The sequence below is a fragment of the Haloplanus sp. CK5-1 genome, assembly GCF_037201915.1.
Lineage (GTDB): Archaea > Halobacteriota > Halobacteria > Halobacteriales > Haloferacaceae > Haloplanus > Haloplanus salilacus.
The window spans coordinates 1062600-1965668 of sequence record NZ_CP147505.1; the positions used below are offsets into that span (position 1 = coordinate 1062600).

Here is a 903069-nt window from a genome sequence, read left to right on the forward strand (position 1 = left end):
CGCATCGGGTCGGAGACGGACCTGATTGCGGGTGTCACCACCGCCGAGGAGGCCCAAACTGCCTTCGAGACGCTGGAGATCGGTGCCGACGGCGTGTTGCTGGACGCCGACTCCCCCGACGAGATCCGGGCGACCTGCGAGGTTCGCGACGCCGCCGACCGCGAACACCTCGAGTTACAGTACGCCGAGGTGACCGCGGTCGAGCGCACGGGTATGGCCGATCGGGTCTGTGTCGACACCGGATCGCTGATGGAGGGCGACGAGGGGATGCTCGTCGGGTCGATGTCGCGGGGGCTCTTTTTCGTCCACGCGGAGACCGCCGAGTCGCCGTACGTCGCCTCGCGACCCTTCCGGGTGAACGCCGGCGCGGTCCACGCGTACGCTCGGTCGCCCGGCGGCGGCACGCAGTATCTCTCCGAACTCGCGAGCGGGGACGAGGTGCAGGTGGTCGATACCGACGGTGACACCCGGGAGGTCGTCGTCGGCCGGGTCAAGATCGAGAAGCGGCCGATGTTTCGGGTGCAGGCCGAAGTCGAGGCCGAGGAGGGCGTCGACCGCATCGAGACGCTCCTCCAGAACGCCGAGACGATCAAGATCCACACCCGGGAGGGTCGGACCGCGGTCACGGATCTGGAGGCCGGCGACGAGGTACTGGTCTACTACGAGGACGTGGCCCGCCACTTCGGCGAGGCGGTCGAGGAGAGCATCATCGAGAAGTGATCGAGCGGTTCCGGGTTCCGACCGACACGACCGCCCCCGACGGCCACACCAACGCGTACCTCGTCGATGGGGCCGAACCGGTCCTCGTCGACCCGGCCGGCCGGACCGACGCCCTCGACGCCGCCGTCGCGGACCGCGGGGTGTCCCACGTCGCGGTGACACACGCCCACCCGGACCACGTCGACGGCGTCGCGGCCTACGCCGACGAGACGGGGGCGACGCTGTGGGCGCGCCGCGGCCGCGAGGAACGGTTCGCGGCCGCGACCGGTCGTCACCCGGAGAGAACGTTCGCCGAGGGCGACGTCGTCGTCGGACTGACCGTCCTCGACACCCCGGGCCACGCGCCCGACCACGTCGCCTTCGAGGCCGACGCCGGGATCCTCTCGGGCGACCTCGCGGTCGCGACTGGGAGCGTCGCCGTCGCCGCACCCGAGGGCGACCTCCGGGCGTATCTCGTCGCGCTCCGACGGCTGTACGCCCGCGATCCGCCGCGCCTCTACCCCGGCCACGGCCAGGTGATCGACGACCCGCGGGCGACCGTGTGTCGACTGCTGGCCCACCGCCGCGAGCGTGAGCGCCGGATCGTCCGCGCGGTCGATCGGGGGGCTGTCGACGTCGACGCCGTCGTCGAGGCGGCCTACGACCGCGACCTCTCCGGCGTTCGTGACCTCGCTCGCGGGACGGTGAGCGCCCACCTCGACAAACTCGCCGTCGAGGGGCGGATCCGCGTCGATCGGGAGACCGGACGGGTCGAACCGCGGTAGTCCGTCGGCGACGGGGTTTTGCGTCTCGGTCGCCCAGCGGGGGTATGGAGTCGCTGGAGGGCGAACTCGAACGTGCGCGCGACCTCGACGTGAGCGACCTCGCCGACGCCATCGAGTCGATCGGCTTCGAGTGTACGCGGTGTGGTGCCTGCTGTAAGTCGGAGGTCGACGATCCCCACACGGCGACGGTGTTCCCCGACGAGGTGCGAGCGTTACAGGACGCGACCGACCGCGACTGGCGGGACGTGGCGCGACCGATGCCCTACGGGCTTCGCGAGGGCCCGGACGGACCGGAGGGGGAGACGTTCGAGTGGGCCCTGGCGACCGGCGCCTGTGGTGACTGCACGTTCTACGAGGAAACGGACGGCGAGGGGGCCTGTACCGTCCACGACCACCGGCCGCTGCTCTGTGAGACCTATCCGTTCAGCGTCGCTCTCGGCGGGACGAGTCAGCCGATGGGCGAGGCCGTTGACGAGGCGGGGCTGGTCCGCGCTCACGAGTGCGAGGGACTCGGCCGGGACATCTCGCGGGCCGACGCCGAGGCGATGGCTCGGGCGCTCAAAGAGCGGGCGATCCGCGAACTGACGGAGGCGGTTGGCGTCCGCGACAACTACGACCCCGCCGACGCCGACGCGGGCGAGGTGGTCGTCTACGACTCGGAGGGACCGAAACGCCCCGACGGAACGCCGCGCTGACGGCGATACAACTTTACTCCTTCCGCCACAGGTCGAGATGGAGGTTTACACTGTGGAAATTTCGGATAAACTGCTGTGTCTGTTCAGCGAGCGTGTGCGGGAAGAAGACGGAACGTACGTGATCGACGTGCCACAGCGCGAGATAGACACCGGTGGCGTCGACCCCGGCGAGACCTATCGGGTCGCGCTCATCTCCGCGGACCGCGAGCCGACCGAGGACGAGGACTCCGCCGCCGAGACGCCGACCTCGGATCCCCAGCCCCCGGTCGAAGTCGGCGAGGTCCGGTACGTCGAAATCGAGGACATCGGAAAACAGGGTGACGGCATCGCCCGCGTCGAGCGCGGCTACGTCATCATCGTCCCCGGTGCGGAGATCGGCGAACGCGTCAAGATCGAAGTGACGGAAGTCAAGTCCAACTTCGCCGTCGGCGAGATCATCGACGAGGACCTCTGAGACCCACAAGATTCTTTCGAGCGGCCGCGTGATTCCGGCCGTATGCACCGCCGTGCCCTCCTCTCGGTCTGCGTGACCGGTCTGACCGTGACCGCGGGCTGTCTCGACACCGGCTTCGGAAGCGACTGCCAGCGCGGTGCGAACTTGCGCCTGGAGTCGGTGACGGCGGCCGAGGTGGCCGACCGCGAGAGCGACCCGGTCGCCGCCCTCTCGCCGCCGGAACACGACGCCGTCTCTGCCGCCCGGCGTGGCGAGGTTGCGACGCTGTGGGCGACCTCGGCCCCGCTCTCCGGCGTCGACCACCTCGTCGACGCCGGGACGTACTACGCCGTCACGACCGACCTCGTTTCGACCGTCGAACGGACCGGCTACGCCCTCTCGCTCGACACCGAGAGGGCCGAGGACGTGCCGACCGATCGCCGCGTCGTGTTCGACGACCTGCCTGCAGTCGACCGGACCGCGCTGTACGTGGCGCTTGGCTTCCCCGGTCCCCGGGAGATCGAGCGGTTCGACCGCGCCCGTTCGGTCAGTATCGGCGGGACGCTCGTCTACCCGGACGGCGACGCCGAATCCCGCTCGGAACTCGTCGCCGACCCGCCGTACGAGGCCCTCCGGATCGGCGGGCGTGACTTCCGGTTCGACCTCGGCGACCCCCGACCGAAGACGGTCGAGACCCACCGGATCGAACTGACCGAAGTCTCCGGGTCGGCCGCCGATTTCGCCGATATCGTCCTCGATCGGTCCGGGATCCACCTCGATCCCAGCGACCTCTCGGCCGAACAACGCGACATCGTCGAGGCGGCCATCGACGACGGCTACGACGAGTGTGCGCCCTACTCCGACGCATACGCCGACCTGCAGGTCACGCTCGGTCGCGAACTGGAGCGGACGAGGACGGCGGACGGCTCCGCGACCGACGCTCCCGACCGGGTCGACTACGCCGACTACGAGGCCGAGTGGTACGCCGTTTCCCTCTCCGAGTACGTCGTCTAGTCGGCCGCACCGACCGAGCCGAGCGTCGCGAACTTCGAGAGGTCGGCGTCGAGGTCGACCTCCGACAGGGAGCCGTAGGGGCGACCCACCACGATGTCGCCCGCGGTCGACCGGCCGACGCCCGGTAGCATCCGCAGTTCGTCCATCGACGCGGCGTTCAGATCCAGCGGGTATGGAACGCCCGTCACCGACCGGTAGCCGTGATCGACCACCGCGACGTCGACGGTCGTGCCGAGTTCGCGCTCCCCCGGAAGTCCGACGAGCAGGGGGTACGTTCCCAGTTGCCGGCCGAACGTCTTGCCGTCCTGGTGGTACTCGAGGTGGACGTCCGGAAGGACGGTCCCCGCCGGAACGACCCGGCGGAGCATCGGGCGGTCGACCTCCTCGCGGACCTCCCGCTTGTACTCCGCGAACAGGTCCTTGTGGTCGCGGGCGATGTCGGCCCCGGTGTCGCTCATCTCCGTGCCCGCGAAGGCCATCACCTGCCGGATGTTGATCCGGCGGAGCATCAGTCCCTCGTCGTACACCCGCTTCAGGAACCGCTTGTTGTGGTCGAACGTCTCGCGGCGCTCACCCTGCAGGCCGTGGACGAGGTTGATCCCGGGGAGGAGTTTCGGGAGGCGATCCGCGGCGGCGTCGCCGTGGGTCGGCGCGTCGGCGGGGTCGTCGCCCGGTCGCCACCCGGCCACCTCGTTGACGACGCGCACGGCCTCCAGACACTCGTCGGCCGTCACGAGCAGGTTGTTCTCCTCCTGCACGACGGGGTCGGCGGATTCGAGGCCAAAGGCCGCGGTGTCGCCCGCGGTGTTGTGCTCGGCGATGATCCGGATGGCCTCGCGGGAGCGCTCCGGGTAGTCGACGATGGTGACCGGGTTCATGTTGTCGAGGTGGAGCGTCTCCAACTCGGGGGCGACCTCCCGGATGCCGGCGTAGAGTCGTCGGAGTGCGTCGGGATCCGGAGCCTCGCCGTCGCCGCCGAACGCGAGGATGTCGGCCTGCCGGCCGAGGCGGAAGTGGCGGACTCCCCGGTCGTAGAGGGCCTCGACCTCGCGGACGACCGACGCCGCCGACCGGAAGCCCGGATCGCCGTACAGCGGCTCGGTACAGAACGAGCACCGGTAGGCACAGCCACGCGACGTCTCCAGTTCCGCGATCAGGTAGTCGGGATGGTTGGGGTGGTCCTCGACGACGAACGCCCCCTTCGCGGCCCAGCGGTCCAGGTCGTCGTTGTCGCGCATACGGTCGCCAAAGCCCTCCAGTCCGCTGGCCACGAGGTCGTGGGCCGCCGCCTCGACGTCGCCCTTGGCGACGAAGTCGTAGTCGAGGTCCTTGCGCTCCATCTCCTGGCCGCCGGCGTTCTCGTCGCCGACGCCGAAGCGGACGGGCCCGCCCATCAGCGTGGTCCCGTCGGCGGTCCAGGCGAGTTCCCGCACTTCGTCGGGTTCGGCCGGCGTCCCGCCGACGTACTTCCCGGGGACGGTCATGCCACCGAGGTAGATCAGGAGGTCGGCGTCGGCCACGTCGGCCCACTTCGACCGGTCGTCGCGGAGTTCGTCGATCGTGTGGTAGGTGATTCCGTCGGCGGGCACGCCAGCGTCGACGAGTGCGCCGGCGGTGAAGCGCGGATACGTCGAGACGTACGGCGGGACCCCGAAGTGTGCGGGTTCGTCGACGTAGCCGTCGACGATCGTGACCGCGAGGTCGGCGGGGTCGGTCATGTGACGTCGTTGGCGGCCGAGGCGTAAAACCGTATCCGTGCGTGCCCGACGCCGGCATCGGCGACGCCGGTCGCACGTCCCCACGCCACTTATGACCGTCGCGGCACTACCCGGAGGTATGCCCGCCACGAAGGAACTCGAGTGTACTAGCGCCGACTGCGAACTAGACATGTTCGAGAACCACTACACCTACGACATCGCGGACGACCACTCGGTCGACGACCTCTCCTGCCCGCTCTGTGGCGGGACCGACTGCCTCGAAGAGATCGAACTATGACCGGGTTCCGCGACTTCGGCGAGTCCGTCGCCGACGCCGTCCTCGAACGGGTGGGGCGTGGCGTCGGCAAGGTCCAGGAGCGAAAGCCGCTCCCCTACGACGTTCTGGAGTCCGACGACGCCTATCTCGTCGTCTTCGACGCGCCGGGTGTCACCCGGAGCGACGTACAGGTACGGTACGTCGAGGGCGAGGTGCAGGTTCGCCTCGACCGCTTCCGCGACTTCCACGACGGGTTCGAGATGCGCTTCCCCGGGCGTGGTCTCTCCCTCGACGGCGGCGCGCGCCTCCCGCCGGACGCGGACGTCGCCGCCGGCGGGGCTTCCGCCACCTTGACCGACAACGGCACGCTCCGCGTCCGCGTCCCCAAGCGCTCGACGGGGACCGACGTGACGGTTCGCGAAGAGGACGGAGACGACGAGGCGACCGACGCCTGACGGTCACGCCGACCCGAGAAGGTCACCGACGCCGCGGGCGGGGTAGCCGACGACGGTCGTCGCCCCCGCCTCCTTCAGCGCCGCTACCCGTTCCCCGACGGCCTCGGGCGTCCCCGTCAGCGCGAAGTCCTCGGCCGCGGCGCACAACACCTCGCGGGTGTGGCCGCTCGCGGCCGCCGAGGTGATCGGATCGTCGGGGAGCGCCCGCGCGACCGGTCGCCGCCGCCCCAGATACGGACCGAGGGCGTCGAGGATCGCGTCCGTGTCGTCGGTGAGGACCGTCGGTGCGTAGACGGCCAGGTCTCCCTCCCAGCCCGCGGCCCGGAGCGCGCGACAGTCCCGCCGCGTCGACCGCCCGAGCAGTTCGAACTGTGTCCCGCCGACAGCGAGTGCGACGCGTTCGACGCCCTCGGTGCCGACCCACGCGTCCGGGGTCGTCTCCCGGGCGGCCCGGAGGCGCGGCGCGACCGCCCGGTTACGCTCCGCGTCGGTGAGATACGCCGGGTTGCCGGCGACGAGGACACGTCCGACACTCTCCGGGATCCGGTCGAGGAGGCCGTCGTCGCCCAGCGGATCGAAGCCGTCCGCGCGGACGGGGGTCGTCACGCGAACCGTCTTCTCGGTGGCGACCGACCGAAGCGTCGCGGCGTCGGGGAGGTACTCTCGACCCTCGTAGTCGACGACTACGGCCGGAAGGGGGACGTCGCGGCCGCGCCCCACGTCGCACTCGGTCGGCTTCAGCGCCACGGCGTCGAGTCCAGTCCCTGCGACCGGCGTGCTCGTCCTCGCCCGCTCGGTGTGTTCGACCATTGCGGGGTGCTACGCGTCGGGCGACAAAGGCCTGTCGCTCACACCGGGAAGTCGGCGTCCGGGTCGACGACGCGGTCGACCTCCGCTGGCATCTCCCAGTCGGTCGCCAGTTCGAGCAACTGGACCAGCATCCGCCCGGTCGCTCCCCAGACGGTGTAGCCGCCGACGTAGAAGAAGTGGAGGCGGACCTCGCCGTAGTAGGGGTGGTCCCGACGCTCCGACTCGTAGTTCGCGAGGTCGGTCAGTTCCTCGACCGGGAGCACCGCGATTTCGGCCACTTCGCGCTCGTCGGGGACGTACTCGCGGTCGGGGATCCGCGAGACGAACGGTCGGACGGCGTACTCGCTGACCGTCGGGATGTCGTCCAACCGCCCGACCACATCGATCTCGTCGTCCCGGAGGCCGATCTCCTCGTCGGCCTCCCGGCGCGCCGTCGCTTCGAGGTCCGTGTCGCTGGGTTCGCGTCCACCGCCCGGGAAACTCATCTGTCCCGCGTGTTCGCCGAGGTGATCCGCACGCTTGGTAAAGAGGAGCGCGTCGCTCCCGTCCCTGTCGACGACGGGGGCGACGACCGCAGCCTCTCGATCCGCGTCGTCGACGGTTCGGGGCGTGTGGCTGCTGATTGCGTCCAGATTCATGCGCATCGTGTATCGTGTCGCGTCGGAGCCATCGACAGCGTCGGCATCGGCGGCCCGACAATCACCTCTCCTAGGGTTCGGGGTCTCCTTTCAGTTGCGGTTTTCGATCGCGTCGTCGAGGCGGCTCCGTACGTCGCTCACGTCCGTCGACCCCCACGTTTCGAGGTCGTAACTCACGTCGAGGAGTCGTTCGATCCGGTCGGCGTCGCCGGCGTCGGCCGCCTGCGCGGCGTCGGCACGGAGGCGACGCTCGGCCGGATCGACGAGCGCCCCCGGATCGACCTCGCGGTTCGGGACGTCGAGGATGTGTGGCAGATCTTCGGCGCCCTCGGGGAGGCTCGGGAACGCCACGGGTCCCGGGGCGAGCAGCGTCGTTCCCTCGCGGTCGACCGCGACGAGGTAGTAGCCGTCTATCGCGGCGTCGACGGCGTCGCCGACTGCCCCGTCGTCGGCCGCTTCACCCCGCTTGAACGCGAGTTCGTCGAGCGCACGTTCGAGTTCGTCCCGGGTCAGCGCGCCGAACAGGTCCACGACACCCGCGAGTTCGTCGCCCGTCTCCGTGGCGATCATCGGATCGCCTCCAGATCCGCGGTGGCCGTCTCGGCGATCAGCGCCGGCGACAGGGGTGCGTTCCGCCACGCCGGGAGGCGGCGATCCGGTCCAGGCGGTTCGATGGCGTCGGCGTACGCCGCCGCCTGTTCGAGTTCGTCGGCGCGGTCGTACGACAGGCCGTTGAACGCCGTGTCGAGTTCGTACCCCTCGACGAGCGTCTCGGCGGCTTCGCGGTAGCGGTCGGGGAGCGTCCCGTAGTCGGGGTCGACGCCCGCCTCCTCGACGACCCGGAGCAGCGCCGACGAGACGTGGCGGCACATCTCCGAGAGGCCGGTCGGGCCGCTCACCGAGCGGTGGTCGTGTTCGTACGTCCCCAGATCGACCTGCGCGCTCCCCTCGAAGCCGGCGTGCTCGAAGGCGTCGCCGAGGGTGCCGACCTCGAGCCCCCACGACCGCTGGGGGCGGAGCCGCGCCACGAGGTCGGTTGTCGCCGCGAACTCGCCGGCGAGCGCGTAGCGAAACGACTCCAGATACCGGAGGATCGGTGCCTCGCATGCCGTCGAGAGCGCACGTACCAGCGGGACGAAAAACAACCGAAACAGCCGCCCGTAGAGCCGTTCGTTCTCGACGCGGGCGTAGTACCCCTTCGAGAACGTGTGGCCGTGGGCGAGCGGGAAGAGGAGTCGGGGCACGTCGGCCGGGGTGTAACTCTTGGTGTCGGCGTCGTGGACGGCGACGAACTCCCGGTCGAGGGTCTGTCCCAGCCCCAGCCACACGTCGCGCCCCTTGCCGAACTCGCCGCCGAGGCCGTGGTCGTCGAGCAGTTCCTCGAGGCGAGGGCCGTTGCACCACAGCACCGACAGCGACAGGTCGAATCCGGTGAGCCAATCGTGGAAGGGAGCGACGCGGTCGGCCGGGGCGCGGAGCGGGACGACCACCTCCGCGGGATCGACCCGTTCGAGCGCCGAGAGCACGCGGTCGGGAGCCAGTCCGCCGTACTCGCGCTCCGTCATCGGGACGACGACCGCCGACCGGTCCGTCGGGGCCGGCGGCGTCGGATCGGTCAGGTCGTGGAGCGTCGCCACGCGTTCCTGGACGTACTCCATCACACCTCCCTGAGGACGGCGCGGACAAAAGCCCGTGGATGCGACGCCCGTTCAGTCGCCGAGTCCGTACGTCACCTCGACGGTCTCCGAGACGACGATCGGGTTCGGTTCGAAGTCGGCGTCGGGTCCCATCTCCAGTCCCTCGTCCACGAAACTCGACGTCTCCGTCTCCCCGACGACGGTGGCCACCGACACCACCTCGTCGACGGTCAGTCCCTCGGCGGCGGCGATGTGTTCGCCCTTCGTCCGGGCACGCTCCGTCGCCGCGCTCAGCGCTTCGTTTTCGAGGTGTCGGGTCGTCTCTTCGTGGAGGTCGAAGTCGACGCTCTCGATCCGTCCACCCGCGTCCGTCGCGTCCACGACGACCGCCCCTGCCGCCTCGGCGACACAGTCCACGTGGAGCGTCTCGATCGCCCAGTACGCTGCGTCGGTCTCCTCCCCGAACAGGTCGCTTGTCTCTTTCACGCGCCGATCGACCGTCCGGATCCGGTCGTCGTCGACCGGGAGCGACGCCCTGACCGTCGCTGCGCAGTCTCGGGCCTGCTCTCGAGCGACCGTTCCCGACGCACCCTCGCCCGTCGCCTTCACTTCGACCGTCGTCAACTCCGGGACGCTTTCGGCTCGACCGGTCGCCGTCACCGTGATGGTTCGTCCTGTCATCGTCCTCGGAGGGACGGCCGCCGACACTAAGTGGTTGGTGTCGGAGACCCGACGGCCGGACCGTTTTTTAAACTGGGAGACCCAACGTGAGTGCATGAAATCGACGCGGAAGGGCCTTCGTGACGGAGAGTTACAGAAGGACACCTACGAGCGGCTCACCTGCTCCGACTGTGAGAAGGTGCTGAAAAAGCAGGACGATCCGGACGAGGTGTTCTCCGTTCGGATTTGCCCCGGGTGTGAACGCGAGTGGAAGGACCTGCGGTAACTACTCGAAGACGGCGTCGAACGCCCGCGCACCCAGTGGATCGAACGTCCCCGCGGCGACGGCCTCCGCGACGTGGTCGGGGTCGCTCGTCCCCACGAGCGCACAGGTGATACCTGGGGCACTCCGCGCGAAGTTGATCGCCCGCTGAGCCGGCGTCTCCCCCTGCAGTTCGGCGTCGACGGCCGCCGGAATCCCGTCGACCAACTCTCCCCCCGCGAGGCTCGCACTCGCGAACACGTCGAGGTCGAGGGCGTGGGCAACGTCCAGCGCCGACCGGCGCTCGCCCTCGAACGCGTGGGCCGGCGTCGTGAACGCGTCGGCCATGAGGACGTTGAACGGGAGTTGTATCGCCTCGAACCCTGTCGTCCCGTGGCCGACGGTTTCGGCGGCCGATCGGGCGCGTGCCACCACCTCCGGGAGCGACAGGTGGGCGTCGGCGTCCGGCGGGACACGGAACGCGTCCCACGTCGCCACGCCGTACCCGCCGATGTCGTCCGCATCGATCCGACGCTCCAGTCGCTCGAAGGTCGCCTCCAACTGGTCGTACACCGCCTCGCGGGAGCGCGCCCGGAGTTGCGTCTCGGGGTTGTGGACGTAGTAACAGTCCACCGTCTCGACGCCGAGGGCGTCGAGCGATCGGTCCAGCGACGCCTCGATAGCCTCGGGTGCGATGCAGTGGCGGCCCGCCGCGATGTCACCGGGGTCGACGGATCCGGACTCGACGAATCGCTCGCGAACGTACGTCGCCGGATCCTCCGGTCGTTCCCCGTCGAACGGCAGGAATCCACCTTTCGTGGCCACGACGACGGCCTCGCGGTCGACGTCGGCCCCATCAAGGGCCCGTCCGACGACCCGCTCGCTCCGCCCACAGCGGTAGTTGGCGGCGGTGTCGACGACGTTACAGCCGCCGTCGAGCCCGGCGATCAGCGCCCGCTCGTAGTGTTCGTCGACGGCGTCGGTCGGCTCTCCGAGGTAGGTACCGAGGCCGACACTCGAGACGACGCCCGGATCGAACCGACGGAAGTAGGTTCGACCGAACCCGTCGCCGAAGCGGTCGCGATACCCCCACGTGGCGCTGCTGGTCGCCATACGTCCACTACGCGCGCCGAGGGGGAAAGGCGTTGCACGTCATACGTCGCCTTCGAGCGCCCGCCGCAGACGGTCGGTGAGTGTCTTCCGTCGCGCAGGCCAGACGAACTCGTCGGCGTCGAGGGGGATCTGTCCGCCACCCATCCGGGAGTGCCCGCCGCCGTTCGCCTCCGGGATCCCGTCGAGTGCGGCCTCGATGGCGCGCCCCATGTGGACCCGGTCGTCCCGGGACCGCCCCGAGAGGTGGAGGACGCCGTCGCGGACGCCCCAGACGACGGCGGCGGTGACACCTTCGAGCAGCATGAGTTCGTCCGCAGCCTGCGGAATCGCGTCCACGTTCGACACCTCACCCACGTCGCTGATCGCGAACGGTCCCTGAATGTCGCGCTCGCGGATCGCCCTCGCCTTGATCTCGAGGACCTCCGCGCTCACCTGCGGGTTGGCGATCCGATCGAGGAGGCTCTCGTCGACGCCGTCGGAGAGGTAGCCGCTGGTTTCGAAGTCGGCGGTGTCGGTACCCGCGGTGAGCCGATCGGTGTCGGTGAGGATGCCGTAAAACAGCCCCGTCGACAGCGTCGACGGGATCGTGTAGTTCGTGTCTACCTCGCTCTCGTGGCTATCCGGTGGTACCGGCGTGGCGTCGACGTCGCGGAAGTACTCCCCGATGACGCTGGAACAGGCCCCGTACTCCGTGCGAACGTCGGTGAAGGCTTCACCACTCCCGTCGCCAGGGTGGTGGTCGATGACCGCTACTGGATCGATGTCTTCGGAGCCGCTGAACCCCCGTGCCAGGTTGTGGTCGACGAGGACGATCGCCTCCGAACCGATATCGTCCGACCGCTCGATGGCGGTGAGTTCGGGGTTGAGGACGTTCCGGAACACGCGGTTCTCCTGGTGGCGGATCTGTCCGGAGAAGTTGATGGTCGACTCGGTCCCCACCTGTTCGGCCAGCGAGGCGACGCCCATCGCGGCTGCCATCGCGTCCGGGTCCGGGTTCGGGTGGGTCAGCACCGCAACGTCGTCGTACTCCGCCAGCAACGACACGAACCGGACGCCGGCCGGCCGCGTGAACTGGTGGAGGAGGTACCCGCCACCGAGCAGGACGACGAGGCTGACGACGGCCGCCGCAAGCAACTCGGGGTAGGACTGCGCGACCGCTATCGCCCGCTGGACGAGATCCTCGGCCACGACCGACATACCCCTCCCGACTCGGTCGAGGGTCAAGAGTATTCTCCCATTCCGACCTCGGGAAGCCGACGGAACGGCTCAGGACGAGGTGAACGCGTCGATGGCCGGCCGGAAGCCGTCGTAGACTGCCGGGAAGCGGAGGGCGTAGCCGAGTTCGTGGAGCCGGTCGTTGGCACAGCGCTTGTTCGCGCGAACTCGTCGACTCACCGTGTCGTCCGTGGCCGCCGCTCGTTCCTCGACCGTCCACTTCGCCGGCGGGTCGACGCCACACTCCTCGGCCAGCCAGTCCGCGAACGCGTGCTTCGAGACGGGTTCGTCGTCGACGCCGAGAACGACCTCGCCGCGCGCCCGATCGGTCGTCAGGACGTGTGACACTATCCCCGCCGCGTCGTCGCGGTGGATGGAGTTGAGATACCCCTCCGTGACCGGGCCGTCGAGGTAGCGGTCCATCCGATACCGGTCCGGACCGTACAGGCCCCCAAATCTGACGACCGTGCCGTCCATCGGCGACGCGTCGAGGGCGATCCGTTCGGCCTCGAGCAACACGTCCTGTCGCTCGGTCGCGGGCTCCGGTGTCGTCGACTCGTCGACCCAGTCACCGTCGTGGTCGCCGTAGACGCCGGTACTCGACGTGTAGACGAGTCGGTCGGGTGGTGACGCCCGTCCGCAGAACGTCTCGACTGCGGTCCGAAGCCCCGTTACGTACGCCGTCCGCGCCGCGTCGACACCGCGGCCGCTGGCGCTCGCCGCGTACACGACCCAGTCGACGTCGGGGACGGCCGACAGCGACTCGCCGTCGGTCACGTCGGCACGGACGGCCTCGAAGCCGGCGTCCTCGATGGCGTCGAGCCCCGTCGCCGACCGGCGGACGCCCACCACCTCGTGGCCCGCGTCGGTCAGTCGCCTCCCGAGTTCGATACCGACGTAGCCACAGCCGAGGATTGCGACGCGCACGGCGATCAGCGGGCGTTCCGTCCCGCGACGTAACTGTGAATCGCGGCGAGTTCGTCCAGCGCCAACCGGGTGCGACCCTCGATGGCCTGCTGAATCTCCTGTCCCGAGAGGTCGAGGTCGACGTTCGAGGCGATGGTGTCGACGTCGAGGACGCCCGTCGTCATCCCCATCAGCAGGTAGTCGCGCACCTCCTGTACGATACCGTCGGCGTCCCGGCCGTCGGTTTCGCTGGCGAGGATCGACGCCGCCTCCGACAGCGTCATCGTCGGCGACTCCCCGCTCGCAAGCGCGGCGACCGTCTCGGTCGGGAGGTCGGCTGCGGTGGCGACGGCCTCGATACCCCTCGCGTCGACCACTGCACGGAGTTCGTCGTCGTAGGCGTCGCGGAGTTGGCGTGGTGATTTCGTCTCCGGATCGTCGACAGCGTCGTGGAGCATACGTTCGATGGGTCCCCCGCCAACAAAAGGGTTCACTCGCCGTCGCGGCAGGCCGTCGCCGCCCACGACGTACACCCCGGTCGTGGCCAGGTGCCCGCGCGCTCCTCGCGTTCCCCGTCGACGTCCCCGACACCGTCGCGTCCCGCCGGTACCGCCACCGCGACTGCCGTTCGCGTCTCGAAGTCGACGCGCTCGTCGCGGCCGAGGCGTTCTCCGTCACCGTCGCCGTCCACGTCCAGTCGTACCGTCGATCCGTCGCGAACGTACCGGAGCGTACCGCCCGGCGTCGGGCCGCCGCGTCGCGTCCGCAGGCTGAACCGGGCGTACGCCCCGCGGACGGACACCGACCAGACGTTGATCGTCGCGTACCAGTACCCCGGGACGGGGGCGACCGGCAACCCCGCCGGCACCGCGCCGAGCGTTCCGTTCAACCGATCGGTGAGCAGACGGTCGGTCGCAGCGTCCGCCGCGTCGGTCATCGCTCGTTCGCGGACTCGCGTCACCGTCGCGTTGACCCGTTCCTGTGCGACGGTGCCGGCCCGCGTAGCGAGCGTGCGACCGAACGTCGTCTCCAGTCGCGCCTCGATCCGGTCGACCCGCGCGGGGTCCGCTCCCGACGCGCGTTCGTCCGCCTCGACGGCTATCGCCCGGGCGAGCGACCCGTTACTGGCCGCCAGCGCCCGATCCGCCGGGCTCTCCCACCGATCGAATCCAGCCGTGACCGCTTCGCGAACCGACGGCCGTGAGAGTTGCGTCTCGCTACGAACGGTGTGGCGGCTCCCGGCACGGAGCGTGGCGACCGAGCCAGAGACGGCCGACCGCAGATCGCTTCGGGGCTCTCGGATCGACGCGTTCTCGACACCGTCTGCCGCGTTCAGCGCCTGTGCCGCCGTCCGCAGCCTCGTCCGCGAGGAGCCGTTGCTCCCCGATCCGGCCACCGAGTCGGCCGCGTCACCGTACGGCGCGACAAACAGGTTGACGTTCTCGGACGATAGCGGGTGGTACGACCGCGACGGCGGGACGCCGACGGCGCGGTCGTGACTCACCGACGCGACGGTGAGGTACGCCGGCGAGCCGTCGGGGACGACGCTCACTGGCCCGGTCGGTGGCGTTCCCTCTCGGGCGAGCGACGCGTTCGCCGGTCCCGCCGAGCGTCGTCCGGCGTCGAGGGTCCGGCGGAGCGACCGCGGTGATTCGATCCCCGCGTGTCCGAGTACTCGGTCGAACGCTCGCCGTCTCTCCTCGTGGCCGTCCGCTCGCCGCTCCAGACGGCGGATCGTCGCGTCGACCAGCGCCGCTCGTGCCGCGACCCGCGCTCGATCCGCCGCGCCGCGGTATCGATCCGGCGGTTCGATCAACGCCATCCGCCGTTTCCGGAGGTCGTCCGCGAGTCGCTCCGGTGGGTTCGCCGTGTACGTCGCGATGCGTCCCGCGTCGACGCCGACGGAGGCGTTCGAGAGCCGTCCACGGAGTTCCGCCAGGTCCGCGTTCACCCACGAGCGGAGTGCCGAGGGGCGGTCACCGTATACGGTCCGCTCGTGCACGCCGAGGCTGTCGTTGGCGACGGCGACGGCCACGTCGTCCCGGCCGCCCTGTTCGTCGACCAGTCGTCGCTCCGCCTTCCCGGGTACGTCGGCCAGGTTCGGACCACCGACCGGCCCGCCGCGTTCGAACGTCTGCCGGGTCGGTCGGTCGGGTGCCGTTCCGTTCGGGGCGTACTCGCCGACCACCGCGACGCCGACACGGTACCGCTCGGTCCACTCTCCGTCCGTGGTGATCGTGCGATTCCCCCGTCGCCACGTCCACGCCACGGTCCGGTCGAGGGTCACGTGCCGGGTGAACGTCTCGAAGCGATGCCGTTCCGATCCGGAGTCGGGAGCCGGAGCACTGCTCGCGTCGACCTCGGCGCTCATCGTCACGTCGGTGGTTTCGAGACTCCACTCCTCGCCCGGAGTGTTGGGTTCGGGACGGGGTTCGTCGTACGTCTGTCGACTCGACGTCAGGAGCTCGGCCTCGACGCGATACGCGGATCGAAAGAGACCGTCGAGCGAGCGATTCGATCGAACCGCCTCGGTCCGAAGCCCAGTCGCCGCCCGGTCGGGGGCCACCCCGGTATCGACGTCGATCCGGTGGCTCGGCGACGGACCGTCACGTCCTCTGATCGGGAGTTCCACGCTCGTGTTCCCGCTCGCGTTCCGCCGCTCGTTCGGGCGTGGGACGACGCGGTCGGCCCACGACGAGTCGGCTTCCGTCGCCGCCGTGAGGTCACGGACGCCGAGTTCGAGGGTCGCCCGCCGCGTCGCTCGCCGTCCGGCCGGATCGCTTCGTCCGAAGGCCGACCGCTGTGCTGTGAGCAGGGCAGCGTTCGTCGACGTTTCGACGTGACGAGTGGCGACGACGTTGGCGATCGGAACTCCGCCGTACTGGGCGTAGCCCCGCGCCCACGCGATGGGGTAGAGCCGTGCGGTCAGCCGCCGCCCCAGTCCCGGACCGTCCAGCGGGGTTCGGTTCAGCCGCGTCTCGAACGTCGCCGTTCGATCGTGTAGAGCCAACACCGGCGTCGCGACGGTCACCGTTCGTGTTCGGTGTTCCCTCGCGACTAGCCGGCCGTCGTCACGGGCCGAGACGGTCACGTTCCGGACCGTCACGCGGACCGCCGTCCCGTTTCCGACGCCCTTGACCTCGATACGGTCCATCGCACGCCCGAGCTCCGCCGGTGTAGTCGCCTCGGGGAGCGACGCGACGGCGGTCACGTCGCCCCGCCGATAGCGGGTCGTCTCGAGGCGGTCGTCGAGGCTCAGATAGATTCGGAGCCGCAACGCGTCCCGGAACGGCCGGGCGTCGCTCAGCAGTCGGCCGTACGGCGTCGCCGCGGGCTCGGTCACCGGCTCCGTCGCCGCCGCTCGCGACGCCTCTCCGACGGCCGATCGGATCGTCTCCGTCGTCGCGGCTTCGACCCGCTCCATGGCGACGTCGGCATCGCGGTCGATCCGGTCCGGCCCACGGGTGTCGACCACCGCGGCGAACGTCGACGCGCCGACCAGCAGGAGGACACCCACGAGCGCGAACGGGACGCGTGCCCGTCGATCCTCGGCGAAGCGGGTCACGGCCACGTCCTCACGGTGATTCGTACGCGACCGAGGCCGACGCGCTCGCTCACCGCTCGCGCCGACGCGTTCGTCGCTCCGAGGTCACGTGCCACCCGATCGGAGACGGCCGCGGCGAGACGCTCGTTGGTGTCGTCGACCCCGCCGCTCGCGAGCCGGGTCGATCGGCCGACACCGAAGCGTTCCGTCGCCTGTCGGTATCGGTGCCGTATCACGGCCGAGACGGGGCGGGCCCCGCCGGCGGCGACGCGGGTCCGCGTCGGCGGAAACAGGCCCTCCACGAACCCCTCGGCTACCACGTCGGCGACCCCCTCGATGCCTCGCGCTCGGGCGGCGTCCCGTGTCTCGTCCCGTCGGGTGGGAAATCCGCTCGAAACGGTCATCGTCGCCGCGTGAACCGGCACGTCTGGCGGTGGTCGCGCGCCCACGGCAACGTGGCCCTTGATCGACGGTCCCGGATACGGCCGCCAGACGGCCGTAACCCGCGTGTGGTTCTCTTGGATCGCCCCCCTGACGGCACTCGCTACCGCCGCCCCGAGTCCATCACGGGCGTGAGACAGACGCCGGCCGTCCACCGTGATCCGGCCGACCGCCGCGCGTGCGAGGAGCTCCGCGAGCGTCCCGTGGGCAGTCCGGTCGACCGACACGCGGGCCCCGTCGCCTGTGGTCGGTTCGAGCGTGTAGTTTACCGACGTCGTCGTCGTCGCGAGCGTCGACGACACGTCCGGTGCGCGGCCCTCACCGGTCGCCTCCCGAGGCGTCGCAGTCGTCACCGTCACCACTGCGCCGCTGATCAGAAGGAGACAGAGCACCCCGTCGAGGACGGTGCTCGTCACGCCCACACCTCCACGCGGACGCGACCCGGGCGGACCCGAGCCGGGCCGATTTGGATGCCGATCCGACGTGTCGCCGTCTCGGTGTCGACAGCCTCGGGTGGGGTCGGACCGGTGTGCCACCGCTGACCGGCCGCGGCGGCGGTGACGTTCAGGCGGTAGCCCGCCGGCCCCGCCCGCCGTGCTCGGTCCGTTCGATCCGGCTTCGCGACGCCGCCCGAAGCGAGGATGTCGACGACCCGGTCGAGCGTCGGCGGCGCGACCGATCGCTCCTCCTCGCCGATGGCTCCGTCCACGGCGGCAGCGTACGTCGAGACGGCCACACACACGGCCACGAGCACCACGAGCGCGGCGACTGGTTCGACCTGCCCCCTAGCCGACGAGCGTGACATCACACCCCTCCCAGACGACGTGTCTGACGATCAGCGGACCCTCGGCCGACCGCCAGCGTGAGTTCCTTTCCCGCGCCGTCCCGGCGGCCGTACAGAGCGCATCGCCGGAGTCGAACCGACTCCCCGGGGGCGCACCGCGGAGGACCGCTGTCAGCGAATCGATCCCGGCGGCGGGGGTCACGGGACCGAACGCGAACGTCGCGTGGGTCGTCCCGGCGTCGTTTCGGAGTCCGATCCCCCCGGGTTCGACCCGGATCGCCCGTGCGTCGAGCGGGTGTTCGGCGGTCGCGGGGTGTGCCGTCGCCGCCGTTCGGTCGACCGTTCCGGCCACGTCGGCGGCGGCCGGCGGCGGGGCCGTCGGGAGCGCCGCAGCGACGCCCACCAACGCGACACTCGCGATGGACAGTCCGAGCCACGTGTACCACGCATCGACTGGAACGCCGAACATGGGGTGGGATGGCCCCGTTACCGCACTTGAACCTCGGCCCGGCTACAGGAACAGGCCCGCGCCGACGTACGCCGAGAAGTAACAGCAGGTCGCGAGACACAGCGCGACCCCGATGCGGTGCCCGAGATGCGTCCGGTCGAGCCCGCGGGTCAGCCCCGTCGAGAGCACGGTGAGCGCCACCGCGAGCCAGAGGACGTACGCTCCGACGGCGACGCCGAGTTCTCCCGTCGGAAGCGCTCCCGCCCCGAACCCGGCGGTTTCGGTTCGCCCGACCCGCGCGGACAGGGCGACCGTCGCGCCACCGACGAGCGGTCCGAAGACGGCCGCAGTGTTCGACAGTGTTCCCGTGACCTGTGCCAGTTCGCGCCGTGCGTCGCGTTCGATCCGCCGCAGTTCCTCGGCGTGTTCCGCCGTCGCGACCAGCGCGTCGCCGGCGGGCCGGCCCTCGGTCGCCGCGAGGCCGAACAGTTCGGCCATCTCGTTGGCCCGTCGGCTCGGGAGCGTACCGAGTACCCCGTGCTCGCCGCGGAACGCCTCGGCCACGGTGACACCGAGTCGGTGCTGTCGCTCCGTCGCCTCTTCGAGGAGGTCGCCCGTCGCGCCCGACATCCGATCGGCCACTCCGTCGACCGCCGTCTCGACGGCTTCCCCGGCAGACACGCGCCGTCCGACGAGATAGAGCGCGTCGTGGAGTTCCGACTCGACCGCGATGACACGCTCGCGGACGCGTCTGGCTTCGTGGACGTGGACCACGAGCGCGACACCCGGTCCGAGACCGACGGCGGCGACCGGCCCGGCCCACCCCCCGACCACGTGCGTCACGACGACGACGCCGACCGCTGCCGCGACGACGCCGGCGGCCACCGAACGGGACCATCCGTCGGGCGTGTCGGGGTGATCCCGGCCGATCCGGGGCGGCGGGAACGCGACTGGCCGGCGAGCGAGGAGCCACGCCCCGGCCACGACCACCACGAGCGGGAGCGCGAGGTCGTAGAGTGCGACGACGACCGGTAGTGAGAGCCGAACGCCGGTCGCCCGGGCCGCCGGGAGGACGCCGACGAGCGCTAGCGGTAGGAGAACGCCGAAGGCGTACAACCCCGTCACCGGCCCCCTGATCTCGGTCGCGAACGTCGCCAACTCCTCTCGCGCGCCGTCGAGCGCCGCCGCTACTGCCCGGTCGAGGTGTCGGTCGCGCTCCGTGGCCGGTGCTGACGCCGCGGCGTCGAGCCGGTCGACGGCGCGTTCGAGCGCCGGGAACTGATCTCCCCACTCGTCGACGAACGCCTCGAAGCCACTCCGTGGCGTCCCGCGGGCGCGGTCGACGTGGCGGTGGAGGCTTCGAGCTAGCACCCCGCTCCCCGTCCGGGCGGCGAAGACGGCCGCGCGCTCGGTCGCAGGGTCGATCCGCAGACGGAGCGCGGCCCGTCCGACGAGCGCGGCGGCCGACCCCAGCGCGCGTGTCCGACGCAGCGTCGCCAGGAACCGAACGCCTCGTTCCACGACGGTCGGGACGCAGACGCCGACGCCCGTCCCGGCGGCCAGGATGGCGAGTCCGATTCGCCCCGACCCGAGTGTAGCCACGCCCACCCCGACACCGACTGCGACGACGGCCACGACGACGGCCACACTCCGGGCCGCACGCTCGGTCGTCTCGGCGTCGGCGCTCCAGCCGAGATGTGCGAGCGCCCGCTCGAACGCCGGGTCGGGGTCCACGCCTGTCGGCCACGCGGCAGCCAGTCGCCCGACTGCAGTCCCGGTCATTTCGCCATCCGCCTGCGGTGTACCGTATCCACCTCGGTCGGTGACGTCCGCTCCGTCGCCGCGAGGTCGGCCAAGAGTGATTCGCGCTCGTCGAGTTCGTCGAGCACGTCCGCGTACGACTCCCCCGGTCGGGTCAGTGACGCCACGAGATGACTGTTTCCGCGCTCGACGACCCCTGTCGGCTCGGTTCCCCCGTCCCCGGCTACGAACAGCGACTCGAACGCGACGCCCTCCCCGGTGTGGCGCACTTCTTCGATGGTGTCCACACGTCGGCTCTCGCCCGCCGCGAGTGTGACGAGCAGGTCGGTCGCGGCGAACGACGACGCCGGCACGCCGAGGTCGGTCACGACGCGCTCGAACACGGCATCGGACCCGTCGCCGTGGATCGTCCCGAGGACGGCGCTCCCCGCCGCGCCCACCCGCATCGCCTCGTACAGCGTCATCGCCTCTTCACCCCTGACCTCGCCGACGACCAGCGCACCCTCGCCGAGTCGGAGCGCGGTCCGTAGCGCTTCCTCGGCGGATAGCGACGGCCCGTCGCCGCTCTCTATCCGAACCGGTTGGACGTCCCGGCCGGCCTCCTGCAGTTCGGTCGCCGGGAGTTCGGGCGTGTCCTCGACGACGACGGTCCGCGTCGTCGGCGGGAGTTCCCAGAGGAGCGCGGAGAGCAGCGTGGTCTTGCCGGCACCCCGTGGCCCGGCGATCAACCCCGCAGCGGCGCGCTCGACGGCGAGCGAACAGAGCGCGGCGGCGTCGGCCGGGAGCGTCCCGTTCTCCACGAGGGCGGCGAGCGTCCACGCCGTCGTCCCGTGCGTTCGGAAGACGAAACCGTGGCCCTCGCTCGCCGGATCGGTGGTCCCCGCGACGCGGACTCGGTCGCCGGCGAGCGTCTCCGTCGTCGCGTCGAGCGTAGGGTTCGCCCGTGAGAAGGACCGGCCACTCTCCCTGCGGAAGCGGGAGGCGAGCGCTGTGGCCCCCTCGCGTGTCAGGTGGACGTTCGTCGGTACTCTGTCGCCCCCAACGACGACTCGGACGGGGTTGTCGCTCACGGGTGCGGTCACGAGCACCTCCGACACCAACGGGTCGGTGAACAGATCCTCGAGGACGCCGTGCCCGTGCGTCTGTTTTCGGAGGACTCGCTCGACGGCCTCGACCGACACTTCGGCAGGGTCCACGTCACCAACCGCTCGGACGGCCCGTGCGATCGGCCGGTCGTCGTCCGTCGTCGGGCCCTCGGCCAACTGCTCGTACGCCTCCGCCAGAGCGCGGAGTCCCCCGTCGCCGAGCCGCGTTTCGAGCGGATCGAGCAAGTAGTATCCCCCCGCTTCGGTCCGGTACCGACGTACCGTCGCGCCGGTGTCGAGCTCCCGACGGTCGAGCAGTGTCGCCTCGCTCGGCGGCCGGTCCGACAGTCTCGCGTTCGACATCGTCGGTCCGACGGTCGCGGGAAGCGCCCGTTCGTAGCCGCCGTCGACCCGGTCGGCACCCGCGGCCAGCCCCGTCGTCGCCGCCACGTCTGCCACCGGTCCGGCGCGCCCGGTCGCGGCGCGGGCGGCTCCGAGCGGATCGCTGCGCGCCCGCTCCGCGAGGACCCCGTCGTGGACGGCGACACGAGCGACGAAGCGACCGGCCGCGACGAGTAACCCCACCGCTCCGTCGTCGTAGACGCGTTCTCGCCCCGCGTGTCGGACGCGGACCGCGTCGACCTCGCGGTTCGAGAGCGCATCGATCACCGTCGCACGACAGTCGGGAGCGGCCGCGAGGTCACCGCCCCCGGAGCAGCCGTCGGCGTCGACGACGAGCGCGATGCCCCGGTCCGGATCGGCTCCCGGTGGCGACCGAAACGACGGCTCGCACCGACACATGTTGCCCGACTCGTCGTCCCGGAATCGGTCCAGTAGCCTCATACTGTCCCGTTGCCCCGGCATCGCTTTTGAATCTCAGTCACGCCGGACGACCACCCTGACCCCGTCGTCGCGAACGAGCGAGAGGACGAGCCGGTGTCGACCCGGTGTCCGCAGGCTGATCGGGCCGTCCGGCGTCCGCAGGTCGACGCCCCGAAGGGTCGTCCGCCGGGGTCGACCGTCTCCAACCCGATAGGCGAGTAGATCCGCCGTCCCGTCGATCCGTAGTGTCGCCTCGCTGGCCGTCCACGAGCGGGCCGGAAGCCGCAGGGTGACGATCCGTCGTGCGCCAGCCACCGACGGTCGGGTCGGGTCCTCGTGGGCGAGCAACGACCGCGCTGCCCGGTCGAGTCGATCGGTTGTCCCGTCGAGGTGGATTGCCGTCCGCGCCGCCTTTCCCTCCTCGATCGCCGGCGTCGCGGCCGCCAGCAACACGACGGTCAGAACGACGGCGAGGACGACGCGGATCACAACAGTCGTCGGATGCGGTCGGCCAGCGATAAGGCCCCGCTCTCGTCCTCGTCCACGTACTCGTGCCTGGTCTCGCTGTCCTCGATGTCGGGACGGTCGACGGCCGCTGCGGCGGTTGCGGCCGTCTCCGCGAGCGTCGCGTCCGTTCGTCTCGACGTCCCCGACCGCTCCGTCGACCCCGTACCGTCCGCGTCGCTTCCGCCCCGCCAACCGTCCGTTCCCGCCCCGACACCACCGGACGCTCCCTCGGTCGCGCGGTCCGGTTCGCCGTCGTCGTGCCACTCCACTCCGTCTTCCCGCCCCGTGTCGTCGTCGACTGTCGTCTCGGCGGTGTGTCTCGGACCGTCCACGTCGCGTTGCGCCCGGTCGTCGCCGTGGTCGGGTGCCTCGTGTAGGTCCGCTTCGAGGCGCTCGACCCGTGCCACGGCGGCGTTCGCCCGACGTTCGACTTCCTCGTCGACCGCTCGCACGCCGCCGGCGAACCCCCGGAGGGCCTGCACCGCCGCCTCCAGATCGGCCAGTCGGTCGTCGAGTTCCTCGACGTTCGTTTCGATGTCGTCCAGTCGTTGCTCCATTCGGGCGGTGTCGGGCAGTCCGTCCACGGCGTGTCCGTCGCTGATCGCCCGCTCTACCGCGTCGATCCGGTCGTCCAGTCGGTCGTCCATGCGGCGCGCTGGCCGCGCCATCGCACCTAAACCCTCGGTGGGTCGGTACCCGAGACGCTCACGGTGTCTCGGTCCCGGAAACGCGGCGGTGTTTTGAAGGGAGCGCGAGACGCACGTCCGACGCATGAAGTCCGTCCTGATTGGTGTCGGACAGGCAGGCGGCAAAGTCGTCGGCGCCCTGTCCGATTTCGACGCGCGGAACGGTTTCGGTGCGGTCGTCGGATCGCTCGCGGTCAACAGTGCCCGGTCGGACCTCCAGTCCCTCCCGCTGGAGACGGTCCTCATCGGCGGGGCAGAAGTGAACGGTCACGGCGTCGGCGGCGACAACGAACTCGGCACGAAGGTGATGCGCGACGACGTCCAAGAGGTGTTGAGCGCTATCGACGGCCGGATGACGGCCCGCGCCGAGGCGATGTTCGTCGTCGCCGGCTTGGGCGGTGGCACCGGAAGCGGCGGCGCGCCGTACCTCGTGAAGAAACTGCAACGCGTCTACGACGTCCCAGTCTACGGCCTGGGCGTCCTCCCCGGGCGCGACGAGGGCGCGCTGTACCAGGTGAACGCCGGGCGATCACTGAAGACGCTCACCCGGGAGGCGGACGCGACGATACTGGTCGACAACGACACCTGGCGGTCGGCGGGCGAGAGCCTCGAATCCGGCTACGAGGCGATCAACGAGCGTATCGCTCGGCGCGTCGGACTCCTCCTCGCCGCGGGCGAAGCCGTCGGCGGCGTCGGCGAATCGGTCGTCGACAGTTCGGAGGTCATCAACACGCTCCGTGGCGGCGTTGCGACCCTCGGCTACGCGTCGGCCGACGCCGCGCCCGACGCGGGTGGGAACGTCAACGTCGTCACGAGCACGACCCGCCGGGCCGTTCGGTCGGGACTCGGTCTGCCGGACACGACGAGCGCGGAGCGGGGACTACTCGTCGTCGCTGGCCGTCCCCGAGCGGTCTCACGGAAGGGCGTCGAGAAGGCCCGGTCGTGGCTGGAGACGGAACTCGACACGATGGAGGTCCGCGGCGGCGACTTCCCCCTCGACGACGACCGGTTGGCGTCGCTCGTCCTCCTCGGTGGTGTCGTGGACTCCGACCGTCTCGACGGCTTCCTCGAACGGGCGCGGCGGGCAGCCGAAGACGGTGTGGCGGAGGACGAAAACGAGACGCTCGCCGACGACCGGATCGACGGCCTGCTGTAGCTACTTGGACGTGACGAGGCTGCCGCCGTCGAACTCGGCTCGACCGTACTCCACGTCCATCAGGTCGAGGATAGTCGGGCCGATGTCGAACAGGTCCGCGTCGGTGACGCTCACCGATGGATCGTCGACGAACAGCGTCGCGTTGTCGAAACTGTGCATCCCGTTTCGGGGGCCGACGTCGAACACCTCGTCGTGACCCTTGAACCCCGACTTGAGGTCGAACCCGTGGTTGGGGATGGCGACCAGATCCGGCGCGATGTCGTCGTGTGCGCCCCGGAACGCGTCCTCCTTCTCGACGACGCGCTCGCAGACCGCCCGACCGTCCGGCCCTTCGAGCGCTTCGAGCGCCGCCTTCAGTTCGTCGCGGGTCGCCTCGTACTCGTCTTGGGGCACCGACCCGCGCGGCTCGCGACCCTCGAGGTTGATGTAGAACCGTCCCGGGATGAGCGAGTAGGCCCGCGACTCCTCGGCGATGTCCGTGAGGTCGTCGTGGTCGTCGTCCTCGAAAGAGAGCCACCCCTCCTCTTGCAGCCACGCGTTGAAGTGGACCTCGTGATCCAGCGACGTGAAGCCGTGGTCGCTGGCGACGACCAGGGTCACGTCGTCGTCGAGGCGGTCGCGGATCTTCCCGATGTAGTCGTCGACCTTGCGGTAGAACTCCATGAAGGCCTCCTTGTTCGGCCCATCGCGCTCGTAGTCCTTGAACAGGAAGTGGTTCACGCGGTCAGTCGTCATGAAGACGCCGAAAAAGAGGTCCCAGTCGTCGCGGTCGAGATACTCGCTGAACGCCTCGAACCGCGTGTCGATCGTCTCGTGGGCGTCCTCGACGAACGCGCTTTTGTCCGCCTTGTGACCGAGTTTGGCGTTCACGTCGATGGCGTAGTCGATCGATTGGAGGTAGTCTCGGAGTTCGTCCGGACGAGCCGCCTTGTCGACCCCCGGCGAGAGGAAGCCGGAGACCATCCGCTGGACGCTCCGCTGGGGCGGGAAAGTGACGGGAACGTTCATCACTGTCGCGGTGCGGTCGGTCCCTTCCAACCGATCCCACAGCCGTTGTGCTTGCACGTCTTGTCCCATCGGTACGTACGTGTCGTACGTGCCGGATTCGCGGTCCTGGAAGCCGTACACGCCCGTCTCACCGGGGTTGACCCCCGTCGTCAGTGCCGGCCAACAGGCGCTCGATTCCGGGGGAACGATGCTGTCGATGGCGCCCGCCGACCCCTCGTCGGCGAGTGCCGCGAAGTTCGGAAACTCCTCGGGATGATCCGCGAGGAGACTGTGTGGCACCCCGTCGATGCCAACGAATGCGACGCGCGGATGATCCCCGCCGCGCAACCGATCGAACAGACCCATACCACCTGCCTATCGGGGAAGCGCATAAGAATCTTCGTTTCCGGACGGCTCCGGACCGGTTCTCCGACACGCCCTCGTCTGTTAGGTGACCGTACCTCGTGGCCGCCGATCGTCCCCCGTTTTCCAGCCGATACCGGGATGAATCGCACGACAGCGGCGTGTTAACCAGCCGTACCAAACTCCCTAAGGTCGCTTCGACCAACCCGCTAGATATGAGCACGACCGCCGCCACCGACGACCTGAACGAGAAACAGCGTCGGATCCTGCGATACCTCCGTGAACACGCCGGCACGAAGACCTACTTCAAATCGCGGCTCATCGCCGCCGAACTCGGCATGACCGCCAAGGAGGTCGGGGCGAACATGACCGCCATCCGAACCGGCGAGTTCGACGTGGCCGTCGAGAAGTGGGGCTACTCCTCCGGCACGACCTGGAAGGTCGAGAATTAAGGGTCGTACCTGACGAACGCCGCCGCGTCGTCGGCGAAGGCCCGCGTCTCCGCGTCGAAGGAGTCGGCGTACCGCACCAACAGCGTGATGATCGTCTCGGGCCGCGCGACGGCGTAGCCGTCCGAGCGGTCCAAGAGCCCCGCCTCGTCGAGTTGGCTGGCGTACGTGCTCACGGTCGCCCGCGAGACGTCGAGGGCGTCCGCCACCGCGGTTCCGGTCGCGTCGGGGTGGCGAAGCAGCGTCAGGATCATGCCACGAGGCGTCTCGCGACGCAGGTAGCCGAGCGCCGTCTGCTCGAACGCCGAAAACCGACCGGCGACGAAAAACCGGCGGTAGTCGCCGTCGCGACGGGATGCCAACGCGCTTCCGTCGGATCGACGATCCGACGACGTCTCGCCTGCGGGCTCCTCGTCAAGGAGGCGACGCAGGTGGTGTTGGGTCTCCCCCGTGCCGAGTTTCAGGTCGTCGCGCAGTTTCGAGAAGTGTGCGCCCGGCGTCGCGTTCACGTAGCCGAGGATGGCGTCGCGGGCGTCGCTGTCGGACTCGGCCGCCCGTGCGGACGTACTCCCGAGTCCGGCCAGCGGCGTCGCCGCTCCGAGTGCGGCGAACCGACGAAGCGTCGCTCGTTTCTCCCCGTCGACTCCCCGATCCCCGTCCGGCATCGTCACCCGGACAGTCGGCTCGCCCCGGCAAAAGCGTGTCGCACGTCCGTGCTACTCGGGCTCCGTCTCCGCCTCGGGGTCGCTGCCGGCCCCCTCGTCGGCGTCTTGCATCACTTCGTTGGCGCTCTTGATGTCCGTCCCCGCCCCCGACTTGATCGCCTCGGCCTCCTGTTCGAGTTCCTCGACGTCCATCTCGGCGGCCTCGTCGATCTGGCCGAGGATCTCCTCGATGTCGTCGAGGCCGATGAGTTCGCGGGTTTCGTCGTCGAACTCCAGCGAATCGAGGGCCGCGGAATCCTGCACGTCGCTGCCCGTGAGTTGCTTGCCGTAGCGACCGACGAGCGACGTGAGTTCCTGCGGGAGGACGAACGTCGTCGACTCGCCCTGCCCGATGCGTTCGAGCGTCTCCATCCCCTTGTCGATGACTGCGCGTTCGCCCATCGACTCGGCGGATTTCGCTCGCAACACCGTCGAGATGGCGTCGCCCTGTGCCTCGAGGATCTGGCTCTGCTTCTCCCCTTGGGCGCGGATGATGTTCGACTGCTTCTCGCCCTGTGCGCTCTCGACGGCGCTCCGGCGTTCACCCTGCGCTTCGAGGATCATCGCCCGGCGGCGACGCTCCGCGGAGGTCTGTTGCTCCATCGCCTGCTGGACGTCCTTCGAGGGGTTGACCTCGCGGACCTCGACTGACTCCACGCGGACGCCCCACTCGTCGGTTGGTTCGTCGAGTTCCTCGCGGATGCGCGCGTTGATCTCGTTGCGCTTGTTCAGCGTGTCGTCGAGTTCCATGTCGCCCAGCACCGCCCGAAGCGTCGTCTGGGCGAGGTTCGACACCGCCATCTTGTAGTTGTCCACCTCGAGGAACGCCTTCTTGGCGTCCATCACCTTGATGTAGACGACGGCGTCGGCGGTCACGGGCGAGTTGTCCCGCGTGATCGCCTCCTGTCGCGGCACGTCGAGGGTCTGGGTCCGCATGTCGAAGGAGTACGTCCGCGAGACGAACGGCGGGATGAACGTGATACCCGGTTCGAGTAGTCGTCGGTACTCGCCGAACACCGTCAGCGCCTTCTTCTCGTAGGCGTCGACGATTTCGACCATCTGGTAGACGGTGACGATGGCGAGGATCAGGACGAGTAGCCCGACGAACAGCGATCCGAACGGGAGACCGAGTTGGAGTACGGCGGGGTCCATGCCGGAGCATTAGGCTGTCGGTGGCATAAGGGTTCTCACGCCACCCGTTCACGACCAGTCGTCGACTTCCTCGACCCGCTTGCCGGTCGCCTTCGGGATCACCCGCCGATCCGCGTTCGCCCACTCACGGTCGAGTTCCCGCCCCTCGAACAGACGGTCCAGAAAGACCGCCAGCGCCGCAACCTCGGAGTGGGGCTGGTTCGTCACGCCCACGTTCCAGTCGGCGCGGTCGTACACCTCGAAGTCGACCTTCCCCGCCCCGACGACGAGTAGGAGGGGGTCGCCCCCGTCGCCACCATCGAATCGCTCCCTGATCGCCCCCGTGACCGACTCGACCGGTTCGCCGTACATCGTGAGGTGGACGACCGCCCCATCCCAGTCGCGCAGCACCGGCCGCCACGCGTCGGTCACCGTCACGTCGAACGGGCCGCCGAAGCGGTCGGTGATGTCCGCGACCGTCTCGCGGGCCTGCGTCGCCTCGCCGACGAGGATCGCTCGATCGGCACCGAGCGCCCGCGCCGTCAGGGCGACGTGTGTCGTCATGCGGTCGTCGCGGCCGGGGCGGTGGCCCAGTCGTAACACGACGACTTCGGCGGAGTTCTGCATGTCCCGAGCGAGGGCGTCGAGTGGGTAACGGCTTTCGGATCGCGGGACGGGGGACACGGCGCGGGACGGCCGGATCGCAACACACTTGCGCCGCGTGGGACAGGTGAACGGCATGGATCTCTCGGATCGGCGCGTGGTCGTCACCGGCGGGGCGGGTCTCATCGGCTCGCACCTCGCCGCCCGACTCGCGGACGACAACGACGTGATCGTCGCCGACGACTGCTCGAAGGGCGAACCGGACCGGGTCCCCGACGACGCCACCCTCGTCGAGACGGACGTGACCGACCCCGACGACGTGGCCGAGGTGGTCACCGAGGACGTCGACGTCGTCTTCCACCTCGCGGCCTACACCGACACGAACTACGCCGACCCCCGTCGGCTGTTCGAGGAGAACACCGAGATGACGTACAACCTGCTCGAACGCGCCGCCGAGGTGGACGTCGATGGCTTCGTCTTCACCTCTTCCTCGACCGTCTACGGCGAGGCGCCCCGCCCGACCCCCGAGGACTACGCCCCCCTCGAACCGATCAGCGAGTACGGTGCGAGCAAACTCGCCGACGAGGGACTGGTGTCGACGTACGCCCACGCCCACGGCGTGCAGTCGTGGACCTTCCGTTTCGCCAACATCGTCGGCCCGCGCCAGCGGGGGAACGTGATCCCCGACTTCGTCGAGAAACTCCTCGACGACCCGGAGACGCTCACCATCCTCGGCGACGGCCGACAGGAGAAGTCCTACCTCCACGTCGAGGACTGCGTCGACGCCATCTGTCACGTCGTCGAACGCGCGGACGCGGATCTGAACACCTACAACCTCGGGTCGCGGACCACGACGTCGGTCAATCGCATCGCGGACATCGTGAGCGAGGAGATGGGCCTCGATCCGGACTACGAGTACACGGGCGGTGACCGTGGGTGGACCGGCGACGTGCCGAAGATGCGCCTCTCGATCGAGAAACTCGCGGCGCTGGGCTGGGAGCCACCGGAGTCGAGCGACGACGCCGTCCGCCGGGCGGCCCGGCAGTTGATCGACGAACTCGCATAGACACGCCTTTACTCGCCGCCCCCGACGATTCGGGTGTGCAGATCGTCGGCTACGACACGGTCGACGCCGGCCTCCTCCTGAGCGACGCCACCGACGGTTCGGGGGACGCCGTCGGCGTCGAGTACGTCCCTCTCGACCCCGGGACGACCCTCGACTACCGCCTCGGCGACCGCCGCTGTGCGGGCGTCGTGACCGACGACGGTCACCGACCCTGCGACGCCGCCGCCGCTCCCCACTGTCCGGTCCACGACTCGACGTGGGTCTGTGCCCGGTGCACCGGAACCTGTCTCAAAGACGAGATGGACTGCTTCGACGACCACGCCGTCTACCTCGCGGCGTTCGCGCCGGACACGTTCAAGGTCGGCGTCACGAAACGCCATCGCTTGGAGACGCGGCTCCGCGAACAGGGTGCCGACCGCGGCGCGCACGTCCGGACCGTCGAGAACGGCCGGATCGCCCGCGAAATCGAGGCTGGATTGGCCGGATGGATACCGGACCGGGTTCGGATACCGACCAAGCGGGCGGGCCTCGGTCGATCGGTCGACGAAGCGGCGTGGGAGGCGTTGCTCGACGACTTCGACCCCATCGAGACGTTCGACTTCGACTACGGCCTCGACCTGTCGGAGCGCCCCGTTGCGGAGACGCTGGCGAGCGGCCGGATCCGGGGGGCGAAGGGTCGGTTGCTCGTCCTCGACCTCGCTGGCAGCACCTACGCCGTCGACCTGCGTGCTCTGGTCGGCTACGAGGTCCGGACCGGTGGCACCGACCGTCGCCTCCAGTCGAGCCTCGGCGCGTTCGGGTAGACGACAACCCTTTTCGGCGTGGCTTTCGAACCCGTTCCCATGGCAGACGACGACACCGGCGACGAGTCAGAGACCGCAGGGAGCGACCCCGACGTGAGCGAGGGCGAGACCGAGGCCGAGGAGAAGTCCTTCCGCGAGCGCGTCGAGGAGATCCGCGAGCGTCGCGCCGAGGAGCGTGAGGAGGGTGAACGCCCCGACCCCGAGGAGATGATGGGTGGCGGCGAGGGCGGCAACCCCTTCGCACAGATGATGAGCGGCATGATGGGCGGCGGCGGCGGCCCGCCGGGTATGGGCGGCGGCGGTGGCCCGCCGGGGATGGGTGGCGGTGGCGGCCCGCCGGGGATGGGCGGCGGTCGTGAAGAGGAGTCGGTCGGCAACGAGGAACTCGTTCGCGAGGTCCGACAGCTCCGGGACGAGGTTCGCGACGCGACCCGACAGCTACAGCGGATCGCCCAGGCCATCGAAGACGACTGATCGAGCGGTCTCTTACTCCGCGACGCGGTCGTACACCTCGGCGACTCGGTCGACCGCTCGGCCGACGCCGTGGTCTTCCCGGCGCGCGAGGCAGGCCTCCGACAGCGACGCTCGGTCGTCGAGCGCCCGTTCTATCGATTCCCGGAGCGATTCGGCGTCGCCCGTCTCGAAGTGGTAGCCGGTGACTCCATCGAGGACGGTGTCGGCGAGTGCGCCCTCGTCGGCTCCGACGACCGGCGTTCCGCAGGCGTTGGCCTCCAGCGCGACGAGCCCCTGTGTCTCGACCGGACTCGGGAAGACGAAGAGGTCGAGCGCGCTGTAGAACGCGGGGAGCTCGTCGCGGTCGAGGAACCCCAGAAAGTGGGTGTCGACCCCGCGAGCCTCGGCGCGTGCCTCCAACTCCTCTCGGGCCGGCCCGTCGCCGCCGAAGACGACCGTCGCGTCGAGGCCCGCGGCGGCGTCGACGATGTCGGCGAGTCGCTTCTCGTAGCCGTGGCGGCCGGTGTATCCGATCAGCGGCCGGTCGTCGAGTCCGTGCCGCGCCCGGAACGCGTCGGTGTCGACCGGCCGGAACCGGTCGGTGTCGATGCCGTTCGGGACGACGGTGACGGGTGTCGAGACGCCGACCTCCTCTCGGAGGTGGGTCCCGGTCGCTTCGCTCGGCGCGAGGACGGCGTCCGCGTGGTCGAGAAACCAGCGCTCGTACCGCTCGCTCACGCCCTCGACGATCCGTTCGACCGTCTCGCCGGGCGCGACGTAGTCGGCGTACTCCGCGGAGGGCGTGTGGTACGACGCGACCAGCGGCCGGTCGTGTTTTCGAGCCAGCCACAGTCCAGCGAGACCGACCGCGAAGGGCGTGTGGGCGTGGACGACGTCGACGTCCCGGACCCGTCGCGGGACCCACGGGACGCCGAGCCGAAATCCCGGATAGAAGGGAAAGGGGAGGCTCCGAACGGGGTACTCGCCGGCACGGGGGGCGTAGCCGTCGGTCCGCGGGTAGACCACGTCCATCCGACCGCCGCGCTCCGCCCAGCAGTCGCGCCACGATTTGACGGTGTAGGTGACGCCGTTGACGGTCGGGAGGTAGGTGTCGGTGAAGGCGGCGACCGAACGCATTGCCTCCGGTTCGACGAGGAGGGGTTAATCGTTTGTGACTTCGCACTCGCTCCGCTCCCCGACCCGCCGGTACGCCGCGACGAGCCTCTCGCCGACCCGATCCAGCGAGTGCTCGGCCGCCGTCTCGCGTGCATTCTCGCCTAACCGCTCGCGCAGGTCGGGGTCGGTCGCCAACAGATCCAGCGCGTCGCGGAACTCGGCGCGGGTCGAACACTTGAGACAGTCGTGGCCGTCGGTGTAGAACTCCTCGAAGACGGGGATATCCCGCAGGACGACCGGCTTGCCACAGGCCATCGCCTCCAGTACCGCGATGCCCTGATTCTCCGCCTTGGTCGGGAAGCAGTAGACGTCGCCGGCGGCGAAGGCTCCCCGCTTGTCGTCGACCCAGCCGGTGAAGGTGACGTTCTCGGGGGGATCGGTCGTCCACCGCCGCACCGCCTCGGAGGCCTGCGGTCCCGTGTCGTAGGGACCGAACCACGCGAACTCGTAGTCGGTCTCCTCGGCGAGCCGACAGAACGTCGAGAGGCCCTTGCGCTCGAAGACGTTGCCGACGCTGAACACCACCAGCCCGTCGAGGTCGAACCGCTCGCGGTACTCCCCGCGGAGGGACTCGAACCCCGCCAGCGACGCGGTGTCGACGCCGTTGGTGATCGGTCGGATCGGCGCGTCCACGGGGTAGGATTCGAGGACCCGTTTCGTGTACGCGCTCGGACAGAGGACGAGGTCGGCCTGTGAGTAGAACCACCGCAGATAGCGCCCGAGCGGTCCGGCGAGGTGGGTCGAGCCCCGGAAACTCTCGGCGAAGTCCTCGCGGGTGACGTGGGCGTGGAGGACAAGCGGCGTGTCGGTCCGCTTGGCGTGGCGGGCCACGGCGACGGTCCCCGGCCCGATCATGTTGCAGTGGGCAACGTCGTACTCGCGGAACGCGCCCCGTCCCCGGAGGCCGGCGGCGAGTGCCCGCGGCGGCGACTCGCCCCGCCAGGGCGACGTGATCACGGACACGTCGGTCGTCGACAGGGCGGCGCGTTGCTGGTCGGCTGCGGTCCCGATCCCGCTCCGGTCGAGGCGCCCCTCGAGTTCGAGGTAGTTCAACACCCGCACGCCGGCCGGTTGCGCGGTGACCGTCTTGATGCTACCGATACGCCACACCGGTCGCGGCACTCGTTGTCGGAAGGCCTTTGCCACCCCGCGGCGGCGTTCGTCCATGGGCATCGCTGCCGAGCGGATCGATCGGCTGGCCGCGCTCGCCCGCGCCGCGGCCGCCGAGGGCGACGACGACCGCTCCCGGGAGTACGTCCGCCTCGCCCGTCGGATCGCCGAGCGAAACCGCCTCTCGCTCCCGAAGGGGTTCCGCCGGTTCACCTGCGACGACTGTGACGTCTACCGTCGGCCCGGCCGGAACGCTCGCGTCAGACTCGCCGACGGCCACGTGGTCGTCCGGTGTGACTGCGGTGCGACGGCCCGCTATCCCTACGATTGAGCGGCTGCCGAACCCCACGGTTGATATAAACTTTCAAACCGATTCGGGTTCTGTGACGGGTATGGATACGCAAGCGCTCAGAAAGCGGGCCCACGACCTCGACGTGACGGTCTGGGTCGGGAAGGCCGGCGTCGACGCCGTCGTCGACGAGCTCGACGGACAGTTGCGGGACCGTGATCTGGTGAAGGTGAAGTTCCTGCGGGCGGCCCGCGGCGGGACCGACGTGGAGACGCTGGCGGCAGATCTGGCCGAGCGAACCGACGCGACCGTCGTCGAGACCCGCGGTAACACCGCAGTGCTGTATCGATGAGTACGCTCCCGCTCCAGGCCGATGGGGGCGGTGCGATCGCCCGGTTTCTCGGGGCGAACGGTATCCCCTACGCCGAGTCGCTCGGTGCCGCCGTCTCCTTTCTGATCGCGCTACTGGTCGTCTACTTCGTCGGTCGTCTCGTCCTCATCCCCGTCCTCGACCGGGTGATGGACGCCCGGGGGCTGGAGATTCACGCCCGCCAGCCGCTCCGGAAACTCGCCTTGGCGATCGTCGTCTTCGCCGGCGTCGCCATCGCCTTCGGCTTCGCTGGCTACGGCAACTTCCTCCAGTCGCTCGCGACGGTGGCGGCGGCTGCGACGCTCGCCATCGGCCTCGCGATGCAGGACGTCCTCGCAAACTTCGTGGCCGGCATCTTCATCTTCACCGACAAACCGTTCAAGATCGGCGACTGGATCGAGTGGGACGGCAACTCCGGTATCGTCGAGGACATCAGTTTCCGGGTCACCCGAGTTCGAACCTTCGACAACGAACTGCTGACCGTCCCCAACTCCCAACTCACCGACGGCGTCATCAAGAACCCGGTCGCCAAGGGCCAACTCCGACTGCAAGTCCCCTTCGGTATCGGCTACGACGACGACATCGAGCGGGCGAACGAGATCATCCTCGAGGAGGCTCACGCTCACCCCGAAATCCTCGAGAACCCCGCACCGTCGGTCCGCCTGACCGAACTCGGGGACTCGTCGGTCGTGCTCAAATCACGGGTCTGGATCGACGACCCGAGCCGAGCCGACTTCGTCAAGACCCGCGGGGAGTACGTCACCGCGGTCAAGGAGCGCTTCGACGAGGAGGACATCAACATCCCCTACCCGAACCGGACGCTCGGTGGATCGCTCGAACTCGACGGCGTCACCGCCGAGACGCTGTCCGACTAGAGTTCGATCCGCTCGACCAACCCGCTCTCCTCTTTCGTGTTGATGGCGACGATGCGGACGTAGTCTTCGAGCATGGAGTCTTCGAGTTTCGCTTTCAGCAGGCCGTCGACTTGGTAGACGCCGGCGGCGTTCACCATCTCGATTTCGACGAGTACTCCCCGCTCCTCGCCTTCCTGTAGCGTGACGTTGCGGATCGCCTGACTCGAGAGTGTGTTGATGCCCCGTCCCCCCTCCTCGTAGGGGATGCGCGACCGCCCGCGCTCCATGTCGAGGGCGTCGGCGACGCGGATGACACCTGCCTCGCGGGTCAGGGGGTCCTCCTCGGTGTGGTGACAGAGGATGGCGTGGAGGATCTCGGCTTTCATCCGGACGACGCCCCCCGTGTCGTAGAACTCGGCGAGCAGGCGGTCGAGGACGTCGGCCGCGAGCGGGATCGAGTAGTAGGGGTGACGGTCGCGGTGGACGACGTGGCCCACGTCGTGGAGGGTCGCCGCCAGGGCGACGACGACCGCCTCGTCGGCCTCGTCGAGGCCCTGGTCCGCTGCGCCGTTGAACGGAACGCCGGCCCGCTTCAGCAGTTCGTACAGGCGAAGCGCTCGGTTCCGGACGATTTCGATGTGCTTCGGACCGTGGTCGTTGTACCTCTTTCGTTTCACTGCGTTGACGTTCTGGGCGTCGAGATACGCCCGCACCTCGGCGTCGTCGACGACGGTCGGGAGGATGCGGTTCAGTTTCTCGTCGGGGAAGGCGTGGGCGGCGTCGGGGTCGTACTCGCGGCCACCGCTGTCGTCGGAAGTCACACCGTCACGTTGGTGCCCGACGCGAAAAAGGCCGCCGGGTCAGGCCCCCGCCCCGGACGTCTCGGCTGCCACCTCCCGCACCGCGTCGTAGTCGGGTTCCTGCTTCGGATTCTCGGCCTCCCACCGGTAAGTCACCGTCCCGTCGCCGTCGACGACGAACACCGCCCGCCGGGCGACGCGGATGTCTCCCGGTTGGAAGGACGACGCGACGCCGTAGGCGTCGATCAGATCACGGCGCTCGTCGCTGAGCAGGCCGAAGGTCAGGTCGTTTTGCCGCCGGAACTCGTTGAGGGTGTAGGGCAGGTCGACGCTGACGCCGTACACCGTCGCGCCGACGTTCTCGAAGTTCGCGAGTCGGTCGCGGAAGGTACACATCTCGGTCGTGCAGGTGTTGGTGAAGGCCGCGGGGAAGAACGCGAGAACGATCGGCGCGTCGTCTAATCGTTCGGACAGGGTGAACGTCTCGACGTCGCCGTTCGCGAGCGGGACGGTGAAGTCGGGAGCCGCGTCGCCGGTGTCGAGCATACGCCGCGTTCGGACGACCACGATATGACGTTTGCGGGTCGTCGACCGGCACCGTTCGCCGCCCCGCCGCCACACATCGCCGCCAGCCCTACCCACCCTTCGGTCCAAAAAGCCTATAATCGCGAACAGGCTAGCCGGGTGTAGTGATGCACGATCCAATCGTTCCACTGTTCCCCGGGTTGCCCGGCGGGCCGGAGTTGCTCATCGTCCTCTTCGTCCTCGTCTTGCTGTTCGGGGCGAACAAGATCCCCAAACTGGCCCGTTCGACCGGGCAGGCCATGGGTGAGTTCAGACGGGGTCGCGAGGAGATCGAGGAGGAACTGCAGGAGGGGGCCGAATCGGGGGGCGACTCCGCGTCCGCGACGGACGAGGCGGACACCACGGCTACGACGACCGACGACGAGGCCGAGACGGAATCCACTACGAGCAACTGACGGGACCGCTCCGGTCCCCGCGGACCCGGCAGGGGTTCGCCACCCCGCTTTTTCGGCGGCAGTGGTCGTGTTGAAGTAAGCGAGTGAAACTGGAACCACCTCGTTGTGCTCCTCGTGCTTCGGTCTGTGGTGCTTGTGACACCGGGAGAACGTTGCTCTCCCGAGCTCACGGCGACTCCGTCGCCGTGAACGGCCGTCGTCCTCCAGCAGCGAGGGAGCGAAGCTCCCTCGGACAATCGGGTGGCACTGCCGCCCGAGACGACGGGGTTTCGAGGTGTCTTCGATTCGGTCACTCTAATCGCGGCAGTCGGGACAACACATTAGACGCTCCCCTACGACCGCCCGACCATGGACGATACCGATGCCCTCACGCGACAGGCGACACGACTCCACGACGAGACGCCCCACGCGGTTCGGGTGTCGGTGACGCTGTCGAACGACACCCGCGAACTGCTGAGCGAGATCCGGGACGACCTGAACGACCGTGCCGGGGAGCCGATCCTGAACACGAACGATGTCGTCCGTCTGGCGCTTCGGGCGGGGGCGCGGTACCACGAAACCGAGGCCGATCCGTCGGATGCGGACGCGCCGGACATCCGGGCGCTCACTGCGGTCATCCACGAGACGATAGAAAACGCAGAGAAAGAAGCGTAGGCGAGCGCTCCGATCAGCCGAGCGGGTCGTCGGTGACGAGGAGGTCGCCGCGGTCTTCGGCGTTACCGAGGCTGCCCGGCGAGAGGTCGAACTCGAAGGCTCCGGTGGGCAGCGCGAGCGTCGAACAGGAGTTCGGGACGTCGACCATGCCGCTGTGGCGTCCCTCGATGGGGACGGTCCCGAGGATGTGGAGGGCCTGCTGACCCGTGTAGCCGAACTTCTTCAGGTAGTCGATGGCTTGGAGGCAGGCGCGCCGGTAGGACGTGTGGGAGTTCATGTACTGCTGTTCGCCGTCTTCGGTGACGGAGTAGCCACAGAACGTGACGTAGTCCTCGAAGTTGGGCCCGCGGTGGCCCGGTTCGAAGATGGGGTGGGTGACCCCGTGATCCTCCATCCCGTTCTTGACGACTTCGAACTTGCAGTCGACGTAGCCGGCCATCTCGATGGCACCACAGAAGGTGATCTCGCCGTCACCCTGCGAGGCGTGGAAGTCGCCGACGCCGAACTTGCCGCCCTCGACGTAGACGGGGAAGTAGACCGTCGTCCCGATAGAGAGGTCCTTGATGTCGTGGTTGCCGCCGTGTTCCCGCGGCGGGACGGTCCGGGCGGCCTCCCCCGCGGCCTCGTCGGCCGCGTCGGGATCCATCTCGCCCATCTGTGCGCCGTCCTTGTTCGGCGGGTTCGCGACGCCCGGCTCCTCCTTTCCAGTCGGATGGTTCGGGATCGACTCGGGATCCTCGGCGTGCTTGTCGATGAGCTCCTGTTCGCGTTCGTTCCACTCCTCGAGGAGCTCCTGACTGGGGGCACAGCCGGCGAGTCCGGGGTGGATCTTCCCCTCGTAGCGAACGTCGGGGACGTGCCGCGACGAGACGGTGTAGCCGTCGATGTCCCAGACCGACTTCGCCGCATCGGGGAAGTGGTCCGTGAGGAACCCGCCCCCGTTCTGCTGGGAGAACGTGCCGGTGAATCCGAACTCGGAGCGGTCGTTGAGCGGCCCCATGTCGAGGAACTCGACCTTGAGGAGGTCGCCCGGTTCGGCCCCGTTGACGTGGACCGGTCCGGCGAGGTAGTGTACCTGGTTGAGGTCCACGTCCCGAACCTCGTTGGGGTCGTCCGCGTCGGTGATCTGTCCGCCGGTCCAGTCGAGCGCTTCGAGGCGTGCGGTCTCGCCGTCGTCGACCTCTACTGCGGCCGGGATATCGGGGTGCCACCGGTTGAACGGGTTCGCCCCGGGTTGTTCGTCGGGGGGGCTGTCGGTGTCGACTTCGAATTTCACTTCGGGCATTGGTATCAGAGCTCGTGCTCCGTCCCCAAATGTAATCTACCGTGACTTAATACTAATGTAACAATTCTGATTGACAGTTTTATGTGATCTTTTTTGATACGTACGATCCGGGCGACGGCTCACGCCCAGGGCCAGAAGCCGGCGGCCATCAGGTAGCCACCGACGGCCGTGGCGACGCCCGTCACCGCGGTGAACCAGCCGACCGGGGCGGTGAACTCGTCGCGCTCCAACCCGAGGAGGACGAAGAAGGCGGCCCAGAGCACCGCCCAGAGCCACCAGAGCCCGGTGAGTCCCAAGTCACCCGTGAGCAAGACGAGGTAACCGGTCGGGAGGGCGGTGAGCGCGACGAAAAAGCAGTACCACCCGAACGATCGCTGGTCCTCGATGCCCCGGATGGCGTTCGCACCGATCCAGAGGTACGTCATCGAGAACAGCAACGTCCCAGCGGCGTTGAACGGCGTCCCCTCCGAGGCGTCGCCGCCGAACCCCCACCAGAGGACGATCAGGAACGTGATTGCCCCGGTGAGGAAGTTGAAGATGGCCACGTCGCTGTCCGATCCGTGACCGAGGAGCCACAACCCGTTGACGAAGAGGACCCCGCCGACGAACAGAAGCCCCATCCCGAGAACACTATACAGCGACATGTTCCCCGATCACTCCAGCGCCGCGTGTGGTAGTTGAACACATGACATGTCGACCAACGACCATCAATACCTTATACTTTACTTGTAAGTATTCGGGTAATAATTCCGTCGCTCCGACACGTCCCGGTCGGGGTGTCGTCGGCACCGGACTTAATGTCGGTTCGGTGCGAAGCGTCGGCCGACTCACCACATGACGACGGTCGAACGCCTCCGGACGGCAGAACTCGTCTTCCTCGTCGCAGTCGGCGGGTTCGCGGGTGCGAGCCTTCGCCACGTCGTCTCGCTCGCCGTCCCCGGCCTCGGCGGCACGTTCGCCGCGAACGTCACCGGCTGTCTCGCCCTCGGGGTCCTGGCGTACGAGGCCGAACTCGTCGGCGTCGTCGCCGAAGAGACGTACTACGCCGCCGCGACGGGCTTTCTCTCCTCGTTTACCACCTACAGCACGTTCGCCCTCGAAGTCGTCCAGTCGCCGACGCTCGTGGGCGTCGGCTACGTCGTCTCGACGTACGCCGTCGGCTTCGCCGCCGTCCTCGTCGGGAGAGGGGTCGCTCGGACGCTCGCGGGGGTCGTCGGGTCGTGAATCCCGCCTATCTGATCGGTGCCGGCGCGGCCGTCGGCGCTGTGGCGCGGTACGCCACGAACGGGTACGTCGGCCGTGTCACCGCGGACCGGCGGTTCCCGTACGGGACGTTCACCGTCAACGTCCTCGGCTCGTTCGTCCTCGCCCTCGTCACCTTCCTCGGCGCGGGATCTGACGTGCTCGCCCTCGTCGGCACCGGTGCCTGCGGGTCGTACACGACGTTCTCCTCCTTCTCGGTCGATACGGTTCGGCTCTGGGAGGACGGGGACCGCGTCCTCGCCGTGTGGAACGCCGCCGTCAACCTGTTCGGTGCGCTCGCGGGCATCGGGCTCGCGGCCGTCGTGGCGGGGATCTAATCGGCGTCGGGGAACAGCCCGAAGAGGAGTTCGGCCTCCTCGTGCGTGCCCTCGACTACGGCCGATCCGACCTTCGACCACCTCCGCTCCGCGACGAGCCGGTCGGCGAGTCGCTGGGCGCCGTCGGCGTCGGTCCCCGGCGAGAAGTTCCGCGTCGAATGTCTCGACTGGACAGGCGGACAGATCGTCAACGACGACGGCGCCAACGACATCCGGGACGTGGGGTTGACGCCCAACCACCACCTGAGTGGCCCATCGAGGTCGAGGGCGCGGAACCCGGCGACATCCTCGTCGTCGACATCCTCGACATCGGTTCTTTCTCGGATCACGAGTGGGAGTTCACCGGGTTCTTGGACTTGGAGAACGGGGGTGGATTCCTCACGGATCACTTACCCGAGGCGCGCAAGGCTATCCGGGAGATCGACGGCGTCTACACCCGGTCGCGTCGCGTTCCGGGCGTGGACTTCCCCGGCCTAGGGCGACGGCGAGATCACGTTCTGCGGAGCCCTCGAGATGTCGGGGTGGATCGACTTCCGGGTCGACCTGATCAAGGGCGGGATGGAGCAGTTCGGCATCGACCACCCCACGTTCAAGCCGGGCAACGTCGAATCGCAGCTCACCGAGTACATCACTTTCGAGGGATACTCCGTCGACGAGGACGGCACCCAGCACTACAAGAACGCCAACGTCGGCATGCGCCGGGCCTGTCTCGACGCCACCGACTACCTGAAGAACTTCGGGTACACCGGTGAACGGGCGTACTTCGCGCTCGGCACCATCCCCGTCGAGAGCCGCATCGCGGGCATCGTCGACCTGCCGAACACGTGCGTCACCGTTTCGATCCCGCAAGAGGCGTTCGATTTCACCGTCGACCCCAACGACCTCGGGGACGTGGGGAGTCAGTCCCGCGGCACCGCCCCGAGACCGTCCTGACGCCGACGCGACCGGCTCGGACGCCGGTTTTAGTGGCCGATCGCCCAGGGGTAGCCGCCGGTGTCGGCCCGGACGCCACCACCCGCGGGTGCTCCGTCGTCGTGGTCGTGTTCACCGACTCCTCCGTCCGACGACTCGGTCTCGATGATCCCGTCGATCCGGAGGAGGAGCGTGGCGGCGTCCGTCGCGTTGGCGACGACGCGCCGCTTGAGCAGTGCCGGCTCGACGACGCCCCGGTCGGCCACGTCCGCGATCACGCCGCCGTCACCGTCGATACCGGCACGGCTCTCCCCCTCGGCGTGTCGCGCCCGAAGGTCGAGCAGCGTGTCGATCGGATCCAGCCCCGCGTTCCGTGCCAGCGCCACGGGAATCGTCTCCAAGGCGTCCGCGAACGCGTCCACCGCGAGGGCTTCGCGGTCGTCGATCCCGCGGCCGTGTGCCCGGAGGTCGCCGGCGAGTGCCACCTCCGCCGCACCGCCGCCGGCGACGAGCGTCGGCCGGTCGCCGACGGCGTCGAGGAGGGTGAGCGCGTCGACCACGATACGCTCGGTTTCGTCGACGACGTGGTCGGTCCCGCCCCGAAGCACGACCGACACCTGCGACGACGACGCCTCGCGGACGATCACGAACGACCCGTCGCCCAGGTCGATCCGCTCGACCTCGTCGGCGCGTCCGACTGCCGCCGCGTCGAGGGCATCCAGCCGCATGACCGGCGTCGCGCCGGTCGTCCGCTCGAGTTTGTGGATCTCGTCCTGCCGGGTCCGCTCGAACACCAGGACGCCCTCGTGGGCGAGGCGTGCCCGCAGTCGGTCATCGACCGCCTTCTGACAGAACAGCACGTCCACGTCGAGGGCTGTGAGCATCTCGACGAACCGACGGTACTCCTCGTCCTCGAAGGTCCGAGCGCGTTCGAGGTCCTCGACCTCTTCGACGGTGTATCGCGACACCGAGTCGGGCGACTGGATCGTGAGTTCGTCGTCGACGACGGCGACGCGTGCGTCCTCGACGTGCCGCGGGACCGATGCGGCGACCTCCGAGAGACTGGTCGAGGACGCGTCCGTGTCGATGACGAGGCCGTCGAGCAACTCCGAGTCGGTCGTGGCCCCGCCCGCGAACCCGTGGATCGTCACGTCGTCCAGCCGTCCGCGACCGCGGTCGCGCGACGCTCGGAACGCCCGGACCGTGAGGTCGGCGAGGGAGGCCGTCCGGGCGTCGTCCCACCGGCCCGTGATCGTCGTCGCGGCCACGCTCCTGAGCGTCTCGTCGTCGCCCGCCGTCCACGCCACGTCGTCGAGGGCCGCCCCGGCGCGTCTCGCGGCTTCGCGGTAGCCGCCGACGACCGTCGTCGGGTGAATCCCGTCGTCCAGCAGGTCGCCGGCCTCGTCCAGCAACCCCCCGGCAAGGGCGATGGCGGCGGTGGAGCCGTCACCGAGTTCGCCGTTCTGAGCGCGCGCGACGTCCGAAATGAGGTTCGCCGCCGGCGACTCGATATCCATCCGGTCGACGATGCTGCCACCGTCGTTCGTCAGGACGACCGTCCCGTCCCCGACGAGCATCTTGTCGCGCCCGTTCGGTCCGAGCGTCGTCCGAAGCATCTCGGACAGCGCCACCCCGGCATCGACCGTCAGTTCGTCCGCGTCGCTTCGACCGACCTCCCGGGTTACGTTCGCGATCCGGTCGAGTCCGTCCATTCTATTGACACCTACGTGGGGGGACGACCGGTCCCGTGATAAATGTGCGCACGGCTTCGGGGTCTCTTCGTCGACGTCGAAACGGGTAGTCAGTGCCTCGATCCGGCCGCTACTGCGGCTCGCAGGGCAGCATCTCTTGGTCGTACTCTTGGTCGCCGACGACGACGGCCGCACAACCGCCGATGTGACCGAAGTCGTAGTGACACTTGTACTCGTAGACACCCTCTTCGCGGAAGTAGTAACTGATCGGTTCGCTGGAGATGTCCTCTTTCATCTCCCAGTCCGAGGCGACGTCGGGGTTCCAGGCCTGCCGACCGCCCTCCCCCGACGGCGACATCGACGTGACGCTGTGCGAGCCGATCCCCTCGTACACCCACTCGACGACAGTGCCCGGTTCGACCTCGAGCACCATCGGGATGAACGTCTTGTTCTCGACGGTGACCGTCTCGGTCGGGGCGTCTTCCGGCGGCCCGGAGGGTGTCGCCGTCGCGGTCGCGGTCGGTTCGGGCGTGTCCGTCGCCGTCTCCGTCGCCGTCGAGTCCCCACCGTCGCCGCCGTCGCCACCACCGCCGCCGGATCCACCAGCACAGCCCGCGAGCGATCCAGCGAGTCCAGCGGCGGCTGCGACGACTTTCCTGCGACTGAATGTCATGGGATATCGTGCTCCCCGCTAAGTGAGGCCCCTTCAAAAATCATTCGAGGTCGGCTGACGACCGCACTCCACCGCTACCCCCGATTATCACCGGTTAGATCGGCCGACAGAATTTATATTCGTGAAACACCTGATGCGTGCAATGGCTATCGACGACGCCGAGAGCTCCGATCCCGAGGAGTTCGACGGTTCGACCGCTCCGCGACGGAACACGGATGCGGTCGACCCCTCGGAGGTATCGGCGTTGCTCGCCGCGGGCGAGGCAGCCGCGACGGCCCTCGACGAGGCCGTCGCGGAGGCACGGACAGGTGACACGCCGGTCGTCAAGGACCTCTGGACCTGGGAGGACTACAAGCAGGAGTACTACTACGACGCCGACGGCAACCCGCCGACGGACGGCAACGGGGAGGTCGTGCCCTTCGATCCGAGCGACAGCCTCGGTTTCGACCCCGACCGCACGGAGGCAGTGTTCTCGGGCGCCGCCGACCTCGCCGACCGACTCGACGACGTCGTCGACGAGCGGACGGTCGAAGTCGACGCCGACCTCGACGAGGACGCCTTCTTCCGGACGCCTCTCGGTACCACCACCATCGCCAACCGGTACGATCTGGAGAAGACGGTCCCGCTGGAGAAGAAGACCCACTTCCACGAGATCGACCGATACTGGGTGAACAAACCGTACGCGTTCGTCGTCATCTTCCAGTCGCGCAAGGAAAACGAGAAGAAGTACTACGTCGTCCAGCCCCACACCACGTCGATCGAGGACGACCTCCGCGAGTTCCTGACGGCGAAGCTCCAAAATGCCATCAAGTACACCGAGGTCGGTGTCGCCGGCGGTCTCGACGAACGCGAACGCGTGATCAGGGACGAGACGTACGGCCTGCTGGACCGGTACGACCTCTACTCCCGGACCCCCGGGACCGGACTGCTCGACTCCATCGCCTCCCAACTCGGCATCGAGGACGCCGAAGGGACCGTCGGTCGCCTCCTCTCGCGGCTGGGTTGGCGTCCGAAGCGGGACGTGGGCGAAGAGATCGACGGTATTGAGACCCGGCCCGAACCGGTGGTGTTGGCGGAAGACGCGACCTCCCTCTCGGAGTACCAGGTCGAGAAACTGCTCTACTACCTCAAGCGGGACTTCATCGGCTACGAGCGCATCGACCCGATCAAACACGATATCAACGTCGAGGACATCTCCTGTGACGGCTACCACTCGCCCGTCTTCGTCTACCACAGCGATTACGAGCAGATCATCACCAACGTCTACCACGGCGACGACGAACTCGACGACTTCGTGGTCAAGCTCGCCCAGCGGTCGGGCAAGGGTATCAGCAAGCGCCGCCCGCAGGTCGACGCCACCCTGCCGGACGGCTCGCGCGCCCAACTCACGCTGGGCAAGGAAGTCTCGGACCACGGCACCAACTACACCATCCGACAGTTCAAGGACGTCCCCTTCACCCCCGTGGACCTCATCAACTGGAAGACGTTCTCGCTGGAGGAGATGGCGTACCTCTGGCTCGCCATCGAGAACAACAAGTCGCTCATCTTCGCCGGCGGGACGGCGTCGGGGAAGACCACGAGTCTCAACGCCGTCTCCCTGTTCATCCCCTCGAACTCCAAGATCGTCTCCATCGAGGACACCCGAGAGGTCGAACTCCCCCAGCGCAACTGGGTGGCGTCGGTCACCCGTCCTTCGTTCTCCGACGACGAACAGGGCGAGGTCGACGAGTTCGACCTGCTGGAGGCCGCACTCCGACAGCGGCCGGAGTACATCGTCATGGGCGAGATCCGGGGCGAGGAGGGGCGGACCCTCTTCCAGGTCATGTCGACCGGGCACACCACGCTGACGACGTTTCACGCCGACTCGGTCGGCGAGGTGCTCAAGCGGTTCACGACCGAACCGATCAACGTCTCGAAGACCATGTTTACCGCGCTGGACCTGGTGTCGATTCAGACCCAGACCAGGGTCGAGGGGACGAAGGTCAGGCGGAACAAGAACCTCACCGAGATCAACTTCTACGACGCCGAAAACGACGAAATCAACGTTCAGGACGTCTACCAGTGGCAGGCCGAGACCGACGAGTTCCTCCGGATGAGCGACTCCAACACCCTCGAAGAGATCCGCTTCGACCGTGGGTGGACCCGGTCGACGCTCGACGAGGAGATATTCAAGCGACAGGCCGTCCTCGCTTACCTCATCGAGAACGGACTCAACACCTACACGCAGGTCGCCGCCACGGTCCAGGCGTTCATCAACGACGAGGAGACCATCCTTGCGCTGATGGCCAACGACCAACTCGAACGCAGCCTGGAGGACCTCCGGGAGATGGAGTCGGTCCTGATCGACATCGATCCCGAGAAGGAGGCAATGGTCCCACGGCCGGACCCGAGCGAGGAGGAGCTGGACCTGTGTGCGGACATCCTCGACCGGGCCGACACGGAACTGTTCGAGGCGTACCGCGGCGAGGACCGCGGGGGCGTCGACTCGGCGCTGCTGGACGTCGACTCCGCACCCGACGTGACGCCCGACGGGGCGACCGACGGCGACGACCCCGACTCCGACTCCGACTCCGACCTCGACCCCTCGCCAGTCGACTCGGGGAGCGACGACGCCACCGCGGACGACGCCGGCACCCCGCCCGGCGACGACTTCGGTATCTCCTTCGAAGACGACGCGGGCGACGCTCCCCCGACGTTCGACGAAAGCGGGAAGGGAGCGGACGAGAGTGAAGATGAGAGCGAGGATGGGGCGGCCGTCGACGAGTGGGGGTTCGGCGACGTGACCGAGGACGAAGAGGAGGAGAACTGACGTGAGTCTCGACACCGGACGCGGGCTGGACCGCAGCGTCGACAGCCTCGGAGACCTGTTCTACCCGCTCTTCCAGTTGCTGTTCGACGAGGACGGCGACTTCGTCGACGACATGGAGACGAAGTTGGTGCAGGCGCGGATGGCGACGACGGTCGAACTCTACCTCTCGCGCGCCCTCGCCGTCGGTGTCCTCCTCGGGCTCGTGCTGTGGGCGGTGGGAACACTCGTCGGTTACAGCCTCTTCGCGTTCGGGATCATCTCCCCGGACCTGTTCTCGACCGGGGCGCGCATCCCGAACGAGACGGTCGTCACCCTCATCGAGCGGTTGAAAGTCCCTGCTGCCATCGGTATCACCGGTCTGGTCACCGGATCGGTCGGCTTCGTGACCGGCTTCGGCACCCTCGTTGCAATCCCCTACTCGACGGCCTCGACCCGGGAACGAGAGATCAATATGCTCCTCTCGGACTCGATCTCGTTCATGTACGCCCTCTCGGTGGGTGGACTGAACCAACTCGAGATCCTCGAGGCGATGGCCCGGGCAGACGACACGTACGGCGAGGTGGCAAAGGAGTTCCAGAGCATCGTTCAGGAGACGGAGTACTTCGGCACCGACTACCGCAACGCCATCCGGAAACAGGCGGCGGCAACGCCGAGCGACGACCTCTCGCAGTTCCTGACGGACATGCTCTCCATCGTCAACTCCGGTGGGAACATGCAGGCGTTCCTCTCCGACAAGAAGGACAAGCACATGCGCACCGCCAAACAGCAACAGGAGGTCACCCTCGACACCCTCGAACTGTTCGGCGAGATGTACATGACGCTCTCGCTGTTTCCCCTCCTCCTCATCATCATCCTCGTTATCATGAGCATGCTCGGCGAGGCACAGACGCTCATGCTGTACGGCACGGTGTACGCGCTCATTCCGCTGACCGGCGTGATGTTCCTCGTGCTGGTGTCGACGGTGAAACAGGACGAACCCGGCAACGGCTACCTCGACCCGAGCGAAGCGGGCGACCGGGTGCAGAAGGTCCAGAAGGAGGGGCTTCGACACCTCGGTCTGATCGAGAGTTACGTCGGCGAGTTCGGTATCTTCGACCGGATCAAATCCCGCGAAGGGACGTTCAAGACCAAACAACTCCTCCGGAACCCACACCACTTCTTCCGGGACAACCCGCTGTTTACGCTCGCGCTGACCGCGCCCGCCGCTCTCGTGTTGGTCGTCGTCGCCGTCGCCACGGGGTCGGTTCCGACGACGTGGGACGGGATGATCCAGGCACCCGTCTGGGGCACCTTCATCTGGGTGTACGTCCCCCTCTACGTCCTCCTGATCCCGCTCACCGTCTTCCACGAGTGGAACGTCCGATCACGGGCGGCGATCACCGGAAAACTCTCCGACAACCTCCGGAAACTGTCGAGCGCGAACGACACCGGACAGACGCTTCTGGAGTCGATCCAGACGACTGCGGAGACGTCGTCGGGGAAACTCGCGGACGAACTCGACGTCATCTACGCCAAGGTGAACTACGGGATGAGCCTGCGGGACGCGCTGGTCGAGTTCAACAACAAGTACCACGTTCCGCGACTGGCGCGGACGGTCAAACTCATCAGCAAGGCACAGGAGGCCTCCAGTCAGATCACGCAGGTGCTGACGACGGCCGCCCAAGCCAGCGAGAACCAGGACGACATCGAACGGGAGCGTCGCTCCCGGACTCGGATGCAGGTGGCGATCATCCTGATGACCTACCTCACGTTGCTCGGCGTGATGGCGATTCTGAAGACGCAGTTCCTCGACGTGATGGCCGGTCTCACGGAGCAAGCCGCGGGGAGCGGTGGCGGTGGCGGCGGTGGCGGACAGGCACAGTTCGGCGGCGGCATCGACACGCAACTGCTCTCTTTGCTCTTCTTCCACGCAGTGACGCTGCAGGCAATCCTCTCGGGGATCATCAGCGGCTACATCCGGACGGCGAACCTGCTCGCCGGCATCAAGTTCGTGGTGATCCTCCAGACCATCGCTCTGGTCGTGTGGCTGGTGGTCGGATGACTCGCAGCCGCGGACAGACGACGCTCGATTTCGCCGTCGGCGTGAGCCTCTTCCTCGGCGTAGTCGCGTTCGCCTTCGCGTTCGCGCCGACGATGTTCGCTCCGTTCGGCTCCGACACCGGCGTGAACTCGGTGATCGCGGACCGGAGCGCGGACCGACTGGCCGCCGACGCCCTCGTGGATTCGCCGGACGACCCCGCCGTCCTCGACGGGAGTTGCACGCGGAGTTTCTTCGACGGGAGCGTCCCGGCCGACTGTCGGTACACCACGACCGACCTCGGCGATACGCTCGGCCTCGATTCGACGACTCAGGTGAACGTGACGATCAGGAACGCGTCGGGGATCAGGTCCCTCGGTGGCACGCGACTGGCCGCCGGCGATCCGACCACGACCACGGCCGACGTGGTCGTGGCGCGGCGTGTCGTATTGCTGCCGGGCAGTGACGACACCGCGTTCGACAGGGAGCGAAACCAGTTGCTCGTTCGGGTGTGGTGACCGTGCGGGGACAGGCACACACGCTCGAAGCGTTCGTCGCGGCGCTCCTGGTGTTGAGCGGCATCAGCTTCGCGCTCGGGACGACGGCCGTGACCCCGCTGTCCGCGAGTACCTCGAACCAACACGTCGGCAATCAGGAGCGAGCCGCGGCGGTCGGCGTCCTCGAGGCAACCGAGGCCGACGGGAGCCTCGCCGAGGCCGTCGTCTACTGGAACACGACCCCCGACGACGACAGCGGCGAGTTCTACGGCGCGAACAACAGCGACGGGACGGGCTACGCCACCGGCCCGCCGAACGAGTTCGGTCGCGTCCTCAACGAGACGTTCGGTGACCGGCGCGCCGCGTTCAACGTGGCCGTCGTCTCGTTCGACCGGAACGGCTCCCGGACCACGACGACGATGGTTCGGATGGGTGTCCCCAGCGACGACGCGGTGACCGCCACCCGGCAGGTCGTCCTGTACGACGACACGACCCTCTCGTCACCCGAACTGGGGAACGTCTCGGCGGCCGCCACGGACTCGGATCGGCGGTTCTACGCGTCCGATATCGACCCCGGCAATCGGCTGTTCAACGTCGTGGAGGTGCGCATCACCGTATGGCGGATCTGATGCCCGAGGACGGTGACCGCGGACAACTCCTCCTCGTCGCGGGGTTCGCCATCGCCGTCACAATCGTGGCGCTGGTGTTGCTGTTGAACACCGCCATCTACACCGAGAACCTCGCGACCCGGGACGTGGACACCCGCTCCAGCGACGCGCTCGCCTTCCGCGATATCGTCGAGGACGGCCTCTGGGCCGTCGTCGAGGGTGCGGCACTGAACGACGACGACGAGACCGATCGAGGGGATGTCGAGGCGAACGTCACGCGGCGCGTCGAGCGCTTCGAGAACTACTCCTCGCGACACACGCTCGGTGGCGGTGCGGGATCGGCCGTGGACGTCGTCACCCTCCACGAGGGGGCGCGGGTGCGTCAGACCGACCCCGACCGGAACCTGACCGACGGGTCGAGAACTGCGAACTGGACGGTGGCGACCGACGTCGACGGGGCCCAGCAGTTCGACCTGAACACCACCGGCGGGCTGGTGTCGACGGACGATCCCGCCAACGACTCGTTCCGGGTCGAGGTCGTCGGCAGCGGCGGCGACCGGTGGAGCCTCTACGTCTACAACGACACGACGGGCGATCCGACCATCGCCGTCGAGAACGGGAGCGGTCCGATCACGACCGACGTCTGTGGGGGTCTCGTCACCGGTCCGCCGCGCGTCGGTCTTCGGGCCGGCACCGTCAACGGTGTCGGCTGTGACGCCATCGACTTCGCGGCGGGAACGACGCCGCCCTACGACGTCTCCGTCACCTACGGCAACCGCTCGCGGGGGACGTACGACGCGGTGGTGAACACGACGGCGGTCGACGCCACCGTGGACGACACCGCCCCACTCGACTCCCCGTACTGGGTACCGGTCGTCTACGGACTCGACGCCGACGTCACCTACCAGTCCGAGACGCTCACCTACCGGTCACGCGTCGGCATCGAACCGGTCCCGGTGTCGGCCGGCGGCGGCGTGTTGCAGTTCGTCAAGGCCCCCGGCGAGACGGTCGGGAACGACGACAACCCCCGGACGCTCGAGTTCGACATCGAGAATACTGGGGGTGAGGACGTGACCGTCGAGAAGTTTGCCGTCGACGCCACCGACATCGACGCCGACGTCACGATCGACAACAGTAACGCCGCCGAACTGGAGATCCGAACGGTCGACACGGCCGACGAGGGCCAAGCCGACAGGGACGGCTCCGGCGTCTTCGATGCCGACCGGACGATCTACGACCTCGTCGACGACAGCGACGGGGACGGCCAGTACGCGACCATCCGGGCCGACAACACCGTGGAGATCGACATTCGCGAGTTCAGTCGGGAGCTCGGCCCGTTCGAGGTCACCTACGACGAGTCGGAGGCCGACCTGTCGGTCACTTTCGTCCTCAGCGACGGGAGCGCGGAGGTGTTCTACTTCCGTGAGCAGTAGCGCCACGTCCCGCTCCGACCGCGCCGTCTCGACGGCGCTCGGCTACGTGCTCACCCTCGGTATCGCGACGATCCTCATCAGTGGCCTGCTCATCGCGGCCGGCACCGCAGTCGAGGACCGGCGCGACGTGACGACGCGAAGTTCTCTCGACGTCGCCGGCGAACGCCTCGCGTCGAACCTGATGTCGGCCGACCGACTCGCGGAGACGTCCGGAGCGCGGGCGGTGTCCGTCGCCGTCGACCTCCCGTCCCGGATCGCCGGCAACGGCTACCTGGTGACGGTGGATCCGGCGAACTCGACGCTCGTCTTGGTGTCGGACGGCCCGGACGTGACGGTTCACGTTCGATTCACGACCACCACGCCCGTCGCTGCGGCGACCGTTCGGGGCGGCGACCTCCGGGTCGTCCTCTCGGCCGGCCGTCTGGAGGTGCGGTCGGTGTGACCCGCGGACAGAGCGAGACCATCGGCTTCGTTCTGGTGTTCGCGCTGATCGTCACCTCGACCGGCATCGTCTACGTCGCCGGCTTCCAGACGCTCGGCGACGCCCGGACCACGGAGGAACTCCGGAACATGGAGCGTGCCTTCGACGTCCTCGACGACAGCATTAGCGACGTGGCTCGCCGGGGCGCACCCAGTCGTTCGACCGAGGTCAGCCTCGGAAACGGCGACCTCGCCTTCGGCGACACGGCGCGGATCAACGTCACGACGAACGTCTCGGCGCAGTCCGTCGAGATATCACCTCGGCCGATCGTCTACCGACTCGACGGTACCGAAATCGTCTACGTCTCGGACGCGGTGATCCGGACCGACCGCGGGAGTTCGGTGATGCGGTCCGACCCTGCGGTGGTAGCGAACGGCCGCCGGGTCGTCCTCCCGTTGATCGACGTCGACGCGGCCGGTGACCGGGTCGGCGTCGGTGGCGATACGACGGCCCTGATCCGAACGCAGTCGAAGAGCCCGCCGAACACGCTGTCGGTCGACCCCGACACAGGGCGGGTGACCGTGACGGTCACGGTCGAGTCGCCACGAACCGAGGCGTGGCGGCGGACGTTCCAGCGCCACGGGTTCACGTGTGGCCCGGCCGGCACGACCGTGTCCTGTTCGACCGACACCGACGAACTCCACGTCGTCTGGACCACGACGAGCGTCGACTTCCTCCGCTAACTACCCGTCCTCTATCTCCACCGTGGTCACCGACACGTGGAGGTACAGGACTCGCGGTTCCCCGCTCCCGACGTCGAGTTCGACGTCCTGGACGCGCGAATCGTGGTCGAAGTCGTTTGCCGGCTGTCCGTTGATGTCGACGTTTCCACCGACTAGGCCGCCGGTTATCGTCCCCTTTCCGTTGAGGTCGACCTCCGATTCGGGGGCGTAGAGCAATCCGACGAAGACGGCGTTACCGTCCATGTCGACCTCTCCCGAGGAGTGGACGAGAACCCGGAGATCCCCGGGGTTTCCGCCCGCGTTGGCCTCGCCGAAGGCGGCGTCGTCTCTGACGTAGACGGTGACGTTGTTCGATCCGGTGATGTCGAGGCTGTCGGGGTCGAACGATCCGTTCACCACCAGACCGACGTTACCGCCGCTCGTATCGACCGTGATGTCGTTGTCGACGTCGCTCTCGGTGTAGTAGGTACCCGCGTCGTCGACGTCGGTCGTCCAGCCCTCACAGCCGCCGCCCAGACAGTCGTCGATTCGGCTTTCGATCCGTCCGTCGGCTGACGGGTAGTCGGTCCCCGTCTCGGAGGGCGTCGGCGGATCACCGCCGTTGGCCGTGATGCTACCACCGGTCGACGCGAGGATGTTGTCGAACTCGCCTTTGAACGGCGTGATCAACTCGATGGTCGCGCTCTCGTTCGCGTGGTCGTAGGTGACGTTCCCGCTGGTTCGTTCCTCGAAGTAGGTACCCCACGCTCGGTAGTAGTCACTCTGTACGGTCACGTGAACTCTGCCCTTGGTCAGTGGATTCGACCGCGTCGCGTTCGGGAACTCGCCGGCGGTCTCGTTTCGCTGGACGATCCGGACCGACCGACCCGAGATTCCGTCGCTCTCGACCCGGACCAGCGGCAGCGTGAGCGTCCCCCGCTGGTAGTGGAATTCGGGGGGAGAGACCATCGTGCTTCCGTTGCCGTCCCGCCGCCAGACGCCACCGCCTTGGTAGGCGAGCGTCGTCTGCCCGCGCTCGTAGGTCACCGTCCCCAGCTGTTCGTCTAGGATGGTCTCGTTGCCGTTCGTCCCGTTGACGATACGGACGATCATCCGTCCCGAGTCCTCGTCGACGGCCGTGGTTCCCCGCCCGGTCCGGCCGAAGTCGACACGCTGGGTGTCCGAGGAACCGTGGGCGACCAGACTCGTCTTCGAGTCCAACTGCGTCATCGCGTGTTCCGCCTTCCCGACGTCGACGGACGCCGTCGCGTCGTCGATAGCGCTCGCGCCGAACATCAAAACTGTCCCGCCGCCGACGACCGTGAGCGCCACGAGGAGCAACACGGCGAGTGTCTCCGACTGACCGGTCCGGTCGCGTCCGAACCGGTCCAGCGGCGGGCGTGGCATCGACATTCGGCGGAAGTAGGCGGCGAGCGTATTAAAAACGGACGGCCGTTTCTCAACGGCGATACCGTCCGACGTCCGACGCAGTCCCGTTCCGGCCTCACCGGGTGCCGAGTCGTACGCGTCGCTCCGTGCTGCCGAGCGTCAGGTCTATACTCGCTCCGGCGCTGGGTGGGTGCATGCGACACGATACCACGTTCGTGGACGACCTCGGTCTCTCGGCCGAGCAAGTCTCGGTCACCGGCGCCGACCGGGAGCAGCGATCTCACGACTGGGGCACCGACCGCGCGGACGGCGTCCGTCCGGATGTGGTGATCTGGCCCGAGTCGACCGACGACGTGGCGACGGTCTTGCGCGCGGCGACCGAACGGGGCGTGCCCGTCACGCCCTACGCGGCCGGCACCAGTCTGGAGGGCAACGCCGTCCCCATCGACGGCGGTATCAGCCTCGACATGACCCGGATGGACGCCGTCCTGGACGTTCGTCCCGACGACCTGCAGGTGGACGTCCAGCCCGGAATCCTCGGCGACGACGTGAACGAGGCGGTGGCCACCCACGGACTCTTCCTCCCCTCGATGCCGGCCTCGGGGAAGATTTCGACCATCGGCGGGATGCTCGCCAACGACGCCAGCGGCATGAAGACGGTCAAATACGGCGAAGTGAGCGACTGGGTGCTCGAACTGGAGGTCGTCCTCCCGACGGGTGAGGTCATCACGACCGGGAGCAAGGCCGTCAAGACGTCGAGTGGCTACGACCTCGGCGACCTGATCGTCGGTAGCGAGGGCACCCTCGGGGTAATCACTCGTGCGACGCTCCAGTTGGCCGGCAGACCGCGGCAGATCCGCGGCGGGCGTGCCCACTTCGAGACGCTCGACGACGCGTCGGAGGCGGTGTTCGACGCCGTCCGCTCCGGCGTCGACGTGGCGAAGATCGAACTCATCGACCGGTTGAGCGCCGCCGTGTCGAACGCCCACCTCGACACCGACCTCCCGGACGTGCCGATGGTGTTCGTCGAGTTCCACGCCGATCACGGGATCGACGAGGAGATCGAGTTCTGTCGCTCCGTGTTCGAGGCCCACGGAGTCACGCGGTTCGACGTTGCCGAGAACGACCGCGGCATGGCCGACCTCTGGGCGGCACGGCGCGAACTGGCCGACGCGCTGGAACCGTACGACGACGACCTGTCGCCGCTCACGCCCGGCGACGTGACCGTCCCGATCAGCGAGTATCCGGGGCTCATCCGCTACGTGAAAGAGCTGGCCGACGAGGAGGGGTTTCTCGTCCCCTGTTTCGGTCACGCCGGCGACGGCAACCTCCACTACTCGGTGCTGGTCGACCCCGACGACCCCGACGACGTGGCTCACGGCGAGGCGGTGTCGCGCCGGATCGTCGAGTACGCCATCGACCTCGGCGGGACGTCGACCGGGGAGCACGGCATCGGCCTCGGCAAGCAGGACTACCTCGCGGCGGAACACGGCGACGCGGCCGTCGACGCCATGCGATCGATCAAGCGCGCGCTCGACCCGGCGGGGATCATGAACCCCGGGAAGGTGTTCGACGGGCCGGAACCCTGACCGTCGGACTCACCCCGTGTTCGTATAGAGGTAACCGGTGACGATGGCCAGCATCGCTTCGGCGACTTTGGAGATGACCGCCATCGGATTCAAGCTACCTCCCTGGTAGAACGCGTCGACGCCGAACCCCTGGAAGGCGAACAGGGCGACGACCGTCGCGAGGGCATAGAGTGCGGCGACGAGGTACAGTTCCCGACGCCAGTAGCGGGTCAGGTAGATCGCGATCCCACCCAGAAAACCCAAACCGTTGAGGGCAAAGAGGATGGCCAGCGTCTGACTGAACCCGATCACCTGGGGGGACAGAAACAGGTGGATCACGCCCGTCACTGCCGCCAACACGACCGCCAGATAACCGATCGGGTTCTGGGGGGGGCTCACTAACGATCCGCCACTGGCAGTCGCACTGGATTCCGCTCGTCCCATACCCCAGTATGTCAGATGCATAGATAAAATACTGACTGGTACGATCGTCGAATTGGGGACGGGGCGGCGACGGCCTTCAACTCCCGAGATCCGGGAGGTCGTAAAACACCGCGTCGAAGTCCCGTTCGGTCATCTCCGACTCCAGTTCCTCGATGCGCTTTCTCGAGCGCTCGAACTGAGCCTTGAGCCGGAGGTACTCCTCGTTCCCCTCGAGCTCGCCTGAGCTCTTGTGTGATTCGAGTGCGGCGAGTTTCGACGCCGACGCGAAGAGGTCGGAGAGGCGCTGGTCGTACTCGTCGCGTTCGAGGAGCCCCTCGACGAGTCGACGGATATCCTCCCGGAAGACGGGCTTGACGACGTAGTCGTCGAACCCCATCTCGAGGACGTCGAAGTCGGGTTCGACCGCCGTCACCATCGCCACCCTGACCGACAGGCCACGGTCCCGGAGGGTTTGGAGTACCTCGTCGCCGGAGACGCCCGGCATGAGGCGGTCGAGCAACACCACGTCCACGTCCTCGTCGACCCGATCCAGTGCGTCCTCGCCGGTCGTCGCGACGCGGACGTCGTACTCGTCGGAGAGCCACTCCGCGAACAGTTCGGCCAGTTCGGTTTCGTCCTCTACGACGAGGATGCTGGGTGACGAGGTCATGAGAGGCGCGCCGGCCATCCGTCCTTACGACGGCACCCTAAAAGGTATTTCTGCCGAGCGAGGGTCTCGCTCGGTCAGGCGTCGTTCGACGGCGTCCGCCGTTCGATCGTGAGCGTCCCACAGGCCGGACAGAGACAGTGGTCGGTCTCGTATCGCGACTCACACTCCGAGCAGACGTATTCGCACCCCTGCTCCGGTCCCAGATCGAGCATTCCGTCGTAGCTGTACGGTGCAGTCACCGTTTCCACGCCCCACTGCTGTGATGGCCGCGTACTCCCCGGTGCATGTTGCGATCCGTACCCATACGTACGGCTCCATACTATCAAAAACTACCGATCGTCGTAGCGCGCGGCCGCGAGACTGCTCCCGCCGCTACGTAGGGCTTACTTGTCTCCACTCCCACGCTCGATGCATGACGAACCGCGTCGTCCAAGGCCGAATGGTGACCGCCGAACGACTGGCCGAACTGATCGAGGGTGAACCGCCCATGGAGGCCGACGACATCGAGGACGCCGACCGTCAATGTCCCGACTGCGACGGCGACGTCCTCGCCGTGGCCTACATGCCTACGGTCACCGAACTGGTCACGGGGTACAAGTGCCAGGACTGCGACTGGGCCGACGACGACCGATAACCGAAATCCCTTTATCGCCCTTCGGGTAAGTGGGTGTCGAGGGGTCGTGGCCAAGCCCGGCATGGCGACTGACTCCAGAGGCTCCGCCCGGTGACGACACTCCAGCTGATATACCGAGCGCGCGACTGATCATCGCTGCGCGACGACGACCCTCTGGAGTACCGAGGCGCGACCGGAGATATCAGTCGATCGGGGGTTCAAATCCCTCCGACCCCATTCCCATCTTAAAGTAACTACAGGCTCTGAGCCGCCGATCTGTGATTACTGCGGCGGCTACATCCCTCGGTTACCTTACAAGTGCTCTGCACTCGACGACGGGTGGTGTCAGCGTCGACCGGCGCTTGGCTTCCTCGACGGCCCGCTCGTGGCGCTGCTCGACCTGCTCCATCTCTTCGGGGTTGTTGTGGAAGTAGGCCAGCGCCTCGTACACGTCTGCGACGTCGAGGCCGTGACGGTCCGCAACCGTCTCCGGGCGAAGCCCCCGCTCCTCGATGCGCTCGTGGACGTACCGGACGGTTATCCGACTCCCTTCGATGTGGGGTTCTCCGTGGACCGCCGACTCGTCGCTCGACACGATCCGGTATGTCTGCGTCGCCATTCTACCTCCACCTGCGACGCCGATACTGAAATAGATTCGCCGGCTATCCGAGCCCCGCCCACCAACCGGGCCGCACCCACTCCCCTCGGGAGGATCAGTCGTCCCCTCCCTTGTGGATCGACTTCGTGTCGATGATGTCGGGGGAGAGGGGAGACGTCGGCACTCACTGATTGTTCATTCTCGTGCGTGACTCGGTGTTACACTGCCGGCAACGAGCAACACGATACGGTTCGCGCGAAAACTGCGCGTTCTCGACCTGATCCGACTCGGTCACTAAGTCGATCGACACAGAGTGAAGTGTCTCCGTTCCGCACGACTCACACGGTTCTCGTCGGTCGGATCCGGCGGGATCGGGTTTTGTTTGTGGGGAGCTCATGACACGTTTCACAGGGGGGTCGTATTACCGTCGAACTGCCTCACTGTCGGGGTGTCCTGCCGTCACGACGTCGTCGGGGGTCGTTTCGGTCCTCGTCGCCCGTACGCGCCAGTTCACGGTCACCGGCGAACTTTCCCGTTCCAACGTGGTTGGACATCCATTCCGACGGTTGGATGCCCGTCCACTTCCGTCCCGTTGATTTTCACGCACATGCTCTGTTCCGATATCGTGAGTGAACGGGCACCCCGGTAGCACGCTCCCTTCGTCATTCGACCGCTGAGCGGGGGGAGCGGGCAGCGATACTCCCTGACGAATCTGGCGAACTATCTGACTAGCGGGACCCACCAGTACGGACGGTAAATCGAGCACGGTCATATTCAGACACTCGATTGGTGTCCGAACAGTGGGTCTAACACGCCCGCCACAATCGTCTAGGGCGGCTACGAGAACGCCGTTCCGATGCTCGTAGAGTTCGATCGGAGTGCAAACACCACGGAGGAAATCTCGACCCGGATGAACAAGCGCTTCCCGGGACTGGCGTGGTCGGAGTCGTGTAGCGAAATCGTGTACGAGCGGGGAGCCACCCCGCAATCCACGTCACAGGCCAGTACGGTCTTGTACGTGTTGGACGTCGCCACGGGCACGGTGACCCAGCGCGTCTCGAACGCGCGCAGTGCCACGTGGAGAGCTACCGGGGTTGCCTTCGTCCAGAACGACGACATCTGGTTGTACTACGCCGGTGGATCGACACGACAACTCACCACGGCCTCCGGTCCGGGTTACCACCCGGTGCTATTCGACCAACAGAGCGGCGAGTCGCTCGCGTACAACCACAACACGGGCACGGCGAGCAATCCGAACGCGAGCTACGGCCGATCGGGCGAGTCGACAAGCCGGGCCCGTACGATCGCAAACCACTTTCGACTGACAAGAACGCCTCCATCTTCGATATCGCGTGAGTGGTCCGCGTCGTCCCGAACTCACCTCCGGCACATCGGAGGTGTTTTCCGCGGGTACCGGATAGGAGAGAGTGGCGGCACGGTCGACCGGCCCCTTTCAGCCCGCGTGGTCTCCACGCGTGGTCCCGCTGGTCGTCCTACCCCGTCTCTCTACTACCGCGAGCGACTGCGCCGACGGTTTCCGTCCTCTCGGACTACGGGGTGTGCCGGGAGTTCCCTACGACTCCGTGGTGTCCCTCACGAGCTATAGTAGCCTTTGTAAGTCATCACATACCTGATCGCATGACAGCGTTCGATCAGGTGTGCGGACAGTTACAAACGCTACTATACTGTGGTATCAAATACCAAACATTGATACCCGACAGCCGAGTATCACACGATCGACCATGTCCGGGACGACCGCCGCCGAGAACCGAGACGCCGTGTTCGAAGTGGAGTTCGTCGTCCGGGATCCGTCGTACCCGTTCGTCGGTGCGTCCGCAGAGGAGGGGTGTGCGTTCGAACTCGCTCGGATGCTCCCCCGTCGTGACGACCGGTACGCGGAGTTCTTCGACGTCACGGGCGTCGATGCGGACCGGATCGTGACTCGCGGCCGGGACCACGACTCAGTCGACGTCACCTTGCTCACGGCGTACGAATCGGGTGGGCTCTTCGAGTTTCTCGTTACGGACGACTGTCCGGCCGTCGAACTCGCTCGACTCGGGGCGCTCCCGCGCGAGGTCCAAGGTGTCGAGGGTGAGGGCCGCATCGTGGCCGAGATTCCCGCCCGCTACGACCCGCCGACGGTCGTCGAGGCGTTCCTCGAAGACACTCCCGCCGCCGAACTCACCACCAAACGGGAGAAAGAGCGCGTCGAACCGCTCTTTCCGCCGGCGGCATTTCGGCATGTCCTCCGGAACCACCTCACCGACCGACAGCGCGAGGTCGCTCGGGCCGCCTTCGAAGCGGGCTACTACGACTGGCCGCGTTCCTGTACGGGGGAGGACGTCGCCGCCGAGCTCGGCATCTCGTCGGCGACGTTCTCCGAGCACATCCACGCCGCCGAGCGGACGCTCCTCACCGTCCTGTTCTGCGATTCCCGGACGGACCGACCCGGCGATCGGTGACGACTCTCGTCCGGCCGGCGTTACGTCCCGTCGTCCTCGGGTGACGAGACGACCGTTCGACCGTCGCCGTAGACGAACACGTCACACCCGTTGAACTCGAACCCGACGCGGACGTTCGACAAGTGGGTCGTCCGATGGGCTGCCGGTTCGATCAGTCGATCCAGCGCATCCGGATCGATCGTATCGCACAACGGACCAAGCTCGTCCGGGTTCGTTCCGGTCACCGCGGCGACCGCCACGACCACGCTGTAGGAGGGACGGTCGTCGTCGCCGCGCACGTGGGTGATCGTGTCCGCGTCGGTCTCCGGGGTACCGCCCGGGTGGAAATCACGGTGGTATGACATGTCAATACGTACCGTGACTTTGGAGGGTCATAGTTCGGGTCCCTACAGTTCGAGGGTCGCCCCACCGCTTTTGTCCCCACCCGCCGACGGCGACGTATGGACACACCCGACGTGGCCGGCACGGACCCGCCGTCCGACCGGGCCGACGTCTCGGGACCGTTCTTCGACTGGTACCATCACGCCGTCGCCCTCGCCTACAGCGTCAGCGCCGCCGTCTCCGCGGGGTCGATGCCGCTCGACCGGCTTGCCCTCTACTTCTTGGCCTCTCTCGTCGGTGCCTACCTCGTGGTGGCCGTCCTCACCGTCCTCTGGCGTCGACTGCTCCCGCGTCTCCTCTAGTCGACTCGGTGACGTGTGCCACGGTCACATGCCACGATCGTCGAAACCGACTTCGACAATATATTGCCACGAACACCTACGTTTTTAATCCGCTCGCCCCTCCGTACACTCATGAGAAGCCCACCCGAAACGAGCGAACTCGATACCCCCTCACGCATCCTGATGGGTCCCGGCCCGAGCATGATCCACCCGCGCGTCCTCCGGGCGATGTCCACGCAGGCGCTCGGGTACATGGATCCCTCCTTCTTGGAGATCATGGACGACATCCAGGAACTGCTCCGCTACACGTTCCAGACCGACAACGAGTGGACGCTCGCGACGAGCGGCACCGGTACCGCGGCGATGGAGACGGCCATCGGGAACATCGTCGAACCCGGCGACACGATGCTGGTGCCGACGAACGGCTACTTCGGTGATCGGATGGGGAAACTCGCCAGGCGCGCCGGTGGCGACGTGGTGACCGTCGACGCCCCGTGGGGCGAACCCCTCCAGCCCGCGGACGTGGCCGACGCCTTCGACGAACACCAACCCGACGTGTTCGGCTTCATCCACGCCGAGACGAGCACGGGCGTCCGCCAGCCGGACGTGCCCGAACTCACCGACATCGCCCACGACCACGACGCACTCGTCCTCGCGGACTGTGTCACCTCGCTGTCGGGCGTCGAACTCCACATCGACGACTGGGGCATCGACGCCGCCTACGGCAGCCCCCAGAAGTGCCTCTCCTGTTCGCCCGGCGCGACGCCGCTCACCATCGGCGAGCGGGCACGCGAGAAAATCGAGAACCGCGAGGAAGACACCGGCTCCTGGTATCTCGACCTCGACCTCGTCATGGAGTACTGGGGCGACGAGCGCAACTACCATCACACCGCCCCCACCAGCCTGTTTTATGGCCTGCGCGAGGGACTCCGCCTCGTCGCGGAGGAAGGACTCGAGAACCGCTGGGAGCGCCACCTCGACGTCGCCGGCGAACTCCGGGAGGGGCTCCAGGCCCTCGGCCTCGAACCCGCCGCCGACGAGGAGTACTGGCTCCCCAGCCTGAACTCCATCGAGGTGCCCGACGGCGTCGACGACACCGCGGTCATCGAGTTCCTGATGAACGAGTACGACATCGAAATCGCGAGCGGCCTCGGCGCGCTGGAGGGTGACATCTGGCGGATCGGCTGCATGGGCTACTCCGCCCGGCGGCAGAACGTCGCCTGCCTCCTGTCGGCCATGGAGGACGCTCTCGAAGCGCAGAACTTCGACGTCGACGAACAGACGATCGAGGCCTGACGACTCACTCCGACTCGACTTCCGTCGTATCGCTCAACTCCACGGCCGTCCCGCGGTGACGACACTCTTCGAGCGCGTGTTTCGCCGCCATGCCCGCGTCGTGGGCGTCCGTCCCCCGTCCGACCCCGACCTTGAGGTCGACGCCGACGGCCTCCTCGACGTGGTCGATGGCGTCCCGGTAGGCCGCGGCGTCCATCTCGGGCGTGGCGGCGATGATGTTGTCGCCGCCGACGAAAAAGGAGAGGCCGCCGTGTTCCTCGCGGAGGTAGCGCATCAGCGTCGCGTACCCCTGTTCGATCTGGATGAACGAGTCGAACTCGTTGAGACGGTCGGTGTACTTCTCCGTCGCGTCGTTCACGTCGAAGTGGGCGATGGAGAGGCGTTCCTCGTCGGGGTGTTCGAGCGGCGTTCCGGCCAGCACCTCGCGCCGGTCGCCGTCCTGTGCGCTCCCGGCACCTTGGAGGCGTTCGGTCGCCCGTTCCAACGCGACCGCGGGGTTCGGATCGACGCCGAGGCCGAGACTGACGGTGACGGGGTAGCGGTTACCCGTCGACTCCTGGAGGAGTCGGTGGTCGTCGACGTCTAACCCGTTCGTCACCGCGACCATGTTGTCGAAGCGGGTGAAGAAGGCGTACCCGCCGCGGTGCCCGACGAACTGGGCGATGTCGGCGAACAGGCGGGACTGGAGCGTCTGGAGGTCCATCTCGCGCCGCGGTTCCGGCGTCACCGTCCACGGTCCGTAGTTGTCGATCTGCACGAGCGTCAGCTGCGTGTTCGTCACGGTGCCGTATTTGGGGACGGGACCCACATTGCTCTTTGGTTCCCGGCCGAGCGAGCGCGGGGTTCATGCCCCGCCCCACCGTATTCCTGTCCAATGACCTACCGCGGAGTCGTACTCGACGTGGACGGCACAGTCGTGCGCGGTGACGATCCGATCCCCGGCGCGGCCGACGGACTCGATCGACTGACGACGGCCGGCCTCCGTCGGCTGTTCGTCTCGAACAACCCGACCAAGCGACCGCCGGCCTACGCCGACCGCCTCGGCCGGGCCGGGTTCGACGTCTCGCCCGAAGAGATCGTCACCGCCGGCACGATCACCACGACCTACCTCGCCGACAACCACGACGACGACGACCTCTTCGTCGTCGGCGAACCGGCCCTCGTCGACCAGTTGACCGACGCCGGCCTGACCGTCGTCGACGCCGAGGACCGCGCGGATGCCGTCGTCGTCTCCATCGATCGCTCGTTCGACTACGACCGGCTCTCCTCGGCACTCCGGGCGTGCCGGGACGGCGTCACTATCGTCGGCACCGACCCCGACATGGTGATCCCCGCCGCCGAGGGCGACGTCCCGGGATCGGGTGCGATCATCAACGCCGTCGCGGGCGTCGTCGGCCGCGACCCGGACGTGGTCCTCGGCAAGCCCTCCGACCCCGCGCTCCGGACGATCCGCGATCGCCTCGGCGTCCCGCCCGCCGACTGCTTGGTCGTGGGCGACCGTCTCGACACCGACATCGCCCTCGGCGAGCGGTCCGGCATGACGACCGTCCTCGTCCGCACGGGCGTCACCGACGACCGTGACCTCGCCCGGGGTGACGTGACGCCCGACTACGTGCTGGACTCGCTGGCCGACGTCGGGACGGTCCTCTAGCCCCGCAACAGGTTCGTCACTTCGTCGGCCACGTCCGGTTCGATCGCGACGACGTAGCGTTTCCCCGGCGTGAGCGTCGTCTCGGGACGGGCGATGCGCTCCCCGTCGTCGTCGGAGATGACCAGCGTCCCGGCGGGGAACCGCACCGACCGCAACGCCTTCCCCGCCGCGGACGCCTCCTCCTCGACCCGGACCTCCATGATGTCGAGCGTTCCCGTCACGTCCGCGAGCGTTCGCACGTCGCTCCCCTCGATTTCGTTCGCCGCCACGCGCGCGCTGGCACCCTCGGGGAAGACCGCCTCGTCGACGAACCGTTCGTACCGCTCCTGATCGCGGGCGGCGATGCGAGCGACCGTCCGAACCGCCGGGTTCATCTCCTCGGCCTCCATGCAGATCGCGAGGTTCAGCCCCGGCAACCCGGTCAATCCGGCGACCACGTCACTCCCCTCCACGTCGGCCTGCCGGAGGATGTCCGGGTCGGAGGCGTCGCCGTGGATGATCGTCACCACGTACTCGTCGGCCATCGCGTCACACCGGTCGCCGTCCGGTTCGACGACTGTGATGTCGTGTCCTCGGGTGTCGAGGAGGGCCGCTGTCTCGAAGCCGACACGTCCACCGCCAGCGATGATGATGTCGAGCGTCGTGGGTTGTCAGTCGTTCGCCTGTGGTGTTCGTCCGTCGGTCGTTCCCTGCGAGTCGTCCCGGGAGCCGAGGCGGGTGTAGACGGCGTACGCTGTCACTCCGAGCAGGATCCAGCCCCCGCTGAGGACGAGTGCCAGCACGTCCGTTCGGAGCAGGTACTCCACCAGTATACCCGTCAGAACCAGATTGAGGACGATGCCGAGGACCGGCGGGAGCGGGTAGAACGGCATCTCGTACGGTCGGTTCATGTCGGGGCGCTCCCGCCGAAGTTTGATCACCGAGCCGTTGACGACGATGAACGAGAGGAGGAAGAACAGACTGGACATGTTGCCGGCGCTCTGTGTCGGGAGGGCGACGGAGCCAAGCATCACCACCCCGCTCGCGAGGATGGCGATCAAGGGCGTCCCGTAGCGGTGGTGCAGTTGTCCGAACGAGGGAAGGAGTTGCTCCTCCCGGCCCATCGAAAACGCCACCCGCGAGGAGGCGATGACGACGGCGTTCAGCGCCGTCAGCGTCGAGAAGACGGCGCCGAAGACGATTATCGCGCCGCCGTTCTGGATGATCGGCAACCCCGTCGGCATGAACGCTGTCGCCGCCTGCGCGATGCCGGCTTCCCCGGCGGCCGCGAGGCCGTCGGCACCGAGCGTCCCCACCGCCACGCCTACCACCGCGAGGTAGACGAGCACCGTCACCGCGAGGCTCGCGAAGATGGCCTTCGGGATGTTCTCGCGGGGGTTCTTCACTTCCTCCGTCACCGTCGTGATGAGGTCGTACCCCTCGAAAGCGATGAAGGTCAACCCCATCGCGGGGAGGATACTGAGGGGACCGGCACCGTCCGCGAACAGCGGCTGAAACTCGGCGGTAGCGAACATCGGCGACGTCGCGCCGAAGGCCACGAAGACGACGAGAATGCCCACCTTGACCAGCGTGAAGATGGTCTCGACGCTCCCGCTGGCGGCCGTCGAGACGGCGTTCAGTGCGACCAGGGAGAGGACGGCGACGAACGCCAGTCCGATGGCTGCAGGGACGGCCGCGTCCACGACCGGGAGTGCGACCGCACCCACCTGCCCCGGGGCCGGCGTCAGGTCGTAGACGTGGAGGAGTTCGAGGAAGTTCGGCGCGAAGCCGAGGGCGTACAGCCCGCCCGCGATCATGTACGCGAACCACAGCATCCACCCCATCACGAACGAGGGCAGGTCGGCGAACACCTCCCTGACGAAGGCGTACCCGCCGCCGCTTTTCGGAATCGACGCCGCGAGTTCGGCGTAGGAGAGGCCGGTGAAGGCGGTCACGACGCCGTTGAGCACGAACACGAGGATGGCCGCTGGTCCGGCGATTTCGGCCGCCAGCCCCGTCAGCACGAAGATGCCCGCGCCGATCATCGCCCCCATGCCGATCATCGTCGCGTCGAGGAGGCCGAGGTCGGCCTCGGGTGCGCGGTCGCCGTGTCCGCTCACACGGTCCCCCGCGCCCACGACAACTCATCCACTCCGGCGTCCATCCACCCGCGGCCGTCGCCGCTCGTGAGTCTCCGGACCATTCCCGCTACCGGCACCGACGCCTGTAGATCACAAGAAAGCCCGGTGTTCTTTCCACCGAGCGACAACCGGTGTAACGGATCGCCGTCCCCACGTCGCGTGCCAGTGTCTGACACAACTTTATCTATATGTGTACCGTTACCACGATACATGTCCTCGAGTGACAGCCCGTACGTCTTTCGCGACGAGGTAGCGCGCACCGACGCCGACCGGGACCCGCCGACTACGGACGGACGGGAGGTCGTCATCGTCGACGGCCGTGCGATGAGTTACCGCTGGTACCGCCGCTGACGACGCGACGTTCGTGGGCTGCTCAGAACGCGTCGCCGTGGACGTCGACCTCGGCCTGCAGGTCCTCCCGGAGCGCCGTGTGGACGTGACAGATGTCCTCGGCCCGGGCGACGATTTCGTCGAACGTCTCTTCGTCCAGGTCGGCCGCCACGTGGACCGCAAAGCGGATCGATTCGAGGTCGTCGTCCTCGTCCAGGTCGGCGTCGGCGTCGATCCGAACTTTCCCGAGGTCGTCGTGGCCGCGCTGTTGGCCGCCGACGCGGAACGCCGGCAGGAAGCAGGACGCGTACGTCGCAACGAGCGCCGCGTTCGGGTTCGGTCCCGTCTCGTCGGTGGCGTCGACGGTGAACTCGAACTCGCCGACTTGGTTGACGCAGGCGAACCCCTCGTCGCTGACCGTGGTGGTTTCGATATCGCTCATCCCACGGCCCACGTCGCCCCGCGGCGTCTAAACACTATCCCTGCAGCGGACGGCGCGGTCGCGCCGACGCCGCGCTACTCGTCGGCGTACGACCGGTCGAAGCCGACGGTCTCGTCGCCGTCGAGGACGTGCACCTCGGCGTCGGAGCCAGTCGCCGCGACCTCGCGTTCCAACTGCTCGATGTCGATCTCGATCGGCGGGAAGGTGTCGTAGTGCATCGGGAGGACGTGATCGACGTCGAGCCAATCGACCGCGATGGCGGCCTGCGCCGGCCCCATGGTGAAGTGGTCGCCGACGGGGAGGGCTGCGACGTCCGGTTCGAGGAACGGGGCGATCACGTCCCGCATCTCGCTCATCAGCCCCGTGTCGCCGGCGTGGTAGAAGGCGAAGGCGTCCTCGTCCGTCTCCTGGGTCGGGACCGTGTCGCCGATCACGTAGCCCGTCGGCGGGCCGCCGCTGTACTCGTAGTCCGTGTTGATGCCGTTCGTGTGGTCCGCGCGATGCATCGTCACGTACGCGTCGCCACACTCGACGGTGCCGCCCATGTTCATGCCGATGGTGTCGTCCGCCCCGTGTTCGTCCGCGGCCCACGCCGTCAGTTCGGGCGTGCCGACGACGGTGGCGTCGGTGAAGGCCCCGAGGTCGCCGACGTGGTCGGCGTGGCCGTGAGTCAACAGGACGTAGTCGGGCGTCTCGACGTCGGCGGGATCGAGCGACGTGTGTGGGTTGCCGAAGAAGGGGTCGATCAGGAGCGACGTGTCTCCGACCGCGACGTGCCACGTGGAGTGGCCGTGCCAGGTGAGTTCCATGGTTCGACCGTATCTTTCCCGGAAGCGCACGTCAATCTTGTCCCGAGGCCGTACCCGGAACCGGCGACGTCGGGCGGCGTGGGCGAGCCGACCGGTTCGGCGGTCGGACACACCCCGACCGAACTCCTATTCTGCTGGCGACCGAGTGCCGACTATGGACCACGACAGTTGGTCGGCACAACAGGCGGAGACGACCGTCGGCGTCGACGGCCACGACCTCTCGCTAGCGTACCGCGACGCCGGGGAGGGTGATCCCGTCCTCTTCCTCCACGGGATCCCGACGTGGTCGTACCTCTGGCGCCGGATCACGCCGCCGCTCGAGTCCGACTACCGGACGATCGTCCCGGATCTCGTCGGCTACGGAAACAGCGACCGGCGCGACACCTTCGACCGATCGATCCGGGCACAGGAGGCGGCCGTCGCCGACCTCGTCGACCAGTTGGGGGTCGAGACGTGCCACGTCGTCGGCCACGACATCGGCGGGGGCGTCGCCCTCCGGTACGCCGCCCACACGGACCGAGTCGACAAACTCGCACTCTCGAACGCGACGGCGTACGACTCGTGGCCGGTCGAGTCCATCACTTCGCTCGGCCTCCCGCGCACGCTGGAGATGGCCCCCGATGCGTTCCGCGACCGACTCGACCGCTCGTTCGTCGACGGCCTCGAACGCGACGACCCGGTCCCCGAGTGGCTCGCCGGGATGCCGGAGCCCTGGCTCCGCGACGACGGCAGACGGGCGTTCGCCCGCGCCGCCGTGGCGACGAACACCAACCACACGACCGAGATCGACTACGGTGCGATCGACGCCGACCTCCTGTGTCTGTGGGGTGTGGCGGACGACCAACAGCCGGTCGAAGACGGCCGCCGGCTCGTCGGGGATATCGGCGGCGACCTCGTCGGACTCGACGACGCCGGCCACTGGGTAACCGAGGACCGCCCGAGCGCGTACCGCGAGCACCTCCGGGCGTTCCTCGACGGGTGACTCGGCTGGCGTCGCCGATCGAACGAGGAAGGCTTATCTCACGCGCAGCCAACTCGCGCCCATGCGACGTGTCAGATTCCGCGACCCCGCAGGGATGGTTCGTACCGGCGAGTGGCACGGCGACGCCGTGAGTTTCGCCGACACCACCTACGACCTCGACGAGGTCGACCTCCTCCCGCCCTCGGAGCCGTCGAAGATCGTCTGCATCGGCCTGAACTACGCCGACCACGCCGAGGAGACGGGGATGGACATCCCCGAGCGGCCGATGCTGTTCCTGAAGACGCCCAACACCGTCGCCGCCCACGGCGACACGATCACCCTCCCCGAGGGCAAAGAGCAGGTCGACTGGGAGGCCGAACTCGGCGTCGTGATCGGCGAGCAGTGCCGGAACGTCGACGCCGCGGACGCCGAGTCGGTGATCGACGGCTACACCGTCGTCTGTGACCTCTCCAACCGCGACGACCAGCGGGAGGAGCAAAACTGGGTGCGGGGCAAGGCCTTCGACGGCGCCGCGCCCATGGGACCGGTCGTGGCCGACCCCGACCACCTCCCCGACGACGCCGACGTGGAACTCCGCGTCGACGGCGAGACGAAACAGTCCTCGGACATCACGCAACTCATCTTCTCCGTGCCCGAACTGATCGAGGAGATATCGAGTTACATGACGCTCGAACCCGGCGACGTGATCTCGACGGGGACACCCTCTGGCGTCGGCGGCCTCGAAGACGGCGACGAGGTCGAAGTCGACGTCGAGGGCGTCGAGACGCTCCGCTTCTCCGTCCGGCGCGACTGATCGCCCCCTCGTCCCGAGAGGACAACGCATAAATTTAGGCCCGCCTAATTCGGCCTCGATGGACCTGAGTCGGCGGGACGCACTGGCGGCGCTGGCGGCGACCGGTGCCGTGGCCGGGGGGAGTGTGCTCCTCGCGAACGACGACGCCGAGGACGACCCCACCGACGACGTCCCTGAAGACGTGGTCGGCGACGACACCGTCGCGACCCTCGCGGCCGTCGGAGCAGCCGTCTACCCCGAGGCGACGACGGGGATCGAGTCGTTCGTCGAGACGTACGTCTCCGGGCGGTTGTCCGACGACCCCGCCCACCGCCGGGGCGTCGTCGAGGCGACGGCCGAACTCGACGCGACGGCCCGCGACTGGTTCGACGCCCCCGTGACCGACCTGGATCGCTCGACCCGGGACCGACTGCTCCGGGAACTGGGTGTCGACGTCGCCGATCCGAACCCCGACGGTAACCTCTCCGACCGCGTTCGATTCTACGTCGTCAACGAACTGCTCTATGCCTTCTACGCCTCGCCGACGGGTGGTCGTCTCGTCGGCGTCGAGAACCCCGTCGGCTACCCCGGCGGCACCGAGAGTTACCGGCGCGCCCGCATGGAGGGTGAGGATGGCTGAGCGCGACCGCGCGCCGTCGTCTCGGGTGGACGTCTGTGTCGTCGGCGCGGGCCCTGCGGGGGCCATCGTCGCCGCCCGACTCGCCGAGGCGGGCCACGACGTGGTCGTCCTCGACGCCGGCCCGCGGTTCGACCTCGAGGACCGCGAGCGACAACTCGACGCTCACCTCCGTCCCGGCGTGGAGAGCGCGGGTAACCGATCAGCGGCCGGTGATGGCCTCTGGGGGATGGGTGGCGACCGCGACGCCTACACCTCCAGCGGCGACCGACACTACCCGCTGAACGCCGCCCGCGTGAAGGGTCTCGGCGGGTCGACGCTCCACTGGCAGGCGATGGTGATGCGCCTCCACGAACGCGACTTCGAGATGGACTCGCGCCACGGCGTCGGCGTCGACTGGCCAATCGACTACGCCGACCTCCGCCCGTACTACACCGAGGCCGAACGCGAACTCGGCGTCGCCGGCGCCGACGACAACCCTTTCGCCCCGCCCCGCGAGGAACCGTTCCCCCTCCCCGCCTTCCCACCCTCCCACAGCGACTCCATCTTCGCCGAGGCCTGCGAGCGTCTGGGCCTCCCGACCCACTCGGTGCCGAACGCGCGCAACTCCGAACCGAACGACGGTGCGTCGGCCTGCGTCGGCTACGGCACCTGCAAGCCCGTCTGTCCCTCCGGTGCGAAGTACACCGCCGAACGCCACGTCGCTCGCGCCGAGGCGGCCGGTGCGCGCGTGATCGACCGCGCGCCCGTCCAGCGACTCGCCCACGACGCGGACGCCGTCGACGCCGCCGTCTACGCCACCCCCGACGGCGCGGAACACCGCCAGGAGGCCCGCGCCGTCGTCCTCGCGTGTGGTGGCGTCGAGAACGTCCGCCTCCTCCTTCTGTCGGCCTCCGACGCCTACCCCGACGGCCTCGCCAACTCCTCGGGGCTCGTCGGCCGCTACTTCATGGACCACTGCTTCGCCGGCGTCGGCGGCCGGATCGACCGCCCGACCCGCCAGAACCACGTCGGCTTCAACACGACCGAGTGCCACGCGCTCTACGACGCGGAGGACCCCCTCCCGGGGGTGAAACTCGAGTTCCTCAACTACGCCGGTCCCTCGCCGGTCATCGACGCACTCCACGCCGACGAGTGGGGCGACGACCTCCTCGACTCCCTGCGGGACTCGTACGGCACCCACCTCGCGGTCGGCGGCCTCGTCGAACAGTTCCCCCACGCGGACAACCGGATCACGCTCGACCGGTCGACGACCGACGACCACGGCAACCCCGTGCCGGACGTGGAGTGGTCGGTCGGCACGGAGACCCGCCGGGCGATCGAACGGGCAAACGAGGTCCAGCGGGCGATCCTCGAGGAACTCGACGCCGACATCGACTGGGTCGTCGGCCCCGACGAGACCGGTCCGGCTTTCCACCACATGGGGACGACGCGCATGGGGACCGACCCCGAGTCGAGCGTCGTCGCCTCCGACTGCCGGGCCCACGACCTCGACAACCTCTGGATCGCGGGTAGTAGCGTCTTCCCCACCGCCGGCGGGATGAACCCGACGCTCACCATCGCGGCGCTCTCCTGTCGGCTGGCCGACCGCCTCGATCGGTGGCTCTGACTTCGGAAAGTTTCAATAGAGTTGCACGTGTTGCCAGTAGCCGTATGCCGACAGCTACCACGGCGCACGCGACTGCGGGGGAGACCGATGCCTGACCGACACGGCCCCTTCCGGACGGCACGGTTCGTCTTGGAGATCGACGGCGTCGCGAAGGCGGGATTCAGCCGCTGTCGCCTCCCCACCGCCTCGACGAAGGTGGTCGAGTACCGCGAGGGCAACGACACGGAGCCGACAGCCCGAAAACTGGCTGGTCTGAACGAGTACGGCCCACTTCGCCTGCAGTACGGTGCCACGGTCGATACCCAGACCATCTACGACTGGCGACGACTGGTCGAGGACGGCAAGGTCGACGAGGCCCGGCGGTCGGTCGCCGTCGTCCTCCTCGACGAGGAGGGCTCGCCGGCGACACGGTGGGGGTTCGAGCGAGCGTGGCCCGCCCGCTACGAGGCCCCCACCCTCGACGCGACCCGCTCAGAGGTGGCGATCGAGACGCTCGACGTCGTCTGCGAGGGGTTCGAACGTCTGGCCGGCGGATCGACCGACGACGCGGAATGAGCGCCCCCGGTCGGGACCCCTACGGCCGCCACCGGTTCGCCGTCGACATCGGCGACGACGGCCCGCCGATGGGGTTCACGGCAGTCCGGGGCCTGTCGGTGCGCGTCCAAGCGCGGGCCGGCGACGAGTCGTCCGAGGGGGACCGGAACGGAATCGACGGCGGGGACTGGTGGGACTGGGGCGACCGCATCCGAGACGCCCTCGACGCCGTCCCGCCGGCACCCCGTCGCCGGACCGCCTCGCCCCACCTCACGCTCCGGCGCGGGGTGACCGACGACCGACGGCTGTGGGACTGGCTCCGCGACTGGGTGTCGGGGACGGTCGACCCGCGGACCGTCCAAGTCTTCCTGCTCGACGAGGCGGGCGACCGGCGGCGTGGCTGGCGCTGTCGCGACGCCACGCCGGTCCGATGGCGCGGACCGGAACTCGTCGCCGACAGGCCGGGCGTCGCCACCGAGACGTTGGAACTTGCTCACGACGGTGTCGAAGCCATCGACGATCCCATTGACCACGCTTAAGCGTCGCCGTCCGTATCTTCCCACCATGCAACCACGGGACCTCTCCGCGCTCTCACCGTACGTCCCCGGACGCGGGGCCGAGGAGGTGGCCCGCGAACTCGGGATGGATCCGGCGGATCTCACGAAACTCTCCTCGAACGAGAACCCACACGGACCGGGGCCGGCGGCGGTCGAGGCCATCCGGGAGACCGCCCCCCGGGTCGGCGTCTACCCCAAGGCCTCGCATACCGATCTGGCGGAGAAACTCGCCGACCACTGGGACTGCACTCCCGGACAGGTGTGGGTGACCCCCGGTGCCGACGGCGCACTCGACTACCTCTCGCGGGCCTTCCTTGACCCCGGCGACCGCGTACTCGTCCCCGATCCCGGCTTCTCGTACTACCGGATGAGCGCCCGCTACCACCACGGCGAGGTGGCCACCTACGACCTGCGGAAGGCCGACGACTTCGCCCAGACGCCCGACACCGTTCTCGACGCCTACGACGGCGAACGGATCGTCTACCTCACCACCCCCCACAACCCGACCGGTTCCGAGTTCGACCCCGACGATATCGAGGCCCTCTCGGAACGGGTCGAGGACCACACCCTCGTCGTCGTCGACGAGGCGTACGCCGAGTACACCGACACCCCCTCGGCTATCGGCCTCCTCGACGACCACGACGACGTCGCGGTCACGCGGACGTTCTCGAAGGCCTACGGGCTGGCCGGCCTCCGTGTCGGCTACGCCGTCGTCCCCGAGGCGTGGGCCGGCGCCTACGCCCGCGTCAACACACCCTTCGCCGCCAGCGAGGTCGGCTGCCGGGCCGCACTGGCCGCCCTCGACGACGACGACCACCTCGAAACGACCGTCGAGACGGCGCGGTGGGCGCGGGCCCACCTCCGCGACGAACTCGACGCGCCCACCTGGGAGAGCGGCGGCAACTTCGTCCTCGCGGAGGTGGGCGACGCCGCGGCCGTCGCCGAGGCCACACAGCGCCGGGGGGTCATCGTCCGGGACTGCAGTAGTTTCGGCCTGCCGGCCTGCATCCGGGTGTCCTGTGGCACCCGCGAGGGGACCAGACGGGCCGTCGAAGTCGTCAACGACGCCCTCGCGGAGGTGCAGGCGTGACCGACGCCGAGGACGTCGCCGAGCGCGTCGCCGTCACCGGGACGCCGGGTACCGGGAAGACGACCGCCACGACCCTGATCGACGGTCCCGTCGTCCACCTCAACGACCTGATCCACGAGGAGGGGCTGTGGGCCGACCGCGACGACGACCGCGACTCGCTGGTGGCCGACCTCGACGCGGTCCGGGAGGCGCTTGGCGACTGGTCGGGCGTCGTCGAGTCCCACCTCGCACACCACCTCGACGCCGACCGCGTGGCCGTCCTCCGGTGTCGGCCGGACGTCCTGGAGGAGCGCCTGCGCGACCGGGGCGAGAGCGAGGCGTCGGCGGCCGAGAACGCCGAGAGCGAGGCGCTGGACGTGGTCCTCTCGGAGACCGTCGACCGCCACGGGATCGAGAACGTCTACGAGGTCGACGCGACCGACCGGACGCCCGCGGAGGTGGCCGACGAAATCGAGGCCGTGATCGCCGGCGACCGCGCCCCGAGCGCCGGCGACGTCGACTTCATTGACTACCTATGACCCTCGACCGCCTCCGGCCCGTCGCCGAACTCCTCCTCGATCCGATGGTCGCCGCCGCCGACCGGGTCGGCCTCACCCCCAACGGCGTCAGCGTCGTCGCCTTCGGATTCGCCGTCGCGGCCGCCGCCGGATTCTACGTCGCCACGCCCCTCGGCTACGCGCTGGGGGCGGTCTGTGTCTTCGCCAACGGGTGGCTCGACCTGCTGGACGGCGCGCTCGCCCGCACCCAGGACGTCGAGTCGCGGGCCGGCGACCTGCTGGACCACGTGCTGGACCGGTACGCGGACGTCGTCCTCGTGATCGGGTTGGCGGCCGGCGTCGCACGGTACGACCTCGGTCTCCTCGCGGTCACCGGCGTCCTGATGACGTCCTACCTCGGCACGCAGATCCAGGCCGTCGGCCTCGGGCGCGAGTACGGCGGCCTCGTCGGGCGCGCGGACCGGCTGGCGCTGGTCGGACTCACGGGCCTCGTCGCCGCCGTCGTCGCCGAGCCACTCGGCCCGCTGTCGGTCGTCGGCTGGCTGCTCGTCTTCTTCACCGTCGTTGGTCACCTGACCGCGCTCCAACGGTTCTGGGGCGCGTGGGGTGACCTCGCCTGAGCGCACGGCGCACCTTTTATCCCCGGCGGCGCGCTACGGAGGGGTATGCCCCAGTGTGAAATGTGCGGTGCCGAGAGTTCGTCGCTCACGACGACGAAGGTCGAAGGGGCCGAACTACAGCTCTGTGACGACTGTACGGAGTTCGGTACCGAGGTGCGCACCGAATCGTCCTCGTCGTCGTCGACGAAGTACTCCACCTCGTCCTCGTCTTCGTCCTCATCGGGTGGATCGAGTTCGACCAGTGGTGGTGGCGGTGGCGGCGGGAAGACCCGCCGCCGCGACATGTTCGACGACATGGACGAACTCGCCGCCGACTACGACGACCGCATCCGGTCGGCCCGCGAGGAGCGCGGTCTGAGCCAGGAGGAACTCGCCGCCGAACTCAACGAGAAGGCGAGTCTTATCCGCAAACTCGAACGCGGCGACATGCTGCCGAGCGACGACGTCCAGTCGGAACTCGAGGCCGAACTCGACATCGCCCTTTCGGAGGGTGGCGGCGACGCCGACGCCGACTGGTCCGGCGACTCCTCGACGACGACGACGCTCGGCGACGTCGTCAAGCGCAAGGACTAGGACTTTACTCGTTCGCCCCCGAACGCCCCGCCCATGTCCCGTGACGTGGCGGAGTCGTTCACCCTCGGAGCGGCACAGATAGAGCCGGTCTACCACGACGCCGAGGCGACCCTCGACAAGACCTGTCGGTGGATCGAACGTGCCGGCGACCGCGGCGTCGACGTGTTGGTCTTCCCGGAGACGTACTTCCCCGGCTACCCCTACTGGCGGCGGAGCACCTCCATCGCCCGGTGGAGCGACCTGATGGTCGACCTGTCGAAAAACAGCCTCCACGTCGACGACGACGCCGTCGAGACCGTCGGCGAGGCCGTCGCCGACGCCGACCTCCACCTCGTGCTCGGCACGAACGAGGTGGACGACCGACGGGGGAGCGAGACGCTCTATAACTCGCTGTTCTTTTTCGACCGCTCGGGGTCGCTGGTGCGTCGCCACCGGAAACTCATGCCCACCCACGACGAGCGGGCCATCTGGGGACGGGGCGACCCCGCCAGCCTCGACGTCCACGACACCGACGTGGGCCGACTCGGCGGGCTGATCTGCTACGAGAACCACATGACGCTGTCGAAGGCGGCGCTCTGTGCGCGGGGCGAGGAGATTCACGCCGCCGTCTGGCCCGGTTTCTGGGAGCAGAACGGACATCCCGGCGACAAGTCCCGCGCCGAGGACGCCGAGGCCCGGGACACCTGCGACATCTACCCCGCCGTCCGCGAGTACGCCTTCGAGACACAGTCGTTCGTCGTCTCGTGTTCCGCCTACATGAGCGAAGGCGTCCCCGAGGGGTTCGCCGAGGACGAACTCGGGTTCGGCGTCGGGAACGGCGGGAGTATGCTCGTCAATCCCGCGGGTGTCGTGAAGGCCGGCCCCGCCGTCGGCGAGGAGGCCCTGCTGACCGCGGAGTTCGACCGCGACGAGCGCCGTGCCACGAAGGCCTACTTCGACGCGATGGGCCACTACACCCGCTGGGATGCCGTGAATCTGGAGGTGAGCGACGACCGCCTCGACCCAGTCCACCGCCACGACCACCCCGGTCGTGGCCGCGACGACGCGCCGACCCTCTCGCCCGCCGACGCCGCGGCCCTCGCCGAGGAGTTCGACGTGCCCGTCGAGGCGGTCGAAGCCGTCGCCGACGCCCTCGTGGGTACACGAGGATAACCACGTTTTTTGCCCGTTCGCGTCCCCGTCCCCGTATGTTCGTACTCGTCAACCTGAAGGCGTACCCCTGTGACCCGGTCGCGGTCGCGGAGGCCGCCAGCGACGTCGCCGCGGAGAGCGGCGTCCGGATCGCCGTCGCCCCCCAGACCGCCCACCTCGACCGCGTCGCCGCCACGGGCGTCGAGACGTGGGCCCAACACGTCGCCCCCGTCGCCCACGGCAGTCACACCGGCCACACGCTCGCCGAGGCCGTGACCGACGCGGGCGCGACCGGAACGCTACTCAACCACTCGGAGCGTCGTCTGAAACTCGCCGACGTTGACGACGCCCTCGACGCCGCCGAGCGCGCCGGTCTGGAGACGGTCGTCTGTGCGAACGATCCCGAACAGGTCGCGGCCGCGGCCGCCCTCGACCCGGACGCCGTCGCGGTCGAACCGCCCGAACTCATCGGCGGCGACGTCTCCGTGGCCACAGCCGACCCGGGGATCGTCGAGGGGGCCGTCGCCGCCGCCGACGCGGTCGATCCGGACGTGGCGGTCTACTGCGGGGCCGGCGTCTCCACCGGCGACGACGTGGCCGCCGCGGCCGACCTCGGCGCCGAGGGCGTCCTCCTCGCGAGTGGCGTCGCCAAGGCAGACGATCCGCGGGCGGCGCTCGAATCCCTAGTCTCGGGCGTCTAGAGGAATTCGGCGTCGGTCAGGTCGTCGGATCGGGGATCGCTCCCGTCGTCGGCCGCCATCTGCCGGCGCGTCGCGTCGTCGGCCGACGCCGGCGGATCGTCGCTCCCCTCGATCACGACCGCGTCCTCGTCGACGAAGCCGTCGTCGCCGATCCTGCCGCCGTCGCCGCTGTCGCCGCCGTCGACGACTTCCACTTCGTCTTGCTCGTCCGCAACCTGCGGGTCCGTCTCCTCGGCGGCGAGGGTTTCCTCGTCGACGAACGAACGTTCCACGTCCCGGACGGTTTCGTCGAGGGCGTCGCCGTCGAGGTGGCCGTCGAACGCCGCCGCGACACGGTCCCGGAGCGCGTACCGGTAGCGGCCCTCGTCGACGTGTTCGACGAATCCGTCGGTCCGGAGCGGGCGGTTGCGGCCGTACGCCATTGGCTGATCCGGCGTCCCGCCGGCGGCGACGTGGGCGTCGACCGGGTCCGCCGTCCGCTCCCGGCGGTAGTGGGCGAGCATCCGCCGCGAGATGTCGGGCAGGGCCTCGATGGTCGACCGCAGATCCGCGACGACCGCCTCGCGGGTCCCGTGGGTCGTGGCAGCCGTCGTCCGGTCGGGGCCGTCGGCTCCCGCACGCTCCGACGCTCCCGATTCGGCGTCGAACGTCACGTCGGCCTGTCCGCCGACGGGGGCGTTCGAGTCGCCCGCGTCGGCGTCGTCCCCGCTTCCCGGAGTCGTGGGATCGGTGGTCCCCCCGTCGGCGGGGTCGACCTCCGAAACGGAGGCCGAGGGCGGCCAGTCGCCCGGTTCGATCGCCGGTCGATCCGGTTCGTCGGCGCCGGAGTCGCCGTCGTCGCTCCCCTCGTCCCGGGTCGTGTCGGCCGGTTCGTCCGGCGCAGCGTCGCCCGGCTCGTACGCGTCGAGTTCGATCTGATCGGCCGCCATCGCCGACGCGCGCGCACGGTTCCGCCCGTCGCCGCCGCGGTAGGGCGCCTCCGCCTTCTGTAGCATCGCCTGCGCGAACTGGTCGGCCATCCGCGAGAGGTCGCGGGCCTCCGCCAACTCCGCTTCGAGTTCCTCGATCCGGGCCTCCTTCCGGTCGAGTTCCTGGCGCAGATCCGCGAGTTCGCTCTCGCGGCGCTCCTGTTCGTCGCTGATCTCCCGGAGGTCGGAGACCAGGTCGTCGCTCACGGACTTGAGTTCCGGCCGCTCGAAGTCGTCGAGGCCGGGCGTCGCGCCGGCGTCGAAGGTTCGCTTGCGGTGGAACTGCACCCGACGCACCGACTCGCTCCAGTCGGTCATCAGGAACGCCTCCCCGTCACCCAGATCCTCGACGGCGTTGGCGTGTTCGGCGTCGATGATCCGGCTCACGACGTTCGTGTCGTTGTTCCACGTGAGCCGGTGCCACACGAGCCAGTCACACTGCGTGATGAAGTCCTTCTTCACGTCGGCCGGCCGCTGGGAGATGCCGACGATGCCCAGCCCGTGTTTCCGCCCCCGCTTGCCGATCTTGATGAGCATCTTCCCCGTCTCGTCGAGGCCGCCACCCTCGGGGATGTACTCGTGGACCTCCTCGACGAGCATCAGGAACGGCTTCTTCAGTTTCTTCTCCTTGGCGAACAGGTGTTTGGCGACCGACAGCAGGAGTTCCTTCGCCACCTCGTCGTCGAGGTAGCCCGAGACGTCGAGGATGATCGGGACGTTGCTCTCCAGGGCCAGCGACGCGATCTTCTCCGCGTGTTCCGGGCTGACCTGGATGTCACACTCGTCGTCCGCGCCGGCGTGGAGGAGTTCGAACTCCTCTTTCAGCCCGTAGTACTCGCCGTCCGTGTCGACCACGAGGACGGGAAAGTTGTTCGCCAGCAGGTTCTCGACCAGAACCGACGCGGTGTTGGACTTCCCCGACCCCGACTTCCCCGTGACGAACCCGCGGCCCGTGAGCAGTTCCACGACCGGGAGCGAGACCGGCGTCCCCGGATCGGCGTCGGTGTCGCCCCCCGGACCCTCGCTCACGTCCGCGACGGTGATCGTTTCGGTGTCCGTATCCGTGTCCGTCATCGCCCTGTGAGAGGCTCCCCTCGCCCATAGTTCCGCGTCAGACGCGCGTCGGCTCTATCGGCCGAAGTCGGTCAGCGACGACTGGCCGTCGCCGGTCTCGCCCTCGGTTGCCCGCTCCCGTGTCTCGGTCCCGTCACCCCCCGCCGCCTCGCCGTCCCACCCGTCGAGACGCGCCTGGTCGGCCGCGCCGAACTGGAGGTTCGACACCCGGACGCCGAGTTTGCGGACGGCGTCGCCCGCGAACTCCTCGAGGAGGTCGAGTGCCACCTCCTCGACGAGGTCCGGGTCCGCAACCGGCCCCGACAGCGACCGCTCGCGCGTGTTCACGTCGTACGGCGGCGTCACGACCTTGATGCCGATGGTGCGGTACAGCGCTCCCTTTCCCGCCGCGCGGTCGGCCACGTCCGCCGCCAGCCCCGAGACGGTCTCGCGCTGTCTCCCCGCCTCCGCCGTCGCTTCGGGGAACGCCGACTCCCGGGAGAGGCTCTTGGGTCGTCCCGTCGGCGTCACCTCCCGGTCGTCGTCGCCCCGCGCCCGGTCGTAGAACGTCCGACCTCGTTGCCCGAACCGATCGCGGAGGCGTCGCGGGTCCGCGTCGGCCAACTCGCCCGCCGTCTCGATCCCCATCTCCCCCAACTCGCGGGCCGTCACCGGGCCGACCCCGTGGACCTCCTCGACGGGGAGTGGACCGAAGAAGTCGCGCACCTCGCCGGGTTCCACGACGACCAGTCCGTCGGGCTTGTCGTGGTCGCTCGCCACCTTCGCGGCACTCATCGTGGGGGCGACGCCGACGCTCGCCGGAACTCCCACTTCGCGGGTGATCCGCTCTTTGATGTGACGGGCGTACCCCTCGGCCAGCGTGCGCCCGTCGACGACGGTCCACGCCGTCCGGTCGGTCACGTCGAGGTACGCCTCGTCGATGCTCACCTCGCGGAGCCTGTCGGCACACTCCCGGAGGATCGACTTGATCCGCTCGGCCACCTCGCGGTAGTAGTCCAGGTCGACCGGGCGGTAGTGGCCCGCCTCGTCGACATCGAGGGCCGGGCCGTCGCGGGCCACCTCCTTCCGGGGCAACGCCTCCAGGGCCTGCGAGATCGGCTGGGCGCTCTCGACGCCGTACGCGCGGGCCTCGTAACTCGCGGTGGCGACCGCCCCGTGTGGCTCCCCGGACTCGTACCCCATCCCGACGACGACGGGGTCGCCCCGCAGGTCGGAATCGCGCAACCGCTCACAGGAGGCGTAGAAGCAGTCCATGTCGACGTGACAGACGATTCGGTCGGACGGGGGGCCACGCACACTCCGGGTTCCAAGCGTCCCGTCGTTCATCGCTGTTCGTTCACCTACTGACGTCGGATGGCCTCGAATCTGTCGGCGTAGCGGTGATCCTCGACTGTCGTTCACCGAACTCGGTGGAGTCGTCGAACCATCTTCTACCTCTCACACCCGTAATTATAACTCAGTGTCTTTTGAATCTCACCCATGGGGAAGTGCTACGTAAACAGCGGACGGTGTGAGGGTGCACAGTATTCGGGCAACTGCAACAAGTGCGACATCATCGTTTGCAGGGCTTGTATGGCGACGAAATCGACCTGTCCCAACTGCGGAAATTCGTACCAGTGGGGATGAACGTCCCGTCCGGCCGGCCGACGGCAGCAATCCACTCGATCCACGAGACTGACCTGTAACCGACACGATATCGGTCACATCGGGTGTTCCACTTACTTCAGTCGTTCCTGCAGGAAAGAGGGGTGTGCGGCGGTCACGCCGTCGATGTCGAGGACGTCGTCGTTGATTACGTCGCCCAGCGCGTCGCCGTCCGGGGCGCGGACCTCCGCCATCAGCATGTGATCGCCCGAGGAGGTGTACAGCGCCTCGACGGCGTCCATCCCTTTGAGAGCCCGAGTCACCTCGACGTAGCGTTCGCTCTCGACTTCGATCCCGACCATCGCGATCGACTGCCCCGAGAGCTTCTTCGGATCCACTTCGGCCGAGTAGCCGACGATAACCCCGTCGCTTTCCATCTGTTGGATGTACTTTCGCACCGTCGGCTTGGAGACCCCGGCCCGGTCTGCGATCTCCCCGTAGGACGCTTGTGCGTCCTCTTCGAGGACGGAGAGGATCCGACGTTCCGTAGCGGTCGTTCCCATACTACTTCGTTTCGGTCCACGGAAAAAATATGTTGCGAAGGAGAAAACAGAGCTTCGCGGGCCCTCAGCGGGACGCGTCGGCCTATTTGTGTCGGTCGAGGAACATATCGTGGGTGCGCTCCCACTCGTAGTCGTCGTCGAAGTACCGCTCTGCCAGCGGCTCCTCGGGCATCTCGCCGATGGCCTGTTTCTCCTCTTGGTAGGACGGACGCTCGGAGTCGACGTAGAACCGACCGGTCAGCACCTCACCCTCGTACAGCGACCGTTCGGCCTCGGTGGCCATCCGTTCCGCGTCGCCCTTGTCCGTCGGGTCGAAGTCGTAGTCGTCGTTGTCGTTGACGTCGATGTAGGGGACGTACTGCCGGGCGTCCTTGTTCCACGTCGGACACTGGGTGAGGAAGTCGACGTGGGCGAAGCCGTCGTGTTGCATCGCCTCGGTGAGGATCTCCTTGGCCTGGTTGGGGTTGACCGCCGCCGTCCGCGCGACGTAGGAGGCCCCAGAGGTGAGCGCCAGCGACAGCGGCCGGATGGGGTCCTTGGCGCTCCCGTGGGGCTGGGTCTTCGACTTGTGACCCTTCGGCGACGTGGGCGAGGTCTGTCCCTTCGTCAGGCCGAAGATCTCGTTGTTGAAGACGATGTAGGTCATGTCGTGGTTCTCGCGGGCGGTGTGCATGAAGTGGTTCCCGCCGATGCCGTAGCCGTCGCCGTCGCCGCCGGCCGCGATGACCTCGAGGTCGGGGTTGGCGAGTTTGGCCGCCCGCGCGATGGGGAGCGACCGCCCGTGGATCGAGTGGTAGCCGTAGCTCTCGAAGTAGCTGTTCAGTTTGCCCGAACAGCCGATGCCGGTCACGAGCAACACCTCGTCGGGGTTGCGACCGATCTCGGGCATGGACTGTTTCAGCGCCTTCAGGACGCCGAAGTCGCCACACCCCGGACACCACGTCGCCTGTGGTTCGAGGGTGGGTGTGAACTCTTCCCGATCGATCTCGCGGTCTTCGCCGATCGCTGTGAATGCACTCATGGGTTAGTCACCTGCCGCTGGGACGTACGTCGTCTGCTGGTCGGGGACGTCCTCCCCGTCGATGCTCGCTTCGAACCCCGCGACTATCTCCGCGGGTTCGAACGGTTCGCCGTTGTACTTCAGGAGGCTCGACAGTTTGCCGCCGAACCGACCCAGTTCCTTCTGTGTGAGGCCGCGGAACTGCCCCGAGGCGTTCATCTCGACGACCACCGCCTCGTCGACGCTCTCGAGGAACTCGGTCATCTCCGCCTCGGGGTAGGGCATCATGTCGCTCACGCCGATACCCTTGACCGAGTGCCCCGCGTCGTTGAGTCGTTCGACCGCTTCCCTGACGGTTCCCTGCTGGCTCCCGAAGGTGACAAGGCCGTACTCGGCCTCGTCGGGACCCATGTACGTCTGGGTGGACTGTCCGTCGAGGAACTCCCGGATCCCGTCCAGTTTCGACATCCGGCGTTCCATCTGTGTGACGCGGTTCGTGGGGTCCTCGTCGATGTGGCCGGCCTGATTGTGTTCGTTACCGGTCACGAGGAAGTGCCCGCCCTTCTGGCCGGGGATCGACCGCGGGCTGACGCCGTCCTCGGCGTCGTAGCGGTAGCGGTGGAACTTCCCACCGGGGCCGTGTGGGGCCTCCTCCAGTTCCTCTTCGGTGGTCACCGCGCCCAGGTCGGCGTTGGGCTCGCGGTCGAAGTGACTCGCGGGCACGTTCATCAGCTCGCCCCCGAGTTTCTGGTCGTAGAGCAGGACGACGGGGATGTTGTAGCCGTAGGCGAGTTGGAAGGCGAGGCGTGACTGCTCGTAGGCCTCGGCGACCGTCCCCGGCGCCAAGACGACACGGTTCGAGTCCCCTTGACTCGTGTAGAGGACGTGTTCGAGGTCGGCCTGTTCGGGCTTGGTCGGCAGGCCCGTCGACGGGCCGGCGCGCATCGCCTCGACTAGCACCACGGGCGTCTCGGACATCTCCGCCAGTCCGAGGGGCTCGGACATGAGCGCGAACCCGCCTCCAGAGGATCCGGACATCGCCTTCACGCCCGCGTGGGAGGCTCCGAGTGCGAGCGCCGCCGCCGCGATCTCGTCCTCGACCTGCTCGGAGATGCCGCCGAGTTCCGGCAGCGCCTGTGACATGATGGTGAACACTTCGGTCCACGGCGTCATCGGGTAGCCCGCGATGAACCGACAGCCCTCGTCGATGGCGCCGTAGGCGATCGTATCGCTCCCCGAGAGCAACACCTGCTCCTCGTCGTGACTTCCCTCCGGGACCCGGAGGTCGTGGGTGAACTCGAACTCCTCTTTCACCATGTCGTGGGTGTAGTGGAGGATCTCGACGTTGGGTTCGAGGATCTCCTCGGGCATCGCCTCGGCCATCAACTCCTCGAAGTACTGGAGGTCGATTCCGAGGAGGGCCGCCGTCGCGCCGACCCCTGCGGTGTTTCGCATGACTTCCCGGCCGTGATCCCGAGCGATCTCCCGGAGGTTGAGCGGGTAGACGTGCCAGTCGTTCTCCTCGACGCGCTCCTCGAAGTTCGGGATCTCGTCCACGTCCAGTAGTCCCGTGTCGTACACGATGACCCCGCCCTCGTTGAGTTCGTCGAGGTTCTCCGCCAGCGGCTTCACCTCTTCGTTGCCGTAGTAGGCGTCCTCCTGTGGGTTCCGCGCGAAGGAGTCGCCGAGCGCGAGCAGGCAGTTGAACCCGTCCCCTCGCGAGCGTACGGGCTCCGAGTCGGCGCGCACCTCTGTGTACGTGTGCCCGCCGCGGATCCGGGACGGATAGTGTCGATGCGTAAAGACGTGCAGCCCCGCTCGCATCAGGGCCTTGGCGAAGTTCTGACTGGTCGAAGCGATCCCGTCGCCCGACCCTCCAGCGATCCGCCACATGAGTTCGTGGTCAGTCATATGTATTTCACGGCCCTCCGAGGGCCACTGTCGGAAGGGTAGTCTACGATGCGACTAAAGCCTTTGCTATACATTACCACGCAAAAATAATGTACAATCCCCCGACTCGGTCGGTCGATCCGTGCCGTTGGACCGCCGGCTCACTTCGGTCCCTTGGACCCGGTCACGTCGAGACGACGTCCGCCCGCAGCGACGCCACCGTGCCGAGCAGTTCCTCGCGACCGTCGGCCGTCACGCCGAACGCGCGGCGGCTCGCGTCGAGGTGCTCGGCGACACGTCGACGTTCTCGCCCGTGGCGTCGTACTCGACCGGGCCGTCGGCGACGTGGCTCCCGAATCTCGCTTGGTGGTCGTGGAGGGCATCGGTGGCGACCCCCGCGAAGTACGGTTCGAGTCGCTCGTCCGCCAGCGCGGTCGTAGAACCCGTCGACGACTGCCTCGATCCCCGCTTGGCCGCCGACTCCGTCGTACGGCGTCTCTCCGGGTTCCGCGTGGGGGCACCGTTTCGATGCGGGTGACCCCACCGATCGGTCCTCCGACACCCGGCTACGAGTCGACGTTGTCCGGGCTCCGGGGGTGGTAGTCGGTGTCGTACTCGCCCGACCGGCCGTCGACCCGGTCGGGATTGATCCGGCCGCCCAGGAGCATGAAGTCGAGGACGGTACAGTAGAGCATCGCCTCGACGACGGGCACCGCCCGCGGCGGCAACACGGGATCGTGCCGACCGACGACTTGGATCTCCTCTTCTTGGCCCGTCTCCCAGTCCACGGTCCGCTGGGACTTCGGTATCGACACCGGGGGATGCCACGTCACCTCGCCGTAGATCGGCTGGCCGGTGGTGATCCCGCCTTGGATCCCGCCGTGGTCGTTTCCGACCGGCGTCGGGTCGCCCGACTCGTCGAACTCCCAGTCCTCGTTGTACTCGCTCCCGGTCGTCGTCCGGGCGTCGCGGCCGATGCCGTACTCGAAGTCGTTGACCGCCGGGATCGAGTACATCGCCTTCGCGAGTCGAGCGGGGACGCCGTCGAACCGCGGCGCGCCGAGTCCCCGCGGGACGCCCCGACACTCGAAGTAGATGGCCCCGCCGATGGAGTCGCCGGCCGTCTGGTAGTCGTCCGCCACCTCGCGCATCTCCTCGGCCGTCTCCGGGTGGGCACACCGTACCTCGTTTTCCTCGCTGTGTTCCAGCATCTCCTCGAACGTCACCGGCGGGGCCTCGACGTCACCGATCTGACTGACGTGGGCCTTGATCCGCACCTCGTGGTCCGAGGCCTCCAGTACCCGCTTGGCGACGGCGCCGGCGGCGACCCAGTTCACCGTCTCGCGGGCCGACGACCGCCCGCCCCCGCCCCAGTTGCGCGTGCCGAACTTCGCGGAGTAGGTGAAGTCGCCGTGGCTCGGCCGCGGTGCGGTGACGAACGGTTCGTACTTGCCCGACTGGGCGTCCTTGTTCTCGATGACCATCCCCAGCGGCGTCCCGGTGGTGTAGCCGTCCTGGAGGCCGCTCTGGATGCGCACCTCGTCGGGTTCGCCGCGACTGGTCGTGATCATCGACTGGCCGGGCTTGCGCCGGTCCAGGTCGCGCTGGATGTCCGCCTCCGAGAGTTCCACCCCGGCGGGACAGCCCGAGACGACGACCCCCATCGCGTCGCCGTGGCTCTCGCCGTAGGTCGTCAGTTGGAACAGACGACCGAATCGGTTACCGTTCATACTCCTCCACTTCGGCTCCGAGGTCATAAAGCACGTCGAAGAACCCCGGGAAGGAGACGTCGACGTGGTCGGCGCCCTCGACGGTCGTCGTCCCCTCGGCGACCAGACCAGCGATCGACAGTGCCATCACGATCCGATGGTCGTCGTGTCCGGCGACGGTCGCCCCTCGAAGAGACGAGTCGCCACCGTGGATCGTCAGCGTGTCCCGCTCTTCGGTCACTTCGGCCCCCAGTGTCTCCAGTTCCGTCGCCATCGCGCTCACGCGGTCGGTCTCCTTGTAGCGGACGTGTTCGCAGTTGTCGAGTCGCGTCTCGCCGTCGGCGACCGCTCCCAGGACCGCGAGGGTCGGCAACAGGTCGGGCGTATCCCCGACGTCGACCGCGACCCCCGACAGGGCGCTCCGCCGGACCGTTATCTCGCCCGCCTCCCGGTCCCACGACACGTCCGCGCCCATCCGATCCAGCACGTCGACGATGGCGCTGTCGCCCTGTGCGCTCGGCCGGGCTCCCTCGACGACAACCTCGCCGCCGTCCCCGGCGGCCACCGCCCCCGCCGCCAGTAGGTACGACATCGACGAGAAGTCGCCGGGCACCGGGTACGGCTCCGCCCGGTCGTAGCGTTGCCCGCCCGGAACGCGATAGCCCGAATCCGTCTCGGTCGCCTCGATCCCGAAGTCGTCGAGGACCTCGATCGTGATGTCGACGTAGGGTGCCGACTTCAGCGCCGTCTCCAGGGTCACGTCGATCCCCTCGTCGGTCACGGCACCCGCCATCAGTAGCGCGGTGACGTACTGCGAGGAGACGTCACCCGGGATCGACACCGTCCCGCCGTCGACGCCGCCACCGACCACGAGGGGTGCCTGCCCGTTGTCGCGTGTGCTCTCCGCGCGCCCGTCGAGTCCCCCGACCGCGTCGAGTAGCGGTCCCTGTGGGCGCGACCGGAGTGACGCGTCGCCGGTCAACACCGTCAGCCCGTCTCCGAGCGCCGCGCACGCGGTTACGATGCGCATCGTCGTGCCGCTGTTTGCACAGTCGATCACGTCGTCCGGAACGTCGGGACGGCCGTCGAACCCCTCGACCCGAAGCCGGCGGCCGTCCCGTTCGACGGTTCCCCCGAACGCCTCGACCGCTCGCATCGTCGCGCGCGTATCCGCGCTCACCAGTGGGTCGGCGACGACCGCGCCGTCGCTGTAGCCCGCTGCGAGGATCGCCCGGTGTGTGTAGCTCTTCGACGGGGGTGCCCGTGCCCGACCGCCGACCTGCGATCGGTCGATGTCCACGTCCATAGGGGACGGTCGGACGGCCGCCGTATCAGCGTACCGACCGGCCTCCGGCGGTGGCGCCGTCACCACCGTCGCCCCCACCGGTACAGCCGGCAAGCGCGCCGACGCCGACCGTTTGCAGTACTTTCCGTCCCGAAAGCCCATTCTCCGCCATCGTCAGCCGGCATTTCAGACCACACGTCTGAATTCATCCATTCCTTCCGCTTTTTGCGGTTAAAGGTACACGATCTGCCCTCCATCCGTCTAATAAAATTATACACGTTCGCGGAATACCGATTTCGTTCAATGGTGTGTGATTGCTGTCGAGCGACGACGTGGAAACGGCCGGGGGAGTCGGGGATCACCGGTCGTCCCGCCGGACACCCGCCCGACCACACCCACGGATCGACGGCAGGGACGGCTCGGTGCCGGGACGGAGTCGGGGTCGACGGAAGCGTCGACGCCGGGGTCGGACTCGGCACGGTCCCTCGCCAATGACGCTTCGAACCCTCCTCGACCGCGGACAAAACGTCGCACTCGTCGTCGTCGCGGCGGCGATGGGACTCTGGCTTCCGCGGGTCGCCATCGTCGAGGCGCTCACGCTCCCCATCGTCGCCTTCCTCGTGTACATCTCCCTCGAGGACGTCGACCCTCGCTCGCCTCTGGGGTCCCGATTCGCGCCGTCGCGGTCGGACTCGCCGTCTCGTACGTGGTGCTCCCGGTGGCTGCGTTCGCCCTCGCCCCCACCCTGCCGGCGACGGAGCACCGGGTCGGGCTGTTCGTCGTCAGCGCCGTTCCGATCACGGCGGGTAGTTCGATCGTGTGGACGAGACTCTCGGACGGCGACGCCGAACTCGCCGCCCTCGTCGCGGTCGTGTCGATCGTCCTCTCGCCGATCATCGCGCCGCCGGTGCTGTCGGCGCTGGTCGGGTCCACCGTGGCGTTGTCCCCCGTCTCGGTGGTTTCGAGCCTCCTGCTCATCGTCGGAGGGGGTGTGGCCCTGCGGGTGGTGTCCCGGACGGCGCTCTCTCGGCGTCCCAACTCGATCTCGGTGCGCGTGCCTCTATCGCCGTCCTCGTGTACGCGAGCGTCGCCGGCGTCGACACCGGACGGGCGACGACGGGGCTGCCACGCCTGGCGCTGACGACGGCGGGGCTCCTCTTGGTCGGCCTCGTCGCGAGCGCCGGGTTCTGCCGACTCTGTGGGTTCACCGACGGCGTTCGATCCGCGGTGTTCTTCTCCGGAGTCTGAAGAATCTCGGCGTCAGCCTCCTCGTCGTGGATGTCCTCGGCATGCCCGCTGCGACGGTCGTCGTCGTGGTCTACTACGTCCTCCAGCAGGTCGTCGGGGCGCTGGCCGCGGACCTGCTGTTTCCGTGGCCAGGGGACGAGCCGTCCGAGGCCCCGCGTGATACTGCCGACCGTCGCTGTGATCGACTTACTGCCGCCGGTCCGACGACCGCAGTCGGGCGCTGGACGCGGGTTGTGGACGGACCTCATCTTCTAAATGGCTCCGTGGAGTAGGACCCCTATGTTCGACAAGTCGACGTGGATCAAGCTCCCGCGAAACGTCGTCGTGGGTCACGGCGTCCTCGACGACCTCGGCGACGTGATCGGTGACCTCGCCGTCCTCGGTCGGCCGTTGGTCGTCACCAGTCCGACGCCGAACCGACTCGTCGGCGACCGCGTCCGCGCTCAACTCGGCGACGACCCCGCGACGGTCGCCGTCGAGACGGCCGGATTCGGCGCGGTCGAGCGTGTCGTCGAGACGGCCGAGGCCGAGGAGGTCACCTACCTCGTCGGTCTCGGTGGTGGCAAACCCATCGACATCGCGAAGATGGCCGCCGACCGACTCGGTCTCGGGTTCGTCTCCGTCCCCACCGCCGCCAGCCACGACGGCATCGTCAGCGGCCGGTCGTCGATCCCCGAGGGCGATACCCGCCACAGCGTCGCCGCCGACCCGCCCCTCGCCGTCGTCGCCGACACCGAGGTACTCGCGGCCGCCCCTTGGGAACTGACGACAGCCGGCTGTGCCGACATCGTCTCCAACTACACCGCCGTCGCCGACTGGAAACTCGCACACCGCCTCCAGAACGTCCACTACTCCGAGTACGCGGGTGCACTCTCCCGGATGACCGCCGAACTCCTCGTCGAGAGTGCCGACTCGATCAAACAGGGGTTGGAGGAGTCGGCCTGGGTGGTAGTGAAAGCCCTGGTCTCCTCGGGCGTCGCCATGTCCATCGCGGGGTCGTCACGCCCCGCGAGCGGGGCCGAACACCTCTTCTCTCATCGCCTCGACCGCATCGCCCCCGACCGCGCGTTCCACGGCCACCAGGTCGGTGTCGGGTCGATCCTCGTCGCCTACCTTCACGAGGGTGAGGAGGGGACGTGGCGGAACATCCGCGACGCTCTGGCTACCATCGGCGCGCCGACGACCGCCGACGACCTCGGCTTCGACGACGAGACGGTGATCGAGGCCCTGACGACCGCTCACCGCATCCGCGACCGGTACACCATCCTCGGGAGCGGGATCAGCGACGCCGCCGCCCGCGAAGCCGCCGTCACGACCGGCGTCATATAACGGAAGAGGCAAGCCGATCCGGTCCCGACCGCTCGGTATGGCAACGGCCAGCGCCAGCGGCCCGATCAAGGATCACCCTGCCGTCGTCACCGCCCTCCTCTCGGTCGTGGGCTACACGCTCGTCGTGGGAACCTTTCTCGGCGTCGTCCCCGCGTCGGTCTTCCCCGACCTCTCGCTGTGGCAGGTGAACCGCCTCTCTGACGCCATCGCGGTCGTCAACACCGTCGCGACCCTCACCCTGGTCGCGGGGTGGCGGTGGATCCGACGCGACGAGGTGAAACGACACGCCGCAGCCATGTCCTCAGCTTTCGGCCTCATCCTCCTCTTTCTCGTCCTCTACCTGACGAAGATCGGTGGCGGCGGCACAAAGGAGTTCGTCGGGCCACAACTCGCCTACTACGCCTACCTCGCGATGCTCGCGATCCACATCGTCCTCTCGGTCGTCTCGGTCCCGGTCGTCCTCTACGCCCTCGTTCTGGGACTGACCCACACGCCGGCCGAGCTCCGGGAGACCGCCCACGCCCGCGTCGGCAAGGTTGCCGCGGCCTCGTGGATACTCTCGCTGTCGCTCGGCGTCGTCACCTACCTCCTCCTCAACCACGTCTACGCGTGGGAGTTCGTCGAGGCGGCGGTCGTCTCGGTCCCGGTCGGCGCGTGAGGAACGTGCGGTCGGTGTGTCGCCCTACGTCACTTCCTCGCGCACGACGACGACGGGGACGTGAGTTCGGCGAATCACCCGCTCGGTGACGCTGCCGACCAAGTAGCGATCCAGCCCGTCCCGGCCGTGGGTCCCCATCGCGATCAGGTCGATCCCGCCCTCGTCGACGTAGTCGAGGATGGCGGTCTCGGGAACCCCCTCGATCACGTCGCCGGTCGACGCGACGCCGCGCTCGGCCGATCGCTCCTCGACGGCCGCGACCGCTCGCTCGCCCTCGTCTTGGAGTGCCTCGCGGACCGAGTCCCGGTCGAGCGCCGGTGCGCTGTGCCCGATCGGGTCGGTCTCGACGACGTAGAGGGCGTGGACCGTCGCGTCGAAGCGGTCGGCGATCGACAGCGCGTGGTCGAGAGCCGCCAGTGCGGCGTCGCTCCCGTCGGTCGGAACCAGGATGTCGTCGTACATGGGCGTCGGTACGGCCGCCGGTCCCCTCAATCCGTGGACCGTTCCCGTCGACCGGGAACCGACTCCGATCCCGACCGCGCTCCGTCGGTCCGACCGACGGGATGATTTTTGTGCCCGCTCGTTCTGGTCGGACGTGTGCGCGTCGCCTTCGTGACGATGACGACGGCCCACCACGTCGACGACTGGTACGGCCGTCGCGTGCGCTCGGTCGCCGAACGACTGGCCGACCGCGGTCACGACGTCGTCTGTTGCTGTGCGCAGTGGTGGGACGGCGACCACCCGTCCTTCGAGTCCGAGGGAGTCACCTACCGTCGGGTGACCGACGAGCGGACGCCGCGGGCGTTCGTCGCGAAACTCCCCTTCGTCCTCAACGGCGTCCGTCCGGAGGTGATCCACGTCGCCACCAACCCACCGCTCGCGGTGCCGGCGGCGCGGGCCGCCGCCCGCTTCCGCCGGACACCTGTCGTCGCGGAGTGGTGGGACTCCCCCGACCGGGCCGACGACGAGGAGGTGTGGGAGCGGAGTTGGGCCGTCCGCTCCCCGAACGCCGTGGTGGTACCCTCCCGGACCGTCGAGACGACGGTCCGCGAGTACGGGGCCACCCCCGACGACGTCTCGGTGATCCCGGACGGCATCGACATGGCGGCCATCCGGGACGCGCCGGTCGACACTAGGGCGGATCTGGTGTACGCCCGCCCGCTCGACGCCCACGCAAACGTCGAGGAGTTCCTCCTCGCGCTCGCGGAACTCCGCGACCGGGACTGGCGCGCCGCGATCATCGGTGACGGCCCCGCGCGCTCGGACGCCGAACGGACCGCGAGTGACCTCCGCATCGACGACCGGGTCGAGTTCCTCGGAGCTCTCCCGCCCGCCGAACAGGTGCCGATCCTCAAGGGCGCACACGTGTTCGCCCAGACGGCCACGTGGGAGCCGTTCGCGACCGGACTCCTCCGGGGACTCGCCTGTGGCTGTGTGGGTCTCGTCGAGTACCAGTCCGCGTCGGCCGCCCACGAACTCGTCGAGGGCGACCCCCGCGGGTCGTTGGTGACCGGGCCGGTCGAACTCGCCGACGAAATCGTCGCCGCCGCCGACCTGGCGCGGTGGTCGATCGACGAGGAGTACGACGACTACGACCACGAGGCCGTCCTCTCACAGTACGTCGACCGTTACGAACGCGCCATCGAGGACTACGGCTTCTTCTGACTGTCCCCCGTTCCGGAACGCTTTTGACTCCGATACGTCCACGGACGCACATGAGCGACGACGTGGCGGCCGAACTCCGCGAACAGTTCCGGACGGCCTTCGAAGGCGCCGACTTCCCCGTGACCGACCAGATGGACCTCGTCCCCGCGCTCCCCGACGGTCCAGGGACTCGGTTCGAGGCCGGTGACATCTCCTTCTCGGCGATGGAACTCGCAGCGAACCTCGACGGCCACCAGGAGTTCCCGTACGAGTCGGTCGACGAACTCGTCGACGACGTGATGGCGGCGCTGAAAGCGGAGGGGTTACTGGAGTAAGGTCACGCCCGACCGGACCTTCCGACGAAGCACGGGACGGCCGAACCACCCGCCGCCGTTCGCGGCTCCCGAACGACGACTCAGGACGAACCCACAGATGGTCGACGACCGACCCGAGGCGGATACGGCGTTTCTCTACGAACTCGCTCGCGAGTCGGATACGACGGAACTCGTCGCGTATCTCCGGCGGGGATCGAGTCCGGTTGTCAGGCGCCGCGCCGCGGAGATGCTGGGCGATTTCGCCGCGGAGACGACGCGAACCGACGGCGAGACCGAGGAAGTCATCCGCGCCCTCATCCAAGCGGTTCGGGAGGACGAGGACCGAAGCGTCCGTGCGCGGGCCATCGACGCTTTGTACCGACACGGCCCGGACACGCTCGAACGGCTCGTCCGCGAGATGGGCGAGTTCGACGCCGAGGCCGATTCTGGGACGGCGGAACGGGCGATGTCGCGACTCCTCAAGGAGTGGCTCGACGCCGACTACCCGGAGTTTCGGATGGTCGCGGCGACCGCCCTCGGACGAATGGGTGGGAAGCGGTCGCTGTCCGCGCTCGTATCGGCGACCACCGATCGCTCGCCGCGGGTGCGTGCCCGCGCCGTCCAGTCCTGCGGCCGGATCGGTGACGAACGGTGTATCGGACCGCTCCGACACCGCCTCGACGACGACAGGCGTCGCGTCCGCGAGGAGGCGGTGAAGGCTTTGGGTGCCATCGGCGGCGAGGCTGCGTTGCGGTCGCTCGCGCCCGTCGTCACGGCGGACGAGGAGTCGCTCCGCCGGGCCGCCATCGAGGAACTCGGCCAGTTCGGGAGCCTCGAGCCAGTCGATTTGTTGGTTCGGGCGCTGGTCGACGACACCGCGCCGGTACAGCGGGCGGCGCTCCTGTCGCTCGTCCAGTTGTTCGTCGACGCCCCGGCCGACCGGAGACAGGAGGTCCGTGAGGCCGTCGCCGACCGACTCTCGGACGCCGACACGCTGACCGTGATCCCCCACGTGATCGACATGCTCGACGAGAGCCGGCGGACGGCGGTGCGACGCAACGCCGCGTGGCTTCTGGGGCGGGTGGCAGACGCCGACGACCCGGACGAGGATCGACGCGAGACGGTGTACGACTGCCTGATCGACGCGCTCGGCGATCCGGACGACCGGACGGCCCGGCTCTCGGCCGACAGCCTGGCCGAACTCGAAAGCGAGAAGCTCGAACGACGGCTCCAGCTCCTCGTCCACGACGAGGGCGTCCCGTCGGACGTGGCCGAGCGTGCGGAGGCGGTGCTCGATGTGGTCGGGGGGAGCCTCTCGGGAGAGGTCGTGACCAACGCCGTCGATTACACGTACGTCCGCGACCCGTCGGATTACACGGCCAGTCACGACCGCGACGACGACCGAGAGCCGTGAGTCCCTCGCCACGCACCACGGGGAGGGCTCAGCCGAGTTCGGACCGTGGCCCGGCGACGAACTGCCGGTCGTCGACCGCGATCGAGAGGTCGAACGCCTGCCCGAGGACGTTGATCGTCGACTGCGACTGTGCTCGTGGGTCGACGTGATAGTGCGCAAGGGCGTCGGCCCGTGTCAATCGCGTATCGAGTACGTGGAGAAACTTGAACACCGTTTGCAGGTCGAACTTCTCGACGAGTTCAGGGAGAATGTCGAACTCGGTAGCGATCTTCCCGCCGACGTCTTCGTACTCGCCGACGACCCGCGAAATCGTCTCGCCGACCTCGGAGAGACCGAGTCGGCTGTCGAGGCGGACGACCTCCAGTGACGCCGCCGAGAGATCGAGATCCGAGACGTCGCCGAGCGGGTCCGGTTTGGTCGTGAGGATGATCGTCCGTGTCGGCCACTCTTGGAGCGTGTCGTCGATCAACCGGATCCGTTCGGCGGGGGCCATCGTCACGAACAGTACGATCTCCCCGGGGGAGAGAAAGTGGACCCGGGCGTTTTCGAGACCGGTGCTCCCACGCGCGGCGCGGACCAGTACGCCACCGGTTCGGTCGATATCGTCCGCGACGTGGACGCCCGACTCCACGGACGACTCGACGTGTTCGAACAGGTGTCGCTCGAAGCGCTCGATCCCGGCGTCGCCGTCGTGGTGTTGACCGCTCCGTTCACAGTGCGGGCAACTCCACCGGATCCGGAAATCCTGTTTGGTCACTCGCTCACGGTAGTGGCTGAGGATGTGGGTGCCGGCGGCGTCGGCGATTGCGTCTCGTCTCGTCGACCAGACGGTGAAGGGACACTGCCGGCACTGGAACCGGTAGACCATCTACGTACCCACCGGTTCATGCCAGTATCATATCAGTTCTTGTTCGTCGGCGCCAACGGTACCGGGTGGGGGAAGGGGTTTGGGTGCGCCCGAACAACGTCCGGTATGTTCGACATCGAACGCTACCTCAACGTTCGCAGCGCCCACGGTGCGTCCGTCGGTCCGGACGGCGACCGCATCGCCTTCCTGATGGACACGACGGGCGTCCCGCAGGTGTGGACACTCGACGACCCCGGCGGCTGGCCCGAACAGCGCACCTTCTTCGACGACCGTGTCACCTTCGCCTCGTGGTCGCCCGAGCGCCCCGAACTGATCGTCGGCCGTGACCGCGGCGGCGACGAACGCGAGACGCTCTACCGCCTCGACGCGGCCGACGGCACGATCACGGATCTGACCCGACACCCCGAAGCGAAACACTGGTTCGGCGGGTGGGACCCCGACGGCGACCGCTTCGCCTTCGTCTCGAACCGCCGCGACGAGGCCGTCTTCGACGTGTACGTCCAGGACCGCGACGCCGTCGGCGACGACGCAGTCCGCGTCCACGAGGGCGAGGGATGGCTCTCTGTCGGCGGGTGGAGCCCCGACGGTGACCGACTGCTCGTCACCGAGTCCCACTCCAGTTTCGACCAGGACGTGTTCGCCCTCGACGTCGAAACCGGCCACCGCCGCCACCTCACGCCCCACGAGGGCGACGTGCGCCACCTGAGCGCCGAGTGGGGGCCCGACGGCGAGAACGTCTACCTCGTCACCGACCGCGACGGCGACACCCTCTCGCTCTCGCGGATCGACCTCGCCACCGGCGACCTGTCGGCGGTCGAGGCGGACGACCCCGGTTCCGAGGACCCCCTCGCCGCCGCCGACTGGAACGTCGACGGCGTCGCACTCGATCAAGATTCCCGGCGCCTGGCCTACTCCCGCAACGTCGACGGCTACACCGACTTCCGGGTCGCCGAACTCGTCGCACCCGGGCGAATCGACCACTTCCCGTCGCCCGACCTCCCCCCGTCGGTCGCCGGCGGCGTGAGTTTCGCCCCCGACGGCGACCGCCTCGCCTTGACGGTCACCCGAAGCGACGACACCGCCAACGTCTACGTCGTCGAGACGACGACCGGCGAGGTGACCCGCTGGACCCGCGCCTCGACGGCTGGCATCCCCCGTGACTCCTTCGTCGCGCCCGAACTCGTCCGCTACCCCTCCTTCGACGGTCTCGACGTGCCCGCCTTCTTCTCGCTTCCCGCGACCGACACCGGACACGGCGAGACGCCCGTGGTCGTCGACGTCCACGGTGGCCCCGAGTCACAGCGCCGGCCCTCCTTCCGTCGGGTGAAGCAGTACCTCCTCTCGCGGGGCTACGCGGTGTTCGAACCCAACGTCCGGGGGTCGACCGGCTACGGGAAGGCCTACACCCACCTCGACGACGTCGCAAAGCGGATGGACGCTGTCGCCGACCTGAAGGCCGGTGCCGACTGGCTTCGCGACCACCCCGCCGTCGACCCCGACCGCATCGCGGTGATGGGCGCCTCCTACGGTGGGTTCATGACGCTCGCCGCCCTGACCGAGTACCCCGACGTCTGGGCGGCCGGCGTCGACATCGTCGGTATCGCGAACTTCGTCACCTTCCTCGAGAACACGGGCGACTGGCGGCGAGAGCTCCGTGAGGCCGAGTACGGGTCGCTCGACGAGGATCGCGAACTGCTCGAATCCATCAGCCCGATCCACGACGTCCCCGACGTCGAGGCACCGCTGTTCGTCCTCCACGGCGAGAACGACCCGCGCGTGCCCGTGAGCGAGGCCCGACGGATCGTCGCGGAGGCCCGCGAGGCCGGCGTCCCCGTCCGCGAACTCGTCTTCGAGGACGAGGGTCACGGCTTCACGAAACTCGAAAACAGGATCGACGCCTACTCCGCAATCGCCGACTTCCTCGACGACCACCTCGGGGACTGATCCGGGTCAGGCCGCGTGGTCGTCGGGGTTGGCGGCGCGGTCGGCGACGGTGTCGTCTTCGCTGGGGTCGCGGCGTGGGTCGGCGGCGGCGGCGAGTTCGCCGGAGTGCATGGAGTCGTCGTCCGCTTCCTCGTCTTCGCTCTCCGCGTCCTCGGCATCCGCGTCGGCTTCCGATTCGGGCGCCTCCGTCGCTTCCGGTTCCGGTTCGGGCTCCGTCTCGGCGGTGTCCGCACTCGACCCCCCGCCGAACAGCGACAGCAGTTTGCCGAGCAGGCTCATGCGGACGCACCCCCCAGTCCGGTCGTGGTCACCGCGGGTGGCCGCGACGGCGACGCCGACGGCGTGGCGGTCCCCGGCCCCGCCCGTACCATCCTGTCGCGGGCCCGACGGACCGAACCCGTCACGACGGCGAGAATTGTCAACACGATGCTCGTCACGGCAGCGACCGTCCGGCTTCCGAGGTCTGCCGTCGGTTTGCGTCGGTACATGTCTGTCGTTAACATCCCGCTCTATCATAAAAGTAGCCGCCGGATCGACGACTCCGTTAGAGTCAAACGGCCGTATGATGAACGATCACACATGAGTGCAGGGCAGGAACAGCGGACGATCCGGTGTCTCGTCGCCAAGGTCGGTCTCGACGGACACGACCGCGGGGCACACGTCATCGCGCGCGCCTTCCGTGACGCCGGGTTCGAGGTGATCTACTCGGGGTTACACCGCGCGCCGGAGGAGATCGTCCAGGCGGCCGTCCAGGAGGACGTGGACGTCCTCGGCATCTCGATCCTCTCGGGGGCGCACAACACGCTGATCCCGAAGGTGATCGAGGGGTTGAAAGAGTACGGCGCGTTCGAGGACACGCTGGTCATCGTCGGCGGGATCGTCCCCGACGACGACCGCCGCGAACTGAAGGCGGCCGGTGTCGCCGAGGTGTTCGGTCCCGGAACGCCGATGAGCGAGACCATCGAGTTCGTCCGCGAACACGTCCCCGACCGATGAGCGAGACCGACGCTGCAGATCTAGTCACGGGCGTCCTCGACGGCGACCACCGGGCGCTCGCCCGCACGATCACGAAAATCGAGAACCGCGAGCCGGGTCACCGCGACCTCGTTTCGGCGCTGCACGCCCACACCGGCGACGCGGAGGTGATCGGCGTCACCGGCAGTCCGGGCGCGGGCAAGTCCACGCTGGTCGACAAACTCGCCAGCCGCTACCGTGATCGCGGGCTCACCGTCGGCGTGATCGCGGTCGATCCCTCGTCGCCCTACTCCGGTGGGGCGGTGCTCGGCGACCGCATCCGCATGGCCTCGAACGTCGGCGACATGGACGTGTTCTTTCGATCGATGAGTGCCCGCGGCCAACTGGGTGGCCTGTCGACGGCTACCGGCGACGCGATCACGGCGCTCGACGCCTTCGGCAAGGACCGCATCGTCGTCGAGACGGTCGGTGCCGGACAGAACGAGGTGGACGTGGTTCGCACCGCCGACACGGTCGTCGTCCTCGTCCAACCCGGCAGCGGCGACGACGTCCAGATGCTCAAGGCCGGCATCCTGGAGATCGGCGACCTGTTCGTCGTCAACAAGGCCGACATGGACGGGGCACGGACGACCGTCTCGGACCTCCAGGAGATGCTTCACATGCGCGACGGGACGACGGCGGTCGACGCCGGCCACCACGGTGCGGGCACGGCTGTCGGCGATGACCCGGCGGCCGACGACGAGGCCGACGCCTGGGATCCCCGGATCGTCGAGACGGTCGCCACCGAGGGGACCGGCGTCGACGACCTGATCGACGCTATCGACGACCACTACGACCACCTCCGGATGAGCGGCGAACTCGACCGACGGGAGCGAACCCGGTACGCCGAGGAGATCCGCCGGCTGCTCCGATCGGACGCCGTCGACCTCCTGGAGGACGAGCTCGATCGGTACGGCGGGATCGACGCCCTCGTCGACGAGGTACAGGCCCGAGAGACCGACCCCTACACCGTCGCCGACCGGGTGCTCGACCCACTGGCCGACTGCGTGGAGCGCCGTCGGGACTGAGCGTGACCGTCGCGCCGGCGGCCGACAGTATAAGACGCCCGCGACCAATCGCTAGCCATGCGACTTCGACGCCTCGCCGCCATCGCGGGTCTCGGCACCGCCGCGGCCGTCGCCGGCGGCCGACTCCTGCGCGACGCCGCGGGCGAACTCGAACCCGCACTCGACACCCCCGAACGGACGTACCGCTGGCGCGACCTCGACGTCGCCTACGCCGAGGCTGGCTATCCGGACGACCCCGACCTCGTCTGTCTCCACGGCATCAACGCCGCCGGCTCCGCCGGCGAGTTCCGCGAAGTCGTCGCTGCCCTCGCGGAGACCCACCACGTGATCGTCCCCGACCTCCCGGGATTCGGTCGGTCGGATCGCCCCGACCTCCGCTACTCGGCGACGCTCTACGAGGACTTCGTCGCCGACTTCCTCGGTGCGTTCGACGACCCCGCCGTCGTCGCCTCGTCGCTCTCGGCCGCGTACGTCGCCCGCGCAGTCGACGAGTTCGGGGTCGACGTCTCGGCGCTCCTCCTCGTCTGCCCGACGACCGTCGCGGGCCCCGACCCGCCGAAGGTGTGGCTTCGCGAACTCCTGCGCTCGCCCGCCGTCGGGACCGCGCTCTTCGACCTCCTCGTCTCGAGGCCGTCGATCCGCTACTTCAACGCCGACCACGCCTACGCCGACCCCGCGGCCGTCTCCGAGGAGTGGACCGACTACCAGTGGCGCACCACCCACCAACCCAACGCGCGCTACGCCGTCACCTCCTTCGTCGCCGGGTACTGTAATTCGACGCTGGACCTCGGACCGACGCTCCGCGGAATCGACGCGCCCACCACGGTCGTCTGGGGGCGCGACGCCACCCTCCCACCGCTCGCCCGTGGTCGGGAGTTGGCCGACGAGGCCGACGCTCGACTCGTCGTCTTCGACCACGCGAAACTCCTGCCCCACGTCGAGTATCCCGACGCCTTCGTCGAGGCGGTTCGGGACGCTATCTGAGCCGCAGGACGACCATGTCCTCGCCGGTCGTCTCGTTGGTCCCCTTGCCCACCTCGACGGGCGCGCCGACGGTCACGTCCTCCGGATCGGTCCCCCTGACGACGCCGGTCAGTCGCACTGGGCCGAACTCGGCGATGGCCGTCACGTACGGCTGTTCGTCCGCGAAACTCGGGCCGGCGACGTGACAGACGGTGAACGTCTCGATCGTCCCCGACTCCGGGAGTGGGGTCCGGTCGAGTTCCGGCGTCGCACACTCGGGGCACACTCGCCGCGGCGGGAGCGAGCCGTGTCCGTCGGGGCACTCCAGGTAGTACCCCTCGCCCTCGCCGATGGCGTCGAGCCACTCGTCGTAGCCGGCGTCGGTCATCGGTCCACCTCCAGCACGTGGACGGCCGCGGACGCGACGGTCCCGCCCGCGTTGTGCGTGACGCCCACCGTGGCGTCCTCGACGTACTCGCTGTTGGGGTGGTCACCACGGAGCAGTCGCGTCATCTCGGCGATCTGACTTCCGCCGGTCGCCCCGACCGGATGGCCCTTCGCCTTCAGGCCACCCGAGAGGTTCACCGGACGCTCGCCGGTCGCCGTCGTCTCGCCGCGCCGCGCGGCACCGATCCCCTCACCCGGTTCGTAGAAGCCCAGTCCTTCGATCGCCAGCACTTCGGCGATGGTGAAACAGTCGTGGACCTCGACCAGGTCGACCGCGTCGGCCGAGATTCCGGCGTCCTCGTACGCCTCGGCGGCCGCCCGCTCCGTCGCGGGCGTGACCGCGAGGTGGTGCCGGTTCTGGAGCGCGAGACTGTCACCGCCCTGTCCACTTCCCGTCACCGACACCGGCGCGTCGAGGTCGTTGGCGTCGGCGTAGTCCTCGCTCACGAGCACCACGGCGCTCGCCCCGTCGGTCACCGGGCAGGCGTCGAAGAGGCCAAGCGGTTCGGAGACCATCGGCGCGTCGAGCGCCTCCTCGACGGTGATCTCCCGGTGGAACTGGGCGTACTCGTTGGGCATGGCGTTGTCGTGGTTCTTCACCGCGATGTGTGCGAGGTCCTCACGCCCGCCGCCGAACCGGTCGAAGTACGCCCGCGCCATCAGCGCGTACGCCCCGGGGAACGTGACGCCCGCCCTGATCTCGTACAGGTCGTCGGCGGCCGTCGAGAGCCCCTCGGTAACCTCCGCCGTCGAGAGGTTGGTCATCCGTTCACAGCCACCCGCGAGCACCACGTCGTTCTCGCCGGAGCGGATCGACCGAACGGCCTCCCTGACCGCGACGCCCGCCGAGGCACACGCCTCCTCGTAGCGGGTCGCCGAACACCGACTCCCGATCATCTCGGCCATGAGCGGGGCTTGGTGGCCCTGTCGTTCGGCCAGCGATCCCATGAAGTTCCCGTAGTTGATCTCCTCGACGTCTTCGACCGGCACCGAGGAGTCGGTCCGGGCGGCGAGTGCGGCCTCGGCGAACATGTCGCGGCCGGTTCGCTCCGGATGTCGCCCGAACTCGGTCAGTCCCACGCCGGCGACTCGTACCCCTGTCATGAAATCCCATACGTGTGCGAACTACTAAAGACCTGCCGGATTCGACGCCTCTCGTGCCGTTTCGCGGGCGTTTCGGCTTCGACAACTGTCAGTCGACCACTCGACGTTCGACGTGCGGTCTCCCTGCCGTCGGCTGCCCCGACCGAAACCGTTAGCCACGCCGGGACGCAGGTGGCCACATGACCGACTGGATCGGTGGGACGTTCACGAGCGACGTGGGATGGGAACACTTGGAGCGACTCGTCGATATCGGCGACCGAATGGCGGGAGGAGCGGGCGAGCGCGAGGGGTTGACCGCGACGCGGGACGCCCTCGACAAACTCGGCGCCCGGAACGCCCACGTCGACGAGTTCGACGTTCAGGGATGGGTCCGCTCGTCGAGCGGCGTCGACACCCCCGACGAGTCCGTCGACACCACCGCTCTCCCGCGGAGTCCCGCCGGGACCGCGACCGGCCGCCTCGTCGACTGCGGCGACGGCCTCCCCGACGACTTCGATGCCGACCTCGACGGCGCGGTCGTCGTCGTCTCCTCGACCGTTCCCGATCACTACGACCGGTTCATCCACCGGCGCGAGAAGTACTACCGCGCCGTCGAGGCGGGCGCGTCGGCCTTCGTCTTCCGGAACCACACTCCCGGCTGTCTCGCGCCCACTGGCAGCGTTGGCACCGACGACTCGCCGCTCGGCCCCGTCCCCGCCGTCGGCGTCAGCAAGGAGGCCGGCACCCGCCTGTGTCGACGGCACGCGGGCGACGAGGTGACCGTCCGCGTCGACTGCGCGACCCCCGAGGCGACCAGCGGCGTCGTCCGTGCCGACATCGGCCCCGACACCGATCGGGCGGTGTACCTGACGAGCCACGTCGACGCTCACGACGTCGCGGAGGGTGCCGTCGACAACGCCGCCGGAACAGCGACGGTCCTCGAAGTCGTCCGTGCGCTCCGTGCCCGCGACGCCCCGCTCGACCGCCGGGTCCGGGTCGTCTGCTTCGGTGCCGAGGAGGTCGGCCTCCGCGGCTCGAAACGCGAGGCCGACCTGGTCGACCCCGACGCGGTACAGGCCGTCGTCAACTGCGACGGCGTCTGTCGCGGTCGGACGCTCCAGTGTTACACCAACGGATTCGACGCCCTCGAAGTGGCCGTCAACGACGTCGCCGACCGGTTCGACCACCCCATCTCCGTCCGCCCGACGCCACACCCCCACAGCGACCACTGGCCGTTCGTCGCGCGGGGGATCCCCGGACTGCTGGTGTCGAGCGAAGGCGACGAGCGAGGACGCGGCTGGGGACACACCCGAGCCGACACGCTCGACAAACTGGAGCGCCGGACGCTCCGCGAGGGAGCCATCCTCCTGGCACCGCTCGTCGCCGCCCTCGCCGACGCCGATCGGATCGACCGCCGGTCCCCCGACGCCGTCGCCGCCGACCTCGAACGCGCGGATCTGGCCGAGGGGATGCGGGCCACCGGCGCCTGGCCGTTCGGGAGCGGTGGGTCTTTTTAGATCCGTGGGGCAACGTCCGCGCATGCAGCGGACGCGACGCCACGCCGACGGGGGGACGGGGAGCCGACGACGCCCGCCGGTCGGAGCCTCCGGGGAGGCGCGCCCGTGAACGTCGGCGTCCGGGGTGACGACACCGACGTGCGGGGTGTGCTCGACGCCGTCGACGCCGCCGTCGCCCCCGAGGACGACGACGCACTCGACGCCGTCCTCGCCGTCGGCGAGGCGGGCCTCCGATCCATCGCCACCGATCCGCCCGAAGTGCCCGTCCTCCCCGTGATCGACGGCGGGGGGCGGCACGTCGTCGATCGGTCGGCGCTCTGTGACTCCCTCGCCGCCGTCGATGCCGGCGAGGGCCACATCGACACCCATCCCGTCCTCCGTGTCCGACGGGACGGAACTATCGTCGGCAGACTCCTCCGCGACGTGGTACTCGTGACCGCGACCCCCGCGAGCATCTCCGAGTACGCCGTTGCCGGCGACGGGACGGCGACGTCGGTCCGGGCCGACGGCATCGTCGTCGCCACGCCGATCGGGAGCGACGGCTACGCCGCGGCGGCCGGTGGCCCGGTGCTCGACGCGACGACCGGCGTCGTCGTCGTCCCCGTCGCGCCGTTCTCGACGGGTGCCGACACCACCGTCGTCGACCCCGACACCGGCCTTGCGCTCTCGGTGGTGCGCGACGGGGAGATCGCCCTCTTCCTCGACGGGGTTCGGCACGGCTCCGTCGGCGTCGGGGCCGACCTCCGGATCGAACGCGTCGACTCCGTCGCGCTCGTGTCGACTCGAACGGAAAACTTCTAATGAGTCACCTACCCAGTTCAACGCATGCAACCGCTACAGTTCGCCGTCCCGATCGGCGCCCTCGATGCGCTCGAGCCGTACATCGCGCACGCGGTGCTGGCGCTGGTGGTGGTGAACATGCTCACCCGCATCCGTGCCCATTCCGTCCACGAGCGACAGGTCGAGGACGGTGCCGAGGAACTGAGCCGGTACACGCCGCACTCGCTCTCGACCCTCGCGCTGGTCTTCGTCTCGTTCGTGTTCCTGATCGTCGAACCCCACGGTGGGATGGTCATGTCGGTCATCGCCGTCGGCCTCCTGCTGACGGACTTCTTCGAGTTCGAATCCCGGCAGGTCGAGGCCCGTAACGACATGACGTTCGAGCGGCCCAAAGGCGCCGTCGCGGCGTCGCTGCTCGCCCTGCTGTACGCCGGCTACCAGAGCTTGTTCGTCTTCGTCGAACCGCTCTGGAACGCCATCATCTGATCGGCGGCGCCCTCTCCGTCGTTTCCGGCCGACGCGTCACGCGGCACGGTGACGGCGTCCTGTTTCGGGGTCCGACGGACGACACTCGCTTTCTCACTCGGTACCGCGTTCCCGAACGACCTCCGGCTGGTCGCTACGCGTTGCGTCGGTTCTCGATCGCGTCGCCAGCCTCGCGGATCGCCGGGAGGACGACCCAGAACGCCAGCGGACCGAGGATCGCGAACCAGAACAGCACGTCCATCAGCCCGATTGCGAGGAGGTTGAACAGGTCGGCGTTCGCCGGACTCGGGGAAGCCGGACTGATGAGCTGTTTCGTGCTCTCGAACCCCGGCGTCCGGTACCACCCCGCGAGCACGATCCAGCCGAGCCCAGCACCGGTGAAGATGCCGAGCCCCTTGATGAATTCGTCAGCCATTGTCGGATGATTCGTCGGCGTCCTCTTGAGGGTTTCCCATTCCGCGGGCTCGAAACCGGGTTCCCAACACGTAGACGCCCGCACCGAAGGAGATGGCGACGAGACCGGCGACCGCGAGCGCGGCGCTCAGCACCGTCTCCGGCGGCGTGACGCCGAGCGTCCCGAGCACACCGAGCACGGCACGGCGCAGGAGACTGAGTCGGATCGTCGCGGCGTCGAGCAACACGAAGCCGACGACGACCCCGAGGATAGCGATCAGCGTCGAAAAGACGGTGACGGTCTTGTACACGCGCATCGGGACGACGACGTCCCGCCCGCGTCCTCGGTCTCGCCCGCCGTCACGGTCGTCCGCGTCGTCGTCGGAAGGGGACGCCATCCGGCGTTACTTCGGCGGTCGAAGCCGGTAGTACCGACGGTTGAGGTCGTACATGTACCCTTCGCGCATCGTCTTCAGCACCGCGTAGGTGACCGTCGTCGCCACGATGGGCAGGAGGAACGTCAGATCGAAGAGCAGGTGGATGTTCATCGGCATCAGGTTCTTGACCGCGAGCAGGCTGATGGTGAACGCGAACACGACGCCGCCGACGCCCACGGCCGACCAGAACGGCTGTTCGACCGGACGCCGGGCCGACCCCTTGTTCAGGAAGGGCACCATGGCGATGACGCCCACGACGACGACGTTCGCGAGCACGCCGTAGGTCCGGTCGGCAGTGATCTTCTGCCCACCGATGATGGCGAGTTCCGGGTTCAGCGGGCCGAGTTTCAGCAGGCCGAACGACCAGTAGAGATACCAGTCGGGCAGGATGATCGCCGGCGTGGAACTCGGGTTGGCGGGCGAACCGATGTGTGGCGGCATCGTCGCCGACAGGAGGAAGATCATCCCCGTGAAGAAGGCGGCGATGGAGAGGTTGCGGACCGTCTCGTGGGGCCAGGTTGGGAAGGCGAGTACGTCGCGTTCGACGTAGTCGGACTCCGTTCGGAGGTCCTGGTCCTCGCGGCGGGCGCGCTCGAAGTACTCGTAGGTGAGTCGCGAGAGCCCCGTGGTTCGTTCCTTGCGCTCTCGCCAACTCGGCGTCTCGTCGTCCGGCGCGACGATGCCGGGTCCGCCGCTTCCGTCGGTGCGAGCCTCGGTGCCGTCGGTGTCGGTATCGGTATCGCTCATTGTTAGTGGGGTTCCGCGATGCCCTGCACCCAGACGATGCCGATGTGAATCGCGATCAGCGCCGTCACGACGAACGGGAGCAGGAACACGTGTATGATGTACATCCGCTGGAGCGTCGCCTGATTGAGAGTGAAGCCGCCGAACAGGAGTTGGGCGACCCACTCACCCGCCAGCGGTATCGACAGCGACATCTCGACGCCGATCTGTCCGGCCCAGAACGCCAACTGGTCCCACGGGAGCAGGTAGCCCGTGTACCCGAAGACCATCGTCAGGCTGATCAGGACGATGCCCAGCAGCCAGTTCAGTTCGCGCGGTTCCTTGTACGCGCCGGTGAAGTAGACGCGGAGCATGTGGAGGAACACGGCCGCGACCATCACCTGTGCGGACCACCGGTGAATCGACCGCAGCATGAATCCGAACTGGAGGTCCGTCATGATGAACGTGATCGAGTTGTACGCCGTGCTCGGGTCGCCGGTCTGTGCCGGCGCGTAGTAAAAGCCCAGTAGTGCCCCGCTGACCGCCGCGACGACGTACGCCAGCGTCGAGAACGACCCCAGCGCGTACAGCGGGTACCAGTACCAGAACTTGTTGTCGAGGTCGTACTGTTCCGTGTGGCTCTTGGGCATCTGGAGGTTGACCTTGTAGTACAGGTTCTCGAGCAACTCCAGGTAGTCGACGATCCGGAGCCGCTTGTCCATCCAGATGAGCGCCACCAAGAAGGTGGACTCGACGGGAGTCAGATCCTTCCGCTTCATCCACCCTTCGTGGTCCATGTCGTCTTTCTCTTTGAGGCTCATTGGTTATCGCTTGTAGTAGGGGTACACTGCGCGTTTCACCGTGTCCCACGCGCCGTCCCCGATGGTTTCCCCGTCGACGTCGTCCTCGCGGATGTAGAGGTCCTCCCACTTCCGGCGTCGCTTCTTGACGATGACGACGTCGGGGAGGAACTCCTTGCGGTACAGCGCGAGGATGAACGCGAGGTCGACGAAGATCACGGCCAAGATAGCGCCCAAGAACATGTTGCCCGTCTCGCTGAGGCCCCATCCGCTCACGAGGCCGTAGGCGAACATGAACACGAACACCACCTCGATGACGGTTAGGAGGACGATCGCGATGGCCGCTGCGGTGCTCTCGCGGGCCGGTTCGTAGCGGTGAATATCGCCGTAGGTGCTCCCACTCGATGACATGATCACTCACCTCGTCCGGTTCCGGTGTGCGGTGACTCGCCGTATTTCAGGACGTAGAAACTGAACACGAGCGAGACGATGATACCGAGGATGGTCGCCGCGCCGACCCAGTGGGCCTGGATCGGCACACCGAGGCTGTGGAGGTCAACTTCGCCGCCGCCCTCGCCGCCGCCCCCCCCGCCTCCGCCGCCGGAGTCGGGCATGTCGCCGACGACGACGACGCCTTTCATCCCCAAGCCGCGGTGGGGCTGACAGAAGTACTTGGCGACGGTCGCCTCCTCGAAGGTGTGCTCGAACGTGAACCCGGCTTCGGCGGTGGTCTCGCTCTCGAAGTCGCCACCCTCCTCGGCGACGACGTTGTGCTGGCCACCCTCGCCGTTCCACTCCCAGACGACGGTCGTCCCCGGATCGACCTGGACGGCCGCGGGGTCGAACCCGAAGTTCCCGCCGTTGGCTTGGGACCCGACGGTGACTGTCACCTCGTCCTGTCCGGTCGCGTCGGCGACCTCACTGTAGTTGCCCACGTCGCTCATCCAGCCGTCGAACGACGCCTGCGCTGCGGCTGGCGTCGCCGTCGCGGCGGCCGTTCCGGCGGCGGCGGATCCACCGGCCACTCTCAGGAAGTCCCGCCTCTTCATACGGTCGAACGTCAGGATGGAACGCGCTTAAACCCACCGACTCAACCGTGGAAATCAGTCGTGATCGGACGACGTGCGGTCCGTGGGGGCCGTCTCCGCCGACCCCTCCTCCAGTGGAGGTAGAAAGTCCGGACGGTCGTCCTCGTCGACGCCGACCGCCCGCAGTCGGTCGCGGAACTCCTCGGCGCGGAACCGATCCGAGAGGCGTGCGTTCGCGACGACGGCGAACAGGAAGACGCCGATGCCGACGAACACCAGGCTCACCACCGGCGGCACGAGGTTGACGACGCCACGCGGCGTCGGGACGGCGTCGGTGAACAGCCACGCCGCGAGCAGTCCGAGCCCGGTCAGGATCTGTGCGAACGCGACGAACTGGAGCAGGTTGTTGCCCAACTGTCCGGTCCCCTCGGGAACGTCGTCCGGGTCGGGGAGCGACACGTCGTCGGGGGCCTCGGGCACGTCGTAGGAGTCCATCGAACACAGCGCGACCGTCGGCTTCACGTCCCGCAACACCGTCCCCCGTCCCTCGACGCTTCCGTCCGGGGCGACGATGGCGTACCCCTCGTCGGAGTAGGCGACCAGTCGCTCCTCGCCCTCGGTCTCGAAGCGTTCGACGACGGCGAACACCTCCCGGGTCGCGATGCGACCCTTGAGGTCCTGATCGACGCGGTCCAGCAGTTCCGGGCCGACGACCCACGTCTCGGGGTCGAACGCCGCCTCCCACTCGTCGACGCTCATCTCGGCCATGTCGTCCGGACCGAAGTCGTCGAAGTCGTACTTCTCCTCGACCTCTCGGCGGAGGGTCTCCACGTCGTCCGAGGCCACCTTCCCGCCTTCGCCGGCGCTGTCGCTCTCCCCCTCGGCACTCGACCGCGGGGCGTCGTCGGTCTCGTCGGTCGACGACGGTGACGAATCGGCCATCGGCCGGGGTTGGGCCCACAGTGGCATACGCTTTCCGACCTCACCCCAGAGTCGGGTCCGTTTTAACCTCGCCGTCCCAACGTCAGGCGATGGTAAGTGAGGCGACGACGGCGACCCTCGCCGGACTCTCCGTGACCGCGAGTTTCCCCTTCTACCTCTACGGCGCGTGGATCGTCATCGACACCGAGACGGTGACGTGGGAGGTCCTGCTCCGACACCTGAAGTACATCGTCGTCGGCCTCGCCCTGACGACGGTTCCCGTCGCCGGGTGGATGGTCCCCCGACTCCCCGATCAGTTCGGCGGCCTCGCCGTCCTGCACGCGGTGCTCGGACTGCAGGCGTACGCGATGCTCGCGTTCGCGCTCACCGGCATCGTCCGCATCTTCCAAGCCAAGTACGAGGCCAACCTCTACCGCGACCCGGACCGCGACGTCGACCTGAACGACCTCCACGAGAACATGGGCGCGTGGCGGGGACGGCTCCGGATCGGCGTCTTCGGCTACGTCGTCTTCTGGCTCGGTGCCTACCTCATCGGTGTCGCTCGGTACGTCCAGTTACACCTCTGACCGGACCGATCGCTCCCGACGCTACCCCCACGCCTCGCCGCTCGCGAGGTCAACCTCGGCGTCGAGTTTCGACGACGGACAGACGTCTCCGAGGACGCAGTCCCCACAGTCCGGGTTGCGGGCGTCGCAGGTCGCTCGGCCGTGGCTGATGAGCAGGTGTGTGAGTTGTTGCCAGTCAGACTCCGGAACGACCTCCATCAGGTCCGTCTCGATGGCTTCGGGGCGCTCCTCGGTCGTGATCCCGAGTCGGCGGGCGAGTCGCTGGACGTGCGTGTCGACGACGATGCCCTCGACCACGTCGTGGCCGTGTTGGAGGACGACGTTCGCCGTCTTGCGGCCGACCCCCTTGAGGTCGGTGAGGTCCGCCATCGTGTCGGGCACCTCGCCGTCGTGGTCCTCGATCAGCGCCTCGCCGATCGACTTCAGATACCCCGCCTTGTTGTTGTGGAACGTGATCCCGTAGATGTCCTCGGCCAACTCGGACTCGTCGGCCGCAGCGTAGTCGGCCGCCGAGGTGTATCTCTCGAACAGATCGGCGGTGACCTCGTTGACCCGTTCGTCGGTGCACTGCGCCGAGAGGACGACTGCGACGAGCAGTTCCAGCCGCGTCGCGTAGTTCAGCGAGATGGTCGCGTCGGGGTACTCCTCGTAGAGTCGTTCCAGCACTTCCTCGACCTGCCGCTCCCGTGGTTCCAGTGGCGTGCCCATACGCCGGGGTCGGGTCGCCCCCCGTTGAGTCTGTCGGACACGGGGCCGTACATTATTTACCCGCCGGTTCCGTTGACTCGGACATGGAGCTGTCACGCCGGGCACTGCTCGGCACCGGCGCGGGCGTCGCCCTCGGTGGCTGTCTCTCGACCGGGCGGTCGAACGTCGACTACCCCGGGACGGAAACGTCACCGACCGGGACCGCCCGAGCGCCGGACGGGGAACCCCTCGCCGACGATGTGGAGCCGTCGGCCACCGACGACGAGGTCGAACAGGCCGAGCCGTCGGTCCCCAACCGCCGACTCGCGGCCGAAGTGGAGCGCGTCTACGGGGAGATCGAGTGGTTCGGGACGGAGTACGACGCCGCCATCGACACCTACCAGCGCGTCCTCGGCAACGCGATGGCGACCGTCCAGCGGGTCCGCGACGGCTCGGAGTTCGACGCCAACAGCCTCGGACTGGTCCGCACGTCCACCGACCGCGCGGTCGAGACGGCCGACGCGGAACTCGGCGGTCACTTCGGTATTCCCGGCCAGATGCGCGACCAGATCGACGGCCACGTCTCGACGATCGAGCGGTTCGGCCGTCGGGGTGACCTCGACCGCGTCGACGAGGAACTCGACCGCCTCTACGAGTACCTCCGGGGGATCCGAAGCGGCCTGTTCGTTCGGCGGGTGCTCTCCGACCGCCAGATCGACTCCACGCTCTACCGCTCTCTCCACGACGACACCGCCGACGCGGACGACGACGAGGACGACGAAGACGACGACGAGGCCCCACCCGGACTGTTCGAGGTCCGTCACTCCTCGGGGTACGCCGGCTACGCGTACGCCGGGCCGCGGTACATCGACCGCGAACCGTTCGGCGCGGACCCCGACGCCGACACGAACGAGGGGCGAGAACTGCTCGCCACCCAGCGGACGGCGTTCGAGGCGGTCGACGAGGCGACCCGGCGCACCGGGTTCGCCTACGCCGTGAGCTACGCCGTTCCCGACGCTTCGTCCCAGCCGACCGACCTCGAACCTCTGGACTACGAGCACACCTCGGTGTTCGTCCAGCGGTACGCCGACGTGTCGGCCGCCGGCGAGGCGGTCGACACGCTCCTCGACACGTCCGTCAGCCGGGAGGGGGCGTACTCTTTCGGCCGCGACCGCTGGCACCGAATCTACTACGCCGCCGACGGCGACGTGACCTACGCGTTCCTGATTCAGGCCGGCCGGTTCGTCCTCGTCGCCGCCCCCTCTGAGGTCGCCTGGGAAGAGCGCGTCGACTGGACCGAGCCGCTTGACCGCCTGTGGCTCTGGCAACCCTGACGTGTCGACGAGTACGCTCCCGTCGGCACGCCGGCAGATCGGCCTGATCGTCGCGACGTTCGCGATGGTCGGCGTCGCCCTCGGAGCCGTCGGATTCGTCACCGTCGACTGGGCACGGACGCAGTTCGTCACCGCCGCCACGGGGTCGAATCCCGCGACTTTCGGCCCCGTCTTCGTCGCGCTCTCGACGTTCCAGACCACGGTGACGCTGTTTTTCGCCGCTCCCGTCCTCGCCGCGGCGCTCGGTCTGCTCTCCGGGTCGCGCTTCGCCGTCCCGACGGTGGCTGCGGGCGTCGCCGCCGCCGGGGCGCTGATCGGCTTCTTCGTCATGACGGGGGTCGGACTCGTCGGCCTCTCCCTTCCCTCGGGGGCCGGCACGGGGCAGACGTACGCCCTCGGCGGGGCGGTCGGGCCACTCCTGCTCTCGGGGGTCGCCACCGCCGTGACCGGCGGGGTCGCCGGCGCGTTGGGGTCGCTGTTCGTCCGCTAACCGGCACACATAACTGTCCGCTCCGCGGGGGGTTCGATATGCACGGCGAGGCCGCCGCACTCGGTGCGGGCACGGTCCTGAACGCCCTGGCGACGGGGGTCGGGTCGGCGTTCGCCATCGACGCGGAGACGACGGCGTCGGTCGACCTCGACGACTCCGGTACCGTCGACGGCGACGTCGACGGCGCGCCGGACGCCGACACCCGCCTGATCCGCCGGTGCGTGGAGCGGGTCGTCGAGCGGTTCGGCGACGGGCAGGGTGGATACGTCCGCACCGAGAGCGAGGTGCCGATGGCTGCGGGGTTGAAGAGTTCGAGCGCCGCCGCGAACGCGACGGTGCTCGCGACGCTCTCGGCGCTCTCGGTGCCTGTCGGCGACGACGACGACGCGGTGGACCACGAGACGGCCTGTCGGATCGGCGTGGCGGCCGCCCGCGACGCGGGCGTCACCGTCACCGGCGCGTTCGACGACGCGAGCGCCAGCATGCTCGGCGGCGTCACCGTCACGGACAACGCCGAGGACGGGTTGTTGTCCCGCGAGGCGGTCGACTGGGACGCCCTCGTGTGGACGCCGCCGGCCCGCGCGTTCAGCGCCGACGCCGACGTGGAGCGGTGCGAACGGGTCGCGCCGATGGCACGCCTCGTCGCCGACCTCGCCCTCGACGGCCGGTACGCCGAGGCGATGACGGTCAACGGACTGGCCTTCTCCGCAGCGCTCGGCTTCCCGACCGACCCGGCGGTCGAGGCGATGCCCCACGCCGCGGGCGTGTCGTTGTCGGGCACCGGCCCGAGCGTCGTCGCGGTCGGGGAGCGGGTGGACTTGGAGCGGGTGCGAAACAACTGGGAACGACGGGAGGGTGACACATGGATGACCACGACACGAACGGACGGCGCACGGGTGATAGCATGAGCGATGCGACCGAGGAGATGTCCCTGGACGAACTCCGCGAGGAGATCGAGGAGATCGACCGCGAACTCGTCGAACTCATCGCCCGACGGACGTACGTCGCGGGGACGGTCGCGCGCGTCAAGGAAGAGCGGGACCTCCCGACGACCGACGAGTCACAGGAGGCCCGCGTGATGGAGCGGGCGGGCGAGAACGCGGAGACCTTCGACGTCGACGCCAACCTCGTAAAGGCCATCTTCCGGTTGCTCATCGAGTTGAACAAGGTGGAGCAGCGGGAGAGCCGCTAACCGTCCGTCAGTACTCCCAGAGCCGGTCGATCCGCGCACGTATCTCCGGGTACGCCGCACGTAGCTCCGAGGCCCGCCGCTCGCCGTCGACGTTGACGACGTGGATCTCCCCCCGGTCGCCGTCGTCGTACGCGTCCTGGAAGTCGTACACGCCGCCGACGACCCGGACCTCGGCCGGCACGTCGTCGCTCCCGACGAGCGCCGCGACCTGCCGGTCGACGTTGCGCTCGACGAGTCGGTTGATCGACGCTGACCGGCCCAGATCGGCCGGGAGCGATTCGTACGCTGGATCGAGTCCCACGGCCAGCAGATCGAGACAGTGGGCCACGCCCGGCGCTGCCTCGACGCCGTCGGTCAGAGAGTCGTACGCCGCGGTCACCGCGCCACACCCGGTGTGGCCGACGACGAGGGCGACGTTCGTGTCCAGATAGGCGATCGGATAGTGGACGTCGCCGGAGACGACGTCTCCCGAGTCGGTCCGCTGGACGACGCGGTTGCCGATGTTGCTGCACGTGAAGATGCGGCCGGGTTCGTCGTTGCCCCACATCTCGTCTTGCAACACCCGCGAGTCCGAACAGGAGACGGAGACGGCGACCGGTCGTTGGCCGCCCTGAACCCCGTCGAACCGCCCGCCGAACGCCGCCGCGTGGCCCGCGTTGCTCCGCAACAACCCGACGATCGCTGGATCCATCCGGTCCCGACTACCGCTGCCTCGGGCATAGGTATTGTCGTGCCGGTCGGTCCGGCAGGGTCGTCCCCTCGCTCAGCCGAGGTACGTTTCCGCCAGTGCGTCCAGTGCCTCGTGGTGGCGGGTGGTGTGGGGTGCGGTGAGCGGCGAGATGCTGACGCGTCCCTCGACGACCGCTCGGCGGTCGGTGCCCTGCGGGTCGGGTAGGTCGTCGTCGCGCATCCGTGCCCAGACGTTGTCCGTGAGGCTGATCCGCTCGCCGTCACGCGCGGCGCGCATGTCGTACAGCGTCGACGGTTCGGTCACCTCTAGGTCCGCGAGGTCGTCGCCCTCCTCGTGGATCGGCGCGTTGACGTTCAGATAGTCGGCCTGGTCGAACACGCCGGCACCGTGTGCGTGCTTCACGAGGTAGGCCGTCGCGACCGTCGCGTTGCGGTAGTGGTGCGGGCTGTCCGCGGCGTGTTGCCACTCGCCGTCACCGCCGGGGACGTACAGCGAGGTTGCGATGGCCGGCACGTCGAAGAAGGCGGCCTCGACGGCGGCGCTGACCGTTCCCGATCGACCGAGGACGTACGCACCGAGGTTGGCGCCGGTGTTACAGCCCGCGACCACGAGGTCCACGTCGGGACAGAGCACCTCGAGTCCGACGACGACGCAGTCGGCGGGCGTCCCGTGGATGGCGTAGCCGAGGCCGTGTTCCTCGACGTCGACCTCGTGGGACATCGCGCGGCCGACGGCGCTCCGGTCGTCCCTCGGTGCGACGGCCGTCACCTCGGCGAACTCCGAGAGCGCGTCGTACAGCGCCCGGAAGCCGACGGCGTCGATCCCGTCGTCGTTCGTCAACAGCACGTGTGGCTCGTCCTCGTCCATAGGTGCCGTGAGGACGCCGGCGAGAAAGGGGCACCGCTTGTGCCTTTCAGCCCAGCAGGTCGACGACCGCCTCGTCGTCGACGACGAGGTTGTACGCTCCCTCGTCGTCGTTCCAGAGTGCGAGCGCGTTCTCGAACCGGAGGACGGCTCCGTAGTCGGCCGTCAGGAGGTCGCGATTCAGCCCGGACTCCCGAGTCGAGACGGCGTAACACTCCTCGCCCTCGCTCCCGTCACCGACCTTGAACAGGGGGTTACCGCCGTCCGCGAGGTTCCGGCTGAGTTTCACCGCCAACAGGTCGATCCGTTCGGTGACGTGGCGCTCCATGTCGGCCATGCGGGCGTGACGCGACGGGGTGGCCCGCACGCCGAGTCGTCGCTCGCCGTCCGTCCGCAGGTGGACGTAGGAGAACTTCACCGTCTCGTTGCGGAAGGTCCCGTCGCCCCCACCGGCCTCGTCGAGACGGCGCTGGACGGTCGGTGCCTCGACCGACGGACGCTCGTCGAACGACCAGCCCCGATCCGACGGCTCGAAGTCGGGCCACAGTCGGAGCGTCGGCGCGTAGACGGTCGCGTCGCGGCTCTCGACGACCGATCGCTCGACGTGTCTGAGCCCGGTGCTAGTTTCGAGGTCGGCGGGCGCGAGCGCCAGCAGCGTCCCGTCGTCGGCGAGGGCGTCGAGCGATCGCTCGACGGCGCTGACGGGGTCGTCGAGTTCGTTCAGGACGTTCGCACAGAGAACGAGGTCGAACGGCCCGGTGGCGTCGAGGTCGAACGTCTCGATGGGTTCGCGGTGGATCGTCGTCCGGACGTTCCGGCGGCCTCCGGAGAGGAGCGCCCCCAAGACGTCGGCGGCGGCGCTCGGCTCGACGGCGTGGTAGTCGACGACGGTGTCGTCGGGGAGGTAGTCGAGGAGACCCAGTGCCGGGCCGCCGACGCCCGCGCCGACGTCGAGAACGCGGAGGCGGCGGGGGAGCAGCGACCGTTCGACCAGGTCGTCGAGGGCGTACCCCACCGCGGCGTAGTAGTTCGGGAGGTGGTAGATCGCGTAGCCCAGCGCCACCTCGTCGTCGTACTCGACGGGGTTTTGCGCGTAGTAGTCGGCCTTCAGCCGCCGGATCGTCTCGCGGAGTCGGTCGCCGCTCTCGCCGCGGTGCCAGTTCGCGCCGTGGCGCTCGACCAGCAGATCCTCGAGCGCCTCGACGTAGCGGTCGGGGAGGCGCTCGGGACTCCACTCGGGGTCGGGGACTGGGTCGGTCGAGGCGGGGACGAAGGTCCCGTCGTCGCGTTCGAACAGCGCGAGGTCGTACGCCTCCTCCCGGAGGACGCGCCGGACGACGGCCGGGTGGGGTCTCCCCTCGACGTAGTCGGCTATCTCGTCGGGGTCGATCGGGCGCACCTGGCGGAGGTACTTGGCGTTCGACCGGACGGCCTCGCGGTCGATCATTCGCCGGCCTCGCGGTAGCAGTCGTCGAACGCCTCGCCCTCGGCGTCGGCGATCCGGCGAGCGGCCTCGGCGACGGCGTCGGCCCCCTCGAACGTCTCCTGTATCTCGCGGTACACCCGCGGCGTCCCGCCCGTCACCGTCGTCACGAGGTCCTCCAGCGCGGCCGAAACGGGCGTCGCAAACTCCTCGCGGACGTTCCCGGCGGCGAGCGCGTACGCCAGGATGGCCGTGTGTGCGCCGGCTTGGACGGTCTTCATCGCCTCGTCGTGTTCCGCGGCGGTCGTCTCGAACGTGTGGTTGCCCGCGGCCATCACGTCCATGAGGAGGGCGTCGGTCACCGGCCCCGGCGCGTCGCCGACGACGGCGACGTTGCCCGGCGCGTTCGACGCGGCGAACAGCGGGTGCATCGACACCCGTTCGCGGTCGGGGAGCGCCCCCCGCATCGCCTCCACCGGCGTGGTCATTACGCCCGTCACGTCGCACATCGCGCGCTCGGCGCGGGGGGCGTAGCGCTCGACGGCTTCGCCGACGACCGAGATGGGGACGGCCAGACAGACGGCGTCGAAGGTCTCCTCCGTGTCGGCGGGGACGGCCCGGACGCGGCCGTCGAGGCCGGCGGCCGCCCGCTCCGCCGTCGACGGATCGACGTCGGCGAGTGCGACGGGCCGGTCGACGGTCCGGGCGACCCACCGCCCCATCTCGCCCGCGCCGACCACCAGCAGATCCATGCGCGTGGGTTCCCCCTCACCGCTCAAAAGGAGTTCGGTGCGGTGGTTCGGGGCGACTCACAGGTCGAGGCCGAGCGCACGGTTGCTCACCAACAGCGTCAGTCCGACGCCCATCACGCCCACGAGGAGGCCGTAGGCGGGTCCCCAGCCGGCCACGTCCGAGACGACGCCCACGACGACGCTCCCGGTCGCGCCGAGCACCATGTAGGCGGTGCGGACGAGGCCGAAGGCGGCCCCCCGCTCGTTCGCCTCGAACTTGTCGAAAAAGCGCGACTGGAGCGGTGCGCCCCACGTCATCGCGACGCCGACGACGACGACTGCGGGGAGGAGCGACATCCGTGGCCCCGCCACCAGAAGGCCGTAGCCGGCGACGCCGAGCGCCATCGACGCCGTCGCAGCCCCGTCGCGGCCGATCCGATCGGACACCAGTCCGATCGCGGGTTGAGCGAGGCCGTTCACCACGAAGTACGCCGAGAACAGGAGCCCGGCACTCGTCTCGGATAGCTCCCGGAAGTCCACGAGGAAGGCCGGAAGGAAGGAGGCCGTCGCCTGCCAGGTGAACGCTCCGAGGACGGCCACGGCGGTCGTGAAAGCGATCGGTGGGCGGGAGAGCACCCCGATCAGCGGTCGGATCGCCATCCGATCGCGCATCGACTCGCCGGGGCGTTCGGCCGGCGTCGGGTCGACCCGCCACGCGAACGCGACGAAGGCGGGGAGCGCGACGCCGGCACCGACGGCGATGGCTGCCCGCCAGTCGTAGCGGACCGCCACCGCGGTGGCGACGATGGGGGCGACCAGGCCCGCGAGTGGCCCCCCCGCGACGTGGACGCCGATGGCGCGCCCGATGTCGTCGAACTCCTTCGTCAGGAGGGTCGTGGCGACGCTGTAGTGGAGGCCGGCCCCCGCCCCGAGTGCGACCGTCAGGACGGCGAAGGCGGCGAAGGTCGGGGCGAGCGACAGCGCGAGGCTGGCGACGGCCGTCACGCCCACCGCGGCGAGGATCACCCGATGCTCGCCGAAGCGGTCGCCGAGGATCCCCGAGGGGAACTGCGTCAGCGCGTAGGCGGCCCACATCCCCGAGAGCGCGAGGCCGACCGCCCCGGTCGACACGTCGAAGTGGGCGGTCACGTCCGGCACGACCGGACTGATGACCAGTCGCGCCAGCATCGTCGACGCGAACGCGAGCGTACAGAGTGTGAGGACCGTGTGCCGGTACCGCCAGTTCACACCGACAGTCGGTCGACTTCGAGCAAGTGCCTTGCGATCCTATACGGTCAGTTCGACCGGGTACTCCGTCAGGTTCTCCGCCCCGTCCTCGGTGACGAGGACGAGGTCCTCGATGCGAATCCCGCCCACCTCGGGGTCGTACAGCCCCGGTTCGATCGTGATCACGTTGCCCGGTCGAAGTTCCTCGCCGTCGGGGGCGATGCGGGGCAACTCGTGGACGTCGAGGCCGACGCCGTGGCCCGTACTGTGGATGAACCCCGTTGCAGTCTCCGGATCGCTCCGGAGGGTCGGCAGGCCGGCGTCCTCGTAGACGTCGCAGGCGGCGTCGTGGACGGCCGCGCCGGTGACGCCGGGTTCGACGGCGTCGAGGGCGGCCCGTCGGGCCTCGTCGGTCAGGTCGAACCACTCCCGAACCCGCTCGCTCGGCTCCCCCTTCAGGAACGTCCGCGTCGTGTCCGCGTGGTACCGCGTCTCCTTGTCGCGCGGGAAGACGTCGACGACGACCGGTTCGTCGGCTTCGAGCGGTCCGGAGCCGCGGTCGTGGGGATCGGCCGCGTCGGCCCCACAGGCGACGATGGTCTCGTCCAGCGCACACCCCTCCTCCAGTAGCGTCCGCTCGATGGCCCGCCTGACCCGTTCGCTAGTCAACGGTTCGCCGTCGTGGTGGAGAACGCCGTCGACGACGCTCGCCGACGCGAGGAGGTCCTCGGCGGTCCCGATCGCCCGCTCGTTCGCGCGCTGTGCCCGGCGGACGTTGTCGACCTCTTCGGACGTCTTGACGGCGCGCGTCCGCGTGACTGCGTCGGAGTCGTCGACGCGGACGGCCACCCCCGCCTCGCGCAGGCCGTCGGCGGTGCCGAGTGGGAACCGTTCGGGGACGGACACACTCGAAACGCCGCGGTCGGCGAGCCACTCCGCGACGACTGCGGCCCGCGCCTCGGCGCGACCCACCTCGCCGACTCGGTCGCGGTAGTCGTACGCCGACAGCCGGGCGACGCTCTCGGCCTCGGCCTCCGTGTTCGCCCGGCCGTACTCCAGCCCGGAGACGAGGAGAGAGACGCCGTCGGGCGTATAACAGGTGACGAAGGGATCGGGCGCGTCGAACCCCGAGAGGTACCGTTGGGTGGAGTCGGTGCCGTCGGCGTCGATCAAGTAGCCGTCGCAGTCACCGAGCGCCGAGTCGATCGGCGAGTGGTCCGGGTGCATGCCCGACCGTCGGGACCGGGCGGGCAAATACTCTCGCCCGGTGGGATCGGTAGCGTTGCGATAAGGAACGAGGCGGTCGATGATTTGAGTGGATCATACCCTCGTTTAACCTCCTCAGCGGCAATAAGGGTGGCATAGAGTGTATCTCCCGAGAGCGACACAGCGCGTCGGACGACCCCATATCCGGGGCCAGCAGCGCTACAGTGGTATCCCGAATATCAGCGCGAGTCCGAAAAGCAAAATACCACCCCCAATGACCGTAGTCGTCACAGCCTGTCGATTCCGTGATTTGTTTTCCAAAAACGAGAGGGTGGGGTCGCTGGGGTCGTAGTATACGTCGACCGTCTTTCCCTCCGGATATTGTTGTAGAATTTCCCGTGGTTTCTCTTTTGAACTCGACCCCGACCTAGCCGGCCCCGGATAGAGGCTGTCGTTGGTGTAAGTCTCGTCCTCTACCGTGTACTCGTACCTGACTTTGGGGACGTAAATCGTCCTTTTGCCTTTTCTGTTGGGGTCCGTTTCCAACCCCCAGTCGATGAGCCGTCGCCAGTATTGGCCCTGCCCCCTCACGTTCGTCTCGAGTCTTGAGTCGAGGACCTGTGCTGTGGCGGGTTCATACGCGTCTCGCCTGGTAGTCGCGTGGAATGTCTTCACCCCCTTGAACAACATAACTCCCCCGAGACCTCCGATAAATAGGCCGATCAACTCGCTCATAGGGTCGTTACTACCAATATTTCAACAATTTATAAACGTTTGGCCACAACCGCTGGATCGTGTCGAATCAGGAACGAGGCGGTCGAATTCCGCGTGTCCTATGTCCGAGATCGACCGCTTCAGCGACCCTGCCGAGTGGGTCGACTTGGCGTTTGTGGAGCAAGAGCGGACACTCGACTTTGCGATTCGCGTGGGTACTCGGCCCTACCGTGTTCCTTTCTCGCTTTCGAACACCACACAGTATCCCGAGAGGGTGGGTCTCGAACGACGTCGAACGGCGATTCACCATAGAGATCCGACTGCTGTCGAACGTGTTGTGAACCAACTGGTCGCGACGTACCGACTCAGCTGACGGAGATACTGTAGCGGACCGTAACTTTGCTCTTGCCAGTACTGAACACTATACTGTGGTCGCCCGCTGGGGCCCCCTCTCCGACCGGATGTGATTGAGATTCAAATCCTAGCGAGTCGGGCTCATCTTCCGGTTCTAGACCGTCCCGGTCGTAAAGCTTTCCTGCGAATGTGAGATACTTTTGTTCGGAATAATCGAGGTCGTAGATAATAATAGTCAATGGCTTGACCGACATATTGAGCATCTGAGATTCCCCTTCTCTGAGTGTCAAAGCCGAATCTTTCCGCCTAAACCAGGCACGTCCAGTCCAGGCCGACTTCACCTCCGCACTGGTGCCCAAAATCAATGATCCGACCAATTCTAAATCGTTCGCACCGCCCGAAGCCAAGTCGTCTACTCGATTTGCCTCGACCTGTAACTCGGTTAGGTCGTACCTGATCGTGGGTTTCGGCGTCTGCCCTGGGTCGTACGGCTCTACCGGTGTGACGTACACGGATACGTTTCCCAGCGAAGTCCCGTTCGCTGCCGGCGTGTTCGTCGGTGTGCTTGTCGGCGTACTCCTCGGAGTTTGTGTCGTCTGTCGTCTCTGCTGGTCGGATTTCTTGCTCACGTCGACTTCCCAGCCCCCCACCGATGTCGTGCAGCCTGCTGTCAGTGCTGTCGAGACTGCTCCGACGGTCTTGAGAAAACTCCGTCGGTCCCCCGGCGACTTGTCTGGATCGGTCATTCTCTACGGGAAAATAGTTGGTAATACTATATAAATTGGCATCCCCCGAACGGGGTAGCGTTGGGATAAGGAATGAGGCGGTCACTGATTTGAGTGGATTATGCTCTCGTTTGACCGCCTCAGCGGCGATAGTAGGATCAGGCCAGTGCTCGGACGGCATCGACGAGGAAGACGACTCCGAAGCCACCGAGGACGACGGCGCTCACCCCGGCGACGACCGGGGCGAAGGCGTCGACGCGGCGCTGGGCCGCCCGGAGCGCCGCCGGGAAGCCGGTGATCCACAGGCCGATGCCGCCGAAGAAGCCGACGAGCAACGCGGGACTCCCCGTCCTGACCACGAACCACCCGGCGAGGTCGTTCCCCACGTAGGGGGTATAGGAGAGGACGTCGAGTGCCCCGGGTTCGAGGAGACCGACGCCGATGGTCAGCCAGAACAGGATCTGGTAGGGGTTGGTGAGCGCGAGGACGAACGCCTTCCGGAAGCCGGTGGTCGCCCGCGCGGTCCGCCCGTCCGTCACGATCCCACTCGTCACGCCCGCCGCCGCGTCGTACGCGAAGTACAGCATGAGGAGGCCGCCGACCCCGATCATCACCGCCCGCACGGTCGGGAACCGCTCGACGAAGGCAACGACACCGAGCAACGAGCCGACGAGAAAGATCGCGTCGGCGCTCATCGCGCCCAGACCGGTCCGGAACCCCGCGAACCAGCCGTTCTCCACCGACTCCGAGGCGATGACGGCGTTCATGGGGCCCGGCGGGGCCGCGAGCGCGAGGCCGAAGACGACGCCGGCGACGAGCGAGGGGAGGGGACTCGACACGTCGGGGTTCTCGCGACGGCCGGTGAAAAACGCTTCCGAACGCTCAGAACAGTCCCGTCACGGCCGTCGCCACGACGTCGACGACCGTCTCCCAGACGGAGAACCCGGTGACGATGCTCAGCGCGGTGTCGGTCGCGAAGAACCCGAACAGCGCCGCGGAGAAGAGGTGGGCCTTCCGGAGGTCGAGGCGGTGGGCGAACTTGTGGAAGAAGAAGGCGTTCGCGAGGCTCACGGGGATGATCGCCAGCATCTCGCCCGCCCAGATTGCGGGGTGTGCGCCGTACTGGGCCGCTAGCCCGATGGTCACGAGCTGGGTCTTGTCGCCGAACTCGCCGGCGGCCATCATGACGAAGATGGGGAGAAATCCCCCGAGTGCGTCCGGGACCTCCCGGCCGAACACCGTCGGTTCGAACTCCCCGGGGAGGGCTGCCATCCCCCCGTCGGTCGCCGTCGGGTCGACTCGTTCGGGATCGCCACCCGAGGGGGCCGAGCGGTAGAGCAGGACCGCGAAGACGAGAAACAGGGCCGCGGTGAACGCGTCCAGCACGATCGGCGGGAGCGCCCGCTGGAGTGCTTCCCCGAAGAGGATCTCTAGGGCCGTCCAGCCGGCGAAGGCTGCGCCCGCGGCGCTGACGACGACGAGCGGGTTGTACCGAGTCGACAGTCCGGCGATGATGAACTGCACCTTCTCGCCCGGCAACACGACGAGTTGGGCGACGAAGGCGACGGTGAGGATCTCGACCCAGCCCGTCACGCGTCGGTCACCCCTTCGGTCGGCGTGCGGTCGGCCCCGGCCGGACGAACCCGGATCGTTCGCGCGACCCCCTCCGGGAGGCTCTGCTCGTCGTCGTCGATCCGGACCGTCACCATCCCGAACGGAGCCACGTCGACCACCTCCAGGGGCGTCCCCGGCCGGATGCCCGCGTCGTCGAGGTAGGCGAGCTCCGCCTCGTCTCGGTCACGGACCCGGCTGACGACCACGTGATCACCCGCCTCGTGGTCGCTCAGTGGCGTCGTCTCGTCGCGGTCGAGCGGCCGCAGATCCGCCCCCGGGATCGGGTCGCCGTGAGGGTCGACCGCGGGGTCGTCGAGGACGTCCGCGACCCGCCGTTCGAACTCCTCGGAGATGTGGTGTTCGAGGATGTCCGCCTCCTCGTGGACGTCGACCCACGAGTAGTCGAGGTGTTCGGCTAGGTACGCCTCCAGCAGTCGGTGGTGGCGAACCACCTCCAGGGCCACCGTCTCCCCCTCGGGCGTGAGTTCGACCCCCTTGTACTTCTCGCGCTCCACCAACCCCCGATCGGCGAGGTTCTGCACCATGCTCGTCACCGTCGGGGCTGTCTTCCCCACCTCCTCGGCGATGGCGGAGGTCGACACCGGCGCGCCGCCCTCCGACTGGAGTCGGTAGATCGCCTTGAGGTAGTCCTCCATCGCGTCGCTGAGCATCTGTCGTCTGGATTAGACGGGTCTAATTCATAAGTCTGACGTACCGAATAGAGTATCGACCACGATCGAATTCGTCAGACTCCCTGTCCCATCAGGTGGCTCCGGAGCACGTCGGCGGTCTTCACTCCGGCGTCGGCGTTGACTAGTACCACCGTCTCGTCGGCGTCGAACGCGTCCCGGTCGGTGAGCGCCCACGCTCCCGCGGCGGCGGCGCCGCCGGTCGCACCCACTTCGATTCCCAGCCGTTGGGTGAGCGCCACCGCACTCTCCAGCAGGTCGTCGTCGGGGACGGCGACCGCGCCGCCACCGGTCGATACGACGGCGTCGCGGGCCATCTCGCCGCCCGCCGGATCGGGGAGTTCGAGTTCGCCACAGATGGTGTCGGGATGCTCGACCGCCTCGACCGGCCGGTCTTCGTCGACGGCCTCGACGACGGGTGCACACCCCTCCGGCTGGACGGCGTAGAGGCGGGGGACCCGATCGGTCAGGCCGAGGTCGACGAGATCACGGAATCCCCGTTCGACACCCGCGATCACCTCGCCGGTCGCGACGGCGAGGACGACGGCGTCCGGGGCCGTCCAACCACCCTCCGCGGCCACCTCGTACGCCAGCGTCTTCGCCCCGTCGTGGCGGTAGGGCGTCGTGAACTCTTGGAGGGAGTACCACGACCGCTCCAGTTCGTCGAGCGCAGCGAGGGCGTCCGGATACCGGCCACCGATCACGCGCATGTCCGCGCCGTGGACGTTCACCATCGCCTTGTTCGGGAACGGCGCGCGCGAGGGGAGGTAGGCGTAACAGTCGGTTCCGATCCGGCCGGCGTACGCCGCCGCAGATTGGCCGGCGTTACCCGGGGCCGCGAGCGCCAGGAGGTCGGCGCCGTGTGCCCGCGCCATCGTCGTCGCGACCGACAGCCCACGGTCGAGGACCGTCCCAGTCGGGTTGCGCCCCTCGTCCTTGAGGCGGACCGTGTCGACGCCCAGATCGGCCGCGAGGCCGTCCGCGGGCAGCGACGGCGTCGCCCCCTCCCCCGCCGAGACGGCGCACTCGGCCGGCACGGGGAGGAGGGCGTCGTACCCCCACATCGAGTCGGGCGCGGTCGGGAGCGAGTCGGGATCGACGGCTCCGAGGTCGTACACCGGATCGAGCGGTGCGCCGGCGTCGCCGCGGCCGACGTGGGTCGTCGGGTATCGGTCGCCGGTCGCCGTGCAGTCCAGTCCGACGAACGCGTCGGCGGTGTCCATGACGGCGGTTGCGACCGGAGCGGCAAATCCCTGTCCATGGGTTCTTTGGTCCCGCCGACCGACCGCCCGACATGGACGATCGATCGTCGGTCGCCGTCGTGGGTGCGGGACTCGCCGGCCTCGTCGCCGCGCGACACCTCGCCGACGCCGGCGCGGACGTGACCGTCTTCGAACGACGCGAGACGGTCGGTGGCCGGGTGCGAACCCGCCACTTGGACGGCTTCACGCTCGACCGTGGCTTCCAGGTGCTCTTTACCGCCTACCCCGCCGTCCGGCGCGAACTCGACCTCGGCGCCCTCGACCTGCAGTCGTTCTCGCCGGGTGCGGTCATCGCCCGCCCGGGCGAGCGGTCGACGCTCTCCGACCCGCTCCGTGACCCCTTCTCGCTCACCGACAGCCTGTTCAACCGCGAGGTGTCGACGACCGACAAACTCCGGACGCTCGCGCTCCGGCAACACGTCGGTGACCGCGACGAGACGGAGATATTCGAGAGCCCGGACGCCCGCATCGACGACTACCTCCGCGACTGGGGGTTCACGGAGCGCTACCTCGACAACTTCGTCGCCCCCTTCTACGGCGGCATCACCCTCGACCGCACGCTGTCGACCTCGAAACGGGTCTTCGAGTACACGTTCAAGGCGATGAGCGAGGGCCGTATCGCCCTCCCCGCGTCCGGCATGGGGGCCATCCCCGAGCAGTTGGCCGACCGCGCCCGCGACGCAGGGGCGACCCTCCGCCTCGACGACCCCGTCGCCGTCGTCGACCCACACGGCGGTGCCGACGGGACGGTCACCGTCGAAACCGAGGGCGACGTCCGGACCGTCGACGCCGCCGTCGTCGCCACCGACCCCCGGACCGCGCGCCGTCTCACCGGCGTCGGCGCCATCCCCACCGCCGCTCGACCCGCCGTGACGGGCTACTACGCCCTCCCCGACGGGAGTGGGATCGACGGACGGAAGATCCACCTGAACGCGGCCGACGGTCACCCGAACGTCGTCGTCCCGCTCTCCACCGTCGCGCCGACGTACGCCCCCGACGACCGGACGCTCCTCGGTGCGACCTTCCTCGGCGACGACGCGTTGGACGCCGACCCGGACACGCTCCGGGAGGCGACCCGCGACACTCTCGCGTCGTGGTACCCCGAACGTCTGTTCGACGGGCTCGAACGCGTCCACACCGACCGGATCGAGTTCGCGCAGTTCGACCAGCCACCCGGCGTCCACGACGACCTCCCTGACCCCCGCGACCCCGAAGGCGCGGTGTACCTCGCCGGCGACTACACCGCGTGGTCGTCGATCCAAGGCGCGATGCGGAGCGGGCGCGAGGCGGCCGCGGCGGTTCGGGGCGACCTGTAATCCCGTCCCGCCGCACGCTGGGCAACGTATTTCCCCACCACCCACCGATCCCGGGCAGTGCACGACGCGCTAGTGGAGGCCGGTGTCGACCGTTGTCGGCGAGCGGAGATGTCTATCGTCCGCCCGGAGAGCGGCGGACAGCCACCCGCGATTGCGACACCGGACGCCGGGGCCGCCGTCGACCCTAGCCTCCCGCTTCCGACCGCCGACCGTCCGGTCGCGGTCGAACCGATCGGGGAGCCCTCGCCGACGCTCGTCCTCTCGCGACTCTGGAACGACCATCGACACGACCGGACGGCGTCGTTCGTCGTCACCGACGGCGACGCCGCCGAGCGGATCGAGGCGTTGCTCACCGATCCTGTCGGCATTCGGGCCGCCGCCGACCGCGGCCGGACGTTCCACGCTGGCTCGGGTCGGGTTCCGCTCGCGGAGGGTGGGTACGCGGCCGTCCCCGCCGGGACCTCCCTCCGGTGGCGCGAGTCGACCACCGCGGGGGCGGCGGACTCCGAACGGTCGGTCGACGACCCGTGGCTCGAACTGCACGCAGACGGCGCCGTCGTCACCCGCCTCGACGGCGTCGACGCGCTCGACTGCCCGTCGCGGGTCCGTTCCGTACGCCTACGCGCGGGACCGCGACAAGCAGATCCGGGTCGTCGACTCCGCCGGGCGGCCGGTCCAGCGCTACCCCGGGATCGGCGCGATGCGGGACGGTGGCTTCCGGCCCGTTCCCGCGCCACTGGTCCCCGAGCACATGTTCGACGGCCCGATAGATGGCTGGTGGGCCGTCACCGTCGCCGACCGACGGTAGCGTCCCCGATCCGTCCGCTCAGTCCACGTCCGCGAAGTACGTGGGACCACGGAACCGGCCCGTCAGGTCGGTGAGAGCCATCGACCCACAGCGTCCGCAGGCGGCCGTCGCGGTGTTCGATGCCGCCATGGGGACGGCGGCGACGGTGTCGCAGTCCTCGCAGGCGACGTAGCGCAAACCGAGCACGGTCTTTGGTCGGTCGTCGCCGGACAAAAGCGTGTCTTCGACCCCGCGGACCGAACGGTCATACGTGCTCGGTCCCAGGTACCGGTGATGGTGTCGCTCCGCACTCGCCTCCGGTTGCTGTCGGTCCTCGGACTGGTTGCAGGCGTCGCTCACCTCGTGTTCGCCGACCGGATCCTCGCGGCCGCCCGGTGGGGATACGACAGGACTCTCGCCGTCGACTTCGACCCTCGGCCGAACGCGGTCCGCCGGGTTCGACTCGTCGGCGTCCTGTTCGTCGGTCTCTCGGCCCTCGTCGAGTACGTCAGTCGGGTCGTCGGCGGTAGCGTTTAGTCGACCGTATCCCACACTCCCACCGTGTGTCCACAGCCTGGCTTTCACTCGCTCCACGACGAAGCCGCCGCTACCCTCGAAGTCGAGGGATCGCTCCCCGATTGGCTGACCGGGAGCCTCCTCCGTGCCGGACCGGGTGCCTTCGAGATGCCCGACGGCAGCGCCGTCGACCACTGGTTCGACGGTCTCGCGGTGTGCTACCGCTTTACGTTTGACCCCGGCGACCGAGGCCGGAGCGACGCCGACGGTGGGACCACCGACACCGTCCACTACCGCAACCGGTTCCTCCGGACCGACGCCTATCGGGCCGCCCGCGACGGCGAGTTCACCGGCGGGTTCGCCACGGGGGAGACGACGCTTCGGGACCGACTCCGGTCGCTACTCTCCGACCCGTACGACAACACGAACATCGTCGTCGAACGGGTCGGTGATCGGTATCTCGCTCTGACCGAGTCACCGCGCCGTGTCGTCGTTGACCCGAACACGCTGGGGACGCGTGGCCACGACGAGTACGACGGCTCCGCCCCGACGGGGCAACTCGCCTGTGCACACCCGAAACGCGACCCGGCGACGGGGACGCTCCTGAACGTCGAGACCGGATTCGGCCGAACCCATCAGTATCACGTCCACACCCGGACGCCCGCGGGCGACCGTCGCCACGTCGGCAGCGTCGCGACGGACGCCCCGGCGTACATGCACAGTTTCGCGCTCACCCCTCGGTACGTCGTGTTGACCGAGTTCCCCCTGCGGGTCGATCCCACCCAATTCTTCCGCCCGGGGCGACAGCCACCTTTCATCGAACAGTTCGAGTGGCAGCCCGACCGCGGCACACGGATCGTCGTCCTCGACCGAACGACTGGCGAGGTGGTGGCGACGCCGACGACGGACCCCCTCTTCGGCTTCCACCACGTCAACGCGTTCGAACGCGACGGCGGCCGGCAGATCGTCTTCGACCTCGAAACCGTGCCCGACGCGAGCGGTATCGGCGACCTCTACCTCGACGAACTCCGCGAGGGCGACCTGGGCGCCATCGCCGGCCGACTGGAACGTTTCACCGTCGACCTCGGGGGGAACCGCTACGGCGTCGACGACGCGACCGTCTCCCGCGAGACGCTGTACGCCGACGGGACCGCACTGCCAACGGTATCGCCCGCCCGGTGGTGTCGCCCCCACCAGTACGTCTACGCGATGAGCATGGACCAACCGGCCACCGACTGGGCCCGCGGCGTCCTGAAAGTCGACACCGAGACGGGAGACGTGATCGAACACACCGACGGCGGCGCGTACTTCGGCGAACCGATATTCGTCCCCGGCCCGGGTGACGCGGTCGACGACGGCGTCGTCCTCACCGTGGTGCTCGATCCCGATACGGACCGGTCGCGACTGCTCGTCCTCGACGGCGGGACGCTCGCCGAACGGGCGCGGGCGACGCTCCCCCACGCCGCACCCTTCGACTTCCACGGCCGCTACTTCCCGGAAATAACGGTGGCTGCGCGCGTGAACGGCGTGTCCGTCGGATGACCGACCCGAACAGTTGTACCGCTGGGCGAGCAATCTCCGTGTCGACCACCGACGGCCGGGACGGCCACTGCGTCGTCGCGGTCCGGTCGCCGGACGGCGACTCGGTAGAACTCGTCGTCACCCTCGCCGTCCGCGACCTGTTTCTCGACAGACTTGGACGACGGGTCGCCCGTCGAGGAACGGGTCTGGTACCGCCAGCGCGGCGAGTGATGGCCGACCACCGCGGACGACCCGTCCGATCACACCTCAACATTTTTTATTTTTCAGTTTACAGTTTCTGGCGATGAGCGGGGAGCCACCGGACGTCGATCGACCGATCCCGGCGGAGGAACTGACGGCGACGATCAGCGACGCGAACGACCCCGAGTTCGTCCGTCGCCTCGTGTTCGTCCGGAGTCTCTACGCCGGCGACGCGGTGGCGGACGCCGCCGACCGGGTCGGCTGTTCCGTCGGCACGGGGTGGCACTGGCTGACGACGTGGAACGAGGGGGGAATCGACGCCCTGCGTCCGACGCGACCCCTGATTCGGCGGGGTCTCGTCGCGTGCTACGTCGTCGTCTCCGTCGTCGTCGTCGCTGTCTCGGCAGGGGTGTTCTTCGGCACCGTCAACGGCGTCGCGGGATCGGTGTTCCCGGCGGACTACGGCATCCTCGACGCCGCGCGGGTCCCGCCGTACGTCTACCTCTTCGCCCTCGTCGGCGGGTTCGGCTACGTCTTCACCGCCCTCATCGACGACGAGGGCCGGAGCGTCGGGGACTTGCTCCAGGACGGCGTGCGCCTCGTTGCCGCCCTCCCCCTCGCGGCCGGATCGTATCTGTTGCTCGGGTTCTTCCGAATCGACGGCGGTGCGTCGGCCCCGACGCCGGTCGTGGGCGGGATAGCGTTTCTCACCGGCCTCTCGGTGAACGTCGCCCACAAGCGTTTCGCCAGCCTCGCCAAACGGCTCCTCCCAGCCGACGGCGACGCGTGATTTAATATCCGGGCCGTCCGAGACGACCGTATGGCACCACGCCCGGATTGGCTCCCCACCCGTACGGACGAGGCGGTCGTCTGGCGGGGCGCGCCCCGACTCCGGCGCGTCCTCCCGACCGTCGCCGCGTCGTCGTGTTGGATCGCCCTCCTCGTCGCCGTCGCCGTCGTCTCTCCCGGACCGACCCGTTCGGTTCCGCGGGTCGTCCTCGTCGGCGGCGCCGTCCTCCTCTCGTTGCCGGCCATCGCCGTCGCCGCCGGTGCGTACCTCCGGACGGCGAACGTCGAGTACGTCCTGACCGAGCGGAGCGTCTACCGCAAGACCGGCGTCTGGTCGACCACCGTCACCCGCCTCGGTCTCGACACCGTCCAACGAACCGCGCTGAACAAGGATCTGTGGGGGAACCTCTTCGACTACGGCACCATCTCGATCAGCACCGCCGGCTCCGGGGGTGTCGACCTCCGTCTGTCCGACCTCGACGACCCCGAACCCGTCAGACGACGGCTCCGTCGACTAGTGGGATCGGGACGGTCCCACGACGCCCCGAGCGGACTGGACGCGGCGACCGCCGACACGCTGTCGATGGAGTTCCACGCGCTCCACGAGGCGGCCGACCGACTCGAAGTGGCGGTGAGCGACCGATGAGCGAGTCCGACCACCCCGAGTGGCTGTCGCTCGACCCCGACGAGGAAGTCGTCTGGATCGGCCGACCCGCCGTCGAGACGCTCTACGGCACCATCGCGACCGGGTTCGTGTTGACGCTGGTGCTCATCGGCTTCCTGGTCCTCCTCGGGGTCCCGTTCTCCTACTACCGAATCCAGAACACGGACTACGTCGTGACGACCCAGTCGCTGTACGTCAAGACCGGTGTCTTCTCGACCAACATCGAGACGGTCGACATCGACCGCATCCAGAACACCGAGTACAGCCGAAGTTTCTGGGGCAAGCAGTTCGACTACGGCACCATCTCGATCAGCACTGCCGGCAGCAGCGGCGCCGAGATATCATTCTCCGGTATCCCCGACGCTCCGGCCGTTCGTGACCACATCACCGACCTCCAGCGGACACGGTCCGGTCGCGGGCGGGGCGACGACGGCACCCGCGGGGCCGACGCCGGCGGCGACGCGGACACGCCTCCGGCGAGCGCCGACCAGGTGGCCGAACTGATCGCCGAGGTCCGGGCCACCCGCGAGGCGTTCGAGCGGATCGAGCGCCACTTCACGGAGGCGGCGGAGTCGGGAGACTGGAGCGGGGTGGAGACGGGGTCGTCGCCCGACGAGTCGGACGGTTCGGACGGCGAAAGCGACGCTTAGTCCCGGAGGAACGCCTCGTCGCCGTACCGGTCGAGAATATCGAGGAATCCCGCGCGCTGACGCCGGAGTGCCGGCGGTAGGTCGTTGTAGGTGTGATCGAACATCGACGTCGGGTCAGTCTCGACGTCCGAGGCGGCCTCGATGACGGCCGCGACGTGGTCCTCGATCCCTGCCCGGATCTCGGCGTCCAGGTCGTCGTCGAGGCGGCCGGTCCGTCTGAGAAAGGCCTCGAACCGGTCGATCGGGTCCCGATCCTTCCAGCGCTCGACTTCCTCGTCGTCGCGGTAGGCCGACGGGTCGTCGGCCGTCGTGTGGGCGCCGTAGCGGTAGGTGACCGCCTCGATCAGCGTCGGCCTGGTCTCCCCTTCGGCCGGGTCGCGCGCCCGGTCGACCGCCTCTTTGGTCACCTTGTAACACGCCAGCGGGTCCATCCCGTCGACTCGGACACCCTCCATCCCGTAGGCGTCCGCCTTCACCGCGATGGTGTCGCTCGCCGTCTGGCGCTCGACCGGGTGGGAGATGGCCCAGCCGTTGTTGTTACAGAAGAAGACCGTCGGCGTATCGAACACGCCCGCGAAGTTCATCGCCTCGTGGAAGTCGCCCTCGCTGGTCGCGCCGTCGCCGAAGTGAGCGACCGTCACGCCGTCGTCACCGCTCAGCTTCGACGCCCACGACATCCCGACGGCGTGGGGAAGGTGGTCGGCGATAGCGATGTTGAGCGGGAAGACGTGCTTGTCGGCGAGGCCGGCGTTCCCCGACTCGTGGCCCATCCAGTACGACACGTAGTCGGCGTCCAAGTCGCGGACGACCACCGCACCGTGTTCGCGGTACTGGTAGAGAATCCAGTCGTCGTCGTCGAGCGCGTACGTCGAGCCGACCTGTGCGCCCTCCTGTCCCGCGGCGGCGGCGAAGGTGCCGATCCGTCCCTGGCGCTGGAGGTTGATCGCCCGCTCGTCGAAGTGGCGGGTCAAGCGCATGTCGCGGTAGATGTCCAACAGCGTCTCGTCGGTCAGGTCCGGCACCGCGTCCTCGTCGACCGGGACACCGTCCTCGTCGAGGACCCGGACGAACTCCCCGTCGTCGTTCACGTCGGCCACCCCACGCTCGCGGCTGTCGGTCCGTTCGACCGGTGCCTCGGTCGGCGTGACCGTCGCATACCCCGACCGAGGCGCTCCGCCGAATTAAATCCTACCACCCCAGATGCCGCCGCGACTCGCCCAGTGGCGGGAACCACAGCGTCTCCCCCGCGTCGTCGTCGACGACGCCCGGACGGAGCGTGTCGAGGTCGGTCACCAGCGGCGAGTCGATCCGCTCCCGGCGCTCGATCCGCAGCCCCCGGGCGAACGTCGAGAAGGCCGGCAGAACCAACACCGGTCGGCCGCGGACCTGTCCATCCCCGGCGAGAAAGCAGTCCCGCTTGCGCCCCGCGGCCGTGAGCGCGGGGTGGAGGTGACCACAGACGTACCGACCGCCCGCCATCTCGGGGGAGTCGTGTCCGTGACAGACGACCGTCCCGTCGCCGAGCCGATAGGCGTCGTGGACCGGACCCGGCCACGCCGCGGCTAGGCCGCCGTCGTGGTTGCCGGCGACGGCGATGGGCCGGGCCCCCGCCGCGCGGACGAGCCCCGCGAGCGACCGTATCGTTCCCACTGCCCGTGGCGTCGGGTCGCCGAACCGGTGGAGCAGGTCCCCCGCGAAGACGACCGTCTCCGGATCGGTCGCCTCGACGACTCGACCGAGGCGGTCCCGGAGGCCCGCCCGCTCGTCGAGTAGGAGTCCGACGTTCGATGCCGCTGCCCGCCCGGCGTGGAGGTCCGCGACCACGACGGCCTCGGCTGCGGGAAGGTACGCCGCTCGGCCGGCCGTGTGAACGCCTTCGGGACCGTCGGTCGTGGTCGGCATGGTAATCGAAGGGACCGGACGGACAAAAAGTCAGTCCGCGTGCTCCTTGGCCGTCGTGTACGCCTCCTGCAGGCGGCGGAAGTCCTCGCCGTCGCCGCCGTGGTCGGGGTGTACCTCCTTCACTCGCTCGCGGTAGGCCGCCCTCACCTCGTCGGCGTCGGCGGTGGGCTGGAGCCCCAACCGCGAGAACGCCGCCGTCACCGACCCGGTCGCCGTCCCCCCCCGCTCGGCCCCTCCATGGCCGTGTCCGTCGACCGGAGTTTCGAACGGTAAGCGGCGGCCGAGTTGGGAGCCGGGCATCTCGTGTTCACAGAGGACGGCGTACGTGCCCGCCTCCTCGATCCGGAAGTACGCCTGTGGATCGAAGGTGATGGCCACCTCCCGTTCGGGCAGGTGGAAGGCGACGGCTTCCCCGTGGACCGTGGCGTCCTCCACGTAGCGCTCGCCGATGCGTCCCAGATACGTCCGGAGTTCGGTCCGCCGGCGATCGGTGCCGTCGATCCGCCGGGACCGCTCGGTCCGTGGTGTGGGATACAGGCGGTCGCCGGCGACGAAGATACCGGCTACGACCGCGATCGCTGTGATACCCATGGCGACGCCGACGAGCAACCACGGCGGCACGAGGCTGAACCACTCCGGCGACACGCTTTCTCCTTACGCGTCCGAGATAAAGAAACTCTCGTCCTCAGCCGATGTACCGGAGGTCGTCGTCGGTGGGCATCTGTGCTCCCTGGTTTTGCATCTCCTGGATCTTGCCGACGACCTCCTCCATCTCGTCGGCGCGGTCCTCCAAGGACTCGTAGTCGAGGTCGAACTCGAGCAGCGACTCCAGAACTTCGAGCACCGCCCGGGCGCTCTTGGGGTCGACCAGGTAGCCGCTGGTCTCGCCCATCAGACAGGCGGCGTCGACGTCGCGACGCGCGCCCAGTCCCAGCAACAGGCCGCTCACGCCGACGATGCCGCCGGCGGGTTCGTCCTCCCGGAACTCGACGCCTTCGGCCTCGAGGTCGTCGATCCGGTCGGCGTCGGTCACCGCTCCCAGGACGTGGTACTCCTCGATGAGTTCGCCCGTCGGGACGCCGCCGAGCGCGAACAGTTCCTCGACGCCGAGGTCCTCGCTCACGTCGAGAAACGCCTCGGTGAGGTGGTAGTGTCCGGCGTTGCTCCCCGCCTGGTGGTCGCCGGTGAGGACGAGGAGGTCACGTCCGTCCGTCTCGACGGCGTGAAATTCGGCGTGGACCAGGTCCGCCACCCCCTCCTCGTCGATGCTCACCTGTGGCGGGAACTCGTCCGCGTACACCCGCCGGACGAGTTCGCTCTCGAACTCCTCGAGGAGGTACTCCGCGGCGAGTTTGCCGACGTGGCCGACTCCGGGCAACCCCTCGATGAGCACCGGATCCGACAGCGTCGGCTCCGCGACCGTCTCGATATCGATGGCGTCCATACGCCCTACTCCCGGTCCCGGCGTTTAAGAGCGCGTCGGTACTCCCCGTAGGGATCGGCGGGGTCGAACGGCGCCGGGGCGGTGTTCACCGCCGCCGCGCCACAGGTCGGACAGTCCGATCCGAGGGTGTACACCGGTCGGTCGTGTGCGGACCGCCACTCGCTACACACTCGGATGTCCGACTTCATTCCTCGTCGGTGCGACGCTCGCGGTGGTACTCGCCGGTGCCGCCGGCCTCGGCGATGGCGGCCCGGGCACGTTCCGCGCTGGCTTCGAGTTCCGACTCCGCGGTCTTGTAGTCGGGTGCGCGCACTTGGATGCGGTACTCCGGCGATCCGACGTAGGAGACCGACAGTTCGATCTCGTCGCTCACGCCGCCGTCGCCCTCGGCGGCCCGGAGCGCCGCCTTGATGTCGTCGACGCCGTCGGCGTTCGGACACTCGAGGTCGACGTAGCCCGTGACGTTGACGTAGGGCACCGAGACGTTCTCGCGGGCGGTCGAGACGACCGTCTCGATCGTCTCCTCGTCGAGGTCGATCCCGTCGAGGGCGTCCTCGCCGCGGATCGCCGCCGTCTCGAAGGCGTCGTAGAGGCTCTCGAACTCCGCCAGCAGGGCATCCGCGACCTCCTGGTAGCGCTCGTCGGAGACGTCCTCGCCGAAGGCGATGCCCATCCAGTTGTCCGCCTTCTGCTCGTTTTTCCACTCCTGGATCTTCTCTTTGCGCTGGTGTTCGTTGACGTCCTTGATCGAGAGGTCGATCTGCTGGGACCCCTCGTCCACGTCGAGCACCTTCGCGACGACCGTCTGTCCCTCGCGGACGTGGTCGCGGACGTTCTTGATCCAGCCGCTGGCGACCTCGCTGATGTGGGCGAGACCGCGCTTGTCCTCGTACTCCTCGAGGTCGACGAACACGCCGAAGTCGGTGATCTCGTCGACCTTGCCGACGACGAGTTCGCCCGTCTCGGGCCAGCCACTGTACTTCATGGTGGAGATATCAGCGTGCCTCGACGGTGCCGGTGACCTCGCCCTCGAACTCCGAGTGGCCGCCGGTCGGTCGGGCGAGTGTGCTCCCACAGACCGCGCAGTTCACCGTCGTCGCGACCTTGCCGAAGACGGTCTGCTCGTTGCCACAGTCGGCACACTCGACGCTCTTGAAGTCCCCAGTCATTCCTGGAACTCCAGTCGGCCGGCGCGCCATCCCTCGCGCATGTGGGCCTTCCCACACTCGGAGCAGCGGTACTTCAGGTTGGTCTTCTTCGTGGGCTTGTCGCCACCGGGCACCTTCGAGAACTTCCCGGCGTTGCCGATGGTGGACGTGTTGCGCTCGCGCTGTCGGTCGATCCACTTCATGCCCGTCTCGCGGCCCCGACGCACTTTCTCGACCTCGTGCTCGAAGTGCCCGTTGCAGTGCGGGCAGTACGTGTTGAATCGGCGTGGCATCTGCATAGATAATCTACCTTACCGGGGATTTCGCGCCGGGCGTTAAAACCCGTTTGGTTCGCCGGCGGCCGGCGACGACTCGCCGTGGTGCGTGGCCGTCGACGCTCGGCGGCCACCCTCGTCTCCCGACCGCCATCGAAGCGATTAAGCCCGAACTGTCCGAACGCCCGCCCATGCAGCACCTCATCGTCAGGGGGGACCCCGGCATCCGGAAGGACGCCGTCATCGACTACGACGGCGAGGAGCAGGTCTGTTTCTCGATCCAGCGCCAGGGCGACTACCACGGCCCCGACGAGGTCCAACTCTGGTGTACCATCGGCACGCCCGACGAGCGCGAGAGCTTCGAGAAGCGACGATACGTCCCACACTGGCTCGACGTGGATTCGATCGACGCCGACGCGCTCGACGTGGTGTCGTCACTCGGTCGGCAGTCGTAGCGTAGCGTCGTGGGCCACGTCCACGGCACGGCCTATCCGTCGACCTGCGGATCGTCCACCCGATAGATCGTCACCGCCTCGTTCTCGAAGACGGGCGTCAGCCCGTCGACGCCGTCGAACGCGACCGGCCCGTAGCGGGCGCGCTCCGCCGGCCCCACCCACACGTAGTCGACGCCGTACGCCTCCAACACGTCGACGGTCCGCTCGGGCGATCCGGTGTAGGCGTCGTCGACGCCGCGGACCCGCGAGAGGTACGGCTCCCGGCCGCGGTAGCCGACCTCGTGGTGCCAGCCCGCGACCGTCGGGACGCCCGTCAGACTCGCGGCAGGACTCGAGTCCCAACTGTACATTCCGGGCGGTGCGGGCGCGTCGCCGCCGGGACCGGGGTAGCGACTCGTCGCCGGCGCGGACAGCAGGGTCGGCCGACCGGACAGGTCGTCGACGTAGGCGATGGCCGCCGCCTCCTCGGGGTGCTCCCGTTCGACGAACGCCGTGGCGTCGAGGGTCGGCTCCCCGCCCGGCGCGAAGTGCGCCGAGAGCGCGAGTCCCGCGTACGGTACCGTGGCGGCGACGACGGCGACGGCCAAGCCGGCCCGGAGCCACCGCGAGCGGGTCCCCGGGACCGACACCCCGCCGACCCACCGCGCGAACGCTGGCAGGGCGACGCCCGCGGCCACGCCCCACAGCACCCACACCTGCATGTACGTCTTGAACACGGTGTTCATGCGGAGCGGTCCGGCCTGCTCGACGACGTACACCAGTTCGACCAGCCCGACCAGCCCCGCGCCGGCGACGATCAGGACCGTCTCGAACCCGACCGGCCGGTCGGTCCGGCAGGCGGCCCACCCCAGAACGAGCAACGGGCCGGCGAGGAGGGCGACGGCGAGGTTCGCCGTCGCCGCGAGCAGGCCGAGTGCACCGAGGCCAACGAGCGGCGCGACGACGCGGTCGACCGACAGCCGATCCAGCAGGTACGCGAGGAAGGTGACGACGAAGGCCCCGTGGACGAGCAGGAGTGCTGGGAGGCTGGATCGCTCCGCGGCGTCGAGGAGTGCGACTTCGCGGCCGCTCCCGGCCCCGAGCAGAAACGGAAGCGACAGGACACCACCGAGGACACCGGCGACGCCGGCGACGGCGAGCGCGCCCCCGAGGTGGGCGAGTTCGTCGGCGAGTGGCCCCGTCGACCGGTCACGGCGCCACGCCGCGAGCCGACGGGAGAGGATCGGCCACGGGTCGGACGGGCCGAGCGCGGCGGCTAGGAAGAGCAGGCCGAACACCGAGGGGACACTCCACGTGTCGACGACGGTCTGGAACCCCGCGAGCAGGGGGAGGGCGAGGAACGCGAGTCGGCGCCGTCGCCAGAGGTCGCCCGGCGGCGTCCGGTAGAGGGCGAAGGCGAGCGCGGCCGCCAGCAGGAGGAACGGCGTCCCCATCATGTGGGCGTGGAGGTCGCCGTTCAGCCACGCGAACAGGGGGAACTCGTTGATCGTCCCGGGGACGACGCGGCTGGCGGTCCAGTAGGAGAACGTGTCGACGCTCCCCCCGACGGTGTCGGCCGAGTAACGCGTCCGGGCGGCGACGGCCCGAACCACGTCGGCCCGGAGCGACCCCGGGAGCCAGCCGACCAGGAGGCGACCGGCCGTGACGAGGTTGCTCGCGACGCCGACGAAGAAGGCCGCTGCCAGTCCCGCCGCCCGCCACGACCCGGCACGTTCGTGCGCCACCGCGCCCGCGAGGCCGTAGGCGGCGGTCACCAGCGTCGCGTAGAAGCCCGCCAGCGAGAGGTTGTAGGCGTAGCGGGTCGGCGTAGCGGTGAGGTCGGCGAGTAACGCCGTCACCAAGTGGCCGCCGTAGTAGTAGCGAACGGGTTCGCCCGCGAACCACATGTCTTCGGGCGGGAGGCTTCCCGCGCGGTCGAGCGCTTTCAACAGGCCGAAATCGAGGAACTTCTCGCCGCCGACGGGGTAGACCGCGGGGTCGACGGCGCGGACGACCACCAGCGCGCCGAAGGCGACGACGAACACCGCCGCCGCCTCCACGCTCCGACGGCCGGGGCGAACGCCGGCGGCGAGGCGGAGCCGCCGGTCCCGGAGCGCGTCCCGGTCGAGCCCCGCGACCAGAGCGAGCGCGACGAGGACGGCGACGCTCGCGGCGAGGGCGGCGGGGCCGAAAGTGAGGTGGCCGACCCAGTAGGCCGTCGTGCCCACGATCACGAGCGCCGTCGGGAGGCCGAATCCAACGCCCCGGCCGGGGAGCGTCGAGAGCAGGCGGGCGGCGACGACCCGCCCGAGACCGGCGAGGACGGCGTACGCGACGAGCCACCGGAGGACGAGACCGTACTCCATCTATCGGATCAGGTGTCAGCGGCGATAAACAGTTTGTGGTGTGTGTCGGCCGCGCGGTCACCCGAACCTCGGTGTCGACGCCGCAACCGAAGTCGGTCGGTTTTTTACTGCCGTCGCGAAAGGCGTTCCCATGACCCGTTCCGTCGGGGTGGTTCTCCCCGCGTACCACCCGGACGTCGACCGACTGGCGGCCTACGTCGACGCCCTCCACGAGACGGTCTCCCCCGAGGTGATCCGCGTCGAACTCGACGCGGCGGAGCCGTCGGTCCGCGACCGCCTCGCGTCGCTGCCAGTCACGGTCAACGAGGCGTCGACCCGCCGGGGAAAGGGAGCGGCGATCACCGCCGGCTTCGAGGCGCTGTCGACGGACGTGGTTGCCTTCGCCGACGCCGACGGCAGCACGCCCGCGGCCTCCGTCGCCGACGTGCTCCGGCCGGTCGTGGCCGGCGACGCCGACCTCGCAGTCGGCTCCCGGCGACACCCCGACGCGACCGTCCAGTCCCACCAGACCGTCGCCCGCCGACACCTGGGCGATGGCTTCGCGTGGCTCGCCCGTCGACTGCTCGACGTCCACCTCTACGACTACCAGTGTGGCGCGAAGGCGCTCACCCGGGACGCTTGGGAGCGGGTTCGCACCCACCTCACCGAACCCGGCTTCGCGTGGGACATCGAACTCGTCGCCATCGCCGACGCCGCCGACTGTCGGATCGTCGAGGTGCCCGTCGTCTGGGAGGACCGTCCCGAGTCGACCGTCTCGCCCGTGCGCACGACGCTCCGTCTCGGCCGGGGACTGATCGCCGCCCGCCATCGCGCCCGACTCCTCCGCGACGACCGCCTGCACACGCTCCTCGACCGACAGCGCGAATCGCCGCCCTCGCTCGTCGACCGGGACCACCGATGAGCGGGGGGCTCGGCAAACTGGAGGAACTGTACTCGGGGATCAGGTTCGGCCAGTTCGTCTCCGTCGGTGCGGTGGGGGCAACGGCGGAGACGATCGTCGTCGCGATCCTGACTGCCGGCTACGGCCTCCTCCCACAACTGGCGAAGGCGGCCGGGGCCGAAGTGTCGATCACGCTCATGTTCCTGATCAACGACCGGTGGACGTTCTCGGAGGCGGGCTCCGAGGGGTGGCTGGCGGGCGGGCGGCGCTACCTCAAGTCGCATCTGGTCCGTGCCGGTGGCCTGTTCGTCGGCTTCGCCGTCCTGACCGTGCTGACGAGTTGGACCGACGTGACGCTCGTGGTGTTCGGGGCCGACCTCTGGCCGACCGTGGCCAACGCCATCGGTATCGGTTGTGGCATGCTGTTGAACTACCTCACCGAGGGGCTGTTCACGTGGCGTGTCGGCCGCGAGTGACGCGTCGGAATCCACGGACGGTACGCGAATCACAACCCTTAATGCCGCGACCGGATTCGGATTCGGTAGCGGGATGGGATAGCCAGGAGATTCCGCCGGGCTCATAACCCGGAGATCGGTGGTTCAAATCCACTTCCCGCTATCTTTCGGACGACACCACGACCGAGGAGCGACGGCGACGTGGTCGCGCCACTCCGTCGGTTTTATGATTCGACGGGTGACACTCCCGGATGTGGTCCCCCTCCAGTTCGGCGTTCCCGGCGGTCCCGAGTTGATGATCCTCGCGTTCGTCGCCCTCGTCATCCCCTTCGTGATGGCGTACTAGGTGTACACCGACGCGACGAAGCGTGGCGACGACCGTGCGGCGCTCTGGTCGCTCGCAGTCGGTGTCCTGACCATCGTCACCGGCGTCGGTGGACTGCTCGCTCTCGCGGTGTACGTCTGGCAGCGGGAGTGAGCCTCGGACGCCCGTTCAGAAGCCGACTTCCGACGGCGTCGACCCGTCGGAGTCGTCGAGTCCCCCGAGGCCGACGAAGGTGTAGTCCTCGTCGACCAGATAGACACCGCCGTCCTCGGTACGCACCTCGACGGCTTCGAGGACCGCGCCCTCGCAGGGACCGAAGGTGCACAGCCCCGTGTCCGTCTCGAAGTACGCCCCGTGGTTCGCACACACCACTTCGCCGTCGCGCATCGGTGCGCCCGACCCCTTGTCCAGTCGCACGTCGAGCAGGTGCCGGCAGTAGTTCAGCCAGCCCCGCACCTCGTCGTCGGGCGTGCGGACGAGCACCGCCTCCCGTCGCTCGTCGGCGGCGACGTCGCTGACGGTACAGAGGAGCGTCGTGTCGGTCGGCATGTCGGAAACCGCGGCGATCCGCCGATCCGAGTCCATCGCACCGGGGTAGCGACGGCTGTGACTTATACTCCCCGACGGCGGATCAGGGAACCTCGTCGACGATCCGGTCCTCGAACAGACGGGCGAGGAGCTCGGTCACGGGACCGCCGCCGACGGCGACGCCGTCGATCCGTTCGACGGGGCGGACACCAGCGGTCGGTTCGGCGACGAAGGCCTCGGCGCCCTCCCGTAGGTCAGAGGGGGTGTACGTACCTTCGACCACCGGGAGGTCCTCGGCATGTGCGAGGCCGCACACGACGGACCGCGTCGCGGTCCGGGCCGTCCGGTCGCCCAGTGCCGGCAGCCGGATCGCGTCGTCGGTGACGAAGGCGGGGTCGCTGGCCGTCCCGCCGACGACGTGGCCGTCGTCGTCGAGGAGGAGTGCCTCGTCCGCCGGATCGCCGTCCGGTGGTGCGGCGTCGCGGAGCTCGGCTTGCGCCCGGACCGCGTCTAGGCGGTGGTGGGTCGCCGCGGCCGACGGCACCGACGCGGGTGGGATGGCCCGCGTCCGGACGGTTTGGAGGCGGACGGCTCCCCGATCGTTCGGCAGGGGGGCGGCCGTCACGACGACCGTCGGGTCCGGGTCCGCGGGCGGCCGCAAGCGGCCGGCGTCGATCCGCGGCGGGTGGGTGGCGCTCCCGCGACCGCGGGTGATCGACAGTCGGACCAGCGCGTCGCTGTGGCCGTTCGCGTCGACGGTGGCCTCGACTCGACTCCTCAGGTCGGCGGCGTCGACGCCGGGGTCGAAACCCAGTGTGTCGCACGCGTCGAACAGGCGGTCGACGTGTCGGCGCCACGCGACGGGCGTCCCACCGACGACACGGACGGGTTCGCTCGCGGCGTCGCCGAGAGTGACACCCCGGTCGTCGACCGGGAGGGTCGCCGACTCGGCATCGACGAGGCGGCCGTCGACGTGGTACCGCATCGCAGGTCAGCGGTCCTGTGCGCGCTCGATCCAGCGACCGACCCGCTTGGGCGAGAGGTCGATGGCCTCGGCGAGGTCGTCCGCGTCCGCGGCCGCGAGGTCGGCCACCGAATCGATGCCCGCCTTCGACAGCCGGTCGGCGTACGCGGGGCCGATACCCTTGATCACGTCGGTCGGCTCGGCGGTTCCGTCGTCGCCCGCCGCATCGTCGTCCGTCGCCCCGTGTTCCCCGGTCGTCTCCCCCTCCGATTCGGCCTCGGCCGTACCGAGTTCGGTCTCCACGCCACCGTCGGGTCCGGCTGCTTCGGCCGGTTCTGCCGCCCCGTCACGGTCGACGAGCGTCTCCGTCGATGCCGACGCGTCGGTGGTGGCGGCCGCGCCGTCGTCGTCCTCCGCGGCCTCCATGTCGGTCCCCTTCACGGCCGCTTCGGTGTCGGTTCGCGCCTCGCGCTCGACGCTGACGGTCGCGTCTCGCTCCTCGTCGTCGGTCGAGGTGTCGGCCAACCCGAGTAGCGACAGGAGCGTGTCCAAGATTCCCATTGCGCCTCCTTAGGGCCGCCCGATATTTAAAAACCTTCGAGACTGTCAGAGATGTGATCGGAGTGCGTCGTTCATCGCCTCGACGGGGGCGTCTCGGCCGGTCCAGCGCTCGAACGCGGCGACCCCTTGAAAGAGGAGCATCCAGGCGCCGTCGACGGTCGTGGCACCCGCGGCCGCGGCGTCCCGGAGCAGGCGCGTCTCCACCGGCGAGTACACCGCGTCGAGGACGGCCAGATCGGTGTGGAGCAGCTCGGCGGGCACCGGCGTCTCGTCTTCCTCCATCCCGACGCTCGTCGCGTTGACGAGCAGGGTCGCTTCGGGAACCCGGTCGGCGAGAGTGTCGAGGCCCCCGCCCGTCACGGTGGCCCCGCCCGGGAGTCCGTCACGCACGTCGGCCGCGAGCGATTCCGCGCGCTCGACGGTCCGGTTCGCGACGTGGACGGCGTCACACGACTCCGCGAGCGTGAAGGCGACGGCGCGTCCGGCCCCCCCAGCCCCGACGACGACGGCGTCACCCGATGGATCGACACCGTGGTGCTCGAGCGCCCGCCGAACGCCGGCTGCGTCGGTGTTGTACCCACGCGGCGGCGACGTGGAGAAGTCGACCGTGTTGACCGCGCCGATGCGTGCCGCGCGGTCGTCGGGATCGACGGCCGCCAGGACGTCCCGCTTGAACGGGATGGTGACGTTGAGTCCGTCGACCCCCAGCGCCGCCGCGCCCTTGACTGCGGCCGCGGCATCGTCGGGATCGGGTTCGAAGGTGACGTATCTGGCCTCCATCCCCAGTTCCTCGTAGGCCGCCTCGTGCATCGGCGGCGAGAGCGAGTGACCGACGGGGTTACCGATCAGGCCGAAGACGTGCATCGTCATCGCGGCAGTGTAGCGAGCGCAGGGGGAAAAGCCCCCGCGACCGAGCGCCGGATCCGTCTCTTTCCCCCAAATCCCCCGATTTCACGGTCCAGAGAGGTTCTATCCACCGGTGGCTCGATTTGGCGGTCGCCTCCGTATTCGGCGCTGTTGAGGCTCGAACCCATCGATATCGGGCGTATGGGCGACAACTTGTGTTTTATATTCGGTGGAGACGGACGGAGGGTACGAACGTTTCAATGACACGGACACAGACACGGCAGGCGGCGACCAGGGGTGGACGATGAGACGCCAGACGCTCGGCGCGGTCGCCGGAGCGGTCGCGCTGACGCTCCCGTGGACCGTCGTGTGGGCGACCGGGGCCGCCGGAGGGCTCTCGACGGGTGTGACCGTCGCGGTGAGTGGACTCTCGGTGCTCGGCGCGTCGTTCCTGCTCGCCTGGGGTGCGGAGACCGCCGAGAAGGACGTGCCCCGGGCCTTCGCCATCGCCGTCCTCGCGGTGCTCGCCGTCGCCCCGGAGTACGCGGTCGACGCGCTGTACGCGTGGAACGCGGGCGTGTTCGCGGGAACCGAACGGGGCATCGAAGCGGGGAACCTCGCCGTCGCCAACATGACCGGCGCGAACCGCATCCTCATCGGAATCGGGTGGGCCGGCGTCGCCCTCTTCACCGTCTTCCGGAAGGGTTCGTCGTCCGACCTGGCGGTCGAGAAGCGCGACGGCTTCCTCGCCGACGCGGTCACCCTCGACCCCGACATCGGCCTCGAAATCGTCTTCCTGTTTCTCGCCACCCTCTGGGCGTTTCTCGTCCCCTTCGGCGGCGGTATCGACATCCTCGACATGCTGGTTCTCGTCGGTATCTACGTCGCCTACATCGCCGTCATCATCCGCGGCGACGTCGAACACGAGGAGGAACAGGTCGGGGTCCCGGCGTACCTCCAGACCTTCCCCAAACCGTACCGTGCGGCGACGGTTCTCCTCCTCTTTCTCTACTCCGGACTCATGATATTCACCGCCGTCGAACCGTTCGCCCACGGCCTCGAGAACCTCGGCCAGAGCGTCGGCATCCCCTCCTTTTTCATGATCCAGTGGATCGCGCCGCTGGCCTCCGAGTCGCCGGAGTTGATCGTCGTCGTCTACCTGGTGAACAAGGCCCGCTCGACCGCTGGGTTCAACGCCCTCATCTCCTCGAAGCTCAACCAGTGGACGCTGCTCATCGGCACGCTCGTGGTCGTCCACTCCATCGCGCTCGGCCAGTACGGTGCGCTTCCCTTCGACCAGAAACAGTCGGCCGAGATCTGGCTGACCGCCGCCCAGTCTTTCTTCGCTATCGGCCTCCTCGTCAACTTCGAGATCTCCGTCCGGGAGGCGCTGGTGTTGCTCGTGTTGTTCCTCTCGCAGGTCTTCTCGGAGTTCCTGCTCATCCGCGAGGTCCTCGTCCTGCCCATCTCGGACTACGAACTCCTGTTGGCGTTCACCGGGATCTACCTGGTGCTCGGCGTCTCGCTGTTCGTGTCGCGGCGGGCGGCCTTGGGGAGCATCCTCCAGCAGTCGATCGGCACGGTGACCGACGCGTTTTCGGCCGCCGACCACCCACGGGGGGCGGACTGAGATGTTCGACGACGTCCTGATCGCGGTCGACGGAAGCGAGTGTGCGCGTCGGGCGGCCAAACACGGGTTCGAACTCGCGGCTCGGTACGACGCCGAGGCCACCGTCGTCACCGTGTACGGCGGGGCCGACGAGCGTGGACGGGCGGTCCTCGACGAGACTGCGGCGCTGGCGACCGACGTGGGTGTTCCAGTCGAGAGCGAACTCCTCTCGGGAAAGCCGGCGAGCACCATCGCTGGTCGCGCGGCCGACGGCGGTGCCGACCTCGTCGTCGTCGGACGGCAGGGGCGGTCAGGTGTGGCAAAGCGGATCCTCGGTAGCGTCACCGAGCGCCTCCTGCGCCGGAGCGACGTGCCGGTGTTGACCGTGCCCGCTGGCGACATCGAGGACGACACCGGCGCGGACTACGGGACCGTCCTCGCGACCACCGACGGGAGCGAGGTGGCCGAGCGAGTGGCTCCCTACGGGGCCGACATCGCCCGCCGATTCGGGGCGACGCTCCACGCCCTCTCCGTCGTCGACATCCAGGCCGAAGCCGGGGTGTTCAACGCCGGCGGCGTCGGCAAGGAGTTCGTCGAGCGCCTCGAAACCCGTGGACGACAGGCGGTCGACGACCTGGTCGACGGCATCGACACGGCGGACTTCGAGGTTCGGACGTCCGTCGTCCGCGGCACCGCTCACGACGCCATCGCCGACTACGTCGACGACGAGGGCGTCGATCTGCTCGTCATGTCGTCCGAAGGGCAGACCAACCTCGCCGGCCAGCAGTTGGGCACCGTCACGGGTCGGGTCCTCCGGAGCGTCGACCGCCCGGTACTGGTCGTCACCGGGGACTGACCGCGCCGGACCGCGGTCGTTTTGTGGGTCGACCGCCAGAGTCCGGCGTGATCGCTATCGTCGTCAGTCGTGCCGACAACGCCTCCGAACACATCGGCGAGCAGTTACTCGACCTGGCCGACTGGACCGAGGGCCGGGACGACACGCGGCCGGACGCCGACGGCGGCGGCGTCTACTACCGGACCGACGGGTTCGAACTCCGGACGTTCGACGACATCCACATCCACCTCGAACGCCCCGACGTCGCCTTCGACGACCCCGATCTGCTGATCGTCGTCTCGCGTCACTCCGGCGAGACCGGCCCGCTCCTGACCGCCCACCACACGGGTAACTTCGGCGAGGCGGAGTACGGCGGCGACCCCGGTCGGTTCGCCCGAGCGCCACCCAACGCCGCCAGCGACGTCGTCGCCGCCCTCGACCGGCACGCGCCTCCCGACTACGAGGTCGGAACCGAGTGTACCCACCACGGCCCGACCGACGTCGGCGTGCCGTCGATGTTCGTCGAACTCGGGAGCAGCGAGGCCGAGTGGACGGATCCCGAGGGGGCGATGGCGGTGGCTCGGGCCGTCCTCGACCTCCGGGGTGTCGACGCCGACCGCGAGAAACAGATCGCCGGCTTCGGCGGTGGCCACTACGCACCCCGTTTCGGCCGGATCGTCCGCGACACCGAGTGGGCGGTGGGCCACGTCGCCGCCGACTGGGGGCTAGAGGCCATGGGGAACCCGGCGACGAACCGGGACGTGATCCGGCGGGCGGTCGAGGCCAGCGCGACCGACGTCGTCCTCGTCGAGGGCGACCGACCGGGATTGGAGTCGGTCCTCGACGACCTGGGCTACCGCGTCGTCACCGAGACGTGGCTCCGGGAGACGGGCGATCACCCCCTTCACTTTGTCGACGCCGCCGAGGATCGACTCGCCCCTGTCGAGGACGGCCTCCGCTTCGGCGACGCCGTGCCCTCGGTCGAGGGCCGCGACCCCGACGCGGCCATCGCCGTCGCGTCCTTGCCGACCGACCTGATCGACGCGGCCCACGCCGTCGACGCCGAGGCGACCCGCGCGGCCGTCGAGGGAGTCGCCGTCGCCTTCGAGACGGTGGAGGCCGGGACCCGACCCCGTGGGCGGGTGGCGCTCCCGGCGACCGACCCCACGACCGCGGCCGACGACCTGACCGACGCCCTGGCCGCCGTCCTGCGGACGGGCGACGGCGACGTGGAACGCCGCGACGACGAGGTGGTCGTCCGGACGGAGTCGTTCGACCCCGCCGCCGCCCGTCGGCTCGGCATCCCGGAGGGACCAGCCTTCGGCCGCCTCGCGGACGGGCAGGCCGTCGACGTCGACGGCGAACGGATCGATCCCGCGGTGGTGCAACGCGAACGAGTCGAACGTCTCCCGGCCGTCGAGCCGCCGGAAACATAACGAAAGTTACCATTGTCTGACGCACGCAAGACGCGACGACGAGTCGGTTCCGCGGAGCGTCAGACGCACGCGTGACAACGGGCGGAAAGATAATGTGGCTGCCTTCGAAACGCGTGGACATACCATGGACTCGATCGTGGAGGATGCCATCGAGGACGCCGAGGAGCCGGGGGATGGGACCACGGCCGACGCGGATCCGGCCGCGGGTCGGGAGCCAGCCGCCGAGAGCGACGCCTCGAACCGTTCGGGGAAGATGACCGACGACGAACTCGAAGACGTTCTGGAGGATCTCCAGACGGACATCACCGTCGTCGGCTGTGGGGGCGCCGGCGGCAACACTGTCAACCGGATGGCCGAAGAAGGGATCGACGGTGCGAACCTCGTCGCGGCCAACACCGACGTCCAGCACTTGGTCGACGTCGAGGCCGACACCAAGATTCTCATGGGCGAGGAGAAGACCGGCGGCCGGGGTGCGGGTTCGGTTCCACAGGTCGGCGAGGAGGCCGCGATCGAGAGTCAAGAGGACATCTACGGGGCCATCGAGGGGTCCGACATGGTGTTCGTCACCGCGGGACTTGGCGGTGGCACCGGCACCGGGTCGGCCCCCGTCGTCGCGGAGGCGGCCCGCGAGTCGGGTGCGCTCACCATCGCCATCGTGACGACACCGTTTACCGCCGAGGGCGAGGTCCGCCGGACCAACGCCGAGGCCGGCCTCGAACGACTGCGCGACGTGGCCGACACCGTCATCGTCGTGCCCAACGACCGACTGCTCGACTCCGTCGGGAAACTCCCGGTCAAGCAGGCGTTCAAGGTGTCCGACGAAGTGTTGATGCGCTCGGTGAAGGGAATCACCGAACTCATCACCAAACAGGGCCTCGTCAACTTGGACTTCGCCGACGTGAAGACGGTCATGAAGAAAGGCGGCGTCGCCATGATCGGTCTGGGCGAGAGCGACTCGGAGCAGAAGGCCCAGGACTCGGTGCGCTCCGCCCTGCGGTCGCCCCTGCTCGACGTGGACATCTCCGGGGCTAACTCGGCGCTCGTCAACGTCACCGGCGGCACCGACATGGCCATCGAGGAGGCCGAGGGCGTCGTCGAGGAGATTTACGACCGCATCGACCCCGACGCCCGCATCATCTGGGGCACCTCCATCGACGAGGAACTCGACGGCACGATGCGGACGATGATCGTCGTCACGGGCGTCGAGTCGCCCCAGATCTACGGGCGCGGGGACGAGGCGGCGACCGAGGAGGCACCGGCCGGCGGTGCGACGCCCGAACCGACGCCCGAACCGACGACCGACGACATCGACTACGTGGAGTAGCGCTCGCCGGCCGGTCCGGATCTTATCAATAGATAAAAAAAGCCGGCTCGCGTAGCTCGGCTATGGACGTCAAATACGACCTCGCAAGCTACGTCCGCGTGCTCAAGATGGCGAGCACGCCGTCGTGGAACGAGTTCTCGCAGATCGCCAAGATCGCGGGGGCGGGGATCTTTCTCGTCGGCCTCCTCGGATTTGTCATGTTCGCCATCATGACCTTCATCCCCGGAGGCGGCTGATATGGGCATCTTCGCAGTCAAGACCACGGCCAGTCAGGAGCGAACCGTCGCGGACATGATCGCCAGCCGCGAGGAGGACGAGGTGCACGCCGTCCTCGCGCCCGACTCGCTGACGAGTTACGTGATGGTCGAGGCCGAAAACAGCGCCGTCCTCGAACGCGTGATGGAGGAGATTCCCCACGCCCGGAGCATCGTCCCCGGCACCTCCTCGCTCACCGAGGTGGAACACTTCCTCTCGCCGACGCCGGACGTCGAGGGCATCGCCGAGAGCGACATCGTGGAACTCATCGCCGGCCCGTTCAAAGGCGAGAAAGCCCGTGTCCAGCGGATCGACGAAGGGAAAGATCAGGTGACAGTCGAACTGTACGAGGCGACCGTCCCGATCCCCGTGACGGTCCGTGGCGACCAGATCCGGGTGCTCGATAGCGAGGAGCGGTAGCTCCTCGAATATCCGGACGTGGTCCGGCGACAGCGAAGAACGCTAGCGCGCCTTTCCGGTCTCGATTCCCGTCGGTCGGCTCACACGACATCGCCGGAATGACAACCACTAACTGCGGCGTCCGACCAGAGTGAAACGTGACGACGGCAGGGCAGACCCGCATCGACATGCACGTGAAAGTGCTGGACGATCGTGTCGTCGAGCGAGCGAAAGCCCGCGGCCTCGACATGTTGGTGTACGCCCCGCATTTCACACGGTTACCGACCATCCGCGACCGTGCTGCACGCTTCTCCGACGACGACCTCCTCGTCGTCCCCGCGCGCGAAGTGTTCACCGGACCGTGGCACGCCCGCCGGCACCTCCTCGTGGTCGGACTGTCCGATCCCGTCCCCGATTTCATCACGTTCCGCGGCGCCCTCGCCGAGTTCGACCGACAGGACGCGGCGGTCCTCGCACCCCACCCCGAGATGCTGAACGTCAGTTGCTCGCGGGCGGACGTGGCCGCCGACCCCGACGCCTTCGCTGCCGTCGAGACGCACAACGCGAAATGTCTCCCCCACCAGAACCGTCGGGCACGGATCGTCGCGCGCAAGACGGGGTTGCCGGGGTTCGGATCGTCGTACGCCCACTTCCGGGCCACCGTCGGCGAGGTGTGGACCGACTTCGACGTGAGCATCGACTCTGAGGCCGACCTCGTGGCGGCGCTTCGATCCGGAACGCCACGGCGGGTCGTCCGTCGGAGCGGTGCAGACCACCACCTCCGCGGACTCGCGGAGTTCGCCCACCTCGGCTACGAGAACTCGTGGGGCAAGATCGACCGCCTCTTCCTCTCCGGGACCGAGCCGACCAATCCCAGCCACATCGCCTACGGTGACCGGTTCGACGACCTGACGGTCTACTGATCGGGTTACACCGGAAGCGCGTTCACGACGCTCGTCGGGATGGCGTTCAACGCGTTCGCCGTCCGGTCGAGTGGCAGCACGTAGAAGTGGATGCCGCCGAGGACGCCGAGTTCGATACCGGTGACGATCACCGTCACGAGGTCGGCGTACTTGCTACTGGTCGTCACGCCCGACGGGAGTCCCCACTCCTGACTGGTCAGCGGGTAGAAGAAGGCGATGCCCCGACGACTCCCGACCACATCGAGGAGGAAGTGCGTCGCGACGCCGATCCAGACGTACTGGAGGTTGCCGAAGAGGACGGGAAACGCGGCGACGACGCCCAACACGAACACGTTGTGGAGCGTCTTGCGGTGTTTGCCGAAAGCCGTGTCCACGTCCGGAAAGAGCGCGCCGAGGACGACCGGAACGGAGAGTTCGATCACCATCACCGCGGAGTCGAGCGCGGCCGACGCCGAGAGGGTCGTCGGCGTCGCCAGCACGACGCCGAGGCCGACGCTCAACAGCGCCGCGTTGAGTACGTGTCCTTTCTTGTTCATTCGGCCGGTGGTTCGACCCCCCTCGACTCGAAACTACCGGCATCGGTGTGGAGCGAAAGAGCCATTCGGCGGCCGTCCAGACAGCGACCATGGAGTACGACACGCCCCTCTTCTTTCACGTCATGCAGTACGCGGCCGAGGCCGACCGCGACGTCATCGACCTCGTGAGCGGCGGGCCCGACTGGGAGCCACCGGCCGCGCTCCGCGACGGCCTCCGGGAGTACGCCGACGCCGACCCCGACGAGTTCCAGTACCCGCCCAGCGACGGATTGGGCGCTCTCCGCGAGGAGATCGCCGCCCGGCGTGGCGTCGACGCCGACCGGATCATCGTCACGAACGGCGCTGGCGAGGCGAACTACCTCGCCATGGCCGGCGCACTCGACCGCGACGCCGGCTCCGAGATCCTCCTGACCGACCCCGTCTACCCCTACTACCCCGGCAAGGCGCGGCTGCTCGGCGCCGACGTGCGACTCGTCCCCGTCGCCGACGACGGCGGTCTGGACCTGGCGGCGATGCGCGAGGTGGCCAGTTCCGAGACTGCTGCGATCCTCGTCAACTCGCCGAACAACCCGACTGGCGCGGTGTACGGCGAGGAGACGATGGCCGCCGTGGCCGACCTCGCGGCCGAGGTCGACGCCGTCCTCATCTCCGACGAGGTGTACGACCACTACGATTACTCCGGCCGGTTCGCGAGCGCACTCTCGGTCACCGACGACGCCGTCGTGACCAACTCCTTCTCGAAGTCGATGGCGGTGACCGGCCTCCGGGTCGGCTACGGCGTCTTCCCGCCGGAACTGGCCGAGGCTGCCCGCACGCGACACATGCTCGTCAACGTCACCGGCGCACGCCCCTCGCAGGCCGCCGTCCTCCGGGCGCTCCGGGAGACGGGGCCGGAGTACTACGAGGCCTCGCGGGACCTCCTCCGGGAGCGCATCGACGCCTTCACCGACGCCCTCGACGCCGCGGGCGCGGAGTACGTCGTCCCCGACGGAGCGTTCTACGTGTTCGCGCGCTTCGAGGGCTTCCCCGGCACCCTCGACAACGTCGAGCGACTGGTCGACGAGGCGGGTGTCGCCTGCATGCCCGGCGATACGTTCGGCACGCACGACGAGTGGCTCCGGTTCGCCCTCGTCACCCCGCGGGCCGAGGAAGCGGCAGAGCGGCTGGCCGACTACGACGGCTTCTAACAGACGACGACGCTCGCGCGGTAGTACGCCCCGTCGTACGCCACGACGCCGACCCCCCGCCAGTCGTGCGCGAGTTCCTCGACGCTGCCGTCGCGCGCGGTCGAACCGTCGCCCGTTTCCGGCGGAGAGGCTCCCGTAGTCGACGGCGGCCTCGGTGTCGACAGTTTCAGGGTCGGCTTCGGAGACGACCAGCGCGGGCGGGCAGTCCGTGTTCGGGGTTGGTGTCGCGGTCGGTGAGGCCGTCGGGGCCGTCGACGGCTCGCTCCCGAGACAGCCGGTGATGGATCCGGCCACCGACACGACGGCCGCGAGGACCGAGCGTCGGGAGAGCCCCTTGTTCACGGCCAGTCGTCGGTTCGTCCACCGGGTAACCTCTTTCCCGTATCGACGGGTACAGGTGTCCGGACCGTCTCGGACCGGACATGAGCGAACTCGACGTGGAGCCGGTCGACGAGGTCGACGAGGCGGACGATGCCGACGCCGGTCCAGAGCCCGTCGCCGTCGAGACGACGACCGACCTGCCCGCCGGCGTCGACGCGCCGGAGTACGTCCTCTACGGCGGCAAGGGTGGCGTTGGAAAGACGACGATGGCGGCGGCGACAGCACTCTCCTCGGCCGCCGGCGGCGACGCGACGCTCGTCGTCTCGACCGACCCCGCCCACTCGCTGTCGGACACCCTCGACGTCGACATCCCGGCCACGCCGACGCGTATCCGTGAGAACGATCCGCTGTGGGCGGTCGAAATCGACCCCGAGGCCGCGATGGAAGACGGCCTGTTGGGTGAGGGGGGGATCGGCGTCGACGACGCGCCCCTGGGTGGCCTCGGCGAGATGGGCGAGATGCTCGGCGAGGACGCCGTCGACCCGCTGATGGGTGGGTCGATGCCCGGAGCCGACGAGGCGGCGGCGATGCGGCAACTGCTGGAGTACCTCGACGACCCGCGGTTCGACCGCGTGGTGATCGACACGGCGCCCACGGGACACACGCTCCGACTCCTCGAACTCCCCGAAGTGCTCGACTCGATGGTCGGTCGCCTGCTCTCGATGCGCGAGAAGTTCTCGGGAATGATGGAGGGGTTCAAGGGGATGTTCGGGGTCGGCGACGACGACGAGAAGGGCCCCGACTTGGACGAACTCCGCGAACGCATCGAGCGACTCCGCGCAGTGTTGCAAGACCCCGCCCGGACGGATTTCCGGGTCGTGATGGTCCCCGAGGAGATGAGCGTCGTCGAGTCGGAGCGGCTGCTCGCCCGACTCGAGGAGTTCTCGATTCCGGTCGGAACCGTCGTCGTCAACCGCGTGATGGAAGACCCCGCGGACGTGGCCGACGTCGACCCCGAGTGGGTGGTCGCACCGAACCTCGAGGAGTGCGAGTTCTGCCAGCGACGGTGGGACGTCCAGCAGGACGCGCTCCGCCGTGCCGCCGACATGTTCCGCGGGCACGACGTGAAGCGGGTGCCCTTACTCGCCGACGAGGTGCGCGGCGAACGCGCGCTCCGCGTGGTCGCGGCCTGTCTGGACTAGCGGAGCCGGTCCAGCAGCGAAAAGAGACGGTCCCGGGCGGCGTCGGGCACGAATCGTCCGAGCACGCTCACTCGGGCGAGCGTCCCGACCGGCACGCGACTCGCCGGCTTGGTCGAACTCGCGGCGTCTACGATGTCCTCGGCGACCCGTTCGGGCGGCACCGCGCCCGGACCGCCCCCGCCGATGGCTTGCGTGTCCTCGAACACCTCGTAGAACGACTCGTAGGCGCCCGATCGCTCGACACCCTCGAGTTCGTCCGCCGCGCGGTCGGTGAACGCCGTCTCGACCGGGCCGGGTTCGATCAGGACGGCGTCGACGCCGTACTCGTCGACTTCGGCCCGGAGGGCGTCGGTCATGGCTTCGAGGGCGAACTTCGACCCGCAGTAGACGCCGCCGCCGGGGAAGGCGAGTCGGCCGGCGACGCTGGAGACGTTGACGATCGTCCCCTCGCGCCGCCGGCGCATGTGCGGGAGGACCGCCCGCGTCAGCCGGTGGGGGCCGTAGACGTTCACGTCGAACTGTCGGTGGACTGCGTCGGCGGGCACGTCCTCGATGGGGCCGAACTGTGCGTACCCCGCGTTGTTGACCAGACAGTCGATCCGTCCCTGTTCGTCGAGGATTCGATCGACGACTCGCTCCACGTCGTCGTCCTCCGTGACGTCGAGCGTGGCGATCGAACAGCCGCGTTCCCCGAGCGTCTCGACGTCCGCCGGGTTGCGCGCCGTGGCGTACACCTCCCACCCTTCGTCGAGGAAGGCGTCGGCGGTCGCACGACCGATACCGGACGAACTGCCCGTGATGAGGACCGTCTTCGGTTGCACACCTCCACGTCGTCCCGGCGGCAGTTAACTCATTCCCGACCGACCGCGAAGGGGCTCTCCCCTTCGGTCCACTCCCACCCGGGCAGGCGGGTCTGGAACCCCGCCACCAGCGCCGCGTCGAGGTCGTCGGCCCCCGCACCCCCCTCGGTGTGTACCGTCACGTCCGCGAAGTGGAAGGTCGCGCCGGCCAGCGTCGCGAAGGGGTCGCCGCCGGCGATGGTCTCCGCGAGCGCGCGACCGAGCGTCTCGTCGACGACGAACCCCGGGTAATCACCCTCGACGTCGAGGTCGCGAAGCAGGGAGACGTAGCCGGCGACGTTGACAGCGCGGTCGCCGTCCGCGAAGACGGTGTCGACCTCCTCGCGGTACGCCCCCCGCGTCACGTCATCGACCTCGACGCCGAAGTGGTCGCCGAGGCGCGCCCGTGTCTCGTTCACGACTGGAACCACGGTCGGCGCACGGTCACGGACCCACTCGTGTTCGGCCGCGACGGTCTCCGGTGTGAGTCGCATGTCCGCTTCGACTTTGCGAAGGCTTTTATAATACTGGACTAATAGGGTGATTCAAGCGGGTTTTCGCTGCCTCTTCCCGCAGTCGAGCACCTACCGTACAGCACCCGTTCACCGATGCTCTCACGACACGACAACGGCCGGCCAGTCGCGACGTGTCCGGGACACTCGGCGACGGCGGCTGTCCGGAGGGCTCTCAACCGGCACACATGAGCTCCGTAGACAAGCAACTCGAGGACCTGAAAGCAGAGATCGAGGACGAACTACCCCCCGGTATCTCCGTATCGGACGTAAAATACGAGGGCCCGGAACTGGTCGTGTACACGCGCGACCCCAAGGAGTTCGCCAGCAACGGCGACCTCATTCGAAACCTCGCGAGCAAACTCCGCAAGCGCATCACGGTCCGTCCGGACCCCGACGTGTTGATGGGCGTTTCGGAGGCCCGCGAGCGGATCCGAGAGGTGATCCCGGAGGACGCGGGCGTCACGGACCTCGACTTCCACGCCGACACCGGCGAGGTCGTCATCGAGGCCGAGAAACCGGGGATGGTTATCGGCCGACACGGCGCGACGCTCCGCGAGATCACGCAAGCCATCGGCTGGACGCCGGAAGTGGTCCGCACCCCGCCCATCGAGTCCTCGACCGTCTCGAACGTCCGAAACTTCCTGAAACAGGAGCGCGACGAACGCCGCGATATCCTCGAACGCGTCGGTCGGCAGATCCACCGCGAGGAGATGTCCGACGAACAGTGGGTTCGGATCACCACGCTGGGGTGCTGTCGCGAGGTCGGTCGCGCGAGTTTCATCCTCTCGACCGCCGAGACGCGAATCCTCGTCGACTGTGGCGACAAACCCGGTGCCGAGGGCGAGGTGCCGTACCTCCAGGTTCCGGAGGCCGCCCCCCTGAACTCCATCGACGCGGTCGTACTCACCCACGCCCACCTCGACCACTCCGCGCTCATCCCCCTGCTGTTCAAGTACGGCTACGACGGGCCGATCTACTGCACCGAACCCACCCGCGACCTGATGGGCCTGCTTACCCTCGACTACCTCGACGTGGCCGTCAAGGAGGGCCGTACCCCACCCTACGAGAGCGAGATGGTTCGCGAGGCGATCAAACACACCGTCCCCCTCGAGTACGGCGACGTGACGGACATCGCGCCCGACGTGAAACTCACGTTCCACAACGCCGGCCACATCCTCGGCTCCGCGGTCTCTCATTTCCACATCGGCGACGGCCTCTACAACGTCGCCTTCTCGGGCGACATCCACTACGAAGACACCCGCCTGTTCAACGGCGCGGTCAACGACTTCCCCCGCGTCGAGACGCTCGTCCTCGAATCCACGTACGGCGGCCGCAACGACTACCAGACCGATCAGGAGGACTCCGAGCGAAACCTCCTGGAGATCATCAACGACACCTACGACCAGGGCGGCAAGGTGGTCGTCCCCGCCTTCGCGGTCGGGCGGTCACAGGAGATCATGCTCGTCCTCGAACGGGCGATGCGCAGCGGGAAAATTCCGGAGATGCCCGTCCACCTCGACGGGATGATCTGGGAGGCGACGGCCATCCACACCACCTACCCCGAGTACCTGCGCGACGACCTCCGGGACCGGATCTTCCACGACGACGAGAACCCGTTCCTCGCCGAAGAGTTCAACCACATCGACGCCGGCGAGGACGAACGCCAGGAGGTCGCCGACGGCGACCCGGCGATCATCCTCTCCACCTCCGGGATGGTGACCGGCGGCCCGATCATGTCGTGGCTCCGCCACCTCGGCCCCGATCCGGACTCGAACCTCGTGTTCGTCGGCTACCAGGCCCAGGGAACCCTCGGTCGGCGCATCCAGAACGGCTGGGACGAGATTCCGATGAACGACCGCGGCGACGGTCGCGGCCGCAACGACACGCTCTCGCTCAACATGGGTGTCGAAACCGTCGACGGCTTCTCCGGCCACGCCGACCGGCAGGGACTGGAGAACTTCGTCAAGACGATGAATCCCCGTCCGGAGAAAGTACTCTGTGTCCACGGCGACGAACGCTCCGTTCAGGACCTCTCCTCGGCGCTGTACCACGACTACAACATGCGGACGTTCGCGCCGAAGAATTTGGAGACGTTCCGGTTCAAGTAGTCCCCTCATGCGACACCGTCTCACCGATACCCTCCACGTCGGCGACCGGGCCGCGGCTCGGGACGTCGAGGCCCTGTCCGACGCCGGGATCACCGCCGTCCTCAGACTGACACACGGTACGCCCCCCGCGTACCCCGACTCGCTGACCGTCGTCTCGCGCCCGCTCGTCGACGGGCCACGGAACGACCTCTCGAACTTTCGGGCTGCGGTCGATCGGCTGACCGCGTTGCTCGACGCCGACGAGACGGTCCTCGTCCACTGTTCGGCGGGGAGTTCCCGGAGCGTCGCCGTCGCCGTCGCTGCCCTCGCGCGGCGGAACGGCACCGACGTCGAGACGGCGCTCGACCGCCTGCAGTCGGCACATCCCGACGCCGACCCACACCCCGCGCTGGTGGATCACGCCCGCCGCGTCGTCGAGTGAGGCTCAGCCGTCGGCTTCCGCCGGATCGACCACCACACCACCCGCCGGGTCGACGCCGATCCGGTCACACCGGTCGTAGAGCGGGCACGCCTCCGGCCCGTCAAGACACGCCGGTTTCCGCGCCGAACAGTACTCACGACCGAACTGGATCGTCGCGGTGTGCCCGAAGCCACACTTCTCGGCCGGCACCGTCGCCTCCAGAGCCTCCCGAACCGCCTCGTGATCCGCGTTTGCCGGCGCGAGCCCCATCCGGCGGGCGACCCGGTGGACGTGCGTATCGACCGGGAAGACGCCGTCCCGACCGCCCGAGAACAGGAGGACGCAGTCGGCGGTCTTGGGGCCGACGCCCCGGATCGAGAGCAGTCGCTCGCGCACCTCGTGGGGGTCGCCCTCGCGGACGAACCGGTCGAACGCCTCGGCGTCCCCGAAGTCGGCGACGACCTCCTCGGCACACTCGACGATCACCCGCGACTTCTGGTTGTACAGTCCCGCCGACTCGATGGTCTCGGCCAGTCGCTCGCGGTCGGCGTCGGCGAGGGTCGCCGCGAGGTCTCCCGTACCTCCGTAGTGCTCCAGCAACGCGTCGAACGCGGGTTGGCTGGCCACGTCGCTCGTGTTCTGACTCAGGATCGTCCGGACGAGACAGAGGAGGGCGTCCCGACCGCCGTACGCCTTCTGCCAGTACAGCTCACCGAGGGCGTCGACGATGGCCTCGGCCCGGGTCTCGGCGTCGTCGGCTCCGAACCCCGTCTCGGTGCCGCCGCCGTCGGGACCGGTGCCTATGTTCTCGGCGGGTTCGTCGGACATGTGCGGACTTGGAAACGGCGACGCAAAAACGCGGCGTCACTCGACGGCCAGCGTGACGGTGAGATCCGCGCCGGTGGCGAGGGCGTCGACGAGGTCTCGGTCGAGGTCGGCGGCGGCGGCGTCGGCACCGACGGCGACCGTTCGGTCATCGACGTACGTGCTGGTTCGGATGACGGCGCTTCGATCGCTCTCGAAGCCGAGGTCGGGGTGGCCGCGCGCGCGAACGGAGACGGATTCGTCGGCCGCCGAGAGTGTCAGCGTGATGGTCGCCTCGGGGTCGCGGCAGGCAGCGACGAAGTCGTCGTCGAAGTCGGCCGGGGCGCGGTCGGCCTCGACGCCGACGATACAGTCGCCGGCCGGCGTCAACCAGTCGTCCGTCGTCACCTCGAACGTGCTGTCGTGGGTCGCGGCGACGTGTTCGTGGCCGCGCGCGCGGACCTCCTCTCGCATAGCGGGCGTCGGCCCCTGTCCGGCATACCGGTTTCGGTTCTCGCCGGTCACCCGCGGGTGACGGTCACCGTCACGGCGCCACACGCACACTCGTAAGCCCGCCGTTCGCCACCCTCGGTCCGCATCGACAGCATGAGCGCGTCCTCGCCGAGAGGACGGTCACAGCCCTCGCACGTACTGGTGAGGTTCTCGAGCATGGCTCGACCTACGGCCTCCTCCGACATGAACCTCGGCCATCCCCGAAGTGAAACTGAAACTGAAACTCCTTCCGACGCATCCATTTATATGCCGGCGAGAATGGTGTCACACCTTCACACGGCAGGTACACGGTGTCTTGGTACGCGTTTTCAGGGGGTCCGCCCACCGAAGTATTTATGTGTGAATCCGCCGTAGGTGGTAGTACCAACGCGCCTCCGGCGTATTGGCGGCATCGCACGCAGAATGATCGGGAATTCTTATCCACGGCAGACTGCGCGACGGCGAGCCACACCTACGTCCGGAGCGATGGTATCGAGGTTTCAACAATGGTAACAACAGAAGAAGTACTCGACGAATTCGACGTCGACGCGCTCGACGAGGCGGACAACGTCGAACTCACGGACGACCAGCTCGAAAACGACTCGAAGGGACAGCTCATCAAACTCGCCGGACAGCTCCGGGACCGACGCAACGAACTCAACCAGATGGCGTCGGAGCGCGCCTCCAAGCGCGACGACCTGAACGCGAAGACACGGGAGAAGGTCGACGAAGCACAGGAGCACCGCGAGCAGCGCGACGAGCTCAACGAGCAGGTCCAGGAACACAAGGAGAGCCGCAACGAGCTCAACGCGGAGGCAAACGAGCTGTTCGACCAGGTCGAGGAGCTGAAACAGGACCTCGAACTCGGTGACGGCAAGGATCTCGAGGAGCTCGAAGAGGAGATCGAGGAACTCGAGTTCCGCCAGCAGACCGAAGTCCTGAGCACCGAGGACGAGCGCGAACTCATCGAGAAGATTGAGGACAAGCGCGAGGAGTACCAGCAGCGCAAGGAGAAACTCGACGACGCCAGTGAACTCGACGAACTCGTCGAGGAGGCCGAGGAAGTCCGCTCCGAGGCGTCCCAGCACCACCAGAAGGTGACGGAACTCGCGGACGAGGCCCAGGAGCACCACAACCAGATGATCGAGGCCTACCGCGAGGCCGACGAGATCCGCGACAAGGCCGACGAGATGCACGACCTCTTCGTCGAGGCACAGGAGGCGGCCGACCGCCACCACGAGGACTTCGTCCGCGTGCAGAAGCGCCTGCGCGAACTCGACAAGGAGGAAGAACAGGAACAGCAGGACGAGCGCGAGGCCGAACGCGAGGCCGCCAAGGAGGAGGCCGAGGAAATCTACCAGAAGTTCAAGGAAGGCGAGACCCTCGACACCGAGGACCTGATGAAGCTCCAGAAGACGGGGCTCCTGTAGACCGGTCACGCCGACGCGACGTGCGTGTTTTTTATACTGATCCGCCCCCAGCCCTGGGTATGGTGACTCAGTGTGAGTGACGGCGACGACGTCGGCCGACTCCTGATCGTCCTCGGGGGCGTCTTGGTCTCGGCCGTCCTCGGCGCCGTGTTCTTCCTCGTCGTTCCCGGATCGCTCGCGGATCTCCTCGGAGTAGTGTTGACGCTCTCCGTCGTCGTCCTCGGCGCACGCGGTGCGAGTCGTCTCGCGGACTCGATGTTCCCCGACTACAACGCCGCCGAAGTGGCGGTCGAGGGGCCGATCACCCGTGACGGCTCGACGCCCGGCCCGCTTCCCGGATCGATGGGCGCCACCGCCGACGACGTCGTCGAACGGATCGAACGCGCCGACGAGGACGAGGCCGCCGACGCGTTGCTGGTGAAACTCGACACGCCCGGCGGGGCGGTCGTCCCGAGCGACGACATCCGCCGCGCGGCCGCCGACTTCGACGGTCCGACCGTCGCCTACGCTACCGACGTCTGTGCGAGCGGGGGTTACTGGATCGCGAGTGGCTGTGACGAACTCTGGGCCCGACGCGGGAGCATCGTCGGCAGCATCGGCGTCATCGGCTCGCGGGTGAACGTCTCCGAACTGGCCGACGAACTCGGGGTTTCGTACGAGCGCTTCGCGGCCGGGAAGTACAAGGACGCCGGCACTCCGCTGAAGGAACTCTCCGCGGACGAACGGGAGTACCTCCAGGGCCTGATTGACGGCTTCTACGACGACTTCGTCGAACGGGTCGCCGAGGGCCGCGGGATGGACCCCGAGGCGATCCGGGACACCGAGGCGCGCGTCTACCTCGGCGAGGACGCCCACGAACTCGGTTTGGTCGACGACATCGGCGACCGGGACGGCGTCGAGGACCGCGTCGGTGACCTCCTCGACGCGGAGGTGTCGGTCCGCGAGTTCGAACCCGAACGGGGGCTCGCCGACCGTCTCCGCGGCGGTGTGGCCGCCGTCGCCTACGCCTTCGGGGCCGGCGTCGCTGGCGTCGTCGGCGACGACGAACGCGGCTTCCGTCTCCGGTTTTGAAGCTCGGCGGGGGATATTTATTCCCGTGGATAGTTTTCTCGACCGTGACGACGCTCGTCCTGTGTGTCGACCGCGCCAACGACATCGGGCGGACGACCGGGGTGTCGATGCCCGTCGACGGCTGGGACGCGGTCCAGTCGCTGGCGACGGAAGTCGGATTGGCCGACCCCGAGGACTCGACGGTCAACTGCCTCCTCGAAGCGCTTCGCGTCACGCGTGACCTCCGGAACGACGGCGAGGAGGCGACCGTCGCCGCCGTCTCCGGCTCCGGCGACACCGCCGTCGATGCCGACCGGTCGGTCGCCGCACAGATCGACCAACTGCTGGACCGCCACGACCCCGCGTCGGCGATCATCGTCACCGACAGCGCCGACGACGAGCGACTGATTCCGGTCGTCGAGAGCCGCCTCCCCGTCGACTCCGTCGACCGGATCGTCGTCAGACAGGCACGAGATATCGAGTCGACGTACTACCTCCTCAAGCAGTTCCTCGCCGACGAACAACTCCGGTCGACGGTACTGGTCCCGCTCGGCGTCGGCCTCCTGCTCCTGCCCGTGTTGCTCGTCCGCTTCTCGGTCGGTGTGGCGCTCGCCGGCCTCGCCTCCCTGCTCGGGGCGGCGGTGTTGTACAAGGGACTGGCGATCGACGCCTACATCGCTCGCCTCCCCGACCAGACCCGGGACGCCCTCTACTCCGGGCAGGTGTCGGTCGTCACCTACGCAGTCGCGGCCGGGCTCGCGCTCGTCGGTGCCTTTCTCGGTGCGCTCGCCGTCTCCCCCGTCTCGGACGGAGTCGTTCTGGTACCGGTCATGCTGTTTCTCTACAGTAGCATCCCGTGGCTGGCGCTGGCGGCGCTGACCGCGAGCGCCGGGCGACTCCTCGACGAACTCATCGACACCGACCGCATCCCACGGCCCTACCTGAACCTGCCCTTCGGCGTCGTCGCCCTCGGCCTGGTCGTCCGTGGGTTCGCGGGCTACTTCCTCGAACGGGAGTCGGTGCTCGCTCACCTGCGCGTGGCCGGCGTCACCGTCCTCCCCACGCATCGCCTCGCCCTCTTCGTCGTCTCGGCCATTGTCGTCTCCCTCGTCGGCGTTCGCGTCGGCGCGCACCTCGCCGACGAGGGGAAAGGGACGGGCGATCCGGACCCCGACCCCGAGACGGTCGAGCGGTCGTAGTTACCAGGGTGCGAAGTCGGGGTCGATCCGCCGCTCGCGACGCTCGATGCCGTCGATGCGTTCAACGTCCTCGTCGTCGAGGTCGAGCGACAGCGAGGCCCAGTTGTCGCGGATGTGGCCCTCGGTCGTCGCCTTCGGGATGGCGGTGACGCCCTTCTCGCGGAGCCACGCGAGCGACACCTGTGCCTCGCTGACGCCGTGTCTCTCCGCGACCGCCTGGATCTCCGGCACGTCGAACACCTCGCCACGGGCCAGCGGCGAGTACGCAACCACTTCGACGTCGTGAGCGGCACAGTGTGCTCGGAGTTCTTCCTGTGGGAGCAGGGGGTGACACTCGATCTGGTTGGCGAAGATCGGTGCGTCCGTCAGTTCGACCGCCTCGGTCACTCCCTCGGGCTGGAAGTTGCTGATCCCGATCCGGTCGATCCGCCCCGACTCGTGGAGTTCCTCGAACGCCCCGAGCGTTTCCTCGGGGTCGTACGCCCCGGCGGGCCAGTGGACGTACAGCAGGTCGACGTAGTCGACGCCGAGTTTGTCGAGGCTCTCTTCGGTCGAGGACAACACGTCGTCGGCCGCGAGTTGGTCGATCCACACCTTCGTCGCGAGAAACACGTCGTCGCGTGGCACGTCGGCCCGCGCGATGCCGTCGCCGACGTGTTCCTCGTTGTCGTACGCCTGTGCCGTGTCGACGTGTCGATACCCCATCTCCAAGGCGGTTGCGACCGCCGCTGCGCAGTCCTCGGGATCCGTGTTCTGCCAGGTTCCGAGTCCCAGTACCGGCATTTCGGTCGTCGTCGATCCGTCGCTGTTCGGGGGAGTGGACATACACGTTCGAGGGCCGAGACGCCGAAAGGGGTTGTGGAAGGACCGGTTCGTGCCGCTATCTCGCAGTCACTCGCCCAGCCGTTCCTTGGCGAACCGCCCGAGGAGCGGCATGTCCCGCAGGTGGACCAGTCGCAACATCGCCCGGACGTTGCCCGCGTTGGCTTTCGCGAGGGTGTCACTGTCCGTGGCGTTGAGGTCCGACATCAGGGTGTCGTACCGGTCGTTGGGGGCGAGATAGAGAAGTTCCGTCATCAGCAGTCGTTCGCGCATCCGTGGGGCGACCTCGCTGTGCCAGAGTTTGCTGTACACCGACATCGCCTCCGCGGAGGTGTCGGGGTCGTCGTGAGCGAAACAGCGGTCGGCGGTGATGGCGGCCATTCGACCGGATTTCATCCCCTTGTGGATCCCCTCGCCCCACAGCGGATCGATCGTCGGGACGGTGTCGCCGATGGCCATGAACCCGTCCGTACAGAGCTGTCTGGGCATCTGGATGTGGGCCGAGCCGCGGTGTTGCTGTTTCTCGGCGATGCGCTCGGCGTCGGCGAAGCGCGGATCGGTTTCGAGCCAGTGGTGGAGGTAGTCGTCGATGCCCGCGTCGTCGCGGCCGTAGCGTTCGTGGCTCTCGTTTTGGATGTAACAGAGACCGACCTTCGCGGTGTCGCCGCCGGTGTGGAAGATCCAGGAGTAGCCGCCGGGGGCGTACTCGTGATCCAGCCGGAGCATCATCGTGTCGGTCAGGTCGGCGTACTCCGGGTGATCGACGTCGACCCCCTCCATCTCCCACTCGACACCGATGGCCTGTTTCTCCCGGGAGAGGTCGCTCACCCCGAGTTCCTTCGCGAGGGGGGCGGCCGGCCCGGTGGCGTCGACGACGATGTCCGCGTACACTTCTTCGTCGCCCGCGTACCGGACGCCCGAAATCGTGCCGTCGTCCATGATCGGCCCGTTCACCCGGGCGTCGAATCGGTAGGTCGCACCCTCGTCGCGTCCCTCACTCACGAGCCACTGTTTGAACTCCGCGAACTCCAGAACCGCGCCGGGTTGGTGTTGGACGTAGTGTTCGTTGGGGGATTCGAGCACCACGTCGTCGGTGTAGTTCATCACCACGTCGTCCGGCACGCCGAAAGAGGCCATCATGGAGTGAAACGTGCCGGCAGTCGACTTGTTGCTCTGACGGGGGAACCCGTCCTCGGCTTCGGCCTCGAGGACGACGACGTCGTGCCCCCGCTGAGCGAGGTCGCGCGCACACTGGGCCCCGGCAGGCCCAGCGCCGGCGACGATCACGTCGAAACGGTCGGACATGGTTTCCGATACCGCGAGAGGCTAATCAGTCTTGCTGAACGGGGTCGGTGCCGTACCACCGGCCGGTCGCTACGCCCCCTCGCCGATCCGCTGGAAGACGAGTCCCCAGAGGCTCGTCGCGAGGGCGACGCCGCCGAGGAGGAGGAACGCCCCGTCGAACAGCCCGTAGTCCGCGAGGTGCCCGACCGTCGGCGGACCGATCGCGCCGAACGCGATGTATCCGGTCCGGAGGAGGCCGAATCCGCTCCCCCGAATCTCGTCGGGGAGCGATCCGACGCCCGCGGCGTTCACCGGCGGCATCCCGCCGAGCATACAACTCAACAGGAGGACGACACCCACCAACGCTGGCAGCGTCTCGACGACCGTGAGCAGGCCGAACGCCGGGACGCTGAGCCCGAGAAACAGCCCGATAGCGACCCGGTTGCCGAAGCGGTCGGCCGTCACACCAGACAGGAACTGCAGTCCGATCGCGGCGGCGAAAAAGAGGCTGAACAGCGTCGCGGCCGTCCCCGGATCCTGCCCTTTCACCTCGATGAGGTACGTCGGCAGGAACCCCGTTACGCTCTGGTAGAGGAACATGTTGAGCGAGAGGAGGACGGTGACCGAGAGGACCCGCGGGCGCTTGACTTCCGTGGCGACGGTCGACATCGTCCTCCGGAACGACTCACCCTCGTCGTGGGCTGACGACCGCCGGGGGACTGCGATCCAGATGCCCACCGCGGCGACGACCAAGACCGGCAACAGGATCCCGAATCCCCACCGCCAGCCGAGGTAGACGCTGACGGCCCCCGCACTCGCCGGCAACACGACGTTGCCGACGTTGCCAGCCGCCTGCGACACGCTGATCGCTGTCGTCTCCATCCGCTCGTACACCGCCGAGATCACCGTGATCCGGGTGGTTCCGTAGAGTCCAGTCCCGAGGCCGAGCAGGATCGTCGCGGCGACGAACAGCGGCAGCGTCGTCGAGGCGAAGATGGCTCCGACGCCGACGACCGTGAGCAGGACGCTCCCGGTGAGCACGGATCGCTCCCCGACGACGTCGGCCAGGGCACCGCCGGGGAACTGAAAGAGCGCGTAGGTCGTCCACAGGACGCCGATGAACAGCCCCGCGGTCGCGTTGTCGACGCCGAACTCCGCGGTCACCTGCGGGAGAAGTGCCGGATAGACGATGCGCACGCCGAGTGTCAGAAACCAGCCAAGCGAGACGAACAGGAGGACCCACCCGGAGCCGTCACGCCTGAGGTCGGTCACCACGTCGGCGACCGACGCGTAGAACCGGGACACCGTTACCATCGGTGGGGGATACTCCGAACCACGACTTGAGTCATTGCATCCGGAGGCGGATCGCCCCCGGACCTGGGACCCTCAGTAGAACTCGCGGACGAGGTCCGTCGCGTCCTCGGGCGCGCCGTCGGGGACGTCTGTCATGTCCGCGTCGACGCCGTGTCGTCGACTGTACGGCACCGAGTCCTCGTCCCGGTAGAGGACGCCCTGGTACTCCTTGCCGGGGTCGAGGATGCGCGACCGGGCGTCCTCGTAGTCGGTGGGATCGTGGTCGACGTCCGCGAGGTCGACGATGTGGTCACGGAAGTAGTCGTACGTGTCGACGTCGTTGAACGTCACACAGGGCGAGAACACGTTGACGAAGCCGAAGCCGTCGTGTTCGACAGCCTGTTTGACGATGTCGGCGTGACGCTGGGCGTCGGTCGAGAACGACTGTGCGATGAAGGTGCCGCTCGCGGCGAGTGCGAGCGCCAGTGGGTTCACCGGGGGTTGCTGTGGCCCCTCGGGTGTGGTCGACGTCTCGAAGTCCTCGCGGCTGGTCGGCGAGGCCTGGCCCTTCGTCAGCCCGTAGATGCGATTGTCCATCACGACGTAGGTCATGTCGACGTTGCGGCGGACGGCGTGGATGAAATGCCCCGCGCCGATGGAGTAGCCGTCGCCGTCGCCGCCCGCGACCATCACCTCGACGTCGGGGTTGGCGAGTTTGACGCCGGCACCGACCGGAAGCGCGCGGCCGTGGACGCCGTGGATGGCGTAGGAGCGCATGTACGTTCCGATCTTGCCCGAGCAGCCGATGCCCGCGACGACGAACGTCTCGTCGGGGCTGTTGCCGGTTTCGGCCAGCGCCTTCATCATCCCGTTCATGGTGCCGAAGTCGCCACATCCCGGACACCACGTCGGCTGTGCGTCGGATTTGAAATCGGTGAATCGAACGTTGGAACTCATGGGGTTGCCTCCTCTCCGGCCGCCTGGGTGCCGAGTGCCGCTGCGATCCGCTCCGCGAGTTCGTCCGCCTTGAAGCGGACGCCGTCGTACTTGTTCAGCCGTGTCACGCGCGTCAGCGTGTCGTGCTCGATCAGGTCCGCGAACTGCCCGGTCGCGTTACACTCGACGACGATGGTCTCCGCCGCGGCCTCGACGGCCTCGGTCAGGTCGGGACGCGGGAAGACGTAGGGCACCGAGAGGAACCGCACGTCGATGCCCCGATCGTCGAGAAAGCGCATCGCCTCGACCATCGCGCCCTCGTTCGACCCCCACGAGACGACGAGCGTGTCCGCGTCCGCGTCGCCGAACTCCCGTGGTTCGAACGCTTCCCGGTCGCGGGCCGTCTCGACCTTTCGGCTCCGCTTGTCGACTTGCTGGACGCGCATCTCCGTGTCCTCCGTCCGCCGGCCGAGTTCGTCGTGTTCGAGGCCGGTGGACATGTGGACGCCGCCTTCGGTCCCGGGGAACGCCCGCGGGCTGACGCCGTCGTCGGTGAGAGCGTGGGGTTTGAACCGACCCTCCTCGTCCTGCCACTCGCCGACGGTCTCCTCGTCGACGACCTTCCCGCGATCGATCTCGACGGCGTCCATGTCGAACTCCTCGGGCGCGTAGGTCTGCTCGGTGACCGCGAGCGAGAGGTCGGCCGTGAGGTAGACGGGGATCTGGTACTTCTCCGCGAGGTTGAACGCCTCGACGGTCTTGTGGAAACACTCCGCGATGGTCGTCGGCGCGAGAACGAACCGCGGCACTTCGCCGTGACCGCCGTAGAGCATGGCGTTCAAGTCGCCCTGCTCCTGTTTGGTCGGCATCCCGGTCGAGGGCCCCGACCGCATCACGTTACAGATGACCAGCGGCGTCTCGCTGGTCGCCACCAGCCCGAACGTCTCGGTCATGAGGTCGATCCCCGGCCCGGACGTGGCCGTCATGGACCGGGCGCCCGAGCGAGCCGCCCCGAGCGCCATGTTGATCGCCGAGAGTTCGTCCTCGGCCTGGACGACGTGGCCTCCGTAGCGTTCGATCCGGCCGGTGAGATACTCCATCACGTTGGTCGCGGGCGTGATCGGGTAGCCGGCGTAAAACCGACAGCCGCCGGCGATGGCTCCCATGCCGATCGCCTCGTCGCCGTTCAGGAGGACGTAGTCCTCGTCGGTACACTCCAGATCGTAGCCGAAGGCTTCGTCGTACTCGTCTTCGACGTAGTCCCGCCCCTTCCGGGCGGCGGTCATGTTGTTCTCGACGATCGATCGTCCCTTGTCGCCGAACCGTTTCTCGAGCGCGCTGTCGAGGTTCTCGATCGGGAACCCGCTCACCGCACACGCCGCGCCGAGGGCGACGACGTTGCGCATGATCGCCCCCCCGGCATCCTCGGCGAGTCCCTTCAGGGGGACGTCGAGACCGATCATCCCGTCGGGAATCTCGACGTCCTGCATGGTCGTCCGGTCCCCGTCGTAGATGATGACGCTCCCGTCGTGGAGTTCGTTCAGGTTCTCGTCGATGGTGCGCTGGGTCAACGCGATGAGAACGTCGAGACGGTCGACGACGCTCTGGACCTGCGATACCGACGTCCGGATCTTGTACGAGGTGTACCCGCCGCGGATCCGCGACGCGAAGTCCTTGGAGGTGAACACGTGCCGACCGGCCCTCGAAAGCGCCTGGGCGAAGATTTTTCCGGTGGAGTCGATGCCGTCGCCGGCCTCGCCACCGATCGCCCAGTTGAAGTCCGCAGGCATGCTGTGGACGACCTACCGCCGGATCGGTCAAAAGCCTTCTGAATAGTTCGGATTCCCGCAAAAACGGACGGTTCTCGGCCTTCGTGGCCCGGTTTTCGGTCCTCAAAGTCCCCGGGAGCCGCCGACGCCACTCGATTCGGCCCCGAAACGCCGCGGTCCCGTGGCGTAGGTTTATCACGAATGATTTGAAAATCTATCGTGAGATATGTCCGATGACGACGACATCGAACTGGAGGCGCGCCTCGAAGAACAGGCAGCGTTCAAACCCTCCGACGCGTTCGCCGACCAGGCGAACGTCTCGGATCCGGGCATCTACGAGGAGTTCGAGGAGAACTGGCCGGAGTGTTGGGAGGCAGCCGCCGATCTCCTCGACTGGGACGCGGGGTACGATCAGGTGCTCGACGACTCGAACCCGCCGTTCTACGAGTGGTTCACCGGGGGAGAACTGAACGCGTCGGCCAACTGTCTCGACCGGCACCTCGACGAGCGTGGCGACGAGGCGGCCATCGAGTGGGTCGGTGAACCCGTCGACGAGGACGACCGGACGTACACGTACGAGGAACTCCACCGCGAGGTCAACGAGTTCGCCGCGGGGTTGCGGGACCTGGGCGTCGGCGAGGACGACGTGGTGACGATGTACATGCCGATGATCCCCGAACTTCCCATCGCCATGCTCGCGTGTGCGCGCATCGGTGCGCCACACAGCGTCGTGTTCGCGGGGTTCTCGGCGGACGCGCTGGCGACCCGGATGGACGCCGCCGACTCCGAGTATCTCGTCACCTGCGACGGCTACTACCGCCGTGGTGATCCGCTCGACCACCTCGCGAAGGCCAACGAGGGACTCGACGGCGTCGAGGGCCACGTCGAGGACGTGGTCGTCACCGAACGCCTCCTGGACGGCGACGGCTTCGGCCACGACCTGGCGGACAACCAGCGCACCTACGCCGACCTCGTCGCCGCCCACGAGGGCGAGACGGTCGAGCCGGTCCAGCGCGACGCCGAGGACATGCTCTTCTTGATGTACACGTCCGGGACGACCGGGCAACCGAAGGGCGTGAAACACACCACCGGCGGCTACCTCGCGTGGGCGGCGTGGACCGGGCAGGCGGTACTCGACATCAAGCCCGAGGACACGTACTTCTGCTCGGCGGACATCGGCTGGATCACCGGCCACTCCTACATCGTCTACGGACCGCTCGCGCTCGGCACGACGACGATGATGTACGAGGGGACACCCGACCACCCCGACCGGGACCGCCTCTGGCAGATCGTCGACGACTACGACGCGACCCAACTCTACACCGCGCCGACCGCGATCAGGGCGTTCATGAAGTGGGGAGCGGAGTACCCCGACCGCCACGACCTCTCCAGCCTCCGGCTGCTTGGGACGGTCGGCGAACCCATCAACCCGCGGGCGTGGAAGTGGTACTACAAACACATCGGGAACGAGGAGTGTCCCATCGTCGACACGTGGTGGCAGACCGAGACGGGCGGGATGATGGTCACGACCCTCCCGGGGGTCAAGACGATGAAGCCCGGGAGCGCGGGCCCGCCCCTGCCGGGCGTCGACGCACGGATCGTCGACACCAACGGCGACGAAGTGGAGGCCGGCCGCGCTGGCTACCTCACGGTCGAGAAGCCCTGGCCCGGCATGCTGCGGACGCTCTACCGCAACGACGAGCGGTACATCGAGGAGTACTGGGCGGAGTACTCCGACACCGACAGTTCCGACCCCGAGGACTGGGTGTACTTCCCCGAGGACGGCGCGAAGATCGACGACGATGGCTACATCACCGTCCTCGGCCGGGTCGACGACGTGATCAACGTCTCCGGCCACCGCTTGGGGACGATGGAGATCGAGTCGGCCATCGTCGGCGTGGAGGGCGTCGCAGAGGCGGCGGTCGTCGGCGGCGACCACGAGATGAAAGGCGAGGCGGTGTACGCCTACGTCATCACCGAGGAGGGGTACGATGAGAACGACGAACTCCGGGACCGGATCGTCGCGGGCGTCGAGGACGCTATCGGCCCGATCGCACGCCCAGAACGGGTGGTCTTCTCGCCCGATCTGCCCAAGACCCGGTCGGGCAAGATCATGCGCCGTCTGCTGGAGGACATCGCCAACGAGGCCGAACTGGGCGACACGTCGACGCTACGAAATCCCGACATCGTCGAGGACATTCAGGGCAAGATCAGCGGCGACTGAGCGGGATCAGGCTCCCTTTTTCCGGTCACGCCACACGGTCAGTAGTTCGTACAGGAAGACGACGCCGACCAGTGCCACCGACCCCCAGATCAGGGCGGCAAAGGCGAACGCCGAGAGCGTCATCGCTCCGTCCCCCCGTCGGTCGAGGCCTCCGGATCCTCGAGTCGGCGGATGTCACGGTCGAGTCGGGTGAGGTCGTACGGCCGGTCGACGAGACGCGCCGTCAGGACCGCCAGCCCCGTTGAGACGGCGGCGGCCCCGAGGAAGGAGACGAAGTAGGAGGCCGCGGGGAGCGCAGCGAGGGGGAGGACGCCCCGAGCGGGCGGGAAGAAGGCCAGGCCGACGACGAGGCCGGCCGCACTTGCCAGGAGCGCCCCGCCGGACCACGCCCGCGAGGAGTAGAGGCCATGAAGGAGGGGGACGAACGTCGCGGCGGCGAGGAGGTCGGCGAGCAGAAAGAGCGTGAGCACGGAGTAGCCCTGTGCGCCGACGCCGGTGGCGGCGGCGGCGACGACGACGGTCACCCCGCGGGCGGCCGCGGTCAGGCCGGCGTCGGAGACGTCGAACGCGCGGGGGAGGTCGACCGTGACGATGCTCGCGATGGCGTTGAACAGCGTGTCCGCACTGGAGACGACGAGCAGGGTCGCGAGGAGGGCGACGACTGCGACGGCGGCGTCGGGTAACACCTCGTTCACGACGAGGAAGAAGGAGACGCTGGCGTCGCCGGGTGCCTCGACGAGGCCGAGACCGACCGCGACGGGGCCGAACACGCCGGCAAGGAGAACCATGGGAACGACGGCGACGGCGGCGACGAGGAAGGAGCGTCGGAGCGTCCGCTCGTCGCGGGCGGCGTACACTCGCTGCCACCACGCCTGGTTCAGCATCTCTGCGCCGACGACGGCGACGACGACGTAGACGCCGAACTCCACGCCGGTCGGCGACCCGACCGCCAGCAGGTCGGGCGAGGCGTCGACGATCGCGGCGTGGGCGGCTCCGGTACCGCCGAGCGAGAGGAGCGTAACGACGACGCTGACGATCAACAGGGGCAGGATGAGGATCGTCTGGACGGTGTCGGTGACCATGCTCGCTCGGAGGCCGCCATAACCGGTGTACGCGAGGACGGTGACGCCGACGACCGTCGCCGTCTGCCAACCGGGGACACCAGCGAGCAGGGAGAGCGCACTCGCGATGCCGGTGAACTCGGCGGCGAGGAAGACGAACATGTAGGCGACGCTCACCAGCAGGACGTAGCCGTACATCGCCGTCCCGTAGCGGGCGTAGGCGTACTCCGTGAGACTGTGGCCGTCGGGAATCAGCTCCCGAATCCGCGGACCGAGGACCGCGAAGGCGACGAGTGCCAGCGCCGATCCGGCGGCGTAGCCGGCGACGGCGGTCACGCCGCCGAACGCCGCCCCCGCCTCGGCGGGACTGAAGAGGATCCACGCTCCCATGCTGGAGGCGACGAGGGTCGCGGTCAGCGCTCCGCCGCCGGTGGAGTTCCGGGCGGTGATGTAATCCTCGACCGTCTCGATGCGACCGCGGGCGAACCACGCGCCGAACGCGGCGAAGGCGATTAACACGACGACCACGAGTCCGAGAACCGGCGTCGTCGTCACCACGTCCCGTCACCTCCGGGTCGATCTGCCGTTCCGGTAGCGTGCATGTCCGCCGGTGCGTGGCCGACGGTGTAATAGTTTGTGTTATAACCGGGTAATCACCGCTACAGGTAGCTGGCGTCCCACCGGGTCGGCTTGCGGCGGTTCTCGCAGTCGTTGCAGACGACGCGACCCATCGTGTCCATCGAGACGGCGAAGCTGTCGCAGTTTCCACAGAGGTAGCCGTAGCGCTCGTCGCGGCCCCGGTCGAGATACACGGTGTAGAACGGGCCGTCGGAACCACGGAGGCTCTCGTCGAGGGCAGCGTACACCTGCCGACCGTCGGGGAGGGTCGCGGCCTCGGTGAGAACCTGTCGACCGCCGGCGTCGGGGAACTTGGAGTAGAGGCGTTCGACGAACGGTTCGCCACCGATCTCGACCGTCCGCTCGCCGACGGCCTCGAAGTCCTCGTTCTCGTAGAAGTCGGTGCCGGCCTCGTTGTCCGCCAGGACGCGGCCCTCGATCCGGCCGACGCCGTGTTCGAGGAGTCGCCGTTCGAGCGCCGACAGCAGTCGGTTCCCGAGGCCGCTCCCCCGGCTGTCGGGTTCGACGTGGAGCCAGTCGATCTCGCCGACCACGTCGCGACGGTCGACGACGTAACACTGGGCGAAGCCGACGACGTCGTCGCCGTCGGTCGCGACGAGGAACTCGGAGTCCGTATCGTCGAGGTCGTCGGCGAGGGTCGCCTCGTCGTACCACCGTTCGACGGCCTGTCCGATGATGTCGTCCTCCAGAACGTGTCCGTACGATGCGGCGAGGGAGTGGTGGGCGACCGTCCTGATCCCCTCGATGTCCGCCGTCGTAGCCTCGCGGATATCCATACGAGGCACGTGGGCGACGCCGAGTCTTAAATGGTTGCCGTCCGACGCGACGTGTCGACACGTTTTCTACGCTCGCAGTCCTACCCCCGATATGGACGAGCAACCGGGGTTGAGCGATCAGTATCGGCGGGCAAGTCCGTGGCCGCTGTTCGTCGCGCTGGGGATTCCCATCGCCGAACTCGGAATCCTGTTCGACGTGTTCGCCGTCGCCGTCGCCGGACTGCTCCTGTTCTGTGGGAGCGTGACCGGGATGCTCCGCGAGTCGGGGTACGCAAAGACGCCGTGGCGGCCCCTCGGCGCGTTCGCGCTCCTGTTGTTCGCCGTCGGCGGGGTCCTCGCGTTCACCGACCTGAACCTCGTGACCCGAGGGTACGCCATCATCACGGCCGGGGGGTTCCTGGCCGCCGCCGGCATCGGGGGCGAACTGTTCGTCCCCAAAGGAGAGCCGATCTGACGGCACTCGCACCGACTGCGTGGCGATGAAAACCTATTTGTTCGGGGTGTACCATGGGTCGACTATGGCGACGAAAGTGTTCGACCGGGAGATGTTCCTCGATCTGATAGTGAATTTCATCCCGCTGTTCCTCCTCTTTTTCTTCATCGTCGGGTACACCGTGTACAACCCGTTCGGCGTCGATACGACCTTCAGGACCCTCCAGTACGCCCTGATCGTGATGCCGTTCGTCCTACTGGCTCTGCTCACCTACCTGTCGGCGAAAGCTATCGGGTCGAGCGAAAGCGAGTCGCCGGCGTATCTCCCCGGTGGATCGACCGTCGACGGTGCCGAACCGATCGAAGACCACGAGGAGTAATCCCGGCGACCCGACCGCCGCCCGACGGCGGGATGCCCCGGCCGGAGCGGCCCACGTCGGACCCGAATATTTCTTAACCCTGGGTTCCTGAGCAACGCCCATGCAGATCACCGGACAGTTAGCGTTGACGGTGGTCATGGGGCTCTTCCTCGTGATCATCGCCGCGTGGCTCGCGCAGATCGAAGACTGGCGGTCGTACACGCCGCTCGGGAGTGGTGGCGCGACCGGCGAGTCGGGGTACGTCTCGAAGGAGAAACCCGCCGGAATCAGCCGCTGGCTGACGACGGTCGACCACAAGGATATCGGACTGTTGTACGGGGCCTACGGCGTCATCGCCTTCGTCGTCGGTGGATTGATGATCATGCTGATGCGGATCGAACTGCTCGATCCGGGGATGACGCTCCTGTCGAACTCGTTCTACAACTCCCTGTTGACGAGTCACGGCATCACCATGCTGTTCCTGTTCGGGACGCCCATCATCGCGGCGTTCGCGAACTACCTCGTTCCGCTCCTCATCGGCGCGGACGACATGGCCTTCCCCCGCATCAACGCCATCGCCTTCTGGCTGCTTCCACCCGGCGCGTTGCTCATCTGGGCCGGCTTCTTCCCCCTCGGCGACATCGTCCCCGCCCAGACGGCGTGGACGCTCTACACGCCGCTGTCGGCGGGCGTCGGCGCCGGGAGTCAGGCCAACGCCGGCGTCGACCTGATGATCCTCGGCCTCCACCTCACCGGCGTCTCGGCGACGATGGGGTCGATCAACTTCATCGCGACCATCCTCACCGAACGCGGCGATAAGGTGACGTGGGCCAACCTCGACATCTTCTCGTGGACCATCCTCACCCAGTCGGGGCTGATCCTCTTTGCCTTCCCGCTGCTGGGAAGCGCGCTGATCATGCTCCTCCTCGACCGGAACCTCGGGACGACCTTTTTCGCCATAGAGGCCGGCGGGACGATGCTGTGGCAACACCTGTTCTGGTTCTTCGGTCACCCGGAGGTGTACATCCTCGTCATCCCGCCGATGGGCATCGTTAGCTACGTCCTCCCGCGGTTCTCCGGACGGCGGTTGTTCGGATTCAAGTTCGTCGTCTACTCCACGCTCGCCATCGGCGTGCTCTCGTTCGGCGTCTGGGCCCACCACATGTTCGCCACCGGCATGGACCCCCGACTGCGCGCGTCGTTCATGGCGGTGTCGATGGCCATCGCCATCCCCTCGGCGGTGAAGACGTTCAACTGGATCACGACCCTCTGGAACGGGAAGATCCGCCTGACGACGCCGATGCTGTTCTGTGTCGGCTTCGTCTCCAACTTCATCCTCGGTGGCGTCACCGGCGTCTTCCTGGCATCGATCCCGGTCGATCTGGTGCTCCACGACACGTACTACGTCGTCGGGCACTTCCACTACGTCGTCATGGGAGCCATCGCCTTCGCCGGCTTCGCCGGCCTCTACTACTGGTTCCCGATGTTCACCGGGCGGATGTACCAGCGCCGCCTCGGGAAGATCCACTTCTGGACGTGGATGATCGGGTCGAACATCACGTTCCTCGCGATGATCGTTCTGGGCTACGGCGGGATGCCCCGACGGTACGCCACGTACCTGCCCCAGTTCGCCACCTTCCACCAGGTGGCGACCCTCGGCGCGGTGCTGATGTTCATCGGCGGCCTCGTCTGGACGTACAACTTCGTCGTCTCGTGGCTGGAAGGTCCCAAGGTTCAGGACGGCGACCCGTGGAACCTCCGCGACGACGGCATGTACACCAACGAGTGGCAGTGGTTCGAGAACCAACAGGAGACGGCCCTCGCCGACGGCGGCGACGAAGAGGAAGCGGTTACGGACGGCGGCACGACCGAAGCGAAAGCGGAAGCCGAAGACTGAGGCCGCGCTGTTTTTTTACGTCGCGAGCAGGATTCCGGTGACGAACATCAGGAGTGCGATCCCGCCGAGGATGAGTCCGAGGAGGTCCGTATTGCTCATGGCTCGGAGGACGGCGCGTACGGGCAAAGGCCCATCGGTCGGAAGGGAAAGCGCTAATTCGCCGGGACACCTACCCGACGTCGTGCCCGAGACGCAGACGCCCTTGAACGGTCGTCGGTTCGTGTTGTTCCTCTACGCCGCCATCGTGCTCATCGCCGGAGCACTCGGGTTCATCCTCGGCGAGGTCGTCGACATGGGGGCCGCACCCCGGCTCTTCTTCCTCGTTCCCCTCCCACCGACCGGCGTCGGGTTCGCCGTCTACGGCGTGGGGACCGTCGCGGTCGCACTCGGGCTTCCGCTGTCGCTCGTCGCCGTCGTCTCGCGACGCGACGATGGATAAAGACCTTTGAGCGTGGCAACCACACGACCGGACATGTACCACGTCGTGATCGGTGTCGACGACAACGAGCAGCGAGCGGTTGCGTGTGCGCGCGCGGCTGCTGACCTCCCCGGAGATGTCTCGGACAAGCGTGTGACGATCATCCACAGTTTCACCGACAACCCCACCGGTGCTTCCGCGACCCAGATCGGTTCCGTCCGCGAGGCGATGGAGCTGCTCGAAGAGCGCGGTGTCGACGTGAAGGTGACCGAGTCGAGCGGCGATCCGGCCGATCAGATCCTCGACGTCGCGGAGAGCGAGGGCGCGGACCTCGTCGTCGTCGCGGGACGCAAGCGCTCGCCGACGGGCAAGGCACTGTTCGGGAGTGTCACCCAGTCCGTGATCCTGAACGCCGACCGACCGGTGATGGTCGCCGGCGACACCGACGACTAGTACACGTCGTCGAAGCGGTCGGCGTAGTCCGCCGGCGACTTGCGACCGGTGATGGTCTCGACGAGGTAGCTGTCACGGAAACAACAGACCGCGGGCGCGGAGTCGACGTCGAACGTCCGACGGAAGTCGGGGACTGCCTCGCCGTCGACGCCGGCCACGGCGACGTGATCCGGGAGCGCCGCGAAGATCTCGTCGAGGTCCCCTTTCAACGCCTCACAGGGTGCGCAGTCGTGTCGCCACACCGTGATGACGGCGTCGGAGGCGTCGTCGAAGAAGGGCTCCCACTCGCCCTCGTCGAGCTCCTCGATCTCCTCGGGGACGGGCGATCCCGTCGATATCTGGGCGGCCAGCGCCGCCATGACCGCCAGTCGCCCGTCGCCGACGTCGTCGAGGAGGGACCGAAGCGAGAGGAACGCGATCAGTTCCTCGCGAGTGACTTCACCGCTCTCGAGGCGCGCCTCCGCGGTCGCCTCGTCGACGTCGAAGAGGTCGGTCACCGTCTCGACGACCACCGTTTCGTCGGCGTCGGCGTAGGTGTCGCGGTAGATCCGACGGGTCGACTCGAACTCCTCGGTCGCGACGAGCGTTCCGTCCGAGCGCTCGTCGACGAGTCCAGCGTCGATCAGGTCGTCGAGTGCCGCCTCGGGGTCGGGTTGGGGGTCGGCGTCAGCGTTGGAATCGCTCATACACCGAGGTACCGTTCTCGAGTCTCTTCGTCCTCACGGAGTTCGTCGGCGCTCCCCTGGAAGACGGTCGCCCCCTGATCGACGACGTACGCCCGGTCGGCGATGTTGATCGCGGCCGCGGCGTTCTGCTCGACCAACAGGATCGTCACCCCCTGGTCGTTGATGCGCTCGATGGCCGACTCCACGTCCTCGACGATCTGTGGGGCGAGTCCCTCGTACGGTTCGTCCAACAGGAGGAGGTCGGTGCTCTGTTTGAGCGCGCGGGCGATGGCGAGCATCTGCTGTTCGCCACCCGAGAGCGTGCCGGCGATCTGTCCCTTTCGCTCTCGGAGTCTGGGGAAGTCGTCGTACACCTGGTCGGTGGACATCGACTGCCCGGTCGAGGTGAGTCGTCGCCGCCACGTGTTCGAGGCGTTGCGCGACACGTCGGCGATTTCGAGGTTCTCCGCGACGGTGAGGTTGGCGAACACCCGCCGCTCCTCGGGCACCAGCGAGATCCCCTGCATGGCGACGTCGTCCGCGGGCATGCCCGTGATGTCTTCGCCCTTGAACTGGACGGTGCCCTCCTCGATGGTCGGCGGTTTCGCCCCGGCGATCGACCGGAGTGTCGTCGTCTTACCCGCGCCGTTGCGGCCCAGTAGGGCACAGATTTCGCCCTCCTCGACCGTCAACGAGAGGTCGCGCAGGATGTGGCTCTCGCCGTAGTAGGCGTCGACCGAGTCGACGTCGAGCAGGCTCACAGGTCCACACCTCCGAGATAGGCCTCCTGAACCTCCGGATCGCCCCTGATCTCGTCGGGCGTCCCCTCGGCGATGACCCGGCCGCGGTTGAGGACGACGATCCGGTCGGAGACCCGGAAGACTATCTCCATGTCGTGTTCGATGAGGACGAACGTCAGCCCCAGTTCCCGCTTGACTTCCTCGATGAGGTCGACGGTCGACTCCGTCTCCTCGGGTGACATCCCCGCGGTGGGTTCGTCCATCAGGAGGAGGTCCGGTTCGGCCGCGAGCGCGATGCCGATCTCGAGCCGTCGCTTGTCGCCGTAGGGGAGGTCGGCGGCCGTCCGATCGGCCTGACCGAGCAGTCCAACGGCGTCGAGGGTGTCGGCGGCGAGTGCGTGGACGTCGGTGAGGCTGCCACGGTGTTCGAGAAACTTGAACCCGAACGACCCGTGTTCGGCGGCGAGCGCGGCGATCTCGGCGTTTTCTCGAACCGTGAGATCCGAGAAGATCGACGCCGTCTGGAACGACTTGCTGATGCCCATCTGGACCACCTCGTGGGGGTCGCGGTCGACGATCGACTCCCCCTTGAACCGAATGTCGCCCTCCGTCGGATCGAGTCGGCGTGTGATCAGGTTGACGAGCGTCGACTTCCCGGCCCCGTTCGGGCCGATGATCGAGACGCGTTCGTCCTCCTCGACGGTGAGATTCACGTCGTCGGTGGCGACGAGGCCGCCGAACTCCTTGACGAGCCCGTCGGTTTCGAGCAGCGTCACTGGTCGTCACCTCCCGTGACGTAGTCCCGGACGTCCCTGAAGAAGCCCCAGAGCCCCCGCGGGAACGTCCAGATGGTGACGACGAACACCAGTCCGAGTATCAGGTGCCAGAACGGGGCGATGGCGTCGATGGGGTGGCCGCCGCTGACGATGTTCTCGACGTAGAGGTAGACGCCGGCACCGACGATCGGGCCGAACAGCGATCCCGTGCCACCGAGGACGGTCATGATGACCACCTCGCCGCTCTCGGTCCAGTACAGCGACGAGAGCGGGACGTACGTCCCGTGGATGGTGAACAGGCTGCCGGCGATGCCGGCGAACAGGCCGGAGAGGATGAACGACATCAGTTTGTACCGCCAGACGTTGAGACCCACGAACTCGGCGCGCTGTTCGTTCTCGCGGATGGCACGGAACACCATGCCGTATGGCGAGTGGAGGATGCGGTAGGCCAGCGCGATACAGAGGAGCGTCAGGACCGCGACGAAGGCGTACAGGGAGGTTCCGAGCAGGAGGCCGAGCACGGAGGGAAGCTCTTCCTCCAGTGGAATCGCCCGGCTGTGTTGAATCGCTGTAAGGCGTAAAGATTCACTGTTTGACGAAGCGCTTGATGTTATAGACGACACACATCAGCGCGATTTCTCGGAACTCACGAAACCATGACCGCGCTCGCACGGCGAAGCCGAGCGAGCGCTTCACAGCAGAGTTCACGGTTTCGGTCATAGAGCGCTGATTGTAGCGGTTATCGTCGATTCTGGCGTTGTGTGCGTGGTCGTACGGAGCGAAGATGCGGTGCTTGATCAGTGGTCTGATGCCGAGATCGCGTAATCCTTCACGAAGCGATTGCTTGTCATAGCCTTTATCGGCGGCAAGAGACCGCAGATCGCCCGCGTTCCGGCGGGCGATCTGCTCAGCAAGGTCTGCGTCGCTTCCTTTTCGATTCGTTGAGCAGTGAACGTCAAGAACGGCTTGAGACGCTGTATCGACGAGTTTCGTGACTTTGAGCTTTTGAACGCGGTAGCTGATTCGCTGGCAGTAGTGGCGGCTGGCTGGTGAGCGGTCGTAAAACGTGGCGTCGATCGCGGCGTGTTCAGAGAGTTCGTGCAGCTGCGCCGACTGGCGCAGCAGCACTCGACAGATGCTCATGCTGATCCGGTCGAACGCCTTACACAACGTGGACGGCGCGGGGAGATCGGCCGCGTTGAGGCCGATCTCTCCGGTTATTTGTGGCATTTCTTTGAGCAGGTCGATCGTCATGCGGTACGACGAATCGAGGTAAATCCGCAGACAGTGAAGGGAAACGAGTGCATAGTCGGCGAATCCGCCGCCACCTTCCGGGGCGGCGGATTCGCCTCCATCGCCAGTAACTCTTTGAGCAACCGGTACAACCTCCCCGATGAAGCGGGAGATTTGCGTCATAGACAACCGCACTCTCTCGCTTCAACTCCTTTGATTTAGCGGCCTACCTCGCTGCTGTATGGCGATTCAACACAGCCAATCGCCCCGAACAGGTGGGCGGTTTCGACGCCCGTGAACCCGTTCTCGCCGCCGGTGATGAACGCGAGCGGCGAGGAGGACATGTAGAACAGCATCTGGGCAAAGGCGAGGGTGAGAATGGCGAAGTAGATCCCGCCGCGGCGAAGCGAGAGGAAGCCGAGGACCCACGCGAGCAGGACCGCGACGGTCGTGCCCGCGGCGACCATGAGCACCGGCGAGCCGGTGACGTGTTGGCTGAAGACGCCGGCTCCGTAGGCGGCGCTCCCCCAGAAGGCCGCGTGGCCGAACGAGAGGAGCCCGGTGTAGCCAAGCAGGAGGTCGAAGCCGAGCGCGAAGATGCCCCAGATGAGGATGAGCGTCGCGAGGCTCTGATACCCCTGAAGCAGATCGCTCACGACGGGCATCCGTGCGAAGACGAACGGGAAGAGCGCGAGGACGACGGCGGTCGCGGCGACGGTTCGGAGTTCGTCGCCGCGGGGCGCGAAGATACCGACCGCGTCGGCCAGCGACTCCTCGCCCGTCTCGGCCGCGGGTGCGGGTTCGTCGCTCACGGTGCCACCCCCTCCTCACCCAGGAGGCCCTGTGGCCGCACCAAGAGCACGATCGCCGCGATGGCGTAGAGGCCGACCTGTGCCCACGCGGAGTACGTCGCCACGAGAACGGCCTGCGTGATGCCGAACAGCGTCCCGCCGAGGACGGCACCGGCGATGGATCCGACGCCGCCGATGACGACCGTCAGGAACGCGGGGACGAGGATCTCGTTGCCGATGGTCGGGTTGACGGGGTTGAGCGGCCCGCCGACCACGCCGGCGACGCCCGCAAGCGCCGCCCCGATGCCGAACACGACGAGGTACGGCCGACTCAGGCGGATACCGAGCAGTTCGACCATCTCGGGGTCGCGGGTGCCGGCACGCACCACGAGGCCGAAGTCGGTGTACTCGACGAGGAGGTAGACGATCAACACCAGCACCGCGGTGATGCCGATGACGTAGTATCGCCACTGCGAGATGGGGATGGCGGAGAGGAAGGGGACCGAGGGCGCGCCCTGTGCCCAGGTCGGCTGGCTGAACGGGAGACTGCTCGATCCGAAGAAGGCCCGGAACAGTTCCTGAACGATGATGGCGAGCCCGAACGTGACGAGGATCTGGTCGGTGTCGGGGCGGTTCTTGAACGGTTCGACGACCCACCGCTCCATCGCCAGGCCGACGACGAAGACGACCAAGGGGACGATGAGCAACGCGGGGATGTATCCCCAGCCTAGTCCGAGTTGGGCGTACCCCCACTCCGCGAGCAGTCCGCCGGTGTTGATCTCCAAGGCGATAAGCAAGCCGGCGTAGGTGCCGATCAGATACAGTGCCCCGTGGGCGAAGTTGACGAACTTCAGGGTCCCGAGAATGATTGACAGACCGACCGCCAACAGGACGTATATCGCACCCTGTTGGAGGCCATTGAGCAGGACTGTTATTATCTCGATGTGGAAACTCATGGGTTCTCCCCGTCGGGTGGGCCGACGCGTGTCACAATCGGTGTCATGGTACGTGTAGATTGATTATGTCCAATAATAGTCTTGTGCTACCGAACGGCACGACGGCGACTATTCGTCGCCGTACTCGCCGAGTTCGCACTCCGCGGCCGGGCCTTCGTCGCAGCCGTAGCCGAGTTCGTCACGGCCCGTCAGGTTGATGAGTTCGTAGTACTGCCCCGTCTGCTGTTCGGACTCCGGTAGGCCACGGACGACTGGAACGGCGCGCTGGGCCTGGTGGTCACAGGCACGCATCGTCTCCGAGCCCATGCCGATGTTGTCGTACTCGTAGTCCTCGAGTTGGCGGATGACCTCGGGGGGGTAGAAGGTGCCGGCGCGCTCGACGGCCGCCGCGTACTGGAGCGTCTGAGCGTAGGCGAGCTGTGCCACCCCGGAGGGGACGCGGTCGTACTCGTCTTGGAACGCCTGGAGGAACTCCTGGGACGGCGTGTTGTCGATCTGGGAGTCCCACGCGACGGTCCCGAAGACGCCCTCGATGGACGCACCGGCCGCTTCGGCCATCGGGCGGTTGTACAGCGGGAGGAGGATCTCCATGTCCTCGTCGAGGCCGGCGTCGACCGCCTGGCTGACCGACGTCGCGCCGTCCAGCCCGTAGTGGTTGAGGACGAGGACGTCGGCCCCGGAGTTCGACGCCTCCGAGAGGTACGAGGAGTAGTCGCTGGTGCCGAGCGGCGTCGCCACGGAGTCGACCTGCTCCCACCCGGCCGTGTCGGTGAGGAACTGGTTCATCGACTCCTGTTGGGTCTGTCCCCAACTGTAGTCGGCGTAGAGCTGGTAGAACTGGAGGTCCTCACCGTACTCCTCGCGGACGACCGGTGCGAGCGCCTGTCCGGTCATGTAGGCGTTGAACACTTCGCGGAACCCGTACCGGACGCAGTTCTGTCCAGTCGTGTCGTTGGAGTGAGTCAGGCAGGCCATGAACATGACCTTCTCGCGCTGACACAGTTCTTGGACGGCGATGGCGACCGCCGAGGAGGACCCGCCGGTCACCATGATCACGTCGTCACGCTGGATCATCCGCGACGCCGACTGGCGCGCGCTGTCGGCGTCGGTCGCCGTATCCCCGCTCACCGAGTCGATCTGGTAGTCGAGGACGCCGTCGCCCGAGAGGTCGTCGAACTGGGAGTCGACCCAGCCGCCGCCGTTGTTGAGGTGGTCGACCGCGAGTTCGTACGCCCGGAGTTCGTCCTCCCCCTCGGAGGCGTACGGCCCGGACTGGGGGACGTTGAACCCCAACGTCGCCGTGTCGCCCTCGATGGGGTAGTTGCCGAGTTCGGGATACTCGGAGTCGCCACCGCCACCGCCACCGCCGGAACAGCCTGCCAGTCCTACCAGCCCGGCCGCGCCAGCCGCACCGGCCGCCTTGAGCACGTCGCGTCTATCCGCACCATCGCCATTGTTAGGCATACACAGAGGGTGTCATAGAACAGTTCGCATACCAAAGAGCAGGGTGAACGCTGAGGTGGAATGCGTTCAGCGACCCTGCAAGATGATCCTTCGGTAGAATCGTTCTTCAATGCCGTGGAAACGGAGACGTTGGCGTTGTTCGAGCACCTCTCCTTCGAGTTTCTTGAAGGGTTCGACGTGTTCGCCCCGGCGGAGACGGGGCGAACACGAGATCTTGAGCCGCCCGAGATGATGCGTGGCTTTCTCCATTGCTATTACAAGAACATCTACGGTATCCGTCCGGTTGCACGAGAACTGAACAACACCGTTGTCTGGCTCAGCTGTAGCTTCGATCGACCGCCGTCGAGAGACGCGGTCGATCGATTCCTCACTGATCTTGAGCACGTTGTTGACCGGGTCTTCGACCATCTCGTCGAGCAGGCCGCCTTGCGGGGCCTGCTCGACTTGACGTATTCTATCGATTCAACCGACGTGAGAGCGATGCCCGCCGATCCAGACGCATCGAAGTGCTATGATCCAACCGATGACGAGTACTACTACGGCTACGGCTGCACGATCGTCTCAACCGGGCAAAAGATCCCGATTGCAGCCGAGTTCACCGAGAGCAAACAAGCACCAGAAGAGACGGCGATGCGCGTCACGCGTGACGCGCTCGCCGTCGGGAAACCGATGTGGATGCTTGGAGACAGTGCCTACGACACGCTCGACTGGCACGACCACCTGCTGGCCGCAGGGGTCGTGCCAGTCGCTCCGTACAATCCACGAAACACCGACGACCCGAAAGATATCGAGTACAGGGTAGAAGACCGCATTGAAAAACACAGCAACGACGTTCAGCTGAAGCAATCAACGCTAGACGAGACGTACAACCGCCGGAGTGGCGTCGAACGAACCAACGAATCAGTCAAGGGCTGCGGCCTCGGGCGAACGCACGCCCGAGGCCGCGTCCATGCACGAGCGCAGGTGTTCCTCGCGTTGTGTCTGCGCCTCGTCGTCGCAATCACCAACTACGAACGCGGAGACAATCCGGGAAGCACAATCATCACGGTGTGAGAAGAGTTCTATGACACCCTCATACACAGTGTGGTGGCCACAACGTTAATAATAGTTACTGTTGAAACAACCTGAATCGGGGGACCTCATCGCAGGCCGTCGGCGACGGCGGGGAGCGTCGACACCTGGGTGTCGGGGGTCGCACCGATGGTCTCCGACGGGTCGCGGTGGCGGTTGATCCACGTCGTCGCCATCCCCGCGGTCCCGGCCCCGGCCACGTCCCAGGCGTTGGCGGAGACGAGTCGACACTCCCCGATCGGTCGGTCGAGCGTCTCCGCGGCGTGGCCGTACACCGCCGGATCAGGTTTGAACGTCCGCACGCCGTCCGCGCTGACGATTCCGTCGAGGTGCTCCGAGAGGCCGGCGTTCGACGCGAGACGGTCGAGCATCTCGGGGTTCCCGTTCGAGAGGACGACGACCTCGTGACCGGCGTCGGAGAGCCGGTCGAGCGTCGCGGCTGCCTCCGGGAACGGATCGAGGTGGTCGTACGCCGAGCGGAGTCGGTCGCGGGTCGACGCGTCCGGGTCGAGGTCGTACGCCGCGAGCGCGTAGTCCAGCGCGCGGGCGGTGAGCTCCCAGAACGGTTCGTACTCGTCCATCTGCGCGCTCTGGTAGGAGTACTGGAGCTGTTTGCGTCGCCACGTCTCGTCGACCGCCGCGACCAGTCGCTCGGCGACGCCGAGTTCCGCCCCGAGGCGGTCCCGAACGCTACTCGTGTCACACAGCGTCCCGTACATGTCGAAACAGAGGCCGACCATACGGGTCCAACGCCCACCGGCCCCTTGATTCGTTCCCCGACCGATACAGCGTGGACCACACGGCGGCCGGTGATGTAGCCGACGCCACCTCGAAACCGCCCCGGTGTGGCGTCGGAAGCGTCGCGAACGGCTGTGTGTCACGCGACGTTGACGCCGTGGCGCGCGAGGAACCGTCCGACGTCTTTGATTTCGGTCGGACTACCGATGATGCGACACGCCCCGTTGGTCGCGAACACCGTGACCGCGAACTCGGTTTCGAGGTCCCCTCTGAGCCCGGTGAGCGACTCGCAGGGGACCACGATCTGGGTGCTGTCTCGCAACCGTTCGGGCGTCGGCATCGGTTGGGGTAGTCGACTCGGTGCCGCGATATAACCGTGTCGAAGTTCTATCACTTGCCGTGCGAGGGCGGCCCGAAAGAACAGGTTTTTCGACGGCGACGGCGGAACGTCGGGTAATGGGTCTGGAGGAGGAGATCGACGACCTCCGCGAGGAGATCGCCGAGACGCCGTACAACAAGTCCACCGAGCAGCACATCGGGCGGCTGAAGGCGAAACTCGCGGAGAAAAAGGAGAAACTCGAACGCCAGGCCTCTTCTGGCGGCGGTCAGGGGTACGCCGTCGAGAAGACCGGCGACGCGACCGTCGGTTTGGTCGGCTTTCCGAGCGTCGGCAAGTCCACCCTGCTCAACGCCCTCACGAACGCCGAGAGCGAGGTCGGCGAGTACGAGTTCACGACACTCGACGTCAACCCAGGGATGCTCAAGCACAACGGGGGCAACATTCAGATCCTCGACGTGCCGGGGCTCATCGAGGGGGCCGCCGGTGGCCGTGGCGACGGCCAAGAGGTGCTGTCGGTCGTTCGGACGACCGACCTCGTCGTCTTCCTCCTCTCGGTGTTCGAGATTCAACACTACGACCGCCTCCGCGAGGAACTGTACGCCAACAAGGTCCGCCTCGACACGTCGCCGCCGAACCTCTCGATCAACAAGACCGGCAAGGGTGGCCTGCGTGTCACCACCACGGACGACGTCTCCCTCGAGGAGGGGACGATCAAGAGCGTCCTGCGGGAACACGGCTACGTCAACGCCGACGTGACGATCCGGGGCGACTGCTCCATCGACGAACTCATCGACGGCATCCAGGACAACCGCGTCTACCTCCCCTCGATCGTCGCGGTCAACAAGGCCGACCTGATCGACACGGACTACCTCCCGACGGTGGAGGAGGAGTTGCGAGACCACGGCCTCGATCCCGACGACGTGATCTTCATCAGCGCCGAGGAGGAGCGCGGCCTCGACGCGCTCAAAGAGGAGATCTGGGACGCGCTCGGACTCATCCGCGTGTACATGGACAAGCCGGGCCGCGGCGTCGACTACGAGGAACCACTCGTGCTCCGTCGGGGCGAACACACCGTCGACGACGCCCTCTCCAGACTCGGCGGTACGCTCGACGAGCGCTTCCGCTTCGCCCGCGTCACCGGGCCGAGCGCACAACACGACGAACAGCAGGTCGGCCGCGACCACGAGTTACAGGACGAGGACGTGATGCGCGTCGTCGCGCGGCGGTAATGATCGACCGTCGGACGCTGGCGGCGATGCTCGCTCTCCTCGCGGTCCCGTGGTCGATCCAGACGTTCGCCGGCGGCCGCCCACCCACGTACGTCTTCGCGTGGGGACTGGTCAACGTCGACCCCGTCGGGGTCACCCTCCTCACCGACTTCCTGTTTCGGTACACGATGGGACTGCCGCCGTACATCCTCGCGTGGCCGCTCTCGGTGGGCTGCTATCTCCTCGCCCTCGCGAGCGCCGTCGCCGGTCGGGTCACCGGCCGGGAGGATCGCCGCGTGACCGCCGGTCTCCTCGCCGCCGCGGCCGTCGCGCAGGTGACCCTCGCACGCGGGTTCTCGGTCCAGCCCGACCGGGCCGCGTGGCCGCTGGGAGCGGTCGCCTGCCTCGCCGTCGCGTGGCTGGTGTACGCGGCTCCGTTCGCCCACGGGGACTGAACGGTACGCTTTTCGGCGCGCCTGCCCTCGGTTCGCCCATGTCCGGCACGCTCGACCACGTCATGATGCGAGTCGCCGACCTCGACGACTCGCTCGACTGGTACCGCTCACACCTCGACTACGAGGAGAAGGACCGCTGGGAGGCAGAGGACTTCACCATCGTCTACCTCGGCCCCGAGGAGATGCACGAGGAGGGCGCGATGTTGGAACTCACCCACAACCACGACGGCAGTCCCGAGGAGATGGGGGACGCGTGGGGGCACATCGCCGTCCGCGTCGAGGACGTCTACGACGCCTACGCGGAGTTGATGGACGCGGGCGTCGAGGACTACCGCGACCCCGACTCCTGTGGCGGCGGCTACGCGTTCGTGAAAGACCCGGACGGCCACGAGGTCGAAATCGTCGAACGCGACCACGGCGAGCGCTGGAGCCTCGATCACACCATGATCCGAGTCGAGGACGCCGACGCCGCGCTGGGCTTCTGGATCCGGAAGTTCGGCTACGTCCCCGGCCGGCGCTGGGAGTCCGACACCTTCGCCAACTACTACGCCGAACCCGCGGGCGCACCGCCCGAGGCGATGTCGGTCGAACTCACGTACAACTACGACGGCCGGAGCTACGAGATGGGGGACGCGTGGGGGCACCTCTGTGTCCGGGTCGACGACCTCCACGACGACTGGGCGCAGTTGATGGAACGCGAGGCTCCCGACTACCGCGACCCAGCCTCGTGTGACGACATGTACGCCTTCACCACGGACCAGGACGGCCACGAGATCGAACTCATCGAACGCGAGAGCCTGTCGCCGCCGCTGTTCCCGGAGTGACCGCGTGATCGGGACCGGGAGTTAAAATAGGACGGCCGGGTACACCGTAGTATGACGAAATATTCGACCGGCTCCGACCGGGGCGGCGGTGACGGCGACGCCTGCGAACTCTGTGGCTACGAGACGACGAACCTCGAACGGGCGAACGTCGCCGGCGCGAACCTACTCGTCTGCTCCGACTGTGCACCACACGACGACTCCGCGGGCGGGAGCGGGGTCGGTGGCCGGGGCTCGGGATCCGGCTCGGGCTCGGAATCGTCCGGTTCGCGAACCGACGCGGACGAACCCAACCGCCGGAAGCGCGCGGCCCAGAACACGGCACGCATGCACGACGCCGCCAAGAGCGACACGAAACACTGGGAGAAGGAGGGAACGGACTACGAGGACGACCGCCTCCCGTACCTCGTCTCGGGCTACGGCGACCGGGTGGAGACCGCCAGACAGGACGCGGGCCTCACCGTCGCGGAACTCGCAGCCGAGGTCGATGTCGACGAGGACGACGTCCTCGCCCTCGAACAGGGCCGTGCATCCCGCGCCGGCGTCGGCGGCTCCGTCGTCCGTGCCGTCGCGGAGCGACTGGGGATCGACCTCGTCGACGAGTAGGGAACCGTTTTATCGCTCGGGCGTCGGATGTCCCGGCATGCAGACGCGCGCCCCCGAAGAGCCCGACGTTCGGGAGTTCGACGCGACCGTCACGGCGGTCGACGGCCGAGCGGTCGTTCTCGACCGGACGTACTTCTACGCCGAGAGCGGTGGCCAACCCGCGGACCGTGGCACCCTCGCCGGCGTTCCCGTGACCGACGTACAGACCGACGACGACGCCGTCGTCCACCACCTCGCCGACGATTCCGGACTCGACGTGGGCGAGACGATTCTGGGCGTCGTCGACGACGACTTCCGCACCTACTGCACTCGCGCCCACACCGCGAGTCACCTCCTCTACGGTGCGGGGCGCCGACTCCTCGACGACCTCGGCTACGGTGGGTTCGGCATCGACGCCGAGAAGGTTCGGGTCGACTTCGCCACTTCGGTCGACATCGACGACGACGTGTTGGTCGAACTCGAACGCCTCACCAACCGAGCGGTGTGGGACTCTCGCCCCGTCTCCTGGGAGACGGTGCCGGTCGACGAGGCCCGCGCCCGCGACGACGTCGCGTTCAACACCAAGACCGAAGAGGGGGTGATGGACGACGCCGACACCGTCCGCCTCGTCGACGTCGAGGGGTGGGACGTGGCGGCCTGTGGGGGCACACACGTCTCGAACACCCGCGCGGTCGGCCCCGTGGAACTCCTGGACCGGTCGAACCCCGGCGAAGGACTCACGCGCGTCGAGTTCGCCGTCGGCCCGGCGGCCATCGACCGCCGTGCGACGCTCCACCGGGCCGCCCTCGACGCCGCACAGGACCTCGGAACCAACGCCGCCGACCTGTCCGAGGCCGTCGCCGACCTGCGGGCGGACCGCGACGCCCTCGAAGCCGAGTCTGCGACGTACAAGGCCGAAGTGCTCGACGCCCGCCTGTCCACGCTTCGGAGGGTCGAGGATGACGAGGCGGTTTGGCGCGTCGGCACCGTCGCGGATTTCGGCCCCAACGAGGTCGGCGACGCCGTCCAAGACCGGGTCGGCGACGACGCCGACGTGATCGTAGCCGTCGGCGAGGAGGACACGCCGTACGTGGTCGTCGCGACGACCGACGACGCCGGCGTCGATGCGGGCGAGGTGGTCGACGACCTGACCGACGCGTTCGGGGGCGGCGGCGGTGGCGGGCCGACGTTCGCGCAGGGCGGCGGCCTCGACGCCGACCCGGAAGCGGTCGTCGCCGCGGTACGCGACTAGCGCCGCCGGAGGAGGAACGCGACGCCGAGGAGCGCGAGCACCCCGATCACGGGCGTGAATCCGGGACTGGTGGCTTCCGTTTCCGTCGTGGTCGCCGTCCCCGTCGCGGTTGCGCTCGGCGTCGGCGAGGCGGCGGTCGACGTCGCGTCGCTCGGTGGCGCGATGGCCTCGACGCCGACCTCGTTCGAGCGGACGCCGTCCATGTTGGCCCGGAGCGTGTGCTCGCCGGGCTCGTCGATCCGGACCGCGAGTTCGCCCTCGTCGTCGGTCGTGCCGACCGCGTCGCCGTCGAGGGTGATCGTCACGCCCGACGCGGGTTCACCGTACGCGTTCGTCACCGCGACCGGTGCCCGCTCGCCGGCGACGATGCGTTCGTTGGTCGCCTCGATGGTGAGCGAGGGCTCCCGGGACATCTCGACGGTGAAACTGGCGTTGGCCTCCTCGATACGGACGTCCCGGGATGCGCCCCGATAGCCCTCCCTGTCGACTCGTAGCGTCGTCCGGACGTTGACCGGCGTGTCGAGGACGGTTCGTCCGTCCGGGCCGGTCCGGGACGTCGCGACCCCGGTGAGGTTCACCCGGGCGTCGTCGACGGTCCGTGGCGAGTCGAAGTGTGGGTCGACGACGGTGACGGCGACGCTGACGGAGCCGGCTCTCATGGAGACTCGGTTCGTGATGTCGCCCTCGATTTCGAGCGATTTCTGCCTGACGTAGTAGCCGGGTTTGCGGACGGTGAGTTGGTAGTTGCCCGCCTGGATAACGTCGGACTCGTACACGCCGCTCGCGTCCGTCGTCCCGGTCGTTATCTCCAGTCCACCCCGTTCGATCGACACCTGTGCGTCCTCGACGGGTCCGTCGCCGTCGCTCACCTCGAGGCGCACCGAACTCTTGGGGTACACCTCGACGTCGACCTCTCGCTCCGACGCCTCGGAGATGACGTACGGACTGGTCCGGACGTACCGTGGGTGCTCCACACCGACCGTCACCTCGGCGCCCTCGGGAACGTCGACGAACGCCTTCCCGTTCCCGGCGGTCGTCGCCGTCGCCGACCCGCCGTCCCACTCCACATCGAGCTCGGCGTCGCCGATCGGGTTCCCCGACGAATCGCGGACTGCGACGGTGATGGTGACCGTCTCACCCGACTGTGCGACCGCGGTCCCCGCAGTCCCGGCGACCGACGCGAGCGTCAGGGCGACGGCCAGACCCACGACCGTGTAACTTCGTCCCATGGACGCATTCACATCAGCTGTCTGTAAAATACCTCTGACCAGTACGGACGGTCCCCACTCCCCGCCAGAGGTCGGGTCGTCCGGACCGAAGCCCACATTGTCCGGGCGGTCCTCCCTTCGGTCGTGACCACCTGCACCGACTACGGGGCCGTGGTGTACGACCTCGACGGAACGTTGGTTCGGCTGGCGGTCGACTGGGACGCCGCCGCCCGCGACGCCACGTCGGTGTTCGCCAACGCGGGCGTCGACGCCGCCGACGCCGACCTCTGGTCGCTGTTCGAGACGGCACCGGAACACGGCCTCGCGGACGAACTGGAGTCGGTCCTCGCCGCCCACGAGCGTCGCGGAGCCGAGCGCTCGGCCCGCCTCCACCTCGCCGACCGGGTCGCCGAGTGGGACGTTCCAGTGGGCGTCTGCTCGCTCAACGCCGAGGCCGCCTGTCGACTCGCGCTGGACCGCCACGACCTACTCGACCACGTCGGTGCGGTCGTCGGTCGGGATTCGGTGTCGGAGCACAAACCCGATCCGGAACCCCTCCTTGCGACCCTCGACCGCCTCGGAGTCGACCCCGCTTCGGCGCTGTTCGTCGGCGACTCCGACCGCGACGCAGTCACCGCCGACCGCGCGGGTGTTGCCTTCGAGTTCGTCGACGCCGTGCAGTAGCCGTCGGCGCGGCGGGCGCGACGGACCCACGTAGTTTTTATCACCCCGGGGCGTACGGTGGCGTACCAGCGACCCGCGGGCAAGTGCGACACGCGGCGTCGCACGCGGGGACCAGCGACCGACGTGCTGTAAGACGCCGGGGCCGGTGGCCCCCAGACGGGATTTGCATGAGCAACGTGCCACGTCAGTGGTGTTTCGATGCTCGGAAACCGAAACCATGGAAATAGAAATCGCAACAATCGGCGGTTACGAGGCGGTCGGCCGGCAGATGACTGCCGTCCGCGCCGGTGACGACGTCGTCGTCTTCGACATGGGTCTGAACCTCTCGCAGGTACTGATCCACGACAACGTCGAAACCGAACAGATGCACAGTCTCGACCTGATCGACATGGGTGCCATTCCCGACGACCGGGTGATGAGCGACCTCGAAGGCGACGTGCAGGCCATCGTCCCGACCCACGGTCACCTCGACCACATCGGCGCGATAAGCAAGTTGGCCCACCGCTACGACGCCCCCGTCGTCGCGACACCGTTCACCATCGAACTGGTGAAACAGCAGATCGATAGCGAGAACAAGTTCAACGTCGACAACGATCTGGTCAAGATGGACGCCGGCGAGACGATGTCCATCGGCGACTCGGGCAAGGTCGACCTCGAGTTCGTCAACGTCACCCACTCGATCATCGACGCGATCAACCCGGTGCTCCACACGCCCGAGGGCGCGGTCGTCTACGGCCTCGACAAGCGGATGGACCACACGCCGGTGATCGGCGACCCGATCGACATGAAGCGGTTCCGCGAGATCGGTCGCGAGGGCGAGGGCGTCCTCTGTTATATCGAGGACTGTACCAACGCGGGCCGGAAAGGGCGTACTCCTAGCGAGTCCGTCGCGCGCAAACACCTCCGCGATGCGATGTACTCCGTCGAGGACTACGACGGCGGTATCGTCGCCACGACGTTCAGTTCCCACATCGCCCGCGTCTCCAGTCTGGTGGAGTTCGCGAAGGATATCGGGCGACAGCCGGTCCTGCTCGGTCGGTCGATGGAGAAGTACTCGGGCACCGCCGAACGCCTGGACTTCGTCGACTTCCCGGACGACCTCGGGATGTACGGCCACCGCAAGTCCGTCGACCGCACGTTCAAGCGGATCATGAAGGAGGGCAAGGAGAACTTCCTGCCCATCGTGACGGGCCACCAGGGCGAACCGCGCGCGATGCTGACGCGGATGGGCCGCGGCGAGACGCCGTACGAACTGGAAGACGGCGACAAGGTGATGTTCTCGGCCCGCGTCATCCCCGAGCCCACCAACGAGGGCCAGCGCTACCAGTCCGAGCGCCTGCTCCGGATGCAGGGCGCACGCATCTACGACGACATCCACGTCTCGGGCCACCTGCGAAACGAGGGCCACTACGAGATGCTGCAGGCCCTCCAGCCCCAGCACGTCATCCCCGCCCACCAGGACCTCGAAGGGTTCGCCCCCTACGTCGACCTGGCGGAAGGACAGGGCTACGCCGTGGGCCGTGACCTGCACATCACGCGCAACGGCAACATGATCCAGCTGGTGGAATGACGACCGATTCGACGGAAGAGCGGGTGCTCGCTGCGGTCCGCGAGCGCCGCGAGCGGGTCAACGCGGCCATCGACGAGGACCTCCCGCTCGCCGAGCCCGAACGGCTCTGGGAGGCCTCCCGCTACCTGCTGAAGGCGGGCGGTAAGCGCCTCCGACCCACTGTCTCTCTGCTGGCAGCGGAGGCCGTCGCCGACGTGCAGCCGTTCTCCGTCGACTACCGAACCTTCCCCGCCCTCGACGGCGGCGAGGTGGACGTGATGGCCGGGGCCGTCAGCCTCGAGGTCATCCAGTCGTTCACCCTCATCCACGACGACATCATGGACGACGACCCGCTCCGCCGCGGGGTGCCCGCCGTCCACGAGGCGTACGACGTGGACACCGCAATCCTGGCGGGGGACACGCTCTACTCCACCGCGTTCGAGATCATGGCCGAGACGGGGGCCGCCCCCGAAAACGGCCTGGAGGCGATGCGGATGCTCGCGAACACCTGCACCCGCATCTGCGAGGGGCAAGCCCTCGACGTGGAGTTCGAACACCGGACCGAGGTGCTCCCCGAGGAGTACTTGGAGATGGTCGAGTCAAAGACCGCGGTGCTGTACGGCGACGCCGCCGCGACGCCCGCGATCCTGCTCGACGCCGACGACGACGTGGTGGACGCGCTCTACGACTACGGCATCCACTCCGGGTCGGCCTTCCAGATCCAGGACGACGTCCTCGATCTGACGGTCCCCTCGGAGCACCTCGGCAAACAACGTGGCTCCGACCTGGTCGAGAACAAGGAGACGCTCATCACGCTCCACGCTCGTCAACAGGGGGTCGACGTGGACGGCCTCGTCGACGCCGACGACGCGGAGTCGCTGACCGACGACGCCGTCGAGGCCGCGGTCGATCGGCTGAACGAGGCGGGCAGCATCGAGTACGCCCGCGAGAAGGCCCGGTCGCTCGTCGGTCGGAGCAAGTCGGATCTCGACGCACTCCCCGACAACGAAGCCCGAGCGATGCTCGAAGACATCGCAGAGTATCTCATCTCTCGGGGGTACTGAACGCAGTCGGGCGGTCGCCGCCCCTTTTACAACAGAACGTAGACGACGGTGTACGCCAGCCACGCGACGGTGATGGCCGAGAGTCCGGTGACGAGTGCCGGGAGCCAGTCCGGTGGGCCGATCGACGGTCGGCGGGCGTTCTCGAACCGGATCCGCGGCCGGAGGCCGAGTGCCCCGACGCCGAGTACGGAGAACACGAACGGGTAGGAGAGGTCGAGCGTCGGAGCCGGGATGAGTGCGATGCTCGCGGCGTAGCCCGCGCCGAGCGTCGCTCGCGGGCGGACGGCGGTCGTCGGTCGGAGGCCGGCGGCGACACAGCCGACGATCACGGCCGCCCAGACGGTCGCGAGTTCGACGCCGAACGCGCCGAGGAGGTGGAGGGTCGGGTCGGTCGAGAGGGCGAGCCGCTCGCCAACGAGCGTCGCCTCGAAGGGGTAGAACACGGCCGGTGGCTCACCGGTGAGGAGGTCACCGAACGGGTGGGTGACGAGGCCGACCAGTCCGGCGGCGAAGACCTGTCGGGCAGTGAGCGTCGTCTGACGGGCGACGACCTCGCCGAGAGCGACGGCACCGAGGACGAAAAGCAGCGTGACGACGGTTCCGAGCGCCCCGCTGACGGCGCCGACGGCGCCGACCACCAAGAGCGCGAGCGGGACGGAGAGCCACCGGACGCGGGCGTCGGCGGCGGTTCGGAGCGCGGCGAGCAGGGCGACCGGCCCCGCGAGGACGAGCGAGTGGGTCACGGCGCGGTGGACGACGTTCCCCGTCGACCAGAACGCGCTCGCGAGGGTCAGAGCGTCGCCGCCGGCGACGCCCGCGACGCCGACGACGGCGTACGCAATGTCGACGTCGGGGAGTGCGGCGAACCCGCCAGCCAGGAGGCCGACGGCGAACACCCGGTCGGCGTCCCAGCCGCGGGCGAGGGCGACGCTGGCCACGAGGGCGAACGCGAGGGCGGCGTGGCCGACGAACATGCTTCGAATCCGTGGCCACGAGTGATAAGTTGTCCGGGCGGCGTGGAAACAGGGCTCACACCCCTTCGGAGGCGACTTTCGTCCACTCGGACTCGATCTCGGCGTTGCCGCGGACGACGGTGTCGCCGTCGACGGCGAACCGGGTCTTCCGGAGTTCGATCGACTCGACGACCCCCTCCATGTCGTCGACGCGGACACGGTCGCCGACCTCGAAGTCGGGGTCCCGAAGGAGGTACACCCCGGCGACCGCGTCCGCTATCATCTCGCTCGTCGCGTAGGAGACGCCGAGGGCGAGGAAGCCGGCGGCCGTCCCCAGCGACGTCGCGATGCCGTCCAGTCCCACCACCGAGAGCGTCGAGAGTCCGACCCCGAACCAGAGGAAGATCGCGACGATGGTCGTCAGGAACTGGCGGTAGACGGGCGACTCCCCGCCCATCGTCCGGGCGAGCATCGCCTTCAGTGCGGTCAGGACGACCTTGACGAGTATCGCCGCCGAAACCAGGAAGACGACCCCCGTGACGATCGTCGGCACGGCGTCGACCAACCGATCGAGGAAGTCGACGAACGCCTGCCGGACGAGCGAGGACTGCAACACGCCGAGCATACGCTACGTCGGGATCGCACTGTACGTAAAAGTGGGGAGCGCGTCGCGGTCTCAGGCGACCACGCTGTCGACGACCTCGTAGTCGTCGTCTTCGACGCCGATGATCGCCCACTCGTACTCCGGATCGAGACGGCTGAGGCGATCCCGGAGGTCCCCTGCGGCGGTCATCCACGTGACGAAACAGCGGAGTCGATACTCTGTCCGCCCGCCGTCTGCCCGGAGGTTCCGGGGCGACGACGCCTCGTCGGCGTCGAGCGCAGTCACGTGGACGGTTCGCCATTTCCGCTCGGCACGGAGGTCGCCCCCGTCGGCCTCGACGGAGTAGCCGAGGCCTCGGAAGATCTCTCGTGCCTCCTCGACGGGTGGCATGGTAACAGGGGCCATGTACCTCACGATACGGCGGGTTGGATGATAAGTGTTACCACAGACTCACTATTCGTGTGCCGCGTCCCACCGGTCGGGTTTTCGGTAGTTGCCACAGACGTTGCACTCGATTCGCCCCATCGCGTCCATCGCGTTGTCGAACGTCTCACACTCGCCACAGAGATACCCCCACCGGCCGTCCCGGTCGGGCGAGCGGTAGGCGACGAAGAAGGGGGCCTCGGAGCCACGGCCCGTGGCCGTCCGGTCGACGTAGACGGTCACGTCACCCGGGGCGGTTCGTTCCTCGAGCGACCGGTTAGGTTCGGAAGGACTCACCACAGCCACACTCGGAGACGACGTTCGGGTTCTCCACGTGAAACCCCTCGGCCTGTAGCCCGGATTCGAAATCGAGCACCGACCCGCCGATGTAGTCGGCGCTGGCCGGGTCGACGAACACCCGGAGGTCGTGTGCCTCGACGATCATGTCGTCGTCTTCCGGTTCGTCGTCGAACCGCATCCCGTACGAGAGCCCGGCACAGCCACCCTGCTGGACGAACAGGCGGAGGCCGCCGACGTCCAGATCCATCCCTTCCCGGTCCATCAGCGACAGCGCCTGATCCGCAGCTTCGGGGGTGATTTCGACGGCCCGGTCGGTCGTCCCGTCCACGGTTTCGGTACTCATAGGACGTGATACAGCGCCGAGCCTGTTAACCCTGACGGGGCGATGTAACGATTCGTCGTTACGTCGGCTACTCGAACCGTCGGCGGACGCTCTCGGCGTGTCCGTCGAGCCCCTCCGCCTCCGCGAGGGTCGTGATCGTCCCCGAGAGGTCGGCCAGCGCGTCGCGGTCGAGACGCTGGACGGTCGTCGACCGGAGGAACGTCTCGACGGAGAGGCCGCCAAAGCGCCGCGCGCCGCCGCCAGTCGGCAGGACGTGGTTGGTCCCCGAGGCGTAGTCGCCGGCCGCGACCGGGGTGTACGGCCCGAGGAAGACGCTTCCGGCGCTGTCGATCCGGTCGAGAAGTGCCTCGTCGTCCTCGGCCTGGATCGAGAGGTGTTCGGCCGCGTACTCCTCGGTGAACAGCACCGCCTCGGACATGGATCGCGCGAGGAACACGCCGCTGGCGTCGTTGTCGAGGGCCGCCTCGACCGTCTCGCGGCGCTCACAGTCGGGGAGTCGGTCCTCGACAGCCTCGGCCACCGCGTCGGCGAGGTCCGGATCGGCGGTCACCGCGACGACCGACGCGTGGGGGTCGTGTTCCGCCTGCGCGAGCAGATCCGCCGCAACGAACTCGGGGTCGGCGCTCTCGTCCGCGAGGACGAGCACCTCGCTCGGTCCGGCGAGGAAGTCGATGTCGGCGTCACCTCGCACCTCGGCCTTGGCCGCGGTCACCCAGCGGTTGCCCGGGCCGACGACCTTCTGGACGGCGTCGACGGTCTCCGTGCCGTAGGCCAGTGCGCCGACGGCCTGTGCGCCCCCGATGCTGTAGACGACGTCCGCGCCCGCCTCGTGGATCGCCGCGAGCGTCGCGGCGTTCATCTCCTCCGCGGGCGGGGTCGCCACGGCGACGTGGTCGACGCCCGCGACCGTCGCGGGGACGACGCCCATCAGCGCGCTCGACGGGTAGGCGGCCGCGCCGCCGGGGACGTAGACGCCGACCCGTTCGAGTGGTCGGAACCGACGGCCGAGTTCCCGCCCGCCGAAGTCCTCGCGCCAGTCCGCGGGCAGTTGTCGCTCGTGGAACTCGCGCACGTTGTCGGCGGCCGTCCGGATCGCGTCCAACAGGTCGTCGTCGACGCGTTCGTGGGCGCGTTCGGCCGCGTCGGTCACGTCCAGGTTCCCGACCTCGACGTCGTCGAACTCGCGACAGAACTCCCGTACCGCCACGTCGCCCTCGTCGCGAACCCGGCCGACGATCCCTCGGACGTCCTCTCTGACCTCCTCGACGCCGGCGTCGCGGTCGAACAGCGCGGGGCGCTCGCCGGGGCCGAGCGCCTCGATTTCGCGTGCTTCCATGCCCTCCGGTTACGCGGGCGGCCGAAAAGGGATTCCGGTCCGGGCGTCGCGGGGACTCGAGTCAGTCGTCCGACCCGTCGTGACCCGGTGTGTCGCCGCTCACTCCGGGGCGTTGTACGAGTGACCGACCACGAACGCAACGGCGTTGAGACCGACCAGTCCGGCGAAGCCGAGTCGGTGCGTGGCGACCACCCCCGTCGCCAGTAGTGGAAGGTAGACGAAAGGTAGGAGCGTCGCCAGCCAGAAGGCGACGAACCGGACGGGACGGGCCGCGAGCGCCACGATCCGCTGGAGGACCGTTCGGATCGGGGGCGACTCGACGGCAGTGCGTGCGAAGCGGGGTGATTCGGGGGTGGACATGGTGACTGACTCCACTCGATCCTTGTCACCCATGGTGCATATAACGGCCAAATCGTTGCAGTGTCTTCAGGTGTGTTCGGACGGCCGGTGCGACGTTTCGCGCCGTTCGGATCGTTTTACGACGGGTTCAAAACCCGTCAAAGGGTTTATACTATCGGCAGATGGCGTCCCTCCGGATCGTCCGGGCCGATCACTACCTGCGACGCGATGTAACCGAAACACGTAACATGTCGTCCCGGTGGTAGTTCATATCAGTTTCTCGATAATTGTTTGGGCGTCGAGAGGGTAGCCGGGGGTGATGGACACGTTGGAGCGACGGCGGACGTCACGGTTCGGGTTCGAGTGGGGCGAGGTGACCGGTGCAGTCGGCGACACGGTGACCGTCCTCCCCATCGTCGTCGCCGTCGCGGCGCTGACGGACCTCTCTCTCGCCCGCTTGTTGCTCGGATTCGGCGTCTTCCAAGTCGTCTGGGGACTCCACTACGGCTATCCGATGTCCGTCGAGCCGATGAAGGCGCTCGCGGCGCTGGTGATTGCCGGTGGTCTGTCGACCGGCGAGTACGTCGCGGCCGGCCTCCTCGCCGGCGGCGTGTTACTGGTCGTCGGCCGCGCGGGTGCGCTGGATCGGCTGGCGCCCTACGTCGGCGAACCGGTCGTCCGTGGCATCCAACTCGGGGTCGGGCTGATCCTCCTCCGGACCGGCGTGACGACGGGGCTCGCCGACCCCACGCTCGCGGCCGTCTCGGCCGTCGTCGCCCTCGGCGCTCTCCTCGCCGGCTATCGGGGCCTCGCACCGCTCGCGGTCCTCCTCCTCGGTGGCGCACTCGCCGTCTCGGCGACCGGATCGATCACCCCGCGACTCCCGTCGCTCGCCCTCCTCGACCCGACGACGCTCTCGCCCTCCCGGGACGCCCTCGGCGCGACGCTCGGCCAACTGGCGATGACCGTCGGCAATGCCGCCGTCGCCACCTCGCTTCTGGTCGGGGAGTACTTCGACGCCGAGACGTCGCCGGACGATCTCTCGACGAGCATGGGCGTGATGAACCTGCTGGCACTCCCCGTCGGCGCGATGCCCATGTGCCACGGGAGCGGAGGCGTCGCCGGCAAGCACGCCTTCGGTGCGCGGACCGCCACCTCGAACCTGCTTCTGGGCGGGTTCTACGCGCTCCTCGCCGTCGTCGCCGTCGACGCCGTCGCCGCGTTCCCGATGGCCGTCCTGGGCGTCGTCCTCGCCCTCGTCGCCGTCGAACTCGGTCGGGCTGGCCTCGACACCGACGACCCCCTGCTGACCGGCGTCGTCGGCGTCGTCGCCCTCCTCACGAACGTCGGCGCCGCCTTCGTCGTCGGCGTCGTCGGCTACCACGCCCTCGCCCGCCTCCGGCGGGAGCTCTGATCCCGTCCCGACTCAGAACCCCGTCGCAGTGCCGTCTTTCCGGGGTTCGGTCGCCCCCGCCAGGACGCCCTCGGTCAGTCGCGTGATCTGTCCGCCGCCGAACTCCGTCGGCGGGCAGACCGTCACGTCGTGACCGCGTCTGGCGAGTTTCGGGAGGACGCCCTCCGGGAATCGGTCCTCGACGGCGAGCGACCCGTCCTCGAGGTAGCGCCACCGCGGCGCGTCCATCGCCGCCTGGAGCGGCATGTCGTAGTCGAGGATGTTGGCCAGCACCTGCAGGTGTCCCTGTGGCTGCATGGACCCGCCCATCACGCCGAAGGCCGCCCAGTCCTCCCGTTCTCGGTCCCTGTCGAAGCGCACGAGCCCCGGGATCAGAGTGTGGAACGGTCGCTTGCCGGGTTCGAGTCGGTTGGGGTGGTCCGGGTCGAGCGAGAACGAACTTCCGCGGTTCTGGAGGGTGATCCCTGTTCCCGGGACGACCACGCCGCTCCCGAAGTGCCCGAAGATGGAGTTGATGAGCGAGACGACGTTGCCCGCCTCGTCCGCGACGGTCAGGAGGACCGTGTCGCCGTCCTCCGGCGGCGGCCCCGGGCCGCCAACCGAGACGTCGCCCGCACGTTCGCCGATGGTCCCGGCACGATCGGCCGCGTACGACTTCGAGCCCAGCGCCGGCACCGACTCGAACTCGGGGTCGGTGATGTAGTGGTGGCCGTCGTGGAAGGCGCGCTTGAGCGACTCCGCGAAGTAGTGGACGCGTTCGGCCGAGTCGTAGGCGTACGACCCGGCGTCGATCGCCTCGGCGACGTTCAGTGCCTCCAACGCGACCAACCCCTGATTGTTCGGCGGGAGTTCGTACACTTCCGCGCCGCGGTAGGTCGTCGAGACCGGATCGACGTACTCCGGTTCGAAGCCGTCGAGGTCGTCGGCCGAGAGCAGTCCCCCCCGCTCGCGGACCGCGCTCCCGATGCGCTCGGCGAGATCCCCCTGGTAAAAGGCACCGGATCCCTCCTCGGCCAGTGTTTGGAACGTCGACCCCAGGTCCGGGAGCCGCATCACCTCACCCGCCTCCGGCGACCGCCCGTCGATCAGGTACTCCTCGCGGGCGTCGTCCTCGTCGAACAGCGTCTCGGCGACCGTCCACATGTCGGCGATCACCTCGCTCACCGGGAACCCCTCGGTGGCGTACTCGATGGCCGGATCGAGCGCCGCGGCCAGCGACCGCCGACCGTGGTCGTCGAGCAGCCGCTCCCACCCGCGGACGGTCCCCGGGACCGTGACCGACAGGGGCCCGTCCGACGGCATCGACGCCGAGGCGTCACCGTCCATTTGCTCTCGGACGGCGTCCCGTGTCGCGTCGGCGGGCGCGCCGCCACAACTACGGAACGCGCCGACGTCGCCGTCGGCGGTGCGGTAGAGCGCGAACACGTCGCCGCCGATGCCCGTGCTCATCGGCTCGACGACGTTGAGCGCCGCGGCCGTGGTCACCGCGGCATCGAAGGCGTTCCCCCCCTTGCGCAGCGCCGCTACTCCGGCTTCGGCGGCCAGTGGTTGACTGGTCGCGACCATCCCGTTTCGTGCGTACGCAGTCGACCGACGCGAGTCGAATCGGTCGAGGTCCGGTTTCGAATCCATACGTCGGGCGATACTCCATGCGCACAAAACCGTTTTGTGTCGATGGGGGTCACGGCGGCCCGTTCGGGACGTAGAAGTTCTCGCCGCAGTTGTCGCAGGTCAGTTCGGCCAGGTTCTCGGCGTACCGTTCCGCCCTGTCCGTATCCGGCGTGACACCGTGGTTACTCTGGTTGTTCATGTACGACTACCTCCCCTGATCGCGCGTTTGGAAGGTCACGAGGTTGGTGTCGAACGCCTCCGACGTCGTCGGCCGACCACACCACGGGCATTCGTGCGTCCCCATAGTCGGCGGTCCGAGCCGGTCGGGAAAAAATATTCGGCCGCTCGCGCCCCTCGTCGGTCTTCAGTCGATGTGGCCTTCGCGCCGGAGCTGGTCGGCGTCCTGCCCGGAGTAGCGCCACTCGATGTTCGCCTTCTCGTCCTGCCAGGACCACGGTTCGACGAGGACGACGTCGCCCTCGTTGATCCAGGTTCGGTACTTCATGCGGCCGGGGATGCGACCCATCCGGTTCTCGCCGTCCTCACACCGGACGCGGACGTGGTTCCCGCCGTTGTGTTCGGTTACGACCGCGAACAGCTCGTCGTCGTCGGGCATCCGGAGGTCCCGTCGCCCACTCTCTTCGCTCATACAGGTCGTACGCCACGGGGACGGTTAAGTCATCGGAGACGCTCGTTATCGTGTCCCACACACCCCGAAGCCTTTGACGGTTCCGGGAAAACGAACGCGTGATGCGTACCGCAGCTTTCACCGACCTGACCGGACCGGACGGGGTGGACGTCATCGAACGACCGACGCCGGAGCCCGGACCCGGTGAGGCCCTGATCGACGTCGAGGCCTGTTCCATCAACCACCACGATCTCTGGATTCTGGAGGGGGCGTCGGCGATGATCGACCCGACGGACCTCCCCTTCGTCTCCGGCCTCGACGCGGCCGGCGTCGTCGACGCAGTCGGCGACGGCGTGACCGGCGTCTCGCCCGGTGATCGAGTGGTGCTCTGTCCGAACCTGACCTGTGGCTCCTGTCGGTTCTGTCGGGACGGTCCGGAGAACCTCTGTGAGTCGTACGCGCTGTACCACGGCGGCCTCGCGGAGGTAGCCTGCGTCGAGGCCGACCGCTTGATTCACCTCCCGGACGGCGTGGACGCCACGACCGCAGCGGCGCTCCCGACGGCGTATCTGACCGCCTACCACATGCTCCGCCGGGCGGCCCTCGAACCCGGCGACCTCGTCTTCGTCCCGGGAGCGACGGGCGGTGTCGGGGTCGCCGCCGTCCAACTCGCCGACGTGATGGGTGTCCGCTCCATCGGAACCTCCTCGTCGGCGTCGAAACTCGACACGCTCACCGACCTCGGCGTGGATCACACGGTCGAGGGGACCGATCCCGACCACCTGCGCGAGGCGGTCGGCGACATCGGGACGCCCGACGCCGTCGTAAACCACCTCGGTGGGGCGTACACCGGTCTCGGCCTCGACGTCATGCGTCGTGGCGGCCGGATGGTCGTCTGCGGGCGCACCGCCGGCCCAACCTCGGAGATCGATATCGGGCACCTGTTCCGGACGCACAAGCGCGTCATCGGCAGTACGATGGGGACACAGGCCGACCTCGAGCGACTCGTCGGCCTCGTCGCCGACGGCGACCTCGATCCGCGGATCGACCACACCTATCCCCTCGACCGGACCGCCGACGCCTTCGCTGCGATGCAGGACCGCGAGACGCTCGGGAAACTCGTCGTCACGCCCTAAGTCATCGTCTCGGTGAATCGGTTCGTCCCTCCGTCGGTTCCGGCGATGACGAGTTCGTCGCCCTCCTCGATCCGGAAGTCGGGGCCGAGGTCGGTGACCACCTCACCGTCGCGTTCGACCGCGACGACCGTACAGCCGGTTCGGGCGCGCACGTCGGCTTCCCCGAGGGTCCGGCCGACGAGTCCCGGCGCGTGGGTCCGCACCACCTCGACTTGCTTGTCGAGCGAGATCACTTCCTCGGATTCGAGGATGGTCGACGCCAGCATCCGGCCGCTGATCGACGCGAGCGAAAGGACGTAGTCGGCGCCGGCGCGGTACATCTTCTGGACGTTCTCCATCTCCTCGGCGCGGGCGATCAGTTCGACCTCCGGGTTTAGATCCCGGACCACGAGGATAGCGAACTCCGAGAGCGTGTCGTCCGGGAGCGCGAGGATGACCGTCCGGGCGTCCCCGACGCCGGCACGTGAGAGTGCGTCGGGGTCGGTCGCGTCGCCGACGACGTCGACACCCGGGCCGTCCTCCAAATCGAGGACGGTGTGCGGGACGCCCGCCGTCGAGAGCGCACTGGCGACGGTGGCGCCCACTTCTCCCTGTCCCAAGACGACGGTCTGTCCCCGGCGGAATCGGCGCATCTCGGCCGTCGCCAGGTCCCGCAGTCGGTCGAGTTGCGTCTCCCGCCCGGTGACCAACAGCACCGTTCCCGTGTCGAGCGTGGCGTCGGGCGACGGCGGGCTCTCGAACTCGCCGCGGAACCACGCGCCGATGATGTTCACGCCAGTCCGCTCCCGGATGTCGCTCCCCGCGATGCTGTTGCCGACGAGGGAGCTCCCCCGCTGGATCGGGAGTTCCGCCACCTCGAAGTCCTCGCCGACCTCGATGGTCTCACCGAGGTCCGTCGAGACGTCCGTCGTAACCTTCGAGGCCAGTCCCTCGCCCAACAGTGCTCGCGGCGAGAGCACCTCGTCGGCCCCCGCGAGTCGGTGGTAGCGTTCGTTGTCGGGGTCGTCGACGACGCTCGCCGTCCGTATGTCCTCGGCCACCTCCTTCGCCGTGAGGACGACGCTGGTGTTGATCGGATCGGTGTCGTCGGCGACCAGACACCGCGCCGTCGAGAGGCGGGCGGCCGCCAGTCCGTCGCCCGACTGGGGGTCGGCGTGGATCACGTCGTACCCCTCCTTGAACTGATCTTTCGCCCGGTCGCGGTCGGGTTCGACGACTAGGTGGTCCACGTTCCAGGAGTCGAGTTCGGAGACGAGCGTCTCGCCCCGGGGCGTGAGCCGACAGATGACGACGTGATCCCGCAGGTCCTCCGGCGCGCTCGTCGGCACCGTCGTCGAGATGGCCTCCTCGAACAGCGGGAAGACGAGCACCGGTAGGGCGAGGAAGATGAGCACCACGCCGGTCAGGTCCATCGCGATGACCAGCACGTTCATCTCGGGGCTCTTCCACGGGGCGTCGGAGCCAAAGCCCGTCGTCGTGAACGTCTCGACGACGACTTGGATCGCGTGCAGGAAGCTGATCGGCGACCCCTCGAAGACGCTCATCCCGGTGTCGTACACGGCGGCGTAGGCGAGCATCACGCCGCCGAGGACGACGACGTAGATCAGCGTCCGGCGCTGCCAGGTGTCCACGGTTCACCCACCCCCGCCCGTCGTCTCCGCTACCCGGTTCGGTTCGTCGGAGGGGTGCGCGATCCGCCACCGGAGCACGAGGACGACCGCCGTGCCGACGAGGACGAACCCGCCGGCGGTGACGAAGGCGGCGCGGTAGCCCGTCGCCGCGATCCAGCCGCCGAGGATCCCGCCGATCCCACTCGCCACCGACGAGAGCGCGCTGTACACCCCCAGCGCCTCGCCACGGACGATGGCCGGCGAGAGGCGAGTGACGAGCATCCCCGACGTGACGGCAACCACTGCCCACGCGAGGCCGATCACGCCGAACACGATGACCGTCGGGGCGAGTACTCCGCCGACTGCGACGACGGCCGGGAACGCGATACCCCTGACTGCAAGGCCGATGGCGTGGAGCGTCGTCGCCCCGTAGCGCGCGCTCAGGGTCGCCGTCGCGCCGAAGAAGACGGCCGCCGCGACGTTGAGTGCGAGGTAGAGTCCGAACACGCCGTCCGAGCCCATCCCCACGCCCGCGAGGTAGGCAGGGAGCGGGGCGAAGAAGGCTCCGAACCCGGTGAACGCGAGGACGACGGCGAGAAAGAAGACGGCGAGTTCGGGTGTGAATCGGCGGGTGAGGCGGCGCGGGTGCAGCCCTCGGACGTCGACCCGGCGGGGGGTAAAGGGGAAACTCGAGCCACGGATTCCGAACCGGGTCGCGCCGCGGATCGCTCGCCTGAGCCGCTGCGGTGCCGGGGCGGATCCGGTGGGGGGATCGGCCGGCAGCGATCGCGCGGCGACGCCGCCGCCGATCCCTGCGCCCGTCGCACAGACCAGAGAGACGACCCGCTGGGTGGTCCGCGGATCGAGGCCGATCAGTCGCTCCCCGGCGACGATCACCAAGAAGCCAACGAGGAGGCCGAGCGCCCAGCCGATACCCTGGTACCGGTTGAGGGCGGCGATTCGGTCGCTCCACTCGGGTTCGGGCACGTCGACCACCGCGAGGAGAGTCAGGACGGGCAGCGCCGCCGCGAAAGCGAGCCAGACCGCCGCGTTCGCGGCGATCACGATCGGGATCGACTCGACCGCCGAGACGACGACCATCGAGACGGCCACGACCCCGATGGCTAGAAGGACGTACCGCCGCCGCCGGCCGGTTCGGTCGGACAGCCAGCCGACGCCGAGTGCACCCGATGCGCCGGCGACGGCGGCGACGGCTGCGAGGATGCCGAGCGTCACGGGACCACCACCGAGTTCGACGACGTACAGGGGGACGATCAGCGAGGCTCCGCCGAGCCCCATCGATGCGAGCCCCCACGCGTAGAGCCACCGGTCGGACACGCCCGCCTCTACCGACCGCCGGTACTTGTGCGATTCGACCGGCGACTGTGGGGACACGCCTTTGTCGTCGGCCCGCGACGACCCCGTCGTGCTCGGACCTGCCGTGTGGCTCGGACTCGCAGTCGTCTCGACGGCGGTCATCTGGGCCGGGAGCACCCGCCTCGAACGCTCAGCCGGCCGACTCAGCAGACGGTACGGCCTTCCGGCGGCCGTCCACGGGGCCGTCGTCGTCGCCGTCGGGTCGAGTTTTCCGGAGCTCAGTTCGGTAGTCGTCAGCACGCTCCTCCACGGCGAGTTCTCGCTCGGTGTCGGCGCAATCGTCGGGAGCGCCATCTTCAACCTCCTCGTGATCCCCGCCGTCGCTGCCCTCGCGAGCGAGGAACTCGAGGCGACCCGCGACGTGGTCCACAAGGACGCTCAGTTCTACATCATCAGTGTCCTCGTCCTCTTCATCACCTTCGCGCTCGGCGCGACGTACGTCCCCGGTGGCACCACCGAAGCGGCGATTCTCACCCCGGCGCTCGTTCTCCTCCCCCTCCTCACCTACGGAGTCTACGTCTTCCTGCAGTATCAGGACACTCGTGACTACGCCTCCCCGTCGCCGACCGGCATCGACGCCCGCCGGGAGTGGGCGACCCTCGCCCTCGCACTCGGACTCATCTCCGTCGGCGTCGAGGGAATCGTCAGGGCCGCGCTGGGCTTTGGCGCGTACTTCGACACCCCCGCCTTCCTCTGGGGTGTGACCATCATCGCCGCCGCCACCAGCCTCCCGGACGCGTTCGTCAGCGTCCGCGCCGCCCGCGACGACGAGGACGTGACCAGCCTCACGAACGTCCTCGGGAGCAACACGTTCAACCTCCTCGTCGCCATCCCGGTCGGCGTCCTCCTCGCGGGGTCGGCTACCGTCGACTTCCTCGTCGCCGTCCCGATGATGGGCTTTCTCGCCGTCGCGACGCTCGTGTTCATCGTCTTCACCCGCACCCGACTCGAACTCTCGATCGTCGAGGCGTACGCCCTCCTCGGGCTGTACGCCCTCTTTCTGGGGTGGATGGTCCTCGAAACCGTCGGTGTCGTCGACCTCGTTCGCGGCCTCTGACCGTCACGACGACCCGGTGACGGACGGTGCTCTCTCAGTCCGACTCGCCGAGGTGTGTCTGTCGCCGCCCGAACAGCCGTTCGCGGATACTCCGGTGTCCCGGGCGTTCGGTGAGCAACACCGAGCAGTCGAGGTCGTCGATCACGTCGAGGCGCAGCGAATCGGCCACCACGCGGGTGAACAGTCCCCGCTCGACCGCGCCGATGACCACCAGCGAGTGGTCGGTCGCCTCCCTGGCGATGGCCGACTCGACGTCCCCCGAGTCGTCGACGACCAGTTCGGCGTCGTCGAGGCCGTAGTCGGTCGCCCACCGCTGGAGGAACTCCTCGCCGGCCGTTCGCTCGTTCGGGTCGTCGACGACGTGGAGGAGCGTACTCTCCGCCCCGGCGGTCACGCCGAGTGCGCGTGCGATTTCGGCCCCGAGCGCGCAGTCCGGTGAGTCGACCGTGGGGAGGAGCAGTCGGGACGGGTCGAGGTCCCGGTCCTGGAGCGCCAGGAAGTCACACGGCGGCGCGCCGCCCAGATCGGTCAGCGACCGGCCGCCACGACCGGCGGTCCACGACCGGTCGTCGTCCCAACCGATCATCAGGAGGTCGGCGTTCTCGCGTTCGGCCACGTCGAATATCTCCTCGAACGAGCGGTGCGAGACGATGGTCGACGTTTCGACCTCGATGTCGTAGTCGCGGACGATCGACCGGATGTTGTCGAGTTTGCTGTCGGACTCGTCGATGATCCGCCTGTGCTGTCCGGAGCCGTACCCTCCCGTCCGCTGGTCCGGAACCTGCACGACGTGGACGGGGTGGACGACCGCCTCTTCGCGTTCGCCCGCGACGAGACAGGCGAGTTCGACCAGCCGCGTCTCGGTTCGGGGGTTCGAGATGGGGACGACGATCCGGTACGTACCGTTCTCGTCGGCCGTCCGGTCGCCCGTGTTGACCAGCGGGACGTACGATCGCCCGGCGAGACTCCCGAACAGCCACTCTCGGGAGGAGAGCTGCCGTTTCGCACCCTCGAACCGGGCGGATTCGAGGCGGTGCTCGGTCGTCTGGAAGTAGTTGACGACCGTCACCAACACGACGCCCCCGACGGTGTTGCCGAGCAACACGGGGATGGCGAACTCGGTCAGGCCGACGACCACCGAGAGGTCGTCGACGAACACGAGATACACCATCTCGGTGTACGAGACGACGATGTGAAACAGGTTGCCGAGCGGCACCGAGAGGAAGGCGAGATACACCACGACGATCCGGGAGATGGTGTCTCGGGCGGCGTACTCGACCCAGACGACGCCGGCGACGATCAGGCCGGCGAACGCGGCCTTGGCGAACAGCGTCCCGGGCGCAGTTTCGACCCCTTTTCGGCCGAGGTCGACCGCCGTCGCCGCCGTCTCGGGCGAGAAGATACCACCCCACGCCAGCGCGGCGGCCCCGACCGTCCCGCCCGCGAAGTTCCCGAGGAGGACGACGATCCAGTTGCGCAACAGCGCCGGAACGCTCACGAGGCGTTCGAGCGTCAGCGCCACCGGTGGGAGCGTGTTCTCCGTGTACAACTGGTAGCCGCCGATGATGATGTAGATGAACCCGAGTGGGTAGAGCAGCGCTCCCAGGATCGGGTGGCCGTCGGTCGACGCCGTCAGCGACGCGTACAACAGGAACGTGATGGTGATCGCGAAACCGGCCGCCAGCCCCGAAAAGAACAGTTCCCGGGGTCCTGCGGTGATCTCCTCGTCGGCCGCGGCGACGATCCGCTGGAACACCTCGTCCGTCGAGAACCGGTCGCGGACGACCTCGCCGACCGCCGGTGCGCCGCTTCGCGAGCGTTCGACCGCCTCGCGCACCGTCTCCTCCGGGTCCGGTGGGTCGTCCTCACTCATTGGCCGGAGCGACCGACCGGAGCCACTAAGAGGTTGAGGTTTCAGCCGTTCCGGCGGGCCCCCACGCCCGGAGTTATAACCGTCCGAATCGGCATGTAGTACGTATGTCGGACGAGACGACAGCCGGGGGGGCGACGACGACGGACGCCGCTGCGCCGCTTCCGCCGTACCCCGACACCGTCGGGCATCCGCTCCTCCACACCGTCGGGTCGATGCGGGATGTGTTCGGCTTCCGCGACCGGGCGATGGCCGACCGCGACCTCGTCCGGATCAAACTCCTCGGCCCCGGCGACGTCTACCATCTGGGCCACCCGGACCACTTCGAGCGCGTCCTGTTGAACGACCGCGAGAACTTCCGCAAGTCCGACGACTTCCGCATCGCGTTCGAGGGCGGCCTCGTCGCAGTCGAGGGGGAGACGTGGCGGCGACAGCGCGAGACCCTCCAGCCGCTGTTCGCACGGGACAGCCTCGTCGACTACGCCGACGGCATGGTCGAGGTGATCTGCCGTCGGAGCCGCCGCTGGGAGTCGGGCACCCGGATCGATCTCACCCACGAGACCAGCCAGTTGAGTCTCGACGTGCTGTTCGCGACGCTGTTCGGCCGCGAACTCACCGTCGGCGGCGACGAGGAAATCCGGACGGCGGCCGACCACCTCCAACACTGGTTCGCCCCCACGTCGTACCCGCTCCCCACCTGGGTTCCGACGCCCGCACGCTGGCGGTTCAAGCGTGGCAAGCGACGGCTCCAGCGGGTCGCGACGGAACTGCTCGACGAGAAGGCCGACGACCCGCCGACGGATCCGACCGCCGCGGACGACCTCCTCTCCTTGCTCGTCGGCCTCCGTGAGGCCGGCGTCGAGAGCGAGGCCTTGAGCGACGAGCGCATCCGAGATCAGGTGGTGACGATGATCTTCGCGGGCCACGACACCACCTCGACCGCCATCGCCTTCGCATTCTACGCGCTGGCGACCCACCCCGACGTGCGCGACCGCTTCCACGCCGAAGTCGACGCCCTCGATTCGGTCGGGATCGACGCCCTCGATGCCCTCGAGGTGACCGAACGGATCGTCACCGAGGCGCTGCGGCTCTACCCGCCGGTGTACACCATCCCTCGCGAGACGACGACCGACGTGACGGTCGACGGCTACCGGATTCCCGAGGGGTCGCCGACGTGGCTCACGGTCGATCAGGTCCACCGCGATCCGCGGTTCTACGACGACCCCGGGACGTTCCGCCCGGCGCGGTGGGACGGCGCCCTCCGCCAGCGTATCCCCGACTTCGCGTACGCGCCCTTCGGCGGCGGTCCTCGCCGCTGTATCGGCCGCCAGTTCGCGTTGATGGAGGCGAAACTGGCGCTGGCGGCCATCGGCCGCGAGTACCACCTCGCCTGGCCCGACGACGCCTCCGACGACGCGCCGATGATTCCCGGGATGACCGCGCGCATGGCTCCCGAGACGGCCTTCCGCGTCGTAGAGCGGTGAAGCCGGCACCCACATTTAACCCCGACGCCCCGCACGGACACGTATGGCCAGAAGCCTGCGAGTGTCCGTCGCCGACGCCGTCCGGAACGCCGTCCCGTTCCTCGTCATCACCGTCTTCTGGATCGCCGTCATGGTCGCCGTCTACGGGCTCTTTCTCGCGACGAAACCCACCGGAATCACCTACGACCCGTGGGTCCACGCGTTCGTCTTCGCCGTTCCCGGCGTCGGGTATCTGGGACAGATCCTCCAGCAAGCGCTCGTCGGGCGTGCGTGACGCCCGCGACGGGGACGAGAGGCTCCGAAACGAGGGACTACCAGTCGGCTCACTGGACGTGATGTCAGGCGCTCTATAGACTGGAGCCGGATAATTCGGCGTATCAGTACCCAACATGCGGGACGAGTTCTTCTTCTATACTTCCGTGACATCCCGCATCGCACCGACCAATTTGTCGACCCGTCCCTCGCTAATTACGGGTGTGACTTTCGTTTCCCACTGCCGTTGCTCGCCATCGACTGGAATCACTTCGGGGTACTGAATCGTTCCCTGCCGTTCCACGCACTCGCGGTACTGCGACTCGATTTCACTACCGATTTCGTCACCAACGGCTTCGGTGGGCGTTTTGCCGGCGATTTCGTCGTTCGAGCGCCCCGTCAACTCTTCATAGACCGCATTGACACGCTCGATGTAGAACTCGCGGTCCTCGGTCACATCAATGACGAACAGTGCATCTTGGGTGTTCTCGAACACGGTCTCGGCCAACTCCAGTCGTTGCTCGCGTTCGATACGCTCGGTGGTATCTTCTTGGAATCCAACCCAATTGCTGACCTCACCGTCTTCGTCTCTGATCGGCGCAATCGTCACGTGATTCCAGAACACCGTTCCATCTTTCCGGTAGTCTCGAAGCACGGTCGACACTAGCTCTTCGTTGTCGATGGCGTCGCGTATCTCGGCAACTGGTTCGGGATCGGTCTCCGGGCCCTGCATGAATCGACAGTTTCGTCCGAGTATTTCGGACTCTTCGTATCCGGTTAGTTCACAGAAGCGTTCGTTCGCGTATACCAGCGGGTTGTCCGGCTGATTCGGATCCGTGAGTACTATGCCGACCGGTGCTTTCTCCATCGCCTCCGTTTTTCGAGTCAGCTCCGCTTCACGGCCTTTGCGCTCGGTGATGTCCGTGACGATGCCGACCATCCGCTCGGTATCGTCGCCATCGTCGTACACTTCGCCCCGAGATTCGATCCAGATGTCCGTGTCGTTCTCGCACCGGATACGATACTCCGTCCGAAATCGACTCTCGGTTTCGGCGGCCCGTTCGACAGCAGCAGTGGCTCTCTCTCTGTCGTCAGGATGAATATACGCCGCGAACGCATCGAAGGTACCCTCGAACGTCCCTGGTTCGATCCCGACCAGTCGTTCCAGCGACTCGCTCCAGCGTACCTCGTCCGTCCCGATAGTCCAGCCCCAGACACCCGTGTCCGTTCCCTCTAGGGCGAGTTGGAGTCGTTGTGTGATCTCTTCGAGTTCCTGCTCGCGTTCGATCCGTTCGGAGACATCCCGGAAGATGCCGTAGATCACCGGGCCATCGGGGAGCGAGACCGTCGCAACACTGATATCGACGGGGACACGTTCCCCCTCGGTTGTTACAATAGTTGGCTGTGATCCATCGGGAAGCCGCCGCTTCGACTCACCAGATTCGACGTGTTCTTCGAAGAATTGCTGATAGAGTTCGGTCTGCTCCGAGGGATGGATCTCGGACTGATGGCTCCCGATGATTTCGTCACTCGACATTCCGAGCAACGTTTCGGCAGCTTCATTCACCTCGATGAATTCTCCCGTCTCAGCATCTGCAACGAACACGGGGTCGGGGGCCGCCTCAAGGAGGGTCTCGTACCGCTCTCTCACCATCGAGAGTTCCCGTTCACGCTCTTTTCGTTCCGTGATATTCCGCATCACTAGGACCAGTTGCGTGACTTCGCCATTCTGAGTGATGGGCGTTACTCGCACCTGCCAGATTCTCGACTCCTCATCTCCTGGCACCACTTGCTCGAATTCAACCGTTTCCTGCCCCGATACACACTCGTCGAACCGCGACTGTACGTCACGCCCGACCTCGTCACCCAGCATTTCTCGGGGACTCAGTCCAGTAATATCGGCTCTGTCATATGGAGTGAGCGCTTCGAACGCTTCGTTGACGCGATTGAGCCGATACTCCTGCTCGTCGACAACGTCTACGAGAACGAGTGCATCTTGGGCGTTCTGGAACACGGTCTCCGCTACTTCCAACTCCCGTTCGCGCTCTTTGCGCTCGGTAATATCCCGGCTAATGAAGAGGTGTTGACCGGGGATAATATCCGACGTCCCCGAATACTCGACACTTCTCTGGACGCCATCGGCACCGATTATCGTCGTTGTATCTCTCTGATCGCCGGTCTCTTGGAAGTCCTGCCACTCGGCATCGAACGCAAATTCGTCGGGGAAAAACTCCGTCAACGATCGGCCGAGTAGCTCGTTGTCTTCTACGCCGAATATCGAACTCGCTGCTTCGTTCGCGTCTACAATTCTGCCGTCGTCGTTGGCAATAACAATCGCATCGGACGCTTCTTCGAAACTCGTTTTGTACTTGTCACGCGACCGTGTGAGCTCTGTCACCTGTCGTTGCGCGGTAACGTCGGGCTTCCGGGGGATCGCAACCGTCATCGTCGTCCCGTGGTCCGTGGTCTCCGGATCGATGGATCCGTCGTGGCTAGACACGATCCAGTAGGCCAACCAGAGTCCTAGGCCGGAGCCGTGGGTGAGTGGCGTCTCTACCCCTGATTTGAGGACCTCGGCTTCGTGGTCGGGAAGCCCGGGTCCATTATCTTCAATCCGAATCTCGATACCGTTCGGAACCGTCTCGATCGCAACCGTGACACTGGGATCGTCGCCACTGTGCTTGACAGCGTTCTCGATGAGTTCTTCGATGGCCCGATCGAAGTTCTGTAGCACGTTCCCCTGAATTTCGTCGTCGTATTCGACGGTGATCGATGCTGCCGGGTATTCCCGGGTGATCTCCTCGGCAATATCCTCGATAAGGGTTCCAATCTCCGTGGACTGTCGTTCGGAGTTGGTGGTGATGACTTCTTCCAGTTCGCGGGCTTTCTGACTCAACTCGATCAAGCCGTCGATGTGGCTGAGAGCAGTTTCACCGACGGAATCGTTCTCCAGTTGCTTGGCCATGAGATCCGTATAGCCTCGAATGACGGAGATATCGTTGCGAAGATTGTGCCGTAGGACTCGGTGAAGAACCGTGGCGAGGTTGGTTTGATTCCTGAGTTCGCCCTCGATGAGCTCTTTTTCGAGTTCGCGTTCCAGCAACCGTGTCAGATGGTCAGCAAACTGCGTCTCAGCCTCGGTAAACGAGTCAGAACGGGGTTCATCCGCAGCAAAACAGACGGTTCCGTAGGGTTCTTCCTCGGTGATGAGTGGGATCCCGAGATACGTATGATGCCCGCTGCGTTCGAAGGCGGGATCGTCGCCCCAGCCTTGGTTAGGTGCATCGTGGAGTGCGAAGGGGACGTCGTCTTCGATGGTCTCACGACAGTACGTTCGCTAGTTGTCCACTCTCTTGATGGCGGCGGCAACAAGAGTCCGGTCTAACACGGTAAGGACGCTGATACGAGACGAAGTACACATCTGACGCCACGGAGAGTTGAGGAAGAGTCACAAATCTGGATTGTTTTGGCTGTAGTTGTCGTTCAGACTGATCTCCGAAGACAGCTGTCGCTGTTCGCCAGCCTCGCTTCGCCGAAGCGAGGCGGCTCAACCGAGTCCGTGTTCGTATCCTGCTGGCAGTCCTTCTCCGTTAGTCCGGTACTTCTCTTTCCAGCCGAGTTCGTCGTCTAACACCCGTTCGATCCCGTGCAAAAACGCGTCACCAAACGCGAATGTTTTCGGAAGTGCTCGCCCGCCCCGCCGTGGTCGGGCGAGCACGGCCCACTGTAACACGAGCCACAACTGCTCTAACAGAAACCCCACGCCCACGTAGAACAGCCGGATTGTCGTCGATGGCGTTGTTGTCAGGGCACGCGCTTCTCGGAACTTCTCGTAGCTCTTCTCTATCCGTGAACGCTTGTTGTAGGTCGTAGCGACTTGCGCGGGCGTGCGGTCTTCCAGACCGTACGCCGCGTATCCTGTCGCTTTCACACCAGACTTTCCGCGGTCACCGTTCTGATAGGTAACGTTCACCGCCAGTGGATACGTCTGTTCGTGCTCTTTCCCTTCGCAAATCGTCTCTTCGGTCATGTGTGACGCGGCCTTGGAGAGTTTCTTCCGGAGCGAGTCTTTCCGGGTTATGACCGGAAAGACTGGCGGTGCTGTCTCCCGAAGAATACCGATTAACTCCCCGACAAAGGCGTCCCTGTCCATGAGGATCTGGTCGGTCTCGAATGGGTATGTTTCGACGCGGGCGAGCACGCGCTCGACCGCGTCGGCCTTGCTGTCCTCGCCGTCAACTGGTTCAACCGCCAGTGTGAGTGGCTTTCCCTGCGCGATGACGAACGCAGTACAGTACCGGTGACACTTCGTGGTTCCATCTCGTGCTTCCATTCTCCTGAACTCGTCCTCGTCGTCTGGATGACCGTGGAACGGATTGTCCATGAAGTCCAGACAGATGGTTCTCGACCCGCCGCGGTCGAGAACCGTCATCGCCACCAGTGCGAGGATATCGTTGACAGCATCAAGCATCGGCTCTTTCTCCAAGGTGTGCAACCAGTCCATCACTGGCTCGCGGTTTGGCGTGTCCTCAGTGTTCGTCGTGACACCGTTGACGGAGGTTGTGTCAACAGCAGCTCGTAAGACGACTTCCATGATTTCCTCGGAATCGAGGCCGGAGCCCTCGATTCCTTCCATCGGTATCAGCTCAAGCAACTCCATGCTAAGAGACTTCAACTGGCTGCTCGAAATGTACTCGTCCGGATCTGTGAGGATGCGTTTGAGTCTTGGGAACTCCATCACACACAGGAATCCGGGCAGCGGCTGAATCAGGCGACTGATTCAGTCGCGTCATTCTAATCACTACGTGTCAGAAACTGGTCTCTTGAGCCAGAGTGGACAACTAGCGACGTTTCTTGAAGCTCTAGTTCGAGCCCGAGCGGGGCTTGTCCGTCTGCCGTGTCGGTCGCGACGACTATCTCCCAGTGGCCCGTCTCTCGATCGATCCGAGCGAGATAGCCGTTGTTCACGCCGAGATACCGTTTGCCAAGCTCTAACGCCTCGCGCGCTTTTTCGTTGAACGGGATATCCTCTCGAACGATTTCATGGAGTCGTTGACGGGCCTCGTGAACGCTCGGTGTGGGCTCCACCATCTCTAGCGTACGCTACGCTCTGGTATCCAAATGGTATAAAGTCACGTTTATTGAATAAGATCACGATCACTTGAGGATTCAGCCCATCAAAACTTTCCACGTGGGACTGATTCACACACAGAATGGCTACTGATCCAGACACGAAATCCTTCGTCTTGCGTTCGACGTACCGGATGAACGTCGTCCAGTCGCTATCTCGAGTAGGCCAGCTAACGCCGACCTCGATCGCGCAGAAAACGGGGATCCGACAGCCACACGTGTCCCGAACTTTGTCCGAACTGCGTCAGGAGGGTCTCGTCTCCCTCGCAGTTCCCGAGGACCAACACAAAGGCCGACTGTACGAATTGACGGAGTTCGGTGAAGAGATCTGGTCGGAAACCAACCAGATACATTGGCAGAACGACGTCGCTAACATCCCTTCCACCCACCGAGAGATAGTTGCCCATCTTCACCAAGAACTCGGAGAGAAAGTAACCGGAGTGGGATATTACGATGGGAGTACTGTCAGCATGTACTATTTCCACGATCAGATGCGGCACAAGTACTCCGAGGAACAGTTCGTGAAATCGTCGGAGACCCTGATCGAGGAGTTCAGCCACACCGACACGGAGGCTGCCGAAATCGTCGGCGAACTCCGTTACGAAGTCCAATCGTTTACCGAACTGAATCGGATCGTGATCTACTCGGATGGCGGGTTTTTGACGATCGGATTGCAGTCCGAGTGTCAGTTCGAATACCCGTCGTTGATAGAGGACTGTCAATCCATATTGAACGACGCGTCCGAATAGCGTATCGTGTGACGTATCCGGGAGAATCGACATCAACGTCGGTCGCTGCTCGCCGTTGTGTTGATAATTTCTACCTACGAGGCGGAGGAGCGTCAATACGGCGGAATCTCCCTCGACGATAGACGGTCGTCGAGTGTTTCACATTATTCATAGATAGTTCCGGTAGTACACCCGAAATGTACGTTCGGAACACTACCGGGCGAGAAACTACTAGTAGGCTCGCCAGCAGTAAAATCACCTTTCTGCGAATCGAAAACAGACGGACGTGAGAACGCTATTCGTTTTCGAGAGCGTCGTAGATCTCGCGGTGTTCGTCCCGATCTGCCCTGGCGACTCGCAACACGAGTTCTCGACGAATGTCCTCCATCACGTCGTCGAGTGGTGTTCGTTCGCCTGTCTTCTCTTCCGTTGCCATATCTACCTCTTGACCACGAATCCCGTTAATCGTTCGGGTCCGCTGATTCATCGGACAGTTGCTCGAGTCCATACTCTACGAGGTCGCCTCGCAATCGTTCGATCACCTCGTCCAAATCGACTTCAGTCGTGCGTGCTCGGAGATATTCCAGCACGTCGTCCTCATCGACGGCCTTCTCGTCGGTGCCGAACTTCACCAGTATCCCTCTGATTCCCTCGTCGTATTCGAATCGATGACCGTTGAGTAGATAGAACACCGTTGTCGTGTTGAGTGCAGTGCGTTTGTTCCCGTCCACGAACGGGTGGTTGGCAACAAGGAGCCGAAGGAGATGAAACGCCTTCTCGTGAATCGTCTCTGGAACCGACCCGAAGCTCCCCTCGCTGACGTACTCCAGTGCGAATTCGATATCTCCGCGATTGTGGACGCCTGAGCTGGTATCTGCATACTCCGAGACAATGTCCTCGTGGATGTCGAGGACTTCTTCGACCGACGGATACCAAAACGAGTCGGTCATTATCGAGGGTTCTCATTCGATTAACCTATCGTTTTCTCTCTACGAATGAACGTCACCCAGCGGAACACGACACGGCAGTTCGGTCGATAACCGATACTGTCGAAAGGATGTACGCCCGGAACACTACCGGGCGAAAATCTACTAGTAGGCCCGGTGGAGCTAAAGACGGCATATTTAGTGGGGTCTGTTAGAAATCACCAGCAGATGATACGAATGGTGTGCAAGAGATAGAGCGTCAAGTCAGCACATGCCTTCTCCATCGCCTCTGTTTTCCGGGTCAGGTCCGCTCACGGTCGTTGCGCTCGCTGATGTTAGTAACGGTACCAACCATCCGCTTGGTATCGTCGCTATCGTCGTAGATTTCACCCCGTGACTCGACCCAGATGTGTGTGTCATTGTCGCTCTGGATGCGATACTCGATCTGAAATCCACTCTCGGTTTCGGCGGCCTGTTCGACAGCAGCAGTGGCTTTCTCTCTGTCGTCAGGATGAATATACGCCGCGAACGCTTCGAAGGTTCCCCCGAACGTCCCTGGTTCGATCCCGACCAGTCGTTCCAGAGACTCATTCCAAACCACTTCATCGGATCCAATCTTCCATTCCCAGATGCCTGTGTTCGTTCCTTGCAAGGCAAGTTCGAGGCGTTGTTTCGTCTCTTGAAGTTCCGCCTCGCGCTCCTTACGCTCGGTGATGTCGCGTCCCTCTGGGACCAACAGCGTCACATTACCCTGTTCGTCGGTTATCGGTCGAATCGAGAAATCGATAATGGCATTTTCCTCACCGCCTTGTATCTCAACCTCATAGCGGACGAACTCGCCCGCTGCGGCGCGATCGATCGCATCCTGGGTCTCCTGTTGGGTGGCGTCGTCGCGCTGCCACCAAGCCGCCTCGTAAAACGGTTTTCCGACGACATCTTCCGGGTCAAGACCGCCAAATTCGAGAGCCGGCTCGTTCACCTCAATAACTGTACCGTCAGGCTCTAACAAGCCCGTAAATTGATTTGTCTGGTTGAAAATTGCCTCGTAGCGACGTTCGCGCTCCCTGCGTTCAGTGACATCCCGGCTGATGAGCAAATGTTGTCCAGGAATAATACCCGCCGTTCCTGAATACTCAATAATTTTCTCCACGCCATCGGCACCGATTACCGTCGTTGTTTCACTCTCACCACCTGCTTTTTCGATGTCTTGCCACTCGGATTCGAACGCAAATTCGTCAGGAAGAAATTCCGTTAGCGACCGGCCGAGTAGTTTCCTCGTTTCTATCCCGAATAACGTACTCGCTGCTGCGTTTGCGTCGATAATCCTGCTCTCATCATTAATAATAGTGATCGCATCAGTCGCTTCTTCGATGGCTGTTTTGTACTTATCACGCGACCGCGTGATTTCTGTCACCTGTTGTTGAACAGTAACATTCGGCTTTCGAGGGATCGTAACCGTCATGGTCGTCCCCTGTTCCGTGATCTCTGAATCGATTGAGCCGTCATGGCTGGTCACAATCCAGTAGGCCAACCAGAGACCCAAGCCCGAGCCGTGGATGAGTGGTGTTTCCACCCCTGAGTTGAGGACTTCAGCTTCGTGATCAGGAAGCCCGGGTCCAGTATCGCTAATCTGAATCTCGATACCGTTCGGGACGATCTCGATAGCTACCGTAACACTGGGATTGTCGCCGGTGTGTTTGACTGCGTTCTCGATGAGTTCCTCGATAGCCCGGTCGAAGTTCTGCAGCACTCGCCCCTGAATTTTCGTGTCGTAGTCAACAGTGATCGGCGCTGCCGGGTATTCCTGTGTAATCTCTGCAGCAATCTCCTCTATAAGGCTTCCAATCTCTGTCGCCTGTCGTTCGGAACTGGTGGTGATAATTTCTTCCAGTATACGAGCTTTCTGACTCAAATCGATCAAGTCGTCGATGTGGGTGAGAACGGTTTCACCGACAGAATCATCATCTATCCGATCGGCCATGAGTTCCGCGTGGCCTCGAATGACTGAGATGTCGTTGCGAAGATTGTGCCGCAGGACGCGGTTAAGAACCGTGGCAAGGTTAGTTTGCTTCGTGAGCTCGCCCTCGATGAGTTCTTTTTCGAGTTCGCGTTCGAGCAATCGGGTAAGGTGGTCAGTAAACTGCATTTCAGCCTCGGTGAACGATTCAGTTCGAGGCTCTTGTGCGGCAAAACAGACGGTTCCGTAGGGTTCGTCCTCAGTAATGAGTGGAATACCGAGATGCGTATGATGCCCGCTGATTTCGAAGGCCGGATCGTCGCCCCAGCCTTGGTTTGCTGCATCGTGGAGCGCGAGTGGGGTGCCTTCTTCGATGGTCTTACAACAGTACGTTTCCTGAAGCTCTCGTTCAGAATCAGGCTGGGCCTGTCCGTCTTCCGTGTCAGTCGTGACGACGATTTCCCAGTGATCGGTTTCTTGATCGATCTGAGTGAGATAGCCGTTGTCCACGCCGAGATACTGTTTGCCAAGCTCTAACGCCTCGCTTGCTTTTTCATTAAATGGCACATCCTTCCGAACGATTTCATGGAGCCGTTGACGGGTTTTATGATCGGTTACTGTGGAATCCACCATCGTTAGAAAATTGCCACTACTCCTGTGTCGATGATCTCCTCAAGTCCTTGTATTCCAATCCATTGACGTGTAGGTATAGGGTTCATTTCCTCTCACACTATGGTATTCAAGTGGTTAAGAGATAGTTTATTGACTAGAATCACAATCACCATGACCTTCAGCTTCATCAGGACTTTTCTCTCTGGGATCCATTCCCATACAGAATGGCTGACGATCCGGATGTGAAATCCTTCGTTTCACGTTCAAAATACCGGATGGGCGTTATCCGAGTACTCTCTCAGTCAGGCCAGCTCACCCCCACCTCGATTGTGGAGAAAACCGATATACGACAACCACACGTGTCCCGGGTGTTGTCGGAATTGCGTGAGAAGGATCTTGTCAGCCTCGCAGTTTCCGAGAGTCAACGCAAAGGCCGACTGTACGAATTGACGGAGTTCGGGGATGAAATATGGTCAGATACGAACCGAATACATTGGCAGAACGACATCGCTAATATTCCTTCCACCCATCAAGAGATAGTCGCCTATCTTCATCAAGAAGTTCGGGAGAAAGTAGCTGCAGTGGGATGTTACGACGGAAATACTGTCAGTATGTACTATTTCCAAGACCAGGTGCGGGACAAGTATTCCGAGGAACAATTTGTGGAGTCCTCAGAGACCTTGATCAAGGAACTCAGTCACACCGATGCGAAGGCTGCTGAAATCACAGGTGAGCTCCGCTACGAGGTTCAATCGTTCACCAAACTGAATCGGATCGTAATTTACACTGATGACGGATTTTTGGCAATTGGATTGCAGTCAGAGTGCCAATTCGAATACCCGTCATTGATTGAGGAATGCAAGTCTATATTGGACGGAGAAACGTCCGAATAGTGTGGTTTGTGACAGCTACTGGATAAATTGATCTCTATCCCGACTACTGCTTGCCGTCGTACCAACCGATTCGAATAGACTGAGTCTGGAACCGCTCTTGTGCGGGATAAGCGCTCTGTATCCACCACGGTCATCCACAGCCGACAGATGTCAGTACTCCCGGCAGACCTCATTCCGGGCCCGTCATCATTGAATCTTTCCAAAACACGTAGGAAGAGCGGTTAATACGGAAGGGTCGATCTCAACGGCAGAGCGTAATTGAAGCAATACATATTATTTATAAATAGTTATAACAGCATACTTAAAATGTACGCCCGGAACACTAACGTCCGGCCTCATCCCTGGCGGCGTGCCGAGTCGGCCGGCTAACCCTCGTGCCGGGCGGCCGTCGGATGCGTGTAACGGCGTCACGGGCCGTCCGATGGACGACCCCACTGGTGATTCGTGGAATCACCCATGTAGCGTGCCCGGGTTCGCCGCGCGTCATCGCGCCCTGGTGGGTGTGCTCGGGCGGGGACTGAAGGCACGCACCCGACGGTACACACCCCAGCGGTTTAACCTCTGTCAGTAGACGTAGTCGCCCTCGGCGACGGAGACGTACCCGCCTTTCCGGAGGCGCCGCTTGTTCCACTTGTAGCGGACGAACAGTTTCGTCGCGTCCCACCCGGCGGCGAACCGGCGGTCGAACAGCCCGGCGCCGGACTCGTCGGCGACCATCTTGCGGGCGGTCCGGAAGACCCGATCCCAGTCGTCGGGGTCGTACTCCCGGACCATGTCGGCCATGGTCACGTTTCGGATGATCTCGTCCTCGATGGCGTCCTTCCACGCGTCGTTGTACCCCGAGAGGTCGCCCGAACCGGCCAACTCGCCGGCGATGGCCCCGGTGCGGACGGCGACGTGGTCTCCCCCCTCGTGGAACGCGGAGGTGGTTCCCATGGCGCCGCCGACGAGGGCGATGCCGGCCTCGACCGGCGAGTCGGCCGGCCGCGTCGAGGAGATGGGGTAGGTCTCGGTTCCCTTGGACTTGCCCCGGTCCTCGACCAGTGGGAAGTCACCGGGCACGTCGTACTCGTCGCCGTACTCGTGTTCGAGGAGGCGCTGGAGGTACTCGCTCCCGCTGGGCACCGACTCGTCGTCCGGGCGGAGGAGCGCGTACGATTCCGGGTTCGCGACCGACGACAGGTCGAGATCGATGGGCATCGTCAGCCCGACCCGTGCCACGTCCTCGTCGTTGGGGAAGATCCAGGGGTAGGCCGTGTGGCCGGGCATGTAGCCCCACCAGAACGTGATCGCGCCGCGGAGGTCCTCGGCGACGGCCGGTGGAAGGCGTCGGTGTTCCTGGTAGGCGATGTGGTTGGCGGTCGTCGTTCCGAGACGGTCGGTCACCGGATAGGGGAGGAAGCGATCCACCACGCGATTGGTGACGGTGCGCTGTGGACCGTCGGCGAGGACGACGAAGTCGGCCCCGACTTGGTCGCCCCCGGCAGTGTGGACGACGTGGCGCGGGTCATCGTCGAGAGTCGTCTCCACGTCACGGACGGAGACGCCGACGCGGTAGTCGGCCCCGACCCGTTCGGCCCGGTCGCGGAGCCAGTCGTCGAAGCGCGCGCGGTGGAAGGTGTAGCCGAAGTTGTCGTAGGTGGCGTCGATACCGGTCGACCGCAGGACACAGGACTCGGACGGGCCGACGAACGCGGCCCGGTCGAGTTCCGACAGCAGGACCCCGTCGGGGAACTCGTCGGGGTGGATGTCCATGATGTCGACCCAGTAGTCGAGGATGCCGGCGGCGTCGGTCGAGTCGGGGCCGAGTCCCGTCCGATCCTCGCGTGGGACCCCCTTCTCGAGGACGAGCGTGGACGCGCCGGCCGCCGCTGCCCCGTGTGCCGCCGCTGCTCCGGCGGGACCGCCGCCGACGACGGCGACGTCGACCTGTTCCATACCACACTCCCCGGCCGGCGACGGTATTAATCGCCCGGAACGGATCCGGAGGCCGGTGTCGATGTGTGCCAACCTCGTAGACTTATCACCCAGGCGGTCACATCCCCCCGCATGACCGATCCCGACGTCGTCGTCCTGCGACAGAAGGTCCACGGGATGTCCCCCGAGTCGTACGGTTCGAAGCTTCGTGACCGCCTCCCCGACCACGAGGTAGCGGTCGCGACCACGCCGGCCGAGGAGCACGACCTGCTGGAGCGCTCGCGCGTCGCGACGGGGATCAGTTTCGACCCCGAGTGGTTGGAGTTCGCCGAGAATCTCGACCTCTTTGCCTGCGCGTACGCCGGGACGGGCCACCTCGACACCGGCGCACTGGAGGCGGCCGACGTCGCCGTCACCAACGCCGCCGGCGTGCACGGCCCGAACATCTCGGAGTACGTCGTCGGCGCGCTCGTCGCCCACGAACGCCGATTCCGGCAGGCGTGGCAACGACAGGAGCGCGCCCACTGGGAGGCGTATCCCGTCGGCGAACTCCGGGGAAGCACCGCCGCAGTCGTCGGCCTCGGTGCCATCGGCACGTCGCTGGTCGACCGCCTCGATCCCTTCGGCGTCGAGACGATCGGCGTCCGGTACACGCCCGAAAAGGGCGGGCCGACCGACGAGGTGGTCGGCTTCGACGAGGTTCATTCGGCGCTCGCCCGCGCCGACTACGTGATCCTCGCGTGCCCCCTCACCGACACTACGCGGGGACTGATCGACGCCGACGCGCTGGCGTCGATGAAGGCCGACGCCTTGCTCGTCAACGTCGCTCGCGGCCCGATCGTCGACACCGATGCCCTCGTGACCGCGCTCTGGAAGACCGACATCCGCGGCGCGACACTCGACGTGACCGATCCCGAACCCCTCCCGGCGGACCACCCGCTCTGGTCGTTCGAGAACGTCCAGATCACGCCACACAACGCCGGCAACACGCCGAAGTACTACGACCGCCTCGCGGACATCCTCGCCGAGAACCTCCGGCGGATGGACGAGACGGGAGGGACCGAGGGGTTGGAGAACCAGGTCGTCTAACGCTCCGGGGGCGTGATCTCGTTTCGAAGGGTCCCGACACCCTCGTAGGTGATCTCGACGGTGTCGCCCGGCTCGACGGTGCCGGGGTTCGCCGGACTGCCGAAGGCGATCACGTCCCCCGGGCGGAACGTGAACCGCTCGGAGAGGAAGGCGATGATCTCGTGGGGGTCGAACAGCATGAGTTCCGTGTTGGCCTCCTGTCGCCGCTCCCCGCTCACGTCGGTGTGCATGTCGATCCCGTGGGGATCGAGGTCGGTCTCGATCCACGGGCCGAGCGGACCGGACGCGTCGAAGGCCTTTCGGGCCGTGCGCCCGGGCTGATCGAGGGCGTCCAGATCGTTCATGATCGTGTAACCCCGAACCACGTCGGGCACCTCGCCGGCGTCGAGCCGGTGACACTGCTCGTCGATCACGGCACAGAGTTCGCCCGCGTAGGTCACCTCCTCGGAGAACGTGGGGTACGGAACCGGTCGGTCGTGTGCGACGACCGACGCCGGCGGTTTGATGAAGAAGGACGGCTGCTCCGGGACGTCGTACTCCATCTGGTCGAGCGTCTCGGCGAAGTTCCGGCCGACACAGTAGAGCGCCGAGGGCTCACAGGGTGGTGCGAGGTGGCCGTCCTCGCCGACGACGAACGCCCCCGCGTCCGTCTCCACGACTCCGTCCCGGTACTCGCCGGCGTGAATCTCACCGTCGACCGCGATGCGTGTGCGTTTCATACACCGTCGGTCCCGCCCACCCGACAAACCGCTTGTGGATTCCCCATCGGCTCGATGCGCCCGTCGTCGACCCCCGCAAGCGTTTTATGTGTGACTCGGTAACACATACCGCACCCCTACCAGCGGCCCCCGATCCACGCCAGTTTTTACCCGTGGGCCGGTAGGGTGGTGTAATGAACTCCGAACTGCGCGACCGTGTCGAGCGAGCGGCGCGGACACACGCGCTCTTGAACGCCGTGAAGCACGGCAGCGACGCCGAGGTCGGTGCGGTTATGGGCCCGCTGATGGGCGAGAACCCCGACTTCCGGGAACACGCCGACGAGATTCCGGGCGTCGTCGGCGGCGTCGTCGCCGAGGTCAACGACCTCTCGGCGGCGAAGCGTCGCGCGGAACTCGAGGAACTGGCCCCCGAGCAGTTGGCCGAACTCGAGGCCGACGACGAGGGCGACGACCACCCCCTGCCGGACCTACCCAACGTGGACGACCACGACGAGGTGGTGATGCGCGCGGCACCGAACCCCAACGGCCCGTGGCACCTCGGCCACGCTCGGATGCCCGCGGTCATCGGAACGTACAAGCAGCGGTACGGCGGCCGCTTTCTCTGTCGGTTCGACGACACCGACCCCGAGACGAAGCGCCCGGATCTCGACGCCTACGACGCCATCCTCGGAGCCATCGACTACCTCGGATTCGACCCCGACGAGGTGATCCGGGCGAGCGACCGTCTGGAGACGTACTACGATCACGCCCGTGAGTTGATCGACCTGGGCGGCGCCTACACCTGCTCCTGTCCGCAAGCCGAGTTCTCCGACCTGAAGAACGCTGGCGAGGCCTGTCCCCACCGGGAGAAAGACGCCGGGCGGACCCGCGAGGAGTTCGAGGCGATGGTCGACGGCGAGTTCTCGGCCGGCGAGATGACCCTCCGCGTTCGGACCGACATCACCCACAAGAACCCCGCGTTGCGGGACTGGGTCGCCTTCCGGATGATCGACCGCCCCCATCCCCGACCCGAGGCGGCGGATTACCGCTGTTGGCCCATGCTCGACTTCCAGTCGGGCGTCGACGACCACCTCACGGGCGTCACGCACATCATCCGCGGCATCGACCTCCAGGACTCCGCGAAGCGCCAGCGCTTCGTCTACGACTACTTCGACTGGACGTACCCCGAGGTGGTCCACTGGGGGCACGTCCAGGTCGACGCCTACGACGTGCAACTCTCCACCTCGACGATCAAGGACCTGATCGACGACGGCACCCTCGACGGCTGGGACGACCCGCGCGCGCCCACCCTCGCGAGCCTCCAACGACGGGGTATCCGTGGCGAGGCCATCGTCGACGCGATGGTGGAACTCGGCACCTCGACGACCAACGTCGACCTGTCGATGAGCGCCGTCTACGCGAACAACCGCGACCTGATCGACGACGGCGCGGACCGGCACTTCCTCGTCCGTGACGGCGTCGAGAAGACGGTTTCGGGCGGCCCGGACGCCGGCCACCCGCCCGTCCACCCCGACCACGAGGAGCGGGGTCGCCGCGAGATACCGGTGTTGGGTGGCGTCCTCGTCGAACCGGACGACGTGCCGTCGGCCGGCGACCGCGTCTGGCTGAAGGGCTTTGGCTGCGTGCGGCACGCCGACGGAGACTTCGAGTACGTCGGCGACGACATCGGCGCCGTCCGCGAGGAGGGTGTTCCGGTGGTCCACTGGGTTCCCGCGACGGGCGGGGTCCCCGTCCGCCTGCGCACGATGGACGGCGACGTGACCGGCGTCGCGGAACCCGCGTTCGCCGACACCGCCGTCGACGACGTCGTCCAGTTCGAGCGCGTCGGGTTCGCGCGCGTCGACCGGCACGACGAGGACGAATCGGTCGCGTACTTCGCTCACGAGTAGCCACCGACCGTCCGTCGTCGACACGGGCCGTCACCGACCTCGAGGTAGCGACCGTCTCGAACCACTCACCGCCGTCGGTGTCACGGACGGCCCGTCGTAGAACCGGCCACGACACTACTCGTAGTACACGTTAACTTTCCCGCCACACTCGTCGTGGTTGTTGCACCAGAACGATTCGCGCTGCGAGCGATTGAAGATGCTGGTGATCCCGTCTCTTTTCACTTCGACCGGCTCCGTCCCCTTCGGGAGTGCGACTTGGTTTTTATGCCCACACCACGGACATTCGACGTCGAAGGGGGCCATACCCGTACTACTCGAACGGCTGGCTCAGTTATTTTGTCACTTGAGCGTTCGCAACTCCGGGTGCCGTCTCTCGTAGCGGGTGTAAGTCGGTGCAACCGGATCGCGAGGCCGGGTGCGATCGGTTCCAAGCGCTACTGTGGTAGACGGGCAGCGAGTAGCCGAGACCACCCGACAGAACGTTTATTGTCGGCGTCGCCAACGGCCGGGCATGGCGGACACCTCTCCGACGACCGAATCGAACGCCATCCCACACTGGTACACGGACGACGACGTACTCACGCTCGTCGACGGCGACGGCGTCACCGTCTACGACGACGGCGGGGAGGCGTATCTCGACTTCGCCTCACAGCTCTACTGTGTCAACGCCGGCCACGGCGAGGAACGGATCGTCGACGCCATCACCGACCAGGCCTCGCGGATCGCCTACGTCTCCTCGGCGAAGGACAACGACGAACGGACGGCGCTCGCCCGACGGCTCGCCGAGGTCGCCCCCGGAGACCTCTCGAACGTCTTCTTCTCGGTGTCGGGGAGCGAGGCCAACGAGTCGGCCGTCCAGTTCGCCCGCGAGTACACCGGTGGCCGGAAGGTACTCACACGCTACCAGTCCTACCACGGCGCGACCTACGGCGCGGCGTCGCTGACGGGCGATCCCGAGACGCGAAACGCGATGGGTAGACAGGTCGAGACGGGCGGCGCGGCGAAGTTCCTCCCGCCGCTGACCCACCGGTCCCCGTTCGACGGCGACACGCCGGCCGAGGTCGCCGAACAGGCCGCCGACCATCTGGAGTACGTCATCCACAACGAGGGGCCCGACTCCATCGCGGCGATCCTGATGGAACCCGTGGGCGGGACGAGCGGTGCGTACCCGCCGCCGGCGGACTACCTCCAGCGCGTGCGCGACCTCTGTGACGAGTACGGAATCCTCCTGATCACCGACGAGGTCATCACCGGCTTCGGCCGGTGTGGGGAGTGGTTCGGCGTCGACACCGAGGACGTGGTGCCCGACCTGCTCACCTTCGCGAAAGGGGCCACGAGCGCGTACGTTCCCCTCGCGGGCGTGATCGCGGGGCCGGAGATAACCGAGCACCTCCACGACGCCGGCATCGACGTCGGCCAGACGTTCGCCGGCCATCCACTCGCGTGTGCCGCGGGTCGGGCGGCCATGGACGCCTACGCCGACGGCATGATCGAGAACGCCCGGAAACGGAGCGAGCACCTCGAGGACCGACTCCGCGAACTCGCCGCCCACGACACCGTCGGCACCGTTCGCGGCCGGGGACTGCTGTGGGCCGTCGAATTCACCGACCCCGCCACCGGGGACCCGTTTCTCAACCCCTGGATCGAGTCGGGCGACAACCCCGTCGACGACGTGATCGACGAGACCCAGGATCGGGGCGTCCTGATCGGTGGTGGGCGGCCACGGACCCAGATCATCGTCTCGCCGCCGCTCCCGGTCACCGACGCCGAAATCGACGAGGCGGTCGACGCCCTCGACGCGTCGGTCGAGGCCGTCTTCGGCTGACGTGGGGAGTGGTCGGGTACACGACCGTGGACGTGAGGGCCACCGTTTAATATCGCGGCCCACCCGTCTCCGACCATGCTCCACATCGAGGGACCGCTTCGCACGGTCGACGTGGGTTCCCGACGCGCCGCGACCGAGTCGATCGACGACGTCCTCGCCGACTACATCGGCGGTCGGGGCGTCGCCACCCGCCTCGCCCACGGCCGCATCCCGTTCGACGTCGACCCGCTCGGCCCGGAGAACCGCCTCTACATCACCACAGGGCCGATGCAGGCCTCGGAGATGAGTTTCACCGGACGCGCCTCGGCCACCGCCGTCTCGCCGCTGACCGACGGGCTGTGTTCGTCGAACGCCGGGGGGTTCGTCTCCCGGAACCTGCTCGGTACCGGCAACGCGGTCGTGGAACTGGTCGGGGCGAGTCGGGACCTCCTCGCGGTCCACGTCCGCGAGGACGGCGTCGAGTTCGAGGAAGTGCCGGAACTGGCCGGTGCGGAGGTCCCCGAGGTCACGTCGTACGTCGAGGACGAACACGACCTCGGCCCGGACCACGTCGTCTGTATCGGCCCCGCGGGCGAGAACGAGGTTCGCTTCGCCTCGCTGATGACGAGTGAGACACGGGCGTTCGGTCGCGGCGGCCTCGGGGCGGTCCTCGGGGCCAAGGGCGTGAAACTGCTCACCTTCGACGGCGACGCCGCACCGACGGTCGACATCGACGCCGAGGCGGGGGCGATCCACCGCGAGGCGGCGACCAGCGACCACATCATGAAACGTCAGGGCACCGCGAGCGTCACCGACCTCGCCAACGAGATGGGGACGTTCCCGACCCGGTACTTCGAGGACGTCCGCTACGAGGGGTTCGAGACGATCAACGGCGACGCGGTGGAGGCGAAGAAGTACAAGAAAGGCACCTGTTCGCAGTGTGCCTTCGCCTGCAAGTTGCCGACGAAAGACGAGGCGGCGGGCGTCGAGACGGAGGGCCCGGAGTTCGAGACGATCATGGCCTTCGGCGGCAACTGCGAGGTGGACGACATCGTCTCGATCATGCAGTCCAACGACCTCTGTGACCGCCTCGGGATGGACACCATCTCCTGTGGCAACGCGGTGGCGGCCTACCTGCAGGCGAACGACGCCTTCGGCGACTCCGAGTTGATCCACGAGACGGTCGAGAAGATCGCTCGTCGGGAGGGGGACGGCGACCTCCTCGCTGAGGGTATCCACCGGTTCCACGACGACCTGGGCGTCGAGGACTGGACGGTCAAGGGGATGACCTTCTCCGCCCACGACGGTCGCACACTCCACGGCCAGGGACTCGGGTTCGCGACCGCGAACCGCGGCGCGGACCACATGTACGCGACCTTCTACGCCTACGAGTACCCACTCGTCGACGACGACGAGGCGTTCGCACCCGAGGGGCTCTCGCCGGCCAAGGCCCGCCGCCTCGTCGAACTGGAGAACAAGCGCGCACTGGAGGACTGCGGTGTCGTCTGTCGGTTCTCTCGGGGCACGATGACCGAGGAGCGGTTCGAGGCGCTGTTCGACGCCGACTTCGACGACCTGCTCGCGGTCGGCGGCCGCGTCGTCGAACTCGAACGTCACTTCAACAACCATCGAGGATTCGACCGGGCGGACGACGCCCTTCCCTACGACCTCCCCGACTTCGAGACGGCCCTCGACGCGTACTACGACGCCCGCGGGTGGACCGACGAGGGGGTCGTCCCGGACGGATCGCTTCCGGCGAGTGCGGACTGACCGAACCGTTCGGTCACAGGTTTATGCGTCCGGGCCGCGGAGTGGTGGCATGGCCATCGATCCGAACTTCGAACGGACCCGCGAGCAGGTCGACGAGGAGGACGGCGTCGCCGTCTGGGGCCCGGTCGATCCGCCCACGAAACTGGGCATCCACGGCACGCACGTCGCTGTCGACTTCGACATCTGTCTGGCCGACGGGGCCTGCCTCGAGGACTGCCCGGTCGACGTCTTCGAGTGGGTCGACTCGCCCGACCACCCCGAGAGCGAGGTCAAGGCCCACCCCACCCACGAGGACCAGTGTATCGACTGCATGCTCTGTGTCGACGTCTGCCCGGTCGACGCCATCGACGTCGATCCGGCCCGCGAGAACCGCATCTGAGGCGACTGCTGTCCAGCACGAATAATTAAGTCGGTGACTGTGGTATACGTCAACATGGAACTGACCGAACGGCTACACTTCGACCACGAGGACCGCAGGGACGTCTACGAGTACGTCGAGGCCCACGGGACCGTCCGTGCGGGCGAGGCCCGCCGGGCGCTGAACCTCGATCCGGAGGCGTTCGGTCACCACGTCACCGTGTTGCGGCGTGACGGCTACATCCGCCGGGAGGGAAACCACCTCCGCGTCGCGTACCAAGAAGAGACGGCCGAGCACCACGATACCACGGGCCTCGCCTACACCATCCGGGCGGCCGAGCAGTCGGACCTCTCGGGGTTGATCGGCGTCATCCGGGAGGTGGCGGAGGAGGGGACGTACATCGAGGCCGAGACGGTCGCCGACCTGCTCGACCACGAGGAAGTGATCCTCCGGCACAACGACGTCCGGTCGCGGATGGTGTTCGTCGCCACCGTCGACGACGAGGTGGTCGGCTGGGTCCACCTCGACCTGCCCGAGATGGAGAAACTCTCTCACACCGCCGTGTTGACGGTCGGGCTCCTCCCCGACCACCGTGGCAACGGCATCGGCGGTGCGTTGCTCGACCGCGGTGTTCGGTGGGCGAGAGAGCACGACTTCGAGAAACTGTACAACAGCGTCCCGTCGACCAACGAATCCGCGGTCACCTTCCTCGAATCCTGCGGCTGGGAGATCCAGGCCATCCGCGAGGATCACTACCGCATCGACGGCGACTACGTCGACGAAGTGATGCTGGCGACGTGGCTCTCCGATCGCGATTGAACCCGTTTCCCACACCCGATCGCACGCGGTCCCGCGACCGGGTGTGCGACGACGGTCACTCGGTCGTCTCGTACCGACGGCGTTCCTCGTCCGCGATCTCGCCCCCGTACCGGTCCAGCAGCGGCCGGTAGGCGTCGCCGAGCGACCGCATGCACTCCCGCGTCGAGACGTAGTCGAGGTCGGCCGCGACCCGTTCCCAGGTGTGGCCCTGTAGCGACTTGCGGACGAGCAACCGCTCTTCGCGAGCCGAGAGGTCGGCGTCGGGGGCCGTGAGGTGGGCGAGCGCGAGCTCTCGGAACGCCCCGGGAGCGGCGTCGTAGAGGCCGGGGCCGTCGGCCGCGGCGGCGACGACGCGCCACTCGTGGTCGGTGAGCCGTGGGGAGTGGCCCGTCGCCGTCGCCCCGAGAACCGCCCGCGCCACGTCCGGGTCGAGGTCACGGAGCGCGTCGGAGCACGCGTCGCGCATCCGTCGCCGGAAGCGGCGGCCGTGTCGCTCCCGTAGGTCCCGGCCCGCCCGACTCGTCGGCCGGAGCATCACCGCCGAATACTCCCCGCTCGCGGCGTTTCGCGTCGTCGAGCAGTGGACCGTTCGGTAGCCGTTCCGCCGCCAGAACCGCACCAGCCGTGGGGTCGCGCCGTAGCCGACGCCGAACCAGTCGACCTCGTCGTCGAACTCGTCGTGACAGCCCTCGAGGAGTCGGGAGCCGAATCCCCGGGATCGAACCGCGTGGTGGGTCGCGATCCGCAACACCCGGTAGCCGACGGGGACGCCCGCGCGGAGGTCTCGCAACTGGCTCGTCAGCACGTCGGGGAGCATGTTTCCTCGGACGCGCGCGCCCTCGTACATCTCGGTCCGGAGCGACTCCCGGAGGCCACCCTCGCGGGCGAGGAGGGCGACGGCGGCGACGTGGCCGTCGACGGTGAGTGCCCGGGCGAGGAGGTTCGGCGCGTCGAGCAGCCGGGCCAGGTCGTCCGGTTCCGTCCGGTAGTGGGCGAGGACGAGGAGGCCGAACGCCTCCCGGAGCAGGTGTTCGTCGTCGAGCAACGCGTCCGGCGAGAGCGTCCGGTAGGTCGCGTCGGCGGGCGTCGTCCCGGCCAGCAGGGGATCGACGGCGGGGCGGGCGTCCAGCAGGAGCGCACGGAATGCCCACACCTCGACGGGGTCGCCCGCGGCGTAGCGGACCGGGTCGTCCAGACGGACGTCGACGGCCTCGCAACCGTCCGCCGCGAGTCGGTCGCGAAAGCGCACCTCGAAGCCGCGGCCGGTCCCCTCGTAGCCGTGGACGGTCGTCACGAACGCCGTCGCGGGCGGATCGGACCCCTCGACGAACGTCGCCAGCCGATCGACGGGGAGGGCGGCCGCCTCGTCGACGATCACGGCGTCGGGTTCTTCCGGACTGTCGACCGCCGCCGCGGGGTCGAGATATCGGACGCGACCCTCACCCAGCGACAGGACGTGTGCCTCCTCGTCGTGGCTCGACTCGCCGAGCGTCGAGAGCAGGTCGGCCGCGTGGTCGAAGACGGCTTCGGCGTTCCGGTACGCGGGGGCCGTGACTAGGACGTCCCGACCCTCGGCGGCGAGGCTCCCCGCGGCGAGGCCGGCGGCGGCGGACTTCCCCCGCCCGCGGTCGGCCTCGACGACGACGGCGACGCCACGCTCCCGGAGGCGTTCGAGCGCGGCGACGGCGTCGACCTGATCAGCGGTGAGACAGGCCTCGTAGGCCGCCGGCGGGAAGGCGGCGGCGTCCGGGACCGCGGTCGGCGTCCGGGACCGGGCGGGCGGCGGGTCGGTCAGACCGTCGCGTTCCAGCGTCCAGTGGTCCACGTCCACGACGGCGACGCCCGGATGCTCGCGGAGCGTCTCGACGAGGCGACGACGGAAGTGTCCGGTCACGTCCTCGACGGTGAAGGGCGGGACGGCGAGTCGCTCGTCCGTGTCGGTCCGGCGGGCCGGCCAGTCGTCGAGCGGCGGCGTGACGAGGACGAGGAGGCCGCCGCCGTCGACGGCACCGACGACACGGCCGAGGACGTTCGCGGTGAACCCCTCGTGGGCGTCGACGACGACGGCCTCGCGCGTGACTCCGAGGAGACGAGCGGCGTCGTCTGGGCGGACACGGTCGCCCCGGCCTTCCCGCGTCGTGACCACCGTCGCGGTCAGGTCGTCCAACACCTCGAGGACGTCTTGGGTGGCGTCGAGGCCGCGGTCGCGGTCGCCGGCGAGAACGAGTATTCGCCGCTCGTTCGCCCGCCGTGCCTCGGCGACGAGGGCGGCGACGGTGGCAGCGAGGTCCATGGACCGCCGTACCGCGGCTGCGAACAAGGGCCTTGTCCTCCGGACCGGTGACGTCGGTGTCACGTGGTGACGGTGGTGTCACACAGTGGTTATATCCGTCCGCCGCCTACCGAGAGGCATGCCTGCCGACATTCCGGGCGTCCACCACGTCACCGCCATCGGGAGCGACCCCGCTCGAAACGCCGCGTTCTACACCGAGACGCTCGGCCTCCGTCTGGTCAAGCGGAGCGTGAACCAAGACGACGTCTCGGTGTATCACCTGTTCTACGGCGATCACAGCGGGTCGCCCGGGACGAGCATGACCTTCTTCCCCTACCCCGACGCGGCCCCCGGCCGACCGGGGACGGGACAGGCCACAGCCGTCGCCTTTCTGATCCCGGCGTCGGCCGTCGACTACTGGCTCGACCGCCTCGCCGACGCCGGCGTCGACGTCGACGCCCCACGCGAGCGGTTCGGCGATACGGTCGTTCCGTTCCGCGACCCCGACGGTCTCCCGCTCGAACTCGTCGCGCGTGCGGACGCGCCGGCCGGCGATCCACCGGCTGGACCGGTCCCCGCCGACCACGCGATCCGCGGCTTCCACGGCGTCACCCTCTCGCTGGTCGACACCGACCGGACGGCGACGCTCTTGGAGTCGATGGGGTTCGACGAGACGGCGTCGGCGGGCGATCGGCGGCGCTTCGAGGCCGAGGGCGATCTCGGCTACGCCGTCGACCTCCGAGAGCTTCCCGACGGACCACAGGGTCGGCCCGGCGCGGGAACGGTCCACCACGTCGCCTTCCAAGTGACTCGCGAGGACCACGCCGAGTGGCGTGACGTCCTGATCGACCACGGCCTCCGACCGACGGAGGTCATCGATCGAAAGTGGTTCGAGTCGGTGTACACCCGCACGACGGGTGGTGTTCTCTTCGAGTACGCGACGAAGGAACCGGGATACACCGCCGACGAGGACCTCGAGAGCCTCGGCGAACGCCTCGTCCTCCCCGAGTGGCTCGAGGACCGACGGGACGAGATCGAGGTCGAACTGCCACCCCTCGACCTGCCGGCTGCCGGCGAGTGACTCCCGGCGTGTGTCGGCCTCACACCCCGTCTCGCGTTTGAAAGCGCTTTTATGGGCCCCCCTGTTACTGATCCCTACAGCCTGCCCGGGGTTGATGACGCGCTTCGCCATCAGGGACTCAGCCTGGTGAGGCGTGCGAGCCCACGGGCAGGGGGTACAAATCATGTCAGTTTACGTCAATTTCGATGTCCCGGCGGATCTCGCCGACAGCGCCATCGAGGCGCTCGAAGTAGCGCGAGACACGGGTAGTGTCAAGAAGGGAACGAACGAGACGACCAAGGCGGTCGAGCGTGGCAACGCCGACCTCGTCGTCATCGCGGAGGACGTCCAGCCCGAAGAGATCGTGATGCACCTGCCGGAACTCGCCGACGAGAAGGGAATTCCGTACGTCTTCGTCGAGACGCAGGACGACGTCGGCCACGCGGCCGGTCTCGAAGTCGGGAGCGCGGCGGCCGCCATCGTCGATGCGGGCGACGCCGATGAGAGTGTCGAAGACATCGCCACGAAGGTCGAGGACCTCCGGTAAGCCACCATGAGCGCCGAAGAGAGTGCCAGCGACTCGATGCCCGCGGAGGTAATCGAAGTCGTCGGCAAGACCGGCATGCACGGCGAGGCCATGCAGGTCAAATGTCGCATCCAGGAGGGATCGAATCAGGGCCGTATCATCACGCGCAACGTGCTTGGCCCCGTCCGAGAGGGCGATATACTCCAGTTGCGCGAGACCCAGCGCGATGCTGACTCCATCGGGGGACAGTAATGGTCGATACACGCATCTGTGACTATTCGGGCGAGGAGATCGAACCCGGCACGGGGACGATGTACGTCAAGACGGACGGCACGATTCTGCACTTCGTCGACTCCAAAGCCGAGAAGAACTACTTCCTCGGGCGCGAACCCCGGGATCTGGAGTGGACCGCCGAGGGACAGGCGAGCGGCGGCGACGCGGGTGGGGAATGAGCGACGCCGAGCGCACCTTCGTGATGGTCAAGCCCGACGGCGTCCAGCGAGGGCTGATCGGCGAGATCGTCTCTCGGTTCGAGGACCGCGGCCTGAAACTCGTCGGCGCGAAGTTCACCCGGATTCCCGAGGAACAGGCCCAGGAACACTACCGCGAACTCGAGGACGAGCCCTTTTTCGACGGTCTCGTCGAGTTCATCACCTCCGGTCCCGTGCTGGCGATGGTCTGGGAGGGCCAAGACGCCACCCGGCAGGTCCGCAACATGATGGGGAAGACCGACCCTGCCGAGTCGCCGCCCGGAACGATCCGTGGCGACCTCGGCCTCGACCTCGGCCGGAACGTCATCCACGGCTCCGACCACGAGGAGGACGGAGCGAACGAGCGGGAGATCGACCTCTTCTTCGACGAGGACGAACTCCACGACTACGAGAAAGTCGACGAGACCTGGCTGTACGAGTAGGCCGCGCGGTGTCGACCCGTTCAGAAGGTTTTTGTCGATCCGTGACACGCCGTCGTGTGTGACCTCACACGAGTTGGACAAGACGCCGGACGACGATGCGTTCGACGAGAGCGAGTTCATAGAACTGTCGGTCGACGGTCGGTCGATCCTCCGCCTCAACGTGCTCGACGATGCACTCCTGTCGAGCGTCGACGAGGCGGCCATCGTCGCCTGGCTCGAAGCGATGGGCGAGGGAGTCGCGGAAGAGCTGGCGGAGGAACAGGACGTCGAACCGGAGGAACTTCTCGAATGGCACGCTCCCGACGTTCGGGTGTACGACACCGAGAACGAGGACTGGGAGGAGCTGTCTCCCTGAGCGTCGTCCGTGGCACGACCCAACGACGGACGGGTCGTCACGTCGGAATCGGTCGGCCCCGGTGTCGGAGACGGGCCAGTATTCGGCACCGTCGACGGCGCTGACTCCCCCCGCTCGATCGGAACACGACGGGACCTGACCGTACGAGTAGCTACGGGTCGACGAAGTAGCCGGTGACGAGTCGTTCTTCGGCCCGACGCAACCGGTAGGAGAGCGTCGACCGCGGCACGTCGAGTGTCGACGCCAGGTCGTCAAGCGTCACTTCCCGTGGCGTCCGGTAGTAGCCGTGATCCACGGCTGCTCGCATCGCTCGCCGTTGATCCGGGGGGAGTTCGACCGATCCCAGCGAGTCGTGCCCCCACCCTTCGGCCTCGCACAGGTGACCCATACGGAAGGAGAGTCCCGACCGCAGATTCGCGCCGAGAGCGTCGTACAACAGGCCCACCTTCTCGTCGGACTTCATGAGGATGCGCCAGCGGTGACGACTCCCTCGTCGCGTGGTGCAGTACAGGGATCCGTGGGGGAGATACTGGCCGGCGAGCGTCTGAACGGACTCGCCGTCCTCGACGCCTTCGAGGTGAGTGTAGATCACCCGCTCGTCGTCCGACCGCTCCAGCACGTCGTGGTACCGCGTGGCCGTACAGTCCGTTGCGGTCACCGAATCCGTCCGCACCGTCTCGTCGAGGCGGAGTCGTTCGACCGCGTCGAGCGCCGCCGTCGGGCCGATCAGTCGCTCGATGCGCCAGAAGCGGTCCGTGCTCACACAGCCGTGTAACGCCTCGGCGACGAGTGTCGGGTGCTCGATGAACACGTCCATCACCGGATCGGCACCCATCTCGTACACGACATCGAACGTGAACTCACGCATCGGGCACCCTCCAAGGGTCGTGAGACGTCATCGACACGCCTCGGCGTACGCCCGCCAGCGCATAAGACTTCCCTCCGATCGGTCGACCGACACGAGTTGTCGTTCGACAACTCAATTATTATTTGTGTCCACTACGTGGGTGGTATTGCCTCGCATGAGTACCGACGAACCAAGCCAATCGACCGAGGAGCATGGCCACGAACACCACGAAGTAGAGGGACCGGGGTATCCGACGCCCGCGGCGATGCGAACCGAGTCCGAACGCGAGAAGACGGCGTTCGTCATCGCGCTCCGTGTCGGGATGGACGTCGACGGCTCCGACTTCATCGGCGTCGTCGACCTCGACCCCGAATCGGACACGTACAGCGAACTGATCGACACCGTCGAGATGCCGAACAAGGGCGACGAACTCCACCACTTCGGCTGGAACACCTGTTCGTCGTCGTGTCACACCGAGGGGCTGATGCGCGATCACCTGATCGTGCCCGGACAGCGGTCCTCGCGCATCCACATTCTCGACGCCGAGGATCCGCGGGACATGGAGATCGAGAAGGTCATCGAGCCCGAGGAGCTCTTCGAGTACGACCTGTCGGCGCCCCACACGGTTCACTGTGTCCCCGGTGGCAAGGTCGTCATCAGCATGCTCGGGGACGCCGACGGCGAACTCCCCGGTGGCTTCCTGCAACTCGACCAGGAGGACTTCTCCATCGACGGCCACTGGGAGGCCGACCGCGGTGACATGGAGATGAACTACGACTACTGGTACCAGCCCCGCCACAACGTGATGATCTCGACGGAGTGGGCCGCGCCGAAGACCTACTACCCCGGCTTCGACCTCGACGACGTTGAGGCGGGCAAGTACGGCGACAGCATCCACATCTGGGACTGGGAGAACAAGGAACACCAGCAGACCCTGACCTTCGGCGAGGAGGGGCTGATTCCGCTCGAGATCCGGATGCCCCACGATCCCGAGGAGACGCAGGGCTACGTCGGTGCCGCCCTCTCCTCGAACATCCTCCGCTTCTGGGAGGAGAGTGACGGCGTCTGGGAGTGGGAGAAAGTCATCGACGTCGAATCGCGCGAGCATCCCGACTGGGACATGCCCGTCCCCGGGCTGGTGACCGACATCGTCCTCTCGCTGGACGATCAGTACCTGTTCTTCTCGAACTGGCTGCACGGCGACATGCGGATGTACGACGTCAGCGACTTCGGCAACCCCCGACTTGTCGACCGGATCTGGGCCGGCGGCAACTTCGGTGACCGACAGGAGATCCAGGACACCGAGATCCGAGGTGCCCCCCAGATGCTCCAGCTCTCCCGCGACGGCAAGCGCGTCTACTGGACGACGTCCCTGTTCTCCTCGTGGGACAACCAGTTCTACCCCGAAATCGGCGAACAGGGATCGCTGATGATGAAGGCGGACGTCTACCCCGACGAGGGGCGGATGGAACTCGACGAGGACTTCCTCGTGGACTTCGGCGACGCTCCGGGCGGTCCCGCCCGCGCCCACGAGATCAGGTGGCCCGGCGGCGACTGTACCAGCGACGTCTGGCAGTAGATGCCCCACGAGGTCACCTTGGAGTGGCGTGACGGGCGGGAAGCGACGATCGACGTCGCCGAGGGCGAGACGATCATCGACGCGACCGAGCGCGAGGGACTCGGTGTCCCCTACGGCTGTCTGTACGGCGCCTGCGCCACCTGCACCGGGCGTCTACTGGACGGTGACCTCGTTCACGTCGAGCGGGCGAACGGGCTGAAACCCCGACACCGACAGCGTGGTTACGTCCTCCTCTGTGTGGCCGAACCGCGTTCGGATTGTCGGATCGAAGTCGGCGCGGACGTACAGGCCGATCTCGTACCAAACCCCTGGAAATGAACCGAACCCACCGCCGCGTTTTGACCGCCGTCTTCGGGAGCGCCGTCCTCTCGACGCCGGTCGCCGCACACGGCGTCGGGACTGCCGCGGCCGGACTCGGCTTCCCGCTCGTCGTCGCCGCCTCGGTCGGTGCCAGCCTGTTCGGGGGCGGTCTCGTCCTCGCCGCCGCCGGTCGGCGGAACGTTCCGATCCGACGGGTCGTCCTCCCCTTGCTCGTCGCCCTCGGCGGGCTCTCGGTCGCGCTCGCCCTCGACGTGGTCCCGATCAGTGCGGTCCTCGGCGTCACCGTCGGCGTGGGACTCGCCACCGCCGTCCGCGGGCGCACCCTCACGGACTGTGGCACCTGTGCGGACGCCGCGCTGGGGGCCGTGACGCTCCACCGCGGCCTCGAAGGGGTCGTCCTCGCCACGCTCTACGCCGCCGACGCGGCGCTCGGTGTCGCGGGTGCGGCCGTCCTCGCGGTCCACGCCATGGCGGAGACGGCCGCCGTCGGCTCGCTGTACGCGACCTCCCGGCGGTACGCACTCGGCGCGGTCTGTCTCCTACAGGTCGGGTTCGTCGGCGGCGTCGCCGCGGGGTGGCGCGTCGTCGACGCCGTCCCACCGGCGCTCGAGGCGGGACTGCTAGCACTCGTCGGTGGTGTCCTCCTCGCCGTCGGCGCTCGGGAGGGCTACCTCCGCTACGCCGGGCGGCGGTCGGCCGTCGCGGGATGAGTCGGGGTCTCCGGGCCTCGCCACGGCGTCCGTCACCGGGGAGCGGTGGAACGGTCCGCTCCTGCCGGCCGTCGCTCGGCCGGACGCCTGTCGGCGTACGGATACTCGAGGGAGAGGGTCCGACCGCTCAGGCCGAATCCGACTCGTCGACCGACTCGGCGTCGCGTTCGTGGATCCGAACCGTCGAAATCCGGGCACCGTCGACGCCAGTCACCTCGATGGCGCGTCCAGCGACGTCGACGCGGTCACCCACTTCGGGCGCGCGGTCGAGTCGGCTGAGCACGACACCGCCGATCGTTCCGACCGTCTCGTGGTCGATGTCGACGTCGAGTACGTCGTTGACGGTCGATATCGCGACGCCGCCGTCGGCGTCGAACCCCCCGTCCCCCCGCCGGCGGATCGTCGATTCACGCTCGTCGGCGTCGAACCCGTCGCGGAGATCACCGACGACGGCCTCGACGACGTCCTCGACCGTCGCGATACCCTCGAACGATCCCCACTCGTCGATCACCGCGGCCACCTGCTGGTGCTCCGCCCTGAACTGCAACAGGAGGTCGTTGATCGCCGTCGTCTCCGGGACGACGATGACCTCGTGTGCGATGTCGCCGGCCGTCGTCGCCGCGTCCGCCTCTTCGCTCGCGCGCAACACGTCCTTGACGTCGACGAACCCGACCACCTGGTTCGGGTCGTCGGCCTCGACGACCGGATAGCGCGTGTGGCCGGACTCGAAGACGGTCTCGCGAAGAGCCGATAGCGTGGCGTCGGCTGGCACGCTCGTCACGTCCGGCCGTGGAACCATGACCTCCCGCACGGTGGTGTCGTCGAGTTCGAACACACGCTCGATCATCGCTACCTCCTCGACGTCGATATCGCCCTCCTCTCCGGAGCGTGCCAGGACCCGCCGGATTTCGCGTTCGCCGAGCGTCTCGTCGGACTCGGAGGCCGGCGGTACACCCAGAAACTGCGTGAACGCGTTGGCCGCCCCGTTGAAGACGACGATCCCCGGGTAGAAGATGTAGTAGAAGAGTTTCATCGGCGGTGCGAGCAACAGCGAGAGTCGCTCGGTCCGGGCGATGGCGAACGTCTTCGGCGCGAGTTCACCGAAGACGACGTGGAGAAACGTGATGATCAAGAAGCCGATGGCGACGGCGACGAGGTGGACGAGCGCCGTGGGAAGGACCGACCCGAGTACGGGTTCGAGGAGCGACGCGATTGCCGGTTCGCCGGCCCACCCGAGGCCCAGCGAGGCGAGGGTGATACCGAGTTGCGTCACCGCGAGGTAGTTGTCGAGGTCGTTCATCACGTCTTGGAGGGCCGCCGAGCCAGGGCTCCCGTCGGCGGCGAGTTGTTCGACCGACGTGGCACGGACCCGCACGAATGCGAACTCCGCGGCGACGAAGAAGCCGTTCAGCACCACGAGGAACAACGCGACGAGGAGCCGTGCGATGGAGAGGCCGACGTCTACCATCGACACACTCGGTAGCCGGCGGCGCTCGTGTCAAACGAATCCATACTGGCACGTCCCCGCGAACCCACTAAAAATGTCGTCCCGGTCGGAGCCCCGCCGTCCAGTCAGTCGTCAGCGGCGTGGGCGTCGTGCTCGCAGACCGCCGGCTCCGGTGCCACGTCGATGGCCGGGTTCTCGTCGAAGAAGCCCTCGGGTGCGAGTTCGAAACTCGCCACCTCGACCGGCAGCACCGGCCAGTCCTCGGGTCGGGTGCGGTGGTTGACGCCGAGCGTGTACCAGACGACCAGATCCTCCTCGACGATGTCGCGGTCTTGGCTGGTCCACTCGCGGAGTCCCGATGGATCGTCGTTCTGGGTCGGGTAGTCGCCGCCGGCGTACATCTCGTCCTCGTCGTACGGCGTCACCCAGAAGTCGTCGTCGACGAACCCGGCGCGCCGGCGGGCCGGCGACCCGGGCTGCATCGGCGACCCCACGTTCGTCTTGGGGTGGAGTTTGTATCCGGTGTTGTAGCCGTAGGCGTTCGTCTCGTTGGGATTGACGGTCTGCCAGTACCGCCCGCGGTTCGGATCGATGCCCATCCGTGCCTCCTGTTCGGACTCCAGTAGCGTCTCCTTCATCTACCACCCCTGACCCGCGGGGTTGTCGGACTCCTCGTGGTTCCAGGCCACGTCGTCTACCGGTTCGTTGTGGACCTCGTACACCGAGTTCTCCTCGCCGTCGATGTCGAAGTCCATCCGGAAGTTGAAGTGGTGCTGGTGGAGGGAGGTCTTGATCTGCGGGGCGGCCACCTCGTAGAACCCGCCCGTGCCGTCGGCAGTCGTCCCCTCGGGCACCACACCGTTAGAGTCGATGCCGGTCAGGCGCATCTCGGCCTCGATCCGACCGTCCTGGTAGAAGTAGTAGTAGAAGGCGTAGTCGTAGTTGTAGACGGTGGTGATCTGTGAGATGACCAGCTGCCGGCGACGCCGGACCTCCGTGTTGCCCTTGCGGACCTCGGTGTGTTTCCAGAGGAGGCCGTCGTCCTCCTCGTGCATGCAGATGGCGTTGGGGAACTCGAGGACCTCGCCGTTCCGGTCGTTGGTGACGGCGTCGAAGTAGTGCATGACGCCCAGACAGTCACAGCCCTCGTCGAGGGAGTTCACCATCCGCCCGACGTTGAACTCGCCGATGTCGAGGGCGTTCTTCCAGCTGTGGTTGGGGTCGGTGTCGCCGTAGGGCACCGACATCGCCGACGCGGCGAGCCGGTGGAGGATCTTTCGCTCCTCGCCGCCGTCGTCGTAGGTGACGTCGTGGATCACGAGCCCTTCGCGGTCGGTCCAGCCGACGCGGAACGACCACTTCTCCCACTCGACCTCGCGGCCGTCGACCCCCCAACTCACACCGTCGGGCTGGACGACGTCGAGGTGTTCTCGCGTGTCCCGAGTGTCGACCTCGTCGGCTCTGAAGTCGGCACGTTCGGGTGGTAGCGGGCTGTCCTCGTCGACGACGCCGTTGTCGACGACGTCGACGACCTCCATCTCGTCGAGGTCGACGAACGTGTGGATCCCTTCCAGCGGCCGGGAGTAGGCGTTGTCCGTCTCGTCGCGTCCGACCCACGCGAGGCCGCGGGCGAGGCGTCGGTCCTCGAACTCGTCGGGGACGAACTCGCTGGCGTTGACCGGCCACGGGTCGACGATGACGTGTTCGAAATCCTCGACACCGCGCTTGCGCGCGGCCTCGCGGAACGCCTCGCTCTCGATGATGGCCCGTTCCGACTCGCGGACGTCCATGTCCGGGATGTGCGGGATCGCATCCGGCAGATGCTCCCACGAGACCACCTCGTCGTCGCTCAGGGAGACGACCGCCTCGTAGGTCTCCCGCTCCTCGAAGTCGCGGAGGACGGCCGTCACCTCGCGGTCGAACGGGCCGCCGTCCCCCCACTCGGCTAGTTCCTCTTTCGGTGGCTCGACCGGCTGGTAACTGTAGAATCCGACACTGCCGTCGACTTCCGGGCGCTCCTCTAGGATCTCCGTGGTCAGTTCGATCTCCGCTGCGGTCAGGGGATCGAGCGGATGCTCGACCTCGGGAGTGCTTACTTGTGCTATTTCATTCGTGTTACTCGGAGCCATCTAAATTAAATATTCTGGGCAGACCCGAAAAATAGCGCGTTTTACAGAACTTATTTGGGGCCTTAGGGTGAATAACACTCTGTATAAGTGGAGAATATATCGTGTTTAGCAAAACTTTATAACACAGGTATATATCCGACTCTATGTGGATGCCTATGCACGATAGCGAAACGAATGCGATCGTCGTTCAGACGGAGGCCGAGAAGGATCGTACCGTACTGATACCGCACGACTGCGACGGATCGGTGGGGTGTCGCTGAGATGGACGTACTCCTGCAGGCCGACCCCGAGGTCATCGCCGAGGGCGTCAACCTGCTCTGGGTCATGGTCGCGACCTTCCTCGTGTTCTTCATGCACGCGGGCTTCGGGATGCTCGAATCCGGCCAGGTCCGCTCGAAGAACGTCGCGAACCAGTTGACGAAGAACGTCCTCACCTGGGGGATCGGCGTCCTGGCGTACTTCATCGTCGGCGTCGGCGTCTCCGCCATCGTCGCCGGGGTCACCTCCGGCGGCGGCTTCTCCGCGCCTTTCGCCCACTACAGTGCCGGCTCGACGACGTGGGCGAGCATCCTCTTCGGGGCCGCGTTCTCGATGGTCGCGGCCTCTATCGTCTCGGGCGCCGTCGCCGAACGCGCACAACTCCGTGGCTACCTAGTCTTCACCGTCTTCGTCGGCGCGCTCATCTACCCGGTCGCGACGGGCCTGACCTGGGGTGGTGGCTTCCTCTCCGCGCTTGGATTCCAGGACTTCGCCGGCGCGGCGGTCGTCCACATGACCGGTGGGGTCTGTGGCCTCGTCGCCGCCTACACGGTCGGTCCGCGGGTCGACAAGTTCAACGACGACGGCTCCGCGAACGTCATCCCCGGACACTCGCTGCCCTACGCCATCCTCGGGACGCTCATCCTCGCTTTCGGCTGGTACGGGTTCAACGTCGGCACCGCGGTTAGCGTCTTCCAGGTCACCGACGCCGGCGAACTCGCCCTCGCCGACTACGCCTACGCCGGCCGTGTCGCGATCAACACCGCGCTGGTCATGGGGACCGGAAGCATCGGCGCCGCGGCGGTCAGCGTTCTCCGGAGCGGCAAGGTCGACAGCCTCATGACGGCCAACGGCCTGCTTGCGGGCCTCGTCAGCGTCTGTTCGATCGCCGCGGTCGCGAGTTGGCAGGCGACGCTCGTCGTCGGCTTCGTCGCCGGCGTGCAGGTCGTCCTCGTCTTCGACCTGCTGGAGAAGATCGGCATCGACGACGTCTGTGCCGTCTTCCCGGTCCACGGCTCCGCCGGCGCGCTGAGTGCGCTCGCGTACCCCTTCGTCGACACCACGTCGGCGTTCTCGGTCTCCCAACTCGGCGTGCAGATCGCCGGCATCGTCGTCCTCGCGGCCTGGGCAGCGGTGATCACCTTCCTCATCTACGGCCTGCTGAGTGCGCTCGGCTGGGCGCGGGTGAGCGGCGAGCACGAACGCGAGGGGCTCGACTCCTCGGAACACGGCATCGTGACCTACCCCGAATTCGGCGACAACTCGGTCGGCACCGCACCGGGGCGCGCACCCGAGACGGCGGCCGACGGCAGTGGGGTGTCCGACGATGACTGAGATCGAGATGGTGGTCGCGTACATCCGCCCCGACACACTCGGAGCGGTGAAGCAGGCGGTCGCCGAGGCGGGCGCGCCCTCGATCACGGTGTCGAACGTCTCCGGCCGTGGCTCACAGCCCGCGAAGAAGGGGCAGTGGCGCGGCGAGGAGTACACCGTCGACCTCCACCAGAAGACGAAAGTCGAGTGCGTGGTCGCGGACGTCGACGGCGCGGACGTGGCCGAGGCCATCCGCGATGCGGCGCACACGGGTGAACCCGGCGACGGCAAGATATTCATTATGCCCGTCGACAACGCGATCCAGGTCCGCACGGGCAAGGAGGGCCCCGACGCGGTCTGAGGCTGCGCGTCGCCCGCGAACAGTCCCCGTCCCCACTCGATACGTCGCCCGTGCACTCCGTTCATTCATGTCACTCACCCCGCTTGCCGTCCCGCTCGCCCTCCTGACCGCTGCGGCGCTCTCGACCCCGGCGGCCGCCCACGGGACGGCGACCACCGTGCGCGGCCTCGCCTTCCCCGCAGTCGTCGTCGCCTCGATCGGCGCCAGCCTGCTCGGCGGCGGGGTCGTCCTCGCCCTGACCGACCCCGCCGCTGGCACGGATCGCGTCGATCGCGTCCTCCCGCCCCTGTTGCTCGGACTCGGGGGGCTCTCGATCACGCTCGCCCTCGACGGCGCGCCGCTCGGCGTGGCGGCCGGCGTCCTCGCCGGTGTGGGTGTGGTCGCCGTCGTCCGTGGCCGTGCCGTCACCGACTGCGATACCTGTGCGGACGCCGCGCTGGGGGCCGTGACGCTCCACCGCGGCCTCGAAGGGGTCGTCCTCGCCACGCTCTACGCCGCCGACGCGGCGCTCGGTGTCGCGGGTGCGGCCGTCCTCGCGGTCCACGCCATGGCGGAGACGGCCGCCGTCGGCTCGCTGTACGCCGCCACTCGCCGGCACGCGGTCGGCGCGGTCTGTCTCCTACAGGTCGGGTTCGTTGGCGGCGTCGCCGCGGGGTGGCGCGTCGTCGACGCCGTCCCACCGGTCGCCGAGACGGGTGCTCTGGCGCTGGTGGGTGCCGTGCTCCTCGCCGTCGGCGTTCAAGAGGGGTATCACCGCTACGCCGACCGGCGGGCCGTCGTGGCGTAGGTGGTCCCGGCGACCGGGCCCCCACGACAGACATATACGTTCGACCCCGCTACACGGCCCGAGCCTCCCGGTGCTCTTTCCCACTCACCTCGCCGCGGCGTACGTCCTCGGGGAGCGGTGGGACCTGTCCGCTCCCCTCCTCGTCGCGGGGGCGGCGCTCCCCGACCTCGTGGACAAGCCCGCCGCGATGCTGAATCTCGTCGACCTCTACCAGACGGCCGGACACTCCCTGGCCGTCCTCGCCGCCGGCTTCGCCGTCGTGTTCCTCCGCCGGGCATGGACCCCGCTGTGGCTCGGCTGGGCGTCACACCTCGCGCTCGACGCCGTCCACATGATCGTCAACGGGCGGCCGGGGGACCTCCTCTTTCTGGCGTGGCCGACGATCACGCACGTCCCGGCCGTCTCCCTCCCGCCCGTCGCGTTCGCTCGCCACTACGTCGGCACGCCGTCGTTCGCCCTCGAGTTCGTCGTCTGGGGTGTGCTGGCCGCGATGCTTCTGGGTCGGCGACGACCCACGAAACGAAGGGACTGCGGTCGAAGTTAGTCCGCGCTGACTTCCGGACCGAGGTCGATCTCGCCGGCGTCGAGTTCGGCTTCGACCTCGCGGGCGGCCGTGACCATGTTCTCGATCTTCCGGTACGCGACCTCCCGGGGGAGGAGCTTCACGCCACAGTCCGGGCTGACGGTGAGGTTCTCCGGCGGGACGACCTCGAACCCGCGCAGAATGTTCTCCTTGATCTCCTCGACGGACTCGACCTCCGTGGTGTGGACGTCGACGACGCCGAGCGCGAGGTCGGTCGTGAACTCGGGGTCGGTGAACACGTCGATCTGTTCGTAGTCGCCGTTGCAGAGTTCGAGGTCGAACTCGTCGATGGGGTACTCCAGCAGTTCGGGGTAGATGCGCGAGTAGTCGCCGTAACAGACGTGGAGGCCGATGCGCACCTCGTCGGGAATGCCGGCGACGATGCGGTCGAGACACTCGCCGACGATGGCGTGGTCGTCCGGCGTCGTCGCCAAGGCGGGTTCGTCGATCTGGATGTAGCGCGCGCCGGCGTCGACCAGCGCCTCGATCTCCTCGTTGACGAGGTCGGCCAGCGCGTAGGCGAGGTCGGCCTCGTCGTCGTACGCCTCGTTGAACGACCAGGCGGCGAGGGTGTACGGGCCGGTGATGGGCACCTTCACCGGCTTCGAGGCGGCGGACTTCGTGAACTCGAACTCGTCGACGAGCCACGACTCCGCGTACTCGACCTCGTCGACGACCGAGGGTTTGTCGAAGTAGTTGTGGCCCCACACCTTCACGGGGCCGTTGAACTCGTAACCCTCGATGCGGTCGGCGAAGAACTCCACCATCTCGTTGCGGCGCATCTCGCCGTCCGAGACGGTGTCGAGTCCCGCCCGCTCGTGTTCGTCGACGATGACGCGGCAGGCGTCGTCGTGGGCCTCGTGGAGTTGCTCCTCGGTGAACTTCGAGTCCGGATCCTCCGCGAGGTCCGAGACCCGGTTGAGCCACTTGGGCTTCGGGTAACTGCCGACGATGGAGGTGAGCAGGAAGTGCTCGTTGGGGTGGTCGTCGGGGCGGAACTGCTCGCGGTTGTTCTCGCTCATGCGTCCACCTCCGCGAGCGTGGCGGCGTCGGCCAACGCCTCGAGTTTGGCCTCGAACTTGTTCACCGGCAGGTAGAACAGTTCCGTGTTCGAGGTGATGTAGGCCCGGTCGAAGTCGGTGTGGGTGTTCTCGTCGACCCACTCGACCCGGTCGCGGATCGTCTCGGGCGACTCGACGAGCGTATTTTGCCCGTCGACCAGCCCCATCGCAACCGCGTCTTTCGTGCCGTACTCGTTGATGTTGTACAGCGACTCGTCGGCGTCGGCGACGAAGTCGAAACCGATGGCGTCGACGTCGGCGTCCATCAGGTGGGCGTACGTCCGCTCCGGGATCGATCCCCAGTAGGTGTGGACGACGACGTCCGCGTCCGCCGCGTCGGCGACGCGGTCGATGGCCTCGCTCGCGTGTTCGTTGGCATCGTCGTCGGGTGTGTTCTCAACCAGCGACGGTTCCAGGAGGAACAGCGTCTCGTGGGCAGGGAACTCCGCCACCTCGCCCGCGAGGAAGTCGGCGACCGCGTCGAGGAAGTCGGCGTCGTCGCCGTAGAACTCGTCGGTGGCGAGGTCGGACAGGGAGTACGGCCCCGGCAGGACGGCCTGCAGGTCGTCGCCGTCGGCGTCGACGGCCGACAGCTCCTCCGCAACGTCGCCCGAGGGTGTCAGTTCGTCCTGCACCTGCGGGTCGCGGTAGAAGTTGTTGTTGTCGTAGTAGCGGACGATCCCTCCCGTCTCGACGTTCTCGTGGACGGCCAGTGGGTGGGCGAGCATGTCGTCCCACCGCAGTTGGCCCTCGACGATCCGATCGAGGTCGGAGTCGGCTTGTGCGTCCACCACGTCGGCGCGGGCGCGCTCGTAGGCGTCGCGGACCTCCGGCCCTTCGTCGCCGGAGATCAGGTCGCCCTTCTGGTGGCCCTTCAGTTCGGATAGCTCGTCTTTCGCCCAGTCGGGAAGTGGATACAGTCCCGGTGTCGTGGCGACCAGTTCGGTCATCGACCGAACGTAGGTGATGCCGTCGCTTAATATTTGCTAAACCAAAATATGTGTCATAGTTATTCGAGCCGCAGGATCGACAGCGTCTCGAAGGGATAGGACTCCTGGCGCACCGTTTCGACGCCGAACCCCTGCCGCTCCGCGTCCTCGACGACCGCCTCGAATCCCGTGAGGCTGCTGACGAGGAGGAGGACGATTCCGCCGGGGCACAGGATCCGCCCGACCGAATCGAGGAAGGGCTCGATGACCGCCCGCCCGGACTCCCCGCCCGAGAGCGCCCGCTCCATCCGGTCGTCCCACTCGTTGTCGGGATCGGTGGGGAGATACGGCGGGTTGAAGGCGACGGTGTCGAAGCTCTCGGCTCGGAACGGCGCGACGAGGTCGGCCCGGACGGCCGTCAGTCCCCGGTCGCGGGCCTGCCGACAGGCCTCGGGGTTGTAGTCGCTGGCGACCACCTCGGCGTCCGTCTCCGCCGCGATGCGCTCGGCGACCCAGCCCGACCCCGTTCCGACTTCGAGCGTCCGACCGCGGGCGTGGTTGACCGCCGCCTCGGCGAGCAGGCGGGAGTCCTCGGCCGGCTGGTACACCGTAGTCTCCATCCCCCGGCGGGCCGCCAGATCAGCGGCCGAGTCGTCGGTCATCGCTCCCCGTCGCCGTCCGTCGCCGGTGCCGGGGCCGGGCGTTCGGCCCCCTCCGCGGTGGCGAGGCCGCCCTCTTCGGTCCGACCCATGAGTTCGCGCTGCGGGAACGGGATCTTGATCCCCGCGTCGGCGTAGGCGTCGGTGACCGCCTCGATCACCGCAGTCCGGGCACGCCACATCCGCCGGGCACTCGGGTTGTCGATCCACACCCGGATCCCGAGGACGATGGCCGAGTCCCCGAACCGTTTGCCCACCACTTGGGGCGTCGGCACGTTCAGGATCTGATCCAGTTCCTTGACCGCTTCGCGGGCGATCCGGGCCGCTCGCTCGGGGTCGTGGTCGTAGTCGACTCCGACCTCGACTTCGATCCGGAGTCGACCCTTGCGAGTGCGGTTGGTGATCGCCTGGCCGCTCACCTCGTCGTTCGGGAGCATCACGTACTCGCCGTCGAACGTCTGGATACGGGTGCTGACGATGGTAATCTCGGTGACTATCCCCTCGCGGTCGCCCACCTGAATCCAGTCGCCGATCTCGAAGGGCCGTGAGAACATCAGGACGAACCCCGCGAGGGCCGCCCCCAGCGTCTGTCTGGCTGCCATGCCGACGACGATGCCGAGGAAGCCGGCCCCGACCAGCAGGCTCCCGAGGTCGCGGGTGAACAGGCCGACCACGACGAGCACCGCCAGCGTGTACAGTGTCACCTGTGTCAGCCGGTAGACGATCTCCCGCTGGTGTTCGCTGATGCTCGATCGCTTGCCCGTGAACTCGCCGATGATACGCCCGACGAGGTCGGTCAGGGCGTAGGTCGTCGTCAGGATCACCACCGCGAGCAGGATCCGCCCGGCGAGATTCTGGAGGCCGAGGTTCCGGTACGACCGCGCCAGCGGTCCGACCAGATCCCACAGCACGACGACCGTCAGGATACCGCCGCCGGTCACCAGCGTCATCGCCGCCGACAGCACGAGTTCGCTCCGCTGGCCGATCTCGCGGTCGCTTCGGCGCAGACGGTTCGCGCCGTACCGGGCGCCGAGGACGATCACTATGATGACGACCGTCGCGATCGCCCGACTCGCCGTCGTCGCGGTCGCGGCGGTGACGGCGTCAGCCACCCTCGACACCCCCGCCGTGTTCGGCCGCGAGGCCGGCGAGTTCGGCGAACTCGTCCGGCCGCAGGTCCCCCGCCCGTTTCGACATGATCGTCTCGTCGGCCGCCGCGACGACCGCGTCGGGGTCGTCGATCCCCGAGATGTGGGCGGTGTTGCGGACGGCGTTTCGGAGTGTCTTCCGGCGCTGGGTGAACACCGCCTTCACGAACCGCAAAAAGAAGGCCTCGTCGTCGACCTCGTAGTCGGGGTCGCGGGGCGTGGTCCGCACGACTGCGCTGTCGACCGCCGGCGGCGGCGAGAACGCCGTCGGCGGCACGGGTTCGACCACCTCGACGTCGGCGTAGTGGCTCGCACTCACCGAGAGACGGCCGTACTCGCTCGTCCCCGGTTCCGCGGCCATGCGCTCGGCGAACTCCCGTTGAAACATCAGAACGGTGGGGATACCGAGGGGTAGGAGGCGGAACGTGATCTCGCTGGAGACGCCGTAGGGTAGGTTCGAAACGCTCGCGGTCACGTCCTCGGGCAGGTCGACCTCGAGGGCGTCGCCGTCGATCACGGTCAGCCGGCCGGCCTCGATCCCCGCGTCGAACTCCCGTCGGAGGAAGGCGGCGAGGTCGGGGTCGCGCTCGACAACGGTCACCCGGTCACTCGTCGCGAGGAGGCGGTCGGTGAGCGCGCCCGTCCCGCCGCCGACCTCGAGGACGTGGCTCCGGTCGGCGTCGTCGTCGAGGTGCGTCGGCAACCGATCGAGGACACGGTCGTCGACGAGGAAGTGCTGATCGCGGTCCGGATTCCCGCTCACGCCCGCTCGATCGAGCAGTCGGTTCGGGTCGCGCGACGCTGTCATCGTCCCCGATAGCACGCGGGTCGGGGTAAGTTTCCCGTTTCAGCGTTACCCGTCGTCGCCCACGAACGTCCGGTACTTGAGATCCTCGTCGCGGAGTTCCTCGATGATCCGGTCGACCAGGACGCCCTTCGGATCGTGGAGCCCGGCGATCCGGTCTTCGAGGTCGTCGAAGCTCTCGAACGGTTCGCGCTTCCGTTCGTCGAGCACGTCGTTGCGGAGTTTCTTCCCGATGCCCGGCAGGAGGTTGAGTTGGTGGAGACGGAGGGTGATCGGCTGAGCCTCGTTGTAGAAATCGACGAAGCGTCGCTCCTCGCGGTCGACGATCTCCTCGACCACGTACTCCAGTTCCGAGGTCGCGGCGTTCGAGAGGTCGTCGTACTCGACCTCGCGGTATCGGTCGACTGGGTCCCGCTCACCCGCCGGATCGACGGCGATCCGATCGCCGATGCTCACGTCGGCGTCGTCGTCGAGGGTGAGTTCGAGCAGCCGGAACGCCGACTCCCCGAGGGCGTACGCCAGCGGCGATTTCTTGTACTGAGGGCGGTCGTCTCCCGGCCGACCGTGGGGGAGGTGGTCGAGGACGACGGCGTACGTCCGGTCCACGTCCTCGGCGGCGTCGACGCCGGCCTCTCCGCTCTCGGAGGTCGTCATATCCCACTTGTAGGGTGACTGGATATTTAAACCGTCGGCTACCGTCTCGTCAGGCGAACTCCTCGCCGAAGGCCGACCGACGGACTTCGCCAGCGATCCGCTCCTCGAACTCCACCTCGACGCGCTCCCACGTCGGTGACTCCCGGTTCGCCGCGTACTGCATGACGCCGACCGGCGGTCGGTGCGGGGCGTACTCGACGGCGATGCCCGCCGCGTACCCGGCCGGCTCCGACCGTTCGAGGACGTGGTAGCCGCCGTCCTCCGCGGCCGTCCTCGTCATCGCCTCGGCGTCGACGTCGTCGAGGCGGCCGGTGAGCGGATCGGTACCGACGGCGTCGATCAGCCCGTCTATCGTCCCCCCGGCCGTCCGCATCACGAGCCAGGTGGCCTCACCGACCGCCGTCGTGTAGCCGCCCTGTTCGAGGCGGTCGAATCCCGCCCGTCCCCCCTCGTGGTTCCAGTCGTCGTCGACCATCGCCTCGACGACCGACGCCGTCTCGAAGTCGCCGTAGCCGAAGGTGACGTTCGGTATTCCCCGAGACTGCACGTGGACGAGTTCGAACGCGTCGGAGTCGGCGTGCAGCGGCGGCCCCGATCCCAGCCAGCCGCTGCGAAGCCGCGCTTCGATGCTCCGATCCTCGACGCTCGCCAACACGCCCCCGACGTTCACGTGGCGCGCCCAGACGTACTCCGACGGAGCCAGATCGGGGTGAGTTGGCGTCGCTTCGAGCATCGACTCGAACCCGAGGACGCCGTCGTATTCCGAGACCTGTGTCGGGGTTGGTGTCGCCGTCTCCGTCGCGGTGGACGTGGGCGTCGCCGTCGGCGTCGCCGTCTCGTCGTCCGTGTCCGGATCGCCCGAACAGCCGGCGAGACCCAGCGCTCCGGCGACGCCGACCGCTTCGAGGAACTTCCGGCGAGGCCACGTTCCCCGCTCACTCCGTTCGCCCGACCGTGGCGTCGCCGTCGTCCCACTCGCTCTCTCCGATCGCTCGTGGGACTCCCGCCGAGAGACGCGCGACATACCTCCGGATCGGCCCACGGCGTCTTATACCTGCCCACCGGCGGGACGCCCGGGAACGTTTTTGTCCGTGGGCGGGCGACCGAAACCATGACTTCGGACGAACTCGCTCGTCTCCGGACGGTCGCCGACTACCAGTTCGGCGGCGGTGCTGGGGCAGCGCTGTTCCCGGTGGACGACGACCTGACGGTGACCCACTCGACCGGCGGTCGTCCCAGACAGATCCGCGCCGACGCGGGGCGGGTGGTCTCCTACGGTACCGACGGCCGCTTCACGCTCGGCATCGAGGGCGGGCGACGTCTGATCGGGACACTCGACGCGCCGCGGGCGCGGGTCGTCGTCGGCTCCGAGAGCGATCCGTTCGTTCGCGACGGGAAGAACGCCTTCGCGAAGTTCGTCCGCGCCGTCGACGACGACGTGCGCCCGAGCGACGAAGTGGCGGTAGTGGACCGCGAGGGCGACCTCCTCGGCGTCGGGCGGGCGGAACTGTCCGCCGACGCCATGCGTGACTTCGGGACGGGGATGGCGGTGAAGGTGCGCTCGGGTACGGACTAGAGGTACGCCGCCACGCCCAGCGCGCGGGCGACCGGGATGCCCGCGAGGACCGAGCCGAGGAGGTAGCCGCCGATAGCACCGCCGTTCAACAGTGGCAGCCCCGCGTGGGCGCGGCCCTTCATGACGGCCCACAGCAGGACGCCGAGGCCGAGGAAGGTCCCGACCATCGCCAGCAAGGCGGGGAGGTTGAGAGCCGGCAGTCCGGCGACGCCGAGCGACGATGCGGGGGAGAAGGCGGCCGCGCTGGCGACCATCACGGTCGGCATCACGGCGTCGCCCAGACCGATGAAGAAGGCGTCGCGTTCGCCGGACGACGAGCCGTCCGCCTCGTCGGCGTCGTCGGTGTGATCGATGGCGTCGTCGGGGGCGGCGTCCGCCCCGTCGTCCGCACCGTCCTCGTGAACCTCGTTCGCCCCGCTGAAGTCGTCGTCGAGCAGGGAGTACGACAGCGAGAGCGGGACGACGAGGATCACCGGTACGCGGAGGTCCATCACGCCCTCGGCGAGGCTGAGCATGTGCTCGGTGCCGTAGACGCTGATGGCGTCGTAGACGGCGAGCACCGACAGGAGGACGATAGCGGGCAGCAGACCGAAACTGATGCCGAACAGCGCCCCGGCACCGATCCCCATCACGACGCCGGCAGCGTCGATGACGTACCACTCGGGGTAGACGAGGAGGGCGAGGGCGACGCCCACCGAGAGCGCCACCGCGAGGACGTTGACCGACCCGACGACCAGCGGTGCGGGCGCGACGACGGCGAAGACGTACCACGAGATCAGCGCACTGGAGAGGAGGACGACCGCCCGGACCGCCCGCTCGAAGGCGTACTTGAACGCCGCGAGCATCAGGGCCGTCGCGACGAGGATGGCGGCGAAGTAGACGAGGCTGTTGGTCGGGTCCGAGGGGTCTTCGACCGCCTGGTACCCCGCAGTCTCGAAGGGGCCGACCATCGCGAGTGCGCCGACCTGAACGAGCAAGAAGAGCGCCCCGGCGACGGCGGTGCCGCGGGCTTCGCGGGCGTTCATGTCGACTCCTCGGACGGAGACCGGCCTGGCCGTCGTAAGTGCTGTCGTGCGATCATCTGGCGTAGAGTTTCGTGCCGAGCAGGTCGGGGAGGCGGATCCGATCGTCGGGCGAGACGGCGAGGTAGGGGCGGTCGACGGGACCGAACACGTCGACGACGCGCCCGACGCCCGACAGCGACTCGTCGACGGCCATCGTGCCGATGTCCGGCGTCGGGTCGCCGTCGGTACAGCGGACGATGGCCAACCCCTGTGCGGTCCGGGTGACGGTGCCGAGGCGACGCACGGTCAGTCCCGGAGGATCCCCACGTAGGCCGCGATGGCCTGGACGAGGTCGTTCTTCGAGGAGTCGTCGGCGCCCTTGATGAGTACGCGCCCACGGGGTTCGTACTCTCGGGAGTAGGTTTTGTCGCGTTCGATCACCGCGTCGTAGCCGACTTGCTGGGCGGCCTCGGCGATTTCGTCGACCGTCGGGTCGTCGACGGCCTCGCCGGTTGGGACCCGCCGCCCCTCGGAGCGACTCTTCGCCGCGTCCAGATAGGCGGGCCAGATGACGTTCTCGACCATACGTCATCCCGGCGCGCCGTCCGTAATACGGTTTTGGATGGCCTCGGCGTCAGCGCCGGTGTCGCCGGCGCGTGGCGGCGGCGACGGTGAGGAGGAACGCGACGGCGGCGGCGACGACGCCGAACCCGGGTGCGTCGCCGGAGGTGGTGGCAGTCGGCGTCTCGGTCGCCGGTTGTGCCGTCGGTTCGGCCGTCCCCACCGACCCGTCGACCGCCGACCGCGGGACGTAGCTCGACTCGTCGACCGCGTCGGGGTGGACGCCCGTCGCGACGGCGCGGACGGCGCGGACGATGCTCCGTGGTGCCGGCTGGTTGAGGTAGTTCACGTCCACCTCGACGGTCTGTCCCTCCCGGACCGCGGTCGTCTCGCGGTAGGCGGTGGCGTCGGGGACACCGTCGCGGTCGTTGTGGACGATCCACTGGGGATCACGGTCGCGAACCACCTCGTCGCTGACCTGCGCGTAGCCCGAGACGGTGTCGCCGACGACGTTCCGCGTCCCAGCGGTCGCCAGGACGTCGCCGACGAAGGTGTCCCCGCCGACGGTCCAGCCGTCGGAAAAGACGTACAGGGCGGTCGGACGGGGCTCGTCGGCGACGGCGTCGCGGACGGCCTCGACGTTCGCGCGCATCCAGGCGTTCGTCTCGGCGGCCCCGGCACACTCGCCGGTGAGTCGGCCGAGGAGCGTCGTGTCGTCGGCGACACCCTCGATGCTCGACGGACTCTCGAGGGCGAAGACGGTCAACCCTCGGTCGCGGAGCGTCGAGACGGCGTCGGCGGAGATGGTGCCCGGTGCGACCACGAGGTCCGGGTCGAGTTCGATCAACCGCTCGGACTGGATCCCGCCCGACGCCGTGTTGACGACCGGCAGCGACTCGGTCTCCTCCAGATAGCCCGCGAACTCGGAGACGCCGACGACCCGGTCGCGGGCGCCGATCTCCCAGATCGTCTGGGCTGCGCTGGGACTGAGCGTGGCGATCCGCTCGGGTGGTTCGGAGAGTGTGACCTCGGTCCCGGTGGCGTCGGTCCGCGTGACGGGGAACGAGCACGTGTCCGCGGACGATGGGTCCGAGTCGGTGTCGCCGTGGCCCGCGCCGGCGGGAGCCACGGCGCCGACGAGGAGGAGTGCGATCAAGCCGAGAGCGGCGAGGGTTCGTGCTGGGTGCATCCACCGTCCCATCGACTCTTACGCAACAAGTACTTACCTACCGCAAGCAGGGTTTCACGGGATGAGACTGAGCGTCCGCACGGGCGCGTGGATCGGCGGGTTGCTCGGCGCGTTCGTCGCCGTGACCCTCGTCAGTTCCACGATCGGACCGGTCCGCATCGGCGTCGGGAGCGTCGCCGATATCGCGCTGTCGGCGCTGCCCGGCCTCGCGACCGACGCGCCCGCGAGCCACCGGACCATCGTCCTCTCGATCCGCCTCCCCCGGATCGCCCTCGGCGCGGTCGTCGGCTTCGCGCTCGCGTCCGCGGGGACGGTGATGCAGGGGTTCTTCCGGAACCCGATGGCCGACCCCTCCATCGTCGGCGTCTCGGCTGGCGCGGCGGCCGGCGCGGTCGCGGCCATCGTCGCCCCGGTGGCGATCCCCTTTGCACTCCCGGTCGCCGCCTTCGCCGGCGCGCTCTGTGCCGCCTTCGGCGTCTACCTCCTCGCCTCGGAGGGCGGGCGGACACCCGTCGAGACGCTCCTGCTCGCGGGGGTGGCGGTCCAGACGTTCCTCGGCGCGGTCGTCTCCTTCCTGCTCGTCAGCGCGGGCCGGGACATCCGCGAGGCGATCTACTGGCTGATGGGCCACCTCCAACACAGCACGTGGACCGAGGCGGGTGTCGCCGGCGCCGTCGTCCTCCCCGGCTTCCTCGCCTTGCTCGCGTACGCGCACGATCTGAACGTCCTCCTGCTGGGCGAGGAGGACGCCCACTCGCTCGGCATCGAGGTCGAACGAACGAAGCGGCTCCTTCTCGCTGTCGCCAGCCTCCTGACCGCGGCCGCCGTCGCCGTCGCGGGCGTCATTGGCTTCGTCGGCCTGATCGTCCCGCACGTCATGCGACTGCTCGTCGGCCCGGATCACCGCATCCTCCTGCCGACGAGCGCGCTGGCGGGGGCCTCCTTCCTCGTGGCGACCGACACCGTCGCCCGTGCGGGCGCCGCCGAACTCCCCGTCGGCATCGTCACCGCGGCGATCGGTGCGCCCTTCTTCCTCTACCTGCTTCGCAACCGGGAGGTGCACACGCCGTGACGCCGGCCATCGACGTCGACGGCGTCTCCGTCGCCTTCGGCGGGAGCGAGGTGCTGTCGTCGGTGTCGACGACCGTCGACGAGGGACGGTTCGTCGGGCTCGTCGGCCCCAACGGTGCGGGCAAGACGACCCTGTTGCGGACCCTCAACGGTGCCCTCGATCCGGACACCGGGACGGTGCGCGTCGCCGGTCGTCGACTCGACGACCTCGGGTCGCGCGCGGCGAGTCGGCTGGTCGCGACCGTGCCACAGTCGACCGCGTCGACCTTCTCGTTCGACGTGCGCCGGGTCGTCGGCATGGGGCGGACACCCCACGTCGGCCGGTTCGAGGGCTGGACTGAGACCGACCGACGGGCCGTCGAGGACGCGATTGACCGCGCCGCGGTCGGCGGTCTGGCCGATCGCCCGGTGACCGACGTGAGCGGCGGCGAGCGCCAGCGGGTGTTCCTCGCCCGCGCGCTCGCTCAGAACACGCCCGTGCTCCTCCTCGACGAACCCACCTCCGACCTCGACGTGAACCACCAAGTCCGGACGCTCGACATCGTCTCCGACCTCGTCGACGAGGGGCGGACCGTCGTCGCGGCCATCCACGACCTGGATCTGGCGGCGCGCTACTGCGACGAACTCCGCCTGCTCCACGACGGCCGGATCCGGGCGGCCGGGTCCCCGACCGAGGTTCTCACCGAGTCGGCGGTCGAGACGGCATTCGACGCGACGGCGACGGTCACGCCCCATCCCGTCACCGGGACACCGTCCGTGACCGCCTTCGCGACGGCGGGCGAGGCGGCCGGTCGCGTCCACGTCGTCGGCGGCGGCGGGACGGCCACGCCCCTACTTCACCGCCTCGACGCCGCCGGCTTCGACCTCTCGGTCGGGGCCGTCGGCACCGACGACACCGACGCCGAGGCGGGGCGGGCGCTCGACTGCGACCTCCTGACCGTGCCGCCGTACGCACCCATCGACGCCGTGACGGGCGAGGACGTGGCCGACGCCGTCCGACGCGCCGACGCCGTCGTCGTGGCTGACGCGACGATAGCACCGGGGAACCTGTCGAACTTCGTCGCCGCCGCCGACGCCGACACGCCCGTCGTCGTCGACGGCCGGCCGATCGGGGAGCGCAACCTCGCCGGGGCCGAGGGGCGGCAGGCCGTGGCGCGCCTCCGGAGCCGTGGAGTCGTCGTTCCCGAGGACGGCGTCGTCGAGGCCGTATGCCGGATCGTCGACGGCGAACGCGGGGACTGGGAGGGAGGAGGACCGACCCCGAGCGAGCGGTCGGGTCGACGTCCACGGCCATACCCCGGTGACCCCACCTGACCGCGAAGCGTCATCCTTACTCGCGGGCGGCGCGAATCCCGCCCATGGAACGGCCCTGCGTTCGCGTGCCGCGGGAGGCCGGCGAGCGAACCCGTGAGACGCTCGCGGCGGCCGACCTCGTCGACGAGGCACACGAGATCGTCGTCGACGACGGCGACATCTACCTCCCGGTGACCGATGCCGACGCCGCCGAGAGGGAGGGATACGATGTCGTCTACCGCGACGTACCGACACACGACACCCAGCGAACCCCCGCGGATCTGCTCGGCTTCGATCCCTCCTACGAGCGCCTCGGCGACGTGGCGATCCTCGACGAGGACGACCCCGATCGGGCACGGCGGATCGCCGACGCCATCCTCGACTCCGACCTCCCCGTCCGCGCGGTGCTCGACCGCGCCTCGAAGGTGAAAGGCGACCTCCGGGTGCGCGACTGGACCGTCCTCGCCGCCGAGGACCGGGACGGTCGACCGCCGACCGAACTCGTCCACCGCGAGTACGGCTTCGACTACCTGCTCGACCTCTCGACGGTGTACTTCTCGCCGCGCCTGGCCACCGAGCGCCACCGCGTCACCGAGCAGACGGCCGAGGACGAACGCGCCGTCGACATGTTCGCCGGCGTCGGCCCCTTCGTGATCCCGATGGCTGCCCGGGGCGCGACCGTCGTCGGCGTCGACCTCAACCCAACAGCGATCGAGTTCCTCCGGGAGAACGCCCACCGGAACGGCGTCGAGGAACGCGTCACCGCGATTCAGGGTGACGTGCGCGACGTGGCCGCCGACCACGCCGACGCCGCCGACCGAATCGTGATGAACCTCCCCCACAGCGCCGACGACTTCCTCGACGCCGCCGCCACCCTCGCCGGCGACGACTGTGTCCTCCACTACTACGACATCCAACACGAGGACGACCCGTTCGGTCCCGGGGAGCGGGCGATTCGGGAGGCTGCGACCGGATACGACGTCGACGTGGAGACGCGACACGTCGTCCGATCCTACGCCCCCCACGAACTCAACGTCTGTCTCGACGTCCGGCTGTCGCGGTAGCGGGGCGTTTCGGAACCCTTATTTGAACGATGGCAGTACGAACGAGTGCGCGCCGGTGTAGCTCAGCTGGCAGAGCGATTCCTTCGTAAGGAATAGGCCGAGGGTTCAAATCCCTCCACCGGCTCTTCTGACCGAACGACGTGAGACCCAAGAGCCCCGTGTGGGGGATTTGAGCCGGACGTGATTCATAATCTCCGGGGTTCTCGATGTGGGGGATTCCACTGGGGCGGTTCCGGAGTCGTCCGTCGGCGTGTAGACGTGGAGGAGAGGGCCGCCGTTCGGTCGGTCCCCGATGTTCGTGAGTACCCACGACCGCCGACGAACGTGACGTGGTCGCCGACCTCGAAGTTAGTCGTCCTGCACTACCGACTCGACGATTTCGATCTCCTCGTCGGTCAGTCCGTAGAGGTCGTAGACGGCCTCGTCGATACGTCGGTCGGTCTTCTCGATTTTCTCGTCCAGCTCGTCAGCTCGCTCCGCAACCTCGATATAGCGCCGAAGGTCGTCAGCGACGTCGTCGGGGTCAGGGAGCGTAATTGCCTTCAACCGGTCGATGAGGGAGTTCGTCTTCGTGGCGTTGTCGCGGAAGCCCGCGAAGCCGTCGGCCTCCGCGACCGCGACGGAAACGAATGCCTCGACCAGCGCGGCCTCCTCGTCGTCGAGATCCGTGAGCGAGAAGGCTTCCCTGTAGTCGCTCTCCGTGTATCCCCACCGGTCGGTTTCGTGCTCGTCCTCGTCTTCGGGCTTGTAGCGAGCCGTAGCGTAGAGGGTGACGCGGCGGCCATCGCGCTCGGTTTGGGCGCCCCCGACACGCAGGTTCTCGTACTCCTCTGTGGTCGCGTCGAGGATGCTGGCGTCGGTCGGCTGGAAGAGACCGACATCGGGGAGGGCCGGGCCCGCTTCGTAGTTGCCGAGGTAGTCGAGGATGTTCGTATCGAGACTGTCCCGTCGTCTCCGAAGCTCACTCAATTCCGTACCGAACCGATGAAGCGCAGCGTACAGTTCAGCGCGGGAACGTTCCGTCGATTCAGCTCCGGGCGCGGCTGCCGCGTCGTAGTCCGGCACCCCCTCGGGAACGGGGAGACATATCTTCTTCAGATGGCGAGGGAAGAAATCCAAAGCTCCGGATTCGATTTCCCTAAACGTGAACGATGTTACCGAGCTGTTGAGAATTCCCACGGTTGCATACATACTGAACAGTTCACTGTACTGTCTATTCTGTCGGGACACCTCGACCTGCGATACGTCCGTCTCTCGGAGTGCCTCGTACGGGACAGCGTTCAACGTCTTCTCGTTATTATAGTACCCCTCCTCGTCGACAGCGAACATCGGTCTACCTTCCCCGATCGTCCGGGCGCCAACTATCTTCCTCGTTTCGAATAGTTCACGAAAAGCCGGTGCCTTGTGTCGCGTTGGTGAATAATCGATATACCAGTTGGAGTGAATCCTCCATCGTCCGATGTGCTTCCCTTCGATATACCGCTTCATCACCTCGTCGGGGTCGTCCGTTTCGATAAAATCGTATTTACTGTCCCCATCAGCGGTGTGGGGCTCCATCCCCTTGGAGACGTAGAACGCGTTCTGAAGCGCGACCCCCTCCGATACCTTTTCTCGTATCGACATGTTCAGCCCCTCTTCGGAGAGGGGAATCCGATATTCGTTCCCTTCGGATAGTAGATCGTATGGGAACGTATGGGTGGAGACGAACTCTCCCTCGGTTTTCGTCTCGATTGCTTCGATAGAGACGTTCTCTACGATCCCCGAATCCCCTCGTGCTACGAAGATTATGTTATCCACTTGCGCGTCTTCGAAGACGACCCGCTCGCGGAGATCGAGCACCGTCTCTAAACTCAGTTCAGACGCGAACAGTTTCCTACAGTTCTCGGCATATGCCTGCCCGCAAAACGTATCCGGAACGATCATCGATACCCGTCCGGTTCGGCGGAGTAGTTCGGACCCTCTCTCGATAAAGAGTCCATAAATATCGTAGTGTCCGGAGGCCGAGCCGTATCTAGTTCGGAGGAACTCGTCTTGCCCCAGATCCCGATTCCAAGCGGAGATATACGGTGGATTTCCGATTACGGCATCGAACCCGGCGCTACGTTGTCTGTTTCCGTTGGAGTCGTAGAATGCCACGGGGAACTCTAGCTGCCAGTGGAAGAACGATTCCTCCTCGGCCATCGCCTGCGCACTGCGGAACCAGTCTCGGTCCTGTATTGCTTCCCACGAGTCGTCCCGGAGCGCTTCGGCCATCCTCTCGTAGGCGTCACTGGGCACGTCCAGCCCGAACGCCTCGGCCGTATGGACGTTCGCCATCGCCAGCAGGCGTTGGTACAACGGGTCGCCACGGACCCCTTGGAAAGCGGCCTCCATCTCCTTGATGGCTGCCAACGACTCGTTGTCGACGGAGAGCAAGTCCTGAAACCGATCCATGACGTGTTCGAGCGCCTGCCGGCGCGCTTGGGCGAACGACTGCTGGAGGGTGAGTTGGCCATCCGCTGTCGCGGATTCGCCATCCGAAAGCACGTCTCCGACGTCGCTTCCGACCAGCGAGTTGCCCGCCTTCAGATGATGATCGAGGAACGCCAACGGCTGCTCGGCAGCGAGCGTACGGAGCCACAGCGACACCTTTGCCAACTCCACCGCGAGCGGGTTCAAATCGACCCCGTAGATACAGCGCTGGGCGACCTGCCGCCGTGCCCAGTTGATATCGCGTGATCGGTCGATGGACTCGATGCCCTGCTGTTCGGCCTGTCGCTCTTGTGCGTTGATAATCTCCCGAGCGAGGTAATCGATCGCGTTCGTCAGGAAGTGTCCGCTCCCCATCGCCGGATCGAGGACTTTCAACTCGAACACACGGTCGGCGAAGTCTTCGGCGAACTGGCCTCCACCTTCGTGTCCCCAGGGGTCCGACGCGAGCAGATCCTCGTAGACGTCGTCGACGAGCGGTTCCAACGTCTCTTCGACGATGTACTCGACGACGTACTCCGGCGTGTAGTACGACCCCGTCGCTTTCCGTTCGCCGGACCCGGTCGTGAGGTGAACGTCTCCCGCCTCGACGATCACCTCGTCACCCTCGCCGGCGGGGACGTACTCACCGTCTTCCAGCGTGAGTGGTTCGTCGGCGACGTCGAGTCGATACTCGAGGAGACCCTCGTAGATGCTCCCGAGGTGGCGGACGTCCAGCGAGGAGTAGTCGACGAAGGTTTTCCCGCCGCCGTCGCTCCGACTCCGAGTCAGCAGTTCGATTACCTCGGCGAGATGGGTATCACCCACCCGGTGATTCGCGAGGAACCGGGCTTCGGCGCTGTCGTCCTCGTCCGGATCGGTCCTGAACAGCCCACCGTTGTACGCCGGGATGTAGAGGTCCTCCTCTGGGATACTCCGCGACTTGCTCCCCTGATCGATGAGTTTGAACAGTTCGTCCAGCCGGTCCCAGAGGTCGTCCTGCCAGTCGCGATACTTCGGATTCGGACTGTCTAGTTCCTCGGCGATGTCCTGCTTGAGGGAGTTCAGGCTGTACGAGTCCTCGTAGATCTCGTTGTTCGTATCGAGCAGGTCGCGGCCCTCACTCTCGGCGTAGAGCACGAAGATGAGCCGATAGAGGTAGACGAGCGAACTGTCGTGGATGCGGTCGAGATCCGCTTTCGAGAGGTCGTTGCCCGGATACTGCATGAATCCCTCCGAGAGCACCTTGATCGCCTCGTACACGTTGTCTTGGAGGTCGTCCCCCAACTCTCGGGCGAAGACGGTGGACTCGTCGTAGACGTCGTCGAGGAAACAGTCACCGCTGGCGTCTTCGAGGAACGCGCCGTGGCGAAAGAAGAGGTAGAAGTACTTGAACTCCTCGAGGTCGCCCTGTTCGAGAACGGTCGGCAGGTCGACCTCGTAGTAGGAGTCGAGCCGGTGGCTCGTCGGAGCGTAGTAGAGCCGCCACTTCTTTCCGTCGGTGAGCACGGCCCACCGCGCCGGCGTCTCCTGCAGATAGACGTGAATCTGGTAGCTCGGATTCTCGAAGTCGCGCTCGTGGTCGCCACTCCCCCGGGTGTCGAGCGGTCGACCCCAGCGCTTGGCGTCCGCGACGGCGACGGCATCCTCGTAGAAATCGCCACCGTCCTCACGACGTTCGAACGCCCCACGAGCGGCGGCTTCGGACTCGAAGAAGCCGTAGTCGGGGCGGCGCTGGGTCCGACTGGTGCTCTCCTCGACTTCGAAGGGGATGCCCAGCTTCCGGAACATCGGCCGGATGAACTTCTCTTCGAGCTGGGATTCGTTGCGTTTGGGTGCGGTCTCTTTCTCGCGATTCCACAACGCTGCGATGTCCGCTTTCGTCTCGCGGAGTTCGTCTTCGTCGAGTTCGTCCCACGCCTCTGTCTCGGGGAGGTGCTTGTCGAGGTAGTGGTTCGAGAACAGGTCGCGATTCGTGCGGTAGGTGAGTGCCGTTGACATTATCAGTCGAGGGTGACGATGGCGAACTCTTCGGCGTCCTTGCTCTCGATGAGGGCGTGTGCGACGGCGTTGGCGTCGACGACCCCGCCGTCGACCGCGTCGTCGACAGCGACACCGAGCGTGTCCAGTTCGGGCCAGGAGGGGTCGATCCGACCGGGGTTCCCGGTTGTCTGTCCAGTTCGTTTCCCGTTCATCGGTGCTACCGGGTAGTTTCGACCGTCTCGTATAGTCTTTTCCTGGATAGGGATGAAACCGGTAGTCGTACTCACCGCATCGCTGCCCCGATCGGCCCCCGTCGGCTCGGCGAGATACGGCTCGATCGCGGAGTAGTCACTCCCCCCCCCGATTGCCGTCGCCGTCCGCACCTCTACCTGCCGTTCGGTCAAGTGGTGCGTGGCCCACGATCGCCGAAGGTCGTGACTCGACACTGCTCGCTCTCGGTCCGATCGATTGCTCCGACCGCCGCTTCCTTCACCCACTGCCGAATACCGACTTCGAAGCGTCGATCCACGGTCTCCCGTCTCTCGGCTACGTTTCCGTGAGAATCATCATGTGTTCGATACGGCCGCTGCCGGCATCCACGCAGCTCGCACGACGCCGTGGTCAGGTTGGGTCGATAGAATCGGTCAGGACAATCGAATAGGCGTGACCCATCTCACCCCGTCAGGATTCATTGCGTTCGTCGACGTAGTCCTGAATGTCCCGCATCGACTCTCTCTCCGCGTCGGTGAACCCGACCTCCTCGCCGACCTCTTTCATCCCTTTTAGAAGGCGATGGTTCTCTTCCAGACACTGTTCGAGGACTCCTATGACTTCCTCGATGGTGACGCCGTAGACCTCTTCGAAGTCGTTTCGAACCTGCGCCTCCGTGATACTGTCCTCGTCCTCGCTCATATGCTATCAACGACCGGCCAACGCAAATAAGGACACCTCGGAAACTATCGCGGAGGAGTGATTACGCAGTTGGAATCGGTACACCTCCGAACGAAGTCGCTACGCAGTGACGGACTTACTGATAGGCCGGTGTCAGGAGGTGGAGGTATCCCCGAGAGCGGATGGGGTGGATCCCTCCGACGTCGTACATCTCAGGCCACAGTTCTCGGGTGACCCGCTCACTGCCGTCAACCGGACGACCAGGGCTCCGGCGTGGCGCCTGCCACTCGACGGACGGGACCAGGCTATCGGCATCCACGACCGACGGAACGTGTCGCACCCGGTCGTGACCGTCGACGGTATACCTACGTCGAGCGCACGGCCGAGTGCAACGAGTGGTACTGGCGGACGCTCTCCGGATAACCCGGCGTCGGGGATTACGCACCCGGCTGTCGAACCGGCACACCCCCACCAGGCACGCCACGCCACCGACGTCCGCCGATCCGACACCGTCCCAGTCGACTCGCCCCAGTCTCGGACTACGCGAACGACAGCTCATCCAAACGGATAGAGAGCCGTTCCGCGGGACCGGACGCGGTGATCGACCAACCGTGAAGGGTCGCGAGCGTCCACACGTTCGCCAGCAGCATCCGGGACTCCTCGCCGGCCTCCTGTCCGTATTTGAACAGCGAGTCCGGATCGTCCGTCGAGAACGACTCGGCGTCGCTGCTGACACGAGCGCGTCGGGTTCCTCCTGTCGGACGTGGATGGTCGTCGCCCCCCGTTGGCTGGACAGCCGGAACAGGAGTCGGAAGAGTTCGGTACATCAGGTTCGTTCCCCCAAAACCTCGGTTCCGGATCCGGATTCGACCGTCAGGTCGCATTCGGGGACGGCGTCGCCCCGAGCCGATTCGAGGAGAGGACGGAGTCGCAGCGGTTCCATCTCCGTGATCGGCGTGCCGTACCGCAGGATTGCGATCAGATCGTCGGTAACGACGTTGATCCGCTCGGCCGCGATGATCACCGTCCGGAGGGTGTCGGCTCGGTCGGCCGATCCGTCGGCGTCGGATGGGCCGCCCTCCGTGCCGAGGCGCTCCAGGTTCCCGATCAGGATCGCGAGCGGATTCCGCATCTCGTGGGCGATCGCCTCGGTGACGTCCTGGATGTGTTCGGTCTGTCGCTGGAGGCGACGGCGCTGCTCCTCGAGGTCGGTCACGTCGGAGAGGATGACCGTGTAGCCGACCGTCTCCGCGCCGACCGAGACCGGTTCCCGGTCGACCTGGTAGGTTCGGATCCCCGTTTCGAGTGGGAGTTCGACGGTCGTCCCGTCGGCGTCCGCCAGCTCGGGGAAGACGTCGGAGAAGGGGTCGCCGACCCGCTCGGAGAGAGCCGAGACGGGCTCCATCGCACTGTGGTTGTAGTCTACGATCCGGTCGTTCCGGTCGGTGACGAGGATGAGACCGGGGAGCCGGTCGAGCAACTGGCGGCTGGCGGGCGTGTGGACGGCGAAGAACTCCTCGCGGGCGACGGTCACGACGCCGACTGCGAAGATCGCCGCACCGACCGGCTCGTAGTACAAGAGGGGTATGCTGTTCGGTCGCCACGCAACCACCAACTGCGGTACGGCCGGTAGTCCGATGGCCGCCGTGAGGAGACTCAGCCGGACCGTACCGTAGTTCGAGCGATGGTACCTTTCGAACAGCAGGTACAGTCCGACACCGGCAGCGACGTACGCGAGCGTCGTGACGAGCCAGTACAGTAGGCCGACGCTCGGCGCGAAGTGGACGAACGGCTCGGCCGAAACCGCCGGCTCGAAGTACGCCCGATGGAACGGGTCGGTCAGTTTGAGCGTGACGACCGAACTGACGAAGCCGACGGCGGCGAGTTGCAGTCGTGTGTCGAGATGGTAAGAGTGACCTGCGTAGGCCGAACAGAACCACAGCCACACGACCACGGTGGAGATGCCGACGACCAGTCCGAAGACGTAACTGGCGTACATCACCGCCTCGGAGACTGGCAACAGCAAGGGGACCGTCGCGAGAGCCCACAGCCCCGTCGTGACCAGAAAGACGGTCAGGGGGCGGCGGATCAGCGACGTTTCGAACGACTGGATCCGGTGTGCACTCCAGAAACAGCCTCCCGCGGCGACGGAGAAGAGCGCGACGAAAGCTGTATTTAAAATAGTTATCACACGGACCGATGTGGGTCGTAGTACCTTAACATGTCGAACGACGTGGTGAAAATTGACGGTTATGGAACGGGATCCGACGCCGGACGGATCGGGTCGAAAACGGCGAATCGGCCCACACGCCGTGTGGTCGATCCGACCGGACCGACTTTGATCAGTACACCTACGGTCTCACGGGAGCGACCAGCATCCGGACACCGGCACGTCACGTGCCGATCAGAGGTGCCAGGATGAAACGGAACCGCTCGGTCGTGCTCGCCGTCGTCGTCAGCACGTTCTTCGTCGGGTTCGGCGGGGGTGTGGTGTTCCCGATACTGCCGAACCTGGGGTCGATCCTCGGTATCTCGCCGTTCCTCGTCGGAGTGATCCTGAGCGCCAACCGCTTCACCCGCATCGTCGCGAACGCCCCAGCGGGATCGCTCGTCGACCGAGTCGGGACGCGTGGACCGCTGATCGCAGGCCTGTTCGTCGAGGCCGTCGCGACGCTCGGATACGTGGTGGCCATCGGGTCGTCGGCCCCCGAGTCCTGGTTCGTCGCCGCGCGGGTAGTGTGGGGCGTCGGAAGTGCGGTGGTGTTCGCCACCGCCTACACCATCGCCGCCGACGTGAGCGACGGCGACTCGCGGGGGACGAGCATGGGCGTCGTCCGCGGGGGGATCACCCTGGGGTTCCCCGCCGGCCTCGTGCTGGGCGGCGTCGTGAGCGACCTCTACAGCGTCTCGACGGCGTTCGTCGTCGCCGCCGGGTTCGCACTGGTGGCGAGCGCCGTCGCCTACGCGATGGTGCCCGAGACACACGTCTCCGGTCGGCGGACCGCCGTCCGGCCGTGGGAACTCGACACGACGCCGTCGACGCTGGCGGTCGGGCTCGTGAACTTCGGGCTGTTCTTCGCGTATCTCGGCGCGCTGTTCGCGACGCTAGTCCTGTTCGTGGAGGCGAAAGGCATCGGGATCTGGGGGTACGGTCCGCAGGCGATGTCGGGGCTGTTGATGGCGATCACCGTCCTCTCCGCCGCGGGGTTCATGCTCGGCGGCGGAAAACTGAGTGACCTCCACGGGACGCGACTCCCGACCCTCTTCGCCTTTCTCGGGGTCTCGTTCGTCGGCTTTCTCGCACTCGCGTTCGTCGACTCGCTTCTCCCCCTCGTCTTGGCCTGCGTGTGTATCGGAGCCGGACAGGGCGGGTCTAGCGGGCCGCTCATGGCGCTACTCGCCGACCTGACCCCCGACGAACGGATGGGGCGGGCGATGGGGACGAACAACGTCCTCGGCGACTTCGGGGGCGGCCTAGGTCCGGTGGTGACGCTGCCTCTGGTCGAACACGCCGGGTTCGCACCGATCTACGCCGCCTGTGCGGTCGTTCCGCTGGTGGCCGGAGCCGTCCTCCTCGGGAGCCTCTACACCGAGACAGTCGACGGGTGACCGCGCGCCGAACGGCCGGGAGAAGACCGGGCAGTCGGTCAGGACACCCGAATCGCGTCGCCGGAGCAACCGGACGGCGGCGAGGGGAGTTCCGGTTCGAGCGACAGGACCTGGACGACGACCGATCCGTTCCGTTGGCCCACGACACCACCTCGGAGGTGGATCCGCTCGCCGACGTACGACCGCTACGATCGCGTCGTGAATGCGGCCGTCCAAGTTTCGAGAAAGCGGGGGCTCGGACGGTCGTCGCGGGACGGGACCGGCACCGACGGTGGCCCTCCGGTGGACGGGCCACACGGGGGGCCGTCGGCATCGGATCGCAGTCGGACGGGTGGCATGTCGCGTGACTCGGGGACGCCTCGGCACCCGAGCGGTCAAGTATCTGTCATGGTACTAAGTAAAGCTTCCCATCAATTTTGCCACGAACGAAACCATCCCGATCCGGGGGCGGCGCCACGACACGACGATCAGTCGTCCGACGGCGGTTCACTCCGGTCGAGCAGGCTCACGACACGACCGAGTTCGGTCGCGACCACGCGGCGTTCGAGGAGCGAGACGCCGGCGACGACGATACAGAAGCCGACGACGGTGGCGAGCGTAACGGGTTCGCCGAGGAGGAGCCACCCGGTGAGCGCGGCGAACAGCGGGACGACGTAGGCGACCAGGTTCGTTCGGACGGGGCCGATCCGCCGGATGAGCGTGAAGTAGATGGGGTAGGCGACCGCAGTCGCGGGGACACCAACCACGAGGACTGAGAGGGCGAGCGCCCACGTCGTCGGCGTTCCGGCGGCGGACTCGCCGAGTCCGTAGCTCCACGCGTGGAGGAGGGTCGCGCCGAGCGCCATCGCCCACGCGGTCAGGGGGACACTGTCGAGGGTCGCGTCGATCCGGCGCATGAGCACGCTCCCGACGGCGATACCCGCCGCGGCGGCGAGGACGTACAGTTGCCCGAGGGTCGACCCGGCCGTGAGCGTCTCGGGTGACGGCTGGACGATGACGACGACCCCAACTAGGCCGAGACCGATGCCGACGACGCCACGGGCGTCGAGTCGCTGGCCGAGCAACACGACGGCGGCGGCGGGCGAGAGGATCGGGTTGAGGCTGTACATCACGGACGCCGCCGCGGGCGTGATCGTCCGCTGTCCGAGAAAGAGGAGGCCGTTGTTCACCGCGACGATGGTGACGGCACCGACGACGAGACCGGCGAGGTCCGCCCGACACCGGGGAACCCACGCGTCGTGTCGCCACGCCGCGTACAGCAGGAGGAGCGGAGCGGCCACGTCGAAGCGAAGCGCCGCGAAGAAGACCGGCGGGAGCGTCTCCAGACCGGCCTTGATCGCGACGAACGAACTGCCGAACAGCGCCCCGAGGAGGACGAACAACCCTGCGTTCCGGTATCGGCCGAGGGACACGGTGATCCGTAGCCCGCGGGACGGGTTGGGTGTGTCGATCCGCGGCGGTCCGGGGGTGGGCTTAACCGCCCTCGACCCTCCCGTCGAGTCGTGACCGACGACCGCCAGCGGTGGAACGAGAAGTACAGCACCGACGACGAGTTCGAACTGCCGGAGGAGCCGATCCCGGCACTAGCGCGGTGGATCGACACCCTCCCCGAGGGCCGCGGGCTCGACGTGGCGACGGGGACCGGCCGGAACGCGCGGTATCTGGCCAGCCACGGCTACGACGTCGACGCGGTCGACGTCTCCGACGAGGCGCTCGACCGCGCCGCGGCGGCGGCGGAACGCGAGGGGGTCGAGGGTGTGACGTGGATCCGGTCGGACATCGACGACTTCGCGTTCGAGCGCTCGACGTACGACGTGATTACGGTGAGTTTCTTCGCCGCACTCGACCACCTCCCGGATCTGAAGGAAGCGCTTTCGCCCGGCGGCGTCCTGATCTACGAACACCACCTGCGGTCGACCGACCCCATCGACCTCGGCCCGTCGACGGATCGCCACCGATACCGATCGAACGACCTGCTGCGTGCGTGTCTCGATCTGACGATACTCGACTACCGGGAGCGGATGCGAACCGACGACGAGGGACGGACGCTGGCGGTGGCGACGCTGATCGGTCGGAACTCGACCGGGGGTCGGCAGTCGTATCCACCGGAACTGGACGGGAGCGGGGGCGCGTAGCCGGTCAGCCGTCTACGCCCTCGTTCTCGTACTCGTGGTCCAGCAGCGTCGAGAACGGCACGTCCTCGGTGACGGCGTCGGCCGTCGCTTCGAGAACGACCGGCGGCGCGACGCCGGCGTCGACCGCCTCGACCCACCGACCGACACAGACACACCACCGGTCGCCGGGGTCGAGTCCGGGAAAGTCTAGTTCGGGGCGCGGTGTCACCAAGTCGTTGCCGCGCCGACGCGAGAACTCGAGGAACGCCTCGGTCATCACCGCACAGATCTCGTGACGCCCCCGATCCGACTCCAGATGGCGACAGCAGCCGTCGCGGAGGTAGCCGGTCGCCGGATCGGTGCTGCAGGGTTCGAGGTCGGTCCCCAGCACGTTCGATTCCGATTCCGGGTCTACGTCCGGATCCGTGACCATGGACGGGATACGGGTGTCGACGGGGAGAAAGTTGGGGGACCGGATCGGATCGATTACGCCGGGCGTTCGGCCGACAGCGCCTCGTCGGCCTGGGTCGCCTCGTGTTGGACGAGGTAGGCGCGGTCGTCGCTGAACGCGGCGGCGGCTTCGAGGGCTGCCTCGGTGCCGATCTGTCGAAGCGCCCACGCCGCCGCGGCGCGGACCTCGTCGTTCTCGTCGGCTTCGAGTACGTCCGCGAGGGGGTCGACGGCCCGCGTGTCACCGATGAGGCCGAGCGCGCGGGCGGCGTAGGGGCGCACCTGTTCGTTCTCCGCGTCGAGTTGGTTCGCGATCGGTCCCGTCGCCTCCTCGCTGCCGATCTCGCCGAGCGCCTTGAACGTCACTTTCTGGAGGCCGGGATCGGAGTCGGCGTCGACGTACTCGAGCAGGGTATCGACGGCGTCCTCGGCGGCCATCTTCCCGAGGGCCTTGATGCCGGGCTTGTCGCGCTTGCCCGCCCGCTGGTGCATGGCGTCGAACGCCGCGTCGTCGTTCATGCGGGTGAGCGCCTCGAGACAGTGGCGTTCCATGAAGTCCGACTGGAAGCTGTCCAGCGCGAGCAGCACCATCTCGACGTTGCCCCGCTGTTCCCACTCCTTGAGTGCGGCCCACTCGGGTGGGAAATCCTTGTAGTGGCCGAGCGCGTCGTAGAAGCCCTGGGCTCGGAGCTGTTCGTGGGTTTCGAGATCGTCCCACTCCTCGGCGTCGTCGAGCCCCGCTTCGAGGGCGTCGGTGGCGTCTAAGAGTTCGTCGATGGCGTCGGCGTCGGCGTCGGCGTCGAGGCCGGCGTCCGACACGGCCTCGGCGGTGGCGTCGAGGGCATCCGCGTCACCCCCCGAGAGATCGGCGTCGAGCGTCCCGCTCGCTGCCTCGACGAACTCGGCGACGGCGGCGGCGGCCTCACCCTCGCCCGCGTCGGTCCACCGGGTGTCGGTCAGCGTCGCCGCCGCGTCCTCGACGGCGTCGACGACGTCTGTCGCGTAGGGGCCGCGGGCGGCCTCGAGGTCGTCGCGCAGGTCTTCGAGACGACTCTCGAGTTCCTCTCGGGGGTCCGGTTCGTCGTCGTCCTCGTCGTCGGGGGCCGGAAGATCGGCGGCGTCGAGGTCCTCGGCGATGCCGTCTAGCGTCCCCTCGACCGCGTCGAGGTCGGCTTCGGTTTCGGCGGCGTCGAGGTCCTCGGCGACACCATCGAGGCGCGAATCGAGGGTTTCGGCGGGTAGGTCTGTCTCGTCGTCCCCGTCGGTCATACGTTTACAGTCGTGGTGACTCTCAAAAGAGCGTTTCCATTCCGCGGCCGGTCGGCCCGCGCTCGACAACACACTTCATTCAGCAGGACCTACGGCCGACCATGCGAACCGACGACCCTCCCGTCCGATCGGTCCTCGTCGTCTACCTCCTCGTCGCGGCGTCCATCACCGGCGCGAGCGCCGCCGTCGCCCTCGAAGAACCGCGCGACGGACCGTCCGATACGGCACCCCCGGTCCGCGTGTACACCAGCGAGTCGCTCGACATCTCGGACGTCCAGCGCACCGGCGGCGGCACGATCGGGACGAACCGGACGACGTTCGTCCCCGTCGGGGATCAGGGCACGTTCAGTGTCAATCCCGAGAACGCTGACTTCGACGGCGTCGAGTCCGGATCGTACTACGCCGCGAGCGATTCCGACGAGCAAGCGGAACTGACCGTCGTCACCCCGCGGATCACCGACTTCGACGTGCGCAACGAGCGTGGGGTCGATATCGCGGGAGACACCCTCCCAGCGAACGACTTCGAGGAGGTGACGATCACCGCGGCGTACAACTTCGACGACGCCGACCGCCTCGACGTGACCGTCGACGATCCGGACGGTCTCGACCTCGCGGGGAACGCGCGAATCACCGAGAGTGGCGGGAGCGTCACGGTCGACACGAGCGGTGCCGACCCCGGCACCTACCGGATCACCGTCGAGGGGAGTGCCATCGAGGACGGATCGCGGACGGTGGAGGTGACCGTCGCCGGCGGGCCCGACGGGACGGCGACCGACACGCCGACCGCGACGCCGGCGCCCACCGCTACCGCGACGCCGACACCCACCGCGACCGACACACCGACCGCGGCACCGACGCCCACCGAAACCCCCACAGCGACGGTGACTGGTCCCCTAACCGAGACACCGCCACCGACGTCGACCCCGACCGCACCGGCCACGGCGACCCCCACAGCGACGCCGACGCCCACCGCGACCGACGGGCCGGGATTCGGTGCCCTCGTCGCGGTCGTGGCTCTCCTCGTTGGTACACACGCGGCCGTTCGGCGGCAGTGAAGTCCGTCGGGCGGGAACCGACGACAGCCCCGGCAGTATATGAGCGTCGGGGCCCGATACACCCTCATGCCGAGTCGCGACGCGGACGACGAACTGGCGGTCCTGCTCGCCGACCTGGAGCGGACGTTGACCGACCTCCGCGCGGCGGTCGACGAGGACGTGCGGCGACGACGGCGGCCACCGACCCCGGGGGAGATCCTCCGATTCACCGAAGAGTACACCATCCCGACGCTGATCGCGCTCCTCGAGGCGACGGTCCAGTCACTGGAACTGCTCCGCGCCGTGCTTCGACTCGCCGGGCCCGGGACGACGACGGCCGACCGCCTCCGCGAGCGGTCCCACGAGGACGCCCCGGACGTGGTCACGCTCCGGGACGCACTCGGGGACCTCCGGGAGGCACTGACCCGCGCGGACCTCCCGGCGGATTCGGCGGCTGGGTCGGTACTCTCCGACGCCCGAGCGCTGACCGAGGAGATCGACGACCGACTGGCCGACGCCTCGGATCGAGACGGCCGGGCCGACCGACGAGAGCCCCGAAACCGGTCGGCCGCGCCGGACGACCGCTCCGCGTGGGAGCGACGGAGCGCGCGGGATCGCTCCGAGACGGCGGGGGTCGACATCGACGTTCGTGAGGAGGGCGACGCCGGCGGCGTGAACGTCGACGAGGAATTGGCGTCGATCAAGGAGTCGATGGGGAAAGGAGAGCGCGCGGACGAGAGTGAGCGAGGGGGAGAGACCGACGACGAGGAGTCGTAACGACAGCGATCGGGACCGTGGCGGCGATCAGGTCGCGGTCGGGACGTAGGCGTCGCCGGTTCGCTCGATCAGGCCGCGCTCGGAGAGCGTCTCGAGGACCGGAAAGAGGCACATCCTCTTGATGTCCAGCGACGATTGGAGGTCGTCGACGGTCGCCCCACCCGAGGTGGCGACGAACAAGTAGACGAGTTTCGACTCCGCGGCCGAGAGGTCGTCCGGGACTGCGATGCGGTCGGTGGATCGCTCGATCGGCTGCGCCGTCATGTACGGATAACATGTTCCCGTTCTAAGTAATAAGCGCTTCCAATATATGGGGTATATTCTGCAAAGCACTAGAATGAGATTATATACTTTGGTGCAGTCGCGGGGGATCCCCCCCGGCACCGTCGGGGCCAACCACCGGAGTTACGACGTTCGCTCGCTCGCAGCGGTGATCCACCCGCGGATCCGTCCCTCGTCGATGTCGGCGTCCACGGAGAGTTCGACCGGATCGGCGTCCGCGAGGTCCTCGACGGCGTCGACACCGGCAGAGCGCAGGCGCTCGGCGTAGGCGGGGCCGATGCCGCTGAGTTCCTGCAGGTCGGTGCCGGGGTCGTCGGCTCCCTCGGCTCCCTCGGGGTCTTCGACGTCTTCGGCCGCCTCGTCCACCTCCGCGTCCTCGCTCTCGACGACCGATCGCTCGGCGAACCAGTCGGCCACCGCGGGCCAGAGATCCTCGTGGGTGGACCCCGACACCGACAGGCCGATGTGGCCCGTGGAGTACTCCATGATCTCGGTGTCGTCGCTCGCGACTCTGTCGTTGAACGGCTTACTGGCCTCCGGCGGAATGAGGTGGTCGTACTCGCCGATCACCTGCAACACCGGCATGGTGATGTCGTCAAGGTCGACCCGCTCGCCGTTCAGTTCGAGTTCGTTCCGGTAGAGTTTGTTCCCCTGGTAGATGTCCTCGAGGAACTGCCGGTAGGCGACACCGGCGACGTCGATGGAGTCGTCGAGCCACCGCTCCATGCGCGCGAAGTTCTCCACGAAGTCCTCGTCGTCGATGTTGTCGTAGAGGGTGCCGTACTTCGTGACGTAGTTGTGGACCGGGTCCATCAGGGCAAAGCCCACGTCGAGGAACTCCCCGGGGACGTTGCCGAAGGTGTCGACGATGGTCTCGGGGCTGAAGAAGTCCTCGTCGCCCCACATCTCGAGGATGCCGCCGGTGCCGTCGAAACAGAGGCCGGCCGCCATCAGCCCGAGGTTGCGGACCTTCTCGGGGTGGAGCGCGGCGTACATGACGCTCATCGTCCCGCCCATGCAGTAGCCCAGCAGGTTGATCGAGTCTTGGCCGGAGCGCTCGCGGACCTCGTCGACACAGTTGTCGATGTAGCGGTTGACGTAGTCGTGCAGCGACAGCGACGTATCGAGGTCGGACGGTTCGCCCCAGTCGATCAGGTAGACGTCGAAGCCGGCCTCGAGCATCCGGCGGATGACGCTCCGATCCGGCTGGAGATCGAGGATGTACGGTCGGTTGATCAGCGCGTAGACGAAGAGGAGGGGTACGTCGTGACGCTCCTCCTCCGGAACCAGCGGTTCGTAGTGGTGGAGTTCGAGCTTGTTCTCTCGGTACACCACCTCGCTCGGCGTCTCGCCGACTTCGACGTCGGTCATGGTCTCGAGGCCGTCCGGGATGGCTCCGACCGACTCCGTCTCGTCGGCCGCTTGCTCCCAGAGTTGGCGCTGGGCGTCCAGCGGGAATGTGAAGGGATTCATTGCTGGTCGAGCAACTCGTCGAGTTTGCCCTCGATGGCGTGCTGGCGGCGTTCGAGTTCGACGAGCCGTTCACCCACCTCGCGGACGTCGCCGACGGTGGCGAAGTTGAGCGCGTGGAGCGTCTCCTCGGAGGCCTCGTCGATGTTCTGGCGCATGTTCATCGCCTCCTCGACGGTCTGTCCGGTGGCCGCCGCGAAGGCGGTGGTCGTCATCATCTCCTTGAACGCCTCGTTTGCCGAGGAGAGCCAGATGTCGCGAAACTCCCCGGGCTCGACGTCCTCGCCCTGGAGGGAGTCGCCCATCCGCTCGAAGGACGTCTCCGCGGCGTCCATCCAGGCCTCGTAGGCCTGCATCGACCCCTCGTACCCCTCCCGGACGCGGTCCTCGGAGAGGTTGTCCTCCATGGAGTCCATCCAGGATTCGAGAAACGCCGACTGCGCGTCGAGGTTGCGGTCGAGCGCGCTCATGTACGTCTCGGTCATGCGCTCCAGAAACGCGTCCATCTGTCCGTCGTAGGTGCTGCTAGTGTTGTCTGTCATCGTGTACTGAAATATGGGTGGTCGGGGTGAAAACGCTCCGGTTACGCCGTCTGCGAGAGGTCCTCGGCGGACTCGACGGCCTCTTCGGTCGTCTCCTCCGCAGTGGCCTGGACCTCTTCGGCGGCGTCGAAGCCTTCGGCGACGAGTTCGAGCTGCATCTCGGTCAGCTCGTCGTAGGTGGCCTCGGCCTCGTCGAGACCCTCGAGGAACGACTGCCAGGCGTCCTCGTGGATCTCGTCGACGGCCTCGAACTGCTCGTCGACTGCGGCTTCGAGCTCCTCGACGGACTCCTCGGGGAGCACCGTCGCGAGGCCGTCGAGGTAGGCGTTGACGGCGCTCTTCGAGAGCGTCACGCCGCTCTGCTGGACGGACTTGGCCGACTCGAAGGAGTCGAACCACGTCTCGATGGCGGCGCGCTGGGCGTCGATACCGGTCTCGGCGGCACGGCGGCTCTGGTCGATCATCGTACGCTGCATCTCGAAGGCCGAACTGAACGGGTTGGTAGCACTCATTGTAATCACTCGGAGTTTCGTTTGACGGGGATGACGATGGTCTGCACGATATCGCCGTCGTCGATGTCGAGGGTTTCGCGCTCGGCGTCGGGAATGCTGATGCGACCCCCGCTCTGCACGCGGGTCTTGAACATCGCGGTTCCCATGCTCATCGCGCCGAGTTGCGAGAACCCGTCGAACCCGCCGCCACCGCCGGACACGAACTGCTCGAACAGCTGCATCTGGCGTTCGACCGCGTCCTCGCCGGCGTCCTGAAACGACTGGGCGAACGGCATGGGCGGCCACAGCGGCGATCCATCGTCGTCGTCTTGCGTCATCCGTACCTCTACCAACACGTCCCAGAGGCATAAGCTTTACTTTCGTTACCTCTCTATACCAATCAGAGACATTGAATGGTTACGGCCGGGTACACCCGGTGACGAAAGCGACCAGTCTTTAACCGACCACGACAAAGGACTACACAGCATGCAAGAACGCTCACCAACGCCGATGGGTGGCCTCACGGACGCGTGGCTCCAATCGGGGAAACACTTCTCGAACAGCGTCGAACACTTCTACAACAGCGTGATGGCGGCCAACCGGGCGATGCTGCCGGACGGCGACGACGGCCGCCAGCCTGCCGAATCGCCCGGTGTAACCTACTCCAAGGCCGAGTGGTCGTTCGACCACTCCGACGACGGGGATGGGATCGTCAGCGTCGGCGACCGAATCCGATTCTCGAAGTCAGTCACCGAGGAAGAGGTCGGCGTGTTCGCCGACGCCAGCGGCGACACGAACCGACTCCACCTCGACGACGAGTTCGCCGAGGGGACTCGCTTCGGCCGACGGATCGCCCACGGGACGCTCGTCTCGGGGCTCATCAGCGCTGCGCTCGCCCGCCTGCCGGGGCTGACGATCTACCTCTCACAGGATCTGCAGTTCCTCGGCCCGGTCGACATCGGGGAACGGGTCACGGCAATCTGTGAAGTCGTCGAGGACCTCGGCGACGGCCGCTACCGACTGACGACCGTCGTCGAGGACGAGGACGGCGAGACGGTGATCGACGGGGAGGCAATCGTCCTCATCGACGACCGTCCCGACGAAGACGCCTGAGGGTCAGACCGGTTCGAACCGGTAGCCGTCCCACTCTTGACTGTCCGGTTCGCGGATGCCAGCGTCGGGGTCGCGGAGCTCCTCGACGTACACCGGCCGTACCTCGTCCCCGATCGCCACCTCGTCGGAGGTGACGCCGCCGAGGGCGCGAACGGGTTCGCCGTCCACGTCGAACTCGACGATTGCCAGCGTGTTCGGTTCGCGGACGCCCGGCGGTGCCGCCATGCTCGTGGTCCAGGTGATCACCTCGGCAGTGTACTCGCTGAGGTCGACCGTCTCGACCGGTTCCTCTCCGCCCGGACCGATGGGATGACCGGGGAACGTGATGCTGCCGTCGGGGTAGCGGTAGGCTTCCATCATTAGACTGCCTCCATGAGTGTGGTGATGACACAGTTACCGAAGCCGCCGACGTTACAGGCCAGACCGGTGTCCGCGCGGTCGACCTGTCGTTTGCCGGCCTCGCCACGCAGTTGTTCGTATATCTCGTACACCTGTGCGACGCCGCTCGCGCCTAGTGGATGGCCCTTCGATTTGAGGCCACCCGAGGGGTTGATCGGGAGGTCGCCGCCCATCTCGGTGCGACCCTCCTCGACCGCCTTCCAGCCCTCGCCCTTCTCGAAGAAGCCGAGGTCCTCGCTCTGGAGGAACTCGAGGATGGTGAACATGTCGTGGAGTTCGGCAACGTCGACGTCGTCGGGGCCGAGATCCGCCATGTCGTAGGCGATCCGACTCGACTCGACGACCCCGCGCATCGTCGTCGGATCCGCGCGTTCGTGGACGACGTGGGTGTCCGTCGCGCCGCCGACGCCGGAGACGAGCACGTAGTCGTCGGTGTACTCCCGAGCGACCGACTCCGGGCAGAACATGAGCGCCGCGCTCCCGTCGGTGATGGGACAGAAGTCGTAGAGGCGAAGCGGGTCGGCCACGATGGGCGACTCCAGCACCGTCTCTAAGTCCACCTCCTTCTGGAACTGGGCGTGGTCGTTGTGGACGCCGTGGCGGTGGTTCTTCACCGCGACCTTGCCGAGGCTCTCGCGTGGCGCGTCGTAACTGTCGAGGTAGAGGCGCGCGGTCAACCCCGCGAAACTCGGCAGTGTCACGCCGTGTTTGTACTCGACGGGGTGGGTGAGCGAGGCGATGACGTCCGTCGCCTCGGGCGTCGTTCGGTGGGTCATCTTCTCGCCGCCGACGAGCAACGTCATGTCGCTCGCGCCGCTGGCGACCGACTGCCAGGCGTGTTTGACGCCGGCGCCACCGCTGGAACTCGTCTGGTCGACCCGGACGGTGTACGCTGGCATCGCGGCGAGGTCGTGGGCCAGAGCGTTCACGACCCCCGTCTGCCCCTCGAACTCGCCGCTCGCCATGTTCGAGACGTAGAGGTGGTCGACGGCGTCCGGCGCGACACCGGCGTCGTTCAGACACGCCGATCCAGCCTCCGAGAGCAGGTCGAGGACCCACCCGTCGCGCTGGCCGAACTTGGTCATCGACGCACCGATTATCGCTACGTTCTTCATAGGTTCGTTCGCGTAACCCACGGGCTTACCCTTTACTCTTGGTCAAAGCGCCAGGGTGTCGACGACGACCGCCAGCAACAGCGCGCCGAGGTAGGCGTTCGAGGCGTGGAACGCCCGGAACGCGGCCGACTCGGTGCGGTCGAGGTGGAGGCGGATCACCGCCCACAGGAACACTGCACCGAGCGCGACGGTCGTGAGGACGTACACCCAGCCGAGCGACGACCACGCGGCGAGCGCGCCCGCGCCGACGAACGTCGCGCCGAGCCACCAGAGGATGTGTTTCCGGGTCTCCGTCTCGCCACGGACCACGGGCATCATCGGGAAGCCACCGCGGGCGTAGTCGTCCTTGTACGCCAGCGCGAGGTTGTAGAAGTGGGCGGGTGTCCACAGGAAGATGACCGCCGCCAGAAGCAGGCCGCCGACGCCGACCGATCCCGTGACCGCGGCCCAGCCGATCAGCGCCGGCAGCGCGCCGGCCGCACCGCCGATGACGGTGTTCTGGACGGTGTTGGGTTTCAACACGAGCGTGTAGATCACGCTGTAGAACACGATGGCGACGAGACCGAGAACGGCGACGAGGAGGTTGACCGCGGCGAAGGCGGCGAGCGATCCGACGGTCAACAGGCCGCCGAAGGCGAGAGCGTTGCGCACCGACACCACGTCCGTCGCAAGCGGACGGTCGTTGGTCCGGGACATCCGGCGGTCGATGTCGCGCTCGAAGACGTGGTTGAACGTGCCGCTGGCCCCGATGGAGAGGACGCCACCGAGCAGCGTCAGGACGACCGTCCGCGGGGCGAGTGACGGGCCGGCCGCGAGCGCCATGCCCGCGGAGGCGACGAGACAGAGTAGCCACATCAGGCGCGGCTTCATGAGACGGAAGTACGCGTTCGCGAGCGCACGGACATGGGCGACCGGGTCGTCGGGGAGAGACGGTTGGTCACCTCCGGCGTCGTCCGGGCGTTCGGGCGGCGTGAGCGCGTCGGGGTCGGTGACGGGACCGTCGGACGGATCGCCGGTCCGTGTCTCGAGCGTCCACGCGAGCGCCGCGACCAGCCCGCCGAAGATGACGAGGCCGACCAGCAGGTGGACGGCCGGGAGCGGCGCGGCCGCGCCGGTGGTGGCGACGAGCGCACCCAGCGCGGCTTGGACGGGGTAACAGACGACGGCGACGCCGAGAGCGATCCGGATTCGGCGACTGGTGTCGCTTCGGACGGCGGCGACGCCGGCAGCGAGGACGAGGAGGCCGACGACGACGGCGGCGAGTCGGTGACCGACGACCAGTGCACCCGCGGCGGTCGTGGGGAGAGCGACCCCCGATCCACAGACCGGCCAAGCGGCACAGGTGCGTGTGGCGTCGGTGACGGCGACGGTGGTCCCGACGAGGACGAGCAGATAGACGCCCATCGCGCTCGCCGCCAAGAGTCCGGGGAAGCGCTCGGTGACGCGCGTCACGGTTCGATCACTGTCTTGGGTTTGGAAATCCCCGTATTTAGACTCCACGTTTCGTGTCACACGGGGGACCCGAGACCGTCACGGTCGACCCTATCAGTAGGTATTTACGGGGGAGATTCTAACGGCCCATAGAGCATGAAACGGTCGCGCCTCGTGCTGGCGTCGCTGCTTTCGGCGGTGGCACTCGCCCTCGCCGCCGATCCCGTGGCGGCCCAGAGTTCGGTGTCCGCAGAACTTATCAACCAGCTGAACAACAAACTGCTGTACATCGCCGTGCCGATCACCCTCCTCGTCGAGGGTATCCTCATCTACACGGTGTACCGGTTCAAGGACGCGGACGAAGCCAAGCCGACCCAGGAGAACCGTCGGCTGGAGATCACGTGGACGGTCGCCACGGCGATCATCCTGCTGTTCGTCGGTGTCGCCTCCTACGGCGTCCTCGCCAACGAGAACGTCACGTTTCAGGGAGACCAAGAGGAGATCGCTCCCGACGACGACGACGTCGTCGTCCAGATGGAGGCGTTCCAGTGGGGCTGGAGGGCGAGTTACCCACAGGAGGACGTCCAGATGTCGAGCACCGCGCCGACGGTGGTGATCCCGAAAGGACAGGACGTCTACTTCAACGTCACGTCGAGTGACGTGTTACACGCCTTCCACGTCCCCCAACTCGGTCTGAAACAGGACGCCATGCCCGGTCAGTCGAACGTCATCAAGACCGTCGCGCTGGAGGAGGGGACCTACCAGGGCTACTGTGCGGAGTTCTGTGGCGTCGCGCACTCGAAGATGTACTTCGAGATTCAAGTGGTCTCCCAGGAGGAGTACCAGTCGTTCCTCGACGAGCAGAGCGAGTCGTCGGGTGACATCGAAGCGGACGACGACGTGGTCCGCGAACACCACGAGTCGGTCGATCAGTCCGCGGTTCGGGCCTGAGCACAGCGAGACGCGGTCCGTCTTTCCTCCCCGTTCCGACCGTTCAGCACCGCCGGTCGACGATCCGGTCGACGATCCGTCCCGTCGAACAGAGTTCGTCCTCGCGTCCCTCGCGTTCGGACGCCCGCCTGACGTCGGCGTCGAGCCCCCGCGACCGGAGCGACTCCCGGAGGCGGTCCTCGTCGTGGTGTTGGTCGTGGCCGAGGACGATGACGTCCGGATCGATCCGCTCGATGGGGACGAAGATGTCTTCGGGGTGACCCAAGTGCGCTTCGTCGACGACGGCGAGGGCGTCGACCATCGCTCGGCGCTGGCGGTCCGAGAGGATCGGCGTCTCCTTGTGGGTGACGTTCCGACTCCGGGCGACGATGACGTGGAGGCGATCCCCCATCGCGGCGGCGTCCGAGAGGTAGTGAACGTGGCCGGGGTGGAGGATGTCGAACGTCCCCTGGGCGACGACTGTCGTCATGGGTCGCGGTCGAGGGCCTCCCTCGTGAGACGCGCCGCGGGGTGTCGTGGCCCCGGCCGACACAGTTGCTCGGAGACGATACGGACGACCAGGGGCGTCGGTTCGGCGGGTCCGGCGACGGATTCCGACCGGCAGAGCCGCATACACCGGGTCGGGTGCGTCGCCTTCTAAGGGTTCCGGATGGCACGCCGAGAACGGTCGCGCGTCGCTCGGCCACGAACCCGCCGATACGGATTCTGCAAGGCTTAACTTCGGTCACCCACCACAGCATAGTATGACCGCAGGGAATGCCGGGGATTCCGGCACCGACCGGGCGGACGATTCCCGCCCCACCGTCTACGACCTCGCACCCGACTGCACGACCGACGACGTCGCGGTCGGCGACAACTACCACGCCGTCGTCAACGGCGTCGTCGCCTACGGCGTCTTCGTCGACGTCTCCGACGAGGTGTCGGGGCTCGTCCACGAATCGAATCTGACCGGCGAGTACGACGTCGGCGACCGACTGCTCGTCAGACTCGACGAGATCCGCGAGAACGGCGACGTCGCCTTCACCGAGGCCGACGTCGACGACTACCGGACGGTCGCCGTCGACCACCGGCCCACGGTGACGCCCGTCGAGGACCTCGAGGTCGGCGAGACCGTCACGGTCGAGGGGACGGTCACTCAGATCAAGCAGACCGCGGGTCCGACCGTGTTCCGATGCTGTGACGCCACCGGGATCGTCGCCTGCACGGCGTTCGAGGAGGCCGGCGTGCGCGCACATCCGGAGGTCGAACTCGACGACGTGGTTCGGATCGCCGGGACGGTCGAGGAACACGAGGGAAGCCCCCAGATCGAGGTGGAGTCACTCTCGAAACTGACCGGCGACGACGCCGACGAGGTCCGTCAGCGAGTCGAGACGGGGCTGTCCGAGCGCGCCGCCCCGAACGACGTACCGGCGCTGGTCGAGTGGGACGCCTTCGACAAACTCCGGCCGGACCTCCAAGGCGTCGCCCGTCGCCTGCGACGGGCCGTCCTCGAGGGCCGCCCGATCCGGGTGCGTCACCACGCCGACGGCGACGGGATGTGTGCCTCTCTCCCCGTCCAGGTCGCGCTCGAACGCTTCATCCGGTCGGTCCACGACGACGACGACGCGCCCCGCCACCTCATCAAGCGACTGCCGAGCAAGGCCCCCTACTACGAGATGGAGGACGTGACCCGCGACCTCAACTTCGCGCTCGAAGGCCGGGAGCGACACGGACAACAACTCCCGCTGCTGCTCATGCTGGACAACGGGAGCACCGAGGAGGACGTCCCCGCATACGAGAACCTGGCCCACTACGACGTTCCCATCGTCGTCGTCGACCACCACCACCCCGATCCCGAGGCGGTGAACGACCTGCTCGACGCCCACGTCAACCCCTACCTCCACGGCGAGGACTACCGCATCACGACCGGGATGATGTGTGTCGAACTCGCACGGATGATCGACCCGGGGATGACCGACGAACTCCAGCACGTCCCCGCAGTCGCGGGACTGGCCGACCGGTCGAAGGCGGAGACGATGAGCGACTTCGTCGACCTGGCGAGCGAGGCGGGCTACGACCGTGGGGATCTGGTTCGGATCGGCGAGGCGCTCGACTACGCCGCCCACTGGCTCCGCTACAGCGAGGGCAAGACGCTCGTCAGCGACGTGCTCAACGTCGACTGTGACGACGAACACCGCCACGAGGAACTCGTCGACTTCCTCGCGGACCGAGCGGAGCGCGACATCGACCGCCAACTCGCCGCGCTGGACCCGCACGTCGAACACGAACGGCTGGACAACGACGCCCACCTCTACCGGGTCGACCTCGACGACTTCGCCCACCGCTTCACCTACCCCGCTCCGGGGAAGACGACCGGCAACCTCCACGACCGCAAGGTCGAGGAGACGGGGGACCCAGTCATCACCATCGGTTACGGCCCCGACTTCGCCGTCCTCCGGTCCGACGGCGTCCGCCTCGACATCCCCGAGATGGTCTCCGAACTCAACGAAGAGGTCGTGGGCGGCGGCGTCTCAGGCGGTGGCCACCTCGTCGTCGGCTCCATCAAGTTCGTGAAGGGGATGCGCGGCGAGGTGATCGACGCGCTGGTGGAGAAGATGGCCGACGCCGAACTCGACGAGGCGCTGTCGAGCGCGACGGTGCTCGACACCTAGTCGAACCGGACCGTCTTCCGCGCGACCACGACCGCGAGGACGAGCGCCGCGGCCGCGCCGGCGACGACGATCCACGTCGTCCGGTCGGTTCCCGTGTTGCCCCGCCAGTCGGCTTCGAACGCCTCGCGGAAGTGCGCCGCAAGGCGGTCGCTCCGGACGGCGACCGACACCTCACGGTTCTCCGAGACCGCGTTCTCGTTCCAGTTGAGACTCCCGACCACGACGACGTCGTCGGCGACGACGCCCTTCGCGTGAATCTTCTCGAACCGGCCGCCGGGCTCCGCGACCCGTGCGGACAGCGGCAGGTCGCGTCGCTCGGCGACGCCGTTCAGCCAGTCGACGAGGGCAGCGTTCTCCTCGGTGACGTACCACGATCCCGAGAGGAGGATCCGGACCTCGACCCCCCGCTCGGCGGCACGGATCGTCGCCCGGAGGAGTGGGCCGTCACGACGCCCGACGGAGGGCTGGATCACGTCGACGCGGTTCTCGGCGGCGTCGATGGTGTCGACCAGCCCCGACTCCGCGTTACCCGGGGCCGTGAGCACCCGAACCGACGAGGCCGTCGCCGTGGTCGGATCGATTCGCGAGGGGTAACGTCCCTCGGCGGGTGGGTCGTCCTCGGACACGCTCCCCCGTCGGTAGCGCCGCCAGGGAATCCCGTCCCGCCACCCGGCGTCGGCCCGGAAGAGACCGGCGAGGTCGGCCGCGACGACGGGGGAGTCGACGACGACGCCCCACCCGCGACTACTCCGGCCACCGACGCCGGCCGGTTTCCAGTTTTCCGTCATGACGAGCGCCCGGTCGTCGACGACGGCGTACTTGGGGTGGTAGTAGTCGAACCGGGCACCGGGACCGCCGAGGACGGTCACCTCGACGCCGGCGTCGGCGAGTCGGTCGAGCGCGGCCATCCCTCGCGCCGAGCGACCGCCGACCGGATCGGCGTCCACGAGGACGGCCACCTCGACACCGCGGCGGTTGGCGGCGACGAGGGCGTCGACCACCCGTTCGCTGGTGAGCGTGTAGCCGGCGAGCAGGACGCGACTCCGGGCATCGCGGAGCGTCTCCACGGGGAGATCAGGCGAGTCGGGGAGGAGAAAGCCGGTGACGTTCGCGCGACCGTACGTGTGGACACGCCGTGGATCGATCCCGACGGGTCGCCACCGGCGGCCGTCGTCGGTCCGGACGAGGCGCTCGCCTTCGGGTGCGTCGCGGTAGTCGAGGCGGGCGACGACGGCGCCGTCCCGCCGGAGGCGGAGCCGTTCGCCGCCGTTAGCAAGCGAGAGTTCGGGGGCTTCGACCGCGGGCGCGTCGGTCAACCGGCGCGTCCTGTTGGGGTCGGCGCTGAGCGCGAACTCGGAGGCGGGACGATCCGCGGGGAGGGGGACGACCGTCTCGCCGTCACCGAGCGTCCAGTTCGCCGTCGACCGCGGCGGGACGCGAACGACGACGAACTCGCCGGCGTCGCCGTCGGCGACGGGGTTGGGGACGGCGGTGACGACGGCCGGATCGACCCCGGTCTCGTTCCCACCCTCGGCACCGGTCGCGACCGGCGCGGGTACGACGGAGAGGACGACGAGTGCGATCGAGAGCGTGACGACGGACCAGTGGTGGCGTGACACGGCGGTCGTGGCCGCGCCATCGGGCATAAACGTCCGGAGGATTTTTGTCCGAGTCCGTCGCGGTGTGTCCATGGTCGCTGTCGCGAACGCGCTCCGGTTGCTGGGGTCCGCGCTCGGTGCGCTCGGCGGCGCACTGGTGTTCGTCGAGTTCTTCCAGATGCCGAGTTACGTCGAGTACAACGAGGAGTTTCAGGATTACCGCATCGACACGGCCCAGTCGGACGTCCGAGAACACACGTGGGCGGGACGGGTCGGTGGATTCTGTCTCGCACTCGGATTTTCGTTGCTGTTCGTGGCGACGCTCCTGGGGTAGCGCCCACGAATCGTCAGTCGCGTCGTCGTCTTCGCGGTTCGGGGGCGACTTCGGACCGGGTGGGACGACACGACGGTGGCGATAGTCGACGCGTCCCGGTGACGGGGTGTCGCTTAGGCCGACAGGCGCGCCATCTCGTCGTCGGTGAGGTCGAGGGTGGCGGCCGCGACGTTCTCCTCGAGGTGATCGACACTCGACGTGCCGGGGATGGGGAGTACGACGGGTGACCGCTCCAGGAGCCACGCGAGCGCCACCTGTCGACGCGTGGCGCCGTGGGCGGCGGCCACCTCGTCGAGGACGTCCGCTTTCGCCCCGAGGTCGCCACCGCCGAGCGGGAAGTAGGGGACGAAGCCGATGCCGTCCTCCTCGCAGGCGTCGAGCACGTCGTCGTGGGTGCGGTCGGCGACGCTGTACTCGTTTTGCACCGTCGCCACGGGAACGACGTCCCGGGCGCGGTCCAACTGGTCGACGGAGACGTTGCTGACGCCGACGTGGTCGATCAGGCCACGGTCGCGGAGCTCCGCGAGCGCGGCCATCGACTCCTCGATGGGGACGTCGCCGTCGGGGGCGTGGTACTGGTACAGGTCGAGGGTGTCGACCCCGAGACGGTCGCGGCTACACAACGCGGCGTTCCGGAGGTAGTCGGGGTCGCCGTGGCGGAGCCAGTCGCCGTCGGGGGAGCGAAGGAGCCCACCCTTCGTGGCGACGACTGCGTCTTCGGGCGTGCCGGCCTCGCGGAGCAGCCGCTCGCTGGTCCCCGGACCGTACGAGTCCGCGGTGTCGACGAAGTCGACGCCGAGTTCGACCGCACGGTCGAGAACGCGACGCGCCTCGTCGGGGTCGTCGGGAGCGCCGAGGACGCCCTCGCCGGTGATGCGCATCGCCCCGAAGCCGAGGCGGTGGACCGTCAACTCGCCGCCGATGTCGAAAGTGTCACAGGTTTCGTCGAGCGGTCGCATGGCTCCCGTTCGGCGCCCACCCGGTTATACCTCTCGTCGGCCGCGACCGGACCGTGGGCGACGGAACCGGACGACGACGTCGGTCCCGCGTGGCTCGGCGTCGTACACGTCGAGTTCGCCGCCGTAGTGGTCCATCAGCGTCTTCACCAGAGCGATGCCGCGTCCCTCGCCCGACTCGACGGACGACTCGAACAGGTTCGTCTTCACCTCGTCCCGGATGCCCGGGCCGTCGTCTACGACGTGGACCGAGACGGTCCGTGGCGTCGACTCGACCGAGACGGTGACGGTCGGCGCCGCCGAGTCGTTGTGTTCGACCGCGTTCTGGAGTAGGTTCGAGAACACCGCGGAGACGGCGTCGGTCGCCATCACGTACAGTTCGGACGGGACGTCCACCTCGAAGGTCGCCGCTTCGTGTGTCGACTGCACGTCTTCGACCTCCCTGAGTACGACCGTCGAGACGTCCATCGGCGCGGGTGAGTGCCGTCCGGAGAACACGTCGCACAGTTGCTTCACGTCCTCGATGAGCGACGCGATCGCGTCGCTCCGGCGCTCGATCGGTTCGAGGTACGTCTCGTCGGCGTCGGATCGCTGGGCGAGCAGATTCGTGTACCCTTGGATCACCTGTGTCGCGTTCAACACGTTGTGTCGGAGGTAGCTGTTCAGGAAGACCAGTGCGTCGCGGCGGCGGCCGGACTCGCGGGCCGTCCGGGTGGCCCGAGCGTAGTAGACGCCGGCGATACCGCCGGCGATACCGCCGCCGCCGGCCATGGCGGTGACGACGAGCGCGGCCCCCGCGACGGGGCGACCCTGCGCGAGTCTGAGGCCGACCGTCAGCGCCGACAGGGTGGCGAAGCCGGCCATCCCACCGAGACACCACCTGACGACGGTCCAGACGTCTTCGAGGGGGAGACTGCTCGCCGCGAGCCACCGGCTCAGTGCCACCAGCCCGGCGGCGAGGACCAGGAGGAGACCGAGCGACCCGACCGTCGCGGGACCGACGCCGACGCGCGAGACGTCGTCGAGGAAGGCGGCGACGGAGACGACGCCGAGGACGACACCGAGCGTCACGACCAGCGTGGGGGCGTGGTCGGCGAGTCGCCGTTCCCACCCCAATCGATCCATACCTTCGCATCGTCGACCACCTACAAAACGATTGCCCGTCCCGAACCGATCGGACGACGTGACTGGGATGAGACGGATCGTCGGGGGTTTACACGTCCGGAGGCCGAACCGAGCGGCATGACCGCGCCGACACGGCAGAACCGTCTCGACGAGGAGGCCAGCCCGTATCTCGAACAGCACGCCGACAACCCGGTCAACTGGCAACCGTGGGACGACGACGCGCTCTCGGCGGCGCGGGACTACGACGTACCGATCTTCCTCTCGGTCGGCTACGCCGCCTGTCACTGGTGTCACGTCATGGAGTCGGAGAGCTTCGAGGACGAGGAGGTGGCGGCGGTGCTCAACGAGGAGTTCGTGCCGATCAAGGTCGACCGGGAGGAGCGTCCCGACCTCGACAGCGTCTACCAGACCATCTGCCAACTCGTCTCGGGCGGTGGTGGCTGGCCCCTCTCGGTCTTCCTCACGCCGGAGGGGAAGCCCTTCTACGTCGGGACCTACTTCCCGCGGGAGCCGAATCGCGGACGACCGGGATTTCTGCAACTGCTGGAGGACGTGTCGAACTCGTGGGCGGAGGACCGCGAGGAGATAGAGAACCGCGCCGACCAGTGGACGGCCGCGATCACGGACGAACTCGAATCGACGCCCGACGATCCGGGCGACCCCCCGGAGTCCGACACCTTGGAGACGGCGACGGCGGCGGCGGTCCGGAGCGCCGACCGCACTCACGGCGGCTTCGGCTCCGGCGGGCCGAAGTTCCCCCAACCTCGACGCGTCGACCTGTTGCTCCGGGCGGCGGCCCTCGACGGCGACGAGGCGGCCGGCGAGGTGGCCGGCGAAGCGCTCGACGCCATGGCCGCGGGCGGCCTCTACGACCACGTGGGCGGCGGCTTCCACCGGTACGCCACGGACCGCGACTGGACGGTGCCCCACTTCGAGAAGATGCTCTACGACAACGCCGAACTCCCGCGGCTCTACTTCTCGGCCGCGGCGGCGACGGGGGCGGACCGGTACGCCCGGGTCGCCGCGGAAACCGTCGCCTTCCTCGAACGCGAACTCCGCCACCCCGACGGAGGGTTCTTCAGTACGCTCGACGCTCAGAGCCGCCCGCCAGCGTCCCGCTTGGACGAGGGCGAGGAGGCCGAGGACGCGGAGGGGGCGTTCTACGTCTGGACGCCCGAGGAGGTCGGCGAGGCCGTCGCGGACGCTGACGTCGACGGCGTCGACGCCGGGACGGTCGCCGACCTCTTTCGTGACCGCTACGGCGTCGAATCCGGCGGCAACTTCGAGGGCGGCACCTCGGTGCTCACCGTCTCGGCGAGCTACGGAGACCTCGCCGAGTCGTACGATCTGCCCGTCGAGACCGTCGAACGCGTTCTCGTGACCGCGCGGACCCGCGCGTTCGAGGCGCGGTCGGAGCGCCCTCGGCCAGCGCGCGACGAGAAGGTCCTCGCGGGGTGGAACGGCCTCGCCATCTCCGCTATCGCCACCGGCGCGCGAACCCTCGATCCGGCGCTCGTGGGGCTGGCGACCGACGCCCTCGGGTTCGTCCGCGAGAAGCTCTGGGACGCCGAGGCGGGGCACCTCTCCCGGCGGTACAAGAGTGTCTCCGAGCCACGGTCGGAGGCAGGCGAGACCGCGTCTCGACGTGGCGACGTCCAGGTCGACGGCTACCTCGACGACTACGCCTTCCTCGCGAGGGGCGCGTTCGACTGCTATCAGGTGACCGGCGAGGTCGACCACCTCGCGTTCGCGGTCGACCTCGCCCGCGAGATCCGCGCGGAGTTCTGGGACCCGGAGGCGGGAACGCTCTACTACACGCCGGCGAGCGGGGAGGGGCTGGTCACGCGACCCCAGGAACTGAACGACCGGTCGACGCCGTCGAGTATCGGGGTCGCGGCCGCCCTGTTCGACGACCTCGACCTCTTCGTCCCCGACGAGGGGTTCGGCGACGTGACCGAGCGCCTCCTGTCGACACACGCCGACCGCATCCGCGGGAGCCCGCTCGAACACGCGTCGCTCGTCCTCGCGGCCGACGCCCACGCTCGCGGACCGGTCGAACTGACGCTCGCGGCCGACGACCTCCCGGCGTCGTGGCGGGAGCGCCTGGCCGAAGCGTACCTCCCGACGGGCATCGTCGCGCCACGACCCGCCTCGGACGCCGACTTGGAGGCGTGGCTGGACGCCCTCGGCGTCGACGAGACCCCGCCGATCTGGGCGAACCGCGAGGCCGTCGACGGTGAACCGACGGTCTACGCCTGTCGGGACTTCACCTGCTCGCCGCCCCAGACCGACCTCGACGCGGCGCTGTCGTGGCTGTCGGAGTGACGCCGGCGCTTACGCCTCGGCCCGTTCGCTGATCCGCTCGGCGAGATACTCGGCGATGGTGACCGGTTCCTCCTCGACGAAACGCACGATCTCCTCGCCATCGCGCTCGACGACGACGGTCGGGATGTACTCGATCCCGTACTCGTCGACGCCCTCACCCCGCTTGTCGTCGTCGACGGGGAACTGCTCGATCCGGTCTGCGGGGACGCCCGCGGCGTTGAGGGCGGCCGCGAAACCGGGGAGTTGGGCCGTGCAGTCGCCACACCAGTCCGCCCCCCAGACGAGGAAGGTGAGGCCCTCGCGGCTAAGCGCCTCGCGCACGTCGTCGTCGCCGTCCCACTCGCCGTCGGGATTCATGGTTTCGAGCATGGGAGGAGGTACCACGTCCACGGTGTTAACCTCCGCGTTCCGCGCCGGTCGAGTCGCTACCTATTCGTATCCGGCGACCACCCGTGTGAACGACGCGATGGTCGAGGAACCCGACGACAACCCGTACGTTCGAACACCGGAGACGTCGTTCGACCCGATCGAGGACGTGCACGAGGACGCGGCCCGAGAGCAGGCCGAACGGCTGCGCGAGGCGATCGAGTACCACGACTACCGCTACTACGTCGCGAACGATCCCGTGATCGCCGACCGCATCTACGACGCCCTGTTCGATCGCCTGAGGAAACTGGAGGACGCGTTCGACCTCGACGACGAGAACTCACCGACCCGGCGCGTGGGCGGCGAACCGCTCGACGAACTGGAGACGGTCGACCACGTCGCGCCGATGTTGAGCCTCCAATCGTCGGGCGACCCGGAAGAGATCCGCGAGTTCGACCGGCGGATCCGCGAGGCGGTCGGCGACGTGGACTACTCCGCGGAACCGAAGTTCGACGGCCTCTCGGTCGAAGTGGTCTACGAGGACGGCGTCTTCGACCGGGCGGTGACACGCGGCGACGGCGAGGCGGGTGAGGACGTCTCCGCGAACCTCAAGACGGTCGGAAGCGTCCCCCTTCGGCTGTCCGGTGCGCCCGACGTTCTCGCGGTACGGGGCGAGGTGTACATGCCCCGCTCGGGGTTTCAGGAACTGAACGAGCGCCGGGTCGAACGCGGCGACGACCCCTTCGCCAACCCGCGCAACGCCGCCGCGGGGACGATACGGCTCCTCGATCCGGCGGCGGTCGCCGACCGTCCGCTGGAGGTCTTCTTCTACGACGTGATCGAGACGTCGGCGACGCTCCGCTCCCAGACCGAAGCGGTCGACCTGCTCCGCGAGTTGGGGTTCCGTGTCGACGACGAGACGACGGTCGTCGACGACGCCGAGGGCGTCCTCGACTACCGCGACCGACTGATGGACGAGCGGGCCGACCTCGAGTACGAGATCGACGGCGTCGTCGCGAAGGTGGTCGACTTCGAGACGCGGGAGCGGTTGGGGTCGACGGCGCGCCATCCCCGGTGGGCCTTCGCCTACAAGTTCCCCGCTCGAACCGGCGAGACGACCGTCGAGCGCATCGTCGTACAGGTCGGGCGGACGGGCAAACTGACGCCGGTCGCCCTGCTCGACCCCGTCGACGTGCGGGGGGTGACGATCAGTCGAGCGACGCTCCACAACGCCGCGCAGGTCCGCGAACTGGGCGTCAGCGAGGGTACGACCGTCCGGATCGAACGGGCGGGCGACGTGATTCCGGAGGTCGCCGAGGTGGTCGACAGCGAGGAGCCACGCTCCTCGGGAGCCGACGACGGCGGCTTCGCGATGCCCGAGACCTGCCCGGTCTGTGGGGGGCGCGTGGCCGAGGAGGGCGAGTACCACTTCTGTGCGAACGCGTCGTGTCCGGCCCAGCTCAAGCGGTCGGTCCAGCACTTCTGCTCGCGGGACGCGATGGACATCCAGGGCGTGGGCGAGCGGGCGGCGGAACAGTTGGTCGAGGCGGGACTGGTCGAGTCGGTCGCCGACCTCTACGACCTCGACGCGGACGACCTGATCGGGATGGAGGGGTGGGGCGAGCGCTCCGCCGAGAACCTGCTCTCGGAACTGGAGGGGAGCAGGGGTGTCGACCTCGGGACCTTCCTCTACGCGCTCGGCATCCGACACGTCGGGACCGAGCGGGCGCGGGCGCTCGCGTCGGCGTTCCCCCTCGAGGTGTTGATGGACGCGAGCGCCGGGGCGTTGCGGGACGTCGAGGACGTCGGACCGGAGGTGGCCGAGGCCGTGACCGCCTTCTTCGAGACGCCGGCGAACGTCGAGACGGTCGAGCGACTCCGGGAGGCGGTACGGCCCGAACGCCGGGCCGACGCGGACGGCGACGAACTCGACGGGCTGACGGTGGTGTTCACGGGGAGCGTCCCCGGCTACACCCGGTCGGAGCTCTCGGACTTGCTCGAACGCCACGGCGCGAGCGTCACGTCGTCGGTCAGCGGGGCGACGGACTACCTCGTCGTCGGCGAGGACCCGGGGACGCGGAAGCGTGAGGCGGCGGAGCGCGAGGCTGTCGAGACGCTCGACCCCGAGGCCTTCGAGGAGCGACTCCTCTCGCGGATCGAGTGAGGGCGGGCCGGGTCCACCACCGATTTAGGCGACGACCGCCAACCGACCCCCAATGCACGACAGCATCCTCGACGCCATCGGCTCGCCGCTGGTCCGCATCGACTCCCCACCGGGGACGACGGTGGCAGCGAAAGTCGAGTCGAAGAACCCGGGCGGGTCGGCGAAGGACCGCCCGGCGAAGGCGATGGTCGAGGCCGCGGAGCGAGCGGGCGAACTCGAACCAGGCGACGCCATCGTCGAACCGACGAGCGGGAACACGGGCATCGGCCTCGCCGTCGTCGGGGCCGCCAAAGGGTACGACGTGACGGTCGTGATGCCGTCCTCGAAATCGCCGGAGCGCCGGGCGATCATGAAGGCCTACGGAGCCGACGTGGAACTCGTCGACGGCGAGATGGACGCCGCGCGGGAGCGCGCCGACGAACTGGAGGCCGAGGGGATGGTCCAGATGTCCCAGTTCGAGAACCCCGCCAACCCCGAATCCCACTACCGGACGACGGGCGAGGAGATACTCGAACAGACCGATCGACCGGTCGACGCGCTCGTCTGTGGCGTCGGCACCGGGGGTACCATCTCGGGAACCGGTCGCCGTCTGCAGGAGACGTATCCCGACCTGACCGTGGTGGGCGTCCAGCCCGATACGAACCGGTTTCTGTCCGGGGAACCGGGACGGGACGAGTTCCAGGGAATGGGTCCGGGGTTCGTCGCCGAGAACGTCGACGTGGACCTCCTTGACGACGTGGAGGACGTCTCGCTGCCGGACGCGGAGGCGGAGTGTCGCCGCCTCGCCCGCGAGGAGGGAATCCTCGTCGGTCAGTCGAGCGGGGCGTCGAGCCTCGGTGCAAAGCGGGTCGCCGAGCGACTGGCCGACGAGAGGGGGACGGACGAACCGCTGGTGGTGACGGTGTTCTGGGACAGCGGCGAGCGCTACATGTCGACGGGCCTGTTCGACTAACCGCCGAACTCGGACTCGGTCACCCGGACGACGACGGTGTCGTCGACGGCCCGGAGGTCGTACTCGGGGACGGTGTCGTCGACGCGCGTGACGTACATCGGTTCGACGAGTTCGTCGTCTGCGAGACCGTACACCCGGAGGTGACGGGCCGTCTCCTCGGGGTCACGCTCGCCCTCGCGGACCGCCGCGGCCAACTCTCGCGAGAGCCACTCCTCGGTCGAGATGCTCGGCTCGCGAACCAGCGCGGCGTCCGCGAACCGGACGAGATACCAGTTCAGATCGTTCAGAAGCGAGACGGCAGCACCGAGGCTGACCGTGTCGACGGCGATGGTGTTTTCGTAGGGTTCGTGGAGGTCGTACGTGGCGAGGGCCGCCCGCGACGTCTCACGGGAGAGGAGTTCGTACCGGAGGTCGACGTCGGACGCACCGACGATACACACCTGCGTCACGGTCGCGAAGTCGGGACACTCCCGTAAATCGATTGCGCCGGTCAGCGGGCGTCGGCGGCGGTCGGGTCGTCCACGACCTGGAGGTCGGCGACGGCGGCGGCGGCCCGGTCCAACAGGTCGTCGGGTTCGGCGGCCTCGACGGCGTCGAGTGTCGCCCCCGTCTCCGGAAACGGCGGATCGAGGCGCTCACACCCCACGGGGATCGAGGAGTCCTCGTAGGTGCCGATCTCGCGCGCGCGATCCACGATGTCCGCCTTGTCCCACGCGAACAGCGGTCGGTGGACCGGGCAGTCGACCGCCGCGTCCGTGACGGCGAGATTGGCGGCGGTCTGGCTCGACTTCTGTCCCATCGCCTCGCCGGTGACGACGCCGACGGCTCCCTCGCGGTCGGCGACGGCCTCGGCCATCCCGAGGATGGCGCGCCGCCACGAGAGCATCCGGGTGTCGTCGACGTCCTCGACGAGACGCTGGGCCACGTCGCCGCCGGGGACGATCCGGAGGCGGGTGTCGAAGTTGGGCGCGTAGCCGGCGAGTCGGCGGACCGTCGCGACCGCCCGGGCCTCGTGGTCCGGGCCGCCGTAGCGACCGACCGAGACGTACAGGGGGACGATCGGTGCGCCGCGGCGCATGGTCTCGTAGGCCGCGACGGGGGAGTCGTGCCCGCCGCTGACGAGGGCGACGAGCGGTTCTTGGGTCCCGAGGGGGAGGCCGCCGGGGCCGTCGTAACTCGTCGTCGAGACGTGGGCGTCGTCGCCCCGCACCTCGACGTGGTAGGTCCGGTCGGGGTCGTCGAGGTCGACCGACGCGTCGGTGACGGACCCGACCGCTCGGCCGCCGCCGCGCTCTATCTCGCGGCTCGTGAAGTCGTGGTCGGACGCGTCGCCGGCCCGCCGGGCGCGGACGGCGTAGGTGTCCACCGCGGACGCGTCGCGGGCGAGCGACCGCAACGCGTCCTCGATGGCGTCGCGGTCTGCCGGCATGTGGATCGAGGGGCGCGCCCGGACGACGCCCATGGCGTCGGCGGCGACCCGGGCGGCCCGGTCCGGGTCGGGCGTGTGGACGACGACCCGTGCCCACTCGGCGTCGACCGTCGCCTCGACGCCCCGAGCGTCCAGGAGGGCGGCGACGTTCGCACGGAGACGGCGCGTCATCTTGCCCCGAACCTCGCGGCTCTTGGAACTGATGTCGCCGAAACTCACGAGGACGGTGTCGGGGTCGGGGGTGGCGTCGTGCGCGTCGTCCACGGTCACGACGGTCATACGCCGCCGGGGTACTAGGGTAGTTCGGTCCGTGGCTCGGAGCCGAGGGCTCAGAACGTCCGGAGGTCGCCGTCGATGACCTGCCGGGTGATCGAGGTCACGTCGGCGAGTTCCCGGTCGACGATGTCCTCGATGTCGGCCTCGATGTCGGCGAGGGCGACGCCGTCCTCGGTGACGACGAAGGCGTCGGCGACGTGGGGGCGGTCGATGGGGCGGCCGATCTGACTGAGGAGACGCACCCGGAAGTCGCGGATGCCACTCAGTTCGTCGACGACGGCCTCCGCGACCTGCGTGCTGAGGAGGTTGTAGATCTTGCCGATGTGGTTGACGGGGTTCTTCCCGCTCGTGGCCTCCATGCTCATCGGCCGGTTCGGGGTGATGAGGCCGTTCGCGCGGTTGCCACGACCGACGGAGCCGTCGTCACCCTGTTCGGCGCTCGTTCCCGTCGTCGTCAGGTAGAGGCCGTCTTTCCCCTTGGCGGGGTCGTCGGCGGTGTTCACCTCGACGGCGACGGTGCGGTCCGTGCGGTCCCGCGCGAGGTCGGTCACCGCCTCGCGGACGTTCGCCACCGCGTCGAGATACGCCTCGGCGTCGTCGAGATGCCGGTCGATCATCGCCGCCGCCACCGTGAGGTCGATGTGGTCGCCCTCGCGCTTGCCCATGATCTTCACGTCGGGGCCGAGTTCGGGGTGGTCGGCGGCGTAGGAGCCGTTGAGATGTTCCTCGGCGTCGAGGACGATGCGCTCCGTTTCGGTCAGCGGCGCGTGCCCGACGCCGAAACTCGTGTCGTTGGCCATCGGGACGGTCGCGCCCTCCTCGCCGAAGACGGTCTGGAGGTCGCCGCTCCCCTCCCCGAGTCTGGTGTCGACCACCACGTCGGTGCCGAAGTCCAGTTCGGGGACGACCTCCGCGAGGTAGTCCCGTGCCGCCGAGAGTGCCACCGAGTCGACGGGGAGGGTGTGTTCGGTGCCGTCGTCGGCCTCGTACGTCCGTGTCGCGCGCCCGACGACGAGGACGTAGATCGGTTCGACGACCTCGCCGCCGCCGAAGGCGGGGGCGGCGTTGCCGGCGGCCAACTGCGTCTCGTCGGTGTTGTAGTGTAGCACCTTGCCGACGCGGTCGAGATAGAGGTTCGAGAGTGCACGGGAGACGTGTTCCGCGATCCCGTCACAGAGTGAGTCCGGGTGACCGATACCCTTCCGTTCGACGATCTCCACTTCCTGGTCCTCGACTGCTCGCCGGTCGACGGACTCGATTCGAATGTTCCGGTCGCTCATCGCCGGACGTTCGCCCCGCCGGATGCTATAACTTGCGGAAACCTTTCGACGCTCTAGTATTACTGGGAAGAATCTAGAAGGAGGCCGAGATACGAGGTTCGGATCTGTTCGTCCGGATCGAGACCGAGGTCACGCAGGCGATCGGCGGCCCCTTCGCGGGTCGATTCGAGGTCGGATTCGAGAGCTTCGTGTTCGACTTCGACGAACTCGCCGAGGTCCGCGATACTGTCGAGCGTGACGGTGTAGTCGTCGAGGACGTAGCGTTCGCGCTCCTTCTCGACGACGGCGGCGGGCGAGAAGCCGAGTGCGTCGAGGATCGAATCCAAGTCGTCGGCGTCGTCGACGCCGGTCTCGATCTCGCGCCGGGACTTCGATTCCGCCTCGACGAGCGGTCCCTTGTAGGTGACGCGGGTCGTCGACCCGTCCTCACCCTCCTCGCGGCGGATCCGGAGGGCCTCGTCGGTCTCGGCGAAGTCACGATGGGGGGCGTCGTAGTAGGTGTCGATCTGCCTGACCGTCCCGGCGTCCTCCGCGCCGAGCGACGACAGGCGCTGCCGGACCGCCTCGTGGCCCGCGCGGACCTTCAGTTCGACCTCGTACATGCCCGAGCGTGGCGGGGAGTCGGAAAAAGTCCACCGGACTCGTGGCTCGCGGCGTGAAACGTGATTCTTAAGGGTCGCACGAGAGTTGTAGGGTGTATGAGTGACGAACAGGCCGAATCGGCCGACGAGCCGGTCGACCCCGACGCGGCCGATGACCCCGACGCGGAGACAGCTAGCGAGACCGACGAGGCCACTGGCCTGCAGGACGGCGACTTCGTCGAACTCGAGTACACCGTCCGAACCGTGAGCGACGACCAGGTCGTCGACACGACCAGCGAGGAGATCGCCGAGGAAGCCGGCATCGACGAGGAGGGCCACGAGTTCGAGCCCCGGATCATCGTCATCGGCGCGGGCCACGTCTTCCAGGCGGTCGACGACGACCTGATCGGGAAGGAGGTCGGCGACACGAACACCGTCAGCGTCGACTCGGTCGAGGCGTTCGGTGAGTTCGACCCCGACGACGTGCGGACCGTCAGCGCCGAGAAGATCGACGAAGACGATCGCTACCCCGGCGCCCACGTCACCGTCGACGGCCAGCAGGGCCACATCGAGACGATCATCGGCGGGCGCGCCCGTGTCGACTTCAACCACCCGCTGGCCGGCGAGGACCTCGAGTACGAGTACGAGATCGTCGACGTCGTCGACGACCCCGCGGAGCGTGCCCGCGGACTGCTCGGCATGCACCTCGATCACGCCCCCGAGGTGTGGATCCAGACCGACGAGGTCGAGGAGGAGACCCAAGTCGAATCCGACGAGGACGACCCCGAGTACGAGACCGAGGCCCAGACCGTCGAGAAGGAGACGCTGTACATCGAGGCCACGGCCCAGATGACGATGAACCAGCAGTGGCTCTTCCAGAAACAGCAGATCGCCCAGCAGATCATGGACCGACTCGACCTCGATCGGGTCATCGTCCAAGAGACCATCGAGGGCGGCATGATGGGCGGCATGGGCGGTATGATGGGCGGTATGGGCGGCGCCGGCGGCGCGGACGTCGAGGAGGCGCTCGAGGACGTCGACGTCGACGCCGACGAGATCGTCGAGGAACTCGAAGAGGACGTCGACCTCGAGGAGTAACCACCGCGTTCTTGTACCGGCCGGGCGTCTCACGACTATGGATCTGCCACCCGAAGTCGCGGCGGATCTCCGGGTCGCGGCCGTCGCCGCGGGCTGTACCGTCGCGCTGTCGCTCACCCTCCGGTACGGGCTGGGGGTCACGGCGAACCCACTGCTTCGGCTCTCGCCGATAGCGATGTACTTCGGCTACCTCTTTCTCGGCAAGGGCTCGACCGGCAGCGCGTTCGAGAACTCCCGGCTCTGGATGATCGCTACCGCCGTCGTCACCGTCGCGACCGGCCTCTACATTGCCTAGGCGATGTCGCGGCTGGTGTCGATGGTGACGCCGTCGGTGAGTTTGAGTTTGATCGTCTCTTCGAGTGCGCTTCCCCCCCGGAACTTCGGGACTGCGAGTCGGTTGACGATCTGTGACCCCGAGGTGCTGGTGTGGAGGTCGAACACCACGTCGGCCATGTGTTCGGTGAGCGACCGGTTCGGGGTGTCGTCGCCGTGCATCGCGTGCAGGACGGCGATCGATCCCGTGTTGACCATGTGGTTCTGGAGTTCGTTGAGGAAGGTTCGGTACCGGGTCGGTTCGGCGTCTTCCAGTGGGTCGACCACGTCGACGATGAGGTTCGCGCTCTCGGGAAGGTCCTTCACCAACCGTGTGGCGTTGTCGATCGGCGGGTAGGTGCCGGCGTCGCGGACCGATAGGCGGTCGATCCCGCCACGGTACCGGTCGACTGCGTCCCGAACGGCCTGTTCGGAGCGGACGGTCGTCACGTACAGCGTCCCGCGCGCGGCCGCGATTTCGTACAGCAGCGACTCCGACTGACTGGCCGGGTCGGCGCTCAAAAGCAGGATGCTCCCGGGCGGGATTCCGCCGTCGAGTTGTCTATCGAGGACGGAGATGCCGGTCGGGAGCCGAGACGCCATGTGTGCCAATACGTCGCGGGATCATAATAGGTTTTCTCCCAGCGTGCGACCGAGGCGTCCGTAAGCGGCACGGACCGTCTCGTCGTCGAGGATCGGTGGGTCCGCCGCGGGCACCGACGCCAGGACGGGACAGTCGAAGAGGTCCACGACGGCGTCCGGGGCCGCCCGCGTCCGGGTCAACACGACACCCCACACCGGCGTGTCGAGGGTGCGAGCGATAGCGGCCGTCTTGGCTGTGTCGCGGAGAGCGGGCGCACAGAGCGTCGTGACGAGGACTGCGGCGTCGGCCACACGGAGCGGCGCGGCGGCGTCGGGGCCGGAACCGCCGGGGCAGTCGACGACCGAAAGGCGGTCGGTCGCGGCGAGTCGCTCCAGCGACCGATCGACAGTGTCGGCCTCGCCGATGGGCGGCGCTGGCAACAGGGAGACGTCCGTCGCCCCGGGGTGTGACTGGGCCACGGCGTCGACGCCACCCGCGTCGAGGTCGGCGAGCGTCGGTTCGCGGTCGACGCCCGCGAGAGCGTGTAGGTCGGGCATGTCCGGGTCGGCGTCGGCCGCGACGACGGGCGGGTCGAGGGCCGTCGACAGCCCCAGCGCCGTCGTCGTCTTGCCGACCCCACCCTTACCTCCGGCGATGGCGAGCATGGGGCGGAGTGGCCGCGCTATCGAATATGAATCCGGGGATCGAACGGTCGGACGCAGGTGGTGTGTGGTGCGGCCCGGGGTCAGTCGACGTCACGCACCTCGAACCGCGCACCGCCGTCGGTTCCCTCGACGACACGGATCCGCCAGCCGTGGGCCTCGGCGATCTGTTCGACGATGCTCAGTCCGAACCCCGTCCCCTCGGGGTCGGTCGAGTAGCCCGCGTCGAACACGTCGTCGCGCTCCTCCGCGGGTATGCCGACGCCGTCGTCCTCGACGTAGAAACCGCCGTCGAGGTCGCCGACGGTGACGGTCGCGCCCCGGCCGGCGTGTTCGACGCCATCGCCGGACTCCGTCCGGCTTTCAGTGGAGCTATGCTCCACACTATTCCGAAACAGGTTCTCGAACAGGTGCCGGATCCGATCTGGATCCGCCTCGACCGTCGTCGACGCCTCGATCCGGAGGGTGGCGTCGGCCGTCGTGACCACCTCCCAGCACTCCTCGACCACGGTCGCGAGGTCGACCGACTCGGTGTCGCCGATGATCCGACCGCTCCGCGCCAGCGCCAGCGTCCGTTCGACGATCGCCTCCATCCGGTCGTGGGCCGTGGCGACCGCGTCGAGGTGATCGCTATCACACTCCTGGCAGGCGAGCGCCAGTCGTCCCGACGCGACGTTCAGGGGATTCCGGAGGTCGTGGGAGACGAGACCGGCGAACCGTTCGAGTTGCTCGTTGCGCCGCGCCAGTTCCTCGCGCCTGACGCGGTTGCGCTCGGCTGCGACGGCCCGATCTATCGCCCGGGCCTCGAATAGGCCCATCCCCAGTCCGCCCGCACCGCCGACTGCGGCCGCGAACAGCGCCCAAGAGAGGTCGTCGTACGTCGAGTCGGCCGGCCACACGAGGATCATCGCGACGTTCAACAGGAGGAACCCGACGAGACCGACGCCGAACCACCGGCCGATCCGTGGATATCGCTCGGTCGGAAGGTCGCTGCGCTCGAGCCAGTACCCGCCGTAGAGGATAGCACCGACGAACGGGAGCGTTGTCAGCACACCCACGACGAACTCGACGGAGAGGATGGCCCCGATGGAGACACCGTGGAACCGAAAGAAGAGCACGAAGAACGTGAGGAGCAACCAGTATCCGGTCCACCGTGTCGCTACTGGTAGGGTGAGCACTCCGATCGGTCGGCGAGCGGGCACGCCCCGACCGCAGGGGCGGCGGTGCATAAATCGTGGCGCTGAATTATCACTACTGAAAATCTTGGGACGCCGTCGGATCGGCGACGATCGGTGGACTCACCCGAGATACACCGCCGTCGATTCCCCGTATTATCACACGCGAGATCCGCGACGCACAGGCGTGCCCGATCAGTCGTGACAGCAGCCGCCGGCTTCGCCGCCGAAGTCGACGGCGAGAGGATCGGAGATAGAGTGGTTGATCTCCTCGAGTTGGCGCTGGAGGGCGTCCTGTGCGTCGAGGAACTCCTCCATCACGGGCATCGAGTGGAGGTCGTTCTGTGCCCGCTGGAGCTCCTGAATCTGCTCCTGTGTGGCCTCGCCCACCTCGCGGGCGGCGACGAACTCGTCGCGGAGCCGCTCCACCTCCGCGATCCGCTCCTGTGCGTCGTCGTCGTCCTGCACGGCCGCCTGTGCCTCCTCGAACCGTTCGTGTGCCGGCGAGTTCGCGATGGCTTCGCCGAGTTTCCGACCGAGATCCTCCAGTTGCGGGGCACTCGTACTCATACCGATCGCTTGGGGTGCCGACCGCTTCAATTTGCCGACTCGGGCGGAGGTTTATGGCCGAGAGCGCCCAGACGGTTGGGTATGGAAACCGACGTCCGTCTCGGCGTCGACGTCGGCGGGACGTTCACCGACGTCGTCGTCGCCGACGGCGACGGTATCACGGTGCTGAAGGTCCCGTCGACGCCCGACTCCCCCGACCGGGGCGTCCTCGACGGGGTGGCCCAGGCGGGTGACGCGGGACTCGATCCCAACGCTGTCGACTTCTTCGCCCACGGGACGACTGTCGCGACGAACGCACTGCTCGAACGCGAGTGGGCCGAGACGGCGCTCGTCACGACCGAGGGGTTCCGCGACGCCGTCGCGATCGGGCGACAGACCAGGCCGGATCTGTACGATCTGCACGCCGGGAGTCCCCCGCCGATCGTCGACCGGGAACGTCGGTTCGAAGTGACGGAGCGTCTCGACCGCCGGGGGGAGGTGGTCGAACCGTTCGACGAGGACGACGCCAGGTCGGTCGCCCGAGCGATCGGCGAGAGCGACGCCGAGAGCGTCGCCGTCGCCTTCCTCTTCTCGTTCGAGGACGACACCCACGAGCGCCGGATGGCGGAGATACTCCGCGAGGAGGGAGTCGACTGTGACCTGTCGCTGTCCAGCGACGTGTTGCCGGAGATTCGGGAGTACGAGCGGACGCTGGTCACGGCGATCAACGCCGCGCTCAAGCCGGTGATGAACCGGTATCTCGGTCGGCTGGAGGAACACGTCGCCGACGTCGGCGTCCCCGCCTCGGTGACGGTGATGCAGTCCAACGGTGGCGTCGCGTCGGCGTCCGCCACTCGGGAGCGACCGGTGAACACGCTCCTCTCCGGCCCAGCGGCCGGGGTTCGGGGAGCGGCCCACGTCGCCGGCGCGGCGGGTTTCGACGACGCGTTGACGATGGACATGGGTGGCACCTCCTGTGACGTGTCGCTGGTCCGCGACGGTGACCCGGTCGTCACCACCGAGGGACGGGTGGGCGACTACCCGGTGACGGTGCCGATGGTCGACGTCCACACCATCGGCGCGGGTGGGGGATCGATCGCGTGGGTCGACGATGGGGGGAGCCTCCGTGTCGGTCCTCGGTCGGCGGGGGCCGATCCTGGGCCGGTCTGTTACGGTCGCGGCGGAACGGCTCCCACGGTGACCGACGCCCACCTGTTGCTCGGGCGGATCGACCCCGGGACGTTCTTCGAGGGGAGCGCGGACGAGGCGACGGTCCGCGAGGCGGTCCGGGAGTCGGTCGCCGACCCGCTGGGCCTGGACGTCGAGGCCGCCGCCCGCGGGGTCGTCGACGTGGCGAACGCCAACATGGAGCGTGCACTGCGGGTCGTCTCGGTCGAACGGGGCCACGACCCCCGCGGGTTCACGCTCGTCGCCTACGGCGGGGCGGGACCGCTCCACGCCGCCGAACTCGCGGCGGAACTCGACGTCCCCCGTGTGGTCGTCCCACACTCGGCCGGCGTCCTCTCCGCGCTCGGCCTCCTCATCAGCGACGCAGTCCACGAGGAGAGCGTCTCCACCGTCCGGCCGTGGCCGGGGATCGATCCGGCCGAACTGACCGCCCGGTTCGATCGACTCGAAGCCGATGCCGCCGAGCGCCTGAACTCTGAGGGCTTCCCGCCCGACCGCCGCCGGATCGAACGCGCCGTCGACCTCCGGTATCGCGGGCAGTCGTTCGACCTCCGCGTCGAGGTTCCCGAGGGACGTCTCGATCGGGGCGATCTGACGGCCGTCGCCGACCGGTTCCACGACCGCCACGAGCGTCGGTACGGGCACGCAACCCCGTCGGAACCGATCGAACTTGTCACCGTCCGACTCCGCGCACGCGGGCTCGTGGACCCGCCGTCGCTGTCGAGGGGCGACGGCGGGACGGCCGACCCCGACCCCCGGACGACCAGGCGGGCGACCGTCGGCGGGGAGACCCACGAGACGCCGGTCTACGATCGGCCGACGCTGGGGTCGGGGGCGACCTTCGACGGGCCGGCCGTCGTCGAGGGTGACGAGAGCACGGCCGTCGTCCCGCCTGACGCGGCCGCGACGGTCGACGACCTGGGCAACGTGGTGATCGAGCCGTGAGAGGTAGCGGGCTCGACCCAGTCACGCTCGAGGTGCTGCGCAACGCCTGTGTCGCCGTCGCCGAGGAGATGAACGCGACGCTCGTGCGGACGGGCTACTCGCCGAACATCACGGACCGACGGGACTGTTCGTGTGCGCTGTTCGACGTGGCGAGCGACGGCGAGGCGAGCGCGGAACTGGTGAGTCAGGCGGAGAACATCCCGGTCCACCTCGGCGCGATGCCTTACTCGGTGACGGCGGCAATAGAGGCGTTCCCCCCGTCGTCGCTGTCGCCCGGCGACGCGGTCCTCCTGAACGATCCGTTCCACGGCGGCGCACACTTGCCGGATATGACGCTCGTGACGCCGGTGTTCGTCGAGGGCGACCTCGTAGCCGTCGCGGCGAACCGCGCCCACCACGCCGACGTGGGCGGCGCTCTCGCGGGCAGCGTCGCGGCCGACTCGACGGACATCTACCAGGAGGGGCTCCGCGTCCCGCCGGTGAAACTCTACGACGGCGGCGACCCCGTCGAGGACGTGTTCGACCTGCTACTGACGAACGTGCGGACGCCGGAGGAGCGGCGGGGCGACTTCCGCGCCCAGCGGGCGGCCAACCGGACGGCCGTCGACCGGGTCCGCGAACTCGCGGAGCGACACGGCCTCGACACGCTCCGGGCGGCGACGACCGAGATCAAAGCGTACGCCGAGCGGCGGATGCGTGCCGAACTCGACGAGTTACCCGACATCACCGTCCGGTTCGAGGACCACCTCGACGACGACGGACTGAACCACGAGGACCTCCGGATCGCGGTCGCGGTGACGGTCGACGGCGACGACGTCGTCGTCGACTTCGAGGGGACGAGCGACGGGGTGGCGGGGCCGATCAACGCGCCACTCGCGGTGACCGCCTCGGCGACGTACTACGCGGTACGGTGTGTGACCGATCCGGACGTGCCGCCGAACGCGGGGACGTACCGGCCGGTCGAGATCCGAGCACCGGCGGGATCGATCGTGAACGCCCGACCGCCCTCGGCCGTCGTCGGCGGGAATCTGGAGGTGTCCCAGCGGGTAGTCGACGCGCTGCTCGGCGCGTTCGGCACGGAGGCGCCGGAGCGGTCGGTGGCCGCCGGTCAGGGGACGATGAACAGCGTCACCTTCGGCGGCACCGACAGCGAGGGTGATCCGTTCGCCTTCTACGAGACCGTCGGCGGCGGGTCCGGTGGACGGGCCGGCGCGGACGGGCTGGACGGCGTCCACGTCCACATGAGCAACACGCGAAACACGCCGGCCGAGCTGCTGGAGACGGCCTACCCGCTCCGGGTTCGCCGCTACGAGTATCGCGCGGATTCGGGCGGTGCTGGCGAGTTCCGCGGTGGTCTGGGGATCAGGCGGGACATCGAGGCGCTGACCGACGGCGTGGCGTTCAGTCTGCTCGCGGACCGACGCCGACACCGGCCGTACGGCATCGCCGGTGGCGGCCCCGGAAGCGCCGGCTCGGACCGACTGGTACGGGTAGACGGCGACGAGACCGGGATAGCGGGCAAGTCGACACACGACCTCGACGCGGGCGACGTGGTGAGCGTCCGCACGCCGGGCGGCGGCGGGTTCGGCGACCCGGCCGACCGGGAGACGGAGGCCGTGCGTCGGGACTTGCGTCTCGGGACGCTGTCGGCGGCAGTCGCCCGCGACACGTACGGGTACGACACCGATCCGGACGATCAGTAGGGGAAGGCCGTCCACTCGGCGTCGACCTCGGGCAGTCCTCGAATCCGGAGCTCACGGTCGCCGTCGACTTCTCGGAGTTCGACGACGGCGTCGAAGATGGAGGTGACGACGTTCACGAACCGATCCTCGTGGGTCGTCGGGTCGATGCTGTAGACACCGAGGTAGCCGGCGGCGCTCGCCCGCCGGGAGAGGACGTGCAGAAACGAGAAGGCGCGTTCGGAGTCGACGTACTGGAGGAGCGTCGAGATGGAGACGAAGCCCAGTCGGAGGCGGTCGGGTGTCCCCAGCTCGTCGACCACCTCGGTGGAGCCGACGCCCATGCCGGTGAGATCGGCCGGTGAGGAGACGCGGTTGACGACGGGGTCGTCGTCATCGCCCGGTGCGCCAGAGGCATCGACGATGCGGAACGCGTCCGAATCGACCGGGATACCGCGATCCCCGAGGTCGGCGCGGATGCGCGTCGCCGGATCGTCGGTGGTGATCATGACGACGGGGTCGACGTCGCCGATCCCGGGCGCGAGGTGGTCGAACACCAGTTGCCGTTTGCCCGACATCGCTGGCCCGGAGATCAACAGGTTCGTGCCGACGTCGAGACCGTCGACGTCGACCGGTAGCGACTCGGGGAGCGGATACCGGTCGGTTCTGGTGTCGTGTTCAGCCATCGGAGTGAGCCTCCGTGTCCGTGGACGGCAGGGTATCGATCGAACGGAGCGGCGGGGAGATCCTCGGGTCGTCGGTCGGTCGTGTGGGTGCCGCGAGGGTCGCTCCCGACGAAGCCACGCACCGTTCGAGGTCGGCGACCGTGCTACCGTCGTTGGCGTCGCGGACCGACAGCGACCCCTCGTCGTCGCGCCCCGTTCGAGGGGTGGACGCGTCACTATGGTAGCCGCGGTGGGGGCCCATCACACCGCCGTCGTCACCGACGAGGGGACCGGTCGGGGTCATGCGCGACACGTCCATCTAGTTCCACGTTGGTGACAATTAAATGCTCCTGTCGGTGATCGACGGCTTCGGCTCCCACTCCGTGTCCCCGGTGTGGTCGGTCACCCGAGTTCCTCGTGGACGAGGTCGGCCGCGCGGGTGACCGCCCCCACGGAGGAGAGGTGTCCGGCGCCGACGGTGGCTTTCATCGCTCGGGCGGGCGCGCCGGTGAACACCTTCGGTCCGACGGTGGCGACGGCGTCGTCGCCGACGGAGACGACCCATCCGGGGGCGTCGAATCGGAACGGATCGAGGCGGGGCGAGAAGTCGCCGGCCTCCGGGTCGTCGCGGACGAGGCGGTCAATGTTCGTCGCGACGGTGCCCGCCTCCCGGATGGCGGCCGCGGCGCTCGCGGGGACGGCCTCGCCGTCGGCGTCGACGACGCGTGCGGCGTCGCCGAGGGCGAAGGTGTGGTCGTCGAGGCGGAGGTCCCCCCGTACGACCCGTCGGTCGCCGCCGAGGGCGGCCGGCCCGCGGATGCCGCCGGTCCAGACGAACGTGTCGTAGGGGACGGTTCCGTCGGCGAGTTCGACCGCGTCGGGGGTCGCACCGGTGACCCGGGCGTCGGTGTGGACCGCGACGCCCGCGGCGTCGAGTGCGTCGCGAACGGCCGTCCGGAACGACTCGGGGAAGGCGGGTGCGACCGTCGACTCCCGTTCGAGGAGGGTCACGGAGACGTCGGCGTCGCGTTCCTCCGCGAGGGCGGCGAGTTCGCCGGCCACCTGAATACCGGAGAGGCCACCGCCGCCGACGGTCGCCCGGCCGTCCGCGTCGCAGGCGTCGAGGAACGACTCGCGGATCCGGTGGGCGTGGTCGAGGCGTTTCAGCGGGAGGCCGTGGTCCTCGACGCCCGGAAGGTCGTAGAAGGCGGTGTCGGCGCCGAGGCAGACGGCCGCGTAGTCGTAGTTGAGGGAGCCGTCGTCGAGGTGAACACACCGCGCCTCGCGGTCGAGGCGGTCGACGCGTGCCGTGCGGACCGTCGCACGGTCGAGGACGTCCGTGAGTGGGACGGTGATAGCGTTGGCCACCGCCGGACGGCGCACGACACGGTGGAGTTCGTGTTGGACGAGGTGAGTGTCGGACTCGTCGACGACGACGAGGTCGACCGCGGCGGGGAGGTGCGATTCGAGGCGACGGGCGAGGGTTAGACCGGCGTATCCGGCTCCGAGAACGACGACGCGCATACCGGAAGTTGGGCCGTACGGTTAAGAAGACGGCGACGTGGAGGGCGTGAAGATATCACTGAAAGGTGGACTCGAGTTCCGGTCAGAAAATATAACTGTGACCGAGATGTTAACGAGACAGATGTGCCGGCAACCGATTTCGCCCAGCTAGTCAAAAGCCTGACTGGACTGGAGGAGACCCGACTAGCCACCGCCATCCACACCCTGAACCAGTACCACGAAGAGCGTGCGGAGAAAGAAGCCGTAGACCGCCGACTGTTCCAGGCGGCAGAAGAAATCCTCACCGACGTGGTCGAAATCAAAGATCACCTCAAAGCCCTCCAAACAGGTACCCTGAGAGAAACGCGGAGCAAGCGGGAGATGAGAGAGATACGAGTGGAGATAGACCGGATAATTACCGATCTCATCGAGTTTCGGACTCCCGTTCGGGAGGAGAAAGACGACCTCGAGGACTCGGACGTGTACCTGCGGAAACTGGAGGACGTCGAAACGTCGACAGAAGCAACGGTGGAGTATCTACGGAACCAAGTGGACCGGATCAACAGCGAAGTCAGATCCTGACGGAGCCGATATTTATACGTACGGGCACCGTCACGGTCGAACGAATGGGTGTCGAAGGGTTCGTCTGCTGGGCGGCACGGTCGGTCGACGATCCGACGGAGTTGCGGCACATCGTCGACGCACAACTGCCGTCGCACGAGGAGGCCGTAGCCGAGACGGAGCGGGCGGGGTTGCTGGACGGCGCGACCCTGCGGCCGAGGGGCCTCGCGGCGGCCCACGGGTTCGCCGAGGACGGCGGCCTGCCGATGTCCGGCGCGACGGACGCCATCGGGGATTTCAGCGACATCCTCGACGGACTGCGGTCGGCCGAGCGCCGGCGGGAGACGTTCGTCGTCGACGCGGTGCCCGAGGGGTTCGAACCGACGGAGCCGACTGCCAACCAGTACGACAGGAACTACCACACGGTCAACGTCGCCCGGACCTACCCGTCGGGCGCGTCGGTGGAACTCAACTACCGGTCGCGCGACCCGAGTCACCCCGGCGAGTCGCGGCCGCGGGAGTCGAGTGCGATCCTGTGGCTCCGGGGCTACGTGTCCCGCACCCACGAGTATCGGGCGTCGTGGACGGAGCGCTAGAACAGCGCGTCGGACTCGGGGCGCACCTCGGCCGGGCCGCCGACCTCCCAGACTCGCGTCTCGACGCCGCAGTCAGCGACCGCGGACTCGACTCGGTCGACGTGCTCTTCGAGTGTGTTGACGTAGACGCTCGCACCCGTATCCGTCGAGAAGAAGACGGGAACACCCTCGTCGCGGAGGGCGCGCACGGCGTTGAAGATGGCGATGGTTCGGGGCTGCCAGTACACCCACCCCGCCGGACCGGTCATCGTCGTGGCCGCGAGCGAGAGGGAGTCGTGTTCCGCGAGTTCGAAGACCCGATCGAAGTCGGCGACGCGGAGGGCGTCGCGCATCTCCGCGATCTGGCCGTGGATGTGGGCCATCCGCGCCTGAAACATGTGGCTGTCCGCGGCCTCCTCGTGGGCCTGTTCGGTCTCCTTGTACGACGGGACGAGGCCGGCGACGATCCGCAGGTCGTCCTCGAGGTCGGTCTCGATCCGCTCGGACCGGCAGTCGGCGTCGTTGAGGCCGGCCCGCAGGTGCGAGAACGCGCCCGTGACGGCTCGCGCCGCGGAGGCGGAGCCACGCCGTGCGACGGTCGATATCTCGGGGAGGGAGAGGTCGAGGTCGGCCGCGGCACACAGCGCGGTCGCGGCGGCCGCGAAGCCCGACGAGGAGGAGCCGAAGCCGACGTTCGACTGGAAGGAGTTCTCGCTCTCCAAGCGGACGCCGGTCTCGATCCCAGCCCGATCGCGGACGTGGTCGACGACGGCGTCGATTCGCTCCGCTCCGCGGCCGTCGACACGGTCGCCGTCGACGACGTAGACGTCCTCGTCGCCGCCGAACTCGACGGTGGTGATCGTCCGACTCGGCGCGGTGCAGACGCTGATGCTGTCGTGGTACGGCAGTCGGAGGTCGGGATCGCGCATCCCGTGGTACTTCACCAGCCCTTCGATCGGGTGGGCCGTCGCGGTCGCCTTCATGTCTCAAGGAGCGTCGGACGCGGGGATAAACGTCCCGAAACGGGCGGCCCGCTCGTTCCGCCGACCGCAACCCTTAGACGGCGACCGACCGGACGGGACGACATGTCACACGAACTCGGCGAGAGCGACTGGGGCGACTGGCTCCCGGCGGCCGTCGCGGACGCCGACCCCGACACCGTCGCGCTCTGGTATCTGGGCTGTAACGGATTCGTCATCAAGGGGAGTGGCGGAACGACGCTGTTCGTCGATCCCTACTGCGGCACGGGCGATCCGCCACGGACGGTGCGGATGATCCCCGTCCCGTTCGATCCGAGCGACGTCGAGGACGCGGATGCGGTCCTCGCGACCCACGAACACTCGGATCACGTCCACGGGCCGACGCAGGCTCCCATCCTCGCCTCGACCGGCGCGGACTACTACGCCCCCGACGCCAGCATGGCGGTCGTCGAACGGGAGGCGTGGACCGACGAGTGGGGTGTCGTCGCCGACCAGTTCACGACCGTCGCCGAGGGCGACCGGTTCGAAGTGGGGGAGTTCACGGTCCACGTCGTCCCGGTGAACGACCCCGACGCGGACCATCCTGTCGGCTACGTGATCGACCACCCCGACGGCACCGTGTTCCACGGCGGCGACACCCGGCACGCCGACTCCTTCTCCGACCTCGCCGCCCGGTTCGACATCGACCTCGGCGTCTTGGCCTTCGGCTCCGCCGGCCGCATTCCCGACAAGGAGACGGGCGATCCGACCCGGACGCAGTGGTACGCCGACGAGAACGGCGTGATCCGCGCGGCCGAGGCGCTCGAACTCGACCGCTTGCTACCCAGCCACTGGGACGTGTGGAAGGGACTCACCGCCGACCCGACCGTCCTCCACCACCACGCCCGGAGCTTCGACGCCCCCGAGCGACTGGATATCGTCGAGATCGGCGACCGGGTCGACCTGTAACCCTCCCGACCCGCCGGTTGTTTTATGCTACTACTGGGAACAGTATGCGCCATGGCCGACCCAGAGTCCGACCCCTCGGTGTCCGTCTCGACGGGGGAGGTGCGCGTGGGGAAGGCGTTCGAGGCCGACCGTTTCCCGGTTCCGGCTATCGCCTTCGAGATCGAATCGCTCGCCGAGGATCCCGTCCGGATCCGCCTCGTGGACCACATCCCGGAGTCGTTCCCGATGGAAGGCGTCGGTTTCCACCCCGACTACGACAGCGACAACTGGACCGCCTACCGCGACCACCGCGTCGCGTACGAGCGAACGCTCGACCCAGGAGAGTCCGTCCTCACGGTGTACGGCATCCGCATCGACGACCCATCCGAGGCCGAGGCGTTCCTCGACGAGCCGACGATCGAACTCGTCGAGACCGACGCCGACCTCGACACCGGCGACGTGCTCGGTCGGGAGACGACACAAGTCGTCCGCGACGCCCTCTCCGGCGAGGGGGACGACGGACTGTCCGACTTCGACTCCGGATCGTTGCTCGGCGACCCCGGCGAGACGATCGACGACGCCGACGGTCGGGTGAACGGTGCGACCGAGGCCGACGACAGCCCGGAACCCCGCGACCCGATGGAGGGCGAGGACGCCGAGACCGAAGACGAAGTGGAGTCGGAAGAGGAGGCACCGGGCGAGGAAGTGGAGTCGGAAGAGGAGGCACCGGACGAGGAAGTGGAGTCGGAAGAGGAGGCACCGGGCGAGGAAGTGGAGTCGGAAGAGGAGGCACCGGACGAGGAAGGGGAAGACGAAGCGCCAGCGTCGGTCCACGCCTCGGCCGCAGCCGGGGCGCTCGACCCCCGCGACCGCTCCGTTGGGGCCGACGGGTCGGTCGGTAGCGACGCCGCCGAGACCGACACCGAGAGCACGAGCGACGAGACGGTCGAATCGACGCCGTCCGCCACGACGACCGAGTCCGTCGCGGCCACGCTCGCCGCCGAGATACGTGCTGGACACGTCGACGACGACGACCTCGCGGTCCTCCGAGAGGCGATCGACGACGCGTCGCCGACCAGCGTCGACGCCCGGATCGGCCGCCTCCAGTCGGAGGTCGAGGACCTGCTGGCTTACCGCGACGCCCTCGCCGGGTTCCTCGACGAGAACGGCACCGCCGAAGAAGCTCTCGACGAGGTGACCGCGGAACTGAGCGACCTCTCCGACCGTGTCGACGACCTCGCAGACTCGCTGTCGGCGGCCGAGGTCGACCGAGCCGACCTCGACGACGAGGTGGCCGCCCTCACCGACGACGTCGCGACCGTCTCCGATCGGATCGACGAGTTCGACGACGACCTCGGTGATCTCGGCGAGACGGTCGATCGTCTCGACGACCGCGTCGACGCGCTCGAGGGGTTCGAGGACGACATCGAGACGCTCCGATCGGAGATCGACGACCTTCAGACGTTCCGCGACCGCCTCGGCGACGCCTTCGGGACCGGTCAGGGGTGACGCCTCCGAAGCGCAATCGGTAAAGCCCGCCCTCCCGTCGATCCGACAATGACCGAGACGGTCCGTGTCGCCGTCCCTCGGAAGGGACGCCCGCTGGAGGCGGTTCTCGAACGCTTCGCCGCCGTCGCGGACGTCGACGACCTCGCGGACGACATCTCCTCGACGCTCCGGTACGAGAAGGCGATCACCAAAGGCGAAGCGAGCCCCGACGGCGACGTCTACGAGCGGCTCGCGGCGTACAGCGGCCTCTCGGACCCGACCAATCCGGAGTACACCCTCCTGCGGGACGACCGCGAGGGCATGCCCCGGCGCATCGTCTTCGACAGCGTGACCGTCGTGGTAGACGGCGTCACGATCGAACTCGTCGGTCGGGAGGAGCCGTTTCGTGCGCTGCGCACCCACGAGTTCGGCCTCGGGTTCGACAGCGCCGACCTGGTGTTGGAGGAGGTGGTCACGCTGGGTGAGGAAGGCCTCGAATCGCTCGCCGACGTGAACGCCCGGATCGACCCCCGCGACACCGACGTCCGGATCGTGAGTGGCCTCGGGGACACGGTGTATCACACGCTCCTCGCGACGCCGGAGGTCGTGCCTCCGGGGACCGACCTCGACCGGGCGTTCGTCGCCGACTACGCCGGGCCACTCTGCATCTCGCCGCGGTACGAACGCCTCGTCGAGGCCGTCCTCGGCACGCGAGCGCTCGCCGACGTGACGTTCACCTACCCGGAACCGGGGATCGAGGAGGAGGCCGCGATCGCCGACGTCGGCCTCGGCGTCTACCTCACGATGACCGGATCGACCGCGCGCGAACACGGACTCGTCGTCGGCGAGAACCTCTTCCCGAGCGAGACGGTCCTGATGGAGAACGCCGCGGAGACGGAGTCGGCGGCGGAGCGACTCCGGGCCGAACTGGTGGGGGCGGACCTAGAGACGGCGATCCGTCCCTAGGCGGCGCTTCGCGCCGCGTCGGGGTCGGTGCCGGCCTCGAGCAACTCGGTGTACCGGTTACGGACGGTAACCTCGGAGACGTCGCTCACCGAGCACACTTCTTTCTGGGTTACCTTCTCGCCTTCGAGGATCGAGGCCGCGTAGAGCGCCGCCGCCGCGAGTCCGACTGGACTCTTACCGCTGTGGACGCCGTTCTCCATCCCCTCCTCGAGGAGCGACCGCGCGCGGGATTTCGTCTCCCCGTCGAGGTCGAGGTCGGAGGCGAAGCGCGGCAGGTACTCCAGCGGGTTGGCGGGTTCGATCGCCAACCCGAGTTCGCGGACGATGTAGCGGTAGGCCCGCGAGAACTCCTTGCGCTCGACCCGGCTGACGGGTTCGAACTCGTCGAGGCTTCGTGGGATCGAGGCCTGTCTGGCGGCGGCGTACAGCGACGCGGTCGCCATCGCCTCGATCGATCGGCCGCGCAGGAGGTCGTCCTCCAGGGCCTTCCGGTAGACGACGCTCGCCGTCTCGCGGACGTTCTCGGGGAGCCCAAGCGCCGACGACATCCGATCGATTTCGCCGAGGGCCTGCTTCAGGTTGCGCTCTTGTGCGTTCTTCGAGCGGAACCGCTCGTCCCACGTCCGGAGTCGCTGGAGTTTGCGGCGCTTGCTCCCGTCGATGGTCCGCCCCTTGGCGTCGCGGTCCTGCCAGTCGATGACCGACGACAACCCGTCGTCGTGCAGGAGTTTCGTCGTCGGCGCGCCGACGCGGCTCTTCTCCGCGCGCTCGCTGGAGTCGAAGGCACGCCACTCGGGACCGTGGTCGATCTCGTCGGCCTCGACGACGAGGCCACACGCCTCACACACGGTCTCGCCGTGTGACTCGTCCGTGACCAGTGTGGCGTCGCACTCCGGACAGGCGTGGTCGACACCTCCGGCTTCCTCCCGGTTCTCGGTCGTCGTGTGCTGTTCCCCACCGGCCTCTCGGAGGGTTCGGGGCTGCTGGCTCATGATTGTGTGTCGGGCGCGTGGCCGCGTGCCCGCTTCTCACCCGTCGCTACGACCGGTAGGATCTTAATAGTTTCTACTATGTTTTGATTCCAATAGAAACAACACACGTCCCTGAATAACACGGGACGTGGTACAGCCGTCCGGTCGGTCGATCTGTCGATGTCTCGTTCGATAATTGTCGATATCGAGCACGAGAAAAAATGAGTTAACTGTCTCGAATACGATCGTGGCAGTACGGCCCACGGAGCAACGATGCCAGGAAACTACGATCTAGTAATCGTCGGCGGCGGGATCAGCGGCGCGTCGCTACTGTACACGACCGCGAAGTTCACCGACATCGAGTCCATAGCGTTGATCGAGAAGGAGTCGGAGGTCGCCGCGATCAACTCCCACCACACGAACAACTCTCAGACGCTCCACTTCGGGGACATCGAGACCAACTACACGCTCGACAAGGCCGAGGAGGTCAAGGAAGGCGCGGAGCTCCTCGCCGGCTATCTGGAACACCACGACCCCGAACGCGAGATGCACGCCAAGCGGAGCAAGATGGTCCTCGGCGTCGGCGAGGAGGAGGTGTCCGAACTGGAACACCGGTACGACGACGAGGGCTTCGGGGATCTGTTCCCCAAACTGCGACCGATCGATCGCGAGGAGATCGCGGACCTCGAACCCGCGGTCGTCGAGGGGCGCGATCCCGAGACCGAACTGCTCGCGCTCCAGACGCCGGACGGTTACGTCGTCGACTACGGCGAGACGACGAAGTCGTTCGTCGAGCGCGCAGCCGAGGAAGCGAGCGTGGACGTCTACACCGGGACGGAAGTCACCGACGTCACTCCCACGGTCGACGGCTACACGCTCGCGACGAGCGACGGCCGCTTCGACTGCGACGCGGCGGTCGTCGCCGCGGGGTCACACAGCCTCCAGATCGCGAAGGACCTCGGATACGGGGAGGACAAGGTGTTGCTCCCCGTCGCCGGGAGCTTCTTCCTCGCAGACGATCTGTTGAACGGGAAGGTGTACACACTCCAGATGAAGAAGCTCCCCTTCGCCGCCGTCCACGGCGACGCGGACGTCCACGACCCGAGCGTCACGCGGTTCGGCCCGACGGCGAAACTCGTCCCGGAACTGGAGCGCGGTCGCGTCTCGACGGTGACGGACTTCCTCGACGTGTTCGGGCTGAACGCGGCGGCGGCACTCAGCTACGCGAACGTCCTCTCGGATCGGGTCCTCCTCCCCTACGTCCTCCGAAATCTCGTCTACGACCTCCCCGAGGTCGGGGCGCGGCAGTTCCTCCCGCACGTCCGGAAAGTGGTCCCGAACGTCGGGATCGACGACATCGAACGCGCGAAGGGGTACGGGGGAATCCGCCCACAGATCGTCGACACGTCGGAGCGCTCCCTCGACATGGGCGAGGCGAAGATCGTCGGTGACGACATCATCTTCAACGTTACGCCGTCGCCCGGGGCGTCGACGTGTCTCAAGAACGCCATGCGGGACACGCGGACGATCCTCGACTTCCTCGGCGGGGAGTACGAGTTCCACGAGGCGGCGTTCCGCGCCGACACCATCGACCACTTTCCCCGCGAGGGCTCCATCGACGGCTCCGCCGCGGCCACCGCGGACGAGGCCCCCGCCACGGACGACTGACGCCGTCCGCAACACGTGAGTCGGGTACCGGTAACGAGCCGTTCGAGATGAGGACGGTCGGCGGTCCGACCGTCCGATCCGTGTCGTCGCTCGACCCGACTCTTTTTGTTGGTGTCATCCTTACGGCGGGTGACACGGGAGTCGCTCGTCGTGACCCAGGATACAACACCGACCGACGCCGGGATCGATTCGCTCGTCGAGGAGGCGGTCGACACGCTCCGGACGTTCGAACTCACCGAGTACGAGGCGAAGAGTTTCGTCGCCCTGATGCGCCTCCGCGAGGGGACGGCCAAGGAAGTGAGCGACGTGGCCGACGTGCCACGCGCGCGCATCTACGATAGCATGGACACGCTCCAGGATCGGGGACTCGTGAGCGTTCAGGAGTCGAAGCCACGCCGCTTCCGGGCGGTCTCGCCGCGCGAGGCGGTCGACCTCGTCGAGCGCGAGTGCCAGGACCGCCTCGACCGCCTCGGCACTGTCCTCCCACGCCTGGGCTCGCCCGACCGGTCGACGAGCGCGGGCGACGTCTGGACGATGGAGGGCGAGGCCGCCGTCGCCGAACGGATCGCGACCCTCGTCGGCACCGCCGGGGAGGAGGTGTTGCTAGCGGTCGGCGTCGAGACCCTCCTCGCCGACGACGTCGTCGACGCACTCGCCGACGCCGCCGGCCGCGGCGTCGACGTCGTGGCCGGATCGCCCGGCGAGCCGATCCGTGACCGTCTCGCCGACGCCGTCGACGGCGTCGACGTGGTCGAGACGTGGACTTGGTGGGAGTCGTTCCCCATCGAGACCGGCGCGGTCACGAGCGTCCTCATGGTCGACGGCGACGCGTTGCTCGTCAGCGCCGACGGCGCGACGGACCTCCCTGGCGTCCGCAAGCACCGCGCCATCTGGACCGACAGCGCCGACGCCCCCGTCGTCGGCCTGATGCGGCCGTTGATCGCGACGGCGATCCGCGGCCCGAGCGACTAACCCGACTCTCCGGGAAAGGTGCCGTCCTCGACCGCCCGTCTGTACGCCGCCACCGCTTCCTCCATCTCCTCGCGCACGTCGCCGAACTGCTCGGCGAAGGGTGGTGCGGACTCCGAGAGCCCGATCACGTCCGTCACCACGAGCACCTGGCCGTCCGTATCCGGCCCGGCACCGATACCGATGACGGGGATGTCGAGAGTGTCGGTCACCTCGGCGGCCAGGTCGTCCGGGACGTGTTCGAGCACCAGCGAGAATGCGCCCGCCGCCTCGTGGCGACGCGCCAGGTCGAGGATCTCCTCGGCGGCCGCCTCGGTCGTCCCCTGCCGTGTGTACCCCATCTGGTTGCGTCGCTGGGGCGTCAACCCGAGGTGTGCCATCACCGGAACGCCGAGTTCGACCAGCCGCTCGGTCAGATCTATCGTGTGCGGGCCGGACTCGAGTTTGACCGCGTTGGCACCCGCCTCCTTGACCAGACGTCCGGCGTTCTCGATCCCGTCGCGTTCGCTCGTCCCGTAACTCAAGAAGGGCATGTCGGCGACGACGAGAGCCTCTTCGGTCGCCCTGGCGACCGCGCCCGTGTGACTGGCCACCTCCTCTACGGTCACGGGAAGCGTCGAATCGTAGCCCAACACGGCGTTGCCCATACTGTCGCCGACGAGGATCACGTCGACCCCCGCCGCGTCGACGATCCCCGCCGTCGGCGCCTCGTAGGCCGTCAGCATCGTGAGCGGTTCGCCGGCCGCCGACGCCCGCTGGATCTCCTGAACCGTTGGCATCGTCCACAGGTCGACCGCGGGGGAATTAACGATACCCCTCGATGTCGCCCGTTCACTCCCCGTCTCGGACCCCCGCCCCGACTTCCCAGCCGCGGACCAGGGCGGCGAGCCCCCGGTTGACCGGGACCGAACAGTCGAGATTGCCCGCGCGGTCGACCACGTAGCCGTTGATGGCGTCGATTTCCGTTCGGCGGCCGCGGGCCACGTCGCCGTGCATCGACGATCGGTTCCGCGCCGTCGCTCGGGCGACCGTCTCGACGGCCTCTCGTGCGTCCCCGGCCGACAGCGACGCGCCGTCGGCACTGGCGACCCGTGCGACCTCGGCGGCGGCCGACTTCGCGAGGCCGGACAGCGGTGGCTCGGCGACCGCCCCGTTCTCGACGCGGGCGAGGGCGGTCACGGGGTTGATCGCGGCGTTGATCGCCAGTTTCTCCCAGAGCAGTCCGCGGGCGTCCGTCGTCGCGTCAGCGTCGAGACCCGCCGCTGCGAACGCCTCGACGACCCGTTCGGCGGTCGCGGCGTCGTCGGCCGGTCGCCACGGGCCGACGGTCACCCTTCCGCGGCCGAGCCACTCGACGTGTCCGGGGTCGCTCGATCGTGCCCCGAGGGTCGTCGCGCCGGCCAGGACGGGCGCGTCGAGGTGGTCGGCGAGAACGTCCTCGTTGCCCATCCCGTTCTGGAGCGAGCAGACGGCCCCCACGTCGCCGGTCGCCAGGGCGCGGGCGGCGGCCGCCGTGTCGTACGCCTTCACCGTCACCACCGCGAGGTCGGCGTTCGCACCGGTTCCGTCCGTCGTCGCCGCCGGTCGCGTCTCGAACGTCTCGACCCCGGACACTCGGAGGCCGTCGGTCCGCACCGCCTCGACGTGTGGATCACGACCCACGAGGGTCACGTCGTGGTTCCTCGCGAGCAGTCCCCCGACGAGGCTCCCGAGGCTACCCGCGCCGAAGACGAGTACGTCCATCGGTCGAATCTGTGCGCCCAGCCCCGGACGCTTTTCGGTTTTCGTCCCCCCGCTTCGCACGGTCTATCAGTATCAAAAGAGATAATTCTGCCATCAGATACTTATACGAAATCCCCATTTACCCGAACAATGGCGACAACTGAAGAGCAGTCGACGCCCCCCGCGTCGGCGGTGCGACACCGTGAGACCATCGACTGGTCACGGAGGGAACCGGTGAGTTCGGCCGTCCTGACGTCGGTCCAGTCGGTCGACGGTCGATCACCGCAGGAACTCGACCCGCTCGCACACTACGTCGACCCCGACGCTCTCGAGGCACTCTTCGCCGGAAGCGACGGTGAGTCGACGTCTCGCCACTTCTCCTTCGAGTACGACGAGTACATCGTCCACGTCGACGGCGCTGGACACGTCTCGATCTGCTGAGCGCACGGCCCCTTCTACGGTTCGACGCCGTCGGCCAGCACCCGCCCCCTGAGATACGCGTCGAGTTCCCGCCGGACGGCCGCGATGTCCGCCGCGTCGTCCGTGGTCGCGCGCCGGACCGTCCCTCCGCTCATCACCGTCAGCACGAACTCGGCGACCGCTTCGGGATCGACCGGTCTGTACGCCCCCTCCTCGATGCCGCGCTCGACGATTCCCGCGAGGTCGCGTCGGAACCCCCGGTCGTTCTCCGTGAAGTAGGTTCGAAACACCTCGTTGTGCGGTGCCTGTCCTCGCAGTTCCACCATCACGTTCGTCAGTTCGGACCGTTCGGCGTCGAGGTCCGTCGCGAGGACGAAATCGAGGACGGTCCGGAGGCTGGCGTGAGCGTCCGTCGTGGGTGGCTGTGCCATCTGGGATTCGAGGTGGTCGAGCAGGAACTCCAGTAACTCCACTAGCACCGCGTCCTTGCCGTCGTAGTGCTGGTAGATGAGCGACTTGCTCTTGGGGAACTCCTCCCCGATCCGCTGGATCGTCAGGTTCTCGTAGCCGTGCTTGGTCAGTGCCTCGTAGGTCGCCCGCATGATCACCGTTCGGGTCTCGTCGGCGGTGTCGTCTCCGAAGGGGCTGTCGAACGCCACGGTGACTGAACATTCATTCACAACATATATAACTCGTTCCCTCTACCGTTTTCCTATACGCGCCCGGCACGCGGTCCCCCGCCGGGCACACGAACGTTCCAAACCGAGGACCTCCCATCCGGAGCCTCCCAACTCCCACACACCATGTCATCCCCCTACCGGACCACGTTTCTCGTCGCACTCGTCGTCGTCTCGGCCGTCGCCGCCACCGGCATCGCCGCCGGGCAGTCCTCCTCGGGCACCGTCATCGGTCGCCCGAACCTCGACCTGTACACCTCGACCTCGGAGGTCGAACCCGGGACCGAGACCGAACTCGACCTCGTCCTCTCGAACGACGGACGACTGAGCCGCGGCGGTCCCTCCGAGTACGAGACCCGCGTCACCACTGCCCGCGCCACGTCCATCGAAGTCGAAGACGGGAACACGCCCTTCGAGATCAACACCGGGCGCGTGGCCGTCGGTGACGTGCCACGCGGAACCACCACGGCCGACCCCGTTTCGATCACGGTCCCCGAGGACGTCGAGCCCGGTCGGTACCGGATCCCGGTGACCGTCTCCTACGTCCACACCGTAAGCGTCGAGTACAGTTCGGTCGGTGCCCCCAAGTACAACGACATCTCACGCGAGGAGACCCAGTACGTCACTGTCCGGGTTCCCGACGATTCCCGGTTCGAACTGCGAGGTTCGGCAACGACCGCACAGATCGGAGACACCGGGTCGTTCTCGGTCGAGGTCGAGAACACGGGCACCCGAACCGCCCGCGACGCGAGCGTCGTCCTCTCCTCGGGGACGGACGAACTCACCTTCGGGAGCGATTCCGAGTCGTCGACCGGCTACGTCGGCGTGTGGGAGTCCGGGACCAACGAGACGGTCGACTACACCGTCTCGTTCGACGACGACGCAGCACTTCGGAACTACAGCCTGACCGCACGCATCGAGTACGAGGACACTGACGGCATCGAGCGCACCTCGAAGTCGATGACCGTCGGCTTGCGCCCCACCCGCGAACAGTCCTTCACCCTCCGCGACACCGAGGCGACCCTACGCGTCGGCGAGGACGGGACGTTCCAGGGGACCGTCGTCAACGACGGCCCGGACGCGATCCGTGATCCCGTCGTCGTGCTCCAGTCGTCGAACCCGAACGTCGACGTCGAGTCCAGCGAGTACGCACTCGACGACCTTGCCCCCGACGAGCGCGGCGACTTCGCGTTCGACGTGTCGGTGAGCGACGCCGCGAGCGCCAGCACCCAGCAGTTCAACCTCTCGGTGCGCTACCGCAACGACCGCGGCGATACCCGGCGCGGCGACCCGCTCAACGAACGGGTCGTCGTCGAACCACGTCGCGACCGGTTCAGCGTCGACGCGGTCAACCGGACCGTCGTCGCCGGGGAGTCCACGACGCTCGAACTCCGTGTGACCAACGAGGGCGACGACCCCCTGCGGGACGTGGAGGCGAAGGCGTTCGTCCAGGCCCCGCTGAGCAGCGGCGACGACGAGGGCATCCTCTCGACGCTCGCCCCCGGCGAGTCGAAGACGATCGTCATCGGCCTCGCCACCGGGAGCAACGCCCTGGAGAAGTCCTACCCGGTCTCGATCGACTTCCAGTACGAACTTCCGGACGGTGACACGCGTGTCTCCAGCACCTACCAAGTGCCCGTGACGGTCGAACGTCAGCAGTCCGGCGGCTTCCCGTTCTTGCCGGTCACGCTCGGTGCGGCCGCCGTCGTCGCCGTCGGCCTGTTCGCCTGGTACCGTCGCGACGGGGGCGACTGACCGCGCGTGTCCCCCCGCTCCGACCCCTGGTTTCTGGTCGACGCCCAGCCGTTCATCGACGCCCTGGACGCGTGGATCGTCGACCGGCCCGTCCGGGTCGTCCTCCTCTTTCTGGTCGTCTCGGGCGTGTTCGCCCTCGGCCTCGGTGGTGGCGGCACCGACTCCGGCACCGACCAGTTCACCGAGGACGTCCCCGCCGAACAGGCGCTCCGGGAGGTGAACGACAACTTCGAGCGAACCACCTTTGACGACGACACCGGCACGACACAGTTGATCCAGTCGGGGGCGAACGTCCTCTCGAAGCCCGAACTCCTGCGGATGCTCCGGGCCCAGAACCGCCTCACCGACCACGAAGACCTCCAAGTCGCCGGGACGACGAGCGTCGCCCGAGCGGTCGCTCGCACCCTCGATCCCTCCGCCGACTCCATCGACGACGAGATTCGGGCGGTCGAACGGGCGACGCCCGCCCAAATCGACCGCGCCGTCCGGACGACCGTCGACGACAACCCGGGGCTCCGGGCCGTCGTCAGCGAGGATTACAACGCCCGTTCTGCCTCGGCCTCCGCGACGATCGGCACGGTCACCCACCGTCTCCCCAGCGGGACGAGCGAGGGTGCGGGCACCAGCGGGTCCAGTCCGCTCACGCCGATCCAACTTCAGGCACAGAACGTCGTCGCCTCGGTCGGCGGCGACATCACCGTCTTCGGCAGCGGCATCACGAGCGAGGAACTCGGCGACGTGATCAACGACTCGCTCGCGCTGGTGATTCCGGCTGCCGTCGCGCTCATCCTGCTCTTCTTGATCGTCGCGTACCGTGACCCGATCGACCTCCTCCTCGGCCTCGTCGCGCTCGCGATGGCGATGCTCTGGACCTTCGGCTTCATGGGACTCGCCGGCATCGCCTTTTCGCAACTGCTCATCGCCATCCCGCCGCTCCTGCTCGCGGTCGGCATCGACTTCGGTATCCACGCGATCAACCGCTACCGGGAGGAACACGTCGGCGACGTGAGCGTCCGCGGGGCGATGCGTGTCGCCACCGACCAACTCGTCGTCGCCTTCTTCATCGTCACCGGGACGACCGTCCTCGGCTTCGCAGCCAACCTGACCAGCGGCCTGAGTTCGATCCGCGAACTCGGCATCGTCGCCGCCGTCGGTATCGTCTTCACCTTCCTCGTGTTCGGCGTCTTCCTCCCGGCGGCGAAGGTACTCGCCGACTCGTGGCGCGAACGCGTCGGACTCCCCGAGTTCGGATCGGCGGCGCTCGGCGACGAGAAGTCCCTGCTCGGGCGGATCCTCCCCGTCGGCGTCCACATCGCCCGCACGGCCCCGCGGCTCTTCCTCGTCGTCGTCCTCGTCTCGACGGCGGTGATGGGCCAGTACGGGGCGGGCGTCGACAGCCGGTTCACCCAGGACGACTTCCTCCCGCCCGAGGAGCCACCGGCGTATCTCGACTACGTCCCCGAACCCTTCCGTCCGGGCGACTACACCGTCACCCAGACCACCAACTTCCTGGAGCGGAACTTCCAGACCGGCGAGGAGGACACCACGACGGTCTACGTCGAGGGTCCGTTACACCAGGACTACGCCCTCGAGGCGATGTGGCGCGCCGGGGATGATCCGCCACCGAGTTTCGTCGCCGACGGCGGTCACGCCCGTGAGACGAGCATCGTCACCGTCATCCGCGACTACGCCGAGCGCGACCCCGAGTTCGCGGCGCTGGTCGCACGCAACGACCGGAACGACAACGGCGTCCCGGACGACAACCTCCGGACGATATACGCCGCCTTGCTCGACTCGCCGGCGCGGGACCGCGCGCTGAACTACATCACCGACGACTACTCCAGTGCGCGCATCCAGTACTCGGTCGAGGCCGACGCGACCCAAGAGGAAGTGACCGACGACACCCGACAGGTCGCCGACCGGATGCGCTTCGAGGCGACCGCGACCGGCGGCGTGATCGTCCTGAAGGCCGTGTCGGACGTGATCGGCGAGTCGGCGTTCCGGAGCCTCGTGATCGCCCTCGTCGCCGCGGCCGCCTTCCTGGTGCTCGTGTACGCCGTCCTCGAAGGCCGTCCATCGCTTGGCCTCGTGAACGTCCTGCCCATCGCCGTCACCGTCGCCGCGCTCGCCTCGACGATGCGGTTTCTGGACATCCCGTTCAACGTCCTCACGGGGACCAGCCTCTCCATCGCCATCGGCCTGGGAATCGACTACTCCGCGCATCTCCTCCATCGGTTCGTCGAGGAGTACGACGCCTCGACCGACGTGGACGACGCCCTCTTGGAGACCGTCCGCGGCACCGGCGGTGCGCTCACGGGAAGCATGCTGACGACCGTCTCCGGACTGGGTGTGCTCTGGCTGGCCATCTCGCCCATCCTCGGCCAGTTCGGGCTCCTGATCGCTCTCAGCGTGCTCTACTCGTATCTCGCTTCGATTCTCGTCCTCCCGACGACGCTCGTCCTCTGGGATCGATACGTCTCTTTGGGGCCCGGTCGCCTCTCGACGACTGCCGGTCCCGGATCGACCGCGGACTGATCCAGTATCACTCCTGAGAACCCGACGACCGATTTTATTAGGAGGTGGCGCGAACGACGGGGTAACGACCATGACGTCCGCATCGACCACGCCGACCGTGTGTGTGACGAACTCGACAGGCTCGAACGCGAACTCGACTCGGCCGTCGAGTCGTTCGACGACACCGACTTCACCGTCGCCTTCCGGGAACTTCCCAACGGTAGTCCGGTCGACTCCACCGAGGGGTGAGCCGACTCAGCGGACGACCGTCACGGGGACCGACGACCGCCGCACGACCGTCTCCGCCACGCTCCCGAGCAACACCCGACTGACGCCCTCTCGGCCGTGGCTACCGATGACGATGCCGTCGATTTCGTTCTCCTCGGCCCACTCGACGATGGCACGGGACGGCATCCCGACGACCGTCTCCCGCCGGACCGTCACCCCGTGTTCTTCGGCGCGGGCTTCCGCCTCGTCTAACACCCGTTCCGTCCGATCCTCGGCGCGTTGTTGGAGGTGATCGAACGTACTCGGCGCGGCGTCTACGGACCCGTAGCCGATGTCAGTCGGATCGACGACCGAGAGAATCGTCAGGTCCGCGTCGGGATACTCCTCGAACGCGAAGTCGAGTGCCGCGTCCGCGGGATCCGATCCGTCGACCGGCACCAGCAGTCGTTTCGCCATACGACCGACTCCGTGCGACGCCATTGTAAGCGTGGGGGGTGACTCTCGTCTCGCAGGAACCCAGCCGACACCGTCCCCGGCCACACACCGCTGTCGATCGTCGGCTCCGACGCAGGATAGTCAGGTTTTCGTAGGGTGGCCCGTATCCTCGGGTATGGGAAGCCATCGTTCCGTCTCGCGACGCGGGTTCCTGACTGCCGTCGCGGGCACAGCGGTGACGGCCGCCGCCGCCGGGACCGCGACGGCGCAGGCGTCGTTCGACGGCTGGATGAGCGACGTGGGCAACTACAGTGAGGTCGCCGACTCGACCGGACAGGACGAGGTGACGATCACCGTCGGTGCCGAAGCCAACGGTGGGAACTTCGGGTTCGGCCCCGCGGCCGTCCAGGTCGATCCGGGGACGACCGTCGTCTGGGAGTGGAACGGCGAGGGTGGCCAGCACAACGTCGTCGCCGAGGAAGGCGGCGACTTCGAGAGCGAACTCACCGCCGAAGCCGGGTTCACGTTCGAGCACACCTTCGAGGAGGCGACCGTCGCCAAGTACTTCTGTCAGCCCCACCGCGGCTTGGGGATGAAAGGCGTCGTCGTCGTCGGCGACATGCCCGACTCCGGCGGCGGTGACGGTGGTGGCGGAGGCGGCGGTGGCAGTAGCAGCGCTCCGGCGATCCCCGACAGCGCGAAGTCTCTCGCGGTCGCGCTCACTAGCGCCCTCGTCTCGGTGCTCGCCCTCGCGTACTTCTTCATCCGCTACGGCGGCGACTACGGCGAGGAGTTCGAGAGCGCCTGACGCCCGGCACGGCGGGGCTACCTTCACCCGACGGGTGTGACACCCGTGATTTCGAATCTGGCGCCGCCGTCGCTCCCCAATCCGACGTCGACCTCCCAGCCGTGGGCTTCGACCACCTCTCCGACGATGGCCAGACCGAGACCCGTCCCGTTCGCCTTCGTCGTGTACCCCGCCTCGAAGATCCCTTCGCGCTCCTCGGGGGCGATCCCCAGGCCGTCGTCCTCGACGTAGAAGCCGTCGTCGAGGTCGCCGACCGTGACGGTCAGGTCCGATCCACCGTGCTCGACGCCGTCGTCGGATCCAGTCCGGCTTTCGGTGGAACCGTGTTCGACGCTATCACCGGCGCGCTCCGCGTGCCGGTTGTCCGTTGAGCCGTGCTCCACACTATTCCGAAACAGGTTCTCGAACACCTGTTGGAGTCGGCTCCGATCCGCCACGATCACGCCGTCGGCTTCGCAGCGGAGCGTCGCCGAGCCGGTCACCACGTTCGCCCAGCATCCCTCGACGACGGCGTCGAGGGCGACCGGTTCGGTGTCGACGTCACTACGCCTGCCGGTGAGTGTCAGGAGGTCGTCGATCAGGTTCGCCATCCGATCCAACGCGGTCGCCACGGCCTCGACGTGGGGGCTGTCGCACTCCCGACGCATCCCCTCGATCCGCCCGCTGGCGACGTTGAGCGGGTTCCGGAGGTCGTGTGAGACGACGCTCGCAACCTGTTCCAGCCGCTCGTTCTGGCGTTCGAGTTCCCGCTCCCGTTCGACCCGTTCGGTGATGTCGCGTGCGGTCGATAGGATCGCAGCCTCACCCTGATAGGTGATCAGCGTGGCGTTGATCTCGACCGGCATCTCCTCGCCCGACTTCGTCCGGTGGACCGTCTCGAAAGTCGTGATCCGATCCCGCGAGAACGAGTCGACCCCCTCGGCCACGTCGGTGGCGTCCATCTCGGGGTCGATGTCGGCCGGATGCATCGACAGCAGTTCCTCGCGGTCGTATCCGAGACGGTCGACCGCAGTCTCGTTGACCGCCACGAACCCGGTGTCTTCCCTTCCGACGAACACCGCGTCCGGGATGGACTCGAACAGGTCGCGGTACTCGGCGCGTGATCGTTCGAGTTCGCGCTCCTGTCGACGCCGCTTGGTCACGTCGAGTAGCGTTCCCATGATTGCCGGATCGCCGCCGTACTCGATCCGGCCGCCGTGCACCTCGAACTTGATTTCGGAGCCGTCCTTGCGCTCGCCCCGGAGCGTGTACCGCAGATCCTCCACTTCACCCGACTCGCGGCGCCGGAGGTTCTCGCGGAGCGTCTCTCGGCCGTCCTCGACCACCACGTCGAACGGCGTCACGTCCGAGCGCATCTCTTCTTGGGTGTAGCCGAACATCGCCGCGAGCCGCGGGTTCACGTATTCGAACTCGCCGTCTTGGATGATGTAGACGCCGACGAGGTTCTGCTCGACCAGCCGCCGATACTTCGCCTCCGACTCGCGCAGGTCGGTCTGCATCTCGATTCGGTGAAGGGCACTGGCGACGTCGGTGCCGAGTTCCTCGAGGAGTTCGCGCTCGGGATCACCGATCGCACCGGGAGCGACCGCCCGGACCGACAGGACGCCGTAGGTCCCCTCCACGTGTGCTAGTGGGACGGTCACGACCGCCCCGCCGGTCACCGCCGTCGTGGCGACGCCGTCCGCGTCCCAGGCGACGGCCGACTTCCACGCAACGTCGCCGTCTCCTGCCGGTGTGACGGCTTCCGATCGGACGGCTCCGTCGGCTCCGATCATCGCTCCGGCGTACGGGTCGGACTCGACGAGACGCTCACAGACGGACCGCTCGACTGCCTCGGCGCTGTCGGCCCTGACGAGCGACCGGTTCACGTCTCGAGCCAGTTCCCGGATGCGTTCGAGTCGGTCGGCACGCTCCCTGTTCCGGCGCTTCGAAACCGCCCGGACGATCCGGTTGGCGAGCAGCGCGTACTGCTCGGTTCCGTGGCTCTTCCGGACGTAGTCGGTCGCCCCGGCGGAGATGGCTTGGCTCGCGGTGGCCTCGTCCCCCTCACCGGTGAACAGGATCACGGGGAAGTCGGGCCGGCGTTCGCGGACGGCCCGGAGCAGTTCCAGTCCGTCCATCCCCGGCATCCGGTAGTCGGTGATCAGACAGTCGAACGACCCCTCTTCGAGGCGAGCCAGTCCACGCTTCGGGTCCGTCTCGGTCGCCACCTCGAGCCGGCTATCCTCCCGACCGAGTACCTCCGCGGCGACCGCCGTCAGATCGGAGGCGTCGTCGACGAGCAAGACGTCTATCGTGTCCGGCATTGGTCCACGTTACCACGTATTTCCTAGTCGGTATTCACTGTTGCGGGTTCATCAACTCTCGGCGTGATCGACGAGGTCGATCGCCCGGTCGACGGCGTCGACGGCACTCGTCCCGAAGACGTACGTGATCGGTTCGATCCCGAAGGCACCCTCGTGGTAGGCGACTCGGGGGACGCCGTCCGCGAAACGGTCGTCGAGACGGGTCCGTCGGTCCTCGTAACCGGCGTCGAACGCAACGACCTCCATCCCCTCCGGGACCGCCGCGAGGAGGTGATCGCTCGTGGCGAGGTTGACGGCCCCTCTGACCGTGGGGTCGGCGTCCGCGGCCGCGAGGAGGGTCGTCGCGACGTGGTGTGACGCTCCGAACTCCGGATTCGACGGCACGTTGAGTCCGCCACGCATCGCGTGGATACGACCCGGAACTGCCGCCACGTCGGTCTCGTCTTCCGCCTCCGGGAGTGCCATCGCAACGTTCGTCCCGACGTTCGGGACGTGAGCAGCCACCTTCGGGGCGTTCGACAGTCGGCGGACGGCGTGTCGCACGTTCGACAGGGTTTCGCGCTCGGCCTGGACCGCCCGGTCGCGGCCGCGCACGCACAAATCACACCCCATCCCCGCGAGTGCCGGCATCTCCTCCTCGTGGATCGCACAGATCGGTCCTCGGTCCTCGAACGCCCACACGAGTTCGAGCAGTTCGGCCAGCGCCTCGTAGTCGTCCATCGTCCCGGCGTCGAACCCGTCGGCGATCCGTTCGACCGTCGCCCTTGTCCGCGCGTCGTCCACGAACCGCTCCTCGCCACCCTGCTCCCCCGACAGATACTGGCTGACTGCCGCCTGTGAGACTCCGAGTCTGGTCGCAATCTCTCGCTGCGAGAACCCCCGATCGGCGAGTTCCGCCGCCAGCATCGATCTGATCGTCGGCAGAAATCGCTCGACGACGATTTCGCTCGGCAACTGGATCGTCACGGTATCACCGTCCGCTCGCGTTCCATGGTCCCCACTCGGAGCGCCGGGAGTTATATGTCCGCCACGCGCTGTCGGCGATCCGTCACGTTTAGACGATGGGTGATCGTACGCCACCTCGATGCAGCCCGTATCCTTCGACGCGGCGGAGACGTACGAACCGGACGAGGGTTGGCGACGCGTGTCGATGGCCGGAAGCGACCGGTTCAGCTTCGAGTGGTTCGAGAAGCCGCCGGGTCACTCCTCGTCGATGCACGACCACGAGAACGAACAGGTCTGTCTGGTGTTGGCGGGTGAACTCACCGTCTACACCGAGGACGACGCGGTGACGCTGGACCAGTACGACTCCGTCTATCTGGAGCCGTGGGAGTCCCACCGCGTCGAGAACACCGGCGACGAGCGTGCGGTCGGCCTCGACGTCTTCGCTCCGGGGCGGTCGTTCGACTTCTGGACCGAGCGGGAGTGAACTCCCCTCCACGTGGTGCGTCACGGACGAGCGGATCGAAAGTGCCGCGCCCGCGTGGTCTCGAAGAGTTCTCGTCGGCCCCGAAGAGATAATATCTCAAGGTATTCTATAAATATGATATATCTTGGAGATCGGATCGCACTACGCCACCCCGACGCTCCAGCACCACCGTTCGCCCAACGTCCGCCTCGTTCCGGTCGATACGTCCTCGGGGGGCATCGATTCGGACGTCGTTCGCTCCTGAAAACCGCGGTAACGATCGATTTGGGCCCGAACTGGGACGACGCTGATCCGAAGTCGTCGCACGTCCGAACCCGAACGGTGACAACGGCGTATTCACGGAGGGTACAGTGTCTCTGGACGACGTACGTCGCTTTTGTCCCCTTCTGATCGGCGATGCCGGCCGTCCGAGACCGTCCCAGACAGGGACGGTGTCCATCTTGACGCTTCTGTACGGAGCGGGGCAGATTCGAATATATTATATCTGATAGTTTATGGGACTATACCGATATCGTATGAATATTGCCGTACCGAACCGCGGTGTCACTAGCCGTCACGATCCCCCGACCCCTCGTGGGGAAGCACGCCCTGGGGCTCCCGACGGAGTCACGCCGAGTGCGTCCCGTCGTCGATCGGTCCGTTCGATAACGGAGAACGAAGCTCGCACCGGAGGCGTGGCCTCGGACCGATCGATCCGATCGCTTCGAGACGGTCGCGGACAGAAAATAACATACATATGCTTGTTAGTCACTCGCTTCGACGACGGCGGAGTGCCGACTCGTCCGTTCGAGAAATACAAACGCCTGTTTTCCCCGCGAGACGGTCGTCCGTGCCAGCGAGTCTCCGTCCTCGTCTCTCGATAGCGACGGAGTCGTTCGAGCGGTGCGAACGACGGAAGGCATCGCCGGTGCCCGTCACCGTCCGTCGAAGCCTGCGAGTCGTGCCGTCCACTCGGCGTCCTGATCGGTGACGATTTTACCTCCGTCGGTCGTTTCGGAGTCGGGCGTCCCCTGCCCGGACGACCGGCCGTTCGATCCAGTGTCCCCACGCTCGACCACGACGATAGACGCTACGCTCGATGCTGCCTCGTGCAGGTTACCGAACAGTCGCCTCACTCCGTCGCTGTCCGCGTCGAACGCGACCACGCGGTAGCGAAGACAGCCCGGACCACAACCCCGTCGGGTGGGTTCGCAACCCGTCACGTCGTGAGTACGGTGGCCGAGGACGCCGATCAGGGGCGACCGGTACGTCGGTCTCTCCACCCGGCCGCGCCTCTCGGAGCGTGGTAGCTCGAGTGTGTGGAGTCGTCGACGAACCCGGAGTCCGTCCCCGCGCGAAAAACACGGAACTCACCGGCGACGGATGTGCGCTCGGCACCGGTACCGTCCGTCACCACCCGCGGCCGCACGGTCGGCGTCGTGGTCGACTCAATCCGCCGAGGGGGTTCCCGTCTCCGAGAAGTAGTTGGCGGTCTGTTCGTCGAGGTCGAGCTTCCGGAACAGGGTGTACGCGACGAAGCCCACGGGGAGGCCGATCATCCACGAGAGATCCATCATCAGGAGGCTCGCCCCGGATCCGACGAGGACGCTCGCGACGGCAGTAACCGAGATGCCCCGGATGAACCAGAACTTCGAATCGCGACTCTTGTCGTACAGCGAGCTGATCGAGGTGTCTTCCGCACGGAAGAGCCAGTAGTCGGCCAGCAACACGCCGAGCACCGGTCCGAGGGGGACGGAGTACGCGTTGATGAACAGGAAGTAGATCTCGCCACCCGAGAACAGCACCCAAGGGAACGACGCGACGGACAGGATGCCCGTGATGACGAGCCCCTGTTCCCACGAGACGTCGACCGCGTCCTGTAGCACGTGAACGGGTGGGACGATGTTGAGTGTGAGGTTCGACGAAATCTGCGCGGCGAGGACGAACACCAGCATCGCGACGCCGATCAGCGGACTCGGTGCCACCTCCATGATCGCGTACACCGGATTCGCGGTGTCCGTCGAGATACCGAAGATGAGGCCGACGAGCGCCATGTACATCATCGCCGGCGCGATGCCGAGCAGGTGGCCCCAGACGTGGTTGCCCAGTCCCCGCCGTTTCTCCAGGTGTCGACTGATGTCGGCGGCGTTGAGCGCCCCGGTCAGCGCCGTCCCGACGTGTGCGGCGACGATGGTGAAGAAGGGTAGACCCCAGGTCCCGCCGTAGTTGAGCGACTCCGTCGCGAGCCCCTGTGTCGACACGACGACGTACACGGTGTACGCAAGGAGGACGATGATCACGCCCGCAACGATGGAGTCGAACCACTTGATCGACGTGATCCCTCCCCACGCCAGACCGATGTTCAACAGCGTGAACAGGGCGAAGTATGCCGGAACGTTGCCGAAGCCCCAGAGGGTCGTCGTGATGCTGTTGATCGCCAGTGCACCGATCCAGTTGCCGATTCCGAGCCACCCGATAGCCGGGATGACACGGACGATGTTCGGGAGCAACGAGCCACGGATCCCGAAGGCCGCTCGTGACTGCGTGACGAAGGGGATTCCTTTCTTGTACCCCCACACGCCGTTCACGACGAAGAAGATGGCCGACGTCGTGGCACCGATGGCCATCGCGATGGCGGCCTGAAACAGGTTGAGCGGTCCCTGCGGGTGGACGGCGAAAAACGCCGTCGCGAATGTGTGTTATTCCACTCGCAGCGACACGGTCACGACAACGTTTTTATCTCGCGGCCTCGACCAACGAGCGTGATGGACACGGAACTGCTCGGGCGGACGGCCCGGATCGAGGTGCGGAACGTCGGTGGTATCGACGAGACGGCCGTCGAATTCGATCCCGGTATCACGGTCCTGACGGGGCGGAACGCGACGAACCGGACGTCGTTGCTCCGGTCGATCATGGCCGTCATGGGAAGCGACGACGCATCCCTCAAAGCCGACGCCGACGACGGTCGGGTCGAACTCACCGTCGGTGGCGACGCCGGCGAGCGCTACGTGCGAACGTTCACGAGGACGAACGGAGCGGTGTCGACCGGTGGTGAGCCGTTTCTCGACGACCCGGAACTCGCGGATCTGTTCGCGTTCCTGCTGGAATCCAACGAGGTCCGCCGCTCGGTCGCGAGAAGCGAGGATCTGCGGGAACTTATCATGCGACCGATAGACACCGACGCGATCCGTGCCGAGATCCGGGAACTCGAACGCGAGAAATCCAGAATCGACGACGACCTCTCCGCGCTCGACGACCTGAAAGGTGACCTGCCACAACTCGAACGGGAGCGAAATCGTCTCGAAACCGACATCGAGGAGAAGCGGGCAGAACTCGCGGCCAAAGAGGACGAGATCGAGACGCTGGACGCCGACCTCGACGAGACGAGGGCGGAACAACGGGAACTCGAATCGCGACTCGACGACCTACGCGAGAAGCGATCGGAGCTGGAACGGGTTCGGTCGGACATCGACCTCCAGCAGGATAGCATCGAGTCCCTCACGGCCGAACGGAGGGAACTGGAGGCCGAGCGCGACGACCTTCCCGACGCGCCGATGGGTGACCACGCCGACATCGACGAGGAGATCGAGCGACTGCGCGAACGCATCGAGACGCTCGAACGCGAGGTGAGCGACCTCCAAGACGTGATTCAGTTCAACGAGAACCAGCTCGACGAGACGGGGTCGGTAACGGCACACTTGGACGAAGGCGGCACCCCCACCGACGCGCTCGTCGACGAGACGGTGGCCTGTTGGACCTGTGGCTCCACCGTCGAGACCGAGCGGATCACGAGTACGCTCGACCAACTTCGGGACGTCCGCCGGGAGAAACTGGAGACGACCCGGACACTCGAGTCCGAACTGTCCCAACTGAAAGAGGAGCAACGCAAGTACCAAAAACAGCAGCAGCGCAAGGAGTCGCTGGACCGCCAACTCGACGACATCGCGGTCGAACTCGAGGATCGCGAGACGCAACTCGACAGCCTGCGCGAGGAACGCGAGCGACTCAACGCCGACGTCGAGGAACTCGAATCGGAGATCGAGACCCTAGAATCTGACGACTTCGACGGTATCCTCGACCTCCACAAGGAGGCGAACCAACTCGAGTTCGAACTCGGCCGACTCGAATCGGATCTCGACGACGTGATCGAACGGATCGGTGACGTCGAGGAGCGACTGGCCGAGGAGGACCAACTCCGTTCCCAGCGCGAAGAGATCGACACGGAGCTTCGGAACCTTCGGACACGAATCGATCGGATCGAGGCGAACGCCGTCGAACAGTTCAACGACCACATGGGATCCGTTCTCGATATCCTCGGCTACGACAACCTCGAACGAATCTGGATCGAGCGGGTCGAACGCACCGTTCAGGAGGGTCGCCGGAACGTCCAGAAGACGCTGTTCGAGCTTCACATCGTCCGGAGCACGGACAGTGGCGCGACCTTCGAGGACACGATCGATCACCTCTCCGAGAGCGAGCGCGAGGTGACGGGTCTCGTCTTCGCGCTCGCGGGCTATCTCGTCCACGACGTGCACGAGACGGTTCCGTTCGTGTTGCTGGACTCGCTGGAGGCCATCGACTCCGAACGCATCGCCGCGCTGACCGAGTACGTCGCCGAGTACGCCGAGTTCCTCGTCGTCGCGTTACTCCCCGAGGACGCCCAGGCCCTCGACGACACACACACTCGTGTGACGGAGATCTAGCCGTCGCGCTCGCAGTCACAACCCCCGCGTTCGAGTAGTTCGACGATACCGTACTGCGAGCCACAGTCCTCACAGAGCACGTCGACGTCGACGAACAGACGGAAGGTGCCCAGTGTGAGCCGATCGGTCGACTGCAGGCGTTCCAGACTCCCCTCGGTGACGGACCGCAGCCGGGAGCGGAGCCGCTGGATCGTCTCGCGGACGCTCCGCACCCGGTCGCTCGCGGACGGCGAGTCGTACTCCGCGTCCCGATACTCGGTCAGATACGAGCGGATGGCCTGGTACGAGACGAAATCCCGCTCGAGTCCGTCGACGTCGACGCCGTCACGTTCCAGTCGGGTACGCGCTTCCGTCCGCATCCCGCTGCTCACGTCATCGGCAGTCAGGAGACGATACAGGTTCTCGATCTCGCCGTCCACGGTCGACGCGCCGGCGGACAGCAACGCGCGTTCGAGGAGCCGTCGGTTGAACCGGTCGGCTAGGTCTCGGAGGCTCTCGCGCTCCTCCCCATCAGCGGTCCAGCGACGCTCGAGTTCGTCGCCGAACGCGACGCCGAGGTCGTACTTCTCGAGTAGTCGGGCCACTTTGTTCGATTTCGGTCCCGACTCGGTTCGGTCCTCGTCTGTCACTGCACGCAAATAGCGCGATCCGAGTATATAAAATGTGCGTGCAGTGTATCGACGATTCGACCGAGCCCAGCGAGGGAGCGAGTGCCCGAGTATCACCCCGACCTATCGGATTCGAACACAAAATAGAATATCTATATGTTTGGATCGCGACGCTCGGCGACCGGGACGGAGCGCCAAACCGTCGCGTTCGATGCGGGACGTCGATCGGTCCGTCGGCAGCGACACTGCTTTTCCGTTGGATCGTACGTCGCCGCTCGAATCGGGAATCAACCGACCGATACGGCGATATCTTGGGAGCAGACGCCGTCGGTTCACTTCTCACGAACGGTGGTTGGGGAACTCTTCGGGTTCGGACGCGTCGCTGTCGGCCGGACCGTATAAGACATATTGAATTTGGCAGTACGATCTACTATATTGTTTCTGATACGATCGTCGGCGGGACCCATCGTCGCCCGTTTGCGCTCGTTCGCCGCCGTCCGTCGACCCCGCTCACTCGAGGTAGCCGTGCTCTTCGAGTTTCGACTCCGCGTGTACGAAATTGACGAGACACCCGACAGCCGGATATCGTTCGGCGAAGTCACGAATCCACTCCACGGTATCCGCCGATCCGAACCCTTTCAGTATCGATACGACCTCCGGCTTGCGGCGTTCGACCGCTTCGACGACGTCGTCGTCTACCCGGTCGTCGACCGCCGCCGCGTAGGTACGGTGTTCGTCGGATTCCCACATCGCCTCGAACTGGTTGAATAGGTCCAGCGACTCGTAGTACTCGTGGTAGTCCCGTACCACGGGGTCGACGCTCCCGAGGAGCGCCGATCGGTCGTCGAACCCACTCCGTTCGACGGAGAGGTCCCCGTTCGCCAGTGCGCGTTCGAGTTCGTCCGTCACGCGCCCGGCCGTCACGCCGTCCGGTTTGTCCAACTCCTCCATCGCTATGGAATCGTCCCCCGATCCGAGGCGGTCGTGGATGTTATCGACGATATCGAACAGCACGGACCACGCGTTCGCGGGGTCGATTATTATATTTTACTCTACTTATCGACCGGTCCGGTGGTGGCTCGGGTATCGTCTCAGGCTGACGAGTCGAGTGTTGTCGACCTTTCACCGGCCGAGGTTCGGCCTGCCCGATCGAGTCGCCCGTAATTATATATCGCGACATACGATTTATCGGTCCGCTCACGCAAGCGTGTAGATGTGTTCTTCGTACGTCCGGCGGACGCGGTCCCCCCAGTCGTGGGTGTAGGTGTCGATGACGTCGCTGGCGACGTCGCCACGGAGGTACTTCACGATGCCGCGGTCGCCGGCCCGGTCCCGGAGGTGGGTGGTGAAGAAGTGACGGAAGTAGTGGGGTGTGACGTTCTCCTCCGCGCCACCGCCCTCGCGGTGCCAGCCACGCTCGCTCGCGTGGCCCTCGACGATGTGGTGGACGACGTGTGGTGTGACACGTTCGCCCCACCCGTCGCCGGTGCTCACGAAGAGCGGCTCCGCCTGCGAGACGGGATCCGGCCGGATCGCCAACCAGCGGACCAGCGACCGTCGCAGTTCCTCGTCGACGGGAATCACCGTCGCCCGCTTGCGCTTGTTCGCCGCCGTCCGTCGCTCGCCGTCGATCTCGTCGCCGACGGCACGGTCGGCCGCGACGAACAGGGCATTCCCCCGGCCGTCCAGTTGGGGGCGGACCGACACGTCGATTCGGTCCCGCGTCGTCGGGATCGAGAGGTCTCGGAGATCCAGATTGCACAGTTCACCCACTCGGACGCCGGTTTTGAGCATCGTCAGTAGGAGCGTCCGATCCAGCGGGTGATCGATCGAAGCGAGGAAGTCGCGCATCTCGGGAATCGATATCTCCCGTCGGGTCGGGTCGGTGTTGATGCGTTCGTCCATCTCTTCGACGACGAGCGTCATCGGGTTGGACTCGAAGGTCCCGACCTGTGTCATGTACGCGTAGAACCGGTGGAGGTACGCGGCGTAGGTCGCGACGGTGCTCTCGGCGACGGAGTTCCGGAGACGGTGAATCCACGCCATGCAGTCCCTGTGTTCGGCGTTCGCGGGGTCGTCGACGCCGCGCTCCTCGGTGAGGAACGTCTCGAACTCCCGGAGGACACGCTCGTAGGCCTGCTTGGTCCGGTCGGTCTTGCCGTGGTAGGTCATGTCCTGCAGGAAGTAGCCCACGGGGTCGGCATCGCTCACGGCTCCTCCCGCAGAACGTACCCCGTTCTCTCGTGGGTGACGACGTTTCGCTCTTGGAGGGCGTCGAGCGCCGACTCCAGTCGGTCCTCGGTGTCCTCCGTGAATCCCTCGACCAGGTCGTCCCACGAACGGCCGTCCTCCGGGTCGAGGAGTTCTTTCACCCGGGGTTCGAGTGCCGAAGTCGGTGCTTTACCGGATTCCTCGGATTTCGCCGCTGCGGCCGGTCGCTCGGGCACCTCGAAGTCCCGCCGCCCGGCCTGCACCATCGTCCGGACGAACTCGCTTTGACTCATGCCGAGACGGTCGGCGTGTTCCCGCCACCGCTCCTTCTGGTACGGTGGGACGTACGTCTTCACCGCGACGCTGTCGTCGTCTCCCATGACTTGTCCCTCGGACGCCGATCACTTCAAAGTAGTCCCACAGACGGAGATAAGGGTCTTTAGATGTGATAGCGGGGCTATTTTTTGCCGGACAATTTTGATATATTTGTGTAATTAGTACTGGCTCAGATAGTGGATGTGTCTACTCTCACAAATACAATTTTCTCACGAACTCCTCTGGATCACGCCACTCGTTCGACGAGCGACGGGTCGTCGACCGTCGGATCGTTCACCCGCGTCGAGACCGGGTGGGCGGTCAGGTCGTCCGCGGGATACGGGTCGAGGAGGTCGAGTGTCTCGTCGACGGAACCGTGGAGCCACGTCGACTCCGTTTCGGGGTCGAGGATGACCGCCATCCGGTGGTGGAGGTCGGCGATCAGGTCGTTGGGCTTTGTCGTCACGACCGCGAAGGTGTCGACGGGATCGGGGTCGGCCGACGCACTGCCGTCCCCGAACTCTCCCAGTCCCGTCTGGCGGGTCGGTGGCTCCCACCGCGAGTGGATCCCGGCCATCGCGAACGGTCGGTCGTCTTCGAACGCCACTCGGTACGGTCGTTTCCCTTCGTCCCGATCGACCCACTCGTAGAACCCGTCCGCCGGGACGAGACACCGCCGGTGTTCGACTGCGTCCGCGAAACTCGGCTTCTCCGTCAGCGTCTCCGCGCGGGCGTTGATCAGGTCCGTCGACGCCTCGTCGGCCCACGGCGGGATCAATCCCCACTGGTGATCGCATATCCGATCCGGGTCGTCGCCGGTGATCACCGGGAGGGCCTGACCGGGCGCGCAGTTGTACCGTGGGTCGAGGTCCGGCGTCCGCGTGTCGAACCGTTCGGCCAACTCCGCCGCGGGCGTGAACAGGGTGTACCGACCGCACATACCACGCCCTTGGGTGGCGGCGGCATAAACCGGTCGGCGACGGCCCGTGCCCCACGAATAATAAACTCTATACCGCTATACGAATAGCGATGGTCTCGTTCATGCATGTGCCGGCAGACCGTGACGATTCGATCCTCCGACATACCGACAATACTGGGTACGCGATCTTTGCAACGAACCGCGACAGCGTGACGCCAGTTGATGCGGAAGGCTTAGTGAATCGATATTCGGAAAGATGCGACGCTGGGGTTGAATACAAAATAATCAAGTCGCTGATACCATCGATTGCTTCTACAGACTACCGGATGCGGTTCTTTACGTTCGTGTTCAGCTGCCTGCTGCACAATATGTGGCGTGTCGTCGATCATTCACTGAAAACACTGGCTAGTGAGCAATTGATGACTACGGCCGCGGGCCACACGAAGACCGGCTCGAGACGGTCCTCCCGTTGGCGGATTTTCTCGCATCCTCAGTCATCTTGATTTTCCGGGATACGTGGGATCCGCTTGACGACCTGGCCTAACAATTCGGCATATGCTTCTGAATCGGTAGCGCCAGCTGTCTTCTGAAATCGTATTTTTGTTTCTTATATCAATTTTATGACTAATGTGGCGTCCATGAACGCCTAACGTCGTCCCGGATACTGTCGAGATCGTGAATCAACCAGAATATCGGGCGGATTGTTTGTAGTCCAGCCTATCCTCCGAACCCATGGTTCATCGAACGGAGACCCCGCGTTCGTAGGCTGCCTGCGTTGAGGGACCAGACGCGTTCGCCGGTGGGCGCAATCGTCTCGATCCCTGGTCCCTTTTGACAGAAGCTGACAATCCCCATCCGAGATATATCCCCGCAAGACCGTGGTCGTGGTATGAGATCACCCGACAAGACACGGCGCAGATTCATTCAGGTGACGAGCAGTACCACACTCGTCGGACTCGCGGGATGTACGGGAGGCGGGGATACCGACGGGAGTCAGCCCGACACGGAGGCGGATACCGAACAGACGGAGGCACCGTCGGACGAGGAGGGCGAGGAGGGCGACCAACACGAGGAGGAACTCCCGGATGGAGTCTCCGAGGAAGAGTTCGAACAGGGGCCAGTCCCACAGGTCTACCAGTCCTCAGTGTCCCTGGGCGGTGAGGATCGACAGGGCGACAACCTCACCCCGAAGGCGGACGTACAGTTCTCGGAATTCGACGAGGCACGGGAACGAGACGCACACCAGCCGGGCACCTGCTGTGCAAACTGTGCGGACTTCATTCCGGACAAAAACGGCGACACGTTCGGTGCCTGTGCGGAGGTCCACGGCTACATCGACGGGGCGGACTGGTGTACGGTGTACGAATCATTGCCGGAACCCTCGGTCCCCGAGGGCATGAACGAAGACGAGCTAGCCACGGCCGAGGTTCCGGACGAGTATCGAACGGCATCCTCGCAGGGGGGAGAGGAACGCGTTCTCGAGGAGTTGCTCACACACGAAGAAGTGAGCCTGACAGAATCGGTCGAAGCGATAGCCGACGGGATGGCACAACCGGGACAGTCCTGCGGGAACTGTGCCGAGTTCATCCCGGACAAAAATGGAGACGGATGGGGCGCTTGTGCGAAAGTCGAAGGATACATCGCGATCGAAGACTGGTGTAGCCTCTGGGAGCACGTCAGCGCAGAGCACGAGGAGTAACCGGCGCTCTCGACCGGCGACGCCGGTCGGGACTACGTTGCGGGGCGGCCATTTATCGAGAGGTAGAGCACGACGAATCCGAGCATAAACACGAACGACTCGATGGCGTGTATTTCGGAGAGTGTGAGCGGGACCACCCGCAGTAGGAACGATTCGATGCCGAGTCCGGCTCCGAGAATGGCGAATCCGATCATGGTATACTGGAACGTCTCCTCAGCGGTCCGTCGATACGCCCGGTAACTCGTGGCCGTGATACTGAGAGAGAGGAGAACCGCCACGATCCGGCTGAGAAGGAGGATCGAATCTATGAGCATGTGTGGAGTGTCATTCCTGTAACTCGTCCCAAATGCTGATGAACTGGTCGACGTCGTCGTCGTCTCTCTGCACGGCGATATCTACGTCTTTCGAGTCGGGGTGGATACTGATATCGATCTCGTTGATGGTCGAAACGTACACCGTGTACGGGCCTTGCTCTCCCGGGCGTGTCATCGTAGAAACGAGATCGGCATCCTCGAGAGCCTCGAGGCGACGATAGACCGTCTTTAACGAGGTCTCGCACCGTTCGTGTATGTCCTGGGCTGACCGGGGACTGTCCGAGACGAGACCGAATATCTCACGCGCCGTTTCGTCTGCGAGGACGCTGAACAGCCGGTCTGTCTGTATGCTGTCCATAATTTTTACCAGGCATATTGACACGGATCCACATACGTTTTGCGTACGTTCCCCTATCGGCCGTCGGCAACGACGCCCACGAGGCGGGCGATACCGGAGTCCACGGCCGGGACCACGTCTTCGTGACGAACGCTCCCCAGTCCGTGCGTCTCGGACGAGATCGGCCAACATCGAATCGATTCGATAGCTGTACGAAGATTCGAAGGTTGGACGCGAACGGATTAACGGGGCCGTCTCCATCCGCCATTTGCAATGGCAGAACGCAACGACCGACACGTCGAAGGCGGCGATTCTACAGCGGGGTGTCGCTGATCGTGCAACTTCCAGTCCCAAACAACAAACTCGTCGCCTTCGCGCTCGCAGGTGCCCTCCTCACGGCCACCGTCGCCGGCGGTCTCGCCATATCCGGTGGGGACCTCGCGCAGGCTGGCGAGCAAGCGGACTCCCCGAGTACGACCGCGTCGGACACACCACAGGTGGTCGCTGCCGATGCCCCGACGCCAAACCGGGACTTCACCCCAGCAGTTCGGACGCAGTCCGGCTACGAGGACGAGGAGTACGAAGACGGCGAGGAGTACGAAGAAGACGAGGAAGAGTGAGTGAGATGAGGGGATCGCTCGCCTCGGTCACCGAACGGTTCGGAGACGCCCACCGCGAGTTCGGGTGTTGTGATACGACGTTTCGGATCCAGGCGACGGGCATCCGGGCCGACGCTGCGGCGACTGCGGCTCGAGAAACAGCGGAGTCACTCGAAGCGCAACTGAACGCCTTCGATGAGGCCAGTGCCGCCAGCCGGCTCAACCGCGAAGGCGAGGTCGCGAACGAACACGTCGCCCGTATCGTCCGGCGTGGGCTCGAATACAACGACCGGACCGGAGGGGTGTTCGATATTCACCAGGGCCGCGTCGAACACGACCTCAAAACGTTCTCGCGTGGTGACAGTGAAACACCACCGACGGCGTTCGATACCGGAACCGTCCGAGTCAGCGGATCGCACGTCACAACCGACGTCGAACTCGACCTCAACGGTCTCGCGAAAGGGTACATCGTCGACCGGGCCAGCGAGGCAATCACCGGTCTCGGTCGGCGCGGGTTCGTCAGTGGGGGTGGAGATATGTCTCCACCGACGGGCCCGATCGCTATCGAGAGCCCGTACGGTGACGACACACCGCTGAAGATCCTAGACACGGACTGGTACGTCGCGACGTCCGGTGGATACCGACGCTCGCGAGACGGCACTGACCACGTCTACGATCCGACCACCGAGTCGCTCGGCTCCCGTCACGAGTCCGTCACCGTCGTGGCGCGCCGGGACTGTATGGAAGCCGACGCCTTGGCGACGACGCTTGCGGCGCTCCCACTTGTCGAGGCACGCGACGTAGCAGCGGAGTGGGAGAGACTGGAGGCACTCATCGTCCACGACGGCGTCTTTCATACGACGGAGGGGTTCGACACACATGTCTTGGACACGTGAGCAACGAATCACCGCCGTGGCCATCGTCGTCTTAGTGGTGGCCGTCCCTGCCCTCTGGCAGATCGGGGACGTGCGTGCCGCCCAGACGACCGAAGAGAAGCAAAGCGACCTCGTCGATCGGACCGTGTCGACGAGACAGGCACCAGCCGATTACGATGGGGACGGCATCAACGACTCCGCCGACGAGTGTCCGACACGACCGGAAACGACGAACGGATTCCAGGACTCGGATGGCTGTCCGGACGTCGTCGAAACGACGGGGGCATCGTAATGTCACGACTCGTCTGGCTCCTCGACCGCGGTGCTGCGCTCGTCACGTACCCCTCGCTGTATCTGGCGGTTCTCACGGGCATCCTCTACAGTACGGGGTCGTTCGGCATGCTCCACGAGGCCGTTCGACGCGTCCATATCGAACTATCCGTGTTCGCGACGGTCGTCACGCTGCTACACACGGGGCTCGGCGTCCTCGACGCATGGTTCGTCGTCACCGGACAGGTCCCAGCACCGGCGTACTCGACGCCGTACTTCCTCGGCGGCGTCGCCGTCGGCGCGGGCGCTCTGCTGATGCTCGTCGTCGCAGTGCTTGGCTTTACTGACGCGAAACGGTTCCAGCGGCCGTGGGGACCACGCGTCGTCCACTCGTTCGCGTACGCTGGCTTCGCGTTCGGGACGATCCACGCTGCAGCGATCGGCACCGACCTGACGGGGCTCGTCCGTCCCCTGCTGGGCCCCTCGGTGGCGTTTCTCGTGTACGTGCTCCTGTTGCGCCTGTTGGTGTTTCGTGAGATACCAGTAGGCGCGACAGCTATAGTAGCCTTTGTAAGTCATCACACACCTGATCGCATGACAGCGTTCGATCAGGTGTGCGGACAGTTACAAACGCTACTATAGCTAGTAACTGTCCCAGAGATCCAGGATACGGTCGACGATTTTGTCAGTGAACGAGCGCCGGTGAATCGTGTAGAGGTATTCGACCCGGTCGGGATCGCTGACCTCGTAGACGACACTCCGGCCGTCGCGCTCTTTCGTGACGAGGTCGGCCTCGGCGAGTTTCGAGAGGTGCCACGGAACGGTCGATTTGGCCTTGTCCAGACGGTCGCTTAGCTCGGCCGTCGAGAGCGGGCCGTCCGTGAGAAGGTGTGCGAGGATGCGGCGACTGTACTCCCGTCGCAGGGCGTTCATCACTGTCCGATCGGCTTCGTCGAACTCGGCAGCCGGATAGTACCGCGTGTACTTGCCGTCGTCCGAAACGTCGATCAAACCCTCGTCGCCGAGCCACCGGAGCTGATACTGGACCGTTCCCTGCGCGTACTCGAGATCGTCGAGGAGCGCACGAGAGTGGACTCCCGGCGTGTCGGCTATCTGTTGGTAGATCGTCCGTCGTGAGGCCAGTTCGAGATCACGATCCGACATTGCTCAGTCCCGCGTCAGAGCGACAAAAAACGCCAGGAGGCCAGCGAGAATCAGGATCGCGCTCCCGTGTTCGAGCAATTCGAGCGTTGCGTACGGGAAATACGGGAGCAACGGATACTCGAGAAACACGATGAGTCCGTAGACGGCGAACATCGCGTACCCCAGAGAGACGATTCGCATGCGAACATCACGTTCCCGTCGCCACGCCAAGAGGCTGAGGAGGCTGAGCCCTACGGCGAGGACGAAGATACCGAGACTGACGTACTGTTCGAGGAGTTGAGCGAGTGACATACGTTACTATCTGTACACACGACCGGTGCGACACACTCGGCGATCGGGACACCTCGATGGATGGCGGTGTACGGCAAAACGATTGCCGTCCAACCGTCGAATCCATCCCGTGTGTCGTGAAGTCCGTCGTAACGTCCGCAGTGGCCGGGAACACGGCCGCCGGAGGCCGAGTATCGCCGAACACGGGAGCGTGACCTCCCGGTCGCTGGGGACGGTGGAGAAAACTGCGGTCGTTTTCGTCGAGGCAGTCGGCTGCCCGAACGTGTCAGTCGACCCTATCTATATACGGGTCCGCCCCGTTCGCCGACACGTCTCCATGTCACTCGACGTCGCCGCCGCTATCGAAGACGGACTCGGTCGGCTCCCGACGCGCGTCGCCGCCCTCCTCGGCGTCGCCTACCTCGCCGTCGGCGTGAGTTCGACCGTCACCTCCCAGACCCTGGCGCTCGCGGTCACCGACGCCCTCCGGGCCGTCGCCCCCGCCGCATCCACGGCGGCCGTGGAGGGTGCCGGCGGCCCACTGGCGTTGGGGCTGGGGCTTCCGGTCGCTGCGGCGCTCTTTCTCGTCCAGATCGTCGCCGCACAGGCCGTCGGCGTCGTCGCCATCCGGACGTTCGTCGCCGACGCCCGGCGCTCCCTTCCGGCCGGCGTCACCCGCCGGTTCGCGTGGGTCGTCCTCAACGCCCTCGTGGCCGGCTTCGTCGTCAACGTCCTGATCGGTCTGGGAGTGATGCTGTTGATCGTCCCCGGCATCTACCTCGCGGTCGCGCTCTACTTCGTCCAGTTCGAGGTGATAGTCGAGGGGAAGAACGCCCTCGACGCGCTCCGCGACGGGTGGGCGCTGACCGCCGGCGACCGCCTGCGCGTGTTCCTGTTGCTGGTGGCCCTCGTCGCCGTCGGCCTCGCCAGCGCCGTCCCCGCGTTCGTCCTAGACCTCGCCGGCGTCCCGTCGCTCGTCTCCACCGGAATCACGGTCGTCCTCGGGGCGGCGATCAGCGTCTTCAGCGTGGCCGTCGGTGCCCGTGCGTACGTCCAACTGAAGCCCGACGGCTGGTCGTCCCCGGACGGAACACCGTCGCCGCTCGCCGACTGACCGCGAACGCGAGGTTTTTGTCGCCCGGTCGCTCACCCCCATCCGTGCGCATCGAGAACAGCTTCATCCCGGTCCGCGGCGTCGGCGAGACGACCGAGCGCCGCCTCTGGGAGGCCGGAATCACCCACTGGGAGGAGTTCGACGGCTCCGTCTCCGCCGTCGGTCCGACGACCGCCGACCGCATCCAGGAGTTCGTCGACGTGGCGACCGACCACCTCCGTCGGCAGGACGCCCGCTTTTTCGACGACTCCTTCCCCTCGGGCGAGCGCTGGCGACTCTACGAGAACTTCCGCGACGACGCGCTCTTCTTCGACATCGAGACCACCGGCCTCGATTCCGCCCGCCACGACGTGACGACGGTGAGCGTCCACCGCGGCGGCGACACCGAGACGCTGATCCGTAGTGACGACCTCGACGCTCGCCGACTCCGCGACCGCTTCGCGGACGCCCCCCTGATCGTCTCGTTCAACGGCGCGCGCTTCGACGTCCCCTTCCTCGAGGACGCCTTCGACCTCGAGGTGACCGCGCCCCACCTCGATCTGATGTACCCCTGCCGTCGCCTCGACCTGACCGGCGGTCTCAAGGCCATCGAGGAGGAGGTGGGGATCGGCCGCGACCGCCCCGACCTCGCCGGCGAGGACGCCGTCCGCCTCTGGCGCGAGTACGAACGCGGCGACGAGGCCGCACTCGACACGCTCGTCTCGTACAACCGCGAGGACACCGAGAACCTCCGGACCTTGGCTGACGTGGTCACCGACCGTCTCCACGAGGCGTGCTGTCCTCCCAACGCGACGTTTTAGGCAAACCTAAAAGCTCAAGTGGGCGGACTCACAGATGAGGGTATGGGAGAGTACACCTTCGACGACGTCGCCGTCGTCATGGGGACGTACAACGAGGAAGCAGCGATCGGGAGCGTGCTGGCCGACATCGAGCGCGTGACCGACGGGCGGGCCGAGATGGTCTGTGTCGACGGATCGGACGATCGAACGCCCGAGATCGCCCGCGGCATGGGTGCGCGCGTGATCGAACAGGAGCCACAGGGGTACGGCGTCGCAGTGCGCGAGGCAGTACTCGCGTCCGACCGTCCGGTGGTCGTCACGACCGACTGCGACGACACCTACCCGATGGAGCGTCTGCCCGACTTCCTCGACCGGATCAACGAGGGGTACGACGTCGTGAGCGGCGACCGCATCACGCCCGGTCCGGAGACGATGCCGCCACTCAACCGGCTGGGTAACCGACTCTTCGCGGCGCTGGCCAGCCTCCTGCTCGGCCGACGCCTCCACGACGTTACCACGGGCATGCGCGCCTACCGCCGTGACCTCCTCCACCGGATCGAATGGACCGAGAACACCGGTCTGTCGGCCGAACTTCTGATGCGGCCGGTCGCCCGCGACTACCGCGTCACCGAGACGACCATCGACTACGACGAGCGCGCCGGCGAGACGAAACTCGACCCCTTCCGGGGTGGGGCCGCCATCGCCAAGTCCATCCTCCGGGTCGGTATCGAGGAACGCCTCGGTCGGACCAACAGCGGGTCGGAGGCGACGACCGAGGGTGTCGAGGCGTCGCGGAGCGACTGACCGTTCTACCGCAGGATATCGCCGATCCGCCGCGGTTCGTTGCCGAGGGTCGGGTCCTCCTCGACCATCTGTAACACCTCGTGGTCGGTCACGTCGGGGTAGGACTTCTCTATCGCGTCCTCGATCAGGGCCTTCTCCAGTCTGAACTCCGTCCCCTCGTAGACGACGTCGACGCCGTCCTCGTCGAAAGCGAGCGTTGTCATGTGCGGTCGTTGTCGGTCGTCGGTGAAAACCCCTCCCTTCCGGCCGCCGTCGGACGGGCGTCTGACGGCCGTTTTAATAATAGCGGCGTCTACGAACGCGCGTGGCACTCGGGAGGGATCCGCTCGATTCGCTGCAGATCCCCGACGGGACGACCGTCGAGGAACACGACCTCGTGACCGACGGCGACGTGATCGTCGGCGGCCAGAGTACCGTCGAGTTCGGCGTCCGCGGGCGGAACGTCGTCGCGGGCGAGCGCGTCCGTTTCGGCGGCGACATCGAAGCCGAGAGCGATTGCCGGCTCGATGTGTGGTGTGACGTGGCCGGCAACGTCCTCGTCGGCGACGACGCCTACCTCGGCGAACGCGTCCACGTCGGCGGCCAGTTGATGGTCTCGGGCGATCTGGACATCGGCGACGACGTGGAGATCGACGAGGGGTTCGAGGCCAACGGCTGGATCGTGATTCGAAATCCGGTCCCGACGCTCGTGTTCTACTTCATCGTCCTCTCCCAACTCCTGCGGGTCGGCGAGACCGACGCCGCCGAGGGGATCGCCGAGGCACTCGGCGGCGACGCCCCGGACGATCCGCTGGTGATCCCCCGCGGGAGCGACGTCTCCGACGACTCGTGGCGCGTCTCGACGGCCGCGGAGGTGGGCGACGACTGCCGCCTCCACGGCAACATCCGCGCCGAGTCGATCGAGATGGGCGAAGACGACAACGTCTTCGGGAGTCTGCGCGCCCGTGGCGACGTCTCCGTGGGCGCGGGCACGCGCATCCACGGCGACGTGACCACCCGGGGCGGGACGGTCCGTCTCGACGAGGGGGTGCGCATCCTCGGCGACGTCTCGTGTACTGACCTCGACCTCCACGAGGACGCCGTCGTCGACGGCTCGATCAGATCCCGTGGCGAGATGCGGATCCGCCGCCCCGACGCCGGCCGTGAAATCGAGTGAACGGCCGGTTCTGGCTATTTCACAGGGTTCATGACGCCAGAGACACGACTGCCCGTATGCCAAACCGGGAGGATGTCGTCGCGGCCGACTGTCGGTACGCCGACATCCGCGCACAGTTCGACGACTTGGACCCCGGTGCCCACGTCGCGCTGTTCTACGACTCCCCCGAATCGCAACTCCGGGTCGCGGCGGCCTTCGTCGCGAGCGCGCTCCAGCGGGAGTACGAGTGTCTCTATCTGACCGACGACACCGACCCCGAGGAGGTGTTCCGTCGGTTCCGCGAGGCCGGCATCGACGTCGACGCCCGGTTCGACGCCGGGGATCTGCGGGTTCGGCCGGCGGCCGAGGCGTATCTCGAAGGCGGCCACCTCGACGTCGACCGGATCGTCGAGGCGCTCGCGACGGCCGCGGAGAACGTCGACGACGACCACGAGGGGTTCTGTGCCGTCGGCGAGAACTCGTGGTGTTACCGAACCGAGCACGACTTCGACGACGTGGCGGCGTTCGAGGCGGCGTTCGACGCCCGTCGCGCCGACCTGCCGGCCGTGACCCTCTGTCAGTACGGCTTGGACGACTTCGACGACGAGGCCATCGCCACGGCCCTCCGGAGCCACGAGTACGTCGTCTACCGGGAGACGCTCTGTCGGAACCCCTACTACGTCCCGCCGGAGGAACACGCCGGCGTCGACGACCCGGAGCCGAACGCCGCGCTCATGCTCGAACAGACCTACGACATCGCCCGGAGCCGGCGGCGGCTCGAGCGCCACGAACAGCGCCTCTCGGTGCTGAACCGCATCCTCAGACACGACATCCGGAACGACCTCAACGTCGTCCTCGGCAACGTCTCCACGGTCCAGGAGAGCGAGGCGCTAGACGACGCCGACCGCGAGCGTCTCGCCACGGTCGAGCGCGTCACGACCCGCATCGTCGACCGCGCCGAGAAGGCCCGCTACGTCCAGCGGACGCTCGCCGACTCGACGATCGATCGGATCGACCTCGGCGAGACGGTCGCCGACGCCGTCGCCGACGTCCACGAGACGTACCCCGAGGTGTCCATCACGGTCGACGTGGCCGACGCGCCGACCGTCCTCGCCGACGTCCACCTCCGGACTGCGCTGGTCGAACTGCTCACCAACGCGGTCGTCCACGGGACTGCGGACGACCGCTCCGCGACGATCGCGGTCTCCCGGACCGACGACCTGGTGACCGTGGAGGTGCACAACCCCGGGGAGCCGATCCCCGAACGCGACCGGCGTGCACTCCGGAGCGGGATCGAGACGCCCCTGTCCCACGGCCACGGTCTGGGGCTCTGGCTGGTGAAGTGGATCGTCGAGAACTTCGGTGGGACGCTCCGGTTCCCCGGCGGCGACCCCGACGAGTGTCGGATCGCCATCGACCTGCGTCCCGTCGAGGCATAATCGGACCGAAAGGCAATTGCCGCCGACTCGCCCACGTCCCCTATGCTCTCTCTCGCGCTCGCCGGCAAGCCCAACGCCGGCAAGTCCACGTTCTACCGGGCCGCGACGCGGGCCGAGGTGGACGTGGGGAACTACCCCTTCACGACCATCGACGCCAACCGCGGGGTGACCCACGCCCGAACCGACTGTCCCTGTCTCGCCCGCGACGAGCGGTGTGGCAACGAGCGCTGTCACGACGGCAAGCGGTACGTCCCCGTCGAACTATTAGACGTCGCGGGACTCGTCCCCGGCGCACACGAGGGCCGAGGCCTCGGCAACCAGTTCCTCGACGAACTCACCAACGCCGACGCCATCCTCAACGTCGTCGACGCTTCCGGTGGGACGAACGCCGAGGGTGAACCCGTCGACGTGGGCGACTACGACCCCGTCGAGGAGGTCGACTTCGTCGAACGCGAGATGGACCAGTGGCTCGCGGGCATCGTCGACCGCAACTGGGAGGGAGTCGAGCGCAAGTCGCGCTCGCCGGAGTTCGACATCGACGAGACGCTGACGGACCTGCTCACGGGCTTTGGCGCGACGGTGGCCGACGTGACCGCCAGCCTCCGGGAGTTGGACTACCCCGAGGATCCCATCCAGTGGGACGACGAGGACCGGGCGGCGCTGGCCCGTGCGATCCGGGCGCGCACCAAACCGCTCGTCGTCGTCGCCAACAAGGTCGACGTCGCGCCCCCGGAGAACGTCGACCGCCTCCGGGAGACCGACCGGCCCGTGATCCCGACGACGGCGGACGGCGAACTCGCCCTCCGGACCGCGAGCGACGCGGGTGTCGTCGACTACGACCCCGGGGACCGAGAGTTCGGCATCGTCGGCGACGTGACCGACGCCCAGCGCGAGGGGTTGGAGCGCATCGGCGAGGTGATGGCCGACCACGGCGGCACCGGCGTCCAAGCCGCCATCGACCACGCCGTCTACGACCTCCTCGACCACGTCACCGTCTACCCGGTGCAAAACGAGACGAAGTGGACCGACGGCTCCGGAACGGTTCTGCCCGACGCCGTCCTGCTTCCGCGCGGATCGACCCCTCCGGACCTCGCGTACGCCATCCACTCGGACATCGGCGACGGCTACCTCCACGCCGTCGACGCGCGGTCCGACCGGCGAATCGGCGAGGACCACGAACTGAGCGAGGGTGACGTTATCAAAATCGTCAGCACGGCGAACTGAGCGGGGTGGGGAGAGAGGGATCGACCGAGTCGCCAGCGGGTACCCAACTCACGACGCGTGGATAGTTTAATGTAGTGTTCGCGCCACTTCGGCCAGTTTATTCGAGTTTATTTTCGGTTCGGTCGCCCCCGGTCCGTGTGATCGTCGTTCCGGTGGGCCGACTACGTCGCGGCTCCGACGCCGAACGTCCGGGGTGGCACCGCCATCTCGAGATCCGCCTCGTCGAACGCCCGCTGGATGTCCCGGTTGACGCCGTCTTTCACCGCCTTCCATCGCGCCAGATCGGCGATGTAGTACTCCAGCCTGATCTTCATGCCCGCGTCCCCGTACTCCCAGAACCACGCCCCCGTCCGCTCGGGGTCTACCCCGTCCACGCCGTTCGTCGTCGACTCGATCAGATCGAGCGCCGACTCCATCTCCGCCGGGGTGGTGTCGTAACTGAGCCGGATGAACGTCGTGATTCGCCGGCTTCCCTCCGAGGTGATGTTCGTGATCTCGGCGTTGGCGATCGTCGAGTTCGGGAGCGTGATCGTCCGCCCGTCGAAGTCCCGCAGCCGCGTGGTTCTGAGGCCAACTTCCTCGACCGTCCCGGCCGTCCCGTCGATATCGACGACGTCGTCGACGAGAAACGGCTTCGTCGTGAGGATGTGTGCCCCGCCGAAGACGTCGGCCATCGTCTTTCGCGAGGCGAACGCGACGGCAATGCCACCCACACCCAGGGACGCGATGATCGCGGTCACGTCGTAGCCGACGGTGTCCATGATCACGATTCCGGCCGTGGTGACGATGGCGATGTTCGTGACCCTGCTGACGATGGGCACTAGTTCGTCGTCGAGTTTCGATTCGGTCCGCTCGGCGTACTCCATCATGTAGGTCTCGATGAGACCGTCGGTCAGTCTGACGGCGATCCACGCCAGGGCGACCACGATGGGGATGTCGACCCCGATCCCGAGTATCGACGCCAGCGGTTCGACGGGCGTGAGAAATCGGCGCCCGAAGGCGACGCCGGCGATCACCCCGAGCAGGACGACCGGACCGCCGAGCGCGTGGGCAATGATGTCGTCGAGTTCGGTCTCGGTCGCTTCGACTGCCCGTTTGAGTCGTCGCCTGTAGAAGTAACCCAGCGACCGCCCCAAGATCGCCCCGACACCGACGACCGCGAAAAACAGGAAGTACTGCGGGAGCGTGCTCCCGAGGTAGCTGTCCGACAGCGCCGTTCCGAGAGCCATGGTACCATTCCACAACACCGCTTCACATAATTCTGGCGTCCAGGACGACCGTATCGGCCACTTCGTGGGGTTTCGACGGAGTCGTCGCTTCCAAGCGCCGTCACTCCAGTTCCGCCACCACGCGCTCCATCACGTCGAGCGCTTCCTCGAGTGTCTCCGTGTCGGTGGCGTAGGAGATGCGCGCGTGGCCCGCGCCCGCGTCGCCGAACGCCTCGCCGGGCACGACGATCACGCCCCGGTCGAGGCAGGCGTCGACGAAGCCCTCGGGCACTTCGGGCATCGCGTAGAACGCGCCCTCGGGGGTCGGCACGTTGAGGCCCATCGTTTCCAGACGGTCGAGCACTAGGTCTCGGCGCTCTTCGAACGTCTCGCACATCTCGTCGACGCCCTCCTGTGGCCCGGTGAGTGCCGCCTCGGCGGCGTACTGGGCCGGCGCGGAGGCACAGGCCTGGACGTACTGGTGGACACGGAGCATCCGCTCGATTCGGCGGGTCGAGGCGGTCACCCAGCCCAGCCGCCACCCCGTCATCGAGTAGGTCTTCGAACAGCCGTTGACGACGACGACGTTGTCGGTGTCGGCGTAGGAGAGCGGCGAGTGGTGGTCGCCGTCGAAGACGAACCGTTCGTACACCTCGTCGGAGACACAGACCACGTCGTGATCGTCGGCGATGCGGGCGAACTCGCGAACGTCTTCCTCGGGCGACACCGCGCCGGTCGGGTTCCCGGGGCTGTTGACGACGAACGCGGCGGTGTCGTCGGTGATTGCGTCCTCGACGGCGGCGGGGTCGAGCGTCAGGTCGTCGCGAAGCGGGACCGGTACGGGCGTCCCGCCGGTCAGTTTCGTCAGCGCGTCGTAGGAGACGAAGCCCGGGTCGGGGATGAGGACCTCCTCGCCGGCGTCGACGTGGGCCTCCAGCGCGAGGTGGAGCGCCTCGCTCCCGCCGGCGGTGGCGATGACGTCGCCGGCGTCGACGTCGACGCCCTGATCGCGGGCGTGTTTCTCGGCGATGGCCTCCCGCAACGAGGCGATTCCCTTGTTCTCGGTGTAGGCGTCGGCCTTCCCGGCCTCGATGGCGTCGACGGCCGCCCTCCTCGCGTGGTCCGGCGCGGGGAAGTCCGGTTGGCCGAGGCCGAGGTTGATGGCGTCCTCGCCGGCCGCCTCGAACACCTCGCGGATGCCGCTGATGGATATCGACTCGACGCGCGTGGAGAACTCGGTCATACCCTCGTACCGGGTCCGGTCCGGCATAGGTGTTCCCGTTTCTGACCCGTCGCCGGCGACGAACCGAGCGACCCTATCGGAGCCTCCGGGCGATCCGAAGGAACACCGAAACGGCCGTCCCGAGCCCGGGTATTCGTGACGAGAGCGCGGCCGCCCCGAGGAGGAGGAGCCCGCTCTTTCGCCGTCCACGGGCGAACGCTACCGCGGCGTCGACGAGCGTCGAAACCATGCTGACCTTGTTTGCCGATCGGATGGTGATGGGTGCCATGAGACACCGGCCGATTCGGAGCCCGGACGCAAAAAGGAGCACGTTGTCGGAGTTGCGGGTGACGGGCGCTTCACGCGCTGGATGCGTGTCCCACCCCGCGAGTCGTCTCCGTCCGCCTACTCCGGATCGTCCTCGTGGGCGTCCCGGAGCGTCGAGACGTGGTCGCCCAACTGCGACAGCGCGGTGTCGGCGTCGATGTAGCCGTCGTCGTACTCGTCGTAGACGCCTTCGGCGGCGGCGAGGAACGCCTCCACCTCGGCGTCGAGGTCCTCGGAACCCATGATCGACTCGCCGGGCGGAGCGCATTTAATTCCACCCCTCCAATCCCGACCGTGACCCTCCGCGTCCGGTACGACGACGGGACGATCACCCTCGACGGCGAGGTGCCCGACCCGCCGGGTGTCGCCGACCTCCCCCTGACCGAGGACGACCGCAGTCGGACCCTCCGCGCCCCCGCCCACCGGTACGCCGACCTCGTCGCGGCGCTCGACGACGCCGGCGTCGACTACGAGGACCGAGTTCTCGACCTCCCCGACCTCGCCCTGTCGACGACGTACGACCTCCGGGCGTACCAGACTGCGGCGCTCGACGCATGGAAGGACAACGACCGCCGGGGTGTCCTCGAACTCCCGACCGGGAGCGGGAAGACCGTCGTCGCCGTCGGGGCCATCGCGCTGCTGTCGACGCCGACGCTCGTGGTCGTCCCGACCGTCGACCTCCTCCACCAGTGGCGGCGCGAACTCGAGACGGAGTTCGCGGTTCCGGTGGGACAACTCGGTGGTGGCGAGCAAACCCTCGAAGCGATCACCGTCGCGACGTACGACTCGGCGTATCTCCGCGCCGACGGGGTCGGCGACCGCTTCGGTCTCGTCGTCTTCGACGAGGTCCACCACCTCGGCGGCGAGGGCTACCGCGATATCGCGCGGTTGCTCCCCGCGCCCGCCCGCCTCGGCCTGACCGCGACGTTCGAGCGTCCCGACGGCGCACACACGGTCGTCGCGGACCTCGTCGGCCCCGTCGTCTACGACCTCTCGGTCGACGACCTGGCCGGCGACCACCTCGCGGACTACGAACTCCGGCGGGTGGAGGTGGAACTCACGCCCGAGGAGCGCGAGGCCTACGACGAGACACAGGGCACCTTCGTCGACTATCTCCGGACCTCCGGGCTCTCCCTGTCGAGCGGGAGCGACTACCGGGAACTCGTCAAGCGGTCGGGGACCGATCCCCGCGCACGGGAGGCGCTCCTGGCCAAACAGGAGGCACGCGAGATCATGATGAACTCCGACGCGAAGGTCGACGCGTTGGAGCGGATCTTCGAGCGCCACCGCGACGAGCGGACCATCGTCTTCACCGCCCACACCGACCTCGTCTACCGACTCTCCGAGCGGTTCCTCTTCCCGGCGATCACGAGCGAGACGGGAGCGAGCGAGCGCCGGTCGATCCTCGATCGCTTCCGCGAGGGGACCTACACCCGGGTCGTGGCCGCGAACGTCCTCGACGAGGGGGTCGACGTCCCCGACGCCGCCGTCGGCGTCATCCTCTCGGGCAGCGGGAGCGAACGCGAGTTCACCCAGCGCCTCGGGCGGATCCTCCGGCCGAAGGCCGACGGCCGGGGGGCGATCCTCTACGAGGTAGTCAGCGCAGAGACGGCCGAAGAACGGGTCGCCGAGCGAAGGCGGTAGACCGGGCGAACTCCCTTTGCCGTCGAACCCCGTAGTCGACCCATGCTTCCAGCGTCGCGGACGGTCCGCGTGGCCCTCGTCGCCCTCCTCGTCGTCCTCGCCGGCTGTGGCGGTGCCGGACCGGTCGACGACTCCGACGACGGGACGTCGGAACCGACGACTGCGACCGACACGGCGGCGAGCGCCCCCACTGGAACACTCGAGGTCCACTTCGTCAACGTCGGCCAGTCGGTGAGCACGCTCGTCGTCGGGCCGACCGGCGAGACGATGCTGATCGACACCGGCCACTACAACGACGACGGCGCGTACGTGTTGGCGTATCTGGAGCGCCACGACATCCAGCGCATCGATCACCTCGTCGTCTCACACAACGACGCCGACCACATCGGCGGCAACGCGGCGATCATCGAGCACTTCGAGACGGAGGCCGACGGGATCGGCGCCGTCTACGATCCGGGTATCGCGGCGAGTACGCAGACCTACGGCCGCTACCTCGACGCCGTCGAGGCCCACGACGTGACGCTGTACGAGACCCGCGAGGGCGACGACATCGGGTTCGAGGGGGTCGACGTGGCGGTCCTCGGTCCGCCCGACCCCTACCTCGAAGACGAGGCCAGAAACGAGAACAGTGTCGTCCTGAAACTCACCCACGGCGAGACGAGTTTCCTCTTCACTGGCGACGCCGAGGACGACCAAGAGGCCTACCTCGCCGAGACGTACGGCGAGGGACTCCGGTCGACGGTGCTGAAGGCGGGTCACCACGGATCGTCGAGTTCCTCGACCGGGCCCTTCCTCGACGCGGTCCGGCCGGGGGCGGTCGTCGTCTCCAGCGCGTACGACTCCCGGTACGGTCACCCGACCGGCGAGACCCTCCGGCGCTTCGCCGATCGCTCGCTGCCGATCTACTGGACGGCGACCCACGGCGACGTCGTCCTCGTCAGCGACGGGCGGGGAGTGTCCGTCCGGACACAGGCCGCGGCACCGACGGCCCCGCTCGACCTCCGGGACGGTGACCCGATCGACCCCGGAAACCAGAGCCCCGTCGCCGATCGTACCCGCCTCGGTGGCGGGTCGAGCGCGGCCCTCACCCCGTCCGCCCCGACGGCGACCGACGGCGGCACCGACGTCCCGACCGGCGGTGAGTTGGCCCTCGCCGAGGTGCACCCCGACGCCGAGGGCGACGACCGCGAGAACCTCGACGACGAGTACGTCGTCTTCGAGAACGCCGGCGACGACTCACTCGACCTCACGGGCTGGACCGTCGAAGACGCGGCCGGCCGAACGTACGCGTTCCCCGACGGCTACACGCTCGGCCCCGGCGAGACGGTGACGCTGCGGACCGGCACGGGAACCGACGGCGGCGGCGACCTGTACTGGGGATCGGGGTCACCGGTCTGGAACAACGACGGCGACACGGTTATCGTGCACAACAGTAACGATGACACGGCCCTTCGGGAGACGTATGACTGATATCGAGGCGTTGGCCGACGGCCGGTACACCGCAGTTGTCGACTCCGTCGAGGACGGGTTCGCGACGGTCTTCTTCGAACGGGACGGCGAGGAGGCCGGCAACGCGATACTGGACACCGAGGCCCTGCCCGAGGACGCCCGACGCAACGACGCGGTCCTGCGGGTCACGGTCGTCGACGGGGAACTGACCGAGACGGAGTACGACGCCGACCGGACCGACGACCGGGCAACGCGAGCACAGGACCGGTTCGACCGCCTCTCCGAGCGCCCGCCGGACGAGGAGTCGTAGGCGGGGGTCGCCGACGCCGTCCGGAGCTATTTGTACGCGCCGACCGAGGGTGACCCATGCACTCGGAGGCGGTCCGGCCGTGAAGTTCACCGGTATCGACCACTTCGTCCTCACCGTCGAGGACGTCGAGACGACCTGTGTGTTCTACGAGTCACTGGGGGGTGAGGTGGTGACCTTCGGCGACGACCGGAGGGCCGTCCGCTTCGGCGACCAGAAGATCAACCTTCATCCCATCGACAACGACGTGCCACACGTCGCGGGCGACCCGACGCCCGGCGGCGGCGACTTCTGCCTGCTCACCGAGACGCCCATCGAGGAGGTCGAGCGGCGACTCCGCGAGCAGGGGATCGAGGTCGTCACCGGCCCGGTCGAGCGGACAGGTGCCGTCGGGCCGATGACGTCCGTCTACGTCCGGGACCCGGACGGCAATTTAGTCGAGATAGCACGCTACGACCGGGAGTGATCGGCCGTCGCAACGATTATTAATACAGATGACACTCGTGTGACGTGCCATGTTGACAATCACCGCCCAAGTTCGGTCCCGTCGATGACCGAACACGACGGCCCGCCGTACGGGATCGAGTCGTTTCTCGCCAGGGCCGACGGCGTCGCCGCCGAAGACCTCCCGGACGAGACGAGGGGGCGCCTCGACGGGGCGCTCCGCGGCCTCAACCCCGGGCTCTACGGTAACGACGGGGGATCGGACCCGCCTGACGACGAACCGATAGAACTCAGGTTCCCCCGTCATCTCGACAGTCTCGCCGACCCGGATAACGACCAGTTCCCCCTCGACGGGACGTACGAACTCGTCAGCACTGTGGAACTCTCGCCGTCGGCCGCCCCGGACAAGTGGAACGATATCGTCATCGGCTCCGTCGCCGAACCCTTCACGGGCACGTTCGACGGAGGCAACAACGAGATCCGGGACCACACGATAGACATCGACGGCGGCCGGAACGTCGGACTGTTCGGCGTCGTCGGCGAGGACGCCCGTATCGAGAACCTCGGCGTCTCCGGCGCCGACGTCACCGGCGAATCCGGCGTGGGACTGCTCGCCGGCCGGAACCGTGGCACCATCACCGGGTCGTACGCTACCGGGACCGTGAGGGGACCGAACGATATGGGCGCCATTGCCGGCCTGAACGAGGGGTCGATATCGAACTGCGCCGTGAACGGCCAAATCTTCCCCGCCGACGGGCAATCGTCCTCCAGTGACAGACGAAACGTCGGCGGCATCGCCGGCCGCAACACCGACAGCATCGCGCTGACGTACACGAGGTTCAACGCCGCTGGCGGACGAAACGTCGGGGGTATCGCCGGAAAAAACGAGGGTTCGGTGACTGCCTCGTACGCCCTCGATAGGGTGAGCGGGGATACGAACCTCGGGGGACTCGTCGGCTACAACGCGGCGAGTGGCCGGGTCGAAACCGCGTACTGGGACGAAGGGTACATCGGTACCCGACTCTCCGTCGGCATCGGCAAAAACGACGGAGTCAAGTCGGACATCGACGGTCTCTCCCGCGAGCAGATGCGGGGCGACAGCGCCCGGAGTACGATGTCCGGACTCGACTTCGACGAGGACTGGGTGATCGGAGGCCCCGACTTCGGGAACCGGCCGCCGCTCCTGGCGGCGATACCCACCCAGACCCAGATCGAGCTCTGACGCGGGACTACTCCACCCGCGACTGCAGCGACCCGCCACCCGAGAAGTCCTCGTAGGCGACGTCCTCGAAGTCGACGACCACCTCTCGCTCGCCGCCCGTGGCGACGCTCACCTCGCGGCGTCGCTCGGTCCGCGACTCTCCGACGGAGACGGTAACGACGAGCGTGCCGGTCTGGTCGCTCCCGCCCCGGTTCGTCACCGTCACCCGCACTCGCAGGTGGCCGTCGTCGGCTTCGTCGACACCCTGATCGGCGACGGCCAGCGACGCTCCGGACCCCGCCGTGGCCGTCGGTTCGCCGGGCGTCGGCGGCGTCCGCGGACCGGTCGCCCGCGGCGGGTTCGACGAACACCCGGCCGCGAACACGAGGCCGACGAGGTGGAGGACGGCACGCCTGTCCATACGGGGGCCACCCCCGCGACGGACAAGAGCGTTGCCCTCGACGGCGGCGGGACTTTATTCTCCCCGACACAAGCCCGCCCGTGCTCAGGAAGGACCTGCTCCGGGTGTCGCGGGCCGGCGGGGGGTACCACCCGCAGTTCACGGAACGCGCCCACCGGCCGCTCGCGGCGCGCGTCCTCGGCACGTTCGCCGACGGCGTCGGCCGGCCGCGGGCGGCCCTCGACGACGCCCTCGACGAACTGGAGCCGGAGGCCGACGACTTCAAACTCGTCCGCGGGTTCGCGGCGCTGTGTGAACGCGACGCGACCTTCGAGACGCGAGCAGTGGTCCCGCCCGAACGGGCGCGCCGCGTCGTCTTCGAGGCCGCCGAGGCCGTCGGCGTCGTCACCGAGATGGACCGCGACCGGGCGCTCGCTCGGGCGGCCGACCGACTCGGTGTCGACGCCGAGTCGGTCGAGTCGTCGCTGTACGCCGACCGCGACGCCCGGCAGGTACTCGTCGACTTCGACCCGCGGTGGACGCCCGAGACACTCCTCGAACAGTACGATCTCTCGCTCGCCCAGACGGCGCTGTTCGACGCCATCGAGGTCCGAGTCCGGAGCGACGATCCGCGGGCGGTGATCTCGGCGGTCAAGCGCCTTGGCCTCATGTACGAGGTGCGCCGAACCGACGCGGGCCGGGAGGTGGTCGTCACGGGGCCGGACCACCTCTTCGGGCGGAGCCGCCGGTACGGGACGGCCTTCGCCCGCCTGTTGCGCTCGCTCGCCAAGACCGCCGAGTGGCGACTCGACGCGACGATCGACGACCGGGGTACCGAGCGCGACCTCTCGCTCGACGACGGGGACGTGAGCGTCCCGGGCGTCGATCCGCTGACCGAACCGACCTACGACAGCGGCGTCGAGGCCGACTTCGCCGCCCGCTTCTCGGCGCTCGATCTGGACTGGGACCTGGTTCGCGAACCCGAACCGCTGGCCGCCGGCTCTCGGGTGATGATCCCCGACTTCGCCTTCGACTACCGCTTCACCGACTTCCGCGTGTTCTTCGAGATCATGGGCTTCTGGACCCCGGAGTACGTCGAGAAGAAACTCGGCCAACTCGCCGACCTCGAGGACGTCGAGATGCTCGTCGCCGTCGACGAGAGCCTCGGCGTGGGGGAGGCGATCGAGGCCCGGGACCACCGGGCTATCCCCTACACCGGATCGGTTCGCGTCAAGAGCGTGGTCGACGCCCTCCGGCGCTACGAGGAGCGACTGGTCGCCGAGACGCGGGCAGGGCTGCCCGACGAACTCCGTCCCGAGGCCGACGCTGTCTCGCTCTCGACGGTCGCCGAGGAACACGGCGTGAGCGAGGACGCCCTCGACGACGTGGTCTTCCCCGACCACGAGCGCGTTGGTGGGTGGCTGCTCCGCCCCGCGCTCCTGTCGGCGCTCGCCGACGACCTGGCCCCCGGCATGTCCCTTGACGCGGCCGAGGAGCGTCTGGCCGACTGTGGCGTCACCGAGACGAGTGCGGTGCTGTCCCGCCTCGGCTACGAAGTGGTCTGGGACGGGTTGAGCGGCGGGACGCTCCGCGAGAAGAGCGAATAAATTGTATGTCGCGATACGAAATCGGCAGCGACTGCGGCGGGCGCGGCGTGGAGCGCTCGCCGCGGTATACACACTGGAGGACTGCCGACGATTCGGGACCCACCGGGTGACGAACGCCGCGTTCGCGCTTCTACGGGACTCTTTTCCCAAATAAAGAGGGTGTCATAGAACAGTTCGCATACCAAAGAGCAGGGTGAACGCTGAGGTGGAATGAGTTCAGCGACCCTGCAAGATGATCCTTCGGTAGAATCGTTCTTCAATGCCGTGGAAACGGAGACGTTGGCGTTGTTCGAGCACCTCTCCTTCGAGTTTCTTGAAGGGTTCGACGTGTTCGCCCCGGCGGAGACGGGGCGAACACGAGATCTTGAGCCGCCCGAGATGATGCGTGGCTTTCTCCATTGCTATTACAAGAACATCTACGGTATCCGTCCGGTTGCACGAGAACTGAACAACACCGTTGTCTGGCTCAGCTGTAGCTTCGATCGACCGCCGTCGAGAGACGCGGTCGATCGATTCCTCACTGATCTTGAGCACGTTGTTGACCGGGTCTTCGACCATCTCGTCGAGCAGGCCGCCTTGCGGGGCCTGCTCGACTTGACGTATTCTATCGATTCAACCGACGTGAGAGCGATGCCCGCCGATCCAGACGCATCGAAGTGCTATGATCCAACCGATGACGAGTACTACTACGGCTACGGCTGCACGATCGTCTCAACCGGGCAAAAGATCCCGATTGCAGCCGAGTTCACCGAGAGCAAACAAGCACCAGAAGAGACGGCGATGCGCGTCACGCGTGACGCGCTCGCCGTCGGGAAACCGATGTGGATGCTTGGAGACAGTGCCTACGACACGCTCGACTGGCACGACCACCTGCTGGCCGCAGGGGTCGTGCCAGTCGCTCCGTACAATCCACGAAACACCGACGACCCGAAAGATATCGAGTACAGGGTAGAAGACCGCATTGAAAAACACAGCAACGACGTTCAGCTGAAGCAATCAACGCTAGACGAGACGTACAACCGCCGGAGTGGCGTCGAACGAACCAACGAATCAGTCAAGGGCTGCGGCCTCGGGCGAACGCACGCCCGAGGCCGCGTCCATGCACGAGCGCAGGTGTTCCTCGCGTTGTGTCTGCGCCTCGTCGTCGCAATCACCAACTACGAACGCGGAGACAATCCGGGAAGCACAATCATCACGGTGTGAGAAGAGTTCTATGACACCCTCTCTCACACACGTACTGTCGTCGAACGATCGACGACGACACCACCTCTCCCCTCGCGTTACAGAACGCTCCGGAGGATATGGCGGGCGACCCCGCGTTCGAAAAGTACGGTCTGGGATGTTACATGGGTGTTCGAATCGACGTGAACGACGAACTGTACGGGACCCTGTGTTTTGCGGACAGAGACCCGCGACGATCCGAGTTCTCTGGGGCGGAAGAGGCTCTTATCGAAATCATGGCGCAGTGGCTGCGCCAACAACTCGAACAGCGTGAGTACCGGCATGAACTGGGGGCCACCCGAAACCGATTAGCGCGAACACTCGAACGGGTGGACGACGCGTTCTTCGCCGTCGATACCGGCTGGCGTGTCACCTACGCCAACGACGTCGGAACGGATATTCTCCGCCAAGCGATGGAGCTGGGCGACGACGCAGAGGTCGAGGGTCGACACCTCTGGGAGAACGTCCCGAGGCCGTCGAGACGACGTTTTATACCCAATATCACCACGCGATGGAGACACAGGAGTCGGTCTCCTTCGAAGCGCAGTTCGACCCGATAGATGTCTGGTTCGAGGTTCGGGCGTATCCGGACGAAGAAGGGCTGTCGGTGTATTTCACCGACATCACCGAACGGAAGCAGCGGGAGCAAGACCCCGAACGGTTCCAGAACCTGCTCAACCAGACTGAACGCGTCGCCGAGGTGGGCGGGTGGGAGATCGACGCCGAGACGGAGAGTGTATTCTGGACGGAGTATCTGTTCGATCTTTTGGGTGTCGAGTACGACAGGGAACCGCCGCTTGACGAGGCACTCGACGTCTACCACGAGGAAGACAGGCCGATCGTAGAGCAGGCCGTCGACGAAGCGATCGAGTCCGTGGAACCGTTCGACGTGGAACTGCGATACTGGAAAACGGACACGGAACTTCGCTGGCTCCGTGTACAGGGGATGCCAATCACGGACGAAGCGGGTGGTGTCGTGACGATCCGGGGATCCGCCCAAGACATAACCGAGCGCAAGGATCGCGAACAGACACCGAACGCGCTCCTTTCTGCATTCCAATCGTTCATCGAAGCCGCAAGTGAAGACGAACTCCTCACAGTGATCCTCGAGGAACTGGAGAGCGTCTTCGGGTACGAGATCACGTCGATCCGCCTCCACGACGCTGGAACGGGAACACTACCTCCGATGAGGTACTCCCGGAAAGCACAGGAAAAGATCCCCGATCCTCCGTCATTCGACGACGACGGAAACATCGTCGGACGGTGTTTCAGTCACAGGACCCGACCATAATCGACGGGATAGTCGACACGACAGGTGTCGATTATGGACCTGTCGAATCCGAGATGCTCCTCCCGTCGGGGGAGCACGGTGTGCTTGGTATCGGCTCGATGGAACCGGACGCGTTCGGGACGGAGGACGCCGCCATCGTCGAACTGTTTGCTCTGACGGCAACGAGCGCCCTCGACCGCCTCGAACGGGAAACGGAGATGCGGCAACTCCAGCGGATTCTGGACCATCTCGACGAGAAGGTGTTCCTGCTCGACGACGAGGACGAACTGTCGTTCGTCACCCAACCGCTGGCGTCGTATCCCGGACGGGAGTCGGAACAACTCGTCGGAACGCACCTCACAGATCTCGTCCCTCCAAGTGAGGTCTCTTCGTGTGAAGCCGCACTTCGGAATGTGTCCACAGTACTGCCCGGAGAACAACTGTCGGTGGAAACCGAGGTCGATGTCGAGGATGGAACTCGACACGTCGAGTTCGAGTTCTCGACGACAACCGACGGGGAAAGAGCAACTATCGCCGCCGTCCTGCACGACATTAGCGAACTCACCGAGACCCGTTCGGATCTCGAAGCCGAACGTGACCGTTTCAAAGCGATCGCAGACACGTCGTTCGACCTGCTTTTCGGTTCGACGGCGGGGCCGGTTCACGTACATCTCGTCGGCGCACGAACGGATTGTGGGCTACGCTCCCGAGGAGATGCTCGGGATGGCATCGTGCGGGAGGACGGTTCGGACGGTCACGGCACTATCGTGTGACGCTCATCCGCCGGCGCGCATCGCCTTCCGGGCGAACCGCTCGATGAGTGCGTCGAGGGCGGACGAAGATCCGGCGCATCGAGATGGATCGGTCCTACCACTGTTCGACCAAGGTCGATCGCAGTCCGTCGTTCATCGAGGAGTTGATCGAACTGGGGACGAGGCGGGCGGCCGAGTTCCGAACCGAGCGCGGGTGGTGAGCGGTCCGCTCCGTCGGCTCAGCGCGCGGCGTCCCGAGACGCCGCTTCGACGACCTTGCTCAGCGTCGGGTGTGCGTGGATCGTTTCGCCGACGTCGTCGACGGTGAGACCGTGGCGCATCGCGAGGACCGCTTCGTGGATCAGCGTCGACGCTTCGTAGCCGATGGCGTGGGCACCCAAGAGTTCGCCGTCCGGCGCGGCGAGCATCTTCACGAACCCCTCGTCGAGTTTCTTCGCCCGTCCCATCGCCGAGTCGGCGTAGTCCGCGCGCCCCACGACGTACTCTCGGTCGTCGAGGGCCGCCTCAGTCGCGCCGACGCCCGCGATCCCCGGTTCGGTAAAGATGGCGTGGGGCATCGCCGAGAGGTCGACCGCGCGACGCCCCCCGTCGACGACGTTTTCGACCGTCACCTCGGTCTCGTAGTCCCCCGAGTGTTTGAACATCGCGTTACCCGCCACGTCGCCCTGTGCCCAGACGCGGTCGGCGGTCGTCTCGAGGAACTCGTTCGTCTCGACGAATCCGCGGTCGTCGGTTTCGATCCCGGCAGCGTCGAGGTTCAGCGGGTCGGTGTTCGGTCGGCGACCGAGCGCGACGAGCACCTCGCTCCCCTCGACGGCCAATTCGTCGCCGGCTCCGGTCTCGGCGTGGACGGCGTAGCCGTCTCCCGACTCCTCGACGGCCGTGACGCGGTGGCCGGTGTACACGTCGTGGCGAGTGGATGCGCGCTCCGTGAACAGTTCCGCCACGTCGCGATCCTCCCGGTGAACCAGCCGGTCGTTCATCTCGACGATGGTCACGTCGGTGCCCATCGTCTCGAAGGCGTACCCCAGCTCGACGGCGATGTAACCACCCCCCACGACGACGAGGCTGTCCGGGAGGTCGCGGCGGTAGAGCGCGTCCCGACTCGTGAGGTAGTCGATGCCGTCGAGACCGTCGATTGGCGGCGCGACCGGCCGACTCCCCGTCGCGATGACCACCTTCTCGGCGGTGACGGATTCGCCGCCGAGCCTCACCGTCCGGTCGTCGACGAACTCGGTGTACTCGTCGAACAGGGTCAGGTTGGATCGCTCGCGGTACCGCGCTTCCACGTCGGCGGCGATGCCACCCAACAGGTCGTCCATGTCGTCGACGACGGCCGCGTGATCCACGCCGTCGAGCGTCGCGTCGACGTGGAACCGCTCGGCGTCACGGACGTGGGCGACGGCGTTGGCGGCCTGTATCAACATCTTCGAGGGGTTACAGCCGCGGTTGAGACAGGTGCCACCGAGCGGCCCTGGTTCCACGAGAGCCGTCTCGAGTCCCGCCTCCGCTGCCGCCGAGGCGACGTTGTTTCCGGTTCCCCCGCCGACGACGAGTACGTCGAAGTCGCTCATGTGACTCGGAGTACGCCGGCTGGGACCAAATAAGCGTCAGCGGCTCCGCAACGGCGTTGCACGACCACCGAACGGGGCACGTCGCGTCCAGTCAGCGGTCGGGGAACGACTCCCAGAACACGTCCGGGAGTTCGTGGTCCGGGTTCTCGGCCATGTAGTCCTGTTTCGTCACGTTGGCTTCCTCGATGAGTGCGGCCGCTTCGCCGGCCCAGATGTAGAACCCGATCAGTGTCTCCCGGCGCATCCGCTCCAAATCGACCGAGTGATAGACGTTGACGACGCCGCCTTCCTCGCGGTTCAGTTCGGAGCGGCGAAGCAGGCCGATGTCGACGAGTTTGTTGAGGTACCGTGTCACCGTGCTCCGGTCGTAGCCGAGCGATTCGGCGACTTCGTTGGCCGAGAGCGGCCCCTCGCCGATGACGCACAGACAGATGTCGAGGCCGGCTTTGGGGAGACCGAACGCGTCGAGGAGGACTTGCCTGACGTCGGGCGGTTTGACGGTGATATCGCAGTCGGTCACGCGTTCCATCGACGCCCCGTGACAGGACATCGGCGGGTCGTCGCGACCGAGCGCGAGGACCACGTTGTCACAGTCGGGGCACTCGAAGACGTCGTACCTGCTGGACGCCGGATCGTACTGAACCGCCTCGGTCGCTTCGTTCGTGTCGTGTTCAGACATCGGTGACCACTCCCAGCATTCGTCCCGATAGACGACGGTCGAATCCATAAGTCTGCCCCGTGTGCTCAGCCACGATCGGTCGCCTCCGGATCGACGATGATCATCTCGTCGAGCGCGAGCGCGAGGAGTTCTTCGCCGGTTACGGTGATTCTAACCTGCCCGTCGGAGTCGACATCAGCCAGGTCACAGGCTTCCAATCCGTCCAGATGTTCTCGGAGCGTTCGCTCGTCGACGGCGAGTGCGTCCGTGAGCGTCCCGATGGACGTCCGCTCCCCGGTACTGGCGTCGCTCCGTCCCCCGAGTCGCTCCAACACGTCCCTGCGGGTCACCGACATCTTTCGTCCTGCTCGGTCGGCACTCGACGATGGAGCGTGGCGCGTGATTCGGGTCTCGCTCTCGTCGGAGGGACGGTACGACGTCGGCGGCGAGGATTCCATCCACCGTCATAGCATTCCCCCCGATATCGCGCAGGTGTGGTGTCCCACGTCGAGGCGCACCTGCCCCTGTCTGCGGTCGGCGCCGACCGATCCGCGTCCAACGCTGTTGGTCGAAGGGGGCGTGTCACGGGTGCTCTCCGAACGATATCGGCACCGCCGTCACATACGGCTTCGGCGGGCGTGCAATCGGATCACAACCGCTCTCCAGTGACCGTGGCTGGCGTCACGAAGACGGACGGTCTATCCGCGGCCGCCGGCGAGCTTCGCCGACTCGGGGAGGTTCCGGAGTCGCCGCATCGACAGCGTCCCGATGATCGGGCCGAGAGCCAGCGGTGCGAACGCCCATCGCCAGCCGACCAGGTCCACGACCATCGGGATCAGCTGGATCGATACGGTAGTCAGGAGGAACCCGATGGCCGTCTGGAGCGTCAGCGCCGTCCCGACGTAGGACCCCTCGGCGAGCTCCGACACGGCGGCCGAGAACTGTGCCGAGTCGGCGACGATGACGAATCCCCACACGAGGACGAAGGGGACGAGCAGGAGCAACGACGAGCCGAAGACGAACCCCGCGGCGATACACGCGGTGCCGCTGACGGCCATGCTCGCGCTCGTGATTCGTGTCCGTCCGAACCGGTCGGCTGCCGAGCCGGCGACGACGGCGCCGACTCCACCGACAGCGATGGTCCCGAAGGCCAGCAGCGAGGCGAGACTCGACGAGTCACTGCTCCCGCCGTTCGCCGCGATGCTCGCGATCAGGTAGGCGGGGATCCACGTCCAGACGGCGTAGAGCTCCCACATGTGGCCGAAGTATCCACCGTTGGCCAACATCGTTCCTCGATCCCGAAGGATGCGACCGATCGCGCCCGGATCGAACGGTGCCGCCGGTGCCTGGTGTGGCCCGGGCTCGACGAGGAGGACCAACAGCCCACCGAGAACGGACAGGCCCGCGGCGCCGTACAGCACGACCCGTGGCTGTCCGACGCCGCCGACGGCTCGGAGCAGGTGCGGAAGCGACGAGCCGACGGTCAGCGCGCCGACCAACGTGCCGATCGCGAACCCGCGTCCCTCCTCGAACCAGCCGGCGAGGATCTTCATACCCGTCGGGTAGACGCCGGCCAAGGCGACGCCCGTCAGAAACCGGAGGGCGATGGCTGGCACGGCCGACGTGACGACTCCAGCGATACCGGCCGTGAACGCCGCGCCGAGGACGGCCGATCCGGCGAACAGATAGCGGGGCCGGATCACGTCCGAGAGCGTGAGGGCCGAGGAGAGGAGCGCGCCGACGACGAAGCCCAACTGCACCGCGATGGTCAACCACGCCGTCTCGCCGTCACTGAGCCCCCACTCGGCCGCCAACTCCGGAGCCGCGGCCGTCGCGCTGAACCAGAGGGACATGGCGAGGAGTTCGGCAGTGGCGATCACCAACAGCACCCGGCGTTTTCGAGACACCATAGTCGGTGACGAACAGTAACTACCCGAGCTATCAAAAGCGTCGGCTAACCCGCGGGTAACCTCCTGTCGTCGGTGGTGATGCCGTGGGAGGGGACGGGTGGCTGCCCCCGGGACCACCCAATTCACCGGGCGAGTCCGCTCGCACCCCTCGGGAGACACCGATACGACCGGTGAATCGTCGTGGTCGGGGTCCGTGATGTCATAACGGCCACTCGTGGAAGGTGACTCAACCGGACGACACCTACGTCCGCACGTCGTGTTCGACACCCCACTCGTGGATGCGGTCGACGACGGGAGCGAAGTCACGCCCACGGTCCGTCAACGCGTACTCGACGCGAACCGGCTTGTCGTTCACGATGCGGCGTTCGACGAGTCCGTGTTCCGTCTCGAGCCGTTCGAGGCTATCCGACAGGACCTTCGACGATATTCGATCGATATCCCCCTCGAGTTCGCCGAATCCCATCCCGCCCTCCGTCAGCAACTCGTGGAGGATGACCAGGTGCCACTTGCGCCCGAGGACGTCCGCCATGGAGACGAGCGTCTCCCGTGACTGACGCGGTGTGACGACCGGCGTCGAGTTCGTGTCACTGCGTTCCGAGTGTGTACTCATGAGTCTCCGTGTCGGTGACGGGTGTTCGGCCGGGAGATTCGGTCGCTAGTACACCAACTGTCGTTCACGGGTGTACGATCCCATTCGATGGTTTTTATCATTCTGAGGGCGTGCCGGGCGACGCCGGAAGCGAGTAACATATTTATATCGGCGGCTCCGTCGGAATCCCCCGAATCCGACGGAGCTAGCGTACAAGACACCCCGGAAAGTACAGTAAAGCGTGGATGGGACGTTGTGCGACGGTCCATTCGGAACGTCCTCTCGGCGGCCGTCGGTCCCGGAGTGATGGCACCGACGATCGTCGTCGACGACGAGTGTGCGTACGTTCTCCGTACTACCGGTTTCGGGCATCCGTGTCGTCGGTCTAGCGACGAGTTGTGCCGAACCCGCACAACTGATTCCTTCTCTGCTCACGCCGTCTGCACGCTCAGAGAGCAGCGATAAACTCGCTACTCGAGCGTTCGCTACCGATAGTATATTCATCCGGACACCTTCGAACGACGATGTCCGACTCCCCGAAACACGAGTGCAGCCCTCCCCGTCGTGTAGGCAGCAGGTGGCGCTTCGCCGACGGAGGTGGGTGTCGTGAGTGAGACGTATCCACGATGACTCGTCGCCGTCGCAGTTTCCGGGTTACTGCTCGTCACGCCTCTCCTGTTGTGCATGAGAGTGCGTCGCCGGCGTCTAACCGGACGCGAAGCGAGCCTCTGGAGTCTGCGGTGACAGACGTCGACGACGTCTCTTGGCGGTCGAGTTCGAACGTTGGCTTTACACCGGCCCCACAGAGACGGGTCGGATAATGGGGTTGGTCGCGACGCTTGGCACACTCGTTCCTGACGCCGTGGCCGTCGGCGTCCTCGTGGGGCTCACGTGGACGGCGTTCCAGTCGCGGGAACAGCCGAGTGCCGACCCGTTCATCGCGCTCCTCGCTACTCTCACGCTGTGGGCGGTATTCGCACTCGGGTCGAACCTCCCGGTGGTAGGGTCCGGAACCTCGTTGTCCGCGGTGCTGGTGTTGGGTCAGTTCGGGACGGCCCTCGTTATCCCAGGTATCTGGACGGTGTACGCACTCAGCTACACTGGACGGGGAACCGGGCTGACGTGGCGGCGAACCGCGCTGCTGGCTGGCATCGCGTCCCCGGTAGTCGTTGTCGGCGTCGTTATCGCGCTTGGTCCGCCCGAATCAGTCGTGGAGTACGTCGCCGCGTCGATGCTCGGGACCGAACTGCTGTACCTGCTGGCGTTGTTCCTGTACGCGACGTATCTCTTGGCGGACCTCAGCGGCAGCCACGCCCGCGTTTCCAACACCCAAATAGCGATACTGACGGTGGGCGTCGGAGCGCCCTACCTCGTCGGTCTCGTGGGAAACAACACGGGTCTCGCGAACGGCGCGGCGTTCGGGCTCGTTCTATCCGGCAGCTTCCTCGGTATCTCCATGCGGAAGTATCCCGTGATGACTGGCTTTCCGAAGGCGGATTACGTCGCTCGAACCCGCGTCGTCGAGACGCTACAGGAAGCTGTCGTGGTACTCGACTGGGACGACCACATTCTCGACCTCAACGAGGCGACCGTAGCGCTGTTCGACCGCTCCGCAGCGGAGATGGTCGGGGAACCAGTCCGGTCGGTTATCGACGGATTCGACCGGACCGACCTCCCCGTCGGTGACACTGGCACGGTGACGCTCCAGACGACGAAGGGGCGCCGTCAGTTCCAGTTCAGCGTCTCCGCCGTCGACGATGATGACGAACCGGTGGCCAGAACGGTACTCTTCCGGGACGTGACTGCGCGCCAGACTCGGGAGCAGCGGCTTGCAGTCCTCAACCGGGTGCTCCGCCACAACGTGCGAAACGACTTGGACGTGGTTCTCGCATACGCCGACGGGATAGCCGACGACGAACTCAGGACGGGGATCAGGGACAAGGCGACCGACCTGCTCGAACTCAGCAACAAAGCCAGAGACGCCGAAGACGTCATGACTGCGAGTACCGACTCACCCGCCCCGGTAAACGTCGCAGACGTCGCGGCGTCCGTAGTCGACCAGTTCCGAACCGAGGAGTACACTGGAGACGTAACGCTCGAGTGCCCCGACGAAGTCCTGATTTCGTCGCACCGAACCGTCCTCGAATACGTCCTCACCGAACTGGTCGAAAACGCCTTTGTGCATTCGGATGGGGCTGCGCCGCAAATCGACGTCCGTGTCCGCTCGGGGACGGACGCAGCGGCGGAACTCGTCGTGGCAGACGATGGTCCGGGACTCCCGAAACGAGAGCAAGAAATTCTCGCCGCCGGGACCGAAACACAGCTCAAACACGGGCAGGGAATCGGGCTGTGGTTCGTCAACTGGGCTGTCAATCAGCTCGGTGGCGACCTCGAGTTCCAACAGAACGACCCCGAAGGCAGTGTCGTCACTATTCGCCTTTACCGGGCAGACACGTAGCGATCACGAACCGATCGGTGCGGTTCGCGCGATGGCGACCGCTACGCCGAGGAAAAAAGGCGACGGCTGCAAAGCCCGGAAGGGCCGTCGAAGCGGGTCTGTCTCTGTCGGAACGCATCCCACTCGCGGACGATCCCGAGATCGATGGCGATATCAGCACGACTGCCAACGAAACCGGGAGTGGACCACAGCGACGACCCGTATTGGAGTGTCGTGCCGGCCGACCGGAACGCGAGTACGAGCTCCGTTCCCAATAGTGTCGATACCGACAGCTCCGATCGTGATCGGAACGATCGTCGTCGATGCGATTCAAGCGAATTGAACTGTGGGTTCGAGTACCGGTTCACGAAACGATCGCTTGGACGTAGACGTGTGCATAAGCGCTTGCCCACACGATGGACAGTAATTCACCGACACTCGACGTGATCACATGCACGACGGGATTCGACGGAGCCAAGCTCGGTCCCATCTCGGGCAGATAGAAACTGAGTGCACTTCCGATAGCGATCAAGACGACGAGCAGGAACTTTCTCCGATAGTTCGTCGTGATGTGCCAGCTAACCCGAAGTGATTCGATCGGCCCGTACTGGCCGATGACACACGCCTCGGGCGCAAACCAGAACTCGAACAGGAGCAGGAGAAAGGGGACGGCAAAGACGACACCACCGACCGCCGCCGCGGCGGGAAGGCCGACCATCTCCACTGGAGTGCCTGGGATAGCACCGATCAGAACGAAGAGTGGGAGCGTCAGCAAAAACGGGATCGCAATCACCGAAAAGACGACGAGAAGGATGACGCCGACCAACGCTGGCGTTCGGGCGAGGCTTCGATGTAGTCCCTCGCGTACGGTAACGGGGTCGCCGGTCAGTTCCCCGGCGACGATCGTTCCCACGTAGGCGCGAATCGAGACGACGCACGCGAACGCCGTCACGGCCTCGAGGACGCCGACTGCAGGCGTCGGAAGCACGGTGATGCTACCCGTTTCGAGGAGCCGGTTTACGAGGATAATCACGCCCCGAAAACGACGATCGACGGGGAGGACCGAAACAGGCGAACGGACCAGACGAGTGCGTCGAGGACGGTTCGATCGGTGGTGGTCGTCTCGATGTTTCGGCATTCGAGACAGCCACACCCCTCGATATCGTCCCGAGCTTTGATCGTCGGTGCCAGGTCACACCTGATCGTGTCGTCGATGGAGGACGTACTTCGGACCGGTGAATCGGTGTGTTCGCTCATTCGGTAGTAACGAATCGAGAGATGGATTCGCCGGCTGCAAGCAGGATCGATAGGGGGCCGAGTAACGAGGCGAAAGATTTGAACGCACGTTTGAGACTCGGCCGGTCGTCCTCGGCGCCGAGAAAGAGTAGTGTCGGGTCTTCCGAGACGACGTACACACTCATCTCACGGCCATTTTCCGAGTAGCAGGTGTCCGTGACTTCGATCACGCCGGCGGATTCGAGGTTCGTCAGGTGGTAGTGAACGTTCTGAACGCTCTGGTCGAACTGCTCGGCGATCCGTGCCGGTGTCGCTGGCGTCTCGTTGAGCAGCCTGAAGATTTCGTAGGCAGTCTCGGAGGACAACGCTTCGATCACGTCTCGTGTCGCCTCCTCGTCGAGACTCAGGACGGCAGGGTTATCGCTCCGTTCGACGGCTGCATCCGTTTCGGAAGGAGTCGTGACATGGGTGCTGTTGAATGCTGTGGGCTGAATCGTTGCGATCCGTTCCGGTTAGTGGCCGTTCGAAACCATCGCACGTAGTTGTTGGTGCACAGTCATGCTGACGCCGTGGAGGGAGGGGGCTCGGCGATCAATCGCAGGTAGTACGCTGTGTACACTGTATAGAAGTACGCGAAGCCAACTGCGGACAGGCCGATCCCGATCGGGAGCAGAACAGCGGTCGGAATACCGAGGTTGACCGGTAGTACGTCAGCAGCTCGGGCGTCAGCCACCGTCAACTGGAGCAGATACTCGGGGATGAGGAAGGCGTTCAACAGGAAGATCCACACGATGGAGAATCCGGCGACGCTTTTGAGATTCGAGCGGACGAGCGCGACACTCCTCCGGAAAGAACCGGTCACGCTCCGGTCTTCGATGACGATCGCAGCATCGTAAAACTGCACGAACATAACGACGGCGAGGATGGACGACAGCCAGACGAGCAGAGACCCGACGCCTGCGGCGAAGGCGGCCATCTCGTGAATCGCACCGAGTGCCATCGATCCGATACCGAAGATGAACCCGACGAGTCCGAGTCCGATAGCAGTTCCGAGGACGAGCAGCACGAACAACACGGTTCCGAGGAGAAGCCGAAGGCAACAGGTCCGTGCTGACGTGAAAAATTGGTCGAACGATGCGTCTTTCCCTTCGATCGCAGCTCGAGCGATGCCGATGAAGCCGCCGAGAACGAATGGGAAGACGATCAGCCACGCGAGCGAGACACCTGCTGAAAGCAGCGGTGAGTCGATCAGGTGTTCGACGTATTGCAGTTGACTTCCGCCCCCGACGAGGAGGCCGGCGAGGAGCAGGACCGGATTCGCTTGGAGGGCAACAGATCCATCTTTGAATGCGGAGACCGTAACCATCGTAGCGACGACGTGACGTCGTCGCGTATTAGGTCGAACGTAGTATCAAAACGAGATTTGAACGTTTCGAGCGGTCGTGGCCGTACTTGTAGACGTCGTTGGTGAGAAGCGACTCGACGAGGGCCCCTGCCGGAAGCAGATCGCTGCGAGGACGGCAAACGCGCTCCCGACTGTGAGGACTCGACGCCGGGAGGACGAGAAGATCGGTTCTCGGGGGAACACGCCCAGGCTATCGCGGGTGATGTCGAAGCCGCGCCGATACTTCGAACCCATGCTACGTCACCACTTACGGTGGCGTTGCAACGACGAAGCCGATCTCGTCCGTGGAGACACCGATCGACAGCGCGTTCTCCGGATCGGTTCGCTCCCACCGGTACGTGTTCTCCAGCCCAGTATCCGTCCGGACCGTCACGTCGAGTGGTTCGTTGGCAGCCAGCCCCGTGTATCCGTGGTCACCGTTCGCCGATATCGGTGTCGTGTCGTCGACGACGACCTCACTGTCCGTAGCGGTGCGAATCACCGTCGTAACAGCCAATTCGGTCTCCGTTTGATTGTTCACGATCAGATGTGGCGCGTCTTTTCGAGTGGTATGTGCTACGGCACTACCGATCGCCCCGATCGCAACTACACCCGTGAGTAGCGTCACGGCGTTCCGTCGTGTGGTGGAGGGCATACAGGTCCCGCTTCGGCTGATGTACCTATAAAAACTTGGAATAGTGAAAACGCGTTCGAACCGCCGGGGTCTCTCTGGTAGGAGACGTCCGCTCGGGGCACTAAAATCGGCGTTTGAGCCTACGCCATCCTTTCGTCGTTTGCGAGTAACGTTCAGGTATGCCCTCCCCGCGAGGTACGGATGACCTCCCGTCTCACAACCGATCACAGGAGCCAGAACGTGTCGTTGCCGGCGTCGCGGACCGGAGCGAGGACATCCTGATTCGGAATTACGATCATCGGAGTGGATACGACCTCCATCTGACCGCCGTCACGCACCCGGATAGCACGACGTTTCAGAAGCGATACTACCACCCACCAGGAGCGGTCGTCAGCGAATGTGATCTGCTACCGAGTTCCGACTGTGAGATCACTGTTGTCCTCGACGGCGTGCAGGAAGCATCTAAACACTGCCGGATTGATTCGTCCCCAGATCACACGGCCGTTATCGAGATAGGTAATGGAACTCTCAGTCTGACTGAGGGCCTCTATGCCTGACCGATGTGCCGAAACTATCGCCTGCCGATCATCGAGATCGGGGCTCGACCGACGAGATCAGTCGACAGTGACGAGATTGCACGGTGACTCGACGAGCCAGATATGAGCCAGCCATCTCCTGAGGATGGGAACGATGCGGATAGCGAAGAAAGCGAAATCGACGAAAGACTGGATCGGATCCTTGACTTCCTCGCGACGTATCTGCCGTGAGTTATCACTATCTCAAATACCACTACTGACGCAGAGCTTCTCGGTCTGAAGTTCGCTGTTCCTGTTTATGTGTCGTTCGCCCTCTACGAAGGTATCATCGGATCAATCGCGGACACGGCGGACATTCCTCCGAGCCACGCTCGCCACCGCAATAACCGGCATAGCCGGGTGTAGTGGGTCCAGCAAGAGGCGGACATATCTCCAGCCGAAACGGCTAATCGATGGTCGACTCCACAGGAGGGGTAACGGTCCATGCGAATCGAACACGCTCCTATCGAGGGCCGAGAACGACCTCGGGGGCGGAGATAGTGAGGCCGAGTAGACCGATCAGCCAGAGGATCGCGGCGACACGCAGTCCGCCAGCGATCCGTCGGCGGTCGGTCGGAAGGGATTCGGCGAATCCGGACAGCGCGAACCCGACCGCCATGATGAGCGAACTAAGGGCGGATCCGTCGCGTAGAATGCCGTAGTAGAGGTAGATGCTCGACATAACGACTGCACCGGCGAACATGACGAACGCAGTACGTCTTCCGGATGGTTCACTACAGACGACGGCTTCGATTTTGGAGGGCACGCGACGGTCTACTCTCGCGACGATGTAAATAGGTGGAGCAAACTGGAGCGCAGCCGTAGCCACGGACACGTACGTCTCGAATGGGGCGTAGACGTATGATACGTCGGATCCGAGCCGAGACGAACGGGAACCGATGTCGGTAGTCAGAAGATCTGACGAAGCCCCAATCGTCCGGAAGTACGGTCGAGAGCGACTCTGAGTAGCGTCTCACCGAGTGTGATCACTAGCGTGACGCCCAAGAGAAGGGGCCAGACGGTCAGATACGACGAGAGGGGATGGAGGTGTGCTCCGTACAGCCACTGATACACCGTGTTCCCCAGGATTCCGAACGTCACGAGCGGTGGGGTGACAAGTGAGAAGCGCGCGAGTAGATACAGTGGCACAGCGGCCGTCAGAAACGTTCCGAGCCACGCGTATCCCAACGCGACAACCGCCACGAGTCCACGCCCTGAGATGGACACACCCGAGGAGAATAGCCACGATAGTGCTACGACCGAGTACACGATGCCGCCGCCGATCACGACGGTGGCTCTCGTTCGGCGAGCCGCGAGTTCGGAGTGGAGGGCCATAGGACGTGTATTCGATCAGTACATGGATAGTTGATGGGGTCAGGCCAGGGGCACGGATTTCGCTGGTGACGCCTCCTACCCGCGGAGCACCTCGACGGGGTTGGCTGTCGACGCCTTCCAGGCGGGGTAAACGCCGCTGAGCGTACTCGCGAGCACCGCGAATCCGAACCCGAGCGCGAGAAACTCGAGGTTCCGGGGTTGGAAGACGAGCATTGGCTGGCCGTTGAGCAGGCCGTTGACCGCGTAGCCGATCAGAACGGAGAGGACGACGCCGACGAGACCACCGACCACGCCCAGGAGCGTCGCCTCGGCGACGATCATCCGCATCACCTCGCGCCGGCGGATGCCCACCGCCCGGAACACACCGATCTCGGCCTGTCGTTCGACGACGCTCATCAGCATCACGTTCAGGATGCTGACGCCGGCGACGACCAACGAGATGGAGCCGACACCGAGGAGTGCGGCGTTCAGCGTGGCGAAGAAGCCGCTGACGCTCTCTTGGACGTCGGCGGGCGTGAACGTATCGACCACCTCCTCGCGCTGGTTCACCTCCGCCGGAATCTCCGCGGCGAGTCGCTGGGCTTCCTCGCCGTCCGCGGCGACGACCGTCACCTGATCGTAGCCGTTCTGATCGATGTCGTCGAGTGGGACGACCACCGAGACGCCCTGACCGAAGCCGCCGGGTTCGTCGAGGATGGCGATGATCCGGTAGGACCGTCCGCCGATGGAGACGGTCTGACCGAGTTCAACGCCGAGTTCGTCGGCGAGTTCGGCGTTGAGTAGCGCCCCGCTCCGCATCGGCGTCGGGACAGTTCCCTCGGCCGCGTCGTAGAGGGCGGCGGGCCGGGAGACGGCCTCAACGCTCACCTGTCGTCGCTCCGAGCGCGAGGCCACCTCCATCGTCTCCGAGCGCTGGGGGGCGACCACCGCGCCGGTCGCCACTCGCTCGATGGAGGCGACCTGTGTGTCGGTGATGACACCGTCGTCGTTCTCCTCGCCGGGAAAGACCGTCACCGTGTTCGAGAGGCCGCCGAGCTCTTGGGTGGCGCCGTACTGGAGCGCCGTCCCCGTGATGCCGATGGCCGCGATGGCGACGACACCGATGACGATGCCGAGGGTCGCCAGTCCGGTGCGGAGCGTGTTCCGCCGGAGGTTGAGCCACGCCATCCGGAGCGCCGGGAACTCGAGGGGATCGATCATCGGACCACCCCGTCGACCAGTTCGACCGTCCGGTCGGTGAACTCCGTGACCAGTTCGTCGTGGGTGACCGCCACCACGCCAACCTCCTCGTCGGTGCTGATTCGCTCGAACTCCTCCAGAATCTGCCGCCCGGTGTCGCGGTCGAGGTTGCCCGTCGGCTCGTCGGCCAGCAGGAGGCGGGGCTCGTTCACCAGCGCACGGGCGATGGCGACCCGCTGGCGCTGGCCGCCCGAGAGCTGGTCGGGGCGGTGGTCGAGTCGGTCGCCGAGGCCGACCCGTTCGAGGAGGTCACGCGCCCGCGGTCGCTGGTCGCCGTCGACGAACATCGTGGGCACGAGGACGTTCTCGACAGCGGTCAGCATCGGGACGAGGTGAAAGGACTGGAAGACGAAGCCGATGGTGCGCCGACGGGCCATCGTGCGCGACTCGTCGTCGTAGCCGGTCACGTCGTCGCCGTCGAGGCGGACCGTCCCCGCGGTGGGCACGTCGAGGAGGCCGAGCACGTTGAGGAGCGTGCTCTTGCCGGAGCCGCTGGGGCCGATGACGGCGACCATCTCGCCGGGGCCGACCGCGAAGTCGACGTCCGCGAGCGCGGCGATGGTCTCGCCGCCGCTCCGATACTCTCTGGTCACGCCGTCGAGTTCGGCGACCGGGGCGGCCGCTCGTTCCGGCGGGGCGGCCCCGGTATCGGGGGTGCGTTCGGTCATCGCTCGTCGTCGCCGCGACGCCGCCACCAGTAGATCACGCCGCCGCCTACGGCGAGGACGGCGGCGAGCCGAACCAGTAGGCCGATCACGTCGATCCGGCCGACGCCGAAGAAGCCGCCACCGCCGGGTGGACCCTCGGGCTCCTGTCCTCCCGCCTGCGGGCCGGCGGGAGCGCTACTGGCCCCGTCGAGGGCGACCTCGACGACCCGGGAGTACTGCTGACCGTCGGCGATGTAACTGATGCGGACGGGCACCGTGTCCGTCCGGTTGCCGGCTAAGCGTGCGGTCAGCTCGAAGGACGTGAACTCGCCGGCCGGGACGTTGCCGACGAAGTAATCCTTCGCCGGCGAGACCGGCGTCACCCGGTCGGTCCCGACGACGCCCACGACGGCGCCGGTCACGGGTGTTTCACCGGTGTTCGAGGCACTCCCTGCGAGCCTGACCGACCCACCGGTCGGGATCACCTCGATCCCGGTCAGCGCGATTCGCCCGTCGGTCGTCGGCGCGAAGTCGACGGTTGTCGCCGTCTCGTGGGTGTCGCCGTTGGCCTCGTACACTGCCCGGAGGGTGACCTCCCCGGCCGGGAGGCTGGATTCGCTCACCGAGACCTCCCGCGTGGATTCGATACCCACGTCGTCGACGAGTTTGCGTGCGACCGTCTCTCCGTCCGACTCGGCACGCAACCGGACCGTCTCCAACGGGACGTTCCCGAAGTTGGTGAGCGACGCATCGATGCGGGCCGTGCCGTTCTCGCGGACCGTCTCCGCGTCGAGTTCCGCGTCGACCCGCGGGGGATCGACGACGAACGTCCGTGTCGCGGCCGTCGACGCTCGGTCTCCGTCGGGATCGCTGTACTCGAGGGTCGCGGTGAGCGGGTGCCGACCGGGGCTGTCGAAGGTCACGTCGTACTGGACGACACGCTCGCGGCCGTTCGACAGCGAGGCACTCACCCTGTCGGCGTCCTCGACGGTCGCGTTCTCCCCGGCAAGCGTCAACTGGAGATTGGAGACGTTCGTGGCTGCGCCGTTGGCCACGGTGACGTTCACTTGACTCTCGGTCGAGGGATCTGTCGGCGTCTCCAGCGACAACTGCACGTCGCTGTCGCGCTCGTTGACCGTCACCGACACCGGGTACTGGATGTTGAACACGCTACCGTCGACACCCACGCCGTAGACGTGGACCGCGAGTTGCTTGCGTCCGGGCGACTCGAACGTGGTCGTCAAGGGCAACTCGATAGATCCGCCGGTGCCGATCGTTCCCGGGTCGCTCGCCGTGGCGAGGGTTCGGGTACCTTGCCGGAGCGACACCTGGGTGATCTCGGCGGACGTGGTGGCACTCTGGAAGTTACGGATCGTCGTCCTGATCGTCACGTCCTCGCCGACGCGTGGCGTCTCCGGATCGACGGTCGCGGACTGTATCGCCACTTGGCTATCGGCCGTCACGACGCCGACGCCGAGCGTGGCCGCGCTCGTCGCCAGCGCAGCCACCAGCACGAGAGCAGGAAGTGGGGACCGGTCAACCATGGCGTCGCCACCGGGCGTATCGGTGAGGGATCGAAGGGCGTGACTGGCGCGTGAGGGGGTTGGGGACCATCACCGGAGGCTGTGTCCCGAGCGAACTTATACCGTGGGGTGGCGGCGATCCGACGTGACGCGCCCGTGAGACTTGAGTATCCGATCCACATACATCTTCACCATGCCCTCCAACCGATTCGACCGTTCCCAAAGTATCGGACACTGATGAGACGCCGTGACCTCCTCGCAGCAGTCGTGTGTGGAACCGGAGTGCTATCCGGGTGTTCGACGGATCCCGAACCGAATCGAGAGCCGAGTCCGACATCGAGGCCGACGGTGCCGCCGGGCGTGGCGACTGTCACGGAGAAACTGTCGCTACCGACCCCGGACGACGTCTCGAACGAGGCGGCCGCACGTTCGTTCGTCGAGACACACGAACGGCGGTACGTCTACAACGAACTCGTCGACGGGGTCGGAACTAGCCACCCCGCCACCGATATTACCGTCGAGTCCGCGGACTCCGCCGTCGTCCACACCACTCCCGGGGGCTATTACCTGTTGTCGACGTGTCGCGGCTCCGCGAAGTACTACGACCCGGACGGTTCTCCGCGGCGCGCGGGACGGAACGCAGCCAGCGTCGCCCACTTCGTCGGGTCGGATCGACACCGGCGGATTCCGTTCAACGCCTACCGGTGTGCGGAGCCGGTCGTCACCGACTCCGACGGGGAGGACGAGGATGGATCGTCGGCGCGGTTCCAGATCTACGATTTCGAGACCGTGCCGAACTACGACCGGCCGGAACAGGGAGGTCACGCGCTCGACGTCCGTGTCTCCGACGCCGGTGGGGAAGTCGTGCTGGAACGGGACTACCGGACCTCGCTTCCCCTGACCGTACAGCCGAGGGTGACTCGTGGGGGCCGGAGAGTATTCGCTTTCGGTGTCTACGACGGACGGCGGGCGAGCACAGCACGACTGGTCGCCGTTCGGACCGACCGATCCCACTTGGTGGGCGCTCGCCGTCCTGATCACTCGCGGCGGCGACGTGGCGATCAAGACGCTGTATCCCAACGAAGAGATTGGCTTGCCCGCTACCTCCTTGTGTACCAGAATGGACTGAGATCCGGATCGGTCGTCGTCCCCCCGACGGGATTCAGAGCGGAAACACCGAAATCCCTGGGGAACACAGTTCGAACGATGCCCTCCAGACGTCCTCTCGTCGTCAGTCTCGCCGTCGGCGTGGTACACGCAGTCGGATTGCTCGCCGTCGCCCTCTACCTCGGCTACACGGTCGGACCGACCGAGTACTCGCTCTCGGGAGCCGTCTGGCGGTACGGGGGCCTCGTCGTCGTGGCGACGCTTCCGGTGTGGCTCGCACTACGGTACCGACTCGCCACACCGCTCGTTGCGCTCGCCGTCACGACCGGCTACGTTCTTGGCGTGGAACTCACGCCCCCCGGACCGACGTTTCGCGACGTCGCCGAACTCGAACGGCTCGCCGAGCCGACCGGAATCACGGTCGTCGAGGACGGCCTCTACATCGTCCGGTACATGGTCAACGCGTCGGTCTGGACGGTGGGATTCCTGTTTCTCGGCCTCGTCGAGTACGTCGTCCGGAGTACGTGGCCCGTCGTCCCGTCGGTCGAACGAACGGTCCTGGAACTCCCGGTTCCGGCGCCACGTCGACGAGCGGTAGCCGTGGCAACGACGGGTGGCGTCGTCCACGCAGCAGTAATGGTGTGGTTCGCTGCCAGACTCGGCGTGACGATCTCCGGTGACTGGGAGTGGGCGCTGTATCTCTTCGGAACCATCGGTATGTGGGTGCTCGCCGCTGTCCCGTTGTATCTGCTCGTTCGTCACCGACTGGTCGCGCCGGCGACACTACTGACGCTGTTCGTCCTGCTCGACGTTTGGAGCGAGTTCGCGGCGAACGTCGAGGGGCCCCACGCGCTCTACTTCGGTGGTTGGTTCCTGTATTTGAGTATCCTGCTCGTTGCCGGCGGTGTCGAGTACGGTTTGCGACGAATCGAGGTCTGTCGGCGGTTCGAGTCTTGGCTGTGACACGAAACATGTGGCTGCGCTATCGGCGGGATCGATCGGAGTCTTTCTCCAACCGAAGCGGAGGGTACTACGGAACCACAGCGGATGGACATCTGTTCACTGGTTTTCGAGGGATTGGAACGAGGTGTCGGGGCGCCGCAAGGAGTCTGCTTTTCGATCGAACTGTCGTCAGTGATTCTCCCGTCGGGGCCGCGGATCGTCTAGTTCGCCACCGAGAACCACCAGCGTATTGGGCTCTATGTGTCTCACTGATCGCCGAGTTTTCGGATCGTACGACGACCGCGACAACTCTCAAGGGATGAGAGGTGGCAAAAGTGACTTGTTGTAGTTCGGCCTACATTGAGGTATGTCGATTCGGGCCATTCTCGTATTGTTCGGGGTCATTGAGATGGTGATGCCAAAGCGGGTGGTGGATTATATTATGAAACTTTCAACGAAAGGGACACCAGAGTACGAGTTCAAATCGTGGGTGTATCTGCTTGCAAGGCTAGAGGGACTGGTGATCGTCGTCCTAGCGCTTCGCTACGGGAGAGAGTCCACGAATACGGACGAGAGTTAACTCCCGAGTGGGACGATGCGAATGCGTCCTCCGTATGCCGTTCGGTAGATACGGCAGGAGGGGTGTCGCAACTGGGTCGAGTATCATTCGGACCGATCCCAAACGGAGTACCACTAACCAAAGATCAAACCGGTCAGTACAGGCATGTGTCTGCGCTTACTTCGCTACTCGAGTGTACAACGCACCAACGATGACGGCACCGATCATAATTCCGCCAATCCATCGGACGAGGCCGCCGTACGAGAGCAGTGGCAGCGCAATAAGTGAAGTAAACGCCGACGATAGTCGGATTGATTCGGGACCTTCGACGACGATATACACCGATCCAGCGATCACGAGGCCGATTCCCAGCGCAGCGAGGAGTGAAGTGATCCCGAACGAATCTCGGAACATGAGGCCTATAATAGCAAACGAGAGGCCAATAAGGACGATACTTGACTCGGGGAGTGAGGGGGCGTTGCTGTTCTTTAGGAGGGCATCCATGAACTGTCTTGCATCGTGAATCAGTTAAATTCCTGTCGTTCAGTACGCACACTAAACAGCTGATTCGACAGAACGCGTCTGGAACAAGTGAAGCGCTGTGCTGGCTGTATTCTCTCCGGAGCACCCGGTTTCTATCAGCTGTCGAAGATTTTAACAGAGCAACGGTTACGATCCCAAGCAAAGACGGAAATCGGCCGTAAACTGCAACACTTCACGTGTTCCGTGGATCGATAGTAGTTCGCAACGATTAGGCGGTCCCCTCTCGAATGCGAGGATATCATGCCCTCCAAGACTGACGATATCGCCATCCAGGCGACCGATCTCCGGAAGACGTACGGTTCCGAGGTCGCCCTCGATAGCGTCTCGCTCTCGATTCCGACGGAAACGGTCTACGGATTCCTCGGACCGAACGGTGCGGGGAAGACCACCACGATGCGACTGTTGACTGGACTGTCCCGTCCGACAGCCGGAACAGTCGGCATCCGTGGCGTCGCCGTCGACGACCGACGCGACATCGCGTCGCTCGTCGGGTATCTCCCCGAAACCCCGCCGCTGTACGAGGAGTTCAGCGCCCGCGAACAGCTCGAGTACGTCGCCGACCTGCGTGATCTTCCACGACCCACCGCCCGCGACCGAATCGACGAGTATCTCGACCGGTTCGAGTTGGCCGACGACGCCGACCGGCGTATTAGCGGCTACTCGAAAGGGATGAAGCAGAAAACCGCGTTCATCCAGAGCGTGATTCACGACCCAGCCGTCTTGTTCTTGGACGAACCGACGTCGGGACTCGATCCGCGCGCCGCCCGCCGGATCCGTGACTCGATCACCGAGTTCGCGGACGCCGGTACGACCGTCTTCCTCTCGACGCACATCCTTCCGGTCGTCGAAGCGGTCGCCGACGAGGTCGGTGTCCTCTTCGATGGACACCTCGTCGCCGAGGGCACGCCTGCGGAGTTACGATCCCGCGCGGAGACCGGCGAGAGCGGGACACTGGAAGACGCGTTTCTCGCGGTGACCAGCGAGAGCACCACGGAGACGGTGGCGGAGACAGAATGAGCGTTCGACGCGATATTCGCCACGGAGCGCGTATCGGACGCGCCGAGTTCGTCCGGAGCGTTCGACGACAGGTCAAGAACAAGCGACGACTTCTCGGACTGATCTTCGCAGTCCTCTTTTTCGGCGGCAATCTCTTCTTCGTCCTTCCGACGGCGTACGTCCTCGGACGGACGGCACGATCGATCGCGACGATTCCGTATCTCGCGCCTGCTGCAACGGTACTGCCGGCCGGGATTCTCGTTCTCGCACTCCTTCGAACGTTGGAACGGATCGGTAGCAGTGACACGGAAGATCTGTTGTTGACGACGGTCCACCCCCGAGCGGTCGTCGTCGGACTCATCGTAGCGGAGGTCGGTCGCGTTACGGTGTGGTTCGGTCTCCCCATCGGTGCGGTACTCTTCACGTTCGCGCTCGGGGTCGGGTCACTCTCACTCCCGCTAGCGGTTGGACTCCTCTTGCTCCCGATCGTTTGCTGGGCTGCCATCTGGGGCTACGCCGGTGGTTTGGCTCTCCTGCGCGTGTTCCGACGCATCCCCACCGTTCACCGCGCTCTGAAAGTCGGAGGTGTCGTCGCGATGCTCGGTCTGATCGTCGCATCCCAGTTCGTCGGGCAGTACGTCGTGGAGAAGGGGGTCTCGATACGCGGGATTCTCGATGGACTCACGTTCGCGCCGTTGACGGACTACGTTGCGCTGGCGTTCGTGGGGACACGACTCGAACAACCGACATCGGCGGCGGCACTCGGGGTGCTCGGAGCCACGCTTGCCACGACACCGGTCGGCTTCGCAGTCGCAACGCGACAGGCATCGGCACTGTGGTTCACCGACAAGCCACAGTCCAGCGGGTCGACAAGGGAGCCCACATCCACCGGCGGATTCCGAGCACCACCTCCGTTCGCGTGGCGAAAATCCGGGCGTATCGCGTGGGGACTACTGCTTCGCGGTGTTCGGAACCCTGGAGAGCTCGGTCACCTCGTGATGATTCTGTTTTTGATCGGACCGCTGGGCACGACGGTCGTCCAGTCGTCGGGCGACACACTCGGACCGCTCGTTGCCGGGACGGGTGTGGGGATCGGAACGTATCTTGCGGGTGCAACCTTCGGACTGAACCCGCTCGGGGACGACCGCCCACAGTTGCCACTTCTCTTGCTCACCACGACGGACACTCGGACCGTGGTGTGGGGACGCGTCGTCGCTGGCCTCGCCGTCGGGATACCGATTGCCGTGCTTGTTTCTCTCGCTTCGATACCGCTTGGGACGTCGCCGGTGTCTGCCATCGTATTCGCCGCCGTCGGTGCCGGGATGTGTCTTGGGGCAGCGCTGTTTGCCGTGGGAATCGGGACACTGTACCCGATCTACGAAGAGCGTGAATTCTGGGGGACCGAGACAGTCGTTCCCTCGACGCTCGTAATGATGGGATACACGCTCGTCGTTGGCGGTGGAACGACTATCGGACTGATTACGACGTGGTACACTCTCACCGGTCACGTCGCCGTAACACCCGTGTTGAGCGTCGGTGTGGGTGTGTATCTCCTAGTGACGATCGGGACGTCGTATGGATCATATCGGTACGCACTGCGGCGATATCGTCGATACGCTCTCGATTGAGACTATTTAAACAACACCCAAGTTACAATTGCGGCGTGCAAGATACAGGAGTTGTAGTCAGCACAGCAGCTACCTTCGTTCCACACACAGTTCGCCGAATCAGCTGACCAGTCCGGGTACTGCGCTATTTCGTCATCGAATCACCTCCGGTGTCGAAGACGAGCTGGCACTCTGGCCGTCAAGCAACAGGGATATTACTGTCCGGAGTATACATACGAAGATGACACCCTCCACCGAGCAACAGCCGGCTGATAAGGCGACTCTCTACTGTCCCGAGTGCGGTCATGAAAGCTGCATCAACGGCGACTGGATGATTCGCGTTCTCGCCGACTCAACGACCTACGCGTGTCCCAAATGTGAAACGACGATAGAGTCCCGCCGGAATCGACACGCGCTGACTGAAGGGAGTGATGGAGCGTTTCACTTCGCTTCCGACGACTGACCTGCGAGTTGTAACTCCCGTACTCACCTCGCAGTTGAAAGTGGGCCGACACGTCGCTCCGAGTCGAGTTATCACCTGCCGAATCACGGAGCCAGTTTGCTACTCGTCGTGGTTCAGGGCCAAGTACCTGCCTGTTCACCAGCGTCGATGATTCGCTGAAGTGCAACGACGTACGCAGCAGTTCGGAGCGACGGTAGTTCGCGTGATTCGTAGACCTCAACGAGGTTCCAGAATTGGTCGACGATGGTCGTATCGAGCTGCTCGTTGACGCGCTCTTCGGGCCAGTAGAATCGTTGGCGGTTCTGGACCCACTCGAAGTAAGAAACGATGACACCGCCCGCGTTTGCTAGAATGTCCGGGATTACGAGGACATCGTCGTCCTGTAGAACGTCGTCTGCGGTCGGGGTGATCGGACCGTTTGCAGCCTCGGATACGATGTCGGCCGCGATGTCGTGAGCGAGTGATTCGTCTATCGCGTTTTCTAGGGCTGCAGGAATCAACAAATTGACGTCCAGCGTCAACAGTTGGTCGTTTGAGAGTGTTTCGTCGGCATCAGGATATCCGACGACACTCCCAGTTTCACGTTTGAATTCCTTGACAGCAACTGGGTCAAACGAATCTTCTGCGTAAATACCACCACTAGAGTCCGAAACGGCCACCACGTCAGCCCCCATCTCGTAGATGAATTTCGCCGCGATCCAGCCTGCGTTACCGAACCCTTGGACAGCAACTGTTGCTCCTTCGAGACTCTTATCGAGGTAGTCGAACGCCTCACGCGCTGCGACGACCGTCGACCGACCCGTCGCCTCGACTCGTCCCTCACTCCCACCACTGGAGATGTCTTTCCCAGTAATGACGCCTGGTTCGGTCGTATTTTCCAGTGTCTCGTAGGTATCTTTGATCCAGTTCATCTCTCGCTGTCCCGTATTGACATCTGGTGCAGGAATGTCCCGGTCTGTGCCGATAAACGGAGTCAGTTCGACTGCGAATGCTCGGGTGATTCGCTCGAGTTCGGACTCGGAGTAATCGCTGGGGTCGACGACGATTCCCCCCTTACCGCCACCGAGCGGTAGATCGGTCGTCGCTGTCTTGTAGGCCATCCAGCCCGATAGCGCTTTGACCTCGTCACGCGTCACCTGTGGATGATAGCGGATACCGCCCTTGTACGGACCGCGGTCACCGTTGAACTGGGACCGGTACGCGCGAAACACCTCCGTCGAACCGTCGTCCATCTCGACAGAGAGATTCGTTTCCAACACTCGTTCGGGGGCCTTCAACCGGTCGATCCGTCCCTGGTCTACATCTAGATATTCTGCCGCCGCTTCAATCTGTGTCCGGAGACTCCGGTACGGATTCACTTCGGCCATACTGGGACCACGGCAACCTAACTACCAAAATCTATCCATCTTCTTCCTAATTTTTCTGAAAGTTTAAATTTAGATGTGTCTACTGCGAGGGCAAAATATCTCGCTCAGCGGTCCTCCTATCTCTGAAGTGTTACACGATCGTCATATTCAGTTAACAAACGGCGATCCGATTCTCGGGTGACTCGTACTGTTGTCTCTGTATCGAGAACGACTGCCTCGCCGGCCCGTCGACTCCCGGTTACGGGCACGTCGATCCGGTCTATATCGGGGAGCAGACAATCACGACGGTCCTGCAGTTCGAGTAGGACTTCTCCATTGGGGAAGTACCAGATTCGCGTGACGGACGGGAAACACGGCATCGATATTGGATTTTTTATATATCTGGTGCCCTTCGATATCTCTCGGAGCTCACGATCACCAGTCATCTTCAATATGTTTCATATTCAGGCAGTTGGGAAATTCACGGCTAGAGGCCGCGGGCTTCGTGTGCCCCGGCGACTCGCCAGAGTGCGACAATATCGAGCTACTACGACTGCCGATTCGTCACCACTTGCTACCTGCTGGTCGTCGAGGATACCCGACGCGTCCGTCCTCGTCGTCATTCGAGTGGTGTCTGTCGGTTACGCATCTCGCCTCCACACTTCGGACAGGGACTCGGATCGTCTTCGGCGACGACGACGGTTCCACAGTCGAAACACTCGTACGGCGTTTCCTCGTCGGGAGTCTGCGTGACGTCTCTCATGGTGATTCACGAGCGCCTCTCGCCGGCCCTCGGTCCACCTCTTGCTACGCAGCGGACACGCGAATAGTGAGCAGTTCAACAACGAACCATTTGCAAACAAAGGGGGTTTGTTATTGAATCCCCGAAGACGCAGCCACCGAGACGTTTCGGTTCTCGAAGAGCACGCCGAACACTTTCCGCTGGACGGCCCGGATATGCTGGTAGAAGGCCGTTGGTGAGATATCAAGAGTCGCCGCGACACTCTCGCCGGTGTTCTCCCGTGGGGACTCGAAGAACCCACTGTAGTAGGCTGTCTGGAGGACTTCCAACTGCCTGTCAGTGAGGTCCGCGAGGAACTCCTCGTAGATATGGTGTTCGGCTGCCTGATCGAGTGTCTGCTTACTGTGCAGTTCGACATCCTCGAACGTCTCGCTCACCAGTTGGGTAACGGTTTGGCCATCGATGCTCTCCGGAACGTCGATGGTGAGTATCGTGGTCGAATCGTCGGCAAATGCCTCACGGAACACGGCACCGTGCTCGGCGAGTTCCAGCGCAAAAAACGGCTGGTTGAGTCCGATCCGTACTACGCCACCCTTACCGTCGTCGCTGATTCGTTGGACTCCGTCGATTCCGAGCAGTTCAGTGGCCGTGTTTTCAACGGATTCAAGCGTACCGTCTTCCACGGTCACGAACACGTAACTGCCGTCCGCGGTTTGCTGGACGCCACCCTGATAGGAGAGGGAACAGCCAGCTTCCCGCGCGAGTTGGGAGAGGACGAATGCCGAGTCGTCGATGTCGAACCTGATGCGCGTCATCGATGTCGTCAGGAGCGCGTTCCTCCGTTCGATGGCACTGATTGCCGACCCGATCGTTTCCCCGAGTTCGCCCAACACTGCACGGGCAGTGTCGTCGAACGCGTCCCTGGTATCCGTATAGACGGCCAGGACGCCGTGCATGACATCGTTGTAGACGAGTGGAATACTCAATACGGACATGAAATCCCGGGTGAGCGCCTCGGCACGCCACGAATCGTCTCGAAGGTTGGATGCGACGTTTGGAACCAGTGTCATCTCACCGGTCGCCGCCGTTTCGCCCACCGGTTCTGTCCCCGAAGCACCGACCTCGAAAGATCGGGCATCGAGGTACCCCTGTTCTTCACCAGCCCATGCTCGTACTTCGAGTGTGTCGGTCGTGGAGTCGACCGCCCCGATCCAGGCGAAGCTGAATCGATCGTCGCTGGTCAGAAGCTCACAGACCGTGTGATCGATCTCGTCACGAGTCTCGGCCCGAACGAGTCCCTGGTCGATCGCTCGTATCGTCTCGTTGATCCGGTTGAGAGTCGTCAACTGTTCGTTTTGCTGTTGTAACTGCCGGTCCTGTTTCCGGAGCCGTGACTCTCGGGTGACCCGATCGAGCGCCGCTTCCGTCGTCGCAGCAAGCAGGTCGGCTAGTTCTCGGGTCACCTCGTCGAAAACGTCAATCTTGTCCGACCCAGCGACGAAGACACCGTGATCGCCTAGTGGGATGTAGCTCGCGCTTCTGAGGTCTGTCGCCCGATTCTGGAGACGGTCGGACCCGTGGATGTCCGCAAAAAACAGCGTCGATCCGGAGATGAATCCGTGTCCGGGAAGCGTCTCGTCATCTGCGTGCACCTGCGGGAGCGGGCCGTGAAGGTCCCGCATCGCCCGCGAGTGTGCCGCGGGCCGCAATTCGTTAGAATCCGCGTCGAACAGGTAGACCGCGCTCGCCTCCAAGTCGAGTACCGGTGACACGTTATCGACGATCAACTGTGCGACCTCGTCGTGAGTCCCAGCGTACGGAAACTCCCGTGCGAGTTCTTGAAGTGCCGCCAGCGACTCCTCGCGCCGTTTGCGCTTCGTGATGTCACGGCAGCTGTAGAGAAGTGTCCCGCCCTGAATGTCGACCTCCCTGACGGTGACCAGCAGCGTGTGTTCCCGCCCAGCCTTGTCAGTCGCGGTACACTCGATGTTCTTGAGAATACCCTCGGCCGCGAGTTCCTCACGCTCGAAGAGATTCTCACCGAGGAGTTGATCGATCGTCCCCTGATCGTGAATCTCCTCGGCAGTGTACCCGAAAATGAAGTGGACGTTAGGACAGACATACGTGTATTCGTCGTCCTCGTTCGTGATGAGGACGGTATCGGTCATGTTGTTGAGCGTGACACGATGGAGTTCTTCAGATTGTCGCAAGTCTCGTTCGAGCGCGACCCGACCCGTGATATCGACACCCTTGACGACGACCGATGTTACGTCACCGTACTCGTCTTCGACAGGCCGGACCGACAGATCGATCACCTGCCGAGGATGCTCGTCTAGCGGATCCCAGATAGTCGCATTGCCAAACGATCCCGCGAGCGCACGGGTCACGAGCTGCCGAACGTCACTCTGGACAGCGGACGAGTGTGTCCACCACTGGGATTCCCAGAACTGCGTCCCGATAGTGTGGTCCTCGTCGATCAATTCACGTGCCGTCCGGTTTACGCGTTCTATTCGGCCTCCGGAATCGAGGACCCACGTCGAAGTCTGTGTATCGTGGAATGCTGCGTCGAACTGTCGGCCTCGTTCGCGACGACGGTTCGTTTGCTCCGCGGAATGGAGCGCATCCTCGATGCGTGGCACTACACTTTCGATGGTCTGAGCTATCGGGGCGTCAACGAAGATGTAATCAGTGACGCCGGCTGCGATGGCTTCGCTGGCCACCTCTTCGTCGCCGTCTCCCGTCCCGAGGAGAACTGGCAACGTTGTCGTTTCGGCCCTGATGTCTTTCAGGAATTCGACGCCGGTCGTGTCGGAGAGCGTGTATTCCGTGACGACACAGTCGACTGTGCGCTCGCGGATCGCGTCCAGTCCATCAGATGCTGTCGTTTCCCTCTGGACGGACGGGGCCATGTCTGCCTCGATTGTTTTCGTGAGTTCTCCCAACCACTTCGCCCGCCCGACTACGAGAAGGTGCGACGTCTCGGCTGCCGACTCAGAACGAATCATGAATCCGTCGCGTGGTAGGTCCTGAATAGCGATAGTTCGTCCTACTGCACCGATACGAAATCTGTGGGTGTCTTCCTCTGGTGGCTCGCGGATTCATAATTGGTTACGGATTCAACTCCGGCTCAAAAGATTGTTTGTTATCGAACCAGATAGAATCGGTGTCGCTACGACGAGACTCCCACGAGTGTAACTAACCACGATACCGAAGACGGTGTTCAATTGAGTGGCAAGCCCACTCTTGATTTGGGCTCAGCTTTGCACGGTGAAGTAGTGTCCACGGATTTTATGATCGTGTCCACATCCCTCGAAGAATCTTCAGGTGCGAGCCACACTGTTTAACAGCCGTCACCCGGTAGCCAAAGCACGCAAGAGTGCGGGAACGTACAGCAGTCCTCACAATCGGGGTGCTCGCAGTAGTGTGTCTCGGGCTCGTCCTGTCTGTCCTGTATCCATTCACCACCTCCCCACCACACACCGCGAACCCCGCCGGCGAACGCTTCACAGTCGGCGATGCAGACGCGTTCAGCGCGACAGGACGCATCGCCGTCGAGGGGGAGACGCGACTCGCGTTCGATGGCGCCGTGACTACCGACGGCGCGTGGTACCAAAGGGTGGTCGACGACGGTGTCGTCTCCGAAGAATATCATCCCCCGAGCGGACCGGTCTACGGGCGGCTCACCGTCCAGGGAGTCGATGCCGCCGAGCAGCGTCGAGCGCAACTCACCGAGGACGAGGATGAGACTATCCTCCGTGAATCCCGGGCGGGGAACTGCGTGACGTTCGTCACCAAGTCCGAGACGACCCCCGCGTCAGAGCCGGTGTCGGGAACGGCATCGGTTTTCGTCGACAACCTCTGGGCTGCCGCATACGAGGCGACGGAGACGGACTCGACGGGCGTGACGACGTACGAGCCACAACCCGGCTGGTACGAGAGTCGTGTCGTGTACCGACTCACCGACGTCTCGGGAACCGTCCGTGTGGATGACGAGACGGGTGCGGTCACCTCGGCGAACGTCTCGTGGACGGAGACACGAGGCGAAACGTATGCTCACTATGTGCTATCCGAGGTGCTGTACTCCAGTTCGACGGAGTCACGAACGACGTTTGCCTTCGACGCAACTTCCTCGTCCCTCGAGCGGCCAGCGTGGGCAACCGAAGGAGAGACGGACACAACGGACACGACGAACGTCTGCTGACTGCTGCCTCCGGTCGTAGTGGGGTGTGACTGGCGGCGTGTTCCGACTACCGCGTACAGCCGACGTGTCTTCAGCCGACTCGCGCTCCGCATTCAGCAACCCTCCAAGATCACGTCAGATATCACGGATTTCGATTCAGAGAACGGCTCTGATCGGTAGTGCGGCGCAGACTCGTCTCGAATAGTAGGTTCTCGGTGTGGAACGCCGTTTCTGGACCGACGGCGTCTGCGCGTGGCTGCTCTCGCCTGGTGTAGAGACCCGACGCGCCCTCGGGTTCGAACTGCACCTTCGACGCGAGGCACTGATCACTAGCTCTGATTCGCGACAGCCTAAGCGGATATACGCGCTCTATCACGAGGTCACCGATTGCGGCGGATCCATCGACTGTTTCTAGCCCCGAGATACTGCGTTGTGGTACATGATGTGAGAGACGGTACGGTCAGGTACTGATGACTCAGAGTACCGCTTTCACCGAATTGTCCGCAACGGATGTGAACCAAAGGCCCCACGTCGTCTCACTTCTGACACGGGAAGTTACCGGTGAACGGGCCCGCGTGTTCATTGGTAGTCGGGAGTGGCAAAACGAGCGAAATCGAGAATATTTAGATAGCTAACATGAATTCGTCAATGACTGGGTTTGCCGTCGTGGATCACCCAACTTGGTTCCTCAGGACTGGCGCGACCGATCCAGTCGGGATGGTACTGACTATCGCGTTCGTGTTGGTGGTGAATCTCGTGATCTATCTACTGAAAAAGACACTTGCCTGACGATCACTGTGAACATCGGCTGCTAAGTCCGCTTCGTTGGGTCCATCCGGTCGTTTCCCTGCTCTGTACCCTTGCGGCACCGAGCCGACAAGCACGGGATGTGACTGACGTGTTTCTCGAAATCGGTCCGGACCGATGCAGTCCGTCAAAAAGTGAGGACGGTTCCAACACGTCTAATCGAACCACATGATCACACTCTCACGATGCCCTCCACAAAAACGGTTGACCGGCCACAGGAGGCAGTCACCGTCGCGAAGCGATACCTCAGACGCGAACGTCCGCTGAGTGCATCGGTCGCCGTGCTCGTCGTGGCCGTCTTCCTCGGCACGTTCGTCGCGACGTCATTGGTGCCCGCAGCCGTCGTCGGGGCACTGCTGGTAGTCCTCGTGCGTGCCCCGATTATCAAACCACGTGGGACCGTCCGTCTTCGAACTGACGACGATACCGACTCGGTCGTCGAGTCGTTCACGGGGGTGACACCGCCGGTCCTCGTGTTTCAGTGGGGAATCGCGAACGGGGTCGTCACCGAAGATGGAACGGTGACGTACCGACTCTCGTATCTGTTTGGCTTGCGGTCGGTCGAGGCAACGGTCGATACACGGACTCCCCACATGCCGGACGGCGACCGTCGGATCGGATTGGAACTCACGGTCGGTGGCCGGCCGTGGTCGACGTACCTCGTCACCGTCGACACACGGGATGGTCAAACCGTCGTCGAGTACGAGTACACGGCGGAACGGCGATTCGGTCTGCGCCGGATTCCCCAACGAATCGTCGCGAAACGGTATCGGGATGAAGCGCTCGAGGCCCAAGGATACGTGGTCGTCGAGCGCAGCGAACGGTACAGTGTCGTCGGCTGAACGGCACCGGAGCTGTACGACGGCATGAACGATCCGGTATTCGTCCGGGATTGCCACGGGGCAGGTGAGTCCACGACGAACCCGAATCCGCTAGAGGTCGGCAGTCTTGAACCGGAGGTAGCCCAGCGCAACCGGAACGAACGTCCACGCGACCAGCAGTCCAAAGGCGGCCGGCCAAGCGACATACGCGGCGCCACTGTCGACGTACCGACTGGCCCGATTGACGGCGAATCCGGTCCGGACGAGCAGGTCGAAGGACTCACTCGGTGCCGCGAGACGGACGAAGAGAGCCCAGCCGGGCATATCGTTCGTGACCGCCGTATCGAACCGATGCAGAACCAACAGCACCGCCGTATGGAGGTCTTCCCAGAGGACGACCGTCACCAGATACGCACCGATGGTACCGACGGTAACTCGTCGGCCAGTAGCCGTCGATAACGAGACGCCAACCGCCAGCCCGACGAACGCCACCCCGTACAGTACCGTTACGCCGGCGAACCACGGCAGCCACGGCCACGGCACGCCGCCGTCGGCGAGCATGATGGCTACGCCGCCCGCGAGACAGAGCGCGAGCGCCGTCGGCACGGCGAAGACGGCGCTCCGTCCGACGAGCTTGCCGACTGCAACGTCCCGGCGGGTGTGTGGGACGGAGAGTGCCAGGCGGAGTTGCCCACCGGTTCGCTCCGCGAGGATCGACTTGTAGCCAAGCAGGAGCGCAACGAGCGGAATCGTCACCGCGACGACCCCGGAGAGGCTGTCGACGTACGTCGAGAACGAGCCGTCGTTGAGCACGAACTCGACGGCGGCGACGCCGACGAACAGGAGGAGTTGAGCCCCGCCGACGATCCAGATGCCGACCGACCGACTGGCTGCACGAACGTCCCGGAGGGCGACGTCGCGCCAGGTCACGCGAGGTCCCTCCACTCGAACCGGAGTATCGCTATCGACAGTGGACCGAGGAGCCAGCCGACGAAGACCGGAAGCGCCAGGGCCGGCCCGTCGTACCACGCGTCCGCGCCCTGGTCGCTCGCAGTCAGGGCGGTCACGAGCATCTCGAAGGCGCTCCCGGGGTCGAGTTGGGCGCTGACCCGAACCGCGGTACGGATCGGACCACCGGTGACCCCCGCTGCCACCAGACCAGCCTCGGCCCCCGCAGTGACGGGGTCCCAGACGATGACCAACACGAAGAGCGCGACGACGCCGAGAACGAGCGCCCGTCGGTTCGTCGCGACCAGCGCGGATGCTGCGACACCGATCCCGACCCAGGTGGCGCCGTGGCCGACGGTCAGGAGGACGAACGCCAGAAAGCGAAGCGGCTGCAGCGTTCCGTACGGATAGACGACCAAGACACCCGCAATCGCCATCCCGACGACGGTGGCGGCTCCCAGCACGCCTGCTCGGCCGACGAACCGTCCGAGTACGAGCGTCGATCTGCCGTGTGGCATCGACAGCGCGAGTCGGAGCGCGCCGGACTCATGTTCGCGGGCGATGGCACCGTATCCGAACAACACGCCGATTGGGGCAAGCAATCCCCCGAGCCACCCACCGACGAAGCCGCCGAACCGACTCGTCGTGATCGGCGGGGTGCCGACGACGGGGTAGACGTACGCCGCGATCGAGACGACGCCGATCAGGCCGACGAGCGCGACCTTCGGGAGTCGGGCATCGAGTACCACCCGCCAGTCCCGACGGGCGATCACGCGCCACGTCACGCCCGGTCGCCTCCGGTGAACTCGACGAACATGTCCTCGAGCGACGCCTCCTCGGTGCGGAAGTTCACGACCTCGACGCCGGCGTCGTGGAGTTCGACCAGCGCGTCCATCTTCGCGTCGTTCGTACACGTCGCCTCGATTGTGCCGTCGCGTTCGACCGCCGTCTCGACGCCCTCGACCCGTCGGACGGCGTTGAGGGTCCCGTCGTCGACACGGTCGGGCGTGATGACCAGTTTCGTCCCACCGCCGATCGCATCACGCAATCCGGCGATGGTGTCGGTCGCGATCAGCCGGCCGTTCTGGAGGATGCCGACCCGATCACAGACCGCCTCGACCTGTTCGAGGACGTGACTCGAAAAGAAGATGGTCGCGCCGCGGTCGGCCTCCTCGCGAAGGATGGTCCGCATCTCCGCGGCGCCGTTCGGATCGAGCCCGGTCGTCGGTTCGTCGAGGACGAGCAGGTCCGGCTCTCCGACGAGCGCCATCGCGAGCGCGAGCCGCTGGCACATTCCTTTCGAATAGTCCGCGGCCGGTCGCGCGGCGTCGTCACGGAGTCCGACGCGGGAGAGCACGTCGGCGGCGTCCTCGTCGACGCCTTTCGACCGGATGGCGTATTCGACGTGTTGGCGGCCCGAGAGTCCGTCGAATGGGGCGTACCCCTCTGGCAGGACGCCGACGCGTTCGCGGACGGCGACGCCGTCGTCCCGGCAGTCGTGGCCGAACACCGACAGCGTGCCGTCGCTCGGCGCGACGAATCCGAGCAGGATGTCGATGAACGTCGACTTGCCCGCGCCGTTCGACCCGAGGAAGCCGAACGTCTCGCCGGCGTCGACGGTCAGATCGACGCGGTCGAGAGCGAGCACGTCGCCGTAGCGCTTCGAGAGGTCCGTGGCGCTGATGACTGTCACAGGACGTTGGGACGGGATGGCGGCCGATGAATACCCCGTGGAGGTTTCAGAGTCGGCAACACCGACACCATTGTTTGGTCGGACCTGTTGGGGCCACGAGTACCGATTCGGGGTCGATCGGCCGTCGTCGCTATGCCGCGTGCGACCGGAGCGCCTGCCCGGCACGCCAGAGAAAGGTGGCAAACAGCGGGAGCAACGCTACACACATACTGAGCGTCAGCGTCTGCGGGACGATCCAGGGCGTCACGAACGCCATCCCGACCCCGACGAACGGGCCAACAGCCACGGTGATCGTCGTGATCACGAGCAGCCGTCGCTGGCTGTCGTCGAACTCGACGCCGAACCCACCCGTCGGCGGTATCAACAGCCCCAGCGGGAGGAGAAACAGCCCGCCCCAGACGACGAGGGACAGCGTGAGGAGCGCAACTGCTGGACCGAACAGTCCTCCCGTGCCCGGCGATGGCAGCCTCACGAGCGCCCAGTAGCCGAAGGCTGCCAGTCCTGCGCCGACCGCCGCCACCGGCAGCTGGAGCAGGCCCAGTAGGCGGTGTCCGTTCACGAGTTTCCTGTAGCCCGACGTTTCAAAACCTGTTGACGCGGCGTTTCGTGGCCTGCAACAGCGTCGTGACGGGCGTGGCGTCCCCGCACTGAGCGGAACGCGAACGACGGACCCACGCGGGGGTTTCCGAACGAGAAACGCTGGACGACGTTTCACACGTCCCACTCTCGACACACCACGTATGGCTCTCCAGTTAGGCAAAGCGATCGGGCGTGGTGCCCGACGCTCGCTTTCGAGTAGTGGCATCGTCGCGCTCGTCTTGATGATCTGTTATCAGGTTCTCTTCGTCGGGTCGTTCAACGCCGTCGTCGTGGACCAACTTCCATCGGGGGTTCGATCCGGCGACGCCGGGATCGGCTTCGCGCTCCCGTTGTCGACCGAGGTCGCAGCCGGACTGGCCGTATTTGCACTGTTGCTCGGCATCGGCGTCTTTCTCGTGACCGCACGGCTATTCGCGCGTGACCTCTCCGATCTCTCGTCGCTCCCCGGAAATCTGTTCACCCGGCGTATCGGCCGTGCGTTTCTGTCCACGCTCGTCATCAGCGTCGTTCTCGGAGTGGCGATCCCGATCGGGTTCGCGTTCCTCCTCGTTCCCGGTCTGTTCCTCGCTGTGAGTCTTCAGTTCGCCGTGTTTGCCGTCGCCGTCGAGGATACCGGCCCGATCGAGGCGTTCCGTCGGAGTTGGGAACTGGCGAGTGGAAACCGTTGGCGACTGCTCGCACTCGTCGTTCTGTTCGGTGTCATTGGCGCTATCGGTGGTGCGGTCGGATCGGTGTTCGCCTTCGTCTCGCCGTCCGCCGGCCAACTCGCCTCGCTCGTCATCAATTCGGTGCTCGTTATCCTGATGTACGGCATCATCGCCGATTCGTTCGTGCAACTGCGCGGCGGATCGGCGTCCGCCACGAGTTCGCTCGCCTGAGGCGGGTTTGTACTGCCTTCCCGGCAGTTTTCGATGGTAAGACAGGACTGAATCGCGGATACAGCCGCGTATCTAAAGTCTTCGTGAAACTTCTCCGCATCATCTGGCGGGAAAGCGGGCTTAGCGACTCGTCGCCCGGTATCCGCTCTGATGTGACATATTCGGACGTATTCACAGTCAGCCCGTTGCTGACTGCGAAATACGGTTTGAGCATTCAATAGCCAGTGAAGAAGTCGTATCGATATGCAAACTCGACTGCTCGTTGCCACAGCCACAGCGGTCTGTCTCGTTGCACTCGCCGGTTGTTCACAGCCCGCCGGGTCGCTCTCGATGGACCCGGTCAACGACACGGAACTGGCCGACCACGCCAGCACGACCGTCCCCGAGGATGAACTAACGACGGAACACGAACGCGGCCCGCAACCACAGGTTCTCAGTCGCGCCGTCCAGAACGAATCCGCGACGGTCGCTGCGACGGACCCACCACACAAGAACAATTCGACGGTATACCGGACGGGCGACCGGTTCTACACCCTTTCGTACACGACCGTAGGCACGACGAGCGGGCGGGAAGTGACCTACAGATTCGACGGAAACGCAACTACGGACGAGGCAGATCGGAACGGGTGGGCGACCGTCGCGTACGACGACTTGCCGCCGGTCGACAGGGCGATGCTTCGTACTCCCCTGTCGGTGATAACGGCAGAGGAAGGCAGTCGGTCAAGCATCAAGGAGAGGCGAACGTACAGTCCAGCCGAATTCAACCAGTCGGTCATCGCCGACCAGCGGTACGATGCGATCAGATACGACGGAACGTTGGTCGAAGTCGACGTCGCGTCGAGCGAACCACGCTCCCTGACCGTCTATCGGTACCAACCGAGACCCGTTGCGACGACCGCTGACGCGTACGCCGCCTGTCTGCGGGACGAGTATGTGTTCGAGCTGTCGGGGCTCGATCCGAACACGCGAGAGACTGTGAACGAGGCGGCCGACGGGACGTATCGCGCGGAGAACACCAGCGATACGGCGTTTCGATCCCTCGTTGAGACGTTCCACAGCCACACGGCGGTGTCAGCGAACACCGCGTCCGGGTCGTGGGTTACCCGATACGAGGGGAGACTCTACTGGGTCGACCTTCGGTACACCGGCTTCGAATCCTACCGAGACTCCCGTCCGCGGGTGCGAGCCCCGGCGGCTATCTGTTCGTGACCGGAGAGTGTTCGGTCGGAGGAAGTTTCAACTGCGTCCGAGACGGTCGCGGCGTCGATAGAGGTAGCACGTCAGGAGCGGAACCGAAGCGAGCAATAGTGGCGAGAAGATGGCAGCCCCGAGGTGTGCGAGGCCACCTAGGCTCCACGCGATACTCGGCGACCATTGCTCGTCGTCACCGAGTGCCCGAATGTCAGCGAGCAGGCATCCGAAAACGACGAAGGCCACGAAGATACCGCCCCAGAACGAAGCCACTGCGAGGACGAACGACGCGATGCCAGTAGCGACGTTCGGATCACCGCCGGAGGAGGACACGACGATAAACGTCCGCGAACCAAAGTCGGAGAGAAGCGTCGTCACCGCAACGAGGGGGAATAGAGCGACACCGTACCACCACGAACTCGACATAGTGTTAATCGAGGAAGGGATAGTAGTCACACGGAGGTACGTCGGGTGTCAGGAACGCTAGTGGTGTAGAGTGCGTTCTGGCTTCTCTCATCGGAGATTCCTCGCTACGTACGACTCCGTGGGTCGGCGACACCGTCGCGACCCCTCCGTTCGGCCAGCCAGCCACCGAATCGGCCGGCGAGCGCGCCCGAGACGGCCACTACTAGTAAAATGAGGCCACCGAACGCGAGTGCCATCCCGACGCTGACCGCTTGGAACCACGGCGGGTTCGGGATGCTCGAGACCGCCCAAAGAAGTTCGTTCAGCGCCCAGAGAGCCGGTATTCCACCGATAAGCGCGGCTCGTAATCCGGTCGCGGTGCTGTTCCCGCCGCGTCGCTTGATCAGATACCCGGCGAATACGCTCCCGGCGACGACCGCCCCGAGCGTTATGTTCTCCGGGGACCGCCACACTTCGAGCGCGGTGAACGGGAGTGCGAGTAGCCCACCGACGAGTGCGTACGTCCACGTCTCGCTCAACTGGAGGGGACCAATCCGAACCACGTCGGGATGTCTACCGCTCCATATAAAAATCCCGTCACGGTGTTGCTCGGCCAAAGAGTGGCGTTCGGTGCATTACGAACGGTCTCCGTCCTCGGAAGGTCGGAATACACTATAGTAGCGTTTGTAACTGTCCGCACACCTGATCGAACGCTGTCATGCGATCAGGTGTGTGATGACTTACAAAGGCTACTATAGCTCCCGCTGTATGGGGCGTATTCGTTTTTGCGGTTGCGGGTCGGCCAGTTACTGTACCGAATCGTAGAGCCGGACCGTGACGAGACTGCCTTCGGGGTCGTTCTCCCGAAACTGAATCTCCCCTCCTAACTGAGTGACTGCCCAGTTGACGAACCAGAGTCCGATACCCTGGCCGTGTTCGAGCTGTGTCTCGGTCCCGGCAGCGAGGATATCCCGTTCCCGTTCGGGGATACCGGGTCCGTCGTCTGCGACGGACATCTCGACTATCCCCGCGGACGTCTCTCGGACACTGACTTCGACACGCGGCGAGTCCGTATTCGTGTGTTCGAGTGAATTTTCGATCAGTTCGGTGAGTACCCGTCGAAGGACGGCTTGGTGAGAGGAGATCGGAACCTCGTCGGGGCAAACGAGCGAGATGTCGGCCGAATCGTTCTCGGATCGAAACTGGTCGACGACGGTGTTCGCCACGTCGCTCAGATCGACCGGTTCCGGTGAACCGGTGCGGTCAGTCATGACGGTCTCCGCCTCTCTGACCTTGTCACTCAGTTCGAGAAGGCCGGTGGTACGCTCTCGAATGACGGTTCGTAGTTCCTCGTCGTCGACGTGGTCGGCGTACGCGAGCACGACGTCCAAGTCGTTTCGCACGTTGTGTCGGAGGATACGATTGAGAACCGTGAGTCGTTGCTCTCTGGTCTCTTGATCGGTGATATCCCGGAAGAGCACGGTTCTGGCGACGGGATTGTCCGCGTCGTCGGTAGTGGCTTCGTCGACTGCGGAGACGCTGTACTGGAACCGTCGGCGGCCTTTCGACGTCCGAAGGGCGACCGTTCCCGTCGCTCCAGCGGTGAGTTCGGTCCGTCCGAGCCCGTCGACGACCGACCGGACTGGTTCGCCGATCATCCGTTCCGTCGACCCGTCGAACAACTCCGCCGCCGTCTCGTTGATATCGAGGACGTGGTCGTCCCAGTCGAGCACGACGAGCGCTTCCTGCAGGGTCTCGACCACCCGTGTCCGTGCGACGTAGTTCGCTTTTGGGTACCCGGTCATGACGGGATACCGCCGCATCGCAGCGGTTAGAAAGACACCTGACAGGAGCAAGCCGAACGCCGCGCCGCCGACCGGCTGGGTACCGTTCTCCGTGACAGAGAGAAGACTCGGAGCCACGACAGCGGCCGCCAACAGGGCTACTTGTGTGCTCGAAACGCGAGGATGACCCCAACTGAGATCGATCAACAGGTACGTCGCATACAGGGAATACAGGAGCAGTAAGAAACCATACAGGATCGTCCACCCGAGTGCGAGCCCAATCACCTGCCCGACGACCGTCTTGGAGGCATCACTAGTGAGAGCAATCGCGCCGATCACCAGCGGCAACACGATTCCGGATAGCAGTAGGATCCGCTTTCGCGTCGCTATCGTTCCGTGGCCGGTGTAGCTGAGTGCATAGACGATCCAAGCGATGGGCAGAAACGACATGGTGCCGAATCGCGCCAAGTCGAAGAACGGCTCGAGGAACCCTACGGCCGCCACGTTCACGACCGTGGCTCCAAACGAGGAGACCGACCAGAGGGCTAACGTGGTAACGAGTAACAGGAACGGCCCCGCATTGGGTTGCTCTCTGGATCGGTAGACCCTCCACGTCGTCCAAAACAACAGACCGGATGCCAGCGCATCGAGCACCAGCGTAGCGAGTGCAGTAGCGAGGGCCATCGTTCGATACTCCGGACTACGATCCGGCTGTTCTGTCGGTCGAACACGGCGGTTGCTGTCCGGTTCGATCGTTGAACTCGGAAGGTCGGTGAGTGGAGCGAAGCACGTGTGGAAGTTGGAAGCGTGGACACCCGCTGGTGGACTGGACGGGCACGGGAACCATCGTTCCGGAAACCCATAGATGACCGTCCTCTGTTTCACTATCGGAAACCACCAAATCGAAACTATTCGTGTCGCCTCGGAGTACATCGAACAGATGTGTGCTCGTTATCGAGAGCGTATCGGTCTGAACGGAGTGGCGGAGGCTACCTCTCCGACGATATTCGTGTCGCCTCGGAGTACATCGAACAGATGTGTGCTCGTTATCGAGAGCGTATCGGTCTGAACGGAGTGGCGGAGGCTACCTCTCCGACGAGGGCAGATCCGCTAACAGGCGTGGTTATTATTACTGTCCTCCGAACAATTGGGGTCGAATGGACAGTAAGGAACTTCTGCCGGATGGAATCCGCTCACGATATGCGGTGAAGCTCTTTGCTGTCTCGTTGCTTATTACCGCCGTTATCGTCGTTAGTGGGACTGCGGTTGCAAATCAAGTGTCCGATCGGGTCACCGAAGAGCAGTTGGATTCGGTGGAAGCAAACGCGGAACTCGAGGCCGAGAGTCTCGCTAGATGGTTCGAGGGTGAACAGGAGTCGATTCGGCTGCTATCCTCACATCGAGGTATCGATCCGTCGAACGAGACACGAACCGAACACACCCTTGCCAGGGAACTCAATCGAACGTCGGACGAACTCGTCGGCCTTCACGTCGTCGAGCGGCCGACAGAGCAGCCGTCGAACGGCACAACGGAGCGGATCGTCGCGAGCAGTGATGGATTGGCGGGCGAACCGCTGGCTGCGACAGCGATCGACTGGGGACAAACCGCTTCCGGCGAGGAGGTTGCGTTCCAATTCGACGATACGGCGGATACGCTCGTCTCGTGGGTGTATCTGGATAACGGTAACATGTCGGTCGCGATCGCCTCACCGACGCCCGATGGCGATCACGTGTTGATCGGCGAGTACCACCCCAGCACTCGGGTCGCGGCGGCGGCCAACGCGACCAACGACACGAGCACCGTCGTTCTCGGCGGCGTGAGTGGGTACGTCATGTTCGAGGAGAACAGCCCAAACGAGTTTCGTCCGTACAAGGGCGACTCGACCGTCACCGAGGTCGAATCCCGAATCGAGGAGCGACCGAATCAGTTCGCGCCGATCAGCGGTTCCGAACTGGATGACACGGAAGTTCGCGGGTACCATAGCGTCCCGAGCGAGGGTGTCAACTGGGTCGTCGTCAAGGAGGTTCCCAAATCGACGGCGCTCGCCGTGACTACTCAAGTCCAGACCGATTTGACGGGGCTGATCGGACTCACCGCCGTCGGCTTTTTACTGATCGGTGCGATGATCCACTTCGGCCCGATCAGTTCGATCAGACGACTGTCGCGTCAGGCGGAAGCGGTCGCCGACGGTGATCTGACTGTCGAAATTCCGGATGGAAACCGGATCGACGAGGTCGGGCAACTTAACACCAGTCTCCACAGAACCAAGGCGTACATCGAAACGATCACCGAACAAGCCGAAAAGATCGCCCGTCGCGAGTTCGACGACACAGCCCTCGACGAAGAGATTCCGGGACCCGTCGGCGAGGCGATGGCGGATATGCGTGACGACTTAGAGCGGTTCGTTACCGAACGCGAACGACGCGAACAACGCCTCGAGGTGTTCAACCGAGTGCTCAGACACAACCTCAGGAACCGGCTCGACGTTATCAGAAGCCACACGGAGCAACTGGCCGACCGAACGGATGATGACGACGTCGAGGCTGTTCTGGCAGCAACGGACCGGCTGGCGTCGATCGGCACTCGAGCCCGGCGAATCGACCGACTGATGGCTCGCGACCCCGACCCGACGACGGTGGATCTGACGGACGTGGTTCCCGATCTGCTCTCGCAGGTCGAATCCGACGACGTCACCGTCGACACGGAGCTTCCATCGACGGCGACGCTCTGGACCGACGCCGAAATACTACGAACGACACTGACCAGTCCGGTGGAAAACGCGGTCAAATACGCGGAGTCGCGTGTCACCGTCTCGGTCGATCCGACAGCCGAGGGTTACAGTATCGCTATCAGCGACGACGGCCCCGGTATTCCAGCGGCCGAACTCCAATCGCTGGCGGCCGGAACCGAGACCCCCCTCCAACACGGACGCGGACTCGGGCTCTGGCAACTCAGGTGGGGGGTCGATGCACTAGACGGGGATCTATCGTTCGAAACCGAGGATGGTACGACAGTCATCGTAACGCTCACCGACCTCACGGGGAGACCTGAGACTGAAGAATGAGTAAAACAACACCACTCGCTCGAACCCGTTCCGGTCTGCCTCTCGTGAATCGGCCACTCAGCCGTCGGTGACGGTCGCTGCAACGGGCTGTGCCGGGTATCGAATGAAAGGTTCCCGTAGTTGTCAGTTACTGCGACCGTCGGCGGTCCCAAACTGCACGACGAGTTTCTCGGCGGTAAGCGCGTAGACGGTCATCTCTCTACCCTTGACCGAGTACCACGTTTCAACCGGTTTGACGAGGTCGTTATCTTCGAGACGCCGCAGATGGTGGTGGACGTTCTGGATCGACGTGTCGACTATCTCCGCGATCTCGGATGTCGTCTTCGGGTCACCATCCAGCGCCCCCAAAATCGCCTGTGCCGTCCCCGACGACAGCGCTTGGAGGGCTTCTGCCTGTGAATCACTGGAGACGGTGAGATCCGTTCGCTCGTGAGGGCTGTATTCGACGTGGCTCTGGCGTGGAAAGGCACTCGTCATCGTCTCTAACAGTAGTCTCGTGTTGCACCCCTCTGTAACCGGAGGCTATCAATGCAGACTCGTCCAATAGAGACAGTCTAGTTGTTCAGAGTTCGCCTCCCCAACGGTTGGCGGCGCGGTATGCCGGCGGAGCTTTCATTCCGTTTCCTTCGCGGCCCCACGATCGAACGGTCCCGAACTGGAACGCCTCGGGATCGAGCCCCGAGGTGCTCGCCTCACTCCTCCGTAGACGGTCGGTCGTGGTATCGGGGCTACATCTGTGAACTGTTGGTCGCGGAGAAGGCCGCTCTGGATATTGATGCCAACAACCTCGCCGCTTGCACCACCACGACCGGCGAGCAATATCTGTACGACGACCGAGACCTGTTCGCCCGCTCTCGCGAAACGACCGGGGAAATCGTTCGGTTACGGGATCAATCCGCGACGTCGACTGTGGCCCCGATCCCGTCGCCGAGTGATATGGAGATGGACGTAGGCACAGACATGAACCGTTCCTTGTGATGCCCATCGTCACAGATCATCATCTCGGTGCGAACGAGACCCGCATCACGAAGATCGTTGAGGCGACGGTATGCCGTTGCCCGCGAGACGTCCGCTGCTTCGGCGACCGCACGGCCGCTTCGTGGCTGCTCCGTGATCGTCTCGTACACGCGACGGGTGTATTCGTCCCCGAAGAGCTCGAACAACTCGTTCGCCGAGAGGTCGATATCTCCAGTCCAATCGGGGTGTCGCTTCGATCTTGGGGTCGGGTTAACGGACATACTCCTAAGAGAACACGATTGATACTGGAGACCGGGGCTAAGCATGCAGACCACACGACGGTCGGAACTCTAGGAGTACAGATCGTCCGTCTCGAAGAAGATCATCAGTTATGTGGCTTCGGCTTCGAGACCACATACGCAGTCGAAACAGATGTCCGGAAACGATCGCGCGGCCGACGTGCACACACTCGTCGTCGACGACGAGCAGGAGGTGGCAGACGCGTATGCACTACGACTGCGCGGCTACTGCGACGTCGAGACGGTGTACAGTGGAGAAGCAGCGCTTTCGGCAGTCGCGGATACGTCGGTCGATATCATCCTTCTGGATCGCCACATGCCGGGGATGTCGGGCGACGATGTGCTGTCGGAGTTGGCCGAGTGTGGATACTACGGACGGGTAGTCATGGTAACCGCGGTCGACCCCGGAATCGAAGTACTGGATATGCCCTTCGATGATTATCTCTGCAAGCCGGTCGAGCGTGAAGACGTCCGTGCAGTCATCGATCAACAGCGACGGATTCTCGCGTACGAAACGCTCGGGAAGTATTTCGGTGCCGAGGCCAAGCGGGCAGTGCTCAAAGCGGAACTGGACTCCACGAAGCACCGCGAGCACGAACGATTCGTAGAGGTGGCCGAGCGGGCGGAGCGACTCGAAGCCCGAGCCAGACGATTGCTGACTGATGATGCCATTTTCGCTCAGTTCGACGATATCAATCGCGGGGAGACGTGACGATTGGTCGCGCCACTGCGGACAGGCACGACGAACGGCCGGTCTCTCCGACGGTCGAGGATTTCACAAGACCGGGCGTCAGTGTTGGGACACTCATCGTGAGCGGCGTCGGTGCCATCATTTTCTCTCGGATGCCCGCACATGCCCGTCGAGATAGGCATCCAGAAGTTTTCGCTGGCCGGCACGCAGGTGATGGAGCAACGTCGACCCCGTGATATCCAGTGAGGCAGCGACTTCTTCGGCCGTGCTTCCCCGAGGCGACTGGAAGTAGTCGGCCAAATATGCGGTTCGAAGGACTGTCCGCTGTCGCTGTGTCAGCCGGTCGTCCAGTTCGTCGCGGAATTCGCGGGCGGTTGTAACGGATCGTTTCCGTTCCTCCTTCGCGACGAACTCCACGTCGTACTCCCGACTGAGAGTGTCCACGATACGGCGGACGTCACCGTCCGGAGGGAGGTCCACGACGAGACGACCCGTCCCATCGTCGAAGCTGGCACGCCGGACGGTACCACCGAGCGACGAAATGGCGAGGAGCGGAGTCGAACCACGGATAGTGAGTTCGACGCTCCCACCGGAATCGGATTCGTCGATGACTCGTGTCGCCGTGATCGTCTCCATCCCTGTGGTTTCGTGATCGACGCGGTCGATCCCGTCACCTTCGACCGAGACGAAACAGAGCAACGCATCGTCAGCCTGTGGAACCATTCCTTCCAGTTTCAGCGTCGAGTCGAGTGTCTGACTCAGTCGCGCCAGCACCGAATCGTCGCCGAGTTCGAAGGTGATCTCCGCGACGCTATCCGAAAGCAACAGGTTCCGATTTCGGACCGCGGTGATTGCGAATCCAGCTATCTCACCCAGTGTCTCGAAACTAGCCCGCTCCCGTTCGGAGAACGCCTCGGTACCACTCGCATAAATTCCGACCACCCCGTGGACGTTCGGCCCGTATACGACTGGGATACTCAGTGCTGACTGGACACCGTCGGCAAACCCGGCTGTCCGGACCGGTTCGGGAACTGTGGAACTGTCAGTGAGTGGCTGGATAGTCTGCAGTTGACCGTCTCTGACTGCACGCTCCTCGGGTGTCGTCACCGTCTCGTCCTCGACCGCATCACGAACAGCCCCGAACGTTTCGCCGGTCTCACCCGCGACGGCGCGAACGACGAAGTCGCCGGGTCCCATATCACGTTCCCCAACCCACGCGAATTCGTACAGTTCAGTCTCACCGAGTCCCCGAGAGATCGTTTCGGCGATCTCCTCACGCGACGTGGCGTCGACGAGTGCCGCGAGGATGTCCGAACGCACGTCGTCGATGAGTTCCGTCCGTTTACGCTCTTCTCGGAGTCGTCGGAGGGAGCGTCTCTCGCGTCGTCGCTCGGTCACATCTCGAAAATAGACGGCTCCTCCCTCGTCGAGTGCAACGACCGAGACGGCAAACCACCTGTCGAGCTCGGGATAATACTCCTCGAAGTCCGTTTCGGTGACCGAGGCACCTTCGAATGCGGTCAAGACGGTGTCGTCGACGGATCGTGGAAATACGTCGGCAAGCGGGACTCCAGTTGGGTCTGTGGCGTCGATCAGTCGCTGACCGATCTCGTTGCTGTCTAATACGACTCCCTCGGTCGAGACGTCGAGAACACCGATCGGCGCTCGGTGCAGCCGATCATCCATGATCGGGGGCCTCACTTTCGTCAATTCGTTCTTTGTCACTCATCGGTGTGGGTTCGGCTATCGGCGTTAGAATCGGACCTCGAACCGTGCTCCACCACTGTCGGACGTAGTGAGAGCCACGCTCCAATCGTGGGCAGCGATGATCTGTTCGACGATCGCGAGGCCGAGTCCGGTTCCGCCGTCCATCGTCGAGTGGCCCGGTTCGAATACTGTCTCCCGTTCGTCGGCGGGGATACCTGTGCCATCATCAGCGACGTAGAACCCGTCCGCCAACGCGCCGACAGTGACCGTCACGCGACGTTCCACCGGCGTTTCGTCGCTTCGATCACGGGACTGGTCTCGGTTCTCGGTATCCCACTCTGCCTGCTCTCTGTGGGTGTTTGCGGCGGGAGCGTCCGAGTCGCGTTCGACCGACCCTCTGGATCGCACTCGGTTGTCCGTAGTGCTATGCTCTACACTGTTGGTATCTTGTGCCCGCCTGTCGGAGGTGTTGTGCTCCACGCTGTTCCGGAACAGGTTTTCGAACAGCCTTCGTACTTGATCGGCGTCGGCGGTGACGGTAGGGAGTGATCCGACGAGGTCAAGCGTCGCTCCATCAGTGTCGACGGATTGCCACGCGTCCGTCGCTGCGGTTTCGACCGAGACCTGCTCCGATGGGTCCACGACTGCGTCCCGCGTAAGGGTGAGGACGTCGCGAATTATCCGTTCCATCCGATCGTGTGCCTCGGCGACCGACTCGAAGTGTTCCGGCTCTCCCGTCTCCCGTGCTGCCGTGAGATGTGCCTTGGCGACATCGAGTGGGTTACGGAGGTCGTGGCTGATCACGCTACTAACTTGGTCGACAGCAGGCACCTCCCCGATACTGGGACACTGCTGCAGGTCGGAGAAGACGAGATACCCAGCGTCGCCGTCGGAAGGGACCACCCGCGCAAAAAACGGTCCCTGATCCCCATCCCCGTCGAGGTATATCCCGACACGATCGCCCCGAACGAGATGGGTTATCGGATCCTGATCGCCGGCTACGGTACTGTGGCTGAACCGCTCGAATACCGTCGAGACGAGGGATTCGGGTGCCGTATTCTCGAACCGTCGCTCGAAGCTCTCGTTTCTCGTCGTAATGCGGGCCTCACCACCGTCTATGGCGTAGGCGAGAACGGGATCCGGAAACGCGTCCAACGGGATCGCTGCGTCACACTCGTCGGTCATTGGTCTCCCGTAGTCCTCCCGTACGATCGTCGCGGAACCACCAGCCCCGATAGCTGGTGAAGACATCTCCGGTGGGAACGGAGTCGCACGCGACTCATGCCTCCCCGTTAATTCGGACGCGTGTTTATTATTACCGGCTGTCTCTGACTCAGAAACACCGTGTGGATGCCTCGTAGTTTCTTTTTCGGTGCGCTGTTTTCCGCGTTGCCGACCTAAGAACGGGGCCTCCCGCTCCGGAACGTCCTCACCGGTCTGGGTGCGTTCGAACGACACACCCTGTCGACGGCGGTTTGCGACCCCAATATGAATGCTGCTCTCGGTTGCTGACCGAAAGACACGGCTGTACGACTGTTATTGTGGTCTCACGACGTGGCTGATATGTCGCAAGGACAGATGCTCCTCCAGAACCCACTCTTTCGGTGGGGAATGCCCGTAACGAGTGCCGCGATAGCCGTGGCAATAGTGTTTCTCGTCGCCGAAGATCGAATCGTTCGATCGGCCGTCGTTACGGTTTGTGCTATCAACGTATTAGTTGCGCCACAGATATTGAAACGAGCAGCACGGGACGGATAGAAGTTACCGATACCCCCGTACTGAACGGGGCCAGCCACCACGCGAGTCGTCGCACCCGCTGAAAAATCAACGCAGGGGCCGTCTCCGTGCTCGCAACTCCGGTAGAACAACGATTCGAGCCTCGCGGAACACCCCTCCGCGACAACCCAAGGGAAACCCTCCGTTCGGTGTCGTTTGCGAAACGCGTGTTGGGCGTCCAAGCGAGTCGCCGTTCCTGACTGTCTACCGATATCGACCCGAGTCCGTTGCGACGGCCTCCGGCACATACTCCGCTTATCTCCAATACGCGTCCGAGCTTGATGGACTACACCTGGAGGAGGGTGTCATAGAACAGTTCGCATACCAAAGAGCAGGGTGAACGCTGAGGTGGAATGAGTTCAGCGACCCTGCAAGATGATCCTTCGGTAGAATCGTTCTTCAATGCCGTGGAAACGGAGACGTTGGCGTTGTTCGAGCACCTCTCCTTCGAGTTTCTTGAAGGGTTCGACGTGTTCGCCCCGGCGGAGACGGGGCGAACACGAGATCTTGAGCCGCCCGAGATGATGCGTGGCTTTCTCCATTGCTATTACAAGAACATCTACGGTATCCGTCCGGTTGCACGAGAACTGAACAACACCGTTGTCTGGCTCAGCTGTAGCTTCGATCGACCGCCGTCGAGAGACGCGGTCGATCGATTCCTCACTGATCTTGAGCACGTTGTTGACCGGGTCTTCGACCATCTCGTCGAGCAGGCCGCCTTGCGGGGCCTGCTCGACTTGACGTATTCTATCGATTCAACCGACGTGAGAGCGATGCCCGCCGATCCAGACGCATCGAAGTGCTATGATCCAACCGATGACGAGTACTACTACGGCTACGGCTGCACGATCGTCTCAACCGGGCAAAAGATCCCGATTGCAGCCGAGTTCACCGAGAGCAAACAAGCACCAGAAGAGACGGCGATGCGCGTCACGCGTGACGCGCTCGCCGTCGGGAAACCGATGTGGATGCTTGGAGACAGTGCCTACGACACGCTCGACTGGCACGACCACCTGCTGGCCGCAGGGGTCGTGCCAGTCGCTCCGTACAATCCACGAAACACCGACGACCCGAAAGATATCGAGTACAGGGTAGAAGACCGCATTGAAAAACACAGCAACGACGTTCAGCTGAAGCAATCAACGCTAGACGAGACGTACAACCGCCGGAGTGGCGTCGAACGAACCAACGAATCAGTCAAGGGCTGCGGCCTCGGGCGAACGCACGCCCGAGGCCGCGTCCATGCACGAGCGCAGGTGTTCCTCGCGTTGTGTCTGCGCCTCGTCGTCGCAATCACCAACTACGAACGCGGAGACAATCCGGGAAGCACAATCATCACGGTGTGAGAAGAGTTCTATGACACCCTCTTGTCAGTCAATCCAGGCGATGCTCACGTCCGGATGAGCGCCCTGCACCCTTCGGGGACCGAAAAACACATCGACGGTTGCCCAATGGAGTGACTGAATAGCTATAGTAACCGTTAGAATTTTTTGCTCGGAGACTGTTGTGGGTGGTAGTGGATCATCTCGACGAGATCTCCGTCGAGGAATTGCAAGACGCTCTCGACAACGTGGACGAAAAGAAGCCGACACAACGGCTCTTAGCGGCAATTGCGTACAAGAATGGTGTAACGCAGACCGAGCTAGCTGAGTGGTACGACGTTCAGCGACGGACCATCTACAGCTGGCTCAAGCGACTCGACACCGACGAGTCGCTTGAGCAAGCCGTGTCTGACGATAAACGAACTGGGAGAAAACGTAAACTTTCAGAATTACAGCAAGAAGAATTCGAGGAAACCGTTCACGATCCACCTGAAAAGGTCGGGATCGACGCGCCGGCGTGGACGCCGGCGCTTGCCCAAGAGTATCTCGAAGAAACGTACGGCGTTGAGTATTCACTCCCGAGTTGTCGGCGGTTGCTGAAAGAAGCGGGATTGAGCTATCAAAAACCACGCCGTTCAGCCGCCGAGGCTGACGAAGACGAGCAAGAAGCGTTCCACGACGAGCTCAAAAAAAGCGGCGGGAAATGGACGCCACCGTAGTTTGTATTGACCAAACCAAGAAATCCGTGCAAGTTGAGCCGCGTGCCGCGTGGTTTCCGCGCGGCACGCGGCCCTCGGTCGAGCTTTCAGGCCAACGTGATTGGACGTGTCTGCTGGGCGCGATCACCGAGGACGGTGATCGCTTCTTCTCTCGATTTACCGAGTACGTCACGGCCGAACACGCAAAGCATTTCATTTTAGCATTATGTAAAGAATTCGAAGATGACTTGATCGTCGTGTTGGACGGAGCGCCGTATTTCCAGGCGTCGGCCGTCACGGACCTAGCGGCCCGTGACGACCTCGCCTTCGTGACGTTACCCTCGTATTCACCGGAGTTGAATCCAGTCGAAGAATGCTGGAGACAGCTGCAAAAGGCTCTGAGCAACCGCTTTTTTGACTCGCTTGATGAGCTAACAACAGCGATCGACACCGCTCTCGACAAACTCTCTGTTCCTAAAATAAGCAATTACTTCTAATGCCTACTATAGTTTCTTTATCAAGGGTGGATTGGTCCGCCCCTTCTTGATCACTACCGGCCATATGCCTGCTGTACGCCGGAGCATTAAAAAGATTAACCCCCGTCGATGTTTATTCGCCCGCTGTATCCAATAAATCCCCTGAATTCTGCATTCTCACGCCTGAATAGCAAGAACCGACACCGAAGTACATCTAGTGGGAGACCCCCCGTCATCGATGTGTAACGCAGAATCGGCGGCCTTCGTGTGGATTTGCGTATCTGTGATTGGACCTATAGTAGCCTTTGTAAGTCATCACACACCTGATCGCATGACTGCGTTCGATCAGGTGTGCGGACAGTTACAAACGCTACTATAGTTGTTCCCCTCCCCATTCTCGAAGTGTAAGCCGCACGTCTGACACCCCCCGTCATCGAAGTGTAAATATAGGCTCGACAGCCCCCCGTCATCGATGTGAAAATCAGTTCAATACTCGACTCTCTTGCTCTCTACGTGCCAATCACATTCTGGAGTGTCCTCGAGTTCTAGTCCGGTGAACGCCTCGGGATCATTCTTGAAACGCTTCGCGAAGACTCTCGGATCGATATAATCTCGCCCGAGGAAGTCGAATCGGTCGTGAAAGCGCGGACTTGAAACGAAAGTTGAGTGCGGTCCGTTCCTCAACCGACCACGGAGGGGACACCCCTCTATCGATGTGTATTCAAGCTGGATAAGGATGCTATCTACAGAAATTGACGATATTGAGCTGACAGCACCTGAGAACTGACACGGTGACTAACGACAATCACCGGTCGTCTCGGTACATTTCGAACTCGATCAAACTCCATCTATTTTGTAGAACACCCCCCCGCTATCGATGTGTTCGTCAGACCGCCTTGTTTCCACACACCCCTCTATCGATGTGTTCGTCAGGTCGCCTTGCTTCCATACACCCCTCTATTGATGTGTTCGCCAGATCGCCGTGCTTCCATACACCCCTCTATCGATGTGTATCCACGAAATTCGCCCCGTGATCGAAATCGTGATTGTAACATGACGAGCGTGTCCTACTCATCGGGATTGACTGGGCCCTTGTACTCAGAACAGATTTTTTCGCCGTCCCGCCACTGCCAGTAGTAGTAGCGGTTGTCGTTGATCTCCTTGATCGTGATTGTGGCCTTCGACGGGACATCATCCGGAAGGTCATCCGGCCGGTCGTCGATCTCGTCCTCCTCCGACTCCTCTTCGAGACGGGCCTCGCGAGCTTTGTGCTCAGCTAGTTCTTCAGCGTAACGGGCAACGTGCTGGAGCTGGTCTGAAGAGTACCCGTTGAGTGTGTTGACGATCTCTGTTGGGAGTTCCGTCGGCGGCGTTGGTGGCTCATATGACATCTGCGTTCGCCTCGTTTTAACCAACAGAGCGCGTATCCCGATAGATTTGTTGGTTAATACGCCACATGCCTTTGTTATAAAAAGCAAAAATACCCGCGTCTTTAGACGTGGAATAAATCCGACAATCCATTCCACAGTACGCCACCGATAGCAGGCTTGGATATTCTACTTTTATCGAACACCAAAATTTACAAGAGAAACAAGTATAAGTGATTATACAGGCGTTTCACGATGCTGGAAGTCCACCGTACCCACCGAGCGAAAATCCTCAACCACAACCAGGTAGAGGACCCGCTCAACCGGCATGGGTGGAGTGCCAGCAAGCTCTGGAACGTCGCAAACCATCACTCCCGCCAAGTGTGGGAAAAGACGGGTGAGATTCCTGACCACGCCGACCTCAAAGACGAGCTGAAAGGTCACTCAAAATACAAGGGACTGCACAGTCAGTCCAGTCAGCGCGTTCTGGAGGAACTCGCTGAAGCCTTCAACTCGTGGTACGGTTCCGACGACGAGCGGGACAATCCCCCCGGCTACCGCAAACGCAACTACTACGACGACCAAGGCCGCCGCGCCCACGAAGAACACCCGCGCAGCACGGTGACGTGGAAGCAGAACGGCATCAAACACGACCCAGCGAACAACCGAGTACGTCTCTCGAAGGGAGCGAATCACAAGGAACACCCCCGAGCGTGGGAGTACATCCTTGTTGAATACGAGACGCGCCCCGATGTCACGGTCGAGAACCTGCAACAGGTCAGGGCTGTCTACGACCAGCAGAACGAGCGATGGGAACTGCACCTCGTCTGCAAAGACGAAGTTGAGACACCAGATGCACCTGGCAACGAGACTGCGGGCATCGACCTCGGTATCAGCAACTTCGCAGCCGTCGCCTACAGCACCGGGGACGCCGATCTCTACCCCGGCAACCGCCTGAAACAGGACGGGTATTATTTCCCGAAAGAGATTGCCAACTGCGACGACTCAGGTGGTGAACGGGCCACTCATCTCCACGCGAAGTGGTCGGAGCGCAGAACGCACTTTTTCCATAGTCTCGCCAAACACATCGTCCAGCGGTGTGTCGAGAAGGGTGCTGGCCAGATTAATGTTGGAGACTTGGAAGGTGTTCGTGAGGACGAGAACGGCGACTCGAAGAACTGGGGTCGGCACGGCAACCTCGACCTGCATGGGTGGGCGTTCGACCGCTTCACGAACATTCTCGAATACAAGGCAAAAGTCCAGGGCATCAAAGTCGTGGAAGTGTCCGAACGCGACACGAGCAAGACCTGTTGCGTGTGCGGTCGGGAAGACGACAGTCAGCGTGTTGAGCGTGGGTTGTACGTGTGTGATCTGTGTGAGACGGCGTTCAACGCGGATGTGAATGGAGCGGAGAACATCCGTCTCGATATCAACGGCGAAAGTAACTCCGAGTCTGCCGGGCAGTTGTCCGGGGATAGGAGTACCGGCTGGTTGGCACAGCCCGGAGTCTACCTGTATGACTTGTCCAGCGGATTCCAACCGCAGGAACAAGTGGTGGACTGCAAACCTTAATATTCCAACCTCGGAATTCCTTCGCCTTCAGCCGGAGGAGGATGTCAAGCGGGTGAGAGTGTCTGGCCGTCGCCGGACCAAGTCCTCGAACGCTATGGCCGAACAGTCGTGACGACGAGCGTCCTGCACGATGGCTTTCGACACACGGTGGAAGTAGTCTTCACTCTATCGGCGAACCGATCCCCAATGCTCTGAACGGTAAGGTGTGCCGACCGCGTACCCGTCTGTTGGAGGCGACCTCGCCGCCGTTCGTACTCGTCGCGTTTGTGGTTGAGGAAGTCGGCGTTGCCAAGGAACGTTCCCGTGCTGGTGACGGCGAGGTGGCCGTCCACGTTGAGGTCAACGCCGAGAACCGCTCCTTTCTCGACTATTAACGCATCCGTTTCTGGTTCTTTCTCCATGGCGACGTGGAGGTAGTACTCGCCGTCACGCTTGTGCAGGGTCGCCTCTTTGCGCTCCCACTCGTCCCTATTCCAATACTCCCCAAACGGTGCGCCTTCGTCGTCCTCTGATGTGACGTATTCTGCGCGAACCCTGCTGCCGACGGTAGCGAGTGTACAGTAGTCGTCGTTATACGTGACGGTGCGTGTACCATACACGACGACCGTCTGTTCATCGTGCGAGACGCCGATGAACGCGGACGTGAACGGTGCGGTGAACATCCGCAGAAAGATAACTCAGAGTTCCCCGACAGGGGATATGAGTAACGGCTGGTTGGCACAGCCCGGAGTCTTCCTGTTCGACCGCGAGAGCGGGTCGTTCAACACGAGAGAGCAGGGAGACTGCAAACCCTAATATTCCAACGCTCGGGATTCCTCCGGCTAAAGCCGGAGGAGGATGTCAACGACTGTTTGCGGGATCGGTCCTGCTCGGTTGGCGAGTTAGCCGATGCAATGATAAACGCAAATCGTGCGAGACTTTATCGGTTGGCAGAGCCAAGGTCTGCCCGACCAATGAGTCTGGACGACGCGGTTGAAGAGGCTCTCGCAACATACGGGATGTCGCGGAGCGAAGAGGCCGAAGAAATCGGCCGCACGGTCGCGACGCTCCAGGACTAACGTACGCCGCTTACTCGAGAGTCCGAATTTTCTCTACGAACTCCGCGTTAATAGTTCACCGTTCCCCACTCTCCTCCCACTCCGGACGTGGTGTCGGGGACGGGAGTTCGTCAACCACAGTTCGGAGTTCGTCCTCTGTCGTCCACGGGAAGCACCGTTCGTGGAGTTCGAATTTGCGGAACTTGTTGAGATGAACCCAGCTGTACGTTGCTGGCTCTTCGCCCTCATTTGTCCGGTCGTCGATCACATCCCACACCTCCTGTTCGTCGATGTCGAGACCGCTCTCTTGGGCGCGATCAACGAGCGACTCGACGTTTGCTTGGACGTCATCCGCCGCCAAATCGTCTGCGAACGCAATCTCAAGGGCGGCCTGAACGACGTGCTGTGTCGAGTCAAGATTCTCGTCAGTCACCCACGCGTAGTCACGTGGGAACACGTACGACTTGTCGAAATACGGTGGGTCATCGATCTCGCCCAATTCAGGCGCCTCCCCACCACTCTCCTTCTCGAAGACACCGACGATGTAGTCGCTGTATGTCGCGAGCAACGAAAACATGATATCGAACGTATTGAGTCGGTCAGTCGGGAGTTCGAGGAGATCGCCCATGATGAACGGATAGGCACCGAGCTGCTTCGTGAGTTCGTTCTGGACGGCGCGAAGCCGGCGGATATAGGGATCGCGATAGCTCCCCAAGATGAAATACGATGTCCGCTGACTCCAGAGATACGGCAATTCACGCTGGGTAAACCGCCAGATTTCCCGTTTCTCTGCGGGCTCCAGTTCGATGCCCCCGACGGCCTCGTGAACGACGGTCATAATCCCCCCAGCGTCCGGCGGCGGGCTTGGGTCGGTCATTAGCTGCCGATTCAAACCACACCAGCTTATTCCTTCTGAATCACTTTGGCTTTTTCTGGATTAACCAACTTGGATGACCCTAACTGTTATAGCGCCCTCCCTCGTACCAGCACGTATGAGCGAAACCGACACTGGTTCGGCCGATGCAGGGCCGTTCGCGGAACAGCAGCGGCTGTTCAAGCTGCTGTCCCAGGATACGCGCCATCTCATCATCCAGGAGCTGCTGGGCCATCCCGCCCATCTAATGTCGCTCGCCGAACTCGAGTATATGACCGGGAAGAGCCAGGCGGCCATCAAAGACCAGTTGGAGACGTTGATCGACGCCGGGCTCCTCGCACGCTACACGTACGAACCAAGCGAGGGGAAACGTGATCTCCCCTCCCAGTTCTACGGATTCACAGAGCGGGGGGTCGAGGTCCTCCACGACTACAAGTATCTCCGTGGGCTTCCGGTCGCACGTGCCCTCTACGAAAACACGCGCAAGACCGAGAAAATCGAGCGCCACGAATCGGCCCCTCGCCCGGAGCTTCCGGATGCCGTCGCGGAAGCCCTCGACTTCGACGAGCCCGATCTCGACGCCGTCGATGGTGGCACAAACCCATAGTTCGTTGTTGAACAGCACCGTTCTCAACGCTGCAGAGAAGGTACGCCGACTTCGTACCTTGGTCAGGACTCCGTGGGCTCCAGCATGGCTGGCTCGACGTTGATTCGGAGGCGATACGTACTGTCGGTCGATCCGGTGTCGGGCCGCGTCGGATCCAGCAGCGAGTACCCACTCGTGAACGACGCGACGAGTTCCTTGCGAGCGGGGAGGTCGATGCCGAGCTGGTCGGCGAGGTAGACGATCCGTTTGGTCGCAGCGCCGTTGTCGAGATGCTCAAGGTACTCGTTTGCGAGATCGAACCACTGCGTGAAGTCGATGGGCTCGAAGACAACGTGGTACTCAGGGTTTGTCTCTTTGAACCGCCGGTCGATAGAGGCGCGAAGCTCGTCAACTGACTGTCTCGTCGGCTCGCCGACTCGGGCGAGAAACCGGCCGCGGAGATCCGTATCGGTCGCGAGTGCATCACGTAGGAACGCGCGGAGTTCGTCGGCGTCGGCGCCATCGAGTGCGGCGTCGAGTTGATCGCCTTCGTCAGGCGGGGGGTCGTCGATACACCGAAGCAACACGGCGACGACGTGCTTGCACGTACCCGGCCCGTCGTACGGACAATCACACCACGGGGCAAACCCGTCGGTGGCGAGGTCAACACGGACCTCGTACTGACGGCTGCCGCTCACGATGGCGGTTACGGTGGTACCGATGCAGTGTATTTCGTGGATACGGCTCTCAGTGAGATATCGTTCGCCACGTTCGAAGACCGCGTCCGTACAGATATCTCGAACCGCCTCCTCGGTTACGTCCATATGCGTTGACGGTGTTCCAGCGCGAACGGGAAAACCGATCGTCGATCTCGCCTTCGCACTGGATTAGAACGGTCTGGTTTTGCGAGAAGCCATGATACAACTGTAGCACACCTAGAACTCCCAGCTTGGCGGAGTCCTATTCGGTGGCGAGTTCCTCGTAGATATCCGCGTGCTCGTCGAGGTCTTGACGACCGAGGAACCGGATGAGATACTGCCGCGCCTCCTCGGCGGACAGCTCATCGGGCATCTCGGGCGGCTCGCTTTCAGCGGCCATGCTTATTCCTCACTACGGGGGTCGTGGTCATAATCGTTCGGTTCGTGGGATTCCTGCTCGCCGGTGTCGCGGTCCGCCGGGAGCTGCTCCGCTCCCTCGATACGGGCCAGCCACAAATTGATGATCGCCTCGTATTCCGGTGTCAGCGGCTCTGTGTGCGCCCGCAGATACGCGAGCACGTCGTCCGCATCGACGCTGGACTCATCCGTCGCGAACGCCTTCACAATCTCTTTGATCTCCCGATCGTAGTCGAAGCGCAGCACATTCAGCGCGTAGAAAATCCGGGTCGACATGAGCGCCGTTCGCTTATTACCATCAATGAACGGATGATTGGCCGCAATGAGCCGGAGCAGTTGGAAGGCCTTCTCGTGGAGCAATTCGGCGCCCTGACCGAACTGGCCTTCCTGAACGTGTTCCACGGCGTATTCGATATCGCCTGGCGAAGCCACTCCGGCGGTGGTCTCTGCATTGCATCCACGATCAGCTCGTGAATGGCGTGGATGTCGTCGGCCGATAGGTAGCTGATGACCAGATCTGGGCGACAGTAGTCTATATTCCAATCTCACCGATATAATTATAAATACATCGGTGTAATTGGAATCTATGAGGGAAGCAGAGCTTCGAGTTATCGACGGTTTACGCGATCGGTCCTACTCAGTTGGCGAGTTAGCCGATGCAATCGATAAAAGTCAAAGCTGGACATCGGAGGTCGTTGGCGACCTCGAACACGCCAATCTTGTGGAGCGAACCGACGGCGTCCAATTGGCAACCACGTACGAAGCGTCACTGCTTGCCGAGCTCCTTGACCGCTACGCACTTACGAAGGTACTGACGGGAACGAAAGAGGACATTTTGAGTGCGCTGGTTGGCGGCCCGACGACGATTTCGGAGTTACAACAGCAGGGCTTCGCCAAGTCCACGCTCTACAAGCATTTGAACGAGATCCAGGAAACTGGCGCGATCGCGCATACGGACGATGGGTATATCATCAGCGATGATACGCTCCGGTCGTTTCTCGAAGCTAAAACCCGAACGACACCGTTCGAAACCGAATACCGCGCGAACGGCGACCGAATGGTCGCGACGAGCAAGGACACCGTCGATGGGAAGCCGACTGCGTTCTCGGCGTTCACTCGCTACGGTGTTGACTATCACCCAGCGAAGACCTACGTGTATCAAGGTGATCGCTCGCTAGAACTCGAAGCAATTCTGATCCATGCGGTGACTGTCGCTGAGAACAAGAAACAGATGGCGATGGCTGGCGTGTTCTATCTCACGCATCGCGCGAGCCTCGACACCAGCGACCTGTGGCGGCTCGCAAACAGGTGGGAGTGCGTCGAGAAATGGGCCGATCTCTTTGCATACATCGATCAGCGGGAGGTCCACCACGAGGAGCTCTTTCTCCCGTGGGAGGAATTCATCGATATCGCGAACGACTATGGGGTCTATCCGCGCGGCCAACATCCGGAAGATAGCCTTCGACGGGGGCTCGAAGAGCTTGGCGACTACTTGGAGACGTCTGCCGACGTGTATCTTCTCGGCGGTGGCAACCTCATTCTGCGTGGGTTGAAGGATTCAACGAAAGACGTCGACATCGTCGTTGAGGACGGACAGACGTTCCTCGCACTCGCTGAATCGCTCCAGGACCTGGGATACGAGGAGCGTGGTGACTTGGAAACGGCATACAACCAACTCGATCCCAGTATTGTGCTGGAGAAGGAGGGATTTCCACGCTGGGACATCTTCGTAGAGGCGGTTGCTGGTCAGCTCCAGTTGACGCCGGCGATGATCGAGCGGTGCGACCAGTCATTCGAGTACGGCAATCTCCATGTACATCTGCTCTCGCTGACTGACATCTTCGTATTCAAATCGATCACGGAACGCGAAGGCGATCTCGAAGACGTCGCACTGATCGCCAGACAAGCCGACCTCAACTGGGAAAGTATCTTCCAAGAGATCACAACCCAGGAAGATCGCACTGACCAATTCTTCTCCTTTGCAGTGCTTGATACGCTCAATATCCTCGATGAGCGACACAATATTGCGGCCCCAATTACCGATCGCCTCGTCTCGTACTGTCTCGAGAACGCGTTGCTCGTCTTGCTGGACGCTCCGAAAACGATCGAAGACCTCCGAGAAGAGCTGGATTTTCCCGATCACCAGATCTACAACAAGCTCCGGAAGCTCGAAGAGGAGGGACAGATCACCGTCGACCGCAGCGGTCGGCTCAATACATACCAGCGGGCCGAATCGACTGATCGGTAATTCTGCACCAAGATCATTCGTCCGGGTTGACTAGCTTTTTGTACTTCGGCGTCACTGAATCTCCTCCCCGCCACTGCCAAGAGTCGTAGCGCTTGACATTGATGTCCTTGATTGTGATTGTGGCCATCGACGACTGGCCGCTCGTCAATCTCGGTCTCATCCGAATCATCTTCGAGGCGGATCTTGTGAGTCTTGTACTCTGCCAGCTCCTCGGGATAGCGTGCGACGTGCTGGAGTTACTCCCACACGTGTTCGTACTCACAGACAGCTTGGAAGTAACTTGGCTCATCGACGACTGGTCGAGGGATAACGCCACCGTCGAAGTCGCTCAACCGTCCGAGGTGAATCGGGAAATGGCCGGTCGATGGGTCATCCTCTCCGCTCGTGGCGACGAGCCGTCGATTGACCAGTCGGAGGGTTGCCGTATCGTCTTCCTGTTCGGCGGTTCGTTTCCACTGTTCGATCGCGTTTCGGACGGCGGACTGCTTCGCCGGCGCGATATCGTCCTTCGGGACGTTCACCCACACGTGCGCGTTCTCCGTGATGTATAGTCGCCCGGCTGTTCCGCGGTATCGTTGATACTTGTCGACGAGTTCGGGGTGGTGGAACGCGGATTCGAATCGGTAGTCCTTCCACTTCCAGAACAGGCTCTCGTCCTGGCCGACACTCCAGCGTTCCCCGTGGTGGAACGGAAACCCGGTCCACACTTTGATACTGTTTCTGGTTGGTGTCGGTGGGTCCGAGTCGACTTCGTCGAAGTCGAGTGTTCCCGAGAGTTTCCCGACGTACACGGGTATCCATCCCGTGTCGATGGGGGCCTCGTCGACGTGTTTGTAGTCGTCGGCTTTGACTTTGGTGATGACTTCGTTGTCAGCCGTGACGCGGAAACTCCCGTACCCGCCGGTCTTCCCGAGAAGAACGAGCGCACGGCGCAATCCATGCGGTGGCTCCGTGTAGATCGCGAGGTCCCGTTGCTCCCACTTGAGTACGGCATCGTCGAAGTCGTCGTCAGAGACGAGGCTGTATTTCGAGCCTCGGTACGCGGACGGCCATGGTTTCCCCGGCTGTAGTGTGACTGATCGTTGATTTTCCAACGGGACATTCGTCGGTTCCTCCCTCAGTGTTGCCTTCATCGAGACTCTCCCGTGTAGTCGACATCCATCGCAGCTACGGCACTAGCCAGCGATCCGAACGTTTTCTGATAGTATTCGACCGGATACGATCCGTGGGCTTCTACGTCTCTCCAAGACTGCAGTCCATTCGCGTCTTGTTTTACTTCTAAGAGGTCGGACACCAGTTCTCCCCGTCCGACATCGGTGTAGGTGGTCGACTGGCCATCCACGCCGCTGGATGCGCCGTCCGCCGTAGCCGGATCGTCATCTGCAGTCGACCCCGACTGCTGGTTCCCGTCGCCGATCTCGTCCACGAACCGATCGAATGCCTCGAAATCGCCATCTTCATTCGGGTCGGCGTACAGCGTCCCAGTTTCACCGGACGGGGAGCGACCCCCGCCGAGCGGGTCGTCCCGTGCGGTCGACCGGTCCAAGCCGGTGGTCTGTTGGCCCGTGTTCGGCTCCGTCCGTTCATCCGTCGCGGACGTGGTGGCCGCCTCGGCGGGCGTGGTGAGCGAATCGATATCGAATGCCCGACCGACGTCGAGTGGATCGACGGACTTCCTCGGAGACGGAATCGAGGGTAGGTTGACGAGGTCAGTCAGCGGTCCGTCGTGGGATTCCCCGTCCTCGAGTAGCGTCCCCGCAGTAGCCATCGGGATTCTGGCGCGGCGGAACCACTCTCCGACGTGCCCGGCATCGAAACAGTGGATGTCGTGTTCCTCGGCTCGCGAGACGGCCTCGTCGGTGAACGCTCGATTCGTGACGATTGCCAGTTCGGACGGGCGTCTGATATCGTCCGGGACGACGGTCCCGTTCAGTATCGCATCGACATGGCTGGCATCGACAGTTCCCGACAAGAGTGGGACGATACGCAAGGCGACGGTGGCGTGTTGGCGATGCCAGACGAGATCGGTTTCGACGTGCGTCGTTCCGGGCGGGCGTACCGTGTTCCCATCGAACTGTTCGAGTACACCCCCGATGAGCCGAGCGGCTTCACGGTTCGAGAGGTATTCTAAGTCGTTGACGGCGAGTTGATATGGGACGGAATCCCGCGGTTCTGCGTCTGTAGCTTCGGGTTGTGAGAGGTCGATCCCCGCTGCCGACGTGTCCTCGGAGACGGGCATGCGTTCGACGATGTGTTCGACACGGGACGTCGGGATGTCCTCGAACTCGTGTTGTGCCAGATACTCAGCTATACGACGCTTCGGGACGTCGTCCGCAACCCCGTTTTCGACGGTTGCACGGACACTGTCCGGGTCGTACCACGAGAAGGATCGTTCGCTATCGCTCATAGTCGCCCTCCCGAGAGTCGGGCAAGCAACCCGGTTCGGTACTGTTCGACGATATCCCCGGTTTCGCGTTCGAGCACGACGATCTCGTCCGACCGCATGAGCCGCGTCCCGTGGACGACGACATACGCCGAATTGGTACTGATGCGCATCGAGCGGAAACTGAGCGAATTCGGGAGCGTGTCTTCGACTTTCGGCTGTAGTGTGTCGTTCTCGGCCAACTCCTGACAGGTTCGACACTCTCCATTGTCCACTGCCGCCGTCGCGACCTGTTGTCGGCACGTGGTACACGTAGTCTGGTGCTCCGAACACACCGCTCTCTCCAGGATCGGGTCGGTGTGAGCGTGTTCGGAACACAGGTTCGCGTCGTCGACGACGCATTGCTCCAAGTGATTGTTACAGCGTGGCTGGTCCTGGTCGGTCTCGTGTCCGCAGACGCTGCACGTCGCGATGTGCTCGTGACAGTGCCGGTCCTCGTCGTCGACACATTCGGTGCTGTCCGCGACACAGATCGGGTCGTTGCAGGTGCCACACCGGGTGTGGTGGTCGGCACAGAAGCTCTCCTTGCAGTGGATACAGTCCGCACCGTCCGAGAGGCACGTCGTTTCACCGCATGCATCGCAGGTTTTCCGGTCGGTGTGGCAGACGGGGTTCCCGCAGTCGTCACATTCCGCTGAATGATCCGTACAGAACGTGAAGTCACACTCCACGCAGGTGTCCGAATGAGTTGCACAATACGGTTCGTCACAGGTGAGACACGTCTCGGTGTGGCTCATGCAGTGGGGTCGCTCACAGGTAGTACACGCCATCGCATGCTCGTCGCACAACAGATCACCGCAGTGAGTACAGGTTTTGACATGGTCGCTAGTTGTCCACTCTCTTGATGGCGGCGGCAACAAGAGTCCGGTCTAACACGGTAAGGACGCTGATACGAGACGAAGTACACATCTGACGCCACGGAGAGTTGAGGAAGAGTCACAAATCTGGATTGTTTTGGCTGTAGTTGTCGTTCAGACTGATCTCCGAAGACAGCTGTCGCTGTTCGCCAGCCTCGCTTCGCCGAAGCGAGGCGGCTCAACCGAGTCCGTGTTCGTATCCTGCTGGCAGTCCTTCTCCGTTAGTCCGGTACTTCTCTTTCCAGCCGAGTTCGTCGTCTAACACCCGTTCGATCCCGTGCAAAAACGCGTCACCAAACGCGAATGTTTTCGGAAGTGCTCGCCCGCCCCGCCGTGGTCGGGCGAGCACGGCCCACTGTAACACGAGCCACAACTGCTCTAACAGAAACCCCACGCCCACGTAGAACAGCCGGATTGTCGTCGATGGCGTTGTTGTCAGGGCACGCGCTTCTCGGAACTTCTCGTAGCTCTTCTCTATCCGTGAACGCTTGTTGTAGGTCGTAGCGACTTGCGCGGGCGTGCGGTCTTCCAGACCGTACGCCGCGTATCCTGTCGCTTTCACACCAGACTTTCCGCGGTCACCGTTCTGATAGGTAACGTTCACCGCCAGTGGATACGTCTGTTCGTGCTCTTTCCCTTCGCAAATCGTCTCTTCGGTCATGTGTGACGCGGCCTTGGAGAGTTTCTTCCGGAGCGAGTCTTTCCGGGTTATGACCGGAAAGACTGGCGGTGCTGTCTCCCGAAGAATACCGATTAACTCCCCGACAAAGGCGTCCCTGTCCATGAGGATCTGGTCGGTCTCGAATGGGTATGTTTCGACGCGGGCGAGCACGCGCTCGACCGCGTCGGCCTTGCTGTCCTCGCCGTCAACTGGTTCAACCGCCAGTGTGAGTGGCTTTCCCTGCGCGATGACGAACGCAGTACAGTACCGGTGACACTTCGTGGTTCCATCTCGTGCTTCCATTCTCCTGAACTCGTCCTCGTCGTCTGGATGACCGTGGAACGGATTGTCCATGAAGTCCAGACAGATGGTTCTCGACCCGCCGCGGTCGAGAACCGTCATCGCCACCAGTGCGAGGATATCGTTGACAGCATCAAGCATCGGCTCTTTCTCCAAGGTGTGCAACCAGTCCATCACTGGCTCGCGGTTTGGCGTGTCCTCAGTGTTCGTCGTGACACCGTTGACGGAGGTTGTGTCAACAGCAGCTCGTAAGACGACTTCCATGATTTCCTCGGAATCGAGGCCGGAGCCCTCGATTCCTTCCATCGGTATCAGCTCAAGCAACTCCATGCTAAGAGACTTCAACTGGCTGCTCGAAATGTACTCGTCCGGATCTGTGAGGATGCGTTTGAGTCTTGGGAACTCCATCACACACAGGAATCCGGGCAGCGGCTGAATCAGGCGACTGATTCAGTCGCGTCATTCTAATCACTACGTGTCAGAAACTGGTCTCTTGAGCCAGAGTGGACAACTAGCGATGGTCTTCGCAGACTCCCTCACCGCACGCGTCACAGGGAACGATGTGGGAGGTACAGTGTAGCTTTCCGTCGACGGTACACGTGGCTTGGTCCGTTTGACAGAGGACGTCGTCGCAGGTCGCACAGGTCACCCTGTCCTCCTGACAGACGTGGTCGCCGCATCGATCGCAGGCTTCCAGATGCTCGGGCGTGAACAGCGTTCCGCAGTCAGCACACTCGGCTGCGTGGTCTACGCATCGGACCTCATCGGTATCGTCGGTGGTGACGGAGTGAGCCGGGCAAAACGCATCGTCACAGACGGCACAGGTCCGGTTGTGCTCGGCACAAACCGTCTCTCCGCTATGGCTACATGTCCCTTCGTGGTGCTGACAGACGACACCGTCACAGTACGCGCAGTCGGTGACGAGGTCGGCACAGTAGACCTCCTCGCATTGAGCACACGTCTCCGCGTGCGTGTCACAGAGGGCGGCATCGTGGTCCGAACACCGGGATCGGTCGGCCGGGCAGAGGACGTCCCCACATGTCGCACACGTCTCGCTGTGCTCGGGACACAGGGCCTTCTCACACGTGTCGCACGTCTCTGCGTGTGCCTCGCAGGTGACCGCGTCACAGACGGCACAATGTATCCGGTCCGGTTCACAGATATCGTCGCCACAGGTCGCACACGCTTCGAGATGATCCGTACAGAACGGGTCGTCACACAGGTCACAGCGGTCGGTGTGAGTCGGGCAAACGAGGCCGTCACACTTCATACAGACCGCCGAGTCGGTGGTACAGACGATCTCGTCACAGATTCGACACTCACCACGGTCGGTCTCACAAATTTCCTGACCGCAGGTTCCACACGCCGCCAAGTGTTGGGTCCCGAAGGAATCCGCACAGATCTCACACTCGTTGCTGTGCGTGTCACACAGCGCCTCACTGCAACCTGCGCAGTCGACAGCGTGGTCGGTACAGATCGTGTCCCCGCAGGTGCCACAGGTCGTGGAGTCCGTTGCACAGACGCTGCGGTCACAGGTGGCACACGTGGAGAGGTGGGCGCTCCCGAAGTGGTTCATGCAAATTTCGCATTGCTCGACTGCTTCGGCACAATGATGCCCGCCACACCCGTCACAGGCGACGGCGTCGTCGTGACAGCGAGTATCACCGCACGTCTCACAGGTCACTCGGTCGTCGGGACACAGTTCGACGTCACAGGCGGTACAGGACCGGAGATGGGTCTCACAGATCGTGTCCGTACACTCGTCACAGGTGTCGGAGTGAGCGTCGCAGTGGAGGTCCCCGTCGACACGGCACCGGTGGAGGTGCGAGTCACCGTGGAACGTCCCACAACTGGCACACGCCTCACCGCAGGCCAAACACGTCGCCTGCTCAGTCTTCGCACACGTTTCGGTGTGGCTCGTACACACCGCTCGGCCACACTCGTCGCAGACCGAGCCACATCGGTGACATTCGACGCGACCGCACAACTCGCAGGCTGCGACCGGTGTCTCACAGTTCGGACAGCCGGTTTCACCGCACTCCGTACAGACGTTCAGACAGCCAGCACAGACGACGCTCCCACATGTGCACACTTGGGGCCGGGTCGTTCGATCGAACGAGGTCTCACACGTCGCACACCCGAATTCGATCGTTTCCCCCGTTGCAGGTGCATATCGAGCCGACGCGGTCCCGGAGCGTTCACCGTCGCCGATCGAGAGTCTGAGGGTGCCGACATCGTGGGAGAGGAGCGTCATCCCGACGAGGGAGATGTTCACGGTGACGTCGTGTCGGTCGACCATGTCCTCGATCTCGTCCCGCTCGCGTTTGTCGAACGATTTCCGTCGTTGACGGAGCGCGGCACCGTGGAGTTCCTCACCGAGTTCGTCCCGCCGTTGGTCGTACAGCTCACTGATTTCCTCGGCCCGAGTTGCTGCGGCCTCGGTCGCTTCGTTTAGTAATTCGGCTGCATCGGCTTCGATACGCCGTTCGATTTCCTCGATGGCCGTGGCGTATCGCTGTTCAATCGTCTCAGCTGCTGGGTCGATGTCGGCCGGTTCGTGGGATCGGCTGAGCGAACTGGCGTGTGCCAGTAACCGGTCGGTGAGGGCTGGTTGGGGACTGCCGTTTGCAAGGTCGAGCGTGACGGTTTCGAACCGTTCTCGGTGAAACGACGAGACACTCTCCATCTCGATCAAAAAATGGAACGCGACGGCGTCAGCGGTCTGTTCGGGGTCGAACTCCTCGATCGTTACTGTCGTTTCGGAGACGTCGAGCACGTCGGGCAGCGTAACCTGCATATCCGCCGCTGTGAGGTACAGTTTCCCGATCGAGATATCCTCTTTCACCAGTTCGAGTAACTGGTTGAACGCGAGGGAGCCGGGTTGAACGAGCAGTTCGTCACGACCCGGTTGCTGATCTTTCGGATCGAACACGACGGCGACGTCACGGGACTCGGCGAGATTCCGGAGCGGTTCCGGGAGTGTGACGTGCCACGAATCCGCGTCGCGTCTGTTGACGTCGCCGCCGTACGCTTCGATCGTCGTCGCAGTGAATCGACGGACCTCCAACCGATTGAGCGTCCCGACGTCGTCGACGCTCATGCGCTCTCACCGAACTCGAAGCTGTCGAACACACCGCGGTTAAACTCGTCCATTTTCTCCGCGGCTTCGGTGTTTTCTTCGAGGTCAACCGCCATATCCTCGAAGTTGTTTTCGAGCTCGACTTTGGAATCGGCGTGGCGTAACTGCTCGAAGACTTCGCGTTCGAAGTCCGAGCCGGATTTCTCCATGCGTGAGAGGATGTCCCGGAGCCCACCGATCGATTGATTGAACAGATCGATCTTCCCGAATAGTTTGTTCAGGACGTGTTCCTCGATCGTGCCCTCCAACGCCATGTTGAACACGTGGACCTCACGCTCCTGCCCGATGCGGTCGACTCGCCCGATTCGCTGTTCGACCTTCATCGGGTTCCACGGTAGGTCGTAGTTCACGAGGACGTTACAGAACTGCATGTTCCGTCCCTCACTGATCGAATCAGTGGCGACCATGATGCCGCCCTCGTCTTTGAACTGTGCGACTTTCCGCTCCTTTCCCTTGCTGGAAAGGTCCCCGTTGACGATGTGGACCGGCAGATCCAGCCCACGAATACTGTCGGCGATCGCGTCTTGGGTCGGACGGAACTGTGTGAACACGACCGCTCTGGTCGTTCCGATCTGGTCCTGAATCGTTTCGATGATGTGGCGCAGTCGTTCCTGCTTCGTCGTCCGATCGATGTCGTCGACGATCGACTGGATGTCCCGCAACGCGTTCCGTTCGCTTCGCGAGAGAACCTTATCGTTGTCAGCCAGCCACCGGTCGATCGTCTTATCGACCGCGTACGGGCTCGAAACGACCTCTTTCTGCAACGTGAACAGGACGAGGTGCCGGGCGTCGTCGCTGGAGTAGTTCGACCGGACGTAGTCCGTAACGGCGTCGTACAACTCGGTTTCCGTCGTCGACGGTTCGAAGACGCTCGTGTGGACGTTCCGGTTCGTGAAGTCGATTTTCGTCTCTTCACGCCGGTTCCGAATCATCACGCGATTGAGCTTCTCCTGTAGTTCTTCGCTCCGTTTGATCTGGGCGTCGTCGCTGTCGACGACGTACCGCTTATCGAACTGTTGCTTGGTGCCGAGCATCCCGGGTCGGATGAGATCAATGATGTTGTAGAGGTCCGAGATGTCGTTTTGAATCGGTGTCGCAGTCGCGAAAAATGCCTCCCCGTAACTGAGTTCGTCGATCAGTTCGTACCGCATCGTGTCGGCGTTGCGGACGTAGTGTGCTTCGTCGAGGACGACGACGTCCCACCGCCGTGAGAGAACGTCGTCCCTGTTCGTCTTCGACTTGGCAGTGTCGACGCTCGCGATGATCTTGTCGTGCGCATCGAACCCGCATCTGTTCTAGTTTAGTGGCGGTCAAAGCCGAACTCACCTCGTTCAACCTGCTCACGTAACCGATCTCTGTGTGGATTTGGATTTCGTGCCACCCATAACAACAGCTCGTCCAGATCTGGCAGTTCGTAGCCCAACTCGACCATGAGGTACAGCTGGATCAGATGAGCGTGGCGTTCGACGGCTAGCGAACAGCGACGGCGGGGGAGCCGCGACGCCGACGAGTCGGCGTCTTCGGCGGCTTCGGCCTCTCGTTGTCTTGCCTCAAGCGACCGTAACTCATCCACGATTACACGACTCATCAGCAGCGAAATTGCCGCCATGATGATCAGCGCCTCGATGATGTAGGCGTCGGTCGTGTTGATCTCATCCAAGCCGAACCGCGACTTCAGCTCCTTGAACAGCAGTTCGACCTCCCAGCGCGCCCGATAGAGCTGCGCAATATCGGGCGCGCTATAGTCGTCTTTGCCGAGATTCGTCAGGTAGAGGTGGTACTCTTCGGTCTCCTCGTTGCGCAGGCCGACCAGTCGAAACGTCCGGGTCGCGCTGGCGCCCGACCCTCCCTTGCGCTCGAATGAGAGCGTGATGCGGACGTCGATCTCCTGTCGCTGCAGGTCGTCGAGGACGGCCTGCAGCGACTCCCCTTCGAGTGGGATACTGTTGCCCCGCCACGTCCGCAGTTCTTCGACGATCTCGAAGTTCGCGTTTTCCTTGACGCGGGAGACGAACCAGCCGCCGTTCTGGTCGATGCGGTCGAACAGCCAGAAGTCGTAGAAGCCCAAATCGAGCAGTATGAGGGCGTCAGCTACCCACTCTCCGGTGGGTAGCTGACTCCGGTCGTGAGTAGTTCCGTCGGTTGTACGGAACCGGGTTGGAAGGCCGGTGGAGAGTGACTCTGTGAGGTGGAGCTTCAGTTCAGCCTGGTCTTCGCCAGTTGCTGCGTAGATATCAGCGGCGTCCTGGTACAGCGAAACGATAGTTGCGTCGGCAATGAGGACGTCTCGAAAGCGTTCGAGACGTCCGTTCAACTCGGCTCGTCCGGTATCGAGATTTTCGATGGCGTCATCGAGAATCTCTCGAAGGAGTGCAACGAAACCCGGTTCGAACCAGTCGTGGAACGCCGCGTAAGAGAGTTCCTCGCAGTCAGCCATCTCGACGTAGCGTTCGAGAAATGCCTGGAGAGAGCGGTCTGATCCAGCGGCGAAACCGAACGAGAGCGTGTAGAATAGCGCAACGATGTCGAACTTCCGCTCTCGTTCGACAAGTGATGTTGCGCGAGCGCGCTCGCGCAACTCGTCGGAGGGAAACGCTCTTTGAATCCGGTCAACAATCACCGAATCCGGTGGGGTATAGGTCACACTTCCCACCGGATTCCTCAACCGGGTAGTTGCAACGATATCCAATCAACAGACGGCGGTTGGATTCTTCGCTAAACTAGAACGCATGATCGAACCCGTAAAAATCCTCGTCGTAGTTACAAACGAAATCCAGTCCGAATTTCTCTTTCAGTTCCTTCTGCCATTGTGGGGCTAGCTGTGCAGGGGTCAGGATGAGGAAACTGTCTCGGGTGTCGCGGAAATCCATCTCCTTGAGGACCATCCCAACCTCGATGGTCTTCCCGAGTCCGACTTCGTCGGCGAACAAGGCCCCGCCGCTCATCTTGAACAGTGCGCGGTGGGCGGCCTGCAGTTGGTGGTCCAGCAGTTTGATCTGGTCTTTGATCTCCTCAACAGAGAGTAACTCCTGTTGCCCTTGCGCGATTTCGAACTCACGTGCGTGGACGTTGAGGAGATGCCCCGTCACGTTTGCAGTGTCGGTAGAAAGTGCGTCTACAGCGACCGACGGATCGTCGACGGAATACGATAGCTCCGGAGCGATTCCGGAGTCCGACACCTCTTGAGACATCGATACTCTTCAATCTGGTACGAAGATAATAAACATCCCGTTGCCATTCCATGACCTGATAATCGAACCAATAATAATTTGACATGTGCTCGAGTACGTGGTCACTCCTCAAGCCCGTCGCCAGACATATATCTCTCGCTCTGAATCCATCATAAAACGGTCCCCTCTGACCGCCACCAGTTACCGATGACAATAAATTACGATCCCGGAGAGAAGTGGACCGAGCATTATCGTGGCTATCGACTCCGGACGAACCCGGACGGTGATGTCTGGTGGCAGGCATACCAGGGAACCGACCGATTGTACTTGGAGCCGACCCCCGAAGGGCTCGTTGAGTCACTACTCGAACTCAAACGCCTTGGCGGCCGGATCCGGATAACCGAAGGTAATGACGTACTCACACGGGCCGAAGAGGACGACGGATACGAAACGTATTGGATCGGGACGTTCGACCTCGACGGGGAGTTGGTCCCGCCGGAGGACCCGGAGTTCAGTGTTCCGGTACAGCCTGATGGGTTGGCTCCCGGTGACTTCTGGCCGAGCGTATACGACGGTGCAAAATACTCGTTCGGCCCCGGTGTCGAACGAATCTGGTGGGATAACCCACAGACCCACAAGCGACATCCAGTCCGGAAATCGCTCTCGGGGGACTTGGTGACGACGCTGTCGCGGTACAAGCCACAGGGTGGGTCCTTGCGAGTCACACCGTGGAACGACGTCCTGACACTCGTGGACCTAGACAAACTCCCGTCAGAAACCAGGACCGAATTCGAGTCACTCCCGCGGGTGGTGAAGAACCTCATCGCGCTTCGGCGCGACCGTGGCGGCGTCCAGAAGCTTCCGATTTACGCCGGGAAAGCTGAGACCACGCCGTTCGCTGTCGACGATCCGCCATCGCTGACCGATCCATTCGACGACGGGAGCGGCGGGGTCGATAGCTGGCTCGACTCGCTCGGTGACACGTCGCAGACGGATGTCGAGAACCACACTGTTGGTGGCTCGGATGCTGACGCAGACCCAGCAGATGAGTACGACACCGATATTCCAGACGATGATCCCTCCGAGTGGTGAGTATGGGGCGACGTTTTCCACCACCGCTGTTCGGTGTCGAAGAACCCGAAGCCAGAGCACGGTGCTTCGTCAACATTGCTATCGCCGCGACTGAACCTCTGGAGAAAGCGGAAGTCGTTCGTCGTGCTCGCTCACAATTACTGAAACCAGATGGAGAGCGATACTCAGAGCAGTATCTTCGCCGTATCGTCTCGACGTACATCCAACTAGGAGTCCTCCGACAAACGAAGGAGGGAGTCACGGTGTACGAGTTCGCCCACGACTGGCGATCGGGGGAGTTGGGGTTCGAGACGTTCCTCTGGTACGGCGTCAAGCAATCGTGGGCGCTCGAAGGCTCCTTCCCCGAAGGTATCGAGGGGTTGTACAGCATTCACCACGTCGTCAAACAGGCTGGTGAGCCGGTACAGCGAGGGACGATCCGGACGCGTCTCGGTGAACAGTACGGGTACGAGTTCAACGAGGAGGGCATCCGCGGGTATCCGCTGCTGTTAGAGAGTATGGGGGCATTGCACGACGGTGAGAACGGGTACGAAACGACGACTCCCGAGACGTTCAGTGAGCGGTTCCGAAACGCTGATATTCTGTGGCAGTTCGAGCAGTGGCTCAAGCGGGAAGGCCCGAACACAACCCCACCCTCAGAGCGAGTGAAACGTGACCTCGCGAAGTACTATATGTACCGTGAATCCGGTGGGCACGGCCAACACCGGCAACTTCTCGATACAGCTAGGCGAGAGTACCTCGACGAGGCGGTGCTGACGGATACGTCGGAACCGAGGCTCAGACGATCGGCGACGTACGTCGAACAACGGCGGCATCGACGAAACCTCCGAGACACGATCTGTACGGAATTCGAGTCGTTCTCCCCACAAGATCTCGCCGGTCTATCGACGGCGATACTCGAACAGATCGCCGAGGCCGACACCGAGGCCGCAGCGATTCGAGCGAAAACAAGCGCCGGGAGCGGGTTCTCACGGGCCACGCTTGAAGCGATGGTGCCAGATCGACCGGCCTACACGTTCCCCGAAGGGTTCGACCTGTACGACTGGCAGACGGAAGCCGCGACGCGGTGGTTCTCCGACGAGACGACTGGCCCCGAACGCGGTATCGCACAGGTGGTGACCGGTGCCGGGAAAACCGTGATGGCACTCGAAGTCGTGCGTCAGTGGCTCGCCGATCACCCGGATGGAGTGGTGACGGTCGTGGTCCCGACGAAGGTACTCATGCACCAGTGGCTCGAAGAACTCGTCGAAACACTCGGTGTCCCCGCCGGCGACATCGGCTGGCTCGGCGATGGACACAAAGACGGATTCGAGGACGGATATCGGGTACTCGTTTCGATCGTCAATTCTGCGGTCAAAGACGGGTCGCTGTCACAGACGGTACGAAACGCCGACGTCACCGACCATCTGCTCATCGCCGACGAATGTCACCGCTATACTGGCGACACCTTCTCCAACGTGTTCGACTGTCACAGAACAGCTAGCTTAGGACTCTCTGCGACCCCACTGTCCGACCCGACCGCTGATGAACGGAGCCCTGAAGACGAACTGTTGGTTGCGAACCTCGGCGAGATCTACTACGACCTATCGTACGACGAAGGCCAACGCCGTGGTCTCATTCCCGACTTCCGAATCAATTACGTCGGGTTCGAACTCACTGACGACGAGCGGATGGCGTACCAGCGGTTAACCGATGCCGTGGTTGACGCCGTCACCGATATCGAGCAGCAATACCAGAACCGGTTATACGAGCTCAGTGGGAGCTTCTCACGGAAACTACAGATCATTCGGAACGATGCCGACAGAGCAACCCCAGCGATTTCGGATTATTTCAAATACACACAGGAGCGACGGGAACTGGTGGCTGACGCGGTCGCTCGGCAAGCCGTAACGCTAGACCTGTTGGAAGATAGTGTGGACAACGAGCAGAAAGCGATCGTGTTCCAGGAGCGAATCGAGCAGTTGGAGCGGATGGTCGCCCCGAAAGAGACACGCGGCCGTGACGCACGGACTGGCGAACTTTCGGAGACGGATGTCGACCGCGCGCAACTCTACGACCGCTACCCGGCATTGAAACGAATCGACGAGAAACTAGAAGAGTTGTTCTTTACGGCGAGTTACCGCCCCGTCATGTATCATTCCGGACACCGAAACACGGTGTGGAACGACTTTGCCATCGAATGGTTCAGCGACGACGGGTTTGCAAACGTCATGCTGAGCGTCAAGGCGCTTATCGAAGGTGTCGACGTGCCGTCCGCTGATCTCGGCATCGTCCGTGTCTCTTCCGGGAGCGTCAGACAACGCATCCAAACGCTCGGCCGTATCCTTCGGACCGGCGAGGATCCAGACAAGCGAGCAGAGTTGTTTGTGCTCTACGCACGTGACACGGTTGATGCAAATATCTTCGAGCGATACGACTGGCGGAACGAACTTTCACAGGCTGAGGTCCGTCATCTCACGTGGGAAACCGAAGAGGATGCGATCACCGGTCATCTCAGATCTGCAACTGACGGCGAAATTCCTGATCCTCCGACGAGTCAAACCATCCCGGACCCTGCGGAGTTGGAACAGGGCGATCCGTACCCGGGGCCGAGCGACGGATTCGAGTTCAGTGTCGATGCTGAAGGCCGTCCGTTCACTAGTACACGAGACAGTCGAACGTTCATCGAGTCGGCGAGCTACCAAGACGCCGCCTCGTTCATCCAGGAGGCGAAAGGCGGTGGGAGCGTGACAGTCAACGAGGCAAACCATGCAGTGACCTATCTTGGCGACTCGCTCGTCTTCGTCGGTGTTGTCGATGACCCCACAGAGATCGAATATGAACAAAATACCGCCGGTGGGTTAACCGACGACTCGGGGTTCTCTTTAGATGACATGGATAGGTAGATCTTCACAGTTTACTGACGCCTGGGTGTACCGCTGCATCGATGCCACAGATATTCGACTTCTACAGTACAACCCGGACTGTGAGTTTGAGATGCCGTCCGGCTGGGGGTACTACATGTACGCAACTGCGGACGACGGCGAACGCGTTCACTGCCCACATCCCGGAGAGATGAGGCGCGCGAGAAGTGATCGGGGAAGATACTTCGCAAGAGGGAATAGACCGCCGTCTGGATGGTTGTCGCCGAGGACACTGGCGCGATAGCATAGCTGTCGAGCTGTCCCTGATTAAATAGTCTAGCGCAGCAATCGGTACAAGAGAACCAATGAGAGTCACCGGGAACACGGTCTACGAACACGATTCACAGGGTGAAGTGCTCGTCATTGATATCCACCACGTATTCGACGAATACGATCTTGAAACTGGAAGCGGCGAGCTTCACTCGCGCGTTGTTCGATACACCTCGAACTGGGATGGCTACGGCCCGATGCCGGGAAGCATCCAAGTAACGCCAACGGACGACTTCCGAGAGCAGGTTGGTGACCAGCTCAGAACGTTCGAACCGCTTGAACCGCAGACTAAAACAGACGAGTAGCGCGTACCACGCAGGTATTTTATTGACTAATCGACGTAATGCTGTGGTATCATGACACACGCGTTTCGGGTCGGGCAGCAATACCGCGACACTGGTAGTTACCGCAACCCGGGGGACCAGTTCCTGCGGTGGATCCGTGGCCCGCTCGACACTGGCATCAAGAATACCGGCGGCATCCGTGATCTCGGTGCGGACCGGTCTGATATCCCTGCTGCGCTCGTGCTCGTCTCCAACGACAGCGGCATCTCCCAGCACGACGATCCGTGGGAGGACATGCTCGCCGTCAACGCCGGCTACATCAGTTACTGGGGCGACGCAAAGGCCTCAAAGCCCTACGATAAATCCGCGCAGAACCAGAAAATCAAGGCCGCCTTCGACAACGCTGCAGCCGGTCGGCGCGAAGACGTCCCGCCCGTCCTCGTGTTCCGCAAACCCGAATCAGGCGTCGTCGAATTCTGCGGGCTCTGCGTCCCCGACCACTTCGAAGTCCACGCATACCAGGCCGATGACGGGACCCAGGTCCCGAATTACCAGTTCCACTTCTCGATCCTCAACACCAACGCCGTACCCGTCACGTGGCTGCACGACCGCGCCCAGCAGAACGACGACAGCGAGGCACCGTCCGTCTGGCAGCAGTGGCTCCAGACCGGAGAGGTGGCCCAGTGGCCGACCGGAGAATCCCTTGATTCGAGTGGCCGTATTCGCCGCTACGAAACATCTGAAATCACCGTGAGCGACGCCTTCCGGGCGGACATACTCGACCGCTACGACCACGCGTGTACCCTGACCGGAATTCGAGAAGATGAACTGCTTGATCTCGCACATATCCTCCCACGAAATCAACACCCAGAACTCGCCGAACATCCGGAAAACGTTCTCGTATTGAACTCACTGCACCACCGCGCGTTCGACGCCGCGCTGTTTACCATTGACAGCGACTACCGCATCCAAGCAAGTCCCGCATTCGACCCAGCCCATCCGTTCCTCCGCGAAACGATTCTTGACCGGCAAGGCGAACAACTCTCGTTCCCACCCACTGTAGAGATCCGTCCATCCTTCCTCGAAGAACTCAACACTGGCCTCTCGTGGTTATAGTTCACCCAAACAATCTGGGGCGGCTAGACTCGGTTTGTATAGAGTCCCGACCTGTCGCCGATGCTGACTCGACCCACACGTCTCAGTCAAGACGTGAAATCGCCCATCCTGCTCGCTCGCGCACTGTCTCGTCCAGATCGTTCTCTTTCACTTCTACAAGCGTCTCGATAGGCACGCTCACGTACGCGTTCCCGATCAAGGAGCACACGTTCGCCCGGACCTCCGGGCTCGGATCCTCCAACGCGGCCTCCAACCGGTCCTGTTGTGCTCGAATCGCAGCGGGATCGACCTCACCTGCTCGCTGGAGCGCTATGGACGCGTTCACCCGCGCCTGAATATTGTTATCCTCCAACCGCGCGGCGATCTGATCAGCGTACTCGATCACGACCGTCGGGTGTTCCTGCGCGAGGTCACCAAGCAGCCCGATCGCATTATTTCGAACGCGTTTCGCGTCGGTGTCCAGTACCGTCACTAGCTCGTCCACGATAGGCTCAGCGGCGTCCGGGTAGTCCGACGCAATCTTCCCGAGCGCCGCTAACGCATTCGTTTGCACCGTCTCATCCTCACTCTGCATCGCCTCGATCAAGGCAGCACTCGCGGGGAACACTTCTTCGGGATGGGCTTCTGCAACGCAGGAGAGTGCGTACACCGCGTAACTCTGTGTTGCCGCTGTCTCTGCGGTCGCCGCTGCTTCCAGGGCGGGAACTGCATCGAGAACGCTCGCCGGACCAGCGTCCGCCAACTCCATCAAGCAGTGCGTCGCGGCTGCCTGGTACATTGAGTCCTGACTCGCGTACGCTGACAGGTCTCTCACGTGATCGTTCAGCACCGCTGGGTCGTCTGTCGCGGCTTCGTGAAGTGCTTGGAGCGCCGCTCGGTCGAGCGCCGACGGCTCGTCAGCTAATAGCTCGAACGTTGCATCGACAGCGAGTGCCCGAACGTCGTCGCAGTGCTCTAACGTGATTATCGCCAGAAGGAGCGCTTCATGGCGATCCACATTCGCCGGGTCCGCGGCCGCATCAGACAGCATCGTTTGGAGCAGTTCCTCATCGACCGACGCAGGGTCCTCTTCAAGTTGCTTTCGCACCGCCGCGAACGCCGCCTCCGCGAGTGGGTCAGCGAGGCGTTCGTACGAGACAAGATGCAACGCCTCAATCTCGGGGAGTCGAACGGAGAACCGTTCGTCGTTTCCGACAGTCTCGAACCAGAACGCTGGTGGGCCTTTCAACGGCGTCATCGACGGACGATCCGGTTCGAAATGTGTGACGAGATGCGTCTTCTGTTTACCATCCGTCCGGTGTGTGAGCTCGAATACGCATCCCTCTTCGAGGATGTCTCGAACTGCGTCACCAGATTCAAACCCGCCATCCGGACTCAGATCAGTCGAAGGCGGTGCTGACAGTCCGAGTTCTCCTTGCCGGACATACTCAACGAAATCCCACGCGTGGTAGTGCTCCCAGCCATCGACATGCCCCAAATCGAGATCATCAACAGCGATGTACCCCTCGGCGTCCGGGAACAACTCCGCAAGAATCCGGAGACGCTCCTCGCGTTCAGGCCACCACTCGTAGTACCCGTACTCGTCCTGTTCGCCGAGCGCATCAACGTGTCCGTCACGCTGCCGAATCGACTCCACCGTGCCCGGAATGTCAGCTTCCTCTACGAGATCCTGATTCCCGATCGCCCAGACTTCGTGACCAGCCTTGTGTGCCCAGTACTGCACCCACTCCAACGGCACCGCTTCTCGCCGAGGATGCGGATTCACGTCTACCGTCCAGTCTCGGTCGAACGCCAACACGTGCATTACGCCACCTCCACGAGTTGCTCGGCCAGCGTTTCGAGTTCGTCGGTCTCATCGATAGCACCCAGCCATCGATCCGGAAGCTGTGACGCCCCAAACCGCGCCCCAGCGACTGCACCCGTAATCGCGCCAATCGTGTCCGTATCACCGCCGCGGTTCACGGCCGTCACAATCGCTTCCTCAGCACTGTCTGCGAATAACCCGTCGTGAAGTGCCGTCTGCAGCGAATGCACGACGTATCCCGACGTCTCCAGCTTGCTGGGAGAGTCACCATGAGCGAGCGGTCGGAGTGCCGCCACGAGCTCATCAGATGCGTCCGCACCGACGTAGTCAAGTGCGTCCTGCAACGGCGTATCCGCATCGTCAAGGAGGCCAGCCACTGTGAGATTCAGGATCGCACAGCCACCAGTACATCGTGGGTCAGCGTGCGTGATCTGCGAGGACTGTCGACTTACCTCGACGAGTCGGTCCCAGTCATTCACGTATGGGATGACGAGTGGTGGACACCGCATCACGCTCCCGTTACCTGCGTTCTGACCTTCTCGGCTCTGCTCCCACACATGCTGGCCTGCCTCGTCCCATTGGTCGCCGTGTTTGAGACGGCTGAGCGACCGCATCGTCATCCGGCCGATATCGAACGGCCCGCTATCGTACCACGCGACGAACCGATCAGCGACATCCGTCGGATCGAACGTTTGGTATTCTACCAGGCTTCGTGCGATGCACAGCGCCTGCTCGGTGTCGTCCGTGATCGTCCCAGCGGGCTGGTTCCACGTTCCGTGCCCGACCATCTCGTCGAGCCGTCCGTGCTCAGCACTGATTTCCGACACAGACGTAAACTCGACTGGCCGGCCAAGCGCATCCCCACACGCTAGCCCAAGGAGGACACCACGTGCCCGATCCAAATCCATACGTCACTCAAGAACTACCGCTGAGAAAAATGTAGGGTGGGAGTCACTCGCTAGGGTTCGTTCCGGTACGGAGGTTTTCTCGATACTCGGCCCACGCTTGATACATTTCGATCCGTTCTTTCTCCGTCATCGTGTCGTGCTTGTCCGCGTCGTAGAACGGGAGTTCGTCCTTTTCGGGCATCTTCATGAGTCTCCCGAGCGGGTAGAGTTGCTGGTAGTAATTCTCCAGCACCCATTCTTCGCCGTGTTCGTCGACAGCTTGCTGGATGTACGAGGCGGCTTCCGGATACTCATCGGCGAGTGTCTCAGTCATTCGGAGTCGTTTGGTGGGGATTGCTGGGGTCTGTGCGTCTGCAGACCGGATTCAGGCGTTCGTGAATTCAGTGAGCGAGTGGGTTGGACTGTCTCGGTTCCACTTGCCGATCTGGATGAGCTCGAACGTGTCTACGGGCTCGTCAAGTTCGTTAGCGAGCTGGGTCTGAACTGCAGTGGAGAGGCTGTCGACCGGGATTGCGGTGAGTGCGTGCTGGGTGAGGACGTAACTGGTTGCAAGACTCGTCGGGGCGACGACGATGACCTCTGATCCATCGACGTCGTCGAGCGCGATCTGGGCATCTCGGTACTGGAGGACTGCTGCATCCAGTTCATCGACGGGGAAGAGGCAGCCAGCAGCACCGTATTCGATACTCGCCCCCGCCGATTCAAAATGCCCTTTAAGCATAATCAAATAGTGATATATGTCCTATAGACATTAATTTTGTGGTGGATTGGCACTTCCCCCCCCCCTTCACTCTTCACCCTCATTTTGACTACCCTCGGCACCTCACCGATCGATATGCCCCGCGAGCTCTACGACTGCACCGCAGCCGAACTCGCTACCCACTCTGTCGAGCACCTCCAACATGATACGCTACCAAGCACCGCTGCCGAGTGGCTCGCTGAGAACGGCTACGACGCCGCCCCGGTCTACACGAACGACGACCCAATCGGATTCATCCACAAAGACGACGTCACAACCAACGACGACGGCAACACCCTCGACGACCACCTCACCCCGCTGACCATCGACTACATGATCAGCGGCGACACCTCGTTCACCGACGTCCTGTCCGCACTCATTGAGAACCCAGTCTACTTCCTCGGCGGCCCCAACCACGTCACCGGCATTCTCACCCGCGCCGATCTCAACACCGCCCCAGCACGCATTTACCTCTTCGACCGCATCACCTACCTCGAAGAACACCTCCGCGAACTCATCCTCGACAAGAAACCAGACTGGAAAACCACGCCCGTCACCGCAGACGAACTCGACGACATCCAAGACCGGTACGAAGACGCACAAGCCGCCAACGTCGCGTTAGCCGAACTCCACTACGCACAATTCTCCACGCTCGAAGCCATCGTCACCAGCGTCGAAGCCTGCTGGCAAGCGTGCAGCTTCTCGACGAAAGGCGGTGCAGACTCCCAACTTCACGACGTCACTGACCTGCGCAACGACGTCGCCCACGCCAACCTCCTCGTCGAGAACACTGACAGCAACGAGTTTCTCAGCAGCGGCCGCACCACAGAAAACCTGTATGACACTCTCGAAACCATCAACCAAGTCCTCACGAACTTGCAGGAGGCCGGATACGCCCCAGAAACAGTAGAGGCACACCGCACGGTGTAACCCGGTCCGAATCGCGCTCTTCACCTACCAATACGACTCAACTATAGTAGCCTTTGTAAGTCATCACACACCTGATCGCATGACTGCGTTCGATCAGGTGTGCGGACAGTTACAAACGCTACTATAGGACTACTCGTAATCGGCGGCATCATCTAACCAGTCGCAATTTTCCGCCAGGCTGCGGGGTTGGTGTTACGAGACTCCGTATTGCTCTTTGAGCGCGATATATTCGTCCTTCTTCGGGAGGATGACTGGCAGATTATCTGTCCTGTCGAAGTCACCTTGAAGTGGCCGATACAACGCTTTCACAGTAGGTTCCAGGTCGTACCACCGCGCGGTCTCGACGAGTGTCTCCTGATCGATATCCTCCGCCTCGATCAGCAGCATCGAATAACTGACGCGCCGGGATCCACTATCCAGAAGGAGCGTATGACACACGACTTCAGCAGGCGTTAGCTCCTCGTCTGGAGCATACCAGAACGGAGGCTCGCCGGCGAGGAAAAACTGTAGACCATACGCTGCAAACCGACCCAGTCCGGTCATCTCCCAGTCCGGAGCTGTTCGGAGTGCGTCCGTATCCTCGTCGGTCTGCACGCGAACGAGGGATCGCTTCGGATCACACCACGCGATCGTGGCGCTGGGGGCGATTTCCCGGGCTCGAGCTCGATGTTCGTGCTCTACAGTAGCCCGAGCGAACGCCAACAGCGGCGAGACTTCGTCACGAAGGGCGTACTTCGAATCGGATCTGGAGAGTAGTGCTCGGTGCTTGAGCGGCGATAACGCGCTGTGGACACCTTGTCGGGTGATTCCGAGTCGGTCTGCGATATCTGCGATGTGTCGTGGTCTATCGAGATACCAACACACGCGGAGTGTGGCTGGGGAGAGCAGTTCCGTCCAGTCTACGTGGCTGAACTCCGACTGGAGCGTTCGATACGCTTCGGTGACGGGATGTTCCGCGATGCGGACTCGACGCTGATTGCTGGGACCACGGGTTTCTGTGAGCAATCCCGCTGCGAGCAATTCGTCGAGTACGTCGTACAGATGTTCTCGTGAATATCCGGTTTCGGCCGCGAGTTCCGCCGGTGTTGCTTCACGGCCGGTACTCAGCGCGTCAAGCACGGCGAGTCCGGCCTTCGAAATCATCTGGGTCTTTCTAAACCCCAACTATATAAATACGATTTGGGATTTTACTTGACGACTGCTTCGTCCCGGACCAGTTCTGCGAGCGCGTCCTCGAGCGACCCGTGGAACTGCCAGCTCGCCTGCTCGAAGGCCTCGTCGGTCGGGCCGTCCCAGCGGGGGAACGCAGAGTGACCGCTCACTTTAACTGTCCACTCGGTCGGCTCGTCGAACGGGTTCGCCGTTGGGAGTTCCACGACGTAGAGGTATTCCTCGTCGCCGTGGATGCCATCGGCCGGATTCTCGACGCCGTGGCCCAGCAGGAACAGCGGCTGGTCGAGATGCTCCATGTTGGCCGGCTCAAGGAGGTCAGCAGGCTGAGCCGCGTCGATCGTTCGCTCTGGGTCGCCATCCAGATAGAGCTCGACCGTCGAGAGCTTGTCGAGGAACACGAAGGTCGCCGCCGTGTACCCCGGTCCGCGCTCTGCGCGGGTCGCATCGAGAAGCTCTTTCAGCTGTGTCAGATCCCGGAGGACGCTCCCCGGATAGCCGTCCGAATGCCGGTACACCTGCGCAACGCGGTCGACGCTGCCATCTGTCTCACCGGTCTGTTCGACTCGTTGGACGAATCGGAGTTGACTCCGTGTCGACATCAGTACTCGCCGGCGTGTGTGCGCCGGCACCCATCGCCGGCGCAGAAACAACACTACGCAGTCGTAGACTGCGTGAGGCTCACTACGTTGACTCAATAAACATCCAATTCCTGATAAAATCCATCTACTAAATCCAGAGCAAAAGTTCAGCATATCATCAATACGAGAAAGTGAGCTATCAGAACAATACACAAGGGCCTCGGGAATAGTTTCTTCAAATATGCCTGGTGGGGAATGGGCCCGGAAGACTATTCCGGAGCTATAGTAGGCATTAGAAGTAATTGCTTATTTTAGGAACAGAGAGTTTGTCGAGAGCGGTGTCGATCGCTGTTGTTAGCTCATCAAGCGAGTCAAAAAAGCGGTTGCTCAGAGCCTTTTGCAGCTGTCTCCAGCATTCTTCGACTGGATTCAACTCCGGTGAATACGAGGGTAACGTCACGAAGGCGAGGTCGTCACGGGCCGCTAGGTCCGTGACGGCCGACGCCTGGAAATACGGCGCTCCGTCCAACACGACGATCAAGTCATCTTCGAATTCTTTACATAATGCTAAAATGAAATGCTTTGCGTGTTCGGCCGTGACGTACTCGGTAAATCGAGAGAAGAAGCGATCACCGTCCTCGGTGATCGCGCCCAGCAGACACGTCCAATCACGTTGGCCTGAAAGCTCGACCGAGGGCCGCGTGCCGCGCGGAAACCACGCGGCACGCGGCTCAACTTGCACGGATTTCTTGGTTTGGTCAATACAAACTACGGTGGCGTCCATTTCCCGCCGCTTTTTTTGAGCTCGTCGTGGAACGCTTCTTGCTCGTCTTCGTCAGCCTCGGCGGCTGAACGGCGTGGTTTTTGATAGCTCAATCCCGCTTCTTTCAGCAACCGCCGACAACTCGGGAGTGAATACTCAACGCCGTACGTTTCTTCGAGATACTCTTGGGCAAGCGCCGGCGTCCACGCCGGCGCGTCGATCCCGACCTTTTCAGGTGGATCGTGAACGGTTTCCTCGAATTCTTCTTGCTGTAATTCTGAAAGTTTACGTTTTCTCCCAGTTCGTTTATCGTCAGACACGGCTTGCTCAAGCGACTCGTCGGTGTCGAGTCGCTTGAGCCAGCTGTAGATGGTCCGTCGCTGAACGTCGTACCACTCAGCTAGCTCGGTCTGCGTTACACCATTCTTGTACGCACTTGCCGCTAAGAGCCGTTGTGTCGGCTTCTTTTCGTCCACGTTGTCGAGAGCGTCTTGCAATTCCTCGACGGAGATCTCGTCGAGATGATCCACTACCACCCACAACAGTCTCCGAGCAAAAAATTCTAACGGTTACTATAATCATTGGCTCGTTGAACGTCTCTCGGGCACCGGCAACCGGATCCCAGCAACTTCGAGAGCCGACAGAGGTTGGTTACGAGGCTCCGTACTGTCGCTGATTGCGGGTTCCGACGAAGCCTATCCGAGAAACTTCTGATGAGTACGATTTTCATTGACGCATTGGGTTCTTATATGATCCTTGGACTGCTTTGGATGTATAAACCGCTCCGTGACGGCCTGACTCGACTGCAGAAACCTTTCCTTTCACAAATCATAACAATGAAGCATGCGCGACTCACGCGACAGGGCGATTCTGTGGCTTGGCAGCCTGAAGCGCGCTATCGCTCCTGTGGTCGGAGTCGTCTTGATGGTGGTTCTCGTCATCGTACTCGCTTCTGTTATGTCTGCCATGGTAGCCTCGTTGGGAGACCGGTTAGAGGAACCCGAATTAGATGACAGTGTCATAGTGTTTAGTTCAAATCTTTACCGGTGAGATACGGCCAGATGTTCGGTTCGGTGATCGCGCTCAATCCTCGTGGAATGCATTCTTTCAGCGTCGAGAGATCTGGCATAAGGCGATACTTGAACCACTCTTGCAATTGGTCCCAGCACCCTTCGACAGCGTTCAATTCGGGAAGTTTCGACGGGAAGTACCACACTTCGAGATCATCCCCTCGCACGCACGAGACCGAACTGTCTCCGACAGTTTCGGTCTCGCGCTCACCACTCACGTGCTCCCACAGATCCCTCGCGTAGAAGTAACCCGCTCGATCCAGAAACACCACTAACTCCTCACCGAACTTGTCTTTCAGCGCTTCTAACAGCCGAATCCCGTGGTTCCGTGTGAGATTCTCTTCTGTCCAGCAGAAGAAGCTGTCACCGTCGTCGGTGACAGCGCCCAGCACCGTCACTGAATCCCACGCTGTTGCAACCTCTATTGTCGGGTTTGAGCCAATTGGGTAGAAGCCACGTCGCTGAACAGTTCCGACGTGCTTGGTGAACTGATCGACAACAACGACAGTTTTCTCGGTTAGTTCGGGCCGTTTTTTTCGACTGTCTCCTGAAACTCAGTTTTCTCTTCAGGGTCGGCTTCATGATGTTGAGGCCGTGCTGTCCGCAAGGACAGCCCGGCCTCTTTCAACAAGTCATACGCGTAGGTTTCGTGGTATTCGACGCCGTATTCCTCTTTGGCGTGATGAAGCAAGAGTTTCGCTGACCACGCTTGCTGGTCGTATCCGAGTTCGGTCGGCGGCTGTTGCAACTGCTCGAACAGTCGCTCACGATCTTTGCCCTCGATTTTTGCTGGACCTCCTGGTCGAGGAGCGTCGTAAGGTGCCTGCTCGATCGGTTCTTCCTTGAACCGATCGAGCCAGTTGCGAATCGTTTTCTCGACAACACCGTGGCGGTCAGCCAGTGTATCCAGTTGATCGCCCTTCTTGCGCCCGATCGCCGCGAGAACACGTTCTCGCGGCTTCCCTTCGTCGATCTGGTCCTTGAGATCGTAGAGTTCTTCGAGCGTGATATCGTCAAGCCGACCCATTACCAACGCCAGCGTCTCTATCGGTAAAACAGTTCCCTAGACACTATCAATCCATGGAACGACGAGGATGCGCTGCTTGCCCCTGAAGATGCGACTGCGGGAGCTGAGGATATTCGATACCGTGTGGTGTTCGAGATTCAGGACTCGGATATGGAGGGCGACTCGCTGAACGAAGTGCGTATCACCGTAGACGGGGTTGACGAGAGTATGTTCACGGGAGTCAGCAAGGGAGATATCGAAGCGTTCGAGGTAGAGAAGACGGACGGAACAGTTCTCGATATCGAAGGCGATGTTGAGGATGACAGCAACTGGGCGATTCAGGAAGGCGGGAGTGAAATTGAAATAACGCTTTCAGGAAGCGGTTACTCCAATCCCTCGACCGGTGACACTATTACCATCATCTTCGACGGCGTTGACAATCCAAACGACCCGGGCACATACGATATCAGTGTGACACTGAATCAGGACGGAGACAAACAATCCGGTGAGCTGAAAATCATAGAGACATATAGTAACCGTTAGAATTTTTTGCTCGGAGACTGTTGTGGGTGGTAGTGGATCATCTCGACGAGATCTCCGTCGAGGAATTGCAAGACGCTCTCGACAACGTGGACGAAAAGAAGCCGACACAACGGCTCTTAGCGGCAAGTGCGTACAAGAATGGTGTAACGCAGACCGAGCTAGCTGAGTGGTACGACGTTCAGCGACGGACCATCTACAGCTGGCTCAAGCGACTCGACACCGACGAGTCGCTTGAGCAAGCCGTGTCTGACGATAAACGAACTGGGAGAAAACGTAAACTTTCAGAATTACAGCAAGAAGAATTCGAGGAAACCGTTCACGATCCACCTGAAAAGGTCGGGATCGACGCGCCGGCGTGGACGCCGGCGCTTGCCCAAGAGTATCTCGAAGAAACGTACGGCGTTGAGTATTCACTCCCGAGTTGTCGGCGGTTGCTGAAAGAAGCGGGATTGAGCTATCAAAAACCACGCCGTTCAGCCGCCGAGGCTGACGAAGACGAGCAAGAAGCGTTCCACGACGAGCTCAAAAAAAGCGGCGGGAAATGGACGCCACCGTAGTTTGTATTGACCAAACCAAGAAATCCGTGCAAGTTGAGCCGCGTGCCGCGTGGTTTCCGCGCGGCACGCGGCCCTCGGTCGAGCTTTCAGGCCAACGTGATTGGACGTGTCTGCTGGGCGCGATCACCGAGGACGGTGATCGCTTCTTCTCTCGATTTACCGAGTACGTCACGGCCGAACACGCAAAGCATTTCATTTTAGCATTATGTAAAGAATTCGAAGATGACTTGATCGTCGTGTCGGACGGAGCGCCGTATTTCCAGGCGTCGGCCGTCACGGACCTAGCGGCCCGTGACGACCTCGCCTTCGTGACGTTACCCTCGTATTCACCGGAGTTGAATCCAGTCGAAGAATGCTGGAGACAGCTGCAAAAGGCTCTGAGCAACCGCTTTTTTGACTCGCTTGATGAGCTAACAACAGCGATCGACACCGCTCTCGACAAACTCTCTGTTCCTAAAGTAAGCAATTACTTCTAATGCCTACTATAGCTTCCGGAGCGAACCGGTCAGCGCTATCGGTCGGTATCGGTTGACCGGTCTTCAGCGACCCCGTTTTTCCGACCGAATTCGGCGGGGTCCGGTGTCGGAAACAGCAACTTCACCGCAGTTCCGCCCGATTCACGCCCGGTAAAGACGATTTTCCCACCCAGCTTTCTCATAATCCATCGGATCGTCCACAGGCCAATACCGGACGAATGTTCAAGCGACGTCTCCTGGCCGGATTCAATCACAGTTCGCTCCGCTTTGGGAATCCCGGGACCATTGTCGAGAACGGCTATTTCTAACGGATATTTTTTTGCCGATCGGCGGGTGACCCGGACCCGTACCGTCGGGGTCTCGCTGTCGTTGTGTTGTATCGCGTTTGTGATGAGGTTCCGCAGCGCAACTCGTAATTCGTTCCGTGTTGCAACGACCGCGATTTCCTCCGGTCCCTGGTAACGATACTCAACAGCTTGTTCTGGCATAACACGTTCGAATATCTGTCTTGTGAGTGCTTCGATCCGGATTCGTTCTATGGCTCCGCTATTGGAATCTGGTATTTGTTGTGACTTCCGCACTTTTTCTGATGCTTCCACCAATTCCTCACCAGTCTCAGCGATGGTATCTAGATGTTCCATCACGGCTGGGTCGTCAACTTGGGTCCGAACGACATCGTTCCGCCCCAGAATAACGTTCATATCGTTACGAAGGTTATGCCGCAAGAGTCGATTGAGGACTTCAAGACGCTGATTTTTGACGGTGCGATCCGTTACGTCTCTGAATACGATGGTGTACCCGACCAAATAATCGTGTTGATCGGTGAGGTCCGAAATAGTGGGATCGAAGAGGAACCGTCCCGATGCGGACTTGATTTCGACAGTAGTGCGGTCACGCAACCCCTCGAGACCGCTGCCGACCAAGTCGGTGATGTGGTTATCCACAGCGTCCTGTTCGTGACCGAAGAGTCGACTGGCAGAGCGGTTTAGCTCGATTACTTGGCCTTCCGAATCGGTGATAACTACCGCGTCGTTAAGCTCCCCGATTACGGTTGTCGGTCCGATATTTCCGGCTGCTGGGACCCGATCGAAGAGGGCTGCTGGCCCGACAAGTGCAATCGCCGTGACGGTTCCGATACCGAACCCGACTGCGATCGTCCCACTGAAAAGAAAAAACGACGTTGATTGGAGCTGTAGCGCGAAAAGGACGGAAACCCACGGTACCGTACCAAATATGCCCAGAACAGTTCCCGTCGTAGAATCGAGATGGGGGTAACGCCGAAACGACCAGAGGATGAGACCGGTTCCGGTAAGTACGAGTCCCCCGGCATACAGAACCCCCATCCACTGGCTCAACTGTATCACGGTCCCGATGACGGCAGCCAATTCGCCGGCATCGGTCCGTGTTGCGGATCCAAACCACGGAAACGCCTGCCCAGCGAAAATGATAATCGTCGCAGCGAGCCCGATCACAACTGGAATCGCGAGAATCCCCGATACCAACGTGGACGTGAGTCTCTCGTACCCGAGATAATCGAAAGAAAACAGTACCCACGGGAGTGGGACTAACATGGCAACGGAAACTGTTGTTCCAAGAATAAACCCCGGATCGCCGGCCGCAAATCCCAGCGAAATAACGAAGCTGCCGGTCCCGAGCGTTCCGGCAGCAACTGCGAATCGGTCTACGGCAGGTGAGTCGATACGACGCCACGCAACAACCGCTGTTCCCCACAGTGCCAGAGACACGAACAAAAATATAGCAGTAAAAGCCTCAGAGACCATGCTTCAAAATACCCGCCGCGTTCTGGGCGCAACTATTTTGTTATTATTGTCAGTGTAATAGCGATTCCCGCTCCCAGTTGCAGTCCAGATTGTGGTCGATTTTATAATGTCGGTGGTGCCGATTTTGGGTTCCTCACCGTCGGCATCCATAGATCCTAGATGAATCAATTGTTACTCTGCCGACCGTACCATCTCATACACGAAAGAAAAAGTTGTGTGTATGCAGCGTTGCTGCCATTGTTCGTGGGTCGCGAGCGGCCGGCGCTTTTGATGGGGCATGTCGATGCTGTTGGAACACTTGGTTGAAGACGTTCAGACGACTTATACGCAATGACCACACCCCCAAAGAGGCCCCCGCCATTGCTATACAACAGCGACATGCGGGTTGTAGATCTCTCACTTCGAGCGCGTCGACCTTCTCTTCGATCGCCGGCCGCGTGCCCTCGCTCCAGTTGATCTCCGGGTGCCGCTCCATTCACTCTTTGAGGGTATCGTCCACGTTGACCGTGATCGAAGGTATGAACAGAATACTATAGAATCACAGGATACTGTGTTTTTCGATGCAGTCAGAACCCCCCGATTTCGACCGTTTCAGGCCCAACAAGGGCCTTCGTTCACCGACCGACCGAGCGCCTGCAGCGCCTATCGCCGAGTTCTCGGTCGTAATCGCACGACAACAGCCGGGTAATCGTCGATGTCACCGTCTCTGAGTGCACTGCCGCTGATTTCGTTCGGTCACCGAACGATTCCGACCGACGGCGGTTCCGTCCTCTGGTTCGCTGCCTCTACGGCGTGGTACACGGCCTCTAATCATTGGCCCATTGAACGTCTCTCGGACACGAGCAACTGGATCACAGCAACTTCGAGAGCTGACAGAGGTTGGTTACGAGGCTCCGTACTGTCGCCGAGTGAGGGTTCCGACGTAGCGTATCCGAGATGTCTCGGGTAGTACCCGAAAACGAAGTACCCAGATCGTGATTCTATCGTTGGATCTACTGGTAGTTATTGACACGGAGGTTCCAGATCGAGAACTATAGTAGCGTTTGTAACTGTCCGCACACCTGATCGAACGCAGTCATGCGATCAGGTGTGTGATGACTTACAAAGGCTACTATAGTAGACACAAATCTGGGAGCACTGGCAATCAGAGCCGATTCTCCGAATCGAATCCCACGCTGTTTGATATGATTTGGAGACTTGCTGAATACAGAGCGCAACGACATGCCCGACAAGGTCGTCAGTGACAGATCGAAGTCAGTCAGGAAGTGACCGATACTGACCACGACCGCCGGACCGAGTGTGAACGAATGGAACAACGGCGTGACTACCTCGATGAATTATAGTGTGGCGACAATCATAGAGAAGATACAGAATAATTTTCTTTGGGAAACATATTTTATCTATCGGCGCAAAACGCCTCGCATGGGAACGGATTCTGGCCAGCCGAACGGAGATCCCGGGGCAATTACAGAGGCACGTGAAGACTGGAAGAGTTCAACCACCGCGTTAGAACGCGTCCAGCAAGTCGTCGAACAGACGACGACGCCGAAAATTGCGGGCGAAATCGCCGAGGAAGCACTCGTGAGTGAACCGACCGCTCGGAAGCATCTCAAGTCGCTGGTTGAGGTAGGTACGGCGGCCGCGACTGAGGAGGGTGGTGCGACGAAGTACGTCCGGAACGAGGATACGCTTCTGTACCAGCGGATTCGAGAGTTGGCGGCGGAACACAGTCGCAAAGAGCTGATCGAGAGCATTCAACGGATGAAACGCCGTATCAAGAAATTCGAGGACGACTACGACGCAGCGTCGCCGGAGGACCTCGCAACCTCGCTAGGAAGCGACGCGTCAGAAGGCGCCTGGGAGGCGGTGTCCGAGTGGCAGACGACGGAACGGAACCTGCATATCGCCCAGGCCGCAATCAACTACGGTCGGGCTCGCGATCTCGGTGCGGCGACGCAGTAGACCGATGGCGGACGACATCTCCGGGCCAATTGGCCCAGTCGACTATCCGATTCTCCAGCAGATTCGCGATTTGCTCTTGGAAGAGGAACCACTCGTCGAATCCACGACGTTTGATTACCCGATGAATCCGACCGAACTCATCGTCGAATTCTCGGCGGGATTGGACTCTCCGGGGCGCATGGAGATCACGTGGTGGAAACGTGGCGCATACCGCTATCACTATACTGAGCCTGCTGGCGTCGATTTCCGCTTCGATAACCATCCGAAAGAAGGCACTCCAAACGCGCATTTTCATCCACCACCGGACGCTGGGACACCAGAGCCGTCGTTTCTCGCCGGCGTGACCCAACCGCAGATCGTCACCAGGGCCGTCATTGCTCGCTGGCGCGGAGCAATGGTCGAGGATCAGAATATAGGATCTCTCAATTCCGAAGGTGATCGGTAGCCGGACAATTATGTACCGTACCTTTACAGATTTTATTACGTACAATACTGGTTGCCGAAAAAGCCGAGACCGATGATGTCCACTGGGTGATCGATGGAGTTTGCATCATCTTTTCTACGAGCCCGTGGGGGCATTCGTACGACCGCGATATCTTCCAAGCGGTGTATGCAGCACCCCTCGATTTCGACCGTTTCAGGCCCAGCAAGGGACTTCGTTCGTTGACCGACCGAGCGCCTGTAGCGCCCATCGCCGATTTCTCGGTCGTAATCGCACGACAGCGTCGGGGGTTATCGTCGATGTCATCGGCTCTGAGTCCAATGCCGTTAATTTCGTTCGGTCACTGAACGATTCCGATTGACGGCGGGTTCGTCCTCTGGTTCGCTGCCTCTACGGCGTGACGCATGGCTGCTAATCATTGGGTGGTTGAACATCTCTCGGTTACGAGCAACTGTCCCCCCAGCAAAACGAGAGTCAGTGGGCTTGTCTACAGGAACCCCACACTGCCGCGGGTTAGCCGGGCCGATCACATGAGTTCCGCCGATGTGCTAACTGCAAGGACTGTAACAACGACTGACACAGCGGGATTCTGGGATTAATCGTGAATGCGACTAGCCCCTTGACGGAACGATTTCCGAGGTGTAGACTCCCGAGAGGGTAGCAGGACTTCCCGCCTCAGAATAGCCGTTCGAGGAGGCCACGGTCGCGGTGTTTCTCCGCGAGCAGAACCGAACACTCCACGTCGTCGATGACGTCCAATACGAGCGATCCGGAGACGAGTCGACGGAGGAGCCCTTCTTCGGTCGCACCGAGGAGCAGAAGCGTCGCATCGTCCGCAGCGTTCCGGATAGCGGTCTCTATGTCACCAGATTTGACCAGTCGGTTGGCATCCTCCAAACCGTTGTCTACTGCCCACTCCCTGAGGAATTTCTCGCCTGTGTCGCGGTCCTCCGCGACGTTGAGCAACGTCACCTCGGCGTCGAACTCCGACTGAAGGTATCGTGCGATAGTGGCCGAGAGCTCCGAGTCCGGGCCACCGGCCGTCGGGAGTAGAACCCGCGAGGGATCGAACCCGCGGTCCCGAAGAATCAGGAAGTCACAGGGGACTGCTTCGGTGAGTTCGTCGATCGCCGACTCCGCCCGTCCAGGGGAGCCATGCGACTCAGGCCCCCAGCCCATAACGACGAGGTCGGCGGTGTGGGTTCTGGCGGCATCGAAAATGGCCTCGTATGATTTGTGCGATAGGATGGTGTGTGTTTCGACGTCGACACCGAACGTTTCGGCGTCTTCGCGGGCGTTGTCGAGCAGGTGCTGTGAACTCTCGTCGATGTCGTCGGATCGGTCGGCGGCGGCCGCCAGCGCCGTTTGGTCGGGCACCGTGACGATATGAGTGGCGACGACGGTGCCACCGCGCTGTTTGGCGACGGCGCTGGCGAGCGTGATGAGTTCCTGTTGGTGTGCGGGGTTGGCCAAGGGCACCATCACGCGGTACTGCCCCCCGTCCGGCTGGACGCCAGCGGCGGCGCTGACGGCCGCGTCGGGCATCTCTCTCGAGCGCGAGATGATGTATTTCGAGAGGATGCCCTGTTTTTCCGTTCGCGTCCGAGCGTAGAGGAAATACCACAGTATCGCCGCTACTGCGATGCCGAACGACAGGATCAGTGCGTCACTGGCGACGAAAATCAGTAGCGCAAAGGAAAGCACGACGCCCAAGATCGGCAGTATCGGATACAACGGAACGACGAAATCCGGGGTGTACTCCTCGGGAGCGACGTAGCGCATCACGATGAGCGCCAAATTCAGCAGGCCGTAGATGATGAGGTGTAATCCGGACGCGGCCCCGGACAGCAGCGTCAGATCGCCGACGACGATGAACAGGAGGATGAGACCGCCAGTGATGCCGATAGCGCGGTAGGGGGTTCCGAACCGCTCGTGTATTTGATTGAGTGCCGGCGTGACGATACGGTCACGGCCCATCGCGAAGTTGATCCGCGAGGAGGCGAGGATGGAGGCGTTCGCACTCGAGGCGGTCGCGAGGAGGCCACCGAACAGCAGGGCACCACCCATCACGGCTCCCTGGATGTAATCGCCCACTTCGACGACGGCGATGGGGTTCTCGGCGTCGGAACTGATGATATCCGCGATGAATCCCGGGGGAACGGCAGCGCTCATAATCACCAAGACGAACGCGTAGATAACCGTCACGATGACGACGCTGCCGATGACCGCCCGCGGGAGGTTCTTGCCGGGATCTTTGATCTCCTCGGCGACGCTCGTGATCTGGACGAAGCCGAGATAGGAGACGAAGATGAGACCCGTCGTCTCCAAGGTGGTGACCACGTCCGTCGCGGCCGGGAGGTTCGACGGTTCGGCCCGGAGCGTCCCGAGGAACGTGAACACGGTGAGGATCACGACCAACAGGACGACGATGATGTTCTGGAGTCGCCCCGTCTCCTTCGCGCCGACGTAGTTGACGAGGATGAAGAAGGCACCCCCGACGAGCGCGATTATCTTCACGACGGTGATCGATACCGGGCCGGCACCGACACTGCCCGAGAGACCGAAGATACGGGCGATGTACCGGCCGAACCCAACCATGTAGAACGCGCTGGCGAACGCCAGTCCAAGCCAGTTGGCCCAGCCAGCAATCGACCCGAACATCGGTCCCAGTGCGTGGTTGACGTAGTAGTAGGCCCCGCCCGAGCGGGGCATCGCAGTCCCGAGTTCGCTGGCCGACAGCGCCGTGAACAAGGCGATAACGCCACCCAAGACGAACGCCACGGACGCTAGCGACCCGGCCTTGAGGATGGCTTCACCCGGCAGAACGAAGATACCCGCACCGATCATCGTCCCGACGCCGATGGTCAGGGCTGCGAGCGGTCCGAGGTCTTTGGCGAGGTCTTCCTCGCTCATGTCTCGTCCTCGCGAGGAAGAGCGATGACTGGGCGATCCGCCTGGGTCACCAGTTTCAGCGAAATGTCGCCGGAGAGGAACTGCATGAGTCGATTCCCGCCGCGGGAGCGGAAGGCGATGGCGCTGGCACCGACCTCGTCGGCCGCGTCGAAGATTTCGACGGCCACGTCCCGCCCGTAGGCAGTGTGTTCGTCGGCGTCGGGGAACACCGACCGGACGGCAGCGTACGATTTCGCGGCCAAGTCCTCGGACTGTTCGACCGGTGTCTTGTCCGGCACGCCACCGCCCTTCTCTACGACGTGAAGAGCGGTCACGTGGGCCGGCCCGTAGGGTTCGAGTTCCTTCGCCGTCGCCAACGCGTCGGCTTCGTGAGCGACGGGAAGAAGGACATGAGCGAGGATGTCTTCGTCGTCGGTCTCACTGTTCATGGTAGTGAATTTATCCACTATCTGTTAAGCGTGTGTACTCCGTCTCGGGTTGCCTGCGGGGAGGCGCCAGTAACGGCCCGGGCGCCCCAGCGGTTTGATTCGCTCGATTCGCTCGGCTCTTTTAATAGGCTTCCGGAACACAAGTCCGATATGACCGTCTACGAGAGTGACCTTCCCGGTGTCGGGAAGAAATTCGAGATCGAAATCGGGGACGGAGAGCGGCTCGTCATCGTCACGCACAACACCGGCAAACGGGAGGTATTTCTCAAGGCCTCGGAGGGTGCTGACTCCGAGAAACTGTTCGAACTTCCCGACCGCCTGGCTCGTACCATCGGGACGATTCTGGAGGGTGCGTATTTCCAGCCGGTGCAATCCGAACAGGTCGAGACGATGCTCGCAGAGGGGACGTTTCTGGAGTGGTACAACGTCGACGACGGGGCGGAGATCGCCGGCCAAACGCTGGCCGACGCACGTGTCCGTGAGCGGACGGGAGTGTCGGTTGCTGCCATCGAACGATCCGGGTCAGTCGTGCCATCACCACGAGCGGATACGGTTATGGAAGTCGGTGATACACTCGTGGTCATCGGTTCTCAGGAGGATTTACACGAGTTCGATGTACTCGTCTCTAACGACGCCGCTAGTCCCGAGTGACTCCATGGCGAACGAACTGGAGGTGACGTGGCGTGGCGAGTGAGGTGGCGCTTTTCGAAGTCGGGGTGTTGTTTGCCGCGGTTGCACTCGTCGGTGGTATCGCCAGCCGGCTTCGCCAGTCGGTCATCCCGTTCTATATTGCAACGGGCATCCTGCTCGGTCCGTACGTTGTCGGCCGACTCACCCCCTACGCGCTCGAAGCGACCGAGTTTGTCGAACTGGGTGCTGAACTCGGCATCGTGTTTTTGTTGTTCTTTCTCGGACTCGAGTTCAACCTCAACCGCCTGCTAGCCAATCGGAGTCGTATCGGTAAAGCCGGTACAGTCGACCTTGTCGTCAACTTCGGTGGTGGGCTGGTACTCGGATTCGTCCTCTTTCGGGCATTCCTGCCAGCGTTTCTGGTCGCGGGAATCGTCTACATTTCCTCATCAGCCATCATCACGAAGTCCCTCATTGACCTCGGGTGGATCGCCAACGACGAGGCCGAGCCGATGCTTGGCACGCTCGTCTACGAGGACCTCGTCATCGCGGTGTATCTCGTCGTCGCCTCGGCACTGTTGTTAGGGGGTGGTGATATCGGAGCGGCCGCGCAGTCGATCGGAGTCGCACTGGGCGTCATCCTCGTCTTGTTGGCAGTCGTGTGGTTCGGGACACCGTTCTTCCAGCGAGTGCTCGACGCTGACTCGCACGAATTTATCGTGCTTCGAGCCGTCGGAATCACCGTCCTCGCTGCCGGTGCAGCACTCGCGCTCGGCGTCAGTGAGGCGGTCGCCGCCTTCTTCATCGGGATGGCCTTCTCCTCGACCGAACACGTCGAACAACTGGAGCGGCTCCTTGAGCCGATTCGTGACCTCTTTGCTGCCGTCTTTTTCGTTTGGATCGGCCTCGTGACCGATCCCCTGGTGTTCGCGGGCGTTCTCACGCTCATCCTCGTTGCGGTCGTGGTAACAGTCCCGACGAAGCTGGTGAGCGGGTATCTCGGCGGTCGGATGTACGACCTGGATATCCGTCAGTCGACGCGAGTCGGACTCGGAATGACTACCCGAGGCGAGTTCTCGCTCATCATCGCGACGCTGGCACTATCCGGTTCAGGAACCACGCTGACTGAGACGGTCGCCCAGACGATCTATGCATTTGCCGTCGGCTACGTCCTGGTCATGAGTATCGTCGGAACGATGCTGATGCAGTATTCGACTCCGATCGAGGAGGCTATTGTCCCACGACTTTCGAAGGTTTTCTCTGATTCTTCCGTTGAGAATTGATCGGAAGTATCCACTATTTCACTCCGATGGGCGCCACACACCACCTAATTCGTCGCGCTTGTAGTCCTCGTAATTCCCATCCTGAAAAATCGACACGCGGCCATTTTCCTCGCTGAGTGTGACAGCCGCGACCACCTCTGAACGAACTGAGACCTCGATAGCGCTCAGATGCTTCGTCCCCATCCAGTCGGCATACTCGATCGTATTGCCCTCCCCGACGTCACTCTGGCTTTTGATCCGAACCATCTGCTCTTGGATGGTACCGTCCGTGCTGATGATAACAGCACCACCGCGTGTGAACCCAACGTTGCGTGCCGCCTCAACGAATCTATCGAGATCTTCCGATACGACTCGACAGGTTTCGGTTGGCCATCTATTCTCGCCCAGCGAGTCAGCATATGATCCGGAGTGGACTCCAGTTACGATAACGAAATACAATCCTGGACCGCGGACGTGCTCTTCCTCCCACCGGTCGAAGCTAAGGCTGATGCTCTCGACCGCATACATCAGAAAATCAGTCAGCTCTCTCACTGTGGTGTACTCGACTCGTAATGGATCCGGATCTGCCATTGGAGTTCGTGTCCAACGTTCACTGGGCTGGTGTAATAAGACCGCCCGGTCACGAATTCACACCGAGGTCACTCCTGTTTCGTCGGGTATTTTCGGGTACTGTAGCGCCTTTACGCCGTCTAGTAGGGGCGTACCGCACTCGGGGGGAACCCATCATGAATCGTGATAGAAGTCATTGTGGTTTGGATTCGTGGTAGACAGGTCGGCTGAACACCGAAATCGACATCCGAGTGCTACCCACGCATGAGATTCAATACCTCGTCAACGACACCGGACTCGACGGCGAGGATATAGCGCTCGCCCGGCTCTAGAATCGTATCGGCCCCCGCGAGCTCTTCACGGTCTGCGGTCGAGATTAGGAGACTGCCCGTTGGAAGAGCAACCTCGTCGAGACGTCGCCCCGCAACGGGTGACGATTCGGCGACAGTTACCTCGATGATGTCGAGGTCGGCGGTCGGATAGATCAGTGTCCGGATGTCCTCACCGGTGAGCATATCCGCCGCGTGGTCGCCGCCGAGATGCTGTGGCAGAACGGTCGCATCAACCACCTCGCCGTATTCGTGACCGGTTTGTGTCTCGGCGCGGGCGAGCGTTCGAACTGATGGAGCGAGTTGTTGAGTCTCCATACAGATTGCCAGATTCGTCCCCGTCTCGTCGGTGAGTGCTGCGATAGCATCGGCTCGGTTCAGGTCCGTCTGTTTCAGGATCGAGGGGCGCGTGGCATCGCCATGGATGACGGGGCCGAGGTAGGCATCCGACAGTTCTTCGACACGCTCCGCGTCGGACTCGATCAACACCACCTCGTGGCCTTGGTCCGCGAGGTTCTCGGCCGTCTGTAGGCCAACCCGTCCCCCACCGGCGACTACGAACCGTTTGGTTTCGGTCATGGTTTGCTACTTCGGACCGTGTTGTCTTCAACCACTACCCCGATTCTTTCGTATCTGGAATGTGGTTGCTGGGCGCGATCGAGAGCTCTTATAAGGACTTATCAAATACCAGTTCGATTCCTGCACTGGGGGAATCCCCCCGGTAATAAAGTGGGCCAAACAGATCACCGGAAGCGTACGATGTACGACGAGCGAAACGGCGGTTGTAAGTAATGAGCGGGAGTCAGACTCGCGCTCCAGAGGCCGAACTCGGGCTGCTCGACGCGACGATGATCGGGATGGGGGCGATGATCGGAGCCGGCATTTTCGTTTTGACGGGGTTGGCTGCCGAGATCGCTGGTCCGGCCGCGATTCTCGTCTTCGCGCTGAACGGGGTCGTCACCGCGTTCACCGGTCTTTCGTATGCCGAACTCGCTGCCTCGATCCCCAAAAGCGGCGGCGGGTACGCCTTCGTCCGGGAGATCTTCGACGACCTGCCCTCGTTCATCATGGGTTGGATGCTCTGGTTCGCCTATATGATCGCGGGAGCCCTGTACGCGCTCGGCTTCGCGCCGAACTTTCTCGAATTACTGCACGTCTATGGGATCGTCCCACCGCCGGGCCAGGTGGGTGCTGTCGCACTGCCAGTCGTCGACGCGGCGGTCCCACTCGCCTTTCTGCTGGCGTTCGTGGCGGTCCTCGGACTGGTGGCACTCAACGCCGTCTCGACGGCTGCCAGCGGCAGTGTCGAGACGATCTTTACGATCATCAAGGTGAGCATCTTGGTAGTCTTCGTCGCGTTCGGGCTCTCCTCGCCGATGTTCTCCAGCGCCGAGTTCCAGCCACTGTTCCCCGAAGGAAGCGGGGCGGCCGCGATACTCCCAGCGATGGGGCTCACGTTCATCGCCTTCGAGGGGTACGACCTCATCACCACCGTCACCGAGGAGGTCAAGAATCCACGTGAGAACATTCCGAAAGCGATCTTCCTGAGCCTCGTCGTGACCGTGATTGTCTACTTGGCGGTCGTGACAGTCGCTATTGCAACGCTTGGAGCCGACGGGCTCGCGGATGCCGGCGAGGCGGGGATCGCCGCGGCGGCGACGTCGTTCATGCCGACCGGACTACCGATCATCCAGAACGGGGGCGCGCTCATCGTCTTCGGGGCGGTCTTTTCGACACTGACTGCGCTGAACGCGGTCGTGATTGCCTCTTCGCGGGTGGCGTTCTCGATGGGACGCGAAGGACAGTTGTTGCCCTCGTTCGGTCAACTGCACCACCGCTACGGGACGCCGTTCGTGGCAATCCTCGCCAGCGCGGTGGTCATGCTCGGGTCGGTGGCATTGCCGACCCAGAGTGCCGGCAACATGTCGAGTCTGTTCTTCCTGCTCTCGTTTATCATCGTCAACATCGCCGTGATCAGGCTTCGCCGCGAGCGCCCGAATATGAACCGCCCCTACGAGATGCCGTTCTACCCGGCACCCCCGCTGATCGGCGTCGCTCTCAACCTGATCTTGGCCGGAGTGCTCGTAGAGTACCTGATCCGGACGGATCCACTGGCGCTGGTCCTCAGCGCGGCATGGATCCTGCTCGGAGGGATAGCCTACTTCGCACTCAACCGACTGCGAGCGCAACCGAATCGTGGCCCGACAGACGCCGACACCGAAATCACACCGGAGGCTGAAGACTGACACACATGACCAGCAATCTCGACATCATCGTCGCTGGCGGCGGGCGAGTCGGCTTCCAGACAGCCGAGATACTTGCCAACCGTGGCCACGACGTAACGATCATCGAACCCGACGAGCGAATCGTCTCGGAAATCGCCGACGAGTGGATCGCGACCGTCATCCAAGGCGATGCGACCAACCCCGACATCATCGAACAGGCTGGCATCGAGCAAGCCGACGCGATTGCGGCCCTCACGGGTGAAACCGGGCTGAATCTCGCGGTTTGTCTGGCCGCTTCGGAGTTGAATCCCGGAATTCGGACAATAGCGCGCATCGACCGCGCGGCCGGCACGGCCTACACCCGGTTCGTCGACGCGGTGCTCTTCCCCGAGCGGGCCGGCGCGCGCGTGGCGGCAAACGAGATCGTCGGCAGCGATGTCCAGACGCTGGCAGACGTGACCGGCGACCTCGACATTATGCTCGTTCGCGTCGCAGAGGGGGCCCCGGCCGCCGGAAAACAACTGACTGAAGTCCGATTTCCGGCCGGAACGTTAGTTGTCTCCGATGACGAAGGCCATCGAATCGCCCGCCCCGACACGATGTTGACCCCCGGCAACCGTTACGTCGTTGCCGTTGAACCGGACGTTGCCGACGAAGTGATGAATCTGATGAGGGGATGATGAACTCCAGCCGGTCAGTTCTCGGACTCGATCGGTGAGACATCAAACTGCTTTCTAAACTGTTGTATCGCTTCGTCGGAGCCGACGAGGACGATGTGCTCGGTCCCCATGAACTCCCGCTGTGGGTCAACCGTGGTGGTGAGCCCGGATTCGTCTTCGATGGCGATGACGCGACACCCCGTCTTTTCGTAGATGCCTGACTCGGCGAGTGTCGACCCCGAAATCGGTGTTGCTGGGGCGCGGAGGAGCCGAATCTGGCTCGCTGGTGCGAGGACGTCCTCGCCGCGGAGTTCCCTGGCGACCATTCGAGCACTCACCCGTGGAACGGACAGCACGTAGTCCGCGCCAGCACTCAGCGCCTTCCGGGTCGCACCGGTATCACTCACTCGGGCGAGAATCTCGATATCGCCATTCAGCGACCGTGCTAACACTGTTGTCAGTAGTGTTGCAGAATCATCCGGAAGTCCGATAATAATTGCACCGGCAGTCTCGATCCCTGCCTCTTCCAAGATTTCGTCCGATCTGGAGTCGCCTACGACATCCACGTCCTCGCGGTCTTCGATATCGATGGTCACGACATCGAGTTCTTCCTCGGAGATAAACTCCCGTGCGGCTTTACCAACTTCGCCCTGTCCGGCAACGATGATGCGCTCGTGGTTCCGGAGCATGCGGGACGGCTGAGTGAAGTCACTGAACGCCTCCAGCGCATCGTGTGCGCCTGTGAGGAGCAGTACCGTATTCGAGCGGATGATTGCGTCCGGATCGGGGGGGAGCTGTAGTTCCCCATCGATCCATGCACCGATGATGTTAGCTCCCGTTTCTTCTCTGATTTTCGAGTTGCGGATTCGTGTTCCGATCAGTCGGTTTTCCTGGTGGATCGGTACCTCTGTAACTTCTAATTCACCCCCAAGCTTGATCGTATCCGTCAACTCCGATTTGAACGAAGAGACTGCTTTCTCGGCGAGTCGCTGTCCGAGCACCCCATGCGGGGACAAGACGGTATCCGCACCCGTATCTAACAAGATGTCTCGCATATCACTGTTGTCGGTCAGCGTAATGATGTCGATATCCGAATCGAGTGACCGTACGGTCAGGATCGTGTTGACGGTTGCATCCCCAGTATCCGTGATGACTGCTCGTGCCGTCTCGATGTTGGCTCGTTCGAATGCCGACGCGTCCTGTGGAGAGCCGTGAATGACCGAATACCCGTCGTCGGACAGTTCCTTGGCGTTCTCTTCGGACGAGGAAATCAAGACGTAGTCGATATCGAGTTCCCTGAGTTCATCGAGGAGTACGGCGGAGTCACGCCGGTATTCACAGATGATAACGTGGTCGGATTTGGGAGAGAGCCGGTTGTCGAGGTTGACTTCGGCCCCCGTGAACAACGGGATGATGATGAGCCTGAGGGTGAAGAACCCGATCGCGATACCGGAGATCTGCGTTCCAGCAACAAACAAGAACATCAGCGGATGACTCCACAGCCCGGAGTCCTGTCCGTATCCGGTCGTGGTCATCGTCTGGACGACGAACTCGAACGAAGCGAATATCGACTGATGGACGCCCTCCAACCGTGACAGTGCAACGTTGTACGTGACCGTGTACACAGCAATCAGTGCAGCTAGCCCGGTGAGATAATAGACGACAATCCGATCCCGACGAGAGAGCTGAATATCGGACAGGCGTTCTGGAAGATCAGGCATTGGTAGGTCGCCTACACCGATTCCTCGTCGATGCGCTCGCGTCCGCGCTCGTTGATCTTGTCGGCGATGTCCCGCACGTCGCTCTCGGTGAGTTCGCTCTCGCTCGTGAGTTCGTCCATCACTTCGAGCGCGTCGATTTTCTCCTCGATTGCCTGCCGGGTGACCTCACTCCAGTTGATCTCCGGATGCTGCTCCATTCGTTCTTTGAGGTTGTCGTCCACGTTGACCGTGATCGAGGGCATACAGAAACCTATTGGATTACAGAATACTGTGTTTTTCGGTGTGTCCCGTACCTCTCGATTTCGACCGTTTCAGTCCCAGCAAGGGGCTTCGTTCGCCGAGCGAACGAACGACTGCAGCGCCCATTCGTTCTCCGAACGATCCAAATCCGACAGATCTCGGTGGGTCGCTTATAAAATGACACCCGGCACGCGGGTTTGATTTCGTTCGGTTATGAAACGATTCTGAAACGCGGCGGTGCTGTCCTGCGGTTCGCTACATCTAAACGGGGCGAGGAGGGGCATAATCATTGGGCAATTGAACCGAACAGAGGATGTTGGTGCGTGATCCTGTTCGGGTGTCGTGGAACGGCCAAAATAAGATCGAGGTGGAGAACGCGAATCTTTCACCCACGTTCTCACAGTGTCTCGAAATAGGCTGGTATAAATGGTGGCCAACGGAGCAACCCCCGCTGGTCGGGTCTATCGGCAGGCGTCTTCCGCCAGCTACCACGCGCACAAAGGTGCCGCTCCGGTAGTTACAGACGCTCCATTAGAAAGCGAGTGATCATCCCACGCTACTATATTCGGTGTGTTGCGGGCTCTGTTGAGGCGAATACGGCCCCGTCAAGTCGAGGGCCCACCTGTTCTGACACCAATCGAGCTTTGGCGTTGACTTGCACCACCGTCGCCGAGTCCTCAAACGCTGTCTCGAACCTTGTCCATCTTGCACTGAACGCAGAGATCGTCGAAGACACAACCAACACTATCGTACGGACAGACGTGCTCTTCAGTCTCGACCGAAAGTCGACGTTTTTGTTGTCGCCACTCTATCTCCCAGTCGTCGATCGACATCTCCGCCGAGGTAAACACGATATCACCCTCGCGGTTCTCGATCTTCGCGACGACTCCCGACTCGAGTTCGTCCTTCACGATCGCGATTGCCTCCTCGTACGACGAGCAATCACGGCGCTCACGGCTATTATCTAACAGAACGACAGTGATCGACCGATCTGTCGTCTCGGTTGGGCCGAGTCCGGACATCACTACAAGAGATCGCGAAGGAAGCGGATATAAATTCGATGGGATCTGTTGAATCCCCAGTTGGTGATACGTTTCAGAAGTCGTGCTGAATACAGAGCGCGTATCTGTCGGACTCTCAGAACACGCCGATGATGAAGCCGAACCCCATGATGATCAGGACAGTTGCAGAGAACACGGGAAGATACGGCGTGTACTGCTTGACCGTCTCCTCGTAGTGTTCGTATCCCCCGATAAGGAGCATCGTCAGCCCAACGATACCGATGAGAACCGTCGACGCGTAGGCACTCATCAATTCCAGACAGTAGGCCGAACCGGCACACAGTGCGATAATCTCGAACTCCTCCTCATGTGCGAAGCCAAGCAGGAATGCGAACCATGCGATGCCGAGGAGTCCACGGTCGGTCGCTTCGTCAAGACGCCCATGCGAATGTGAGTGACCGCCAACGAACGGAACATATTCCTTCAACCGGGCAAGTAGCCCACCGCGGTCGTTGTGCCCGTCCTCGTGACCGTGTGTATCGTCATAATGACGGTGATCGTGGCCATTTCCGTGGTCGTGACCGGCCTCATGGCCGTGCCCATGGCGGTATTCGCGGATTCCGAGTAGGATGAGCAGGATCCCAGCGACGATACTGACGGGGCCGCCGAGGAATACGCCGCTAACCAGTTCAATTGGCTCGTTGACTTGTGTGAGATTGAATTGGCCCTTCGCGTAGAAGAACACCGCAACCATAGCGAGACTACTGATGAGATGCCCAACCCCGAGAATAAAACTCGCCGCGAAGCCGTAGAGCCACCTGTTCGTCTGGTCGAGGGCATACGACGCGGCAACCGGCCAGCCGTGGCCCGGTTCGATACCGTGGATGGCTCCGAGAGCGACCGCCCCGACGAGCAAGCCCAGTGCCTCTGTGTGTAACATCTATTGTTGAAACGTCGGCCAACAGCGTGGAAAATAGTTGTTAATACGCGATTCGGGGAGACATCATACTGGGGACTCTTCACCTACCACGACAAGAGATCGGGTATGCGGACGAGTTTCAACATCCCGGACCGCGTCGTCGAGGAGTTCGACCGAGTCTGGCAAGACGAAGGCCTCGCTAACCGCTCGCGAGCTGTCCGCGAAGCCATGCAGGAGTACATAGAGGCGCACTCTCGACTCGAAGAGACGACTGGCGAGGTGGTCGCGCTGGTCGGATTCGATTACCGGCACCACGAAGTGATTCGGGAACTCCACAGCGTCCAGCACGAGTACCAGGACGTGATTCTCAATACCAGCCATACCCACCAAGGGAAGTGGTGTCTCGAATCGCTGTTCTGTCGTGGCCCCATCGAACGAGTCCGTGCACTCATCTACGAGCTTCGGGATTTCGACGGTGTGAACCGAGTAAAGTCGATGCTCATTCGTGACCGCGCCTGAATCTGGAGTTTTGAATGTGAATGTCGTTTTGGCTCGGTTCGGGGTCGCGTTAAGTTAGAGGATGAGGCGTTCGAGTTCTGAGTGTCTATGGCAGAATTCGACCGTCTCAACGGATGTATCGAGTGGATCGACTTGTCGTTCAAGGGTGACGGCCGGTCCGTCTTCGAAGTTGTTGGGTTCGTTCCTGTTACTGAGACCGTTTGGGAGGGCCGTGAGTAGTCAAAATATTGAAAGCGATGGATGCGACTGTTCCATCGGGAACGGCCTCTCCGAGCTACCCATGTCGAAGGACTCCGATGAGCTGGAAGAGGAAGTGGAGATCGTCGGGGACTACGATCCCGAAATAGAGGAACTTCTGAGGGCTGCGAAAAGGGTCGCGTTAACTTTGGCGTGAGTTGTGCCGGACGGCGAGGGCTTTGAGCCACGATTCTGCTGTCTGCGGTTCGACATGTCTGAAACTAGTTGCGAACGATGAGGTTCGTTGTTCTATCTCCCAAAAGACACGTTCGATGGCATTCCGATTCCCGTGTGAAATCATCTGGAATCGGTACCCATCTTCGTCGAGGACGTTCACTAGATAATCGGCGTCATCGACGAGAAATTCGACGCCATCTAGCCGATATTGCCGATGCAGCTCGGTCAGAAACCATCGCGTCGTCTGTTTCGTCGTCGCTGGAAACAGCCTGAACTGCAGGATTTCGTTCGTTTGGGGATCGACGGCACCGTACAGCCAGTAGTCGTCGCCGTTGATGCGGATCACTTTCTCGTCGACCGCGAGTTGATCCGCACTCACCGTCGAAATTTGCTGTAGATCGGCCTTGTGCACCCAGTTGTGAACCGCGACGTGACTACGTTTGACTCCCAACTCATCGAGAAACTGACTGGCATCCCTTGTTGACATACCTGCGAGATGACACCGGATACCCACTTGAATCGCCCACTCGGGAGTCCGCTTTCGCTCCACAAACGACAAGTCGATCCACTCGATACACTTGCTGAGGCGTTCGGATTCTGCCATAGACACTCAGAAATCGAACGCCTCATCCTCTAACTTAACGCGACCGCGAAAAGCGACCGGAGCTATTTCGACGAGACCGAGGGATCTCGCGGGGCCCACCTCGAACTGCTGGTAACGGATCCAATAATGTCCCGATTAACGGATGCCGACCCCGAAGAATTCGACGGATATCACGAAGACGACTGAGCCTCCTCCCCTAAAGGGGTGAGATTCGGCGTTAACTCCCGTTTTAGCCTCTGATGAGCCAAAAGAATACCCTCCGTCCACGTTCAGCGTCCCGCTGTTCAAGCGCACGCCTACGAGTGCGTCCGTCGTCCGCGGGTTGGTTGCGACGGAGATACCGCACGCCGATGTTTTTCGCGGTCGCCAGACTACGTCTGGCTGGCAGCCGGAACTCGGGGATTTCTGGCGACGGCGTTGTAATCGGCGTGGTTCTCGTACCCGCACTGCAAGCACTCGAACTCCTCGCTGTCGCGGTCATCAGTGTGGGTGAATCCGAAGAACACTGCCGCGACGTGTTCTCTGGGTCACCTGCTCGACCGCGATGCCGTCGGCTTGTACTCTATGTAGTCGTACAAGCGGTCGAACGCCCATTCGTCTCTCCACGACGCGCCCGTCGCTCGCGGATGTCCGTCGAGCCCTCGAAACACTTCCCGCGTAGCCCGCACGGGTGGCGGGATTCCCGCACTGCAGAAGCCCCTGTGGAAACGATGATAGCTGAGGGTCCATGACGCGGGCTAAGCGACGCACCCGGAGTAGTCACGTGGTCGCTTCCGAGTTGGGTTCCGGTGGAAGGCCAGCGTCTTGGGGTGTTGGTTGATCGCGATTCGCGAGGCGTTCCCCGCCGTAGACGACCACCAAGAGAACGGCAACCAATACGAGTGGGAGGGCACCTGTAACTTCGGCGAGCTGTCCTCAATGGGCCGATCGTCTCAACGGATATGCGGTTCCTGAGATCCCAGAGATCCAGCACACCGATCCGCGCGATCTCGAATAGTGGTCGAGTAGGTCCCCTCGGCACGTGGGCGGGATCAACGTCTGAGTCGCGCTTGGTTGGATTGATTGAGCGCAGAGGACGCGATAGAGGTTCTCCAAGGAAGAATTTAATTCTCTTTACGATTCCCAGTGTCGCTTCTGGGACTCGAGAGACCACGCAAGTGCGACCCGCGTCACCCTCACCCGCCACGCTTCTCCAGCGCCAACTCTACTCGATAAACAACCTGCTTCCCAAGAACGATTCAGTAACAGTCTGAGAGTTAATTCCGAACTCCGTGTGGTCTTATTCTTCCCATAACTTACCTGTCTGGCGACTCAACCGTTCTGTATACCTCTTAGTATGCCTCCAGTAGATGCTACTCGGTCGGCTCCTGACGACATCCAAGGCCATCCACCCATCCAGTGTGAGGACTGTGAGTCCGCTCTCCACAGCCGCGACGACAGTGTTTCATTCCTGCTTCTGGATCAGCTTACCATCCCTATCATCGGTTGCGGCGACCACGTCGACCAGTTCGTTTCTATCTGCGAACTCACTACTACTGGTAGAGCAGACATCATAGAGCATCGACCGGCTGGAGGTATCCACTGCCCCAGCTGTCAGCTCGCACACTACAATCTCCATCAACCAGTAATTCCGATCCAAACTGGAGCAGTCGCCCTCATGGCCTGCTCACAGCACCAAGCAGAAGTCTTCAACCGCTTCCAATCAGGGCTGGAAACACAGCAACAGCTGACATCCTCCATCGACACATCACTATAGGCTGAGAAACTCAGTCGCCCAGTATAATTTGAGTTTATTGGTGTGGTTGTGATGATTTGCCCTGTCAAACGCTCGTGTCGTAAAGAGCATTTTGTACTCGAATGCGAAAGGCCAAACGTCGCTCTCCCATACCATCAGTTAATGAGTGAGTCAGAAGACACGGTTGCGAGGCCAAAAATATCCGTTGCAGTTGTAGATAATTCTCACACGAACGAAATCCCCGACAATATTGACTCCGAACTATATACGACAACGAGACCAGAATCATCGTTGGTTGAGTTTGAGGCGGATCCTGACGGCGAGCTGGCAGAGGCACTCAGGCGGAACGGATTCGATGTGTGAACTAACCGACTGTTGATCGCTTATTATTGAACAGCTCTGAAAGATTTCTTTGAACTGTTAGAACTCCTTTCGGTCATCAGCCTGTATAGATAGCGTCAGCTCGGACAGGTGATAGTCTGAAGAATTGAGATTGTTGTCTGTCGCTATGAACGACAGTTGTGTCTCAGTATTACTGCCGGACGACGCCTGCCGCGCGAGGCCCTTTGGGCGAGGACTCGATGTCGAACTCGACCTCAGTACCTTCCGTCAGATCCTCACCGCCAACGTCTTCCATGTGGAAGAAAACGTCTTCGTCGTCGTCGAGGTCGCCGTCGTCAGTCGAAATGAAACCGTAGCCGCCAGTGTCGTTGAAGAAGTCAACCTTACCGTTTGCCATTACATACGAACACAGGGTTGTGCGAGGGATAACCCTTCCGAGGGCCGGGGTACCACGACTGATACATTCGAAGATAAAATAAGCAGTCGTTTCACAGCAAACTTGATCCTGAAATCTGCCAAACTTACTGACCAATTTTTCTCCTTGATAATTCGGAATAATCAATTTCGCAACAGTTTAGAGTATCGTAGAACCGTTCATATGATGTTATTTTCACAGGATTCGAGAATAAATCACCTATCATATTGCGCCTGCGTACTGATCGCCGAGTTTCATACTAATTGACACTAGGTTCCGATCACCGTGCGGGATACAGCGCGCGAATGCAGCACTGATAGTGTCTCTCACGAGCAGTTATCGGCGTATCGGCTGGGGGCGTTTCTCCCGGCCGGTCTGGCACGGTATCGTTGAATCCCTCGTGAACGACACTATCACTCGAAACCACCCAGTCGGGACCCACCAGTCGAGACCACCCAGTCGGGACCAAGGTTATCCGTCCGAGACTGTAATTCATAGACATGAACAGTAACGGAGAGGCGGACCTATCGGACGCGTTTGACGACAGTCTAGAGAACGTCCCGAAGTCTGTCGACCGGGCCGCCCTCGAGCGGATGCAAACAGTGGCGTATGTCCTCGACGATAGTATCCGTGTGCCGGGCATGGACTACCGCGTCGGTCTCGACCCGTTGCTGGGTTCGATTCCGGTCGTAGGAGACATCGCCAGCGGCGCGTTCTCGCTGTACATCGTACTCGAATCGGCTCGGCTCGGTGTCGGATACACGACATTGGTGGCGATGATTGCGAACGTCTCGCTAGACGTGGCCGGAGGCATGATTCCGTACGCTGGCACCGTTTTCGACGCCGTCTGGAAGGCCAACAAGCGTAACCTCGAACTCGTGATCGAGGACCTCACCGACGACGACAGCAACAGCGGCCACGCCGAGGACGAATCATCGGAGAGTGAGAGCGGGGGCGTCGAGATCGAGGTCGAAACCCCAAGTGCCTGAACAGGTGATTCTGCGGCATAGCCCATGTTGTCAGTGCTGAATTAATCCTCTGAGGGCACCGTAGAAAGGGGTGTTCCGCCGGGAACACCCCGCCCCAATCACCAGTGAATATCTCACCGGAAGCGAGCCGTCACCACAGAAGATCTAGCTGACAGCGACAAACAGAATTGTCTGCCCGACTATCCCGCCGATTTCTCTTGCTTCGCCTCCGATTCCAAGAATCCGGAGGCTCGCTTCAGGTTTCTCCCGATAGCTTTCGCTATTGACCCGTTTTTCACCTTGATTTTTCCTGCGAACTTCGTTTTCTCCCCGTCTTTGTGATACATCTCGTTGATCAACGACTCAGCGCCGGCACGTAACTTCAGAAACTCCTGTTCAGCCGGGTCATCTAACCGCTTGCGTCGCTGCGCAATTTCTACCCGCCGTTCTCTGAAACCGTAGCTATAGTGTTTCTGTTGTTCCTTGACGAAACAGCTCTCTCTGTGCGGACACTCGTCACAGAACTCCTTCTCCATCTTTCCAGAAATACGACCGGTTTCGTAGTGGTTCTGGTCGAATGGTTCGTGTCCGGCAGGACACGCAACCATTCTCGTCCCGTCCCACTCCGGCGCAGCCAGCGACATCTTTTCCGCTCCAGGCCGTTGACCGACGATTCCAGAGAAGTGCTGCGTGATCTCCTGATCACGGCAGCGCTTCTCTACTTCCTTGTGCGTGTACCCGCCATCCACGAGCAGGTCACGTAACCCAGTCTCAGTTGAGAGGGTCGTTACGTCCTCGTCAAGGAGGTCGCCGTCGTCCGTGTTGTTGGTATCGACCCGAACCGCAGTGATGAGTCGGAATGGATTCTCACCATTGCACGTCTCCGCTACATTCGCCTTGTATCCGTGATAGTCCTCACCGTTCTTCGAGCGGTAGGTTGCGTCCTCATCGTGAGGGTTTTGCATCGTGCCACTGTCGATCTCGTCGGGCTCTTTCAGCCCGACGTGATCGGACTGGTCATCGGCGTTTTCTCCGGATGAGCCTGTGTTTTCTTCATTTTGTTCAGTGTTGGTACTCTCTTCGGGAGAGGTGTACGTTCGGAGTGGTTGCCAGTCCGGTGACGAGTCGTCACCGGGCTGGCGTTGGTCAGCAGAATCGTCCTCATCATCGTCATCTTCGAGTTCAGCAATGCGATAACACTGTTCGTCGAGAACCTGCTGAAGATGAGCAAAGCTCTCCAACTCGGCGTATTCATCGTCATCTTCGAACCGATCAACAAGCCACGCGGTATGCTCGCTAGTTGTCCACTCTATCGATAGCGCCGGTGGCAAGAGTCCGGTTTAACACGATAAGAAGGCCGAAACGAGACGAATTCCACTCCTGACGCTGCACCGAGTTAGAAAAATATCAAATACTTGGCTGTTGTCCGCTGTGGCAGTTATTTCGACGACCGTCAAAAGATAGCTGTCGCTGTTCGCCAGCCTCGCTTCAGCCGAAGCGAGGCGGCTCAGCCGAGTCCGTGCTCGTATCCTGGTGGTAACCCTTCACTGTTTGTCCGATGCTTTTGCTTCCAGCCGAGCTCATCGTCTAACACCTGCTCGATCCCGTGGAGAAACCCATCACTGAACGTGAAATCTGTCGGGAGTGCTCGCCCGCCACGCCGTGGCCGGGCGAGCACTGCCCATTGCAACACGAGCCACAACTGCTCCAACAGGAACCCGACACCCACGTAGAAGAGCCGAATTATCGTCGATGGCGTCGTTGTCAAAGCACGCGCTTCGCGGAACTTCTCATAGCTCTTCTCGATCCGTGACCGATGGTTGTAGACCTGCGCCACTTGCTGCGGCGTGCGGTCTTCCAGACCGTACGCCGCGTAGCCCGTTTGTTTGAGCCCTGATTTTCCACGATCACCGTTCTGGTAGGTGACGTTCACTGCCAGCGGATACGTCTGTTCGTACTCTTTGTCTTCACAGACCGTCTCTTCTGTCATATGCGAAGCAGTGACAGCAAGTTTCTCCCGGAGCGAGTCTTTCCGGGTTATGACCGGAAAGACTGGCGGTGCTGTCTCCCGAAGAACACCGATTAACTCCCCGACGAAGGCGTCTCTGTCCATGAGGATCTGGTCGGTCTCGAATGGATATGTCTCGACGCGGGCGAGCACGCGCTCGACCGCGTCGGCCTTGCTGTCCTCGCCATCAACTGGTTCAACTGCCAGTGTTAGTGGCTTTCCCTGCGCGATGACGAACGCAGTACAGTACCGGTGACACTTCGTGGTTCCGTCCCGTGCTTCCATTCTCCTGAACTCGTCCTCGTCGTCTGGATGACCGTGGAACGGATTGTCCATGAAGTCCAGACAGATGGTTCTCGACCCGCCGCGGTCGAGAACCGTCATTGCCACCAGTGCGAGGATATCGTTGACAGCATCGAGCATCGGCTCTTTCTCCAGGGTGTGCAACCAGTCCATCACTGGCTCGCGGTTTGGCGTGTCCTCAGTATTCGTTGTGACGCCGTTGACTGAGGTTGTGTCAACAGCAGCTCGTAAGACGACTTCCATGATCTCCTCGGAATCGAGGCCAGAGCCCTCGATTCCTTCCATCGGTATCAGCTCAAGCAACTCCATGCTAAGAGACTTCAACTGGCTGTTCGAAATGTACTCGTCCGGATCTGTGAGGATGCGTTTGAGTTTTGGTAGCCTCATCACGCATCCATCCGGACGGCGGCTGAATCAGGCGACTGATTCAGTCGCGTCATTCTGATCACTACGTGTCAGCAACTGGTCTCTTGAGCCAGAGTGGACAACTAGCGATGCTCAGCGAGTGTTTCCATGGTTGCTGGAATCTCGCCTGGTTCAAGCTGGTAGGACAGTTCCAAGTTATCGGTGTCTGCGAACTCGTCGATACCAGCGGGCAACTCCTGTACGATCTCCTCAGGGAGATCGCACAGGAAGTTGTGGAGAACTTTGGCGAAGAGATCAACACGGGAGAGTTGCTTGATGTTCGCCTCGATAAACGTTGAATCCATCCGCTGCGTACTGGCATCGATCTCAAACTCTTCTTGGAAATAGTTGCGATGATCTTCGAAAACCTCGTGTAACAGATCCTGACCAGTCTCTTCTTCGTGTTCCATCAACCGCCGGCGGAAATTGGTGAACGTCTTTTGGCAGATGTTGTCGCCGAGTGTTTCTTTCCCAAGTGCGTTTCTGACGCGAAAATCGAAGATATAGGCGTATTCAAGTTCTTCGTCAGAGAGACCAAGCAGGTGTTTGATAATCTCCAGTGAGACAAGCTCATTGACGGGCTTGTTCGGACGGCTATACCCGTCGTGGTATAGCCGCTCGAACTTTGTTTCATCTATCTGAGTAAATATATGTTGATGAAAATGAGTTGACCAGTGATTTTGTAATTTCTCTTCAATACTGGTAGAAAGGTTCTTTACAGGCGAAAATAGCTTTTCCTGTTGATACTCGTTATTTTCTTTAAACACGTTATCAACCAGTTTATTGATTTAACGGGACGCTGATGTAAATAACCTATGAAAATTATAGATCAAAGTTAGAGCAGAGTTATCCAATGAATTCTAGTCACTTATCGACTACCCTTTCTACGGTGCCGTCATCCTCTGTATCGGTTACGCCATTTCTGGCAGATGGCCGATACGTATCTGCTGCATCAACGGAGCGGAACTACTATAGTAGCGTTTGTAACTGTCCGCACACCTGATCGAACGCTGTCATGCGATCAGGTGTGTGATGACTTACAAAGGCTACTATAGCAGTCCTCAAGTGTTGTGACCGCACACCGAGCAATTACTCGTAGTAACTCAACCGTTCGACAACCTCGGCGAAGGCGACGTTTTGCCGTACATTGGTAATCTCAATGTTGACTCGCTCACTCTCTTTCGTATCAGGGACAATCACGACGAAGCCACGTTCGACCCGAGTGATACCATCACCCTGTTCGCCGATATCCTCAATTTCGACCTCCCGAGTCTCACCTTCCTCAACTGGTGGTTCCAACGGCTCGCGCTGCTGTGATTCCGTTTCAGTCTGGTCGGTCTGTTCCGGCTCGCTCTGTGTGGGAGACGACACGATACGTTTCTCCTTGCTGTAGACCTCCCAGTTGCAGTTCGCGCTCGGGAACGTCGATCACATACGAGCCGTCCCGTTCCACAATCGAAGCTGAAAACAGACATTCGAGTTCTTCAGAAATCTCCATTAGTTGGCCTCTCAGCAGGGTAATAGAGCAGAACACTTGATTCTACTGTCGAACGCCGTCCTGAATGCTCACTCGGGACTTACGACGTCATCGCAAACCAGACACTCTGCCCAGATTCCAGCCGTCGCATCGTCTTTCTCATATTCAACTAAGATATGTACAGCAAAAATATTCTCATCACACTCCGGACATCGCCCGTGTTTCGGAGTATTGTCGGTCATCAGGGGTAGGAGAGAGTGTGTGACGAGTTCCCCTCCAACTGGGCGTAGAGATATCTCTCGGAGTATGCTTTGTGTGGAACAGTACCTATGATCGCTAGTTGTCCACTCTGGCTCAAGAGACCAGTTTCTGACACGTAGTGATTAGAATGACGCGACTGAATCAGTCGCCTGATTCAGCCGCTGCCCGGATTCCTGTGTGTGATGGAGTTCCCAAGACTCAAACGCATCCTCACAGATCCGGACGAGTACATTTCGAGCAGCCAGTTGAAGTCTCTTAGCATGGAGTTGCTTGAGCTGATACCGATGGAAGGAATCGAGGGCTCCGGCCTCGATTCCGAGGAAATCATGGAAGTCGTCTTACGAGCTGCTGTTGACACAACCTCCGTCAACGGTGTCACGACGAACACTGAGGACACGCCAAACCGCGAGCCAGTGATGGACTGGTTGCACACCTTGGAGAAAGAGCCGATGCTTGATGCTGTCAACGATATCCTCGCACTGGTGGCGATGACGGTTCTCGACCGCGGCGGGTCGAGAACCATCTGTCTGGACTTCATGGACAATCCGTTCCACGGTCATCCAGACGACGAGGACGAGTTCAGGAGAATGGAAGCACGAGATGGAACCACGAAGTGTCACCGGTACTGTACTGCGTTCGTCATCGCGCAGGGAAAGCCACTCACACTGGCGGTTGAACCAGTTGACGGCGAGGACAGCAAGGCCGACGCGGTCGAGCGCGTGCTCGCCCGCGTCGAAACATACCCATTCGAGACCGACCAGATCCTCATGGACAGGGACGCCTTTGTCGGGGAGTTAATCGGTATTCTTCGGGAGACAGCACCGCCAGTCTTTCCGGTCATAACCCGGAAAGACTCGCTCCGGAAGAAACTCTCCAAGGCCGCGTCACACATGACCGAAGAGACGATTTGCGAAGGGAAAGAGCACGAACAGACGTATCCACTGGCGGTGAACGTTACCTATCAGAACGGTGACCGCGGAAAGTCTGGTGTGAAAGCGACAGGATACGCGGCGTACGGTCTGGAAGACCGCACGCCCGCGCAAGTCGCTACGACCTACAACAAGCGTTCACGGATAGAGAAGAGCTACGAGAAGTTCCGAGAAGCGCGTGCCCTGACAACAACGCCATCGACGACAATCCGGCTGTTCTACGTGGGCGTGGGGTTTCTGTTAGAGCAGTTGTGGCTCGTGTTACAGTGGGCCGTGCTCGCCCGACCACGGCGGGGCGGGCGAGCACTTCCGAAAACATTCGCGTTTGGTGACGCGTTTTTGCACGGGATCGAACGGGTGTTAGACGACGAACTCGGCTGGAAAGAGAAGTACCGGACTAACGGAGAAGGACTGCCAGCAGGATACGAACACGGACTCGGTTGAGCCGCCTCGCTTCGGCGAAGCGAGGCTGGCGAACAGCGACAGCTGTCTTCGGAGATCAGTCTGAACGACAACTACAGCCAAAACAATCCAGATTTGTGACTCTTCCTCAACTCTCCGTGGCGTCAGATGTGTACTTCGTCTCGTATCAGCGTCCTTACCGTGTTAGACCGGACTCTTGTTGCCGCCGCCATCAAGAGAGTGGACAACTAGCGATGATGAGTGTAGTCGCCAAAACTAATTCACTCGCACCCTCACTCCCAGTGGTGAGCATTCGGACAGTACTTACTCGACTACTCGGCGACACCGGGCCGACTGTCGTAGTCGAGTGCCGTCAGTGCGGGACGACAGTTACTCCCGAAGCGGAAATCTGTCCTGAGTGTGCCGCGACCGAATTCTGCTGGTACGAAATTCCCGAATGAACAGCTTCGTTGGATCCTTGGTAGGCAGGACTTCTCAAAAGCCGACTAAACGTACAGTGCACATCTCGCATTCCGCCTCTGAGGAGGCTTGTAACAGTAGTTGTGATATGATTTCTTTATTCAAAATCGGGGAGACAGAATTACTGTCCCGAGGAAAACGACTATATCTTTCCCACTCCAAGTGGGAATATGACGAAGGTAGATTCAAAGGGGCGAATCGTCCTCGCAAAGGAGGTGCGCGAACGTCTCGGTATCACCCCCGGGACAGAAGTAGACATCCACGAAGAAGACGGAAAAGCAGTTGTTGAACCTGAAGACAACCCTGAACAGATTATCGAACGCATGGAACAACTCATCACGGAAACGTCATCCGAGCGGGGAGAGACGAGACCAATTGAAGACGGGGCTGATCCCATCGCCCAGAAGCACGGAGACGCGGTTCGAAGAGGCGCGGAAGAACCCAGCAATGGGTGATGCTGATGGCCCGTATCTGTTCGATGTCGGCGTAATCGCCCTCGCACACACCGAGGCACCGGGGTGTGAGTCTGCGCTCTCGTATGTTCGAGAGGCCATCGCTGGTGATATCGATGCCGTTGTGCCGTATCCTACCCTATTCGGAGCACACACCGTCCTGACGACATACTACGGGCGTTCAAACGCAGCCGCATCTCGCCTTCTTCAGAATTTCATGGACGCGAAGAGAATCCATTGGTACGACGGGGTACCCGAGGACGTCGTTCGCGGAGGGTTATCTCGAGCGAGTGAGGTGAACGTTGGTGGCTGGGATGGGTACTACGCTCAGGTAGCGATCGACGAAGGAGTGAATACTGTGTTGACGGTCGATGATGACTTCGAACGGATTGATGCATTCGATACCGAAGTCATCCTCTCAGCCGACGAATTTAGCGAGCTGAACAGGTTTCTTGACAACTGATTCCAGCTTTCAGTCTGAACAACGAACCCGTATTACAAACTACTAGTACGCACCTGCAAGATCGCTGAGAGTGGACTACTAGCAGTTCTCGGGTGTGGTGACCGCACACCGAGAGAGTGACGTGCCCGAAAACGGCGTTCCATATCGAGGACCTACTAGTAGATACACATCCACAGAGCGTGGACTGCCGTGGTTATATCGATGACATCCACCGGGCGATCACTGGAGTTCGAACCATCCTTTCTACGAGCGCGTGGGGAACTGCCGTACGACCGTGACATCTTCCCAGCAGTGATTTTCAATGTGTTCAGTACCCTTCGATTTCGATTGTTTCAGGCTCAGCAAGGGGCTTCGTTCACCGACCGAACGAGCGCCTGCAGCGCCCATCGCAGAGTTCTCGGTCGTAATCGCCCGACATCGACGGGGTAATGGTCGGTGTTACCGTCTCCGCATGCACTGGCGTTGATTTCGTTCGGCTACCGAACGATTCCGACCGACGGCGGTTTCGTCCTCTGGTTCGCTACCTCTACGGCGTGGTGTACGGCCTCTAATCATTGGGTCGTTGATGTCTCTCGGCTGCAATCAACTGGGCCCCAGCAGCATCAAGAGCTGGGAGTGGTTGGTCACGGGCCACGGTACTATTGCTGATTGAGGCTTCTGACGAAGCGCATCGAAGAAATTCTCGGTGCCCTACGCCGATGGTATCCTGAAAACGAAGTAATCGGATTGTAGTTCGGTCGTGGGATCTACTGTCAATTGTTAATTATGGGCGTTCCACATCGAGAAACTACTAGTAGACACCCGTCTGCAGAGCGCTGGCTACCGTGGTCGATGCGCTAAATTGAATTCCTCAATCTCTGATAATATTTTGAGGGGTTGCTGAATGCAGAGCGCGTATCTCGTACACAGTGTCCTTCACAATTATGTAATATCAGAAATAGACAAAGCTATGAACCCCAACAGATATCCGGCTATATCCAGAGCAAAAGAGCGGGATACGACGTTTCTTGTGGTCGAACTGCTGGCCAGCAGTTCTGAGTTCAGAACATGGTTTTTCGACCAATTAGTCGCCAATCCCGCTGAGGCTCAGTTTCTTGGTGTGATGCGATCAGTCGAAACGCACGGACGAGAGACCGACATCAGAGTTGAATTCGATACTGATGGGACGAGGCACCTTGCGCTCGTTGAAAACAAGCTTGATGCAGCATTCGGTGAACGGCAAATATCCGACTACTACCAGCGTACGGACCAGTACGTGCAAGAAGGGCGATGTGACAGAGCAACAGTCGTCTTGCTTGCACCAGCGAATCGGGCAGATGCAGTAACGCGAGACCGGTTCGATCACACGATTACTTACGAACAAATACGCGATCAGTTGAGGAAGGTACCACACGACAGTACGCCATTCGCCGAAGAGGTTTTCCGCATCGCACTCATTCAGGAAGGAGAGACAGATAAGTCGAATCTAATGGCCACTCTCACCGAACAACTCAAACCAGTACTGCAGGAGATCGCCCCGCACCTCGAGCTCGAAGCAACAGAAAACCGAATTCGAATTAAATCCAGCGACCCGGAGTTTCCATCGATTGTCTGGTATGAAATTCGGGCCAAGTTTAGCGCTCTCGGGACAATCGCCCCGGGTATCCGAGTTTCGACAGATGATAGTAATGAACTGCGTGCGATCCACCAAGTTCTCGAATCGCAGTACGATGATTTGCCGCTTGATAGCTACCGTGTGGAACTCGCAGACAATCATCGAAAGAAGCAGGGGATGGTTGAATGGGTCTTGGAAGTTCCAGGAGACCCAGAAGCCATTTCAGATGGCCAGATTCAGCAAGTAGTGAACGCAATGCAGACGATTATTGAACACTATCATGACTCACTCCGAGATGTGGTCTCGGAGTGAGCATCTGCCGCACAATTGCTTCGACAGGTCGGAGTGGAGCAAACAAAACTGTCGTGCCGAACTTAGCCTCTATATTCAGCAAGGGCATCGTCTCAGTTGCCGAGAATTTCGACAGGATCCCTATTTAGGTATCTCGTAACAACAGAAATCCGTCGCCCCGCACGCTGGACACGAGTCGATCTCCGGAGAGACGGCCAGCCCACAGTGACGGCACTAAACGATGACCATTGAGTCGGTCTCAAAGAGTACTCGAGTGAGTACCGTTCGAAGACCCATCGTCCGAAAGTCAGCCGCAAGCGAATTAGTTGTGGCGACTGGTCGGAATTCACAGACGGCGGTGCATCGTCAATACGATGCCACACAAGGCTTACACCCACTCATTGCCCTACGCTCAGTTGGAAGGGATATGTCACACGCTCCCTTCCCTCCCCTAATGACCAGCGATGCACCACTCGGACGCTGTCCGAAGTGTGATGAGGATCTCTCTAGTGCATACGTCTTGGTCGAATACGAGAGAGACGACGGAACGACAGGGATTTGGGCAGAATGCCCGATCTGTGACGAAGTCGTGAGTCCTCAGTAAGGACTTACAGCGATGAGCGACGATCGTGGAAGTTACCCCACTAATCAGCGTTAACAAGAAGAACATCTCGAGTGGGCTCAAATAGATTTAGCAACGCTTGATGATCCTTAGATAGCTCACACCATATGCATTAAGAGAACCAGTCTCAACTACTGTTTCTGCGTCGGAAGTTGAGACTACAGCGGGTATAGCGGGCCTATAATGCGTGGTATCGTCCGAATCGATAAGCAGAATCTGCTTCAGATCGCTTTCTGAATGGGCGTTCTTATCTTTTTGGCAACTATTCCAGCGGATTTCCGAGACTCTGGATAGTGTCGCCACTCAGACGCTGCGCTCTCACGGAGAGAGACCCCCCCTCGCTATCCGATTCCGGTTTCCTTCTTCACCAACGTTAGCGTGTTATCTACTGTCACGATGGGCGAGTGCTCGTATTCACCGGTCAACTGCACCTGTACTAGCAGATCGACCGCCCGCCAGATCGAGTACAAGAGGCACGCGAACGCAAAGTAGAAGAACCGCAGCCCGAAGTGCTTCGAGGTTGTCGCGCCCATGAACCGCTTGATCGATTTGTAGCCGCTCTCAATCTCCCACCGGTAGCCGTACCCAGTAAGGAGCCCGCTATTCTGATTCGTCATGAACACCGAATACTGCTGATGATCGGTGTGTTCGGAGTTCTCTTTACGTCGGTAGATCAGCGTCGTCGAGTGCCACTCGTTGTCAACGAGATGCAGTTTTCGATCAGTCTCGTACCGGTCCTTTCCCCGCTTGAGAAGGCGCTTGGCTTGGGCCTTCTCGCTGGTCTGCATCTGTTTCGGAACAACGTAGGAGAGCCCGCGTTGATCCAGCATCTCCAGGATGTGCTGGCTGTCGAACTCGCGGTCCATCAGCACGTTATCGACGTGAACAGCCGCTTCAGCCGAGTCCAAGAGATCTTCGACGATCTCCTTGCGCGAATCTCCTTTGCGTACTGGCCGGGCGTCTAACACGATCGGGACAGCATTCCCGACCATCTGAACTGTCGCCCACTGATACGCGTACTCGTCGGTTTTCTCCTTCGTCCCAATGAAATCCGCACTCATCATATCGGTGATGTATACTGCTTCCTCGTCGGTCACGTTCTCCGGGATTCGGGCCATGTTCGCGTCGGCCTCATTCACATGGGCGTATTCGGGAAACGTCCCGTCTTTGACGTTCGCGTACTTCCACCCGCCGAGAGCCTGGTTCGACTGCGAGGGATGACCATCCTGGGCAGCAAGCGAACCCTAGTCTGGAGTGATCGCGCCGGCGGCGACTCGGTCACCCGCCTCATATTCATCCACGTCGTCTCCTACTGCGTCCACGATCCCGACCACTTCGTGCCCGAGCGTCAGACTCTCCCGCTCGCCGATAGCGCCGTGAAGGGTATGCACGTCTGACGGGTCGCGTTAAGTTAGAGGATGAGGCGTTCGATTTCTGAGTGTCTATGGCAGAATCCGAACGCCTCAGCAAGTGTATCGAGTGGATCGACTTGTCGTTTGTGGAGCGAAAGCGGACTCCCGAGTGGGCGATTCAAGTGGGTATCCGGTGTCATCTCGCAGGTATGTCAACAAGGGATGCCAGTCAGTTTCTCGATGAGTTGGGAGTCAAACGTAGTCACGTCGCGGTTCACAACTGGGTGCACAAGGCCGAGCTACAGCCGGTTTCGACGGTGAGTGCGGATCAACTCGCGGTCGACGAGAAAGTGATCCGCATCAACGGTGACGACTACTGGCTGTACGGTGCCGTCGATCCCCAAACGAACGAAATCCTGCAGTTCAGGCTGTTTCCAGCGACGACGAAACAGACGACGCGATGGTTTCTGACCGAGCTTCATCGACGATATCGGCTAGATGGCGTCGAATTTCTCGTCGATGACGCCGATTATCTAGTGAACGTCCTCGACGAAGACGGGTACCGATTCCAGATGATTTCACACGGGAATCGGAATGCCATCGAACGTGTCTTTTGGGAGATAGAACGACGAACCTCATCGTTCGCAACTAGTTTCAGCCATGTCGAACCGCAGACAGCAGAATCGTGGCTCAAAGCCCTCGCCGTCCGGCACAACTCACGCCAAAGTTAACGCGACCCCCCGACTCGTGGCGTCGTCGACGGCTCGCTCCGGGGAGGTCGGTGTTCGATCTACAGCGGTCTCACTCTTTCGTCGGGACCACGCGGACGACCGAAGCGAGGCCACGGTGGAACCGTCCCGTCCCCGACGAACACGAAACTGGCTTCACCCTCCCCGCGGAGGGGTGTGCCGTGGAGCTCCCCGTCGTCTCGATCGATTCGGCGACGCGGCTCGGCGTTCTCGCCCCCGAATTCTCGGGTGCCGTGAGGATGGACCTCCTCCGAGACGACGTCGTCCGTACACTGCTCGACCGTCCGGATATCCGTCGGGTGTCCGGTCGTGGCGTCCTCGATCCGACCGATTCCGGGCTCGATTCGGCGGTGGCCGGTCCACCGTCGACATCGATTTTGCGAGCGGCGCGATCCACTATCGCACTGCACCGCCCGAGTCGACGATGGTGGCTACCGATGGTGCAGTCCGGTCGCTGGCAGCCACCCACCGATAGGTTCGGGCTCGCCCCACCGTCGGGGCGCCCGTCTGTGGAGGTGAGACCCGAGTGGGCGCGACCCGAGTGGTGTCCATCCGACCGAAAAGGTGACCACGCCGGCGTCCCTCCGGCCGGTCGATGGACGACGGGATGGAACAGACGCCCGGTGGATTCGGTGGCGTCGCGACCGACCCCGAGGCGCTCTGCTACGACGGCGAGCGGGTCGTCGAGCGCGCACCGCTCGGGTCCGGGTGGGCCGCCGTCACCACCCACCGGGTGCTGGCGTACAACCCCGCCACCGATGGCCGGCGGTTCGAGGCGGTCGACCGACCGAACGTGTGCGGGATCGACGTCGACGCTTCGGGCGACCCCCGGTATCTACGGTGGGGGCTGCGCGCCGCCCTCTACGGTCTCGTCGGTCTCGGCGGCGGCGTCGCCCTCCGCGCGCTGAACGTGGCGAGTACGTTGTCGGTCGGGGAGACGGCCCGCGACGCGCCGGTCGGGGGCGTCCTCGCGGTGACCGACGCCATCGCCGGCGCGGTCGCGACGCTCGCGACGCTCCTGATCGTCGTCGGTGTCTCCCTCCTCGTCGTCGCCATCGGACTCCTGGGCCGGTACCTCCGGACGCGCGACCCGGCGCTGGTGGTCGACCGCTTCGGCGACGACCCCGTCCGACTGCCCGCGCCCCGAACCGACGGCGAACGGGCGGCGTCGACGCTCTCGGCCGCGCTGACGGAGCGGTGAGGTGGACCAATGATATATCCCGCCCCACGGCGTACGCACCGGAGATGGACGTCAGGCGGCTCCTCCGTGGTCGGATCGACGACGACCGACTGGACCGGGTGGTCGCCGAAATCGCCGCGCGGTACGGGCGCGAGGACCCTTCGGTCCGCTGTCTCGACGCCGACAACTGGCTCTCGACACCCGTCGTCCTCGACGAAGACCTCTTCGTGAAGGTCATCTCCCGGCGTAACTCGCTGGTCCACGCGCTCATCACCACCGGCCGAAACCTCGGCGTCTTCTCCGCGGGGACCGAGGGCTTCTTCGAACACTTCGGGACGCCGTACGGGATGGCCGCCCACGAACTGGCGGCGACCGAGGAGATGCGAGAGATCGGACTGAACGCACCGGAACCGCTCGAAGCGCTCGAAATCGACGGGCTCGGGGTCGTCGTCCTCGAGTACCTCCCGGAGTTCCGACCGCTCGACGAACTCGACCGGAAGACCGAACGAGCGCTCGCACCCGAACTGTTCGGCGCGCTCCGGACGCTCCACGACCACGGCCTCGCACACGGGGATCTACGGGCCGAGAACGTCCTCATCCTCGACGGCGACCTCTACTTTATCGACGCGACGAACGTGGGCGAGGAGGGCGCCGACGCCGCCCGGTCGTACGACGTCGCCTGCGGCTTGGCGGCGCTCGAACCGCTGATCGGTGCTGGCCCCACCGTCGAGGCGGCCACGACGGCGTACACGACCGAAGAGCTACTGGCTGCGCTCGACTTTCTGGACTTCGTCAACATCCGGCCGGATCACGACTGTGACGCGGCGGCGCTGAAAGGCGAGATAGAGAAGCGAGCGGCCTGAAACGGAAGGGTGGACGGGAGCCGAGGGTGGACCACCCTGCCGGGCGAAGGCGGTCCGTGCCGCGGCGGGCGACGACGTGGTGGAGTCGAATGTGCCGAGTCTCGACGAGAAAAGCGTCGATGCGTCGGCACCGCAGGGTAGTCGCCTCGCATTCATAAAGCCACCGAACCCGGTCACTCCCGCCGGTCGCGGAGCGCGGGGAACTCCTCGCGAACCGTGGTGACGCGGTCGGGGTCCACGTCGCCGACGACGAGTGTCGGATCGTCGCCGGCGCTCGCGACGGCCGTCCCCCACGGATCGTAGAGGGTCGACCGCCCCAGGAGCGTCTCGTCGTCGAACGCCGCCGCGCCGTTCGTCGCCGCGACGTAGGTCAGGTTCTCGATGGCCCGCGCCCGCCCCAGCGTCTCCCAGTGCTCGACCCGCGGGTAGGGCCACGCGCTCGGCACGCAGACGAGCGTCACGCCCCGGTCGGCGAGGCGGCGGTAGAGTTCGGGAAATCGGAGGTCGTAACAGGTCGACATCCCGACGGTGATGCCCTCGAAGTCGACGGTCGAGAGCGTCTCGCCGGGCGTGAGCAACTCCGTCTCGGTCGATCCGTAGCCGAAGAGGTGGTGTTTCCGGTAGACGCCGCGTCGGACCCCCTCGCGGTCGTAGAAGACACAGGTGTTCGCGAGACCCGTCTCCGCCGGCACGTCGACCCCGGCGGCGGCACTGGCCTCGAGGTCCTCGACGTGACTCCCGGCCACCAGTCCAACGCCGTGGTCGGCGGCGAGGTCCGACAGACGGGCGAAGGTTGGCCCGTCGAGACCCTCGGCATCGCGGGCGTAGGCGTCGAACGCGAAGTAGCCGACCGTGAACAGTTCCGGCAGGACGACAAGGTCGACGCCGCGGTCGGCGGCGTCGGCGACGGCCGCCGCGGCCCGGTCGAGGTTCTCCGGGACGTCGCCGGCCTCCTGATCGAGTTGGGCTAGTGCGACCTTCATCTCAGGCCGGGAGTTCGAGGTCACGTCTGAGTGCCGATTCGAGGTTGTCCAGTTCGGTGTCGAGGCGGCTCTTGAAGAACCGCTCCACGCCGGGGAGTCGACCGTCGACGACGAACTCGTTGTGGAGGCGACAGCCCGTCGCCGTCTCCTCGATGCGGTGTTCGCCGGTCACGCGCATCACGCTCGACCGACCCACGAACTTGACGTAGGTGGGCTCCTCCACCTCGATGTCTTCGGTCTCGACGGTCACGGTGCGGTCGATCACCGGCAGGTCCAGATCGATCTCCCACGTCGCCCGGGTGCCGTCGACCTCGTAGTCGTGGACGACGCTGATCGACTGGGCGCGCTTGCCGGGGTCGGAGATGAACGCCCAGACGCGGTCGGGGGGTGTCTCGAACTCGAACGTCCGCTGGACACGTACGGTCATACGTTGGGGTCCCGTCGAACCATGAAAAACTGCGGGGTTACCCCTGCGTGACGCGCCACGTCGTCGACCGGGCACGCCCCCACTTTTCGATCTCGACGTCCTCGGACTTCTCCGCCAGTCTGGGGAGTCGGGAGCCGACCTGCTTGGCGGTCAACCCGATGGCGTCGGCGATGTTCTTCGCGCGGAAGTAGCGCTCCCCCCGAGAGACGCTGTCGTGGAGGTACGCGAGGATTCGCCGCTCCTCTTCGGTCAGAGAGGTCATCGTTCACCGTCGGTAGGGGATTCACCGTCTTAACTCTTTCAAGCCGTCCCCGTCAGGCGTACGCCTGAACGGCGACGACGGCGACGATGGCCGCGGCGATGGCGACGGCGAACCCCCACGCTTTCCCCAACTGCCCGGGCGCGAACACCATCGCCAGCGCCCCGGCCACCGCCAGCAACGAGAAGAGCACCCCGAACCCGACACCCTTGTCAGTCGTGACGACGTCGTGTGCCATACGACTCCGTTCGCCGGTGTCCACTTAGCTCATTCGACTGCCTCGAATCCCGGAACCGGAGCCAACGATTAAGCGCCGGCGACCGTACGGCCGGTATGGACTTCACCCTCTCCGAGGAGGCTCGTCGGATCCGGGACATGATCGCCGAGTTCGTCGACGAGGAGGTGGTACCCGTCGCCGCGGAGATCGACGAGACCGACGAGTTCCCCGTGGACCTGATCGACGAGATGGCCGACCTCGGCCTCATGGGGATGCCCTTCGACGAGGCGTACGGCGGTGCGGGCCTCGACTACCACGCCTACGCCGCGGGACTGGTCGAGATCAGTCGCGGCAGCGGCGGCCTGGGCACCATCGTCGCGGCCCACACCAGCCTGGCCGGTGGAATGCTCGATTCGTTCGGCTCCGAGGAGCAGAAAGAGCGGTTCCTGACCCCGCTGAACGAGGGGCGTGACATCGGGGCCTTCGCCCTCTCCGAGGCGGAGGCGGGAAGCGACGTGCCCGCGATGGGGACCGAAGCGCGACGCGACGGCGACGAATACGTCCTTGACGGCGGGAAACTCTGGATATCGAACGGGTCGGTGGCCGACACCGTCGTGGTGTTCGCGAAGACCGACCCCGAGGCGGGGCAGAAGGGCATCTCGTCGTTCGTCGTCCGTCCCGAGGAGGACGACGGCTTCCACGTCGAGGGGACTGAACACAAGTTGGGTGACAAGGGGTGTCCGACCGCGGAACTCCGCTTTTCCGACCTCCGAGTGCCGGCCGATCGGCGACTCGGCGCGGAGGGCGAGGGGTTCGTCCAAGCGCTGAAGGCACTAAACGCCGGCCGGATCACCATCGCCGCTCGCGGCGTCGGCATCGCGCGGGCGGCGCTCGACGAGGCCCTGACCTACGCCGACGAACGCGAACAGTTCGGCCAACCCATCGGCGAGTTCCAGGCCATCGGCCACAAACTCGCCGACATGGACACGAAAGTCGAGACGGCGCGACTCCTGATGCACCGGGCGGCCGACCGGAAGACCCGCGGCGAGCGGTTCGTCAAGGAGGCCGCACAGGCCAAACTCCACGCGAGCGAGGTGAGCCGCGAGGTGGCAAACGAGGCGATCCAGATCCACGGCGGCTACGGCTACACGACGGACTTCCCGGTCGAGCGGTTCTACCGCGACGCCAAACTCAACGAGATATACGAGGGGACGAGCGAGGTGTTGCGAAACACCATCGCGGACGAACTCCGGGTCCGGTGACCACTCAGTTCCCGTTCTCGTTCCCGTCCCCGTCCACGCTCGGGGACTCGCGCTCCAGTGGCGGGTCCTGCACCCGGAGGTACGGCGGGTCGGAGACGTACTCGACGAGCGACGTGGTGCCGACGAAGCCACACGGCGACTTCTTCAGGCGGACGTACTGGAGGCCGTCGTCCTCGATCCAGGTGTGGAGCACCTGTTCGGCGGAGTCGCGGTGGAACGCCGCGACGGTGTCGTCGACGACGGCGGGGTTCGTGACGTGGACGAGGCGGTCCTGTCCGTCGAGGAGCGTCGACTCGGCCCTGTAGCGGACCGTTCGCGCACCATCGGCCCCGAACGAGTGGACGACCGCGTCCGCGTTCAGGAGCGTCGAGGTCGTCCGGTCGGTTCGGCCGCCGACGTCGGCGAGCAAGTCGGCGAACTCGGCGGCCGTCCCGGGCGTGGCGTGGACGTTGGGGAGCGACTCGTCCCACCCGCCGATGGCGTCGATCACCGACAGACGGCCGTCCTCGAGCAACGCGTCGAGCGCGTGACCGCGATCCTCGAAGAGCGCGGCGACGCGGGACTGGCCGAGTTCGATCGTCGGAACGAGCGTGATGGCGTCGCCGCGGTCGACGGCGTCGGCGAGGATCGTCCCGAACAGCGCCATCAGGTTCGCCTCGCCGTCGTGTTCGAGGAGGACGCCGGCCCCGCAGACGGGACCGCCGCCACACAGGGCGTCGAGCCCGTCGATACCGAGTGGACGGTGGGTGTGTGTCTTCAACACCGGCGGCTGTGACCGCCGTTCCGGGCCGATCCGGAGGCCTTCGTCCGTGAACTGCACCTCGGCGCGGCGGCGGTCGTGTCGGACGCCACGCATCTTCGTCACTTCGATCGAGAGGTGGGGATCGTCCACGATCCGTCGCCGCGAGAGTTCGATCACGCCGTGGGTGGTGAACTGCAGGGCGTCGCTCAGCGAGTCGGACGACCGGTGCTCGGCGGTGAACAGCGTCGTCGCGCCCACGTCGTCGGAGAAGTAGCGGATGAGGTCGAGGACGGACCGCCGGAACTGTTCGTCGCCCTCCGCGATGACCGACAGTCCCGACACGCTGTCGAACACCACGCGGTCGAACTGACCGTACCGAGCGAGATAGTCCCGGATGTACTCGGCAGTGAAGGGGGCATCGAACCCGCTCCCGAACGGGGTCGGATCGCCGTCCTCGCCGAGCGTCGTGAGCGTGAGTCGCTGTTCGTCGCTCTCGACCGGTCGCCCCGGTTTGGCGTGGATCGACGCGAACGCGAGTGAGTCGTGATCGAGGTCGAACGCGAAGCCCGCAAATGAATCCCGAAGTTCGCCGATCGTCTGCTCGGTGCTGATGTAGAGACAGTCGTCGCCCTCCGGGAGCCCGGCCTGGAGAAACTGCATGCCGAGCGTGCTCTTGCCGGTGCCCGGCCCGCCGGTCACGAGCACCGACCGCTTCCGGGGGAGACCGCCACCGATCATGGCGTCGAGGATCGGTGCACCGGTCCCGACGCGGGACGTGTCGGTCGACATAGTGCCCGACTGTTGCCCCGAGCGAGTGATAACTACTAGGGTCTCCAGTCGGGGGGCGTCGATCGGAACTTTCGACAGGCCGGGACTCCAGGGGACGGTATGTCAGAGACGGACGGCGACGTCACCGCGCGGTACTACGAGACGGCAGAGGAGCGGGTGCTCGCGTTCGAGCGGGGGGAGCGGACGGCGGCCCTCGCCCAGAACAGCGACGGCTACGCGATGGTGATGGTGCGGCCGAGCGCCGACGGTGACGAACTGGAGCGGTACTACGGCTTCGACATGGCGCTCGACCACGCGGCGGAACGCCTGGGTGTGCGGGTCGGCGACCTGCCGGTGCCCGAGGCGGCGAGCGACATGGGGATGTAACCTACGTCCAGTAGAACCGCGGGCCGAGCGTGAGGTACGCCAGGGACAGAAAGAGGAGGGCGAACGCGAACGCCTCGCCCGGGCGTCCCCGGAGAGCGATGGCGAGGACCTGGACCGCCCCCATCACGACGGCGTCCTGTGGGTGGAGGTCGGGATACGTGACCTGTGTCACCATGAGCGCCGCGAGCACGCCGGAGAGCGCGACCAGGAGGGTCGGACCGACGAAGCCGGCGAGGACGCCCGCCGCGAGGATCGTGGCCGCGAGCGTCGATGGCACACCCTTGGTCTCGGACGCGTCGCTGTCGTAGGCGGTGTAGAGTCCGAGGCGGGTCACCGCCATCGCGACGTAGACGGCGGGCAGGAGGAGGCCCAGAACGTACGCGACGGGGTCGTCGGCGAACGTCCAGGCGTCGGCCGCCCGGGAGGCGATCAGGAGGGCGGGGGCGACGCCGAAGGAGGCCACGTCCGCGAGCGAGTCGAGGTACGGGCCGGCGAGCGTCCCGCCACGTTTCCGGGCGACGACACCGTCGAGGCCGTCCGCGACGGCGGCGAGGAGCAGAATCCGGGCGGCCAGACCCGCGTCGCGCGTGGCGACGAAGGCGGCGACGAAGCCGAGCATCGCGTTGCCGACCGTGACGGCGTCGGCGAGACCGAGTCGCCCCACGAACCGCGGTTGCATACTCCCTCCGTCCACCACCGAGGATTTACGTCTTTATATCGCCCGATTCGACCGCCGAACCACGCCGCATTTATCCGTCGCGGACCGACGTTCGGCTATGCGCAGACGCCGCGTTCTCGCGACGCTCGGAGCGGGGTTGGCCGCCACGAGCGCTGGCTGTGCCGCCGCCGGGTCGGGCGGTACCACCCAGGGTGACGTGGGGATGACCTCCGAGGCGTTCGAACCCGCTACGATCACGGTGCGCGTCGGCGACGAGGTGGTCTGGTACAACAACAGCGCGCGCGCTCACTCGGTCACCGCCTACGAGGACGCCATCCCCGAGGGAGCGGACTACTGGGCGACCGGCGGCTACGACTCCGAAGACGCCGCCCGCGAGGCGTGGAAGGGCCTGAACGGCGCGCTGGAGAGTGGCGAGACCTACAGCCACCGGTTCGAGGTCCCCGGCGAGTACGGCTACTTCTGCATCCCCCACGAGCGGGCGGGGATGGTGGGGACCGTCGTCGTCGAGGAGTAGCCACTCGCGCTCGGCACTGTTCGGTCCGGACCGCAGCCAAAAAGTCCGCCAACCGCGGGTGTCGCGTCCTCAGTTCTCGTCGACGGCGACGTCCTCTTCGTCCACGTCGACGGAGGCCTCTTCCTCGGCGGCGACCTCTTCGGGTCGCGCTTCGAGGGTGAGTTTCTGGATCTCGACCCGACGGAGCGGGTAGATCGTCTTGGCCTCGCCGTAGATGGCCGAGGAGAGTCGGCCCTCGACGGTGCCCTCGACGAAGGAGATGAAGTCGCGTTCGGCGGCGGCCTCCCGGACGAGGTCGATCATGACCCGCCGGATGGCCTGCTCCTGACTCCGGTCGGCCTTCTTCGTCGTGAAGGCGACGGGCTGGACGCGGACGCGGTAGTCGTCCGTCGTCAGCACCGTCACCGTCGCGTCGACCTTCGACGCGCCACGGCGAACGAGGCTCCGCAGGTAGTCCCGCGTGAGTTCGTGCTTGACGAACTCCGTGTAGGCGGAGTCCGACCCCACGTCCGTGATCTTGAACGTGAGTTTGGTGTTGTTCGCCCCCGAGTCGCCGGTGAGGTCGCCGAGGGTCGTTTCGATCGTCCGTCCGATGATCTTCTCCGGTTCGTCGGCAACCGTCTGGCCGAGCTCCGCCCGGTCGTACTGCTCCGGGGCGAAGACGGTGTACCAGCGCTTGCCGCGCTTCTGCTTGGATACTGAACGTTCACTCATGGGTGTGTCTGTGTTCGCGTGCCGTTCGTGCGACGGTCTCCGCGACCGTCAGGTTCACCACGTAGTCGTCCACGGTGGACCCCAGACCGCCCGAGGTCCCGCGGTCGACGGTCGTGCGGACGACGTCGTCCGCCACGCTCGTCGACATCGAGGGCGTGTTGTCCGGCCGGAGTGCGGCCGCGATCGTCGCCGCGTCGTCGTGTGTCGTCTCGACGCAGGCGTGTCTCATAGCGCCTCCCTGAACGCCGTGATCAACCGCGATACTGCCACGTCGTCGTCGAACCGCGCCGTCGCCCGCAACGCGTCGCCGGCGCTCGTCCCGTCCCCGTCGACCGCCCGCACGGCTTCGGACATCGCGATCCCGATGTCGGCGTCGGCGTCGTCCGTCCCCGCCGCCGCGGCCGCCCGGTCGGCGACCGCCAGCACGACGGGTTCCGGCGACCGGAAGTCCCGACGGAGACGGGCGACCGTCCCGAGTCGACCGGGGTCGGTGGTGTCGATCCGCACCGCAAGGACGCCGTCGTATCGACCCGTCGTCGCCTCGGCAGTCGCCGTGTGGACGGCCCGCGCGTGGGTCCGCCACGCGTCGAGGGCCGCCGCCCGTGTCGCGTCGTCGCCGTCGCGGACGGCGAGGGCGACGCCCGTGCCGGGGCGCTCCCGAGCGACCGCGTCGAGGACGTCGCCGAAGCCCGCAACCGTCGCGAACCGGTCGTCGGGCGTCGCGTACGGGCGGAGCACCCGTTCGACGGCGTCTACGGCACGGGCAGACGACGCCGTCGCCTCGACGGCCAGCCACGAGGCCAGCCGCCGGCGGTCGTCGTCGGTCGGGTCAGCCGGCAGGTCGAGCGACGCGAGGGCGGCCCGCGCCGCCTCGGGGTCGCCCGAAACCGGCGCGTGGACGAGCGTCGAGTGAGCGAGGCCGTCGGCGAGGTCGGTCGTCGGGACGGCCACGCCGGGGCGACGCTCGACGGCCGTCCGCCGGGACGCCGAATCGAGCAGCGCCGCCGCGTCGCCGGCGTCGACCGGATGTCCGGCGGCGGCGACCCCCGCGAGTGCGAGGACGGGATCGGGGTCGATCCCGAGTTCGCGAACCGCGTCCGCGACCGCGAGACTCGCCGGTCGAGCGTCGCCGACGGCGTAGTCGCCGCCAGTCGTCCGGGAGCCGACGCCGAGGACGAGGTCGTCGCCGTCGGTCGTCGTTGACGCCGGATCGGGAACCGGATCGACACGGACCTGGAACGGGACGGCGATCGACCTGAGCGCCCGCGCGAGGACGCCGCTCGCGGCCAGCGAGTCGCCGTCCGCGGCCGCGACGACCCGAACGAAGGGGGCGTCGCGGAGTGCGGCGGCGACCTCGCCGGCGTCGGCGGCGGCGTCGGTGGTGGCGGGCGCGGTGGACATCTACTCCTCCAGCAGTTCGGCGGCGACTTCGTAGTTGTAGGTGAAGTCCTCGTCGAGGACGTCGCCGCGGTAGTAGTCGACCAGGCGGCGGATCTTCGACTCGGTGTTCTGGAGCGCGCGCTTGTTCTGGTGGTCCTGGGCGTTCTCCGCCATGTGCTCGCGGAGGCCGATCGCTCGCTGCATCAGGTTGCGCAGGTCCTCGGGCAGGTCGTGACCGGCGTCGTGGTCGTCGAGGATCTCGGTGATCTTCTTGCCCGTCGCCAGCGTCACGTCAGGGATCGGCGTCCCCTTCACGCCCTCGTCGCGCAGTTTCATCCCGATGACGCTCGGATCGTGGCCCTGTTCGGCGAGTTCGACCACGCGCGCTTCGATGTCGTCGTCGTCGACGTCGCTCCACTCCGGGGGGTCGTCTGCCACCGGCTTGTCCGAACCGGACGAGCCTCGGCGGCGGGTGTGCATTCGTGCCATAGATGATTGGAACCGCACAGACCGCAGAAGCGAATCCGCGACCGACGGCTGTCGGCCGCGCACTACCGCAATCCCAAGCCCAGACGGGCGAGTCGGATTTGCGGTCGTGCTGTTCCCATCGAACGGTTCGCGAATCGGGCACTAAACCGTTTCGAAGCCGCCGAGAGCGGTGTCACCGGCCCACGCGCGGACGAGTCGAAGCCCTTATTATTCGGACCGCGGTACGACTCGGTGCGTCGCGGGCTCGTAGATCAGGGGTAGATCACTCCCTTGGCATGGGAGAGGCCCCGGGTTCAAATCCCGGCGAGTCCACTTCTTCACTCACTTCGTTCGTTCAGTCGTGGACTCGCCGTAGTCCCACTCGCTCCCTTCGGTCGCTCGCGGGACTCCCGGCGAGTCCATCGGAGCGACCGAGTTCCGCGAAGGACGAGAACGGCGAGCCGAGCGTCCGTTTCGTTCGTTGCCGACGCTTCGCACCAGTTGCCCGAAGGATCCTCAGTCTCTCGCTGCTCGCGGGGTTCCGGGCAGTCCGTGTCTATCCGTCTCGGTGGCGACGGTAGGTTGATGCTGTTCGAATAGGTTGACTCCTCACATGCGCACGCCTCCGGAGGGGATCTCTGTCGGTGACTGCGTCACACAAGAGGACATCGAAGAGGCGTTCGATACGGGCTTTGGATACCGAATCTCCGGCATCAACCCCCGGCGGGACCATCAGGATAGTCGCTACGTGTTGGTGTTCGCAACAGAGGAGGGCCCCTACGACGATTCCGTAACGCAAGAACGGTTTGAGTACGTCGGGGAAGGGTTGAGTGGAGACCAGAGCGAAACGTCACCCGGTAACTCTACGCTCATCGATGCTATCGGAGGTGGCATCCCTGTCCACTTCTTTTATCAATCCGCGAGCGTTGACGAGTGGGAGTACCAGGGAGTAGTCGATGTACTGGAGTACGAAGTCGTCGAGCGAGATGGGCGGGATGTTCTTGTGTTCACGATGGAATATCGGGACGACGAAATGACGCACGATTCGGAAGACTGGCTTGATGCTGTGAGAACAGAACTCGGACGGTATCAGGAACGACACGACGAACGAATCGTCCACTTACGAGAACTCTACGACAGTTCGGAACAACGACTTGCCTCCAAGTTCCCCGAAAACGACCACGTGCGGGCGAAGATCAGACAAACGCTCCAACGGCTTCGTGACAGAGGCGAGATCGTGTTTCTGGACGAGCAAGGAACGTATCGGATCACCGATTTAGATCTCGAAACCGGCGAGATGCTTTCGACGACGGGGACGGTCACAGCGGAGACGAGTTCTGATCCACAACTGACCGAGGACGAAGAACGGTTCACGGAGACACGTCGCCGGGCGCGCGATTCCGAGTTCGCCACAACGGTCAGGGAAGCGTACAACCGAACCTGTGCTGTCTGTGGGAGTAGTCGAGAGACACCCGATGGAAGCCCGGAGGTCGAGGCTGCACACATCTATCCGAAATCCGAAGGTGGTGCGGATGATGTACGTAACGGCATCACTCTGTGTCGACTCCACCATTGGGCGTTCGATACCGGCTGGCTCGCATTCACTGACGACCACGAAATTCTGGTGAAAGACGTTCCCGAACGAGAGGGGTACTACGAATTCAAGCAGTTAGAGGGGGACTCCCTGATCCTCCCAACTGACGGCGGTGTCGAACCACATCCGACGTATCTACGAGAGCACCGCGATCTACACGGGTTCCGGTGACAACTCACCGTCCACGGACTCTCAGAGCGTGACCTCCGTTCGCGTCGTTACGGCTTATACGGGCGGGACCGCGTCGAACAGTACGTCTAGCACGACGACACCCACTCCGTCGTACGCCTCAATCGCGCCGCACCCGTCGAGTGGGGACGGACCCATCAACTCAGCCGCTCGAACCGGTGCCGGACGATCTCCGAGTCGTCGTCCCACTCGAAGTTCTCGTGGGCGCGCTCCAGGATCTGCTTGTAGTGCTCGAGGTCGCGAGCACCCTCCGCGCGGGCGTCGGCGTCGGTCATGTTGCCCAGCGTCCGTTCGTCGACGGCGACGACTTCGAAGGTCGTCCCGTCGATGTCGAAGGTGTCGCCCTCGTCGGCGTACTGCTGCCCGCGGTGGATCTGCGTGACCTCGCCGTCGAGAGCCTGCTGGCGCATTCGGTCGTTCGGCAGGAGCGTCCCGGGATCGAGTCGAGCCATACCCGAACGCGGGACTGGAGCGTGAAAACGGTTTGTGGCCGGCGCGCCGCGTGGTGGGCAGTCGAGCGCGTCACCACGAGGCCGGCTTTTTGTCCGTCCCGAACCAACGGGGAGTCATGTCACACACACTGGTGAACTACGACGACGTGGACGCGGTCGGTGGCGGCCTGCACTTCCTGCGCGACGCCTTGGAGTGTTCGAACCTCGGCGTGTCGATCCTCGAGTGTGATCCGGATTGGAGCGGCAAACCCCACGACCACGCGGACGACGGGCAGGAAGAGGTGTACGTCCTCGTCGAGGGGGCGGCGACCGTGACGGTGGACGACGACACGGTGTCGATGTCGGCCGGCGACGCCCTGCGGGTCGTCCCCGAGTCGACCCGGCGGATCGACGCCGACGAAGCGTGTCTGTTCGTCGTCGCCGGCGCACCCTAAACTCGGGCTTCGAGGTCGACGAGAGCCGTCTCGTCGTCGACGTCGACCGGGACGCGGTGGCGGCGACTCACCGAACGGGGGCGCTTCGCCCGGCGGCGACCGAGCCACCGCCAGCCCAACTCCCGGAGTTCGCGGCGCTGTTCGTGGTCGAGTCCGGATCGCGTGGTGTCGGTCATGGGTGTCGTCGGCGTCCGGCGGTCGAATCGCGGACGGCCGACCGTCGTGACGGCATCGACTTCAACCTGTGGATAGGTGTCATACGGCTGTACGGTCCACGAGGTACATCCACAAAAACAATTATGGATGTTCGCGAACACGTCGAGCCATGCAGAAACCGCTTCTCGTGACCGACTTCCTCGACAGGGCCAGAGAGTACTACGGCGACCACGAGGCGGTCGTCGCGACGACCGGCGACCGGTACACGTACGACGAACTCGGCGAGCGAGCCGATCGGTTCTCCGCCGCGCTGCAGGCCCGCGGCGTCGGGAAGGGCGACCGAGTGGCGGTACTCGATCCGAACACGCACTACCACCTAGAGGCGGCCTACGGCAGTATGCAACTCGGCGCGATCCACACGCCACTCAACTACCGTCTGACGGCCGACGACTTCGAGTACATCCTGACCGACGCCGGCGTGGACGCCATCTACGCCGACGCCGAGTACGCCGGCCGGATCGAGGCCGTCCGCGATGCCGTCCCGACCGAGACGTTCGTCACGAACGATCCCGAGGCGGTCGACGGCGACTGGGAGGGGTTCGACGCCGTCCTCGAAGACGCGGGGGCCGACTACGACCGCCCCGAGATGAACGAAAAAGAGGTGATCACCCTCAACTACACGTCGGGGACGACGGGCGATCCGAAGGGTGTGATGCGCACCCACCGGACGGAGACGCTCCACGCCTACGTCGTGACGATCCACCAGAACATCGCGGACGACGACGTCTACCTCTGGACGCTGCCGATGTTCCACGTCAACGGCTGGGGACACATCTTCGCGATCACGGGCATGGGGGCGAAACAGGTCTGTACGCGCGGCATCGACGCCGAGTGGATCTTCGACACCGTCGTCGCGGAGGACGTCTCCTATCTCTGTGCCGCGCCGACGGTGTTGAACATGCTCATCGACCACTACGAGGGAACCGACGTGACGACGGCGGGCGACAACGACGTGCGCATCGCCACCGCGGGGTCGGCCCCGCCGGAGACGACGATCCGCACCGTCGAGGACGAGTTCGGCTGGTATCTCACTCACGTCTACGGTGCGACTGAGACGGGGCCACTCGTCACCACCTCCGACGCCCGGCGGCTGTTCGACGACGGCTCGGACGACCGATTCGCGGTAAAGAAACGCCAGGGACTGGGCTATCTCGGCACCGAGATCAGGGTCGTCGACGACGACGGCGAGGACGTGCCCCGCGACGACGAGACCATCGGGGAGGTCGTCGTCCGTGGCAACCAGGTGATGGAGGGGTACTGGGAGAACCCCGAGGCGACCGAGGAGGCCTTCTCCGACCGTGTCGAGGGTTACTACCACATGGGTGACCTCGCGACGGTCGACGAGAACGGCATGATCTCGATCCAGGACCGCAAGAAGGACATCATCATCTCCGGCGGGGAGAACATCTCCAGCATCGAACTCGAGGACACGCTGTTCGACCACCCGGACGTGGGGTCGGTGGCCGTCATTCCCGCGCCCAGCGAGAGGTGGGGCGAGGAACCGAAGGCCTTCGTCGTCCCCGCGAACGGCGACCCCGACGCGCCGGGCGTCGACGCCGAGACCCTGATCGAGTTCACGCGGGAGCGACTCGCGGGGTTCAAGACGGTCCGGCGCGTTGAGTTCGTCTCCGAACTGCCGACGACCGCGACGGGGAAGGTCCAGAAGTACGAACTCAGGTCGAAGGAGTGGGACGACGAGGAGCGGATGGTCGGCGAGGGGTAGTCCGACGGCTCCGTAACCCGGCCGTTGGGTCCGATATACGACACGTACCGAATACGTTTTCACCCGATCCCGGAACGGAACGTGTATGTCGAGCACTCGGTCGGAAAACAGCCACGTCTTCGGTCACGATACCGTGACCGTCCTCTGTGTCGACGACGATCGGGCGCTACTGGAACTGACGGCCGACGCGCTCGAAACCGAGGACGACCGCTTCCGGGTGTTGACCGAGGAGCGCCCGGCGGCTGGGATCGACCGACTCGAGGCGGAACCGGTCGACTGTGTCGTGAGTGACTACCGGATGCCGAAGATGGACGGCATCGAGTTCCTCACCGCCGTTCGGGATCGGTTTCCGGATCTGCCGTTCATTCTGTTCACGGGCGAAGGCTCCGAGACGATCGCGAGCGAGGCGATCTCGGCGGGCGCGACCGACTACCTCCGGAAGCGGACGGGGGCGGACCAGTACACGTTGTTGGCCAACCGTATCGGCAACGCGGTCGAGAACGCGAGGATGCAACGCCAACGCCAGCGCCACTTGGAGGCGATCGAGACCGCGCAGGAGGGGATCAGCATCCTCTCGAACGACGGCTACTTCACCTACGTCAACGAGTCATACGCGGCCCTGTATGGGTACGAACCGGAATCACTGATCGGCGAACACTGGGAACTGCTCTATCCGGACGGGAAAGCCGAGACCGTCCGGAACGAAATCCTCCCGACGGTCGAAGCGGAAGGGTACTGGCACGGCTACACCACCGGCATCCGCGCCGACGGCAGCACGTTCACGGAGGATCACGTCCTCTCGACGACCGACGGCGGGGAGCTGGTCTGTACCGTCCGCGACGTCACGGAACAGCGCCGACGGAGCCGGGAACTGGAGGCGCGGACGGAAGCGATAGAGGCGGCCATAGACGGTGTCGCGGTCCTCGACGAAGGCGGCGAGTACACCTACGTCAATCAGGCCCACGCCGACGTCTACGGCTACGACACACCCGAGGCGTTCCGAGGCGAGTCGTGGCGGCTGTGCTACGGCGACGACGAAATCGACCGGTTCGAAGCGGAGGTGTGGGCCGTCCTCGAGGAGCGCGGATCGTGGCGGGGCGAGGCCGTCGGGAGGCGGCGTGACGGGAGCACGTTTCCCCAAGAGCTGTCGCTCACTCTCCTCGACGACGGCAGGGTGATCTGTATCGTCCGCGACATCACCGAGCGAAAGCACCGCGAGCGCGAGCGGGTCTTCTTCGAACGGGCGGTCGAACAGATCGGCACTGGCGTCGCCGCGTACGACGGGACGGGCGAGATACAGTACGTCAACGAGTCCTACGCGGAACTGCTCGGGACGACTCCGGACCGACTGATCGGATCGCCCGTCTACGCGGCGAACCCCGAGTTCGACCCGGAGCGGTTCGCGGAGTACTGGACGTCGTTCGACCGTGGCGAGACGCGCGTCCACGAGACGGTCCACGAGCGGTACGATACCGGCGAACGGTTCCCCGTGCGAGCGTCGACGACACGCGTTCGCATCCACGGGATCGAGTACCACATCGGCACGGTGAGCGACATCACCGAGCGGAAGGCACGCGAAACCCAACTCGAACGCGAAATCGAGCGACTCGACGAGTTCGCTAGCATCATCTCCCACGACCTCCGGAACCCGTTGAGCGTCGCTCAGGGGCGACTCGAACTACTGGATATCGACGGCGAGAGCGAGCATCTCCCAGTGATCGAGGACGCACTCGCGCGGATGGAGGTGATCGTCGACGACACGCTCACGCTCGCTCGGGAGGGGAAGACCGTCGACGAGACGGAACCGATCGCACTCCCCGAGTTCGCCCGGACCTGCTGGGACACCGTCGACACCGCCGACGCCGAACTCGTCGTGGTCGACGACGTCTCCCTCCGTGCGGACCCGGAACGTCTGCGGAGTCTGCTGGAGAACGTCTTTCGGAACGCGGTCGAACACGGCGGTCCGACGGTGACGGTCCGCGTCGGCCGGCTCGACGACGGCTTCTACGTGGAGGACGACGGCCCTGGTATCCCCGACGCCGACCGGGACGACGTGTTCGACCACGGGTTCTCGACTGCTCCCGACAGCACGGGACTCGGTCTGGCGTCGGTCGAACAGATCGTGGAGGCCCACGGCTGGACGATCGAGCTGGCAGACGCTACCGACGGTGCGCGCTTCGAGATCCGCTGCTGAGGCGCCCGGGATCAGTCTTCGCCGACGACCTCGGACGTCTCGGCGTACAATGTCCCCCTGTCGATGTACTCGTCGGCGGCGTACGCACCCATCTCTCCGTCGACCTCCTTGACGACCTCTGCCGGCGTCCCGGCGACCAGCGTTCCCGGCGGGACCTCCGTTCCCTCGGTGACGACGCTCCCGGCGGCGACGATGGCGCCCTCGCCGACCGTGGCGTCGTCGAGGACGACCGAACCCATGCCGATCAGCGCCTCCTCCTCGACTGTCGCCGCGTGGACGATGGCCGTGTGGCCGACGGTGACCCGACGACCGACGACGGCGTCCTCGTGGCAGACGGCGTTGTCCTGGACGTTCGCCCCTTCGCGGATCACGATCGGTTCCGAGTCGCCGCGGAGGGAGGTGTTGGGCCACACCGACGCGTCCCGTTCGACGGTGACGTCGCCGACGACGACCGCCGCGTCGTCGACGTACGCCTCGTCGTGAACCGTCGGTTCGACACCGTCGAGTGATCTGAGTACCATGGCACCCCCCACGGACACCACGGATAAAATCGCACCGGATGCGCCGCCGGCGTCGGCGACGGGTCGTCCGGTCAGTCGTCGCCGGGGACCGGACCGCCGAAGGCGTCGCCGCCGAGGGTGCGGTCGTTGTTCGCGACCCACCGAAGCAGGAGGAACGCGAACACGTACTTCGCGAGGATGTCGAGGCCGGAGTAGCCCCACGAGGTGACGCCGACGCTCAGGAGCGCCAGCCCCTCGGAGCCGAGCGCCCAGAGGATCGGGTAGCCGAACCACAGGACGACGGTGAGGTTCCGGAGCGTGCCGAAGATTTCGCCGGTGCCGGCGGCTGCGGCGTCGGCGGGCCACTCGAACAGCAGGATGTACACCACGGCGAGGAAGAAGGCACAGCTGATCGCGTAGAACAGCCAGCGAAACAGCACGGACGAGGTGATCAGCGCGGCCGCGAGTCCCGTGATGCACATCCCGACGTCCATCGTGATCGCGGTGAACAGTTTCGTGAAGTCGGTGCCGGCGAGCAGGCCGAGTGCGGCCAGGATCGCCGGCGTCGAGAACGTCCACGTGAGATACCGACCCCACGGCGACAGCACCTCCTGGCCGGCGAGGGCGTGGCCGGCGGGCATCTCGAGGAGTCCGACCGTCAGCCCGGACGCGAGGCTCGTGTAGGAGGAGATGGATACCAGCGGCACCAGCAGCGTCGCGACCCAGATCAGTTTCGCGCGCTCCCCCTGGACGTTGCGACCCATGTAGACGAACAGCAGGATCGAAAGCCCGGCCAGGGCGATGTTCACCCAGAGCGAACTGTTCAACAGCACGTCGTTTTGGATTTCGGTCAGGACCTCGCCCTGCGCCTGCAGGGGGGCACCGAACTGTGCACCCGTCGCCGCCTCGGTGAGGAACGTTTCGATCATCGTCGTGCTCCGTCGACCGTCTCGACCGACAGTCGGACGGTCACCACCCCTTGTGATTTGTCGAACCAATAACTAACGGTGGGGTCGAGTGCGGTTCCGTCATCACAACCCGACAGAACGTGACAATCCGGCGACGCGAGGTCACTCCAGTCGCTCGGCGTACGCGACGTCCCGGTCGGTCGCGGTCGGTCTGTCGCCGTCGAGTTCGATCCGCCAGCCCTCGATGGCGGTCGGGTCGTCGAGCGCCGCCCGGAGGGTGGACCGCACGTCCCGGAGGTCGACCCCGTAGTAGTCGTCGGGGACGCCGTGGAGATACTCCAGAGCCGTCTCGAACAGCGACCGCATCCCGTCGTCGTTCTCGAAGTCGAAGTGCTTGTACGCGCCTGCCGCGACCTGAACCATCCCGTGGAGGAAGGCGCTCTCGGTCGATCCGCTCCCGTAGTTGTACCACTCGTCCTCGAAACAGTCGTGTGACTCGTGGAACGCACCGGCGTTGTAGAGGCGGACGCCGTGGACCACCGCCCGCCGGAGGGTCCCGTGTTCCCACCCGTTCGACTCGCCGCGGTTCGCCCGCCAGCCCGTGGGGTCGCCCGATGTCGGCGGGCCGACGCCGTGGTCGCGGGTGTGGTCGTCCATACCACACGCAGACGGGCCACAGGCCTAAGCGCTGCGGTGGGGGGACCGACACGCCCACGGCGCTCAGGCGTCGTCGAGGTTCCCGTCCCACCGCAGACCGTCGACGACGTCGGCGAGGTGCCGGCCCGCGCCGTCGATGCGGTCACTGACTGCTCCGAGCGACTCCACGACGGCCTCGATCGTCTCCGGGTCGTGCAGGTCGCCCTCGGACACGATGGGGGAGGCGGCGTAGCTCTCGATCGGAAGCGGGTGGCCGTCCGTCACCGCGTCCATCGCGCGGTCCGTCGCCGCCGGTGTCGCCTCCCGCATCCGTTCGAGAACGAGCAGCATCGAGACGAGGTCGCGATACTGTTCCTGCGCCCACGCCGCGGAGTCGTGTCGGACGCCGAACGTCCCCTCGACGTGGGCGACGATGTCGTCCACCCGGTGGACGGTCTTCGCCAGCGACTCGCCGTCCGGAATCCGCGGGAGGTTGTCGACGGTGAAGCCCCGGGTGTACAGTTCGTAGTACACCTCGACGGGCGGCATCGTGCCGGCGCCGTCGTCCCGTGTGTGCTCCAACACCGCGGTTCGGCTCTCCTCGTCTTGGATCCGGAACCAGTACTGGTCGAAGCTGAACCGCGTGAACGCGGTCGCCCGAAGGTACAGGTCCCCGTCGGATCGGAGCAGGAGCACCGTCACCGCGGGGAGAGCCTCGCCCCGGTGGTCCCGACTGGCCGGGACCGTGTAGGGCGGTTCGGTCGGCGGTTCGTCCGCGTGCCACTCGATCATGTCGATGTCGCGCACCTTCGGCAGGACCGCCGCGCCGTCGACGTCGTACCTCGTCACGATCTCCGCGGCGACCTCGCGGCGTCGGTCGGCGTCGGTGAAGACGTCTCCGACGACGCCGAGGCCGAGGTCGTCGAGCGAGAACTCCTCGTCCGGGATCGATATCTGGAGGCCCAATCCGAGAGCGTACGTCTTCAGCAACGCTGAGAGGGTACTCATCGCCACCTGCACCAACGGGTGGCTGTCGGTGGCGGCGGACGCGAGGGTCGCGTGGAGCGAACACAGATAGTCGAGTTCGTGTGGGCGGCGTGGGGCTGGCGCAGTCGGGTCGGCGAACCCCGTCCACAGGAGCGCGCGACGGACGTTCACCGGAATCCGCTCGTAGTCGCCGTTCGGCCGGAGTTCGGTGCGCCGTGGATCGGTGAGTCGGAACACGTACCGATCGGAGTCGTCGGCGTCGGTCGCGTCGACGAGGTGGTGGGTGCAGACGACGTCGGCGCCGGACGTGGCGGCCTGGAGTTGGAGGTCGACGGTTCGGGTGTCCGCCCACGTCGACGCGTCGACTGCGTCGCGGTCGGTCGGGGTTGCGAGATGTGCTTCGCCGAGCAGGTAGTACTCGAGTGGGCCGTCGACGATGGGATACGAGATGGTCGGGAGATCGGTGATGTCCATGGAAACCGAACGCTCGCCTATCGGTTAGTAGTACGTGTAGCCCCGCCCGGATCGAACCGACACGGAACGCACTTCAACGCCGACGACTAGAGACGAACAATGAGGATTCGAGAGTTCGGCGACGACCCGGACGTGGCGGTCGTCGCGGCGATTCACGGCGACGAACCCTGTGGTCCGCAGGCGGTCGACGCCTTGCTCGCCGACCCACCGGCGTTCCAGCGCCCGGTGAAGTTCGTCGTCGCCAACGAGCGAGCACTGGATGCCGGGGCACGCTACCTCGACGACGACCTCAACCGCTCGTTTCCCGGCGACGACGTCGCCGAGAGCCACGAACGGCGGCTGGCGGCCCGCCTCCTGGCGGAACTGGACGGCTGTACGACGCTCTCGCTACACTCCACGCAGTCGTACGCGAACCCGTTCGCACTGGTCGACACCGTCGATCCCGGGATCGCCGCGATCTGTGAATGGCTCCCCGTCGACGCGGTGGTGGAGACGGCGGCCTACGCCGACGGTCGGCTGATCTCCTACCCCGGGACGGTCGAGGTGGAGTGTGGCCTCCAAGGGTCGGAGTTGGCGGCGGCGAACGCCCGATCGCTCGTCGAGGCGTTCCTCGTCGCGACCGGGGCTCTCGACCCGGAAGCCGAGACGGAGGCGGACGGCGACATCCCGGTGTTCCGGCTCACGGACCGGGTGCCGAAGGCACCGGCCGACGACTACGAGGTGTTCGTCGACAACTTCGAACGCGTCGCCGCGGGCGTCCCCTTCGCCTCGGCCGACGGCGACGACCACGTGGCCGACGACGCGTTCTATCCGATCTTGATGTCTCCGGAGGGGTACGAGAACGTGTTCGGCTACGCCGGCGACCGGGTGGGACGGCTAGCCGACGTCGATGACGGTCAGTCCTCACGGGGCGCGAGTTCGACCAGCGTGAGGTCCCGATCCAGCATACAGTAGTCGTGTGGCGGGTCCCCGAGCACCTCGTCGATGCGGTACTCGGCGTCGAAGTCGACACCGTCGGGAACACAGTAGGCGTGGCTCGGACAGTCGGTGTACGGACAGGCACCGGCGAGCCCCGCCTTGCTCCCGGCGTAGGCGGTCTGTGACGGCACGTTCGCGGGGGTCGGAGCGGGTTCGACCTCGACGGCTCGCACGCCGGCGTCGTGGACGGCACAGTCGAGCGTCTGGGCGTTCTCTCGGACGTCGGTGATCCGGTAGCGGGATCCGGGGGAGAGGTCGAGACACTGCCCGCGGTAGGGGCAGCCCTCACACGCGGTCGACTCGCCGCGGAACACGAACTCCCGACCCACCTCCGCGAGCCGCGTCCCGATGAGCGTGACCTCGGACATGCCGCCACGTTCTGTGCCCGCGCGGTTAAGTCTCGCGACCGACGAGGGCGTCGAGCCGGTCGCAGTACGCCTCCCGGGGGACCTGGTAGACGGCGCGGTAGTCGATCTCTCCCGCGGCGAACGCGCCGGCCAGTTCGACGGCCGCGGCGACCGCTTTTGCCCGGGTGTCTCGGGTCTCTACCCGCGCGTCCACTTCGGGCTCGAGATAGAGCGTGACGGTCCACTCGTCGGACCCTCGCGCGCCCGGCCGCCGTCGGGGTGATCCGGGAGAGAGGTAGATCGTCGGGAGACAGGGGGCCGGGAACGCCTCGGTGTCGAACACGTCCGGGCGGTACGCCAACACCGCCCGGCCGTCCGACTCCTCGTGCCAGACCGTCCATCCGTCCGCGAGGCTGTCGAAACTCACGTCCTCATCTCGGCAGCCCGGCCTCCAAGTAGCCTTCGCCCGCGGCAGGCGACGCACACGTGAAAGCGCGAGGCGGCGGCACTCGAACGCTCGAGCGTCCACTGCCGGCCCCCGCACTCCGCAGGTGTGAGATCAACAGTTCTGGCGGTGCTGGACAAGGCTTATGTATATCAAATACTGAGAGTGTTTATAGTCTCGGGTACCAGCGGACCGAGTCGCCGTCCGTCGATGCCCCGCTCGCCGGCCTCCGACAGTCGCTCCGCGACGCCACGGTCGTGCTCGTGGTGTAATGCGTGCTCACACTTCGCGTCATCCCGGCGAGGGGACACGGCGTCGGCGGCGGTCGACCCCGAGACCCAGAATAGACAATGACGAAGGAAACCCTCGAAGACCTCAGCCAGCAGTACAAGGAATCGGTACCGGCGGATCTCCGCGAAGCGAAGGGGTTCGATTGGTATCTCGACGAGGTCCACGACCACCCCCGGATCGCCCGCAACACCCACCAGCGCGTCGCCGACATGTTCGACTACTACGGGACGGAGTACGACGAGGATGCCGGCGTCGTCGAGTACCGGATGGCCTCGGAGGACCCGCTGTACGACGGGGAGAGCACCTTCTACGGTCGGGAGGTACACGAATCCATCCACGAGTTCGTCAACAAGGTGAAAAGCGGCGCGCGCGGCCTCGGCCCCGAAAAACGGATCAAACTGTTGCTCGGCCCGGTCGGCTCCGGCAAGTCACACTTCGACTGGATGGTCCGTCGGTACTTCGAGGACTACACGATGAGCGACGCGGGGCGGATGTACACGTTCCGGTGGACGAACCTCTGTAACATCGTCCGCGACCAGGACCCGGCGGACGACACCGTCGTCTCGCCGATGAACCAGGACCCGCTGGTTCTCCTTCCGCAAGAACAGCGCGACCGGGTGCTGGACCGGCTGAACGACGCCCTCGACGCGCCCTACACGATCCGCAACGAGCAGTCGCTCGATCCGGCGAGCGAGTTCTACATGGATCGGCTGCTGGCCCACTACGACGACGACCTGAAGGCGGTCCTCGACAACCACGTTGAGGTCATCCGCCTCGTCGCGAGCGAGAACAAACGCCAGTGCATCGAGACGTTCGAACCCAAGGACAAGAAGAATCAAGACGAGACGGAGTTGACGGGGGACGTCAACTACTCGAAGATCGCCGTCTACGGTGAGTCCGATCCGAGGGCGTTCGACTACTCCGGGGCGTTCTGTAACGCCAATCGCGGGCTGTTCTCCGGCGAGGAACTGCTGAAACTCCAGCGGGAGTTCCTCTACGACTTCCTGCACGCCTCCCAAGAGCAGACGATCAAGCCCAAGAACAACCCCCGGATCGACATCGACCAGGTGATCGTCGGCCGCACCAACATGCCCGAGTACCGGGACAAGAAGGGCGACGAGAAGATGGAGGCGTTCAACGACCGCACCAAACGGATCGACTTCCCGTACGTCCTCGAATATTCCGAGGAGGCCGAAATCTACCGCAAGATGCTCCGGAACGCCGACGTGCCGGACATGCATATCGAGCCACACGTCATGGAGATGGCCGGCCTCTTCGGCGTCCTGACCCGGATCACCGACCCCGACGGCGAGACCGTCACGCTCGTCCAGAAGGCCAAGGCCTACAACGGCGAGATCGACGAGACCGACGACGTCGACGTGAAGAAACTCCGCGAGGCGGGCGAGGAGACGGCGGATATCGCCGAGGGGATGGACGGCGTCTCCGCCCGGTTCATCGGCGACGAGATCGCCGAGGCGATCATGGACGCCACCCACCGCGGCCGGGAGTACCTCTCCCCGCTGTCGGTGTTCAGCCACTTCGAGAAGAACCTCGAGAACCACGGATCGATCCCCGAGGAGAACGTCGACCGCTACCACCGCTATCTCGAACTCGTCCGCGAGGAGTACAAAGAGCGGGCCATCGAGGACGTCCGCCACGCGCTGGCGTACGACGTAGACGAGATCCAACGGCAGGGCGAGAAGTACATGGACCACGTGATGGCGTACATCGACGACGCCACCGTCACCGACGACCTCACGGGCCGGGAGCAGGAACCGGACGAGACGTTCCTGCGCTCGGTCGAGGAGAAGTTGGAGATTCCCACCGACCGCAAGGACGACTTCCGACAGGAGGTGTCGAACTGGGTGAGCCGGCGGGCCCGCGAGGGCGAGGGGTTCGACCCGCAGGACAACGACCGCCTCCGCCGCGCCTTGGAGCGCAAACTCTGGGAGGACAAGAAACACAACATCAACTTCTCCGCGCTGGTGTCCGCGAACGAACTCGACGACGACGAGCGGAGCGCGTGGATCGACGCGCTGATCGAACAGGGATACTCCCGCGAGGGTGCCACGGAGGTCTTGGAGTTCGCCGGCGCGGAAGTCGCGAAGAGCGAACTCGAAGGATGACTGACTACATCGCGGCCGCCGACGCGGAACTCTCGGGGGCGTACGAGGAGCCGATGAGCCTCGACGCGTACGTCGAGGCGGCGATGGAACGGCCCTCTATCGCCTCCCACGCGCCGAAGTACCTGCTCGAAGCCATCGAGTCGATGGGAACGCGGACGGTGATCGAGGAGGGCGAGACGCGCGATCGCTACCGATTCTTCGACGACCCCGCCAACGGCGGCGAACACGCCGTCCTCGGCAACACCGAGACGCTCAACGGCTTCGTCGACGACCTCCGGACCATCGCGGCGGACCGGGGGAAACGCGAGAAGATCATCTGGTTCGACGGTCCGACCGCGACGGGGAAATCCGAACTCAAGCGCTGTCTGATCAACGGCCTCCGGGAGTACTCGAAGACCGATGCGGGGCGGCGTTACACCGTGGAGTGGAACGTCACCAACGCGTCCGAGGACCGCGGCCTGAGCTACGGCGACGGGGGCGACCGCGAGGACGACTGGTACGAGAGCCCGGTCCAGTCCCACCCGCTGTCGGTGTTTCCGGCCGGCGTCCGGGCCTCGATCCTTTCCGACCTCAACGAGGGCGACCACATCCCGACGCGGGTCGAAGCCGACCTCGATCCGTTCTGTCGGGAGGCGTACGACGTCCTCGAGGAGCGGTACCGGCGGGCAGGCGGGCGGAACCTCTTTTCGTCGATCACCGACCCGCGCCACCTCCGGGTGAAAAACTACGTCGTCGACGTGGGACGAGGGATCGGCGTCCTCCACTCCGAGGACGACGGCACACCCAAGGAGCGACTGGTCGGGTCGTGGATGCCGGGGATGCTCCGGGAACTCGACTCGCGGGGGCGAAAGAACCCGCAGGCGTTCTCCTACGACGGCGTTCTCTCGCAGGGCAACGGCCTGTTGACCGTCGTCGAGGACGCCGCCCAACACGCCGACCTGCTCCGAAAACTGTTGAACGTCCCCGACGAGGGCCGGGTAAAGTTGGACAAGGGGATCGGGATGGATATCGATACGCAGTTGCTCATCATCTCGAACCCGGACCTCGACGTGGAACTCGACCAGTACGCCGACCGCAACGGACGGGATCCGCTGAAGGCGCTCAAGCGCCGCCTCGACAAACGTCGCTTTGGCTACCTCACCAACCTCTCGCTGGAGGCGGAACTGCTCCGGCGGGAACTGACGAGTGAGACGGCCGTCTGGGAGGCCGAGGGCTACGCCGACCTCGAATCACGCGTCCGAGAGGGGCTGTCGCTGTCGGTTCGCGACGACGACACCGGGGTCGTTGAACGGGAACTCGCACCCCACGCCGTCGAAGCGGCGGCGCTGTACAGCGTCGTCACGCGGCTGGACGGCGAGGACGTCCCCGGCAATCGGAGCCTCGTCGAGAAGGCCCTGCTGTTCGACCAAGGCTACCTGCAGGAGGGCGACGAACGGATCGAGGCCGACGCGTTCGCCTTCGACGGTGACGACGGCAGCCACGGGATTCCCGTCACCTACACGCGGGACGTGATCGCCGGCCTCCTCCAGTCGGACGCCGACCGCGAACATCCGGATCTGCCGGTCGAACGGGTCGTCATGCCGGACGACGTCTTGGACGCGATGGCCGACGGGGTAGCCGACGCCCCCGTCTTCTCGCGGGCCGAGGCCGCCGAGTACGAGAACCGCTTGGCCGTCGTGAAGAGTCACGTCTTCGACCGCCAAGAGGCGGACGTCCTCGACGCCCTCCTCGCCGACAAGGGGGTCGAAGAGGCGACCGTCGCGGAGTACGTCGAACACGTCTTCGCGTGGGCGAACGACGAACGGGTGTCGACCGATCGGGGCCCGGCCGACCCCGATCCGTTGCTGATGAAGGTGTTCGAGACCGAACACCTCGGGCGGTTCGGCGAGGGTGCGTACGACGGCGCGGAGCCGACCGAACGTGTCGCCGAGTTCCGCAACGAGAAGGTCGTCACCGCGATCAACCGGTACGCGTGGGAGAACCGAGACGAGGACTTCGCCATCGAGGACGTGGACGTCTCCGAGATCCCGGTCATCCGGGCGGTGCTCGACAGCCACGACTGGGGCGACGTGGCCCGCCTGTTCGAGGGGTTCGATCCGGTCCAGTGGGCCGACCCACCCTCCGGAACCGAGACGGCGCGGCGCAAGGCGGACGCGCTCGATCACCTCCGGGAGATGGGCTACTCGCCCGCCTCGGCGGAGTTGACGAGCCGAAAGGTGATGCGGGAGGTGAGTTACCGATGGGACTGAGGGAGGACCTCGACCGGTTCCGCGAGGTCGGCGAACGCCGACGGAACGACCTGACTGAGTTCATCCGCTACGGCGACCTCGGCGGGAGCGACGCCGACAACATCCGGGTGCCGATCAAGGTGATCGACCTCCCGGAGTTCGCCTACGACCCCCGCGACCGCGGCGGCGTCGGGCAGGGCGACGGCGAGACGCCGGACGTGGGCCAACCGGTCGGCGAGCCCCAGCCGGCCGACGGCGACCCCGGCGACGAGGACGGCGACCCCGGCGACGGTCCGGGCGACCACGAGTACTACGAGATGGACCCCGAGGAGTTCGCCGAGGAACTCGACGAGGAACTCGGCCTCGACCTCGAGCCGAAGGGCAAGGAGGTAATCGAGGAAGTCGAGGGCGACTTCACCGAACTTGCGCGTGCCGGACCGGACAGCACCCTCGACTTCGAGCGCCTGTTCAAGAAGGGCCTGAAACGGAAACTGGCGACCGACTTCGACGAGGCGTTCGTCCGCGAGGCAATGCGGGTCGAGGGGGCGACCCCCGATTCGGTGTTCCGGTGGTGTCGCGGGGAGAACGTCCTCGTCTCGCGGGCGTGGATCGACGACGAGTGGGACTCGATCCCCGACGAGGAGCGGGGCCGGTGGGGGAGTTTCGAGGAGATGAGCGAGTCGGCCGAGCGGACGACGGCGGCCGAACGCATCCGTCGGGACGGGATCGAACAGGTTCCGTTCCGGCGGGAGGACGAGCGCTACCGTCACCCCGAGGTGGTTGAGGAGACGGAGAAGAACGTAGTCGTGGTGAACATCCGCGACGTGTCGGGGAGCATGCGCGAGGGGAAGCGGGAACTCGTCGAGCGGACGTTCACGCCGCTGGACTGGTATCTCACCGGCAAGTACGACCGTGCGGAGTTCGTCTACATCGCCCACGACGCCGAGGCGTGGGAGGTCGACCGCGACGACTTCTTCGGCATCCGCTCGGGCGGCGGGACGCGCATCTCCTCGGCGTACGAACTCGCCGCGGAGGTCCTCGAGGAGCGCTACCCGTGGGCGGAGTGGAACCGCTACGTCTTCGCCGCCGGCGACTCGGAGAACTCCAGCAACGACACCACCGAGAACGTCGTCCCGCTGATGGAGTCGATCCCGGCGAACCGCCACGCCTACGTGGAGACCCAACCGGGCGGGACGGCGATCAACGCCACCCACGCCGAGGAGGTCGAACGCGCGTTCGAAGACGAGACGGGCGTCGTCGTCACGTACGTCGCCGACCCCGCGGACGTGACCGACGCCATCTACGAGGTCCTGAGCACGGAGGACACGAAATGAGGGACGACCGCGTCGACGCACGGAGGGAAGCGACCCGCCTCACCGAACCGGTCGAGGAGGCGGCGAATCTGGCACGGAAGTTGGGGCTCGACCCGTATCCGGTCAACTACTGGATCGTCGACCACGACGAGATGAACGAACTCATCGCCTACGGCGGGTTCCAGGAGCGGTACCCCCACTGGCGGTGGGGGATGGCTTACGACCGCCAGCGAAAACAGGACCAGTTCGGTATGGGCAAGGCGTTCGAAATCGTCAACAACGACAATCCCGCCCACGCCTTCCTGCAGGAGTCGAACTCGCTGGCCGACCAGAAGGCGGTCATCACCCACGTCGAGGCCCACGCCGACTTCTTTGCCAACAACGAGTGGTTCGGGCTGTTCGGCGACGGGGAGGGTGACGATCGGTCGGACTTGGACGCGGCGGCGATGCTCGAACGCCACGGCGAGACCATCAGGGGATACGTCGAGGACCCCGACATCGACCGCGACGAAGTCGAACGGTTCATCGACGCCGTGCTCTGTCTGGAGGACACCATCGACCAACACCGGGCGTTCGCGCGGGCCGACGAGCGACGCGAGAGCGACGCGCCGCCCGACCTCCGGGAGCGGTTGGACGACCTGGACGTCTCCGAGGACGTGCGCAGGCAAGCCTTCGACGAGGAGTGGCTGGACGACCTCGCGGAGTCCGAGCGAGCGGCCGCCCGACTCGAAGAGCCCCACGCCGACGTGCTCGCCTTCCTCCGGGAACACGGCCGACAGTTCGACGAGGAGACGGGGAAGGCCGAGGCGTTCGAGCCGTGGCAAAAGGAAGTTCTCGACATCCTACGCACGGAGGCATACTACTTCGCGGGACAGAAGATGACGAAGGTGCTCAACGAGGGATGGGCCTCCTTTTGGGAGTCGCTCATGATGGGCGACGAGAACTTCGCCGGCGACGACGAGTTCGTCACCTACGCCGACCACATGGCCCGGGTACTCGGCTCGCCGGGGCTCAATCCGTACAAACTCGGGATGGAGCTCTGGGAGTACGTCGAGAACGTGACCAACCGGCGCGAGGTGGCCGATCACCTCCTCCGGGTCGAGGGCGTCAGTTGGCGGAACTTCCACGACGTGATCGACTTCGAGGCGGTGGCCGATCTGCTCGCTCCCGACCCGGAGATCGCGTCGATCACCCCGGCGACGCTCGCCGACCTCGATCCGTCGGACCCGCGCGTCGACGCCGACGCCTTGGAACGGGCGCGGGCCGGCGACGTCGACGTGGAACGGTACCCCTGGAAGGTGCTCACGACGGCGGGACTCGCGGAGCGACACTTCTCGCTGTGCCGGCCACAGAACCGCGGCTTCCTCCGTCGCATCCGGCGGTCGGAACTCGAACGGCTGGCGCGGTACATGTTTGACGACGCGAAGTACGACACCGTGGCCGACGCCGTCGCGGCCGTCGACTACACCGTCGGCTGGGAGCGGATGCGGGAACTCCGCGAGAGCCACAACGACGTCACCTTCATCGACGCCTTCCTCTCCGAGGAGTTCGTCACGGAGAACGACTACTTCACCTACGAGTACTCCGAGACGACCGGCGACTTCCGGGTCGCCTCCACCGACCCGGAGGACGTGAAAAAGAAGCTCCTGTTGCAGTTCACCAACTTCGGGAAACCGACGGTCGCGGTGTACGACGGCAACTTCGGGAATCGCAACGAGCTGTTGTTGGGCCACCAGTACAACGGAATCGACCTCGACGTCGACCAAGCGAAACAGGTGCTGGAACGCAGCTACGATCTGTGGGGGCGGCCGGTCAACCTGATGACAGTCGTCACCGAGTACGACGAACACGAACTGGAGATCGCCCGACGCCGTAACCGCGAACCGACACCGACGGAGGTCGGTAAGCGGATCAGGTACGACGGCGAGGGGTTCGAAACGCACGAACTCGATCCCGAACTCGAAGAGCGGATCGCCGCAGCCGACATCGACTACGACACGAAGCCCGACGAGTGGCTGAGCTGACGGCGGTCACTCCACGTCGGCGTCGGTTCCAGTGCCGAGGACGACACGAATCCCGTCCGAATGCGACAGCCACGCGTGAGCGGCCCCAGAGAAGCCGAAGACGACGACGACCGCCGCCGCGAGAGCGAGGTCCGGGACCGCGGTGAACGGAAACACGTCGAGCCACGCCCCGACGAGGAACCCGAGACACAGTGCGGACAGCCCGAGGTAGCGACGACTCCACTGCCGTCCTCCGTCGTCGACAGCGGACAGGTAGGCGTCGATGTCGGACACCCCCGCCGCGGCGACGACCGTGCTTCGGTCGTGATCGTAGTCGACGACCCCCGCGTCGTCGAGTTTCGGCAGGTGCGTCTGGTGGAGCGAGGTGTAGACCCGCTTGCGCTGGTCGTACTCCAGGTCGGCGACATCGATCCCGTTCTCCCACGCGGCGATCCGCTCCGCGAGGTCGCTCAACTCCGCGTCCCGCTCGATCCGGTCCAGATAGTAGAGGACGTAGCGTCGCCGCTCGTTGCTCAGGATCGAGAAGAGCGTGTCCTCGGACAGCCCATCGGATCGGGAGTGGTCACGGAGGCGTGGGTCGGTGGAAGACATGGGTTGGCTTCGGTGTCGGACGACGGCGGTCGGGATCCGGAGCCGCTCCGACTAAGATACGTGTTCAGTACCGTCCGTTCGTTGATAAATTCATCCCCCGATCAGGTTTCGGGGGCGGTGAGAGAGCGGTGGGCGGCGGCGGAGACGACTTCGGTCGCCACGCCGCGGGGAGACCCTCCGTCGGGCCGACCCACGGGAACCGATCGCTCGCGCTCGTGGTGTCTAATACTCCGTCTCCGCCTACGATCGCTAGTTGTCCACTCTGGCTCAAGAGACCAGTTGCTGACACGTAGTGATCAGAATGACGCGACTGAATCAGTCGCCTGATTCAGCCGCCGTCCGGATGGATGCGTGATGAGGCTACCAAAACTCAAACGCATCCTCACAGATCCGGACGAGTACATTTCGAACAGCCAGTTGAAGTCTCTTAGCATGGAGTTGCTTGAGCTGATACCGATGGAAGGAATCGAGGGCTCTGGCCTCGATTCCGAGGAGATCATGGAAGTCGTCTTACGAGCTGCTGTTGACACAACCTCAGTCAACGGCGTCACAACGAATACTGAGGACACGCCAAACCGCGAGCCAGTGATGGACTGGTTGCACACCCTGGAGAAAGAGCCGATGCTCGATGCTGTCAACGATATCCTCGCACTGGTGGCAATGACGGTTCTCGACCGCGGCGGGTCGAGAACCATCTGTCTGGACTTCATGGACAATCCGTTCCACGGTCATCCAGACGACGAGGACGAGTTCAGGAGAATGGAAGCACGGGACGGAACCACGAAGTGTCACCGGTACTGTACTGCGTTCGTCATCGCGCAGGGAAAGCCACTAACACTGGCAGTTGAACCAGTTGATGGCGAGGACAGCAAGGCCGACGCGGTCGAGCGCGTGCTCGCCCGCGTCGAGACATATCCATTCGAGACCGACCAGATCCTCATGGACAGAGACGCCTTCGTCGGGGAGTTAATCGGTGTTCTTCGGGAGACAGCACCGCCAGTCTTTCCGGTCATAACCCGGAAAGACTCGCTCCGGGAGAAACTTGCTGTCACTGCTTCGCATATGACAGAAGAGACGGTCTGTGAAGACAAAGAGTACGAACAGACGTATCCGCTGGCAGTGAACGTCACCTACCAGAACGGTGATCGTGGAAAATCAGGGCTCAAACAAACGGGCTACGCGGCGTACGGTCTGGAAGACCGCACGCCGCAGCAAGTGGCGCAGGTCTACAACCATCGGTCACGGATCGAGAAGAGCTATGAGAAGTTCCGCGAAGCGCGTGCTTTGACAACGACGCCATCGACGATAATTCGGCTCTTCTACGTGGGTGTCGGGTTCCTGTTGGAGCAGTTGTGGCTCGTGTTGCAATGGGCAGTGCTCGCCCGGCCACGGCGTGGCGGGCGAGCACTCCCGACAGATTTCACGTTCAGTGATGGGTTTCTCCACGGGATCGAGCAGGTGTTAGACGATGAGCTCGGCTGGAAGCAAAAGCATCGGACAAACAGTGAAGGGTTACCACCAGGATACGAGCACGGACTCGGCTGAGCCGCCTCGCTTCGGCTGAAGCGAGGCTGGCGAACAGCGACAGCTATCTTTTGACGGTCGTCGAAATAACTGCCACAGCGGACAACAGCCAAGTATTTGATATTTTTCTAACTCGGTGCAGCGTCAGGAGTGGAATTCGTCTCGTTTCGGCCTTCTTATCGTGTTAAACCGGACTCTTGCCACCGGCGCTATCGATAGAGTGGACAACTAGCGACGATGCTCGGTCAGGGATTTGAACCACGGTCACGGCGAAGCCGTTCCCCGATTCAAATCCCCTCCGTGCGCGTCTCACTTCGATGCTCGGTCAGGGATTTGAACCCTGGTCGTCGGCTCGAAAGGCCAACATGATTGGCCGGACTACACCAACCGAGCGGTGTCGCAGTTCCGCGATTCTCACGATGGGAGCGCTACTGATAAATCCGTCTTTTTCGCTCGCACTCGCTCACACGACGCCCTCGAACTCGAATCGCGCGCCGCCACCGTCGGCTTCCGTGACCGTCATCGCCCAGCCGTGGGCCTCGGCGATGTCCTCGACGACGCTCAGGCCGACGCCGGTTCCGTCGTCGGCCGTCGAGTATCCGAATTCGAGGACCCGGTCGCGCTCCTCGGCCGGGATGCCGACGCCGTCGTCTTCGACGTAGAACCCCTCACCGTCCGGGAGCGCTCCGACGGTGACAGAGAGGTCGAGTGGGGTGTCGGCCTCGCCGGGAGCGACATGTTCCACACAGTTCCGAAAGGCGTTCTCGAACAACCGTTGGAGGCGGGTCGGATCGCCCTGCACCGTCAGGCCGGTGTCGATATCGACGGCCGCGCCGAGCGTCGGCACCTGTGCCCAGGCGTCGGTCGCCACCGCGTCGAGGCCGACCGGATCGTCGACGTCCTGGCCCGCGCGGGCGAGCGCCAACACGGCGTCGATGATCGACTCCATCCGGTCGTGTGAGGAGCCGATCTTGTCGATGGCCTCCGAATCGTACTCCTCGCGAGCGATATCTAGCCACCCGTTGGCGACGACGCTCCGTGACGTCCCTGAAACAGACCGTCAGTCCGGTCTCGGAGGGGTGGGGGTGACTTCGATCCACGCGTCGAGGGGACCGTAGCGCGCGTCGAACGAGACGGACTCCTGCGTGCGCACCGCTTCGCGATACTTCGTCTCGAAGACCGAGTCGCGCGCTTGTGGCAGCAGGTCCCAGATGTTCCGGCCGACGAGTTCGTCGGCGGTGAACTCCTCGCTGACGGCGTCGTGGACGGTCGATCGGGAACGGTCGTTCAGGTACGTGAACTCCCAGGACGTGTCGAGACCGAAGACACCGTCCATGATGCGGTCGAGCAGTCGCTCAGCGCAGTCGGCGTCCGGCACGAACTGGTCTCCCGATCGACTCCGTCCGTCGTGTGTCTCCAGTCGTCATTCGTCCACGAGGAGGCGGACCACGATCAAAAAAACCAAGCCGGCGGTGGAACCGTCGACTCACCCGGACGTGAGTTCGAACGATACCGACATCTGGTCGGAGGTACGGTGTAACTGGAGTTCGCCGATGGCGACGCTCGCGGTCAGTTCGCCGAGTGGCCAGTCGTCCGTTCGGAGGGTGACGGCGTCCTCCCAGGTGTAGAGCCCCGCCGAGTCGACGGTCCGGTCTCGCTCTCGGTTGCGGCGGACAACCAGTCCATCGGCGTTCGAGATGTCGATCCCTTCCTTGAGGTTGATCGTCCCCTCGGGGACGCGGAGGCGGTAGCGAAAGGCGACGACGGCGGGCTGGCCGCGGCGAACGGCGTCGACGCGGTTCGCCTCCAGGTCGCCGGGGGCGGCCCACTCGGAGACGAGGGCGACGTCGAGCAACTGTGGCTGGTACCGCCGTTTCGGGGGTGTGACCGTCGGCTCGGGTGTCTCGGTCGACGCCGCCGTCGCCGTCGCCGCCGGTGTGTCGGTGGCCGGCGTCGAGGTCGGTTCGTCCGAGGGCCCCGCCGAGCCACATCCCGAGAGTCCGGCGAGACCGGCACCCGCGGCCGCCAGAAGCGTCCGTCGATCCATGTGGTGTCGGCTCCGTGAGTGAGGCTCATAAGGTCGTCGCACGGTGTCAGGTCACGAACGAGACCCGTCGAGCGATCAGCGGCGGGCCTCGGCGGTCGCGACTACCCGCTCACAGGCGCGCTCGGCGTCCCGTTCCACCGCCGCGGCGCGCCGGACCATCCCGTCAGCGAAGGCGGGGTCGGCCGAACGGTCGGCGTTGTGTCGGACGGTGAACGCAGTCGCCCGGACGGCCGCCCGAGCGAGGAACGCGCCGGTGACCGCGTCGGGGACGGCGACCGGGGTTCCGACCTCGGTCACGGTCGCCGCGTGGTCGAGGACGGCCGAACACGCCTCGGCGATCGCGAGGGGGACGCCCGTTGCTCGCTTGGCCTCGGGAGTCGCACCCGCACAGTCGGTGGGCTGGGCCGCAAGCAGCGTCGCGACCGCGTCGGCGTCGGAGTCGGCGAGCGCCAACAGTCGCCCCCGATACCACCGGAGGTCGTCGCGAATCGAGGGCAGGTCGGCCTCGGTCGTACCGTCTCGGGGTTCGCCGTTCCCGTGCGCGTCGAGGGTGTGGAGACAGACCATCTCACAGAGTGCCGCGCCGGTCGCGCCGACGACGGCCGCCGTCGTCCCGCCAGCGGGGGTAACGGACTCCGAGGCGACGGCCGACAGGAAGTCGTCGATCGAGTCGTCGGCGTAGGTCACGGTAACGGGACGTGGACGCGTGTGCGTACAAACCCTTTGCGCACCAGGAGGGTCGGTCGGCGGTGGACGGGAGTCGCTCCCGCCGTCGGATCGGTACCGGACGGCTCAGTCGATGCGGGAGAGCGCCAGCGACTCGGCGGTGTCCGCCGTCGTCGGTTCCCGCTCCAGCAGTTCGATTTCGGAGACCCACTTGACGCTCTCCCAGCAGTCCCCGCCGTCGCCGGTCGGAACCAGCCGTGCTGGGCCGCCGTGGGCGGCCGGCAGCGGTTCGCCGTCGAGTTCGACCGCGAGGAGGGCATCGTGGAGGCGGTCGACGGGAAACGAACACGCGTAGTCGCCGTCCATGGCCCGGACGAGTCCGTACGCCGTATCCTCGGTGGGTGTGGCCCGGTCGAGGAGCACCCCGACCCGGATGCCACGCCACGCGAGGCCCTCGGCCGTCCAGCCGGCCTCGCAGTCGAAGTCCTCGTGGAACGGGTCGAGGGAGTACGTCGAGAGGTCGTCTCGCGTGAGCGTGAGCGGTCGGTCGACTGACCCGGTGACGTCGAGCGTCCACGCCTCGGGGTCGACGTCCGCCGGGATCGGATGGCGTTCGAGGTCGGTCACGGTCGTCGTTCGGCACCGAGGGTAAAAACGGTTGAGACGAACCCGTTCCGGCGACCGGTCGCTCATACGGATTATTGTAAGTCATTACCGGTGAGTCGCCAAGGCAGTCCGGCGAACAGTTACAACAAACCGTATCAGATCGCCGTCGGGTCGACCCGCCGGCCGACCAGGACGAGACTCCCGACCAGTAACACGACGGCGGCGGGCAGGAGAAACTGGAACGCGGTCACGACGATGCCCGACGCCTGAACTCCCAGCGCGAAGAGGACGACGGGGCCACAGCAGGCCGTCCCCGAGAGGACCGCCGGAATCCCCGCGAGAACGCCCGACGAGGAGGTGCCGACCCCACAGGTCGAGGGCTGTCGCCACGCGAGATACGTCGTCCCGAGGTTCAGGCCGACGAGGGCGGCGACGCCGGTTCCCAACACGGTGTTGAGCGAGAAGAGGTAGGTTATCGGACCGACCGACACGCGGGCGACCGGCCTAAAGGAGAGCGGACCGAGCGCCGGACGGAAGAACGTCGCGAACGCGTCGGAGACGACGGTCACGTCCACACCGCCGATTCCCGGCGCGAGGTGGCCGAGCGCGTACAGGTAGACCAGGAGGTAGCCAAGTCCCGTCGCGGCGGCGACGGCCGACGCGTCGCGACGGCGGAGGACGACCCTCGTGACCGTGAGCGTCCGAGAGACGGCGGCACCGACCCGGCTCCGACCGTCACGCGTAGACATCGGTCTCCGGGTAGTAGCCGTGCCAGGCGAACCACATCGCGTCGAAGGTGTGGACCCTCGCGAGGGGGAGGTCGGCGGGGTCGTGCGACGACCCGTCGACCGACACCCGTTCGCCGTCGCTCGCGACGGGTCGCCCGTCGGGGTTCAGGTAGACGTAGCCGGTGTCCAGATCGGAGTCGGCGACGGCGACGACGGGCGTCCCGCCAAGTTCGCCCGTCATCACTCCCCGTTCGAGGAGCGGTGCCTTGTCGAACGCCACGGCCCCGTCCGGGATCCGGGCACCGAGGACGACGTGCTTCCGGTCGAACCGGTCGTCCTCCGTCAACGTCCCGAACAGCGTCGTCCCGTTCTCGTAGTAGCCACGGGTAGGGTTGTACGAGCCGTACGGATCCCGGCCGTAGTTCTGCGCCGACCCGGTGTCCGTCGAGAGGACCGTCGTGTCGGGGTGTCGCTCCCGCCACAGACGCCAGGTCGTCCACACGAGGCCGAACTCCCGCAGCGAGTGGGTGCCGGGGGTCTCGTTCCACGGGCCGGGTATCGAGGTGGCGAGGATCTGTGGCCACCAGGTCTCCGTGGCGCGGTCGTACATCACGAGGTTGTTGTTGATCAGGCGACCGGAGACGCCGAAGGTCGTCTCGCCGCGTTCGAACCCCTGGACAGTCCCGGTGAGCGGACAGTACGTCACCGCGACCGGGCGGTCGCCGAGGTGGTCGTTGACTATCTCGTGACGGACCAAGATCTTCTGGGGGTAGGCTTTCACCACGTCGCCGTGGACGACGCCGAAGACGGGATCACCCGGGTTCAGGAAGTCGGCGTTGGCGCTCCCGACGAAGGTCGGGTCGTCGATCGAGGGGATGCCGTCCTTGGGCGGGCCTCCCGAGACGGCGTGGGCTCGGAGGTCGTCCCGGGCCATCGGCAACGGGAGCGTCCGATCCGCGGTCGGCACCACGTCCTCGACGGGGATCGACTCCTCGACGCCCGACCCGGTCGACGTCGACGACGTGCCCCCGGCCCCGGGATCGGCGCTTCCCGTACACCCGGCGACGGCGCCGAGACCGGCCGCAGCGACGAACCGGCGTCGAGTGACTCTCATACGTGAACTGCCGTGTCGGGGTGGATTAACCCTTGACCGGTCGTGTGGCGTTCACACACATACACACACCACACGGCGTGGCCGCCCTCGCGAGCGCGCTACGCCGAGTCGGGTCGTGGGCCGGGGGATCAGAGCCGGTGGCCACACGCACAGTTGCCGATGCAGTACGTCGTCTCGGCCGATTCGGTCAGGCCGAGGCGGGCCATCGCGAGCGAGATGTCGGACGCGGGGTCGCTCCGCGGTCGGACCCCCGCCGCCGTCGCCCCGTACGGTCTGGGGCCGACGTCGATCCGGTCGACGACCGCCCCACGTTCGTGGTCGATCACCGCTACCTCGTCGTTCGTCTGGATCGGGACGTACAGGGACGTCCGCGACGGTCCCCACGTCCCGACGAAGGCCGATCCGTCGAGGTCGAGTCGGTCGGCGACGGTCCCGGCTTCGAAGTCGACGACGGTGACGTCGTTCGATCCCGGCGTGAAGACGTACCCCCGGTCGGAGTTCGGGCCGATCTCGCTCGTCAGCGGTCGCTCACCGAGGCCGTCGGCGGCCGTCAGGCGAGCCGTCTCCTCGGGGACCGCCGGATCGCCGAGGTCCCAGAGGCTCTCGGTTCCGGCGTCACCCTCGTCGTGTTCGACGAGCAACGTCCGACCGTCCGGCGAGACGGTCGCCATCCACGGGCGTGCAGGTCCGTCCCCGACCGGTCCCACGTCGATCTGTGTCTCGATTTCGAACGGGTCGATCCGGAGGACCGTCAGCGTGTCGCCGAAGATGTCGGGGACGTACGCGTACTCGCCGTCCGGGTGGATCGTGACGTCACAGGGGCCGGGACCGTCCCGGTCCCCGTTGCCGCCCTCGGCCGCTCGGTCGAGTTCGGCGGTCACCTCGCCGAACCCGTCCGACGACGGATCGGCGTCGATCCGGAACTGCGCGTGGGTCGGCTCTCTGGCGCTGACGACGACGTGAGCCCCGTCCGGCGTCCGTTCGAGCCAGTTGGCTCCCGACTCCGTCTCGACTGCCGCCGTCTCCGAGAGTGATCCGGCCGAGAGGCCGCGGACGCCCCGACCGACGTTGAGCCACAGCGACTCCTCGTGCGTGTCGACCAACTCCGGGGTGTACTGGTTCGACGGGAACGACGAGGAGAGGTCGACCGCCCGCGTGCCGACGAGTTCGTCGCGCTCCGGATCGATCAGGCTTACCGTCCCGTCACCGGTGTTGAACACGAACACGGTCGCTCGGCGCGTCCGGGCGTCGGTACCGTCGTTCCCGCCGCCGGCACAGCCAGCGGTCGCCGCGGTGCCCGCGACGGCACCGGTCGCGAGCACTCGACGGCGAGATACGCCGCCGGGCGCGTCCGTGTCGTCGTCGGCGTTTGGGTAGAGCATCGAAGCCCTGTCCTGGCCCATGGTGGGTAGCCGTTCGACCCCACAGTAGTAAGTGTCACCGGCGTGGCGGTCACCGGGCGTCGACGGGTCGTCCCGCCACGTCAGTCGCGGGGGTGAAACCACCGGACTGCTCGGCGACGAGGCACCTATCCGGGATCGCGTCGTACCGAACGACAGGGCTATCCGGGACGGGAGTCGGCGGTGTGGTACGCTTCCTGACCACCCGTCCTCCGGACTCGGTCGTCTGTTTCACCGGTCACTACCGGTTGCGTCGACTGCCCCGCCGTGACCGCGTCGTTCGGCTACCCAGCCACCGAAGCGCCCGGCGATCGAACCGAAGACAGCCAACGCGACCAACATGACGCCACCGACCGAGAGCACCATCACGCCTCCGACGATTCGGAACCACAGGGGGTTCGGGACGGTCGGGACCGCCCAGAGGAGTTCGTGTAGCCCCCAGAGGGCCGGGAATCCACCGACGAGGCCGGCTCGGAGTCCGGTCGCAGTGCTCTTCCCGCCGCGTCGCTTGACCAAGTAGCCGGCGACCACGCTCCCCACGACGACCATTCCGAGTGTCATATCCTCCGGGGACCGCCACGCTTCGAGTGCGGTGAACGGCAGTGCGAGTACCCCTCCCACGAGGGCGTACTTCCACATCACGGTCGTTTGGAGGGGGCCGATTCGGACCATGGCCGACGCGTCCGCTCCCCTCGTGAAAAAGCCCATCACAGTGTTGCTGGATCGGATACGCACGTTCGTCTCGTCGTCTCGGTGGGGTGGTGCTACACTACTCCCGGTAGAGAAGATAGAGGAGGTACAGACTCGCACCCGTTACGACCGTACCCGCGAGGGCGAACCCCACTGCTGCGGTGATCGGAACCGCGTACAGTGCAACCTGGATCAGTTGGAGACCGACCAACACGGCACATATCGAGAGCACCGTCCAGACGACGGTTCCCAGTAGCGTCCGGGTCGTTTCGGCGATCTCCTCGCGTACGATCGATCGGACCTTTCGTTCGTCGAGTTCGTCGGAGGGCGGCATACCGGTACGTGTCGTCGCCGTGGACGAAAATAACCTGTCGACCGGCGGCGTCACCGCGTTAGCGAACACGTCTTCGGCGTGGTGCTTGATCCCATCTCCGCCGCCGAGACGGATCGAGGCAGACGGCCGATCGAGGTGCGTCTCGTCCCGCCCCTGCACCGACCGTCCTACCGACAGGTAGCCGGAACGATCGACCGGCCGCAGGTGCAACCGTGCCCGGTATCGGGGCCGATCGGGTGACGGGAACACTATTGATCGTGGGGACACTCCGGTTGGCCAATGGCTCGAATCTGGGTGACTATCGGCACCCCTACCATGCCCGCGATTTTGAACCCGCTGACAGCGGCGTGTGACCGCGGATACGTCCCGGACGAGGTACTGGTTCTGTCGAATCCGGGGGTCGCCGAGTCGGTCGCGGATGCGACCGACCGGTTCGAGGTGATCGTCGATGCGTACGGGAACGACGCCGCTATCGCTACGCACGATCTGGAAAACGAGACCGCTTTTCGGAAGATCATCGAGTTCTACCGGTCGACGATCGAGGCTGCACGGGAGGCTGACGACACGATCGCCGTCGACGTCACCCCCGGTCGGAAGTTCATGTCCGCCATCGCGTTCCAAGCAGGATTCAAATTCGACGCCGATCACGTCTTCTATTTTTACCGCAAATCTGGGGGCTATTACGGACAGTTCTTCGCCGAGATCCCCCGAACGGCGACGGAACTGATCGATTTCAAGGAGGTGCTGTAATGCACCTAGAGCGCAGTCGGCTGGTGGTGCTGTTGAACGCGCTGTACGATCACGGCGTCGACTCGATTCCCGTCAAACACCCCTGTGGGGCGATAGGCGAACTCGTGCGGATCGATCTGGAGGACGACGGGCGGGCCACGATCCGGTGTACACAGGGGACGATGACGTATCAGGACAACCGCGAAACGATCCCTGCAAAGTACGGCGAACCCGCCTACAACGACCTTCCGGATGCCGAAACGTACACCCGTGCGATGGTCGCGAGCGGCCACGTCGCGCTCGACAACCGAGACGAGGTCCACGAGTTCGTTCGCCGACACGGGTACGCCGACCTCGAAGCGGGACACGACCCCGTCGTTCTCGGACTCGATGCGAACATCGTCGCGTGGCGGCTCCCGGACGTGTTGGGTATCGATGCCGAAACCGGGGAGACCGACGACCGCGGACGACGGCCGATCAACGGGTACGCGCTGGCGACGGGTGTCAAAGAAGAGTTGGACTGGCACTACAAGCAGTACAACACCGCGGAGTTGACCGCGGCCTTCGGCGACGAGTTCGCTCGCCTCGACGACCAGCCGGCCGGAGCCAACCGGGAGGGGCTCCTCGCCCTGTACGAGTACCGCCGCCTTCGGGCCAACCGGACCGTCGATATCCTCGACTGCGAAACCGGGGACGAAGCCATCGTCGCGGCCTACGAAGCGTTCAATCGGAACAGTCGCAAGCAGGCGGTGGTGCTCAGCAACGATTACGGATTCGTCGATCGGAGCGTCGACGTCGGCGTTCCCGCACAACACGTCGATTTCCCGGTGGACGTTCCCCGAACGGCGGCTGGCTCGTGGACACAAGCCGCGGAACTACTCTACTACCTCGCAGTCCTGTTCGGTGTCGTTCGACTGCCGAAGGTGACGCTCTATGGCGTCTGGAACGGGAAAGACGGCCGTCACTGGCAGCACGAACGGATCGATATCGACTGTTGCAGTCCGAAGATAGCACCACAGTTGGAGAGGGACCTCACTATCCTCGGGGTAACGGAGTAACACCTGTCGCCACGCGGTGTGACGGCACAGTCAAGTGGTTCCCCACTATACTCTGCCGAGAGACCAACTAATGGAGATTCCCGAACGGCTCGAATGTCTGTTTTCGGCCTCGATCGAGGAACGGGACGACTCGTACGTGATCACCGTTCCGGAGCGTGAACTACAGATGGGTTCCCTCCAGCGAGGGGAGACGTACCGTATCGCGGTGGTCCCCGCACACGAACCGGGCGAACCGGAGCGGAGCGAACGCGAGGACGTGGAGTCCGGGCGGGAGCGCGAAGCGCCGGAGCCACCGGTCGCGCAGGGTGATACGCGGGACGTCGAGATCGAGGACATCGGCGAACAGGGCGACGGGATCACCCGGGTCGAACGGGGCTTCGTCGTGATCGTCCCCGAGACGGAGGAGGGCGAGCGGGTCAAAATCGAGATCACGGACGTACGGCAGAACGTCGCGTTCGCCGACGTCGTCGAACGGTCGGGTCACTACGAGTAGGTGGCCAGGCCGTGTCAGGAGAGCGGCGAGGGTGTTCGGACTGGGCACGTATCGCGTGTCTCGGTGCGCTGACCGTCTGACGCGGGGCGACCACCCGGACGTGCAGCAACGATATTAGCGTCGGTCCGCGAAATCCGAACCCTCCGTCGCTACCGACTGCGTACGGAACTGTTGGAACCGTTTCAGGCGACACTGCCTCGCGATTCGCCGTGGTGGGTCGCGAGTGGAATCGATCCGGGTATCCGACCGGTGCGATCTTTATACATCTGTAGGTACAACGTATATACAAGAGGCGATCGGTGTGACACGAAAAGTCAACTTCAGACTCCCGGACGAACTCGTCGAGAAGGCCGACGTAGCCGCCGAAGTCTCCCACAAGAATCGGACCGAAATCATCAAAGAGGCGCTCCAGCAGTACCTCCAGGAAGTTGAGGACGACGAGAAGTTCAAGGAAGCAGTCGTCGAACTCTACCTCGACAACGAAATCGGATTCGAGACACTGAAGCAGTTTATCGGGCGGCAAGACGCCGAAAGCGTTCGAGCCTCCAAAGCACTCCTCAAACAAGGCGAGGATCTGGCCGACGAACTCGCCGAACTATAGAGGCGGTGTGAATGATCGTCGCTGACACCTCCGCACTAATCTCACTCACAGCGGCCGATACACTTGACCTACTTCTCGAAGAGTTCGATGTCCACACCACTGAAACTGTCGTCGAAGAACTCGAAGATCTAGCCAGATACCAGGACTACACTGCTGAGTATGCCGACATAGTACTCAGTCAAAAAGAACGGATCACAGTCCACAGCGTCGACACACCGGAATACCAGTCCTCCCGAGTCGACGAAGGAGAAGGTAGCTGCATACAACTAACCCGAAACCAGGATAAGGACTTCCTCATCACCGACGATCTCCGCGCACTCCCCGAACTACAGACACTCACCGAAACAAGGATCGCCATCTCACCCATCGTCCTCAAAGCACTCGTCAACCGCGGAGTACTCGACAAACAAGAAGCACTGGAACGACTGGAAAAAACAGCCGAGGAGCGGGACTGGCTGGAAGCACCGATCTACCGCAGAGCAAGGGGATTGTTTGACGAGTAGATGGCGGGGTTGTATAGGAGATAGTACGGGGTCGCGTTAACTTTGGCGTGAGTTGTGCCGGACGGCGAGGGCTTTGAGCCACGATTCTGCTGTCTGCGGTTCGACATGTCTGAAACTAGTTGCGAACGATGAGGTTCGTTGTTCTATCTCCCAAAAGACACGTTCGATGGCATTCCGATTCCCGTGTGAAATCATCTGGAATCGGTACCCATCTTCGTCGAGGACGTTCACTAGATAATCGGCGTCATCGACGAGAAATTCGACGCCATCTAGCCGATATTGCCGATGCAGCTCGGTCAGAAACCATCGCGTCGTCTGTTTCGTCGTCGCTGGAAACAGCCTGAACTGCAGGATTTCGTTCGTTTGGGGATCGACGGCACCGTACAGCCAGTAGTCGTCGCCGTTGATGCGGATCACTTTCTCGTCGACCGCGAGTTGATCCGCACTCACCGTCGAAATTTGCTGTAGATCGGCCTTGTGCACCCAGTTGTGAACCGCGACGTGACTACGTTTGACTCCCAACTCATCGAGAAACTGACTGGCATCCCTTGTTGACATACCTGCGAGATGACACCGGATACCCACTTGAATCGCCCACTCGGGAGTCCGCTTTCGCTCCACAAACGACAAGTCGATCCACTCGATACACTTGCTGAGGCGTTCGGATTCTGCCATAGACACTCAGAAATCGAACGCCTCATCCTCTAACTTAACGCGACCTATAAACACCTAGCACAGCTTATCAGGAGTGGATCTTCTGACATATTTCTGAATTATGTGGAGCCCACGGGTCTTCAGTTCCTGGCTCAATTATCGTCATTAGAGGTTCTCTCTGTGATGCCGCCTGCCTCTTCTATATCTCTCAAACCTATCTCTTCCCCATCCATCGTAGCCCCCTCTAAATCGGCCGCTCTAAAATCGGCCTCCGAAAGGTCAGCATGAGTGAAATTGGCGTCGGAAAGATCAGCTCCAGACAAATCAGCTCCTGAAAGGTCAGCATTGGTGAGGTCGGCGTTAGAGAGATCTTTCCCGGAAAGATCGGCTTCAGACAGGCTAGCCTTATAGAGGTTGACACCCTTGAGATCTACCGCTTCAGAAAACAAGATCTCAGTTGCTGTGGAGTAACCCTTGTGTGAACGAGCCTTTACACAGTCCGCAGCAATGCGAAACGCATCCATGCTTAAGCTCTCTTCGAGTTGTAGCACCTCTACGAAGTCATCACCTGCTTTTGATACTATGTTATTCAGTATCTCTTCATCCGCATTCTCACCCAACCCTACAGCAAAAAAGAATTTAGAATGGTCACAAAAACCTTCTCCGATCGCCTTCTGTGCTTCCTGCCAGATCTCACCACTAGACTGATCCGGTCGGCCGTCTGTGATAAGCCAAATCAGGGGAAGTCTGTAGGCGAGTTCTGTTCCGTGCAGATAGTGCTCATATTCTTCTAATTTTTTAATCCCTTTAATTATCGCTTTACACATTGGGGTACTTCCTCTTGCAGAGAATGTTGGCGGGCTTGACTCTATCCACGTCTCTTTAATTGGTCGGAAATCCTGTTCTGTTTTCACCCTGCCACCGAAAGTCACTAGTGACACGTCCACACTTTCGTGTGCTAAAAGGTCTTCAGACACCTGCTCAGTGAATATTTCTAATCCTTCGTTCAATAAATCTATCACTCGTCGTCTATTGCCATCCTCTGTTTCAATTCTTCGTCTTTTTGCTCCAGACACGTCTATCAAGAACAAAACCGGTACGCGTGCGACCTGACGGTTGACTGTGTCTAATTCATTTTCTTCAGTCATTTTTACTTGGTCCAATTTGATGGATTGATCTCTTGATTGCTTGCTACTGGTTTACTAGATTTGTCGAAGAGAAGCTTCGACAGGGCTGGACAATCCTTCCCCTTGGGTATGTTCTATTGTAACGTTCGAAATTATATGGAATAGTTCTCTTATATTCCCATATCGATGTCTGAAGACCGCTACAGTCTCGTCATCTGCTTCTGTGACTAGTTTGTTAAGGCCTTCCATTGCAGCACCCCTGTGAGAGCCCCCCAATCCAACTGCAAAAAAGAACACATCACGCTCCTCGGTCCCCTTTTTAATAGCTCTCTGCGCTATTTCCCACTCCTCCTCGGAGCCAGTTAGCGGTTCACTCTCATGCAGAAGCCAAACCGGTCGCGTTAACTTTGGCGTGAGTTGTGCCGGACGGCGAGGGCTTTGAGCCACGATTCTGCTGTCTGCGGTTCGACATGGCTGAAACTAGTTGCGAACGATGAGGTTCGTCGTTCTATCTCCCAAAAGACACGTTCGATGGCATTCCGATTCCCGTGTGAAATCATCTGGAATCGGTACCCGTCTTCGTCGAGGACGTTCACTAGATAATCGGCGTCATCGACGAGAAATTCGACGCCATCTAGCCGATATCGTCGATGAAGCTCGGTCAGAAACCATCGCGTCGTCTGTTTCGTCGTCGCTGGAAACAGCCTGAAATGCAGGATTTCGTTCGTTTGGGGATCGACGGCACCGTACAGCCAGTAGTCGTCACCGTTGATGCGGATCACTTTCTCGTCGACCGCGAGTTGATCCGCACTCACCGTCGAAACCGGCTGTAGCTCGGCCTTGTGCACCCAGTTGTGAACCGCGACGTGACTACGTTTGACTCCCAACTCATCGAGAAACTGACTGGCATCCCTTGTTGACATACCTGCGAGATGACACCGGATACCCACTTGAATCGCCCACTCGGGAGTCCGCTTTCGCTCCACAAACGACAAGTCGATCCACTCGATACATCCGTTGAGGCGGTCGAATTCTGGCATAAGCACTCAGAACTCGTCCGCCTCATCCTCTAACTTAACGCGACCGCAACGACGTGCCACAGGTTTTTCTCCCGGTGGATCGAGTGCCCGTCTATGCCCACCCCTGAAGACGTCTCGGAGGCGTTCGACGAGTGCGCCACGTCCCTGATCGTCGCTCACGCGCAGGCCGATCTGGACGCACTCGGTTCGGCCGTCGGACTGGGAGAGTCACTCGACGGCGACACTCGGATCGTGGTCCCGAATGGGGTGGGGACGCGGGCACGGCGACTCGAACGCGGGTTCGACGTGGAACTGGAGGAACCAAGCGACGTGGACCCCTCGGCGGCGGACCGTATCGTCGTGGTCGATACGTCGTCGTCCGATCGCATCGACCCGCTCTCGCTGGAGGGAGTCACCGGAACGGTGGTGGTCGTCGACCACCACCACCCAGGTGATCTCTTGGACGGTGCGACGGCGACGTACGTCGACACGGACGCGGGAGCCACTGCGGCGTTGGTCGCCCGGATCATCGCGGCCTCGGACGCCGACCCGACGCCGACCGCAGCCGTCGCGCTCGCTGCGGGTCTGATCGACGACACGGACTCCCTCACCACGGCGACACCCGCGGAGTTTGCCCTGCTAGGGGAGTTGCTGGAGGTCGCAGGGGACCGTGCGAAAGCGCTCCCGAAGCTACTGCGACGCGAGCCGTCGTTCGGGGAGCGCGTCGCCAAGGCGAAAGCCGTCGTTCGGTCGACCGGGTACCGTGCCGACGAGACGCTCGTACTGCTCACGGAGGTCGGTGGTGAGCAATCGGCAGCCGCTCGGACACTGCGGGACGCGGGGGCGGACGTCGCACTCGTCGTCTCGGACCGTGGCTCGCGGGTCTGGCTCATCGGACGGGCGGAACCGGACGCGGTCCACCTTCCGGAGCACGTCTTCGACCCACTCGTCGAACGGTTCGGCGGTCACGGCGGCGGCCACGCGGAGGCCGGTGTCGCGAAGTTCGACACTGGGACACCATCGGAGATCAGAGCGGCGACGCTGTCACGCCTCGAAACGGTGCTCGGGAGTCGGTTGTCGGAGCTCTCCTGACCGGAGCGACCGTCCGGTCCTCACGCCGTCGTTTCGCGGCGCCTCCAGCAGGTGGCCGCGGGTGCCGGGGCGGGCGGGTCGTTCGCGTCGACACAGTGGGGCGACCGGACACAGGACGGACGCCCTCCGCAGTCACGAGCGTCGATCGTCCGGGCGAGCAGCGGTCCGATGCGCTCGTATCCACCTCGCGCGAGGCCGTCGCCTGGCTCCGGTCCCGGGGTCGGTGTCGGAGACGCGCGCGCCGGCCCGCGACGAGTCCACGCTCGTCATCCGGACGACGCGGATACGCCAGTCGCGGCCCCCTACCGTTTTGGGGTCGACAGCCGACCAGTCCGCATGGACCGACCGGCCGTCAGCCCCGTGACCGCCCGCCCACCACGCTCCGCAGACCCGATCCGATGACCGGTGGCACGTACACGCTGTGTCTCGAACTGTCCCGCGCGGTCGACATCGAGGTCGGGGCCCTGGGCGTCCACCGGTTCCCCCCGGGTGCGTACGCCTACACCGGGAGCGCCCTCGGGAGCGGCGGCTTCGCCCGCGTCGACCGCCACCGTCGGATCGCGACCGGCGAGGACGACACCCGCCACTGGCACGTCGACTACCTCACCGGCCACCCCGAAACCGACTTCGTCACCGTCGTCACGTCCGACGGCGTCGACGCCGAGTGTCGGATCGCACGGCGACTGCCGGACGGGCCGGTTCCGGGCTTCGGCGCGTCGGACTGCGACTGTCGGTCACACCTCGCGGCGGCCGACCGGGTCGCGACGCTGCTCGACGCCGTCGAGTCGGCACACGCGGCGGAGAACTGAGCGGGTCGTCGTAACCGGGAACACCCGACACCCGCCAAGCGACGAGCGTCGGGCATCGGACTCCGTGGCGGCCCCGGGTACGCCGCCACGATACCGTGTTGTCAGAGGCACCCCGGCAGCACCGTCCACGCAACCCACCAATTTGATGTTACCTGCCGTGCAATTCCTCACCGATTGAGAAATGATATATAAAAGCGTCGGTGAACGTGGTCTGAACCGCTCGGAGCGTTGGCGAACGACCGACGACGGATGACGGACGACGGCCCGGCGGCGGTCGTCGACCGCCGGATCGACACCCTCCGAGTTCTCGCCGACGGCCCGGCCTCGACGCCGACGCTCGTCGACCGGGTAGACGTTTCCCGCTCGACGGTCGACCGGGCGATCCACGAACTGGGGGCGCTGGGATTCGTGGCTTCGGCGCCGGGCGACAATCGCATCACGACGCTCGGACGGGTGGCGCTCGCCGCACACGACCGTCGGTCCCGACGGCTCGACACCCTCGCCGACGCCGCACCGCTTTTCGACGACGTCGCCCTCGACGTCGATCCCGCTGTCTTCGACGACGCGACGCTGGTGCTTGCAGGGCCACGGGCCCCCCACCGCCCCGTCGACCGCGTCGCCACGCTCGTCGCGGACGCGACCCACGTGTCGGTGTACACCGCGCGATTCCTCGGTCGCCACGCCCGTCTCTACCACGACCGAGTCGTCGACGCGGGGATGACCGGATCCTTCGTCGCCACGGATCGGGTGATCGAGCAGGTGGCCGCGGCGCGTCCGGACGACCTGCGCGACGTGATCGACCTCGGGCGCGTCGCACTCCGGCGGACGGGGCGGGACGATCCCGTGACGCTCGTCCTCGCGGAGACGCCGACCGGCCCGGAGATGGGGCTGGTGGTCTATCGCGACGGCGTCCCCCGGGGCTTCCTCGACAACGACCACCCCGCGGCGACCCGGTGGGCGCGCGCCGTCCACGAACGCCTGTGGACGGCGGCGGCGCCGGTCGACCTCTAAAGCGCGTCGGCGAGGGCGTCGACGGGCGTGGGAGGTTTCTCGTCGTACTCGTCGCCCAGTTGGGTGCGGCAGGACGCGCCGGGCGCGACGAGTCGGTCGCCCGTACTCTCCTCGACCTGGTCGAAGAGGATCGACCCGATGGCTTGGCTCATCGAGAAGTGTTCGGCCTCGTAACCGAACGAGCCCGCCATCCCACAACAGCCCGAGTCCAGCGCGTCGACCTCGTAGCCGGCACGGCGCAACACACCCACCGCGTGGTGGTCCTTCCGCGTCGACTTCTGGTGGCAGTGACCGTGGTAGGTGAGCGTCTCGTCGGGCGCGTCCGCGGAGAGGGTCTCGTCCAGCCGGAAGGTGTCGAGGTACTCCATGACGCCGTAGGTGTTGTTCGCCACTGCGTTCACGTCGTCGCCCGACAACAGGTCGAGGTAGTCGGACTGGAACATCACGGCGTCCGAGGGCTCGACGACGACTACGTCCCACCCCTCGCGAACGCGGGGGGCCAGCGCGTCGACGTTCGTCGCCGCCTGCTCGCGGGCCTTGTCGAGGAAGCCCTTCGAGAACGGCGGCCGGCCGCTGCCGGTCACGTCGTCCGGAATCTCGACGTGGACGTTCGCCGCCTCCAAGACCTCCACGGCCGCCTCGCCCGCCGCCGGCGCGTTGTAGTTGGTGTAGGAGTCGGGGAAGAGGAGGACGCGACGGTCGGCCTCGCTCTCGGGCACCCCCGCCCCGCCGCGGGCCTCGAACCGATCGACGAGCGTCTGGCGGTGGAACTCGGGGAGCGAGCGGTCCTCGGCGATGCCGAGGGTCTTCTCCATGACCGTCCGGGCGCCCGGCACCTTCGCCGCCCAGTTCGAGAGCGGGGCCAACGCCGATCCCAGCGCGTTCAGCCGGTCGATGTTCGCGAAGAGTTTGTCCCGCAGGGACGAGCCGTGGCGCTGGTGGTGTTCGTGGGTCACCTCCGCTTTCATCTTCGCGAGGTCGACCTCGCTGGGGCAGTCCTTCGAACAGCCCTTGCAGCCGATACAGAGGTCCAGCACCTCGTGCATGAACTCCACGTCGGTGGCGTCCCCGTCGAGGTCACCGCTCATCGCCTGTCGGAGCATGTTCGCCCGGCCCCGGGTGGCGGTGATCTCCTCCTGGCTGGCGCGGTAGGTCGGACACATCACGCCCCCAGTCGTCTCCTGTGGGCCGCGACAGCCGCCACAGCCGTGACAGAGCTCGACCATCCCCTGGAAGCCGTTCTCGTTGTCCCAGTCGAGTTCGGCGTCGAACCCGGCGTCGAACTCGTAGTCGGGGCCGAACCGGAGGTTCTCGGTCATGTCCACGTCGCCACAGATGTTCCCCGGATTCAGCAGCCAGTCGGGATCGAACGCGCTCTTCAGGTCGCGGAACGACTCCCAGAGCCGGTCGCCGTACAGTTTCCGGTTCCACTGGGTGCGCGCACGCCCGTCGCCGTGTTCGCCCGAGACGGAGCCGTCGTACTTCACGACGAGGTCGGTGGCGGCGTCCGCGATGGACTCCATCTCCGCGACGCCCTCGACGGTCTTGGTGTTGACCAGCGGTCGGATGTGGAGGACCCCGGGCCCGGCGTGGGCGTAGTAACTCGCGAACGTGTCGTGGTCGTCGAGGATCGCCTGGAAGTCGGCCACGTAGTCGGGGAGGTTCTCCGCCGGGACGGCGGTGTCCTCGATGTACGCGATGTGTTTCTCGTCGCTGGTCCGGCCGAGCAGGATCGGGAGCCCGGACTTGCGCATCTTCCAGAACTTCTCCCGGGTCTCGGCGTCGTGGGCCTCCATCACGTCGCGTGCCAACCGGGGAGCCTCGGTCCGATCGGCCGCCCCGTCCCGGGGGTCGGCCTCCGTCGCCGCGTCGCCCACCCGGTCGGCGACGAGGTCGGCGACCTTCCGCCGGCCGTCGTCGTCGCTCTCGGCGTAGAACTCGACGAGAAGCACCGAGTTGGTCCCTTCCGGGAGCAGGCCGACCACGTCGGCGAATTCGGCGGTGTCGCGGGCCAGATCGAGCAACACGTCGTCCATCACCTCGACTGCGGCGGGGTCGTGATCGAGGATCGGTGCGACGTCCTCCATCGCGTCGAGCAGGTCGTCGTAGGTCAACATCGCGACCGCCTTCGTCTCCGGGAGAGGTTCGAGCGAGACGGTCGCCTCGGTGACGATGGCGAGCGTCCCCTCGCTCCCGGCGAGCAGTCGGGCGAGGTTGACCGACCCCGTCTCGGCCTCCTCTACCAGTACGTCGAAGTTGTACCCCGAGACGTTGCGCTTGAGGTCGGGATACCGGTCCCGGATCTCGTCGGTGTCCTCGTCGACGATCCGGGCCACTTCGGCGTAGATGCGCTCCTCGAGCGTCCCGTCGGGGTCGCCCGCCGCCCGCAGGTCGTCGACGTCGACCTCGCCGAACGTCGTCACCGTGCCGTCCGCGAGGACGGCCTCGACCTCCTCGACGTAGGCGTCCGTCTTGCCGTACTTCAGGGAGTGTGCACCCGTGGAGTTGTTTCCGATCGCCCCGCCGAGCGCGCTCTTGTCGCCCCACGCGGGGTCGGGCGCGAACTTCAGCCCGTGGGGTTCGAGGACACCGTCGAGGTCACCCAGATACACGCCGGCCTCCGCACGGGCGCGCTCGGCGTCCGGGTCGGCCTCCAACACGTCGGTCATGTGTCTGGTGAAATCGAGGACGACCGCCTCGTTGACGGTCTGGCCGGCGAGGCTCGTCCCTCCGCCGCGGGGGAGAACGGGTATCCCGCGGTCGGCGCAGTACTCGACGACCGCGGAGACGTCCGCCGTCGAAGTGGGGAAGACGACGCCGATCGGCGTCATCTCGTAGGCGCTGGCGTCGGTGGCGTACAGCTGTCGGGAGTAGTCGTCGAACCGCACGTCGCCGTCGACCAGGTCCTCTAGGTCGTCGACCATCCCCGGCCGGTCGACTCCCTCGCTTCGGTAGTCGTAATCGCCAGCCGACGCGGGATCGTCCGCGGAGTCGCCTGTCGTTGCCATCGGCCGCTACTTGGTGTATAGCCGCATAAAAATGCGGGTACTCGACGGTCGCTCCCCGCCGTCCCTTCGGCGGGCCACTCGCTGCTCGTGAGGCCGGATACCGACGACGATGTGTCCGGGTCGAGTCCAAATATTCATGAAAAACTCGATAAATATCATGGTTGTCTGTCCCTATAATTTATATCGAATGGATCAGATGGGCCGCATGGACTATGCACACGCTGGTTCGACCGACTGTTCGATCGTTGACTATAACGGAGTATAGCCAGGTGAGTCGCGGATGGTAACCGCGGTGAATACTGCGTTGGCAGCGCTCCCGCTCGTGCTTGCGGGTGTTCTACTCGTCGGGTTCCTCTGGCCCGCGACGCGGGCGATGCCCCTCGCGTGGATCACGGCGCTCGCCGTCGGCTACGTGGCTTGGGACATGCCGACCAACTGGCTCGCGGCCGGGTCCATCTCGGGTGTGATGACCGCGGTCGAGATCCTCTGGATCGTCTTCGGCGCGCTGTTGCTCCTGTACACGCTGATGGAGGCCGGCGCGTTCGACCGCATCAACAAGGGGTTCGCGGCGGTCAGCGACGACCGCCGGGTCCAGATCGTCCTGATCGGCTTCTTCCTCGCGACGTTCATCGAGGGCGCGGCCGGCTTCGGGACGCCCGCGGCCGTCGTCGCACCGCTGATGCTGGGGCTTGGCTTCCCGGCGCTTGCGGCGGTCGTCGCCGCGATCATCGGCCACATCATCGCCGTCACGTACGGCGCGGTCGGCACGCCGATCGTCGTCGGAATCCGTGATCCGCTGTCCACGGCCGGCTTCGGCGAAGCCATCCGAGCCGGTGGGTTCACCGTCACGGAGTACTCCAACCAGGTCGCGGCGTGGGCGGCGACCTACCACGCGCTGGTCGGATTCGTCATGCCGCTTTTCGCAGTCGGGATGGTCGTCTACTTCTTCGGCGGCGAGGATCGCTCGCTGAAACCCGCCTGGGAGGTCGCACCGCTGTGTCTGTTCTCGGGCATCGCCTTCGCGGTGCCCTACTGGATCTCCGCGTGGTACATCACCGCCGAGTTCCCCAGCCTCATCGGTTCGATGGTCGGCGGGGCCATCGTCGTGAGCGTCCTCAGGGCCGGCTACCTGCTCCCCGACTCGGAGTGGGACTTCCCGCCCCGCGAGGAGTGGCCCGACCACTGGGTCGGCACGATCGAACCCGGACAGAACGGCGGGAGCGCCGACCCCGTCCCCGACGGCGGCACCGTCAACTCCGAGATGTCGCTACTGAAGGCGTGGTCGCCGTACGTGATCCTCGTCGTCCTGCTCGTGATCACGCGCGCGGTCGGCCCCATCTCCTCGTTCATCAACAGTTCGTGGTTCGTGATCTCGTGGAACGAGATCCTCGGCACCTCGATCTCCAGTAGCATCGCGTGGATGAACGTGCCGGGGTTCTGGCTGATCGTCAGCGCCGTCCTCGCCATCCCCATCTTCGGTATGTCCGGCGAGGAAGTGTCCGAAGCGTGGAAGGAGACCGCCAGAAAGATCGTCGCCCCCTTCATCGCGCTGATCTTCGTCATCGCGATGGTGCAGGTGATGCTCAACTCCGGTGCACACCCCGGTGCCCCGGAAGCGGGGAGCATGATCGTCGTCCTCGCGACGCTCACCGCCGACATCCTCGGGCCGGTCTACCCGTTCTTCGCCGCGCTCATCGGCGCCCTCGGTGCCGCGATGGCCGGGTCGAACACCGTCTCGAACATCACCTTCAGCGGGTTCCAGTTCGAGGCCGCACAGCAACTCGGACTCCCGACACAGATCATCGTCGGCGCACAGGCCGTCGGTGGCGCCATCGGGAACCTCGTCGCCGTCCACAACGTCGTCGCCGCCGTGGCGACCGTCGGCCTGGTCGGTGAGGAGGGACGCGTGATGCGGTTCAACCTCATCCCTCTGCTCTACTACGCGCTCGGGGTCGGGACGCTCGCGATGCTGTTCAGTTACGTCCTCTTCCCGACGCTGTTCTGACGGCACCCGGCGGACGCGGTTTTTTTCGAACGGGCCGACTCTCGCGTGTGCAGTCGCGAGGGACCACACCGGCCCCACGGACCGGGAAGGGTCGTCGTCGACACACCGGCCTCGGGGTCGCCGGGATGGCTACTCGACCTCCGTCTTGACCACCGTCACGGGCGTCTCCGACAAGCGAACGACGCGGTCGGTGACGCTCCCGAGGAGGCTCCGGTACTCCTCGGGGTGGCGGCGCGTCCCGAGGACGGCCAGATCCGCGTCGTTCTCGGTGGCGTAGTCGACGATCACCTCGTGTGGCCGGCCGTGTCGGAGCGCCTCGACCACCTCGACGCCGCGGTCGGCCGCCTGCGTCCGCACCGCCGCGAGTGCGTCCTCACCGACCTCTTCCAGTCCGTGTTCCGGCCCCTCCCGCTCGTCGACGTACTCGTCGCCGCTGTACGCCGAGTAGACGTCCTCGTCGACGACGAAGAGGGCGTGAACCACGGCGTCGTGGAGCGACGCCAGTCGGATGGCGTGTGTCGTCGCGTTCTTGGAGCCGATTTCGCCGTCGGTAGCGAGCAGGATGTCGTCGTACATGTTTCGACGTTCGACACGATCGGTGAAAAATTCACCCGGTGACTCCCGGACGCCGATACTGCGCCAAGCGGAGCGTTGAAGACGGTCGGCCGCGCCTGTCGGGACATGACTCAGGTTATCGACGGCGACGCGGTCGCGAGCGACGTCCGCGACGGACTCGGTGACGCCATCGCGACGCTCGACGACGCGGGCGTCACGCCGACGCTCGCCACCGTACTGATGAGCGACGACCCCGCGAGCGAGACGTACGTCTCGATGAAACAGCAGGACTGCGAGGAGGTGGGTATCGAGGCGCTGGACGTGGAACTGGACCCCGAGGCACCCGCGGAGGAACTGTTCGACACCGTCGAGGACCTGAACGCCGATCCGGACGTCAACGGCATCCTCGTCCAGATGCCCGTCCCGGACCACGTCTCCGACCGCGACGTGATCCGGGCTATCGACCCCGAGAAGGACGTCGACGGCTTCCACCCCGAGAACGTCGGCCGACTGGTCGCGGGCGACCCCGTGTTCAAGCCGTGTACGCCCCACGGCGTCCTGAAACTCCTCGACGCGGCCGACGTGGAGACCGAGGGCGCGGACGTGGCCGTCGTCGGGCGGTCGAACATCGTCGGCAAGCCCCTCGCCAACCTCCTGATCCAGAAGGCCGACTACGGCAACGCGACGGTGACCGTCTGTCACTCCCGGACCGACGACCTGGCCGAGAAGACCCGACGGGCGGACGTAGTCGTCGCCGCCGTCGGCGTGCCCGAACTCGTCGACGGGTCGATGCTCACCGAGGGGACCGTCGTCATCGACGTGGGCGTCAACCGGGTCGAACGCGACGGCGAGTCGACGCTCGTCGGCGACGTGGACTTCGAGAGCGCGAAAGAGGTGGCGAGCGCCATCACGCCCGTCCCCGGCGGTGTCGGACCGATGACCCGCGCGATGCTCCTGTACAACACGGTGACGGCTGCGAGTCGGCAGGCGGACGTGGCCGTCGACCTGCCGTAGCCGGTCACCGAAGCCGCTCGCGGGCGGCCGACAGCGACGACTCGTCGCCGTCGATCAGGTACGTGCCGACCTCCCGGGCCGCCCGAACCAGCGACTCGGCGTCGGCCGGCGACACGTCACCCTCGAGGGCGCGCACCCGCTTGATGCGTTCGTGGATCGAGCCGAGCGTGTGGCGGGCGGCCTCGTCGGGGTGTTCGTCCAACCAGTCGAGGACGTCACGGCGGTAGTCGGCGACGGCGTTGGCGTACGCCAGCCCGCGGGCCGGAGCCAGCGTCTCGGAGACGGCGTCCGGCGGCGGTCGCTCCCCGTCGTCGGCCCCGCGGAGCAGGGCGAGCAGGTAGCGCCGGTCGGCGTCGCTCGGATCACGTTCCCGGTGGAAGGCGTCGATCACCTGCAGGAGTTCGTTCGCCGCCAGGACGGTGTCGTCGAGCGGTTGGAGTTCGCCGGCGTCGACGAAGCCGCGGCGCCGGACGTACGCCCGCAGGTCGCGCTTGCAGTCGTCGACGACGTCGGACAGCGACCCCTCGTGTTCGGCGGTGCGATACGGCGTCAGATCGAGCGTCGCGGACGCGTCGGTGTGGAGGGTGCGGTCGTCGACGCCGACGCTCCGGAGGCTCTCACAGTCCGGACACGCCACGCTTCCGGTCTCGTAGTACGACCACCGGCAGCCACACGCCTGACACTCCCGCCGGCCGCGGACCTTCATGCTCGCCGTTCGCCCGGGGCGGACAAAAACGCGGCGGACCCTCACGCACGACCGACGTGCGCTCGGATGTTGGACTGGAGACACGTCTGACCGGGAGGCGGTAGTTTTATGATTCGATACCACTCAGAACCATGTGACGCTTCGTCTGGAGGGCCGAAGCGTCAGCGGGGACCAATCAGGGCGGCAACGTCACGCGATTTTCGCGTGGCTTGCTTTCCTTTTCCCGACGACTCGCACCGCGGAGCCACGCGTATCGGTGCCGTACGCGTCGCCATCCGGCGAGTAGGGCGACGGGGATCCGGGCGCAGTAGTGTCGATTCGTCGCGTGTACTCGCATAGAACCGTCCGGGCCGATGCGGAGACGTGCGGTCCGGGGAGTCCAGCGCGAGTTGCGGGACGCCGTCGCGGGACTCGGCGATCCGCACGAACCCGCGATCGACGCGGAGTTGCCGACCGACAGCGGGAGACACGGCGAGCGGCCGGGACCGACCCTCGACACGCTGGTCCCGCACTGGACGAGCGCTCGTTCGACGACCGAACGGACAGACGGGAACTCGCGGCGCGGCGAGACTGGGAGCGCCGGCAGGTCGGAGGCCGAGCCCTACTTCGTCCCCTCGGCCGTGGCGTCCTCGGCGGCCACGTCGTCGACGCCGTCCGAGGGGTCGAGGGTCCCGGGGTCGACGGCGAACGGCTGGATGGGTTCGGGAGCCATGAGTTCCGGGAGGACGATCCGTGAGAAGTGGATGATCGTCACGAGGAACATCGGGGCGAGGAAGATGCCGTACCAACCGAAGAGCAGCGGTCCGAGCGTGTACGCGATCATCAGGCTCCCGACGTGGAGGCTCCGACCGGAGACGTACGGTCGCAGGAGGAGGTCGGGGATGGTGTCGACGACGACGAAGGAGACGACGGCGAAGGTGCCGGCGAACCAGAGCGTGTTCGGGTCGGTCAGGAGACTCAGGACGGCGAGATAGGCGGCCACCGGGACGTATACGAGTTTCATCCCGACCATGGGGACCAGGCTCGCAACGCCGGCGAGGAGACCGACGAGGGCGGCGGCGGGAATCGCGACGCCGGCCGGCGCGTAGACGTTCAACACGGAGTAGACGAGAACGCCGATGGTCCCCGTGAACACCGCGTTGAGGATGTTCCCGAAGAAGATGGCCTTGAAGTCGCGGTCGACCGCCTTGCCGTACGACTGCAGGAGTCCGCGGTCGTCGCCGAACCTGTTGATCGACCACCGCGAGAGCCGACCGCCGTCACGGAGCAAGTAGAACGCGAGCGCGAACATCACGAACAGGTGGACCGCGCCGACGCCGAGAAACGCGACCGTGTCGACCGCCGAACCGAGCGACGCGAGCGCCGACGCGATGCCCTCGCCGGTGAGATACTCCTGTGGGTCGAGTTCGAGGAGCGTGGCGGGATCCGCGACGTTCTCGATCAACTCGGAGTCGACGAACGGTAGGGTCGACAGGAGGCCCATCCCGTCGTCGGCGTATCGCTGAAGCTGGTTCAGCGCGATACTCAGGGCGTAGACCACGAGCAGGAGTGCGGGGAGGGTGAGCGCGAACAGCGAGACGGCGGCCGCGAGGGTCGGCTGCCGGATCACCCGCCGGATCCGGCGGTAGATCGGTCGGGTGGCGTAGTAGATGAACACGCCGAAGACGAAGGTCCCGATAAACGAGTACACGACGTACATCAGTGCGGCCCCCAGCGCGACTCCGAACCCCCACCAGCCGAATCGATAGCGAGCGATCTCGAGGACCGACATGTGACTGACACGAACGAGCAGGGGGAAAAGTCTGCCGCGCGACGGGACCGGACGGGCCGTCAGGTCCAGCGGTCTAGCCCGGTCTGGACCAGCGCCGACTCGATGCGGTCGAAGCCGCGGGCAACCTCGTCGGCGTCGACGTCCCACTCCTCGGTCACGTAGGTTCGGGCGGCCGCCACGTCGGGGTCGAGGTCGGTGTCGAGGGCGTAGTCGTCGGTCACCGGCGGATCACGAAACAGGTCGCGCACCCGGTCGGCGTTCGCCACCCGCCAGCCCTCGGCGTCGAGGGCACCCCACAGGTCGCCGTGGGCCTCGACGGCCCGGAGTGCCGTCTTCGGGCCGACGCCGTCGACGCCAGGGTTGAAGTCGGTGCCACAGAGGATCGCTACGTCGATCAACTGTTCGAGGATGATCCCGTGGCGGTCGAGCGTCGCGCCGAGGTCCATCAGTTCCGGCTTCCCTTTGCTCGTCAACTGACGGAGTGTCAGCGGCGCGCCAAAGAGCAGGGTGTCGTAGTCCTCGCTCCCGGCGTAGTCGACGTCGCCGCGGCGGGCCATGTACGCCGCTTGTGCCTCACCCTCCGCGGGCGCGTCGACGACCGGCACGTCGAGGAGGGAGAGCAGGTCCCGGGTCGTCTCCAGGATCACGTCGGTGAGCCGCTGGGTGCGCGCATCGAGGCGGGCGGCCTCAACGGCGTCACCCCGCTGTTCGGCGTCGGCCAGTCGCTCCTCGGCACGCTCACGCTGTTCGCGGCGCTCGGCCACCTCGTCGTCTTTCAGGTCCGTGACGCCGCCGTCGAAGACGAACACGGGCGTCAGGTCGTGATCGAAGAACTTGGGGAGGCCCTGGACGACACCCACGAGGTTCGCCACCTCCTCGCCCGCCTCGGTGGTGTACACCTCGTCGTTCGTCCACTTGACCGTCGTCGTGAGATAGCGGTACAGCCAGTTGTGCGCGTCGACGGCGACGACGCTTCCCGCCACCTCCTCCCACGCCACCTCGGAGAGGGCGGCGAGTTGCCGCAGGTCTGCGTTACCCATCACCCCTCTGTACGGCGGCGTTCGATTTCAACGTCCGGGTTCGTCGCCGGGCGGGTCGACGACGGGCGGAGGGCCGGCGGCCCGCGCCTCGTCCAGTCGAGCGAGCGTCTCGTCGTCCAAGTCGCGCTCGCGGTAGCGGGCCAGGCCGTCTCGGTAGCCGTCGACGTCACGGGACGCGGGCCGGGGGGCGGGTCGCTCACAGACGAGTTCCGCCAGCCCCGTCTCCGTGCCGGTGAACGCGAACCCGGCGCGGTAGGCGGCGCGGTAGGCGGCGGGGTTGTTGACGGCGATGCGGACGCGGTCGTACCCCCGTTCGTCGGCGCGGGCGGCGACGAAGGCGAGGAGTCGGGAGCCGAGTCCCTCGCCGCGGCGGTCGGTCCGGACGGTGACGTAGCGGACACACAGGCGGCCGGGATCGGTGCGGTCGGCGCTGAACGACGCGGCCGCGAGGACGTCGTCGTAGTCGGTGTCGACGGCCGCCTTCGGGATGGGGTCCGAACCGGTGGAGTCCCCGTCGGCGTCGCGGGTGTCGCCTCCGTTCCGGTCGGCCGTCGCCGCTCGCACGACCGCCTTCCCGGTCGATCCGACGACGAACTTCCCGGCGTAGGCGAACCGTCGGTAGTCGAGGCGGAGCGTGGGTGCGTCGGGCGGCCAGCCGAGCAGGGCGAACCCCATGCGCGACCCAAGAGGTCGGCCCCGAAACCTTTGGCGCTCGGCCGCCCACGTCCACCCATGCACGGTCCCGGTGACGTGCGGTTCTTCGACGGTGTCGCGGCGCTCTACGACCGCTTCGCGCCCGCGACCGATCCGGAGCCGATCTGGACCGGTCTCGCCCGCGCCGATCGGCCGGTCGACCGGGTCGTCGACCTCGCGGGTGGGACCGGGCGGGCCGCACGCGCGGTGACGGCCGCCGCCGACTCGTCGCCCTCGGCCGTCGTCGTCGACGCCTCGGACGCCATGCTCCGGCGCGCCGCCGACCGCGGGACGCCGGCGATCCGCGGGGACGCCGGCCGCCTCCCGCTCCGGGACGGCTCCGTGGACGCCGTCGTCGTCCTCGACGCGCTCCACCACCTGCCTGCGCCCGGAGCCGCGCTGTCCGAAGCCGGCCGGGTTCTGCGGCCCGGGGGCGTGGTCGTGATTCGGGAGTTCGACCCCGACACGCTCCGCGGACGGGTGCTGGCGGCCAGCGAGCGCGCGATGGGCTTCGATTCCACGTTCCGCGGGCCGGACGCGACGGCCGACGCCGTCGCCGCCGCCGGGTTGGACGCGACGGTCCTCGACCGCGGCTTCGCCTTCACGGTCCTCGGAACGAAGCGAGGGAGCCATTAAGGGGCCGTCCGAACGCGGGCATATGGCAAACGCAGTCGCTGACTTCTTCGACCGTCGGCTGGACGGCCGGGCCGTCCCGATGGCGGTGGGTGACCTGCTCGTCATCGCCGCGCTGTTCGGCGCGGGGACCGTCTACCACAACGGAGTGGCCTTCGTCGCCTCGAACCCCGGCTACCTCGCCGGTACCATCGGTCCGTTCCTCGTGGGGTGGATCGTCGCCGCCCCCCTGCTCGGCGCGTACGCGCCCGGCGCGGCCGAGTCGTCGAAGGCAGCCGTCCCGCTGGCGATCCGGTCGTGGCTCCTCGCCGACGCCATCGCGATGGGGCTTCGGGCGACGCCGTTCGTCCGTGGCGGGGTCCAGTTGTCGTTCGTCCTCGTCTCGCTGGGTGTCGGCATCGTCGGCCTGGCACTCTGGCGGACGCTCCTGTTCAAACTTCGGTAGCGCGCGCGCCGTCCGGACCCCGGACGAGGAAGAGCGTCAGGCCGACCCCGCCGACCGCGATGGCGGCGAGGACGGCAAACAGCGCGTCGGCGTCGGCGTACGTGAGGACGGCACCCGCGATGGCCCCGCCGGCCGCACCGATCCCGAACACGCCGAGATACGTGTAGCCGTACGAGAGCCCACGCGTCCCGGCGGGGGTGTAGTCGGCGACGGTCGCCTGGTACATCGGCTGGGCGGCGAACAGCGTGATCCCCAACAACGCCCCGACGACGAACAGCGGACCGAGTCCCGCGTCGGCGACCGAGAGGAACGTCGCGGCGAGAACTGCGAGCGCCGTGAAGACGGCCACGAGACCGTACTCCGGCCGGAGACGGTCGGTGAGTTTGCCGCCGGCATACTGGCCGACGACGCCGACGAGCAAGAGTCCGGCGTAGAAGTATCGCTCGGGGTTGAGGGTGCGGTCGCCGCCGGCCACGACTCCCGGCAGGAGCGCCGAGAGTGGGATCGGCTCGAAGCCCGGGAGGTCGGCAAGGAGGTTCGGGAGGAACGTTAGCACACCGCGGTAGTAGAGCCCGGAACACATCACGACCGCGAAGACGACGACGAACGCACCGGCGAACAGGGTCCGTGACGCCGACCGGAACTCGGCGAGGGAGGCGACGCCGGTGTCGCCGCGAGCGTCGGCGTCGGCGTCGGCGGCAGCCGTCTCGTCGAACTCGGCACGGACGGCGTACACCCCGGCGAGGACGGCGGGGACCGCCAGCGCCGCGGCCACGGTCGACCAGCCGAGAACGAGCAACAGGAGTGCGGTCGCGAGCGGCCCGAACCCGATCCCGAGGTTACCGGCGATACCGTGGTACGCGAATCCGGTGCCGCGCTCCTCGACGCCGTTGCTGATGAGCGTCAGCCCCGCCGGGTGGTAGACGCTCGCCGCCGCCCCCCACACCAACAGGGCGAGCGTCACGGTCACCAGTCCCGGAGCGACGGCGAGGAGGAGGAACGATCCACTCATGCCGAACAGACAGGCACCGATGAGCGGTCGCGACCCGACACGGTCGGCGAGTACCCCGCCGGGGAGTGCACCGAGGCCGAACAGCCCGTACCCCGCGGTGACGATCAGGCCGAGCGTCGCCCCCGTGACGCCCACCTCCAGCCCGACCAGTCGAATCACGTCGAACTCGACCAGCCAGATCGAGACGAAGATCGGGATCGACAGCTCGTAGGTGTGGACCAACCCGTGTGCCAGCATCGTCAGGCCGACGATGGACCGGTCGTTCCCGTTCACACCCGCACGACGCCGTCGTGGGGCCTTAATTCCTGTCAAATAATATTAAAAATATAATGACAGTCGGTTGGGGTCCGTGGTCGATAGTGAGTCATAAGTTATAGACTGGTTTCGAGTACAATATTTAGAAACTCTACCGTGGCTACACGAAAATATTATATCGCCACGAAGTATAACAGGGAAATAGAGCCAACCATGACCGGATACTACGACTACGTCCTCGGAGCGATTCCCGGAGGGCTCGTCGGAGTCACCGCCCTCCTCGTCGTCGCCGGTGTGGACCTCTCGGTCGCGATGCCGGTCGGGGCCACCGTGGCGGCCCTCGTCGCCGGCCACGCGGTGTTCGTCAACGGTCCGGTGAAGGGGGACGCCGGAGCGACGACGGGGTCGACGCCGGACGGCTCCCCGGTGAACGCCGACTGAGACGGTGCAATAGTATAACTGCCCGCCGCCCGCAGTCGGAGACATGACGGACACGCTGTTCCTGACGAGCGAGGACGTGGCGGGGCTGGCGACGCCGGCGGAGTACGTCGACGCCGTCCGCGAGGGGTACCGTCAGCGCGGCGAGGGCGCGCCCGCCGAGCCACGGACGGCGCTCTACAACGAGGAGCCGCCGGGCCTGTTCACCTCGTATACGGCCGTCCTCCCCGACGACGGGGTGATGGGCGGGTACGTGTACAGCGCGGGGTTCGGCGAGGGCGACGCGTGGTTCGTGGCGCCGCTGTACGACGCCGAGTCGGGCGAGCCGCTCGCACTCGTGGACGGCGCGAGCATGAACCCGTTCAAGACGGGGGCGACCGGCGCCGTCGGCGTCGACGCCCTCGCCCGGCCGGACGCGTCGGCCGTCGCCGTCGTCGGGTCGGGCGCACAGGCCCGCGGCCAACTCCGGGCCGTCGCGGCGGTTCGGGACGTGGAGACGGTCTGGGTGTACTCGCCGACGAAAGACCACCGCGAGTCCTTCGCGGGCGAGATGGACCGCCGCCTCGACGCCAGCGTCGCCGCCGTCTCCTCGTCCGACGCCGCCGTGGAGGGAGCGGACGTCGTCGTCACGGCGACGAACGCCTCGGAGCCGGTGTTCGACGGCGACCTGCTCGACCCCGGCACGCACGTGACGGCCATGGGACAGTACCACCCCGAGAAGCGTGAACTCGACGACACGACCGTCGCCCGGTCGACGTACGTGATCGACCTCCGGGGGCGACTCGAACGGGACGCGGGGTCGTTCATACACGCCGTCGACTCGGGGGCGGTCGACGCCGACCACTGCCACGCCGAACTCGGCGAGGTGGTCGCCGGCGAGGCGCCGGGACGAACCGACGACGACGAGATCACCGTCTTCGACAGCGGCGGGACGGGCATCGAGACGGTCGCCGCCGCCGCGATGCTCTACGAGCGGGCTCGGGAGGCCGGGCTGGGCGAGTCCATCGCGTTCGCGCCCGCGAGCGAGGCGCTGACCGGCCGGGAGTGAATCACCGCAGGAGGACCCCGCCGGCGACGACACAGCACACTGCGGCCCCGACGACCGGGAGCGACGCGCCGACGACGACGACGCCCGTCGCCGTCCCGACCGCCGCGGTGAGAAAGAGGACGGTGGCGACGGCGAGCAACGTCTGCCCGGCGAGGCGGGTCGGTCGCACGCTCACTCCAGTCGGTAGCGCAACAGGGCAGCGATCCCGCCCAGATTCTTCAGGCGCTGTCCGGGTTCGAACTCGCCGGAGAAGACGACCACGTCGCCGCCCTGTCGCTCGACGGAGGTGACGACCTCGTCGGCGTCGACGTCCCAGTCGCCCCGCCCCTGGCGCTCCTCGCGGAGGCGGTCGTCGAGCACCAAGAGCGTCTCGACGGCACCGTACTCGGCGGCCTCGGCCACCGCCTCGATACCGTAGGTGGCCTTCTCGCCCGTCGCTATCTCCTCGGTCAGGTCGTCGATGAGTTCTGCCTCCCGTGCGATGCGCGTCTCGGTCTGGACCTCGTCGAGTGCCCCCCGCTTGAGCACCTCGTGGACACCCCGGTCGCCGACGCCGGACGTGTCGACGGTGGTGGTCTTCTCGGCGACATCGGCGTAATCGTCTTCGAGGTGATCTAGGGCGTCCCCTTTGGTGAAACCCGGCCCGGCGAGGATCACCGCGTCGGGGTCGAGGTGGGCGAGCGCCTCGCCCAGTTCGGCGAACAGTTCGGATCGGGGACGGGCGTACTCCCCCTTCCCCGTCGGGCGGGTGAAGGAGGCGTACTCCTCGGTGCCGTACTGGGCGACGGTGTGGACGTGGGCCTCCCCCTCCTCGACGGTGGCGATGGCCACGTCGGGGTTCTCGGCCGCGGCCTCGGCCTCCTCGATGCGCGCCATCTGATCCGGCTTGAAGTGTTTGATCACCGTCAGTTCGTCGTGTTCCTCGACGTTGAGAGTGTGGTGGTGGCCGAGTTGGTCCTCGCGGGAACAGCCGACGATGACGCCGCTCACGCGCAGGCGGTTGGCGAAGCGGGCGAACTCCACCTCCTCCACCTCCAGGGTGACGTGGAGGTGTTCGCGCTCCCCCCCGGTGTCGCGCATCTTGTCGTCGTCGCGCTGGATCCGGCGGCTCGTGTCCCCCTCAACGTCGTCGCCGGGTTCCAGGACGTACGAGAGGTGCCAGAGGTCGTCGACGTTCTCCGGGACGACCGTCAGCCGAGTGCGTCCCTCCTCGCCGCGACCACGGCTCTGGATTCGCATACGCCCACCTCGCCGTCCAGCGACTCATGCCTTGCCATTCCGCGTGGATCGACGGGACCGGTCGCGTCAGTCGTCGACGATGTCGCTTCGGCCGGCCGGCAGGAACTCCTGAATCCGGTCCGGACTCGCCACCTTGCGGACGAACGAGTCGTCCGCGAACCGCTCCTTGAACCGGCGGTAACACCGCTTCGCGGCGTCGTTCTGTGCGAACTTGCCGGGTTCGAGGCGGAGGGAGGCGGCCGCGCGGGGTTCGACGGCGCTCGCCGGGCCGCCGATCACCCGCGTCTCCGGTTCGCACTGGATACCGACGGCGACGCTCGCGCTCACGTCCCGGAAGTAGGTCCGGTCACCGCGGATGACGAACCCCCCTTTCTCGATGTACTCGCCGCTCTCGGGCGTCTTCGACACCTGATCGGGGTCGACCATGTACGCGTCGCCGGCGAAGCGGCCGTCCTTCCAGACCGACGAGTAGGAGACGGCGAACTGCGCCGCTTCGCGGAGGCTCGAGTCGGGGAACTCGACCTCGCGGGCGGACTCGCTCGGCCCAGTCGCCTTCAGCAGCGTCACTGGGCCGCCGTGGGCCTGCGCGTGGAAGAAGCGGTCGTTGCTCTCCATGTACTTCTTGACTATGGCCTCGTTCTCGTCGGCGTTCCGGCCGCCGATGACGAGAAAGCCGTCGCTCGTGTGGAACCAGCGGAACTCCTCGTACCACTGCTCGGGCTGTTTGATCGGGACCGACGACCGCGAGAGCCAGTCGACGTCCTCGAACGCGTCGTCCGCGTCGTCGTCGTCGTCGTCGGCCTCGTCGTCGGCCTCCCACTCGTCGCGGCGGCGCTCGACCGCCGCCAGTTCCTCGCGGGTGTTCTCGATGGCTTCGAGTGCGCCCTCCTTCTTGCCCTCGATGCGTTTCGCCTCGGTGTAGAGGCGATCCGCGTTCTTCTCGACGCCCGTCGAGGGGTCGACCGTGACGCGGGTCCCGTCGAGGTCTATCGTCACGGTCCCCTCCGCGGCGTCGACGTCGACGACGGCCTCGGCGGCCGGGATGCCCCGGTCGGCCCCCTCCGCAAGCGTCCCCTCGATGTCGTCCCAGGGGACGCTCTCCTCGCGAGCGGCCCGGACGGTCGAGATGACCTCGTCGACCAGGTCGTAGTTGGCGTACAGCGCCTCGGCGCGGTCGCGTTCGGCCTGGGCCTGCTCCTCGAACCCCTCGATGGCGCTCTCCTGCTGTTCGATGATGCGCTGCTGTTTGGCTATTTCGGCCTCGAAGTCCGGCCGGTCGGTCCCCGTCGTCTCCTCCTCCGGGTCGCGCTGCAGTCGGTGGAAGTAGTCGTCGAGGGCGGCGTTGAACGAGTCGAATCCGTCCGCGGACAGGTCGGCGCGCTCCTCCAAGGGGAACGGCGTCACGTCGACGACGCGGTCGTCCGCTACGTACACCCGCGGGTCGAAGTCGCCCGCCTCCAGACGGTCGGCGATCCGACCGATAGCGTCGTAGAGCGCCTCGTACTCGTCCTCGCCGGCGTCGGCGATGTCGAGCGTCTTCTCGACGCCCGCGCGAGTGCACACCTCCTCGCCGTAGAGGCCGCCGAAGTTGAGTTGGGTCGCGAGGGTCCGCACCACGTCGGTGTCCGACTCGTCCATCCGGCGGACGAAGGCGTCGTAGCCGATGCTCAGGGGGTGAACCCGGGAGTCGGGGAAGCCGTACTGCGACCCGGGGGCGACGGTCCTCGATTTCAGGCGAACCGTCTCCAGACTCCGGACCACCTCGCCGCTCTCGTCGAGGACGGCGACGTTGCCCTGGCCGAACAGTTCGGCCACGATGGTGGTGTCCTCGTCGTCGCGCTCGAACTCGAACTCAAGGATGCGGTCGAACTCGTACTGGGAGACGCCGGCGAAGTCGGCCCCGGAGAGCCGGTTCCGGAGCATCATCGCGAAGTTGGGCGGGCGTTCGGGCGCGTCGGCCACGCGGTCCGGGTCGGCGACGTGGGCCCGCTTCACGTCACCCACCTCGATCAGCAGTTCGATGCGGCCGCGGTCGAAATCGCGCATCCGGAACCGCAGGAGGTCGTCGTCGTAGAGGTAGACCTTGTCGACTTTCGCCCCCTCGTACCGGCCGAGTTCGGTGACGAGGGCCGCGAGGTCGACGCTGGTCAGTTCCCGCTTCGCGTCCATACCACGTCTTCTGGGGCGGGCGGAAAAGACGTGTCGTTGTGGCGGCGGTGAAATCGCGCCGGACAGCGCGACGCTACCCGCTCAGTCGTCGCTCAACACGCCCTCCGCGACCGCCATGTCGTCGACGTCGGGGTCGTCCTCGGAGGCCCGGAGGACGAACCGTTTCCTGATCAGGTCGGCGGCGTAGATGGCCGTCCCGAGGATGATGAGCGTGTCACCCGGGAGCCGCGCCCAGAACAGGCTCTGGACGATCGGTTGGTTGTAGAAGGCGAGGCTCCGACCGGCGGCGTAACTCCCGGTGAAGATGGCCTCCAACTGCAGGAAGCCGACCGGGAGGACGGAGACGAACACCATCAGCGCCAGGCCGACGTTCCAACACCAGAACGACGCGCGGAGCCACGACCCGTCCCAGCGCTCCGGCTTGATGGACAGTTGGAGCATGTACGCCACCATCCCGAGCGCGAGGAAGCCGAAGGCGCCGAACATGGCGGCGTGGGCGTGGCCGACGGTGAGGTAGGTGCCGTGCTCGTAGTAGTTGATCAACGGGAGGTTGATGAAGAAGCCGAGGACGCCGGCCCCGACGAAGTTCCAGACCCCGCTGGCGACGATGAACATGAACGGGATCTTGTAGGGGAAGTCGCCGGTCTCGGACATCGCTTGGTACTGCCCCAGCGCCTCGTAGAGGATGAACACCAGCGGGATGAGTTCGAGCGTCGAGAAGACGCTCCCGATGGGCACCCACATGTCGGGCATACCGACCCACCAGTAGTGGTGGGAGACGCCGATGACGCCCGTGCTCATCACCAGCAACGCCTGTAGCATGACCGCCTTCTCGGCGCTCCGGCGCTTCAGCAGGTTCATCGACACCAGCGTCAGGCCGACGATGGCGACGATGAAGAACTCGAAGGCCCCCTCGACCCACATGTGGACGACCCACCAGCGCCAGAACTCCGTGACCGCGATGTTGGTCTCGGGGGTGAACAGGAAGCCCGCGGTAAAGAGGAGGGCGATGGAGCCACCGGCGTAGAGGATCATGTGCGCGAGCCCGTACACCGGTTCGCGGTCGAGCAGGGGTTTCAGCCCCCGGACCGCCAGGACTGCCCACATGCCGAAGCCGGCCAGCAGGCCGAACTGCCAGACCTTACCGACTTCGAGGTACTCCAGCCCCTCGTTGCCGAGGAGCCACCAGAGGTCGCCGAGGTAGCCGTTCGCGCCGAGCCAGATGCCCCCCATACCGCCGACGGTGACCACGACCACCGCGGCCAGCAGGACGTCGATGTACGTCGACTGGTTCTTCGGTTCGTGTCCGGTCAGCAGCGGCGGCAGATACAGGCCCGCCCCGAGCCAAGTGGCGGCGATCCAGAGGATCCCGAGGTCGATGTGCCACGTCTTCGCGATGGAGAACGGAAGTATCTGGAGGATGTGGACGCCGAACACCTCCTCGATGCCGAAGAAGCCGGCCCGCTCGATGTAGAAGTGTGCGAGCAGGCCACCGAGCAACACCTGTGCGAGAAAGAGGCCGGCGGCGACCGGCACGAACCGCAGCGCCGATCGCTGGCTGGGGAAGACGCTCACGTCACCCGGTTCGGGAACGGAAATCCCCTCGGCGGACGGCTCCGGGAGCCGGACCGAGCGGTACAGCCAGATGCCGAAGCCCGCGCCCGCGACCAGCAACACCATGGCGATGACGCTCCAAGTCATCGCGGCGCCGGTCGCGTCGTTACCCGCACCGGGCGCGTACGGCCACTCGTTGGTGTACGAGTGGTCGCCACCCGGCCGGTCGGTGTGGGAGAACCACGCCGTCCACATCGCGAAGTCGGCGAACTGGCGGGCGTCCGCCTCGCTGTCGATCATCCCCTCGGGGATGCCACGCACGTGACTCCCCTCGTGGTAGCGCTCGACGTACTCCTCGCGGACCTGTCCGTGAGCGTACATTTCTGCCGCCGAGTACTCGATGTTACCGCCCGTGTACTCGTCGTCGAGGTCCTCCTTGACGACCTGATCGACCGCCGCCTGCTCACCGGTCGACAGCGAGTCGTAACTCGCCCCGTACCGCTCCTCCGCGTAGTACGTTCGCATGTGCTGGGTCTTCAACTCCAGGGCGTCGGCGGTGTAGTCCTCGCCGTAGTACGCGCCGTTGCCGAGGATCGACCCGTGGTTCATCAGTCCGTGCTTCTGGAACGCCTTCTTGCCGTCCCTGATCTCCTGGTCGGTGACCACCGTCTCGCCGTCGGGACCGACCACCTGGTCGGGTATCGGCGGTGCCTCCTGGTACGCGAACCACGCACCGCCGCCCATGACGACGAGATTGAACACGAACGCCACGGCGATCACTTTCGCGATGGTCTTGCGGGTGAGCTCCATGTCCGGAGCGTCGACCCTCGGATCCTTGAACCGATATCCGATTCTCACCGGGCGGGCGGGCGGTCGAACATGTTCGGGGCATCGGGGGGCGTCGGCCACGTCCGACGGTCGCCGGAAACCAGTGAACTACCCCACCCTACTCAGCCGCTAGCGCGGCTTCCTTGAGGGTGGGGCTTCCTGTTTCCACGACGCGCTGTACATCCACAATATCGGACGATTCCGATGAGGTGAACATAGGGAGCGCAGTCTCCACAGGCGTTGTGCCTTCGGACTGTCCCAGTCCTAGCTTCTCGAAACCGCGAGACAAAATGTTGAGCGCAGCGTTCGCATCTCTATCCGTCTCAAACCCACAAGCAGGACACGAGTGTTCTCGAACCCACAACGGTTTGTCTGACCTGACACCACACGACGCGCATTCTTTGGTCGTGCCTGCTGGGTCAACCTCAACGAAATGCGTGCCTTCGCGCTTGCACTTGTATTCGAGCAGTGTGGTGAACGTATCCCACGCTGCCGAAGCCGTGTTCTGACTGTTGCCAGCCGACTCTAGCATTGGCTTCACATCCAAATCCTCAACAGCCACCAAGTCGTACTCCGTGGCGTAGTAATTAGAGAGTTTATGCAGGAAGTCGTGGCGCTTCCGCCTGACTCGCTGGTGACACTCAGCCACCCTCAACCGTTGTTTCTCCCAGTTGTTTGAGCCCTGCTGTTTTCGCGAGAGCGAGCGTTGTTCACGCTTGAGGCGTTCCCGTTCGTCTTGAAGATCGAGTGAGCCGACAGCACGTCCGTCCGTGTCCTGAGCGTATTTGCGGATACCCACGTCAATTCCGACACAACGGTTAGGATTGTCTGGTTTTGTTGATTCTTCCTTGCCTTCGACAGCGAAGGAAGCGTACCATTCACCAGTCCGCTCTTTCTTGACACACACCTCTTTGACAGTGACATCCTCGAGAATCTCACGGTGAACAGTAATGGGAATGTCTGCGAGTTTCGAGAGTGAAAGGACGGTCTGACCGTTCTTCTTGTCGAACTCAAAGCCAGACTGCACGTATGTGAAGCTCCTGAACTCGCTAGGTGCTTTCCAGTTGAGACTCCCGACGTTGTATCCGTTTTGTTTGAGCTGTGAGAGGGCTTTCACACTGTCGCTAGTTGTCCACTCTGGCTCAAGAGACCAGTTGCTGACACGTAGTGATCAGAATGACGCGACTGAATCAGTCGCCTGATTCAGCCGCCGTCCGGATGGATGCGTGATGAGGCTACCAAAACTCAAACGCATCCTCACAGATCCGGACGAGTACATTTCGAACAGCCAGTTGAAGTCTCTTAGCATGGAGTTGCTTGAGCTGATACCGATGGAAGGAATCGAGGGCTCTGGCCTCGATTCCGAGGAGATCATGGAAGTCGTCTTACGAGCTGCTGTTGACACAACCTCAGTCAACGGCGTCACAACGAATACTGAGGACACGCCAAACCGCGAGCCAGTGATGGACTGGTTGCACACCCTGGAGAAAGAGCCGATGCTCGATGCTGTCAACGATATCCTCGCACTGGTGGCAATGACGGTTCTCGACCGCGGCGGGTCGAGAACCATCTGTCTGGACTTCATGGACAATCCGTTCCACGGTCATCCAGACGACGAGGACGAGTTCAGGAGAATGGAAGCACGGGACGGAACCACGAAGTGTCACCGGTACTGTACTGCGTTCGTCATCGCGCAGGGAAAGCCACTAACACTGGCAGTTGAACCAGTTGATGGCGAGGACAGCAAGGCCGACGCGGTCGAGCGCGTGCTCGCCCGCGTCGAGACATATCCATTCGAGACCGACCAGATCCTCATGGACAGAGACGCCTTCGTCGGGGAGTTAATCGGTGTTCTTCGGGAGACAGCACCGCCAGTCTTTCCGGTCATAACCCGGAAAGACTCGCTCCGGGAGAAACTTGCTGTCACTGCTTCGCATATGACAGAAGAGACGGTCTGTGAAGACAAAGAGTACGAACAGACGTATCCGCTGGCAGTGAACGTCACCTACCAGAACGGTGATCGTGGAAAATCAGGGCTCAAACAAACGGGCTACGCGGCGTACGGTCTGGAAGACCGCACGCCGCAGCAAGTGGCGCAGGTCTACAACCATCGGTCACGGATCGAGAAGAGCTATGAGAAGTTCCGCGAAGCGCGTGCTTTGACAACGACGCCATCGACGATAATTCGGCTCTTCTACGTGGGTGTCGGGTTCCTGTTGGAGCAGTTGTGGCTCGTGTTGCAATGGGCAGTGCTCGCCCGGCCACGGCGTGGCGGGCGAGCACTCCCGACAGATTTCACGTTCAGTGATGGGTTTCTCCACGGGATCGAGCAGGTGTTAGACGATGAGCTCGGCTGGAAGCAAAAGCATCGGACAAACAGTGAAGGGTTACCACCAGGATACGAGCACGGACTCGGCTGAGCCGCCTCGCTTCGGCTGAAGCGAGGCTGGCGAACAGCGACAGCTATCTTTTGACGGTCGTCGAAATAACTGCCACAGCGGACAACAGCCAAGTATTTGATATTTTTCTAACTCGGTGCAGCGTCAGGAGTGGAATTCGTCTCGTTTCGGCCTTCTTATCGTGTTAAACCGGACTCTTGCCACCGGCGCTATCGATAGAGTGGACAACTAGCGACTGTCTTCGATACGCATGACAGCGGCTTGTGTGACCGTGGCGTACAGGTCGTTGAGGTCAGTCCACCAGTCTTTGAGGTCGGGCAACTGGTCACGGACTTGGCGCACTCGCTGCTTGAGGGTCCCTGCTGATTCAGAGATTTGGTCGAACTCGTTGAGGGCGTGGTTATACAGTTGCCGACAGGTATCACGGTAGTAGTCCAGTATCTCTCGCTGGGCTTCTGTTGGGTGCAGTCGATACCTGTAGGCGTAGTGCATTGTTACTGATTTCTCTTCTCAATTAGTTCGTCTAGTTTCTCTTGGACGAACGAAGAGAGATTCAAGTGGTTCTCCTGAATCCACTCTTCTTGGTCTTCGCGGATAGAGATTGTTTTGCGCTTTGCCACGCTATACTTTACGTAACTTATGCAATTGAACGTTGTGGTTTCAAGTTGGCCTGTGGGACTGCACAGAAGAGTGTGAGATAGATGATGACGGCGCTGTATCCCCGCCCTACTCGCTCGCCTATGGCTCGCTCCTTGAAGACGGGAGCTTAGCGCCTACAAACCACTAAACCCTCCGGGTGACTCCCTCGGGTATGGGACTGGAGGACTACTGGGGCGTGGGGCCGAAGACGAGCGAACGCCTCCGCGACCGGCTGGGCGAGGAGCGGGCGGTCGAGGCCATCGAGTCCGCGGACGTGCGGGCGTTGACCGACGCGGGGATCACGCGTGGGAGAGCGACGCGGATCCTCCGCCGGGCCAACGCCGACGCGGGGATGGACGCCCTCGCGACCCGGGACACGCGCGAGGTGTACGACGACCTGCTGGAACTGGCCGGGAACTACGCCCTCACCGGACACGCCGGCGACCGAATCCGCGTACTGACGCCGCTCACGTCCCGGGAGTCGATCGAGTCGCGCCTCGACGCGGTCGAGGCGGCCCGCGACGCGTGGACGGGGCTGGACGACGAGGGCCGGGCGACGGTCGTCGCGGCGTTCGACGCCTACGACGCCGCCGACGGGACGGAACGCGCCGCCGTCGACGCCGCACTCGCGCTCCGGGAGGCGGGCCTCGACGGGGCGACCTTCGACACCCTCGGGGAGATCGACCCCGATGCGATCTGGGCGGCGGCGACGGCGCTGGGCGACGTGACCGCCGACGGGGTCGCCGAGGGAGCCGACGACCGCCTCGACGACCTCCGGGCCCGCCTCGACGACGCCCGTGATCTGGAGGACTCGGCGTTCGACGTCCTCGACGACGTCCGCGGGGCGGGCGTGCGCGACCTCTCCGATTTCCGGCACGCCTTCGCCGACTACGTGGCGAGCGAGACCCACCTCTCGCGGTCGGCGGTCGAGGAGGCCGCCCCCGAGGACGCCCACGACGCCGCCGACTTCGCGAGCACGACGCTCCGGGCGCTGGTGGACGACCTCGAACGCCGGGTGACCGAACGCGCCGGGGAGGTCGAGGCCGATCTCCGGGCGTCGATCGCCGACGCCCGCGACGACGTGGACCGGGCGGTCGCGGCCGTCGACGACGTGGCGTTCGACCTGTCGCTCGCCCGCTTCGCGGCCGATCACGACCTCATACGCCCGGTCGTCGGCGGCGACGGCCTCGCCGTCGAGGGGGCGTGCAATCCCTTCCTCGCCGACCCCGACCCGGTGAACTACGCGGTCGGCGACCACGACTGCTCGCCGCCGGCGGGCGACCGCGTGGCGGTGCTCACCGGCGCGAACAGCGGCGGGAAGACGACGCTGCTGGAGACCTGCTGTGCGGTCGCCCTGCTGGCCGCGATGGGCCTGCCGGTCCCCGCCGACCGCGCCGAGGTGGGATTTTTCGATTCGATCGTCTTCCACCGCCGCCACGCGAGTTTCAACGCCGGCGTGCTGGAGTCGACGCTGAAGTCGATCGTTCCCCCGCTGACCGACGGCGGTCGGACGCTGATGCTGGTCGACGAGTTCGAGGCGATCACCGAACCCGGCCGCGCCGCCGACCTGCTGAACGGGCTCGTCGAACTCACGGTCGACCGAGGCGCGCTCGGCGTCTACGTCACCCACCTCGCCGACGACCTGAGTCCGCTCCCCGAAAGCGCCCGGATCGACGGCATCTTCGCCGAGGGGTTGACGGCGGAGCTCGACCTCCGGGTGGACTACCAGCCCCGGTTCGGGACGGTCGGCAAGTCGACCCCGGAGTTCATCGTCTCGCGACTCGTCGCGAACGCGGACGACCGCGGGGAGCGAAGCGGATTCGAACGCCTCGCGGCCGCCGTCGGCGAGGAGGCCGTCCAGGCCACCCTCGCGGACGCGTGGGAGTGAAGCGGAGCGTGCGACTCTTAACCCCGCATCGACTGGGGGAGATATGTTCCAGGACCGGTCGGGTGACCTCGCCGACGGCACTTCACTCAGGGGGTACGGAGCGGCCGTCACGCCGGGACCCGACGGGCCGCTGGTCTTCGTCGCCGGCTTCGGCGACGCGAACCGGGTCCTCCGGTGGGACGGCGGCGAACTCGTCGATGCGGCCTGTGGCGTCCTCGCCGACGACGGCCGGCACGCGATCAGTGTCGCGGCGGCCGACTTAGACGCCGACGGGCGCGAGGAGGTGTACGTCCACAACGTCGCCGCCTTCGGTGGCACCTCGGCCGAGGCGGACCTCCTCTTGGACCCCGAACCGAACGACGGTCGGTGGCGCGACCTCTTTTCGGCGCCCGTGAACCGCCGGCGCGAGAACCACCGCGTCGGGCGGTCGGTCGCGGCGATCGACCGCCTCGGCACCGGCCGGTACGGGGTGCTCGTCACCGGCTACGGCTCGCCGGCCCGCTTCTACGAGGTCGGCGACGACGGCGGTGTCACGGACCTCGCGGAGACCGTTGGACTCGACGTGGTCACCGGCGGGCGGTCGGTCGCCGCGGGGCCCATCCTCTCCGATCGGACGGACGTGTTCCTCGGGGCCGAGCGCGGCCCGAACCTCCTGCTCCGGAACGCCGGCGGGACGTTCGTCGACGTGGCCCGGGAGTACGGCGTCGCGGACCCGGAGGAGAACGCCCGCGGAGCGACGCTCGTCGCCCCCGACGGCGCGCGGTCGTTCGACATCGTCTGTGGCAACTGGAAGGGACCGAGCCGGCTGTTCGTCCGCGAGGACGACGCCTTCGACGACGCCGCGCCGTCGGCACTCGCACGCCCGGCACGCGTCCGGACCGTCGTCGTCGCGGACTTCGACAACGACGGTCGACAGGAACTGTTCGTGAACTGTCTGGGCGCTCCCAACCGCCTCCTGACACACGACGGCGAGTGGACCCAGACCGGCATCGGCGACGCCCTCGAACCCGAGGGGATGGGGACCGGGGCCGCCGTCGCCGATATAGACGGCGACGGGACGCTCGAACTCCTCGTCGTCCACGGCGAGGCCGACGCGCAACCGCTCTCGGTCTACAGTGCACCCAACGAGGGCGACTGGCTCCGTGTTCGCCCACTCACGCCCGACGGCGCGCCGGCCCGGGGCGCACGGGTAACCCTGACGACGGACCGGGGACGACAGACCCGCGTCGTCGACCCCGGGAGCGGCTACCTCTGTCAGATGGAACCGGTCGCCCACTTCGGACTCGGCGACGCCGACCCGGAGACCGTCACGGTGTGTTGGCCCGGCGGCCGCGAGCGGACGGTGACGGACCCCGATACCCGGACTACGATACGCTGTTCGCATCCCGGCGGTTGAACTCCCACGGGCCGAGGTAGCGGGATTTAAGATGGGGACTCCGCTACTGACTGGAAGGATGATCGACCCCACGTCCGATATCGGGGAAGACGTCGACGAGAGCACCGCACCGACGTGTCATACGTGTGGAAAGAAGATCGTGATGGAGGCCGACCACCGTATCGTCTCGTGGGTCGAAGACGGATCGGTCGATCATCTCCACTTCTGTGACGACGAGTGTCGAAGCGCCTGGAGCGGTCGCCGTCCCCGTCGCTGACGCGGGGGACGTCCCCGTGTATCGACGGCCGAGGGGGGCCTCACGTCCCGTCGGCGAACCGGTCGAGTCCGTGCGATAGCAGGTCGGGACTGACCGCGCCGAACTCCTCGCGCTCCCACACCGGGAAGTGCTCCCTGACGCCGTCCCAGCGGTCGCGGGCGTAGCGGGCGTCGACGAGGACGCGGACGCCGCGTTCGTCGGGGCCGCGGATGACCCGCCCGACCGCCTGCCTGGCTTTCCTGACTGCTGGCACCGTCAGCGCCGTCTCGAATCCGCTCGCCCCGCCGCCCGGACCGTCAGTGCCGAACGCCCGATCGTACGCGGTCACGACCGCCCGGGTTCGCGGGCGGGTCGTGTCGACGAGCGGAACCCCACACACCACCGCCGCGTGGAGGCGGTCGCCGCGGTAGTCGACCCCCTCGGTGAGCGTCCCCCGGAGACTGGTGACGAGTGTCTTCCCCGCCCCGGCGAAGAAGTCGGCCTTCAGCGCCTCGGTCGCTCCGTCGTCGCTGGACTCGTCGAGCAGGACCGGCGAGTCGAGGCGCTCGTCGAGGCGGCCGGCCATCCACTCCGCCTCCGCGTAGTTGGGCATCCCCACGAGGACGTTTCCGTCGGCCGCGGCCACCTCGGCGACGGCGTCGACGTACACCCGTCGCGTCTCGTTGTCCTCGCCCGGCGATCCGCGGTTCTCGTGGGTGAACGCCGGGGCGTCGACGGCGAAACTCGCTCGGTTCTCCTCGGGAAAGGAGAGGCCGTACGTGCGCTCGACGACCGGCCGGCCGTCGTCGGCGAGGGCGTCGAGTCCCGTCACCGTCCGGAACACGTCGAGAGGTTCGAGCGTCGCGGACATCAACACGCCACCGCCGAAGTCGTCGAGGCGGTCCGCGATGGCGTCGCCGGGGACGCAGTTGTGGATCGACAGGCGGGCGGTGTAGACCCGCCGCCACGAGTCGGCCGGCTCCGTCTCGTTCCAAGTTCGGGAGAGGTCGATCGACCGGAAGTGGTGGGCGTGGTCCGCGCGGTACCACGTCCCCAGCACCCGACCGACCGTCGGTGCCGACCGGTCGCGGTCCGCCTCCTCGAGTTCGTTCAGGACGCGGGCCACGACTGCACCCACCGCCTCGGCACGCACCCACACGTCGTCGCCGTACCGCCCGTCGGCCCACTCGGTGATCCCGTCGGGTGCCGGCGTCTCCGGATCCCGGAGCGGAATCTCGTCGTCGTCCAGCTCCTCGGTCGCCGTCCGCCACGCCGGTCGCTCACGGTCGAGGTGGGCGCGCACCCGCCGATCGAGTTCCTCGCGCAAGTCGCGGACGAACGCCCGCGTCGCTTCCAGTTCGTCGAGGCTCACGTCGGCCTCCTCGAGTTCGCCACGGACGAGGTCGGCGTCCAGCGTGTCGCCGTCGCCGCGCCGGTCCCCGGCCCCCGGTTGTGGGCGGTCACCGTCGGCCAAGTCGACCGCCTGGATCACCCGTGTGAGCTCCGACTCGGCGTCCCGGAGCGTCGCGTCGGCCACCCCGTCGCTCACCAAGTCCCGTACGCGCGGTTCGAGCATGTGTGCCTCGTCGCAGACGACGAACGTCGACTCGTCCAGCAACGCTCCGGTGAACGAGCCCGTCGTTCGGGGGTCGAAGGCGTGGTAGTAGTTGCCGATGACCACCTCGACGTGGGGTAGGAGCGCCCCGAGCATCGAGTGGGGACAGGTGCCGTGGCCGGCCGACAGGCCGACGAGGTCCTCCGTATCGATCAGGCCGCGATCCGCGACGTCGAAGGGGACGGCCTCGACCGGGTCGCCGTCCTCGGGCAAGTCCTCGAGGTACTGGGCGTAGAAGGGACAGAACTCCGTCCCCTCGTACTCGGCGGTGTCTGGCGGGTACGGTGTCGGTTCGCCGGCGGTCTCCAGATACTCGACGGTCGTTCCGGAGCCGGTGTCGAGGAGCCCGGTCTGGGTGCTGCGGGCGTCGTCGGCGAGCGCGGCCGCGGTCGTTGGTCCCTCGCTCCCCGTCAGATTGCGCGTCCGCTCGCGGAGCCCCTCACACCGGTCGTAGACGCTCGCGTCGTCGATCCGGCCGACGCGCTCGCGGCTGTACGGGCAGACGTCGGCCTTGCCGACGAGCGTCAGCGCCGACACCGGTCGCCAGTCCTCGGGCAGGTCGTCGTTGATGGTGCGGACGTCCGCCTCGAACTGCCGGAGTTGCTGTTTGACGCTCGTGAGGACGACCACCCGCTCGAAGGCCGACTCCGGGTCGCGCACCCGGTCGATGCCGGCGGTCAGCGCGAGCATCGTCTTCCCCGTGCCACAGGCCCCTTCGATCACCGCGAACCCGTCGCGTTCGGCCGTCTCGATGGCCGTCTCGATGCCGTCGGCCTGTTCGGGGTATGGCTCGTCGTGGCCGAAGATCGCCCGCCACGATTCTTCCATCCTACCCGGAGGCTGGCGGCGTCCCCGGATAAAAAGCTCGGCTCAGAGCAGGCTCCGACCCAACACGATCACCGCGAGGTTGTTCGCGAACACCGCCAGTCCGACGGCGACGAGGACGCCCAACCACGCCTCGATCAAGAGTGCGAAGTAGCGGTCGGCCGGCGGCGACGTGTGCCGGAGGCGGCCGGTCAGCAGCCGGAAACACCCGGTGACGAGGACGGCCGCGGCGAGGTGGACGACGACCACGACGTTGACGTCGCGGCCCAGCAGCCACCGCATCAGCGGGTTACCCTCCGAGCCCAGCCCGACGACCCGCACCGCCGCGAGCGTCGTCAGGAGGTCGACGACGAGCAACAGGAACAGGGCGACGGCGATCCAGTCCCAGTACTCCTCGATCCGCGCCTCGTCGACCGCTCGGGAGTCAGTCATCGGGGGGACCGTCCCCGAGCGAGTGGCCGCCTCACGACTCCGCACCCCGGTCGCCGGTGTCGTCCCGGTCCGGATCGGGGTCGGGCTCCGGCTCGGGGTTGCGCTCCCGGTCCGGGTCGGTGCCGCCGGTCGATCCGTCGTCGGCGGAGCCGTCCGTGCCGTCGTCCTCGGCCGACTCCGTGTCGGCGGGGCGACCGGCGTCGTCGCGTCCACCGGATCGGGTCGCGTTGCGGACGTCGTCCGTCCCGTCGGTTCGGGTCGTATTCCGGGCGTCGTCGCTCACCTGTTCCGAGGTCCGGGTCGACTCGACGACCGCTCCGGCGGCGTCGGTGCCGTCACGGGCCGTCGCCACCCCGTCCGACTGCGTCGCTCGCTCGCGGCTGTCGGCCGGGGACACGCGCTCGTCCCGGTCGGTCGCGGTGGCGTCCCGCGGGGCCGTCGGATCGCGCGCGGCTTCGACGGCGGCGAGGGCGTCCAGCCGTCCGTCCTCGTCGGCGGCGGTGCGTTCGAGGATCGACTCGACCTCGTCGGGCGAGAGATCGCGCCCGCCGGACTTCATCAGCGCCGCCGTGCCGGCGACGTAGGGGGCGGCGGCGGACGTGCCGGCGAGGGTACCGTCGCTCGTCCTCGCGTCACCGGGCGCGAGGACGTCGACACCGCCGGTCTCGGCGCGCGAACTGTACGGGAGCGGCTCGCCGTCGGCGCTCGCACCGACGGCGACGACCCTGTCGCTCGTCGCCGGGGCGACCATGCTCCCCCGTGCGGTCGTATGTCCGAGTTCGTGCCGGGCGGCGAACACCTGCACCCGCCCGGGTCGCTGGACCGGGTCGTCGGCGTAGACGGCCACGTAGTACCGCCCGCGGGGAACGGCGACGTCGATGCGCTCGACGGTGAGCCCCGGGCCGGTCGCGTCGGCGGTGGACTTCGCGACGACGCGGTCGGGGGCGTCCGGCAGCCGCCGGTAGAGGTAGAGGTCGTAGTCGGCCCCGGAGCGCCAACGCAGGTGGAGGGTGACCCGACCCCGGAGTCGCTCGCCGGCCGCGAGCGGGTTCGCCGCCGTCCCGTCGGCGACGTCGACCCAGCCGTCGGCCGTGGGCGACCCCTCGCCGGCCCAGTGGCGGTTCGCGTAGTTACCGGCCGAGGTGACGAACACCACGCCGCGGTCGGTGGCGCGTGTCGCGGCGGCGGTGATCCGTCGTTCGTCGGCGGCGACGCTCGGGAAGTAGCTCCCCGAGTCGACGATGACGTCGACACCCCGGTCGGTCAGCCAGTCGACGGCGGCGGCGTACTCCGCGGGCGTGGGGGTCCGCCCGACGCCGGCCAGATAGAGGTCCGACGACGGGGCAGTCTCGGCCACCACCTCGGCGACGGCGGTGTCGTGGGCGGTCGCTCCCGGTCGGTCACCGACCTGCCGGCGGGCGGCGACCCGGTCCGAGAGCGCACCGGCGTCGAAGCCGCGACCGACGACACCCACGTCGACGTCGCGGCCGGTGAGACCCTCCGCGTGGACCGCGTCGGCACGAACCGTTCGGAGCGCGTCGGCGGTCGCACCGCCACTCGACGGATGCCGGTTCACCGTCGCGCCGGCGGCCGGGCCGGGGGCGGTCCCGGAACCGGCGTCCGCGACGCTCGCGTCGGGGGCGCGGTCGCCGCCGGGCGCCGGAGCCGGCTGGACCGTCGCGAGGACGACGAGGACGGCGAGAACGACGATCCGGATACGGAGGGCGTTCGACATGGCGTTCAGTCGGCGTAGCGATCCCAGGCAGCGAGGAGGGCGAGGACGAGGAGGCCGCCGGCGAGGAAGGCGACACCGGGCGGGACGAGACCCAGGAGGGGCGCCGACGCCGACCCGACGGCGTCGCCGACGCGGGGCGTCGTCCCGGGGCCGCCGAGGTCGACGACGCCGGTTCCGAACGCACGCTGGACGCCGAACGCGGCGGCGGCGAGAACGACCACCGCGCCGGCCGTCCGGTCCAGCGAATCGAGGAACCGCTCCTTGTCGTCGTCGGAGCCGACACAGACGACCAGCGAGTCCTGGGTCGGTGCGTACACGTTCATCTCGCGCCCCTTCACCGAGTAACGCGTGTCGGCCACCTCGACGAGGTCGGCTTCTTCGAGGTTGCCGAGGTGGTGGCGGACGTTCTGGAGGGAGGTCGACACGGTCTCTGCGAGTTCCGATGCGGTCGCGGGGTGGTCTTCGAGGGCGGTCAGAATCGAGCGGGCGGTCTCGGACGTGATCGAGCCGATGAGCCGCTCCGCGTCGTCGTCCGTCAGGGACAGGACGCGAATCTCGCCGGACTCCTCCGGGGTCACGTCCGACTCCGACCGAGGTAACAACCCTGACATCGGACGGAGCGTTACCTATCCAGCGTCAAAACCCTTCGCCACAATTCGATTCAGTAACTCATCTTATACGTCTCGCCGTCGACCGTCGGCGCCGTCTCGGCGCGTTGATCCGTACAGTATAACGGCCGGCGGAGCGAAGCGTGACCATGATCACCCCCGAACGGATGGCGGCCGTCGACGAGAACGCCGCCGCCCTCGGCGTGGCGCGAAAGCAGTTGATGGAGTCGAGCGGAAACGCCGTCGCAGCGGCCGTACGACGGGTGGCGGAGCCCGGAGCGACCGTCGCGCTGGTCTGTGGCCGCGGCAACAACGGCGGCGACGCCTTCGTCGCGGCTCGCTTCCTCGACGACTACGACGCGACCGTCCACCTGCTGGGTCGCCCCGAGAGCATCCGAACCGACATCGCCCACGAGAACTGGGAGGCGCTCCGCGCCTCCGAGTCCGACGCCCGCGTCGTCCGGGACTCGCGGGCCCTCGACCTCGGCGACCCCGACGTGGTGGTCGACGCGATGCTGGGGACGGGCGTGACCGGGGCGCTCCGCCAGCCCGAGCGCCACGCCGCCGAGCGGATCAACGAGTGCGGGGCGACGGTCGTCTCGGTGGACGTCCCCTCGGGTGTTGACGCCACCACGGGCGAGGCCCCGGGTGTCGCCGTCGACGCCGACCGAGTCGTCACCTTCCACGACGCCAAACCCGGTCTCGACGGGGAGCGCGTGACCGTCGCCGACATCGGTATCCCCGAGACGGCGGACCTGTTCGTCGGCCCGGGCGACCGGCGTGTCCTCTGCCGGCCGAGCGACGCCCACAAGGGCGCGTTCGGCGAGGTGCTCGTCGTCGGCGGTGGACCGTACACCGGCGCGCCGGCGCTGGCCGGGCGGGCGGCGATGCGCGCGGGGGCCGACCTCGTCCGCGTGGCCTGTCCCGCCGCCGTCGCCCGCGAGGTGCAGGCGTTCGAGGAGGGGCTGATCGTCCGCCCGTTCGACGGCGACCGGTTGACACCCGCGGCGCTCGACCACGTCCGGTCGCTCGCGGCCAACCACGACACGGTCGTCTTCGGGCCCGGACTCGGCGACGCCGGGCCGACGCTGTCGGCCGTCCGTGACTTTCTCGCGGGCTACGACGGGCGTTCGGTCGTCGACGCCGACGCCCTCCAAGTCGTTCCCGAGGTAGACACCGACGCGACGCTCCTCTGTACGCCCCACGCGGGCGAACTCCGGGCGATGGGCGGGCCGGACGTGGGCGACGCCGACTGGCGCGAGCGCCTCGACGCAGTCGCCGACTTCGCGGCCGAGGTCGGCCACACCCTGCTGGTGAAAGGCGCGTACGACACCGTGACCGACGGGGAGCGACGGCGGGTGAACCGGACGGGGAACCCGGGCATGACCGTCGGCGGGACCGGGGACGTCCTCGCCGGCGCGGCGGGTGCACTCCTCGCCACGGTCGACCCCCTCGACGCCGGCGCACTCGCCGCGTACGCGAACGGTCTCGCGGGGGATCGGATCGTCGACCGGGAGGGGTACGGCCTGCTGGCGAGCGACCTGTTGGACGAACTGCCGCGGGCGCTGTGGGGTGGTCGCGATGAGTGACGAGGACGACCTCACCCACACCGACGAGGAGGGCAACGTCCAGATGGTCGACGTGGGCGACAAGCCCGACACCGCTCGGCGGGCGGTCGCGCGCGGGACGATCCACCTCCAGCCCTCGACGGTGTCGGCGATCCGGGGCGACGAGATCGGAAAGGGCGACGTGCTGGCGACCGCCCGCGTCGGCGCGGTGCAGGCGGTGAAACACACCTGGGAGACGATCCCGATGTGTCACCAGATTCCGATCACCAACGTCGAGACGACGTTCGACGTGGGTGAGGACCGGATCGACCTCACGGTGGCCGTCGAGACGACGGGCAAAACGGGCTGCGAGATGGAGGCGCTGGAGGGCGTGACGACCGGGCTGAACGTCGTCTGGGACATGGTGAAGGCCGCCGAGAAGGACGACGACGGCGAGTATCCCGACACCGGAATCGAGGACGTGGGCGTGATCGAGAAGACGAAACGCCGGTTAGACTGATTCCGGGGTCGGGAGGTTGCCGGCCTTCGCGCGGGCGCGGTCGACGACCGACGGCGGTGCCTCGAACTCCAGGACGACCTGATCGTTACCGTAGGATTCCTCCTCGACGGACCCGTGGTCGTGGATCCACGACACGAGGCTCATGGCGTCGTCGCCAAGCGGGAGGACCAGTCGTTCGAACTCCCAGTCGGGCAGTTCGCGCTCGATCCGCTCCCGGAGCGCGCCGACGTTCTCGCCGGTGAGTCCGGAGACGGCGACGGGGTTGGGAGCCAGCGCCGACAGCGCCTCCCGCTTCTCCTCGAGTTCGTCGTCGTCGACGCGGTCGACCTTGTTCAGGACGGTGACGATGGGTGCTTCGTTGCGCTCGTACAGCGTGTCGTGACAGGTGACGAGTTTCTCCCGCATCTCCTCGCTGGACTCGCTGGCGTCGACGACGAGGAGAACGAGGTCAGCGTGATAGACGGAGTCGAGCGTGGACTCGAAGGACTCGACCAGCCAGTGGGGGAGGTCGGAGACGAACCCGACGGTGTCGGTCAGCAACACGTCCCGGCTGCCGGTGTCGGCCCGGCGGGTCGTGGTGCCGAGCGTCGTGAACAGGCGGTCCTCGCTCTCGGCGGTCGTCTCCAGGTCGGGGTGGCGACCCTCGTTCTCGTCCACGTCGAGTTCGTCCGCCAGCTGTCGCATCAGCGTCGACTTCCCCGCGTTCGTGTAGCCGGCGAGCGCCACCAGATCGAAGCCGGACTCGCGGCGGCGCTCGCGACGCGTCGCCTCCTTGTCCGCGAGTTGGTCGAGTTCGCGTTTGATGTCCGCGATCTGGTTTTTGATGTCGCGCTCGCGGCTCTCGTCGTACTCCCCGAGGCCCATGAACCCCGGCCGCTCGTCCCGCTTCGCGAGGCTCGTCTTCGCCTCGGCCCGCGGAAGTTCGTAGCGGAGCTCCGCGAGTTCGACCTGCAACTGGGCCTTGCGGGTCTGGGCCCGCTGGCCGAAGATGTCGAGAATGAGCGTGAATCGGTCGACGACTTCGACGCCCTCGGGGAGTTTTCCGCCGATGTTGTACGTCTGGTAGGGGCCGAGTCGGTTGTCAACGATCACGGTGTCGGCGCCGCTCTCGACCGCCAGCGCCGCCAGTTCGTCCACCTTCCCCTCGCCGAAGCCGTAGGCGGCGTCCTCCTCGCGAGTCTGGGTGAGTTCGCCGACCACCTCGTAGCCCGCCGCACGCGCGAGGTCGCCGATCTCGGTCAGATCGGCGTCCCCGCGGTCGACGCGCTTGGCGACGACTGCCTTCATGCCTCCACCTGCGACCCGACGGGGGGCGTGTGCGGTACCTGCACTATACCCCATCCGTTGGCGCTCGAACCACTTAAACTCCGCTCGGCCGTTCGGGGTCGCTCGGTGATTTAAGTATCCCGATCGCGGAGTGGAGGCATGACTGTCGGCGGGGCCTTCACGTACGACGGTGGATCGGTCGCCCCGGGCGAGCGACGGAACCTCCGGTACCGCATCAGCGAGACGTACCTCGGGGACCCGGTTCGCATCCCCGTCACGATCGTCAACGGCGAGCGGTCGGGGCCGACCGTCTTCCTCTCGGCGGCCGCCCACGGCGACGAACTCAACGGGATCGAGGTGGTCCGGGAGGTGGCCTTCGAGTGGGATCTGACGGACCTCGCGGGGACCGTCGTCTGCCTCCCCGTGTTGAACGTCCCCGGCTTCCTCACCCAACAGCGGTATCTGCCGATCTACGACCGTGACCTCAACCGCTCGTTCCCGGGGAACCCGTCGTCGACGAGCGCCAAGCGGATGGCCGACCGGATCTTCCGAAACTTCGTCGAGCCCTGCGATTTCGGCCTCGACTTCCACACCTCGACGCGGGGGCGGACCAACATGCTCCACGTCCGGGCGGACATGGCCCAAGAGGAGGTGGCGCGACTGGCGTACGCGTTCGGCGCGAGCGTCGTCGTCGACGGCGCGGGGAGCGACGGGACGCTCCGAGGGGAGGCGACGCGTGCGGACGTCCCGACGGTCACGGTGGAGATGGGGGAGGCTCACCGGTTCGAACGGGGCCTCATCGACGATGCACTCGACGGCGTCGAGAGCGTCTTCGCGGAGTTCGGCCTCCAGGATCGGGGCGCCGTCCGCTGGCCTGGGTGGCGGACGGTGGTGACCGAGAAGGCGTGGATCCGAGCGGAGGCAGGGGGATTGGTCGACCTGCACTACGAGCGTGGCGGCCTGGTGCGCGAGGGGGACCGCCTCTACACCATCACCGACCCGTTCAAGGCCGACGGGGTGTCGGTCGACGCCCCCTTCACCGGCGTGTTGCTTGGCGTCCTCGAGAACCCGGTGGTGTATCCGGGGAACCCCGTCTGTCACCTCGCCGAACTCGACGAGGAGACGGCCCGGACCGTCGAGCGGCGGATCGAGAGGTGACGACGGACGACGAGCCTCGAAGTGACGATCAACGAATATAGCGATCAACGAGCGGATTCGTCGCGTCTCGGCCGACCGGAGCGTACGTAACTTCTATACCCTGCCGGTCCCGACTCCCGGACGAGCATGAGTCAGTCCTACGATCGGGGTCTCATCGAGGATTTCGGCCGATGGCGGGAGTTTTCGGCCGGGATGTGGGCCTGGATCTTCCACAAGTTCACCGGGTGGGTGCTGATCGGGTACCTCTTCACCCACGTCGCCGTTCTGAGTACGGCGCTCACGTCGGCGAGCGCCGACCCCGCGACGGTCGCGGCGAATCAGGACCTCTACACGCAGACGATTCAGGCCCTGGAGAGCCTGTTGGTCGTCCGCATCCTCGAGGTCGGGTTGCTCGCGGTGGCGGTGTTCCACATCCTGAACGGGACTCGACTGTTGTTGATCGACCTCGGGATCGGCCTCGAATCACAGGACCGTAGTTTCTACGCGTCGCTCGTCCTGACGGGTGCCATCGTCGTGGCGAGCGTCCCCACGTTCCTCGCGGGGGTGTCGCTCTGATGGCGGAGCGCTACTCCTCGTTCACCGAGGGCGGCCGTCTGTGGCTCTGGCAGCGCATCACCGCCGCGTTCCTGATCGTCGTCCTCGCCTTTCACTTCTTCCTGCTGCATTTCGTCCACCACGCCGACGAGGTGACGTTCGGGATGAGCGCCGGGCGGATGCAGCAGTGGAGTTACTACTCGCTGATGATCCTCTTTCTCGTGACGGCGACGTTCCACGGGGTCAACGGCGTCTACAACGCCTTGATCAACGCCGGACTGACGGGCGTCAAACGACGCGTCGTCCAGGTCGTCCTCGGCGGCGCGAGCCTCCTCCTCCTCGTCCAAGGCGTTCGAACCGCGAACGCCTGGGCGGGCATCGACCTCCTCCCGATACTATGAGCACGCAACGACCGGAACCCGAGACCGAGACGGAGAGTGCGGAAACCGAGGCCGAGGCCGACGCGGAGACGCCGAGCGAGCGCCGCGAGGCGGCGAAGCGCCGCCGCGCCGAGCGACGCGAGCGGGAACGCGTCGAAGAGGAGGAACGGGCCGCGGCCGACGCGGAGCGCTATCACCTGAAGGTGTTCCGCTACGACCCCGAAGTCGAGGGGAAACAGGAGCCGCGGTTCGACGACTTCCACGTCCCCTACGAGCAGGGGATGACGGTGCTGGACGCCCTCATCTACGCCCGCGACGAGTTCGACGTCAGCCTCACGTTCCGCCACTCCTGCCGGCAGGCGATCTGTGGGTCGGACGCCCTGTTCGTCAACGGCCGCCAGCGACTCGGCTGTCAGACTCAGCTTTCGGACCTGGACCAGCCGGTGCGGATCGAACCGCTCCCCCACCAGGAGGTCGTGAAGGATCTGGTCGTCGACATGGAACACTTCTACGACCAGATGGAGTCGGTGGAGCCGTACTTCCAGACGACCGACCGACCGGAGGAGGAACTCGAAGAGCAGCGACAGACCCGCGAGAACAGGGAGAAGATCAAGACCTCGACCCGGTGTATCTGGTGTGGAGCGTGTATGTCCTCGTGTAACATCGCGGCGGGCGACAACGAGTATCTGGGCCCGGCGGCGATCAACAAGGCCTACCGCTTCGCGATGGACGAACGCGAGGGCGAGGAGATGAAACAACGCCGCCTGGAGATCGTCGAACAGGAACACGGGGTCTGGCGGTGTCAGACCCAGTTCTCCTGTACCGAGGTGTGTCCGAAGGACATCCCCCTCACCGAACACATCCAGGAACTGAAACGCGAAGCGGTCAAGAGCAACCTGAAATTCTGGTAACCATGCACGAATACGACGTCATCGTGGTCGGCGCGGGCGGCGCCGGCCTACGCGCGGCCATCGCGGCACAGGAGGCGGGAGCGGACGTGGCCATGGTCACGAAACTCCACCCCGTCAGGAGCCACACGGGTGCGGCGGAGGGTGGGATCAACGCCGCCCTGCGCGACGGCGACGACTGGGAGATGCACGCCTACGACACGATGAAGGGGTCGGACTACCTCGCCGACGCCCCCGCCGTCGAGGCACTCACCCAAGAGAGTCCCGAAGAGGTTATTCAACTCGAACACTGGGGGATGGCCTTCTCCCGCGACGACGACGGCCGTGTCTCCCAGCGACCCTTCGGCGGCCTCTCGTTCCCACGGACGACGTACGCGGGCGCGGAGACGGGACACCACCTCCTGCACACGCTGTACGAGCAGGTGGTCAAACGAGGGATCGAGGTGTTCGACGAGTGGTACGTCCTGAACCTCGCGACCACCGACGAGGACGACCCCGACGAGCGGTCGTGTCACGGGGTCGTCGCCTACGAGACGGCGACCGGGAACGTCGAGGCGTTCCGCGCCCGCGACGGCGTCATCCTCGCGACCGGTGGTCTTGGGCAGGTGTACGATCACACCACCAACGCGGTCGCCAACACGGGTGACGGCGTCGCGATGGCCTACCGCGCCGGTGTCCCCGTCGAGGACATGGAGATGATCCAGTTCCACCCGACGACGCTCCCCTCGACGGGCGTCCTGATCTCCGAGGGGGTCCGCGGCGAGGGCGGCATCCTCTACAACGACGACGGCGAGCGGTTCATGTTCGAGCACGGCTACGCGAACAACGACGGCGAACTCGCTTCTCGGGACGTGGTGTCGCGGGCCGAACTGACCGAGGTGAACGAGGGCCGGGGGATCGAAGACGAGTACGTCCACCTGGACATGCGCCACTTGGGTGAGGAGCGCATCGTCGACCGCCTCGAGAACATCCTCCACCTCGCCGAGGACTTCGAGGGCGTCGACGGACTCGAAGAACCGATGCCGGTCAAACCCGGCCAACACTACGCGATGGGAGGTATCGAAACCGACGAGTTCGGTGGGACCTGTATCGACGGCCTCTACGCCGTCGGCGAGTGTGCCTGTGCGAGCGTCCACGGGGCGAACCGGTTGGGCGGCAACGCGCTGCCGGAACTCATCGTGTTCGGGAAACGAGCCGGTCGGCACGTCGCCGGCGAGGACCTCGGCGAACCGCAGGTGACCGCCGGGCGAACGCCGAACGCGGAGACGGCGTCGGTCGACACGCCGGTCTCGCTCGGCGAACCCTGGGGTGGAGAGGGCGACGCCGTCGCTGACGGCGGGGCCGCCGCCGACACCGCCACTGCGGTCGTCGAACGGGCGCTCGACCGCGAACGGGAGCGCGTGGAGCGCCTGCGTGACCGCGACGAGGGGGCCCAGCACGCCGACATCCGGGCGGCCGTCCAGCGGACGATGACGGAGAACGTCAACGTGTTCCGCGAGGAGGACGCGCTGAAGGAGGCGTTGGTCGACATCCACGCCGCGCGGGAGCGGTACCGGGACGTGTACGTCGCCGATCCCTCCAGTACGTACAACACCGAGTTGATCCAGACGATAGAGACGCGAAACCTGCTCGACATTGCGGAGATGATCACGGTCGGCGCGCTGGCGCGCGACGAGTTCCGCGGCGCACACTGGCGCAAGGAACACCAGGAACGGAAGGACGACGAGTGGCTCAAGCACACGATGGTGTCGTGGTCGGACGGGTCGCCGGAACTCTGGTACAAACCGGCCGTCCTCGAGGGCGAGGCGAAGACGTACGAACCGAAAGAGCGGAGCTACTGACCGCCCGACTGGGCGGATCGAAGGGACGGCCTTCGGACCCACAGACCCGCTTCAACGACCGGCCGAGCGTCGCAGGGTGTGCCTAATTATCACAGTCGAAGCCTAGCCAGTTGATTTATTACCACCGACGGCCTTGTCTAGGCCAAGCACGCCGACGCGCGACCGTGCGGGAGCGATATCCCCCCGACTCCGGCCCGGCGTGCCAACACACTTATGAAACTTAAGAACTTTATCGCAGACGACCGCGCAGTGAGTCCGGTCATCGGCGTGATCCTGATGGTGGCCATTACCGTTATTCTGGCCGCCGTCATCGGCACGTTCGTCCTCGGACTCGGCAACCAGGTCCAAGACACCGCACCGCAGGCGACGTTTAGCTTCGACTTCGAAGAGAACACCGGCACTTACAACGTGACTGCTACCCACGACGGCGGTGACACGTTCACCAGCGAAAACACGAACTCGCTGAACCTATCTGCCAGCGGAGAGAGTGATCAAGCCTTTGACTTATCGGTCTCGGCTGGGGACTCGGAGAGCATCGATAGTGTCGACTCAGAAACTACCGTCCGCGTCATCTGGACGTCGCCCAACGGCGACAACACCGCGACCATCGCCCGCACCACCACGCCGTCATAATCGACGCCGCGGCACCGTTTTTTCCGAACCGTGACATTCAGTAGCGACGCGTCCGAACGCGGGGTATGGTGGACGCCGACGCGTTTCTGAGCCGCGACACGCTGTTGATACTCTTCCTCCTGGTGGTCGGCATCGGCGGGTCGGGGGTCGCCCGGGGGGTGCTCGCCGAACGGGGGTACGGGGCCGTCGGATCGCTCGTGTTCGTGATGGGCTACAGTACGATGGTGGTCCTGCTGTGGTGGGGCTGGATCAGACCGCTCGACATCACCGGCCCGAGCGGGCGGTAGCGAGCGGTGACCGGCAAACGGAACTTTAATGGCCGATTCCGGGCGAGTTGTGCGTACGAATGCTCCCGTTACAGGTCATCGACAGTTTCCTGCTCGAGTACAACGTCGGGCAGGCGCTGCTGTTGGTCTTCATTCTCGCCACGGTCGGGACGCTCTCGCTGCGATCCCGTCGGCTCGTCGCCATCAACACGACGGTGTTCGGCCTCGTGTTCATCATGACGCCCCAGTCGCTCGCGCCGGTCCACTACCTGTTTCTCGGCATCGTCATGCTGGTCGTCGGCCCAGTACTGTGGGTGACGGCGGAGCGGTGACGCCGGAACGGAGCGCGACGTTTAAGCGACCGAGGCCGCAAACGACCCCATGACGAACCCGGGTGTGCCCGGCGGCGAGACGCGGACGATCGACCTGCCCTGCGGCGAAACCGTCGGTGTCACCGAGTTCGACCTGGGGATGCGGGAGTTCGAGTGTCCCTGTGGGGACGCCCACGCCGTCGTGATGGACGTCCACCCGCCAGAGCGGTTCCTCCCCGACTTTCTGGTGGAGATCCTCCGGGAGACGGTCGAGACGACGAGCGAGGAGATGCCGGAGTTCGACACGCCCCACTTGCTCGGCGTCGTGTTGGAGGAGTTCCCCGACCGGGTGGCGACGGCGGATCTGAGCGAGGACGGCGACGTGGGGTACGCGCTCCTGTGGGTGACGGGGTTCGACGCCCGTCGCCTCCACGAAATCGTCGTCGAACTCGTGGTGGAGTTGATGGAACACGCCGTCAGCCACGCCGAGGACGACGCCACGATCCAGGAGTTCGAACGCCAGATGGTCGACTTCGACGTGTCGGCGTTCGTCGATCAGTACCGCGCGGAACGCGACCTCGAGGCCGACGACGTGTATCGTAGCGCTTGAACGTCGACGGAAACCCGATCGCGCCCGATCCGTGTCGGGTGCACGGACCGGTTCGACCGCTACGATACGTCTGACAACCGTCCGACGGTCGTCTCACTGAACACTAAGTCGTACCCGATCCTTGTGAGACGTATGCGCCCCCAGTCGAGGGAATACGAGCAACTCCGGGGCGTGCTCGCGGACGCCGACGAGCCGTTGACCGCACGGGATATCCTGTCGCTCCTGGGAGAACAGGAAGAGTTCGAGAGCGCCCACCGCGTCGCGACCGTTCTCGGTCGCTGGGCCGAGCGGGGAGAAGTCGAGGTGCTCCAGGAGAGTCCGTACCGCTACCGCCTGAACAACTGAGACGGCACTCGGTTCGAGAGTCCCCCCGAAGCGGCGACGATCCGTCCCGACGGTCGGCAGTCCGGAGACGCCCACTCGGAGCCGTTTCGAAATCCGTAATTTCGCTTCGCATCTCGTACCGTTTCGTCGGGCTTATTACGATGTGCGAACTCCGATTCGACGATGACCGACGAGGCCACCGTGGCGGATCCCTCCGCCACCGAATCCGAGAACCGGACGATACTGTTGATCGGCAGCGGCCCGATCCAGATCGGACAGGCCGCGGAGTTCGACTACTCGGGCGCGCAGGCCTGCCGAGCGCTGCAGGAGGAGGGTGCACGGGTCGTCCTCGTCAACTCGAACCCCGCGACGATCATGACCGACCCCGACATGGCCGATCGGGTGTACATCGAACCGATCACGACCGAGGCCATCGCCGAGATCGTCCGGACGGAACAACCGGACGGCGTGATCGCGGGACTGGGCGGGCAGACCGGACTGAACGTCACCGCGGAACTCGCCGAGGAGGGCGTCCTCGAGGAACACGACGTGGAGATCATGGGGACGCCGCTCGACACCATCTACGCGACCGAGGACCGCGACCTGTTCCGCCAGCGGATGGAGAAGATCGGCCAGCCGATGCCGCAGTCGACCACGATCCGTCTCGACGACGACGAGTCGGCGTCTGACATGGACGAGACGACCCTTCGGAGCCGCGTCGAGGCGGCCGTCGACGAGGTCGGTGGCCTGCCCGTGATCGCACGGACGACGTACACCCTCGGCGGGTCGGGATCGGGCGTCGTCGACGACATGGACGAACTCGTCGAACGCGTCCGGCAGGGACTGCGCCTCTCGCGGAACGACGAGGTGCTGATCACCGAGTCCATCGCCGGGTGGGTCGAACTGGAGTACGAGGTGATGCGCGACGCCGACGACTCGACGATCATCATCTGCAACATGGAGAACCTCGACCCGATGGGCATCCACACGGGCGAGTCGATGGTCGTCACGCCGTCGCAGGTGATCCCGGACGAGGGCCACCAAGAGATGCGCGACGCGGCGCTCGAAGTCATCCGCGAACTCGGGATTCAGGGTGGCTGTAACATCCAGTTCGCGTGGCACGACGACGGCACTCCCGGCGGCGAGTACCGCGTTGTCGAGGTGAACCCGCGGGTGTCGCGGTCCTCCGCACTGGCGTCGAAGGCGACGGGCTACCCGATCGCTCGCGTCACCGCGAAGGTCGCACTGGGCAAACGCCTCCACGAGATCGACAACGAGATCACGGGCGAGACGACGGCGGCGTTCGAGCCTGCGATCGACTACGTGGTGACGAAGGTACCCCGGTGGCCGATCGACAAGTTCGACGACGTGGACTTCACCCTCGGCCCGGCGATGAAGTCGACGGGTGAGGCGATGTCCATCGGGCGGACCTTCGAGGAGTCGCTGTTGAAGGCGCTGCGCTCGACCGAGTACGACCCCGCCGTCGACTGGAGCGACGTGGACGACGATACCCTGGCGACGGAGTATCTGACGCGGCCGACGCCGGACCGCCCGTACGCGATGTTCGAGGCGTTCGACCGGGGGTACACGGTCGAGGACGTCGTCGACCTGACCGGCATCAAGGAGTGGTACGTCGAGCGGTTCAAGCGTGTCTCCGAGTCGGTCGCCGCGGCCGCCGAAGGCGACTTCACCGAGGCGGCGGTGAAGGGCGTCACCAACGCCGAAATCGCGTCCGCCGCGGGATCGGACGTGGGGACCGTCGAGACGGCGGTCCCCGGCCGGACCTACAAGCAGGTCGACACCTGCGCCGGCGAGTTCGCCGCCCAGACGCCGTACTACTACTCCTCGCGGAAACCGGAGTTCGTCACCGGGCCGTTCGAGGGTGACGCGGCCGCGGGCGAACTCCGCGTCGACCGCGACATCGAGAGCGTCGTGGTCGTCGGCGGCGGCCCGATCCGGATCGGACAGGGTGTCGAGTTCGACTACTGCTCGGTCCACGCCATCCAGGCGCTCCGCGAGGAGGGAATCGACGCCCACGTCGTCAACAACAACCCCGAGACGGTGTCGACGGACTACGACACCTCCGACGGCCTCTTCTTCGAACCGATCACCGCCGAGGAGGTGGCGGACGTGGTCGAGGCCGCGGACGCCGACGGCGTGATGGTGCAGTTCGGGGGGCAGACCTCGGTCAACATCGGTCACCCGCTCGAAGCCGAGATCCAGCGCCGCGGACTGGACTGTGATATCCTCGGGACGAGCGTCGACGCGATGGACCTCGCCGAGGACCGCGACCGCTTCAACCGTCTGATGGACGACCGCGGCATCGCCCAACCCGAAGGAGGCTCCGCGACCAGCGAGGCGGAGGCGCTCGAACTGGCGCGGTCGATTGGCTACCCCGTCCTCGTCCGTCCCTCGTACGTACTGGGCGGGCGCGCGATGGACGTGGTGTACGACGACAAGGAACTGAAGGAGTACATCGAGGAGGCGGTCCGGGTCTCGCCGGACAAGCCGATCCTCATCGACGAGTTCCTTGACGACGCCGTCGAACTGGACGTCGACGCCGTCGCCGACGGCGACGACGTGTTGATCGGCGGCGTGATGGAACACGTCGAGAGCGCGGGCGTCCACTCGGGTGACTCGGCGTGTATGATCCCGCCCCAGGCCGACGCGGTGACGGACGTGATGGATCGCGTCCGCGAGGTGACCCTCGAAATCGCCCGCGAACTCGACACCGTGGGCCTGCTAAACGTCCAACTCGCCGTCAAGGACGGCACGGTGTACGTCCTGGAGGCCAACCCCCGCTCCTCGCGAACGGTCCCCTTCGTCTCGAAGGCGACGGGCGTCCCCATCGCCAAACTCGCCGCGAAGGTGATGGCGGGCGACTCGCTGTCGGATCTGGACGTCGACGAGCAGATTCCCGAGAAAGTGAGCGTGAAGGAAGTCGTCCTGCCCTTCGACCGCCTGCAGGGGAGCGACCCCCGTCTGGGCCCGGAGATGAAGTCGACGGGTGAGGTGATGGGGACGGCCGACACGTTCGGCAAGGCCTACGAGAAGGCCCAGTCCGCGACGGGGAAGGCCATCCCCACCGAGGGGACGGCCGTGATCGACCTCTCGGCCGACGAGTTCCCCGACCCCGACAGCGAGTCGGGGCGAGCCCTGCGCGAGGGCTTCGCCGACTTCTTCGACGTCCGCGCGTTCGACGACCTTCGGTCGGCGATCCGGAGCGGCGAGGTCGACATCATCGTCTCGCGCAACCGCGAGGCGCTCGAAGTCGCCGTCGAGGAGGACGTGACCTACTTCTCGACGCACGCCTCCGCGAAGGCGACCCTCGAAGGCCTGCGTCACCACGACGACCCCATCGACGTGGAGGCCACCTCCGACCGGCCCCGTCGGACGCAGAACTGGGGCGGGCAGTAGCCGACGTCGCGGGCGGCCGTCTTTCCGTTTCAGTCGAGTTTGTCGAGCGCTTCGAAGAAGTCGGTGGCCGGCCCGGCGACACGCATCGGCGAGTCGGCCAATCCGACCCGCACCTCGGCCGGCGGGTCGAGTTCGCGGAGGACGCGCCCGTCGCCGACGACGACCGCCCGGTCCGCGCCGTCGACGTCGACGGCGACGTCGCTGTCGGTGCCGACGAGGAGCGGCGGCATGCCGTCGCGTGCGCACATCTCGTTGACGACGAGGCCGTCGACACGAGGGTGGACCAGCGGACCGGACTCGCTGAGGTTGTACGCCGTGCTCCCGGTCGGCGTAGCGACGAGGACGCCGTCGGCGCGACCCTCGGAGTAGCGCGCGCCGTCGACGCGAAGGGTAACGTCGACGCCGCCGCCAGGCCCGCGGATCGGCCCCTGGACGACCACCTCGTTGGTGGCTGGAGGTGCGGTCCAGCCGTCACCGTGGGCCGCGAGTCGTGGCGCTTCGCGGACGGTCAGGTCGCCGGCACGAAACGCCGCCACCTCGTCGAGAACGGCGTCGACCGCCTCCTCGGGGCCGACGGCGTTCAGGAAGCCGACCTCGCCGAGGTTGACGCCGAGGATGGGTGTGCCGTCGGCCCCGCGGGCGGCGTAGAGGAAGGTGCCGTCGCCGCCGATGCTGACAACGAGGTCGCAGGCGTCGAACGCGTCGATGGGCGTCCCGTCGACGCCGAGTGCCTCGGCGGTGGTGGCGTCGACCGCGATCGACGCGTCCGCCTCGTGGAGGCGGTCCCGGAGGTCGGCTGCGAGTGCCGCCGCCCGGTCGTTGTCACGCTGGGCGACGAGGCCGACGTACATACCCCGGCCTCGCGCCGGGGGAAAAAAAGCGCACCGGAGACAACATTGATGAGACCAGGGTCCGGAGTCCGATACCATGGTGCAGCGCGCGGGGGCGGCCGTCGACGACCGGCGCGAACGCTCGGGCCGTGAGAACCGATGAGCGACGACGAGGACTGGTTCGAGCGGGCGCTCGGGGAGAGCGATACCGACGCCGAGAGCGATACCGACGCCGAGAGCGATACCGACGCCGAGAGCGATACCGACGCCGAGAGCGATACCGACGCCGAGAGCGATACCGACGCCGAGAGCGATACCGACGCCGAGAGCGATACCGACGCCGAGAGCGATACCGACGCCGAGGCGACGTTTCCGGAGTCCGAACCGTCGACACCCGACGAGAACGCCTTCGAGGATTTGGGGTCCGGCGTCGATGGCGAGCCCGACATCGATCCCGACGACGGTGACGGCGACTCGCCGTTCGACGAGGACTTCGCCAGCGCCTTCCAGAACGCGCCGGATCCCGAAGGCGGATCCGGCGGCGAGGCCGACGAGGGCGGGCCGCCGGGCGGGTTCGGCGACGAGGGTGGCGGAGGGTTCGACGCGGACGCGGAGTTCGAGTCGTCGATCGAACGGATCAAACTCGGGATCGAGGGATTGGACGAGATGGTCCTCGGCGGCGTGCCCAAGCGGTCGCTGATCTCGATCATCGGTTCCGCGGGGACGGGCAAGACGACGTTCGGACTGCAGTTTCTCAACCGGGCGCTGATCGACGGCAAGCGGAGCGTCTACATCACCTTAGAGGAGAGCACGGAGCGCATCTACGACACGGCCGAGGAGAAGGGTTGGCCGTTCGCCGAGTACGCCGAGGAGGGGCGGTTGGCGGTCGTCCACCTCGACCCCGTCGAGATGGCGAACAGCCTGACGAGCATCCGGAGCGACCTGCCGGAACTGATCGAGGCGTTCGACGCCGACCGACTCGTCCTCGACTCGGTGTCGCTTCTGGAGATGATGTACGACCACCCCTCCGACCGGCGGAGCGAGGTGTACCGGTTCACCCGGTCGCTGAAGGAGGCCGGCGTGACGACGCTCGTCACCAGTGAGGCCAGCAGCGACAATCCGTACGGGTCGCGCTACGGGATCATCGAGTACCTCGCGGACGCGGTGTTCGTCCTGCAGTACGTGCGGCCCTCCGACTTCCAGGAGACGCGACTGGCTCTGGAGATACAGAAGATCCGCGACGCGAACCACTCCCGGGAGACCAAACCCTACGAGATCACCAACGAAGGGTTGAGTGTCTACAGGCAGGCGAACATCTTCTAGCCGTCGGCCGCCGGCGACCCGCGGGCGGCGGGGTCGAAGTCGTCGAAGTGGACGAACTCGTCGGTCTCCCGGCGGAACTTCCGGTCCCGTTCGACGTCGGGGGCGTCGTCGGCGGGGTAGCCGAGCGTGACGAGCAACACGGGTTCGTAGTCGTCGGGGACGCCGAACTCGTCGTGGAGGGCGTCGGCGTCGAACCCGCCCATCGGACAGGAGGCAACGCCGCGGTCCCAAGCGGCGTACATGAGCGCCATCGCGGCGAGCGAACAACTCTGGACCGTCCAGACGCGCCGCGTCTCGTCGTCCGCGTCGGCGAGGCTGGCGACGGTGTCGAGGCGCGCCTCGGCGGCGTCCTCGCTCGGGAGATACCCCTTCTCCAAGAGGTCCGCGGTGACGCGTTCGGCGTGGTCGCTGGGGTCGAGCGTCCCGAGGACGACGACCGCGGCCGCGGCGTCGGTGACGTGTTCCTGCCCGTACGCGACCGACTGGAGGCGCGCCAGGTCGTCACCGCGGAGGACGAGGAACTCCCACGGCTGGAGGTTGAACGAGGAGGGAGTGTGTCGGACGTCCTCGAAGACGGCCGAGAGCGTGTCGTCGTCGATATCGGTGTCGGCGTACTGGTGGACCGATCTGCGGGTTCGAGTGAGGTCGGTGAACTCCATCGGCCGTGGTAGAATCCCGGCAGTCAAGAACGGGACGGAGCCGGCCGAACTCGCCGACTGGGGGTCGGTGTCACGCCGTGCTACCGAACGACGGTCACGGGGACCGGCGACCGGCGAGCGACGGCCTCGGCGACGCTACCCAGCAGGACCCGGGAGACGCCATCGCGGCCGTGGCTCCCGAGGACGACGTGGTCGTACGGTTCTTCGTCGGCGACGGCGACGACGACACGGCCGGGATTCCCAACCTCGATCCGGTCGTCGACCGCCCGATCGACGCGTTCGCGCGCCGTCTCGAGCGTCGATCGGGCGGTCTCTCGGGCGCTCTCGTACCAAGCCTCCGAGTCACTGGGAAAGGTCCCGTGGCCGAGGCCAGCGGCCACCGGGTCGATGACGTACAGGAGGGTGACCGACGCAGTCGGCCACTCCTCGACGGCGAAGGAGAGCGCTGCCTCGGACTGGGGGGTCCCGTCGAACGGAACGAGGACGTGCGATGGCATACCACGGCGTACGCGGACCGGGTACAAAAACGGTCGTGGCCGGCGGCCCGAACCGGATCGGGGGGTCGCTTACCCGTACGGGGGGCGAACGGCGAACGATGCCGGAACGAACCACGCTCTCGACGCTGTCGGAGACGCCACACGCGGAGGTCTTCGAGACGCGCCGTCCCCGGACCGTCCGCCTGCGACTCGACGCCGACGAACGGGTCCCCCGACACACCCACGAGGGGACGGACGTCGTCGTCCACCTCCTCGACGGGCAGGTCGAACTGACCCTCGACGACGAGGTGTACGACCTCGACGCGGGCGACCTCATCCGGTTCAGCGGCGACCGGGAGGTGTCGCCGTACGCGGTCGAAGCGAGCACCGCCGTCGTCGTCTTCGCGCCGGCGGAGTAGGGGGAAGCCGAAACTATACAACTCGCGGGCGCGTACTCGGCGAGAGGTAGATGATCGGCCCCTCACTCGGCACCGTCCGAGACGACGGACGGGCCCAGTCGGAGCTCATCGGGGTCGTGCTGGTCGTGGGACTGGTCGTCGTCGGTGTGAGCGCGGTCGGACTCGTGGTCGTCACGAGCCAGGAGGAGCGGGCGGCGGCACAGAAGGCCCCGGTCGACGTGGCCGGCGACGTGGGTGACGGCTGGGCGACGGCGACACACCGCGGCGGTCCGGGCGTCCCGCGTTCCGACCTCGCCCTCGTCCTCGAAAGCGGTGGATCCGAACGGCGGTACACGTTCGACGACCCGGCCGTGACCCTGACCGGCGACGGCGACGACGTCTTCGAGGGGGGCGAGTCGGTGAACGTCAGCCACAGCTACGAGGGCACCGTCCGGCTCCGGGTGATCGAGACGAGTGAGCCGACCCGCCTGCTGTACGAGGAGACGTTCGACCTCGGAGGCGACGGAGCAGTTGACGACGGACCGACGATCCAGCGCTTCGACGTGAACGACACGTCCTCGGACGGCAACGCGTCCTTCGACGTGACGTGGCGCGCCACGGACCCGACGGGCGACCTGACCGACGTCGACGTGGAACTCGTCGACCAAGGGACCGGAACGGTCGAGGACAGCGAGAGTTACACGTACGGCGGGACGGGCGACACCGGAACCGAGACGTTCACGTTGCGCAACGTGAGCGGGGTCGGAAACGTGTACGTCCTGCGGATCACCGCCGAGGACGCGGCGGGGAACGTCGCGTCGGACGTGCGCGTCAGGGCGGTCGGCGGCGGCGGTGGCGGAGGGAGTCCGCCGGTCGTCGAATCACTCGTCGTGACCGACACCACGACGGGCCAGGACGCCTCGTTCGACGCGACGTACAACGCGACCGACGTCGACGGCGACCTGACCGAGGTGCGGGTGGAACTGATCGAGGACGATTCGGGGACCGTGGTGGACAGCGTGATCGACGACGACTACAACGAGACGAACGCGACGGGCGAGCAGACGCGGAGTCTCAGCGCACCGGGCAAGAACAAGGGCACGACCTACCGCATCGAGGTCACGGCAGTCGACGCGAACGGCGGCACCGACACCGAGGACGTGACCATCAGCGCCGGCAGCGGCGAAGAGGGCTCGGGCGGGGCGTCGGGGCCGACGGTCACGGGGTTCGACGTGTCGGACGAGTCGTTCGGAAAGACGGCCTCCTACAACGTCTCGTGGGCGGTCGAAGACGCCGACGGGACCCTCGACTCGGTGACGGTGCGCCTCGTGGAGACGGGGAAGAACAATCCGGACGCGGAGGAGATATACGACGTGACCGGTCAGTCGTCCGCGAGCGACACGGTCACCCTCGAACCGAACGGCAACCGCTACGGGACGGAGTACCGGATCGAACTCGTCGTCACGGACGCCGACGGCCTCACGGCCAGCGAGTCGTGGACCGACACGGCTGACGGCACCGGCAGCAACTGAGCGTCCGTCGACAGAGGGACGCCCGGAGTCGGCTAGACTGCGTCACGTCGGGGGCCCCTACTGTGGCACGTCGACGAAGTACGTCCCCCGTCGGCCGTCTTCGAAGACGAACTCGACGACGAAGAAGTCCCGATCGGACACCTGGCCGTTGGTAGCCTTGAACGTGATGGTCGTCTCGGTCTCGTTGCCCGTCAGCGTGATCTCCGGGTCGAGCGTCTGGAACGGGCCGAGGACCTCGAGCGTCGCCGCGGTGTCGCCGGTCGCCGGATCGATCACGTCGAACGGCCCGGGGATCTGGTTGCTCTGTGGATCGTTGTAGAACGTGAGTCGGGCACGGACGACGTCGACGTCCTCGTCGCCGGTGTTGTTGAACGTCGCGGTGACCTCCTGGTTGTTGGGGTTGGCGGTCGAACGCAGTTCGACGGCGTTCGGCCCCGTCGGGTTGATGTCCGGGCCGGCCGTCCCGCGTTCGCCACCCTCTGGGACCTCGTTCAGCCCGATCGGGGAGCAGGCGACCTCGATCTCGCCGGACGCGGCGAGCGTCAGGTTGCCGTCGGCGACGGTGACGTCCTCGGGGGGTAGCTGGCCCTGTAGCAGGTCCTCCCACGTCGACTCGCTCAGGCCGGTGGGGTAGGTCACCTGGCCGCCGTCGACGGTCGTGCTGTCGATCCGTCCGGGAACCGGTTCCACGCTCACGGTGTCGGAACTGGCCTCCGAGAACGTCGTGTTGATCGGGACGACGTTGTACGTGTCGCCGTCGCCCGGTTGTCCGCCGGAACGATCTGTGCCTGATTGATCGTCAGGAGGAGGACGAGGATGCCCAGAACGAGGACGAAGCCGACGACTTCGGAGACGCCCCGGTCGTCACCCCTGAAGGACATAGGGACACCAGCGCAGGGGTAGGGTTAAACGCTCCGGCGGCCGGCCCCGGTATACGCAGTCGTTATATGTATCCGTCGCTTACCTCACGTCATGGACTCGGCGGTACTACTCGACCTCCTCGGCAACGAGAACCGCCGGCGAATCCTGCGGCTTCTGGCGCGAAAACCCTGTTATGTCACCGAGATCAGCGAGTATCTCGGCGTCAGTCCGAAGGCGGTGATCGACCACTTGCGGAAACTGGAGGAAGCGGGTCTCGTCGAGAGTCACACCGACGACCAGCGACGGAAGTACTTCCACATCTCGCGCAACCTCCGGTTGGAGGTGAGCGTCTCGCCGTACGGGTTCGGGACCAAGAGCGCCTACCCCGCGAGTTCCAGCCTCGACATGGACGGCAAGTGTCGGCACGTCTCGCTGGACGCACCGGGGAGCGCCGACGACGAGGTGGACGACCTCGCGGAGGCGTTCGACCAGTTACAGACCCTCGAAGACGAACTTTCTCTGGCCCAGCGGTGGGTGTACGGTCGGATCACGGAGGTACTGGATCGACTGACCGACCACCTCGGTGTCGACGCGGACAGCCGGTTCCACGCCGAGGTGCTGGCGGCCGTGGCGACGGGGGCACGAACCACGGAGAGCGTCGCGGAGGCGGTCGACGCGTCGCCGGACGCGGTCCGCGGGGCGCTGAACACCCTCGCAGACCGCGGATTGGTCGGCCGGACGGACGGCGAGTGGCGACTACAGTAGTTACAGGTCCCGGGTCAGGCCGACCCGGAGGTCACGCCCCAGATAGTGCCCGAGGAGCGCCGCGACCAGACCGGCGGTCGTCCCGACGCCGGCGATCCGAACGCCGTACTCCGCGACGACGGGAAACAGCGGCGTGACGAGCGCGGACAGCACGAACCCGAGGCCGGCGACGAGCGCACCGGCGAGGCCGGCCTCGACGTAGCGCCGCGTCGGCCAGACGAGTCCGAGGGCGAACCCGGCGACGGCGATGCCGAGGAAGCGACCGACGACGCCGACGACGGGGACGCTCCCGCCGACCACGAGGCCGACGGTCGAGAGAACGAGTGCGAGGAGGAACGGTCGGAGGGCGAAGAGTCCCCGGACGCGCCCGCGGAGCCCGAACCGGGAGCGATCCCCGGTCGATCCGTCGGCCGCTGATTCGCGTCGGCTCATACCCCGACTGCGGGAGCGACGGTGAAGTGGCTTGCGCCGGGCAACGAGTGGATTCAAGTCCACCCGGCGGGTATCCCGTCGCATGAACCCAGGGGATCGCGTCCGCGTCGAACGCGGCGGCGTCGAGAACGAGGGCGTCCTCATGCCCTCGACCACGGCCGACCACCTCGTCGTGAAGCTACCCGGCGGCTACAACGTCGGCGTCGACCGCGACGAGGCCGCCGTCGAACTGTTGGAACGGGACGTCCACGACGTGGACGGAAGCGGCGAGGACGGCGACTCGACGATCGAGTTCGACGACGACCTCCCAACCGTCTCGCTCATCTCGACGGGGGGGACCATCGCCTCGACCGTCGACTACCGGACCGGCGCGGTGACCGCGCAGTTCGACGCCGAGGACGTCCTGCGTGCGGTGCCGGACCTCGCGGGCCGGGCCAACTACCGCGGCCGGGTCGTCGCCAACATTCTCTCGGAGAACATGACGCCCGCGGTGTGGCAGGACCTCGCGACGGCCGTCCACGAGGAGATAGAGGCCGGCGCCGACGGCGTCGTCGTCATGCACGGCACCGACACGATGCAGTACACGGCGTCGGCGCTCGCGTTCATGCTCGACACCCCCGTTCCGGTGGTGTTCACGGGGAGCCAGCGGTCGGCGGACCGCCCCTCCAGCGACAACGTGATGAACGCGGTGTGTGCGGTGGAGGCGGCCAAGAGCGACCGGGCGGACGTACTCGTCTGCATGCACGCCTCGTCGAGTGACGACGCCTGCGCGCTCCACCACGCCACGCGGGTCCGCAAGAATCACACCTCGCGACGCGACGCCTTCGAGACGGTCGGGGCGGAGCCGGTCGGTCGCGTCGACTACGAACGCGAGGAAGTCACGTTCCGGCGCGACGGGCCGGCACGCGGGGAGACGGAACTCGGCCTCGCACCCGACCTGGAGACGGGCGTCGAACTCGTCAAGTTCACACCGGGGATGGACCCCGCGGCGCTCTCCTATCTCGACGACGCCGCGGGCGTGGTGATCGAGGGGACTGGACTGGGCCACGTGGCCACCGACTGGATCGACCGGATCGAGGAGCTCGTCGACCAGGGGACGGTCGTCACGATGACCAGCCAGTGTCTGGAGGGCCGGGTCTGTGACCGCGTCTACGACACCGGCCGCGACCTGCTGGAGGCGGGCGTCGTCGAGGCGGGCGACACCCTACCGGAGACGGCGACGGCGAAACTGATGTGGGCGCTGGCGAACCGGTCCGATCCGACTGCGGCGATGCGGGAGTCGCTGGCCGGGGAGTTGCAGGCGCGGTCGGTGCCGTGGGTCTGAGCGGCGACAGCCGACCATAATCCACTTGCCCCTGCCCGGCACAGGGGAGGTATGATCCACGTCGTCGGCGGCGGCATCGCCGGACTGGCCGCCGCCTACCGACTCCAGAGGCACGGCCACGAGGTGACGGTGCTGGAGGCGGGCGACGACCTCGGCGGCCTCGCGGCGACCTACGAGACGGCGGGCGACGATATCGAGCAGTTCTACCACCACCTCTCGAAGTCCGAGGAGACCATCGTCGAGGTGGCCGAGGAGTTGGGGCTGGGCGACCACGTGGAGTGGCTGATCGGCAAGAACGCCTACTACGTCGACGGGATCGTCCACCCCCTCGACACCCTGCCACAGATCGCTGCCTACCCGCATCTGAGCCTCTACGACACGTTCCGGCTCGGCCTCCTCACGCTGGAGATCGACGTCCGGGGTGGCCGCCCCCGCTTCGACACCTACGACGACCTGACCGACTTCGAGGACGTCCCGATCAAGGAGTTCCTCCTCGAACACACGACCCGGGGCGTCTACGAGAACTTCTTCGAACCCTTGCTGGACGCCAAGTTCGGTGACCGGAAGGTGGACGTGAGCGCGGCGTGGCTGCTGGGGCGCATCAAGTTCCGTGGCGAGCGCGACCTCCTGCGGGGCGAGATCCTCGGCTACTTCGACGGCGGGTTCGCGACCCTGATCGACGCCCTCGTCGACGCGGTGGACCGGGAGAACGTCCGGACGGGCGCTCGCGCGACCGACCTCGACGTGCGGGGGGAGGCGGTCGAGTCGATCACCGTCGAGACCGACGCGGGCGTCGAGACGCGCTCGACCGACGGCGTCGTCGTCGCGACGATGCCGAACGTCTTAGAGGAGCTGACAGGGTACACCTGCGACATCGACTTCCAGGGAGCGGTGTGTGCCGTGGTGACGATGGATGAACAGCTGACGGAGACGTACTGGCTCAACGTCGCCGACGACGCACCTTTCGGCGCGCTGATCGAACACACGAACTTCGTGCCGCCGGAGCGCTACGGCGGGGACAACCTGCTCTACGTCGCGAGTTACGTGCAGGACCCGAGCGAGGCGGTGTGGCGGATGGACGACACGGAGTTGCGGGAGTCGTGGCTGGGAGGGATCGCGGAGATGTTTCCAGCGTTCGACCCCGCCGACGTGAGCGAGTTCCGCGTGGCGCGCAACCCGCGGGCCGCGCCGGTGTACGAGCGGGGATACCTCGAGATGGTGGTGCCGTACGACTTGTCCGAGGTGGCCGAGGGCGTCTACTACGCGGGGATGGCGAGTCGGGCACAGTACCCGGAGCGGAGCCTCAACGGCGGCATCGTCGCGGGGTTCGAGTGTGCGGATCTGATCGCGGAGGATTAAGCCTCGCCTTCGTCCTCGTCGACGCCGGGAGCGGCGGTGACGTCCACGTCCGCAGGTTCGTCGTGCCCGCCGACGACGACGTTCCCGTCGCCGTCGTCGACGTAGACGTCGTCGGCGAAGCCGCCCTCGGCGTGGGGGTGGACGGGGTCGTCGAGGCGTTCGGGGGTCGCCGGGGCGTCGGGGAGGGTGTCGCCGTACTCGCCGAGCGGGTCCGCGATGGTGATGCCGTGCCGGTCGAAGAAGTCGCCGTAGCGGTCGTGGTGGGCCTCGAGTTCGTCGGCGGGGAACTCCATCATCTCGGTCCAGCCGTGGTTGTAGAACTCGAAGTTGGCTTGGATGTGGGTGATCTCGCGGGCCTCGGCCTCCGAGAAGCCAGCGTCGAGAGCGTCGACGTAGGTGTCGAACGTGCGGTCGAAAAAGGCCTCCAGTCGGGGTTCGCGCTCCCCGCGGCGGCCCTCGGCGGCCTTCTCGCCGAAGACGTCGACGTGGAGGTCGACGAGTTTCTCGCGGACCTTCTCACCGACGACGGGCATGGTGAGCGCCTGCTTGGCGGCGAAGTGTCGGACGTTCTGGCGGAGTTTCATCGCCGTTGGTTGGGACCCTCCGGTCTTCAACCCACCGGTAGGGCGGAGTTCCGGCGAATTTCGCGGATAGCAACCGACATTAACCCGCACCTACAAACCACGGTATATGACCCAGTCGTATGTGATAATCGGCGACGGGATCGCCGGCAGTTCCGCCGCCGAAACGTTGCGCGACGAGGCTCCCGACGCCGACATCACCGTCATCACCGACGAGGGTGAAGCCCTCTACAACCGCATCCTCATCAAGGAGTTCGCCAAGGGGAAACTCCCCGAGATGCCCGTCTCGATCCACGAACCCGAGTGGTACGAAGAGCGGGACATCGACCTCCGACTCGACACGCTGGTCACGGACATCGACACCGACGCCCACCGACTCCGAACCCACGAAGACGAGACTATCGAGTACGACAAACTCCTCGTCGCCACGGGCGGGACGCCGACCCAACTGCCGGTCGAGAACAGCGACGCCGAGGGCATCCACCACTTCTGGACGTTCCAGGACGCCCGATCGATCCGCGAACACGCCGAGGCGGCGGAGACGGGCCTCGTCGTCGGGGCTGGGTTGCTGGGAATCGATCTCGCGGCCATCTGTGGCGAACAGGACGTCGACGCCCACTACCTCATGCGTGGCGACTGTTGGTGGCGCTACGCGCTCTCCACGGAGGGTGCGGAGATCCTCCACGACGCGATGCGCGACCGCGGCGTCGAACCCGTCTTTCAGAGCGGCGTCGACCGTTTCGAGACCGACGACGGCCACGTCACGGCGGCGGTCGACCCCGACGGCGACCGCTACGAGGGTGACTTCGTCGGCATCGCCATCGGTCTGAACTACAACACGGAGATCCTGCAGGGGACCGACGTCGATGTCGACGACGGGATCCTTGTCGACGAGTACATGCGGACGAACGTCGACGACGTCTTCGCCGCCGGCGACATCACGCGGTACCACGACACGATCCTCGGGGAGCGCGCCCAGAACGGCTCGTGGGACAGCGCCAAGGCACAGGGGACGGTCGCCGCGAAGAACATGCTCGACCCCGAGTCCGAGGCGTTCCGGTTCGTCTCGTCGTACTCGATCACGCACTTCGACTTCCCGTTCCTCTCCTTTGGCCACCCGACAATCGGGGACGACGAGTGCGAGCGCAAGTACTCCGAGACGGAGTGGCGGCGGCTGGCGTTCAAGGACGGCAAGATCGTCGGCGGCGTCCTGATCGGCGATCTCTCGCCCCAGAGCGCCTACAAGAAACTGATGAAAGAGGAGCGCGTCGTCGCCGACCAGAAGGAGGCCCTCCTCCAGCAGTCGGTCGACCTCGACGACCTCGCGCCCGCCCAAGAACAGTAAGGTAAGGGGCAGCGGACGGCCCCGGATTCGCCCGAGATTTTATGTGAACACTCCGAGATGCCTCGGCACGTGAGTCACACTCACATGGTACACGTGGCCACGAGACGACACAACGCATGTCGAGGGAGCGTCGGTCGACGATCGGTAGCGACGGCGACGGCGACGGCGACGGCGGCGCCAGCAGGTCGGGGCACCGAGCCATGATCGTCGGCGTGCCGAGCGAGACGGCCGAGGGCGAAACACGCGTTTCGCTCATCCCCAAGGTGGCGAAGAAACTGGTCGACCGGGACATCGACGTGTGTGTCACGAGCGGTGCGGGCGTCGGGTCCGAGTGGTCGGACGACGCCTACCGCGAGGCGGGGTGTACGGTCGTCGACGGCCGGGACGAGGTGTTCGACCGGGCGGACGTGATCTGTCAGGTCAGGGGGCTGGCGGCCAACGAGGGAGAGCCGATGGACCCCTACCGGGAGGGACAGGTCGTGATCGGCACGCTCGGTCCCTACGACCTCGAGGAGGGGACGTGGGAGGAACTGGGCGACCGCCGGGTCAGCGCCTTCGCTCTGGAGTTCATGCCCCGCATCAGCCGCGCCCAGAGCATGGACGTGCTGTCGTCGATGGCGAGCGTCGGCGGCTACAAGGCGGCGCTGGTGGCGGCCGAGCGACTGCCCAAACTCTTCCCGCTGGAGATGACCGCCGCGGGCACCGTCCAGCCCGCGGAGGTGTTCGTTATCGGCGCGGGGGTCTCGGGGCTGAAGGCCATCTCGACGGCCGAGCGCCTCGGCGCGTCCGTCCGGGGGTACGACATCAGACTGGAGGTGAAACAGGAGGTCGAGAGCCTCGGTGCGGACTTCGTCGAACTCGACTTGGAGACGGAGGGGTCGGGCGACGACGAGGGGTACGCCGTCGAGATGGGCGAGGAGTTCTACGAACAACAGCGCAAGGAACTGGGGCGGGTCGTCCCCGAGTCGGACGTGGTGATCACGACGGCGGCCATCCCCGGCGCACCGGCACCCGAACTCGTCAGCGAGGAGATGATCACCGACATGGACGACGGCTCGGTGATCGTCGACCTCGCGGCGGCCGACGGCGGCAACTGCGATCCGACGGTGGCCGACGAGACGGTCACCTACGAGGGCGTGACGGTGTTCGGCCCGACCAACCTCCCGGCGACGGTGCCGGGGACGGCGAGTCAACTGTTCGCCAACAACCTGTACAACTTTCTCGACCACCTGCTGGAGGACGGCACACTCGATATCGACACGACGGACGAGATCATCGACTCGACGCTACTCACCCACGATGGCACGATACGACGACCCCACGAGGAGAGCGACGAACAGGACGCCGAAGACGAGGAGGACGGGACGGATGAGGGGTGACCGAGCGTGACGTTCGTCGGGAACCTGACGCTGTTCGTGCTCTCGGCGTTCGTCGGCTACGAGATCATCACGAAGATCCCGACGAACCTCCACACGCCGTTGATGTCCGGGGCGAACGCCATCTCGGGGATCACGCTCCTCGGGTCGGTCGTCGTCGCGGGGTCGGGATCGACGACCCTCGCGACAGCGCTCGGTTTCGTCGCGGTCGTGATGGCGACGATCAACGTCGTCGGCGGGTATCTCGTGAGTCACTTCATGCTCGACCAGTTCAGCCAGCGGGGGAAGTGAGATGGCGGGCGTGATCGGCGGTCTCCCGGACGCGGTGTTGCAGTTCGCGTACCTGATCGCGGGCGTCCTCTTCATTCAGGGGTTGCGCGACATGACACACCCGCGGACGGCGACGCGCGGGAACCAAATTTCGGCGCTGGGGATGTTCGTCGCGGTGGCGGTCACGGTGCTCTGGTTCGAGATCCTCTCGCCGCTGGTGCTCGCGGCCGCCCTCCTCGTCGGCGGGGGGATCGGCGCGTGGCTGGCGGTGACGGTCGAGACGACCGAGATGCCCCAGCTAGTCGGCCTGTTCAACGGCTTCGGCGGCGGTGCCTCCGCGCTCGTCGCGGGGGCGGAGCTGGTCGACCTCACCGCCACCGGGAGCGGTCTCCCGGTCGGCGTGACCGTGACGGCAGCCATCGCCGGCATCATCGGATCGGTGACGTTCTGGGGGAGTCTCGTCGCCGCCGGCAAACTCCACGGGCTGGTCGGCGACTCGCCCGTGAGCACCAACGTCGGTCACGGGATCAAGGTCGTGACGCTCCTGACCGCCCTCGCGGGTGGGGCCGCGCTGGTCGTCCAACCCGGTATCGTCGGCGGGGGGCTGGCCGACCTGGTCCCGTCGTACTGGGTTCTGGTCGTCGCCGCGTCGGTCCTTGGCGTGTTCCTCGTCGTCCCCATCGGCGGGGCGGACATGCCCGTGGTGATCGCGCTCCTGAACTCCTACTCCGGACTGGCCGCCGCGACGACGGGGTTCGTCCTCGACAACACCGTCCTCATCATCGCGGGAACGCTGGTCGGCGCGTCGGGGCTGATCCTGACGGTCATCATGTGCGAGTCGATGAACCGATCGCTGGTCAACGTCCTCTTCGGCGGCCTCGGGAGCGACGAGGAGTCCGAGGACATGGCGGACATCTACGAGGGATCGATCAGCGAAACCTCCGCCGAGGAGGTCGAGATGTTGCTGGACGTGGCCGACCGCGTCGTCATCGTCCCCGGCTACGGGATGGCCGTCGCACAGGCCCAACACGCCGTCGCCGAACTGGCCGAACTGCTGGAGGAAGAGGGCGTCGACGTCGAGTTCGGCATCCACCCGGTCGCCGGTCGGATGCCGGGACACATGAACGCGTTGCTGGCCGAGGCCGACGTCCCCTACGACAAGATGCGGGAACTGGAGGAGGTGAATCCGACGTTCTCCCAGACGGACGTCGTGATCGTCACGGGGGCCAACGACGTGGTCAACCCGATGGCGAACACCGACGACTCCAGCCCCATCGCCGGCATGCCGGTCCTGAACGTCGGCGAGGCTCGCTCCGTGATCGTCAACAAGCGCAGTCTCAGCCCCGGGTTCTCCGGCATCCCCAACCCGCTGTTCGCACAGGACAACACGAGCATGCTCTTCGGCGACGCCAAGGAGTCCATGCAGGAACTGGTGAACGTCTACAAGGAGAACCGCTAACTCCGTCCCGGGGCTCGCCGAGCGGGTAGTCGTACACGCCGCCGCACCGCTGTCGGCGGTTCCGCCGGTGAATTCAAACCCGAACGGCGGTGTATCTGGACGACGTGTCCGATCCTCACGACTTACAGCGGTTCGTCGCGGCGCAAGATCCCGTGATCGAACAGGTGAAGTCGGAACTGCGGTCGGGGCGCAAGCGAACCCACTGGATGTGGTTCGTCTTCCCACAGGTCGCCGGCCTCGGCAGCAGCGAGATGGCCCGGCGGTACGCGATATCGTCGCGGGCCGAAGCGGAGGCGTACCTGTCGCACCCGGTGCTTGGGCCGCGGCTGACGGAGTGTACGGGGATCGTGAACGGGATCGACGGGCGCTCGGCGACCGAGATATTCGGCTCGCCAGACGACCTGAAGTTTCGATCGTCCATGACGCTCTTCGACGCCGTCGCGGACGACCCGACTCCGTTCGGAACGGCGCTGGAGCGATACTACGGGGGTGATCCCGACGAGCAGACGTTACAGTTCCTCTCCGACTCCTGAGGGGTGCGGGGAGAGGCCATTCGGCGGGATCGACGAAACCTTTATCATCGTTAGTGTTCATTGGTATCATATGACACGGACCGTCGGCACGGAGTACGAGGTGAACCGAACGAACTCGGTGCCCGAGAGCGCCCGGGTCCGCCACTTCGACGAACTCGACGACGCGGCACAGGAGTATCTGGTTCACGTCGAGGCGGGCGCGTCGCCGCGGGATCCGACGACCCTCTCGGGCCTCGACGAGGGCGACGTGGTCGTGTTCACCGACTACTACCACATCCAGTAGGCGTGGCGGCCGGACCGAAGCGGTTTTGCCCGCGCCAGCGGTAGCGACCCTATGGACAGCGGCGGCACGATGACGCTCGCGTTCGAACTCGAGGCGCTCAAACGACTCGCGGATCCGAACGCGGTGTTCGACGACGCCCGCAAGTGGACCGAGTACGTGGGCGTCCTCAGCGATCGGCCGACGTACGTCGTCACCAACTTCACGCGCAAGCGACGCATCCGCCAGGACTTCTTCTCGGGACCGCGGGGCGTCGACGAGAGCCTCGAGAACGTGCGCGACCAGTTCGACACCGACCGGCACGTCTTCGTCGGTACGACCGACGAGGACCGGGCCGCCGCGGAGGCGGCCGACTGGGAGTTTCTGTCCGTCGAGGAGGCGGCGGAGTTCGCCGAGTGGGACCTCGGCGAACCGAGCGAGGAGGACCCCTTCGAGACCGAGACGCGCGACGACTGGCCCTGACCGACCGAAAGCCATAATCGCAGCCAAGCCTTGCCCATAGCCGATGAGTCACCAGTTGCCTGACGTACAGGCAAGCCAACCCGACGTGACCGTCGGGCTCAGTCAGGTCGGCGTGACCGGGGTCGAGAAACTCGTCAAACTCGACCGGAACGGGCAGCGCCCGATCGTGCTGATGGCGGAGTTCGAAGTGTTCGTCGACCTGCCCAGCGGCCGCAAGGGGATCGACATGAGCCGGAACATGCAGGTGATCGACGAGACTCTAGAGGCGGCCGTCTCGGAACCGTCCTACCGCGTCGAGGAGGTGTGTGGCGACGTGGCCGAACGCCTCCTCGAGAAACACGAGTACACCTCGACCGCCGAGGTCCGGATGGAGGCCGACTACGTCACCCGCGAGCAGACGCCAGCGTCGGGGCTCGACACTCAGAACACCGCGACGATCATCGCGGGGGCCGTCGCCACCGAGGAGGGGACCAGGGAAGAGATCGGTGCACGCGTCACCGGGATGACGGTCTGCCCCTGTTCGCAGGGGATGTCGGAGTCGCGGGCCCGCGAGACGCTCGCCAGCCTCGGCGTCGACGACGAGACGACCGAGGCGTTCCTCGACGAGGTGCCCCAACCGGGTCACTCCCAGCGGGGTCACGCGACGCTGACGATCACGAGCGAGGGCTCGCCCGACGTGGACCTCCGGGACGTGATCGACGTGGCTCGCGACGCGATGAGCGCCCGCATCTACAACCTCGCGAAGCGCCCCGACGAGGACCACATGACCTACCACGCCCACGCCAACGCGAAGTTCGTCGAGGACTGCGTGCGGTCGCTCGCCGAGTCCGTCGTCGAGGAGTTCGACCACCTCGCCGACGACACCGTGATCCACATGAAGCAGTCGAACGACGAGTCGATCCACCAGCACAACGCCCACGCGGAACGCGAACTCTCCCTGGAGGCGCTCCGAGAAGAAGTCGGATTCGAGGGGTAACGCGTCAGGCGTCGTCGGGATCGAGGGGCGTCGAGTCGGCCCACTGCCGGTCGAAGACGTCCCGGGCGTCGTCGGCGAACGCCGCGTCCTTGAAGTCGATCATGGCGAGCGTCTCGCCGGGATCGAGTGGGTTCGGCACCTCGATACACACCTCCACGTCGTCGACGAGCGTGAACGTGCCGTCGATGGCCGTCGACGCGCGGGACTCGTATCCGTCCCGCTCCGAGAGGCGGTTCGCGTAGGCCTCGCTGAGGTCGTCGGAGACGGTGTCGAGGAGCGCGGGGTGGATGAGGACCGACACCGTCACGCCCCGGTCCAGCGCCGCCTCGAACGCTTCGAGGGCCCGCTTACCGACCACGCCGAGGTCGACCTGGGTAGAGGGCACTCCGGCGACGTGCCGGATACGGTCGTCGGCGGCGGAGAGGCGTTCGAGCAACAGGTCGACTGTCTCCTCGGGGCCGACGGCGGCCGTCCAGAACTGTTCGTCGACGGCGTCGGCGGCATCGAGGTCACCGACCAAGTCGTCGGCGACGGCCTCGTAGCGCTCGGCCTGCTGGTCGAGTTCGCGCTTGCGCGCCTCGACGAGGCGATCCAGTGCGGCCTCGGGTTCGACCGCGACGTACTTCTTCGGGCGACTCGCCGCCTGACTCCGGACGAGGCCGCTGCCCTCCAGTCCGTTGAGGACGTCGTAGATCCGTCCCATGGGCACGCCGCTCGCGTTCGACAACTCCTTGGCCGTTGTCGGGCCGTGGTCGAGGAGCGTCCGATACGTCTGGGACTCGTACTCGGACAGCCCGAGGTCACGGAGCGAGGCCATACGCGAGGCTGATGGTCGACGGACAAAAACGAACCGCTCGTTTACTCGACGAGCGTGGCGACACAGTCGACGAGGTCGGACGGCGTCGTCACGGTTCGCGAGCGCTCGCCCACGCGGACGACGGCGGTCCCGGGATCGGCGTCCTCGGCGGCGGGCCGGACGACCTTCTCGTGGTCGGCGACACGGAGGGCAGCGCGGTGGAGGTCACTCCCGGGGCCGGGATCGGTCGCAACGGAGATCACCAGCGGGTCGCGACACAGGCGAGCGGCGACGGAGCCGTAGCCGGCGACACGGACGCCGAACCGATCCCACGCACCGGCGAACGCGCCGACCGCCTCGCTCGCGACATCGCGGTACCGGTCGTCACCCGTCAGGATCGACAGGTCGAGCAGGGCGTCGGCCATCTCGACGTTGTCGTCGAGTGGTCGGAGCGGGCGGTCGAGTAGCCCCGATCCCTCGGCCGGTCCGTCGCGGAAACAGCCGTCGGCGAACAGGGCCTCGACGGTGCGGTCGGCGACGTCCCGGGCCACCGCGAGGGCGTCGGCGTCGCCGAGGACCTGCGCCGCGCGGACGCCGGCGGCGACCGTCCGTGCCCCGTCGGACAGCAGGAGCGTCGGGGCGTCGGCGTCCACGTGGTGGCGGACGACGCCGTCGTCGACGAACGTCGAGCGGAGCGTCGAGAGCGTCCGGCGGGCGTACTCGCGGGGACGGTCGGCGTCGGTGTACGACGAGAGGACGAGCAGGGCGTCGACCGCGAGGGCGTTCGAGTCGGCGAAGGCCGTCAGGTCCGTCCGGGGTTCGCCGTCGTCAGCGGGCCCCTGACTCCCGCCGAACGCCGATCCGTTCCAGAGCACGTCGATCAGGTAGTCGACGGTTCGCTCGGCCCGGTCGCGGTAGTGCTCCTCGCCGGTGTAGCAATAGGCGTGGGCGAACGCCCGCACGAGTGCGGCGTTGTCCGCGAGGAGTTTCGCGCGGTCGGGGTCGGACCAGTCCCGACCCCGGGCGTAGCGGTAGAAGCCGCCACGCTCCTCGTCGAACAGGCCGCGGGCGACGGCGTCTACGGTCTGCCGGGCCTTCACGGGGTCGCGCTTGAGCGCGAACTCGATGGTTCGGGGCAGGGGAAACTTGGGTGTGTCGCCCCAGCCGCCGTTCTCGGCGTCGAACGCCTCGTCGAGTCGGCCGGCGAGGTGTTCCTCGATGCGGTCGGTCACCGCCCCCGACGGCGGCGGGTCGCCGGCGAGCGACCGCGGGACCCGGCCGGCGTCGAACCCGCTCTCGTCCCAGCGCTCGCGTACCCGGTCGATCACCTGTCGCATGCCGTCGGGGCCGAGAAAGCCCGCGCCGGCGATGCGGTCGCCGTCGGGCGTACAGAACACCGTCGACGGGAAGCCGCCGACGTTGTACCGCTCCCGGACCCGCGGGTGGCGGTCCACGTCGACGCGGACGGGCACGAACCCGTCGTTCAGGTTGGCCGCGATCCGTGGCTCGGCGTACGTCCGGGCGTCCATCTCGTGACACTCCCCACACCACGTCGCCGTCAGGGCGAGCAGTACGGGCGACCCCCGGTCGCGGGCTTCGGCGAACGACTCGTCGCCCCACGACCGCCACTCAACGCGCGTGCCCTCGGTCATAGCGTCACTCGGGGACGGGCGGGCCTAAGCCCTTCGTCGTCCGACCCGCGCGTCAAAAGGGCTATGAGTGGGCCGCCGGTAGTGGGCGGTATGCGCCTGCGCTGGGTGTTCGCGCTCCTGTTGCTCATCCCCTTGGCCGACGCCCTGTTGCTCGTCGTCGTCGCCGACGCCGTCGGCGCGCCGGTGACCGTCGCACTGGTCGTTCTCACCGGACTGATCGGTATGTTGCTGGTCCGAGCGGAGGGGCGACACACGATCAACAGCCTCCAGCGACGGCTCGCGACGGGCGAGGTGCCGACGAAGGAACTCATGGACGGTGGCCTGCTCATCGCCGCGGGTGCGTTCCTGCTCACGCCCGGCCTCGTGACCGACGCCATCGGCTTCCTGCTCGGCGTCCCGCTGACGCGGGCACCGATCCGGGCGGTTCTCGAACGACTCGTGGTGCGGCCGTACCTGGACCGCAAGAGCGGTGGCTTCGTCACCGGCGGCGTCTACACGGCCGGGTTCCCGAACGACGACGAGGACGTCTACGACGTGGACGGCGGTTCCTATCGCGTCGACGACGAGTAGAGCGCGAACGGAAACGCTTAAACTCCCGACCGGGCAACGGTTGAATGCGCTCACCTGGGCCAATAGCTCAGTCAGGTTGAGCGCTCGGCTGATAACCGGGAGGTCCGCGGTTCAAATCCGTGTTGGCCCACCTTTCAGACGGTCTCCGACCGTCGCTGGGGCCACAACTCCCCAGCCAACTCATCTCTGTTCCTACACACCTCGGAGACGCGTCACCGTACCGGGGGTTCCGAGTGCGTCGTAGGACCTGCGGGTCGTCGTCGCTATCGAGTGATCAAGACGATACTCAGCCCAGCGAACGCGATTCCGGCGAACTTCGTCAGCGTGACCTCGTCTCCGAGGACAGCCATGCTGATGATGGCCGCGACGACGAAGTACATCGCACCGAGCGTGGCGACTATCGTCGTCGATCCGTGGGAGAAGCCGATGTACATCGAGATGAGGCCGGCTCCGGTGAACAACCCGGCCACGCCGGCGAGCAGTCCACCTCTCGCCGTGACGGCGAGTGACGCGTCCGAAACGAGGAGGAACCCGAGTGCGAGGAGGCCCGCCACGAGATACGAGATCGCGGCCGCCGTCCTCGGGTCGATGGACTCCGACGCGGCATTGCCCAAAACCGTCCAGATTCCCCACGTCACCATCGTAATCGACCCGAACAGGATGCCGGAATCGACTTCGACGAATCCCATCGGTGACCGGTTCGCAGCGGCGGTTAAATAAACCGGTGCTAATCACGACCGATCTTTAACACGACCGCCACTGCGCGGGACTTCGTCGCCGGGCCGGGGTGGACGTGCAGGCGGCCCCGGCGAGTCCCGCACCTGCCCGTGTCGACGGCGGCGGCAGTGCGTCGAGGGGCGGTGGGGCTCTCCGCGAGCCACGCGTTCGCTCGTCGAGTCACGGGCGTGACGTGTCCGTCACATCGTCCGAACGCCGACCGACGCGATACATCCATCACCCCGCGGCCGGTAACCGAGAGTCGATGACACACCTCCTCGGGATCGACATCGGCGGTACGAACCTCCGGGCGGCCGTCGCGGACTCCGATGGAACCGTCGTCGGGCGCGCGGAACGATCGACGCCGGCCGGGAGCGACGCGATCACCGAGGCGACCCTCGGCCTCGTCGACCGCGCCTGTGCGGACGCCAGGGTCGACGCGAGCGACACCGTCGCCGCGGGGATCGGATCGATGGGTCCCATCGACCGGGCGGCGGGGACGCTCGTCGACCCGCCGAACGCCCAGGGGATCGACGAACCGGTCCGTCTCGTCGAACCGCTCCGGGATCGACTCGGCACCGACGCGGTGGAACTCCACAACGACGCGACCTGTGGTGCGATCGCGGAGCGGGCGGCCGGGATGGCCGAGAACCTGGTGTATCTCACGCTCTCGACCGGGATCGGGGCTGGGGCAGTCGTCGACGGGGATGTCCTCGTCGGCGCGGGCGGCAACGCCGCCGAGATCGGTCACGTGACGGTCGATCCGCGGGGACGGCTGACGTGTGGCTGTGGCGGCGACGGGCACTGGGAGGCGTACTGTGGGGGGAAGAACGTCCCCCGGTACGCGGCGCACCTCCGGCGGGAGTCGGGGGACGGGATCGAGACCGACCTCCCCGCCGACGCGTCGGCGTTCACGGCGAAGGCGGTATTCGACCGCGCCGGCGACGATGACGACCTGGCCGACCTGGTCGTCGAACGGATCGGCCGGTGGAACGCCATCGGGGTCGCGGCCGCGGTCCAAGCGTTCGCGCCGACCCGGATCGTCCTCGGCGGCGCTGTCGCACTCGAGAACCCGGACGCGATCCTCGACCCGATCCGCGAGGGCATCCCGAGGCGGGTGTCGATCGATCCCCCGGAGATCGGACTGACGGACCTCGGCGCGGACGCCGTCCTCCAAGGAGCGGTGATGATCGCTCGCCGCCGCGCGGACCGGGCGGAGTGACGACCCGCCGGACCCGCGTGTCCGGTCGGCCGCAACGTTCATATTGTGGTGTGTTGTACCATGTCGTGGAGGGTGATGACGGAGTCTACCGACCGACAACACCACTCGCGACATGCCGCACAGTCGCCGGACCGGCCATCCGGCGAGGACCGTCCGTCTTCTCGTCCACCCCACACCCTTCGTTCGCGAACCCAGAACCGTTAACAGTCCGTTCGTCCGAATCGACGGGACGATGGGAACGTTACTGGCAGTGCTTGGCCTCGTCGCCGACGTTGGATACGACCTCCGACGGCTCCACGGACTGTGGATGGCGCTTGCCTTCCCACAGCTTCGCGACTCGCATCCGGTCGTGAATCGTTGGACACCACGGACGACGGGACAGCAGTTGGCGTATCGGGCGTGGGCGGTCCTCGGCGGCGTGGGGCTGTTCGTCGGCTACCCCCTCGCGGTTCTCGGACTGCTCGTCCGGTTCAACGTCCGGCGCGTCGACCGGACGACGACGCGGTTGGGGGGCATCGGCACCGTCCTCCTGGCGATACTCGTCTGGGGCGGGCTGACCGTTCTGGCGCGCGCCCGGTTCTCACCCGAAGGGTTCTTGGCCGTCGCCGCCGCCGGATCGGTCGCCGTCGTCTCGACGGTCCTCGCGCTCCTCTTCGGGCGACTCGGCGGGCGGCTGACGAGCGTGTTCGTCGCCTACCCCTTCGGCGTCGTCGCCGTCTTCCTCCCGCCGGTGGTGGCGGCGCTCTACTCCCCGACGCTCGCGAGCGTCGTCTTTCCCCGGAGTGAGACGGTCGCGGTGTGGCTCCTCGACGGCCTACTCGCCTACGGTGGGCTCGACACCGTCCTCCGGGAGCGCTTCGAACTCGTCGGCTTCGGCTACGTCGCGATGTGGGGGTCGCTCGCGGTACCCGTCGGCTGGGCGTTCGGCGTCCTCGTGACGCTCGCCAACCTCGTCCGGCCGACCGACGACGACCCGGACGACGGGTGAGCCGAGACGGGATGGACACCTCCAAGGCCACCGAGCGACTGGTCGGGGTGTGGTCGTCATCGTGACCTGCGAGGAGTGCGGGCGGGGCTACTCACACACCCGGTTCGTCGGCGACGCCGACCGCCACGGCGCACGGCCGATCCAGTGCCCGAACTGCTACGCGTACCTCGGGCGCACCGAACAGGGTTCGGAGTCCTGACGCCGGCGACGGACGGGGGCGCCGTCGCTCCTCGCTCGTGGTGTCGGCCGGAAGATAGTGGGACGTGGATTCGAACCACGCGGGCTCGCTCCACCCGTCGCTCGCCCTCTCGTTCAAATCAGCTACACGAACCACAAAACATAGCGGGAAGTGGATTTGAACCACCGATCTCCGGGTTATGAGCCCGGCGGAATCTCCTGGCTATCCCATCCCGCTACCGGACTCTACCTCCGAAGCGCCGTTAAGGGTTTTGAAATCACGACGGGGTGTCGTCGCCGAACGATTAATGAGACTTCGTGACACAGACGGGGTATGGTCGAAGCGTTCGTTAGACTGCTGTGCCCCGAGTGTGGAAAGGACTGGGAGGACGACCCGAGCGACCTCCCGGGTCACCGCAAGAATTTCACCTGTTCGGGATGTCACGCGACGCGACGGCTCGCGGAGTTCATGCGGACGGAACGCGACCTGGAACTCGTCAAGCAGTTCGACTGATCACAGGTCCGGAACGGCAGAGAGTGCACCGCAAGCGTCGCATTTCAACACCGTCGCGCCGCGCTCCTCGACCAGTCGCGTATCGGGAGAACCGCACTCCGAACACGTCACGAACGACTCGACGTACTCGTCGACGGCGTCCGCGACACGGGACTGCTTGAAGTCGCCGGTGAACCGGGCGCGTCCCCGGTCGTCGATGCCGGCGCTCGTCCCGAGTTCCGTCTGGAGGAACTTGAAGAGGTGGCTCCGGTCGCGATTCAGGCGGTCGTGTGTCTCCCCGAAGTTCTCGTAGATAGTTTCGTTGCCCTCGGATCGAACCGTGGGATCGGGCACCTGAAACCTGTCGGCGGAATCGGTGATCTCCGGTGTCTCGTCCAGGGCACGGTCGAGACTGTCTTCGTAATCCATGTCCACATCTGACACGGCGGCGGACTAAAACGTTTCAAAACGGCGTGAACCCCGGGTCGCATGTTAACCCAACTCAAGATAATAATATAACCTTCCACACGCTACGAATGGTTGTTATGAAAAAGCAGGAGCTCATTCACCTGCACGGCCTCCTGGCAGAGGTAGAAAAGCAGTGTTCGGCGTGGCACGACGGCGAGATCGATCTGACGGCCTACGAGGAGATGGGGGTGCGACCCACATCGATCCACAAATCGAAGACCGACCACAAGGCGGCTGTTTTCAAGTTGGCTACCGGGATCACGACGTCCCTGGAGACGTCCGAGGAGCGCGTCGCTCCTCGCGCGGACTGAGTCACGAGGTGGTCTCCCACCGAACGCCCGACACGCCAGTGGCGACGCCGTGACTCACTCGTCGACCAACTCCTCGAACTCGGGGATGAGGTCTTCGTCCCCGTCCTCGTCTTCGTCTTCGTCGGCGTCACTGTCGCTCGCGTCGTCCGTCGTCGCCTCGTCGTCGCTCCGCTCGACCTCCAGTATCGAGAGCGGGATGTTCTCCAGTCGTTGGCCGATCTCTTTCCGTGCGATGCGCGAGGCGTGTTCCTCCTGTTCGACGTTGAAGACGGTCATCTCCAACTCCAGTGCGACGAGGGCCTCGTCGGCGGCGATGAAGGCCGGCGGGAGTTCCTCACCCGACGGCGACGTCCGCGAACCCATGTCGATCTCGACGTAGTTGAGATCCGGATTCAGCATCTCGCCCGTCTTCGAGATGGCGATGCGGATCGCCTCGTCGGGAGTCTCGACGTCGTACACCGGAACCGCTGCCTCGACGACGACTCGACAGTCCATGCTACCGTACTTGTTCTTCCACCGTCATGAAGCTTCGGCCGGAGGGGAAGGATCGACCATCCGAACGGCCAGTGTAGTTTAGACATTGTTCAATCGATTGCGAGGAAGTTTTGCTGGTGTCTCTAAACAGATCTCGGGACTACTTGGGGCGTTCGTCGAAACAGTTAATTGAACAAATACTAAACTGAATGTCGATGGCACAAGCGACGGAGCGTCTCCGGCGGTATCTCGCCACCGAGATCGAGGGGTGTCGTGACGAAGACGTCGAGCGACGACTCGACGAACTCGGAACGCTCGAAGCGGCGCTCGGGAGCGACCGAGTGGAGGCCGAGCTGGGCGTCCTCTCCGCGCTCGCCAACGAGACACGCTACACGCTCGTTCGGACGCTCGTGGCCGCGGCGGAGGAACTGTGTCTGTGAGTTGCACGCCGTCGTCGACGTGACCGAGAGCGGTCTCAGCCACGCGCTTTCGCAACTCGTCGAGGCGGGGCTCGTCGACGGCCGAAAGGAGGGCCGGTGGAAGAAGTACCGTGCGACCAACCGCGCGGTCGCCCTCGTCACCGTCCTCAAAGGGAGCGTCGACGTCGATGAGTAGCGTCCACGACCACGGCCCGAACTGTGGCTGTGAGAGCTGTGGCGATCCGCGGTCGATGGATTTCCTCGACAAGTATCTCACCGTCTGGATCTTCGGTGCGATGGCGGTCGACGTCGGCTTGGGATACGCCGCGCCGTCGGTCACCGCCCCGATTCGGGACCTCCACCTCGTCGAGATCGGGCTCGGCGTCATGATGTATCCGCCGCTGGCGAAGGCGGACTACTCGCAACTCCGGAGCGTCTTCGCCAACTGGCGCGTCCTCGGCCTGAGCCTCGTCCAGAACTGGCTCATCGGCCCGACCGGAGTACTTCCTCGGCCTCGTGTTCATCGGGATGGCCCGCTGTATCGCGATGGTGCTCGTCTGGAACGAACTCGCGGAGGGATCGACCGAGTACGTCACCGGACTGGTGGCGTTCAACAGCCTCTTTCAGATCGTCACCTACGGCGTCTACGTCTGGTTTTTCGGCCTCTTCCTCCCACTGCTGCTGGGGATGGAGGCGCTGGTCGCCGGCATCACGACGTTCGACGTGACGCCGACCCAGGTGTTCGAGGCCATCGTCGTCTTCCTCGGCATCCCCTTCACCGCCGGCGTCCTCACCCGCTACGTCGGCACCCGACGGAAGGGTGAGGCGTGGTACGACGAGGAGTTCGTCCCGCGGATCGATCCGCTGACGCTCGTGGCACTCCTCTTCACCGTGGTCGTCATGTTCGCCACGCAGGGCGACAACATCGTCGCCGCACCCGGCGACGTACTCCTGATCGCCGTCCCGCTGACTATCTACTTCGTCGTGATGCTCCTCGTGAGCTTCGGCATGGGTCGGGGGAATCGGGGCGGACTACTCGACGACGACGGCCATCGGCTTCACCGCCGCCTCGAACAACTTCGAACTCGCAATCGCCGTCGCCGTCGCGGTGTTCGGCGTCGGCTCCGGTGTCGCCTTCGCCACCGTCGTCGGGCCGCTGATCGAGGTGCCAGTCCTGTTGGCGCTGGTCAACGTCGCGCTGTACTTCCAGCGGCGGTTCGAGTGGGGCGAGGGCATCGACGACGGAATTGCGACGCCGGACCCGAGGAGTGACGATTGATCATGTCAGAAACCAATACCGAACCGATCCGTATCGCCTTCGTCTGTGTCAGGAACGCCGGGCGCTCGCAGATGGCCGCCGCCTTCGCGGCGCGCGAACGCGACCGGCGGCGACTCGACGGGGAGGTGGAGATTCTGAGCGGCGGTACCCACCCGGCCGACGCCGTCCACGCCGTCGTGGTCGACGCGATGGCCGAGGTCGGCATCGACGTCTCGGATCGAACACCCCGAGAGATCACCGACGCCGAACTCGGAGCCTGCGACCACGTCGCGACGATGGGCTGTTCGACGCTCGACCTCGGGGAGGTAGACGTCCGCGACTGGGCACTCGACGACCCCGGCGAGGAGGATATCGAACGGGTCCGGGAGATTCGCGACGAAGTGGAGCGCCGGGTCGTGGCGCTGTTCGACGAACTCGACGCGGAGCGGGCGTAACGGGATCGGCGTCGGTCACTCCGCGTCGGTCGTCCGAAGGTAGTAGAACAGGTAGGTCTGGGCGTACCCCGCGAACTCGCCACCCAAACGCTCGCGGATCGCCCGGGAGGTGTCTGCGTAGGAGCCGCGGTCGCAGTCGGGGAAGTGGTCGGCGATGGCCGTCCGGATCCACGTGTCGAGTGGCACGGCTTCGAGGTAGCCAAGCGAGAACAGCAACACGCAGTCGGCCACCTTCTCTCCGACGCCGACGAAGGTGGTGAGATACTCGCGGGCCGTCTCGTACGGTCGCCCGCGGGCGGCCTCCGGAGTGGCCTCGCCCTCGGCGACCATCGCAGCGGTCCGCCGGACGTACGGCGCGCGGTAGCCGAGTTTCAGGTCGCGCAGCTCCGACTCGGAGCGGGCGGCGAGGCGCTCCGGCGTCGGGAAGGCGTGGTACGTCCGGCCGTCGGCGGCGAGCGTCTCGCCGTACTCGCGGGCGAGTCGGAGCTGCATCCCGTGGATGCGAGCCACCCGCATCTGTGCCGAACAGATGAACGAGATCAGGCAGGGGAAGGGCGGATCCCGGACCAGCCGCATCCCCCGATACGCGTCGTACGCGTCGGTCAGAAGCGGGTCGTCCGGCGTCGCGGCGAGGACGGCGTCGAGGTCGTCGTCCAGTCGCAGGAGGTGGGTCAGGAGTGGGACGGCGTCGGTCGTCGACTCCCACTCCAAGCGACCGTCGACCTGCCGCACGCGGACGACGGCCCGATCGTTGCCGACGCGATCGATCGGCGGAACGACCGTCTCGTACCACGCGTCGCCGCCGTGGGCGACGTCGTCCCCGTACATCCCGCCGTCGGGCCGGTCCCAGAGGTAGCTCTGCCCGCTCTCGACCGTCGCCTGGAGGTCGAACGGGCCGTCGAGGTCGTCGAGTGAGATCGCCCCGCGTTCCATGTCGCCGGGTTCGTCCGGCGGGGTTTCCCGGTTTCGCTTTCCTACTCGTCGTACGCGGCGTCGAGTGGCGGACGATAGCGGTCGTGTTCGGCCCGGTAGTCCGCCGCGACTGCGAGGACGACGACGCCGACGAGTTCCCAGAGGAGGGCCGCCGGCACCACCGTCAGGAGTGGGTCGCGTACGAGAACGGCGTCGGGGACGACTGAGAGGGAAGGGGCCCACCGAGCGACGCCGAGGGTCGTCGCGGGGTCGAGGACGACGACGTACCGGAGGACTGCGGCAGCCGCGACGGCGCCGAAGACGGAGACGACGGCGAGAACGGCCGGGGGGAGGCGAAGCCGACACCGCCGGTAGAGCGCGGGCCGAACCGCCGGGAGGGCGGCCGCCGAAACCGCGACCGCGGCGTACGGGAGGAAGATACCGACGAGGGAGAGGTAGAGCGCGGGCCCGACGGCGTCGAGGACGACGACGACGGCCGCCAGAGTGCCGGTCAGCGCGAGGGCGGGATCGGGGAGTCCGGATCGCGTGGCGCGGTCGATACCCGAAACCACGTCGCCGAGGCCCCGGATCGTCGACGTCGGACGCCACACCGTCGCCAGCGCGGCACTCGCCGTCGCCAGCGTCACTCCGGGGACGAGGAGGGACTGTGGGGCGACGCCGAGGGCACTGGCGGCCGCCTCGGTGAAGGGGGCGGTCGCGAACACGAGCCGGGACCACGGGATGACCCCCAGCGCGACGAACGCGGCGACGGCGGCGACCGCCCCGGCGAGCAAGATACCGGAGAGAACCGCTCGGGGGACGGTTCGCCGCGGCTCCCGTGTCGACGCCGCGAGCGCCACACCACCCTCGAAGCCGGCGAAGCCGACGAGCGTCGCGACGGTGGCGGCGCCGAGCGAGCGCAGCGGGGCGTTCCGGAGCGTCGGCGTCGGGAACAGCGGCGAGAAGTTGGCCGGGGCGAGGGCCGTCAGTCCGGCGACGACCATGCCGACGAGGAGCGCGAGGAGTGCGCCGACCGTCCAGAGTTGGATCCGCCCGGCGACGGCTGGACCGAGGGCGTGGACGGCGACGACGACGACGAGGACGGCGAGGGCCGCGGCGGTGGGTACAGCGGGAGCGAGGGTTCGGCCGAGGGCGGTGACGAGGGCGGCGAGGACGGCGGCGTAGGCGCCGACGGCTGGCCACGCCGCGAGGAATCCGAGCGGTCGGGACCCCCACGTCCGCGAGACGGCGAAGTAGACGACTCCCTCGCGTTCGGCGAGCGGACTCGACAGGAAGATGGCGTGGGGAACGCCGACCGCACAGACGGCGAGCGTCGCGACGAGGTAGGCCGCCGGTGTGCCGGGTCCGCCGAGGTTCTCGACGCCACGAGGGACGACGAACACGCCGGCCCCGAGCGGGAGGCTGAGCGAGACCGCGAGGACGTGTCGGAGTCCGAGGGGGCCGGCACGGGACACGGCCTCACGTTACATCGACGAAGGATAACTTCGGGGGCCGTCGGCCGTGCCGAACAGGACGGCACACGAGCGTCGAAACCCCGTCAGGGACTCGTGTTCGACAGAATTATTCCGCTCGTCCGACTTCCACCGGTATGAGCGAAATCGTAGTGGCGCTTCCCGACGGATCGGAACTCACCGTCGAGGAGGGGTCGACGGTCGAGGACGTCGCCTTCGAGATCGGGCCGGGCCTCGGACGCGACACCGTCGCGGGCGTCGTCGACGGCGACCTCGTCGACAAGGCCACGCCCCTCTCCGACGGGGCCGACCTCGTCATCGTCACCGAGGACAGCGACGAGTATCGCCGCGTGTTGCGCCACTCGGCGGCCCACGTCTTCGCACAGGCACTCCAGCGCCTCCACCCCGAGGCCAAACTCGCGATCGGACCACCGACGGACGACGGCTTCTACTACGACGTGACCGGCGTCGACCTCGACAGCGACGACCTCGAAGCGATCGAGGCCGAGGCCGAGGAGATCATCGCCGAGGACCTCGACATCGAACGCGTCGAACGGCCACGGGACGAGGTCGTCGCGGCCTACGAGGACAACCCCTACAAACGGGAGATCATGAACGAGGAGGCGGCGGGCGAGGACCCCGTTACCGTCTACCGACAGGGCGAATTCGAGGACCTCTGTGAGGGTCCCCACGTCGAGTCGACCGGCGAGATCGGCGCGTTCACGCTCCTGAACATCTCCTCGGCGTACTGGCGTGGCGACGAGGACAACGACACGCTCACGCGTGTGTACGGGACGGCCTTCGCCGACGAGGACGAGATGGAGGCCTACCTCGAACGTCGACGGAAGGCCGAGGAGCGCGACCATCGAAAGCTCGGCCAGGAACTCGACATCTTCTCCATCGACGAGACGACGGGGCCGGGACTGCCGCTCTATCACCCGAACGGCAAGCGGATCCTCGACGAACTCGCCGGCTACGCCCGGGACCTCAACCTCGACGCGGGGTACGACCCCGTCGAGACCCCACACCTCTTCCGGACGGAACTGTGGAAGAAGTCGGGCCACTACGAGAACTACGTCGACGACATGTTCCTACTCGACGTGAACGACGAGGAGTACGGGTTGAAGCCGATGAACTGCCCGGGACACGCGACCATCTTCGACCAGCAGTCGTGGTCGTACCGGGACCTCCCGGTCCGCTACTTCGAGGACGGCAAGGTGTACCGGAAGGAACAGCGCGGCGAGTTGTCCGGGCTCTCGCGGGTGTGGGCGTTCACCATCGACGACGGCCACGTGTTCGTCCAGCCAGAGGGGATCGAGCGCGAGGTGACGCTCGTGATCGACAACATCTTCGAGGTGTTCGAGACGTTCGACCTCGACGCGGAGGTCGCGCTCGCGACCCGACCGGAGAAGTCCGTCGGGAGCGACGAAATCTGGGAGCGCGCCGAGTCACAACTCCGGGCGGTGCTCGACGACCACGGGATCGACTACGACGTCGAGGAGGGCGACGGGGCGTTCTACGGGCCGAAGATCGACTTCGCGTTCGAGGACGCACTCGGTCGGGCGTGGGACGGGCCGACGGTCCAACTCGACTTCAACATGCCCGAGCGGTTCGATCTGACCTACACCGGCGAGGACAACGAGGACCACCGACCAGTGATGATCCACCGCGCGCTCTATGGCAGTTACGAGCGGTTCCTGATGGTGCTGATCGAGCACTTCGACGGGAAGTTCCCACTCTGGCTCGCGCCCGAACAGGTGCGGATCCTCCCTGTCAGCGACGACAATCTCGGCTACGCCCACCGCGTCGCGAACGAACTCGACGACTTCCGGGTGGAGATCGAGGACCGATCCTGGACCGTCGGCCGCAAGATCCAACAGGCTCACAGCGACCGCGTGCCCTACATGCTCGTCGTCGGCGACGACGAGGAAGCGGAGGGGACGGTGTCCGTGCGGGACCGGGACGAGCGAGAGCGGTCGGACGTGGACCGCGAGACGTTCGCCGCCCACCTTCGAGCGGAACGCGACGAAAAACGTGTCGAACCGGACTTCCTCGACTAGTCGAGCATCGCCTGGTTCTCCTCGTCGATCAGGTTGTTGAGGCGGCGGCGAATCCCGGTCGAGAACTGATGTTGTGCGTGTCGGGTCGGTGTCTCGGTCGAGACGGGCCGGGTCTCGTCGCGCCATCGGGCGTCGGGTCGGGGTTGGTCGGTCGCGGTGCGCTGGGTCGTGGACGGCTGTTGTGTGCTCATTCGGAGTGGGTCGGATCGGGTCGGTCGAACGTCGATACCTGTCGATGGAGAAGGGTCAGTCGCGTACAGGTACGACGTGCGAGTGCATCGACCGAGTCGACGGCCCTATCCTTCATAAAAGTTCCTGTTCTACACGGCAGCGGGAGGGTCGGGTCGGCGCGACGACGGTGCGAAGACACTTGTGAACGGCCCGAAACGGTCCGATATGGACGTTCGAACCTCCCGCGTCGACACCCAGTGTCGGCGTTGACGACCGCCGCGGCCGTGATCGCACTCGTCGCCACGGCCGCCTACTTCGCCGGGGTGGTCCCCGGCGTCCCGAAGACGCTCCCGGCGTTCGTCAGGTTGGTGTCGGTGACCCTCGTGTTGTTCGTCGCCGCGACGGTGGCGTGGATCGCGGCGCTCGCGACGGAGTGACGCGGCGGGGGCGTGACCCACCCCGTGGCGACGACGTTGCCGTCGCAGTGGCGGAGTCGCCAGCGCCGCTCGTCGCCCCGGTCGCGGAAGCGGGCGAGCCTCCGCGATCCGCCGCCGTCCCGGCGCGGGTGGGTCGTCCGCCGCCGGGACGTCGGTACCGACGGCGTTCGCACCCTCGCCCGACCGGATCACACAGGTCACCTAGTACGCCTTGAGTCGTGTCAAAGGATCTCCAATTGGTGTTAATATTAATAGCCATATGCACATTGTATTTTTGTTTCTTCGCGAATTCGCAACTGGTGTGAAACGAAATATATCCGATCGGGCCAGATTCGTCGTATTCGCAGTCGGACTGCTCGCCGTGATAGTTGGGGTATCGGGCGTGGTAGTGGCCGAATCCCAACCGATTTCCGCGGACCACTCGGCCACTCCTTCGGGTGGGATCGAAATATACGAACACCGGACGGAAGCCGGGGAGGAAGTACACACCATCGTGCTCCCCCCGGAGAGGGTCGCCGAGACGGGGGTAGGCGACGAGGTGGTCGGGATCGTCGTGATCCCGGAGCGTGACCGTGTCTGTCAGGCTGTCGACGGCAAGAGTTACGAGGCCGCCAACGCCGGGTGTATGGAAGACGAGTCGACGGTCGATGCGTACCTCGACGCGACCGCCGTCGAACGACTGTCGGGTGGGGATTACACGGTCGAGTAGCGGGACCGACCGGATATCCCACCGTCGCGTCGCACGGGCCGGGAGGGAGTTGAACCACGGTCGTTCCGCTCGCTACGCTCCGTTCTCTGGTTCGACTCCTCCGTATACCGTTCGCGCGACACGGCTCCTCGTGTCGCTCACTCCGCTCGTCGCGTAGTGTCGCGCAGAAGCGGGGCCGGGAGGGAGTTGAACCACGGTCACTCCGCTTCGCTCCGCTCCCTGGTTCAACGCCCTCCGTAGCCGCTTCGCTCCTCACTCTCGTTCGGAGCGGAAGCGGGCCGGGAGGGAGTTGAACCCCCGACCGACGGATTAAGAGTCCGTCGCTCTACCTAACTGAGCTACCGGCCCTCGGCGAGTTCTATCCGTGGCCAACTAAAAGGCGTTTCCCTTCCGACCCGGTCGGACGAAGGGACGGCATTAAGTGAAATGCTACGATACGTCGGATCACATGAGTTCCGTGGCTCCGGTCTCGACGATGTCCTCGTACGCGATTCTCGGCTGCGGGAGCGTCGGTCACGCTGTCGCCGAGGACCTCGACGCTGACGGCAAGGACGTGTTGATTCTCGATCGTGACGAGAGCCGCGTCGAAGCGCTCCGCGACCAGGACCTCGACGCGCGGCGAACGGACATCCGCGACGACGAGGTGGCGGACCTGGTAGCCGACCGGGACGTCCTCCTCATCCTGGCGTCGGACGTGGAGGCGAACAAGGCGGCGGTGTCGACGATCAGGGAACGAGGCGGCGACCAGTTCATCGTCGTCCGGGCCTCCGACCCCGTCTCCGAGGACGAACTCACCGAGGCGGGCGCGGACGTCGTCATCAACCCCTCGCAGGTGATCGCGGAGTCGGCCCTTCGGGCACTGGAGACGGGAGAACTGGAGTACAAGGCCCAGCAGCTCGCGGAACTCCTCGGCTCGACCGACGGGACACTCGCAATCCTCACCCACGACAACCCCGATCCGGACTCCATCGCGAGCGCGGTCGCACTTCGGGCTATCGCCGAGGCCCACGGCGTGGAGGCGGACATCATCTACGACGGCGACATCGGCCACCAGGAGAACCGGGCGTTCGTGAACCTCCTCGGCATCGAACTCCTCCCCCTCTCCGAGGTGGAGTCACTGGAGAATTACCCGCTGATCGCGCTGGTCGACCACATGAAGTCGGGTGACCTCGGCCTCGACACCGAGGTCGACATCTTCATCGACCACTACGAACCGGAGACCGACTACGACGCCGGCTTCATCGACGTGCGGCCGAACGTCTCCTCGACGTCGACCATCCTCACGAAGTACATCCAGGAGTTCGACCTCTCGCCGAGCGAGGCGGTGGCGACGGCGCTGTTGTACGGCATCCGCGCCGAGACGCTCGACTTCAAGCGGGACACGACGCCCGCGGACCTGACGGCGGCGGCGTACCTCTACCCCTTCGCCGACCACGACACACTCGAACAGGTGGAGTCGCCGTCGATGTCGCCGGAGACCCTCGACGTCCTGGCGGAGGCGATACAGAACCGGCAGGTCCAGGGGAGTCACCTCGTCTCGAACGCGGGGTTCATCCGCGACCGCGACGCGCTCGCACAGGCCGCCCAGCACCTCCTGAATCTGGAGGGCATCACCACGACGGCGGTGTTCGGCATCGCCGACGACACCATCTACCTGGCCGCCCGATCGAAGGACATCCGCATCAACATCGGGAACATCCTCGACGACGCCTACGGCAGTGTCGGCGAGGCGGGTGGCCACTCGACGCAGGGCAGCGTCGAGATTCCGCTCGGCCTCTTCACCGGCATCGAGGCGAGCGAGAACAACCGCGACACGCTCCTCTCGCTGGCCGAGGAAGCGGTCCGCAAGAAGTTGTTCGACGCGATGGGCGTCGAGAGTACCGGAGAAACCGGAAACGGGAGCTGACGACTCAGGCCACGACGTCCTCGTCCTCGTCCTCGTCCTCGAGTCGCTCGACCACGTCGCTGATCAGGATCACGTCACCGACCGCACGGACCCAGCTGTAAGGGATCATCACGCCCTTGCCGGACTCGATCCGGTCGGCGAACAGTTCCCGACTGAGTTCGCCGAGCGCGAGCCCGGTGACCGTCTGACCGCCGAGATCGAGGCGAACGTCCTCGACTTCGCCGACGAATGCCCCGTTGTTCGAGTAGACCTCGCGCCCGACGAGCGTCGTGATCTCCTGTGGCGTGCCGTCCATATCCACACCTGTTCGTGACGGGTCTTAATAGTTCGCGGATGCGGTTCCCGCGACTACCGCGGTGCGACCAGTTGGATCGGGTGCCGGGGTCGCCGCGAGAGCAGCGCGTCGAGTTGTTCGAGACAGGACGTGCCGCTGGCGACCACTTCTCGATCCCCCGTCTCCGGGGTCGTGAACTGCTCGGCTAGGTCGTCGCCGACGTCCATGCTCAGTTCGTAGTAATCCTCCTTGTAGCCGAACGATCCGGCCATCCCACAACACTCCACGTCCGAGGTGACCACGTCGTAGCCCAAGTCTTCGAGGACCGTCACGGTGTGGGCCTCGAGACCGAGGGTGCGTTGCTGGCAGTGTGCGTGGTAGGCGACGGCGTCGTCGCCGCCACGGAGGGCGTCCGTGTCGGCCCCGTTCTCCAGCAGGCCGTAGACGTACTCCATGATCTCGTAGCTGTTCTCCTGGAGCCGTTCGACGGAGGCTTCGGGGAGGAACCGCTCGTACTCGCGGTCGAACATGGCGAGGTCGGAGGGTTCGATCACGATCACGTCCCGGCCGGCGTCGACGTGTTCGGCGAGGCTCCCGTACACGTCGTGGGCGTGGTCCTCGGCGGTGGCGATCATGCCCTGCGAGAGCGGGGCGCGGCCGCTGGATCGGACGGCGGGCACGCGGACCGAGACGCCAAGCGCCTCCAAGGTCCGGACCGCGGCCTTCCCGCGTTCGACCTGGACGTGGTTGGTGTAGACGTCGGGGTAGAGGACGACCTCTCGGGACGGGTCGGAGACCGTCGAGACGCGGCGGTCGAACCAGTCGACGAGCGTCTCGCGCCGGAACTCGGGGAGGTCGCGCCGCGCGTCGACGCCGACGACGCGTTCGAGCGCCCACCGTGCGGGCGCGGTGTCGGCGAGCCAGTTGGAGACGGGGGCGGTCGCGCTCCCGAGTTTCGCCAGCGTCTCGAAGTTGCCGAAGAGACGCTTGTCGAGGTCGAGTCCGCCGGGTTCCTCGTCGGGGGTGAGACCCTCGACGAGGAAGTCAGCACCCTCGGGCTCCTCGCCGCGGTTGACCCGGTCGCGGACGACCGTGTTGATCCACGGGATGTCGATCTTGGTCGGACAGCCGTTGACACAGCGCGAACAGCCGGTACAGAAGTCGTTGAACTCGGCCGCGGTGTCGAGGCCCTCGACGCCGGCCTCCCAGCCGGTGCCGATGCCGCCGGAGTAGGTCTCGCCGCCGAAGCCGTGGCCGCCGACGTGCTGGAAGTTGGCACAGGAGTTGGAACACTGCCCACACCGGATGCAGTACAGCGTCTCGCGGAGCTGGTCGTCCTCGCGCATCGCCATCCGGCCGTTGTCGACGAGGACGAGGTGGAAGTCGCGGTCCGAGTCCCGCTCGGAGAGGGGCGTCTCGTCGTCGTCGAAGTCGAGGGTCGGGGAGTCGACCGGCGGCGTGAGCAGGGAAACGTAGGCGGTGAGGTCCTGTCCCGTCCCCGACCGGGCGAGGAGTTCGAGAAACGGCGAGAGGTCGTCGGTCGAGGGGATCACCTTCTCCACACCGGCGACGGCGACGTGGGTGTCCGGTGTCACCGCACACTTCCGGGCGTTGCCCTCGCTCGTGACCAGTGCCATCGTCCCCGTGTCGGCGGTGACGAAGTTCGCGCCGGTCACCCCCACGTCGGCGTCGCGGATGAGTTCGCCCAGCCGCTCTCGCGCGAAGCTGGTGAGTTCGTCCGCGGTTTCGGGGGGGTCCTCCGGGTCGAACGTCTCCGCGAACAACTCGGCGATGCTCTCCCGGGACCGGTGGATGGCGGGAGCGATCAAGTGAGAGGGCGTCTCGTCGGCCAACTGGACGACCCACTCGCCGAGGTCGGTCTCGACCACGTCGGTGCCGTCGGCCTCGAGGGCGTCGTTGAGGTCGAGTTCCTCCGTCGTCATCGACTTGCTCTTGACGACCCGGTCGGCGTCCTCGTCGGCCACCACCTCGCGGACGTATCGGTTGGCGTCGGCGGCGTCGTCGGCGAGGTAGAGGTGGCCGCCGTTCTCCTCGACGGACTCGCGGAGCTCCTCGATCAACTCCGGGAGACGGTCGATGGCGTCCTCCTTGATCTCCCTCGCTTGCGTCCGGAGCTCCTCGTAGTTCTCCAGGCCCGCGACGGCCTCCTTGCGCTTCTCGTTGAACCCCTTCGTGTTCTCCTCGATGGCCGGGCCCTCGGTCGCCATCAGCCGCCGAATTTCGGCGGCCTTGTCACCCTTGCCCTTACTCATCGAGCATCACCACGTGGACCGCTTCGGGGCCGTGCGCCCCGAGGACCAGCGCACCCATGTCGGCGGTGGCGCTCGGACCGGTGGCGACGATGCTGCTCTCGGCCCGGTCGCTCGCCGCCTCGCCGAACCGATCCATCGCTTCGGGGAGGTCGGGAACCACGTCGCTCGCCCGGACGACGGGGACGTGCAGTTCCGGGTAGAGACTGACCGGTTCGGCCCCGTCGGGAGTCGAGGGCAACAGGACGCTGCCGTAGTTCGCGACGCCGAGACTGGCGGGGGTGATCCCCGTCGACGCGCGCTCCAGGTCGGCGGCGGTCGGATCGACCGTGACCGACTCGGGGTAGTCGACGTCGAAGGGGAGAGGGACACCGACCGCGGGGTCGCGAACGACGTCGTCGAGCGTCGTCGCGAACGCTTCCGCGGTCGTCCGGGTGCAGTCGACGCCGAGGGAGTCGAGGGCGTCCTCGAACGTCGAGAGGGTCGTGCTCGTCGTAGCCATAGGCTGGCGTTAGCACTCACCTGTTTTTGTAGCTTCGGTCCGGGCGTCGGATACTGTCCAGACGAGAGGCCAAACACAGTGAGGGCGTGGGTCGAACGACGCCAGGAGCGCTGTGGGAACTCCGAGTTCCCGCGCGCAGTCGGAACGCGTTACGTTCTGACGACATCACCACAGAGCTCCCCCTCGGCCGACAACGAGTCCCGGAGCCAAGACGGTCACGAGAGCGCCGCTCCCGTGGGCCAATCGGACGCTTCGCGTTCCGACGACGCCGGGGACGTTCGAGCCGCGTGCACCTTCGATAGCGCATCTGAACACTACCGTGGGGACCGACCGACGTTTTTTGTACGCCCCTCCCAACCGACGTGTATGGCGAACCGAATTCGGGGTCTTCTGCGGCGGATCGCACGCTCCTACGTGCTGTTCGTCGTCATCGGCGTCGTCGTCGGCCTGGCGCTGGCCCCCGTCGCGTGGAACGCCACCTCCTCCGAGGGGACGGTGGCGGTCGTGCCGGTGGCCGGGACCATCGACGGTGGGACCTCCGCGGGCGTCTCGTCGATGCTCCAGCAGGCCCGATCGGATCCCGACGTGGAAGCTGTCGTACTGCTCGTAAACAGCGGAGGTGGTGGGGCCGCCGCCAGCGAGGAGATGTACCTCCAGACCAAACGGACTGCCGAGGAGATGCCGCTGGTGACGAGCGTCGACGCCTCGGCGGCCTCCGGCGCGTACTACACCATCGCGCCGAGCGATCACATCTACGCCAAACCGTCGTCGACGGTCGGGAGCGTCGGCGTGTTGGCGACGACGCCCCAGGAACTCGAGCCGACGGGCATCGTCTCGACGACGGGCCCGAACAAACTGACCGGCGGCGACGAACGGGAGTTCAACTACATCCTCGAATCCCTGGGTAACGCCTTCGTCGGCGCGGTGTTCGAACAGCGAGGCGACCGGCTGGAGCTGTCGCGGAGCGACGTCGAACAGGCACGCGTCTACAGCGGCACGCAGGCGGTCCAGAACGGGATGGTCGACTCGATCGGCGGCCGGCAGGCTGCGGTCGAGCACGCGGCCGACGAGGCCGACCTCGACAGTTACGACGTGCGTGTGATGCGCCCCGGCGGCACGACGCGGTTCCTCTCGCGGTCGAACTACGTGTCGTCGAATGCGTCGAACAAGGAGATGGTGACCGCGGAGTACCTCTACGGCGAGGAGCCGACCGAACCGGTGTTCCTGATGGTACCGGTGTCGTACCTCGACACGGCCGGCAACGGGTCCGGGACGCCACCGACGAACGCCACCGCGGACCTGGGAGGAACGCATGTGGCGTGAACTCGGCAAGCGGGTCGCCGTCCTCGTCGTGACCGTCGTCGTCGTGGTGGCGGTGGCGGGCGCGGGACCAGTACTCATCCAAGACGCGGAGGACGGGGACGGGTCCGACACGCCGGCGAACCCCGAGTACGACCCGGCGACCGTCGCGCCCGACGCAATCGAGGCGACCGGCGACATCGACGCCGACCCCGCGGCGGACGCCGACGACAGCGGGACGGTCCTCATCGACCGGGGGCACGCGAACCGGTTCTCGCGGACGGACATCGAACCGATCGTCGACGCGCTGGTGCGACAGGGGTACGACGTCGAGTTCTACAACGACGGGAACCTGGAGGCGTATCTAGAGGACGCCGACGCGTTCCTCGTCGTCGACCCCGGTCAGGAGTACCTCACCGGCGACGTCGACGACGTGCGGGCGTTCACCCGGAACGGCGGCCGGCTAGTGATGGTCGGCGAACCCGATCGGACGGCGGTCAGTACCGGGCTCCTCGGGTCGAGCATCACGACGCAGGAGAGTCGGCTCACGACCCTCGCCTCCAACTACGGAATGAGCGTCGACACGCAGTACCTCTACAACCAGGAGCACTCGGACGGGACGTTCAAGCACGTCCTCGCGCGGCCGACCGGGGCGGGTGGCGTCGACGACGTCGACCGGCTAGCGATGTACACCGCCGCGGCCGTCACCGCCGACGACGGGACCGTGCTCGCACGGAGCGCGCCGAACACCCACAAGTCGGGATCGGACGGGGAGAGCGGCGAGTATCCGGTCGCCGTCCGCTCGAACAACGCCCTCCTGGTGGGTGACAAGACGTTCATGCGGAGCGACCGCTACAACGTCGCAGACAACGAGGAGTTCCTCGCCTACCTCGTCGAGTTCATGATCGAGGGCGACCACGGAACGGCGTCTGCGGGACCTGACGGTGGATCGGAGTCCGACCCGGAACCGGAGCCCACGCCCACGCCAACGCCGACGGCGACGCCCACGCCGAGCGACTGATCTCCCGGTGGCCGGTCAGCAACGTTATCCCGGCGGGCCGTCAGATAGCGATATGAGCAATCCAACTGCGACGCTCCGGACGACGCACGGCGATATTACGGTCGAACTGTTCGAGGAACGCTCGCCGAAGATGGTCGAGAACTTCGTCAACCTCGCGGAGCACGACCCCGCCGCGAACGACGACCCCGGCCCCGAGACGACGACGTGGGAGGACCCCGAGACGGGTGAGATCCGCGGGGACGCGCTGTACAACGACGTTCCCTTCCACCGAATCATCGCGGGCTTCATGCTCCAGTGTGGCGACCCGACCGGGACCGGGCGTGGCGGCCCCGGCTACACCTTCGACGACGAATTCCACCCCGACCTGAGCCACGACGGCCCGGGCGTCCTCTCGATGGCCAACCGCGGCCCGGACACCAACGGCTCGCAGTTCTTCATCACGCTGGACGCCCAGCCACACCTCGACGGCGACCACGCGGTGTTCGGCGAGGTCGTCGACGGGATGGACGTCGTCGAGGAGATCGGAGCCGTCCCGACGGGACCGAACGACCAGCCCCAGGAGGACGTCGTGTTGAAGGCCGTCGATGTCGAGCGCTGAGTCGACGGTCCGGGCGCGACATCAGACGGGCGGTGAGCGCGGCGACGCCGACGGAGACGGGGAGGTGCGGGCGTGACTGGGACGGTAGCGACCGATCGGTTGGCGTTCCGGACGGCCGCCGAGGAGGGGACGCCCGAGACGCGCGTGCCGGTCGTCGTGGAGTTGGAGGCGGACCCCTTCGACGCCTACCGGCGGGCACGCGGCGAGGACCCTTCGGTCTTCTTCGAGACATCGGGGGGACAGCCCGGGTGGGGGTACTTCGGCGTCGACCCCGACACCGTCCACGAGGTGGACGGGGAGGGCGTCCTGGGGACGATCACCGACCTCGTCGACGGGGAGACACTCGCCCGGGGCGACTGCGAGGTACCGTACCCCGGCGGCTTCTTCGGATGGCTCTCCTACGACGCCGTCCGCGAGATAGAGGATCTGCCGTCGACGACGGTCGACGACCGCGGACTGCCACGGCTCCAACTCGCCCGCTACACCTGCCTCGTCGCGTGGCGAGCGGGGGAGTCGACGCTCCGCGTCGTCGCGACGCCGCGGGTCGGCGACGACCCCGACGCCGCGTACGACCGGGGGATCGAGCGGGCGCGAGCGCTCGCGACGGCCGCGACGGAGGGTGATCCCTCCGTTGGCCCGCCGCCGGTGGCGGGGCCGGCGACCTTCACGAGTTCCTGCGAACGGTCGGCGTACGCCGACCGGGTTCGGCGGGTCAAGGAGTACATCCGCGACGGCGACACGTTCCAGGCCAACGTCTCCCACCGCCTGACCGCGCCGGCGGCTGTCCACCCCGTGGAGGCCTTCGCCGCCCTGCGGGAGGTGAACCCAGCGCCCTACTCGGGGCTGGTCGAGTTCCCCGGTGTCGACCTGGTGAGCGCCAGTCCGGAACTCCTGCTGGAGCGCGAGGGGGACCGGCTCCGAACCGAACCCATCGCCGGGACGCGTCCCCGAGGCGCGGACGCCGAGGCGGACCGCCGACTGGAAGCCGACCTCAGGGCGGACGAGAAAGAGCGGGCGGAACACGCGATGCTGGTCGACCTGGAGCGCAACGACTTGGGGAAGGTGAGCGAGTACGGCTCGGTCACCGTCGACGAGTACCGCCGGATCGACCGCTACTCCGAGGTGTTCCACCTCGTGTCGACGGTGACCGGGCGACTGCACGACGACCACGGCCTGGGCGACGCCATCGGCGCGACGTTTCCCGGCGGGACGATCACCGGCGCGCCCAAACCCCGGACGATGGAGATCATCGACGAGGTCGAACGTCACCGGCGCGGCCCCTACACCGGAAGCATGGCCGCCATCGGCTTCGACGACCGGGCGACACTCAACATCATCATCCGGACGCTGGTCCGCCACGGCGACGAGTACCACCTCCGGGTGGGCGGGGGCGTCGTCCACGACTCGGTGCCGGATCGGGAGTACGACGAGACGCTGGCGAAGGCACGTGCGCTGATCAACGCCGTCGACGCCGCACTCGAGGGTGAGACGGAGATGGAGATGGAGACGGAGGGGGAGGCGTGAGCCGAGTCCTCGTCGTCGACAACTACGACTCCTTCGCCTACAACCTCGTCCAGCACGTCGGCGAGTTCGCGGGGGAGGTGGTTGTTCGCCGGAACGACGCCGTCGACGTCGACGGGATCAGGGAGTTGGACCCGGACGGCATCGTCGTCTCGCCGGGACCCGGAACGCCCGTGGATGCGGGCGTGTCGATGCCGATCTTCGCCGACCTCACCGTCCCCACGCTCGGTGTTTGTCTCGGCCACCAGGCGCTGTGCGCGGTCCACGGCGCGACGGTCGGCCACGCACCCGAGGTAGTCCACGGGAAGCGCTCGGTCGTCGACCACGACGGACGGGGCGTGTTCACCGGGCTCCCCGACCGACTGGAGGTGGGGCGCTACCACTCGCTCGCGGTCGACACCGACGACGTGCCCGACGTTTTGGAAGCGACGGCTTGGACGGACGACGAGGCGGGTGTCGTGATGGGTGTGCGCCACCGGCGCGAACCCCACGTCGGCGTCCAGTTCCACCCCGAGAGTATTCTGACCGACGGCGGCAAACGACTCGTCCAAAACTTCCTCGACATATGCAGTACCACGTGAACGGCCGACTGGTCGACGAGAGCGAAGCGACGGTGAGCGTCGAGGACCGCGGCTTCCAGTACGGCGACGCCGCCTTCGAGACGCTCCGGGCCTACGGCGGGACGGTCTTCGAGTGGGACGCCCACCGCGACCGTCTCGCCGGGACCTGCGAGACACTCGGCATGCCGGATGCGGTCCCCGACGACCTCCACGACCGGATCGTCGCGACCCTCGAGGCGAACGCCCTCGCCGACGCGTACGTCCGTGCGTCGGTGACTCGCGGCGTCCAAGCCGGCAAACTCACGCCGGCACCCGAGGTGGACCCGACGGTCGTCGTCGTCGTCAAGCCCCTCCCACGGGGCGGGGTCGAGGGGACGCCGGTGTGGGACCGACCGGCGACGGTGCGGACCGTCGAGACGCGCCGCGTCCCGGAGGCCGCGATGCCCGCCGACGCCAAGACCCACAACTACCTCGACGGGATCCTCGCACGCCTCGAACTCCGGGGGACCGACGCCGACGAGGCACTCGTGTGCGACGTCGAGGGACACGTCGCCGAAGGCGCGACGAGCAACGTCTTCCTCGTCGACAGCGGCGTCCTCCGGACGCCCACACTCTCGGGGCCGATCCTGCCGGGCGTGACGCGGAGGGTCGTCCTCGATATCGCCCGCGAGCTCGATGTTCCGGTCGAGACGGGACGGTACGACGTCGACGACGTGCGGGCGGCCGAGGAGGCGTTCCTGACGAACACGACCTGGGCGGTCCGACCCGTCGCGTCGGTCGACGGCGTCGACGTCGGCGGCGGGCCGATCACCGATCGCCTCGCGTCGGCGTTCGACCGACGGGTCGAGGCGTGGTACGACGGCGAATAAGTGTCGGATAATTTATTATCGTCTGACGATGGTTTATCACCGAGAAGGTCGATACGGCGAGTATGAAGATCGATCCAGCCAACGGGAGCGACACCGACGCGGAGCGACCGGACGCCGTCGAAGCGGACGGCGGGGCCGAGGCGGAAGCGCGCCTGGCCGACGACGGCGACACCGAACCCGAAGCGAGCCTGGTCGACGAGTCGACCGGGGCCGAGACGGACGACGCCGACGAGTCGGCCGTCGTCGACGCCGCCGAACCGCTGACGATAACGCTGCCGGACGGGAGCGAGAGCGTCTCGGAGGCGATCCTCTCGAACCGGCGGATGCTCACGAACCCGGACGAGCACGACCTGGTGTCGGCGGGCGAACTCGAGGAGGTGCGCGACGCGGTCGACACCCTGTCGACGGAGGTGTCGGACGACCTTCGGGACGAAGTGGCGACCCTCGAAACGTCGCTCGAGGAGGTCGAGAAGCACATCGACCGCCAGGGGCGACAGATCGAGGAGCTTCGCGACACCGTCACGTCGCTCGCGGAGATTCTCGGTGCGTCGGTCGAGTTCCAAGAGACCGAGTGAGGCCGTCGGTCGGACCGCCCCGTTCGCAGTGACCGATCGAACACTCGCGGGACCGAAAGCCACTTGCGGGACAGTAGGGAACGGGCACCGTGGCGCGAGGGTGGCCGAGCCAGGCCAAAGGCGGCGGGCTTAAGACCCGCTCTCGAAGGAGTTCGGGGGTTCGAATCCCCTCCCTCGCACTACCGCTCCGAACGAACGTGAGGAGCGTGTCGTGTGCCGTGGGGATCGAACCAGAGAGTGGAGCGAACGGAGTGAGCGGAACGACCGTGGTTCGAATCCCCTCGCTCGCATCGAACGAGTACGAACCACGGGGCGTAGCTACGGCTCGTCGGTGTGAACGGAAAAGCGAAAAGCGAGCGTACGGGAAAGAGGGGCCGTACGATCGCTTGCCGCCCTGATTGGTCCCCGCTGACGCTTCGGCCCTCCAGACGAAGCGTCACGTGGGACAAGTCGGGGAAGAGACTTAAACGTGCCGCCGGCGGCATGACCCTCGGGAGTCGAAAGCACCGGTCGGCGGCGACGCGAGGGACTTTTACCCGCCCGCGACCTCCGTCGAACTATGACCGAGACGCCGAGGCGGGTCGAACGCGCGGTCCGCGACGACGGGGCGTTCGATCCGACCGACGACGGGCGATTCGAACTGACGACCACGGTGTTCGAAGCCGTGATGACGGCGACCGAGACGGACGGACGGATCGACTTCGAGGTGCGGATGCGGGCGCCGTCGCTCTCCGCGGCCGTCGACGGCGACGTGGCCGACGTGATCGAGGAGGGGTGGCTGGAGACGTTCGAGCGACGGATCGAGGACGTCGGCGGTGCCATGCGCGGCGACGACGCGCCGGAGCCGACGGTCCGCGCGACGACGGACGAAATCGTCGTCGAGGCGGCGTTCACCGACATCAACGAGCGCCGCGGCGTCGGGGACGCGGCCGCGATCGTCAACTACGCCGAGGGAACCTACGTGCAGGGGCTCATCCCGGGCTACGACTACGTCGACCCGGTCGCGGGACTGGTCGATCGGGCGCGCCGGACGGGTGAGCGCTGATACGGGTTCTCGTACGAGTCGACAGGCCAAAGCCGGTTGAACCCCTCGTCCCCCCATGGCGACGGTCCTCGACATCGCCCTGATGGGCGTCGTTCTCGTCGGCAACACCTTCCTGGCGGCCGTGATGACCCGATTTTTCCGCATCCAACTCGATACGCGGTGGGGGGCGATCGTCTACACCGCGTTCCTGGTTCCGGTCGTCCTCGTGGTGACGACGATCGGCGCGTTCAGCCTCGGCGTGGGCGTCGACCTCGGGAGCGCGGCCGCCGCCCTCGCGCTGATGGTCGGGCTACCGATGGGGCTGGGTGTGACGATCGACGTACTGTACGTCCCCGCGCCGGACGAGTACGACCTCCCCGACACGGCGCGCTAGTCGACCAGTCGGTCGGCCGCCGTCGTCACGTCGTCGAGCACCACGTCCAGTGGTCGGGTGGCGTCGATACGGACGAACCGGTCGGGCTCGTCGGCCAACAGCCGTTCGTATCGGTCCCTGACTGCACGGAGGTGCTCGACCCGCTCGAACTTGTTCGTCCCGCCGCTTCGCTCGGCAGCAGTCTCGGGGTCGACGTCGAGGTAGAGTGTCGCGTCCGGCGGTCGCGAGAACGGGTCGTGGATCGACCGGACGTACGAGAACGGGTCGTCGACCGCCGCGTCCTCGAGCGTCGCGGCCTGGTAGGCGATCCGAGAGTCGGAGTAGCGATCGGAGACGACGAGCGACCCCTCCGCGAGCGCCGGCCGGATCACCCGGGAGAGGTGGTCGGCGTGGTCGGCGGTGTAGAGGAAGAGTTCGGCGAGGGGATCGGCGTCGTCGTCGTCGATGGACCGGGCGACCGCGTCGCCGTACCACGAGTCGGTGGGCTCGCGGGTGAACACCGCCTCGGGGTGGTGGTCCCGGAGCGCCCGCCACGCGGTCGTCTTGCCGCTGCCGTCGAGACCCTCCAGCGTGAGGAGCATACCCCAGCATACCGGGGGACGGGGTTAATCCTCCGGGTCGGCGTCGCCGCGAGCGGCGCCGAGACCGGGTAGCGGTCGGGAGACCGGTGGGCGCGTTACCTTTAGGTCGGTACGTGGCCACCTACGAGTCATGAAGATCCTGGTCACCGGCGGGAGCGGATTCGTCGGTCGATACCTGTGTCGCGAGCTGAAGGCCCGCGGCCACTCCGTGACGGCACTCTCCCGAACGCCGAGCGACGGCGACCTGCCGGGCGGCGTCGAGAAGGCGATGGGCGACGTGACGGCGTACGACTCGTTGGTCGAACCGATGCGCGGGCAGGACGCGGTCGTCAACCTGGTGGCGCTCTCGCCGCTGTTCAAGCCGTCGGGCGGCGACGGGATGCACGACCGGATTCACCGGCAGGGGACCGAGAACGTCGTTCGGGCGGCCGAGGAGAGCGGCGTCGAGAAGCTCCTCCAGATGAGCGCGCTCGGTGCCGACCCCGACGGGGCGACGGCGTACATCCGCGCGAAGGGCGAGGCCGAAAAGATCGTCGAGTCGTCGTCCCTGCGGCACGTGATCTTCCGGCCGTCAGTGATCTTCGGCGACGGAGGCGAGTTCGTCCCCTTCACGAAGAAACTCGCGCCGCCGTATCTCACGCCCCTGCCGGGCGGCGGGAAGACCCGCTTTCAGCCCGTCTGGATCGAGGATCTGGTCCCGATGCTCGCCGACGCGATCGAGGACGAAACCTACTACGACGGCGTCTACGAGATCGGCGGCCCCGAACGCCTCACCCTCGCGGAGGTGGCCAAGCAGGTCCACAGCAGCGAGGGGCGGCCGATGACGGTCCTGCCCGTCCCCATGGGACTGGCCAAGATCGGATTGACGGCACTCGGGAGTCTTCCCGGTGCGCCGATGGGTGCCGACCAGTACCGCTCGCTCCAGTTCGACAACACGACCGACCACAACGACATCGAGGCGTTCGACGTGACCGAGAGTGACTTGACGACACTAGGAGAGTACCTCCGGAGCCGCTGACGGACGGCAGACGGGTGTCTGACGCCGACCTCTCGCCGACGATCCGGCTGCGGTCGGTCGATTAACGGCGCCAAACCGTCGGGTGACGGAGTGGTCGCCCACAAGGTTTATGTTCGCTTTGTACCTGCGTTATTCCCAATGAACAGGGGTCTGAAACGATGAAACTGGCCATGATCGGCTTCGGACAGGCCGGCGGCAAGGTCGTCGACAAGTTCCTCGAGTACGACCAGCGTACGGGGAGCGAGATCGTCCGGGCCGCCGTCGCCGTCAACACGGCCAAGGCCGACCTGATGGGTCTCGAATACATTCCGCAGGAGCAGCGCGTCCTCATCGGCCAGTCCCGCGTGAAGGGACACGGTGTGGGCGCCGACAACGAACTCGGCGCGGAGATCGCCGAGGAGGATATCGGCGAGATTCAGGGTGCCATCGACGACATCCCGGTCCACGAGGTGGACGCCTTCCTCGTCGTCGCCGGACTGGGCGGCGGCACCGGGAGCGGCGGGTCGCCCGTGCTGGCGAAACACCTCAAGACGATCTACACGGAGCCAGTGTACGGACTGGGCATCCTCCCCGGAAGCGACGAGGGTGGCATCTACACGCTCAACGCCGCCCGCTCGTTCCAGACGCTCGTCAACGAGGTCGACAACCTCCTCGTGTTCGACAACGACGCGTGGCGAAAGACGGGCGAGTCCGTCCAGAGTGGCTACGACGATATCAACGACGAGATCGTTCGCCGGTTCGGTATCCTGTTCGGAGCCGGTGAGGTACGCCAGGGCCAAGAGGTCGCCGAATCCGTCGTCGACAGTTCGGAGATCATCAACACCCTCTCGGGCGGTGGCGTCTCGACGGTCGGCTACGCCTCCGAGACGGTCGAGCGCAAACAGGAGTCGAACGGTCTGCTGTCGAAACTCACCGGTAACGATCAGTCCATCGAGGACCAACTCGACTCCGCCAACACAACCAACCGTATCATGAGCCTGGTTCGCAAGGCGGCGCTGGGACGCCTGACCCTCCCCTGTGAGATCGACGGAACCGAGCGCGCCCTCCTCGTGATGGCTGGACCCTCCGCCTACCTCAACCGAAAGGGGATCGAACGGGGTCGAAAGTGGCTCGAAGAGCAGACCGGCAGCATGGAGGTCCGCGGCGGCGACTACCCCGTCAACGACAGCGACTTCGTCGCCTCCGCCATCCTGCTGTCGGGGGTCACGAACGTTCCCCGGATCAAGGAGCTCCAGCAGGTCGCCATCGAAGCACAGGACAACATCAGCGAGATCCGCGAAGAGAGCGAATCCAACCTCCAAAACCTGGTCGAAGATGACGAGGACGAACTCGAATCGCTCTTCTAGGGTCGTCCTCGCCACGGTCATCGTGCTGCTCGCCGCGACCGTCCCGGCGGCGGCGGTGTCCGTCACTGGCGAGGACGTCCCCTCGGAGGGGGAAGTCGGCACGCAGGTTTCGGCGACGATCACGCTGGAAGAACTGTACCAGAACCCACAGAGCGAGCGGTGGCAACTGTCGGGGGAGACGGGACTGACCGACGTGTCGTGGACCGTGACGCTCTACGACCAGACTGGCTCACAGGTCGACATCGTCGAACCGACCGGCCAGTCCTTCTCGTCGGTCGATATCGCCGCCGAGAGCGGCACGGCGGCGGTCGAGATCCGCGTCACCGGAACCGTGCCCGCGATCGACTCGTACAGCTACGACCCGGCCGAGGAGTTCCTGCTGATGGAACTCACGCGCGGCCAGGAGGGCGGAGCCAGCAACACGATCGATAGCTGGCAGACCCACCACTACACCGCCGAGAGCGACTCGGCACGCGAGGCCATCGATGAGGCCGGGAGCGCGATCGACGACGCGGAGGCGAGCGGTGCGACTCCCAGCGACGCACGGGCCAACTACGAGGACGCGATCGCCGCCTACGAGGAGGGGAGCTTCGGTGTCGCGACCAACCTCGCCAACCGGGCGACCGAGCAGGCAAACAGCGCCCAGCAGTCCCAGCAGACCCAGCAGTTGCTCATCTACGCCGTCGGCGGCCTGCTCGTGGTCGCGCTCGCCGTCGGGGGCGTCCTCTACTGGCGCTCCCAACAGGGCCCCGAGGATCCGCTGGGGTAATGCGGACCCTCGTCCCGTTCGAGGCGACACGACCAAAGACGCGACTCGACCCCTTACTCGCCGCCGACGAGCGGGCGGCGTTCGCCCGTGCGATGCTCCGTGACGTGATCGATGCCGTCGAGCGCGCCGGTCACGATCCCGAGGTGGTGTCGACCGCACCCCTGGACTCGGTCGAGGGCCCCGTCGCGGTCGACGACCGCCCGCTCTCGGCGGCGGTGAACGACCGTCTCGACGGAGCGGACGCGCCGGTGGCCGTCATCGTCGCGGACCTCGGTCTGGTGACGCCGGCGGCCGTGCGTCGCCTCGTCGACGGTGGCGGAGACGCCGACGTCGCCATCGCCCCGGGACGGGGTGGCGGGACGAACGGTCTGGTCGTCGCCCACCCCGAGTTCCGGGTCGACTTCCACGGCACCTCCTACCGCGACCACCGCCGGGCCGCCCACGCGGTCGGGGCGACGGTCCGCGTCGTCGACTCGATGCGGCTGTCGACCGACGTGGACGAACCCGCGGACCTCGTCGAGGTGTTGCTCCACGGCGAAGGCAGGGCGGCGTCGTGGCTCCGGTCGGCCGGGGTCGACCTCGACGGCGGCGACGGCCGGGTCGGGGTGCGGAGGGCGGACGAGGGGTGATACCTTTTTCACCGTCGGCCGACCATCCGGAGTCGTGTCACGGGCACCCGAGACCGACGACGAACGGGTCGACCCCGATTCGCTCGTCGACGCCGACGCCGTCGACACCCTCCTCGGCGTCACCCCGGCGGACGTCGACCCGGCGGCGGAGCTCAGCTTCGCGCGAAACGTCTTCCTGCCGCTGACGACAGCCTGCCGGTACACCTGCACCTACTGTTCGTTCTACGACGTGCCCGGCGAGGCGACGCTGATGCCCCCGGACGCGGTCCGGGAGCAACTGCGCCACGGGGCGGCGGCCGGCTGTACCGAGGCGCTGTTCACGTTCGGCGACGCGCCGGACGATCGGTACACGGCGATCCACGACCGGCTCGACGAGTTGGGCTGTGACTCGATGCTCGACTACCTCGTAGAGGCCTGCGAGATGGCGCTCGACGCCGGCCTGCTCCCCCACAGCAACCCCGGCGACCTGACCGAGGCGGAGTTCGACCGCCTCGCCGAGGTGAACGCGAGCATGGGCGTAATGTTGGAGACGACGGCCGACGTGACCGCCCACTCCGGGAGTCGGAAGAAGACCCCCGAGCGCCGACTCGGGACGATCCGTGCGGCCGGCGAGGCCTCCGTACCCTTTACCACGGGCATCCTCGTCGGCATCGGCGAACGGCCCCGCGACCGGGCCGAGAGCCTCCTCGCCATCGCCGCGCTCCACGAGCGGTACGGCCACGTTCAGGAGGTGATCGTCCAGAACGTCGTGCCCAACGAACGCTCCGAGTTCGACCGGCCGAGCGTCGAGACGATGCGCGAGACGGTAGCGATGGCCCGGGCGGCACTGCCTCCGGAGGTGTCCGTGCAGGTCCCGCCCAACCTCTCGCCGACCCGCGAGTTGCTCGACTGTGGCGTCGACGACCTGGGCGGCGTCTCGCCGGTCACGGAGGACTACATCAACCCCGACTACGCCTGGCCCGAACTCGGCGAACTGCGGGACATCGCGGCGTCGGCGGACGTCCCCCTGCGGGAGCGACTTCCGACCCACGAGCGATACCTTCCCGAACGGTTCCGACGGGCGGCCGGCCGGCCGGCGGCCGAGGGATCGTGGCTCCGCCTCCCCATCCGCGAGGCGCTCGACGGGATGGAACAGCGTCGGGCGGCCGGCGAGGGCGGGCAGGAGCGGCGGCCACGCCCTCCGGCGGCCGACGACGACTAGAGCAACCGCTCCTCGACCCGAGGCAGGTGCTTGCGGACGAGTGTGTAGAGCGCGCCGACTGCGAGGAAGGCGACGGTCACCCGACGGACGGTCGGCCCGAAGAGGACGAGGCCCGGCGAGAAACAGAGTACGGTGACGAGGTAGTCCTCGGGGGCGCCGTCGTAGCGGATCCAGTAGCGCGGGGCGATCCACTGGCTCCGCGAGTGGAGGTACACCGCCTCGGCGGAGGTTCGCTCCCACGGGCGGGCTTCCGTCCCGGCACCGAAGACGTCGCTCACGGAGTGGACGGCCGCCGAGCAGAGGAAGGTGGCGACGGCGACTGTCTCCGGGCCGGGCGCGACGGCGGCGACGACGAGGGCGGGAACCGTCCCCACCCAGTAGTAGTCGGGGAAGTGGAGCGTCCTTCGGTGGACGCCGGCGAGCAAGTCGAGGTCGGGGAAGACACCGCCAGCGACGCCGGCGAGGGCGGCGACGGGGGCGAGGTCTGGAGCCACGACCGTCAGCGGCAGGGCCAGACAGAGGCCGACGGCCGCGTGGGTGGTGGCCATCATGTCAGTCGTCCGCCGGCGATGGGGGGGAGGTATCGAGCATCGGCGTGCCGTCGGCGCGGGGGCCCAGACGCGGGCCGTGGGGCCGCTCGTCCGGGTCGATCGGGCGACGGCGCTCGTAGTCGGTCGAGCGCTCGACCGGCCGCCGGCCGATGGCCGTCACCATGTCGACGTAGTCGGCGACCGACCGAAACTCGCCGTAGTCGCCGCCCGCGCGCTTGGTAATCTCTTCGGAGAGCAGCGTCCCCATGAAGTCGTTCGCGCCACAGGAGAGCGTCTTCAGCGACTTCTGGTCGCCGAACTTCGTCCACGAGGTCTGGATGTTCTCGATGTTGTCGAGAAAGAGACGGGAGACGGCGATCATGAGTTCGTCCTCGGCGTCGCTCGCGCCGCCGTCGACGAGGCCCCGTTCGTACAGCGGCGTCCGCTCGTGGACGAAAGAGAGGGGGACGAACTCGGTGATACCACCGGTGCGGTCCTGCAGGTCGCGCACCCGCTTCAGGTGCATGACGCGGTGCATCTCGTTCTCGACGTGGCCGTACATGATCGTCGCGGTGACGGGGAGACCGGCGGCCATCGCTCCCTCCATCGCGTCCAGCCACTCGTCGGTGTCGATCTTCGCGGGACAGATCACGTCCCGAACCTCGTCGACGAGTATCTCGGCGGCCGTGCCGGGGACGCTGTCGAGGCCGGCCTCGCGGAGGCGGCGGTAGACCGACTCGTAGGAGCGGTCGGTGCCCCTACGGGCGTGGTAGGCCTCCTCGGGCGTGATCGAGTGGACGTGGACGCCGTCGACCGACATGGCGCGGATCTGTTCGGCGTACGTGCCCGGCGACGTGGTGTAGGCATCGGGCGGCCGGTAGTTCACCCGCTCGGGGTCCGGATGAGAGGCGAGCAGTTCGCGGTGGTCAGAATCGAGGGCGAAGGCGGGGTGGAGGCCGCTGACCGAACACACCTCGTAGATACCCATGTCGAGGGCGTCCTCGACGGCCTGCCGGGACTCGGCGGGTGTCTTGGTGAACCCGCCGTGGTCGTCGGGGGCGTCGGTCTCGAACGTCGACGCGCGGTCCTTGAAATTACAGAACAGACAGCCAGTGTCGCAGGCCGTCGTGACGTTGTTGTTGAGGTTGGCGACGAAGGTGACGTCGTCGCCGACCACCTCCGCGCGGCGGTGGTCGGCCGCCTCCAACACGCGCTCCTTCCGAACGGGGTCGATTCCGGAGCTGTCGGTGCCGGTCGTCAGGAGTTCGACGCCGTCGGCGACGGTGAGGCGGTGGCCGTCCCGGGCTTTCGCGAGTGCGTTCTCGAAGTGCTGGTCGGTCTCGGGGACGTGATCGAACGCCGCAACCGCCTCGGCCGGGTCGCTCATCGAATCGAGAGAAGTGCCCGAGCGTGAAAAACGGGACGGTCGGGACGGTGAGGGGCGTGGCCGTAATGACAAGACCCATACCGGTCGGGAGCGACGTTCCCGCCATGGACTCGCGGCTCCGTCGATGGATCGACCGCGCCTACGAGCGCCTGCTCCGGCGCGATATCGACGGCAGTCCCGACCACGTCGCGATCATCCAGGACGGCAACCGGCGGTACGCCCGCGAGCGTGGCGACGGAACCGCTGCTGGCCACCGGAAGGGAGCCCGAACCACGGAGCAGGTGTTGCGCTGGTGTCGGGAGCTCGGCATCGAGGAGCTCACCCTCTACGCGTTCTCGACGGAGAACTTCGAGCGCCCGCCCGACGAGCGCGAACACCTGTTCGACCTCATCGAGGCGAAACTCCGGAAGTTCGCCGACGCGACGGAGATACACGAGAACGAGGTGTGCATCCGTGCGCTGGGTGACGTCGACCGCCTGCCCGACCGGGTTCGGGACGCCGTCGCCTACGCCGAGGAACGGACCGAGTCCTACGACCGCTTCCGGCTGAACGTCGCGCTGGCGTACGGCGGGCGGGCGGAACTCCTGGAAGCGGCCCGCGACACGCTGGAGGCGGTCGAGGCGGGCCGTCTCGACCCCGCGGGCGTCGACACGGCAGAAATCGAGCGCCGCCTCTACGCCCGGCCGGTCCGGGACGTGGACCTGATCGTCCGCACGGGCGGCGACGAGCGGACGAGCAACTTCCTGCCGTGGCACGCCAACGGCAACGAGGCGGCCGTCTTCTTCTGTGCACCCTACTGGCCGGAGTTCTCGAAGGTCGACTTCCTCCGGGCGATCCGCACCTACGAGTCCCGCGAGGCGTCGTGGCGACACACGCGAACCGAGCGGGCGGTCGCGCTGGTCAGGGCAGTCGCGGGGTCGTCGCTGGTCGAGACGCGGGAGGTCGTCGGCCGCCTGCGCGAGCAGTTGCCCCGGGCGAGCGCCGAGGAACTGTCGGCCGAACTCGACATCCAGGACGGGCGGGTGGACTGACCGCGACGACGCCGGGACCTTTGTAATGCCGGGGCGTAGCCCGGCGTATGGCAACGGTCGAACCCGCGACGACCACGTCGCCGCCGCCCGTCGGACCGGCGGGGCTCGCCGACTACGGGACACTCGTCGTCCGCGGTGCGTGGTTTTTCGCCGGCTTCCTCGGCGTCGTCCTCGTCGGCTGGTTCGTCGTCGAACCACTCGTCTCGCGCTACGTCGCCCGCCGCAACCGAAACAATCCGACGATCGAGGAGGCGGTGTCGCGGTACGTCCGCCTGGGATCCCTCGTCGTCGCCTTCTTCGTCGCCGCCGGAGTCGCCGGCTACGGCGACCTGGTCGGCGACTCGGCGCTCGTCATCGCCGCGGCGACGCTCGCCGTCGGGGTGGCGGGCCAGACGGTCATCGGCTCCATCGTCAGCGGCCTCGTCCTGGTCGCGGATCCCGAATTCAACGTTGGCGACTACATCAAGTGGGGCGACACCGAAGGGACGGTCCAGTCCATCACACTCCGCGTGACGCGCGTGCTGACACCGAACGGGGAACTCGTCACCGTCCCGAACACGACCCTGACCAGTGGTGCGGTCACCCGTCCGTTCGGGCGGGGCCGACACCGCGTCGTCGAACGCGTCGGACTGGCCTACGAGGCCGACGTCGCCGACGCGCTCGACCACCTCACCGATGCGGCGTCGGCAGTCGAGGGGATCGAGTCGGCACCGACGCCGAAGGCGTACGTCGACGACCTCGGCTCGGACGCGGTCGTCGTTCGCGTCTACTACTGGATCGAGGACCCACGGCGGCGGGGGATATTCGAAATCCGATCTCGGTACGCACGGACGGTCAAGGAACGGCTGGACGCGGCGGGAATCGAGATCAGTCCGGCGTCGAAGCGCGAACTTCGCGGGCGGATCGAGGTGTCGGATGACACCTCGGACGGTACCTGACTGCGGCGGACCCGCCACCAGACGGCCGACGAACGGCCCGAAACCGGGGTAACTCGGCTGAACTCGGGTTGATCCGGGATGGAGGGTCTCGGCGGTTTATGTCCCGGCAGGTACTCGGCCGAGTCATGAGTGAATCCGACCGAGACGTGCGGACTGGATCGCGACGCGACTACCTGCGGACGACCGGGGGCCTCGCCGCCGCCGGGGTCGCCGGACTGGCCGGCTGTACGGGCGGCACTACGACCGGGACGCTCGCGACGCAGGTGACCGACCAGCCGGGTGACATCGGCGACTTCGAGTCCTGTGTCGTGACCGTCGCCGGGATCTGGGTGAAATCCGGAAGCGGGGACGACGAGGAAACCGCCGACAGCGAGGGGACGACGGTCGACGAGAGCGACGCCCGCGAGTACCACGAGTTCGACGAGCCACGGGAGGCCGATCTGGTCCAGTTGCAGGACGGCAACACGTCGCTGCTCGGCGAACACGAACTGGAGACGGGGACTTACGCGTTCGTCCAACTCGACGTGACGGGCGTCGACGCGACGATCGCCGACGGCGGGGACGCGACCGTCGACACGCCCGGCGAGGCACCGCTCCAGTTCAAGCAGGCCTTCGACATCCGCGAGGACACCCGAACCGTGTTCACGGCCGACTTCACGCCCGTCCGTCGGGGGCGGAGCGGGTCGTACCTCCTCCAGCCGGTGGCGCGGGGGACGAGCGTCGAGTACGAGTCGGTCGAGGGGACCGAGACCGAAGCCTGATGACACGACGTGATTCGGCCTACCGGCCGAACTTCCGAGGGACTTCACTACCGTTCGTCCCTCGGCGTTCGGACGCTTCGCTGGCGCTCAGCGTCCGAACCTCCGCTGACGATTCTGATAATCCAGCACGGCGCGCAGGTAGTCGCGCTTGCGCACGTCTCGCCAGTTCACGTCGGTGAAGTAGAGTTCCGAGTAGACGGACTGCCAGATCATGAAATCGGAGAGGCGCTCGGCCCCCGTCTTGACGAGGAGGTCGGGTTCGTCGGGAAAGATCAGGCGGCGCTCCACGTCGGCCCCGTCGACGTCCGCGGGGTCGAGACGGCCGGCGTCGACCTCCTCGGCGAGCGAGCGGACGGCGGCGGCGAACTCCCCCTTGCCGCCGAGGCCGACGTTCACCTGAACGGGGGCTGCGACGGGGTCGGTGTCGTCGGGGGCGCGCACCGCGACCGATCGGGGGGCGTCGATGGATCGGAGTTCCCGCTCCAGCGTCGGCACCACCGCCTCGTCGAGGACGCTCACCGAGACGGTGACGCGGTCGGCACCGTACTCGAACGCCCAGCCGAGGACGCGTTCGAGACGGGCGTACGCCCCCTGTTCCAACAGGTCACGCTCGGTGAGGACGAAGGCGACGTGCGCGGGAGGGTCGCCGTCGTGGAGGCGCTGTCTGAGAGCGAGATACCGGTCGTACAGTCCCACACCGACCGCAGGTGGCGACGGCGCAAAAGCCCAACGGGTGGCGGACCGCGGGGGGACGGCGGGGCGTGTCGGGAGCGTTAAGTGGCCGTCGAAGGTAGCGGTGGATGTGACGTCCACCCTTCGGCGGGCGGGAGGGTTCGCGGCGGTCGGGACGCTCGCGCTCGCCGCCCCCGAACTCGGACGTGCGGCCGCCGCCCCCTTCGCCATCGTCGCGCTTCTCGCGGCGTTCGTGATCGACGAGGGACCGGCGTTCGACCTGTTCGCCCGGCCACAGGACCGTCGCGACGGCCGCCTCAACGGACTGGCCGGCTTCGCGCTGGCGGCCACGGGGCTGGCGATCCTGTCGACGGCACCCCGGGCGTCGATGCCGACTGCCGTCTTCGTCGCGGCGGTGTTTGTCGTCGGTTACGGCAACGTCGGCGCGTGTGCCGTCGAACGGGTCGACACCGATCCGTTCCGCGTCGTCGCGGGCTTCAGCCTCGTCGCCTTCGCCGCTGCCGTCGCCGGGCAACTGGTCGTCGGGTGGACCCTCGGTTCGTCCCGGCCGGTGCCGACCGTCGTCTTCCTCGCCGCGGCCGGCGCGCTGGTGGCGGCGCTCCTTCGATCGATGCTGTTCGAACGCGACGATCCCATCGTGATGCTGTCGACCGGGCTCCTGCTCTGGCTGTTCGAGGGTATCGGCGTCGGTCCGGGGTTCGAGGAAGTCGGCGTCGCACTCGGCGTGACGGTCGCCCTCGGCTACGCCTCGTATCGCACCGGTACGGCGTCCGTTCCGGGTATGGTGACCGGCGTGTTGCTCGGTCTGCTCACCATCGTCTTCGGCGGCTTCGGGTGGTTCGCCGTCCTCATCGCCTTCTTCGGGATCGGTGGCCTCTCCGCGAAGTACCGGTACGAGGAGAAGCGCTCGCGAGGGGTCGCCGAGGACAACGAGGGGGCACGGGGAAGTGGCAACGTCCTCGGCAACGCCGCCGTCGCCCTGATCGCCGTCATCGGCTTCGCCGCGAGCGCCGAGTTCCCGGTCGAGGGCGCGCTCTTTCGCTTCGCCTTCACCGGGTCGCTCGCCGCCGCGATGAGCGACACCCTGTCGAGCGAAATCGGCGTCCTGTTCGACCGACCACGACTCATCACGACGCTCCAACGCGTCGATCCCGGCACCGACGGCGGGATCACGTGGCAGGGGTATCTCGTCGGCGTCGTCGGGGCTGGAGTCGTCGCCGGCGTCGCCGTCGCCCTGTTCGGTTTCGACCGGCCGGCGCTCGCGGCGGCGACCGTCGTCTGTGGCGGCGTCGCCGGCATGACCGTCGACAGCATCCTCGGCGCGGTGCTCGAAGGCGGGCGCGTCGGCAACCAGACCGTCAACTTCCTCGGCACGCTCGCCGGAGCTATCACGAGCGCCGGCCTCGCCGTCCTGTTGCTGTGATTCGTCCCGCGACGCCCGACGAGGAGCGGACGCTCGCTCTCCTCCAGTCACAGCTTCGGGAGCCGAGTCCGGGACTGTTGGACGCGTGGGCGAGCGACGCCGTCCCCTCGCCCGCGGAGGTACTGGTGTCGACGACCGAGGCCGATCGACCGGTCGGCTACCTGCTCGCCGTCCCCGGCGACGGGACGGCCTACGTCGCCGAACTGGTCGTCGCACCCGACCACCGACGGGAGGGGCGCGCGACGGCGCTGCTGTCGGCGTACGCCGAGAGCGTCGAGGGGGGCGTCACGGTCACCGTCGCAGCGAAGAACGCGGCGGCACGGGCGCTGTACCGGGGCTGTGGGTTCGAGCGCGTGTGGCGGCTCCCGGATTTTTTCGACGCCGGGGACGCGATACTGTACCGACGGGGTTAGTCGACCGCCACGAGTTGGTCGATCGTCCGCACGCGAACGTCGACCGGCGTCTTCACCATCTCGTCGGCGGACCGCGCGACGACCTGTTCGACGCCGCGCTGGGCCGCCACGTCGAGCAGTCGCTGGGTCACCGTCCCGTCGAGGACGACCGCGTAGGGCGTGCTCTCGGCGTCCGACACCGCGTCGAAGGTCTCGTCAGCCGGGACGGTCTCTAGGAGACGGAAGTCGGCGTCGAGGAGTCGTGCAGTCCCGGTCTCGCCCTCGATGGCCGCACGGACGTGTTCACGGAGCGTCGAGGGATCGTCGTCGTCGCCGTCCGCGTCGCCGTCCGCGTCGTCGTCCGCGTCGGTATCGTCGTCGTCCGCGTCTTCGCCCCCCGATCGTTCGTCGACCGCGGGGTCGTTCGTGGTCTGGGACGCCCCCGACTCCGGGTCCGCGTCGGCGTTGGAGATCCGATCCGGTTCGGGGGGCGCGTCGCCAACCGGAACGGCGGTCGCGGGCGTCGACTCGGCGGCGCGGGGAGAGCCGTCGGCGTCGACCGCCGCCGACGTCTTGCCGCGGACCGAGAGGTCGTCGTCGGCCTCGAAATCGGCGTACGCTGTCTTGTCGCGGAGCGCGGACATGACCTCGTGGTGTTCGAGGTCCTCGACCGACCGTCCCTCGGGGGCGAAGACGACGTAGTCGACGTCGCCGATCTGGGCGAGTTCCCGGAGGATGAGTTCGCCGCCGCGGTCGCCGTCGAGGAAGGCCGTGACCGTCCGCTCCTCGGTGAGGTCGGCCACCGCGTCGGGGACGTTCGTCCCTTCGACGCCGACCGCGTTCTTGATGCCGTACTCGAGCAACGTCAGCACGTCCGACCGGCCCTCGACGACAATGATGGCGTCGGAGTCGGTTACCCGCGGGCCCGCCGGTAGGCCGTGGTAGTCGGTGATGTCGTCGATGCGGACGCTCTCGCGGACCTCCTCCAGAATTTTGGAGGAGTCCATGACGCTCTCGTCGAACGACCCCGCGAGCAGTTCCTTGGCACGGTCGATGACCTTCCGACGCTTGGCCTCGCGGACGTCCTCGATGTCGGTCACCTCGACGGAGGCCTGACACGGACCGACGCGGTCGATCGTTTCGAGCGACGCCGCGAGGATGGCCGTCTCGACCTTGTCGAGGTTGGTCGCGATGGTGATGCGTCCGAACGACTGTCCGTTCTCGCTGTCTATCTGTACGTCTATCCGCCCGACCTTCGAGGACTGTTGGAGGTCCCGAAGGTCGAGGTCGTCGCCGAGCAGACCCTCGGTCTGCCCGAAGACGGCACCGACGACGTCGCTCCGCTCGACGACGCCGTCGGCCGCGGTGGATGCGTGAATGAGGTATTTGGCTGTGTCGTCCATTGATGATCCCCTCGTAGGGGTGATGATGATGAGTCCATGGGGGGGCCCATGTACGCCTATATACTTTTCGGGGAGCCCGGAAATACTTGTCGTACTTCCGGGTGGCGGCCACCGACCACGGCCCGAGGGTCGCCGAGTCGCCGTCGCCATCGAACCGAGGATCTCGGCTTAATCCGCCTGAATCGCCTGAAATCCCGCTGTATCGTCGTCCTGTTATATGCGTCCGGGGCGCATCCGTCGAGACACGATGCACACGACTGGACTGATCGTTGCCGTCGCCGGCGCGGTGGCACCGCTCGCCGTGCCGGCGGCAGTGACGAACGGGGACGGAGACGTGGTTGGTGTGGGACCGACGACGGAGACGCCGAGTGGCCGAGCGGGACCGACGACGGATCTCTCGGAACCGACTCCGAGGGTCGTCGAGCGACTCCCGGGAACGACCCGGAGGGCCGTGACCGACCTCGTGGCCGCCGGGACGGTGGGGTGATCGCCCCGTGCGCGACCGATCCATCGTGATCGGCGTCGTCGTGGTACTCGTCGTCGCCGTCCCCGTGATCCTCGCGGCCGCACCCGGATCGGGAGACGGTGGGGACACGGCGTCGACGGACGACTCGTTCCCGACGGAGACGCCGGCCGACTCGACGACCGGAGTCGACGACGGGGCGACCGACACCGATGCCGACACTGGACCCTCGTTCGCGTTCGAGATCGACCGGATCGAGTCCTGCGGGGAGACCTGCCGGGACGTGACGACGACGCTGACGAGCGAGGGTGCCGGGTCGACGGACGTGACCGTCTACACCCGGATCTACGCCGACAACGGGACGGACGGCGACGTAGTCTGGCAGGGGAGCGAACCGATCGGCGACCTCGACGCCGGCGAGTCGTACACGGGGACCAAGCGGGTCGACCTGTCGATAACCGACGCGTACGCGATCCAGCAGTCCGGCGGCTGGATCACGATCCAGACGACGATCCAGTCCGACGAGAAGACGGTGACCACGACCGAACGGCGGCAGGTGGCCTGACGGCGGTCACCGACGGGATTCCAGTTTCTTCACCCGCGTCGCGAGTGTCAGGAACGTCGCCGTGAGCGTCAGGACGACCGCCCCCGCGGCGGCGACGTCGTGGACCGGCGAGAGGTGAGTGATCGTCCCGTCGACGATCCGCTGTCCGGGGAGGAGGGTGTGGTGGGACGTCCCGACGACCGGGACGAAGTAGTCGACGGCGTCGTTCAGGCCGTACCACGCGACGGCGACGGCGACTGCACGGACGGGAAAGTCGCTGTACCGGTGGATGAGAAAGGCCTCGACGACCATCATGAGGTGGCTCCCGAGGAGGAAGGCGTACATGGGAAACGGCGTGGTCGCGAGGAAGCCGTCGGCGAAGGCGACGAGGACGAACGGCGTCCAGAGACCGAGTTTCCAACAGCCGAAGAAGGCGAGCGCGTTCACCACCTCGTTGGATCGACCGAGTTTCCAGAGGGCGAGCGAGAGCGCGATAAAAGCCGTCGCGACGGGGCTGTCGGGGACGAGCGGCCAGATCGCGAGCGGTTCGGCCGCGAACTGGAAGCGGTAGTACCAGAAGCCGAAGGCGGTGCCGACCAGGTTGATCCCAACGACGACCCACGCGAGCGAGAGGCCGAGGTTCTCGACGACACGGGGGAGGGGTGCGAGCCATCGAGGGAGTGGGTCGGCGGGAGGATGTCCGTCGCCATCGACGAGGGCGCGGACGCGGTCGATCGCCGTCGCGGCGTCGGCCGGTGACTCGGAGCCGGACCCGGATCCCATCGCTCGACGTGACGGAGCGGACGGATAAATCGGTGGCGATGGCAACATCTACCGAAAGCCCGTCGTTAAGTGGATCCCACCGTAACGTAAGACATGGCCGATCTCGAAGAGCTACGACGGGGAACGGAACTAGTGAAACGCGGCTTCGCTCGCATGCAGAAAGGCGGCGTCATCATGGACGTCGTCAACGCGAAGCAGGCTCGGATCGCCGAGGACTGCGGTGCGGTCGCGGTGATGAGTCTGGAGGCCGTGCCGGCGGACATCCGCAAGCGCGGCGGCGTCGCGCGGATGGCCGATCCTGCGGCCCTGACCGAGATCCTAGAGGAAGTGTCGATCCCGGTGATGGGGAAATCGCGCATCGGCCACACCAAGGAGGCCGAGATCCTCGAAGCGACGGGCGCGGACATGGTCGACGAGAGCGAGGTGCTGACGCCCGCCGACGACGACTACCACATCGACAAGCGGGAGTTCACCGCCCCGTTCGTCTGTGGGGCACGGAACCTAGAGGAGGCGCTTCGTCGCATCGACGAGGGTGCGGCGATGATCCGCACCAAAGGCGAGGCGGGCACGGGCGACGTGAACCAGGCAGTCACCCACCAACGCGCCATCAAGGGCGCGATCCGAAAACTGGACGGCATGGCCTACGAGGAGCGCGAGCGATGGGCGCGCGAACACGGCGCGCCTCGCGATCTGGTCCACGAGACGGCCGAGATGGGCCGTCTCCCGGTCGTCAACTTCGCCGCCGGCGGCATCGCGACGCCCGCCGACGCGGCACTCATGATGCACCACGGCTGTGACGGTATCTTCGTCGGCTCCGGTATCTTCGGCGCCGAGGACCCCGAGGCGATGGGCACGGCCATCGTCGAGGCGGTCAACAACTGGGACGACCCCGAGCGACTGGCCGAGATCGCGACGAACGTCGGCAAGGGGATGAAAGGGCAGTCGAACACCGACATGCCCGAAGAGGAGAAGTTGCAGGGTCGGGGCGTCTGAACGGCGTTCCCAAGGGACCGGCACCGTTATCCCACCCGTCACCGTTCGTAGACACGTACGCGGATAAGAGACGTCCGGACGAGCGGACGGCGGTGGTCGGTGGCGGGGATAGGCGTCCTGTTGCTCGTCGGCTCCGTGTCCTACGCCGTGTTGGACCGGGAGTCGGCGCTTGTCGATTCGGCGGAGATAGCGCTGCCGGTGATCTGTGGCCTCCTGACGGTCGGGTTCGGACGCCGACTACAGAGAGGTAATCTGACGCACCGACAGATCGCGACGGTCGCACTCGGGCAGGTCGCTGGGTCGACCCTCTTTGCCCTCCTGATGCTGTGGATCATCTTCATCCAGACGCTCGACGGCGACGTAGCCCCGGAGCCGTGGTACACGCTGTTGAACGGCATCGCGATCGGAACGTTCAGTACCGGCTTGCTCGGTGCCGAATACGTGCTGGTTCGGCAGGAGCGACGGCACGTAACGCGACAGAACGAACGACTGGACGCGTTCGCCAGTACCGTCTCACACGACCTCCGGAACCCGCTGAACGTCGCCCAAGGACGGATCGAGTTGGCTCGGGAGCGACGCGACAGCGACGACCTCGCCGCCGCGAGCCGCGCCCACGATCGGATGGACGCGATGATCGACGACCTCCTCGAACTGGCCCGCGAGGGGGAGACAGTCGACGAGATGGTACCGGTCGACTTCGAGGCGGTGGTCGAGCGTTGCTGGCGACACGTCGACACCGCCAACGGGACCCTCGACCTCGACGCCACGGGGACGGTCGTGGCCGACCGCGGACGCCTCCAGCAGTTGCTGGAGAACCTCGTGCGAAACGCTGTCGAGCATGGCTCGACAGGCAACCAGAACTCGATGAGTTCTGGTGACGCCGTCGAACACGGCGGGGCGGACGTGACGGTCATCGTCGGGCGAACCGACGGCGGGTTCTACGTCGCCGACGACGGCCCCGGCATCCCACCCGAGCACCGCGACGAGGTGTTCGGGATGGGCTACTCGACGACGACCGGCGGAACGGGGTTCGGACTCGGGATCGTCGAGAACGTCGCGGAGGGGCACGGCTGGACCGTCGACGTGACCGACGGGGCCAACGGCGGGGCACGGTTCGACGTCCGTGGCGTTACGTGGCGGGGCGAGTGAGTCACGGCGTCTCAGTACAGCGTCGCGCCGCGACCGATCTTCGTCTGATAGGCCCGCGCGTCGACGCCGGCGTCGTCGAACCCCTCGATCATGGCGGCCGCGATCTCCGTGCGGTCGCCGGGGTAACAGGCGGCGAGGACGCCCGGCCCGGCGCCGCTGACGGTGACGCCGGTCGCGCCCGCCGAGAGCGCCGCCTCGCGGACGTTGTCGTAGCCGGAGATGAGGTCGGCCCGCGCCGGCGTGACGAGGCGGTCGTGCATCCCCTTGCCGACGAGACGGGGGTCGTCCCGACACATGCCCGTCGTGAGCGTGGCCGCGCGACCGACGGTGTAGACGAGTTGTTCCATCGTCGCCCCCGCAGGGACGACGTCGCGGGCATCACGCGTCGAAATGGCGATTTCGGGGAGACAGGCGACGAGGGGGATGTCAGCGTCGACGGTGGTCACGTCCCGGCCGGTCGCCACCGTGAACCCGCCGAGGAGGGCGGGCGCGACGTTGTCGAGGTGGACCTCGCCGGAGACGGTCGCCTCGCCTTTCCCCGCGATGGGCACGAGTTCCTTTCGCGTGAGCCCACGGTCGTACAGTTCGTTCAGGGCGAGTGCGGCGGCGGCAGCGCTGGCACCCGAAGAACCCAACCCGGAGGAGGGACGGATCCCCTTGTCGATCCGGATGTGAGCCGGGGCGTCGAGGGCGTCGGCCACCGCGCCGACGGTGTTGTTGTCCGGGTCCTCCGGGATGAACTCGCTGCCGTAGCCCGTCACGTCGATAGTCGTCCGGTCAGCCTTCTCGACGCGGACGACGTCCGCCGGTCGGTCGAGGGCCGCGCCGAAGACGTCGAACCCGCTGCCGAGGTTCGCACTCGTTGCGGGAGCCCTGACCGTAACCATGCCACCGAGTTGCGCGAGTCGGGTCAAAAACCTGCCGAAGGTCGGTACGGATCCGAGGGGACGGGAGCGCTGTACACCGCCCGGGCGACGGCGACCCGTCGTCGCCCGCTCGCCGGGCGATAGCGCCGTCGCGTGAGGCGTCTTCGGCCTCACTGGCGTCGCCGGACTCAGTCGGAAGTGGCGACCGTCGTATCGGTCTCCACCAGATCGAGGACGTCGTCGAAGAAGTCGAGCGAGTCGTTGGGGCCGGGGTGGGCCTCGGGGTGGTACTGGCGGGTGAGCACGCCGAGGTCGTCGTTTTCGAGGCCTTCGGCGGTGCCGTCGTTGACGTTCACCTGCGTCACGTCGAGGCGCCCGCCCGGGTCGCCCACGGTGTAGCCGTGGTTCTGGGTCGTCATGACGACCCGGTCGGTGTCGAGGTCGCGGACGGGCTGGTTGACGCCGCGGTGCCCGAAGTCCATCTTCTCGGTGCTACCGCCGAGGGCGTTGGCGACGACCTGTTGACCGAGGCAGATGCCCGCGATGGGGAGGTCACCGAGGAACTCGGCGACCAGGTTCTCGGCGGCCTCGAAGTTCTCGGGGTCGCCGGGGCCGTTCGAGATGAAGAGGACGTCGGAGTCGACGGCCGCGACGTCTTCGGACGTCGCGTCGTAGGGCAGGACGTGGACGGTGGCGTCGCGGTCGAGGAGGGACTCGGTGATCGAGCCTTTCGCACCGCAGTCGATCAACGCGACGGTCGCGGCGTCGCCACCCTCGTAGACGAGGGGGTCGTCGACGCTCACCTGCGCGCCGATGTCCGTGTGCTCGCTCATCCCCTTGCAGGCCGCGAGTTCCTCCCGAGCGGCCTCGGGGGTCGCGTCGGGACCGACCGCGAGCCCGCACTTCATCGCCCCCTCCTCGCGGATCGAGGTGACGAGGTCACGGGTGTCGAGGTGGTCGATGGCGGGGACGCCCTCCTCGTCGAGCCACTCGACGACCTCCTCGGTGAACTCGCGGGCGATGGCTGCGCGAGGATGGACCCGGTCGGACTCGAATCGCTCGGATCGGACGCCGTAGTTCCCGACGAGCGGGTAGGAGAAGGTGAGCACCTGCTCCTCGTAGGAGGGATCGGTCAGGCTCTCCTCGTATCCGGTGTAGGCGGTCGTGAAGACCAGTTCACCACGGCTCCGGCCCGGAACACGACCACGCGCCTCGACGACGCGGCCGTCTTCCAGGGCGAGATAGGCGTCCGACATTACGAGATACACAGAAAGCCACGGCCAATAAGCCTTGCTTTCGAAGCTGAGTTACGAAATTCGAAATCGGTAAGGCGCCCCCGTCACAACGCGGCGGCATGGACGATCTGGACCGGCGAATCCTGAGCATCCTCCGGCGGGATTCGCGGGCACCGTACACCGAAATCGCGGATCGGGTCGACACCTCCGAAGGGACGGTCCGGAACCGGGTCGAACGGCTGGTCGACGAGGGGATAATCGAGCGGTTCACCGTGGCGACACACACGGGAAACGTCAAGGCGATGGTGGAGGTGTCGGTCGCAGTCGACGTCGACACCACGGCGGTCTCCGGTCGCCTCGCCGAGTGGGACGAGGTAGACTTCGTCTGGCAGGTCTCCGGCGAGGAGGACATCGTCATGGTCGTCGACGCAGCCGACACGAGTGCCGTCAACGAACTCATCACGAAGACGCGGGGACTGGACGAGGTGGAGAACACGAAGACGCGACTCATCCTCGACGAGCGACTCGGCTGACGCCCGCGGAAACCGTCATCGGTAAATCCGGCCCCCACCCACGGGCGTGTATGAACGAGTCCGACGTACTCGACGAGGACCTCTACCGACGGACGAAGGCGTTGCTCGAACCCGGCGAGATCGACCTGTCCGGCGCGATCGTCCACACGGAGCTCACGGGACAGGAGGACCTCGAGATGCACGAACTCACCGTCGAACTCAACGAGGTGATCGCGGCCCACGCCGGCAAGGGGGAGACGTACATCTACGCCGGCAACGACGACACCGACTTCTCCTCGAACCAGTTCCAGGGGCTGACCGTCGAGGACGACACGTTCGTCTGGGAGTGTCAGCAACTCCTCCGGGAGGGCACCTTCGACATCGTGTTCTACTACGAGGCCGACGTGGACCAAGCGGCGCTGGTCGAGGCTATCCGGGAACGCGGGTACGAGGTGACGAGTGTCGTCCTCGACGACGACGAGATGACGGCGACGCGGGAGTCGGAGTGACCGAACGGTCCGCTCACCGACAAAACGGCTCAGTGCGGGCGGTTTTCAGCCAGCGGGATACGACGGGGCTTTTAACACCCCGTACCTAAGAGGTAGATCCATGCAACGAACCGGGCGGACTCGTCGGTCGCCCTCCTCGACCGCCTCCGGTCGGCTCGGAGCCGTACTGTCGACGAGGGGGAACGTCGCCACCGCGGACGGCCGCCGACATTGGAAGAGTTTAGGTACGACGGAGACGAAGCCGGAGCAGAAACGGGGCGTGTGATCGACGTGGAATACGGTGATCGACTGTGAAGACGGGTGTCATCCACGGAGTATCCGTCTCCCACCAGCGAGCGACCGTCGACGAAATCGAGTCGGTCGTCGACGACGACGCGACGACCGTGGTTCGTGATCTCCTCGCGAACGACGGGGTCGACGAGGCCTTCGCGATCCGAACCTGCAACAGGGTAGAGGCGTACGTCGTCACCGACGACGCGACGACCGGACGAGCGGTGCTCTCGTCGTTCGCCTCGTCGGTCCGCAACGGCGCGGTCCGGAAGATGGACCACGAACCCAGCCTCCGGCACCTGATGCGGGTCGCTGCGGGGCTGGAGTCGCTCGTCCTCGGCGAGGATCAGATCATCGGCCAACTCCGCACGGCGTTCGAGGAGGCGCGGGGCATCGGCGGTATCGGGCCGATACTCGAACCGGCGATCACGAAGGCGATACACGTGGGGGAGCGCGCCCGGACCGAGACGACGATCAACGAGGGTGTCGTGTCGCTGGGGAGCGCCGCGGTCGAACTCGCCTCGCGGGAGTGTGACCTCGACGGCGCGACCGCGCTCGTCGTCGGCGCGGGAGAGATGGGTCAACTCGCCGCCCGCGCGTTCGACGACACGGGGATCGAGGACCTCGTGGTCGCGAACCGGACGGTCTCGAGGGCCGCCAACCTCAGCGAAGAGGTACGGACGGCGGCGACGGCCGTCGGACTCGAGGACGCACCCACGGCCGCGGAGCGGGCGGACGTACTCGTCACCGCCACCGACAGCCCGGACCACGTCCTCGACCGGTCGGACCTCGACGGGGTCGGTCCGACGCTCGTCATCGACCTCGGCCAGCCACGGGACGTCGATCCGACGGTCACGAGTATCGACGCCGTCGACGCCTTCGACATCGACTCGCTGGAGACGATCACCGACGAGACGCGGGAGCGACGTCAGGAGGCCGCCCAACGGGTCGAGGAGATGATCGACGAGGAACTCGACCGCCTGCTCGACTCGTTCAAGCGCCAGCAGGCCGACGAAGCCATCGGGACGATGTACGAGAGCGCCGAGATGGTCAAGGAGCGCGAGGTCAGAACCGCCATCTCGCGGCTCGAATCGCAGGGCGGGCTGACCGACGAGCAACGGGAGACGATCGGATCGCTCGCGGACGCACTCGTCGGACAGTTGCTCGCCGCGCCGACCAAGAGCCTGCGCGACGCCGCCGCGGAGGACGACTGGACGACGATTCAGACCGCGCTCGAGCTCTTCGATCCGGAGTTCGGCGCCGACCGGTCCACGCCGCCGGAGACCGACGGGCCACGCGAGGGGATGGATATGGACCGCGACGACATCCCCCAACACGTTCTCGAACGACTCGGCAAGGAGTGACCGACCCCAACCGTTAATCGGCCGCCGACCGACGGTTGTCACATGTCCGACGTACTCGACGACGACGAGGTCGACCGCCGACTCCCCGACGACTGGGACCGCGACGGCGACGAAATCGTCCGCGTCTACCCCTTCGACGACTACCTCGACGGCGTCACGTTCGCCACGCGGGTGGCCGAAGTCGCCGACGAGGAGTTCCACCACCCCGAACTGATCGTCCGGTACGACGAGGTGGAGGTCCGACTGACGAGTCACGAGGCGGGCGGCGTCACCGACGCGGACCTCCGACTCGCGGACCAGTTCGACGCCGAGCGGTGAGATGGAGGCAGCGTACGTCTTCCGCGTGACGTTCCGGCTCGATCCCCCGTCCGTCGGCGTCGACCCCGATCGGTTCGAGACGGTCGTGACGAAGCCGGCGGCGGAGCCGGGGACGGAGGGGTGGCTGTTCTTCCGGGACGCCCTGTGGCGTGGCGAGGTGAGCGACGAGGCCCACCTGCGGTCGCTGGCCACGGAGTGGCTCTCGGTGCCCGTGACCTCGGTGTCGTTCAGCGAGTTACGCGCGGACGAGGCGTACGTGGACGCCCTGCGTGGGGCGATCGAGGCGTCCGCGTCGTTCGGCGACCCGCCGCGGGACGTGTTGCACGCCCACCTGGGGAGTTCGATCCGGGTCGACTAGGGTCGCGGGTCGAACGGCGTCCACTCGCCGTCCCCTCGGGCCAGTCCGCGGGTTCGAAGCTCCGGCCCGTCGTCGCCCTCGCGTACCTCGATCCGGCCGCCACAGAACTGGCCGACCGTGCTGACGGTGCGTTCGTCCTGCGTCTCGGGGTCGAGGAAGAGGACGCCGAAGCCGTCGACGCTGTCGATCCGCCCGATGACCGTGTGGACGAACCGCGAGACGGTCCGGAGGTCGCTGAACGACAACAGCGTCGACACCGAGCAGACCCCGGTCCTGACGCGGTCGGTCCCCCCCTCGTAGAACCCCTGGTACAGTTTGGAGTAGCGCATCCCGATGCCCGTCAGGTCGGCGGGGCCGGAGACGGTGAGGACCCGCGCGGCCACGGAGTCGTCCTCGCCGTCGTCGACGCAGTCGACGACCCCGGTCCGGTCGGGGGTGGCGGTCATGCCCGAGGCCCGGCAGTCGTCGATCACCCGCGACGCCCGGGAGTTGGTCGTGATGACTATCGTGCCCTCGTCGGGTGACCCGGCCAGAAGGCGGAAGGCGAGTTGTCGCGTGCCGGCGTGGGTCGGCCCCGTCAGGAGGACGCTCGTCCCCGCCCTGATCGGCGGAACGGGGAGGTCCCGGAACTCGTAGTCGTCAGCCATCCACACCACCGCCCGTCGCGTCCCGGACCTGTCGGCGGAGTTCGATGATCTCCATCGTCTCGTCGGCGAGCATGGCGAGGAGTTCGCGTTCGCGCCCGGAGAACGACCGCGGTTCGGCGTCGTGGAGACAGAACACGCCGATTGCGTGGCCGTCGGGCGTGACGAGTGGTGCACCGGCGTAGAACCGGATGTCGGCCTCGACCAGGCGCTCGTTGTCGGCGAACCGCGGGTCGTCGTGCACGTCCTCAACGACGGTGACGCCGTCGTCGAGGATGGAGTACGTACAGACGGTGTCCTCCCGGTTCAGCGAGTCGGGGCCGGTACCGTAGCACGCGAGGAAGTCCTCGTGGTGGGCGTCGACGAAGCCGATGGCGGCCGATCGAACGTCGAACAGCGCGATTGCGAGTCGGCTGAGGCGGTCGACGGTGGCGGACACCCCGTTCGCGTCCTCGACGTACCGGTCGAGTGCGGCGAGGCGGCCGTCCTCGTCGTCGGGGAGCGGGTAGGCGGTCTGGCTCCGGAAGCCGACGCTGTGACGGATCAGATCCGGGAGGCGGTCGCGTGCGCTGGGGCCTTTGGGGAGGTACTCGGCGACCGTGTCGCCGAAGGCCTCGGTGTCGACCGTCTCGAGCGACGCGTCGGTGAAGAGCATGCAGGCGGCGTCTGGCGTCTGGTCCCGGACGGCATCGAGGAGTTCGATCCCCGTCCCGTCGGGGAGGTCGTACTCGGTGACGACGCAGTCGACGGGCGTCGTGTCGAGGGCGTCGAGCGCGTCCGCGGCCGTCCCGAAGACGGAGACGTCGAAGCCGGCGTCGTGGAGGGCGTCCCGGGTCGCCCGCCGCGACTCGTCGTCGGGGTCGATACAGAAGACGTGCATTGGTCGGTATCGGTGAGCGACTCGTAATAAGCCTGGCGCGGCGCCGACGCGCGCCGGAACACACTTGTTTCGGCCCGACGTACCCACGAGCGAATGGTCGCACACGCCTACGATTTCTGGCTGTTCGACCTCGACGGGACGCTGGTGGACGTGGACCCCGCCTACGCCCGGTCGGTGTTCGACCGCGTCGGCGACCGCCTCGGCCGCTCGTTCACCGAGCGCGAGATGGAGGTCCTCTGGCACGGGCTCTCCGGGGAGCGAACCCCACAACTCCGCGAGTGGGGGATCGACCCCGAGTCGTTTTGGGCTGCCCTCCACGAGGCCGAGGACCCGGCGGCACGCGTCGAGGCGACGTACCTCCACGACGACGCCGCCTTCGTCGCCGACCTCGACCGACCCGTGGGTCTCGTCACTCACTGTCAGGAGTATCTCGCCGCCCCGGTGCTCGACCGTCTCGACATCCGGGACTGGTTCGACGCAGTCGTGATGTGCACGGGCGAGGTGGGGTGGAAGCCCGACCCCGCGCCGGTGTATCGCGCCATGTCCGACCTCGGCGTCGAGGACGGGGCGGCGGGCGTCCTCGCGGGCGACGGCCCCAACGACGTGGGTGCGGCGTGGAACGCCGGCCTCGACGGCGTCCACGTCGAGCGCCACGGTCCGGAGCGCCGGGGGCAGTGTGTCCTCGGCGACTACCGGGTCCGGAACCTGGACGAACTGCGGACCGCCGAGACGACCGCGGTCGTCGGGAGCGACTGATCCGCCTCAGCGGTCGGGGTCGAAGCCGGGGAGGTCGACGACGGCGTCGTCGAGACCCGCGTCGAGGGCCGCTTCCAGTTCGGCGACACCGGCCTTGTCGGTCCGGTCCGGGTTCGCAAGGACGCGCACGGACTCGGTACCGAGTGGGACGAACTCACAGTCGAGCGCCGCGGCGGTGGCCCGGAGACCGAGGCCGGCGTCGGCCGCGCCCGAGAGCACCTTCCGCGCCGGGCTCTCGAACCCCTTGACCGTCAGGTCGTAGCCGTCGATGGCGTCCGTGAGGTCGCGGCGGTCGACACCGCGGTCGTCGGCGACCCGGTCGAGTTCGTCGTCCAGGCTGGCGCGGAGCCCGGAGTCGCCGCCGCGGTTGACGAAGCGGCCGTCACCGTCGACCAGGTCGGCCAGTCCGGACACGTCGGCGCCGGGAGCGACGAGCAACCCCCACTCGCGGGTCCAACCACCGAGGTCGACGGCGTCGACGTCGCGGTCCGAGGGACCGGAGACGACGGCGACGTCGGGGACGCCGTCGCGGAGGCGGCGACGCCCCTGCCGGCTCCCCACGTCGAGGTACCGGGGGCGCTCCAGCCGGTCGAGGAGGCGAGAGAGCGCGGGGTCGTCCTCGCCGACGCCCAGGAGGGTCGGCGGGCGCACGTCGGGCGAGAACAGTTGGACGGTCACGGCCTCGCCCTCGGCGAGGTAGGCGGTGTCGGCGTCCACCTCGACGACGCCGTCGGCCTCGACCAGGCTCGTCGTCGCGCCGCTCCCCTTGTCGACGGGATAGACGAGCGTCCCCTCCTCGGTCTCGACGAGACCGACGGGCATCAGGCGGGTGCGACCCTCGCCGTACCGCTCGCGGACGGCCATCCGGCCCTCGACGGTCGCCGTCTGCGGGTCGGGGAGGCCGGCGGCCGACCGGATGGCCGGCGCGACGAAGGTGCGGAAGATGGTGAGCGCCGAGACCGGATATCCGGGGAGGCCGACGTACGCTGAGTCCTCCAAGCGGCCGACGAGCATGGGTTTGCCCGGCTTGACCGAGACGCCGTGGAGGAGGAGTTCACCCTCGCTCTCGATGACGCGGTAGATCACGTCGACCGCGCTGGCGGAGGTCGACCCCGACGAGAGGACGAGGTCGCACTCGTCGGCGGCCTCGATCAGCAGGCGCTCCATCTCGTCGTAGTCGTCGCCGGCGTGGGGGTAGAGCCGCGGGTCGCCGCCCGCCTCCTCGACGCCGGCGGCGACGGTGTAGGAGTTGACGTCGTAGATCTGTCCGGCCTCGCTGTGGAGGTCGCCACCCGGGCGGACGAGTTCGTCGCCCGTGGAGACGATGCCGACCGTCGGCGTGCCGCGGACGGGCACCTCGTCGACGCCGAGCGCCGACAGGAGGCCGATCTCGCGGGGCGTAATCAGGGTTCCGGGACCGAAGGCCCGTGACCCGGCGGCCACGTCGGCGCCCGCGAACATGACGCGGTCGCCCGGCGCGACCGCGGTGCGGATCGCGATGCCCGCATCGACCTCGTCGGTCCGCTCGACCATCACGACGGCGTCGGCCCCGTCGGGCAACACCGCGCCGGTCGATATCTCGGCACAGGTCCCCTCCCGGACGGTCACGTCCGGTTCGGCCCCGGCGTGGACCGTCCCCACCTGGTCGAGGACGACCGGGTCGGCCTCGTCGGCGCCGAAGGTGTCGCGGGCACGGACGGCGTAGCCGTCGACGCTCGCGCGATCGAATCCCGGCACGTCGAGGTCGGCGTCGACGCGGTCGGCGAGGACCCGCCCCCGCGCCTCGTCGAGGGGGACCGTCTCCGGATCGGGCGTCAGGTCGAGGCTCCGGATCGCCTCGCGGGCCTCCGCGGGCGAGGCGAGGTCGCGGAACTGGCGTCGGTCCGTCATCGGAGGGTCCCTCCGATTACGGACGTCGGAAGTCGCAGGGCGCGAAGCGAGACGCGACCGAAGCGAGCGTCTCGCGCGAGCGCCATCGTCTTCCGGAAGTCACTCACGCCGACCACTCCCAGTCCTCGACCGCAACCGTCTCGCCGGCGTCGAACCCCTCGCGCTCCTCGGGGACGACGACCCAGCCGTCCGCGAGTGCGACGCTGGAGAGGACACCCGACCCGCTGGCGCGGGTGGGTTCGGCGGCGGGGAGGTCGCCGTCGTCGTCCGCCAGCCGAACCCGCGCGAACGTCCGGGTGCCGGGCTCGCTGGATATCTTCCGGTCCAGCTGGGCCTCGACGGTCGGGTGGGGCGGGACGGGCATGTTGCCGGCCGTCTTGAGAATGGGCCGGAGGAACTGGACGGCGTTGACGATGCAGGCGACGGGATAGCCCGGTAGCATGACGACGGGTGTCCCCTCGACCACGCCGAGCGCGACGGGGTGGCCGGGCTTCAGGGCGACGCCGTGGACGAGCACCTCGCCGATGTCGTCGACCACCTCGGGCGTGTGGTCGCGTTCGCCGACCGAGGAGCCGCCGGTGGTGACGACGACGTCCTTCGCGAGGTCGCGCTGGATCGCGGCCCGAATGGCGTTGGGGTCGTCGTCGACGACGTTCCGGTAGGTGGGAACCGCACCCCAGCGGTCGGCGAACCCCGAGACGGTCAGGCCGTTGGTCTCGATCACCTCGCCGGGACCGGGGTCGCGCTGGACGAGTTCTTCGCCCGTGGGGATCACGCCGACCGTCGGCGGTTCGTACACCTCGACTCGGTCGATGCCGACCGACTTCAGGAGGCCGAGATCCGATGGACGGAGGCGGTGTCCCGGCTCGTACAGTTCCTCGCCCTCGACCACGTCCTCGCCGACGTCGCCGACGTTCTCGCCCTCGGCGACGGCGTCGAACACCTCTATCTCGTCGCCGACGGCCTCGGTTTGCTCGATCATGACGACGGCGTCCGCACCATCCGGGAGGTCGCTCCCGGTGTGGACGCGGACGGCGTCGCCGGATCGGACGTCGCCGTCGCCCTCGCGGAGGACGGTCGGGGAGCGGTCGGTCGCGCCGAAGGTGTCGGCCGCTCGGACGGCGTAGCCGTCCATGGCGGCACGGTCGTAGCCGGGGACCGGTCGGGGTGCAGTGACCGTCTCGGCGAGCGTCCGGCCGTCGGCCCGGCCGAGGGCCACCCGTTCGGTTCGGTCGTGGCCCGTCACCGCACCGAGGACGGTCTCGAGGGCCGCAGCGACGCGGGTTCGGTCCTTGAACCCCGCGTGTTCGAGGTCGTCGTGACTCATACCTGCCTTTGCGTTTGGGGATACAAAAACCCGTAGCCGGGCCACTGGGGCCACACACACCGCGGCCTTTTTCGATCCCCGCGCCTAACGGGGAGCCATGTCAGCATTTCGGGACGCGCTTCGGGACCTCCCCGAGGCGGTGTTCGCGGATCTGCTCGAGAGCGACGACGCCTACCTCCTCGTCCTCGACCTGCCGGGCGCGACCGCCGAGACGGTCGACGTGCGGGTCGAGATGGGACGGCTCGAGATCGAGGCTCGGCGCGAGAAGACGCTCCCCGAGTCGTTCGAGTACGTCCGCGAGGATCGGCCGCTCTTTCTCGACGCCGAACTCCCACTGCCGCCGGACGCGACGGGTGCGGGGGCCGACGGGTCGATGGAACGGGGTGTCCTCGAACTCCGCCTCCCGAAGTACGAGGCCGCACCGGAGCAGTCCGTCCCGATCGAGGACGCGTAAGCCCGGGTGGTCACGCTGGTCAATCTCCGTGCGTACTGGCGGTTCGTCCGGGTCGTACACCAGTTCCTCCCGCTCCTGTTCGCGTACGCCCGCGACCGACGACGCTACCTCCTGTTCGGCGGGCCCCGGAGCGTCGATCCGGAGACACAGCGGGAGCGGGCCGACCGGCTACTGAACTCGCTTCTGACTCTCGGGCCGACGTTCATCAAACTCGGGCAACTGCTGTCGACGAGGCCGGACATCCTCCCGCCGGCGTACATCGAAGTCCTGACCTCGCTGCAGGACGACGTGCCGCCGGCCCCGTGGGAGGAGACGAAGCCGGTCCTCGAGGAGGATGTCGGCCCGGTCGACGAGGTGTTCGACGACTTCGAACGCGACGCCATCAGCGGTGCCAGCCTCGGGCAGGTGTACCGCGCGACCTACGACGACGAACCGGTGGCGATCAAGGTCCGACGACCGGGGATCGAACCCCTCGTCGAGGCCGACCTGCGGGCGGTCGGGTGGGTTCTGCCGATCCTCCTGCGCTTTACCGACGAGGCGCGCCGGTTCTCGCTGTCGAACCTCGCCGACGAGTTCTCGAACACGATCAGAGAGGAGATGGACTACGGCCGCGAGCGGCGGATGCTCAACGAGATCCGGGGAAATTTCGAGGACAACGACCGGATCCGCATCCCGGCGGGGGTCGACGACCTCTCGGGCGAACGCGTCCTCGTCATGGAGTACATCGGTGGCACCAAGATCAACGACGTCGACACGCTCGACGAGAAGGGGTTGGACCGGACCGACCTCGCCGAGAGCCTCCAGCGGATCTACCTCCAGATGATCATCGAGGACGGCGTCTTCCACGCCGACCCGCATCCGGGCAACCTGTCGGTCGACGACGACGGGGCGATCATCTTCTACGACTTCGGCATGAGCGGGCGGGTGGACGCCTTCTTCCAGGAGAAGATCGTCGATTTCTACATCGCCGTCGCCAACCAGGACATCGACGGCATCCTCGACGCGATGGTGGAGATGGGGACGCTCAGCCCCGAGGCCGACCGCCAAGTGATGGGCAACGTGATGGAACTCGCCATCGCGGACGTGCGCGGCGAGGACCTCGAACAGTACCGCGTCCAGCAGGTCATCCAGCAGGTCGAGGACACCATCTACGAGTTCCCCCTCCGCCTGCCACGGAACTTCGCGCTCATCCTGCGGGTGGCGACGGTCGTCGAGGGGGTGTGTGTCACCCTCGACCCCGACTTCGACTTCATCAGCGTCGCGACCGACTACCTCACCGAACAGGGGTACCGCGAGGAGGGCGTCCGGCAGGCCGTCGAGTCGGCGGGCGACCAACTGGAGGAAACGGCGCGGTCGCTGGTGACCGTCCCCCCGAAACTCGACGACGTCCTCGACCGGGTCAAGCGCGAGGACCTCACGGTGCAGGTCCAACTCGACGACGAACACGACGTCTTGGACCAACTCGCGAAACGAATCGCCTACAGCATCCTCGCCGCGGTCGGGGTGCTCTCGACGGCCATCCTCTACTCGTTCAACGAGACGCCGGAGGCGGCGGTCGTCGCCGCGGTCATAACGGTCCCGGTCGGGGCCCTGCTCTACCGGTCGCTCCGGCGCAAGCGCGGCGTCACGGCGCGACCGCAGTTCACGAGACAGGAGATGCGGCGGCGGCGGGAGGAGTGACTACTCCCCGAGGTCGATCGTACTCTCGAAGGTCTCGACGTTCGTCTTGCTCGCGAAGACGTCGTCCCGGTCGGCCTCGGTCGCGTCGACGAACTCCAGTAACTCGTCGGGGTCTCTGAGGTCGATGAGCGGGTCCCGGTAGACGTACGCGCCCGTGCCGTCCTCGTCGACCATCGTCCGGTCCATCCCGTCCAGTCCGTGGGCGTGGCGTGCCTTGATGCTCTCGACGAGTTCGTCGCGCTGCTCGAAGTATTTCTCGCGGTAGCCGGAGGCCTCCCGGACCGGTCGGAGGTTGTCGAGGAAGACGCCGCCGACGAACGTGACCAGTGACGTGTCCCACGGCCCGCCGAACTCACAAGTTCTCGGCAGGTAGCCGTTCACCCCGTTCTGCGCCGCGATGGTCCGCCGGAGAGTCGCCTCGATATCACCGTCCGGATCGTAGTCTGTGATGTCCTTCTCGGCGAACGCCTCCCCCATGAACACCGGGAGGATCTTGTGGTGGTCGTACAGGATGTTCTGCAGGGTGTCGTCGTCGGGGATCGTTCCGATGTCCGGCGCGGGCCTGCCCTGGTAGAGCGGTAGCCGATCGTCGAGCACCGCGATGTTCTCGGCGAATCCCTTGAGTCGCGCCCCGATGACCCCCTCGTCCTCCTCGTGGAGGCCGGCCTCGACGAGGCTGTCGTGTTCGAGGATGGGCACATCCCTCCCGACGTCGATCCGGTTGATGTACTGGTCGTTCTCGGCGACGCTCACGAACTCGATGTCCGGGGGTCGCTGGGTCGTCGGTGCCGTGGAGAACAGGTGACCCTCGTCCTGAATGATGTCCATCAGGGCTTCGTACCGGCCGTGTTCGACCAGCAACCGGTCGCGCTCCCGTTCGATATCGGTGCGGAGGTCGGCGACCGGGTCGACGAACGCACCCCGGAAGCCCGCGTTGACCGGATCGCTCTCGTCCGGAGCGACGCCGCTCGCCTCGATGGCGTCCAGAAACGTATCGACCGATTCGTCGTCGAAGCCGGCCTCGAGGCGGTCTCGAAGCGCCTGTGGGGCGTCGGCGACGCTCCCGGGCCAGGAGAGGTACGGGTGCCGGCTGTGGAGCGCGTCGCCGACCTCGTCGTCGAACGTCTCGCGGTCGATCGACGGGTCGGCGAGACGCCGCTCGAACGAGTCGACGGCCTCGGCGACGAGGGTCGACCGGTGGGCGTCGAAGTCGCCGAGGAAACCGGCTCGTTCACCGAGGTCGCCGGTGTACTTCGCGTAGAACTGCTCGTCGAAGTCGGTCTGGACCGAAAAGAGGTCGTCGTCGATCAGGCGGACCGCATCCGCGAACTCCGCTCGCCAGTCGTTCCCCCCGAACGGCAGCCATCGAAGGATTCCCTCCCGGTCCGCGGCCACTTTGGCCGCCTTCGCCCGGCCGAGGGCATCGACGGAGCGCTCGATGGCCGCCGAATCGATCGGTGACAGACCCACCTCGTCGAGCCGTTCGTTCAGTTCGTCGAACCGGTCGAAATCGAGGGTGATGTCGCGGAGGCCCTCCGGGTGGGCGGTCCCCTCGACCTCGGCGGCGCTATGCCTGATTTCGGCCTCCAAGTCGTCGAGGAGGTCGACGATGGCGTCCTCGTGGCGGTCTATCGTCTCGATCTCGTCGAGCGTCGGACGAACGTCGAGCAACCACTCGTCCCTGGCCCGGGTGGCCATCTCCACGATATCCGACTCGAACGCCTCGATGCGGTCGATGTCGTCCTCGAGGTCGTCGAGCCTATGCCTGATATGCGCCCGCTCGTCCTCGACGCCGACGGGCGCGACCGAGCGGTCGTCGTCCATCGCACATCCCTCGATCGCCGCGGCGATGTCGTCGTCCTCGAAGAGGGAGACGGCGCGAAGCAGGTTCGCCCGGCGCCGGATCGCCTCTAGTTCCCGCTGGACGAACTCGTCGAGATGCTGGTGTCTCCGTTCTTGCGGGTATCTGTCTTCCGGATCGTCGACCTGGCGCACGACGCGCGGCACCTCCGTCACGATGGCCTCGTTCCGCTCGACGCCCTCCTCGGTACTCCGTTTCAGGGTGTCGACCGCGTCCTCGAGCGTCTCCAGCCAGTCCCAGGCCGGGTCGTATCCCAGGGCGTCGAGGACGTCTCCGTCGAGCACCTCGACCAGCGTGTCGAAGCGGTCGCGAAGCGCCGCCGCTTGGGCGCTGGTGAGGCTGAACCGGTCGCTGTCCGGGGCCGTCCCCTCGTTTGCCCGTTCGAGGTACTCCGCCGTGTCCTCCCGTCGGAAGTGCGTGACGACGTAGTCCTCGAGGGCGTCGTACAGTTCGTGTTCGGCCTCGAGCGCGTGGAGGCGGTCGTCGAGGAAGTCACGTATCTTTCCGTCCGCCTCCGCAAGGTCTTCGACGTCGTATCGGAGAGTCTGGGGCACTGCGACGGTGAACGGGGCGTACTCCGGTGGACCGGCCATCGTCCCGAGTTCGTCGGTGCAGGAGCCGATATTCCGGTGGGCCATGATGGCGTTGACCGCCGCCTCGTCGAACTCCTGCCGGTCGCTCTCGTCGCGGATGTCTTCTAGCCCGCCGAAGGGCAGGAGGACGACGTTCTTGAACGGGCTGATTTCGTGTCGGGACAGGTATTCGAGCTCCGAGAGGGCGGCGTAGGCGTTGGCGAGTTTCTTGTCTCTCTCCCCGGTGTCGGGAATGACGGCGAAGAGGTGGAGCGTATCGACGTTCCCGGCGATCTCCCTGGCGACGTCGAGGAACATGCCCGACCCGGTGCTCGCGTGATAGATCGCCTTGCCCAGGGCGCGCCGACGGAGCAGGCCCTCGTTGTAGTCGTCGACCAGCATCTCGTCGCTGTCGTCCATCCACCAGGCCCGCAGGTCGCCGGCGAACTCGTTCACTACGGCAGGTTGAGCGAGCGCCGACGGCTGTTGGAGTTCGGGTCCGACCCCGTCCAGTGGGTTGATGTACTCGATGCCCGTGTCCAGCACCGGTTCGTCGCGTCCGACCTCGTCCGCGAGCGCTTCGATATGCTCGTTGATCTGGGCAGCGACGCGTTCGTCGGTCGACTGCTGGTCGCGGTCGGTGTCGACGACGTACGCTTGAACGTCCGGTGCGAGAGTGTCTCCCCTCGGTTCGATTGCCTCCCGGAGTATCCAGTCCGTCCGCATGAACTCGGTGACGATACGTTTGCCGGCGTTGCCGATTCCGACGAGCATCTCGGGCGTCGCCGCCCGGGGTTGTCCGTCGTCGTGTGCACCCATGGACCACGGATATACTATCGTCGAACATGATAGTTTGGGAACGGAAAGGTGCTTCCGAAAGCGACACCCACCGTTCGCCCCCGGAGGACCGCCCGTGGCCCGACGACCCACTTTCCAAACCGTTTATACACCGCGTTCCGTTATCGGTCCGTATGTCCAGACAACAGACGCAAGTGCGGGAACTACAGGAGGGGAGCTACGTCATGATGGACGACGCTCCGTGTAAGATCAACAGTTACAGCACGGCCAAGCCGGGCAAACACGGTAGCGCCAAGGCACGCATCGAGGGGAAGGGCGTCTTCGACGGCAGGAAGCGCTCGCTCAGCCAGCCGGTCGACGCGAAGGTGTGGGTGCCGATCATCGAGCGCAAGGGCGGTCAGGTCGTCTCCGTCTCCGGGGACGACGCCCAAATCATGGACCTCGACACCTACGAGACGTTCACGATGCGCGTGCCGGAAGACGAGAGCCTGTCGCCCGACGACGAGATCGAGTACCTGGAGTACGAGGGCCAGCGGAAGATCGTGTAGATGTTCCCCGGTGCGACCGCCGACCGCGAGTCGGCCGACTACGTGGTCGTCGGCGCACCGCTCGACGTCTCGACTACCTTTCAACCCGGGACCCGGTTCGGCCCCGATCGGATCCGGCGCTTCGCGGCGTCGTTCGAGGACTACGATCACCGAACCGACCGGCACTTTTCCGATCTCGCCGTCCACGACGCCGGCGACGTCCACGCCTGGACCGACGCCGCCGACTACGTCGACTTCCTCGCGGGCACCCTCGGCGACGTCGTCGACGACGACGCCGTCCCCCTCCTGTTGGGCGGCGAACACACCGTCACCGTCGCCGGAGTCCGGGCGGTCGATCCGGACCTCTTCGTCTGTCTCGACGCCCACCTCGACCTCAGAGCGGAGTTCGACGGCGATCCGTGGAGCCACGCTTGCGTGACCCGCCGAGCGCTCGACACGGCCGATCACGCCGTGATCGTCGGGGCGCGAAGCGGGGGCGAGAGCGAGTGGGAGCGGGCGAGCGCCGGGGACGTGACCGTCCTCGGCGTCGACGAGGTGGCCGCCACCGGTGGCGCGGCCGTCGTCGGCGCGGCCGCCGAAGCCGCCGACGACCTCGCGAGCGCGACGGCGTACCTGAGCGTCGACGTCGACGTCGCGGATCCAGCTGTCGCCCCGGGGACGGGCACGATGGAGCCCGGCGGACTCTCGGCTCGAACCCTCCTCGACGTCGTCCGGGGCGTCACGCCGCTGGTCGACGGGGCGGACGTGGTCGAAGTGAACGACCGAGACGACGGCCAAGCGGCGGCGCTGGGCGGGAAACTCCTCCGGGAGTTCGTCTTCGCACACGCCGACGCCGGCGACGACCGGGATCACTAGCCTACAAGCCCCCACCGGCCGACACGCCGGTATGGACCGCACCGAGTTCGTCGACCGGCTGGACGAGCGGCTTCGTACCGACGACTACGCCGACCTAGACGCGAGCGCGAACGGCCTCCAAGTCGGGCGGGCGGTGGGCGAGGTTGATCGGGCCGCCCTCGCCGTCGACGCCGCGGACGCGACGATCCGCGAGGCGGTCGACCGAGACGCCGACGTACTGGTCGTCCACCACGGCCTCGCGTGGGGAGGGTTCGACCGCCTGACTGGGCTCGACTACGACCGGATCGAACCGCTCGTCGCAAACGACGTGGCGCTGTACGTCTCGCACCTCCCCCTCGACGGCCACCAGGAACTCGGCAACGCGGCGGGGGTCGCGGACGTCCTCGACCTCAACGACCGCGAGCCCTTCGGGACGCTGGGCCCCGAGTACGTCGGCATGCGGGGACGGACGGCCGATCACTACACCGTCGACGATCTGTCCGGACTGTTGGACCGCGAACTCGACACCGAGACGCGGGCGCTCGACTTCGGCCCCGAGCGGATCGAGACGATCGGAATCGTCACCGGGAGCGGCGTCGACTGGATCGGGGAGGCCGACGATCGGGGACTCGACGCCCTCGTCACGGGCGAGGGGAAACAGAAGGCGTACCACGAGGCCCGTGATCGCGGGATCAACGTCTTCCTCGCGGGGCACTACGCCACCGAGACGTTCGGGGTGCGGGCGCTCGGCGAGTTGATCGAGGGGTGGGGCGTGGAGACGACGTACGTCGACCATCCGACCGGGTTGTGACGGCTCGGGAATCGCGTCGTTGAAGCGACTGGAGCGTCGACCCGTGGCAATGACCGACGACGAGACCCGCGAGGAGTTTCACGAGGATCCGCTGGAGCACACCGAGGTGTGGGCCGGCATGAGCGTCGGCGACCTGGCGACCGAGTACGGCAAGGCGGGCATCGGCGCGAAGGACATGGGCCACGCCGTCGACGTGTACGCCGAGATGCTCAACCGGGACGACGTGACCAACTTCTTCGGACTCGCGGGCGCGATGGTGCCCGGCGGGATGCGGTCGGTCGTGGCGGACCTGATCCGCGACGGCCACATCGACGTCCTCGTCACGACGGGAGCGAACCTGACCCACGACGCCATCGAGGCCATCGGTGGCCACCATCACCACGGTCGGACCGGCGAGGACGGGCGGGAGCGCGAACACGACGAGCGACTCCGAGACGAGGGGGTCGACCGCATCTACAACGTCTACCTGCCCCAGGAACACTTCACGCTGTTCGAAGAGCACCTCCGGGACGACGTCTTTCCCGAGTTCGACGGTCCGGTCGCCATCAGCGAGTTCACGCGGGAACTCGGGCGCGCGAACCGGGCGGCGAACCGCGAACGCGGACTCGACGCCGACGCCGGCATCGCCGCCGCTGCGTACGCGAACGACGTCCCCGTGTTCGTTCCTGCGATCCAAGACTCCGTACTGGGGATCCAGGCGTGGATGCACTCGCAGGTCTCCGCGTTCACCTTCGACGCCCTCGCCGACCTGACGAACATCACCGACGTGGCGTTCGACGCCAAGAAGGCGGGGGCGACGGTCGTCGGCGGCGGCGTCCCGAAGAACTTCGTCCTGCAGACGATGCTGACGGTCCCCGAGGCGTACGACTACGGCGTCCAACTCACCGCCGATCCCGCCTCGACCGGCGGCCTCTCCGGGGCGACGCTCGACGAGGCGCGGTCGTGGGGGAAGCTAGAGAAGTCGGCGCGAAACGCCACCGTGTTGGGCGACGCCACCATCACCCTCCCCCTGCTCGTCGCCGCGGCACGCGACCGGATCGAGTAGTCGCAAGGCTCTTTTTCCGGTCGGTGCGTACCGCCGCGTGGCCGATGACGAGTGCACCACTCCGAGCCGGGGTGGCACCCGGCGACGACGAGCCCTATGAGTGCCGAGGCCACCGATTTACTGGTACCAGTAGACGAAATTCGGGTGAGCGTTAATCACCATCCGTCTTATAGAAACAGACTGCTAGGCTCAAACCAGACGAATCTCCGGGTTACCACTCCGCTGTGAACCTACTTCAAGCGCACACTCGTTAGCCAATTTTCGCTGCTGAAACTCTGAGGTCAAGATTTTTATTATTATGTTTGAATGTGACAAGAGACAACGAAACTATGCCGTCCTCTGAGTATCCTGACGCCGTCTTGGAATATGTGGTGGCTCAGGGATGGACAACGAACCTCACTGAGCTACGAGAAGGGGCGTATATTATTGCTGGAGAGCGAAAGGGAGATTCTGGCTCTGAAAAAATGCTTCTGATGATCGTCTGCGAGCCGGAACAAGAAGTCACGTCAGAACACATAGAATATCTGATTAAAGCTGGACGAGAGAAGAACGTCGATTCGGTACTGCTGACATATACTGTCCAGATTACAGAGAACGCCCGAGAGATGACTAGCGAATACGGGATAGATGAAATCAAGCCGGAGAAAATCCGTTCACATAATGAAACTGGTGAGTTTGCTGTAGGCACTGACGAGATATCGATGCCTGGCTCCGATTCAGATTCTCGGTCAGATTCGGTCGACGAGACAGCCACGAAAGGAAAAGAGCCAACAGATGAGAGAATACACAGCATCAGAGCGAATTACACACAGTCGGAGGGCCGATCTGTAGGTGGCAACCTGATCCTATCGGAGACTTTACTTTTTTTCGAGCCGCATAAAATTGCAGAACTGAGTGGCGAAAAAGAAATTAAAGTCTCATATGATAATATCAAAGAACTGAACAGAGAAAAGAGGTTCAATCGAGGTATAAAAGATGCGATATTTGGTGGGGGATTAAGAGATAGATTGAGAATTAGAACCCATAGTGGTAGAGAACTGCTTTTCGCCGTGTCTAATATCGAAGATGTGATGAATAAAATAAATAGATTGAAACAATCGGAACAAGCACAGACTCGATCGCTTGGTGAATACCTTTCAGAGACGGATGAACGATCTGGGGAGCCCACAACGTTAACCCTCGGTCTTACCGCTTCTTGGATTATTGGGCTATTTACACTAATTGTTGGTAGTAACTTATTCTGGAATCAAGGTCGTCTGAGTGGCCTCCTGTATATGATTGCGGGTGCAATCGTTGCTCCGTATACACGTAGATACGTAGAATCATTTGTAGGTGTGAAATTTGGTCGTTGGTTCCTTGTTGCCACGTGGATTGTTGTTTGCTTCATAGCGGCTCTTATGTACGCAGCTACGCCCGTCTAATTTAGAGTGATTGTGAATTATATTCAGTTTATGATATGTCGTGTGATATACGAAAGGATAAGCAACGAGTGAAAATTCTACGATTGAAATTTTGAGGTCAAGCTTTTTATCGTGGTAATGAAACGAACCAATAGATAACAGCAGTATGTCGTCTCTTGAGTATCCTGATGCTGTCTTAGAGTATGAACAGGCACGGGGATGGACTACAGATCTCACGGAGTTACGAGAAGGAGTGTATATTGTTTCCGGAGAGCGCAAGAGAGATGCTAGCTCCGAAAAGATGCTTCTGATGATCGTCTGCAAACCTGAAAACGAGATCACGTCAAATCATATAGAATTTCTGATTAAAGCTGGGCGAGAGAAGGATATTAATTCAGTGATGCTAACGTATACTGTCCAACTTACAGAGAACGCCCAAGAGCAGTGCGAAAAATACGGAGTAGATATAATCGATTCAGAAAAAGTACGATCCTACACCGAATCGGGCGGCTTCGATGTTGATATTACTGATATCCAGATGCCCGGATCTGGATCAGAGAGCCAGACCGATATATCATCTAATTCTAAGCTTCTCACACGGCGTAATGCGGTTCTTCTGTTGGGAGGAATAGGGACAGTAGCCTTGTTAGGCAATGGTGGAAATAATGGGTTAGAACTCATAGATGCAGTTCCCCGGAGAGAGCCGAGTGGATGGGCTATTTGGCATTTTAATGTGAAAAATACAGGTGAAACTCAGAACGCTCGCGCTTACGTGGACATAAGAATCACCACAGGTGAGAACGCAGGAGAGGTGACTGAATCGTATGACAGCACAAAGGTGATCGAGAGCGGCGAGACAGCAGACATCAGGGTCGACAGTACGTACTACACAAACACAGAGGATTACGAGTTCGATTACGGTATTGAACCAACGGACCGTCCACACGCAACGTTCGAAGTGGCCTCTGAGGATTCGAAATTTCGTTTAGACGCGTCGGAATCAACCTCCGTGACGAGTTCTATCACGTCTTACGAGTGGTCGGCACACGAATTTACTATACCAGAGTACGGCGAACCTCTGAATTGGAACATACCCGACGGAGAAATAATCGATTTCGAGGTGCCGTCCAAGCGGACTCTTGACCTCGTACTGAAAGTCACAGACGAAGAGGGACGGACTGATGAGAAAGATAAACGCCTATCGCGTTCTGAATATTGGGCGTAGTGTCCAGATACGGATGTAACGACGTTGCCGAGCGATCGCACGGTGTGGCCGCCGAAATCTCCGACCGGGTTCGAGAAATCGCCGAAGCTCGCGGCCTTCGGGAGTCCGAAGCGTTCGAGCGGGGACTCGAACTGCTGTCAGCGTTCGATACGCTCCTGATTCCGGAGACAGTCTACGAGGAAGTTGAGGCCGGTGGCGTCCCCGACGGGTTATCCGCCCTCCCGTACGAACTCGTCGAAGCCGACGAAAGACGAGTCGGAACTGAAAAACTGGATGGCGGAGAACGCGCCGCGATTGCGGTAGCTGAAGAGCGGGGAGTCGTTCTCCTAACCGACGGCCTCGCCGCCCGAGCGGCAGTATCCGACGCTGACGTCGAAGTGCACGGCTCTATCGGCGTAATTGCGCTTGGTCCCGCTCGGAGAGTACTCGACAAGGACGAGGCGACATCACTCGTGCGTACACTCCAACATGAGACGAGCCTCTTCGTGACGGAGACAGTCGTGGAGCATAGCATCCAGATGCTGGACGGACAGTGACGGAACGAGCGGACTCTATAGGCGCGGCAAAGACGGTAGACGACGTCCGAACCGCCGAATCCCGGCATAGTTAGCCGAGCACTCGCGTCGGCAACCGCAATTCGGGACGTTCGTTTTCACGGTCCCGTCGCTCGACCGTCCCGTGGATCCGCGACTCAAGGATACCGCCACCGATCCGAGAGTTAATGCTTTAGTATATTCGCATCTTCTAATCTATCGCAACCAATGCTGGAGCTCTATCAATCGGAAGGCTGTCCACACAGTGCGAAGGTTCGGGAGAAACTGTCGGAACTCGGTGTCTCGTGTGTCGTTCACAACCCGCGCCTTCCCGGCGACGAGGGCGGGGACGTGACCAATGAGGTGACCTACGGCGAACTCACGGCGAGCGGTGAAGACCAGATCCCGTATCTCGTCGACACCGAACGCGGCGTGACGATGTACGAGAGCGACGACATCGTCGAATATCTCGCCGAACACTACGAGTAAGGACAAATGTCGATGTCCGGACCACGACGGCCATGACCGACGTAGAACAGGAGGACGCGGCGGCCGCATTTCGGGAGATCCTGGAGACGGTCGACGACGAGATCGAGGATTTGGCGACGTCAGGGGGGATCACGGCGGACACGCGAGGCGACTTGTCGGTCGATACGCTGTTACGCATCGCGCGGTGGCGATCCGTCCAGAGCGCCGTCCTCTACGGTGACTGGGCCGACCGGCAGCGCGTCACGGGGATGGACGCGGAGGTCGCACTCGCTGCGGCGTGGAAGGCTGGCCGATCCGTCGAGCAGTACGAGGCCGTGACCGACCACCTCAGCAGCCGCGGTGTCGATCCCGAGCCGGTCGAGTACGCACTTCACGGGGAAACGCTACAGTTCATGGCCGACCTGACCGACCCGGTCGCCCGAGTCACCGCGGGGTTCGTCGTCGCTCCCAAACTTCGCGCCGTCAAGGACAAACAGGCGACACTCGTCGCGACCGGCAACGCCGACCCGCAAACGGCCAGCCTCTATCGGGATACCATCGTCCCACCCGAAGAGGAGGCCATCGAACGCGGCAAACGACTGCTTTCACGCTATCTCGACGACGACGATACATCCGCCGTGAAGACCGTCGAGGAGACCGCCGACGCCTTCCTCGAGGTCACGTGGAAGTCCCAAGAACGGGCGATGGACGAGACGGGCGATATCGACCCGAAGACGATCTGTTAGCCGTTCTGTTCCGAGACGGCCGCGTCGTTGGCCATCCGATCGAGCAACACGTCACGCATCGTGTTCATCCCCTCGACGATCCGCTCGTCGGCGATCGAGTAGTAGTTGTTGAGCCCCGCGTCGCGTTTGGTCACGACGCCCTGGTCGCGCATCTTCCGCAGGTGCTGGGAGACCGTCGGCTGGGAGATGTCCGTCTCGTCGCTGATCTCGCCCACGCTATGTTCGTCGTCTTTCAGGAGGTGGAGGATCCGCAGCCGCTTCGGGTTCGAGAACATCTTACAGAACTCGGCGTGACGTTCGTAGAGGGCGTCGTCTGGGTCGGTCATGGTCTCATATTCGACTCCACGAATATGTGGGTTCGCTTCTGCCCGTACAGAACCCGTGTATTTATTATATTCGCATATTCAAATGTGTTTTGTGCGGAGACGACAACGCATCGGAGGAACTCCCTTCACCGCCGTGATCCACACGGACCTCGCCGCGACGACGTGTCTCTACGCGGACGTCATCGAGACGCTCCGGACGCCACGACGCGACCTGCAAGCATGAGCGACGTCGAGAGTTTCGTCCGCTTTTGCGAAAGCGAGTTCGGATCCGCGGTCGTGGACCGCGAAGCCGCGTACGTAAAAGAGCAGGTCACGCTCGACGACCGGATTCTCGACGTCGGGTGCGGAATCGGATCGCTCGAAGAGCGGTTCGCCGGATACGATATCGTCGGGGTGGATCGGTCGATGGAGATGGTTCGGACGGCGCGCGACCGCGCGCTCGCACCGGTCGTCCGTGGCGATGCCCGAAAACTGCCGATAGCCACGGGCGCGGTCGACGCCGTCGTCTTCGTCGCGACGCTTTCGTTCATCCAGGCGGTGGGGGCGGCTCTTTCGGAAGCGGTCCGCGTCCTCGATCCCGGGGGGACGGTCGTGGTGCTGGCGTTGAACACCCGCTCGGAGTACGTCCAGTCGAACCTCGCACGCGACGGATCGTACTTCCGGCGGATGGTCCACCGGGATACCGAGGAACTCGCGTCGAGGGTCCTCGAGTACGTCGACGGGACACGGGAGTACCTCCTGGGTGTCGACGGGGAAACGATCGTAGAGCGTACCGACCCAGAGACCGCTGCGATAACCGCCATCGTGGGATCACCGAGTCGGCCACCGCCATAATCTTGCGTCGGACGCGAGTACGAGACCCATGACCGATTTCGACGAACGGCAGGATTCGCCGCTCTTCGAGGCGAAACGGTTCGGTGAGCCGTCCGTGTTCACACCGGACTCGCTCCTCTCCGAGGCACGCAGACAGAAGGACCTTCCCGACGACGACGTCCCCGACGTCTGCGTTCTCGATCCGGACGGCGACATCGTTCGACAGCTCGTCGCGACCGGACGGGGCGAGAAGGATGGGACGTGGCCTGGCTACCACACCGATCTCTACAGGTTCTCGCTCGACGGCGACGAGGTCGGGATCGTCGGGCGTGCCGTCGGCGCACCGTTCGCGGTCTTGGTCGCCGAACAGTTGTTCGCGTCCGGGTGTCAGTTTCTCGTGAGCATCACTTCGTCGGGGCGGATCGTTCCGAAGGACGACCCACCGTATTTCGTGCTCATCGACCGAGCGCTCCGCGACGAGAGGGCCAGCCACCACTACGAGTCACCCGCCCAGTACGCGACGCTCCCGGCAGACCTCCAAGAGCGAGTCGAGACTGCGTGCCAGTCGGTGCCCCGACCGGTCTACACGGGCGCGACGTGGACGACGGACGCGCCGTTCCGGGAGACGGAGGCCGCCATCCAACGGGCGCGGGACGAGGGCATTCTCGCCGTCGAAATGGAGGCGGCCGCACTCTACACGTTCGCTGCCCAACGGGGCTGTCCGGTCGTCTGTTTCGCGTACGTGACAAACGAGATGGGACAGGGCGACAGCGAGTTCGAGAAGGGTGACGCGAACGGGAGCAAAGCCACCTTGGAGATCATCGACGCCGCGATCACGGCGTGGGAATCCGGTCGTCGAGATCCCCGGTCGGCCTCGGGGAGCCCCCGTGACCAGATTTAACTATATTCGCATATTACGATATGATGTGATGCACGGGCACGCACCACCGCGACGCCACGGACGCCGGTGTGGATGCTGTTGCTGTGGCGGGTATGGAAGCATCGAGGGAACGGACACGCAGCAATCGGCGTTGTACGAGAAACTGGACCGACTCGAAGCGCGACGAGAACGACTCGAAGACGACCGATAACCATGTCACGAGACAACCTCGTTCGAGCGATGGGTGCGGTCGACACCGCGCGTGAATCGACCACGGCTGACGACATCGGCGACCGGCTGGCTCAACTCGGGTCGCACCTCGAATCGCAGGCGAATCGGGACACGACACCGGCACTCGGTGTGCTCGACCGCATCCAGACGAAACTCCGTGAGATCGAAGACGAAACGAGCGACCCGGCCGTCGAAGCGTCGCTGGCGGACGCTCGCGAACACATTCTGTCCTTTCTCGGTACGCTCGACGACCGGGGGATGAAACAACACTGAGGTAGGCGGGGAGCGACCGCATCGATCCCGAACACGGGACGACTCGCAGTCGTCGAGGGCAGCGACCCGGATACGGCGGTCGATGCCGAACGGCGGTGGGGCGGGTATCGCGGGCGTCGTCGTGCCGACCGCTACGGCGGCGTCGTCCCCTCGACGGCGGCCGCGAAGCGATCCAGCGCGTCGTCGTCGTACTCCTCGTCGACGTGGTCCACGTTCCAGAAGCCCGACTCCCTGATCGCGGGGCTCCGGCTGTGCCGACCGAGCCAGCAGTCCGCCCGCGGATCGACGGGGTGAGTCCCGCGGTTGCTGAGGAGCGCGATCAGGTTCCGCTCGACGTACGCCCGGTCGCTGTCGGGACCGGGGGCGTCGTCGAGGGCGATCCAGAGGAAGGGCTGTTCGCGGATGTACGCGCTCACGCGCCGTTCGAGGATGTACTCCTCGTCGCGGACTGTCGAGCGGTCGCGGTCGATGGCCGACCACCGGGCGTCCCAGTCGGGGTAGTCGTCGTGGAGGGAGTGTTTCTCGATGATCGCCTCCCCGACGCGCTTGCGATAGACGGAGCCACGGTGGTTGCCGCCGTGGGGATGGTCGGCGCTCCCACTCCCGGTCCCGTAGTGCTGTTTCAGTCGATCCCAGAGCGTCGTGCCGCTCCCGGCGGAGACGGCGTGGGTGCCGACGCGGGTGACGCGAAACTGGCCGGTCGAACGCGTCTCACCCGGTTCGAGGAAGAAGTAGACGCCGCGGTCGGGCCAGTCCATGTACCCGGTACAGTTCTTGAGTTTCCGTGTCCCACCGACTCGTTGCTCGATGGTGTCGAGTAAGCCATAGAAGTGACCGAGGTCGTCCTGACGAGCCATCTAGTGTACCGTGTGAACCGTGGTACTTCGAGGTTTATTCTCGTTTTCCGGTCGCAGTCGAGAAGATGCTGGGAGATGTCTCGGATGGCCACTCCTACGAGGGGATGAAAACGGAGTGGTCTCCGGTGAGTGCGAATGGAAACAGGACGACCACCCGTGAGTCAACTGCAGTCGGGGCAGGCGTATATTTGGCTGTGGTGACCTCGGTCGACCCACTGTTTTTTCTCGCCGCAGTCGCTGCAGCGGTTGGACTGTTCTTTCAGGTCTTCTCCGCAAGGACAGCTTTGCCCGGGAAAGTCGTCCATGGTAGGATCCGGGTCACACGTTCTGGCGGGGTCGAAATAGTACTTTGGCCGTCCCTCGCTCGTTCACGGCAGTGCTCCACCTCGTGTGTCTTGCCGGAACGGGTTCGAGACGCCGATGACGTCTCGACGGGGCCGACCGCGCCCCGGCCGTCCTTGCCGGTTTCGGCCCCCATATGCCCGCAGACGACAAATGATTCCCGCAGAACACGACGACGTACTCTCGACGCGGCGATCGGTACACCAGTACACGGACGAGGCGTTGGACGACGAGACGCTCGACGAGATATTCGAGCGCGTCCGCTACGCGCCCGTACCCGACCTCTGACGGGAGTGGAAGACGGCGTCGGTGAGCACCCGCCGCGTCGACACGCGGTGTGGCGGCCGTGCCGGCGCTCCTCGGTACACCGATTCCTCGCGGGGAACACGACCGTCCAGTCGTCGAATCGGCGTCGAACCGACCGTCCGTGCCGGGCCACCGTCCGAAGCGTCGTATTTCGGATATTCGTCTGCCTCGCCGCCGATTCGGAACACGAATGCGGAAGGGTTATCCGTACACTCAACGTCCGTCCATTCGCAATGGCAAACGGTAAGGTTGATTTCTTCAACGACACAGGCGGCTACGGTTTCATCGAGACTGAGGATGCTGACGACGACGTTTTCTTCCACATGGAGGACGTTGGCGGTGAGGATCTGACGGAAGGGACCGAGATCGAATTCGACATCGAACAGGCCCCCAAGGGCCCGCGCGCGACGAACGTCGTTCGCGTATAATATCGCACCGTCGCCTCGCGGCGACACGGTACGACAGCAGTTTTTTGTGAACCTCGATCGGGAAGCGGTGCCTCGGGATCGAGTGCGCTGTACGTGACCGTATCGGACGGGCGCGGTGACGGCACCACCGTTATTTGAGTCCCCCACGACGGGGTGGTATGCGCGTAACTGACGTCGAGGCGATTCCGATGGAGAGTGCAGTCGACTCGGTACAGATGAAGTTGGGGGAGACCGACCAGACCGTCGGCGTCTCGCCGGTCGTGGTCAAGGTCCACACGGACACGGGGATCACCGGACTGGGCGAGACGCTCACGTACGACCCAACCGGACGGGACGCGGCGTTCGCCGCGGAGGGCGTGACGTCGCTCGCCCGGCACCTCGAAGGCGAGGACCCACGTGACGTGAGCCAGCGGTGGAGCGAGCTCTACCAGCACGCCAAGCGCTCGGGCGCGTTCAAGCCGCTGTCGGCCATCGACGAGGCGCTGTGGGATATCGTCGGCAAAGACGCCGGGAAGCCGCTGTACGAGTTGCTCGGCGGTGCGGCTGGCGACGTGGCTGCCTACGCGACCTTCCCTCACCGCAAGTCGACCGAGGAACTGGCCGAGGACGGCGCGTGGTTGGCCGACACCGGCTTCGACTCGATGAAGATCACGGTCGGGGGCGGCGTCGCCGAGGACCGCGAGCGCATCCGGACCGTCGCGGCGGCGCTCCCGGAGGGTTTTCGCCTCTCGATGGACGCCAACACCTCCTACGGCTTCTCCGAGGCGCTTCGCCTGTCCCGTACCGCGGAGGAGTTGGAGATGGAATGGTTCGAAGAACCGATCGCCCACACCGACATCGAGGGACAGGCGGAACTCAACCGCCGGGTCGACGTCCCCATCGCCGCCTACCAGTCCCACTACCCCCACTATCCGGCGGTCGACCACCTGCGGGCGAACGCGCTGGACGTCTACCAGCCGTCGCTGTACGTCTGTGGCGGCGTGACCGCGGCCGACCGCGTCGCGACGCTCGTCGAGTCGTTCGACGAGCGCTTCGTCCCCCACGCGTTCGGGCCGCTGGTCAACTACGCCGCGAGCCTCCACGTCGCCGTCGCCAGCCCCGCGTGTGACCTGATCGAGTTCGCCGTCTACGACGACGACGCCGACGACCCCGGGCAGTACGTCGCCAGCCCCTACGTCGCGAACCAAGACGAGTTCGGTCTGGAGGACGGCACCATCTCCCCGCCCGATCGCCCGGGGCTGGGCGTCGAACTCGACGACGACGTCGTCGACGAGCTTCGGATCGAGTAGCTCAGCGCGGCGGGACCGGTTCGGCCAGTCGGGAGCGTGGCGGGAGGACGGTCCCGGACGCCGTGATGCCGTCGGCCGTCGTCACGTCGGTCCCGTTTCCGTCGGTTCGCTGGACGACGTACCGCTGGCCGACCATCGGATCGAGGAGGGAGTCGACGGGGGCGCGGTCGTCGCGGAGGACGGGCACGTCGTCTGTTCGCGGGGGTGGTTGGTAGGTGTTGATCTCCCGACGGAGGCTGATCCCGATATCACGTTCGGCGTTTCGCTCCCGCAGATCGGCCATCGAGAGGCGTCCGTCGCGCTTGGTGGCGACGACTTCGACGTTCTGGATGGCGTTCGTCTCGGCGGTCGGGAACGTGTACACCTGCGGGTACACCTGGGCCATCGTCTTGTACTCGGCGCGGTAGAACTTCGAAGCGGGACCGCTGGGTGCCGAGATCAGGTTGGCGAAGAGAACGCCGTCGTCGTCGAGTCGGTCGTTCGCGAGTTGCATGAACTCGACGGTTGTCAACTGGAAGGGGACCTTGTCCTTCTTGTAGGCGTCGAGGACGATCAGGTCGTACGTGTGGTTCGTCTCCTGGAGGAACTGCCGGCCCCCGGTGTTGTGGACGGTCAGGCCGTCGGACTCCTCGAGTTCGAAGTACCGCTTCGCCGTGTCGATCACCTCGGGGTCGATTTCGGCCACGTCGACGGTGACGTCGTACTCGTCGGCGAAGTGTTTCGGTCCGGTGAATCCGCCGCCGCCGACGAACAACACCCGGTCCACGTCCTCGGTCATGAGCAGCGGGAGGTGGAAGTAGCGCGTGTAGCCGAAGACGTGGCGGTCGGGGTCGGAGACGTCCATCGCGCTGTGGGGTTGGCCGTCGAGATACAGCGTCCGCTCGTCGCCCACCTGCGTGACCTCGAGTTCCTGGTACGGCGTCTGGGTCCCGTAGAGCACCGGCCCACCCGTCGAGACGCCGACGGTGCCACTGACGCCCGCGCCGATCACCAGGAGCGCGACGGCGAGTCCCGTGACCGTCGGCTGGCGGCTCTCGGTTCGGCGGGCGAGCCACAGTCCTGTCCCGACGAGCAGAAGGCCGAAGCCGACGCCGATGGTCTCGACGTCGAGCGACGGGATCAGGAAGAACGTCGTGCCGAACGCCCCGACGATGCTGCCGACGGTCCCGAGTGCGTAGACGCGCCCCGAGGCCGCGCCGACACCTTGGGTATCGGAGAGTTCGGCGGCGTACGGGCTGACGAACCCGAGGAGGTACGTCGGTGGACCGAAGAGGAGCGTCACCGCGGGCAGCGACGCGAAGCGGCCGGGCAACGGGAGCGCCGAGGCGGCCGACAGCAACACGTCGGTCGCGAACACGACGAGAGCGACGTAGGCGGCGGTCCCGAGCATCAGCCAGGCGAGCCGGCCGTCGCTCGCCCGGCGCTCGGCCCACTGCCCCCCGCGGTGGTAGCCGAGGGAGAGCGCCGCGAGGAAGACGGCGATGATGCTCCCCCAAGTGTAGATACTGCTCCCGAACTGCGGGGCGATGATCCGCCCGGCCAGGATCTCAAGTCCCATGCTGGCGACGCCGGAGACGAACACCGCGACCTCCGGCCCCGGTGGGCGCCGGAGACGGTCGGGGAGGGACGGCATGCGGTGGAGCATGGGGGAGGTGTGGGTTAAGCCTTGGCTCGACGGGGTGTTTATAGCGGCCACGGGCGTACGGCCGCCGACCGATGGGCTGTAAGATCGAGACGGTGTGTGCAAGCCGAGGGATGCCGACGCTCCCCGACCGTCTGGTGGACCGGCGCGTCGACGCGGGCGACAGCCTCCGCGACTTGGAACGCTTCTTCAACCGGGAGGTGTTGGCGGCCGCGATGCGGGACGCGGGGATGGAACTCCTGGAGGGCGAGGCGGAGAACGTCCACCGGTTGCTCACGGACGAGGACGTGAGCGACGCCGCCCGGACGGAAGCCCGGGACCGACTGCGCCGCGCCGGCGTCGACGTCGACGCCGTCCGCGACGACTTCGTCACCTACGGCACCGTCCGCACGCACCTCCGTGAGTGTGCGGGCGTCGAGACGGGGCGAGAGTCGAGCGTCGACGCGGCGTCGGTGCGGGACACCGCCTTCGGCCTGTTCGGCCGGGCCGAAGCGATCACCGAGCGGGAGGTGTCGCGACTGGCCGAGACGGAGTCGTTCGACGCCGGCGACGTGACGGTGTCGCTGACCGCACGGGTCACCTGCGAGACCTGTGGCGAGGAGTACGGCCTCCTGCGTCTGCTGGATCGGGGCGGGTGTGGGTGTCGCCGGGAAGACTGACCGAGGACCGGGCGTCGGTCCGGCCGAGGACGAACGAACTCGGGCGGGTCACCGGACACTAGGCACAAACGTAATACGCCAGCCCCGACGTACGAGGGATGCGTTCGCTTCGCCACCGGAGTATCCACGATGACGGACGACGATTCGGCCACCCCGGAACGGATGCGACTCGACGTACTGAACGTCGGTGGCATCGAACACGCATCGGTGTCGTTCGAACCTGGCGTGACGATGGTCGTCGGTGAGAACGCCTCCAACAAGTCGTCGCTGCTCGGGGGCCTCGGGGGCGTCCTCGGCGGGTCCCCGCCGTCGCTTCGTGGCGGTGCCGACTCGGGATCTGTGACGCTCGACGTCGACGGCGAGAGGTTCGCGCTCGACCTCTCCGACGCGGCCGGTGAGACAGTCGTCGTGGAGGCGACCCCGTACACGACGGCGTCGACGCTCGTCGACCTGTTCGTCGATCTGAGCGAGGGGAACCCGATCCGCCGGGCCGTCGTCGGCGGCGGCGACTTCCACGACCTGCTCATGCGTCCGGTCGACACCGAAGAGATCGACGCCGAGATCCGGCGGCTGACCGACACGCGGAACGACCTCGACGACCGCATCGACGACCTCGACGACCGGGTGGGCGGCCTCCCGGAGCTGGAGGTCCGGAGGCGACGGCTGATCGAGGAGCGCGAGGAGGTGACGGCGACGCTTTCGGAGCGGCGAGCGGCGCTTTCGGAACTCGACTACCGGGACGCCGCGGCGGCGACCCGGGACCTGCTCGACGACCTGAAGGACGCGCGGGCCGAGCGGGAACGACTCCGGGACCGACGAGAGACCAAGCGCCGCGCCCTCGAGTCGCTCCGGGAGGACCTCGCGTCGGTCGAGGAGCGACTGGCCGCCCTCGACGACGCGGAGTCGAGCGTCGAGGAGCGACTGGCAGCGGTCGAGGAGCGTCTGTCGACCCTCCGCGAGCGCGAGGGTCGCCTCGACGAGACGATCGCTGCCTTGGGGCCGATCGTCGAACTGAATCAGGGGTTCCTCGCGGAGGGAGAGCGGGCGGTCGACGACGACGTGGTCGAGGCGCTGGGCCCGGACGAGGGGAACGTCACCTGCTGGACCTGTGGCCAGTCGGCCGCGCGCGCCGAGATCGAGTCGCAGGTGGCGGCCGTCGAGGCGATCCTCGACGAGAAGCGGGAGGAGCGGGCGACGGTCGAGGCGGAGATAGAGGCGTGTCGGCGCGACCGCTCGAACCTCGAGGACCGCCGCGAGGAGCGGGTGGAACTGGTCGAGCGTCGGCGTCGCCTCGGCGAGGATATCGACGAACGCGAGCGGGCGCTGTCCGACCTCGACGACCGGATCGACGACGCCGCCGAGCGGATCCGGGATCTGGAAGCCGAGTTGGACGGCGTCGAGGGCGCCGAGGAACTGGTCGAGCGCCACGAGGCGGTGAGCGATCTGGAGTACGAGCGCGGCCGACTCGACCGGAAACTCGCCGAGGTCGAGGCGGACATCGAGGCCGCCGAGAGCGCCCGGGCCGAGCGCGAGGACCTGCGGGCCGAGCGCGACGACGTGGCGGAGCAACTCGCGACGCTGCGCGGCCGCGTCGAACGGATCGAGCGCGAGACAGTCGAGACGGTCAACGACTGCATGGAGCGGATACTGAATCGGCTCGTCTTCGACGCGGTCGAACGCGTCTGGATCGAGCGCCGCGAGACCGACGACGGGACGGTCTTCGACCCGCACGTGGTGCGGACGGGGGACGACGGCACCGTCTACCGGGCGTCGGTCGACACCCTCAGCAAGAGCGAGCGCGAGGTGGTCGGACTGGTGATGGCTCTCGCCGGCTACCTGGTGTACGACGTCGCGGACGCAGTCCCGGTCGTCGTTGTCGACGCCGTCGAGATGCTCGACGCCGACCGTGTCCGTGGGCTGCTCGACTTCTTCGACGACCACGCGCGATACGTCGTAGCGGCGGTCCTGCCCGAGGAGGCCGCCCCGCTCCGGGAGTGGTTCGACGCCGTCTCGACCGAAGCGTTCGACCCCGTCCGTTCGTGACGGTCAGTCGTCGGGCGGGTCGCCGCCGTCGGTCGCGGCCCGGCGCACCCAGCCGAGGACCGTCGCGTGGCCCCGTTCGTGGCGTCGGAACGTCGCGGCCAAGCCGACGAGGGCGACGAGCGACAGAACCGCGAAGGGGCCGCCGGTCAGTACCGCCGCAGTCTGGAGGGACTGGCCGCCGCCGACGAGCAACACCGCGACGGCGACGAGTCCTTGGAACACACCCCAGAAGACGATGCTCCCAGTGGTCGGGGCGGTGCCCCGCTCGGTCGTCAGAATCGCGACCACGAGGGTCGAGACGTCGGCGGAGGTGACGATGAAGACGACGATAAGTGCGAGAAAGAGGAAGAGCAGCAGACGGCCGAGAGGGAGCGCCGCGAGGACGGGGAAGCCGGCGACGGCCTCGGAGCCGCCGTGAGCCTCGACCGCCGCGAGCACGTCGGCACGGCCCGAGCGCTGGAGCGCGAGCGTCGTGCCACCGAGCAGGAGGTGCCAGAGGCCGGAGGCGGCGGACGTGGCGACGACGGCCGTGAAGACGACGGTCCGGACCTGTCGTCCCTTCGAGAGCGCGGCGAGAAAGAGGCCGGCGAAGGGGGCCCACGAGAACCACCACGACCAGTTCCAGACCGTCCACTCGGCGACCCAGTCGTCGAGGGTGGGGAGGCTCATCGGGACGAAGTCGGTGACGTACCGCGCGACGGCGACCCGGCTCGCGTCGACGACGGTGCCACGGGGCCCGACGGCGACGAGGAGGAGCGCAAAGAGGGCGAAGAGGACGAGATTGACGCCGGCGATGCGGCGGACGCCGCGGTGGACGCCGGTCTCGGCGGCGACACTGTAGACGACGACCAGACCGGCGACGAACAGCACCGAGCCGACGCCGCCGAACGCGACGCCCCACTGGAAGTCGATGCCGGCGAGGAACTGTCGGCCGACGAACGCGACGGAGGTGGCGACCCCGCCGATGGTGGCGAAGACGGCGAGGACGTCGACAAGCGTCGTCCAGGGGCCGTCCAGTCCGTCGACGCCGAGGAAGGGGGCGAGGACCGTCGAGACGCGGAGTGGCGCGCCGTGTCGGTGTGTGAAGTAGGCGATGGGAAGACCGACGACGAGGTAGGCGCTCCACGCGGAGATCCCCCAGTGAAACAGGGCGTAGGACAGGGCGACGCCGACGGCACCGGCCGAGCGTGGCGCGACGTCGGCGGCTGGCGGCGGCGACCCGTAGTGGAAGAGCGACTCGGCCGGCCCCCAGAAGACGACGCCGGCGGCGATGCCGGCGGTGAACACCATCGCGAAGTAGGTGGGGTAGGTGTAGTCGGGGTCGGCGTCGGGGCCACCGAGCGTGATGCTTCCCCACGGCCCGACGAGCAAGAACAGACAGTACCCCACCGCGAGGAACATCGTGACGAGGAAGAGCCAGCCAGCCTCCCGAAACAGAACGTCCCGGACGATACCGACGGCCGCGTCGGTCGCACGGGGGGCGACGAGCCACGCGACGAAGAAAAGCGACACGGCGACGACCGGTGCCGCGAACGTGACCGGTGCCTGCCGGTCGAGAAAGCCAGCGGCCCAGTCCCGGACGGGGACGTGCCTGACTCGCAGCAGGTACGGCGCGGTGGGTCGGTCGGCGGCCTCGCGTCCGGGGGCGTCGAGAGGGAGCAAAGCGAGATACGTCAGCGCGGAGCCGAAAAACAGGAGCGCGACGGCGAGCCATCCCCGCCCGGGGACGACGGGGCCGACGATCCACGGGAAGAAGAAGCCGGCGGCAACGACGGATCCCGAGAGGGCACACACCGGGAGGAGCGCGGCCCGGATCAGCCGCTCGACGACCCCGTCGTGGGAATCCATACCACATGATATCCCTCCGACAGCATAGGTGTGTCGTCGTCGACGACGCCGCGGTGGGCCGGAGCGCACGGAAGCGAGGTTTTTGTCGGCGGCGACCGAACGTGATCGCGTGGCGAGCGATACCCCCGGGCCGCCGACCGACGCGGCACTCGAAGAACTGTTTCGCCAACCGGAACGGGTCCCACTGGTGTACTGGCGAGCGTTCTCGGGTGCGTCGACGGCAGTGTTGGCCGTGGGGACCGCGGCCGTCCTCGCATTCCTCACCGGGCTGTCGCATCTGAGTCAGGGGGCTGGTGCCCCGGCCGGCCCGCTCGCGAGCGTCCTGCCGCCGGGAATCGGCGAGGTCGTTCCCCTCGCGAGCGTCCTCTGGGCGTTCCTGCTGACGGCCACAGCCGTGGGGTTGCGGGGTGGCTACCGCCTCGCCTGGTACGGCGCACTCCTCCTGTTGCCGTTCCTCCTCGTGGTGCCGCTGGTGACGGGGACGGCGGTGGACGTCCTCCTGTTCGCCGTCGGCGGGATCGGCCTGCCGCTGGTCGCGAAAAACCGGGCGCAGTTCGATCGGGCGGTCGACCTCTCGCCGTTTCAGACGACGGCGCTGGTCGCGTTCGTCGCCGTGCAGGTGTACGGCACCGTGGGGACCTACGCCATGCGCGAGAACTTCGTCGGCGTCAACACCGTGACCGACGCGTTCTACTACATCATCGTCACCGGAACGACCGTCGGCTACGGCGACGCGACGCCGACCACACAGGTCACGAAACTATTCACGCTGTCGGTGATCGTCCTCGGGACGGGTGCGTTCACCGTCGCGACGGGGTCGCTGCTCGTCCCCGCACTCGAATCACGCATCTCCAGTGCGTTCGGAACCATGACTGCCTCGGAACTCACACTGCTCGAGGACCACGTCCTGGTCCTCGGTCACGGCGAACTGACTGAACCGCTCCTCGACGAACTCGCGGCGACGACGGAGGTGGTCGTCGTGACGGGGGACGCCGACGCGTCGTTCGGCGACCGGGAGGTGAACGTGTTGACGGCCGACCCGACCGACGAGGAGGCACTCCGCGACGCCCGGATCGACGCGGCGCGGGGCGTCGTCGTCGCGACGGACGACGATGCCCGGGACGCACTGGCGGTCGTCGCCGCTCGACGGGCCAACCCTGGGGTGCGAATCGTCGCGGCGGCGACAGACCAGCGACACGTCGACAAACTCGACACCGTCGGGGCCGACGAGGTGATCAGCCCGGCGGTCATCGGCGGTCGCCTGCTCGGTCGGTCGGTACTCGACGAATCGTCGGGGTCATTCGGCGGCGTCTTCGAGGACGATGACGAGGACGCGGCGGAGTGATCCCGAGAGCGCGACCCCTCCCCAAAGTTATTTGCTCCCGACATGAGAACGCAACCCAAGGGACAAGGAGACATGTACGACAGCATCCTGCTTCCCTTCGACGGAAGCGACGAGGCACGGAAAGGTGCCAACCACGGACTCGACCTCGCGTCGACGTGTGGGGCGACGGTCCACGCGATGTACGTCGTCGACCTCCCGGGCGCGCCCCGGACGGTGTACATCCGGGACGACGAGGACGAGATGCGCGAGGAGTACCGCGAGTACGGCGAGGAGGTCACCGGAGACATCTGTGACCGCGCGACCGAGATGGGCCTCGACTGTGAGACGGTCATCAAGAGCGGGTCGCCGGCCGAGGAGATCACCGAATACGCCGAGTCCGAGGGAATCGAGGCCATCGTGCTGGGGAGCGCGTACCGGGGGAAGTTCCGCGCGTTGCTGGGAAGCACGGCCGAGAAGGTGGTCCGCACCTCCGAGGTGCCGGTGGTGACGGTGCGGCAACTGGTGAACGAGTGACCGCCACAGTCACGCGCCAGTGTCGCTACTCGAGCCCCGCAGCCACCGCTCGCGGAGGTAGATGAGCAGGCTGGCGCTCAGGAAGCACAGCCCCGCGACGCTCAGTCGATCCGCCGCCATCGTCACCAGTGCGACGGCGAACAGGACGACGACGAGCGCCGCCAGCGCCGTCGGGACGAACTCGAGCACGGTGGCCACAACGACGTGGGGGCGCAAGGATCTGTCGCCGGTCAGTAGAAGTGTTTGAGCTCCCAGTGGTACTGGCAGTTCCCACACGTCGCCCACTCCGGGACGTCGAAGGTGTGTGGGTGTCGTCGTCCGTGTTGCATGGGGGTCCGACAGACCGGACAGGTCAGGGTCAGAAGTTCCAGATCGGTGAACCGATCCGACTGGAACTCGGCCGCACACGCCGGACAGTCGATCGGGTCACGCGCGTCGGCCTGCAGGATTTCGGCCGCACACTCGGGACACCGGACCGTCGCAGGAGGTCGGTGTCCCCACCCGGTGTCGCCGTCGATGGTGGTGGTGTGGGTTTCGACGCTCGACAGTCGGAAGGCGTTGGGGTCGTCGGCCGTCCTGAGCGGGGCCACCAGCCGTTCGCCGATCCGGGTGACGAGGTCGACGCCACGGGTGAGCGCCCGTCGGAGCGTCGCGACCCGATCCCCGGCGTCGTCAGTCACACCGGCATTACGCGCGCGTCGATATAAATGACTCGTCGGGGGCAGGTTCTGGTGTGGGAAGGCGCACGAACGCCCGAACGCGCGGGGCGACCGAAGGGGTCAGTCGCCGCTGGCGGCGTCGTCACCCTCCCTGATGTCGGTGACCATCTCGTCGCCGCTCGTCGTCACGTCGACGTTCTCGCGGTCGGTCAACTCCTCGATCGTCTCGGCGAACTCCTCGGATTCGAGGATCTCGTACTCGTTGTCGAGGCCGAGATAGACGGTGTAACACATCAGACAGAGGATGACCGCGAAGGGAAGGCCGGTCGTGATCGCGGCCGTCTGCAGGGCGGTCAGGCCGCCGCCGATCAGCAGGACCGACGCGACGCCGCCCTCGGTGACCGCCCAGAAGATGCGCTGGGTCCTCGGCACGTCGTGTTTGCCGCCGGAGGTCAGGTGGTCGATGACCAGCGACCCCGAGTCGGAGGACGTGACGAAGAAGGTGATCACCAGAAGCGTCGCCAACAGCCCGGACACGACGCCGATCGGGTACTGGTTCAGCGTGACGAACATCCCGAGCGTCTCGAAGGAGGCGTACCCCAGTTCGGCGTACTGCGTCTGGACGGGACCGCCGCCGATGGCGAGGTTCAGCGCGGCCCCGCCGAAGGTCGACAGCCAGATGGTCGAGAAGATGGCGGGGAGAAAGAGCACGCCGAGGACGAACTGCCGGATCGTCCGCCCCTTCGAGATGCGGGCGATGAACATCCCGACAAAGGGCGACCACGCGATCCACCAGCCCCAGTAGAAGACGGTCCACGCAGTCGGCGTGCCGTTGGCCGCGGAGTTGAGCGTCCCGGTGAAGAAGCCGAGGCCGAGGATGTTCTGGAGGTACGCACCGAGTCCCTCGACCCAGGTGCCGAGGATGAACACCGTGGGGCCGACGATCAGAAGGAAGCCGAGCAGAACGAACATCAGGTAGAGGTTCACGGTACTCAGGCGCTTGACGCCGCCGTCGAGGCCCGCCGCGACCGAGAGGGTCGCGATGGCCGTGATGCCGGCGATGAGTAGGACCTGGACGGTCGTCCCGGTCGGGATGTTCGCCACGCCGAGCATCTCGCTCCCGAAGACGTAGGAGAGCCCGCTGTTCACCTGCGCGACGCCCAACCCCAGCGACGTCGAGAGACCGAACAGCGTCGCGAACACCGTCACGAGGTCGATGACGTGACCGGGCCAGCCGTAGATGCGGTCGCCGAGCAGCGGCCAGAAGATAGAGCGGAAGGTGAGCGGGAGGCCACGGTTGAACGAGAAGAAGGCGAGGCCGAGACCCACGAGGCCGTAGACGGCCCACGGGTGGAGCCCCCAGTGGAAGAACGTCTGGGCCATCGCACTGGCCGCGGCCGCTCCGGTCCCGGCCTCGGCGCCGAAGTACGACGGCGGGGTGTTGAGGTAGAACATCGGTTCGGTGACGCTGAAGAACATGAGACCGATCCCCATGCCGGCGCTGAACAGCATCGCCATCCACGAGAAGTCACTGAACTCCTTCTCGGCCTCCACGCCACCGATCTTGATCTTGCCGTACTTGCTGAACGCGAAAAAGAGGAGCACGACGATGAAGAGGTTCACCACCAGCAGGTAGAACCAGCCGAAGTTGGTGCCGATGAAGTTGAACAGTGCGGTGTACGCTTCCGATGCTTGGTCGCCGAGCAGGATCGTCACGGCGATGAACAGTGCGATCAGGACCAGCGCGACCGGAAAGACGACGGGGTGAATGTCGAAGCCCATCGCCTGGATGTTGGTGTCTCCGGGTTCGCGGTCCGAGTCGGGGTGGAAGAGTTCGACTTGGAGCCCGTCGGACATCTCGCCGGTCGTGTCGTCCGATTCAGCCATACCGTCCCTCCGTCCGGGAGGTGCCGGTCGTCGGTCGTGGTTCGGTCATGTGTCGTATGTGTGATCGTCGGGTCGGTCGTCGGTCGGTACGGAGCCGTCGACGGCTATCGTGATCATAGGTTCCGCAGCCCATGATACAAACCCACATGCGACCCTACGCGTTCTGTCAAATAAAGATTGGTATTTCCTCGAACTATTTTCCGACGAAAGGAAAGCGTCGACCTACCGGAGAAGCTTCTCCCGCCCGGGGTCGAACAGCGGTTCGTCGCGCACGGTGGCGTCGTACATCTCGCCCTCACACAGGAGTTCGACGGCGGTGCCGGCGTCGGCGTACTCGACGGGGAGGTAGGTGTAGGCGACGGACTCGCCGACGCTGTAGCCGTAGTCGCCAGCCTGCACGTAGCCGAGCGTCTCGCCGTCCTTGCGGACCGGTCGCCCGGCGAGGACGCGGTCGGTCGAGTCGTCGAGCGTCACGGGGGTGATCCGACTGTCGACGCCCGCCTCGCGTTTCCGTTCGAGGGCGTCGCGGCCGACGAACTCCGTGTCCGTGTCGACGGCGAAGGGAAGGCCCGCGGCGACGGGGTCGGTGTCGGTGTCGATATCGGTTCCCCAGAGCCGGTACCCCTTCTCCAGGCGCATGGATTCGAGGGCACCGGTCCCCATCGGCCGCACGTCGAGGTCCTGCCCCGCCTCCCACAGCGTCTCCCACAGCCGCGCGCCGTACTCGGTGGGCGTCCACAGTTCCCACCCGAGTTCGCCGACGTACGACACCCGGAGCGCGATGGCGGGCACGTCGCCGACGTAGAGGCGCTTGGCGCCGAAGTAGGGGAACCCCTCGGCGGAGACGTCCGTTTCCGTCACCCGCTGGAGCAGGAGTCGGGACTTGGGCCCCCACAGCCCGATAGTCGACTTCGCGCCCTCCTCGACGGTGACGGAGACGGTGTCGGGGGCGTGGGACTGCAGCCACGAGCCGTGGATGCCCGGCGAGTTGCCGCCGCCGGTCGTCACCATGAACTCGTCGTCGTCGAGGCGGACGACGGTCACGTCGGCGAGGATGTTGCCGCCCTCGTTCAACAGGAGGGAGTAGCGAACCCGACCCACGTCGACGTCGACGTCGTTGCTACACACCCTCTGGAGGAAGTCGGCCGCGTCCGGGCCCTCCACGGTGATCGACGCGAACGACGTCATGTCGAACATGGAGACGTGGTCGCGCGTGTGGAGGTGCTCCGCCCCCTCGATGGGCGAGCGGTTGATCGCCGCCCAGCCCTCCTGGTCGGGGATGCGGTCGGCGTACCGCTCCACGAGGTCGGCGTTGGAGTCGTACCACTTCGGCGACTCCCAGCCCCCCGACTGGGCGAACTCCGCGCCCAGGTCGCGCTGGTGACTGTGGAAGGGGCTTCGGCGCAGGCCGCGGTGGTCGTCGGGTTGCCAGCCGGGGTCGACGATGCTGTACACCTGGCGGTACTGCGTCGCGCCGCGGTCGACGAAGTAGGGTTTGCTGCCGGCGTGGGGTTCGAACCGCTCGACGTGGATGCCGCCGGTGGGGACGGGGCCGGAGGGGAGCCGCGGGACGCCGTTCTCCATCCACTCCGCGAGGAGTTTGCCGTAGCCGCCGGAGTGGGTCCACCAGATGGCGAGGGCGGTCCACAGGCCGTCGACCGCAGACGTCTCGCCGACCAGCGGCATCCCGTCGGGGGTGAACACGAAGATGCCGTTCTCCGTGGTCTGGAAGTCGAGGTCCTCGGTGACGGGAAGCAGTTCCTCGAAGGCCCGCTTCGCCGACGTGTCGCGGTCGGGATGGGTCGCTCGCTTCCAGTGGCGATCGGTGAACTCCCGGACCGACGCCTGCCGTCGCTCGGTGTTCGACCCCATCGCGTCGGGGTCGACGGAGAGCGTCTCGTGGTTGTACGAACCCAGGCCGAGGGCGTCGCCGTGGGTGCGGAAGTACAGCGAGTGGTCCTGATCGCGGCCCACGGGTCGGGAGGGGGTCTTCCCCATGGCGTCCGCGATGCTCCGGTCGCCGGGCACGTCCATGGCCTCGGTGTCGACGCGGGTCGCCGGGTCGGTGCCGGCCAACTCCGGCACGGGTTCGGTGACGGCGTACTGGTGTTCGACGGGCGCGATGGGTAAATCGAGGCCGGCCATCTTCCCGGTCTGGTAGCCCCAGTTGTTCGTCGCGATCACACACCGTTCGCAGTCGATCCGACCGCGGTCGGTCTCGACGGCGGTCACCGTCCCGCCGGTCACGTCGAGGTCGGTCACCGCGGTGTGGCCGTAGAAGTCGGCATCGGACTCCCCGATATACCACTGGAGGGCGGCGACGCCGTCGACCCGGCCGTCGGTCGGGGAGTAGTACCCCCCGAGGATCGCGTCCTCGTCGACGAGCGGGAGGTAGTCGGTGACCTCGGAGGGCGTCAACAGTTCCGGGTCGGGGAGGCCGTACGCCGTCGCGTGCTCGACCCGGCGCTGGAGGAAGTCCATCCGCTCCTCGGAGCGGGCCGTCTCGATGCCGCCCACCTCGTCGTACACCCCGGCGTCGTCGAGGAGGCGACTCGTGTAGTGGGCCGTCTTCGTCATCAGTTGCGACGGCGACGTCTGGAACATGATCCCCGGCGCGTGGGTGGAGGACCCGCCGGTGACGGGCAAGGGCCCCTTATCGACGACGACGACGTTCTCGGCGCCGAGTTCCGAGAGGTGGTACGCGACGCTACAGCCGACCGCACCGGCCCCGACGACGACGGTCTCCGCGGAGGACGGGAGCGTGGAATCCGTTCGCATGGTCGCCAATCCGCCCGAGCGCAGCAAAAACCCCGGGGTTGCTCACCTGCGACGCTTAAAAGGCGTCAGTCGAAGCGGTCGAGGCGGAACATCTCGATCGGGTGGTCGGTGTCGCCGTCGGCAGCCAGGTCCGCGAGCACCTCGCCGATGACGCTCGCGAACTTGAAGCCGTGGCCCGAGAAGCCCGCACCGACGACCACCTGCGGGTGGTCGGGCAGCGTATCGAGGATGAAGTCCTCGTCGGGGGAGTTCGTGAACATGCAGGTCGCCAGCCGCATCGTCGGTCCCGCGGCCTTCGGGAAGTACTTCTCGGTGAAATCACGCAGGAGCACTTCGTCGGCCGGGCCGGGGTCGGTATCGTAACTGTCGGGGTCGACTGCCTCGTCGAGGTGGTGGTACTTCCCCAGTTTGAACCCCGGCACGTCGTAGATGGGCAGACCGTAGAAGCGGCCCTCGGGGGTTTCGATGTTCCACACGGGAAGCGAGTCCGGTTCGAACAGGGCGGGGGTCTCCGGCTGGAACCAGGCGAGCACCTGTCGTTCGGGGACCGCGAGGCCGTCGAGTGCGTCGGCGAGTTTGTAGTTCCACGCGCCCGCCGCGAGGACGAGTCGGTCGGCTTCGTAGGTGTCGTGGTCGGTCCAGACCCGCACACCGCCGTCGGGCGTCTCCGCCCAGTCGTACACGCCCTCGCGGGCGCGAATCTCGGCGCCCGCCGCCTGGGCCTCCTCGGTGTGGCCGACGATGGCCTGTTCGGGGACGACGAAGCCACCGTCCGGTTGGTAGAGCGCGCGGTAGTCGTCGGGGAGGTCGTAGCCGGGAAACCGCTCGTTGCACTCCGCGCCCGTCAGCACCTCGTGGGGGATGTCGTGTTCCTCACACGAGCGGCGCGACCCCTCGAAGACGACGTTTCCCTGCGGGCCGGCGTCGATGGAGCCGGTGCGGTGGATCACCGGCCGATCCGTCTCCTCGGCCAGGTCGTCCCAGAGGTCGTACGCTCGCTCGACCAGTGGGATGTACGAGGGATGTTCGTAGTACGCTCTCCGGATGATGCGCGTGATGCCGTGCGAGGAGCCCTGGGTGTGGGGGATGTCGAATCGTTCCAGCCCCAACACGTCGACCCCTCGCCGTGCGAGGTGGTAGGCGGTCGCACTTCCCATCCCCCCGACCCCGACGACGATCACGTCGCGTCGCTCGTCGCTCAAACCCATGCTCGGCTGTTCGACGGGGATCGTATTGACGTTTGTGACGCTCGGTCCGGCGTCGTGTGAACGGTTCGAGCAGAGAATTAACAGCACTTTACGTGTTATCGTTCGTGTCGGATGTCGATCACTACTGGACGGTGACTTATACGCCCGAGATAGCTGAGGTCCACCCTTATGTGATCGGAGTGTGACGTTCGTAAGCGATGACGAACGACACACACCCGAACCACCCGGAGATCAACCAGTCCGACCGAACGCTCCCGCGGAATCTGCGCCAGACCGGCGACCCGGGCATCGAGATGCTCGTGTCGACGCGCGTGCGCAAGTCACCCTTCTTCCACAAGTCGTTCAACGAGGAGGGGGCGTGGCGGTGTACCGTCTACAACCGAATCTACCACCCACGTGGGCTGGTCGAACCGGAAGACGGCGGTGCGATGGCCGAGTACGAGGCGCTCACGGAGAGCGTGACGCTGTGGGACGTGGCGGTCGAGCGCCAGATTCGCGTGAAGGGACCGGACGCGGAGGCGCTCACCAACTACGTCATCACGCGGGACGCGACAGAGATCGAACCGATGCACGGGAAGTACGTCATCCTCTGTAACGAGGACGGCGGCATCCTGAACGATCCGATCCTCCTGCGGGTCGAGGACGACGAGTTCTGGTTCTCCATCTCGGACTCGACGCTCATGCAGTGGCTGCAGGGCGTCAACGTCGGCATGGACTTCGACGTCGAGATCGACGAGATCGACGTCGCGCCGATGCAGATCCAGGGGCCGCTGTCGGAGGACGTGATGGTCGAGGTGGTCGGCGAGGAAGTGTCCGACATCCCCTACTACGGGCTGATGGAGGCCGAGATCAACGGCGCGTCCGTCCTCGTGAGCCAGACCGGATTCTCCGGCGAGAAGGGCTTCGAGATCTACGTGCGCGACGCGACCGAGAACGCCGAGCGAGTCTGGGACCCCGTGATGGAGACGGTGAAGGACCACGGCGGCCGACAGATCGCGCCGGGACACCACCGCCGGATCGCGGCCGGCATCCTCTCGTGGGGGCAGGACATGGACCACGAGACGTCGCCGTTCCAGGTGAATCTGGGATACCAGGTCCCCGACGACAAGGACGCCGACTACGTCGGCAAGGAGGAACTCGAACGCCAGAAGGAGTTGATCGAGGACGGCGAGTACCCGTTCAACCTCAAACTGGTCGGATTGAAGATCGCCGGGGAGCCGATCCGTGACTACGCGCCGGACTTCTGGATCGTTTCGGACCCCGACACCGGCGAGGAGTGTGGCTACATGACCTCGCCGTGGTGGAATCCGGACCTCGAGACGAACATCGGTCTGGGCTTCGTGCCCGCCGACAAACTGCAAACCGAAACGGACGCGCTCCTGAACGACGAGATCTACGAGGAGAATCTGGATCTCGAGTTCGCGGTCCACCTCCCCGACGAGTACGCGGCGGAGTCGGGCGAACCGGCGTTCGCAACGGTCGCGGAGGTGCCGTTCAAGGAGTCGGTGAACCCCAGCGCCCGCGAGCAGGCGAAACTGAACGCACGACAGGACGCCGAAGAGTAGCTCCCCGACAGCCATAACCGCCACGCGACCCAACCGTCTACGATTCCGACCCGACATGTCACTCACCAAGTCGACCCCCACCGACAGCGCGTCGAGCCTGCTCACCGACCCCCGGTTCGAACTGATGCCGTTCGACAGCTTCGAGGGGCAGATGGAGCGGCTTCCGGAGGGGGCGGAAATCGCCGTCACGGCCTCGCCACAGTTGGGGCTAGAGGCGACCGTAGAGTGGTCGGAGCGGGCCGCCGACCGCGGGTACGAGCCCGTCCCGCACGTCGCCGCGCGGTACGTCCGCGACGCCGACCACCTCGACGAGGTAGCCGGCCGACTCGTCGACGCTGGGATCACCGACGTCTTCGTCCCGGGTGGCGACCGCGAGGACCCGGTGGGTGAGTTCGAGTCGGCCCACGACCTGCTCGTGGCACTCGACGACCTCGGGTACGCGTTCGAGGACGTGGGCATCACCGGCTATCCGGAGGGCCACGACTTCCTCGACGACCGGACCCTGGCCGACGCGATGGCGAAGAAGGCACCCCACGCGACGTACGTCACGACACAGCTCTGTTACGATCCCGAGGCGATCCTGGAGTGGATAGAGACGATCCGCGACCGCGGGATCGACCTCCCCGTCGAGGTCGGGATCCCCGGGGTCATGAAGTACCAGAAACTACTGAACATCTCACAGAAGGTGGGCGTCGGCGACTCGGTGCGCTTCCTGCGGAAGACGAGCGGGATCCTGGGATTCGTCCGCCAACTCGTCGGGTCCCGCGGGAAGTACACACCCGACGACCTCGTCGACGGACTGGCTCCCTACGCGGCCGACTCCGAGTACGCGATCCGGGGACTCCACATCTACACCTTCAACCAGGCGGCCGACACCGAGGCGTGGCGGCGCGCTCGACTCGGCGAGTAGGCAGGATTCGAGCCGAAATCGAATCATTTTGGCAATTCTGCGGCCGAAACAGATGCGTTCGTGTTCTATTCTGTCGTGTTAGGCTCCGAACATCAAAGATAGTATTTAATCACCACACGTGAGACAGGTCAGGGACTTTGTGCCCCCATCGGCCACGTAGAGGCACATGACCCGGTGGAACGACGGCGCCGATCGCGTGAGCGCCGTGAGCCCCGACATCACGGACGAGACGAACGCCCTCCCGGCGAAGTACTTCACCGATCCGGACGTGTGGGAGATGGAAAAGGAGAAGGTCTTCTCGCGGTACTGGGTGTACGCGGGCCACGAGAACTGCATTCCCGAGGCGGGCGACTACTTCACCCGGACCGTCGGCGACAAACAGGTGATCGTCGCACGGGACGAGGACGGCGACGTGCGCGCGTTCTACAACGTCTGTGCCCACCGCGGCTCGAAGATGGTCGACGACACGCCGATGACCGATCCGGGCAACATGGGTCGGATCCAGTGTCCGTACCACCTCTGGACGTACGACCTCGACGGCGACCTGCGGAGTACGCCACGGAGTTTCGAAGAGACGGGGCTCAACCCGGACCTCGACGATTCGGACGTGTCGGGACTCGACCCCGACGAGAACGGGTTGATGGCGGTCAACACCGATAGCATCGGACCGCTGGTCTTTCTCAACTTCGCGGACGACCCGCCGCTGTCGCTCGCCGAACAGGCCGGGAAGCTGAAATCCAGGTTGGAGTCGCTCCCGCTCGAAGAGTACCAACACGCCCGACGGTACGTCTCGGAGGTCGAGTGCAACTGGAAGACCTTCGGCGGCAACTACTCCGAGTGTGACCACTGCGAGGCGAACCACCAAGACTGGATCACGGGGATCCAACTCGACGAGTCGGAACTGGAGGTCAACGACTACCACTGGGTACTCCACTACACCCACGAGGAAGACGTCGAGGACGGACTCCGAATCCACGACGAACACGAGGCCCAGTTCCACTACTTCTGGCCGAACTTCACCGTCAACATGTACGGGACCGCGGACGGCTACGGCACGTACATCATCGACCCCATCGACGAGGAACGGTTCCAGTTGATCGCCGACTACTACTTCGCGGCCCCGGAGCTCAGCGAGGACGAGGAGGAGTTCGTCCACACCAGCCGCCAACTCCAGGAGGAGGACTTCGAACTGGTCGAACGCCAGTACGAAGGATTGCAGTCCGGTGCGCTCGCACAGGGTCAACTCGGTCCCAACGAGCACACGCTCCACCGGTTCCACCGGCTGGCACAGGAGGCGTACAACGCGTGACACGGACCACGAGCGCGTTCGTCGCGGCGTGTCCGGACTGTGCGGAACGAGTCACCACGGACGATCCCAACGACGTCGTGGCGTTCTACCGACGTCACCACGCGGTCACCGGCCACGACGTGACGTGGGAGCGAACCCCGGACGTGCCGGCGACGACAGAACTCACCGACGCAATCGACCGACTCGCCGACGACGCGAGTGGGGTGTCCCTCGGTGCCGTCAGCGCCGCCATGAGCGACCGCGGGTGGAGCGTGGGCGAGACGCTCTCGGCGGTCCACGACCGGCGGCTGACCGGCGACCTCTGGGAGCCACGAGACGATCACGTCGCCGTCGTTTGAACGTATATATACTACGGGAAGAGGTAGCGTGTGGTCGGACGATTCGGGTGCTTCCTGGTATATATGTGATGCGACGATCGAACGGAATCCGTCAGAGCGACGCCTATTCATCACGAGGGTGTCATAGAACTCTTCTCACACCGTGATGATTGTGCTTCCCGGATTGTCTCCGCGTTCGTAGTTGGTGATTGCGACGACGAGGCGCAGACACAACGCGAGGAACACCTGCGCTCGTGCATGGACGCGGCCTCGGGCGTGCGTTCGCCCGAGGCCGCAGCCCTTGACTGATTCGTTGGTTCGTTCGACGCCACTCCGGCGGTTGTACGTCTCGTCTAGCGTTGATTGCTTCAGCTGAACGTCGTTGCTGTGTTTTTCAATGCGGTCTTCTACCCTGTACTCGATATCTTTCGGGTCGTCGGTGTTTCGTGGATTGTACGGAGCGACTGGCACGACCCCTGCGGCCAGCAGGTGGTCGTGCCAGTCGAGCGTGTCGTAGGCACTGTCTCCAAGCATCCACATCGGTTTCCCGACGGCGAGCGCGTCACGCGTGACGCGCATCGCCGTCTCTTCTGGTGCTTGTTTGCTCTCGGTGAACTCGGCTGCAATCGGGATCTTTTGCCCGGTTGAGACGATCGTGCAGCCGTAGCCGTAGTAGTACTCGTCATCGGTTGGATCATAGCACTTCGATGCGTCTGGATCGGCGGGCATCGCTCTCACGTCGGTTGAATCGATAGAATACGTCAAGTCGAGCAGGCCCCGCAAGGCGGCCTGCTCGACGAGATGGTCGAAGACCCGGTCAACAACGTGCTCAAGATCAGTGAGGAATCGATCGACCGCGTCTCTCGACGGCGGTCGATCGAAGCTACAGCTGAGCCAGACAACGGTGTTGTTCAGTTCTCGTGCAACCGGACGGATACCGTAGATGTTCTTGTAATAGCAATGGAGAAAGCCACGCATCATCTCGGGCGGCTCAAGATCTCGTGTTCGCCCCGTCTCCGCCGGGGCGAACACGTCGAACCCTTCAAGAAACTCGAAGGAGAGGTGCTCGAACAACGCCAACGTCTCCGTTTCCACGGCATTGAAGAACGATTCTACCGAAGGATCATCTTGCAGGGTCGCTGAACGCATTCCACCTCAGCGTTCACCCTGCTCTTTGGTATGCGAACTGTTCTATGACACCCTCGTTACCTCCAGACACCCCGTGTGAGTAATGAATTGACTGACTGGTTGAGAGTGAGGACACACCGTGTGCGAAGTGAAATATTGCGTACCGTTGTCAGACACATCTAGTCAAGCTAACAACACTCTCGGTGGAATCACCCCCCGTGTGCGAAATGAATTCAGCGCCGGAGTCAGTGATTCTTGGCGTTACTTCCCTTCGAAGAAATCGTCTATCTGTGCGTTGACAACAGATTCGACGAGATTCTCCTCGTGTTCAGCTTGTTCGAGTCGGATGTCGGCCTGAAGGGTCTCAGCGACCACCTCCGGATCATCAATGAAGGTGTACTCTTTGTGGACACCACTGCCGTAGCCACGTCCCCGTTTCTCCGACGTGACGAAATTGTAGGTCTCAGCCTCACTCATGTATCGCAGGTAGGAGTCTCGGGATTTCTCATCGGCATCGAGAAGGTCGGTGAGATACTGATACACCCGGTACGCTACCGTACTAGGAACGGCGTTCAGATTTCGCTGAGCGTGGACCGGGACGATCGCGGTGGCGTATAGCGAGAGCTTCTTTTGTGTCGAGAGACCCTGCATCTGGGTCAGCGTCCGGTCCCGCTCAGCTTCTTTCTGCGCATCGCGAACGTGCTTTTCACAAACTGTGTCTTCTCCTTCCCGATCCGCGATTTCACCAGCTTTCCGGAACAGATCGATTGCCTTCCGAGCGTCACCGTGATCCTGGGCCGCGAATGCAGCACTGAGCGGAATAATACTATCCTCGAGGACATCGTCTTGGTATGCATCGCGACGGCGTTCGAGAATCGCCTGCAGTTGGTTCGCATCGTAGTCGGGGAAGACGACGTCCTGCGGATTAAACGAACTCTCCGCCCGACCATCGAGATCCTCCATGAATCGAGGATCGTTCGTGAGCGCAGCGACGGAAACGTGGCCCTCGATGCGACCGAGCTGTGACGCTCGCGAAAGCTGGTAGAGGAGTTTCGAATACGCCGGCTCGTCGTTCGGATCTCGTTGCCGACCCACGAGAAGATCGACCTCGTCGAGGATGATGATGACCGAGTCGAAGTTATTGGTCAGAATCTCGTAGAACCGATCGAGCTTCTGGTCGGTCGAAATCCCGCTCTCAGGGACGCCGATGTCGACACCGGCTTCATTTGCTGCGTTCTTCACGAGCCGATAGACAGCTCGGTCGTGCGATTTGATCGTCTGGCAGTTGATCTTGATTACGCCGAACCGATCTCCCTGGGAGTTCGCGAGCTCGAGAACCTGCTGGCACACCGCGTTGATGATGAGTGACTTTCCAGTCCCCGACGGACCGTAGAGAAGCATATTGGGCGGGCGGTTGCCTTGTAATGCCGGTCGAAGGTAGGTGATGATGTCGTCCAGCTGATTATCACGCCCCACGATCCGGTCCTCGTCGATGACGGCATCCGGGTCGAGAAGTCCCTTATCACGGAAAACAGAATTTTGAACCCCCTCCTGGAGGCGGCCTTTGATAGATTGTGAGAGGGATTGTTGATCGTCGCCGTCAGCCATAGTTGCGCAGTTAGGTCGAAACCATAAATAAATATGGGTGCCGTGTGCGAGGTTAAATCAGCCGAATTCAGCCGATAGAGACGATCTATGAGAGGGCAATAGGTAGAGAACGGTAACCGCGGGCGAAATCAATTGGTCGTAGTGACCCCCCGTGTGCGATATGAAATGCCGGATAGCTCATCGAACAGGCATCGTTATCGAGGCGAATCAGAAGAACTCGGTGAAGCCACCCTCCGTGTGCAAGATGAAAGGGTGGACGTAGTCTCGATCCGGATAGTACCGAGCATGTGGCTCAACGATTCCGAGTGAGACGCGATCGCGTCGGTAAGCCACCCCCACACCCCGTGTGCGATATGAAATCGGGAAAACGGGAGGAGGGGGTGATTAAGGAGGGAGACTACGAAACACCGGAAACCCACGATTTCACGGAGAAGAGGTCTCAAATACAGCGATGTCAAGATGGACTATATCTCAGGGAAATCTTTACATAGGTGCACTGTCAACCAGAGCCGCACTAGCACTAGAGTCGGTCAAAACGAAACAGTACGTTTCGTGATACGAATGCACTCGTCCGTGGCTTTCTTCCTCGTGGATTGAGCGTCTTCGCCGACTCTACGTCTTCTCGTGGACTCTCTCACTGAATCCTGTGATCTTCGGATCGTTCGTCCCTGCCTACCCTCTCGCCAAATTCATATCGCACACGGGGTGTGGGGGTTCGACCTCGAGGGAATCGTGATTAACCAACAAATCCACTCCGGACGACTCTCGTGTTGGTTAATCATTCTCCGTGTTCGCGTACGCCGCCAACTCCGGGACCAGCGTCTCCGTGAGTTCTCGACGGATCTTCGACCGATCCCAGTCTATCGGCGACAGAAGACTTTCGACAGCTCTGATGAGTTTCGTTTCATAGTACGACGCATCGTACGACTCGATCTCCTCGTGAGCCAACGCGACCCGCTCTCGTGAGGTTTTCTCGTCGTCGACAACTACGTACTCGATGTCCTGTCCCGGGTGGACCGCGAGATCCTGATCGTGAGCGCGTTGCAGCGCGGCTACGTTTTGTGTCTGATTAGTATACCCTTCGAGTGGCTTGGAGACACGATTCCGTTCGACGAGCTGCTCAACCGGCACCGTTCCAGCGTGGAGGCGCTTGATCGCGTCCTGAAGACAGTCGAGTACGGCGTCCGGAGACCGAGTCGCGTCGAGCCGTTCGAGGCAGTCTCGCTGGATGTCTTCGATGAACGCCGGGGTCGACCGCTGGCGAGCCTCGATACCGCGTATCTTGAACTCGTCGTCGCCAGCCACTTTGCCGAAGTACTTCGTTAACGCGCCGGCGTCGCTCTCGCGCTGCGGTACGAACGCCACCCAGTCATAGTGGGCTTCGTGTTCGAGCCGAATCTCGACGCATTCCGTAATCTCCGTCGCGAGCATCTCGAGCTCTTCACGATCATCGTCGTTGACGTCGGGGTTCGGAGTCACCCAGATCGAATCAACGATGCCGTGGACGACACGCCAGCCGCCGGCTTCTAGGCGTTGTTTCGCCGTCAGCAGAATCTCGCGAGCGAATGCATTGATCGCCTCGTGGCACTCGATCCGGCCGAACTTCGCGTTGCTGAACCCCTGATACCCGAAGCAGGCGACGAGGATCCACTTCAGCGCTCCCGACCGTCCCTCGAGTTCCGCTAAGCGGTCCTCGTCGGGGTCGTTCCGTTCCTTCTCGCGACGGATGGCCGCCTTGATCTCGTCGCGTGCGTCGATGATCGGCTGCAGCACGTCGACGAGGTAGCCCCGGTCGTCGCAGATCGAGTACCCGAGGCCGGGGACGTCCTCGCGGTCGCTGTGGCAGCTACACCGGATGACGTCCGGCGAGACGTTCCGGGTACAGATGATGTTCGGATACAACGAGGAGAAGTCAAGTTCGTGGACGTTCTCGTGGAGGCCGACCTCGGGCGCGAAGATGAACCCGCCGCGGTCGGCATCGTGGAGCGTCCCCATCGGCTTGTAGAACTCGTGGCGCCAGGAGTTCCACGGGACGAGGACGCCGCGGTCGTGGGCCTCACAGATCTGGATCGCGGTGAGGACGTTCCCGATCGATGCCCACGCAAGCTCTTGGACGGGCTTTTTCGAGCGCGACACGAGATCGAGGATGCCGTCGAGGTTCGTCTCCCCGTAGAAGAACGTGTTCGACTCGTCGATGATCGCCCGGCCGGGAACGTTGTATCGCGCCGGCGAGTGGCCGACGCGGCCGTAACTCGAGTACGTCGACCGACTCGCGAGCTGCTGATAGTCGACGTCCGGCCACCGACTCAGCGAGAGGTCGTCGACGCCGGCGTCCGTCGCCATCTCGTGGAGGGTCGGGACGATCTCGCTCGTCGAGCAGACCAGGACGTCCGGATCGTGTGCGTCGAGCGCCCCTTGGACAGCGGTCAGAAGATCCGTCGGCGAGCCGGTGACGGTGTCGCCGTCGACGGACAGCTCCCCATAGACGCCATTACTTGTTTCGGTCACCGGAACGCTAAGCCGGAGCGTCGACAGCTCGCTCGCGGGTGTCGGATCGGCGCCGGTCTCCAGACAGTACCGGAACTCTCGCGAGAAGTCGACGTTGAAACAGGCGAGATCCCCGACTGGATAGGCCGACAGCTGGCGTGCCTGCCGGGCGAGTGGGGTGACGCGGTCGATGTGGGCAACGTCGACCGCAAGAACGGCCTCCTCATCTCGTCGAAAGCCCGGCCGTCGCGCAATCATCTCGGTTGCGACGACATCCGGGTGCTGGTCGTACACTGACTGGAGCGTCGTGAGGTCGAGGTCGGACGCTGGGTCGCGAGCAGCGACGTAGAAGCGCGGCGAGTAGTCTTCGTGCTCGGTCGCGACGGCGCCGTCAGCGGTTGTCTCCCACTCCAGTACGCGGCCGTCGTCCAGAAAGTCGATGCTCAACGCCATCTAGGTCTCTCTGATGTTCGAGTCGCCGATAAGGTGTGGCGTGTCGTTTCCGGATTTCAATGTATGGCCCCAAGAACGACTCTACTGGTGTTTTCTGACCGTTTGTCTGTGTTCCACTACTTCTGGAACGATTTCCGGAATTCATCTGGGTGGATTCAGCCGGTGTACTCACCACTGGGGGAACATAGGAATTTGCCAAAAAACTATATTCCTCTGAGTCGTGCGTTTCTATATGAACGACCGAAGCCCACCAGATGAGTTTGCAGACGTCAACGAAGCGGTCGGCGAGGAATGGGAAGCGGAAACGACACCCTACGAGCGCATTCGACACGTCGTTGCGCATACGTACAGCCCTGTCTCAGCTGATACCGTAGCTGACGATGCACGAACTGCTTCAAAGACCGCCCGAAAGCACCTGAACACACTCGCAGACGAGGGGTTTGTCGAGACGACACCCGGCGAACATGGCGGAACGCTCTATCGGCGCTCACCCGAATCACTCGTCGTCGAACAGGCTGTTGACATCCTCGAGCACGTTTCGACTGACGAACTTGTGACGCGAATCCAGGAGATGTGTGAGCAACTCACCGAGTATCGGTCCGAATTCGGCGTCGAATCACCCGAGGAGTTGGTTGTTGATCAGACGAATCAGACGCTCTCCGAATCCGGGTCTCCAGAGGACGAGATCGACTTAGAGACGATTCGTGAGTGGAAGACGCTCCGCCGAAACCTCGCGTTCGCGAACGCTGCGATCTCGATCGGCAATGCCGAGCAATTCGTCGGCACCGGCCATCGCTCAATCGGCGATAGCGGTCTTGCCTGAGTGAGCAAACTGGGTGGGGCTGTCGACCTGACAGTATGGGAAGACAAAAGAATATATTTTGGTCAGAGAAAGAAATATGTGGTCTTAGTCCGTTGGTCGAAGTATGTCAGATGACGCCCGTCGCGACGGACCGCCGTCATTCGACCGGCCATTCGAAGGCCAGGACACGAAACAGCGCGTGTACGGCGCGGTCCTCCATGCGCGGGAGCCGATGACGGCCGCCGAGATTGCCGAGCGTGCGGACTGCTCCGAAGAGTCCGCACGGACGCATCTGTCCTTCTACGCTGACCTTGGCATCGTTATCCACCACGATGGCCGTCCAGCTCGGTACGAGCGCAACGACGACTACTTCGAGTGGCGCCGAGTGAATGAGTTGGCGAACGTACACACCGTCGAAGAACTACAGGCCCGGGTCTCGGAGTTCACCGACCAAATCGAAGCATACCGCGAGGAGTACGACGCTGACTCGCCCGGTGACGTCGATGTTCTCGAATTCGACGCCGAGCGCGTTGACGACGTGTATGCGGACCTCGGGGACTGGGCGACCGCAATCGAGGAGCGCCGGCTCCACGAGCGTGCCCGCCAGAAGGAGACTAGCTCCACAGCACCCTCCCACGGCTGACAATGGTACCGTCCGACGACGGCGCGAGTCCCGCGCCACTGGACCGTGCGGTGTTAGAGCGGATACAGTCTCGATTCGCTGGCCATCAGATGTTCAAAGCAGTGGACCTCGTCGAGGAAGGGAAGTTGTATCTCCGTGTCGAACTCGCCGGTGATTACTACCCGGGTGATGTGTCTGCTCGGTTTGAGATTCGATGGTATCGCAACGACGATTTCACCGTTCACTATCAAGAAGAGCACCAAGAGAGCGTGTGGAAGTGTCGGTGGGATCGTCACCTCAGCAGTCACAACGAACGAGATCACTTTCATCCGTCGCCGGACGCAAGTCGTCCCGACGCAGAAGACGCACAGTGGCCCCAAGACCATCGTGACGTCTGCCGCCTTGCCCTCGATTACGTCGAAGAGCGAATCGAAACTCTGTGGGAACAGCAGTGAATAGCCAGGTTAACAAAATACTATCCCACAGATTATTATGCTGTCCTCGCATTGTTTAGCATATCATGTCCGAAGAGATGCCCTCGCCCTATCGAATGGTCTCGGATGGCGGGACCGAACACCGCGACGTAAACGATGTCGTCGAAGAAGAATGGCTTGAGGAGACGACGCCGTTTGAACGAGTGTACGAAATCATCCGCACTACCTACGACCCTGCATCCGCCGGAGAGATCGCCGACCGTGCTCGCGTCTCGGCAACCACGGCGCGAAAGCACCTGCGAACGCTCGAAAGCGCTGGCGAAGTAACAACCTCCCAAGACGGGCAGACGACGTGTTACCGACGATCGGAAACGGCGATTGTCACTGAACATGCACAGTCGCTCCTCGCGGAACTGTCCCCCGAAGAGATCTCGTCCGGTATTGCTGATATGAAGGCACAGATACAGGAGTGGCGTGAGGAGTATGGTGTCGATTCCCCCGAAGAATTCGCCCGTGAACTAGACGTCGACGACGTCGACAGCGACTACGGTGCCCTCCTCACAGAATGGCAAACGACGCGACGCAACCTCACACTCGCACAAGCAACACTCGCAATCGGTGAAGCAAGCAATACTGGCCATCTTACTGACACAGATACCGACGATGAGGGTGATAGCGATGCATCCATCGTCGTATGACCAACGACAAGACCCCTTCTCAACATTCGCAGCCGGTCGAGCAATCGGAGGTGTTTGGACCTATTGACGCCGGGGCGTTGCGTGAGATTCGAGACCTGATCCTAGAGCAGGAGCCGCTGGCCGAGACAGCATCACTAGATGACCCGTTGAATCCACAGACGCTCTCGGTCGAACTGTCCGATGGAGTCGGTGCAGCGTCAACTGCTCGAATCGACATCCGGTGGAGTCTAACCGAAAACTATGCGATCCACTACACGGACGACCGGCATCAGAATTTCCGGTTCGATTGTCACCCGAAACCGGACGCGCCGAGACGACACTTCCATCCACCACCCGACGCTCCGAGTCGTCCCGTCGAGAAATCCTGTATTGCTGTGTCTGAGACCGGCCTTGTGACGCGAGCGATTCTTCAACGGTGGCGATACGCCTATGCTCACGAGACGTTCGAAGGAATCAACGACGCTGAGAACCCACCATAGCCCGACTCGTTGACGACAGGCGTGTTCTCCTTGTCTTACAGCGGTGGATGGCGGGGACTCGTGTTTTCGGGACGGATACAACTTGCTCTCAAACGACTGGTTCGAGTGACTTCATCGAAAAATCTGACTTCGAGCAATACCGTTCTGCAAGCTCCATCAACGCTCGGGTCCGTCGAATATCGGCGACGTTGTGGATGATAAGTGGCTCGTAGGCACCCTTCTCCCATACGGTGACTGCCTCGCTACTGTCGGTGAATGGATCACGCTCGTTCAATCCGGCACCGATCAGTTCCTCGTAGACGCCACTCAGTGTGTCTTCACTCGTATTGAAGCGTGTCTCGAAGACGTCCATCACGTCGACGTATGGCAACGTGCCAAACGGCCACTCAAGCCCGTGCGTACAGAGCCGTGTGCGGAGGAACGGGAGGTCGAATCCTCCGTTCCACCGTTCACCGTTGTACGCAACGAGCTTTGCATCACGTTGGGTGAGTGTCGACGTGACAAACGTCGCCAGTTCGTTCAGGAGTTCCTGTTCGCTGTCGTGGAGTGAGAGCTGTACAGGTGTCTGGAGTGTGTCGTTGAGCCGATTTGCGAGGCCTGTTTGTGGTGCCGTTCCGGTATGGAGAAACACTCGCGACGAGACCGGCGAGTCGAACCCAACTACTGTGAGTTCACCATCGGCCTGAAATCCCGTCGTTTCGATATCGAAGGCAATCGTCGTCAACCCCGTCATTCCACACCTCCAGTGTCACCTTCGGCAGACGATTGCTGCTGTTCGCCCACAGTTTCCGAAAGCCGTTGCTCAAGCTCTGCTAGGCGCTCTTCGTGGTCGTCGAGGCGGGCCTCCTGTTCGAGATCGACGCTGAGTAGCGCCGGCAGCAGCGGATTCTGGTGGTTCAACAGCCCGCTCGCGTCGGCGTGCTCGCGGGCGTACTCGAACAGCCGGTCAAAGCGCGGCTGGTCGCGACGCCGCAGTGCCCGCCGGAACGCCGCCCAGCGCTCTTCGATGGCCCGGAGCGCATCCCGGTACGTCGGGTTCGTGCGCCCCATCGCTATCGGCCTCCTGTACCGCTCGCCGTCCACGCATCGAGCAGGGGGTCCGCGGTGGCCGACACCGTCTCACCGTCAGCTGTGACGCCCGTCCCGACATCCTCCGGGGTCGGCGTCGACGCCGCCGGCGTCGTCGGTTCCACGCCGACCTGCGTGGCGCGTGCCGCGAGCAGCTGCCGCCAGTACGCGAACGTCGTCTGGTAGTACGCGCCGTCGTCGACGGGATAGACGAGCGTCTCGAAGTCCTCGCCGACGACCCGTGGCCCCATTCGAGTCTGCTCGCACTCCAGGTGATGATCGGCGACCGTCGCGATCGGTTCGGTGAATTCGTTTCGTTCGTTTCGCGTAACGAGCACCGGGATGTCGTACCCATCGGCGTAGGTCGCCAACCGGGCGAGAGTTCGGGCCTGGAGGGTTTTCGCGTAGGTCTCGCCGAGGGTATCGTCGGCGCGGTACTGGGCGTCCACGGCCGGCGCAACGATGAGGGCGGGTGTGTGGGGGGATGTGTCCTCGTCACGGCCTGATCCCCCTCGACCGGCCGCCCCGACGTCGGTGGTGGACATCTGGATCGACTTGTTCACTGCCGTCGGGAGATCACAGACGGCGCCGTAGTGCTGGTAGGCGGTGAATCCGCGTGCCACGTGGATTCGGTTGAGCAACCGTTGACTGGGCGCGATCTGAGCGAGTGTCGTCGTCGTCGCGTGTCCGTTTGCGTCGACCCAGAAGGCGGGCCCGTCGTGCAGGAGGAGATGGTCGAGCACGAGCGACTGCAGGATCGGGACGCCGCGGCCCCCCTCGACGTCGAGCAGCGTGATGCCGTCGTCGAGCTGCGGCAACAACATCTCGTTCGTAGCCGGATCGGCCTGGTCAGCGAGGGACCGATTGCGGTCAGCGCCCCGAGTTGGCTGGTCCACCGCCAATCGGTTCGCCGTTGAGTGTTCTCCCATACTCGACTAGAGGACTATATTCCCGATAAGCCGCGGCGTGGCGCTTCCGCGTTTCAGGAAACTCGACTTGGTCTCCTCCAATCCCGGTACAGTCCCGAGTAATCCCTGTTTGTATCCCGTTTCCGAGAATAGTTCCTGAATCAAGCGTTCTCCGTGTTAACCAACTCCCGCCCGTATTGCTGGCGGTGTGTTGGTTAATACTTCACAGCTGAAGTTCATTCATATCCGGCCGGAAGGCCGGGCCGCCTAGTTGTCGGACCTCACCCGGTTGTAGCTCCCGTCGGGGCTGGACCCGCGACCTCGTCTACACTGACTCTGGCCGCCTCTAAGAGGCGTCAACCGTTCGACGGACTTGTCTTCATATCCCGCAGATGCGGGGGCGGTTGATGTAGACGGTCCATCGGCAGGGAGGGCCGCCATACCGGCCGCCAATCCGGAGTCAGGCAGGTTATAGGGGGTCAGAGGACCGGTCATCCTATCTCCCAACCCTAGTTTAAATATATAATCCTCCGGTCGTCGCACAAGCTATAAGACAAATTCCTGGGAAATTGCACTATCGCTAGTTGTCCACTCTATCGATAGCGCCGGTGGCAAGAGTCCGGTTTAACACGATAAGAAGGCCGAAACGAGACGAATTCCACTCCTGACGCTGCACCGAGTTAGAAAAATATCAAATACTTGGCTGTTGTCCGCTGTGGCAGTTATTTCGACGACCGTCAAAAGATAGCTGTCGCTGTTCGCCAGCCTCGCTTCAGCCGAAGCGAGGCGGCTCAGCCGAGTCCGTGCTCGTATCCTGGTGGTAACCCTTCACTGTTTGTCCGATGCTTTTGCTTCCAGCCGAGCTCATCGTCTAACACCTGCTCGATCCCGTGGAGAAACCCATCACTGAACGTGAAATCTGTCGGGAGTGCTCGCCCGCCACGCCGTGGCCGGGCGAGCACTGCCCATTGCAACACGAGCCACAACTGCTCCAACAGGAACCCGACACCCACGTAGAAGAGCCGAATTATCGTCGATGGCGTCGTTGTCAAAGCACGCGCTTCGCGGAACTTCTCATAGCTCTTCTCGATCCGTGACCGATGGTTGTAGACCTGCGCCACTTGCTGCGGCGTGCGGTCTTCCAGACCGTACGCCGCGTAGCCCGTTTGTTTGAGCCCTGATTTTCCACGATCACCGTTCTGGTAGGTGACGTTCACTGCCAGCGGATACGTCTGTTCGTACTCTTTGTCTTCACAGACCGTCTCTTCTGTCATATGCGAAGCAGTGACAGCAAGTTTCTCCCGGAGCGAGTCTTTCCGGGTTATGACCGGAAAGACTGGCGGTGCTGTCTCCCGAAGAACACCGATTAACTCCCCGACGAAGGCGTCTCTGTCCATGAGGATCTGGTCGGTCTCGAATGGATATGTCTCGACGCGGGCGAGCACGCGCTCGACCGCGTCGGCCTTGCTGTCCTCGCCATCAACTGGTTCAACTGCCAGTGTTAGTGGCTTTCCCTGCGCGATGACGAACGCAGTACAGTACCGGTGACACTTCGTGGTTCCGTCCCGTGCTTCCATTCTCCTGAACTCGTCCTCGTCGTCTGGATGACCGTGGAACGGATTGTCCATGAAGTCCAGACAGATGGTTCTCGACCCGCCGCGGTCGAGAACCGTCATTGCCACCAGTGCGAGGATATCGTTGACAGCATCGAGCATCGGCTCTTTCTCCAGGGTGTGCAACCAGTCCATCACTGGCTCGCGGTTTGGCGTGTCCTCAGTATTCGTTGTGACGCCGTTGACTGAGGTTGTGTCAACAGCAGCTCGTAAGACGACTTCCATGATCTCCTCGGAATCGAGGCCAGAGCCCTCGATTCCTTCCATCGGTATCAGCTCAAGCAACTCCATGCTAAGAGACTTCAACTGGCTGTTCGAAATGTACTCGTCCGGATCTGTGAGGATGCGTTTGAGTTTTGGTAGCCTCATCACGCATCCATCCGGACGGCGGCTGAATCAGGCGACTGATTCAGTCGCGTCATTCTGATCACTACGTGTCAGCAACTGGTCTCTTGAGCCAGAGTGGACAACTAGCGATATTGATATCGTCGGTTAGTGGCTGTGCTAAGCGAACAGAACTATTCGTGGCTGCCTCTCGGTATGAATCGTCGAAATGTTCGGCATTGTTCGCCCGATTCCTGACGAGGTTTCCATACACCACGGGATAACGCCGACACGGTGGATTCAAACGGACGGCCCAGAACTACTCAACGAGGATGGTCTCGCAGGCCGAGATTGACCGCCTCAGGCTGGAAGCAGACACGATTATGACGCGCTACCAGCAGGTCGAAAAAGCGCTGGATCAGGCCCGATCCAAGTCTGGCGACCATTGGGACACAGGCGAACTGACGGTGAAACTCGACACACCCCAGGGAGAAGCAATCGACGTCACCTTGGATCTCGATTCCGATCCAGCGAGCAACGCACAATCACGGTACGAGCGGGCCAAAGTTCTCGAAGCCGAACTCGAACGCGAACAAGAGATCGTCGGCCAATTGGCCCCGCTCCCAGCCGATCCAGTCGCCTACCTAATCTGCTATCACCTTGACGCCGTTGAGGGGAACTATCCACGATCGATGGCTGGCCATCTCGATGCGCAGCGCGAGCACGTCGAATCGTTGTGCGAGGACATGGAAACAGCTGGACTGCTCGAACGCGTCGAGTCAGGCACGGTGAAACAGCGCCGCGTCAAAGCCAAGCAGGCCGACGAAGTGCGCCAGCACCACACCTACTACCGGCTCTCCCGGGAGGGTGACCATCTCCTGCGATTTCTCGATGAACCCGACGGACAGCTGAACGTCCTGCGTCACCTTCCCGACGGGCACACGCTCGTTCGACGGCTGGCGCGTGGCGGACCAGATTACCCTCGGATGACCGCCGAGGAACTGGACATGGAGTTCGAATACGTCCGCCACCTCTACCGCGCGCTTCGACAGGTCGGCCTAGTCACCGAATACGAGGGTTCCACAATCAAAGGAACCGAGCGGAAGCTGAAGCCAAAGGATGAAACTCATCGGAAGCACACGTACTACGTTACGACCGATCGTGGCGACAAGATGCTCCGACGGTTAGAGGAGTGACGTGATTCTATCTTTCGAGTTGCGCCCAGATCATCCGCAACGGTTCCGAGACCATAGGGAGTAGACCGATTCGGTAGGAAGAATGGCTATTTGCTGAGCGTTGGTACTCCGGTAGAGGGCCAAGGAGTGCCCGCAATTGGCTGGAGTCTCAGGATCAAAAACTAAGCGTATCTTTGAGAGATAACCAACCATTCACATACTCCTCGATCAGTCCAAGTCTTGCACTCCTGTCGAACCACCCTCACCGAAATCAGCCCCTTCTGATCGTGTCGGTTCGCGCTGCCGTTCATCGTAGGCATCATGCCACTCTTCGATGACTGGCCGGCTTCCAGCTCCGTGGGGTGTGCGTCGCTGTCGAACCTGGATCAAGGCTGGCGTGTTCATCGCATCCCCTGAGACGACTGCTTGCCCGGGCGTCAATCCTGGAAGTTCTCTGAGAACATCTTCGCCGGCGGCTTCGACAGAATTCTTGATCGCGTCTTGGTCGTTCGGGTTCTGGATTTGCATCGAGATCTGCGTCCCACACTGCGATAGTACGTCTTGATCGATTTTCGACGGTCGTTGACTGATAATTCCGAGTCCGAACCCGAACTTGCGGCCTTCGGATGTGATCGTCCGCATGATTCGTAACGACGGAGCATCACCAGAGGCCGGGGCAAACCGATGACCTTCCTCAAAGAGCGCGAATATCGGATGGTCGATTGCAGACTCGCGGTCCCGTACGTCATCGAGTCGCTCTCGATACATCCGTCGTAAGAGAACGGTGGTAATGAGTTGCTGATCCCATCGATCCAGCGTGTCCATCTGAAGCACTGTACACTGTCCTGGATCCACAATCTCGTCCAACGGGACGTTTTCTTCGGGATGGAAGAGATCATTCCGCTCGATCGACCGTCGGAGTCGCCACTCTAAGGCACCAACACTTGCGTCATCGTCACCGTAAATCCGCTCCATTTCGGCAATGAGTTCGTCTACGCCCCACGTCCGACTTTCCTGTCTCTGCATCGCGCGCCACGCCGTCGAAAGCCGCTCTTGCATCCGATTACTCGGATTGTCCAAGATCGCCATCACGTCGCCGATCTCCAGTTCAGAGATGCGAACGCGAAGTCGCTCCGGGTCATAGTACACGATATCCGGCTCGTACCCATCTTCATCCCGGAAGGCCGCCTCGCCCTGCATGTCAGCCAAGGTATCGTACTCGCCATGCGGATCGAACACGAGTAGTGATGCGCGTGCACTCGGCCGCATCATCTCCTCGATCAAGACAGACGCGGTGTAGGATTTCCCGCTACCAGTCGATGCGAGGATCGCCAAGTGTGTCGAGGCGAACTCCTCGATTGGGATGTGAATGTTCGTCGCTTCAGCGGGACGGTTCAACAGCCACCCGACGTGCGCGATGCCGTCCAGGTCAGCCACATCCGTACTGTCCGTTTCACACCCGAGATTCGGAAGCACCGTTTCGAGTTGCTGATCCGGTGCAATCGACAGCGTTGTTCCCGGGTCCGGGAGCTGTCGCGGATTGGCGAACGTAGTCATGTCGGTGTCGTAGTATCCGATGACCGTTGCCGTCAGCCGGTACAACTCGGTGTCATCGGTCGGCACACCGAGTGTCGCCGCGACCGTCTCCGGGCCGACTTCTGGATCGGCGAGGAACCCCTCCGGCAAGCCTCTGATCAGTTCGCGGTTCGTGACACGGGCAAAGACCGACCGCTCGCCGCCATCGGCCGAGACGGTGTACGTGATGAACTCGCCCGTCTTGATCGACCGGTCCGATGGGGTTACGAACACGAATTCGTTCGGATCTTCACCCGGTCCAGCGACGGTCCCGACGACGTCCGAGCGGCCAGCCATTAGACCACCCCTCGGCGTTCTCGTGCTTGCCACTGCACGTTCTGTTCAACGACATCAAGGACCCGCTGGTTCGGGTCATCCTCCGGAAGGAGTTCCCGTAACCGATCAATGAGTGTGACGATGACCTCCGCACCGAGGTCTCCTGCGATATCCAACAGTCGATCCATGTACGCCAGCTGAATCTGGTCGTCGATTGAGTGGAAGGAGCGCGTGATTTCATCCGGACAGTGGAAGACGGTATCATCGACTTCCAACGTCCACCGCGGCATCTGATGCGTCGGATTCGTGATCGTCCGGTCATCAGTGATGACGGCAGTCCCGAGCAGTGCGACACCGGCGAGTGTCGTGCGTTCCTCGATGTAACCCGGGGTGAATTGCGCCTGATCGTCTTGAGCTAATCGTGGGCCAGTACGACCCTGGTCAGGATCGATCAGTTGCGTATCGTAGATCACGCCCATGACCGCGTGCTCGGTCCCGTCGATGGTTTTCTCGATGAAGACTGGTTGGCCGAACTCGCGTTCGTGGAGTTCCGGTGGTCGCTCACAGTCTCGTTCCTTGTAGACCTCGACGACATAATCTAAGTGACTATTCGAAGAGACGACACTGCCAATCTGAACGCACGAATCGAGGTCTAACTGGTCGCCGGCTGTCGAGTGATCGGTCATTGGGTTCCTCCTGTCCTGTTAGGTAGTGCTGCAGCGGTGTCTCTGGTTGGTGAACTGCTGGTGTTGTGGTGAATCATCGTCGTCGAAGCTCCTTGCTGAGTGCTTTGGCGTTCCATTCGAGCGGCACGTCGTTCGAGTCAGCCCACCGTTGGACGACTCGCTGGAACTGCTGGCGGTCCTGATGGTCTAACACGGCGTCGCTATCGACCTGTTGCAGGATTTCGGGGTACCCCCGCCCGATCCCTGCTTCTGCCCGGACAATGTCGACGGTGTACTCGTACATCGAGTCGTAGGCGTCAGGCCCGTCACTGCGGCAGAGCCAGCCAGGGAACTCGATCCGGTCGAGTCCAGCGCCTGGCGGTACATTCAGGTACGAGAACAGGATGTCGTCGCGGAATTCGTACGCTTCCCCGTCGTACGTTGCCTGCAACGCGTCGATGCTCCCGTCGCGTTTCGAGATGAATGGAATCGTCGTGTCGCCCCACGGACTCATCAGCTCGGTCAGTACGTGGGCGTCGGGAATAACGCGATCAGTATCGAATTCATCGGGCAAGAGCAGTCGCGTCATTTTCACGAGTTCGGTGGCGGACGACCCGGCAACGTACCCGACCAGCGGAACCTCGTGGTGTTGACTCGCCGCGATGACGCGACTCAGCGTCGAGATGTACCGCTCTCTGGTCTCCGGCTTCAGCGGGTTCGCAAACGATGCGATCAACGGTCCGTCGTAGAACGCGACCGGCGTGTGGTCGATGTCACCTGCATCACGCGCATCGGCTATGGCCGAGAGTTGGTCAATGAGGAGCTGGCCTTCGTGCTCGAACCGGTGATGGCCGACGAGTTGGGAATCAACGAACCGGTAGTCACCGTCGCTCGATTCTTGCGTGACCTCGTCAGGCGTCAAGAGTCGTCCCTCAACGCCGCGGTCGAGCCGTCCCTCGGCGTGATGATGGTTGACTGCCCACGCCGCTTGAACGTACGCGAGCGGGACATTGAATTGTGTTGTCGGCGGGAGCTGTGACCCATCGACAGCCAGCACCGGGACGTCACGAATAATCTCCCGCGCCCATTTGTTGACCTCCTCGTGATTCTCCCACCCGTCACTCTCCGGGTACGGGACAATGATGCTGTCCACGGCATCAAACTCGCCCGTCGGAGACGCCCCTGGATATGATGCATCCTGCAGCGCCGCGCGAATGTCATCGGACGTCCACTCGTCGGGCAATCGCTGAAACGCATCTCGATATCGCTCAACGATCCCCGTATCGTCTTCGAGATACGACTCGATCGTCTCAACGTTCGCCTCCAATTCGGACGCAACACCGCGTTTATCGATCGGCATTAATTGACCGATACCTCCGACGTCTGCCGGTCTTTCTCGACGGTGATCGTGTAGTCAGTCATCGAATCGAACGTCTGGTCGTGACTAATGACCGTGAGTTGCTCGAAGCTATCCAGCTGTTTGAGCTGAGAGACGAGATTCCGTTTCTTTTGCCGGTCGAGATTCGCCGTTGGTTCATCTAGGAATGCGACGCCGACTGATGCCAACTGCTCTAAGATCGCCAGCCGCACGGCGAGTGCAGCCGCCATCTTCTCCCCACCACTCAACGTCGAAAACGACTTCTGAACATCTGCGTCGTGCACGACGATCTCGTAATCGCTCGTCCACTCCAGCGTCTCAGCCGACGCGCCGCGAATCGAGCGGAACAACTCATTCGCCCGGGATCCAATCCGGTCGGTGATGATCTCCCGCATCTTCGGCCCGGCTTCCCGGACGTTCTCTCGCACCCACTCGGCGAACTGCTGATCCGCTTTGAGTTCTTTCAGTTGTTGGAGTTTCTTCTGACGCTCCTTTAGCTTCGTCTCCAATTCCGCGATTTCCTCGCGCTCTTTCCGCAAGTTCTCCTCCTTCTCATCAAGCGTCCCTTTAGCCCGCTGGATCTCTCGCTTGAGGTCCTCGATTTCTGACTCTAGCGTCTCGAATCGCTCCTCATCGAACGACGCTTTCGTTTCCTCCAGTTCTGCCTCTGTTTCCTCGAGATTCGCTTCGAGGTCCGCAAGCTTGCTCTCCAGTTCGTCGACTCTCTCCTGCCGCTCTTCCACCTGCGACGCCTGCTGCTCGTGCTTGATATACGTCTGATACGCCGATTCCGTCTCCTCCAGCGTCTCCTTGGCCTCCGCCAACTCTTCATCTAGGCCGTCAAACTGCTCCAACTCGTCTTTGATCTCCACGAGCGCCGACTGTTCCTCCTCCAATTTGGTGCGCTTTTCGTCCAACTCTGCAGGTACATCAGCATGGTCGTCGACCCGGAACTCGGCAGTCTGGTACTCATTGTACGTCTCCTCTAAGTCGTCTCGCTCGGCTTCGAGATCAGGGAGGGCCGTCAATTCGTCTTCCAAGTCCGCTAACTCCACTTCTTTCTCTTCCTTCTCGGCTCGCAGGTTTTCGATCTCATTCTCCAACGATTCGATTTTGTCTCGATGAACAGGCAGCTTATCGGCACGCTGCTTGACTTCCCTCGCCGCCTCACGCTGCTCACGAAACTCAGCTAGTTCTTCAGCCAGTTCCTCGCGTTCCGTCTCAATCTCCTCGATCCGGGCTTCACGCTGTCCGATTGCCTCCGACCGATGGTCTTCGTCTAACGGCCGGTCACACGTTGGGCACGGCGCATCAACATCCGTATCACGCAACCGATCCAGTTGATCTTCAAGTCGCTCGCGCTCGCTTGCCAGCTGCTTCCGGCGCGCCTCCCGGTCGTTGATCTCACCGGAGAGCGTTTCCGGATCCGTTGTTTCCTCCCACTCCGCTTCTATCTCCGCGATCGTTTCCTCTACCGACGCGATTTCCTCTTCCCTCTCTTCAATCTCCTCGACCAACTGTTCGATGTCTTCCTCCAACGCATCAACGTCGTCCTCACCGTCTTTCAGCGATTTGATGCGCTCATCGAGTTCCTCGTACCGCTCCTTCTCCGCTTCACGCGCCTCCAGTGTCTCCCGGGCGTCTTCCAGTTCTTCCGAGTCCTCTTCCAGTTGTTCGACCTCGAATCTGATTTCCTTGACCGTGTCTTCCTGTGCGTCGTGTTTCTCAGCCAGCTTGTCTCGTTCAGCCTCTCGTTCCTCTAATTCTTCCTGCCGCTGGCTCGCTTGCTTGTACTCACGGTACCCCTCACGATTCGCCTCGCATTTCTCCTGTGCCTCTTCGGCCGCTGCGAGTTCCTCCTTCGCCGTCTCCAAATTGCTCTCCGTCGAGTCGATGTCCCGCTCCAGCGAGTCAACCTCTTGATCAAGCCCTTCGATTTCCTCTTCGACAGCCTCCAGTTCTTCGTGCTCAGCCTCCTTCTCCGACAATTCACTTGATTTCCGCTCGATACGCGCCTCAATCGCCGAAACGTCATCGGCCAGTGATTCCGCTTCCGCTCGCTTGTCCGGCAGCCCCTGTACCTCGCCGGTGAGCGTATCGATGTCGCTACGAAGATCCTGTTGCTGGCTCTCGATCGCGTCCGGGATGTCCTTGAGCGTCTTCCACGATTCCTCGTACGCGTCCAGATTCAGCAGCGCATCGAACGTTGCCTTGCGATTCTTGGGCGTTTGCGAGAAGTCAGATAGGAACCGTGTCTGAGGCACCCCGATACTAGAACTCCAGAGACTGCTCAACTCGTCCCCATCTTCAACATCGAAGCGCGCGCACAACCAGTCCACAAGCCCCTTCTTGGAATCGATATCCTGATCCACCCACTCGTTAGCATCCGGATCATACCGGTGGACGCCGTACTTCGATCGGCCAACCGATCGAACAACCCTGTACCGTTCCGTTCCATTCTGCGTGTCTTGCTCGAACGTGATTTCGACGGTGCCCGAACTCGCGCCTTCCCGCACGAACTCCTTGTTGTTGAACGGGAGCGAGTCGAACAACGCGAACCCGATAGCCTCCTGTATCGTCGATTTCCCGGCACCGTTCTCACCGAGAATCGCCGTTACGCCGCCTTCGATCGGCACGACGGTCCGGTCGGCGTACGACTTGATGTCTTCCAACGCGACCTCGGTGATTCTCATTCCTCCACCACCCCCTCCGTTTCAGCGTCTGCGTCGCCACGGGCCGTGTCACCCGACGTCTCCTCGTCCGTTTCAGCATCGGCGAACGGATCCTCTTCTATATCCAAAACCACGTCGTCCGCCAACTCCGGGAACAATTCCTGTCGCGCTGAACTCACCGCGTCACGGATATCCTCGACTGCTTCGTCGGCCTGCGCCATCTGGTGGGCGTTCCCTAACACGTCAGCGACATCGGCTGCGCTGTCATCGTAGATCGATTCCTTCGCAACCGTCTCGAAAACGCGGTGTTCCAGCGCAGCCGTGTTCAACTGCCCATCTTTGAACACCTCGTCCTCATCGATTTCCGAGATGAGTTGCTGCACGTTCGCCGTCCGAATTCCCGTATTCACCTGTACGTGCAGCGCATCGCACGCATCTTCCACCCACGCCGCGAGTTCATCCGTTCGGAGATCTCCACGGCTGAACTGCAACGTCCCGGTGAATCGGAGGTCGATAATCGGCGCTCGCGGCTCACCCCGTGCCATGAACGCGTCCTGACTGCAGTACTCCGTCATATCAGCCTGCACGTCTTTTACATGTTCCTGAAACGCAGTTTCGAGGTCTCCGGGTGACTCGTGGGCGGTCACCTCGAATTCAATCCGGTAGTACGGCCGTCGCTTCGTTGGGTAATGCTCCACCTCAAACTCGGAGGTGTCACTACCGGCATCGGCTCCGCCAATGTCGAGTGTGACTGAGTAGTAGCCGTGTTCCCACTCGGCTCGCCCTTCGCGGGTGTTATGTGCTTCCGGTGACCCGGGGTTGTAGATCCACCCACCAGACTCGTACCGCTTGTGAATGTGTCCAAGTGCTAGGTAATCCACGACGTCCTTCAATTCCCGTAGCTCGCCGTGGGTTACCGTCCCGCCGAGTGTCGGGACCTCATCTTCAATCCCGAAATGCGCCAACAACACGGTCCATGCCGGCTCACCATGCATCTCATTCGTCTCCTGGATTCCATTCGCCACTTGCTGGAGCGCCTGGCCCGTCTTCGCGCCGCGCCACTGCAAGCCGAATACGCGAATCGGCCGGTCCAAGTCCGCGACATCGATATCATAAAACCCTGCAGACTGCCCCGGTTCGTCCGGATCGTACGGGTTGAACCACGCTGTCTCTGGATCCGCATTCAGTTCGGCCTTCAGGAACACTATGTGCCCGCGCTGATGCAGGTAATTCAACCACGTCACGTCCCGCGGCGTCAGGTTTTCGTCGTGATTGCCACGCGAGACTAACACTGGCACCTCATCAGGGATCCGTTCGAGTTCTTGTTCGACCTGATGCAGGATCTTTGGCCGCAAATCACGCGAGTGGAACAGGTCACCCGGTAACAGAATCGCATCGGTCCCGCGCTCCTCGATCATCTCTTGGAACGCAGCACGTGTGGTTGATACCATGTCGTCCTCGCGTTGTTTCAACCCGTACTGTCGATGGCCGAGATGTGTATCGGCGATGTGCGTGAGCGTCAACATGATCAGTAACTCTTGGAGGGTATCTATTCAGCTAAGCGTGCTACCAGATCACGCAGCTGAGAGTGTATGCCCACGTATAATCGGACGGATATTAAATACCAGTCAACCAGAGTGAAAGTGGATCTCAAACCGTCTGAGCAAAGACTAATTCCAATTCGATAACATCGAATACGAGCCGAAAGAATGCGGCAGCGACGTTGAGCGCGTTGCAGGGGGCAACCTGAAGGTCTTGAATACCCGACATGAGTATGAAAGGAAGAGATTCAAACCGTGGTGAGCGTGGGTTGTACGTCTTTGAAGGCTGCGAGTTGGTCGCCAACAGAGACCTGAACATGACGGAGAATGCGCGAGCGAAGGCAACTCCGAATCCTACCCGGGATAGGAGTAACGGCTGTTTGGCACAGCCATCGGTACGCTTGTTGGATAAGTCAACGGATAAAGTCGCCCCAGAAGAACAGGTTGTCCTGTAGACGGTAATATCCCAACGTGGGAATCCCAAGGCTGAAGCCGCGGGAGGATGTCAAGAGCTACTTGAGCTATCGGAGTCATCACGTCGCGCAACGACAATGCCCGCGACGAACAATACTACCCCGAGTCCAATGAGGGCAATGGTGAGAACTCTGCCGGACAATAACAGTCCCGCCCCGACCAGTACCGCCGCAGATGCGTGGAGTATCGCGGTTGGGTTCACACCCTCATACGGGAGTCGGTAGACAAAAATGAGTCGGACAGCCCGTGGATTCTAGATAGTGTACTCCCAGAGCTCGTCTCATTCGGGCAGTGTCGTGTCATCCTTAACACCGGTACTCCCAGCGGGTGACGCCGCCGCTACGGTGTCCGACAGCGCCGGAACCCCAAGGTAACAAAGCTTTGGACGGCTGTCCGACCCCGGTCACCAACCGTGGTACCAGCCGGTCCGTGCTGACCTTGCTACTGCGGGCGGTTCTCGTCGTCGGTGACGGGCTTGAACACCACACCGTCGACGAGATACCCTTTGGGGTGATCCTCAACTGTGACGTTCGGGTCCTTTTGAGACGCCATAGCGACCTGCGCGAACGATAGTTCCTCCCCGTCAGTACTGACATACTGCGTTGTCGTGTCGTGTTCCTGGGCTATCGTACGGGTTAGTAGTCTTTCATTCACCGTGGCTCAGCGTAGGCGTTTTGTCCGTCCACAAATGGATCTTCCTCAACAGATCGTCCGCAACCCCTTTTATATTCCACTTACTGGGCTTGAAACGGTCGAAATCGACATCTTGAGATCAGGGGTTTGAGCCTTGGTTCGAATCAGCAAACATGAGTTTCGAACCAATAGAATCGGACACTGCGCTTGAAATGTATATTGAACATAGGGAAAGTAGTATGTCCGAGGTGACGGTCTACTCACGTCAGTCCCGTGTCGGACACTTCGCCCGGTGGTGCGCTGACGAAAGGATTACGAACTTGAACGAATTGACTGGACGGAAGCTGCATCGATTTCGGCGAGTCACTATATTGTCCTAATATTGGCATAATCTTATTTGTCTACAGCGACCGTGGATGATATATGGATGATACCGAGTACCGTGACATTGCAGAGTCTTTAGAAATAGGAGACAAAATCACTCTTGAAGCTGTAGAATTTGACTTTATTGTGTCAGAATTTGTTAGAGATCCTAATCTTGAGTGTCTGATCGTATTCGGGAAAAAAGACCACTATCCCGAACGTGGGAATTTTACCAAAGTGATGTTTTGTGGCGACAACCCTGACTCCAAGCCTGCCATTGCAGTCGATGTATACGCTGAAGAAGACCATGGAAATCAAGTAGGAAAAAGCACATACGATGAAATTAGAGACATTTCAGTGGTAGAGTAAGCACTTCGATTCCAGCTTAATTTCGTGATAGGTAGCGTAAAACGTACCCGGACAGGCCGGATCAGGGGCTATTCACTTCTTCCGTATCAAGCCGGATGAAAAAGACAACAACTCGGCCACAGAATCCATCTCTCACAGGCCCTACGTCACGACTATGTATATCTTCACGAAGTTCCACTTGGCGCTGTCTCCGGTTGTCGGTGTTGTATAACTCACCAGTGCAGACTCTTTCTGGACCCTGCTGCCAGTTCAGATCCGTAATCTCTCACTCTGGCGGACAGCCGAGCATACATTCGGCCGGCCCTATCGATAACATGGATGCTGATAATCCGCCCGCTGACAGCGGCCGATCGGGAGCTGGTCAAGTCGATTATCACGGCACACTTCACCGGCGGCGGGTCGTACAACGTCCCGACGAACAACGAGGGGAACGGGACCTTCGTCCGCGTCGCAGAGAGGAATGGTGCCCTCCTTGGCGTCATAGCGCTGAGCACGTACACGGCCCCGGCACAACTCTGCGAGGCGATGCACCTCATCGACACGCCCGACCCGGTAGACGCAACGTGGTACGGCCATGTCCACGCGGGCTACGCCGCGCCAGCACACACCGGTGAGGGAATCGGAAGCCGACTGCTTTAGCGCGTACACGCCATCGACGAACGCGACGACGTTGACGTATTCGTCGTCGATGCGTGGTTCCACGGTGGGGTCGACTCACCGGCTCGGCTCCTGCGGACACACGACTACGAGGTCGTCCACACGCACTCGTTCGCCGGTCACGCCGACGGATCGTGCCCGAAGTGTGGACAGTCGTGTGTCTGTGAAGCCGCCCTTGCCGTCCGGCCGCACGACTCGGGTGAGCGCAGGACTACTCGCAATCTATCCGAACCGCCATCTTGAGGTACAACATGGATAGAACAGTGAAGGGCACTAAATTTGAGGCTTAACACAATTACCTGCGAATCTAGACTACATCGAATGGCCCGACAACGGCACAACTCGCACCGACTTCAGTTAACCCACAAATCGGATAGTCCGGATATATGTGGTAACCTCTGATATTGCTGTCTACTGCTGTGAGTTATTCCTGAGGACTCACGACTTCGTCACAGATCGGGCACTCTGCCCAGATCCCAGTCGTTCCGTCTTCTTTCTCGTATTCGACCAAGACGTGTGCGCCAGAGAGCCCCTCACCACACTTCGGACAGCTTCCGAGTGGTGGATCGCCGGTCATTAGGGGAGGGAAGGGAGCGTGTGACATATCCCTTCCATCGGCATATGGGGTAATGATTTGGTGTAAGCTTTGTGTGATATCGTGTTGACGATGCACCGCAGTCGGTGGATTCGGCTCAGTCGCCACAACTAATTCCCTCGCAGCTGACTTTCAGACGATGGGTCTCCGGACAGTACTCACTCGAGTCCTGTTTGAGACCGACTCAACGGTCATCGTTGAGTGCCGTCACTGTGGGCTGACTGTCTCCCTAGAGACTGACTCGTGTCCAGCCTGCGGGGCGACGGACTTCTGTTGTTACGAGATACCCGAATAGGGAGTTCTGTCGAAATTCTCGGCAACTGAGACGACCCTCTTGCTGAATATAGAGGGTGTACTCAGTGGACCGTCGGATCTGGGTCGTTAGATAGAATCGGACTGGCTGTTCGGAACGACGGAGGAAGGTCGTACTCGGCGAGGCTACAGGCGCAGGGGGCGACCTGTCGTTACGTTGCCTGAGAGCCTTCGGCGGGCGCGTACATGACCGTGACCACGAACTCGCCCTCGAAATCGGTGAACTGGTGGTCTGTCCCGGGACGGAGATGTACAACGTCACCCGGCTCAACCTCGACTGACTCGTCGTCGGTCATGAGCGTCGCCTCGCCCATGTCGATACGGTAAATTTCCTCCTCGGCGTGCGCGTGCATCGGGTCCTCGTCGCCCAGCTTAAAGCGCACCTACGGCACTAATTCAAAGCGACGTCTTCTTCTAGCCGAGCCGTTCGGCAAGGTTGACCGTAGTGAAGATCACAAGAAAGCCGAGTGCGTACCCAATGAAGTGGACGTAGAGGTTCAGCACGCCACTTTCCGAAGATGGAGACGGTAACCCTGCGACTCCCAGTCCCGTTCGCATTACGGGAGCCCACGGGCGAGGTTGCGAGCGGCGGGGTGAGGACCGCGGCGGCCGACTACTGGTCGGCGTACTCTGTCGGGTCGACGTACTCGCGTGCCCAGGCGTCAAGTTCATCGAACACCGGTTTGAGTGCAGTCCCCTTCTCGGTCAGCGAGTAGTAGGTCGCGACCGGCGCGGCCTCCTCCATGCGCTTCTCGACGAGACCCGCTGCTTTCAGCGCGTCGAGCGATTGCGAGAGCGTCCGCGAACTCGCACCGGTCGATTCCTTGAGTTCGTTGAACCGCATCTCCCCCTCGTCTACCAGGTCGTGGAGCACGTTGAGTCGCCACTGCGTCCCGATGACCTCCAGTGACTCCGCGGTGGGACAGGCCTGCGGGTCGACGTCTGCGAACGGGTCGTTAGGGTCGTTCGTCTGCATCATCTCCAGTTTCGGAAATTCAACTCAAAAATCTCCCGCTCCGACACGTCCCGGTACACCGCGGTATACCCGGTCCCGCGTACCCAACCCGATATAACATAATTTACCTGACATTTATGCCGTTGTCGACGGAAGTCGGTGATGCGATGACCGCAACCAACGCATTCGGACGCATCGACGCGGAACAGGATTGGTCGAGTACGACCGCGAGTGGGGAGGTGTCGGCCTAATGGTCTTTGAGTCGACGGTCGCCGGACTCGCTCTGCTGGTCGGCCGCGGGCTGTTCGCGGCCGTGCTGGGTTACCTCGCGCTTGGCAATCTCCGCGACCTCGAGGGGACTGTCGAGTACGCCGCACACAAGGGCGCGCCGGCCCCGCAGTTGCTGGTCCCGCTGTCGAGCCTCACGCTGGTCGCGGGGGCAGCGTCGATACTGCTCGGTGTCTTCCCGCTGGTCGGCGCGCTCCTCGTCATTGGGTTCCTCGTCGGCGTCACGCCGATGATGCACGATTTCTGGGCCCAAGAGGGGATGGACCGCGAGAACGAGCAGGTCCACTTCCTCAAGAACGTAGGGCTTGCCGGCGCGGCGCTGGTCTTCCTCGCGTTGTCGTCGACCGACTGGCCGTACGCGGTCGGGCTCACGCTCTGAACCGGATACGAACTGATACACCACACGATTCCATACCAATGGGACGACTCATCAACGGCGACTGGCTAAGTGACGTATCGAACGACGCGCGCACGAACTTCGACTACGAGGAGACCGCGTTCCGCGACGAGATCGGAACCGACCGGCACCCGGCGGACCCGAATCGGTACCACCTGTACGTCTCCTGGGCCTGCCCGTGGGCCCATGGGACACTCATGACGAGGGAACTGCTTGGACTGAACGACGCCATCGGTATCAGCGTCGTTGACCCCCACCGCCGGGACGACGGCTGGGAGTTCACTCCCAAGAAAGAGGGATGCACGCCCGACCACGTCCACGGCCACGACTACCTGCACGAGGTGTACACCGAGGCCGCCCCGGAGTACACCGGTCGTGTCTCCGTTCCCGTTCTCTGGGACGAGCGAGCCGGAACCATCGTCAACGAAGAGTCCGACGAGATCATGCGGACGCTCGCCGACGCCTTCGGCGACGACAGGGACGTCGGCCTGTATCCCGAGGGCCGCCGCGAGGCGATCGACAACTACATCGGCGAACTCTACCGGCCGCTCAACCGCGGCGTCTACGACGCAGGCTTCGCGGAGACCCAAGACGAGTACGAGGTAGCCGTCGAAACGGTCTTCGACGCACTCGACCGCTGGGAAGCCCACCTCTCTGACCAACGGTACCTTCTCGGCGACCATCTCACGCTCGCGGACCTCCGACTGTTCGCCACGCTGGTCCGCTTCGATGCGGTCTACCACACCCACTTCAATTGTAGCGTCCGTCGCCTCGTGGATTACGAGCATCTCTGGGGGTACACGCAGGACGTCTATCAGACCGGGGGAATTGCCGACACGGTGGCTCTCGACCATATCAAGGAACACTACTACCGGAGTCACGAGGACGTGCATCCGACGGGGCTAGTCCCCCTCGGGCCTGATATCGACTTCCAGGCGCCCCACGACCGCGACGACCTGTAAGGTTTGATCGCTGGTCCCGACGGGTCATCCATCATAGCTCACGAGGTCGAGGCAGACGTAGGTCATGTTCACATATTTCAGACACTATAGACCACCACTAAACGTGGGCTTGTCAGTGGACTCCCGGTTCTGGCCACTAGAATGAGGCATGGACCGGACAGGCGACCTCAGAGTCGGATGTGTGCCTAGGCTCGCCACGGTCTAAGTCTCGAGTATCGCCAGTGCTCTGCATTATTAACCAACGGACTGCAAGGAAGCCCGAGGTATGTTGGTTAAGACTGTGTCCCACCACAACCCCGATGCCAGTCTCGATCGGAAGTCCTTCCGCGCTGGCGAGCCGTGAGTCGATGCCGATTGGCCAACAATCCACCTAGGGCCACCAGATACATCGTGTGCCCAACAGTTCCAACCAGATTGACACCGGTCGGATGACATAGATCGAGAGCAAGTTGAACCCATGAGAAACCTCCCGGAAGCGGTGGGACACGAGAGAGTGGAGAGACTGCAAAGCCTGTCTTCCCAGTACTTGAGATTCTTTGTTTTTAATCGAAGGTAGATGTCAGTCTACCTACTGTGAACTCCGAGACGTGATGCGAGAGGTCTCTAGTTACGTTGATTTCAATGTTTACACCCCGATCCGACTCCATCAGGACTCTTTCAAACATGGCCGGTGACGCCTTGCCCGACTCACGAACGTACCTTGAGCTGTACTAAGTAACTGATCTGAACAGTTATACTATATTGTTAATTGGTATAGCTAGAAAGTCCAGCTATACTTTGTAGCTATACCATTTAGATATACCTACTAACTATATCGTCTGACTTAGCTTTATAATGGACCCACCGCTTGTAGTGCTCATGTTAGCTTATACGACGTACTCGGAGGCTGGGGGCGTGGGCAAGTCCACGCTCGCGGCCAATCTGGCAGTCGCCGATGCACGGGAAGATCGAGACGTACTCGTCATCGATCTCGATCCACAGGAAGCGTCGGTTTCTCATCTCTTGGACGTCGGCACGCACAGAGACGATCCCAAGGCCGACTCACTGGTTCGGCATATGGTCGAACGGAAGCGCGGACCGTTCGAGGAGCTCGTTGAATCGAGCGAAGGGGTCGATGTGATCCCCGCTCACAACAGCCTCGAACGTCTAAACAAGCACCTCGCCAGGCGTGAAGAAGAGGCCAACGACTTCGGCGAGAACTGGAATCGCAACGTCCAGTTGCTTCGTGTCCTCCGAGAGAACGACATCCACGAACGATACGACACCCTGATTGTGGATCCCCCAGCGACGGCAGACGTTAAACTGTATAACGCTATACACACCACGCGATCACTCATCGTTCCGTTCGAACCGTCTGGAAAAGGGCGCAAGTCGGTTGACGGACTGGAAGATCTCGTCCCTGGGTTGGAGAAGAACCTCGACATCAATGTGGGCGTACTCGCTATCGTCCCGAACCGATTCAAAGGGACCAACGACCAGCAGGACATGCTCAACGAGATGCGGTCACACGAGTACGACATCCCGGTCGTACTGAAAGAACGCGGGTCTCTCTTCGAAGGTTGTTGGCGACAGCAGTGCTCTGCATTCAAATACGTTGAGGAACACCGTGATAGACAGAGAGACTACGAATCGGAGACATTGGAGCGCTTGGAAACGCTGGCTGATCACCTGCGAAAGACAGTGGAGGCCCCAGCATGAAATCCGGTGCCGGAGACGACCCATTCGCAGAAGATAGTTCTCTGGACGAGAGTAGCGATATGTCCGATAGGGACGACGAACCATTAGATGACGACGGGACGTCGGAATCTTCGGCTGAGGAGAAAAGTGCAATAGCATCTCGAAGGCAGACTCAAACTCAGACTCTCCCTTATAAATACCAGCGCGACTCAGTCAAGCAGGGACGAAATCAACAACCAGTCTTTCTCCAGTCTTCCACGGAGGATCTAATCGAAGAGACGATAGACAACATCGAAGGTCGATTCGACGAAGACATCTACAAGACTGATGTCGTTGAGGCGATGTTGGTAGCTGGTGGTGAAGGGACGACTCCAGAGGCTGTACTCCAACGGTGGGGATACGGAATGAAGAATCGCTGACTCGGCCAGTCTAACGCAGACCCGGTCAAAATCTGGAATTCCAATATGTAACTGCGCCGTTCTTTGACCGAAGCTGCGAACAACTTGCGACTCGATCACCGGTGATGAGTATTCGGAAGACGCGTCTTAGCTTTGATATAGCTTTATATGGTTTATATTCTTGAATATAAGCGATACAACCCATAGAACCGGTGAAATCAGCTAATTAGAGCTTTGATGATTTACTATGTCTTAGCCCACAAAGACACACTAAATTGAAGTAGGTACCCGCCGTCCGTGACTCCAACTCAATGACCATCGACAAGAGTGGGTGTTCAACCGCCGGAATTGACCTCGAAACTGCTATCGAGGCTCGACTGGCCAGTCTCGACTCGGGCAACTACCGAGCGAACAACCGGCTCATCCTCAGCACCTTCGCGGAGTACCTAAGGAATCACCGTGACGTCACGGCTCTCGCGGACTTGGAGGTCATCGACTGCCGCCGATACGCTCAGCACCTCCGAGAGCGTGTCCATAATGAGGGGGACGACCTCTCGGCGGCCTCGGCTCACGCGAACGGGCCCTACTTCACGATCGTCCGGGCATTCCTCGGTTGGTGCGTTGACGACGAGCGCATTGAGTCAAACCCTGCTCGACCGAACCGTGTCAAGGAGGCACTCCCAGAATACCACGGGGATCACGACCGACAGTTCTGGTCGGTAGAGGCTCGGGAAGCGCTGCTCAACTTCGTAAGCGAACGGGCGCACGCCGCGCTCAACGAGTCAGCGGACGCCCGCGAACAAGCCTTCCGAGATCGAGCTATCGTGACGATGCTCGCTCTCACGGGTGCCCGTGGAGCGGAACTGTTCGCCGATCCTCGCGACGACCATCGGAGCGGCCTCAAGTGGAACCATGTCGACCTCGAAAAGGGGATTGCTACCGTCTTCGGCAAGACACGGGAACGCCAGCCGATACCTCTCACTGATCGCGTCGTCGAGAGTCTTGAGCAGTATCAAAAAGTGCTTGACCCAGCCACCGAGGATTGGCCGGTGTTTCCGACTCGTCACCATGCTTCGCTCGCGAGAGCAGCTGAGGAGGGTCTCGAAGCCCAAGGATGGAGTGCGGATGATATCGAGGCGAAGCTAGCGGCCTCAACGTCAATGGAGACCATCCGGGAGCATGAAATCGCGCCGCCAGCGCTTTCCAAAAATGGAGTACGATCGTTGATGAAGCGTCTCTGTGACGCTGCTGACATTGATATCGACGGCGAGTATCTCAAGCCACATGGTGGTCGACGTGGACTGGGGAGTGATCTCTACGCACGGGATGCCGAACTCGCACAAGAGCTTCTCCGGCACGAATCGATCGAGACTACCCACGAGTCCTATCGGGAGCAGAACGTCATTGAACGGCGAGAGAGACTAGAACGGGCGCTCAACGAGTAGCCAGAACCCCGCGTCAGTGTTTTCAAATTTAGTTACCCCACAAATGAGATTGTACGCTTCGTGGGGTAACTCAGAAATTTCGGCAAGGATGTCGTCATTACCGGCTCAATAGAGCGTGCTCATTAGATAAGATGTGTTTGAGTTCGAACGTCTCGCCATCGCGAACCGAGTCGACATTCCACTGCCTGCAGTATCGAAGTATGAGACCATGCCTGGAAGTCCTCGATATGAGGTGTGACTGCCTCTCCATAATTCGGACAACAGGTCGCGACCAGCAGGTTTTGGAGCACTGACTGCCCATCGGCCTGGTGCAAAACACAGGCTCGATCACCGTGTGGGTGCTACCCTGCCAAGCATAGGAGGTCAGTCGTCATGAGGAGGTCTTGTAGGCCAATAGATGGTGGCGGCTGGGTCATACAGCGAAGTCAACATACCGCTCTGGCTTCGGGGCCGAGTTCAAGAAACTCAGTCGGAGATTTTCGAGCTCCGTCGCCTCGTTGCGGCCCTCGTGCTCTTGGGTCTCGTCTTCGTGGCGCTCGCAATCCTCCTTCTGGCATGATCGACGACATCGACGCCAAGATCGACCGCTTCGGGTGGATCATCGACCAACTCGAACACGACAACGTCCCGCTCAAGGGTACCACGGAATTCCACGACGAGGGCCGCGAGATGCTGGCCGAACTCAACGCGGCGCTTGCACTTGACGACGAGACTGCCGACGAGGGCCTCAACTGAGTCTGACCGCTGCCCCTACCGTGGTCGAACCGGTGTGCTGGGGGACACCCACCGCAGACTGTGCCGTCACACGATGAGTGTGGGTTGCTCCGAGCACCCACCGGGACTGCGGTGGAACATTATGGGGTGTCGTCGGCGCCGACGTCGACAGCGCCGTCGTCGGGCGCCTCGTCCTCGGCATCGGCCGCCGTTACCGCAATGTCGTCGATCGTGTAATCCTTCCGGCTGAGGCGCTCGGCGATCAGCCACTTCCGGAGGCGATCGAGCTGGTCCCAGTGGAGGTGGGCCGGTGGGTCCGCGGCCAGCGCGTCGAACTGCTCGACGACGACGGTATTGGCGAAGCGCGTGGATTTGTCGCACACCGGGCAGGTTCGGGAGAGGTGTGACACGTCGAATTCACGCGTCACTCTTTCCTCCAGACACTCGATACAGCGATACTCTGAGGAGCGACTCACACACGCTGTACGGACCCAACGGGCTTGTATGCCGGGATGTTGTCGTGTGTATCTTGGTACGCCGTCGGGATCGGACACGAGCGCCGTGTGCTCGTGGACCAGCCAGCACACGTCGTCGGCTGCTGCTGCGTCGCGTCCTAGGTGAGGCCTGCGTGGGTGGCGTCGCACCTGTCGCCACCCGACATTAGTGTGTGGAGACGTACCATAACACGAGATGCGATTCAATCCCGGCCGGACGCTCCGCGGCCTCTACAGACGGGTCAACCCCATGACGCTCACCCCAGCAACCATCCGCGACTACGATGCGCAGGCGGCTGACCGCGAGACGACCGACACGGCGACGTTCGGCCTCGGCTGTTTCTGGGGGCCGGATGCGCGGTTCGGTGCGATGGACGGCGTGGTCCGCACACGTGTCGGGTACGCCGGGGGGACGACATCCGACCCCTCGTATCACGCGCTCGGTGATCACACGGAGGTCGTGCAGGTTGACTTCGATCCGGCCGTGGTCTCGTATCGCACCCTCGTCGAAACCGTGTGTCAGCACCACCCTCTGCACACACAGCCACAGAAACCGCAGTACCAACATCTCGTCCTCCCGTCCACACCCAGCCAGCGGGCGACCATCGGCGCGGTCCTTGCGGACCTCGGCGAAACCGCCACAAGCGTCGACACGCGGATCGAACGCCTCTCGCAATTCTATCCGGCTGAGACCTATCATCAGAAGTATCGCCTTCGCTCGGCGACGGCGTTCGTGGATGCGTTCGACGCGGCGAGGTACACCGACGAGGATTTTCGTGACTCCCCCATCGCGGCGACGCTGAACGGGTACGTCGCAGGACATAACGTCAACCTTGATGTGGAGCTGCCGCCCCCCGACCAACACGCGTCGGGATGACCCATACCCTCTCCTGAGTTAGCTGCTGGGCCGCAGACAGCACGTCACGTACTCTCTAGAGGTGGACCAACTACGACTATCCGGACGTCTCCAGTTGCTGATCGGCGCACCATTCGTACAACTCGTCTTTGAGTTCCTCCGACGTCGCACCGAATAGTGTCCCGAGCCGCCAGCCAAGGTTTTCCCACGTCAGCCGACGTAACACGTCGTCGCCCATCTCCGTACCATCGACAGCGTTCTGCCACCCGACCTTGAACCGTCCTCGACGGTAGTTTGCGTCCGGATCGACGGTTCGGACATCGTCCTCGTAGACCAACGCCGAAACCGACTGGGAAGGACTCGATGCCTCGACTGACGCACTCTCGGATGGAGTGAAGCGACTGCGGTCGAGTGCGTCGGCCTCCGCATGCAACCCACCCTGCGGGGTAAAGATGACTTCCAGTGGCGTGTGGTCCGAGAGGTCGTCGTACTCGTGGAGATACGTCGCCTCGGTGGCGTTTAATTGCTGACTGGCGAAGACGTGATCGAACCGCCGTGGGAACTCGTTGCCTTGATTGGTGGCCACCCAGCTGTACGCGTCGTCACCATACCCGTTGACATCCCGATACGCATCCGTGAGATCGTACGCTGCTAAGTCAACCATCACACTCCGTTCCGCTTTGATCCAGGCGTCGTCGCTACCCCAGACCGTCACGTCACCTGTCTCACTTTCTTCCTTCGGGGAATTGAAATCACCGCAGAGAAATCGGTAGTCCGGTGGATCCTCAACGGCGAGTCGGTCGTGGATCGCCCTGAACATCTCGGGTTTTGTCTCTCCGTACTGACTCCCCGGAAGGATGTGCACGGTGTGGCCTTCGACGCGGCCGAACGGAGTGAAAAACTCCGCGGAGAGTGCCTGATGCTGATACGGCATCTCGAAGGTTTCGGGTGGCAACACTCGGAACGGCCACCGACTGGCGAACGCACAGCCGGACCCGTTCCCCGGGTCGTCACGCCGAAACTCGTGACTATGCGCGGTGTATTCGAATCCGTGCTGGCGTAGCAGTTGCCGTGGTCGACGACTCGCTTTCACACCGACTTCTTGTAATGCGACGATATCCGGCTCCCGGTCTTGGAGGGCCGTCAGTTGGTCCGTGAAGCGACTGATTGACGCCCGTTCGACGTTCCACGTGACGAGCCGCAATTGGTCATCTACCTCGTCGCGAGTCATACCGCGAGTGATTCACCGAAGCCTCAAAGAAATCATCCCGACCGGTGGTGGGAACAGTCGCGCTCTGTCCCACGCCAGCCATGTCTTCGACTGGGGAGATGCGTGGCATCACTTAATTCACCCAGCGGCAACCGCTCCGCTCGCGGCCATGTATCGTTGAGACTTGACGACAGCTGAACTGGTCCCACTCCTGACTCCTGCTCCCGCACGAACGACCTCACCAACCACTACTCGCGGAGCCCGCAACTACTATGACCGTACATTCGTGAGCCGCGTATCCCGCTGATCGGGTGGCGCCTTGCAGTGACACAGATTGGGAGTGCCAATCAATCGAAGAAATCGGTCCGAGTGCTGGATTGGCCTGGATACGTGTCACACGCGGTGTACACACAGTGCAGGGCGGTTGCGTACACCGAGTGTGAACCGATTCTGAGTGGTGAAAAAACACGATACGTAGATTTAATCTGCTTATTTGACTCACGACTGTCTGTGGTGTGCTTCATCAATTCTCCGCCACACGACAGGGTAACACTGTGGAGATACGACTGCCTCGATTGACAACGAGAGCTCCGACCTGATCCCTCCAAACGACTTTTTATTTACGAATAATGCTCCGTCACATGACCGACAAACCGTGGCAACACGTCGGCGTCGACTGGGCGAACGGCGCGTGGGTCGCCGTCGGGTATCCGGTAACTGGCCTACCCGAGACGACAGTCTACGAGACCATCGAAGCGTGCTGGGATGCCCACGGCGACGACGCCGATCGGATCGTCGTCGACATTCCGATCGGGCTGTGCAGCAACGACGGTGACGAGCCGTGTTGTGACGTCATCGACGGCGAACGCTCTCGTCGGTGTGATGACCAAGCCCGCTCGATTCTTGGCCTGCGGTGGGCGTCCGTCTTCACCGCCCCGAGTCGGGAGGCCGCCAATCTCGCAACCGATGACGACGTCGAGTACAGTGATATCTCAGACAGGAACCGAGCCGTGACCGGGAAGGGACTGAGCCGGCAATCGGCTAACATCGCCCCAGCAATCGCCGCCGTGGATGACCTCCTCAGAAACGGTGACGCGGAGTCAGACGTACTGATCGAAGGTCATCCCGAAGTGTGTTTTCGGGCGTTTGCCGACGAACCGCTCCAACACGCCAAACGAACCGCGCCCGGTGTCGCTACGCGGTTGGTGGCACTCGACGCGCTGTCTGACTACGACGAGGGCACATGGCGTAAGCTCGCTACGGATCTCGCCGATCAAGAGTATCGAATCGATCTCGATGACTTGCTAGACGCACTCGCTCTCGCACTGACGGCCCGAGCCGACGAGGACGACTTCCACCGCTTGCCCTCGGCTGAGCCACCGAGCGACGCAGCAGGCCTTCCGATGCAGATGGTGTATCGGAGAGCAGAGCCGTTTGGATCTGACTGAGCCAGACGTATGCCCACCACCGAAATCGGTCTCGTCGGCTGGACGAAACCGAAGCGAGATATCCCGGTGACGCCGTGAGAGCTGTACGACACGTCCGCCCTGTTCCTGAAGGCGTCGGCAGACTGTGACCAAACACACGACGCGTGGTGCATGCTATCCGGCAAATACGGTCTCTCGAACCTGATGAACTGGTGATTGGGCCGTACAATGAGACGCCTATCGATGCGAGGACAGATGAACAGGGGCAATGAGCAGGTCGTACCGTCACACAACTCGGCGATATCCACGAATCAAAGACCAATCACAGCAGGAATCAAACGCAGTTAGATGACTTTCTTCAAATCGGCTTCAATGACTTCGGACTCTTTTGCTGTCTCCGAGTCTTTTTTGTCCAGGAAATACCCGATACTGCTCCCAACCGTGGCCCCAGCAACGGCACCTGCAGGTCCAAAGGCGACTGCGCCGACGGTGACTCCTGCATAATTCAACTTAATCGTCTTCGGAGCATTCTCCTTCGCCTTTGATCTGAAATTCTTTGCGTACTCAATCAGTTCGTCTTTGCTGAAATTGGGGATGTTCATCGTACTACTATGATTACTCGGTTGAACCGATGTGGCCCTGTGCGATGAAAGCTATCGCGATCATGAGGGCTGCCGTACAGACCGTCATTACAGTCTTCACGATCGTTCTCATCAATTTCTCAAACTTCTCGGCTCCCTCATGAACCGCCGCCCCTACTGTATCCACCGTCGCTTCGATATCGATGTGTTGTCCGAATCCGTCCCACGAAAGGGAGAATCCCCCGTGAAATTCAGAATCGTTGCTGTGTTGCTGGTACGCCTCTGCAGTCTCGTACTCGTCCGCTTGGGACATGGTCTTGGACACCTCCGCCGATGAAGCTTCCCGCGCACCGGCGTAGCTAATATGTTATACTGAATCCACTTAATATCTTGTATTGCACAATAAAATCCCATAGTGCGAGTCAAATTCATCTAATAGGTTCCTGTTCGCGCTCACTGGATATTGACTGTGCAAAATGGGGTTAGAATATCCATCCAGTGGGCGAAACATTTTTTATATGCGCATATCAACCCACATACTCAATAGGCCGTGGCAGATAGTATGGAGTATGCCAAAACAGCTATCGAACGAGCAACGACGTGAGATACTCCTGCTTAGGGCTATGGACTACACGAAACAGGATATCGCTGATGAAGTGGATGTCTCGCGTAACACTGTCAGTCGGCATTTGACGGAGATGCGTGAAGAGATTGAAAATAGTGAACATCGGGAGATGGCGTTGGCAGAAATCCTTTTTGAACCAGATGACTTGTTGCCATTCGTTCTAGAACAAGCCGGCATATCACTTTCAGACCTGAACGAGGATGTCCTACAGCGCCTCGTATCGAAATGATCCAATAGGCAAGGAAACTTCATTGACGGCTTAAGCGGGGCTAATTCGAGATAGTTACCACTATCATTGAATCTGTCGAGACTGAGCGTAACCCTCCCGCCTCTCTACTCGCCTCATCTGTTTATTGTTGCCACTTTCTGTATGAAGAGGATCACGGCAGGTCCTGGTCCGTTCGCACTCAGCGACCACGCCGTTGCTGACATTTTAGCGCCTCCTATATGAGCATACACGCAGCCGCGACATCTCCGCCGACAACGATGTCACACGATGCGTCAGATGCCGACTGTCGTCAGTACCTCCGCATCCAGCCGGCCACCGACACATTGCCCGAGACCGTCCACACCCATTGTCGACGGCTACGCGCGCCCGGGACATCAAAGAACTGCCGATCGATAATCGTCGAAAGAAACGATAGCGACGATGTCGAAGAGGCAGTCAGCTTTGACTCCACTGTGACCGAGGCGGTACGGTAATTCGCGGTTGAGTACGACCCAAAAGTCGAACTACAACTATATCAATGAAGTCGTATAGTCTCGGTAAATTATAACATCTTCTAATATAAATCGATACTAAATATGCCCATCTCAAAAGACGAGCTCCACCCTATCGACAAGGGCGAGCCCCCACACTCAGGCCTCGCGCCGGACACCACCCAAGGAGCTGTGTATCGCTTCCTCCTCGAGCACGCCAATCAGGCGTTTCGCCAGCAAGAGTTCGTCGATGCGGTCGACGTGCCCGAGAGGAGTGTCGGCCCCACACTAGAGCGTCTTGAGGAACATGGCCTCGTCAAGCAGCGCGATCGATTCTGGACGGTTGCAGACGCCGAACATACGGTCGCTTCGGCAGAGATCGGTCACCGACGAGTTCACCGAACAGGTCACGTCGGCTACAATGTCCAACTCGGACAACTCGGAGCTTCTAATTCCGCATGATCGACGATACAACCGGTCAAGAGCCCGAAACGCGACCGTTGCGAAGCTCCTTCGAGCTCTATCTTCAAGACAAGAGCAAGGGTAGCGATGGTGAAGGCGGGAACTACCGTCGGAACGTCGCACGCGAACTCGAACGGTTCGTCGAGTGGGCCGCCGGCAAGCGCGGCAACGAGGACTGGACCGGGATCATTCCTGAGGCTGCCAACCGCAACCCGAGCTTCGCTGACCTCAACGAGCGAGTCTTCCGCGAGTACGCTCGCCACCTTTCTGGTGACCGGGAACTCAAGCAGAACACAGTTCAGACCTACTACGCCTACATCTCGGCGTGGTGTGGTTGGTGTGTCAGTGAGGGATATCTCGAAACACACTACGCTCAGCGGGCGCAAGCAACTGCGCCTCTCCCCGAGGACGACGGGCGCAGACCGGGTGATCAGCAGGCTTGGACGTCCGAGCAGCGCCACGCTATCACCCGGCATGTCGACGAGCAGGCGCGTGAGGCCATCGAGGAATACACCGATCTTTCCGATGACGTGGACGCACTCGATAAGCAACGAGCGCGGTACACGGCGCTAAAGGCGGCCCGTGACCGGGCTCTCGTGGTTGTTTTCGCGTACACGGCTGTCCGCGGGGGCGAGCTCCTCCGTGACCCCAACGACCCGCGCCGCCGTGGTGTGCGGTGGGAAGACATCAACTTTGAGGACGGAGGGATGGAGGTCTATCGGAAGAAACAGCGGTGGGACGTTGCTTCTCTCCCCGATCCGGTTATTTCACCGTTGCGAAGCTACCGAAAACTGATGGACCCGCCAACGAATCGGTGGCCTGTATTCCCGACTCTCGACCAGTGGACCCTTTCAGGACTTGTGCAGGAGGAGTTAGCCGATCGGGGAAAGCAACCGGATGCAATTGATGAGCGACGTGATGAGTACGTTCGCGACCTCCTGCTGGCGCTTAATGATGACATCCGCCCGCCATCGATCACTACGGACGGCGCCCGCTCGATTCTCAAGCGACTCACGGAAGCCGCAGAGGTTGAAATCAACCATCAGAAACACGACTACCTCTCACCCCACGGTGGACGCCGCGGGATGGGAGAGGTTCTCGTCAGAGCATTCGGGTACACCACGGCTGCGCGATATCTCGATAATTCAGAGGAGATGATTCGTGAGCAATACTCACACATCGAGGCCGGTGAACTCGGAGATATGGCCGCTGAAGCCATCGAAGAAATTGATGAGTGAAAAACCAGTAGACGTGTATGGCGGAGGCACCAGATACTGATCGGTAGGCGGTCGAACCTGAGGCGGGAGAAGTCCCAAGCGTGTCGCAGCTGAATGATTGGATTGCATCGGTCGTTGGGGACCCGCCTGCCCTTGACGGTCACGGCCCCATCATCTCGTGATACCGACTCCGCTCGGCATTCGTCCCTGTCGGCTTGTCTCGGTAGGTGTCAACGGTCACGGAGTCGGCGCCGAGGCTGTCGGTGTCATAGTCGCTGGGAGCTTGTAGCTGCCGATCAGAATTTCTGTCAACGGTCGAAACACGGGCGTAACAAGCGACGTTCACGTACACATATTCGCGTTTTAAAAACGGCAGTCTATTGAGGAACGCCTGTTCGTGAGGGCGTTCCGAATGAGACTAGGAAAATAAATCGTACAAGACCCCTGCAGTTTCGCGCTTCAATCTATCCATGACCGCCGCTCCAGCAAGTGGAATTTTAAAACAACGTTTCAGCATATTCAGACAAATAGGAGACCCAATTTTATATCAAATATTATATATAGAAAGTATAGTTTCTACTGAACATGATTAGCGTGATAATCACGCCCACTTTGAAGTACCCCGCCGCCGTCGGGGAAGCACGAAACGTGGAACCGCACGAAGAAGGCCTCGACCCCGGGGAAAAGCCGGCGAACACCGCCATCCTCAAGTCCGTGTCGAGAGCCTTGTCGATAAGACCTAATAGCTTCTAATACATACTAATACCAAAGATGCCCATCTCGAAAGACGAGTTCCGCTCAATCGACGAGGACGGGCCCTCGCTCCCCGACCTCGCGCCGGACACCACACAGGGTGCGGTGTATCGCTTCCTCCTAGAGCACGCGGACCGGGCGTTTCGCCAGCGGGAGATCGTCGACGCCGTCGACGTACCCGAAGGGAGCGTCGGTCCCACGCTGAAGCGCCTCGAAGAACACGGCCTCGTCGAACACCGCGACCGGTTCTGGACGATCGCCGACGCCGAGCACGCGGTCGCATCGGCAGGGCTTCACGGCGCCGCCACAGCCGACGACATCGACGGCGGGTTCTCCGACGACGACGTCGAGGCGTGGATGGAGACTGCCGTCGATCCCATCGACTCAACAACCGACCAGGCCGACGAGGAGTCGTGATCCCGGATGGCTGACCGCGGAACTGTCGTCTGGGCTCCTGATCCGTTCAAAACGGGTGGTGGGAACCCCCGGCCGTGGCTGGTCATCTCCGGCGAGCGGATGCCCTATCCCGACGAGGAGTCGATCGCCGTCGCGTTCACGACGCAATCCCACCACGCCGGCAGCTTCGCCGTGCCGAGCGAAGCGTGGGTTCGCGGGGAACCGGGCCAACAGAGCTACGTCCTCCCTTGGACTCTCGCCACACTGAAAGACGACCTCCACGTCGTCGGCCGGCAGGGCTCGGTCACCGACGAGTTCACCGACCAGGTTACGACGGCCACGATCTCCTACTTGGACAATTCGGAGGGTTCTGACTCCGCATGATCGACGACACCACCGGCCAAGAGCCCGCAGCACGGCCGTTGCGGAGTTCCTTCGACCGCTATCTTCAGGACAAGGGTAAGGGTCGTGGCGGCGAGGGTGGGAACTACCGTCGGAACGCCGCCCGCGAACTCGAACGGTTCGTCGAGTGGGCCGCCGGCGAGCGCGGCGACGAGGACTGGACCGGGATCACTCCCGAGGAGGCCGACCGCGATCCGACTTTCGCCGACCTCGACGAGCGAGTCTTCCGCGAGTACGCTCGGCACCTTTCTGGTGACCGGGGACTCAAGCAGAACACGGTCCAGACGTACTACGCCTACATCTCGGCGTGGTGTGGCTGGTGCGTCAACGAGGGGTATCTCGAAGCACACTACGCTCAGCGAGCGAGCGCGACCGCGCCGCTCCCCGAAGACGACGGGCGGAAGCCTGGCGATCAGCAGGCCTGGACACCCGAACAGCGCCACGCGCTCACCCGACACGTCGACGAGCAGGCGCGTGAGGCCATCGAGGCATACACCACCCTTCCCGATGACGTGGATACACCCGATAAGCAACGGGCCCGGTACGCGGCGCTGAAGGCGGCCCGAGACCGGGCGCTCGTGGTCGTCCTCGCGTACACAGCTGTTCGGGTCGGTGAGCTCCTCCGAGACCCTGACGACCCGCGCCGCCGTGGCGTGCGGTGGGAGGATATCGACCTTGAGGATGGAAGCATGGACGTCTATCGGAAGAAACAACAGTGGGATGCTGCGTCCCTCCCCGATCCTGTAATCTCCCCGTTGCGGAGCTATCGGAAGTTGATGGACCCACCAACGGACCGGTGGCCTGTGTTCCCGACACTCGACCAGCGGAGCCTGGCGAACGTAGTTCGAGAGGAATTGACTGATCGGGGCACTCAACCCGAAACTATACAGGAACGACGGGACGCCTATGTGAGGGATTTGCTATTGGCGCTTGAAGAGGATATCCGCCCGGCGTCGATTACCACCGATGGCGCTCGCTCGATTCTTCGGCGGCTCACGGATGCAGCTGGTATCGATATCGACCACCCGAAACACGACTATCTCGCACCGCACGGCGGTCGCCGGGGGATGGGTGAAGTTCTCGTCCGAGCATTCGGATATACTGTGGCTGCCCGTTACCTCGACAACTCGGAGGAGATGGTTCGTGAGCGGTATTCATATATTGAGGCGGGTGAGTTGGGAGACGTTGCTACAGAGGCACTTTCCGAGGTGGATGGCGTGGGGCAGCGATAGATTTGGAGGCGATCTGTTATCGGGTTGTGACGTGATTTTTGAGGGTGGCTGACTTCCTCGACTTCCTCAACTTCCTCGACTCCACTTCGACAATATCGCCTTCATTTATGTGGTCGGGTCCATACGGTGTTCCGCTGGCGATGATGTCACCAGGTTCGAGCGTAATGAGTTCCGATACCTCGGACACGAGTTCTTCAATTGGAAATATCATTATATCTATCGAGGGTTCTTGCTTGTTCTCCCCGTTATGACGGAGTTTGAGTTTAATAGGCACTTCGGTTAGTGTCGCGAGTACGGGTCCCATCGGAAGTGAGCCGTCAAAATCCTTGCCTCGGACCCAATTGCGCTCCTCCTTCTGGTCATCGCGGTTTGAGATATCGTTACAGGTAAATCCTTCGACGACATCCACCGCATCTTTCTCTGAAACATCCCGGCATTGCTCGCCATTAACGATGCCGAGCTCGGCCTCAAACTCGACCACGTCCCTCCCTAGAGGAAGTTCCACACCACAACCCGGTCCGACGACATAGTTGGGTGTCTTCACAAACAGCTCCGGCCGGTCGGGTAGATTATCTAGGCCCGATTCCTCGCGGTGATCGATATATCCGTTTGATTGACAGATAATTTTCGTGGGATCGCTCGGAGGAAGAAATGAAATTTCTTCCGCGTCGTACGTCTCGTTTCCGGTGTCAATACTGCCGCTGTTCTACTCTCCCGTCCGGACGTACTCGGGCTGATCTCTAAAACGAGCGAAGTACATGGTTTCCGATCAGTCGTTGCTACCACAGCATATACTTTCGGTTGGCTGCCCGGAATGAGGAACTGGTTTATCAAGCTTTCTGTACCGAAAATATACACTTCCTGTCGTAGGAAATATGTATCTTGTCGGGACCAACGAAATAGAATCGTCTAGTCTACACAGTTCTGCCGAACGGGTCCAACTGGTGTGTTACTTCTGGACGCTGGTCCCAACGTCGACGTCAGCCCACATTCCGGATTCGGCAGATTCGTATACTGCGTCAAGAACATAGAGGGCGGTCAGCGCATCGTGCATATCAGCCGGGACATCAACGTCTTTTGAGACTCTAGCCTCCAAAAACTGATTCATAAAGTCAAGCCCGTATCCGCCGCCGTACCCCGGCATCGGTTCGTAATCGTACGTAAGATACCGACGGGGTGTGCTCGCGTACTCTTCGCGTACTGACTCGAACTCGACGGTGGTTTCGTCATCGAACCCAAAGTAATCGCCCATCGGGTCCCATAAAGCACGACCGTCCGTGCCCGTTATTGAGAGTTCCGTCTCATATCGGCTCTCTCGTAGGTAGTAACCACACTCGAGAGTCCCGATAGCTCCGGAGGCGAGCTCGAATTGTAGAACAGCTCCGTCCTCGATATCGACTTCAGATGTCCCGTATGAGAGACTCGCGTTCACCCTCACGATAGGATCACCGAGCATCCACGGGAGGAGGTCGAGCCAGTGGATACCCAGCCACTGGGTGATCCCCCCACGGCTTGCCTCGCGGTCGAACAGGTGGTGATCCACGTCCCGGTACGCGAGTTGTGAGGCTAGGAAGCGAGCCCCGACTGACCGGACATTTCCGAAGAATCCTGCTTCCGACCGGGAACGGAGTTCACGGGAAGCCGGATGGCCACGCCAGATGTAGGAGACGCAGACGCTTGCATCGCTCTCATCAATCGTGTCGACAACTGGTTTGAGTTCAGCTGCAGTTCGTGCCGCCGTTTTCTCAGTATAAACGTCAATCCCACGCTCGACGGCTGCCTCAATGACTTCGGGTGTGTCGCGGTTCGACAGCGTAATCCAGAGCACGTCGAGGTCCTCACCGTCCAGTAGCCCCTCAGTATCGGAGTACAGCGGGATGTCACCAAGTCCGGTCACGTCGTTGGCGTGGAGTTCTCCATCTGGTTTGCACGCGGCCGTAAGCCTAGCCGGCAGTTCGGCGATACTCTCGAGGTACGGCTCTGCGTGGTGGTGGTTCAACCCTACGTATCCGATTGTTGGGACGCTCATAATGTATCAAAACGCGAAGTGGCTGTTTCATCGAAACGTTCGGTGTACTGGAACGTCGTACTATGTGATTGTCTGGGCGACTGTATCCGCAAACAGACTCGGTTGGTACAGAAATCATCGTCCGTACGGAATTTGGTATATTGCTCCAATGAACTGAAAATCATATTTATGACTCCCATACTCCGGATTTTTGTTCGACATTCCTGCCTGTCACAGGTTGGGTAAGAATACCTAGAGTGGACATCGGTTTCTTTGACCAAGAGGCATTATTACTGGGCATTCACGCTTAAGGAGGTTCTGATGAGTAATAATTCTATGAGGTGGCTGAGAGCTGGACCTCGAGTACCGAATAGAGCCATATGTCAATGATCGACAGTGTCAGTAGTAGGGTTCGTACTCATCGACGAACGGCTTTCCCTCGATGACCCACTCAGAGAGCAGCCGGCTGTCGGGAGTAATCGGGCGGTCGTTATTCGATGCTGCGTGAACACCAACGAGGAGTTTGGCAAGGTTTAGCGGTCGAGTATCAGATCCCCGTCCCTCAGTGGCAATGTCGAGGAACGTGTCGATGTAAGTACGATACATATCGTCCATTTCGGCTGGATCGTTTCCGATCTCGATCACCATCGACCGTTCGCAGACGTTCAGGAACACGAATTGCTGTGCAACGTCCGGACCATCGAGTCAAAGATTCGCGTACGTCCCCTCCTCGAAAACAATATCAACGGTATGCCAGGGGTTGTTTGACGGCGAGACTGTCACCCATTCCTTGTCGACGATATTGCATACGGTATCAACGAGGTGGCCGGCACAATAGAACGGATCGTCGTAGCCAACACAGTGGAGCGACCGATCTCCGCGGCTGGAGTGCATCGACTGGACGGCCGAGTCGGTCGGCACCGCTGATCCACCGAAGAACGGCGTTCCACTCGCGGCGTCTTCGATAGCCTGGATGTCTTTGAGGTTACCTGCAATTGGTTTATCGATTATTGTGGGGACATCACGGTCTAAGAACGGGAGCTTACCAGCTATCATGTTACCAAAATGAAATGACATTCGCCCGTCGTAGTTTCGTATATGCCGATTGATTTGCGTGATTTCGACCTCCATAATATGAATTACCCGCAAATAGTGAAATAGAGGTAGGTGCTGGGTGTTGCAGAATAACCATTTCAACGTTCTACTCCGGTCTCTCGAATCATATCGTGGGCTAAGGGTGACTTCTGTCTGCATAGTCGGAGTTGTTTTGTGCAAGATTGGACTATGATTTTACCACTCAAGAGTTGCTGACAGACCCAATGCGAATACCGACAACAGATGAAATCCGACTACTCACACAATATTTATATGTAGATATTTTGTGGGGTGGCATATGGGACGCGATACTAAGTCGTTAAGAGATCGATTAGAAGCTGTAGGACCGGCACTCCTTCTCGCGGCGGTCGTTGTAGGGCCCGGAAGTATTGCGTTATCAACCATCACTGGTGGGACATACGGGTACACACTACTCTGGGTTCCAGTCGCTGCCACTCTGTTTATGATCACGTACACGTGGATGGCCGCTCGCATCGGCCTCGTCACGGGAAAGACCTTCTTCGGGGCGACACGCGAGAGATATGGTGACACAGTCGCTAAAGTCGGCGGTGTTTTCGGATTTCTCACTATCCTTGCCTTTCAGGCCGGGAACAACGCGGGTATTGGCTTTGCGTCAGCTGCGCTCTTCGGCGTTGGTGACCCCGTACTGTGGGCTATCGTGTTCACGGTCTTAGCGGCGGCGTTCCTTTGGCTCCCCTCACTGTACGACAAAGTGGAAACTTTGGTTCGTGTGGTAGTCGGTATTATGCTCGTGTCGTTCGTCGCAACGCTGTTGATCGTCGGTGTTGACTTCTCCGCGGCCGCGCGGGGTCTTGTTCCGTCGTTCCCCGACCAAGCGTCAGTACTCCTGTCGTTAGGACTTGCAGCGACGAATTTCTCAATTGTTGCCGTTGTCTATCAGACGAATCTTATGAAAGAAAATGACTGGGGCCCCGAGAAACTAGCCGACGAAGGTCTTGATTCACTCCTTGGTATCGCTATTCTCGGGATTATTGTGATGACGATCCTTCTGACTAGCGCTGCGGCCATTTTTGGTACTGACGCACAGGCGTTCTCTGCACAAGAGATGGCAGTACAACTCCGTCCATTCGCCGGTCCAGCAGCATTCTATCTCTTCACAATCGGGTTTTTCTTCGCGTCGCTGTCGTCGCTCGTCGTCAACGCTCTTATCGGTGGAGCACTGCTAACTGACGGTTTCGACAAAGATCCCTCGATGGACTCCCGTCCAGTCAAACTCACCGCGACGGGCGCGATGATCATTGGTACTGTCGCCATTCTGCTCTCCCAGGGAGCCGGGTCGCCGACCGAACTGCTCCGTGCTGCACAAGCACTCGCCGTCGTGGCGTTCCCGCTTCTCGGTTTCCTGATCCTCACTATTGCTCGTGACAGATCAATGATGGGAGAGTATACGAACCCTTGGTACGTTAACGTCTTGGGGGGGCTCGGATACCTCGTTATTATTGGTATCATCGTCAACTACCTCCAGACGGTGCTTGCCGAGTTTGGCATCAACCTTCTGGGATAGTACGGGTATCGTTCGATTCAGTCCAATCTTCGAGTTGTTTCACCACCCTGTACGCAGTTATGCATCTATGTGGCTTCGAACAGCCTGTTTGACGCCAGAGGACCACTTGGAGGCTTACAAGCTCGCGCCGGCCGTCGTCTGGAATCAGACCAAGGAGGATTGGCAGCGATTATTTGACCTGTACCCCGAGAACTGCTTTGGCGGATACGTCGACGGGGAACTCGTTGCAACGAGTACGCTTGCAACTTATGAGAACCGACTGGCCTATGTCGGGATGGTCCTCGTCGCCCCGGATCATCGCAGATAAGGCTATGGGAGTATGATGTTTTAAAAACATTAAACATAGGCTTGGAGGCTGATCTTGATATCATCGGTATCGATGCTACTGATGCCGGCCGAAATGTCTACGAGGCGTACGGGTTCGAACGTATCGAGGGAATAGACCGCCTTCGAGGTACGCCCTCGGCGTCAGATTTCGATATATCGGCTGGATCGGTTTCGAATGTTGACGCCGTCGTCGAGTTCGATATCGGCCGATCGGGAACAATCAGAGAGCGGCTGTTCGAACGTTTGTACGATGCCAAGATAGTGCCTTGTCTACGTGTACCCGCCGATGGGGAACTACGCGGCTTCGCCGCCGTGCGGCCGGGTCGAACCTGCCCAAAAGTGGGTCCAATCGTCGTGAGTGATGGGAACGCATTTGAAGACTTGCTCGCCGCTGTCGGAGCTCACGTCGACAGCGAGGTTGTTGTCGATGCGCTTGACCGTGACCAGTTCGGTGGGCTTCTCGAACGGGCGTGGCTGTCGGTCAGCCGACCCCTGCACAGGATGATATAGGAAGAGACGATTCCGGGGCTCGTTGGCGTCGGGGACCAATAACTGATCTAAACTTAAATATTTCTGGCGCAATCAGCATCATTGGTCCGACGAGCTGGATGGGCGAGAGCCGGTTTTATAATGAGCTTCCGGATGTGATCACGAAAATTGTCAAAATTATTGAAAACAACGCAACATCTATTTGAAGACGGGAGAGGTTATACAGTGTTCGTCCACCAAAGGAGAAGGCATTCCCAGCGGTTGCTAGTTCGTATTCAGTTTGGAGCGGTGAATCGGTGACAACCACCTGACGCCGATCTCAACAGTCATAGTCTCATAGTGACTGATACAGCACGACTCAATCGGGAAAAAACCTAATTACAGGCCCCGTTTCTATAGTTCCTGTTGCGGATGTAATACCGGGTAAAACGGTCGATGACCCAACAAATCCCGGCTCCAAACATAATATGACCGAAAAACCCCTACAATCAATCAGCACGGAAGCAGAATTGTCCGACAGCCTCTCGGAGCCTTACCCCGAAGATATCGAGTTTGCTGGAGAGCTTGACGGAGACGTGATGGTCCTCGGAGCAGCAGGGAAGATGGGACCGACGCTGATTAAACGGATTATGCGTGCGAGCGACCGAGCTGGGGTCGACCGGAGGGTATACGCTGTCTCCCGATACTCTAATCCGGATGACAAGTCGAAGCTTGAGTCGCTAGGCGCCGAGACGGTCAAGATGGACCTTCTAGAAGAGGGGGCACTGGATTCGCTACCAGACTGTGAGAACGTAATTTATATGGTCGGTATGAAGTTCGGAGCATCCGGGCGAGAGCCCCAAACGTGGGCTATCAATTCTTACCTTCCGGGAGAGGTCGCCCGACGATTTTCGGATTCGCAGATAGTAGCTTTTTCTACCGGAAACGTGTACCCCCCAGTTTCGGTCGATTCAGGAGGGTGTACTGAGTCTGACGATGCTGGGCCAGTTGGAGAATACGGCCAATCGTGTCTGGGCAGGGAACGTGTCTTCCAATACTTTAGCGAGCGGAATGACACTCCGACTCTTCTCTTCCGATTGAATTATGCTGTTGAGGCGCGATACGGCGTGCTAGCGGATATTGCAAAATGGGTTTACCACGGTGATCCAGTGCCCTTGAACATGGGATACGTAAACGTTATTTGGCAGGGTGACGCGAACTCGATTTGCTTCCGCTCCTTAGGACTGACTGATTCACCGGCCGAAGTGCTCAACGTTACCGGTCCTGAGACGCTATCAGTCCGGTCACTTGCAGAGAAGTTCGCCGATCGGTTTGGAACAGATGTCGTTTTCGAAGGAGAGGAACAGGACACAGCACTCCTCAACGATGCTAGTCGGTGTCACAACCACTTTGAGAAGCCCAGGGTTCCCGTCGATGATATAATCGACCTCGTCGCGGCCTGGATGGAAGCGGATAATCCGATGATGGATAAACCGACCAAGTTCCACGTTCGAAGTGGGGAGTTCTAGCGGTACGGAGAGTGCAGTTGGCGTCGCAGGACACCTAATTTTCTTTTTTGGCTGATCGTGGTCGGCGACGACGACAAGCAGTTCTATCGACCCGCAGTAAAGCCTATTTGAATATCATATTGGGTTCGATGATAATTATAATCAGTACCGTCGGCGTGTCCTATCTAAGTTAGTGTTCTAGCACCTAAGATAGAGATACGCAAAATGGGACTCAAGTCTTAATTACGAATAGGATGCAACAAATAGCATATTAGTAAATTCGGGATTTCAGACACGCCGTTCAGGAGGTGTGTGGCGATATTGGAGAGATCACGCTGAGCGAGGTGTGTGAGGTCGACGAGATCTACGTGAGGGGGTGAGAAAGGGTGATTTTGTGTACGGACGAGTACTCAATCTATGATGACATCAACGAGTACGATTGAATTGACGCTCATCTCGCTTATAAGTACGATGACGCGTACGTCATCAACGATGCTTACGTCAACATGTACGAGAACCGCCACAGCTTCATTCGCCAGTGGCTGGCGAAGTTCAGAGGTGTCTGCAAGCACTATCTCTAGGGCTACATCGACTTCCTCAACCTTCTGCAAAATGAAACGAGAGATCGGCTCAACGCAATCCTAAGTTACGACTCATCCGTATGAGCAATGAAGGAGTTCACCACTTTGGGGCTCCGTAGAGCGAGAGATATATTGCCGATCAGAGTGCCGTGTTGTTGATGGCAACTGTCATAGTTACCGGGTCATCACGGGGAATCGGTCGCGCGACGGCGCTACGATCTGCCGAAGACGGGTACGACGTCGTCGTCAACTACGTCAGCAACGGGGACGCTGCCGCGGAAGTCGTTGAGGAGATAGAGGAGCGAACGGACAGGGACTCGATTGCCGTGCAGGCCGATGTCAGCGAATATGACGCTGCCGAACGACTCGTTGAGATTACTGTGTCGGAGTTCGGTGGAGTTGATCACGTCGTCAACAACGCCGGCATTGACCAGCACCTCCACACTGCAGACCTATCTCCAGAGGACTTCGAACACGTCATGAAGGTGAACCTGAACGGCGCGTTCCACGTATCAAAAGCCGCTCTTGAGCACCTGTACGAGTCCACAGTTCCCGAGGGGCCATCCATCTGCAATATGTCGTCTATCGCCGCTTACACAGGGGCAAGCATCGAATGCCACTACTCTGCCTCGAAGTCTGGCCTCGTGGGACTCACGAAGAGCCACGCACAAGACTTCGCCCCTAAGGTTCGTGTCAATGCTATCGCGCCTGGCGACATCGAGACAGAAATGCTCGCAGGCCGATCAGAGGAACACCGTCAGGCACAACTTGAGCGTATCCCACTTAATCGGTTTGGACAACCCGGAGACATCGCAGAGACGGCGGCATTCCTCCGAGAGGCGGCGTTTGTAACAGGCGAAACAGTCCACGTCAACGGTGGCGAACTGATGTACTAGACACCGTGAGGATCAACCTCAACCCGACTGCCATCGTATAGATTTGCGAGTGACTATCCCGATCTCACCGAGCTACGGGCCGGGAACTCCGACTCACAGGCCTCGGCGAGTACTGCGACGGTCTCCTTCGCGTCGGCAAGCGAGATAGTTTCGACCGGCGAGTGGGTGTACCGACAAGGAACGCCGATCGCCCCGGCGTGCCGACCACCGCGCACCCGCTGCAACTCCGAGGCGTCGGTAGTCCCATTTATCATGACCCCGAACTGGGAGTCAACACCGGTTCGTTCGGCGGCTTGCCGGAGCCACGAGAGCGTCTGGCGGTCGACCAGTATCCCGTCGAAGAGGTACTCATTACCGTCGGCCAGTTCGATGACAGGGCCGTCGCCTAAATTGATGTCTTGTCCCCCGCCGTCGGCTGCCGGATAATCGTCGGAGGGGAATATCTCGACGGCGATGCCGACGTCGGGATCAACACTGTAGCCGATCGCGCGTGCTCCCCGCAGTCCGATTTCCTCTTGAACGGTCGCAACGTAATGAACCGTTGAGTCCGTCTCCATCTGCTGTGCGAGTTTAACCAGTATCGCGAGCGCGATCCGGTCATCGATTGCTCGCCCGGCTACCCGCTCATAGCCCAGTTCTGTCACCGTCTGATTCCAAGTGGCGTGGTCACCCGGTTCAATATTGAGCGCCTGCACCTCCTTCGGAGATTCGGCACCGACATCGATGTAGAGGTCGTCAGCCAGGAGTCGCTCGCGTTCGTCGGGCGTCGTGTGGTGACGGCACTTAGTACCAATGACACCTGGAACCTCATCCGGACCAATGACGACCTCCTGGCCGATGAAGTTCCCTTTATAGTGCCCTCCAACCTTGGAGTAGCTGACGAAGCCGTCGTCGGTGACGCCGTCCACCAACAGCGTCAACTCGTCGGTGTGGCCCGTAATTAATATTTCGTGGTCTGACGGCCCTTCGTCCGTCGCCACGACGTTACCCATCGCATCCCATTCAATATTATCTACGTGAGGCGCGATGCGGTCCTCAAAGACTTCGGCAACTGCCCCTTCGTCACCTGCTGGTCCACGTGCCGCGACAAACGCCTCCAGTTCGTCTCTGAGGGACATACAGATATCAAAGACAAAGAGAGAAGTATAGGTGTTTCTATGCCCGGCTTTGTCAAGCCGTCTTCAACCGAGAGTTAACTCGACCGATTTAACCATTCTTCTGACATTGTGGCGGACTGTATCAGAGACCCTCAGAGTCGCCAGTACCGAGATCCGGTTACTGAACTTCAGAACTCGGCTTCCCTTTGAGTTCGGCATCGCCACGATGACCAAGGTATCGGACTGCTTCGTCACGGTCGAGTTAGATATAGATGAGACAGCGCGGGGCCGTGCTGCCGATCGTTTCCCACCCCGGTGGTTGAGGAAAGACGCATCACGCTCGCTCTAGGTGGAGAATCGCATTATTTTAGAGGTCGTCAACGGGCCTGTCAGCTCGCGGAGGGTATGGAGAGAGACTTCGTCTTCGACTGCTGGCGTCGCCTTTTTGAGACGCAGAGCAAGTGGGCACGGACAACCGATTAGCCGCCTCTCCTGTGGAAATTCGGCGTCTCACTCGTTGATCGAGCCATGATCGACCCTTTCTGTCGCGAGAGAAGTCAGACTGTCGCGAAGGCTATTGATAATGATGCATTTGGCATCCAGCCAGGGTACATTTTCTCCTGTATTACCTCTGCTAATTCGGAAAGATCCAGTTTCATCAGCTCCAATAGGAGCCGAATCTTCCCACTCCTTTCGCGAAGTTAACGGCGCCGTCGATTACGGGAAGTTTTTTATTTAGATTATTAGACTTTATTCTATGGGTGAATTCTCATCCCGAGTAGAGTCGATGTCCGAGAGCGGTATCGGAGAAGCCGTGGAGAGGGCCGGTGAAGATGCTATCAATCTAGGCCCTGGGCAGCCGGATTTTCCGACCATGCCCGAGGCGACTGAAGCAGCAATCGAGGCGATCAAGTCGGGGGAGGCTCACAACTATACTGACAGTCCGGGCATCCGTCCGCTCCGGGAGGCCATCCGTGACAAGCATGAGAGGGACAACGGGTTCCGACCCTCACTGGACGGTGTCATCTGTACAGCCGGCGCCGCCGAGGCGCTGCACATTGCCCTTGAGGCTCACGTGGACCCGGGCGACAAGGTTCTCCACCCCGCACCCGGGTTCGTCTCATATGACGCGCTAACACGGGTCGCAGGCGGGACCCCTGTCCCGTTGCCGCTTCGAGATGACCTGACACTCGACCCAGCAACAGTTGCCGACTCCATCACCGATGATACTGCTGCAGTCGTTGTCAACAGCCCCGCGAACCCAACAGGTGCAGTCTACCCTCCAGAGGACATGCGAGAACTTGCCCGGATAGCAGACGAACACGACATCGTACTCATCTCCGACGAAGTGTATGAGCGATTCGTGTTCGATGGCGAGCATCGCTCACCAATGGAGTTCGCGGAGACCGACAGCGTTGTCGTCGTAAATGGGGCGTCGAAGACCTACTCGATGACAGGGTGGCGGTTGGGCTGGACCATCGCGAGCGAGCGACGGACAAAACGGATGTTTCGCGTTCACCAGTATTCTCAGGTGTGTGCCAGCGCCCCAGCGCAGTACGCCGCAAGGGCTGCCCTCGAAGCCCCTCAAGACTGGGTTGACAATATGGTAGCGACGTTCGAGCGTCGGCGGAACGTCCTCCTTGATGGGCTAGCGGACATGGGGCTTGAGGTCCCGACGCCGAAGGGGGCGTTCTATGCAATGGTGGATGTCCCTGAAGGTTGGGTTGAGGAGGTACTCGACCGCGGCGTCGTGGTCGTCCCCGGAGAGGCCTTCGGCAACGGCGGAGAGGGGTACGCCCGCATCTCCTACGCCACTGACACAGATACCATTGAGGCTGGACTCGATATAATGGCGGAGGCAACGCGGGCAGTCCGGTAGTTCCACGGATCGATTCCCACGAGCGTGGAGCAAGCCCTGTCAGAAGCAATAGCCGGGACCGAACACAGCTACAATCTTCAGCGTGATGGTGCTTGGGACACCGCCGATTCTTTCTTATCTATAGAAGCTTCTCACGTAACTTGGCACTATACAGCGAACACAGTCGAATGGATCAATTGCTTCCCCCGTCACCCACCGCGGACTCTCCCACCCTGGGGTGACCCTCAATGAGCTCTTGACCACCCATGTATGGGCGTAGCGCTTCCGGAATCGTAATGGTCCCATCAGCGTTCTGGTAGTACTCCATAATACCCACGACAATGCGAGGCAGCGCCAGGCCCGAGGCGTTCAGTGTGTGGAGGTACTCCGCCTTCTCGTGCTGCTCAGGTCTGTACTGGAGCCCCGCCCGCCGCGCCTGGAAGTCGGTGAAATTCGAAGCCGACGAAACCTCCAGCCAGCGGCCGCCACGGTCCGGACCGTCGTTCATATCGTCGGCTGGTGCCCACACCTCCAGATCGTACTGGCGGTAGTGAGGGAAACCCATATCGCCGGTACAGATTTCGATCACACACCTCGCTGGCCTCGTCAATTAGTTCCTGGTGACGCTTCTCCGAGTTTTCCGGGCGGACAAAGTTGACGAGTTCGACCTTGTTGAACTGGTGGATACGTACGTACCCACGGGTTTCCGTCCCGTGTTCCCCCGCTTCACGGCGGAAATTCGGAGAGTATGCGACATGTTTGATCGGGAGGTCCTTGTCCAGCATTATCTCACCACGGTACATGTTCGTCACAGGGACCTCCGCTGTCGGCAGTAGCCAGTGGTCATCGTCCTCGTACTGCTCGTCGTTGCTACCACCGACCCGGTAGACATCGTCGACGAACTTCGGAAACTGACCCGTCCCAACCATCGATTCGGAATCGACCTGTATCGGAGGAAAGACGTCAACGTATCCATGTTCCTCACGGTGGAGGTCTGTCATAAAGTTGATTAACGCATACTCAAGACGGGCGCCGTCGCCCTTCAGAAACTGGAAACCGCCACCGGCAACCTTGGCACCACGCTGGAAGTCAATGATGTCCAGATCCTCCGCGAGGTCGTAGTGCGGTACGACGTCGTCGGGCAGGTCGTGCAGGTCGTCGAACCCCCAGCGACGTATCTCCGGGTTGTCGGTCTCATCCTCACCGACGGTCGCTTCTTCGTCAGGGACGTTCGGTACCTTCAGTAACTCTCTCTCAAGTTCCTCCTCCACTTCCACGGCTTCTGATTCCACCTTGGCGAGCTTCTCTTTCAGTTCTTGCGACTGTTCAATCGCCTCCACGGCGGCCCCTTCATTACCTTCCTGTATCAGATCTCCGACACGATCGCTGATCTCGTTACGCTCGTGGCGGAGCTTATCTCCTTTTCGTTTCAGCTTCCGCCACTCTTCATCCAATTCAAGAAGTTGCTCAAGATCAACGTTGTCGACACCTTTCGCATCAAGCGCACGTCGGACTTCATCGGGGTTCTCGCGAATGAACTGTCTACTGAGCACGGACGAAGTAACAAGAAAATGGAAAAAAGTCTTCGAACGAATTAGCGATGTCATAGAACAGTTATCACACCAAAGAGGGTAGTGTTTAGTTTGGAGCATTGAGCCAGGCAGCAAACGTTTGGAGCCATTTTTCAGCAATTTCAGGCTGTACGTGGCTCAGACAGTTTGAGAGCGACGAAGTTCGGCGATTGAGTTCTCGAAAAATTCCTTCGATGGCATTCCGAGTTCCATTTCGTTTAGATGGAATACGGAGTGGTGTTCTGACCATCGCAGTTTGGAGCTGTTGAGCGCCATTAACCAGAAATACAGCGGATTCGTTATTGTGTTTCTGGCGAATTTCTCGGAGCAAGACTTCGGTCAATACTGTCGTTGTAGTCGTAAACAGCCGCAGATGAAGCAGCTTGTTTGTGTCGAGATCAGCTGTGCATACAGCCAGAAATGCTGATCGTTAATTCGAATCACAGTATCCTCAACAAGGACGTGATTCGGACTTCGACCATCCGTAGGCTGTAGATTGGCTTTTGAACCCAATCGTGGATTACTTCCGAGATTGCTCGACACTCAACTCTTCGAGAATCGAGACGGTATTTTATAACGACAGCCCCGCCAACTGCAGTTGAATACCGAGCTTCATCGTCCGACTCGATGCCCGCTTCAAGACGCTCATCGAATTGGTAGATTGAGCCAGCAAGCCGACCGTCGTCGCAAGCCATATCCCCCCGTTCAACATCCACGGACAGCACTCGCACGACGGGGACGACCGTTTCGGCCCCGTGGCGCTTCGGGTCGCACTGGTGGCGACTGGTTTGGGCGCCTGTCTCTCTGGACACACTCATGAACGGGGGCTGACAGCGGTCCCGACTACCAGCGGGCATTCGTACGTACACAACCCCGGCGACGCGGAGGTCTCAAGTGTTTCTATAAACCGGGATGGGGCTCTCCGGGCGAAGCAAGTCGATGTCGCATGGCAGTGACCTAGGGGGCTTTTTTGAAGACACAGTCCTCGCCGGTCAGTCTATCATAGTGTCTAAGGCGGGATATAAATGTTAGCCATATGAGGAAATAATTTTATACAAAGTGCTACTTGACATCGAGATATGGCGACAACAAACGTTGCTTGTCCGTACTGTGGTTCTGAAACGAGATTAACTATCCCGGAGGACGAAACCCTTGATGACTTTTTCACGAACCACAAAAACGGGAATATAACTGGTGGATGTGGTGAATGTAGTAAAAGATTTGGGGCGCGTACCAGCTAATGTATGCGGTTTGATCCAGAACTGCAGGAGTACGTTCCCCAAAATCCGGTTGTAGATAGAACCACTGCAAATATCGTCGGGAATCAAAACCCGATGGCTGAACCCCAAGAACTAGAACTCGCAGCAGAGGTGGCTTCAGGCACTCGCCGCCTTTCTTCTATGTCCTACACAGAGTTAATGCAGCTTGATGATTTGGACTTGGGGCACCAGACAAACAAGATGGTCATCTCGGAGATGTTGGCTCGTCATGAGGAACCTCAACCATCTAATCCAGACCCTCCCTCATATCCAGAAATAGATTCGTCTCTCGCTAAGAGCGACACTACTGCGGAAGATACATTCAAATCGGACTATCGGGATCAATTCAAAAATGATCGCCGCGACATAAGGCGCAATGATTCTAAAAACGATCGTCGAAGCCGTTGAGATTCATACACAACCATTCTGAAAGGGGCTGGCTGTGGAGGATCTGTGGAAATTTGAGTTGGAGTACTCCGTCAGGCGTCGACTTTGGCGTTGAACCAGACGACCCTATCGGTTCATCTACTCAGGTTCAGGCTTGACTAATTACAAAGATTAGCCAACGATAGGTAGCTCCGAGATTGTATCCGCAATCGACTCACGGTCTGGGTCACCTGGTTCGAGCACGACCGGAATATCGTGTTTATTGCAGTATGATAACACCCACCGAAGCCCGTCTGCTGGGCGCTGCGTTTCGGGAAGCCCATCTGAAGTCGGGTCATTGAGATGGACTGCTTGGATCTGCGATCCACCGATGATCGCGAGCGTGACAAATACGGGACGCCACGGACTCTCCTCTGTAGGGGGCACCGCATCAAGATCGAGATCATTCTTTCTGTGTTTCAAATTATCCTGCAGGAAATGCTGGAAGGCCTCCGATAGCTGGTCACGGAGCTGTTTATCGGCACGCTCCAGCACGGACTGAAACGCTCTGTCGTCAACCGTGAGCGCAGGTCGTTTCATCGCGACGTGTGCAGTATCAATTAGTATCGACACGTCATCAAGTCAAAGGATCTGTTCGGTAAGAAAAGCCAGCGCCGCGATATCCCCGGGTGGGTGGTAGCAGGATCTGCCGGGCGTGTTCTCGATTGCGAGCGGATAGCCACCGATCTCGGTAATCGTTGCAAGCCGTTCGACGTGTTCCCGGTAGTCGAATGTGCGCGTAGTGTGGACAGTCAACCACTCAGGTTCTACTCGCTCGCCGAAAGCGCTATGAACGAACATTCATCTGAGAGCGAGTTACCCCGGGATAGAGACTCTGTATGTCGGTCCACTACCCCTTTGCTAAGTGGCTGTAGCTCGTCGGAAGCGAAGGCCTGCGCTGACAAGGTTCTCGAGCACAACTCGGATTCCAAGATCAGGATTCGGCTCAAGGCCCCGATGACGGCGGTGTAAGTCGCTACTCCTACTGTGACCCGTCAGTGTTCGTTTTCCATCCATCCATCTCGCGTAGGGGAAAGCAGTTCCTGTGGCTGTTTTTCATCCACTGAGGGATGCGGGGGTGGTCGAACGAGTAGCTCCCAAACAGACCAATGAGTAAACCTAGCCACACACACTCGGTTGAACAGACACATCCAGCGAGCGACTGTGACATCGCCTACGCCGGGTATCGGCAGAGCAGGCAGGCTATCGTGGAGGGCGCAACTCGCGCTCGCACTCCTCCTCGACTACACGGGAGACGAGGCGTTCGCCCTCAACCACTACCAAGAGTTCAAAACCGAAGTCCTTCGCCGAGACGATCCGTGACCTCCTGCAGGTCCTCGAGACGACAGTCGCATACCGGAATCCCTACTCCCACGAGTATCCCTACTCCGACGAGTGGGTCGAAACGGAGCGGTTCAAGGCCCTATTGGAGCTGACGAGAGTGCGCGAATGGTACACGTGTGTTCCGAGAAGTCTCATGATGCATCTCATCTAGAAATGAAACAATACGTGCCCACTGATTCCAACATCCTATGGCGATTCAATGGAGCCAATTTGTGTCGCTCCGTAGAATTCTGGCTTTGTTGGGTATCCATCATACGGATCTTCGTCTGAGTGGCAGCAGTTCCATGCCCTCATCTTTGCAACGTACTTGAGATGGGTTTCATATGGGATATCTGGGTTTCCAAATTCATCTCTTTTCACTTCATTGTATTTGCCGCAAGACGAGCACAGTGCTTGAAAACCGATGATCGTAGATGTGTCGTCCGTCTTTTTCCGCACATGACTTACGATGGAATTGAACGTTAGATCCGTCGTCATAGTTTCATAAACAAGTGGAATCAGCAAAATTGTTTTGTCGCGATCTCTTCACCGATAAATTCAATAAAATGCGCATACCTCTTGATATCACGCATTCCACCCTTCTATCGTGTGTTGCCTAAGATACTTCGCGCGACCGTGCCGATCCCAGTATTCACTCGTCGCTCGGCGTCGCCATAATCGCCGAAAGACGGCAACCGTAGCTGCCAACGTATAGCCTCCCCTCACCCGGCGCAACGGTGGCCACCGCGTCATCAGTCTCGAGACGCCACAATAAACCGCCATCATCCGCTGACACTGCATACACTCCGTGGCCCTTGCTCCCGATGTAGACGGTCCCGCTTCGGACGAGCGGAGGCGCGACAATCGTGTCTCCAGTCGAGAGCCGCCATTGCTGTGTCCCGGTTTTCGCTGACACTGCGTACACGAACCCACTCAAGTCCGAGACGAAGACGGTATCCCCAACGACCGACGGGGATGTAACGATGATATCCGCAGCCTGGAATTTCCACTGAAGATCGCCACACACGGCATCTACCGCGTAGAGCGCACCAGACATCGATTCGAGGCTTCTCGCGTCATCTGGATCATACCCGCAGACGTAGACAGTGCCGTCGACGACAGTCGGGGACGACTGACCACCCCCGACTGCCAACGACCAGCGTTCGCTACCAGTTTCAGAATCAAGAGCGTAGAGCATATCGTCGTCGCTGACGACGTACACGGTATTATCGACGATCGCTGGAGACGACTTCACCATATTCCCAGTTCTGACCGACCACTGCTGTGTGCCGTCTGTCGCGTCCAGCGCATATACGTGAGCATCATCACTCCCGACGTAGACGGTGCCATCGGCCACAGCGGGTGACGACGCGATACGTCCCCGCGTCTGATACTGCCAGCGTTTTGCGCATGTCTCCCGCTCTAGTGCGTAGACGTGGGTGTCTTTGCTTGCCACGTAGACCGTCTCATCCGACACCGCTGGTGACGAGTCGATCCAGCCCCCGTTCTCGTGAGCAAGGCCAGCTACACTGTCGAAACGCCATCGGAGAGTACCGTCCCTGTCGAGCGCGTAGAGGTGGCCGCCATCGGTCCACCCACCGGTCGCACAGTACATCGTTCCATCGCGAACGGCAATTCCACGTACAGTATCAGAGAACTCGCGCTGGGTGGTGAGCGTAGCGGCATCGTGATCAGTCATGTCGCACTCGACATCGAACCGATGCGTCGGGTTGTGCATCCGGAACTGGGCCACACACAAACGACACACTGAATCAGCATGAGTGTTGCCCGGTCGTAAAGTAGTCACCGACGGCTCCTGACCGACGCCACTACTAACTGATTCGGCGCGAGACACTGGTGTATGCTGGATCTCGGGTGAGTTGAACTCGACGAACTGCACTCCAAAAGTGAGGTCCGCGAGATGCACGAGACGGTGCTCAACGACGCGGAGCGTGAACTTGAGGGCTCCGCTCTCGATGACTGTATCGCGACAGCCACTGTCGACGCGTACCGACACTACCGAAATCTCCACTGCGACGGAACGTCTCGACTGGCAGCAGCGTTCACCCGAGGGTGGCTGTAAGTCACTACGAATAATTTGAGGCGTTAGTCCCTTTCTCTGTGGGCGGGACCGCGTGACCGATGCGCAGCCTTCAGCGATCAGCTGTTTTGGACGAGAGGATGTTTCGAGGGGCCCAACAGAGTCAATTATATTTCCAGGGGATGTGTCTGTTCAAATCTCGATATCGACCTTCTATGGCTTGTTTAGACGCCAAAGACAACGACTTGATCAGAAAGAGAAGATAACGCTAAGACTAGCTATCCGGTTTGGGAACGTCGCCTAAGGTTCCGAGACCGTCGATGTCGGTGGCTGTGAAGAATACAGCTCCATCGACCAATACCGGCGGTGAAGTCACCTCATGGTGGAACCCCGGATCGAACCCGTAGTACCACCGCATCTCTCCTGATCCGCGATCGAACGCACTAATAGTCTTCTTCTCGGGGGCAAATTCGGGGGTACTGACTGGGAAGATGATCGTATCAGTTCCGAGGCAAATCCCCGATTTGTATACTGGAGTGTCGCGGTGCCATCGTACCGTTCCGGTTTCGCTGTCGACTGCGACAGCGCCGTACGAGCTGGTAACGAATACAATCCCGTCGTCAACGGCGACCGTGTGAGGAACGACAGCGTCGTCCTCACCGAACGAGCCGAGTTCACGGCGCTGGTCACCGGTTTCTCTGTCGTGGACGGCGAGCGTTCGGTCGTCGGCAACGAACACTCCATCCTGAGTCGCAACGGGCGCGGCAGATTCGGGCGTGGCCGTGAGCTCGCTCTGCCAGAGATCCGAGCCATCCTCTACCGAGAAGGCAGCGAGTGACGGCGATCCATCCACGTCCCCGACAGCGAATACGCGTCCGTCGTATACTGCAGGTGCATGGACGAGTTGACGTACCGTGTTAGTTTCCCAGCGCCTCTCCCCGTCCGCTGCCCGGAACGCCTCAATACCCCTGTCGGAAGCAACTAGCACCGTCCCGGTGGCCTCGTCCGCGACGAGCTGTTCAACCTCGTTTATCGATTCCGTCCAGATCTGCTCGCCGGTTTGGGAATCAAGCGCAACGAGTTCCTCGCCGTACGCCACGAGGCAACGATTGTCGACAACGACAATGACGTTGTCTCCGCTGGCGTCGAGGGTAGTCCGCCATTGTTCAGTGCCATCCTGTGCATCGAGGGCGATCGCACTTCCGTCGTTACTGGGGTCGAAGTTCGTCGTGTATACCGTCCCATCGGAAACTGCAGGCCGCCACCGCGTGAAGGCTTCCGATGTCCATGCCAGGTTTCCCTGTGGCGGAGCGGAGACGTTCGCTGCGAACGTATTCGCCCCGTTGGCTCCGTACTGTGTCCAGGTGCCTGTCGGATCGTCCGGCAAGGGTGTGTCCGAGTCCAACGACGGGAGCATCGACAGACATCCCGAGAGAAGTCCACTCGCGGCGACACTCGCTGTCGCCAAGAACCTCCTTCGATTCACATCTGACCGTAGACTAACGAATGTATAGTATTGTGGCTGTGTTAAAATCACTTTGTAGTCTCCCAATTTGGTGAATATTGGGAGATTATCGAGGCGGGATTGGAAGCGGTAGAATATCTAGACGAGCTGTAGCGCGTCGACTGCCGGGCCATGCTGTTGCCTACACCCAACCGTGAGTGGGCGAGATTCCGTTCGCTACGTGTCATGATTCGGTGAAGGCTGGAATGCGCCTCCGCCCCTCGGCAGGCGCTCAAAACTTAACCAACGCTCCAGCCAGAGATCCCGAACTGTTGGTTAATCGCCAGAGCCCCGGATGTGGAACCTATCGGCTGTCGACACCGATGTCGGCCGTTTCCTACAACGATTCCTGTCGGGAGATCGCTGTGTCCATTTATTCCCAGACCATCTCGAACGCCGGCGGATCACCGGTCAGGTCCGGCAGCGTGGTCTCCGATTGGTGGCGGATCGTTTCTTGTTGCTCGTTCGGGAGTCCGTCGTTCAGCAATTCCGAGGCGAAGCCCCGACCTCAAGAAGCGAGGGCTTCCGACTGGTCCGAAGCACGACGCGAGTAGGCCGGGGAGGAAGCCGACACAAAGTGACGCAAACAACGAGACGGTAGCGGTACATGCGGAAGCGACAACACAGACTGCGTTCCTCGCCCACGTCGGGGGGCGCAGACGCACCAGTAGACGTGCGTATACATGGTAGGACGTTGAACGGCGACGGCTATCGGTCAACCACCGAGAGTTGATCGCTGGGAGTCCACACCAAAGCACCTCCCTCAAGGACCGAGGCGCGTATGCGCCGAGGGAGTAGGGTGGGGTAGTTTACTAGCTCTGTGTCATGGTCGTTCGAGTTGCCGAGCATCGGCACCAGTATATACCATACCCAGCAAAAAGAGCGTAATGCCCTCCACCGAAGAACGACAGAAAGACGTCCTGTTACTCGGCTTCGGTATCCAACTCTCGCTGTTCGCTGTACTGATTCCGGCACTCTTCCCGCTGGTTTTCGTTAGCGGTTTTATCCTACTCTGGGTGCTGATTGACGAAACGATCCGACGGTTGGACGAGTATTCTGACTCATGAATCCCGCTATCTCACCACTATATTAATACAATTTGTGATAAATATATCCATCATTTTCTAGCCGTATCGACCGACTATGAACACACCAGGACCTCGTACAAGATATGCGCCTTGTATGCAGTAGCGTCTTCGCCAACTACTCGGTCTCTGTCAGTAACGGCGTGCTGAATATAGAGGATGCGTCGTTCACGCCGAACTCTTGTTTGGAGCGAGTATCCGCTGGATTCCAAAGTCGCTAGTTGTCCACTCTGGCTCAAGAGACCAGTTGCTGACACGTAGTGATCAGAATGACGCGACTGAATCAGTCGCCTGATTCAGCCGCCGTCCGGATGGATGCGTGATGAGGCTACCAAAACTCAAACGCATCCTCACAGATCCGGACGAGTACATTTCGAACAGCCAGTTGAAGTCTCTTAGCATGGAGTTGCTTGAGCTGATACCGATGGAAGGAATCGAGGGCTCTGGCCTCGATTCCGAGGAGATCATGGAAGTCGTCTTACGAGCTGCTGTTGACACAACCTCAGTCAACGGCGTCACAACGAATACTGAGGACACGCCAAACCGCGAGCCAGTGATGGACTGGTTGCACACCCTGGAGAAAGAGCCGATGCTCGATGCTGTCAACGATATCCTCGCACTGGTGGCAATGACGGTTCTCGACCGCGGCGGGTCGAGAACCATCTGTCTGGACTTCATGGACAATCCGTTCCACGGTCATCCAGACGACGAGGACGAGTTCAGGAGAATGGAAGCACGGGACGGAACCACGAAGTGTCACCGGTACTGTACTGCGTTCGTCATCGCGCAGGGAAAGCCACTAACACTGGCAGTTGAACCAGTTGATGGCGAGGACAGCAAGGCCGACGCGGTCGAGCGCGTGCTCGCCCGCGTCGAGACATATCCATTCGAGACCGACCAGATCCTCATGGACAGAGACGCCTTCGTCGGGGAGTTAATCGGTGTTCTTCGGGAGACAGCACCGCCAGTCTTTCCGGTCATAACCCGGAAAGACTCGCTCCGGGAGAAACTTGCTGTCACTGCTTCGCATATGACAGAAGAGACGGTCTGTGAAGACAAAGAGTACGAACAGACGTATCCGCTGGCAGTGAACGTCACCTACCAGAACGGTGATCGTGGAAAATCAGGGCTCAAACAAACGGGCTACGCGGCGTACGGTCTGGAAGACCGCACGCCGCAGCAAGTGGCGCAGGTCTACAACCATCGGTCACGGATCGAGAAGAGCTATGAGAAGTTCCGCGAAGCGCGTGCTTTGACAACGACGCCATCGACGATAATTCGGCTCTTCTACGTGGGTGTCGGGTTCCTGTTGGAGCAGTTGTGGCTCGTGTTGCAATGGGCAGTGCTCGCCCGGCCACGGCGTGGCGGGCGAGCACTCCCGACAGATTTCACGTTCAGTGATGGGTTTCTCCACGGGATCGAGCAGGTGTTAGACGATGAGCTCGGCTGGAAGCAAAAGCATCGGACAAACAGTGAAGGGTTACCACCAGGATACGAGCACGGACTCGGCTGAGCCGCCTCGCTTCGGCTGAAGCGAGGCTGGCGAACAGCGACAGCTATCTTTTGACGGTCGTCGAAATAACTGCCACAGCGGACAACAGCCAAGTATTTGATATTTTTCTAACTCGGTGCAGCGTCAGGAGTGGAATTCGTCTCGTTTCGGCCTTCTTATCGTGTTAAACCGGACTCTTGCCACCGGCGCTATCGATAGAGTGGACAACTAGCGAAAGTAGAAGAGGAGACTCAGTATACCAGTTAGAACAATTCCCACGATAACGGGGAAGACACCTGTTGGGTCGGGACTAATGACAAACGAAACGGGGAATCCGAGAAAGAGTGCCACCAAGATGGAGAGGAGCATTAGTACCGTGGAGTTCATATCCTTATCTCCGATTGTGGATTCGATAAAAGTGTGTGTCTCACAACTGAATTCACAGGATACCGATCGGGTCAGGCCCGCGCGTTAATCAGGGAGATCTCGTCGACGAGATGGGGCAGATTTGGTGTCCCGAACCCGAGCGCAAGCGAGGCTGATCAGCCGGGAACCAACCGATCACAGTCACTCATCGTACGCTTTTCTATTCCCTGAATCTCCGCCAGAACTCGCCTCGACCCCGCATTTCGGGCAGAAATTCAGATCTACATTTCCGTATTGGGTTAGATCAGTCCCGCAACTGGAACAAGTTGATTCTGGGGTTCTCTCAGCTCCACACTCTGGACAAAAATCCACATCAGGACACTCTGATAAGTCAGCCCCACAGGTAGAACACTCCGTCTCCACGTTCTGCTTAGAGATTTCATCACTCGCCTTCGTATTCTCTTCTTTCAACGCGTACACGGTGATCCCATCCCCGAAATAGACGGTATCATTGCCAGCTGCTACTACTGGCCCTGCATTATTGTCCGTCTCGAAACACCAGTATTGATTCCCACTCTCAGCATCTACTGCGTATATATCTCCCATACCGCCAGCGGCATAGACAGTCCTATTGACTACTGTCGGAGGACCGAAGTTACCATGTCCATCCGATTCGAAGTGCCAATATTGATCTCCACTATTCGCATCCACCGCGTGTAGGTCTCCACTTCCTACATAGACAGTTCCCTCTACTACTGCTGGTGTAGACGGTGACTTTCCATTCAATTCAGAATACCAACGTTGGCTCCCACTGCTAGCATCCAACGCACACAGAGTGCCGTCGTCTCCCGTGATATAGACAGTACCGGCTACTACCGTGGGTGCCGAAGGTCTCTCCACGTTTGTTTTGGTACACCACTGTTGCTGTCCACTATCAGCATCCAACGCATACACGATACCAGCCTTGCTGTGGGCAAAATAAACCACTCCGTCTGTCACAGCTGGTGTCGTTGCACCAACCCGTTCGCTTTCCCAGCGCCAGCGCTGATCTCCATTGCTTGCGTTGGCTGCAAATACACCACCAGAATGCCCTCCCAAGTAAACAGTTCCATCTACTACTGCAGGTGAATCTTGTGGAATTTGGCCAATTGTTTCCGAGCACCAACGTACATTCCCACTATTAGTATCCAATGCATACAAGTCACCACCTTTGCTTGATATATAGAGCGTATCATTAGTAACCGCTGGAGACCCCCAATACGTATCATCAGTGTGTCCAACAGGATCATGCATTTCGTGACGCCACTGTGGGGAACCGTCCTCACCTAATGCGATGATAACACGTCCTTCATCAACCGTGCAGTAGACGGTTTCATCCCAGACACTGACATGGCCCACCTCCCCTTCTTGAAATGAATAGTTCCATGCCACACGTGGATTTTGTACCACAGGAGATAGGTAGCTCGTCTCAAACCTGTGTGTCGGGTTACACATACGAATATTGCGCATACCAAGAGAATAGGCAACACAAAAATAAAATCAGCGCTGCGCTTGATCTCTTAGCACACTAAAGCCGTGGCTTCCGCCTTGCACTACTGTAACTTAGTATCGTGACTCTCGCAGCAGATTCGGCGGCGAGGTCTTCTTGGGGCTGGCCACGGACATCTCTCAGTCCAAACGATCAAGCGAGCCATAGAGTTCCTCGTTCTGAATGTGGGTACAGAACTGTGCGCAGAGCCGGCAGCAGTCCGCGGCATCGGTGAACGTGCGGACACTGGCGTCCCAGCGTGCGTGGACTGCTCCAAGCATCGCACTACGAACCGATGGTTCGGTCGCGACCATGACCCGTTGCGTACTCACCGGTGGAGTCACGTCGATCGCCGGCCCCTGTATTCCAGCTGTTGACAGAAGGTCCTCGAGGACGCTCCCTATTTCGATTCCGACACCGAGGTTATCGCCGACCTGTGGAGCGATGAAAATCGTTGCATTACTCGCCTGCGCAAAGGCGATACTCTGTGTGGCGGCATCCATCTCGCCGAGCGGGATCCCGACGTCGATCGCGAGGAAAGCATTAAACTCGCGGTCGCGGAGGCAGTCCCGCGTCTCCTGAAGGAGCCGCAAGACCTCGTCTTCGGCGTACTCGCCGCTGGTCTCGTCCCACATCGCAAACGACGGGGCATCGGTTTCGACATCGGCGTCCGCCGGCAGCAGCGTGTCGATGTCGAACGTCCGGTATGGGCCCATCAGATAGACGAGAAACTGTTCCCGACGGACTGGGGCGAGCGCCTCTGAATCACCGGCGGCACGGGGGAGATTGTCGATAATCCGTTGCCGCATGCGACTCATCAAGTCATAGCGGAAGTATATAAATATCGGTGTTCTCAGGAATATTCTAGTCGAGAATAACTAAGTACGTGGCGTCCAAACTTACGACCTGAGGAATTCCCAAATGTCCGAAACCGATCGCCATCCAACAGAGGAAGTTCGCCAGCCGGAACCGCCGCTTCCCGAGGATAGCGGGCTGACGCTCGAAGAGTATCTTGCTATGCAACAGGCGATCGGCCACCCGACGCGGTTCCGGATCCTACGCACGCTCGTCGCCAACGACGAACTGAGTGCTGCCGATCTCAAGGCCGCGGTCGATGTCGAATCCCACAATTTTCACTACCATCTCGACGAACTGGTCGATGTCGGGCTTGTTGACAAGCGCCAGCGACGAACCGCCGACAGCCAGGGTTTTTACACGTACTATCGGCCGACTGCGATGGGTCGCGGCATCCTTGATCACGGTGTCGAGGAGCTGATGCGCCGTGAACGAGAGTTCAACGACGCCTATTCGTAAGCTGTCGTAGGGTTCTCTGTCCCTCTCGGTGATCTAGTTATCTTCTCGAATTCTTTTTGATACCACAGTATTTCACGACGTTAACCAACAGACTGTCTGATGAGTCGAAATATTGGCTGAAATCTTTCGACGTGTTGACATCCTCCTCCACCTGAAGGCGGGGGAATCCCACGGCACCGCGCCGCTGGATTGGGATATTACGGTTTGCAGTCTACCACTTGTTCCTGCGGTTGGAATCCGCTGGACAAGTCATGAAGGTAGACTCCGGGCTGTGCCAACGGTAGCGGGTAGCGTTGCGATAAGGAACGAGGCGGTCAAAAGATCGAGTGGTCTATGCTCAGTTTCGATCGCCTCACCGACGATAGCGGTTGTATCGAGTTAGAATTTCTGGAGCGAGAGGCGACACCCGAGCCAGCGATGAAGCTCGGTATCCGACTCCATTTGGCTGGACTATCACTTTCGGATACCGTCTCAATTCTTGAAATGTTGGGTGTCAATCGCCATCGAAGCACCGTGCATCGATGGGTTCAAAAGGCCGATTTACAGCCGACAGACGGTGCTGATCCGAATCACGTTGCGATCGATGAAACGGTGATTCAACTGAATGATGAACGATATTGGCTGTACGCTGCTGTCGATCCCGATACCAACCGCCTGCTCCATGTTCGGCTCTATCCGACGAGAAACACCGCAATCACCTCGATGTTTCTCTCGGAATTACGTGAGAAACATCAAGTTGGCGACGCAGTCTTTCTCGTCGACGGTGCACTGTGGCTGCAGGCGGCTTGCCACCGTCACGGGCTCCGATTCCAGCATGTTACATATGGGAATCGGAACGTCGAACGTGTCTTCCGTGAAGTAAAACGACGAACTAACCAGTTTTCAAATACGTTTAGCCACGTCGAACCGAGTACCGCTGAAAATTGGTTACAAGCGTTTGCCTTCGCATGGAACCAGCTTATAAAGAGCAAGGAGAATACCCGTGCCTTTAGGCGCGAGTATTCTCCTCGAATTTCTATAAATAGCGTTCCCGTCAGGTTTAGGGGCTCAAGAGATCAAATGTCTCATGGCCGGCCATGGTAAGAGTGGCAGGTAATTGAATAGGAGAACCAGTGAGGTGGACATATTGCTATCCGAGATTCGTAAACTGACCGCAGTGAAGGTCGGTATTCTGATGGCTGTAGATGCTGCTGAATCAACTGAGCGTGTGTCTACTATAGTTGAACAGAGCGAATACCCGCGACCGACTGTTCTCCGCAATATGAAAAATATGGAGATCGACGGGTGGATTCAGAGCATACAAGAACAGGAAGAAGACGTTCTGATCACGCTTACTGGAACGGGCAAAAATCTCGTTGAATTGATCGAATTCCAAAAAAAAAATTGGATGGGGCTCCGAACGAGATGAGTGAGAGCTGATCACTGAGTACACGATGCATCCGGTAGCCCTGTTTCAACCCCGCCCACGGTGGGGCGGGGAATCCGCCTCGCTACCTGGTTTGAACCGGTGGCCGGTCGCCCGCCCACAGTTCTGACAGTCGAGTTCCTGTGTCGTCGGTACCGACGACACCTGGCGATCAGCCGCGGCCTCGCCAGTAGATTCGGTCAGCACCATCGCTGGAACCAGCCACACCGCGTCGTCGGCGTCGTCGAGGACCTCAGTGGGCCGTGACGCGTTGCGGATGCCGTTCCCTCGATGGTCATAGAGGCGCATCGGGGGCTGCTGCTGGTGCGCCGTGTCTCCCTGCCCGTGCCACCCAGTCCGGTCACGGGAGGAACTGAGAAGCCGCTCTCCCTCCTCTGACGACACCTGTACCGCGTCGGGGAGTGAGGGCCATTGTTCGGCCAGCTGGCGCTCCGGCGCCTCGTCGAGATCGTAGATGAGCGTATTGTCGTCGACGGCCGGCTCCGCCTCGCTAGCGGAAAGGAGGTTCGCCGCGGCACCGCCCTTCGCCACGGCGCCGTAGAACGTGGTCGACTCGACGACCAGGTAGGTGATGCCGAGGAACGTCGTCGACGCTGACTCGTTCGTGCTAGTGGCGTCACTTCCGAGATGGTTGGTGAGGCAGAACCGGCATTTCGTCTGGCCGTCCGGGACTGACATCCCACAGGACTGGCACTCGCCGTCGGTTACATCGGTAGCGAGGCGAAAGCCCACGGCTTTAGCCGTGGGATGAAGCCGACATGATATGCCACAAACCACATGACATAGGCAGGTTGTAATCCCAACGTTTAGGATATTCTATCACATAATGTACTGTGTGAGCGACCGGCCACAGCGAACGAATACCTACACTGCTGAAGCAACCAGCAACAGGTATCGGCAGTGTTTGTTCGACTGGCTGGCCGCCCACGCCCCGCTCTGGAATCAGATCACCTACCGACGCCGCCAAGCCTATTTCAGTGACGATGGCGACGTGTGGGACGCTGACTACACCGACCTGTACGACGAGTATGCCCCCATCCTTGGGAAAGCAACGTGCCAGCAGATCGCTCGCAAGAACAGTGAAGCGTGGCGCAGTCACTTCCGGTTGATTGACAAGTACCACGACGACTCCGGCCCGACAGTGACCGAGAAACCGTCACCACCGGGGTACTGGGGCACTCGTGATGAGGGTTACGAGTTGCACGGCCTCGTCCGCAATGACCTCTACACGTTCGACTGGGACGAAGACCGGAGTACACTCGAATTTGGCGTCGGTGACGTACTCGAAGACCGCTACGATTTCGAGCACAACGAGCGTGTCACGCTCGAAGTTCGGGGCAACCCGCAGTGGAACGGTGACGATAGCCGCTTGGAACTCATCTACGATGAACACGCTGCCCAGCTTCGTGTCCAGCATCCCGTTCGCATTCGACCAGACAATCTGCAACAACAGCGGAAGGATGCTTTCACTCACACACTCGACTCCGAGAACACGACGCAGGCAGCTGCTATCGACGTCGGTGCGAACAACACGTTGGCTGTTGTCACCGAAGGCGGTGAAACCGCTGTGTACCATGCTCGCCCAGAGTTTAATCGGTTCCAGAGCCATTCCGAGCGGATCGCTACACTCCAGTCAGAACTTCCAGAAGAAGAATATACGAGCCATCGCATCAAGCGGCTGTATGATGAGCGGTCACGAAAACGCAATCACAGCCGTGACGCGGCGGTGAAACACGTTACTGATTGGCTGCTTGAGCGGAATGTTGACACGGTGTATGTTGGTGACTTGGCCGATGTACTGGACACTCATTGGAGTACTGACGTGAACGAGAAGACTCACGCCTTCTGGTCACACCGACAGCTACTGGAGCGGATACAACTGACACTCGGTGATGTTGGAATTGCAGTTCCAGAAGTAAGCGAAGCCGATTCGAGTAGCGAGTGTCCCGAGTGTGCAAGTAGTGACGTGACGCGCAATGGCGATTCGTTCCGCTGTCACGACTGTGAATTGGATGCTCATAGTGACGTGGCAGGAGCGTGGAACATCTTGCAGTCTGCAGTTGGGCCGATGGCCCGGCCTGCTGCCCTGTCTGCTGAACGCGGCAGGGACGCACCCCAAGAGGGGGCGTACTGGCAGTGGAACGAACACGACTGGATACCCGCCGATTTTGGGGAACAGTCGCGTTCGCCTGACCAACCCAGCCTCAGCAAACCCGCAAGTTGACAGCCGGGGTAATCGACTGGTTGGATTACCCACGGAGGAATCCCACGGCTTCAGCCGTGGGAGGAGGTCAACGTCGGCGCATCGGGGGAGCCACCAGAGATCGCCGCGACGCGTTGCCATCGGGGGTCATCTTCACACCCGTCGTCCAGCCTCGTGTCCGGAATGTGGGACGCCTCGCCGGTCGGTCGCAGTTCCTCGAAATCTAGATGGCGATCACGCATCGATTGGTGCGTGGTTTGTCCCGGATTCGTATTTCCACGTCAGGGCCAGTCGTCCGCTCCATCTCCCTCTTGAGCGTACTTCATGAACTAAGCTATGCAAACATCTTATACTTCATGAGCAAGTAGACAGGAGTAGCAACTGGGGATCCTCATGAGCAGTAACGACACCAAGCACGTTCAAACTGAACTGAACGAGGACGAATACGAACGCTTCCGCGAGTTTGCGAGAGAACACGGACTCTCGTTGAAAGAAGCCGGCCACGAGGCCCTCATCGAATGGATCGAACGCCAGCAGCAAGCCGACCCCAACGACCCGGCGTTCACCGTCCTCGACGACCTCAAGGACGAATCCCTTCCAGCGTCGGCGGCGACGGACGCCCGTGACGAAGACGATCTCGTCGAGGAGTGGGACGGCAACGACGAATCGTTCACGCTCGCCAACGATCCATCCGCCGAGCCCTGACCGCTGATGGCAGAGCCAGTCGAGACCCCAATCGGGACGGTCACAGCCGAGCATTTCCGTCCAGGCTACGTCCGTCATCAGGTCGTCGTCGGCCCGAAGTTCCTGTACGCGCTGTTCAACCCCCAAGATCAGATGCACGCAGTCTCGCGGGCGTTCATGGCGTTCGTCCGCGACGGCGACCTCCCCTATCGTCGCCTCATCGTCAACGATCACATCGTCGACGAGGCAGCAACCCGGATGAAAAAACAGGTGTCGATGCGGAACGCCGCGTCATTCCTGACGACGCTGGATGAGAGCACGCTCTATCAGTTCGAATCCGTCTCCGAGGATGTTTTTGATGCCGCCAAAGCGACGTTCGTCGAGTGGACGGATCTGGATGCGTCATTCACTGACTTCGTCGTCGCCGCACACATGGACGAGCTGGATGTCGATCATATCCTCACCTATGACCAGCACTACGATACCTTCGACGTGACAACGCTTCCGTATCGCAATCAGGGCTAAAGGTGTCAAGCATGTCCGAATCCCCTCGAGATGGAGTCCTGTCGTGGGATGAATCGATGAGCGCCCGCGACCGCATTCGTGTGGTCGCCGAGACGCTCCGCGAACCCCGGTCGGTCAACTGGATCAGCGAACAGGCCGACGCCGCTTGGAGTACGACCAACGAGGGGCTCCAGGATCTCGTCGACCAGGACCAGCTGCGTCGCGTCGAGGCCGGCGAGACCACGCGTTATGTGATACAAGGAGAATACCCGCGCCTTTAGGCGCGGGATGAATCCGACAACACGGAGTCAATCGACGTTACAAGAGCCACTGTGAGAGTTGGCGATGCGTAGCTTTAATTGACAGACAGCCCTCCATATAGGTAGGACTCGGTTGGGAATAGAGCGATTCCCACCACCCCTACGATGGCGGTCTGTCCGCCCCAAGCAACCAAGCAATAATCGGAACCAGTCTAGTGAACGGTCGGTTCCTATAATGAACCGATGCAGTGCCCGACTGCTGTAAGCAGCAACAAGTAACTCCGAGTCCGCTGAAGTCTGCTGGACTCCCTGAGGCAAAAACAACTCTGGGAGTCCATACACGACCGAGGATAGGAGTACCGGGGGCTTGGCACTCCCAGCAGTCCCACCCGCTACAGTCCGTGAGCATCCCAACGGATTCTTACCGGTTGGATGCTCGGTGGAACTGCAAACCTGAAATCTCCAACGCTCAGGATTCCTCCGCGTGAACGCGGAGGAGGATGTCAATCGAAAACGAGATATGTATTGGGCGTGGATGACAACCACCCGGCACATACTCAGATAGGATGAATGGATTGATTCGCCGGTATCTGGTCGTCCTCTTCCGATTTCTGCCCTTCGCGCTGGCGTTTCTCCGTGACCGGCGACGGTTCATCCTGTTCGGCTCACGAAGGCAAGTCGCTGACGAGAAACATCGCCAGCGAGCCGAGCAGATTCGCGATACGATGCTCGAACTCGGACCGGCATTCATCAAAGTCGGGCAGGTCCTCTCGACACGCCCCGATATCGTCCCACCAGTCTATGCTGACGTTTTCGGAACCCTTCAAGATGAAGTTCCCGAAGATGCGGGGGGAGATCCGAAGCAGGTCGTTGACGAAGCACTTGGCGACGAACTCGATCGGTCGACGCTCGAACCAATTGCCGGTGGCTCGCTCGCGTACGTGTATACTGCCGACTATCGTGATGAGCGAATCGCACTGAAAGTACGACGTCCTGGACTGAAACCCGAGATCGAGCGTGACCTTCGGGTCGTCCGCGGACTGATTCCGCTGGTGAGCCTCTTCGCGAGCGAACGCCAGCAATATTCGATCGAAAACGCCGCCGCCGACTTCGAGGACATCATCTTGAACGAGTTGGATTTCGATCGAGAAGGGGCGATCATGGCTGACATCAGGGAGAACTTCGTCGACGACGATCGAGTCGTCATCCCTGACATCTATGAACACCTGTCCTCGGAGCGCGTGCTGGCGATGGAGTACCTGACCGGCCGGAAAATAACCGACGACGACGCGTTCGACGATGTTGACGTGACGCCACACGAGATGGCAACACGGATCATCGAGGTCTATCTGAAGATGGGTCTCGTCGACGGGGTGTTCCACGCTGATCCCCATCCGGGCAACCTCGCTGTCACTGATGCCGGTCGTCTGCTACTCTTCGACTTTGGGATGAGCGAACGCCTCCCAGCCACCGGTCAGGAGGACATCATCGGGCTCTATCGGGCGCTCGTCCGTCGCGACGTGGACGACCTGGTCGACGCGCTCATCGCACTCGACGTCCTCGAACCACACGTCAATCGTGCCGAGGTCAGCCGGGTTCTCGAACTCGTCATCGAGAATCTCGAAGGCCGATCGGAGATCACCTGGCGGATGATCATCACGGAGTTGACGACAATGCTTCGAGATTTCCCGTTTCGTATTCCGCCGGACGTGATGCTACTCATTCGGGTCGGGACCGTCGGTGAAGGCGTCTGTCGACAGCTTGATCCCGAGTTCGACTTCCTCGCAGTCGTGCGTTCCTTCCTCGTCGAGCAGGGACTCATCGAGAGCGAACTCGATGCAATCATCGAAGAGACGTGGACAGACATTCGCCGATCGCTCCCTGCTCTAGCACGAGTCCCGTCCCGATTCGATCGAACGTTGTATCGGCTCGAACGCGGCGAGCTGGTCGTCCGTACGGAGCCTGTTGGTGGACACAGGATGGGTGATCACGATCTCGGATATGCGGTGCTCGCCGGAGCGCTCGTCGTGGCAGCAGCGATTCTGACGTTTCACGATCAACCGTACGAGCTTCCTGTCCTTGCCGTCGCAGCCGGCTTTCTCCTCGTCTATCTTGTTCGGCGTCGGCTATCATGACATCGGGATTCGGGGGTTACTAAACGAGCAGGCATCGGATTCAATTCTCCGTGTGCAGGATTGCGAATCCGCCTGTATCGTGGGAACTGACCTGCTACACTATACCAGCTCCCACCGTTGGTAGACGGGAGGCGCTTCACAATGGACGCATTTGTCATGAAAAGGGTCGGTGAAACCGGATTCGCGGATAAAGACGTACCGGAAGCCGGCCCAATGGACGCCGTCATTCGCCCGACAAAAGGACTCGTGTGCACGTCAGACGGTCGCGTTAACTTTGGCGTGAGTTGTGCCGGACGGCGAGGGCTTTGAGCCACGATTCTGCTGTCTGCGGTTCGACATGGCTGAAACTAGTTGCGAACGATGAGGTTCGTCGTTCTATCTCCCAAAAGACACGTTCGATGGCATTCCGATTCCCGTGTGAAATCATCTGGAATCGGTACCCGTCTTCGTCGAGGACGTTCACTAGATAATCGGCGTCATCGACGAGAAATTCGACGCCATCTAGCCGATATCGTCGATGAAGCTCGGTCAGAAACCATCGCGTCGTCTGTTTCGTCGTCGCTGGAAACAGCCTGAAATGCAGGATTTCGTTCGTTTGGGGATCGACGGCACCGTACAGCCAGTAGTCGTCACCGTTGATGCGGATCACTTTCTCGTCGACCGCGAGTTGATCCGCACTCACCGTCGAAACCGGCTGTAGCTCGGCCTTGTGCACCCAGTTGTGAACCGCGACGTGACTACGTTTGACTCCCAACTCATCGAGAAACTGACTGGCATCCCTTGTTGACATACCTGCGAGATGACACCGGATACCCACTTGAATCGCCCACTCGGGAGTCCGCTTTCGCTCCACAAACGACAAGTCGATCCACTCGATACACTTGCTGAGGCGTTCGGATTCTGCCATAGACACTCAGAAATCGAACGCCTCATCCTCTAACTTAACGCGACCCGCCGAACTCCCGGAAACCTTATATTATTGCTTTCCGTCTTAGTCCACGCAATGGCGACAGGTACGGTTGCGTTCTTTAACGACACTGGCGGTTACGGGTTCATCGAGACCGAAGATTCCGACGAAGACGTGTTCTTCCACATGGAGGACATCGGCGGCCCGGACCTCGAAGAGGGACAGGAAGTCGAATTCGACATCGAACAGGCCGACAAAGGCCCCCGAGCGACCAACCTCCAGCGACTGTAGGTCCGGGCACCACCCGACCGCTCGAACGGCGCTGGACGAGCACTTCCTTTTTCACCCACCCGAAGCCGCCGCTACAGCGTCCCGTCCGCCGCCCGCTCTCGCACGGTCGCCGCCCGCTCCCTGATCGCCTCGTACGCCGATTCGGACTTCCGGTCGACGTGACTGTACATCAGTCCCATCCGCCCGGTTCCACGGAGGTGGTCCTCGTGGTCGTCGAGGAAGTCCCAGTACAGCGCGTTGAACGGGCAGGCGTCCTCGCCCGTGGTCGCGTCCACGTCGTACGGACAGTCCGCACAGTGGTCGCTCATTCGGTCGACGTAGCTGCCCGAGGAGACGTACGGTTTCGAGGTGAACGCGTCGGTGGCGAACGTCCCCATTCCGAGGACGTTCGGCGTCGTCACCCAGTGATAGGCGTCGACGAAGCCGAAGTGGAACCACTCGTTCAGCCGGTGTGGGTCCGCGCCGTACAGCGTCGCAAAGTTCGACAGCACCATCAGACGCTCGATGTGGTGGGCGTAGCCGTCGTCGTAGACGTGCGAGACCGCCTCGTCGAGACACCGCATCCGCGTCCCCTCGCCGTCGTAGAGGGGAGGGAGGTCCCGCGAGCGGTCCAGGAGGTCTCCTTCGGCCAACTCCGGCATCGTCCGCCGGTAGACGTGGCGCATGAACTCCCGCCAGCCGAGAACCTGCCTGACGAAGCCCTCGACGCTCGCGACGGGCGCGTCGCCGCGGTCGTAGGCTGCCACGGCGGCGTCGATTACCTCCCTCGGGTGGAGCAGACCGAGGTTGAGCGACGACGAGAGGAGCGAGTGGGCGAGCGCCGCCTCTCCGCCAACCATCGCGTCTTGGTACGGGCCGAACTCGGGGAGCCGATGGGTGACGAAGTGGTCGAGGGCCGTCAGCGCCTCGTCGCGGGTGACGGGCCAGTCGAACCTCTCGGCCCGCCCCCAGGTGTCGAACCGATCGGTCACCCAGGCGAGCGTCTCCCGGGTCAGGGCGTCCGGTTCGAACCGCGGGACCGGCGGCGGCGACCAGTCCGACGGCGGTGTCTCTCGGTTCTCCTCGTCGTAGTTCCACCGTCCGCCCACGGGGTCGTCGCCGTCCATCAGCACGTCCTCTTGGCGGCGCATCCACCGGTAGAAGTCCTCGTGGCGGAAGTCGTCACCGTCGTGCCAGTCGTCGAACGCCGCGGGCGAGCGGAGGAACCGGTCGTCCTCCACGAGCGTCAGCGATCCGCCGCGGGCGTCGACGAGTTCGTGCAGGCGCTCGCCGGCACCGTGGCTCGGGGGCTCCATGAGTCGAAGGTCGTCGCCCGGATACGCCTCGAAGTGGTCGTCGAGACCCGCTCCGAACGTCTCCGCCCGGCGGTACGCCACCTCGTACCCCGCCTCGCGCAGTCGGTCCCGAGCGTGGCGCATCGCGGCGAAGACGAGCGTGAGCTTCTGTGGGTGGTACGATCGACGGTCGGCGAAAGCCGTCGCCTCGATCAGCAACACCCGGTCAGCGCCGTCGAGGACGTCGCTCTCCGGGTGGAGTTGGTCGCCGAGGAGCCAGACGGTCATGGTCGCCGTTCGAGCGGGACCGGGAAAACGGTGTGCCCGACACCCTCCACGGGTCGGGGGCGCGTCGGCGGCCCGTCGTGGAGTCGCTCGTCCGAGTGGGTTAGAGCAGCCCACCGCCCGACCGAACCGCTTCCAGATCGTCGATATACTGCTGCTCCGTGCCCTCGCGGTCGCGATACGCGCGTTCGACGTAGCCGTCGGCGTTCACGAGGAGGACGAGTCCGATGTGGGTGAACATGTACCCCTCACCGTCTTTCGGTTCGTCCCGTTCGAAGGCGAAGCCGAACTCCGATTCGAGGACGGTCTCGGCTCGGTCCGGACCGTCCGGACGCAGGAAGTGCCAGTTGCCGGCGTCCAGGTCGACGTTCATCGCCTCCGCGTACTCGCGGAGACGACCGGCCGTATCGCGCTCGGGGTCGAACGTGATCGGGTAGAGTCCGATCCCGTCGGCGTAGTCGTTCCGGACGCTGTGTATCTGTACCTCGCGGAGCGCGGAGACGAGGCGCGGACAGATGCTGTTGCAGTTCGAGTAGAAGAAGCTCACCAACATCGGTCGATCCACGCCGTGCAGGTCGATCGACTCCCCGGTCAGCGGATCGGGGAGGCTCACGTCCGGAATCCGTTCGCCCCACGCGGGGTAGGCGAGCGCCTCGCTCGTCACCCCCTCCCTCCGCTCGGGTTCGCCGAGCGTGGTGTTCGGGTCGCCACCGCCGAGGCAACCGGCCACCGCACCGACTGCCGTCGCGCCGAGCGCACCGAGATACGTCCGTCGGTCCATATCCGTCGTGACGATACGGACCCGATGCTCAAAGCGCGTCTGGTCCGGCCGTCGAAGCTGTTCAGACGAGGCCGAGATACCGGAGCGACGCGACGGCTTGGGCCAGTCCGGCGAGGATCATGGCGACGCCGGCCAGTCGCTGAACGGTTCCGATCCGCTCGCTCCACGCCCGGACTGCGTCGCTCCCGACGGCCGCGAGGAGCGTCGTGCCGGTCAGGGGGAGCGCCGCCGCCGCGGCGTACCCCCCGACTGCGACGGCCGCTTGCAGCGGTCCGAGCGTGAGCGCCTGGGTGAACACGCCGACGACGACCGGGACGACACAACCCGCGGCTGCGAGGGCGTATCCCCCGCCGAACACGGCCGCCCCAGTGACCGACGCACGACGCTCCGGTAACCGGATGTGGAGACCCGGCGTCCGTCCGGTCGAATAGAGGACGCCCAGACCGACGAGCACGGCGCCGGCCAGTGGTTCGAGGAGTGTCAGGCGCCGAACTAGCCTCCCACCGACTGCGAGCAGGACACCACCCGCCGACGCGAGGACGGCGACGGCTCCCGCCGAGGCTGCGAGGCCACGGATGGCTGCCCCGCCCACACCACCGTCGGCCGTCTGGAGGGTGTAGCCGACGTATCCCGGCAGGAGCGGGTAGGCACAGGGGGCGAAAAACGTCGCGAGGCCGGCACTCACCGCGAACGCGAGCGTCCCGGCGACGGACGCGTCGGTCACGACAGGACCGAGGCGATCCGTCGATCCAACGTCTCGGTGGACGCGACACCCCCGTGAGACCACGCGATCGATCCCGACGCGTCCGTGACGGCGAGATAGGGGAGGCCGTCGGCACCGAGCGCGGCCAGCAGGCTCCCGTCGGGGTCGTGGCCGAGCGCCCAACGGCCGTCGTTGTCGCGCCACCACGCCCGCAGGGCCTCCCGATCGAGTCCACCGCCGAACCGTTCGTTGGTGACCGAGACGAACGCCACGCGGTCGGCGTAACGATCGTGCACCGCTCCGAGCGCGTCCATCTGCCGGACACAGGGCTCACACCACGTCGCGAAACAGTCGACCACGGTGGGGGTCCCCGTCGCCGGCACGGACGCACGCCCGGCCGTCGATCCGGTGGCGTCGACGGTCGACACCTCGACCGGGAGACGGCTCTCGCTGCCCGTCCCGAGGTCGATCGTGTCGCCGCCGATGACGGCACTCCCGACGAAACCGACACCCACGAGGCCGGCGAGGAGGTGGCGGCGGCCAAGCGTCCGACGAGAAGTCGGATCGTCACTCATCGGCCCGACCTTCGGAGTCGGCGGTCTAAGCGTTCATGGTGCGTCCATCGAAAGCTACCGCTGAGCCTCGATCGCGGCGGAGATGGCGTCGTACGTCGGCTCGACGAGTCGGTCGCCGACGAACACGCCCGGCGTCCCCTCAACCCCGCTGTCGAGCCCCGACTGTCGGTCGGCCTCCAACACCGGGCGGTAGGTCTCGTTGACCGCGTCGGCCTGGATCGCACACCCCGGCGCGCCCACGTCCTCGGCGAGGTCGGTGATGAGCGCCGGCGAGAAGTCACCCTGGTTCTCGAACAGCGCGTGGGCGTACTCGAAGAAGGCCTCGTCGCCGACCTCGTCCTGCACCCCGCGGGCGGCGCTCCCGGCCTGCCACGACCACCGTTCGTCGACCGGGATCGGGAAGTCGTGGTGCTCGAACCGGATCACGCCCGGTTCGACGTACTCCGACCGGAGTTCCGGGATCACCTCGAGGCTGAACGTCGCACAGTGGGGACAGGAAAAGTCCTCGAACGCCGCGACGGTCACGTCGGGGTCGTCCGGTCCCAGCGTCGGTGCCGGCAGTTCGGCCACCGTCGGTTCGTCGCCGGCGTCGCAGTCTTCGGTCCCGCCACCGCCACCGCCGCCGAGACACCCCGCCGAGAGCCCCGCGAGACCGGCCGTCGCCGCGAGATAGGCGCGTCTGGTGCGTTCCATACGGTCGGATCGGGGCGGGCCCGACTTATCCCTCTCGGTCCTCGAGTTCGGCCGCGTCGAACGCGGCCTCGGCCGGCGAATCAGGGCGTTTTTATGCGCTCCGGCGGAAGGTCGTGGCATGAGCTTCGAGAAAGAGGACGAAGTCGTACTCCACGACAAACACAGCGAGTACGACGGCGAGGCGGGGACGATCACACAGGTGATGGAGACGATGTTCGGCGACGCCACGTACACGATCAGCTTCGAGGACGGTCAGGAGACCGGCGTTCCCCAGGACGCCCTCGAACGCGTCGACGACACGGACGACGAGTAACCCGCTGCCCGCACCGTATGTCGAGTGTCCCCTTCCACTACGTCGATCTGCGGACGTTCTGTTACGCCACCGAGGACGAAAAACGCGTCGAGGGGGCACTCCGGACCTACCTCCCCGAGGAGTACGAACTGGAGCGCCAGGTGACCGAAGGTCACCACGGCGACCGGATCGCCATCCTCTCGGCGCGACTGGAGAACGCCGACGACGTGCGGTACGTCCTCGACCGACTCGTCGACCTCCCCGACTACGAGGCGTTCGTCGACGAACTCGACGACCGGGTCTCGGAGGACTGCTCGCTGTATCTCACGCTGGACAAGCAGGCCGCCTTCGGCGGCGAGGTTCGACAAGGGGACGGCATCACCCTCCGCGGGAAGGTCGAGGCCTACCCCGCGAACCGCGAGGCCGCCGTCGAGAACGCCCGCGAGGCGTTCGAGGCCGCCCGCGACTAATACGGTCTATTGTAAGTCAGTACCGGTGGGTCGCCAGAACGCCCCGGCGACCCACCGGTAAACAGTTACAACAAATCCGTATAACCCAGGAGTTCGACCACGCGGTCCGCGCCGACGAAGCCGTCGTCCAGTCGGTCGGTCGGCGTCCCGTCTTCGAAGACCACGAGCGTCGGCACCCGCGTGATGTCGTAGTCCTCGATCAACGCCGGGTCGCCACGCGGGTTGACGAACGCCACGGGCACACCCGTCTCCTCGGTGACGAGTCCGAGCACCGGTTCCATGGCACCGCAGGCGCTACAGCCGGCGGTGTAGAACTCCACGAGCGCGCGGTCGTGAGCCGCGACGAACCGGTCGAGGGCCGCCGCGGTGTCGAGGCGAACGGGCGTCGGCGCGTCGGTCGTCCGGGTGTCGGTCACGCCGACCGATACGTGCTCCGGGCGGGTGAACCGTTCGGCGTCGTTCCCGTCACTCGACGCTCGGGGCGTCCTCGTCGCTCCGTCCGGGGAGGAGCAGTTCGACTTCGAGTTCCGGGTCGCCGACACCCTCGAAGTCGATGTCGAGTTCGACCGGTTCGCCGAAGGCGAAGGGGAGTTCCCACTCGTCGTCGGCGATAGTGAGGTCGTCGCCGTCGCGAAGTCCTTCGCCGAGCGCGATCAGGAACTCGCCCGCCTCGGTCGCGCCGAGTCGGTACTCCCGTTCGAACTCGCGTCCCGTTCGGATGGTCGTTCGCTCCTCGTCCGCGTCGGTGGGTTCTGACATCGTGTCCAGAAGGGGGTCCGGCCACATAGCCCCCTCGGTTCAGTCCGCCCCGACGCGGCATCCCCGCCTCCGACGGCCCCGTCCGTTAGGATGGCGTGACTGCCGGCGCCGTCAGGGCCACTTGATCCCACAGCCCCGCGAGGGACCGGGGTCGAGGTCGACCGCCTCGCCCGCGCGGACGGCGTCGATGGCCTGCCGGACGTAGAACTCCGTCGCCTCCTCGTCCGGGCCGAGGGCGTCGTCGAGGCGGCCGTGGTACGCCAACCGGTAGGTGTCGCCGTCCCGCCGGAAGAGGAAGGGGTCCGGCGTACAGACCGCGCCGTACGCCCGCGCGACGTCGGCCGTCTCGTCCCGGAGGTAGGCGTCGTAGGCCACCCGTCCCTCCTCGACGAACGCCCGCATCTTCTCGAAGGAGTCGTCGGGGTACTCCTCGGCGTCGTTGGCGTTGATTCCGACGACCGTCACGTCGTCTTCGGCGGCGATGTCGTTCAACAGGTCGAACTTCGCCTGTGCGTACGGGCAGTGGTTGCAGGTGAACACGACGAGGAGGGCGTCGGTATCGAAGTCCTCGAGCGTGTACGTCTCCCCGTCGACGCCGGGAAGTTCGAACGCCGGTGCGGGGTCGCCGTCCGCGAGGTCCGAGTCGGACTCTGGGAGCGCCATACCCGCGGTAGCGCCCGGGCGGTGAAATACTGTGGGTCGGCGGCAACGGAGTGTGCAAAAGATTTTTATAGAACCGCTCACAAGCATCCGATGCAATCAGGGTGATCAGCGATGGCCCTGCCGACCGATCCGACAAGTTCGTGGCTCCAGCGCACAGGGTTCCCGAATCAGTTGTTCGAACTCGGGAGCAACGACTACGAACTGTACGAGGAGGACGACGAGTTCGTCCTGAGCGTCGAGACGCCGGGGTTCGACCCCGCGGAGATCGACGTCACTTGGGACGAAGGCGTCCTCAACGTCGCCGCCGAGCGCGAGGACCAGACGCGCGGCGAGCACCGGACCTACCACCGACGGTTCCGCTTCCCGAAGACCGTCGACGACGAGGAGATCGGTGCTAGCTACAACAACGGCATCCTCGAGGTCCGGCTGCCGGTGGTGACGACCGCGACCACCCGAGGCAAGCGGATCGAGATCGAATCCTGAGGCCTCGGTGTAACGGTCGACGCGTCGAACGGCATCCTCGATTATTCGACCGAGACGAGGTAGATCCCGAGCATCGCACACCCGATCCCCGCGACTTTTCTGACCGTCAGCGACTCGTCGAGGAAGGCGATTCCCACGACGGAACTGATCACGAGGAAGGTCCCGAAGATGGGGACCACCGCGCTCACCGGGCCGAGCGAGAGCGCGCGGTAGTACGCGAGGATGCCCACCGCGAGGAAGATCCCGGCCAGATAGAGGTACGGTGCCTTCGGGTGGCCGAGATGCGAGGCGACCGACTGTCCCTCGTAGAGGACGACGGCCACGGTGGCGAGCAACAGGATCCCGTTGGTGATGAGTGCGGCGACGAAACTCGGCACCTTCGGGTCGCCGGTCGTCGCGAAGCCGACCAGCGGTGCGACCGCCGAGTACGCCACCAGCGCCACCAGCGCCCACTGGACATAACCCATGCACGGTATCGGGTCGAGTGGACAGTATAGGGTTTCGGTCCCGGAAACCACCACGAACCTCCGGTCGTCAGGACGGGGGCGGGGTCTCCGCCCAACCACGGGCCGCCGGTCACTCGCCGATCCACACCGAGGCGAAGGCGTCGAAGAAGTCCTCGTCGGTCGCCACGAGCGCGTGTGTCACCCGGAGCTTCTGTGCGCGCTCGGCCACGTCGCCGACGAACGCGTCGACCCGCTCGCGGTACCGGTCGGCGAGCCTACCGCCGAAGTACGTCCGCCGGGTCAGGTCCGACTCCACGTCCTCGAATATCGTGTCGCCACCGACCTCCGGATCGAGTTCCGCCGGCGAGAGGGTCTGGACGAGCACCACCTCGTTGCGGGCGAGCGACGCCACACCCGTCTCCAACCCGTCGAGATCACCGATACAGTCGGTGACCACGACGACCAGCGACCGCGACCGTATCGACGCCGCGTACGCTTCCAACGCCGACTCGAAGTCCGTCTCGCCCTCGGGGGTCGTCTCGTTGAGGCGGTCGACCAGCGCCAACACCTCGCCACGCGTCGACTTGCCGGTGTCGATGCGCTCGACCCGGTCGGTGAACAGCGAAAACCGGAAGTCGTCGTGTTCCTCGGCGGTGAGGTAGGCGTAGCCGAGGCCGAGTTTCGCGCCGAACTCGAACTTGTTGTGGTCCCCCTCCCCGAAGTCCATCGACGCGCTCGCGTCCAGGAGGACGTGGACCGTGAGGTTGCGCTCCTCCTCGAACTGCTTGATGAAGTACTCCTCCGTGCGGGCGTAGAGCCGCCAGTCGATCAGGCGGGTGTCGTCGCCCGGTGAGTAACGCCGGTAGTCGCTGAACGTCAACCCCTCGCCGACGCTCGGCGACTCCCGCTCGCCCTTCTTGATCGCCGTCGTCTGCTGATCTAGCGACGCCCCGAACCGATCGAGTTCGTCGAGGAAGTCGGGGTCGATCATCTCAGGTCTCGTCCACGAGCGTCGCGATCACGTCGTCGGCCGTCAACCCCTCGCGTTCCGCCCGGAAGTCGAGTAGGATGCGGTGACGCAACACCGGGGGCGCCATCTCGGCGACGTCCTCCCACGAGACGTGGTTGCGCCCGTGGAGGAACGCCCGCGCCTTCGCCGTGAGGACGAGCCCCATGCTCGCCCGCGGACTCGCGCCGAACTCGACCGTCTCGGCCTCGCGGGTCGCCCGGACCAGTTCGATCGCCCGGTCGCGCACGTCGTCGGCGATGGGCATCTCGCGGACGAGCGATTGGATCTGCTGGATCTCCGACCGCGTCACCACCGTCTCCACCGGCGGGGTCGACTCCGACCCACCCCCGGTGTAGAGGTTCACGATGTCGCGTTCCTCCTCGGCGGAGGGGTAATCGAGGACGAGTTTCAGCAGGAAGCGATCGGTCTGGGCCTCCGGGAGCGGGTAGGTGCCCTCCTGGTCGATCGGGTTCTGGGTCGCCAACACGAAGAAGGGCCGCGGGAGGTCGTACGTCTCGCCGGCGGCAGTTACCTGCTTCTCCTGCATCGCTTCCAGTAGGGCGGCCTGGGTTTTCGGCGTCGCGCGGTTGATCTCGTCTGCGAGGACGACGTTCGCGAAGATGGGGCCCTTCTCGAAGACGAACTCCCTGTTGCCGCCGGACTCCTGGATGATCTCCGTCCCCGTGATGTCCGAGGGCATCAGGTCGGGCGTGTTCTGCACCCGCGAGAAGTCGAGGTCGGTCACGTCCGCGACGGTTCGAACCATCGTCGTCTTCCCCAGTCCGGGGTTGCTCTCCAGCAAGGCGTTGCCGTCCGCGATGATGCAGACCAGCAGGCGTTCGAGCACGTCGCGTTGCCCGACGATGCGCTTGCCGACCTCCTCGCGGACGTCGCCCAGTCGTTCCTGTAACGCGTCGACGTTGTCGTTCATGAGTCGTCGGTCTCCTCCCGGATCCGTAGGTTGTACTCGCGGATCAGTTCCGCGTCTTCGAGTCGCTCGCGCTCCGAGAACCCCGCACGCTGGCTCTCGACCGTCCCTGAGTCGTCGAACCCGCTGTCGTCGTAGGCGGCGGCCGACTCGGTGTCGACGTCGCCGCTCCCGGCACCCTCGGTATCGACCGACGCGTCGAGGTTCTCCTCGCCCTCGGGCACGTCCTCCGGTTCGCCGAGGATCGACGACCCGTCCTCCAGCCCGGTGTACTCCGTGTCGGTGCCGCCGTCCGGTTCGGCCTCGGGCGCTCCGCCGACGCCGCCCGCGAGCGACACGTCGACGACGGCGAGTTGGATCGTCGCGATGCTGACGGCCGCGACGACGACGACTGTCACCGCGACCCGCCGGAGGTCGAGCAGACCGATGCTGGAGGCCGCCCGCAGGTCGTCGAGGACACTCTCGTAGAGACGGAGCGCCATCCGGGAGCGGCCCTCGCGGTTCACGGTGTCGCGTGCCGTCCGGAGCGCCTCCCGTAACTCGGGGTTCGCGGCCTCGAACTGTTCGACGAGCGGCCGGCGCACCCGCCACGCGACTTCGGAGACGAAGACGACGAGGCCGACGGCGAGGCCGACGACGACGCCGCTCGCGACCGTCGGGTCGGCGGGCGCGACGCCCGCCGATCGGAGCGCCGACAGCACGGCGTCGGGGAGCGGCAGGCGCGCGGGGAGCTCGGGAACCCCCGTGACCGTCGCGACGAGGTTCACGAGCAGCGTCGCGAGCGTCGCGTCGACGACGGCGTAGATGACTGCCACCTTCCACCCCTCGCGGCGGATCTGGGCGAGGGCGCGGCGGATCTTGCGCTCTTCGGGTGGGGGATCGGCGGTCTCACCGTCGGATGGTGTCGTCTCGGACATCGTCAGTTACACTCCGGCGGCGGGTCTTCGAACTCGGCACACACCGACGCGAGGTCGCTCTCCGTCTCGTCGAGTCGGTCCCGGAGACGGTCGTTCTCCGCTTGCAGGTTCTCGTTCGACTGCTCTAGGCTACTGATATCGGACTCCAAGTCCGCCACCTGATCGTTCAGGTCGTCGACGTCGGCCTGCAGGTCGTCACGCTCGTCACGCAGGTCCGCGTTCTCGGATTCGAGGTTCCCCACCTCGGATCGGAGTTGGTCGTTCCGGGTTTCGAGTTCGTTCGTCCGCTGTTGTAACTCCTCGACCTGGTCGCGGGCCGACTGGAGGTCCTGCCGGGTCGACGCGAGTTCCTGCTCGGTCGACTCCAGTTGCCCCTCCGTCTCTTCGAGGTTCTCGGACACCTGCCCCACGTCGCTCCGGGTGGTCTGCAGGCTCTCGTTGAGCTCCTGCAGTCGCTGGCGGGTCTGCTGGAGGTCGCTCTCGGTCGATCGGAGGTCCTCCCGCAGGCGTTCGTTCTCCTGGCGGAGTTGGCTGTTCTCCGTGTCGAGGTCCTCGACCGACTCCTGGTAGTACAGCGTCGCGCCCGCGGTGCCGGCGACCGACAGGCAGATCAGGAGGGCGAGGGCGAGGTTGATCGATCGGCCGATGAGGCTCATGGGAGACCGCTCTCACTCCTCGTTCGGCCGTTGTACACTTGAAGCCGCCGGACGATCACTTCGGTCAGAAAGAGGAGGAGCGCGGCCGTCAACAGCGCCCAGTCCCAGGACCGTCGCACGTCGCGCACCCGGGTGGACCGTTGGCGGGCGAACTCCGCGATTTCGGCGGCGTCGCCGCGGTCGAACTGCTTGCCACCGGTCGCACGCACGGCGTCGGCGAGCGCCGTCGACGTGCCGAAGCCGGCGTACTCCGCCGGGTAGTTCGCGGCGTAGGTCGCGCCCGCAGCCGTCTCGAAGCCGACCGAATCGGGGGTCGTCCGTGCGCGGTAGACGCCCTCGTCGGTGGCACCGAACGAGAGGTCGGTCCCCTCGGGTGGCGCGGCGCCGCGGTAGACGACCGTCGTCGACTCCCCGACCCGCGTGTCGGCCACGTCGGTGACGCCCGTCGCCTTGCGCTCTGGGTCGCCGATGGCGTAGTTGACCGACTTGGTGACCAGCAGGGAGTCCGGCTGTCGGAGCAGGCCGTCGAGTCCCCCGCCCTCCTCGTAGGTCGTGATCGTGGCGACCCGGCCGAGGCCGTACCGCCACGAGGCGGCCGCGGGGGTACCGTCCGGTCCGGCGACGAGGAAGTTCGCGCCCGGACGCATCGACACGTCGTTGGCGCGGCCGGGGTTCGACTCCAGCGTGACGCCGCTGGTGACGAAGTGCGAGGAGTCGACGACGGTGAGCCCCTCGCCCTCGAACTGCCGGCTCCCGCCGCCGAACAGGAGGCGCAGGCGGTCGGTCTCGTCGGCCCGGAAGTAGTTGCCTCCGGACTCCTCGGCGATTCGTCGGAGAACACCCTCGTTGACGTTTCGCCCCGCGCCGACGGCGATCACGCGGATCCCCTGTCGACCCAGCGCGTTCGCCACCACCGCCGACCGACTCGCGGTGTCGCCGCCGTCGCTGACGAGGATGACCGTTCCCCGCTGCCCGCCGAGCATCTCCTCGGCCCCCCGGAGCCCGTTGGCGATGTTGGTCGCGCCGCCGGCCTGGAGACGACGGATTCGATCCTCGATGTCCCCCCGCCCCTCGCTCAGTTGCACGGGGTCGGCGACGCTGTAGGCTCGCTGGTTGAACCCGACGACGCCGACGGTGTTGTCGTCGTCGAGTTGCGAGAGGGCGTCGAGCGCGATAGCCTTCTGGATCCGCATCCCGTCGCCGGCGCTCCCCGAGACGTCGATCAGCATGACGATCCGTGCGCTCCCCGGGCTGGACTCGCCGAACGTGACCGGGAGCATCGAGGCGACCGAGGAGTTGGCGTAGTTTCCGTTCTCGAAGCTGTCGGGGCCGCCCGCCATCAACAGCCCTCCGCCGTCGATGACGAACCGCTGGAGTTCGTCGACGTTCCCCATGTCCCCGGCGGCGACGTTCTGGACGACGACCGCGTAGTAGGGATCGAGGTTCTCGGGCACCGACTCGGCGGTCTCGACGTCGTACAGTTGGCCCAGATACTCCCGGAGCGGGTACTCGCCGCGGGAGACGTACAGCACGCGGGGCTGATCGACGACTCGGACGGTCTTGCGCGCCACGTCGTTGACCTCGAACTCGTCGTCCCCGTCGATTTCGGCCGTGATCCGGTGGTCACCCGTCGACTCGAACGTGTGAGAGACGGGGACGCTCCCCGTCCCCTCGGCGATCCGCTCGCTCGCCACCTGCTGGCCGTCGACGGAGACGGTCACTTCGACCGGGTCAGTTGCCTGCACGCCCGAGACCTGCACCAGGAACTGGCTCTCGACGCCGACGCTCGCCTTGCTCGGACCCGAGAGGGTGACGTACCGTTCGGTTCGCGTCGGCTCGGCGGAGACGGCGCTGATCGTGGCGTTGACCGACCGGGCGAACTCCGCCGTCTCGGCGAGGCTCCGCCCGCCCGTGACACGACCGTCGGAGACCACGACGACCGAGCCATTCTCGCGGACGTTCGCGGCGACGCCGTCGCCGATCCGGGAGTCGGTCCCCTGCCCGATCGTCGAGACGGTCACCGGAACCCCCTCCGCCTCGACGTCTTCGGCCAACTCCTCGGCGACCGCCGGCGAGACGGCCGTGCTGTCCGAGCGATCGACCAGCATCGACACGCTCGGATCGCCCTGCGTCTCGGTCGTGACGACGGTGAAGGGGCCGGCAGCCGAGACGACGATCAGCGTCGCGACGACCACCCTGGCGGCGAGCAGGAGCCGTCTGCTCCGCCGCGAAGCCGTCCCCGAGGCACGGTAGCGGACCAAGAGAACGAGCGCGGCGACGGCGACCGGCAACGCGAGCAGCGCCGCCGGGCGTTCGAGGCCGACGACCGTCCCCTCGACGGTCGTCCGGACCGACAGGAGCGCCCACATCACAGATCACCCCGGCGACGGAGATACGCCACCTCGCCGACGACGGCGAGCAACGCGGCCAGCGCGACGAGGGGAGTCAGCGGACGGGGTACCTGTCGCTCCTCCTCCCGCGCCCGGACGCCGGTCACCCCTTCGCGCTCGTCGAGCGACGCCGCGGCCACCTCCGACTCGGTCGCGCTGTACAGCGAGACGCCGAGTCGTCGGTCGTCGCCGACGGCGTAGAACCCGGCCCGATCGAGCGGGACCGCCCGAGCCGAGACGGTGCCGTCGGGTGTCCCCACCTCGGTGGCGTCGTCGAACCGGAGGGTCGATCCAGTCTCGCGGTTCAGGGCGTCGAGTGACTCCCGGCCGGCCAGGTAGAAGGTCGCCCGCTTCCAGAAGACGGGGTACTGGTAGTTGAACCGAAAGGGGTCGTCACCCGCGACGTAGCCGTAGTAGAGCACGCGTCCCGCGTCGCGCCTGTCGGTCGCGACGACCGGCGTTCCGTCGCCGGTGTCGACGAGGGCCGTGCCGGACCGGAGCGAGCCCTGGAGGTAGCGCTCCGGCGGCGGGAAGTCGATCCCGCGAGTGAGTTCGTCGTTCGCCACTCGACCGATCGAGGGGTTGGTCCCGACGCCGGTCGGCGAGAGGAGGAGGAGGTCGCCGTAGGTCTCGGGCGGCGACTCCTGTGCCAGAACGCCGACGCCGCCGCCCGCGTCGATGAGGTCCCGACCGGCCTCGACGTTGCCACGCAGGAGGCGCTCTTCCTCCAAGTCGCTGTAGAGGATCACGTCGTAGTCACCTTCGACGGTCGTCGGCGGCGCATCGACGGTGAGTCGCACCTCGTCGATCACCGAGAGCGCGGTCGTGAGATACCGGCTCCGGTCGTTCGTCAGCAACAGGACGTCGACCGTCGGGTCGGACGGGGCGGCGACGTAGGCCACGTCGTCGGTCGGAAAGGAGTCGCCGGGTGTCAGCCGCGCCTCGCCGCCGCCGGCGGGGACGGGCAAGGTCACCCGCTCGACGCCACCGGGATCGAGCGTGACCGAGCGACTGCGGCCACCGAGGGCGACCGACCGGGTCGCCGACTGGTCGCCGAAGTTCCGCACCGAGAGCGTGACGTTGGAGCCCGAGAAGGAGCGGTCGACGATGCCGACGTTGTCGTCGCCGCCGCCGGCGAACTGCCGGAGGTCGACCCGCAAGTCGCGGGCGCGGGCCGACTGTACGGCGTCGGTCCAGCCCGCGTCGTCGGCGAAGTCACTGAGGACGACGATCCGAGCGTTCTCGCCGGCGATGGAGGCCGCCTGCGAGATGGCCCCACCCAGGTCGGCCGGCGTCTCGCTCACCGCCAGGTCGTCGAGCGTCGCGGCCACCTCCCCGTCACCGCCCGACCGGAGGGCGATCCGGTTCTCGCTCCCGGCGAAGACGACGGAGTTGGTGCCGGTGGTCACGTCGCGGGCCGCCGCCGTAGCCGCGTCGAAGCGGGTTCCGCTCCCCGTCTCGACACCCATGCTCGCACTCCCGTCGAGGACGATGACCGTCTCCTCGACGGTCTGGCTCTCCGAGACGGTGACGTAGGGTCCGGCGAGCGAGACGGCGAGGGCGACGATGACGAGCAGTTGCAAAAGCAGGAGGAGGCTCCGCTTGAGCCGTTCGAGCAGGGGATTTGCCGCGTCCTCACCTTCCTCGTCAAGCAGGTATCGGAGGGTCGGGAGTTCGACCCGCCGGGGGTCGGGTTGGACGAGATAGAGGAGGATCACGGGGACGACCGCGAGCAGGGCCAAGAGCCCGAGGGGAGAGAGGAAGGCGTCTGCGAGGGCCATACCCGCTACACGGCGTCGCCGCCCATCGTTCTTTCGACGCCCGAAGTGTCACCTTCGTTCGGGACGGATACTGACGCGTAAGCAAACCCTTTCACGCAGGGCGCCAACGGAATCGTATGGCCGACAAGCTGGAACTACTCGACATCCTCCTCGACGACGCCCGCGAGAGTTCGGACACCATCGCGCGGCAACTCGGCTGCTCGGAGTCGGAGGTCGAGGCGATGATCGAAGACCTCGAAGACGAGGGTGCGGTGCTCGGATACCAGGCGGTCGTCGACTGGAGCCACGTCGACCGCGACCACGTCGAGGCCGAGGTGGAACTCAACCTCGAACTCGACCGTGAGACGAAGTACGCCGACGTGGCGGGTCGGATCGCGAAGTTCGACGAAGTGACGGCGCTCCGACTGGTTTCGGGTGACTACGACTTCGACGTGACCGTCGAGGGCGACTCGATGCGCGACGTCTCCATGTTCGTCTCCGAACAGATCGCGCCGATCCCCGAGGTGACCCAGACGGTGACTCACTTCGTGATGAACACGTACAAGAACCGCGGCCTGGAGTTCACCGACCGCGACGAAGACGACCGGTTGTCGATCTCGCCATGAAGCTGTCCGATCGCGCCGAATCGACACCGCCCTCGGGCATCCGCCGGTTCTTCGAACTCGCCGAGGAGATGGACGACGTGATCTCGCTTGGCGTGGGCGAACCCGACTTCACCGCGCCGTGGAAGGCCCGTGCCTCCGCCATCCACTCGCTGGAGCGGGGCCAGACCTCCTACACCACCAACCGGGGGATGTACGAACTCCGGGAGGCGATCTCGGAACACGTCCCGCGGTACGGACTGAACTACGACCCCGAAGAGGAGATCCTGGTGACGACGGGGGCGAGCGAGGCTGTCGACTTGGCGCTCCGCGCGCTGGTCGATCCCGGGGACGCCGTGGCGATCCAGTCGCCGGCGTACATCTCCTACGGCCCGGGCGTGCGTTTCTCCGGCGGCGACCCCCTCCCCGTCTCCACCCGGGCGGCGAACGACTTCGTGCTCACCTACGACGACCTCGAACGCGCCGGTGCCGCCGACGCCGAGGTGTTGATGATCTGTTACCCGAACAACCCGACGGGCGCGACGGCCAGCGAGTCGGAACTGGCCGAAATCGCCGAGTTCGCCCGCGAACACAATCTCACGGTGCTCTCCGACGAGATCTACGCGGGGCTCACGTACGAGGGGGAGCACTCCTCGATCGCGACACAGCCGGGGATGCGCGAGCGAACCATCGTCTTCAACGGCTTCTCGAAGGCGTACGCCATGACGGGCCTCCGTCTCGGCTACGCCCTCGGGCCACCGGAGGCCATCGACGCGATGAACCGTATCCACCAGTACACGATGCTCTCCGCGCCGACGACGGCACAGCACGCCGCCCTCGAAGCCCTGCGGTCCTGTGACGACGACGTGGCCGAGATGCGCACCCAGTACAACCGACGGAGACAGTTCGTCATCTCCCGGTTTCGGGACATGGGGCTGGACTGCTTCGAGGCGACCGGCGCGTTCTACGCCTTCCCCGAGGCACCCTACGACGACGAGCAGTTCGCGGAGGACCTCCTCCACGATCAGGGCGTCGCCGTCGTCCCCGGGCGGGTGTTCGGCGAGGAGGGCCACGGCCACCTCCGCGTCTCGTACGCGACCGGGATGTCCGATCTGAAGGAGGCGATGACCCGCATCGAGGCGTTCCTCGACGGTCGGTGACCGTCGCCACCTCCGAATATTAGCGCTGATTCTTCGACAAGAAGTATTATTGGCAGCCGTGCCGTCGCACCGATCGATGGTTGCGGGTGGCGGGATGGGTCCCGACGACGACGGTGCCAGTTTCGCACACGCGCTAGCGACGCTGAAAGAGCAGGGGAGCGCACTCCTCGTCGTGGGGTCGGTCCCGGAGGAGATGTTCGCGGAGGCGTCGGCGACAATGCTCGGCGATCCGAACGCCGATCCGCCGCGGCGACGCCTCGTCGTCACGTCGGAACCGGGGCGCGAACGGGCACACCGACGGCTGCGGGACACGGGGCCGCTCTCCCCGGAGTACGCCCGACTCGTCACACGGGGCGAGCGCGCCCGGAGTGCGGACGCGGGGCCCGACGGGGACGGATCGGGACCGGGGCCGGGGTCGGGAGCGGTCCCCCGGACACACGTCGTCGACGGCCCACTCCACGAGGTCGGCGCGACGGTAGCCGAGGTGATCGAGGAGTTCGACCTGTTCGCCGGTGGGCTGGCCCCCGCCGAGTTCCGCATGGCGTTGGACTGTCTTCCGACGCTCCTCTCGGAGTACGGCCGCGAGACGGCGTTTCGATTCCTCCACGTCGTGGCCGCCCAGGTTCGGTCGGTCTCCGGGATGGTCCACGTTCGCCTCCCCCGGGAGCCGTCGTCGGAGGTCGTCGGGCTGTTCCAGCCGCTGTTCGACGCGGCGGTCGAACTCCGGATCGACGGCTCGACGCTCGACCAGCGGTGGCGGTTCCGGGACCGCGACCTCGTCTCCGACTGGCTCCCGGTCGGCGGCGTAGAGGACGCGTGAGCGGAGGTATACTTTTGTGCCCGAAGGCGGACAGGAGTATACGATGAGTCGATCCGGGCGACGGGCTGCGGATGTCGGGGACGACGACGGCCTCGAGGTGTCGTTCGCCACGCTCGACGACGGAGTCGGTCTGGTCGTCACGGACCTCGTCGAGCGCCACCGGTTCCGGCTGTTCACCGACGTCCCCGTCGCGCCGACGCCGGTCGACCCCGAGACCCACCGGTTCCCCGTCGACGCCGCGGTGGCCGTCGACGCGGCGTCGGTCGAACTCCCGACGGTCGTCTCGGTCTACGTCCGCGACGCCGGCGGGGAGATGCTGGCCGAGACCGAACACTTCGCCAGCGAGGAGTTTCCCGACGGACGCTACAGCCTCGAACTCTGCGGGCCGATCAAACTCTACCTCCGCGTCGACGCCCCGGTGACCGTCGAATCTGACCTGAGCCGGACCCGTATCGAGTTCGACGGAGAGACCACGGTTCGCGTGGGCGCCCGCTCCCACCACGAGGAGCCAGCGGCGACGATCACCACGACGGAGGATCCCGTCGACGTGATGGCCGCCGTCTCGGAGTTCGCCTCGGCGCTGAAGACCACCTCGCCCGAGCGGTCGTACCCGACGCTCCGCGGTCACCCGCCGTTGCTCGAACGCGGCGAGCGCCTCGCGGTACCCGACGGGATCACCACACCCGACACGGGCGTGCGCCTCGAACTGCCACCGGAGTATCGCTCTATCTACGTGGCCGCGCCGCTCTCGTACTACCTCGCCGCGGACGTCGTTCCGGCCGACCAGCCGCGACTGGTGACGGATCGGGGGTTCGAACACGACCTCGACACCGTCCGGGGATTCGAGACGGAGGTGGAACGCGTCCTCAAACAGACATTCTTCCTCGACTGTGTGACCCGAACCGAGGGGTTCTACGACGTCGACCTCCACGAACGTGCGGCCGTCGAGGACGACCTGGATATGGACTTCGAGTGGCTGTACGACCAGCCACTCGCGACCCAGGTGGAGCGGTATCTCTCGGTCCCCTTCGGGACCGTCGAGGACGAACTCCCGGAGTGGCGGCTCACGTCCCACGTCGCTCCGGACCCGGAGAACGTGGAGTTGCTCCCCTTCGTCACGAACGATCTGGCGGTGGTTCGGACGCCACGCACCCAACCGGAACCGAACTCCGAGGTACAGACGGCCGCGGCCGACGAGTTCTTCCGCGACTCGACGTTCACCCGGAGTGCGGCCGCCGAGGGGACGGCCCGGTCGTACGTGCAACCCGAGACCGCCGACTCGCTCGAACAGTCGTGGATCGGCGAGGGTGCGCCGATCGGCGCCAGCAAGGCCACGACGAGCGCCTTCTACAACCGCCTCGACCGATCGCCGGCGGACGGCGACATCGGCATAACGGTCGTCTGTAACGACCCGCGGATGGCCGACGAGCGAGACGTGGTCGGCGACGTGTACGACGGCCGGGACCAACTCCCATTCGACGTCCGGGTCCACCACGGCCTGTCGCGGGCGGAACTCCGCGAGGTGTTGTCGGTCGAGACGGACCTTCTCCACTACATCGGCCACATCGACCACGAGGGGTTCGACTGTACGGACGGCAAACTCGACGCGACGACGCTCGCCACTGCCGGGCCGGACGCCTTCCTGCTCAACGCCTGCCAGTCGTACGAACAGGGCGCGGCACTCATCGAGGCGGGTGCCATCGCCGGCGTCGTCACGCTGTCGGACGTCATCAACAGCGGTGCCGTCCGCATGGGTCGGCTGCTGGCGCGACTGTTCAACCGCGGGTTCACCGTCGGGAGCGCACTCGAAGTCGCCCGCGACGACTCGATCATCGGGGACCAGTACACGGTCATCGGCGACAGTAGTCTCTCGCTTGCACGGACCAACAGCGGTCCGCCGAACGTCTGTGCCGTCCACCGTCGTGGCGACGACGAGTACGAACTCGAGTGGGAGACCCATCCGTCGACCCGCGTCGGGATGGGGAGTCTGGTGATCCCGTTCCTCGACGACGAGAACGAGCAGTACCTCTGGTCGGGAGGGTCGAAGACCTTCGACCTGAACCGCGACGAGTTACGGCAGTTTCTCTCGCTGGAGACGGTGCCGGTGAAAATCGATGGATCGATCGTCTGGAGCGACGAGCTCGACTTCTCCGACCTCTAGGGGCCCGAGGTAGCCGCGCCGTTGCTCGCCACCACGGTGCCGGCCTGCGAGAGGAGAAGGAGCATCGTGAACAGGACGCCCATCATCCGCGGGTTCTCTTTCAGGTACGTTGCCACCGTGCCGCTGTCAGTTTCGGACATCGCATCCGGAGTGTCAGCCGACGAAAAAATATAATTTTTCGAGAATATCTGATAATTAATATAATCAATTAAATCAGTTGACCAATGACATAAACGGGCGACACGAACGGGTCGAGGGACGGAGAACGACGAACGGAGGACCGTCGCCCACGGCGGCGGGTGGCCGCGTCAGTCGTCCGGCTTCTCGTCGAGGTCGCGTGCGAGATCCCGGTAGACCGCCGTGAGGTCGCCGTCCTCGCCGAGGCGGTCGAGTTTGTCGTCGAGTTCCGCCCGCAGTTCGTCGATGTCGTCGAGGAGTCGGTGGTACTCCTCCGTTTCGACGGGGGCGGTCGGGTTCGTCTCGGACTCCAGAAGTGCCTTCTTCGAGGCCAGCGAGAAGAGTTGCCGGATCCCCTCGTCGTACTCGTTGCGGACGAGGAGGTTCGACACCGTCCGTTCGATGTCGTCTCTAGAGACCGGTTTGACCAAGTAGTCGTCGAACGCCATGTCGACGATTTCCGTCCCGGGTTCGACCGCCGTCACCATCGCCACCCGACAGTCGATGCTGCGGTCGCGGATGGCTTCGAGGACCTCCTCTCCGGAGAGGTCGTGCATCCGGCGGTCCAACAGGACGACGCTCACGTCCTCGTCGAGTTCGTCGAGGGCTTCACGCCCGTCGCCTGCCGTCCGAACGTGGTACGATTCGGCGAGCCACGTGGTGTAGAGTTCGGCCAAGTCGCGTTCGTCCTCGACGACGAGGACGGTGGGTGTCTCGTCGCTCATACGTTCTCCCGTGGGGGAGTCCAACGACTCACACGACGTACTGCACCGTCGACCTATATCAAAATACTCCTTGCGGCACCGCCGCACGCGACCGACACCGCAGTCACCGACCTACTCTTGGGGGCTGTAGTTGGGTGCCTCGTCGGTGATCATCACGTCGTGGGGGTGGCCCTCGGTCTGGCCGGCCGACGACACCCGGACGAACCGGGCGCGCTCCTTGAATTCGGGGATGCTGGGCGCGCCGACGTAGCCCATCCCCGACTTCATGCCGCCGACGAGTTGGTGGAGTTCGGAGGCCAGGGTCCCCTTGTAGGGCGTGGCCGCCTCGACGCCCTCGGGGACGAACCCCTCGTCGTCGTCCTCCTCTTTGAGGTAGCGGTCGCCGCCGCCCGAGCGCATGGCTCCCACCGACCCCATCCCGCGGTACTGCTTGTACTTCTTGCCGTTCATCGTGATGACTCGGCCGGGGGCCTCCTCGGTGCCCGCGAAGTACGACCCGAGCATCACCGCGTCGGCGCCGGCGGCGATGGCCTTGATCGCGTCGCCGGAGTAGCGGATGCCACCGTCGGCGATGACCGGCACGTCGTGGCGGCTGGCAACGTCGGCCACCTCGGAGACGGCGGTGATCTGGGGCATCCCCGCACCCGTGACGACGCGGGTGGTACAGATCGATCCCGGGCCGATGCCGACTTTGATCCCGTCCGCGAAGTCGACGACCGCCTCGGCCGCCTCCCGCGTGCCGACGTTGCCGACGACCACGTCGGCGTCGACCGACTCCCGAATCTCGCGTGCGCTGTCGATCACGTTGCGGTTGTGGGCGTGAGCACAGTCGATGAAGAGCACGTCCGCGCCGGCCTCGTCGGCGGCGTGGGCGCGGCCGTCCTCAAAGGGACCGACTGCGACGCCGATCCGGAGGGCTCCGGACTCGTCGCGGGCGGCGTTCTCGTGTTCGCGCCGCTGGAGGATCCCCTGCATCGTGACCAGACCGACGAGGCGGTCGTCGTCGTCGACGATCGGAACCCGTTCGATCTTGTGGTCGTACATGAGTTCGAGCGCGTCGCGGGCGGTCACACCCTCGCCGGCCGTGATGACCTCGTCGGTCATCGCCTTGCGCACCTCGTCGGACTCCCCCACTTCGAGGTACGGCCGGATGTCGGTCGCCGAGATGATTCCCAACACGACGTCGTCGTCGTCGACGACCGGTGCGCCGCTGATCCCCTCGTGCTCCATCATCTCGTCGACCTCGCGGACGGTCTGTCCCGGGCGGGCGGTCACCACGTCGTCCCGCCGGATCACCAGTTCGTCGGCCCGCTTCACACGCTCGATTTCGACAACCATCTCATCGACGTCCATGTTGCGGTGGAGCACGCCGATCCCGCCGTTGCGGGCCATCGCGATGCCCAGTTCGCTCTCGGTCACGGTGTCCATCGCCGCCGAGAGGACCGGAATGTTGAGGTCGACGGTCGTCGACACGCGGGTCGAGACGTCGGCCTCGTCGGGTTCGACGTGGCTCTCCATCGGGCGGAGGAGGACGTCGTCGAACGTGAGCGCCTCCGGTACTCGCAGTTTCGCCGAGAAAGGTTCGGAATCGGGAACGTCGTTCGCCATGTAATCCGTCGTCCGGCCGCTCCCAAAAACGTTCCGAGACGCTCTCTCCGGATCGTGTGATTCGTTTCGCACGGCCTCGCCCCGGAGCCCATCGTTCGAAACGTTCGGGGCCAGCACCCCGTGCTTCGGCTGGGCACGCCTGTGCGTCGCCCTCCCACGCAACGTTTAATGGCACAGTAGCCCACGGTTCGAGTATGGTTTCGAAGCGTTCCACCGCCACGCGTAGTGCCGCTCGGACGAGTTCCACCGTGGACTCCGGCATCTCCTTTACAGCGCTGGCGACAGTCAAACGCTTCGGACCCACCGACGTCACCGACCGCGCCGGCGGCAGGTCGAGGGCGTTACACCACCGGTCGGCCGATGGTCACGGCCGCTAGCGTGGTATGAGCGTCTCACAGCACCCGATCGCACTCCGCATAGAGCAGCGTGTCGGTGGCGCGACGAAGCTTCTCGCCACCGTGATGACTCTCCCGCTGATCGACGGCATCTTTCCGGCCTTGATCCTGGCGGGCGCGCTCACCGTCCCCTTCGGCATCCTCGAGACGGGACTGCTCATCTTCGGTGGCTCGGCCACCGTCGCCGTCGTCCTCGCCGAGATGGACGGCTCACCCCGCGAGCGGATGCGTACCATCGCGCTGATCTCCCTGGTCTTGCTCCCGGCGGCGGCCATCGAGGCGGCGCTCGCCCCCACGGTCCAGAGCGTCCTCGATATGGCAGTCTTTAGCCGCTTCGCTGGCCTGGTCATCCTGACCGTCGCCGCCAAGACGGCGAGCGCCCGCGTGGGCGAGTACCTCCCCCGACCGGCGGTCATCATCGGTCTGGGGCTCGTAGCCAGCCTGCAACCTGCCGGCGCGTCACTGTCGTTCGTCGCCGACCCAGGCCTCGTGGGCCGAGGGGTCGCCGCCGCCGCGACGGGCGTCGGTTTCGCCATGCTCGTCGCGGCGCTGGGGCCGGCCTTACAGGAGTCGGTCGACTTGGATCTCTTCCGGTTCGGGAGTGCCGTCGCCCTCGGGATGCTCGCGCTCTCCGTCCTCGGCCTCATGCCCACGGACGCCCCCGTCGCGCTCGGTGTCCTCTGTGTGACGGCGGTGTTCTCGTTCGACCCCAGCGGCGCGGTAGCCGACGAACGGCGTGAGGGTGCAGTATCCTCCGATCACGATACGGAGGCGGACCCAGGCGCTGCGGACGTTGCGGCGGCCGACGCCGAGACGAATGCAGACGCCGACGCCGATCCGGACGCCAACGACGAGGATCGAGCCTCGCCGTTCCCCATCGAAGAGGAGTCGCGCGCACCGTGGCTGTGAGGTGTCCTTTTCGACGCCATGTGGGGAGAGAGACACGTTCGCGGCAGTCACTCCGGGTTTTTATCGATGGGTCCCAAACCGTCGTGTATGACTGATCGAGTCCGTGCTCACGTCTACGTCTCCGGCCGTGTCCAGGGTGTTTACTACCGGGCGAACACCCGTGACGCGGCGCGTGCCCGATCGATCGACGGCTGGGTTCGAAACCTCGACGACGGCCGGGTCGAAGCCGTCTTCGAGGGTCGACGGGCGGACGTCGAGTCGATGGTGGAGTGGTGTCACACCGGGAGCCCCGCGGCCGACGTCCGCGACGTCGAGGTGGAGTACGAGTCCTCGGACGGCGAAACGGGCTTCGACATCCGGCGATGAAGCGACGGTCGCCGCGGAAGCGGTCCGTCCGATCTCTCCGCTCACACCCGTCTCGTCGCTCGCTTCCGGGAGATCCGACGCTTCGCGCGGCCCTCGGCGTGTTCGTCGGCGGCGTCGCCACCACGCCGAGTCACGCGGTGCGCGCACGACGGCGGGTATCGGGCGTACTTTTATTATGATTCGACGGCCCCTCCCACTGTATGAACGACTACTTGATCCTGCGCGAACTCGACGATCCGATCACTCGAGACGACTTGGACGCCGCGGCCGAGAAGTCGGGCGAGACGCTCGAAGCGCTCCGCTCGGAGGGCGTCGATATCCGCTGGGTCGACTCGGAGGTGATGACGAACGACGCCGGCGAGGTGACGGGGACGTTCTGTCACTACCAGGCCGAAAGCGAGGACGCAGTGCGCGAACACGCGGACCGTGCCGGCCTGCCGGCCACGCGGATCGACCGACAGGGCGAACCCCTCGCGGGCGAGGACTGAACGCGTTCCAGTTGCCGGTCCGACGCGGGCCGCCACAGCGACGGGGCCGTTCTCCGGTGCGAAAGGCATCCTTCAAGTCCCCCCACGACCAATCGACGACCGAATCATGCCCGAGTGCGTCGAATGCGGGGCGGACGTAACCCTGCACGAGGATCTGGAAGTCGGAGAAATCGTCGACTGTGGCACCTGCGGTGCCGAACTCGAGGTCGTCGACCTCGAGCCCGTAGAACTGGACTCCGCCCCGGAACTCGAAGAGGACTGGGGCGAGTAACGCCCGCCGTTACTCCTCGTTCCCGCCACACGCGGAGCTTCGGCCTCACTGGTCGATTTCGATAAAAACAACCCGCAGACGATCGGGGAACCGAACGTACCCCTACCCACAGCCCCCGAGCGCCTGCGTCTCGTTTCCTATCGGGGCACCGAACTGGTATATATTTTGTGTCAGACGTTGGACTGACGGCCGCGGTCCGATGCGGTGGTAAAGAGTTTTGCCGGGGTCCGGCGTACTCAGCCCCATGACCGAGTACACCGTCGAGTTCGTGGGCACCGGGGAGACGATCCAGGTGTCGGACAAACGGACCATCCTGCAGGCGTGTCTCGACGCCGGCATCGCACAGGAGTACTCCTGTCGAGTCGGGATGTGTCTGGCCTGCTCCGCCGAAATCGTCGAAGGATCGGTGACGCAACCGGCGGCACGTGCGTTGACGGACGACGAGGCCGAGTCGTACGCTCTGACCTGCATGGCTCGACCGGAGAGCGACCTCGTCCTCGACCGTGGGAAATACCCACCGAGCATCGAGGACGCCGCGGCCGGCGACGCGGCCGCCGCGGACGACGACTGAGGCCGATCGGTGTACCCGTTCGCCGGTGGGTCGCCGGCCAGTCTGGGCGAACACCGGTACTGACACACGACGAACCGTGTGAACCGCCGCGCTCAACCCCACTCGGGTTCAACCGACGCACATGGACGCCGACGAACTCCGCGAGACGGTCGTGGCCGACCACGCCGACGATCTGGATCTGCTCGGTTCGTCCGACTTGCTCATCGCGCTCTCGGGCGGTGACCCCCGTCCGAACGCGCTGTTGCGGGCGGCGGCGAACAGCGAGTACGCCGCCCGAGAGACGTTCCGGGCGTGGGCCGACGACGCGACCGACACGACCCTCGCCCGCACCTACGACGCCGTCGCCACACAGGAGGACGACCACTACCGCCGGGTGCGGACGGCGATAGACGGCGACACCGATCCCGATCCACCCGAGGGAGCCGGGCCGATGCACGCCTACCTCCGCTCCCGAAACGAGCCGATCCACCGCGTCGCCGGGGGGATGATCGGGCGGACGCTCGTCTCCCTCCGGACCCACGACCGGCTGATCGACTTCTTCGCCGACGATCCGGAGCGGGCGGCGCTCTTTGACGACCTGCGCGAGGAGACGGCCGACTGCCTCGACGACGGTCTAGCGATCCTCGACGCCCGTGCGACCGCCGACGACTGGGACGACGCCGCGGCCGTCGCGGGGTACACCGTCCGACTCGCCGCCGACGACCTCCGGGACGCGCTCTAGCACCGTCGTCTCGCCCGGTCCCCACTCAGGCCCGGGAGTCGCGGGTCCGCTCCGGCGGCCCAGTGGACTCTCCGGGCCCACCGGACGCCCCCAGTCCATCCGTCGACAGGAACGCGTGGGCGACGGCAGACAGCGAAAACAGGGCAGTGACGACGGTGAGCCATACCGCCGGCGGGAGCGCCGGGAACGGCGGGACACCGAACCAGACACCGAGAGTGGCGACGAGTGCTACGCTCGAGAGCGCGAGGTGGTAGCGCCACCACGGGACCGCTTCGTCGTCGTCGTCGAGGCCGAACCGCGCGTCGACCTCGTCGGCGGCGTCGGTCGGCACGACGCGTCCGGTGTCGGGATCGAACTCGGCCAGCCCCGTCCGATCGAGTTTCGGGAGGTGGGACTGTTGGAGCGCGGTGTAGACCCGCTTGCGCTCGGTTGCGGTCACCTCGTCGACGGGGTGGTCGTTCTCCCAGGCCGCAACCTGGTCGGCGAGCGACCCGATGGTGGTCTCGTCGTCACGGTCCAGTGCGTGGAGCGCATACCGCCGCCGCCGGTTGGACAGGACGTCGAACAGTTCCTGTGTGGTCGGGCCGTCCGTTCGCTCTACGGACGCCGCGGACTCCGCCGAGGTGCTTTTTCCCGTCCCGTTGCTCATCCGCAGTCAGTACGGTCGTCTCCGAGTAGGATATTAAACTTCGTGGCCCCGTTTCCACTCCGCCGGCGAACCACAAGACACGAGGCCTTCGACGGTCTCGACTACGTATGGGCAACTATCTCGTCGCCATGGAGGCGGCCTGGCTGGTTCGTGACGTGGACGACGTGGACGACGCCATCGGCGTCGCGGTCAGCGAGGCGGGCAAGCGCCTCAACGACCAGGACAAGGAGTACGTCGAGGTCGAAGTGGGAGTCACCCCCTGTCCGGCCTGTGGCGAGCCGTTCGATTCGGCGTTCATCGCGGCCGATACCGCACTGGTGGGCCTCCTCCTCGAAATCGAGGTGTTCAACGCCGACGGCGAGAACCACGCCACCCGCATCGCCAAAAGCGAGGTCGGCGGCGCGCTCCGGGACGTGCCGCTGTCGGTGATCGAGGTGCTCGAAACCGACGACGAGGAGGACTGACCCCGACCGCTACTCGTCGCGCGATTTCAGCCACTCGTCGAGCAGGTCGCGGATCGCAGCCGCCCGGTTCTCCCGGTGGTCCCTGAAGGCGATGTCGTCGACCTCCTCCAGCGTCTCCGCGTCCAGTTCCACCGTAACCGTCTCCATGTCCGCCAGTCCGTCTCCCTCGTCCATGGAGTAACACCCACGCGGGAGGCGTACAAATAGCTCCGTCAGACGACCGTCCGGCACGCGTGTGACTCCGAGGTCACGGGTGGTAATCGGACTTCGGCCCGCGGGACCCTGCGGCGGCGTCGAGGGCGTCGATCGTCGACGGCGTCCGGTTGCGGACGATGACGACGTCGTAGGTGTCGTCGGCCGCCACCGTGTCGCCGACGCTGCTCAGCGACGAGACGACGTGGCCGGCGTTCTCGCTCCCGACGAACACCATCGACGCGTCTGCCTCCTTGGCCATCCTGCGGATGCGACTGGCGATGGTCCCCGAGGTTGCGTGACGGCCGACGACCGCGTACCGGAACTCGGCGTTCGGCGCGTGGGCGGCGACCGACTCGTGGAGCGTCCCGACCGCCGCGTCGAGGTCGAACGGCGCGTCCCGGTCGATCCATCCGCGTTCGCGGGCGTACGACGCGTTGCCCTCGGGGATCACGCTGATTGCGATCACGCGTTCGTCCAGAACTCTCCCGAACTCGACCGCTCGAACGAGTGCGGTTTTGGCCAGTTCCGACCCGTCGAACGGAACGACGAAAGCCATACGTCCGCCTTCGATGCGCGTCGACCTAACTCCGGCGACCGTTCTCAGCTTCCGGGGAGGATGTCGCCGAGAGCGGCCCCGATGCTCATCGGGAGGAAGGCGACGACCACGTCACCGACCGCCAGCATCGGCGTCGTCCAGTCGACCCGTCCCCAGGCAGTGAGCATCACGACGGCCGCGATGGCCGAGACGCCGAAGACACCGATCAACCGCCGCGGGACGACGCCGAACACCGGGTTGGCGACGCGGACCTCCTGAATGTCGGCCACGTAGATGATGCCGACGACGAGGCTGACCGCGAACCCGAACGTCCCGAGGAGGAACGGCGGCCGCGAGGCCAGGAACGTTCCGACCTCCTGTGTCCCGCCCTCGACGGCCATCGGGATGCCGAACAGGATGCTTCCGAGGACCGCTTCCGAGAGGTCCGCCCGGTCGAACCCGTGGATCACGCGGCCGAACGCGCCCGCGTTTCCGGACGCCTCCATCGCGGTTCGCATCGTCTCGCGAACCTGTTCGCGGGCCGCCTCGCCTTCGACCAACGCCTCCAGTTCGTCGAGTTCGTCGAACAGGTCTCCCATGTCGCTCCGTCCGGCGTCGCTCATGCGCGCACGTCTCCCACGGGAGACATAAAGTGACCGACGGATCGAAGCGGTTTTGTCGACGGCCTCGTCCCGAACGGACGTGCCCCGACTCTCGGCCCACCACGTCGGCGTGACTGTGACCGACCTCGACCGAGCGGTCGCCTTCTACCGGGACGTCCTCGGCCTCGACGAACGCGACCGCTTCTCCGTCTCGGGTCCAGCGTTTTCAGACGCCGTCGACATCGACGGCGCGACCGGGCGGTTCGTCCACCTCGACGGCGACGGCGTCCGGATCGAACTCGTCGAGTACGACCCCGAGGGCCCCGACGCGACCGGCGGCGCGATCAACCGGCCCGGCGCGACACACGTCGCCTTCGCCGTCGACGACCTCGACGCCGTCCACGCCGACATCGATCCCGACGTCGAGACGCTGAGCGCTCCCCGGACGACCGAAAGCGGGACGCGGATCCTCTTCGTTCGCGACCCGGAGGGTAACCTCGTCGAACTACTCGAGACGTGACTCGCCGGTATGCAGCCACAAGACGTATGTCTCGGACGGGCCTAGGATCCGGGCCGAGGACGGCCTCTGCGATCATGCACGACACCACCAGCAGTCCACCGCCGTGGACGACTCCACGCGGGGTCGTCCCCGTCCAGCGACGGTCGATCCACGTCACGCGACCGGAGGCGGGACAGTGAGCGACCCCGATCCAGGGTCGTCGCCGGACGACGGCGGGGACGACGTCTCGGTGGTGCGGTTCGACGAGGAGAATCGGCGGCCGAGTGTCGTCGTCGCCGAGGTGCTGGAGACGATGCTCGACGACCTGAATCGGACGTTGTTCGACTACGTCGATCCGGACGCCATGGACGAACTCGTCGGGGGTCCGCGGCCCGCGACGTCAGTCACCGTCTCGTTCGAGGTCGACGGAACGGCCGTCACCGTCCACGGCGACGGCCGCGTGGTCGTCCGGTGGGCGTGAGCGTGACTCACTCCTTGGGGACCACCTTCCCGGCGAAGGTCTGTCGGTGGATCGTCCCCTCTCGGATCACGAACGTGTCGGTACAGAACTCGTAGTCGTTGTCCGGCGTCTCACCGTTCCAGACGATGTACGCGTACTCTCCCTCGATCGTCTTCCGCTCGAGTGTTATGTCCGTCCCGGCCTGCGAGAACTCCTCGTATAGACCGGCGAACAGTTCCTCGATCTCGTCGAGCCCTCGGAACACGCCCATGTTCGTGATGACGACGGAGTCGTCGGTGTAGTCCGCGAGCGTCTCGTCGAGGTCTTGGTCGGTGAACGCGTCGAGGTGGTGGTCAAGGACGTCTTCGGTCGTCATTGGTCCACGGACAGTTTCGTCTACATTGACATGAACGTTTCCCGAACGTTCAGAAGTACAGGATGGCCAACCCGAGGACTGCACCGAGGAGGATGATGGCCATCAGGTAGTTGAACAGTCCTTCGGGCGTCGTGGTCGATGGGAGATTCATACTCCGCCGTACACCACCATCATTCAAGATAGTACCGGATGGTGGAGTCGCTCCGATCGGCCGACAGAGCTAACTGACCGCCTCTCCCCTGCATGACCGAATGTCCGTCACGCGACGAGGAATCCTCGCGGCGCTCGCGCTCGCCCAGTCGAACCTCCTCGGAGGGTGTTTCGGCGGCTCGGACGACGGCTCGAACGCTACTCCGTCGAACGGTGGTGGTGGGTCGTCCGCCACGTCGACCGCGACCGCCGAGCCGACGACCGAGACGGCGACCGAAACGGCGACCGAGACAGCCACGCCGGTCGCGAACGCCGACCTCGCGGCGTCGACGACCGCCCTCCTCGACGAGTTCGAGTGGTACCGGACGGGATACGACCCGGCGATCCAGGAGTTCCGCCGGGTCGCCAACGGCGTCCTCGGGGTCGTCGACGACCTCTCCCCCTCCGAGGAACTGACGACCGACGCGGTCGACGAACTCGAAGCGGCGACGACCGCGGTCGCCGACTACGTGACCGAGAACCTCGTCGACCACGTCGCCGTCGATCCGGCGCTCCGAACCGGCGACAACGTGTACGTCCGCGACTTCCGCCGGGCAGTCCGGCGCGGCGACGTCGACGCACAGGACTCGGTGCTCGGTCAGACCCGCTCGTTCTACCGCCGGGTCACCACCAACGAGTACATCGGGAACGAACTCCCCAGACGCCCGGTGTACGACGCGCTCTACGACATGCTGGTCCCCGACGGTTCGAGCGATCGGATCGTCGCCCTCGCCAGCGCGGACGGCGAGTTCGTCACCTGGTCCCATCCCGACCGGACCGAGTCGAGTGCCGACGACGGCGTCGACCGCCACACTCACCAGTTCCCCAGTGGACACCGGGTGTTCACCCACGCCCACGCTCACTCCGCTCCCCATCCGGTTCGGGACCACACCAACGAACCGGAGACGGACAGCTTGTACGCCTACGACGACGGGAGCGTGGCGTTGCTCGAAGACACCGAACTGTGGCGCGAGCGGATGGACGACTACGAGCCGACCGTCATCGACGTCTTCGGCCCGGTCCGATCGGCCGATCGGTTGCTCGGCGTCTACTGCTTCGTCGCGCCGATCGGCGACGGTTTCGACGCGACGCCCCTGTACGTCGAGCGCTTCCCCTCCGCCGACGTTGCGGCCGCTGCCGTCGACGGAGGTCCCGAGAGGGACGGCACGACGACATTCGCCGGCCGCGAGTGGGACCTGGTGTTCTACGACCGCGACGGGGTGACCCTCTACGCCTACCGCGTCCGAGCGGGGGCGACGGTCGTCACCGCCGCACCCTCGCCGACCGCCTGGGAGCGCCGACCGAACTGGGCAGCCGGGCTCGGATCGACGTGGCTCGGCGTCCAGCCTGGCGGCTGACCGACCACGCCGACTGTACACTTTTATCCGGAGTGCCGTCGAACCCCGGCCATGGGAATCGACGAGGACGCACTCGATTATCACAGCCGCGACCCTCCCGGCAAGGTCGCCATCGAAACCACGAAATCCACCAGCACGCAGCGCGACCTGAGCCTGGCCTACTCCCCGGGCGTGGCCGCACCGTGTCGCGAAATCGCCGACGACCCGACCGACGCCTACACCTACACCGCGAAGGGCAACCTCGTAGGGATGGTGTCCAACGGCTCCGCGGTCCTGGGGCTGGGCGATATCGGCGCGCAGGCGTCGAAACCGGTCATCGAAGGGAAGGGAGTCCTCCTCAAGCGCTTTGCCGACATCGACGTCTTCGACTTCGAACTCGACACCGACGACGCCGACGCCATCGTCGAGGCAGTGTCGCTGACCGAACCTTCCTTCGGCGGCATCCACGTCGAGGACATCAAGGCCCCCGAGTGTTTCGCCATCGAGGAACGGCTTCGCGACCGGATGGACATCCCCGTCTACCACGACGACCAACACGGCACCGCCATCGTCTCGGGGGCGGCCCTGCTCAACGCGGTCGACATCCTCGACAAGGACCTCGAGGAGTTGGAGGTGGCCTTCGCCGGCGCGGGCGCGAGCGCCATTGCGACCGCCGAGTTCTACGTCTCGCTGGGCGTCCCCCGCGAGAACGTCACGATGGTCGACTCCGAGGGGGTCGTCACGACCGACCGCGACGTCAACGAGTACAAGGCGCGGTTCGCGAGCGACCGGCCGGCCGGTGATCTGGCCGACGCCATGGCGGGCGCGGACGTCTTCGTCGGTCTGGCCGTCGGAGACATCGTCGACCCCGAAATGGTGCGGTCGATGGCCGAGAACCCCATCGTGTTCGCGATGGCCAACCCGGACCCCGAGATCGGCTGCCACGAGGCCAAGGCGGCCCGCGACGACACCGTCATCGCCGCCACCGGCCGCTCCGACTTTCCGAATCAGGTGAACAACGTGCTCTGTTTCCCGTTCATCTTCCGGGGTGCGCTGGACGTTCGCGCCACCGAGATCAACGAGGAGATGAAAGTCGCCGCCGCCCGCGCCCTCGCGGACCTCGCTCGCGAGGACGTGCCCGACGCGGTTGCGAAGGCCTACGGCGACGATCCACTGCAGTACGGCCCGGAGTACCTGATCCCGAAGGCGCTCGATCCGCGCGTGCTGTTCGAAGTCGCGCCGGCCGTCGCGCGGGCGGCCGTCGAGAGCGGCGTCTCCCGGATCGACCTCGACCTCGACACGTACGTCGAGGACCTCGAAGCCCGCCTCGGCAAGGACCGCGAGATGATGCGGATCGTCCTCAACAAGGCCAAGACCGACCCCAAGCGGATCGCGCTGTCCGAGGGGACCAACGAGAAGACGATCCGCGCCGCCTCGCGGATGGTCGAGGAGGGGATCGCTCGCCCCGTCCTCCTGGGCGACCGATCGACGGTCGAGTCGACGGTCGCCGACCTCGGCCTCGACTTCGATCCCGAGGTCGTCGACCCCTCGGTCGACGCCCACGCGGACGCCTACGCCGACCGCCTGTACGAACTCCGCAAGCGAAAGGGGATCACGCGCCGCGAGGCGCGGGACCTCGTCCGATCGGACACCGACTACTTCGGCAGCGTGATGGTCGAGGTGGGTGACGCCGACGCGATGCTGACCGGACTCACTCACCACTACCCCTCCGCGCTGCGCCCGCCCCTACAGGTGATCGGTACGGCCGAGGACGCCGACTACGCGGCCGGCGTGTACATGCTCACCTTCCGCAATCGGGTGATCTTCGTCGCGGACACGACGGTGAATCAGGATCCCGGAGCCGACGAACTGGCCGAAATCGGTCGACACACGGGGGAGTTGGCCCGGCGGTTCAACGTCGAGCCCCGGGCGGCGTTCCTCTCCTATTCGAACTTCGGGAGCGTCGACAACGCGGGAACGCGCAAACCTCGGCAGGCCGCGGAAACCCTGCGTGAAGACCCCGCAGTCGACTTCCCGGTCGACGGCGAGATGCAAGCCGACACCGCGGTGGTCGAGGACATCCTCGAGGGTACGTACGACTTCGCGGAGTTGGAGGATCCGGCGAACGTGCTGATCTTCCCCAACCTCGAAGCCGGGAACATCGGATACAAACTCCTGCAACGACTCGGCGGGGCCGACGCCATCGGCCCGATGCTCGTCGGCATGGACAAGCCGGTCCACGTCCTCCAGCGGGGCGACGAGGTCGAGAACATCGTCAACCTGGCCGGCGTCGCCGTCGTCGACGCACAGGAACGCGACGGCTAATCGCCCGCGCCGATGTCGACGACGAGCACCGGAACGGTCGCGTTCTCGACGACGCGCTCCGTGACGCTCCCGAGGTGGGCGAGTCGGTCCCGACCGGTCCGGCCGTGGGTGCCCATCGTGATCACGTCGACCTTGGCGTCGTCGGCGTAGCCGAGGATCGTCTTGTAAGGGATCCCCTCTCGTACGTCGGTCACGACGTCGACGCCGGCCGTCTCGCACCGGTCGGCGACGGCGACGACGGCGTGCTCGCCCCGTTCGGTCAGGCGATCGATCAGGTCCTCGCGGTCCTCCTCGGCCGCGAGTTCGAACCGACGGTCGATCACGTACAGCGCGTGGATCGTCGCGTCGTGATTCCGCGCCATCTCGACGGCGTGGTCGAGCGTCCGGTCGACCCCGTCGCTCCCGTCCGTCGGAACGAGTATCGCGTCGTACATGCGCGTCAGTTCTCCCGCGGCCCACTTCAAACGGCCCCATTCCAGTGGGGGAGGCGATCCGTCGCCCCCGCCGAACGACTTTACTTCGGGACGACCGACGTGTGGCTATGAGCCGGATCGAGGTGCTACGGGAGGACGTCTCGCTCGACGCGCCGACGCTGATCGAAGGCTTACCGGGTGTCGGCCTCGTGGGGAAACTCGCGACGGACCACCTCTCCGAGGCTCTGGACATGTGTCACTACGCGAACGTCCACTGCGACGGGTTACCACCCGTCGCGATGTACGGCGGCGGCGACCCCGACCTGTCGACGCCGGTTCGACTGTACGCCGACACCGAACGGGACTTACTCGCCCTCCGAAGCGACGTCCCGGTCTCGCCGTCCGCCGCCATCGAGTTCGGCGGCTGCCTAGAGGGCTGGTACGACGAGGATCGCGTGACGCCCATCTATCTCAGCGGGATCGGCCGGGAGCGCGAGGAGGGAGCGGCGTCCGACCTGTTCGGCGTCGGGACCGGCGGGGCGAGCGACCGACTGGCCGACACCGGGATCGCCCCGCCTCCCGAGTCGGGACTGGTGTCGGGACCCACCGGTGCGCTGTTGAGTCGCGCGGTGCGGACGGGGACGACGGCGACGTGCCTGATCGTCGAGGCCAGTCCGCGGTTCCCGGATCCCGAGGCGTCCGCCCGTCTCATCGAGGACGGCGTCGCGCCGCTCACCGGTGTCGACGTTCCGGTGACGGATCTCCGCGAACACGCGGCGGAGATCAGACAGGCCAAACGACGGCTGGCGGAGCGGATGCAGGCGGCAGACGAGACGAGTTCGCAGGCCCGGCCGCTCGGCATGTATCAGTGACGACGTTCTGCAAGTCTTAAGCGACCCGAGGCGTTTCGTCCCACCATGCAAGAGGACGCGGCCGACGAGCGGAGCGGGGCCGAAGACGAGTCGACGGACGAGGAGCGAAGCCTCGCCGACCGTGTCGAGGAGTACGACGCCGACCTCGGCGAGGCCGTCGCGGACCTCGAAGCACAGATCGAGGACCTCGAAGCACAGGTCGACGAAACGGAGGCGCGTGCCGATGATCTCGAGTCTCGGTTGAAACGCAAGCAAGCCGACTTCCAGAACTACAAGAAACGCGCCGAGAAGCGCCAAGAGGAGATCGAGGAGCGAGCCACCGAGGACCTGGTCGCCCGGCTGGCGCCGGTGCGAAACGACCTCGTTCGTGCCCTCGACCAAGACGAGGACGTCGACATCCGCGACGGTGTCGAATCGACGCTCGACGCGTTCGACCGCGTCCTCGACGAAGAGGGTGTGACCGTCATCGATCCCGCACCCGGCGACGACGTCGATCCGGTCCGTCACCAGGTCATGATGCGCACGGAGAGCGACCACCCGGAGGGGACCATCGTCGACGTCTACCGCCCCGGCTACGAGATGGCGGGGACGGTCATCCAAGAGGCACAGGTCACCGTGAGCGACGGCGACTGATCGGGTGGGTTGCAGTTCTACATAAAACCCTCCGATTGTGTGTCGATGACACGATCGGAAATCGGGAGACGGGACCGAGGTGTTCGATCTCACCGTCTCGTCCCGTCTAGTAACCTTTAACCGATCTAAACCGGTAGTCACTGGCAAGATGGCGAGCAACAAGATTCTCGGAATCGACCTCGGGACCACGAACAGCGCCTTCGCGGTGATGGAGGGTAGCGACCCGGAGATCATCGTGAACGGCGAGGGCGACCGGACGACGCCGTCGGTCGTCGCCTTCAGCGACGACGAACGCCTCGTCGGGAAACCGGCGAAAAACCAGGCCGTCCAGAACCCCGAGCGCACGATCCAGTCGATCAAGCGGCACATGGGCGAGGAGGACTACGCCGTCGAGATCGACGACGAGGAGTTCACACCGGAGCAGATCTCGGCGATGATCCTCCAGAAGATCAAGCGCGACGCCGAGGAGTACCTCGGTGACGAGGTCGAGAAAGCAGTCATCACGGTGCCGGCGTACTTCAACGACCGGCAGCGACAGGCGACCAAGGACGCCGGCGAGATCGCCGGCTTCGAGGTCGAACGCATCGTCAACGAACCGACCGCGGCGTCGATGGCGTACGGCCTCGACGACGAGTCGGACCAGACGGTCCTCGTCTTCGACCTCGGGGGCGGCACGTTCGACGTGAGCGTCCTCGATCTGGGCGGTGGCGTCTACGAAGTCGTCGCCACGAACGGGGACAACGACCTCGGCGGCGACGACTGGGACCAAGCGATCATCGACCACCTCGCCGACGAGTTCGAGAGCGACCACGGTATCGACCTCCGCGAGGACCGCCAAGCGCTCCAGCGGTTGACCGAGGCCGCCGAGGAGGCCAAGGTGGAACTCTCCTCGCGCAAGGAGACGGACATCAACCTGCCCTTTATCACCGCGACCGACGACGGCCCGATCCACCTCGAAACCTCCATCACGCGGGCGAAGTTCGAGTCGCTGACGAGTGACCTGCTGGAGCGGACCGTCGGCCCGACGAAGCAGGCCCTCGAGGACGCGGGCTACGACACGAGCGACATCGACGAGGTGATCCTCGTCGGCGGGTCGACCCGGATGCCCCAAGTGCAGGAGAAAGTCGAGGAACTCGTCGGCCAGGAGCCCAAGAAGAACGTCAACCCGGACGAGGCGGTCGGGCTGGGTGCGGCGATCCAGGGCGGGGTCCTCGGCGGCGAGGTCGACGACATCGTCCTGCTCGACGTGACGCCCCTCTCGCTGGGCATCGAGGTCAAGGGCGGCCTGTTCGAGCGACTGATCGAGAAGAACACCACGATTCCCACCGAGGAGTCGAAGATCTTCACGACCGCCGCGGACAACCAGACGATGGTGCAGGTGCGGGTGTTCCAGGGCGAACGCGAGATCGCCGAGGAGAACGAACTGCTCGGCGAGTTCCAGTTGACGGGCATCCCGCCCGCACCCGCCGGTACACCCCAGATCGAGGTCGGCTTCGAGATCGACGAGAACGGCATCGTCAACGTCGAGGCCGAGGACAAGGGCTCGGGCAACGCCGAATCCATCACCATCGAAGGCGGTGCCGGCCTCTCCGACGAGGAGATCGAGCAGATGCAGGAGGAAGCCGAGGAACACGCCGAGGAAGACCAGCAGCGCCGCGAGCGGATCGAGGCGCGCAACGAGGCCGAGAGCGCGGTCCAGCGGGCCGAGACGCTCCTCGAGGAGAACGAGGAGGAGGTCGACGACGATCTCCGGGAGTCCATCGAGGACGCCATCGCCGACGTCGAGGAGACCCTCGACGACGAGGACGCCGACACCGAGGAGATCGAGTCGGTTACGGAAGCGCTGTCGACCGAACTCCAGGAGATCGGCAAGCAGATGTACCAAGAGCAGGCCCAGCAAGCACAGGCCGGTGCCGGCGGTGCCGGCGCGGGTGCGGCGGGCGCCGGCCCCGGCGGCATGGGCGGCGACGAACCGGGTGCGGGCGACGGCGACGAGTACGTCGACGCCGACTTCGAAGAGAAAGACGACGAAGACGACGCCTGATCGTCGGCGAGCCACGTTTTTCAAATAGGTAGGACCGGTAACTCACACCAACTGATGACAGAGGATTTCTACGACGTGCTCGGGGTGTCTCGGGACGCCTCCGAAGACGAGATCAAACAGGCGTACCGAAAGAAGGCCTCGGAGTACCATCCGGACGTGAGCGACGACCCGGACGCCGAGGAGAAGTTCAAGAAGGCAAAGAAGGCAAAGGAGGTGCTCACCGACGAGGAGAAACGGCAGGCGTACGACCAAATTGGCCACGAGCGCTTCGAACAGGCCGAGAAGCGCGGGGGCTTCGACGGCGGTGGCGGGGGCGCTGGCGGCGGCGCTCGCGGCAACCCCTTCGGCGGCGGTGGCGGCGGTGCCGGCGGCTTCGAGGACATCTTCGAGCAGTTCTTCGGCGGTGGCGGCGGCCGCGGTGGCAGCGACCGCCCCCGACAGGGCCAGGACCTGCGCACGTCGCTCCGTCTCGACTTGGAGGAGGCCTACGAGGGCGTCGAACGCGAGTTCACCGTCACCCGTCCGACGCGGTGTTCGGACTGCGACGGCGAGGGGCATCCGCCCGGCGCCGACGCGGAGACGTGTCCGAACTGCGACGGAAGCGGACAGGTGACACAGGTCCAGCAGACGCCGTTCGGTCGGATGCAACAGACCGGGACCTGCCGCCGGTGTGACGGCGCGGGAACCCTCTACAGCGAGACGTGTTCGACCTGTGGCGGCGAGGGCCAGGTCCGCGAGGAATCCACCCTCTCGGTCGACATCCCGGCGGGGATCCGCGACGGTCAGACCCTCCGGATGGAGGGCGAGGGTGCCCCCGGGCAGAACCGCGGCCCCAACGGCGACCTCCTGATCGAGGTGTCGGTCGCGGACCACCCCGACTTCGACCGCGACGGCGACGACCTCCACTACCAGCATCCCATCTCCTTCCCGCAGGCCACGTTCGGCGACACCGTCGAGGTGCCGACGCTCGACGGCACCGTCGAGATGGACGTCCCTTCGGGCACCCAGAGCGGCGAGACGTTCCGGCTCAAGGGCAAGGGGATGCCGCGTCTGCGACGCCGGGGACAGGGCGACCTCTACGTGCAGGTGCAGGTCGTCACCCCGGAGGACATGAACGCCGAACAGCGCGAGGCGCTGGAACGCTTCGCCGAGGCCGGCGGCGAGGAGGTCGACGTGAAAGAGGGCTTCTTCGAGCGGATCAAGAGCAGCTTTTGACGACCCTCGCCGACCTCGTCGGGCGCGACCGACGGAGCGACAGACCGGCGCTTCGGATCGTCGACCGGGACCGAACCCACACCTACCACGACTTCTGCACGACGGCGTGGAAGGCGGCCCACGCGCTCCGACACCTCGGCGTCCACGAGGGATCGCGGGTCGCGCTCTCCCCCGATCCGGCCCCGCAGGTCCTCTCGACCTTGTTCGGTGCCGCGTCGCTCGGCGCTCAACTGACCTTCGACGTGGCCGCCGAGAGCCGCGTGGTGGTCGTCCCCGTCGACCGCGAGAGTGAGGTCGACGACGGCCGATCGGTCGTCGTCTACGGCGGGGCACCCGCGGCGGCGACGACGACCCACTGGGAGGAGGTAGTCTGGAGCGAGAACCCCGCAATGTGGCCGACGACGCCGTCGCCGTCCGATCCGGTCCTCGACGCCGACGGTCGGTCGTTCACGCACGGCGACCTGTACGCCGGGGCGGGGACGGTCGTCGCCGACGCGGGACTCGACGACGAGATGAGCGTCGCACTCCGGGCGTCGCTCGCGGATCCGCAGGCGGTCGTCGCGGGCGTGATCGCGCCGCTCCTGGCCGGCGGCACCGTCGTCGTCCCCGGCGGGGCCGAGGGGGGCGTGGCCGACGTAGCGGCCGGCGACGGTGCGGTTCCGGAGCGGCGGCGGATCGGTCTCGACGCCGTCTCGTGGTAGCCTCCAGCAAATCCTTTTGTTGTCCCGCCCACTATCAAGCGGTATGTACGTCCGGGATGCCAAGAACCGAGACGAGGTCTGGTTGCTCGACAACATCGAGGAGATGGCCCTGGACGACGCCGCCTTCCGATCTCGGGACTACGTCATCGCGGTCGACGAAGGATCGAACGACCGCGCGGGGTTCGGCCGTATCCGCGTCCACAAGGTCGACGGCGGCGAGGTGTGTGAACTCACGGGCATCGGCGTCCTGCCCGCGTGGCGGGGCCAGGGCGTCGGCGCACACGTCGTCGAGCGACTGGTCGAGACGGCCGCCGACGAGGGTTTCGAGACGGTCTACTCGATCACCGATCAGCCGTCGTATCTCGCCCGCTTCGGGTTCGAACCGGTCGAGTCGAGCGCGCTACCGCCGAAGCTCCGCGACCGCCTGCACGAGAAACGCGAGACGATACAACCCGACGCCGTCGCGACGAGTCTCGACACCGGCGGCTTCTCGATGCCCGCCCGCCTCCGCGAGGCGTTCAAGAGCGCCGCCCCGCACGACCCCACCGACGACGACGCCGTCGAGGACGCCGAGGACTTCGGGATCGACCCCGACAGTGCCACCTACAAGTACGACACCGGCTAAGTCCGGTCGTCGAGGAAGTCGGTGCTGAACGCGAGCCACGCGAGCACCGTCGAGAAGAGGATGGGCGGCAGGATCGCGAAGGCCCAGAGGGGTTCGATGCCCCAGAAGAGCAACAGGAGTACGTCGGCGAGGCCGAGCATCAGGAACGGCGTCACCGCGAGGAGGGCACGGCGACGGTTCGGGGTCGACTCCTCCCCCTGCGAGAGTGACATAGTCGGACTCTGCGTTCGACGGGCAAAAACACCTCGGGTGTCCGGCGGCGCCACCCCCTCCAGATATATATCCGTCTCGACCGTAGCGTCGGCCGTGACCGACGAACTCGTCGACCGCGCCAGAGAGACGCTCGACTCGGCGTACGTCCCCTACTCGGACTATCCGGTCGGGGCGGCGCTTCGAACCGCCGACGGAACGGTGTTTACGGGCTGTAACGTCGAGAACGCGAACTACAGCAACAGCCTCCACGCCGAGGAGGTGGCGCTCGGTCGGGCGGTCACCGCCGGCCACCGCGAGTTCGACGCGCTGGCAGTCGCCTCCGGCGCGCGCGACGGCGTCACGCCCTGTGGGATGTGCCGCCAGTCGCTCGCGGAGTTCTGCCACGACGACCTCCCGATCCTCTGTGACGAGGGCGACGGGGACGTGGCCGAGTACACCCTCGGCGAGTTGCTCCCCGCGACCATCAGTGCCGACACGCTCGACGCGGCCGACCGATCCGGGGAGTCCTGATCGGTCACACGCCTCGGACCCCGGCGCTATTTCACCGCCGTCACCGTACCCACGGCCATGGGTGACGACATCGATCGACAGTATCACATCGAGGCGGCGTCGGGCGAGGTGGCGGAGACGGTGTTGCTCCCCGGCGACCCGGACCGCGTGGACGTGGTGACCGACCGCTGGGACGAGGCGACGACCGTCGCCGACCACCGCGAGTACCGGACGGTCACCGGCCGGTACGAGGGTGCCCCGCTGTCGGTGACCTCGACCGGCATCGGAAGCCCGTCGGCGGCCATCGCCGTCGAGGAGTTGGCCCGGATCGGCGCGGAGACGTTCGTCCGCGTCGGCTCGTGTGGCGCCATCGACCCCGACGTCGACGTGGGTGATCTGGTCATCACGACCGGCGCGGTCAGGGGCGAGGGGACGAGCGACGAGTACGTCCGCGGGGACTACCCCGCCGTCGCCGACCACGCGGTGGTGTCGGCGCTCGTCGCCGCGGCCGAACGCCTCGGCTACACCTACCACTGTGGCCTGACGATGAGCACCGACAGTTTCTACGCCGGGCAAGCCCGCCCCGGGTTCGAGGGGTTCGAGGCCGCCGGGAGCGCGTCCCTACTCGACGACCTGCGCGAGGTGGACGTGACGAACGTCGAGATGGAGGCGAGCGCCGTCCTGACGCTCGCGAACGTCTACGGGCTCCGCGCCGGCGCGGTGTGTACCGTCTTCGCCAACCGCTCGACCGGCGAGTTCCGCACCGAGGGCGAGGCCCGCGCCGCCGAGGTCGGGAGTCTGGCGGCCGCGCTCCTCAACGAGATGGACGCCCGTCGGGACGACGCCGGGGCGGGCGCGTGGCACGCCGACCTCTCGATCGAGTGAGGAGTGTCAGCACCGATCGTCGACGAACGACCGTCTGCTGGCGGTTTCAACACCCCTATACCTGCCCGCGGCGGAGTGGGCGTATGACCGCTCAGGTCGTCGTTCTGGGTGCCGGGTACGCTGGTGCCGGTGCCGTCTCACGCTTCGAAGAGATGAACGACGGTGACGCCGAGTTGACCTGGATCTCCGAGCACGACTACCACCTCGTCCTCCACGAGACCCACCGTGTCATTCGCGACACGAGCGTCGCCTCCAAGGTCGCCATCCCCGTCGACGAGATCAAGTCCACCGCGACGACGTTCCGACAGGACCGCGTCACGGGCATCGACGTCGACGACCGGCAGGTCCACTGCCGTGACGGTGACCCCGTCGACTACGACTACTTGCTCGTCGCACTGGGGAGTCGGACCGCCTTCTACGGGATCGAGGGGCTCCGCGAACACAGCCACACGCTCAAGGGACTCGAGGACGCCCGCGAGATCCACGACGACGTGGCTGCCGCGGCGGCCGACGCCACCCGATCGGATCCCGCACAGGTCGTCGTCGGCGGGGCCGGTCTCTCGGGTATCCAGTCCGCGGGCGAGATTGCGGCCTATCGCGACGAACACCGCACGCCGATCGACGTGACACTCGTCGAGGGCCTCGACGAGGTGCTCCCCGGTCGAGACCCCGAGTTCCAGGGCGCACTCAGGAAGCGACTCGAGGCCGCCGACGTCGACATCATGTGTGGCGAGTTCATCTCGAAAGTCGACGACGAGACGATCTACGTCGGCGGCGGCGAGGAGGAAGACCCGACCGAACTCGACTACGACGTACTCCTCTGGACCGGTGGCATCACCGGTCAGGACGAACTCGACGAGGCCGCGGTCGACAAAGACGAGCGGAGCAACCGACTGTACGCCGACCGCGACTTCCGGACGAGCGACGACCGGGTGTTCGCCATCGGCGACACGGCGATGATCGATCAGGGACCGGAGGAGTTCGCGCCGCCGACGGCACAGGCCGCGTGGCAGGCCGCCGACGTAGCCGGGGAGAACCTCGCCCGTGCCGTTCGTGGCGAGGAACTCGCGACGTGGCGGTACGACGACAAGGGGACGCTCGTCTCGGTCGGCGACGAGGCGGTCGCCCACGGCGTCGACGTCCTCCCGATCGACACGTTCGGCGGTATCGGCGCGGAGACGCTGAAGAAGATCGTGGCGACACGCTGGATCGCGGACGTCTCCTCGATCGGTCGAGCGATCGACGCCTGGTCCGATATGTAGCGGCGGTGGCGGCCGGTATCGAGACCGGCCTCCCTCAGTTCAGTGGTTCGGCTCTTCTGCGGGCGCTCGCATGTCGTCGATGCGGAGGATGAGGATGTTGTCGGTGTCGTCCTTCCCGTCGACCGTCCCGTCGATGACCAGTTTCGAGAGCGGTGTGGGGCCCACGCGTACTTTGTCGCCCTCGTGGAACTCGCGGACCGACCCCTGGACGTGGATCTCGGCACGACACAGGTCGGGATGGTGGACCGACGAGAGGTCGATCTCGCCGACGTTCGCCGTGTCGACCGGTTCGCCGTCGTGGAACAACGGGACTGCGGCGGGTTCGTCCATCTGGTCCACGTCGAGGGCCTCGTACGCGTTCGCTGTCGGTTTGTACCCTCCTTTCGGTCCCGGTACGCCCTCGACGAGTTGGAGGGCCTTCAGACTCTGCATCTGGTTGCGGATCGTCCCCGGGTTCCGGTCGACCTCGTCGGCGATGTCTTCGCCCTTGACCGCGTCCTCGGTTTCGCGGTGGAGGTTGATGAGGGCCGTGAGGATAGTCTTCTGACTCGACGTCAGTTCGATTGATGACATACCCCGGAGTTGCACGCTCGTGATATTAAATTCGGGGGATGTCCGGAACGACTCCCGATTTCGGGACTCGTGTCGGGGATCGGTCGATGCGGGTGTAAGTGCGTCGAACGCCGGCGACACCGACTGCACGGCGGCCTCGGCCTTTTGACCCCGCCATTCGAAAGGAGGCCGTGGAGCCAGTTCGCATCGTCGGCGTCCCGACCGACTACGGCGCGAGTCGCCGCGGGGTCGATATGGGACCCTCGGCCATCCGGTACGCCGGCCTCGCGGCCGAACTCGAGTCGCTTGGACACGACGTCCGCGACGTCGGCGACCTGCCGGCCCCGCGGACCGAGGAGGCGGCGCGGGCCGACCCCGGCCGGTCCGACGCGAAGTATCTCGACGCTATCTCGTCGGTGTGTGGCCGATTGGCAAACGAGGTAGCGGGGGCCGCAAACGTAGGCGAGACGCCTCTCGTCCTCGGTGGCGACCACTCGCTCGCCATCGGTACGCTCGCCGGAGCGAGCCGCGGCGCCGACCTCGGGGTCGTGTGGTTCGACGCACACGGCGACTTCAACACCCCGGGGACGACGCCGAGTGGCAACGTCCACGGCATGTCGCTGGCGGCGGCGCTCGGGCGCGGCGAGTTCGAAACCTCGCCCTGGGCGCGGTCGGACGGCCTCGACGGGGAGAACGTCGCACTGGTCGGCGTCCGCGACTTGGACTCCGAGGAGCGCCGAACCCTCCGGGAGAGCGACGTGACCGTCTTCACCATCTCCGAAATCGACGACCGCGGCATCACGGCCGTCGTCGACGACGCCCTCGGCGTGGCGTCGTCCGGCACCGACGGCGTCCACGTCAGCCTCGACCTGGACTGGCTCGACCCTACGGAGGCACCGGGTGTCGGGACGCCGGTCAGAGGGGACGTCACCTACCGCGAAGCACACGCCGCGCTGGAACGGGTGGCCGACGTCGACCTCCGGTCGCTCGAACTCGTCGAGGTAAACCCCATCCTCGACGACCACAACCGGACTGCGGAACTCGCCGTCGAACTCGCCGCGAGCGCGCTCGGCAAGCGGATCCTCTGAGTCGAGGTCGCTACTCGTCGCCGTCCTCACCCTCGACCCGGCCCGCGGGCAGTACCGCCACCGAGGCCACCGAGTCGTCGCCGTCGAGGTCCATCACGATGACGCCCATCGTGTTGCGGCCGACGGTCGAGACGTCCTCGACCGGCGTCCGGAGGATCTGTCCGGACTCGCTCATGACGACGAGGTGATCGCCCGGGCCGACGGCGTCGATGGCACACGCCGGGCCGTTGCGGTCGACCGTCTTGATGTCGATCAGTCCCTTGCCGTAGCGGGACTGCTGGGTGTAGGCGTCGACCGGCGACCGCTTGCCGTAGCCGTGGTCGGTCACCGAGAGCACCCAGTCGTGGTCGTCGGAATCGACGGCGGCTACCCCGACGACGTGGTCGTCGCCCTCGAGTTTGATGCCGCCGACGCCGCGGGCGTTCCGGCCCATCGATCTGACCTCCGACTCCGCAAACCGGATACTCATGCCGTCGGCGGTGGCGACGATCAGGTCGTGGTCACCGTCGGTCAGTTCCACGTCGACGAGGGCGTCGCCGTCCTCCAAACTGATCGCTCGGATGCCGGTCGAGAGGATGTTGCCGAACTCCTCGACGCTAGTCCGTTTCACCCGTCCCTTCTTCGTCGCCATCGTGAGGTAGCGCCCGTCGCCGTCGTCCAAGTCGTCGCAGTCGACGACGGCCTCGATCTCCTCGCCGTCGTCCAGGTCGAGGAGGTTCACTGCCGACTTGCCGCGGGCGGTTCGGCTCATCTCCGGCACCCGGTAGGTCTTGAGTTTGTACACCTGTCCGTGGTTGGTGAAACAGAGCAGGTAGTCGTGGGTGTTCGCGAGGAAGACCGAGGAGATCCGATCGCCCTCCTTGAGGTCGGCGCCGATTATCCCCTTCCCGCCCCGATTCTGGACGCGGAACGCCGACAGCGACATCCGCTTGATGTAGTCGTCCTCGCTGACGACGACGAGGGTGTCCTCCTGGGGGATGAGATCCTCGTCGGTCACTTCGCCGTCGTCCTCGACGACCCGGGTGCGGCGCTCGTCGGCGTAGTCGGCCTCGATCTCCCGGAGTTCGTCCTCGATGACGCCCAGCAGTTCGGACTCCTCGTTCAGGATCTCCTCCAACCGGTCGATCCGCGCTTGGACCTCCTCGTACTCCTCCTCGATCGCGGCCGTCTCCATCGAGGTGAGGCTGCCGAGTTGCATCGCGACGATGTGGTCGACCTGGTCCGCCGAGAAGTCAAAGGCTGCACGGAGGGCCGCCTTCGCGCCGTCGCGGTCCTCCGCGTCCTGGATGAGTTCGACCACCTCGTCGGCGTTCTCCAAGGCCGTGAGCCGTCCTTCGAGGATGTGTGCGCGGTCCTCGGCCTCCGCGAGGTCGTACTCGCTGCGCCGGCGGACGACCTCCCGGCGGTGGTCCAGGTAGACCTTCAGTGTCTCCTTCAGGTCGAGCACGCGGGGTTGGCCGTCGACCAACGCGAGGTTGATGACGCCGAAGGTGGTTTCGAGGTGCGATTCGAGCAACTGGTTCTCGACCACGTCCGGGTTCGCCCCCCGCTTGAGTTCGATCACGATGCGGATTCCGTCGCGGTCGGACTCGTCGCGTAAGTCGCGCACGCCGTCGAGTTTCCCCTCGTTCACGTCGTCCGCGATGCGTTCGATGAGGCGAGCCTTGTTCGCCTGGTAGGGGAGTTCCGTGACGACGATTCGGTCCTCGCTCGTCTCCATCTCGGCGCGGACCCTGAGTCGCCCGCGTCCAGTCTTGTACGCCTTGTGGATGGCGTTGCGGCCGACGATGTTCGCGCCGGTCGGGAAGTCGGGCGCGACGACGTGATCCATCAGGTCCTCGACGGTGCAATCCGGATTCCGAATGAGGTGGATCGTCGCGTCGATCACCTCGCCGAGGTTGTGCGGCGGCACGTTCGTCGACATGCCGACCGCGATGCCCGAGGAGCCGTTGACGAGGAGGTTGGGGAACGCCGCCGGCAACACGTCGGGTTCCTGCTTGCGGCCGTCGTAGTTCGTCGAGAAGTCGACGGTCTCTTTCTCGATGTCGGCCAGGAGTTCCTCGGCGATGGGCGACATCCGCGCCTCGGTGTAGCGCATGGCCGCGGGCGGGTCGCCGTCGACGGAGCCGAAGTTCCCCTGGCCGTCGACCAGGGGGGCACGCATCGAGAAGCCTTGTGCCATCCGCGCCAGCGCGTCGTAGATGGCGGAGTCGCCGTGTGGGTGGAAGTCACCCATCGTCTCGCCGACGACGGAGGAGGACTTCCGGTGGGAGGCACGGGCGGTGACGCCCGCCTCGTGCATGGCGTAGAGGATGCGCCGGTGGACGGGTTTGAGGCCGTCGCGGGCGTCGGGGAGCGCCCGCCCCGCGATGACCGACATCGCGTAGTCGATGTAGGACTGCTCCATCTCCTGTTCGATACGGGCGGTCTCGACGCTCGCGGCCGGGACGTCCTGTTCGTAGTCGGGTGTGTCGGAGCTCATATATCCACCCACTCGGCGTCGCCGGCGTGTTCCTTGATGAACTGTTTCCGGGGCCCGACCGCGTCGCCCATCAGGATCGAGAACATCCGATCGGCGGCCGCGGCGTCCTCGACGGTGATGCGTTTTAAGATCCGGTTCTCGGGGTTCATCGTCGTCTCCCAGAGTTGGTCGGGGTTCATCTCGCCCAGTCCCTTGAACCGCTGGACTTGATCGGGGTTGCCGTCACACGTCTCCGCGACGATGCGGTCGCGTTCGGCCTCGCTCATCGCGTCGTACGTCTCGCCGCGGTAGCGGACGCGGTAGAGCGGCGGCTGGGCGGCGTAGACGTACCCCCGCTCCAGCAACGGCTTCATGTGCCGGTAGAGGAGGGTGAGCAGGAGGGTGCGGATGTGTGCGCCGTCCACGTCGGCGTCGGTCATCAGGATGATCCGGTGGTAGCGGGCGTCGTCGATGTCGAACTCCTCGCCGATGCCCGTCCCGATGGCCGTGATGAGCGCACGGATCTCGTCGTTCTCGAGGATGCGATCCAGGCGGTGTTTCTCGACGTTGAGGATCTTCCCCTTCAGCGGGAGGATGGCCTGGAACTTCCGGTCACGACCCTGCTTCGCGCTCCCGCCCGCGCTGTCGCCCTCCACGACGAACAGTTCGGACTCGGTCGGATCCTTCGACTGGCAGTCCGCGAGTTTGCCCGGCAGCGCCGTCGACTCCAGAGCGCTCTTGCGCCTGGTGAGTTCCTCCGCCTTCTTCGCGGCCTGTCGGGCCTTCGCGGCCTCGACGGCCTTGCCGACGATGGCCCGCGCGGTGCTCGGGTGCTCTTCGAAGAACGTCCCGAGTTGCTGGTGGACCGCACTCTCGACGATACCGCGAACCTCGCTGTTGCCGAGTTTGGTCTTGGTCTGTCCCTCGAACTGTGGGTCGGGGTGTTTCACCGAGATGACGGCCGTCAGCCCCTCGCGGACGTCTTCTCCCTTGAGGGTGCCGTCCAAGTCGCCGAGCAAGCCCTCGTCGGTGGCGTAGTCGTTGACCACCCGGGTGAGCGCCGTCTTGAACCCCGTGAGGTGGGTCCCCCCCTCACGGGTGTTGATGTTGTTGGCGAAGGCGTGGATCGATCCCTGGAGTTCGTCGGCGGCCTGCATCGCCACCTCGACCGTGATGTTCTGGTCGGCGTCGTCGAAGTAGATGACGTCGTCGTGGAGGGCGGTCTTGGTCTCGTTGAGGTACTCGACGAACTCCCGGATGCCGCCCTCGTAGCGGAAGGAAACGGTCTCGTCGTCGCGTTCGTCGTCGAGACCGATCTCGACCCCGGAGTTGAGGAAGGCGAGTTCGCGAAGCCGCGTCGACAGCGTGTCGAAGTCGAAGTCGGTGTGTTCGAAGATGTCGGTGTCGGGCCAGAACCGGACGGTCGTCCCCGTCCCCTCGTCGGGGTCGAGATCGCGGATCCGCTCGAAGGCGTCGGCGACGGGTTCGCCCGCCTCGAAGCGGTGTCGCCAGACCGCGCCGTCGCGCTTGATCGTCACTACCAGTTCCGAGGAGAGGGCGTTGACGACGCTGACGCCGACGCCGTGGAGTCCACCGGAGACCTGATAGGACTTGTTGTCGAACTTCCCGCCCGCGTGGAGGATCGTCATGATGACCTCCACGGCCGGCCGGTCGTACTCCTCGTGGATGTCGACCGGGATACCGCGCCCGTTGTCGCTCACGCTCACCGACTCGTCGTCGTGGACGGTCACCTCGATAGCGTCACAGTAGCCCGCGAGCGCCTCGTCGATGGCGTTGTCGACGACCTCGTAGACGAGATGGTGTAATCCCCGGTCGTCGGTCGATCCGATGTACATCGCCGGACGCTTCCGGACCGCCTGGAGTCCCTCCAGTACCTGTATCTGCCCGGCTCCGTACTCTTGTTCGTCGGCCATAGAATCTACCAACTGTAGACGGGCCTCGTTCTTAAACTCTCGCACGCGTGCGCGCGACGCAAGGACGTGTTTTCGGAACCGAAAAATCCCCTCGCAGTACGGCAACCGAAATTTGTGATTTTCCCCAGTAGCGTCCCGGGGCGCCCCGAATCCGACCGATCGCGTGCTCGGTGTGTGCTCGCGCGCACGGCGGGGCTTCACTTTCACCACGCTGGCGGTGGCCTTTTAAACGTCGTCCCGGTATGCCTCCACGGATGACATCGTTCCAGTCGACGCTCGGCGAGGAGGGAGACATCGCCGAGGAGCTGGCCGAGAACCAGCGGGCCATCTCCATCGCCGAGTTCTTCGAGAAGAACAAACACATGCTCGGGTTCGACTCCGGGGCCAGAGGGCTGGTGACCGCCGTCAAGGAAGCGGTGGACAACGCCCTCGACGCCACGGAGGAGGCCGGTATCGCACCCGACATCTACGTCGAAATCGCCGAAGCCGGCGACTACTACCGGCTCGTCGTCGAGGACAACGGGCCGGGCATCACGAAAGAGCAGGTCCCTCGCGTGTTCGGGAAACTGCTGTACGGCTCGCGGTTTCACGCCCGTGAGCAGTCGCTAACCCCGGATCAACGGATACTCGTCCGTCGTGACGGCGACGTGGAGTTCGTTCCCATCGGCGTGCTATGCGACGCGTACCTCCCACACGACGAGGCGGCGACCGCTCGGATCCCCGATGACATCGAAGCGCCCTCTTTCGACCGCGAAACGCACGAAATGACGTGGGAGCCGGTGACCCACGCGATCCGACACGAGACCGAGGAGCGAACCTACGAGATCACGACCGAAAAGGGACGATCGGTGGAGGTAACGGGGAATCACAGCGTCTTCGGCGTCACCAAAGACGGTGAGACGACGGAACTGAAAGCCGGTGAACTCGAAGTGGGGGACGCAATTCTGACGCCACGTCAGCTCCCCTCGCCGGTCGGGACGGTCAAGTCGGTCAATCTCCTCGAACACATCACGTCCGATCAACTCGACGGTCGGCACGTCTACGTCTATGGTTTCGACGAGGAGACTCTCGCCGAGATTCGAACCGGCGAACGGGTTCGAAAGAAGCCGTCTCCCGACAGTACTCGGAAACGGTACTACTATCGGTACGACGGCGTCGACATCCTCCGCGACAGTCTGGAGAACAACTACATCGAGAAGGGGTATCTACCGGCCGAGACGGTACTCGAACTCGGCTGGGAGGAGAAGGCAACGGACTGCGAGTTCAAGACGTATCAGGTTGGAGGAGAGGAGACGACCGTGCCGGTCACGCTCCCGGTCGACGGCTCCCTCGTCGACATGCTCGCCTACTACATCTCGGAGGGCCACGCCGAAACTCGCCAAGTCGGATTCACGTTCGGCACCCACGAGACCGAACTGATCGAATCGGCCGAGCGCGCAGTCGCGGGAATCGCCGGATCGACGACGACCGTCGAGCGCGAACGAAACTCGACGCGTGTGAAGGCCTTCGGCTCGCCGCTGGCGATGTTCCTCGAATCCGTCTGTGGCGACGCCGCGACGAACAAGCGCGTTCCAGGGTTCGTCTTCGAGGTGGAGCCGGCGTACCAGCGGCGGTTCGTGGCTGCCCTGTATCAGGGCGACGGCTCGGACAGTCACCCCAGCAACGAACTCTCTCACACCACGACGAGCGAGACGCTCGCGCGACAACTCTCCGTCCTCTGGAACATGCTGGGCGTCTTAGCGAGTACGGAGATCCACGAGAACCCGGACGGCTACGCCGACGATCCCTCGACGGTCTACCGGACCAAAGTGTACGGCGAGGACGCGAGTCTCACCGACGTGTTCGAGACGACGACGCCGGGTGAACAGGGATACAAACGGCTCCCAGTCTCCTTACTCGACGACGTCCGCGTGGACGACGTGACACGGGAGACGGTTCCGGACACCGTCCCGGGACTGTTGATGGGTGCCGGTATCGGGTCAGGGGTCGATCACGCGGCGGAGTACCGGTCGCTGATTGAGGCCGCCCTCGACGGCGAACGCGTCGACGCGCCGCGATACGCCCACAACCTCCGGCAGAAGGGTCTGCTCGACGACGAGGGTCGCCCGACCGAGCGGCTGGACGAACTCTGGGAGACGGTGACGGGCCTCCACGGGCTCACGGAGACGGACATGTGTCTGCTCCCAGTGCAGTCAGTCGAAGAGACCGAGTCACCCGACTACGTCTACGATATCTCCGTCCCGGGTGCGACCGGGCACGACGAAAACTTCGTCGTCGCCAACGAAGGGGCGTTGAGCGTGAAAAACAGCCGCGGCCAGCAGGGGATTGGAATTTCCGCGGCCGTCCTCTACTCTCAGCTCACCTCCGGCAAGCCCGCCAAGATCACCAGTCGGACCCAGGGGAGTGCCGACGCCCAGTACTTCGAACTCGTCGTCGACACCGACGACAACGAACCGGAGATCAGAAGCGAGGAGACGACGTCGTGGGATCGCCCCCACGGTACCCGGATCGAACTGGAGATGGAGGCGAACATGCGGGCACGCAGCCAACTCCTAGACTACATCAAACACACGGCGGTCGTCAACCCACACGCGCGCGTCGAACTGCGCGAACCCGGCCTCGACGAACCCCTGAAGTTCGAACGCGGCACCGACCAGTTGCCCGCCGAGACGGAGGAGATCCGTCCCCACCCCCACGGTGTCGAACTCGGAACCCTCCTGAAGATGCTGGAGGCCACGGAGTCGTACTCCGTCTCGGGCTTCTTACAGAGCGAGTTCACCCGCGTCGGCAACAAGACGGCGACGAAGGTGTGTGACCGGTTCCGGGACCACCACTACGGTCGTGAGATGGCGTGGGCGACGCCGACACCGACCGACGACGCCGACATCGAGGACGCGGTGGTCGACGCCGTCGCCAACAAGAGCGCCGAGGCGACCGACTGGTTCGCCGCCCGCGTCGCCGAGACGGTCGGCGACCGGGAGCGGGTCGCCCACTCGGACGTCGTCGAACTCGTCGGGAACCTCGCCGACGCCGCCGAGGAGGAGTTCGACCAGACGTTCGGCTCCACGGTCAGGGAGAACGCTGTCGACGCGGCGTGGGCCGAACTCACCCGCGCGGACCTGCTCGTGACCTCGCTGTACGAGCGGATCGACGCCGCGACCAGCACCCGGAAGGACGACGCGACCAAGCGGGGGTTGGCCGAGCGCCTCGCCGACAAGTTCGCCGAGGCCGACGACCACCGACACCGAGCGACCCGGGACGGCCTCGCGGACTACGTCGACCGCTCGGCCGACCGAGTCGAGGAGGCGGCCGACGCCACCGTCGGCGACACCGCCCGCGAGAACGTCGTCGAGGCCTGCTGGTCGGTCATGCGGACCGTCCCCGACGACCTCCCGAAGGTGTCGGCGGCGGCCGACGACCGCGACACCGCCTCCGAACTGCTGGAGGCGATGCGCGAGACGGACATCCTCGCACCGCCGACGGACTGTCTCTCGCCCATCACGGCCGACCTCGTCGAGGCGGGGTTGCGAAAGGAGTTCGACGCCGACTTCTACGCCGCGGCGACCCGCGACGCCGAGGTCCACGGCGGCGACCCCTTCATCGTCGAGGCCGGCATCGCCTACGGCGGCGAGATGGAGAGCGAGGGATCGGTCGACGTAATGCGCTTTGCCAACCGCGTCCCGCTGGTCTACCAGCGGGGGGCGTGTGCCGTCACCGACGTGGTGAAAGGGATCGGCTGGCGCAACTACGGGCTGGATCAGCCGGGCGGGAGCGGCCTCCCCTCCGGCCCCGCCGTGGTGATGGTCCACCTCGCGTCGACGAACGTCCCCTTCACCAGCGAGTCGAAAGACGCGGTGGCGAACGTCCCCGAGATCGAAGACGAGATCGAACTCGCCATCCGCGAGGCGGCCCGGGAGTTGAAGTCCTACCTCAACCGCCGACAGTCCCTGGAGAAACGCCGGCGCAAGCAGGACGTCCTCGGTCGGATCCTCCCCGAGATGGCCGACAAACTCTCCGCGGTCACCGGGCGCGAGCGGCCGAACATCGACGTGGCCTTGGGGCGGATCATGAACAACGTCCTCGTCGAGCGGTCCGTCGAGGACGGCACGGTGACGCTGTCGGTCCGGAACCACTCCGAGCGAAAGGAGTCCCTCGACGTGACCGACATCGTCACCGCGGAGCCGACGGCCGTGAACGACGGCGCGTCGGTCGTCGACATAGACGACGAGTGGTTCGTGCAGTGGTCCCCGTCGGTGTCGGCGGGCGAGACGGCGACGCTCACCTACGAGGTGAGCGACGAGGCGACCTTCGACGTCGACGTCGAGGGCGTCGAGAGCGAGAAACTCACGGTGGACACATGAGCTCACAGGAGGAGGCCAGACGGCAGTTGATCGACCTCGCGGCGGAGTTTTACGACCAGTTCGACCGCGGGGAGGTGCCCGAGATGACCCTCCCCACGCGGACCAAGAGCAACATCGAGTACGACGAGGAGAGCGGCGTCTGGGTGTACGGCGACCGCACGTCGACGCGGTCGGCCAACTCCGTTCGAGGGGCTCGAAAGCTCCTGAAGGCGACCTACACCATCGAGTTCCTCGCCCGCCAACTGGAGGAGGGTCGCTCCTCAACGCTGCGGGAACTCTACTACCTCTCGGAGTCGTGGGACTCCGACGAGGCCGCGTTCTCGGACCAGGACGAGTCCAACCAGTTGATCGAGGACCTCGAAATCGTCTCGGACGTGACCCGCGAGGACTTCCACATGCGTCCCGAGGAGTCGGGGGCGACGCTGATGGGTCCCTTGGAACTGCGCGAGCAGACCCGGCGTGGCGAACGTGAGATCCACTGCCAGAAGGACGTCGGCGAGGGCGGCTACCAGATCCCGAACAACCCCGACACCATCGACTTCCTCGACCACGACGTCGAGTTCATCCTCTGTGTCGAGACCGGCGGCATGCGGGACCGCCTCGTCGAGAACGGGTTCGACACCGACCACGACGCCCTGATCGTCCACCTGAAGGGTCAGCCCGCCCGGGCGACACGCCGGATCACCAAACGCCTCCACGACGAACTCGGCCTGCCCGTGGTGGTGTTCACCGACGGCGACCCGTGGTCGTACCGGATCTACGGCTCCGTCGCCTACGGGTCGATCAAGAGCGCTCACCTCTCGGAGTATCTCGCCACCCCCGAGGCCGAGTTCGTCGGGATCCAGCCCGAGGACATCGTCGAGTACGACCTCCCGACCGATCCGCTCGCGGATTCGGACGTCAACGCCCTCGAATCGGAACTCGACGACCCACGGTTCATGACCGACTACTGGGAGGAGCAGATCGAACTCCAACTCGACATCGGGAAGAAGGCCGAACAGCAGGCGCTCGCCTCGCGGGGCCTGGACTTCGTCACCGACGAGTACCTCCCCGAGCGGTTGGGCGAGATGGGCGTCATCTGACGGGTCGGCCACACGAGCGGTAGTCGTCCGGCCTGTCGTCGGCGGACCGACCGCCGTTGGGCGCGCTATCCGGTCGTCCAGGCGAAGACGTCCCGCTGGTGGTCGAGGAGGGTTCCGAGATGGTCGCTCTCGGAGGTGACGACGGAGCCGCCGGTCCCGCGGAGGAACTTCCGGACGGGTCGGATCGGGGCGTTCCCGTCCCGCGTCCCGTGCCACGCACGAACCGGGACGTTCGACGGGGGCCCGTCGAACGGGTCCTCGGCCAACAGCCGCGTCTCGCGGACGAACGCCCGTGCTCCCTGCCGGAATCCCTCGTGAAAGTCCTCCGAGACGGCCCTCCGAACGTCTCCCGCCACGGATTCGTCCGTGAACTGCCGAACGACTGCGTCCGGTCCACGCACGCCGGCGAGCGTCACCGCCAGCCGCGACAGGAATCGGAGCAACAGCGGGGCTCGAGACAGCGTCGCGAACCCGTTCTCCACCGGCGGGATCACGCTACTGATCAGACCGATCCGCGTCGTCCGGTCGTCCGTCGCCGCCGCGAGGGCGAACGGCCCGCCACCGGAGTAGCCGACGAGTGCGGTTCGTTCGATCCCCTCGTGGTCCAGTAACTGGTGGAGGTCGGCTCGCCAGTCGCCCCACGACCACCCGCGTGGCGGTGGGGTCGACGTCCCGTATCCGGGCCGTTCGGGCACGACGAGATGAACCCCTTCGACCGCGGCGGTGTCGGAACACACCGCTGCGAACGACCGCGAACCCGGGGTTCCGTGACAGACGACGACCGGCGCACCCTCCGGGTCGCCGGCGGTCGCGTACGTGAGCGTTCGGCCGTCGGCGAGTGGACACTCCTTCGTGGACGAGCCGGGGTGCTGGTGTCTCATGGCGTGTCGGTGGTGTCACGAAACGGTCGTCACCGACTCACAAGTACGCTTCGATGGGGAGCGATTCGCTCGCCGTGGCTCACATCGCCACCGCTGGACACGCTCCCCGGTCGACGCAGCGCGATGTCTGTCACTCCCCGGTCAGTCGATCGACCCGCGACAGCGAGTCGGCTTCCTCGGGCGACTTGTCCTCCCGGACGGCGACGAAGCGGGGAAAGCGGAGCGCGTAGCCCGACTCGTAGGTCGGCGAGGATTGGATCTCTTCGTACCCGACTTCGAACACCACCTCGGGATCGATCACCACGTCGGCCCCCTCTTCCTCGTTGATCAGCGGCTCGAACCGCTCGGTCAACGCGGCGAGTCGCTCGTCGGTGATCCCCGTCGCAACCTTGCCGATGCTGGCGAACTCCCCGTCCCCGTCGTCGATCCGGGCAGACAGCAGGAACGTCCCGAGGTGGTTCGCCCGCCGCCCCTCGCCCCACTCGGCCCCCGTCACCACGAGGTCCAGCGTCTCGACGTCGGGCTTGCGCTTCAGCCAGTTTCGCCCCCGCTTGCCCGGCGTGTACGCCGATTCGGGGTTCTTGAGCATGATACCCTCGTGGCCGGCGTCGAGGGCGGCGGCCTCGCGGCCGGCGATCGTCTCGACCTCGTCGGTGAGGGTGAGCGGCGAGACGCCCGTGCCGAGGATCGACGTGAGTCGGTCGCGGCGGTCCAGCAACGGGTCGTCCAGAAGGTCCGTCCCGTCGGCGTGGAGGCAGTCGAAGGCCCGGAGTTCGACCGCGACCTCCTCGCGCATCCGTTCGACGTCGTGTTTCCGCCGGAAGCGGCGGAGCACCTCTTGGAAGGGGCGGGGATCGCCGTCGTCGTCGACGGCGACTACCTCGCCGTCGAGGATGGCCGGCACGTCCACCTCGCGGTCGACGAACTCGACCACCTCGGGGAGCGCGGCGGTGACGGACTCCATGTTCCGCGAAAAGACGGCCGTCTCCCTCTCCGGATCGTGGTGGACCTGCACCCGCGCGCCGTCGAACTTGGTCTCGACGGCGACGCTCCCCCACGATCCGACGGCGTCGGCGGCGGTCCCCGTCTGGGCCAGCATCGCCCGCACCGGCCGGCCGACGGTCAGGGTCACGTCCTCGAGTCCGGTCGGTCCCTCTTCGCGGGCGCGGACCGCGACCGCGCCGTAGTCGTTGGTCACCTGCAGCGCTCGCTCGACGGTCTCGACCGGTACGTCGAACGCCTCGGCGATAGCGTCGCGGACGGTACCCTCGCCGACCCCGATGCGCATCTCGTCGAGGACGATCCGGGCCAAGTAGCGCGCGGAGACGGGGTCGGCCCGGGTGAACAGACCGAAGAGTTCCTCGACCTTGCGGTCGTGGCTCCCCGCGCCGTCGGCGGCGGCCAGCGCTCGGAGGCGGTCGTCCACCTCGGCGACGGTCAGAGGGTCGATCCCGCCGTCGCCGAAGGCGGCCAGGCCGCGCTGTCCGCCGAGGTCCAGTGACTCGGCGACGGCACCGATCTCCCCCGCGTCGGCCAGTCGGTCGGCCACGTCGTCGGCGGTGACGTTCGGGCCGGCGGCGCGGGCGAGCGCCTCGTGACAGAGGCTCGGCCCCACGTCGAGGGTCGTCGACTCCCAGGCGGGGACGACCCGCCCGAGGGACAGGCGGACGACGACCGGGAGATCCGACCCGGCGTCGGCGAACAGTCCCGCGACGAGCGACGTGATCTCGAGGTCGGCCGTCTCTGCCTCGACGGCCGCGACGCGGTCGGCGAACTCCGAGAACTCCATGCCGGACGGGTCGGCCCCGCCGATCCTGAGCCTATCGGTTGGCGACGCCGACACGTCGAACGTGGGGCCGGGACGGTGTTGTTCGGAGGTAGGGAGCGGGAGTGGGGACCGCTCCGGCGGTCAGTCCTCGGTCTCGGTGAGCATTCCGAGGCTACGCACCCGCTGTACGAACGTCTCGACCGACGCGGGGACTTCGTTGTCCGGCATCGCGTCCGTCGTCTCGATCCGTTCGAACGCGGCGGAGATGCCCTCGGTCGTCGACTCGATCGTCGCGACCGCTTCCGGATGCTCCTCTCGCCACTCGGCGATCTCGTCCTTGTCGAGGACGCAGTTCACGTTCGCGACGCCGTCGTCACCGACCCGTTCGCCGAGCGCCCGGAGGGCGGGGACGAGCGTCCCGTACTGGGCGACGACGTCGCCGAAGGTCTCGACGACGTCGGCGCGGTCACCGTCGACGGTGATACCCTCGATGTCGAGCATCCGATCGAAATCCTCGACGAGGGCCGCCTCGTCGGGAGGCTCCTCCGGAACCTCGACGACCAGAACGCCCGTCCCGTCGTCATCGGTGTCCTCGCGAATGCGCAACAGGTCGCGGAGCCGATCGAGCATGGTCAGGCCCTGTCGGTGGCGCGTCATAAACGTACTGCCGTCGTGGAGCTGGCTCCGTTTTCCCGAGTCATCGGATTGAAGACGATGTGTGGTGCAGGGGAGGGTATGAACGGCGAGTTGGCGGCGCGCGTCCGGGACGTCCTCGACGTGAGCGTCTCCGAGTTCGACGCGCAGGCACGGGCCGACGCCGAGGTGGTCAAGTCCGAACTCAGGGACGGCACCTTCGACAACCACCGGTCGATCATCGGTCTGGAGTACGAGTTCTACGCCGTCGCCGACGGCCGGTGGCGGCGCGAGACCGGCGACGACGACGGCGCGGAACTCGTCCGCGTCCCCCGTCGCCTCCTCGAACTCATCCGCTTCGAGAAGGAACTCGGCCTCCACAACGCCGAGTTGACGACCAGTCCGCAACCGCTGAACGCCGAGGGACTCCGGGCACAGGCCGCGGGCGTCCGTTCCCACCTCGAATCGGCGCTCCAGACGACCCGCATCGAGGGGATGCGCCTCGTCAGCGACGGCCTCTGGACGGTCCCGCCGTCGGGCGAGACGGCGCGTGGCTACCTCACCGACAGCATCTCCGATGGGGGGATCCGAATCGCCACCAACATGACCGACGCCGTGCGGTACCACGCCATGGCCAACGGGACGAACGCACCGAGGCCGTTCGTCCTCGACGCGCCACACGTCAGCCTCGAGGCCGACACCGTGATGCCCGAGAGCCTCATCACCTCGATCCAGCCCCACTATCAAGTGCCACACGCCTCCGACCTCCCCACCTACCACAACTACGCGCTGCGGATCGCCGGCCCGCTACTGGCGCTCGCGGTCAATTCGCCCTTTTTTCCGCCGGATCTCTACGACGAGAACGCCGACCCGGCGGCCGTCGTCGACGACGCGTGGGCCGAGAACCGCATCTTCGTCTTCGAGTCGGTGCTCAACGACGACGAGTCCGCGAAGGTGCGGTTCCCCGACGACCTCGGCACTGTCGAGGAGGCGGTCGACCGCGTCGCCAACGATCCGACCGTCGTGCCGATGCCCGTCGACCGTGGCGACCGCTTCGACGACAAGTTCGCCACCCTTAGGCGCAAGCACGGCACCTTCTGGCGGTGGGTGCGCCCGGTGTTCGACGGGGCTACCCGCTCCTCGGCGAACGCCCGCATCGAGTTCCGTCCCATCGCCGCCCAGCCGACCGTCCGTGACTCGATGGCTTTCATGGCGACGTTCGCCGGGCTGATGGAGAGCCTCCCGCGCCACGAACACCCGGTCATCGGGCAGGAGTGGTCGGTCGCGAAGGAGAACTTCTACACCGCGGCTCGCCGCGGTCTCGAGGGCGAACAGCGCTGGATCACCAACGACGGACAGGAGACGACCGACGAGGAACGGCTCTACGACGACCTGCTCTCCCACGCAGTCGAGGGGCTCCGGAGCGCCGGGTGTACGACCGAGGCGGCCGAGTCCTACGTCGCGCCGCTTCGCGCACGCGTCGAGTCGGGGGTCACACCCGCCGGCTGGAAGCGGTCGCGGGTCCACAGTCGAATCGAAGCCGGGGACTCCCTGTCCGTGGCGATTCCAGCGATGCAGCGGGCGTACGTCGACGAGCAGACCAATACGCTACTCGACGGTGCGTTCACCGACTGGTGGTGACGGTTTACAGAAGCGCGTCGAAGTCCTTGTGTTTCGTGATGTCGACGCCGTCGTCGGTGACCACGGCCACGTTGATGCCGTTGCCGGAGGCCAGGTCACGCTCGACGGCGCTCTGGATGGCGTGGGCCGCGACCGAGCGGGCCTCGTCGACGGAGAGGTCCGACTCGTACTCCTGTTCGAGGACACCGAGCGCGTACTGACTCCCGGAGCCCGAGACGGCGTACTCCTCTTCCATCATGCCGCCGAGTGGGTCGAGGCTGTAGACGTGTGTGCCGTCCTCGTCGACGCCACCCAGGAGCGGCGAGACGATGAAGAAGCCACCCGAGCGCAGGAAGTTGCTCGTGAGCGTCGACAGCGCTTCCATGCTCATGTCTTTCCCACGGCGGGTCTCGTAGAGACTGGTTTCCGACCGGAGCGCGCGGATGAGCGACTGGGCGGCCGACACCGACCCCGCGATGGTGAGGGCGGCGTTGGGATGGATCTGTTCGACCTTCTGGACGTCCTTGCTGGAGACCATCCGGCCGGCGCTTGCCCGCATGTCCGTCGCCATCACGACGCCCTCTTCGGTCGCGAGACCGACGGTCGTCGTTCCGGTCTTCATCTCCTCGTCCTCCGCGGCGGCGAGGCGCTCGTCCCTGTCGGTGAACTCGCCGATCTCCGGACCGAACACCTGTTGCTCGTTGCCGTCGAGGTGGTCCTGCGTCCGCGAAAAGTCCTGATTCGTGGGGGTACGCATCACCCGTTCTTGTAGAGGCGCGCTGATAAATGCAGCCCTTCCCGACCGTCAGGCGGCGTTCTCGTAGGCTCGGCCGGCCGCTGCCACGGCCTCGCCCAGCGGGAGCGTGACGCCGAACCGGCGGGTCAACAGCGCGACCGGCATCAGCGCGATGCCGAGGACGAGGGTCAACTGGTAGCACGCGAACACGACTGCACGGGACGGTGACTCGATCATCTGCGTGGTCGTCCCACCGGCGGTCGGGGTATATATACTTTCTTCCTTCCGGGAGGGGACGACCCCGATCACGTCTCCCAATTCGCTCCCACGACGACTCGCGGCCGCCGTCGATCCCGGATCGGCTCCGATCGACGGATACTGGGCGTGGCGTACCTCCGACATACGCATAACTTACGACGCCCATCGACAGGGCGTACGCGCCGGCGTGGGAAACGCTGATACCTCACGTCTCCCTACGACGGCCCATGTCAAACTGGACCGACAGGATCGTCAGCGACCGGATGGCCGTCGACCGGGAGTTCAGCGATCGGGTCCGCTCCTCCGAGTTCACCAATCAGGAGTGGGGGCTGATCATGACCGCCGTCGAGTTCGAGATCGAACACGCGGACGACCCCGAACGCGCACGGGTCGTCCCCGACACCGAGAACCTCCCGCAGATGATCCCCGAACTGGAGAAGGTCCAGGGTGGGATGGGTCCCGGTGGTCAGGGCGGTGGCGGTGACAGCGGCGACGGCGTCTTCGACGCCATCCGCGGCGCACTCGGTCTGAGCGGCGACGACGAGGCCGAGCGACTCGACGCGGCCGAACGACTGGTCGAGGAGTACGCCGACGCGCTTCAGGAACGCCTCGAGGATCGCGGAAAGTGGGACGACGTCCGCGACGCGTACGACGGCGACTAAACCTCGTCGCCGCCGTGGAACAGCGTCAACTCCTCGGCTTCGTAGATGTTGATCAGCTCCGTGACGATCTCGTCGTACTCCTCGTCGTCCTGTCGGAGGCTGTCGAGGCGTGCGACCGTCTCGTCGTCGAGGTGAACTTGTGGCATACGTGAACGAAGGGGACCCGAGCTCTTAACTCTCCGGCAGACGCTCGATCACCCTATCGGTGAACGCGTCGGTGCCCGCCGAGCCGCCGAGATCCGGCGTCCGTGGTCCCTCTGCGAGCGTCGACTCGACGGCCGTCCGGACGTCGGCGGCCGCGTCGTCGTGGTCGAGGAAGTCCAGCAGCATCGCCGCCGAGAGGATGGTCGCCGTCGGATTGGCGACGCCCTCGCCCGCGATGTCGGGCGCACAGCCGTGGACCGGTTCGAAGAGTCCCCGATCGGAGCCGACGTTCGCGCTCGGGAGCAATCCGAGGCCGCCGACCAGTCCAGCCGCCAGATCGGAGAGCATGTCGCCCGCCAGATTGGGACAGACGATCACGTCGTACCCCGTGGGATCCATGGCGAGGTGTGTCGCCATCGCGTCCATGTACCCGTCGTCGACGTCGACGCCGCGGTCGCTTGCCACCTCTCGGATCGTGTCGACGAACAGGCCGTCCGTGACCCGCATCACGTTGTTCTTGTGGGCGACGGTGACCCCGTCGTGGCCGTTCGCGTCGGCGTAGTCGCAGGCGAACTCGCCGAGTCGCCGCGACGCGGACTGGGTCACCAGCCGCGTCAGCGTCGACACGTCCTCCGAGAGGCGGTTCTCGATGCCGGCGTAGACGCCTTCCGTGTTCTCCCGCAGGATGACCAGATCCGTCTCCGGTTGGACGGCGTCGACGCCGGGGTACGTCCGCGCCGGGCGCACGTTGACGAAGGAGTCGACCGCGTCCCGGAGCGGGAGGATCACGTCCGCCGACGTCTCGCCCGTCGCACCGAACAGCGTCGCGTCCGCGTTCGTGACCGCCTCGACCGTCTCGTCGGGGAGGGGGTCGCCGGTCCGCTCGGCGACGGCGTCGCCCGCCTCAACGTGGACGAACTCGAAGTCGGCAACCGCCTCCAGTACCCGCAGGGTCGCCGGGACGACCTCGTGGCCGATCCCGTCGCCCGGGAGCACCGCGACGGTCTCGGTCATCGCGACTCGACGTACGGCAGGTCGGCCGCCGTCTCGTCGATGGCGTCCATGTTCGACCGGAGCAGGGCGACGGTGTCCCAGATGCCCTGCACCAGCGCGCCGTGCATCGCCTCGTCGATGTCGACGTCGACGGTCTCGCCGTCGTAGGTGACCTGTCGATCGACCACGTCGAGTTCGACCCCCGCCTCGGGGTTCGCCTCAACGAAGTCCTGGAGGTCCGCGACCGTCTCGGGATCGGTCGTCGCGGCCGGGATGCCGAGGGACTTGCAGTTGTCGGCGAAGATCTCGGCGAAGGACTCGCCGACGATGGCCTCGACGCCCCACCGGGCCAGCGCTCGCGGCGCGTGTTCCCGCGAGGAGCCACAGCCGAAGTTGTCGTTGACGACGAGGACGTTCGCGCCCTTGTACTCGTTGAACGGGTGGTCGTTGAGTTCGCCGTCGTCGTCGCGGCGGGCGTCGTAGAAGGCGTACTCGTCCATCCCCTCCCACGTCGTCGTCTTGAGAAAGCGGGCGGGGATGATCTGGTCGGTGTCGATGTCGTCGCCACGGACGGGGACGCCCGTCCCGGCGACGCGGCGGACCTTCATCTCCTCGACGCCGACGCCGTCTTCACGCGGGCTCTCCGACCCCTCGCCGTCGCTCATGCGCCCACCTCCATGCCGCGCACGTCGGTCACTTCGCCCGCGACGGCGGCGGCGGCGACCATCGCCGGACTCATCAACACGGTCCGGCCGTCCTTGCTCCCCTGTCGACCCACGTAGTTGCGGTTCGACGACGACGCACACCGCTCGTCGCCCTCGAGGGAGTCGTCGTTCATGGCCAGACACATCGAACAGCCCGCTTCGCGCCACTCGAAGCCGGCGGCGCGGAACACGTCGTCGATCCCTTCGGCTTCGAGTGTCGACTTCACCGTCTGTGAACCGGGGACCGCGAGCGCGCGCACGTCTGGGTGGACCTCGCGGCCCTCCAACACGGCCGCGGCCTCGCGGAAGTCGCTCGTCCGGCCGTTCGTACAGGTGCCGAGGAAGGCCACGTCGATGGGGTAGCCCGCCATCGGCTCGCCGGGTTCGACGCCCGTGTGTTCCTGTGCGGTCCGGGCGGCCTCGCGTTCGCCCTCGGGCAGATCCTCGGGGGCCGGAACCGGATCCGAGACGCCGACGGCCTGCCCGGGGTTCGTCCCCCAGGTGACCATCGGTTCCAGGTCGTCGACGTCCAGGTGGACGACGTCGTCGTAGTCGGCGTCGTCGTCGCTGGCGACGGACTCCCAGTACGCCTTTCGCTCCTCGAAGGCGTCACCCTCGGGGACGAACTCGCGCCCCCGGAGGAACTCGTAGGTCGTCTCGTCGGGGTTGATGTAGCCCGCACGGGCACCACCCTCGATGGACATGTTACACACCGCAAGTCGCTCCTCCATCGAGAGGTCCCGCACCGCCTCGCCGCCGTACTCGTAGACGTAGCCGACGCCGCCGTCGACGCCGAGTTCGGCGATGATCTTCAGGATGAGATCCTTCGAGTGGACGCCCTCGCCGAGCGTGCCGTCGACCTCGATCCGACGGACCTCGGCCTTGTCGGCGGCGACACACTGCGAGGCCAACACGTCCCGGACCTGACTCGTCCCGATGCCGAAGGCGATGGAGCCGAAGGCCCCGTGGGTGGCGGTGTGGGAGTCGCCACAGACGACGGTCATCCCGGGTTGGGTCAGCCCCAACTCGGGCGCGACGACGTGGGTGATCCCCTGTTTGTCGGAGTCCAGTCCGTAGAACTGGATGTCCGATTCGGTGGTGTTTCGCTCCAGCGCGGTGAGCATCCCCTCGGCGGAGTCGTCGGCCAGCGGGCGCTCGCGACCCTCGGGTCGCGTCGGGACGATGTGGTCCACCGTCGCGACGTTGCGCTCGGGGTAGGGCACCTCGACACCACGTTCGCGCAGTTCCGAGAACGGCTGGGGGCTGGTCACCTCGTGGATGAGGTGGAGGCCGATGAACAGTTGGTCCTGCCCGTTGGGCAGGTCGGCCACCTTGTGGCGGTCCCACACCTTGTCGTACAGCGTACCCTCGCTCATCGGTCGGCGCTCGTACGGGAGAGGCGTCCCCGTCCCGCACCCAGGCGTGGCTCGTCCCCCCGCCCTCCGGCGGCGCGCTCCGTGCGGTCGACCGTGTCCGTCCGCTCAGTCATCCGCCGGGGCCTCTGCTTCTTCGGTGGACTCCTCCTCGGCCCAGGAGAACAGGGCGCGCAGTCGCTCGCCGACGTCCTCGATGTCGTGGTTCCGGTCGGCCTCGTGGAGTTGGGTGTAGGAGGGTCGTCCGGCCTGGTTCTCGAGGATCCACTCGCGGGCGAACTCGCCGTTCTGAACCTGCTCCAGCGCCTCGTCCATGTTCTCGCGGACGCCCTCGTCGACGATCTCCGGCCCCACCGCGAGGCCGCCGTACTCGGCAGTATCGGAGACCGAGTTCCACATCTCGGCCATCCCGCCCTCGTACATCAGGTCGACGATCAACTTCATCTCGTTGAGACACTCGAAGTACGCCATCTCCTCGCTGTAGCCGGCGTCGACCAGCGTCTCGTACCCCTTCTTGATGAGCTCCGTAATGCCGCCACAGAGGACGGCCTGCTCCCCGAACAGGTCCGTCTCGACCTCCTCTTGGAACGTCGTCTCGACGACGCCGGCGCGGGTGCAGCCGATGGCCTGAGCGTACGCGAGGGCTTCCTCTTTCGCGCTCCCGGTCTCGTCTTGGTACACGGCGAGCAGCGCCGGGGTCCCCGTCTCCTCGACGTAGTTGCGACGCAGGAGGTGTCCCGGCGTCTTCGGGGCGATCATCGTCACGTCGACGCCCTCGGGGGGTTGGATCTGGTTGTAGTGGATGTTGAATCCGTGGGCGAACTGGAGGGTGTCCCCCTCTTCGATCCCGTCGCTGATGGCCTCGAACACCGCGGGCTGGACCGTGTCGGGAACCAGCATCGAGACGATGTCGGCCTCGGCGGCCGCGTCGTCCGGCGTCGCCACGCGCAGGCCGTCGTTCTCGGCCTGTGACCAGGAGTCCGAATCCCGTCGCAGACCGACGACCACGTCGATCCCGCTGTCCGAGAGGTTCTGTGCGTGGGCGTGGCCCTGGCTGCCGTAGCCGAGGACGGCCACGGTCTTGCCGCTGATTTCGTCGCTGTTCGCGTCGTCGTCGTAGTATACCGGTGTGGTGAATTCGTCTGTCATGGTTACGTAGTCTTCCGCGTGCCGCGTTCGAGCGCCGCCGTCCCGGTCCGGACGATTTCGTGGATGCCGAACCGACCGAACGTCTCGACCGCGGCGTTGATCTTCTGCTCGCTGCCCGTGATCTCGACCGTCACCGACTCCTGGGAGACGTCGACGGTCTTGCCGTCGTACATCTCCGCGACCGCGCCCACCTGATCGGGGGCGGAGCCGTCCACCTTGATCAGGGCGAGTTCGCGCCGGATCGCGGTGGGTTCGAGTTCCGTGACGGCGATCACGGGGACGAGTTTCTGGAGTTGTTTCTTGGCCTGTTCGATGCCCGGTTCGGACTCCTCGATTTCGAGCGTGATCCGCGCCCGGTCGGGATCGGTGGTCGGACCGACGGTGAGGCTTTCGATGTTGAACTGGCGTCGCCGGAACAGTCCGGAGATGTTCGCCAGCACGCCGGGTTCGTGTTTCACGAGCGCCGACAGGACAGCCCGTCTGTCCTCCGGCTCCGCCTCGACCTCGGGGTCGATCCGAATCCCCTGAGAGTTGCGCCGTCCGTCCGGGTCGGGGCGCTCCTCCGGTTCGGGGCCGTCGAGTCCATCGCTCATAGTTGGTCCTCCGAGAGGGCGAACTTGTCGTTCGCGCCGCCGCTCGGCACCATCGGGTAGACGTTCTCCGCCGGGTCGATGTGGAAGTCGACGACCGACGGACCGTCGTAGTCGAGTGCCTCCTCGACGGCGTCGGCCACCTCGTCGTAGTCGTCGACGCGCCAGCCGCGCGCGCCAAAGGCCTCGGCGAGTTTGTCGAACTCCGGGATCCAACTGTAGCCGGCGGCCATGTGTCGCCCCTCGAAGAAGGCGTCCTGCCACTGACGGACCATCCCGATGTACTCGTTGTTGAGGATGGCGACGGTGATGTCGAGGTCCTCGCGAACGGCCACCGAGAGCTCTTGGACCGTCATCAGGAAGGAGCCGTCGCCGTCGATGCAGACGACCTCCTCGCCGTCGTCGGCCGCCATCTTCGCCCCGATGGCCGCGGGGAGGCCGTAGCCCATCGTCCCCAGCCCGTGCGAGGAGACCCACGTCCGTGGCTCGCGGAACGTCCAGTACTGCGACGCCCACATCTGGTGTTGGCCGACCCCCGAGGTGACGATGGCCTCGTCGCTCGTGGCCTCGTCGAGCGCCTCGACGACGAACTGCGGCTTGAGCGGTTCGTCGTCGGGGGCCGCGTAGTCCATCGGATACTCCTCCTGCCACGCCAGACACTGCTCGCGCCACTCGTCGGCGTCGGGCGCGGTCGTCAACGCCCCGTCCAACTGCTCGAGGACGCGCCCCGCGTCGCCGATCAGCGGGTAGTCGGCGTGGATGTTCTTGCTGATCTCGGCGGGGTCGATGTCGACGTGGATCACCTCCGCTTCGGGAGCGAATGACTCGATACCGCCCGTGAGGCGGTCGTCGAACCGCGTGCCGACGGCGATCAGCAGGTCCGTGTGGTTGATCGCCATGTTGGCGTAGCCGGTGCCGTGCATCCCCGCCCACGACAGACAGAGGTCGTGGTCCTCGGGCATGGTGCCGATGCCGGGCATCGTCGTCACGACCGGGATGTCGTAGGCCGTGGCGAACTCGCGGGCCGTCTCCGCCGCGTTCGCCTTCACGACGCCGCCGCCGAACAACAACAGCGGCTTGTCGGCGGCTTCGATGGCCCGGGCAGCCGTCTCCACGTCCGCGTGGTCGGCCTCGTCTTGGGGCATGTACGTCTCCGGCGTCTGTGCCATCCCCGGGTCACGGTCCGTCTCGGCGTTGGTCACGTCCTTCGGGAGATCGACGAGTGTCGGCCCCGGCCGGCCCGTTCCCGCGAGCGCCACCGCCTCGCCGACGGTGTCGCCGACGGTGTCGGCGTCGTTCGCGAAGTAGTTGTTCTTCGTGATGGGGGCGGTGATGCCCGTCGTGTCCGTCTCCTGGAAGGCGTCGCTCCCGACCATGCTCTGGGGCACCTGCCCGGTCAGCGCCACGACGGCGTCGGAGTCCATGTTGGCGTCGGCGATGCCTGTCACGAGGTTGGTCGCGCCGGGACCCGAGGTGGCCAGGCAGACGCCCGGCTCTCCCGACACCACGTTGTAGGCGTCGGCGGCGTGGGCCGCTCCCTGCTCGTGGGCCATCATGACGTGGTCGATATCGGAGTTCCACAGCGCGTCGTACACCGGCATGATCGCGCCGCCCTGCACACCGAACATCACCTCGATACCGGTGTTCTCCAGGGCACGGACGACCGACGTCGCGCCGGACGACACCGTCGTCGGCGTCGTCTCCGTGTCGCTGTCGGCCTCCGTCTCGGGTGGCTGGGTCGTTCGTTCGCTCATGCTGTCCTCCAGTGACGATGTCTCGGTGGCTGTCGGTGTGAGTCGGTCATGGTTGGGTGGCTGTCTGGCTCCCTGTGTACGTGTGGTGCGGTCGCGTCGGAGAATGGGGTGTGAGGGGCTATACAGCCCCTACAATAGGATCGATCCGTCCCTCGGCACCGCGGCTGTGGCGGGCCGACGGATCGCGGCGCGTGGCCGAACTGCGGGCTGGATCGAACCCTCGCATCGTATCCGATGCGTTCTTCTCCGACGACATAACTGTTTCCGTCGCGGTCCACGTGGGGAGCCACCCGCCGCTCCACGGGTGGAGCGAGCGGGGACGACCCCATCAGGCGCGGACCTCCTCCTCCCGGGTGACGTTCTCCTCGCTCGCGAAGCGCCGGAGGTCGGCCATCGTCACGCGCTCTTTGTCCGCGCCGTAATCCTTGACCAGCCGCGTTACGGCCCGCACTTCGGCGTCCGTCGGGTCGTACCCGATCTCGTTGAGACGCTTTCGGACCGAGTGGGTTCCCGTGTGTTTACCCAGTACAAACTCGCGGGTCGCACCCACCATCTGTGGGGTCATCACGCCCGGTTCGAACGTGTCCGAGTTCTCGATGACGCCCGCGGCGTGGATGCCGCTCTCGTGGGAGAAGGCGTTCCGTCCCACGACGGGCTTGTTCGGCGGGTTGGGGATGTCGCTGTAGTCTTCGACCATCCGGGACAGTTCCGTGATCCGGGTGGTGTCGATGCCGGTGTCGACGTCGTACAGCGCCTCCGAGGCCATCACGACCTCCTCGAAGGCGGCGTTGCCGGCGCGCTCGCCGATGCCGTTGACCGACACCTGGGCCTGTGCTGCGCCGGCCTCGAAGCCGGCCATGGCGTTGGCCGTCGCCAGCCCGAAGTCGTCGTGCGCGTGGACGTCGACCCGTGCGTCGGTGTTCTCGTGGACCATCCCCACGAGATCCATGAAACGCGTCGGCGTCGCCACGCCGCAGGTGTCGGGGATGTTGATCCAGTCGGTGCCCGCCTCGCTGACGGCTTCCACCATCTCGACGAGGAAGTCGTCGTCGGTACGGGTGGCGTCCATCGGCGAGAACATACACTCCACGCCCGCCTCCTTCACGCGCTCGACACAACTGACGGCGCGTTCGACCGCCTCCTCGCGGGAGGCGTGCATGGAGTCCTGCAGTTGCACGTCGCTCGTGCTCACGAAGACGTGGACCAACTCCACGCCCGAGTCGAGGGCGGCTTCGACGTCCTTGTCGACGACACGGGCCAGTCCACACACCGTCGTGTCGGTAGCTCTCGAGATGTCCCGAACGGCCTCGAACTCCGCGTCCGAGTTGACCGGGAACCCAGCCTCGATGACGTGGGTGCCCATCTCGTCGAGTACTTCGGCGATGTCTCGCTTCTCGTCGTAACTGAACGACGTGCGTGGCGACTGCTCACCGTCTCGGAGCGTCGTATCGAAAATTCGTACACCGTCAATTTCGCCGGTGCGGGCCAACGTGCCCTGGAAGAACTCGATCCGCCGGGGTATCCGACGAATCCTCCATGTCGTTAGACATTGTACTATGTTCGAGGCCACGCCCGATATATAAAACTGTCCTTGTGCGTGCCGGGTTCGTCGTCCCGGCCGGGTCGGTAGTGTCTCTCCCCGAACCGGTCCGTCGACCGCCCGACGGTACCGACTCCGACGGGCCGTGGCGCACACGTTCGGGACAACCCTCTGGACGCCACGGCGTCGATCCGGACCGATGCCAGTAATCGACTTCGACGCCCAGCGCGAGTACGACGACGAGCGCTTCGCTGCACACGGTGTGTTCCGGAGCGACCGGACGAAGGTCGTCTGTGGCTTCTTCGAACCCGGACAGTTCATCCCGGTCCACGCGCCGGACAGCGACGTGGTCGTCTCCGTCCGGTCGGGGACGGGCCGCGTCCGCGAAGGTGAGACCGATCACGCGGTGGAACCCGGCGACGTGGTCGTCGTCGCCGCGGGGACGGCCCGCGGGGTCGAGGCCGACGACGACGCCCGACTGGAGGCGCTCCTGGTGACCGCGCCGCCGCCGACCGACGCCGAACACGACCCGGTTCGGAAGGGACTGCGGGAGGGTGAGTTCGAACCGGAGTGAGGGAGTTCGGACGCCCGAACGCTTTTCTCCCGCCCCGTCGATTGGGTTCCATGAGCGAGTTCGACCTCGACCTCCGGAACGCGGAGGAGCAACTGGGGGAGGGCGGCGACGACGGCGGCTCCGAGGTCGTTCTCGGCGTCCTCGACGGGAGCACCGACCCCGAGGAGTGGATCGCCGCCGTCGAGGCCGGCGAGATACTGGTGTTGAACGTCGAGGGCGACCTGAACCGACTCGCGGCGGGGTTCGCCCGCGAGGTGCGCGACGCCGGCGGGACGCTGATGCGATTTCGTGGCTTCCTCGTCGTGACGCCGCCCGGCGTCGGCATCGACACCGACCGGCTCTCCTGACGGACTCGCCCGTCACCCCGCCACGACCGATCGAGGGTTTATGCGCGTCCCGACCCCACCTCGTGGTATGCCACTGAAGGGAGGCCGTGCGACCCTGCACGAGATCGACCGCTGGGAGGGTGGCGTCGGCTGGATCGCCTACCCCGACGAGGACATGCAACGGGCGAGTCACGCCCTCGCCGTCGACGGCGAGGTGTGGGCCGTCGACCCGGTCGACGCACCGGGCGTCGACGACTTGCTCGACGACGTGGGCGAGGTCACCGGCGTCGCGCTCTGTCTCGACCGCCACAAGCGCGACGCGGCCGCCGTCGCCAACAGACACGATGTCCCCGTCTCCGTCCCGGAGTGGATGGACGGCGTCGCGCCGAAACTCGACGCCCCGGTCGAGACGTTCGGGGATGAACTCGGCGACACGGGCTACCGCGTACGACGGGTCCGGGACGCCTCGTTCCCACCGTGGCAGGAGGCCGCGCTCTACCGTCCGGGCGAGACGCTGCTGGTGCCCGAGGCGGTGGGTACCGCCTCCTTCTTCCGGGCCGACGGCGAGCGACTCGGCGTCCACCCCATGTTGCGGCCGATCCCGCCGCGGGGCGCGCTCGCCGACTGTTCGCCCGAGCGGGTGCTCGTGGGCCACGGTGAGGGGATCTTCGACGACGCCGAGGGCGCACTTCGTGACGCCCTCGCCGGCGCGCGCCGCCGACTCCCGGCCGCGTACGCGAAAATGATTCGCGAGATGGTGCTGGGGTGACTCGGAGCCGGGACACGACCGGCGTCCACGTGACCCGGGGGCTGATCGAGGTGTTGGTCGACCGGGCCGCGGACGCCGAACCCTCGCGAGTGAACACCGTCCTCGACGCGACGCCCGCTTCGGAGTTCGACGCCGACCTCGGTCTCGATCCGTCGACGCTCGTGTTGACACACCTCTACTTCCCCGCGGCCGGTCGCTCCGTCAGCGACGTCTTCGGCGTCGACCTCGGAACACCCGCCGGCCGGGGGCGCGCACGCTTTCTCACGCATCCGCAGGGTCCGCCCGAACTCACCCGTCGTGACGACCTCGCGGGCGTCGTGTTGCTCGCGGTGCCGCCGTGGGAGGTGGCGTCCGTCACCGCGTTCGACCGGCGAGGACGACGGCTCGAACTGACGGTCGTCGACGCCGAACCACCGGTCGAGTCGCTGCCCGAGTGATACGGACGATTGCAACTGTGTGCCGGTGGTTCGCCGGATCGTCTCGGTGAACCACCGGGAAGGACTCACAGGAAACCGTACGAGTCAGTCCAGGTAGCCGAGGTCGGCCAACTGGTCCGTGATCTCGTCGAACTCGGCCTCGGTCAACTCCCCTTGGCGCTGGTGCTGGATGACGATGCTCCGGAGCAGGAAGCGAACCAAGTCGCTCGTGCTCGAGAAGCTAGTGCCCTCGATGGTGTCCTCGACGCGGTCGCCGAGTTCCTTCGGGATCGAGACGGTAGTGTAGTCGGTCATGGTCGTAGCACGACCGCAGGACGCATTACACTTACTCCCGCAGTCGACGGGGCTGACCGTCGCTCCGGACACGAGTCGACGGCGACAGGTCGAATGGCGGTCGTTTTTAGTGTCTCGGTGACAACCCCCGGTAATGGCAGCGAGGCCGCCCCAGCAGGACACGTCGTCGCCCGATTCGGTCGAGTTCGGCATCGCCGCCCTCGTCGGCCACCTCGATCAGGCGGATCTGGAGTTTCCCGCAACCCGCGACGAGGTGGTTCGGGCGCTCGGTGACCCGGAGATTCCGTACGACGGGTCGGGAAGCGCAGTCGCCCTGTCCGAGGCGATGGAGTCGCTTCCGGAGCGGACGTTCGACTCCGAGTCGGAACTCCTCGACTTGCTCCACCCGGTGTTCGAGGAGTACCGCGTCTCCACGGGCGGTAGCCTCATCGGGCGGCTCCGATCCATCCTCCCCTTCTAGTTCGGCGCGACCCGCGGTTCGTCGCCGAGCGGCGTCTCGAGTTGTCCCGTGACGAACTGCTTGATGACCGACTCCTCCGCCCGGTGGAGGGTGACGCTGGCCGTCGACTTCGCCAACCCCACCTCGTCGGCGAGTTCGGTCAGCGTACACTCCCGGGGCGTGTCGTAGTAACCCGACTCGGCCGCCGTCACGAGCAGTTCGCGCTGTTGGTCGGTGAGCAGATCCGGCTGTTCGACGGCGTCGTACACCTCGTTGAGCGTGTACGACATCCCGAACGCCTCCAGTTGGTCGCCGAACTCCGAGAGCCGATCCCGCGAGGCCGTGAGTTCGATCAGCGCCTGTCCGTCGCGGATCGTCAGCGGCAGTTCCAGCGGCGCACCGGACTCCTGGATCGACAGCAAGAGGAGCGGTTCGTCCGTCTCGAACTGCGTGACTGTGGTGTCGTCCGACCGCTGCATCACCCGCAGCGAGGTGATGCCGTCCCTGCTCTCGACGGCCCCGAGGACGGCCGGCAGGGAGTCGCTCTCGATCTCGAGCAGTCCGAACCCCGTCTCCCCCGACGGGACGGCCGACAGCACCCGGAACGTCGTCGAGGGGAACTCCCGCGACACCTCCCCGATCCAGATCACCTCCGGCAGATCGATCGTGAGTTTGGCGTAGGGCATAATCTCCGTAGTCGGACCAACGCCGTCACGTCCCTCGGCGGTTTGCCCGAACATGTTCCGCGTTCCGGCGGGGCTGAGGGCCCCCCGACGGCGCGGGTCGTCGTCCCGGTCACGTGAACCGCGTTCACACGACACCGCGAAAACGAACCGTTCACGTAGCGGAGTTCTCGACACCACGTCGTGTTCGGATCGACGCTGGGGACGGTCCGCGGATTCAGGCGTCCCGTCTACGCCGTCGCGGGCGGGCGGCTGATCAACGTGTTCGGCTCGGGACTGGTCTACCCCTTCGCGACCATCCACTTCCACCTGCAGGTGGGCATCCCACTGAGCGTCGTCGGCCTCGGCCTCCTCGCCAACAACGTCGCCACGGCGACGGGGACGGCCGTCGGGGGCTACCTCGCGGACCGGTACGGCCGACGGCCGGTGATGGTCGGGAGCATGGCTCTCTCGGCGTTCACGCTCGCGGCGTACGCTCTCGTGACCACGGGCGCGGGCTTTATCGCCGTCGCGACGGCCGCCGGCCTGACGACGGGGCTGTACGCCCCGGCGAGTCAGGCCATGATCGCCGACCTCACCGACGCGGCGGAGCGGGAGCGCGGTTACGGCCTCCTGAAGGTCGCCAGTAACGTCGGCTTCGGGTCCGGCTTCGTCGTCGGTGGGGTGCTCTACGAGGTGGCGAACGTCGCCGTCTTCGTCGCCGACGGACTCACCTCCGCCGTCGTCGCCGCCGTCCTCGTGGTCGCCCTGCCGCGGGTCCACGACGGCCGGGCCGCTTCCCTCTCCGAGAGCGCCGGCGACTGGCGACGGATCGTCTCCCGACGCCGACTCCTCGGACTCGCGCTGCTGAACGTCGGGTTCGCGGTCCTGTACGCCCAGATGCAGGCGACCGTACCGGTGGTCGCCAGCGAGCGCCTCGGACTCGACTCCGCCCAACTGGGGACGCTGTACGTCCTGAATCCGGTCGTCCTCGTCCTCTTCCAGATGCCGATCATCGACGCGGTCGGCGACTGGCGACGCACCCGCGGGCTACTCGCCTCCGTCGCGTTCTGGGGAGGCAGTTTTCTGGCCGTCGCCGGCGTGACGCCGGTGGTCACCGCTGTGGGCGGTACCGTGGCGACGGCCGTCGGCGTCGGTCTACTCGGCGTCTTTCTCGTCCTCCGGACCGTCGGCGAGGTACTTCACTCGCCGCTCGTCACCTCGCTCGCCAGCGACTTCGGCACCGCCGACGGCCGCGGCTCGCGTCTCTCGCTCGTCGAAATCGCCAAGCGCCTCGGGATGGGGCTGGGCGCGGCCCTGGGTGGGGCCTTCTTCGACTACGGGTTCGCGGCCCTGCTCTGGCCGGCGCTGATCCTCGCGTGTGTCGGCCTCGCGGTTGGCTTGCTCGTCCTCGAACGCCGCGTCTCGCCGGCGGAGAACGGCGTCGCCGGCGGCGAGTGACGATCCGGAACCGCGACCGGCCGGAGTAGCGACGTGCCGTCGACGGCTCCTTACTTCAGCCGGTCCCGAACCGCGTCCCGACGCACCGTTCCGGAGTCGGTCCGGGGGACCGCATCGCCGAACCGGATGGTCCGGGGAATCTCGTAGTCGGCGAGCCGCTCCCGGCAGTACGACTCGACGGCGGCGGTCGAGAGGTCGACCCCGTCGCGGGGGACGACTAGCGCGGCGACGCGTTCCCCCCACTCGTCGTCGGGGAGCCCGACGACCGCCGCGTCCGCCACGTCCGGGTGTGTCAGGATCACCTCGGTCACCTCGGCGGGGGCGACGTTCTCCCCGCCGGTAACGATCAGGTCGTCGGTGCGGCCGACGACCCACACCCGCCCGTCCTCGTCGCGGTACCCCACGTCACCGGTGTGGAGACCGTTCGGGCCGAACGCCGACCGGTCGTCGTCCAGGTAGCCGGGAGCGACGGTCGGCCCCGAGACGACGAGTTCGCCGACCTCGCCCGGCGGCCGCTCGTCGCCGTCCTCGCTCCGGACCGAGAGGTCGGTCCAGAACAGCGGTCGACCGACCGTCCCCGGGTATGCCCGCGCCTCGGCGGGCGTCGCCGTCGCGATCTGTGAGGCCGTCTCGGTCATGCCGTAGGTCGGGAAGACCGGCACGTCCCGATCCCGACACCGGTCGAGGAGGTCGCCGGTCGCCGGCGCGCCACCGAGCAGGACTGCCCGCATCGACGGGCCGAGCGATCCCTCGGTCGCGTCGAGGAGGCGACCGAGCGTCGTCGGTACCAGCGACGTGGCCGTCACGTCGTAGGCTTCGAAGTCGGCGGCGACGGCGTCGGTCTCGAACGACTCCCGGACGACGACCGTCATGCCGTAGAGGGGCATCCGGACGAGCGGCGTGAGGCCGCCGACGTGGTGACAGGGGAGGGTGACGTGCCAGGTCTCGGCCCGATCCAGCCCGAGGCGGATCGCCGAGGCGACGGCGCTGGCGAGGACGTTCCCGGCCGTCAGGCGGACGCCCTTCGGCCGTCCAGTCGTCCCCGAAGTGAATGGGACGAACAGCGTCGAATCGAGGCCCCAGTCGTGGGGGACGACCGCCTCCGGCGTTCGGGCCGACAGCGCCGTCGCACCGGACGCGGGGTCGTCGACGGACACGACGGGCACGGTCGCTTCGTCGACCGCCGCCGCGGCGTCGACGGCGTCGGCCTCGGTCGTCGCGTCACAGATCAGGGCCGTGGCGCCGGCACGATCCAGCCGCTCGGCGAGGTCCGCTGGCGTGAGTCGCGGGCCGAGCGGAACGGTGACCGCGCCGAGTCGAATCGCGGCGTGAACCACCTCGACGGCCGTCCGACCGGTGGGGAGGAGAACGCCGAGGTGGTCGCCGGGACGGACCCCGAGCGTGGCCAGTCGGCCAGCCGTCCGCTCGACCCCGGCGTCCAGGTCCGCGACCGTCAGTCGCTCGTCCCGGTCGGCGTCGATCAGCGCCGTCGCCCCCGGAGTCACGTCTACCCGGTGTGTGAGCGGGTCGTTCATGCGTGTTCGACGAGTTCGACGAGGACGCCGCCGGTCGAGTCGGGGTGGAGGAAGGCGACGTCGTGGCCCCACGCACCCGGTCGGGGACTGTCGTCGACGGTCTCGACGCCGGCGGCGCGGGCGGCGTCGAGAGCCGACTCGACGTCGTCCGTCGCGAGCGCGACGTGGTGGAGTCCGGGTCCCCGACCGTCGAGGTAGCGGGCGATCGGTCCCTCGTCGGTTCGGGGTTCGAGCAGTTCGAGGTAGCCGTCGCCCACGTCGAGGAATGTCACGTCGAGTCCGTCGAACGTCTCCCGGTGGGCGACCGGCGTATCGAAGAGGGATCCGAACAGATCGGCCAGGGCGTCGCCGTCGCGCGTCGCGACGCCGACGTGATCGAAGCGCATACCGATACCACCGACCCGCGCGGACATATAGATTGGTGGGCGTTACGAGTCGTCGACGGCGAACGGCGAATCGTCGCGGTGGACGTAGTCGACCCGTCGGGCGCGGTCGGCGAGCTGGGTGAAGTAGTCGAGCGCGATGTTGGTGATCTCCCCGTCGGCCGCGAGTTTGAACCGGCCGTCGATGAAGCCGAGGTGTTCGGCCTTCTCGCCCAGCGGGTCGATCTTCAGCACCCACTCGGGACCGTTCGCGTTCAGCCAGTTCGCGATCTCGTTGCCCGTGATCGTGTCCCGGTCGAGCACCTCGTCCGATGGTTCGCTCTCGCTCATCGTCCGGTGAAAGGACGGTGGTAACTAAACGTTGTTCCCCGAACGCGACCCCGAACCCCCGTTTCTGTCAGTCTCGAGCGACGTTCAGGTCCCGCTGGACGTCTTCGGTGAACGCGTCGTCGACGTCGATGGCGGTGCCCGTGTTCCGGATCGTGTTCGTCGCGACCACGCCCGACGCTCCGGACCGGATACGGATGCCCGCGGCCTCGCAGTCGTTGATCGCGTTGCCCGTGACGGTGAAACTGTACGGGCGTCGCTCCTCGCGTGGGTCGGTGTCCGCGGCGTCTGCGGGCACCGTCCGGGAGATGAACCCGACCTCGCAGTTCTCGATCTGATTGCCCGAGACGGTGATGTCGTAGGACGTGGCCGCGGGCGTGCCGGCGACCGCCTCGCTGAGGTGGGTCTCCTTGTACTCGATTTCGATTCCCGCCTCGCCGCCGGGATCGCCGCCGAACTTGTTCAGATTCCGACAGACGTTGCCGACGATCGTCCCCTGTTGGGCCGGCGAACACGCGATCAGGCTGTGACCGCCGTCGAAGACGACGTTGCCCACGACGGCGAAGTTGCTGACGTTGTAGGTGGCGATGTTGTTGAACTTCATCCCCGAGACGCGGTTCTCGGCGACGACCACGTCGGTCGAACGCTTCAGGTCGCGGTCGCCCCCCTCGGGCGCGCCCCGACTCGTGATCCCGTACCAGTTCGGGTTCACTACCTCGTTGCCCCGGACGACCACGTTCTCACAGCCGGTGAAGGAGAGCGCCATCTGGAACCCGTTGACCGTCCGGTTGTTCGCGATGAGGACGCCGGTGCAGTCGTCTGCCTGAACCGCGTGGCTGTCCAGTTGCGTGCCCGCACCGTCGAACTCGACGTTCGTGACGGCGGCGTTGTCGCCGCGCACCCGGATCAGGTCGTGACCCCTCGGCAGGGGGTTCTCCTGGTCGTCGGTCGGGAGTGGATCGTCCCGGCGTCCGACCTGTGATCCGACGAAACGGGTTCCTCGCTGTCCCGTCAGCGCGGTGTCGTCCCCGAGGGTGGCCGGCCCGCCGAAGCGGAACGTGTCCGCGGCGGCGACGACGGTCCCGCCCCCGTCCGGGACGGCGTCGAAGGCGTACTGGAACGCCTCCTCGGCGTTGCCGTCCGCGGTCGTCCGGAACGCGACGCCGGTGCCGTCGGTGACGCGGTACTGGCCGTTCTCCCGGTAGACCAGAGACACCGCCCCGCTACGCACCGGATCGCTCCCCATCTGTGCCGCGCCGTTCCCGGTGAACGCCCCGAGTCCGGCGGCCGATCCGACGCCCGCGACGAACGACCGGCGGGTCGACCGCCAGTCGGAGACGCGCGAGACGAGTCCCGTTTCGCTGGTGTCGTCTGCCATCACGCAGACCTGTCCCCGATCCGATCATAACCCTATATAATAGCCGTCCGGACGGTCACCGCCGGGTCCCGAGCGGTCCGAACCTGGTACCGGCCCACCCCGATATCCACCACCACTCCGTGGGGAACAATAGCGCTACCGAGAGCCACGTTCGTCTCCCGACCGACACGAACCCCTCACACGACTACACCCCCGAATATATCAATATTACAATAGTTAATGTCCTCTCGGTCGCTTCGTTCGCGTGATGTCGGAGAAACACTCCGGACGACGGCGACGATTCCTGAAACTATCGGCGGCCGCCGTAGCGACCGGCCTGGCGGGTTGTGCCGGTGGGGCCGGCGGTGGCGGGAGCGAAAGCGGAAGCAACGACGTCAGCGGCGGGTCGGGGTCGGGCGACTCGATGCTCGCGGACGCATCGAGTTTCGACCCCGCCGACCCGGGCTGGGAGGAGAACAACTACCTTTCGGGGCCGCTGATCGATTCCGGGTACGAGCGCGGCGGTCAGTCGGACCTCGAGAGTATGAGCAATCGGGAGGTAGAGGAGGTGCCCCACGGCGACCCGGTCCGGGACTCCCCTGAGGACGAGAGCGAGTATCTCGACCCCGATACGCTGATCTTCACCGAGAGCCCAAGCGAGGACGTCGAGGGCCGCTACGAGGAAGACTTCCAGGCTGTCTTCGACCGCATCGAGGAGGAGACGGGCAAGCCGGTCGAGTACAACCGGGTCAACAGCTACGCCGCCTCCGTCGAGGCGATGCGCTCCGAACGCGCACACATCGCCAACTTCTCGACCGGGACAACGTGTTTCGCGGTCAACCTCTGTGGCGCGGTGCCCTTCGCGGCCGGCGTCGCCCCGGACGGTGCCTTCGGCTACCGCCTGTTCGCCACGACGCGGGCCGATGCGAGCAGTATCCAGTCCGTCGAGGACTTCGCGGACGACGACGTCCGGATGGCCCACGCCGAACCGGCCTCGAACTCCGGCCACCAGGCCCCCTCGGCGCTGTTCGACCAGTACTTCGACGTGACTGCGGGCGAGGACTACGAGATCAACTTCTCGGGCGGCCACTCCCAGACCACCCGCGGTATCGCCGCCGGCGACTACGACGCCGGCCCGATCTGTTCGACCTGTTTCAAGGACACCGTCGAGGGCGACAGCAACCTCGGCTACGACGACTTCAAGGTCGTCTGGGCGTCCGCCCCGTTCCCCAACGGTCCGATCGCCTACCGCTACAATCTCCACCCGGACATCGTCGAGGGCATCGAGGCGGCGTGGCTCGACTCCGACTTCGCGGGAACCACCTACGCCGACCGCACCGGCTACGACGAGTACGTCCCCGTCGAGTACCGGCGACACTGGTACGACATCATGGTCATCCAGCGGTACAACGGCGTCGAGTATACGCAGAGCGCCCTGAGCGAATGACCCTCGAAGCGATCGACCTGTCGAAGACGTACCCGACCGGCGACGAGGCGCTGCGGGGCGTCAGCCTCTCGATCGAGGGGAGCGAGACGGTGGCGATGATCGGTCCCAGCGGCGCTGGCAAGAGCACGTTCGTCCGGTGTGTCAACCGCCTCACGGAGCCGACGAGCGGCACGCTTCGCCTCGACGGGACGGAGCTGACGGCACTCGACGCGGACGGACTCCGGGCGGCCCGCCGCGACATCGGGATGATCTTCCAGGAGTACAACCTCGTCGAACGGCTCACCGTGATGGAGAACGTCCTCACCGGTCGGTTGGGCTACGTCTCGGCTTGGCGTGCGTTCCGGCGCGACTTCCCACCCGAGGACGTCGAGCGTGCCTACGAGATCCTCGACCGCGTCGGCCTCGGCGACATGGAGGACAAGCGCGTCGACGAACTCTCCGGCGGGCAGCGCCAACGGGTCGGCATCGCGCGAGCCGTGATCCAGCAGCCGAAGATCCTGCTGGTCGACGAGCCAACCTCCAGCCTCGACCCCGAGACGTCGAACACGGTGATGGACCTCCTCACCGACATCGCGGCCGAGCGGGGCATCCCCGTCCTGATCAACATCCACGAGGTCGACCTCGCACTGGAACACGCCGACCGCGTCGTCGGGCTCCACGACGGCGAACTCGTCTTCGAGGGGACGCCCGGGGACTTGGACGAGACGGCGCTCGGTCGGGTCTACCGCGGCGAGGAACCCCCCGATTCGGAGGTGTCGGAGCCGACGGACGATCCGTCGTCGGGGCCGACACTCGGCGTCCCCGAACAGCCGGATCGGTCGATTCCGGGAGGGTCTTGACGTGGCCGCCGGCGAACGAACCTGGCAGCGACCCAGCGTCTTCGGCCGTCGCGAGATCAAGTGGGGCGTCTACGCGGCCGTCGTCGCCTTCTTCGCGTGGTCCGCGCTGGGGATCGGTGCGGACCCCTCGCGGATCGTCCGGGGGCTGGGCCGAGGCGTGACGCTTCTGGGAGACTTCTTCCCGCCGGACGCGACGCCGAGACAGGCACAGCGCATCGTCGACAAGATGATCGAGAGCGTCGCGATGGCGATGGTGGCGACGGTCACCGGTATCGCACTCAGCGTCCCGATAGCCTTCATGGCGGCGGAGAACCTCTCACCCACGCCGCTGTACTACCTCAACCGCGGGTTCATCTCCATCTCGCGGGCGTTCAACGCCATCATCGTCGCCATCCTCGTCGTGAAGGCGGTGGGACTCGGCCCGCTTGCCGGCATCGTCACGATCACGTTCAAGACGGTCGGCTTCTTCTCGAAACTGCTCGCGGAGGACATCGAAGACATCGACGGGGGGAGCGTCGACGCGGTCCGCGCGGCCGGCGCGTCGCCCCTCCAGACGCTGCTGTACGGCGTCGTCCCACAGATCGTTCCGCGCTTTGCCGGGCTGTCGGTCTACCGCTGGGACATCAACATCCGCACCTCGACCGTCGTCGGCATCGTCGGCGCTGGCGGCATCGGATCGGTCCTGCTCACCGCATTCAACCGCTACGACTACCAGTACGTCTCGGCGATCCTGCTCGCCATCGTTCTGGTCGTCCTCGTCGCGGAGGGCGTGAGCGCGGTCGTCAGACGGAGGTACCAGTGATGTCGGGGGAGACCCGCAGTTGGGAGCGGTTCGATCGCCGCCGTCGACTCGGCCGCTCGATCGGCTGGCTCGTCGCGCTGGTCGTCTTCGTCGGCTCGTGGCAGTTCCTCGACATGGATCTGGTCGCAGCGGAGACGGTCCCACGGGAAGTGAACGACCTGCTGACGCGGATGTACCCGCCCGACGTGGCCTACGCGGGCGACATCGTCGCCCCGCTTATCGAGACGCTCCACATCGCCGCGCTCGGCACCGCCGGGGCGTTGGTACTCGCAGTGCCGGTCGCCCTCCTCGCCGCCGAGAACACGACGCCCAACCGCGCGACCTACTGGCTCGGGAAGGTGATCGTCACCGTCAGTCGCTCGGTGAACACCATCATCTGGGCACTCGTCTTCGTGGTGGTGTTCGGCTCCGGCCCGCTCGCCGGTGCCGTCGCCATCGCCTTTCGCTCGGTCGGCTTCCTCGGCAAACTCCTCGGTGAAGAGATCGAGGAGATCGACTTCGGGCAGGTCGAGGCGGTCCGTGCGGCCGGTGCGTCGCCAGTCCAGACACTCCTGTACGGCATCCTCCCACAGGTGAAGCCGGCACTAGTCGGGCTGTCGGTCTACCGCTGGGACATCAACGTCCGGGACTCGACGATCCTCGGGTTCGTCGGGGCCGGCGGGATCGGCGTTCAACTGTTCCGGGCGGTCAACGCCTTCGCCTGGGGGTCCGTGGCGACGATCCTCCTCGTGATCCTCGGCGTCGTGATCGCGAGCGAAGTGATATCCGCGTACGCACGGGGGCTGGTCCGATAGCGTGACGATCATCAGCCTCCACCGGCTACTGGTGATCGGATGACGCCACCGAGATCGTACGGCGACGCTGCGACCGACGGTCACGCCCTGCTGTTCGACATGGACGGCGTCCTGATCGAGGGCCGTGGGGCCGACGACGCGGTCCACGAACGCGCCCGCGACGACGCGCTCCGAGCGTTCGACGTCGAGGTGCCGGACCACCACCGCCCGGCGCTCGCGAGCTACGAGTACACGGAGGCCTTCGTCGAGGCGTGTCGGGCCGTCGACCTCGATCCGGTCGAGTTCTACGCCGCCCGCGAGCGACACAGTGCCCGCCGGATCGTCGACCGACTCCGAGCCGGCGAACGCGGCCTCTACCCCGACGTCGACGCGCTCGATCCGATCGCCGACCGTCACCACCTCGGCCTCGTCAGCAACAACTACCATCCGGCCGTCGAGTTCGTCGTCGATCACCACGGCCTCGACGCGTTCTCCTTCGCCCGCGGCCGCGAGCCGGGGGTCGAGGGCTTCCGCCGCCGCAAGCCCGACCCCCACTACCTGTTCGAGGGACTCGACGCCCTCGACGCCGAGGCGGGCTACTACGTCGGCGACCGCGAGACCGACCTCCTCGCGGCCGAACGCGCCGGTCTCGAGGGCGTGTTCGTCCGGCGCGACCACAACGTCGAGACACGTCTGGGCGTCGAGCCGGCCCACGAGATCGACTCGCTGTCGGACCTCGGCGATCTGCTCGACCGGTGACCACGCGGGACCCCAACCTATAAGATCGACCCCTCCGTCTTCTATAACGAAAGACCATGAATAATACTGGTCGGGACGGCTGCCCACTCTGTCCGCACGCGGTGTCCGGTCTCGAGGAACTCAGACTCCACCTGCAGGTCGACCACCGGAAGAGTGCGGTCGTCGACGAGTACGTCGACCGGCTCGACCGGTCGCCCGCAGTGTCCCCCTGACGCCTACATTCCGGGCTGGTACTCCCCGAACTCCTCGCGGAGGGCGTTCGATATCTCGCCGACCGACGCGTACGCCTTGACCGCGTCGACGATGGGCGGGAGGAGGTTGTCGTCGCCGCGGGCCGTCTCCCGCACCGCGGCGAGGGCTGCCTCGACCGCCTCGTCGTCGCGTTCGGCCCGCACCGTCTCCAGTCGATCGACCTGTCGGCGTTCGTCCTCCTCGGTGACCTCCTCCAGATCGACCTCGGGGTCCTCGTCGACCTGGTACTCGTTGACGCCGACGATGATCCGCTTGCCCTCCTCGATCTCCTGTTGGCGGTCGAACGCCACGTCCTGAATCCGTCCCTGTACCCACTGGGACTTCACCGCGTCGAGCATCCCCCCGCGGTCGTCGACCTCGTCGAGGATGTCGAACGCCTCCGCCTCGAGGTCGTCGGTGAGCGCCTCGACGTAGTAACTCCCCGCGAGGGGGTCGATCGTGTCGGCCGCGCCGGACTCGTGGGCGAGGATCTGCTGGGTGCGAAGCGCCGTCCGGACGCTCTTCTCGGTCGGCAGCGACAGCGCCTCGTCCTTGCCGTTGGTGTGGAGGCTCTGCGTGCCGCCCAGGACGGCCGCGAGCGCCTGGTAGGCCACCCGGACGACGTTGTTGTCGATCTGTTGGGCCGTCAGCGTCGACCCGCCGGTCTGGGTGTGGAACTTCAACTGCTTGGACTTGGGGTTCTCCGCGCCGAAGCGCTCCTCCATGATCTTCGCCCACATCCGCCGGGCCGCCCGGAACTTCGCCACCTCCTCGAAGATGTTGTTGTGGGCGTTGAAGAAAAAGGAGAGCTGTGGGGCGAACTCGTCGACGTCGAGGCCGGCGTCGAGGGCGGCGTTCACGTACTCGATGCCGTTGCCGAGGGTGAACGCAATCTCCTGTGCGGCCGTGGACCCGGCCTCGCGGATGTGGTACCCCGAGATGGAGATGGTGTTGAACTTCGGCGTCTCCGCCGCACAGAACTCGAAGATGTCGGTGATCAGGCGCATCGACGGCTCGGGGGGGTAGATGTAGAGGTTGCGCGCGATGTACTCCTTCATGATGTCGTTCTGGATGGTCCCCCGCAGTTCCGACCGGTCGACACCCTGTTGGTCGCCGATGGCAACGTACATCGCCAGCAGGATCGCCGCCGGCGCGTTGATCGTCATGCTCGTCGACACCTCGGAGAGCGGGATGCCGTCGAACACCGTCTCCATGTCCCGCAGCGTGTCGATGGCGACGCCCGACTTGCCCACCTCGCCTGCGGCCATCGCGGCGTCGGAGTCGTATCCCATCTGGGTCGGCAGGTCGAACGCCATCGAGAGGCCGGTCTGTCCCTCGTCGAGCAGGTAGTTGAACCGCTCGTTGGTCTCGGCAGCCGTTCCCATGCCCGCGTACTGGCGCATCGTCCACAGGCGGCCGCGGTACATCGTCGAGTAGACGCCGCGGGTGTACGGCTCCTCGCCCGGGACACCCACGTCCTCGCGGTAGTCCAGATCGGCGACGTCGGCCGGCGTGTAGAGGGGATCGACTTCCTGCCCGCCCGTGTCGGTCGTGAAGACGTCCTTGCGTTCCCCGAACCGATCCACGGTCGGCCCGTACGAGTCGGCCTCCCAGTCGGCCTTGGCCTCGCGGATGGTGTCGAGATCGTCGGGGTCGAACATACCCGGGTCGAGGAGTGCCGCGAACTTATACTGTTGGCTGCCCGTCGGCCGGGATCCTCGACACGGCCCACTGGCTGGCATCTCGGAACCGGGACGGTCGACAGCACTGCGCCGTCGACTGCGACGGTTCCCGCCAGTTGAGAATCTGCGGTGCGGTTACGTTCGTAACACGCTGACTGACAGGTGGAGGCAAGGCCAATGGAATTTCAGACACACGCGCCGATCGACGCCCTCGCACAGGTACAGCCCGGGCCACACGGCCCCCACCCCGGGCCACACTGGGGCGGTGGACCGATGAGCGGCGGGGCGATGGGCGGCGCGGGTGCAGTCGGCGGGTTCGGTGGCTGGCTCGCGCTCCTGTTCGTCGGCCTCCTGCTCGCCGCGCTCGTCGCCGCGCTGGCGTACGCGTGGACCCGTAGTGCGGATCGCGGTGACGACGGGGCGATGGCCACCCTCCGCGAGCGGTACGCCGCCGGCGACCTCGACGACGAGGAGTTCGGCCGTCGACGGGAGCAGCTCCTCGACGGTGACTAGCCTCCGAGCGCGAGCCGATCGTCCCGCGGCCTCCGATTTTCTCGGCTGATAATTTCCCCGGTCGGTTTTTCACCGTCGAATGTTCCCCAGCTGATATGCGCGAACGGACCGAATCAGCGGTTGCCCCGGGGTGCTCACGGCCGATCCGATCGGCGGAGGAGGTGGATCGATGACGTGGGTTCCGTCCGCCGTCACCGACAGTTACCTGAAACGATTCGCGGCGATCGTCGCAGTGGTTCTCGTCGTCGTCGCCGGTGTGGGGGTCTTCTTCCAGGGACAGATCGCGGCGGAACTCCGCCACGAACAGCAGGCGGAACTGCGGACCGTCGCCGAACTCGAAGCCAACGCGGTCGGGGAGTGGATCGACCGCAACAGCGAGAACACGCGGTTACTGTCCGAGTTCCGAGAAGTAGAAACGGACGACCGGGACCGAATCGACGCCACGCTCGACTCGGAACTGGATCGGATGCCCGAGTCGACCCATTCGATCCACTACGTCGACCTCAACTCGGACACCATCGTCGAGAGCACCGACGACGACCGTCTCGGAGCTAGTGTCGGGGGCGTGCAGTGGGCGCGTGGCTCCCTCGAGGAGTTCTACCACCGTGACTCCTCGTCGGTGGCCGTCTCCAGAGCCTACCGACAGGGCGGCGTCACGCTCATCGCGTTCGTCAGCCGGGTCGAAGGGACCGAAAAGGCGATCATGGTGACCGTCGACGCAAACGAGCGAGCAACCGGGTTCCGGACGCCGACGGAGAGCGGCTTCACGCAGGTCGTCGACGGCGAGGGCGTCGTCCCACTGGCACAGGACGACGACGTGGTGCTCCAGGAGTACGAGCACGGTATGGGTCACGTCCGGATGGCCCGAGACGGTAAGACCGGGACGATGGACATGACCGACATGAACATGGTCGCCGGCTACGCGCCGGTCCCGGTCGAGGGCACCGACTGGGTCGTCGTCACGCACGCCCCACGCTCGGAGGCGTTCGCGCTCGTCGGCACCGTCACGCGCGACCTCTTCGCGCTCATCGGCATCTCGATCGCGGGCTTCCTGTTGATCGGCGCGACCCTCGGGCGGAACACGGTGGGCGCGCTGGATCGCCTGACCCGGGACGCCGAGGCGATCGCCCACGGCGACCTCGACACCGAGATCGAGTCGTCGGACCGCGACGACGAGATCGGCCAACTGATCGACGCGTTCGTCGACATGGAGGCGTATCTCTCGACGGTCGCGGCACAGGCCGACGCCGTCGCGGACCAGCGGTTCGACGCCGACATCCTCGACCAGGACGTCCCGGGGACGTTCGGCGAGACGATCGACCGGATGAGCGAGGACGTCGAACGCGCACAGCGGGACGCAGAACGGGCACGCCGGGAGGTTGAGGACCTGAACGCCACGCTCGAAGCGGAGGCGGACGCGTTCGGCGCGACGATGTCCCGGGCCGCAGCAGGTGATCTGACCCAGCGGATGGACGCCGACAGCGAGAGCGAGGCGATGGTCACCGTCGCCGAGTCGTTCAACGCGATGATGGACGAGATCGAGGAGACACTGGGACGGGTCCGATCCTTCGCCGACGAGGTGGCGGCAGCGAGCCAACAGGTGACCACGAGCGCCGAGGAAGTAGAGCGCGCGAGCGCGAGCGTGAGCGAATCGATCCAAGAGATCTCGGCCGGGGCGGATCAACAGGACGACCGCCTGACCACCGTCTCGACCGAGATGCAGAGCCTCTCGGGGGCCATCGAAGAGGTAGCGTCGTCCGCCGACGAGGTGGCGACGACGGCCGACGAGGCGGCCGAGACGAGCGAGGCCGGGAGCGACGCCGCCGCCGACGCCGTCGACGAACTCCAGCGAATCGAGTCGCAGGTCGACGCGACGGCGACGGAGGTGACCACACTCGCCGAGGAGGTCGACGAAATCGGCGACATCGTCGAGATGATTGCGGACATCGCGGAGCAGACGAACATGCTCGCGCTGAACGCGTCGATCGAGGCCGCCCACGCCGACGGCGACGGCGACGGGTTCGCCGTCGTCGCCGACGAGATCAAGAGCCTCGCGGGCGAGGCCGCCGAGGCGACCGAGCGCATCGACCGGCGCATCGCCGAGATACAGGAGACCGCCGACGCGACCGTCGACGACATGGACGAGATGCGTGACCGCGTCACGCACGGCGGCGAGACCATCGACGAGGCGCTGGCGTCGCTCTCCGACGTAGCGGGGGCGGTCGAGGACCTCCACACTGGGGTCCAGGAGATCAGCGAGGCGACGGACAGTCAGGCGTCGTCGACCGAGGACGTCGTGTCGATGCTCGACGAGGTGTCCGATCTGGCCGATCAGTCGAGCGCCGAGGCGGCGAACGTCTCCGCCGCGGCCGAGGAGCAGACGTCGACGCTCGCGGACGTCTCCGAGAGCGCTCGGTCGCTCTCCGAGCGTGCCGAGTCGCTCCGAGATCTGCTGGGTGAGTTCGACGTCGACGTCGAAGCGGGACCGCGCACCGAGGACGCGGTCGAGGCGATGGGCGATCGTCCGACCGCCGACGGCGGCCCGAACGGTAGCGCGTCACACGTCGAGTGGCACGATTGAAGGGGGTTCCGCTCGGAACCGTGGACGAATGTACATCGCAGACGAGACCTGGCCGGAACTGGGCGACTACTTCGCGGACGAGTCGCTGGCGCTCGTCCCCCTCGGATCGACGGAACAGCACGGCCCCCACCTCCCCCTCGCGACCGACCACCTGATCGCGGAGGCCTACGCCCGCGAAGCCGCCGAGCAGACCGGATTCCTCCGTACGCCGACCATCAACGTCGGCGTCAGCCCACACCACAGACAGTTCCACGGGACGATGTGGGTCGACGCCCCCGTGTTCCGGGACTACGTCGAGTCGTTCACCCGCAACCTCGCGTACCACGGCATCGACCGCGTGATCTACGTCAACGCCCACGGCGGCAACGTCGACCACCTCCGCGAGGTGGGGCGTCGGCTCCGCGACGACGAGGCACTGTACGCCGTCGAGTGGATGTGGAACGACAGTATCCCCGAGTTGGTCGACGACCTGTTCGAGCAGAACGGTCCCCACGGCGGTCCGAAGGAGACGGCGATGATCCAACATCTCCACCCCGAGTTGGTTCGCGAGGACCGCCTCGCAGACGCCCGCGACGGTGGCGTACCGAACGTCGAGGCGGCAGACACGATCAAACACGGCGCGCGGACCTTCTACGACGCCGCCGACAACACCGACAACGGCGTCCTCGGCGACCAGACCGACGCCACCGCCGAGAAGGGCGAACGCATGTTCGAGGCGGCCGTCGACCAGCTCTGTCAGCTCTGTGACTGGCTCGACGACCAGCCCTTCGAGGATCTGCTGCCGAAGCCCCACGTCTGAGGGCTCTTGACCAGAGTGCCGTCTGCTTGACCGAGCGCGATCGCCATATCCGACCACCCGTCGTTCGTCACCGATGTCCACGTCTCGGGCACCTCGTCGAACGCGACCTCACCGACAGGGAACATCTTGACCGTGTAACTCCCGTCGTCGGCTGTCGTTTGGGTTTCAGTCTCGGTGTTTCACTCGGCAGGAGTCGCTCCGCTGTCGGACTGACTCACACAACCGGCGAGCAGTCCGCCGCCGATGACGGTTCGGCAACATATCACGCACACTATGATTCTTTCGCCAGATGAGGCAAGAGCCTTTCATGGCACTTACTGAACACAGCGAAACAGCGGTCCCACCTCACCATGCGTTCTAGTTTAGCGAAGAATCCAACCGCCGTCTGTTGATTGGATATCGTTGCAACTACCCGGTTGAGGAATCCGGTGGGAAGTGTGACCTATACCCCACCGGATTCGGTGATTGTTGACCGGATTCAAAGAGCGTTTCCCTCCGACGAGTTGCGCGAGCGCGCTCGCGCAACATCACTTGTCGAACGAGAGCGGAAGTTCGACATCGTTGCGCTATTCTACACGCTCTCGTTCGGTTTCGCCGCTGGATCAGACCGCTCTCTCCAGGCATTTCTCGAACGCTACGTCGAGATGGCTGACTGCGAGGAACTCTCTTACGCGGCGTTCCACGACTGGTTCGAACCGGGTTTCGTTGCACTCCTTCGAGAGATTCTCGATGACGCCATCGAAAATCTCGATACCGGACGAGCCGAGTTGAACGGACGTCTCGAACGCTTTCGAGACGTCCTCATTGCCGACGCAACTATCGTTTCGCTGTACCAGGACGCCGCTGATATCTACGCAGCAACTGGCGAAGACCAGGCTGAACTGAAGCTCCACCTCACAGAGTCACTCTCCACCGGCCTTCCAACCCGGTTCCGTACAACCGACGGAACTACTCACGACCGGAGTCAGCTACCCACCGGAGAGTGGGTAGCTGACGCCCTCATACTGCTCGATTTGGGCTTCTACGACTTCTGGCTGTTCGACCGCATCGACCAGAACGGCGGCTGGTTCGTCTCCCGCGTCAAGGAAAACGCGAACTTCGAGATCGTCGAAGAACTGCGGACGTGGCGGGGCAACAGTATCCCACTCGAAGGGGAGTCGCTGCAGGCCGTCCTCGACGACCTGCAGCGACAGGAGATCGACGTCCGCATCACGCTCTCATTCGAGCGCAAGGGAGGGTCGGGCGCCAGCGCGACCCGGACGTTTCGACTGGTCGGCCTGCGCAACGAGGAGACCGAAGAGTACCACCTCTACCTGACGAATCTCGGCAAAGACGACTATAGCGCGCCCGATATTGCGCAGCTCTATCGGGCGCGCTGGGAGGTCGAACTGCTGTTCAAGGAGCTGAAGTCGCGGTTCGGCTTGGATGAGATCAACACGACCGACGCCTACATCATCGAGGCGCTGATCATCATGGCGGCAATTTCGCTGCTGATGAGTCGTGTAATCGTGGATGAGTTACGGTCGCTTGAGGCAAGACAACGAGAGGCCGAAGCCGCCGAAGACGCCGACTCGTCGGCGTCGCGGCTCCCCCGCCGTCGCTGTTCGCTAGCCGTCGAACGCCACGCTCATCTGATCCAGCTGTACCTCATGGTCGAGTTGGGCTACGAACTGCCAGATCTGGACGAGCTGTTGTTATGGGTGGCACGAAATCCAAATCCACACAGAGATCGGTTACGTGAGCAGGTTGAACGAGGTGAGTTCGGCTTTGACCGCCACTAAACTAGAACAGATGGGTGTTGGGCACATATTCTGCGAGAGGCTGAAGATGCCGCTGAGAAGCAGCCAGAAGGCAAACCGATTTACGACTCTCTCAAGCAGTTGTACGTCGCTCTCCAGACGCGGCTGGAGAGCGACTTGACTCTTCGTGAGCGAGCAGAACTCCAGCGTGTTGCACGAAGAGAGCTTGAGTCGCTGATTGAGCGGTCAGTTCCCGACGGACCAGTGGCAACACTCATCAAAAAGATCGAAGGAGGCCTCGACCACTGGCTCACCTTCGTCGGTGAGCCAGCGGTCTCTCCAACGAACAATGCCGCGGAAAACGCGCTCCGTGAGCCGGTGGTTCTCCGGAAACTTATCGGAACACTCCGCAACGACCGTGGAATGTTCGCTCATGAGACGGTGCTGTCCCTGCTGGCGACGTGGCGCCAGCAGGGACGCAATCCCTACGACGAACTCAAGCGAGTCGCCCGAAACAACGAGATGCTTTCACGAGATCAGGCTGTGCCGGCCGTTGAGTCCTCGGAGTAAACACGTACGGCACATTAATTTCCTAACGTATATTGGTATACCGGCCGGAATTGGTTTATTTATATTATTAGTAAATGTACTAGATACACAGCACGAACCGACAGTTACGGCTCGCCTATCCGGACAAGGGGAACAGTCTATGTCAGGAATAGATACAGACACCCCTGAATACAAAGCTTATGTCCGAGATATGTGGAAGCGATCACTGGCGCAGTTTCTCAAACACCCGTTTCGAGCGATCACGCGTCGGCCACTCCGATCGTTCGCAGTAACCATTCCGGTTGCCGTTCTAAGTTTGGTGGTGATCGTGCTTTCCGGAGTCGCATCGCCATCCGTATCTGCCTATCAGGCGCAACCAATCTGGACGACGACGGTATTCGTCGTGCTCCCGTTGCTACTTTTGAGTAGTGGACTTATGCTTGTTTACGAGTTTAACCGCCGAGAGATTGCCGCGGTCAATCGTCGGTTCCCGGATGTGCTATCGTCGCTTGCAAGCGCCAATAAAAACGGCATACGGCTCGTCGATTGCATCACGCTGGTTACGAAGCGATCCGAGGGCGTACTGGCCCACCACTTGGAGCGATTAGAGGCGGATATTCGTGCGAATCGGGATGTGCATGATGCCTTATATCGATTTGCAACCGATGTCGGTGTCCCCAGAGTGACACGGGTTATCAAAATACTTGTTGAAGCCGATAAATCAAGCGAGGATCTATCCGCGATATTAGAAATCGGGGCGCGAGATACGGAAGCACGGTTTCAGATTGATCTTGACCGAAAACAAGCGATGCAACCGTATGTGCTTATTTTCTTTATCGGGGTGTTGGTCTATTTGGGGATGATTCTTCTCCTCAACGAGTTGTTTTTTCCAATAGTTTCGGAGATCCCAGCAGGGGGATTCGGTGGCTTCACGAATACTGCTGGAACACCTAGTGAAGCCGAACCAGTACCGATAACAGCGTTTCAGACTGCGTTATACCATTCTTCAATAATTCAGTCCTTCGGTAACGGATTACTCATCGGGAAGTTAGTTGATAATAATATTTTAGCCGGGATAAAATACGCTATTCCACTACTTTTGGCAACCCTCGTCGTGTTTCATGTCGTCTGACTCGGTTACTGGTATCCAACTTTACTAAATAAATTGGCTCCTACCGAACGCAGCGGAATACCGTACGTTATCGTTCCATCTGTGTCAATGATCGTTGCGATGTTGCGCAACCCTTCGACGAGTGTCCGATACGATCAAACGGGGTCCACGACAAAGTGGCACCATCGGCAAGAGATCTTCTCACAAATCAAGAAAACGACGGCTAGACGGCGGCGAATCCACGGGAAACAGTCGATACGGATCCCCGGCCCCCGCTCCAAACTGATGTCCTCGTCCCGGTTGGTCACGACTACGTGTTGACTCTCGGGACGACGGATCAGGGCGGGTTAGACGACGCGGAGATAGCCACGACCGAGCGACTCGCAGTGAAGCTTGAAACAGCACTGGCCCGAATCAATCGCAACCGGTCGTTGGCCACGGACCGCCGGCAGGGCCTCCAAGGAACGAAGAGGCAAGCCGAAGCGGACGCTGCCGCGTTACGCCGCTTGAACGAACTCACGGTGGATCCAGCGGAATTTGACGAGACTGTCGACAGTTACTATCACTCGGCTGTGATCATCTCGGCCTCGATACGGGCATCCTCTCACACGTCGACGGAGACACTACGAGGTCGATGCTGTCGTCGATGCGACCGGGACACACGAGGCGGGCGCAGTGTCCGACCTCGGGGACACGATGTGCGATGAGACGCTCGCTTGCGACGCAACCGAATCGCTCGCGTTCGCCGACGTTGCAGACTCCGACCACCGGAGCCACCCAGCAGCCGAGACCGTTCGTGCATACATCGCAGCCCCAGTCGTCGTCGACGGCGACGTCTACGGTACGCTAAACTTCTCGATGGGGGAACCACGTTCGGCGGCGTTTCGGCCGGCGGACGAAGAGTTCGTCACACTCGTCGCACAGTTGCTCGGTACAGCTATCCAACGTCGCCGCCGGGCTGAGGAGTTGGAGCGGTACGAGACGATTCTCGAAGCGGTCGACGATCCGGTGTACGCGCTGGACGCCGAGGGCCGGTTCACCTTCGTCAACGACGCCGCGCTCGAGTTCGGGGAGATGCTGAACGTGGAACCGAGAGGGAATAACTCTCTCGCGACATGCTAGCATCCGATCAGGAACTCTCGGTACGCCTCGTTCCGCTGTCTCCCCCGTTTTCATTCCGAAGATATAGTTCGGCTATCGGTGATCTAAATGAACCATCGTCGACGACAAGTTGATCGATTCGGACGTCTGGGAGGAGGACGCTACTCGGGAGGTGGGATCGCTTTGAACGAGGTTCGTACGCATGGCGAGATGAGAGGATTCGTGAAACGCGTGGGAGCCGTCGTCCGTGACTCGGGAGAGCCCGACCCGTCGTTGTATTCCCTCTCAATTGTTTGGATGGCGAAATCGAGTACTTTCGAGGGATCATATAGACCCGCCTCGAGCTCGAAATCAGATGATCGGTGTCGACACCGAAATCATTAATTGAGTAGATATTCAATTGATTCTCATGCCACAAGCAACGGAACGGCTCCGACGCTACCTCGAAGACGAACTCGGGGAGTGTCGTAGCGAGGACGTCGAGCGGCGACTCGACGAACTCGGGACGCTCGAAGCGGCGCTCGGGACTGCTCAAGTGGACGCCGAACTGACGGTCCTCTCGGCGCTCGCCAACGAGACGCGCTACACGCTCGTTCGGGTACTCGTCGCAGCTGAAGAAGAGCTCTGTGTCTGTGAACTGAACGGCGTCGTCGACGTGAGCGAGAGCGGCCTCAGTCACGCCCTCTCGCAACTCGTCGAGGCTGGCCTCGTCGAGGGACGGAAGGACGGCCGCTGGAAGAAGTACCGGGCGACCAACCGCGCAGTGGCGCTCGTCACCGTCCTCGAAGGGAGCGTAACCATCGATGAGTAACGTCGAACACCAGCACGGGCCGAACTGTAGCTGCGAGAGCTGTGGAGATCCGCGATCGATGGATTTCCTCGATAAGTACCTCACCGTCTGGATCTTCGGCGCGATGGCGATCGGCGTCGGGCTGGGATTCGTTGCCCCGTCGGTCACGCAACCGATTCAGGACCTCCATCTCGTCGAGATCGGACTGATTCTGATGATGTATCCGCCGCTGGCAAAGGCGGACTACTCACAGCTCCGAGCCGTCTTCAGCAACTGGCGGGTTCTCGGATTGAGCCTCGTCCAGAACTGGCTCATCGGCCCGACGCTGATGTTCGGGCTCGCCGTGATCTTCTTCAGCGGGCTCGTTCCCGGTCTTCCCGCACGTCCCGAGTTCTTCCTCGGTCTCGTGTTCATCGGGATGGCCCGCTGCATCGCGATGGTACTCGTCTGGAACGAACTCGCGGAGGGCTCAACGGAGTACGTGACCGGCCTAGTCGCGTTCAACAGCCTCTTTCAGATCGTCACCTACGGGGTCTACGTCTGGTTCTTCGGACTCTTTCTCCCGCCGTTGCTCGGCATGGAGAGCCTCGTCGCCGGTATCCAAACGTTCGACGTGACGCCGATGCAGGTGTTTCAGGCGATCGTGATCTTCCTCGGGATTCCTTTCGTCGGCGGATTCCTCACGCGGTACGTCGGCACCCGAGCGAAGGGCCAGCAGTGGTACGACGACGAGTTCGTCCCGAAGATCGACCCGCTCACGCTCGTCGCGCTCCTCTTTACCGTCATCGTGATGTTCGCCACGCAGGGCGAGAACATCGTCGCGTCGCCGGGTGACGTGCTCCTGATCGCTGTGCCCCTCACGATCTATTTCGTCGTGATGTTCCTCGTGAGTTTCGGGATGGGCAAGGGTATCGGCGCGGACTACTCGACGACGACGGCCATCGGGTTCACCGCCGCCTCGAACAACTTCGAACTTGCCATCGCGGTCGCTGTCGCGGTGTTCGGCGTTGGCTCCGGCGTCGCGTTCACCACCGTCGTCGGCCCACTTATCGAGGTCCCGGTGCTGCTCGCGCTGGTCAACGTCGCGCTCTACTTCCAGCGAAAGTTCGATTGGAGTGGTGCCACGACGGGCCAGCTTACACCGACTGGATCGGATCCAACTCCCGAGGACGATTGAGCGCGCTACGATTCAATGACTCATCAGACAGATTCTGTCGACCCCCTTCGTCTCGCGTTCGTCTGCGTGGAAAACGCGGGTCGAAGTCAGATCGCGACCGCCGTCGCCGAAACGCAACTTCGGATTCAGGACCGGACGGACGTCGAGATCCGCAGCGGTGGAACGGACCCTGCTGGAGAGATCTATCCGACCGTCGTCGACGTGATGCGCGAGAAGGGCTACGATCTGTCGACTCGGACGCCGACACGGATCTCCCGTGAGACCTTGGGAGAGTGCGACGTCGTCGCCCTGATGGGGTGTTCGTTGTTGGTCGACGACCTCCCGGCGGGCGTGGTCGTCCGTGACTGGGGGTTCATCGATCCGGCGGATGCCGATGTGGAGTCCGTCTGGGCGATCAGTACGGAGATCGAACAGCGCGTCATCGAACTGCTCGCTGACCTGCCGACTGAAGCGGAACGACGAACCAACACACACCAGCTACAATGACTGAACACAGCGACACCGATCCGATTCGAATCGCTTTCATGTGCGTCCAGAACGCTGGCCGCTCCCAGATGTCGACGGCCTTTGCGGAGCGCGAACGGGAGCGACGCGGACTTGAGGACCGCATCGAAATCCTCACCGGGGGGACCCATCCAGCCGACCACGTACACGACGAGGTCGTTGAGATAATGGACGAAGCGGGATTCGATCTCTCCGACCGAACACCACGAGAGATCACGCTGGACGAGCTCCAGTCCTGCGACTACGTCGCCACGATGGGGTGTTCGACGCTCGACGTCGGTGATGTCGGCGAGGACGTCGATATCCGAGATTGGGCACTCGACGACCCGGACGGTCAGGATCCCGATCGAGTGCGCGAAATCCGCGACGAAATCGAGCGTCGGGTTAGTAGTCTGTTCGAGGAAATCGAAGACGCCGAGATTTCATCACCATAGAAGGAACACGCGAGGGCCCATAGAAGTTGAGGCCGCACCTCTCAATGCATAAGATTGGATTCGACGGTTGAACGCCAATCGTTTTCCCCGCTACCCTCTTCGGTTGAATTGTATCGATCGCCGAGTACGTCGCACCGGCTATGTGTACAGATAGAACGTATGCCACTCGCTCAACTCCTCGAACAATATGTCAGTCTGGGCATCTTCGTCCTCGCTGCAGGCATGAGTGTACTCAGCTTCCTCGCATGGCGGCGGGAACGTGATCGTCGTATGTGGATCGTTACGCTCGGGTACGCGATGTTCGCCGTCTACGGACTTATCGTGTTTCTCGAGTACCCGCTGCTCCCGTACTTCCCGTACGCTACGCTGGAATTACTCGAACACGGGAGTGCAATCCTGATCCTCGGTGGCCTCCTGGCGTTTTTCATCGCTTTGACGCGAAACTGAGCAATGTCGGACCCGGATCTCGAATTGGCCTCTCGGCGGGAAATCTACCAGCGGATAGCCGATAAGCCCGGGATTCACTTTCGTGCGCTCCTTGACGACCTTGAGTACGCACAGGGGACGCTCCAGTACCAGCTCGGGTGGCTCGCCGACGAGACCCTTATCGATGTCTCGGACGACGGCAAGTACACGCGGTACTATCCGGCCGCCGAGTTCGACGAAGCCGATCGGACAGTGATGAACGCGTTGCGCCGGGAATACAGTCGTCGCATCCTCGCACATCTTCTCACGGACGGTCCGCTCTCGACGACCGAGCTCAGCGACCGCTTGGACAAGGCGCAATCGACGGTCTCGTGGCATCTATCAAAGCTCGCCGAAGTCGAACTCGTGACGAAAGAGCGCGACGGCCGAAGTGTCGTCTACGAGGTCAGCGATCCCGACCGCGTCAAGTACCTCTACACGGTTCACCGTCGCTCGTTCACAGACAAAGTCGTCGACCGTATCATAGGCCTCTGGGACAGCTACTAACCCGGGGTCGTGTTCGACGGAATCCCTCGAAGCATCAACAGACGCAACAGGAGCACGTACACGAGAAACGCCACTGAGGGTCCCAGCAGAGGACGGATGAGTCCCGTCAGATCAGTCCCGATTGCGGCCGCGTGAATTGTCCCGAAGGCGAACCCAGCATATGCGAATGAGTGGACGACGCGTGGACCCCAGGGGTGATGGAAGCGTTTTGGGTCAGTAAAGCCAAGCACCGCGACGACGAGCATGAGCAGTGCCCCCGCACCTACGGTGACGCCGCCGAGAAAGTACTGCATCGAGTATGCCGGCGCTGGAACCTGTCCGGTGACGACGAACCACGCATCAAGTACACCGAGTCCCGCGTGTAGCAACGTGACGATCATCGCGAACACGGAGGATTCGATATGGATTCGTTGAGCGGCCTCGTGGAGCATTCCAAACGACTCCGTGTTGTAGAGGATACCCGTGAGAACTGCCAGATACAACGTCGGATACGCCACGAGTGCGGCACCTCGGTCGAGGAGCCAGACGAGCTGTGACATCACGATGCCCCCGTCGTTTCGACGACATCGGGACAGCCGTCCGCGTCCTGGAACCCGTTTTTCGTTTCCGGTCGTGTCGGACACTCGTCGGCGGAGTCGTTGATGCCGTCACCATCGTAATCGGCTGGGGCCTGTTGCGTCGAAACGGTCTGGTCGGCGAGGTCGCTTTGTTTTTGTTCGGCCGCTTGTGCGGTACGCACGTCTCCGATCTGCCAAAGAGTAGGGACAGCCACCACTAAGACGACCATCGCCACGACGGTGATTCGTTGCTTATGCGTCCAGGACATGTGTCTCAAAGCCATCTGTCGTATGAAAGATGCCGTCGTGGATGATGACTGCCTCCAGATCCTCCCACTCCGATGCTAATTCGCGTGCCTTAGCAAGTGGGAGTGCCGCGAGGGTCGTCGCCAGGGCGTCCGCTTCCATACAGTCTCGGCGCGCCACGACGGTGACCGATTCATGTCGAGAGCCGAGCGATTCGGTGGTCGGGTCGTAGACGTGGTCAGCACCGTTTCGCGACCGTCGGTATCCGCCGGATGTTGCGACGTACCAGTCCGTGTCGAGGACCTTCAGCGGTGTGTCGTCACCGTACGGGCTCTCGATGGCGACCGGTCCAGTCGGTGGAGACATATCCCCACCACCACTGACGAACCCACGTCGGCCGAGTCCCGTAAGCGTCTCGGCGGTTCGATCCACGATGTATCCCTTGGCGAGGCCATTGAGGTCAAGTTCGACGTCGGTGGTGACGCGGGACCCACTGACTCGGACGGTTCCGGTATCGAAACTTGTTGCTGGTATTTCACTGTCACCGCGCAGGAAGGCTTTGAGATCCTGTTCGACGCGGCCCTGATGGATATCAAACACCCCGTCGGTCCGGTCGTTGTATTCGAGCCCACGGCGGACGATACGGGCGACGTGTTCGTTCTTGACCTCCCCTTCACGATTGAGCTGGCTGACGGCACTCGCCGCATCGAAGGCATTCAGTTGCGCTTCGAGTGACTCAACTGTTTCTCGAGCCGCAGTCACCGCAGCGTCGGCCCGGACACCCGCCGCTTGGATCCGAAACGTTGTATCACAACACTCGAAGTTGCAGCGGGTGTTCCCGAGTCGTTCGTAGACCGATGCGATTGATTCGATCATCTCGCTCACTCGTGTTCTTCGTGTTCTTCATACTCTTCGTTCTCTTCGTGTTCTTCATACTCTTCGTTCTCTTCGTGTTCTTCATACTCTTCGTCTTCCTCTTCGTTCTCTTCGTGTTCTTCATACTCTTCGTCTTCCTCTTCGTTCTCTTCGTGTTCTTCATACTCTTCGTCTTCCTCTTCGTTCTCTTCGTGTTCTTCATCTTCGTAGCCAGACTGAGTCTGAACTTCAGGGGTGAAGTTTTGGTTTGGCGTCGGAGCATCGGCAGCGACCTGTTGTGATGCATCCGATGCGGTTGCGCTGGCTGAGGAAGTCTGGTCGCCACTCCGGGCGAGGCCATCACCGGGCATAGCAAGGGCACCGGCGATGCAAGCCGTGAGGAGCGCACCGACGAGCGTGAAGGCGACGAGCTTGTTATTTGAGATCGGGATACGCATAATCAGCTGCACCCCGTGTTAGAATTGCTATCTTCGACGTGTCGGTCGTTGCGTTCTGCCATTGCAAATAGGGGATGGAGACTGTCTCATTAAGCCGTTCGCGTCCAACCTTCGAATCTTCGTACAGCTATCGAATCGATTCCGAGCGTGAGGTGAGTAGTTAAATATATTTGAAAGCTTCCCACGTTCTACCTATCCAGATCTTGTCAGTACTCGCGTGCAAGATATAGAGCGCGTGTCGGTCACCCCAACTACTGCGAGTTCCACTTGGGCGGAAGGCACCAGCACCAGCAGCCAGTAATGACGGATAGAACACATAAAGTTTAATTCTCACATATAGAATGCCGTATTATGGGTGCTACGTCTGAAATTTTTCGACATATTGATAATGAAGAGTCGTTCAACGATTTTTTCGCTGGTCTTGTTTCGACAGCCCTTGATAATGGTCCCACCGTGCTGAATGAGATCCACGAGGGGTTTCAATTCAGTAGCCAAGCAGCTGTTGTTGGTACACAGCGAAATGGTTATGGAAACCACATATCTGCGAATGAATCTAACAGAACCCTGGATTGGGTCATTGAAGACGACGAGCTTTTGATCGGGTACGAATCGAAACGCGGCAAAGATGTCCCGAAAGACTCACAATTGCGTGAGGAACTCCGGAAGCTAAACGCGAACAGCAATACGGGGCAACAACCAGTTTTGTTCGTATTCACCGACCACATGACCGAGCCACGGCTTCTGGACGACGACTCAATTCGGTGGCTCAGTTGGTACGATGTGGCGGACCGGATTTTGACTATTAACACAGACGATCCTGCAATCAAATTACTCCAAACAATGTTCGAAGAAACTGACTACGATGGGTTTAGCGGCTTCACTACGTTTGAACAATCACCACAATGGCTCGTCCGCCATGACACCGAATTTGTCAACATGGCGTTCGAACTCGACAGACACTTGGACGGAGTAAAGCTCTATACAGCGCAAGGTTCCGTTGATGCTGATGCCTATACCTCACGAAGTATCGATCTGCTTCGCAGGAAAGATTACATCAGTGCTAATCATGCCTATCTAACTGCGCATTATCACCCGACCGGTTTGGCACAGGCTGTGCAAAATAACTATCGTATAAGTGTCCTTGTCCCAGCTATGAGCAATGATATATTTCTCTGTTTAGACATGAACGGTAGGAAGAATAATGAGGTGCAGGAATTTGTCAAAGAGAATTCCCAACAACTCATCACACTGGTTAATAATTATGATTTAACAGTCAAAACATCTTATAATAGTTTCAATAATCCCGACCATGAGTTGTTGGAGTACGATAGTGAAGATGAGTTAGAAATGATTTTCCAAAAGAAATGTGGAGAAAGCAATTGGAAGCGGCTCCTATTTGGGTGGGACATTGCAGCTAAGCAACCGCCGAAAGAGATTGTTCGAGAATGTGTGTCTCGAATTCACGAACTTAATGACGTGTTTTTCGAGTCCTCAGACTATTTTGATAGCAATCAACTGCCAGTTTCAAAACCTGAGTGACACAGACCTACGTGAGTAACCGATTCAGAGGTCATCAGGCGAAACAAACGAGAGGTCAGTGCTGACTTCATCCTCTATATCTTGCACTGCTCTCTGTAATCATTTCCATACCAATACTCAGTACCTCACAAAGCCGGTTAGTTAGAACGTCTGCTTGCTGTGAATGTGACCAAACACCAGCAGCAAGCAGACAGTAAACTCCACGAAGACCAGATCCTTAACTTCCTCGTCAACCGGCTTGACGAGGAAGTTTCTCTGAACCTCGCCAACAACGCTGAAATCGGTACAGAGGACATCCATGAGGTCCTCGTCGGCGCAACCGCCGACGGGACCTCGATCTCGACGCTGTGTAACTCTAGTGAGGACTCGCCATCGGCGAACACGGTCCTCTACCACCTCCGGACGAAGTTCGAGCCGGAACGGCTCGAACGAGTCGCTAACACGCTCCTTCGACGAGACATCGTCGAACTACTCCCCGAGCAGGTGGAGGTCTGCGCAGACCTCCACCTGCGGCCCTACTACGGTGATGAAGACGACACGGAGAACCTCTATCACTCGGAAGCCAAGCGTGGAACCACCGCGTTCCACGCCTATGCCACGCTCTACGCGCGTGTAAAGAACAAACGCTACACGCTGGCGGTGCGCCGTCTGGAAGACGGCGACACCGCCAGCAGCGTCCTCGCTGAGTTCTTCGGTGTCCTTGACGGCCTTGACACCGGGGTCAAGGCCGTCTATCTTGATCGCGGATTCTACGACAGCAAGTGCCTCACGCTGCTTCAAGCGCATAACTACGCGTACGTGATCCCGATCATCCGGTGGGGGAAGACGATTCAGCAAGAGCTCTCGGAAGGGTGGAGTCGTGTCATTCAGCATGATCTGACAGGGAAACTCGACGGTCACAGCTGGACCGTCAATTTTCCCGTCTACATCGATTGCACGTACCTGAACGGGAAGTACGACGACCACGGTGTGGCGCGTCACGGCTACGCCGCTGACGCGCCGTTCATCGAGACACCACGCGACGCTCGATACCACTATGCGAAACGGTTCGGTATCGAGTCGAGCTATCGGTTGTCCGAGCAAGCGATAGCGACGACAACGACACGAGACGCGACGGTGAGACTGCTGTACGTCGTGGTGAGTCTGCTGCTACAGAACGCGTGGCGGTATCTCCACTATGAATACGTGGCGACGCCCCGCCGTGGCGGGCGTCGCCTCTGGTGGTGGCCGTACAAGGAATTCGTCAATATGGTTCGACGGGCTGCGTGGACGGCCCTCGCGGTGCGTCGGGCCGTCCCCGCGAATCGACCACCAGACGACCGGTTCCACCGCTAACCGCCGACCGAGCAAGTCAGCAGAGTGAGTGGCGACGCTGTCGCGTCGGCGGCTGACCGCCGCCGACAGCGACAGCTCTCCTTCGATCCGCCCGTAATTCTCTCGTCGAGACCGTCAGTACAACTGCTCCGACACAGAACTTAGGCCGCAGAAACAGCTAGCTGTGGATGCTTTGTGAGGTACTGATACTTCACAGCCGGATTGCACCGCGGCAAATCGGCTGTGACTGTTTCTATCGCACGCCAGATACTGAGGTTCTCTAACCGTCCGAGGGACAGCAAAGGCGCTGGCTGTGGCGACACTGTTCGCCTTGCAGAGACAGGAGGGATCCGATCCCATTGGTTTCACGACTTGCCGACGCGAGTCACTATTTTTCGCGCATCTCCACTAGTACCGCGACGCCGTCGATCGTCGGCACGTCACTGGCGAGCAAACTCCGGTGGCGCTCGGCGATATCCAGAACCTCAGTATCCACCTGGTTGGGTGCGCTTGCGCGCTCACCGATGAGCGTGAAGGCCAACTCACCGTCCGACTCTGGCGCGCCGGCGAGGCGGACGGCCGCGACGTCCTCGAGGGTGACGTGGTCCACCCCTTGTCGACGCGCCGGACCTTCAGGTGGACGGAGTACACACCAGCGTGCACGGCGCCTGACCGGCCTGACTCTCTCGCCAACCGAGTAGCAGCCACAGAAACGAAGGGGGACGGAGCCCGTTTCGTAACGGGCATGGGGGTTAGGGGGGCGGGAGAAGGTGCCACGACACGTCAGATATTGCCTCTTCCACGAGAAAATCTGACACCTGTACTTGACTGATTTTCGTTACGATACCTCAGCTTTGCACGTTAGCGTCGGCGGTTGAGTGAACGAAGAGGTGGTCGATCTCTTCCATGAGGTCATCGACGCCTTGGTCATCATTGTCCCGAACCCACGAAAGAAGGTTGTAGACGGCTTCTTTCATGGAATGTTCGAGGTACGCTCGAAGCGATGACGCCTTCGAGCGAACCGTCCCCAAGGCGCTCGACTCAGGATCAAGACGAACGAGACTGTAGGCAGCTATCAGAAGGAGCCAGCGCCGACTGGCACCTTCGTCGGTCTGCATCTCGCAGTCTCCCAAGCCGAGATCCTGCTTCGAATTCTCGACGAACGTCTCGATGCGCCACCGCATCTCGTAGGAGCGGATCACGTGCTGGGTCGGTGCGTCGATCTCGTTTGTAGCGAGGTCCTTGGTCGGATTCTCTTCGTCGTCTTCGTCGGTCTCTTTCTCGGCGATAACCAGCTTCACGTCTCCCAGTTGGGAGACGAGAAGCTTCTTCGTCCAGATGTGGTAGGTCTCGTCTTCGATGTCGCGTTCAGTCGTGTCGATGCGCTCGGCAAGCGTATCGACGCGGAGTTTTTCGCCGGCGTAAGTCACCTTCCGATTGCTCCGGAGCGGGCCGACCCAGTCCTTGCCGTAGGATTCGATGTGGTCAGGAAGGCCAGAATCGTGGGCGAACCACGAGCCGAAGAGGTAGGTGTGCCTGTGGACACCTACCTCTTCTTCGAGTTTCATGACAATCTCGCGGGCGAGATCGCACTTGGTATCGTGGTCATCGTCCTCGTCGTCTTGCTGTTCGTAGAGGCGGAAGGTGAGCGGGTAGGCGGTTTTGTCGTCAGGGTAGAAGGCGTAGATGAGGTCTTGCCCCCAGACAGTGTCATCCTCGGCGTGATCGTAGAACTGACCGACGCCGGGGACTCCGTCCCGGCTTTCTCCGTGATCGTGTCGTCGAGGATGATGTAGCCGTCCTTCGACCAGCGCGTTTCACCGTGTTTCTGGAGTTCTTCGAGGCGTTCGTGGTTGAATTGTTGCTCGTCCCAGTTGTACTCGGTGAGGAACTTGTTGAGAGCACGTTTGCCGTTGGCGGGAAGGACTTCGCGTGCGATACCCGCCACGGTCTTGTTGCTGGCCGCAACAAGACCTGTGGCGTAGGTTTTCGCGTGACGGCGTTGTGCCGGTGACAGCGAGTCGAACTCGTCGAACACGCGCGTACACGACAAGGAATCCGTGATCGGCATCATTCGTCCTTGCCACTGCCTACGCTCCTACTTCAACGTGCAAAGCTGAGCACATTTCTGACTTCGTTATTGAGCAGCTGGCACAACTATAGTAGCGTTTGTAACTGTCCGCACACCTGATCGAACGCTGTCATGCGATCAGGTGTGTGATGACTTACAAAGGCTACTATAGTCTCTCTCTGTTTGCCCCCGCGTACGAAACGATTCGACGGTTGGACGACGATTCGATAGATGGACGCGAACGAACTTTTCTGACGTGTATCTACGTGCTTCTATGCAGACCCGTTTACGGCAAGCAGGACTGGTTGTTGTACTTCTTCTGGTCGTTAGTGGAGTCGGCACTGTTCAAGCGGGAGCATCGCCAGTAACTGATGAACATGCAGCTGTGACAAGCATCAGCCCATCGGAACAGTCGTTTTCACTCGCTGAGGACGCGAATGGAGTGGATGATGCGGAAGAGGACGGTGAAGATATAGAAGATTCGGAAGAAGACGAGGAAGGGGCTAGTCTGATTGGAGACTGGTGGGGCCTCGGTGGCGAAGTGAGTGAAGCCCCATACATCGGTGTGGTTGAAGTTGGCGGTGTCCTTCTCGTCGTCGGTGTCCTCGGGTACAGTCTTGCAAAGAGAAAGCAATTGCTGCCGGTGCGATACCGTCGATATCAGTTACAAACACACCAGTGGATTGTTCTGATCGGGACGGCACTAACGCTGCCGCACTTCATTGCCGTCGAAGAGTGGGAAGGACTCGGTCTCACGGTTGCTGTATTACTTGGTATAGAGGTTGCAAGTGGCCTGTACGGTCGATATCTGCATCGACATGTTGTCCGGCTTGGACGAGGAAATGAGACACCGTCAGTCGTTGGCCGTCTGCTGACCGTTACCAAAGAGACTCTCTTTTCACGATGGCGACGAGTGCACGTCTTGCTAACTGTTGTCACTGCTATCGTCCTCGTACTCCACATTATCACGGCAATCGGTGACTGAGCCTCCAGTGGTATCGATTCAGCCTGAAAGCAGAGAAATGACGTCCCGGATTGGATTGGTCCGTTTCGGACAGTACCGAACACCTTCTGATGGAGACAAGTCCGCACACGAGTCAGAGACAGGGTGATCTAGTGGTCTCAAGTGACTCCTCTCGCCGTGACGTCTTTCGACAAATTGCTCGGCGTCCACACGTCGACTGGTCAGCATACGACTCAACCCCATTATACGAGCGGAGTTCATTGACGGCACTCTCCGAAGATATTCGCACCGTCTCTGGAGTCTGGTTCAACCACTACGCCCACGACTCGGTCGATGCGTTCGTCTGTCAGTATCCACTGTCCTATGTAGAGTTCAATCCCCACGATCAGTACTCCGGCCCGACTCGATACGAGGTGTCACAGCTCTTCAGGGCGTTCCTGCTGAAAGAGATACACGGTTGGGGCCCCGAAACCGCGCTCGTCGAGTATCTTCGGCAGCACTCAGAACCCCGTATCTCGCTCGGGTTCGACCCCGTTCCCGACCAGTCGACACTTTGGCGCAGTTGGAATAAGCGCTTCAGCGCCGATCTCCGTGAGACAGTCGAGAGAACGATGCGGACGCTCCTCATCAACGCACAGAATGCCGGTGTTGCGGTGCCTCGTGACCCAGAACGGAAGCTCCAGTACGATAACGACGAGTCTGGGCGACCGATCCGGACGACCAGACTGTTTTGGAAGAAGTAGCGAAGATCAGCGATCACGTCAGCCGCGTCGTCTTCCCCGCGTTCTCGTGGACCGCGGCGAGGGCTGTGAGATCCACGAGAACGCCTACTGGGGTCTGCAGACATATCTCGGACTTCGCGAGCGGCTGGCTGCGAACGAAGGAGCTCGCAGTTTCGTCTACGAGTCGACTCGGGATCGGACACCGCTGGGGCACGCCCATCGGGAGCAGATTCGGTACCTCTCGATTGAACAGGTTCGAGCGATGTACCGACAGGCTATCACTCGGCTCTTAAACGAAGTTGCGGAGACAGAGCAGTTCTTTCGAGCCGGAATCGTCGCGATCGACATTACCGAAGCTAATCCGTTCACAGGTGACCGTGCGGGCCACGAAGACGAGATCATCGGGACAAAGGCGAAGACCGACGAATACGCCTACCAGCGGGCGACGGTACAGTTGGTCGGGAATGCCGTCCCGATCGTGCTGAACGCGCGGCCGGTGCGAAAGGGGCAGACACGACTGGAAATCGTCGAAGACTTGCTCGATTCGGCTGAGGACCTCGTTCACGTCGATAACGTACTGATGGACCGGAAGTCCGATAGCCAGCACGTCTTGGAGATGATCCGCCAGCGCGGGCTTTCCTACGTCGTTCCCAAGCGGATGCAGACCAGCGAGAAAGCTCAGGCCAAGCGATTCTCCAGCACGGTCAGGACCGCTACGAGACCGACCGAAGGCTCCACCTCGGGAAAAACGAGTGGCACGAGACGACGCTAATCTACCGGCAGAAAGAGGACTCCGAGCACGACGGCCATCGGCAGTACTCGGTGTTTATGACGAATTACGGGAGTGGGCACCTCACGGAGTACGGCTATCGCTGGGAGATCGAGAGTGGCTACAAATCGATTAAGCGGTTCATGGCCGCGACGACGTCGAAGGATTTCGGGCTCAGGTTCTTCTACTTCGCGTTCGCGTGTCTGTTGTACTCGATTTGGCGAGCAGTCGATTTGCTGGTACAGGTCGAATTGACCGGTGAATATGAACATTCGCCGGTCGTGACGGCCGACAACACGCTTACGCTGTTGAAGAAGGAAACCGGAATCGGATAGCGAGGATTTCTACCCGTGGTGGCGCGGCGTCCGAGTGGCTACACTACCCACCGTCTCGGAAACACTCCAAATAAGTCATCAATCTAACGACAATTCCCGGTCAGAAAGCGATCTGAATCAGTTTCCGCTCATCTATTCGTCCGAAACAGTGCACCACAGCCCCGGTAAAACCGTTGTAGTCTCAATTTCCATCCTCCGTGGTCGACATCCACGGACTGATTACCACGGGTCTCGTGGCGTGCCGTAGGATGAACGACGAACTGGACGACGTCGACGCCGAGACCGTCCGCGACCGACTCCGAGAGTCGTCGGTCGACGTCGACGAGGACGTTCTGAGCGGGATCGACGCCCGGACGACGGACGGATCCATCGACGTCGCGGCGTTCGAGGCGTGGTACGACGAGTGTGCCGACCGCCGTCGGTCGGTGGCGGAGCGAACCGAGCGGTTCGAGACCCGTCTCGACGAGTACCGCGCGTCGCTCGACCCGGCCGAGCGCGACTTCGACCACGTGCGCGTCCGGTTCGAGGAGTACGACGAGCGCTTCGACGCGATTCGGGCGGAACTGGCGTCGGTCGCCGACCGCATCGAGACGGCGTCGCGGACGCCGACGTCGGCGACGGCGCTGTACGAGACGGCCCGGCTCCTCTCGGCCGCGGAGAAGGCACTCCACGGGATTGCCCACGAACTGGGTCACGTCGAAGAGGGTCTCGACGAGTTCGGGTCGTGGCTCACCGATCCGGCCGTCCGTCTCGACGACTTCGACGGCGAACTCGACACGGTGGCGCGATACCTCGACAACACCGACCGCCTGCTCACCAACGTCGAGACGCACGCCGCCGATCCGCCGCCGGGCTTTCGACCGTTCGACGCGTGGCTCACGGCGCGACACCTCCACCTGCTCGTCGCCGTCGTGTTCGAGGAACTCCGGGCGGACGTCGACGAACTCGCCGAGTGGCTGGAGCGACTCGATGGCACCCACGACGCGGAGCTATCCGCCCTGACCGACCGCCTCGACGCGCTCGCCGACCGGCACGCCTCGTTCGAGAGCCGGATCGACGAGGCGACCGACGCCATCGACGGGTTCGAGGGAAAATACGCGGACGTCGCGGAGGAGGTCGATCGCTTCGCGGCCGACCTCGACGCGGTCGAACCGCCGATCGACTGGGCGACGCTGGAAGAGCGGATCGACGAGCAGTTCGACGAACTCGGGATCAGCCACGGCTGAGCCGGCGACCCCCTTCCGGGGGTGAATCGCTCGCCGTCGATGGCGGGTGGCGTGTCGCCGACCCCACGGGTAGGGTACTGCGTCGGACGGCCATGCCGTCGTAGAACCGTCGGAACGCCCATCCCCTGCCCTTCCACATCGTTCGACACGGAGGGTGTCGTCGACAGGTGTGGTTTCCCTCGATCGTTCTACGAAGATTATTATGAATACAGGAGTGTCGTGTACGTATGCTCGTCGAGGAGCTAATGCAGACGGACATCGTCACGTCCGATATCGAAGGGACGGTTCGGGCGGCGGTGGAACAAATGCTCCGTAATCACGTTGGGAGTGTCGTCGTGGTGGACGACGGCAATCCGACGGGGATCGTCACTGAAACGGATATCCTCAAAATCGGCTACGGCACTGAACGGTGCTTCGGCGATATTCCGCTCGAGCGAGCGATGAGTCGACCACTGGTGACGATTGCCCCCGACAAATCGATTCGAGCAGCGATGCGAACGATGCGGACCGAGAACGTCAAAAAACTCCCGGTGCAAGACGGCATCGACCTAGTCGGTATCCTGACCATGGTCGACGTCACTCGGGCGTACAACGACATCGTGAAAGAAATCCACGCGATGGAACAGCCAGTAGGATTCAGTGAAGCCGAACTCCGTGGGCTCGGTACCCGACGTGAGTGAAACAGACGGGTAGGATAACACCCTTTCGGGGTTCCCCCCCCGACTGGTAGAGAGCCCTCCGCGACGACCGCGTACCCGGACAAGACGCAAGTGGTCGTGGAGCGTAGCCGACGAGTGACCGAACCGGAGACGGGGATCGGACGGGTTGGGCTTCGCGTGGCCGACATAGAGCGGGCCGTCGCGTTCTACGGGCGAGTCCTCGGACTGGATACGCTGGACCGGACCGACGACTGCGCGACCCTCGGGGTCGACGACCCCTGCCTCGTCTTGCTGTCGGCGCCGGACGTGCCGGCTCCCGACCGGGTGGCGGCGGGGCTGTTCCACACGGCGATCCGGGTTCCGTCGCGGGCGGCCCTCGGCGGGGTGCTTGACCGGATCGAGGCGCGGTGGCGACTCGACGGGGCGTCCGACCACCGCGTGAGCGAGGCGCTCTATCTGACCGACCCCGAGGGCAACGGCGTCGAGGTGTATCGGGACCGCCCCCGCGACGCGTGGCCCGAGAACGCCGACGGGGACGTCGAGATGGACACGCTCCCCCTAGCGCTCGACGAGGTGCGGGAGCTCGGGACCGGCGACGACCGCCCTCCGTCGGGGACGACCGTCGGCCACGTCCACTTGGAGGTGCCGTCGCTGTCGGCGGCGCGGTCGTTCTACGTCGACCGACTCGGCCTCCGTCTGCGCCAGTCGATGGCGGGCGCGGACTTCTTCGCGACCGACGACTACCACCACCACGTCGGCTGTAACACGTGGTACGGTCGTGACCGACCGCCTGCAGAGGGCACACGCGGACTGGCGTGGTTCGAACTCCGCCTCGACGCCCCCCTGAATCGGGTGCGGTCACGCCTCGGATCGGCGGCGAGCGAGCGGTTCGACCGTGGGGACGGGTATCTCCCCATCACGGATCCAGCCGGCCAGACCGTCCGGCTTCGGGGGACGGACACCCGGTGACTCACGCCGCGTCGTCGAATCCCCGTGGCGACGGTGTGGGGATACCCTCGGCCTCGAACGCCCGGAGTGCCCGCCGGGTCACGTCCGACTCGAACGCGAACTCCGCGTCGAGGTCGTTGACGTAGGCCTTCGCTCTGATCGTTCGGTACCGTGGCTCCGCCTCGACACGAACCGTCACCGGCCGGTCGGCCGCGAGGTGCCGAGACGTGAGGACCGACTCCTCGACGATGTCGCGGGCGCGGTCGGGGTCGGCGTCGGGGGCGACGTACAGTTCCGTCACCACCAGCATCTCCGGCGCGCCGGCGTTGGCGTTGGCGACGGGGCCGGTTATGACGAGGTAGTTCGGTACCGCGACCAGGTCGTCGTCGGGGGTCCGCAGGCGCGTCGCCCGGACGCCCACGTCGACGACCTCACCGTAGTGGTCGCCGATTTCGACCCGGTCACCCACCTGGTAGGGCGTTTCGAGCGCGATGACCAGTCCGCCGAGGAGGTTCGCGAGCAGGTCCTTCAGTCCGAACCCGAGCGCCGCGCCGAGGACACCGGAGAAGGCGAGCGCCTGCGTCTGCGAGAGGCGAAAGAGGGGGCCGAGGATCGAGTAGGCGGCGACCCCGTAGATCAGGAACTTCGTCATCGGAATCGTCAGCCTGATCACCGGACCGCGGGTGGTCCGATCGGCGAGCTCCGAGAGGACGACCCGTGTGGCCCGGGCGAGTAGATACGCGGTGACGACGATGACGACCGCACCGAGGAGTGTTCCGGTGTCGATCCGGAGGCCGCCAACGGCCTCGGTCGTCACCACAGCCACCGCCTCCGGTCGAGGAGCGCGAGGGCGCTCGGCAGGCCGTTCGGACACAGCGTCACCGCGCCGCCCGTCTCGACGAACCCCCGGTCGACGAGCGTCCCGAGCGTCCGATCCAGCGACACCCCGGGGACGACGGCGCGCAGTTCCTCACGTGTGACCGCTCCCTTCGCGACGACCACACCGAGGACGGTCGCTGCGTCGTCGCCGGGGTCCGCTCGCTCGACCGGGAGGTCGAGGTCCGTGGGCGTCACCGCGTCGCCGTCGACGCAGGCGTCCCAGACTGCCGCCGCGACGCCCGGGTTCCCGTTCGAGAGGCGGGCGAGACGCTGGAAGACGAGTTCTTCGGGTCCCGGCCGGTCCCGGTCGCCGAGCCACGCGGCCACGTAGTCGACGTCGACGACCGGAAGCCGGATCGACGCTGGGTCGCGACGCGGGATCGGGACCTCGTACGTGGCCGTCGTGACCGGCGGCGCCTGCTCTCCGGGTGGGTGTTCGAACGCCGGGAGCGCCCCCTCCCGGTCGCGGATCGTCGCGCCGATCCGCTCGGCCGACAGCGACGGCAGCGTGACGACGTGCCGGAAGGCGTCGTCGAGCTCACGGACGGCACACAGGTAGTTCCAACTGTACCGGTTCCACGAGGTGACGACTCGACACGACGACGACGCGAGGCGGTCGAGAACCCGATCGATCGGGTCGAACCCGCCGACTCGTCGGGCATAGAGGTGGTGACAGTCGTCGACGACGACCGGCCCGTCGTCGAACCCCGGAACCGATCCCGTCTCCGCTGCCGGTCCCAATCGCACCCGGGTTGCGTCGAGGGCGCTCCGAGCGTGGTCGAGCACCGCCTCGCGGTCGAAAAACGGATCCGAGACGACCGCGACTGTCCCGTCGGAGTCCGCGAGGGTATCGGCCAGTCCCTCGGCATCGCCGTCGACCTCGACCGGTGGAACCGGGGGCGGCATCATCGTCCCGGTCTGGCTCACCGAGGGCCATGAAGATGGTGGGCAGGCGTCCGGAATCCGGCGTGGCCGAATCGGGATGTATATGCCCGCGAGCGAGGTAGGACGCCCATGGACCTGTTCGGGCGGTCGGAGGACGCCGACGACGGGGACGGGGAGTCACGGGTCGCGCTGTTCGTCGACGGCCCGAACGTGCTCCGGGAAGAGTTCGACGTGGATCTAGACGACGTGCGCGGGGCCGCGAGCGAGGCGGGGCGACCGGCTACTACGCGCCTCTACGTCGACGAACACGCGACCCCGCAGTTGATCCAGGCCGCCGAAGCCCGCGGGTTCGAGGTGGTGGTCACCAGCGGCGACGTGGACGTGAAACTCGCGGTCGATCTCACCCGGTTCGCCGTCTCCGGCCGCGCGGACGTCATCGCCGTCGCGTCACGGGACACCGACTTCAAACCCGCGATCGAGGCGGCCAACGCCGCCGGACTCCGGACGCTCGCCATCGCGCCGGGGACCCACGGCCGTTCGGACGGCCTGCGGAACGCGGCCGGCGAGAGCGTCACGCTCGGGGAGTCCCGCGAGTGAGTCGAATGGACTCGCCGGGAGTGCCGTGAGCAGGGTGGGACCGACGGTCCCGCTGGCAGCCGGCGCGAAGCGCCGGCGACGGACGCAGTGAGCGAAAGGAGATGGACTCGCCGGGAGTGCCGTGAGCGGAGCGAACGGCACGTCGGCGAGGGAATGAGTCGAGCGAAGCGAGACGAATGGACTCGCCGGGAGTGAGCTTTTGTCCGCCGGCCGACCACGTCCGGATATGGAGGAACTCGACACGCCGGTGCTCGACGACCACCTCCACCTCGACCCGGACGCCGGGCGGGGGCTGGAGGCGGTTCGGGACTTCCGGCGACTCGGCGGGACGCACCTGCTGGTGGTGAACAAGCCGTCCTGGCACCTGGACGTGGAGCCCGCGACCGGCGACGACTTCCGGGCCGTCTTCGACCGGACACTCGATATCGTCGCGGACGCGGACGACCTGCTCCCGGGCCGGGCGTGGCCCGTCCTCGGCGTCCATCCGGGGTTGATCTCCCGCCTCGTCGACGACCGAGAACGCTCGCCAGCCGAGGCGCGCGACCTGATGTGTGCGGGCCTCGACGCCGCGGCCGACTACGTCGACGAGGGACGGGCGCTCGCGCTCAAGTCCGGCCGCCCCCACTACGAAGTGTCCGACGCTGTGTGGGACGCCTCGAACGCCGTGCTCCGGCACGCGCTCGAGTTGGGGGCCGGCCTCGATTGTGCGGTCCAGTTGCACACCGAGGCGAGCGAGGACCTCACCGAAGTGGCGTCGTGGGCCGAGGATCGGGGCTTGCCCGCCAATCGCGTCGTGAAACACTACGCGGGGCCGACGCTCGCGGGGCCGACGCCAAGTGTCATGTGTCGCAAGGAGTGGTTGCGCGAGGTCTGCGAGACGGACACACCGTTCCTGATGGAGACGGACTTCGTGGACGACCCCGACCGGCCGGGTGCGGTGATGGGTCCCAAGACGGTGCCGCGGCGGGTCCGTTGGCTGCTGGAGGAGGGGTACGACGACGCGGTCCACCGGGCACACGTCGAGACGCCCGCCCGCGTCTACGGCGTCGACACTGAGGCGACGCTGACGGCGTGACCGGCCCCTCGACCTCACCGAACCCCGAAAAAACGGTCTGCAACGCCCCGTGACCGCCGTCTCTGGAACGGGACGCGGCGGGCGATAGGAAAGGTCTTTGAGTCCACGAACGTTCGATCCGGTATGACCGACGTGGAGGACACGTTCTACACTAGAGACCGCTGGCAGAACTGGATCGGCCGCGTGGCCGAGGAGGACCTCGATCCGGAGAACGAGGATTCGGCACGACTCCTGCTCAACCTGCAGGACGACGCCGCCATCGCCGTCGCGAAGATCATCAGCGCCCACGAGGACGGCCGACTGGACGACGACGAGGCCGTCGCGGAACTGGCCGACGTGCGCGACATCGTCCTCGACGACGTCGAGTTGGAGGACGAGGAAAAGCGGATGCTGGTCGACGGCGTCCAGACGAGTCTGGTCTGTGTCTTCTACGCGGCCGAGGAGTTCATCTCCGCTGGCGTGGCCGAGGAGGGGACGATCGAGGAGTACGTCCACGCCGCCGCGGACGCCGAGGCCAACGAGGACCTCGACGCCGCACTCGGCTACCTCGTGCAGGCGGGCACGCGCATCATCGACGGCGACGAACTCGACATCGCGCTCGTGGAGGATCTGGAGTACGGCCTCGTCTCCGAGTGGGTCAACGGCCTCGACAGCCTCCAGAGCGCGATGAGCGATCCCGAAGTCGTCGAAGAGGACGAGGACGAAGACTGATACTCGGGCCGGCACCCTTTTGAACGCTGGTGGCAAAAGCCGGCTATGCGATTCCGGGACGACCGGCGCGCCGCCGCCCTCCAAGTCGGCGCCATCCTCCTCCTTGGCTTTCTCGTCATAGGCTTGTCACTCTACCAGTCGACTGTCGTCCCCGATCAGAACGAGCGTGTGGAGTTCAACCACAACCAGCAGGTCCAGGAGAGCCTGCAGGACGTACGCAATGGGATTCTACGGACTGCGGCCGCCGAGCGCACCAGTCCGACGACGGTGCCGCTCGGCACGCGCTATCCGACCCGGATCGTCGCGGTGAACCCGCCACCCTCCAGCGGCCGCCTCGCGACCGATTCGGGGGGTGCCGTGACGCTCGTCAACGCCACCGCGGTCAACGACGAAACGGCTGACTACTGGAACGGGACGAACCGATCGTACGCGAGCCAGCGGCTGACGTACGACCCCGACTACAGCGTCTATCAGAACGCGCCACGGACCGTCTACGACGACACCGTCCTCTACAACGAGTTCGACGGCGGGAGCCGGGCGGTGACCGGCCAGCTCCTCCTCGAGGGGAACCTGATCTACGTCGTCGCGCTGAACGGCTCGCTGGGCCGGAGCGGGACGCAGGCGGTGTCGGTCAGCCCCACGCCCGTCAGCGCGAGCGATCGGACCGTCGCGGTCAACGGCAGCGACATCGACATCGAGGTCGATACGGACCTCCCGGAGGACGAGTGGGAGCGCCTGCTCGAAGACCAGTACGAGTCGAACGGCGGGCGGATCGCGGGCAACGCGAGCGGCGTGACGGTGAGCGGGGGCACCCTGACCGTCGACCTCGTGTCGAACCGCACCTATCGCCTGCGGATGGCGAAAGTCGGGGTCGGCACCGGGATCACGGACACGACGGAGCGGTATCTGACGGTCGTCGACGGCGCCGACAGCGTCACCACGGGCGGCACCCGTCGGATCGTCCTCGAGGTTCGGGACGGCTACAACAACCCCGTCTCCGGCGTGACCGTCGACGCCGCCGTCGACGGCGAGGGATCGATCCCGCCGAGCGAGCAGGAGACCGTCTCCGACGGCGACGGTCGGGTCGTCTACGAGTACGACGCGCCCGACTCGAGCACCGGCGGGATCGTGACCGACCGCCTCAACTTCACGTTCGACACGCCCGCGGACCGGCCGGACTTCAGCGGCGAGGAACCGGAGTCGGTGCGGATCAACGTGACGGTGGTGGCGAGCGGTGGCGGTGGCGGCGGCGGGGCCGGCCCGAACGCCATCATCGACACCTTCGACGACCGCGATCTGAGCGAGTACACCGGCAACACCGGCGTCTTCGACGTCGGGAACCAACAGCTCCGCTCGGAAGGATCGGGCCGGATCTACTCGAACGTGGGTGACGGGCTCGACAACTACCCCTCGCGAGGCGACACCATCCAGTTCGAGTACGAGAACCAGCAGGGCAACGTCGGTCGGTTCCAGTTCGGCCTCGACGACGGCGGCAGCGGCGGCTACCAGCTCGTGATGAACGCCGGCCAGCCGCTCACGCTGGAGAAACGTGGGACCGGAAAGAGCAGCACTGCAAGTGGGACGCTACAACAGAACACGAACTACGTGATCGAGATCGAGTGGGGCCCGGGGAGCGATATCGTCGCCACGGCGTACGAACAGAACGCTGACGGGACGAAGGGGACACAGGTGTCGTCGGTGACGCTGGGCGACAATCGGGACGACAGCGGGGGGATCGGCTTCTCCGTCGGCGGTGCCGGGAACGTCTTCGACGAGGTCATCCTCGTCTGACCGGGACGGCCAGTATCACGGCCGATACTGGTAGCCGCACATTGATACCCATCCACCGGCTATCGGGGGACGATGGACGACCGCGCCCAGTCCGAAGCGGTCGGCTCTATCCTCGTCATCGGTCTCGTCGTCGTGGTCGTCGGGATCGCCGGAGCCGCGGCGCTGGGCCCGCTCACGTCGGGGACGGACACCGTCCGGGCGGAGATCACCGGCGATATCGGGACCGGCGGGATCGACATCTCCCACCAAGGCGGCGACGCGCTCCCGAGCGCGGACCTCCGCCTGATCGTCCGAGTGAACGGGAGCGAGACGGGTCTCGACTGGGCGGACGGCACGCTCTCGGGGGGCGACGACGCGTTCGACCCCGGCGAGGGGTGGCGCGTCAGCCGTGACTACCACGCGGACAGCGTCGTCGCAGTAACGCTGATCCACGAGCCGTCGAACACGATCCTGTTCGACACCGAGCGGAGCCCGGCGAGCACGGATCCGGTCGTCGCCGACCGGGGCGGGAACCTCGGGGCCAGGGACAGCGAGGGGGCCGTTTCGGGCGGGACGAACCGCGGGGACGACGGGAACGGAGCGGACGAATCCATCGCGGTCGGGGTCAACGACCTGACCTATCTCGACGGGGACGCCCCACAGTTCGTCGTCTCGTACGACGTAGGGTCCGTGAACGACTCCTTCGACCGGGTGGAAGTGGAGTTCGACGGCGAGGACGCCGACGACCGGACACTGAGCGCCGACCGTCCCCGCGGAAGCGTCGGGTTCCTCGGCGACTACGGCGCCGACGAACCGTACACGATCACGATCCGAACGTACGACGACGACGGCAGTGTGGGTCGGAACCGAACGATCACGGACCGGGCGGACACGGAGGATCGGTTCGGTGGCGACCTGAGCGAATCCGACAGCCCGACGCTCGACGACGATACGACGATCACCGATGAGAGCGATCCGGAGACCGACGAGGTCCAGTATCGCTTCGACTACGAGGTGGAGACGGAGGGGAACTTTGGGGGCGTGGTCCTCGGGATGGTCAACCGGAACGGAAACGGCGACACGGTCGTCTATCCGCCCGAGTGGGAGTGGAGCGACGGCGAGGTTGCGACCCTGGATACGGCGGATGGCGAGGAGACGCTCGATGCGGACTACCGGGCCGAAACCGAGTACAAGCTAACGATCCTCGTCTTCGACGACGAAGGGGCCGTGGTCGACACACTGAGGGTGTTCGACGAAGCCGACGGTGAGGGAGTTGAGTGTGAGGACGGCGGGGACGACTGCGACGAGGGCGATGACGATGATGACGGCGACGATCCAGGGAACTCCGGCTCGGCACCGGGACGGAACAAGTGATACCCGGCCGCAAAAGACACCCTCGTCCACGAGGAAACCCGCACGAATGTCGCTGACGACGCGCTTGGTCGCACTCGCCGGAACGGGACTGCTCACCGTGAGCGCCCTCGCCGCCTGCGCGGGCGTCGCTCTCGTCGGCTGGCTCCTAGTTGCGGGGCCGACCGCCCCCCGCGTCATGGCCACGATGGTGGCTTTCGGCCTCGCCCTGAGCGCCGGACTCGCCGGCGTCGTGGCCCGCAAGCACGCAGCCGGGACCCTCCTCCCGTCCGACGTCGACCTGTCGGTCGGATTCCGCGGCGGCCAGGGCGGGCTGTAGGGGGTCGATCCCCGGCTCGTCCCTCGCCGCTCCGCTTCGAGGTCTCACTCCCGCCGGTCGTTCGACCTCGCTTCCGCCGAACCCGTATTTCGACGTCCGACGTATCCAGCATCGACAAACCCATATAGCGGCTCCCGCTACCCGAGGGTATGACAGCCGTCGGCATCGACGCAATCGAAATCTGGACGGGGAAACTCGCCTTGGACCTGGCCGAGACGTTCGCGCCGGCCAAGGACGACAACCCGGAGAAGTACACGAAGGGGCTGGGGCTGCGGGCCTCCTCGTTCCCGGACACCTACGAAGACATCGTCACGATGGGCGCGAACGCGGCCAAGCGTCTGATGGACCGGAAGGGGCTGGAACCGGACGACATCGGCCGCATCGACGTGGCGACCGAGAGCGCGTTCGACAACTCCAAACCCGTCTCGACGTACATCGCCGGCTGCCTCGAGGACGTCTACGACGGCGACTTCCATCACGCGAACAAGGGCGAACGGAAGTTCGCCTGCGTCGCGGCCACCCAGAGCGTCGACGACGCGTACAACTGGATCAAGGCGGGACGGAATCGCGGGCGTGCGGCGCTGGTGATCGCCACCGACACCGCGCTGTACGCACGGGGTGACCCCGGCGAGGCCACCCAAGGTGCGGGTGCGGTGGCGATGCTCGTCGACGAGGACCCGTCGCTGGTCGAGATTTCGACCGAGCAGGGGTACGGTAGCGCCGACGAGACGGACTTCCTCAAGCCGAACCAGCAGTTCCCGAGCGTCGACGGCAAGCGCTCGGTGAAGGTCTACCTCGCACGGATGCGCGAGGCTTTGGAGGACTTCGAGAGCGTTGCCGGGCGAACCCACCCCGACGACTTCGCGTACATCCCCTTCCACACGCCGTTCCCGGGGATGGTCCGGAAGGCCGCGCTGCTCGGGTTCCGACACATGACCCGCGACACCGACATCGAGGACGGCCTCGAAGGAGAGATCGGCCGCCAGCCCCGCCAAGACGACTACGAGGACTGGGACGCCTACGAGGAGGCCATCCGGGAGTACATGGACCTGTTGAAGGAGACCGACACGTACGACACGTGGTACGCGCGGGCCATCGACCCGACGCTCACGCTCTCGCGACAGGTCGGGAACTGGTACACCGGCTCGGTCCACGTCGCTCGCGTGAGCGCGCTCAAGGCCGCCGCGGAGACGGGACGGGCGCTCTCCGGCGAGCGACTCCTCGTCGGCTCTTACGGCTCCGGCGCGCAGGCCGAGATGCACGCAGAGACCGTCGCCGACGGCTGGCGCGAGGAGGTCGAGGCGCTCGACTTCGAGGAACAGCTCTCCCGGCGCTACGACCTGAGTTTCGAGGAGTACGGCCGCGTCCACGACGCACACAACCACGAAAAAGAGCGGGAGCGCGAGGAGTTCACCGTCCCGAGCGGCGAGTTCGTCTTCACCGGGTGGGGGCGGATGAACGAGCGGACGTACGAGTACGTGGAGTGAGGGCCCCGGCGGTCACTCCGTCGAGTTGCGCTTCGGCGCGCGGTCGGTGATGGCGCCCGCCAGTTCCACGTCCGATGGGTCGATCTCTCCGTGTTCCATCTTCGCGCCGCGGAGGTCGACGAAAGCGAAGTTCGCAGAGCGGAGGTCGGCGTGGGCTCGGCGTCGTCGAGGATCGCTCTGCTCGGGTTGGCCTCGTCGAGGGTAGCGCCACCCGAGCTCGACACCCCGGATCGATCACACGTGCGTGGTTCGTACCGGCGGCGGTGCCTACGGCAAGGCCCGCAACTCCGCCAGCACCTCGTCGAGGTCGCGCGTCGACGTGGCGAGCGCGAACCCGTCGATGCGGGCGAGTTCCGGGGCGTACTCCCAGAGGTCGTCCGGGGTGAGGCCGTGGAGCACCACTGCGTTCGGCGTCGGATTCACGACCCGGAGCGCGACCAGCGGCGACTCGCCCCGAGTCACGTCGGTGAACACGAGCGCCCGGTTCGTGCTCTGCCCGTAGAGACGGTAGAACTCCTCGCTGGGCAGGCGAGTGATCGCCTCGATGCTGTTGATGACCGTGTGACCGCTGACGTGGTCGTGGTCGCTCTCGACCACCTCCGTCGCGTCCAGCGCCTCGTAGAGGCGGTCGATCGGGACGGAAGTGGGATACTCGCGGAGGTCGTGGACGATGTCGCTCTCGAAGCCGGCCGAGATGACGCGGGCGTACTGGCGGATCCGACCGCCACCGCGGGCCTCGTCGATGTCGAGTAGCGCCCGGACGATCCGGCTGACGACGCCGATACCCGGGCTCTCCCGTCGCCCGCTCTCGTAGTCCGAGATGACCGACGACGAGACGTCGAGTCGGTCGGCGAGTTTCGTCTGTGAGACGTCGAAGTCGGTTCGCCACTTCCGGAGCGTCGCGCCGGGGTTGGAGCTGAGCGTTATCTCGCCGGCGATGCGTCTGGCGAGGTCGTCGCGGGGTTCGTCACTCATTTCTCGGCCACCACCCGTGGGACCACACCATACCCGAATCCGGGGCGGTGACCGCAAAAGGCTACCGGAACGGTCGACTGGGCCGTGGATTCAAGCCGTTGACGCGCAAGGATCATCCATGCCCTCGACCGTCGTCCACCTCGCCGTCGGCGGTATCGTCGCTGCCGCCTTGCTGGGCGACGACTTCGACCGGCGATCGGTCGCCGTCGTCCTCGCCGCGACGGCCGTTCCGGACCTCGACACCTTCGCCGGGCTCTACCTCCAAGGCACACACCGGGCGCTGTTGCACACGTTACTCCTCCCGCTCGCCGCCGGCGCGCTACTCGCCTACGACACCCGGGTTCGGGAGACATCCTGGCTCCGCGACCACTGGGGTGGGCGCGGCGTCCACGTCTCGTGGGTCGCCGTCGCCGCACTGCTGTTCGGGGGCGTTCTCCCCGACCTGATGACCAACGGCGTGAACGCCTTCTACCCGCTGTACGACCGGTTCCTAACCGTCGACGGCGAACTCCTGCTGTCGAATCAGCGGGGGGTCGTCCAGACGTTCGTCGACCTGTCGCCGCCGGAGAAAGCGCCGTCGACGACCCAAAACACCCACTACTGGACGGGTGTCGACCCGTCGCGGGGCGACGAACCCGAGGACGTCGAGCGGATCTTCCCGGTCGTCCGGTCGGGGTTCCAGACGCTCGTCGTCCTGCTCGGCGCGTTCACGCTCGGTGCGCGCTTCCGGGACCGCTGACCCACGCCGCGGTTTGATGTGACTGTGGCCGTTACGGGGTGCGATGGCCTCCGACACCACGCTCCTGTGGCTCCGACGTGACCTCCGCCTCCACGACAGTCCGGCGCTCGTCGCCGCGGCGGACGCCAACCGCCTCCTCCCGGTGTACGTCTTCGACCCCCGCCGGTACGGCACCGCCGCGTTCGGGGGATCGGCGTCGTTCGAGTACCCGAAAACCGGCGGACGTCGGACGGCGTTCCGGACCGAGGCAGTCGCCGACCTCCGTGCGCGTCTCCGCACCCGAGGGAGCGACCTCGTCGTCCGGGTCGGCAACCCCGAACGCGTCGTCGCCGACCTCGCCGACCGGATCGACGCCGACGTCGTCCACGTCCACACCCGACCGACGCCGGAGGAGCGGGCGACCGAACGGCGAGTCGAGACCGAACTCGACGCCCCGCTGGATCGCCACTGGGGGCACACGCTGTACCACCCCGACGACCTCCCTGACGACGTGGCCGATATCGACGACACGTACACACCCTTCCGGAAGTCGGTGGAGTCGTCGGCGTCGATCCGGGAGCCGCTGCCGATCCCGTCGATCCCCGACCGACCCGGCGGGGTGGACGCGGGAGAGCTCCCCGACCCCGCGGCCCTCGGCATCGAGGCCGACCCCATCGACGACCGCGCGGCCCTCGCCTTCGAGGGCGGCGAGTCCGCCGGACTCGACCGACTCGACGAGTATCTCTGGGAGACTGACTCGCTACGGGAGTACAAGGAGACTCGAAACGGTCTGCTCGGCCGGGACTACTCCTCGAAGTTCTCGCCCTGGCTGAACGAGGGCTGTCTCTCGCCGCGGCGGGTGCACGCCGCGGTCGACGAGTACGAGAACTGCCGCGTCGCCAACGACTCGACGTACTGGCTCCGGTTCGAACTGCGCTGGCGGGACTTCTTCCAGTTCCAGTTCGCGAAGCACGGCACGACGCCGTTCGCGCCGGGTGGCATCCGCCGGCGGGAGATAGACTGGCGGAACGACGAGGACGCGCTGGATCGGTGGAAGCGAGGGGAGACGGGGATCCCCTTCGTCGACGCCACCATGCGGGAACTGAACGCGACTGGCTACATGTCGAACCGGGGCCGGCAGAACGCCGCGTCGTTTCTCGCGAACGATCTCCGGATCGACTGGCGGCGGGGGGCGGCCTACTTCGAGATGCGGTTGATCGACTACGATCCGGCGTCGAACTACGGCAACTGGGCCTACGTCGCGGGCGTGGGCAACGACTCGCGAAACCGCTCGTTCGACGTGCTCGGACAGGCGAAGCGGTACGACCCGGAGGCGGCGTACGTCCGGCAGTGGCTCCCCGAACTCGCCGATCTGCCGGCGGCCCACGCCCACGAACCGTGGCGTGCGACCGCCGAGGAACTGGCGGCACACGGGGTCGAACTCGGCGTCGACTACCCGCGTCCGATGGTCGACCCCGAGGCGTTGGGATGAGCGATCACCGGTCGGCGGACGCGGACGGTGTGGACCGCTGTGGCGTCGTGTACGTCCACGTGGAGGTCCGCGACGGGGAATCCGACACCCAAACGGCAGTGATAGCGGCTCCCGAAGGGTCGACGCTCCGGGACGTGCTCCGCGACGCCGGCTACTCGCCGTACACGCGGGTCACAGCGGTAGCAGCGCGGAAGCCCACCCCTTCAGGGGTGGGAGGAAGCGCGTAAGCCACACTACATATCAACCGATAATCTGTATTGCTGACTCTCCCATATATTCAAAAATATCAATAAAGAGTAGCTAGTACTGTGATACAAATGGTGTGGGAGATAACTCGAACCGTGCGGGTTCGACTCGATGTGCCTGACGACCGCAAGAGTGACCTCCACGCCACCAACACCAAATTCCAGTACTGCGCCAACCGTACGAGTAACTGGGCGTGGCGCTATCCCGACGAAGACTGCATAACCAGCAAAAGCGAAGCTGAAAACGCCATTTACGACGACCTTCGGGAAGAAACTGATTACCTGCACGCAAATCTTGTTCAGAAAGCTATCAAACGCGCCACCAACGACATCGACAACTGCGTGGACAGGCTTGCAGAGAGTGAAAACACCAGCAAGCCAGAGTACGACACGTTCAGCATTGTCTACGACAAGCGGGCCGCCACCTACTACCGCGACAAAGTCAGTCTCGCTACGGTCAACGGCAGAGTCGAATGCGAGTACGACCTGCCTGACGACCCTGACGGCACGCCACATGGCGAGTACCTGCTGAACGACGACTACGACTTCTCGACGAGCACTGTCCACTACGACAGCGAAGCCGACGAATTCTACCTCCACGCGGCGATGGAAACGGAAGTTGACACGAGTAGTCCTGAGAAAGCTGAGGATTCGAAAGTCCTCGGCGTGGACTGCAACGTTGACGATCACATCGCCGTTACCTCAACAGGAGAGTTCATCGGCAACGCTGATTATCTGAATCATCAGCGCCGCGAGTTCGAGAAACGCCGCGCTAATCTTCAACAGACTGGGACGGAAGCAGCCCACTGGACGTTCCAACGTCTCGGAGACAGGTTCGGACGGTGGAGTGAGGATTACTTGCACCAGTGTTCGAAGGAGCTGGTCGCTGAAGCCCAGCAACACGGGTGTACGCACATCGCGTTCGAGGACTTAGAGCAGATCCGGGAACGTATTAGCGATGGCAAGAAGTTTCAGCAGTGGGCGTTCCGTGCGCTCCAGAACCAGACAGAGCACACGGCCAAATCTGTCGGCATTGTGGTTGAGAAGGTAGAGCCACAGTACACGAGTCAGCAGTGTTCGAAGTGTGGCTGTACGCTTGAAGAGAACCGTGACGGCCAACACTTCGACTGTTTAGATTGCTCGTACACGGTGAATGCGGATTATAACGCGGCGAAAAATATTGCGCGGAAGTTAGCGGTGAAACTCCAGCGGGGGCAGAAGTCCCCTGCTGGAGGGGCGTTCTGTCAGTACGCCCTAAAGCTGGGGGTGATGACGGTGAACGCTACTGACGTGGCGTCCGACACCCCTGTTCGGCAGAACGAGAGTCCACCAGCAAGCCCACCCCTTTAGGGATGGGTCACTGACGGAGCGGGCGAACTGCGGTGGTCGGGGGCTGTGTGCCACCTGTGGCGTCCGACTCGACGACGGACCCGCACCCGAACACTGGCACGACACCCTCGCGGCGCGCTGGGGGTATCCACGGCTCTCCTGTCGGGTGACGCTCGACCGGGACGTGCGGGTCCGGATCCCCGAGAAGGTGCTCTGGGGTGGACGGGAGGGGTGAGCGCGGCGATCAGGCCGGATACCCGTCGACGTCGGTGCCGATGAGGTAGGTGCCGATAGTCAGCAGTGCCGTCGCGACGACGGGCAACAGGTCGACAGTGAGGCTAGTTCCGGGGAAGACGGCCGGGAGGAAAGCGACCGTTCCCACGACGAGTAGGACGAGACCGATCAGGCTGCGCTGTGTGAACCCGAGCATATCACACCGCTCGTACCCCAGTCACATAATTGATTGCGCTTTCGTCCGAGGAACTACCGGCCGTACTCGTGACCCAGGACGAGTGCCGCGGCGTTCGTCGCGAGGAGGCCGACGAAGACGGCCAACTGCTGGCCTTCGAGGCCGCCGACGAGGAGGGGAACGTAGAGGAAGGGGAGCGCGACGGCGGCCCAGAACGCGACGAAGCGGAGGGGTGCGGCGACGACGGCCAGACTCCGGCCGAGGGGCTGTGTGTCGACGAGTTCGTTCAGACGGGGCAATCGATCCATCGGGGCGGTCGGGGACGAGTTCGACATCGGGGACACCTCGTCTTACCCCTACACCCCCGAACCCATATACCCCGACGAGCGTTGCCGTCGTTTCGGGGATTTTCATGCCCTGTGTGCGTGGCTGCGGCCAGCTACTTCGATGGCTTCTCAGCAGCTCTAAAATTTTATAACACCCTCTCACTTTTTTATTCTAATTCCCTAGAGTGGATCTAACGATCCCCCTCGACGACCGGCGCCGCAACCGCGAACCGGTGTTCTCTTAATGACGGTGACGCGTATGGCATGACGAACGTTCATGTCGAATTCGAGTGCCACCACGGAGCGGCAAGTCGACAGCAATCTGTTCATCACCGTCTCTGGGCCGCCGGGGTGTGGTGCGACGACGCTTACGGAGGGACTCGCCGAAGCCCTGGACTGTGGCTACGTCATCGGCGGCGACATCTTCCGGGACCTCGCCGACGAACACGACCTCTCGCTCCAGCAACTCATCGCCAAGGCCGAGGAGGACGACGAGATCGACCGGGCACTCGACCAGCGTCTGCGCCGGATCGCCGAGGAGTGGGGGGCCGCGAACAAGGCGTTCATCCTCGAATCGCGACTCGCGGGGTGGGTGGCGGGCAACCGCGCCGACCTGCGCATCTGGCTCGACGCACCGGAGGAGGTCCGGATCGAGCGACTCAGCGACCACGAGGTGAACTACGTGATCGAGCGCCCCGAGGAGCGCACGCCGGAGGACGTCGGCGGTCTCAAACGGCTCAGCGACCAGGAGGAGGTCGGTGCGCTGATGCGTGTCCGCGAAGTGAGCGAGGCCGGGCGCTACGAGAGTTACTACGGGATCGACTTGGACGACCGCTCGTTCTACGATCTCGCCTTGAACACGGCGCGGTGGGACGCCGACACCGTCCTCGACATCGTGCTCTCCGCGGTCGAGGGGTACGTCCCCGAAACGGACGAGGGCGCGTTCACGACCAGCGACGTGGACGTGTAGTTCACTCGTCGGCGTCGCTCCCGTGGCCGGTGACCGCCGACCGGAGGAGGGGCAGTTCCCGTCGGATCGCCCGCCGCTTGACGAGCACGAAGCCGAGGAAGACGAGTGCGAAGCCGCCAGCGGTCGCGAGTGAGAGGCGTTCGTCGAGGACGAGCCACCCCGCGAGCGCGGCGAAGACGGGGGCGACGTAGGAGACGAGGTTGATCTCGACGGCACCCAGGCGTTCGAGCAGGTCGAAGTAGATGAGAAAGCCGAGCGCACTGGCCGCGAGCGACAGGTACGCGAGCGCGAGCAGCCCTTCGATCGAGACGGTCACGTCCGAAAGCGACTCGCCGACCCCGAGCGCGACCCCGTGCATCAGGAGCGCGCCGCCGACCATCGACCACGCCTCCATCGTCTCGATCGGCAGTTCGGCGTCGATCCGGCGGACCAACACCGACCCGAGCGCGAACGCGGCCGCCGCGCCGAACACCAGCAGTTTCGCGACGACGCCCCCGGCCAAGAGCGCGTTCGGGTCTGGTCGTGCGATGACGACTACGCCCGCGAGTCCACAGCAGAGCCCGACGACCCCGACGACGCTCAGGCGTTCGTCGGGGAGGAACGCGCGGGCGAACGCCGTCGTCAACACGGGGCTGAGACTGACGATGACGGCGGCGGCTGCGCTGGTCACCGCAGGGTCGGTCTCGCCGACGAACAGCAGGACGTGGTAGCCGGCGATCAGGAGCGTCGACCCGACGGCGACGAGCGCCCACTGGCCACGCTCCCGTGGCACGGGGTCGTCGACGACGCGGACCGCGTAGGCGAGCATGACGACCCCGGCCACGTCGTACCGGACGGCCGCGAAGAGGACCGGCGGGAAAGAGTCGAGGCCCACCTTGATCGCCATGAACGCGGATCCCCAGACGGCCGCGAGCGAGAGGAAGAGCGCGAGGTTTCGGTAGCGACTCACGGCCTCCGTCGGGCCGACGGCCCACTCAACGTTACGGTTCGGATCGCCGCCGCTCGTCGCGGACTGCGCGCAACACGTCCTGCCGGGCGACGATGCCGACCAACTCCCCGTCGTCGACGACGGGCAGCCGGTTGATGTCGCGTTCGTCGTCCGCCAACAGATCGAGGATCGTCTCGAGGTCGGTGTCCGTGGCGACCGTCACCACGTCCGCCGTCATCACCTCGCGGATCGGCCGGCCGGCGTTTCTGGCTAGGTCGATTCCGAGGTCGAGGTCGTCCCACGACACGTCGACCGCGTAGGTCAGCGTCTGGGTGAACGGCGGGAGGCCGACCGGGAGCCACAGCGTCCGGTCCTCGGTCTGGAACAGGTGGACCAGGTCGTGTTGGGTGACGATGCCGACGACGCGACCGCCGGCCTGTGGCCGGCCGTCCGAGGACCGTGACTCCTCGTCGTCGACGACCGGAAACCCGTTGAAGTCGGCGCGTGCCAGTCGGCCGAGCACCTCGCTCACCTCGTCGTCCGGGGCGACCGTCTCGACGTCCGTCTCCATCAGGTCGCGGGCAGTGAGAGCCATGCGCGGTACGAGGGCCGTCGCCCGGGTAGGTGTTGCGGGCCCGCCACCGTCGCCGTCGCCATCGATTAACGGGACGGGACACATGGTCGGGTATGGCTCTACTGACACGATCCGGTGTCGAGACGGGAGTCGAACCGCAGTCGACCGTCCGGTGGGCGGGCGAGTCTCCCGCTCAGGTTGGTGAAGGGAGATGATCGGGGCTCCCCTCCAGACGGGAGGCGGCGAGGTCGGCGTCGTCGGCGAGTACCTCACCGACGTCGGGATTCCCCCCGCGCTGGCGGGCGCCATCGGCTCCGCGGCCGTGTTCGCCGTGGTATCCGTGGCCCTCTACGCCCTCGGAACGAGGATCGCCGTCCCGTTCGTCGACGGCCTACTTCGTCGTCGTGGGGTCGATGGCCACGCCCGGAAGCCGTTTCGCGTGCTCAGTTACGCGGTTGTCGTCGTGGTGGCGCTCGGCCTCGGGTTCGCGCTCGCGGGCTACGGAAACATCCTTATTGCCCTGTCGACGGTCGGGGCGGCCGCCACGCTCGCAGTCGGGTTCGCGCTCCAAGACGTGATCAAGAACTTCGTCGCCGGCGTCTTCATCTACACCGACCGGCCGTTCCGTACGGGCGACTGGATCGAGTGGGAGGGTAACTCCGGGTTCGTCGAGGACATCGGCCTCCGTGTGACCCGCGTCCGGACGTTCGACAACGAACATCTGACGGTCCCCAACCTGCAGTTGACAGACGGCGTGATCAAAAACTACGACACGAACGGGACACTCCGGCTCAAGTTCACGTTCCGCATCGGCCTCGAGGACGACATCGACGAGGCGATGTGCCACATCATGGACGCCGCCGACGCCGAGGCGGAGATCCTCGACGACCCCGAGCCGTCGGTCAAACTGATGGAGATCAACGAGGCGTCGTTCGACCTCCAGAGTCGGATCTGGATCCGAGATCCCGGCGACTCCGACTTCCTCGGAATCCGGGGGCGGTTCGTCAAGGACGTCACCGACCGCTTCGAGGCGGCGGGGATCTCGATCCCCTACCCCCACCGGCGCGTCGAGGGATCGATCGATACGTCGCCACCGGGCGACGCGGGGGCCGTCTCCGACGACTGATCGCCGCTCGCGCGTCGGCGCGGGTCGAGTCGGTGGTGGACGACTTCCGCCGTACGTTTAAGTACCCCGACACCAAACGGCTCGTATGGCCGTTCACGGCCGTCCGACGCTCCGTGACCTGTTCGACGACTCGCCCACGCCCCACATCGCGCACCCGCCGCGCACCCACCACCGACACTTCTACGTCGCCACCGACGGTTCCTATCGGAGCGACGGCGGCGGCCTCGGGGCGGTCATCGAGGCACACGACGGGACGCGCGTCGCTCGCCTCTCGCTGTCCGACGCGCCGCCCGACAACAACGTCGCGGAGTATCGGGCGCTCCACCTCGGACTGGACGTCCTCGCGGCCCGGACGCCGCCGGGGTCGCGGGTCGGCGTCCTCGTCGACCACGACGACCTCGCGGCGAACGTCAACCACGCGGTCCTCGCCGCCGGCGATCCGGAGTGGGAGCGGACACATCCGGTCTCGGTCCCGTCCCGAAGCGAGTTCCACTGGCGGGGCATCCGCGCCCGGATCGGCGACTTCGACGAACTCCGGGCCGCCCGCATCGACGGCCGTGCCAATCCGGCACACCCGCTCGCGAACGCGCCCGAACAGTACGCACACGTCAACCACCGAAGCGACCGGTGTGTGATCCCCACCCTCGGCGACGGTCCGGGCCGACTTGAGGGCGCCGACGGGACCGGAACCGAAATCCCGCCGCCGTCGCGGACCGAACGACGCGCCGGCGACTGACCTGCGTTACGCGTCGCGTTCCTGTGCGTCGACGACGGCGACGCCGGCCAGGTTGACGATGTCCTTGACCTCGTCGCCCCGCTGGAGGACGTGGACCGGCTTGTCCATGCCGACGAGCATCGGGCCGATGGCGTCGGCGCCGCCGAGTCGTTGCAGGAGTTTGTAGCCGATGTTCCCGGCTTCGAGGTTGGGGAAGATCAGCACGTTCGCCGGATCCTCCAACTCCGCAAAGTCGTACGTACCCTCGAGGATGTCCTCGACCACCGCGGTGTCGGCTTGCATCTCGCCGTCGACCGGGAAATCCACGGTGACGTCCTTCCGGAGCATCTCGGCGGCCTGCCGGGGTTTGCGCGTTCCCGCGTTGTCGACGCTCCCGAAGTTCGAATAGGAGAGGAACGCCGCCCGGGGCTCGACGTTGAACCGCCGGGCCAACTCCCCCGTGTGTCGACCGATTTCGGCCAGTTCGTCGGCTCCGGGGTCCTGATTCACCGTCGCGTCGGCGACGAAGATAACCTGATTGCGGAAGGTGAGCATGTACACGCCGGCCGCGTAGTCGGCGTCCTCGGCCGTGCCGATCACCTGTAGGGGCGGGCGCAGCGCGGAGGGGTAGTGGTGCATCAGCCCCGTCAACATCGCGTCGGCGTCACCCACCTCGACCATCACGCTGCCGAGGTAGTTGCCGTCGCGGACGAGTTCGCGCGCCTCCCGGCGCGTGACGCCCTTGCGCTTGCGGAGTTCGTACAGGCGGTCGGCGTAGGCGTCCAGTTCGTCCGCCTCGGGGTCGACGACTTCGGGATCGAAGTCGAGGCCGAGATCGTCTCTCGTCCGTCGAATCCCGTCGCGGTCTCCGATCAGAACGGGGAGCGCGATCCCCTGTTCGGCGATCTGATAGGCCGCGCGGATCATTTTCTCGTCGTCCCCCTCGGCGAGGACGACGCGCTTGGGGTCGGTCTTGGCCTTGTTGAGGACGACCCGCATCATCTCACGGGACTTGCCGAGGCGGGCTTCGAGGTCCTCGACGTACGTGTCGAGGTCGAGCGACCGGCGGGCCGCGCCGCTGTCCATGGCCGCCTCCGCGACGGCCGGTGCCACCTCGAACATCACCCGTGGATCGACCGGCTTGGGGAGGATGTACTCGGGGCCGTACTGGAGGGGTTGATCGCCGTAGGCCTTCACCACGGCGTCGGGCACGTCCTGCCGGGCGAGGTCTGCGAGGGCGCGGGCGGCGGCGACTTTCATCTCCTCGTTGATCTCGGTGGCGCGAACGTCCAGCGCACCCCGGAAGAGGAACGGGAACCCGAGGACGTTGTTCACCTGGTTGGGGAAGTCAGAGCGCCCGGTGCCGACGATGACGGTGTCGTCGCGGGCCTCCTTGGCGTCGTAGTAGTCGATTTCGGGTTCGGGGTTGGCCATCGCGAAGATGATCGGGTCGTCGGCCATCGACCGCACCATCTCGGGGCTGACGATGCCGCCGACCGAGAGGCCGATGAAGGCGTCCGCGCCCGCCATGGCGTCGGCCAGATCACCGGCCGGCCGGTCGCTCGCGAACCGCGCCTTGTACTCGTTGACGTCGCGGTCGGTCGTGATGATGCCCGTCGAGTCACACATCGTGATGCCGTGCCGGGGGACGCCCAGCGAGACGAGGAACTCGGCGGTCGCGATTGCGCTCGCGCCCGCCCCCGAGAGAGTCACCGACAGGTCTTCGAGCTCCTTGCCCGCGATGTCCGCGGCGTTGACGAGGCCGGACCCGATGATGATCGCGGTACCGTGTTGGTCGTCGTGGAACACCGGGATCGACATCTCCTCTCGGAGGCGCTCCTCGATCTCGAAGCAGTCGGGGGCCTTGATGTCCTCCAGGTTGATGCCCCCGAAGGTCGGTTCCATCGCCTTCGTCGCGGTGACGACGTCCGCCGGATCGTCGAAGTCGAGTTCGATGTCGAAGACGTCGATGTCCGCGAACCGCTTGAAGAGGACGCCTTTCCCCTCCATCACCGGCTTCGACGCCTGCGCGCCGATGTCGCCCAGGCCCAGGACCGCGGACCCGTTGGAGATGACGCCCACCAGATTCCCCTTCGCTGTGTAGTCGTAGGCGAGGTCGAGGTCGTCGTGGATGTCCGAACACGGCGCGGCAACGCCGGGGGAGTAGGCCAGACTCAGATCCCGCTGGGTGTTCGTCGGCTTGGTCGTCGAAATCTCGATCTTTCCGGGAGGGTCCTGCCGGTGGTACTCCCTGGCGTCGTCGTCGAGTCCCATGGCCGCGACCACAAGTGGGGTAGACAAAAAGCTATCCGTGGTACGTCGATCAACCGATCGATGATCGTCGACTCCCGCGTTCCCACACATCAACGTTTGGGGTCGTTCCCCGTAGCCGGGAGGGTTCGGACAGGCCTAAGTGCACCCGGTCCCGAGCGCGCGTATGAGCCTTCGCGACTGGGTCACGTTCCCCCGTTTCGCCGCGTTCACGACGGGTCTGACGCTCAGCCTCGTCATGCTCGGCATCTACACCGCTGCGACGGGGTCGGGACTGGCCTGCTCGGCGCAGTGGCCGCTCTGTGATGGCGGCCTCCTCCCCCAGACCATCCCGAGTTTCATCGAGTGGTTCCACCGCCTGGTCGCCATGGTGACCGGATGGTTCATCCTCGGCACCGCGCTCTGGTCGTGGCGCCGGGACGGGGTCGAGGAGCGACTCACCGCGACGCTTTCCGTGGTGTTGCTCCCCCTCCAGATCAGTATCGGGGCCGTGACCGTCACGCTGAACGGCTTCCTGCCCTCGGGCTACTCGGCCCCGACGCAGGGTGCACACCTCGCCGTCGCGCTCACCATCTTTTCGCTGCTCGTGTGGACGACGCTGTCCGCCCGGAGCGAGGACGGCCCGGTCCTCGACCGGATCCGCCGGGCGCTCGCCGTCGCCTTTGGCGCGGTGATCGCGGGCGCGTTCGTCAGCCGCGTCTTCGCACCCATCCCGTACGGACCGGCCGTGCAAGCGGTCTTCTACGGCGCGTCGCTCGTCGCCGTCGCCGCCTTGCTCGCGGCGACGCGGTGGCTCGCCGCCTCGCCCGTCCCGCACCTCCGCGTCGCCACCGCCACGGCGCTCGCCGCCCTGTTCGTCGCGATGCTCCTCGGTCGCGACCTCGTCTTCTACACGTCGACCGTTCGCCTCGTCAACGCGGGGGCGTTCCTGGTCTCGGGGGTCGTCATCGCACTCGCGGCCGTCCTCGCGCGGCGGGCCCGGTCAGACGACGACCCGGCGGGGTCGGTCGCCGGCTAGAACTCGGTGACGACTTCGACGCCCGTCGTCCCGTAGTCGGTCATCGCCGCCAGCCGATCGGGGACGTCGTCGAGGGTCACTTCCCGGCGAACGAGTCGACCGGGCTCGATCGCCCCCGACTCGAGCAGCCCGAGCAACTCGTCGTACCGCGTCGGCGGCATCCCGCGCACCCCCTTGAAGTCCGCTTCCATCATCGCCATCCGCTCGACGGGGAGCGATACCTCGCCGCGCTCCTCGTCGGTCGTCAACCCGACTTGGAGGTGGGTCCCGCGCCGACGCAACGAGAACACCGAGTTCCGGCAGGTCTCCGCCACGCCCAGTGCGTCGACCGAGACGTGTGCGCCGCCGTCGCTCGCCGCCCGAACCTCGCCGGTCACCTCGCGGCCCGAGCGTCCGGCGGCGTTCACGACGGCGTCGGCACCGAGGTCGCTCGCCAGGTCCAGCGCCGCGTCGCGGATGTCGACGGCGACGACCCGCGCGCCGAGGGCGTCCGCGACGTGGACCGCCGAGAGCCCGACTCCACCACAGCCGTGGACGGCGACCCAGTCGCCACCTCCGACCCCGCCGCGGGCGGTGAGGGCGTGGAAGGCGGTCATGAACCGACAGCCCAGCGCCGCCATGTCGCGTGCGGCGACGCCGTTGGGCAGGCGCATGGCGTTGTAGTCGGCGTGGGGGACGTGGACCTCTTCGGCGAACGCGCCCTGCGCTTCGGGCTGGAAGCCGAGCGCGAGGCCGTCCTCGCAGACGTTGCCGTGACCGCACAGACACTGGGGACAGGAGCCGTCGCCGAGGTTGAACGGGACGGCGACGCGGTCACCCTCCGCGACGGTCCGGACCCGGTCGCCGACGGCGACGACGCGACCGGCCGGTTCGTGACCGAGGATCTGCCCGTCGGACACCCGATCACCGACCCACTCGCCGTGGCCCTGCCAGGCGTGCCAGTCGCTCCGACAGACACCACAGGCCTCGACGGCGACGACGACGCCGTGGGGGGACGGATCGGGGCAGTCGACGTCTTCGATCTCCAGCGGTTCGCCGTGGTCCCGGAGCACTGCGGCGCGCATGGCGGACCCGACGGCGCGGCGGGGCAAATAGCTACATGAAATCCGAGAGACCGGCCTGGCCGTCGTCCTCGTCGGCGTCGGCGTCGTCTTCGGCATCGGACTCGACGTCGCTCCCCGCCGGGTCGTCGCCCTCACCGTCGACCGCCGGCGCGTCTCCGTCCCGTTCCCCGTCGCCGAGCGTCGACCGCCCGCCGAACGCCCCCGACTCCTCGACCATCGCCGACTCGCGCAACTCCTCGGCGTCGGCGACGATGGACGCCACCTTGTTCGTCGTCTCGCCACTGCCGGTGACGAAGGAGACAGCCGCCTCGTCGAAGTCGTAGTAGGCGGCCATCGCCACGGTCAGGTCGCGGGGCTTGCAGTGGTGTGTCATCGCCGCGATGAAGGGGAGTATCTCGCGTCGCGCGGTGGCGATGCTGAACCCGCCGCGCTCGGCGACCGCTTGGACCACCTTGTCGGCCGTCGCGTCCGACGAGGGCCAGAACTGCGGGCGAGCGAAGCGGGTCCATCCCCCCTTCGATCCGTCGCGGGCGGCAGCCACCCCGCCAGCGAGGGCGTCGGTCGCGTACCGCCAGTAGCCGTACTCCTGGCTCGCGCGCACCCGGCCCAGCCACCGGTCGGCGTTCGCGAGGTGGTCGTACGCGCGGGCGAGTTCCGCCCCGTCGTACACCTTCGGCGCGTTCTCGGCGACCCACTTCGTCAGGTCGTCCGGTGTCTCGTCGACGCGGTAGGCCGACTGAATCGCCTCCTCCGCCGACTCCTCTTTCAATACCGCGTCGAGGAAGGGAAAGACGTCGAGACTCCGGTCGCGGTCGCTCGTCACCACGTCGTCGACGGTCAACGTGCGGTCCGCCTCGGCTGCCGCCTGGAGGTCGTTGACCGCCGACCGCAGGTCGCCGTCGTTCACCTCCGCGATGCGGTCCAGTGCGTCGGCGTCGAAGTCGACCTCCTCGCGCCGACAGATGTTCCGCAGCACCGGGACGATCGACCGTGCGGAGACGTCCCGGAACTCGATCTCCCGACACGCGTTCCGCAACCCCCGGCTCATCTCGTAGTAGTCGTTGGCGATCAACACGATCGGCTGATCGGCGTCCTTGACCACGCGCGTGATGGCGCTCGCGCCGCCGCGGTCGTAGTTGCCGTGGATGTTGTCGGCTTCGTCGAGGATCACCAGTTGTCGCCCGCCGGTGTCGTCCGCCCCCGTCGATCCGGCGAGGGTCGCGTTCTTCGACGCCCGGCCGGCGAACCGCTCGATCACGTCCGCGGTGCGCTGGTCGGACGCGTTGAGTTCGACCGTCTCCCACCCCATGTCGGCCGCCAGCGCGTGTGCCGCGGAGGTCTTGCCGACGCCGGGACGCCCGTGGACGACGACCGCCTCGCCGTGGTCGTCCCACGTCTCTCCCCACTCGGCCAGCGCGTCGCGTGCCTTGTCGTTCCCCCGGACGGCCGACAGCGTCGACGGTCGGTACTTCTCCGTCCAGTCGGTCATTACTGGAAGGTGGTACGAGGTGCGTTTAGTGGTTGCGGAGCGTCACTCCTCGCTCAACCCTTTCAGGTCGAGTCGCGGAGCGAACCCCTCGTACGCGCCATCGCTGGAGACGATTGTGGCGCCGTCGGATTCGACGAGATGAAGCGCGTCGAAGGGTGTGAACCCGTGGTCTTCGACGTACATCGCCGCCGCAACAACGGTATCCACGTCGCCGCGAACGTCGACGAGACTCGCGGCGTTCGTGACCACCCGCTCGGTGTCGCGTTCCTCGCGGTAGGCGACCATCAGGAGTTCGATGAGGGTGAACTGCGATGTCCACAGTTCGTCTCGGTAGTTTCGATACACCGTCTCGGCCGCCTCGCCTAACCAGTCTTCATCCTTGATGAGTGCGAGCAGGAAGTCAGTCTCGGCGTACATTCAGCGCCCGGCCTCGTCTACCGCCGCTTCGCGCGCTCGTTCCCTGAGTTCACCGGCCGTTTTCTCGATGTCGGCGAACTCGTCTCGAAGCGCGTCGAGGGGGTCGTCCGCGACCGGAATCAGCTTGATTCCGTCGTGAAGTTCGACGATGTGATAACGGTCTCCATGCCGCTCTCGCATCTCTTTCGGGAGTGTCAGACGCCCCCGGTCGTCGAGCGTCACATCGGACATGCTGTGTCGTACGATGGGTACAGTAAAAAGAGTTCCCCAGAATCATAGGTCTACCCATCACATCGTCTCGACTCGTGCCTCGTCTGTCGGGGACGAGCGGTGTCGCCAGTACACACGAGATGCACACGATTTGGCTGACTACCCCGTCCAGTTGGTCATTACCGGTCGAAGGTGTGTAGCGCGTTTAGTGGTTGCGGAGCGGATGTCTCGGTACGGGGGAGCGATCAAGCGCCCGCTCTCGGGCAGTAGCGCCGGAATCGGTCCACGATCGAACCATAACCTTATCGGATGGGCGTCCCAACGGCGGGGTGACCGCGGCCTACTTCCCCCCACCAAACTGGCACCCCAGTTCGAACGCGAGACGATCGCCGTTCGGGGCCGCGGTTGCTTTTCACTCCTCGTCGGCCGGCGAGCGGCGGCCCGGCATCGAACCGAGGTTCCTTTACGTCGGCCGCGCGGACGACTCCGGCATGGATCGTCGTACGTTTCTCGGTGCCGCCGGGATGGCCGTCGTCGCGGGCTGTTCGAACGGTGGGTCGTCCCGATCCGAGGCGACCGGGACACCGACGCCGACGCCGACGCCGACGCCGACCGGGACGGGATCGGCCGACTTCGCGTTCGAGGGCGTCGACGCGCCGGACGAGGTGGAACTGAACGATCCGTTCTCCTTCGCTATTAGAGTCCGAAACGCCGGCTCCGGGCGCGGGACGTTCACCTCCGTGTTGAGCACGAAAGTCGACGACGGCGAGTGGCGTGCGTTGGGGGGGAAGGTCAGCATGACCCTCGACGGTGGCGAGTCGGGCGTGTGGGAGAGCCCCGACCTCACGCTGCGGTATCTGTCGACCGTCTCCTTCCGACTCGACGCGATCGACGAGACGTGGCGTACCGACGTGGTTCCCAAACGCCTCCCGTTCGGCGAGAGTTACACGACGCCGAGCGGGCTGCTCCTCTCGATCCTCGGCGGGAGTTTCGAGTCGACGTATCCGGACGAGGACGGCACGCCGGCCCCCGACGGACAGGTGTGGGCGGTGATGCGCGTCGACGTACGCAACTCGCGCCAGGAAGTACAGCCGACCCCGGAGGCGTCGACGTTCACGCTCGACGTCGACGGGGACGAGCGCGAGATGGATCAGTCGGTGACGGACGACCCCTACGAGGACGGCAGCCTCGCCGGTCGCGGCGGTCGGCGCGGGGATCTGGTGTACGCCGTCCCCGAGGGGACGGCCGCCGACGACGTGTCGGTGACGTGGGGGCAGTCGACGGACCGGGGGGAGTTGCGGGCAATCTGGGGCGCGTAGGTGGCCGGGCCCGCCGCCGTGTTCGACCCCGTGTAATCCCGGTGTGGGGTGCTCGTCCGGACCGAGGGCTCGCAGGGTGTGATCCCTCTACCGGACTGCCGTGCCGGGATGGGTATGTCCGCGGCCGATTGGAAACCCCGTTCAGGTCTCGACGCGCACCCTCTCCGTCCGTGTTCTCCGTGGTCTTCGAACTCGCCCCGAGTCGCGACTCCGGACTATCGGGCCGTGACCGACCGTCGGGGTTGCCCGCCGCTATCGAGGATCGGTGGTCGTTCGAAAAGTGCCCGGGGTGGGCTCCGAACCCACGATCTCCGCATGTCCCAGGTTACGAGGCTCGGCGGGCCCCGAGGGAGGCGGAGGCTTCCAAGGCCGAGGAGTATCCGCACCGAAGCTCGAATACCCTATGAGTGCGGCGCTATGTCCAGCTAAGCCACCCGGGCGCAGTACATCGTAGGCAAATCCCACCCTTGAAGCTTCCCATATCGGTCCGGCCCCGTGGCGTACCTCCCCGACGGCGACGGGTGTCGCGCCGGCCCCCGACGCGGTCGCGCGAGCGGTCGTTACCGTGCCTCTATCGACTCGATAGCGTCGGTGGCGGCCGCCGAGAGGTCGTCGTCGGTCGTGTTCGCCGCGGCGTACTCCAGGGCGCTGACCGCGCGGTCGCCGCCGAACGCTTCGAGCAGGCCGACCAGCGTCTCCGACGTCGCCACCGTGATCGAGAGCCCATCCTCGAACGGATCGTCGCCGTCGCTCTCGGCGTCGACGTTGCTGCGGAGCGTCCGGGCGGCCGGGTCGACGAACGCCTCCGTCGGGACGGCGACGTCCGCGTCGACGTCGCTCGCAGCGACGGTGGCGAACGCGAACAGCGCGTGCGCTTCGAGTCGACCGTCGGTTTCCAGCATCCGCTCCTCCAGGTCGCCGACGACCGGCACGAGGTGTTCGGGGTCGGCCTTCGCGAGTTCGAACAGTGCGGACCCCGCGAGGAGGTCGTTCATGAACGCTCGATCGACCTCACGCAGCGTCGTCGAACTCCACTCGTCCGCGGGTCGGTTGGTGAGGACCGCGACGAGGTCCGGTGCGAGTTCCGCCGCGACCGAGGGCCGTTCGGTCGCGAGTTCCTCCACGGCGCCGAGGCTCTCGCCGACCACCTCGCCGTCCTCGTGGCCGAGCAACTCCCGGAGATCGGCGACCTCGTCCGGGCCCAGCGCCTCGGGCGACCGTTCGGCCGTCTCGCCGAGGCTGTTGGCCCGCTCCTCGTCGGTGGGGCCGGTCACGGTTCGTCGGATGCGATCGGTCAGCGAGTCCGTCGCACCGTCGTCTTCGCCGGTCATACGTCGGTCCAGAGGCGCATAGGTAATAAAGCGACAGCCTGTCCGACCGCTCCACCCCCCGGATTTATGCCCCGCGACGGGGACACTCCGCGCATGAGTCACCCGGAGATCGTCCAGTCCAGCCTCGACGGCGAGTCCGTGGCCGCGAGCGTCGGCCTCGGCGGCGAGGACCGCCTGCTCGTGACGCCGACGCGGACGCTCGTCTACCGGGCGGAGGGACTCCTCTCCGACGAGAGTGTCGAGGAGTTCCCCCACGAGGCCGAACACGTCGGGGTCGACGAGGGTCGACGCAAGTCGACGATCACGCTCGACTACGGTCTCGACGGCGAGCGTACGTTCACGGTGCCGACGAAGACCCTCGATTCGGTGTTGCACCCGGTGCTCGCCGGCGTGTTGAACGCCGCGGGGATCACCGACCCCGGCGAGACGATCAAGCAGACCTTCCGGTTCAGCGAACTGACGGTCGTCGTCACGAGCGCACGACTCGTCCGCCACATCGGTGGGGCCGTCTGGGACGAGGAGTACGACGAGTACCACTTCGACGACGTGACCGACCTCGACTTCGAGGAGGGGAGCGTCGCCACCAGCGTGGTCCTCACCGTCGGCGGCCGACAGGAGCGGTTCAAGGCACCCAACAACAGCGCGCGTGCGCTCCGCGAGTCTCTCGTGTCGGCGGTGTGTACCCACCACGGCGTCGACGACCTGGATGGACTCCGTGCGGCCACGACGCCCGACGACACGGTGGCCGACTCGGAGGACGTGGCATCGGGGTCGGCATCCGGGACCGACGGCCGCGTGTCGTTCGGTGAGGGACCGGAACCGCTCGGAACCGGCGACCCGACGACCGACGAAGGGAACGGCGAACAGGCGACGGAGGGGTCGATCGGGGGGGCGGGCGACGACGGTGACCGGCCACACTCCACTGGTCGTCGGCCACAGGCCGACGACGACGAGGGACCACGCCCCTCGGCCGGCCGTACGCAGTCCGGCGACGGTGACCCGTCCGGGTTCGACGACTCCGGCTTCCAGTCCGCCACTGAGATCGACGACTCGGCGGTCGCGCAGGAACTCGCCGACCTACGCGACGCGGTCGAGG

General features: G+C 65.1%; 922 protein-coding genes, 10 tRNA genes and 33 pseudogenes (2 of these 965 running past the window's edge). 491 read left to right on the forward strand and 474 right to left on the reverse strand.

All coding sequences use genetic code 11. The annotated features are described in order from the left end of the window. The 5 genes in view from NBT81_RS05585 to NBT81_RS05605 are tightly spaced (at most 52 nt apart) and all read left to right on the forward strand, a layout consistent with a single transcriptional unit that may run on beyond the window. Positions 1-720 carry the 3' portion of a 3-dehydroquinate synthase II gene (locus NBT81_RS05585; RefSeq protein WP_338741689.1) on the forward strand. The gene continues 456 nt to the left of window position 1, outside the view, so only the last 720 of its 1176 coding nucleotides appear in the window; the start codon falls outside the window, past its left edge; its stop codon occupies positions 718-720. Continuing rightward, positions 717-1484: an MBL fold metallo-hydrolase gene (locus tag NBT81_RS05590; RefSeq protein ID WP_338741691.1), complete on the forward strand. Its 768-nt coding sequence runs from the start codon at positions 717-719 to the stop codon at positions 1482-1484. Before NBT81_RS05585 ends, NBT81_RS05590 begins: the two co-directional genes overlap by 4 nt. Before the next feature lie 44 nt (positions 1485-1528). Continuing rightward, entirely contained in the window at positions 1529-2179 is a 651-nt protein-coding gene (locus NBT81_RS05595) for a YkgJ family cysteine cluster protein (protein WP_338741692.1), read from the forward strand. A 52-nt stretch (positions 2180-2231) separates the two neighbouring features. Continuing rightward, positions 2232-2633, forward strand: coding sequence for a TRAM domain-containing protein (locus NBT81_RS05600; protein WP_338741693.1), 402 nt, complete (start codon positions 2232-2234; stop codon positions 2631-2633). 42 nt (positions 2634-2675) lie between these two features. Beyond that, on the forward strand, positions 2676-3626 hold the full coding sequence (locus NBT81_RS05605; RefSeq protein WP_338741694.1) for a hypothetical protein: 951 nt from the start codon (positions 2676-2678) through the stop codon (positions 3624-3626). Here NBT81_RS05605 and NBT81_RS05610 read toward each other — a convergent pair. Then, positions 3623-5344, reverse strand: coding sequence for a radical SAM protein (locus tag NBT81_RS05610; RefSeq protein ID WP_338741695.1), 1722 nt, complete (start codon positions 5342-5344; stop codon positions 3623-3625). The two genes, NBT81_RS05605 and NBT81_RS05610, sit on opposite strands and share 4 nt — an antisense overlap. Before the next feature lie 118 nt (positions 5345-5462). On the opposite strand from NBT81_RS05610, the gene NBT81_RS05615 reads away from it, so the two are divergent. Further along, positions 5463-5621, forward strand: a complete 159-nt coding sequence (locus NBT81_RS05615) for a DUF7559 family protein (RefSeq protein ID WP_338741696.1) — start codon at positions 5463-5465, stop codon at positions 5619-5621. Continuing rightward, positions 5618-6055 carry an Hsp20/alpha crystallin family protein gene (locus NBT81_RS05620; protein WP_338741697.1) on the forward strand — a complete coding sequence of 146 codons (438 nt, stop codon included), beginning with the start codon at positions 5618-5620 and terminating at the stop codon, positions 6053-6055. Before NBT81_RS05615 ends, NBT81_RS05620 begins: the two co-directional genes overlap by 4 nt. A gap of 3 nt (positions 6056-6058) precedes the next feature. Here the strand turns inward: NBT81_RS05620 and NBT81_RS05625 are convergent, their stop codons facing one another. From NBT81_RS05625 to NBT81_RS05645, 5 genes are all read right to left on the reverse strand, one after another. Continuing rightward, positions 6059-6865 carry a DUF7388 family protein gene (locus tag NBT81_RS05625; RefSeq protein WP_338741698.1) on the reverse strand — a complete coding sequence of 269 codons (807 nt, stop codon included), beginning with the start codon at positions 6863-6865 and terminating at the stop codon, positions 6059-6061. A 38-nt stretch (positions 6866-6903) separates the two neighbouring features. Beyond that, positions 6904-7503, reverse strand: a complete 600-nt coding sequence (locus NBT81_RS05630; RefSeq protein ID WP_338742504.1) for a CoA pyrophosphatase — start codon at positions 7501-7503, stop codon at positions 6904-6906. 90 nt (positions 7504-7593) lie between these two features. Further along, on the reverse strand, positions 7594-8070 hold the full coding sequence (locus NBT81_RS05635) for a DUF7109 family protein (RefSeq protein ID WP_338742506.1): 477 nt from the start codon (positions 8068-8070) through the stop codon (positions 7594-7596). After that, entirely contained in the window at positions 8070-9161 is a 1092-nt protein-coding gene (locus tag NBT81_RS05640) for a glycosyl transferase family 2 (protein ID WP_338741700.1), read from the reverse strand. Before NBT81_RS05640 ends, NBT81_RS05635 begins: the two co-directional genes overlap by 1 nt. A 51-nt stretch (positions 9162-9212) precedes the next feature. Beyond that, entirely contained in the window at positions 9213-9821 is a 609-nt protein-coding gene (locus NBT81_RS05645; RefSeq protein ID WP_338741702.1) for an SIMPL domain-containing protein, read from the reverse strand. Between the two features lie 94 nt (positions 9822-9915). Here NBT81_RS05645 and NBT81_RS05650 point away from each other — a divergent pair, with 94 nt between their 5' ends. After that, positions 9916-10086 (forward strand): HVO_0758 family zinc finger protein, encoded by a 171-nt coding sequence (locus NBT81_RS05650; protein WP_338741703.1) that lies wholly within the window; start codon positions 9916-9918, stop codon positions 10084-10086. On the opposite strand, the gene NBT81_RS05655 is transcribed toward NBT81_RS05650, so the two are convergent. The 12 genes from NBT81_RS05655 to NBT81_RS05710 form a co-directional block, all read right to left on the reverse strand. After that, positions 10087-11175 (reverse strand): aldo/keto reductase, encoded by a 1089-nt coding sequence (locus NBT81_RS05655; RefSeq protein WP_338741704.1) that lies wholly within the window; start codon positions 11173-11175, stop codon positions 10087-10089. A 39-nt stretch (positions 11176-11214) separates the two neighbouring features. Beyond that, on the reverse strand, positions 11215-12372 hold the full coding sequence (locus tag NBT81_RS05660; RefSeq protein WP_338741705.1) for a DHH family phosphoesterase: 1158 nt from the start codon (positions 12370-12372) through the stop codon (positions 11215-11217). Positions 12373-12441: 69 nt separating this feature from the next. Beyond that, the gene (locus NBT81_RS05665) at positions 12442-13317 is read right to left on the reverse strand and encodes an SDR family oxidoreductase (protein WP_338741706.1); all 876 of its coding nucleotides are present in this window, start codon (positions 13315-13317) and stop codon (positions 12442-12444) included. Between the two features lie 5 nt (positions 13318-13322). Next, a complete protein-coding gene (locus NBT81_RS05670) occupies positions 13323-13754 on the reverse strand; it encodes a DUF5791 family protein (RefSeq protein WP_338741707.1) in 432 nt (143 codons plus the stop codon). A 32-nt stretch (positions 13755-13786) separates the two neighbouring features. Then, on the reverse strand, positions 13787-16861 hold the full coding sequence (locus NBT81_RS05675; protein WP_338741708.1) for a DUF7286 family protein: 3075 nt from the start codon (positions 16859-16861) through the stop codon (positions 13787-13789). Further along, positions 16858-17697 carry a DUF7284 family protein gene (locus NBT81_RS05680; RefSeq protein WP_338741710.1) on the reverse strand — a complete coding sequence of 280 codons (840 nt, stop codon included), beginning with the start codon at positions 17695-17697 and terminating at the stop codon, positions 16858-16860. The genes NBT81_RS05675 and NBT81_RS05680 overlap by 4 nt, the downstream gene beginning before the upstream one ends. After that, on the reverse strand, positions 17694-18086 hold the full coding sequence (locus NBT81_RS05685; protein ID WP_338741711.1) for a DUF7285 family protein: 393 nt from the start codon (positions 18084-18086) through the stop codon (positions 17694-17696). Before NBT81_RS05685 ends, NBT81_RS05680 begins: the two co-directional genes overlap by 4 nt. Next, complete coding sequence (locus tag NBT81_RS05690) at positions 18067-18534, reverse strand: DUF7283 family protein (protein WP_338741712.1); 468 nt, start codon at positions 18532-18534, stop codon at positions 18067-18069. The genes NBT81_RS05685 and NBT81_RS05690 overlap by 20 nt, the downstream gene beginning before the upstream one ends. 42 nt (positions 18535-18576) lie before the next feature. Beyond that, complete coding sequence (locus NBT81_RS05695) at positions 18577-20295, reverse strand: type II secretion system protein (protein WP_338741713.1); 1719 nt, start codon at positions 20293-20295, stop codon at positions 18577-18579. Then, positions 20292-22202: an ATPase, T2SS/T4P/T4SS family gene (locus NBT81_RS05700; protein WP_338741714.1), complete on the reverse strand. Its 1911-nt coding sequence runs from the start codon at positions 22200-22202 to the stop codon at positions 20292-20294. The genes NBT81_RS05695 and NBT81_RS05700 overlap by 4 nt, the downstream gene beginning before the upstream one ends. A 33-nt stretch (positions 22203-22235) precedes the next feature. After that, positions 22236-22670, reverse strand: coding sequence for a DUF7311 family protein (locus NBT81_RS05705; protein WP_338741715.1), 435 nt, complete (start codon positions 22668-22670; stop codon positions 22236-22238). Continuing rightward, complete coding sequence (locus tag NBT81_RS05710) at positions 22667-23335, reverse strand: DUF7310 family coiled-coil domain-containing protein (protein WP_338741716.1); 669 nt, start codon at positions 23333-23335, stop codon at positions 22667-22669. Before NBT81_RS05710 ends, NBT81_RS05705 begins: the two co-directional genes overlap by 4 nt. A gap of 124 nt (positions 23336-23459) precedes the next feature. Between NBT81_RS05710 and NBT81_RS05715 the strand changes: the two genes are divergently transcribed. Then, the gene (locus NBT81_RS05715; RefSeq protein WP_338741717.1) at positions 23460-24530 is read left to right on the forward strand and encodes a tubulin/FtsZ family protein; all 1071 of its coding nucleotides are present in this window, start codon (positions 23460-23462) and stop codon (positions 24528-24530) included. On the opposite strand, the gene NBT81_RS05720 is transcribed toward NBT81_RS05715, so the two are convergent. Then, positions 24531-25883: an alkaline phosphatase family protein gene (locus tag NBT81_RS05720; protein ID WP_338741718.1), complete on the reverse strand. Its 1353-nt coding sequence runs from the start codon at positions 25881-25883 to the stop codon at positions 24531-24533. It lies immediately after the preceding gene. Between the two features lie 212 nt (positions 25884-26095). Here NBT81_RS05720 and NBT81_RS05725 point away from each other — a divergent pair, with 212 nt between their 5' ends. Beyond that, complete coding sequence (locus tag NBT81_RS05725; protein ID WP_338741719.1) at positions 26096-26332, forward strand: DUF7123 family protein; 237 nt, start codon at positions 26096-26098, stop codon at positions 26330-26332. On the opposite strand, the gene NBT81_RS05730 is transcribed toward NBT81_RS05725, so the two are convergent. From NBT81_RS05730 to NBT81_RS05740, 3 genes are read right to left on the reverse strand one after another with little or no spacing between them, the layout of a single operon-like run. After that, positions 26329-26994, reverse strand: coding sequence for a MarR family transcriptional regulator (locus NBT81_RS05730; protein WP_338741720.1), 666 nt, complete (start codon positions 26992-26994; stop codon positions 26329-26331). The two genes, NBT81_RS05725 and NBT81_RS05730, sit on opposite strands and share 4 nt — an antisense overlap. Before the next feature lie 51 nt (positions 26995-27045). Beyond that, on the reverse strand, positions 27046-28185 hold the full coding sequence (locus tag NBT81_RS05735; RefSeq protein ID WP_338741721.1) for an SPFH domain-containing protein: 1140 nt from the start codon (positions 28183-28185) through the stop codon (positions 27046-27048). 48 nt (positions 28186-28233) lie between these two features. Beyond that, positions 28234-28791: a tRNA (cytidine(56)-2'-O)-methyltransferase gene (locus NBT81_RS05740; RefSeq protein WP_338741722.1), complete on the reverse strand. Its 558-nt coding sequence runs from the start codon at positions 28789-28791 to the stop codon at positions 28234-28236. Between the two features lie 112 nt (positions 28792-28903). Between NBT81_RS05740 and NBT81_RS05745 the strand changes: the two genes are divergently transcribed. The 3 genes from NBT81_RS05745 to NBT81_RS05755 are packed head-to-tail and all read left to right on the forward strand — an operon-like array spanning position 28904 to position 31110. Beyond that, positions 28904-29833, forward strand: a complete 930-nt coding sequence (locus NBT81_RS05745; protein WP_338741723.1) for an NAD-dependent epimerase/dehydratase family protein — start codon at positions 28904-28906, stop codon at positions 29831-29833. Between the two features lie 35 nt (positions 29834-29868). Next, the gene (locus tag NBT81_RS05750; RefSeq protein ID WP_338741724.1) at positions 29869-30636 is read left to right on the forward strand and encodes a DUF2797 domain-containing protein; all 768 of its coding nucleotides are present in this window, start codon (positions 29869-29871) and stop codon (positions 30634-30636) included. Positions 30637-30675: 39 nt separating this feature from the next. Next, positions 30676-31110 carry a hypothetical protein gene (locus tag NBT81_RS05755; protein WP_338741725.1) on the forward strand — a complete coding sequence of 145 codons (435 nt, stop codon included), beginning with the start codon at positions 30676-30678 and terminating at the stop codon, positions 31108-31110. Positions 31111-31122: 12 nt separating this feature from the next. Here NBT81_RS05755 and NBT81_RS05760 read toward each other — a convergent pair whose 3' ends face one another. Beyond that, positions 31123-32226, reverse strand: coding sequence for a glycosyltransferase family 4 protein (locus tag NBT81_RS05760; protein WP_338741726.1), 1104 nt, complete (start codon positions 32224-32226; stop codon positions 31123-31125). Between the two features lie 24 nt (positions 32227-32250). Then, on the reverse strand, positions 32251-33327 hold the full coding sequence (locus NBT81_RS05765) for a glycosyltransferase family 4 protein (protein WP_338742507.1): 1077 nt from the start codon (positions 33325-33327) through the stop codon (positions 32251-32253). 103 nt (positions 33328-33430) lie between these two features. Between NBT81_RS05765 and NBT81_RS05770 the strand changes: the two genes are divergently transcribed. The 3 genes from NBT81_RS05770 to NBT81_RS05780 all read left to right on the forward strand — a co-directional run bounded on the left by NBT81_RS05770 (position 33431) and on the right by NBT81_RS05780 (position 34909). Next, positions 33431-33706, forward strand: a complete 276-nt coding sequence (locus NBT81_RS05770; RefSeq protein WP_338741727.1) for a ribonuclease P — start codon at positions 33431-33433, stop codon at positions 33704-33706. Positions 33707-33767: 61 nt separating this feature from the next. Continuing rightward, positions 33768-34016 carry a YhbY family RNA-binding protein gene (locus NBT81_RS05775; RefSeq protein ID WP_338741728.1) on the forward strand — a complete coding sequence of 83 codons (249 nt, stop codon included), beginning with the start codon at positions 33768-33770 and terminating at the stop codon, positions 34014-34016. Beyond that, on the forward strand, positions 34013-34909 hold the full coding sequence (locus NBT81_RS05780) for a mechanosensitive ion channel family protein (RefSeq protein WP_338741729.1): 897 nt from the start codon (positions 34013-34015) through the stop codon (positions 34907-34909). The genes NBT81_RS05775 and NBT81_RS05780 overlap by 4 nt, the downstream gene beginning before the upstream one ends. Here NBT81_RS05780 and NBT81_RS05785 read toward each other — a convergent pair. Both NBT81_RS05785 and NBT81_RS05790 read right to left on the reverse strand, forming a co-directional pair. After that, complete coding sequence (locus tag NBT81_RS05785; protein WP_338741730.1) at positions 34906-35709, reverse strand: HD domain-containing protein; 804 nt, start codon at positions 35707-35709, stop codon at positions 34906-34908. The genes NBT81_RS05780 and NBT81_RS05785 overlap by 4 nt on opposite strands. Before the next feature lie 39 nt (positions 35710-35748). After that, complete coding sequence (locus tag NBT81_RS05790; protein ID WP_338741731.1) at positions 35749-36234, reverse strand: redoxin domain-containing protein; 486 nt, start codon at positions 36232-36234, stop codon at positions 35749-35751. Positions 36235-36380: 146 nt separating this feature from the next. Here NBT81_RS05790 and tatA point away from each other — a divergent pair, with 146 nt between their 5' ends. Both tatA and NBT81_RS05800 read left to right on the forward strand, forming a co-directional pair. After that, positions 36381-36668 (forward strand): twin-arginine translocase TatA/TatE family subunit, encoded by a 288-nt coding sequence (gene tatA / locus NBT81_RS05795; RefSeq protein ID WP_338741732.1) that lies wholly within the window; start codon positions 36381-36383, stop codon positions 36666-36668. Positions 36669-37016: 348 nt separating this feature from the next. After that, positions 37017-37322, forward strand: a complete 306-nt coding sequence (locus NBT81_RS05800; protein WP_338741733.1) for a hypothetical protein — start codon at positions 37017-37019, stop codon at positions 37320-37322. A 13-nt stretch (positions 37323-37335) separates the two neighbouring features. On the opposite strand, the gene fmdA is transcribed toward NBT81_RS05800, so the two are convergent. Further along, positions 37336-38607 (reverse strand): formamidase, encoded by a 1272-nt coding sequence (gene fmdA / locus NBT81_RS05805; protein WP_338741734.1) that lies wholly within the window; start codon positions 38605-38607, stop codon positions 37336-37338. Between the two features lie 119 nt (positions 38608-38726). Further along, on the reverse strand, positions 38727-39251 hold the full coding sequence (locus NBT81_RS05810) for an AmiS/UreI family transporter (protein WP_338741735.1): 525 nt from the start codon (positions 39249-39251) through the stop codon (positions 38727-38729). A gap of 190 nt (positions 39252-39441) precedes the next feature. Between NBT81_RS05810 and NBT81_RS05815 the strand changes: the two genes are divergently transcribed. The 4 genes and pseudogenes from NBT81_RS05815 to NBT81_RS05830 all read left to right on the forward strand — a co-directional run bounded on the left by NBT81_RS05815 (position 39442) and on the right by NBT81_RS05830 (position 41120). Next, a complete protein-coding gene (locus tag NBT81_RS05815; protein ID WP_338741736.1) occupies positions 39442-39831 on the forward strand; it encodes a CrcB family protein in 390 nt (129 codons plus the stop codon). Further along, entirely contained in the window at positions 39828-40187 is a 360-nt protein-coding gene (crcB, locus tag NBT81_RS05820) for a fluoride efflux transporter CrcB (protein WP_338741737.1), read from the forward strand. The genes NBT81_RS05815 and crcB overlap by 4 nt, the downstream gene beginning before the upstream one ends. 45 nt (positions 40188-40232) lie before the next feature. Further along, positions 40233-40603 (forward strand): annotated as a pseudogene (locus NBT81_RS17235) (acetamidase/formamidase family protein); the annotation flags it as partial. Positions 40604-40676: 73 nt separating this feature from the next. After that, a complete protein-coding gene (locus tag NBT81_RS05830) occupies positions 40677-41120 on the forward strand; it encodes an acetamidase/formamidase family protein (protein ID WP_338742508.1) in 444 nt (147 codons plus the stop codon). Between the two features lie 29 nt (positions 41121-41149). On the opposite strand, the gene thsB is transcribed toward NBT81_RS05830, so the two are convergent. Further along, positions 41150-42811, reverse strand: a complete 1662-nt coding sequence (gene thsB / locus NBT81_RS05835) for a thermosome subunit beta (protein ID WP_338741739.1) — start codon at positions 42809-42811, stop codon at positions 41150-41152. 109 nt (positions 42812-42920) lie between these two features. Further along, positions 42921-43463 (reverse strand): hypothetical protein, encoded by a 543-nt coding sequence (locus tag NBT81_RS05840; protein ID WP_338741741.1) that lies wholly within the window; start codon positions 43461-43463, stop codon positions 42921-42923. A gap of 142 nt (positions 43464-43605) precedes the next feature. On the opposite strand from NBT81_RS05840, the gene NBT81_RS05845 reads away from it, so the two are divergent. From NBT81_RS05845 to NBT81_RS05875, 7 genes are read left to right on the forward strand one after another with little or no spacing between them, the layout of a single operon-like run. Further along, positions 43606-46272, forward strand: coding sequence for a type II/IV secretion system ATPase subunit (locus tag NBT81_RS05845; protein ID WP_338741743.1), 2667 nt, complete (start codon positions 43606-43608; stop codon positions 46270-46272). 1 nt (position 46273) lies between these two features. Next, a complete protein-coding gene (locus NBT81_RS05850) occupies positions 46274-48313 on the forward strand; it encodes a type II secretion system F family protein (protein WP_338741744.1) in 2040 nt (679 codons plus the stop codon). Next, positions 48310-48807, forward strand: a complete 498-nt coding sequence (locus NBT81_RS05855) for a DUF7287 family protein (RefSeq protein WP_338741746.1) — start codon at positions 48310-48312, stop codon at positions 48805-48807. Before NBT81_RS05850 ends, NBT81_RS05855 begins: the two co-directional genes overlap by 4 nt. Further along, positions 48801-49415: a DUF7288 family protein gene (locus NBT81_RS05860; RefSeq protein WP_338741747.1), complete on the forward strand. Its 615-nt coding sequence runs from the start codon at positions 48801-48803 to the stop codon at positions 49413-49415. Before NBT81_RS05855 ends, NBT81_RS05860 begins: the two co-directional genes overlap by 7 nt. Further along, positions 49403-50827, forward strand: coding sequence for a DUF7261 family protein (locus NBT81_RS05865; protein WP_338741748.1), 1425 nt, complete (start codon positions 49403-49405; stop codon positions 50825-50827). The genes NBT81_RS05860 and NBT81_RS05865 overlap by 13 nt, the downstream gene beginning before the upstream one ends. Beyond that, positions 50817-51269, forward strand: coding sequence for a DUF7266 family protein (locus NBT81_RS05870; protein WP_338741750.1), 453 nt, complete (start codon positions 50817-50819; stop codon positions 51267-51269). Before NBT81_RS05865 ends, NBT81_RS05870 begins: the two co-directional genes overlap by 11 nt. Next, positions 51266-51991 (forward strand): DUF7289 family protein, encoded by a 726-nt coding sequence (locus NBT81_RS05875; protein WP_338741751.1) that lies wholly within the window; start codon positions 51266-51268, stop codon positions 51989-51991. Before NBT81_RS05870 ends, NBT81_RS05875 begins: the two co-directional genes overlap by 4 nt. Here the strand turns inward: NBT81_RS05875 and NBT81_RS05880 are convergent, their stop codons facing one another. Next, positions 51992-53383: a DUF7289 family protein gene (locus NBT81_RS05880; RefSeq protein WP_338741753.1), complete on the reverse strand. Its 1392-nt coding sequence runs from the start codon at positions 53381-53383 to the stop codon at positions 51992-51994. Between the two features lie 170 nt (positions 53384-53553). Between NBT81_RS05880 and NBT81_RS05885 the strand changes: the two genes are divergently transcribed. Then, complete coding sequence (locus NBT81_RS05885) at positions 53554-54948, forward strand: FAD-binding oxidoreductase (RefSeq protein WP_338741755.1); 1395 nt, start codon at positions 53554-53556, stop codon at positions 54946-54948. A 9-nt stretch (positions 54949-54957) separates the two neighbouring features. On the opposite strand, the gene NBT81_RS05890 is transcribed toward NBT81_RS05885, so the two are convergent. The 3 genes from NBT81_RS05890 to NBT81_RS05900 form a co-directional block, all read right to left on the reverse strand. Then, the gene (locus NBT81_RS05890; RefSeq protein WP_338741757.1) at positions 54958-55371 is read right to left on the reverse strand and encodes a DUF7475 family protein; all 414 of its coding nucleotides are present in this window, start codon (positions 55369-55371) and stop codon (positions 54958-54960) included. Between the two features lie 76 nt (positions 55372-55447). Continuing rightward, on the reverse strand, positions 55448-56020 hold the full coding sequence (locus tag NBT81_RS05895; RefSeq protein WP_338741758.1) for a response regulator: 573 nt from the start codon (positions 56018-56020) through the stop codon (positions 55448-55450). A 74-nt stretch (positions 56021-56094) separates the two neighbouring features. Next, positions 56095-56259 (reverse strand): hypothetical protein, encoded by a 165-nt coding sequence (locus NBT81_RS05900; RefSeq protein WP_338741759.1) that lies wholly within the window; start codon positions 56257-56259, stop codon positions 56095-56097. A 173-nt stretch (positions 56260-56432) separates the two neighbouring features. Between NBT81_RS05900 and NBT81_RS05905 the strand changes: the two genes are divergently transcribed. Both NBT81_RS05905 and NBT81_RS05910 read left to right on the forward strand, forming a co-directional pair. Continuing rightward, positions 56433-56654, forward strand: coding sequence for a DUF5795 family protein (locus NBT81_RS05905; protein WP_338741760.1), 222 nt, complete (start codon positions 56433-56435; stop codon positions 56652-56654). Positions 56655-56694: 40 nt separating this feature from the next. Continuing rightward, positions 56695-56870, forward strand: a tRNA-Trp gene (locus NBT81_RS05910). 70 nt (positions 56871-56940) lie between these two features. Here the strand turns inward: NBT81_RS05910 and NBT81_RS05915 are convergent. Then, positions 56941-57252: a DUF433 domain-containing protein gene (locus NBT81_RS05915; protein ID WP_338741762.1), complete on the reverse strand. Its 312-nt coding sequence runs from the start codon at positions 57250-57252 to the stop codon at positions 56941-56943. A 1721-nt stretch (positions 57253-58973) separates the two neighbouring features. On the opposite strand from NBT81_RS05915, the gene NBT81_RS05920 reads away from it, so the two are divergent. Further along, positions 58974-59693: a helix-turn-helix domain-containing protein gene (locus NBT81_RS05920; RefSeq protein WP_338741764.1), complete on the forward strand. Its 720-nt coding sequence runs from the start codon at positions 58974-58976 to the stop codon at positions 59691-59693. A 20-nt stretch (positions 59694-59713) separates the two neighbouring features. On the opposite strand, the gene NBT81_RS05925 is transcribed toward NBT81_RS05920, so the two are convergent. Continuing rightward, positions 59714-60037 (reverse strand): HalOD1 output domain-containing protein, encoded by a 324-nt coding sequence (locus NBT81_RS05925; protein WP_338741766.1) that lies wholly within the window; start codon positions 60035-60037, stop codon positions 59714-59716. Between the two features lie 96 nt (positions 60038-60133). On the opposite strand from NBT81_RS05925, the gene NBT81_RS05930 reads away from it, so the two are divergent. Both NBT81_RS05930 and NBT81_RS05935 read left to right on the forward strand, forming a co-directional pair. After that, complete coding sequence (locus NBT81_RS05930) at positions 60134-60376, forward strand: hypothetical protein (protein ID WP_338741768.1); 243 nt, start codon at positions 60134-60136, stop codon at positions 60374-60376. Between the two features lie 111 nt (positions 60377-60487). Continuing rightward, the gene (locus tag NBT81_RS05935; protein WP_338741770.1) at positions 60488-61651 is read left to right on the forward strand and encodes an alanine--glyoxylate aminotransferase family protein; all 1164 of its coding nucleotides are present in this window, start codon (positions 60488-60490) and stop codon (positions 61649-61651) included. A 4-nt stretch (positions 61652-61655) separates the two neighbouring features. Here NBT81_RS05935 and NBT81_RS05940 read toward each other — a convergent pair whose 3' ends face one another. Further along, positions 61656-62432: a GTP cyclohydrolase III gene (locus NBT81_RS05940; protein ID WP_338741771.1), complete on the reverse strand. Its 777-nt coding sequence runs from the start codon at positions 62430-62432 to the stop codon at positions 61656-61658. Between the two features lie 93 nt (positions 62433-62525). Between NBT81_RS05940 and NBT81_RS05945 the strand changes: the two genes are divergently transcribed. Next, complete coding sequence (locus NBT81_RS05945; RefSeq protein ID WP_338741772.1) at positions 62526-63302, forward strand: HAD-IIA family hydrolase; 777 nt, start codon at positions 62526-62528, stop codon at positions 63300-63302. Here the strand turns inward: NBT81_RS05945 and NBT81_RS05950 are convergent. Then, entirely contained in the window at positions 63299-63934 is a 636-nt protein-coding gene (locus NBT81_RS05950) for a TrkA family potassium uptake protein (protein WP_338742509.1), read from the reverse strand. The two genes, NBT81_RS05945 and NBT81_RS05950, sit on opposite strands and share 4 nt — an antisense overlap. A gap of 18 nt (positions 63935-63952) precedes the next feature. After that, positions 63953-65344 carry an APC family permease gene (locus NBT81_RS05955; protein WP_425498772.1) on the reverse strand — a complete coding sequence of 464 codons (1392 nt, stop codon included), beginning with the start codon at positions 65342-65344 and terminating at the stop codon, positions 63953-63955. 288 nt (positions 65345-65632) lie between these two features. On the opposite strand from NBT81_RS05955, the gene NBT81_RS05960 reads away from it, so the two are divergent. Next, on the forward strand, positions 65633-65773 hold the full coding sequence (locus NBT81_RS05960; RefSeq protein WP_338741776.1) for a hypothetical protein: 141 nt from the start codon (positions 65633-65635) through the stop codon (positions 65771-65773). Between the two features lie 22 nt (positions 65774-65795). Here the strand turns inward: NBT81_RS05960 and NBT81_RS05965 are convergent, their stop codons facing one another. Further along, entirely contained in the window at positions 65796-66194 is a 399-nt protein-coding gene (locus NBT81_RS05965) for an OsmC family protein (protein ID WP_338741777.1), read from the reverse strand. Positions 66195-66268: 74 nt separating this feature from the next. Beyond that, entirely contained in the window at positions 66269-67003 is a 735-nt protein-coding gene (locus NBT81_RS05970) for a metal-dependent hydrolase (RefSeq protein WP_338741778.1), read from the reverse strand. Between the two features lie 154 nt (positions 67004-67157). On the opposite strand from NBT81_RS05970, the gene NBT81_RS05975 reads away from it, so the two are divergent. From NBT81_RS05975 to tpiA, 12 genes are all read left to right on the forward strand, one after another. After that, positions 67158-67985 carry an alpha/beta fold hydrolase gene (locus NBT81_RS05975; protein WP_338741780.1) on the forward strand — a complete coding sequence of 276 codons (828 nt, stop codon included), beginning with the start codon at positions 67158-67160 and terminating at the stop codon, positions 67983-67985. Positions 67986-68046: 61 nt separating this feature from the next. Continuing rightward, positions 68047-68778, forward strand: coding sequence for a fumarylacetoacetate hydrolase family protein (locus NBT81_RS05980; protein ID WP_338741782.1), 732 nt, complete (start codon positions 68047-68049; stop codon positions 68776-68778). A 58-nt stretch (positions 68779-68836) separates the two neighbouring features. After that, positions 68837-69397 carry a gluconate 2-dehydrogenase subunit 3 family protein gene (locus NBT81_RS05985; RefSeq protein ID WP_338741784.1) on the forward strand — a complete coding sequence of 187 codons (561 nt, stop codon included), beginning with the start codon at positions 68837-68839 and terminating at the stop codon, positions 69395-69397. Beyond that, positions 69390-71003 (forward strand): GMC family oxidoreductase, encoded by a 1614-nt coding sequence (locus NBT81_RS05990; RefSeq protein ID WP_338741786.1) that lies wholly within the window; start codon positions 69390-69392, stop codon positions 71001-71003. Before NBT81_RS05985 ends, NBT81_RS05990 begins: the two co-directional genes overlap by 8 nt. 87 nt (positions 71004-71090) lie before the next feature. Continuing rightward, the gene (locus NBT81_RS05995) at positions 71091-71558 is read left to right on the forward strand and encodes a phage tail protein (protein ID WP_338741787.1); all 468 of its coding nucleotides are present in this window, start codon (positions 71091-71093) and stop codon (positions 71556-71558) included. Beyond that, positions 71555-72076, forward strand: coding sequence for a phage tail protein (locus tag NBT81_RS06000; protein WP_338741788.1), 522 nt, complete (start codon positions 71555-71557; stop codon positions 72074-72076). The genes NBT81_RS05995 and NBT81_RS06000 overlap by 4 nt, the downstream gene beginning before the upstream one ends. Positions 72077-72101: 25 nt before the next feature. Continuing rightward, positions 72102-73184: a histidinol-phosphate transaminase gene (gene hisC / locus NBT81_RS06005; protein WP_338741789.1), complete on the forward strand. Its 1083-nt coding sequence runs from the start codon at positions 72102-72104 to the stop codon at positions 73182-73184. Then, positions 73181-73702 (forward strand): adenylate kinase family protein, encoded by a 522-nt coding sequence (locus NBT81_RS06010; protein ID WP_338741790.1) that lies wholly within the window; start codon positions 73181-73183, stop codon positions 73700-73702. Before hisC ends, NBT81_RS06010 begins: the two co-directional genes overlap by 4 nt. After that, complete coding sequence (locus NBT81_RS06015) at positions 73699-74301, forward strand: CDP-alcohol phosphatidyltransferase family protein (protein ID WP_338741792.1); 603 nt, start codon at positions 73699-73701, stop codon at positions 74299-74301. Before NBT81_RS06010 ends, NBT81_RS06015 begins: the two co-directional genes overlap by 4 nt. Positions 74302-74346: 45 nt before the next feature. Next, positions 74347-74874, forward strand: a complete 528-nt coding sequence (locus NBT81_RS06020) for a multiprotein bridging factor aMBF1 (RefSeq protein ID WP_338741794.1) — start codon at positions 74347-74349, stop codon at positions 74872-74874. 33 nt (positions 74875-74907) lie between these two features. Beyond that, positions 74908-76026 (forward strand): carbon-nitrogen hydrolase family protein, encoded by a 1119-nt coding sequence (locus NBT81_RS06025; RefSeq protein ID WP_338741796.1) that lies wholly within the window; start codon positions 74908-74910, stop codon positions 76024-76026. A 35-nt stretch (positions 76027-76061) separates the two neighbouring features. Further along, entirely contained in the window at positions 76062-76706 is a 645-nt protein-coding gene (gene tpiA, locus NBT81_RS06030) for a triose-phosphate isomerase (protein WP_338741798.1), read from the forward strand. Here tpiA and NBT81_RS06035 read toward each other — a convergent pair. The 5 genes from NBT81_RS06035 to NBT81_RS06055 form a co-directional block, all read right to left on the reverse strand. Further along, on the reverse strand, positions 76703-78748 hold the full coding sequence (locus NBT81_RS06035; protein ID WP_338741800.1) for an ATP-binding protein: 2046 nt from the start codon (positions 78746-78748) through the stop codon (positions 76703-76705). The two genes, tpiA and NBT81_RS06035, sit on opposite strands and share 4 nt — an antisense overlap. A gap of 54 nt (positions 78749-78802) precedes the next feature. Continuing rightward, entirely contained in the window at positions 78803-80074 is a 1272-nt protein-coding gene (gene dinB, locus NBT81_RS06040) for a DNA polymerase IV (protein ID WP_338741801.1), read from the reverse strand. 392 nt (positions 80075-80466) lie between these two features. Next, positions 80467-80895, reverse strand: a complete 429-nt coding sequence (gene lrpA1 / locus NBT81_RS06045; RefSeq protein WP_338741803.1) for an HTH-type transcriptional regulator LrpA1 — start codon at positions 80893-80895, stop codon at positions 80467-80469. An 82-nt stretch (positions 80896-80977) separates the two neighbouring features. Beyond that, entirely contained in the window at positions 80978-81916 is a 939-nt protein-coding gene (locus tag NBT81_RS06050) for a thiamine pyrophosphate-dependent enzyme (protein WP_338741805.1), read from the reverse strand. 3 nt (positions 81917-81919) lie between these two features. Continuing rightward, positions 81920-83806, reverse strand: coding sequence for a 2-oxoacid:acceptor oxidoreductase subunit alpha (locus NBT81_RS06055; protein ID WP_338741806.1), 1887 nt, complete (start codon positions 83804-83806; stop codon positions 81920-81922). A gap of 121 nt (positions 83807-83927) precedes the next feature. On the opposite strand from NBT81_RS06055, the gene NBT81_RS06060 reads away from it, so the two are divergent. Then, positions 83928-84323, forward strand: coding sequence for a hypothetical protein (locus NBT81_RS06060; protein WP_338741809.1), 396 nt, complete (start codon positions 83928-83930; stop codon positions 84321-84323). A 28-nt stretch (positions 84324-84351) separates the two neighbouring features. Here NBT81_RS06060 and aroC read toward each other — a convergent pair whose 3' ends face one another. Both aroC and aroA read right to left on the reverse strand, forming a co-directional pair. Further along, positions 84352-85515, reverse strand: coding sequence for a chorismate synthase (aroC, locus tag NBT81_RS06065; protein ID WP_338741811.1), 1164 nt, complete (start codon positions 85513-85515; stop codon positions 84352-84354). Next, a complete protein-coding gene (gene aroA, locus NBT81_RS06070; protein WP_338741813.1) occupies positions 85505-86800 on the reverse strand; it encodes a 3-phosphoshikimate 1-carboxyvinyltransferase in 1296 nt (431 codons plus the stop codon). Before aroA ends, aroC begins: the two co-directional genes overlap by 11 nt. 289 nt (positions 86801-87089) lie before the next feature. Between aroA and NBT81_RS06075 the strand changes: the two genes are divergently transcribed. The 4 genes from NBT81_RS06075 (at position 87090) to NBT81_RS06090 (ending at position 90014) form a co-directional block, all read left to right on the forward strand. Beyond that, positions 87090-87920 carry a bile acid:sodium symporter gene (locus NBT81_RS06075; protein ID WP_338741814.1) on the forward strand — a complete coding sequence of 277 codons (831 nt, stop codon included), beginning with the start codon at positions 87090-87092 and terminating at the stop codon, positions 87918-87920. Positions 87921-88068: 148 nt separating this feature from the next. Then, a complete protein-coding gene (locus tag NBT81_RS06080; protein ID WP_338741815.1) occupies positions 88069-88299 on the forward strand; it encodes a hypothetical protein in 231 nt (76 codons plus the stop codon). 7 nt (positions 88300-88306) lie between these two features. Further along, positions 88307-89356 (forward strand): NAD(P)-dependent glycerol-1-phosphate dehydrogenase, encoded by a 1050-nt coding sequence (locus NBT81_RS06085; protein ID WP_338741817.1) that lies wholly within the window; start codon positions 88307-88309, stop codon positions 89354-89356. A gap of 37 nt (positions 89357-89393) precedes the next feature. Then, on the forward strand, positions 89394-90014 hold the full coding sequence (locus tag NBT81_RS06090; protein ID WP_338741818.1) for a DUF420 domain-containing protein: 621 nt from the start codon (positions 89394-89396) through the stop codon (positions 90012-90014). Between the two features lie 24 nt (positions 90015-90038). On the opposite strand, the gene NBT81_RS06095 is transcribed toward NBT81_RS06090, so the two are convergent. Beyond that, a complete protein-coding gene (locus NBT81_RS06095; RefSeq protein WP_338741819.1) occupies positions 90039-90476 on the reverse strand; it encodes a universal stress protein in 438 nt (145 codons plus the stop codon). Positions 90477-90611: 135 nt separating this feature from the next. On the opposite strand from NBT81_RS06095, the gene NBT81_RS06100 reads away from it, so the two are divergent. From NBT81_RS06100 to NBT81_RS06110, 3 genes are all read left to right on the forward strand, one after another. Then, the gene (locus NBT81_RS06100) at positions 90612-91679 is read left to right on the forward strand and encodes a glycosyltransferase (protein ID WP_338741820.1); all 1068 of its coding nucleotides are present in this window, start codon (positions 90612-90614) and stop codon (positions 91677-91679) included. A gap of 50 nt (positions 91680-91729) precedes the next feature. Then, complete coding sequence (locus NBT81_RS06105; RefSeq protein ID WP_338741822.1) at positions 91730-91993, forward strand: MTH865 family protein; 264 nt, start codon at positions 91730-91732, stop codon at positions 91991-91993. 97 nt (positions 91994-92090) lie between these two features. Continuing rightward, complete coding sequence (locus tag NBT81_RS06110; protein WP_338741823.1) at positions 92091-93386, forward strand: HEAT repeat domain-containing protein; 1296 nt, start codon at positions 92091-92093, stop codon at positions 93384-93386. Between the two features lie 28 nt (positions 93387-93414). On the opposite strand, the gene NBT81_RS06115 is transcribed toward NBT81_RS06110, so the two are convergent. Beyond that, positions 93415-94254 (reverse strand): DUF7504 family protein, encoded by an 840-nt coding sequence (locus NBT81_RS06115; protein ID WP_338741825.1) that lies wholly within the window; start codon positions 94252-94254, stop codon positions 93415-93417. A 105-nt stretch (positions 94255-94359) separates the two neighbouring features. On the opposite strand from NBT81_RS06115, the gene NBT81_RS06120 reads away from it, so the two are divergent. Further along, a complete protein-coding gene (locus NBT81_RS06120) occupies positions 94360-96198 on the forward strand; it encodes a S9 family peptidase (RefSeq protein ID WP_338741826.1) in 1839 nt (612 codons plus the stop codon). Positions 96199-96204: 6 nt separating this feature from the next. Here NBT81_RS06120 and NBT81_RS06125 read toward each other — a convergent pair whose 3' ends face one another. Beyond that, the gene (locus NBT81_RS06125; protein ID WP_338741827.1) at positions 96205-96477 is read right to left on the reverse strand and encodes a hypothetical protein; all 273 of its coding nucleotides are present in this window, start codon (positions 96475-96477) and stop codon (positions 96205-96207) included. After that, on the reverse strand, positions 96474-96686 hold the full coding sequence (locus tag NBT81_RS06130) for a hypothetical protein (RefSeq protein WP_338741828.1): 213 nt from the start codon (positions 96684-96686) through the stop codon (positions 96474-96476). The genes NBT81_RS06125 and NBT81_RS06130 overlap by 4 nt, the downstream gene beginning before the upstream one ends. Before the next feature lie 91 nt (positions 96687-96777). Here NBT81_RS06130 and NBT81_RS06135 point away from each other — a divergent pair, with 91 nt between their 5' ends. The 3 genes from NBT81_RS06135 to NBT81_RS06145 are packed head-to-tail and all read left to right on the forward strand — an operon-like array spanning position 96778 to position 99224. Next, on the forward strand, positions 96778-97194 hold the full coding sequence (locus tag NBT81_RS06135; protein WP_338741829.1) for a cobalamin B12-binding domain-containing protein: 417 nt from the start codon (positions 96778-96780) through the stop codon (positions 97192-97194). Further along, positions 97191-98240, forward strand: coding sequence for a methylmalonyl Co-A mutase-associated GTPase MeaB (gene meaB / locus NBT81_RS06140; protein ID WP_338741830.1), 1050 nt, complete (start codon positions 97191-97193; stop codon positions 98238-98240). The genes NBT81_RS06135 and meaB overlap by 4 nt, the downstream gene beginning before the upstream one ends. Before the next feature lie 57 nt (positions 98241-98297). Further along, positions 98298-99224 carry an alpha/beta hydrolase gene (locus tag NBT81_RS06145; RefSeq protein ID WP_338741831.1) on the forward strand — a complete coding sequence of 309 codons (927 nt, stop codon included), beginning with the start codon at positions 98298-98300 and terminating at the stop codon, positions 99222-99224. Here NBT81_RS06145 and NBT81_RS06150 read toward each other — a convergent pair. Further along, positions 99217-99591, reverse strand: a complete 375-nt coding sequence (locus NBT81_RS06150; protein ID WP_338741833.1) for a Zn-ribbon domain-containing OB-fold protein — start codon at positions 99589-99591, stop codon at positions 99217-99219. The two genes, NBT81_RS06145 and NBT81_RS06150, sit on opposite strands and share 8 nt — an antisense overlap. Beyond that, entirely contained in the window at positions 99588-100754 is a 1167-nt protein-coding gene (locus NBT81_RS06155; protein WP_338741834.1) for a thiolase C-terminal domain-containing protein, read from the reverse strand. The genes NBT81_RS06150 and NBT81_RS06155 overlap by 4 nt, the downstream gene beginning before the upstream one ends. A 179-nt stretch (positions 100755-100933) precedes the next feature. On the opposite strand from NBT81_RS06155, the gene NBT81_RS06160 reads away from it, so the two are divergent. The 3 genes from NBT81_RS06160 to NBT81_RS06170 all read left to right on the forward strand — a co-directional run bounded on the left by NBT81_RS06160 (position 100934) and on the right by NBT81_RS06170 (position 103516). Next, positions 100934-102250: a M28 family metallopeptidase gene (locus tag NBT81_RS06160; protein ID WP_338741835.1), complete on the forward strand. Its 1317-nt coding sequence runs from the start codon at positions 100934-100936 to the stop codon at positions 102248-102250. 105 nt (positions 102251-102355) lie between these two features. Continuing rightward, a complete protein-coding gene (locus NBT81_RS06165) occupies positions 102356-103051 on the forward strand; it encodes an ATP-NAD kinase (RefSeq protein WP_338741837.1) in 696 nt (231 codons plus the stop codon). A 24-nt stretch (positions 103052-103075) separates the two neighbouring features. Then, on the forward strand, positions 103076-103516 hold the full coding sequence (locus NBT81_RS06170) for a DUF7313 family protein (RefSeq protein WP_338741838.1): 441 nt from the start codon (positions 103076-103078) through the stop codon (positions 103514-103516). Positions 103517-103649: 133 nt separating this feature from the next. Here the strand turns inward: NBT81_RS06170 and NBT81_RS06175 are convergent, their stop codons facing one another. From NBT81_RS06175 to NBT81_RS06205, 7 genes are read right to left on the reverse strand one after another with little or no spacing between them, the layout of a single operon-like run. Then, the gene (locus NBT81_RS06175) at positions 103650-103931 is read right to left on the reverse strand and encodes a DUF7314 family protein (protein ID WP_338741839.1); all 282 of its coding nucleotides are present in this window, start codon (positions 103929-103931) and stop codon (positions 103650-103652) included. After that, positions 103924-104307 carry a DUF7315 family membrane protein gene (locus tag NBT81_RS06180; RefSeq protein WP_338741841.1) on the reverse strand — a complete coding sequence of 128 codons (384 nt, stop codon included), beginning with the start codon at positions 104305-104307 and terminating at the stop codon, positions 103924-103926. The genes NBT81_RS06175 and NBT81_RS06180 overlap by 8 nt, the downstream gene beginning before the upstream one ends. 6 nt (positions 104308-104313) lie before the next feature. Then, entirely contained in the window at positions 104314-105093 is a 780-nt protein-coding gene (locus NBT81_RS06185; protein ID WP_338741842.1) for a cytochrome bc complex cytochrome b subunit, read from the reverse strand. Positions 105094-105095: 2 nt separating this feature from the next. After that, positions 105096-105890 (reverse strand): cytochrome bc complex cytochrome b subunit, encoded by a 795-nt coding sequence (locus tag NBT81_RS06190; protein WP_338741843.1) that lies wholly within the window; start codon positions 105888-105890, stop codon positions 105096-105098. A 3-nt stretch (positions 105891-105893) separates the two neighbouring features. After that, on the reverse strand, positions 105894-106280 hold the full coding sequence (locus tag NBT81_RS06195) for a DUF7318 family protein (RefSeq protein WP_338741844.1): 387 nt from the start codon (positions 106278-106280) through the stop codon (positions 105894-105896). Positions 106281-106282: 2 nt separating this feature from the next. Continuing rightward, the gene (locus tag NBT81_RS06200) at positions 106283-106918 is read right to left on the reverse strand and encodes a halocyanin domain-containing protein (protein WP_338741845.1); all 636 of its coding nucleotides are present in this window, start codon (positions 106916-106918) and stop codon (positions 106283-106285) included. 54 nt (positions 106919-106972) lie between these two features. Beyond that, positions 106973-107839, reverse strand: coding sequence for a DUF7319 domain-containing protein (locus tag NBT81_RS06205; protein WP_338741846.1), 867 nt, complete (start codon positions 107837-107839; stop codon positions 106973-106975). Between the two features lie 89 nt (positions 107840-107928). Between NBT81_RS06205 and NBT81_RS06210 the strand changes: the two genes are divergently transcribed. After that, positions 107929-108405 (forward strand): DUF7321 family protein, encoded by a 477-nt coding sequence (locus tag NBT81_RS06210; RefSeq protein ID WP_338741847.1) that lies wholly within the window; start codon positions 107929-107931, stop codon positions 108403-108405. A gap of 21 nt (positions 108406-108426) precedes the next feature. Here NBT81_RS06210 and nth read toward each other — a convergent pair whose 3' ends face one another. Next, positions 108427-109113 carry an endonuclease III gene (gene nth, locus NBT81_RS06215; protein ID WP_338741849.1) on the reverse strand — a complete coding sequence of 229 codons (687 nt, stop codon included), beginning with the start codon at positions 109111-109113 and terminating at the stop codon, positions 108427-108429. An 83-nt stretch (positions 109114-109196) separates the two neighbouring features. On the opposite strand from nth, the gene NBT81_RS06220 reads away from it, so the two are divergent. From NBT81_RS06220 to NBT81_RS06235, 4 genes are read left to right on the forward strand one after another with little or no spacing between them, the layout of a single operon-like run. After that, positions 109197-110426: a hypothetical protein gene (locus NBT81_RS06220; protein ID WP_338741851.1), complete on the forward strand. Its 1230-nt coding sequence runs from the start codon at positions 109197-109199 to the stop codon at positions 110424-110426. Position 110427: 1 nt separating this feature from the next. Next, a complete protein-coding gene (locus NBT81_RS06225; RefSeq protein ID WP_338741853.1) occupies positions 110428-110916 on the forward strand; it encodes a hypothetical protein in 489 nt (162 codons plus the stop codon). A 38-nt stretch (positions 110917-110954) separates the two neighbouring features. Next, a complete protein-coding gene (locus tag NBT81_RS06230; protein ID WP_338741854.1) occupies positions 110955-111824 on the forward strand; it encodes a shikimate kinase in 870 nt (289 codons plus the stop codon). Continuing rightward, positions 111821-112108, forward strand: a complete 288-nt coding sequence (locus NBT81_RS06235; protein WP_338741855.1) for a chorismate mutase — start codon at positions 111821-111823, stop codon at positions 112106-112108. The genes NBT81_RS06230 and NBT81_RS06235 overlap by 4 nt, the downstream gene beginning before the upstream one ends. Positions 112109-112115: 7 nt before the next feature. Here NBT81_RS06235 and NBT81_RS06240 read toward each other — a convergent pair whose 3' ends face one another. The 12 genes from NBT81_RS06240 to NBT81_RS06295 form a co-directional block, all read right to left on the reverse strand. Continuing rightward, complete coding sequence (locus tag NBT81_RS06240) at positions 112116-112799, reverse strand: carbonic anhydrase (RefSeq protein WP_338741856.1); 684 nt, start codon at positions 112797-112799, stop codon at positions 112116-112118. 72 nt (positions 112800-112871) lie between these two features. Then, on the reverse strand, positions 112872-113666 hold the full coding sequence (surE, locus tag NBT81_RS06245; protein WP_338741857.1) for a 5'/3'-nucleotidase SurE: 795 nt from the start codon (positions 113664-113666) through the stop codon (positions 112872-112874). 46 nt (positions 113667-113712) lie between these two features. After that, positions 113713-115110, reverse strand: coding sequence for a small ribosomal subunit Rsm22 family protein (locus tag NBT81_RS06250; protein WP_338741859.1), 1398 nt, complete (start codon positions 115108-115110; stop codon positions 113713-113715). Further along, on the reverse strand, positions 115107-115838 hold the full coding sequence (locus NBT81_RS06255) for a prephenate dehydrogenase/arogenate dehydrogenase family protein (RefSeq protein ID WP_338741860.1): 732 nt from the start codon (positions 115836-115838) through the stop codon (positions 115107-115109). Before NBT81_RS06255 ends, NBT81_RS06250 begins: the two co-directional genes overlap by 4 nt. Before the next feature lie 57 nt (positions 115839-115895). Next, positions 115896-117065, reverse strand: a complete 1170-nt coding sequence (locus NBT81_RS06260; RefSeq protein WP_338741861.1) for an MFS transporter — start codon at positions 117063-117065, stop codon at positions 115896-115898. A 39-nt stretch (positions 117066-117104) separates the two neighbouring features. Next, entirely contained in the window at positions 117105-118271 is a 1167-nt protein-coding gene (locus NBT81_RS06265) for a Xaa-Pro peptidase family protein (protein ID WP_338741862.1), read from the reverse strand. Positions 118272-118469: 198 nt separating this feature from the next. Continuing rightward, the gene (locus tag NBT81_RS06270; protein WP_338741864.1) at positions 118470-118985 is read right to left on the reverse strand and encodes a DUF3592 domain-containing protein; all 516 of its coding nucleotides are present in this window, start codon (positions 118983-118985) and stop codon (positions 118470-118472) included. Positions 118986-119329: 344 nt separating this feature from the next. Continuing rightward, positions 119330-120064 carry a hypothetical protein gene (locus tag NBT81_RS06275; RefSeq protein ID WP_338741865.1) on the reverse strand — a complete coding sequence of 245 codons (735 nt, stop codon included), beginning with the start codon at positions 120062-120064 and terminating at the stop codon, positions 119330-119332. Positions 120065-120201: 137 nt separating this feature from the next. Next, positions 120202-120882, reverse strand: a complete 681-nt coding sequence (locus NBT81_RS06280) for a LysE family translocator (RefSeq protein WP_338741867.1) — start codon at positions 120880-120882, stop codon at positions 120202-120204. Between the two features lie 43 nt (positions 120883-120925). Then, positions 120926-121636 (reverse strand): TMEM165/GDT1 family protein, encoded by a 711-nt coding sequence (locus NBT81_RS06285; RefSeq protein WP_338741868.1) that lies wholly within the window; start codon positions 121634-121636, stop codon positions 120926-120928. Beyond that, entirely contained in the window at positions 121633-122328 is a 696-nt protein-coding gene (locus NBT81_RS06290; protein WP_338741870.1) for a metal-dependent transcriptional regulator, read from the reverse strand. Before NBT81_RS06290 ends, NBT81_RS06285 begins: the two co-directional genes overlap by 4 nt. 74 nt (positions 122329-122402) lie before the next feature. After that, the gene (locus NBT81_RS06295) at positions 122403-123569 is read right to left on the reverse strand and encodes a pyridoxal-phosphate dependent enzyme (RefSeq protein WP_338741872.1); all 1167 of its coding nucleotides are present in this window, start codon (positions 123567-123569) and stop codon (positions 122403-122405) included. 71 nt (positions 123570-123640) lie between these two features. Between NBT81_RS06295 and NBT81_RS06300 the strand changes: the two genes are divergently transcribed. Beyond that, positions 123641-124924, forward strand: coding sequence for an NAD(P)/FAD-dependent oxidoreductase (locus NBT81_RS06300; protein WP_338741873.1), 1284 nt, complete (start codon positions 123641-123643; stop codon positions 124922-124924). A 69-nt stretch (positions 124925-124993) separates the two neighbouring features. Here the strand turns inward: NBT81_RS06300 and NBT81_RS06305 are convergent, their stop codons facing one another. Then, complete coding sequence (locus tag NBT81_RS06305; protein WP_338741875.1) at positions 124994-125326, reverse strand: hypothetical protein; 333 nt, start codon at positions 125324-125326, stop codon at positions 124994-124996. 31 nt (positions 125327-125357) lie between these two features. Between NBT81_RS06305 and NBT81_RS06310 the strand changes: the two genes are divergently transcribed. Then, the gene (locus NBT81_RS06310) at positions 125358-125732 is read left to right on the forward strand and encodes a hypothetical protein (RefSeq protein WP_338741876.1); all 375 of its coding nucleotides are present in this window, start codon (positions 125358-125360) and stop codon (positions 125730-125732) included. An 18-nt stretch (positions 125733-125750) separates the two neighbouring features. On the opposite strand, the gene NBT81_RS06315 is transcribed toward NBT81_RS06310, so the two are convergent. Further along, positions 125751-125918: a hypothetical protein gene (locus NBT81_RS06315; protein WP_338741878.1), complete on the reverse strand. Its 168-nt coding sequence runs from the start codon at positions 125916-125918 to the stop codon at positions 125751-125753. Between the two features lie 87 nt (positions 125919-126005). Between NBT81_RS06315 and NBT81_RS06320 the strand changes: the two genes are divergently transcribed. The 5 genes from NBT81_RS06320 to NBT81_RS06340 all read left to right on the forward strand — a co-directional run bounded on the left by NBT81_RS06320 (position 126006) and on the right by NBT81_RS06340 (position 130052). Next, positions 126006-126248: a hypothetical protein gene (locus NBT81_RS06320; RefSeq protein WP_338741880.1), complete on the forward strand. Its 243-nt coding sequence runs from the start codon at positions 126006-126008 to the stop codon at positions 126246-126248. A 24-nt stretch (positions 126249-126272) separates the two neighbouring features. Continuing rightward, positions 126273-127769, forward strand: coding sequence for a carotenoid oxygenase family protein (locus NBT81_RS06325; protein ID WP_338741882.1), 1497 nt, complete (start codon positions 126273-126275; stop codon positions 127767-127769). Positions 127770-128052: 283 nt separating this feature from the next. Next, positions 128053-128739, forward strand: a complete 687-nt coding sequence (locus NBT81_RS06330; protein ID WP_338741884.1) for a helix-turn-helix domain-containing protein — start codon at positions 128053-128055, stop codon at positions 128737-128739. A 30-nt stretch (positions 128740-128769) separates the two neighbouring features. Continuing rightward, positions 128770-129384, forward strand: a complete 615-nt coding sequence (locus NBT81_RS06335) for a PH domain-containing protein (protein WP_338741886.1) — start codon at positions 128770-128772, stop codon at positions 129382-129384. Continuing rightward, positions 129381-130052 carry a PH domain-containing protein gene (locus tag NBT81_RS06340; protein ID WP_338741888.1) on the forward strand — a complete coding sequence of 224 codons (672 nt, stop codon included), beginning with the start codon at positions 129381-129383 and terminating at the stop codon, positions 130050-130052. The genes NBT81_RS06335 and NBT81_RS06340 overlap by 4 nt, the downstream gene beginning before the upstream one ends. Here the strand turns inward: NBT81_RS06340 and pdhA are convergent. The 8 genes from pdhA to NBT81_RS06380 form a co-directional block, all read right to left on the reverse strand. Next, complete coding sequence (gene pdhA, locus NBT81_RS06345; RefSeq protein ID WP_338741890.1) at positions 130049-131140, reverse strand: pyruvate dehydrogenase (acetyl-transferring) E1 component subunit alpha; 1092 nt, start codon at positions 131138-131140, stop codon at positions 130049-130051. The genes NBT81_RS06340 and pdhA overlap by 4 nt on opposite strands. A 100-nt stretch (positions 131141-131240) precedes the next feature. Continuing rightward, the gene (locus tag NBT81_RS06350) at positions 131241-131954 is read right to left on the reverse strand and encodes a metallophosphoesterase (protein WP_338741891.1); all 714 of its coding nucleotides are present in this window, start codon (positions 131952-131954) and stop codon (positions 131241-131243) included. A gap of 30 nt (positions 131955-131984) precedes the next feature. Then, complete coding sequence (locus NBT81_RS06355; RefSeq protein WP_338741892.1) at positions 131985-132599, reverse strand: J domain-containing protein; 615 nt, start codon at positions 132597-132599, stop codon at positions 131985-131987. A gap of 40 nt (positions 132600-132639) precedes the next feature. Further along, the gene (locus tag NBT81_RS06360) at positions 132640-133398 is read right to left on the reverse strand and encodes a proteasome assembly chaperone family protein (RefSeq protein ID WP_338741893.1); all 759 of its coding nucleotides are present in this window, start codon (positions 133396-133398) and stop codon (positions 132640-132642) included. A 5-nt stretch (positions 133399-133403) separates the two neighbouring features. Further along, complete coding sequence (locus NBT81_RS06365; RefSeq protein WP_338741895.1) at positions 133404-133586, reverse strand: RNA-protein complex protein Nop10; 183 nt, start codon at positions 133584-133586, stop codon at positions 133404-133406. After that, positions 133583-134383 (reverse strand): translation initiation factor IF-2 subunit alpha, encoded by an 801-nt coding sequence (locus NBT81_RS06370; RefSeq protein WP_338741896.1) that lies wholly within the window; start codon positions 134381-134383, stop codon positions 133583-133585. Before NBT81_RS06370 ends, NBT81_RS06365 begins: the two co-directional genes overlap by 4 nt. Before the next feature lie 10 nt (positions 134384-134393). Further along, a complete protein-coding gene (locus NBT81_RS06375) occupies positions 134394-134567 on the reverse strand; it encodes a 30S ribosomal protein S27e (protein ID WP_338741897.1) in 174 nt (57 codons plus the stop codon). Further along, positions 134564-134845 (reverse strand): 50S ribosomal protein L44e, encoded by a 282-nt coding sequence (locus NBT81_RS06380; protein ID WP_092631957.1) that lies wholly within the window; start codon positions 134843-134845, stop codon positions 134564-134566. The genes NBT81_RS06375 and NBT81_RS06380 overlap by 4 nt, the downstream gene beginning before the upstream one ends. Before the next feature lie 167 nt (positions 134846-135012). Between NBT81_RS06380 and NBT81_RS06385 the strand changes: the two genes are divergently transcribed. Continuing rightward, positions 135013-135276 (forward strand): HAH_0734 family protein, encoded by a 264-nt coding sequence (locus NBT81_RS06385; protein ID WP_338741898.1) that lies wholly within the window; start codon positions 135013-135015, stop codon positions 135274-135276. Positions 135277-135308: 32 nt separating this feature from the next. Here the strand turns inward: NBT81_RS06385 and NBT81_RS06390 are convergent, their stop codons facing one another. Beyond that, a complete protein-coding gene (locus NBT81_RS06390; protein WP_338741900.1) occupies positions 135309-137621 on the reverse strand; it encodes a DUF2298 domain-containing protein in 2313 nt (770 codons plus the stop codon). A gap of 130 nt (positions 137622-137751) precedes the next feature. On the opposite strand from NBT81_RS06390, the gene NBT81_RS06395 reads away from it, so the two are divergent. The 4 genes from NBT81_RS06395 to NBT81_RS06410 all read left to right on the forward strand — a co-directional run bounded on the left by NBT81_RS06395 (position 137752) and on the right by NBT81_RS06410 (position 139434). Beyond that, positions 137752-138522 carry a glycosyltransferase gene (locus NBT81_RS06395; RefSeq protein WP_338741902.1) on the forward strand — a complete coding sequence of 257 codons (771 nt, stop codon included), beginning with the start codon at positions 137752-137754 and terminating at the stop codon, positions 138520-138522. Then, a complete protein-coding gene (locus NBT81_RS06400) occupies positions 138519-138977 on the forward strand; it encodes a GtrA family protein (RefSeq protein WP_338741903.1) in 459 nt (152 codons plus the stop codon). Before NBT81_RS06395 ends, NBT81_RS06400 begins: the two co-directional genes overlap by 4 nt. Positions 138978-139044: 67 nt before the next feature. Further along, positions 139045-139119: transfer RNA gene (locus NBT81_RS06405), tRNA-Met, on the forward strand. A 183-nt stretch (positions 139120-139302) separates the two neighbouring features. Further along, complete coding sequence (locus NBT81_RS06410) at positions 139303-139434, forward strand: hypothetical protein (RefSeq protein WP_338741905.1); 132 nt, start codon at positions 139303-139305, stop codon at positions 139432-139434. Positions 139435-139449: 15 nt separating this feature from the next. Here the strand turns inward: NBT81_RS06410 and NBT81_RS06415 are convergent, their stop codons facing one another. Genes NBT81_RS06415 through NBT81_RS06430 form a run of 4 tightly spaced genes read right to left on the reverse strand, consistent with a single transcriptional unit; the run spans position 139450 to position 142198 of the window. Beyond that, positions 139450-139866, reverse strand: coding sequence for a Rieske (2Fe-2S) protein (locus NBT81_RS06415; RefSeq protein ID WP_338741906.1), 417 nt, complete (start codon positions 139864-139866; stop codon positions 139450-139452). Positions 139867-139912: 46 nt separating this feature from the next. Beyond that, positions 139913-140794, reverse strand: coding sequence for an aminotransferase class IV (locus tag NBT81_RS06420; RefSeq protein ID WP_338741907.1), 882 nt, complete (start codon positions 140792-140794; stop codon positions 139913-139915). Positions 140795-140800: 6 nt separating this feature from the next. Continuing rightward, on the reverse strand, positions 140801-141334 hold the full coding sequence (locus NBT81_RS06425) for a helix-hairpin-helix domain-containing protein (RefSeq protein ID WP_338741909.1): 534 nt from the start codon (positions 141332-141334) through the stop codon (positions 140801-140803). Between the two features lie 45 nt (positions 141335-141379). Continuing rightward, positions 141380-142198, reverse strand: a complete 819-nt coding sequence (locus NBT81_RS06430; protein ID WP_338742510.1) for a shikimate dehydrogenase — start codon at positions 142196-142198, stop codon at positions 141380-141382. A gap of 286 nt (positions 142199-142484) precedes the next feature. Between NBT81_RS06430 and NBT81_RS06435 the strand changes: the two genes are divergently transcribed. The 7 genes from NBT81_RS06435 (at position 142485) to NBT81_RS06465 (ending at position 148961) form a co-directional block, all read left to right on the forward strand. Beyond that, complete coding sequence (locus NBT81_RS06435) at positions 142485-143810, forward strand: sodium:calcium antiporter (RefSeq protein ID WP_338741910.1); 1326 nt, start codon at positions 142485-142487, stop codon at positions 143808-143810. A gap of 1 nt (position 143811) precedes the next feature. Beyond that, positions 143812-144645, forward strand: coding sequence for a universal stress protein (locus NBT81_RS06440; RefSeq protein WP_338741911.1), 834 nt, complete (start codon positions 143812-143814; stop codon positions 144643-144645). A gap of 47 nt (positions 144646-144692) precedes the next feature. After that, positions 144693-146060, forward strand: a complete 1368-nt coding sequence (locus NBT81_RS06445) for a D-aminoacyl-tRNA deacylase (protein WP_338742511.1) — start codon at positions 144693-144695, stop codon at positions 146058-146060. Between the two features lie 124 nt (positions 146061-146184). Continuing rightward, positions 146185-147384, forward strand: a complete 1200-nt coding sequence (ftsZ, locus tag NBT81_RS06450; protein ID WP_338741912.1) for a cell division protein FtsZ — start codon at positions 146185-146187, stop codon at positions 147382-147384. Positions 147385-147446: 62 nt separating this feature from the next. Beyond that, positions 147447-147620 carry a protein translocase SEC61 complex subunit gamma gene (locus NBT81_RS06455; protein WP_338741914.1) on the forward strand — a complete coding sequence of 58 codons (174 nt, stop codon included), beginning with the start codon at positions 147447-147449 and terminating at the stop codon, positions 147618-147620. A gap of 1 nt (position 147621) precedes the next feature. After that, entirely contained in the window at positions 147622-148059 is a 438-nt protein-coding gene (locus NBT81_RS06460) for a transcription elongation factor Spt5 (RefSeq protein WP_338741916.1), read from the forward strand. Positions 148060-148226: 167 nt separating this feature from the next. Further along, a complete protein-coding gene (locus tag NBT81_RS06465; protein WP_338742512.1) occupies positions 148227-148961 on the forward strand; it encodes a PHP-associated domain-containing protein in 735 nt (244 codons plus the stop codon). Positions 148962-148966: 5 nt separating this feature from the next. On the opposite strand, the gene NBT81_RS06470 is transcribed toward NBT81_RS06465, so the two are convergent. Further along, positions 148967-149497 carry a metal-dependent hydrolase gene (locus tag NBT81_RS06470; protein ID WP_338741918.1) on the reverse strand — a complete coding sequence of 177 codons (531 nt, stop codon included), beginning with the start codon at positions 149495-149497 and terminating at the stop codon, positions 148967-148969. Positions 149498-149586: 89 nt separating this feature from the next. Between NBT81_RS06470 and NBT81_RS06475 the strand changes: the two genes are divergently transcribed. Continuing rightward, positions 149587-150684 (forward strand): pyridoxal phosphate-dependent aminotransferase, encoded by a 1098-nt coding sequence (locus NBT81_RS06475; protein ID WP_338741919.1) that lies wholly within the window; start codon positions 149587-149589, stop codon positions 150682-150684. 422 nt (positions 150685-151106) lie between these two features. Next, on the forward strand, positions 151107-152207 hold the full coding sequence (locus NBT81_RS06480; protein WP_338741920.1) for an ArsA family ATPase: 1101 nt from the start codon (positions 151107-151109) through the stop codon (positions 152205-152207). Here NBT81_RS06480 and NBT81_RS06485 read toward each other — a convergent pair. Continuing rightward, on the reverse strand, positions 152204-153028 hold the full coding sequence (locus NBT81_RS06485) for an SDR family oxidoreductase (protein ID WP_338741921.1): 825 nt from the start codon (positions 153026-153028) through the stop codon (positions 152204-152206). The genes NBT81_RS06480 and NBT81_RS06485 overlap by 4 nt on opposite strands. A 29-nt stretch (positions 153029-153057) precedes the next feature. Next, positions 153058-153540: a hypothetical protein gene (locus NBT81_RS06490; protein ID WP_338741922.1), complete on the reverse strand. Its 483-nt coding sequence runs from the start codon at positions 153538-153540 to the stop codon at positions 153058-153060. Between the two features lie 206 nt (positions 153541-153746). Here NBT81_RS06490 and NBT81_RS06495 point away from each other — a divergent pair, with 206 nt between their 5' ends. Both NBT81_RS06495 and NBT81_RS06500 read left to right on the forward strand, forming a co-directional pair. Continuing rightward, a complete protein-coding gene (locus NBT81_RS06495; protein WP_338741923.1) occupies positions 153747-155669 on the forward strand; it encodes a beta-CASP ribonuclease aCPSF1 in 1923 nt (640 codons plus the stop codon). A gap of 7 nt (positions 155670-155676) precedes the next feature. Beyond that, positions 155677-156090, forward strand: a complete 414-nt coding sequence (locus tag NBT81_RS06500; protein ID WP_338741925.1) for a dual specificity protein phosphatase — start codon at positions 155677-155679, stop codon at positions 156088-156090. Between the two features lie 3 nt (positions 156091-156093). Here NBT81_RS06500 and NBT81_RS06505 read toward each other — a convergent pair whose 3' ends face one another. Genes NBT81_RS06505 through NBT81_RS06515 form a run of 3 tightly spaced genes read right to left on the reverse strand, consistent with a single transcriptional unit; the run spans position 156094 to position 157544 of the window. Beyond that, a complete protein-coding gene (locus tag NBT81_RS06505; RefSeq protein ID WP_338741927.1) occupies positions 156094-156897 on the reverse strand; it encodes an endonuclease III in 804 nt (267 codons plus the stop codon). Between the two features lie 36 nt (positions 156898-156933). Next, positions 156934-157347 (reverse strand): DUF371 domain-containing protein, encoded by a 414-nt coding sequence (locus NBT81_RS06510; RefSeq protein WP_338741929.1) that lies wholly within the window; start codon positions 157345-157347, stop codon positions 156934-156936. Between the two features lie 47 nt (positions 157348-157394). After that, positions 157395-157544 carry a hypothetical protein gene (locus NBT81_RS06515; RefSeq protein WP_338741931.1) on the reverse strand — a complete coding sequence of 50 codons (150 nt, stop codon included), beginning with the start codon at positions 157542-157544 and terminating at the stop codon, positions 157395-157397. A 327-nt stretch (positions 157545-157871) separates the two neighbouring features. Here NBT81_RS06515 and NBT81_RS06520 point away from each other — a divergent pair, with 327 nt between their 5' ends. From NBT81_RS06520 to NBT81_RS06530, 3 genes are all read left to right on the forward strand, one after another. Beyond that, complete coding sequence (locus NBT81_RS06520; RefSeq protein WP_338741933.1) at positions 157872-158795, forward strand: coiled-coil protein; 924 nt, start codon at positions 157872-157874, stop codon at positions 158793-158795. Positions 158796-158867: 72 nt separating this feature from the next. Then, positions 158868-159866, forward strand: a complete 999-nt coding sequence (sppA, locus tag NBT81_RS06525) for a signal peptide peptidase SppA (protein WP_338741934.1) — start codon at positions 158868-158870, stop codon at positions 159864-159866. Positions 159867-159910: 44 nt separating this feature from the next. Next, positions 159911-161044, forward strand: a complete 1134-nt coding sequence (locus tag NBT81_RS06530) for a DUF373 family protein (protein WP_338741936.1) — start codon at positions 159911-159913, stop codon at positions 161042-161044. Here NBT81_RS06530 and NBT81_RS06535 read toward each other — a convergent pair whose 3' ends face one another. The 5 genes from NBT81_RS06535 to NBT81_RS06555 all read right to left on the reverse strand — a co-directional run bounded on the left by NBT81_RS06535 (position 161045) and on the right by NBT81_RS06555 (position 167169). Beyond that, positions 161045-161869 (reverse strand): aldo/keto reductase, encoded by an 825-nt coding sequence (locus NBT81_RS06535; protein ID WP_425498745.1) that lies wholly within the window; start codon positions 161867-161869, stop codon positions 161045-161047. Positions 161870-161935: 66 nt separating this feature from the next. Beyond that, on the reverse strand, positions 161936-163171 hold the full coding sequence (locus NBT81_RS06540; protein WP_338741938.1) for a digeranylgeranylglycerophospholipid reductase: 1236 nt from the start codon (positions 163169-163171) through the stop codon (positions 161936-161938). A 69-nt stretch (positions 163172-163240) separates the two neighbouring features. Beyond that, on the reverse strand, positions 163241-164464 hold the full coding sequence (locus NBT81_RS06545) for an MFS transporter (RefSeq protein WP_338741941.1): 1224 nt from the start codon (positions 164462-164464) through the stop codon (positions 163241-163243). Between the two features lie 72 nt (positions 164465-164536). Next, a complete protein-coding gene (locus NBT81_RS06550; protein ID WP_338741943.1) occupies positions 164537-165400 on the reverse strand; it encodes a 2-oxoacid:ferredoxin oxidoreductase subunit beta in 864 nt (287 codons plus the stop codon). Beyond that, positions 165397-167169, reverse strand: coding sequence for a 2-oxoacid:acceptor oxidoreductase subunit alpha (locus NBT81_RS06555; RefSeq protein WP_338741945.1), 1773 nt, complete (start codon positions 167167-167169; stop codon positions 165397-165399). Before NBT81_RS06555 ends, NBT81_RS06550 begins: the two co-directional genes overlap by 4 nt. A 205-nt stretch (positions 167170-167374) precedes the next feature. Between NBT81_RS06555 and acs the strand changes: the two genes are divergently transcribed. Continuing rightward, a complete protein-coding gene (acs, locus tag NBT81_RS06560) occupies positions 167375-169372 on the forward strand; it encodes an acetate--CoA ligase (RefSeq protein WP_338741947.1) in 1998 nt (665 codons plus the stop codon). A 119-nt stretch (positions 169373-169491) separates the two neighbouring features. Here the strand turns inward: acs and NBT81_RS06565 are convergent, their stop codons facing one another. Next, on the reverse strand, positions 169492-170991 hold the full coding sequence (locus NBT81_RS06565; protein WP_338741949.1) for a sodium:solute symporter family transporter: 1500 nt from the start codon (positions 170989-170991) through the stop codon (positions 169492-169494). A 101-nt stretch (positions 170992-171092) separates the two neighbouring features. Beyond that, complete coding sequence (locus NBT81_RS06570) at positions 171093-171848, reverse strand: GNAT family N-acetyltransferase (RefSeq protein ID WP_338741951.1); 756 nt, start codon at positions 171846-171848, stop codon at positions 171093-171095. A 91-nt stretch (positions 171849-171939) separates the two neighbouring features. On the opposite strand from NBT81_RS06570, the gene NBT81_RS06575 reads away from it, so the two are divergent. The 5 genes from NBT81_RS06575 to NBT81_RS06595 all read left to right on the forward strand — a co-directional run bounded on the left by NBT81_RS06575 (position 171940) and on the right by NBT81_RS06595 (position 175407). Then, positions 171940-172302: a DUF7541 family protein gene (locus tag NBT81_RS06575; protein ID WP_338741953.1), complete on the forward strand. Its 363-nt coding sequence runs from the start codon at positions 171940-171942 to the stop codon at positions 172300-172302. Positions 172303-172366: 64 nt separating this feature from the next. Further along, complete coding sequence (locus NBT81_RS06580) at positions 172367-172660, forward strand: DUF6684 family protein (RefSeq protein ID WP_338741955.1); 294 nt, start codon at positions 172367-172369, stop codon at positions 172658-172660. A 136-nt stretch (positions 172661-172796) separates the two neighbouring features. Beyond that, the gene (locus tag NBT81_RS06585) at positions 172797-174536 is read left to right on the forward strand and encodes a cbb3-type cytochrome c oxidase subunit I (RefSeq protein WP_338742516.1); all 1740 of its coding nucleotides are present in this window, start codon (positions 172797-172799) and stop codon (positions 174534-174536) included. Positions 174537-174717: 181 nt separating this feature from the next. After that, the gene (locus tag NBT81_RS06590) at positions 174718-174975 is read left to right on the forward strand and encodes a DUF7520 family protein (RefSeq protein ID WP_338741957.1); all 258 of its coding nucleotides are present in this window, start codon (positions 174718-174720) and stop codon (positions 174973-174975) included. A gap of 33 nt (positions 174976-175008) precedes the next feature. Then, a complete protein-coding gene (locus NBT81_RS06595; RefSeq protein ID WP_338741959.1) occupies positions 175009-175407 on the forward strand; it encodes a universal stress protein in 399 nt (132 codons plus the stop codon). Here the strand turns inward: NBT81_RS06595 and NBT81_RS06600 are convergent. The 8 genes and pseudogenes from NBT81_RS06600 to NBT81_RS06635 form a co-directional block, all read right to left on the reverse strand. Next, positions 175404-176093, reverse strand: a complete 690-nt coding sequence (locus tag NBT81_RS06600; protein ID WP_338741961.1) for a thioredoxin family protein — start codon at positions 176091-176093, stop codon at positions 175404-175406. The genes NBT81_RS06595 and NBT81_RS06600 overlap by 4 nt on opposite strands. After that, positions 176090-176833, reverse strand: a complete 744-nt coding sequence (locus NBT81_RS06605) for an ABC transporter ATP-binding protein (RefSeq protein ID WP_338741963.1) — start codon at positions 176831-176833, stop codon at positions 176090-176092. Before NBT81_RS06605 ends, NBT81_RS06600 begins: the two co-directional genes overlap by 4 nt. Beyond that, positions 176830-177588, reverse strand: coding sequence for an ABC transporter ATP-binding protein (locus NBT81_RS06610; RefSeq protein WP_338741965.1), 759 nt, complete (start codon positions 177586-177588; stop codon positions 176830-176832). The genes NBT81_RS06605 and NBT81_RS06610 overlap by 4 nt, the downstream gene beginning before the upstream one ends. Beyond that, positions 177585-178130 (reverse strand): annotated as a pseudogene (locus NBT81_RS06615) (branched-chain amino acid ABC transporter permease); the annotation flags it as partial. The pseudogene NBT81_RS06615 and the gene NBT81_RS06610, both read right to left, overlap by 4 nt. A gap of 43 nt (positions 178131-178173) precedes the next feature. Then, positions 178174-179004, reverse strand: coding sequence for an IS5 family transposase (locus tag NBT81_RS06620; protein ID WP_338739022.1), 831 nt, complete (start codon positions 179002-179004; stop codon positions 178174-178176). A gap of 77 nt (positions 179005-179081) precedes the next feature. Then, positions 179082-179588 (reverse strand): annotated as a pseudogene (locus NBT81_RS06625) (branched-chain amino acid ABC transporter permease); the annotation flags it as partial. Between the two features lie 41 nt (positions 179589-179629). Beyond that, positions 179630-180568: a branched-chain amino acid ABC transporter permease gene (locus NBT81_RS06630; protein WP_338741967.1), complete on the reverse strand. Its 939-nt coding sequence runs from the start codon at positions 180566-180568 to the stop codon at positions 179630-179632. 108 nt (positions 180569-180676) lie between these two features. Then, positions 180677-182032, reverse strand: coding sequence for a substrate-binding protein (locus NBT81_RS06635; RefSeq protein ID WP_338741969.1), 1356 nt, complete (start codon positions 182030-182032; stop codon positions 180677-180679). 60 nt (positions 182033-182092) lie between these two features. On the opposite strand from NBT81_RS06635, the gene NBT81_RS06640 reads away from it, so the two are divergent. Then, positions 182093-183085, forward strand: coding sequence for a transposase (locus NBT81_RS06640; protein ID WP_338737836.1), 993 nt, complete (start codon positions 182093-182095; stop codon positions 183083-183085). Positions 183086-183171: 86 nt separating this feature from the next. On the opposite strand, the gene NBT81_RS06645 is transcribed toward NBT81_RS06640, so the two are convergent. Both NBT81_RS06645 and NBT81_RS06650 read right to left on the reverse strand, forming a co-directional pair. Further along, entirely contained in the window at positions 183172-183843 is a 672-nt protein-coding gene (locus NBT81_RS06645) for a haloacid dehalogenase type II (RefSeq protein ID WP_338741971.1), read from the reverse strand. Positions 183844-183980: 137 nt separating this feature from the next. Beyond that, positions 183981-184181, reverse strand: coding sequence for a hypothetical protein (locus NBT81_RS06650; protein WP_338741973.1), 201 nt, complete (start codon positions 184179-184181; stop codon positions 183981-183983). A 116-nt stretch (positions 184182-184297) separates the two neighbouring features. On the opposite strand from NBT81_RS06650, the gene NBT81_RS06655 reads away from it, so the two are divergent. Genes NBT81_RS06655 through NBT81_RS06675 form a run of 5 tightly spaced genes read left to right on the forward strand, consistent with a single transcriptional unit; the run spans position 184298 to position 188502 of the window. Then, complete coding sequence (locus NBT81_RS06655; RefSeq protein ID WP_338741975.1) at positions 184298-185410, forward strand: GTP-binding protein; 1113 nt, start codon at positions 184298-184300, stop codon at positions 185408-185410. Then, the gene (locus NBT81_RS06660) at positions 185410-185844 is read left to right on the forward strand and encodes a TIGR04206 family protein (RefSeq protein ID WP_338741976.1); all 435 of its coding nucleotides are present in this window, start codon (positions 185410-185412) and stop codon (positions 185842-185844) included. The genes NBT81_RS06655 and NBT81_RS06660 overlap by 1 nt, the downstream gene beginning before the upstream one ends. A gap of 38 nt (positions 185845-185882) precedes the next feature. Next, positions 185883-186668 carry a VOC family protein gene (locus NBT81_RS06665; RefSeq protein ID WP_338741978.1) on the forward strand — a complete coding sequence of 262 codons (786 nt, stop codon included), beginning with the start codon at positions 185883-185885 and terminating at the stop codon, positions 186666-186668. A gap of 51 nt (positions 186669-186719) precedes the next feature. Further along, on the forward strand, positions 186720-187271 hold the full coding sequence (locus NBT81_RS06670; RefSeq protein WP_338741980.1) for a transcriptional regulator: 552 nt from the start codon (positions 186720-186722) through the stop codon (positions 187269-187271). 37 nt (positions 187272-187308) lie between these two features. Beyond that, on the forward strand, positions 187309-188502 hold the full coding sequence (locus tag NBT81_RS06675; protein WP_338741982.1) for an alanyl-tRNA editing protein: 1194 nt from the start codon (positions 187309-187311) through the stop codon (positions 188500-188502). On the opposite strand, the gene NBT81_RS06680 is transcribed toward NBT81_RS06675, so the two are convergent. Next, a complete protein-coding gene (locus NBT81_RS06680; protein WP_338741984.1) occupies positions 188499-189731 on the reverse strand; it encodes a carboxypeptidase-like regulatory domain-containing protein in 1233 nt (410 codons plus the stop codon). The two genes, NBT81_RS06675 and NBT81_RS06680, sit on opposite strands and share 4 nt — an antisense overlap. A gap of 123 nt (positions 189732-189854) precedes the next feature. Between NBT81_RS06680 and NBT81_RS06685 the strand changes: the two genes are divergently transcribed. The 3 genes from NBT81_RS06685 (at position 189855) to idsA3 (ending at position 193007) form a co-directional block, all read left to right on the forward strand. After that, the gene (locus NBT81_RS06685) at positions 189855-190394 is read left to right on the forward strand and encodes an HAD family hydrolase (RefSeq protein ID WP_338741985.1); all 540 of its coding nucleotides are present in this window, start codon (positions 189855-189857) and stop codon (positions 190392-190394) included. A gap of 217 nt (positions 190395-190611) precedes the next feature. After that, on the forward strand, positions 190612-191964 hold the full coding sequence (locus NBT81_RS06690; protein ID WP_338741986.1) for a ribonuclease J: 1353 nt from the start codon (positions 190612-190614) through the stop codon (positions 191962-191964). Continuing rightward, positions 191961-193007: a geranylfarnesyl diphosphate synthase gene (idsA3, locus tag NBT81_RS06695; RefSeq protein ID WP_338741987.1), complete on the forward strand. Its 1047-nt coding sequence runs from the start codon at positions 191961-191963 to the stop codon at positions 193005-193007. Before NBT81_RS06690 ends, idsA3 begins: the two co-directional genes overlap by 4 nt. A 26-nt stretch (positions 193008-193033) precedes the next feature. Here idsA3 and NBT81_RS06700 read toward each other — a convergent pair whose 3' ends face one another. The 7 genes from NBT81_RS06700 to NBT81_RS06730 all read right to left on the reverse strand — a co-directional run bounded on the left by NBT81_RS06700 (position 193034) and on the right by NBT81_RS06730 (position 197326). Beyond that, complete coding sequence (locus NBT81_RS06700) at positions 193034-193981, reverse strand: metal-dependent hydrolase (protein ID WP_338741989.1); 948 nt, start codon at positions 193979-193981, stop codon at positions 193034-193036. 55 nt (positions 193982-194036) lie between these two features. Then, positions 194037-194585, reverse strand: a complete 549-nt coding sequence (locus NBT81_RS06705; RefSeq protein ID WP_338741990.1) for a mechanosensitive ion channel domain-containing protein — start codon at positions 194583-194585, stop codon at positions 194037-194039. Between the two features lie 51 nt (positions 194586-194636). Then, a complete protein-coding gene (locus NBT81_RS06710; RefSeq protein WP_338741992.1) occupies positions 194637-194969 on the reverse strand; it encodes a DUF7116 family protein in 333 nt (110 codons plus the stop codon). Between the two features lie 48 nt (positions 194970-195017). Further along, positions 195018-195230: a DUF5816 domain-containing protein gene (locus tag NBT81_RS06715; RefSeq protein ID WP_338741994.1), complete on the reverse strand. Its 213-nt coding sequence runs from the start codon at positions 195228-195230 to the stop codon at positions 195018-195020. 34 nt (positions 195231-195264) lie between these two features. After that, positions 195265-195630 carry an iron-sulfur cluster assembly accessory protein gene (locus NBT81_RS06720; protein WP_338741995.1) on the reverse strand — a complete coding sequence of 122 codons (366 nt, stop codon included), beginning with the start codon at positions 195628-195630 and terminating at the stop codon, positions 195265-195267. 67 nt (positions 195631-195697) lie between these two features. Further along, complete coding sequence (gene hisD, locus NBT81_RS06725; RefSeq protein WP_338741996.1) at positions 195698-196966, reverse strand: histidinol dehydrogenase; 1269 nt, start codon at positions 196964-196966, stop codon at positions 195698-195700. Positions 196967-197065: 99 nt separating this feature from the next. Next, positions 197066-197326 (reverse strand): hypothetical protein, encoded by a 261-nt coding sequence (locus tag NBT81_RS06730; protein ID WP_338741997.1) that lies wholly within the window; start codon positions 197324-197326, stop codon positions 197066-197068. A 298-nt stretch (positions 197327-197624) separates the two neighbouring features. Here NBT81_RS06730 and NBT81_RS06735 point away from each other — a divergent pair, with 298 nt between their 5' ends. Then, positions 197625-198719, forward strand: coding sequence for a putative sulfate/molybdate transporter (locus NBT81_RS06735; RefSeq protein ID WP_338741998.1), 1095 nt, complete (start codon positions 197625-197627; stop codon positions 198717-198719). Between the two features lie 12 nt (positions 198720-198731). Here NBT81_RS06735 and ggt read toward each other — a convergent pair whose 3' ends face one another. From ggt to NBT81_RS06750, 3 genes are all read right to left on the reverse strand, one after another. Next, on the reverse strand, positions 198732-200351 hold the full coding sequence (gene ggt / locus NBT81_RS06740; protein ID WP_338741999.1) for a gamma-glutamyltransferase: 1620 nt from the start codon (positions 200349-200351) through the stop codon (positions 198732-198734). Between the two features lie 49 nt (positions 200352-200400). Beyond that, a complete protein-coding gene (locus NBT81_RS06745; RefSeq protein ID WP_338742000.1) occupies positions 200401-200529 on the reverse strand; it encodes a hypothetical protein in 129 nt (42 codons plus the stop codon). Positions 200530-200694: 165 nt separating this feature from the next. Then, positions 200695-200979 (reverse strand): translation initiation factor eIF-1A, encoded by a 285-nt coding sequence (locus NBT81_RS06750; RefSeq protein WP_299331889.1) that lies wholly within the window; start codon positions 200977-200979, stop codon positions 200695-200697. Positions 200980-201080: 101 nt separating this feature from the next. Here NBT81_RS06750 and NBT81_RS06755 point away from each other — a divergent pair, with 101 nt between their 5' ends. Continuing rightward, positions 201081-202094 carry an alcohol dehydrogenase catalytic domain-containing protein gene (locus NBT81_RS06755; RefSeq protein ID WP_338742005.1) on the forward strand — a complete coding sequence of 338 codons (1014 nt, stop codon included), beginning with the start codon at positions 201081-201083 and terminating at the stop codon, positions 202092-202094. Here the strand turns inward: NBT81_RS06755 and NBT81_RS06760 are convergent. Together NBT81_RS06760 and NBT81_RS06765 are read right to left on the reverse strand one after the other, a co-directional pair. After that, the gene (locus NBT81_RS06760; RefSeq protein ID WP_338742006.1) at positions 202091-203725 is read right to left on the reverse strand and encodes a potassium channel family protein; all 1635 of its coding nucleotides are present in this window, start codon (positions 203723-203725) and stop codon (positions 202091-202093) included. The two genes, NBT81_RS06755 and NBT81_RS06760, sit on opposite strands and share 4 nt — an antisense overlap. Positions 203726-203728: 3 nt before the next feature. After that, complete coding sequence (locus NBT81_RS06765) at positions 203729-205099, reverse strand: MFS transporter (RefSeq protein WP_338742007.1); 1371 nt, start codon at positions 205097-205099, stop codon at positions 203729-203731. Between the two features lie 31 nt (positions 205100-205130). On the opposite strand from NBT81_RS06765, the gene NBT81_RS06770 reads away from it, so the two are divergent. Continuing rightward, positions 205131-206138, forward strand: a complete 1008-nt coding sequence (locus NBT81_RS06770; RefSeq protein WP_338742008.1) for a sodium:calcium antiporter — start codon at positions 205131-205133, stop codon at positions 206136-206138. Positions 206139-206172: 34 nt separating this feature from the next. On the opposite strand, the gene NBT81_RS06775 is transcribed toward NBT81_RS06770, so the two are convergent. After that, positions 206173-208011, reverse strand: coding sequence for a formate/nitrite transporter family protein (locus NBT81_RS06775; protein WP_338742010.1), 1839 nt, complete (start codon positions 208009-208011; stop codon positions 206173-206175). A gap of 104 nt (positions 208012-208115) precedes the next feature. On the opposite strand from NBT81_RS06775, the gene NBT81_RS06780 reads away from it, so the two are divergent. Both NBT81_RS06780 and NBT81_RS06785 read left to right on the forward strand, forming a co-directional pair. Then, on the forward strand, positions 208116-209492 hold the full coding sequence (locus NBT81_RS06780) for a cytochrome P450 (protein ID WP_338742012.1): 1377 nt from the start codon (positions 208116-208118) through the stop codon (positions 209490-209492). Between the two features lie 43 nt (positions 209493-209535). Then, entirely contained in the window at positions 209536-209766 is a 231-nt protein-coding gene (locus NBT81_RS06785; RefSeq protein ID WP_338742014.1) for a hypothetical protein, read from the forward strand. A 135-nt stretch (positions 209767-209901) separates the two neighbouring features. On the opposite strand, the gene NBT81_RS06790 is transcribed toward NBT81_RS06785, so the two are convergent. The 4 genes and pseudogenes from NBT81_RS06790 to NBT81_RS06805 form a co-directional block, all read right to left on the reverse strand. Further along, complete coding sequence (locus tag NBT81_RS06790; RefSeq protein ID WP_338742015.1) at positions 209902-212709, reverse strand: PAS domain S-box protein; 2808 nt, start codon at positions 212707-212709, stop codon at positions 209902-209904. Between the two features lie 183 nt (positions 212710-212892). Continuing rightward, positions 212893-213060, reverse strand: a pseudogene (locus NBT81_RS17310) (GAF domain-containing sensor histidine kinase); the annotation flags it as partial. A gap of 231 nt (positions 213061-213291) precedes the next feature. Beyond that, a complete protein-coding gene (locus NBT81_RS06800) occupies positions 213292-214482 on the reverse strand; it encodes an ISH3 family transposase (protein ID WP_425498664.1) in 1191 nt (396 codons plus the stop codon). Positions 214483-214538: 56 nt separating this feature from the next. Continuing rightward, positions 214539-214835, reverse strand: coding sequence for a hypothetical protein (locus NBT81_RS06805; protein ID WP_338742018.1), 297 nt, complete (start codon positions 214833-214835; stop codon positions 214539-214541). A 122-nt stretch (positions 214836-214957) separates the two neighbouring features. Between NBT81_RS06805 and NBT81_RS06810 the strand changes: the two genes are divergently transcribed. Next, positions 214958-215623, forward strand: a complete 666-nt coding sequence (locus NBT81_RS06810) for a winged helix-turn-helix domain-containing protein (RefSeq protein WP_338742019.1) — start codon at positions 214958-214960, stop codon at positions 215621-215623. A gap of 274 nt (positions 215624-215897) precedes the next feature. On the opposite strand, the gene NBT81_RS06815 is transcribed toward NBT81_RS06810, so the two are convergent. The 3 genes from NBT81_RS06815 to NBT81_RS06825 all read right to left on the reverse strand — a co-directional run bounded on the left by NBT81_RS06815 (position 215898) and on the right by NBT81_RS06825 (position 219118). Continuing rightward, the gene (locus NBT81_RS06815) at positions 215898-216038 is read right to left on the reverse strand and encodes a hypothetical protein (RefSeq protein WP_338742020.1); all 141 of its coding nucleotides are present in this window, start codon (positions 216036-216038) and stop codon (positions 215898-215900) included. Between the two features lie 25 nt (positions 216039-216063). After that, positions 216064-216552 (reverse strand): type II toxin-antitoxin system death-on-curing family toxin, encoded by a 489-nt coding sequence (locus NBT81_RS06820; RefSeq protein WP_338742021.1) that lies wholly within the window; start codon positions 216550-216552, stop codon positions 216064-216066. A 277-nt stretch (positions 216553-216829) separates the two neighbouring features. Beyond that, on the reverse strand, positions 216830-219118 hold the full coding sequence (locus NBT81_RS06825; protein WP_338742022.1) for a PAS domain S-box protein: 2289 nt from the start codon (positions 219116-219118) through the stop codon (positions 216830-216832). A gap of 203 nt (positions 219119-219321) precedes the next feature. Here NBT81_RS06825 and NBT81_RS06830 point away from each other — a divergent pair, with 203 nt between their 5' ends. Further along, the gene (locus NBT81_RS06830) at positions 219322-219990 is read left to right on the forward strand and encodes a hypothetical protein (RefSeq protein ID WP_338742023.1); all 669 of its coding nucleotides are present in this window, start codon (positions 219322-219324) and stop codon (positions 219988-219990) included. A 564-nt stretch (positions 219991-220554) separates the two neighbouring features. Here NBT81_RS06830 and NBT81_RS06835 read toward each other — a convergent pair. Further along, positions 220555-221928 carry an NAD(P)/FAD-dependent oxidoreductase gene (locus NBT81_RS06835; protein ID WP_338742024.1) on the reverse strand — a complete coding sequence of 458 codons (1374 nt, stop codon included), beginning with the start codon at positions 221926-221928 and terminating at the stop codon, positions 220555-220557. 111 nt (positions 221929-222039) lie between these two features. Here NBT81_RS06835 and NBT81_RS06840 point away from each other — a divergent pair, with 111 nt between their 5' ends. Next, positions 222040-222996: a D-2-hydroxyacid dehydrogenase gene (locus NBT81_RS06840; RefSeq protein ID WP_338742026.1), complete on the forward strand. Its 957-nt coding sequence runs from the start codon at positions 222040-222042 to the stop codon at positions 222994-222996. On the opposite strand, the gene NBT81_RS06845 is transcribed toward NBT81_RS06840, so the two are convergent. Then, a complete protein-coding gene (locus tag NBT81_RS06845) occupies positions 222993-223715 on the reverse strand; it encodes a fumarylacetoacetate hydrolase family protein (RefSeq protein ID WP_338742027.1) in 723 nt (240 codons plus the stop codon). The two genes, NBT81_RS06840 and NBT81_RS06845, sit on opposite strands and share 4 nt — an antisense overlap. 173 nt (positions 223716-223888) lie before the next feature. Between NBT81_RS06845 and NBT81_RS06850 the strand changes: the two genes are divergently transcribed. After that, a complete protein-coding gene (locus NBT81_RS06850) occupies positions 223889-225604 on the forward strand; it encodes a glutamate--tRNA ligase (RefSeq protein WP_338742029.1) in 1716 nt (571 codons plus the stop codon). A 114-nt stretch (positions 225605-225718) separates the two neighbouring features. On the opposite strand, the gene NBT81_RS06855 is transcribed toward NBT81_RS06850, so the two are convergent. Next, a complete protein-coding gene (locus tag NBT81_RS06855; protein ID WP_338742030.1) occupies positions 225719-225907 on the reverse strand; it encodes a hypothetical protein in 189 nt (62 codons plus the stop codon). Positions 225908-226115: 208 nt separating this feature from the next. On the opposite strand from NBT81_RS06855, the gene NBT81_RS06860 reads away from it, so the two are divergent. From NBT81_RS06860 to NBT81_RS06875, 4 genes are all read left to right on the forward strand, one after another. After that, a complete protein-coding gene (locus NBT81_RS06860) occupies positions 226116-227429 on the forward strand; it encodes an aspartate aminotransferase family protein (protein WP_338742031.1) in 1314 nt (437 codons plus the stop codon). Positions 227430-227504: 75 nt separating this feature from the next. Further along, positions 227505-229178 (forward strand): aldehyde ferredoxin oxidoreductase C-terminal domain-containing protein, encoded by a 1674-nt coding sequence (locus NBT81_RS06865; protein WP_338742032.1) that lies wholly within the window; start codon positions 227505-227507, stop codon positions 229176-229178. A gap of 49 nt (positions 229179-229227) precedes the next feature. Further along, entirely contained in the window at positions 229228-229557 is a 330-nt protein-coding gene (locus NBT81_RS06870; protein ID WP_338742034.1) for a ferredoxin family protein, read from the forward strand. Positions 229558-229611: 54 nt separating this feature from the next. Then, on the forward strand, positions 229612-230355 hold the full coding sequence (locus NBT81_RS06875) for a GNAT family N-acetyltransferase (protein ID WP_338742035.1): 744 nt from the start codon (positions 229612-229614) through the stop codon (positions 230353-230355). Between the two features lie 55 nt (positions 230356-230410). On the opposite strand, the gene tmcA is transcribed toward NBT81_RS06875, so the two are convergent. Beyond that, positions 230411-232648, reverse strand: a complete 2238-nt coding sequence (tmcA, locus tag NBT81_RS06880; RefSeq protein WP_338742037.1) for a tRNA(Met) cytidine acetyltransferase TmcA — start codon at positions 232646-232648, stop codon at positions 230411-230413. Positions 232649-232766: 118 nt separating this feature from the next. Between tmcA and NBT81_RS06885 the strand changes: the two genes are divergently transcribed. From NBT81_RS06885 to NBT81_RS06910, 6 genes are all read left to right on the forward strand, one after another. Continuing rightward, entirely contained in the window at positions 232767-233708 is a 942-nt protein-coding gene (locus NBT81_RS06885) for a ring-cleaving dioxygenase (protein WP_338742038.1), read from the forward strand. A gap of 163 nt (positions 233709-233871) precedes the next feature. Beyond that, positions 233872-234234, forward strand: coding sequence for a 50S ribosomal protein L7Ae (gene rpl7ae, locus NBT81_RS06890; protein WP_338742040.1), 363 nt, complete (start codon positions 233872-233874; stop codon positions 234232-234234). A gap of 6 nt (positions 234235-234240) precedes the next feature. Next, complete coding sequence (locus tag NBT81_RS06895) at positions 234241-234465, forward strand: 30S ribosomal protein S28e (protein WP_299331860.1); 225 nt, start codon at positions 234241-234243, stop codon at positions 234463-234465. Next, positions 234465-234665 (forward strand): 50S ribosomal protein L24e, encoded by a 201-nt coding sequence (locus NBT81_RS06900; RefSeq protein WP_338742043.1) that lies wholly within the window; start codon positions 234465-234467, stop codon positions 234663-234665. The genes NBT81_RS06895 and NBT81_RS06900 overlap by 1 nt, the downstream gene beginning before the upstream one ends. Continuing rightward, a complete protein-coding gene (gene ndk, locus NBT81_RS06905) occupies positions 234662-235126 on the forward strand; it encodes a nucleoside-diphosphate kinase (protein ID WP_338742044.1) in 465 nt (154 codons plus the stop codon). Before NBT81_RS06900 ends, ndk begins: the two co-directional genes overlap by 4 nt. A gap of 58 nt (positions 235127-235184) precedes the next feature. Next, entirely contained in the window at positions 235185-235481 is a 297-nt protein-coding gene (locus tag NBT81_RS06910; RefSeq protein WP_338742045.1) for a hypothetical protein, read from the forward strand. 151 nt (positions 235482-235632) lie between these two features. On the opposite strand, the gene NBT81_RS06915 is transcribed toward NBT81_RS06910, so the two are convergent. Continuing rightward, positions 235633-236349: a helix-turn-helix domain-containing protein gene (locus NBT81_RS06915; protein ID WP_338742047.1), complete on the reverse strand. Its 717-nt coding sequence runs from the start codon at positions 236347-236349 to the stop codon at positions 235633-235635. Positions 236350-236503: 154 nt separating this feature from the next. Between NBT81_RS06915 and NBT81_RS06920 the strand changes: the two genes are divergently transcribed. The 3 genes from NBT81_RS06920 to NBT81_RS06930 are packed head-to-tail and all read left to right on the forward strand — an operon-like array spanning position 236504 to position 238938. Next, positions 236504-237907: a selenium-binding protein SBP56-related protein gene (locus tag NBT81_RS06920; protein ID WP_338742048.1), complete on the forward strand. Its 1404-nt coding sequence runs from the start codon at positions 236504-236506 to the stop codon at positions 237905-237907. After that, on the forward strand, positions 237908-238225 hold the full coding sequence (locus NBT81_RS06925) for a 2Fe-2S iron-sulfur cluster-binding protein (RefSeq protein WP_338742050.1): 318 nt from the start codon (positions 237908-237910) through the stop codon (positions 238223-238225). It abuts the gene before it with no gap. Next, entirely contained in the window at positions 238222-238938 is a 717-nt protein-coding gene (locus NBT81_RS06930; RefSeq protein ID WP_338742052.1) for a hypothetical protein, read from the forward strand. Before NBT81_RS06925 ends, NBT81_RS06930 begins: the two co-directional genes overlap by 4 nt. A gap of 127 nt (positions 238939-239065) precedes the next feature. Here NBT81_RS06930 and NBT81_RS06935 read toward each other — a convergent pair whose 3' ends face one another. Together NBT81_RS06935 and NBT81_RS06940 are read right to left on the reverse strand one after the other, a co-directional pair. Further along, positions 239066-240406, reverse strand: a complete 1341-nt coding sequence (locus NBT81_RS06935) for a hemolysin family protein (protein ID WP_338742054.1) — start codon at positions 240404-240406, stop codon at positions 239066-239068. A 104-nt stretch (positions 240407-240510) separates the two neighbouring features. Then, positions 240511-242514: pseudogene (locus tag NBT81_RS06940) on the reverse strand (primary-amine oxidase). A gap of 261 nt (positions 242515-242775) precedes the next feature. Between NBT81_RS06940 and NBT81_RS06945 the strand changes: the two are divergent. The 3 genes and pseudogenes from NBT81_RS06945 to NBT81_RS06960 all read left to right on the forward strand — a co-directional run bounded on the left by NBT81_RS06945 (position 242776) and on the right by NBT81_RS06960 (position 245778). Further along, positions 242776-244447, forward strand: a pseudogene (locus NBT81_RS06945) (ammonium transporter). A gap of 67 nt (positions 244448-244514) precedes the next feature. Next, positions 244515-245234 (forward strand): hypothetical protein, encoded by a 720-nt coding sequence (locus tag NBT81_RS06955; RefSeq protein WP_338742058.1) that lies wholly within the window; start codon positions 244515-244517, stop codon positions 245232-245234. 70 nt (positions 245235-245304) lie between these two features. Further along, complete coding sequence (locus NBT81_RS06960) at positions 245305-245778, forward strand: metal-dependent hydrolase (protein ID WP_338742059.1); 474 nt, start codon at positions 245305-245307, stop codon at positions 245776-245778. On the opposite strand, the gene NBT81_RS06965 is transcribed toward NBT81_RS06960, so the two are convergent. The 7 genes from NBT81_RS06965 to NBT81_RS06995 are packed head-to-tail and all read right to left on the reverse strand — an operon-like array spanning position 245775 to position 252097. Further along, positions 245775-246839 carry a methionine synthase gene (locus NBT81_RS06965; protein ID WP_338742060.1) on the reverse strand — a complete coding sequence of 355 codons (1065 nt, stop codon included), beginning with the start codon at positions 246837-246839 and terminating at the stop codon, positions 245775-245777. The two genes, NBT81_RS06960 and NBT81_RS06965, sit on opposite strands and share 4 nt — an antisense overlap. Next, entirely contained in the window at positions 246836-247828 is a 993-nt protein-coding gene (locus tag NBT81_RS06970) for a 5-methyltetrahydropteroyltriglutamate--homocysteine methyltransferase (RefSeq protein ID WP_338742061.1), read from the reverse strand. The genes NBT81_RS06965 and NBT81_RS06970 overlap by 4 nt, the downstream gene beginning before the upstream one ends. Positions 247829-247887: 59 nt before the next feature. Then, positions 247888-248469 carry a HemK2/MTQ2 family protein methyltransferase gene (locus tag NBT81_RS06975; protein WP_338742063.1) on the reverse strand — a complete coding sequence of 194 codons (582 nt, stop codon included), beginning with the start codon at positions 248467-248469 and terminating at the stop codon, positions 247888-247890. Then, positions 248466-249578 carry a mechanosensitive ion channel family protein gene (locus NBT81_RS06980; protein WP_338742065.1) on the reverse strand — a complete coding sequence of 371 codons (1113 nt, stop codon included), beginning with the start codon at positions 249576-249578 and terminating at the stop codon, positions 248466-248468. Before NBT81_RS06980 ends, NBT81_RS06975 begins: the two co-directional genes overlap by 4 nt. Then, positions 249571-250422, reverse strand: a complete 852-nt coding sequence (locus NBT81_RS06985; RefSeq protein WP_338742067.1) for a 16S ribosomal RNA methyltransferase A — start codon at positions 250420-250422, stop codon at positions 249571-249573. Before NBT81_RS06985 ends, NBT81_RS06980 begins: the two co-directional genes overlap by 8 nt. 45 nt (positions 250423-250467) lie before the next feature. Then, entirely contained in the window at positions 250468-251073 is a 606-nt protein-coding gene (locus tag NBT81_RS06990) for a DUF655 domain-containing protein (RefSeq protein ID WP_338742069.1), read from the reverse strand. A 49-nt stretch (positions 251074-251122) separates the two neighbouring features. Continuing rightward, positions 251123-252097 carry a hypothetical protein gene (locus tag NBT81_RS06995; RefSeq protein WP_338742071.1) on the reverse strand — a complete coding sequence of 325 codons (975 nt, stop codon included), beginning with the start codon at positions 252095-252097 and terminating at the stop codon, positions 251123-251125. Positions 252098-252184: 87 nt separating this feature from the next. On the opposite strand from NBT81_RS06995, the gene NBT81_RS07000 reads away from it, so the two are divergent. Next, positions 252185-252649, forward strand: coding sequence for a PUA domain-containing protein (locus NBT81_RS07000; RefSeq protein ID WP_338742073.1), 465 nt, complete (start codon positions 252185-252187; stop codon positions 252647-252649). Here NBT81_RS07000 and NBT81_RS07005 read toward each other — a convergent pair. From NBT81_RS07005 to NBT81_RS07020, 4 genes are read right to left on the reverse strand one after another with little or no spacing between them, the layout of a single operon-like run. Continuing rightward, positions 252646-253674, reverse strand: a complete 1029-nt coding sequence (locus NBT81_RS07005) for a presenilin family intramembrane aspartyl protease PSH (RefSeq protein ID WP_338742074.1) — start codon at positions 253672-253674, stop codon at positions 252646-252648. The genes NBT81_RS07000 and NBT81_RS07005 overlap by 4 nt on opposite strands. Positions 253675-253726: 52 nt before the next feature. Further along, positions 253727-253957, reverse strand: coding sequence for a Gar1/Naf1 family protein (locus tag NBT81_RS07010; RefSeq protein WP_338742076.1), 231 nt, complete (start codon positions 253955-253957; stop codon positions 253727-253729). Positions 253958-253959: 2 nt separating this feature from the next. After that, positions 253960-254238, reverse strand: a complete 279-nt coding sequence (gene srp19, locus NBT81_RS07015; protein WP_338742078.1) for a signal recognition particle subunit SRP19 — start codon at positions 254236-254238, stop codon at positions 253960-253962. Positions 254239-254287: 49 nt separating this feature from the next. Beyond that, positions 254288-255403 carry a PGF-CTERM-anchored ABC transporter substrate-binding protein gene (locus NBT81_RS07020; RefSeq protein ID WP_338742080.1) on the reverse strand — a complete coding sequence of 372 codons (1116 nt, stop codon included), beginning with the start codon at positions 255401-255403 and terminating at the stop codon, positions 254288-254290. 61 nt (positions 255404-255464) lie between these two features. On the opposite strand from NBT81_RS07020, the gene btuC reads away from it, so the two are divergent. The 4 genes from btuC (at position 255465) to NBT81_RS07040 (ending at position 258955) form a co-directional block, all read left to right on the forward strand. After that, the gene (gene btuC, locus NBT81_RS07025) at positions 255465-256475 is read left to right on the forward strand and encodes a vitamin B12 ABC transporter permease BtuC (RefSeq protein WP_425498750.1); all 1011 of its coding nucleotides are present in this window, start codon (positions 255465-255467) and stop codon (positions 256473-256475) included. 62 nt (positions 256476-256537) lie between these two features. Then, the gene (locus tag NBT81_RS07030; protein WP_425498773.1) at positions 256538-257788 is read left to right on the forward strand and encodes an ATP-binding cassette domain-containing protein; all 1251 of its coding nucleotides are present in this window, start codon (positions 256538-256540) and stop codon (positions 257786-257788) included. Positions 257789-257832: 44 nt separating this feature from the next. Next, positions 257833-258831, forward strand: coding sequence for a class I SAM-dependent methyltransferase family protein (locus NBT81_RS07035; RefSeq protein ID WP_338742084.1), 999 nt, complete (start codon positions 257833-257835; stop codon positions 258829-258831). 51 nt (positions 258832-258882) lie between these two features. Then, a tRNA-Thr gene (locus NBT81_RS07040) sits at positions 258883-258955 on the forward strand. Between the two features lie 224 nt (positions 258956-259179). Here NBT81_RS07040 and NBT81_RS07045 read toward each other — a convergent pair. The 4 genes from NBT81_RS07045 to NBT81_RS07060 form a co-directional block, all read right to left on the reverse strand. Then, positions 259180-263280 carry an Eco57I restriction-modification methylase domain-containing protein gene (locus NBT81_RS07045; RefSeq protein ID WP_338742086.1) on the reverse strand — a complete coding sequence of 1367 codons (4101 nt, stop codon included), beginning with the start codon at positions 263278-263280 and terminating at the stop codon, positions 259180-259182. A 2-nt stretch (positions 263281-263282) separates the two neighbouring features. Next, positions 263283-263474, reverse strand: coding sequence for a hypothetical protein (locus NBT81_RS07050; RefSeq protein ID WP_338742088.1), 192 nt, complete (start codon positions 263472-263474; stop codon positions 263283-263285). A 469-nt stretch (positions 263475-263943) separates the two neighbouring features. After that, positions 263944-264174, reverse strand: a complete 231-nt coding sequence (locus NBT81_RS07055; RefSeq protein WP_338742090.1) for a hypothetical protein — start codon at positions 264172-264174, stop codon at positions 263944-263946. A gap of 805 nt (positions 264175-264979) precedes the next feature. Beyond that, positions 264980-266344: a histidine kinase N-terminal 7TM domain-containing protein gene (locus NBT81_RS07060; RefSeq protein WP_338742092.1), complete on the reverse strand. Its 1365-nt coding sequence runs from the start codon at positions 266342-266344 to the stop codon at positions 264980-264982. Positions 266345-266571: 227 nt separating this feature from the next. Here NBT81_RS07060 and NBT81_RS07065 point away from each other — a divergent pair, with 227 nt between their 5' ends. Continuing rightward, on the forward strand, positions 266572-267762 hold the full coding sequence (locus tag NBT81_RS07065) for an MFS transporter (protein ID WP_338742093.1): 1191 nt from the start codon (positions 266572-266574) through the stop codon (positions 267760-267762). Positions 267763-268229: 467 nt separating this feature from the next. On the opposite strand, the gene NBT81_RS07070 is transcribed toward NBT81_RS07065, so the two are convergent. Beyond that, entirely contained in the window at positions 268230-269174 is a 945-nt protein-coding gene (locus NBT81_RS07070; RefSeq protein ID WP_338742094.1) for a DMT family transporter, read from the reverse strand. 90 nt (positions 269175-269264) lie between these two features. On the opposite strand from NBT81_RS07070, the gene NBT81_RS07075 reads away from it, so the two are divergent. After that, positions 269265-269897 (forward strand): class I SAM-dependent methyltransferase, encoded by a 633-nt coding sequence (locus NBT81_RS07075; RefSeq protein ID WP_338742096.1) that lies wholly within the window; start codon positions 269265-269267, stop codon positions 269895-269897. A 4-nt stretch (positions 269898-269901) separates the two neighbouring features. Here NBT81_RS07075 and NBT81_RS07080 read toward each other — a convergent pair whose 3' ends face one another. Further along, complete coding sequence (locus tag NBT81_RS07080; RefSeq protein WP_338742097.1) at positions 269902-270309, reverse strand: DUF2237 domain-containing protein; 408 nt, start codon at positions 270307-270309, stop codon at positions 269902-269904. A gap of 53 nt (positions 270310-270362) precedes the next feature. Continuing rightward, complete coding sequence (locus NBT81_RS07085; protein WP_338742098.1) at positions 270363-271595, reverse strand: HEAT repeat domain-containing protein; 1233 nt, start codon at positions 271593-271595, stop codon at positions 270363-270365. Between the two features lie 101 nt (positions 271596-271696). On the opposite strand from NBT81_RS07085, the gene NBT81_RS07090 reads away from it, so the two are divergent. Together NBT81_RS07090 and NBT81_RS07095 are read left to right on the forward strand one after the other, a co-directional pair. Continuing rightward, a complete protein-coding gene (locus tag NBT81_RS07090) occupies positions 271697-272650 on the forward strand; it encodes a PGF-CTERM sorting domain-containing protein (RefSeq protein ID WP_338742099.1) in 954 nt (317 codons plus the stop codon). Between the two features lie 66 nt (positions 272651-272716). Continuing rightward, positions 272717-273406, forward strand: coding sequence for a DUF7547 family protein (locus NBT81_RS07095; protein ID WP_338742100.1), 690 nt, complete (start codon positions 272717-272719; stop codon positions 273404-273406). Positions 273407-273433: 27 nt separating this feature from the next. Here the strand turns inward: NBT81_RS07095 and NBT81_RS07100 are convergent, their stop codons facing one another. The 5 genes from NBT81_RS07100 to NBT81_RS07120 all read right to left on the reverse strand — a co-directional run bounded on the left by NBT81_RS07100 (position 273434) and on the right by NBT81_RS07120 (position 276529). After that, positions 273434-273670, reverse strand: a complete 237-nt coding sequence (locus tag NBT81_RS07100) for a TrmB family transcriptional regulator (protein ID WP_338742101.1) — start codon at positions 273668-273670, stop codon at positions 273434-273436. A 141-nt stretch (positions 273671-273811) separates the two neighbouring features. Then, entirely contained in the window at positions 273812-275161 is a 1350-nt protein-coding gene (gene phaC / locus NBT81_RS07105; protein WP_338742103.1) for a class III poly(R)-hydroxyalkanoic acid synthase subunit PhaC, read from the reverse strand. Then, entirely contained in the window at positions 275158-275700 is a 543-nt protein-coding gene (locus tag NBT81_RS07110) for a poly(R)-hydroxyalkanoic acid synthase subunit PhaE (protein ID WP_338742104.1), read from the reverse strand. The genes phaC and NBT81_RS07110 overlap by 4 nt, the downstream gene beginning before the upstream one ends. A 41-nt stretch (positions 275701-275741) precedes the next feature. Beyond that, positions 275742-276212, reverse strand: a complete 471-nt coding sequence (locus NBT81_RS07115) for a hypothetical protein (RefSeq protein WP_338742107.1) — start codon at positions 276210-276212, stop codon at positions 275742-275744. 5 nt (positions 276213-276217) lie between these two features. Next, positions 276218-276529: an AbrB/MazE/SpoVT family DNA-binding domain-containing protein gene (locus tag NBT81_RS07120; protein ID WP_338742109.1), complete on the reverse strand. Its 312-nt coding sequence runs from the start codon at positions 276527-276529 to the stop codon at positions 276218-276220. Between the two features lie 148 nt (positions 276530-276677). Here NBT81_RS07120 and NBT81_RS07125 point away from each other — a divergent pair, with 148 nt between their 5' ends. Beyond that, entirely contained in the window at positions 276678-277304 is a 627-nt protein-coding gene (locus NBT81_RS07125) for a MaoC family dehydratase (protein WP_338742111.1), read from the forward strand. Between the two features lie 3 nt (positions 277305-277307). Here NBT81_RS07125 and NBT81_RS07130 read toward each other — a convergent pair whose 3' ends face one another. Genes NBT81_RS07130 through cyoE form a run of 3 tightly spaced genes read right to left on the reverse strand, consistent with a single transcriptional unit; the run spans position 277308 to position 280222 of the window. Next, on the reverse strand, positions 277308-277661 hold the full coding sequence (locus NBT81_RS07130) for an OB-fold domain-containing protein (RefSeq protein ID WP_338742520.1): 354 nt from the start codon (positions 277659-277661) through the stop codon (positions 277308-277310). Between the two features lie 2 nt (positions 277662-277663). Beyond that, a complete protein-coding gene (locus NBT81_RS07135; protein ID WP_338742113.1) occupies positions 277664-278818 on the reverse strand; it encodes a thiolase domain-containing protein in 1155 nt (384 codons plus the stop codon). 42 nt (positions 278819-278860) lie between these two features. Continuing rightward, on the reverse strand, positions 278861-280222 hold the full coding sequence (cyoE, locus tag NBT81_RS07140) for a heme o synthase (RefSeq protein WP_338742521.1): 1362 nt from the start codon (positions 280220-280222) through the stop codon (positions 278861-278863). 183 nt (positions 280223-280405) lie between these two features. On the opposite strand from cyoE, the gene coxB reads away from it, so the two are divergent. Beyond that, a complete protein-coding gene (gene coxB / locus NBT81_RS07145; RefSeq protein ID WP_338742114.1) occupies positions 280406-281200 on the forward strand; it encodes a cytochrome c oxidase subunit II in 795 nt (264 codons plus the stop codon). A 43-nt stretch (positions 281201-281243) separates the two neighbouring features. On the opposite strand, the gene NBT81_RS07150 is transcribed toward coxB, so the two are convergent. Both NBT81_RS07150 and NBT81_RS07155 read right to left on the reverse strand, forming a co-directional pair. After that, complete coding sequence (locus NBT81_RS07150) at positions 281244-281669, reverse strand: adenylyltransferase/cytidyltransferase family protein (RefSeq protein ID WP_338742115.1); 426 nt, start codon at positions 281667-281669, stop codon at positions 281244-281246. After that, positions 281666-281812 carry a hypothetical protein gene (locus tag NBT81_RS07155; protein ID WP_338742117.1) on the reverse strand — a complete coding sequence of 49 codons (147 nt, stop codon included), beginning with the start codon at positions 281810-281812 and terminating at the stop codon, positions 281666-281668. Before NBT81_RS07155 ends, NBT81_RS07150 begins: the two co-directional genes overlap by 4 nt. Positions 281813-281943: 131 nt before the next feature. Here NBT81_RS07155 and NBT81_RS07160 point away from each other — a divergent pair, with 131 nt between their 5' ends. After that, the gene (locus tag NBT81_RS07160) at positions 281944-283851 is read left to right on the forward strand and encodes a DHH family phosphoesterase (RefSeq protein WP_338742118.1); all 1908 of its coding nucleotides are present in this window, start codon (positions 281944-281946) and stop codon (positions 283849-283851) included. Here NBT81_RS07160 and NBT81_RS07165 read toward each other — a convergent pair. Then, on the reverse strand, positions 283848-285470 hold the full coding sequence (locus tag NBT81_RS07165) for a phospholipase D-like domain-containing protein (protein WP_338742119.1): 1623 nt from the start codon (positions 285468-285470) through the stop codon (positions 283848-283850). The two genes, NBT81_RS07160 and NBT81_RS07165, sit on opposite strands and share 4 nt — an antisense overlap. Before the next feature lie 70 nt (positions 285471-285540). On the opposite strand from NBT81_RS07165, the gene NBT81_RS07170 reads away from it, so the two are divergent. Further along, complete coding sequence (locus tag NBT81_RS07170) at positions 285541-285783, forward strand: hypothetical protein (protein WP_338742121.1); 243 nt, start codon at positions 285541-285543, stop codon at positions 285781-285783. Between the two features lie 113 nt (positions 285784-285896). Here NBT81_RS07170 and NBT81_RS07175 read toward each other — a convergent pair whose 3' ends face one another. Beyond that, a complete protein-coding gene (locus NBT81_RS07175; RefSeq protein WP_338742122.1) occupies positions 285897-286742 on the reverse strand; it encodes an aldo/keto reductase in 846 nt (281 codons plus the stop codon). Between the two features lie 24 nt (positions 286743-286766). Then, positions 286767-287864 (reverse strand): ATP-binding protein, encoded by a 1098-nt coding sequence (locus NBT81_RS07180; protein WP_338742123.1) that lies wholly within the window; start codon positions 287862-287864, stop codon positions 286767-286769. Between the two features lie 117 nt (positions 287865-287981). Here NBT81_RS07180 and NBT81_RS07185 point away from each other — a divergent pair, with 117 nt between their 5' ends. Beyond that, entirely contained in the window at positions 287982-290189 is a 2208-nt protein-coding gene (locus NBT81_RS07185; RefSeq protein WP_338742124.1) for a thioredoxin domain-containing protein, read from the forward strand. A 9-nt stretch (positions 290190-290198) separates the two neighbouring features. Here the strand turns inward: NBT81_RS07185 and NBT81_RS07190 are convergent, their stop codons facing one another. Further along, a complete protein-coding gene (locus tag NBT81_RS07190) occupies positions 290199-290573 on the reverse strand; it encodes a thioredoxin family protein (protein WP_425498774.1) in 375 nt (124 codons plus the stop codon). Positions 290574-290655: 82 nt separating this feature from the next. Here NBT81_RS07190 and ligA (NBT81_RS07195) point away from each other — a divergent pair, with 82 nt between their 5' ends. Beyond that, a complete protein-coding gene (ligA, locus tag NBT81_RS07195; protein WP_425498775.1) occupies positions 290656-292719 on the forward strand; it encodes an NAD-dependent DNA ligase LigA in 2064 nt (687 codons plus the stop codon). 52 nt (positions 292720-292771) lie between these two features. Then, positions 292772-293671: a PLP-dependent cysteine synthase family protein gene (locus NBT81_RS07200; RefSeq protein ID WP_338742127.1), complete on the forward strand. Its 900-nt coding sequence runs from the start codon at positions 292772-292774 to the stop codon at positions 293669-293671. Here NBT81_RS07200 and NBT81_RS07205 read toward each other — a convergent pair. From NBT81_RS07205 to cyaB, 4 genes are read right to left on the reverse strand one after another with little or no spacing between them, the layout of a single operon-like run. After that, positions 293668-294120 (reverse strand): DUF5804 family protein, encoded by a 453-nt coding sequence (locus tag NBT81_RS07205; RefSeq protein ID WP_338742128.1) that lies wholly within the window; start codon positions 294118-294120, stop codon positions 293668-293670. The two genes, NBT81_RS07200 and NBT81_RS07205, sit on opposite strands and share 4 nt — an antisense overlap. A 41-nt stretch (positions 294121-294161) precedes the next feature. Continuing rightward, entirely contained in the window at positions 294162-295379 is a 1218-nt protein-coding gene (locus NBT81_RS07210) for a tRNA sulfurtransferase (RefSeq protein ID WP_338742129.1), read from the reverse strand. 50 nt (positions 295380-295429) lie between these two features. Continuing rightward, positions 295430-296656 (reverse strand): methionine adenosyltransferase, encoded by a 1227-nt coding sequence (locus NBT81_RS07215; RefSeq protein ID WP_338742131.1) that lies wholly within the window; start codon positions 296654-296656, stop codon positions 295430-295432. A 59-nt stretch (positions 296657-296715) separates the two neighbouring features. Then, positions 296716-297258 carry a class IV adenylate cyclase gene (gene cyaB, locus NBT81_RS07220; RefSeq protein WP_338742132.1) on the reverse strand — a complete coding sequence of 181 codons (543 nt, stop codon included), beginning with the start codon at positions 297256-297258 and terminating at the stop codon, positions 296716-296718. Positions 297259-297354: 96 nt separating this feature from the next. On the opposite strand from cyaB, the gene NBT81_RS07225 reads away from it, so the two are divergent. Further along, on the forward strand, positions 297355-298335 hold the full coding sequence (locus NBT81_RS07225; protein ID WP_338742133.1) for an FKBP-type peptidyl-prolyl cis-trans isomerase: 981 nt from the start codon (positions 297355-297357) through the stop codon (positions 298333-298335). Between the two features lie 37 nt (positions 298336-298372). Beyond that, complete coding sequence (locus tag NBT81_RS07230) at positions 298373-298630, forward strand: hypothetical protein (protein ID WP_338742134.1); 258 nt, start codon at positions 298373-298375, stop codon at positions 298628-298630. Here NBT81_RS07230 and NBT81_RS07235 read toward each other — a convergent pair. The 4 genes from NBT81_RS07235 to NBT81_RS07250 all read right to left on the reverse strand — a co-directional run bounded on the left by NBT81_RS07235 (position 298627) and on the right by NBT81_RS07250 (position 301637). Beyond that, positions 298627-299250, reverse strand: coding sequence for an RAD55 family ATPase (locus NBT81_RS07235; protein ID WP_338742135.1), 624 nt, complete (start codon positions 299248-299250; stop codon positions 298627-298629). The genes NBT81_RS07230 and NBT81_RS07235 overlap by 4 nt on opposite strands. Positions 299251-299271: 21 nt before the next feature. Then, the gene (locus NBT81_RS07240) at positions 299272-299895 is read right to left on the reverse strand and encodes a CDP-4-keto-6-deoxy-D-glucose-3-dehydrase (protein ID WP_338742136.1); all 624 of its coding nucleotides are present in this window, start codon (positions 299893-299895) and stop codon (positions 299272-299274) included. 80 nt (positions 299896-299975) lie between these two features. Further along, the gene (locus tag NBT81_RS07245) at positions 299976-301094 is read right to left on the reverse strand and encodes a HAMP domain-containing sensor histidine kinase (RefSeq protein ID WP_338742137.1); all 1119 of its coding nucleotides are present in this window, start codon (positions 301092-301094) and stop codon (positions 299976-299978) included. Positions 301095-301262: 168 nt separating this feature from the next. Next, positions 301263-301637, reverse strand: coding sequence for a YlbF family regulator (locus tag NBT81_RS07250; protein ID WP_338742138.1), 375 nt, complete (start codon positions 301635-301637; stop codon positions 301263-301265). Between the two features lie 81 nt (positions 301638-301718). On the opposite strand from NBT81_RS07250, the gene NBT81_RS07255 reads away from it, so the two are divergent. Together NBT81_RS07255 and NBT81_RS07260 are read left to right on the forward strand one after the other, a co-directional pair. Then, positions 301719-303749, forward strand: coding sequence for a hydantoinase/oxoprolinase family protein (locus NBT81_RS07255; protein ID WP_338742140.1), 2031 nt, complete (start codon positions 301719-301721; stop codon positions 303747-303749). Positions 303750-303817: 68 nt separating this feature from the next. Then, the gene (locus NBT81_RS07260) at positions 303818-305452 is read left to right on the forward strand and encodes a hydantoinase B/oxoprolinase family protein (RefSeq protein ID WP_425498776.1); all 1635 of its coding nucleotides are present in this window, start codon (positions 303818-303820) and stop codon (positions 305450-305452) included. Here NBT81_RS07260 and NBT81_RS07265 read toward each other — a convergent pair. From NBT81_RS07265 to NBT81_RS07275, 3 genes are all read right to left on the reverse strand, one after another. After that, positions 305446-306114: an RAD55 family ATPase gene (locus NBT81_RS07265; RefSeq protein WP_338742144.1), complete on the reverse strand. Its 669-nt coding sequence runs from the start codon at positions 306112-306114 to the stop codon at positions 305446-305448. The genes NBT81_RS07260 and NBT81_RS07265 overlap by 7 nt on opposite strands. Next, positions 306107-306412: a hypothetical protein gene (locus NBT81_RS07270; RefSeq protein ID WP_338742145.1), complete on the reverse strand. Its 306-nt coding sequence runs from the start codon at positions 306410-306412 to the stop codon at positions 306107-306109. Before NBT81_RS07270 ends, NBT81_RS07265 begins: the two co-directional genes overlap by 8 nt. An 83-nt stretch (positions 306413-306495) precedes the next feature. Further along, the gene (locus NBT81_RS07275) at positions 306496-307617 is read right to left on the reverse strand and encodes an NAD(P)/FAD-dependent oxidoreductase (RefSeq protein ID WP_338742146.1); all 1122 of its coding nucleotides are present in this window, start codon (positions 307615-307617) and stop codon (positions 306496-306498) included. 123 nt (positions 307618-307740) lie between these two features. On the opposite strand from NBT81_RS07275, the gene NBT81_RS07280 reads away from it, so the two are divergent. After that, on the forward strand, positions 307741-308178 hold the full coding sequence (locus NBT81_RS07280) for a hypothetical protein (RefSeq protein WP_338742147.1): 438 nt from the start codon (positions 307741-307743) through the stop codon (positions 308176-308178). 44 nt (positions 308179-308222) lie between these two features. After that, complete coding sequence (locus NBT81_RS07285) at positions 308223-308753, forward strand: hypothetical protein (protein WP_338742149.1); 531 nt, start codon at positions 308223-308225, stop codon at positions 308751-308753. Here the strand turns inward: NBT81_RS07285 and mvaD are convergent. Continuing rightward, a complete protein-coding gene (gene mvaD / locus NBT81_RS07290) occupies positions 308750-309715 on the reverse strand; it encodes a phosphomevalonate decarboxylase MvaD (protein WP_338742150.1) in 966 nt (321 codons plus the stop codon). The genes NBT81_RS07285 and mvaD overlap by 4 nt on opposite strands. 102 nt (positions 309716-309817) lie before the next feature. Here mvaD and NBT81_RS07295 point away from each other — a divergent pair, with 102 nt between their 5' ends. Genes NBT81_RS07295 through NBT81_RS07305 form a run of 3 tightly spaced genes read left to right on the forward strand, consistent with a single transcriptional unit; the run spans position 309818 to position 313093 of the window. After that, a complete protein-coding gene (locus tag NBT81_RS07295; protein ID WP_338742151.1) occupies positions 309818-310660 on the forward strand; it encodes an MBL fold metallo-hydrolase in 843 nt (280 codons plus the stop codon). 51 nt (positions 310661-310711) lie between these two features. Then, positions 310712-312148, forward strand: coding sequence for a hypothetical protein (locus tag NBT81_RS07300; RefSeq protein ID WP_338742152.1), 1437 nt, complete (start codon positions 310712-310714; stop codon positions 312146-312148). 48 nt (positions 312149-312196) lie between these two features. Next, a complete protein-coding gene (locus NBT81_RS07305; protein WP_338742153.1) occupies positions 312197-313093 on the forward strand; it encodes a hypothetical protein in 897 nt (298 codons plus the stop codon). Here the strand turns inward: NBT81_RS07305 and NBT81_RS07310 are convergent. Continuing rightward, positions 313090-314085, reverse strand: coding sequence for a transcription initiation factor IIB (locus NBT81_RS07310; RefSeq protein ID WP_338742154.1), 996 nt, complete (start codon positions 314083-314085; stop codon positions 313090-313092). The two genes, NBT81_RS07305 and NBT81_RS07310, sit on opposite strands and share 4 nt — an antisense overlap. Positions 314086-314337: 252 nt before the next feature. Here NBT81_RS07310 and NBT81_RS07315 point away from each other — a divergent pair, with 252 nt between their 5' ends. After that, on the forward strand, positions 314338-315732 hold the full coding sequence (locus NBT81_RS07315) for an FAD-dependent oxidoreductase (RefSeq protein ID WP_338742156.1): 1395 nt from the start codon (positions 314338-314340) through the stop codon (positions 315730-315732). Between the two features lie 150 nt (positions 315733-315882). After that, positions 315883-316704 (forward strand): TrmB family transcriptional regulator, encoded by an 822-nt coding sequence (locus NBT81_RS07320; protein ID WP_338742157.1) that lies wholly within the window; start codon positions 315883-315885, stop codon positions 316702-316704. Here NBT81_RS07320 and panB read toward each other — a convergent pair. Both panB and NBT81_RS07330 read right to left on the reverse strand, forming a co-directional pair. Further along, entirely contained in the window at positions 316701-317480 is a 780-nt protein-coding gene (panB, locus tag NBT81_RS07325; RefSeq protein ID WP_338742159.1) for a 3-methyl-2-oxobutanoate hydroxymethyltransferase, read from the reverse strand. The two genes, NBT81_RS07320 and panB, sit on opposite strands and share 4 nt — an antisense overlap. A gap of 52 nt (positions 317481-317532) precedes the next feature. Next, positions 317533-318444 (reverse strand): ketopantoate reductase family protein, encoded by a 912-nt coding sequence (locus tag NBT81_RS07330; protein WP_338742160.1) that lies wholly within the window; start codon positions 318442-318444, stop codon positions 317533-317535. A 129-nt stretch (positions 318445-318573) separates the two neighbouring features. Here NBT81_RS07330 and NBT81_RS07335 point away from each other — a divergent pair, with 129 nt between their 5' ends. Beyond that, positions 318574-318864 (forward strand): HalOD1 output domain-containing protein, encoded by a 291-nt coding sequence (locus NBT81_RS07335; RefSeq protein ID WP_338742161.1) that lies wholly within the window; start codon positions 318574-318576, stop codon positions 318862-318864. A gap of 14 nt (positions 318865-318878) precedes the next feature. Here NBT81_RS07335 and NBT81_RS07340 read toward each other — a convergent pair whose 3' ends face one another. After that, positions 318879-319502 carry a TetR/AcrR family transcriptional regulator gene (locus tag NBT81_RS07340; RefSeq protein ID WP_338742163.1) on the reverse strand — a complete coding sequence of 208 codons (624 nt, stop codon included), beginning with the start codon at positions 319500-319502 and terminating at the stop codon, positions 318879-318881. Between the two features lie 144 nt (positions 319503-319646). On the opposite strand from NBT81_RS07340, the gene NBT81_RS07345 reads away from it, so the two are divergent. The 3 genes from NBT81_RS07345 to NBT81_RS07355 all read left to right on the forward strand — a co-directional run bounded on the left by NBT81_RS07345 (position 319647) and on the right by NBT81_RS07355 (position 324038). Beyond that, a complete protein-coding gene (locus NBT81_RS07345) occupies positions 319647-321275 on the forward strand; it encodes a sialidase (protein WP_338742164.1) in 1629 nt (542 codons plus the stop codon). A 33-nt stretch (positions 321276-321308) separates the two neighbouring features. Next, on the forward strand, positions 321309-323810 hold the full coding sequence (locus tag NBT81_RS07350) for an efflux RND transporter permease subunit (protein ID WP_338742522.1): 2502 nt from the start codon (positions 321309-321311) through the stop codon (positions 323808-323810). Between the two features lie 99 nt (positions 323811-323909). Further along, on the forward strand, positions 323910-324038 hold the full coding sequence (locus tag NBT81_RS07355; RefSeq protein ID WP_338742166.1) for a hypothetical protein: 129 nt from the start codon (positions 323910-323912) through the stop codon (positions 324036-324038). Positions 324039-324044: 6 nt separating this feature from the next. Here NBT81_RS07355 and NBT81_RS07360 read toward each other — a convergent pair whose 3' ends face one another. Then, positions 324045-324473, reverse strand: a complete 429-nt coding sequence (locus NBT81_RS07360; RefSeq protein ID WP_338742168.1) for a universal stress protein — start codon at positions 324471-324473, stop codon at positions 324045-324047. A 154-nt stretch (positions 324474-324627) separates the two neighbouring features. Here NBT81_RS07360 and NBT81_RS07365 point away from each other — a divergent pair, with 154 nt between their 5' ends. After that, positions 324628-325260, forward strand: a complete 633-nt coding sequence (locus NBT81_RS07365) for a halocyanin domain-containing protein (RefSeq protein ID WP_338742169.1) — start codon at positions 324628-324630, stop codon at positions 325258-325260. Positions 325261-325283: 23 nt separating this feature from the next. Here the strand turns inward: NBT81_RS07365 and NBT81_RS07370 are convergent, their stop codons facing one another. Further along, positions 325284-327566, reverse strand: coding sequence for a PAS domain S-box protein (locus NBT81_RS07370; protein WP_338742171.1), 2283 nt, complete (start codon positions 327564-327566; stop codon positions 325284-325286). Between the two features lie 51 nt (positions 327567-327617). Beyond that, complete coding sequence (locus NBT81_RS07375; RefSeq protein ID WP_338742173.1) at positions 327618-328532, reverse strand: thiamine-phosphate synthase family protein; 915 nt, start codon at positions 328530-328532, stop codon at positions 327618-327620. Between the two features lie 118 nt (positions 328533-328650). Between NBT81_RS07375 and NBT81_RS07380 the strand changes: the two genes are divergently transcribed. Further along, a complete protein-coding gene (locus NBT81_RS07380; protein ID WP_338742175.1) occupies positions 328651-328995 on the forward strand; it encodes a cupin domain-containing protein in 345 nt (114 codons plus the stop codon). 914 nt (positions 328996-329909) lie between these two features. Here NBT81_RS07380 and NBT81_RS07385 read toward each other — a convergent pair. Then, entirely contained in the window at positions 329910-330257 is a 348-nt protein-coding gene (locus NBT81_RS07385) for a hypothetical protein (RefSeq protein ID WP_338742176.1), read from the reverse strand. Positions 330258-330422: 165 nt separating this feature from the next. Next, positions 330423-331628 (reverse strand): annotated as a pseudogene (locus tag NBT81_RS07390) (cytosine permease); the annotation flags it as partial. 111 nt (positions 331629-331739) lie between these two features. On the opposite strand from NBT81_RS07390, the gene NBT81_RS07395 reads away from it, so the two are divergent. Beyond that, entirely contained in the window at positions 331740-333677 is a 1938-nt protein-coding gene (locus tag NBT81_RS07395; protein ID WP_338742177.1) for an archaea-specific SMC-related protein, read from the forward strand. Here the strand turns inward: NBT81_RS07395 and rdfA (NBT81_RS07400) are convergent. From rdfA (NBT81_RS07400) to NBT81_RS07420, 5 genes are all read right to left on the reverse strand, one after another. After that, complete coding sequence (gene rdfA, locus NBT81_RS07400; RefSeq protein WP_338742179.1) at positions 333674-334306, reverse strand: rod-determining factor RdfA; 633 nt, start codon at positions 334304-334306, stop codon at positions 333674-333676. The genes NBT81_RS07395 and rdfA (NBT81_RS07400) overlap by 4 nt on opposite strands. 489 nt (positions 334307-334795) lie before the next feature. Further along, the gene (locus NBT81_RS07405; RefSeq protein WP_338742180.1) at positions 334796-335299 is read right to left on the reverse strand and encodes a hypothetical protein; all 504 of its coding nucleotides are present in this window, start codon (positions 335297-335299) and stop codon (positions 334796-334798) included. 183 nt (positions 335300-335482) lie between these two features. Beyond that, entirely contained in the window at positions 335483-336457 is a 975-nt protein-coding gene (locus NBT81_RS07410) for a tyrosine-type recombinase/integrase (RefSeq protein ID WP_338742524.1), read from the reverse strand. A gap of 35 nt (positions 336458-336492) precedes the next feature. Further along, the gene (locus NBT81_RS07415; RefSeq protein WP_338742181.1) at positions 336493-336876 is read right to left on the reverse strand and encodes a DUF5805 domain-containing protein; all 384 of its coding nucleotides are present in this window, start codon (positions 336874-336876) and stop codon (positions 336493-336495) included. A gap of 182 nt (positions 336877-337058) precedes the next feature. Next, the gene (locus NBT81_RS07420; protein WP_338742183.1) at positions 337059-337751 is read right to left on the reverse strand and encodes an SOS response-associated peptidase; all 693 of its coding nucleotides are present in this window, start codon (positions 337749-337751) and stop codon (positions 337059-337061) included. Between the two features lie 868 nt (positions 337752-338619). Here NBT81_RS07420 and NBT81_RS07425 point away from each other — a divergent pair. Beyond that, entirely contained in the window at positions 338620-339429 is an 810-nt protein-coding gene (locus tag NBT81_RS07425; RefSeq protein ID WP_338742184.1) for a high-potential iron-sulfur protein, read from the forward strand. A 32-nt stretch (positions 339430-339461) separates the two neighbouring features. Here the strand turns inward: NBT81_RS07425 and NBT81_RS07430 are convergent, their stop codons facing one another. After that, the gene (locus NBT81_RS07430) at positions 339462-339743 is read right to left on the reverse strand and encodes a DUF7521 family protein (protein WP_338742186.1); all 282 of its coding nucleotides are present in this window, start codon (positions 339741-339743) and stop codon (positions 339462-339464) included. A gap of 10 nt (positions 339744-339753) precedes the next feature. Continuing rightward, positions 339754-340101, reverse strand: coding sequence for a helix-turn-helix domain-containing protein (locus NBT81_RS07435; RefSeq protein ID WP_338742188.1), 348 nt, complete (start codon positions 340099-340101; stop codon positions 339754-339756). A gap of 314 nt (positions 340102-340415) precedes the next feature. Between NBT81_RS07435 and NBT81_RS07440 the strand changes: the two genes are divergently transcribed. The 4 genes from NBT81_RS07440 to NBT81_RS07455 are packed head-to-tail and all read left to right on the forward strand — an operon-like array spanning position 340416 to position 342466. Further along, on the forward strand, positions 340416-340700 hold the full coding sequence (locus tag NBT81_RS07440) for a hypothetical protein (RefSeq protein ID WP_338742190.1): 285 nt from the start codon (positions 340416-340418) through the stop codon (positions 340698-340700). Positions 340701-340705: 5 nt separating this feature from the next. Further along, positions 340706-341575, forward strand: coding sequence for an FAD:protein FMN transferase (locus NBT81_RS07445; protein WP_338742191.1), 870 nt, complete (start codon positions 340706-340708; stop codon positions 341573-341575). Then, on the forward strand, positions 341559-341846 hold the full coding sequence (locus NBT81_RS07450) for a thrombospondin type 3 repeat-containing protein (RefSeq protein ID WP_338742193.1): 288 nt from the start codon (positions 341559-341561) through the stop codon (positions 341844-341846). Before NBT81_RS07445 ends, NBT81_RS07450 begins: the two co-directional genes overlap by 17 nt. Then, the gene (locus NBT81_RS07455) at positions 341846-342466 is read left to right on the forward strand and encodes a hypothetical protein (RefSeq protein ID WP_338742194.1); all 621 of its coding nucleotides are present in this window, start codon (positions 341846-341848) and stop codon (positions 342464-342466) included. The genes NBT81_RS07450 and NBT81_RS07455 overlap by 1 nt, the downstream gene beginning before the upstream one ends. Here the strand turns inward: NBT81_RS07455 and NBT81_RS07460 are convergent, their stop codons facing one another. Together NBT81_RS07460 and NBT81_RS07465 are read right to left on the reverse strand one after the other, a co-directional pair. Then, positions 342467-342988: a metalloregulator ArsR/SmtB family transcription factor gene (locus NBT81_RS07460; protein ID WP_338742195.1), complete on the reverse strand. Its 522-nt coding sequence runs from the start codon at positions 342986-342988 to the stop codon at positions 342467-342469. Positions 342989-342991: 3 nt separating this feature from the next. Beyond that, complete coding sequence (locus tag NBT81_RS07465) at positions 342992-343279, reverse strand: hypothetical protein (protein ID WP_338742196.1); 288 nt, start codon at positions 343277-343279, stop codon at positions 342992-342994. A gap of 316 nt (positions 343280-343595) precedes the next feature. Between NBT81_RS07465 and NBT81_RS07470 the strand changes: the two genes are divergently transcribed. From NBT81_RS07470 to NBT81_RS07480, 3 genes are read left to right on the forward strand one after another with little or no spacing between them, the layout of a single operon-like run. After that, on the forward strand, positions 343596-344372 hold the full coding sequence (locus NBT81_RS07470) for a hypothetical protein (RefSeq protein ID WP_338742197.1): 777 nt from the start codon (positions 343596-343598) through the stop codon (positions 344370-344372). Between the two features lie 44 nt (positions 344373-344416). Continuing rightward, a complete protein-coding gene (locus NBT81_RS07475; protein ID WP_338742198.1) occupies positions 344417-345172 on the forward strand; it encodes a ribonuclease H-like domain-containing protein in 756 nt (251 codons plus the stop codon). Positions 345173-345214: 42 nt separating this feature from the next. After that, positions 345215-345955, forward strand: coding sequence for a dolichyl-phosphate hexose transferase (locus tag NBT81_RS07480; protein WP_338742199.1), 741 nt, complete (start codon positions 345215-345217; stop codon positions 345953-345955). 5 nt (positions 345956-345960) lie between these two features. On the opposite strand, the gene NBT81_RS07485 is transcribed toward NBT81_RS07480, so the two are convergent. Continuing rightward, positions 345961-346158 (reverse strand): DUF5800 family protein, encoded by a 198-nt coding sequence (locus NBT81_RS07485; protein ID WP_338742201.1) that lies wholly within the window; start codon positions 346156-346158, stop codon positions 345961-345963. A 101-nt stretch (positions 346159-346259) separates the two neighbouring features. On the opposite strand from NBT81_RS07485, the gene NBT81_RS07490 reads away from it, so the two are divergent. The 3 genes from NBT81_RS07490 to NBT81_RS07500 are packed head-to-tail and all read left to right on the forward strand — an operon-like array spanning position 346260 to position 349753. Then, on the forward strand, positions 346260-347111 hold the full coding sequence (locus NBT81_RS07490) for an acyltransferase (RefSeq protein ID WP_338742202.1): 852 nt from the start codon (positions 346260-346262) through the stop codon (positions 347109-347111). Between the two features lie 56 nt (positions 347112-347167). After that, the gene (locus NBT81_RS07495) at positions 347168-348529 is read left to right on the forward strand and encodes an MEDS domain-containing protein (RefSeq protein ID WP_338742204.1); all 1362 of its coding nucleotides are present in this window, start codon (positions 347168-347170) and stop codon (positions 348527-348529) included. Between the two features lie 42 nt (positions 348530-348571). Then, positions 348572-349753: a redox-regulated ATPase YchF gene (locus NBT81_RS07500; RefSeq protein WP_338742205.1), complete on the forward strand. Its 1182-nt coding sequence runs from the start codon at positions 348572-348574 to the stop codon at positions 349751-349753. A 161-nt stretch (positions 349754-349914) separates the two neighbouring features. Here NBT81_RS07500 and NBT81_RS07505 read toward each other — a convergent pair whose 3' ends face one another. The 4 genes from NBT81_RS07505 to NBT81_RS07520 all read right to left on the reverse strand — a co-directional run bounded on the left by NBT81_RS07505 (position 349915) and on the right by NBT81_RS07520 (position 352753). Further along, entirely contained in the window at positions 349915-350982 is a 1068-nt protein-coding gene (locus tag NBT81_RS07505; protein ID WP_338742206.1) for a mechanosensitive ion channel family protein, read from the reverse strand. 100 nt (positions 350983-351082) lie between these two features. Continuing rightward, positions 351083-352204 carry a pyridoxal phosphate-dependent aminotransferase gene (locus NBT81_RS07510; protein ID WP_338742208.1) on the reverse strand — a complete coding sequence of 374 codons (1122 nt, stop codon included), beginning with the start codon at positions 352202-352204 and terminating at the stop codon, positions 351083-351085. Positions 352205-352277: 73 nt separating this feature from the next. Next, positions 352278-352472 (reverse strand): hypothetical protein, encoded by a 195-nt coding sequence (locus tag NBT81_RS07515; RefSeq protein ID WP_338742210.1) that lies wholly within the window; start codon positions 352470-352472, stop codon positions 352278-352280. A 116-nt stretch (positions 352473-352588) separates the two neighbouring features. Continuing rightward, on the reverse strand, positions 352589-352753 hold the full coding sequence (locus tag NBT81_RS07520; RefSeq protein ID WP_338742212.1) for a hypothetical protein: 165 nt from the start codon (positions 352751-352753) through the stop codon (positions 352589-352591). A gap of 51 nt (positions 352754-352804) precedes the next feature. Here NBT81_RS07520 and NBT81_RS07525 point away from each other — a divergent pair, with 51 nt between their 5' ends. From NBT81_RS07525 to NBT81_RS07545, 5 genes are all read left to right on the forward strand, one after another. Continuing rightward, the gene (locus tag NBT81_RS07525; RefSeq protein WP_338742214.1) at positions 352805-354154 is read left to right on the forward strand and encodes a DEAD/DEAH box helicase; all 1350 of its coding nucleotides are present in this window, start codon (positions 352805-352807) and stop codon (positions 354152-354154) included. 42 nt (positions 354155-354196) lie between these two features. Further along, entirely contained in the window at positions 354197-355624 is a 1428-nt protein-coding gene (locus NBT81_RS07530; RefSeq protein ID WP_338742216.1) for a lamin tail domain-containing protein, read from the forward strand. Further along, positions 355617-355913, forward strand: coding sequence for a DUF3006 family protein (locus NBT81_RS07535; protein WP_338742218.1), 297 nt, complete (start codon positions 355617-355619; stop codon positions 355911-355913). Before NBT81_RS07530 ends, NBT81_RS07535 begins: the two co-directional genes overlap by 8 nt. Positions 355914-355992: 79 nt before the next feature. Further along, positions 355993-356376 carry a VOC family protein gene (locus NBT81_RS07540; RefSeq protein WP_338742220.1) on the forward strand — a complete coding sequence of 128 codons (384 nt, stop codon included), beginning with the start codon at positions 355993-355995 and terminating at the stop codon, positions 356374-356376. Between the two features lie 84 nt (positions 356377-356460). Continuing rightward, on the forward strand, positions 356461-357576 hold the full coding sequence (locus NBT81_RS07545; RefSeq protein ID WP_338742222.1) for a GLUG motif-containing protein: 1116 nt from the start codon (positions 356461-356463) through the stop codon (positions 357574-357576). A 7-nt stretch (positions 357577-357583) separates the two neighbouring features. Here NBT81_RS07545 and NBT81_RS07550 read toward each other — a convergent pair whose 3' ends face one another. Further along, positions 357584-357976, reverse strand: a complete 393-nt coding sequence (locus tag NBT81_RS07550) for a hypothetical protein (RefSeq protein ID WP_338742223.1) — start codon at positions 357974-357976, stop codon at positions 357584-357586. An 80-nt stretch (positions 357977-358056) separates the two neighbouring features. Between NBT81_RS07550 and NBT81_RS07555 the strand changes: the two genes are divergently transcribed. The 6 genes from NBT81_RS07555 (at position 358057) to NBT81_RS07580 (ending at position 363026) form a co-directional block, all read left to right on the forward strand. Beyond that, on the forward strand, positions 358057-359562 hold the full coding sequence (locus NBT81_RS07555) for a DUF790 family protein (RefSeq protein WP_338742224.1): 1506 nt from the start codon (positions 358057-358059) through the stop codon (positions 359560-359562). A gap of 210 nt (positions 359563-359772) precedes the next feature. After that, entirely contained in the window at positions 359773-360765 is a 993-nt protein-coding gene (locus NBT81_RS07560) for a transposase (RefSeq protein ID WP_338738304.1), read from the forward strand. 47 nt (positions 360766-360812) lie between these two features. Then, on the forward strand, positions 360813-361343 hold the full coding sequence (locus tag NBT81_RS07565) for a GAF domain-containing protein (RefSeq protein WP_338742526.1): 531 nt from the start codon (positions 360813-360815) through the stop codon (positions 361341-361343). Continuing rightward, positions 361295-362074, forward strand: a complete 780-nt coding sequence (locus NBT81_RS07570; protein ID WP_338742226.1) for a PAS domain-containing protein — start codon at positions 361295-361297, stop codon at positions 362072-362074. The genes NBT81_RS07565 and NBT81_RS07570 overlap by 49 nt, the downstream gene beginning before the upstream one ends. A gap of 53 nt (positions 362075-362127) precedes the next feature. Next, positions 362128-362826 carry a PAS domain-containing protein gene (locus NBT81_RS07575; RefSeq protein WP_338742227.1) on the forward strand — a complete coding sequence of 233 codons (699 nt, stop codon included), beginning with the start codon at positions 362128-362130 and terminating at the stop codon, positions 362824-362826. Between the two features lie 47 nt (positions 362827-362873). After that, positions 362874-363026 carry a hypothetical protein gene (locus tag NBT81_RS07580; RefSeq protein ID WP_338742228.1) on the forward strand — a complete coding sequence of 51 codons (153 nt, stop codon included), beginning with the start codon at positions 362874-362876 and terminating at the stop codon, positions 363024-363026. An 18-nt stretch (positions 363027-363044) separates the two neighbouring features. Here the strand turns inward: NBT81_RS07580 and NBT81_RS07585 are convergent, their stop codons facing one another. The 5 genes from NBT81_RS07585 to NBT81_RS07605 form a co-directional block, all read right to left on the reverse strand. Beyond that, positions 363045-364400: a dihydrolipoyl dehydrogenase gene (locus NBT81_RS07585; RefSeq protein WP_338742230.1), complete on the reverse strand. Its 1356-nt coding sequence runs from the start codon at positions 364398-364400 to the stop codon at positions 363045-363047. Between the two features lie 91 nt (positions 364401-364491). Then, positions 364492-365079, reverse strand: coding sequence for a helix-turn-helix domain-containing protein (locus NBT81_RS07590; RefSeq protein ID WP_425498777.1), 588 nt, complete (start codon positions 365077-365079; stop codon positions 364492-364494). 65 nt (positions 365080-365144) lie between these two features. Beyond that, positions 365145-365414, reverse strand: a complete 270-nt coding sequence (locus NBT81_RS07595) for a hypothetical protein (RefSeq protein ID WP_338742233.1) — start codon at positions 365412-365414, stop codon at positions 365145-365147. A gap of 342 nt (positions 365415-365756) precedes the next feature. Further along, positions 365757-366968 carry an MFS transporter gene (locus NBT81_RS07600; protein WP_338742235.1) on the reverse strand — a complete coding sequence of 404 codons (1212 nt, stop codon included), beginning with the start codon at positions 366966-366968 and terminating at the stop codon, positions 365757-365759. 241 nt (positions 366969-367209) lie between these two features. Next, complete coding sequence (locus NBT81_RS07605; protein WP_338742237.1) at positions 367210-367578, reverse strand: helix-turn-helix domain-containing protein; 369 nt, start codon at positions 367576-367578, stop codon at positions 367210-367212. Positions 367579-368377: 799 nt separating this feature from the next. Between NBT81_RS07605 and NBT81_RS07610 the strand changes: the two genes are divergently transcribed. Further along, positions 368378-370015, forward strand: a complete 1638-nt coding sequence (locus NBT81_RS07610; protein ID WP_338742238.1) for an ATP-binding protein — start codon at positions 368378-368380, stop codon at positions 370013-370015. Between the two features lie 343 nt (positions 370016-370358). Here the strand turns inward: NBT81_RS07610 and NBT81_RS07615 are convergent, their stop codons facing one another. The 10 genes from NBT81_RS07615 to NBT81_RS07660 all read right to left on the reverse strand — a co-directional run bounded on the left by NBT81_RS07615 (position 370359) and on the right by NBT81_RS07660 (position 378588). After that, entirely contained in the window at positions 370359-371027 is a 669-nt protein-coding gene (locus NBT81_RS07615) for a hypothetical protein (RefSeq protein WP_338742239.1), read from the reverse strand. Further along, positions 371024-371251, reverse strand: a complete 228-nt coding sequence (locus tag NBT81_RS07620; RefSeq protein WP_338742240.1) for a hypothetical protein — start codon at positions 371249-371251, stop codon at positions 371024-371026. The genes NBT81_RS07615 and NBT81_RS07620 overlap by 4 nt, the downstream gene beginning before the upstream one ends. After that, the gene (locus tag NBT81_RS07625) at positions 371248-371637 is read right to left on the reverse strand and encodes an ArsR/SmtB family transcription factor (protein WP_425498778.1); all 390 of its coding nucleotides are present in this window, start codon (positions 371635-371637) and stop codon (positions 371248-371250) included. The genes NBT81_RS07620 and NBT81_RS07625 overlap by 4 nt, the downstream gene beginning before the upstream one ends. Before the next feature lie 149 nt (positions 371638-371786). Next, positions 371787-372596 carry a hypothetical protein gene (locus NBT81_RS07630; RefSeq protein ID WP_338742243.1) on the reverse strand — a complete coding sequence of 270 codons (810 nt, stop codon included), beginning with the start codon at positions 372594-372596 and terminating at the stop codon, positions 371787-371789. 286 nt (positions 372597-372882) lie between these two features. Next, positions 372883-373116, reverse strand: a complete 234-nt coding sequence (locus NBT81_RS07635; RefSeq protein ID WP_338742245.1) for a hypothetical protein — start codon at positions 373114-373116, stop codon at positions 372883-372885. Between the two features lie 1170 nt (positions 373117-374286). Continuing rightward, on the reverse strand, positions 374287-374589 hold the full coding sequence (locus NBT81_RS07640) for a hypothetical protein (protein WP_338742246.1): 303 nt from the start codon (positions 374587-374589) through the stop codon (positions 374287-374289). Positions 374590-374732: 143 nt separating this feature from the next. Continuing rightward, positions 374733-375158, reverse strand: coding sequence for a hypothetical protein (locus NBT81_RS07645; RefSeq protein WP_338742247.1), 426 nt, complete (start codon positions 375156-375158; stop codon positions 374733-374735). A 75-nt stretch (positions 375159-375233) separates the two neighbouring features. Beyond that, a complete protein-coding gene (locus NBT81_RS07650) occupies positions 375234-376358 on the reverse strand; it encodes an ABC transporter permease (RefSeq protein ID WP_338742249.1) in 1125 nt (374 codons plus the stop codon). Next, positions 376355-377065 (reverse strand): ABC transporter ATP-binding protein, encoded by a 711-nt coding sequence (locus NBT81_RS07655; protein WP_338742251.1) that lies wholly within the window; start codon positions 377063-377065, stop codon positions 376355-376357. Before NBT81_RS07655 ends, NBT81_RS07650 begins: the two co-directional genes overlap by 4 nt. Further along, the gene (locus NBT81_RS07660) at positions 377062-378588 is read right to left on the reverse strand and encodes a hypothetical protein (protein ID WP_338742253.1); all 1527 of its coding nucleotides are present in this window, start codon (positions 378586-378588) and stop codon (positions 377062-377064) included. Before NBT81_RS07660 ends, NBT81_RS07655 begins: the two co-directional genes overlap by 4 nt. Before the next feature lie 339 nt (positions 378589-378927). Here NBT81_RS07660 and NBT81_RS07665 point away from each other — a divergent pair, with 339 nt between their 5' ends. Continuing rightward, positions 378928-380637, forward strand: a complete 1710-nt coding sequence (locus tag NBT81_RS07665; RefSeq protein WP_338742254.1) for a hypothetical protein — start codon at positions 378928-378930, stop codon at positions 380635-380637. Between the two features lie 346 nt (positions 380638-380983). After that, positions 380984-381196: a hypothetical protein gene (locus NBT81_RS07670; protein WP_338742255.1), complete on the forward strand. Its 213-nt coding sequence runs from the start codon at positions 380984-380986 to the stop codon at positions 381194-381196. 156 nt (positions 381197-381352) lie between these two features. Here the strand turns inward: NBT81_RS07670 and NBT81_RS07675 are convergent, their stop codons facing one another. Then, complete coding sequence (locus NBT81_RS07675) at positions 381353-381679, reverse strand: hypothetical protein (protein ID WP_338742256.1); 327 nt, start codon at positions 381677-381679, stop codon at positions 381353-381355. 279 nt (positions 381680-381958) lie between these two features. On the opposite strand from NBT81_RS07675, the gene NBT81_RS07680 reads away from it, so the two are divergent. Together NBT81_RS07680 and NBT81_RS07685 are read left to right on the forward strand one after the other, a co-directional pair. After that, the gene (locus NBT81_RS07680) at positions 381959-382735 is read left to right on the forward strand and encodes an ABC transporter ATP-binding protein (RefSeq protein WP_338742258.1); all 777 of its coding nucleotides are present in this window, start codon (positions 381959-381961) and stop codon (positions 382733-382735) included. Next, positions 382732-384342, forward strand: a complete 1611-nt coding sequence (locus tag NBT81_RS07685; RefSeq protein ID WP_338742260.1) for a hypothetical protein — start codon at positions 382732-382734, stop codon at positions 384340-384342. The genes NBT81_RS07680 and NBT81_RS07685 overlap by 4 nt, the downstream gene beginning before the upstream one ends. Positions 384343-384897: 555 nt before the next feature. Here NBT81_RS07685 and NBT81_RS07690 read toward each other — a convergent pair. From NBT81_RS07690 to NBT81_RS07700, 3 genes are all read right to left on the reverse strand, one after another. Beyond that, positions 384898-386151 (reverse strand): Glu/Leu/Phe/Val dehydrogenase, encoded by a 1254-nt coding sequence (locus NBT81_RS07690; RefSeq protein ID WP_338742262.1) that lies wholly within the window; start codon positions 386149-386151, stop codon positions 384898-384900. Between the two features lie 598 nt (positions 386152-386749). Next, a complete protein-coding gene (locus tag NBT81_RS07695; RefSeq protein WP_338742263.1) occupies positions 386750-386893 on the reverse strand; it encodes a rubrerythrin-like domain-containing protein in 144 nt (47 codons plus the stop codon). Between the two features lie 110 nt (positions 386894-387003). Then, positions 387004-389877, reverse strand: coding sequence for a GAF domain-containing protein (locus NBT81_RS07700; RefSeq protein WP_338742264.1), 2874 nt, complete (start codon positions 389875-389877; stop codon positions 387004-387006). A 371-nt stretch (positions 389878-390248) separates the two neighbouring features. Here NBT81_RS07700 and NBT81_RS07705 point away from each other — a divergent pair, with 371 nt between their 5' ends. Both NBT81_RS07705 and NBT81_RS07710 read left to right on the forward strand, forming a co-directional pair. Further along, positions 390249-391073: a hypothetical protein gene (locus NBT81_RS07705; protein ID WP_338742265.1), complete on the forward strand. Its 825-nt coding sequence runs from the start codon at positions 390249-390251 to the stop codon at positions 391071-391073. Between the two features lie 971 nt (positions 391074-392044). Further along, the gene (locus NBT81_RS07710; RefSeq protein ID WP_338742266.1) at positions 392045-392701 is read left to right on the forward strand and encodes a hypothetical protein; all 657 of its coding nucleotides are present in this window, start codon (positions 392045-392047) and stop codon (positions 392699-392701) included. 90 nt (positions 392702-392791) lie between these two features. Here the strand turns inward: NBT81_RS07710 and NBT81_RS07715 are convergent, their stop codons facing one another. The 4 genes from NBT81_RS07715 to NBT81_RS07730 form a co-directional block, all read right to left on the reverse strand. Next, positions 392792-393610: an ABC transporter permease subunit gene (locus NBT81_RS07715; protein ID WP_338742268.1), complete on the reverse strand. Its 819-nt coding sequence runs from the start codon at positions 393608-393610 to the stop codon at positions 392792-392794. Then, complete coding sequence (locus tag NBT81_RS07720) at positions 393607-394413, reverse strand: ABC transporter permease (RefSeq protein WP_338742269.1); 807 nt, start codon at positions 394411-394413, stop codon at positions 393607-393609. The genes NBT81_RS07715 and NBT81_RS07720 overlap by 4 nt, the downstream gene beginning before the upstream one ends. Beyond that, positions 394410-395321 (reverse strand): ABC transporter ATP-binding protein, encoded by a 912-nt coding sequence (locus tag NBT81_RS07725; RefSeq protein WP_338742270.1) that lies wholly within the window; start codon positions 395319-395321, stop codon positions 394410-394412. The genes NBT81_RS07720 and NBT81_RS07725 overlap by 4 nt, the downstream gene beginning before the upstream one ends. Before the next feature lie 130 nt (positions 395322-395451). Further along, positions 395452-395880, reverse strand: a complete 429-nt coding sequence (locus tag NBT81_RS07730; RefSeq protein ID WP_338742271.1) for a hypothetical protein — start codon at positions 395878-395880, stop codon at positions 395452-395454. Between the two features lie 181 nt (positions 395881-396061). Here NBT81_RS07730 and NBT81_RS07735 point away from each other — a divergent pair, with 181 nt between their 5' ends. From NBT81_RS07735 to NBT81_RS07745, 3 genes are all read left to right on the forward strand, one after another. Next, entirely contained in the window at positions 396062-396799 is a 738-nt protein-coding gene (locus NBT81_RS07735; protein WP_338742272.1) for a hypothetical protein, read from the forward strand. A 243-nt stretch (positions 396800-397042) separates the two neighbouring features. Next, entirely contained in the window at positions 397043-398008 is a 966-nt protein-coding gene (locus NBT81_RS07740; RefSeq protein WP_338742273.1) for a hypothetical protein, read from the forward strand. 190 nt (positions 398009-398198) lie between these two features. Next, the gene (locus NBT81_RS07745) at positions 398199-398477 is read left to right on the forward strand and encodes a hypothetical protein (RefSeq protein ID WP_338742274.1); all 279 of its coding nucleotides are present in this window, start codon (positions 398199-398201) and stop codon (positions 398475-398477) included. 43 nt (positions 398478-398520) lie between these two features. Here the strand turns inward: NBT81_RS07745 and NBT81_RS07750 are convergent, their stop codons facing one another. From NBT81_RS07750 to NBT81_RS07760, 3 genes and pseudogenes are all read right to left on the reverse strand, one after another. Then, positions 398521-398958 (reverse strand): DUF5518 domain-containing protein, encoded by a 438-nt coding sequence (locus tag NBT81_RS07750; protein ID WP_338742275.1) that lies wholly within the window; start codon positions 398956-398958, stop codon positions 398521-398523. A gap of 243 nt (positions 398959-399201) precedes the next feature. Further along, positions 399202-400200, reverse strand: a complete 999-nt coding sequence (locus NBT81_RS07755) for a sensor histidine kinase (RefSeq protein ID WP_338742528.1) — start codon at positions 400198-400200, stop codon at positions 399202-399204. A gap of 9 nt (positions 400201-400209) precedes the next feature. Then, positions 400210-401112: pseudogene (locus NBT81_RS07760) on the reverse strand (histidine kinase N-terminal 7TM domain-containing protein); the annotation flags it as partial. Positions 401113-401456: 344 nt separating this feature from the next. Between NBT81_RS07760 and NBT81_RS07765 the strand changes: the two are divergent. Next, entirely contained in the window at positions 401457-403244 is a 1788-nt protein-coding gene (locus NBT81_RS07765) for a HAMP domain-containing sensor histidine kinase (protein ID WP_338742276.1), read from the forward strand. Positions 403245-403367: 123 nt separating this feature from the next. Here NBT81_RS07765 and NBT81_RS07770 read toward each other — a convergent pair whose 3' ends face one another. Next, positions 403368-403721 (reverse strand): helix-turn-helix domain-containing protein, encoded by a 354-nt coding sequence (locus NBT81_RS07770; protein WP_338742277.1) that lies wholly within the window; start codon positions 403719-403721, stop codon positions 403368-403370. Positions 403722-403988: 267 nt separating this feature from the next. Between NBT81_RS07770 and NBT81_RS07775 the strand changes: the two are divergent. After that, positions 403989-404138: pseudogene (locus NBT81_RS07775) on the forward strand (IS200/IS605 family transposon protein TnpB); the annotation flags it as partial. Here NBT81_RS07775 and NBT81_RS07780 read toward each other — a convergent pair. Continuing rightward, positions 404135-404482, reverse strand: coding sequence for a winged helix-turn-helix domain-containing protein (locus tag NBT81_RS07780; protein ID WP_338742278.1), 348 nt, complete (start codon positions 404480-404482; stop codon positions 404135-404137). The pseudogene NBT81_RS07775 and the gene NBT81_RS07780 sit on opposite strands and share 4 nt — an antisense overlap. 151 nt (positions 404483-404633) lie before the next feature. Here NBT81_RS07780 and NBT81_RS07785 point away from each other — a divergent pair, with 151 nt between their 5' ends. Next, a complete protein-coding gene (locus NBT81_RS07785; RefSeq protein ID WP_338742279.1) occupies positions 404634-405212 on the forward strand; it encodes a response regulator transcription factor in 579 nt (192 codons plus the stop codon). A 117-nt stretch (positions 405213-405329) separates the two neighbouring features. On the opposite strand, the gene NBT81_RS07790 is transcribed toward NBT81_RS07785, so the two are convergent. Both NBT81_RS07790 and NBT81_RS07795 read right to left on the reverse strand, forming a co-directional pair. Beyond that, on the reverse strand, positions 405330-406877 hold the full coding sequence (locus tag NBT81_RS07790; RefSeq protein WP_338742280.1) for a bacterio-opsin activator domain-containing protein: 1548 nt from the start codon (positions 406875-406877) through the stop codon (positions 405330-405332). A gap of 66 nt (positions 406878-406943) precedes the next feature. Next, entirely contained in the window at positions 406944-408356 is a 1413-nt protein-coding gene (locus NBT81_RS07795) for a HAMP domain-containing sensor histidine kinase (RefSeq protein ID WP_338742283.1), read from the reverse strand. Between the two features lie 671 nt (positions 408357-409027). Between NBT81_RS07795 and NBT81_RS07800 the strand changes: the two genes are divergently transcribed. Together NBT81_RS07800 and NBT81_RS07805 are read left to right on the forward strand one after the other, a co-directional pair. After that, the gene (locus tag NBT81_RS07800) at positions 409028-410020 is read left to right on the forward strand and encodes a transposase (protein WP_338738304.1); all 993 of its coding nucleotides are present in this window, start codon (positions 409028-409030) and stop codon (positions 410018-410020) included. 170 nt (positions 410021-410190) lie between these two features. Continuing rightward, positions 410191-411191, forward strand: a protein-coding gene (locus tag NBT81_RS07805) for an IS630 family transposase (RefSeq protein ID WP_338739018.1) whose coding sequence is annotated in 2 segments (ribosomal slippage) — positions 410191-410683 and positions 410683-411191 — 1002 coding nt in all. Because the reading frame shifts where the segments join, the coding sequence is not laid out codon by codon here. A gap of 1046 nt (positions 411192-412237) precedes the next feature. Here the strand turns inward: NBT81_RS07805 and NBT81_RS07810 are convergent. Further along, on the reverse strand, positions 412238-412561 hold the full coding sequence (locus NBT81_RS07810) for a hypothetical protein (RefSeq protein ID WP_338742284.1): 324 nt from the start codon (positions 412559-412561) through the stop codon (positions 412238-412240). A 231-nt stretch (positions 412562-412792) separates the two neighbouring features. Here NBT81_RS07810 and NBT81_RS07815 point away from each other — a divergent pair, with 231 nt between their 5' ends. Next, positions 412793-414109 (forward strand): transposase, encoded by a 1317-nt coding sequence (locus NBT81_RS07815; RefSeq protein WP_338742285.1) that lies wholly within the window; start codon positions 412793-412795, stop codon positions 414107-414109. Between the two features lie 92 nt (positions 414110-414201). Here NBT81_RS07815 and NBT81_RS07820 read toward each other — a convergent pair whose 3' ends face one another. Beyond that, entirely contained in the window at positions 414202-414771 is a 570-nt protein-coding gene (locus NBT81_RS07820; RefSeq protein ID WP_338742606.1) for a hypothetical protein, read from the reverse strand. Between NBT81_RS07820 and NBT81_RS07825 the strand changes: the two are divergent. Further along, positions 414716-414904, forward strand: a pseudogene (locus NBT81_RS07825) (RNA-guided endonuclease TnpB family protein); the annotation flags it as partial. The gene NBT81_RS07820 and the pseudogene NBT81_RS07825 sit on opposite strands and share 56 nt — an antisense overlap. 318 nt (positions 414905-415222) lie before the next feature. Here the strand turns inward: NBT81_RS07825 and NBT81_RS07830 are convergent. Beyond that, positions 415223-416023 carry a hypothetical protein gene (locus NBT81_RS07830; RefSeq protein WP_338742286.1) on the reverse strand — a complete coding sequence of 267 codons (801 nt, stop codon included), beginning with the start codon at positions 416021-416023 and terminating at the stop codon, positions 415223-415225. A 115-nt stretch (positions 416024-416138) separates the two neighbouring features. On the opposite strand from NBT81_RS07830, the gene NBT81_RS07835 reads away from it, so the two are divergent. Continuing rightward, positions 416139-416627 (forward strand): winged helix-turn-helix domain-containing protein, encoded by a 489-nt coding sequence (locus tag NBT81_RS07835; protein ID WP_338742287.1) that lies wholly within the window; start codon positions 416139-416141, stop codon positions 416625-416627. Between the two features lie 62 nt (positions 416628-416689). Here the strand turns inward: NBT81_RS07835 and NBT81_RS07840 are convergent, their stop codons facing one another. The 3 genes from NBT81_RS07840 to NBT81_RS07850 all read right to left on the reverse strand — a co-directional run bounded on the left by NBT81_RS07840 (position 416690) and on the right by NBT81_RS07850 (position 418153). Next, a complete protein-coding gene (locus tag NBT81_RS07840) occupies positions 416690-417430 on the reverse strand; it encodes an SWIM zinc finger family protein (RefSeq protein ID WP_338742289.1) in 741 nt (246 codons plus the stop codon). Positions 417431-417566: 136 nt separating this feature from the next. Then, complete coding sequence (locus NBT81_RS07845) at positions 417567-417704, reverse strand: hypothetical protein (protein ID WP_338742291.1); 138 nt, start codon at positions 417702-417704, stop codon at positions 417567-417569. 2 nt (positions 417705-417706) lie between these two features. Next, positions 417707-418153: a type II toxin-antitoxin system death-on-curing family toxin gene (locus tag NBT81_RS07850; protein WP_338742293.1), complete on the reverse strand. Its 447-nt coding sequence runs from the start codon at positions 418151-418153 to the stop codon at positions 417707-417709. Between the two features lie 154 nt (positions 418154-418307). On the opposite strand from NBT81_RS07850, the gene NBT81_RS07855 reads away from it, so the two are divergent. Continuing rightward, positions 418308-419969, forward strand: coding sequence for a DUF6036 family nucleotidyltransferase (locus NBT81_RS07855; protein WP_338742294.1), 1662 nt, complete (start codon positions 418308-418310; stop codon positions 419967-419969). A gap of 236 nt (positions 419970-420205) precedes the next feature. On the opposite strand, the gene NBT81_RS07860 is transcribed toward NBT81_RS07855, so the two are convergent. From NBT81_RS07860 to NBT81_RS07895, 8 genes and pseudogenes are all read right to left on the reverse strand, one after another. Next, positions 420206-421102 (reverse strand): hypothetical protein, encoded by an 897-nt coding sequence (locus NBT81_RS07860; RefSeq protein ID WP_338742296.1) that lies wholly within the window; start codon positions 421100-421102, stop codon positions 420206-420208. Next, positions 421099-422376, reverse strand: coding sequence for a hypothetical protein (locus tag NBT81_RS07865; RefSeq protein WP_338742298.1), 1278 nt, complete (start codon positions 422374-422376; stop codon positions 421099-421101). Before NBT81_RS07865 ends, NBT81_RS07860 begins: the two co-directional genes overlap by 4 nt. Beyond that, entirely contained in the window at positions 422373-423182 is an 810-nt protein-coding gene (locus NBT81_RS07870) for a hypothetical protein (protein ID WP_338742299.1), read from the reverse strand. Before NBT81_RS07870 ends, NBT81_RS07865 begins: the two co-directional genes overlap by 4 nt. 265 nt (positions 423183-423447) lie before the next feature. Next, positions 423448-424638 (reverse strand): ISH3 family transposase, encoded by a 1191-nt coding sequence (locus NBT81_RS07875; protein ID WP_425498664.1) that lies wholly within the window; start codon positions 424636-424638, stop codon positions 423448-423450. Positions 424639-424741: 103 nt separating this feature from the next. Beyond that, complete coding sequence (locus NBT81_RS07880; RefSeq protein ID WP_338742301.1) at positions 424742-427330, reverse strand: hypothetical protein; 2589 nt, start codon at positions 427328-427330, stop codon at positions 424742-424744. Next, a complete protein-coding gene (locus tag NBT81_RS07885) occupies positions 427327-428634 on the reverse strand; it encodes a DEAD/DEAH box helicase (RefSeq protein ID WP_338742529.1) in 1308 nt (435 codons plus the stop codon). The genes NBT81_RS07880 and NBT81_RS07885 overlap by 4 nt, the downstream gene beginning before the upstream one ends. A gap of 35 nt (positions 428635-428669) precedes the next feature. Continuing rightward, the gene (locus tag NBT81_RS07890; protein ID WP_338738141.1) at positions 428670-430022 is read right to left on the reverse strand and encodes an IS4 family transposase; all 1353 of its coding nucleotides are present in this window, start codon (positions 430020-430022) and stop codon (positions 428670-428672) included. 79 nt (positions 430023-430101) lie between these two features. Further along, positions 430102-430560, reverse strand: a pseudogene (locus NBT81_RS07895) (SNF2-related protein); the annotation flags it as partial. Positions 430561-430746: 186 nt separating this feature from the next. Here NBT81_RS07895 and NBT81_RS07900 point away from each other — a divergent pair. From NBT81_RS07900 to NBT81_RS07915, 4 genes are all read left to right on the forward strand, one after another. After that, positions 430747-431631, forward strand: coding sequence for a hypothetical protein (locus tag NBT81_RS07900; RefSeq protein WP_338742303.1), 885 nt, complete (start codon positions 430747-430749; stop codon positions 431629-431631). Between the two features lie 989 nt (positions 431632-432620). Next, entirely contained in the window at positions 432621-434516 is a 1896-nt protein-coding gene (locus NBT81_RS07905; protein ID WP_338742304.1) for a DEAD/DEAH box helicase, read from the forward strand. 323 nt (positions 434517-434839) lie between these two features. Further along, positions 434840-435109: a hypothetical protein gene (locus tag NBT81_RS07910; protein WP_338742305.1), complete on the forward strand. Its 270-nt coding sequence runs from the start codon at positions 434840-434842 to the stop codon at positions 435107-435109. Between the two features lie 51 nt (positions 435110-435160). Next, positions 435161-436204 carry an HNH endonuclease gene (locus tag NBT81_RS07915; RefSeq protein ID WP_338742307.1) on the forward strand — a complete coding sequence of 348 codons (1044 nt, stop codon included), beginning with the start codon at positions 435161-435163 and terminating at the stop codon, positions 436202-436204. 82 nt (positions 436205-436286) lie between these two features. Here the strand turns inward: NBT81_RS07915 and NBT81_RS07920 are convergent, their stop codons facing one another. The 4 genes from NBT81_RS07920 to NBT81_RS07935 are packed head-to-tail and all read right to left on the reverse strand — an operon-like array spanning position 436287 to position 439637. Then, positions 436287-438008 carry a HEAT repeat domain-containing protein gene (locus NBT81_RS07920; protein WP_338742309.1) on the reverse strand — a complete coding sequence of 574 codons (1722 nt, stop codon included), beginning with the start codon at positions 438006-438008 and terminating at the stop codon, positions 436287-436289. Next, positions 438008-438916 carry an ADP-ribosylglycohydrolase family protein gene (locus tag NBT81_RS07925; protein WP_338742310.1) on the reverse strand — a complete coding sequence of 303 codons (909 nt, stop codon included), beginning with the start codon at positions 438914-438916 and terminating at the stop codon, positions 438008-438010. The genes NBT81_RS07920 and NBT81_RS07925 overlap by 1 nt, the downstream gene beginning before the upstream one ends. 43 nt (positions 438917-438959) lie before the next feature. Beyond that, positions 438960-439229 carry a hypothetical protein gene (locus NBT81_RS07930; protein ID WP_338742312.1) on the reverse strand — a complete coding sequence of 90 codons (270 nt, stop codon included), beginning with the start codon at positions 439227-439229 and terminating at the stop codon, positions 438960-438962. A gap of 51 nt (positions 439230-439280) precedes the next feature. Beyond that, positions 439281-439637 carry a hypothetical protein gene (locus NBT81_RS07935; protein ID WP_338742313.1) on the reverse strand — a complete coding sequence of 119 codons (357 nt, stop codon included), beginning with the start codon at positions 439635-439637 and terminating at the stop codon, positions 439281-439283. Positions 439638-439751: 114 nt separating this feature from the next. On the opposite strand from NBT81_RS07935, the gene NBT81_RS07940 reads away from it, so the two are divergent. Further along, positions 439752-440585 (forward strand): CBS domain-containing protein, encoded by an 834-nt coding sequence (locus NBT81_RS07940; protein ID WP_338742314.1) that lies wholly within the window; start codon positions 439752-439754, stop codon positions 440583-440585. A 192-nt stretch (positions 440586-440777) separates the two neighbouring features. Here NBT81_RS07940 and NBT81_RS07945 read toward each other — a convergent pair whose 3' ends face one another. From NBT81_RS07945 to NBT81_RS07955, 3 genes are all read right to left on the reverse strand, one after another. Next, positions 440778-441728, reverse strand: coding sequence for a MarR family transcriptional regulator (locus NBT81_RS07945; protein WP_338742316.1), 951 nt, complete (start codon positions 441726-441728; stop codon positions 440778-440780). A gap of 44 nt (positions 441729-441772) precedes the next feature. Then, a complete protein-coding gene (locus NBT81_RS07950; RefSeq protein ID WP_338742318.1) occupies positions 441773-442357 on the reverse strand; it encodes a hypothetical protein in 585 nt (194 codons plus the stop codon). A 271-nt stretch (positions 442358-442628) separates the two neighbouring features. Beyond that, a protein-coding gene (locus tag NBT81_RS07955) for an IS630 family transposase (RefSeq protein WP_338742320.1) occupies positions 442629-443629 on the reverse strand; the annotation gives its coding sequence in 2 pieces (ribosomal slippage) (positions 442629-443137 and positions 443137-443629; 1002 coding nt in all). Positions 443630-443942: 313 nt separating this feature from the next. On the opposite strand from NBT81_RS07955, the gene NBT81_RS17315 reads away from it, so the two are divergent. Beyond that, positions 443943-444149, forward strand: coding sequence for a type IV pilin (locus tag NBT81_RS17315; RefSeq protein WP_425498753.1), 207 nt, complete (start codon positions 443943-443945; stop codon positions 444147-444149). On the opposite strand, the pseudogene NBT81_RS07960 reads toward NBT81_RS17315, so the two are convergent. Both NBT81_RS07960 and NBT81_RS07965 read right to left on the reverse strand, forming a co-directional pair. After that, positions 444127-444615, reverse strand: a pseudogene (locus tag NBT81_RS07960) (IS630 family transposase); the annotation flags it as partial. The gene NBT81_RS17315 and the pseudogene NBT81_RS07960 sit on opposite strands and share 23 nt — an antisense overlap. A gap of 71 nt (positions 444616-444686) precedes the next feature. Further along, positions 444687-445196 (reverse strand): IS630 family transposase, encoded by a 510-nt coding sequence (locus NBT81_RS07965; RefSeq protein WP_338739297.1) that lies wholly within the window; start codon positions 445194-445196, stop codon positions 444687-444689. 111 nt (positions 445197-445307) lie between these two features. Between NBT81_RS07965 and NBT81_RS07970 the strand changes: the two genes are divergently transcribed. Both NBT81_RS07970 and NBT81_RS07975 read left to right on the forward strand, forming a co-directional pair. Beyond that, entirely contained in the window at positions 445308-445718 is a 411-nt protein-coding gene (locus tag NBT81_RS07970) for a DUF2808 domain-containing protein (RefSeq protein WP_425498779.1), read from the forward strand. A 32-nt stretch (positions 445719-445750) separates the two neighbouring features. Further along, a protein-coding gene (locus tag NBT81_RS07975) for an IS630 family transposase (RefSeq protein ID WP_338742321.1) occupies positions 445751-446751 on the forward strand; the annotation gives its coding sequence in 2 pieces (ribosomal slippage) (positions 445751-446243 and positions 446243-446751; 1002 coding nt in all). A 35-nt stretch (positions 446752-446786) separates the two neighbouring features. Here NBT81_RS07975 and NBT81_RS07980 read toward each other — a convergent pair. Further along, positions 446787-448532, reverse strand: a complete 1746-nt coding sequence (locus tag NBT81_RS07980; protein ID WP_338742322.1) for an ATP-binding protein — start codon at positions 448530-448532, stop codon at positions 446787-446789. A 1422-nt stretch (positions 448533-449954) separates the two neighbouring features. Here NBT81_RS07980 and NBT81_RS07985 point away from each other — a divergent pair. Beyond that, complete coding sequence (locus NBT81_RS07985) at positions 449955-450494, forward strand: winged helix-turn-helix domain-containing protein (protein ID WP_338742323.1); 540 nt, start codon at positions 449955-449957, stop codon at positions 450492-450494. A gap of 4 nt (positions 450495-450498) precedes the next feature. Continuing rightward, positions 450499-450939, forward strand: coding sequence for a hypothetical protein (locus NBT81_RS07990; protein WP_338742325.1), 441 nt, complete (start codon positions 450499-450501; stop codon positions 450937-450939). 672 nt (positions 450940-451611) lie between these two features. Here the strand turns inward: NBT81_RS07990 and NBT81_RS07995 are convergent. Both NBT81_RS07995 and NBT81_RS08000 read right to left on the reverse strand, forming a co-directional pair. Next, positions 451612-453849: an amino acid permease gene (locus NBT81_RS07995; protein ID WP_338742326.1), complete on the reverse strand. Its 2238-nt coding sequence runs from the start codon at positions 453847-453849 to the stop codon at positions 451612-451614. Next, positions 453846-454277 carry a universal stress protein gene (locus tag NBT81_RS08000; RefSeq protein ID WP_338742327.1) on the reverse strand — a complete coding sequence of 144 codons (432 nt, stop codon included), beginning with the start codon at positions 454275-454277 and terminating at the stop codon, positions 453846-453848. The genes NBT81_RS07995 and NBT81_RS08000 overlap by 4 nt, the downstream gene beginning before the upstream one ends. Positions 454278-454427: 150 nt before the next feature. Between NBT81_RS08000 and NBT81_RS08005 the strand changes: the two genes are divergently transcribed. Both NBT81_RS08005 and NBT81_RS08010 read left to right on the forward strand, forming a co-directional pair. After that, positions 454428-454928: a cation:proton antiporter regulatory subunit gene (locus NBT81_RS08005; protein WP_338742532.1), complete on the forward strand. Its 501-nt coding sequence runs from the start codon at positions 454428-454430 to the stop codon at positions 454926-454928. 32 nt (positions 454929-454960) lie between these two features. Further along, entirely contained in the window at positions 454961-456190 is a 1230-nt protein-coding gene (locus tag NBT81_RS08010) for a cation:proton antiporter (RefSeq protein ID WP_425498754.1), read from the forward strand. A gap of 18 nt (positions 456191-456208) precedes the next feature. Here the strand turns inward: NBT81_RS08010 and NBT81_RS08015 are convergent, their stop codons facing one another. Together NBT81_RS08015 and NBT81_RS08020 are read right to left on the reverse strand one after the other, a co-directional pair. Further along, positions 456209-456760, reverse strand: coding sequence for a diadenylate cyclase (locus tag NBT81_RS08015; RefSeq protein ID WP_338742329.1), 552 nt, complete (start codon positions 456758-456760; stop codon positions 456209-456211). 233 nt (positions 456761-456993) lie between these two features. Further along, the gene (locus tag NBT81_RS08020) at positions 456994-457647 is read right to left on the reverse strand and encodes a TrkA family potassium uptake protein (RefSeq protein ID WP_338742331.1); all 654 of its coding nucleotides are present in this window, start codon (positions 457645-457647) and stop codon (positions 456994-456996) included. 212 nt (positions 457648-457859) lie between these two features. Between NBT81_RS08020 and NBT81_RS08025 the strand changes: the two genes are divergently transcribed. Next, entirely contained in the window at positions 457860-459314 is a 1455-nt protein-coding gene (locus NBT81_RS08025) for an APC family permease (RefSeq protein ID WP_338742333.1), read from the forward strand. A 5-nt stretch (positions 459315-459319) separates the two neighbouring features. Next, positions 459320-459973, forward strand: a complete 654-nt coding sequence (locus tag NBT81_RS08030) for a TrkA family potassium uptake protein (RefSeq protein ID WP_338742335.1) — start codon at positions 459320-459322, stop codon at positions 459971-459973. Between the two features lie 14 nt (positions 459974-459987). Here NBT81_RS08030 and NBT81_RS08035 read toward each other — a convergent pair whose 3' ends face one another. The 4 genes from NBT81_RS08035 to NBT81_RS08050 all read right to left on the reverse strand — a co-directional run bounded on the left by NBT81_RS08035 (position 459988) and on the right by NBT81_RS08050 (position 463854). Next, positions 459988-461673, reverse strand: a complete 1686-nt coding sequence (locus tag NBT81_RS08035) for an NAD-binding protein (RefSeq protein ID WP_338742336.1) — start codon at positions 461671-461673, stop codon at positions 459988-459990. Positions 461674-461684: 11 nt separating this feature from the next. Then, positions 461685-461915, reverse strand: a complete 231-nt coding sequence (locus NBT81_RS08040) for a hypothetical protein (protein WP_338742337.1) — start codon at positions 461913-461915, stop codon at positions 461685-461687. Positions 461916-462590: 675 nt separating this feature from the next. Next, positions 462591-462938 carry a hypothetical protein gene (locus NBT81_RS08045; protein WP_425498756.1) on the reverse strand — a complete coding sequence of 116 codons (348 nt, stop codon included), beginning with the start codon at positions 462936-462938 and terminating at the stop codon, positions 462591-462593. 112 nt (positions 462939-463050) lie between these two features. Continuing rightward, positions 463051-463854: a hypothetical protein gene (locus NBT81_RS08050; RefSeq protein ID WP_338742339.1), complete on the reverse strand. Its 804-nt coding sequence runs from the start codon at positions 463852-463854 to the stop codon at positions 463051-463053. Between the two features lie 105 nt (positions 463855-463959). Here NBT81_RS08050 and NBT81_RS08055 point away from each other — a divergent pair, with 105 nt between their 5' ends. The 3 genes from NBT81_RS08055 to NBT81_RS08065 all read left to right on the forward strand — a co-directional run bounded on the left by NBT81_RS08055 (position 463960) and on the right by NBT81_RS08065 (position 464746). Beyond that, the gene (locus NBT81_RS08055) at positions 463960-464352 is read left to right on the forward strand and encodes a CopG family transcriptional regulator (protein WP_338742340.1); all 393 of its coding nucleotides are present in this window, start codon (positions 463960-463962) and stop codon (positions 464350-464352) included. An 87-nt stretch (positions 464353-464439) separates the two neighbouring features. After that, positions 464440-464571, forward strand: a complete 132-nt coding sequence (locus NBT81_RS08060; RefSeq protein ID WP_338742341.1) for a hypothetical protein — start codon at positions 464440-464442, stop codon at positions 464569-464571. Further along, on the forward strand, positions 464564-464746 hold the full coding sequence (locus NBT81_RS08065; protein WP_338742343.1) for a hypothetical protein: 183 nt from the start codon (positions 464564-464566) through the stop codon (positions 464744-464746). Before NBT81_RS08060 ends, NBT81_RS08065 begins: the two co-directional genes overlap by 8 nt. Here the strand turns inward: NBT81_RS08065 and NBT81_RS08070 are convergent. Both NBT81_RS08070 and NBT81_RS08075 read right to left on the reverse strand, forming a co-directional pair. Continuing rightward, positions 464732-465370 carry an IS6 family transposase gene (locus NBT81_RS08070; protein ID WP_338742345.1) on the reverse strand — a complete coding sequence of 213 codons (639 nt, stop codon included), beginning with the start codon at positions 465368-465370 and terminating at the stop codon, positions 464732-464734. The two genes, NBT81_RS08065 and NBT81_RS08070, sit on opposite strands and share 15 nt — an antisense overlap. Positions 465371-466814: 1444 nt before the next feature. Further along, positions 466815-466952, reverse strand: coding sequence for a hypothetical protein (locus tag NBT81_RS08075; protein ID WP_338742347.1), 138 nt, complete (start codon positions 466950-466952; stop codon positions 466815-466817). A gap of 315 nt (positions 466953-467267) precedes the next feature. Between NBT81_RS08075 and NBT81_RS08080 the strand changes: the two genes are divergently transcribed. Next, positions 467268-467468, forward strand: coding sequence for a hypothetical protein (locus tag NBT81_RS08080; RefSeq protein ID WP_338742348.1), 201 nt, complete (start codon positions 467268-467270; stop codon positions 467466-467468). A gap of 169 nt (positions 467469-467637) precedes the next feature. Here the strand turns inward: NBT81_RS08080 and NBT81_RS08085 are convergent, their stop codons facing one another. Further along, complete coding sequence (locus tag NBT81_RS08085; RefSeq protein ID WP_338742350.1) at positions 467638-467844, reverse strand: cold-shock protein; 207 nt, start codon at positions 467842-467844, stop codon at positions 467638-467640. Positions 467845-468362: 518 nt separating this feature from the next. Between NBT81_RS08085 and NBT81_RS08090 the strand changes: the two genes are divergently transcribed. Continuing rightward, on the forward strand, positions 468363-468851 hold the full coding sequence (locus tag NBT81_RS08090) for a DUF4112 domain-containing protein (protein WP_338742351.1): 489 nt from the start codon (positions 468363-468365) through the stop codon (positions 468849-468851). A gap of 179 nt (positions 468852-469030) precedes the next feature. On the opposite strand, the gene NBT81_RS08095 is transcribed toward NBT81_RS08090, so the two are convergent. The 4 genes and pseudogenes from NBT81_RS08095 to NBT81_RS08110 form a co-directional block, all read right to left on the reverse strand. Then, the gene (locus NBT81_RS08095) at positions 469031-470161 is read right to left on the reverse strand and encodes a transposase (RefSeq protein ID WP_338742352.1); all 1131 of its coding nucleotides are present in this window, start codon (positions 470159-470161) and stop codon (positions 469031-469033) included. Between the two features lie 176 nt (positions 470162-470337). After that, on the reverse strand, positions 470338-471528 hold the full coding sequence (locus tag NBT81_RS08100) for an ISH3 family transposase (RefSeq protein ID WP_338737857.1): 1191 nt from the start codon (positions 471526-471528) through the stop codon (positions 470338-470340). A 101-nt stretch (positions 471529-471629) separates the two neighbouring features. Continuing rightward, complete coding sequence (locus tag NBT81_RS08105; RefSeq protein WP_338742354.1) at positions 471630-472313, reverse strand: transposase; 684 nt, start codon at positions 472311-472313, stop codon at positions 471630-471632. Between the two features lie 322 nt (positions 472314-472635). Beyond that, positions 472636-473044: pseudogene (locus tag NBT81_RS08110) on the reverse strand (TRAM domain-containing protein). Positions 473045-473466: 422 nt separating this feature from the next. On the opposite strand from NBT81_RS08110, the gene NBT81_RS08115 reads away from it, so the two are divergent. From NBT81_RS08115 to NBT81_RS08130, 4 genes are all read left to right on the forward strand, one after another. Beyond that, a complete protein-coding gene (locus NBT81_RS08115; RefSeq protein WP_425498664.1) occupies positions 473467-474657 on the forward strand; it encodes an ISH3 family transposase in 1191 nt (396 codons plus the stop codon). A 608-nt stretch (positions 474658-475265) separates the two neighbouring features. After that, positions 475266-475550 (forward strand): AbrB/MazE/SpoVT family DNA-binding domain-containing protein, encoded by a 285-nt coding sequence (locus NBT81_RS08120; protein ID WP_338742356.1) that lies wholly within the window; start codon positions 475266-475268, stop codon positions 475548-475550. After that, a complete protein-coding gene (locus NBT81_RS08125; RefSeq protein ID WP_338742358.1) occupies positions 475543-476010 on the forward strand; it encodes a hypothetical protein in 468 nt (155 codons plus the stop codon). Before NBT81_RS08120 ends, NBT81_RS08125 begins: the two co-directional genes overlap by 8 nt. A 949-nt stretch (positions 476011-476959) precedes the next feature. Next, positions 476960-477916 carry a hypothetical protein gene (locus tag NBT81_RS08130; protein WP_338742360.1) on the forward strand — a complete coding sequence of 319 codons (957 nt, stop codon included), beginning with the start codon at positions 476960-476962 and terminating at the stop codon, positions 477914-477916. A gap of 942 nt (positions 477917-478858) precedes the next feature. Here NBT81_RS08130 and NBT81_RS08135 read toward each other — a convergent pair. Continuing rightward, positions 478859-479569, reverse strand: a pseudogene (locus NBT81_RS08135) (transposase); the annotation flags it as partial. Next, a pseudogene (locus NBT81_RS17320) lies at positions 479564-479914 on the reverse strand (alcohol dehydrogenase catalytic domain-containing protein); the annotation flags it as partial. The pseudogenes NBT81_RS08135 and NBT81_RS17320, both read right to left, overlap by 6 nt. Before the next feature lie 47 nt (positions 479915-479961). On the opposite strand from NBT81_RS17320, the gene NBT81_RS08145 reads away from it, so the two are divergent. The 3 genes from NBT81_RS08145 to NBT81_RS08155 all read left to right on the forward strand — a co-directional run bounded on the left by NBT81_RS08145 (position 479962) and on the right by NBT81_RS08155 (position 482661). Then, the gene (locus NBT81_RS08145; RefSeq protein ID WP_338742364.1) at positions 479962-480600 is read left to right on the forward strand and encodes an IS6 family transposase; all 639 of its coding nucleotides are present in this window, start codon (positions 479962-479964) and stop codon (positions 480598-480600) included. A gap of 613 nt (positions 480601-481213) precedes the next feature. After that, positions 481214-481819 (forward strand): hypothetical protein, encoded by a 606-nt coding sequence (locus NBT81_RS08150; RefSeq protein WP_338742365.1) that lies wholly within the window; start codon positions 481214-481216, stop codon positions 481817-481819. Positions 481820-481863: 44 nt separating this feature from the next. Further along, positions 481864-482661: an RIO1 family regulatory kinase/ATPase gene (locus tag NBT81_RS08155; protein ID WP_338742366.1), complete on the forward strand. Its 798-nt coding sequence runs from the start codon at positions 481864-481866 to the stop codon at positions 482659-482661. 173 nt (positions 482662-482834) lie between these two features. Here the strand turns inward: NBT81_RS08155 and NBT81_RS08160 are convergent, their stop codons facing one another. From NBT81_RS08160 to NBT81_RS08175, 4 genes are read right to left on the reverse strand one after another with little or no spacing between them, the layout of a single operon-like run. Then, positions 482835-483644, reverse strand: coding sequence for a carbon-nitrogen family hydrolase (locus tag NBT81_RS08160; RefSeq protein WP_338742368.1), 810 nt, complete (start codon positions 483642-483644; stop codon positions 482835-482837). 1 nt (position 483645) lies between these two features. Then, on the reverse strand, positions 483646-484071 hold the full coding sequence (locus NBT81_RS08165; protein WP_338742370.1) for an SRPBCC family protein: 426 nt from the start codon (positions 484069-484071) through the stop codon (positions 483646-483648). Between the two features lie 37 nt (positions 484072-484108). Beyond that, positions 484109-484333 carry a DUF7123 family protein gene (locus NBT81_RS08170; protein WP_114586681.1) on the reverse strand — a complete coding sequence of 75 codons (225 nt, stop codon included), beginning with the start codon at positions 484331-484333 and terminating at the stop codon, positions 484109-484111. A gap of 52 nt (positions 484334-484385) precedes the next feature. After that, the gene (locus NBT81_RS08175) at positions 484386-484568 is read right to left on the reverse strand and encodes a DUF7525 family protein (RefSeq protein WP_338742371.1); all 183 of its coding nucleotides are present in this window, start codon (positions 484566-484568) and stop codon (positions 484386-484388) included. 95 nt (positions 484569-484663) lie between these two features. Between NBT81_RS08175 and NBT81_RS08180 the strand changes: the two genes are divergently transcribed. Beyond that, positions 484664-485809, forward strand: a complete 1146-nt coding sequence (locus NBT81_RS08180) for an acyl-CoA dehydrogenase family protein (RefSeq protein WP_338742372.1) — start codon at positions 484664-484666, stop codon at positions 485807-485809. 4 nt (positions 485810-485813) lie between these two features. Here the strand turns inward: NBT81_RS08180 and NBT81_RS08185 are convergent, their stop codons facing one another. Then, a complete protein-coding gene (locus NBT81_RS08185) occupies positions 485814-487340 on the reverse strand; it encodes an ATPase domain-containing protein (RefSeq protein WP_338742373.1) in 1527 nt (508 codons plus the stop codon). 99 nt (positions 487341-487439) lie between these two features. Here NBT81_RS08185 and NBT81_RS08190 point away from each other — a divergent pair, with 99 nt between their 5' ends. After that, entirely contained in the window at positions 487440-487706 is a 267-nt protein-coding gene (locus tag NBT81_RS08190; RefSeq protein ID WP_338742374.1) for a DUF7111 family protein, read from the forward strand. A gap of 1 nt (position 487707) precedes the next feature. On the opposite strand, the gene NBT81_RS08195 is transcribed toward NBT81_RS08190, so the two are convergent. Beyond that, complete coding sequence (locus tag NBT81_RS08195) at positions 487708-488385, reverse strand: protein sorting system archaetidylserine synthase (RefSeq protein ID WP_338742375.1); 678 nt, start codon at positions 488383-488385, stop codon at positions 487708-487710. A 97-nt stretch (positions 488386-488482) separates the two neighbouring features. Here NBT81_RS08195 and NBT81_RS08200 point away from each other — a divergent pair, with 97 nt between their 5' ends. Continuing rightward, the gene (locus tag NBT81_RS08200) at positions 488483-488899 is read left to right on the forward strand and encodes a cupredoxin domain-containing protein (RefSeq protein WP_338742376.1); all 417 of its coding nucleotides are present in this window, start codon (positions 488483-488485) and stop codon (positions 488897-488899) included. 69 nt (positions 488900-488968) lie between these two features. Here NBT81_RS08200 and NBT81_RS08205 read toward each other — a convergent pair whose 3' ends face one another. From NBT81_RS08205 to NBT81_RS08220, 4 genes are read right to left on the reverse strand one after another with little or no spacing between them, the layout of a single operon-like run. Then, complete coding sequence (locus tag NBT81_RS08205; protein ID WP_338742377.1) at positions 488969-489613, reverse strand: 30S ribosomal protein S3ae; 645 nt, start codon at positions 489611-489613, stop codon at positions 488969-488971. Continuing rightward, positions 489606-489842 (reverse strand): KEOPS complex subunit Pcc1, encoded by a 237-nt coding sequence (locus tag NBT81_RS08210; protein ID WP_338742378.1) that lies wholly within the window; start codon positions 489840-489842, stop codon positions 489606-489608. The genes NBT81_RS08205 and NBT81_RS08210 overlap by 8 nt, the downstream gene beginning before the upstream one ends. Continuing rightward, entirely contained in the window at positions 489839-491014 is a 1176-nt protein-coding gene (locus NBT81_RS08215) for an exonuclease RecJ (protein WP_338742380.1), read from the reverse strand. Before NBT81_RS08215 ends, NBT81_RS08210 begins: the two co-directional genes overlap by 4 nt. Beyond that, complete coding sequence (locus tag NBT81_RS08220; RefSeq protein ID WP_338742382.1) at positions 491015-491482, reverse strand: 30S ribosomal protein S15; 468 nt, start codon at positions 491480-491482, stop codon at positions 491015-491017. It lies immediately after the preceding gene. A gap of 240 nt (positions 491483-491722) precedes the next feature. Here NBT81_RS08220 and NBT81_RS08225 point away from each other — a divergent pair. After that, positions 491723-491794: transfer RNA gene (locus NBT81_RS08225), tRNA-Ala, on the forward strand. Positions 491795-492074: 280 nt separating this feature from the next. Further along, positions 492075-493226, forward strand: a complete 1152-nt coding sequence (locus NBT81_RS08230; protein ID WP_338742384.1) for an HNH endonuclease — start codon at positions 492075-492077, stop codon at positions 493224-493226. Between the two features lie 155 nt (positions 493227-493381). Here the strand turns inward: NBT81_RS08230 and NBT81_RS08235 are convergent, their stop codons facing one another. Continuing rightward, positions 493382-493696: an ASCH domain-containing protein gene (locus NBT81_RS08235; protein ID WP_338742386.1), complete on the reverse strand. Its 315-nt coding sequence runs from the start codon at positions 493694-493696 to the stop codon at positions 493382-493384. A gap of 116 nt (positions 493697-493812) precedes the next feature. Here NBT81_RS08235 and NBT81_RS08240 point away from each other — a divergent pair, with 116 nt between their 5' ends. Continuing rightward, the gene (locus tag NBT81_RS08240; protein WP_338742387.1) at positions 493813-494130 is read left to right on the forward strand and encodes a cupin domain-containing protein; all 318 of its coding nucleotides are present in this window, start codon (positions 493813-493815) and stop codon (positions 494128-494130) included. Here the strand turns inward: NBT81_RS08240 and NBT81_RS08245 are convergent. After that, positions 494127-494306: a hypothetical protein gene (locus NBT81_RS08245; protein WP_338742388.1), complete on the reverse strand. Its 180-nt coding sequence runs from the start codon at positions 494304-494306 to the stop codon at positions 494127-494129. The two genes, NBT81_RS08240 and NBT81_RS08245, sit on opposite strands and share 4 nt — an antisense overlap. 149 nt (positions 494307-494455) lie before the next feature. On the opposite strand from NBT81_RS08245, the gene NBT81_RS08250 reads away from it, so the two are divergent. Next, positions 494456-496069, forward strand: a complete 1614-nt coding sequence (locus tag NBT81_RS08250; protein WP_338742389.1) for a long-chain-fatty-acid--CoA ligase — start codon at positions 494456-494458, stop codon at positions 496067-496069. An 85-nt stretch (positions 496070-496154) separates the two neighbouring features. Then, a complete protein-coding gene (locus NBT81_RS08255; protein ID WP_338742390.1) occupies positions 496155-498263 on the forward strand; it encodes a PAS domain S-box protein in 2109 nt (702 codons plus the stop codon). Positions 498264-498274: 11 nt separating this feature from the next. Here the strand turns inward: NBT81_RS08255 and NBT81_RS08260 are convergent, their stop codons facing one another. From NBT81_RS08260 to NBT81_RS08275, 4 genes are all read right to left on the reverse strand, one after another. Then, entirely contained in the window at positions 498275-498784 is a 510-nt protein-coding gene (locus NBT81_RS08260; protein ID WP_338742392.1) for a gamma carbonic anhydrase family protein, read from the reverse strand. 71 nt (positions 498785-498855) lie between these two features. Beyond that, on the reverse strand, positions 498856-499692 hold the full coding sequence (locus NBT81_RS08265; RefSeq protein ID WP_338742394.1) for a bacteriorhodopsin: 837 nt from the start codon (positions 499690-499692) through the stop codon (positions 498856-498858). Between the two features lie 141 nt (positions 499693-499833). After that, entirely contained in the window at positions 499834-500328 is a 495-nt protein-coding gene (locus NBT81_RS08270; RefSeq protein ID WP_338742395.1) for a DUF309 domain-containing protein, read from the reverse strand. 63 nt (positions 500329-500391) lie between these two features. Then, positions 500392-501768: a hypothetical protein gene (locus NBT81_RS08275; protein ID WP_338742396.1), complete on the reverse strand. Its 1377-nt coding sequence runs from the start codon at positions 501766-501768 to the stop codon at positions 500392-500394. A gap of 99 nt (positions 501769-501867) precedes the next feature. Here NBT81_RS08275 and NBT81_RS08280 point away from each other — a divergent pair, with 99 nt between their 5' ends. Further along, complete coding sequence (locus NBT81_RS08280) at positions 501868-502722, forward strand: succinylglutamate desuccinylase/aspartoacylase domain-containing protein (protein ID WP_338742397.1); 855 nt, start codon at positions 501868-501870, stop codon at positions 502720-502722. Here NBT81_RS08280 and NBT81_RS08285 read toward each other — a convergent pair. Both NBT81_RS08285 and NBT81_RS08290 read right to left on the reverse strand, forming a co-directional pair. Next, positions 502665-503114, reverse strand: a complete 450-nt coding sequence (locus NBT81_RS08285; RefSeq protein ID WP_338742399.1) for a UPF0179 family protein — start codon at positions 503112-503114, stop codon at positions 502665-502667. The two genes, NBT81_RS08280 and NBT81_RS08285, sit on opposite strands and share 58 nt — an antisense overlap. A gap of 25 nt (positions 503115-503139) precedes the next feature. After that, positions 503140-503520, reverse strand: coding sequence for a DUF5820 family protein (locus tag NBT81_RS08290; protein WP_338742401.1), 381 nt, complete (start codon positions 503518-503520; stop codon positions 503140-503142). 368 nt (positions 503521-503888) lie between these two features. Here NBT81_RS08290 and NBT81_RS08295 point away from each other — a divergent pair, with 368 nt between their 5' ends. The 4 genes from NBT81_RS08295 to NBT81_RS08310 are packed head-to-tail and all read left to right on the forward strand — an operon-like array spanning position 503889 to position 511520. Then, on the forward strand, positions 503889-505955 hold the full coding sequence (locus NBT81_RS08295) for a serine protein kinase PrkA (protein ID WP_338742403.1): 2067 nt from the start codon (positions 503889-503891) through the stop codon (positions 505953-505955). Next, entirely contained in the window at positions 505952-508204 is a 2253-nt protein-coding gene (locus NBT81_RS08300; RefSeq protein ID WP_338742404.1) for a kinase anchor protein, read from the forward strand. Before NBT81_RS08295 ends, NBT81_RS08300 begins: the two co-directional genes overlap by 4 nt. Then, entirely contained in the window at positions 508195-509517 is a 1323-nt protein-coding gene (locus NBT81_RS08305) for a YeaH/YhbH family protein (protein ID WP_338742405.1), read from the forward strand. Before NBT81_RS08300 ends, NBT81_RS08305 begins: the two co-directional genes overlap by 10 nt. After that, the gene (locus NBT81_RS08310; RefSeq protein WP_338742406.1) at positions 509514-511520 is read left to right on the forward strand and encodes a SpoVR family protein; all 2007 of its coding nucleotides are present in this window, start codon (positions 509514-509516) and stop codon (positions 511518-511520) included. Before NBT81_RS08305 ends, NBT81_RS08310 begins: the two co-directional genes overlap by 4 nt. 6 nt (positions 511521-511526) lie before the next feature. Here the strand turns inward: NBT81_RS08310 and NBT81_RS08315 are convergent, their stop codons facing one another. Beyond that, a complete protein-coding gene (locus NBT81_RS08315; RefSeq protein WP_338742408.1) occupies positions 511527-512111 on the reverse strand; it encodes a DUF7344 domain-containing protein in 585 nt (194 codons plus the stop codon). Positions 512112-512465: 354 nt separating this feature from the next. On the opposite strand from NBT81_RS08315, the gene NBT81_RS08320 reads away from it, so the two are divergent. Then, positions 512466-513656, forward strand: coding sequence for an ISH3 family transposase (locus NBT81_RS08320; protein WP_338737857.1), 1191 nt, complete (start codon positions 512466-512468; stop codon positions 513654-513656). Between the two features lie 297 nt (positions 513657-513953). On the opposite strand, the gene NBT81_RS08325 is transcribed toward NBT81_RS08320, so the two are convergent. From NBT81_RS08325 to NBT81_RS08375, 11 genes are all read right to left on the reverse strand, one after another. Next, positions 513954-514028 (reverse strand) — tRNA-Glu (locus tag NBT81_RS08325). A gap of 70 nt (positions 514029-514098) precedes the next feature. Beyond that, positions 514099-514584 carry a HAMP domain-containing sensor histidine kinase gene (locus tag NBT81_RS08330; RefSeq protein ID WP_338742409.1) on the reverse strand — a complete coding sequence of 162 codons (486 nt, stop codon included), beginning with the start codon at positions 514582-514584 and terminating at the stop codon, positions 514099-514101. 111 nt (positions 514585-514695) lie between these two features. After that, positions 514696-515013 carry a PAS domain-containing protein gene (locus NBT81_RS08335; RefSeq protein ID WP_338742410.1) on the reverse strand — a complete coding sequence of 106 codons (318 nt, stop codon included), beginning with the start codon at positions 515011-515013 and terminating at the stop codon, positions 514696-514698. Positions 515014-515121: 108 nt separating this feature from the next. After that, positions 515122-515682, reverse strand: a complete 561-nt coding sequence (locus NBT81_RS08340; RefSeq protein WP_338742412.1) for a hypothetical protein — start codon at positions 515680-515682, stop codon at positions 515122-515124. 75 nt (positions 515683-515757) lie between these two features. Beyond that, complete coding sequence (locus NBT81_RS08345; protein WP_338742414.1) at positions 515758-516369, reverse strand: cyclodeaminase/cyclohydrolase family protein; 612 nt, start codon at positions 516367-516369, stop codon at positions 515758-515760. Between the two features lie 105 nt (positions 516370-516474). After that, positions 516475-516975, reverse strand: a complete 501-nt coding sequence (locus tag NBT81_RS08350) for a molybdopterin-dependent oxidoreductase (protein ID WP_338742416.1) — start codon at positions 516973-516975, stop codon at positions 516475-516477. A gap of 134 nt (positions 516976-517109) precedes the next feature. After that, complete coding sequence (locus NBT81_RS08355) at positions 517110-517703, reverse strand: hypothetical protein (RefSeq protein WP_338742418.1); 594 nt, start codon at positions 517701-517703, stop codon at positions 517110-517112. Continuing rightward, a complete protein-coding gene (locus NBT81_RS08360) occupies positions 517690-518796 on the reverse strand; it encodes a DUF3179 domain-containing protein (protein WP_338742420.1) in 1107 nt (368 codons plus the stop codon). The genes NBT81_RS08355 and NBT81_RS08360 overlap by 14 nt, the downstream gene beginning before the upstream one ends. Before the next feature lie 128 nt (positions 518797-518924). Beyond that, positions 518925-520178: a hypothetical protein gene (locus tag NBT81_RS08365; RefSeq protein WP_338742421.1), complete on the reverse strand. Its 1254-nt coding sequence runs from the start codon at positions 520176-520178 to the stop codon at positions 518925-518927. Between the two features lie 249 nt (positions 520179-520427). Next, on the reverse strand, positions 520428-520868 hold the full coding sequence (locus NBT81_RS08370; RefSeq protein WP_338742423.1) for a DUF5518 domain-containing protein: 441 nt from the start codon (positions 520866-520868) through the stop codon (positions 520428-520430). A gap of 97 nt (positions 520869-520965) precedes the next feature. Then, positions 520966-521379 (reverse strand): hypothetical protein, encoded by a 414-nt coding sequence (locus NBT81_RS08375; RefSeq protein WP_338742425.1) that lies wholly within the window; start codon positions 521377-521379, stop codon positions 520966-520968. 120 nt (positions 521380-521499) lie between these two features. Between NBT81_RS08375 and NBT81_RS08380 the strand changes: the two genes are divergently transcribed. The 5 genes from NBT81_RS08380 to NBT81_RS08400 all read left to right on the forward strand — a co-directional run bounded on the left by NBT81_RS08380 (position 521500) and on the right by NBT81_RS08400 (position 524604). After that, positions 521500-521970, forward strand: a complete 471-nt coding sequence (locus NBT81_RS08380; RefSeq protein ID WP_338742427.1) for a hypothetical protein — start codon at positions 521500-521502, stop codon at positions 521968-521970. Continuing rightward, positions 521970-523007: a hypothetical protein gene (locus tag NBT81_RS08385; RefSeq protein ID WP_338742428.1), complete on the forward strand. Its 1038-nt coding sequence runs from the start codon at positions 521970-521972 to the stop codon at positions 523005-523007. Before NBT81_RS08380 ends, NBT81_RS08385 begins: the two co-directional genes overlap by 1 nt. 70 nt (positions 523008-523077) lie before the next feature. Beyond that, positions 523078-523500, forward strand: a complete 423-nt coding sequence (locus NBT81_RS08390; protein ID WP_338742429.1) for a TRAM domain-containing protein — start codon at positions 523078-523080, stop codon at positions 523498-523500. Positions 523501-523795: 295 nt separating this feature from the next. Beyond that, positions 523796-524101 (forward strand): ribbon-helix-helix protein, CopG family, encoded by a 306-nt coding sequence (locus NBT81_RS08395; protein WP_425498780.1) that lies wholly within the window; start codon positions 523796-523798, stop codon positions 524099-524101. 11 nt (positions 524102-524112) lie between these two features. Then, complete coding sequence (locus NBT81_RS08400; protein ID WP_338742432.1) at positions 524113-524604, forward strand: hypothetical protein; 492 nt, start codon at positions 524113-524115, stop codon at positions 524602-524604. A 36-nt stretch (positions 524605-524640) separates the two neighbouring features. Here the strand turns inward: NBT81_RS08400 and NBT81_RS08405 are convergent, their stop codons facing one another. The 3 genes from NBT81_RS08405 to NBT81_RS08415 form a co-directional block, all read right to left on the reverse strand. After that, complete coding sequence (locus NBT81_RS08405; protein WP_338742345.1) at positions 524641-525279, reverse strand: IS6 family transposase; 639 nt, start codon at positions 525277-525279, stop codon at positions 524641-524643. 131 nt (positions 525280-525410) lie between these two features. Then, on the reverse strand, positions 525411-526406 hold the full coding sequence (locus tag NBT81_RS08410; RefSeq protein ID WP_338742433.1) for a pentapeptide repeat-containing protein: 996 nt from the start codon (positions 526404-526406) through the stop codon (positions 525411-525413). A 380-nt stretch (positions 526407-526786) separates the two neighbouring features. Then, positions 526787-527425, reverse strand: a complete 639-nt coding sequence (locus NBT81_RS08415) for an IS6 family transposase (RefSeq protein WP_338742434.1) — start codon at positions 527423-527425, stop codon at positions 526787-526789. Between the two features lie 93 nt (positions 527426-527518). Between NBT81_RS08415 and NBT81_RS08420 the strand changes: the two genes are divergently transcribed. The 3 genes from NBT81_RS08420 to NBT81_RS08435 all read left to right on the forward strand — a co-directional run bounded on the left by NBT81_RS08420 (position 527519) and on the right by NBT81_RS08435 (position 530316). Continuing rightward, entirely contained in the window at positions 527519-528496 is a 978-nt protein-coding gene (locus tag NBT81_RS08420) for a DHH family phosphoesterase (protein WP_338742435.1), read from the forward strand. A gap of 398 nt (positions 528497-528894) precedes the next feature. Beyond that, a complete protein-coding gene (locus NBT81_RS08430) occupies positions 528895-529305 on the forward strand; it encodes a GIY-YIG nuclease family protein (RefSeq protein WP_425498758.1) in 411 nt (136 codons plus the stop codon). 249 nt (positions 529306-529554) lie between these two features. After that, complete coding sequence (locus NBT81_RS08435; protein ID WP_338742436.1) at positions 529555-530316, forward strand: helix-turn-helix transcriptional regulator; 762 nt, start codon at positions 529555-529557, stop codon at positions 530314-530316. On the opposite strand, the gene NBT81_RS08440 is transcribed toward NBT81_RS08435, so the two are convergent. Beyond that, positions 530313-533324 (reverse strand): FAD-binding and (Fe-S)-binding domain-containing protein, encoded by a 3012-nt coding sequence (locus tag NBT81_RS08440; protein WP_338742437.1) that lies wholly within the window; start codon positions 533322-533324, stop codon positions 530313-530315. The genes NBT81_RS08435 and NBT81_RS08440 overlap by 4 nt on opposite strands. Before the next feature lie 280 nt (positions 533325-533604). On the opposite strand from NBT81_RS08440, the gene NBT81_RS08445 reads away from it, so the two are divergent. Beyond that, positions 533605-535329 (forward strand): L-lactate permease, encoded by a 1725-nt coding sequence (locus tag NBT81_RS08445; protein WP_338742438.1) that lies wholly within the window; start codon positions 533605-533607, stop codon positions 535327-535329. Between the two features lie 129 nt (positions 535330-535458). Here the strand turns inward: NBT81_RS08445 and NBT81_RS08450 are convergent, their stop codons facing one another. Next, on the reverse strand, positions 535459-535905 hold the full coding sequence (locus NBT81_RS08450) for a universal stress protein (RefSeq protein ID WP_338742439.1): 447 nt from the start codon (positions 535903-535905) through the stop codon (positions 535459-535461). 105 nt (positions 535906-536010) lie between these two features. Here NBT81_RS08450 and NBT81_RS08455 point away from each other — a divergent pair, with 105 nt between their 5' ends. After that, a complete protein-coding gene (locus NBT81_RS08455; protein ID WP_338742440.1) occupies positions 536011-536898 on the forward strand; it encodes a tetrahydrofolate dehydrogenase/cyclohydrolase catalytic domain-containing protein in 888 nt (295 codons plus the stop codon). A 4-nt stretch (positions 536899-536902) separates the two neighbouring features. Here NBT81_RS08455 and NBT81_RS08460 read toward each other — a convergent pair whose 3' ends face one another. The 4 genes from NBT81_RS08460 to NBT81_RS08475 all read right to left on the reverse strand — a co-directional run bounded on the left by NBT81_RS08460 (position 536903) and on the right by NBT81_RS08475 (position 541090). Continuing rightward, positions 536903-537604 carry a DUF7117 family protein gene (locus tag NBT81_RS08460; protein ID WP_338742441.1) on the reverse strand — a complete coding sequence of 234 codons (702 nt, stop codon included), beginning with the start codon at positions 537602-537604 and terminating at the stop codon, positions 536903-536905. Positions 537605-538205: 601 nt separating this feature from the next. Further along, positions 538206-539375: an AI-2E family transporter gene (locus NBT81_RS08465; RefSeq protein WP_338742442.1), complete on the reverse strand. Its 1170-nt coding sequence runs from the start codon at positions 539373-539375 to the stop codon at positions 538206-538208. 59 nt (positions 539376-539434) lie between these two features. Further along, positions 539435-540415 carry a flap endonuclease-1 gene (gene fen, locus NBT81_RS08470; protein WP_338742444.1) on the reverse strand — a complete coding sequence of 327 codons (981 nt, stop codon included), beginning with the start codon at positions 540413-540415 and terminating at the stop codon, positions 539435-539437. 27 nt (positions 540416-540442) lie between these two features. Next, the gene (locus NBT81_RS08475; protein WP_338742446.1) at positions 540443-541090 is read right to left on the reverse strand and encodes a GNAT family N-acetyltransferase; all 648 of its coding nucleotides are present in this window, start codon (positions 541088-541090) and stop codon (positions 540443-540445) included. A 57-nt stretch (positions 541091-541147) separates the two neighbouring features. On the opposite strand from NBT81_RS08475, the gene NBT81_RS08480 reads away from it, so the two are divergent. Next, positions 541148-541744: a class I SAM-dependent methyltransferase gene (locus NBT81_RS08480; RefSeq protein ID WP_338742448.1), complete on the forward strand. Its 597-nt coding sequence runs from the start codon at positions 541148-541150 to the stop codon at positions 541742-541744. A gap of 22 nt (positions 541745-541766) precedes the next feature. After that, the gene (locus tag NBT81_RS08485; protein WP_338742449.1) at positions 541767-542186 is read left to right on the forward strand and encodes a DUF3054 domain-containing protein; all 420 of its coding nucleotides are present in this window, start codon (positions 541767-541769) and stop codon (positions 542184-542186) included. On the opposite strand, the gene NBT81_RS08490 is transcribed toward NBT81_RS08485, so the two are convergent. Next, on the reverse strand, positions 542173-543471 hold the full coding sequence (locus NBT81_RS08490) for an MFS transporter (protein WP_425498761.1): 1299 nt from the start codon (positions 543469-543471) through the stop codon (positions 542173-542175). The two genes, NBT81_RS08485 and NBT81_RS08490, sit on opposite strands and share 14 nt — an antisense overlap. 195 nt (positions 543472-543666) lie before the next feature. Here NBT81_RS08490 and NBT81_RS08495 point away from each other — a divergent pair, with 195 nt between their 5' ends. Next, on the forward strand, positions 543667-543894 hold the full coding sequence (locus NBT81_RS08495; RefSeq protein ID WP_338742450.1) for a hypothetical protein: 228 nt from the start codon (positions 543667-543669) through the stop codon (positions 543892-543894). 43 nt (positions 543895-543937) lie between these two features. After that, positions 543938-544939, forward strand: a complete 1002-nt coding sequence (locus NBT81_RS08500) for an ornithine cyclodeaminase family protein (protein WP_338742451.1) — start codon at positions 543938-543940, stop codon at positions 544937-544939. A 1-nt stretch (position 544940) separates the two neighbouring features. Here NBT81_RS08500 and NBT81_RS08505 read toward each other — a convergent pair whose 3' ends face one another. The 5 genes and pseudogenes from NBT81_RS08505 to NBT81_RS08525 form a co-directional block, all read right to left on the reverse strand. Then, a complete protein-coding gene (locus NBT81_RS08505; protein ID WP_338742452.1) occupies positions 544941-545108 on the reverse strand; it encodes a hypothetical protein in 168 nt (55 codons plus the stop codon). A gap of 2 nt (positions 545109-545110) precedes the next feature. Next, entirely contained in the window at positions 545111-546178 is a 1068-nt protein-coding gene (locus tag NBT81_RS08510) for an mRNA surveillance protein pelota (protein ID WP_338742453.1), read from the reverse strand. Between the two features lie 66 nt (positions 546179-546244). Next, positions 546245-548347: a ribosome rescue protein RqcH gene (gene rqcH / locus NBT81_RS08515; protein ID WP_338742455.1), complete on the reverse strand. Its 2103-nt coding sequence runs from the start codon at positions 548345-548347 to the stop codon at positions 546245-546247. Between the two features lie 81 nt (positions 548348-548428). Then, positions 548429-550711: a nitric-oxide reductase large subunit gene (locus NBT81_RS08520; RefSeq protein ID WP_338742457.1), complete on the reverse strand. Its 2283-nt coding sequence runs from the start codon at positions 550709-550711 to the stop codon at positions 548429-548431. 136 nt (positions 550712-550847) lie between these two features. Further along, positions 550848-551852 (reverse strand): annotated as a pseudogene (locus NBT81_RS08525) (RNA-guided endonuclease InsQ/TnpB family protein); the annotation flags it as partial. Positions 551853-551958: 106 nt separating this feature from the next. Between NBT81_RS08525 and NBT81_RS08530 the strand changes: the two are divergent. Continuing rightward, on the forward strand, positions 551959-553149 hold the full coding sequence (locus tag NBT81_RS08530) for an ISH3 family transposase (RefSeq protein ID WP_338737857.1): 1191 nt from the start codon (positions 551959-551961) through the stop codon (positions 553147-553149). A 213-nt stretch (positions 553150-553362) separates the two neighbouring features. Here the strand turns inward: NBT81_RS08530 and NBT81_RS08535 are convergent. Further along, positions 553363-553620: pseudogene (locus NBT81_RS08535) on the reverse strand (helix-turn-helix domain-containing protein); the annotation flags it as partial. A gap of 319 nt (positions 553621-553939) precedes the next feature. Between NBT81_RS08535 and NBT81_RS08540 the strand changes: the two are divergent. From NBT81_RS08540 to NBT81_RS08550, 3 genes are read left to right on the forward strand one after another with little or no spacing between them, the layout of a single operon-like run. Further along, on the forward strand, positions 553940-555655 hold the full coding sequence (locus tag NBT81_RS08540; protein WP_338742460.1) for a MutS-related protein: 1716 nt from the start codon (positions 553940-553942) through the stop codon (positions 555653-555655). Positions 555656-555698: 43 nt separating this feature from the next. Then, complete coding sequence (locus NBT81_RS08545) at positions 555699-557051, forward strand: CRTAC1 family protein (RefSeq protein ID WP_338742461.1); 1353 nt, start codon at positions 555699-555701, stop codon at positions 557049-557051. 58 nt (positions 557052-557109) lie between these two features. Further along, entirely contained in the window at positions 557110-557307 is a 198-nt protein-coding gene (locus NBT81_RS08550; protein WP_338742462.1) for a DUF7576 family protein, read from the forward strand. 40 nt (positions 557308-557347) lie between these two features. On the opposite strand, the gene NBT81_RS08555 is transcribed toward NBT81_RS08550, so the two are convergent. From NBT81_RS08555 to NBT81_RS08570, 4 genes are read right to left on the reverse strand one after another with little or no spacing between them, the layout of a single operon-like run. Next, positions 557348-559729, reverse strand: coding sequence for an ATP-dependent DNA helicase (locus NBT81_RS08555; RefSeq protein WP_338742463.1), 2382 nt, complete (start codon positions 559727-559729; stop codon positions 557348-557350). Positions 559730-559771: 42 nt separating this feature from the next. Then, positions 559772-560158, reverse strand: coding sequence for a DUF5658 family protein (locus NBT81_RS08560; RefSeq protein WP_338737540.1), 387 nt, complete (start codon positions 560156-560158; stop codon positions 559772-559774). Between the two features lie 31 nt (positions 560159-560189). Beyond that, the gene (locus tag NBT81_RS08565; protein ID WP_338737542.1) at positions 560190-561893 is read right to left on the reverse strand and encodes a S8 family serine peptidase; all 1704 of its coding nucleotides are present in this window, start codon (positions 561891-561893) and stop codon (positions 560190-560192) included. 5 nt (positions 561894-561898) lie between these two features. Then, positions 561899-562504, reverse strand: a complete 606-nt coding sequence (locus tag NBT81_RS08570; RefSeq protein WP_338737544.1) for a winged helix-turn-helix domain-containing protein — start codon at positions 562502-562504, stop codon at positions 561899-561901. Positions 562505-562650: 146 nt separating this feature from the next. Here NBT81_RS08570 and NBT81_RS08575 point away from each other — a divergent pair, with 146 nt between their 5' ends. Both NBT81_RS08575 and moaC read left to right on the forward strand, forming a co-directional pair. Beyond that, the gene (locus NBT81_RS08575; RefSeq protein WP_338737546.1) at positions 562651-564090 is read left to right on the forward strand and encodes an NAD(P)H-hydrate dehydratase; all 1440 of its coding nucleotides are present in this window, start codon (positions 562651-562653) and stop codon (positions 564088-564090) included. After that, entirely contained in the window at positions 564083-564568 is a 486-nt protein-coding gene (moaC, locus tag NBT81_RS08580) for a cyclic pyranopterin monophosphate synthase MoaC (protein WP_338737582.1), read from the forward strand. The genes NBT81_RS08575 and moaC overlap by 8 nt, the downstream gene beginning before the upstream one ends. Here moaC and hflX read toward each other — a convergent pair. Next, the gene (hflX, locus tag NBT81_RS08585; RefSeq protein ID WP_338737584.1) at positions 564560-565855 is read right to left on the reverse strand and encodes a GTPase HflX; all 1296 of its coding nucleotides are present in this window, start codon (positions 565853-565855) and stop codon (positions 564560-564562) included. The genes moaC and hflX overlap by 9 nt on opposite strands. 138 nt (positions 565856-565993) lie before the next feature. Here hflX and NBT81_RS08590 point away from each other — a divergent pair, with 138 nt between their 5' ends. From NBT81_RS08590 to carB, 11 genes are all read left to right on the forward strand, one after another. After that, a complete protein-coding gene (locus NBT81_RS08590; protein ID WP_338737586.1) occupies positions 565994-566992 on the forward strand; it encodes a succinylglutamate desuccinylase/aspartoacylase family protein in 999 nt (332 codons plus the stop codon). 126 nt (positions 566993-567118) lie between these two features. After that, positions 567119-567547 (forward strand): succinate dehydrogenase, cytochrome b556 subunit, encoded by a 429-nt coding sequence (gene sdhC, locus NBT81_RS08595; protein WP_338737588.1) that lies wholly within the window; start codon positions 567119-567121, stop codon positions 567545-567547. Further along, complete coding sequence (locus tag NBT81_RS08600; RefSeq protein WP_338737590.1) at positions 567547-567927, forward strand: succinate dehydrogenase; 381 nt, start codon at positions 567547-567549, stop codon at positions 567925-567927. The genes sdhC and NBT81_RS08600 overlap by 1 nt, the downstream gene beginning before the upstream one ends. Beyond that, positions 567924-568817: a succinate dehydrogenase/fumarate reductase iron-sulfur subunit gene (locus NBT81_RS08605; RefSeq protein WP_338737592.1), complete on the forward strand. Its 894-nt coding sequence runs from the start codon at positions 567924-567926 to the stop codon at positions 568815-568817. The genes NBT81_RS08600 and NBT81_RS08605 overlap by 4 nt, the downstream gene beginning before the upstream one ends. A gap of 2 nt (positions 568818-568819) precedes the next feature. Then, the gene (locus NBT81_RS08610; protein ID WP_338737594.1) at positions 568820-570655 is read left to right on the forward strand and encodes an FAD-binding protein; all 1836 of its coding nucleotides are present in this window, start codon (positions 568820-568822) and stop codon (positions 570653-570655) included. Between the two features lie 213 nt (positions 570656-570868). Continuing rightward, the gene (locus NBT81_RS08615; RefSeq protein ID WP_338737596.1) at positions 570869-571288 is read left to right on the forward strand and encodes a type IV pilin N-terminal domain-containing protein; all 420 of its coding nucleotides are present in this window, start codon (positions 570869-570871) and stop codon (positions 571286-571288) included. Positions 571289-571353: 65 nt separating this feature from the next. Further along, positions 571354-571575, forward strand: a complete 222-nt coding sequence (locus NBT81_RS08620; protein WP_338737598.1) for a hypothetical protein — start codon at positions 571354-571356, stop codon at positions 571573-571575. Positions 571576-571634: 59 nt separating this feature from the next. Continuing rightward, complete coding sequence (locus NBT81_RS08625) at positions 571635-571886, forward strand: hypothetical protein (protein WP_338737600.1); 252 nt, start codon at positions 571635-571637, stop codon at positions 571884-571886. A gap of 49 nt (positions 571887-571935) precedes the next feature. Then, positions 571936-572475 carry a DUF5815 family protein gene (locus NBT81_RS08630; protein ID WP_338737602.1) on the forward strand — a complete coding sequence of 180 codons (540 nt, stop codon included), beginning with the start codon at positions 571936-571938 and terminating at the stop codon, positions 572473-572475. Between the two features lie 132 nt (positions 572476-572607). After that, positions 572608-572820, forward strand: a complete 213-nt coding sequence (locus NBT81_RS08635; RefSeq protein ID WP_338737604.1) for a hypothetical protein — start codon at positions 572608-572610, stop codon at positions 572818-572820. 162 nt (positions 572821-572982) lie between these two features. Then, positions 572983-576216, forward strand: coding sequence for a carbamoyl-phosphate synthase large subunit (gene carB, locus NBT81_RS08640; protein WP_338737606.1), 3234 nt, complete (start codon positions 572983-572985; stop codon positions 576214-576216). Between the two features lie 29 nt (positions 576217-576245). Here the strand turns inward: carB and NBT81_RS08645 are convergent, their stop codons facing one another. Next, positions 576246-577067 carry an NAD(+)/NADH kinase gene (locus NBT81_RS08645; protein ID WP_338737608.1) on the reverse strand — a complete coding sequence of 274 codons (822 nt, stop codon included), beginning with the start codon at positions 577065-577067 and terminating at the stop codon, positions 576246-576248. A gap of 138 nt (positions 577068-577205) precedes the next feature. On the opposite strand from NBT81_RS08645, the gene NBT81_RS08650 reads away from it, so the two are divergent. Beyond that, complete coding sequence (locus NBT81_RS08650) at positions 577206-578369, forward strand: KaiC domain-containing protein (RefSeq protein WP_338737610.1); 1164 nt, start codon at positions 577206-577208, stop codon at positions 578367-578369. On the opposite strand, the gene NBT81_RS08655 is transcribed toward NBT81_RS08650, so the two are convergent. Together NBT81_RS08655 and NBT81_RS08660 are read right to left on the reverse strand one after the other, a co-directional pair. Further along, entirely contained in the window at positions 578366-579028 is a 663-nt protein-coding gene (locus NBT81_RS08655) for a nitroreductase family protein (RefSeq protein WP_338737612.1), read from the reverse strand. The two genes, NBT81_RS08650 and NBT81_RS08655, sit on opposite strands and share 4 nt — an antisense overlap. A gap of 80 nt (positions 579029-579108) precedes the next feature. After that, positions 579109-579525 (reverse strand): universal stress protein, encoded by a 417-nt coding sequence (locus NBT81_RS08660; RefSeq protein WP_338737614.1) that lies wholly within the window; start codon positions 579523-579525, stop codon positions 579109-579111. A gap of 98 nt (positions 579526-579623) precedes the next feature. Here NBT81_RS08660 and NBT81_RS08665 point away from each other — a divergent pair, with 98 nt between their 5' ends. Both NBT81_RS08665 and NBT81_RS08670 read left to right on the forward strand, forming a co-directional pair. Next, entirely contained in the window at positions 579624-579923 is a 300-nt protein-coding gene (locus NBT81_RS08665; protein WP_338737616.1) for a cupin domain-containing protein, read from the forward strand. A 50-nt stretch (positions 579924-579973) separates the two neighbouring features. Next, positions 579974-581434, forward strand: a complete 1461-nt coding sequence (locus NBT81_RS08670; protein ID WP_338737618.1) for a hypothetical protein — start codon at positions 579974-579976, stop codon at positions 581432-581434. 57 nt (positions 581435-581491) lie between these two features. On the opposite strand, the gene NBT81_RS08675 is transcribed toward NBT81_RS08670, so the two are convergent. Further along, a complete protein-coding gene (locus tag NBT81_RS08675) occupies positions 581492-582130 on the reverse strand; it encodes a hypothetical protein (RefSeq protein WP_338737620.1) in 639 nt (212 codons plus the stop codon). After that, positions 582127-582315 (reverse strand): hypothetical protein, encoded by a 189-nt coding sequence (locus NBT81_RS08680; protein WP_338737622.1) that lies wholly within the window; start codon positions 582313-582315, stop codon positions 582127-582129. The genes NBT81_RS08675 and NBT81_RS08680 overlap by 4 nt, the downstream gene beginning before the upstream one ends. A gap of 91 nt (positions 582316-582406) precedes the next feature. On the opposite strand from NBT81_RS08680, the gene NBT81_RS08685 reads away from it, so the two are divergent. Further along, positions 582407-583060: an ArsR family transcriptional regulator gene (locus NBT81_RS08685; protein ID WP_338737624.1), complete on the forward strand. Its 654-nt coding sequence runs from the start codon at positions 582407-582409 to the stop codon at positions 583058-583060. On the opposite strand, the gene NBT81_RS08690 is transcribed toward NBT81_RS08685, so the two are convergent. After that, positions 583061-583492 (reverse strand): hypothetical protein, encoded by a 432-nt coding sequence (locus tag NBT81_RS08690; RefSeq protein WP_338737626.1) that lies wholly within the window; start codon positions 583490-583492, stop codon positions 583061-583063. 82 nt (positions 583493-583574) lie between these two features. Between NBT81_RS08690 and gatD the strand changes: the two genes are divergently transcribed. Together gatD and NBT81_RS08700 are read left to right on the forward strand one after the other, a co-directional pair. Next, complete coding sequence (gatD, locus tag NBT81_RS08695) at positions 583575-584816, forward strand: Glu-tRNA(Gln) amidotransferase subunit GatD (protein WP_338737628.1); 1242 nt, start codon at positions 583575-583577, stop codon at positions 584814-584816. A gap of 51 nt (positions 584817-584867) precedes the next feature. Then, positions 584868-586175 (forward strand): NAD(P)/FAD-dependent oxidoreductase, encoded by a 1308-nt coding sequence (locus NBT81_RS08700; RefSeq protein WP_338737630.1) that lies wholly within the window; start codon positions 584868-584870, stop codon positions 586173-586175. Here the strand turns inward: NBT81_RS08700 and NBT81_RS08705 are convergent. Then, positions 586172-586759 carry a DUF6149 family protein gene (locus NBT81_RS08705; protein WP_338737632.1) on the reverse strand — a complete coding sequence of 196 codons (588 nt, stop codon included), beginning with the start codon at positions 586757-586759 and terminating at the stop codon, positions 586172-586174. The genes NBT81_RS08700 and NBT81_RS08705 overlap by 4 nt on opposite strands. Positions 586760-586865: 106 nt before the next feature. On the opposite strand from NBT81_RS08705, the gene NBT81_RS08710 reads away from it, so the two are divergent. The 8 genes from NBT81_RS08710 (at position 586866) to mptA (ending at position 593457) form a co-directional block, all read left to right on the forward strand. Then, positions 586866-588101 (forward strand): NAD(P)/FAD-dependent oxidoreductase, encoded by a 1236-nt coding sequence (locus tag NBT81_RS08710; RefSeq protein ID WP_338737634.1) that lies wholly within the window; start codon positions 586866-586868, stop codon positions 588099-588101. Positions 588102-588217: 116 nt separating this feature from the next. Further along, positions 588218-589480: an NAD(P) transhydrogenase subunit alpha gene (locus NBT81_RS08715; RefSeq protein ID WP_338737636.1), complete on the forward strand. Its 1263-nt coding sequence runs from the start codon at positions 588218-588220 to the stop codon at positions 589478-589480. A gap of 6 nt (positions 589481-589486) precedes the next feature. Further along, on the forward strand, positions 589487-589768 hold the full coding sequence (locus NBT81_RS08720; RefSeq protein WP_338737638.1) for an NAD(P) transhydrogenase subunit alpha: 282 nt from the start codon (positions 589487-589489) through the stop codon (positions 589766-589768). 1 nt (position 589769) lies between these two features. Next, positions 589770-591206 carry an NAD(P)(+) transhydrogenase (Re/Si-specific) subunit beta gene (locus NBT81_RS08725; RefSeq protein ID WP_338737639.1) on the forward strand — a complete coding sequence of 479 codons (1437 nt, stop codon included), beginning with the start codon at positions 589770-589772 and terminating at the stop codon, positions 591204-591206. A 104-nt stretch (positions 591207-591310) separates the two neighbouring features. Continuing rightward, entirely contained in the window at positions 591311-591739 is a 429-nt protein-coding gene (locus tag NBT81_RS08730; RefSeq protein WP_338737641.1) for a DUF1810 domain-containing protein, read from the forward strand. 70 nt (positions 591740-591809) lie between these two features. Continuing rightward, positions 591810-592022 carry a hypothetical protein gene (locus tag NBT81_RS08735; RefSeq protein WP_338737642.1) on the forward strand — a complete coding sequence of 71 codons (213 nt, stop codon included), beginning with the start codon at positions 591810-591812 and terminating at the stop codon, positions 592020-592022. 51 nt (positions 592023-592073) lie between these two features. Next, entirely contained in the window at positions 592074-592481 is a 408-nt protein-coding gene (locus NBT81_RS08740) for a DUF7124 domain-containing protein (protein ID WP_338737643.1), read from the forward strand. A 43-nt stretch (positions 592482-592524) separates the two neighbouring features. Continuing rightward, complete coding sequence (mptA, locus tag NBT81_RS08745; RefSeq protein WP_338737645.1) at positions 592525-593457, forward strand: GTP cyclohydrolase MptA; 933 nt, start codon at positions 592525-592527, stop codon at positions 593455-593457. Positions 593458-593461: 4 nt separating this feature from the next. Here the strand turns inward: mptA and NBT81_RS08750 are convergent, their stop codons facing one another. Beyond that, positions 593462-594274, reverse strand: coding sequence for a TrmB family transcriptional regulator (locus NBT81_RS08750; protein WP_338737647.1), 813 nt, complete (start codon positions 594272-594274; stop codon positions 593462-593464). Positions 594275-594315: 41 nt separating this feature from the next. Further along, positions 594316-595905, reverse strand: a complete 1590-nt coding sequence (locus NBT81_RS08755) for a DUF255 domain-containing protein (RefSeq protein WP_338737649.1) — start codon at positions 595903-595905, stop codon at positions 594316-594318. 90 nt (positions 595906-595995) lie between these two features. Here NBT81_RS08755 and NBT81_RS08760 point away from each other — a divergent pair, with 90 nt between their 5' ends. Both NBT81_RS08760 and NBT81_RS08765 read left to right on the forward strand, forming a co-directional pair. Then, on the forward strand, positions 595996-596475 hold the full coding sequence (locus NBT81_RS08760; RefSeq protein WP_338737651.1) for an FxsA family protein: 480 nt from the start codon (positions 595996-595998) through the stop codon (positions 596473-596475). A 56-nt stretch (positions 596476-596531) separates the two neighbouring features. Next, a tRNA-Ile gene (locus tag NBT81_RS08765) sits at positions 596532-596605 on the forward strand. A gap of 133 nt (positions 596606-596738) precedes the next feature. Here NBT81_RS08765 and NBT81_RS08770 read toward each other — a convergent pair. Continuing rightward, the gene (locus tag NBT81_RS08770) at positions 596739-597164 is read right to left on the reverse strand and encodes a DMT family transporter (protein ID WP_338737653.1); all 426 of its coding nucleotides are present in this window, start codon (positions 597162-597164) and stop codon (positions 596739-596741) included. 293 nt (positions 597165-597457) lie between these two features. On the opposite strand from NBT81_RS08770, the gene NBT81_RS08775 reads away from it, so the two are divergent. The 3 genes from NBT81_RS08775 to NBT81_RS08785 all read left to right on the forward strand — a co-directional run bounded on the left by NBT81_RS08775 (position 597458) and on the right by NBT81_RS08785 (position 599601). Beyond that, entirely contained in the window at positions 597458-598414 is a 957-nt protein-coding gene (locus NBT81_RS08775) for an ROK family protein (RefSeq protein WP_338737654.1), read from the forward strand. Positions 598415-598646: 232 nt separating this feature from the next. Then, positions 598647-599402: a hypothetical protein gene (locus NBT81_RS08780; RefSeq protein ID WP_338737656.1), complete on the forward strand. Its 756-nt coding sequence runs from the start codon at positions 598647-598649 to the stop codon at positions 599400-599402. 49 nt (positions 599403-599451) lie between these two features. Then, the gene (locus NBT81_RS08785) at positions 599452-599601 is read left to right on the forward strand and encodes a hypothetical protein (RefSeq protein ID WP_338737658.1); all 150 of its coding nucleotides are present in this window, start codon (positions 599452-599454) and stop codon (positions 599599-599601) included. A gap of 141 nt (positions 599602-599742) precedes the next feature. On the opposite strand, the gene NBT81_RS08790 is transcribed toward NBT81_RS08785, so the two are convergent. Further along, a tRNA-Met gene (locus NBT81_RS08790) sits at positions 599743-599817 on the reverse strand. A gap of 96 nt (positions 599818-599913) precedes the next feature. Between NBT81_RS08790 and NBT81_RS08795 the strand changes: the two genes are divergently transcribed. Further along, positions 599914-600093, forward strand: a complete 180-nt coding sequence (locus NBT81_RS08795; protein ID WP_338737660.1) for a hypothetical protein — start codon at positions 599914-599916, stop codon at positions 600091-600093. Here the strand turns inward: NBT81_RS08795 and NBT81_RS08800 are convergent, their stop codons facing one another. Beyond that, positions 600094-600501 carry a translation initiation factor IF-2 subunit beta gene (locus NBT81_RS08800; protein ID WP_338737662.1) on the reverse strand — a complete coding sequence of 136 codons (408 nt, stop codon included), beginning with the start codon at positions 600499-600501 and terminating at the stop codon, positions 600094-600096. Between the two features lie 116 nt (positions 600502-600617). Here NBT81_RS08800 and NBT81_RS08805 point away from each other — a divergent pair, with 116 nt between their 5' ends. Beyond that, positions 600618-600851, forward strand: a complete 234-nt coding sequence (locus tag NBT81_RS08805) for a UPF0058 family protein (RefSeq protein ID WP_338737664.1) — start codon at positions 600618-600620, stop codon at positions 600849-600851. 54 nt (positions 600852-600905) lie between these two features. Here NBT81_RS08805 and NBT81_RS08810 read toward each other — a convergent pair whose 3' ends face one another. Then, positions 600906-601346: a DUF555 domain-containing protein gene (locus tag NBT81_RS08810; protein WP_338737666.1), complete on the reverse strand. Its 441-nt coding sequence runs from the start codon at positions 601344-601346 to the stop codon at positions 600906-600908. Between the two features lie 194 nt (positions 601347-601540). On the opposite strand from NBT81_RS08810, the pseudogene NBT81_RS08815 reads away from it, so the two are divergent. The 3 genes and pseudogenes from NBT81_RS08815 to NBT81_RS08825 all read left to right on the forward strand — a co-directional run bounded on the left by NBT81_RS08815 (position 601541) and on the right by NBT81_RS08825 (position 603457). After that, positions 601541-601940 (forward strand): annotated as a pseudogene (locus tag NBT81_RS08815) (ArsR/SmtB family transcription factor). Further along, positions 601933-603023 (forward strand): annotated as a pseudogene (gene arsB, locus NBT81_RS08820) (ACR3 family arsenite efflux transporter). Before NBT81_RS08815 ends, arsB (NBT81_RS08820) begins: the two co-directional pseudogenes overlap by 8 nt. Positions 603024-603025: 2 nt before the next feature. After that, complete coding sequence (locus NBT81_RS08825; protein ID WP_338737668.1) at positions 603026-603457, forward strand: ArsC family transcriptional regulator; 432 nt, start codon at positions 603026-603028, stop codon at positions 603455-603457. A gap of 15 nt (positions 603458-603472) precedes the next feature. On the opposite strand, the gene NBT81_RS08830 is transcribed toward NBT81_RS08825, so the two are convergent. Beyond that, positions 603473-604390 (reverse strand): DNA-3-methyladenine glycosylase family protein, encoded by a 918-nt coding sequence (locus NBT81_RS08830; RefSeq protein WP_338737669.1) that lies wholly within the window; start codon positions 604388-604390, stop codon positions 603473-603475. 41 nt (positions 604391-604431) lie between these two features. Beyond that, positions 604432-605844 (reverse strand): APC family permease, encoded by a 1413-nt coding sequence (locus NBT81_RS08835; RefSeq protein ID WP_338737671.1) that lies wholly within the window; start codon positions 605842-605844, stop codon positions 604432-604434. 134 nt (positions 605845-605978) lie between these two features. On the opposite strand from NBT81_RS08835, the gene thrS reads away from it, so the two are divergent. Continuing rightward, the gene (gene thrS / locus NBT81_RS08840; protein ID WP_338737673.1) at positions 605979-607901 is read left to right on the forward strand and encodes a threonine--tRNA ligase; all 1923 of its coding nucleotides are present in this window, start codon (positions 605979-605981) and stop codon (positions 607899-607901) included. On the opposite strand, the gene NBT81_RS08845 is transcribed toward thrS, so the two are convergent. Then, positions 607898-608092 (reverse strand): hypothetical protein, encoded by a 195-nt coding sequence (locus NBT81_RS08845; protein WP_338737674.1) that lies wholly within the window; start codon positions 608090-608092, stop codon positions 607898-607900. The genes thrS and NBT81_RS08845 overlap by 4 nt on opposite strands. Positions 608093-608329: 237 nt before the next feature. Here NBT81_RS08845 and NBT81_RS08850 point away from each other — a divergent pair, with 237 nt between their 5' ends. Both NBT81_RS08850 and NBT81_RS08855 read left to right on the forward strand, forming a co-directional pair. Further along, complete coding sequence (locus NBT81_RS08850) at positions 608330-608509, forward strand: hypothetical protein (RefSeq protein WP_338737676.1); 180 nt, start codon at positions 608330-608332, stop codon at positions 608507-608509. A gap of 493 nt (positions 608510-609002) precedes the next feature. Beyond that, positions 609003-609218 carry a hypothetical protein gene (locus NBT81_RS08855; protein WP_338737678.1) on the forward strand — a complete coding sequence of 72 codons (216 nt, stop codon included), beginning with the start codon at positions 609003-609005 and terminating at the stop codon, positions 609216-609218. A gap of 274 nt (positions 609219-609492) precedes the next feature. On the opposite strand, the gene NBT81_RS08860 is transcribed toward NBT81_RS08855, so the two are convergent. Then, positions 609493-609566 (reverse strand) — tRNA-Lys (locus NBT81_RS08860). Positions 609567-609666: 100 nt separating this feature from the next. Here NBT81_RS08860 and NBT81_RS08865 point away from each other — a divergent pair. Continuing rightward, on the forward strand, positions 609667-611124 hold the full coding sequence (locus NBT81_RS08865; protein ID WP_338737680.1) for a DHH family phosphoesterase: 1458 nt from the start codon (positions 609667-609669) through the stop codon (positions 611122-611124). A 4-nt stretch (positions 611125-611128) separates the two neighbouring features. On the opposite strand, the gene NBT81_RS08870 is transcribed toward NBT81_RS08865, so the two are convergent. The 3 genes from NBT81_RS08870 to NBT81_RS08880 are packed head-to-tail and all read right to left on the reverse strand — an operon-like array spanning position 611129 to position 614170. Further along, positions 611129-611419, reverse strand: a complete 291-nt coding sequence (locus NBT81_RS08870) for a PRC-barrel domain-containing protein (protein WP_338737682.1) — start codon at positions 611417-611419, stop codon at positions 611129-611131. Between the two features lie 53 nt (positions 611420-611472). Beyond that, positions 611473-613671 (reverse strand): LUD domain-containing protein, encoded by a 2199-nt coding sequence (locus tag NBT81_RS08875; RefSeq protein ID WP_338737683.1) that lies wholly within the window; start codon positions 613669-613671, stop codon positions 611473-611475. After that, positions 613664-614170 (reverse strand): LUD domain-containing protein, encoded by a 507-nt coding sequence (locus NBT81_RS08880; RefSeq protein ID WP_338737685.1) that lies wholly within the window; start codon positions 614168-614170, stop codon positions 613664-613666. The genes NBT81_RS08875 and NBT81_RS08880 overlap by 8 nt, the downstream gene beginning before the upstream one ends. 366 nt (positions 614171-614536) lie before the next feature. Between NBT81_RS08880 and NBT81_RS08885 the strand changes: the two genes are divergently transcribed. The 10 genes from NBT81_RS08885 to NBT81_RS08930 all read left to right on the forward strand — a co-directional run bounded on the left by NBT81_RS08885 (position 614537) and on the right by NBT81_RS08930 (position 622031). Further along, positions 614537-615493 (forward strand): S49 family peptidase, encoded by a 957-nt coding sequence (locus NBT81_RS08885; RefSeq protein ID WP_338737687.1) that lies wholly within the window; start codon positions 614537-614539, stop codon positions 615491-615493. Next, positions 615483-616490, forward strand: a complete 1008-nt coding sequence (locus NBT81_RS08890) for a DUF4350 domain-containing protein (RefSeq protein WP_338737689.1) — start codon at positions 615483-615485, stop codon at positions 616488-616490. Before NBT81_RS08885 ends, NBT81_RS08890 begins: the two co-directional genes overlap by 11 nt. Positions 616491-616542: 52 nt before the next feature. Then, a complete protein-coding gene (locus NBT81_RS08895; RefSeq protein ID WP_338737691.1) occupies positions 616543-617088 on the forward strand; it encodes a peptidylprolyl isomerase in 546 nt (181 codons plus the stop codon). Positions 617089-617160: 72 nt separating this feature from the next. Continuing rightward, positions 617161-618612 carry an aminodeoxychorismate synthase, component I gene (pabB, locus tag NBT81_RS08900; RefSeq protein ID WP_425498626.1) on the forward strand — a complete coding sequence of 484 codons (1452 nt, stop codon included), beginning with the start codon at positions 617161-617163 and terminating at the stop codon, positions 618610-618612. After that, complete coding sequence (locus NBT81_RS08905) at positions 618609-619190, forward strand: aminodeoxychorismate/anthranilate synthase component II (RefSeq protein ID WP_338737693.1); 582 nt, start codon at positions 618609-618611, stop codon at positions 619188-619190. Before pabB ends, NBT81_RS08905 begins: the two co-directional genes overlap by 4 nt. Then, positions 619175-620038, forward strand: coding sequence for an aminotransferase class IV (locus NBT81_RS08910; protein WP_338737695.1), 864 nt, complete (start codon positions 619175-619177; stop codon positions 620036-620038). The genes NBT81_RS08905 and NBT81_RS08910 overlap by 16 nt, the downstream gene beginning before the upstream one ends. Positions 620039-620100: 62 nt before the next feature. Continuing rightward, complete coding sequence (locus NBT81_RS08915) at positions 620101-620613, forward strand: hypothetical protein (protein WP_338737697.1); 513 nt, start codon at positions 620101-620103, stop codon at positions 620611-620613. 94 nt (positions 620614-620707) lie between these two features. Then, positions 620708-620792 (forward strand) — tRNA-Leu (locus NBT81_RS08920). A gap of 380 nt (positions 620793-621172) precedes the next feature. Beyond that, on the forward strand, positions 621173-621658 hold the full coding sequence (locus tag NBT81_RS08925; protein ID WP_338737699.1) for a DUF5813 family protein: 486 nt from the start codon (positions 621173-621175) through the stop codon (positions 621656-621658). Between the two features lie 55 nt (positions 621659-621713). Then, positions 621714-622031 carry a hypothetical protein gene (locus NBT81_RS08930; RefSeq protein WP_338737701.1) on the forward strand — a complete coding sequence of 106 codons (318 nt, stop codon included), beginning with the start codon at positions 621714-621716 and terminating at the stop codon, positions 622029-622031. On the opposite strand, the gene tmk is transcribed toward NBT81_RS08930, so the two are convergent. Continuing rightward, positions 622028-622612 carry a dTMP kinase gene (gene tmk / locus NBT81_RS08935; protein WP_338737703.1) on the reverse strand — a complete coding sequence of 195 codons (585 nt, stop codon included), beginning with the start codon at positions 622610-622612 and terminating at the stop codon, positions 622028-622030. The genes NBT81_RS08930 and tmk overlap by 4 nt on opposite strands. Before the next feature lie 130 nt (positions 622613-622742). On the opposite strand from tmk, the gene NBT81_RS08940 reads away from it, so the two are divergent. The 5 genes from NBT81_RS08940 (at position 622743) to cofG (ending at position 627575) form a co-directional block, all read left to right on the forward strand. Beyond that, on the forward strand, positions 622743-623630 hold the full coding sequence (locus NBT81_RS08940; protein WP_338737705.1) for a complex I NDUFA9 subunit family protein: 888 nt from the start codon (positions 622743-622745) through the stop codon (positions 623628-623630). A gap of 158 nt (positions 623631-623788) precedes the next feature. Further along, the gene (locus tag NBT81_RS08945; RefSeq protein WP_338737707.1) at positions 623789-624976 is read left to right on the forward strand and encodes a tubulin/FtsZ family protein; all 1188 of its coding nucleotides are present in this window, start codon (positions 623789-623791) and stop codon (positions 624974-624976) included. Beyond that, positions 624945-625745, forward strand: coding sequence for a hypothetical protein (locus tag NBT81_RS08950; protein WP_338737709.1), 801 nt, complete (start codon positions 624945-624947; stop codon positions 625743-625745). Before NBT81_RS08945 ends, NBT81_RS08950 begins: the two co-directional genes overlap by 32 nt. After that, entirely contained in the window at positions 625745-626374 is a 630-nt protein-coding gene (cofC, locus tag NBT81_RS08955) for a 2-phospho-L-lactate guanylyltransferase (protein WP_338737711.1), read from the forward strand. The genes NBT81_RS08950 and cofC overlap by 1 nt, the downstream gene beginning before the upstream one ends. A gap of 34 nt (positions 626375-626408) precedes the next feature. Further along, the gene (gene cofG / locus NBT81_RS08960) at positions 626409-627575 is read left to right on the forward strand and encodes a 7,8-didemethyl-8-hydroxy-5-deazariboflavin synthase subunit CofG (RefSeq protein WP_338737713.1); all 1167 of its coding nucleotides are present in this window, start codon (positions 626409-626411) and stop codon (positions 627573-627575) included. Here cofG and NBT81_RS08965 read toward each other — a convergent pair. Together NBT81_RS08965 and cofH are read right to left on the reverse strand one after the other, a co-directional pair. Beyond that, on the reverse strand, positions 627572-628126 hold the full coding sequence (locus NBT81_RS08965) for a metal-dependent hydrolase (RefSeq protein ID WP_425498627.1): 555 nt from the start codon (positions 628124-628126) through the stop codon (positions 627572-627574). The genes cofG and NBT81_RS08965 overlap by 4 nt on opposite strands. A 1-nt stretch (position 628127) precedes the next feature. Continuing rightward, positions 628128-629492: a 7,8-didemethyl-8-hydroxy-5-deazariboflavin synthase subunit CofH gene (cofH, locus tag NBT81_RS08970; protein ID WP_338737717.1), complete on the reverse strand. Its 1365-nt coding sequence runs from the start codon at positions 629490-629492 to the stop codon at positions 628128-628130. Positions 629493-629596: 104 nt separating this feature from the next. Between cofH and uppS the strand changes: the two genes are divergently transcribed. From uppS to NBT81_RS08985, 3 genes are all read left to right on the forward strand, one after another. After that, positions 629597-630523: a polyprenyl diphosphate synthase gene (gene uppS, locus NBT81_RS08975; RefSeq protein ID WP_338737719.1), complete on the forward strand. Its 927-nt coding sequence runs from the start codon at positions 629597-629599 to the stop codon at positions 630521-630523. A 47-nt stretch (positions 630524-630570) separates the two neighbouring features. Further along, positions 630571-631461 (forward strand): mechanosensitive ion channel family protein, encoded by an 891-nt coding sequence (locus NBT81_RS08980; protein ID WP_338737721.1) that lies wholly within the window; start codon positions 630571-630573, stop codon positions 631459-631461. 125 nt (positions 631462-631586) lie between these two features. Continuing rightward, a complete protein-coding gene (locus NBT81_RS08985; RefSeq protein ID WP_338737722.1) occupies positions 631587-632222 on the forward strand; it encodes a DUF4382 domain-containing protein in 636 nt (211 codons plus the stop codon). 87 nt (positions 632223-632309) lie between these two features. On the opposite strand, the gene NBT81_RS08990 is transcribed toward NBT81_RS08985, so the two are convergent. Then, entirely contained in the window at positions 632310-632918 is a 609-nt protein-coding gene (locus NBT81_RS08990; protein WP_338737724.1) for an undecaprenyl diphosphate synthase family protein, read from the reverse strand. A gap of 106 nt (positions 632919-633024) precedes the next feature. Between NBT81_RS08990 and NBT81_RS08995 the strand changes: the two genes are divergently transcribed. Together NBT81_RS08995 and NBT81_RS09000 are read left to right on the forward strand one after the other, a co-directional pair. Further along, positions 633025-634338 (forward strand): DUF92 domain-containing protein, encoded by a 1314-nt coding sequence (locus tag NBT81_RS08995; protein WP_338737726.1) that lies wholly within the window; start codon positions 633025-633027, stop codon positions 634336-634338. After that, positions 634335-634751: a GNAT family N-acetyltransferase gene (locus NBT81_RS09000; protein ID WP_338737728.1), complete on the forward strand. Its 417-nt coding sequence runs from the start codon at positions 634335-634337 to the stop codon at positions 634749-634751. Before NBT81_RS08995 ends, NBT81_RS09000 begins: the two co-directional genes overlap by 4 nt. On the opposite strand, the gene dnaG is transcribed toward NBT81_RS09000, so the two are convergent. Continuing rightward, on the reverse strand, positions 634748-636133 hold the full coding sequence (gene dnaG / locus NBT81_RS09005) for a DNA primase DnaG (protein WP_338737730.1): 1386 nt from the start codon (positions 636131-636133) through the stop codon (positions 634748-634750). The genes NBT81_RS09000 and dnaG overlap by 4 nt on opposite strands. A gap of 247 nt (positions 636134-636380) precedes the next feature. Here dnaG and NBT81_RS09010 point away from each other — a divergent pair, with 247 nt between their 5' ends. Then, positions 636381-636620: a hypothetical protein gene (locus tag NBT81_RS09010; RefSeq protein ID WP_338737732.1), complete on the forward strand. Its 240-nt coding sequence runs from the start codon at positions 636381-636383 to the stop codon at positions 636618-636620. Positions 636621-636627: 7 nt separating this feature from the next. After that, positions 636628-637161 carry a hypothetical protein gene (locus NBT81_RS09015; protein WP_338737734.1) on the forward strand — a complete coding sequence of 178 codons (534 nt, stop codon included), beginning with the start codon at positions 636628-636630 and terminating at the stop codon, positions 637159-637161. 6 nt (positions 637162-637167) lie between these two features. On the opposite strand, the gene NBT81_RS09020 is transcribed toward NBT81_RS09015, so the two are convergent. Next, entirely contained in the window at positions 637168-637923 is a 756-nt protein-coding gene (locus NBT81_RS09020) for a DUF1405 domain-containing protein (protein WP_338737736.1), read from the reverse strand. Positions 637924-638016: 93 nt separating this feature from the next. Here NBT81_RS09020 and pdxS point away from each other — a divergent pair, with 93 nt between their 5' ends. Beyond that, the gene (gene pdxS, locus NBT81_RS09025; protein WP_338737738.1) at positions 638017-638916 is read left to right on the forward strand and encodes a pyridoxal 5'-phosphate synthase lyase subunit PdxS; all 900 of its coding nucleotides are present in this window, start codon (positions 638017-638019) and stop codon (positions 638914-638916) included. 99 nt (positions 638917-639015) lie between these two features. Continuing rightward, on the forward strand, positions 639016-640065 hold the full coding sequence (locus NBT81_RS09030) for a HAMP domain-containing sensor histidine kinase (RefSeq protein WP_338737740.1): 1050 nt from the start codon (positions 639016-639018) through the stop codon (positions 640063-640065). A gap of 11 nt (positions 640066-640076) precedes the next feature. Here NBT81_RS09030 and NBT81_RS09035 read toward each other — a convergent pair whose 3' ends face one another. Both NBT81_RS09035 and carA read right to left on the reverse strand, forming a co-directional pair. Then, on the reverse strand, positions 640077-640952 hold the full coding sequence (locus NBT81_RS09035) for a homoserine kinase (RefSeq protein ID WP_338737742.1): 876 nt from the start codon (positions 640950-640952) through the stop codon (positions 640077-640079). 167 nt (positions 640953-641119) lie between these two features. Continuing rightward, positions 641120-642187, reverse strand: a complete 1068-nt coding sequence (carA, locus tag NBT81_RS09040) for a glutamine-hydrolyzing carbamoyl-phosphate synthase small subunit (protein ID WP_338737744.1) — start codon at positions 642185-642187, stop codon at positions 641120-641122. Positions 642188-642285: 98 nt separating this feature from the next. On the opposite strand from carA, the gene NBT81_RS09045 reads away from it, so the two are divergent. From NBT81_RS09045 to lwrS, 5 genes are all read left to right on the forward strand, one after another. After that, positions 642286-642699: an Lrp/AsnC family transcriptional regulator gene (locus NBT81_RS09045; protein ID WP_338737746.1), complete on the forward strand. Its 414-nt coding sequence runs from the start codon at positions 642286-642288 to the stop codon at positions 642697-642699. A gap of 50 nt (positions 642700-642749) precedes the next feature. Further along, on the forward strand, positions 642750-643187 hold the full coding sequence (locus NBT81_RS09050) for a DUF5778 family protein (RefSeq protein WP_338737748.1): 438 nt from the start codon (positions 642750-642752) through the stop codon (positions 643185-643187). Positions 643188-643477: 290 nt separating this feature from the next. Next, on the forward strand, positions 643478-644821 hold the full coding sequence (gene hemA, locus NBT81_RS09055; protein ID WP_338737750.1) for a glutamyl-tRNA reductase: 1344 nt from the start codon (positions 643478-643480) through the stop codon (positions 644819-644821). 42 nt (positions 644822-644863) lie between these two features. Further along, positions 644864-645139: a 4a-hydroxytetrahydrobiopterin dehydratase gene (locus NBT81_RS09060; RefSeq protein WP_338737752.1), complete on the forward strand. Its 276-nt coding sequence runs from the start codon at positions 644864-644866 to the stop codon at positions 645137-645139. A gap of 1 nt (position 645140) precedes the next feature. Next, positions 645141-645497 (forward strand): LWR-salt protein, encoded by a 357-nt coding sequence (gene lwrS, locus NBT81_RS09065; RefSeq protein WP_338737754.1) that lies wholly within the window; start codon positions 645141-645143, stop codon positions 645495-645497. On the opposite strand, the gene NBT81_RS09070 is transcribed toward lwrS, so the two are convergent. Both NBT81_RS09070 and NBT81_RS09075 read right to left on the reverse strand, forming a co-directional pair. Continuing rightward, positions 645494-646144: a DUF7504 family protein gene (locus NBT81_RS09070; RefSeq protein WP_338737756.1), complete on the reverse strand. Its 651-nt coding sequence runs from the start codon at positions 646142-646144 to the stop codon at positions 645494-645496. The two genes, lwrS and NBT81_RS09070, sit on opposite strands and share 4 nt — an antisense overlap. After that, positions 646137-647021 (reverse strand): GAF domain-containing protein, encoded by an 885-nt coding sequence (locus NBT81_RS09075; RefSeq protein WP_338737758.1) that lies wholly within the window; start codon positions 647019-647021, stop codon positions 646137-646139. The genes NBT81_RS09070 and NBT81_RS09075 overlap by 8 nt, the downstream gene beginning before the upstream one ends. Positions 647022-647114: 93 nt before the next feature. On the opposite strand from NBT81_RS09075, the gene NBT81_RS09080 reads away from it, so the two are divergent. After that, on the forward strand, positions 647115-647777 hold the full coding sequence (locus tag NBT81_RS09080; RefSeq protein WP_338737760.1) for an HAD family hydrolase: 663 nt from the start codon (positions 647115-647117) through the stop codon (positions 647775-647777). 6 nt (positions 647778-647783) lie between these two features. Here NBT81_RS09080 and NBT81_RS09085 read toward each other — a convergent pair whose 3' ends face one another. Together NBT81_RS09085 and glp are read right to left on the reverse strand one after the other, a co-directional pair. Continuing rightward, positions 647784-649667, reverse strand: coding sequence for a molybdopterin biosynthesis protein (locus NBT81_RS09085; RefSeq protein ID WP_338737762.1), 1884 nt, complete (start codon positions 649665-649667; stop codon positions 647784-647786). A 103-nt stretch (positions 649668-649770) separates the two neighbouring features. Next, positions 649771-650994 carry a molybdopterin-binding protein gene (gene glp, locus NBT81_RS09090; RefSeq protein ID WP_338737764.1) on the reverse strand — a complete coding sequence of 408 codons (1224 nt, stop codon included), beginning with the start codon at positions 650992-650994 and terminating at the stop codon, positions 649771-649773. Between the two features lie 97 nt (positions 650995-651091). On the opposite strand from glp, the gene NBT81_RS09095 reads away from it, so the two are divergent. Then, the gene (locus NBT81_RS09095) at positions 651092-651448 is read left to right on the forward strand and encodes an Hsp20/alpha crystallin family protein (protein WP_338737766.1); all 357 of its coding nucleotides are present in this window, start codon (positions 651092-651094) and stop codon (positions 651446-651448) included. Between the two features lie 6 nt (positions 651449-651454). Continuing rightward, positions 651455-653128 carry an AarF/ABC1/UbiB kinase family protein gene (locus NBT81_RS09100; protein ID WP_338737767.1) on the forward strand — a complete coding sequence of 558 codons (1674 nt, stop codon included), beginning with the start codon at positions 651455-651457 and terminating at the stop codon, positions 653126-653128. Here NBT81_RS09100 and NBT81_RS09105 read toward each other — a convergent pair whose 3' ends face one another. Then, positions 653129-656380 (reverse strand): hypothetical protein, encoded by a 3252-nt coding sequence (locus NBT81_RS09105; RefSeq protein WP_338737769.1) that lies wholly within the window; start codon positions 656378-656380, stop codon positions 653129-653131. It abuts the gene before it with no gap. 152 nt (positions 656381-656532) lie between these two features. Between NBT81_RS09105 and NBT81_RS09110 the strand changes: the two genes are divergently transcribed. The 9 genes from NBT81_RS09110 (at position 656533) to NBT81_RS09150 (ending at position 663969) form a co-directional block, all read left to right on the forward strand. Beyond that, on the forward strand, positions 656533-656907 hold the full coding sequence (locus NBT81_RS09110) for a translation initiation factor IF-5A (RefSeq protein WP_338737771.1): 375 nt from the start codon (positions 656533-656535) through the stop codon (positions 656905-656907). After that, the gene (gene speB, locus NBT81_RS09115; protein WP_338737773.1) at positions 656908-657762 is read left to right on the forward strand and encodes an agmatinase; all 855 of its coding nucleotides are present in this window, start codon (positions 656908-656910) and stop codon (positions 657760-657762) included. Positions 657763-657793: 31 nt separating this feature from the next. Further along, entirely contained in the window at positions 657794-658552 is a 759-nt protein-coding gene (locus NBT81_RS09120) for a Nif3-like dinuclear metal center hexameric protein (RefSeq protein WP_338737775.1), read from the forward strand. 49 nt (positions 658553-658601) lie between these two features. Beyond that, positions 658602-659597, forward strand: coding sequence for a deoxyhypusine synthase (locus tag NBT81_RS09125; protein WP_338737777.1), 996 nt, complete (start codon positions 658602-658604; stop codon positions 659595-659597). A 308-nt stretch (positions 659598-659905) separates the two neighbouring features. Continuing rightward, positions 659906-661018 (forward strand): hypothetical protein, encoded by a 1113-nt coding sequence (locus tag NBT81_RS09130; RefSeq protein WP_338737779.1) that lies wholly within the window; start codon positions 659906-659908, stop codon positions 661016-661018. Positions 661019-661163: 145 nt separating this feature from the next. Next, positions 661164-662222 (forward strand): hypothetical protein, encoded by a 1059-nt coding sequence (locus NBT81_RS09135; protein WP_338737781.1) that lies wholly within the window; start codon positions 661164-661166, stop codon positions 662220-662222. 77 nt (positions 662223-662299) lie between these two features. Further along, positions 662300-662758, forward strand: a complete 459-nt coding sequence (locus NBT81_RS09140) for a nucleic acid-binding protein (protein WP_425498781.1) — start codon at positions 662300-662302, stop codon at positions 662756-662758. Positions 662759-662983: 225 nt separating this feature from the next. Continuing rightward, a complete protein-coding gene (locus NBT81_RS09145) occupies positions 662984-663244 on the forward strand; it encodes a glutathione S-transferase N-terminal domain-containing protein (protein ID WP_338737785.1) in 261 nt (86 codons plus the stop codon). Between the two features lie 32 nt (positions 663245-663276). Then, positions 663277-663969, forward strand: a complete 693-nt coding sequence (locus tag NBT81_RS09150) for a hypothetical protein (protein WP_338737787.1) — start codon at positions 663277-663279, stop codon at positions 663967-663969. On the opposite strand, the gene NBT81_RS09155 is transcribed toward NBT81_RS09150, so the two are convergent. Beyond that, a complete protein-coding gene (locus NBT81_RS09155; RefSeq protein ID WP_338737789.1) occupies positions 663966-664295 on the reverse strand; it encodes a metalloregulator ArsR/SmtB family transcription factor in 330 nt (109 codons plus the stop codon). The two genes, NBT81_RS09150 and NBT81_RS09155, sit on opposite strands and share 4 nt — an antisense overlap. Positions 664296-664386: 91 nt before the next feature. On the opposite strand from NBT81_RS09155, the gene NBT81_RS09160 reads away from it, so the two are divergent. From NBT81_RS09160 to NBT81_RS09175, 4 genes are all read left to right on the forward strand, one after another. Continuing rightward, entirely contained in the window at positions 664387-664518 is a 132-nt protein-coding gene (locus NBT81_RS09160) for a hypothetical protein (RefSeq protein WP_338737791.1), read from the forward strand. Beyond that, positions 664515-665129: a class I SAM-dependent methyltransferase gene (locus NBT81_RS09165; protein ID WP_338737793.1), complete on the forward strand. Its 615-nt coding sequence runs from the start codon at positions 664515-664517 to the stop codon at positions 665127-665129. The genes NBT81_RS09160 and NBT81_RS09165 overlap by 4 nt, the downstream gene beginning before the upstream one ends. Positions 665130-665157: 28 nt before the next feature. Further along, positions 665158-666009, forward strand: coding sequence for a nucleoside phosphorylase (locus tag NBT81_RS09170; RefSeq protein ID WP_338737795.1), 852 nt, complete (start codon positions 665158-665160; stop codon positions 666007-666009). A gap of 192 nt (positions 666010-666201) precedes the next feature. Next, the gene (locus NBT81_RS09175; protein WP_338737797.1) at positions 666202-666492 is read left to right on the forward strand and encodes a DUF7553 family protein; all 291 of its coding nucleotides are present in this window, start codon (positions 666202-666204) and stop codon (positions 666490-666492) included. 131 nt (positions 666493-666623) lie between these two features. Here the strand turns inward: NBT81_RS09175 and NBT81_RS09180 are convergent, their stop codons facing one another. Beyond that, on the reverse strand, positions 666624-667349 hold the full coding sequence (locus NBT81_RS09180; protein WP_338737799.1) for a hypothetical protein: 726 nt from the start codon (positions 667347-667349) through the stop codon (positions 666624-666626). Positions 667350-667844: 495 nt separating this feature from the next. On the opposite strand from NBT81_RS09180, the gene NBT81_RS09185 reads away from it, so the two are divergent. The 3 genes from NBT81_RS09185 (at position 667845) to NBT81_RS09195 (ending at position 669714) form a co-directional block, all read left to right on the forward strand. Next, positions 667845-667979, forward strand: coding sequence for a nitroreductase family protein (locus NBT81_RS09185; protein WP_338737801.1), 135 nt, complete (start codon positions 667845-667847; stop codon positions 667977-667979). Between the two features lie 251 nt (positions 667980-668230). Then, the gene (locus NBT81_RS09190; protein ID WP_049937282.1) at positions 668231-668425 is read left to right on the forward strand and encodes a cold-shock protein; all 195 of its coding nucleotides are present in this window, start codon (positions 668231-668233) and stop codon (positions 668423-668425) included. Between the two features lie 158 nt (positions 668426-668583). Then, entirely contained in the window at positions 668584-669714 is a 1131-nt protein-coding gene (locus tag NBT81_RS09195) for a mandelate racemase/muconate lactonizing enzyme family protein (RefSeq protein WP_338737805.1), read from the forward strand. A gap of 1 nt (position 669715) precedes the next feature. On the opposite strand, the gene NBT81_RS09200 is transcribed toward NBT81_RS09195, so the two are convergent. After that, the gene (locus NBT81_RS09200; protein ID WP_338737807.1) at positions 669716-671347 is read right to left on the reverse strand and encodes a fused MFS/spermidine synthase; all 1632 of its coding nucleotides are present in this window, start codon (positions 671345-671347) and stop codon (positions 669716-669718) included. An 83-nt stretch (positions 671348-671430) separates the two neighbouring features. Between NBT81_RS09200 and rdfA (NBT81_RS09205) the strand changes: the two genes are divergently transcribed. Both rdfA (NBT81_RS09205) and NBT81_RS09210 read left to right on the forward strand, forming a co-directional pair. Further along, positions 671431-672015: a rod-determining factor RdfA gene (gene rdfA / locus NBT81_RS09205; protein WP_338737809.1), complete on the forward strand. Its 585-nt coding sequence runs from the start codon at positions 671431-671433 to the stop codon at positions 672013-672015. Between the two features lie 129 nt (positions 672016-672144). Then, the gene (locus NBT81_RS09210; protein ID WP_338737811.1) at positions 672145-674058 is read left to right on the forward strand and encodes an archaea-specific SMC-related protein; all 1914 of its coding nucleotides are present in this window, start codon (positions 672145-672147) and stop codon (positions 674056-674058) included. A gap of 3 nt (positions 674059-674061) precedes the next feature. Here NBT81_RS09210 and NBT81_RS09215 read toward each other — a convergent pair whose 3' ends face one another. Next, a complete protein-coding gene (locus NBT81_RS09215; protein WP_338737813.1) occupies positions 674062-675906 on the reverse strand; it encodes a BCCT family transporter in 1845 nt (614 codons plus the stop codon). A gap of 109 nt (positions 675907-676015) precedes the next feature. Between NBT81_RS09215 and NBT81_RS09220 the strand changes: the two genes are divergently transcribed. Beyond that, entirely contained in the window at positions 676016-677251 is a 1236-nt protein-coding gene (locus NBT81_RS09220; RefSeq protein ID WP_338737814.1) for an NAD-binding protein, read from the forward strand. Between the two features lie 72 nt (positions 677252-677323). After that, a complete protein-coding gene (locus NBT81_RS09225) occupies positions 677324-677764 on the forward strand; it encodes a universal stress protein (RefSeq protein WP_338737816.1) in 441 nt (146 codons plus the stop codon). 9 nt (positions 677765-677773) lie between these two features. Here NBT81_RS09225 and NBT81_RS09230 read toward each other — a convergent pair whose 3' ends face one another. The 5 genes from NBT81_RS09230 to solA all read right to left on the reverse strand — a co-directional run bounded on the left by NBT81_RS09230 (position 677774) and on the right by solA (position 684296). Further along, positions 677774-677953: a hypothetical protein gene (locus NBT81_RS09230; RefSeq protein ID WP_338737818.1), complete on the reverse strand. Its 180-nt coding sequence runs from the start codon at positions 677951-677953 to the stop codon at positions 677774-677776. A 41-nt stretch (positions 677954-677994) separates the two neighbouring features. Continuing rightward, positions 677995-678444 carry a hypothetical protein gene (locus tag NBT81_RS09235; protein WP_338737820.1) on the reverse strand — a complete coding sequence of 150 codons (450 nt, stop codon included), beginning with the start codon at positions 678442-678444 and terminating at the stop codon, positions 677995-677997. Between the two features lie 99 nt (positions 678445-678543). Next, positions 678544-680310, reverse strand: a complete 1767-nt coding sequence (locus NBT81_RS09240; protein WP_338737822.1) for a BCCT family transporter — start codon at positions 680308-680310, stop codon at positions 678544-678546. 222 nt (positions 680311-680532) lie between these two features. Beyond that, positions 680533-683088: a GcvT family protein gene (locus NBT81_RS09245; protein WP_338737824.1), complete on the reverse strand. Its 2556-nt coding sequence runs from the start codon at positions 683086-683088 to the stop codon at positions 680533-680535. A 65-nt stretch (positions 683089-683153) separates the two neighbouring features. Then, positions 683154-684296, reverse strand: coding sequence for an N-methyl-L-tryptophan oxidase (solA, locus tag NBT81_RS09250; protein ID WP_338737826.1), 1143 nt, complete (start codon positions 684294-684296; stop codon positions 683154-683156). A gap of 197 nt (positions 684297-684493) precedes the next feature. On the opposite strand from solA, the gene NBT81_RS09255 reads away from it, so the two are divergent. From NBT81_RS09255 to NBT81_RS09270, 4 genes are all read left to right on the forward strand, one after another. Then, positions 684494-685861, forward strand: coding sequence for an aminomethyl transferase family protein (locus NBT81_RS09255; RefSeq protein ID WP_338737828.1), 1368 nt, complete (start codon positions 684494-684496; stop codon positions 685859-685861). Positions 685862-685916: 55 nt separating this feature from the next. After that, complete coding sequence (locus NBT81_RS09260; protein WP_338737830.1) at positions 685917-686771, forward strand: methylenetetrahydrofolate reductase; 855 nt, start codon at positions 685917-685919, stop codon at positions 686769-686771. Between the two features lie 166 nt (positions 686772-686937). After that, the gene (locus NBT81_RS09265; RefSeq protein ID WP_338737832.1) at positions 686938-688080 is read left to right on the forward strand and encodes an aromatic ring-hydroxylating oxygenase subunit alpha; all 1143 of its coding nucleotides are present in this window, start codon (positions 686938-686940) and stop codon (positions 688078-688080) included. Beyond that, positions 688077-688418, forward strand: coding sequence for a hypothetical protein (locus tag NBT81_RS09270; protein WP_338737834.1), 342 nt, complete (start codon positions 688077-688079; stop codon positions 688416-688418). The genes NBT81_RS09265 and NBT81_RS09270 overlap by 4 nt, the downstream gene beginning before the upstream one ends. A gap of 135 nt (positions 688419-688553) precedes the next feature. Here NBT81_RS09270 and NBT81_RS09275 read toward each other — a convergent pair whose 3' ends face one another. The 3 genes from NBT81_RS09275 to NBT81_RS09285 all read right to left on the reverse strand — a co-directional run bounded on the left by NBT81_RS09275 (position 688554) and on the right by NBT81_RS09285 (position 694073). Next, positions 688554-689546 carry a transposase gene (locus tag NBT81_RS09275; RefSeq protein WP_338737836.1) on the reverse strand — a complete coding sequence of 331 codons (993 nt, stop codon included), beginning with the start codon at positions 689544-689546 and terminating at the stop codon, positions 688554-688556. A gap of 240 nt (positions 689547-689786) precedes the next feature. Continuing rightward, the gene (locus NBT81_RS09280) at positions 689787-691133 is read right to left on the reverse strand and encodes an orc1/cdc6 family replication initiation protein (protein WP_338737838.1); all 1347 of its coding nucleotides are present in this window, start codon (positions 691131-691133) and stop codon (positions 689787-689789) included. A 774-nt stretch (positions 691134-691907) separates the two neighbouring features. Further along, entirely contained in the window at positions 691908-694073 is a 2166-nt protein-coding gene (locus tag NBT81_RS09285) for a type B DNA-directed DNA polymerase (RefSeq protein ID WP_338737840.1), read from the reverse strand. A 232-nt stretch (positions 694074-694305) separates the two neighbouring features. On the opposite strand from NBT81_RS09285, the gene NBT81_RS09290 reads away from it, so the two are divergent. From NBT81_RS09290 to NBT81_RS09310, 5 genes are all read left to right on the forward strand, one after another. After that, positions 694306-694896: a DUF7342 family protein gene (locus tag NBT81_RS09290; RefSeq protein WP_338737842.1), complete on the forward strand. Its 591-nt coding sequence runs from the start codon at positions 694306-694308 to the stop codon at positions 694894-694896. 103 nt (positions 694897-694999) lie between these two features. After that, the gene (locus NBT81_RS09295) at positions 695000-695518 is read left to right on the forward strand and encodes a DUF7342 family protein (protein WP_338737844.1); all 519 of its coding nucleotides are present in this window, start codon (positions 695000-695002) and stop codon (positions 695516-695518) included. Positions 695519-695607: 89 nt separating this feature from the next. Then, complete coding sequence (locus tag NBT81_RS17325; protein WP_425498628.1) at positions 695608-695952, forward strand: hypothetical protein; 345 nt, start codon at positions 695608-695610, stop codon at positions 695950-695952. 65 nt (positions 695953-696017) lie between these two features. Beyond that, positions 696018-696629, forward strand: a complete 612-nt coding sequence (locus NBT81_RS09305; protein WP_338737848.1) for a winged helix-turn-helix domain-containing protein — start codon at positions 696018-696020, stop codon at positions 696627-696629. Beyond that, positions 696626-697108 (forward strand): hypothetical protein, encoded by a 483-nt coding sequence (locus NBT81_RS09310; RefSeq protein WP_338737850.1) that lies wholly within the window; start codon positions 696626-696628, stop codon positions 697106-697108. The genes NBT81_RS09305 and NBT81_RS09310 overlap by 4 nt, the downstream gene beginning before the upstream one ends. An 88-nt stretch (positions 697109-697196) precedes the next feature. Here NBT81_RS09310 and NBT81_RS09315 read toward each other — a convergent pair whose 3' ends face one another. The 4 genes from NBT81_RS09315 to NBT81_RS09330 all read right to left on the reverse strand — a co-directional run bounded on the left by NBT81_RS09315 (position 697197) and on the right by NBT81_RS09330 (position 701066). Next, positions 697197-697841: a ribonuclease H-like domain-containing protein gene (locus NBT81_RS09315; RefSeq protein ID WP_338737852.1), complete on the reverse strand. Its 645-nt coding sequence runs from the start codon at positions 697839-697841 to the stop codon at positions 697197-697199. After that, a complete protein-coding gene (locus NBT81_RS09320) occupies positions 697838-698158 on the reverse strand; it encodes a hypothetical protein (protein ID WP_338737854.1) in 321 nt (106 codons plus the stop codon). Before NBT81_RS09320 ends, NBT81_RS09315 begins: the two co-directional genes overlap by 4 nt. Positions 698159-698160: 2 nt before the next feature. Continuing rightward, positions 698161-699000 (reverse strand): hypothetical protein, encoded by an 840-nt coding sequence (locus tag NBT81_RS09325; RefSeq protein ID WP_338737855.1) that lies wholly within the window; start codon positions 698998-699000, stop codon positions 698161-698163. 875 nt (positions 699001-699875) lie between these two features. Beyond that, positions 699876-701066, reverse strand: a complete 1191-nt coding sequence (locus NBT81_RS09330; protein ID WP_338737857.1) for an ISH3 family transposase — start codon at positions 701064-701066, stop codon at positions 699876-699878. A gap of 287 nt (positions 701067-701353) precedes the next feature. Here NBT81_RS09330 and NBT81_RS09335 point away from each other — a divergent pair, with 287 nt between their 5' ends. After that, positions 701354-702217: a DUF2250 domain-containing protein gene (locus tag NBT81_RS09335; protein WP_338737859.1), complete on the forward strand. Its 864-nt coding sequence runs from the start codon at positions 701354-701356 to the stop codon at positions 702215-702217. 207 nt (positions 702218-702424) lie between these two features. Here the strand turns inward: NBT81_RS09335 and NBT81_RS09340 are convergent, their stop codons facing one another. From NBT81_RS09340 to NBT81_RS09360, 5 genes are all read right to left on the reverse strand, one after another. Continuing rightward, positions 702425-704068, reverse strand: coding sequence for an ATP-binding protein (locus NBT81_RS09340; protein ID WP_338737861.1), 1644 nt, complete (start codon positions 704066-704068; stop codon positions 702425-702427). Further along, positions 704068-704733 (reverse strand): hypothetical protein, encoded by a 666-nt coding sequence (locus tag NBT81_RS09345; protein WP_338737863.1) that lies wholly within the window; start codon positions 704731-704733, stop codon positions 704068-704070. The genes NBT81_RS09340 and NBT81_RS09345 overlap by 1 nt, the downstream gene beginning before the upstream one ends. Positions 704734-704806: 73 nt before the next feature. Next, positions 704807-706072, reverse strand: coding sequence for a DNA double-strand break repair nuclease NurA (locus NBT81_RS09350; protein ID WP_338737865.1), 1266 nt, complete (start codon positions 706070-706072; stop codon positions 704807-704809). Next, positions 706072-708783, reverse strand: coding sequence for an SMC family ATPase (locus NBT81_RS09355; RefSeq protein ID WP_338737867.1), 2712 nt, complete (start codon positions 708781-708783; stop codon positions 706072-706074). Before NBT81_RS09355 ends, NBT81_RS09350 begins: the two co-directional genes overlap by 1 nt. Next, entirely contained in the window at positions 708780-710288 is a 1509-nt protein-coding gene (locus NBT81_RS09360; protein WP_338737869.1) for a DNA repair exonuclease, read from the reverse strand. Before NBT81_RS09360 ends, NBT81_RS09355 begins: the two co-directional genes overlap by 4 nt. A 1545-nt stretch (positions 710289-711833) precedes the next feature. On the opposite strand from NBT81_RS09360, the gene NBT81_RS09365 reads away from it, so the two are divergent. Continuing rightward, positions 711834-712142, forward strand: a complete 309-nt coding sequence (locus tag NBT81_RS09365; protein WP_338737870.1) for a hypothetical protein — start codon at positions 711834-711836, stop codon at positions 712140-712142. A 318-nt stretch (positions 712143-712460) separates the two neighbouring features. After that, positions 712461-712781: a GNAT family N-acetyltransferase gene (locus NBT81_RS09370; protein ID WP_338737872.1), complete on the forward strand. Its 321-nt coding sequence runs from the start codon at positions 712461-712463 to the stop codon at positions 712779-712781. 442 nt (positions 712782-713223) lie between these two features. Here the strand turns inward: NBT81_RS09370 and NBT81_RS09375 are convergent, their stop codons facing one another. The 3 genes from NBT81_RS09375 to NBT81_RS09385 form a co-directional block, all read right to left on the reverse strand. Continuing rightward, on the reverse strand, positions 713224-713376 hold the full coding sequence (locus NBT81_RS09375) for a hypothetical protein (RefSeq protein WP_338737874.1): 153 nt from the start codon (positions 713374-713376) through the stop codon (positions 713224-713226). Positions 713377-713858: 482 nt separating this feature from the next. Further along, positions 713859-714089, reverse strand: coding sequence for a cupin domain-containing protein (locus NBT81_RS09380; RefSeq protein WP_338737876.1), 231 nt, complete (start codon positions 714087-714089; stop codon positions 713859-713861). Between the two features lie 230 nt (positions 714090-714319). Next, on the reverse strand, positions 714320-714682 hold the full coding sequence (locus NBT81_RS09385) for a helix-turn-helix domain-containing protein (protein WP_338737878.1): 363 nt from the start codon (positions 714680-714682) through the stop codon (positions 714320-714322). Positions 714683-714911: 229 nt separating this feature from the next. On the opposite strand from NBT81_RS09385, the gene NBT81_RS09390 reads away from it, so the two are divergent. The 6 genes from NBT81_RS09390 to NBT81_RS09415 all read left to right on the forward strand — a co-directional run bounded on the left by NBT81_RS09390 (position 714912) and on the right by NBT81_RS09415 (position 720563). Continuing rightward, on the forward strand, positions 714912-715328 hold the full coding sequence (locus tag NBT81_RS09390; RefSeq protein ID WP_338737880.1) for a DoxX family protein: 417 nt from the start codon (positions 714912-714914) through the stop codon (positions 715326-715328). Positions 715329-715366: 38 nt separating this feature from the next. Beyond that, positions 715367-716308 carry a glutathione S-transferase family protein gene (locus NBT81_RS09395; RefSeq protein ID WP_338737882.1) on the forward strand — a complete coding sequence of 314 codons (942 nt, stop codon included), beginning with the start codon at positions 715367-715369 and terminating at the stop codon, positions 716306-716308. Positions 716309-717166: 858 nt separating this feature from the next. After that, positions 717167-718006 carry a ParA family protein gene (locus NBT81_RS09400; RefSeq protein WP_425498782.1) on the forward strand — a complete coding sequence of 280 codons (840 nt, stop codon included), beginning with the start codon at positions 717167-717169 and terminating at the stop codon, positions 718004-718006. After that, positions 718003-718404, forward strand: coding sequence for a hypothetical protein (locus NBT81_RS09405; protein WP_338737886.1), 402 nt, complete (start codon positions 718003-718005; stop codon positions 718402-718404). Before NBT81_RS09400 ends, NBT81_RS09405 begins: the two co-directional genes overlap by 4 nt. A 290-nt stretch (positions 718405-718694) precedes the next feature. Beyond that, the gene (locus NBT81_RS09410; RefSeq protein WP_338737888.1) at positions 718695-719828 is read left to right on the forward strand and encodes a tyrosine-type recombinase/integrase; all 1134 of its coding nucleotides are present in this window, start codon (positions 718695-718697) and stop codon (positions 719826-719828) included. Positions 719829-720383: 555 nt separating this feature from the next. After that, the gene (locus NBT81_RS09415) at positions 720384-720563 is read left to right on the forward strand and encodes an exodeoxyribonuclease VII small subunit (protein WP_338737890.1); all 180 of its coding nucleotides are present in this window, start codon (positions 720384-720386) and stop codon (positions 720561-720563) included. 119 nt (positions 720564-720682) lie between these two features. Here the strand turns inward: NBT81_RS09415 and NBT81_RS09420 are convergent, their stop codons facing one another. Beyond that, positions 720683-721018 (reverse strand): hypothetical protein, encoded by a 336-nt coding sequence (locus tag NBT81_RS09420; protein ID WP_338737892.1) that lies wholly within the window; start codon positions 721016-721018, stop codon positions 720683-720685. Between the two features lie 268 nt (positions 721019-721286). On the opposite strand from NBT81_RS09420, the gene NBT81_RS09425 reads away from it, so the two are divergent. Next, positions 721287-721913 carry a peptide-methionine (S)-S-oxide reductase gene (locus NBT81_RS09425; protein ID WP_338742536.1) on the forward strand — a complete coding sequence of 209 codons (627 nt, stop codon included), beginning with the start codon at positions 721287-721289 and terminating at the stop codon, positions 721911-721913. A gap of 76 nt (positions 721914-721989) precedes the next feature. Here the strand turns inward: NBT81_RS09425 and NBT81_RS09430 are convergent, their stop codons facing one another. Beyond that, positions 721990-723123 carry an endonuclease/exonuclease/phosphatase family protein gene (locus NBT81_RS09430; RefSeq protein WP_338737894.1) on the reverse strand — a complete coding sequence of 378 codons (1134 nt, stop codon included), beginning with the start codon at positions 723121-723123 and terminating at the stop codon, positions 721990-721992. A 620-nt stretch (positions 723124-723743) separates the two neighbouring features. Between NBT81_RS09430 and NBT81_RS09435 the strand changes: the two genes are divergently transcribed. Then, positions 723744-724550, forward strand: a complete 807-nt coding sequence (locus NBT81_RS09435; RefSeq protein ID WP_338737896.1) for a DUF429 domain-containing protein — start codon at positions 723744-723746, stop codon at positions 724548-724550. 323 nt (positions 724551-724873) lie between these two features. Here the strand turns inward: NBT81_RS09435 and NBT81_RS09440 are convergent, their stop codons facing one another. Both NBT81_RS09440 and NBT81_RS09445 read right to left on the reverse strand, forming a co-directional pair. Next, a complete protein-coding gene (locus tag NBT81_RS09440; protein WP_338737898.1) occupies positions 724874-725131 on the reverse strand; it encodes a hypothetical protein in 258 nt (85 codons plus the stop codon). 13 nt (positions 725132-725144) lie between these two features. Further along, complete coding sequence (locus NBT81_RS09445) at positions 725145-725423, reverse strand: hypothetical protein (RefSeq protein WP_338737900.1); 279 nt, start codon at positions 725421-725423, stop codon at positions 725145-725147. Between the two features lie 256 nt (positions 725424-725679). Here NBT81_RS09445 and NBT81_RS09450 point away from each other — a divergent pair, with 256 nt between their 5' ends. From NBT81_RS09450 to NBT81_RS09475, 6 genes are all read left to right on the forward strand, one after another. Continuing rightward, positions 725680-725964, forward strand: coding sequence for a helix-turn-helix domain-containing protein (locus NBT81_RS09450; protein ID WP_338737902.1), 285 nt, complete (start codon positions 725680-725682; stop codon positions 725962-725964). 575 nt (positions 725965-726539) lie between these two features. Further along, positions 726540-726896: a hypothetical protein gene (locus tag NBT81_RS09455; protein WP_338737904.1), complete on the forward strand. Its 357-nt coding sequence runs from the start codon at positions 726540-726542 to the stop codon at positions 726894-726896. Further along, a complete protein-coding gene (locus NBT81_RS09460; protein ID WP_338737906.1) occupies positions 726893-728134 on the forward strand; it encodes a tyrosine-type recombinase/integrase in 1242 nt (413 codons plus the stop codon). Before NBT81_RS09455 ends, NBT81_RS09460 begins: the two co-directional genes overlap by 4 nt. A gap of 750 nt (positions 728135-728884) precedes the next feature. Next, complete coding sequence (locus NBT81_RS09465) at positions 728885-729283, forward strand: winged helix-turn-helix domain-containing protein (protein ID WP_338737908.1); 399 nt, start codon at positions 728885-728887, stop codon at positions 729281-729283. A gap of 6 nt (positions 729284-729289) precedes the next feature. After that, positions 729290-729646 (forward strand): type II toxin-antitoxin system PemK/MazF family toxin, encoded by a 357-nt coding sequence (locus NBT81_RS09470; RefSeq protein WP_338737910.1) that lies wholly within the window; start codon positions 729290-729292, stop codon positions 729644-729646. Then, a complete protein-coding gene (locus NBT81_RS09475) occupies positions 729643-730896 on the forward strand; it encodes a tyrosine-type recombinase/integrase (RefSeq protein WP_338737912.1) in 1254 nt (417 codons plus the stop codon). Before NBT81_RS09470 ends, NBT81_RS09475 begins: the two co-directional genes overlap by 4 nt. Positions 730897-730912: 16 nt before the next feature. Here the strand turns inward: NBT81_RS09475 and NBT81_RS09480 are convergent. From NBT81_RS09480 to NBT81_RS09495, 4 genes and pseudogenes are all read right to left on the reverse strand, one after another. Next, a pseudogene (locus NBT81_RS09480) lies at positions 730913-731656 on the reverse strand (fumarylacetoacetate hydrolase family protein). Between the two features lie 189 nt (positions 731657-731845). Further along, positions 731846-732925: a Gfo/Idh/MocA family oxidoreductase gene (locus tag NBT81_RS09485; protein WP_338737914.1), complete on the reverse strand. Its 1080-nt coding sequence runs from the start codon at positions 732923-732925 to the stop codon at positions 731846-731848. A 378-nt stretch (positions 732926-733303) separates the two neighbouring features. Continuing rightward, positions 733304-733579 (reverse strand): hypothetical protein, encoded by a 276-nt coding sequence (locus NBT81_RS09490; protein ID WP_338737916.1) that lies wholly within the window; start codon positions 733577-733579, stop codon positions 733304-733306. A 30-nt stretch (positions 733580-733609) separates the two neighbouring features. Continuing rightward, a complete protein-coding gene (locus tag NBT81_RS09495) occupies positions 733610-734035 on the reverse strand; it encodes a hypothetical protein (protein ID WP_338737917.1) in 426 nt (141 codons plus the stop codon). Positions 734036-734297: 262 nt separating this feature from the next. On the opposite strand from NBT81_RS09495, the gene NBT81_RS09500 reads away from it, so the two are divergent. The 6 genes and pseudogenes from NBT81_RS09500 (at position 734298) to NBT81_RS09525 (ending at position 739325) form a co-directional block, all read left to right on the forward strand. Continuing rightward, complete coding sequence (locus tag NBT81_RS09500) at positions 734298-735545, forward strand: Nramp family divalent metal transporter (RefSeq protein WP_338737919.1); 1248 nt, start codon at positions 734298-734300, stop codon at positions 735543-735545. Between the two features lie 88 nt (positions 735546-735633). Continuing rightward, positions 735634-735852, forward strand: coding sequence for a GNAT family N-acetyltransferase (locus tag NBT81_RS09505; RefSeq protein WP_338737922.1), 219 nt, complete (start codon positions 735634-735636; stop codon positions 735850-735852). Positions 735853-735893: 41 nt separating this feature from the next. Further along, positions 735894-736382, forward strand: a complete 489-nt coding sequence (locus tag NBT81_RS09510; RefSeq protein ID WP_338737924.1) for a hypothetical protein — start codon at positions 735894-735896, stop codon at positions 736380-736382. Positions 736383-736828: 446 nt separating this feature from the next. After that, a complete protein-coding gene (locus tag NBT81_RS09515) occupies positions 736829-737869 on the forward strand; it encodes an NAD-dependent epimerase/dehydratase family protein (protein WP_338737926.1) in 1041 nt (346 codons plus the stop codon). Positions 737870-738237: 368 nt separating this feature from the next. Further along, a pseudogene (locus tag NBT81_RS17330) lies at positions 738238-738426 on the forward strand (hypothetical protein); the annotation flags it as partial. Between the two features lie 161 nt (positions 738427-738587). Next, complete coding sequence (locus tag NBT81_RS09525) at positions 738588-739325, forward strand: SDR family NAD(P)-dependent oxidoreductase (protein ID WP_338737928.1); 738 nt, start codon at positions 738588-738590, stop codon at positions 739323-739325. A gap of 53 nt (positions 739326-739378) precedes the next feature. Here NBT81_RS09525 and NBT81_RS09530 read toward each other — a convergent pair whose 3' ends face one another. Next, complete coding sequence (locus tag NBT81_RS09530) at positions 739379-740443, reverse strand: M42 family metallopeptidase (RefSeq protein WP_338737930.1); 1065 nt, start codon at positions 740441-740443, stop codon at positions 739379-739381. 736 nt (positions 740444-741179) lie between these two features. On the opposite strand from NBT81_RS09530, the gene NBT81_RS09535 reads away from it, so the two are divergent. Then, positions 741180-742301 (forward strand): pyridoxal phosphate-dependent aminotransferase, encoded by a 1122-nt coding sequence (locus NBT81_RS09535; RefSeq protein WP_338737932.1) that lies wholly within the window; start codon positions 741180-741182, stop codon positions 742299-742301. A gap of 172 nt (positions 742302-742473) precedes the next feature. Here the strand turns inward: NBT81_RS09535 and serS are convergent. Continuing rightward, a pseudogene (gene serS, locus NBT81_RS09540) lies at positions 742474-743833 on the reverse strand (serine--tRNA ligase). 85 nt (positions 743834-743918) lie between these two features. Next, positions 743919-744467 (reverse strand): annotated as a pseudogene (locus NBT81_RS09545) (IS6 family transposase); the annotation flags it as partial. A 628-nt stretch (positions 744468-745095) separates the two neighbouring features. On the opposite strand from NBT81_RS09545, the gene NBT81_RS09550 reads away from it, so the two are divergent. Continuing rightward, on the forward strand, positions 745096-745518 hold the full coding sequence (locus tag NBT81_RS09550) for a hypothetical protein (protein ID WP_338737933.1): 423 nt from the start codon (positions 745096-745098) through the stop codon (positions 745516-745518). A 150-nt stretch (positions 745519-745668) separates the two neighbouring features. On the opposite strand, the gene NBT81_RS09555 is transcribed toward NBT81_RS09550, so the two are convergent. Then, the gene (locus tag NBT81_RS09555) at positions 745669-746076 is read right to left on the reverse strand and encodes a hypothetical protein (RefSeq protein WP_338737935.1); all 408 of its coding nucleotides are present in this window, start codon (positions 746074-746076) and stop codon (positions 745669-745671) included. A 624-nt stretch (positions 746077-746700) separates the two neighbouring features. Here NBT81_RS09555 and NBT81_RS09560 point away from each other — a divergent pair. Then, the gene (locus tag NBT81_RS09560; protein WP_338742538.1) at positions 746701-746859 is read left to right on the forward strand and encodes a DUF6166 domain-containing protein; all 159 of its coding nucleotides are present in this window, start codon (positions 746701-746703) and stop codon (positions 746857-746859) included. Between the two features lie 207 nt (positions 746860-747066). Here NBT81_RS09560 and NBT81_RS09565 read toward each other — a convergent pair whose 3' ends face one another. The 3 genes from NBT81_RS09565 to NBT81_RS09575 all read right to left on the reverse strand — a co-directional run bounded on the left by NBT81_RS09565 (position 747067) and on the right by NBT81_RS09575 (position 750317). Beyond that, on the reverse strand, positions 747067-747357 hold the full coding sequence (locus tag NBT81_RS09565) for a hypothetical protein (protein ID WP_338737937.1): 291 nt from the start codon (positions 747355-747357) through the stop codon (positions 747067-747069). A gap of 154 nt (positions 747358-747511) precedes the next feature. Continuing rightward, positions 747512-748612, reverse strand: coding sequence for a PQQ-binding-like beta-propeller repeat protein (locus tag NBT81_RS09570; RefSeq protein ID WP_338737939.1), 1101 nt, complete (start codon positions 748610-748612; stop codon positions 747512-747514). Between the two features lie 562 nt (positions 748613-749174). Next, positions 749175-750317, reverse strand: coding sequence for a PQQ-binding-like beta-propeller repeat protein (locus NBT81_RS09575; RefSeq protein WP_338737941.1), 1143 nt, complete (start codon positions 750315-750317; stop codon positions 749175-749177). Positions 750318-751005: 688 nt separating this feature from the next. On the opposite strand from NBT81_RS09575, the pseudogene NBT81_RS09580 reads away from it, so the two are divergent. The 3 genes and pseudogenes from NBT81_RS09580 to NBT81_RS09590 form a co-directional block, all read left to right on the forward strand. Continuing rightward, positions 751006-751137 (forward strand): annotated as a pseudogene (locus NBT81_RS09580) (RNA-guided endonuclease InsQ/TnpB family protein); the annotation flags it as partial. 154 nt (positions 751138-751291) lie between these two features. Further along, positions 751292-751471, forward strand: a complete 180-nt coding sequence (locus tag NBT81_RS09585) for a hypothetical protein (RefSeq protein ID WP_338737943.1) — start codon at positions 751292-751294, stop codon at positions 751469-751471. Between the two features lie 340 nt (positions 751472-751811). Next, a complete protein-coding gene (locus NBT81_RS09590) occupies positions 751812-753002 on the forward strand; it encodes an ISH3 family transposase (RefSeq protein ID WP_338737857.1) in 1191 nt (396 codons plus the stop codon). 546 nt (positions 753003-753548) lie between these two features. On the opposite strand, the gene NBT81_RS09595 is transcribed toward NBT81_RS09590, so the two are convergent. Both NBT81_RS09595 and NBT81_RS09600 read right to left on the reverse strand, forming a co-directional pair. Beyond that, positions 753549-754778 carry a PQQ-binding-like beta-propeller repeat protein gene (locus tag NBT81_RS09595; protein WP_338737945.1) on the reverse strand — a complete coding sequence of 410 codons (1230 nt, stop codon included), beginning with the start codon at positions 754776-754778 and terminating at the stop codon, positions 753549-753551. A gap of 237 nt (positions 754779-755015) precedes the next feature. Further along, complete coding sequence (locus tag NBT81_RS09600) at positions 755016-755684, reverse strand: DUF7509 family protein (protein ID WP_338737947.1); 669 nt, start codon at positions 755682-755684, stop codon at positions 755016-755018. A 112-nt stretch (positions 755685-755796) separates the two neighbouring features. Here NBT81_RS09600 and NBT81_RS09605 point away from each other — a divergent pair, with 112 nt between their 5' ends. The 3 genes and pseudogenes from NBT81_RS09605 (at position 755797) to NBT81_RS09615 (ending at position 757597) form a co-directional block, all read left to right on the forward strand. Then, positions 755797-756189 carry a helix-turn-helix domain-containing protein gene (locus tag NBT81_RS09605; RefSeq protein WP_338737949.1) on the forward strand — a complete coding sequence of 131 codons (393 nt, stop codon included), beginning with the start codon at positions 755797-755799 and terminating at the stop codon, positions 756187-756189. A 333-nt stretch (positions 756190-756522) separates the two neighbouring features. Next, positions 756523-757152: pseudogene (locus NBT81_RS09610) on the forward strand (IS6 family transposase); the annotation flags it as partial. A 154-nt stretch (positions 757153-757306) separates the two neighbouring features. After that, positions 757307-757597: a hypothetical protein gene (locus NBT81_RS09615; RefSeq protein WP_338737951.1), complete on the forward strand. Its 291-nt coding sequence runs from the start codon at positions 757307-757309 to the stop codon at positions 757595-757597. Between the two features lie 45 nt (positions 757598-757642). On the opposite strand, the pseudogene NBT81_RS09620 reads toward NBT81_RS09615, so the two are convergent. Next, a pseudogene (locus tag NBT81_RS09620) lies at positions 757643-758326 on the reverse strand (hypothetical protein); the annotation flags it as partial. 124 nt (positions 758327-758450) lie between these two features. Between NBT81_RS09620 and NBT81_RS09625 the strand changes: the two are divergent. The 5 genes and pseudogenes from NBT81_RS09625 (at position 758451) to NBT81_RS09645 (ending at position 763401) form a co-directional block, all read left to right on the forward strand. Next, on the forward strand, positions 758451-759839 hold the full coding sequence (locus tag NBT81_RS09625; protein ID WP_338737953.1) for an RNA-guided endonuclease TnpB family protein: 1389 nt from the start codon (positions 758451-758453) through the stop codon (positions 759837-759839). 372 nt (positions 759840-760211) lie between these two features. Next, positions 760212-760523, forward strand: a complete 312-nt coding sequence (locus NBT81_RS09630) for a hypothetical protein (protein ID WP_338737955.1) — start codon at positions 760212-760214, stop codon at positions 760521-760523. A gap of 6 nt (positions 760524-760529) precedes the next feature. Continuing rightward, positions 760530-761027, forward strand: coding sequence for a type II toxin-antitoxin system VapC family toxin (locus NBT81_RS09635; RefSeq protein WP_338737957.1), 498 nt, complete (start codon positions 760530-760532; stop codon positions 761025-761027). 11 nt (positions 761028-761038) lie between these two features. Next, positions 761039-761284 (forward strand): annotated as a pseudogene (locus NBT81_RS09640) (DUF7342 family protein); the annotation flags it as partial. A 548-nt stretch (positions 761285-761832) separates the two neighbouring features. Next, a complete protein-coding gene (locus NBT81_RS09645; RefSeq protein ID WP_425498630.1) occupies positions 761833-763401 on the forward strand; it encodes an ABC1 kinase family protein in 1569 nt (522 codons plus the stop codon). A 268-nt stretch (positions 763402-763669) separates the two neighbouring features. Here the strand turns inward: NBT81_RS09645 and NBT81_RS09650 are convergent, their stop codons facing one another. Next, positions 763670-764308 (reverse strand): IS6 family transposase, encoded by a 639-nt coding sequence (locus NBT81_RS09650; RefSeq protein WP_338737959.1) that lies wholly within the window; start codon positions 764306-764308, stop codon positions 763670-763672. Positions 764309-764404: 96 nt separating this feature from the next. Here NBT81_RS09650 and NBT81_RS09655 point away from each other — a divergent pair, with 96 nt between their 5' ends. Next, a complete protein-coding gene (locus tag NBT81_RS09655; protein WP_049938024.1) occupies positions 764405-764599 on the forward strand; it encodes a cold-shock protein in 195 nt (64 codons plus the stop codon). Between the two features lie 71 nt (positions 764600-764670). On the opposite strand, the gene NBT81_RS09660 is transcribed toward NBT81_RS09655, so the two are convergent. The 5 genes from NBT81_RS09660 to NBT81_RS09680 form a co-directional block, all read right to left on the reverse strand. Continuing rightward, the gene (locus NBT81_RS09660) at positions 764671-766161 is read right to left on the reverse strand and encodes a cryptochrome/photolyase family protein (protein ID WP_338737961.1); all 1491 of its coding nucleotides are present in this window, start codon (positions 766159-766161) and stop codon (positions 764671-764673) included. 100 nt (positions 766162-766261) lie between these two features. Beyond that, on the reverse strand, positions 766262-766939 hold the full coding sequence (locus tag NBT81_RS09665; protein WP_338737963.1) for an SCO family protein: 678 nt from the start codon (positions 766937-766939) through the stop codon (positions 766262-766264). A 61-nt stretch (positions 766940-767000) separates the two neighbouring features. Then, positions 767001-767663, reverse strand: coding sequence for a cytochrome c biogenesis CcdA family protein (locus NBT81_RS09670; protein WP_338737965.1), 663 nt, complete (start codon positions 767661-767663; stop codon positions 767001-767003). After that, on the reverse strand, positions 767660-768217 hold the full coding sequence (locus NBT81_RS09675; protein ID WP_338737967.1) for a TlpA disulfide reductase family protein: 558 nt from the start codon (positions 768215-768217) through the stop codon (positions 767660-767662). Before NBT81_RS09675 ends, NBT81_RS09670 begins: the two co-directional genes overlap by 4 nt. A gap of 54 nt (positions 768218-768271) precedes the next feature. Next, positions 768272-768910 (reverse strand): DsbA family protein, encoded by a 639-nt coding sequence (locus NBT81_RS09680; RefSeq protein WP_338737968.1) that lies wholly within the window; start codon positions 768908-768910, stop codon positions 768272-768274. Positions 768911-769028: 118 nt separating this feature from the next. Here NBT81_RS09680 and NBT81_RS09685 point away from each other — a divergent pair, with 118 nt between their 5' ends. Beyond that, positions 769029-769223, forward strand: coding sequence for a DUF1918 domain-containing protein (locus NBT81_RS09685; RefSeq protein ID WP_338737970.1), 195 nt, complete (start codon positions 769029-769031; stop codon positions 769221-769223). A gap of 17 nt (positions 769224-769240) precedes the next feature. Then, positions 769241-769672, forward strand: a complete 432-nt coding sequence (locus NBT81_RS09690; RefSeq protein WP_338737972.1) for an RNA-binding protein — start codon at positions 769241-769243, stop codon at positions 769670-769672. Positions 769673-769737: 65 nt separating this feature from the next. Here the strand turns inward: NBT81_RS09690 and NBT81_RS09695 are convergent, their stop codons facing one another. The 3 genes from NBT81_RS09695 to NBT81_RS09705 form a co-directional block, all read right to left on the reverse strand. Continuing rightward, the gene (locus NBT81_RS09695) at positions 769738-770088 is read right to left on the reverse strand and encodes a thioredoxin family protein (RefSeq protein ID WP_338737974.1); all 351 of its coding nucleotides are present in this window, start codon (positions 770086-770088) and stop codon (positions 769738-769740) included. A gap of 49 nt (positions 770089-770137) precedes the next feature. Next, positions 770138-770431, reverse strand: a complete 294-nt coding sequence (locus NBT81_RS09700) for an amphi-Trp domain-containing protein (RefSeq protein WP_338737976.1) — start codon at positions 770429-770431, stop codon at positions 770138-770140. Between the two features lie 111 nt (positions 770432-770542). Further along, complete coding sequence (locus tag NBT81_RS09705; protein WP_338737978.1) at positions 770543-771094, reverse strand: thioredoxin family protein; 552 nt, start codon at positions 771092-771094, stop codon at positions 770543-770545. A 111-nt stretch (positions 771095-771205) separates the two neighbouring features. On the opposite strand from NBT81_RS09705, the gene NBT81_RS09710 reads away from it, so the two are divergent. Next, entirely contained in the window at positions 771206-771577 is a 372-nt protein-coding gene (locus tag NBT81_RS09710) for an Hsp20/alpha crystallin family protein (protein WP_338737980.1), read from the forward strand. A gap of 41 nt (positions 771578-771618) precedes the next feature. Here the strand turns inward: NBT81_RS09710 and NBT81_RS09715 are convergent, their stop codons facing one another. The 7 genes from NBT81_RS09715 to NBT81_RS09745 form a co-directional block, all read right to left on the reverse strand. Beyond that, the gene (locus NBT81_RS09715; protein WP_338737981.1) at positions 771619-772044 is read right to left on the reverse strand and encodes an EamA family transporter; all 426 of its coding nucleotides are present in this window, start codon (positions 772042-772044) and stop codon (positions 771619-771621) included. Positions 772045-772153: 109 nt separating this feature from the next. Then, positions 772154-773014, reverse strand: a complete 861-nt coding sequence (locus NBT81_RS09720) for a DUF58 domain-containing protein (RefSeq protein ID WP_338737983.1) — start codon at positions 773012-773014, stop codon at positions 772154-772156. Position 773015: 1 nt separating this feature from the next. Further along, a complete protein-coding gene (locus NBT81_RS09725; protein WP_338737985.1) occupies positions 773016-773963 on the reverse strand; it encodes a MoxR family ATPase in 948 nt (315 codons plus the stop codon). Further along, on the reverse strand, positions 773960-774877 hold the full coding sequence (locus NBT81_RS09730) for a DUF7502 family protein (protein ID WP_338737987.1): 918 nt from the start codon (positions 774875-774877) through the stop codon (positions 773960-773962). Before NBT81_RS09730 ends, NBT81_RS09725 begins: the two co-directional genes overlap by 4 nt. 2 nt (positions 774878-774879) lie before the next feature. Further along, positions 774880-775533, reverse strand: a complete 654-nt coding sequence (locus NBT81_RS09735) for a chromosome partitioning protein (RefSeq protein WP_338737989.1) — start codon at positions 775531-775533, stop codon at positions 774880-774882. Next, positions 775530-777902 carry a VWA domain-containing protein gene (locus NBT81_RS09740; RefSeq protein WP_338737991.1) on the reverse strand — a complete coding sequence of 791 codons (2373 nt, stop codon included), beginning with the start codon at positions 777900-777902 and terminating at the stop codon, positions 775530-775532. The genes NBT81_RS09735 and NBT81_RS09740 overlap by 4 nt, the downstream gene beginning before the upstream one ends. Beyond that, positions 777902-779704 carry a VWA domain-containing protein gene (locus NBT81_RS09745; protein ID WP_338737993.1) on the reverse strand — a complete coding sequence of 601 codons (1803 nt, stop codon included), beginning with the start codon at positions 779702-779704 and terminating at the stop codon, positions 777902-777904. Before NBT81_RS09745 ends, NBT81_RS09740 begins: the two co-directional genes overlap by 1 nt. A gap of 116 nt (positions 779705-779820) precedes the next feature. Between NBT81_RS09745 and NBT81_RS09750 the strand changes: the two genes are divergently transcribed. The 4 genes from NBT81_RS09750 to NBT81_RS09765 all read left to right on the forward strand — a co-directional run bounded on the left by NBT81_RS09750 (position 779821) and on the right by NBT81_RS09765 (position 784426). Then, a complete protein-coding gene (locus NBT81_RS09750; RefSeq protein WP_338737995.1) occupies positions 779821-780309 on the forward strand; it encodes an Lrp/AsnC family transcriptional regulator in 489 nt (162 codons plus the stop codon). Next, a complete protein-coding gene (locus NBT81_RS09755) occupies positions 780306-781445 on the forward strand; it encodes a pyridoxal phosphate-dependent aminotransferase (RefSeq protein WP_338737997.1) in 1140 nt (379 codons plus the stop codon). The genes NBT81_RS09750 and NBT81_RS09755 overlap by 4 nt, the downstream gene beginning before the upstream one ends. A gap of 76 nt (positions 781446-781521) precedes the next feature. Next, positions 781522-782265 (forward strand): DUF7504 family protein, encoded by a 744-nt coding sequence (locus tag NBT81_RS09760; protein WP_338737999.1) that lies wholly within the window; start codon positions 781522-781524, stop codon positions 782263-782265. A 43-nt stretch (positions 782266-782308) separates the two neighbouring features. Continuing rightward, positions 782309-784426, forward strand: coding sequence for a hypothetical protein (locus NBT81_RS09765; RefSeq protein ID WP_338738001.1), 2118 nt, complete (start codon positions 782309-782311; stop codon positions 784424-784426). Here the strand turns inward: NBT81_RS09765 and NBT81_RS09770 are convergent. The 3 genes from NBT81_RS09770 to guaB form a co-directional block, all read right to left on the reverse strand. After that, complete coding sequence (locus tag NBT81_RS09770; protein WP_338738004.1) at positions 784423-784566, reverse strand: DUF7503 family protein; 144 nt, start codon at positions 784564-784566, stop codon at positions 784423-784425. The genes NBT81_RS09765 and NBT81_RS09770 overlap by 4 nt on opposite strands. Positions 784567-784734: 168 nt before the next feature. Continuing rightward, entirely contained in the window at positions 784735-785328 is a 594-nt protein-coding gene (locus tag NBT81_RS09775) for a response regulator transcription factor (RefSeq protein WP_338738006.1), read from the reverse strand. A 111-nt stretch (positions 785329-785439) separates the two neighbouring features. Beyond that, positions 785440-786936 (reverse strand): IMP dehydrogenase, encoded by a 1497-nt coding sequence (guaB, locus tag NBT81_RS09780; protein WP_338738008.1) that lies wholly within the window; start codon positions 786934-786936, stop codon positions 785440-785442. A gap of 383 nt (positions 786937-787319) precedes the next feature. On the opposite strand from guaB, the gene NBT81_RS09785 reads away from it, so the two are divergent. The 6 genes from NBT81_RS09785 to NBT81_RS09810 all read left to right on the forward strand — a co-directional run bounded on the left by NBT81_RS09785 (position 787320) and on the right by NBT81_RS09810 (position 790657). Continuing rightward, complete coding sequence (locus tag NBT81_RS09785) at positions 787320-788240, forward strand: DUF5794 domain-containing protein (RefSeq protein ID WP_338738010.1); 921 nt, start codon at positions 787320-787322, stop codon at positions 788238-788240. Positions 788241-788327: 87 nt separating this feature from the next. Further along, positions 788328-788606 carry an acylphosphatase gene (locus NBT81_RS09790; RefSeq protein WP_338738012.1) on the forward strand — a complete coding sequence of 93 codons (279 nt, stop codon included), beginning with the start codon at positions 788328-788330 and terminating at the stop codon, positions 788604-788606. Positions 788607-788806: 200 nt separating this feature from the next. After that, positions 788807-789094, forward strand: coding sequence for a DUF4242 domain-containing protein (locus NBT81_RS09795; RefSeq protein ID WP_338738013.1), 288 nt, complete (start codon positions 788807-788809; stop codon positions 789092-789094). 106 nt (positions 789095-789200) lie between these two features. Then, positions 789201-789365 carry a lysine biosynthesis protein LysW gene (gene lysW / locus NBT81_RS09800; RefSeq protein ID WP_338738015.1) on the forward strand — a complete coding sequence of 55 codons (165 nt, stop codon included), beginning with the start codon at positions 789201-789203 and terminating at the stop codon, positions 789363-789365. A gap of 244 nt (positions 789366-789609) precedes the next feature. Then, positions 789610-789936 (forward strand): 2Fe-2S iron-sulfur cluster-binding protein, encoded by a 327-nt coding sequence (locus NBT81_RS09805; protein WP_338738017.1) that lies wholly within the window; start codon positions 789610-789612, stop codon positions 789934-789936. A 121-nt stretch (positions 789937-790057) separates the two neighbouring features. Next, positions 790058-790657 (forward strand): rubrerythrin family protein, encoded by a 600-nt coding sequence (locus NBT81_RS09810; protein ID WP_338738019.1) that lies wholly within the window; start codon positions 790058-790060, stop codon positions 790655-790657. A 25-nt stretch (positions 790658-790682) separates the two neighbouring features. On the opposite strand, the gene NBT81_RS09815 is transcribed toward NBT81_RS09810, so the two are convergent. Beyond that, positions 790683-791306, reverse strand: coding sequence for a DUF7344 domain-containing protein (locus tag NBT81_RS09815; protein ID WP_338738020.1), 624 nt, complete (start codon positions 791304-791306; stop codon positions 790683-790685). Between the two features lie 107 nt (positions 791307-791413). Here NBT81_RS09815 and NBT81_RS09820 point away from each other — a divergent pair, with 107 nt between their 5' ends. After that, on the forward strand, positions 791414-791770 hold the full coding sequence (locus NBT81_RS09820) for a DUF555 domain-containing protein (RefSeq protein ID WP_338738022.1): 357 nt from the start codon (positions 791414-791416) through the stop codon (positions 791768-791770). 9 nt (positions 791771-791779) lie between these two features. Here NBT81_RS09820 and NBT81_RS09825 read toward each other — a convergent pair whose 3' ends face one another. From NBT81_RS09825 to NBT81_RS09835, 3 genes are all read right to left on the reverse strand, one after another. Next, a complete protein-coding gene (locus tag NBT81_RS09825) occupies positions 791780-791944 on the reverse strand; it encodes a ribbon-helix-helix protein, CopG family (protein ID WP_338738024.1) in 165 nt (54 codons plus the stop codon). A 73-nt stretch (positions 791945-792017) separates the two neighbouring features. Then, on the reverse strand, positions 792018-792521 hold the full coding sequence (locus NBT81_RS09830) for a universal stress protein (RefSeq protein WP_338738026.1): 504 nt from the start codon (positions 792519-792521) through the stop codon (positions 792018-792020). Positions 792522-792565: 44 nt separating this feature from the next. Next, positions 792566-793123 (reverse strand): DUF2391 family protein, encoded by a 558-nt coding sequence (locus NBT81_RS09835; RefSeq protein WP_338738028.1) that lies wholly within the window; start codon positions 793121-793123, stop codon positions 792566-792568. A 79-nt stretch (positions 793124-793202) separates the two neighbouring features. On the opposite strand from NBT81_RS09835, the gene NBT81_RS09840 reads away from it, so the two are divergent. Both NBT81_RS09840 and NBT81_RS09845 read left to right on the forward strand, forming a co-directional pair. After that, on the forward strand, positions 793203-793622 hold the full coding sequence (locus NBT81_RS09840; protein ID WP_338738030.1) for a VOC family protein: 420 nt from the start codon (positions 793203-793205) through the stop codon (positions 793620-793622). 175 nt (positions 793623-793797) lie between these two features. After that, positions 793798-794082, forward strand: a complete 285-nt coding sequence (locus tag NBT81_RS09845) for a HalOD1 output domain-containing protein (protein WP_338738032.1) — start codon at positions 793798-793800, stop codon at positions 794080-794082. A 7-nt stretch (positions 794083-794089) separates the two neighbouring features. Here NBT81_RS09845 and NBT81_RS09850 read toward each other — a convergent pair whose 3' ends face one another. Then, the gene (locus NBT81_RS09850) at positions 794090-794437 is read right to left on the reverse strand and encodes a nuclear transport factor 2 family protein (RefSeq protein WP_338738033.1); all 348 of its coding nucleotides are present in this window, start codon (positions 794435-794437) and stop codon (positions 794090-794092) included. A gap of 251 nt (positions 794438-794688) precedes the next feature. On the opposite strand from NBT81_RS09850, the gene NBT81_RS09855 reads away from it, so the two are divergent. Further along, a complete protein-coding gene (locus NBT81_RS09855) occupies positions 794689-795984 on the forward strand; it encodes a hypothetical protein (RefSeq protein ID WP_338738035.1) in 1296 nt (431 codons plus the stop codon). Between the two features lie 51 nt (positions 795985-796035). After that, the gene (locus tag NBT81_RS09860) at positions 796036-798288 is read left to right on the forward strand and encodes an NADP-dependent malic enzyme (protein WP_338738037.1); all 2253 of its coding nucleotides are present in this window, start codon (positions 796036-796038) and stop codon (positions 798286-798288) included. Here the strand turns inward: NBT81_RS09860 and NBT81_RS09865 are convergent. Beyond that, complete coding sequence (locus NBT81_RS09865) at positions 798285-798722, reverse strand: universal stress protein (RefSeq protein WP_338738039.1); 438 nt, start codon at positions 798720-798722, stop codon at positions 798285-798287. The genes NBT81_RS09860 and NBT81_RS09865 overlap by 4 nt on opposite strands. 107 nt (positions 798723-798829) lie before the next feature. Between NBT81_RS09865 and NBT81_RS09870 the strand changes: the two genes are divergently transcribed. From NBT81_RS09870 to NBT81_RS09895, 6 genes are all read left to right on the forward strand, one after another. After that, complete coding sequence (locus tag NBT81_RS09870) at positions 798830-799573, forward strand: proteasome assembly chaperone family protein (protein WP_338738041.1); 744 nt, start codon at positions 798830-798832, stop codon at positions 799571-799573. A 45-nt stretch (positions 799574-799618) separates the two neighbouring features. Then, positions 799619-800206 (forward strand): nucleotide exchange factor GrpE, encoded by a 588-nt coding sequence (gene grpE, locus NBT81_RS09875; RefSeq protein ID WP_425498633.1) that lies wholly within the window; start codon positions 799619-799621, stop codon positions 800204-800206. A 148-nt stretch (positions 800207-800354) separates the two neighbouring features. After that, on the forward strand, positions 800355-802250 hold the full coding sequence (gene dnaK, locus NBT81_RS09880; RefSeq protein ID WP_338738043.1) for a molecular chaperone DnaK: 1896 nt from the start codon (positions 800355-800357) through the stop codon (positions 802248-802250). 54 nt (positions 802251-802304) lie between these two features. Continuing rightward, positions 802305-803465 (forward strand): molecular chaperone DnaJ, encoded by a 1161-nt coding sequence (gene dnaJ, locus NBT81_RS09885; RefSeq protein WP_338738045.1) that lies wholly within the window; start codon positions 802305-802307, stop codon positions 803463-803465. Further along, entirely contained in the window at positions 803462-804166 is a 705-nt protein-coding gene (locus NBT81_RS09890; RefSeq protein WP_338738047.1) for an AMP-binding protein, read from the forward strand. The genes dnaJ and NBT81_RS09890 overlap by 4 nt, the downstream gene beginning before the upstream one ends. Positions 804167-804209: 43 nt before the next feature. Further along, the gene (locus NBT81_RS09895) at positions 804210-804791 is read left to right on the forward strand and encodes a GNAT family N-acetyltransferase (protein ID WP_338738049.1); all 582 of its coding nucleotides are present in this window, start codon (positions 804210-804212) and stop codon (positions 804789-804791) included. Here NBT81_RS09895 and NBT81_RS09900 read toward each other — a convergent pair. After that, positions 804788-805003, reverse strand: a complete 216-nt coding sequence (locus NBT81_RS09900) for a hypothetical protein (protein ID WP_338738051.1) — start codon at positions 805001-805003, stop codon at positions 804788-804790. The two genes, NBT81_RS09895 and NBT81_RS09900, sit on opposite strands and share 4 nt — an antisense overlap. A 94-nt stretch (positions 805004-805097) precedes the next feature. On the opposite strand from NBT81_RS09900, the gene cdd reads away from it, so the two are divergent. From cdd to NBT81_RS09915, 3 genes are all read left to right on the forward strand, one after another. Then, positions 805098-805514 (forward strand): cytidine deaminase, encoded by a 417-nt coding sequence (gene cdd / locus NBT81_RS09905; RefSeq protein WP_338738053.1) that lies wholly within the window; start codon positions 805098-805100, stop codon positions 805512-805514. Between the two features lie 57 nt (positions 805515-805571). Beyond that, the gene (locus NBT81_RS09910; protein ID WP_338738055.1) at positions 805572-806378 is read left to right on the forward strand and encodes a nucleoside phosphorylase; all 807 of its coding nucleotides are present in this window, start codon (positions 805572-805574) and stop codon (positions 806376-806378) included. An 83-nt stretch (positions 806379-806461) separates the two neighbouring features. Further along, the gene (locus NBT81_RS09915; protein WP_338738057.1) at positions 806462-807640 is read left to right on the forward strand and encodes an NAD(P)/FAD-dependent oxidoreductase; all 1179 of its coding nucleotides are present in this window, start codon (positions 806462-806464) and stop codon (positions 807638-807640) included. Between the two features lie 39 nt (positions 807641-807679). On the opposite strand, the gene NBT81_RS09920 is transcribed toward NBT81_RS09915, so the two are convergent. Next, positions 807680-808213 (reverse strand): Rrf2 family transcriptional regulator, encoded by a 534-nt coding sequence (locus NBT81_RS09920; protein ID WP_338738059.1) that lies wholly within the window; start codon positions 808211-808213, stop codon positions 807680-807682. A 170-nt stretch (positions 808214-808383) separates the two neighbouring features. On the opposite strand from NBT81_RS09920, the gene rocF reads away from it, so the two are divergent. Next, positions 808384-809280 (forward strand): arginase, encoded by an 897-nt coding sequence (gene rocF / locus NBT81_RS09925; RefSeq protein ID WP_338738061.1) that lies wholly within the window; start codon positions 808384-808386, stop codon positions 809278-809280. A 10-nt stretch (positions 809281-809290) separates the two neighbouring features. On the opposite strand, the gene gyrA is transcribed toward rocF, so the two are convergent. Beyond that, complete coding sequence (gene gyrA, locus NBT81_RS09930) at positions 809291-811762, reverse strand: DNA gyrase subunit A (RefSeq protein ID WP_338738063.1); 2472 nt, start codon at positions 811760-811762, stop codon at positions 809291-809293. Continuing rightward, complete coding sequence (gyrB, locus tag NBT81_RS09935; protein WP_338738065.1) at positions 811759-813675, reverse strand: DNA topoisomerase (ATP-hydrolyzing) subunit B; 1917 nt, start codon at positions 813673-813675, stop codon at positions 811759-811761. The genes gyrA and gyrB overlap by 4 nt, the downstream gene beginning before the upstream one ends. Before the next feature lie 362 nt (positions 813676-814037). Here gyrB and NBT81_RS17335 point away from each other — a divergent pair. From NBT81_RS17335 to NBT81_RS09945, 3 genes and pseudogenes are all read left to right on the forward strand, one after another. After that, a pseudogene (locus NBT81_RS17335) lies at positions 814038-814232 on the forward strand (ATP-binding protein); the annotation flags it as partial. After that, positions 814230-818036: a DNA topoisomerase VI subunit B gene (locus NBT81_RS09940; RefSeq protein ID WP_425498784.1), complete on the forward strand. Its 3807-nt coding sequence runs from the start codon at positions 814230-814232 to the stop codon at positions 818034-818036. The pseudogene NBT81_RS17335 and the gene NBT81_RS09940, both read left to right, overlap by 3 nt. After that, positions 818033-819118, forward strand: a complete 1086-nt coding sequence (locus NBT81_RS09945) for a DNA topoisomerase IV subunit A (RefSeq protein WP_338738069.1) — start codon at positions 818033-818035, stop codon at positions 819116-819118. Before NBT81_RS09940 ends, NBT81_RS09945 begins: the two co-directional genes overlap by 4 nt. Before the next feature lie 65 nt (positions 819119-819183). Here NBT81_RS09945 and NBT81_RS09950 read toward each other — a convergent pair whose 3' ends face one another. The 3 genes from NBT81_RS09950 to NBT81_RS09960 form a co-directional block, all read right to left on the reverse strand. Then, the gene (locus NBT81_RS09950) at positions 819184-819999 is read right to left on the reverse strand and encodes an alpha/beta hydrolase (protein ID WP_338738071.1); all 816 of its coding nucleotides are present in this window, start codon (positions 819997-819999) and stop codon (positions 819184-819186) included. Between the two features lie 130 nt (positions 820000-820129). After that, a complete protein-coding gene (gene ligA / locus NBT81_RS09955; protein ID WP_338738073.1) occupies positions 820130-821788 on the reverse strand; it encodes an ATP-dependent DNA ligase LigA in 1659 nt (552 codons plus the stop codon). Between the two features lie 120 nt (positions 821789-821908). Continuing rightward, the gene (locus NBT81_RS09960) at positions 821909-822397 is read right to left on the reverse strand and encodes a hypothetical protein (protein WP_338738075.1); all 489 of its coding nucleotides are present in this window, start codon (positions 822395-822397) and stop codon (positions 821909-821911) included. A gap of 105 nt (positions 822398-822502) precedes the next feature. On the opposite strand from NBT81_RS09960, the gene NBT81_RS09965 reads away from it, so the two are divergent. Then, positions 822503-824041 (forward strand): hypothetical protein, encoded by a 1539-nt coding sequence (locus NBT81_RS09965; RefSeq protein ID WP_338738077.1) that lies wholly within the window; start codon positions 822503-822505, stop codon positions 824039-824041. A gap of 4 nt (positions 824042-824045) precedes the next feature. On the opposite strand, the gene psmB is transcribed toward NBT81_RS09965, so the two are convergent. After that, positions 824046-824777: an archaeal proteasome endopeptidase complex subunit beta gene (psmB, locus tag NBT81_RS09970; RefSeq protein WP_338738079.1), complete on the reverse strand. Its 732-nt coding sequence runs from the start codon at positions 824775-824777 to the stop codon at positions 824046-824048. Positions 824778-824825: 48 nt separating this feature from the next. After that, entirely contained in the window at positions 824826-825158 is a 333-nt protein-coding gene (locus tag NBT81_RS09975) for a hypothetical protein (protein ID WP_338742598.1), read from the reverse strand. Between the two features lie 83 nt (positions 825159-825241). Here NBT81_RS09975 and NBT81_RS09980 point away from each other — a divergent pair, with 83 nt between their 5' ends. Next, a complete protein-coding gene (locus NBT81_RS09980; protein WP_338738081.1) occupies positions 825242-825676 on the forward strand; it encodes a DUF5799 family protein in 435 nt (144 codons plus the stop codon). On the opposite strand, the gene NBT81_RS09985 is transcribed toward NBT81_RS09980, so the two are convergent. The 8 genes from NBT81_RS09985 to NBT81_RS10020 form a co-directional block, all read right to left on the reverse strand. Beyond that, on the reverse strand, positions 825673-825822 hold the full coding sequence (locus tag NBT81_RS09985) for a DUF7557 family protein (RefSeq protein ID WP_338738083.1): 150 nt from the start codon (positions 825820-825822) through the stop codon (positions 825673-825675). The two genes, NBT81_RS09980 and NBT81_RS09985, sit on opposite strands and share 4 nt — an antisense overlap. Positions 825823-825847: 25 nt before the next feature. Beyond that, positions 825848-826834, reverse strand: coding sequence for an isocitrate/isopropylmalate dehydrogenase family protein (locus NBT81_RS09990; protein ID WP_338738085.1), 987 nt, complete (start codon positions 826832-826834; stop codon positions 825848-825850). Next, positions 826831-827478, reverse strand: a complete 648-nt coding sequence (locus NBT81_RS09995; protein ID WP_338738086.1) for a 3-isopropylmalate dehydratase small subunit — start codon at positions 827476-827478, stop codon at positions 826831-826833. The genes NBT81_RS09990 and NBT81_RS09995 overlap by 4 nt, the downstream gene beginning before the upstream one ends. Further along, complete coding sequence (leuC, locus tag NBT81_RS10000) at positions 827475-828893, reverse strand: 3-isopropylmalate dehydratase large subunit (RefSeq protein ID WP_338738088.1); 1419 nt, start codon at positions 828891-828893, stop codon at positions 827475-827477. The genes NBT81_RS09995 and leuC overlap by 4 nt, the downstream gene beginning before the upstream one ends. Positions 828894-828998: 105 nt before the next feature. Beyond that, positions 828999-830039, reverse strand: a complete 1041-nt coding sequence (gene ilvC / locus NBT81_RS10005) for a ketol-acid reductoisomerase (RefSeq protein ID WP_338738090.1) — start codon at positions 830037-830039, stop codon at positions 828999-829001. Between the two features lie 2 nt (positions 830040-830041). Then, complete coding sequence (gene ilvN / locus NBT81_RS10010; protein WP_338738092.1) at positions 830042-830632, reverse strand: acetolactate synthase small subunit; 591 nt, start codon at positions 830630-830632, stop codon at positions 830042-830044. Next, entirely contained in the window at positions 830629-832383 is a 1755-nt protein-coding gene (gene ilvB, locus NBT81_RS10015; protein ID WP_338738094.1) for a biosynthetic-type acetolactate synthase large subunit, read from the reverse strand. Before ilvB ends, ilvN begins: the two co-directional genes overlap by 4 nt. 328 nt (positions 832384-832711) lie before the next feature. Beyond that, positions 832712-833953, reverse strand: a complete 1242-nt coding sequence (locus NBT81_RS10020) for a LeuA family protein (RefSeq protein WP_425498634.1) — start codon at positions 833951-833953, stop codon at positions 832712-832714. A gap of 169 nt (positions 833954-834122) precedes the next feature. Here NBT81_RS10020 and NBT81_RS10025 point away from each other — a divergent pair, with 169 nt between their 5' ends. The 4 genes from NBT81_RS10025 to NBT81_RS10040 all read left to right on the forward strand — a co-directional run bounded on the left by NBT81_RS10025 (position 834123) and on the right by NBT81_RS10040 (position 836029). Beyond that, positions 834123-834497: a cupin domain-containing protein gene (locus NBT81_RS10025; protein ID WP_338738098.1), complete on the forward strand. Its 375-nt coding sequence runs from the start codon at positions 834123-834125 to the stop codon at positions 834495-834497. Positions 834498-834547: 50 nt separating this feature from the next. Then, positions 834548-834844 (forward strand): DUF5779 family protein, encoded by a 297-nt coding sequence (locus NBT81_RS10030; RefSeq protein WP_425498635.1) that lies wholly within the window; start codon positions 834548-834550, stop codon positions 834842-834844. 67 nt (positions 834845-834911) lie between these two features. Further along, positions 834912-835592, forward strand: coding sequence for a hypothetical protein (locus tag NBT81_RS10035; RefSeq protein ID WP_338738100.1), 681 nt, complete (start codon positions 834912-834914; stop codon positions 835590-835592). Continuing rightward, positions 835589-836029, forward strand: coding sequence for a hypothetical protein (locus tag NBT81_RS10040; protein WP_338738102.1), 441 nt, complete (start codon positions 835589-835591; stop codon positions 836027-836029). The genes NBT81_RS10035 and NBT81_RS10040 overlap by 4 nt, the downstream gene beginning before the upstream one ends. 84 nt (positions 836030-836113) lie before the next feature. Here the strand turns inward: NBT81_RS10040 and NBT81_RS10045 are convergent, their stop codons facing one another. Continuing rightward, a complete protein-coding gene (locus NBT81_RS10045; RefSeq protein WP_338738104.1) occupies positions 836114-836323 on the reverse strand; it encodes a ribbon-helix-helix domain-containing protein in 210 nt (69 codons plus the stop codon). Between the two features lie 133 nt (positions 836324-836456). On the opposite strand from NBT81_RS10045, the gene NBT81_RS10050 reads away from it, so the two are divergent. Beyond that, on the forward strand, positions 836457-836783 hold the full coding sequence (locus NBT81_RS10050) for a hypothetical protein (RefSeq protein WP_338738107.1): 327 nt from the start codon (positions 836457-836459) through the stop codon (positions 836781-836783). Here the strand turns inward: NBT81_RS10050 and NBT81_RS10055 are convergent. Then, positions 836780-837448, reverse strand: coding sequence for a helix-turn-helix domain-containing protein (locus tag NBT81_RS10055; protein WP_425498785.1), 669 nt, complete (start codon positions 837446-837448; stop codon positions 836780-836782). The two genes, NBT81_RS10050 and NBT81_RS10055, sit on opposite strands and share 4 nt — an antisense overlap. Before the next feature lie 180 nt (positions 837449-837628). On the opposite strand from NBT81_RS10055, the gene NBT81_RS10060 reads away from it, so the two are divergent. Next, positions 837629-838885, forward strand: a complete 1257-nt coding sequence (locus NBT81_RS10060; protein ID WP_338738111.1) for an MFS transporter — start codon at positions 837629-837631, stop codon at positions 838883-838885. A gap of 50 nt (positions 838886-838935) precedes the next feature. On the opposite strand, the gene NBT81_RS10065 is transcribed toward NBT81_RS10060, so the two are convergent. From NBT81_RS10065 to NBT81_RS10080, 4 genes are all read right to left on the reverse strand, one after another. Beyond that, positions 838936-840420 carry a class I adenylate-forming enzyme family protein gene (locus NBT81_RS10065; RefSeq protein ID WP_338738113.1) on the reverse strand — a complete coding sequence of 495 codons (1485 nt, stop codon included), beginning with the start codon at positions 840418-840420 and terminating at the stop codon, positions 838936-838938. Next, positions 840417-840806: a methylmalonyl-CoA epimerase gene (gene mce / locus NBT81_RS10070; RefSeq protein ID WP_338738116.1), complete on the reverse strand. Its 390-nt coding sequence runs from the start codon at positions 840804-840806 to the stop codon at positions 840417-840419. The genes NBT81_RS10065 and mce overlap by 4 nt, the downstream gene beginning before the upstream one ends. 42 nt (positions 840807-840848) lie before the next feature. Continuing rightward, positions 840849-841133 (reverse strand): hypothetical protein, encoded by a 285-nt coding sequence (locus NBT81_RS10075; protein WP_338738118.1) that lies wholly within the window; start codon positions 841131-841133, stop codon positions 840849-840851. A gap of 67 nt (positions 841134-841200) precedes the next feature. Beyond that, positions 841201-842508 carry a right-handed parallel beta-helix repeat-containing protein gene (locus NBT81_RS10080; RefSeq protein WP_338738120.1) on the reverse strand — a complete coding sequence of 436 codons (1308 nt, stop codon included), beginning with the start codon at positions 842506-842508 and terminating at the stop codon, positions 841201-841203. A 403-nt stretch (positions 842509-842911) separates the two neighbouring features. On the opposite strand from NBT81_RS10080, the gene phnD reads away from it, so the two are divergent. From phnD to NBT81_RS10110, 6 genes are read left to right on the forward strand one after another with little or no spacing between them, the layout of a single operon-like run. Next, positions 842912-843934, forward strand: a complete 1023-nt coding sequence (gene phnD, locus NBT81_RS10085; RefSeq protein ID WP_338742540.1) for a phosphate/phosphite/phosphonate ABC transporter substrate-binding protein — start codon at positions 842912-842914, stop codon at positions 843932-843934. Next, positions 843931-844773: a phosphonate ABC transporter ATP-binding protein gene (gene phnC, locus NBT81_RS10090; protein ID WP_338738122.1), complete on the forward strand. Its 843-nt coding sequence runs from the start codon at positions 843931-843933 to the stop codon at positions 844771-844773. The genes phnD and phnC overlap by 4 nt, the downstream gene beginning before the upstream one ends. A gap of 1 nt (position 844774) precedes the next feature. After that, positions 844775-845575 carry a phosphonate ABC transporter, permease protein PhnE gene (gene phnE, locus NBT81_RS10095; RefSeq protein ID WP_338738124.1) on the forward strand — a complete coding sequence of 267 codons (801 nt, stop codon included), beginning with the start codon at positions 844775-844777 and terminating at the stop codon, positions 845573-845575. After that, the gene (phnE, locus tag NBT81_RS10100; protein ID WP_338738126.1) at positions 845575-846369 is read left to right on the forward strand and encodes a phosphonate ABC transporter, permease protein PhnE; all 795 of its coding nucleotides are present in this window, start codon (positions 845575-845577) and stop codon (positions 846367-846369) included. The genes phnE (NBT81_RS10095) and phnE (NBT81_RS10100) overlap by 1 nt, the downstream gene beginning before the upstream one ends. 39 nt (positions 846370-846408) lie before the next feature. After that, positions 846409-847107, forward strand: a complete 699-nt coding sequence (locus tag NBT81_RS10105; protein WP_338738128.1) for an HAD-IA family hydrolase — start codon at positions 846409-846411, stop codon at positions 847105-847107. Between the two features lie 56 nt (positions 847108-847163). Then, on the forward strand, positions 847164-847319 hold the full coding sequence (locus NBT81_RS10110; RefSeq protein WP_338738130.1) for a hypothetical protein: 156 nt from the start codon (positions 847164-847166) through the stop codon (positions 847317-847319). A gap of 3 nt (positions 847320-847322) precedes the next feature. Here the strand turns inward: NBT81_RS10110 and NBT81_RS10115 are convergent, their stop codons facing one another. Next, positions 847323-848999 (reverse strand): methylmalonyl-CoA mutase family protein, encoded by a 1677-nt coding sequence (locus NBT81_RS10115; RefSeq protein WP_338738132.1) that lies wholly within the window; start codon positions 848997-848999, stop codon positions 847323-847325. Positions 849000-849197: 198 nt separating this feature from the next. Here NBT81_RS10115 and NBT81_RS10120 point away from each other — a divergent pair, with 198 nt between their 5' ends. The 13 genes and pseudogenes from NBT81_RS10120 (at position 849198) to NBT81_RS10180 (ending at position 861290) form a co-directional block, all read left to right on the forward strand. Next, positions 849198-849533 carry an SHOCT domain-containing protein gene (locus NBT81_RS10120; RefSeq protein ID WP_338738134.1) on the forward strand — a complete coding sequence of 112 codons (336 nt, stop codon included), beginning with the start codon at positions 849198-849200 and terminating at the stop codon, positions 849531-849533. A gap of 169 nt (positions 849534-849702) precedes the next feature. Next, positions 849703-852114 (forward strand): methyl-accepting chemotaxis protein, encoded by a 2412-nt coding sequence (locus NBT81_RS10125; RefSeq protein WP_338738137.1) that lies wholly within the window; start codon positions 849703-849705, stop codon positions 852112-852114. 28 nt (positions 852115-852142) lie between these two features. Continuing rightward, complete coding sequence (locus tag NBT81_RS10130) at positions 852143-852913, forward strand: creatininase family protein (protein WP_338738139.1); 771 nt, start codon at positions 852143-852145, stop codon at positions 852911-852913. A 428-nt stretch (positions 852914-853341) separates the two neighbouring features. Further along, complete coding sequence (locus NBT81_RS10135; RefSeq protein ID WP_338738141.1) at positions 853342-854694, forward strand: IS4 family transposase; 1353 nt, start codon at positions 853342-853344, stop codon at positions 854692-854694. A 15-nt stretch (positions 854695-854709) separates the two neighbouring features. Further along, positions 854710-855222, forward strand: a pseudogene (locus tag NBT81_RS10140) (IS66 family transposase); the annotation flags it as partial. 139 nt (positions 855223-855361) lie between these two features. Beyond that, positions 855362-856333 carry a type II secretion system F family protein gene (locus tag NBT81_RS10145; protein WP_338738144.1) on the forward strand — a complete coding sequence of 324 codons (972 nt, stop codon included), beginning with the start codon at positions 855362-855364 and terminating at the stop codon, positions 856331-856333. A gap of 654 nt (positions 856334-856987) precedes the next feature. Beyond that, a complete protein-coding gene (locus tag NBT81_RS10150; RefSeq protein WP_338738146.1) occupies positions 856988-857434 on the forward strand; it encodes a GAF domain-containing protein in 447 nt (148 codons plus the stop codon). Between the two features lie 388 nt (positions 857435-857822). Next, a complete protein-coding gene (locus NBT81_RS10155) occupies positions 857823-858224 on the forward strand; it encodes a metalloregulator ArsR/SmtB family transcription factor (RefSeq protein ID WP_338738148.1) in 402 nt (133 codons plus the stop codon). Further along, entirely contained in the window at positions 858217-859380 is a 1164-nt protein-coding gene (gene arsB / locus NBT81_RS10160) for an ACR3 family arsenite efflux transporter (protein ID WP_425498637.1), read from the forward strand. The genes NBT81_RS10155 and arsB (NBT81_RS10160) overlap by 8 nt, the downstream gene beginning before the upstream one ends. Before the next feature lie 15 nt (positions 859381-859395). Then, positions 859396-859866, forward strand: coding sequence for a low molecular weight phosphatase family protein (locus NBT81_RS10165; protein WP_338738152.1), 471 nt, complete (start codon positions 859396-859398; stop codon positions 859864-859866). Beyond that, positions 859863-860318, forward strand: coding sequence for a low molecular weight phosphatase family protein (locus NBT81_RS10170; RefSeq protein WP_338738154.1), 456 nt, complete (start codon positions 859863-859865; stop codon positions 860316-860318). The genes NBT81_RS10165 and NBT81_RS10170 overlap by 4 nt, the downstream gene beginning before the upstream one ends. A 270-nt stretch (positions 860319-860588) precedes the next feature. Continuing rightward, a complete protein-coding gene (locus NBT81_RS10175) occupies positions 860589-860765 on the forward strand; it encodes a hypothetical protein (RefSeq protein WP_338738156.1) in 177 nt (58 codons plus the stop codon). 3 nt (positions 860766-860768) lie between these two features. After that, positions 860769-861290 carry a metalloregulator ArsR/SmtB family transcription factor gene (locus NBT81_RS10180; RefSeq protein ID WP_338738158.1) on the forward strand — a complete coding sequence of 174 codons (522 nt, stop codon included), beginning with the start codon at positions 860769-860771 and terminating at the stop codon, positions 861288-861290. Here NBT81_RS10180 and NBT81_RS10185 read toward each other — a convergent pair. From NBT81_RS10185 to NBT81_RS10200, 4 genes are read right to left on the reverse strand one after another with little or no spacing between them, the layout of a single operon-like run. Continuing rightward, entirely contained in the window at positions 861287-861829 is a 543-nt protein-coding gene (locus tag NBT81_RS10185; RefSeq protein WP_338738160.1) for a hypothetical protein, read from the reverse strand. The two genes, NBT81_RS10180 and NBT81_RS10185, sit on opposite strands and share 4 nt — an antisense overlap. Then, on the reverse strand, positions 861829-862116 hold the full coding sequence (locus tag NBT81_RS10190; RefSeq protein WP_425498786.1) for a thrombospondin type 3 repeat-containing protein: 288 nt from the start codon (positions 862114-862116) through the stop codon (positions 861829-861831). Before NBT81_RS10190 ends, NBT81_RS10185 begins: the two co-directional genes overlap by 1 nt. Further along, positions 862100-862969 carry an FAD:protein FMN transferase gene (locus NBT81_RS10195; RefSeq protein ID WP_338742544.1) on the reverse strand — a complete coding sequence of 290 codons (870 nt, stop codon included), beginning with the start codon at positions 862967-862969 and terminating at the stop codon, positions 862100-862102. The genes NBT81_RS10190 and NBT81_RS10195 overlap by 17 nt, the downstream gene beginning before the upstream one ends. 5 nt (positions 862970-862974) lie before the next feature. After that, positions 862975-863406, reverse strand: coding sequence for a hypothetical protein (locus NBT81_RS10200; protein ID WP_338738162.1), 432 nt, complete (start codon positions 863404-863406; stop codon positions 862975-862977). 351 nt (positions 863407-863757) lie between these two features. Here NBT81_RS10200 and NBT81_RS10205 point away from each other — a divergent pair, with 351 nt between their 5' ends. Next, entirely contained in the window at positions 863758-864945 is a 1188-nt protein-coding gene (locus NBT81_RS10205) for a hypothetical protein (protein WP_338738164.1), read from the forward strand. A gap of 165 nt (positions 864946-865110) precedes the next feature. After that, a complete protein-coding gene (locus NBT81_RS10210) occupies positions 865111-866280 on the forward strand; it encodes an ISH3 family transposase (RefSeq protein WP_425498638.1) in 1170 nt (389 codons plus the stop codon). Positions 866281-866647: 367 nt separating this feature from the next. Here the strand turns inward: NBT81_RS10210 and NBT81_RS10215 are convergent, their stop codons facing one another. Further along, on the reverse strand, positions 866648-866869 hold the full coding sequence (locus NBT81_RS10215; RefSeq protein WP_338738167.1) for a hypothetical protein: 222 nt from the start codon (positions 866867-866869) through the stop codon (positions 866648-866650). 238 nt (positions 866870-867107) lie between these two features. Then, positions 867108-868333: pseudogene (locus tag NBT81_RS10220) on the reverse strand (IS701 family transposase). 439 nt (positions 868334-868772) lie between these two features. On the opposite strand from NBT81_RS10220, the gene NBT81_RS10225 reads away from it, so the two are divergent. From NBT81_RS10225 to NBT81_RS10255, 5 genes and pseudogenes are all read left to right on the forward strand, one after another. Continuing rightward, a complete protein-coding gene (locus NBT81_RS10225; RefSeq protein ID WP_338738169.1) occupies positions 868773-869315 on the forward strand; it encodes a hypothetical protein in 543 nt (180 codons plus the stop codon). A gap of 89 nt (positions 869316-869404) precedes the next feature. Then, a pseudogene (locus tag NBT81_RS17340) lies at positions 869405-871120 on the forward strand (transposase). A gap of 248 nt (positions 871121-871368) precedes the next feature. Next, the gene (locus NBT81_RS10245) at positions 871369-872346 is read left to right on the forward strand and encodes a hypothetical protein (protein WP_338738176.1); all 978 of its coding nucleotides are present in this window, start codon (positions 871369-871371) and stop codon (positions 872344-872346) included. Positions 872347-872573: 227 nt separating this feature from the next. Further along, the gene (locus tag NBT81_RS10250) at positions 872574-873026 is read left to right on the forward strand and encodes a CBS domain-containing protein (protein WP_338738178.1); all 453 of its coding nucleotides are present in this window, start codon (positions 872574-872576) and stop codon (positions 873024-873026) included. A gap of 114 nt (positions 873027-873140) precedes the next feature. Beyond that, positions 873141-873974: a VOC family protein gene (locus NBT81_RS10255; protein WP_338738180.1), complete on the forward strand. Its 834-nt coding sequence runs from the start codon at positions 873141-873143 to the stop codon at positions 873972-873974. A 1-nt stretch (position 873975) separates the two neighbouring features. Here the strand turns inward: NBT81_RS10255 and NBT81_RS10260 are convergent, their stop codons facing one another. Both NBT81_RS10260 and NBT81_RS10265 read right to left on the reverse strand, forming a co-directional pair. Further along, the gene (locus tag NBT81_RS10260) at positions 873976-874770 is read right to left on the reverse strand and encodes a mechanosensitive ion channel family protein (RefSeq protein WP_338738182.1); all 795 of its coding nucleotides are present in this window, start codon (positions 874768-874770) and stop codon (positions 873976-873978) included. Further along, on the reverse strand, positions 874767-875741 hold the full coding sequence (locus NBT81_RS10265) for a hypothetical protein (protein ID WP_338738184.1): 975 nt from the start codon (positions 875739-875741) through the stop codon (positions 874767-874769). Before NBT81_RS10265 ends, NBT81_RS10260 begins: the two co-directional genes overlap by 4 nt. Before the next feature lie 105 nt (positions 875742-875846). Between NBT81_RS10265 and NBT81_RS10270 the strand changes: the two genes are divergently transcribed. From NBT81_RS10270 to hmgB, 7 genes are all read left to right on the forward strand, one after another. After that, positions 875847-876314 carry an NYN domain-containing protein gene (locus tag NBT81_RS10270; RefSeq protein ID WP_338738185.1) on the forward strand — a complete coding sequence of 156 codons (468 nt, stop codon included), beginning with the start codon at positions 875847-875849 and terminating at the stop codon, positions 876312-876314. Positions 876315-876540: 226 nt separating this feature from the next. Further along, positions 876541-877389, forward strand: coding sequence for a TatD family hydrolase (locus NBT81_RS10275; RefSeq protein ID WP_338738187.1), 849 nt, complete (start codon positions 876541-876543; stop codon positions 877387-877389). A gap of 123 nt (positions 877390-877512) precedes the next feature. Further along, entirely contained in the window at positions 877513-878100 is a 588-nt protein-coding gene (locus NBT81_RS10280) for a DUF2150 family protein (RefSeq protein ID WP_338738189.1), read from the forward strand. A gap of 45 nt (positions 878101-878145) precedes the next feature. Next, the gene (locus tag NBT81_RS10285) at positions 878146-879891 is read left to right on the forward strand and encodes a hypothetical protein (RefSeq protein WP_338738191.1); all 1746 of its coding nucleotides are present in this window, start codon (positions 878146-878148) and stop codon (positions 879889-879891) included. Positions 879892-879963: 72 nt separating this feature from the next. After that, on the forward strand, positions 879964-881244 hold the full coding sequence (locus tag NBT81_RS10290) for a type IV pilin (RefSeq protein ID WP_338738193.1): 1281 nt from the start codon (positions 879964-879966) through the stop codon (positions 881242-881244). Positions 881245-881290: 46 nt separating this feature from the next. After that, positions 881291-881560 (forward strand): hypothetical protein, encoded by a 270-nt coding sequence (locus tag NBT81_RS10295; protein WP_338738195.1) that lies wholly within the window; start codon positions 881291-881293, stop codon positions 881558-881560. A gap of 149 nt (positions 881561-881709) precedes the next feature. Further along, positions 881710-883047: a hydroxymethylglutaryl-CoA synthase gene (gene hmgB / locus NBT81_RS10300; RefSeq protein WP_338738197.1), complete on the forward strand. Its 1338-nt coding sequence runs from the start codon at positions 881710-881712 to the stop codon at positions 883045-883047. A gap of 267 nt (positions 883048-883314) precedes the next feature. On the opposite strand, the gene NBT81_RS10305 is transcribed toward hmgB, so the two are convergent. Beyond that, on the reverse strand, positions 883315-884022 hold the full coding sequence (locus NBT81_RS10305) for a helix-turn-helix domain-containing protein (RefSeq protein ID WP_338738199.1): 708 nt from the start codon (positions 884020-884022) through the stop codon (positions 883315-883317). Between the two features lie 118 nt (positions 884023-884140). On the opposite strand from NBT81_RS10305, the gene NBT81_RS10310 reads away from it, so the two are divergent. The 5 genes and pseudogenes from NBT81_RS10310 to NBT81_RS10330 form a co-directional block, all read left to right on the forward strand. Then, a complete protein-coding gene (locus NBT81_RS10310; RefSeq protein WP_338738201.1) occupies positions 884141-884761 on the forward strand; it encodes a metal-dependent hydrolase in 621 nt (206 codons plus the stop codon). Positions 884762-884804: 43 nt separating this feature from the next. Further along, entirely contained in the window at positions 884805-886232 is a 1428-nt protein-coding gene (locus tag NBT81_RS10315; protein ID WP_338738203.1) for a DASH family cryptochrome, read from the forward strand. Next, the gene (locus NBT81_RS10320; RefSeq protein WP_338738205.1) at positions 886229-886459 is read left to right on the forward strand and encodes a hypothetical protein; all 231 of its coding nucleotides are present in this window, start codon (positions 886229-886231) and stop codon (positions 886457-886459) included. The genes NBT81_RS10315 and NBT81_RS10320 overlap by 4 nt, the downstream gene beginning before the upstream one ends. 90 nt (positions 886460-886549) lie before the next feature. Then, positions 886550-887841: pseudogene (locus tag NBT81_RS10325) on the forward strand (RNA-guided endonuclease InsQ/TnpB family protein). Beyond that, positions 887838-888041: pseudogene (locus tag NBT81_RS10330) on the forward strand (2Fe-2S iron-sulfur cluster-binding protein); the annotation flags it as partial. The pseudogenes NBT81_RS10325 and NBT81_RS10330, both read left to right, overlap by 4 nt. Positions 888042-888050: 9 nt before the next feature. Here the strand turns inward: NBT81_RS10330 and NBT81_RS10335 are convergent. Continuing rightward, complete coding sequence (locus NBT81_RS10335; RefSeq protein ID WP_338738208.1) at positions 888051-888236, reverse strand: hypothetical protein; 186 nt, start codon at positions 888234-888236, stop codon at positions 888051-888053. Positions 888237-888289: 53 nt separating this feature from the next. Then, positions 888290-888550 carry a hypothetical protein gene (locus NBT81_RS10340; protein ID WP_338738210.1) on the reverse strand — a complete coding sequence of 87 codons (261 nt, stop codon included), beginning with the start codon at positions 888548-888550 and terminating at the stop codon, positions 888290-888292. A gap of 268 nt (positions 888551-888818) precedes the next feature. Here NBT81_RS10340 and NBT81_RS10345 point away from each other — a divergent pair, with 268 nt between their 5' ends. Then, positions 888819-889511, forward strand: a complete 693-nt coding sequence (locus NBT81_RS10345) for an AAA family ATPase (protein WP_338738212.1) — start codon at positions 888819-888821, stop codon at positions 889509-889511. Position 889512: 1 nt separating this feature from the next. Here NBT81_RS10345 and NBT81_RS10350 read toward each other — a convergent pair whose 3' ends face one another. Both NBT81_RS10350 and NBT81_RS10355 read right to left on the reverse strand, forming a co-directional pair. Further along, entirely contained in the window at positions 889513-890460 is a 948-nt protein-coding gene (locus NBT81_RS10350; RefSeq protein ID WP_338738214.1) for a DMT family transporter, read from the reverse strand. A gap of 31 nt (positions 890461-890491) precedes the next feature. Next, on the reverse strand, positions 890492-891034 hold the full coding sequence (locus NBT81_RS10355; RefSeq protein WP_338738216.1) for a CBS domain-containing protein: 543 nt from the start codon (positions 891032-891034) through the stop codon (positions 890492-890494). 190 nt (positions 891035-891224) lie between these two features. Here NBT81_RS10355 and NBT81_RS10360 point away from each other — a divergent pair, with 190 nt between their 5' ends. Both NBT81_RS10360 and NBT81_RS10365 read left to right on the forward strand, forming a co-directional pair. Then, complete coding sequence (locus NBT81_RS10360) at positions 891225-892139, forward strand: mechanosensitive ion channel family protein (protein WP_338738218.1); 915 nt, start codon at positions 891225-891227, stop codon at positions 892137-892139. Positions 892140-892224: 85 nt separating this feature from the next. Beyond that, a complete protein-coding gene (locus NBT81_RS10365; RefSeq protein ID WP_338738220.1) occupies positions 892225-892875 on the forward strand; it encodes a ribonuclease H in 651 nt (216 codons plus the stop codon). A 6-nt stretch (positions 892876-892881) separates the two neighbouring features. On the opposite strand, the gene NBT81_RS10370 is transcribed toward NBT81_RS10365, so the two are convergent. After that, the gene (locus NBT81_RS10370; RefSeq protein WP_338738222.1) at positions 892882-895128 is read right to left on the reverse strand and encodes an NADP-dependent malic enzyme; all 2247 of its coding nucleotides are present in this window, start codon (positions 895126-895128) and stop codon (positions 892882-892884) included. 163 nt (positions 895129-895291) lie between these two features. Between NBT81_RS10370 and NBT81_RS10375 the strand changes: the two genes are divergently transcribed. Beyond that, a complete protein-coding gene (locus NBT81_RS10375; RefSeq protein ID WP_338738224.1) occupies positions 895292-896143 on the forward strand; it encodes a COX15/CtaA family protein in 852 nt (283 codons plus the stop codon). Here NBT81_RS10375 and NBT81_RS10380 read toward each other — a convergent pair. Genes NBT81_RS10380 through NBT81_RS10395 form a run of 4 tightly spaced genes read right to left on the reverse strand, consistent with a single transcriptional unit; the run spans position 896140 to position 899344 of the window. Beyond that, positions 896140-897207 carry a zinc-dependent alcohol dehydrogenase family protein gene (locus NBT81_RS10380; RefSeq protein WP_338738226.1) on the reverse strand — a complete coding sequence of 356 codons (1068 nt, stop codon included), beginning with the start codon at positions 897205-897207 and terminating at the stop codon, positions 896140-896142. The genes NBT81_RS10375 and NBT81_RS10380 overlap by 4 nt on opposite strands. A gap of 31 nt (positions 897208-897238) precedes the next feature. Then, on the reverse strand, positions 897239-898696 hold the full coding sequence (locus tag NBT81_RS10385; protein WP_338738228.1) for a replication factor C large subunit: 1458 nt from the start codon (positions 898694-898696) through the stop codon (positions 897239-897241). A 42-nt stretch (positions 898697-898738) separates the two neighbouring features. Further along, positions 898739-899113 carry a PIN domain-containing protein gene (locus NBT81_RS10390; RefSeq protein ID WP_338738230.1) on the reverse strand — a complete coding sequence of 125 codons (375 nt, stop codon included), beginning with the start codon at positions 899111-899113 and terminating at the stop codon, positions 898739-898741. Next, the gene (locus tag NBT81_RS10395) at positions 899114-899344 is read right to left on the reverse strand and encodes an AbrB/MazE/SpoVT family DNA-binding domain-containing protein (protein ID WP_338738232.1); all 231 of its coding nucleotides are present in this window, start codon (positions 899342-899344) and stop codon (positions 899114-899116) included. A 470-nt stretch (positions 899345-899814) separates the two neighbouring features. On the opposite strand from NBT81_RS10395, the gene NBT81_RS10400 reads away from it, so the two are divergent. Continuing rightward, on the forward strand, positions 899815-900642 hold the full coding sequence (locus NBT81_RS10400; RefSeq protein ID WP_338738234.1) for a hypothetical protein: 828 nt from the start codon (positions 899815-899817) through the stop codon (positions 900640-900642). 281 nt (positions 900643-900923) lie between these two features. Here NBT81_RS10400 and NBT81_RS10405 read toward each other — a convergent pair. Together NBT81_RS10405 and NBT81_RS10410 are read right to left on the reverse strand one after the other, a co-directional pair. Further along, a tRNA-Met gene (locus NBT81_RS10405) sits at positions 900924-901082 on the reverse strand. Between the two features lie 120 nt (positions 901083-901202). Further along, complete coding sequence (locus tag NBT81_RS10410; protein ID WP_338738236.1) at positions 901203-901973, reverse strand: hypothetical protein; 771 nt, start codon at positions 901971-901973, stop codon at positions 901203-901205. Between the two features lie 93 nt (positions 901974-902066). On the opposite strand from NBT81_RS10410, the gene NBT81_RS10415 reads away from it, so the two are divergent. Continuing rightward, a protein-coding gene (locus NBT81_RS10415; protein ID WP_338738238.1) for a DUF7115 domain-containing protein crosses the window boundary here: on the forward strand, positions 902067-903069 show its 5' portion. The gene runs 74 nt beyond the window's last position; the window shows 1003 of its 1077 coding nt (coding positions 1-1003); it begins with the start codon at positions 902067-902069; its stop codon lies beyond the right edge, outside the window.

Coding starts and splice junctions, on each gene's coding strand:
- NBT81_RS08750 (WP_338737647.1), bottom strand. CDS start 594,274: ATGGCCTCGCTCCGTGACCTCGGGCTGTCCGAGTACGAGTCCCAGACG.
- NBT81_RS06870 (WP_338742034.1), top strand. CDS start 229,228: ATGGCCATCGATCCGAACTTCGAACGGACCCGCGAGCAGGTCGACGAG.
- NBT81_RS07455 (WP_338742194.1), top strand. CDS start 341,846: ATGTCACGACTCGTCTGGCTCCTCGACCGCGGTGCTGCGCTCGTCACG.
- NBT81_RS07235 (WP_338742135.1), bottom strand. CDS start 299,250: ATGGCGTCTCGGCTCCCGACCGGCATCTCCGTCCTCGATAGACAACTC.
- NBT81_RS08245 (WP_338742388.1), bottom strand. CDS start 494,306: ATGACCGACACCACGCGATCCGGACTCGACCACGAACAGCGCCGCGAA.
- NBT81_RS09785 (WP_338738010.1), top strand. CDS start 787,320: ATGAGCGTCTCACAGCACCCGATCGCACTCCGCATAGAGCAGCGTGTC.
- NBT81_RS06710 (WP_338741992.1), bottom strand. CDS start 194,969: ATGGCCCCTGTTACCATGCCACCCGTCGAGGAGGCACGAGAGATCTTC.
- NBT81_RS08315 (WP_338742408.1), bottom strand. CDS start 512,111: ATGTCTTCCACCGACCCACGCCTCCGTGACCACTCCCGATCCGATGGG.
- NBT81_RS08685 (WP_338737624.1), top strand. CDS start 582,407: ATGGACTCGGCGGTACTACTCGACCTCCTCGGCAACGAGAACCGCCGG.
- NBT81_RS09810 (WP_338738019.1), top strand. CDS start 790,058: ATGGACGCCGACGAACTCCGCGAGACGGTCGTGGCCGACCACGCCGAC.
- NBT81_RS09755 (WP_338737997.1), top strand. CDS start 780,306: ATGAAGCTGTCCGATCGCGCCGAATCGACACCGCCCTCGGGCATCCGC.
- NBT81_RS09895 (WP_338738049.1), top strand. CDS start 804,210: ATGTACGTCCGGGATGCCAAGAACCGAGACGAGGTCTGGTTGCTCGAC.
- NBT81_RS06465 (WP_338742512.1), top strand. CDS start 148,227: ATGCACGTGAAAGTGCTGGACGATCGTGTCGTCGAGCGAGCGAAAGCC.
- lysW (WP_338738015.1), top strand. CDS start 789,201: ATGCCCGAGTGCGTCGAATGCGGGGCGGACGTAACCCTGCACGAGGAT.
- NBT81_RS10200 (WP_338738162.1), bottom strand. CDS start 863,406: ATGCGTATCCCGATCTCAAATAACAAGCTCGTCGCCTTCACGCTCGTC.
- NBT81_RS06155 (WP_338741834.1), bottom strand. CDS start 100,754: ATGACAGGGGTACGAGTCGCCGGCGTGGGACTGACCGAGTTCGGGCGA.
- NBT81_RS09515 (WP_338737926.1), top strand. CDS start 736,829: ATGACCGAAAAACCCCTACAATCAATCAGCACGGAAGCAGAATTGTCC.
- NBT81_RS06920 (WP_338742048.1), top strand. CDS start 236,504: ATGAGTACCGACGAACCAAGCCAATCGACCGAGGAGCATGGCCACGAA.
- NBT81_RS09650 (WP_338737959.1), bottom strand. CDS start 764,308: ATGGCAGAATCCGAACGCCTCAGCAAGTGTATCGAGTGGATCGACTTG.
- NBT81_RS10310 (WP_338738201.1), top strand. CDS start 884,141: ATGCCCTCGACCGTCGTCCACCTCGCCGTCGGCGGTATCGTCGCTGCC.
- NBT81_RS07175 (WP_338742122.1), bottom strand. CDS start 286,742: ATGCGACCGCTCGACGAAACCTGTGACACTTTCGACATCGGCGGCGAG.
- NBT81_RS06295 (WP_338741872.1), bottom strand. CDS start 123,569: ATGGACACCGCCGACGCGTTCGTCGGACTGGACTGCACGGCGACCGGC.
- NBT81_RS09825 (WP_338738024.1), bottom strand. CDS start 791,944: ATGGACGAGGGAGACGGACTGGCGGACATGGAGACGGTTACGGTGGAA.
- NBT81_RS06205 (WP_338741846.1), bottom strand. CDS start 107,839: ATGGCCGATTCGTCACCGTCGTCGACCGACGAGACCGACGACGCCCCG.
- NBT81_RS07330 (WP_338742160.1), bottom strand. CDS start 318,444: ATGGACGTACTCGTCTTCGGCGCGGGTAGCCTCGGGAGCCTCGTCGGG.
- NBT81_RS06865 (WP_338742032.1), top strand. CDS start 227,505: ATGCTCCACATCGAGGGACCGCTTCGCACGGTCGACGTGGGTTCCCGA.
- NBT81_RS09965 (WP_338738077.1), top strand. CDS start 822,503: ATGAACGGCGAGTTGGCGGCGCGCGTCCGGGACGTCCTCGACGTGAGC.
- NBT81_RS06830 (WP_338742023.1), top strand. CDS start 219,322: ATGGCTGACGATCCGGATGTGAAATCCTTCGTTTCACGTTCAAAATAC.
- NBT81_RS10190 (WP_425498786.1), bottom strand. CDS start 862,116: ATGTCCTGGACGCATAAGCAACGAATCACCGTCGTGGCGATGGTCGTC.
- NBT81_RS06365 (WP_338741895.1), bottom strand. CDS start 133,586: ATGAAGTCGGACATCCGAGTGTGTAGCGAGTGGCGGTCCGCACACGAC.
- NBT81_RS05895 (WP_338741758.1), bottom strand. CDS start 56,020: ATGACCTCGTCACCCAGCATCCTCGTCGTAGAGGACGAAACCGAACTG.
- NBT81_RS08805 (WP_338737664.1), top strand. CDS start 600,618: ATGAAAAAGCAGGAGCTCATTCACCTGCACGGCCTCCTGGCAGAGGTA.
- NBT81_RS05645 (WP_338741702.1), bottom strand. CDS start 9,821: ATGACAGGACGAACCATCACGGTGACGGCGACCGGTCGAGCCGAAAGC.
- NBT81_RS05710 (WP_338741716.1), bottom strand. CDS start 23,335: ATGGACGACCGACTGGACGACCGGATCGACGCGGTAGAGCGGGCGATC.
- NBT81_RS06110 (WP_338741823.1), top strand. CDS start 92,091: ATGGTCGACGACCGACCCGAGGCGGATACGGCGTTTCTCTACGAACTC.
- NBT81_RS09210 (WP_338737811.1), top strand. CDS start 672,145: ATGACGGACGACGATTCGGCCACCCCGGAACGGATGCGACTCGACGTA.
- NBT81_RS08405 (WP_338742345.1), bottom strand. CDS start 525,279: ATGGCAGAATCCGAACGCCTCAGCAAGTGTATCGAGTGGATCGACTTG.
- NBT81_RS06080 (WP_338741815.1), top strand. CDS start 88,069: ATGCCCGCTGCGACGGTCGTCGTCGTGGTCTACTACGTCCTCCAGCAG.
- NBT81_RS05920 (WP_338741764.1), top strand. CDS start 58,974: ATGTCCGGGACGACCGCCGCCGAGAACCGAGACGCCGTGTTCGAAGTG.
- NBT81_RS07170 (WP_338742121.1), top strand. CDS start 285,541: ATGGTCGCTGTCGCGAACGCGCTCCGGTTGCTGGGGTCCGCGCTCGGT.
- NBT81_RS06985 (WP_338742067.1), bottom strand. CDS start 250,422: ATGACAGCGTCGCGCGACCCGAACCGACTGCTCGATCGAGCGGGCGTG.
- NBT81_RS06185 (WP_338741842.1), bottom strand. CDS start 105,093: ATGAGCGATACCGATACCGACACCGACGGCACCGAGGCTCGCACCGAC.
- NBT81_RS08980 (WP_338737721.1), top strand. CDS start 630,571: ATGGCAACGGTCGAACCCGCGACGACCACGTCGCCGCCGCCCGTCGGA.
- NBT81_RS09790 (WP_338738012.1), top strand. CDS start 788,328: ATGACTGATCGAGTCCGTGCTCACGTCTACGTCTCCGGCCGTGTCCAG.
- NBT81_RS07305 (WP_338742153.1), top strand. CDS start 312,197: ATGACCGAGACGGTCCGTGTCGCCGTCCCTCGGAAGGGACGCCCGCTG.
- NBT81_RS09450 (WP_338737902.1), top strand. CDS start 725,680: ATGCCAAAACAGCTATCGAACGAGCAACGACGTGAGATACTCCTGCTT.
- NBT81_RS06270 (WP_338741864.1), bottom strand. CDS start 118,985: ATGAGCGAGTTGATCGGCCTATTTATCGGAGGTCTCGGGGGAGTTATG.
- NBT81_RS09340 (WP_338737861.1), bottom strand. CDS start 704,068: ATGGCTGGCCGCTCGGACGTCGTCGGGACCGTCGCTGGACCGGGTGAA.
- NBT81_RS08060 (WP_338742341.1), top strand. CDS start 464,440: ATGGCAGAATTCGACCGTCTCAACGGATGTATCGAGTGGATCGACTTG.
- NBT81_RS07950 (WP_338742318.1), bottom strand. CDS start 442,357: ATGTCGACACGGAGTCAACTCCGATTCGTCCAACGAGTCGAACAGACC.
- NBT81_RS06660 (WP_338741976.1), top strand. CDS start 185,410: ATGATCGACCGTCGGACGCTGGCGGCGATGCTCGCTCTCCTCGCGGTC.
- NBT81_RS07095 (WP_338742100.1), top strand. CDS start 272,717: ATGCCGAGTCGCGACGCGGACGACGAACTGGCGGTCCTGCTCGCCGAC.
- NBT81_RS06815 (WP_338742020.1), bottom strand. CDS start 216,038: ATGGCAACGGAAGAGAAGACAGGCGAACGAACACCACTCGACGACGTG.
- NBT81_RS06645 (WP_338741971.1), bottom strand. CDS start 183,843: ATGGTCGGCCTCTGTTTCGACATGTACGGGACGCTGTGTGACACGAGT.
- NBT81_RS09945 (WP_338738069.1), top strand. CDS start 818,033: ATGAGCTCACAGGAGGAGGCCAGACGGCAGTTGATCGACCTCGCGGCG.
- NBT81_RS07270 (WP_338742145.1), bottom strand. CDS start 306,412: ATGGACGTGTCGCGCATGACCCCGACCGGTCCCCTCGTCGGTGACGAC.
- NBT81_RS08035 (WP_338742336.1), bottom strand. CDS start 461,673: ATGCCTGATCTTCCAGAACGCCTGTCCGATATTCAGCTCTCTCGTCGG.
- NBT81_RS09060 (WP_338737752.1), top strand. CDS start 644,864: ATGTCCGACGTACTCGACGACGACGAGGTCGACCGCCGACTCCCCGAC.
- cyaB (WP_338742132.1), bottom strand. CDS start 297,258: ATGTACGAGGTCGAACTGAAGGTCCGCGCGGGCCACGAGGCGGTCCGG.
- NBT81_RS07240 (WP_338742136.1), bottom strand. CDS start 299,895: ATGCTCGCCATCGCCGGAGGTAAGGGTGGGGTCGGCAAGACGACGACG.
- NBT81_RS07255 (WP_338742140.1), top strand. CDS start 301,719: ATGGAAACCGACGTCCGTCTCGGCGTCGACGTCGGCGGGACGTTCACC.
- NBT81_RS07500 (WP_338742205.1), top strand. CDS start 348,572: ATGCTCTCTCTCGCGCTCGCCGGCAAGCCCAACGCCGGCAAGTCCACG.
- NBT81_RS07425 (WP_338742184.1), top strand. CDS start 338,620: ATGAGATCACCCGACAAGACACGGCGCAGATTCATTCAGGTGACGAGC.
- NBT81_RS09565 (WP_338737937.1), bottom strand. CDS start 747,357: ATGACGACGGATCTAACGTTCAATTCCATCGTAAGTCATGTGCGGAAA.
- glp (WP_338737764.1), bottom strand. CDS start 650,994: ATGAGTCACGACGACCTCGAACACGCGGGGTTCAAGGACCGAACCCGC.
- NBT81_RS08230 (WP_338742384.1), top strand. CDS start 492,075: ATGCGCACGCCTCCGGAGGGGATCTCTGTCGGTGACTGCGTCACACAA.
- NBT81_RS08795 (WP_338737660.1), top strand. CDS start 599,914: ATGGTCGAAGCGTTCGTTAGACTGCTGTGCCCCGAGTGTGGAAAGGAC.
- NBT81_RS08040 (WP_338742337.1), bottom strand. CDS start 461,915: ATGCCCTCGATCACGGTCAACGTGGACGACAACCTCAAAGAACGAATG.
- NBT81_RS07265 (WP_338742144.1), bottom strand. CDS start 306,114: ATGGCTGAACACGACACCAGAACCGACCGGTATCCGCTCCCCGAGTCG.
- NBT81_RS06650 (WP_338741973.1), bottom strand. CDS start 184,181: ATGCCGACGCCCGAACGGTTGCGAGACAGCACCCAGATCGTGGTCCCC.
- NBT81_RS09535 (WP_338737932.1), top strand. CDS start 741,180: ATGGGTGAATTCTCATCCCGAGTAGAGTCGATGTCCGAGAGCGGTATC.
- NBT81_RS08710 (WP_338737634.1), top strand. CDS start 586,866: ATGACCCAGTCGTATGTGATAATCGGCGACGGGATCGCCGGCAGTTCC.
- NBT81_RS07370 (WP_338742171.1), bottom strand. CDS start 327,566: ATGCCGGACACGATAGACGTCTTGCTCGTCGACGACGCCTCCGATCTG.
- NBT81_RS06025 (WP_338741796.1), top strand. CDS start 74,908: ATGTCCCGTGACGTGGCGGAGTCGTTCACCCTCGGAGCGGCACAGATA.
- NBT81_RS08115 (WP_425498664.1), top strand. CDS start 473,467: ATGGAGTTCCCAAGACTCAAACGCATCCTCACAGATCCGGACGAGTAC.
- NBT81_RS09255 (WP_338737828.1), top strand. CDS start 684,494: ATGACGAACGACACACACCCGAACCACCCGGAGATCAACCAGTCCGAC.
- NBT81_RS08520 (WP_338742457.1), bottom strand. CDS start 550,711: ATGGAGCTCACCCGCAAGACCATCGCGAAAGTGATCGCCGTGGCGTTC.
- NBT81_RS08620 (WP_338737598.1), top strand. CDS start 571,354: ATGGTGGACGCCGACGCGTTTCTGAGCCGCGACACGCTGTTGATACTC.
- NBT81_RS10175 (WP_338738156.1), top strand. CDS start 860,589: ATGTGGATCGTTACGCTCGGGTACGCGATGTTCGCCGTCTACGGACTT.
- NBT81_RS06860 (WP_338742031.1), top strand. CDS start 226,116: ATGGCGGACACCTCTCCGACGACCGAATCGAACGCCATCCCACACTGG.
- tatA (WP_338741732.1), top strand. CDS start 36,381: ATGCACGATCCAATCGTTCCACTGTTCCCCGGGTTGCCCGGCGGGCCG.
- NBT81_RS05720 (WP_338741718.1), bottom strand. CDS start 25,883: ATGGGTCTGTTCGATCGGTTGCGCGGCGGGGATCATCCGCGCGTCGCA.
- NBT81_RS06520 (WP_338741933.1), top strand. CDS start 157,872: ATGGTAACAACAGAAGAAGTACTCGACGAATTCGACGTCGACGCGCTC.
- sdhC (WP_338737588.1), top strand. CDS start 567,119: ATGAGTCAGTCCTACGATCGGGGTCTCATCGAGGATTTCGGCCGATGG.
- NBT81_RS08870 (WP_338737682.1), bottom strand. CDS start 611,419: ATGGACGGCACGCCACAGGAGATCACGACGCTCGTCGGGCGCGAGGTC.
- NBT81_RS09690 (WP_338737972.1), top strand. CDS start 769,241: ATGTCGAGTGTCCCCTTCCACTACGTCGATCTGCGGACGTTCTGTTAC.
- NBT81_RS10025 (WP_338738098.1), top strand. CDS start 834,123: ATGCCAGTAATCGACTTCGACGCCCAGCGCGAGTACGACGACGAGCGC.
- NBT81_RS05685 (WP_338741711.1), bottom strand. CDS start 18,086: ATGTCACGCTCGTCGGCTAGGGGGCAGGTCGAACCAGTCGCCGCGCTC.
- NBT81_RS10370 (WP_338738222.1), bottom strand. CDS start 895,128: ATGGGACTCGACGACGACGCCAGGGAGTACCACCGGCAGGACCCTCCC.
- NBT81_RS09365 (WP_338737870.1), top strand. CDS start 711,834: ATGGATGATACCGAGTACCGTGACATTGCAGAGTCTTTAGAAATAGGA.
- NBT81_RS06055 (WP_338741806.1), bottom strand. CDS start 83,806: ATGACTGACCACGAACTCATGTGGCGGATCGCTGGAGGGTCGGGCGAC.
- mvaD (WP_338742150.1), bottom strand. CDS start 309,715: ATGAAGGCGACCGCGACGGCCCACCCGATCGAAGGGCTGGTGAAGTAC.
- NBT81_RS09110 (WP_338737771.1), top strand. CDS start 656,533: ATGTCCAGACAACAGACGCAAGTGCGGGAACTACAGGAGGGGAGCTAC.
- NBT81_RS08025 (WP_338742333.1), top strand. CDS start 457,860: ATGAGCGGGAGTCAGACTCGCGCTCCAGAGGCCGAACTCGGGCTGCTC.
- NBT81_RS06790 (WP_338742015.1), bottom strand. CDS start 212,709: ATGGCCAAGCAACTGGAGAACGATTCCGTCGGTGAAACTGCTCTCAGC.
- NBT81_RS07085 (WP_338742098.1), bottom strand. CDS start 271,595: ATGACCGACGGGGACGACGAGACAGACCTACCCGCCGAAACCCTCGAT.
- NBT81_RS09725 (WP_338737985.1), bottom strand. CDS start 773,963: ATGAACGACAACGTCGACGCGTTACAGGAACGACTGGGCGACGTCCGC.
- NBT81_RS05655 (WP_338741704.1), bottom strand. CDS start 11,175: ATGGCGACCAGCAGCGCCACGTGGGGGTATCGCGACCGCTTCGGCGAC.
- NBT81_RS06875 (WP_338742035.1), top strand. CDS start 229,612: ATGGAACTGACCGAACGGCTACACTTCGACCACGAGGACCGCAGGGAC.
- NBT81_RS09770 (WP_338738004.1), bottom strand. CDS start 784,566: ATGTCCGAAACTGACAGCGGCACGGTGGCAACGTACCTGAAAGAGAAC.
- NBT81_RS07570 (WP_338742226.1), top strand. CDS start 361,295: ATGGAGACACAGGAGTCGGTCTCCTTCGAAGCGCAGTTCGACCCGATA.
- NBT81_RS07520 (WP_338742212.1), bottom strand. CDS start 352,753: ATGGGTTCCGAGGACCTCGACGCCGAGGTGGAGGCGTTCCTCGCCGCC.
- NBT81_RS09530 (WP_338737930.1), bottom strand. CDS start 740,443: ATGTCCCTCAGAGACGAACTGGAGGCGTTTGTCGCGGCACGTGGACCA.
- phnE (WP_338738126.1), top strand. CDS start 845,575: ATGTCGGGGGAGACCCGCAGTTGGGAGCGGTTCGATCGCCGCCGTCGA.
- NBT81_RS09735 (WP_338737989.1), bottom strand. CDS start 775,533: ATGAGCCTCATCGGCCGATCGATCAACCTCGCCCTCGCCCTCCTGATC.
- NBT81_RS08000 (WP_338742327.1), bottom strand. CDS start 454,277: ATGAACAGTGAGACCGACGACGAAGACATCCTCGCTCATGTCCTTCTT.
- hisD (WP_338741996.1), bottom strand. CDS start 196,966: ATGGAAGCACGCGAAATCGAGGCGCTCGGCCCCGGCGAGCGCCCCGCG.
- NBT81_RS07225 (WP_338742133.1), top strand. CDS start 297,355: ATGAGTGACGAACAGGCCGAATCGGCCGACGAGCCGGTCGACCCCGAC.
- NBT81_RS06050 (WP_338741805.1), bottom strand. CDS start 81,916: ATGAGTGCATTCACAGCGATCGGCGAAGACCGCGAGATCGATCGGGAA.
- NBT81_RS09165 (WP_338737793.1), top strand. CDS start 664,515: ATGAGCGACGTCGAGAGTTTCGTCCGCTTTTGCGAAAGCGAGTTCGGA.
- NBT81_RS08125 (WP_338742358.1), top strand. CDS start 475,543: ATGGGTGATGCTGATGGCCCGTATCTGTTCGATGTCGGCGTAATCGCC.
- NBT81_RS06970 (WP_338742061.1), bottom strand. CDS start 247,828: ATGACCGAACTGGTCGCCACGACACCGGGACTGTATCCACTTCCCGAC.
- NBT81_RS09145 (WP_338737785.1), top strand. CDS start 662,984: ATGCTGGAGCTCTATCAATCGGAAGGCTGTCCACACAGTGCGAAGGTT.
- NBT81_RS06825 (WP_338742022.1), bottom strand. CDS start 219,118: ATGGTGGATTCCACAGTAACCGATCATAAAACCCGTCAACGGCTCCAT.
- NBT81_RS10395 (WP_338738232.1), bottom strand. CDS start 899,344: ATGTCCGATGTGACGCTCGACGACCGGGGGCGTCTGACACTCCCGAAA.
- NBT81_RS08415 (WP_338742434.1), bottom strand. CDS start 527,425: ATGCCAGAATTCGACCGCCTCAACGGATGTATCGAGTGGATCGACTTG.
- NBT81_RS06455 (WP_338741914.1), top strand. CDS start 147,447: ATGGACGTCAAATACGACCTCGCAAGCTACGTCCGCGTGCTCAAGATG.
- NBT81_RS07780 (WP_338742278.1), bottom strand. CDS start 404,482: ATGTCCGTTAACCCGACCCCAAGATCGAAGCGACACCCCGATTGGACT.
- NBT81_RS09975 (WP_338742598.1), bottom strand. CDS start 825,158: ATGTCGGAGGTACGCCACGCCCAGTATCCGTCGATCGGAGCCGATCCG.
- guaB (WP_338738008.1), bottom strand. CDS start 786,936: ATGGCGAACGACGTTCCCGATTCCGAACCTTTCTCGGCGAAACTGCGA.
- uppS (WP_338737719.1), top strand. CDS start 629,597: ATGGACTCGCGGCTCCGTCGATGGATCGACCGCGCCTACGAGCGCCTG.
- NBT81_RS09430 (WP_338737894.1), bottom strand. CDS start 723,123: ATGACTCGCGACGAGGTAGATGACCAATTGCGGCTCGTCACGTGGAAC.
- NBT81_RS05845 (WP_338741743.1), top strand. CDS start 43,606: ATGGCTATCGACGACGCCGAGAGCTCCGATCCCGAGGAGTTCGACGGT.
- NBT81_RS06995 (WP_338742071.1), bottom strand. CDS start 252,097: ATGTCGCGCGTCTCTCGGCGGGAGTCCCACGAGCGATCGGAGAGAGCG.
- NBT81_RS09050 (WP_338737748.1), top strand. CDS start 642,750: ATGAACGAGTCCGACGTACTCGACGAGGACCTCTACCGACGGACGAAG.
- NBT81_RS07645 (WP_338742247.1), bottom strand. CDS start 375,158: ATGGCCCTCCACTCCGAACTCGCGGCTCGCCGAACGAGAGCCACCGTC.
- NBT81_RS06230 (WP_338741854.1), top strand. CDS start 110,955: ATGCACGGCGAGGCCGCCGCACTCGGTGCGGGCACGGTCCTGAACGCC.
- ilvB (WP_338738094.1), bottom strand. CDS start 832,383: ATGAGCGAACGAACGACCCAGCCACCCGAGACGGAGGCCGACAGCGAC.
- NBT81_RS06975 (WP_338742063.1), bottom strand. CDS start 248,469: ATGACCGACGACTCGGCCGCTGATCTGGCGGCCCGCCGGGGGATGGAG.
- NBT81_RS08545 (WP_338742461.1), top strand. CDS start 555,699: ATGTTCCAGGACCGGTCGGGTGACCTCGCCGACGGCACTTCACTCAGG.
- NBT81_RS07545 (WP_338742222.1), top strand. CDS start 356,461: ATGACCGAACACGACGGCCCGCCGTACGGGATCGAGTCGTTTCTCGCC.
- NBT81_RS09120 (WP_338737775.1), top strand. CDS start 657,794: ATGGACCGCACCGAGTTCGTCGACCGGCTGGACGAGCGGCTTCGTACC.
- NBT81_RS09200 (WP_338737807.1), bottom strand. CDS start 671,347: ATGCCGTCCCTCCCCGACCGTCTCCGGCGCCCACCGGGGCCGGAGGTC.
- NBT81_RS05840 (WP_338741741.1), bottom strand. CDS start 43,463: ATGACATTCAGTCGCAGGAAAGTCGTCGCAGCCGCCGCTGGACTCGCT.
- dinB (WP_338741801.1), bottom strand. CDS start 80,074: ATGAACGACGGGACGCTTGGAACCCGGAGTGTGCGTGGCCCCCCGTCC.
- NBT81_RS05980 (WP_338741782.1), top strand. CDS start 68,047: ATGCGACGTGTCAGATTCCGCGACCCCGCAGGGATGGTTCGTACCGGC.
- NBT81_RS07480 (WP_338742199.1), top strand. CDS start 345,215: ATGGGAGAGTACACCTTCGACGACGTCGCCGTCGTCATGGGGACGTAC.
- NBT81_RS08285 (WP_338742399.1), bottom strand. CDS start 503,114: ATGTCCGAGGTCACGCTCATCGGGACGCGGCTCGCGGAGGTGGGTCGG.
- NBT81_RS07985 (WP_338742323.1), top strand. CDS start 449,955: ATGGGAACGGATTCTGGCCAGCCGAACGGAGATCCCGGGGCAATTACA.
- NBT81_RS09635 (WP_338737957.1), top strand. CDS start 760,530: ATGGCAGAGCCAGTCGAGACCCCAATCGGGACGGTCACAGCCGAGCAT.
- NBT81_RS09170 (WP_338737795.1), top strand. CDS start 665,158: ATGACCGATTTCGACGAACGGCAGGATTCGCCGCTCTTCGAGGCGAAA.
- NBT81_RS05915 (WP_338741762.1), bottom strand. CDS start 57,252: ATGGCGACGCAGACATACCGGATCGTGTCGAGCGACGAGTCGGCGGTC.
- NBT81_RS07460 (WP_338742195.1), bottom strand. CDS start 342,988: ATGTCGGATCGTGATCTCGAACTGGCCTCACGACGGACGATCTACCAA.
- NBT81_RS09455 (WP_338737904.1), top strand. CDS start 726,540: ATGCCCATCTCAAAAGACGAGCTCCACCCTATCGACAAGGGCGAGCCC.
- NBT81_RS10205 (WP_338738164.1), top strand. CDS start 863,758: ATGGGTGCTACGTCTGAAATTTTTCGACATATTGATAATGAAGAGTCG.
- NBT81_RS09525 (WP_338737928.1), top strand. CDS start 738,588: ATGGCAACTGTCATAGTTACCGGGTCATCACGGGGAATCGGTCGCGCG.
- NBT81_RS07880 (WP_338742301.1), bottom strand. CDS start 427,330: ATGAGCGTCGACGACGTCGGGACGCTCAATCGGTTGGAGGTCCGTCGA.
- NBT81_RS09860 (WP_338738037.1), top strand. CDS start 796,036: ATGGGAATCGACGAGGACGCACTCGATTATCACAGCCGCGACCCTCCC.
- NBT81_RS07620 (WP_338742240.1), bottom strand. CDS start 371,251: ATGAGCGAACACACCGATTCACCGGTCCGAAGTACGTCCTCCATCGAC.
- NBT81_RS07180 (WP_338742123.1), bottom strand. CDS start 287,864: ATGGATCGATTGGGGTGGGAACGGCGACTCGCCGACCACGCCCCCACG.
- NBT81_RS06915 (WP_338742047.1), bottom strand. CDS start 236,349: ATGCGTGAGTTCACGTTCGATGTCGTGTACGAGATGGGTGCCGATCCG.
- NBT81_RS06190 (WP_338741843.1), bottom strand. CDS start 105,890: ATGAGCCTCAAAGAGAAAGACGACATGGACCACGAAGGGTGGATGAAG.
- NBT81_RS06035 (WP_338741800.1), bottom strand. CDS start 78,748: ATGACGGACACGGATACGGACACCGAAACGATCACCGTCGCGGACGTG.
- NBT81_RS06300 (WP_338741873.1), top strand. CDS start 123,641: ATGGACGATCGATCGTCGGTCGCCGTCGTGGGTGCGGGACTCGCCGGC.
- NBT81_RS08705 (WP_338737632.1), bottom strand. CDS start 586,759: ATGAAACTCCGCCAGAACGTCCGACACTTCGCCGCCAAGCAGGCGCTC.
- NBT81_RS05970 (WP_338741778.1), bottom strand. CDS start 67,003: ATGGAACTCACCTGGCACGGCCACTCCACGTGGCACGTCGCGGTCGGA.
- NBT81_RS10385 (WP_338738228.1), bottom strand. CDS start 898,696: ATGACCGACTGGACGGAGAAGTACCGACCGTCGACGCTGTCGGCCGTC.
- NBT81_RS08880 (WP_338737685.1), bottom strand. CDS start 614,170: ATGGCTACGACGAGCACGACCCTCTCGACGTTCGAGGACGCCCTCGAC.
- NBT81_RS06235 (WP_338741855.1), top strand. CDS start 111,821: ATGAGCGATGCGACCGAGGAGATGTCCCTGGACGAACTCCGCGAGGAG.
- NBT81_RS06135 (WP_338741829.1), top strand. CDS start 96,778: ATGAGTGCAGGGCAGGAACAGCGGACGATCCGGTGTCTCGTCGCCAAG.
- NBT81_RS06540 (WP_338741938.1), bottom strand. CDS start 163,171: ATGTCCGACCGTTTCGACGTGATCGTCGCCGGCGCTGGGCCTGCCGGG.
- NBT81_RS10245 (WP_338738176.1), top strand. CDS start 871,369: ATGAACGACGAACTGGACGACGTCGACGCCGAGACCGTCCGCGACCGA.
- NBT81_RS07110 (WP_338742104.1), bottom strand. CDS start 275,700: ATGACAGACAACACTAGCAGCACCTACGACGGACAGATGGACGCGTTT.
- NBT81_RS09680 (WP_338737968.1), bottom strand. CDS start 768,910: ATGGAACGCACCAGACGCGCCTATCTCGCGGCGACGGCCGGTCTCGCG.
- NBT81_RS07360 (WP_338742168.1), bottom strand. CDS start 324,473: ATGGCGAAACGACTGCTGGTGCCGGTCGACGGATCGGATCCCGCGGAC.
- NBT81_RS06800 (WP_425498664.1), bottom strand. CDS start 214,482: ATGGAGTTCCCAAGACTCAAACGCATCCTCACAGATCCGGACGAGTAC.
- ligA (WP_338738073.1), bottom strand. CDS start 821,788: ATGGAGTTCTCGGAGTTCGCCGACCGCGTCGCGGCCGTCGAGGCAGAG.
- NBT81_RS06130 (WP_338741828.1), bottom strand. CDS start 96,686: ATGTACCGACGCAAACCGACGGCAGACCTCGGAAGCCGGACGGTCGCT.
- NBT81_RS09720 (WP_338737983.1), bottom strand. CDS start 773,014: ATGATCGACCCCGACTTCCTCGACGAACTCGATCGGTTCGGGGCGTCG.
- NBT81_RS05960 (WP_338741776.1), top strand. CDS start 65,633: ATGTCCTCGAGTGACAGCCCGTACGTCTTTCGCGACGAGGTAGCGCGC.
- NBT81_RS06955 (WP_338742058.1), top strand. CDS start 244,515: ATGTCACTCACCCCGCTTGCCGTCCCGCTCGCCCTCCTGACCGCTGCG.
- NBT81_RS08910 (WP_338737695.1), top strand. CDS start 619,175: ATGCAGTACCACGTGAACGGCCGACTGGTCGACGAGAGCGAAGCGACG.
- NBT81_RS07135 (WP_338742113.1), bottom strand. CDS start 278,818: ATGAAGAACGTAGCGATAATCGGTGCGTCGATGACCAAGTTCGGCCAG.
- NBT81_RS07650 (WP_338742249.1), bottom strand. CDS start 376,358: ATGATCGATCCCCTCGAGTTCCCGGCGCTCCGGATGGCGTGGCTCAAC.
- NBT81_RS09850 (WP_338738033.1), bottom strand. CDS start 794,437: ATGACGACCGAAGACGTCCTTGACCACCACCTCGACGCGTTCACCGAC.
- NBT81_RS08155 (WP_338742366.1), top strand. CDS start 481,864: ATGGACGTCAGGCGGCTCCTCCGTGGTCGGATCGACGACGACCGACTG.
- mptA (WP_338737645.1), top strand. CDS start 592,525: ATGAGTCACCAGTTGCCTGACGTACAGGCAAGCCAACCCGACGTGACC.
- NBT81_RS07250 (WP_338742138.1), bottom strand. CDS start 301,637: ATGAGTACGAGTGCCCCGCAACTGGAGGATCTCGGTCGGAAACTCGGC.
- NBT81_RS08890 (WP_338737689.1), top strand. CDS start 615,483: ATGTGGCGTGAACTCGGCAAGCGGGTCGCCGTCCTCGTCGTGACCGTC.
- NBT81_RS07740 (WP_338742273.1), top strand. CDS start 397,043: ATGCAAACTCGACTGCTCGTTGCCACAGCCACAGCGGTCTGTCTCGTT.
- NBT81_RS09675 (WP_338737967.1), bottom strand. CDS start 768,217: ATGAGTGACGATCCGACTTCTCGTCGGACGCTTGGCCGCCGCCACCTC.
- NBT81_RS07785 (WP_338742279.1), top strand. CDS start 404,634: ATGTCCGGAAACGATCGCGCGGCCGACGTGCACACACTCGTCGTCGAC.
- hisC (WP_338741789.1), top strand. CDS start 72,102: ATGCAACCACGGGACCTCTCCGCGCTCTCACCGTACGTCCCCGGACGC.
- NBT81_RS09105 (WP_338737769.1), bottom strand. CDS start 656,380: ATGGGTGCACACGACGACGGACAACCCCGGGCGGCGACGCCCGAGATG.
- NBT81_RS08435 (WP_338742436.1), top strand. CDS start 529,555: ATGACGGACGACGGCCCGGCGGCGGTCGTCGACCGCCGGATCGACACC.
- NBT81_RS06415 (WP_338741906.1), bottom strand. CDS start 139,866: ATGGACTCGGATCGGCGGATCGCCGCGGTTTCCGACATGCCGACCGAC.
- NBT81_RS05945 (WP_338741772.1), top strand. CDS start 62,526: ATGACCTACCGCGGAGTCGTACTCGACGTGGACGGCACAGTCGTGCGC.
- NBT81_RS06460 (WP_338741916.1), top strand. CDS start 147,622: ATGGGCATCTTCGCAGTCAAGACCACGGCCAGTCAGGAGCGAACCGTC.
- NBT81_RS07495 (WP_338742204.1), top strand. CDS start 347,168: ATGCCAAACCGGGAGGATGTCGTCGCGGCCGACTGTCGGTACGCCGAC.
- NBT81_RS05695 (WP_338741713.1), bottom strand. CDS start 20,295: ATGACCGGGACTGCAGTCGGGCGACTGGCTGCCGCGTGGCCGACAGGC.
- NBT81_RS06470 (WP_338741918.1), bottom strand. CDS start 149,497: ATGAACAAGAAAGGACACGTACTCAACGCGGCGCTGTTGAGCGTCGGC.
- NBT81_RS10110 (WP_338738130.1), top strand. CDS start 847,164: ATGAATAATACTGGTCGGGACGGCTGCCCACTCTGTCCGCACGCGGTG.
- NBT81_RS08680 (WP_338737622.1), bottom strand. CDS start 582,315: ATGTCCTTCAGGGGTGACGACCGGGGCGTCTCCGAAGTCGTCGGCTTC.
- NBT81_RS07080 (WP_338742097.1), bottom strand. CDS start 270,309: ATGGTCACGGATCCGGACGTAGACCCGGAATCGGAATCGAACGTGCTG.
- NBT81_RS08630 (WP_338737602.1), top strand. CDS start 571,936: ATGACGAACCCGGGTGTGCCCGGCGGCGAGACGCGGACGATCGACCTG.
- NBT81_RS09010 (WP_338737732.1), top strand. CDS start 636,381: ATGCACACGACTGGACTGATCGTTGCCGTCGCCGGCGCGGTGGCACCG.
- speB (WP_338737773.1), top strand. CDS start 656,908: ATGTTCCCCGGTGCGACCGCCGACCGCGAGTCGGCCGACTACGTGGTC.
- NBT81_RS06250 (WP_338741859.1), bottom strand. CDS start 115,110: ATGATCGACCGCGAGGCCGTCCGGTCGAACGCCAAGTACCTCCGCCAG.
- NBT81_RS09740 (WP_338737991.1), bottom strand. CDS start 777,902: ATGTGGGCGCTCCTGTCGGTCCGGACGACCGTCGAGGGGACGGTCGTC.
- NBT81_RS07485 (WP_338742201.1), bottom strand. CDS start 346,158: ATGACAACGCTCGCTTTCGACGAGGACGGCGTCGACGTCGTCTACGAG.
- NBT81_RS07000 (WP_338742073.1), top strand. CDS start 252,185: ATGACTTCGGACGAACTCGCTCGTCTCCGGACGGTCGCCGACTACCAG.
- NBT81_RS06640 (WP_338737836.1), top strand. CDS start 182,093: ATGCGTTCAGCGACCCTGCAAGATGATCCTTCGGTAGAATCGTTCTTC.
- NBT81_RS06575 (WP_338741953.1), top strand. CDS start 171,940: ATGGACGAGCAACCGGGGTTGAGCGATCAGTATCGGCGGGCAAGTCCG.
- NBT81_RS09980 (WP_338738081.1), top strand. CDS start 825,242: ATGTCAAACTGGACCGACAGGATCGTCAGCGACCGGATGGCCGTCGAC.
- NBT81_RS05885 (WP_338741755.1), top strand. CDS start 53,554: ATGCGACACGATACCACGTTCGTGGACGACCTCGGTCTCTCGGCCGAG.
- NBT81_RS08195 (WP_338742375.1), bottom strand. CDS start 488,385: ATGCAACCGCGGTTCGTGGGGCGACTCGGTCTCGCCGACGCCGTCACG.
- NBT81_RS06580 (WP_338741955.1), top strand. CDS start 172,367: ATGGCGACGAAAGTGTTCGACCGGGAGATGTTCCTCGATCTGATAGTG.
- NBT81_RS06180 (WP_338741841.1), bottom strand. CDS start 104,307: ATGGCGTCCCCTTCCGACGACGACGCGGACGACCGTGACGGCGGGCGA.
- NBT81_RS07510 (WP_338742208.1), bottom strand. CDS start 352,204: ATGACCGAGTTCTCCACGCGCGTCGAGTCGATATCCATCAGCGGCATC.
- NBT81_RS09960 (WP_338738075.1), bottom strand. CDS start 822,397: ATGCTCGATCGGCTCCGCGACCTGTTGCGCATTCGCGAGGACACCGAT.
- NBT81_RS07285 (WP_338742149.1), top strand. CDS start 308,223: ATGGGTGTCGAAGGGTTCGTCTGCTGGGCGGCACGGTCGGTCGACGAT.
- NBT81_RS05990 (WP_338741786.1), top strand. CDS start 69,390: ATGGCTGAGCGCGACCGCGCGCCGTCGTCTCGGGTGGACGTCTGTGTC.
- NBT81_RS07050 (WP_338742088.1), bottom strand. CDS start 263,474: ATGAACGGGAAACGAACTGGACAGACAACCGGGAACCCCGGTCGGATC.
- NBT81_RS07515 (WP_338742210.1), bottom strand. CDS start 352,472: ATGGCACCCATCACCATCCGATCGGCAAACAAGGTCAGCATGGTTTCG.
- NBT81_RS06570 (WP_338741951.1), bottom strand. CDS start 171,848: ATGGATATCCGCGAGGCTACGACGGCGGACATCGAGGGGATCAGGACG.
- NBT81_RS06000 (WP_338741788.1), top strand. CDS start 71,555: ATGAGCGCCCCCGGTCGGGACCCCTACGGCCGCCACCGGTTCGCCGTC.
- NBT81_RS06475 (WP_338741919.1), top strand. CDS start 149,587: ATGGAGTACGACACGCCCCTCTTCTTTCACGTCATGCAGTACGCGGCC.
- NBT81_RS06515 (WP_338741931.1), bottom strand. CDS start 157,544: ATGCTCGAGAACCTCACCAGTACGTGCGAGGGCTGTGACCGTCCTCTC.
- NBT81_RS05700 (WP_338741714.1), bottom strand. CDS start 22,202: ATGAGGCTACTGGACCGATTCCGGGACGACGAGTCGGGCAACATGTGT.
- NBT81_RS07710 (WP_338742266.1), top strand. CDS start 392,045: ATGCCCTCCACAAAAACGGTTGACCGGCCACAGGAGGCAGTCACCGTC.
- NBT81_RS17315 (WP_425498753.1), top strand. CDS start 443,943: ATGCGCGACTCACGCGACAGGGCGATTCTGTGGCTTGGCAGCCTGAAG.
- NBT81_RS09190 (WP_049937282.1), top strand. CDS start 668,231: ATGGCAAACGGTAAGGTTGATTTCTTCAACGACACAGGCGGCTACGGT.
- NBT81_RS08460 (WP_338742441.1), bottom strand. CDS start 537,604: ATGAAGGTCCGCGGCCGGCGGGAGTGTCAGGCGTGTGGCTGCCGGTGG.
- NBT81_RS08735 (WP_338737642.1), top strand. CDS start 591,810: ATGACACGGACCGTCGGCACGGAGTACGAGGTGAACCGAACGAACTCG.
- NBT81_RS09415 (WP_338737890.1), top strand. CDS start 720,384: ATGATCGACGACATCGACGCCAAGATCGACCGCTTCGGGTGGATCATC.
- NBT81_RS06750 (WP_299331889.1), bottom strand. CDS start 200,979: ATGAGCGAAGAGAGTGGGCGACGGGACCTCCGGATGCCCGACGACGAC.
- NBT81_RS07065 (WP_338742093.1), top strand. CDS start 266,572: ATGAAACGGAACCGCTCGGTCGTGCTCGCCGTCGTCGTCAGCACGTTC.
- thrS (WP_338737673.1), top strand. CDS start 605,979: ATGAGCGAAATCGTAGTGGCGCTTCCCGACGGATCGGAACTCACCGTC.
- NBT81_RS09765 (WP_338738001.1), top strand. CDS start 782,309: ATGAGTCGATCCGGGCGACGGGCTGCGGATGTCGGGGACGACGACGGC.
- NBT81_RS07965 (WP_338739297.1), bottom strand. CDS start 445,196: ATGGGTCGGCTTGACGATATCACGCTCGAAGAACTCTACGATCTCAAG.
- NBT81_RS08340 (WP_338742412.1), bottom strand. CDS start 515,682: ATGGATCGACGGACGCTTCTGGCGGCCGCGGGTGCCGGTCTCGCCGGA.
- NBT81_RS08530 (WP_338737857.1), top strand. CDS start 551,959: ATGAGGCTACCAAAACTCAAACGCATCCTCACAGATCCGGACGAGTAC.
- NBT81_RS09295 (WP_338737844.1), top strand. CDS start 695,000: ATGTCAGATGACGCCCGTCGCGACGGACCGCCGTCATTCGACCGGCCA.
- NBT81_RS09465 (WP_338737908.1), top strand. CDS start 728,885: ATGCCCATCTCGAAAGACGAGTTCCGCTCAATCGACGAGGACGGGCCC.
- NBT81_RS05975 (WP_338741780.1), top strand. CDS start 67,158: ATGGACCACGACAGTTGGTCGGCACAACAGGCGGAGACGACCGTCGGC.
- NBT81_RS09180 (WP_338737799.1), bottom strand. CDS start 667,349: ATGGCTCGTCAGGACGACCTCGGTCACTTCTATGGCTTACTCGACACC.
- NBT81_RS05995 (WP_338741787.1), top strand. CDS start 71,091: ATGCCTGACCGACACGGCCCCTTCCGGACGGCACGGTTCGTCTTGGAG.
- NBT81_RS08200 (WP_338742376.1), top strand. CDS start 488,483: ATGCGCAGACGCCGCGTTCTCGCGACGCTCGGAGCGGGGTTGGCCGCC.
- NBT81_RS10030 (WP_425498635.1), top strand. CDS start 834,548: ATGAGCGAGTTCGACCTCGACCTCCGGAACGCGGAGGAGCAACTGGGG.
- NBT81_RS07910 (WP_338742305.1), top strand. CDS start 434,840: ATGAGAGTCACCGGGAACACGGTCTACGAACACGATTCACAGGGTGAA.
- NBT81_RS08930 (WP_338737701.1), top strand. CDS start 621,714: ATGGCGACGGTCCTCGACATCGCCCTGATGGGCGTCGTTCTCGTCGGC.
- NBT81_RS08055 (WP_338742340.1), top strand. CDS start 463,960: ATGCGGACGAGTTTCAACATCCCGGACCGCGTCGTCGAGGAGTTCGAC.
- NBT81_RS09605 (WP_338737949.1), top strand. CDS start 755,797: ATGTCCGAAACCGATCGCCATCCAACAGAGGAAGTTCGCCAGCCGGAA.
- NBT81_RS08380 (WP_338742427.1), top strand. CDS start 521,500: ATGGCTCGAATCTGGGTGACTATCGGCACCCCTACCATGCCCGCGATT.
- NBT81_RS07365 (WP_338742169.1), top strand. CDS start 324,628: ATGGGAAGCCATCGTTCCGTCTCGCGACGCGGGTTCCTGACTGCCGTC.
- NBT81_RS06510 (WP_338741929.1), bottom strand. CDS start 157,347: ATGCGAGAGGAGGTCCGCGCGCGCGGCCACGAACACGTCGCCGCGACC.
- NBT81_RS07160 (WP_338742118.1), top strand. CDS start 281,944: ATGACCGCAGGGAATGCCGGGGATTCCGGCACCGACCGGGCGGACGAT.
- NBT81_RS07855 (WP_338742294.1), top strand. CDS start 418,308: ATGAGGGAAGCAGAGCTTCGAGTTATCGACGGTTTACGCGATCGGTCC.
- coxB (WP_338742114.1), top strand. CDS start 280,406: ATGAAACGGTCGCGCCTCGTGCTGGCGTCGCTGCTTTCGGCGGTGGCA.
- NBT81_RS09395 (WP_338737882.1), top strand. CDS start 715,367: ATGGGACGACTCATCAACGGCGACTGGCTAAGTGACGTATCGAACGAC.
- NBT81_RS09855 (WP_338738035.1), top strand. CDS start 794,689: ATGTCCGTCACGCGACGAGGAATCCTCGCGGCGCTCGCGCTCGCCCAG.
- NBT81_RS08330 (WP_338742409.1), bottom strand. CDS start 514,584: ATGGAGTCGATCATCGACGCCGTGTTGGCGCTCGCCCGCGCGGGCCAG.
- NBT81_RS07090 (WP_338742099.1), top strand. CDS start 271,697: ATGCGAACCGACGACCCTCCCGTCCGATCGGTCCTCGTCGTCTACCTC.
- NBT81_RS09350 (WP_338737865.1), bottom strand. CDS start 706,072: ATGCCGATCGATAAACGCGGTGTTGCGTCCGAATTGGAGGCGAACGTT.
- NBT81_RS06360 (WP_338741893.1), bottom strand. CDS start 133,398: ATGGACGCCATCGATATCGAGACGGTCGCGGAGCCGACGCTGTCGGAT.
- NBT81_RS07800 (WP_338738304.1), top strand. CDS start 409,028: ATGAGTTCAGCGACCCTGCAAGATGATCCTTCGGTAGAATCGTTCTTC.
- NBT81_RS06595 (WP_338741959.1), top strand. CDS start 175,009: ATGTACCACGTCGTGATCGGTGTCGACGACAACGAGCAGCGAGCGGTT.
- NBT81_RS09035 (WP_338737742.1), bottom strand. CDS start 640,952: ATGGTTACGGTCAGGGCTCCCGCAACGAGTGCGAACCTCGGCAGCGGG.
- NBT81_RS06840 (WP_338742026.1), top strand. CDS start 222,040: ATGACCGATCCCGACGTCGTCGTCCTGCGACAGAAGGTCCACGGGATG.
- NBT81_RS09440 (WP_338737898.1), bottom strand. CDS start 725,131: ATGAACATCCCCAATTTCAGCAAAGACGAACTGATTGAGTACGCAAAG.
- NBT81_RS09795 (WP_338738013.1), top strand. CDS start 788,807: ATGAACGACTACTTGATCCTGCGCGAACTCGACGATCCGATCACTCGA.
- acs (WP_338741947.1), top strand. CDS start 167,375: ATGTCCGATGACGACGACATCGAACTGGAGGCGCGCCTCGAAGAACAG.
- NBT81_RS06220 (WP_338741851.1), top strand. CDS start 109,197: ATGGAGCTGTCACGCCGGGCACTGCTCGGCACCGGCGCGGGCGTCGCC.
- NBT81_RS06125 (WP_338741827.1), bottom strand. CDS start 96,477: ATGAGCCTGCTCGGCAAACTGCTGTCGCTGTTCGGCGGGGGGTCGAGT.
- NBT81_RS06255 (WP_338741860.1), bottom strand. CDS start 115,838: ATGGATCTGCTGGTGGTCGGCGCGGGCGAGATGGGGCGGTGGGTCGCC.
- NBT81_RS07755 (WP_338742528.1), bottom strand. CDS start 400,200: ATGACCGGGTACCCAAAAGCGAACTACGTCGCACGGACACGGGTGGTC.
- NBT81_RS05745 (WP_338741723.1), top strand. CDS start 28,904: ATGGATCTCTCGGATCGGCGCGTGGTCGTCACCGGCGGGGCGGGTCTC.
- NBT81_RS08355 (WP_338742418.1), bottom strand. CDS start 517,703: ATGTCTACGCGTGACGGTCGGAGCCGGGTCGGTGCCGCCGTCTCTCGG.
- NBT81_RS07100 (WP_338742101.1), bottom strand. CDS start 273,670: ATGACGGCGCAGCCGATCGAGCGATCCACCGACCGCATCGCAGTCCCG.
- NBT81_RS06935 (WP_338742054.1), bottom strand. CDS start 240,406: ATGGTAGACGTCGGCCTCTCCATCGCACGGCTCCTCGTCGCGTTGTTC.
- tpiA (WP_338741798.1), top strand. CDS start 76,062: ATGTTCGTACTCGTCAACCTGAAGGCGTACCCCTGTGACCCGGTCGCG.
- NBT81_RS09750 (WP_338737995.1), top strand. CDS start 779,821: ATGGCCGACAAGCTGGAACTACTCGACATCCTCCTCGACGACGCCCGC.
- NBT81_RS10345 (WP_338738212.1), top strand. CDS start 888,819: ATGTCGAATTCGAGTGCCACCACGGAGCGGCAAGTCGACAGCAATCTG.
- NBT81_RS08940 (WP_338737705.1), top strand. CDS start 622,743: ATGAAGATCCTGGTCACCGGCGGGAGCGGATTCGTCGGTCGATACCTG.
- NBT81_RS09575 (WP_338737941.1), bottom strand. CDS start 750,317: ATGCTCCCGTCGTTGGACTCGGACACACCCTTGCCGGACGATCCGACA.
- NBT81_RS10335 (WP_338738208.1), bottom strand. CDS start 888,236: ATGCTCGGGTTCACACAGCGCAGCCTGATCGGTCTCGTCCTACTCGTC.
- NBT81_RS05935 (WP_338741770.1), top strand. CDS start 60,488: ATGAGAAGCCCACCCGAAACGAGCGAACTCGATACCCCCTCACGCATC.
- NBT81_RS07685 (WP_338742260.1), top strand. CDS start 382,732: ATGAGCGTTCGACGCGATATTCGCCACGGAGCGCGTATCGGACGCGCC.
- NBT81_RS10355 (WP_338738216.1), bottom strand. CDS start 891,034: ATGGCTCTCACTGCCCGCGACCTGATGGAGACGGACGTCGAGACGGTC.
- NBT81_RS08590 (WP_338737586.1), top strand. CDS start 565,994: ATGACTGTCGGCGGGGCCTTCACGTACGACGGTGGATCGGTCGCCCCG.
- pdxS (WP_338737738.1), top strand. CDS start 638,017: ATGGCCGATCTCGAAGAGCTACGACGGGGAACGGAACTAGTGAAACGC.
- NBT81_RS09775 (WP_338738006.1), bottom strand. CDS start 785,328: ATGAGCGACGAGACACCCACCGTCCTCGTCGTCGAGGACGAACGCGAC.
- NBT81_RS07200 (WP_338742127.1), top strand. CDS start 292,772: ATGCACGACAGCATCCTCGACGCCATCGGCTCGCCGCTGGTCCGCATC.
- NBT81_RS07900 (WP_338742303.1), top strand. CDS start 430,747: ATGACAATAAATTACGATCCCGGAGAGAAGTGGACCGAGCATTATCGT.
- NBT81_RS06435 (WP_338741910.1), top strand. CDS start 142,485: ATGAGACGCCAGACGCTCGGCGCGGTCGCCGGAGCGGTCGCGCTGACG.
- NBT81_RS08265 (WP_338742394.1), bottom strand. CDS start 499,692: ATGATCGAAACGTTCCTCACCGAGGCGGCGACGGGTGCACAGTTCGGT.
- NBT81_RS10410 (WP_338738236.1), bottom strand. CDS start 901,973: ATGACCGGCGAAGACGACGGTGCGACGGACTCGCTGACCGATCGCATC.
- NBT81_RS08130 (WP_338742360.1), top strand. CDS start 476,960: ATGAACCCCAACAGATATCCGGCTATATCCAGAGCAAAAGAGCGGGAT.
- ligA (WP_425498775.1), top strand. CDS start 290,656: ATGGTCGAGGAACCCGACGACAACCCGTACGTTCGAACACCGGAGACG.
- NBT81_RS06550 (WP_338741943.1), bottom strand. CDS start 165,400: ATGAGTTCCAACGTTCGATTCACCGATTTCAAATCCGACGCACAGCCG.
- NBT81_RS06775 (WP_338742010.1), bottom strand. CDS start 208,011: ATGAGTGAGGACGACCCACCGGACCCGGAGGAGACGGTGCGCGAGGCG.
- NBT81_RS07605 (WP_338742237.1), bottom strand. CDS start 367,578: ATGAGTACACACTCGGAACGCAGTGACACGAACTCGACGCCGGTCGTC.
- NBT81_RS07680 (WP_338742258.1), top strand. CDS start 381,959: ATGCCCTCCAAGACTGACGATATCGCCATCCAGGCGACCGATCTCCGG.
- NBT81_RS09325 (WP_338737855.1), bottom strand. CDS start 699,000: ATGTTGTTGCCGCAGCTCGACGACGGCATCACGCTGCTCGACGTCGAG.
- NBT81_RS07655 (WP_338742251.1), bottom strand. CDS start 377,065: ATGACCGAACGCACCCCCGATACCGGGGCCGCCCCGCCGGAACGAGCG.
- NBT81_RS08650 (WP_338737610.1), top strand. CDS start 577,206: ATGAGCGACGACGAGGACTGGTTCGAGCGGGCGCTCGGGGAGAGCGAT.
- NBT81_RS08145 (WP_338742364.1), top strand. CDS start 479,962: ATGGCAGAATCCGAACGCCTCAGCAAGTGTATCGAGTGGATCGACTTG.
- NBT81_RS10050 (WP_338738107.1), top strand. CDS start 836,457: ATGGCAGCGAGGCCGCCCCAGCAGGACACGTCGTCGCCCGATTCGGTC.
- srp19 (WP_338742078.1), bottom strand. CDS start 254,238: ATGGTCGAGAACGTCATCTGGCCCGCCTATCTGGACGCGGCGAAGAGT.
- NBT81_RS08655 (WP_338737612.1), bottom strand. CDS start 579,028: ATGGAGTTCACCGACCTCACTCGAACCCGCAGATCGGTCCACCAGTAC.
- NBT81_RS07935 (WP_338742313.1), bottom strand. CDS start 439,637: ATGCTTAAAGGGCATTTTGAATCGGCGGGGGCGAGTATCGAATACGGT.
- NBT81_RS08670 (WP_338737618.1), top strand. CDS start 579,974: ATGATCGGCCCCTCACTCGGCACCGTCCGAGACGACGGACGGGCCCAG.
- NBT81_RS09310 (WP_338737850.1), top strand. CDS start 696,626: ATGACCAACGACAAGACCCCTTCTCAACATTCGCAGCCGGTCGAGCAA.
- NBT81_RS10120 (WP_338738134.1), top strand. CDS start 849,198: ATGGAATTTCAGACACACGCGCCGATCGACGCCCTCGCACAGGTACAG.
- NBT81_RS08085 (WP_338742350.1), bottom strand. CDS start 467,844: ATGGCAAACGGTAAGGTTGACTTCTTCAACGACACTGGCGGCTACGGT.
- NBT81_RS06275 (WP_338741865.1), bottom strand. CDS start 120,064: ATGACCGATCCAGACAAGTCGCCGGGGGACCGACGGAGTTTTCTCAAG.
- NBT81_RS08575 (WP_338737546.1), top strand. CDS start 562,651: ATGATCACCCCCGAACGGATGGCGGCCGTCGACGAGAACGCCGCCGCC.
- NBT81_RS08190 (WP_338742374.1), top strand. CDS start 487,440: ATGTCAGAGACGGACGGCGACGTCACCGCGCGGTACTACGAGACGGCA.
- NBT81_RS10045 (WP_338738104.1), bottom strand. CDS start 836,323: ATGACCGACTACACTACCGTCTCGATCCCGAAGGAACTCGGCGACCGC.
- ilvN (WP_338738092.1), bottom strand. CDS start 830,632: ATGAGCGATGGACTCGACGGCCCCGAACCGGAGGAGCGCCCCGACCCG.
- NBT81_RS08645 (WP_338737608.1), bottom strand. CDS start 577,067: ATGTACGTCGGCCTCGTCGCCCAGCGTGACAACGACCGGGCGGCGGCA.
- NBT81_RS08385 (WP_338742428.1), top strand. CDS start 521,970: ATGCACCTAGAGCGCAGTCGGCTGGTGGTGCTGTTGAACGCGCTGTAC.
- NBT81_RS10340 (WP_338738210.1), bottom strand. CDS start 888,550: ATGTCGAACTCGTCCCCGACCGCCCCGATGGATCGATTGCCCCGTCTG.
- NBT81_RS06195 (WP_338741844.1), bottom strand. CDS start 106,280: ATGTCATCGAGTGGGAGCACCTACGGCGATATTCACCGCTACGAACCG.
- cyoE (WP_338742521.1), bottom strand. CDS start 280,222: ATGGGCGTCTATCTGCTCGTCCTCGTCGGGACCACCGTCGCCGTCACC.
- NBT81_RS08030 (WP_338742335.1), top strand. CDS start 459,320: ATGACCAGCAATCTCGACATCATCGTCGCTGGCGGCGGGCGAGTCGGC.
- NBT81_RS05770 (WP_338741727.1), top strand. CDS start 33,431: ATGGGCATCGCTGCCGAGCGGATCGATCGGCTGGCCGCGCTCGCCCGC.
- NBT81_RS06400 (WP_338741903.1), top strand. CDS start 138,519: ATGAGCGGGGGGCTCGGCAAACTGGAGGAACTGTACTCGGGGATCAGG.
- NBT81_RS09820 (WP_338738022.1), top strand. CDS start 791,414: ATGGGCAACTATCTCGTCGCCATGGAGGCGGCCTGGCTGGTTCGTGAC.
- NBT81_RS09305 (WP_338737848.1), top strand. CDS start 696,018: ATGTCCGAAGAGATGCCCTCGCCCTATCGAATGGTCTCGGATGGCGGG.
- ftsZ (WP_338741912.1), top strand. CDS start 146,185: ATGGACTCGATCGTGGAGGATGCCATCGAGGACGCCGAGGAGCCGGGG.
- NBT81_RS06370 (WP_338741896.1), bottom strand. CDS start 134,383: ATGAAGTACAGTGGCTGGCCCGAGACGGGCGAACTCGTCGTCGGCAAG.
- NBT81_RS08410 (WP_338742433.1), bottom strand. CDS start 526,406: ATGACTGAAGAAAATGAATTAGACACAGTCAACCGTCAGGTCGCACGC.
- NBT81_RS07395 (WP_338742177.1), top strand. CDS start 331,740: ATGGACACGGAACTGCTCGGGCGGACGGCCCGGATCGAGGTGCGGAAC.
- NBT81_RS07185 (WP_338742124.1), top strand. CDS start 287,982: ATGACCGCGCCGACACGGCAGAACCGTCTCGACGAGGAGGCCAGCCCG.
- NBT81_RS09020 (WP_338737736.1), bottom strand. CDS start 637,923: ATGGGATCCGGGTCCGGCTCCGAGTCACCGGCCGACGCCGCGACGGCG.
- NBT81_RS10145 (WP_338738144.1), top strand. CDS start 855,362: ATGTCAGGAATAGATACAGACACCCCTGAATACAAAGCTTATGTCCGA.
- NBT81_RS07295 (WP_338742151.1), top strand. CDS start 309,818: ATGTCACACGAACTCGGCGAGAGCGACTGGGGCGACTGGCTCCCGGCG.
- NBT81_RS06240 (WP_338741856.1), bottom strand. CDS start 112,799: ATGGATCCAGCGATCGTCGGGTTGTTGCGGAGCAACGCGGGCCACGCG.
- NBT81_RS08005 (WP_338742532.1), top strand. CDS start 454,428: ATGACCGTCTACGAGAGTGACCTTCCCGGTGTCGGGAAGAAATTCGAG.
- NBT81_RS09915 (WP_338738057.1), top strand. CDS start 806,462: ATGACCGCTCAGGTCGTCGTTCTGGGTGCCGGGTACGCTGGTGCCGGT.
- NBT81_RS05735 (WP_338741721.1), bottom strand. CDS start 28,185: ATGGACCCCGCCGTACTCCAACTCGGTCTCCCGTTCGGATCGCTGTTC.
- NBT81_RS08985 (WP_338737722.1), top strand. CDS start 631,587: ATGAGTGAATCCGACCGAGACGTGCGGACTGGATCGCGACGCGACTAC.
- NBT81_RS09485 (WP_338737914.1), bottom strand. CDS start 732,925: ATGAGCGTCCCAACAATCGGATACGTAGGGTTGAACCACCACCACGCA.
- NBT81_RS08430 (WP_425498758.1), top strand. CDS start 528,895: ATGACCGGTGGCACGTACACGCTGTGTCTCGAACTGTCCCGCGCGGTC.
- NBT81_RS09470 (WP_338737910.1), top strand. CDS start 729,290: ATGGCTGACCGCGGAACTGTCGTCTGGGCTCCTGATCCGTTCAAAACG.
- NBT81_RS09275 (WP_338737836.1), bottom strand. CDS start 689,546: ATGCGTTCAGCGACCCTGCAAGATGATCCTTCGGTAGAATCGTTCTTC.
- NBT81_RS06390 (WP_338741900.1), bottom strand. CDS start 137,621: ATGGAGTACGGTCTCGTCCTCCGGTGGCTCGTCGCGTACGCCGTCCTC.
- NBT81_RS05985 (WP_338741784.1), top strand. CDS start 68,837: ATGGACCTGAGTCGGCGGGACGCACTGGCGGCGCTGGCGGCGACCGGT.
- NBT81_RS07315 (WP_338742156.1), top strand. CDS start 314,338: ATGCCAGGAAACTACGATCTAGTAATCGTCGGCGGCGGGATCAGCGGC.
- NBT81_RS07435 (WP_338742188.1), bottom strand. CDS start 340,101: ATGGACAGCATACAGACAGACCGGCTGTTCAGCGTCCTCGCAGACGAA.
- NBT81_RS06630 (WP_338741967.1), bottom strand. CDS start 180,568: ATGAGTTTCCACATCGAGATAATAACAGTCCTGCTCAATGGCCTCCAA.
- surE (WP_338741857.1), bottom strand. CDS start 113,666: ATGGACGAGGACGAGCCACACGTGCTGTTGACGAACGACGACGGGATC.
- NBT81_RS06330 (WP_338741884.1), top strand. CDS start 128,053: ATGAGCGGGGAGCCACCGGACGTCGATCGACCGATCCCGGCGGAGGAA.
- mce (WP_338738116.1), bottom strand. CDS start 840,806: ATGCGCTTCGATCACGTCGGCGTCGCGACGCGCGACGGCGACGCCCTG.
- NBT81_RS08420 (WP_338742435.1), top strand. CDS start 527,519: ATGCCCACCCCTGAAGACGTCTCGGAGGCGTTCGACGAGTGCGCCACG.
- NBT81_RS09460 (WP_338737906.1), top strand. CDS start 726,893: ATGATCGACGATACAACCGGTCAAGAGCCCGAAACGCGACCGTTGCGA.
- NBT81_RS05760 (WP_338741726.1), bottom strand. CDS start 32,226: ATGCGTTCGGTCGCCGCCTTCACCGACACCTACCTCCCGACCGTCAAC.
- NBT81_RS06095 (WP_338741819.1), bottom strand. CDS start 90,476: ATGTACGACGACATCCTGGTTCCGACCGACGGGAGCGACGCCGCACTG.
- NBT81_RS06150 (WP_338741833.1), bottom strand. CDS start 99,591: ATGACCGACGCCGGCTACGACGAGTGGCTCGACGCCATCGGCGAGGGC.
- NBT81_RS08540 (WP_338742460.1), top strand. CDS start 553,940: ATGGGACTGGAGGACTACTGGGGCGTGGGGCCGAAGACGAGCGAACGC.
- NBT81_RS07995 (WP_338742326.1), bottom strand. CDS start 453,849: ATGAGCGAGGAAGACCTCGCCAAAGACCTCGGACCGCTCGCAGCCCTG.
- NBT81_RS07905 (WP_338742304.1), top strand. CDS start 432,621: ATGGTGCCAGATCGACCGGCCTACACGTTCCCCGAAGGGTTCGACCTG.
- NBT81_RS07675 (WP_338742256.1), bottom strand. CDS start 381,679: ATGGATGCCCTCCTAAAGAACAGCAACGCCCCCTCACTCCCCGAGTCA.
- NBT81_RS07735 (WP_338742272.1), top strand. CDS start 396,062: ATGGCTCTCCAGTTAGGCAAAGCGATCGGGCGTGGTGCCCGACGCTCG.
- idsA3 (WP_338741987.1), top strand. CDS start 191,961: ATGACGACCGATTCGACGGAAGAGCGGGTGCTCGCTGCGGTCCGCGAG.
- grpE (WP_425498633.1), top strand. CDS start 799,619: ATGCAAGAGGACGCGGCCGACGAGCGGAGCGGGGCCGAAGACGAGTCG.
- NBT81_RS08185 (WP_338742373.1), bottom strand. CDS start 487,340: ATGTCGACCGACACGTCCCGCGTCGGGACCGGTGCACCGATCCTCGAC.
- NBT81_RS07830 (WP_338742286.1), bottom strand. CDS start 416,023: ATGACCGACCCAAGCCCGCCGCCGGACGCTGGGGGGATTATGACCGTC.
- NBT81_RS08070 (WP_338742345.1), bottom strand. CDS start 465,370: ATGGCAGAATCCGAACGCCTCAGCAAGTGTATCGAGTGGATCGACTTG.
- NBT81_RS08320 (WP_338737857.1), top strand. CDS start 512,466: ATGAGGCTACCAAAACTCAAACGCATCCTCACAGATCCGGACGAGTAC.
- NBT81_RS09085 (WP_338737762.1), bottom strand. CDS start 649,667: ATGACGGACCGACGCCAGTTCCGCGACCTCGCCTCGCCCGCGGAGGCC.
- NBT81_RS06620 (WP_338739022.1), bottom strand. CDS start 179,004: ATGACGCAAATCTCCCGCTTCATCGGGGAGGTTGTACCGGTTGCTCAA.
- NBT81_RS06200 (WP_338741845.1), bottom strand. CDS start 106,918: ATGAAGAGGCGGGACTTCCTGAGAGTGGCCGGTGGATCCGCCGCCGCC.
- NBT81_RS10165 (WP_338738152.1), top strand. CDS start 859,396: ATGACTCATCAGACAGATTCTGTCGACCCCCTTCGTCTCGCGTTCGTC.
- NBT81_RS07940 (WP_338742314.1), top strand. CDS start 439,752: ATGCCCCGCGAGCTCTACGACTGCACCGCAGCCGAACTCGCTACCCAC.
- NBT81_RS08260 (WP_338742392.1), bottom strand. CDS start 498,784: ATGGTACTCAGATCACTCGACGGTGTCGAACCGACGGTTCACGACGAG.
- NBT81_RS07445 (WP_338742191.1), top strand. CDS start 340,706: ATGAGGGGATCGCTCGCCTCGGTCACCGAACGGTTCGGAGACGCCCAC.
- NBT81_RS07810 (WP_338742284.1), bottom strand. CDS start 412,561: ATGTCATATGAGCCACCAACGCCGCCGACGGAACTCCCAACAGAGATC.
- NBT81_RS05670 (WP_338741707.1), bottom strand. CDS start 13,754: ATGCTCCACGACGCTGTCGACGATCCGGAGACGAAATCACCACGCCAA.
- NBT81_RS07790 (WP_338742280.1), bottom strand. CDS start 406,877: ATGGATGATCGGCTGCACCGAGCGCCGATCGGTGTTCTCGACGTCTCG.
- NBT81_RS06600 (WP_338741961.1), bottom strand. CDS start 176,093: ATGAGCGATTCCAACGCTGACGCCGACCCCCAACCCGACCCCGAGGCG.
- NBT81_RS08875 (WP_338737683.1), bottom strand. CDS start 613,671: ATGAGTAAGGGCAAGGGTGACAAGGCCGCCGAAATTCGGCGGCTGATG.
- NBT81_RS08510 (WP_338742453.1), bottom strand. CDS start 546,178: ATGCGAATCCAGAGCCGTGGTCGCGGCGAGGAGGGACGCACTCGGCTG.
- NBT81_RS07120 (WP_338742109.1), bottom strand. CDS start 276,529: ATGACGCAAGACGACGACGATGGATCGCCGCTGTGGCCGCCCATGCCG.
- aroC (WP_338741811.1), bottom strand. CDS start 85,515: ATGAACGGTAACCGATTCGGTCGTCTGTTCCAACTGACGACCTACGGC.
- NBT81_RS08220 (WP_338742382.1), bottom strand. CDS start 491,482: ATGGCACGAATGCACACCCGCCGCCGAGGCTCGTCCGGTTCGGACAAG.
- NBT81_RS08665 (WP_338737616.1), top strand. CDS start 579,624: ATGCCGGAACGAACCACGCTCTCGACGCTGTCGGAGACGCCACACGCG.
- NBT81_RS09155 (WP_338737789.1), bottom strand. CDS start 664,295: ATGACCGACCCAGACGACGCCCTCTACGAACGTCACGCCGAGTTCTGT.
- NBT81_RS09745 (WP_338737993.1), bottom strand. CDS start 779,704: ATGGCCCTCGCAGACGCCTTCCTCTCTCCCCTCGGGCTCTTGGCCCTG.
- NBT81_RS06805 (WP_338742018.1), bottom strand. CDS start 214,835: ATGGTGGAGCCCACACCGAGCGTTCACGAGGCCCGTCAACGACTCCAT.
- NBT81_RS09285 (WP_338737840.1), bottom strand. CDS start 694,073: ATGGCGTTGAGCATCGACTTTCTGGACGACGGCCGCGTACTGGAGTGG.
- NBT81_RS08560 (WP_338737540.1), bottom strand. CDS start 560,158: ATGACTGACTCCCGAGCGGTCGACGAGGCGCGGATCGAGGAGTACTGG.
- NBT81_RS06385 (WP_338741898.1), top strand. CDS start 135,013: ATGCAGCACCTCATCGTCAGGGGGGACCCCGGCATCCGGAAGGACGCC.
- NBT81_RS09245 (WP_338737824.1), bottom strand. CDS start 683,088: ATGCGAACGGATTCCACGCTCCCGTCCTCCGCGGAGACCGTCGTCGTC.
- tmk (WP_338737703.1), bottom strand. CDS start 622,612: ATGCTCCTCACGCTGGAGGGTCTCGACGGCAGCGGCAAGACGACCGCG.
- NBT81_RS09355 (WP_338737867.1), bottom strand. CDS start 708,783: ATGAGAATCACCGAGGTCGCGTTGGAAGACATCAAGTCGTACGCCGAC.
- NBT81_RS07630 (WP_338742243.1), bottom strand. CDS start 372,596: ATGGTTACGGTCTCCGCATTCAAAGATGGATCTGTTGCCCTCCAAGCG.
- NBT81_RS09135 (WP_338737781.1), top strand. CDS start 661,164: ATGTCGTCTCTTGAGTATCCTGATGCTGTCTTAGAGTATGAACAGGCA.
- NBT81_RS08365 (WP_338742421.1), bottom strand. CDS start 520,178: ATGCTCTACCCAAACGCCGACGACGACACGGACGCGCCCGGCGGCGTA.
- NBT81_RS09260 (WP_338737830.1), top strand. CDS start 685,917: ATGTCACTCACCAAGTCGACCCCCACCGACAGCGCGTCGAGCCTGCTC.
- NBT81_RS08700 (WP_338737630.1), top strand. CDS start 584,868: ATGATCCACGTCGTCGGCGGCGGCATCGCCGGACTGGCCGCCGCCTAC.
- NBT81_RS07560 (WP_338738304.1), top strand. CDS start 359,773: ATGAGTTCAGCGACCCTGCAAGATGATCCTTCGGTAGAATCGTTCTTC.
- NBT81_RS06655 (WP_338741975.1), top strand. CDS start 184,298: ATGGGTCTGGAGGAGGAGATCGACGACCTCCGCGAGGAGATCGCCGAG.
- NBT81_RS08950 (WP_338737709.1), top strand. CDS start 624,945: ATGACGAGGACGAACTCGAATCGCTCTTCTAGGGTCGTCCTCGCCACG.
- NBT81_RS06670 (WP_338741980.1), top strand. CDS start 186,720: ATGACGAAATATTCGACCGGCTCCGACCGGGGCGGCGGTGACGGCGAC.
- NBT81_RS08660 (WP_338737614.1), bottom strand. CDS start 579,525: ATGCCATCGCACGTCCTCGTTCCGTTCGACGGGACCCCCCAGTCCGAG.
- NBT81_RS09865 (WP_338738039.1), bottom strand. CDS start 798,722: ATGTACGACGCGATACTCGTTCCGACGGACGGGAGCGACGGGGTCGAC.
- NBT81_RS08270 (WP_338742395.1), bottom strand. CDS start 500,328: ATGGACGACCACACCCGCGACCACGGCGTCGGCCCGCCGACATCGGGC.
- NBT81_RS09475 (WP_338737912.1), top strand. CDS start 729,643: ATGATCGACGACACCACCGGCCAAGAGCCCGCAGCACGGCCGTTGCGG.
- NBT81_RS06780 (WP_338742012.1), top strand. CDS start 208,116: ATGTCGGACGAGACGACAGCCGGGGGGGCGACGACGACGGACGCCGCT.
- NBT81_RS09685 (WP_338737970.1), top strand. CDS start 769,029: ATGAGCTTCGAGAAAGAGGACGAAGTCGTACTCCACGACAAACACAGC.
- gyrA (WP_338738063.1), bottom strand. CDS start 811,762: ATGAGCTCCGACACACCCGACTACGAACAGGACGTCCCGGCCGCGAGC.
- NBT81_RS07925 (WP_338742310.1), bottom strand. CDS start 438,916: ATGGATTTGGATCGGGCACGTGGTGTCCTCCTTGGGCTAGCGTGTGGG.
- NBT81_RS07840 (WP_338742289.1), bottom strand. CDS start 417,430: ATGGACGTAACCGAGGAGGCGGTTCGAGATATCTGTACGGACGCGGTC.
- NBT81_RS10130 (WP_338738139.1), top strand. CDS start 852,143: ATGTACATCGCAGACGAGACCTGGCCGGAACTGGGCGACTACTTCGCG.
- NBT81_RS08565 (WP_338737542.1), bottom strand. CDS start 561,893: ATGTCGAACGCCCTCCGTATCCGGATCGTCGTTCTCGCCGTCCTCGTC.
- NBT81_RS09095 (WP_338737766.1), top strand. CDS start 651,092: ATGTCAGCATTTCGGGACGCGCTTCGGGACCTCCCCGAGGCGGTGTTC.
- NBT81_RS07130 (WP_338742520.1), bottom strand. CDS start 277,661: ATGGAAGCCTACCGCTACCCCGACGGCAGCATCACGTTCCCCGGTCAT.
- NBT81_RS08015 (WP_338742329.1), bottom strand. CDS start 456,760: ATGGCAGATCCGGATCCATTACGAGTCGAGTACACCACAGTGAGAGAG.
- NBT81_RS05865 (WP_338741748.1), top strand. CDS start 49,403: ATGGCGGATCTGATGCCCGAGGACGGTGACCGCGGACAACTCCTCCTC.
- NBT81_RS06555 (WP_338741945.1), bottom strand. CDS start 167,169: ATGCCTGCGGACTTCAACTGGGCGATCGGTGGCGAGGCCGGCGACGGC.
- NBT81_RS05715 (WP_338741717.1), top strand. CDS start 23,460: ATGAAGTCCGTCCTGATTGGTGTCGGACAGGCAGGCGGCAAAGTCGTC.
- NBT81_RS05725 (WP_338741719.1), top strand. CDS start 26,096: ATGAGCACGACCGCCGCCACCGACGACCTGAACGAGAAACAGCGTCGG.
- NBT81_RS09815 (WP_338738020.1), bottom strand. CDS start 791,306: ATGAGCAACGGGACGGGAAAAAGCACCTCGGCGGAGTCCGCGGCGTCC.
- NBT81_RS05775 (WP_338741728.1), top strand. CDS start 33,768: ATGGATACGCAAGCGCTCAGAAAGCGGGCCCACGACCTCGACGTGACG.
- NBT81_RS08445 (WP_338742438.1), top strand. CDS start 533,605: ATGGTAACCGCGGTGAATACTGCGTTGGCAGCGCTCCCGCTCGTGCTT.
- NBT81_RS10290 (WP_338738193.1), top strand. CDS start 879,964: ATGGACGACCGCGCCCAGTCCGAAGCGGTCGGCTCTATCCTCGTCATC.
- NBT81_RS09335 (WP_338737859.1), top strand. CDS start 701,354: ATGGTCTCGCAGGCCGAGATTGACCGCCTCAGGCTGGAAGCAGACACG.
- NBT81_RS07930 (WP_338742312.1), bottom strand. CDS start 439,229: ATGACTGAGACACTCGCCGATGAGTATCCGGAAGCCGCCTCGTACATC.
- NBT81_RS08480 (WP_338742448.1), top strand. CDS start 541,148: ATGCACGGTCCCGGTGACGTGCGGTTCTTCGACGGTGTCGCGGCGCTC.
- NBT81_RS09990 (WP_338738085.1), bottom strand. CDS start 826,834: ATGACCGAGACCGTCGCGGTGCTCCCGGGCGACGGGATCGGCCACGAG.
- NBT81_RS08400 (WP_338742432.1), top strand. CDS start 524,113: ATGATCGTCGCTGACACCTCCGCACTAATCTCACTCACAGCGGCCGAT.
- NBT81_RS08925 (WP_338737699.1), top strand. CDS start 621,173: ATGACCGAGACGCCGAGGCGGGTCGAACGCGCGGTCCGCGACGACGGG.
- NBT81_RS06160 (WP_338741835.1), top strand. CDS start 100,934: ATGACCGACTGGATCGGTGGGACGTTCACGAGCGACGTGGGATGGGAA.
- NBT81_RS06635 (WP_338741969.1), bottom strand. CDS start 182,032: ATGCCTAACAATGGCGATGGTGCGGATAGACGCGACGTGCTCAAGGCG.
- psmB (WP_338738079.1), bottom strand. CDS start 824,777: ATGCGTACCCCCACGAATCAGGACTTTTCGCGGACGCAGGACCACCTC.
- NBT81_RS09995 (WP_338738086.1), bottom strand. CDS start 827,478: ATGAGCGACGGCGAGGGGTCGGAGAGCCCGCGTGAAGACGGCGTCGGC.
- NBT81_RS08165 (WP_338742370.1), bottom strand. CDS start 484,071: ATGACCGTACGTGTCCAGCGGACGTTCGAGTTCGAGACACCCCCCGAC.
- NBT81_RS10270 (WP_338738185.1), top strand. CDS start 875,847: ATGGACCTGTTCGGGCGGTCGGAGGACGCCGACGACGGGGACGGGGAG.
- NBT81_RS09760 (WP_338737999.1), top strand. CDS start 781,522: ATGGTTGCGGGTGGCGGGATGGGTCCCGACGACGACGGTGCCAGTTTC.
- NBT81_RS05640 (WP_338741700.1), bottom strand. CDS start 9,161: ATGGAGTACGTCCAGGAACGCGTGGCGACGCTCCACGACCTGACCGAT.
- NBT81_RS09655 (WP_049938024.1), top strand. CDS start 764,405: ATGGCGACAGGTACGGTTGCGTTCTTTAACGACACTGGCGGTTACGGG.
- NBT81_RS10390 (WP_338738230.1), bottom strand. CDS start 899,113: ATGTACGCCGAGACTGACTTCCTGCTCGCACTCATCAAGGATGAAGAC.
- NBT81_RS06845 (WP_338742027.1), bottom strand. CDS start 223,715: ATGAAACGCACACGCATCGCGGTCGACGGTGAGATTCACGCCGGCGAG.
- NBT81_RS05790 (WP_338741731.1), bottom strand. CDS start 36,234: ATGCTCGACACCGGCGACGCGGCTCCCGACTTCACCGTCCCGCTCGCG.
- NBT81_RS09715 (WP_338737981.1), bottom strand. CDS start 772,044: ATGGGTTATGTCCAGTGGGCGCTGGTGGCGCTGGTGGCGTACTCGGCG.
- NBT81_RS09045 (WP_338737746.1), top strand. CDS start 642,286: ATGGACGATCTGGACCGGCGAATCCTGAGCATCCTCCGGCGGGATTCG.
- NBT81_RS09910 (WP_338738055.1), top strand. CDS start 805,572: ATGGGTGACGACATCGATCGACAGTATCACATCGAGGCGGCGTCGGGC.
- NBT81_RS06680 (WP_338741984.1), bottom strand. CDS start 189,731: ATGGGACGAAGTTACACGGTCGTGGGTCTGGCCGTCGCCCTGACGCTC.
- NBT81_RS06380 (WP_092631957.1), bottom strand. CDS start 134,845: ATGCAGATGCCACGCCGATTCAACACGTACTGCCCGCACTGCAACGGG.
- NBT81_RS09290 (WP_338737842.1), top strand. CDS start 694,306: ATGAACGACCGAAGCCCACCAGATGAGTTTGCAGACGTCAACGAAGCG.
- NBT81_RS09630 (WP_338737955.1), top strand. CDS start 760,212: ATGAGCAGTAACGACACCAAGCACGTTCAAACTGAACTGAACGAGGAC.
- NBT81_RS10360 (WP_338738218.1), top strand. CDS start 891,225: ATGATCGGGGCTCCCCTCCAGACGGGAGGCGGCGAGGTCGGCGTCGTC.
- NBT81_RS09835 (WP_338738028.1), bottom strand. CDS start 793,123: ATGAGCGACGCCGGACGGAGCGACATGGGAGACCTGTTCGACGAACTC.
- NBT81_RS05625 (WP_338741698.1), bottom strand. CDS start 6,865: ATGGTCGAACACACCGAGCGGGCGAGGACGAGCACGCCGGTCGCAGGG.
- NBT81_RS06820 (WP_338742021.1), bottom strand. CDS start 216,552: ATGACCGACTCGTTTTGGTATCCGTCGGTCGAAGAAGTCCTCGACATC.
- NBT81_RS07990 (WP_338742325.1), top strand. CDS start 450,499: ATGGCGGACGACATCTCCGGGCCAATTGGCCCAGTCGACTATCCGATT.
- NBT81_RS09900 (WP_338738051.1), bottom strand. CDS start 805,003: ATGTCACTCTCGCAGGGGGAGGAGTCGACCCCGAACCGTCGCCGTGCC.
- NBT81_RS08550 (WP_338742462.1), top strand. CDS start 557,110: ATGATCGACCCCACGTCCGATATCGGGGAAGACGTCGACGAGAGCACC.
- NBT81_RS06210 (WP_338741847.1), top strand. CDS start 107,929: ATGGTAAGTGAGGCGACGACGGCGACCCTCGCCGGACTCTCCGTGACC.
- NBT81_RS07575 (WP_338742227.1), top strand. CDS start 362,128: ATGCTCCTCCCGTCGGGGGAGCACGGTGTGCTTGGTATCGGCTCGATG.
- NBT81_RS09590 (WP_338737857.1), top strand. CDS start 751,812: ATGAGGCTACCAAAACTCAAACGCATCCTCACAGATCCGGACGAGTAC.
- NBT81_RS07595 (WP_338742233.1), bottom strand. CDS start 365,414: ATGTCGGTGACCCGCAGGGACGTGTTGGAGCGACTCGGGGGACGGAGC.
- NBT81_RS08255 (WP_338742390.1), top strand. CDS start 496,155: ATGTCGAGCACTCGGTCGGAAAACAGCCACGTCTTCGGTCACGATACC.
- NBT81_RS08555 (WP_338742463.1), bottom strand. CDS start 559,729: ATGGAAGAATCGTGGCGGGCGATCTTCGGCCACGACGAGCCATACCCC.
- NBT81_RS09225 (WP_338737816.1), top strand. CDS start 677,324: ATGTACGACAGCATCCTGCTTCCCTTCGACGGAAGCGACGAGGCACGG.
- NBT81_RS08570 (WP_338737544.1), bottom strand. CDS start 562,504: ATGTCAGGGTTGTTACCTCGGTCGGAGTCGGACGTGACCCCGGAGGAG.
- dnaK (WP_338738043.1), top strand. CDS start 800,355: ATGGCGAGCAACAAGATTCTCGGAATCGACCTCGGGACCACGAACAGC.
- NBT81_RS06720 (WP_338741995.1), bottom strand. CDS start 195,630: ATGAGTACCGAAACCGTGGACGGGACGACCGACCGGGCCGTCGAAATC.
- NBT81_RS06490 (WP_338741922.1), bottom strand. CDS start 153,540: ATGCGACTCACACCGGAGACCGTCGCGGCCGAACACGAGTGGGTCCGT.
- NBT81_RS07865 (WP_338742298.1), bottom strand. CDS start 422,376: ATGAGCGATAGCGAACGATCCTTCTCGTGGTACGACCCGGACAGTGTC.
- leuC (WP_338738088.1), bottom strand. CDS start 828,893: ATGAGCGAGGGTACGCTGTACGACAAGGTGTGGGACCGCCACAAGGTG.
- NBT81_RS07415 (WP_338742181.1), bottom strand. CDS start 336,876: ATGGGAGACGACGACAGCGTCGCGGTGAAGACGTACGTCCCACCGTAC.
- NBT81_RS09410 (WP_338737888.1), top strand. CDS start 718,695: ATGACCATCGACAAGAGTGGGTGTTCAACCGCCGGAATTGACCTCGAA.
- NBT81_RS07770 (WP_338742277.1), bottom strand. CDS start 403,721: ATGACGAGTGCCTTTCCACGCCAGAGCCACGTCGAATACAGCCCTCAC.
- NBT81_RS05755 (WP_338741725.1), top strand. CDS start 30,676: ATGGCAGACGACGACACCGGCGACGAGTCAGAGACCGCAGGGAGCGAC.
- NBT81_RS08635 (WP_338737604.1), top strand. CDS start 572,608: ATGCGCCCCCAGTCGAGGGAATACGAGCAACTCCGGGGCGTGCTCGCG.
- NBT81_RS08160 (WP_338742368.1), bottom strand. CDS start 483,644: ATGAAGGTCGCACTAGCCCAACTCGATCAGGAGGCCGGCGACGTCCCG.
- NBT81_RS10365 (WP_338738220.1), top strand. CDS start 892,225: ATGGCCGTTCACGGCCGTCCGACGCTCCGTGACCTGTTCGACGACTCG.
- NBT81_RS09660 (WP_338737961.1), bottom strand. CDS start 766,161: ATGACCGTCTGGCTCCTCGGCGACCAACTCCACCCGGAGAGCGACGTC.
- NBT81_RS06850 (WP_338742029.1), top strand. CDS start 223,889: ATGAACTCCGAACTGCGCGACCGTGTCGAGCGAGCGGCGCGGACACAC.
- NBT81_RS07690 (WP_338742262.1), bottom strand. CDS start 386,151: ATGGCCGAAGTGAATCCGTACCGGAGTCTCCGGACACAGATTGAAGCG.
- NBT81_RS09370 (WP_338737872.1), top strand. CDS start 712,461: ATGCTGATAATCCGCCCGCTGACAGCGGCCGATCGGGAGCTGGTCAAG.
- NBT81_RS10035 (WP_338738100.1), top strand. CDS start 834,912: ATGCCACTGAAGGGAGGCCGTGCGACCCTGCACGAGATCGACCGCTGG.
- NBT81_RS10265 (WP_338738184.1), bottom strand. CDS start 875,741: ATGATGCCGCCCCCGGTTCCACCGGTCGAGGTCGACGGCGATGCCGAG.
- NBT81_RS06925 (WP_338742050.1), top strand. CDS start 237,908: ATGCCCCACGAGGTCACCTTGGAGTGGCGTGACGGGCGGGAAGCGACG.
- NBT81_RS06690 (WP_338741986.1), top strand. CDS start 190,612: ATGGAAATAGAAATCGCAACAATCGGCGGTTACGAGGCGGTCGGCCGG.
- NBT81_RS06505 (WP_338741927.1), bottom strand. CDS start 156,897: ATGTCCGACGAACCCGCCGAGAACATAGGCACCGGTCCCGACGGCGGC.
- NBT81_RS10105 (WP_338738128.1), top strand. CDS start 846,409: ATGACGCCACCGAGATCGTACGGCGACGCTGCGACCGACGGTCACGCC.
- NBT81_RS10375 (WP_338738224.1), top strand. CDS start 895,292: ATGAGCCTTCGCGACTGGGTCACGTTCCCCCGTTTCGCCGCGTTCACG.
- NBT81_RS06895 (WP_299331860.1), top strand. CDS start 234,241: ATGAGCGCCGAAGAGAGTGCCAGCGACTCGATGCCCGCGGAGGTAATC.
- NBT81_RS07470 (WP_338742197.1), top strand. CDS start 343,596: ATGTCACTCGACGTCGCCGCCGCTATCGAAGACGGACTCGGTCGGCTC.
- NBT81_RS09550 (WP_338737933.1), top strand. CDS start 745,096: ATGCGGTTTGATCCAGAACTGCAGGAGTACGTTCCCCAAAATCCGGTT.
- NBT81_RS09385 (WP_338737878.1), bottom strand. CDS start 714,682: ATGCAGACGAACGACCCTAACGACCCGTTCGCAGACGTCGACCCGCAG.
- NBT81_RS08090 (WP_338742351.1), top strand. CDS start 468,363: ATGAACAGTAACGGAGAGGCGGACCTATCGGACGCGTTTGACGACAGT.
- NBT81_RS09070 (WP_338737756.1), bottom strand. CDS start 646,144: ATGGCTGACGACTACGAGTTCCGGGACCTCCCCGTTCCGCCGATCAGG.
- NBT81_RS09645 (WP_425498630.1), top strand. CDS start 761,833: ATGAATGGATTGATTCGCCGGTATCTGGTCGTCCTCTTCCGATTTCTG.
- NBT81_RS08080 (WP_338742348.1), top strand. CDS start 467,268: ATGAGTGAGTCAGAAGACACGGTTGCGAGGCCAAAAATATCCGTTGCA.
- NBT81_RS06340 (WP_338741888.1), top strand. CDS start 129,381: ATGAGCGAGTCCGACCACCCCGAGTGGCTGTCGCTCGACCCCGACGAG.
- NBT81_RS05650 (WP_338741703.1), top strand. CDS start 9,916: ATGAAATCGACGCGGAAGGGCCTTCGTGACGGAGAGTTACAGAAGGAC.
- NBT81_RS10080 (WP_338738120.1), bottom strand. CDS start 842,508: ATGGCAGACGACACCAGCGAAACGGGACTCGTCTCGCGCGTCTCCGAC.
- NBT81_RS07005 (WP_338742074.1), bottom strand. CDS start 253,674: ATGAACGCCCGCGAAGCCCGCGGCACCGCCGTCGCCGGGGCGCTCTTC.
- NBT81_RS09405 (WP_338737886.1), top strand. CDS start 718,003: ATGAAATCCGGTGCCGGAGACGACCCATTCGCAGAAGATAGTTCTCTG.
- NBT81_RS09870 (WP_338738041.1), top strand. CDS start 798,830: ATGAGCCGGATCGAGGTGCTACGGGAGGACGTCTCGCTCGACGCGCCG.
- NBT81_RS08845 (WP_338737674.1), bottom strand. CDS start 608,092: ATGAGCACACAACAGCCGTCCACGACCCAGCGCACCGCGACCGACCAA.
- NBT81_RS08625 (WP_338737600.1), top strand. CDS start 571,635: ATGCTCCCGTTACAGGTCATCGACAGTTTCCTGCTCGAGTACAACGTC.
- NBT81_RS05610 (WP_338741695.1), bottom strand. CDS start 5,344: ATGACCGACCCCGCCGACCTCGCGGTCACGATCGTCGACGGCTACGTC.
- NBT81_RS06015 (WP_338741792.1), top strand. CDS start 73,699: ATGACCCTCGACCGCCTCCGGCCCGTCGCCGAACTCCTCCTCGATCCG.
- NBT81_RS07875 (WP_425498664.1), bottom strand. CDS start 424,638: ATGGAGTTCCCAAGACTCAAACGCATCCTCACAGATCCGGACGAGTAC.
- NBT81_RS08050 (WP_338742339.1), bottom strand. CDS start 463,854: ATGTTACACACAGAGGCACTGGGCTTGCTCGTCGGGGCGGTCGCTCTC.
- NBT81_RS08825 (WP_338737668.1), top strand. CDS start 603,026: ATGTCAGAAACCAATACCGAACCGATCCGTATCGCCTTCGTCTGTGTC.
- dnaJ (WP_338738045.1), top strand. CDS start 802,305: ATGACAGAGGATTTCTACGACGTGCTCGGGGTGTCTCGGGACGCCTCC.
- NBT81_RS08235 (WP_338742386.1), bottom strand. CDS start 493,696: ATGGCTCGACTCGATCCCGGGACGCTCCTGCCGAACGACCGAATGCGC.
- NBT81_RS05605 (WP_338741694.1), top strand. CDS start 2,676: ATGCACCGCCGTGCCCTCCTCTCGGTCTGCGTGACCGGTCTGACCGTG.
- ilvC (WP_338738090.1), bottom strand. CDS start 830,039: ATGACAGACGAATTCACCACACCGGTATACTACGACGACGACGCGAAC.
- NBT81_RS08945 (WP_338737707.1), top strand. CDS start 623,789: ATGAAACTGGCCATGATCGGCTTCGGACAGGCCGGCGGCAAGGTCGTC.
- NBT81_RS09445 (WP_338737900.1), bottom strand. CDS start 725,423: ATGTCCCAAGCGGACGAGTACGAGACTGCAGAGGCGTACCAGCAACAC.
- NBT81_RS06335 (WP_338741886.1), top strand. CDS start 128,770: ATGGCACCACGCCCGGATTGGCTCCCCACCCGTACGGACGAGGCGGTC.
- NBT81_RS08390 (WP_338742429.1), top strand. CDS start 523,078: ATGGAGATTCCCGAACGGCTCGAATGTCTGTTTTCGGCCTCGATCGAG.
- NBT81_RS07670 (WP_338742255.1), top strand. CDS start 380,984: ATGTCGATTCGGGCCATTCTCGTATTGTTCGGGGTCATTGAGATGGTG.
- NBT81_RS06755 (WP_338742005.1), top strand. CDS start 201,081: ATGCGTACCGCAGCTTTCACCGACCTGACCGGACCGGACGGGGTGGAC.
- fen (WP_338742444.1), bottom strand. CDS start 540,415: ATGGGTAACGCAGACCTGCGGCAACTCGCCGCCCTCTCCGAGGTGGCG.
- NBT81_RS07410 (WP_338742524.1), bottom strand. CDS start 336,457: ATGACCTACCACGGCAAGACCGACCGGACCAAGCAGGCCTACGAGCGT.
- NBT81_RS08830 (WP_338737669.1), bottom strand. CDS start 604,390: ATGGAACGCGGGGCGATCTCACTCGACGACCTCGACGGCCCGTTCGAC.
- NBT81_RS10065 (WP_338738113.1), bottom strand. CDS start 840,420: ATGAACGACCCGCTCACACACCGGGTAGACGTGACTCCGGGGGCGACG.
- NBT81_RS07920 (WP_338742309.1), bottom strand. CDS start 438,008: ATGCACGTGTTGGCGTTCGACCGAGACTGGACGGTAGACGTGAATCCG.
- thsB (WP_338741739.1), bottom strand. CDS start 42,811: ATGGACGGACTCGACCGGATCGCGAACGTAACCCGGGAGGTCGGTCGA.
- NBT81_RS06320 (WP_338741880.1), top strand. CDS start 126,006: ATGGTGTCGCTCCGCACTCGCCTCCGGTTGCTGTCGGTCCTCGGACTG.
- NBT81_RS05855 (WP_338741746.1), top strand. CDS start 48,310: ATGACTCGCAGCCGCGGACAGACGACGCTCGATTTCGCCGTCGGCGTG.
- NBT81_RS10180 (WP_338738158.1), top strand. CDS start 860,769: ATGTCGGACCCGGATCTCGAATTGGCCTCTCGGCGGGAAATCTACCAG.
- NBT81_RS07125 (WP_338742111.1), top strand. CDS start 276,678: ATGCAAGAACGCTCACCAACGCCGATGGGTGGCCTCACGGACGCGTGG.
- NBT81_RS07055 (WP_338742090.1), bottom strand. CDS start 264,174: ATGAGCGAGGACGAGGACAGTATCACGGAGGCGCAGGTTCGAAACGAC.
- NBT81_RS07335 (WP_338742161.1), top strand. CDS start 318,574: ATGGCGACAACTGAAGAGCAGTCGACGCCCCCCGCGTCGGCGGTGCGA.
- dnaG (WP_338737730.1), bottom strand. CDS start 636,133: ATGGACGACACAGCCAAATACCTCATTCACGCATCCACCGCGGCCGAC.
- NBT81_RS06480 (WP_338741920.1), top strand. CDS start 151,107: ATGAGCGAACTCGACGTGGAGCCGGTCGACGAGGTCGACGAGGCGGAC.
- NBT81_RS06965 (WP_338742060.1), bottom strand. CDS start 246,839: ATGAGCGAGAACAACCGCGAGCAGTTCCGCCCCGACGACCACCCCAAC.
- NBT81_RS07585 (WP_338742230.1), bottom strand. CDS start 364,400: ATGAGCGACTTCGACGTACTCGTCGTCGGCGGGGGAACCGGAAACAAC.
- NBT81_RS07155 (WP_338742117.1), bottom strand. CDS start 281,812: ATGCGGCTCTGCCGGTCGGAATCCGTCGCCGGACCCGCCGAACCGACG.
- NBT81_RS05930 (WP_338741768.1), top strand. CDS start 60,134: ATGGACACACCCGACGTGGCCGGCACGGACCCGCCGTCCGACCGGGCC.
- arsB (WP_425498637.1), top strand. CDS start 858,217: ATGAGTAACGTCGAACACCAGCACGGGCCGAACTGTAGCTGCGAGAGC.
- meaB (WP_338741830.1), top strand. CDS start 97,191: ATGAGCGAGACCGACGCTGCAGATCTAGTCACGGGCGTCCTCGACGGC.
- panB (WP_338742159.1), bottom strand. CDS start 317,480: ATGCCAACGGTTCAGGAGATCCAGCGGGCGTCGGCGGCCGGCGAACCG.
- NBT81_RS07700 (WP_338742264.1), bottom strand. CDS start 389,877: ATGATTCGTTCTGAGTCGGCAGCCGAGACGTCGCACCTTCTCGTAGTC.
- tmcA (WP_338742037.1), bottom strand. CDS start 232,648: ATGGACCTCGCTGCCACCGTCGCCGCCCTCGTCGCCGAGGCACGGCGG.
- NBT81_RS08305 (WP_338742405.1), top strand. CDS start 508,195: ATGGGACTGAGGGAGGACCTCGACCGGTTCCGCGAGGTCGGCGAACGC.
- NBT81_RS07535 (WP_338742218.1), top strand. CDS start 355,617: ATGACTGATATCGAGGCGTTGGCCGACGGCCGGTACACCGCAGTTGTC.
- NBT81_RS08020 (WP_338742331.1), bottom strand. CDS start 457,647: ATGACCGAAACCAAACGGTTCGTAGTCGCCGGTGGGGGACGGGTTGGC.
- NBT81_RS10315 (WP_338738203.1), top strand. CDS start 884,805: ATGGCCTCCGACACCACGCTCCTGTGGCTCCGACGTGACCTCCGCCTC.
- NBT81_RS10305 (WP_338738199.1), bottom strand. CDS start 884,022: ATGAGTGACGAACCCCGCGACGACCTCGCCAGACGCATCGCCGGCGAG.
- NBT81_RS07980 (WP_338742322.1), bottom strand. CDS start 448,532: ATGGTCTCTGAGGCTTTTACTGCTATATTTTTGTTCGTGTCTCTGGCA.
- NBT81_RS07465 (WP_338742196.1), bottom strand. CDS start 343,279: ATGTCACTCGCTCAACTCCTCGAACAGTACGTCAGTCTCGGTATCTTC.
- NBT81_RS06675 (WP_338741982.1), top strand. CDS start 187,309: ATGCAGACGCGCGCCCCCGAAGAGCCCGACGTTCGGGAGTTCGACGCG.
- NBT81_RS08770 (WP_338737653.1), bottom strand. CDS start 597,164: ATGGGATTCGTCGAAGTCGATTCCGGCATCCTGTTCGGGTCGATTACG.
- NBT81_RS08240 (WP_338742387.1), top strand. CDS start 493,813: ATGTCACACACACTGGTGAACTACGACGACGTGGACGCGGTCGGTGGC.
- NBT81_RS05815 (WP_338741736.1), top strand. CDS start 39,442: ATGACGACGGTCGAACGCCTCCGGACGGCAGAACTCGTCTTCCTCGTC.
- NBT81_RS08725 (WP_338737639.1), top strand. CDS start 589,770: ATGGCGGGCGTGATCGGCGGTCTCCCGGACGCGGTGTTGCAGTTCGCG.
- NBT81_RS05905 (WP_338741760.1), top strand. CDS start 56,433: ATGACGAACCGCGTCGTCCAAGGCCGAATGGTGACCGCCGAACGACTG.
- NBT81_RS07210 (WP_338742129.1), bottom strand. CDS start 295,379: ATGACCGTCGTGACCGTGGACGACGCGCACGACGCCACCCCCGACCCC.
- NBT81_RS08205 (WP_338742377.1), bottom strand. CDS start 489,613: ATGAGTGAACGTTCAGTATCCAAGCAGAAGCGCGGCAAGCGCTGGTAC.
- NBT81_RS06145 (WP_338741831.1), top strand. CDS start 98,298: ATGCGACTTCGACGCCTCGCCGCCATCGCGGGTCTCGGCACCGCCGCG.
- NBT81_RS07660 (WP_338742253.1), bottom strand. CDS start 378,588: ATGGTTGACCGGTCCCCACTTCCTGCTCTCGTGCTGGTGGCTGCGCTG.
- hmgB (WP_338738197.1), top strand. CDS start 881,710: ATGACAGCCGTCGGCATCGACGCAATCGAAATCTGGACGGGGAAACTC.
- NBT81_RS09705 (WP_338737978.1), bottom strand. CDS start 771,094: ATGGCGCTCCCAGAGTCCGACTCGGACCTCGCGGACGGCGACCCCGCA.
- NBT81_RS06885 (WP_338742038.1), top strand. CDS start 232,767: ATGCCTGCCGACATTCCGGGCGTCCACCACGTCACCGCCATCGGGAGC.
- NBT81_RS05690 (WP_338741712.1), bottom strand. CDS start 18,534: ATGTTCGGCGTTCCAGTCGATGCGTGGTACACGTGGCTCGGACTGTCC.
- NBT81_RS05660 (WP_338741705.1), bottom strand. CDS start 12,372: ATGTCGGTCGTGGCCGAGGATCTCGTCCAGCGGGCGATAGCGGTCGCG.
- NBT81_RS07815 (WP_338742285.1), top strand. CDS start 412,793: ATGCTGGAAGTCCACCGTACCCACCGAGCGAAAATCCTCAACCACAAC.
- NBT81_RS10285 (WP_338738191.1), top strand. CDS start 878,146: ATGCGATTCCGGGACGACCGGCGCGCCGCCGCCCTCCAAGTCGGCGCC.
- NBT81_RS07300 (WP_338742152.1), top strand. CDS start 310,712: ATGGCCGACCCAGAGTCCGACCCCTCGGTGTCCGTCTCGACGGGGGAG.
- moaC (WP_338737582.1), top strand. CDS start 564,083: ATGAGTGACGAGGACGACCTCACCCACACCGACGAGGAGGGCAACGTC.
- NBT81_RS08275 (WP_338742396.1), bottom strand. CDS start 501,768: ATGGACATCACCGATCTCCCGACCATCTCGTATCCCATCGTCGACGGC.
- NBT81_RS10115 (WP_338738132.1), bottom strand. CDS start 848,999: ATGTTCGACCCCGACGATCTCGACACCATCCGCGAGGCCAAGGCCGAC.
- NBT81_RS09265 (WP_338737832.1), top strand. CDS start 686,938: ATGACCCGGTGGAACGACGGCGCCGATCGCGTGAGCGCCGTGAGCCCC.
- ggt (WP_338741999.1), bottom strand. CDS start 200,351: ATGGATTCGAAACCGGACCTCGACCGATTCGACTCGCGTCGGTCGACT.
- NBT81_RS06350 (WP_338741891.1), bottom strand. CDS start 131,954: ATGCCGACCACGACCGACGGTCCCGAAGGCGTTCACACGGCCGGCCGA.
- NBT81_RS06535 (WP_425498745.1), bottom strand. CDS start 161,869: ATGTCCACTCCCCCGAACAGCGACGGATCGACGACGACCGAAATGCCG.
- NBT81_RS09185 (WP_338737801.1), top strand. CDS start 667,845: ATGATTCCCGCAGAACACGACGACGTACTCTCGACGCGGCGATCGGTA.
- NBT81_RS10400 (WP_338738234.1), top strand. CDS start 899,815: ATGGATCGTCGTACGTTTCTCGGTGCCGCCGGGATGGCCGTCGTCGCG.
- NBT81_RS08495 (WP_338742450.1), top strand. CDS start 543,667: ATGACCGGATACTACGACTACGTCCTCGGAGCGATTCCCGGAGGGCTC.
- NBT81_RS07745 (WP_338742274.1), top strand. CDS start 398,199: ATGTCAGCGAGCAGGCATCCGAAAACGACGAAGGCCACGAAGATACCG.
- carB (WP_338737606.1), top strand. CDS start 572,983: ATGACCGACGAGGCCACCGTGGCGGATCCCTCCGCCACCGAATCCGAG.
- NBT81_RS07345 (WP_338742164.1), top strand. CDS start 319,647: ATGTCATCCCCCTACCGGACCACGTTTCTCGTCGCACTCGTCGTCGTC.
- NBT81_RS09710 (WP_338737980.1), top strand. CDS start 771,206: ATGGCCCTGCCGACCGATCCGACAAGTTCGTGGCTCCAGCGCACAGGG.
- NBT81_RS08865 (WP_338737680.1), top strand. CDS start 609,667: ATGAGTTCCGTGGCTCCGGTCTCGACGATGTCCTCGTACGCGATTCTC.
- NBT81_RS09730 (WP_338737987.1), bottom strand. CDS start 774,877: ATGTCCGAGACGACACCATCCGACGGTGAGACCGCCGATCCCCCACCC.
- NBT81_RS08605 (WP_338737592.1), top strand. CDS start 567,924: ATGAGCACGCAACGACCGGAACCCGAGACCGAGACGGAGAGTGCGGAA.
- NBT81_RS06835 (WP_338742024.1), bottom strand. CDS start 221,928: ATGGAACAGGTCGACGTCGCCGTCGTCGGCGGCGGTCCCGCCGGAGCA.
- NBT81_RS06785 (WP_338742014.1), top strand. CDS start 209,536: ATGGCCAGAAGCCTGCGAGTGTCCGTCGCCGACGCCGTCCGGAACGCC.
- NBT81_RS07045 (WP_338742086.1), bottom strand. CDS start 263,280: ATGTCAACGGCACTCACCTACCGCACGAATCGCGACCTGTTCTCGAAC.
- NBT81_RS05965 (WP_338741777.1), bottom strand. CDS start 66,194: ATGAGCGATATCGAAACCACCACGGTCAGCGACGAGGGGTTCGCCTGC.
- NBT81_RS06170 (WP_338741838.1), top strand. CDS start 103,076: ATGCAACCGCTACAGTTCGCCGTCCCGATCGGCGCCCTCGATGCGCTC.
- NBT81_RS07230 (WP_338742134.1), top strand. CDS start 298,373: ATGGATCTGCCACCCGAAGTCGCGGCGGATCTCCGGGTCGCGGCCGTC.
- NBT81_RS10195 (WP_338742544.1), bottom strand. CDS start 862,969: ATGATCGAATCAATCGCATCGGTCTACGAACGACTCGGGAACACCCGC.
- NBT81_RS10185 (WP_338738160.1), bottom strand. CDS start 861,829: ATGTCACAGCTCGTCTGGCTCCTCGACCGAGGTGCCGCACTCGTGGCG.
- NBT81_RS07310 (WP_338742154.1), bottom strand. CDS start 314,085: ATGAGCCAGCAGCCCCGAACCCTCCGAGAGGCCGGTGGGGAACAGCAC.
- nth (WP_338741849.1), bottom strand. CDS start 109,113: ATGGGCACGCCACTGGAACCACGGGAGCGGCAGGTCGAGGAAGTGCTG.
- lwrS (WP_338737754.1), top strand. CDS start 645,141: ATGGAGGCAGCGTACGTCTTCCGCGTGACGTTCCGGCTCGATCCCCCG.
- NBT81_RS08210 (WP_338742378.1), bottom strand. CDS start 489,842: ATGAGACACGCCTGCGTCGAGACGACACACGACGACGCGGCGACGATC.
- hflX (WP_338737584.1), bottom strand. CDS start 565,855: ATGAAGGCAGTCGTCGCCAAGCGCGTCGACCGCGGGGACGCCGATCTG.
- NBT81_RS05880 (WP_338741753.1), bottom strand. CDS start 53,383: ATGTCGATGCCACGCCCGCCGCTGGACCGGTTCGGACGCGACCGGACC.
- NBT81_RS08780 (WP_338737656.1), top strand. CDS start 598,647: ATGGGAACGTTACTGGCAGTGCTTGGCCTCGTCGCCGACGTTGGATAC.
- NBT81_RS09240 (WP_338737822.1), bottom strand. CDS start 680,310: ATGGCTGAATCGGACGACACGACCGGCGAGATGTCCGACGGGCTCCAA.
- NBT81_RS09400 (WP_425498782.1), top strand. CDS start 717,167: ATGTTAGCTTATACGACGTACTCGGAGGCTGGGGGCGTGGGCAAGTCC.
- NBT81_RS10075 (WP_338738118.1), bottom strand. CDS start 841,133: ATGAGCGAGAGCGAACCATCGGACGAGGTGCTCGACCGGGACACGATC.
- NBT81_RS06990 (WP_338742069.1), bottom strand. CDS start 251,073: ATGACGACCTCCGAGAGCGGAGAGGCCGGCGTCGACGCCGCCGAGGAC.
- NBT81_RS09360 (WP_338737869.1), bottom strand. CDS start 710,288: ATGTTGACGCTCACGCACATCGCCGATACACATCTCGGCCATCGACAG.
- NBT81_RS08455 (WP_338742440.1), top strand. CDS start 536,011: ATGACTCAGGTTATCGACGGCGACGCGGTCGCGAGCGACGTCCGCGAC.
- NBT81_RS09080 (WP_338737760.1), top strand. CDS start 647,115: ATGGTCGCACACGCCTACGATTTCTGGCTGTTCGACCTCGACGGGACG.
- NBT81_RS07450 (WP_338742193.1), top strand. CDS start 341,559: ATGTCTTGGACACGTGAGCAACGAATCACCGCCGTGGCCATCGTCGTC.
- NBT81_RS08885 (WP_338737687.1), top strand. CDS start 614,537: ATGGCGAACCGAATTCGGGGTCTTCTGCGGCGGATCGCACGCTCCTAC.
- NBT81_RS08360 (WP_338742420.1), bottom strand. CDS start 518,796: ATGAGAGTCACTCGACGCCGGTTCGTCGCTGCGGCCGGTCTCGGCGCC.
- NBT81_RS06090 (WP_338741818.1), top strand. CDS start 89,394: ATGGCAACGGCCAGCGCCAGCGGCCCGATCAAGGATCACCCTGCCGTC.
- NBT81_RS06105 (WP_338741822.1), top strand. CDS start 91,730: ATGAGCGACGACGTGGCGGCCGAACTCCGCGAACAGTTCCGGACGGCC.
- NBT81_RS07835 (WP_338742287.1), top strand. CDS start 416,139: ATGAGCGAAACCGACACTGGTTCGGCCGATGCAGGGCCGTTCGCGGAA.
- NBT81_RS08180 (WP_338742372.1), top strand. CDS start 484,664: ATGGACTTCACCCTCTCCGAGGAGGCTCGTCGGATCCGGGACATGATC.
- NBT81_RS07035 (WP_338742084.1), top strand. CDS start 257,833: ATGGAACGGCCCTGCGTTCGCGTGCCGCGGGAGGCCGGCGAGCGAACC.
- NBT81_RS08300 (WP_338742404.1), top strand. CDS start 505,952: ATGACTGACTACATCGCGGCCGCCGACGCGGAACTCTCGGGGGCGTAC.
- NBT81_RS06085 (WP_338741817.1), top strand. CDS start 88,307: ATGTTCGACAAGTCGACGTGGATCAAGCTCCCGCGAAACGTCGTCGTG.
- gyrB (WP_338738065.1), bottom strand. CDS start 813,675: ATGGCCGACGAACAAGAGTACGGAGCCGGGCAGATACAGGTACTGGAG.
- NBT81_RS08310 (WP_338742406.1), top strand. CDS start 509,514: ATGAGGGACGACCGCGTCGACGCACGGAGGGAAGCGACCCGCCTCACC.
- NBT81_RS05890 (WP_338741757.1), bottom strand. CDS start 55,371: ATGGGACGAGCGGAATCCAGTGCGACTGCCAGTGGCGGATCGTTAGTG.
- NBT81_RS09700 (WP_338737976.1), bottom strand. CDS start 770,431: ATGTCAGAACCCACCGACGCGGACGAGGAGCGAACGACCATCCGAACG.
- NBT81_RS08915 (WP_338737697.1), top strand. CDS start 620,101: ATGAAGATCGATCCAGCCAACGGGAGCGACACCGACGCGGAGCGACCG.
- solA (WP_338737826.1), bottom strand. CDS start 684,296: ATGGGTTTGAGCGACGAGCGACGCGACGTGATCGTCGTCGGGGTCGGG.
- NBT81_RS08715 (WP_338737636.1), top strand. CDS start 588,218: ATGTCGAGGGAGCGTCGGTCGACGATCGGTAGCGACGGCGACGGCGAC.
- gatD (WP_338737628.1), top strand. CDS start 583,575: ATGAACCCAGGGGATCGCGTCCGCGTCGAACGCGGCGGCGTCGAGAAC.
- NBT81_RS10380 (WP_338738226.1), bottom strand. CDS start 897,207: ATGCGCGCCGCAGTGCTCCGGGACCACGGCGAACCGCTGGAGATCGAA.
- NBT81_RS05630 (WP_338742504.1), bottom strand. CDS start 7,503: ATGAATCTGGACGCAATCAGCAGCCACACGCCCCGAACCGTCGACGAC.
- NBT81_RS09330 (WP_338737857.1), bottom strand. CDS start 701,066: ATGAGGCTACCAAAACTCAAACGCATCCTCACAGATCCGGACGAGTAC.
- NBT81_RS08175 (WP_338742371.1), bottom strand. CDS start 484,568: ATGGCACACGACGTCGTCACGACTGACAAGGGTGTCGGGTTCGGGGTG.
- NBT81_RS10125 (WP_338738137.1), top strand. CDS start 849,703: ATGACGTGGGTTCCGTCCGCCGTCACCGACAGTTACCTGAAACGATTC.
- NBT81_RS09375 (WP_338737874.1), bottom strand. CDS start 713,376: ATGACCGGCGATCCACCACTCGGAAGCTGTCCGAAGTGTGGTGAGGGG.
- NBT81_RS06290 (WP_338741870.1), bottom strand. CDS start 122,328: ATGCTCAGCGACGCGATGGAGGACTACCTCAAGGCGATCTACCGACTC.
- NBT81_RS07610 (WP_338742238.1), top strand. CDS start 368,378: ATGGGGTTGGTCGCGACGCTTGGCACACTCGTTCCTGACGCCGTGGCC.
- NBT81_RS06495 (WP_338741923.1), top strand. CDS start 153,747: ATGAGCTCCGTAGACAAGCAACTCGAGGACCTGAAAGCAGAGATCGAG.
- NBT81_RS08250 (WP_338742389.1), top strand. CDS start 494,456: ATGCAGAAACCGCTTCTCGTGACCGACTTCCTCGACAGGGCCAGAGAG.
- NBT81_RS06855 (WP_338742030.1), bottom strand. CDS start 225,907: ATGGCCCCCTTCGACGTCGAATGTCCGTGGTGTGGGCATAAAAACCAA.
- NBT81_RS07860 (WP_338742296.1), bottom strand. CDS start 421,102: ATGAAGGCAACACTGAGGGAGGAACCGACGAATGTCCCGTTGGAAAAT.
- btuC (WP_425498750.1), top strand. CDS start 255,465: ATGAGACTGAGCGTCCGCACGGGCGCGTGGATCGGCGGGTTGCTCGGC.
- NBT81_RS08760 (WP_338737651.1), top strand. CDS start 595,996: ATGCGCCTGCGCTGGGTGTTCGCGCTCCTGTTGCTCATCCCCTTGGCC.
- NBT81_RS06440 (WP_338741911.1), top strand. CDS start 143,812: ATGTTCGACGACGTCCTGATCGCGGTCGACGGAAGCGAGTGTGCGCGT.
- NBT81_RS09345 (WP_338737863.1), bottom strand. CDS start 704,733: ATGACCGATCACTCGACAGCCGGCGACCAGTTAGACCTCGATTCGTGC.
- NBT81_RS07420 (WP_338742183.1), bottom strand. CDS start 337,751: ATGTGCGGTCGGTACACCCTGTTCACGCCCGCGGCGGAGTTGGCCGAA.
- NBT81_RS07020 (WP_338742080.1), bottom strand. CDS start 255,403: ATGCACCCAGCACGAACCCTCGCCGCTCTCGGCTTGATCGCACTCCTC.
- NBT81_RS06175 (WP_338741839.1), bottom strand. CDS start 103,931: ATGGCTGACGAATTCATCAAGGGGCTCGGCATCTTCACCGGTGCTGGG.
- NBT81_RS07695 (WP_338742263.1), bottom strand. CDS start 386,893: ATGAGAGACGTCACGCAGACTCCCGACGAGGAAACGCCGTACGAGTGT.
- phnC (WP_338738122.1), top strand. CDS start 843,931: ATGACCCTCGAAGCGATCGACCTGTCGAAGACGTACCCGACCGGCGAC.
- NBT81_RS08600 (WP_338737590.1), top strand. CDS start 567,547: ATGGCGGAGCGCTACTCCTCGTTCACCGAGGGCGGCCGTCTGTGGCTC.
- NBT81_RS06115 (WP_338741825.1), bottom strand. CDS start 94,254: ATGGTCTACCGGTTCCAGTGCCGGCAGTGTCCCTTCACCGTCTGGTCG.
- NBT81_RS06425 (WP_338741909.1), bottom strand. CDS start 141,334: ATGGGAATCTTGGACACGCTCCTGTCGCTACTCGGGTTGGCCGACACC.
- NBT81_RS10055 (WP_425498785.1), bottom strand. CDS start 837,448: ATGCCCTACGCCAAACTCACGATCGATCTGCCGGAGGTGATCTGGATC.
- NBT81_RS09195 (WP_338737805.1), top strand. CDS start 668,584: ATGCGCGTAACTGACGTCGAGGCGATTCCGATGGAGAGTGCAGTCGAC.
- NBT81_RS05810 (WP_338741735.1), bottom strand. CDS start 39,251: ATGTCGCTGTATAGTGTTCTCGGGATGGGGCTTCTGTTCGTCGGCGGG.
- fmdA (WP_338741734.1), bottom strand. CDS start 38,607: ATGCCCGAAGTGAAATTCGAAGTCGACACCGACAGCCCCCCCGACGAA.
- phnD (WP_338742540.1), top strand. CDS start 842,912: ATGCTCGCGGACGCATCGAGTTTCGACCCCGCCGACCCGGGCTGGGAG.
- phaC (WP_338742103.1), bottom strand. CDS start 275,161: ATGAATCCCTTCACATTCCCGCTGGACGCCCAGCGCCAACTCTGGGAG.
- NBT81_RS10155 (WP_338738148.1), top strand. CDS start 857,823: ATGCCACAAGCAACGGAACGGCTCCGACGCTACCTCGAAGACGAACTC.
- NBT81_RS07945 (WP_338742316.1), bottom strand. CDS start 441,728: ATGATTTCGAAGGCCGGACTCGCCGTGCTTGACGCGCTGAGTACCGGC.
- carA (WP_338737744.1), bottom strand. CDS start 642,187: ATGTCGGACGCCTATCTCGCCCTGGAAGACGGCCGCGTCGTCGAGGCG.
- NBT81_RS09805 (WP_338738017.1), top strand. CDS start 789,610: ATGACCGAGTACACCGTCGAGTTCGTGGGCACCGGGGAGACGATCCAG.
- NBT81_RS06730 (WP_338741997.1), bottom strand. CDS start 197,326: ATGTCCACCCCCGAATCACCCCGCTTCGCACGCACTGCCGTCGAGTCG.
- NBT81_RS08450 (WP_338742439.1), bottom strand. CDS start 535,905: ATGTACGACGACATCCTGCTCGCTACCGACGGCGAAATCGGCTCCAAG.
- rqcH (WP_338742455.1), bottom strand. CDS start 548,347: ATGGACGCGAAGCGGGAACTGACCAGCGTCGACCTCGCGGCCCTCGTC.
- NBT81_RS07530 (WP_338742216.1), top strand. CDS start 354,197: ATGCTTCCAGCGTCGCGGACGGTCCGCGTGGCCCTCGTCGCCCTCCTC.
- NBT81_RS08500 (WP_338742451.1), top strand. CDS start 543,938: ATGACGGACACGCTGTTCCTGACGAGCGAGGACGTGGCGGGGCTGGCG.
- NBT81_RS05595 (WP_338741692.1), top strand. CDS start 1,529: ATGGAGTCGCTGGAGGGCGAACTCGAACGTGCGCGCGACCTCGACGTG.
- NBT81_RS08280 (WP_338742397.1), top strand. CDS start 501,868: ATGAGGATTCGAGAGTTCGGCGACGACCCGGACGTGGCGGTCGTCGCG.
- NBT81_RS06430 (WP_338742510.1), bottom strand. CDS start 142,198: ATGCACGTCTTCGGCCTGATCGGTAACCCCGTCGGTCACTCGCTCTCG.
- NBT81_RS05780 (WP_338741729.1), top strand. CDS start 34,013: ATGAGTACGCTCCCGCTCCAGGCCGATGGGGGCGGTGCGATCGCCCGG.
- NBT81_RS09555 (WP_338737935.1), bottom strand. CDS start 746,076: ATGAAACGACCTGCGCTCACGGTTGACGACAGAGCGTTTCAGTCCGTG.
- NBT81_RS09175 (WP_338737797.1), top strand. CDS start 666,202: ATGTCACGAGACAACCTCGTTCGAGCGATGGGTGCGGTCGACACCGCG.
- NBT81_RS06700 (WP_338741989.1), bottom strand. CDS start 193,981: ATGTTCGTCGGCCACGCCGCCCTCGCGTTCGCCCTCGTGGCCAGCGTC.
- NBT81_RS06930 (WP_338742052.1), top strand. CDS start 238,222: ATGAACCGAACCCACCGCCGCGTTTTGACCGCCGTCTTCGGGAGCGCC.
- NBT81_RS08775 (WP_338737654.1), top strand. CDS start 597,458: ATGACACACCTCCTCGGGATCGACATCGGCGGTACGAACCTCCGGGCG.
- NBT81_RS09280 (WP_338737838.1), bottom strand. CDS start 691,133: ATGGCTGACGGCGACGATCAACAATCCCTCTCACAATCTATCAAAGGC.
- NBT81_RS08485 (WP_338742449.1), top strand. CDS start 541,767: ATGGCAAACGCAGTCGCTGACTTCTTCGACCGTCGGCTGGACGGCCGG.
- NBT81_RS06395 (WP_338741902.1), top strand. CDS start 137,752: ATGACCCGTTCCGTCGGGGTGGTTCTCCCCGCGTACCACCCGGACGTC.
- NBT81_RS09390 (WP_338737880.1), top strand. CDS start 714,912: ATGGTCTTTGAGTCGACGGTCGCCGGACTCGCTCTGCTGGTCGGCCGC.
- ndk (WP_338742044.1), top strand. CDS start 234,662: ATGAGCGACGCCGAGCGCACCTTCGTGATGGTCAAGCCCGACGGCGTC.
- NBT81_RS08690 (WP_338737626.1), bottom strand. CDS start 583,492: ATGAGCCGACGCGAATCAGCGGCCGACGGATCGACCGGGGATCGCTCC.
- NBT81_RS07845 (WP_338742291.1), bottom strand. CDS start 417,704: ATGGCCGCTGAAAGCGAGCCGCCCGAGATGCCCGATGAGCTGTCCGCC.
- NBT81_RS06745 (WP_338742000.1), bottom strand. CDS start 200,529: ATGAACAACCAGAGTAACCACGGTGTCACGCCGGATACGGACAGGGCG.
- NBT81_RS08170 (WP_114586681.1), bottom strand. CDS start 484,333: ATGACCTCTCTGACCGAAGAGGAGCGGCGAATCCTCGCGTACCTCCAC.
- NBT81_RS08740 (WP_338737643.1), top strand. CDS start 592,074: ATGGACAGCGGCGGCACGATGACGCTCGCGTTCGAACTCGAGGCGCTC.
- NBT81_RS08810 (WP_338737666.1), bottom strand. CDS start 601,346: ATGGACTGTCGAGTCGTCGTCGAGGCAGCGGTTCCGGTGTACGACGTC.
- NBT81_RS09985 (WP_338738083.1), bottom strand. CDS start 825,822: ATGCCACAAGTTCACCTCGACGACGAGACGGTCGCACGCCTCGACAGC.
- NBT81_RS06735 (WP_338741998.1), top strand. CDS start 197,625: ATGGACACGTTGGAGCGACGGCGGACGTCACGGTTCGGGTTCGAGTGG.
- NBT81_RS07820 (WP_338742606.1), bottom strand. CDS start 414,771: ATGTTCACCGCACCGTTCACGTCCGCGTTCATCGGCGTCTCGCACGAT.
- NBT81_RS09920 (WP_338738059.1), bottom strand. CDS start 808,213: ATGTCATCAATCGAACTGACGTCGAGTCAGAAGACTATCCTCACGGCC.
- NBT81_RS06120 (WP_338741826.1), top strand. CDS start 94,360: ATGTTCGACATCGAACGCTACCTCAACGTTCGCAGCGCCCACGGTGCG.
- NBT81_RS08295 (WP_338742403.1), top strand. CDS start 503,889: ATGACGAAGGAAACCCTCGAAGACCTCAGCCAGCAGTACAAGGAATCG.
- NBT81_RS07430 (WP_338742186.1), bottom strand. CDS start 339,743: ATGCTCATAGATTCGATCCTCCTTCTCAGCCGGATCGTGGCGGTTCTC.
- NBT81_RS06265 (WP_338741862.1), bottom strand. CDS start 118,271: ATGCACCCGGACCACTCGCCGATCGACTCGGCGCTCGGTGACTGCGAC.
- NBT81_RS07150 (WP_338742115.1), bottom strand. CDS start 281,669: ATGACGACAGTCGTCGCCCAGGGGACGTTCGACATCCTCCACCCCGGC.
- NBT81_RS09150 (WP_338737787.1), top strand. CDS start 663,277: ATGACCGACGTAGAACAGGAGGACGCGGCGGCCGCATTTCGGGAGATC.
- NBT81_RS05925 (WP_338741766.1), bottom strand. CDS start 60,037: ATGTCATACCACCGTGATTTCCACCCGGGCGGTACCCCGGAGACCGAC.
- NBT81_RS10170 (WP_338738154.1), top strand. CDS start 859,863: ATGACTGAACACAGCGACACCGATCCGATTCGAATCGCTTTCATGTGC.
- NBT81_RS08965 (WP_425498627.1), bottom strand. CDS start 628,126: ATGATGGCCACCACCCACGCGGCCGTCGGCCTCTGTCTGGCCCTGCCG.
- NBT81_RS08465 (WP_338742442.1), bottom strand. CDS start 539,375: ATGTCGGTCCTCGAGATCGCTCGCTATCGATTCGGCTGGTGGGGGTTC.
- NBT81_RS08895 (WP_338737691.1), top strand. CDS start 616,543: ATGAGCAATCCAACTGCGACGCTCCGGACGACGCACGGCGATATTACG.
- NBT81_RS10320 (WP_338738205.1), top strand. CDS start 886,229: ATGAGCGATCACCGGTCGGCGGACGCGGACGGTGTGGACCGCTGTGGC.
- NBT81_RS08800 (WP_338737662.1), bottom strand. CDS start 600,501: ATGGATTACGAAGACAGTCTCGACCGTGCCCTGGACGAGACACCGGAG.
- NBT81_RS08615 (WP_338737596.1), top strand. CDS start 570,869: ATGAAACTTAAGAACTTTATCGCAGACGACCGCGCAGTGAGTCCGGTC.
- NBT81_RS09500 (WP_338737919.1), top strand. CDS start 734,298: ATGGGACGCGATACTAAGTCGTTAAGAGATCGATTAGAAGCTGTAGGA.
- NBT81_RS09585 (WP_338737943.1), top strand. CDS start 751,292: ATGCCCTCCACCGAAGAACGACAGAAAGACGTCCTGTTACTCGGCTTC.
- NBT81_RS06500 (WP_338741925.1), top strand. CDS start 155,677: ATGCGACACCGTCTCACCGATACCCTCCACGTCGGCGACCGGGCCGCG.
- NBT81_RS06585 (WP_338742516.1), top strand. CDS start 172,797: ATGGGGCTCTTCCTCGTGATCATCGCCGCGTGGCTCGCGCAGATCGAA.
- NBT81_RS08475 (WP_338742446.1), bottom strand. CDS start 541,090: ATGGGGTTCGCCCTGCTCGGCTGGCCGCCCGACGCACCCACGCTCCGC.
- NBT81_RS06665 (WP_338741978.1), top strand. CDS start 185,883: ATGTCCGGCACGCTCGACCACGTCATGATGCGAGTCGCCGACCTCGAC.
- rdfA (WP_338737809.1), top strand. CDS start 671,431: ATGGGCTGTAAGATCGAGACGGTGTGTGCAAGCCGAGGGATGCCGACG.
- NBT81_RS10295 (WP_338738195.1), top strand. CDS start 881,291: ATGTCGCTGACGACGCGCTTGGTCGCACTCGCCGGAACGGGACTGCTC.
- NBT81_RS06705 (WP_338741990.1), bottom strand. CDS start 194,585: ATGCTCGGCGTGTTGCAGTCCTCGCTCGTCCGGCAGGCGTTCGTCGAC.
- NBT81_RS17325 (WP_425498628.1), top strand. CDS start 695,608: ATGTTCAAAGCAGTGGACCTCGTCGAGGAAGGGAAGTTGTATCTCCGT.
- NBT81_RS09830 (WP_338738026.1), bottom strand. CDS start 792,521: ATGGCTTTCGTCGTTCCGTTCGACGGGTCGGAACTGGCCAAAACCGCA.
- NBT81_RS05800 (WP_338741733.1), top strand. CDS start 37,017: ATGGACGATACCGATGCCCTCACGCGACAGGCGACACGACTCCACGAC.
- NBT81_RS07215 (WP_338742131.1), bottom strand. CDS start 296,656: ATGAGCGACCGGAACATTCGAATCGAGTCCGTCGACCGGCGAGCAGTC.
- NBT81_RS09320 (WP_338737854.1), bottom strand. CDS start 698,158: ATGGGGCGCACGAACCCGACGTACCGGGATGCGCTCCGGGCCATCGAA.
- NBT81_RS09600 (WP_338737947.1), bottom strand. CDS start 755,684: ATGCGGCAACGGATTATCGACAATCTCCCCCGTGCCGCCGGTGATTCA.
- NBT81_RS06375 (WP_338741897.1), bottom strand. CDS start 134,567: ATGACTGGGGACTTCAAGAGCGTCGAGTGTGCCGACTGTGGCAACGAG.
- NBT81_RS06545 (WP_338741941.1), bottom strand. CDS start 164,464: ATGGTAACGGTGTCCCGGTTCTACGCGTCGGTCGCCGACGTGGTGACC.
- cofC (WP_338737711.1), top strand. CDS start 625,745: ATGCGGACCCTCGTCCCGTTCGAGGCGACACGACCAAAGACGCGACTC.
- NBT81_RS06810 (WP_338742019.1), top strand. CDS start 214,958: ATGGCTACTGATCCAGACACGAAATCCTTCGTCTTGCGTTCGACGTAC.
- NBT81_RS10275 (WP_338738187.1), top strand. CDS start 876,541: ATGGAGGAACTCGACACGCCGGTGCTCGACGACCACCTCCACCTCGAC.
- NBT81_RS10250 (WP_338738178.1), top strand. CDS start 872,574: ATGCTCGTCGAGGAGCTAATGCAGACGGACATCGTCACGTCCGATATC.
- NBT81_RS07590 (WP_425498777.1), bottom strand. CDS start 365,079: ATGTCTGAACACGACACGAACGAAGCGACCGAGGCGGTTCAGTACGAT.
- rpl7ae (WP_338742040.1), top strand. CDS start 233,872: ATGTCAGTTTACGTCAATTTCGATGTCCCGGCGGATCTCGCCGACAGC.
- NBT81_RS05740 (WP_338741722.1), bottom strand. CDS start 28,791: ATGCAGAACTCCGCCGAAGTCGTCGTGTTACGACTGGGCCACCGCCCC.
- NBT81_RS09665 (WP_338737963.1), bottom strand. CDS start 766,939: ATGGACCGACGGACGTATCTCGGTGCGCTCGGCGCGACGGCAGTCGGT.
- NBT81_RS07275 (WP_338742146.1), bottom strand. CDS start 307,617: ATGCGCGTCGTCGTTCTCGGAGCCGGATACGCCGGTCTAACCCTCGCC.
- aroA (WP_338741813.1), bottom strand. CDS start 86,800: ATGGACGTGGACATCGACCGATCGCAGGTCGGCGGTCGGGCACGGGCA.
- NBT81_RS08215 (WP_338742380.1), bottom strand. CDS start 491,014: ATGTCCACCGCGCCCGCCACCACCGACGCCGCCGCCGACGCCGGCGAG.
- NBT81_RS08150 (WP_338742365.1), top strand. CDS start 481,214: ATGGACGACGGGATGGAACAGACGCCCGGTGGATTCGGTGGCGTCGCG.
- NBT81_RS08610 (WP_338737594.1), top strand. CDS start 568,820: ATGCACGAATACGACGTCATCGTGGTCGGCGCGGGCGGCGCCGGCCTA.
- NBT81_RS09950 (WP_338738071.1), bottom strand. CDS start 819,999: ATGAGACACCAGCACCCCGGCTCGTCCACGAAGGAGTGTCCACTCGCC.
- NBT81_RS07870 (WP_338742299.1), bottom strand. CDS start 423,182: ATGGCGTGTACTACCTGTGAGCGACCCCACTGCATGAGCCACACCGAG.
- NBT81_RS06020 (WP_338741794.1), top strand. CDS start 74,347: ATGCCCCAGTGTGAAATGTGCGGTGCCGAGAGTTCGTCGCTCACGACG.
- NBT81_RS08440 (WP_338742437.1), bottom strand. CDS start 533,324: ATGGCAACGACAGGCGACTCCGCGGACGATCCCGCGTCGGCTGGCGAT.
- NBT81_RS07115 (WP_338742107.1), bottom strand. CDS start 276,212: ATGAGTGCTACCAACCCGTTCAGTTCGGCCTTCGAGATGCAGCGTACG.
- NBT81_RS09495 (WP_338737917.1), bottom strand. CDS start 734,035: ATGGAGGTCGAAATCACGCAAATCAATCGGCATATACGAAACTACGAC.
- NBT81_RS07380 (WP_338742175.1), top strand. CDS start 328,651: ATGCAGCCCGTATCCTTCGACGCGGCGGAGACGTACGAACCGGACGAG.
- lrpA1 (WP_338741803.1), bottom strand. CDS start 80,895: ATGGGAACGACCGCTACGGAACGTCGGATCCTCTCCGTCCTCGAAGAG.
- NBT81_RS09075 (WP_338737758.1), bottom strand. CDS start 647,021: ATGCACGTCTTCTGTATCGACCCCGACGACGAGTCGCGGCGGGCGACC.
- NBT81_RS08120 (WP_338742356.1), top strand. CDS start 475,266: ATGACGAAGGTAGATTCAAAGGGGCGAATCGTCCTCGCAAAGGAGGTG.
- NBT81_RS07550 (WP_338742223.1), bottom strand. CDS start 357,976: ATGGACAGGCGTGCCGTCCTCCACCTCGTCGGCCTCGTGTTCGCGGCC.
- NBT81_RS09215 (WP_338737813.1), bottom strand. CDS start 675,906: ATGGATTCCCACGACGGGGTCGTCGAGCGGCTGATCCGGGCCGCGCTC.
- NBT81_RS07260 (WP_425498776.1), top strand. CDS start 303,818: ATGAACGCGACGCTCGTGCGGACGGGCTACTCGCCGAACATCACGGAC.
- NBT81_RS05620 (WP_338741697.1), top strand. CDS start 5,618: ATGACCGGGTTCCGCGACTTCGGCGAGTCCGTCGCCGACGCCGTCCTC.
- NBT81_RS09425 (WP_338742536.1), top strand. CDS start 721,287: ATGACGCTCACCCCAGCAACCATCCGCGACTACGATGCGCAGGCGGCT.
- NBT81_RS05730 (WP_338741720.1), bottom strand. CDS start 26,994: ATGCCGGACGGGGATCGGGGAGTCGACGGGGAGAAACGAGCGACGCTT.
- cofH (WP_338737717.1), bottom strand. CDS start 629,492: ATGAGCGACCCGGCCGAGGCGGTTGCGGCGTTCGATCACGTCCCCGAG.
- NBT81_RS09315 (WP_338737852.1), bottom strand. CDS start 697,841: ATGACGGGGTTGACGACGATTGCCTTCGATATCGAAACGACGGGATTT.
- NBT81_RS09125 (WP_338737777.1), top strand. CDS start 658,602: ATGACCGACGACGAGACCCGCGAGGAGTTTCACGAGGATCCGCTGGAG.
- NBT81_RS07915 (WP_338742307.1), top strand. CDS start 435,161: ATGACACACGCGTTTCGGGTCGGGCAGCAATACCGCGACACTGGTAGT.
- NBT81_RS08370 (WP_338742423.1), bottom strand. CDS start 520,868: ATGGTCCGAATCGGCCCCCTCCAAACGACCGTGATGTGGAAGTACGCC.
- NBT81_RS05955 (WP_425498772.1), bottom strand. CDS start 65,344: ATGATCGGCATGGGGGCGATGATCGGCGCGGGCATCTTCGTGCTGACG.
- NBT81_RS09435 (WP_338737896.1), top strand. CDS start 723,744: ATGACCGACAAACCGTGGCAACACGTCGGCGTCGACTGGGCGAACGGC.
- NBT81_RS07600 (WP_338742235.1), bottom strand. CDS start 366,968: ATGGTGTCTCGAAAACGCCGGGTGCTGTTGGTGATCGCCACTGCCGAA.
- NBT81_RS06420 (WP_338741907.1), bottom strand. CDS start 140,794: ATGCGGTACCACGTCGACGGCCGCCTCGTCGATGCCGAGTCGGCGACC.
- NBT81_RS10280 (WP_338738189.1), top strand. CDS start 877,513: ATGACCGACGTGGAGGACACGTTCTACACTAGAGACCGCTGGCAGAAC.
- NBT81_RS06900 (WP_338742043.1), top strand. CDS start 234,465: ATGGTCGATACACGCATCTGTGACTATTCGGGCGAGGAGATCGAACCC.
- NBT81_RS07505 (WP_338742206.1), bottom strand. CDS start 350,982: ATGGCTCTCGGAACGGCGCTGTCGGACAGCTACCTCGGGAGCACGCTC.
- NBT81_RS08100 (WP_338737857.1), bottom strand. CDS start 471,528: ATGAGGCTACCAAAACTCAAACGCATCCTCACAGATCCGGACGAGTAC.
- NBT81_RS08755 (WP_338737649.1), bottom strand. CDS start 595,905: ATGACCGAGGGCACGCGCGTTGAGTGGCGGTCGTGGGGCGACGAGTCG.
- NBT81_RS05615 (WP_338741696.1), top strand. CDS start 5,463: ATGCCCGCCACGAAGGAACTCGAGTGTACTAGCGCCGACTGCGAACTA.